The organism is uncultured Williamsia sp., from assembly GCF_947494875.1.
In the GTDB taxonomy this organism is placed as follows: domain Bacteria; phylum Actinomycetota; class Actinomycetes; order Mycobacteriales; family Mycobacteriaceae; genus Williamsia_A.
The window spans coordinates 1-914,626 of the sequence record NZ_CANLWM010000001.1 but is presented as its reverse complement, the minus strand read 5'-3'; the positions used below and the strand labels follow the sequence as shown (position 1 = coordinate 914,626).

Annotated in this window: 859 protein-coding genes, 9 tRNA genes, 1 other RNA gene and 7 pseudogenes (1 of these 876 cut by a window edge); 447 read left to right on the top strand and 429 right to left on the bottom strand. The window is 69.9% G+C overall.

Annotated features, from left to right (window positions below; translation table 11 throughout):
- The 4 genes in view from Q1A98_RS04375 to Q1A98_RS04360 are tightly spaced (at most 2 nt apart) and all read right to left on the bottom strand, a layout consistent with a single transcriptional unit that may run on beyond the window.
- A protein-coding gene (locus tag Q1A98_RS04375) for an NAD(P)/FAD-dependent oxidoreductase (RefSeq protein ID WP_299570167.1) crosses the window boundary here: on the bottom strand, positions 1–748 show its 5' portion. Its footprint begins 746 nt before the window's first position; 748 of the gene's 1,494 nt are visible here — the first part of the coding sequence; it begins with the start codon at positions 746–748; its stop codon lies off the left edge, out of view.
- Positions 745–1,662: a ferritin-like domain-containing protein gene (locus Q1A98_RS04370; RefSeq protein ID WP_299570165.1), complete on the bottom strand. Its 918-nt coding sequence runs from the start codon at positions 1,660–1,662 to the stop codon at positions 745–747. Before Q1A98_RS04370 ends, Q1A98_RS04375 begins: the two co-directional genes overlap by 4 nt.
- Positions 1,663–1,664: 2 nt before the next feature.
- Complete coding sequence (locus Q1A98_RS04365; protein ID WP_299570163.1) at positions 1,665–2,549, bottom strand: SDR family NAD(P)-dependent oxidoreductase; 885 nt, start codon at positions 2,547–2,549, stop codon at positions 1,665–1,667.
- Positions 2,530–3,501 carry an alpha/beta hydrolase gene (locus Q1A98_RS04360; protein WP_299570161.1) on the bottom strand — a complete coding sequence of 324 codons (972 nt, stop codon included), beginning with the start codon at positions 3,499–3,501 and terminating at the stop codon, positions 2,530–2,532. Before Q1A98_RS04360 ends, Q1A98_RS04365 begins: the two co-directional genes overlap by 20 nt.
- 89 nt (positions 3,502–3,590) lie before the next feature.
- Here Q1A98_RS04360 and Q1A98_RS04355 point away from each other — a divergent pair, with 89 nt between their 5' ends.
- Positions 3,591–4,337 carry a MerR family transcriptional regulator gene (locus tag Q1A98_RS04355; protein WP_299570159.1) on the top strand — a complete coding sequence of 249 codons (747 nt, stop codon included), beginning with the start codon at positions 3,591–3,593 and terminating at the stop codon, positions 4,335–4,337.
- Positions 4,338–4,346: 9 nt separating this feature from the next.
- Here the strand turns inward: Q1A98_RS04355 and Q1A98_RS04350 are convergent, their stop codons facing one another.
- The 3 genes from Q1A98_RS04350 to Q1A98_RS04340 form a co-directional block, all read right to left on the bottom strand.
- The gene (locus Q1A98_RS04350) at positions 4,347–5,681 is read right to left on the bottom strand and encodes a UDP-glucose/GDP-mannose dehydrogenase family protein (protein WP_299570157.1); all 1,335 of its coding nucleotides are present in this window, start codon (positions 5,679–5,681) and stop codon (positions 4,347–4,349) included.
- A 123-nt stretch (positions 5,682–5,804) separates the two neighbouring features.
- Positions 5,805–6,374: a dCTP deaminase gene (dcd, locus tag Q1A98_RS04345; RefSeq protein ID WP_299570155.1), complete on the bottom strand. Its 570-nt coding sequence runs from the start codon at positions 6,372–6,374 to the stop codon at positions 5,805–5,807.
- A gap of 55 nt (positions 6,375–6,429) precedes the next feature.
- Positions 6,430–7,476: a PHP domain-containing protein gene (locus Q1A98_RS04340; protein WP_299570153.1), complete on the bottom strand. Its 1,047-nt coding sequence runs from the start codon at positions 7,474–7,476 to the stop codon at positions 6,430–6,432.
- Positions 7,477–7,556: 80 nt separating this feature from the next.
- Here Q1A98_RS04340 and Q1A98_RS04335 point away from each other — a divergent pair.
- Together Q1A98_RS04335 and Q1A98_RS04330 are read left to right on the top strand one after the other, a co-directional pair.
- Positions 7,557–7,630, top strand: a tRNA-Gly gene (locus Q1A98_RS04335).
- Positions 7,631–7,751: 121 nt separating this feature from the next.
- Positions 7,752–9,476, top strand: coding sequence for a DUF262 domain-containing protein (locus Q1A98_RS04330; protein ID WP_299570151.1), 1,725 nt, complete (start codon positions 7,752–7,754; stop codon positions 9,474–9,476).
- Between the two features lie 12 nt (positions 9,477–9,488).
- Here the strand turns inward: Q1A98_RS04330 and Q1A98_RS04325 are convergent, their stop codons facing one another.
- Positions 9,489–9,794, bottom strand: coding sequence for a tyrosine-type recombinase/integrase (locus tag Q1A98_RS04325; RefSeq protein WP_299570574.1), 306 nt, complete (start codon positions 9,792–9,794; stop codon positions 9,489–9,491).
- Positions 9,795–10,292: 498 nt separating this feature from the next.
- Between Q1A98_RS04325 and Q1A98_RS04320 the strand changes: the two genes are divergently transcribed.
- Entirely contained in the window at positions 10,293–11,582 is a 1,290-nt protein-coding gene (locus Q1A98_RS04320) for a lipase family protein (protein ID WP_299570149.1), read from the top strand.
- Between the two features lie 287 nt (positions 11,583–11,869).
- Here the strand turns inward: Q1A98_RS04320 and Q1A98_RS04315 are convergent, their stop codons facing one another.
- Both Q1A98_RS04315 and Q1A98_RS04310 read right to left on the bottom strand, forming a co-directional pair.
- On the bottom strand, positions 11,870–12,577 hold the full coding sequence (locus Q1A98_RS04315) for a response regulator (protein ID WP_299570147.1): 708 nt from the start codon (positions 12,575–12,577) through the stop codon (positions 11,870–11,872).
- Complete coding sequence (locus Q1A98_RS04310) at positions 12,574–14,166, bottom strand: sensor histidine kinase (protein WP_299570572.1); 1,593 nt, start codon at positions 14,164–14,166, stop codon at positions 12,574–12,576. Before Q1A98_RS04310 ends, Q1A98_RS04315 begins: the two co-directional genes overlap by 4 nt.
- A 115-nt stretch (positions 14,167–14,281) precedes the next feature.
- Here Q1A98_RS04310 and Q1A98_RS04305 point away from each other — a divergent pair, with 115 nt between their 5' ends.
- Positions 14,282–15,661, top strand: a complete 1,380-nt coding sequence (locus Q1A98_RS04305) for a cation:dicarboxylase symporter family transporter (RefSeq protein ID WP_299570145.1) — start codon at positions 14,282–14,284, stop codon at positions 15,659–15,661.
- 139 nt (positions 15,662–15,800) lie between these two features.
- On the opposite strand, the gene Q1A98_RS04300 is transcribed toward Q1A98_RS04305, so the two are convergent.
- On the bottom strand, positions 15,801–17,435 hold the full coding sequence (locus Q1A98_RS04300; protein ID WP_299570143.1) for a beta-galactosidase: 1,635 nt from the start codon (positions 17,433–17,435) through the stop codon (positions 15,801–15,803).
- Between the two features lie 486 nt (positions 17,436–17,921).
- On the opposite strand from Q1A98_RS04300, the gene Q1A98_RS04295 reads away from it, so the two are divergent.
- Positions 17,922–18,962: an alpha/beta hydrolase family protein gene (locus tag Q1A98_RS04295; RefSeq protein WP_299570141.1), complete on the top strand. Its 1,041-nt coding sequence runs from the start codon at positions 17,922–17,924 to the stop codon at positions 18,960–18,962.
- Positions 18,963–18,966: 4 nt separating this feature from the next.
- Here Q1A98_RS04295 and Q1A98_RS04290 read toward each other — a convergent pair whose 3' ends face one another.
- Genes Q1A98_RS04290 through Q1A98_RS04280 form a run of 3 tightly spaced genes read right to left on the bottom strand, consistent with a single transcriptional unit; the run spans position 18,967 to position 20,725 of the window.
- Positions 18,967–19,296 (bottom strand): YnfA family protein, encoded by a 330-nt coding sequence (locus Q1A98_RS04290; protein ID WP_299570139.1) that lies wholly within the window; start codon positions 19,294–19,296, stop codon positions 18,967–18,969.
- The gene (locus Q1A98_RS04285; RefSeq protein ID WP_299570137.1) at positions 19,296–19,832 is read right to left on the bottom strand and encodes an SRPBCC family protein; all 537 of its coding nucleotides are present in this window, start codon (positions 19,830–19,832) and stop codon (positions 19,296–19,298) included. Before Q1A98_RS04285 ends, Q1A98_RS04290 begins: the two co-directional genes overlap by 1 nt.
- The gene (locus Q1A98_RS04280) at positions 19,832–20,725 is read right to left on the bottom strand and encodes an aldo/keto reductase (protein WP_299570135.1); all 894 of its coding nucleotides are present in this window, start codon (positions 20,723–20,725) and stop codon (positions 19,832–19,834) included. The genes Q1A98_RS04285 and Q1A98_RS04280 overlap by 1 nt, the downstream gene beginning before the upstream one ends.
- Before the next feature lie 42 nt (positions 20,726–20,767).
- Here Q1A98_RS04280 and Q1A98_RS04275 point away from each other — a divergent pair, with 42 nt between their 5' ends.
- From Q1A98_RS04275 to Q1A98_RS04265, 3 genes are all read left to right on the top strand, one after another.
- Positions 20,768–20,971, top strand: a complete 204-nt coding sequence (locus Q1A98_RS04275; protein ID WP_299570134.1) for a DUF2945 domain-containing protein — start codon at positions 20,768–20,770, stop codon at positions 20,969–20,971.
- 10 nt (positions 20,972–20,981) lie between these two features.
- Complete coding sequence (locus Q1A98_RS04270; protein WP_299570131.1) at positions 20,982–21,398, top strand: PPOX class F420-dependent oxidoreductase; 417 nt, start codon at positions 20,982–20,984, stop codon at positions 21,396–21,398.
- Positions 21,399–21,491: 93 nt separating this feature from the next.
- Complete coding sequence (locus tag Q1A98_RS04265) at positions 21,492–22,346, top strand: type IV toxin-antitoxin system AbiEi family antitoxin domain-containing protein (RefSeq protein ID WP_299570129.1); 855 nt, start codon at positions 21,492–21,494, stop codon at positions 22,344–22,346.
- A gap of 50 nt (positions 22,347–22,396) precedes the next feature.
- Here Q1A98_RS04265 and Q1A98_RS04260 read toward each other — a convergent pair whose 3' ends face one another.
- A complete protein-coding gene (locus Q1A98_RS04260) occupies positions 22,397–23,779 on the bottom strand; it encodes a YibE/F family protein (RefSeq protein ID WP_299570127.1) in 1,383 nt (460 codons plus the stop codon).
- 110 nt (positions 23,780–23,889) lie between these two features.
- On the opposite strand from Q1A98_RS04260, the gene Q1A98_RS04255 reads away from it, so the two are divergent.
- The gene (locus Q1A98_RS04255) at positions 23,890–24,417 is read left to right on the top strand and encodes a hypothetical protein (protein WP_299570125.1); all 528 of its coding nucleotides are present in this window, start codon (positions 23,890–23,892) and stop codon (positions 24,415–24,417) included.
- A gap of 6 nt (positions 24,418–24,423) precedes the next feature.
- On the opposite strand, the gene Q1A98_RS04250 is transcribed toward Q1A98_RS04255, so the two are convergent.
- A complete protein-coding gene (locus Q1A98_RS04250) occupies positions 24,424–24,861 on the bottom strand; it encodes a GNAT family N-acetyltransferase (RefSeq protein ID WP_299570123.1) in 438 nt (145 codons plus the stop codon).
- Between the two features lie 74 nt (positions 24,862–24,935).
- Here Q1A98_RS04250 and Q1A98_RS04245 point away from each other — a divergent pair, with 74 nt between their 5' ends.
- From Q1A98_RS04245 to Q1A98_RS04235, 3 genes are read left to right on the top strand one after another with little or no spacing between them, the layout of a single operon-like run.
- Complete coding sequence (locus tag Q1A98_RS04245; protein WP_299570121.1) at positions 24,936–26,195, top strand: MFS transporter; 1,260 nt, start codon at positions 24,936–24,938, stop codon at positions 26,193–26,195.
- Positions 26,192–26,980, top strand: a complete 789-nt coding sequence (locus Q1A98_RS04240; RefSeq protein ID WP_299570119.1) for an acyl-CoA thioesterase domain-containing protein — start codon at positions 26,192–26,194, stop codon at positions 26,978–26,980. The genes Q1A98_RS04245 and Q1A98_RS04240 overlap by 4 nt, the downstream gene beginning before the upstream one ends.
- Positions 26,977–27,822, top strand: coding sequence for an alpha/beta hydrolase (locus tag Q1A98_RS04235; protein WP_299570117.1), 846 nt, complete (start codon positions 26,977–26,979; stop codon positions 27,820–27,822). The genes Q1A98_RS04240 and Q1A98_RS04235 overlap by 4 nt, the downstream gene beginning before the upstream one ends.
- An 8-nt stretch (positions 27,823–27,830) precedes the next feature.
- Here the strand turns inward: Q1A98_RS04235 and Q1A98_RS04230 are convergent, their stop codons facing one another.
- On the bottom strand, positions 27,831–29,000 hold the full coding sequence (locus Q1A98_RS04230; RefSeq protein ID WP_299570115.1) for an ATP-grasp domain-containing protein: 1,170 nt from the start codon (positions 28,998–29,000) through the stop codon (positions 27,831–27,833).
- A 137-nt stretch (positions 29,001–29,137) separates the two neighbouring features.
- On the opposite strand from Q1A98_RS04230, the gene Q1A98_RS04225 reads away from it, so the two are divergent.
- Positions 29,138–30,199, top strand: a complete 1,062-nt coding sequence (locus tag Q1A98_RS04225; protein WP_299570113.1) for an EamA/RhaT family transporter — start codon at positions 29,138–29,140, stop codon at positions 30,197–30,199.
- A 157-nt stretch (positions 30,200–30,356) separates the two neighbouring features.
- Positions 30,357–31,436, top strand: a complete 1,080-nt coding sequence (locus Q1A98_RS04220; protein ID WP_299570111.1) for a DUF4185 domain-containing protein — start codon at positions 30,357–30,359, stop codon at positions 31,434–31,436.
- On the opposite strand, the gene Q1A98_RS04215 is transcribed toward Q1A98_RS04220, so the two are convergent.
- The gene (locus Q1A98_RS04215; RefSeq protein WP_299570570.1) at positions 31,391–32,437 is read right to left on the bottom strand and encodes a phosphatase PAP2 family protein; all 1,047 of its coding nucleotides are present in this window, start codon (positions 32,435–32,437) and stop codon (positions 31,391–31,393) included. The two genes, Q1A98_RS04220 and Q1A98_RS04215, sit on opposite strands and share 46 nt — an antisense overlap.
- A gap of 200 nt (positions 32,438–32,637) precedes the next feature.
- Here Q1A98_RS04215 and Q1A98_RS04210 point away from each other — a divergent pair, with 200 nt between their 5' ends.
- Both Q1A98_RS04210 and Q1A98_RS04205 read left to right on the top strand, forming a co-directional pair.
- On the top strand, positions 32,638–33,576 hold the full coding sequence (locus Q1A98_RS04210) for an alpha/beta fold hydrolase (protein ID WP_299570109.1): 939 nt from the start codon (positions 32,638–32,640) through the stop codon (positions 33,574–33,576).
- Positions 33,577–33,586: 10 nt separating this feature from the next.
- Entirely contained in the window at positions 33,587–35,197 is a 1,611-nt protein-coding gene (locus tag Q1A98_RS04205) for a GMC family oxidoreductase N-terminal domain-containing protein (RefSeq protein ID WP_299570107.1), read from the top strand.
- Positions 35,198–35,221: 24 nt separating this feature from the next.
- Here Q1A98_RS04205 and Q1A98_RS04200 read toward each other — a convergent pair whose 3' ends face one another.
- On the bottom strand, positions 35,222–36,628 hold the full coding sequence (locus Q1A98_RS04200; protein ID WP_299570106.1) for a wax ester/triacylglycerol synthase family O-acyltransferase: 1,407 nt from the start codon (positions 36,626–36,628) through the stop codon (positions 35,222–35,224).
- Positions 36,629–36,740: 112 nt separating this feature from the next.
- On the opposite strand from Q1A98_RS04200, the gene Q1A98_RS04195 reads away from it, so the two are divergent.
- The 7 genes from Q1A98_RS04195 to Q1A98_RS04165 all read left to right on the top strand — a co-directional run bounded on the left by Q1A98_RS04195 (position 36,741) and on the right by Q1A98_RS04165 (position 43,805).
- The gene (locus Q1A98_RS04195; protein ID WP_299570104.1) at positions 36,741–37,517 is read left to right on the top strand and encodes a deoxyribonuclease IV; all 777 of its coding nucleotides are present in this window, start codon (positions 36,741–36,743) and stop codon (positions 37,515–37,517) included.
- A gap of 111 nt (positions 37,518–37,628) precedes the next feature.
- Positions 37,629–37,934, top strand: a complete 306-nt coding sequence (locus Q1A98_RS04190; RefSeq protein ID WP_299570102.1) for a FeoA family protein — start codon at positions 37,629–37,631, stop codon at positions 37,932–37,934.
- The gene (locus Q1A98_RS04185) at positions 37,931–39,889 is read left to right on the top strand and encodes a ferrous iron transporter B (protein WP_299570100.1); all 1,959 of its coding nucleotides are present in this window, start codon (positions 37,931–37,933) and stop codon (positions 39,887–39,889) included. The genes Q1A98_RS04190 and Q1A98_RS04185 overlap by 4 nt, the downstream gene beginning before the upstream one ends.
- The gene (locus Q1A98_RS04180) at positions 39,889–40,461 is read left to right on the top strand and encodes a NifU family protein (RefSeq protein ID WP_299570099.1); all 573 of its coding nucleotides are present in this window, start codon (positions 39,889–39,891) and stop codon (positions 40,459–40,461) included. The genes Q1A98_RS04185 and Q1A98_RS04180 overlap by 1 nt, the downstream gene beginning before the upstream one ends.
- A gap of 198 nt (positions 40,462–40,659) precedes the next feature.
- Positions 40,660–42,492 carry an acyl-CoA dehydrogenase gene (locus tag Q1A98_RS04175; RefSeq protein ID WP_299570097.1) on the top strand — a complete coding sequence of 611 codons (1,833 nt, stop codon included), beginning with the start codon at positions 40,660–40,662 and terminating at the stop codon, positions 42,490–42,492.
- A gap of 160 nt (positions 42,493–42,652) precedes the next feature.
- Positions 42,653–42,868, top strand: coding sequence for a hypothetical protein (locus tag Q1A98_RS04170; protein WP_299570567.1), 216 nt, complete (start codon positions 42,653–42,655; stop codon positions 42,866–42,868).
- A gap of 40 nt (positions 42,869–42,908) precedes the next feature.
- Entirely contained in the window at positions 42,909–43,805 is an 897-nt protein-coding gene (locus tag Q1A98_RS04165; RefSeq protein ID WP_299570095.1) for a LysR family transcriptional regulator, read from the top strand.
- Positions 43,806–43,823: 18 nt separating this feature from the next.
- Here the strand turns inward: Q1A98_RS04165 and Q1A98_RS04160 are convergent, their stop codons facing one another.
- Positions 43,824–44,912, bottom strand: coding sequence for a zinc-binding dehydrogenase (locus Q1A98_RS04160; protein WP_299570093.1), 1,089 nt, complete (start codon positions 44,910–44,912; stop codon positions 43,824–43,826).
- Between the two features lie 209 nt (positions 44,913–45,121).
- Between Q1A98_RS04160 and Q1A98_RS04155 the strand changes: the two genes are divergently transcribed.
- Complete coding sequence (locus tag Q1A98_RS04155) at positions 45,122–45,913, top strand: alpha/beta fold hydrolase (protein ID WP_299570091.1); 792 nt, start codon at positions 45,122–45,124, stop codon at positions 45,911–45,913.
- Between the two features lie 15 nt (positions 45,914–45,928).
- Here the strand turns inward: Q1A98_RS04155 and Q1A98_RS04150 are convergent, their stop codons facing one another.
- From Q1A98_RS04150 to Q1A98_RS04120, 7 genes are all read right to left on the bottom strand, one after another.
- Positions 45,929–46,975: an ABC transporter ATP-binding protein gene (locus Q1A98_RS04150; protein WP_299570089.1), complete on the bottom strand. Its 1,047-nt coding sequence runs from the start codon at positions 46,973–46,975 to the stop codon at positions 45,929–45,931.
- Positions 46,972–48,498 (bottom strand): iron ABC transporter permease, encoded by a 1,527-nt coding sequence (locus tag Q1A98_RS04145; protein WP_299570088.1) that lies wholly within the window; start codon positions 48,496–48,498, stop codon positions 46,972–46,974. Before Q1A98_RS04145 ends, Q1A98_RS04150 begins: the two co-directional genes overlap by 4 nt.
- Before the next feature lie 4 nt (positions 48,499–48,502).
- Positions 48,503–49,558, bottom strand: coding sequence for an iron ABC transporter substrate-binding protein (locus Q1A98_RS04140; protein WP_299570087.1), 1,056 nt, complete (start codon positions 49,556–49,558; stop codon positions 48,503–48,505).
- A gap of 163 nt (positions 49,559–49,721) precedes the next feature.
- The gene (locus Q1A98_RS04135; protein ID WP_299570085.1) at positions 49,722–50,498 is read right to left on the bottom strand and encodes an SDR family NAD(P)-dependent oxidoreductase; all 777 of its coding nucleotides are present in this window, start codon (positions 50,496–50,498) and stop codon (positions 49,722–49,724) included.
- 49 nt (positions 50,499–50,547) lie between these two features.
- On the bottom strand, positions 50,548–51,237 hold the full coding sequence (locus tag Q1A98_RS04130; RefSeq protein WP_299570083.1) for a bifunctional 2-polyprenyl-6-hydroxyphenol methylase/3-demethylubiquinol 3-O-methyltransferase UbiG: 690 nt from the start codon (positions 51,235–51,237) through the stop codon (positions 50,548–50,550).
- On the bottom strand, positions 51,234–51,914 hold the full coding sequence (locus tag Q1A98_RS04125) for a DUF2064 domain-containing protein (RefSeq protein ID WP_299570082.1): 681 nt from the start codon (positions 51,912–51,914) through the stop codon (positions 51,234–51,236). Before Q1A98_RS04125 ends, Q1A98_RS04130 begins: the two co-directional genes overlap by 4 nt.
- Positions 51,911–52,579 (bottom strand): glycosyltransferase family 2 protein, encoded by a 669-nt coding sequence (locus tag Q1A98_RS04120; RefSeq protein WP_299570081.1) that lies wholly within the window; start codon positions 52,577–52,579, stop codon positions 51,911–51,913. The genes Q1A98_RS04125 and Q1A98_RS04120 overlap by 4 nt, the downstream gene beginning before the upstream one ends.
- A gap of 133 nt (positions 52,580–52,712) precedes the next feature.
- Between Q1A98_RS04120 and Q1A98_RS04115 the strand changes: the two genes are divergently transcribed.
- On the top strand, positions 52,713–54,107 hold the full coding sequence (locus Q1A98_RS04115) for a hypothetical protein (protein ID WP_299570080.1): 1,395 nt from the start codon (positions 52,713–52,715) through the stop codon (positions 54,105–54,107).
- Between the two features lie 102 nt (positions 54,108–54,209).
- Here Q1A98_RS04115 and Q1A98_RS04110 read toward each other — a convergent pair whose 3' ends face one another.
- Complete coding sequence (locus Q1A98_RS04110) at positions 54,210–55,235, bottom strand: NAD-dependent epimerase/dehydratase family protein (protein ID WP_299570079.1); 1,026 nt, start codon at positions 55,233–55,235, stop codon at positions 54,210–54,212.
- Complete coding sequence (locus Q1A98_RS04105; protein WP_366943354.1) at positions 55,235–56,035, bottom strand: S-methyl-5'-thioadenosine phosphorylase; 801 nt, start codon at positions 56,033–56,035, stop codon at positions 55,235–55,237. The genes Q1A98_RS04110 and Q1A98_RS04105 overlap by 1 nt, the downstream gene beginning before the upstream one ends.
- Positions 56,036–56,231: 196 nt before the next feature.
- Here Q1A98_RS04105 and Q1A98_RS04100 point away from each other — a divergent pair, with 196 nt between their 5' ends.
- From Q1A98_RS04100 to Q1A98_RS04090, 3 genes are all read left to right on the top strand, one after another.
- Positions 56,232–56,861 carry a nucleotidyltransferase domain-containing protein gene (locus Q1A98_RS04100; RefSeq protein ID WP_299570075.1) on the top strand — a complete coding sequence of 210 codons (630 nt, stop codon included), beginning with the start codon at positions 56,232–56,234 and terminating at the stop codon, positions 56,859–56,861.
- Positions 56,861–57,247, top strand: a complete 387-nt coding sequence (locus Q1A98_RS04095) for a hypothetical protein (RefSeq protein ID WP_299570073.1) — start codon at positions 56,861–56,863, stop codon at positions 57,245–57,247. Before Q1A98_RS04100 ends, Q1A98_RS04095 begins: the two co-directional genes overlap by 1 nt.
- Before the next feature lie 86 nt (positions 57,248–57,333).
- Positions 57,334–57,549, top strand: a complete 216-nt coding sequence (locus Q1A98_RS04090; protein ID WP_299570071.1) for a hypothetical protein — start codon at positions 57,334–57,336, stop codon at positions 57,547–57,549.
- 8 nt (positions 57,550–57,557) lie between these two features.
- Here Q1A98_RS04090 and Q1A98_RS04085 read toward each other — a convergent pair whose 3' ends face one another.
- Entirely contained in the window at positions 57,558–58,442 is an 885-nt protein-coding gene (locus Q1A98_RS04085) for a polysaccharide deacetylase family protein (protein ID WP_299570070.1), read from the bottom strand.
- A gap of 67 nt (positions 58,443–58,509) precedes the next feature.
- Between Q1A98_RS04085 and Q1A98_RS04080 the strand changes: the two genes are divergently transcribed.
- From Q1A98_RS04080 to Q1A98_RS04070, 3 genes are all read left to right on the top strand, one after another.
- Complete coding sequence (locus Q1A98_RS04080; protein WP_299570068.1) at positions 58,510–60,384, top strand: glycosyltransferase; 1,875 nt, start codon at positions 58,510–58,512, stop codon at positions 60,382–60,384.
- A 42-nt stretch (positions 60,385–60,426) separates the two neighbouring features.
- On the top strand, positions 60,427–61,050 hold the full coding sequence (locus tag Q1A98_RS04075; RefSeq protein WP_299570066.1) for a hypothetical protein: 624 nt from the start codon (positions 60,427–60,429) through the stop codon (positions 61,048–61,050).
- A gap of 83 nt (positions 61,051–61,133) precedes the next feature.
- Positions 61,134–61,778 (top strand): vWA domain-containing protein, encoded by a 645-nt coding sequence (locus tag Q1A98_RS04070; RefSeq protein ID WP_299570064.1) that lies wholly within the window; start codon positions 61,134–61,136, stop codon positions 61,776–61,778.
- A gap of 16 nt (positions 61,779–61,794) precedes the next feature.
- Here the strand turns inward: Q1A98_RS04070 and Q1A98_RS04065 are convergent, their stop codons facing one another.
- Positions 61,795–63,123, bottom strand: coding sequence for a SidA/IucD/PvdA family monooxygenase (locus Q1A98_RS04065; protein WP_299570062.1), 1,329 nt, complete (start codon positions 63,121–63,123; stop codon positions 61,795–61,797).
- On the bottom strand, positions 63,120–63,566 hold the full coding sequence (panD, locus tag Q1A98_RS04060) for an aspartate 1-decarboxylase (RefSeq protein ID WP_299570060.1): 447 nt from the start codon (positions 63,564–63,566) through the stop codon (positions 63,120–63,122). The genes Q1A98_RS04065 and panD overlap by 4 nt, the downstream gene beginning before the upstream one ends.
- 104 nt (positions 63,567–63,670) lie before the next feature.
- Between panD and Q1A98_RS04055 the strand changes: the two genes are divergently transcribed.
- A complete protein-coding gene (locus Q1A98_RS04055; protein WP_299570058.1) occupies positions 63,671–64,687 on the top strand; it encodes an ABC transporter substrate-binding protein in 1,017 nt (338 codons plus the stop codon).
- 64 nt (positions 64,688–64,751) lie between these two features.
- On the opposite strand, the gene Q1A98_RS04050 is transcribed toward Q1A98_RS04055, so the two are convergent.
- From Q1A98_RS04050 to Q1A98_RS04035, 4 genes are read right to left on the bottom strand one after another with little or no spacing between them, the layout of a single operon-like run.
- Positions 64,752–87,365 (bottom strand): non-ribosomal peptide synthetase, encoded by a 22,614-nt coding sequence (locus tag Q1A98_RS04050; RefSeq protein ID WP_299570056.1) that lies wholly within the window; start codon positions 87,363–87,365, stop codon positions 64,752–64,754.
- A gap of 20 nt (positions 87,366–87,385) precedes the next feature.
- Positions 87,386–89,161, bottom strand: a complete 1,776-nt coding sequence (locus tag Q1A98_RS04045) for an ABC transporter ATP-binding protein (RefSeq protein ID WP_299570054.1) — start codon at positions 89,159–89,161, stop codon at positions 87,386–87,388.
- Positions 89,158–90,909 carry an ABC transporter ATP-binding protein gene (locus Q1A98_RS04040; protein WP_299570052.1) on the bottom strand — a complete coding sequence of 584 codons (1,752 nt, stop codon included), beginning with the start codon at positions 90,907–90,909 and terminating at the stop codon, positions 89,158–89,160. The genes Q1A98_RS04045 and Q1A98_RS04040 overlap by 4 nt, the downstream gene beginning before the upstream one ends.
- The gene (locus tag Q1A98_RS04035) at positions 90,906–91,127 is read right to left on the bottom strand and encodes an MbtH family protein (RefSeq protein ID WP_299570051.1); all 222 of its coding nucleotides are present in this window, start codon (positions 91,125–91,127) and stop codon (positions 90,906–90,908) included. Before Q1A98_RS04035 ends, Q1A98_RS04040 begins: the two co-directional genes overlap by 4 nt.
- 130 nt (positions 91,128–91,257) lie before the next feature.
- On the opposite strand from Q1A98_RS04035, the gene Q1A98_RS04030 reads away from it, so the two are divergent.
- Positions 91,258–92,202, top strand: a complete 945-nt coding sequence (locus Q1A98_RS04030; RefSeq protein ID WP_299570049.1) for a methionyl-tRNA formyltransferase — start codon at positions 91,258–91,260, stop codon at positions 92,200–92,202.
- Here the strand turns inward: Q1A98_RS04030 and Q1A98_RS04025 are convergent.
- The 3 genes from Q1A98_RS04025 to Q1A98_RS04015 all read right to left on the bottom strand — a co-directional run bounded on the left by Q1A98_RS04025 (position 92,186) and on the right by Q1A98_RS04015 (position 93,885).
- Positions 92,186–92,587: an ABC transporter permease gene (locus tag Q1A98_RS04025; protein WP_299570048.1), complete on the bottom strand. Its 402-nt coding sequence runs from the start codon at positions 92,585–92,587 to the stop codon at positions 92,186–92,188. The genes Q1A98_RS04030 and Q1A98_RS04025 overlap by 17 nt on opposite strands.
- Complete coding sequence (locus Q1A98_RS04020; RefSeq protein ID WP_366943337.1) at positions 92,584–92,991, bottom strand: PLDc N-terminal domain-containing protein; 408 nt, start codon at positions 92,989–92,991, stop codon at positions 92,584–92,586. The genes Q1A98_RS04025 and Q1A98_RS04020 overlap by 4 nt, the downstream gene beginning before the upstream one ends.
- Positions 92,992–93,543: 552 nt before the next feature.
- Positions 93,544–93,885, bottom strand: coding sequence for a PLDc N-terminal domain-containing protein (locus tag Q1A98_RS04015; protein WP_299570046.1), 342 nt, complete (start codon positions 93,883–93,885; stop codon positions 93,544–93,546).
- Positions 93,886–93,973: 88 nt separating this feature from the next.
- Between Q1A98_RS04015 and Q1A98_RS04010 the strand changes: the two genes are divergently transcribed.
- Both Q1A98_RS04010 and Q1A98_RS04005 read left to right on the top strand, forming a co-directional pair.
- Positions 93,974–94,615, top strand: coding sequence for a TetR/AcrR family transcriptional regulator (locus Q1A98_RS04010; protein ID WP_299570045.1), 642 nt, complete (start codon positions 93,974–93,976; stop codon positions 94,613–94,615).
- On the top strand, positions 94,608–96,080 hold the full coding sequence (locus Q1A98_RS04005; RefSeq protein WP_299570043.1) for an MFS transporter: 1,473 nt from the start codon (positions 94,608–94,610) through the stop codon (positions 96,078–96,080). Before Q1A98_RS04010 ends, Q1A98_RS04005 begins: the two co-directional genes overlap by 8 nt.
- Positions 96,081–96,087: 7 nt before the next feature.
- Here Q1A98_RS04005 and sigJ read toward each other — a convergent pair whose 3' ends face one another.
- From sigJ to Q1A98_RS22355, 4 genes are all read right to left on the bottom strand, one after another.
- The gene (gene sigJ / locus Q1A98_RS04000; RefSeq protein ID WP_299570041.1) at positions 96,088–96,972 is read right to left on the bottom strand and encodes an RNA polymerase sigma factor SigJ; all 885 of its coding nucleotides are present in this window, start codon (positions 96,970–96,972) and stop codon (positions 96,088–96,090) included.
- A complete protein-coding gene (locus Q1A98_RS03995) occupies positions 96,969–97,709 on the bottom strand; it encodes an SDR family oxidoreductase (RefSeq protein WP_299570039.1) in 741 nt (246 codons plus the stop codon). Before Q1A98_RS03995 ends, sigJ begins: the two co-directional genes overlap by 4 nt.
- Before the next feature lie 70 nt (positions 97,710–97,779).
- Positions 97,780–97,839: a hypothetical protein gene (locus tag Q1A98_RS22360; protein ID WP_366943352.1), complete on the bottom strand. Its 60-nt coding sequence runs from the start codon at positions 97,837–97,839 to the stop codon at positions 97,780–97,782.
- Positions 97,840–97,919: 80 nt separating this feature from the next.
- On the bottom strand, positions 97,920–98,126 hold the full coding sequence (locus Q1A98_RS22355) for a hypothetical protein (protein WP_366943336.1): 207 nt from the start codon (positions 98,124–98,126) through the stop codon (positions 97,920–97,922).
- A 267-nt stretch (positions 98,127–98,393) separates the two neighbouring features.
- On the opposite strand from Q1A98_RS22355, the gene Q1A98_RS03985 reads away from it, so the two are divergent.
- Positions 98,394–99,407, top strand: coding sequence for a hypothetical protein (locus Q1A98_RS03985; RefSeq protein WP_299570037.1), 1,014 nt, complete (start codon positions 98,394–98,396; stop codon positions 99,405–99,407).
- Between the two features lie 137 nt (positions 99,408–99,544).
- Positions 99,545–99,943 carry a hypothetical protein gene (locus tag Q1A98_RS03980; RefSeq protein ID WP_299570035.1) on the top strand — a complete coding sequence of 133 codons (399 nt, stop codon included), beginning with the start codon at positions 99,545–99,547 and terminating at the stop codon, positions 99,941–99,943.
- Between the two features lie 239 nt (positions 99,944–100,182).
- Here Q1A98_RS03980 and Q1A98_RS03975 read toward each other — a convergent pair whose 3' ends face one another.
- From Q1A98_RS03975 to Q1A98_RS03955, 5 genes are all read right to left on the bottom strand, one after another.
- Complete coding sequence (locus Q1A98_RS03975) at positions 100,183–100,977, bottom strand: ABC transporter ATP-binding protein (RefSeq protein WP_299570034.1); 795 nt, start codon at positions 100,975–100,977, stop codon at positions 100,183–100,185.
- A complete protein-coding gene (locus tag Q1A98_RS03970) occupies positions 100,974–101,969 on the bottom strand; it encodes an iron chelate uptake ABC transporter family permease subunit (protein ID WP_299570561.1) in 996 nt (331 codons plus the stop codon). Before Q1A98_RS03970 ends, Q1A98_RS03975 begins: the two co-directional genes overlap by 4 nt.
- Positions 101,970–102,067: 98 nt before the next feature.
- A complete protein-coding gene (locus Q1A98_RS03965) occupies positions 102,068–103,027 on the bottom strand; it encodes an iron chelate uptake ABC transporter family permease subunit (RefSeq protein ID WP_299570559.1) in 960 nt (319 codons plus the stop codon).
- A gap of 116 nt (positions 103,028–103,143) precedes the next feature.
- Positions 103,144–104,022 (bottom strand): siderophore-interacting protein, encoded by an 879-nt coding sequence (locus tag Q1A98_RS03960; protein ID WP_299570032.1) that lies wholly within the window; start codon positions 104,020–104,022, stop codon positions 103,144–103,146.
- Positions 104,023–104,224: 202 nt separating this feature from the next.
- Positions 104,225–105,493 carry an acetyl-CoA C-acetyltransferase gene (locus Q1A98_RS03955; protein WP_299570556.1) on the bottom strand — a complete coding sequence of 423 codons (1,269 nt, stop codon included), beginning with the start codon at positions 105,491–105,493 and terminating at the stop codon, positions 104,225–104,227.
- Between the two features lie 239 nt (positions 105,494–105,732).
- On the opposite strand from Q1A98_RS03955, the gene Q1A98_RS03950 reads away from it, so the two are divergent.
- The 6 genes from Q1A98_RS03950 to Q1A98_RS03925 all read left to right on the top strand — a co-directional run bounded on the left by Q1A98_RS03950 (position 105,733) and on the right by Q1A98_RS03925 (position 110,529).
- Entirely contained in the window at positions 105,733–107,091 is a 1,359-nt protein-coding gene (locus tag Q1A98_RS03950) for a 3-oxoacyl-ACP reductase (protein ID WP_299570030.1), read from the top strand.
- Between the two features lies 1 nt (position 107,092).
- Complete coding sequence (locus tag Q1A98_RS03945; RefSeq protein WP_299570029.1) at positions 107,093–107,971, top strand: MaoC/PaaZ C-terminal domain-containing protein; 879 nt, start codon at positions 107,093–107,095, stop codon at positions 107,969–107,971.
- 173 nt (positions 107,972–108,144) lie between these two features.
- A complete protein-coding gene (locus Q1A98_RS03940) occupies positions 108,145–108,687 on the top strand; it encodes a CsbD family protein (RefSeq protein ID WP_299570027.1) in 543 nt (180 codons plus the stop codon).
- Positions 108,688–108,778: 91 nt separating this feature from the next.
- Entirely contained in the window at positions 108,779–109,687 is a 909-nt protein-coding gene (locus Q1A98_RS03935; RefSeq protein ID WP_299570026.1) for a glycosyltransferase family 2 protein, read from the top strand.
- Positions 109,680–110,108, top strand: a complete 429-nt coding sequence (locus tag Q1A98_RS03930) for a helix-turn-helix transcriptional regulator (protein ID WP_299570025.1) — start codon at positions 109,680–109,682, stop codon at positions 110,106–110,108. Before Q1A98_RS03935 ends, Q1A98_RS03930 begins: the two co-directional genes overlap by 8 nt.
- Before the next feature lie 10 nt (positions 110,109–110,118).
- Positions 110,119–110,529, top strand: a complete 411-nt coding sequence (locus Q1A98_RS03925) for a VOC family protein (RefSeq protein WP_299570023.1) — start codon at positions 110,119–110,121, stop codon at positions 110,527–110,529.
- A gap of 20 nt (positions 110,530–110,549) precedes the next feature.
- Here Q1A98_RS03925 and Q1A98_RS03920 read toward each other — a convergent pair whose 3' ends face one another.
- The gene (locus Q1A98_RS03920) at positions 110,550–110,990 is read right to left on the bottom strand and encodes a MarR family winged helix-turn-helix transcriptional regulator (protein WP_299570554.1); all 441 of its coding nucleotides are present in this window, start codon (positions 110,988–110,990) and stop codon (positions 110,550–110,552) included.
- Between the two features lie 98 nt (positions 110,991–111,088).
- On the opposite strand from Q1A98_RS03920, the gene Q1A98_RS03915 reads away from it, so the two are divergent.
- Together Q1A98_RS03915 and Q1A98_RS03910 are read left to right on the top strand one after the other, a co-directional pair.
- Positions 111,089–113,188 carry an MMPL family transporter gene (locus tag Q1A98_RS03915; RefSeq protein WP_299570022.1) on the top strand — a complete coding sequence of 700 codons (2,100 nt, stop codon included), beginning with the start codon at positions 111,089–111,091 and terminating at the stop codon, positions 113,186–113,188.
- A 5-nt stretch (positions 113,189–113,193) separates the two neighbouring features.
- Positions 113,194–114,006 (top strand): SDR family oxidoreductase, encoded by an 813-nt coding sequence (locus Q1A98_RS03910; RefSeq protein WP_299570020.1) that lies wholly within the window; start codon positions 113,194–113,196, stop codon positions 114,004–114,006.
- Positions 114,007–114,023: 17 nt separating this feature from the next.
- Here the strand turns inward: Q1A98_RS03910 and Q1A98_RS03905 are convergent, their stop codons facing one another.
- A complete protein-coding gene (locus Q1A98_RS03905) occupies positions 114,024–114,641 on the bottom strand; it encodes a TetR/AcrR family transcriptional regulator (RefSeq protein WP_299570019.1) in 618 nt (205 codons plus the stop codon).
- Positions 114,642–114,737: 96 nt separating this feature from the next.
- Complete coding sequence (locus Q1A98_RS03900; protein ID WP_299570017.1) at positions 114,738–115,355, bottom strand: TetR/AcrR family transcriptional regulator; 618 nt, start codon at positions 115,353–115,355, stop codon at positions 114,738–114,740.
- Positions 115,356–115,461: 106 nt separating this feature from the next.
- Here Q1A98_RS03900 and Q1A98_RS03895 point away from each other — a divergent pair, with 106 nt between their 5' ends.
- Entirely contained in the window at positions 115,462–115,653 is a 192-nt protein-coding gene (locus Q1A98_RS03895) for a hypothetical protein (protein ID WP_299570015.1), read from the top strand.
- 94 nt (positions 115,654–115,747) lie between these two features.
- On the opposite strand, the gene Q1A98_RS03890 is transcribed toward Q1A98_RS03895, so the two are convergent.
- The gene (locus tag Q1A98_RS03890) at positions 115,748–116,938 is read right to left on the bottom strand and encodes a glycoside hydrolase family 3 N-terminal domain-containing protein (protein ID WP_299570013.1); all 1,191 of its coding nucleotides are present in this window, start codon (positions 116,936–116,938) and stop codon (positions 115,748–115,750) included.
- Between the two features lie 93 nt (positions 116,939–117,031).
- Between Q1A98_RS03890 and Q1A98_RS03885 the strand changes: the two genes are divergently transcribed.
- From Q1A98_RS03885 to Q1A98_RS03875, 3 genes are read left to right on the top strand one after another with little or no spacing between them, the layout of a single operon-like run.
- A complete protein-coding gene (locus Q1A98_RS03885; protein ID WP_299570012.1) occupies positions 117,032–117,568 on the top strand; it encodes a universal stress protein in 537 nt (178 codons plus the stop codon).
- On the top strand, positions 117,565–117,765 hold the full coding sequence (locus Q1A98_RS03880) for a DUF2613 domain-containing protein (RefSeq protein WP_253646884.1): 201 nt from the start codon (positions 117,565–117,567) through the stop codon (positions 117,763–117,765). Before Q1A98_RS03885 ends, Q1A98_RS03880 begins: the two co-directional genes overlap by 4 nt.
- A 14-nt stretch (positions 117,766–117,779) precedes the next feature.
- On the top strand, positions 117,780–122,063 hold the full coding sequence (locus Q1A98_RS03875; RefSeq protein WP_299570011.1) for an alpha-(1->3)-arabinofuranosyltransferase: 4,284 nt from the start codon (positions 117,780–117,782) through the stop codon (positions 122,061–122,063).
- A 14-nt stretch (positions 122,064–122,077) separates the two neighbouring features.
- Here the strand turns inward: Q1A98_RS03875 and Q1A98_RS03870 are convergent.
- Positions 122,078–123,130, bottom strand: a pseudogene (locus Q1A98_RS03870) (acyltransferase); the annotation flags it as partial.
- 142 nt (positions 123,131–123,272) lie between these two features.
- Between Q1A98_RS03870 and Q1A98_RS03865 the strand changes: the two are divergent.
- From Q1A98_RS03865 to Q1A98_RS03840, 6 genes are all read left to right on the top strand, one after another.
- Entirely contained in the window at positions 123,273–124,766 is a 1,494-nt protein-coding gene (locus Q1A98_RS03865) for a DUF3068 domain-containing protein (protein ID WP_299570009.1), read from the top strand.
- Positions 124,767–124,961: 195 nt separating this feature from the next.
- Complete coding sequence (locus tag Q1A98_RS03860) at positions 124,962–127,181, top strand: MMPL family transporter (RefSeq protein WP_299570008.1); 2,220 nt, start codon at positions 124,962–124,964, stop codon at positions 127,179–127,181.
- Entirely contained in the window at positions 127,182–127,817 is a 636-nt protein-coding gene (locus tag Q1A98_RS03855) for a TetR family transcriptional regulator (RefSeq protein WP_299570007.1), read from the top strand.
- 116 nt (positions 127,818–127,933) lie between these two features.
- The gene (locus tag Q1A98_RS03850) at positions 127,934–128,395 is read left to right on the top strand and encodes an SRPBCC family protein (protein WP_299570006.1); all 462 of its coding nucleotides are present in this window, start codon (positions 127,934–127,936) and stop codon (positions 128,393–128,395) included.
- On the top strand, positions 128,388–129,608 hold the full coding sequence (locus tag Q1A98_RS03845; protein ID WP_299570004.1) for an FAD/NAD(P)-binding oxidoreductase: 1,221 nt from the start codon (positions 128,388–128,390) through the stop codon (positions 129,606–129,608). The genes Q1A98_RS03850 and Q1A98_RS03845 overlap by 8 nt, the downstream gene beginning before the upstream one ends.
- A 190-nt stretch (positions 129,609–129,798) precedes the next feature.
- Positions 129,799–130,500 carry a hypothetical protein gene (locus Q1A98_RS03840; protein WP_299570002.1) on the top strand — a complete coding sequence of 234 codons (702 nt, stop codon included), beginning with the start codon at positions 129,799–129,801 and terminating at the stop codon, positions 130,498–130,500.
- Between the two features lie 90 nt (positions 130,501–130,590).
- On the opposite strand, the gene Q1A98_RS03835 is transcribed toward Q1A98_RS03840, so the two are convergent.
- Genes Q1A98_RS03835 through Q1A98_RS03820 form a run of 4 tightly spaced genes read right to left on the bottom strand, consistent with a single transcriptional unit; the run spans position 130,591 to position 133,666 of the window.
- Positions 130,591–131,307, bottom strand: coding sequence for a M24 family metallopeptidase (locus tag Q1A98_RS03835; RefSeq protein ID WP_299570000.1), 717 nt, complete (start codon positions 131,305–131,307; stop codon positions 130,591–130,593).
- Positions 131,304–132,299 carry an LLM class F420-dependent oxidoreductase gene (locus tag Q1A98_RS03830; protein WP_299569998.1) on the bottom strand — a complete coding sequence of 332 codons (996 nt, stop codon included), beginning with the start codon at positions 132,297–132,299 and terminating at the stop codon, positions 131,304–131,306. The genes Q1A98_RS03835 and Q1A98_RS03830 overlap by 4 nt, the downstream gene beginning before the upstream one ends.
- Before the next feature lie 46 nt (positions 132,300–132,345).
- Positions 132,346–132,864 carry a hypothetical protein gene (locus tag Q1A98_RS03825; RefSeq protein WP_299569996.1) on the bottom strand — a complete coding sequence of 173 codons (519 nt, stop codon included), beginning with the start codon at positions 132,862–132,864 and terminating at the stop codon, positions 132,346–132,348.
- 58 nt (positions 132,865–132,922) lie between these two features.
- On the bottom strand, positions 132,923–133,666 hold the full coding sequence (locus tag Q1A98_RS03820) for an SDR family NAD(P)-dependent oxidoreductase (RefSeq protein WP_299569995.1): 744 nt from the start codon (positions 133,664–133,666) through the stop codon (positions 132,923–132,925).
- 169 nt (positions 133,667–133,835) lie between these two features.
- Between Q1A98_RS03820 and Q1A98_RS03815 the strand changes: the two genes are divergently transcribed.
- The gene (locus tag Q1A98_RS03815; RefSeq protein ID WP_299569993.1) at positions 133,836–134,666 is read left to right on the top strand and encodes a helix-turn-helix transcriptional regulator; all 831 of its coding nucleotides are present in this window, start codon (positions 133,836–133,838) and stop codon (positions 134,664–134,666) included.
- On the opposite strand, the gene Q1A98_RS03810 is transcribed toward Q1A98_RS03815, so the two are convergent.
- Positions 134,653–135,873 carry a polysaccharide biosynthesis protein gene (locus tag Q1A98_RS03810; RefSeq protein WP_299569991.1) on the bottom strand — a complete coding sequence of 407 codons (1,221 nt, stop codon included), beginning with the start codon at positions 135,871–135,873 and terminating at the stop codon, positions 134,653–134,655. The two genes, Q1A98_RS03815 and Q1A98_RS03810, sit on opposite strands and share 14 nt — an antisense overlap.
- Positions 135,874–135,911: 38 nt before the next feature.
- On the opposite strand from Q1A98_RS03810, the gene Q1A98_RS03805 reads away from it, so the two are divergent.
- Positions 135,912–137,636, top strand: coding sequence for a hypothetical protein (locus Q1A98_RS03805; protein WP_299569990.1), 1,725 nt, complete (start codon positions 135,912–135,914; stop codon positions 137,634–137,636).
- Positions 137,623–138,099, top strand: a pseudogene (locus Q1A98_RS03800) (nuclear transport factor 2 family protein); the annotation flags it as partial. The gene Q1A98_RS03805 and the pseudogene Q1A98_RS03800, both read left to right, overlap by 14 nt.
- Here the strand turns inward: Q1A98_RS03800 and Q1A98_RS03795 are convergent.
- Positions 138,030–139,238 carry a glycosyltransferase family 4 protein gene (locus tag Q1A98_RS03795; protein ID WP_299569989.1) on the bottom strand — a complete coding sequence of 403 codons (1,209 nt, stop codon included), beginning with the start codon at positions 139,236–139,238 and terminating at the stop codon, positions 138,030–138,032. The pseudogene Q1A98_RS03800 and the gene Q1A98_RS03795 overlap by 70 nt on opposite strands.
- Positions 139,239–139,262: 24 nt before the next feature.
- On the opposite strand from Q1A98_RS03795, the gene Q1A98_RS03790 reads away from it, so the two are divergent.
- The 3 genes from Q1A98_RS03790 (at position 139,263) to Q1A98_RS03780 (ending at position 142,191) form a co-directional block, all read left to right on the top strand.
- Positions 139,263–140,024, top strand: a complete 762-nt coding sequence (locus Q1A98_RS03790; RefSeq protein ID WP_299569988.1) for a class I SAM-dependent methyltransferase — start codon at positions 139,263–139,265, stop codon at positions 140,022–140,024.
- A 74-nt stretch (positions 140,025–140,098) separates the two neighbouring features.
- Positions 140,099–141,694, top strand: coding sequence for an HNH endonuclease signature motif containing protein (locus Q1A98_RS03785; RefSeq protein ID WP_299569987.1), 1,596 nt, complete (start codon positions 140,099–140,101; stop codon positions 141,692–141,694).
- Positions 141,695–141,747: 53 nt separating this feature from the next.
- Entirely contained in the window at positions 141,748–142,191 is a 444-nt protein-coding gene (locus tag Q1A98_RS03780) for a hypothetical protein (RefSeq protein WP_299569985.1), read from the top strand.
- An 11-nt stretch (positions 142,192–142,202) separates the two neighbouring features.
- On the opposite strand, the gene Q1A98_RS03775 is transcribed toward Q1A98_RS03780, so the two are convergent.
- From Q1A98_RS03775 to Q1A98_RS03740, 8 genes are all read right to left on the bottom strand, one after another.
- Entirely contained in the window at positions 142,203–142,994 is a 792-nt protein-coding gene (locus tag Q1A98_RS03775) for a hypothetical protein (RefSeq protein ID WP_299569984.1), read from the bottom strand.
- Between the two features lie 66 nt (positions 142,995–143,060).
- The gene (locus Q1A98_RS03770; RefSeq protein ID WP_299569983.1) at positions 143,061–145,604 is read right to left on the bottom strand and encodes an FtsX-like permease family protein; all 2,544 of its coding nucleotides are present in this window, start codon (positions 145,602–145,604) and stop codon (positions 143,061–143,063) included.
- On the bottom strand, positions 145,604–146,389 hold the full coding sequence (locus tag Q1A98_RS03765) for an ABC transporter ATP-binding protein (protein ID WP_299569981.1): 786 nt from the start codon (positions 146,387–146,389) through the stop codon (positions 145,604–145,606). Before Q1A98_RS03765 ends, Q1A98_RS03770 begins: the two co-directional genes overlap by 1 nt.
- 106 nt (positions 146,390–146,495) lie before the next feature.
- Positions 146,496–147,578, bottom strand: coding sequence for an esterase-like activity of phytase family protein (locus Q1A98_RS03760; RefSeq protein ID WP_299569980.1), 1,083 nt, complete (start codon positions 147,576–147,578; stop codon positions 146,496–146,498).
- An 83-nt stretch (positions 147,579–147,661) separates the two neighbouring features.
- Positions 147,662–149,485, bottom strand: coding sequence for a phosphoenolpyruvate carboxykinase (GTP) (locus Q1A98_RS03755; RefSeq protein ID WP_299569978.1), 1,824 nt, complete (start codon positions 149,483–149,485; stop codon positions 147,662–147,664).
- A 155-nt stretch (positions 149,486–149,640) separates the two neighbouring features.
- The gene (locus Q1A98_RS03750) at positions 149,641–149,994 is read right to left on the bottom strand and encodes a DUF6802 family protein (protein ID WP_299569976.1); all 354 of its coding nucleotides are present in this window, start codon (positions 149,992–149,994) and stop codon (positions 149,641–149,643) included.
- Complete coding sequence (locus tag Q1A98_RS03745) at positions 149,994–151,277, bottom strand: hypothetical protein (RefSeq protein ID WP_299569975.1); 1,284 nt, start codon at positions 151,275–151,277, stop codon at positions 149,994–149,996. The genes Q1A98_RS03750 and Q1A98_RS03745 overlap by 1 nt, the downstream gene beginning before the upstream one ends.
- Positions 151,274–152,101 (bottom strand): hypothetical protein, encoded by an 828-nt coding sequence (locus tag Q1A98_RS03740; RefSeq protein WP_299569974.1) that lies wholly within the window; start codon positions 152,099–152,101, stop codon positions 151,274–151,276. The genes Q1A98_RS03745 and Q1A98_RS03740 overlap by 4 nt, the downstream gene beginning before the upstream one ends.
- Here Q1A98_RS03740 and trmB point away from each other — a divergent pair.
- The 3 genes from trmB (at position 152,100) to Q1A98_RS03725 (ending at position 156,558) form a co-directional block, all read left to right on the top strand.
- A complete protein-coding gene (gene trmB, locus Q1A98_RS03735) occupies positions 152,100–152,897 on the top strand; it encodes a tRNA (guanosine(46)-N7)-methyltransferase TrmB (protein ID WP_299569972.1) in 798 nt (265 codons plus the stop codon). The two genes, Q1A98_RS03740 and trmB, sit on opposite strands and share 2 nt — an antisense overlap.
- On the top strand, positions 152,894–153,571 hold the full coding sequence (locus tag Q1A98_RS03730) for an NYN domain-containing protein (protein ID WP_299569970.1): 678 nt from the start codon (positions 152,894–152,896) through the stop codon (positions 153,569–153,571). The genes trmB and Q1A98_RS03730 overlap by 4 nt, the downstream gene beginning before the upstream one ends.
- 65 nt (positions 153,572–153,636) lie before the next feature.
- Positions 153,637–156,558 (top strand): MMPL family transporter, encoded by a 2,922-nt coding sequence (locus Q1A98_RS03725; protein ID WP_299569968.1) that lies wholly within the window; start codon positions 153,637–153,639, stop codon positions 156,556–156,558.
- 3 nt (positions 156,559–156,561) lie between these two features.
- On the opposite strand, the gene Q1A98_RS03720 is transcribed toward Q1A98_RS03725, so the two are convergent.
- The 5 genes from Q1A98_RS03720 to Q1A98_RS03700 all read right to left on the bottom strand — a co-directional run bounded on the left by Q1A98_RS03720 (position 156,562) and on the right by Q1A98_RS03700 (position 162,666).
- Positions 156,562–158,277, bottom strand: coding sequence for a DUF2339 domain-containing protein (locus Q1A98_RS03720; RefSeq protein WP_299569966.1), 1,716 nt, complete (start codon positions 158,275–158,277; stop codon positions 156,562–156,564).
- 63 nt (positions 158,278–158,340) lie between these two features.
- A complete protein-coding gene (locus tag Q1A98_RS03715; protein ID WP_299569964.1) occupies positions 158,341–158,979 on the bottom strand; it encodes a response regulator transcription factor in 639 nt (212 codons plus the stop codon).
- Positions 158,976–160,148 (bottom strand): DUF5931 domain-containing protein, encoded by a 1,173-nt coding sequence (locus Q1A98_RS03710; protein WP_299569962.1) that lies wholly within the window; start codon positions 160,146–160,148, stop codon positions 158,976–158,978. Before Q1A98_RS03710 ends, Q1A98_RS03715 begins: the two co-directional genes overlap by 4 nt.
- Entirely contained in the window at positions 160,145–161,380 is a 1,236-nt protein-coding gene (locus tag Q1A98_RS03705; RefSeq protein WP_299570552.1) for an AI-2E family transporter, read from the bottom strand. Before Q1A98_RS03705 ends, Q1A98_RS03710 begins: the two co-directional genes overlap by 4 nt.
- A 62-nt stretch (positions 161,381–161,442) precedes the next feature.
- Positions 161,443–162,666, bottom strand: a complete 1,224-nt coding sequence (locus Q1A98_RS03700) for a PE-PPE domain-containing protein (RefSeq protein WP_299569960.1) — start codon at positions 162,664–162,666, stop codon at positions 161,443–161,445.
- A 111-nt stretch (positions 162,667–162,777) separates the two neighbouring features.
- Between Q1A98_RS03700 and Q1A98_RS03695 the strand changes: the two genes are divergently transcribed.
- Genes Q1A98_RS03695 through Q1A98_RS03685 form a run of 3 tightly spaced genes read left to right on the top strand, consistent with a single transcriptional unit; the run spans position 162,778 to position 165,977 of the window.
- The gene (locus tag Q1A98_RS03695) at positions 162,778–163,935 is read left to right on the top strand and encodes a YbhN family protein (RefSeq protein WP_299569958.1); all 1,158 of its coding nucleotides are present in this window, start codon (positions 162,778–162,780) and stop codon (positions 163,933–163,935) included.
- Positions 163,932–164,351 (top strand): DUF3054 domain-containing protein, encoded by a 420-nt coding sequence (locus tag Q1A98_RS03690; protein WP_299569956.1) that lies wholly within the window; start codon positions 163,932–163,934, stop codon positions 164,349–164,351. The genes Q1A98_RS03695 and Q1A98_RS03690 overlap by 4 nt, the downstream gene beginning before the upstream one ends.
- Before the next feature lie 24 nt (positions 164,352–164,375).
- Positions 164,376–165,977, top strand: coding sequence for an ATP-binding cassette domain-containing protein (locus Q1A98_RS03685; RefSeq protein WP_299569954.1), 1,602 nt, complete (start codon positions 164,376–164,378; stop codon positions 165,975–165,977).
- Here the strand turns inward: Q1A98_RS03685 and Q1A98_RS03680 are convergent, their stop codons facing one another.
- On the bottom strand, positions 165,978–167,600 hold the full coding sequence (locus Q1A98_RS03680) for an NTF2-like N-terminal transpeptidase domain-containing protein (RefSeq protein WP_299569953.1): 1,623 nt from the start codon (positions 167,598–167,600) through the stop codon (positions 165,978–165,980). It lies immediately after the preceding gene.
- Positions 167,601–167,810: 210 nt separating this feature from the next.
- Between Q1A98_RS03680 and Q1A98_RS03675 the strand changes: the two genes are divergently transcribed.
- The 3 genes from Q1A98_RS03675 (at position 167,811) to Q1A98_RS03665 (ending at position 171,076) form a co-directional block, all read left to right on the top strand.
- Positions 167,811–169,805, top strand: a complete 1,995-nt coding sequence (locus Q1A98_RS03675; RefSeq protein ID WP_299569952.1) for a M13 family metallopeptidase — start codon at positions 167,811–167,813, stop codon at positions 169,803–169,805.
- 71 nt (positions 169,806–169,876) lie between these two features.
- Positions 169,877–170,134: a hypothetical protein gene (locus Q1A98_RS03670; protein ID WP_299569951.1), complete on the top strand. Its 258-nt coding sequence runs from the start codon at positions 169,877–169,879 to the stop codon at positions 170,132–170,134.
- A gap of 285 nt (positions 170,135–170,419) precedes the next feature.
- Positions 170,420–171,076, top strand: coding sequence for a GAF and ANTAR domain-containing protein (locus tag Q1A98_RS03665; protein ID WP_299570550.1), 657 nt, complete (start codon positions 170,420–170,422; stop codon positions 171,074–171,076).
- A 5-nt stretch (positions 171,077–171,081) separates the two neighbouring features.
- Here the strand turns inward: Q1A98_RS03665 and Q1A98_RS03660 are convergent, their stop codons facing one another.
- Positions 171,082–171,939 carry an alpha/beta fold hydrolase gene (locus Q1A98_RS03660; RefSeq protein ID WP_299569950.1) on the bottom strand — a complete coding sequence of 286 codons (858 nt, stop codon included), beginning with the start codon at positions 171,937–171,939 and terminating at the stop codon, positions 171,082–171,084.
- Between the two features lie 116 nt (positions 171,940–172,055).
- Here Q1A98_RS03660 and Q1A98_RS03655 point away from each other — a divergent pair, with 116 nt between their 5' ends.
- Positions 172,056–172,619: a GNAT family N-acetyltransferase gene (locus Q1A98_RS03655; RefSeq protein WP_366943348.1), complete on the top strand. Its 564-nt coding sequence runs from the start codon at positions 172,056–172,058 to the stop codon at positions 172,617–172,619.
- Between the two features lie 17 nt (positions 172,620–172,636).
- On the opposite strand, the gene Q1A98_RS03650 is transcribed toward Q1A98_RS03655, so the two are convergent.
- From Q1A98_RS03650 to Q1A98_RS03640, 3 genes are all read right to left on the bottom strand, one after another.
- Positions 172,637–174,163 carry an NAD(P)/FAD-dependent oxidoreductase gene (locus tag Q1A98_RS03650; RefSeq protein WP_299569947.1) on the bottom strand — a complete coding sequence of 509 codons (1,527 nt, stop codon included), beginning with the start codon at positions 174,161–174,163 and terminating at the stop codon, positions 172,637–172,639.
- Between the two features lie 231 nt (positions 174,164–174,394).
- On the bottom strand, positions 174,395–176,569 hold the full coding sequence (locus Q1A98_RS03645) for a 3-hydroxyacyl-CoA dehydrogenase NAD-binding domain-containing protein (protein ID WP_299569946.1): 2,175 nt from the start codon (positions 176,567–176,569) through the stop codon (positions 174,395–174,397).
- Positions 176,570–176,602: 33 nt separating this feature from the next.
- Positions 176,603–177,811, bottom strand: coding sequence for an acetyl-CoA C-acetyltransferase (locus Q1A98_RS03640; RefSeq protein WP_299569944.1), 1,209 nt, complete (start codon positions 177,809–177,811; stop codon positions 176,603–176,605).
- 113 nt (positions 177,812–177,924) lie between these two features.
- Here Q1A98_RS03640 and Q1A98_RS03635 point away from each other — a divergent pair, with 113 nt between their 5' ends.
- The 3 genes from Q1A98_RS03635 (at position 177,925) to Q1A98_RS03625 (ending at position 180,702) form a co-directional block, all read left to right on the top strand.
- Positions 177,925–179,106 (top strand): TetR/AcrR family transcriptional regulator, encoded by a 1,182-nt coding sequence (locus tag Q1A98_RS03635; protein WP_299569942.1) that lies wholly within the window; start codon positions 177,925–177,927, stop codon positions 179,104–179,106.
- Positions 179,103–180,059, top strand: coding sequence for an adenylate/guanylate cyclase domain-containing protein (locus Q1A98_RS03630; protein ID WP_299569940.1), 957 nt, complete (start codon positions 179,103–179,105; stop codon positions 180,057–180,059). The genes Q1A98_RS03635 and Q1A98_RS03630 overlap by 4 nt, the downstream gene beginning before the upstream one ends.
- A 73-nt stretch (positions 180,060–180,132) precedes the next feature.
- The gene (locus tag Q1A98_RS03625) at positions 180,133–180,702 is read left to right on the top strand and encodes a dihydrofolate reductase family protein (RefSeq protein ID WP_299569938.1); all 570 of its coding nucleotides are present in this window, start codon (positions 180,133–180,135) and stop codon (positions 180,700–180,702) included.
- Positions 180,703–180,704: 2 nt separating this feature from the next.
- On the opposite strand, the gene Q1A98_RS03620 is transcribed toward Q1A98_RS03625, so the two are convergent.
- A complete protein-coding gene (locus Q1A98_RS03620; protein ID WP_299569936.1) occupies positions 180,705–181,346 on the bottom strand; it encodes a TetR/AcrR family transcriptional regulator in 642 nt (213 codons plus the stop codon).
- Between the two features lie 147 nt (positions 181,347–181,493).
- Here Q1A98_RS03620 and Q1A98_RS03615 point away from each other — a divergent pair, with 147 nt between their 5' ends.
- Positions 181,494–182,492, top strand: a complete 999-nt coding sequence (locus Q1A98_RS03615) for a 4,5-dihydroxyphthalate decarboxylase (RefSeq protein ID WP_299569934.1) — start codon at positions 181,494–181,496, stop codon at positions 182,490–182,492.
- A 19-nt stretch (positions 182,493–182,511) separates the two neighbouring features.
- Here the strand turns inward: Q1A98_RS03615 and Q1A98_RS03610 are convergent, their stop codons facing one another.
- The 4 genes from Q1A98_RS03610 to Q1A98_RS03595 are packed head-to-tail and all read right to left on the bottom strand — an operon-like array spanning position 182,512 to position 185,586.
- Positions 182,512–183,576, bottom strand: a complete 1,065-nt coding sequence (locus Q1A98_RS03610) for an ATP-binding cassette domain-containing protein (RefSeq protein WP_299569933.1) — start codon at positions 183,574–183,576, stop codon at positions 182,512–182,514.
- Entirely contained in the window at positions 183,573–184,376 is an 804-nt protein-coding gene (locus Q1A98_RS03605) for an ABC transporter permease (RefSeq protein ID WP_299569931.1), read from the bottom strand. The genes Q1A98_RS03610 and Q1A98_RS03605 overlap by 4 nt, the downstream gene beginning before the upstream one ends.
- On the bottom strand, positions 184,373–185,167 hold the full coding sequence (gene modA / locus Q1A98_RS03600) for a molybdate ABC transporter substrate-binding protein (protein ID WP_299569930.1): 795 nt from the start codon (positions 185,165–185,167) through the stop codon (positions 184,373–184,375). The genes Q1A98_RS03605 and modA overlap by 4 nt, the downstream gene beginning before the upstream one ends.
- Positions 185,167–185,586 (bottom strand): TOBE domain-containing protein, encoded by a 420-nt coding sequence (locus tag Q1A98_RS03595; protein ID WP_299569928.1) that lies wholly within the window; start codon positions 185,584–185,586, stop codon positions 185,167–185,169. Before Q1A98_RS03595 ends, modA begins: the two co-directional genes overlap by 1 nt.
- A 116-nt stretch (positions 185,587–185,702) precedes the next feature.
- Here Q1A98_RS03595 and Q1A98_RS03590 point away from each other — a divergent pair, with 116 nt between their 5' ends.
- Complete coding sequence (locus Q1A98_RS03590; protein WP_299569927.1) at positions 185,703–186,509, top strand: enoyl-CoA hydratase; 807 nt, start codon at positions 185,703–185,705, stop codon at positions 186,507–186,509.
- A 2-nt stretch (positions 186,510–186,511) separates the two neighbouring features.
- Here Q1A98_RS03590 and Q1A98_RS03585 read toward each other — a convergent pair whose 3' ends face one another.
- Entirely contained in the window at positions 186,512–187,339 is an 828-nt protein-coding gene (locus Q1A98_RS03585) for a DNA-formamidopyrimidine glycosylase family protein (protein WP_299569926.1), read from the bottom strand.
- Positions 187,340–187,383: 44 nt separating this feature from the next.
- On the opposite strand from Q1A98_RS03585, the gene surE reads away from it, so the two are divergent.
- Complete coding sequence (surE, locus tag Q1A98_RS03580; RefSeq protein ID WP_299569924.1) at positions 187,384–188,184, top strand: 5'/3'-nucleotidase SurE; 801 nt, start codon at positions 187,384–187,386, stop codon at positions 188,182–188,184.
- On the opposite strand, the gene Q1A98_RS03575 is transcribed toward surE, so the two are convergent.
- A complete protein-coding gene (locus tag Q1A98_RS03575; protein ID WP_299569922.1) occupies positions 188,175–190,178 on the bottom strand; it encodes an SDR family oxidoreductase in 2,004 nt (667 codons plus the stop codon). The two genes, surE and Q1A98_RS03575, sit on opposite strands and share 10 nt — an antisense overlap.
- Before the next feature lie 129 nt (positions 190,179–190,307).
- Between Q1A98_RS03575 and Q1A98_RS03570 the strand changes: the two genes are divergently transcribed.
- Positions 190,308–191,015, top strand: a complete 708-nt coding sequence (locus Q1A98_RS03570) for a hypothetical protein (RefSeq protein ID WP_299569920.1) — start codon at positions 190,308–190,310, stop codon at positions 191,013–191,015.
- Here the strand turns inward: Q1A98_RS03570 and Q1A98_RS03565 are convergent.
- Positions 191,004–191,579, bottom strand: a complete 576-nt coding sequence (locus tag Q1A98_RS03565; protein WP_299569918.1) for a TetR/AcrR family transcriptional regulator — start codon at positions 191,577–191,579, stop codon at positions 191,004–191,006. The genes Q1A98_RS03570 and Q1A98_RS03565 overlap by 12 nt on opposite strands.
- A gap of 98 nt (positions 191,580–191,677) precedes the next feature.
- Between Q1A98_RS03565 and Q1A98_RS03560 the strand changes: the two genes are divergently transcribed.
- From Q1A98_RS03560 to Q1A98_RS03535, 6 genes are all read left to right on the top strand, one after another.
- The gene (locus tag Q1A98_RS03560) at positions 191,678–192,559 is read left to right on the top strand and encodes an SDR family oxidoreductase (protein WP_299569916.1); all 882 of its coding nucleotides are present in this window, start codon (positions 191,678–191,680) and stop codon (positions 192,557–192,559) included.
- Positions 192,560–192,577: 18 nt separating this feature from the next.
- The gene (locus Q1A98_RS03555; protein WP_299569914.1) at positions 192,578–192,862 is read left to right on the top strand and encodes a hypothetical protein; all 285 of its coding nucleotides are present in this window, start codon (positions 192,578–192,580) and stop codon (positions 192,860–192,862) included.
- Positions 192,863–193,038: 176 nt separating this feature from the next.
- Positions 193,039–194,034 (top strand): ATP-binding cassette domain-containing protein, encoded by a 996-nt coding sequence (locus tag Q1A98_RS03550; protein ID WP_299569913.1) that lies wholly within the window; start codon positions 193,039–193,041, stop codon positions 194,032–194,034.
- Positions 194,031–194,879, top strand: coding sequence for an ABC transporter permease (locus tag Q1A98_RS03545; protein ID WP_299569911.1), 849 nt, complete (start codon positions 194,031–194,033; stop codon positions 194,877–194,879). Before Q1A98_RS03550 ends, Q1A98_RS03545 begins: the two co-directional genes overlap by 4 nt.
- Before the next feature lie 83 nt (positions 194,880–194,962).
- On the top strand, positions 194,963–197,155 hold the full coding sequence (locus Q1A98_RS03540; protein WP_299569909.1) for a molybdopterin dinucleotide binding domain-containing protein: 2,193 nt from the start codon (positions 194,963–194,965) through the stop codon (positions 197,153–197,155).
- Positions 197,156–197,237: 82 nt separating this feature from the next.
- Positions 197,238–198,506: an MFS transporter gene (locus Q1A98_RS03535; protein ID WP_299569907.1), complete on the top strand. Its 1,269-nt coding sequence runs from the start codon at positions 197,238–197,240 to the stop codon at positions 198,504–198,506.
- Between the two features lie 18 nt (positions 198,507–198,524).
- Here the strand turns inward: Q1A98_RS03535 and Q1A98_RS03530 are convergent, their stop codons facing one another.
- Positions 198,525–199,703 carry an ROK family transcriptional regulator gene (locus Q1A98_RS03530; protein ID WP_299570548.1) on the bottom strand — a complete coding sequence of 393 codons (1,179 nt, stop codon included), beginning with the start codon at positions 199,701–199,703 and terminating at the stop codon, positions 198,525–198,527.
- 507 nt (positions 199,704–200,210) lie between these two features.
- On the opposite strand from Q1A98_RS03530, the gene Q1A98_RS03525 reads away from it, so the two are divergent.
- The 4 genes from Q1A98_RS03525 to Q1A98_RS03510 all read left to right on the top strand — a co-directional run bounded on the left by Q1A98_RS03525 (position 200,211) and on the right by Q1A98_RS03510 (position 204,276).
- Entirely contained in the window at positions 200,211–201,392 is a 1,182-nt protein-coding gene (locus Q1A98_RS03525) for an LLM class flavin-dependent oxidoreductase (RefSeq protein ID WP_299569905.1), read from the top strand.
- A gap of 34 nt (positions 201,393–201,426) precedes the next feature.
- A complete protein-coding gene (gene sfnG / locus Q1A98_RS03520; RefSeq protein ID WP_299569904.1) occupies positions 201,427–202,533 on the top strand; it encodes a dimethylsulfone monooxygenase SfnG in 1,107 nt (368 codons plus the stop codon).
- Between the two features lies 1 nt (position 202,534).
- Complete coding sequence (locus Q1A98_RS03515) at positions 202,535–203,191, top strand: hypothetical protein (RefSeq protein WP_299569902.1); 657 nt, start codon at positions 202,535–202,537, stop codon at positions 203,189–203,191.
- 62 nt (positions 203,192–203,253) lie between these two features.
- Positions 203,254–204,276 carry a sigma-70 family RNA polymerase sigma factor gene (locus Q1A98_RS03510; protein WP_299569900.1) on the top strand — a complete coding sequence of 341 codons (1,023 nt, stop codon included), beginning with the start codon at positions 203,254–203,256 and terminating at the stop codon, positions 204,274–204,276.
- A 4-nt stretch (positions 204,277–204,280) separates the two neighbouring features.
- Here Q1A98_RS03510 and Q1A98_RS03505 read toward each other — a convergent pair whose 3' ends face one another.
- Positions 204,281–204,691 carry a VOC family protein gene (locus Q1A98_RS03505; RefSeq protein WP_299569899.1) on the bottom strand — a complete coding sequence of 137 codons (411 nt, stop codon included), beginning with the start codon at positions 204,689–204,691 and terminating at the stop codon, positions 204,281–204,283.
- Between the two features lie 125 nt (positions 204,692–204,816).
- Between Q1A98_RS03505 and Q1A98_RS03500 the strand changes: the two genes are divergently transcribed.
- A complete protein-coding gene (locus tag Q1A98_RS03500; protein ID WP_299569897.1) occupies positions 204,817–206,076 on the top strand; it encodes a histidine kinase in 1,260 nt (419 codons plus the stop codon).
- On the top strand, positions 206,073–206,741 hold the full coding sequence (locus Q1A98_RS03495; RefSeq protein ID WP_299569896.1) for a response regulator transcription factor: 669 nt from the start codon (positions 206,073–206,075) through the stop codon (positions 206,739–206,741). Before Q1A98_RS03500 ends, Q1A98_RS03495 begins: the two co-directional genes overlap by 4 nt.
- 20 nt (positions 206,742–206,761) lie before the next feature.
- Here Q1A98_RS03495 and Q1A98_RS03490 read toward each other — a convergent pair whose 3' ends face one another.
- Together Q1A98_RS03490 and Q1A98_RS03485 are read right to left on the bottom strand one after the other, a co-directional pair.
- Complete coding sequence (locus Q1A98_RS03490; RefSeq protein ID WP_299569895.1) at positions 206,762–207,097, bottom strand: helix-turn-helix transcriptional regulator; 336 nt, start codon at positions 207,095–207,097, stop codon at positions 206,762–206,764.
- 459 nt (positions 207,098–207,556) lie between these two features.
- Positions 207,557–208,315, bottom strand: coding sequence for a TetR/AcrR family transcriptional regulator (locus Q1A98_RS03485; protein WP_299569894.1), 759 nt, complete (start codon positions 208,313–208,315; stop codon positions 207,557–207,559).
- 96 nt (positions 208,316–208,411) lie between these two features.
- Here Q1A98_RS03485 and Q1A98_RS03480 point away from each other — a divergent pair, with 96 nt between their 5' ends.
- The 5 genes from Q1A98_RS03480 to Q1A98_RS03460 all read left to right on the top strand — a co-directional run bounded on the left by Q1A98_RS03480 (position 208,412) and on the right by Q1A98_RS03460 (position 212,265).
- Positions 208,412–209,932 (top strand): MFS transporter, encoded by a 1,521-nt coding sequence (locus Q1A98_RS03480; RefSeq protein ID WP_299569892.1) that lies wholly within the window; start codon positions 208,412–208,414, stop codon positions 209,930–209,932.
- Between the two features lie 39 nt (positions 209,933–209,971).
- Positions 209,972–210,478 (top strand): hypothetical protein, encoded by a 507-nt coding sequence (locus Q1A98_RS03475; RefSeq protein ID WP_299569890.1) that lies wholly within the window; start codon positions 209,972–209,974, stop codon positions 210,476–210,478.
- Positions 210,479–210,500: 22 nt separating this feature from the next.
- Positions 210,501–211,175: a histidine phosphatase family protein gene (locus Q1A98_RS03470; protein ID WP_299569889.1), complete on the top strand. Its 675-nt coding sequence runs from the start codon at positions 210,501–210,503 to the stop codon at positions 211,173–211,175.
- A 77-nt stretch (positions 211,176–211,252) separates the two neighbouring features.
- Positions 211,253–211,651, top strand: a complete 399-nt coding sequence (locus tag Q1A98_RS03465) for a PaaI family thioesterase (protein ID WP_366943346.1) — start codon at positions 211,253–211,255, stop codon at positions 211,649–211,651.
- Positions 211,648–212,265, top strand: a complete 618-nt coding sequence (locus Q1A98_RS03460; RefSeq protein ID WP_299569885.1) for a dihydrofolate reductase family protein — start codon at positions 211,648–211,650, stop codon at positions 212,263–212,265. Before Q1A98_RS03465 ends, Q1A98_RS03460 begins: the two co-directional genes overlap by 4 nt.
- Before the next feature lie 200 nt (positions 212,266–212,465).
- Here Q1A98_RS03460 and Q1A98_RS03455 read toward each other — a convergent pair whose 3' ends face one another.
- The 4 genes from Q1A98_RS03455 to Q1A98_RS03440 all read right to left on the bottom strand — a co-directional run bounded on the left by Q1A98_RS03455 (position 212,466) and on the right by Q1A98_RS03440 (position 216,981).
- Positions 212,466–213,461: a phosphotransferase family protein gene (locus Q1A98_RS03455; RefSeq protein ID WP_299570545.1), complete on the bottom strand. Its 996-nt coding sequence runs from the start codon at positions 213,459–213,461 to the stop codon at positions 212,466–212,468.
- 23 nt (positions 213,462–213,484) lie between these two features.
- Positions 213,485–214,699, bottom strand: coding sequence for an acyl-CoA dehydrogenase family protein (locus Q1A98_RS03450; protein WP_299569883.1), 1,215 nt, complete (start codon positions 214,697–214,699; stop codon positions 213,485–213,487).
- 2 nt (positions 214,700–214,701) lie between these two features.
- Positions 214,702–215,358 (bottom strand): TetR/AcrR family transcriptional regulator, encoded by a 657-nt coding sequence (locus tag Q1A98_RS03445; protein ID WP_299569881.1) that lies wholly within the window; start codon positions 215,356–215,358, stop codon positions 214,702–214,704.
- A gap of 90 nt (positions 215,359–215,448) precedes the next feature.
- Positions 215,449–216,981 carry a protein adenylyltransferase SelO family protein gene (locus Q1A98_RS03440; protein WP_299569879.1) on the bottom strand — a complete coding sequence of 511 codons (1,533 nt, stop codon included), beginning with the start codon at positions 216,979–216,981 and terminating at the stop codon, positions 215,449–215,451.
- 121 nt (positions 216,982–217,102) lie between these two features.
- Here Q1A98_RS03440 and Q1A98_RS03435 point away from each other — a divergent pair, with 121 nt between their 5' ends.
- Positions 217,103–218,158, top strand: a complete 1,056-nt coding sequence (locus Q1A98_RS03435; RefSeq protein ID WP_299569877.1) for a 2,3-butanediol dehydrogenase — start codon at positions 217,103–217,105, stop codon at positions 218,156–218,158.
- A gap of 3 nt (positions 218,159–218,161) precedes the next feature.
- Here the strand turns inward: Q1A98_RS03435 and Q1A98_RS03430 are convergent, their stop codons facing one another.
- A complete protein-coding gene (locus Q1A98_RS03430) occupies positions 218,162–219,163 on the bottom strand; it encodes an acryloyl-CoA reductase (RefSeq protein WP_299569875.1) in 1,002 nt (333 codons plus the stop codon).
- A gap of 23 nt (positions 219,164–219,186) precedes the next feature.
- On the opposite strand from Q1A98_RS03430, the gene Q1A98_RS03425 reads away from it, so the two are divergent.
- Together Q1A98_RS03425 and Q1A98_RS03420 are read left to right on the top strand one after the other, a co-directional pair.
- The gene (locus tag Q1A98_RS03425; protein ID WP_299569874.1) at positions 219,187–220,713 is read left to right on the top strand and encodes an NAD(P)/FAD-dependent oxidoreductase; all 1,527 of its coding nucleotides are present in this window, start codon (positions 219,187–219,189) and stop codon (positions 220,711–220,713) included.
- Positions 220,714–220,852: 139 nt separating this feature from the next.
- On the top strand, positions 220,853–221,578 hold the full coding sequence (locus Q1A98_RS03420) for a nitrilase-related carbon-nitrogen hydrolase (protein WP_299569872.1): 726 nt from the start codon (positions 220,853–220,855) through the stop codon (positions 221,576–221,578).
- Positions 221,579–221,652: 74 nt separating this feature from the next.
- Here Q1A98_RS03420 and Q1A98_RS03415 read toward each other — a convergent pair whose 3' ends face one another.
- Positions 221,653–222,081 (bottom strand): NUDIX domain-containing protein, encoded by a 429-nt coding sequence (locus Q1A98_RS03415; RefSeq protein WP_299569871.1) that lies wholly within the window; start codon positions 222,079–222,081, stop codon positions 221,653–221,655.
- Positions 222,071–222,871, bottom strand: a complete 801-nt coding sequence (locus Q1A98_RS03410) for an SDR family oxidoreductase (RefSeq protein ID WP_299569870.1) — start codon at positions 222,869–222,871, stop codon at positions 222,071–222,073. The genes Q1A98_RS03415 and Q1A98_RS03410 overlap by 11 nt, the downstream gene beginning before the upstream one ends.
- Positions 222,872–222,955: 84 nt before the next feature.
- Here Q1A98_RS03410 and Q1A98_RS03405 point away from each other — a divergent pair, with 84 nt between their 5' ends.
- From Q1A98_RS03405 to Q1A98_RS03385, 5 genes are all read left to right on the top strand, one after another.
- A complete protein-coding gene (locus Q1A98_RS03405) occupies positions 222,956–224,377 on the top strand; it encodes an FAD-binding oxidoreductase (protein ID WP_299569869.1) in 1,422 nt (473 codons plus the stop codon).
- A gap of 47 nt (positions 224,378–224,424) precedes the next feature.
- Positions 224,425–225,186, top strand: a complete 762-nt coding sequence (locus tag Q1A98_RS03400; RefSeq protein ID WP_299569868.1) for a decaprenylphospho-beta-D-erythro-pentofuranosid-2-ulose 2-reductase — start codon at positions 224,425–224,427, stop codon at positions 225,184–225,186.
- 95 nt (positions 225,187–225,281) lie between these two features.
- Positions 225,282–227,135: an arabinofuranosyltransferase gene (locus Q1A98_RS03395; RefSeq protein ID WP_299570542.1), complete on the top strand. Its 1,854-nt coding sequence runs from the start codon at positions 225,282–225,284 to the stop codon at positions 227,133–227,135.
- Positions 227,132–227,884, top strand: coding sequence for an MBL fold metallo-hydrolase (locus Q1A98_RS03390; RefSeq protein WP_299569866.1), 753 nt, complete (start codon positions 227,132–227,134; stop codon positions 227,882–227,884). Before Q1A98_RS03395 ends, Q1A98_RS03390 begins: the two co-directional genes overlap by 4 nt.
- 99 nt (positions 227,885–227,983) lie before the next feature.
- Complete coding sequence (locus Q1A98_RS03385; RefSeq protein ID WP_299569864.1) at positions 227,984–229,276, top strand: DUF222 domain-containing protein; 1,293 nt, start codon at positions 227,984–227,986, stop codon at positions 229,274–229,276.
- 91 nt (positions 229,277–229,367) lie between these two features.
- Here Q1A98_RS03385 and Q1A98_RS03380 read toward each other — a convergent pair whose 3' ends face one another.
- The 3 genes from Q1A98_RS03380 to aroQ all read right to left on the bottom strand — a co-directional run bounded on the left by Q1A98_RS03380 (position 229,368) and on the right by aroQ (position 232,630).
- Positions 229,368–231,086 (bottom strand): hypothetical protein, encoded by a 1,719-nt coding sequence (locus tag Q1A98_RS03380; RefSeq protein ID WP_299569863.1) that lies wholly within the window; start codon positions 231,084–231,086, stop codon positions 229,368–229,370.
- The gene (locus Q1A98_RS03375) at positions 230,990–232,021 is read right to left on the bottom strand and encodes a phosphatase PAP2 family protein (RefSeq protein WP_299569862.1); all 1,032 of its coding nucleotides are present in this window, start codon (positions 232,019–232,021) and stop codon (positions 230,990–230,992) included. Before Q1A98_RS03375 ends, Q1A98_RS03380 begins: the two co-directional genes overlap by 97 nt.
- Positions 232,022–232,183: 162 nt before the next feature.
- On the bottom strand, positions 232,184–232,630 hold the full coding sequence (aroQ, locus tag Q1A98_RS03370; RefSeq protein WP_299569861.1) for a type II 3-dehydroquinate dehydratase: 447 nt from the start codon (positions 232,628–232,630) through the stop codon (positions 232,184–232,186).
- 85 nt (positions 232,631–232,715) lie between these two features.
- On the opposite strand from aroQ, the gene Q1A98_RS03365 reads away from it, so the two are divergent.
- The 6 genes from Q1A98_RS03365 to Q1A98_RS03340 all read left to right on the top strand — a co-directional run bounded on the left by Q1A98_RS03365 (position 232,716) and on the right by Q1A98_RS03340 (position 246,626).
- A complete protein-coding gene (locus Q1A98_RS03365) occupies positions 232,716–236,090 on the top strand; it encodes an arabinosyltransferase domain-containing protein (RefSeq protein WP_299569859.1) in 3,375 nt (1,124 codons plus the stop codon).
- A 27-nt stretch (positions 236,091–236,117) separates the two neighbouring features.
- Complete coding sequence (locus Q1A98_RS03360; protein ID WP_299569857.1) at positions 236,118–239,465, top strand: arabinosyltransferase domain-containing protein; 3,348 nt, start codon at positions 236,118–236,120, stop codon at positions 239,463–239,465.
- Positions 239,462–242,839, top strand: a complete 3,378-nt coding sequence (locus Q1A98_RS03355; RefSeq protein WP_299569855.1) for an arabinosyltransferase domain-containing protein — start codon at positions 239,462–239,464, stop codon at positions 242,837–242,839. The genes Q1A98_RS03360 and Q1A98_RS03355 overlap by 4 nt, the downstream gene beginning before the upstream one ends.
- A 106-nt stretch (positions 242,840–242,945) precedes the next feature.
- Positions 242,946–243,701: a hypothetical protein gene (locus Q1A98_RS03350; protein ID WP_299569853.1), complete on the top strand. Its 756-nt coding sequence runs from the start codon at positions 242,946–242,948 to the stop codon at positions 243,699–243,701.
- A gap of 22 nt (positions 243,702–243,723) precedes the next feature.
- Positions 243,724–244,683 carry a cytochrome c oxidase assembly protein gene (locus Q1A98_RS03345; protein WP_299570539.1) on the top strand — a complete coding sequence of 320 codons (960 nt, stop codon included), beginning with the start codon at positions 243,724–243,726 and terminating at the stop codon, positions 244,681–244,683.
- A gap of 68 nt (positions 244,684–244,751) precedes the next feature.
- Positions 244,752–246,626 (top strand): ABC transporter ATP-binding protein, encoded by a 1,875-nt coding sequence (locus tag Q1A98_RS03340; RefSeq protein WP_299569851.1) that lies wholly within the window; start codon positions 244,752–244,754, stop codon positions 246,624–246,626.
- 7 nt (positions 246,627–246,633) lie between these two features.
- Here Q1A98_RS03340 and Q1A98_RS03335 read toward each other — a convergent pair whose 3' ends face one another.
- The 3 genes from Q1A98_RS03335 to Q1A98_RS03325 all read right to left on the bottom strand — a co-directional run bounded on the left by Q1A98_RS03335 (position 246,634) and on the right by Q1A98_RS03325 (position 251,134).
- Positions 246,634–247,410 (bottom strand): glycosyltransferase family 2 protein, encoded by a 777-nt coding sequence (locus Q1A98_RS03335; protein ID WP_299569849.1) that lies wholly within the window; start codon positions 247,408–247,410, stop codon positions 246,634–246,636.
- A 1-nt stretch (position 247,411) separates the two neighbouring features.
- Positions 247,412–249,805: a glycosyltransferase gene (locus tag Q1A98_RS03330; RefSeq protein ID WP_299569847.1), complete on the bottom strand. Its 2,394-nt coding sequence runs from the start codon at positions 249,803–249,805 to the stop codon at positions 247,412–247,414.
- A 135-nt stretch (positions 249,806–249,940) separates the two neighbouring features.
- Entirely contained in the window at positions 249,941–251,134 is a 1,194-nt protein-coding gene (locus Q1A98_RS03325; protein WP_299569845.1) for an acyl-CoA dehydrogenase family protein, read from the bottom strand.
- A gap of 242 nt (positions 251,135–251,376) precedes the next feature.
- Here Q1A98_RS03325 and Q1A98_RS03320 point away from each other — a divergent pair, with 242 nt between their 5' ends.
- Together Q1A98_RS03320 and Q1A98_RS03315 are read left to right on the top strand one after the other, a co-directional pair.
- A complete protein-coding gene (locus Q1A98_RS03320; protein WP_299569843.1) occupies positions 251,377–252,708 on the top strand; it encodes an aminotransferase class I/II-fold pyridoxal phosphate-dependent enzyme in 1,332 nt (443 codons plus the stop codon).
- Between the two features lie 4 nt (positions 252,709–252,712).
- Positions 252,713–253,246: a DUF2505 domain-containing protein gene (locus Q1A98_RS03315; RefSeq protein WP_299569842.1), complete on the top strand. Its 534-nt coding sequence runs from the start codon at positions 252,713–252,715 to the stop codon at positions 253,244–253,246.
- Here Q1A98_RS03315 and Q1A98_RS03310 read toward each other — a convergent pair.
- A complete protein-coding gene (locus Q1A98_RS03310) occupies positions 253,209–254,828 on the bottom strand; it encodes an NAD-dependent epimerase/dehydratase family protein (RefSeq protein WP_299569840.1) in 1,620 nt (539 codons plus the stop codon). The two genes, Q1A98_RS03315 and Q1A98_RS03310, sit on opposite strands and share 38 nt — an antisense overlap.
- Positions 254,825–256,471: an MFS transporter gene (locus Q1A98_RS03305; RefSeq protein WP_299569838.1), complete on the bottom strand. Its 1,647-nt coding sequence runs from the start codon at positions 256,469–256,471 to the stop codon at positions 254,825–254,827. Before Q1A98_RS03305 ends, Q1A98_RS03310 begins: the two co-directional genes overlap by 4 nt.
- A gap of 294 nt (positions 256,472–256,765) precedes the next feature.
- Here Q1A98_RS03305 and Q1A98_RS03300 point away from each other — a divergent pair, with 294 nt between their 5' ends.
- From Q1A98_RS03300 to Q1A98_RS03285, 4 genes and pseudogenes are all read left to right on the top strand, one after another.
- The gene (locus Q1A98_RS03300; protein WP_299569836.1) at positions 256,766–257,347 is read left to right on the top strand and encodes a lysozyme; all 582 of its coding nucleotides are present in this window, start codon (positions 256,766–256,768) and stop codon (positions 257,345–257,347) included.
- Positions 257,338–257,799 (top strand): annotated as a pseudogene (locus Q1A98_RS03295) (alpha/beta fold hydrolase); the annotation flags it as partial. The gene Q1A98_RS03300 and the pseudogene Q1A98_RS03295, both read left to right, overlap by 10 nt.
- Before the next feature lie 142 nt (positions 257,800–257,941).
- On the top strand, positions 257,942–258,184 hold the full coding sequence (locus tag Q1A98_RS03290) for a hypothetical protein (protein ID WP_299570594.1): 243 nt from the start codon (positions 257,942–257,944) through the stop codon (positions 258,182–258,184).
- A gap of 212 nt (positions 258,185–258,396) precedes the next feature.
- On the top strand, positions 258,397–259,110 hold the full coding sequence (locus Q1A98_RS03285; protein WP_299569834.1) for a hypothetical protein: 714 nt from the start codon (positions 258,397–258,399) through the stop codon (positions 259,108–259,110).
- Between the two features lie 16 nt (positions 259,111–259,126).
- Here the strand turns inward: Q1A98_RS03285 and Q1A98_RS03280 are convergent, their stop codons facing one another.
- The 14 genes from Q1A98_RS03280 to Q1A98_RS03215 form a co-directional block, all read right to left on the bottom strand.
- Positions 259,127–260,677 (bottom strand): acyl-CoA carboxylase subunit beta, encoded by a 1,551-nt coding sequence (locus Q1A98_RS03280; protein WP_299570537.1) that lies wholly within the window; start codon positions 260,675–260,677, stop codon positions 259,127–259,129.
- Between the two features lie 51 nt (positions 260,678–260,728).
- The gene (pks13, locus tag Q1A98_RS03275; RefSeq protein WP_299569833.1) at positions 260,729–266,065 is read right to left on the bottom strand and encodes a polyketide synthase Pks13; all 5,337 of its coding nucleotides are present in this window, start codon (positions 266,063–266,065) and stop codon (positions 260,729–260,731) included.
- Positions 266,066–266,091: 26 nt separating this feature from the next.
- On the bottom strand, positions 266,092–267,990 hold the full coding sequence (fadD32, locus tag Q1A98_RS03270; protein ID WP_299570536.1) for a long-chain-fatty-acid--AMP ligase FadD32: 1,899 nt from the start codon (positions 267,988–267,990) through the stop codon (positions 266,092–266,094).
- Between the two features lie 262 nt (positions 267,991–268,252).
- On the bottom strand, positions 268,253–269,251 hold the full coding sequence (locus tag Q1A98_RS03265) for a TIGR03621 family F420-dependent LLM class oxidoreductase (RefSeq protein WP_299569831.1): 999 nt from the start codon (positions 269,249–269,251) through the stop codon (positions 268,253–268,255).
- A gap of 110 nt (positions 269,252–269,361) precedes the next feature.
- Positions 269,362–270,345 (bottom strand): cutinase family protein, encoded by a 984-nt coding sequence (locus tag Q1A98_RS03260; protein ID WP_299569830.1) that lies wholly within the window; start codon positions 270,343–270,345, stop codon positions 269,362–269,364.
- Between the two features lie 3 nt (positions 270,346–270,348).
- The gene (locus Q1A98_RS03255) at positions 270,349–270,882 is read right to left on the bottom strand and encodes a DUF732 domain-containing protein (RefSeq protein ID WP_299569829.1); all 534 of its coding nucleotides are present in this window, start codon (positions 270,880–270,882) and stop codon (positions 270,349–270,351) included.
- 84 nt (positions 270,883–270,966) lie between these two features.
- The gene (locus Q1A98_RS03250; protein WP_299569828.1) at positions 270,967–272,853 is read right to left on the bottom strand and encodes an alpha/beta hydrolase-fold protein; all 1,887 of its coding nucleotides are present in this window, start codon (positions 272,851–272,853) and stop codon (positions 270,967–270,969) included.
- Between the two features lie 159 nt (positions 272,854–273,012).
- The gene (locus tag Q1A98_RS03245) at positions 273,013–273,990 is read right to left on the bottom strand and encodes an alpha/beta hydrolase family protein (RefSeq protein ID WP_299569826.1); all 978 of its coding nucleotides are present in this window, start codon (positions 273,988–273,990) and stop codon (positions 273,013–273,015) included.
- A gap of 251 nt (positions 273,991–274,241) precedes the next feature.
- On the bottom strand, positions 274,242–276,116 hold the full coding sequence (gene zomB, locus Q1A98_RS03240) for a flagellar motor control protein ZomB (protein WP_299570534.1): 1,875 nt from the start codon (positions 276,114–276,116) through the stop codon (positions 274,242–274,244).
- A gap of 82 nt (positions 276,117–276,198) precedes the next feature.
- A complete protein-coding gene (locus tag Q1A98_RS03235) occupies positions 276,199–277,119 on the bottom strand; it encodes a decaprenyl-phosphate phosphoribosyltransferase (RefSeq protein ID WP_299569824.1) in 921 nt (306 codons plus the stop codon).
- Entirely contained in the window at positions 277,116–277,742 is a 627-nt protein-coding gene (locus Q1A98_RS03230; protein ID WP_299569822.1) for a phosphatase PAP2 family protein, read from the bottom strand. Before Q1A98_RS03230 ends, Q1A98_RS03235 begins: the two co-directional genes overlap by 4 nt.
- Positions 277,723–279,645, bottom strand: coding sequence for a glycosyltransferase (locus tag Q1A98_RS03225; RefSeq protein ID WP_299570532.1), 1,923 nt, complete (start codon positions 279,643–279,645; stop codon positions 277,723–277,725). The genes Q1A98_RS03230 and Q1A98_RS03225 overlap by 20 nt, the downstream gene beginning before the upstream one ends.
- A gap of 59 nt (positions 279,646–279,704) precedes the next feature.
- Positions 279,705–280,904 carry a UDP-galactopyranose mutase gene (gene glf / locus Q1A98_RS03220; protein ID WP_299569820.1) on the bottom strand — a complete coding sequence of 400 codons (1,200 nt, stop codon included), beginning with the start codon at positions 280,902–280,904 and terminating at the stop codon, positions 279,705–279,707.
- 36 nt (positions 280,905–280,940) lie between these two features.
- On the bottom strand, positions 280,941–283,184 hold the full coding sequence (locus Q1A98_RS03215) for an N-acetylmuramoyl-L-alanine amidase (protein ID WP_299569819.1): 2,244 nt from the start codon (positions 283,182–283,184) through the stop codon (positions 280,941–280,943).
- Between the two features lie 197 nt (positions 283,185–283,381).
- Here Q1A98_RS03215 and Q1A98_RS03210 point away from each other — a divergent pair, with 197 nt between their 5' ends.
- Both Q1A98_RS03210 and Q1A98_RS03205 read left to right on the top strand, forming a co-directional pair.
- Positions 283,382–285,118 carry a SpoIID/LytB domain-containing protein gene (locus tag Q1A98_RS03210; protein ID WP_299569818.1) on the top strand — a complete coding sequence of 579 codons (1,737 nt, stop codon included), beginning with the start codon at positions 283,382–283,384 and terminating at the stop codon, positions 285,116–285,118.
- A gap of 111 nt (positions 285,119–285,229) precedes the next feature.
- Positions 285,230–286,093: an aldolase/citrate lyase family protein gene (locus tag Q1A98_RS03205; RefSeq protein WP_299569817.1), complete on the top strand. Its 864-nt coding sequence runs from the start codon at positions 285,230–285,232 to the stop codon at positions 286,091–286,093.
- 100 nt (positions 286,094–286,193) lie between these two features.
- Here Q1A98_RS03205 and Q1A98_RS03200 read toward each other — a convergent pair whose 3' ends face one another.
- From Q1A98_RS03200 to Q1A98_RS03190, 3 genes are all read right to left on the bottom strand, one after another.
- A complete protein-coding gene (locus Q1A98_RS03200; protein ID WP_299569816.1) occupies positions 286,194–286,559 on the bottom strand; it encodes a hypothetical protein in 366 nt (121 codons plus the stop codon).
- An 82-nt stretch (positions 286,560–286,641) separates the two neighbouring features.
- Entirely contained in the window at positions 286,642–287,436 is a 795-nt protein-coding gene (locus Q1A98_RS03195) for an HAD family hydrolase (RefSeq protein WP_299569814.1), read from the bottom strand.
- A gap of 32 nt (positions 287,437–287,468) precedes the next feature.
- Positions 287,469–288,236, bottom strand: a complete 768-nt coding sequence (locus Q1A98_RS03190; protein WP_299569813.1) for a 1-acyl-sn-glycerol-3-phosphate acyltransferase — start codon at positions 288,234–288,236, stop codon at positions 287,469–287,471.
- 45 nt (positions 288,237–288,281) lie between these two features.
- Here Q1A98_RS03190 and Q1A98_RS03185 point away from each other — a divergent pair, with 45 nt between their 5' ends.
- Positions 288,282–289,460, top strand: coding sequence for a diguanylate cyclase (locus Q1A98_RS03185; RefSeq protein WP_299569811.1), 1,179 nt, complete (start codon positions 288,282–288,284; stop codon positions 289,458–289,460).
- A complete protein-coding gene (locus tag Q1A98_RS03180; RefSeq protein WP_299569809.1) occupies positions 289,457–290,623 on the top strand; it encodes a diguanylate cyclase in 1,167 nt (388 codons plus the stop codon). The genes Q1A98_RS03185 and Q1A98_RS03180 overlap by 4 nt, the downstream gene beginning before the upstream one ends.
- Positions 290,624–290,633: 10 nt before the next feature.
- Here the strand turns inward: Q1A98_RS03180 and Q1A98_RS03175 are convergent, their stop codons facing one another.
- Positions 290,634–291,392 (bottom strand): 1-acyl-sn-glycerol-3-phosphate acyltransferase, encoded by a 759-nt coding sequence (locus Q1A98_RS03175; RefSeq protein ID WP_299569807.1) that lies wholly within the window; start codon positions 291,390–291,392, stop codon positions 290,634–290,636.
- Between the two features lie 104 nt (positions 291,393–291,496).
- Between Q1A98_RS03175 and Q1A98_RS03170 the strand changes: the two genes are divergently transcribed.
- The 3 genes from Q1A98_RS03170 (at position 291,497) to Q1A98_RS03160 (ending at position 295,221) form a co-directional block, all read left to right on the top strand.
- Complete coding sequence (locus Q1A98_RS03170) at positions 291,497–293,077, top strand: MBL fold metallo-hydrolase (RefSeq protein ID WP_299569806.1); 1,581 nt, start codon at positions 291,497–291,499, stop codon at positions 293,075–293,077.
- On the top strand, positions 293,074–293,709 hold the full coding sequence (locus tag Q1A98_RS03165; RefSeq protein WP_299569804.1) for a TetR/AcrR family transcriptional regulator: 636 nt from the start codon (positions 293,074–293,076) through the stop codon (positions 293,707–293,709). The genes Q1A98_RS03170 and Q1A98_RS03165 overlap by 4 nt, the downstream gene beginning before the upstream one ends.
- Before the next feature lie 87 nt (positions 293,710–293,796).
- Positions 293,797–295,221: a lipase family protein gene (locus Q1A98_RS03160; RefSeq protein ID WP_299569803.1), complete on the top strand. Its 1,425-nt coding sequence runs from the start codon at positions 293,797–293,799 to the stop codon at positions 295,219–295,221.
- An 8-nt stretch (positions 295,222–295,229) separates the two neighbouring features.
- On the opposite strand, the gene Q1A98_RS03155 is transcribed toward Q1A98_RS03160, so the two are convergent.
- Complete coding sequence (locus Q1A98_RS03155) at positions 295,230–295,694, bottom strand: hypothetical protein (RefSeq protein ID WP_299569801.1); 465 nt, start codon at positions 295,692–295,694, stop codon at positions 295,230–295,232.
- Between the two features lie 127 nt (positions 295,695–295,821).
- The gene (locus tag Q1A98_RS03150; protein WP_299569799.1) at positions 295,822–296,658 is read right to left on the bottom strand and encodes an alpha/beta hydrolase; all 837 of its coding nucleotides are present in this window, start codon (positions 296,656–296,658) and stop codon (positions 295,822–295,824) included.
- Positions 296,659–296,754: 96 nt separating this feature from the next.
- Here Q1A98_RS03150 and Q1A98_RS03145 point away from each other — a divergent pair, with 96 nt between their 5' ends.
- Positions 296,755–297,369 carry a TetR/AcrR family transcriptional regulator gene (locus Q1A98_RS03145; protein WP_299569797.1) on the top strand — a complete coding sequence of 205 codons (615 nt, stop codon included), beginning with the start codon at positions 296,755–296,757 and terminating at the stop codon, positions 297,367–297,369.
- On the opposite strand, the gene Q1A98_RS03140 is transcribed toward Q1A98_RS03145, so the two are convergent.
- Positions 297,366–297,758: a tautomerase family protein gene (locus Q1A98_RS03140; protein WP_299569795.1), complete on the bottom strand. Its 393-nt coding sequence runs from the start codon at positions 297,756–297,758 to the stop codon at positions 297,366–297,368. The two genes, Q1A98_RS03145 and Q1A98_RS03140, sit on opposite strands and share 4 nt — an antisense overlap.
- A 116-nt stretch (positions 297,759–297,874) precedes the next feature.
- On the opposite strand from Q1A98_RS03140, the gene Q1A98_RS03135 reads away from it, so the two are divergent.
- Entirely contained in the window at positions 297,875–298,540 is a 666-nt protein-coding gene (locus tag Q1A98_RS03135) for a maleylpyruvate isomerase family mycothiol-dependent enzyme (RefSeq protein ID WP_299569793.1), read from the top strand.
- A gap of 7 nt (positions 298,541–298,547) precedes the next feature.
- Here Q1A98_RS03135 and Q1A98_RS03130 read toward each other — a convergent pair whose 3' ends face one another.
- Positions 298,548–299,051, bottom strand: a complete 504-nt coding sequence (locus Q1A98_RS03130; protein WP_299569791.1) for a VOC family protein — start codon at positions 299,049–299,051, stop codon at positions 298,548–298,550.
- A gap of 62 nt (positions 299,052–299,113) precedes the next feature.
- Between Q1A98_RS03130 and Q1A98_RS03125 the strand changes: the two genes are divergently transcribed.
- A complete protein-coding gene (locus Q1A98_RS03125; protein ID WP_299569790.1) occupies positions 299,114–299,935 on the top strand; it encodes a helix-turn-helix domain-containing protein in 822 nt (273 codons plus the stop codon).
- 1 nt (position 299,936) lies between these two features.
- Here the strand turns inward: Q1A98_RS03125 and Q1A98_RS03120 are convergent, their stop codons facing one another.
- The 5 genes from Q1A98_RS03120 to Q1A98_RS03100 form a co-directional block, all read right to left on the bottom strand.
- Complete coding sequence (locus Q1A98_RS03120) at positions 299,937–300,845, bottom strand: hypothetical protein (protein WP_299570529.1); 909 nt, start codon at positions 300,843–300,845, stop codon at positions 299,937–299,939.
- A gap of 49 nt (positions 300,846–300,894) precedes the next feature.
- Complete coding sequence (serS, locus tag Q1A98_RS03115; protein WP_299569788.1) at positions 300,895–302,151, bottom strand: serine--tRNA ligase; 1,257 nt, start codon at positions 302,149–302,151, stop codon at positions 300,895–300,897.
- 53 nt (positions 302,152–302,204) lie between these two features.
- Positions 302,205–303,005 (bottom strand): hypothetical protein, encoded by an 801-nt coding sequence (locus Q1A98_RS03110; protein WP_299569786.1) that lies wholly within the window; start codon positions 303,003–303,005, stop codon positions 302,205–302,207.
- 11 nt (positions 303,006–303,016) lie between these two features.
- The gene (locus tag Q1A98_RS03105) at positions 303,017–303,298 is read right to left on the bottom strand and encodes a DUF1049 domain-containing protein (RefSeq protein ID WP_299569784.1); all 282 of its coding nucleotides are present in this window, start codon (positions 303,296–303,298) and stop codon (positions 303,017–303,019) included.
- Positions 303,299–303,386: 88 nt separating this feature from the next.
- Positions 303,387–303,590 carry a CsbD family protein gene (locus Q1A98_RS03100; RefSeq protein ID WP_253653396.1) on the bottom strand — a complete coding sequence of 68 codons (204 nt, stop codon included), beginning with the start codon at positions 303,588–303,590 and terminating at the stop codon, positions 303,387–303,389.
- Between the two features lie 140 nt (positions 303,591–303,730).
- Here Q1A98_RS03100 and Q1A98_RS03095 point away from each other — a divergent pair, with 140 nt between their 5' ends.
- Together Q1A98_RS03095 and Q1A98_RS03090 are read left to right on the top strand one after the other, a co-directional pair.
- A complete protein-coding gene (locus Q1A98_RS03095; RefSeq protein ID WP_299569783.1) occupies positions 303,731–305,128 on the top strand; it encodes a septum formation family protein in 1,398 nt (465 codons plus the stop codon).
- Between the two features lie 13 nt (positions 305,129–305,141).
- Positions 305,142–305,492 carry a metallopeptidase family protein gene (locus Q1A98_RS03090; protein ID WP_299569782.1) on the top strand — a complete coding sequence of 117 codons (351 nt, stop codon included), beginning with the start codon at positions 305,142–305,144 and terminating at the stop codon, positions 305,490–305,492.
- A 6-nt stretch (positions 305,493–305,498) separates the two neighbouring features.
- Here the strand turns inward: Q1A98_RS03090 and Q1A98_RS03085 are convergent, their stop codons facing one another.
- Complete coding sequence (locus Q1A98_RS03085; RefSeq protein WP_299569780.1) at positions 305,499–306,155, bottom strand: histidine phosphatase family protein; 657 nt, start codon at positions 306,153–306,155, stop codon at positions 305,499–305,501.
- A complete protein-coding gene (pheA, locus tag Q1A98_RS03080; RefSeq protein WP_299569778.1) occupies positions 306,155–307,081 on the bottom strand; it encodes a prephenate dehydratase in 927 nt (308 codons plus the stop codon). The genes Q1A98_RS03085 and pheA overlap by 1 nt, the downstream gene beginning before the upstream one ends.
- A gap of 91 nt (positions 307,082–307,172) precedes the next feature.
- On the opposite strand from pheA, the gene Q1A98_RS03075 reads away from it, so the two are divergent.
- From Q1A98_RS03075 to Q1A98_RS03065, 3 genes are all read left to right on the top strand, one after another.
- A complete protein-coding gene (locus tag Q1A98_RS03075; protein ID WP_299569776.1) occupies positions 307,173–307,919 on the top strand; it encodes a DUF2470 domain-containing protein in 747 nt (248 codons plus the stop codon).
- Between the two features lie 10 nt (positions 307,920–307,929).
- Positions 307,930–308,745, top strand: coding sequence for a CPBP family intramembrane glutamic endopeptidase (locus tag Q1A98_RS03070; RefSeq protein WP_299569774.1), 816 nt, complete (start codon positions 307,930–307,932; stop codon positions 308,743–308,745).
- 455 nt (positions 308,746–309,200) lie between these two features.
- Positions 309,201–310,112 carry an LCP family protein gene (locus Q1A98_RS03065; RefSeq protein ID WP_366943328.1) on the top strand — a complete coding sequence of 304 codons (912 nt, stop codon included), beginning with the start codon at positions 309,201–309,203 and terminating at the stop codon, positions 310,110–310,112.
- A gap of 21 nt (positions 310,113–310,133) precedes the next feature.
- On the opposite strand, the gene Q1A98_RS03060 is transcribed toward Q1A98_RS03065, so the two are convergent.
- The 4 genes from Q1A98_RS03060 to Q1A98_RS03045 form a co-directional block, all read right to left on the bottom strand.
- A complete protein-coding gene (locus Q1A98_RS03060; RefSeq protein ID WP_299569773.1) occupies positions 310,134–311,057 on the bottom strand; it encodes a DUF5926 family protein in 924 nt (307 codons plus the stop codon).
- 58 nt (positions 311,058–311,115) lie between these two features.
- Complete coding sequence (locus tag Q1A98_RS03055) at positions 311,116–311,913, bottom strand: glycerophosphodiester phosphodiesterase (protein WP_299569771.1); 798 nt, start codon at positions 311,911–311,913, stop codon at positions 311,116–311,118.
- Entirely contained in the window at positions 311,910–312,872 is a 963-nt protein-coding gene (locus Q1A98_RS03050) for a DUF4328 domain-containing protein (protein WP_299569769.1), read from the bottom strand. The genes Q1A98_RS03055 and Q1A98_RS03050 overlap by 4 nt, the downstream gene beginning before the upstream one ends.
- Before the next feature lie 284 nt (positions 312,873–313,156).
- A complete protein-coding gene (locus Q1A98_RS03045; protein ID WP_299570525.1) occupies positions 313,157–313,996 on the bottom strand; it encodes a S49 family peptidase in 840 nt (279 codons plus the stop codon).
- A gap of 56 nt (positions 313,997–314,052) precedes the next feature.
- Between Q1A98_RS03045 and Q1A98_RS03040 the strand changes: the two genes are divergently transcribed.
- The 5 genes from Q1A98_RS03040 to Q1A98_RS03020 all read left to right on the top strand — a co-directional run bounded on the left by Q1A98_RS03040 (position 314,053) and on the right by Q1A98_RS03020 (position 318,762).
- Positions 314,053–314,994, top strand: a complete 942-nt coding sequence (locus Q1A98_RS03040; protein ID WP_299569767.1) for a TIGR03560 family F420-dependent LLM class oxidoreductase — start codon at positions 314,053–314,055, stop codon at positions 314,992–314,994.
- A 5-nt stretch (positions 314,995–314,999) separates the two neighbouring features.
- Positions 315,000–315,815 carry a maleylpyruvate isomerase family mycothiol-dependent enzyme gene (locus Q1A98_RS03035; protein ID WP_299569765.1) on the top strand — a complete coding sequence of 272 codons (816 nt, stop codon included), beginning with the start codon at positions 315,000–315,002 and terminating at the stop codon, positions 315,813–315,815.
- An 11-nt stretch (positions 315,816–315,826) separates the two neighbouring features.
- Positions 315,827–316,576, top strand: a complete 750-nt coding sequence (locus Q1A98_RS03030) for a VOC family protein (RefSeq protein ID WP_299570523.1) — start codon at positions 315,827–315,829, stop codon at positions 316,574–316,576.
- A gap of 91 nt (positions 316,577–316,667) precedes the next feature.
- Positions 316,668–318,197: an HNH endonuclease signature motif containing protein gene (locus Q1A98_RS03025; RefSeq protein ID WP_299569764.1), complete on the top strand. Its 1,530-nt coding sequence runs from the start codon at positions 316,668–316,670 to the stop codon at positions 318,195–318,197.
- A gap of 58 nt (positions 318,198–318,255) precedes the next feature.
- Entirely contained in the window at positions 318,256–318,762 is a 507-nt protein-coding gene (locus Q1A98_RS03020; RefSeq protein WP_299569762.1) for a hypothetical protein, read from the top strand.
- Positions 318,763–318,775: 13 nt separating this feature from the next.
- On the opposite strand, the gene Q1A98_RS03015 is transcribed toward Q1A98_RS03020, so the two are convergent.
- Genes Q1A98_RS03015 through Q1A98_RS03000 form a run of 4 tightly spaced genes read right to left on the bottom strand, consistent with a single transcriptional unit; the run spans position 318,776 to position 325,550 of the window.
- Complete coding sequence (locus tag Q1A98_RS03015; RefSeq protein WP_299569760.1) at positions 318,776–319,846, bottom strand: winged helix DNA-binding domain-containing protein; 1,071 nt, start codon at positions 319,844–319,846, stop codon at positions 318,776–318,778.
- A gap of 3 nt (positions 319,847–319,849) precedes the next feature.
- Positions 319,850–323,260 (bottom strand): ATP-binding protein, encoded by a 3,411-nt coding sequence (locus Q1A98_RS03010; protein ID WP_299569758.1) that lies wholly within the window; start codon positions 323,258–323,260, stop codon positions 319,850–319,852.
- The gene (locus Q1A98_RS03005; protein ID WP_299569756.1) at positions 323,257–324,033 is read right to left on the bottom strand and encodes a DUF4194 domain-containing protein; all 777 of its coding nucleotides are present in this window, start codon (positions 324,031–324,033) and stop codon (positions 323,257–323,259) included. Before Q1A98_RS03005 ends, Q1A98_RS03010 begins: the two co-directional genes overlap by 4 nt.
- Positions 324,030–325,550, bottom strand: a complete 1,521-nt coding sequence (locus tag Q1A98_RS03000; RefSeq protein ID WP_299569755.1) for a DUF3375 family protein — start codon at positions 325,548–325,550, stop codon at positions 324,030–324,032. The genes Q1A98_RS03005 and Q1A98_RS03000 overlap by 4 nt, the downstream gene beginning before the upstream one ends.
- Before the next feature lie 261 nt (positions 325,551–325,811).
- Between Q1A98_RS03000 and Q1A98_RS02995 the strand changes: the two genes are divergently transcribed.
- From Q1A98_RS02995 to Q1A98_RS02980, 4 genes are all read left to right on the top strand, one after another.
- Positions 325,812–325,970, top strand: a complete 159-nt coding sequence (locus tag Q1A98_RS02995; RefSeq protein ID WP_299569753.1) for a hypothetical protein — start codon at positions 325,812–325,814, stop codon at positions 325,968–325,970.
- Between the two features lie 177 nt (positions 325,971–326,147).
- Positions 326,148–326,777: a superoxide dismutase gene (locus Q1A98_RS02990; RefSeq protein WP_299569751.1), complete on the top strand. Its 630-nt coding sequence runs from the start codon at positions 326,148–326,150 to the stop codon at positions 326,775–326,777.
- Between the two features lie 141 nt (positions 326,778–326,918).
- Complete coding sequence (locus Q1A98_RS02985; protein ID WP_299569749.1) at positions 326,919–327,455, top strand: peptidase; 537 nt, start codon at positions 326,919–326,921, stop codon at positions 327,453–327,455.
- A gap of 115 nt (positions 327,456–327,570) precedes the next feature.
- Positions 327,571–328,320 carry a TMEM165/GDT1 family protein gene (locus Q1A98_RS02980; RefSeq protein ID WP_299569747.1) on the top strand — a complete coding sequence of 250 codons (750 nt, stop codon included), beginning with the start codon at positions 327,571–327,573 and terminating at the stop codon, positions 328,318–328,320.
- On the opposite strand, the gene Q1A98_RS02975 is transcribed toward Q1A98_RS02980, so the two are convergent.
- A complete protein-coding gene (locus Q1A98_RS02975) occupies positions 328,266–328,799 on the bottom strand; it encodes an XRE family transcriptional regulator (RefSeq protein WP_299570521.1) in 534 nt (177 codons plus the stop codon). The genes Q1A98_RS02980 and Q1A98_RS02975 overlap by 55 nt on opposite strands.
- 196 nt (positions 328,800–328,995) lie before the next feature.
- Complete coding sequence (locus Q1A98_RS02970; RefSeq protein WP_299569746.1) at positions 328,996–330,708, bottom strand: TM0106 family RecB-like putative nuclease; 1,713 nt, start codon at positions 330,706–330,708, stop codon at positions 328,996–328,998.
- Positions 330,709–330,886: 178 nt separating this feature from the next.
- Here Q1A98_RS02970 and Q1A98_RS02965 point away from each other — a divergent pair, with 178 nt between their 5' ends.
- The 4 genes from Q1A98_RS02965 to Q1A98_RS02950 all read left to right on the top strand — a co-directional run bounded on the left by Q1A98_RS02965 (position 330,887) and on the right by Q1A98_RS02950 (position 333,444).
- The gene (locus Q1A98_RS02965; protein ID WP_299569745.1) at positions 330,887–331,582 is read left to right on the top strand and encodes a DUF6474 family protein; all 696 of its coding nucleotides are present in this window, start codon (positions 330,887–330,889) and stop codon (positions 331,580–331,582) included.
- A gap of 53 nt (positions 331,583–331,635) precedes the next feature.
- A complete protein-coding gene (locus tag Q1A98_RS02960) occupies positions 331,636–332,211 on the top strand; it encodes a hypothetical protein (protein ID WP_299569744.1) in 576 nt (191 codons plus the stop codon).
- Between the two features lie 73 nt (positions 332,212–332,284).
- Complete coding sequence (locus tag Q1A98_RS02955) at positions 332,285–332,920, top strand: YcnI family protein (protein ID WP_299569743.1); 636 nt, start codon at positions 332,285–332,287, stop codon at positions 332,918–332,920.
- A complete protein-coding gene (locus Q1A98_RS02950; protein ID WP_299569742.1) occupies positions 332,917–333,444 on the top strand; it encodes a copper resistance CopC family protein in 528 nt (175 codons plus the stop codon). The genes Q1A98_RS02955 and Q1A98_RS02950 overlap by 4 nt, the downstream gene beginning before the upstream one ends.
- Before the next feature lie 77 nt (positions 333,445–333,521).
- Here Q1A98_RS02950 and Q1A98_RS02945 read toward each other — a convergent pair whose 3' ends face one another.
- From Q1A98_RS02945 to Q1A98_RS02930, 4 genes are all read right to left on the bottom strand, one after another.
- The gene (locus Q1A98_RS02945) at positions 333,522–334,097 is read right to left on the bottom strand and encodes a hypothetical protein (protein ID WP_299569740.1); all 576 of its coding nucleotides are present in this window, start codon (positions 334,095–334,097) and stop codon (positions 333,522–333,524) included.
- 244 nt (positions 334,098–334,341) lie between these two features.
- The gene (locus Q1A98_RS02940) at positions 334,342–335,895 is read right to left on the bottom strand and encodes a succinic semialdehyde dehydrogenase (protein WP_299569738.1); all 1,554 of its coding nucleotides are present in this window, start codon (positions 335,893–335,895) and stop codon (positions 334,342–334,344) included.
- Positions 335,896–335,991: 96 nt separating this feature from the next.
- Positions 335,992–336,477: a ribonuclease E activity regulator RraA gene (rraA, locus tag Q1A98_RS02935; RefSeq protein WP_299569737.1), complete on the bottom strand. Its 486-nt coding sequence runs from the start codon at positions 336,475–336,477 to the stop codon at positions 335,992–335,994.
- A 10-nt stretch (positions 336,478–336,487) separates the two neighbouring features.
- Positions 336,488–336,715 carry an RNA-binding S4 domain-containing protein gene (locus tag Q1A98_RS02930; RefSeq protein ID WP_299569736.1) on the bottom strand — a complete coding sequence of 76 codons (228 nt, stop codon included), beginning with the start codon at positions 336,713–336,715 and terminating at the stop codon, positions 336,488–336,490.
- 92 nt (positions 336,716–336,807) lie between these two features.
- Between Q1A98_RS02930 and lysX the strand changes: the two genes are divergently transcribed.
- From lysX to Q1A98_RS02915, 3 genes are all read left to right on the top strand, one after another.
- Positions 336,808–340,101 carry a bifunctional lysylphosphatidylglycerol synthetase/lysine--tRNA ligase LysX gene (lysX, locus tag Q1A98_RS02925; RefSeq protein ID WP_299569735.1) on the top strand — a complete coding sequence of 1,098 codons (3,294 nt, stop codon included), beginning with the start codon at positions 336,808–336,810 and terminating at the stop codon, positions 340,099–340,101.
- A complete protein-coding gene (locus Q1A98_RS02920; RefSeq protein WP_299569733.1) occupies positions 340,098–341,009 on the top strand; it encodes an alpha/beta hydrolase in 912 nt (303 codons plus the stop codon). The genes lysX and Q1A98_RS02920 overlap by 4 nt, the downstream gene beginning before the upstream one ends.
- Before the next feature lie 239 nt (positions 341,010–341,248).
- Positions 341,249–341,809, top strand: coding sequence for an enoyl-CoA hydratase (locus Q1A98_RS02915; protein ID WP_299569731.1), 561 nt, complete (start codon positions 341,249–341,251; stop codon positions 341,807–341,809).
- 1 nt (position 341,810) lies between these two features.
- Here Q1A98_RS02915 and Q1A98_RS02910 read toward each other — a convergent pair whose 3' ends face one another.
- A complete protein-coding gene (locus Q1A98_RS02910; protein WP_299569729.1) occupies positions 341,811–344,207 on the bottom strand; it encodes an acetyl-CoA acetyltransferase in 2,397 nt (798 codons plus the stop codon).
- Between the two features lie 78 nt (positions 344,208–344,285).
- Between Q1A98_RS02910 and Q1A98_RS02905 the strand changes: the two genes are divergently transcribed.
- Both Q1A98_RS02905 and Q1A98_RS02900 read left to right on the top strand, forming a co-directional pair.
- A complete protein-coding gene (locus Q1A98_RS02905; protein WP_299569727.1) occupies positions 344,286–344,969 on the top strand; it encodes a TetR/AcrR family transcriptional regulator in 684 nt (227 codons plus the stop codon).
- Entirely contained in the window at positions 344,966–345,838 is an 873-nt protein-coding gene (locus Q1A98_RS02900; RefSeq protein WP_299569725.1) for an SMP-30/gluconolactonase/LRE family protein, read from the top strand. The genes Q1A98_RS02905 and Q1A98_RS02900 overlap by 4 nt, the downstream gene beginning before the upstream one ends.
- Positions 345,839–345,845: 7 nt before the next feature.
- Here the strand turns inward: Q1A98_RS02900 and Q1A98_RS02895 are convergent, their stop codons facing one another.
- On the bottom strand, positions 345,846–347,312 hold the full coding sequence (locus tag Q1A98_RS02895) for a glutamate synthase subunit beta (protein WP_299569723.1): 1,467 nt from the start codon (positions 347,310–347,312) through the stop codon (positions 345,846–345,848).
- Positions 347,305–351,912, bottom strand: coding sequence for a glutamate synthase large subunit (gene gltB, locus Q1A98_RS02890; protein WP_299569721.1), 4,608 nt, complete (start codon positions 351,910–351,912; stop codon positions 347,305–347,307). The genes Q1A98_RS02895 and gltB overlap by 8 nt, the downstream gene beginning before the upstream one ends.
- Positions 351,913–352,387: 475 nt before the next feature.
- Here gltB and Q1A98_RS02885 point away from each other — a divergent pair, with 475 nt between their 5' ends.
- Together Q1A98_RS02885 and Q1A98_RS02880 are read left to right on the top strand one after the other, a co-directional pair.
- A complete protein-coding gene (locus Q1A98_RS02885; RefSeq protein ID WP_299569719.1) occupies positions 352,388–353,317 on the top strand; it encodes an alpha/beta fold hydrolase in 930 nt (309 codons plus the stop codon).
- A gap of 66 nt (positions 353,318–353,383) precedes the next feature.
- Positions 353,384–355,000: an HNH endonuclease signature motif containing protein gene (locus Q1A98_RS02880; protein ID WP_299569717.1), complete on the top strand. Its 1,617-nt coding sequence runs from the start codon at positions 353,384–353,386 to the stop codon at positions 354,998–355,000.
- A gap of 8 nt (positions 355,001–355,008) precedes the next feature.
- On the opposite strand, the gene Q1A98_RS02875 is transcribed toward Q1A98_RS02880, so the two are convergent.
- Genes Q1A98_RS02875 through Q1A98_RS02860 form a run of 4 tightly spaced genes read right to left on the bottom strand, consistent with a single transcriptional unit; the run spans position 355,009 to position 358,502 of the window.
- Positions 355,009–355,623 (bottom strand): response regulator transcription factor, encoded by a 615-nt coding sequence (locus Q1A98_RS02875; protein ID WP_299569715.1) that lies wholly within the window; start codon positions 355,621–355,623, stop codon positions 355,009–355,011.
- Complete coding sequence (locus Q1A98_RS02870) at positions 355,616–356,755, bottom strand: histidine kinase (protein WP_299569713.1); 1,140 nt, start codon at positions 356,753–356,755, stop codon at positions 355,616–355,618. The genes Q1A98_RS02875 and Q1A98_RS02870 overlap by 8 nt, the downstream gene beginning before the upstream one ends.
- A 23-nt stretch (positions 356,756–356,778) precedes the next feature.
- Positions 356,779–357,576, bottom strand: coding sequence for an ABC transporter permease (locus Q1A98_RS02865; protein ID WP_299569712.1), 798 nt, complete (start codon positions 357,574–357,576; stop codon positions 356,779–356,781).
- On the bottom strand, positions 357,576–358,502 hold the full coding sequence (locus tag Q1A98_RS02860) for an ABC transporter ATP-binding protein (protein WP_299569711.1): 927 nt from the start codon (positions 358,500–358,502) through the stop codon (positions 357,576–357,578). Before Q1A98_RS02860 ends, Q1A98_RS02865 begins: the two co-directional genes overlap by 1 nt.
- Positions 358,503–358,740: 238 nt before the next feature.
- Between Q1A98_RS02860 and Q1A98_RS02855 the strand changes: the two genes are divergently transcribed.
- Positions 358,741–359,796 (top strand): alpha/beta hydrolase, encoded by a 1,056-nt coding sequence (locus tag Q1A98_RS02855; RefSeq protein ID WP_299569710.1) that lies wholly within the window; start codon positions 358,741–358,743, stop codon positions 359,794–359,796.
- Positions 359,797–359,810: 14 nt separating this feature from the next.
- Here the strand turns inward: Q1A98_RS02855 and Q1A98_RS02850 are convergent, their stop codons facing one another.
- Positions 359,811–360,329 carry a hypothetical protein gene (locus tag Q1A98_RS02850; protein WP_299569709.1) on the bottom strand — a complete coding sequence of 173 codons (519 nt, stop codon included), beginning with the start codon at positions 360,327–360,329 and terminating at the stop codon, positions 359,811–359,813.
- Between the two features lie 167 nt (positions 360,330–360,496).
- Here Q1A98_RS02850 and Q1A98_RS02845 point away from each other — a divergent pair, with 167 nt between their 5' ends.
- Together Q1A98_RS02845 and Q1A98_RS02840 are read left to right on the top strand one after the other, a co-directional pair.
- Positions 360,497–361,675, top strand: coding sequence for a histidine kinase (locus tag Q1A98_RS02845; protein WP_299569708.1), 1,179 nt, complete (start codon positions 360,497–360,499; stop codon positions 361,673–361,675).
- A complete protein-coding gene (locus Q1A98_RS02840; protein WP_299569706.1) occupies positions 361,672–362,331 on the top strand; it encodes a response regulator transcription factor in 660 nt (219 codons plus the stop codon). Before Q1A98_RS02845 ends, Q1A98_RS02840 begins: the two co-directional genes overlap by 4 nt.
- Before the next feature lie 14 nt (positions 362,332–362,345).
- Here the strand turns inward: Q1A98_RS02840 and Q1A98_RS02835 are convergent, their stop codons facing one another.
- Both Q1A98_RS02835 and Q1A98_RS02830 read right to left on the bottom strand, forming a co-directional pair.
- Positions 362,346–363,245 (bottom strand): haloalkane dehalogenase, encoded by a 900-nt coding sequence (locus Q1A98_RS02835; protein ID WP_299569705.1) that lies wholly within the window; start codon positions 363,243–363,245, stop codon positions 362,346–362,348.
- A gap of 8 nt (positions 363,246–363,253) precedes the next feature.
- Positions 363,254–364,126, bottom strand: coding sequence for a LysR family transcriptional regulator (locus Q1A98_RS02830; RefSeq protein WP_299569703.1), 873 nt, complete (start codon positions 364,124–364,126; stop codon positions 363,254–363,256).
- A gap of 83 nt (positions 364,127–364,209) precedes the next feature.
- Between Q1A98_RS02830 and Q1A98_RS02825 the strand changes: the two genes are divergently transcribed.
- Positions 364,210–365,448 carry an MFS transporter gene (locus tag Q1A98_RS02825; RefSeq protein WP_299569702.1) on the top strand — a complete coding sequence of 413 codons (1,239 nt, stop codon included), beginning with the start codon at positions 364,210–364,212 and terminating at the stop codon, positions 365,446–365,448.
- Here the strand turns inward: Q1A98_RS02825 and Q1A98_RS02820 are convergent.
- Positions 365,431–365,910 (bottom strand): hypothetical protein, encoded by a 480-nt coding sequence (locus tag Q1A98_RS02820; RefSeq protein ID WP_299569701.1) that lies wholly within the window; start codon positions 365,908–365,910, stop codon positions 365,431–365,433. The genes Q1A98_RS02825 and Q1A98_RS02820 overlap by 18 nt on opposite strands.
- Before the next feature lie 255 nt (positions 365,911–366,165).
- Here Q1A98_RS02820 and Q1A98_RS02815 point away from each other — a divergent pair, with 255 nt between their 5' ends.
- Positions 366,166–367,512 carry a hypothetical protein gene (locus tag Q1A98_RS02815; RefSeq protein WP_299569700.1) on the top strand — a complete coding sequence of 449 codons (1,347 nt, stop codon included), beginning with the start codon at positions 366,166–366,168 and terminating at the stop codon, positions 367,510–367,512.
- Here the strand turns inward: Q1A98_RS02815 and Q1A98_RS02810 are convergent.
- Both Q1A98_RS02810 and Q1A98_RS02805 read right to left on the bottom strand, forming a co-directional pair.
- Positions 367,501–368,391, bottom strand: a complete 891-nt coding sequence (locus tag Q1A98_RS02810) for an SDR family oxidoreductase (RefSeq protein ID WP_299569699.1) — start codon at positions 368,389–368,391, stop codon at positions 367,501–367,503. The genes Q1A98_RS02815 and Q1A98_RS02810 overlap by 12 nt on opposite strands.
- Before the next feature lie 48 nt (positions 368,392–368,439).
- On the bottom strand, positions 368,440–368,976 hold the full coding sequence (locus Q1A98_RS02805) for a TetR/AcrR family transcriptional regulator (RefSeq protein WP_299569697.1): 537 nt from the start codon (positions 368,974–368,976) through the stop codon (positions 368,440–368,442).
- A gap of 90 nt (positions 368,977–369,066) precedes the next feature.
- Here Q1A98_RS02805 and Q1A98_RS02800 point away from each other — a divergent pair, with 90 nt between their 5' ends.
- Positions 369,067–369,807, top strand: coding sequence for an SDR family oxidoreductase (locus tag Q1A98_RS02800; protein WP_299569696.1), 741 nt, complete (start codon positions 369,067–369,069; stop codon positions 369,805–369,807).
- Between the two features lie 11 nt (positions 369,808–369,818).
- Here the strand turns inward: Q1A98_RS02800 and Q1A98_RS02795 are convergent, their stop codons facing one another.
- Together Q1A98_RS02795 and Q1A98_RS02790 are read right to left on the bottom strand one after the other, a co-directional pair.
- Entirely contained in the window at positions 369,819–370,235 is a 417-nt protein-coding gene (locus Q1A98_RS02795; protein WP_299570519.1) for a DUF779 domain-containing protein, read from the bottom strand.
- Complete coding sequence (locus Q1A98_RS02790) at positions 370,232–371,755, bottom strand: aldehyde dehydrogenase family protein (protein WP_299569694.1); 1,524 nt, start codon at positions 371,753–371,755, stop codon at positions 370,232–370,234. The genes Q1A98_RS02795 and Q1A98_RS02790 overlap by 4 nt, the downstream gene beginning before the upstream one ends.
- A gap of 116 nt (positions 371,756–371,871) precedes the next feature.
- On the opposite strand from Q1A98_RS02790, the gene Q1A98_RS02785 reads away from it, so the two are divergent.
- Positions 371,872–372,339, top strand: a complete 468-nt coding sequence (locus Q1A98_RS02785) for an SRPBCC family protein (protein ID WP_299569692.1) — start codon at positions 371,872–371,874, stop codon at positions 372,337–372,339.
- A gap of 4 nt (positions 372,340–372,343) precedes the next feature.
- Here Q1A98_RS02785 and Q1A98_RS02780 read toward each other — a convergent pair whose 3' ends face one another.
- From Q1A98_RS02780 to Q1A98_RS02770, 3 genes are all read right to left on the bottom strand, one after another.
- Positions 372,344–373,126, bottom strand: coding sequence for an acetoacetate decarboxylase family protein (locus tag Q1A98_RS02780; RefSeq protein WP_299569690.1), 783 nt, complete (start codon positions 373,124–373,126; stop codon positions 372,344–372,346).
- A 39-nt stretch (positions 373,127–373,165) separates the two neighbouring features.
- The gene (locus Q1A98_RS02775; protein ID WP_299570516.1) at positions 373,166–374,380 is read right to left on the bottom strand and encodes a GAF domain-containing protein; all 1,215 of its coding nucleotides are present in this window, start codon (positions 374,378–374,380) and stop codon (positions 373,166–373,168) included.
- A gap of 129 nt (positions 374,381–374,509) precedes the next feature.
- Complete coding sequence (locus Q1A98_RS02770) at positions 374,510–375,385, bottom strand: SDR family NAD(P)-dependent oxidoreductase (protein ID WP_299569688.1); 876 nt, start codon at positions 375,383–375,385, stop codon at positions 374,510–374,512.
- 65 nt (positions 375,386–375,450) lie between these two features.
- Between Q1A98_RS02770 and Q1A98_RS02765 the strand changes: the two genes are divergently transcribed.
- From Q1A98_RS02765 to Q1A98_RS02750, 4 genes are all read left to right on the top strand, one after another.
- Positions 375,451–375,870 (top strand): YccF domain-containing protein, encoded by a 420-nt coding sequence (locus Q1A98_RS02765; protein WP_299569687.1) that lies wholly within the window; start codon positions 375,451–375,453, stop codon positions 375,868–375,870.
- A gap of 9 nt (positions 375,871–375,879) precedes the next feature.
- Positions 375,880–376,782, top strand: coding sequence for an SAM-dependent methyltransferase (locus Q1A98_RS02760; protein WP_299569686.1), 903 nt, complete (start codon positions 375,880–375,882; stop codon positions 376,780–376,782).
- Positions 376,783–376,848: 66 nt separating this feature from the next.
- On the top strand, positions 376,849–377,244 hold the full coding sequence (locus tag Q1A98_RS02755; RefSeq protein ID WP_299569684.1) for a ribonuclease domain-containing protein: 396 nt from the start codon (positions 376,849–376,851) through the stop codon (positions 377,242–377,244).
- Positions 377,245–377,262: 18 nt separating this feature from the next.
- Positions 377,263–377,532 carry a barstar family protein gene (locus Q1A98_RS02750; RefSeq protein WP_299569682.1) on the top strand — a complete coding sequence of 90 codons (270 nt, stop codon included), beginning with the start codon at positions 377,263–377,265 and terminating at the stop codon, positions 377,530–377,532.
- Here Q1A98_RS02750 and Q1A98_RS02745 read toward each other — a convergent pair.
- The 4 genes from Q1A98_RS02745 to Q1A98_RS02730 form a co-directional block, all read right to left on the bottom strand.
- Positions 377,529–379,037, bottom strand: coding sequence for an ATP-dependent DNA ligase (locus Q1A98_RS02745; protein ID WP_299569680.1), 1,509 nt, complete (start codon positions 379,035–379,037; stop codon positions 377,529–377,531). The two genes, Q1A98_RS02750 and Q1A98_RS02745, sit on opposite strands and share 4 nt — an antisense overlap.
- Positions 379,034–380,080, bottom strand: coding sequence for a GGDEF domain-containing protein (locus Q1A98_RS02740; protein ID WP_299569678.1), 1,047 nt, complete (start codon positions 380,078–380,080; stop codon positions 379,034–379,036). The genes Q1A98_RS02745 and Q1A98_RS02740 overlap by 4 nt, the downstream gene beginning before the upstream one ends.
- A 55-nt stretch (positions 380,081–380,135) precedes the next feature.
- Positions 380,136–380,570, bottom strand: coding sequence for an SRPBCC family protein (locus tag Q1A98_RS02735; RefSeq protein ID WP_299569677.1), 435 nt, complete (start codon positions 380,568–380,570; stop codon positions 380,136–380,138).
- Positions 380,571–380,631: 61 nt separating this feature from the next.
- Positions 380,632–381,630, bottom strand: coding sequence for a TauD/TfdA family dioxygenase (locus Q1A98_RS02730; RefSeq protein ID WP_299569675.1), 999 nt, complete (start codon positions 381,628–381,630; stop codon positions 380,632–380,634).
- A 126-nt stretch (positions 381,631–381,756) separates the two neighbouring features.
- Here Q1A98_RS02730 and Q1A98_RS02725 point away from each other — a divergent pair, with 126 nt between their 5' ends.
- Genes Q1A98_RS02725 through Q1A98_RS02710 form a run of 4 tightly spaced genes read left to right on the top strand, consistent with a single transcriptional unit; the run spans position 381,757 to position 385,350 of the window.
- Complete coding sequence (locus Q1A98_RS02725) at positions 381,757–382,407, top strand: ABC transporter permease (RefSeq protein WP_299569674.1); 651 nt, start codon at positions 381,757–381,759, stop codon at positions 382,405–382,407.
- Complete coding sequence (locus tag Q1A98_RS02720; protein ID WP_299569672.1) at positions 382,404–383,585, top strand: ATP-binding cassette domain-containing protein; 1,182 nt, start codon at positions 382,404–382,406, stop codon at positions 383,583–383,585. Before Q1A98_RS02725 ends, Q1A98_RS02720 begins: the two co-directional genes overlap by 4 nt.
- On the top strand, positions 383,582–384,355 hold the full coding sequence (locus Q1A98_RS02715) for an ABC transporter permease (protein ID WP_299569670.1): 774 nt from the start codon (positions 383,582–383,584) through the stop codon (positions 384,353–384,355). Before Q1A98_RS02720 ends, Q1A98_RS02715 begins: the two co-directional genes overlap by 4 nt.
- A 59-nt stretch (positions 384,356–384,414) precedes the next feature.
- Positions 384,415–385,350 carry a glycine betaine ABC transporter substrate-binding protein gene (locus Q1A98_RS02710; protein ID WP_299570513.1) on the top strand — a complete coding sequence of 312 codons (936 nt, stop codon included), beginning with the start codon at positions 384,415–384,417 and terminating at the stop codon, positions 385,348–385,350.
- Between the two features lie 47 nt (positions 385,351–385,397).
- Here Q1A98_RS02710 and Q1A98_RS02705 read toward each other — a convergent pair whose 3' ends face one another.
- The 3 genes from Q1A98_RS02705 to Q1A98_RS02695 form a co-directional block, all read right to left on the bottom strand.
- Complete coding sequence (locus tag Q1A98_RS02705; protein ID WP_299569669.1) at positions 385,398–385,652, bottom strand: hypothetical protein; 255 nt, start codon at positions 385,650–385,652, stop codon at positions 385,398–385,400.
- A gap of 180 nt (positions 385,653–385,832) precedes the next feature.
- Entirely contained in the window at positions 385,833–386,450 is a 618-nt protein-coding gene (locus Q1A98_RS02700; RefSeq protein WP_299569667.1) for a MarC family protein, read from the bottom strand.
- A gap of 371 nt (positions 386,451–386,821) precedes the next feature.
- Positions 386,822–386,904: transfer RNA gene (locus Q1A98_RS02695), tRNA-Leu, on the bottom strand.
- A 246-nt stretch (positions 386,905–387,150) separates the two neighbouring features.
- Here Q1A98_RS02695 and Q1A98_RS02690 point away from each other — a divergent pair.
- From Q1A98_RS02690 to pknB, 7 genes are all read left to right on the top strand, one after another.
- A complete protein-coding gene (locus Q1A98_RS02690; protein ID WP_299569666.1) occupies positions 387,151–388,599 on the top strand; it encodes an FhaA domain-containing protein in 1,449 nt (482 codons plus the stop codon).
- A gap of 206 nt (positions 388,600–388,805) precedes the next feature.
- Complete coding sequence (locus Q1A98_RS02685) at positions 388,806–389,273, top strand: FHA domain-containing protein (RefSeq protein WP_299569665.1); 468 nt, start codon at positions 388,806–388,808, stop codon at positions 389,271–389,273.
- Positions 389,270–390,742: a protein phosphatase 2C domain-containing protein gene (locus tag Q1A98_RS02680; RefSeq protein ID WP_299569664.1), complete on the top strand. Its 1,473-nt coding sequence runs from the start codon at positions 389,270–389,272 to the stop codon at positions 390,740–390,742. Before Q1A98_RS02685 ends, Q1A98_RS02680 begins: the two co-directional genes overlap by 4 nt.
- A complete protein-coding gene (locus Q1A98_RS02675; RefSeq protein ID WP_299569663.1) occupies positions 390,743–392,170 on the top strand; it encodes an FtsW/RodA/SpoVE family cell cycle protein in 1,428 nt (475 codons plus the stop codon).
- The gene (locus Q1A98_RS02670) at positions 392,167–393,681 is read left to right on the top strand and encodes a penicillin-binding protein 2 (RefSeq protein WP_299569662.1); all 1,515 of its coding nucleotides are present in this window, start codon (positions 392,167–392,169) and stop codon (positions 393,679–393,681) included. Before Q1A98_RS02675 ends, Q1A98_RS02670 begins: the two co-directional genes overlap by 4 nt.
- A gap of 19 nt (positions 393,682–393,700) precedes the next feature.
- Positions 393,701–395,107 (top strand): serine/threonine-protein kinase, encoded by a 1,407-nt coding sequence (locus Q1A98_RS02665; RefSeq protein ID WP_299569661.1) that lies wholly within the window; start codon positions 393,701–393,703, stop codon positions 395,105–395,107.
- Positions 395,107–397,005 carry a Stk1 family PASTA domain-containing Ser/Thr kinase gene (gene pknB, locus Q1A98_RS02660; RefSeq protein ID WP_299569660.1) on the top strand — a complete coding sequence of 633 codons (1,899 nt, stop codon included), beginning with the start codon at positions 395,107–395,109 and terminating at the stop codon, positions 397,003–397,005. Before Q1A98_RS02665 ends, pknB begins: the two co-directional genes overlap by 1 nt.
- Positions 397,006–397,015: 10 nt before the next feature.
- Here the strand turns inward: pknB and Q1A98_RS02655 are convergent, their stop codons facing one another.
- Positions 397,016–397,678 (bottom strand): aminodeoxychorismate/anthranilate synthase component II, encoded by a 663-nt coding sequence (locus Q1A98_RS02655; protein ID WP_299569659.1) that lies wholly within the window; start codon positions 397,676–397,678, stop codon positions 397,016–397,018.
- A 68-nt stretch (positions 397,679–397,746) separates the two neighbouring features.
- Between Q1A98_RS02655 and crgA the strand changes: the two genes are divergently transcribed.
- Both crgA and Q1A98_RS02645 read left to right on the top strand, forming a co-directional pair.
- Positions 397,747–398,037, top strand: a complete 291-nt coding sequence (gene crgA, locus Q1A98_RS02650) for a cell division protein CrgA (protein WP_253653477.1) — start codon at positions 397,747–397,749, stop codon at positions 398,035–398,037.
- Between the two features lie 88 nt (positions 398,038–398,125).
- Entirely contained in the window at positions 398,126–398,539 is a 414-nt protein-coding gene (locus tag Q1A98_RS02645; protein WP_299569658.1) for a PH domain-containing protein, read from the top strand.
- On the opposite strand, the gene Q1A98_RS02640 is transcribed toward Q1A98_RS02645, so the two are convergent.
- Both Q1A98_RS02640 and Q1A98_RS02635 read right to left on the bottom strand, forming a co-directional pair.
- The gene (locus Q1A98_RS02640; protein WP_366943322.1) at positions 398,532–399,353 is read right to left on the bottom strand and encodes a rhomboid family intramembrane serine protease; all 822 of its coding nucleotides are present in this window, start codon (positions 399,351–399,353) and stop codon (positions 398,532–398,534) included. The two genes, Q1A98_RS02645 and Q1A98_RS02640, sit on opposite strands and share 8 nt — an antisense overlap.
- Positions 399,354–399,397: 44 nt before the next feature.
- Entirely contained in the window at positions 399,398–399,925 is a 528-nt protein-coding gene (locus tag Q1A98_RS02635) for a peptidylprolyl isomerase (RefSeq protein ID WP_299569655.1), read from the bottom strand.
- A gap of 103 nt (positions 399,926–400,028) precedes the next feature.
- Here Q1A98_RS02635 and Q1A98_RS02630 point away from each other — a divergent pair, with 103 nt between their 5' ends.
- A complete protein-coding gene (locus tag Q1A98_RS02630; protein WP_299569654.1) occupies positions 400,029–400,373 on the top strand; it encodes a hypothetical protein in 345 nt (114 codons plus the stop codon).
- Between the two features lie 82 nt (positions 400,374–400,455).
- A complete protein-coding gene (locus tag Q1A98_RS02625; protein ID WP_299569652.1) occupies positions 400,456–400,959 on the top strand; it encodes a DUF4190 domain-containing protein in 504 nt (167 codons plus the stop codon).
- A gap of 6 nt (positions 400,960–400,965) precedes the next feature.
- On the opposite strand, the gene Q1A98_RS02620 is transcribed toward Q1A98_RS02625, so the two are convergent.
- From Q1A98_RS02620 to dnaA, 11 genes are all read right to left on the bottom strand, one after another.
- On the bottom strand, positions 400,966–402,099 hold the full coding sequence (locus tag Q1A98_RS02620; protein WP_299569650.1) for a hypothetical protein: 1,134 nt from the start codon (positions 402,097–402,099) through the stop codon (positions 400,966–400,968).
- An 84-nt stretch (positions 402,100–402,183) separates the two neighbouring features.
- A tRNA-Ala gene (locus tag Q1A98_RS02615) sits at positions 402,184–402,256 on the bottom strand.
- Positions 402,257–402,398: 142 nt separating this feature from the next.
- Positions 402,399–402,472: transfer RNA gene (locus tag Q1A98_RS02610), tRNA-Ile, on the bottom strand.
- Between the two features lie 65 nt (positions 402,473–402,537).
- Positions 402,538–403,470, bottom strand: coding sequence for a DUF3566 domain-containing protein (locus Q1A98_RS02605; protein ID WP_299569649.1), 933 nt, complete (start codon positions 403,468–403,470; stop codon positions 402,538–402,540).
- Between the two features lie 28 nt (positions 403,471–403,498).
- Positions 403,499–405,994 (bottom strand): DNA gyrase subunit A, encoded by a 2,496-nt coding sequence (gene gyrA, locus Q1A98_RS02600; RefSeq protein WP_299569648.1) that lies wholly within the window; start codon positions 405,992–405,994, stop codon positions 403,499–403,501.
- A gap of 52 nt (positions 405,995–406,046) precedes the next feature.
- Entirely contained in the window at positions 406,047–408,161 is a 2,115-nt protein-coding gene (gyrB, locus tag Q1A98_RS02595; RefSeq protein ID WP_299570511.1) for a DNA topoisomerase (ATP-hydrolyzing) subunit B, read from the bottom strand.
- Between the two features lie 264 nt (positions 408,162–408,425).
- Positions 408,426–408,968, bottom strand: a complete 543-nt coding sequence (locus Q1A98_RS02590) for a DUF721 family protein (RefSeq protein WP_299569647.1) — start codon at positions 408,966–408,968, stop codon at positions 408,426–408,428.
- Complete coding sequence (gene recF, locus Q1A98_RS02585) at positions 408,961–410,157, bottom strand: DNA replication/repair protein RecF (RefSeq protein WP_299569646.1); 1,197 nt, start codon at positions 410,155–410,157, stop codon at positions 408,961–408,963. Before recF ends, Q1A98_RS02590 begins: the two co-directional genes overlap by 8 nt.
- Positions 410,158–410,184: 27 nt before the next feature.
- Positions 410,185–411,084 (bottom strand): phosphogluconate dehydrogenase (NAD(+)-dependent, decarboxylating), encoded by a 900-nt coding sequence (gnd, locus tag Q1A98_RS02580; protein ID WP_299569645.1) that lies wholly within the window; start codon positions 411,082–411,084, stop codon positions 410,185–410,187.
- A gap of 10 nt (positions 411,085–411,094) precedes the next feature.
- Positions 411,095–412,258 carry a DNA polymerase III subunit beta gene (gene dnaN / locus Q1A98_RS02575; RefSeq protein ID WP_299569643.1) on the bottom strand — a complete coding sequence of 388 codons (1,164 nt, stop codon included), beginning with the start codon at positions 412,256–412,258 and terminating at the stop codon, positions 411,095–411,097.
- Positions 412,259–412,748: 490 nt separating this feature from the next.
- Positions 412,749–414,311: a chromosomal replication initiator protein DnaA gene (gene dnaA, locus Q1A98_RS02570; RefSeq protein ID WP_299569641.1), complete on the bottom strand. Its 1,563-nt coding sequence runs from the start codon at positions 414,309–414,311 to the stop codon at positions 412,749–412,751.
- 536 nt (positions 414,312–414,847) lie between these two features.
- Here dnaA and rpmH point away from each other — a divergent pair.
- The 9 genes from rpmH to Q1A98_RS02525 all read left to right on the top strand — a co-directional run bounded on the left by rpmH (position 414,848) and on the right by Q1A98_RS02525 (position 421,288).
- A complete protein-coding gene (rpmH, locus tag Q1A98_RS02565) occupies positions 414,848–414,991 on the top strand; it encodes a 50S ribosomal protein L34 (protein ID WP_076479106.1) in 144 nt (47 codons plus the stop codon).
- Between the two features lie 35 nt (positions 414,992–415,026).
- Entirely contained in the window at positions 415,027–415,422 is a 396-nt protein-coding gene (gene rnpA, locus Q1A98_RS02560; protein WP_299569640.1) for a ribonuclease P protein component, read from the top strand.
- A 26-nt stretch (positions 415,423–415,448) separates the two neighbouring features.
- Positions 415,449–415,712 carry a membrane protein insertion efficiency factor YidD gene (gene yidD, locus Q1A98_RS02555; protein ID WP_299570508.1) on the top strand — a complete coding sequence of 88 codons (264 nt, stop codon included), beginning with the start codon at positions 415,449–415,451 and terminating at the stop codon, positions 415,710–415,712.
- On the top strand, positions 415,706–416,863 hold the full coding sequence (gene yidC, locus Q1A98_RS02550; protein WP_299569638.1) for a membrane protein insertase YidC: 1,158 nt from the start codon (positions 415,706–415,708) through the stop codon (positions 416,861–416,863). Before yidD ends, yidC begins: the two co-directional genes overlap by 7 nt.
- Before the next feature lie 88 nt (positions 416,864–416,951).
- Positions 416,952–417,581, top strand: a complete 630-nt coding sequence (locus Q1A98_RS02545) for a R3H domain-containing nucleic acid-binding protein (RefSeq protein ID WP_299569636.1) — start codon at positions 416,952–416,954, stop codon at positions 417,579–417,581.
- Positions 417,582–417,678: 97 nt separating this feature from the next.
- Complete coding sequence (gene rsmG / locus Q1A98_RS02540) at positions 417,679–418,371, top strand: 16S rRNA (guanine(527)-N(7))-methyltransferase RsmG (protein ID WP_299569634.1); 693 nt, start codon at positions 417,679–417,681, stop codon at positions 418,369–418,371.
- A 191-nt stretch (positions 418,372–418,562) separates the two neighbouring features.
- Positions 418,563–419,441 carry a ParA family protein gene (locus Q1A98_RS02535; protein ID WP_299570505.1) on the top strand — a complete coding sequence of 293 codons (879 nt, stop codon included), beginning with the start codon at positions 418,563–418,565 and terminating at the stop codon, positions 419,439–419,441.
- Entirely contained in the window at positions 419,438–420,457 is a 1,020-nt protein-coding gene (locus Q1A98_RS02530; RefSeq protein WP_299569632.1) for a ParB/RepB/Spo0J family partition protein, read from the top strand. The genes Q1A98_RS02535 and Q1A98_RS02530 overlap by 4 nt, the downstream gene beginning before the upstream one ends.
- Before the next feature lie 120 nt (positions 420,458–420,577).
- Complete coding sequence (locus Q1A98_RS02525) at positions 420,578–421,288, top strand: hypothetical protein (RefSeq protein ID WP_299569631.1); 711 nt, start codon at positions 420,578–420,580, stop codon at positions 421,286–421,288.
- Between the two features lie 27 nt (positions 421,289–421,315).
- Here Q1A98_RS02525 and Q1A98_RS02520 read toward each other — a convergent pair whose 3' ends face one another.
- The 10 genes from Q1A98_RS02520 to Q1A98_RS02475 all read right to left on the bottom strand — a co-directional run bounded on the left by Q1A98_RS02520 (position 421,316) and on the right by Q1A98_RS02475 (position 434,930).
- Entirely contained in the window at positions 421,316–422,479 is a 1,164-nt protein-coding gene (locus tag Q1A98_RS02520; protein ID WP_299569630.1) for an N-acetylmuramoyl-L-alanine amidase, read from the bottom strand.
- Positions 422,480–422,614: 135 nt separating this feature from the next.
- A complete protein-coding gene (gene trxA, locus Q1A98_RS02515; RefSeq protein WP_253653499.1) occupies positions 422,615–422,953 on the bottom strand; it encodes a thioredoxin in 339 nt (112 codons plus the stop codon).
- Between the two features lie 67 nt (positions 422,954–423,020).
- The gene (gene trxB, locus Q1A98_RS02510; protein ID WP_299569629.1) at positions 423,021–424,010 is read right to left on the bottom strand and encodes a thioredoxin-disulfide reductase; all 990 of its coding nucleotides are present in this window, start codon (positions 424,008–424,010) and stop codon (positions 423,021–423,023) included.
- 118 nt (positions 424,011–424,128) lie between these two features.
- The gene (locus Q1A98_RS02505) at positions 424,129–424,911 is read right to left on the bottom strand and encodes a hypothetical protein (RefSeq protein ID WP_299569627.1); all 783 of its coding nucleotides are present in this window, start codon (positions 424,909–424,911) and stop codon (positions 424,129–424,131) included.
- Entirely contained in the window at positions 424,908–425,564 is a 657-nt protein-coding gene (gene sigM / locus Q1A98_RS02500; protein ID WP_299569625.1) for an RNA polymerase sigma factor SigM, read from the bottom strand. Before sigM ends, Q1A98_RS02505 begins: the two co-directional genes overlap by 4 nt.
- Positions 425,565–425,638: 74 nt before the next feature.
- Positions 425,639–426,673 carry a nitronate monooxygenase gene (locus Q1A98_RS02495; protein ID WP_299569623.1) on the bottom strand — a complete coding sequence of 345 codons (1,035 nt, stop codon included), beginning with the start codon at positions 426,671–426,673 and terminating at the stop codon, positions 425,639–425,641.
- Complete coding sequence (locus Q1A98_RS02490; protein WP_299569621.1) at positions 426,670–427,302, bottom strand: DNA-3-methyladenine glycosylase I; 633 nt, start codon at positions 427,300–427,302, stop codon at positions 426,670–426,672. Before Q1A98_RS02490 ends, Q1A98_RS02495 begins: the two co-directional genes overlap by 4 nt.
- A gap of 7 nt (positions 427,303–427,309) precedes the next feature.
- Positions 427,310–431,137 carry a murein biosynthesis integral membrane protein MurJ gene (gene murJ, locus Q1A98_RS02485; protein WP_299570502.1) on the bottom strand — a complete coding sequence of 1,276 codons (3,828 nt, stop codon included), beginning with the start codon at positions 431,135–431,137 and terminating at the stop codon, positions 427,310–427,312.
- 155 nt (positions 431,138–431,292) lie between these two features.
- The gene (locus Q1A98_RS02480; protein WP_299569620.1) at positions 431,293–433,794 is read right to left on the bottom strand and encodes a DUF6049 family protein; all 2,502 of its coding nucleotides are present in this window, start codon (positions 433,792–433,794) and stop codon (positions 431,293–431,295) included.
- Positions 433,791–434,930 carry an NUDIX hydrolase gene (locus Q1A98_RS02475; protein ID WP_299569619.1) on the bottom strand — a complete coding sequence of 380 codons (1,140 nt, stop codon included), beginning with the start codon at positions 434,928–434,930 and terminating at the stop codon, positions 433,791–433,793. Before Q1A98_RS02475 ends, Q1A98_RS02480 begins: the two co-directional genes overlap by 4 nt.
- A 97-nt stretch (positions 434,931–435,027) precedes the next feature.
- On the opposite strand from Q1A98_RS02475, the gene Q1A98_RS02470 reads away from it, so the two are divergent.
- The 3 genes from Q1A98_RS02470 (at position 435,028) to Q1A98_RS02460 (ending at position 438,543) form a co-directional block, all read left to right on the top strand.
- A complete protein-coding gene (locus Q1A98_RS02470; RefSeq protein ID WP_299569618.1) occupies positions 435,028–436,503 on the top strand; it encodes a CCA tRNA nucleotidyltransferase in 1,476 nt (491 codons plus the stop codon).
- A gap of 439 nt (positions 436,504–436,942) precedes the next feature.
- Complete coding sequence (locus Q1A98_RS02465; RefSeq protein ID WP_299570499.1) at positions 436,943–438,106, top strand: DICT sensory domain-containing protein; 1,164 nt, start codon at positions 436,943–436,945, stop codon at positions 438,104–438,106.
- The gene (locus Q1A98_RS02460; protein ID WP_299569617.1) at positions 438,103–438,543 is read left to right on the top strand and encodes a hypothetical protein; all 441 of its coding nucleotides are present in this window, start codon (positions 438,103–438,105) and stop codon (positions 438,541–438,543) included. Before Q1A98_RS02465 ends, Q1A98_RS02460 begins: the two co-directional genes overlap by 4 nt.
- On the opposite strand, the gene Q1A98_RS02455 is transcribed toward Q1A98_RS02460, so the two are convergent.
- Positions 438,540–439,256: a GAF and ANTAR domain-containing protein gene (locus Q1A98_RS02455; RefSeq protein ID WP_299569616.1), complete on the bottom strand. Its 717-nt coding sequence runs from the start codon at positions 439,254–439,256 to the stop codon at positions 438,540–438,542. The genes Q1A98_RS02460 and Q1A98_RS02455 overlap by 4 nt on opposite strands.
- A gap of 101 nt (positions 439,257–439,357) precedes the next feature.
- On the opposite strand from Q1A98_RS02455, the gene Q1A98_RS02450 reads away from it, so the two are divergent.
- From Q1A98_RS02450 to Q1A98_RS02425, 6 genes are read left to right on the top strand one after another with little or no spacing between them, the layout of a single operon-like run.
- On the top strand, positions 439,358–440,908 hold the full coding sequence (locus tag Q1A98_RS02450) for a catalase (protein WP_299569615.1): 1,551 nt from the start codon (positions 439,358–439,360) through the stop codon (positions 440,906–440,908).
- Complete coding sequence (locus Q1A98_RS02445; protein ID WP_299569614.1) at positions 440,905–441,573, top strand: HAD family hydrolase; 669 nt, start codon at positions 440,905–440,907, stop codon at positions 441,571–441,573. The genes Q1A98_RS02450 and Q1A98_RS02445 overlap by 4 nt, the downstream gene beginning before the upstream one ends.
- A 52-nt stretch (positions 441,574–441,625) precedes the next feature.
- Positions 441,626–442,288 carry a glycosyltransferase gene (locus tag Q1A98_RS02440; protein ID WP_299569613.1) on the top strand — a complete coding sequence of 221 codons (663 nt, stop codon included), beginning with the start codon at positions 441,626–441,628 and terminating at the stop codon, positions 442,286–442,288.
- Positions 442,289–442,347: 59 nt separating this feature from the next.
- Positions 442,348–443,274, top strand: coding sequence for an acyl-CoA dehydrogenase (locus tag Q1A98_RS02435; protein WP_299569611.1), 927 nt, complete (start codon positions 442,348–442,350; stop codon positions 443,272–443,274).
- Complete coding sequence (locus Q1A98_RS02430) at positions 443,271–444,059, top strand: PIG-L family deacetylase (protein ID WP_299569609.1); 789 nt, start codon at positions 443,271–443,273, stop codon at positions 444,057–444,059. Before Q1A98_RS02435 ends, Q1A98_RS02430 begins: the two co-directional genes overlap by 4 nt.
- Entirely contained in the window at positions 444,056–444,664 is a 609-nt protein-coding gene (locus Q1A98_RS02425; protein ID WP_299569608.1) for a class I SAM-dependent methyltransferase, read from the top strand. Before Q1A98_RS02430 ends, Q1A98_RS02425 begins: the two co-directional genes overlap by 4 nt.
- Before the next feature lie 4 nt (positions 444,665–444,668).
- On the opposite strand, the gene Q1A98_RS02420 is transcribed toward Q1A98_RS02425, so the two are convergent.
- Positions 444,669–444,887 carry a hypothetical protein gene (locus Q1A98_RS02420; RefSeq protein ID WP_299569606.1) on the bottom strand — a complete coding sequence of 73 codons (219 nt, stop codon included), beginning with the start codon at positions 444,885–444,887 and terminating at the stop codon, positions 444,669–444,671.
- Between the two features lie 179 nt (positions 444,888–445,066).
- On the opposite strand from Q1A98_RS02420, the gene Q1A98_RS02415 reads away from it, so the two are divergent.
- A complete protein-coding gene (locus tag Q1A98_RS02415) occupies positions 445,067–445,603 on the top strand; it encodes a DNA starvation/stationary phase protection protein (RefSeq protein ID WP_299569604.1) in 537 nt (178 codons plus the stop codon).
- A gap of 274 nt (positions 445,604–445,877) precedes the next feature.
- On the opposite strand, the gene Q1A98_RS02410 is transcribed toward Q1A98_RS02415, so the two are convergent.
- Together Q1A98_RS02410 and Q1A98_RS02405 are read right to left on the bottom strand one after the other, a co-directional pair.
- Positions 445,878–446,783, bottom strand: a complete 906-nt coding sequence (locus Q1A98_RS02410) for a diacylglycerol kinase (RefSeq protein WP_299569602.1) — start codon at positions 446,781–446,783, stop codon at positions 445,878–445,880.
- Entirely contained in the window at positions 446,780–448,420 is a 1,641-nt protein-coding gene (locus Q1A98_RS02405; protein WP_299569600.1) for an FAD-binding oxidoreductase, read from the bottom strand. Before Q1A98_RS02405 ends, Q1A98_RS02410 begins: the two co-directional genes overlap by 4 nt.
- 20 nt (positions 448,421–448,440) lie before the next feature.
- Between Q1A98_RS02405 and Q1A98_RS02400 the strand changes: the two genes are divergently transcribed.
- Together Q1A98_RS02400 and Q1A98_RS02395 are read left to right on the top strand one after the other, a co-directional pair.
- On the top strand, positions 448,441–449,043 hold the full coding sequence (locus Q1A98_RS02400) for a TetR/AcrR family transcriptional regulator (protein ID WP_299569598.1): 603 nt from the start codon (positions 448,441–448,443) through the stop codon (positions 449,041–449,043).
- On the top strand, positions 449,040–450,581 hold the full coding sequence (locus Q1A98_RS02395) for a glycerol-3-phosphate dehydrogenase/oxidase (protein WP_299569596.1): 1,542 nt from the start codon (positions 449,040–449,042) through the stop codon (positions 450,579–450,581). Before Q1A98_RS02400 ends, Q1A98_RS02395 begins: the two co-directional genes overlap by 4 nt.
- A 22-nt stretch (positions 450,582–450,603) precedes the next feature.
- Here Q1A98_RS02395 and Q1A98_RS02390 read toward each other — a convergent pair whose 3' ends face one another.
- Positions 450,604–451,698 (bottom strand): aminotransferase class V-fold PLP-dependent enzyme, encoded by a 1,095-nt coding sequence (locus tag Q1A98_RS02390; RefSeq protein WP_299570497.1) that lies wholly within the window; start codon positions 451,696–451,698, stop codon positions 450,604–450,606.
- A gap of 81 nt (positions 451,699–451,779) precedes the next feature.
- Here Q1A98_RS02390 and Q1A98_RS02385 point away from each other — a divergent pair, with 81 nt between their 5' ends.
- Positions 451,780–452,412, top strand: a complete 633-nt coding sequence (locus Q1A98_RS02385) for a hypothetical protein (protein WP_299569594.1) — start codon at positions 451,780–451,782, stop codon at positions 452,410–452,412.
- Here the strand turns inward: Q1A98_RS02385 and Q1A98_RS02380 are convergent.
- Positions 452,375–453,715 (bottom strand): MFS transporter, encoded by a 1,341-nt coding sequence (locus Q1A98_RS02380; RefSeq protein ID WP_299569592.1) that lies wholly within the window; start codon positions 453,713–453,715, stop codon positions 452,375–452,377. The genes Q1A98_RS02385 and Q1A98_RS02380 overlap by 38 nt on opposite strands.
- Before the next feature lie 90 nt (positions 453,716–453,805).
- Here Q1A98_RS02380 and Q1A98_RS02375 point away from each other — a divergent pair, with 90 nt between their 5' ends.
- Positions 453,806–454,429 (top strand): YqgE/AlgH family protein, encoded by a 624-nt coding sequence (locus tag Q1A98_RS02375; protein WP_299570494.1) that lies wholly within the window; start codon positions 453,806–453,808, stop codon positions 454,427–454,429.
- 28 nt (positions 454,430–454,457) lie between these two features.
- Here the strand turns inward: Q1A98_RS02375 and Q1A98_RS02370 are convergent, their stop codons facing one another.
- The gene (locus tag Q1A98_RS02370) at positions 454,458–454,880 is read right to left on the bottom strand and encodes a nitroreductase family deazaflavin-dependent oxidoreductase (RefSeq protein ID WP_299569590.1); all 423 of its coding nucleotides are present in this window, start codon (positions 454,878–454,880) and stop codon (positions 454,458–454,460) included.
- 141 nt (positions 454,881–455,021) lie between these two features.
- Between Q1A98_RS02370 and Q1A98_RS02365 the strand changes: the two genes are divergently transcribed.
- Together Q1A98_RS02365 and Q1A98_RS02360 are read left to right on the top strand one after the other, a co-directional pair.
- The gene (locus Q1A98_RS02365; protein WP_299569588.1) at positions 455,022–455,711 is read left to right on the top strand and encodes a hemerythrin domain-containing protein; all 690 of its coding nucleotides are present in this window, start codon (positions 455,022–455,024) and stop codon (positions 455,709–455,711) included.
- 22 nt (positions 455,712–455,733) lie between these two features.
- Positions 455,734–456,279: a molybdenum cofactor biosysynthesis protein gene (locus Q1A98_RS02360; protein WP_299569586.1), complete on the top strand. Its 546-nt coding sequence runs from the start codon at positions 455,734–455,736 to the stop codon at positions 456,277–456,279.
- Between the two features lie 4 nt (positions 456,280–456,283).
- Here Q1A98_RS02360 and Q1A98_RS02355 read toward each other — a convergent pair whose 3' ends face one another.
- The 6 genes from Q1A98_RS02355 to Q1A98_RS02330 all read right to left on the bottom strand — a co-directional run bounded on the left by Q1A98_RS02355 (position 456,284) and on the right by Q1A98_RS02330 (position 462,748).
- Positions 456,284–457,633 carry an FAD-binding oxidoreductase gene (locus Q1A98_RS02355; RefSeq protein ID WP_299569584.1) on the bottom strand — a complete coding sequence of 450 codons (1,350 nt, stop codon included), beginning with the start codon at positions 457,631–457,633 and terminating at the stop codon, positions 456,284–456,286.
- The gene (locus tag Q1A98_RS02350; RefSeq protein ID WP_299569582.1) at positions 457,630–458,637 is read right to left on the bottom strand and encodes a hypothetical protein; all 1,008 of its coding nucleotides are present in this window, start codon (positions 458,635–458,637) and stop codon (positions 457,630–457,632) included. Before Q1A98_RS02350 ends, Q1A98_RS02355 begins: the two co-directional genes overlap by 4 nt.
- On the bottom strand, positions 458,634–459,017 hold the full coding sequence (locus Q1A98_RS02345) for a RidA family protein (RefSeq protein ID WP_299569580.1): 384 nt from the start codon (positions 459,015–459,017) through the stop codon (positions 458,634–458,636). The genes Q1A98_RS02350 and Q1A98_RS02345 overlap by 4 nt, the downstream gene beginning before the upstream one ends.
- Positions 459,014–460,105: an alpha-hydroxy acid oxidase gene (locus Q1A98_RS02340; RefSeq protein ID WP_299569579.1), complete on the bottom strand. Its 1,092-nt coding sequence runs from the start codon at positions 460,103–460,105 to the stop codon at positions 459,014–459,016. Before Q1A98_RS02340 ends, Q1A98_RS02345 begins: the two co-directional genes overlap by 4 nt.
- 4 nt (positions 460,106–460,109) lie before the next feature.
- Positions 460,110–461,510, bottom strand: coding sequence for an amino acid permease (locus tag Q1A98_RS02335; protein WP_299569577.1), 1,401 nt, complete (start codon positions 461,508–461,510; stop codon positions 460,110–460,112).
- 71 nt (positions 461,511–461,581) lie between these two features.
- Positions 461,582–462,748: a hypothetical protein gene (locus tag Q1A98_RS02330; protein ID WP_299569575.1), complete on the bottom strand. Its 1,167-nt coding sequence runs from the start codon at positions 462,746–462,748 to the stop codon at positions 461,582–461,584.
- A gap of 104 nt (positions 462,749–462,852) precedes the next feature.
- On the opposite strand from Q1A98_RS02330, the gene Q1A98_RS02325 reads away from it, so the two are divergent.
- Both Q1A98_RS02325 and Q1A98_RS02320 read left to right on the top strand, forming a co-directional pair.
- On the top strand, positions 462,853–463,452 hold the full coding sequence (locus Q1A98_RS02325; RefSeq protein WP_299569573.1) for a TetR/AcrR family transcriptional regulator: 600 nt from the start codon (positions 462,853–462,855) through the stop codon (positions 463,450–463,452).
- The gene (locus tag Q1A98_RS02320) at positions 463,449–464,180 is read left to right on the top strand and encodes a hypothetical protein (protein ID WP_299569571.1); all 732 of its coding nucleotides are present in this window, start codon (positions 463,449–463,451) and stop codon (positions 464,178–464,180) included. The genes Q1A98_RS02325 and Q1A98_RS02320 overlap by 4 nt, the downstream gene beginning before the upstream one ends.
- On the opposite strand, the gene Q1A98_RS02315 is transcribed toward Q1A98_RS02320, so the two are convergent.
- Both Q1A98_RS02315 and Q1A98_RS02310 read right to left on the bottom strand, forming a co-directional pair.
- Positions 464,137–465,168, bottom strand: coding sequence for a bile acid:sodium symporter family protein (locus Q1A98_RS02315; RefSeq protein WP_299569569.1), 1,032 nt, complete (start codon positions 465,166–465,168; stop codon positions 464,137–464,139). The genes Q1A98_RS02320 and Q1A98_RS02315 overlap by 44 nt on opposite strands.
- Positions 465,135–465,572, bottom strand: coding sequence for an SdpI family protein (locus Q1A98_RS02310; RefSeq protein ID WP_299569567.1), 438 nt, complete (start codon positions 465,570–465,572; stop codon positions 465,135–465,137). Before Q1A98_RS02310 ends, Q1A98_RS02315 begins: the two co-directional genes overlap by 34 nt.
- A gap of 68 nt (positions 465,573–465,640) precedes the next feature.
- Between Q1A98_RS02310 and leuS the strand changes: the two genes are divergently transcribed.
- Entirely contained in the window at positions 465,641–468,475 is a 2,835-nt protein-coding gene (leuS, locus tag Q1A98_RS02305) for a leucine--tRNA ligase (protein ID WP_299569565.1), read from the top strand.
- Between the two features lie 22 nt (positions 468,476–468,497).
- Here leuS and Q1A98_RS02300 read toward each other — a convergent pair whose 3' ends face one another.
- The 3 genes from Q1A98_RS02300 to Q1A98_RS02290 all read right to left on the bottom strand — a co-directional run bounded on the left by Q1A98_RS02300 (position 468,498) and on the right by Q1A98_RS02290 (position 471,788).
- On the bottom strand, positions 468,498–469,358 hold the full coding sequence (locus Q1A98_RS02300; protein ID WP_299569563.1) for an enoyl-CoA hydratase-related protein: 861 nt from the start codon (positions 469,356–469,358) through the stop codon (positions 468,498–468,500).
- Positions 469,355–470,182, bottom strand: coding sequence for an SDR family oxidoreductase (locus Q1A98_RS02295; protein ID WP_299569561.1), 828 nt, complete (start codon positions 470,180–470,182; stop codon positions 469,355–469,357). Before Q1A98_RS02295 ends, Q1A98_RS02300 begins: the two co-directional genes overlap by 4 nt.
- A 61-nt stretch (positions 470,183–470,243) precedes the next feature.
- Positions 470,244–471,788: a sodium:alanine symporter family protein gene (locus Q1A98_RS02290; protein WP_299569559.1), complete on the bottom strand. Its 1,545-nt coding sequence runs from the start codon at positions 471,786–471,788 to the stop codon at positions 470,244–470,246.
- 100 nt (positions 471,789–471,888) lie between these two features.
- Here Q1A98_RS02290 and Q1A98_RS02285 point away from each other — a divergent pair, with 100 nt between their 5' ends.
- Complete coding sequence (locus Q1A98_RS02285) at positions 471,889–472,584, top strand: YoaK family protein (RefSeq protein ID WP_299569557.1); 696 nt, start codon at positions 471,889–471,891, stop codon at positions 472,582–472,584.
- 50 nt (positions 472,585–472,634) lie between these two features.
- On the opposite strand, the gene Q1A98_RS02280 is transcribed toward Q1A98_RS02285, so the two are convergent.
- The 3 genes from Q1A98_RS02280 to Q1A98_RS02270 all read right to left on the bottom strand — a co-directional run bounded on the left by Q1A98_RS02280 (position 472,635) and on the right by Q1A98_RS02270 (position 474,756).
- Complete coding sequence (locus Q1A98_RS02280; protein WP_299569555.1) at positions 472,635–473,144, bottom strand: hypothetical protein; 510 nt, start codon at positions 473,142–473,144, stop codon at positions 472,635–472,637.
- Between the two features lie 142 nt (positions 473,145–473,286).
- Positions 473,287–473,622, bottom strand: a complete 336-nt coding sequence (locus tag Q1A98_RS02275; protein ID WP_299569553.1) for a TfoX/Sxy family protein — start codon at positions 473,620–473,622, stop codon at positions 473,287–473,289.
- A gap of 18 nt (positions 473,623–473,640) precedes the next feature.
- Positions 473,641–474,756, bottom strand: a complete 1,116-nt coding sequence (locus Q1A98_RS02270; protein ID WP_299569551.1) for an alpha/beta hydrolase — start codon at positions 474,754–474,756, stop codon at positions 473,641–473,643.
- A gap of 200 nt (positions 474,757–474,956) precedes the next feature.
- On the opposite strand from Q1A98_RS02270, the gene Q1A98_RS02265 reads away from it, so the two are divergent.
- From Q1A98_RS02265 to Q1A98_RS02255, 3 genes are all read left to right on the top strand, one after another.
- Positions 474,957–475,832: a hypothetical protein gene (locus Q1A98_RS02265; RefSeq protein WP_299569549.1), complete on the top strand. Its 876-nt coding sequence runs from the start codon at positions 474,957–474,959 to the stop codon at positions 475,830–475,832.
- A 64-nt stretch (positions 475,833–475,896) separates the two neighbouring features.
- Entirely contained in the window at positions 475,897–476,232 is a 336-nt protein-coding gene (locus Q1A98_RS02260) for a metalloregulator ArsR/SmtB family transcription factor (protein WP_299569547.1), read from the top strand.
- The gene (locus Q1A98_RS02255) at positions 476,232–476,858 is read left to right on the top strand and encodes a cation transporter (protein WP_299569546.1); all 627 of its coding nucleotides are present in this window, start codon (positions 476,232–476,234) and stop codon (positions 476,856–476,858) included. Before Q1A98_RS02260 ends, Q1A98_RS02255 begins: the two co-directional genes overlap by 1 nt.
- Positions 476,859–476,866: 8 nt before the next feature.
- On the opposite strand, the gene lon is transcribed toward Q1A98_RS02255, so the two are convergent.
- The 5 genes from lon to Q1A98_RS02230 all read right to left on the bottom strand — a co-directional run bounded on the left by lon (position 476,867) and on the right by Q1A98_RS02230 (position 482,635).
- Entirely contained in the window at positions 476,867–479,185 is a 2,319-nt protein-coding gene (lon, locus tag Q1A98_RS02250) for an endopeptidase La (protein ID WP_299569545.1), read from the bottom strand.
- A 211-nt stretch (positions 479,186–479,396) separates the two neighbouring features.
- The gene (locus Q1A98_RS02245; RefSeq protein WP_299569544.1) at positions 479,397–480,140 is read right to left on the bottom strand and encodes a hypothetical protein; all 744 of its coding nucleotides are present in this window, start codon (positions 480,138–480,140) and stop codon (positions 479,397–479,399) included.
- Positions 480,137–480,685: a hypothetical protein gene (locus Q1A98_RS02240; protein ID WP_299569543.1), complete on the bottom strand. Its 549-nt coding sequence runs from the start codon at positions 480,683–480,685 to the stop codon at positions 480,137–480,139. Before Q1A98_RS02240 ends, Q1A98_RS02245 begins: the two co-directional genes overlap by 4 nt.
- A 9-nt stretch (positions 480,686–480,694) precedes the next feature.
- Positions 480,695–481,927: a hypothetical protein gene (locus Q1A98_RS02235; RefSeq protein WP_299569542.1), complete on the bottom strand. Its 1,233-nt coding sequence runs from the start codon at positions 481,925–481,927 to the stop codon at positions 480,695–480,697.
- A 165-nt stretch (positions 481,928–482,092) separates the two neighbouring features.
- Positions 482,093–482,635, bottom strand: a complete 543-nt coding sequence (locus tag Q1A98_RS02230; RefSeq protein ID WP_299569541.1) for a TetR family transcriptional regulator — start codon at positions 482,633–482,635, stop codon at positions 482,093–482,095.
- A gap of 253 nt (positions 482,636–482,888) precedes the next feature.
- On the opposite strand from Q1A98_RS02230, the gene Q1A98_RS02225 reads away from it, so the two are divergent.
- Together Q1A98_RS02225 and Q1A98_RS02220 are read left to right on the top strand one after the other, a co-directional pair.
- A complete protein-coding gene (locus tag Q1A98_RS02225; protein ID WP_299570492.1) occupies positions 482,889–483,839 on the top strand; it encodes a hypothetical protein in 951 nt (316 codons plus the stop codon).
- 9 nt (positions 483,840–483,848) lie between these two features.
- Complete coding sequence (locus Q1A98_RS02220) at positions 483,849–484,346, top strand: SRPBCC family protein (RefSeq protein WP_299569540.1); 498 nt, start codon at positions 483,849–483,851, stop codon at positions 484,344–484,346.
- 3 nt (positions 484,347–484,349) lie between these two features.
- Here the strand turns inward: Q1A98_RS02220 and proP are convergent, their stop codons facing one another.
- Entirely contained in the window at positions 484,350–485,762 is a 1,413-nt protein-coding gene (gene proP, locus Q1A98_RS02215) for a glycine betaine/L-proline transporter ProP (RefSeq protein ID WP_366943344.1), read from the bottom strand.
- Between the two features lie 140 nt (positions 485,763–485,902).
- Between proP and Q1A98_RS02210 the strand changes: the two genes are divergently transcribed.
- Entirely contained in the window at positions 485,903–486,400 is a 498-nt protein-coding gene (locus tag Q1A98_RS02210) for a DUF427 domain-containing protein (RefSeq protein ID WP_299569538.1), read from the top strand.
- Positions 486,401–486,403: 3 nt separating this feature from the next.
- On the opposite strand, the gene Q1A98_RS02205 is transcribed toward Q1A98_RS02210, so the two are convergent.
- The 6 genes from Q1A98_RS02205 to Q1A98_RS02180 all read right to left on the bottom strand — a co-directional run bounded on the left by Q1A98_RS02205 (position 486,404) and on the right by Q1A98_RS02180 (position 493,432).
- Positions 486,404–487,900, bottom strand: a complete 1,497-nt coding sequence (locus Q1A98_RS02205; RefSeq protein ID WP_299569537.1) for an amidase — start codon at positions 487,898–487,900, stop codon at positions 486,404–486,406.
- A 45-nt stretch (positions 487,901–487,945) separates the two neighbouring features.
- Positions 487,946–489,541, bottom strand: a complete 1,596-nt coding sequence (locus Q1A98_RS02200) for a regulator (RefSeq protein ID WP_299569536.1) — start codon at positions 489,539–489,541, stop codon at positions 487,946–487,948.
- Positions 489,538–490,242, bottom strand: a complete 705-nt coding sequence (locus Q1A98_RS02195; protein ID WP_299569535.1) for an isochorismatase family cysteine hydrolase — start codon at positions 490,240–490,242, stop codon at positions 489,538–489,540. Before Q1A98_RS02195 ends, Q1A98_RS02200 begins: the two co-directional genes overlap by 4 nt.
- Positions 490,239–491,642 (bottom strand): allophanate hydrolase, encoded by a 1,404-nt coding sequence (locus Q1A98_RS02190; RefSeq protein WP_299569534.1) that lies wholly within the window; start codon positions 491,640–491,642, stop codon positions 490,239–490,241. Before Q1A98_RS02190 ends, Q1A98_RS02195 begins: the two co-directional genes overlap by 4 nt.
- Before the next feature lie 72 nt (positions 491,643–491,714).
- Positions 491,715–492,383, bottom strand: coding sequence for a GntR family transcriptional regulator (locus Q1A98_RS02185; RefSeq protein WP_299569532.1), 669 nt, complete (start codon positions 492,381–492,383; stop codon positions 491,715–491,717).
- Positions 492,383–493,432, bottom strand: a complete 1,050-nt coding sequence (locus Q1A98_RS02180; protein WP_299569530.1) for a GGDEF domain-containing protein — start codon at positions 493,430–493,432, stop codon at positions 492,383–492,385. The genes Q1A98_RS02185 and Q1A98_RS02180 overlap by 1 nt, the downstream gene beginning before the upstream one ends.
- A 177-nt stretch (positions 493,433–493,609) precedes the next feature.
- Here Q1A98_RS02180 and Q1A98_RS02175 point away from each other — a divergent pair, with 177 nt between their 5' ends.
- From Q1A98_RS02175 to Q1A98_RS02165, 3 genes are read left to right on the top strand one after another with little or no spacing between them, the layout of a single operon-like run.
- A complete protein-coding gene (locus Q1A98_RS02175; protein ID WP_299569529.1) occupies positions 493,610–493,993 on the top strand; it encodes a nuclear transport factor 2 family protein in 384 nt (127 codons plus the stop codon).
- Between the two features lie 45 nt (positions 493,994–494,038).
- Entirely contained in the window at positions 494,039–495,055 is a 1,017-nt protein-coding gene (locus Q1A98_RS02170) for a hypothetical protein (protein ID WP_299569528.1), read from the top strand.
- 9 nt (positions 495,056–495,064) lie between these two features.
- Positions 495,065–495,910 carry a sulfurtransferase gene (locus Q1A98_RS02165; protein ID WP_299569526.1) on the top strand — a complete coding sequence of 282 codons (846 nt, stop codon included), beginning with the start codon at positions 495,065–495,067 and terminating at the stop codon, positions 495,908–495,910.
- Position 495,911: 1 nt separating this feature from the next.
- Here the strand turns inward: Q1A98_RS02165 and Q1A98_RS02160 are convergent, their stop codons facing one another.
- Positions 495,912–496,736 carry an alpha/beta hydrolase gene (locus Q1A98_RS02160; protein ID WP_299569525.1) on the bottom strand — a complete coding sequence of 275 codons (825 nt, stop codon included), beginning with the start codon at positions 496,734–496,736 and terminating at the stop codon, positions 495,912–495,914.
- A 167-nt stretch (positions 496,737–496,903) separates the two neighbouring features.
- Between Q1A98_RS02160 and Q1A98_RS02155 the strand changes: the two genes are divergently transcribed.
- On the top strand, positions 496,904–497,260 hold the full coding sequence (locus Q1A98_RS02155; RefSeq protein WP_299569523.1) for a VOC family protein: 357 nt from the start codon (positions 496,904–496,906) through the stop codon (positions 497,258–497,260).
- A 9-nt stretch (positions 497,261–497,269) separates the two neighbouring features.
- Here Q1A98_RS02155 and Q1A98_RS02150 read toward each other — a convergent pair whose 3' ends face one another.
- Both Q1A98_RS02150 and Q1A98_RS02145 read right to left on the bottom strand, forming a co-directional pair.
- Entirely contained in the window at positions 497,270–497,947 is a 678-nt protein-coding gene (locus tag Q1A98_RS02150) for an SDR family oxidoreductase (protein ID WP_299569522.1), read from the bottom strand.
- Between the two features lie 31 nt (positions 497,948–497,978).
- On the bottom strand, positions 497,979–498,677 hold the full coding sequence (locus Q1A98_RS02145) for a YceI family protein (RefSeq protein WP_299569520.1): 699 nt from the start codon (positions 498,675–498,677) through the stop codon (positions 497,979–497,981).
- A gap of 165 nt (positions 498,678–498,842) precedes the next feature.
- Here Q1A98_RS02145 and Q1A98_RS02140 point away from each other — a divergent pair, with 165 nt between their 5' ends.
- The gene (locus Q1A98_RS02140; protein ID WP_299569519.1) at positions 498,843–500,222 is read left to right on the top strand and encodes an HNH endonuclease signature motif containing protein; all 1,380 of its coding nucleotides are present in this window, start codon (positions 498,843–498,845) and stop codon (positions 500,220–500,222) included.
- A 16-nt stretch (positions 500,223–500,238) separates the two neighbouring features.
- Here Q1A98_RS02140 and Q1A98_RS02135 read toward each other — a convergent pair whose 3' ends face one another.
- Both Q1A98_RS02135 and Q1A98_RS02130 read right to left on the bottom strand, forming a co-directional pair.
- Entirely contained in the window at positions 500,239–501,447 is a 1,209-nt protein-coding gene (locus tag Q1A98_RS02135) for an EAL domain-containing protein (protein ID WP_299570489.1), read from the bottom strand.
- 16 nt (positions 501,448–501,463) lie between these two features.
- Complete coding sequence (locus tag Q1A98_RS02130; protein ID WP_299569517.1) at positions 501,464–501,724, bottom strand: hypothetical protein; 261 nt, start codon at positions 501,722–501,724, stop codon at positions 501,464–501,466.
- A 164-nt stretch (positions 501,725–501,888) separates the two neighbouring features.
- Here Q1A98_RS02130 and Q1A98_RS02125 point away from each other — a divergent pair, with 164 nt between their 5' ends.
- On the top strand, positions 501,889–503,229 hold the full coding sequence (locus tag Q1A98_RS02125) for a glycogen debranching protein (RefSeq protein WP_299569515.1): 1,341 nt from the start codon (positions 501,889–501,891) through the stop codon (positions 503,227–503,229).
- Between the two features lies 1 nt (position 503,230).
- Here Q1A98_RS02125 and Q1A98_RS02120 read toward each other — a convergent pair whose 3' ends face one another.
- Positions 503,231–503,839, bottom strand: coding sequence for a TetR/AcrR family transcriptional regulator (locus Q1A98_RS02120; RefSeq protein WP_299569513.1), 609 nt, complete (start codon positions 503,837–503,839; stop codon positions 503,231–503,233).
- Between the two features lie 99 nt (positions 503,840–503,938).
- Here Q1A98_RS02120 and Q1A98_RS02115 point away from each other — a divergent pair, with 99 nt between their 5' ends.
- The 7 genes from Q1A98_RS02115 (at position 503,939) to Q1A98_RS02085 (ending at position 510,888) form a co-directional block, all read left to right on the top strand.
- On the top strand, positions 503,939–505,255 hold the full coding sequence (locus Q1A98_RS02115) for a lipase family protein (protein WP_299569511.1): 1,317 nt from the start codon (positions 503,939–503,941) through the stop codon (positions 505,253–505,255).
- 42 nt (positions 505,256–505,297) lie between these two features.
- Positions 505,298–505,576: a YrhK family protein gene (locus tag Q1A98_RS02110; protein WP_299569510.1), complete on the top strand. Its 279-nt coding sequence runs from the start codon at positions 505,298–505,300 to the stop codon at positions 505,574–505,576.
- Between the two features lie 81 nt (positions 505,577–505,657).
- Positions 505,658–507,013, top strand: a complete 1,356-nt coding sequence (locus Q1A98_RS02105; RefSeq protein ID WP_299569508.1) for a hemolysin family protein — start codon at positions 505,658–505,660, stop codon at positions 507,011–507,013.
- A complete protein-coding gene (locus Q1A98_RS02100) occupies positions 507,010–508,029 on the top strand; it encodes a hemolysin family protein (protein ID WP_299569506.1) in 1,020 nt (339 codons plus the stop codon). The genes Q1A98_RS02105 and Q1A98_RS02100 overlap by 4 nt, the downstream gene beginning before the upstream one ends.
- Positions 508,030–508,077: 48 nt before the next feature.
- Positions 508,078–508,392, top strand: coding sequence for a hypothetical protein (locus tag Q1A98_RS02095; RefSeq protein WP_299569505.1), 315 nt, complete (start codon positions 508,078–508,080; stop codon positions 508,390–508,392).
- 63 nt (positions 508,393–508,455) lie between these two features.
- Positions 508,456–508,839, top strand: coding sequence for a hypothetical protein (locus Q1A98_RS02090; protein WP_299569504.1), 384 nt, complete (start codon positions 508,456–508,458; stop codon positions 508,837–508,839).
- A gap of 150 nt (positions 508,840–508,989) precedes the next feature.
- On the top strand, positions 508,990–510,888 hold the full coding sequence (locus Q1A98_RS02085; protein WP_299569503.1) for a cutinase family protein: 1,899 nt from the start codon (positions 508,990–508,992) through the stop codon (positions 510,886–510,888).
- A gap of 36 nt (positions 510,889–510,924) precedes the next feature.
- Here Q1A98_RS02085 and Q1A98_RS02080 read toward each other — a convergent pair whose 3' ends face one another.
- The 3 genes from Q1A98_RS02080 to Q1A98_RS02070 form a co-directional block, all read right to left on the bottom strand.
- Positions 510,925–513,000 carry a PhoX family phosphatase gene (locus Q1A98_RS02080; RefSeq protein ID WP_299569501.1) on the bottom strand — a complete coding sequence of 692 codons (2,076 nt, stop codon included), beginning with the start codon at positions 512,998–513,000 and terminating at the stop codon, positions 510,925–510,927.
- 101 nt (positions 513,001–513,101) lie between these two features.
- Positions 513,102–513,497, bottom strand: coding sequence for a thiol-disulfide oxidoreductase DCC family protein (locus Q1A98_RS02075; RefSeq protein ID WP_299569499.1), 396 nt, complete (start codon positions 513,495–513,497; stop codon positions 513,102–513,104).
- Positions 513,498–513,552: 55 nt separating this feature from the next.
- A complete protein-coding gene (locus Q1A98_RS02070) occupies positions 513,553–514,368 on the bottom strand; it encodes an LLM class F420-dependent oxidoreductase (RefSeq protein WP_299569497.1) in 816 nt (271 codons plus the stop codon).
- A gap of 81 nt (positions 514,369–514,449) precedes the next feature.
- Between Q1A98_RS02070 and dinB the strand changes: the two genes are divergently transcribed.
- Both dinB and Q1A98_RS02060 read left to right on the top strand, forming a co-directional pair.
- Positions 514,450–515,706, top strand: a complete 1,257-nt coding sequence (dinB, locus tag Q1A98_RS02065; protein ID WP_299569496.1) for a DNA polymerase IV — start codon at positions 514,450–514,452, stop codon at positions 515,704–515,706.
- A 56-nt stretch (positions 515,707–515,762) separates the two neighbouring features.
- Positions 515,763–517,031 (top strand): lipase family protein, encoded by a 1,269-nt coding sequence (locus tag Q1A98_RS02060; RefSeq protein ID WP_299569494.1) that lies wholly within the window; start codon positions 515,763–515,765, stop codon positions 517,029–517,031.
- A gap of 6 nt (positions 517,032–517,037) precedes the next feature.
- Here Q1A98_RS02060 and Q1A98_RS02055 read toward each other — a convergent pair whose 3' ends face one another.
- From Q1A98_RS02055 to Q1A98_RS02035, 5 genes are all read right to left on the bottom strand, one after another.
- Positions 517,038–517,850, bottom strand: a complete 813-nt coding sequence (locus Q1A98_RS02055) for a DUF1206 domain-containing protein (RefSeq protein WP_299569492.1) — start codon at positions 517,848–517,850, stop codon at positions 517,038–517,040.
- Positions 517,851–517,916: 66 nt separating this feature from the next.
- Entirely contained in the window at positions 517,917–518,312 is a 396-nt protein-coding gene (locus tag Q1A98_RS02050) for a universal stress protein (protein WP_299569490.1), read from the bottom strand.
- The gene (locus Q1A98_RS02045; protein WP_299569488.1) at positions 518,309–519,838 is read right to left on the bottom strand and encodes a tripartite tricarboxylate transporter permease; all 1,530 of its coding nucleotides are present in this window, start codon (positions 519,836–519,838) and stop codon (positions 518,309–518,311) included. The genes Q1A98_RS02050 and Q1A98_RS02045 overlap by 4 nt, the downstream gene beginning before the upstream one ends.
- Positions 519,838–520,371: a tripartite tricarboxylate transporter TctB family protein gene (locus Q1A98_RS02040; protein ID WP_366943318.1), complete on the bottom strand. Its 534-nt coding sequence runs from the start codon at positions 520,369–520,371 to the stop codon at positions 519,838–519,840. Before Q1A98_RS02040 ends, Q1A98_RS02045 begins: the two co-directional genes overlap by 1 nt.
- Positions 520,368–521,336: a tripartite tricarboxylate transporter substrate-binding protein gene (locus Q1A98_RS02035; RefSeq protein WP_299569486.1), complete on the bottom strand. Its 969-nt coding sequence runs from the start codon at positions 521,334–521,336 to the stop codon at positions 520,368–520,370. Before Q1A98_RS02035 ends, Q1A98_RS02040 begins: the two co-directional genes overlap by 4 nt.
- 171 nt (positions 521,337–521,507) lie before the next feature.
- Here Q1A98_RS02035 and Q1A98_RS02030 point away from each other — a divergent pair, with 171 nt between their 5' ends.
- Both Q1A98_RS02030 and Q1A98_RS02025 read left to right on the top strand, forming a co-directional pair.
- Positions 521,508–523,091, top strand: a complete 1,584-nt coding sequence (locus tag Q1A98_RS02030) for a sensor histidine kinase (protein ID WP_299569485.1) — start codon at positions 521,508–521,510, stop codon at positions 523,089–523,091.
- Between the two features lie 24 nt (positions 523,092–523,115).
- Positions 523,116–523,793: a response regulator gene (locus Q1A98_RS02025; RefSeq protein WP_299569483.1), complete on the top strand. Its 678-nt coding sequence runs from the start codon at positions 523,116–523,118 to the stop codon at positions 523,791–523,793.
- Between the two features lie 63 nt (positions 523,794–523,856).
- Here Q1A98_RS02025 and Q1A98_RS02020 read toward each other — a convergent pair whose 3' ends face one another.
- Positions 523,857–524,954 carry an inositol-3-phosphate synthase gene (locus Q1A98_RS02020; RefSeq protein WP_299569481.1) on the bottom strand — a complete coding sequence of 366 codons (1,098 nt, stop codon included), beginning with the start codon at positions 524,952–524,954 and terminating at the stop codon, positions 523,857–523,859.
- On the bottom strand, positions 524,947–525,543 hold the full coding sequence (locus Q1A98_RS02015; RefSeq protein WP_299569479.1) for a PadR family transcriptional regulator: 597 nt from the start codon (positions 525,541–525,543) through the stop codon (positions 524,947–524,949). Before Q1A98_RS02015 ends, Q1A98_RS02020 begins: the two co-directional genes overlap by 8 nt.
- 221 nt (positions 525,544–525,764) lie before the next feature.
- Here Q1A98_RS02015 and Q1A98_RS02010 point away from each other — a divergent pair, with 221 nt between their 5' ends.
- The 3 genes from Q1A98_RS02010 (at position 525,765) to Q1A98_RS02000 (ending at position 529,949) form a co-directional block, all read left to right on the top strand.
- Positions 525,765–526,169 (top strand): DUF5318 family protein, encoded by a 405-nt coding sequence (locus tag Q1A98_RS02010; RefSeq protein ID WP_299570486.1) that lies wholly within the window; start codon positions 525,765–525,767, stop codon positions 526,167–526,169.
- A 158-nt stretch (positions 526,170–526,327) separates the two neighbouring features.
- The gene (locus Q1A98_RS02005) at positions 526,328–528,370 is read left to right on the top strand and encodes a transglycosylase domain-containing protein (RefSeq protein WP_299570484.1); all 2,043 of its coding nucleotides are present in this window, start codon (positions 526,328–526,330) and stop codon (positions 528,368–528,370) included.
- Positions 528,371–528,380: 10 nt separating this feature from the next.
- A complete protein-coding gene (locus Q1A98_RS02000) occupies positions 528,381–529,949 on the top strand; it encodes a glycosyltransferase 87 family protein (protein WP_299569477.1) in 1,569 nt (522 codons plus the stop codon).
- Here the strand turns inward: Q1A98_RS02000 and Q1A98_RS01995 are convergent.
- Together Q1A98_RS01995 and Q1A98_RS01990 are read right to left on the bottom strand one after the other, a co-directional pair.
- Positions 529,841–531,364, bottom strand: a complete 1,524-nt coding sequence (locus Q1A98_RS01995; RefSeq protein ID WP_299569475.1) for a hypothetical protein — start codon at positions 531,362–531,364, stop codon at positions 529,841–529,843. The two genes, Q1A98_RS02000 and Q1A98_RS01995, sit on opposite strands and share 109 nt — an antisense overlap.
- Positions 531,365–531,367: 3 nt before the next feature.
- A complete protein-coding gene (locus Q1A98_RS01990; protein ID WP_299569473.1) occupies positions 531,368–533,368 on the bottom strand; it encodes a phosphotransferase in 2,001 nt (666 codons plus the stop codon).
- Between the two features lie 160 nt (positions 533,369–533,528).
- Between Q1A98_RS01990 and rpsF the strand changes: the two genes are divergently transcribed.
- The 4 genes from rpsF to rplI all read left to right on the top strand — a co-directional run bounded on the left by rpsF (position 533,529) and on the right by rplI (position 535,274).
- A complete protein-coding gene (gene rpsF, locus Q1A98_RS01985) occupies positions 533,529–533,816 on the top strand; it encodes a 30S ribosomal protein S6 (protein WP_253646556.1) in 288 nt (95 codons plus the stop codon).
- 140 nt (positions 533,817–533,956) lie between these two features.
- Positions 533,957–534,472, top strand: a complete 516-nt coding sequence (locus tag Q1A98_RS01980) for a single-stranded DNA-binding protein (protein WP_299569471.1) — start codon at positions 533,957–533,959, stop codon at positions 534,470–534,472.
- 62 nt (positions 534,473–534,534) lie between these two features.
- Complete coding sequence (gene rpsR, locus Q1A98_RS01975) at positions 534,535–534,801, top strand: 30S ribosomal protein S18 (RefSeq protein ID WP_253653594.1); 267 nt, start codon at positions 534,535–534,537, stop codon at positions 534,799–534,801.
- A 17-nt stretch (positions 534,802–534,818) separates the two neighbouring features.
- Entirely contained in the window at positions 534,819–535,274 is a 456-nt protein-coding gene (rplI, locus tag Q1A98_RS01970) for a 50S ribosomal protein L9 (protein ID WP_299569470.1), read from the top strand.
- Positions 535,275–535,338: 64 nt separating this feature from the next.
- Here rplI and Q1A98_RS01965 read toward each other — a convergent pair whose 3' ends face one another.
- On the bottom strand, positions 535,339–536,388 hold the full coding sequence (locus Q1A98_RS01965) for a DUF3089 domain-containing protein (protein ID WP_299569469.1): 1,050 nt from the start codon (positions 536,386–536,388) through the stop codon (positions 535,339–535,341).
- A 12-nt stretch (positions 536,389–536,400) separates the two neighbouring features.
- Positions 536,401–536,904, bottom strand: a complete 504-nt coding sequence (locus Q1A98_RS01960; RefSeq protein ID WP_299569467.1) for a hypothetical protein — start codon at positions 536,902–536,904, stop codon at positions 536,401–536,403.
- Positions 536,905–537,500: 596 nt separating this feature from the next.
- Here Q1A98_RS01960 and Q1A98_RS01955 point away from each other — a divergent pair.
- Positions 537,501–540,989, top strand: a complete 3,489-nt coding sequence (locus Q1A98_RS01955) for a replicative DNA helicase (protein ID WP_299569466.1) — start codon at positions 537,501–537,503, stop codon at positions 540,987–540,989.
- Between the two features lie 4 nt (positions 540,990–540,993).
- Here the strand turns inward: Q1A98_RS01955 and Q1A98_RS01950 are convergent, their stop codons facing one another.
- Together Q1A98_RS01950 and Q1A98_RS01945 are read right to left on the bottom strand one after the other, a co-directional pair.
- Complete coding sequence (locus Q1A98_RS01950; RefSeq protein ID WP_299569464.1) at positions 540,994–542,376, bottom strand: lipase family protein; 1,383 nt, start codon at positions 542,374–542,376, stop codon at positions 540,994–540,996.
- 58 nt (positions 542,377–542,434) lie between these two features.
- Positions 542,435–542,800 (bottom strand): DoxX family protein, encoded by a 366-nt coding sequence (locus Q1A98_RS01945; RefSeq protein ID WP_299569462.1) that lies wholly within the window; start codon positions 542,798–542,800, stop codon positions 542,435–542,437.
- Positions 542,801–542,983: 183 nt separating this feature from the next.
- On the opposite strand from Q1A98_RS01945, the gene Q1A98_RS01940 reads away from it, so the two are divergent.
- The 4 genes from Q1A98_RS01940 to Q1A98_RS01925 all read left to right on the top strand — a co-directional run bounded on the left by Q1A98_RS01940 (position 542,984) and on the right by Q1A98_RS01925 (position 546,029).
- A complete protein-coding gene (locus Q1A98_RS01940) occupies positions 542,984–543,376 on the top strand; it encodes a MarR family transcriptional regulator (RefSeq protein ID WP_299569460.1) in 393 nt (130 codons plus the stop codon).
- 88 nt (positions 543,377–543,464) lie between these two features.
- On the top strand, positions 543,465–544,388 hold the full coding sequence (locus Q1A98_RS01935; RefSeq protein ID WP_299569459.1) for an oxygenase MpaB family protein: 924 nt from the start codon (positions 543,465–543,467) through the stop codon (positions 544,386–544,388).
- Between the two features lie 9 nt (positions 544,389–544,397).
- Positions 544,398–545,012 (top strand): TetR/AcrR family transcriptional regulator, encoded by a 615-nt coding sequence (locus Q1A98_RS01930; RefSeq protein WP_299569457.1) that lies wholly within the window; start codon positions 544,398–544,400, stop codon positions 545,010–545,012.
- Between the two features lie 66 nt (positions 545,013–545,078).
- On the top strand, positions 545,079–546,029 hold the full coding sequence (locus Q1A98_RS01925) for an NADP-dependent oxidoreductase (protein ID WP_299569455.1): 951 nt from the start codon (positions 545,079–545,081) through the stop codon (positions 546,027–546,029).
- On the opposite strand, the gene Q1A98_RS01920 is transcribed toward Q1A98_RS01925, so the two are convergent.
- From Q1A98_RS01920 to Q1A98_RS01890, 7 genes are read right to left on the bottom strand one after another with little or no spacing between them, the layout of a single operon-like run.
- Positions 546,022–548,652: a molybdopterin cofactor-binding domain-containing protein gene (locus Q1A98_RS01920; protein ID WP_299569453.1), complete on the bottom strand. Its 2,631-nt coding sequence runs from the start codon at positions 548,650–548,652 to the stop codon at positions 546,022–546,024. The two genes, Q1A98_RS01925 and Q1A98_RS01920, sit on opposite strands and share 8 nt — an antisense overlap.
- Entirely contained in the window at positions 548,649–549,464 is an 816-nt protein-coding gene (locus Q1A98_RS01915) for an FAD binding domain-containing protein (RefSeq protein WP_299569451.1), read from the bottom strand. Before Q1A98_RS01915 ends, Q1A98_RS01920 begins: the two co-directional genes overlap by 4 nt.
- 7 nt (positions 549,465–549,471) lie before the next feature.
- The gene (locus Q1A98_RS01910) at positions 549,472–550,827 is read right to left on the bottom strand and encodes an 8-oxoguanine deaminase (protein WP_299569449.1); all 1,356 of its coding nucleotides are present in this window, start codon (positions 550,825–550,827) and stop codon (positions 549,472–549,474) included.
- Positions 550,824–551,732, bottom strand: coding sequence for a factor-independent urate hydroxylase (gene pucL / locus Q1A98_RS01905; protein ID WP_299569447.1), 909 nt, complete (start codon positions 551,730–551,732; stop codon positions 550,824–550,826). The genes Q1A98_RS01910 and pucL overlap by 4 nt, the downstream gene beginning before the upstream one ends.
- Before the next feature lie 14 nt (positions 551,733–551,746).
- Entirely contained in the window at positions 551,747–552,070 is a 324-nt protein-coding gene (gene uraH, locus Q1A98_RS01900) for a hydroxyisourate hydrolase (RefSeq protein ID WP_299569445.1), read from the bottom strand.
- On the bottom strand, positions 552,070–552,597 hold the full coding sequence (uraD, locus tag Q1A98_RS01895; protein ID WP_299569444.1) for a 2-oxo-4-hydroxy-4-carboxy-5-ureidoimidazoline decarboxylase: 528 nt from the start codon (positions 552,595–552,597) through the stop codon (positions 552,070–552,072). Before uraD ends, uraH begins: the two co-directional genes overlap by 1 nt.
- Positions 552,598–552,600: 3 nt before the next feature.
- The gene (locus Q1A98_RS01890) at positions 552,601–554,604 is read right to left on the bottom strand and encodes a solute carrier family 23 protein (protein WP_299569443.1); all 2,004 of its coding nucleotides are present in this window, start codon (positions 554,602–554,604) and stop codon (positions 552,601–552,603) included.
- A gap of 86 nt (positions 554,605–554,690) precedes the next feature.
- Between Q1A98_RS01890 and Q1A98_RS01885 the strand changes: the two genes are divergently transcribed.
- Positions 554,691–555,251: a nucleotidyltransferase family protein gene (locus Q1A98_RS01885; protein ID WP_299569441.1), complete on the top strand. Its 561-nt coding sequence runs from the start codon at positions 554,691–554,693 to the stop codon at positions 555,249–555,251.
- Position 555,252: 1 nt separating this feature from the next.
- On the opposite strand, the gene Q1A98_RS01880 is transcribed toward Q1A98_RS01885, so the two are convergent.
- Entirely contained in the window at positions 555,253–556,326 is a 1,074-nt protein-coding gene (locus Q1A98_RS01880; protein ID WP_299569439.1) for an XdhC family protein, read from the bottom strand.
- A 123-nt stretch (positions 556,327–556,449) separates the two neighbouring features.
- Between Q1A98_RS01880 and Q1A98_RS01875 the strand changes: the two genes are divergently transcribed.
- Positions 556,450–556,977 carry a hypothetical protein gene (locus tag Q1A98_RS01875; protein ID WP_299569438.1) on the top strand — a complete coding sequence of 176 codons (528 nt, stop codon included), beginning with the start codon at positions 556,450–556,452 and terminating at the stop codon, positions 556,975–556,977.
- Here Q1A98_RS01875 and Q1A98_RS01870 read toward each other — a convergent pair.
- On the bottom strand, positions 556,974–557,807 hold the full coding sequence (locus tag Q1A98_RS01870; RefSeq protein ID WP_299569437.1) for a hypothetical protein: 834 nt from the start codon (positions 557,805–557,807) through the stop codon (positions 556,974–556,976). The two genes, Q1A98_RS01875 and Q1A98_RS01870, sit on opposite strands and share 4 nt — an antisense overlap.
- Positions 557,808–557,816: 9 nt before the next feature.
- Positions 557,817–558,398 (bottom strand): TIGR03086 family metal-binding protein, encoded by a 582-nt coding sequence (locus Q1A98_RS01865; protein ID WP_299569435.1) that lies wholly within the window; start codon positions 558,396–558,398, stop codon positions 557,817–557,819.
- Between the two features lie 109 nt (positions 558,399–558,507).
- Between Q1A98_RS01865 and Q1A98_RS01860 the strand changes: the two genes are divergently transcribed.
- Both Q1A98_RS01860 and Q1A98_RS01855 read left to right on the top strand, forming a co-directional pair.
- Complete coding sequence (locus Q1A98_RS01860; RefSeq protein ID WP_299569433.1) at positions 558,508–560,265, top strand: NAD-binding protein; 1,758 nt, start codon at positions 558,508–558,510, stop codon at positions 560,263–560,265.
- Between the two features lie 39 nt (positions 560,266–560,304).
- Complete coding sequence (locus Q1A98_RS01855) at positions 560,305–561,555, top strand: FAD-dependent oxidoreductase (RefSeq protein ID WP_299569432.1); 1,251 nt, start codon at positions 560,305–560,307, stop codon at positions 561,553–561,555.
- 158 nt (positions 561,556–561,713) lie between these two features.
- Here the strand turns inward: Q1A98_RS01855 and Q1A98_RS01850 are convergent, their stop codons facing one another.
- The 5 genes from Q1A98_RS01850 to Q1A98_RS01830 are packed head-to-tail and all read right to left on the bottom strand — an operon-like array spanning position 561,714 to position 567,819.
- Positions 561,714–562,568 (bottom strand): alpha/beta fold hydrolase, encoded by an 855-nt coding sequence (locus tag Q1A98_RS01850; RefSeq protein ID WP_299569430.1) that lies wholly within the window; start codon positions 562,566–562,568, stop codon positions 561,714–561,716.
- 28 nt (positions 562,569–562,596) lie between these two features.
- Positions 562,597–563,475, bottom strand: a complete 879-nt coding sequence (locus Q1A98_RS01845) for an alpha/beta hydrolase (RefSeq protein WP_299569428.1) — start codon at positions 563,473–563,475, stop codon at positions 562,597–562,599.
- A gap of 11 nt (positions 563,476–563,486) precedes the next feature.
- Positions 563,487–564,260 carry a hypothetical protein gene (locus Q1A98_RS01840; RefSeq protein ID WP_299569426.1) on the bottom strand — a complete coding sequence of 258 codons (774 nt, stop codon included), beginning with the start codon at positions 564,258–564,260 and terminating at the stop codon, positions 563,487–563,489.
- Positions 564,257–567,142 (bottom strand): DEAD/DEAH box helicase, encoded by a 2,886-nt coding sequence (locus Q1A98_RS01835; protein ID WP_299569424.1) that lies wholly within the window; start codon positions 567,140–567,142, stop codon positions 564,257–564,259. The genes Q1A98_RS01840 and Q1A98_RS01835 overlap by 4 nt, the downstream gene beginning before the upstream one ends.
- Before the next feature lie 44 nt (positions 567,143–567,186).
- Positions 567,187–567,819 carry a TetR/AcrR family transcriptional regulator gene (locus tag Q1A98_RS01830; protein ID WP_299569422.1) on the bottom strand — a complete coding sequence of 211 codons (633 nt, stop codon included), beginning with the start codon at positions 567,817–567,819 and terminating at the stop codon, positions 567,187–567,189.
- A 103-nt stretch (positions 567,820–567,922) separates the two neighbouring features.
- On the opposite strand from Q1A98_RS01830, the gene Q1A98_RS01825 reads away from it, so the two are divergent.
- The 6 genes from Q1A98_RS01825 (at position 567,923) to Q1A98_RS01805 (ending at position 571,812) form a co-directional block, all read left to right on the top strand.
- On the top strand, positions 567,923–568,591 hold the full coding sequence (locus tag Q1A98_RS01825; RefSeq protein ID WP_299569420.1) for a peroxiredoxin-like family protein: 669 nt from the start codon (positions 567,923–567,925) through the stop codon (positions 568,589–568,591).
- Positions 568,592–568,644: 53 nt separating this feature from the next.
- Complete coding sequence (locus tag Q1A98_RS01820; RefSeq protein ID WP_299569418.1) at positions 568,645–569,403, top strand: enoyl-CoA hydratase/isomerase family protein; 759 nt, start codon at positions 568,645–568,647, stop codon at positions 569,401–569,403.
- 113 nt (positions 569,404–569,516) lie between these two features.
- The gene (locus Q1A98_RS22350; protein WP_366943315.1) at positions 569,517–569,993 is read left to right on the top strand and encodes a hypothetical protein; all 477 of its coding nucleotides are present in this window, start codon (positions 569,517–569,519) and stop codon (positions 569,991–569,993) included.
- A complete protein-coding gene (locus tag Q1A98_RS22345; protein ID WP_366943313.1) occupies positions 569,990–570,592 on the top strand; it encodes a molybdopterin-dependent oxidoreductase in 603 nt (200 codons plus the stop codon). Before Q1A98_RS22350 ends, Q1A98_RS22345 begins: the two co-directional genes overlap by 4 nt.
- Positions 570,589–571,035, top strand: coding sequence for a hypothetical protein (locus Q1A98_RS01810; protein ID WP_299569417.1), 447 nt, complete (start codon positions 570,589–570,591; stop codon positions 571,033–571,035). Before Q1A98_RS22345 ends, Q1A98_RS01810 begins: the two co-directional genes overlap by 4 nt.
- Positions 571,036–571,041: 6 nt before the next feature.
- Positions 571,042–571,812: an SDR family NAD(P)-dependent oxidoreductase gene (locus Q1A98_RS01805; protein ID WP_299569416.1), complete on the top strand. Its 771-nt coding sequence runs from the start codon at positions 571,042–571,044 to the stop codon at positions 571,810–571,812.
- 24 nt (positions 571,813–571,836) lie between these two features.
- On the opposite strand, the gene Q1A98_RS01800 is transcribed toward Q1A98_RS01805, so the two are convergent.
- Genes Q1A98_RS01800 through Q1A98_RS01790 form a run of 3 tightly spaced genes read right to left on the bottom strand, consistent with a single transcriptional unit; the run spans position 571,837 to position 574,780 of the window.
- Positions 571,837–572,847, bottom strand: coding sequence for a DUF1524 domain-containing protein (locus tag Q1A98_RS01800; RefSeq protein WP_299569415.1), 1,011 nt, complete (start codon positions 572,845–572,847; stop codon positions 571,837–571,839).
- A complete protein-coding gene (locus Q1A98_RS01795; protein WP_299569414.1) occupies positions 572,844–573,605 on the bottom strand; it encodes an SDR family oxidoreductase in 762 nt (253 codons plus the stop codon). Before Q1A98_RS01795 ends, Q1A98_RS01800 begins: the two co-directional genes overlap by 4 nt.
- Before the next feature lie 29 nt (positions 573,606–573,634).
- Positions 573,635–574,780, bottom strand: coding sequence for an acyl-CoA dehydrogenase family protein (locus Q1A98_RS01790; protein WP_299569412.1), 1,146 nt, complete (start codon positions 574,778–574,780; stop codon positions 573,635–573,637).
- A gap of 151 nt (positions 574,781–574,931) precedes the next feature.
- Between Q1A98_RS01790 and Q1A98_RS01785 the strand changes: the two genes are divergently transcribed.
- A complete protein-coding gene (locus Q1A98_RS01785; protein WP_299569411.1) occupies positions 574,932–575,144 on the top strand; it encodes a TOBE domain-containing protein in 213 nt (70 codons plus the stop codon).
- 4 nt (positions 575,145–575,148) lie between these two features.
- On the opposite strand, the gene Q1A98_RS01780 is transcribed toward Q1A98_RS01785, so the two are convergent.
- The 3 genes from Q1A98_RS01780 to Q1A98_RS01770 form a co-directional block, all read right to left on the bottom strand.
- Positions 575,149–576,954, bottom strand: coding sequence for a hypothetical protein (locus Q1A98_RS01780; protein WP_299569409.1), 1,806 nt, complete (start codon positions 576,952–576,954; stop codon positions 575,149–575,151).
- Positions 576,955–577,074: 120 nt separating this feature from the next.
- On the bottom strand, positions 577,075–578,910 hold the full coding sequence (locus tag Q1A98_RS01775; RefSeq protein WP_299569407.1) for an MFS transporter: 1,836 nt from the start codon (positions 578,908–578,910) through the stop codon (positions 577,075–577,077).
- Positions 578,911–578,924: 14 nt separating this feature from the next.
- Entirely contained in the window at positions 578,925–579,368 is a 444-nt protein-coding gene (locus Q1A98_RS01770) for a MarR family transcriptional regulator (RefSeq protein WP_299569405.1), read from the bottom strand.
- Positions 579,369–579,579: 211 nt separating this feature from the next.
- On the opposite strand from Q1A98_RS01770, the gene Q1A98_RS01765 reads away from it, so the two are divergent.
- Both Q1A98_RS01765 and Q1A98_RS01760 read left to right on the top strand, forming a co-directional pair.
- Entirely contained in the window at positions 579,580–580,521 is a 942-nt protein-coding gene (locus Q1A98_RS01765) for an alpha/beta hydrolase family protein (RefSeq protein ID WP_299569403.1), read from the top strand.
- A 33-nt stretch (positions 580,522–580,554) separates the two neighbouring features.
- The gene (locus Q1A98_RS01760; protein WP_299569401.1) at positions 580,555–581,838 is read left to right on the top strand and encodes an APC family permease; all 1,284 of its coding nucleotides are present in this window, start codon (positions 580,555–580,557) and stop codon (positions 581,836–581,838) included.
- Here the strand turns inward: Q1A98_RS01760 and Q1A98_RS01755 are convergent.
- From Q1A98_RS01755 to Q1A98_RS01740, 4 genes are all read right to left on the bottom strand, one after another.
- Entirely contained in the window at positions 581,792–583,285 is a 1,494-nt protein-coding gene (locus Q1A98_RS01755; RefSeq protein ID WP_299569399.1) for an SDR family NAD(P)-dependent oxidoreductase, read from the bottom strand. The genes Q1A98_RS01760 and Q1A98_RS01755 overlap by 47 nt on opposite strands.
- An 82-nt stretch (positions 583,286–583,367) precedes the next feature.
- The gene (locus tag Q1A98_RS01750; RefSeq protein WP_299569398.1) at positions 583,368–584,141 is read right to left on the bottom strand and encodes a putative protein N(5)-glutamine methyltransferase; all 774 of its coding nucleotides are present in this window, start codon (positions 584,139–584,141) and stop codon (positions 583,368–583,370) included.
- 7 nt (positions 584,142–584,148) lie between these two features.
- A complete protein-coding gene (locus tag Q1A98_RS01745) occupies positions 584,149–584,319 on the bottom strand; it encodes a hypothetical protein (protein WP_299569396.1) in 171 nt (56 codons plus the stop codon).
- A gap of 126 nt (positions 584,320–584,445) precedes the next feature.
- Positions 584,446–585,186, bottom strand: a complete 741-nt coding sequence (locus Q1A98_RS01740) for a hypothetical protein (protein ID WP_299569395.1) — start codon at positions 585,184–585,186, stop codon at positions 584,446–584,448.
- Positions 585,187–585,336: 150 nt separating this feature from the next.
- Between Q1A98_RS01740 and Q1A98_RS01735 the strand changes: the two genes are divergently transcribed.
- The 6 genes from Q1A98_RS01735 to egtD all read left to right on the top strand — a co-directional run bounded on the left by Q1A98_RS01735 (position 585,337) and on the right by egtD (position 591,997).
- Positions 585,337–586,032 carry a response regulator transcription factor gene (locus Q1A98_RS01735; protein ID WP_299569393.1) on the top strand — a complete coding sequence of 232 codons (696 nt, stop codon included), beginning with the start codon at positions 585,337–585,339 and terminating at the stop codon, positions 586,030–586,032.
- Positions 586,029–587,564, top strand: coding sequence for a HAMP domain-containing sensor histidine kinase (locus tag Q1A98_RS01730; protein ID WP_299569392.1), 1,536 nt, complete (start codon positions 586,029–586,031; stop codon positions 587,562–587,564). The genes Q1A98_RS01735 and Q1A98_RS01730 overlap by 4 nt, the downstream gene beginning before the upstream one ends.
- 85 nt (positions 587,565–587,649) lie before the next feature.
- Positions 587,650–588,918: an ergothioneine biosynthesis glutamate--cysteine ligase EgtA gene (gene egtA / locus Q1A98_RS01725; protein WP_299569391.1), complete on the top strand. Its 1,269-nt coding sequence runs from the start codon at positions 587,650–587,652 to the stop codon at positions 588,916–588,918.
- Complete coding sequence (gene egtB, locus Q1A98_RS01720; protein ID WP_299569390.1) at positions 588,915–590,249, top strand: ergothioneine biosynthesis protein EgtB; 1,335 nt, start codon at positions 588,915–588,917, stop codon at positions 590,247–590,249. Before egtA ends, egtB begins: the two co-directional genes overlap by 4 nt.
- A 3-nt stretch (positions 590,250–590,252) precedes the next feature.
- A complete protein-coding gene (egtC, locus tag Q1A98_RS01715; RefSeq protein WP_299569388.1) occupies positions 590,253–590,987 on the top strand; it encodes an ergothioneine biosynthesis protein EgtC in 735 nt (244 codons plus the stop codon).
- A 23-nt stretch (positions 590,988–591,010) separates the two neighbouring features.
- Complete coding sequence (gene egtD / locus Q1A98_RS01710) at positions 591,011–591,997, top strand: L-histidine N(alpha)-methyltransferase (RefSeq protein WP_299569387.1); 987 nt, start codon at positions 591,011–591,013, stop codon at positions 591,995–591,997.
- Between the two features lie 132 nt (positions 591,998–592,129).
- Here the strand turns inward: egtD and Q1A98_RS01705 are convergent, their stop codons facing one another.
- The gene (locus Q1A98_RS01705; RefSeq protein WP_299569386.1) at positions 592,130–592,762 is read right to left on the bottom strand and encodes a TetR family transcriptional regulator; all 633 of its coding nucleotides are present in this window, start codon (positions 592,760–592,762) and stop codon (positions 592,130–592,132) included.
- Between the two features lie 91 nt (positions 592,763–592,853).
- Here Q1A98_RS01705 and Q1A98_RS01700 point away from each other — a divergent pair, with 91 nt between their 5' ends.
- Together Q1A98_RS01700 and Q1A98_RS01695 are read left to right on the top strand one after the other, a co-directional pair.
- Positions 592,854–594,131 carry a cytochrome P450 gene (locus Q1A98_RS01700; protein ID WP_299569385.1) on the top strand — a complete coding sequence of 426 codons (1,278 nt, stop codon included), beginning with the start codon at positions 592,854–592,856 and terminating at the stop codon, positions 594,129–594,131.
- Positions 594,128–594,283 (top strand): hypothetical protein, encoded by a 156-nt coding sequence (locus Q1A98_RS01695; RefSeq protein ID WP_299569384.1) that lies wholly within the window; start codon positions 594,128–594,130, stop codon positions 594,281–594,283. Before Q1A98_RS01700 ends, Q1A98_RS01695 begins: the two co-directional genes overlap by 4 nt.
- 13 nt (positions 594,284–594,296) lie before the next feature.
- On the opposite strand, the gene Q1A98_RS01690 is transcribed toward Q1A98_RS01695, so the two are convergent.
- The 4 genes from Q1A98_RS01690 to Q1A98_RS01675 all read right to left on the bottom strand — a co-directional run bounded on the left by Q1A98_RS01690 (position 594,297) and on the right by Q1A98_RS01675 (position 597,458).
- Positions 594,297–595,283 (bottom strand): MOSC N-terminal beta barrel domain-containing protein, encoded by a 987-nt coding sequence (locus Q1A98_RS01690; protein ID WP_299569383.1) that lies wholly within the window; start codon positions 595,281–595,283, stop codon positions 594,297–594,299.
- A 112-nt stretch (positions 595,284–595,395) separates the two neighbouring features.
- Positions 595,396–595,773: a hypothetical protein gene (locus Q1A98_RS01685; RefSeq protein WP_299569382.1), complete on the bottom strand. Its 378-nt coding sequence runs from the start codon at positions 595,771–595,773 to the stop codon at positions 595,396–595,398.
- A 90-nt stretch (positions 595,774–595,863) separates the two neighbouring features.
- The gene (locus Q1A98_RS01680) at positions 595,864–596,457 is read right to left on the bottom strand and encodes a hypothetical protein (protein WP_299569381.1); all 594 of its coding nucleotides are present in this window, start codon (positions 596,455–596,457) and stop codon (positions 595,864–595,866) included.
- Positions 596,458–596,525: 68 nt separating this feature from the next.
- Positions 596,526–597,458, bottom strand: a complete 933-nt coding sequence (locus Q1A98_RS01675) for an NADP-dependent oxidoreductase (protein ID WP_299569380.1) — start codon at positions 597,456–597,458, stop codon at positions 596,526–596,528.
- Positions 597,459–597,551: 93 nt separating this feature from the next.
- Here Q1A98_RS01675 and Q1A98_RS01670 point away from each other — a divergent pair, with 93 nt between their 5' ends.
- Positions 597,552–598,043 carry a MarR family transcriptional regulator gene (locus Q1A98_RS01670; protein ID WP_299569379.1) on the top strand — a complete coding sequence of 164 codons (492 nt, stop codon included), beginning with the start codon at positions 597,552–597,554 and terminating at the stop codon, positions 598,041–598,043.
- Here the strand turns inward: Q1A98_RS01670 and Q1A98_RS01665 are convergent.
- Both Q1A98_RS01665 and Q1A98_RS01660 read right to left on the bottom strand, forming a co-directional pair.
- A complete protein-coding gene (locus Q1A98_RS01665) occupies positions 598,018–599,802 on the bottom strand; it encodes a CocE/NonD family hydrolase (protein ID WP_366943309.1) in 1,785 nt (594 codons plus the stop codon). The genes Q1A98_RS01670 and Q1A98_RS01665 overlap by 26 nt on opposite strands.
- Positions 599,803–599,822: 20 nt before the next feature.
- Positions 599,823–600,269 carry a MarR family transcriptional regulator gene (locus tag Q1A98_RS01660; protein ID WP_299569377.1) on the bottom strand — a complete coding sequence of 149 codons (447 nt, stop codon included), beginning with the start codon at positions 600,267–600,269 and terminating at the stop codon, positions 599,823–599,825.
- Positions 600,270–600,338: 69 nt separating this feature from the next.
- Here Q1A98_RS01660 and Q1A98_RS01655 point away from each other — a divergent pair, with 69 nt between their 5' ends.
- Positions 600,339–601,556 (top strand): FAD-dependent monooxygenase, encoded by a 1,218-nt coding sequence (locus Q1A98_RS01655; RefSeq protein ID WP_299569375.1) that lies wholly within the window; start codon positions 600,339–600,341, stop codon positions 601,554–601,556.
- On the opposite strand, the gene Q1A98_RS01650 is transcribed toward Q1A98_RS01655, so the two are convergent.
- Entirely contained in the window at positions 601,538–602,116 is a 579-nt protein-coding gene (locus Q1A98_RS01650) for a TetR/AcrR family transcriptional regulator (RefSeq protein WP_299569373.1), read from the bottom strand. The two genes, Q1A98_RS01655 and Q1A98_RS01650, sit on opposite strands and share 19 nt — an antisense overlap.
- A gap of 83 nt (positions 602,117–602,199) precedes the next feature.
- Here Q1A98_RS01650 and Q1A98_RS01645 point away from each other — a divergent pair, with 83 nt between their 5' ends.
- On the top strand, positions 602,200–603,075 hold the full coding sequence (locus Q1A98_RS01645) for an aldo/keto reductase (RefSeq protein ID WP_299569372.1): 876 nt from the start codon (positions 602,200–602,202) through the stop codon (positions 603,073–603,075).
- A gap of 62 nt (positions 603,076–603,137) precedes the next feature.
- Here the strand turns inward: Q1A98_RS01645 and Q1A98_RS01640 are convergent, their stop codons facing one another.
- Genes Q1A98_RS01640 through Q1A98_RS01630 form a run of 3 tightly spaced genes read right to left on the bottom strand, consistent with a single transcriptional unit; the run spans position 603,138 to position 605,386 of the window.
- Positions 603,138–603,770 carry a lipocalin family protein gene (locus Q1A98_RS01640; RefSeq protein ID WP_299569371.1) on the bottom strand — a complete coding sequence of 211 codons (633 nt, stop codon included), beginning with the start codon at positions 603,768–603,770 and terminating at the stop codon, positions 603,138–603,140.
- Positions 603,771–603,795: 25 nt separating this feature from the next.
- On the bottom strand, positions 603,796–605,169 hold the full coding sequence (locus Q1A98_RS01635; protein WP_299569370.1) for an NADP-dependent succinic semialdehyde dehydrogenase: 1,374 nt from the start codon (positions 605,167–605,169) through the stop codon (positions 603,796–603,798).
- A gap of 4 nt (positions 605,170–605,173) precedes the next feature.
- Positions 605,174–605,386 carry a hypothetical protein gene (locus Q1A98_RS01630; RefSeq protein WP_299569369.1) on the bottom strand — a complete coding sequence of 71 codons (213 nt, stop codon included), beginning with the start codon at positions 605,384–605,386 and terminating at the stop codon, positions 605,174–605,176.
- 159 nt (positions 605,387–605,545) lie between these two features.
- Here Q1A98_RS01630 and Q1A98_RS01625 point away from each other — a divergent pair, with 159 nt between their 5' ends.
- Positions 605,546–606,457, top strand: coding sequence for a diiron oxygenase (locus Q1A98_RS01625; protein ID WP_299569368.1), 912 nt, complete (start codon positions 605,546–605,548; stop codon positions 606,455–606,457).
- A 2-nt stretch (positions 606,458–606,459) separates the two neighbouring features.
- Here the strand turns inward: Q1A98_RS01625 and Q1A98_RS01620 are convergent, their stop codons facing one another.
- Positions 606,460–608,151, bottom strand: coding sequence for an alkaline phosphatase D family protein (locus Q1A98_RS01620; protein WP_299569367.1), 1,692 nt, complete (start codon positions 608,149–608,151; stop codon positions 606,460–606,462).
- Between the two features lie 84 nt (positions 608,152–608,235).
- Positions 608,236–608,589, bottom strand: coding sequence for a DUF4873 domain-containing protein (locus Q1A98_RS01615; RefSeq protein ID WP_299569366.1), 354 nt, complete (start codon positions 608,587–608,589; stop codon positions 608,236–608,238).
- 163 nt (positions 608,590–608,752) lie between these two features.
- Between Q1A98_RS01615 and Q1A98_RS01610 the strand changes: the two genes are divergently transcribed.
- The 5 genes from Q1A98_RS01610 to nadB all read left to right on the top strand — a co-directional run bounded on the left by Q1A98_RS01610 (position 608,753) and on the right by nadB (position 614,252).
- A complete protein-coding gene (locus Q1A98_RS01610) occupies positions 608,753–609,760 on the top strand; it encodes a diiron oxygenase (protein ID WP_299569365.1) in 1,008 nt (335 codons plus the stop codon).
- Positions 609,757–610,755, top strand: a complete 999-nt coding sequence (locus tag Q1A98_RS01605) for a diiron oxygenase (RefSeq protein WP_299569364.1) — start codon at positions 609,757–609,759, stop codon at positions 610,753–610,755. The genes Q1A98_RS01610 and Q1A98_RS01605 overlap by 4 nt, the downstream gene beginning before the upstream one ends.
- Entirely contained in the window at positions 610,752–611,585 is an 834-nt protein-coding gene (locus tag Q1A98_RS01600; RefSeq protein ID WP_299569362.1) for an SDR family NAD(P)-dependent oxidoreductase, read from the top strand. The genes Q1A98_RS01605 and Q1A98_RS01600 overlap by 4 nt, the downstream gene beginning before the upstream one ends.
- Complete coding sequence (locus Q1A98_RS01595; protein WP_299569360.1) at positions 611,582–612,628, top strand: ferredoxin--NADP reductase; 1,047 nt, start codon at positions 611,582–611,584, stop codon at positions 612,626–612,628. Before Q1A98_RS01600 ends, Q1A98_RS01595 begins: the two co-directional genes overlap by 4 nt.
- A gap of 67 nt (positions 612,629–612,695) precedes the next feature.
- Entirely contained in the window at positions 612,696–614,252 is a 1,557-nt protein-coding gene (gene nadB, locus Q1A98_RS01590) for an L-aspartate oxidase (protein WP_299569359.1), read from the top strand.
- A gap of 131 nt (positions 614,253–614,383) precedes the next feature.
- On the opposite strand, the gene Q1A98_RS01585 is transcribed toward nadB, so the two are convergent.
- On the bottom strand, positions 614,384–615,286 hold the full coding sequence (locus Q1A98_RS01585; RefSeq protein WP_299569358.1) for an alpha/beta hydrolase: 903 nt from the start codon (positions 615,284–615,286) through the stop codon (positions 614,384–614,386).
- Between the two features lie 146 nt (positions 615,287–615,432).
- On the opposite strand from Q1A98_RS01585, the gene Q1A98_RS01580 reads away from it, so the two are divergent.
- The 3 genes from Q1A98_RS01580 (at position 615,433) to Q1A98_RS01570 (ending at position 617,641) form a co-directional block, all read left to right on the top strand.
- Positions 615,433–616,575 carry an acyl-CoA dehydrogenase family protein gene (locus Q1A98_RS01580; protein WP_299569356.1) on the top strand — a complete coding sequence of 381 codons (1,143 nt, stop codon included), beginning with the start codon at positions 615,433–615,435 and terminating at the stop codon, positions 616,573–616,575.
- Between the two features lie 139 nt (positions 616,576–616,714).
- Positions 616,715–616,879: a hypothetical protein gene (locus Q1A98_RS01575; protein ID WP_299569355.1), complete on the top strand. Its 165-nt coding sequence runs from the start codon at positions 616,715–616,717 to the stop codon at positions 616,877–616,879.
- A gap of 75 nt (positions 616,880–616,954) precedes the next feature.
- Positions 616,955–617,641 carry a hypothetical protein gene (locus Q1A98_RS01570; RefSeq protein WP_299569352.1) on the top strand — a complete coding sequence of 229 codons (687 nt, stop codon included), beginning with the start codon at positions 616,955–616,957 and terminating at the stop codon, positions 617,639–617,641.
- A 12-nt stretch (positions 617,642–617,653) separates the two neighbouring features.
- On the opposite strand, the gene Q1A98_RS01565 is transcribed toward Q1A98_RS01570, so the two are convergent.
- The 5 genes from Q1A98_RS01565 to Q1A98_RS01545 all read right to left on the bottom strand — a co-directional run bounded on the left by Q1A98_RS01565 (position 617,654) and on the right by Q1A98_RS01545 (position 623,585).
- Positions 617,654–618,826 (bottom strand): macrolide family glycosyltransferase, encoded by a 1,173-nt coding sequence (locus tag Q1A98_RS01565; RefSeq protein WP_299569350.1) that lies wholly within the window; start codon positions 618,824–618,826, stop codon positions 617,654–617,656.
- A 92-nt stretch (positions 618,827–618,918) separates the two neighbouring features.
- The gene (locus Q1A98_RS01560; protein WP_299569349.1) at positions 618,919–620,259 is read right to left on the bottom strand and encodes a lipase family protein; all 1,341 of its coding nucleotides are present in this window, start codon (positions 620,257–620,259) and stop codon (positions 618,919–618,921) included.
- 85 nt (positions 620,260–620,344) lie between these two features.
- Complete coding sequence (locus Q1A98_RS01555; RefSeq protein ID WP_299569347.1) at positions 620,345–621,967, bottom strand: GMC oxidoreductase; 1,623 nt, start codon at positions 621,965–621,967, stop codon at positions 620,345–620,347.
- Positions 621,968–622,138: 171 nt separating this feature from the next.
- Entirely contained in the window at positions 622,139–622,693 is a 555-nt protein-coding gene (locus Q1A98_RS01550) for a TetR/AcrR family transcriptional regulator (protein WP_299569345.1), read from the bottom strand.
- Positions 622,694–622,739: 46 nt separating this feature from the next.
- A complete protein-coding gene (locus Q1A98_RS01545; protein WP_299569343.1) occupies positions 622,740–623,585 on the bottom strand; it encodes a phytanoyl-CoA dioxygenase family protein in 846 nt (281 codons plus the stop codon).
- Positions 623,586–623,712: 127 nt separating this feature from the next.
- On the opposite strand from Q1A98_RS01545, the gene Q1A98_RS01540 reads away from it, so the two are divergent.
- The 3 genes from Q1A98_RS01540 to Q1A98_RS01530 are packed head-to-tail and all read left to right on the top strand — an operon-like array spanning position 623,713 to position 626,520.
- Entirely contained in the window at positions 623,713–624,009 is a 297-nt protein-coding gene (locus Q1A98_RS01540; RefSeq protein ID WP_299569341.1) for a metal-sensitive transcriptional regulator, read from the top strand.
- A gap of 31 nt (positions 624,010–624,040) precedes the next feature.
- On the top strand, positions 624,041–624,247 hold the full coding sequence (locus Q1A98_RS01535) for a heavy metal-associated domain-containing protein (RefSeq protein WP_299569339.1): 207 nt from the start codon (positions 624,041–624,043) through the stop codon (positions 624,245–624,247).
- Positions 624,244–626,520: a cation-translocating P-type ATPase gene (locus tag Q1A98_RS01530; RefSeq protein WP_299569337.1), complete on the top strand. Its 2,277-nt coding sequence runs from the start codon at positions 624,244–624,246 to the stop codon at positions 626,518–626,520. Before Q1A98_RS01535 ends, Q1A98_RS01530 begins: the two co-directional genes overlap by 4 nt.
- A gap of 67 nt (positions 626,521–626,587) precedes the next feature.
- Here Q1A98_RS01530 and Q1A98_RS01525 read toward each other — a convergent pair whose 3' ends face one another.
- The 7 genes from Q1A98_RS01525 to Q1A98_RS01495 are packed head-to-tail and all read right to left on the bottom strand — an operon-like array spanning position 626,588 to position 629,611.
- Entirely contained in the window at positions 626,588–627,160 is a 573-nt protein-coding gene (locus Q1A98_RS01525) for a hypothetical protein (RefSeq protein WP_299569335.1), read from the bottom strand.
- Positions 627,157–627,903, bottom strand: coding sequence for a DUF6286 domain-containing protein (locus tag Q1A98_RS01520; protein WP_299569334.1), 747 nt, complete (start codon positions 627,901–627,903; stop codon positions 627,157–627,159). Before Q1A98_RS01520 ends, Q1A98_RS01525 begins: the two co-directional genes overlap by 4 nt.
- Positions 627,900–628,307: an Asp23/Gls24 family envelope stress response protein gene (locus tag Q1A98_RS01515; RefSeq protein ID WP_299569332.1), complete on the bottom strand. Its 408-nt coding sequence runs from the start codon at positions 628,305–628,307 to the stop codon at positions 627,900–627,902. The genes Q1A98_RS01520 and Q1A98_RS01515 overlap by 4 nt, the downstream gene beginning before the upstream one ends.
- Entirely contained in the window at positions 628,300–628,482 is a 183-nt protein-coding gene (locus Q1A98_RS01510; protein WP_253653675.1) for a DUF2273 domain-containing protein, read from the bottom strand. Before Q1A98_RS01510 ends, Q1A98_RS01515 begins: the two co-directional genes overlap by 8 nt.
- Before the next feature lie 34 nt (positions 628,483–628,516).
- Positions 628,517–628,807, bottom strand: coding sequence for a hypothetical protein (locus Q1A98_RS01505; protein ID WP_299569330.1), 291 nt, complete (start codon positions 628,805–628,807; stop codon positions 628,517–628,519).
- A 7-nt stretch (positions 628,808–628,814) separates the two neighbouring features.
- Complete coding sequence (locus Q1A98_RS01500) at positions 628,815–629,138, bottom strand: hypothetical protein (RefSeq protein WP_299569328.1); 324 nt, start codon at positions 629,136–629,138, stop codon at positions 628,815–628,817.
- Positions 629,135–629,611, bottom strand: a complete 477-nt coding sequence (locus tag Q1A98_RS01495; RefSeq protein WP_299569327.1) for an Asp23/Gls24 family envelope stress response protein — start codon at positions 629,609–629,611, stop codon at positions 629,135–629,137. The genes Q1A98_RS01500 and Q1A98_RS01495 overlap by 4 nt, the downstream gene beginning before the upstream one ends.
- A 250-nt stretch (positions 629,612–629,861) precedes the next feature.
- Between Q1A98_RS01495 and Q1A98_RS01490 the strand changes: the two genes are divergently transcribed.
- The 3 genes from Q1A98_RS01490 to Q1A98_RS01480 all read left to right on the top strand — a co-directional run bounded on the left by Q1A98_RS01490 (position 629,862) and on the right by Q1A98_RS01480 (position 632,521).
- Positions 629,862–630,515, top strand: coding sequence for a sigma-70 family RNA polymerase sigma factor (locus Q1A98_RS01490; protein ID WP_299569325.1), 654 nt, complete (start codon positions 629,862–629,864; stop codon positions 630,513–630,515).
- A complete protein-coding gene (locus Q1A98_RS01485; protein WP_299569323.1) occupies positions 630,515–630,955 on the top strand; it encodes a hypothetical protein in 441 nt (146 codons plus the stop codon). The genes Q1A98_RS01490 and Q1A98_RS01485 overlap by 1 nt, the downstream gene beginning before the upstream one ends.
- A gap of 111 nt (positions 630,956–631,066) precedes the next feature.
- Positions 631,067–632,521, top strand: a complete 1,455-nt coding sequence (locus Q1A98_RS01480) for an FAD-binding protein (protein WP_299569321.1) — start codon at positions 631,067–631,069, stop codon at positions 632,519–632,521.
- Positions 632,522–632,662: 141 nt separating this feature from the next.
- On the opposite strand, the gene Q1A98_RS01475 is transcribed toward Q1A98_RS01480, so the two are convergent.
- Positions 632,663–633,346, bottom strand: a complete 684-nt coding sequence (locus Q1A98_RS01475; RefSeq protein ID WP_299569319.1) for a fasciclin domain-containing protein — start codon at positions 633,344–633,346, stop codon at positions 632,663–632,665.
- Between the two features lie 286 nt (positions 633,347–633,632).
- Between Q1A98_RS01475 and Q1A98_RS01470 the strand changes: the two genes are divergently transcribed.
- Genes Q1A98_RS01470 through Q1A98_RS01460 form a run of 3 tightly spaced genes read left to right on the top strand, consistent with a single transcriptional unit; the run spans position 633,633 to position 636,611 of the window.
- Positions 633,633–635,165: a molybdopterin-dependent oxidoreductase gene (locus Q1A98_RS01470; protein ID WP_299569317.1), complete on the top strand. Its 1,533-nt coding sequence runs from the start codon at positions 633,633–633,635 to the stop codon at positions 635,163–635,165.
- Between the two features lie 32 nt (positions 635,166–635,197).
- On the top strand, positions 635,198–635,824 hold the full coding sequence (sigK, locus tag Q1A98_RS01465) for an ECF RNA polymerase sigma factor SigK (RefSeq protein ID WP_299569315.1): 627 nt from the start codon (positions 635,198–635,200) through the stop codon (positions 635,822–635,824).
- Positions 635,814–636,611, top strand: a complete 798-nt coding sequence (locus Q1A98_RS01460) for an anti-sigma factor (protein ID WP_299569313.1) — start codon at positions 635,814–635,816, stop codon at positions 636,609–636,611. The genes sigK and Q1A98_RS01460 overlap by 11 nt, the downstream gene beginning before the upstream one ends.
- 12 nt (positions 636,612–636,623) lie before the next feature.
- On the opposite strand, the gene Q1A98_RS01455 is transcribed toward Q1A98_RS01460, so the two are convergent.
- Positions 636,624–637,007 (bottom strand): DUF5313 family protein, encoded by a 384-nt coding sequence (locus Q1A98_RS01455; protein WP_299569312.1) that lies wholly within the window; start codon positions 637,005–637,007, stop codon positions 636,624–636,626.
- A complete protein-coding gene (locus tag Q1A98_RS01450) occupies positions 637,004–637,468 on the bottom strand; it encodes a MarR family transcriptional regulator (protein WP_299569311.1) in 465 nt (154 codons plus the stop codon). Before Q1A98_RS01450 ends, Q1A98_RS01455 begins: the two co-directional genes overlap by 4 nt.
- 212 nt (positions 637,469–637,680) lie before the next feature.
- Here Q1A98_RS01450 and Q1A98_RS01445 point away from each other — a divergent pair, with 212 nt between their 5' ends.
- From Q1A98_RS01445 to Q1A98_RS01435, 3 genes are read left to right on the top strand one after another with little or no spacing between them, the layout of a single operon-like run.
- Positions 637,681–638,760 (top strand): Re/Si-specific NAD(P)(+) transhydrogenase subunit alpha, encoded by a 1,080-nt coding sequence (locus tag Q1A98_RS01445; RefSeq protein WP_299569309.1) that lies wholly within the window; start codon positions 637,681–637,683, stop codon positions 638,758–638,760.
- Positions 638,760–639,065: an NAD(P) transhydrogenase subunit alpha gene (locus tag Q1A98_RS01440; RefSeq protein ID WP_299569307.1), complete on the top strand. Its 306-nt coding sequence runs from the start codon at positions 638,760–638,762 to the stop codon at positions 639,063–639,065. The genes Q1A98_RS01445 and Q1A98_RS01440 overlap by 1 nt, the downstream gene beginning before the upstream one ends.
- Complete coding sequence (locus tag Q1A98_RS01435; RefSeq protein WP_299569305.1) at positions 639,062–640,588, top strand: NAD(P)(+) transhydrogenase (Re/Si-specific) subunit beta; 1,527 nt, start codon at positions 639,062–639,064, stop codon at positions 640,586–640,588. The genes Q1A98_RS01440 and Q1A98_RS01435 overlap by 4 nt, the downstream gene beginning before the upstream one ends.
- Before the next feature lie 68 nt (positions 640,589–640,656).
- Here Q1A98_RS01435 and Q1A98_RS01430 read toward each other — a convergent pair whose 3' ends face one another.
- The 4 genes from Q1A98_RS01430 to Q1A98_RS01415 form a co-directional block, all read right to left on the bottom strand.
- On the bottom strand, positions 640,657–641,073 hold the full coding sequence (locus Q1A98_RS01430; RefSeq protein WP_299569303.1) for a hypothetical protein: 417 nt from the start codon (positions 641,071–641,073) through the stop codon (positions 640,657–640,659).
- Positions 641,074–641,150: 77 nt separating this feature from the next.
- Positions 641,151–641,576: a Rieske (2Fe-2S) protein gene (locus tag Q1A98_RS01425; protein WP_299569301.1), complete on the bottom strand. Its 426-nt coding sequence runs from the start codon at positions 641,574–641,576 to the stop codon at positions 641,151–641,153.
- A gap of 65 nt (positions 641,577–641,641) precedes the next feature.
- On the bottom strand, positions 641,642–643,363 hold the full coding sequence (locus tag Q1A98_RS01420; protein ID WP_299569299.1) for a chloride channel protein: 1,722 nt from the start codon (positions 643,361–643,363) through the stop codon (positions 641,642–641,644).
- On the bottom strand, positions 643,360–643,734 hold the full coding sequence (locus Q1A98_RS01415; RefSeq protein WP_299569297.1) for a VOC family protein: 375 nt from the start codon (positions 643,732–643,734) through the stop codon (positions 643,360–643,362). The genes Q1A98_RS01420 and Q1A98_RS01415 overlap by 4 nt, the downstream gene beginning before the upstream one ends.
- 79 nt (positions 643,735–643,813) lie before the next feature.
- Here Q1A98_RS01415 and Q1A98_RS01410 point away from each other — a divergent pair, with 79 nt between their 5' ends.
- Positions 643,814–645,199 (top strand): DUF2252 domain-containing protein, encoded by a 1,386-nt coding sequence (locus tag Q1A98_RS01410; RefSeq protein WP_299569295.1) that lies wholly within the window; start codon positions 643,814–643,816, stop codon positions 645,197–645,199.
- Here Q1A98_RS01410 and Q1A98_RS01405 read toward each other — a convergent pair.
- Positions 645,157–645,705, bottom strand: a complete 549-nt coding sequence (locus tag Q1A98_RS01405; protein WP_299569293.1) for a helix-turn-helix domain-containing protein — start codon at positions 645,703–645,705, stop codon at positions 645,157–645,159. The two genes, Q1A98_RS01410 and Q1A98_RS01405, sit on opposite strands and share 43 nt — an antisense overlap.
- A 50-nt stretch (positions 645,706–645,755) precedes the next feature.
- Between Q1A98_RS01405 and Q1A98_RS01400 the strand changes: the two genes are divergently transcribed.
- Together Q1A98_RS01400 and Q1A98_RS01395 are read left to right on the top strand one after the other, a co-directional pair.
- The gene (locus Q1A98_RS01400) at positions 645,756–647,186 is read left to right on the top strand and encodes a DHA2 family efflux MFS transporter permease subunit (protein WP_299569291.1); all 1,431 of its coding nucleotides are present in this window, start codon (positions 645,756–645,758) and stop codon (positions 647,184–647,186) included.
- Positions 647,187–647,333: 147 nt separating this feature from the next.
- Positions 647,334–648,605 (top strand): HNH endonuclease signature motif containing protein, encoded by a 1,272-nt coding sequence (locus Q1A98_RS01395; protein WP_299569290.1) that lies wholly within the window; start codon positions 647,334–647,336, stop codon positions 648,603–648,605.
- 10 nt (positions 648,606–648,615) lie between these two features.
- On the opposite strand, the gene Q1A98_RS01390 is transcribed toward Q1A98_RS01395, so the two are convergent.
- The 4 genes from Q1A98_RS01390 to Q1A98_RS01375 all read right to left on the bottom strand — a co-directional run bounded on the left by Q1A98_RS01390 (position 648,616) and on the right by Q1A98_RS01375 (position 653,162).
- Positions 648,616–649,356: a metallophosphoesterase gene (locus Q1A98_RS01390; RefSeq protein WP_299569289.1), complete on the bottom strand. Its 741-nt coding sequence runs from the start codon at positions 649,354–649,356 to the stop codon at positions 648,616–648,618.
- 11 nt (positions 649,357–649,367) lie between these two features.
- Positions 649,368–651,719 carry an ATP-dependent DNA ligase gene (locus Q1A98_RS01385; protein WP_299569288.1) on the bottom strand — a complete coding sequence of 784 codons (2,352 nt, stop codon included), beginning with the start codon at positions 651,717–651,719 and terminating at the stop codon, positions 649,368–649,370.
- Positions 651,720–651,770: 51 nt separating this feature from the next.
- The gene (locus Q1A98_RS01380) at positions 651,771–651,998 is read right to left on the bottom strand and encodes a hypothetical protein (RefSeq protein WP_299569286.1); all 228 of its coding nucleotides are present in this window, start codon (positions 651,996–651,998) and stop codon (positions 651,771–651,773) included.
- Positions 651,999–652,106: 108 nt separating this feature from the next.
- Positions 652,107–653,162 carry a helix-turn-helix transcriptional regulator gene (locus Q1A98_RS01375; RefSeq protein ID WP_299569284.1) on the bottom strand — a complete coding sequence of 352 codons (1,056 nt, stop codon included), beginning with the start codon at positions 653,160–653,162 and terminating at the stop codon, positions 652,107–652,109.
- Between the two features lie 102 nt (positions 653,163–653,264).
- Here Q1A98_RS01375 and Q1A98_RS01370 point away from each other — a divergent pair, with 102 nt between their 5' ends.
- Genes Q1A98_RS01370 through Q1A98_RS01360 form a run of 3 tightly spaced genes read left to right on the top strand, consistent with a single transcriptional unit; the run spans position 653,265 to position 654,552 of the window.
- Positions 653,265–653,417 carry a hypothetical protein gene (locus tag Q1A98_RS01370; RefSeq protein WP_299569283.1) on the top strand — a complete coding sequence of 51 codons (153 nt, stop codon included), beginning with the start codon at positions 653,265–653,267 and terminating at the stop codon, positions 653,415–653,417.
- On the top strand, positions 653,414–654,088 hold the full coding sequence (locus tag Q1A98_RS01365) for a hemerythrin domain-containing protein (RefSeq protein ID WP_299569281.1): 675 nt from the start codon (positions 653,414–653,416) through the stop codon (positions 654,086–654,088). Before Q1A98_RS01370 ends, Q1A98_RS01365 begins: the two co-directional genes overlap by 4 nt.
- A 53-nt stretch (positions 654,089–654,141) precedes the next feature.
- Positions 654,142–654,552 (top strand): SgcJ/EcaC family oxidoreductase, encoded by a 411-nt coding sequence (locus Q1A98_RS01360; protein WP_299569280.1) that lies wholly within the window; start codon positions 654,142–654,144, stop codon positions 654,550–654,552.
- 42 nt (positions 654,553–654,594) lie between these two features.
- On the opposite strand, the gene Q1A98_RS01355 is transcribed toward Q1A98_RS01360, so the two are convergent.
- Positions 654,595–655,065 carry a DUF2231 domain-containing protein gene (locus Q1A98_RS01355; RefSeq protein ID WP_299569279.1) on the bottom strand — a complete coding sequence of 157 codons (471 nt, stop codon included), beginning with the start codon at positions 655,063–655,065 and terminating at the stop codon, positions 654,595–654,597.
- A gap of 75 nt (positions 655,066–655,140) precedes the next feature.
- On the opposite strand from Q1A98_RS01355, the gene Q1A98_RS01350 reads away from it, so the two are divergent.
- Positions 655,141–655,815, top strand: coding sequence for a response regulator transcription factor (locus Q1A98_RS01350; protein ID WP_299569278.1), 675 nt, complete (start codon positions 655,141–655,143; stop codon positions 655,813–655,815).
- On the opposite strand, the gene Q1A98_RS01345 is transcribed toward Q1A98_RS01350, so the two are convergent.
- Complete coding sequence (locus Q1A98_RS01345) at positions 655,791–657,218, bottom strand: ATP-binding protein (RefSeq protein ID WP_299569277.1); 1,428 nt, start codon at positions 657,216–657,218, stop codon at positions 655,791–655,793. The genes Q1A98_RS01350 and Q1A98_RS01345 overlap by 25 nt on opposite strands.
- A gap of 15 nt (positions 657,219–657,233) precedes the next feature.
- A complete protein-coding gene (locus Q1A98_RS01340; RefSeq protein ID WP_299569276.1) occupies positions 657,234–657,863 on the bottom strand; it encodes a DUF305 domain-containing protein in 630 nt (209 codons plus the stop codon).
- 120 nt (positions 657,864–657,983) lie between these two features.
- Between Q1A98_RS01340 and Q1A98_RS01335 the strand changes: the two genes are divergently transcribed.
- Positions 657,984–658,697, top strand: coding sequence for a response regulator transcription factor (locus Q1A98_RS01335; RefSeq protein WP_299569275.1), 714 nt, complete (start codon positions 657,984–657,986; stop codon positions 658,695–658,697).
- On the top strand, positions 658,694–659,896 hold the full coding sequence (locus Q1A98_RS01330) for a HAMP domain-containing sensor histidine kinase (protein ID WP_299569274.1): 1,203 nt from the start codon (positions 658,694–658,696) through the stop codon (positions 659,894–659,896). Before Q1A98_RS01335 ends, Q1A98_RS01330 begins: the two co-directional genes overlap by 4 nt.
- On the opposite strand, the gene Q1A98_RS01325 is transcribed toward Q1A98_RS01330, so the two are convergent.
- Positions 659,815–661,467 carry a SpoIIE family protein phosphatase gene (locus Q1A98_RS01325; protein WP_299569273.1) on the bottom strand — a complete coding sequence of 551 codons (1,653 nt, stop codon included), beginning with the start codon at positions 661,465–661,467 and terminating at the stop codon, positions 659,815–659,817. The genes Q1A98_RS01330 and Q1A98_RS01325 overlap by 82 nt on opposite strands.
- 223 nt (positions 661,468–661,690) lie before the next feature.
- On the opposite strand from Q1A98_RS01325, the gene Q1A98_RS01320 reads away from it, so the two are divergent.
- Together Q1A98_RS01320 and Q1A98_RS01315 are read left to right on the top strand one after the other, a co-directional pair.
- Positions 661,691–662,644 carry a bacteriorhodopsin gene (locus Q1A98_RS01320; RefSeq protein ID WP_299569272.1) on the top strand — a complete coding sequence of 318 codons (954 nt, stop codon included), beginning with the start codon at positions 661,691–661,693 and terminating at the stop codon, positions 662,642–662,644.
- 11 nt (positions 662,645–662,655) lie between these two features.
- Positions 662,656–663,684 (top strand): Brp/Blh family beta-carotene 15,15'-dioxygenase, encoded by a 1,029-nt coding sequence (locus tag Q1A98_RS01315; RefSeq protein ID WP_299569271.1) that lies wholly within the window; start codon positions 662,656–662,658, stop codon positions 663,682–663,684.
- On the opposite strand, the gene Q1A98_RS01310 is transcribed toward Q1A98_RS01315, so the two are convergent.
- On the bottom strand, positions 663,578–664,717 hold the full coding sequence (locus tag Q1A98_RS01310; RefSeq protein ID WP_299569269.1) for a permease: 1,140 nt from the start codon (positions 664,715–664,717) through the stop codon (positions 663,578–663,580). The genes Q1A98_RS01315 and Q1A98_RS01310 overlap by 107 nt on opposite strands.
- Positions 664,718–664,818: 101 nt before the next feature.
- On the opposite strand from Q1A98_RS01310, the gene Q1A98_RS01305 reads away from it, so the two are divergent.
- The 3 genes from Q1A98_RS01305 (at position 664,819) to Q1A98_RS01295 (ending at position 667,489) form a co-directional block, all read left to right on the top strand.
- On the top strand, positions 664,819–665,502 hold the full coding sequence (locus Q1A98_RS01305; protein ID WP_299569268.1) for a phosphatase PAP2 family protein: 684 nt from the start codon (positions 664,819–664,821) through the stop codon (positions 665,500–665,502).
- Positions 665,503–665,607: 105 nt separating this feature from the next.
- Entirely contained in the window at positions 665,608–667,083 is a 1,476-nt protein-coding gene (locus Q1A98_RS01300) for a SulP family inorganic anion transporter (RefSeq protein ID WP_299570481.1), read from the top strand.
- Between the two features lies 1 nt (position 667,084).
- Positions 667,085–667,489: a MerR family transcriptional regulator gene (locus tag Q1A98_RS01295; RefSeq protein WP_299569267.1), complete on the top strand. Its 405-nt coding sequence runs from the start codon at positions 667,085–667,087 to the stop codon at positions 667,487–667,489.
- A gap of 10 nt (positions 667,490–667,499) precedes the next feature.
- Here Q1A98_RS01295 and Q1A98_RS01290 read toward each other — a convergent pair whose 3' ends face one another.
- Positions 667,500–668,114 carry a methyltransferase domain-containing protein gene (locus Q1A98_RS01290; RefSeq protein WP_299569266.1) on the bottom strand — a complete coding sequence of 205 codons (615 nt, stop codon included), beginning with the start codon at positions 668,112–668,114 and terminating at the stop codon, positions 667,500–667,502.
- Between the two features lie 70 nt (positions 668,115–668,184).
- Between Q1A98_RS01290 and Q1A98_RS01285 the strand changes: the two genes are divergently transcribed.
- Positions 668,185–669,609, top strand: coding sequence for an FAD-dependent oxidoreductase (locus Q1A98_RS01285; RefSeq protein ID WP_299569264.1), 1,425 nt, complete (start codon positions 668,185–668,187; stop codon positions 669,607–669,609).
- Between the two features lies 1 nt (position 669,610).
- Here the strand turns inward: Q1A98_RS01285 and Q1A98_RS01280 are convergent, their stop codons facing one another.
- Positions 669,611–670,240 carry a CDP-alcohol phosphatidyltransferase family protein gene (locus Q1A98_RS01280; RefSeq protein WP_299569263.1) on the bottom strand — a complete coding sequence of 210 codons (630 nt, stop codon included), beginning with the start codon at positions 670,238–670,240 and terminating at the stop codon, positions 669,611–669,613.
- A complete protein-coding gene (locus Q1A98_RS01275) occupies positions 670,240–670,959 on the bottom strand; it encodes a TVP38/TMEM64 family protein (protein WP_299569262.1) in 720 nt (239 codons plus the stop codon). Before Q1A98_RS01275 ends, Q1A98_RS01280 begins: the two co-directional genes overlap by 1 nt.
- A 126-nt stretch (positions 670,960–671,085) precedes the next feature.
- Here Q1A98_RS01275 and Q1A98_RS01270 point away from each other — a divergent pair, with 126 nt between their 5' ends.
- Genes Q1A98_RS01270 through Q1A98_RS01255 form a run of 4 tightly spaced genes read left to right on the top strand, consistent with a single transcriptional unit; the run spans position 671,086 to position 674,975 of the window.
- A complete protein-coding gene (locus tag Q1A98_RS01270; protein ID WP_299569261.1) occupies positions 671,086–672,297 on the top strand; it encodes an ABC transporter substrate-binding protein in 1,212 nt (403 codons plus the stop codon).
- Between the two features lie 58 nt (positions 672,298–672,355).
- A complete protein-coding gene (locus tag Q1A98_RS01265) occupies positions 672,356–673,153 on the top strand; it encodes an ABC transporter permease subunit (protein WP_299569260.1) in 798 nt (265 codons plus the stop codon).
- Positions 673,150–673,926: an ABC transporter permease gene (locus Q1A98_RS01260; RefSeq protein WP_299569258.1), complete on the top strand. Its 777-nt coding sequence runs from the start codon at positions 673,150–673,152 to the stop codon at positions 673,924–673,926. Before Q1A98_RS01265 ends, Q1A98_RS01260 begins: the two co-directional genes overlap by 4 nt.
- Positions 673,923–674,975: an ABC transporter ATP-binding protein gene (locus tag Q1A98_RS01255; protein ID WP_299569256.1), complete on the top strand. Its 1,053-nt coding sequence runs from the start codon at positions 673,923–673,925 to the stop codon at positions 674,973–674,975. The genes Q1A98_RS01260 and Q1A98_RS01255 overlap by 4 nt, the downstream gene beginning before the upstream one ends.
- Before the next feature lie 84 nt (positions 674,976–675,059).
- Here Q1A98_RS01255 and Q1A98_RS01250 read toward each other — a convergent pair whose 3' ends face one another.
- The 4 genes from Q1A98_RS01250 to Q1A98_RS01235 are packed head-to-tail and all read right to left on the bottom strand — an operon-like array spanning position 675,060 to position 677,663.
- Complete coding sequence (locus Q1A98_RS01250) at positions 675,060–675,788, bottom strand: hypothetical protein (RefSeq protein WP_299569254.1); 729 nt, start codon at positions 675,786–675,788, stop codon at positions 675,060–675,062.
- A 41-nt stretch (positions 675,789–675,829) separates the two neighbouring features.
- Complete coding sequence (locus Q1A98_RS01245) at positions 675,830–676,246, bottom strand: low molecular weight phosphatase family protein (protein WP_299569253.1); 417 nt, start codon at positions 676,244–676,246, stop codon at positions 675,830–675,832.
- Positions 676,243–677,307, bottom strand: a complete 1,065-nt coding sequence (gene arsB, locus Q1A98_RS01240) for an ACR3 family arsenite efflux transporter (protein ID WP_299569252.1) — start codon at positions 677,305–677,307, stop codon at positions 676,243–676,245. The genes Q1A98_RS01245 and arsB overlap by 4 nt, the downstream gene beginning before the upstream one ends.
- Complete coding sequence (locus Q1A98_RS01235; protein WP_299569251.1) at positions 677,304–677,663, bottom strand: metalloregulator ArsR/SmtB family transcription factor; 360 nt, start codon at positions 677,661–677,663, stop codon at positions 677,304–677,306. Before Q1A98_RS01235 ends, arsB begins: the two co-directional genes overlap by 4 nt.
- A gap of 138 nt (positions 677,664–677,801) precedes the next feature.
- Here Q1A98_RS01235 and Q1A98_RS01230 point away from each other — a divergent pair, with 138 nt between their 5' ends.
- From Q1A98_RS01230 to Q1A98_RS01215, 4 genes are all read left to right on the top strand, one after another.
- On the top strand, positions 677,802–678,416 hold the full coding sequence (locus tag Q1A98_RS01230) for a DsbA family protein (RefSeq protein WP_299569250.1): 615 nt from the start codon (positions 677,802–677,804) through the stop codon (positions 678,414–678,416).
- Positions 678,417–678,583: 167 nt separating this feature from the next.
- On the top strand, positions 678,584–680,746 hold the full coding sequence (locus tag Q1A98_RS01225; protein WP_299569249.1) for an MMPL family transporter: 2,163 nt from the start codon (positions 678,584–678,586) through the stop codon (positions 680,744–680,746).
- 32 nt (positions 680,747–680,778) lie between these two features.
- A complete protein-coding gene (locus tag Q1A98_RS01220) occupies positions 680,779–681,189 on the top strand; it encodes a DUF302 domain-containing protein (RefSeq protein ID WP_299569248.1) in 411 nt (136 codons plus the stop codon).
- A gap of 73 nt (positions 681,190–681,262) precedes the next feature.
- Positions 681,263–681,529, top strand: coding sequence for a metal-sensitive transcriptional regulator (locus Q1A98_RS01215; protein ID WP_299569247.1), 267 nt, complete (start codon positions 681,263–681,265; stop codon positions 681,527–681,529).
- Positions 681,530–681,535: 6 nt separating this feature from the next.
- On the opposite strand, the gene Q1A98_RS01210 is transcribed toward Q1A98_RS01215, so the two are convergent.
- Both Q1A98_RS01210 and Q1A98_RS01205 read right to left on the bottom strand, forming a co-directional pair.
- Entirely contained in the window at positions 681,536–682,264 is a 729-nt protein-coding gene (locus Q1A98_RS01210; RefSeq protein ID WP_299569246.1) for a VIT family protein, read from the bottom strand.
- Positions 682,265–682,340: 76 nt separating this feature from the next.
- A complete protein-coding gene (locus tag Q1A98_RS01205) occupies positions 682,341–682,823 on the bottom strand; it encodes an SRPBCC family protein (RefSeq protein ID WP_299569244.1) in 483 nt (160 codons plus the stop codon).
- Positions 682,824–683,167: 344 nt separating this feature from the next.
- Here Q1A98_RS01205 and Q1A98_RS01200 point away from each other — a divergent pair, with 344 nt between their 5' ends.
- On the top strand, positions 683,168–684,640 hold the full coding sequence (locus tag Q1A98_RS01200) for a serine hydrolase (RefSeq protein WP_299569242.1): 1,473 nt from the start codon (positions 683,168–683,170) through the stop codon (positions 684,638–684,640).
- A gap of 7 nt (positions 684,641–684,647) precedes the next feature.
- Here the strand turns inward: Q1A98_RS01200 and Q1A98_RS01195 are convergent, their stop codons facing one another.
- A complete protein-coding gene (locus Q1A98_RS01195; protein ID WP_299569240.1) occupies positions 684,648–685,673 on the bottom strand; it encodes an NADP-dependent oxidoreductase in 1,026 nt (341 codons plus the stop codon).
- Between the two features lie 174 nt (positions 685,674–685,847).
- On the opposite strand from Q1A98_RS01195, the gene Q1A98_RS01190 reads away from it, so the two are divergent.
- Genes Q1A98_RS01190 through Q1A98_RS01170 form a run of 5 tightly spaced genes read left to right on the top strand, consistent with a single transcriptional unit; the run spans position 685,848 to position 689,132 of the window.
- Positions 685,848–686,132, top strand: a complete 285-nt coding sequence (locus Q1A98_RS01190; RefSeq protein WP_299569238.1) for a hypothetical protein — start codon at positions 685,848–685,850, stop codon at positions 686,130–686,132.
- A 3-nt stretch (positions 686,133–686,135) separates the two neighbouring features.
- On the top strand, positions 686,136–687,074 hold the full coding sequence (locus Q1A98_RS01185; RefSeq protein WP_299569236.1) for an FAD:protein FMN transferase: 939 nt from the start codon (positions 686,136–686,138) through the stop codon (positions 687,072–687,074).
- Positions 687,071–687,652, top strand: coding sequence for a ferric reductase-like transmembrane domain-containing protein (locus tag Q1A98_RS01180; protein ID WP_299569235.1), 582 nt, complete (start codon positions 687,071–687,073; stop codon positions 687,650–687,652). Before Q1A98_RS01185 ends, Q1A98_RS01180 begins: the two co-directional genes overlap by 4 nt.
- Positions 687,649–688,884, top strand: a complete 1,236-nt coding sequence (locus tag Q1A98_RS01175) for an NADH-ubiquinone oxidoreductase-F iron-sulfur binding region domain-containing protein (protein ID WP_299569233.1) — start codon at positions 687,649–687,651, stop codon at positions 688,882–688,884. The genes Q1A98_RS01180 and Q1A98_RS01175 overlap by 4 nt, the downstream gene beginning before the upstream one ends.
- Positions 688,851–689,132 (top strand): ferredoxin, encoded by a 282-nt coding sequence (locus tag Q1A98_RS01170; protein WP_366943307.1) that lies wholly within the window; start codon positions 688,851–688,853, stop codon positions 689,130–689,132. The genes Q1A98_RS01175 and Q1A98_RS01170 overlap by 34 nt, the downstream gene beginning before the upstream one ends.
- Here the strand turns inward: Q1A98_RS01170 and Q1A98_RS01165 are convergent.
- Positions 689,024–690,007, bottom strand: coding sequence for a DMT family transporter (locus Q1A98_RS01165; protein ID WP_299569230.1), 984 nt, complete (start codon positions 690,005–690,007; stop codon positions 689,024–689,026). The genes Q1A98_RS01170 and Q1A98_RS01165 overlap by 109 nt on opposite strands.
- A gap of 81 nt (positions 690,008–690,088) precedes the next feature.
- On the opposite strand from Q1A98_RS01165, the gene Q1A98_RS01160 reads away from it, so the two are divergent.
- The 3 genes from Q1A98_RS01160 (at position 690,089) to Q1A98_RS01150 (ending at position 693,057) form a co-directional block, all read left to right on the top strand.
- Complete coding sequence (locus Q1A98_RS01160; RefSeq protein ID WP_299569228.1) at positions 690,089–690,904, top strand: LysR family transcriptional regulator; 816 nt, start codon at positions 690,089–690,091, stop codon at positions 690,902–690,904.
- 63 nt (positions 690,905–690,967) lie between these two features.
- Positions 690,968–691,933 (top strand): Ku protein, encoded by a 966-nt coding sequence (locus Q1A98_RS01155; RefSeq protein ID WP_299569226.1) that lies wholly within the window; start codon positions 690,968–690,970, stop codon positions 691,931–691,933.
- A 401-nt stretch (positions 691,934–692,334) separates the two neighbouring features.
- Positions 692,335–693,057 carry a glycosyltransferase family 4 protein gene (locus tag Q1A98_RS01150; RefSeq protein ID WP_299569224.1) on the top strand — a complete coding sequence of 241 codons (723 nt, stop codon included), beginning with the start codon at positions 692,335–692,337 and terminating at the stop codon, positions 693,055–693,057.
- An 80-nt stretch (positions 693,058–693,137) separates the two neighbouring features.
- Here Q1A98_RS01150 and Q1A98_RS01145 read toward each other — a convergent pair whose 3' ends face one another.
- The 3 genes from Q1A98_RS01145 to Q1A98_RS01135 form a co-directional block, all read right to left on the bottom strand.
- Positions 693,138–694,325, bottom strand: coding sequence for an RtcB family protein (locus Q1A98_RS01145; protein ID WP_299569222.1), 1,188 nt, complete (start codon positions 694,323–694,325; stop codon positions 693,138–693,140).
- An 86-nt stretch (positions 694,326–694,411) separates the two neighbouring features.
- Positions 694,412–695,143: a hypothetical protein gene (locus tag Q1A98_RS01140; protein ID WP_299569221.1), complete on the bottom strand. Its 732-nt coding sequence runs from the start codon at positions 695,141–695,143 to the stop codon at positions 694,412–694,414.
- A gap of 10 nt (positions 695,144–695,153) precedes the next feature.
- Complete coding sequence (locus Q1A98_RS01135) at positions 695,154–696,206, bottom strand: crotonase/enoyl-CoA hydratase family protein (RefSeq protein WP_299569220.1); 1,053 nt, start codon at positions 696,204–696,206, stop codon at positions 695,154–695,156.
- Positions 696,207–696,223: 17 nt separating this feature from the next.
- Between Q1A98_RS01135 and Q1A98_RS01130 the strand changes: the two genes are divergently transcribed.
- The 4 genes from Q1A98_RS01130 (at position 696,224) to Q1A98_RS01115 (ending at position 702,096) form a co-directional block, all read left to right on the top strand.
- On the top strand, positions 696,224–696,781 hold the full coding sequence (locus tag Q1A98_RS01130; RefSeq protein WP_299569219.1) for a dihydrofolate reductase family protein: 558 nt from the start codon (positions 696,224–696,226) through the stop codon (positions 696,779–696,781).
- A 23-nt stretch (positions 696,782–696,804) separates the two neighbouring features.
- On the top strand, positions 696,805–697,587 hold the full coding sequence (locus tag Q1A98_RS01125) for a crotonase/enoyl-CoA hydratase family protein (protein WP_299569218.1): 783 nt from the start codon (positions 696,805–696,807) through the stop codon (positions 697,585–697,587).
- 121 nt (positions 697,588–697,708) lie between these two features.
- Positions 697,709–700,537, top strand: coding sequence for a DUF2232 domain-containing protein (locus Q1A98_RS01120; RefSeq protein WP_299569216.1), 2,829 nt, complete (start codon positions 697,709–697,711; stop codon positions 700,535–700,537).
- A 50-nt stretch (positions 700,538–700,587) separates the two neighbouring features.
- Positions 700,588–702,096: an NAD(P)/FAD-dependent oxidoreductase gene (locus Q1A98_RS01115; RefSeq protein ID WP_299569214.1), complete on the top strand. Its 1,509-nt coding sequence runs from the start codon at positions 700,588–700,590 to the stop codon at positions 702,094–702,096.
- Positions 702,097–702,102: 6 nt separating this feature from the next.
- Here Q1A98_RS01115 and Q1A98_RS01110 read toward each other — a convergent pair whose 3' ends face one another.
- Positions 702,103–702,888 carry an alpha/beta hydrolase gene (locus Q1A98_RS01110; protein WP_299569213.1) on the bottom strand — a complete coding sequence of 262 codons (786 nt, stop codon included), beginning with the start codon at positions 702,886–702,888 and terminating at the stop codon, positions 702,103–702,105.
- A 24-nt stretch (positions 702,889–702,912) separates the two neighbouring features.
- Here Q1A98_RS01110 and Q1A98_RS01105 point away from each other — a divergent pair, with 24 nt between their 5' ends.
- Both Q1A98_RS01105 and Q1A98_RS01100 read left to right on the top strand, forming a co-directional pair.
- Entirely contained in the window at positions 702,913–703,557 is a 645-nt protein-coding gene (locus Q1A98_RS01105; protein WP_299569212.1) for a TRIC cation channel family protein, read from the top strand.
- A gap of 134 nt (positions 703,558–703,691) precedes the next feature.
- Complete coding sequence (locus Q1A98_RS01100; RefSeq protein ID WP_299569211.1) at positions 703,692–704,438, top strand: SDR family oxidoreductase; 747 nt, start codon at positions 703,692–703,694, stop codon at positions 704,436–704,438.
- On the opposite strand, the gene Q1A98_RS01095 is transcribed toward Q1A98_RS01100, so the two are convergent.
- Complete coding sequence (locus Q1A98_RS01095) at positions 704,429–704,959, bottom strand: MarR family winged helix-turn-helix transcriptional regulator (protein WP_299569209.1); 531 nt, start codon at positions 704,957–704,959, stop codon at positions 704,429–704,431. The two genes, Q1A98_RS01100 and Q1A98_RS01095, sit on opposite strands and share 10 nt — an antisense overlap.
- A 30-nt stretch (positions 704,960–704,989) precedes the next feature.
- Positions 704,990–706,204, bottom strand: coding sequence for an EAL domain-containing protein (locus Q1A98_RS01090; RefSeq protein WP_299569208.1), 1,215 nt, complete (start codon positions 706,202–706,204; stop codon positions 704,990–704,992).
- A 157-nt stretch (positions 706,205–706,361) separates the two neighbouring features.
- Here Q1A98_RS01090 and Q1A98_RS01085 point away from each other — a divergent pair, with 157 nt between their 5' ends.
- Both Q1A98_RS01085 and Q1A98_RS01080 read left to right on the top strand, forming a co-directional pair.
- Complete coding sequence (locus tag Q1A98_RS01085) at positions 706,362–706,973, top strand: DinB family protein (RefSeq protein WP_299569207.1); 612 nt, start codon at positions 706,362–706,364, stop codon at positions 706,971–706,973.
- On the top strand, positions 706,970–708,337 hold the full coding sequence (locus tag Q1A98_RS01080) for an alpha-hydroxy-acid oxidizing protein (protein ID WP_299569206.1): 1,368 nt from the start codon (positions 706,970–706,972) through the stop codon (positions 708,335–708,337). The genes Q1A98_RS01085 and Q1A98_RS01080 overlap by 4 nt, the downstream gene beginning before the upstream one ends.
- Here the strand turns inward: Q1A98_RS01080 and Q1A98_RS01075 are convergent.
- Positions 708,292–708,768, bottom strand: a complete 477-nt coding sequence (locus Q1A98_RS01075; protein ID WP_299569205.1) for a DUF2231 domain-containing protein — start codon at positions 708,766–708,768, stop codon at positions 708,292–708,294. The two genes, Q1A98_RS01080 and Q1A98_RS01075, sit on opposite strands and share 46 nt — an antisense overlap.
- Before the next feature lie 125 nt (positions 708,769–708,893).
- Here Q1A98_RS01075 and Q1A98_RS01070 point away from each other — a divergent pair, with 125 nt between their 5' ends.
- Positions 708,894–709,340 (top strand): DoxX family protein, encoded by a 447-nt coding sequence (locus Q1A98_RS01070; protein ID WP_299569203.1) that lies wholly within the window; start codon positions 708,894–708,896, stop codon positions 709,338–709,340.
- Positions 709,341–709,353: 13 nt separating this feature from the next.
- On the opposite strand, the gene Q1A98_RS01065 is transcribed toward Q1A98_RS01070, so the two are convergent.
- From Q1A98_RS01065 to Q1A98_RS01045, 5 genes are all read right to left on the bottom strand, one after another.
- A complete protein-coding gene (locus Q1A98_RS01065) occupies positions 709,354–710,229 on the bottom strand; it encodes a crotonase/enoyl-CoA hydratase family protein (protein ID WP_299569202.1) in 876 nt (291 codons plus the stop codon).
- A 91-nt stretch (positions 710,230–710,320) separates the two neighbouring features.
- Positions 710,321–710,722, bottom strand: a complete 402-nt coding sequence (locus tag Q1A98_RS01060; protein ID WP_299569201.1) for an SRPBCC family protein — start codon at positions 710,720–710,722, stop codon at positions 710,321–710,323.
- 20 nt (positions 710,723–710,742) lie between these two features.
- The gene (ilvD, locus tag Q1A98_RS01055; protein WP_299569200.1) at positions 710,743–712,449 is read right to left on the bottom strand and encodes a dihydroxy-acid dehydratase; all 1,707 of its coding nucleotides are present in this window, start codon (positions 712,447–712,449) and stop codon (positions 710,743–710,745) included.
- Between the two features lie 64 nt (positions 712,450–712,513).
- Positions 712,514–713,716, bottom strand: coding sequence for a lipase family protein (locus Q1A98_RS01050; protein ID WP_299569199.1), 1,203 nt, complete (start codon positions 713,714–713,716; stop codon positions 712,514–712,516).
- Positions 713,713–714,855 carry a lipase family protein gene (locus tag Q1A98_RS01045; RefSeq protein ID WP_299570479.1) on the bottom strand — a complete coding sequence of 381 codons (1,143 nt, stop codon included), beginning with the start codon at positions 714,853–714,855 and terminating at the stop codon, positions 713,713–713,715. The genes Q1A98_RS01050 and Q1A98_RS01045 overlap by 4 nt, the downstream gene beginning before the upstream one ends.
- A 163-nt stretch (positions 714,856–715,018) precedes the next feature.
- Here Q1A98_RS01045 and Q1A98_RS01040 point away from each other — a divergent pair, with 163 nt between their 5' ends.
- Positions 715,019–716,374: an NAD(P)/FAD-dependent oxidoreductase gene (locus Q1A98_RS01040; protein WP_299569198.1), complete on the top strand. Its 1,356-nt coding sequence runs from the start codon at positions 715,019–715,021 to the stop codon at positions 716,372–716,374.
- Complete coding sequence (locus Q1A98_RS01035) at positions 716,371–717,210, top strand: aldo/keto reductase (RefSeq protein ID WP_299569197.1); 840 nt, start codon at positions 716,371–716,373, stop codon at positions 717,208–717,210. Before Q1A98_RS01040 ends, Q1A98_RS01035 begins: the two co-directional genes overlap by 4 nt.
- A gap of 4 nt (positions 717,211–717,214) precedes the next feature.
- On the opposite strand, the gene Q1A98_RS01030 is transcribed toward Q1A98_RS01035, so the two are convergent.
- A complete protein-coding gene (locus Q1A98_RS01030; protein ID WP_299569196.1) occupies positions 717,215–718,123 on the bottom strand; it encodes a LysR family transcriptional regulator ArgP in 909 nt (302 codons plus the stop codon).
- Between the two features lie 70 nt (positions 718,124–718,193).
- On the opposite strand from Q1A98_RS01030, the gene Q1A98_RS01025 reads away from it, so the two are divergent.
- On the top strand, positions 718,194–718,829 hold the full coding sequence (locus Q1A98_RS01025; RefSeq protein WP_299569194.1) for a LysE family transporter: 636 nt from the start codon (positions 718,194–718,196) through the stop codon (positions 718,827–718,829).
- Positions 718,830–718,905: 76 nt separating this feature from the next.
- Positions 718,906–719,529, top strand: coding sequence for a LysE family transporter (locus tag Q1A98_RS01020; protein WP_299570476.1), 624 nt, complete (start codon positions 718,906–718,908; stop codon positions 719,527–719,529).
- An 87-nt stretch (positions 719,530–719,616) separates the two neighbouring features.
- Here Q1A98_RS01020 and Q1A98_RS01015 read toward each other — a convergent pair whose 3' ends face one another.
- A complete protein-coding gene (locus tag Q1A98_RS01015; protein WP_299569193.1) occupies positions 719,617–720,486 on the bottom strand; it encodes an aldo/keto reductase family oxidoreductase in 870 nt (289 codons plus the stop codon).
- Between the two features lie 158 nt (positions 720,487–720,644).
- Here Q1A98_RS01015 and Q1A98_RS01010 point away from each other — a divergent pair, with 158 nt between their 5' ends.
- Both Q1A98_RS01010 and Q1A98_RS01005 read left to right on the top strand, forming a co-directional pair.
- Complete coding sequence (locus tag Q1A98_RS01010) at positions 720,645–721,076, top strand: GtrA family protein (RefSeq protein WP_299570473.1); 432 nt, start codon at positions 720,645–720,647, stop codon at positions 721,074–721,076.
- Positions 721,076–721,903, top strand: coding sequence for an SDR family oxidoreductase (locus Q1A98_RS01005; protein ID WP_299569190.1), 828 nt, complete (start codon positions 721,076–721,078; stop codon positions 721,901–721,903). The genes Q1A98_RS01010 and Q1A98_RS01005 overlap by 1 nt, the downstream gene beginning before the upstream one ends.
- Positions 721,904–721,906: 3 nt before the next feature.
- On the opposite strand, the gene Q1A98_RS01000 is transcribed toward Q1A98_RS01005, so the two are convergent.
- Positions 721,907–722,263, bottom strand: a complete 357-nt coding sequence (locus Q1A98_RS01000) for a Fe-S protein (protein ID WP_299569189.1) — start codon at positions 722,261–722,263, stop codon at positions 721,907–721,909.
- Between the two features lie 45 nt (positions 722,264–722,308).
- Here Q1A98_RS01000 and Q1A98_RS00995 point away from each other — a divergent pair, with 45 nt between their 5' ends.
- The 3 genes from Q1A98_RS00995 (at position 722,309) to Q1A98_RS00985 (ending at position 724,092) form a co-directional block, all read left to right on the top strand.
- Positions 722,309–722,755 (top strand): MarR family transcriptional regulator, encoded by a 447-nt coding sequence (locus Q1A98_RS00995; RefSeq protein ID WP_299569188.1) that lies wholly within the window; start codon positions 722,309–722,311, stop codon positions 722,753–722,755.
- Between the two features lie 42 nt (positions 722,756–722,797).
- On the top strand, positions 722,798–723,607 hold the full coding sequence (locus Q1A98_RS00990; protein WP_299569187.1) for a UbiA family prenyltransferase: 810 nt from the start codon (positions 722,798–722,800) through the stop codon (positions 723,605–723,607).
- 122 nt (positions 723,608–723,729) lie between these two features.
- Positions 723,730–724,092, top strand: a complete 363-nt coding sequence (locus Q1A98_RS00985) for a helix-turn-helix transcriptional regulator (RefSeq protein ID WP_299569185.1) — start codon at positions 723,730–723,732, stop codon at positions 724,090–724,092.
- A gap of 7 nt (positions 724,093–724,099) precedes the next feature.
- Here Q1A98_RS00985 and Q1A98_RS00980 read toward each other — a convergent pair whose 3' ends face one another.
- Both Q1A98_RS00980 and Q1A98_RS00975 read right to left on the bottom strand, forming a co-directional pair.
- Positions 724,100–724,963, bottom strand: a complete 864-nt coding sequence (locus Q1A98_RS00980; protein ID WP_299569183.1) for an alpha/beta fold hydrolase — start codon at positions 724,961–724,963, stop codon at positions 724,100–724,102.
- A 33-nt stretch (positions 724,964–724,996) separates the two neighbouring features.
- The gene (locus Q1A98_RS00975; protein ID WP_299569181.1) at positions 724,997–725,875 is read right to left on the bottom strand and encodes a TIGR03619 family F420-dependent LLM class oxidoreductase; all 879 of its coding nucleotides are present in this window, start codon (positions 725,873–725,875) and stop codon (positions 724,997–724,999) included.
- Positions 725,876–726,052: 177 nt separating this feature from the next.
- Here Q1A98_RS00975 and Q1A98_RS00970 point away from each other — a divergent pair, with 177 nt between their 5' ends.
- The 3 genes from Q1A98_RS00970 (at position 726,053) to Q1A98_RS00960 (ending at position 727,821) form a co-directional block, all read left to right on the top strand.
- Positions 726,053–727,006: a hypothetical protein gene (locus tag Q1A98_RS00970; RefSeq protein ID WP_299569179.1), complete on the top strand. Its 954-nt coding sequence runs from the start codon at positions 726,053–726,055 to the stop codon at positions 727,004–727,006.
- Positions 727,006–727,188: a hypothetical protein gene (locus Q1A98_RS00965; protein ID WP_299569177.1), complete on the top strand. Its 183-nt coding sequence runs from the start codon at positions 727,006–727,008 to the stop codon at positions 727,186–727,188. Before Q1A98_RS00970 ends, Q1A98_RS00965 begins: the two co-directional genes overlap by 1 nt.
- A gap of 288 nt (positions 727,189–727,476) precedes the next feature.
- Positions 727,477–727,821, top strand: a complete 345-nt coding sequence (locus Q1A98_RS00960; RefSeq protein ID WP_299569174.1) for a hypothetical protein — start codon at positions 727,477–727,479, stop codon at positions 727,819–727,821.
- 9 nt (positions 727,822–727,830) lie between these two features.
- Here Q1A98_RS00960 and Q1A98_RS00955 read toward each other — a convergent pair whose 3' ends face one another.
- A complete protein-coding gene (locus tag Q1A98_RS00955) occupies positions 727,831–728,643 on the bottom strand; it encodes an alpha/beta hydrolase (RefSeq protein ID WP_299569172.1) in 813 nt (270 codons plus the stop codon).
- An 84-nt stretch (positions 728,644–728,727) separates the two neighbouring features.
- Here Q1A98_RS00955 and Q1A98_RS00950 point away from each other — a divergent pair, with 84 nt between their 5' ends.
- Positions 728,728–729,150, top strand: a complete 423-nt coding sequence (locus tag Q1A98_RS00950; protein WP_299569170.1) for a MarR family transcriptional regulator — start codon at positions 728,728–728,730, stop codon at positions 729,148–729,150.
- Here the strand turns inward: Q1A98_RS00950 and Q1A98_RS00945 are convergent.
- Genes Q1A98_RS00945 through Q1A98_RS00930 form a run of 4 tightly spaced genes read right to left on the bottom strand, consistent with a single transcriptional unit; the run spans position 729,137 to position 732,322 of the window.
- Positions 729,137–730,054 carry a glycosyltransferase family 2 protein gene (locus Q1A98_RS00945; protein ID WP_299569168.1) on the bottom strand — a complete coding sequence of 306 codons (918 nt, stop codon included), beginning with the start codon at positions 730,052–730,054 and terminating at the stop codon, positions 729,137–729,139. The genes Q1A98_RS00950 and Q1A98_RS00945 overlap by 14 nt on opposite strands.
- 2 nt (positions 730,055–730,056) lie before the next feature.
- Positions 730,057–730,866 (bottom strand): ABC transporter ATP-binding protein, encoded by an 810-nt coding sequence (locus Q1A98_RS00940; RefSeq protein WP_299569166.1) that lies wholly within the window; start codon positions 730,864–730,866, stop codon positions 730,057–730,059.
- Positions 730,867–730,890: 24 nt separating this feature from the next.
- Positions 730,891–731,748: an ABC transporter permease gene (locus Q1A98_RS00935; RefSeq protein WP_299569164.1), complete on the bottom strand. Its 858-nt coding sequence runs from the start codon at positions 731,746–731,748 to the stop codon at positions 730,891–730,893.
- Between the two features lie 19 nt (positions 731,749–731,767).
- Positions 731,768–732,322: a bacterial proteasome activator family protein gene (locus tag Q1A98_RS00930; protein WP_299569163.1), complete on the bottom strand. Its 555-nt coding sequence runs from the start codon at positions 732,320–732,322 to the stop codon at positions 731,768–731,770.
- Positions 732,323–732,494: 172 nt separating this feature from the next.
- On the opposite strand from Q1A98_RS00930, the gene Q1A98_RS00925 reads away from it, so the two are divergent.
- Positions 732,495–733,691 carry a cysteine desulfurase-like protein gene (locus Q1A98_RS00925; protein WP_299569161.1) on the top strand — a complete coding sequence of 399 codons (1,197 nt, stop codon included), beginning with the start codon at positions 732,495–732,497 and terminating at the stop codon, positions 733,689–733,691.
- 7 nt (positions 733,692–733,698) lie between these two features.
- Here the strand turns inward: Q1A98_RS00925 and Q1A98_RS00920 are convergent, their stop codons facing one another.
- Complete coding sequence (locus Q1A98_RS00920; RefSeq protein WP_299569159.1) at positions 733,699–734,679, bottom strand: NAD(P)H-quinone oxidoreductase; 981 nt, start codon at positions 734,677–734,679, stop codon at positions 733,699–733,701.
- 202 nt (positions 734,680–734,881) lie between these two features.
- On the opposite strand from Q1A98_RS00920, the gene Q1A98_RS00915 reads away from it, so the two are divergent.
- The 3 genes and pseudogenes from Q1A98_RS00915 to Q1A98_RS22340 all read left to right on the top strand — a co-directional run bounded on the left by Q1A98_RS00915 (position 734,882) and on the right by Q1A98_RS22340 (position 736,248).
- Positions 734,882–735,397 carry a MarR family winged helix-turn-helix transcriptional regulator gene (locus Q1A98_RS00915; RefSeq protein ID WP_299569156.1) on the top strand — a complete coding sequence of 172 codons (516 nt, stop codon included), beginning with the start codon at positions 734,882–734,884 and terminating at the stop codon, positions 735,395–735,397.
- A 43-nt stretch (positions 735,398–735,440) separates the two neighbouring features.
- Positions 735,441–735,528, top strand: a tRNA-Ser gene (locus Q1A98_RS00910).
- A gap of 115 nt (positions 735,529–735,643) precedes the next feature.
- Positions 735,644–736,248, top strand: a pseudogene (locus Q1A98_RS22340) (class I SAM-dependent methyltransferase).
- Position 736,249: 1 nt separating this feature from the next.
- On the opposite strand, the gene Q1A98_RS00895 reads toward Q1A98_RS22340, so the two are convergent.
- The 4 genes from Q1A98_RS00895 to Q1A98_RS00880 form a co-directional block, all read right to left on the bottom strand.
- Positions 736,250–736,918, bottom strand: a complete 669-nt coding sequence (locus Q1A98_RS00895) for a CPBP family intramembrane glutamic endopeptidase (protein WP_299570471.1) — start codon at positions 736,916–736,918, stop codon at positions 736,250–736,252.
- 49 nt (positions 736,919–736,967) lie between these two features.
- Complete coding sequence (locus tag Q1A98_RS00890) at positions 736,968–738,128, bottom strand: NAD-dependent epimerase/dehydratase family protein (protein WP_299569154.1); 1,161 nt, start codon at positions 738,126–738,128, stop codon at positions 736,968–736,970.
- A 63-nt stretch (positions 738,129–738,191) separates the two neighbouring features.
- Complete coding sequence (locus tag Q1A98_RS00885) at positions 738,192–739,217, bottom strand: magnesium transporter CorA family protein (protein WP_299569153.1); 1,026 nt, start codon at positions 739,215–739,217, stop codon at positions 738,192–738,194.
- Positions 739,218–739,225: 8 nt separating this feature from the next.
- Positions 739,226–740,344 carry a D-alanine--D-alanine ligase family protein gene (locus Q1A98_RS00880; RefSeq protein WP_299569152.1) on the bottom strand — a complete coding sequence of 373 codons (1,119 nt, stop codon included), beginning with the start codon at positions 740,342–740,344 and terminating at the stop codon, positions 739,226–739,228.
- Positions 740,345–740,427: 83 nt separating this feature from the next.
- Between Q1A98_RS00880 and murF the strand changes: the two genes are divergently transcribed.
- From murF to Q1A98_RS00865, 3 genes are read left to right on the top strand one after another with little or no spacing between them, the layout of a single operon-like run.
- Entirely contained in the window at positions 740,428–741,762 is a 1,335-nt protein-coding gene (gene murF, locus Q1A98_RS00875) for a UDP-N-acetylmuramoyl-tripeptide--D-alanyl-D-alanine ligase (protein WP_299569150.1), read from the top strand.
- On the top strand, positions 741,759–742,928 hold the full coding sequence (locus Q1A98_RS00870; RefSeq protein ID WP_366943343.1) for an acyltransferase: 1,170 nt from the start codon (positions 741,759–741,761) through the stop codon (positions 742,926–742,928). The genes murF and Q1A98_RS00870 overlap by 4 nt, the downstream gene beginning before the upstream one ends.
- A complete protein-coding gene (locus tag Q1A98_RS00865) occupies positions 742,925–744,133 on the top strand; it encodes a hypothetical protein (RefSeq protein ID WP_299569149.1) in 1,209 nt (402 codons plus the stop codon). Before Q1A98_RS00870 ends, Q1A98_RS00865 begins: the two co-directional genes overlap by 4 nt.
- Here Q1A98_RS00865 and Q1A98_RS00860 read toward each other — a convergent pair.
- On the bottom strand, positions 744,122–744,679 hold the full coding sequence (locus tag Q1A98_RS00860) for an isochorismatase family cysteine hydrolase (protein ID WP_299569147.1): 558 nt from the start codon (positions 744,677–744,679) through the stop codon (positions 744,122–744,124). The two genes, Q1A98_RS00865 and Q1A98_RS00860, sit on opposite strands and share 12 nt — an antisense overlap.
- Before the next feature lie 59 nt (positions 744,680–744,738).
- On the opposite strand from Q1A98_RS00860, the gene Q1A98_RS00855 reads away from it, so the two are divergent.
- Positions 744,739–745,182, top strand: coding sequence for a MarR family winged helix-turn-helix transcriptional regulator (locus tag Q1A98_RS00855; RefSeq protein WP_299569146.1), 444 nt, complete (start codon positions 744,739–744,741; stop codon positions 745,180–745,182).
- Positions 745,179–746,558, top strand: coding sequence for an MFS transporter (locus Q1A98_RS00850; RefSeq protein ID WP_299569145.1), 1,380 nt, complete (start codon positions 745,179–745,181; stop codon positions 746,556–746,558). The genes Q1A98_RS00855 and Q1A98_RS00850 overlap by 4 nt, the downstream gene beginning before the upstream one ends.
- A 2-nt stretch (positions 746,559–746,560) precedes the next feature.
- Here the strand turns inward: Q1A98_RS00850 and Q1A98_RS00845 are convergent, their stop codons facing one another.
- Complete coding sequence (locus Q1A98_RS00845; protein WP_299569144.1) at positions 746,561–747,931, bottom strand: serine hydrolase; 1,371 nt, start codon at positions 747,929–747,931, stop codon at positions 746,561–746,563.
- 86 nt (positions 747,932–748,017) lie between these two features.
- Between Q1A98_RS00845 and Q1A98_RS00840 the strand changes: the two genes are divergently transcribed.
- Entirely contained in the window at positions 748,018–748,647 is a 630-nt protein-coding gene (locus Q1A98_RS00840; RefSeq protein WP_299569143.1) for a TetR/AcrR family transcriptional regulator, read from the top strand.
- 4 nt (positions 748,648–748,651) lie between these two features.
- Here the strand turns inward: Q1A98_RS00840 and Q1A98_RS00835 are convergent, their stop codons facing one another.
- The gene (locus Q1A98_RS00835; RefSeq protein WP_366943301.1) at positions 748,652–750,040 is read right to left on the bottom strand and encodes an alpha/beta hydrolase-fold protein; all 1,389 of its coding nucleotides are present in this window, start codon (positions 750,038–750,040) and stop codon (positions 748,652–748,654) included.
- 198 nt (positions 750,041–750,238) lie between these two features.
- Entirely contained in the window at positions 750,239–750,670 is a 432-nt protein-coding gene (locus Q1A98_RS00830) for an acyl-CoA thioesterase (protein ID WP_299569141.1), read from the bottom strand.
- A 177-nt stretch (positions 750,671–750,847) separates the two neighbouring features.
- On the opposite strand from Q1A98_RS00830, the gene Q1A98_RS00825 reads away from it, so the two are divergent.
- Positions 750,848–751,858 (top strand): alpha/beta hydrolase family protein, encoded by a 1,011-nt coding sequence (locus Q1A98_RS00825; RefSeq protein WP_299569139.1) that lies wholly within the window; start codon positions 750,848–750,850, stop codon positions 751,856–751,858.
- Between the two features lie 113 nt (positions 751,859–751,971).
- Here Q1A98_RS00825 and Q1A98_RS00820 read toward each other — a convergent pair whose 3' ends face one another.
- Together Q1A98_RS00820 and hisC are read right to left on the bottom strand one after the other, a co-directional pair.
- Positions 751,972–752,181, bottom strand: a complete 210-nt coding sequence (locus tag Q1A98_RS00820) for a hypothetical protein (RefSeq protein WP_299569138.1) — start codon at positions 752,179–752,181, stop codon at positions 751,972–751,974.
- Positions 752,182–752,239: 58 nt separating this feature from the next.
- The gene (gene hisC, locus Q1A98_RS00815; protein WP_299569136.1) at positions 752,240–753,322 is read right to left on the bottom strand and encodes a histidinol-phosphate transaminase; all 1,083 of its coding nucleotides are present in this window, start codon (positions 753,320–753,322) and stop codon (positions 752,240–752,242) included.
- Between the two features lie 104 nt (positions 753,323–753,426).
- Between hisC and Q1A98_RS00810 the strand changes: the two genes are divergently transcribed.
- The 4 genes from Q1A98_RS00810 (at position 753,427) to Q1A98_RS00795 (ending at position 755,702) form a co-directional block, all read left to right on the top strand.
- A tRNA-Ser gene (locus tag Q1A98_RS00810) sits at positions 753,427–753,515 on the top strand.
- Positions 753,516–753,548: 33 nt separating this feature from the next.
- A tRNA-Arg gene (locus tag Q1A98_RS00805) sits at positions 753,549–753,621 on the top strand.
- Positions 753,622–753,765: 144 nt separating this feature from the next.
- Positions 753,766–754,983, top strand: coding sequence for an ATP-binding protein (locus Q1A98_RS00800; protein ID WP_299569134.1), 1,218 nt, complete (start codon positions 753,766–753,768; stop codon positions 754,981–754,983).
- Between the two features lie 38 nt (positions 754,984–755,021).
- Positions 755,022–755,702, top strand: coding sequence for a nucleoside/nucleotide kinase family protein (locus Q1A98_RS00795; RefSeq protein ID WP_299570463.1), 681 nt, complete (start codon positions 755,022–755,024; stop codon positions 755,700–755,702).
- Here Q1A98_RS00795 and Q1A98_RS00790 read toward each other — a convergent pair.
- Genes Q1A98_RS00790 through Q1A98_RS00780 form a run of 3 tightly spaced genes read right to left on the bottom strand, consistent with a single transcriptional unit; the run spans position 755,697 to position 759,579 of the window.
- Positions 755,697–756,197, bottom strand: coding sequence for an NAD(P)H-dependent oxidoreductase (locus Q1A98_RS00790; RefSeq protein ID WP_299569132.1), 501 nt, complete (start codon positions 756,195–756,197; stop codon positions 755,697–755,699). The genes Q1A98_RS00795 and Q1A98_RS00790 overlap by 6 nt on opposite strands.
- Positions 756,198–756,229: 32 nt before the next feature.
- Positions 756,230–758,248, bottom strand: a complete 2,019-nt coding sequence (locus Q1A98_RS00785) for a hypothetical protein (RefSeq protein ID WP_299570462.1) — start codon at positions 758,246–758,248, stop codon at positions 756,230–756,232.
- Between the two features lie 41 nt (positions 758,249–758,289).
- Positions 758,290–759,579 (bottom strand): carboxylate--amine ligase, encoded by a 1,290-nt coding sequence (locus Q1A98_RS00780; protein ID WP_299569130.1) that lies wholly within the window; start codon positions 759,577–759,579, stop codon positions 758,290–758,292.
- A gap of 181 nt (positions 759,580–759,760) precedes the next feature.
- Here Q1A98_RS00780 and Q1A98_RS00775 point away from each other — a divergent pair, with 181 nt between their 5' ends.
- Positions 759,761–760,702 (top strand): alpha/beta hydrolase, encoded by a 942-nt coding sequence (locus Q1A98_RS00775; protein WP_299569129.1) that lies wholly within the window; start codon positions 759,761–759,763, stop codon positions 760,700–760,702.
- An 8-nt stretch (positions 760,703–760,710) separates the two neighbouring features.
- Here Q1A98_RS00775 and Q1A98_RS00770 read toward each other — a convergent pair whose 3' ends face one another.
- The 4 genes from Q1A98_RS00770 to Q1A98_RS00755 all read right to left on the bottom strand — a co-directional run bounded on the left by Q1A98_RS00770 (position 760,711) and on the right by Q1A98_RS00755 (position 763,841).
- Positions 760,711–761,451, bottom strand: coding sequence for an NAD(P)-binding domain-containing protein (locus tag Q1A98_RS00770; protein WP_299569128.1), 741 nt, complete (start codon positions 761,449–761,451; stop codon positions 760,711–760,713).
- 194 nt (positions 761,452–761,645) lie between these two features.
- The gene (locus Q1A98_RS00765) at positions 761,646–761,903 is read right to left on the bottom strand and encodes a hypothetical protein (protein ID WP_299569127.1); all 258 of its coding nucleotides are present in this window, start codon (positions 761,901–761,903) and stop codon (positions 761,646–761,648) included.
- A 101-nt stretch (positions 761,904–762,004) separates the two neighbouring features.
- Complete coding sequence (locus Q1A98_RS00760) at positions 762,005–763,024, bottom strand: hypothetical protein (protein WP_299569126.1); 1,020 nt, start codon at positions 763,022–763,024, stop codon at positions 762,005–762,007.
- A gap of 85 nt (positions 763,025–763,109) precedes the next feature.
- The gene (locus Q1A98_RS00755; RefSeq protein ID WP_299569125.1) at positions 763,110–763,841 is read right to left on the bottom strand and encodes a DUF2071 domain-containing protein; all 732 of its coding nucleotides are present in this window, start codon (positions 763,839–763,841) and stop codon (positions 763,110–763,112) included.
- Between the two features lie 67 nt (positions 763,842–763,908).
- Here Q1A98_RS00755 and Q1A98_RS00750 point away from each other — a divergent pair, with 67 nt between their 5' ends.
- From Q1A98_RS00750 to Q1A98_RS00700, 11 genes are all read left to right on the top strand, one after another.
- On the top strand, positions 763,909–765,579 hold the full coding sequence (locus tag Q1A98_RS00750) for an FAD-dependent oxidoreductase (protein WP_299569124.1): 1,671 nt from the start codon (positions 763,909–763,911) through the stop codon (positions 765,577–765,579).
- Positions 765,576–767,021 carry an ATP-binding protein gene (locus Q1A98_RS00745; RefSeq protein ID WP_299569123.1) on the top strand — a complete coding sequence of 482 codons (1,446 nt, stop codon included), beginning with the start codon at positions 765,576–765,578 and terminating at the stop codon, positions 767,019–767,021. Before Q1A98_RS00750 ends, Q1A98_RS00745 begins: the two co-directional genes overlap by 4 nt.
- Positions 767,022–767,204: 183 nt before the next feature.
- Positions 767,205–767,975: a class I SAM-dependent methyltransferase gene (locus tag Q1A98_RS00740; RefSeq protein WP_299569122.1), complete on the top strand. Its 771-nt coding sequence runs from the start codon at positions 767,205–767,207 to the stop codon at positions 767,973–767,975.
- Positions 767,976–768,038: 63 nt separating this feature from the next.
- Positions 768,039–769,028: an ABC transporter substrate-binding protein gene (locus Q1A98_RS00735; RefSeq protein ID WP_299569120.1), complete on the top strand. Its 990-nt coding sequence runs from the start codon at positions 768,039–768,041 to the stop codon at positions 769,026–769,028.
- A 20-nt stretch (positions 769,029–769,048) separates the two neighbouring features.
- The gene (locus Q1A98_RS00730; RefSeq protein ID WP_299570460.1) at positions 769,049–770,149 is read left to right on the top strand and encodes an ATP-binding cassette domain-containing protein; all 1,101 of its coding nucleotides are present in this window, start codon (positions 769,049–769,051) and stop codon (positions 770,147–770,149) included.
- Entirely contained in the window at positions 770,146–770,865 is a 720-nt protein-coding gene (locus Q1A98_RS00725) for an ABC transporter permease (protein WP_299569119.1), read from the top strand. Before Q1A98_RS00730 ends, Q1A98_RS00725 begins: the two co-directional genes overlap by 4 nt.
- A complete protein-coding gene (locus Q1A98_RS00720; RefSeq protein ID WP_299569117.1) occupies positions 770,862–771,575 on the top strand; it encodes an ABC transporter permease in 714 nt (237 codons plus the stop codon). The genes Q1A98_RS00725 and Q1A98_RS00720 overlap by 4 nt, the downstream gene beginning before the upstream one ends.
- Positions 771,576–771,589: 14 nt before the next feature.
- A complete protein-coding gene (locus Q1A98_RS00715) occupies positions 771,590–772,819 on the top strand; it encodes an aldolase/citrate lyase family protein (protein ID WP_299569115.1) in 1,230 nt (409 codons plus the stop codon).
- Complete coding sequence (alc, locus tag Q1A98_RS00710) at positions 772,816–773,799, top strand: allantoicase (RefSeq protein WP_299569113.1); 984 nt, start codon at positions 772,816–772,818, stop codon at positions 773,797–773,799. Before Q1A98_RS00715 ends, alc begins: the two co-directional genes overlap by 4 nt.
- On the top strand, positions 773,796–774,749 hold the full coding sequence (gene puuE, locus Q1A98_RS00705; protein WP_299569111.1) for an allantoinase PuuE: 954 nt from the start codon (positions 773,796–773,798) through the stop codon (positions 774,747–774,749). The genes alc and puuE overlap by 4 nt, the downstream gene beginning before the upstream one ends.
- A 7-nt stretch (positions 774,750–774,756) precedes the next feature.
- A complete protein-coding gene (locus tag Q1A98_RS00700) occupies positions 774,757–775,446 on the top strand; it encodes a GntR family transcriptional regulator (RefSeq protein WP_299569110.1) in 690 nt (229 codons plus the stop codon).
- Positions 775,447–775,674: 228 nt separating this feature from the next.
- Here Q1A98_RS00700 and Q1A98_RS00695 read toward each other — a convergent pair whose 3' ends face one another.
- The gene (locus tag Q1A98_RS00695) at positions 775,675–776,055 is read right to left on the bottom strand and encodes a VOC family protein (protein ID WP_299569107.1); all 381 of its coding nucleotides are present in this window, start codon (positions 776,053–776,055) and stop codon (positions 775,675–775,677) included.
- An 82-nt stretch (positions 776,056–776,137) separates the two neighbouring features.
- Between Q1A98_RS00695 and Q1A98_RS00690 the strand changes: the two genes are divergently transcribed.
- From Q1A98_RS00690 to Q1A98_RS00680, 3 genes are read left to right on the top strand one after another with little or no spacing between them, the layout of a single operon-like run.
- The gene (locus Q1A98_RS00690) at positions 776,138–777,640 is read left to right on the top strand and encodes an NCS1 family nucleobase:cation symporter-1 (protein WP_299569106.1); all 1,503 of its coding nucleotides are present in this window, start codon (positions 776,138–776,140) and stop codon (positions 777,638–777,640) included.
- Between the two features lie 5 nt (positions 777,641–777,645).
- Positions 777,646–778,479 carry an aspartate/glutamate racemase family protein gene (locus Q1A98_RS00685; protein WP_299569105.1) on the top strand — a complete coding sequence of 278 codons (834 nt, stop codon included), beginning with the start codon at positions 777,646–777,648 and terminating at the stop codon, positions 778,477–778,479.
- Positions 778,445–779,044 carry a putative glycolipid-binding domain-containing protein gene (locus Q1A98_RS00680; protein WP_299569104.1) on the top strand — a complete coding sequence of 200 codons (600 nt, stop codon included), beginning with the start codon at positions 778,445–778,447 and terminating at the stop codon, positions 779,042–779,044. Before Q1A98_RS00685 ends, Q1A98_RS00680 begins: the two co-directional genes overlap by 35 nt.
- 3 nt (positions 779,045–779,047) lie before the next feature.
- Here Q1A98_RS00680 and Q1A98_RS00675 read toward each other — a convergent pair whose 3' ends face one another.
- On the bottom strand, positions 779,048–780,013 hold the full coding sequence (locus Q1A98_RS00675; RefSeq protein ID WP_299569102.1) for a prephenate dehydrogenase: 966 nt from the start codon (positions 780,011–780,013) through the stop codon (positions 779,048–779,050).
- 117 nt (positions 780,014–780,130) lie between these two features.
- Here Q1A98_RS00675 and Q1A98_RS00670 point away from each other — a divergent pair, with 117 nt between their 5' ends.
- The 4 genes from Q1A98_RS00670 (at position 780,131) to Q1A98_RS00655 (ending at position 781,586) form a co-directional block, all read left to right on the top strand.
- A complete protein-coding gene (locus tag Q1A98_RS00670) occupies positions 780,131–780,640 on the top strand; it encodes a tRNA adenosine deaminase-associated protein (RefSeq protein ID WP_299569100.1) in 510 nt (169 codons plus the stop codon).
- A gap of 9 nt (positions 780,641–780,649) precedes the next feature.
- Complete coding sequence (locus Q1A98_RS00665; RefSeq protein WP_299569099.1) at positions 780,650–781,126, top strand: nucleoside deaminase; 477 nt, start codon at positions 780,650–780,652, stop codon at positions 781,124–781,126.
- Positions 781,127–781,223: 97 nt separating this feature from the next.
- Positions 781,224–781,433 (top strand): CsbD family protein, encoded by a 210-nt coding sequence (locus tag Q1A98_RS00660; protein ID WP_299569097.1) that lies wholly within the window; start codon positions 781,224–781,226, stop codon positions 781,431–781,433.
- Between the two features lie 65 nt (positions 781,434–781,498).
- A tRNA-Ser gene (locus Q1A98_RS00655) sits at positions 781,499–781,586 on the top strand.
- 57 nt (positions 781,587–781,643) lie between these two features.
- Here Q1A98_RS00655 and Q1A98_RS00650 read toward each other — a convergent pair.
- The gene (locus Q1A98_RS00650; RefSeq protein ID WP_299569096.1) at positions 781,644–782,135 is read right to left on the bottom strand and encodes a hypothetical protein; all 492 of its coding nucleotides are present in this window, start codon (positions 782,133–782,135) and stop codon (positions 781,644–781,646) included.
- 75 nt (positions 782,136–782,210) lie between these two features.
- Here Q1A98_RS00650 and Q1A98_RS00645 point away from each other — a divergent pair, with 75 nt between their 5' ends.
- Positions 782,211–782,702, top strand: a complete 492-nt coding sequence (locus tag Q1A98_RS00645; RefSeq protein WP_299569095.1) for a cupin domain-containing protein — start codon at positions 782,211–782,213, stop codon at positions 782,700–782,702.
- Between the two features lie 52 nt (positions 782,703–782,754).
- Positions 782,755–783,996: a tRNA guanosine(34) transglycosylase Tgt gene (tgt, locus tag Q1A98_RS00640; protein ID WP_299569093.1), complete on the top strand. Its 1,242-nt coding sequence runs from the start codon at positions 782,755–782,757 to the stop codon at positions 783,994–783,996.
- A gap of 36 nt (positions 783,997–784,032) precedes the next feature.
- Here tgt and Q1A98_RS00635 read toward each other — a convergent pair whose 3' ends face one another.
- Entirely contained in the window at positions 784,033–784,770 is a 738-nt protein-coding gene (locus Q1A98_RS00635; RefSeq protein WP_299569092.1) for an RDD family protein, read from the bottom strand.
- A 188-nt stretch (positions 784,771–784,958) separates the two neighbouring features.
- Between Q1A98_RS00635 and Q1A98_RS00630 the strand changes: the two genes are divergently transcribed.
- The gene (locus Q1A98_RS00630) at positions 784,959–785,864 is read left to right on the top strand and encodes a hypothetical protein (protein ID WP_299569090.1); all 906 of its coding nucleotides are present in this window, start codon (positions 784,959–784,961) and stop codon (positions 785,862–785,864) included.
- Between the two features lie 4 nt (positions 785,865–785,868).
- Here Q1A98_RS00630 and gluQRS read toward each other — a convergent pair whose 3' ends face one another.
- The 7 genes from gluQRS to Q1A98_RS00595 all read right to left on the bottom strand — a co-directional run bounded on the left by gluQRS (position 785,869) and on the right by Q1A98_RS00595 (position 793,208).
- Positions 785,869–786,777, bottom strand: a complete 909-nt coding sequence (gluQRS, locus tag Q1A98_RS00625) for a tRNA glutamyl-Q(34) synthetase GluQRS (RefSeq protein ID WP_299569088.1) — start codon at positions 786,775–786,777, stop codon at positions 785,869–785,871.
- The gene (locus tag Q1A98_RS00620) at positions 786,774–788,414 is read right to left on the bottom strand and encodes an SMP-30/gluconolactonase/LRE family protein (RefSeq protein WP_299569087.1); all 1,641 of its coding nucleotides are present in this window, start codon (positions 788,412–788,414) and stop codon (positions 786,774–786,776) included. The genes gluQRS and Q1A98_RS00620 overlap by 4 nt, the downstream gene beginning before the upstream one ends.
- A 130-nt stretch (positions 788,415–788,544) precedes the next feature.
- On the bottom strand, positions 788,545–789,246 hold the full coding sequence (locus Q1A98_RS00615; RefSeq protein ID WP_299569085.1) for a hypothetical protein: 702 nt from the start codon (positions 789,244–789,246) through the stop codon (positions 788,545–788,547).
- A gap of 434 nt (positions 789,247–789,680) precedes the next feature.
- Positions 789,681–790,640 (bottom strand): ferritin-like domain-containing protein, encoded by a 960-nt coding sequence (locus Q1A98_RS00610; protein ID WP_299569083.1) that lies wholly within the window; start codon positions 790,638–790,640, stop codon positions 789,681–789,683.
- A 217-nt stretch (positions 790,641–790,857) separates the two neighbouring features.
- Positions 790,858–791,691: a TIGR03854 family LLM class F420-dependent oxidoreductase gene (locus Q1A98_RS00605; protein ID WP_299569082.1), complete on the bottom strand. Its 834-nt coding sequence runs from the start codon at positions 791,689–791,691 to the stop codon at positions 790,858–790,860.
- Positions 791,692–791,700: 9 nt separating this feature from the next.
- Positions 791,701–792,141, bottom strand: coding sequence for an NUDIX domain-containing protein (locus Q1A98_RS00600; protein WP_299569081.1), 441 nt, complete (start codon positions 792,139–792,141; stop codon positions 791,701–791,703).
- Positions 792,138–793,208, bottom strand: a complete 1,071-nt coding sequence (locus Q1A98_RS00595; RefSeq protein ID WP_299569079.1) for an ATP-dependent DNA ligase — start codon at positions 793,206–793,208, stop codon at positions 792,138–792,140. Before Q1A98_RS00595 ends, Q1A98_RS00600 begins: the two co-directional genes overlap by 4 nt.
- A 69-nt stretch (positions 793,209–793,277) precedes the next feature.
- Between Q1A98_RS00595 and Q1A98_RS00590 the strand changes: the two genes are divergently transcribed.
- Positions 793,278–794,360: a DNA polymerase domain-containing protein gene (locus tag Q1A98_RS00590; protein WP_299569077.1), complete on the top strand. Its 1,083-nt coding sequence runs from the start codon at positions 793,278–793,280 to the stop codon at positions 794,358–794,360.
- On the opposite strand, the gene Q1A98_RS00585 is transcribed toward Q1A98_RS00590, so the two are convergent.
- Positions 794,357–795,232, bottom strand: coding sequence for an alpha/beta hydrolase (locus tag Q1A98_RS00585; RefSeq protein WP_299569075.1), 876 nt, complete (start codon positions 795,230–795,232; stop codon positions 794,357–794,359). The genes Q1A98_RS00590 and Q1A98_RS00585 overlap by 4 nt on opposite strands.
- 103 nt (positions 795,233–795,335) lie before the next feature.
- Here Q1A98_RS00585 and Q1A98_RS00580 point away from each other — a divergent pair, with 103 nt between their 5' ends.
- Complete coding sequence (locus Q1A98_RS00580; protein ID WP_299570458.1) at positions 795,336–795,758, top strand: hypothetical protein; 423 nt, start codon at positions 795,336–795,338, stop codon at positions 795,756–795,758.
- A gap of 15 nt (positions 795,759–795,773) precedes the next feature.
- Here Q1A98_RS00580 and Q1A98_RS00575 read toward each other — a convergent pair.
- Positions 795,774–796,676 (bottom strand): annotated as a pseudogene (locus tag Q1A98_RS00575) (DMT family transporter); the annotation flags it as partial.
- A 36-nt stretch (positions 796,677–796,712) separates the two neighbouring features.
- Between Q1A98_RS00575 and Q1A98_RS00570 the strand changes: the two are divergent.
- Positions 796,713–797,309: a TetR/AcrR family transcriptional regulator gene (locus tag Q1A98_RS00570; protein WP_299569073.1), complete on the top strand. Its 597-nt coding sequence runs from the start codon at positions 796,713–796,715 to the stop codon at positions 797,307–797,309.
- Positions 797,310–797,326: 17 nt separating this feature from the next.
- Here the strand turns inward: Q1A98_RS00570 and Q1A98_RS00565 are convergent, their stop codons facing one another.
- Positions 797,327–798,733, bottom strand: coding sequence for an amidase (locus tag Q1A98_RS00565; RefSeq protein WP_299569071.1), 1,407 nt, complete (start codon positions 798,731–798,733; stop codon positions 797,327–797,329).
- A 115-nt stretch (positions 798,734–798,848) separates the two neighbouring features.
- Between Q1A98_RS00565 and Q1A98_RS00560 the strand changes: the two genes are divergently transcribed.
- Entirely contained in the window at positions 798,849–799,676 is an 828-nt protein-coding gene (locus Q1A98_RS00560; protein WP_299569069.1) for a LysR family transcriptional regulator, read from the top strand.
- Positions 799,677–799,712: 36 nt separating this feature from the next.
- Here the strand turns inward: Q1A98_RS00560 and Q1A98_RS00555 are convergent, their stop codons facing one another.
- The 3 genes from Q1A98_RS00555 to Q1A98_RS00545 all read right to left on the bottom strand — a co-directional run bounded on the left by Q1A98_RS00555 (position 799,713) and on the right by Q1A98_RS00545 (position 802,669).
- Positions 799,713–800,306, bottom strand: a complete 594-nt coding sequence (locus Q1A98_RS00555) for a hypothetical protein (protein WP_299569068.1) — start codon at positions 800,304–800,306, stop codon at positions 799,713–799,715.
- Between the two features lie 96 nt (positions 800,307–800,402).
- Positions 800,403–801,635, bottom strand: coding sequence for a glycosyltransferase (locus tag Q1A98_RS00550; RefSeq protein ID WP_299569067.1), 1,233 nt, complete (start codon positions 801,633–801,635; stop codon positions 800,403–800,405).
- Positions 801,632–802,669: a hypothetical protein gene (locus Q1A98_RS00545; RefSeq protein WP_299569066.1), complete on the bottom strand. Its 1,038-nt coding sequence runs from the start codon at positions 802,667–802,669 to the stop codon at positions 801,632–801,634. Before Q1A98_RS00545 ends, Q1A98_RS00550 begins: the two co-directional genes overlap by 4 nt.
- A 151-nt stretch (positions 802,670–802,820) precedes the next feature.
- On the opposite strand from Q1A98_RS00545, the gene Q1A98_RS00540 reads away from it, so the two are divergent.
- On the top strand, positions 802,821–803,369 hold the full coding sequence (locus tag Q1A98_RS00540; protein ID WP_299569065.1) for a hypothetical protein: 549 nt from the start codon (positions 802,821–802,823) through the stop codon (positions 803,367–803,369).
- Between the two features lie 144 nt (positions 803,370–803,513).
- Here the strand turns inward: Q1A98_RS00540 and Q1A98_RS00535 are convergent, their stop codons facing one another.
- On the bottom strand, positions 803,514–803,645 hold the full coding sequence (locus Q1A98_RS00535) for a hypothetical protein (protein ID WP_299569064.1): 132 nt from the start codon (positions 803,643–803,645) through the stop codon (positions 803,514–803,516).
- A gap of 525 nt (positions 803,646–804,170) precedes the next feature.
- Here Q1A98_RS00535 and Q1A98_RS00530 point away from each other — a divergent pair.
- On the top strand, positions 804,171–804,719 hold the full coding sequence (locus Q1A98_RS00530) for a hypothetical protein (RefSeq protein ID WP_299569063.1): 549 nt from the start codon (positions 804,171–804,173) through the stop codon (positions 804,717–804,719).
- Between the two features lie 65 nt (positions 804,720–804,784).
- On the opposite strand, the gene Q1A98_RS00525 is transcribed toward Q1A98_RS00530, so the two are convergent.
- From Q1A98_RS00525 to Q1A98_RS00505, 5 genes are read right to left on the bottom strand one after another with little or no spacing between them, the layout of a single operon-like run.
- The gene (locus tag Q1A98_RS00525) at positions 804,785–805,681 is read right to left on the bottom strand and encodes a 3-hydroxyacyl-CoA dehydrogenase NAD-binding domain-containing protein (protein WP_299569062.1); all 897 of its coding nucleotides are present in this window, start codon (positions 805,679–805,681) and stop codon (positions 804,785–804,787) included.
- Positions 805,678–806,577, bottom strand: coding sequence for a hypothetical protein (locus Q1A98_RS00520; RefSeq protein ID WP_299569060.1), 900 nt, complete (start codon positions 806,575–806,577; stop codon positions 805,678–805,680). Before Q1A98_RS00520 ends, Q1A98_RS00525 begins: the two co-directional genes overlap by 4 nt.
- 12 nt (positions 806,578–806,589) lie before the next feature.
- Positions 806,590–807,765: an acyl-CoA dehydrogenase gene (locus Q1A98_RS00515; protein ID WP_299569058.1), complete on the bottom strand. Its 1,176-nt coding sequence runs from the start codon at positions 807,763–807,765 to the stop codon at positions 806,590–806,592.
- Between the two features lie 19 nt (positions 807,766–807,784).
- Positions 807,785–808,957 (bottom strand): acyl-CoA dehydrogenase family protein, encoded by a 1,173-nt coding sequence (locus Q1A98_RS00510; protein ID WP_299569056.1) that lies wholly within the window; start codon positions 808,955–808,957, stop codon positions 807,785–807,787.
- Positions 808,958–808,989: 32 nt separating this feature from the next.
- Positions 808,990–810,174, bottom strand: a complete 1,185-nt coding sequence (locus Q1A98_RS00505; protein WP_299569053.1) for a CoA transferase — start codon at positions 810,172–810,174, stop codon at positions 808,990–808,992.
- Positions 810,175–810,309: 135 nt separating this feature from the next.
- Here Q1A98_RS00505 and Q1A98_RS00500 point away from each other — a divergent pair, with 135 nt between their 5' ends.
- A complete protein-coding gene (locus tag Q1A98_RS00500; protein WP_299570455.1) occupies positions 810,310–811,182 on the top strand; it encodes a LysR family transcriptional regulator in 873 nt (290 codons plus the stop codon).
- A gap of 1 nt (position 811,183) precedes the next feature.
- Here the strand turns inward: Q1A98_RS00500 and Q1A98_RS00495 are convergent, their stop codons facing one another.
- Positions 811,184–811,633: a YdeI/OmpD-associated family protein gene (locus Q1A98_RS00495; protein ID WP_299569050.1), complete on the bottom strand. Its 450-nt coding sequence runs from the start codon at positions 811,631–811,633 to the stop codon at positions 811,184–811,186.
- Between the two features lie 66 nt (positions 811,634–811,699).
- Here Q1A98_RS00495 and Q1A98_RS00490 point away from each other — a divergent pair, with 66 nt between their 5' ends.
- The gene (locus tag Q1A98_RS00490) at positions 811,700–812,044 is read left to right on the top strand and encodes an SMR family transporter (protein WP_299569048.1); all 345 of its coding nucleotides are present in this window, start codon (positions 811,700–811,702) and stop codon (positions 812,042–812,044) included.
- The gene (locus tag Q1A98_RS00485; RefSeq protein WP_299569046.1) at positions 812,044–812,379 is read left to right on the top strand and encodes an SMR family transporter; all 336 of its coding nucleotides are present in this window, start codon (positions 812,044–812,046) and stop codon (positions 812,377–812,379) included. The genes Q1A98_RS00490 and Q1A98_RS00485 overlap by 1 nt, the downstream gene beginning before the upstream one ends.
- A 46-nt stretch (positions 812,380–812,425) precedes the next feature.
- On the opposite strand, the gene Q1A98_RS00480 is transcribed toward Q1A98_RS00485, so the two are convergent.
- The gene (locus Q1A98_RS00480) at positions 812,426–813,178 is read right to left on the bottom strand and encodes an isocitrate lyase/phosphoenolpyruvate mutase family protein (protein WP_299569043.1); all 753 of its coding nucleotides are present in this window, start codon (positions 813,176–813,178) and stop codon (positions 812,426–812,428) included.
- Positions 813,179–813,291: 113 nt separating this feature from the next.
- Between Q1A98_RS00480 and Q1A98_RS00475 the strand changes: the two genes are divergently transcribed.
- Positions 813,292–813,789 (top strand): SRPBCC family protein, encoded by a 498-nt coding sequence (locus Q1A98_RS00475; protein WP_299569041.1) that lies wholly within the window; start codon positions 813,292–813,294, stop codon positions 813,787–813,789.
- A 7-nt stretch (positions 813,790–813,796) separates the two neighbouring features.
- On the opposite strand, the gene Q1A98_RS00470 is transcribed toward Q1A98_RS00475, so the two are convergent.
- The 3 genes from Q1A98_RS00470 to Q1A98_RS00460 are packed head-to-tail and all read right to left on the bottom strand — an operon-like array spanning position 813,797 to position 818,543.
- Positions 813,797–814,960 carry an acyl-CoA dehydrogenase family protein gene (locus Q1A98_RS00470; RefSeq protein WP_299569038.1) on the bottom strand — a complete coding sequence of 388 codons (1,164 nt, stop codon included), beginning with the start codon at positions 814,958–814,960 and terminating at the stop codon, positions 813,797–813,799.
- The gene (locus Q1A98_RS00465; RefSeq protein ID WP_299569035.1) at positions 814,957–816,945 is read right to left on the bottom strand and encodes an acetyl-CoA carboxylase biotin carboxylase subunit; all 1,989 of its coding nucleotides are present in this window, start codon (positions 816,943–816,945) and stop codon (positions 814,957–814,959) included. Before Q1A98_RS00465 ends, Q1A98_RS00470 begins: the two co-directional genes overlap by 4 nt.
- A gap of 5 nt (positions 816,946–816,950) precedes the next feature.
- The gene (locus Q1A98_RS00460; protein WP_299569032.1) at positions 816,951–818,543 is read right to left on the bottom strand and encodes a carboxyl transferase domain-containing protein; all 1,593 of its coding nucleotides are present in this window, start codon (positions 818,541–818,543) and stop codon (positions 816,951–816,953) included.
- A gap of 93 nt (positions 818,544–818,636) precedes the next feature.
- On the opposite strand from Q1A98_RS00460, the gene Q1A98_RS00455 reads away from it, so the two are divergent.
- The 3 genes from Q1A98_RS00455 (at position 818,637) to Q1A98_RS00445 (ending at position 821,709) form a co-directional block, all read left to right on the top strand.
- A complete protein-coding gene (locus Q1A98_RS00455; protein WP_299569030.1) occupies positions 818,637–819,281 on the top strand; it encodes a class I SAM-dependent methyltransferase in 645 nt (214 codons plus the stop codon).
- 98 nt (positions 819,282–819,379) lie between these two features.
- Positions 819,380–820,126, top strand: a complete 747-nt coding sequence (locus Q1A98_RS00450) for a chromosome condensation regulator (RefSeq protein ID WP_299569028.1) — start codon at positions 819,380–819,382, stop codon at positions 820,124–820,126.
- Between the two features lie 71 nt (positions 820,127–820,197).
- A complete protein-coding gene (locus Q1A98_RS00445) occupies positions 820,198–821,709 on the top strand; it encodes an HNH endonuclease signature motif containing protein (RefSeq protein WP_299569027.1) in 1,512 nt (503 codons plus the stop codon).
- Positions 821,710–821,779: 70 nt separating this feature from the next.
- On the opposite strand, the gene Q1A98_RS00440 is transcribed toward Q1A98_RS00445, so the two are convergent.
- Entirely contained in the window at positions 821,780–822,289 is a 510-nt protein-coding gene (locus tag Q1A98_RS00440) for a DUF6764 family protein (RefSeq protein WP_299569026.1), read from the bottom strand.
- Positions 822,290–822,500: 211 nt separating this feature from the next.
- Between Q1A98_RS00440 and Q1A98_RS00435 the strand changes: the two genes are divergently transcribed.
- Positions 822,501–823,079 (top strand): hypothetical protein, encoded by a 579-nt coding sequence (locus Q1A98_RS00435; protein ID WP_299569024.1) that lies wholly within the window; start codon positions 822,501–822,503, stop codon positions 823,077–823,079.
- Positions 823,080–823,138: 59 nt separating this feature from the next.
- On the opposite strand, the gene Q1A98_RS00430 is transcribed toward Q1A98_RS00435, so the two are convergent.
- Positions 823,139–823,224: transfer RNA gene (locus Q1A98_RS00430), tRNA-Ser, on the bottom strand.
- Between the two features lie 96 nt (positions 823,225–823,320).
- On the opposite strand from Q1A98_RS00430, the gene ffs reads away from it, so the two are divergent.
- From ffs to Q1A98_RS00415, 3 genes are all read left to right on the top strand, one after another.
- Positions 823,321–823,415, top strand: an RNA gene (ffs, locus tag Q1A98_RS00425) — signal recognition particle sRNA small type.
- Between the two features lie 43 nt (positions 823,416–823,458).
- Positions 823,459–824,736, top strand: coding sequence for an aminotransferase class I/II-fold pyridoxal phosphate-dependent enzyme (locus Q1A98_RS00420; protein ID WP_299569022.1), 1,278 nt, complete (start codon positions 823,459–823,461; stop codon positions 824,734–824,736).
- A 5-nt stretch (positions 824,737–824,741) separates the two neighbouring features.
- Positions 824,742–826,070 (top strand): glycosyltransferase 87 family protein, encoded by a 1,329-nt coding sequence (locus tag Q1A98_RS00415; RefSeq protein WP_299569020.1) that lies wholly within the window; start codon positions 824,742–824,744, stop codon positions 826,068–826,070.
- On the opposite strand, the gene Q1A98_RS00410 is transcribed toward Q1A98_RS00415, so the two are convergent.
- Complete coding sequence (locus Q1A98_RS00410; RefSeq protein ID WP_299569019.1) at positions 826,042–826,866, bottom strand: SDR family NAD(P)-dependent oxidoreductase; 825 nt, start codon at positions 826,864–826,866, stop codon at positions 826,042–826,044. The genes Q1A98_RS00415 and Q1A98_RS00410 overlap by 29 nt on opposite strands.
- 107 nt (positions 826,867–826,973) lie before the next feature.
- On the opposite strand from Q1A98_RS00410, the gene Q1A98_RS00405 reads away from it, so the two are divergent.
- Together Q1A98_RS00405 and Q1A98_RS00400 are read left to right on the top strand one after the other, a co-directional pair.
- Complete coding sequence (locus Q1A98_RS00405; RefSeq protein ID WP_299569017.1) at positions 826,974–828,275, top strand: glycosyltransferase 87 family protein; 1,302 nt, start codon at positions 826,974–826,976, stop codon at positions 828,273–828,275.
- Between the two features lie 9 nt (positions 828,276–828,284).
- Positions 828,285–830,462, top strand: coding sequence for a DNA polymerase III subunit gamma and tau (locus tag Q1A98_RS00400; protein WP_299569016.1), 2,178 nt, complete (start codon positions 828,285–828,287; stop codon positions 830,460–830,462).
- 191 nt (positions 830,463–830,653) lie between these two features.
- Here Q1A98_RS00400 and Q1A98_RS00395 read toward each other — a convergent pair whose 3' ends face one another.
- Together Q1A98_RS00395 and Q1A98_RS00390 are read right to left on the bottom strand one after the other, a co-directional pair.
- A complete protein-coding gene (locus tag Q1A98_RS00395; protein ID WP_299569015.1) occupies positions 830,654–831,991 on the bottom strand; it encodes a class I SAM-dependent methyltransferase in 1,338 nt (445 codons plus the stop codon).
- Positions 831,992–832,001: 10 nt separating this feature from the next.
- Complete coding sequence (locus Q1A98_RS00390) at positions 832,002–833,402, bottom strand: FAD-binding oxidoreductase (RefSeq protein WP_299570453.1); 1,401 nt, start codon at positions 833,400–833,402, stop codon at positions 832,002–832,004.
- Between the two features lie 99 nt (positions 833,403–833,501).
- Here Q1A98_RS00390 and Q1A98_RS00385 point away from each other — a divergent pair, with 99 nt between their 5' ends.
- From Q1A98_RS00385 to Q1A98_RS00345, 9 genes and pseudogenes are all read left to right on the top strand, one after another.
- Positions 833,502–833,999, top strand: coding sequence for an OsmC family protein (locus Q1A98_RS00385; protein WP_299569014.1), 498 nt, complete (start codon positions 833,502–833,504; stop codon positions 833,997–833,999).
- A gap of 57 nt (positions 834,000–834,056) precedes the next feature.
- Entirely contained in the window at positions 834,057–834,494 is a 438-nt protein-coding gene (locus tag Q1A98_RS00380; protein WP_299569013.1) for an SRPBCC family protein, read from the top strand.
- The gene (locus Q1A98_RS00375) at positions 834,494–835,411 is read left to right on the top strand and encodes a pseudouridine synthase (RefSeq protein ID WP_299569012.1); all 918 of its coding nucleotides are present in this window, start codon (positions 834,494–834,496) and stop codon (positions 835,409–835,411) included. The genes Q1A98_RS00380 and Q1A98_RS00375 overlap by 1 nt, the downstream gene beginning before the upstream one ends.
- A gap of 157 nt (positions 835,412–835,568) precedes the next feature.
- On the top strand, positions 835,569–835,904 hold the full coding sequence (locus Q1A98_RS00370; RefSeq protein WP_299569010.1) for a hypothetical protein: 336 nt from the start codon (positions 835,569–835,571) through the stop codon (positions 835,902–835,904).
- Between the two features lie 49 nt (positions 835,905–835,953).
- The gene (locus tag Q1A98_RS00365) at positions 835,954–836,280 is read left to right on the top strand and encodes a YbaB/EbfC family nucleoid-associated protein (RefSeq protein ID WP_299570451.1); all 327 of its coding nucleotides are present in this window, start codon (positions 835,954–835,956) and stop codon (positions 836,278–836,280) included.
- A gap of 7 nt (positions 836,281–836,287) precedes the next feature.
- A complete protein-coding gene (recR, locus tag Q1A98_RS00360; protein ID WP_253655903.1) occupies positions 836,288–836,899 on the top strand; it encodes a recombination mediator RecR in 612 nt (203 codons plus the stop codon).
- Positions 836,896–837,441, top strand: coding sequence for a hypothetical protein (locus tag Q1A98_RS00355; RefSeq protein ID WP_299569008.1), 546 nt, complete (start codon positions 836,896–836,898; stop codon positions 837,439–837,441). The genes recR and Q1A98_RS00355 overlap by 4 nt, the downstream gene beginning before the upstream one ends.
- A gap of 71 nt (positions 837,442–837,512) precedes the next feature.
- Positions 837,513–838,844 carry a phosphotransferase family protein gene (locus Q1A98_RS00350; protein WP_299569006.1) on the top strand — a complete coding sequence of 444 codons (1,332 nt, stop codon included), beginning with the start codon at positions 837,513–837,515 and terminating at the stop codon, positions 838,842–838,844.
- A 72-nt stretch (positions 838,845–838,916) separates the two neighbouring features.
- Positions 838,917–839,024 (top strand): annotated as a pseudogene (locus tag Q1A98_RS00345) (recombination protein RecR); the annotation flags it as partial.
- Positions 839,025–839,072: 48 nt separating this feature from the next.
- Here the strand turns inward: Q1A98_RS00345 and Q1A98_RS00340 are convergent.
- Both Q1A98_RS00340 and Q1A98_RS00335 read right to left on the bottom strand, forming a co-directional pair.
- Positions 839,073–841,670: a LuxR family transcriptional regulator gene (locus Q1A98_RS00340; RefSeq protein ID WP_299569003.1), complete on the bottom strand. Its 2,598-nt coding sequence runs from the start codon at positions 841,668–841,670 to the stop codon at positions 839,073–839,075.
- Between the two features lie 460 nt (positions 841,671–842,130).
- The gene (locus tag Q1A98_RS00335; protein ID WP_299569001.1) at positions 842,131–842,598 is read right to left on the bottom strand and encodes a hypothetical protein; all 468 of its coding nucleotides are present in this window, start codon (positions 842,596–842,598) and stop codon (positions 842,131–842,133) included.
- Position 842,599: 1 nt separating this feature from the next.
- On the opposite strand from Q1A98_RS00335, the gene Q1A98_RS00330 reads away from it, so the two are divergent.
- Positions 842,600–845,032: a hypothetical protein gene (locus Q1A98_RS00330; protein WP_299568999.1), complete on the top strand. Its 2,433-nt coding sequence runs from the start codon at positions 842,600–842,602 to the stop codon at positions 845,030–845,032.
- 70 nt (positions 845,033–845,102) lie between these two features.
- On the opposite strand, the gene Q1A98_RS00325 is transcribed toward Q1A98_RS00330, so the two are convergent.
- The 3 genes and pseudogenes from Q1A98_RS00325 to Q1A98_RS00315 form a co-directional block, all read right to left on the bottom strand.
- Positions 845,103–845,822: a glutamine amidotransferase gene (locus Q1A98_RS00325; RefSeq protein ID WP_299568998.1), complete on the bottom strand. Its 720-nt coding sequence runs from the start codon at positions 845,820–845,822 to the stop codon at positions 845,103–845,105.
- A pseudogene (locus Q1A98_RS00320) lies at positions 845,815–847,068 on the bottom strand (MurT ligase domain-containing protein); the annotation flags it as partial. The gene Q1A98_RS00325 and the pseudogene Q1A98_RS00320, both read right to left, overlap by 8 nt.
- Entirely contained in the window at positions 846,978–848,003 is a 1,026-nt protein-coding gene (locus tag Q1A98_RS00315; protein WP_299568996.1) for an EamA family transporter, read from the bottom strand. The pseudogene Q1A98_RS00320 and the gene Q1A98_RS00315, both read right to left, overlap by 91 nt.
- Before the next feature lie 73 nt (positions 848,004–848,076).
- Between Q1A98_RS00315 and Q1A98_RS00310 the strand changes: the two genes are divergently transcribed.
- Together Q1A98_RS00310 and Q1A98_RS00305 are read left to right on the top strand one after the other, a co-directional pair.
- Positions 848,077–848,976: a LysR family transcriptional regulator gene (locus tag Q1A98_RS00310; protein ID WP_299568994.1), complete on the top strand. Its 900-nt coding sequence runs from the start codon at positions 848,077–848,079 to the stop codon at positions 848,974–848,976.
- 128 nt (positions 848,977–849,104) lie between these two features.
- Positions 849,105–849,401 carry an antibiotic biosynthesis monooxygenase gene (locus Q1A98_RS00305; RefSeq protein ID WP_299568992.1) on the top strand — a complete coding sequence of 99 codons (297 nt, stop codon included), beginning with the start codon at positions 849,105–849,107 and terminating at the stop codon, positions 849,399–849,401.
- 37 nt (positions 849,402–849,438) lie between these two features.
- Here the strand turns inward: Q1A98_RS00305 and Q1A98_RS00300 are convergent, their stop codons facing one another.
- Positions 849,439–850,935, bottom strand: coding sequence for an NAD(P)/FAD-dependent oxidoreductase (locus tag Q1A98_RS00300; RefSeq protein WP_299568990.1), 1,497 nt, complete (start codon positions 850,933–850,935; stop codon positions 849,439–849,441).
- Between the two features lie 137 nt (positions 850,936–851,072).
- Here Q1A98_RS00300 and Q1A98_RS00295 point away from each other — a divergent pair, with 137 nt between their 5' ends.
- A complete protein-coding gene (locus Q1A98_RS00295) occupies positions 851,073–852,719 on the top strand; it encodes an AMP-binding protein (RefSeq protein ID WP_299570448.1) in 1,647 nt (548 codons plus the stop codon).
- A 9-nt stretch (positions 852,720–852,728) separates the two neighbouring features.
- Here the strand turns inward: Q1A98_RS00295 and leuA are convergent, their stop codons facing one another.
- The 4 genes from leuA to Q1A98_RS00275 form a co-directional block, all read right to left on the bottom strand.
- Positions 852,729–854,573: a 2-isopropylmalate synthase gene (gene leuA, locus Q1A98_RS00290; RefSeq protein ID WP_299568989.1), complete on the bottom strand. Its 1,845-nt coding sequence runs from the start codon at positions 854,571–854,573 to the stop codon at positions 852,729–852,731.
- Positions 854,574–854,712: 139 nt separating this feature from the next.
- Positions 854,713–856,377 carry an FUSC family protein gene (locus tag Q1A98_RS00285; RefSeq protein WP_299568988.1) on the bottom strand — a complete coding sequence of 555 codons (1,665 nt, stop codon included), beginning with the start codon at positions 856,375–856,377 and terminating at the stop codon, positions 854,713–854,715.
- A 7-nt stretch (positions 856,378–856,384) separates the two neighbouring features.
- Complete coding sequence (locus tag Q1A98_RS00280) at positions 856,385–856,945, bottom strand: nitroreductase family protein (RefSeq protein ID WP_299568986.1); 561 nt, start codon at positions 856,943–856,945, stop codon at positions 856,385–856,387.
- A gap of 50 nt (positions 856,946–856,995) precedes the next feature.
- Positions 856,996–858,504, bottom strand: a complete 1,509-nt coding sequence (locus Q1A98_RS00275; protein ID WP_299568984.1) for an MFS transporter — start codon at positions 858,502–858,504, stop codon at positions 856,996–856,998.
- A gap of 138 nt (positions 858,505–858,642) precedes the next feature.
- On the opposite strand from Q1A98_RS00275, the gene Q1A98_RS00270 reads away from it, so the two are divergent.
- Complete coding sequence (locus Q1A98_RS00270) at positions 858,643–859,374, top strand: TetR/AcrR family transcriptional regulator (protein ID WP_299568982.1); 732 nt, start codon at positions 858,643–858,645, stop codon at positions 859,372–859,374.
- A 368-nt stretch (positions 859,375–859,742) separates the two neighbouring features.
- On the opposite strand, the gene Q1A98_RS00265 is transcribed toward Q1A98_RS00270, so the two are convergent.
- Positions 859,743–860,708, bottom strand: coding sequence for a helix-turn-helix domain-containing protein (locus tag Q1A98_RS00265; protein ID WP_299568980.1), 966 nt, complete (start codon positions 860,706–860,708; stop codon positions 859,743–859,745).
- 82 nt (positions 860,709–860,790) lie between these two features.
- Between Q1A98_RS00265 and Q1A98_RS00260 the strand changes: the two genes are divergently transcribed.
- The gene (locus tag Q1A98_RS00260) at positions 860,791–861,030 is read left to right on the top strand and encodes a hypothetical protein (protein WP_299568978.1); all 240 of its coding nucleotides are present in this window, start codon (positions 860,791–860,793) and stop codon (positions 861,028–861,030) included.
- Position 861,031: 1 nt separating this feature from the next.
- Here the strand turns inward: Q1A98_RS00260 and Q1A98_RS00255 are convergent, their stop codons facing one another.
- The gene (locus Q1A98_RS00255; RefSeq protein WP_299570446.1) at positions 861,032–862,228 is read right to left on the bottom strand and encodes a hypothetical protein; all 1,197 of its coding nucleotides are present in this window, start codon (positions 862,226–862,228) and stop codon (positions 861,032–861,034) included.
- A 272-nt stretch (positions 862,229–862,500) separates the two neighbouring features.
- Here Q1A98_RS00255 and Q1A98_RS00250 point away from each other — a divergent pair, with 272 nt between their 5' ends.
- The 4 genes from Q1A98_RS00250 (at position 862,501) to Q1A98_RS00235 (ending at position 866,013) form a co-directional block, all read left to right on the top strand.
- Positions 862,501–863,766 carry an aspartate kinase gene (locus tag Q1A98_RS00250; protein ID WP_299568976.1) on the top strand — a complete coding sequence of 422 codons (1,266 nt, stop codon included), beginning with the start codon at positions 862,501–862,503 and terminating at the stop codon, positions 863,764–863,766.
- Positions 863,767–863,768: 2 nt separating this feature from the next.
- On the top strand, positions 863,769–864,800 hold the full coding sequence (locus Q1A98_RS00245) for an aspartate-semialdehyde dehydrogenase (RefSeq protein ID WP_299568974.1): 1,032 nt from the start codon (positions 863,769–863,771) through the stop codon (positions 864,798–864,800).
- A gap of 30 nt (positions 864,801–864,830) precedes the next feature.
- Positions 864,831–865,475 carry a hypothetical protein gene (locus Q1A98_RS00240; RefSeq protein ID WP_299568973.1) on the top strand — a complete coding sequence of 215 codons (645 nt, stop codon included), beginning with the start codon at positions 864,831–864,833 and terminating at the stop codon, positions 865,473–865,475.
- A gap of 106 nt (positions 865,476–865,581) precedes the next feature.
- Positions 865,582–866,013, top strand: a complete 432-nt coding sequence (locus Q1A98_RS00235) for an organic hydroperoxide resistance protein (RefSeq protein ID WP_299568971.1) — start codon at positions 865,582–865,584, stop codon at positions 866,011–866,013.
- 28 nt (positions 866,014–866,041) lie between these two features.
- Here the strand turns inward: Q1A98_RS00235 and Q1A98_RS00230 are convergent, their stop codons facing one another.
- Positions 866,042–867,481, bottom strand: a complete 1,440-nt coding sequence (locus tag Q1A98_RS00230) for an FAD-dependent oxidoreductase (RefSeq protein ID WP_299568969.1) — start codon at positions 867,479–867,481, stop codon at positions 866,042–866,044.
- Between the two features lie 102 nt (positions 867,482–867,583).
- Between Q1A98_RS00230 and Q1A98_RS00225 the strand changes: the two genes are divergently transcribed.
- The 4 genes from Q1A98_RS00225 to Q1A98_RS00210 all read left to right on the top strand — a co-directional run bounded on the left by Q1A98_RS00225 (position 867,584) and on the right by Q1A98_RS00210 (position 869,712).
- Entirely contained in the window at positions 867,584–868,042 is a 459-nt protein-coding gene (locus Q1A98_RS00225; protein ID WP_299568967.1) for a hypothetical protein, read from the top strand.
- Positions 868,043–868,082: 40 nt separating this feature from the next.
- A complete protein-coding gene (locus Q1A98_RS00220) occupies positions 868,083–868,304 on the top strand; it encodes a hypothetical protein (RefSeq protein ID WP_299568965.1) in 222 nt (73 codons plus the stop codon).
- Between the two features lie 78 nt (positions 868,305–868,382).
- Positions 868,383–869,288, top strand: a complete 906-nt coding sequence (locus Q1A98_RS00215; protein ID WP_299570443.1) for an alpha/beta fold hydrolase — start codon at positions 868,383–868,385, stop codon at positions 869,286–869,288.
- A gap of 184 nt (positions 869,289–869,472) precedes the next feature.
- Positions 869,473–869,712: a LuxR C-terminal-related transcriptional regulator gene (locus tag Q1A98_RS00210; RefSeq protein ID WP_299568963.1), complete on the top strand. Its 240-nt coding sequence runs from the start codon at positions 869,473–869,475 to the stop codon at positions 869,710–869,712.
- Between the two features lie 20 nt (positions 869,713–869,732).
- On the opposite strand, the gene Q1A98_RS00205 is transcribed toward Q1A98_RS00210, so the two are convergent.
- Complete coding sequence (locus tag Q1A98_RS00205) at positions 869,733–870,389, bottom strand: TetR/AcrR family transcriptional regulator (protein WP_299568961.1); 657 nt, start codon at positions 870,387–870,389, stop codon at positions 869,733–869,735.
- Between the two features lie 104 nt (positions 870,390–870,493).
- On the opposite strand from Q1A98_RS00205, the gene Q1A98_RS00200 reads away from it, so the two are divergent.
- Positions 870,494–871,942 (top strand): NAD(P)/FAD-dependent oxidoreductase, encoded by a 1,449-nt coding sequence (locus tag Q1A98_RS00200; RefSeq protein WP_299568959.1) that lies wholly within the window; start codon positions 870,494–870,496, stop codon positions 871,940–871,942.
- Here Q1A98_RS00200 and Q1A98_RS00195 read toward each other — a convergent pair.
- Together Q1A98_RS00195 and Q1A98_RS00190 are read right to left on the bottom strand one after the other, a co-directional pair.
- Positions 871,927–872,652 (bottom strand): GAF and ANTAR domain-containing protein, encoded by a 726-nt coding sequence (locus Q1A98_RS00195; RefSeq protein ID WP_299568957.1) that lies wholly within the window; start codon positions 872,650–872,652, stop codon positions 871,927–871,929. The genes Q1A98_RS00200 and Q1A98_RS00195 overlap by 16 nt on opposite strands.
- Positions 872,653–872,709: 57 nt before the next feature.
- Positions 872,710–874,128 carry a bifunctional phosphatase PAP2/diacylglycerol kinase family protein gene (locus Q1A98_RS00190; RefSeq protein WP_299568955.1) on the bottom strand — a complete coding sequence of 473 codons (1,419 nt, stop codon included), beginning with the start codon at positions 874,126–874,128 and terminating at the stop codon, positions 872,710–872,712.
- Positions 874,129–874,438: 310 nt separating this feature from the next.
- Here Q1A98_RS00190 and Q1A98_RS00185 point away from each other — a divergent pair, with 310 nt between their 5' ends.
- The 3 genes from Q1A98_RS00185 (at position 874,439) to Q1A98_RS00175 (ending at position 877,904) form a co-directional block, all read left to right on the top strand.
- Complete coding sequence (locus tag Q1A98_RS00185; RefSeq protein WP_299568953.1) at positions 874,439–875,536, top strand: ferredoxin reductase; 1,098 nt, start codon at positions 874,439–874,441, stop codon at positions 875,534–875,536.
- A 107-nt stretch (positions 875,537–875,643) separates the two neighbouring features.
- Entirely contained in the window at positions 875,644–877,044 is a 1,401-nt protein-coding gene (locus Q1A98_RS00180; RefSeq protein ID WP_299568951.1) for an acyl-CoA desaturase, read from the top strand.
- A 74-nt stretch (positions 877,045–877,118) separates the two neighbouring features.
- The gene (locus Q1A98_RS00175; protein WP_299568949.1) at positions 877,119–877,904 is read left to right on the top strand and encodes a thioesterase family protein; all 786 of its coding nucleotides are present in this window, start codon (positions 877,119–877,121) and stop codon (positions 877,902–877,904) included.
- A 176-nt stretch (positions 877,905–878,080) separates the two neighbouring features.
- Here Q1A98_RS00175 and Q1A98_RS00170 read toward each other — a convergent pair whose 3' ends face one another.
- A complete protein-coding gene (locus tag Q1A98_RS00170; protein ID WP_299568947.1) occupies positions 878,081–879,214 on the bottom strand; it encodes an alpha/beta fold hydrolase in 1,134 nt (377 codons plus the stop codon).
- 237 nt (positions 879,215–879,451) lie between these two features.
- Here Q1A98_RS00170 and Q1A98_RS00165 point away from each other — a divergent pair, with 237 nt between their 5' ends.
- From Q1A98_RS00165 to Q1A98_RS00150, 4 genes are all read left to right on the top strand, one after another.
- On the top strand, positions 879,452–880,540 hold the full coding sequence (locus Q1A98_RS00165) for a diguanylate cyclase (protein ID WP_299568945.1): 1,089 nt from the start codon (positions 879,452–879,454) through the stop codon (positions 880,538–880,540).
- Between the two features lie 150 nt (positions 880,541–880,690).
- A complete protein-coding gene (locus tag Q1A98_RS00160) occupies positions 880,691–880,957 on the top strand; it encodes a hypothetical protein (RefSeq protein ID WP_299568943.1) in 267 nt (88 codons plus the stop codon).
- Positions 880,958–881,024: 67 nt separating this feature from the next.
- On the top strand, positions 881,025–881,873 hold the full coding sequence (locus Q1A98_RS00155; protein WP_299568941.1) for an SDR family oxidoreductase: 849 nt from the start codon (positions 881,025–881,027) through the stop codon (positions 881,871–881,873).
- Between the two features lie 350 nt (positions 881,874–882,223).
- Entirely contained in the window at positions 882,224–883,069 is an 846-nt protein-coding gene (locus Q1A98_RS00150; RefSeq protein ID WP_299568940.1) for a SigB/SigF/SigG family RNA polymerase sigma factor, read from the top strand.
- 16 nt (positions 883,070–883,085) lie between these two features.
- Here the strand turns inward: Q1A98_RS00150 and Q1A98_RS00145 are convergent, their stop codons facing one another.
- Positions 883,086–884,618 (bottom strand): FAD-dependent oxidoreductase, encoded by a 1,533-nt coding sequence (locus Q1A98_RS00145; protein WP_299568939.1) that lies wholly within the window; start codon positions 884,616–884,618, stop codon positions 883,086–883,088.
- A gap of 165 nt (positions 884,619–884,783) precedes the next feature.
- Between Q1A98_RS00145 and Q1A98_RS00140 the strand changes: the two genes are divergently transcribed.
- Entirely contained in the window at positions 884,784–885,182 is a 399-nt protein-coding gene (locus Q1A98_RS00140; protein ID WP_299568937.1) for a hypothetical protein, read from the top strand.
- A gap of 31 nt (positions 885,183–885,213) precedes the next feature.
- Here Q1A98_RS00140 and Q1A98_RS00135 read toward each other — a convergent pair whose 3' ends face one another.
- Both Q1A98_RS00135 and Q1A98_RS00130 read right to left on the bottom strand, forming a co-directional pair.
- Positions 885,214–886,173, bottom strand: a complete 960-nt coding sequence (locus Q1A98_RS00135) for a GGDEF domain-containing protein (protein ID WP_299568935.1) — start codon at positions 886,171–886,173, stop codon at positions 885,214–885,216.
- Positions 886,174–886,408: 235 nt separating this feature from the next.
- Positions 886,409–886,645: a DUF6480 family protein gene (locus Q1A98_RS00130; protein WP_299568933.1), complete on the bottom strand. Its 237-nt coding sequence runs from the start codon at positions 886,643–886,645 to the stop codon at positions 886,409–886,411.
- 182 nt (positions 886,646–886,827) lie between these two features.
- Here Q1A98_RS00130 and idi point away from each other — a divergent pair, with 182 nt between their 5' ends.
- The 4 genes from idi to Q1A98_RS00110 all read left to right on the top strand — a co-directional run bounded on the left by idi (position 886,828) and on the right by Q1A98_RS00110 (position 891,110).
- The gene (idi, locus tag Q1A98_RS00125; protein ID WP_299568932.1) at positions 886,828–887,376 is read left to right on the top strand and encodes an isopentenyl-diphosphate Delta-isomerase; all 549 of its coding nucleotides are present in this window, start codon (positions 886,828–886,830) and stop codon (positions 887,374–887,376) included.
- A 51-nt stretch (positions 887,377–887,427) separates the two neighbouring features.
- On the top strand, positions 887,428–888,357 hold the full coding sequence (locus Q1A98_RS00120; RefSeq protein ID WP_299568931.1) for a hypothetical protein: 930 nt from the start codon (positions 887,428–887,430) through the stop codon (positions 888,355–888,357).
- A 227-nt stretch (positions 888,358–888,584) separates the two neighbouring features.
- Positions 888,585–889,532: a diiron oxygenase gene (locus Q1A98_RS00115; protein WP_299568930.1), complete on the top strand. Its 948-nt coding sequence runs from the start codon at positions 888,585–888,587 to the stop codon at positions 889,530–889,532.
- A gap of 12 nt (positions 889,533–889,544) precedes the next feature.
- Complete coding sequence (locus Q1A98_RS00110) at positions 889,545–891,110, top strand: FAD-dependent oxidoreductase (protein ID WP_299568929.1); 1,566 nt, start codon at positions 889,545–889,547, stop codon at positions 891,108–891,110.
- Between the two features lie 7 nt (positions 891,111–891,117).
- Here Q1A98_RS00110 and Q1A98_RS00105 read toward each other — a convergent pair whose 3' ends face one another.
- Positions 891,118–891,582, bottom strand: coding sequence for a MarR family winged helix-turn-helix transcriptional regulator (locus Q1A98_RS00105; RefSeq protein ID WP_299568928.1), 465 nt, complete (start codon positions 891,580–891,582; stop codon positions 891,118–891,120).
- A gap of 122 nt (positions 891,583–891,704) precedes the next feature.
- Here Q1A98_RS00105 and Q1A98_RS00100 point away from each other — a divergent pair, with 122 nt between their 5' ends.
- Genes Q1A98_RS00100 through Q1A98_RS00090 form a run of 3 tightly spaced genes read left to right on the top strand, consistent with a single transcriptional unit; the run spans position 891,705 to position 894,947 of the window.
- Complete coding sequence (locus Q1A98_RS00100; RefSeq protein ID WP_299568927.1) at positions 891,705–892,910, top strand: EAL domain-containing protein; 1,206 nt, start codon at positions 891,705–891,707, stop codon at positions 892,908–892,910.
- A gap of 50 nt (positions 892,911–892,960) precedes the next feature.
- On the top strand, positions 892,961–894,223 hold the full coding sequence (locus tag Q1A98_RS00095; RefSeq protein ID WP_299568926.1) for an acyl-CoA dehydrogenase family protein: 1,263 nt from the start codon (positions 892,961–892,963) through the stop codon (positions 894,221–894,223).
- Between the two features lie 52 nt (positions 894,224–894,275).
- A complete protein-coding gene (locus Q1A98_RS00090; protein ID WP_299568924.1) occupies positions 894,276–894,947 on the top strand; it encodes a TetR/AcrR family transcriptional regulator in 672 nt (223 codons plus the stop codon).
- Here the strand turns inward: Q1A98_RS00090 and Q1A98_RS00085 are convergent.
- The gene (locus tag Q1A98_RS00085; protein WP_299568922.1) at positions 894,944–896,299 is read right to left on the bottom strand and encodes a diguanylate cyclase; all 1,356 of its coding nucleotides are present in this window, start codon (positions 896,297–896,299) and stop codon (positions 894,944–894,946) included. The genes Q1A98_RS00090 and Q1A98_RS00085 overlap by 4 nt on opposite strands.
- 177 nt (positions 896,300–896,476) lie before the next feature.
- Here Q1A98_RS00085 and eat point away from each other — a divergent pair, with 177 nt between their 5' ends.
- From eat to Q1A98_RS00060, 5 genes are all read left to right on the top strand, one after another.
- Entirely contained in the window at positions 896,477–897,910 is a 1,434-nt protein-coding gene (gene eat, locus Q1A98_RS00080) for an ethanolamine permease (RefSeq protein WP_299568920.1), read from the top strand.
- Entirely contained in the window at positions 897,907–899,316 is a 1,410-nt protein-coding gene (locus Q1A98_RS00075; RefSeq protein ID WP_299568918.1) for an ethanolamine ammonia-lyase subunit EutB, read from the top strand. Before eat ends, Q1A98_RS00075 begins: the two co-directional genes overlap by 4 nt.
- Positions 899,313–900,083 carry an ethanolamine ammonia-lyase subunit EutC gene (gene eutC, locus Q1A98_RS00070; protein WP_299568916.1) on the top strand — a complete coding sequence of 257 codons (771 nt, stop codon included), beginning with the start codon at positions 899,313–899,315 and terminating at the stop codon, positions 900,081–900,083. Before Q1A98_RS00075 ends, eutC begins: the two co-directional genes overlap by 4 nt.
- A gap of 36 nt (positions 900,084–900,119) precedes the next feature.
- On the top strand, positions 900,120–900,512 hold the full coding sequence (locus Q1A98_RS00065; RefSeq protein WP_299568914.1) for a nuclear transport factor 2 family protein: 393 nt from the start codon (positions 900,120–900,122) through the stop codon (positions 900,510–900,512).
- A gap of 83 nt (positions 900,513–900,595) precedes the next feature.
- The gene (locus Q1A98_RS00060) at positions 900,596–902,125 is read left to right on the top strand and encodes an HNH endonuclease signature motif containing protein (protein WP_299568912.1); all 1,530 of its coding nucleotides are present in this window, start codon (positions 900,596–900,598) and stop codon (positions 902,123–902,125) included.
- Here the strand turns inward: Q1A98_RS00060 and Q1A98_RS00055 are convergent.
- Together Q1A98_RS00055 and Q1A98_RS00050 are read right to left on the bottom strand one after the other, a co-directional pair.
- Positions 902,115–902,597, bottom strand: coding sequence for a carboxymuconolactone decarboxylase family protein (locus tag Q1A98_RS00055; protein ID WP_299568911.1), 483 nt, complete (start codon positions 902,595–902,597; stop codon positions 902,115–902,117). The genes Q1A98_RS00060 and Q1A98_RS00055 overlap by 11 nt on opposite strands.
- A 52-nt stretch (positions 902,598–902,649) precedes the next feature.
- Positions 902,650–903,378, bottom strand: a complete 729-nt coding sequence (locus Q1A98_RS00050; RefSeq protein ID WP_299568909.1) for an ANTAR domain-containing protein — start codon at positions 903,376–903,378, stop codon at positions 902,650–902,652.
- A 168-nt stretch (positions 903,379–903,546) separates the two neighbouring features.
- Here Q1A98_RS00050 and Q1A98_RS00045 point away from each other — a divergent pair, with 168 nt between their 5' ends.
- Positions 903,547–904,629 (top strand): phosphotransferase, encoded by a 1,083-nt coding sequence (locus Q1A98_RS00045; protein ID WP_299568907.1) that lies wholly within the window; start codon positions 903,547–903,549, stop codon positions 904,627–904,629.
- A gap of 2 nt (positions 904,630–904,631) precedes the next feature.
- A complete protein-coding gene (locus Q1A98_RS00040) occupies positions 904,632–905,675 on the top strand; it encodes a TIGR03857 family LLM class F420-dependent oxidoreductase (RefSeq protein ID WP_299570441.1) in 1,044 nt (347 codons plus the stop codon).
- 117 nt (positions 905,676–905,792) lie between these two features.
- On the opposite strand, the gene Q1A98_RS00035 is transcribed toward Q1A98_RS00040, so the two are convergent.
- Positions 905,793–906,419, bottom strand: a complete 627-nt coding sequence (locus tag Q1A98_RS00035) for a vitamin K epoxide reductase family protein (protein WP_299568906.1) — start codon at positions 906,417–906,419, stop codon at positions 905,793–905,795.
- Between the two features lie 53 nt (positions 906,420–906,472).
- Between Q1A98_RS00035 and Q1A98_RS00030 the strand changes: the two genes are divergently transcribed.
- Positions 906,473–907,549, top strand: a complete 1,077-nt coding sequence (locus tag Q1A98_RS00030; RefSeq protein WP_299568905.1) for an SDR family oxidoreductase — start codon at positions 906,473–906,475, stop codon at positions 907,547–907,549.
- On the opposite strand, the gene Q1A98_RS00025 is transcribed toward Q1A98_RS00030, so the two are convergent.
- Entirely contained in the window at positions 907,539–908,183 is a 645-nt protein-coding gene (locus Q1A98_RS00025; protein WP_299568904.1) for a TetR/AcrR family transcriptional regulator, read from the bottom strand. The two genes, Q1A98_RS00030 and Q1A98_RS00025, sit on opposite strands and share 11 nt — an antisense overlap.
- Before the next feature lie 75 nt (positions 908,184–908,258).
- Here Q1A98_RS00025 and Q1A98_RS00020 point away from each other — a divergent pair, with 75 nt between their 5' ends.
- From Q1A98_RS00020 to arr, 4 genes are all read left to right on the top strand, one after another.
- Entirely contained in the window at positions 908,259–909,710 is a 1,452-nt protein-coding gene (locus Q1A98_RS00020) for an MFS transporter (protein WP_299568902.1), read from the top strand.
- 180 nt (positions 909,711–909,890) lie between these two features.
- On the top strand, positions 909,891–912,407 hold the full coding sequence (locus Q1A98_RS00015; RefSeq protein WP_299568900.1) for an alpha/beta fold hydrolase: 2,517 nt from the start codon (positions 909,891–909,893) through the stop codon (positions 912,405–912,407).
- Positions 912,404–913,348, top strand: a complete 945-nt coding sequence (locus Q1A98_RS00010; RefSeq protein ID WP_299568898.1) for an ABC transporter permease subunit — start codon at positions 912,404–912,406, stop codon at positions 913,346–913,348. Before Q1A98_RS00015 ends, Q1A98_RS00010 begins: the two co-directional genes overlap by 4 nt.
- Before the next feature lie 116 nt (positions 913,349–913,464).
- The gene (arr, locus tag Q1A98_RS00005) at positions 913,465–913,893 is read left to right on the top strand and encodes an NAD(+)--rifampin ADP-ribosyltransferase (RefSeq protein WP_299568895.1); all 429 of its coding nucleotides are present in this window, start codon (positions 913,465–913,467) and stop codon (positions 913,891–913,893) included.
- Positions 913,894–914,626: the final 733 nt, after the last annotated feature.

Here is a 914,626-nt window from a genome sequence, read left to right as displayed (position 1 = left end):
ACACGACACCGACGGCTACGGACTCGTGTCCGGCGAACCAGGCTGCGCGCGCGAGCGACTGGAGTCCCGGAACCGACCGGTACAGCGCCTTCGTCGTCTCGCCCACCGCGGGGTTGAACCTCGGCAGCACCCATCCCGGTGTCCGCTGGAACACCGCGACCGAGGCGGCCTGCTCGACGAGCTCCGGCACGATCTGCACCGCACTCGCCCCGGTGCCGATGACTCCGACCTTCTTACCGGTGAAGTCGTAGTCGTGATCCCATGCGGCGCTGTGCATCCGCTTCCCGGCGTACTCGTCGATGCCGGGGATGTCGGGATAGCCCGGTGTCGAGAGCGGTCCGGACGCGATGACCGCCGTCCGAGCGAGGACCGGCTCCGCACCGTCCACCGAGATCCGCCACAGTCCCGCGGGCTCGTCGAAGGTGAGGTCGGTGACGGTGGCGCCGTAGCGGATCACCCGGTCGAGTTCGTGCTCGTCGACCATCGCCTCGATGTAGCGCAGGATCTCCTCGCTTCCCGAGTAGGTCCTGCTCCAGTCGGGGTTCGGGGCGAACGAGTACGAGTACAGGCGCGACGGGATGTCGCACGCGGCACCGGGGTAGGTGTTGTCGCGCCACGTCCCGCCGGGACGATCGGAGCGTTCGAGCACGACGATGTCGTCGATGCCCTGCTGCTGCAGGCGGATCGCGGTGCCGATCCCGGCGAACCCTGCTCCGACGATGGCCGCCTGATGGATGTGGCCGGTCACGCGATCGGCTCGTAGGTGAGTTCCTTCGACCACGTGGGCTGCGGCCGCAGCAGTCGGCGGGGGTACTTGTCGGTGACCTTCACCATCGCGTCGGCGAACAGGTGGTAGGGATGTCCGCGGTCGATGACCCACCCGGCGTGGGTCTTCACGACCTGGTAGCTGAGCAGACGCTTGCCCGCGCCGCGCTCGCCGTTGTTCTTGAACCGCTTCATCGCGTCGTACAGACGCTCCTCCTTGAGGCCCATCGCCACGATGTTGTCCCGCATCTTGTTCAGCAGCGGGATGTACATGAGCGCGCCGATGAGGACGGCCGGGCTCGCGACGGCGCCGACCGACTCGATGAGCAGCTTGCGCAGACGTGCCTGCCCGATGAGGTCGAGGGCGAAGAAGTCGACCGCGAGATGACGCGACTCGTCGTTGTTGATCTTCTTGAACGCCGCGTGGCAGATCGGGTCCTCGACCTCCTCGAGGAGGAACTTCAGCAGGGCGCCGTCGAGGGCGACCTCGAGCATGGGGATCACGGTGCCCAGCACCGAGAGCGACATCTTGTCGGAGTAGCGGTCGAGCCATTCGATCGCCAGCCGGATGTTGATGTTCGGCTCGGGCACCTCGTCGGCCTCGAGCATGCCCCACCGCCGCATGAGCGCGAGTTCGGCGTTGGCGTGTTTCTGCTCCTCGGCGTGGAAGTAGCGATAGATCTCGGCGAGCGTGGGGTCCGGCGCCTTCTTCGCGAGCGCGGCGAACCCGCGGGCACCGACGTTCTCGATCCACACGAGGTCGGCCATGAACGCCTTGAGCTTCGGCTTCATCTCCTCGGTGATGAGCTCCGCGCCGGGTGCGTCCCAGTCGATGTCGGCAAGGGCCCACTGGCGGTCCTTGATGGTCTGCAGCATGTCCTCGAGAACGATCGGCATGGTCACACTCCGGTTCTGGTCGGTTCGGGGGTGGTCGGACTGGTCAGACGGTCGAGGGCGGGCAGTGCGCGGTTCAGCACACCGAGGCCCGCGGTGTAGGTGCGGGGCAGATGACGTTTGGCCGCCCAGATCAGACGGGCGTCGGGCTGCGGGACGACGTAGAGCCGGCCGCGGTCGTGGGCGTCGAGCGTGGTGCGGGCGACCTTCTCGGGTGACATCCCGGTCCAGCGCATGACGGTCTGCGCGAGCTGCGATGCGCCACCGGCGATCCTGCCGTCGACGGCGACGTTGGTCTTGACGAAGGTGGGACACAGCACGGTGACGGCGAGGTCGGACCCACCCGACTCCGCGGCGATGGTCTCCGACAGCGCCAGGACCCCCGCCTTGCCGACGTTGTAGGCCGCCATCGACGGCGCCGCGGAGAACGCGGCGGTGGAGGCGACGTTGACGAGGCCCGCGCGGCCGGATCGACGCAGCTGCGGCAGGAACTTCTCGGACCCGTAGACCATGCCCCACAGGTTGATCCCGAGGGCCCACTGCCAGTCCTCGAGACCGATCTCGCCGACCGGTCGGCCGCCGATGCCGACGCCGGCGTTGTTGATCATCAGTGACGTCGGGGCGCCGAAGTGGTCCTCGGCAAGGTCCGCGAGGGCGTCGATGTCCTCCGTGCGGGAGACGTCGCAGAAGACGGCGTGCGCCGACCCCGCGCCGCCCTGCTCGATGAGAGCGACCGTCTCCCGGGCCCGGTCGGCGTCGATGTCGGCGCAGATCACCGTGCCGCCACGGCGGGCCAGTTCGACGGCGAAGGCGCGACCGATGCCGCTGCCGGCGCCGGTGACGACGGCGCGGGCGGCGTGTGTGCGTCGATCAGTTGGCGAGCCGAACATCGGCGACGTCCTCTCTCGGTTCGGTGAGAACCCGGGTGATGAAGTGGGCGGCCTCGGCCAGTGCGCGGTTCGCCTCGGGGACGAGGCGGGGAAAGGCCTGGAAGACGTGCATCTGGCCCGGCCACACCGACAGTCGGCAGGGGCCACCGGCACGTCGGATCATCTCGGCGGCGTGTTCGGCGTCCGCGCAGAGCATCTCGGCACCGCCGGCCTGGATGAGCGTCGGCGGGAGTGGGTGCGCGGGATCGACGTCGAGCACCAGCCGCGGATCGTCGCGGACGTCGCGGATGTAGTGGTCGACCAGTGCGCGGGCCGCGGCGGCGGAGATCATGGGGTCGCGGCGGACGCGCTCGCGCTGCTGGGCGAGGCCGAGCGTCAGGTCGATCAACGGCGACATCATCACCACTGCGGACGGCTGCGTTCGACCTGCACGGGCATTGTCGGACAACAACTCCAGGATGAGGTGCCCACCGGCCGAGTCGCCGGCGAGCACGATGTCGTCCGGGGTATAGCCCAGCGCCAGCAGCCAGCGGTACGCGGCGGCGACGTCGTCGGACGCGGCGGGGTGACGATGCTCGGGTGCCAGCCGGTAGTCGACGGTGAAGGCCGGCAACCCGGTCTCCCGCGACAACCGCGCGACCAGCGAGCGGTGGGTCGCCGGCGAGCATATGGAGAACGCGCTGCCGTGAACGTAGAGGATGACCGGCCGCGCATCCGACGTCGCCGCCGCGCGCACCCACTCTCCCCGCACTCGCGCCCCGTCAGGGCCGGTGGTGTCGACGCGGTCGACGTGGGTTCCGGCAGGCAGACCGCCGCCGATGCGCATCGCCGTGGCGACGACACCGCGCGCCAGGAGGACACCACCACGGGTTGCCGGGATGACCTCGGCAAGGGGACGCAGCCAGAGGGCGGTCGTCGCGGCGAGCCACCGCGACCGCTGGGAGGGACTCACGTCGCACACACCATCACTCACAGTGCCATTTGTCAATGGCACAATCAGGGATGGAGCGGCCCCTGATGTCGGTATCGTTCTCCTCTGCCATGACCGAGTACCGGATCGACGACCTCGCCCGCGCGGCCGGGACCACCACCCGCAACGTGCGCGGATACCAGGACCGCGGGCTGCTGCCCCGGCCGCTGAAGCGTGGGCGCATCGCCATCTACACCGATCTGCACCTCGCGCGGCTGACGATGATCAACAACCTCCTCAAGCGGGGGTTCACCGCCCGCCACATCGCGGACTTCATCCGCGGGATGCAGCGCGGCGACGACCTCGCCAAGGTGCTCGGCGTCGACGAGATCCTCGCCGAACCGTGGTCGACCGCCACGTCGGAGAAGGTCACCGCCGACGAATTGCGCACCATCGTCGGCACCGCCGACGACGACGCGCTCGCAGGACTCGAGCGCATCAACCTCGTGAAGAAGGTCGGCCGCGGGTCCGACTACGTCATCCTCGACCGCGACACCGTGCACGGCATCGGGCGTCTGGTGGACCTCGGGTTGTCACTGACGTCCATCATCGAGGTGTTCGGCAAGCTCGAGGACCAGGTGGACGCCGCCGCCGGCACCCTGATCTCCGCGGCCCGCGACGAGTTCGTCTCCCGCCGCGGTGAGGGATGGGTCCCGCAAGGCGAGGAGGAGTCCGAGTGGGCGGCCGTCCTCATGGCCGAGATGCGCGGCACGGCCACCAAGGCCGCGCACAATGCGCTCAATCGGGCCCTCGACCGGACATTGCGCCTGGAACTGAAGGACTACCTCACCCAGACACCGGACGACGCCGCGAGCTGAGCGGTCTCCTCAGACGACGCGGGGCGTCCCGCCGAGGCCGTGGTACTCCCAGCCGGCGTGGATCCACACCGCAGGGTCGAGGCAGCGGCGACCGTCGACGATGACCTTCTTGCGCACGACGGGCTCGAGGTCCGCCGGCTTGAGCTCGACGAACTCCTTCCACTCCGTCAACACCAGCACCGCGTCCGCGAGTTCGCATGCCTGCGAGGCGGACTCGGAGTAGCCCAGCGTCGGGAAGAGCTTGCGCGAGTTGTCCATCGCCTTCGGGTCGTAGACGCTCACGCCGGCGCCCTGAAGCTGCAACTGACCGGCGACGTTCAGCGCGGGCGAGTCGCGGACGTCATCGCTCTCCGGCTTGAACGCGCATCCGAGGACGGCGACGTTCGACCCGAGAAGGCTTCCACCGCAGGCCTTCGTCGCCAGCTCGACCATGCGAGCGCGGCGTCGCATGTTGATGGAGTCGACCTCACGGAGGAACGTCAGCGCCGGTGCGGCGCCGAGCTCACCGGCTCGGGCCATGAACGCGCGGATGTCCTTCGGGAGGCAGCCTCCGCCGAACCCCAATCCGGCGTTGAGGAACTTGCGCCCGATGCGCTGGTCGTACCCGATCGCGTCCGCGAGGACCGAGACGTCGGCACCGGCCGCCTCACACACCTCACTGATGGCGTTGATGAACGAGATCTTGGTCGCGAGAAAGGCGTTGGCCGACGCCTTGACCATCTCGGCGGTGGCGAGGTCGGTGGTGAGGAACGGTGTCTCCTCGGCGAGGATCGTCGCGTAGATCTCCTCCACCTGCGCGGTGACCCCGGCGGTGTCACCCTCGGGGTCGAGGCCGAGGACGATGCGGTCGGGGTGCAGCGTGTCCTTCACCGCGAACCCCTCGCGCAGGAACTCCGGGTTCCAGGCGACCTCGATGTCGGCGTCGGTCCCCGAGGCCGCGATCCGCTTCTTGATCTCCACCGACGTGCCCACCGGCACAGTCGATTTGCCGATCAGTAGATGTGATCCCTCGAGGCGCGAGACGAGCTCGTCGACGACGGCGAAGACGTATCGCAGATCGGCGGCGTACTCCCCGCGCTTCTGGGGCGTGCCGACACCGAGGAAGTGCACCGACGCGAACGCCGCGGCCTCGTCGTAGTCGGACGTGAAGTGCAGGCGCCCCGACTCCAGATTGCGCTGCAGGACCTCGGGGAGTCCGGGCTCGTAGAACGGGACGCGTCCGTCGGAGAGCATGGCGATCTTGTCCGCGTCGACGTCGACGCCGAGCACCTCGTGGCCGAGTTCCGCCATGCAGGCGGCGTGGGTGGCCCCGAGATATCCGCAGCCGAAGACCGTCACCTTCATGGGCCGTACCGTACGCGATGAAAGCGGTTGAGGATCAACCGGAGAAGCGGCCGTCGATCACTCGGATGAACGCCCGTCGAGCACGACGTTACGGGCGCGTGACGCGCTGTTTCGGATCGTGGATCAGTCGCGGACGAAGTTCAGATACGCCTTCGACGGCGTCGGTCCGCGCTGCCCCTGGTACTTCGATCCGACGCCCGCACTGCCGTAGGGGTTCTCGGCGGGACTCGAGAGGCGGATGAGGCACAGCTGACCGATCTTCATCCCCGGCCACAGGGTGATCGGCAGGTTTGCCACGTTCGACAGCTCGAGGGTGATGTGACCGGTGAAGCCGGGATCGATGAACCCTGCCGTCGAGTGCGTCAGCAGCCCGAGGCGCCCCAGCGACGACTTGCCCTCGAGACGCCCCGCGAGGTCGTCGGGAAGGGTGCAGACCTCGAGCGTGGACCCGAGCACGAACTCGCCCGGGTGCAGCACGAACGGCTCCCCCGCCGGCGGCTCGACCAGCGTCGTGAGCTCGTCCTGCTGCAACGCCGGGTCGATGTGGGTGTAGCGGGTGTTGTTGAAGACACGGAAGAGGCTGTCGAGCCGGACGTCGATGCTCGACGGCTGGACCAGCGCGGCGTCGAACGGCTCGACGGCGAGGCGACCGCTGCCCAGTTCGGCGCGGATGTCCCGGTCGGAGAGAAGCATGGCTGCACGCTATCGGAGCGCCCCGCGTCCGGGGTTGCCGGAGCAGCGCCGACGATCAGCGGTCGGCGAGCCAGTCCGTGATGCGGTCGAGCGGCCAGGTGGTCACGATGCGGTCGGCGTCGATGCCGAGCCGCTCGGCCCGCTCGCACCCGAGGTGCTTGAAGTCCAGCTGCCCCGGCGCGTGCGCGTCTGAGTCGATGGCGAACAGGCAGCCCAGGTCGCGAGCCAGTTCGATGAGCTCGTCGGGCGGGTCGACGCGTTCGGGCCGGGAGTTGATCTCGACGGCCGTGTTCGACTCGACGCACGCGGTGAACACGGCCTCGGCGTCGAACTTCGACTGCGGCCGCTGCCCTCGGCCGCCCGTGACCCGACGTCCGGTGCAGTGCCCGAGCACCCGGACGCGGGGGTCCCGCACCGCCGCGACCATCCGCCGGGTCATCGGGCCGGCGTCCATCTTCAGTTCCGAGTGCACCGACGCGGTGACCACCTGTAGGCGGTCGAGCATCTCGTCGGTCTGATCCAGCGCACCGTCGGAGAGGATGTCGACCTCGATGCCCGTGAGGACCGTCAGCTCACCGTCGAGATCGGCGTTCAGTGCGTCGATCACGTCGAGCTGCTGTGTCAGCCGTTCGACCGACAACCCGTTGGCCACACGCAGTCTCGGCGAATGGTCGGTCATCGCGAGCCACTCCTGGCCGACCGCGATCGCGGCCGCCGCCATCTCGTCGATCGGGGCTCCCCCGTCGCTCCAGTTCGAGTGCGCGTGCAGGTCGCCGACGACCTGCCCGTAGAGCTCGTCCCCACCGTCGGTGAGCGCACCCGCCGACTCCGACAGCGACGCCAGGTACTCGGGCACCTCGCCCGCCACCGCCTGCTCGATCACCGCGGCCGTCGTCTTCCCGATCCCCGACACCGACGAGATGGTCCGTCTCCGCACCCGCTCGGCGACCTCTGCGTCGCCGAGCTGCTCGACAGCACCCGCCGCCCGTCGGAACGCCTCGACGCGGTAGGTGCTCTCGCGGTTGCGTTCCAGCAGGAACGCGATGCGACGCAAAGCGTCGCGCGGCGACATCGGAGCCTGGGGGGCGGGCGCTGCACGCATCACCCCAGTGTGGACGACGACGTCGGTCGCACTGTCCTGACCGGCGGTTTGCTAGTCTTGCGGCGCGCCGAGAGGCGCACGCCGATGTAGTTCAATGGCAGAACATCAGCTTCCCAAGCTGAATACGCGGGTTCGATTCCCGTCATCGGCTCCATAAACCGCAGATAGACCGGTTTCACGGAACTACCCCGAGAAACAGACTGCCGACGCACACCCCCCACACACTCCGGCCGATAACGCCTGTTCACCTGCAAGCCGCGAGTAATGTCCGAAACATGCCGGATACGAGCCCGTCTGTCCCCGTGCCGCCTCCCCCCTCGGCCGCTTCATCCCCTTCCGCACCGAAGTCCCGTTCACTGCGAGATCCCAAGCCGACAGCGGAACGAATTCACCAGCTCGCGGGCCGCGTCCTATCCGGCGACATCGTCCTTCCCGAGTTTCAACGGCCTTTCGTTTGGAAGCGCCATCAGATTCTGGAGCTTCTGGACTCAATCAATCGAAATTTCCCGATCGGCAGCATGCTCGTTTGGGAGTCAACCCAAGACTTAATGAGCAAGCGATCGATTGCCGACCTGGAAATTGCGGACCGTAGTCCTAATTACCCGGTCAACTACCTCCTTGATGGCCAGCAAAGGCTTTCGACCGTGTGCGGGGTTCTCCATTGGAAACCCGGCAACGCGAAAAGTGTGTGGAACGTGGCTTTCGATCTTCAGACGAAAGAGTTTTTCCATGTCGACAGTCTCGCAGATCTTCCGCTGCATCAAGTACCGCTCCGGCGCCTCGCAGACCCGTCCGAGTTCTACAGAAGGCTCTCCCCACTCACTGATGCGAGCCTTACCGAGACGGCGGACGAACTCTTCAATCGTTTTACTGACTACCAGGTCGCGCTCGTCACGCTGGGCGACATGTCACTGAACGATGTAGCCCCTGTCTTCGAACGAATCAACTCAACTGGTACGCGGCTGACAATATTCGACCTCATGCGCGCCGCAACCTGGAGCACCAGCTTCGATCTCGGCGACTCCGTGGAGAAAGTAAGGCAGGCCATTGCCCCGAAGAAGTTCGCCGGTTTAGACGAGAAAGTATTTTTGCGGGCGCTAAGCGCGGCTGCAGGCGGATCGTTTAATGTTGAGAGTATCGACGATCTACGCAAAAAGGATGGAGACACACTCGCGAGAGCCGTCCAAGAAACCGAGGAATCGGCCAAGCGTGCTTGCGATTTTCTAGCGACCGAGGTTGGCGTGCCGCGATACGAAGCATTACCCTACGCGAATCAGTTCGCCGTCCTGTGCGAGATCTATCGAATCGTGGGGACGCCGAGCTCCACGCAGCTTGGTGACATCCGTCGCTGGTTTTGGCGGACGACGCTCGCAGGATACTTCGGCGGGTGGAATACAGGACAGATGACCTCCGATACAACCACCATCCGCGCGTGGGGTATCGGCGTCTATAAATCCTTGGACATTGGCACGGTTACGTCGAATGAGAAGATTTGGCGCGTAAAAACCTTTCGCGCAAATTCCGCGACCGCCAAAATGGTTGCGTTGATGCTATCCAACGCTGGCCCGCTCGATATAATCTCCGGTCAAAAGATCGACCCCGACAAATCATTGGCCTGGTCAAATGACAAAGAATTCCATCATTTCTTCCCGCAGGCCTACCTTAAACGGTCCCGTAAGGGCACGCCCCATCTTGTAGCAAATATCGTGCTATTGACTTCGACGAGCAACATCCACATTAGGGACTCGTCGCCGAGCGTCTACCTCCAGGAGATTATCGACGCCGACGGGCGCGAGACACTCGTCGCGCGTCTAGCGACCAACCTCGTTTCGGAAGCGGCGCTGGAGGCGGCGTTAAAGGACGATTACGAGGGGTTTTTGTACGAACGCTCGATAACGTTGCAGGCCGAGGCAATGCGGTTGTGCGGTGAACCAACCACTACCGCCGTCGCCACAGAGCCTGAAGAGATCCAAGACGAGAATGACGACACCACTGAGTAGCCCGACCGCTACCTAGCCGCGCAGCCTGACAACATTCGCGCTAGATGGCTGGCTCACAGCACCCAGTGCCGACATCGCGTCTGTGTGGTCGTCCTCGAACAGGTGCGCGTAGACGCTGAGCGTGGTCGTGACTTTGGCGTGCCCCATAAACCGCGCGATCTCCAGCGGAGGGATGCCCGCCGCCACGCACAGGCTGGCGTAGGTGTGCCGCAGCGCGTGGAACTTGAGGCCCGGCCGCAGCGCCCGGTCCGTGGCGGCGCGGTTGGCCCGCAGCACCGCCGGACGATACACCGCCTTGTAGAAGGCCTGGTGCCGCAGCGGCTGCGACCGGTTTGGGCCTCAGGGAGCGAGGCCGACCTGCGAAGCGGTACAGCAGGTCCTCCGCGGCACCCTCGCCCGACTAGCCCGTCGCACACTCCCCAGCCACTCCACGTGGTGCAACTACGACCGTTTATGGACCGAACACGAGGCGGCGCGCACCGCGCGCAGACCGTTCCGAGATTCCCGTTACGCTGCGCATACGCACCGCGCACGACTCGTGTAGCCGCAGGTAGATCGAACGGGCGTTCACACCCCGAAACACATTCCCAAGCTGAATACGCGGGTTCGATTCCCGTCATCGGCTCCACGTCGGCCGTTGCACGGTGCCGCTCACCTGTTCATCGGACACTGTCACAAACAGCCGGTGACCCAGGACACGCCCTCGTATGAAGTCCCTTATAGTTCCGGCGAGCAACGGACAACGACCGTGGGGGACACGACACCGTGGGTTTCGATCGATCAATGATGCGACGACTACGCACCGCGTGCGTGGGGGTGGCGACAGCAACCGTCATGGCGACCGCGACGGTCCAGACCGCCCACGCGGCACCGGAACCGGCGGCACCGACACCCGCGGCATCCGCGGTGAGCGAGTCCTTCTACACACCGCCGAGCCCGCTTCCGGCGGGCAAGCCCGGTGACATCATCCGGTCGGAGGCACTGCCGACGGCGATCAAGATCCCCACCCCGACCGGCTTCATCCCGGCCAAGGCAACGCGGATCATGTACCTCTCGATCGACGCCAACGGCGCCCCGATCGCGGTGACCGGCTACTACCTCGAGCCGACGAAGCCGTGGACCGGACCCGGCGCGCGGCCGATCGTCTCGTACGCGGGCGGCCTGCACGGCCAGGGCGACCAGTGCGCGGCGTCGAAGCTGCTGCAGGAGGGCGTCACCTTCAGCCTGCCGGGCGGTCCGATGGCCGAGATCGAGCAGATCGTGACCCTCAACATGGTCAACCAGGGCTACGGCGTCGTGTCCAGCGACTACATGGGCGGCGGCACGCCCGGCACCCACACGTTCGGCATCCGCGTCGACCAGGGGCACGCCGTCATCGACGCCGCCCGCGCCGCGTTGAAGTTGCCGGGAGTGTCCCCGGAGACGAAGGTCGCGATCGCCGGTTACTCGCAGGGCGGCGGCGCGGCTGCCTCGGCGGCCGAGCTCGTCGGGACCTACGCGCCCGAGCTGCCGATCGTGGGCGTCTACGCCGGCGGCGTGCCCGCCGACCTGCTGCGCGAGATGAACTACCTCGACGGAAACCGCCTCGGCGGCGTCATCGGGTACGCCCTCAACGGCGCGACCTACCGGTTCCCCGAGTTCAAGGAGCGCATCGCGACGATCCTGAACCCCTACGGCAAGCAGACGATGCAGCAGCTGTCGGGCGAGTGCATCGTGCTGACCTCGGCCCGTGGCAAGCCGAGCACCCGGGACTGGACGGTCTCACACAAGTCGTTCGGCGAGCTCGTCGTGGCCGATCCTGTGCTGAGCAAGTACGTGCACGACCAGGACCTCGGCAACATCAAGCCGACCGTCCCCGTCCTGCTCTCGTCGAACCCCGACGACCCGACGGTGCCGGTGTTCCAGGGCCGCGAGCTGTACTCGAAATGGTGCGAGAAGGGACCCGCGTCCCTGCAGTACACCGAGATCCCGTTCCCGATCCGCTTCATCAGCTCGTCGACCTTCGGTCACGTCGCCGGCGGCATCAGCGGGTTCCAGCGGGCGTTCGACTGGCTCGCCGACCGCTTCGCCGGCAAGCCGCCGGTGCAGGGGTGCTCGTTCAGCTGACCCCGGCACACGACTGACACGAGAGCCCCGGCGCGTACAGCGCCGGGGCTCTCGTTGTCGATGACCGTCCCGAACTGCACGTCCTGCCGCCGTTCGCATGCTCACGTGCCGTTCGCACACCACCGGGGCCATGCGAACACCAACCCGACATGCGAACGCATCCCGACCGTGCGAACCTCGCCCGCACGATCACCACTTCGCCACCGCGACACGGGTTCGCCACCAAGATTCCGCGGGCAGAACCGGCACGGGGTGGCAAACGAACACGATCGCGGGCGAACGCCGACCTACTTCCGCGCCTTCCAGCTGTAGCGCACCTGGGGACGACCGGTGCGGCCGTATTCGGTGGTGCGCGTGACGAGTCCGTCGTCGGCGAGGCGTTCGAGGTACCGCCATGCGGTGACCCGCGAGATCCCGGAGGCGGTGGCCGCCTCGCTCGCGGTCAGACCGTCGGTGCTGTCCTGCACCCGACGGCCGATCTGCTCCGCGGTCGCGGCGGCGGCGCCGGTGGGCGCCGCTGCGCGGTCGTCGGCGCCGCGGAGCACGGCCATCGCGCGATCGACCTCGGCCTGGCCTACGGCGTCGGTCCCCGCCGGAAGCGCTGCCCGGTACTCGCGGTAGCGCTCCAGCTTGTCGCGGAACGCCGCGAACGTGAACGGTTTCAACAGGTACAGCAACACGCCGTGGGCGACGGCCGACCGCACCACCGACAGGTCGCGTTCCGAGGTGATGGCGATGACGTCGGGCTCGGGACGCTGTCCCGACAACGCCGACGCGAGCTCGATCCCGCTGGCGTCGGGCAGTCCGATGTCGAGCAGGACGACGTCGACCGGTGCGTCCTCGGCAGCGCACCGCGCCACCGCCCGCAACGCGGCCTGGGCGGTGCCGGCGATACCGACGACGACGAACCCCGACAGCCGCTCGACGTACGCCTCATGGGTCTGCGCGATGAGCGGTTCGTCCTCCACGATGAGGACTCGGATCGGATCGCTCACACGCGCGACGCCTTCCTGCCCGACGGCATCGGGCGATCGGACCGCGACGGCACGACCACGGTCACCACCGAACCGTAGGTCACCTCGGCGGTGATGGTGCCGCCGTGACGATCGACGATCTGGGAGATCAGCGCCAGGCCCAGCCCCCGCCCACCGGCCGGGGAGCCGTCGGCGACGGGTTTCGTCGAGTATCCGCGCGTGCGGGCGCGGTCGAACTCGTCGGCGTCCATGCCCGGACCGCTGTCGGCGACACGGATCATCAACCCGTCGTCCTCCTCCCGAACCGTCACCTCGACCCACGGGTCGTCGCGGTCGCAGGCGTCGAGGGCGTTGTCGATGAGATTGCCTGCAACAGTGACCATCTCGTGCCCGGTCAGCGGCGCTTTGTCGGCGTCGTCGAGGCGACTGTCCTCGGTCACGGTCAGCGCCACCCCACGCTCGTCGGCCTGCGCGGACTTGCCCAGCAGCAACGCCACCAATGCCGGCTCCGCGACCGCAGCCGTCAGGCGGTCCACGAGGTGCTGGGACAGCTCGAGTTCGGTCGTCGCGAACCGCACCGCCTCCTCGGAGCGGCCGATCTCGATCAACCCGATCACCGTGTGCAACCGGTTGGCGGACTCGTGCGCGGCGGCCCGCAGCGACTCGGCGAACACCCGCATCGAGTCGAGTTCGCCCAGGGCGCCCTGCAATTCGGTCCGGTCGCGCACCGTCACCACAGCGCTGCGTTCGCCGTTGCGGTGGAGCATCCGGACCCGGTTGACGACGAGCACGCGGTCGCCGACGACATGGACCTCGTCGCGGATCTCGCGTCGGTCCGTCACAAACGACGGCAGATCCACCGGCACGTCGACGCGGTCGGGCAATTGCAGGAGCCGACGCGCCTCGTCGTTCACGACGACCGGTTTCCCGCCCTCCATGACGACGAGACCCTCACGCACGGAGTGCAACACGGCGTCGTGGTGCTCGTACATGACGCGGAGGTCCTCCGGGGCGAGTCCGTGCGTCTGCCGTAGCAATCTCCGACGCACGGCCCACGTCCCCGCCACCGAGACGACCAACAGGACCGCGACGACGAGCCCGATCATGGGCAGCTGGTCCACCCACCGGTCGGCCAGCGTCGACAGCGTGATGCCTGCCGACACCAGGCCGACGATACGTCCGGCGCTGTCACGCACCGGTGCGACCGCGCGGATCGACGGCCCGAGCGTGCCCGTGTTGGTCTCGGTGAACACGCGCCCGGCCAGCGCGGGGGCGATGGTCCCGACGAACGGCTTCCCGATGAGGGTGGGGTTGGTGTGGGTGAAGCGGGTGCGATCGGGCGCCATGATCGTGATGAAGGCCATCCCGGTCTCGGCCCGGACCAGTTCGGTCAGGGGCTGCAGTCGCGCGGTCGCCGAACCGGACCCGATCGCCTCGGCGGTCGACGGCGCGTCGGCCAGTGACACCGCCACCGCGACGACCTCCTCCCGTGCGGACCGTTCTTCGCCCCGTCGCGCGTCCCACGCCGCGAGTGAGCCCACGACGACGACGAGCACGACGATCGCGGCGATCTGCAGCAGGAACGCCTGACCCGCCAAGGACCGCGGCATCAGACGTCTCACCCCGGTCTCCCTCCGTGAACGAAATGTACATAACCGTGACCCGGGTCACAGTCCCCCGACATCATCCTTCACAACCGAAGTATCAGGAGAACCGGAGGACACCATGACCGCCACCGACGACCGGCCGCCGACCACGCCGGAACCCCCGCAGCCGCCGACGGCCGAGAAGCCCAAGCGCGACCGGACCCACTGGCTCTACATCGGCGTCATCATCGCCGTCGTCGCCGGCGTGGCCGTCGGCATCCTGGCGCCCGGCGTCGGCAAGGACCTCGGCGTGCTGGGCACGATGTTCGTCAGCCTGATCAAGATGATGATCGCCCCGGTCATCTTCTGCACGATCGTGCTCGGCATCGGCTCGGTCCGGAAGGCCGCCACGGTCGGGAAGGTCGGCGGCCTGGCGTTCGGCTACTTCCTGGCGATGTCGACGTTCGCGCTCGCCATCGGCCTCGTCGTCGGCAACCTGATCCAGCCCGGCACCGGCCTGGACATCAGCGGCGCCGCAGGTCAGGGCGAGAAGCTCGCCGGCAAGGCCGAGGAGGCCGGCGGCACCATGGACTTCATCCAGGGCATCATCCCGGACTCGCTGCTGTCGTCGTTGACCGCCGGCAGCGTCCTGCAGGCACTGTTCGTCGCGCTGCTCGTCGGCTTCGCCCTCCAGGCGATGGGCTCGACGGGTGAACCGATCTTGCGCGGCATCGGCCACATCCAGAAACTCGTCTTCCGTGTCCTCGCGATGATCCTGTGGATCGCCCCGATCGGCGCGTTCGGCGCCATCGCGAACGTCGTCGGCCAGACCGGCTGGAGCGCGGTCACCCACCTGCTCGCCCTGATGTTCGCCTTCTACCTGACCTGCGCGATCTTCGTCTTCGGTGTGCTCGGCGCGATGCTCCGCATGACCGTCGGCGCCTCGATCTTCAAGCTCGTCCGCTACCTGGCCCGCGAGTACCTGCTCATCGTCGCGACGAGTTCGTCCGAGTCGGCGCTGCCGCGCCTCATCGCGAAGATGGAGCACATCGGCGTCCAGCGCTCGACCGTCGGCGTCGTGGTCCCGACCGGCTACTCGTTCAACCTCGACGGCACCGCCATCTACCTGACGATGGCGTCGCTGTTCGTGGCCGAGGCGCTCGGCGACCCGCTGAGCATCGGTGAGCAGATCGGCCTGCTGGTGTTCATGATCGTGGCCTCGAAGGGCGCGGCCGGCGTGAGCGGCGCCGGACTGGCCACCCTCGCCGGTGGTCTGCAGGCGCACCGACCGGAACTGCTCGACGGCGTCGGCCTCATCGTCGGCATCGACCGGTTCATGTCGGAGGCCCGCGCAGTCACCAACTTCTCCGGCAACGCCGTCGCCACCCTGCTGGTCGGTTCCTGGACCCACACGGTCGACAAGGAGAAGATGCGCAACGTGCTCGACGGACGCGATCCGTTCGACGAGTTGACGATGGTCGACGACGCCCACGAGCCGGCGGTGTCGGTCACGAAGTAGACCGGCGACCGTCCGATGACGACGGCCGGTGTCGCGACCCCGAGGTCGTGGCACCGGCCGTTCTCCACTGTTCCGGTACGAGGAGACAGCCGGTGCTGCGACCCCCGAAGTCGCGGCACCGGCCGTTCCCCGTCTCCCCTCAGCGCGCCGCGGTCGTCGCCGGTGTCTCCTGGGTCGTCGTCGGCGCCGACGAGGTGCTCGACGGAGTCGACGTGGCGGCGGACGGGGTCGTGGTGGCCGACGTCGCCGCGGTGGTCGCCGACGTCGTCGTCGGGACCGCGGTGGTCGTCGTCGAACCCGTCGCCGATGAGGCCGGAGGGGCCGAGGTCGTCGTCGTCGGCACCGACGTCGTGGTCGACGGTGTGGTGGTCGACGGTGCCGACGTGGTGGTCGACGGTGCGGTCACGGACTCTGTCGTGGTGGACGGGGCCGAGGTCGAAGAGCTCGGAGCCGCCAGGGCTGCCGCCGCCGGCTCACCGGTGGTGGCCGGCGCGGTGGTGGTCGACGAGGTGGAGTCCGGTGTCGTCGACGACGGGGCCTGCGATGTCGTCGTCACGGCCGCCGCGAGGGTCTGCGCGGAGGTCGTGGCCTGCGGGGTCGGGCTGAACGCTGCGGCGATCGCATCCGCGATCGACTTGAGCCATGCCTGCACCGCTGCCTGCACCGCCTGGGCCCACGCGTCGAGCGGGTTGGTCGGCGGGGTGGGGGGCGGGGTCGGGGTCCCACCGGTCTGCGGGTGTGCGGCGATGAAGTCCTTGACCACCTGGGCAGCCGCCTTCGCCACCCACGAGTCGGTGAACAGGCCGAACGTCGACTCCGGGTCCCAGGTGTCCGAGCTGTTCCGGTCCACGAGTGTGTACAGGAAGGACGGGCCCGCGTAGGCGAGGGTGCTCCAGGTGTTGAGGAAGTCGTTGATCATCGACGCCTGGTTCCCCACGTTGGGGACACCGGTCGGTACGCCGTACTCGGAGCTCCAGATCTTCTTGAAGCCGTCGCCGTTGGCCTGCATCAGATGGTAGATGCGGTTGGCCTGGTCTAGCGGCGAGTTCGGGATCAGTGCGCCCGACGAGAACGGGACGGCCCACGAGTACGGGTGGAACGAGAGAGCGTCGAAGTAGCCCTTCGCCCCCGCCGCGTACATCTGCTGGACGAAGTCGACCGGGTTGAGAGTCCACGATCCCCAGGTCTGGGTCGCGCCGACGACGGCACCGATCACCTGCGCCTGGGGGTCGGCTCCCTTGATCGCCGTGTAGGCGGCCTTCAGCAGCTGGGTGTACCCCGCGGGGTCCGGGCCGGGCTGGTAGGCGAACGCCGCGTTCGGCTCGTTCCACACCTCGTACGCCGAGACCTTGCCGGCGTAGCGCGCCGCGAGCGCCGCGGCGAACGACCCGAGATTCGCCGGGTTGTCCGGTGGCGCGTACACGTTGGTCCAGGTGCCGCGGGCCCAGGTCGGCGTCGTGTTGATGATGCCGAGGACCCCCATCCCACGGGCGGCGGCCGCGTTCACCATGTTGTCGATCGCCGTCCAGTCGTACTGGCCCGGTGCGGGCTCTGCCGTGGCCCACGGCATGCCGATTCGGATGTTCTTGACGCCCAGTGACTGCATCGCGTCGAGTCGCTTCGCGATCTCCGTGGGATCCATCGCGTCCCAGTACATGTCGGTGTCGGAGATGCCCACCGTCGTCGGCGCGTCGCTGATCGCCGCGGTGTCGATGATGGCGACGGCGGCGCGGGAGTTCGGGAGCAGCGCTGCACCCGCGACCGCACAGAACATCAGGAGAGCGAACACAGCGGCGGCGAGAGCCGTCGCCGATGTCCGCGAGAGGGATGGCGCGAGACGTCGCATTCGGTGGTACCCCGTTCTCTGAGCCCCCCTGGCGGATGCAATTAGAGCATGAGACCAGACTTTATGGGAGATAAAGTTTGGTAATCAGTGATGTTTTTACGGCTAAGTTTCCTCGCTCGTAACATTCGCCCCACCAGCGACTACGTGCTCGAATTCCGTTACACGTGACACGAATTCACCCGTATTGGAACGGCGCGGTTCGGCATCGCCATCTGTTCGCACGTGCGGTTGGCGCCGCGGAGGAGAAGTTTGGCGCGCGAATTTTCTGCGTTAAATATCGCTCGGATGCCCGAATGAAAGCTGCCGTCTCGTCCGGCGCCCGCCCGCGGCCGTCGGGCCGGAGGCAGTGGCGACGACCTCACCGCTGCGCCGACTCCGATACAGTTCGGCCCTGAAACGCAGAGGGGGGATCTCGTGTTCAGTCGTGTCATCGATCGCGCTCGCGGCCTACGGCCGCCGCACCGCGACAGTCGCTCCGCGATCGCTCGTGTCGCCGCCGTGGGCCTCGTCGCCGTGTCCGCGCTCGGGGTCGGCTCCGGCGCCGCCGTCGCGCGTCCCGCGCCCGATCCGACACCCACCGCGACGCTGCTGACGCGGACCGCCCTGGGACCGCAGCACGACATCATCACCGTCCGGGACCCTGACACCCGGCAGGCCATCCGACTCGAGATCCTGCACCCCCGGAGCACCGCACCCCGGCCGACGCTCTACCTCCTCGACGGGATCGACGCCGGGGTCTACACCGGGTTCCAGCGCAGCGGCTGGACCGTGCAGACCGGCATCGAGCGGTTCATGGCGGACAAGGACGTGACGGTCGTCCTGCCCATCGGCGGGACCGCGAGCTACTACACCGACTGGCGACGGCCGGATCCCGTTCTCGGCGTGAACAAGTGGGAGACCTTCCTGACCCGCGACCTACCGCCCCTGATCGAGAAGTTGTATTCCGGCAACGGCCGGTCGGCGATCGGCGGGCTCTCGATGGGCGCGACGTCGGCGATGGTCCTCGCGGCGAAGCACCCCGATCTCTACCGCGGCGTCATGGCGCTGAGTGGATGCTTCGACTTCGGTCCCCCCGCGTATCGGCAGGCCGTCGCCGGCACCGTCGCGACGCGCGGTGGGAATCCCGAGAACATGTGGGGACCCCTCGACGGCGGCGACTGGGCCGCGAACGACCCCACGCGCCGGCTGTCCGCGCTCAAGGACACCGACATCTACATCGTCAGCGGCAACGGCCTGCCCGACCCGCGCCTGGGGCTGCGGGGTCTCGCGTCTCCCGTCGGCGGATTCCTGGAGGGCGTGGTCCTGTCGTGCACGCGGTCGTTCCAGGCGAAGGCCCAGCGGGCGGGGGTGAAGGCCACCTACGAGTTCCGGGCGGGGCTGCACTCCTGGGGCTACTGGGCGGAGGACCTGCCGCGCGCGTGGCCGACCATCGCCCGGTCGCTCGACATCTCCTGATCGGTCAGCGCGGGGCGTACATGATGACGCCCACTCCGACGAGGCAGACCAGCGTGCCGACGACGTCGTAACGGTCGGGGCGGAAGCCGTCGACGACGACGCCCCACAGCAGGGAGCCGACGACGAACACCCCGCCGTAGGCGGCGAGGATGCGGCCGAACTGGGCGTCGAGTTGGAGCGTGGCGACGACTCCGTAGAGCCCGAGCGCCACGATCCCAGCCCCGATCCACAGCCACCCGCGGTGGTCGCGGATGCCCTGCCAGATCAGCCACGCTCCGCCGATCTCGAGAACCGCGGCGGCGGCGAACAACGGGATGGATCGCGCCAGATCCATCAGGAGGTCTCGCTCCCCTCCGAGAGCAGAGCGAGGTTTGCCGTCATCGCGTCCCGCCACGCGCCGAGACGACGGTCGACGATGCGTCCCTCCAGGCCTGGGTGCTCGGCGACGGCGGCGCTGATGCCCGACGGTCCGGGGCCGATCCGTGCGAACTGCCGCACGACGCACCCGCTGCGGGCGGGATCGACCTCGAATCCCCACCAGGCCATCGCATCCGAGCCGGGTGCCGGACGCGTGGGCGACGGATCGGGATCGTCGGAGATCCCGTGCACCGCCCAGACCCACCGTCGGCCGGGTTCCAGGTCGACGACCTCGCACGACGTGGACCACTCCCCCAGATCGTCACTGCGGTTGTGCCCGTGGAACCGGGCGCCGAGCGCCACGCCGTCGTACCCGACATCCCAGGTGGCCGCGTGCAGCTCACCCGCGGCACGCGTCGGCAGGGAGATGTCGGTGACGAGTTCCCACGCCTCGGCGGGATCGACGGTCAACCGGACGCTGACCTCGACGGTGGGGAGGTCGCGGATGCGCATCACTCGTCGTCGGCGGGGGCGCCGACGTTCATCTCGTCCGGATGGGCCCCGACGCGACGGTTGTTCGCCAGGCGGGCGATGTCGAGCATGTCGGTGTCGTCGAGGGAGAAGTCGACGACGTCGATGTTCTGCGAGATCCGTTCCGGCGTGACCGATTTCGGGATGACGACGAGACCGCCCTGCAGGTGCCAGCGGATGATCACCTGCGCGATGGACTTCTCGTGCTTCTCGGCAATGCGACCCAGCGTCTCGTCCTTCAGCAGGGTGTTGTCCTTCGACGCCTTCCCCCACCCCGAGTTCGGGGTGCCGCCGAGGGGGCTCCACGACTCGACGGCGATGCCGCTGTCGTGCGCGAACGCGCGGAGCTCGTTCTGCGGCAGGTTCGGGTGGCACTCGACCTGATCGACCGCCGGGACGATGTCGCCGTCGCCGATGATCACCTGCAGGTGATGGGGTTCGAAGTTGCAGACGCCGATCGCTTTCGCCTTGCCCGATTCCGCGATCTCCTGCATCGCCTCCCACGTCCGCTTCATACGGTCGGAGTCGAGCAGGGGCCAGTGCACGAGGTAGAGGTCGACCTGGTCGAGGCCCAGCTTCGACAGGCTCGCGTCGCACGCCGCGAGCACCGCCTCGCGGCCGCGCTGGTCGGCGTTCCAGAGCTTGGTGGTGACGAAGACGTCGTCACGGTCGACCGACGACGCCGCGAGTGCGCGACCGACGGCCTCCTCGTTGCCGTAGGCGGCGGCCGTGTCGATGTGCGTGTAGCCGGCTTCGTCGAGGGCGTGGGCGACAGCCCGCTCGGTCTCGTCGTCGTCGGCCTGCCACACCCCCAGTCCGAGTTGGGGGATGGACGTCCCCGAGTTGAGCTCGATCCGTGGCAGGTCGGATGTCATGACTCCAGGCTAATCGGTCAGACCCGAGGGTAGGTTGGGGAAATGGCGATCTCTCAGGGCGACACCGTCAGTTGGAACACCCCCCAGGGGAAGACCGAGGGCACCGCGACGGAGAAGCGGACCTCGGAGTTCGAGTTCGAGGGCCAGACCTTCAAAGCCTCCGACGACGAGCCGTACTGGATCGTCGAGTCCGACAAGACCGGGTCGAAGGCGGCCCACAAGGAATCCACGCTCGACAAGAAGTGACGGGGAAGCGATGCCGGATCCACAGCAGTCGCGCCGTGCGCTCGGCGACATCGCGACGGCGAAGTACGTCCAGCTGACCACCTACACCAAAGACGGTCGCGCGAAGCCGGTCCCGATCTGGGCGGCCTTCGTCGACTCGGGGCCGGAGGCCGGGGAACTGGTCATGTGGACCCAGGCGTCGTCGTGGAAGGTCAAGCGCATCCGGAACACCCCCCGCGTCTCGCTCGCCACGTGCGATCGCGCCGGGAAGAACGTCGGCGACCCCGTGGAGGGCACCGCACGCGTGCTCGACGACGCGGGCACAGCACGTGTGCGACAGGCGATCAACGCCAAGTACGGCCTCGTCGGCCGATTCGCGACAACCGCCAGCTCGCTGTTCAAGGGCAAGTCCTCCACCATCGGCATCGCCGCGGCCCCGAACCTCTGAACCCTGAAGGTCACCGTTCCGGTGCACGTCGGTATCGCTGAGCGATACGAGCACGCACCGGAACCGTCGTGGTGACACCTGCGTCCAATCGATGTGGATCTACGGCAACTCATCGCCCGGCAGGACGGCGTCGTGACGCTGTCCCAGGCCGCCCAGCACGGGATCAACCGCGCCGCCGTCCAGCGTCGGGTCGCCTCCGGCGCGTGGATCCGCGTCGGGCGCGGCGTCTACTTCGTGGCAGATCGACCTGCCACCCCGCGAGCCCGCCTGCGGGGCATCGTCTTCGAACTCGGGGACGATGCTGTCGTCGCAGGACCGACGGCGGCGTGGTGGCACGGCATCCTGGCACGACCCCCGGCGACGACCACCATCTGCGTGCCGCGGGGCCGGCACGGCATCCGACGCGCGGGACTGTCCCTGATCCGCCGCGACCTGGACCCGTCGGACGTGCGGCGCCGAAAGGGGCTGGTCGTGACCTCGATCCCGATGAGCGTGCTCGACGCGGCCGTTCTGGACGGCGCGGCCGTTCTGGATCACGCCCTGCTGCGCCGACGGGTCAGGCTCGACGAGATCATCGACGTTCACTCGCGGTATCCGCGTCGCCACGGCGCCCCACGTGCGGCGAGTCTCATCGATGCCGCCATCACGGGTGCGCGATCGGAGGCCGAACGGATCGCGCATGGGCTACTCCGGTCGGCCGGGATCACCGGATGGCGACCCGGCGTCGAGATCGGTGGATATGAGGGCGATGTCGTCTTCGACGCACAACGCCTGGTCGTCGAGATCGATGGCTTTGCGTACCACTCCGGGCAGCGCGAATTCCAGCGCGATCGGACCCGTCAGAACGCACTCGTCGCGAACGGCTGGACGGTTCTGCGATTCACCTGGGCCGACCTCACGGAGCGGCCGGACCAGGTCATCGCGACGATTCGACATGCGCTCCGCTGATCTGGTGCACGTGGGTGTCGCTGAGCGATACGAACCGACACCGGAAGCGGTCAGTCGGCGCGGGAGTGGCGGCCGCCGACGGTGCGGGCGGGAGCGGCGCGGGCGGGTGCGCGATGGTTGTCGGGGACCTCGTGTTTGTGGACGAGCGCGACGGCGATCGCCGTCGTGAGCGGCACCGACAGCGCGATCGCGATGCCGCCGACGAACGAGCGGGCCAGTTCGACGGCGACGGTGTCCGTCGTCGCCAGCGACGAGAACGACTGTCCGGCAACGGAGAACAACAGAAGAAGGGGAAGCGCGCTGCCGGCGTAGGCGAAGACGAGGGTGTAGACGGTGCTGGCGATGTGGTCGCGTCCGACGCGCATCGCGGCCGCGAACGTCGCACGCCTGCTCCGACCGCCGGCGGCGAGCTCGAACACCGCCGAGGCCTGGGTGATGGTCACGTCGTTCAGGACGCCGAGTGCGCCGATGATGAAGCCCGCCAACAGGATCCCGTTCGTCGAGATCCCGTTCTGGTAGACCTGCAGGTTCGTCGTCTGCTCCGCCGAGAGCCCCGTGATGTTCATCGTGACCACCGACAGGTACGACAGGATCGCCGCGACCGCGAGCGACGAGAGGGTCCCCAACAGCGCCGCGCTGGTCCGCAGGCTGATGCCGTGGGCGAGGTAGATGACGATGAGCAGGATCGCCGCCGACGACACTATCGCGACGGCGACCGGCGACTTCCCGTCGAGGATCGCGGGCAGGGTGAACCCCAGCAGCACCCCGAACGCGATCACCAGCCCGAGCACCGACCGCAGGCCCCGCCACGCCGCGACGAGGGCGATCGCGAGAACGAACACGATCGCCCAGATGAGCGTCGACGTCCCGCGGCTGTAGTCGTAGAAGGAGTAGGTCGACGTGCCCTGACCGCTCGGCGACAACACCAGGCGGATGTCGTCGCCGACCTTCAGGTCCGGTTGGCCCGGTTGCGGCTTGTCCAGCTGGTCCGCCGGGGGGCGGGACCGCGTCACGCCGGGCTGCTCCCCCGACTGCGCGCGATTCGTCGGCACCTCGATGAGGGTGTTCGCGTCGGCGTCCTTGCCGGAGGTGATCTTCACCGTGCTCTCGATGCACGGGCCGGTCGCCTCGGCGGAGACGGGCGCGTCGCCCCCGAAGACGGTCCCCGCGGCACGGTTCAGGCACTCCGACCGCGCCTGAGCGATCACCGTGCCCGTCTGGGTGACCAGCTTCCCGTCGGGCGCGGCCGTCTGGAACTGCAGCGGCACCGAGTGCGGACGCTCCCCCGGCCACAGCACCACGGCCCCGACCGCGACGGCCACCGCGACGGCGATCAGCACGCCGACGACGATCCGCGCCGCGAGCGGCCGCAGGTGCACGGCGATCGCCGACGGGCTGTGACTGTGCCCGCGCGCCGGGCCCGAGGGATGCACGCCGCAACTGTAGAAGGTGACCGTTCCCGCGGGCCGTGCTCGGAGTCCGGCCCGCCACGGACCCGACGATTTCGCAGGTGAGGCGCGCTCGGATGCGCGATCATGAGGCGATGATCGACGAGCTGCAGCACGAGGCGGACGCCTTGTTGGCCGCCGGCGACTACGCGCACGCTCTGCCGGAGTTCTGCGTGCTCCGCGAGATCCGCGGCCGTCAGGACGGTCCGTACTCCCGCAAGTACCTGGCGAACCTGCACGACGCGGTGCGCTGCATGTGTCACCTGCAGCGGTGGTCGGACTCGGAGCCGCTCGCGAGGGAGTTGTACGGGAAGTACGTCCGCACCGACGGCCCCGCCGGACCGAAGACCGTCGACGCGGCGAAGCGCTACGCGTGGGCGCTGGTGCAACTGGACAAGACCGACCCGGCGATCGCCGTCTACCTGGCGGTCGCCGACGCGCTGTGCGGGCGCGGCGACGCGGACCAGGCCCTGGCCATGCTCGGGGCGGCCGTCGCACGGCGCCAGGACCTCAGCTTCGACGACCTCCGCCACGCCGTCGACCTCACCCGGATCGCCGGCGGCGTGCACCTGCCCGTCCCGGCCGACTGCCTCAGCATGGACGGATACCGGGCTCCGGCCTGACCGGGCTCAGGACCGCGGTGCGGGTTCGCCCCGGCGGATCGCCGTCTGCACCATCCCGGCCGATGCCGTGGTCTCGAACCCCAGCGACTCGTAGAGCCGACGACCCGGCGGGTCGGCCATGAGCGTGATGTAGGGATTCGGCGGGGCGGCGTCGACGATCACCGCGAGCAACCGCTCGACGACGGTCCTCGCGAGACCACGTCGCTGGTGGGCGGGGTCGGTCGCGATGTCGGTGACGTGGAAGTACCAGCCGCCGTCGCCCAGGACACGTCCCATCGCGACCACGACGCCGTTCTCGTCGACGACGTGACACCCACCCCAGGCGTTCGCGACCGCCGGTGTCGCCTGCTCCTCACTGACCGGGGTGAGGCCCGACACCTCACGCAGCCGGCGGTAGTCGTCGAGGGGTGGGACACCGTCGACGAGGCGGTAGCTCGAATCCATGGCCGCAGGCTAGCCACCTCATCCGACGTGCGCCCGGCCCGTGGTGAGCGCGATCACCCGTGTTGGATGGGACCGTGCGTGCCGACCGAACCGTCACCCCCGACCGCCGTGCGTGGTGGGGCGTGGCCGCCGCGATGGCGGCCATCGCCTGGGGTGGCAACGAGTTCACGCCGCTGCTGGTCATGTACGAGTCGGTGCACGGCCTCCCCGGCACCGTCGTCGACGCCCTCCTCTTCGCCTACGTGCTGGGCATCGTGCCGGCACTGCTCATCGGGGGGCCGCTGTCCGACCGGTACGGCCGCGTACGCCTGATGCGTCCCGCACCGCTCGTCGCCGCACTGGGGTCGGTGATCCTGGCGGTCGGCGCCGATCACGTGTCGCTCCTCGTCGTCGGGCGCGTGCTCAGCGGCATCGGGCTGGGCCTCGCGATGGCCGTCGGCAGCAGCTGGGTGAAGGAACTGTCGGGAGCGCCGTGGACCCCGAACGCGTCGCCGACCCTCGGTGCGCGACGGGCCGCGATGAGCCTCACCTTCGGGCTGGGTGTCGGTGCCGCCGTCGCCGGCGTCCTCGCCCAGTGGGCGCCGTTGCAGGACTCGCTGGCGTACCTGGTCAACGTCGGCCTCTGCCTGGCTGCCACGGTGTGGGTGTGGTCGGCGCCGGAGACGATCGAACCCGGACGCGCGCCGCGGCGACTCGTCGACGATCTCCGCATCCGGGCCGTGGCGCACCGTCGGTTCATCCGGGTCGTCGTGCCCGTGGCGCCGTGGGTGTTCGGTTCGGCGGCTGCTGCCTACGCGGTGCTGCCCACCCTGATGTCCGACCGCGTCGCCGACGTACGCATCGCCTACGCCGCCGCGGTCACCCTCGTCACCCTCGCCTCGGGGTTCGCGGTGCAGTCGGTGGCACGTCGCATCGACGTCCCCGACCGGGCGCGCGGCTCGGCGGTCGCGACGGTGTTGTTGATGGCCGGCATGGCCGTCGGCGGTGTCGCCGCCCACGTGTTGGACCCGTGGCTCACCCTGGTCGCGGGCGCGGTGCTCGGCGCCGGGTACGGGATGGCGTTGGTGGCCGGTCTCGCCGAGGTCGGACGCATCGCCGAGCCGTCGGAACTCGCCGGGCTGACCGCGGTCTTCTACTCCCTCACCTACCTCGGCTTCGCTGCCCCCGTGGTGCTGTCGCTCATCCATGGTGCGGTGCCCGCGATCACCTATCCGATCCTTTTCGCCGCGGGTGTGGTGCTGGCAGTGGTCAGCCTCGCGGCGGTCCTGTCCGACTACCGTGACCCCGATGCGGTCGCTCTCCCCGACCGCCAGACGACCAGGACGGGCTCGTGACCGATCGCCACCTCTTCACGCTCGACGGCGACGCGTACGTCCCGTCGGAGTTCGCGTTCGGGCGCTGGGGGCCCGACATGCTGAACGGGCCCGCGCTGTGCGCCGCGGCCGCGCATGCCCTCGAGTCCCGCCACGGCGACGAGGACTTCCTCCCGGCGCGGACCACCGTCGACCTGTTCAAGGCGGCGCGCGGCCACCCGCTCACCGCGACGACCCGGATCGTGCGGGCGGGACGGCGCATCCGCGTCGCCGAGGTGGAGTTGCACCAGGACGATGTCACCGTCGCCCGCGCGACGATGGTCGCGCTGCGACGCTCCTCCGCACCCCCGGGAGAGGAATGGCGATCGGAGCACCCGTTCGACCCGCCGGCCGAACCTGCGCACCGCTGGTACGGCAGCGACGCCGTCGGGTGGACCACCTCGGTCGCCGACCACCAGAACTCCAGCCGGAAACGGTTGTGGACCACCACGTTCCCGGTGATCGCGGGTGAGCCGGAGACGCCGTACACCGCGGCCGTCATGTGCGCCGAGGGGAGCAGCATGGTGACGAACTGGGGCGACGAGGGCATCGGGTACATCAACTGCGACCTGACGGTCGCGCTGTCCCGGCTGCCCGAGGGCGGACGTATCGGTCTGGAGGCCGCGTCCCACATCACCGCCGACGGCGTCTCGGTCGGCACCGCCGCCCTCTTCGACGTCCACGGCCCGATCGGGACGGGCATGGTCACCGCGGTCTCGAACGCCGCCGCACAGATCGACTTCTCCCGGGGGGTGCCGGCTCGATGAGCACCGAGGTGTCGCAGGTCGAGGTGCGCCCGGATCTGCGGGTCGAGGTGCGCCGCAGCGGTTCCGGGCCGACGGTGCTCTTCAACGGCGGATTGGGCCAGCCCGCGCAGGTGTGGGAGTACACCGGTCTGTCCGATGCGCTCGCGACGGCCGGCTTCGCCACCGTCGCGCACAGCGCCCGCGGGGTCGCGCCCTCGTCCGCCCCGGCCGGGCCGTACAGCGCCGCCGACCTCGCCGACGACGCCGAGGGACTGCTCGACGCCCTGGGCCTCGACGATGTCATCGTCGTCGCGTACTCCATGGGCTGCTACGTCACTCAGGAGCTGATCCGCCGTCACCCCGGCCGCGTCCGGGCCACCGCACTCGTCGCGGGCCTGCAGCCGTCGCCCATCGGGGAGCTCGTGGGGCGGATGGAGATCGGACTCCTCGACACCTACGGCACCATCCCGAGCGACGTGATGACGTTCGAACAGCTCGTCACCACGCTGCACCCGGCGCTCCTGCAGGACCCCGCGTCGGTCCGTGGGTGGTCGGAGATCTTCGCGTCGTCCGGTCAGGTGTGGACCGACGACGTCGGGCTCCGCGGGAACCTCATGGCGTCCTACGACTGGATCACCGCCGGCGAGCCGACAGCGGAACGCCTCGCCGCCATCGACATCCCGACGCTGGCCCTGGCCTTCGAGCACGACCTGTTCTTCCCGCCGGCGGGGTGCCGCGCCGCCGCCGGCCAGATCCCCGGGGCGCAGTTCGCCGTCGTCGACGGCGTCGGGCACGGCGGGTTCTTCACCGGCCAGACCGACGTCGTCACCCGCATCGTCGACTTCTGCCGCGCGCAGGTCTGACGAGACGGTCAGCTCGAGATGGGGATGCCGTCCCACTCGTGGTCGTGCATGAAGGCCTCGGCCAGACCGACCTTGTACTTGAGGCACATCCGCGCGATGTCGATGTAGGCGATCGGCATCATCACCGCGGGCAGCGGGTCGCGACGGTTGGTGATGACGTCGTCGGTGGCGCGGAAATCGCGGAGGAACCCACGCAGCGTGTTGCCCTCCAGCGACGACTTCTTCCAGCCGTAGAGCCCCATCCCGAAGCCGATCATCTTGCGGGTGCCCAGCTCCGGGCTGATCACCTCGTCGGTCTCGCCGAAGAAGGCGAGGTCGACGCGGTGGTGCGGCTCGAACATCATGATCCCGCTGGTGCCGCGAGGGTTGCACTCGATGGTGAACAGCGCGCCGTCGTCGCCGACGATGAAGTCGAAGCCGACCTGGCCGGTGAACCCGACGCGCGCGATGAAGTCCTCCACCCAGGTCGTGATCGCCGGGTGGTCGATGGCCTCGAACGCGATGCACGAGTTGCCGTCGATGGCGTACCAGACGGGATAGACCGTGTGCGCCAACACCTTCCCGTCACGACACACCGAGTAGGTGCAGAACTTGTCGCCCTTGAACCACTCCTGCGCGATGTAGGGGTTCGTCGGCGAGAACTCGATGTCGTCGGGGATCTGCCCCGGGATCACCTTGCGCACCTTCTGCGATCCACGGGAGTAGCACTCCTTCAGCGCGAACGGCGTCTCGAAGTCCAGAGCCCGCAGGTCCTCTGCCGATCGCACCTGAGCGAACTTCAGTGTGGGGATGCCCATCTCGGTGAGCACGCGCTGGAACTCGTACTTGTTGTGCAGGTTGTTCTCGGTCTCGAAATCGGACAGGAACAGTTCGCACGTGTCCGGGAACTCCTCGCGCATCTGCGCGATGATGTCGGTCTCCTCGTGCACCGGGATCACCATGTCGATGGACCGCTCGCGCACGATGCGGGCCAGTTCGCGGCAGTACTCCCGCGGCGCGAAGGTCGGCGCGGGCACCCGCAGGCACGCGTCGACGGCATTGGAGAACCGTGAGACGGGCAGCGCGATGCTGTCGACGACGGTGACGCTGTGGCCGCCGGCGGCCATGAGGCGGGCGATGTCGAGGGTCAGGAACGACCGGGCGAACGTGATGAGGACACGCTTGCGCGTGGGGGCCATGGGACTCCGTAGGTAGCACCGCGAGAGGGGGTCGGATCAGCGAACATGCTAGCCTAACCAACGGTCCGCCAGATCGGCCGCGCAGCGCCCAGACCAGGCAGTTCGGCCACAAATCCTGCGGGTGGAGGTGCAGCGCCATGTTCGTGATCGGCATCCTCTTCGCCTCGCTCGCCGCCATCGGCTACGGACTCTCCTCGGTTCTCCGCGCACTGGGTGCGCGCCGCGCGGCCGTCGCCGCGCGGGAGAAGGAGGGCTCGCGCTCCACCACGGCCGCGGGCGGCCCGTCGATGCAGTCCACGGCGGAGACCCTGCGCGACCCCGCCTTCCTCGTCGGCACCGCGATGGTGGTCCTCGGCTTCGGTGGCGGCGCGATCGCCGCCCGGCTCCTGCCGCTGTTCCTCTCGCAGACCATCGTGTCGGCGAACCTCATCGTCACGGCCCTCCTGGGCACCGTCGTCCTCAGCGTCCGCCTGCACGCCCGCGACTGGATCGCGATCGTCGCCGTCATCGCCTCGCTGTGCATGTTGGGTGCCGCGTCCGGTCGGCACGCGACGGAGACCACCGAGTCGTTCGGCTTCCACTGGGGTCTGCTCGCCGCGACCCTCGTCGTCTGCGCCATCGCGGTCCTGGTGATCTACCGCCTGGGTGCGCGCGGCTCGATCCTCGCCGGTGCGGCCGCGGGACTGCTCTTCGGTGTCATCGCGATCGCGGTGCGCATCCTGCGCGGTTTCGACCCGTTCTCGCCGCTGACCATCCTCTCGGATCCCGCCGCCTGGACCATCGCGATCGCGGGTGCCGTCGGGTTCTACGTGCACACCGTCGCACTCCAGCTCGGAGCCGTGAACGGCGTCACCGCGGTCCTCGTCGTCGGCGAGACCGCGGCCCCCGGCATCATCGGCGTCGTCTTCCTCGGGGACAAGGCGGAGCCGGGTCTCGAGTGGTTGGCCGTCGTCGGGTTCATCGGCGCGGTGGTCGGCGCGGTTCTCGTCGCCTACTACAGCTCCGACGACGCCGACCACTTCGGTGAGGCCCCGCCGACGGAGGGCGGCTGGCGCCGTCGGTCTCGCGATCGCCGGAAGGCGGACACGGAGTCCTCCCAGCAGGGTTCCGCCTCGCAGGACGCTGCAGGACCGGACGATCCCGACACCGACCGCGGCGCCGACGGCCGGTCGGCACGCGAGGGCATCGACCACCTCTGACCAGCGATCGGCAATTGCCTGTCGAGGGTCACAAATTGCGCGCTGCTCGTCTGTGAACTGCGCGTTCCCTCCGCCGGCCCCCTCTGTTCACCCCTGATTCAGGTGTACCTTCGCGGACGTGTTCTGGGGGGAATCGAGAGTTCGACGTGCCGGCGGTATGACGGTCGCGGTGGCGATGACCGTCGTGGGGGCGACGCTGACGGGGGTCGGTGCCGCGGGTGCGGCACCGCCGATGCCGTCGGTGGTGTCCATCGGGCTGCCGCGGTCGTCGGGTCTCGCGCAGCCCGTCGCGCAGGAGACGGGTGTCGGCGACATCAACGACACCGTGCGGCGGTTCGGGGTGGTCGGCACCGATCTCGGCGTCACCTGGGACGACGGGCACGGTGGGGTTCTCGCCGCGTTCGGTGACACCGCCAACTTCGACGGGCGGTCGCTGCTGCGGGGCGAGCTCTACGGGTTCCGGTCGAACGTGCTGCTGCGCAGCACCGATCGCAACCTGGCCGACGGCATGCGCTTCGACAGCGGCGTGATGGCGGCACCGGGCCTCGCCAAGCAGGTCCTGGTGCCGGACTACCGCCGCGAGATCACGGTCCTGCCGACCGGCGGGATCGCCGCGAACGGTCGCCAGTACATGACGTACATGGCCGTCAAGAGCTGGGGCGGCCCCGGGGAGTGGGTCACCGACCGCGCCGGCGTGGCGTACTCCGACGACGACGGTCAGAACTGGGTGCGACCGCCCGACGCGATCCGCCCCAACGTGGGCGGCAACAGCAACTTCCAGATGAGCGCACTGCTGAAGGTCGGCGACACCGTCTACGTGTACGGCACCCCGTCAGGCCGCTTCGGCGCGGTGCGGCTCGCGCGCGTGGCCGCGTCCAAGCTGACCGATCTCGGTGCCTACGAGTACTTCTCGAACGGGAAGTGGGTCAAGGGCGACGTCAACGCGGCGACCCCGATCATCGGCGCACCGACCGGCGAGATGTCGGTCGCCTACAACGCCTACCTCGGGAAGTACGTGTCGCTGGCGACGACGAACACGATCGTCGCGCGCACGGCGCCGTCTCCGGAGGGGCCGTGGAGTCCCCCGCGGTCACTGATCAACGCCGCCGAGATCAACAGCGCTTACGCCCCGTTCATCCACCCGTGGTCGAACGGCAAGGACCTCTACTTCACGGCGTCGCTGTTCCAGATCTACAACGTGCTGCTCTGGAAGGTCCCGCTCGACGCACTGCGCTGAGCCTCCCGGCGTCGCGCCCACCGGCGGATCACCCAGGCCTGCACCAGCAGGACACCGGCCGCCAGCCCCCATCCGAGCAGGATGTCGAAGACGTAGTGCTCGCCGGTGTAGACCAGCGTGAACGCCATCGTCAGCGCGTACCCGAGGAACAGTGTCCGCCCGAGCGCACGCACCCGTGGCCACATGAACAGCGCCAACAGCATGGTGAGTCCCGCATGCAGCGACGGGATCGCGGCGACGAGGTTGGCCTTCGACTGTCCGACGGTGAGCAGCGTCGACGCGGCCTTGATGTTCAGCACGTCCCAACCGCGCGCGGAGATCCGCTCGACGTAGGGCGCCGCTGCGGGGTCGTCGGGTCGGACAGGGCCGAGGAGACCGCCGGACGCCGGAGGGATCTCCGACTCCATGCACGGCGGGTCACGGGGGCTGTCGACCACCTGCTCGGCGGTGCAGCGTGCCGCGGCCCACGGTGGGGCGGCCGGCACCAGGGTGTAGCCGACGAGGGCGAGGAACGTCGTCGCCACGAACGCGACCGCGTACCGGCGCCATGCCCGACGGTCTTTGAGCCAGAGCACCCCCGCCACCGCGTACGGGATCACGAAGTACGAGACGTAGACGACGCTGGTGATCACCTCCCACCACGGTGGCTGCGCGTCCTTGATGTGCGACTGCAGCCACACCGTGGGGTTCACCCCGAACATCCAGTGGTCGACGTCGGGCGCGAGGTGCCACCGCGTCGGCATGTCCATCCACTGCGCGACGTTGCGGGTCAGGTCGTAGAGGAACAGCACCGCGGCGAACGGCAGCCAGTCGACGATCACGGTGGTGATGCGGCGGCGACCGATGCTCGCGGCGGCCAGTCCCAAGCACATCCAGATGATCAGGCGGGTCCGGTCGAACGCGAGACCGTGGACGGTGAACTGCCACAGCATCACGGCCAGCCAGAGCCCGACGGCGACGCGACGCCAGGTCCGGGCGCGCTGCCACCAGGGACGCAGCACGGGGTTGTCGGTGGTCTCGACGGTCGGTGCGTCGATCGCGGCGTCGGTGGTCTTCCGCTCGCCGGAGATCGTCACACGCACACCCTTCGTCGGCGGTTCGCCCTCTGTTCACCTGTCGGTCACCCCATCTTGTCCGATGACGAGTTCGGCGTCATGTCCGGCACGCGCCCGGGCCGCGTGCCGTCGCTACCATCGGACCGATGGCGCTGACGATGGTCGACCGCATCGCGGCCCGGATCGGGCGGCGGTTCGCGACGTATCCGACCGCCGACGTCCCCACCGGGCAGCTCGTCGACCTGCCCGGCCGCGGGACCACGTTCGTGACCGACAGCGGTCCCGACGACCCCGACGCGACACCCGTGATGCTGCTGCACTCGGTGATGACGACGGGGCTGCTCACCTGGTATCCCGCCCTCCCCGACCTCACGCGTCGGTTCCGCGCGATCACGATGGATCAGCGCTGGCACGGCCGCGGGATCACCTCCGAGACGTTCTCGCTCGACGACTGCGCCGACGACGTCGTCGCCCTGGCCGACGTCCTCGGCATCGACCGCTTCGTCGCCGCCGGGTTCTCGATGGGCGGCGGCATCGCGCAGCTCGTCGCCCACCGACATCCCGACCGGGTGCGCGGTCTCGTCCTGGCGGCCACCGGCCCCTACTTCGGCACCCGCAACAGCGGACACCGCGCCCTCGATGGCGTCACGAAGCTCGTGACGCGTCACCTCGTGCACCGACTGCCCGGCCTGCCCTCCGAGGCCCTCGACGAGCGCGGTCTCGCAGACGGCGCCTGGGCTCTGCGTCAGGTGCGCGCCGGACGGCTGTCGCGGATGGACGAGATCGGTGACGGTCTCGGCGCCTTCGACTCGCGGGAGTGGTTGTCCGACATCGCCGTCCCGACCGCGGTCTGTGTCACCACCGCCGACCGCGTCGTGCCCCCGGCGCGTCAACAGCTGCTGCTCGACGGGATCCCCGGCGCCGCCCGCGTCGACGTCCCCGCCGGCCACGCCTGCTGTGTACTCGAACCCGACGCGTTCGTGGGGCCGTTCGTGCGGGCGTGCGAGCACGCCGCGGGCCTCAGCACGACCGCCGTCGCCGACGGCATCGCCGATTCGACGCCCGGCGGGGTGTCGTCGCCCTAGGGTCACCACCATGAGCACTCCGGAGACCACAGCCCCCACAACGGATGTCATCGTCGTCGGAGCCGGTTCGGCCGGCGCGGTGATCGCCGCGCGCCTCACCGAGGACCCCGGGACCCACGTGACGCTGCTGGAGGCCGGCGGTCCCGACAAGGACAAGTTCATCCACATCCCGGCTGCGTTCGCCCAGCTCTTCCGATCCGAGAACGACTGGGACTACTTCACCGTCGACCAGCCCGAGCTGAAGCAGCGCGCCATCTACTGGCCGCGCGGCAAGACCCTCGGCGGGTCCAGCTCGCTCAACGCGATGATGTGGGTGCGCGGTTTCCAGGCCGACTACGACGCGTGGGCCGCCGCCGCCGGTGGACGGTGGGGATACGACGAGGCCGTCGAGTACTACCGCCGTATCGAGAACGCGCCGTGGTCCGACGACCCCGACCACGGGCACGGCGGGCCGATGGAGATCTCGCAGCAGCGCAGCCCGAGTCCGCTCGACGAACTGTTCCTGCGCGCGACCACCACGCTCGGTTATCCGACCGTCACGCCGAACACCGCCGTGCCGCATGGCTTCTCGCGCACCACAGTCACCCAGAAACGAGGTGCCCGGTGGAGCACCGCCGACGCCTACCTGCGCACGGCGACCTCCCGCGACAATCTCGACCTGCACACCGGCGCCCACGTGACCCGCATCCTGTTCGACGGGACGCGGGCGATCGGCGTCGAGGTGATCGAGAACGGCACGCGCCGACAGATCCACGCCCGCCGCGAGGTCGTCCTCTGCGGTGGCGCGGTCAACAGCCCCCAGGTGCTCATGCACTCCGGCATCGGCGACGCGGAGCACTTGCGGGGCTTCGGCATCGACGTCGTCGCCGACCGTCCGGACGTCGGCGCGCACATGCGCGACCACCTCGCCGCGGGGATCACCAAGAACACCGACGAGGCCACGCTCTACCGCGCGACGAAGATCCCGGCCCTGGTCAACTACCTGCTGCGCCGGCGCGGGTTGCTCACGTCGAACGTCGCCGAGTGCTACGGCTTCGTCCGCACCGGTCTCACCCCCGACAGCGAGCTCGCCGACGTCGAGATCCTGTTCGTGCCGGCCCCGTTCCTCGGCGAGGGTCTCGTCGAACCGACCGAGGACGGCATCACCATCGCCGCCGTCCTTCTCCAGCCGCGCAGCACCGGATCCGTGCGGCTCACCGGCAACGACCCGATGGCGCCACCGATCATCGACCCGATGTACCTCTCCGACCCCGACGGTCTCGACCGGGCCACCCTGAACGCCGGCGTCGAACTGTGCGCGCGGATCGCCGAGACCGCACCACTGGCCGACGTCATGGGATCGCGGTGGCTGCGTCCCGCGCTCGACGGTTCGCCGACGCGCGACGAGGTCGTCGACGCCGCGGTGAACACCGACACCCAGACGCTCTACCACCCGGTGGGTACCTGCCGCATGGGCACGGACGACGCCTCCGTCGTCGACGCAGAGCTGCGCGTGCGCGGCGTGACGGGCCTGCGCGTCGCCGACGCGTCGGTGATGCCGGTCATCATCCGCGGCCACACCAACGCACCGGCGATCATGATCGGCGAGAAGGCCGCCGACCTGATCCGCGCCTCGGCCTGAGGTCCTACCCGACCGGGACCGACGTCAGCGGTCGCACCGGGCGAGCAGGGCCTTCACCTCGTCCTCGATCGCGCGCATGAAGGGCCAGGCGTCGGGCATCTGCTCCTTGCACGCGATCGCGCCGAAGTTCATCTGCCCGTCGCAGGACATCACGGTCAGGTTCAACCCCACCCCGTCCGCGATCGGGCCGAGGGGGAACAGCGCCCGGATCCGCGACCCCAGGAAGTACAGCGGGAACGACGGACCCGGGACGTTGGAGATGATCACGTTGACCGCGACGGGATGGCGGTCGGCCAGGTGGTAGTTCGAGTAGAGCCGCACCAGTGCCCCGATGGTCATCGGCGGGATCAGCTGGGCCCACCCCCGCAGCAGTGTCGCGTCGAGGGCTTTGTTGTGCGACTTCGCACGCGCCGACGACTCTCGCATCGCCTCGATGCGTGCGACCGGATCGTCGACGTCCGTCGGGAGCGTCATCATCATCGCGGTCACCTTGTTGGTGCCCGCGACCACGAGTCGGTCGTCGTCATCTTCGTCGTGCGTGGACACCGGCACCGCGGCGACGAGCGGCTTGTCCGGGAGGTCGTCGGTCTGCTCGAGGTACTCCCGCAGCCCGCCCGCGCACACCGCCATCACCACGTCGTTGACCGTGACGTCGAAGTGGTTCTTGATCGTCTTGATGTCGTCGAGCGAGATCTGCGTGAAGGCGATCGACCGGTGCGGGGTGATGGTCCCGTTGAACGCGACCCGCGGTGCGCTGAACGGCGCCGGCATCGCCTCGTCGTTCCGTGACCGACTGATCCACTGGAACGGCACCCGCGCCGTCTGCGGCAGCATCCGCGCGATCGAGATGGGACGACGGAGTGCGAAGTTCACCAACCCGTCGGCCACCAACCCCGGCAGCGACGCACCCCCCGCCGACGCGCCGACCTTCTCCTCGTCGAGGTCCGGTGCCTCGGGGGTGAGTGAACACAACTGCGCCAACAGGTCCGCGGCGGACACACCGTCGACGCTCGCGTGGTGCATCCGCAGCATGATCGAGATGTTGCCGTGGGGGCGGCCCTCGATGACCCACAGCTCCCACAGCGGCTTGCTGCGGTCGAGCGGCACACCAGCGATGTGGGCGCAGAAATCGGCGAGCTCGGTGTCTCCACCGCTGTCGGGAAGCGCGACGCGGTGCACGTGGCGCTGGATGTCGAAGGACCTGTCCTCGATCCACACCGGGTGGTCGAGGTTGAACAGGGAGTCGTGGAGTTTGCGACGGAACGTCGGCATCGCGGTGATGCGCCGTTCCATCTCGCTCAGCATCCGGTCGAACGACCACCCGCCGGGGACCGTCGACGGGTCGATCTCGATCATCCCGACGACCTGCATCAGCATCGACCTGGTCTCCAGGTAGAGGAACGACGCGTCGAGTCCACTCAAGCGCTCCATCGAGACCACCCCTGTCGCCGATGCCGCGCACCTGCGCGGACGCTCCCATAGTGGTCCCGTCGCACGCCGGTGTCACCCGTTCCGACAACCCCGTCCGACTAGGGTCGGACACATGCGATTGGGAGCCCATGTGCGCAGTGACGACGATCCGATCGGGGCCGCCGAGGAGCTCGGCGCCGACCTCCTGCAGATGTTCGTGGTCGACCCGCAGGACCGGAAGATGCCGGCCCCGACCGACCACCCCGACGCCGACCGGATCCGCTCGTCACCGATCGACGTGGTGGTGCACTCGTCGTACATCATCAACGTCGCGAGCCTGAACAACCGGCTGCGGATGCCCTCGCGCAAGGCCGTCGAGCAGCAGGCGAAGGCGGCCGCCGATCTCGGCGCCATCGGCCTCGTCGTGCACGGCGGCCACCTCCGCGACGGCGAGGACGCCGCCGAGGGATTCCTGAACTGGCGCAAGCTGTTCGAGCGCCAGGCCGACAAGGGCGGGTTCGCAGTCCCGATCTTCATCGAGAACACCGCCGGCGGCGACAACGCGATGGCCCGCCACCTCGACGCCGTCGAGCGCCTGTGGGAGCAGGTGGGCGACTTCGACGACGCCGGGTTCTGCCTCGACACGTGCCACGCCTGGGCGGGCGGCGAGGACCTCGTCGGCATCGTCGAACGGGTCAAGGACATCACCGGCCGCATCGACCTGGTCCACCTGAACAACTCCCGCGACGAGTTCGACTCCGCCCGGGACCGCCACGCCAACCTCGCCGACGGGCAGATCGACAACGACCTCCTTGTCGAGGTGGTGCGGACCGCGGGCGCCCCGGTGATCCTCGAGACCCCGGGCGAGGGTATGGCCGAGGATCTGGCATACCTGCGCGAAGCCGTCTGACCAGGCAAATCGGACGTAGCCAAGGGACCGCACGTGTGGTTATGCTGCCCTCAGTGACATCGGATAGGCAGGGCTAACCTGCTCGTCGAGTGAGGGGATCGCATGTCGGTCATGACCGAGCATCTCGGTTCGCGCGTCGTGGGGACGTCTCCGACCGCCGACGTCGAGACCTGCCTCGCCGACCTGCGCCCCGGCACCACGGCTGTCATCGACCGTCTGTGCGAGGAGGCCGACGCCGCCACCGCGCGCCGATACTTCGACCTCGGTTTCGTCCCGGGAGCGCACGTCCACGTCGTGCGTCGCGCTCCCCTCCGTGGACCCGTCGTCGTCCGTGTCGCCGGGTACGAGATCGCGCTGCGCCGCAACCAGGCCCGGTGCATCAAGGTCGACTCCGCGCAGGCTCTCGCACCCCGGTGACCCACGGCCACCACGGTGGGTCCGCCACGGCGGACGTCCCGGCGGGCACCCTCCGCCTGGCCCTGGTCGGCAGTCCCAACTCGGGCAAAACGACACTCTTCAACGCACTGACCGGTCTCCGCGCCAAGACGGGGAACTACCCCGGCGTCACGGTCGCCCGATACGAGGGGCGAGTGACCCTCGGTGGCGACTCCGGCGCCGACGTCGTCGTGCTGGAGGACCTGCCCGGCACCTACAGCCTCGACGCGATCAGCCCGGACGAGCAGATCGTCGCCGACGTCCTCGACCGCGACCACCCCGAGTTCGACACCCCCGACGCGCTGATCGTCACGCTCGACGCGACGACACTGCGCCGCTCATTGGGAATGTTCGCGCAGGTCATCGGGACCGGTGTGCCCACATGCGTGGTGCTGACCTTCACCGACGAACTGATCCGACGCCAGGGCGGGATCGACATCGCGGCGTTCTCCCGAGCACTCGGGGTGCCCGTCGTCGCCGTCACCGGTGGTCGGCGTTCCCAGCTCGGTCCGCTGCGCGATCTGCTCGCGGACCCGTCGTCGTGGTCGACCCCGGTCGTCGACCCGCCCACCGCGGTCGACGAGGTCGGCGGCTGGATCGAGTCGGTGCTCACCGCGTCGTCGTATCGGATGCCCGAACTCGACCGACGCACCCGACGGATCGACGCCGTCCTGCTGCACCCGGTGTGGGGGACGATCGTCTTCTTCGTGACGATGTTCGCGTTCTTCCAGATCATCTTCACCGTCGCCACCCCGCTGCAGGACCAGGTACAGGCGTTCTTCACCTTCCTCGGTGACCAGGTGCAGCAGCACGTGACCATCGGTTGGCTCTCGAGCTTCCTGTCCGACGCGCTGCTGGGCGGCGTCGGATCGGTGTTGGTGTTCCTGCCGCAGATCGCCCTGCTCTTCATCCTCATCGCGGTGCTCGAGGGCGTCGGCTACATGGCACGTGCCGCGTTCCTGATGGACAAGGTGATGTCGACCGCGGGCCTCGAAGGACGCGCGTTCGTCGCCCTGCTGTCGTCCCTGGCGTGCGCGATCCCCGGGATCATGGCCACCCGCACGCTGCCGTCGATGCGCGACCGGATCGCCACGATGATGTCGGCGCCGCTGATGACGTGCTCGGCGCGGCTCACCGTCTACGTCCTGCTGGTCGGCTTGCTCGTCAGCCGCGACGCGAAGGTCGGACCGTTCGGCGCGCAGGGTGTCGTCATGTTCGCGCTGTATCTCGGCGGCGCGATCTCGGCGATGGTGAGCGCCTGGCTGTTCAGCCGCTTCCGGCGCGGGGCCGGACCTCTGCTGCCGTTCTACATGGAGATGCCGCCCTACCGGTTGCCGTCGGTGCGGTCGGTACTGCTCAGCGTCTACGACGCCTGCAAGGGGTTCGTGCGCAAGGTCTTCGTCATCATCTTCCTGACCACCGTCGCCCTGTGGCTGCTGCTGAACCTGCCGACCCGCTCGGACGCCGAGTTCCGCGCCGCGGGCATCGACCCGAACAACGACACCGCCACCTCGTCCTACGTCATCGACCACAGCGCGGCCGCCGACGTCGGCCGGTTCATCGAGCCGGTGTTCGAGCCCCTCGGCTTCGACTGGCGCATCAACGTGGGCGTGCTGGCGTCGCTCTCGGCGCGCGAGACGTTCGTCGCCACCCTCGGCCAGGTGGCGGCGGCCACCGACCCCGACGACCCTGCGCAGGCCCTGAAGGCGCTGAAGGTCACCGACGGCCCGCGAACCGGTCAGCCGCTCTTCACCGCACCGACCATCGCCGCCTTGCTCGTCTTCTTCCTCTACGCCTTGCAGTGCATGTCGACGATCGCGGTCCTCCGCCGAGAGTCGGGGTCGTGGCGATGGCCGGCCCTGGCGTTCGGCTACCTCTTCGTCATCGCCTGGGGCATGGCGTTCCTCGCCCGGACCATCGTCGCCGCGGTCGTCTGATGGCGATCCCCGTTCACCCCGAACCCGTCGCCGACGACCCTGCGACGGTCCGGTGGGTGGTCCCCGGCGGGTTGCTCCCGCTCGTCGGCGCACCCGCCGCCCTGCCCCCGTCCCTGGACGCGCTGGCCCGCGACGGCATCGTCGAGTCCGTGATCGTGGAGTCGGCTGCGGTCCGGGTGACCCTGGCCTCCGGCCACACCTGGCGCGCGGACGGTTCCCGCGTCCGCGGCGCGCTGCTCGCGGACCTCGAGCAGCCCGCGGACTGGTCGGCCGCGCAACCCACGAGCGCCGACGACGTGCTCCGAGAAGCCGCGCGAGAGGTCCTCGACGGCGACGTCGGCGCGTTCGTCGCGTCCCACGGTGGCGCGCTCAGGGTCGTCGACGTCGCCGACGGCGTCATCACCGTCGACCTCGCCGGGGCCTGCTCACACTGCCCGGCCGCGGACGTCACCCTCACCGATCGTTTCGCCGACGCCGTCCGCGTGCGCGCCCCGCAGTTGCGGGAGGTGCGGGCCGCCGACGGGCCCGCCGACCGCGGCCACCTGCGACGACTGCTGCCGCTCCTGCCCTGAGTCGGGCCCGCACCGCGCCACTTTCCTGCGTCGATGCGGCGCAGATCACACCGAGGAATCCGTGGTTGTTCGCGAACGCGGTGGGCAGGTATATTCGGGTTATTACTGGTGAGTAACTTACCGGTCGGCCAAGTTCCCGTGCCGACGGCGGGCCTCGCCTCCGCTCGAACCCACCTCGGCGACAAAGGAAATCCAGTCATGGGCCATTACAAGAGCAACCTGCGCGACCTGGAGTTCAACCTCTTCGAGCTGTTCAAGCTCGACGAGGTCCTGGCCAGCGGCGACTTCGGTGATCTGGACCGCGAGACCGCGATCGACATGCTCAAGGAGGTGCGGACCCTCGCCGAGGGCCCGATCGCCGAGTCGTTCGCCGACTCCGATCGCAACCCGCCCGTCTTCGACCCCGAGAACCACACGGTCACGCTGCCCGAGTCGTTCAAGAAGTCCTACAAGGCCTTCATGGACGCCGGTTGGGACAAGGTCGGCATCGAGGAGGAGCTCGGCGGCATGCCCGCTCCGCGCACCCTGTTCTGGGCCATCAGCGAGATGATCCTGGGCGCCAACCCCGCACTGTTCATGTACGGCGCGGGCACCGGGTTCTCGGAGATCTTCTGGAACAACGGCACCGACGAGCAGAAGAAGTGGGCCCAGATCTGCGCCGAGCGCGGCTGGGGCGCCACCATGGTCCTCACCGAGCCCGACGCCGGCTCGGACGTCGGCGCCGCCCGCACCAAGGCGGTCCAGCAGGACGACGGCACCTGGCACATCGACGGTGTGAAGCGCTTCATCACCTCCGCCGACCAGGACATGACCGAGAACATCTTCCACCTCGTGCTGGCCCGCCCCGAGGGCGCGCGTCCCGGCACCAAGGGCCTGTCGCTGTTCTTCGTGCCGAAGTTCCACTTCGACCACGAGACCGGTGAGCTCGGCGAGCGCAACGGTGTCTTCGTCACCAACGTCGAGCACAAGATGGGCCTGAAGGTCTCGGCCACCTGTGAGGTCACCTTCGGTCAGCACGGCATCCCGGCCAAGGGCTGGCTCGTCGGCGAGGTCCACGACGGCATCGCGCAGATGTTCGACGTCATCGAGCACGCCCGGATGATGGTGGGCACCAAGGCGATCGCCACCCTGTCCGCCGGCTACCTCACCGCCCTCGACTACGCCAAGCAGCGTGTGCAGGGCGCCGACATGACGCAGATGACGGACAAGACCGCACCGCGCGTCACCATCACGCACCACCCCGACGTGCGCCGTGCGCTGCTGACGCAGAAGGCGTACGCCGAGGGCCTGCGCGCGATCTACCTGTACACCGCGTCCCACCAGGACGAGGCCGCCGCGCAGATCGTCTCCGGCGCCGACAAGGAGATGGCGTTCAAGGTCAACGACCTGCTGCTCCCGATCGTCAAGGGTGTCGGGTCCGAGCGCGCCTACGGCACGCTGACCGAGTCGTTGCAGACCCTCGGTGGGTCCGGCTTCCTGCAGGACTACCCGATCGAGCAGTACATCCGTGACTCGAAGATCGACACCCTGTACGAGGGCACCACGGCCATCCAGGCGCAGGACTTCTTCTTCCGGAAGATCATCCGCGACAAGGGCCAGGCGCTCGCCCACGTGGCCGGCCAGATCAGCTCGTTCATCGAGTCGGAGGCGGGCAACGGGCGCCTCAAGACCGAGCGCGCGCTGCTCAAGACCGCTCTCGACGACGTGCAGGGCATGGCGGCCACACTGACCGGTTACCTCATGGGCGCGCAGGAGAACTCGGCCGAGCTCTACAAGGTGGGACTCGGCTCGGTGCGGTTCCTGATGTCCGTCGGTGACCTGATGATCGGCTGGCTGCTGCTGCGTCAGGCCGAGATCGCCATCGCCGCACTCGACGCGGGCGCCTCCGGCACGGACAAGTCGTTCTACGAGGGCAAGATCGGCGTCGCGTCGTTCTTCGCCAAGAACATGCTGCCGCTGCTCACCTCGACCCGCACCGTCCTGGAGAACATCGACAACGACGCCATGGAGCTCGACGAGGCTGCGTTCTGATCTGATCCACCACGCACAGCGGGCCCGGTCCTCACGGACCGGGCCCGCCGTCGTCTTGACCTCCAGTGCGCTTGAGCTCCGAGACTGGTGACATGACCTTCACAGCAAGCGAACTCGCCTCGTCGGGTACGACCTCGAGAAGAGCCAGAAGTTCCGCAACATCCGCGACAACGGGAAGGTCGCGTTCGTCGTCGACGACGTCGCCTCGGTGGCGCCCTGGCGGGTGCGCTGTGTCGAGATCCGGGGCACCGCCGAGTCGGTCGACGCCCCGACGCCGGTGATCCGCATCCACGCGCGCAGGGTCATCAGCTTCGGCATCGACGAGCCGGACACCGAGGCACACGATCTGACGGTGTCCGCCCGCACCGTCGGCTGACGGGTCCTCGATGCGCGGTCGTTGCCTATCATCGATCGCCATGGACCTCTCGATCTCGGGCCTCCGCGTACTGCGGGAGGTCGCCGAGAGGGGCACCTTCACCGCCGCGGCGCAGGCCCTCGGTTACACGCAGTCCGGCATCTCCCGTCAGGTGGCCGCGCTCGAGAGGGCCTCTCAGGCCCGGCTGTTCGACCGCGTGCCGGGCGGTGTGGTCCTGACGCCCGCCGGCGTCCGCCTGCTGCCCCACGCGGCGCGCGTCCTCGACGAGATGGAAGCGGTCGAGCGTACGTTGCGCGGACCGTCGACGGACGGCTCCACCATCCGCCTCGGGATGTTCTTCAGTGCCGGAGCGGTTCTCGTACCGCGGGCCCTCGCTGCTCTGGGCCGCAGTCGGCCCGACATCGCGGTGACGACGCGTGAGGGGTCGACGCCTGCGCTCGTGCGCGCGGTCCGAGCCGGCTCCCTCGACGCGGTCCTCGTGACGTCGCGTCCGCCCCATCGTCCGCTCGACTCGGAGTCCCCAGATCTCGCCGTCACGACCATCACCGAGGTCGCCCTGATGGTCGCGGTGGCCACCTCGGGGCCATTCGGCGACCGCGAATCGGCCACCCGTGCCGAACTGATGGATCAGCGATGGATCGTCGCATCGTCCCGAACCGAGGAACCGCTGCTCGGCGCATGGCCATCCCTCCCGGGCAAGGCGAACGTCGCCCATGTGACCCGCGACTGGATGACCAAGTCGAGTCTCGTCGCGGCGGGCCTCGGTGTGACGACCGTCGCATCGAACATGGCCGACGCGCTGCCGCCAGGTGTCCGACTCCTCCGGGTGGCCGACGGACCCACCGAGACACGACGACTGGTTCTCGCACATCGACCGGATGCGGTCGACCCGGCGATCGAGGCGCTGATCGACGCGCTCTGTACCACCAGCGCCTGACGGCGCGACCTGGACGCGTCAGTGCGCGTTCGGTGCGAGAACAGTCCTCACGAACGGCCCGGCGTTGTCGGCCGCGTACGCGATGGCGTCGTTGACCCTGGCCAGCGGGAAGGTGTGGACACCGTCCTGTCGGAGGTCGAGGAGCCCCGCTCTGGCCAGTTCGATCAGACGAGCATTGGCGTCGCGCGGGTACATCCACTGCCCGCGGACGGTCACCGAGTTCCGCATGAGCCAGGGGTAGGGCAGCGCGAGATCGGCACCGCCGAGCATTCCCACCCCGCCCATCAGGACGACGCGGCCGTACTCGCGGACGGTCATCACCGCGGTCCGGACCACGCCGGCATCGACGGCCGGCGGCAGGATGTCGAGCACCACGTCGAGCGGACCACCCCCGGCGGCCGTCATCGAGGCCTGGTCCTCATCGGCCTCACCGGTCAGCGCGACCGTATGGACACGGGCTCCGAAACGCGCACGAAGGTCGTCGAGGACCCGCCGATCACGGCCCACGGCCACCACCCGCCCCGCCCCCATCGCGAGGCCGACGGCGACCGCTGCGCTGCCGAAGTTCCCCGTCGCACCACTGACCAGCAACGACTCGCCCGCCCGAAAGTCAGCGGCGAGCAGCCCGCCATAGGGAACGAGGTAGATCCCCAGCGCCGACCACCGCGCCGCGTCCGCCTCGTCGACGTCCCCCACGGGATACACGCACTCGGTGGGCAGCGACATCCGCTCGGCGAACGACCCGTCGTGGAAGTGGCGCGACAACCGCAGACCACCGTCGCCCCGCGAACTCCATCCCTGCAGCGTGATGTCCGGTGTGTTCGCGTCGTCCCGCGAACGGACCGTCGCGTCACACCACACGAGGTCTCCCGGGGTCAGACGCGTCGCGTCGGGTCCCGTCGTCACCACACGCGCGATCCCGCCGAGGCCGGGGACGACCGGGGGCTCCAGCGGGTACCTGCGCGCTCCCCCGAACACCTCGGACGCGTACGGCAGGACGCACGTGGCCAGCACGTCGACGACCACCTCGCCGCCACGCACACCCGGATCGGGCACCTCACGGACATCCAACGGTGTGCCGAAATCATCCAGTACCGCGGCCAACATGGCGGTCCTCCTCTCCTGAAACCCTGTCTCCCCCAGAACGCTAACGACGCCGACGGCATGCGAAAAGCGACAGTGCGGCATACCCGCCATGAGGTTCACGCATGGTGGGTGGGAAGCAGCCGTGCGCAGCCGGTAGCGTCGAGGACACAGCCCTTTGGTGATGCAGCACGTCGTCGCACCGGGATCTCCCACCAGAAGGGTCGTGCGCCATGTCAGGCGTGTCACTCAATTTCGATCGCCGCGGTAGCGGCACCCCACTGCTCCTGGTCCACGGCCTGGGCGCGAGCTGGGCGTCGTGGTCGCCGATCCTCGATCAGCTCGCGCAGCACCGCGACGTGATCAGCATCGATCTCCCCGGATTCGGCGACAGTGCGCCCCTGCCGGGCGAGGTGACGATCGCGTCGCTCACCGATGCGGTCTCGGATTTCATCGACACCCACGACCTGACGGGCATCGACACGGTCGGCAGCTCGATGGGCGCGCGCATGGTTCTCGAGCTGGCGCGGCGTGGCGTCGGCGGCGACACCGTCGCGTTGGATCCCGGCGGCTTCTGGAGTCCCGGTGAACTCCGCTTCTTCAGCACAGCCCTCAAGGCGTCGCTGCCGCTGGTCCTCGGGTTGCAGCCGGTGATGCCGGCGCTCACCGGCAACCCCGTCGGACGCACGGCGCTGCTCGCGCAGTTCTCGGCGGCCCCGTGGAAACTGCCCTCGTCGGTCGCTCTGCACGAGATGCGCAGCTTCAAGAAGGCGACGTCGCTGCGCGAGGCTCTCGACGCGCTGGTCGACGGTCCGCTGCAGGAGGGCGCGCCCGAGGGGACGACGCCCGGCCGGGTGACGATCGGTTGGGGCCGACAGGACCGCGTCACTCTGCCCAAGCAGGCCGCACGGGCGCACGCCGCGTTCCCCGGGTCGCAGCTGCACTGGTTCGACAAGTGCGGCCACTTCCCGATGTGGGATCAGCCGGCGCAGACCGTGGATCTCATCCTGGGCCGCACCGGCTGATCTCCACGGGCCGCTTCACCTCGCAGTCGGGGCCGGCAGGAACATCGTCGACCCCGTGACGCGGACCCGGTGTGGTCCACTCGCAGGCGGGTGCGGTCCTGTGGCGCGCATCCGGACGGATACGCCGGAGTCCCGGTGACGCATCGTCGTCACCGTGTCCGGTCCGGTGAACGTCACTCGGTCCACCTCGAACGCACCGTTCGGATCCGATTCGGCGACAACCTGTTCGGGACGTACGACGACGACCCCACGACCTGATCCGCCACCGTGGACCGCGATCTCGCCGAGCACGCAGGTCGCCGTGGCCCCGACGCGGTCGGCGTCGAGGATCACGGAGTCACCGACGAACTCGGCGACCCGCCGGGACCGTGGTCTCGTGTAGATCTCCTGTGCTACCCCGGCCTGCGCGACGGCGCCGTCGAGCATCACCACCACGTCATCGGCGATGGAGAGGGCCTCGGCCTGGTCGTGGGTCACGACGATGGCAGCGGTTCCCTGCTCGCGCAGAGCGGACGTGACGTCGTCCCGGAGCGACGCCCGCAGACCGGCGTCGAGTGCCGCGAACGGCTCGTCGAGCAGCACCAGCCGTGGTCGAGGTGCCAGGGCGCGCGCCAGAGCGACCCGCTGCTGCTGGCCACCCGACAGATGCTGGGGCCGCGCACCGAGCAGATCCCCGACCCCGGACATGTCGGCGACCTCGCGGACGCGTGCTGCCCGCGCATCTCGACCGATCCTGCGCGGCAGGCCGAACGCGATGTTCGCCGCGACGTCGAGATGCGGGAACAACGCGCCCTCCTGGGGCATCAATCCCACCGTGCGCCGCTCCACGGGCACCGACCGGCGCCGACCGTCGGAGACCACCTGGCCGTCGAGGGTGATGCGTCCGGCGTCGATGGGGTGCAGCCCTGCGATCGCCCGCAGCAGCGTCGTCTTGCCGCATCCGGACGGGCCGAGCACCGCGGTGATCGCTCCCGGCTTCACCGCCAGCGACACCGCGTGCACGACGGTGCGCCGACCGTGGGACACCGACACCTCGTCGAGGTGCACCGCGTCAGGGGTCATCCCGGCGCCACCGCATGGCTCGGCCGGGGTGCGATGACCCGGGTGAGGAGGAAGGTCGGGACGGCCGAGACGACGATCAGCGCGAGCGCGTAGGGCGCGGCCTCCCCGTAGCGGAGCACCTGCGTGGTCGACCAGAGTTCGGTCGCCAGGGTGTCCACACCTCGGGGCCGCAGCATGAGGGTCGCGGGCAGTTCCTTCGCCACGGTGAGGAACACGAGCGCCGCCCCGGCCGTGATCCCGGGCGCCGCGATGGGCAGGGTGACCCGCAGCGTCGTCGACAGTCCCCCGCGCCCGAGAGTTCGGGACACGTCCTCGAGGGCCACCGGCGACGCCACGATCGCCGCCCGCGTGCTGCCGACCGCCAGTGGGAGGAAGAGGACGGCGTAGGCGACGACGAGCAGGCCCTCGGTCTGATAGATCCCCGGCACCAGACGGATTCCGACGAACACCATCGCCAGCGCGATCGTGATGCCCGGCAGACCGTGGGCCACGTAGGTCGCCGACTCCGCGAATCGCGCTGCCGGGGAGGCGGATCGTGCCGCGAACAGGGCGACCGGGAACGCCAGCACCGCGACGACGACGGCCGCGATCGCCGACATCTGGACCGTCGCGGCGGTCGTCGCGAGGACGTCGGCCAGGTCGAGCGACCGCCTCAGAGACCGCACCACCCACCCGATCAGCCCGATCACCGGGTAACCGACACCCACCGCGAGGACGCCCACGACAACAACCAGCGCCGGGACCCGACCGCGACGCAGCTCGATCGGGGCGGGCACCCGATCGATTCCGGACCCGACACGCGCCGTCGCCCCCCGCCGCACCCGGCGCTCGATCAGGGTCACCGCCACAGCCAGGACCACGAGGACCACCCCCAGAACGGCGGCCGCGGTGCGGTCGAACCCGCCCCGATAGGCGCTGTAGATCCCGACCGTGAACGCCTCGTACCGCATGAGCGCCACGGCCCCGAAGTCGCTCATCGTGTAGAGCGCGGCGAGCAGCCCACCGGCCGCCGCCGCGGGCCACACCCGTCGCATCTCCACCGTCAGCGTCGTCCGAAGAGCGCTGCGCCCCAACGTCCGTGCCGCGTCGACGGTCCCGGTGTCGCCGGTCGACAGCGCCGCGGCCACCGGGAGCATGACCAGTGGGAAGCACGCGGTGGTCAGCACGAGGACAGCGCCGGCCAGCCCGGCGAGCGCCGGGACGTCGGCGATCCACACGTAGCCGGACACGTACGACGGGATCGCCAGCGGCGCCGCGAGGGCGATCGCCCATCCCCGCCGGCCGGGCAGATCGGTACGTGTCGTCAGCCACGCCAGACCGACACCGACCACCAGCGACAGCGCGGTCACGATCATGACCAGGACGACCGTGGCCAGCGCCAGCTCCGCCGTACGTGGGCGCGCGATGAGCGCGACCGCGGTGTCGGGCCCGCGCTCGAGCGCGCGGATCACCAGGTACACCAGTGGGATCAGGCTCCCCGCGGCCACCACGAGCGCGGTGGCGCCGAGCGCTCGTCGTGGCATCGCCTCAGATCATCCCGACCTCGGTGAGCAGGGCCTGGGTCTGCTCGAGGGACGCGAGCTGTCCCAGGTCGAGGTCGGAGGCACCCTGCGGCAGGGGCGGGAGGTCGTACTTCGAGGTGATCCCGCCGACCACCGGGTACTCGGCGGTCTCGTCGGCGAAGTACTGCTGCGACTGGGTCGACAGCATCTCCCGCACGAGCGCGAAGGCCTGCTCCTGGTTGTCTGCCGACGTCAGGACGCCGACACCGGCGACGTTCACCAACGAGCCCGGGTCGTTCGCGTCGAACGAGTGCAGTGCCAGCGATGCGGCCGGACCCTTCTCCGCGACATAGGGATAGAAGTAATAGTGGTTCGTGAGTCCCGCCGCGACCTGTCCGTCGTCGACCGCGCTGATCAGCGGTCCGTTCCCCTCGAACGCCACCGGCTCGTTCGCCGAGAACGCCCGCAGCCACTGCTCGGCCCCGTCCTCACCACGCGTGACGCGCAGTCCGGTGACGAACGCCTGGAACGAGGCGTTGGTCGGCGCGTAGCCGATGCGGCCCTTCCAGCGCGGATCGAGGATGCCGTCGATCCCGGTGGGCAGTTCTGCGGCCTGGACGTCGTCGGTGTTGTACGCCAGCACGCGCGCCCGCGCCGACGTCGCGACCCAGGTGCCGTCGGCGCCGCGGTACTGCTCCGGCACGCGGTCGAGGATGTCCTGCGGCAGCGGCGCGAGGACACCTGCGTCGTCGAGGGCACCGAGCGCCCCGGCGTCCTGGCCGAGGAACACGTCGGCCGGGCTGCGGTCGCCCTCCTCGAGGATCTTCGCGGCCTGGGCGTTGGTGTTGCCCGAGTAGTCGACCTCGACCGGCACGCCGACGCCCGCACCGATGCGGTCGATGAGCGGGTCGACGAGGTCCTCGTCGCGGCCGGAGTAGACGACGAGCTCGGATCCGGAGGACGAGACGGACGTGGCCGAGGCCCTCTCCCCGTCGGAGGAGGACGACGAGCCGCACGCGGCCACCCCACCCAGGAGGACCGCGGCGGCGGCGGCGACGGACAGTTTGCGGGTGAGCGACACTCGGACCTCGATTTCGGGCGAATCAGACAGTAAAGAGAACTTTACTCGACCGGCGAGGTAAGCCTGCCCTCGGTACCTGAAGAGATCCCCGCGACCAGAACCGCCTCCCGCGACCGTCGGGACGGTCGCGGGAGGCGGTTCGGGTAGCGGGAGGTGCGGGTGACTACTTCGGTGGCATCCGGATGCCACCGTCGACGCGGACGACCTCGGCGTTCATGTAGGAGTTGGTGACGAGTTCGATGACCATCGAGGCCAGCTCGTCGGGCTGTCCGAGGCGGTTCGGGAACAGCACGGACTGCCCGAGGTGGGCCTTGAACTTCTCGGACTCCTCACCCTCGCCGTAGATCGGGGTGTCGATGAGACCCGGGGCGACGGTGTTGACGCGGATCTTCGCCGCGGCGAGGTCACGTGCGACGGGCAGGGTCATGCCGACCACGCCGCCCTTCGACGACGAGTAGGCGACCTGACCGATCTGACCGTCGAACGCCGCGACGCTCGCCATGTTGACGATCGCGCCCTTCTCGCCGGTGTCGGTCTCCTCGCCGCGGCTCATCGCGGTGGCGGCCAGACGGATCGCGTCGAAGGTGCCGATCAGGTTGATGGCGATGACCTTCTTGTAGACGTCCAGATCGAACGCCGAGTCGTACGAGCCGTCGCGCCCGATGGTGCGCTGCGCCGAGCCGATTCCGGCCGAGTTCACCAGCACCCGCAGCGGGCCCAGCTCGAGCGCCTTGTCGACCGCGGCGGTGATCTGCGCGGTGTCGGTGACGTCGACCTTGACGAACGCGCCGCCGATCTCGGTCGCGAGCTCGGTCCCCTTGTCCTCCTGCAGGTCCGCGACGACGACCTTGGCCCCCTTCGCGGCCAGCTGGCGGGCGACGGCGGCGCCGATACCCGACGCGGCCCCCGTGACGATTGCACTTGCTCCGGTGATGTCCACGAAACGCAGCCTAACAACCCACCGAGTGCTCGTTCGGTGGGTTGTCGCCTCAGGGTCGGTGCAGCTCGAGCAGGTGCCGCCCGGAGATGACGTGGGCGGTGCCGAGGCGTAATCCGGTGCGCTCGGCGAGGTCACGCGCCGCTCCGACACCGACGCGGGCCCAGGGGAACCACGGGCCGATGACGGCCCGGGACTCGACACGCACCGACCCCGACCAGAGGCCGTGCACCCCGGCCTCGAGTTCGACGACGACGGTCCCGCCCGATGCGACCAGTCGCGCCGCGCGTTCCACCGTCGCGAAGGGGTCGCCGCCGATCCCGACGTTGCCGTCGATGAGTAGTGCGTGATCCCACTGTCCTTCGGCGGGCAACTCGTCGAAGATGCTGCGGCGCAACGCGACACCGCCGCGTCGACGGGTCATGTCGACGGCGTGGGCACTGCGGTCGACCCCGATCGCGCAGACCCCGTGATCGACGAGTTCGCTCACCAATCGCCCGGGGCCGCAGCCGAGGTCGACCGTGGGACCGCTGCACAGCGTCGCGACGTGGCGGTCGAAGGCGGCGTCGTCGGTCTCACCGCTGGTGCCCATCCACCGGGTGACCGGCAGTCGGGTGCGGGTGCCGTCCGCGAGCCGCAACCAGCTGTTCTGGCCGCGCAACGCGTCGAGGAACGCCTCGTCGAAGTGGGGGTACTCGTCGTCCAGATCGGTGTCGGTCCCGACGCCCTCGGGGGCGCTCATGAGGCCGCCGGGACGAGTCGGGCCGCGAGGCGCGCGAACGCGCTCGACGGCGCGCACAGCGCCGCTGCGGCGTGGACGTCCTCCGGGTGGTCGACGTCGGCGAGGTCGGGCAACCGGTGGATCGCCAGGCCCGCATCGCGCAGGGCCTGTTCGGTGCGTGCGCCGGTGTCGTCACGGGACATGGGGACGGCGGGCAGGGTGTCCGAGCCGGTCGCACCACGCAGGGCGAGGCCCCACCATCCGCCGTCGGTCGCCGGCCCCAGCGCCGCGCCGCCGTGTTCGGCGACCGCGTCGATCCCGGCCTGCAGCAATTCCACCGTCACATGCGGGGTGTCCATACCGACCTGCATCACCACGGCATCGTCGCCGACGGCCGCGACCGCGTCCCGATGGGCACGGTCGAGCCGATCACCGAGACTGTCTCCGTGCTGCTCCACCACGGTGGTTCGCGACAGACGGTCGCGCAGATCGTCGGCACCGACCGCGTCGTCGATCACACCCGCGAGCGACACGACCACCGATGCCCCCGGCACCGACAGCGCCGTGTCGAGGGTGTCGAGCAGCGCAGCAGACGCCAACGCGGCGGCGTCCTCGGCGGAGAACCGGGTCATCAGACGGGTCTTGACCAGCCCCGGTACCGGCGCCTTGGCCACCACGAGCACTCCGGCCGCGCTCATCGCAGCGCCACCAGGAAGTCACGGGTCGCACGGACCGACCCCATCATCGATCCCGACACCTTCGACTCGCCCGCCGCACGCGGGTTGTAGACGACGTCGTGTTCGACGACGCGCCACCCGGCCTGACCGGCACGGACGAGGAGTTCGACGGGGTACCCGAAGCGCATGTCCTGCACGGACAGCTCCAGCAGGCGGCCACGCCGTGCGGCGCGCATCGGTCCGATGTCGTGCACGTCGATCCCGTGGAGTCGTCGTATACGCCGGGCGATCAGTTCACTGCCGATCCGCGCGTGCAGCGGCCACACCCCGCGGTGCGACGGCCGCCGACGGCCGACCGCCAGATCGGCACCGCGGCGTACCTCGTCGACGAGCGTGACCAGGTCCGCAGGGTTCATGGAGCCGTCCCCGTCGATGGTGCAGACGATCTCGCCTGTCGCCGCACGCACTCCCGCGTCGACGGCACTGCCGTATCCGGGCACGGTCTCCACCACGACGGTCGCACCGTGAGCACGGGCGACGTCGCCGGTGCCGTCGGTGCTGCCGTTGTCGACGACGAGCGCCTCGTATCCGTCCGGGATGCGGGTGAGCACGCCGGGGAGGGCCTGCGCCTCGTCGCGGCACGGGATCACGACGGTGACCCCGGCCAGGGGGGTGTCCTCAGCCACGGGCGGCGCCGAGTGCTCTCCCGCACGAGCATGGCGTGATCATCATGAGCGAAACCCTAGCCGGATCGCGGGGTGCGCAACGCCGGAGCGGGTCGACAACCTGCACCCCGGTCCAGTGCTTACCGTGGTGCCCGTGACGGAGACGCAGACGGCGCCGGACCAGCAGTCGGACATCTCGGACGAGCCGGTCGCGGCATCCGCACCGGGCGACGCGCGATGGTTCCGCGACACCGCGGCCATACTGGTGGCGTCCGCGCTGCTGCTGACCGCGATCCTGGTGCCGTTCTACGGCTCGCCCGAGCTGAAGCTGAACATCTTCGTCCTCGCGCCGCCGCTGTTCGGGAACGTGGAGCCGCACGGGAACTACAGCACCGCCGTCGCCGTCGCGATCGGTCTGTTGGTGATCGTTCTCGGCCCGTGGGCGGCCCGGACGCTGCGGTGGGGTCCGTTGATGCTGGTGACGTGGGTCGTCGCCATGGCGTGGACGCTGAGCCTGGCGCTCATCGACGGGTGGACCCGCGGCATCTCGGTCCAGCTCGACCGTCCCGACGAGTACCTGCCGACGGCGCGCGGTGTCTCCGACATCGGCCGGATGCTGCAGACGTTCGACTCGCGCATCCTCGACTTCCAGCCGAACTCGTGGCCGACGCACGTGTCCGGCCACCCCGCGGGTGCGCTGCTCAGCTTCGTCCTGCTGGACCGGGTCGGTCTCGGCACCGGCACGCGTGCCGGCGTGTTCTGCATCGTCGTCGGGACCAGCGCCGCGATCGCGATCCTGGTCGCGATCGCCCGGCTGGCCGGGCAGGACACCGCACGACGCATCGCCCCGTTCGCGGCGGTGACCCCGGCCGCGGTGTGGATCGGGGTGTCGGCCGACGGCTATTTCCTCGGTGTCGTCGCCTGGGGCATCGCGCTGCTGGCCGTCTCGGCGACCACCGACGCAGCCCGGGTGCGCGCGGTCGCGGGCATCGGTGCCGGCGCACTGCTCGCCTGGGGGATCTTCTGCAACTACGGGCTCACCCTCATGGGCGTCGTGGCCGTCGCGACCCTCGTCGTGGCACGACGCTGGAAGCCGCTGCTGTGGGCGATCCCTGCCGCGATCGTCGTGGTGGCCGTCTTCGCCGCGGCCGGGTTCTGGTGGCTCGACGGGTATCACATGGTCTACGAGCGCTACTACCAGGGGATCGCGAGCAAACGGCCCTACTCGTACTGGGTGTGGGCGAATTTCGCGGCGTCGATGTGCGCGGTCGGGCCGGCTGCGGTCGTCGGACTCGGGCGCACGCTGCGGTGGGGCGCGATCCGTCGCCGCGAGGCCGTCGTCATCCTCGGGCTCGCGGGCCTCGCCGCCATGGCTCTCGCCGATTTGTCCGGGCTGAGCAAGGCCGAGACCGAACGCATCTGGCTGCCGTTCGGCGCGTGGATCCTCACCACGACGGCGCTGCTCCCGCCGAAGCACGCGCGCTTCTGGCTGGCCGCCCAGGTCCTCACCGCGCTGCTCATCAACAGCATCGTGCGGACGCACTGGTAGGAGATGCGGGATATCGCGCTCGTCGTCCACAACCGACACCGATAGCCGTCTGCGCGTGCTTTATGCACGCGGCAGGGGCTATACGTGCGGGTTCTGGACGGATCAGTCGCGCAGCGGCGCTGTCGCGAATTCGGCGAGCCCGTCGGACGGCATGATCTGCGCCTCGAAGCCGAGAACCTCGCGAGCACGGGCCGGGTCGGCGACGATGTGCCGGACGTCGCCGGGCCGGAAGCGGCCGGTCACCACAGGCTCGTCACCGCCCACGGTCCGGCTGAGCGCAGCCGCCACCTCGAGGATCGAGATGGGCTGTCCCGAGCAGACATTGAGCGGCACGAACCCCTCGGGGGTGTTCTCCAGGGCGGCGACGTTCGCGCGGGCGATGTCGTCCACGTGGACGAAGTCCCGCATCTGGCCGCCGTCCTCGAAGACCGTCGGGGCCTTGCCCGCCTCGAGTTGCGACCGGAAGATCGCGGCGACACCGGCGTACGGCGTGTCCTTGGGCATGTGTGGGCCGTAGACGTTGTGGTAGCGCAGCGCGGTCACCGACCCGCCCGTCTCCAACGTCCACGCCTTGGCGAAACCCTCCTGCGCGGCCTTGCTGGCGGCGTAGTAACTCCGGGGCGCGAGGGCCGCCTCTTCCGGGGTGAGCGCCCACCGAGCGGCGGCTCCGTCGGACAGATACCGCTCGAATCGCCCGTTCTCCAACGCCTCCCGGGTCCGTTCGGGCGGATCGACCACCGTGCCGGTCACGTCGACGTACGTCCCGTCCCCGTAGACCACCATCGACGACGCGAACACGAGGCGGGTCACGCCCTGGCGATACATCGCGGCGAGCAAGCGTGCGGTGACGAGATCGTTGTCGGCGGCGTAGTCGGGGGCGTCGTTGGCGTCGACGCCGGCACCGACGCGCGCTGCCTGGTGGCACACGACGTCCACACCGTCGAGGAGGGCGTCGATGTCGCTGTCGCGCAACTGTTCCACGAGGACCCCGTCGGGCGCGACCGCGCCGGGGCCGTGCGCGGCGGGGATCATCCCGTCGACGCTCACGACCTCGTGGTCGCGGTCGGTGAGCTGTCGGCGGATCGCGGTGCCGATGAAACCGGCTGCGCCGGTGAGCAGGACGCGCATCAGTGGGCCATCACTGCGTCGAGATCGTGGCCGCCGGCGGCGCAGTCGCAGTCCGCCGCGGCGGGATCGGTGTCGACCAGAGCCACTGTGTGCGACAGCACCCCCTTGAGCATCTGCAGGCTGCGCTCGAACACGGCGTACACATCCGCCTCCGACACTCCCTCGCCCTCGGCGACCCCGGCGTCAAGGTCGGTCACCAGGGCGACTGCGGCGTAACACATCTGGAGCTCCCGGGCGAGAACAGCCTCGGGATGACCGGTCATGTTCACCAGCGTCCACCCCTGCGCCGCGTACCACCTGCTCTCGGCCCGCGTGGAGAAGCGCGGCCCCTCGACGACGACCATCGTCCCGCCGTCGACGACGGGCGGCTTCGCCGGAGCCGACCGTGCCGCCTCCGAAGCGTGGCCACGGAGCACGGGGCAGTACGGGTCGGCGAAGCTCACGTGGACGGCGCTGGTGTCGAACACGGTGTGCTCCCGACCCGATGTCCGGTCGACGAGTTGGTCCGGGATGACGACGGCACCCGGCCCGATGTCGGGCGTGAGGCTGCCGACGGCACAGGGCGCCAGCACCCGTCGGACACCGAGAGATCGCAACGCCCACATCGTCGCCCGATAGGGCACGCGATGCGGCGGGTACTCGTGGTGGAGTCCGTGTCGCGGCACGAACGCGACGCGGACGCCGTCGACCGTGCCGACCGAGATCGGCGCACTCGGCGCCCCGAACGGGGTGTCGACGACGACGTCACGCGCCTCGTCGTCGAAGAAGGAGTAGAAGCCGGTGCCGCCGATGACACCGATCGTCGGGGCGTCGTCCAGAGGTGCGCTGCTCACCCGGCCAACACTAGGGGTTCGCCGGCACAGGCCACCTGGGTGCAGTCCAGCGAGATGCGGGGAATCCACGTCGGACGCAGCTACCGAGGTGGCGGGAATTCGCCCTTTCCACTCCAACTAAAGTTGCGTTACTCTAACTTGCGTTGGCGACAGGAGTTGGGCCGTGCAGTTGAACAAGCCGTTCGCCACTGTCACGCCGACCCTGGACGGCGACGTCCTCGTCGTCCTGGCGAGCGCGGACGCCACTTTTACGATCAAGCAGGTTCAGCGCATCCTCGCGACTGCGTCGGGGGAAGGCATCCGCAAGGTACTCAACCGACTGACCGCCCAGGGTGTGGTCCTCCACGACGAGGTGGGGCGAACGCACACCTATCGACTCAACACCGAGCACCTTGCTGCCGAGCCCATCATGGCGTTGGCGCGGCTGCATTCCGCTTTCCTCGAGCGACTTGAACGGCATTTGGGTGGGTGGGGCGCCTCGCTGCGCTACGCCGCTGTGTTCGGGTCGGCAGCGACTGGGCGCATGCGGCTCGACAGCGACATCGACGTGGTCCTCGTGCGCAGGACCGACTCCGATGACGACGTGTGGGGGCAACGGGTGGCCGAACTCGGTCGGTTGGTCACTGCGTGGACCGGGAACGACGGCCGGATCGTCGAGTACACCGAACTCGAGTTTCACGCCGCGGCGCTCGCCGCCGAGCCGCTGCTTGCGGAGGTCTCGAAACAGGGCCAGACCGTCGCGGGCACACGGGCCTGGTTCACCACGCAGTTGCGTGCGGCGAGGAGATCCTGATGGCAGGTCAGCGGAGCTGCGACGCAGCGATCACGGCGGGGCGACTGTCGAAGGCGGTCGAGTTCTTCGAAGGTGCGCAGCTTCTCGAAGACGAGATGCATAACGCCGCGGGAGACCTGTACATCGACGCGGGTATCGCCGCGTCGGACGTGCTCTGCTGCGTACGCCTCGGGGTGCACTCCAACACCGGCAACCACAGCGAGGCCGTCGCACTGCTGAAGAAGGCGGACAGCGGGTCCGAGCGACACCTGACCACGCTATTGAACGTGAAGAACAAGGCCGCATACACGCATCAGGACCTGACGCCCGCGGAGCTGAAACGGATCATGCGCGCCGCCGAGCACTTGGTCGAGGCGGCGAGGCGAGCAGTGGTCGGCCGGGGATAGTTCACCGCGAAGGCGACGACCGCACTCTCGACGGTCGGAGTGGCTGGTCCATTGCGCAAGCCCTTCGTTCGGCGAATGATCGATGTGTGAACCGCACGATCGTCCGGTGCCAGTCCGGCGCTCTGTACTCGTCCATCTGGATCCCGATGGTCTCGTTCAAGGCCGCGCGCCTCGGCACCTCCCGGTTCCAGCGCTGCCCCGTGCACAAGCGCTGGGAGCGGGCACGTCCCGTCGACCCGAGCACGCTGACCGCCGACGAGCGGGCCGCCGCGGAGCGGATCGAGGACATCGGGATCCCCTGACCGGGGTGTCAGGGCGCCGGCACCACCGATGCGTAGTGATCGGCGATCTCACCGGGGGTCGTGAACCACACGCCGTCGGCGTGAGCGCGCAGGTGTTCGAGCGCGCCCCGGACCTGCCGGAGCCGATACGGCTGGCCGGCGAGGAACGTGTGCAGCGAGATGGACAGCACCAGCGGTTGACGGTCGGCGTTCTCGCGCAGTTCGTCGAACGAGTCGGTGATCATCCGCGCGAACGTCTCCGCAGTGTGGTGGTGGTGCACGAACACCGGCAGGTCGTTGACCTCGTGCGGGTAGGGCACCGCGAGCAGGGGTCCGCCGCGCGTGGTGAGCCAGACCGGTTGGTCGTCGATCGGCCAGTCGAGGGTGTAGGTGAACCCCCGCTCGGCCAGCAGGTCCTCGGTGATCCGACTGGGCGCGGCGCCCGGGCTCATCCAGCCGCGCGGGGGCGAGCCCTCCGCATCGGTGATGGCCCGGTGGACCAGATCGATCGTCTCCCGTTCGGCGTCACCGGTCAGCGAGTTGGGCGTGGCCGAGTTGGTCCGACCGTGCGCCACGAACTCCGCCCCGAGCGCGCGGAAGGCCGCGGGTACCGCCGGTGCGTGCTCGTAGATCTCCGAGTTGACCAGCGCGGTCGGGCGGATCCCGACCCGCTCGAGTGTCTCGGCGACGCGAAACGCCCCGACCCGGTTGCCGTACTCGCGCCACCCGAAGTTGTAGGAGTCCGGTTGGCTCATCCCGGGCGTGAAGCCGAGGTCCGTCGAACCGTCGTCGTAGGCGAAGTGTTCGCAGTTCACAGCGACGTAGACGGCCAGACGGGCACCGCCGGGCCACTCGAAATCGGGGCGCTCGGTGATAGCGGAGTGCTCGAACCTGCCGTGGGAGGGAAGGGCCATGACCCCATGATGCGCGGTGGCTCACGCGTCACCGATCGCCCCACCTCTGCGCGATACCCTTCCCACCGTGACTTCCGCTGACACGGCCACGACCACGGACACGGACCGGGGCGACCGATCGCCGGACGGCCGGCGCGTCGTCGCCCGCGGACTGTTCACCGGGACCTCCCCCGTCGCGAACGAGGCGCTGTACGCCGTCATGGAGAAGGGCAGCGCCAGCCGCACCCGGACCGAGCTGCACCTCGACCGCGGCGCCCACGCGGACATGAACACCTTCTTCGGACGCTTCCCCGCGAGCTACTGGCAGCGCTGGACCTCGGCGACGTCGGTGACGGTCACCGTCACCGTCGCGACGTCCTCCCACCTGCGTCTCGTGCTGTGGGCGTCGGACATCGGCAGCCACCGGCGCATCGTCGACGCGACCGAGGTGGTCAGCGACGACTCGGTGTCGATGACCGCTCCGCTGACGGCCTTCGCCGACGGTGGCGCGCTCTGGTTGTCCTTCCAGGCCATCGGCGGCACCGCGCGGATCTCCGACGTCGAGTGGTCGGTGGAGACCGACGAGGTCCCACGCCCCGTGTCGATCGCGATCTGCACCCACAACCGCGTCCGGCACTGCGCCGAGACGGTCGCCGCCCTCGCGTCGGATCCTGGCGCACTGTCCGTTGTCGACGCCATCTGGGTGGTCGACCAGGGCGACACCCCGGTGGAGGACCACCCGTTGTTCGACCGCGTCCGCGCCGACCTCGGCGACACGCTGCACTACATCCGCCAGGCAAATCTCGGTGGCGCGGGCGGGTTCAGCCGCGGCATGTTCGAGGCGTCGCAGCGGACCCCGCACGGTGACGTGATCCTCATGGACGACGACATCCTGTGCGAGCCGGAGACCGTCGTACGGTTGGCCGCCTTCGCCGCGATGACCAGCGGGCCGTCCATCGTCGGTGCCCAGATGCTGTTCCTGCACAACCCGACTCACCTGTTGGCCACCGCCGAGAAGGTCGACCTCGTGAGTCTGCGACGAGGCGTCACCGACGACAGGTACGTCCACCAGAACAAGAACGTCCTGAAGAAGATCTCCGACCGCAGGGCGGAGGCGCAGTACAACGGCTGGTGGACGTGCCTCATCCCCGCCGAGGTGATCGCGCGGATCGGCATGCCGCTGCCGGTGTTCTTCCAGTGGGACGACGTCGAATACGGCCTCCGCGCGGCCCGGGCGGGCATCCCGACCGTCACGCTGCCCGGTGCCGGGGTGTGGCACGCCGACTTCTATTGGAAGGACGTCGACGGCTTCGGGCACTACTTCGCCACGCGCAACGGATTGATCACCGCCGCACTGGAACCGGGGTTCGCACCCGACGCGGTGGCGAAGGAGATGGGCCGGGCGATCGCCCGGTCGGTGGTGAGCATGCAATACGGACTCGCACACACCCAGCTGCGGGCCATCGAGGACTTCCTCATCGGACCGTCGGTTCTCGACGACGGCGGCGAGGCCGCCCTGCGCGAGATCAACGCCGAACGTCGCGCCTACGCCGACACCCAGGTGGTCCCGGTGTCGGCCATCGGGCCGTCGGTGCCGATCCGACGCGCGGCCCCGCCGCCCAAGCCCGGCTGGGAGGACGCGGTCCTGGCGAAGCGATCCCTCGCCCACGCGCGCGGTCGTCTCATCCGGGGGCCCGTCGCCATCTCGTACGAGGACGCGCAGTGGTGGCACGTGGGACAGTTCGACCACGTCTTCGTCACCGACGCATCGCAACACGGCTGCCGTGAGCGCCGATACGACCGTGACACCGCCCGTCGTCTCACCGAACGGCTCGTCCGGATCACGATGCGCTTCCGCCGTGAGGCACCCGGGCTGGCCGACGCCTATCGCGGCGCGATGCCCACGTTGACCAGCGTCGACAACTGGGCGCGGCTCTACGGGATCGACGCGCCGGCCGACTGAGTCGGCACCGCGCGTCGCCGACGGCCGGCGTTACTGTGCAGCATGGCCGAGAACCTCATCGCGACACTGGCCGTGACCGCCCGCGACACCCTGTCGGCGGCCGCGGGGATGGGCGGGGGTCCGTTTTCGTCGGCTGGACCCGTCCACGCCGCGACCGTCACCATCGATGACGACGCCGACACGCCCTCGCAGGTGAGCCTGCTTCGCCCGGCCACCGCGCACGAGGCGCTCATCCAGGTGAGCGCGCCCGCCGAGGGTCGGGTCCGCCAGACGCTGTGCCTGCGATTCGTCGATGCCCACGGGCCCGGGAAGCACCAGGATCTGCTGATGGCCGCGTCGGCCGACGGCGCCCCTGCCCATCATCTCGCACTCCCCGCGTCACTGGCCGGGGGCGGTCTGTACTCGACGCTGTGGCTGTACCTGGCCGGCGTGCGACCGATCCTCTTCGGCGTCCGACACACCCCGCGTCCCGGCTCCGACGGTGCGCACACCGTCCGTCCGGGTGACACCCTCGACCTCCTCGCCTGCGGTCCCGTCGCGCCGTTCCGGCGGATCGGGACCATCGCGGTCGGCACGCAGGACGACGGCCCCGTGACGTTCTCCGCGCGCAACTCGGGCGGCGGGCTACGCCCCCTCCCGCCGGTGGTCTTCTACCGGTCGCGCTGAGGGTCCGAGGAATCCGGAGGGCGGTTGTCGGTGGACGGCTGTACGGTCGGGCCTCCCCGTCCGACGCTTCGAAGGAGCCCACCATGACCGATCCGAACCTCTCCCTGGTCGCCGCACTGCTCGACCGTTCGGGCTCCATGTACACGATCGTCGACGACACGTGCGGCGGCTTCGACTCGTTCATCGCGACCGAGCGCGCCGCCGACGTCGAGACGGTGGTCTCGCTGGCGCAGTTCGACACCGAGTACGAGCAGGTCTACAGCCACCGTCCGATCGCCGACGTCCCCCCGCTGTCGCTCGAGCCTCGGGGCGGCACCGCACTGCTGGACGCGATCGGGCGGTTCGTCACCCAGGTCGGGTCCGATCTCGCGTCGCGGCCCGAGGAGGACCGTCCCGGTGCGGTGACGGTGCTGGTGATGACCGACGGGATGGAGAACTCCAGCCGCGAGTGGACGGTCGACGCGGTCCGCGCACTCATCCGGCAGCAGGAGGAGCAGTACGCGTGGACGTTCGTCTTCCTCGGCGCCAACATGGATGCCGTCGACGTGGGCACCAGCATGGGCTTCTCCGCCGACCGGTCGCTGACCTATGCGGCCGCCCCGGACCAGGTGCGCAACGCCTATGAGGCGGTGTCGAACCTGCAGACGCGCGGCCGGAAGTCCCGCCGGGCGGGCCGACCGGTCGAGGGCTTCACCACGGGTGAACGAGACAGCACCGCGCCCCGGTGAACCCCCGACGAGCCGTTCAGGACCGGACGCCGACCTCTCTCACGATCGACTCCACGATCTCCCCGCTGCGGACGGCGATGTTGCTGAGAAGCGACGAGGTCAGCCCGTGGGTGTGCTCGGTGCCGCCCTGCAGGAACACCGGGCCGCTCAGCGGGCGCCGGGTCCGCAGCCGATAGTCGCGCGACACCGACGGCTGGTCCGACCCAGGCGTCTCGCGCAGCACCTCGTCGGACAGATCGCCGAGGATGTCGAGCGGCATCGGCGTGAACCCGGTGGCGTAGACGACCGCGTCGCATGTCAGCTCTTCGACGGTGCGCGTGGGGTGGTGTTCCACCGAGACCCGGACACCCCCGGTGCGGTCGTCACCGAACTCGACGGCGTCACGCACGCTCGACGCCCCACGGAAGAAGAGTCGACGATGTCCGGCGACCCGCTCGGCGTACTCGCGCGTGTAGAGCTCCTCGATGAGGGGCAGGTCGACGCAGGAGTAGTTGGTACCGCGGTGGTAGTCGAGCAGCTGACGGCGGACGGTCGGCTCGGCGACATAGAAGTCGTCGACGGCCGTGGGGTCGAACACCCGGTTCGCGTAGGGACTGTCGTCGGCGGGGCTGTACCCGTACTTCGCGAACACCCCGTGGACCTCGGCCGCGGGGTAGGTGCTGTGCAGGTGGTCGGCCACCTCGGCCGCACTCTGCCCGGCACCCACCACGACGAACCGCTGGTGGGTCGGTGCGGGCAGCTGCGTCAGCCGGTCGAGCAGACGGTGGTTGTGGAACTGACGCGGCGACTCGACGACCCCGGCCGGCAGCTGGGCATGGAGCCCGCCGGCGAGGACCACGGAGCGTGCTCGCAGCTGCGACCGGCGCCCACGCTGTTCGGTCTCGACGACGAGGTGGTCGCCCTCCTCGCGGACACCCACCGCGCGGGTTCCGTAGTCGACACGTGCCTGCACCGTCGACGCGGCCCACTCGAGGTAGTCGTGGAACTCGAGCCGCGTCGGGAAGAACGTCTGGTGGTTGATGAACTCGGTGAGACGTCCGCGCGCCGTCAGGTAGTTGAGGAAGCTGAAGCGGCTGCGCACGTTCCGCTGGGTCGCGAGGTCCTTGAGGAACGAGATCTGCATCGTCGTCCCCGGGATGAGCATGCCCGTGTGCCACCCGAACCGGTCCTGCGACTCGACGAATGCCGCATCGATGTGCCCGGACGGGTCGCGGTCTGCGTTGTACTCCTCGATGGCGATCGCCAGGCCCAGGTTGGACGGACCGAACCCGACGCCGACGACATCGAGCACCGCCTCGTCGTCACCGATTGCGCGCGTGGTGATCTCGTCGTCGGTGAGGGTCATCGGACGCCGACCCGTCCGGCCACCTGCACCTCGTCCACGTCGGACCGCCACTGATCATCCGCGCCGGGGACGGGTTCGGCCGGGTCGTTGCCGAGCGCCACGATCGCGTTGTGCGCATCGACGTGCACGACGTGGGCTTCGTGATCGGAGAGCTCGGAGTCGTCGACAGTCCGGAAGGACATGATGATGACCAGGTCACCGGGCTCGACGAGATGAGCTGCGGCACCGTTGATCCCGATGACACCGGACCCTGCGGGGCCGGGGATCACGTAGGTGGTGAGGCGGGCGCCGTTGGTGATGTCGACGACCTGCACCTGCTCGCCGTCGACGATGTCGGCGGCCACCATCAGGTCCGTGTCTACGGTGATCGACCCGACGTAGTGCAGGTCGGCCTGTGTCACCGTTGCCCGATGTATCTTGCCGCCCAACATGGTTCGGCGCATGAAGCCCTCATTCCGTATTCGCGTGACGCCGCGGACGCGGACGTCCAGAACTGAGCACAGGCTAACCTATATTCAAAGAATTAGGTAATGGTACCCTAACCCGCATGTCACACCCATCGTCCTCACCTCGGGCGGCGACGCGCCGCCCCCGTTCGACCCGCCTGCTGCGCCTCGCGGTCGTCGCCGCGGTCGCCGCCCTCGGGATCGGTCTCGTGGCCGCCTGCGGGTCGGACTCCGGCAGCTCGTCGTCGGGACCGACCGTCACCGTCGACCACAAGTTCGGCAGCACGAAGGTCCCCGCCGACCCGAAAAGGGTTGTGACCGTCGGCTACAACGATCAGGACTTCGTCCTGGCGCTCGGCGTGGTCCCGGTGACCACCCGCGCCTGGTACGACTCCTACAACACCATGCCGTGGGTCAAGGAGGCCACCGACGGCAAGGGCGTGGCGTCCATGCAGGGCGACAGCGCCGACTTCGAAGCAATCGCGGCCGCGAAGCCCGACCTCATCCTCGACATCTACGACACGGTCGACCGCAAGACCTACGACCGTCTCTCGCAGATCGCTCCGACCGTGGTCCAGCCCGGCCGGTACAAGGACGAGGAGACCCCCTGGGACGCACAGCTCCTGCTGACCGGACAGGCACTGGGCAAGCGTGACCAGGCTCAGTCGTTGGTGACGCAGGTCCGCGGAAAGATCGACGCCGCGAAGGCGGCGCACCCGGAGTTCGCCGGCAAGACCCTCGTGGAGGACTTCGGTCCCGAGAACGGCGGCCACTACCTCATCGGAGCCAACGACCCCCGTCGAACGCTGTTCGACGCGTTGGGTTTCCGTGCACAGGACACTGTCGGTGACCTCTCCGAGGAGAAGCTCGCCCTGCTCGACCGGGACATCCTCTTCGTTAACGGCGCGACCAAGCAGCAGATGCTGGCCTCGCCCGCGTTCAGCCGCCTCACCGTGGTGCGCGACGACCGGACGCTCTACACCACGTTCGACTCACCCCTGTCGGGCGCACTGGCCTACAGCGGACCGAACGCCCTGATGTACGCCCTCGACGTCCTCGTCCCGCAGCTGTCCAACGCGCTGTCGGGCCGGCCCGTGGCCGATCTCGCGATGGCCTGAGCCACCTCGTCACCCACCCCACAAGGGCGGCCGATCCCCGGATCGGCCGCCCTTCTCGTGTCCGTCACCGCACCAGATCCGCCAAGCGGTCGAGTGCGGCGCCGGTCAGCATCTGCGAATGCCCCTCCGGCACGACCGTGACCCGCATCCGGGGCAGGACCCCGCGCCATCCCCGCGCGCTGTTCCCGTCGAACCCCGGCTCCACCGACCCGGCCTCGAGGAAGTCGACCGGAACGTCCTCGACCACCGGCAGGTTCGCCTGTGCGATCAGCCGGTCGCTGTCGAGGTAGGTACGGATCACCGCGACGACCGCGTCCGAACCCAGCGACCGGAGCACGTCGTCGTGGTCGGCGAGCAACCGCACCGCCTCGTCCATCGTCAGCGCGGTGTCCGTCACAGCCCGATCATGCTCGGGCAGTGACACTCCGAGCTCACGGAGAAGCACGGACAGAGGATCGGCGGCGACCGTCGTCGGAACCGGGGCCCCCGGCGCGTGCGCGTCGAGCATGACGACCCGGTCCACGACGCGTCCACGCCGCAGGCATTCGGCGACCACCGCCGGGGCGAGGACGCCGCCGAAAGACCACCCCACGACGACGACCGGACCGTCCCCCACGGACTCGTCGAGGCGGTCGACCGTCTCCGACACCACGTCGACGAAGTCCGCACCCAGCGCGGCCGGGTCGGTGAGACTCCTCGACTGCAGTCCGACGACCGGCGTCCCGGACCCCAGCAACCGCGCCAACCCCGCGTACTCCCAGCACATCCCGCTCGCCGGCGGCAAACACACGACGGGCGTCGCCGTCCCCGCGGTGTTCCACCGCACCACCGGCGAGAGGGCGTCCGCCGTCGCGACGGACAGACCCTGTCGGGCCGCGTCGACGGCGTCCGCGATGTCCCCGACCGCCGGTGCCGCGAGCAGGACACGGACCCCGACGTCGGCGCCGAGGACGTCCCTCAGTTGCTCGTGCAGCCGCACCAGCAGCAGCGAGTGGCCGCCGAGCGCGAAGAAATCGTCGGTCGGCGAGGTGGGTTCGACCCCCAGGACGCGGGCGATCGCCTCTGCGACCTCGCGTCGCGTCCCCGTCAGCGTGCTCGGGGTGGCGGTGTCGCCGGCACTCTGGGGTTCGGGCAGCGCGGCGCGGTCGGTCTTGCCGTTGGGGGTGAGCGGGAGCGCATCGAGGACGGTGACCGCGGACGGGACCATGTAGGAGGGGAGAACCCCACCGAGATCCCGGCGCGCGGCGGTGGTGTCGACGTCCGCGCCGACCACGTAGGCGTCGAGGCGAACCGAACCGTCCACCATGCGCGAGACCACGACCGCATCGTCGACGCCGTCGAGTCGCCGCACCGCGGCCGCGACCTCGTCGGGCTCGACGCGGTGCCCGCGGATCTTCACCTGGTGATCGGAGCGACCGCGGTAGTCGAGGGACCCGCCTGCCCGCCGACGCACCACGTCACCCGTCCGGTACAGCCGCCCGCCGGGGCCGGCGAGCGGATGGGCGACGAACCGCGCGGCTGTCAGGTCCGGGCGGCGGTGATATCCGTCGGCGAGGTGCGGACCGCCAAGGTAGAGCTCGCCGACGACACCGTCGGGAACGGGCCGGAGGTCGTCGTCGAGCACGACCGCGGTGACGGTGTCCCACGCGGCACCGATCGTCGGTTCCCCTGTACCGGTGCCGATCTCCGCGGATGTCGCCCACACGGTCGCCTCGGTGGGCCCGTACATGTTCACCACCTGCGCCGCACGCCCCGCGAGCTCGCCGGCCAGGTCGGTGGGCAGCGCCTCGCCACCCACCGCCACCCGGATCCGGCTGAGGTCGACGCCGCGGCCGTCCCGGTCGCGGAAACGGGTGACCGTCGACCACAGCGACGGCGTCGCCTGCGCGACGGTGACCCGTCCCCGGCCGATGACCCCGGCGAGCAGTTCGGGATCGACGACCTCGTCGCGGCGGGCCATCACGACCGTCGCGCCGACGGACAGCGGGACCAGGATCTCCAGGACGGCGATGTCGAACGACACCGTCGTGGTCGCGAGCACACGGTCGTCGGCACGGATCGGGAACCGACGGGCGACGCCAATACGGAACGCGTCGAGTGCCCGATGGGAGACCACCACGCCCTTGGGCCTGCCGGTCGATCCCGAGGTGTAGATCAGATAGGCCGCCGGGCCGACATCCTGACGCGCCCGGTCGTCCGGGCGCACCAGCGGCGACCACTCCTGTTCCCCGAGAAGCCGGACCGGCGCCGACGACCAGTCCACCTCCGCGTCGGCGAGCACCACGGCCGGCTGCGCGTCGTCGACGATGTAGGCCAGTCGCTCTGCGGGGACCGCGGTGTCGAGCGGCAGATAGGCCGCGCCCACACGGTTCACGGCCGCCAGGGCGACGACCAGTTCGACACCGCGCCGGGCCGCGACGGCGACGACGTCACCCGGCGCGACGCCCAGACCTGTGAGCCGGGCGGTCAGTTCGCGGACCCGCACGGCAAGGTCGCCATAGGTGACGGCGTCGTCGCCGACGGTCACCGCGACGGTGTCGGGATGCTCGGCGGCGACGGCCTCCATCTCGTCCACCCACCGACACGACACCACCACACGAGGGGTCTGCACCACGGGCGGCGCCGCGATGTGCAGTGCCGCGATCGACGCGTCCGGGGCAGCCGGCATCGCCGTGGCGACCCGTGCGATCGCCGACGCCAGCGATTCCATCAGCGATGGCGAGTAGCGGCCGGCGTCGTACTCGACGACCACATCGACGGGCTCTGCGGGACCGTGGTCGACGCAGGTGACGTTCACGTCGACCTTGGCCTCACGCGGCCCGGCGTCGACGTCCGACACCGCGGCACCGAACAATGTGTCCCCCGGGTCGCCGCCCCGATCGGACCGGAAGTACCCGAGCATCAGCGAGAAGAGCGGTGTCCGGCCGACGACACGACCGGGGTTGACAGCGGCCACGACCTCCGCGAACGGGATCTCGGCGTGGTCGTGTGCGGCGAGGTCGATGTCACGCACGCGGTCGACGAGCACCCCGATCGCCGGCCGGTCCGCGAGATCGACCCGGGTCACCAGGGTGGAGGCGAAATACCCCACGACGTCTTTCAGTCGATCGTCGGTGCGGCCCGAACGCGGTGTGCCGACGACGATGTCGTCGCCGGCGCCGAACCCGCGCAGCACCACGGCGAGCGCAGCGTGCAGGACCATCCCGGTGGTCGCCGACCGCTCGGTCGCCAGTGCGCGCAGCGCATCGGCCGCGGGTGCGTCGAGACGGGTGGAGACCGTCGCCGCGGGTCGGGTGTCACCGACGGGTCGGACCAGATCGGGAGGAATGGTGACCTCGTCGGGAACGCCTGCGAAATGGTCGCGCCACCAGGCGATCTGCGCGTCGGCACGGGTGCCGTCGCCCACGGACGTCGCGAGGTCCCGGGTAGCCCAGTCCGCCCAGTCTCCGTAGGTGAGTGGCAGTGACCCGAGTTCCTCCCCGCGGTAGGCACGGTCGAGGTCACCGAGCAGTACCGCGTCCGACCACTCGTCGACCACGATGTGGTGCATCGTGAGCAGCAGGACGGACCCAGCGCCGCAGTCGATCTGGGTCACCCGCAGCGGGAGGTCGCGGGTGAGGTCGAACGGTCGCGAGAGTTCTGCGTCGACGACTGGCGTCACGTCCTCCGACTCGACCGTCCTTACCTCGACGCGTGCCGCGGCATCGACCGGGTCGAGTGGGACGACCACAGGCGTCCCGTCGCGGTCGGTGACGACACTGCGCAGCGGCGCATGGCGGGTCAACACCGCGACAACGGCCCGACGCAGTGCGTCGGGGTCGAGTCGGCGCTCCACCCGCACCGCGATCGGATACAGGTAGGCGGTGTCCGACGGGTCGAGTTGCCAACTCAGCCACAGCTGACGCTGCGCCGGGGAGAGCAGGTGCTCCTCCACGTCCGGCCGATGGGCGAGTGCGGTCGAACCCGCCTCGACGTCGACGCTGCCCGAGTCGACACCGAGCGCGGACACTTTGCGCGACAACCGCTCCGGTGTCGGTGCGTCGAAGAGCTCGCGCAGCCGCAACCGCGCGCCGCATCGTTCCGCGACGAGTCCCAGCAGACGCGTCGCGAGAAGTGAGTGACCACCCAGCGCGAAGAAGTCGTCCTCGGGGCCGACCGGATCGTCGGAACCCAGTGCGGTCGCGAACACCTCGCACATCCAGCGCTCGGTCTCCGACGCCGCCGCCCGCCAGGATCCCGACACAGGCCGCGGTTCCGGGAGGGCGCGGACGTCGAGCTTGCCGTTGACGGTCAGCGGCAGCATGTCGACGACGGCGTAGACGGACGGCACGAGGTAGCCCGGCAGGCGGTCGACGAGTGAGGATCGGATCCCCGCGAGGAATCCGCTGCTCGGGTCATCCGTCGGGATCACGAACGCCGCCAGTCTCTTGCCCTGGTCCGCCGTCTCACCGTCGATGGCGACCACCGCGCCCCCACGGACACCGGGCACGTCGAGCAGTGCGGCGGTGACCTCGGCCGGCTCGACGCGATGCCCACGGATCTTGACCTGGTCATCGGTGCGACCGAGGTAGTCGAGGACACCGTCGGGTCGCTGACGCACCAGGTCACCGGTGCGGTAGAGGCGACCACCGGAGCCGTCGACGTCGGCGACGAACGACGACGCCGTGAGGTCCGCCCGACGGTGGTAACCCCGGGCGAGTCCGACTCCCCGGATGTACAACTCGCCCGCGATCCCCTGCGGCACCGGACGCAACCAGGCGTCGAGGACGAGACATTCGGTGTTGGTGATCGGCAGTCCGACCGCTGCGCGGTCGGTGTCGTCCGTCCCGACACCGAGGGTGTTGATCGTGTACTCGGTGGGGCCGTACAGGTTGTAGGCCAGCAGATCCGGCGTCGCGCGGAACTCCTCCCAGAGACGATCCGTCACCGCCTCGCCGCCGAGCAGCACCAACCGCGGGACGTGCGATCCGCGCAGCAACCCCTCATCGACGAGGTGCGTCGCGTACGTGGGCGTCACGTTGATCACGTCGACCGCGTGGTCGGAGCAGTAGCGGACGAGTTCGGCTGCGTCGCGGCGCAGGTCCTCGTCGCAGACGTGGACGTGATGTCCCTCGACGAGCCAGAGGAGTTCCTCCCAGCTCATGTCGAATGCGAACGACACCGTGTGCGCCACGGTCAGCGTCGCGTCCGGGCCATGCTGCGCACGCAGGCGGGCCACCACCGGGTCGAAGATGGCGCGGCGGTGGTTGATCTGCATGTTCGTCAGGCCGCGGTACGGCGTCACCACGCCCTTGGGCCGACCGGTCGAGCCGGACGTGTAGATGACGTACGCCGGATGGTCGAGCGACCGCGTCGGTCGGACGGACACATCGCGTACGTCGGACCCGAGGGTCACGAGAGGCACGCCCATGGGCGCGATCCGGTCCCGAGAGGTGTCGTCGACGACGACCAGCGTCGGCTCGGCGTCGGCGACGATGTCGGCGATGCGGTCGTCGGGCACGGCCAGGTCCAACGGGAGGTACGCCGCTCCGGTCGCCAGCACCGCGAACAGCGCCACGACCATCTCGGTCGACCGTGGCACCGCCAGGCCGACGATGCGTTCGGGGCCGGCCCCGGCCGCGACGAGTTGGGCGGCGGCAGCTGAGATCCGTTGCGACAGCTCCGCATAGGTGATGGTGTCCCCACCACAGGTGAGCGCAGGGCGGTCCGGTGTACGGCGAGCCTGCGCGAACAGCAGGTCCGCGATCGTGTCGTCACCGACGTCGAGTCGGTCGCCGGCGATGCTCGACGGGACCACCGCCGCACCCGCGGACGCGGCCAACGGACGTCGGGGTGCGGCCGCGATCGCCAGCAGGGTGGCGTGCAGATCGGCGAGCAGGGCACGCGCGGCCTCGGCGTCGACGACGTCGGGCCGGTATTCGAGCTTGCACCACAGACGGCGCCCCGGCATGACGACCCAGGTGAGGGGGTAGTGGGTCGCGTCGACGGCGTCGACCGCCGTGATCCCCTGGTGCGCCTCGAGATCGGCGAAGGTGTCGTCGTCGAGGAAGTTCTGCAGGACGTAGAGGCTGTCGAACAGCGGGCCCCGCCCGACAGCTCGTTGGATGTCACCGAGTCCGAGGTACTCGTGGTCCATGGTGGTGACGCGGTCGTCGGCGACGGCCCGCATGACCTCGGCGGCGGTGGACCCGGGGGCCAGCCGCACCCGCAGCGGCACGGTGTTGAGGAAGACCCCGACGACCTCGTCGATGCCGTCGATGTCGGTCGGGCGTCCTGCGACGGTGGTCCCGAGGACGACGTCGTCGCGACCGAGGCGACGTCCCAGCACCACGGCCAGCGCCGTGCTGACCAGGGCGTGCAGCGTGACGCCGACCGCACGCGCACACCGGGTCAGCGCGGTGGTCTCGTCCTCGGTGAGTTCGACGTCGACGCGTCGCGCGAGGGCCGGGTCGGTCCCGGCCGCCTCGGGGAACAGCAGCGACGGTTCCTCGAGATCCACGAACAGCCCGTGCCACACCGACTCCGACGCGGCGGTGTCCTGGGCGGCAAGCCACCGCAGGTGGTCGGGCACGGTCGCCGTGGGCCGGGCGATCTCGGGTGCAGCGCCACCGGTTCGGCGGGTGTAGGCGTCGAACAGGGCCGTCAGCACCAGTTCTCGCGACCACCCGTCCCACAGCAGCAGGTGGTAGGTGAACAGCAACCGGTCGCGTCCGCCGGGGAGGTGGACCAAGGTGAGCCGGATGAGGGGCGGGCGGCCGAGATCGAAGGGCGTCGTGCGGTCGGCGTCGCCGAGTGCCCGCAGACGCGCCTCGGGTGCGTCCGCCCCGACGTCCGTCAGGTCGATCTCGGTCACCGGCACGGCCCGGTCGACGACCACCGCGACCTGGCGGTCGGCGGACGGCACCGTCATCACCCCGACACGCATCGCCGGGTGCACGTCCATCACGTCGCCCATCGCGGCGCCCAGCGCCGAGGCGTCGAGCCGCCGGTCGAGATCGAACGCGTTCGCGGCGACGTAGACGTCGGCGCTGTTCGCCGTCGCCTGGAACCACAGTCCCTGTTGCAGGGGCGACAGGTCCCACACGTCGACGAGGTCGTCGCCGTGGGTCGCCACGAGCGCCTCGAGATCGGACCCCGACAGCTCCGCCTGCGTCCGCCGTGTGCGTGTCGCCGCGAGGCCGATGTCGTCGATCACCGCCACCAAGGCGTCGTCGAAGCCCCCGACCAGGTCGTCGACGTCGCCGCCCCGGACGATGCCCGGACGCGGGACGCGGATCGCGATGTGGAGCCGGGTGCCCTCCGCATGCGATCGGCACCAGGCGTTGACCTCGAGCAGGTAGGGCGTGCCGAGTCCGGGATCCGGCTCGGCGCGCACGGTCTCGTCGGTCGGCGCCCAGTCACGATCGATGTCCGCGTGCCCGCGTCCGAGGTAGTTCACCACCACCTGCGGGGCCGATCCGCGCGCGAGTACCCCCGCGGTGCGCGGGTTGCAATAGCGCAGCAACCCATAGCCGAGGCCGTCGCCGGGCACCGCTCGCAGGGCGTGGGCGATGTCGCGAACCGAGGAGGTGTCGCCGGCCGCGAGCGCTGCACCCGGCAGACGCACCGGGGCGATGGACGTGCACCATCCCGCGGTCCTGCTGAGATCGGCGCCGTCGAGGTCCCGTCCGTGGCGCTCGACGTCGATCGACAGGTCGCCGGAGCCGCGGACCCGCGAGGCGGCGAGGGCGACAGAGGCGACCAGCAACTCGGTGACATCGACATCGGAGGCGGCCGTGGCCGTGGTCAGGAAATGCTCTGTCGTGGAGGCGTCGAGGACGATCTCGTGCTCGACGGTGTCGCCGAGCGTCAGCGCCACCGTCGCGGCGCCCGGGACGAGTTCCGCACCGGGCGCGACCTGCGCCGACCAATGGTCGAACTCGGCGAGACGCGCGGGACTCGCCGACTGTTCGGTGAGCGTCGACGCGTACCGACGCAGCGACGTCGTCGCGGGCGGTGGTGTCACACCCGTCCAGGCGTCGACGAGGTCGTCGAGCAGGATCCGCCACGTCACGGCGTCGACCGCGAGGTGGTGGACGGCGAGCACGAGACGTCCCGGCCGGTCCCCGGCGTCGAGGAACGCCGCGGACACCATGACACCGGCGTCGGGGTCCAGCCCGTCGGCAGCCGTGTCCGACACCTGCGCCACCGCCGCCTCTCGCTCGGCATCGGTTGCGCCCCGGATCGATTCGACCGTCCACGGCAGCGTCGCGACCGTCTCGTCGACGCCGTCCGGTCGCACCACCTCGAGTGACCACAGGAAGGCGTTCGGCCGGTGGAGCCGCTGACGCAACGCGTCGTGACGGCGGACCAGGCCGGCGACGCACGCCCGCACCCGCTCGGCGTCCGCCCCGGCCGGGGTCTGCACCACCACCGCCTGACAGAACCGACGGATGTCGCCACCGAGCTCGGACAGCCGATGGACGATCGGGGTGAGGAGGACCTCCCCCGGATCCGACTCCCCTGTCACGTCGACCACGCGATCCGCGGGGGCCCCGACAACCCCCGCATCCTGCGTCGCCGCGAGCGCACGGGCGGTGCGCAGACGGAAGACGTCCTTCGGAGTGATGGTCAGCCCGAACGTCTTCGCCCGGTTGACCAGGGAGATGGCGACGATGCTGTCCCCGCCGAGCGAGAAGAAGTCGTCGTCGGGACCGACGTCGCTGCGTCCCAGCAGTTCGGACACGACGGAGACCAGCCGGGACACCGGGTCGGCCCCGGCCGGCGGACTGTCCGGGGTCGACGGCTCGGCGGTGGTGTCGAAGACCGACGCCAGCACTGCCGCGCGGTCGACCTTCCCGTTGCCCGTGAGCGGGATCGACTCCACCCGCGCGTACCGGGCCGGGACCATGTACCCGGGGACGAGACGCCCTGCTGCATCGCGGATCTCGTCGTCGGTCATCGCGCCGTCCGTGACGACAGCGGCGACGAGCACGTCGCGACCTGTCGTGTCCGGGCCCACGGCCGCCGCGGCATCGACGACACCGTCGACCGAACACACCGCGTGGTCGACCTCGCCGAGTTCGACCCGGTGTCCACGCACCGAGACCTGCTGATCGGACCGGCCCACGTACACGAGGTCGCCGGCATCGCGGTACGCGAGGTCGCCGCTGCGGTACATCCGCTCCCCCGACTGGGCCGCGACGAAGCGCATGGCGGTCAGGTCGGGTCGGCCCGAGTATCCGATCGCCAGTTGATCTCCCGCGACGTACATCTCACCGATCACACCGGCGGGGACGGGTCGCAGGAAACGGTCGAGAAGAGCGACGCCCAGACCCGCGAGCGGTCGGCCGATCACACCGACGCCGCCGGTGGCCGCCGGGCCCGTCTGGTCGTCGGTGATGCGATGCGCCGTGACGTGCACACACGTCTCGGTGATGCCGTACATGTTGACCAGTCGGACCCCGGGGAGATCCGGCAGTCGACGTGCGTCGAGTGCCTCGCCGCCGAAGACGACGGTCCGGACGGGAAGCGTTGCCACATCGACGGTCCCGGCCAGGGCGTGGAACGCGGATGGCGTCTGGCTCAGCAACGTGACGCCCTGCTCGCGGATCAGTGCAGCCAGTCGCTCCGGGTCACGGCGGTCGTCGCCGTCCACCACGACGAGCCGCCCGCGGTGCGCGAGCGCACCCCAGACCTCCCACACGGAGAAGTCGAACGCGATGCTGTGGAACAGGGTCCACACCTGATCGTCGAGGTCGACGTGCTCAGCCGCGGACGCGAACATCGCCGTCACCGATGCGTGCGCCATCTCGACCGCCTTCGGTCTGCCGGTCGACCCCGAGGTGTAGATGAGGTACGCGGGAGAGGCCGGCAGTGGGCGCACCGGTTCCGGCAGGCCGTCGGTATCCGACGTGCCTGAGGACTCCCCTGTCCCCGCGACATGCACCGCCACACCCCCGGGAACCGGGACCCTCGACCGGGTGGCCTCGGTGACAACCAGGACGTCGGGTGCGGCATCGGTGACGATGTACCGCAGGCGGTCCGCGGGCGCCTCGATGTCGAGGGGGACGGCGGTCGCGCCGCTGCGGGCGACGGCCAGCACGGCGACCACGAGGTCGACACCGCGTGGCAGGGCGACGGCGACGCGGCCGCCCGGACGTGCCCCTGCCGATCGCAACGCGGACGCGAAGGTCGCACTGCGACGGTCGAGGTCGCGGTAGGTCAGTGACTGCGTGCCGTCGGTGAGGGCGACGGCGTCGGGGACGGCGCCCACCGCCGACAGGAACGCGTCGACCACCGTCGACGGGGCGCGCGATGCGCGGCCGCCGACCACCGAGTGCTCGTCCCGGGTGAGCGATACGTCGGCGAGTCGCCTGTCCGGCACCGTGATCCAGTCGTCGACGACCACGGTGACCGCGTCGGCGAGCGACCGCGCCGTGGTCTCCGACACCAGGGCGGCGTCGTACTTGATCTCGTACGTCGTCGACTCGCCGGGGAACACGACCAACGACACCGGGTAGTGCGGGGTGTCGACACCGGTGAAGCCCGTGATCGACAGCGTGTCCGGACTGTCGCCGACTCCCGCAGGGTCCACGTCCGGGAAGTTCTCGACGACCACCATGGAGTCGAACAGTGTGGCCTGGCCGACGATCCGGCCGATGTCGGCCAGACCGATCTGCTGGACATCCATGACCTCGGTCTGGGTGCCGGCGACCGCGCGGACCACGTCGCCGAGCCGCGTCGCCGCTCGCACCGCCACGGGCAGCGGGTTGGTGTTGATCAGCAGACCGACGACACCGGTGACGTCGATCGTCGTCCCCGCACGTCCGGACACGGTCGACCCGAACACGACGGCGTCCTGCCCGGTGAGCCGTCCGAGCACGACGGCCCACGCCGCATGGACCACCGCGCCGAGGGTGACGCCACGACTACGCGCCGCAGCGGTCAACGCGGCCGACGGCGCCGTCGTGGAGACGGTCCGGAAGCCGGTCTCCCCGTCGGCCGCGCGGGGCAGAACGGGTGCCAGCAGGGTCGGCGCGGGCTGTGAGCCGAGGACGTCGGTGAGGACCGTGCGCCATGTGTCGCGGGCGCTGTCCGGATCGCCGGCCGCGACGGTCTCGACGTGATCGGACCAGCCGACGGCGGGCCGCGGCAACGACGTGTCGAGGCGGTGGGCCTCGACGAGGTCGGCGAAGACGAGCGGGTACGACCACCCGTCCGCGAGCGCGTGGTGCATCGTCTGCACGAGTCGGTGTTCGGTGTCGCTCAGGGACACCAGGGTGAACCGCACGGGCGGCCGTCCGGCGAGGTCCAGCGGCCGACGGAGCTCCTCCGCCGCGATCCTGTCCGCGACATCGGGGGCGTGGTCGACGGTCCCGCGCAGGTCGTGATGGTCGAGGTCGACGGTGCCCGCCGGGTCGACCACCTGCACGACGGCACCCTGCTCCGTCGCGACGAACCGGGTACGCAACGCGTCGTGGCGCGCAACCACCGCGGTGAGAGCACGACGGAGACGGGCGACGTCCACTGCACCGACGAGGTTCGCGGTCTGTTGCACGACGTAAGGGTCGCCCGGTGCGGTGACCGTGTCCCCGTCGGCCAGCAGCATCGAGTGCGCGTACATGCCCGCCTGCAGCGGGAGCATCGGGAGCACGGCCACCGGTGCGCCGAGGTCGCTGGTGAGGGCGGCGAGGTCGCCGTCCGTGAGCGACACCAGCGGGAAGTCCGAGGGCGTCGCTCCCCCGACGGGGGCACGGACGAACGCCCGCAGCGCGGTCATCCACCGCTCGCCGAGATCGGCCATGGCCGTCTCGCCGTCATCCAGGATCCCAGCGGGCCACATGAGGTCGACGACGAGCCGTCCGTCCGTCCCGATCTGGGCCGTGATCTCGAGCGCCGCAGCAGGATTGAATGGGTCGACACCCTCACGCAGAGCGCCGATCCCCTCGACCGGCGCCCAGTCGCCACCGGTCGCACCGTCGAGCCGTCCGAGGTAGTTCATGAGGACCTCCGGGGCCCGGCCCTGCAGAGCCGGGTGCCGGTGGACATGCCGAAGCATGCCGTAGCCCAGACCGCCGGCGACCCTGTCGGTGCCCGGGGTCGAGCGGATCTGCTCCTTCACCGACTTCACGGCACGGTCGAGTACCGGGTCGGCGTCGACCACTGCCGGCCAGTCGACGTCACCCGCATCCACCGCGACGGGGTGGATCGCGGTGAACCAGCCGATCGTCTCGGCGAGATCGACACCCGCGCCGGCGTCACCCAGCACCTCCGGGCGTCGCCCGTGCCCCTCGAGGTTGACCAGGAGGCGGCCGTCGGTGTCACCGGTTCGCTGCGTGCGCCACGCCCGCACCGCCAGGGACAGACCAGCCAGCAGGAGGTCGTCGACAGTGCCGTTGACGGCGGCGGGCACACGTCCGACGAGGTCGGCCGTGTCAGCGCTGTCCAGGGTGACCCGGACCGTCCGCGTCGTCGCGATCGTGTCCCGCGCCGGGTCCACCGGCCTGTCGCCGAACGGGGCGACCGGGGCGAGCACCCGCTGCCACGCCTCCACGTGATCGGCCACGACCTCCGGCCGCAGGGCGTCGGTCAGGAGTTCCGCCCAGCGGCGAAAGGAGGTACCAATCGCCTCCAGCTCCGCGCCACCCCTGCGGCGCAGCGCTTCCCAGGCACGGGCGAGGTGTTCGATGATGATGCGCCACGAGACGCCGTCGACCACGACGTGATGGACGACGAGCAGCAGTTGTCCTGCTTCGGTGTCGGTCGACGGGTACCACGCCGCGGTCAGCATGCGCCCACCGCGACAGTCGAGCGAGGCTGCGCGCTCGGCGACCGTGACGTCGAGTCGCCCGCCGCCGAAGTCCTCGTCCACCGTTCGTATGTCGACGGGTCCGGACGGCTCCGAGACCTCGTCGACGACGAGGGTCCAGTCGTCGTCACCGACGACGCGCGCGCGCAGCAGCGGGTGACGATCTCGCAGCGCACCGAGCACCGCGACGAGGTCGTCATGGCCCATCCCGATCGGTGTCCGCAGCACCATCGACTGATAGAAGGAGTCGAGAACCGTTCGAGCGCGGACGGTCTCGGCGAGCATCGGTGTCGCCGGGATGGTTCCGGTGCCCGGGTCGTCCACCGGCTCCACAGCGTCGACGGACACCGACGCGGCAGCGATGGCCAGCACGGTGCGGCGACGGAAGACGTCCCGGGGCGTGACGCGCACACCCCGAGCCGCGGCCCGACTGGCCAGCGTGATGGACGAGATGCTGTCGCCCCCGAGGGCGAAGAAGTCGTCGTCGAGGCCCACCGCGCCGGTGCCGAGCACCTGCGCGACGACCTCGGCGATGACGCGTTCGGCCTCGCTGCGCGGCGCGCGGAGATCACCCCGGACAGGGGCGACGGGCTCCGGCAGCGCGGCGACGTCGAGTTTGCCGTTCACGGTGAGCGGTAGGTCGTCGACGATCCCGTACCGCGCCGGCACCATGTACGACGGCAGCGTCGCCGCCACCGCGTCCCGGATCCCCGTGATGACGTCGGCGCGCCCGCCCGGCGCGGGCGACGACGTGGGGACGACGTAGGCGACCACCGTCTTCCGGCCGGGGACGTCCGCGTCGGCGCGGGCGACGACGGCGCAGCGACGGACCCCGTCGAGTGCCGCGATCACCGACTCGATCTCTCCGAGTTCGACCCGGTACCCGCGGATCTTGATCTGGTCGTCGGCGCGGCCGAGGTAGTCGATGATGCCGTCCGGCCGACGTCGGACGAGGTCACCGGTTCGGTACATCCGGCCGCCGGATCCGAGGGGATCCGCCACCATCGCCGCCGCGGTGAGGTCGGGCCGACCGTGGTACCCGCGTGCCAGACCGGCGCCGGCGATGTACAGCTCGCCGAAGACACCGTCGGGGACAGCGCGCAACGCGGTGTCGAGAACGCGGGCCGCGGTGTTGTGGATGGGACGCCCCACGGTCGGGGTGTCACTCTCGTCCGTTCCCGCGCCCAGGGTGTTGATCGTGTACTCGGTCGGGCCGTACAGGTTGTACCCGACCACACCGTCGGTGTTGCGCAGCGCATCCCAGACCACGTCCGTGACCGCTTCACCACCGAGGAGCACCAGTGCGGGTACGTGGTCCCCGTCCAGCAACCCCTCCTCGATGAGGTGGTGGGCGTAGGTGGGGGTCACGTTGATCACGTCGACCAGGTTGTCCGTGCAGTAGCGCACCAACGCGGGGGCGTCGCGGCGCAGCTCCTCGTCGCAGACGTGCACGGTGTGCCCCGCGACCAGCCAGAACAGCTCCTCCCACGACATGTCGAACGAGAACGACACCGTGTGCGCGACCGCGAGGACATCGCGGTCCGAGCGGGCGATGGTCGGCGTGAAGATGGCCTCGTCGTGGTTGGCGTACATGTTGGTGAGGCCGATGTACGGCGTCACCACGCCCTTCGGTGTCCCTGTGGATCCGGACGTGTAGATCAGGTAGGCGGGATGGTCGAGACGGTCCCGCCCGGCGGCGAACGTCCCGAGTTCGGAGTCCCGGATCGGGGAGTCGTCGAGCTGTGCCAACGACCGCACCACGGCGTCATCGCCGAGATCGACGACGTGACAGCCGGACTCACCGGCCGCGACGACGATCGGGCGCTGCGCGGAGTCGGTGACGATGATGCGCGGCGCCGCGTCGTCGACGATCGTGAGCAGACGCGCGACAGGGTGGTCGCGCTCGATCGGGAGATAGGCTGCGCCGGTCCGCAGGACCGCGAACAACGCGATGACCATGTCCGTGGTGCGCGGTAGGTCGAGGGCGACGACCACCTCGGGCCCGGCACCGTGCGCGAGCAGCATCCGCGCCATCCGCGTGACGCGGGCGTCCAGTTCGCGGTAGTCGAGCCGCTCGTCACCGGCGACCAGCGCGGTGACGTCGGGGACGAGCGCCGCACGGTCGCTCAGCATCTCGGCGATCGTGACCGACTCGATGTCGCGAGGCGCCGGTGAGGCCTCGTCGTCCAGCAGTCGCACCGTTCCGACCGCCTGCCCGCTGTCGGCGGTCATCTGTGTCAGCGCGAGCTCCAACCCGCGCACCATGAGCGATGCCGTGGCGTCGGCGACCGACCCCGGCCGGTACTCGAGCTTCACGGCGATCCGCGCCCCGGGGGTGAGGACCCACGTGATCGGGAAAGCGGTGGTGTCGCGGTAGTCGACGTCGACGATGCCGTGCCGCGACTCGAGATCGGTGAAGGTGTCGTCGTCGAGGAAGTTCTGCAGCACGAAGAGCGAGTCGAACAGCGTCGCTCCGGCATCACCCGCGGCCGCCCGGGTGATCTCGGCGAGTCCGATGTGGTCGTGGGCCATCATCGCGATGCGCTGCTCGGCGGCGTCGACGATCACGTCCGCGACGGCGCGGCCCGGACGCACGTCGAGTCGCGCGGGAACCGTGGTGAGGAACGGTCCGACCGTGTTCTCGACGTCGGCGACGTCACCCGGGCGTCCCGCGACCGTCACGCCGATGACCACGTCGGACGTCCCGGCGTGCAGCCCGGTCACGACGGCCAGTGCGGCGGTCATGACGGCGTTCTCGGTCACACCGAGGTCGCGCGCCGTGGCGGCGACCGCACCGGACAGGTCGCCGTCGAGCGTCGCGAAGAGCTGGCGGGGGTCGCCGTCCGGACCGGGGTCGTGCGCGGCGAGGGTCGGCTCCTCCATCGATCCGAGCAGTCCGCGCCAGGCGGTGCGAGCGCTGTCGTCGTCCCTCTGCTGCAGCCACCGCAGATACCGCGGGAAGGGCGCGAGCGCGTCCGAGGTGGGGGCGGGTGTGCCCCCTTGGTGGAACTCGTATCGGGAGAACAGGTCCCGCAGGACCAGTTCCCGCGACCACCCGTCGAAGAGAAGGAAGTGGTAGGTCAACAGCAGGCGGTCCGTGCCGTCGGGTAGGGCCACGACCGCGGCGCGGATCAGCGGGGGGACGTCGAGCGCGAACGGACGGACGCGGTCGGCCTCCACGACGGCACGGAGTTCGGCGGCGGCACCGGTGGAGTCGTGGCCCGTGAGGTCATGCTCGTCGACATCGACCTGGACAGACCTCGCGACGACGGAGACGACAGGGGTCGCGGCGGGATCGTCGGATCGGGTGGGATAAAACGAGACGCGGAGCTGCGGGAGTGCCGCGACCATGTCGGACAACGCCGACCGCAGGGCGTCGACATCGACCCGGCGGTCGAGGGTGAAGACGTTCTGCGTCAGGTACGTCGTGTCATCCGGCCCGGCCGCCACACACTCGGTGTAGACACCGCGCTGTAGCGGCGTCAGCGCCCACATGTCGTCGACGGCGAACGGCACAGCGGCCGTCGACCGTTGGCGGTCGGCATCGGACAGGGTGACGGTCGAGAACGGTGCGACGTCCCCGTCCGACGTCCACTCCGCCCGGGTGAGGCGGGCAGCGATCCCGGCGACGGTCCGCCCCCGGAAGACGTCTTCTCCGGTCGCCGCCCACCCCCGTCGCGTGAGGTGGCCGATCACCCGTACCGCCACGATGCTGTCGCCGCCGAGGTCGAGGAACTCCGCAGTGGCCGAGACGGGCGGAACGCCGAGGACGTCGGCGACCGCCTCGGCGACGTCGCGCTCGGCATCGGTCGAGGGGGCGACGAACGTCTCGCTCGTGCGGGCGTCACGGGCCGCGGCGAGCAGCGACAGCAGCGCGGCGCGATCTCGTTTGCCGTTCGGCAGCAGGGGGATCGAGTCGGTCACCGCCACAGCCGACGGCACGGCGTGGGTCGGGAGTGTCTGCGCGACAGCCGCGCGGACATCTGACGGATCGAGGTGCGGGTCGCCGACGACCACCGCCTCGAGCATCGGTGTCGCGAGGACGACCGCGTCACGCACACCGTGGATGCGGCACAGCGCCGCCTCCACCTCACGGGGTTCGACGCGGAACCCCCGGATCGAGATCTGGTCGTCGTCGCGGCCGGTGAAGACCACGCGTCCGCCCTCGTCGACCCACCCGCGGTCGCCGGTGCGGTACAGCCGCGCGCCGGGGACCGCGCCCGGTCGCGGGTCGGCCACGAAGCGGGTCGCCGTCGCGGCCGGGTCCCCGTGATAGCCACGGGCGAGTTGCCCACCGCCGACGACGATGTCGCCGATGACCCCACGAGGTGCCTCGGACAGGAGATGGTCGAGTACGACCACGTCGCTGCCCGGCACCGGGGTGCCCAGCGTGATGTCGTCGGCGTCGACGACCTCGGTCACCAGCACGTCGCCGGCCACCTCGGACGAACCGTACGAGTTGATGATCACCGCGGACGGTGTGCCCGCGCGAACCGCCTCGACGATGGACGGCTCCAGTGCCTCACCGCTCAGGACCCACCGCCGGAGAGAGGCGAGGCGGTCACCGAATTCCGCTGCCATCACACGTGCCAACGACCCGACGGCGACGAGTTGCTCCGCCGCGCTCTCCTCGACCAGGTGGGCGAGATCGGCTCCGTCGCGACGCGCGTGGTCGTCCGCGAGGACCACGGTCGCGCCGGAGGTGAGCGGGGTCAGCAGTTCGGTGGCGCCGTCGATGAACGCCCACGAGCTCTTCGCCAGCCACGTCGAGGCCGCCCAGCGGCGACGACCCCAGTCCAGCCGGTCGGCGAGGGCGCCGTGGGGCAGCACCACGGCCCGCGGCGTCCCGGTCGATCCGGACGTGAAGACGACGAGTGCCGCGTCCTCGCGCGACAGCGCGACCGGCGGCGGCACGGTCGCCGCCTCGCGGTCCACGGAGGCGACATCGACAACGGTCGCGGCCGATTCCGGCACCGAGACAGCGGTGTCCGTCAGGATCACCCGCGGCTCGACGGTGTCCACCATGAGACGGATGCGGTCGGCCGGGTAGGTGATGTCGACCGGCATGATCGCGGCGCCGACGGCGGTCACGGCGCACACAGCGGCGACCGCGTCCGGCGTGCGCGGGAGCATCACCGCGACGACCGACCCGCGACCGGCACCCGCGGCCCGCAGCGCCGCCGCGATCGCGCCGACGCGCAGGGCGAGATCGGTGTGGGTCCATCGCAGGTCACCCTGGGTGAGGGCGACCGTGTCGGGATGCGCGACCGCCGCATCGGCGAGTGCCGACGGCAACAGGGGCGCGTCGACGGCGTCGACGGGCGCGGTTGCGCCGGCGGGGAGGGCCCGGATCCCGGCCACGGTGGTGCCCGGGTCGACGACGGTGGCCGCCAACGCCGCCACCACGGCGGACGCGACGTGGTCCGCCAGACCGTCGGACACGACGGTGCGGTCGTTGGTGACGGTGACCCGGATGTCGGAGTGCACCGACACCATCACGGTGAGCGGGTAGTGCGGGGCCTCGACGACCCGCACCTCACCGAAGCCGATGCCCTCCGAGGCCGTTGCCCCGCAGTCGGTCTCCTCGTACCGATGACCGGAGAGGTTCTCGATCACCAGCAGGGAGTCGACGAGATCGCCCCGTGCACCGATGACCTCGGCCAAGTCGGCGAGAGGGATGTGCTGGTGGTCGATCACGGTGAGCTCGGCGGCGGCGTGATCACGCGCAGTGTCCGCGACGGACGTCCCGGGATCGACCCGGACACGGGTGATCACCGTGCTCACCAGCATGCCGACGATGTCGTCGACGCCGGCGAGGTCGCCGCCACGACCGGACACCGCCGACGCGAACGTGACGTCGGCGGTGCCGGTGAGGCGTCCGAGGACGATCGCCCAGGCGGCCGTGACGATCGCACTCGGCGTGACACCGACCGACCGCGCCGTCGCGGCGACGTCCCCGTCGAACCGCGCCGTGCGACGGCCGTGACGCTCGCCGTCCGGGTTCGGCTCGCCGCCGTGCCCATCGACAGCGGCGATGCGCGTGGGCGCCTCCAGACCGTCGAGGTACTGCGCCCACGCCGCGCGGTCGGCGGGGGCGTCCCGACGGCCCAGCCATTCCAGATGGCGGTCGATGCGCGCCGGGGACACACCCGTGGCCCCGTCCCGGTAGGCGGAGACGATGTCGTCGAGGACGATCGGCACGGACCACCCGTCGGCCACGATGTGGTGGACCGTCTGCACCATCGTGTGTCGATCGGGGGCGTGCGAGATCATCGCGAACCGCATGAGTGGCGCCTCGTCGAGGGCGAAGCCGCGGTTCCTCTCCGCGGCGGCCACGACGTCGACATCCGTGTCGGCGTCGCCGTCGATCCAGAGGACGTCGGTCGGCGCGACGGGCGCGATCACGGCGACCGGCGTGCCGTCCGAGGTCGCGACGACGGCCGTCGACAACGCCTGGTGTCGACGTACGACGCCGTCGACAGCGGTGGCGAACCGGTGCCGGTCGAGATCGCCGTGGACGTCGACGATCTGCTGCACCACGTACGGGTCGTGATCGGCCTCGTACGTCGACTGGAACCAGATCCCCTGCTGCACCGGGGTCAACGGCAGAACCGTCTGCACCGCCGGGAAGCGCGTCTCGATGTCACGGATGTCGTCGTCGGTGAGAGAGACCAGCGGGAAGTCCGACGGCGTGTGGCCGGTGACCGTGGGGTCGGCGGCGATCGACCGGAGAGCCTGCATCCACAGCTCGGCGAGCCGCTCGACCGCGGCCGCGTCGATCGCGCCTGCGGGCCAACTGATCACGGCGCGCAGTCGGGATCCGTCGGCACGGTCGATCGCCTCGGCGTTGACCTCGATCAGCCGGGGCAGCGGCATGGTCGCGGCCCGGTCCTCCCACACCGCGGAGGCGTCGACGGACACGAAAGACCACGGCGCTCGGTCGGGTGCGTCGAGCGAGAATCGACCGAGGTAGTTGAACAGTACCTGCGGGGAGCAGGCGATGTCGGCGCCGGCGAGGTGTCGCAGCACGCCGTATCCCACACCGTGCGAGGGCGTCCGGCGCAGTTGCTCTTTCACCGCGCGGACCACGGCGCCCATCCCGGCGGTCGGGTCCACGGTGATCCGCGCGGGGAACAGCGTGGTGAACCATCCGACGGTCCGCGAGAGGTCGGTCGGTCCCGACAGCCCGTCGGGGTCGACGGCGTCGGCCTCCCGGCCGTGCCCCTCGAGTTCGAGCAAGAGCTCGTCGTCCCCGGCGATCCCGCGCTCGGTACGCCAGCGGAGCACCGCCAGCGCCAGCGCGGCGATCATCGCGTCGTCGGCGCGTCCGTGGATCGCCTCCGGGACGACCGAGAGGAGCCGTTCGGTGTCGGTCGTGTCCAGCTCGACGACGAGTCGTCGTTCGGTGGCGACGGTGTCGACCGCCGGGTCGAGTGGACGGTCGCCGAGTGGTTCCTCCACCCCTCGGACGACCGCTTCCCAGTGCGCCGTCTCCGACGCGAACACCCCGTCGTCGGCGGCGGTCCGCAGACGGGCGGCCCAGTCACGGAAGGAGACAGGGACCTCCCCCACGACGGCCGAGCCGTGCGCGAGGAGCGATGCGTGCGCGGCGGCGAGATCCTCCGCGATCACCCGCAGCGCGATGCCGTCGACGACGACGTGGTGCCCGACGACGACGAGCAGCCCGTGGTCCCGCAGCCAGACGACGACGAGCATGTGTCCGGTGGCCGGATCGAGCTGCGTCCGCGCGAGCTCCCACGCCGCACGCACGTCGGCGTCGCGGTCGCCGGACGTCGCACCCACGACCACCATCGGACCCACACCGCCGGACTCCGGCACCACCGTCGCCGCGGCGTGCCCATCCGTCGACGCACGCAGCATCCCGTGCCGCTCGACGACCGCCGTCACGACGCCGCGGAGGTCGGACTCGGTCAACCCCTCCGGGGTGGTGAGCACGATCCCCTGGGCGAAGCCCGACAGGACGTCGGCGTCGCCTGCGATCTCGTCGAGCCAGGCGGTGATGGGGGTGGGCCCCACGGGCCCCTCCTGCGGCACGACCTCCCGATCGGAGGTCACGTCGAGCTCGACCAGCATCGGGGCCAGCGCCCGGGGTGTGCGGTGGGCGAACATCTCGCGGGGGCGCAGCGCGTGACCCTGCGCACGCAGCCGGCCGACCACACGGATCGCGACGATGCTGTCACCACCGGCGGCGAAGAAGTCGTCGTCGACACCGATCTCGGACCGGTTCAGCACGTCGGCGAACACGCGGCACAGGACCGCCTCCCGCGCCGTCGTCGGTGCGACGACCGGCGTGGTCCGCCGTGCGGCCGATTCGAGGGCGCGTGCGGTCAACGCCGCGCGGTCGACCTTGCCGTTCGTGGTGGTCGGCATCGCGTCGAGCAGGTGGATCTCGCCGGGCACCATGTAGTCCAGGAGGCGGTCGACTGCCCACGCGGAGATGTCTTCGGCGCCGTCCACGAGGCCGAGGCCGGTCGTCGTCACGAAGGCGACGAGGGTGGAGTCCCGCACGATCACCGCCGCGGAGCGCACCCGCGGGTGGTCGGCGACGACCGACTCGATCTCCTCCAGTTCGATCCGGCGGCCGCGGATCTTGACCTGGTTGTCGGCCCGTCCGAGGAACTCGAGGGCACCGTCCTCGGTCCAGCGCGCGAGGTCACCCGTGCGGTACATGCGGGACCCGTTGCTGTCGAACGGGTTCGCGACGAACCGGGACGCGGTGAGTCCCGGGGCGCCCACGTATCCCCGCCCGAGCAGGAATCCTGCGGCGTACAGCTCGCCACCCACACCGGGACCGACCGGACGGAGATCCTCGTCGAGGACGTAGAGCTGCGTGTGGGGGTTGGGCGAACCGATGGACGTCGCGATCCGCTCGGCGACGTCGCGGTAGATCACATGGGACACACCGATCGTCGCCTCCGCCGGCCCGTAGCCGTGGAAGAGCGTCGTGTCGAGATGGGCGCGGAAGCGACGGAACAGGTCGGGGGTGAGCACCTCACCGCCGCACCAGACATGGCGCAGATCCCGAAGCGACGACGACCCACCGGCGGGCCCGTCGAGTTCGAGCAGCGCGTCGAGCATCGACGACACCAGGTACACGAACGTGACGCCGTGGCGCGCGATCGTGTCGAGCAGGTACTCGGGGTCGCGCTCCCCCTCCGGACGCGCCACCACGACCCGCCCACCGGACACGAGCGGCAGCAGGATCTCGTTGATCGCGATGTCGAAGGCCAAGGGAGCCTTGAACAACGACGCGTCGTCGGACCCGAAGTGCAGGATCTCGTCCCGCTGCCACCGGAGCCGTTCGCAGATCGCCTCGTGCCGGATCATCGACCCCTTCGGGGTGCCGGTGGATCCCGACGTGAACACGATGTAGGCGAGGCGGGCGCCGTCGAGGGTCGCGGGCTCCTCCACGGACCGCTCGCGGATCGTCCAGTGCGCGAGGTCGAGCGTCGTCGTCGGCACCTGCCAGCTGCCGGTGTCGTCCCGACCGACCAGAGCGTGGACGATGCGGGCGTCGGTCGCGGTGCGTTCCCGACGCTGCTGTGGCCAGCTCGGATCGATGGGGACGAACGCACCGCCGGACAGCATGGTGGCGAGCACGGCGACCACCATCTCGGCGCTGCGGCGCATGCCGATCGCGACGACGTCCTCGGCGCCGACGCCCGCCGCACGCAGGTCTGCCGCGAGATCCTCCACCCGCACACCCAGTTCCGCGTAGGTCAGGATGTGGGTGTCGTCGACCACCGCGACCGCGTCGGGGGAGGCCGCGATCTGGTGACGGAGCAGGTCCGGGACCGTCGACCGCGCCGTCGGCTGCGACCGGTCGTTCCACTCGTCGAGACGGGCGAGCACATCCGCGATCTGCATTGGGTAAGGCTAGCCTAGCCTTACTGACCTGCCGCCACCCCGTGGTCCGTCCACGCCGCCCAGAGGCGTGCGTAGCGACCGCCCTCGCGGCGCGCGAGTTCGGCGTGCGTCCCGTACTCGACGATGCGGCCGTGCTCCATCACCGCGATCGCGTCCGCGCGGGCCGCCTGCGTCAGGCGGTGCGCGACCACGAGGGTGGTCCGGCCCTCGGTGGCAGCGAGCGCCGCGTCCTCGAGGTCGCGGGCGCTGGCACTGCCGGCCTCCGCCGTCGCCTCGTCGAGGATCACGACGGACGGGTCGGCCACCACGACGCGGGCGAGCGCGATGTGTTGACTCTGCGCGGCGGTGAGCGCCAGTCCGCCCTCGCCGACACGGGTGTCGAGTCCTTCGGGCAGGGCGGTGACCCACTCCCGGGCGCCGACCACGTCGAGTGCTCGCCAGACCGCGTCGCGGTCGGCGCCCGGGGCGGCGAGCAGCACATCGTCGACGAGCGGACCCGCGAACACGTGGACCTCCTGCGTCACCGTCACCACATGGCGTGCTACCGTGTCCGGCGGCAGGTCGGCCGGCGCCACACCGCCGATCAGCACCGATCCCGACCCGGGGCGCAGTGTCCCGGCGACGATGGCGGCGAGTGTGGTCTTGCCCGCCCCGGTCGACCCCACCAGCGCCGTCCGGGTGCCTGGCTCCAGCGTCAACGAGATGTCGTGCAGCACAGGGCGGCCCGAGACGTACGAGTGACCGACCGCGTCGACGACGACTCGGGCGTCGCTCGGTTCGCCCACCCGGGACGGCGACGGGTCCGGGATGTCACACACGCCGACGAGGCGCGAGAGGCTGGCCGCGGCCGCCTGGATCTCGTCGAAGTCGAACATCAGGGCGCCGATGGGGTTGAACAGTCGGTGGAAGAGCAGCGCGGCCGCCGTGACCGCTCCGACCGTCACCGCGTCGTCACGGACGAGCGCGAACCCGACGATCAGGATCGCCGCCAGTCCGATGAACTCGGCGCGGTTCACACGACCGACGAACCGGGTGAACTGTCGGAACACACCGATCGAGATGTCGCGCGCACGTGCGGAGGACGTGTGGATCAGGTCGCGGTGGTGGTCGTGCCGCTCGTACGCGGCGATGGTCGGCAGACCCTGCAGCGACTCGACCATCGACTGCGCACGGGCCGCGATGGCCATGCGTTCGTCCCGGTACATCGGTGCCGACCGGGGTAGGTACCACCGGAGCGCCATGACGTAGGCCGGGACACTCAGCGCGCCGGCGAGCCCGAGGCGCCAGTCGATCCCGGCCATCGAGACCAGCGTCAGCACGCCGAGGAAGAACGCGTTGATCATCGTCGGCAGCACCTGTGAGACGGCACGGGTGACCGCGCCGACGTCTGCGCCGACGCGCGACAGGAGGTCACCGCGACCGGCCGCGTCGACGACACCGATCGGCAGTCGCAGCGTCCGGTCGAGCACGGTCTCACGGAGGTCGGCGAGGGTCTGTTCGCCGAGGCGTTGGACGAGGTAGCCCGAGACCCCCGTCCCGAGCCCGCCGAACAGTGCGGTCACCGCGATGAGTACGGCCGGTCCGACCACGTCGCCGGCCGAGGCGCCGTCGCGGACGCGGTCGACGAGGACACCGAGCACGTAGACCGGGACGACCGAGAGTCCCGCGGCGACAAGCCCGGTCAGCACGGTTGCCGCGAGGAGTCCGGGGCGACGGCGCAGGTCGCCAATGAACCAGCGCAGGGTCCGGCGCCACTGCGCCACGGGCAGGACAGGGGTCACGTCCGGGACGGTCACCGCGCCACCGCCTCGCGGTAGCGGGCGTCGGTGGTGGCGAGCTCGGTGTGGGTCGAGGACGCGACGACGGCGCCGTCGACCACCAGGACGACGCGGTCGGCCGCTGCGAGGAGCGCCGGTGAGTTGGCGATGACGACGGTGGTCGTCCGACCACCCGACCGGATCGATCGGATCCCCTGCGCGATGGCGTGTTCGGTGACCGCGTCGACCGCCGTCGTCGGGTCGTGCAGCACGAGCACGTCGGGTGCGGCGAGCAGAGCGCGCGCCAGCGCGAGTCGTTGCCGCTGACCGCCGGACAGGCTCGCCCCACGTTCGGCCACCGGATGGGCGAGACCGCCGGGGTGCACGGCGACGACGTCGTCGGTCGCGGAGGCGGCGAGCACCTCGTCGAGCGCGGGTGCGTCCGCGTGCTGCTGCGCCCCGCCGGACCAGTCGATGTTCGAGCCGAGGGTGCCGGTGAACACGTGCGCGTCGTGCGGCGCGACGACGAGCCGACGGCTCCGCTCCCCCACCGACATCGACGTCGTCGGCACGCCACCGACCGCGACCGTGCATCCGGGGCCGTCGGTCGCACCCGACAGTGCGTCGACCATCGCGACAGCGTCCCGCGCGGACGGTGCGAGCACCCCGAGCAGTTCGCCGGGCGACGCGTCGACGGTGAGGTCGATCCCGCGGTCCGGGTCGTCGACGCGCAGGGTCAACCCGGTGCGCCGTCCCGGTCCGGTCGCCGACACCGCGACGGTCTCCTTCCCGGGCGGGTCGACCGCCAGCACCTGGGCGACGCGATTCGCACTGGCCCGGGCCTCTGCGACCCAGCTCGGGACGATCGCGAGAAGGGAGAACGGCTCGATGAGGAACTGCGCGAGGCCGATGACCGTGATGAGTTCACCGATGGTCGCGTCCCCGTCGATCGCGACGAACACCGCGACGACCGCGACCGCCATCGCGGCCAGGGCACCGGCCGCGGTCGACAACCCCATGTGCACGCTCTGGATCCGGGCCGCGCGCAGAGCCGCGGCGAGCGCGACCCTCGACGAGCGGCGGTAACGTGCCGACGCCGCACCGGTCGCACCGAGGCCCTGGAGGGGCCGCAGTCCACTGACGAGGTCCGTCGCCAATCCCGATGTGGCACCGACCGTCTCCTGCTGGACCTCGACGCGACGCGCGATCATCGGGGCGGTCAGCTGCAGCCCCGCGACCACCAGCGGGATTCCGACGAGCACCATCACGCCGAGCGGGATGTCGATGGTGAGCAGCACGACACCGCACGCGACGGTGGCGACCACCGCGCCGGTGACGCGGGGGACGTAATCGATGACGTAGGAGGTGTTGTCGGCGTCGGTCGTCGAGATCGAGAGCAGCTCGCCTGCGCTGTACGGGGCACCCGTCGTCGACGCGGACGGCAGACCGTCGGGATGCAGTGCGCGTGCACTCAACTCGTCACGGAGCCAGTGCGATTCCTGCGCGATGCCGGTCATCAGCAGCCGCGCACCGAGGCGGTAGACGGTGGTGAGCACGACGAACACGCCGGCGAGGACGGCGATCCACGTGACGATCGACGCGTACGAGCCCGACGTCACCGCCCGGTCGACGATGATGCCGATGAGGATGGGGACGGCGACCTCGCACATCTGGTGCGCGGCGATCAACGTCGACCCGGGGACCAGCCACCGCGCGGTGCGGCGGATCGTCCGGCGCAGCACCCACCCGCCCGTGATCGGCGACGCCGCGGGAGTGCCCGAGGTCACTCGGCCATCTGCTCGACCAGCGACCGCGGTCGCAGGTCGGTCCACGCGGTGCTCACGTATTCGAGGCAGGCGTCGCGCGACGAGCCGTCGGAGCCCCCGAACACGGTGGTCCATCCGGCCGGCACGGCCGCGAAGGTGGGCCACAGCGAGTGCTGCCCCTCGTCGTTGACCAGGACGACAAAGGTGCCGTGGGCGTCGTCGAAGGGGTTGCCCGACATGGGTTTTGCCTCTCGTGTCGCGGACCGCACCCCGGGGAGGGGCGCGGTTGTACCTCGAACCGAGGCGATGGTATCAAAGGTAAGCCTAACCAATACACCGGGTCGCGGGCCCCGGGCTCGGAGGGACACGATGCGCGTCGTCATGCTCGGCTACCAGACCTGGGGCCACAAGACCCTCGAGGCGCTGCTCGCGTCACGACACGAGGTCATCCTGGTGGTGACCCACCCGCCGAGTGACCATGCGTACGAATCGATCTGGGCGGACTCCGTCGAGGATCTCGCCCGTGGGGCCGGGGTGGACGTCCACCTGGCGAAGCGTCCCGACGAGGCGTTGACGGCGCGGGTCGCCGAGCTCGCGCCCGACGTGATGGTCGCGAACAACTGGCGCACCTGGCTGCCGCCGGAGTTGTTCACACTTCCCACCCACGGCACCCTCAACCTGCACGACTCGCTGCTCCCCCGGTTCACGGGGTTCTCGCCGGTGATCTGGTCGCTGATCAGCGGGGCGTCGGAGACCGGGCTGACGGCGCACATGATGGACGACGACCTCGACACCGGCGGGATCATCTCGCAGCGGGCCGTCCCGATCACCGACACGTCGACCGGACCCGAGCTGGTCCGCGCGACCATCGACCTGATCCCGGAGGTCCTGCTCGACGCGCTGGACCGGCTCGAGTCGGGCACGGCGTCACCGACACCGCAGAACCTGGCCGAGCGCACCTTCTTCCACAAGCGCTCCGAGCAGGACAGCCTCGTCGACTGGCGTCTGCCCGCACAGGAGATCGAGCGGTCGGTGCGAGCGTTGCAGGACCCGTATCCCAACGCCTACACCTTCTTCCGCGGTGAACGGCTGCGGATCGTCGAGTCGCACGTCTCGCGCAGCGTCTACGGCGGCACCCCGGGTCGGGTCTTCATCGCCGAGGACGGCGGCATGGTGATCGTCGCCGGCGCCGACGCCTACCGCGGCGGCTCGCCCGGTCTGGTCCTCGACGTCATCCGCACCGACGACGGCGTGGAACACAAGGCTCTCGAATGGTTCGGCCACGGCGGCGGGTACCTCACCGCGACGCCCTGAGCGAGAGGGCGGACTGCACGGCTGCGAGCACGAGTCCCACCAGCGCGAGCAGAATCGCGAACACGAGCGTCAACCAGACTGACGTCCAGTGGGCGAGTCCCCAGGCGCCGACGGCAATAAGAACAAGGACCACGACCCACGACACCCAGGCGCGCAGTGCGACGAGCGCGAGGAGCGGCGGGCCCGCCATCGCAGCGCCCATCGCGACGAAGGGCCACACACCCACGACATCGACGATCGGGGCCGAGCACGAGTACTCGTCGGTTCCGGTCGACCCGGTCTTCGAGCAGCCGAGGTCCGTCGAACCGACGGAGTCGGTTGACGCCCCGATCACGATCGCCACCGCGGCGATCGCGACAACGGACCAGGCGATTCGGACGATCACCGGCCTTCTTCCCGCTTGCGCCGCTCGATCTCACCCTGCTTCCGCTGCGTCTCGGCGCGTTCGCGCACCTGTGCGAGGAACGCGGCGTCGGCCTCGGGGTCCTGCGGGACGAAGCGACCGGGGTGGTCGTACTCGGGGAAGCCCATGGCCGACGCCTGGCCGGGGCGATCACGTCCGACCCGGCCCGAGAACCCGGCGACGGGTCGACCCGCGACGAACCACACCACCGAGCCGACCAGCGGCAGGACGATCACCAGGAGCAGCCAGCCCCAGCGCGGCAGTCCGCGCACCAGGGCGTCGTCACTGCTCACGATGTCGATCAGGGCGGCGATCATCACCACCAGGACGACGAGACCGAGATACGGCACGGGGTTCTCCTCCAGTCGGACGAATGCGACGGACACCGTAACCCGGTCGTTGTTCATGCGTACGGAAATGGGTGGCGTTGTCGCGGAACCGGCGACACCGAACGCTCACCGCCACGGCATACGACGGTTCCACCACGGCTGCGTGGGCAGGGCGTTGATCTCCGTCGTGACGTCGCGGTACCGCTCGTCGAGTCGCTGTACCTCGACAGCGAGCCGGTGTCTCCGTCGTCCGCCGTTCCGGATGAGACGTTCGAGCCGGAGCCGCGAGTCGTCGAGCAGCTGGCCGTCACACGCGGGGCAGTCGGTCGGGCCGTCCCGGAGTCGCAGCGGTGCGCATGGGAGTCCGGGATCGCCCCGACGCACACGACGTTCGGTCCGTTCGACGTGAGCGCGCCACCGGGCGAGATGTCTGAGTGCGGCACCGTCGTCACGACGGCGACACGTCCGGTGCGGATTCACCCTCTCGGGTTGTGGATCTCCATCTCATCACTCGCGCACTGGGGGACCGGACGACGAGGCGGCCGGGCGCGAGTCACCTGCGATCAGCCAACCGCGGCGAGAGTCGACGGTCAAGGGCCGTGCTGCGCCTCACGAGTCCTGGTCGCGCCGTTCGGACTCGGCGCGGCGGCGCTGTTCCTCGGCGCGTTCGCGCACCTGCCGGCGGAACTCGGCCTCTGCGTCGAGGTCACCGACGCGGTCCTTCGGTTCGTCGGGGACGGCGGCTGAGTCCTCGCCGACGACTCGACCCGAGAACGCAGCTCGAGGCCTGCCCGCGACGACCCACACCACCGACCCGACGAGCGGCACCGCGACCACGAGGAGGATCCATGCCGATCGCGGCAGCCCACGGATGGCGGCCTCGTCACTGCCGACGATGTCCACGAGCGCGGCGATCATGACGAGGACGGTGATCAGACCCAGATACGGCACGCCATCCACGCTAACCGTGCTGTCACGCGGGAACAGCACGCCGGAAACATACGAAACGAGTCCGTCTCGTTTCAGGTAGTGTCCTCCCGTGCCGTCCACCTCCCCCGCCACGACAGATCCGCCACGAGGCCGCCCCCGGGATCCGAGCCGCGATGACGCGATCACGGATGCGGCGATCGAGCTCCTCGTCCGCACCGGCTACGACCGTCTGACCATCGACGGTGTCGCCGCCGAGGCGGGCGTCGGCAAGGCAACGGTCTATCGCCGGTGGGCCGGCAAGGCCGACCTCGTCATCGACGCGATGGCGACACTCAAGCCCGCCGTCGACGGCATCGACACCGGGAGCCTCGACGGCGACATCGAGCAGCTGGCCGCTGCGTCCTGCAGCCCACAGTCGCAGCGGCTGATCCAGGTGATGGCGAGCGTGTGCTCCGCGCTGTCCCGGGAGCCCGATCTGCTCGAGGCGTTCCGGACACGGTTCACCGAGCCCCGCATCGAGCGCCTGACCGAGATCCTCGAACGGGCCCGGCGCCGCGGCGAACTCGACGCCGGAGTCGACGTGGCCATCGCGGCGAGCCTGCTGCCGTCCCTGATGCTCCACCGCGCACTCACGACCGGACGACCCGCCGGCCGCGCCTACGCCGAACAGATCGTCACCACCGTCCTGCGACCGGTGCTCGGGCTTCCCGTGCGCCCCTCGACCCCACTCCCGAAAGACACCGATGACTGACCAGACACCAGACTCCCCGACCCGCAACGGCGGGATCGCCCTCGCCGTCATCTGCGTCGCGCAGCTGATGGTGGTGCTCGACGCCACGGTGGTCAACGTCGCGTTGCCGAAGATTCGCGACGACCTCGACTTCTCGGCGGCGAACCTCACGTGGGTCGTCACCGCCTACTCACTCGTGTTCGGCGGACTGCTCCTCTTCGGCGGCCGTGTCGGCGACCTGTACGGGCGCCGGAAGATGTTCATGATCGGCGTCGGGCTCTTCGCCGCCGCCTCGCTCGTGGGCGGTTTCGCCACCGGTGAGGCGATGCTGATCATCGCCCGCGCGGCCCAGGGCGCCGGCGGCGCGATCGCGGCACCCACCGCGCTCGCCCTGCTCGCCACCACCTTCACCGAACCGAAGGCCCGCGCACGCGCGTTCGGGGTGTTCGCGGCCATGGCCGCATCCGGTGGCGCCCTCGGTCTGCTGCTCGGCGGGGTGCTGACCGACTACGCCAGCTGGCGGTGGGCACTGTTCATCAACGCGCCGATCGGCGTCCTCGTCCTCGTCCTGGCACCGCGAGTGCTCGCCGAGTCGCAGGGCTCGGGGACGAAACTCGATCTGCCCGGGGCCATCTCGGTCACCGCCGGGATGTCGATCCTCGTCTACGGCCTGACCAAGGCCGCCGACGACGGCTGGGGGTCGACGACCACCATCGTCACCCTGGTGATCGCCGCGACGCTGCTCGTGACCTTCGTGCTCGTCGAGCACCGCGCGAGTCACCCGCTGATGCCGTTCCACATCTTCGCCGACCGCAACCGCACGGGGTCGTATCTGATCATGCTGTTCCTCGCCGGGGCGCTGTTCACGACGTTCTACTTCATGGCGCAGTACCTGCAGAACGTGCACGGGTGGACCCCGTTCGAGACCGGGCTCGGCTTCCTGCCCATGCCCACGACGATCATGGTCATGTCGATCGTGGTGGTCCGGCGGCTGATCCCGCGCATCGGTGTCCGCCCGTTCCTGACGGTCGGTCCGATCCTGGCCCTCGTCGCGATGGTCTCGTTCACCCAGCTCGGCGTCGACAGCAGCTACTGGCCGTTCCTCGGCTGCCTCCTGCTGCTCGGCCTGGGCATGGGGTGCAGCTTCGTGCCGCTGACCATGACCGCGGTCAACGGCGTCGCACCGCATGAGACCGGCCTCGCCTCGGCGTTGCTCAACACCGGCCAACAGGTCGGTGGCGCAATCGGTCTCGCCGTCTTCGGGACCGTCTTCGCCCACGCCGCGGCATCGCGCGGCGCCGACCTGGGCCCCGCCGCTCGGACAGCGGCCGGGCAGGCCGAGATCTTCGTCGCCGGACAGCAACACGCGTTCCAGGCGGCGATCGTGGTGGTCGCACTGGCTCTCGTCGCATCGTTGGCACTCATCCGTGTGAACAAGGTCGGCGCCCCCGCGGCCCCGGTCGCGGAGCCCGCGCTGACGGAGTGACCGCGGGTCACGGGGCGGGCAGTTTGTCCGGCGCGCGGACGATGTCGACGCGCGTGACGCGGTCGCCGTCCAGGGTGAGGCTGATCACGCTGTCGACCCTGCCGTCGCGGACCGCGGCGACGGCGAGCCGGCCGTTCACGGTGATCAGGGTCAGCTCGTCCGCGGCGACCCGCGTCGCGAGGATGCCGAAGAGGAATCGCACGACCTTGTCCGCACCGACGATCGGCCGTCGGGCTGCGCTGACCTTGCCGCCGCCGTCGCTGGTGAGCACGACGTCGGGGTCCAAGGCGGCGAGACATGCGGCCATGTCCCCGTCGAGCGCGGCCGACAGAAATCCCCGGACAGCGGAATCGTGCTGCGCGGGCGTGACGGTCACGCGCGGCGCACCGGCAGCAACGTGCGCCCGCGCTCGCGATGCGAGCTGCCGGACGGCCGTCGGTGTCCGTCCGACCGTCGCCGCCACCTCGGGGAACGGCATGCCGAACAGGTCGTGCAGCACCCACACCGTGCGCTCGGCAGGGCTCAGCGACTCGAGCACGACGAGCAGCGCAAAGCTGACCTGCTCGTCGAGGGTGACCCGGTCGGCGGGATCGATCGCCGCGACGTCCACGCGCTCGACGACAGGCTCCGGCAACCACGGACCGACGTACTCCTCCCGACGCCTGCGTGCCGACCGGAGCGTGTCCAAGGCGGCGCGGGACACGACGACCGTCGACCACGCCTCGACATCGACGACGGCCTCGCGCCGGTCGGCCTCGACGAGCCGCATCCAGCAGTCCGCGACCACGTCCTCGGCCTCGGCGTGGCTCCCGAGGATGGCGTAGGCGATCCGGACCAGCCGGGGCCGTACGGCGTCGTACACGGCAGCGAGCTGGTCCTGACGGTCGGTCATGGCTGCGCCGCGGTCAACCACTGCGCGAACGTCTCCCGACCGCGCGGACCGTCGTGCTCCGGGAGCAGGGCGCCGTGGGCCATGCCCCGACCGGCCGCGCCGGGCAGCCGGATCCCGAGTACCGGTGTGTGTCGACCGCGGGATCGGAGCAGCTTCCGCACCATGTCCGGCATCTCGAGATCCTCCGGGCCGGCCATCTCCGGCACCAGTCCCTGCGCCTGCCCGCGCGCCAGCCGGACCAGCTCGGTCGCGACCTCCCGTGCCGCGACAGGTCGGCTCAGCATCTTCGGCACCAGTGCGACAGGCCCTCCGCGCGCCAGCATCTGGTCCGCGAACTCGTGGAACTGCGTCGCGCGCAGGACGGTCGTCGGGACCGCAGACGCCGCACACAACTCCTCTTGTCGCACCTTGCCGGCGTAGTAGCCCCAGTCCACGCGATCGACGCCGACGATCGACAGCAGCACGTGGTGCACCACCCCTGCACGTTCCTCCGCGGCGAGCAGATTCCTCGTCGCGGTCTCGAAGAACGCGATCGACTCCGATCGCTTCACCGTCGTCACGTTGGTCACGTCGATCACCGCGTCGACGCCGACGAGCGCTGCGTCGAGCCCGTCGCCGCTCACCACGTCGACGCCGACCGAGCGCGCGAGGACCACCGCCTCGTCGCCGCCGGCGCTCACCGCGTCGCACACCATCCGCCCGATCAACCCGGTCCCACCGGCCACCGCGATACGCATTCCGATCCTCATCTCGTCGTGAGCGTCCACCTACACAGGAAGGACGAGACAGGTCACCGGAAGTGTGACATCAGCGGCGGCCGGCGCAGGTGATACAGAGCTCGGTGGCGGGGATCGCCTCGAGCCTCACCTCGGAGATCTCGCTCCCACAGCGCAGGCACCGGCCGTAGGTCCCGTCGTCGAGTCGGGCGACGGCCGCGTCGATCTCGGTCAGACGTCGGGACGATCGCTCGATCTGGGACACGAGCTGCCCCCGTTCGAACGCGAGGGTGGAGCCCTCGGGTCGTGTTCGTCGTCGGCGTGTTCGTCCACCGCGGCGTCGACGACGGCGCTCAACCGGGCGCGCATGGACACGAGGAGCGCCGTCGCCTCGGCACGCTCGGCGCCGAGCAGCCCACGGACGATGTCGGGATCCATCGGCGCACCGTACTGCGACACCCTGACACCGGGCGCCACCGTCATCTCCGAGAAGAGCAGCCTCGCCCGACTGACCGGGTCGCCGCGCGTAATCGGCCGACTCAAGACCCTGTGGGAGTCGCTACTGCGGGGTGGTCCACCAACGGGCAGCAACGCGGCCCGCAATCACCCCGCCCGACCGGCCAAGCAACTGCACTCAACTGTGAGCAGTGACGCGCCGTCAGGTTGCAACGATAAATTTCCCCCGGGGTAGATTACGATTACTTGGTGAGCGATAGCCAATCTGCGCCAGAAGCGGACAACGATCCGTCCGGACTACAGATCGAACTGCTCCTCAGTTACCTGCGGTCGGTCCCGGACCCGGTGCAACGTGTTCGTCAATGCGCCGCTGCCGTAGAGCGGTTTCGTGGCCTGCAGAAGCACGTGGCGGCAATTCGGCGTCACGCCGTCTACGAGGCGACGCTGCGTCCCGGCGCGAACGGGGAGTCGGTTGCTGCCGAGTTGGGGGTTACCCCGAAGGCCGTCTCTCAGGCCACGGTCACCTACCGCCGACAGGAGCTGACCTACCTCAAATCCGTTGTGCAGGAGTATCTCCAGTACCCGGTAGAGGACTCCGTGAAGCGCAAGATCGGTGTCGCGCTGAAAGGCCGTGACGTTATTCAACTGGCGCGTCTGATCGTCCGGGCCCACGACGGATGGAGCGCGTGGGACATGCCCGAGGAGACGTGGCGGTTCCTCGATGAGGGAGAGCGGCGGGCGCGCAAGATCCTCTCGGTCGCGGCCGTCGATCCGGGGATTCCGGACTATCGGCCGGCCACACTGTCCGACACCGGCACGGGGGTGTCGGACGGCCTCGACAGCCGTCCGCCGGTGGATCCGTTCTATGACTGGCCGGTGCGGGTCCTGAATGCGCTACCCGGCATCACAGCCATGGCCGCAACGCGCGCAGCCGATCCGGCGGGTGAGTGGATGCTGAGTTGGCAGATCCTTCCCGCGATGCCTCACACGACGGTGTTCGAGACCGGACCGCATCGTGACGGGTGGGCGATCACCGAGTGGTTGGTGTGGTTCAACCGCGATCTGGCTCGAGCCGGCGAGGGCATCACGTCCACGGTTACCAGTCCGCCGCCGTACCTCAATCAACCAGGCGAGTCGTTGAGTTTCCAGACGTTCGGTCCGACTGCGCCGGGCTCGCTGACCCCAACGAGATGGGCACAGGCGCTCATCGAGACCTGGGACGACGGCACCGGCTACGTACCGGTGACATGGCCGCCCGCGTGAGCACGGTCGAGGTGTTCGTCGACGAGTCCCGTCGACGTGACTACTTGATGTGTGCGGCGGTAGTCGCGAGTGGCGACATTGCCGCGGCACGAAAGACTATGCGTGACCTCAAGCCCCGAAACCGCGACCGACTCCACATGAAGGACGAGTCACGCAACCGCGACCAGATCATCCGAGACTTCATGCGGCAGCGTCCGATCACCGCTGCCCACATCTATGTCGGAGCGCTGGCCGGCACGGGTCTCAGCGAACGAGAGGTGCGAACGCGGTGTCTGCAGGCACTCGCCCAACACGCAGCCGAGATGGGGGCGACCCGAATACTGGTGGAGTCCTGCTCCCAGGACAAGCAGGACCACACCGCCCTCACCGGTGCACTGGCCGACGTGGGCGCGCTCGGCCGCGTCCGCGCAGACATTGACCGTCCCACATCCCACGAGCTGCTGTGGGCGGCGGACCTCATCGCGTGGGCGTACGGGGCGGGTGGCACCTCACGTGCTCATGTCCAACCACTGGTCACGGTGCACACGGTGCTCTAGACAGCGCGAAGGCCGGGCGACCACGCAAAACGTGCGGGCTCCCGGCCTCACTTCCGTGGCTCTTCACCACGACACCAGAAGCATAGCGCGCTGGCTCCGAGTTCGGCACCGGCCCAGTAGCTTCTCATGCTGTCGCCGAAGGCAAGCTCGTTCCTCAGCACCGGAGTTCGACAGTTGTCGCCGCAGTTCCACCGGCCGATGAATCACCCACGTCGCTGCGCACCGAGCCACGGCGTCGATCAGCGCGTGATGCGGGGGATCACCAACGGGGTGTGGCTCTCCGGGTCGTCGATGATGCGGCACGGCAACCCGTAGACGTCCTCGACGAGGTCCGCGGTGATGACGTCGGCGGGGGCACCCTGCGCGACGATCGCACCGTCCTTCATCGCGATCACGACGTCGGCGAAGCGGCAGGCGTGGTTCAGGTCGTGCAGCACCGCGACGATCGTCGACCCCTGCGAACGGTTCAGCCGACCGAACAGGTCGAGGAGCTCGATCTGGTGGGCGATGTCGAGGAACGTCGTCGGTTCGTCGAGCAGGATGACGGGCGTCTGCTGCGCCAGCACCATCGCGACCCAGACCCGTTGTCGCTGACCGCCCGACAACTCGTCGACCGGTCGGCCCGCCAGCGCGTCGACGCCGGTGGCGGCCATGGCGTCGGTCACCGCGCGCTCGTCGTCGCGGGAGAACTGCCGCAGCACCCGCTGGTGCGGGAAGCGCCCGCGCGCCACCAGGTCGGCGACGGTGATGCCCTCGGGGGCGATGGACGTCTGCGGCAGCAGTCCCAGTCGGCGCGCGACGTCCTTCGTCTTCAACGCGGAGATGTCACGGCCGTCGAGGACGACCTGTCCCCGGGTCGGCGACAGCAGCCTCGAGAGGCCGCGCAGCAGCGTCGACTTGCCGCACGCGTTCGGTCCGACGATCGCGGTGATCGCGCCGGCCGCGATGTCGACCGACAGTCCGTCGACGATCGTGCGGCCGCCGTAACCCAGCGCGAGGTCACGCGCGCCGAGCGCGGCGACATCCTCGTTCATCCGCGTCCCTTCCGGACCTGCGTGATCAGCAGGTACACGAGATACAGCCCGCCGACACACACGGTCACGGCACCCACCGGCAGCTGCGTCGGAGCGAGGACCGTCTGCGCCACCAGATCACTGACCAGCAGCAGCACCGCACCCATCGCCGCCGAGCCGACCAGGCCGACCCCGGCCGACCCCGACAACCGGCGTGCGAGTTGGGGGGCTGCGAGTGCCACGAACGAGATGGGGCCCGCGGCGGCGGTCGCGACCGCGACCAGCACGACCCCGACGACCAGATAGGCCAGTCGGACCCGTTCCACTCGCACACCGAGTGCGCCCGCCGCGTCGTCGCCCATCTGCAGGACGGCCAGCTGCGACCCGAGCGCGCCCACCGCCACGATCGCGACCGCGCTGCAGACGGCCACCGGGACGAGCTGGGTCCACTCGACACCGGAGAGGGTGCCCTGCGACCACACCGACGCGGTGATCGCCTGTTTCAGGTCGATCTTGATGACGATCCACTGGTTGACCGAGTTCAGCACCGCGCTCACCGCGATGCCCACGACGATGAGTCGGAACCCGGCGACCCCGGACCGGTAGGCGAGCGCGTAGACCGCGACGGCCGCGATCATCCCGCCGACGATCGCCCCGCCGGCCATCACGTAGTACCCGCCGCCGAACGCTGCGAGCGCGACGAGAGCGCCCGTGTAGGCACCGATCCCGAACCCGATGATGTCGGGGCTGCCCAGCGGGTTGCGGGTCAGCGCCTGGAAGATCGCGCCCGACATCCCCAGCACCGCACCGAGCACCAGCGCGAGCAGGATGCGCGGCATCCGCCACTCGAGGACCACCACCGAGTCGAATCCCGTGTTCTGGCCGGTGAGGACGGCGAGCACGGTCGCCGGGTCCACCCGGTACTCGCCGACTCCGAGCGCGAGGACCGCGGCGACGACGGCGACCACGACGAGGACGGCGACCACGACCACCGTGCGGGCGCGCACACGCATCGACAACCAGCCGCCGCGCCGGATGAGGAGCGTGCGCGGACCCGTCACCTCCGCCGCGTGTGGCACCGGGCGCAGCGCCCGTGCGCGGTCCGCCACGGTCATCGCCGATCCGTCCCAACACGACGGATCAGCCAGATCAACACGGGCGCACCGAGGAACGCGGTGACGATCCCGGCGGGGAGCTCGGCGGGGGCGATGACGACACGGCCGACGACGTCGGCGGCGAGGAGAAGCACCGGCGCCGCGAGCGCGCTGTACCCGCAGATCCACCGCCAGTCCGGTCCGGTGAACCATCGCACCGCGTGCGGGACCATCAGACCGACGAACCCGATCGGCCCGGCCGCGGCGACGGCCGCTCCCGCGAGGAGTGTCACGGCGACGAGACCGACGAGGCGGGTGCGGGCGACGTTCTGCCCCATCGCGGCGGCCAGGTCGTCGCCGAGCGCGACGGCGTTCAGCGAGCGCCCGACCCACACACACAGCGCGGCACCGACCACCACGAACGGGGTGACGGTCGCGACGACCTCGAGACCACGTCCGTCGAGGGCTCCCGCGTCCCAGAACCGCATCGAGTCGAAGGCTCGCGGATTGCGCAGCCGGACGACGTAGCCGATTCCGTCCAGGACGGCACCGATGGCGACACCCGCGAGGAGCAGTCGCACCGGTGTGGCCGCCGACCTCCCCGACATCCCGACGAGGTGCACCACCACCATCGCGACCAGGGCGCCGGCGAACGCGAACCAGATGTACCCGGTCACCGACCGCACGCCACCGAACGCGACCGCCGACACGACGAACAGTCCCGCCCCGGAGTTCACGCCAAGGATCTGCTTGTCCGCCAACGGGTTTCGGGTCAGCCCCTGGATCACCGCGCCGCACAGTCCGAGCGCCACGCCCACGACGAGGCCCAGCAGCGTGCGCGGGATCCGCAGATCGCGGACGACCCAGCCGTCACCGCGGGCGTCGCCCATCACAGCGCGCCACACGGTCGCGAGATCCGTGTGCTGCGTCCCGATCGCGAGACTCGCGATCACCACCGCGACGAGTGCGACCGCCAGGACGACGGCACCGAGTGCGCGTCGACGGCGAGAACGTGTTCCGACGTCGGTGGGCCGGAGATCGACGTCGGGCGTCGACAGCTGCGGCTGGGGTGCGGACACGGCCACGTCGGCGGCTACAGTCCTGCGCGTTCCAGCGCGAGGTCGAACTCCTCCGAGGCGATCTTGTCGCCCTTGCCGTCGGCCAGTGCCTGTGTGTAGACGGCGACCAGCTCCTCACCGATCTCGGCGAAGCGGCGGTCCCAGGTCTCGGAGTCGACGCGCCAGTACCCGACGATGTCGAACTGGTCCGCGGTGAACCCGTGGTCGGTGCGGAGGTGTTTGCGGACCTCGCGCGTCGCGCCGCACTCGCCCGCGTACCAGCAGTAGCCCCGTCCCGCAGGGTGCACGAACTCACGGACCCGCCGCGGCAGCTCGCTCGCGCATCGGCCGTTGCCCGAACCCACGACGGGGACGACGTTCACGTCGTCGCGGGCGGGCAGGCAGTCGAGGTCGGACGGGTGCAGGACCTCCACGATGGCTGTCGCCCGGGCACCCACGGGCAGCTCCTCGACGATGCGGGCCAGCGCGGGCAGTCCGGCCAGGTCGGCCACGAGCAGGGACCAGTCGGTCCCGGGGCCCGGTCGATACCAACTGCGGGCGTGCGCCAGCACCACCTGGTCGCCGATGCGCACGTCGCGGGCGAATGTCGTGGCCGGGCCGTGGTCGTGCAGGACGAAGTCGACGGTGATCTGTCGCGGCCCCGGTCCGCGACGGCGGACCGTGTAGTTGCGGCCGATCGGGGTGGTGTCGACGTCGTGATAGGCCCAGGCCCCGTCGCGATACTCCATCGCCCGGGGTGCCGTGTGCGGCTCGTCGGGGAGATAGATGCCGACGGCGTCGTCCCCTGCGTCGGGCAGGCGCAGCTCGTCGATCTTCGGTACGTCGAAGACGAGACGACGCAGGCGCGGGGACAGATCGGTCACGGCGACCACGGCGCCGAACACGGTTCCCATGTGAACGAAGGCTACCCTAAGTTGGGCGCTGCATCAGCACCGTGGCCCGGAGACGAAAGAACTCCGGCCGAACTGCCGGGTCGGGGGTCTGGCAGTTCGGCCGGAGCCATCTGGGATATCGCCGACCCCCGTCGGGACGTTACACAGCAGAGAGAATCTTTTTCCCGATGCTGTGACCTGCACTGACGGGGTCGGCCGAGGGTCAGCCCTCGATGATGGCGGTGACACCCTGGCCGCCGGCGGCGCAGATCGACACCAGCGCCCGGCCGCCACCGTTCTCGTGGAGGAGCTTCGCGGTCTGGGCGACGATGCGACCGCCCGTCGCGGCGAAGGGGTGGCCGGCGGCGAGCGACGAGCCCTTGACGTTCAGCTTGCTGCGGTCGATCGCGCCGAGCGCACCGTCGAGGCCGAGGCGACCCTTGCAGTAGTCCTCGGACTCGAACGCGGCGAGGGTGCAGAGCACGACCGACGCGAACGCCTCGTGGATCTCGTAGAAGTCGAAGTCCTGCAGCGTGAGGCCGTTGCGCTCGAGCAGACGCGGGATGGCGTAGGTCGGGGCCATCAGCAGGCCGTCGGGGCCGTTGACGTAGTCGACCGCGGCGGTCTCGACGTCGACGAGGTGCGCGAGCACCGGGAGCTTCTTCTGGGCGGCCCACTCGTCGCTGGCGAGCAGCACCGTCGAGGCACCGTCGGTGAGCGGGGTCGAGTTGCCCGCGGTCATGGTCGCGTCGCCGAGGCCGACACCGAAGACCGGCTTGAGCTTGGCGAGCTTCTCGACGGAGCTGTCCGGGCGGAGGTTCTCGTCACGGGTGAGGCCGAGGAACGGCGTCATCAGGTCGTCGAAGAAGCCCTCGTCGTAGGCCTTCGCCATGTTCTGGTGGCTCGCGGCGGCCAATGCGTCCTGGTCGGCGCGGGCGATCCCGAACTCCTTGGCGGTGATCGCGGCGTGCTCACCCATCGACATGCCGGTGCGGGGCTCCCCGTTCTTGGGGATGTCGATGCCGAGCTTCGGCAGCAGCGCGAGGACACCACGGATGCGATCGGTGGTGCTCTTCGCGCGGTTCACCTCGAGCAGTGCCCGGCGCAGCGGCTCGGAGACACCGATCGGGGCGTCGGAGGTGGTGTCGACACCGCCGCCGATGCCGGCCTCGAACTTGCCGGTGGCGATGCCGTCGGCGACCAGCGACACGGCCGACAGGCCCGTGCCACAGGCGTGCTGGATGTCGATGGCCGGGGTGTACGGCGACAGCGCCGACCCGAGCACCGACTCACGGATGAGGTTGAAGTCCCGCGAGTGCTTCAGGACCGCGCCGCCGGCGACGAGACCGAGGCGCTCGTCCTGCAGGCTGAACCGACTGACGAGTCCGTCGAGCGCGGCGGTGAACATGTCCTGGTTGCCGGCCGTCGCGTAGGACTTGTCCTGACGCGCGAACGGGATCCGGTTGCCACCGACGATGGCGACCGGGCGCAGCGACTTCGCGCCTCCTCCGTTCGCGGAGGACTTCGACGAGCTGGAGCGCGACTTCGACGCGCTTGTCGTGGAGCGGGCGTTGGATGTGGTTGCCACAGCGGATCTCCCCGGGAGTCGTTCGGACCTTTGGAGTATTCTTACTCGCGAGTAAGTTACTTGTCGAACCTCGAACGCCTCGCACGCGGTGCCGTGACGCGATCACACCGGTGCGGGTCACACCCGGTAAAGGAGCAACTCCCGTGTCAGCCAACGCAGGCCTGTACTCGCAGTTCGTCCACTCGCTGCCCGGATCGTTCATCGCCAAGCAGGCCGGCCTGCCCGTGCCGCCCACCCTCCGCCGCTACAAGCCGTCCGAGCCGCCGCTGCCCGGTCCCGTGCTGCTCGGTGGCAAGGGCCGACTGGTGGAGCCGCTGCGCGAGATCCTCTCGACCGACGACTACGAGCTGATCTCGAACAACACCACCGGTCGCGGTGCGGACAAGCTGGGCGGCATCGTCTTCGACGCCACCGGGATCACCACCCCGGCCGAGCTGGAGCAGCTGTTCGAGTTCTTCAACCCGATCATGCGGTCGGTCGCGCCCTGCGCCCGCTTCCTGGTGATCGGCACCACGCCCGAGCTGGTGAAGGATCCGTCGGAGCACGTCGCGCAGCGCGCACTCGAGGGCTTCACCCGGTCGCTGGCCAAGGAGGCGCAGCGCGGTGCCACAGCGCAGCTGGTCTACGTGGCACCCGACGCCCCCACGGGGCTGAAGGGTCTGGAGTCGACGGTCCGCTTCGTGCTGTCGGCCAAGTCCGCGTTCGTCGACGCGCAGGTCATCCGCGTCGGCACCGGAGACGCCACCGCGCCCGCGAACTGGGACAAGCCGCTCGAGGGCAAGGTCGCCGTCGTCACCGGTGCCGCCCGCGGCATCGGCGCCACCATCGCCGAGGTGCTCGCCCGCGACGGCGCGCACGTCATCGTGGCCGACATCCCGGCCGCCGGTGAGGCGCTGTCGAAGACGGCCAACAAGGTCAACGGCACCGCGTTCCCCATCGACGTCACCGCCGAGGACGCGGGCATCAAGCTCGCCGAGCACGTCAAGGAGCGCCACGGCGGCCTCGACATCATCGTCAACAACGCCGGCATCACCCGCGACAAGCTGCTCGCGAACATGGACGCCGGACGCTGGAACTCGGTCATCGCGGTGAACCTGATGGCGCCGCAGAAGCTGGTCGAGGACCTCGTCGCGGCCGATGCGCTGAACAAGGGCGGCGCGGTGATCGACGTGTCGTCCATCGCCGGTATCGCCGGCAACCGTGGTCAGACCAACTACGGCGCCTCGAAGGCCGGCGTCATCGGTCTCGTCGACACCTACGCGCCGATCCTGGGCGAGAAGGGCATCACCATCAACGCGGTGGCGCCCGGCTTCATCGAGACCCAGATGACGGCGGCCATCCCGCTGGCCACCCGCGAGGGCGGCCGCCTGCTGAGCACCCTGCAGCAGGGCGGTCAGACCGTCGATGTCGCCGAGACCGTCGCGTACTTCGCCAACCCCGCGTCCTCCGCGGTCACCGGCAACGTCGTGCGTGTCTGCGGCCAGGCCATGCTGGGGGCGTGACGTGGCGACCGTCGCACTGAAGTCGCTGCCCGCCACCACCGACGTCTACCGCAGTGCCGTCATCGGGATGCTCCCCGGCGTCGGCAAGGCGGGGTCGGTCTCGGCCGACGCGCAACTGCCCGACACCACCTACACGGTGTCGGACCTGCGCATCGACGGCGACCAGCTCCGTCAGTACTGCCTGGCGACCGGGATGCAGTTCGGCCGGTACCTGCCGCTGACCTTCCCGTTCGTGGCGCAGTTCCCGTTGATGATGCAGACGATGGTCGCGCGGGCGTTCCCGTTCGGCGCAGTCGGTTCGGTGCACCTGGAGAACCGGATCCACCGCATCCGGCCGATCGAGCTGGGTGAGCCACTGTCGGTGGCGACGCACGCGGAGAACCTCCGCGAGCACCGCAAGGGGATGCTGGTCGACATCGTCAGCGAGATCCGCGTCGGCGGCGAGCTGGTCACCGAGCAGACGGCGACACTGCTCAAGCAGCAGAAGACGAGCCTCTCGGGTGGACCGAAGTCGACCCCGCCGCGTGATCACCGACCGCCCGCCCCCGACGCCGCATTGCGCGTGGACCTCGGTCGCATCCGGTCGTACGCGGCGGCCAGTGGCGACCGCAACCCGATCCACATGGCGAACCTGACCGCGAAGGCCTTCGGTTTCCCGCGGGCGATCGCCCACGGCATGTGGACCGCGGCGGCCGCGCTGGCGAACGTCGAGCCGCACCTGCCCGACGACGTCACCTATGTCGCGAAGTTCGGGAAGCCGATCCTGCTGCCCGCCACGGTCAACGCCTACGTGGACACCGTCGACGGTGGCTGGGACGTCTCGGTGCTCAACCGCACCAAGGGCTACCCGCACCTGACGGGGACGCTCCGCGGCGCCTGACCCGACAGGACCGACCACCGGCCGCCCCGCTCACACGAGCAGGGCGGCCGGAGTCGTCCTGAAGAGAGTGACCCGAGTCACTGTCGCGGAACCGTGCAATCAGCCCGTTCGTCTCGACTACACACGTGATGAAGAGGCGAGATCGGCTCGCCTCGAGGCGAGAGGAGAACGCCATGGCAGACGCAGCCGACAAGGCAGAGAACCTGGTCGACAAGGCGAAGGATGCCGTCTCGGACGCGGCGGACTCCGCCAAGGACAAGGCACAGGACGCGGCCGACACCGCCAAGGACAAGGCGCAGGAGGCTGGCGGATCCGCCAAGAAGGCCGCTGGCGACGCCACCGGCGACTCGCAGCTGAAGGCGGAGGGTTCGGCCGACAAGGCCAAGGCCGAGACGAAGCAGGCTGCCGACAAGGCCGCCGACGCCGCCGAAGACGTGGCCGACAAGGCCAAGGAGGCCGCGAACTCCGTCGCCGACCAGGCCAAGGAGGTCGCCGACACCACCAAGGGGGCCGTTTCCGACGCCAAGGAGCAGGCCAAGGAGGTCGCCGAGGGCGCCAAGGAGGAGGCCAAGCAGACGGTCTCGCAGATCCGCAGCACCGTCGAGGACATCGACTCCCGCGACGTGCAGAAGGCCGCGCAGAACCCCGCGGTGATCGGCGCGATCGTCGCCGCCGTCATCGCCGCGATAACGATCGTGGTCGCGCGTCGCCGCTGACATCTGACGCACCCTGTGGCCGGTCACCCGTGTGGTGACCGGCCACCGTCGTGCTGCGGGCACCCATCCCGACTCATAGGGTCGGGAGACGATGGACGCCACGCTGACCGTGACGATCCCCGCGCACAACGCCGCGGGCACCGTCGCCACCGCCATCCGGAGCACGGCCCGGTCCCTGCCGTCCGACGGGCGCATCCTCGTCCTCGACGACGCGAGCACCGACGCCACGGCCGCCGTGCTCCGGGCGGAAGCACGCCGCGACAGTCGCGTCCGGGTCATCACCAACGACGGCACACCGCTCGGGGTCCACGGAGCCGCCAACGTCCTGCTCGAGGAGTCGGACACCCGGTGGGTCGCGAGGATCGACGCCGACGACATCTCGCTGCCCCGGCGCATCGGGCGCCAGATGCGGACGCTGACGCGAGGCGACTCCGACGTCGTCTTCACCGGCGCCTGGTTCTACGGCCCGTCGCGCCTCGCCGTCGAGCCCGTCCCCCTGCTCTCGGCCGGCCCCCGATCCGCGCTGCAGGAGTTGTTGCTCAACTGCCCGTTCATCCAGTCCACCCTCGCCGCCGATCGGCAGACACTGCTCGATGTCGGCGGGTACCGGGCGGTGCCCGCGGAGGATTGGGACCTGTTCATGCGCCTCGCCCTCGACGGCGTCCGCATGCGGCGCGACGCGATCCCCGGCGTGCTCTACCGACGATCGCCGAAGCAGATGTCCGCACAGGACGAGTGGAAGTCCGCGTTGCGGACCGACGCGGCGACGGCCGAGGTGCATCGCGACCTGTGCGCCCACGTCATCGGCGAGAAGCTCGACGCCTATCCCGCGCTCTGCGGCCCGGGCGCCACTCGCGACCAGGTCGCCGACGCGCGAACCGTTGTCCGCGAAGCATCCCGGGCGGCGAAGGAGTTCTCGCCGCCCGAACGGATCTCCCTCGCGGTCACCGCATTCGGCCTCGGCAAGCGGCTCGACGGGTGGTACGGCACCGATGGGTGACGACATCGCGACGCTGACGCATCTGCGCCGGGCGCGTGACCTCATGGACCGTGAGTACGCGCAACCGCTCGACGTGCCGACGATCGCGGCGCGCGCGTTCATGTCGCCGGCGCACTTCTCCCGTCGGTTCGCGGCGGCCTACGGCGAGACGCCCTACAGCTATCTGATGACGCGGCGGATCGAGCGCGCGATGGCGCTGCTCCGCGCGGGGTGGAGCGTCACCGACACCTGCATGGCCGTGGGGTGTACGTCGCTGGGATCCTTCAGCGCCCGGTTCCGCGCGGTCACCGGTGAGACGCCGAGCGCCTACCGGGCTCGCGACCACTCGGCGGTGATCGCGATGCCGAGCTGTCTGGCCCGTGTGGCGTGTCGCCCGACGTCGAGCAGTTTGCGAGAAGGTTCCGAGCACCGGGTTCCGTAGCTTTCCGGGCATGACAGTCACCCTCGCCTTCACCCATCTCACCGTCCACGACGTCGACGCCGCGCTGACCTTCTATCGCGACGCCCTCGGTCTCACGGTGCTCAACGACGTCGCGGGCGGAAACGGACGGTGGGTCACCATCGCCTCGGATTCTCGACCCGGCGTCGCGGTGGTCCTCTCCACGCCGCAGTCCGGTCGAGGGCCCGACGACGCCGACGCGCTGGCGGAATTGCTGGCGAAGGGCTCGCTGCCGATGATCGGCTTCGCCACGGACGACCTCGACGGTCTCTTCGAGCGCGTCGCCGCGTCCGGCGCGGAGGTGCTGCAGGAGCCCATGGATCAGCCGTGGGGTCCCCGGGACTGCGCGTTCCGCGACCCGTCGGGCACCACCGTGCGCGTCTCGGCGACATCGCCGGCCTGACCCGAGGAGCCCCGACCGGCTCAGCCCTCGGCCAGCTCCGCTCCGTAGCCACGGATCGCGTCGATGAGGACGGCGAAGACACGGTGCGCGGTCGCGAGGTCGTCGTCGTCGACGTCGGCGAGGGCGGCGCGGGTGACCGCGCCCAGCGGCCCGAAGAACTCGCGGGCGACCTCCATGCCGTGGTCGTCGTAGCGGAGGATCACGCGTCGTCGGTCGGTCGGGTGCGCCTCGCGGCGGATGTGGCCCGACGCGATCATCCGCTCGACGAGGTAGGTCATCGCGGCCGAGGACATACCCAGGGACGCCCCGAGCCGGCCCACGGTCAACGGATCCCCGTCGACGTCGGCGACCATGATGCGCAGGAGGGCCTGGAAGTCGTTCGCCGAGAGATCATGTCGGGCCGCGAAGGCGCGTCCGATCTGCTCCGACGCCGCCGACAACGCGCGCATGTCGGCGGCCATCGCCGACTCCAACTCCGCCCTGTCCACGGTGAGAGCCTACGTCGGCACCGTAGAAATCTCAGTTGCTGAAAGGCTCAGTTTCTGAGACAGTTGTCGCCATGGCCGCCGCATGGGACCGCTTCACCGCACTCGTCACCGGACGCCGCTCGTGGATCGTGGGCCTCGTCGTGGTGATCCTCGGCATCGCGGTGATGGGCGCACTCGGCAGCAGTTCCTCGACGAACGACTCGCCGAACTCCGTGCCCGACAACGCTCAGTCGGCCCGCATCGACGACCGCCTGTCGCGGTTCCCCGACGCGGACGTCGCCTCGGCGATCCTCGTCGTCGACCGCACCGACGGTGGATCCCTCTCCGACGCCGACCGTGCTGCTGTCACGCAGGCGCGCGACCGGATGCTGGCCACCGATCGCGCGACCCGTGCCGACGCGTCCGGACCTCCTCTGGTGGTCTCGCCGGACGGCACGGCAGCCATCGCGACGGTGCCGGTGTCCTCGGAGATCAGCGGCTTCACGCTGCGGGACACCGTCGACGCGCTGCGCACCGCGGCCGACACCGGGCTCCCCGCCGACCTCACCGCGCACGTGACCGGTGGCCCGGCCTTCGCCGCGGACATCGCCAACTCGTTCTCCGGGGCGAACGTCACACTGCTGGCCGTCACCGCGCTGGTCGTGGCACTGCTGCTGATCGCGACGTACCGGTCGCCGGTCCTGTGGCTGGTCCCGCTGATCGTCGTGGCGATCGCCGATCGCGTCGCCTCGTCGGTCGGCGGCGCGGTCGCGAGCGCCGCGGGGCTGACCTACGACGGGTCGACGTCGGGCATCACCAGCGTGCTCGTGTTCGGCGCGGGCACGAACTACGCGCTGCTGGTCATCTCCCGGTACCGCGAGGAGCTCCGCCGTCGCACCGACCACCGCGAGGCGCTGCGCCACGCGGTCCGCCGCGCCGGACCCGCGGTGCTCGCGAGCAACGTGACCGTGGTCCTGGCGCTGCTCACCCTTCTGTTCGCCGCCCTGCCGAGCACGCGCAGCCTGGGTGCCGCGGCCGCGTCGGGCCTGCTGCTGGCGATGCTGTTCGCGCTGCTCGTGCTCCCCCCGGCGCTGAGCCTGTTCGGACGGAAGCTGTTCTGGCCGTTCGTCCCCCGCGTGGACGAGTCGCTCACCGGCGACGACGCCGACCTGCACTCCACCGGCGCGTGGCACCGCATCGCCGCCGCGGTCGTCACCCATCCGAGGCGGTCGCTGTCGACCGCGGTCGTGCTGCTCGCCGTGTGCGCGCTCGGCGTGATCGGCACGTCGATCGGCCTCAGTCAGACGCAGCAGTTCCGCGTGACCGCGGACTCGGTGACCGGCTTCGACGTCGTCGACGAACACTTCCCCGCGGGGCAGTCGGACCCGACGACCGTCGTCGCGCGCTCGGCCGTCGCCGGCCAGGTCGAGTCGGCGCTGCGTGGCACGCCCGGCGTGCAGTCGGTGACGCAGACGGGGACGTCGCCCGACGGGCTCAGCCGGTTCAGCGTGGTGCTCACCTCGGCGCCCGCATCGACGGGCGCCTTCGACTCCATCGCGTCGATGCGCGACCGCCTCGCCGACACCCCGGGCGCCGACGCGCTGGTGGGCGGCAGCGACGCCCGGGCCCTCGACACGCGCGACGCCGCCGCCGACGACCGCCTCCTGGTCATCCCGCTGATCCTGGCCGTGGTCCTCGTCGTGCTGTACCTGCTGTTGCGGTCGGCCTTGGCGCCGATCCTGCTGGTGCTGGCGACCGTGCTCAGCACCGTCGCCGCCATCGGGCTGGGGACGTTCGTCGGCGTCCACGTCGTCGGGTTCCCGGCCCTCGACAACAACACGGTGCTGTTCGCGTTCCTCTTCCTCGTGGCGCTCGGCGTCGACTACACGATCTTCCTGGTCACCCGGGCCCGGGAGGAGAGCGCACGCCACCGGGTACCGGAGGCGATGACGCGAGCCGTCTCGGCGACCGGCGGGGTCATCACCAGCGCGGGCATCGTGCTCGCGGCGGTGTTCGCCGTCCTCGGCGTGCTGCCCCTCATCACGCTCACGCAGCTCGGCATCATCGTCGGGCTGGGCATCCTGCTCGACACGTTCGTCGTCCGCACGGTGGTGGTCCCGGCGCTGTTCACGCTCGTCGGCGAACGGATCTGGTGGCCCACTCCCCCGCGGGAGCACGCGTCGCTACGCTGACGCCCATGAGCGAAACGAGAACACGTTCTATTCTCGACCGGTTTCGTCTCGACGGTCGCGTCGCGGTCGTCACGGGCGCCGGACGGGGACTCGGGGCGGCCATCGCGGTCGCGTTCGCCGAGGCGGGTGCCGACGTCGTCATCTCGTCGCGGACGGCCGAGCAGCTCGACGAGGTCGCCGAGCAGATCCGCGCCACGGGGCGACGAGCCGTCACCGTCGCCGCCGACCTCAGCGACCCCGAGGTCACCGCGGGACTCGCGGCCACCGCCGACTCCGAGTTCGGCCGACTCGACATCGTGGTGAACAACGTCGGCGGCACCTTCCCGAACGCCCTGCTGGACACGTCCGTCTCCGCGCTGGAGAACGCCTTCCGGTTCAACGTCGCCACCGCGCACGCGCTCACCTGCGCGGCTGTCCCGCTGATGGTGCGCAACGACTCCGGCGGCTCGATCCTCAACATCACCTCGACCATGGGACGTCTCCCCGGCCGGGGTTTCGTGGCGTACGGGACGGCGAAAGCCGCTCTGGCGCATTACACACGGCTCGCCGCCGAGGACCTCGCGCCGCGTATCCGGGTGAACGCGATCGCCCCGGGATCGATCGCGACGTCCGCCCTGGAGATCGTCACCGGCGACGACGGGATGCTGGCGTCCCTGGAGAACGCCACCCCACTGCACCGGATCGGCGATCCGGCCGAGATCGCCGCCGCCGCGGTCTATCTCGCCTCGGACGCCGGCGCCTATTCGACGGGCAAGATCCTGGAGATCGACGGTGGGCTGATCAAGCCGAACATGGAACTGGGGCTGCCCGACCTCTGAGCCGGACGCGACCGCCGTCAGTCGAAGACGTGTTCGTCGATGCGCTTGCCGCCGGCGAGACCGTGCCAGCCCATCTGGACCATGATGTCGGCGGCGGTGTCGAGGTCGATGTCGCCCTCGGAGATGCGGTCGGCGACGGCCTCACCCGCGCCCACCAGGGCGACGGCCATCAGCTCGAACTCGCGGTCGGTGGCGCGCTCGACGGTGGTGCCCCGGCGCAGCAGGTCCGCGATCATCTCGATCAGTCGTGCGCGACTGGCCGCTATGAGCCCGGCGAACGCAGCCTGACCGGTGGCGACGCGGTACAGCACCCGCCACGAGTCACGGTTCGCGTCGACGAACCGCAGGAACTCGAAGATGACGGTGCGCGCCTGGTCCCGCTGACGCAGACGCGGGTCGAACCCGATGGTCATCGCATCGATGAAGCGGGCGCCCTCGCGGTTGAGACATGCGGCGAAGAGTTCGTCCTTCGAGCCGTGGTAGAGGTACAGCATCGGCTTGCTGATGTCCGCCGCGGCCGCGATGGCGTCCATCGAGGTCTCGCGAAAGCCCTTCTCCGCGAACACCTTGACTGCCGCGTCGAGCATTTGTTGCTCACGGACTGCGCGGGGCAGCCGCTTCGTCCCTCCCGGCATGTTCCACCGCCTCTCACCCGCTCGCCGTCCGAGAAACCGACGGACCGGCCTACAACTTACCAGGCAGTAAGTTATGGACGCGAGAGCGCCGCGGATTCACTCCGCGGAGCCCACCCCTGCATCGCGGGGGAGCCCGCCGCGGTGGTGGACGGCGTGCAGGGCGGCGGCGACGGTCGTCGCCACCAGACCCTCGTCGACGGCACCCAACGCGGGCAGCAGGGTGCGGAGCATCAACGGTCCGATGAGCAGGTCGGCGACGTGCTCGACGTTGTGACCGACCTCGATCTCGCCCCGGGCGGCGGCCTGGTCGATCGCGGTGGCGACCGCGGCGCGACGCGGCGCCATGACGTCGTCGAGGAGTCGGGTCCGCAGCGTCTCGTTGCGGGAGCTCTCCTCGATCAGACCGGGGAGCGCCTTGACGACCAGCGGGTCGGTGAAGAAGGCGACCTGGGCCTGCTGGATGCGTCGCAGGTCGGTGGGGAGATCACCGGAGTCGACGGCCGGGGCGAAGACGAGCCTCGAGCTCATGGCCGCGGAGACGATCTGTGCCAGGGACGCGTACCGGCGGTACACCGCAGGTCGCGTGGTGCCCGCGGCCCGGGCGACCGCGTCGATGGTGGTTGCGCCGTACCCGTTCTCCACGACCATCCGCGCCGCCTCGTCGAGGATGGCGTCGTCGATCGAGGAATCTCTCGGCCGGCCGGTATTGACCATCAAACATTACAGACTGTAACGTAACGTGGCATGAGGACGAGAGTAGCAGCGCAGGGGGTCACCTGTCTTGGGGGGCGCTGCACCCTCGATCGGATGGGGGAGTCCGATGGGTGAGGCCGTGCTGTGGGTGTTGATCATCGTGTCCATCGCGGTGATGACGGCCATCTGCACGATCACGCTCCTCGTCATCTCGCACCTTCGGGACCCGGGGGGGGATCCCGACGGAGCGGGAGACCAGTTCGGCTGGCCGTTGCCGGTCGATCTGGCGTCCGCGGAGACGCGGGCACTACGCGACTGACGAACGGTTTTTACGTGGGGTATGCCGTTCGTCAGGCAGCCGGGGGGCTGTTCACCGCGTAGTGCCCGCGCGGACCATCCGGTCCACGCGGCACTCAGCACGCGCCGGTGGTGCGCAACACGCGTTCCACCGAGTCGTCGACACGCGCGGTCGTGATGCGACCGCTGCGCACAGCCGCCGTCAGACCGTCGAGCACCGACGGGACGGCCGACGTCGTCAGCCACAACGCGAGGTCCGCACCGGCCTCGATCGCCCGTACCACCGCCTCGGTGATGCCGAACCGCGCGGAGATCGCCGCCATCCCGCTGAGGTCGTCGGTGAAGATCGGGCCGTCGTAGGGTCGACCGCCGTACCCGACACCCGTCCGGAGCATGCGCATCGCCGCGGGCGAGATGCTCGCCGGCAACTCGTCGCCGGTCAGTCCCGGCACGATCAGATGACCGACCATCACACCCGTCGCGGGCGGGCCCTCAGGTCCCGGGAGCAGCGTCCGGTACGGCACCAGGTCGTCGGTGCGCAGCTGCGACAGCGGCGGCGTCCGGACCGTGCCCGTGTGGGAGTCGCCCGATCCGTGGCCGTGGCCCGGGAAATGCTTGAACACCGGCATGATCCCGGCGTCGCGGAGGCCGTTCGCGAACGCCGCGGCGTACCTCGCGACCGTGGCCGGGTCGTCGGAGAACGACCGGTCCCCGATCACGGTGTCGTCGGGCTGGTCGCTGACGTCGGCGTCGGGGGCGAGATCGACGGTGATGCCGAGGCGCTTCATCCCCTCCCCCGTCCGGCGGGCGATCGCGCGCACCTCCGCCGGCGTGGACGTCCGGGCCAGGTCGCGCGCCGACGGGCTGTCGATGCCGAGGTCGGCGAGACGCGACACGCGGCCGCCCTCCTGGTCGATGGTGACCAGCACCGGCCGCGGTCCCGACCGCGCGATCGAGCGCAGGCGTCCGTCCGCGTAGATGGACTGATCGGTGCTGCTCTGCAGGAAGATCCCGCCGACGTGCTGATCGCGGACGACCCGTAGCGCATCCGCCGGTCCCGTCACCCCGACGACCAGCAGCGATGCGAGCTTGTCGCGCAGCCCCATCCCGGCGATCGTCGACGTGCACCGCGTCGACGCCACCGCGGAAGCGGGGGCCGCCGCCGACGGTGCAGGAGACGCGGTCGACGACGGCGTCTCGGTGGTGCTCTCGACCCCCGCGGGCTGTGTCGTCGAGCAGGCGGTCGCGGCGACCGCGACCAGGCAGAGCGCGGCGGTGCGCAGGCGCGGACGGCGGTCCCAGGACATGCCGAGCAGTCTCGCACGGGCTCGGCGAACCGGCCCCGAGCAGGGCATATCGGACTATTCTCGTGGTCGGGGGCCGTCGAGAGGAGTCCCGCGATGAGCACCGCAGACACGACTGCCGACCTGATCATGATCGCCTACGACGGGTCGGAGAACGCGGATCGCGCGATCGATCACGCCGCCCGCTTCCTCGCGGGCCGTCGCGCCGTCGTCGTCACCGCCTGGGAGTCCGGCACCCATCAGACGGCGCGGCTGTCGAGCGCGGCCGGGATGCAACCGATGTTCGCCACCGGTGTCGACACCGAGGTCGACGACCTCCTCCACGACGAGGCGCGGCGCATCGTCGACGCCGGGGTCGCCCGCGCCCGGGCCGGCGGCCTCGAGGCGGAGGGGCACCTCGCCGAGGTGTCGACCACCGTCTGGGGTGCGCTGGTGACGGCGGCCGACGATCTCGGTGCCGCCGTCCTGGTCACCGGCACCCGCGGGGCATCGGGTCTGCGCGCGCTTCTGCACAGCTCCGTCGCCGAGGCGGTGCTGCGTCACTGCAGCCGACCGGTGCTGGTGGTACCGGCGAGTTGCGCCGACCGAGGAGCCCCGGTCCGGGCAGGTGCGGATGGTAGCTTGACCCCATGACCGACAACCGCCTCATCGCCGGAGCCGTGGCCGGGATCATGGGCGTCATCGTCGCCATCGCGGTCGTCTTCCTGGGTGGGTTCCTCGCCTCCGACGACACGCCGTCCACGTCGGTCAACAGCTTCAACGCCGACAACGGGTTCGTGAAGGGCTCGGTCGACTACGGCACGCGCGACAACGCCGGGGTTCGGAACTGACCTCTGCCACCTCGGTGGCCGAACGTTCCAGCGACGCAGGGGCGGTCCCGCCCGCCACATCCCGACTGTCCCGACGCGGCGTGTTCGTCGTCGCTGTCGTCTCACTGATCCTCAGCCTGGTGCAGTCCCCCGGCCGGATCGCGGCCGACACCAAGCTCGACCTCGCGATCGACCCGGCCGGATTCCTCGCGCGCGCACTGCATCTCTGGTCGAGCGAGGCCCCGATGGGCCAGGTGCAGAACCAGGCCTACGGCTACCTCTTCCCCCACGGTGCGTTCTTCCTCGTCGGTGACCTGATCGGCCTGCCCGCCTGGATCACCCAGCGGTTGTGGTGGGCGGTCCTCCTCACGATCGGGGTCGTCGGCGTCATCCGCCTCGCCGAGGCGCTGCGCATCGGCTCACCCGGCTCACGGATCGTCGCCGGCGTCGCGTTCGCGGTCAGCCCCCGCGTCCTGACCACACTCGGGTCGATCTCGTCGGAGACGCTCCCGATGATGCTGGCGCCGTGGGTGCTGCTTTCCGTGGTGCTCGCCCTGAACCACGCGGATCCCCCGCACTCGATGCGTCGCCTCGCGCTCGGATCCGCCTGTGCCGTCGCGCTGATGGGCGCGGTGAACGCCGTCGCGACCGCCGCGGCGTGTGGCGCCGCCGTCGTCTGGTGGGCGTGCCATGTCCGTCTGCGCGGACCGGGCGCGCAGCGGTGGCGGACGTTCACCGGGTGGTGGGCCGTGGGCGCGGTCCTCGCCTGCGCCTGGTGGGCGGTGCCGCTGCTGATCCTGTCGCGGGTCAGCCCGCCGTTCCTCGACTTCATCGAGTCGTCCCGGGTGACGACGCGATGGACGTCGTTGGTGGAGGTGCTGCGCGGGACCAGTTCCTGGACGCCGTTCGTCTCCCCGGACCGGGTGGCGGGCGCCGTCCTCGTCTCGTCGCCGACCGCGGTCCTCGTCACCGGCGCCGTCGCCGCAGCAGGTCTCGCCGGTCTGGCGATGCGGTCGATGCCCGCCCGCGGCCGCCTCGTCACCGTCGGGGCGGTCGGGCTGGTGCTGCTGTGCGCCGGGTTCGAGGGTCAGATCGGTTCTCCCGTCGCCGAACCCGTGCGGTCCTTCCTCGACGGAGCGGGTGCGCCCCTGCGCAACATCCACAAACTCGACCCGATGATCCGACTGCCGATCGTGCTGGGCATCGCGCATCTCCTCGCGCGGATGCCCCTGCCCGGCACCGTGGATCGCCGGGTGGCGCTGCGCTCCTTCGTGCATCCCGAACGCTCACGGACCGCGTCGGCGACCATCGTGTTCCTCCTCGTCCTCGTCGGCGCCGGTTCCACCGCATGGACCGGGTCGCTGGCACCGCAGGGATCGTTCCGCTCCATCCCCGGCTACTGGTCCGACGCCGCGACGTGGTTGCAGGACCACGCCGGACCCTCGTCGACGCCGTCGCGGGCGCTCGTGGTGCCCGGGGCGCCGTTCGCCTATCAGACATGGGGTTTCACCCGCGACGAGCCGCTGCAGCCGCTGACGCACACACCATGGGCGGTCCGCGACGCGATCCCCCTCGTGCCTCCCGGCGCGATCCGTGCGATGGACTCCGTGCAGCGGCAGATCGCCTCGGGCCGAGCGTCTCCCGGTCTGGCCGCCACGCTCGCCGAGCAGGGCATCGACTACGTCGTGCTCCGGTCGGATCTGGCGCCCACCACCTCGCGGTCCGCGCGTCCGATCGTCGCGCGTCAGACCCTGGCCGGATCGCCCGGCCTGCGCGAGGTGGCGTCGTTCGGGCCGGAGATCGGACCCCGGGCGATCCGCGGTGTCGTCGGCGACGACGGACTCGCGCCACCGATGACCGCGATCGAGATCTGGTCCGTCACACCGGCTGTCCCGGGACAGGGGTTCGACGGCACCGGTCCGGGACTGGTCGACCTCGCCGCGATGCCCCGGGTCATCGGTGGCCCCGAGGCGATGGAACGTCTGCAGGACCAGGCCGCGCGTGGTGCCGGGCCGCCGCTGGGACCGGCTCTGCTCGACGCCGACGCGCGCCGCGCGGGCCTGCCGGACGCCCCGGCCGTCGTCACCGACACACCGATGTCCCGTGAGACCGACTACGGACGCGTCGACGACCACAGCTCCTCGGTCCGCGCGCCCGACGACCGCCGCTCCACCCAGAACTCCGTGCCCGACTACCCGGTCGACGGTGCCGAGCCGGTCACCGGACAGTGGTTGCTCGACGGACAGCCCGATCAGGTGTCGGTCACCGCGTCCGGGTCGGCCTCGGACGCGACACAGCTCGGCCAGACCTCGCCGGCGAACTCGCCCGCCGCGGCGTTCGACGGCGATCCGAACACGTCGTGGATCAGCCGCGACCTCGACGCCGCCGTCGGACAGTGGCTCCAGGTCGACTTCACGCGTCCGCGGTCGGACCTGTCGGTCACCATCACCCCGGGACGCTCACTCGGCCCCGCGGTGACCGGGCTCCTGGTGTCCACCGAGGCGGGAACGGCGGTGGCGCAGGGGATCACGCCGGGACAGCCGGTGACCGTGGCCGCACCCAGCGGCCCGACACGGTGGCTGCAGGTGCGAGCCATCTCGACCGCCACCGGTCGCGCCGGCAGCCAGTTCGCGATCGCCGAGATGCGCCTGAAAGACACCGGGACCGGCCGGGACCTCTCGATCAGCCATCGCACCGTCCTACCCGAACTGTCGGCGGGACAACCGGTCTCGGGCTGGTCCCTGGGTCAGGACGGGTCGCGGTCGGCGTGCGCCGTCGGCCCCGACATCACGCGCTGCTCGGCCGGCCTCGGCCTGGCACCGGAGGAGCCGGGACTCTTCGAACGCGTCCTGTCGGTCCCCACCCCGACCGCGGTGACGCCCCGGGTGTGGCTGCGATCGGCGTCGGGCACGGCGCTCGACGACCTTCTCCGCGACCCGCGGTACGCCTCGGTGACCGGTACGTCGTCGGTGACCGACCCCCGCGGATCTGCGGATGCCGTCGTCGACGGGGACCCCGGCACCACGTGGGTCGCGTCCGGCGACTCCACCAAACCCGGTGCCGCGGACGCGTCGGTCCGCATCTCGCTGCCGTCGCCACGACGCGTCTCGGGTCTGACGGTCGTCGCCCCTCAGGGCCGCTACCCCGCCCGACCGACGCGCATCGGCGTCGACCTCGGCACGGGACGCCAGATCCGCACGCTGCCCGCCGACGGTCACATCGATCTGGACCCGGCCGTCACCGACACGATCACGGTGTCCGTCGTCGCGTTCGACGACCTCGTCGACGTCAACAGCCTCGGTTTCGCCGACCCCGCGCCGCCCGGCATCGCCGAGATCCGCCTCGACGGTGCGCCGATGCCCACCGCGCCGGCGGATCGCGTCGTCACCGTCGGCTGCTCGGACGGGCTCGCGATGTCGATCGGGGGTCGTCGGATCCCGTTGTCGCTGAGCACCACCGCACGACGGCTGCTCTCCGGGGACGCAGTGGCCGCGACCCCCTGCGACCACGGCCCCGTCCCCCTGTCCGCGGGCCGGACGTCGGTGTCCGTGTCACCGACGGACGCGTTCACCGTCGACTCGCTCACCCTCCAGTCCTCGGCCGACCTCACGTCCCCGACCGACACCGTGCGACCGGTGACACCCCGGACCTGGGGTCCGGACTCGCGGACCGCCGACATCGATCCGTCCGCGGCGCAGCGCGTGTTCGTCGTCCCGGAGTCGACCAACCCCGGATGGCGCGCGACCCTCGACGGCCGCGCCCTCTCCCCGATCGTCGTGAACGGATGGCAGCAGGGGTGGATCCTCCCCGCCGGCACGTCCGGCACGCTGCGGCTCGAGTACCCGCTCGACAAGCCCTACCGGCTCGCACTGCTGATCGGGTTGATCGCTGTCGCAGCACTGTTCGCCGCGGCACTGTGGCCCGACCGTCGTCGTCGCGCGCCAGGGGCGCCGATCGCCGCGCCCCACGCGCCGACGCTCGCGGTGGTCGGTGCCGCGGCGGCCCTCGTGGTGTTCGGCGGCTGGGTCGGTGTCGTCGTCGGCGCGATCACGGCTCCGACCGTCCTCGCGCTCCGGCGTCGACGGCCCCGCGCCGTGCCGCTCGTCGTCGCCGGCGCGTTCGGTCTGGGCGTCGCCGGACTGTCGTGGGGTCCGTGGGCGTCCGGGGACCCCTACACCGGGTTCGACTGGTGGGTCACGCTTCCCGCGCTCGTCGCGGTGGCTGCACTGGCGACCGCGGTCCTCTCCGCCCCGCGCTCCTGGCTCCGACGTTCCCGCTCGCGCACGGCGCGACGGGCCGGGTCCTCGACGAGTCCGTAGCTCGCCGCGGACACGCCGATGGTGACGATCACCGTGACCAGCCAGACCGACCACATGGTGCCGCCGAACAGCGCGAAGCCGACCAGCGGGAAGACGACCGCGAGCACCGCGAGATGCCAGATGAAGATCGCGTAGGACCATCGACCGAGGGTCTGCATCGCCTCCGACGCGAGGAACCGGTGCCGCCCGGGCGCCAGCACGAGCGGCGCGAGGAGGGCCCACCCCAGAACCGCACCGAGCGCGGTCTTCACCGCGAACTCGGCTGCGGTCACCGTCCCCAGCCCAGACGGGCCCGCAACCGGCGTACACGCGACGGCGTATACCACCACGGCGAGAACCGCCATCGGGACGCGGCGGGTGGACAACCGTCGGAGACGGCCGCCGGAATCGGAGGCGGCGACCTCCGCGAGGACGGTGCCCGTGAGGAACCACGGCAGGTATCCCGGCAGCCACAGGGTGCCGGACACGCCGTCGGTGAGTGGCAGGTGATGGGCCACGAACGCCCACCCGAGGGAGATCACCGCGACCATGAGCATCACCGGCACCCGCAGGCGGGCACGCGGACCACGGAGCCGGACGAGGAACCAGGCGAGCAGAGGCAGGGCGACATAGAAACTGACCTCGACCGCGAGGCTCCACATCTGGGTCAGCCCGGACACGAGCGCGTACGGCACGTAGACCTGGAGAAGGGTGAGGTTCGCCAGCCACGTCAGCGCGCTGGCACCTCGCGCCGCCGGGACCAGCGCCAGCACCACGAGTACGACGACGACATACGCCGGGAGAATGCGCACCGCGCGGTGCCGCAGGTAGCGCCGGACGCCCGGCGCGGGCGGCCCCCCGCGAGCGGCGGCGGCGTGGGGGCGCCACAGCAGAAACCCCGACAGCGCGAAGAAGAGGGCGACGGCGAGGTCGAGTCGCCCCCAGATCGCCCCCATCACCGAGCCGTCGACCGATCGGGTCTGGAACGCCACATGGGTGGTCACGACGCCGAGGGCAGCGAGTGCCCGCATGCCCTCGAGCGCCGGGATGAACCGCGGAGGCCGGAAGGGAGGGGTCGGGGCGTGCATCGGCGACGACGCTACCCCCGCTGTGAGCCGTCCCGGCATCACGCGCAGCACCGCGGATCCGGACAGGGTGACTGTTAGTCTCGCTCGCAGGGTGGAGCATCGTGCCTGCCAGGGGTGTCCCCGACTCGAAGGAGCGCGTGCCATGGCGACAGGCCGGATGTCGGCCCGGGACCTGCTCGGTCCCGTACTCATCTTCCTGGGCGCTCTGCTCGTGGTGGCGGCGATCGCCATGCCGCTGTACCTCGTGGGGCAGCTGCAGAAGACCCCCATGGACACCGACTACACGACGGTGTCCACGTCCCAGCGCTCCGACGGCAGCACCACCAGCGCCGCACTGCCCGCGCAGATCCTGAACCGCTGCTCGCTCACCGCATCCCGGCCCGAGGTGTCGCCCGCGGCGCTGACGCAGCAGCAGCGCGTCGTCGTCGTCAAGCCCGCCGGCGCCGATCGCGTCACCTTCCAGGCGGGCACGTCGACCCGCATCAACCAGGTGCAGATCTCCGGTGAGACCGTCACGCCCAGTTCCGATTCCACCAGCGGTGGCGGCTGCCTCGGCGCGCTGCTGTCTGCCACCGTCGACCGTGTGACCACCAACCGCACCAGCGGCGCCGCGGCTCTCGGTGGCGGGGGCAGCTCGGAGGTCCAACTCGACGCGTCGACCAAGTCGATCTCGGTGCCGGACCGTCGGGGTGTGCAGTACAAGTTCCCCTTCGGCACGTCGTCGGGGAAGCGGTACATCTACTTCGACCTCGCGTCGCGGACCACCAACCCCCTCACCTACGTCGACTCCACAGAGATCGCCGGCGTGAAGGTGCTGCACTTCCAGCAGAACGTCCCCGAGGCCAACCTCGCGCAGCTGCGCGACGCCAACGACTCGACGCCCGCGGGGACCCAGCTCTCGCAGGCGGCGTCGTGGTACGGCGGGTTCCCCGGCATCGACAACCGTCAGAAGCTGCCGGCCGACCTGTACCGCACCACCACGCGTGACCTGTATGTCGAGCCGGAGAGCGGCACGATCGTCAACGACCGCGAGCGGATCCAGGAGTACTACCGGATCTCCGGCGTCAGCAGCGACGCCCCGGAGGCGCTGCGCAACTACAAGCTGACGAACCTCGACGTCACGTTCGCCTACGACCAGAACACGCAGCAGTCGCGGGCGGCGGCCGCGAAGGACCTGTCGTCGCCGATCAAGCTGTACGGCCGCTGGCTGCCGATCGCGTTCGGCATCGTCGGCGCGCTCATGCTGATCGCGGGCATCGTCCTGCTGCTGCGCGGTCCCCGGACGCCGGCCGCGGTGGTCGCCGGTGACGACCCCTACTACCCCGTCGCCACCCCCGACGAGGACGAGGAGACCCGTCAGTTCGATCGCCGCGGGCACGACGGCTTCTCCGATGCCGACGCGCCGACCGAGGCCCGGCCCGACCTGCGCAAGCGTGGGTCGGACGGGGCGGCCGGCGGGGCGGCCGGGACCGGTCCCACCGACGACGACGCAACGCAGCAGTTCCCTCGGGTCTCCGACGACGGGCCTCGCGTCGGCTGGTCGTCGCCGGACGGCCCGGACTCCGGCCGTGAGGCGGACGGACCGGGCGATTCGGAGACCCGCCCCGACGACCCCTGGCGACGCCCCAACGGCTGACCCGGCAGAGTCACCACCCACCGCCGCCCGCGACCACTCCGGTCGCGGGCGGCGGTGTCGTTTCGCCCGCTTGCTCCCCTGGTGTCGCTGCTCACAGCCGACCCCGATCACCTTGACGCCAAAGTGGTAGTCACTAACACTAGTGACCGAGCGTCAGTTGGTGGCGCGTATCGATTCAGTCCGAAAGGCCTCGTCATGGCATCCCTCCTCTTCCGGGTCGGGCGGTTCTGTTACCGCCACCGGTGGTCGGTCATCGCGGCGTGGGTGTTGGCCCTCGTCGTCACGGCGTCGCTCGTCGGCGTCCTCAAGCCCACGTTCGCCAAGGACTTCAGCCTCCCGGGCACCGACTCGGGCACGGCCACCTCGCAGGTCGAGAAGTACTTCCCCGAGGTCCAGAAGCAGCAGATGCAGGCCTCGACGAGCGTCCTGGTCGCCGCGCCGGACGGCCTCGCGAACCACACCGCGCAGATCGACGAGCTCGTCTCCGATCTGAAGGGCCTGCCCGAGGTCACGAACCCGCAGACGATCGTGAACCCGGTCGTCGCCGCACAAGCCGACCCGACGGTCGCCCGGCAGGTCCTGGGCGACAACGGTCGCGTCGGCCTGATCCAGGTCCGCCAGGGCATCGAGGTCACCGACCTGAAGGTGGCCGACAAGGAGAAGCTGACGTCGATCCTGTCCGAGAACCGCGGTGGCGGCCTCCAGGTCGAGGCGACCGGTTCACTGATGCAGGCCCAGGAGCCGCCGGGCAAGGCCGAGGCCATCGGCTTCGCGGTGGCGTTCGTGGTCATGATCGTCGCGTTCGGCGCGCTGGTGGCGTCGTTCATCCCGCTGATCACCGGCCTGGTCGGTGTGGGCCTGACGATCATGCTGGTCACGCTGGGTGCGGAGTTCCTGTCCATCAACCAGACGGCGACAGCCATCGTCACGATGCTGGGCATCGCCGTCTCGATCGACTACGCGCTGTTCATCGTGTCGCGCTACCGGACCGAACTGCGCAAGGGCGGTGATCCCGCCGACGCGGTCGGTCGCGCGGTGGGCACCGCGGGATCGGCGGTCGTCTTCGCCGGCCTCACCGTCGCCATCGCCGTCGTCGCGCTGACCGTCATCGGTATCCCACTGATCACCCAGATGGGTTCGGGCGCAGCGATCGCCGTCGGTGTCGCCGTCCTCGGCGCGCTCACCCTGATCCCCGCGCTGCTCGGTGCGGTGAAGCGGTTCGCGTTCACCCCGCGCATCCCGTGGATCAAGCACGCCGAGCCCGCCGCAGACGTCGACACGATGGGTGTCCGCTTCGGCCGCATGGTGGTGAAGCGTCCGCTCCCGTTCGTCATCGTCGGCCTCGCCGTGCTCGCGATCGCCGCCATCCCGGCCACGAAGATGGAACTCGGCCTGTCTCTGAGCAACGACGACGAGGCCCCGGCACAGGCACTGCTGGCCAAGGGCTTCGGTCAGGGCATCAACGGGCCGCTGCTGGCCGTCGTCCACTCGACCGACGGGAAGCCGATCGCGCAGATCGCCCAGCAGACCGTCGACCACGTCAAGGGACTGAGCGACGTCGCGAACCCGGAGACGCTGCGGTTCATCCCGAACCAGGTCGGCGACACCGCGCTCATCACGGTCACCCCGACCAGCGCGCCGGCGGCCGAGGCGACCCACACCCTGATGGAGAACATCCGCGACTTCACCCCGACAGTCGAACGCTCGGGTGCCGAACTGCACGTCGGTGGTCAGACCGCGATCACGTCCGACCTGTCGGCGAAGCTCAACTCGGCGCTCATCCCCTACCTGATCGTGGTGGTGGGCCTGGCGTTCCTGGTGATGATCGGCGTGTTCCGATCGCTGTGGGTGCCGCTCATCGCCACCGTCGGCTTCCTCTTCTCGGTCGCGGCGACGTTCGGTCTGACGGTCGCGATCTTCCAGGAGGGATGGCTCGGCCTGGTCAGCAACCCGCGCGAGATCCTGTCGTTTCTCCCGATCTTCGGCATCGGCGTGGTGTTCGGGCTGGCGATGGACTATCAAGTGTTCCTGGTGACACGGATGCGCGAGGAGTTCGTGCACGGGTTGTCGACGAAGGAGGCGATCATCGCGGGATATCGACACGGCTCCCGTGTGGTCACCTCGGCCGCCATCATCATGATCAGCGTCTTCGCCGCCTTCATGCTGGCACCGGACACGACGTCGAAGATGATCGGGTTCACCTTGGCCGCCGCAGTCCTGTTCGACGCCTTCGTGATCCGCATGATGGTCGTCCCAGCCTGCATCGCCCTCCTGGGCGACAGGGCGTGGTCGCTGCCGAAGTGGTTGGACCGCTTCGTGATCGACTTCGACATCGAGGGCACCAAGGTCGTCGACCGCGGCGTCCCGACGCCGGTGCGGGAGCGGTCGGCGGAGCCGGCGGTGCAGGGGTCGTAGATGTCGCTGACCACACCCGCCGACGAGGACGGCACCGGCTCGCGCACCGGTGACCGTCCCGTCGGTCTGCGGGAGCGCCACAAGCGTCGGACACGCGCAGCCCTGCGCGCTGCGGCACTGAAGCTGTCGCTGGAACAGGGGTACGCGGCGACGACGGTCGAGCAGATCGCCGCGGCCGCGGAGGTGTCACCGACGACGTTCTTCCGGTACTTCCCGTCGAAGGAGGACGCCCTCGTCGGCGACGACCTGCTCGAGGAGCGGCCACCGATGTTCGTCGGTGCACCGTCGGGGATGTCGGCGTTCGACCTCGTCCGCTGGGAGGTCCGCAACCTGTTCGAGTGGGCCGCGACCGACGAGTGGGCCGGCAACCGGGACCGCGCGCGACTCATCCGTTCCGACCCGGCGCTCACCGCGGCGCAACAGGATCTGTTCGAGCAGCGACTCAGCGAGGGCACGAAGGTCCTGGCCGAGTACCTCGGACGTCCGCTCGACGACTTCGGCGTCCGTGTCTTCCTCGGCGCGGTGACCGGGGCGATCAACCAGGTGGTGGACCCCGAGGAGGACCCCGAGCCCGACGTCGCGGTGAAGGCCGTCATGGACGTTCTCGACCTCCTGGAGCGCGGAATCCCGCTCTGACCGGCGACAAGGGTGAGAACCGCCGCTCGGTGGTAGACGTGGAGGGGACGGCGCTTCAGCCACCGGCCTCGTCTCGATGTCATCGCCTCACCCCACGACCCGAGCCGGAGCCACACATGCCCTCAGTCGAACGCACCTTCTCCACCACCGCACCCCGCGCCGCCGTCGTCGAGTACCTCGCCGATTTCGGCCACGCCGAGGAGTGGGACCCGGGAACCGAACGTTGCACTCGTGAGGACGACGGCCCCGTCCGCGTCGGGTCTTCCTGGCACAACGAGTCGAAGATCGCCGGTGTGAGCACCGAGCTGACCTACACGCTCACGGAGTTGACCGACAGCCGGATCGTGCTGGTGGGCAAGAACGACACCGCCACGTCGACCGAGACCATCACCGTCGCCGACGCGACCCAGGACGGCGCCCGCGGCAGCACGATCACCTATCAGAACGACGTCGAACTCAACGGGGCGGCGAAGCTCGCCTCGCCGGTCGTCAAGGTCCTCTTCGAGAAGCTCGGCAACGACACCGAGAACAAGCTCGTCGAGGTGTTGGACGCGTTGCCCGCGTCCCGCGGTGCCTGACCGCGGATCGGTCCCGACCGAGCACGTCGACGTCGCCGTTCTGGGCGGCGGCAACGCGGGAATCGCCGTCGCCGCGCATCTGCGTCGCCGCGGTGTGCACCGCATCGCGATCGTCGAGCCGTCGACGACGCACACGTACCGCCCGCTGCTGAACTACGTCGGTGGTGGCGAGGCCCGATTGCCTGCCGCACAGCGAGCGCAGTCGGCGGTCACGCCGGCCGGATGCCGATGGATAAGGTCCGCGGTCCAAACCGTAACGCCAGCAGCAGAACCCGACGGCGACCATCTCGTGGACTGCGCCGACGGGACGCGGTTGCGGTGTCGCGATCTGGTGGTCGCAACCGGACTCGTCCCCGACGACGAGGCACTGCCCGGAGTCGCCGAGGCGCTCACCACCCCGGCCGTGGTGAGCAACTACCTCGATGCGGCGACGCGCACATGGACCGGAGTCCGCGACCTCGCCGGACGCGGCGGCCACGCCGTGTTCACCCTGCCGCGACCACCGGTGAGCTGCTCGGCCACCACGCTCAAGCCGTTGTTCCTCGCTCTCGACCACTGGGACACCCACGGATCCGGCGTCTGGGCAACGGTTCTCGTCGATCGCCCGACCCTTGTCGGGGTGGACGATCTGGATCGGACCATCCTGTCCGCCCTGGACGACCGCGGCGTCCGTGTCCGGTTCACCACCTCCGTCGTCGGTCTCGATCCCGCGTCGTCGCGCATCCGGGTTCGCGGGGCCGACGGCACCGAGGAATTCGTCGACTACGACCTGCTGCACCTCGTGCCGCCGTATCGCGGCGGCCGGTACATCGAGGCGGCGGGACTGGCGGGTGCCCACGCCGGCCTCGTCGACGTGGACCCGGAGACGTTCGTGCACAGGCGGTTTGCGCGCGTCTGGTCTCTCGGTGACTGCGCGGACCTCGGGACCGACCCGTCCGGCGGGGCCCTTCGGAAGCAGGCACCGGTGTGCGCGCACAACATCGTCGCGTCACGCCGCAGGGCCGAGTTGCGCCGTTACGACGGGTCCACCGTCGCCCCGGTCACACTCGGTCGGCACCGGGCGATTCTCGGCGAGTTCGATCGCACCCGCAGGATGACGTCGACGCTGCCCTCGTTCCTGAACCCGCTGAAACCGCGCGTGCTGACGTGGGCGTTCGACCGGTATGTGCTGCCACAGGTCTATTGGCGACTCATCCTGCGCGCGCTGGCCTGAGCCGGCGCCGCGGTGCCGATCGCCTTGTGCTGTGACCGGTCACACACGGTCTTTCGCCATCCGACCAAGCCGAACGGCCGACCGCACCGAAGAGGACATGACGGCACCGTCGCCCGGCCACACGAGCGGACCCAGGTGCCCGGCGTCCGCGGCGACCTGTCGCGAGACACTCTCGTCAGGAAGAACCGCCATGAAGATCTCGTATCGCAAGACCGTGGTCGCCGCGGCCATCGCCGCCGTCGCCATCCTCCCCGCCGCCGCCTGCTCCAGCGACGACTCGTCCTCGGGCAGCTCGTCGTCCACCGCCGCATCGGCCTCCGCCCCGGAATCGTCTGCCGCGCAGAGCACCCCGGCACCGGTGGCCACCGTCCCGGCCCTCACCGGTCGCGACACCGCCGTCGCCCTGGACACCGGCTTCACCGACGCCCTCACCGCCCTCAAGCTCACCCCCGGCGTGGTCGGCGGCGCCAAGCTGGAGAACGGCTCGCTGGTCTTCCCGATCACCGGCGGCAACGTCACCTACTACACGCCCGGATCGATCCAGCCCTACGTGCAGGGCATCATCGACCACAAGGGCGCGGGCTTCTCGCTCACCGGTGGCGGCAAGACCGTCGACATCACCAACCTGACCATCGACCCGGGCACCTCCAAGCTCATGGCCGACGTCAGCGTCGACGGCACCGTCGCCGCCACCCAGGCGATCGTGTTCGATCTCGACGGCAGCACCCTCAAGCCGCTGCAGACTAACCCCGACGGCACCGCCGTCCTCGAGGGCACCCGCGTGCTGATCTCCGAGACCGCAGCCGGCCTGCTCAACCAGACCTTCGCCACCGACGCCGTCAAGGCCGGTCTGCTCGTGGGCATCGCGAAGATCACCATCAACACCAAGTGACACACACCGACTCCGGTCGGTGAGTACACGAACGACAGCGGCCGCCGGGACTTCCCGGCGGCCGCCGTCGTGCGTGCGGGAGACATGCCGTCAGCGCGCGTTCGGACCGATGTCGAGGAGCTGCTCCACGAATCCACCGATCTGGGCATCGCGGTCGACGAGGTGGACCTCGAGGATCCAATGGCATTCCAGACCGGCGCGGTCGCGGCGGCGCATCGGCTGCGTCGATCCCGGCGCGACGTAGCAATCGATCTCGGCGCCGGAGATGTGCTTGTGCGGGAACTCGCCCACCAGGTGACCGGCGATGCTTCCGCCGAACTCCCACCCTGCGTCCGCTGCGAGCCGGCACGTGTGCTCGTACAACTGCTCGCCGGTGATGTCGGGCGTCGCGGCGAAATGGTCACGCGCACCGTCCCACACGGTCTGCAGCGCCGCGGCGAGCGCGTGTTTGTGCGGGTCGTCGCCGACGACGTAGGTGCGCCCGACGTCGGCCTCCCACTTCTCGAGGACCGGTCCGAAGTCGAGGAACACGATGTCGTCGGCACCGATCACCCGGTCCGGCGGGTTCTCCGCGTATGGGTGCAGCGTGTTCGGTCCGGCCCGCACGATCCGCTTGTGCCAGAACCGATCCACCCCGAACCGGTCCGCGGCGAGGTCACGTACGGCATCGCTCGCTGCGCGCTCCCCCACGCCGGGGACGAGGATGTCGCGCGCGACGACGGCGTCGAACAGTTCGAGCGCACGCGCCTCGGCGTCGACGAGACGCGCGATCCGCACATCCTCGTCGGTCTCGACCCCGGACGTCATTTCACCAGCGGGGCAAGCGTCTTCCCGGTCAGCTCGACGATCCCCGGGATGTGCCCGTTCGCGACGAGGTTGACGCAGACGCCGTCGATGCCCTTTCCGTCGACCTTCGGGTCGAGGATGCGGCGCTGGACCTGCTCGGCGATGTCGTCTGGGGTCCCGACGAAGTGGCGGGCGGTGGCCGTCGCCCGCTCGTCGTCGTCGAGGTCGTCGAGGTCGACGCCGGTCTTGCGGAGGAACTCCTTCTGCAGTTCCCGTGCGGTGTCGCCGTTCTCGTCGATGATGACGAACGCCAGGTAGCTGGTCTCCAGGCTGTCGCGGTCGCGGCCGGCCTCCTCGCACCGCTTGGCGAGTGCCTCCAGCTTGCGGGGGATCTCGTCGTCGCCACAGATCACGTTGAGATGGTCGGCGTACTTCGCCGCGAGGCCGAAGGTCTTCTTCTCGCCGCCACCGCCGAGCATGATCGGCAGGTCGTCACGAACGCGCGGCTCGTTGCGGGTCCCGTGCGCCTGGTACCACTCACCGTCGACCTCGGGGTGCCGACCACGCAGCATCGGCTCGATGATGCTCAGCGACTCCTCCAGCCGACGGAACCGGTCGGCGAAGGTGCCGAACTCGTACCCCATCTGCTGGTGCTCGAGCTCGTACCAGCCGGCACCGATCGCCAGCACCGCGCGCCCGCCGCTCATCACGTCGAGGGTGGTCACGGTCTTGGCCAGCATGGCCGGATTCCGGTAGGTGTTGCCGGTGACGAGCGTCGACAGCTGGATCCTCTCCGTCGCCGTCGCGAGCGCGCCGAGCAGCGTGTAGGCCTCGAGCATCGGCTCCTCGGGAGCCCCGATGCCGGGGAGTTGATAGAAGTGGTCCATCACCAGCACGGTGTCGAAGCCGCTGGCCTCGGCCTCGCGGGCCTGGGCGATCACGGTCGGGCCGATGTCGGCCGCGGTGCCGGGGTAGGTGAAGTTGGGGATCTGGTAACCGAGGCGGATGCTCACCCGATCCACAGTAGGCCCGCCCGCACGGTCCTGGCGGGCAGTCTGATCAGCTCCCGAACGGGCTGGGCTTCGGGGTCGCGACGGGGTACGCCGCGACGCGCATGATCACTGACCCCACGCAGGGCCCCGACGCGATGTCGGTCCGCCACGAGCCGGCGAACGTGCCGTCCGGCTGCGGGGTGTAATACGCGACCGAGTGCGCGGGGGCGTACACCTTCGGCTTGTCGGGCCCCATGTAGCAATCCCACTGCCAGTCGTAGACATGGACCCATGAGGCCCCGTCGAAGGTGTAGCGGGCCGGTTGCGGCAGGGTGGTGTTCGCCGGCGCCGGACCGGCGACGACGGTGGCGGTGCACGTCTCGCCGACGCACGCCGTCTGGAACCGGTAGACGTCGGAGAAGTCGGGCTCGCGCTGTGTGGCGGCCAGGCTGGTCCCGGACTTCGTCGCCGCGAATCGCTTGAGCGACCAGTCGCCGTTCCAGGATGGTTGCGCCGCCGGCGCCGACCCCACTCCCGCCAGCATCGCGACCAGCACCCCGAGCACGATCACGATCGTCGTCCGCATCCGCGCAGTAGACGCGCATCCGGCCGGTTTGTCCACATCTGCCGACCGATCGGCGATCTCAACCGAGGTGGGTCAGCTGATCCATCAGCTCCGCACGGTTGCCGTTCACCTCCGAGTCACGCAGCGCCCGCGCGTGGTCGACAACGAGCTCGTCGTCGTCTTTCGCCAGCAGTTCCATGGTCTCGGCGACGAACTCGTCGAGCGGCATGGCCCACTCCGCGGTCGACTGCCCCGGCGCGAACTCGGTCTGGACGGCCGGCGGGATGATCTCGCGGACTCGGACACCACTGTCGCGCAGCTGGAGTCGCATCGAGTCGGTGAACGAGTGGACGAACGCCTTCGTCGCCGAGTAGGTCGGCATCGGCGCGAGCGGTGTGAACGCGAGGCCCGACGACACGGTGACGATCGACCCCGACCCCACCTGTGCGAGATGCTCGGTGAACGCACCGATCAGCCGAACGGTGCCGAGGATGTTGGTGGTCACCATCCGTGCAGACGCGTCGACGAAGTCGCCGGAGGTGAGGTCCTCGGGCTCGGAGAAGCCGGCCATCGTGATGAGCGTGTCCGTGGCGGGGAATCGCTCGATCACATCGGCCGCAGCAGCCGTGATCGACGCGGGATCGGCGACATCGACGACGACCGTCCCGATGCCGGGATGCTCGGCGGCGAGCTCGTCGAGCAGGGCCTGACGACGTCCTCCGGCGATGACGGTCGCGCCGGCGTCGTGCAGGGCGACGGCGAGCGCGCGGCCGATGCCCGAGGTCGCGCCGGGGATGACGACGGTACGTCCGCTGATCTGCATGGGATCTCCTGGTGTCTCGTGCCGGGACCCGATGTCCTGGCGGTGACACCAGTCGACCGTCGCGGCGCCGCCCGGGGAAGGCACCGCCGATCGGGGGACCGCCGGTCCCTGGATACCTGTCGCGCCGACCGGCCATGCTGGACGGACACGTCGACGAGGGAGGTGGGGTGTGGACCGCACCGGACTGGCCGAGTTCCTGACCCGCAGGCGGGAGGCACTGCAGCCGGAGGACGTCGGGCTGCCACGGGGCGAGCGCCGACGGACGCCGGGCCTGCGCCGCGAGGAGGTCGCGATGCTCGCCGGCATGTCGACGGACTACCTGAGCCGCCTCGAACAGCAGCGCGGGCCGCAGCCGTCGGATCAGATGCTCACCGCGATGGCCCGCGCTCTGCACCTCTCGCTGGCCGAACGCGATCACCTGTTCGCGCTGGCCGGACACGCCGCCCCGCAGCGCGTCGCCCGCGGCGACCATGTGCCGCCGGGTCTGCTGCGCATTCTCGACCGCCTCGACGACACCCCCGCGATGGTGGTCACCAGCGCCGGGGAGACGCTGGTGCAGACCCGTCCCGCGACCGCACTGCTGGGCGACGAGACACGGCACACGGGTCTGGCCCGCAGCGTCGTCTACCGGTGGTTCACCGATCCCGAGAAGCGTTCCCGTGTCCCCGCGGAGGACCACGACCACCACAGCCGGGCGCACACCGCTCGTCTGCGCCGCGCGGTCGCGGTGGAGGGTGAGCGGTCGCGCCCGGCGGAGATCAGCCGCGCGCTGCTCGCGGAGTCGGACGAGTTCCGCACGGTGTGGGAGCAGCACGACGTCGACGTCGCGCTGGAGACCAGCTCGAAGCGGATCGCGCACCCCGAGTTGGGGATCGTCGAGGTGAACTGTCAGACGCTCGTCGACCCCGACCAGGGGTTGTCGTTGCTGGTGTACACGGCGACACCCGGGAGCCCGAGCCACGAGAAGCTGGCGATGCTCGCGGCGGTCACCCCGGTCTGACCGGCAATCGCATGGTGGCCACGGTCGCGGCTGCCGCGGAGACCACCGCACACGCCGCCGCGATGGTCGCGAGCCCGACGACCGAGTGAGCGCTGGTGAGGATGACGATTACCTCGACGACGAGCACGGCCCAGGGGATCGCTGCCACGCGCGTCCGCCGGCGGGCGATCGCGGCGAGCAACGCGACCTGCAGGACGGCCATCGCGCCACCGCCGATCGCGAACAGCCACAGCAGCCCCGCGACAGGCCGGTAGTCGTCGCCGACGACGATCGGGACCAGTGGGCCGCCGATCGCCGCACCCACGGACGTCAGCGCCGAGAGCCCCAGCAGCACGAGGACCGCGCCCCGCAGGGCAGACGCCGACCGCTGCGCGTCGGCGAGGCGGGGGAACACGACGAGACCGACGGCCTGCGGCAGCCAGTAGGCGACTTTCGCGGCGACCGTGCCGAGGGCGTAGACCCCGGAGTCGCTCTCGCTGAGCACCACCCGGCTGAGCAGCAGGTCGACCGACGTCGCGGTGACGAGCACCAGCTGCACCTGCGACGCGTGCATCACCGATCGGGCCGACAACCCGGCCAGTCCCCCGTCGTCCCCGTCGACGACCAGCGACCGCACCTGTGTGATGACGAGCCCGACCGCCGCGACCGCACCGAGCATGGTCGCTACGAGCGCCGACGCCGCCTGCCCGCCGAACGCGAGTGCCACGAGCGGCGGCATGGTGCGCACGACGCCGACGAGCCCGATGACCCACGCGAGCGCGCGGAAGTGTTGGTGGCCCTGCAGGATCCCCTGCCCGACCGAGATCAGCACGAGAAGTGGAGCGACGGTGAACGCCGCAGCCGTCGCGAGCAGGCCGGTGTGCGCGACGGTCATGAACGGCCAGACGGCGACGGCCGCGATCAGCGCGACCGCGACCGCGGTGATCGCACCGAGCCGCACCAGTGACCGCGTCGACCGTCCGGCGACCACCTCACGCGCGGTCACCGCCTGGATGGCCAGCGCCGGGACCCCGAGCACCAGCGTCGCCTGCAGCAGCACCGCGAACTCGCCGTACTGATCCGGCGACAGCCACCGTGACGCCGGCAGGTGCACGAAGTAGGCACAGACATTGGCGACCATCGAGCCCACGGCCACCTGCCCGACCGAGGAGACCAGAGAGCCCGACGACCCCGACGCGCGCGGGCGTCGGCGCAGCCAGGTGGTCACGGGGTCGAGTCTCGCAGGTCGCGCTAGGGTCGCCGACCATGGGCCGCAGGGGCGCCGGCGGGGCGATATGGGCGTCGTCCGTCGGCCTGTCCGCGCTGATCGTGGCCCCGCTGTGGTCGGGCGGGTACCTGCTCTACCGGGACGCGGTGTCGACGCCGCGCAACCACGTCACCGACAGCGCACTCGGTCTCGGCGACCTGCCCGCGCGGGCCGTACCGCAGGACTGGGCGGTGGCCGTGCTCTCTCAGGTCCTCGACGGCGGGCTGGTAGTAGTCGGGCTGACGACCCTGGCGCTCGTCCTCGCCGGAGTCGGTGCGGGCAGGCTCGCCCAGCGACTGCTCCCCGCCGCCGGGACCCCGGGCGCACTGGCCGCCGTCGCGGTCGCCATCTGGAACCCGTTCGTCGCCGAGCGTCTGCTGCAGGGCCAGTGGAGTCTGCTGCTCGGTCTCGCGGCGATGTTCGGGGTCGCGCTCACGGGTCTGGACTGTCGATCCCTGGGCGGCATCCACAACTGGATCAGACTGGCCGCCTGGTGTGCGGTCGGGGCGTTCACGCCGACGGGAGGGCTGTTCGTCGCGATCGTCGCGGCTGCCGTGATCGTCGTGCCGACGCTGCTCCGCCGACAGGTCCGGCCGACCGTGCTCACCGCCGTCGTCCTGGTCGTCGCGAATCTGCCGTGGCTCGTCGCGTCGCTGCTCGCCACCGCTCCCACCACCTCCGACGCCGACGCCGTCGACGTCTTCGCGGCCCGCGCCGAGCCGACGCTGGGAACCCTGCTCACCCTCGCCGGGCTGGGCGGCATCTGGAACGCCGACGCCGTGCCGGGCAGCCGCACCATCGGGTGGGCGGGTGTGGCGACGATGTGCCTGCTGGTGGTCGTCGCAGCGGGCGTCCCGGCTCTCCTCCGTCGACGCCACCGATTGCCGCTGGTCGACGAGCTGTCTGTGACCGCGGTTGCGGCGCTGGTGCTGTGCGCTCTCGCCGCGACCGGTCCCGGGCGCTCGGCGCTCGGCCACCTCGTCGACACCGTGCCTGGCGTCGGGCTGCTGCGCGACACGTCGAAGTTCGTCGCGCTCGCGATCCCGATCTACGCGGTGGCGGCGGCCGCTGCGGTGCAGCTGGTCGGCCGATGGGTTCCGCGCGGGGCCGCGGCGGGTGTCGCGGTCCTGCTCGTCGTCGCACCGCTGCCCGACCTCGCGTGGGGCGTGGGTGGCGACATCGCGACGGTCCGCTACCCGGCCGACTGGTCCGTCGTCGCCGACGAGATCCCGGACGGGTCGGGCGACGTCGTGACGGTGCCGACGGGCACCAACCGTCGGTACGCGTTCACCGAAAGCGCCGTGTCCCTCGACCCGGCCGGTCGCCTGCTGCGGGTCCCCGTGCTCGCCGGTGGTTCGCTCGTCGTCGACGGCCGGACAGTCGACGCTCCTCCGCCGGACTCCCGCGCAGCGCAGGCCGATCGCATCGTGACCGGCGGTGGGAGCGCACCCGAGCTGGCGCGGCTCGGCGTCGGATGGGTGCTGGTGGAGGAGAACGCGTCGAACGGTCGGTGCGAGGACGTGCCCGTCACGGGACTGCGGTGTGTGCACGAGGGCCGCGACCTCGTCCTGCTCCGTGTGCCCGATCCGGTCGTCGTGCGGGTGAGCACCGTCGATCGCGGGACGATGTGGGCGGCACACCTCGTGTGGCTCGCCGCGATCGTCGTCGGAATCGCCGCGGCGACCCGACGTCGGCTGATCCAATGGCGGGGTGCCCGACGCTGACGCCCCCACCCCCGCCGACGACATCGCGGCGATCACGCGCCTGAAATACCGCTACCTCCGCACCCTCGACACGAAGCGCTGGGACGAGTTCGCCGAGACGCTCACCCCCGATGTCACCGGCACCTACGGCGCGTCCCTCGACTTCGAGAACCGTGACACCCTCGTCGACTTCATGCGGACGTCGCTCGGGAGTGACGTCATCATCACCGAGCATCACGCAGGGCACCCCGAGATCGACGTGGACGGCGACACCGCGACCGGCCGCTGGTACCTGCAGGACCGGGTGATCGCGGCGAGCATGAACTTCATGCTGTTCGGCGCGGCGTTCTACGACGACACCTATCGGCGCACGTCGAACGGGTGGCGGATCTGCCGGACCGGCTATCAGCGGACCTACGAGGCGACGCTGTCGCTGGCCGACGTGCCGAGCTTCTCCCTCTCGACCGGTCCGGCGATCCTCCTGCCCGACGCCGCCACCTCCAGCACCGACAGCACCGCGTCGGCCGTCGCGGACCAGGAATAGTCGGCGACGCGATCGCAGCCGGCCGATCCGAGCGCGGCGCGGCGGTCGGGATCGAGCAAGAGGTCGCGGGCCGCGTGCGCGAGGTCGTCAGGGCCGTCGACGAGGAGTCCGGTGATGCCGTCGACGATCGAGTCGGTGAGGCCCCGCGACGAGCGGTAGCCGATCGTCGGCACGCCGTGCTGCGCGGCTTCGATGACGGCGAGCCCCCACCCCTCTGTGCGGGACGGCATCAGGTGGACCTGCGACTGCGCGAGCACCGAGTGTTTGACGGTCTCGTCGACGTGGCCGTGGAAGGTGACGTGGTCGCCGACGCCGAGGTCGGTCGCGGCCGCGCGGAGGTTGGGTGCCCACCAGCCGTCGCCGACGATGTCGAGGTGGACGTCCGGGATGTCGTGGCGCAGGCGCGCGACGGCCGCGAGGGCGTCCTCGATCTGCTTGTGCGGGACGAGGCGCGAGACCACACAGAGGCGGTGTCCCGACGTCGGTTGCGGCGCTCGCGTCCCGGCCGGCACGTCGTCGGCGCCGGCCCGGACGACGGCGACGCGATCACGGTCGACGCCCAGCAGCAGCAGGTCGTCGGCCGACGGCGTCGAGACCGTCAGGTACTGGTGCCGACGGTGCACCCGCGGCGACAGCCAGGACTCGACGAACCAGCCGAACGCGCCCAGAAGCCGACCCGCGACGGGCCACTGCGCGCGGTGACAGTGGTGGACCAGCACGACGATCGGTGATCGGGAGGCGGCCTTCGCGAAGAACGGGATGCCGTTCTGGGTGTCGACGACGACGTCGGGGCGGATGCCTTTCAGCGGGCCGAACCCGAGACGGCCGGCGGCGATCGCCGCCAGCGCCCGGGGGTAGACGGTCAGGCGGCCGCCGCCGCGGGATATGCGGATTCCCTCACGGACCTCGTCGCGGGCCGCTCCGCGGTAGCCGGCGGTGCGCAGCGTGACCCGGATGCCGCGATCGGCCAGCTCGGCGCCGACGCGCTCGAGGTAGCGCTCACTGCCGCCACCCTGGGGGTGTCCGGTGTCGCGCCAGCACAGCAGCAGCACGTCGCGGACGGTCGGTTCGGGCACCACGCCGCCCACTCTAGGGTGTGGCGCATGGTTGCCCCCGGACTCGCGCGGCTGGCTCGTCGGGCCACCCTCCGGCGTGCGGCGGGGCTGCTGAACGACTTCCGGTACGAACAGCCCGACCCCGATCGGTTCTACTCCGCGCTCGCCCGCGACTCCGTCGAGCTCATCGACGACCTGCATCCCGACGGGCTGTCGGGGGCGGGTGTTCTCGACGTGGGGGGTGGCCCCGGTTACTTCGCCGACGGGTTCGCCGCTCGCGGCGCGCACTACGTGTCCGCCGAGCCGGACCCGGCCGAGCTGCACGCCGCCGGCCTCCCGCACCGTGCGACGGTGCGCGCGTCGGGGATGGCGCTGCCGTTCGCGAACGGGTCCTTCGACGTCGTGTTCTCGTCCAACGTCGTCGAGCACGTCCCCGACCCGTGGCGGATGTGCGCCGAGATGCTGCGCGTGACCCGCCCCGGCGGGACGACCGTCATCAGCTACACGCTCTGGTACGGGCCGTTCGGCGGCCACGAGATGGGGTTGACGCACTACCTCGGTGGCCATCGCGCGGCGCGGATGTACACCCGCCGCCACGGCCACCCTCCCAAGAACCTGTTCGGCACCAGCCTGTTTCGCGTGACCGCGGCCGACGGTCTCCGATGGGCGGCATCCGTGCCGCCGTCCACCGCCGTCCTCGCCGGCGCATTCCCCCGCTACCTGCCGTCGTGGCTCTGGTGGGTCATGCGCGTCCCCGGCCTCCGAGAACTGTTGGGCAGCAACCTCGTTCTCGTGTTCCGCAAGAGCTGACCGGCACGGCGGGTTGTCCACAGGCGGCGACTGACCTCTGGTTCTTGTCGGTGGGTGTCGATATACTCGAACACATGAGCGAAACGGGGACTCTCGACGTCACGGGTGTCGTGGCGTCGCTGGCCGCGGACGAGAAGCATTCCGCGGCTGAGCTGATCGAGATCCTTGCGCACTGCCGCTCGATCACCGCCTCGGCCGACTACCGGATGCTGCAGGCGGCGTCGCTCATTCACGACGAGCGGTGCGAGGACCACCTCGTCGCAGTCGCCGAACACGACTCCGGGCAACGATCCTCGGTCGACGAGCTGATGGCTGCGGGGATGGATCATCTCGCCGGACGTGATCCGCGAGCGGAGTTCGGGCCCGACGGGCTCGAGCGGGCGACCGCCGAGATCGGCGCCGTCCTCAACGTCCCCGCGGCGAGAGCCCGGGAGATCGTCACCGCCGGTGACGTCGCCCGCTACCGGCTGGTGTTCGCCGGGCAGGCCCTGGCGGTGGGTCGGATCGACCTGGCCGGGTTCCTGCTCATCTGCGCCCGCACCAAGCTCGTCGTCGATCCGGATCTGGTGAAGATCCTCGACACCCACATCGCCCAAGCCCTGTTCGAGCGGCCACCGCTGTCGCGGGCCCGGCTGGTCGCGATGGTCGACGCGATCGTCGCGATGGTCGACCCCGACGCCCTGGCACGGCGTAAAGAACGCGCCGCCGCCGACCGCGACGTCACCATCCGCCCCGACCGGTTCCAACCCGGCGCCTCGCGCCTATCCGCCTCACTGCCGATGGTCGACGCGGCCGCGATCGACGCCCGCCTGTCCGCGATGGCCGGCTCGGTCCACACCGGCGATCCCCGCACCCGGGCGCAACGCCGCGCCGACGCGCTCATCGCGTTGGCCGCCGGACACGACCACCTCGTCTGCGGCTGCCAGAACTGCACGCAGCCCGAGGATATCGACGCGGATGCACCCGCCAGACCCGATACCGACGTAGATGTCGACGCCCCGGTGGAACCCTCGCCGGTACAGCCCCTCGCCCCGCCGGTGGGTCCGGCGCGGCCGGTGTTCCACATCGTGGTCAACCTGTCGACCCTGCTCGGCCTCGACGATCAACCCGGCTACCTCGACGGGCGCGGGATCATCGACGCCGACACCATGCGCGCCCTGCTCGCCGACGCCCACCGCGAGTTCCTGCGCCGTGACGACCCCGCACACTCAGCACGATCAGCGAGCACCTACGTCCCGTCGAAGAAGCTGCAAGCACTCGTCCGCGCTGGTGAACTGTGCTGCACCTTCCCCGGCTGCTCGGCACCCGCCTGGAACGTCGACCTCGACCACACCGACCCGTTCGACCACCACGACCCGCACTCCGGCGGCCAGACGCGTCGCGAGAACCTGAAACCGCTGTGCCGGTTCCACCACCGCACCAAAACCTTCAACCGCGCCTGGCGGGACTACCAATCACCCCTCGGTGAGGCGTTCTTCCAGTCCCCCACCGGCCACATGTTCCTCGGCAACGCCTACACAGCCCTGGACATCTTCCCCGCCCTCGGACCACCCGGGAAACCGGAAAAACACCCGGCGAGAACAACACTCGATCAGCGCCGAGCAACAGCCCGCGCCGCACACCTACGCGCCGTCGAGCGGCAGGACGACGCCGACCCGCCACCCTTCTGAGTGAGAATGCGGGATTCGGTAACGCCGCAAACCGGACCGACGACACATCGCGCATGGGTACTCGCCTCCGACGCCTGGCCGTCGCCGCCTGCTCGCTCGCCGCCGTCGCCACGCTGGGGGTGACACCCCAGGCATCGGCAGACGTGACACGCCTGGACGTCTTCCCTCTCGTGCCTCACGCGGGATTCGGCGCGAACTGCACCTACCTGCTCGTCGCGACCACCACGTCGAGCCGCTTCACGCCGGCCACCATGGGCGTGTCGTTCGTCGACGACAACCGGAACTCACGGTTCTTCCCCGCCGACGATCTGTACGCCGCGGGCAGGCTGTACTACACAGCGCCGGTCGTCGGGAACCGCGCGTTCTCGCTGTGGACCCCCACTCGGCCGGGCAAGCACGTGCTGATGGCGTACCAGACCTCCGCCGGCGGTCCCCAGCGCACGATCACGGTGCGCTCAGGCACCCCGATCGGACCCGGCTGCATCGTCAGCAGCTGAGTCGTCGCGCGTCAGCCCGCGGGCGCCGCGCAGCGGAGCAAGCCGACGGACGAGGTGGCGGTCGTCAACACCTGACCGTCCCGCGAGATGGTGCAGGTGACGGACCCGCTGAGGACGACTGCGGTCATCGACGGGTCGGAGTCGACGGTGGCGGCCACCGACCACGGCGGCGTGATCAACGTCGGCGACACCTTCAACGTCGTCCCCGACGCGAACGTCACGCCCAGCACCTGACCGTTGCCACTCAGCTGGTAGAGCACCTGACCCGGCGCGGGCGAGGCACTGGTCTGACCGCCCTCCTGAGGGCTGGACGGGTCGCCGAACGTCGGGAACAGGTTGTCGGTCGACGGCGCCACCGCCGCCGAGCTGTCAGCAGCGGCGGCCGTGTCGTCGGACGAGTCCGACCGACTGACCAGGAAATAGCCGGCCACCAGTCCGACCACCACGATCAGCGCCACGATCGCCGCGATCAGCCACAGAGTGCGTGACGAGCCGCCGTTCGGTGGCGGCGGACCACCGGCGGGTGCGGGCTCGCCGTAACCCGGGCCGTACCCAGGAGGCGGACCGCCCGGGAACTGCTGCGTCGGGCCGTAGGCAGGACCGCCGTAGACGGGACCCGGCTGCGCATACGGATCCGGCTGCGCGTACGGATCCTGCTGGACATACGGGTCCTGCTGCGCGTACGGGTCGTAGGCGCGCGTCGGCGGGTTCTGCTGCGGGTACGGGTTCGGCTGATATGGATCGACGCCCTCGGGCGGCGGGTCGACCGGTCGCCACTGACCGTCGTCGGGTCGATCGGTCATCCTCGGCCTCCTGCGCGGTGGGCGCCTCGACGCCGAGGCGTCTCCAGTGTGCCGGACCCGCCCGGGTCAGACGTCGGAGATCGCCTCCAGCGGGTTCGTCCGCGCCGCCCGGACCGCCGGCCACAGCGCAGCGACCACGCCGACGACCGCGGCGGCGACCAGCGTGATGCCGATCAGGGAGTAGGGCAGCACCGCCCGCGTGATGCCGAGATCCTTGAACGTGCGGACCACCGCGATCCCGAACCCGCTTCCCAGGATCACACCGAGGACGGCGCCGAAGATCGCGATGAGAACGGACTCGATGTAGATGGTCCGGCGCACCTGCGCGCGGGCCATCCCGATCGCCCGCAACATGCCGATCTCACGCTTCCGCTCGATCACCGACAGCGCCAAGGTGTTGACGATGCCGAGCACCGCGATCACCAGGGCCAACCCCAGCATCGCGTAGAGGACGGCGAGCATCTGGTCGATCTGCGACGACGCCTGGCCCGCGAACTCCGCTCGGTCCTCCACCTGGACGGTGAGGTAGTCCTTTGTCGCGGCGGTCAGGTCGGTCCGCAGTTTGTCGACGGACACACCGTCTCTCGCCGTCACCAGGATCAACCGGTCGGACCGGTAGGACGCGGGAACGAGCTTCTCGTAGGCCCCCGAGCCCATCTGCCACGGATCGAGCACCTGGTTGTCGGCGAAGACACCGGTCACCCGCACGGGCACCACGGTCCCGTCGTATCCGGTGAACGTGACGGTGTCGCCGAGCTTCCAGCCCTTCGCGTCACTCGTCTTCTGCGACACGATCATCCCGTCCGAGGGGATGGACGCCGACCCCGACCGCATCTCGTACGGCGTGACCTTCGCGAGGTCGCCGGCCGGCGAGATGCCGGTCACCGCATCGTTACCGACCTTCGCGGCGACGATGCGGAACGACACGGCGGTGGCGACGTCGGGCGACTTCGTGGCCGCCTCCACCACCGAGGTGGGCAGCGACCCCTGGTCGGATGTGGTGAGAACCAGGTCGGCACTGAGGTTCTTGTCGATGGTGTCGTCGATCGATCCTTTCAGGCTCGACCCGAACGTCCCGACGACGGCGACCAGGATGAGGCCCAACGTCAACGCGAACGCGGTCGCGGCGGTGCGCCGCGGGTTGCGAACAGCGTTGGTGCGCGCCAGCACACCGATCTTCCCGAACGGTCGTCCCAGAACCCGACCGAGCAGTCCGACGGCCGGCCGCGACAGCGCCGGTGCGGCGAAGACGACCGCGAGGATCATCACGAACGCCCCGACTCCCACCGTCGCGGCCCATGTCGCGCCCTGGCCGCTGGTCCCGACGCCGATGAGCACGACTCCGACGATCGCCAGCAGCGCCCCGGTCAGGGTGCGCCGCCGCAGCGACAGCGCACCGTCGGTCTGGCTCTCGCGCATCGCCTCCACCGGGGACACCTGCGCCGCACGGCGTGCCGGCGCGTAAGCACTGACCATCGTGACGACGATCCCGACCGCCATGCAGGCGATCACCGCGCTCGGCGTGATCGCCAGCGACGCCGACGGCAGGCCGGAGCTGGACGATGTGATCGCCCGCAGCAGCGCGGCGAGACCGATCCCGATACCCAGCCCGACGACGCCACCGAACACGCCGACGACGAACGCCTCGAGCAGCACCGACCGTGTGATCTGGCTCCGCGCGGCACCGATCGCCCTGAGCAGGGCCAACTCTCGGACCCGCTGCGCGATGATCATCGAGAAGGTGTTGTAGATGATGAACGTCCCGACGACGAGCCCGATCGCGGCGAACCCGAGCAGGATGTAGTTGAAGACGTCGAGGAACTTGTTGACCTGGTCCTTCTCCTGCTGCCGGACCTGCGCACCGGTCTGCACCGAGTAACCCGACCCGACGACCGCTGAGATGCGTTGCGTCAGCTGCGACGCCGAGACACCCGGCACCGCAGACGCTTCCACGTAGGCGGGTGAACCGTCGGAGAACAGGTCCCGCGCCACCGACTGCTGCATCTGCACGTTGACGTAGCCGCCGGTGTCCTGCGGGAGGTCGAGGATGCCGACGACCTTCACGGTCATCGGGGCAGCGGATCCGCGACTCACGACGAGCTTCGTCGTCGATCCGACTGTGAGCCCCGCCTTCTTCGCGGCGGACTCGTTGAGCGCGATCTCCCCTGTCCCCTGCGGTGCACGGCCACCGGGTTCGACCTTGCTGTCGGTGGGCGACAACGACTCCGAGCTCGGCAGGAACGCGGTGCCGATGCTCGGCGCCCCACCGGTCTGCAGCGCGGTGCCGTCGGCCTTCGCGATGGTCACCGGCGCGGAGTAGCGCGGCACGAGCTTCTCGATCCCGAGCGTGCCCTTGTCGGTGGTGAGCGTCGCGACGACGGAGTTCGGGATCCCGTTGGCCTGCGTCTCCTCCGGGCTCACCCGGGTGTCGACGCCGAGCGCGACGCCGTCGAAGATCTTGTCGAACGCCGAGGAGATGGTGCTGGTGAAGATGATCGACCCGGCGACGAACGACGTGCCGAGCACCACCGAGAGCACGGTGAGGACGAGACGGACCTTGTGCGCGGCCAGGTTCCGCAGGGAGACCCGCCGCATCGCCGAGCCGGCCATCAGGGCTTCGACCCGCGCGCCGGGTCGTCCAGGTCACGCAGGAACGCGTACACGTCGTCGGCGGACGGCGACCGTAGCTCCTCGACGATACGACCGTCGGCGAGGAACACGACGCGGTCGGCCCAGCTGGCCGCGCGCGGGTCGTGGGTGACGATGACGACGGTCTGCCCGAACTCGTCCACCGCGGCACGCAGGATGCCCATGACCTCCGACGACGACCGCGAGTCCAGGTTGCCGGTCGGCTCGTCGCCGAAGATGATCTGCGGCCGCCCGACGAGAGCGCGTGCGCACGCCACCCGCTGCTGCTGTCCGCCCGACAACTCGCTCGGCCGGTGGTCCAGGCGGGCGGTGATGCCGAGCCGCTCGGTGACGGTGTCGAACCAGTCCTGATCCGGTGTGCGCCCGGCGATGTCGAGCGGCAGCGTGATGTTCTCCCGCGCGGTCAGCGTCGGCACGAGGTTGTAGGACTGGAAGACGAACCCGATCCGGTCACGACGCAGACGGGTCATGGCCTTGTCGTCGAGCGTGGTGAGGTCGGTGTCACCGATGGTGACCGACCCCCCGGACACCCCGTCGAGGCCGGCGAGGCAGTGCATCAGCGTCGACTTCCCCGAGCCCGACGGCCCCATGATGGCGGTGAACTCACCGGCCGCGAACGAGACCGAGACACCCTTCAGCGCCTCGACGGTGGTGTCACCACTGCCGTAGATTTTGCGGACGTCGTCGGCCCGCGCGGCGATGGTCGCCGTCGACGCGGCGTGACGCGGGCGCTCGTCGGTGCTCATGGGGACTCGCTCTCTCGAGGGCATGGTGACATCGTCGCCCGACCACCGTAGTCACGGCATCCGGGCGGACCCTGAGAAATGTCCCTGAGGTGCGGTGATCCGCGTCTCAGGTCAGCGCGAGCAGGTGGAACTTCGTGTGCTGGCGCGGGGTGGCGAAGTTGTCGTCGCTGACCAGGACGAGCGAGCGACGGCCGTCGGCCAGTCGCGGTCCGTACGCCATGCCCTCGACGTTGTCCGATCGCAGCAGCGGCAGCATGCCGAAATCGAAGATCAGCCGCTTGGGCATCACCGTCTCCGAGCCCGAGATCTTGTACTTGCCGCTGACCGGTGTCGCGCCACGCGTCGTCGCGAGGTAGACCTTCACGTCGTTGCGGTTGGTCGCCGGGTCGTAACCGCGCTCCAGGACGTAGAAGTCGGTGTTGTTCACCGCGAGGATCTCCGACACGCCCTTCGTGGCCTTGCTGCTCGCACCCTTGGCGAGCGGGTCGGTGCGGTAGACGTATTCACCGATTCCGCGCGACCCGAACACCGCCAGCCGCGACGATGTGCCCGACCTGGTGGTCGGTGCGCCGCCGTCCTGACGCAGCGCTTCCTCGGTCATCGCGGCGACGGTGCCGTTCGGGGTGACGGCGACGCCCTCGAAGCCGTCGTTGACGCCCATGCCCTTGCCGGGGCCCGGCATGTAGGCCGACGGGATGCGCAGGTCGCGGACATGGACGCCGAGCGGGGTGACCACGCGGATCCACGGCCGCGCACCCTCGCTGCTGATGACGTAGTTCGGGCCGAGTCGGCGGATCGACTCCATGTCCATCTGGCCGGGCAACAGCGGCAGGTTGTTCGGCGCGAGCACCGTGCCACCGCCGGTGAGTTGCGGTGTGGAACCGGTGAACATGCCGTTCCCGGCGATCGGGAGCCGGAACTGGAAGTAGCGCGCCGGGCCGAACTGGCCCTGGTCGTCGCTGACGCCGACGTAGTTGCCGCCGCCGATGTTCTCGAGACCCGAGATGCCGCCCCACCGCACCGGTGTCGGGATGAAGTTGTCGGGCACCGTCATCGTCGACACGTAGCGGGCCGCGGGCGGCGCCGGGTCCGCGTGTGCGGCCGTGAGGCCCAGTGAGAGAGCGGCGGCGGTCGCCGTCACCAACGATCCGACCCGGAGCAGGGGTGTGCCGACGCGGCGCAGACTCATGGTGGCCGATGCTAGCGAATGCAGGATCGGCGGCGCGACGCGAACGGTGTCAAACGTGACGCCGCCGATACCCACCCGGTATGTCAGGCCAGGCGCTGCTTGAGTGCGGCGAACTCGTCGGCGATCCCGCTGGGGAGCTTGTCGCCGACGAAGTCGAACCACTCCTCGATCGTGGGGATCTCCTCGCGCCACTCGTCGATGTTCACCGAGAGCGACTCCGCGACGTCCTGAACGTCCACGTCGAGGCCGTCGAGATCGAGCGCCTCCGGGGTGGCGACGACGCCGATCGGGGTCTCCACGCCAGACGCGGTGCCCTCGATGCGCTCGACGATCCACTTGAGCACGCGGCTGTTCTCACCGAACCCGGGCCACAGGAAGCGCTTGTCGTCGCCGCGACGGAACCAGTTGACGTAGAACACCTTCGGCAGCTTCGACTCGTCGGCGTTCTTACCGAGGTCGATCCAGTGCTGCAGGTAGTCACCGACGTTGTAGCCGAGGAACGGCAGCATCGCCATCGGGTCGCGGCGGACCGTGCCGACCTTGCCCTCGGCGGCGGCGGTCTGCTCGGAGCCGACCGTGGCGCCCATGAAGACGCCGTGCTGCCAGTCACGAGCCTCGGTGACGAGCGGGACCGTCGTCTTGCGGCGACCACCGAACAGGATCGCCGAGATCGGGACGCCCTGCGGGTCGTCCCACTCCGGCGCCATGATCGGGCACTGGCTCATCGGGGTGCAGTACCGCGAGTTCGGGTGGGCGGCCGGGCCGTCGGAGTCCGGCGTCCAGTCCTGGCCTCGCCAGTCGACGAGGTGGTCGTGCCGGCCCTCGAGGCCCTCCCACCAGACGTCGCCGTCGTCGGTCTTGGCGACGTTGGTGTAGATCGTGTTGCCGGCCTCGACGGTCTTCATCGCGTTCGGGTTCGACGACCAGTTGGTGCCGGGCGCGACGCCGAAGAAACCGAACTCGGGGTTCACCGCGTAGAGGCGACCGTCCTTGCCGAACCGCATCCAGGCGATGTCGTCGCCGAGGGTCTCGGCACGCCAGCCGGGGATGGTCGGCTGGATCATCGCGAGGTTGGTCTTGCCGCAGGCGCTCGGGAACGCGGCGGCGATGTAGTACGCCTTGTCCTCCGGGCTGATCAGCTTGAGGATCAGCATGTGCTCGGCGAGCCAGCCCTCGTCGTGGGCCATGGCCGACGCGATGCGCAGCGAGTAGCACTTCTTGCCCAGCAGGGCGTTGCCGCCGTAGCCGGACCCGAAGGACCAGATCTCGCGCTCCTCGGGGAAGTGGGTGATGTACTTCGTCGAGTTGCAGGGCCACGGGACGTCGGCCTGGCCCTCCTCGAGCGGCGCACCCAGCGAGTGCAGGGCCTTCACGAAGAAGCGGTCCGCACCGAGGGCCTCGACGACCTTCGGCCCGACGCGCGTCATCACGCGCATCGACAGCACGACGTACTCGGAGTCGGTGATCTCGACACCCAGCTTCGGGTCCTCGGCGCCCAGCGGACCCATGCAGAACGGGATGACGAACATCGTCCGGCCGCGCATGCAGCCGCGGTAGAGGTCGGTCATCGTCGCGCGCATCTCGGTGGGGTCGACCCAGTTGTTCGTCGGGCCGGCGTCCTCCTCGCGGTGTGAGCAGATGAACGTCCGCGACTCGACGCGCGCGACGTCGGCGGGATCGGAGTGGGCCAGGAACGAGTTCGGCTTCTTCTCCTCGTTCAGCTTGGTGATGGTGCCGGCGGCCTGCAGGTCGGCGGTGAGGCGGTCCCACTCCTCGTCACTGCCGTCGGACCAGACGACGCGATCGGGCTGGGTCAGCTCGGCGACCTCGGCCACCCACCGCAGGAGTTCCGCGTGCTTCGTGGGGGCACTGTCGGGATCGAGTCCGGGAATGGTCGCCGAGGTCATTCGTCTCTCCTGGTGGCCGTCAGGGCGGTCAACCGGTCGACGGGCGGGACTCCCCATCCGCCGACACACCGCAGTGTCTGTTTGTCCAGGTTACCGGTCGGTGGGGGCCTCGATCCAGGCGGGTGACCGATCGCACGGTCGGGAGGCCGGACGCCTCAGTCCAGCCGCCCCACGTCGGTGCGGACCCACTCGCCGGTCCGGCCGTCGAGTCGGTGCGTCTCGACCGCGCCGTCACCGTGCACCTCGGTGATCGCGTCGACGCGACCGTCGTGGTCGGTGTCGGTGTAGACGGTCATGCCGTCGGGTCCGACGCGGGTCAACGAGTCGGCGACGCCGTCGGCGTCGGTGTCGGTCTCGGCGGGGCCGAGGTCCCAGATCCGGTCACCGTCGGCCATCCAGAGGTGGTCGTGGACATCGGGTGCGGGCGTGACGTGGGCGGCGACCTCGATCACGGGATCGCCGTGCTCGTCGGGATCGCCGAGTCCGTCGAGATGGGTGTGGACGTCCATCAGGTCCTCTCTCGTCGCAGGCCGGACAGCTCCTGTGGGTTGGACGCACGATCGCGCCCATCGGTTCCACCGGCCGCTCGTCGAATTCGTTCATCGAGTTCGGCGACCTCACGCGCGGTCTGTCCCGCACGCCGTTCCGCGTGACGCAGCACGCGTCCGGTGACGATGGTCTCGGCGTCCGCGACGCGGACGGCGACGTCCTGCTCGATCACCGACCGGGCCTCGGCGAGGGACGCGGCGGTCGCGGCGCGCACCCGGGCCCGGAGCGCGGCCCGGCGGCGGACCGTGAGGATCAGGAACCCGACCGCCGCGCCGATCAGGAGCGCCAGCGGCGTGCTGACCTGCCGGATCGCCTCCACAGTGACGAACGGCTCGACGAGGTAGCGGCCGATCGCGAAACCCGACGCCGCACCCAGCAGCGCACCGACGATCTCCTCCGTCGGCGCGCCGGGCGGCGGTGGATCACGCAGGACGATCGGCGACGCCGGGGCGGTCGGCTCGGGCCGGAACCGCTCCACGCCCAGCAGCACGGACGCGCGCAGCCGGTCGAGGTCGTCGTCGACGCCGCCCAGTACCTCGGACTGCAGGTGCTCGACCCGCTCGCCGAGCCATCGGCGGTGGTCGGCGACATGGCGTGCCCTGATCCGCGCCACGACGCGATCGGAGTCGACGGTCAGGTCTCGGAGGCCCGCCGCGGTGTCCGCGGCGGCGGCCGACCGGATCCGCGAGAGTCCCCCGCGGACGGCGGCCAGACGGTCGGTGCGCCCGCGATCCCGGCCGCGCACGATGCGTGCCCGTCGTCGACGCAGGTCGGCGATCTCCTCGGTCGCCGATCGGGTCGCGGGCGGGGCAGGCCGCGGGGCGATCGGTCCGTCGGCGAGGCAGTCGCGGATCCACGCGGCGAGCGCGTCCACCCCGGACTCGTCGACCGCACCGGCGAGCGCCGCGGCCGCGGACACCGCGAACACCGGGAGGTCCTCACCCGGGTCGAGCACAGCCCGCGAGGCGCGGGCGACCGTCGGCCAGTCCCAGAACGCGTCGACCTTCGTCACGACGATCGCGACGTGCCCCACCGTCGCCCGCAGCGCGCTCAGCGCCGCGAGGTCGTCGGCACCGCAGAGCGCCGACGGCTCCACGACGAGCACCCCCACCGTCGCCGGACGCCTCGAGACGGCATCGGCGGGCACGGCGACCACGGGGATCGCCCCGTCGACCCCGGCGAGCGCCTGCGCCAGCGTCCGGGCGCCGGAGCGGGGCACGCCGGTCACGAGGACGCGGGTCATCGGCCGACCTGCGCCAGCATCGCCTCGATGGGATCGCGGTCGACACCGGTCGCGGCGAGCCTGTCGAGCAGCCCGATCACCACGTCGCGGCGGTGCGCGTCGACGGCGGCGTCCATGGCGTCGAGCACGAGCCGTAGCGCGGCGAACCCGCTCTCGGCGATCAGCAGGCGGTGCAGGTCGTCCGCGTCGATCCGGCGACCCTCCTCGCGGGCGATCGCGATCTCGTCGACCGCGACGAGCAGGCCGTACTGGTCCAGCCGACGCAGCAGACCCGTGCGCAGCCGCCGCTCGTCGGCGTCCCCGCTGACGAAGGCGGCCGCCATGGACGGCACCGGTTCGTCTGCGTCGACCATGGCATGCAGGAACGCGACCTCGTCGGCGGACAGGTTCACGCAGCCCAGCACCGCGCTCACCGGGTGGACCGGCATGCCCAGCACCGCGGCGCACTCCCGGGCGCGGTCGGCCGCGAGCTCCGGATCGCCGAGCGCATCGGATTTGGTGAGCACCACGACGGTCCGGTCGGCGGGGAGGCGGCGCAGCGCCTCGACGTCCTCCGACCGTGGCCAGCCGACGATCGCGTGACACCACGCGTCGGCGTCGTCGAGGTCGTCGCCCGGGACGATCGGGTCGACACCGAGTCGGTCACGCAACGCCCGGGCGAGCGTGTCCCGGCCGGTCCCGCGCCGCCCGCGAACCGCGACACGCGTCGGACCGTCGAGCACTCGACGCGCCCGCAGCGCCAGGGGTTCACCAGGGTGACGACGGAGGATCTCGTCGACCGCGGACAGCAGCACCGGGTCCACGACTCCCCTCTCTGACACCATGTCACCCGTGGACACCCCCGAGACCGGCACGACCCGCACCGCGGGTCCCGACGCGCTCGCCGACCACGAGGCCCGCGCGCGCCTGTACCCGCGCGTCACCAGCTTCCGGTCGCGCCGCGGCACGCTGACGCCGGCCCAGCAGCAGAACTGGGAAGCATTGTGGCCGATCATCGGCCGCGATGCCACGGTCAGCGCGTCCGCCGACACCACCGCCGGACCCCTCGACCTGCCCGGGTGGTTCGGCCGCCAGGCACCGCTGATCATGGAGATCGGCTGCGGGACGGGTACGGCGACCGCCGCGATGGCCGCCGCCGAACCGCAGTTCGACGTCCTCGCCGTCGAGGTCTACAAGCCCGGCCTGGCCCAGCTGGTCGGTCTGATCGCCCGCGGTGACATCGGCAACATCCGGATCGTCCGCGGCGACGCCGTCGTCGTCCTCCAGGAGATGCTGCCGCCCGCCTCGTTGACCGGGGTGCGCATCTTCTTCCCCGACCCCTGGCCGAAGGCCCGCCACCACAAACGGCGGTTGATCCAGCCCGGCACCATCGACCTGCTGGCCCGCGTCCTCGCCGACGGTGGCGTGCTGCACATCGCCACCGACCACGCCGACTACGCCGAGTGGATCGCCGAGGTGCTCGCCGAGCAGGACGTGTTCACCCCGCTGCAGGGCGACGCACCGTTCTCCCTCGACCGGCCGACGACCAAGTTCGAGGGACGGGCCGACCGCGAGGGCCGCCCGGTGACCGAGTTCGTGCTGTCCCGGGTGGCGCGCGACGACGCAGGGAGCGGCTCGTGAGCGGTAACGGCAACGTCGCGCAGACGATCTCCGGCACCAGCACCGCGCGGCGGGTGCTGCTGGTGTGGGACGCCCCGAACCTCGACATGGGGCTCGGCGCCATCCTCGGGGGTCGTCCGACGGCCGCCCACCGGCCGCGTTTCGACGCGCTCGGCCGGTGGTTGCTGGCCGAGACGGCGGAGATCTCGCGCACACTCCCCGACGACGAGACCGACGTCGAACCCGAGGCGACGGTGTTCACCAACATCGCCCCCGGCAGCGCCGACGTGGTCCGGCCCTGGGTCGAGGCGCTGCGCAACGTCGGTTTCGCCGTCTTCGCGAAGCCCAAGCTCACCGAGGACTCCGACGTCGACGACGACATGCTCGACCACATCGAGCTGCGCAGGCACACCGTCGGGCTGGCGGGCCTCTACGTCGCCTCGGCGGACGGGCAGGCATTCCGTACCCTGATCGAGGACGTCGCCGCCGAGGGTGTGCCGGTGACGGTGCTGGGGTTCCGGGAACACGCCAGTTGGGCGGTCACCTCCGAGGTGATCTCCTTCCTGGACCTGGAGGACATAGCGGGGGTCTTCCGCGAGCCGTTGCCGCGGATCAATCTCGACTCGCTGCCGGACGAGGGCGCATGGCTTGCCCCGTTCCGACCGCTGTCCGCGCTGCTCAGCGGCCGTCACTAGGGGACGACGTGCACCGATGGGACAATCGGTGCGTTCGATCCAACCGACGAGAGAGGACGTGAGCGGTGTTCGGAGCCATTGGCACCTTCGTGTACCGGCTGCGCTTCGCCGTCATCGCCGTCCTGATCGTGGTGATGGGCGGGTTGGGCCTGTACGGACTGGGCCTCGGGAAGAACCTGAGCCAGAGCGGCTTCTTCGACGACGGCTCGCAGTCGGTGAAGGGCTCGCAGCTCGCCGACTCGACGTTCGGCCGTGACCACAAGTCCGACATCGTCCTGCTGATCACCCCGCCGGCGGGCACCACCGTCGACAACCCCGAGTTCGGGGCGAAGGTCGAGAAGTTCGTCGACGCGCTGATCACGGCGCATCCGACGATCGTCAACCGCGACGACCCCGGCATCATCGACCCGTTCGCACCCGCCTCCGGTCCCGCGGCCCTGGCCGCGCAGTCGCAGATCCGGGCGCAGACGTTCGACGCCCCGAAGGAGCACGCGTTCATCTCGATCGGCGTCAAGGGCGACGACGACACGACGATCCTGAACAACTACAAGACGATCGAACCGTTCTTCGACGACATACCCGGACGATTCGACCTGCAGGGCACCACGTTCCAACTCGCGGGTCTGCAACCGATCGCCAACGCCATCTCCGACGGCGTCGCGAAGGACACGACCCGCGCCGAACTCGTCGCGCTGCCGCTCGTCGCGCTGATGCTGTTCTTCATCTTCGGCGGTGTGGTCGCAGCCGTGCTGCCGGTGATCATCGGTGGCCTCACCATCGCCGGCGCCACCGGCATCCTCAACGGCATCACGCAGGTCACCCAGGTCAACTTCTTCGCGCAGCCGGTCATCTCGCTGATCGGTCTGGGCATCGCCATCGACTACGGCCTGTTCATCGTCAGCCGGTTCCGAGAAGAGCTCGCCGAGGGCTATCCACCACCGATGGCGGTGAGACGCACGATGATGACGGCCGGACAGACCGTCGTCTTCTCCGCGACCATCATCATCGCCGCGCTGGCGTGCGTCCTGATCTACCCGCAGGGCTTCCTCAAGTCGGTCGCCTACGGCGCGATCTGCGCGGTCGGTCTCGCGGCCCTGCTGTCGATCACCGTGCTGCCCGCGATCCTCGCGATCCTGGGCCGACGCATCGACGCGCTCGGCTTCAAGTTCCTGCGGCGGACCAAGCCGAAGAAGGAGATCGAGAACGGCCCGTGGGGTCGTCTCGCGGGCTGGGTCATGCGCCACCCGCTGAAGACCGCGATCCCCACCGTCCTGCTGCTGCTCGTGCTCATCGTGCCGTTCAGCAACATCTCCTTCGGTGGCATCACCGAGAAGTACCTGCCGCCGGACAACTCGTTCCGCACCGCGCAGGAGGACTTCGACCGCATCTTCCCGACGCAGCGGACCGAGGAGGTCAAGCTCGTCATCCGCTACGACGAGAACAGCGGTTCCGACGGCGCGAAGCTGCAGCAGATCGCGAACGAGGCGAACAAGATCCCCGGCTTCACCAAGCCGTTCAGCCTGGACTCGAGCCAGGGCGCGCTCACCGGGACCATCGAGGGCACCTCCACGGGCGTCGTGCAGATGTCGGCCGGGCTGGTGAACCGCGACATCACCGCCGACGCCGTGAAGGCGTTGCGCGGCATCGACACCCAGGGGCTGACGATGTACGTCGCCGGCACCCCTGCGTTGACGCAGGACTCGATCGACACCCTGCTGGACGACCTCCCGCTGATGGCTGTCCTGCTGATCGTCGTGACGTTCCTGCTGATGTTCCTGCAGTTCGGCTCCGTGGTGCTGCCGATCAAGGCCGCGCTGATGTCCGCGCTGGGCCTGGGCTCCACGCTCGGCGTGCTCACGTGGATCTTCATCGACGGTCACGGCGCCGGGCTGTTCAACTTCACGCCCGGCCCGCTCATGTCGGCGGTGCTCGTGTTGATCATCGCGATCATCTACGGCCTGTCGACCGACTACGAGGTGTTCCTGTTGTCCCGCATGGTCGAGGCGCGACAGCAGGGCGCGACGACCACCGAGGCCATCCGCAGCGGTACCGCCCACACCGGCCGCATCATCACCGCGGCCGCGGCCATCCTCGTGGTGGTGGTCGGGGCGTTCGGGTTCTCCGAGATCGTGATGATGAAGTACATCGCGTTCGGCATCATCGCGGCGCTCATCCTCGACGCCACCGTCATCCGCATGCTGCTGGTGCCCGCGGTCATGAAGCTCCTCGGCGACGACTGCTGGTGGGCACCGCGCTGGATGCAGACCGTGCAGCGCAAGATCGGACTCGGCGAGACGGTCCTCGAGGACGAGCCGGGTCGCGTCGTCGCCCCGGGCGCGCAGCGCGACGCCGGCACCGTCGTCTCCGAGGTCCCCACCACCGCGCTCGCGGCCGCCGGTGGCCGGGCGCCGGTGCGCGGTCCCGTGCGGCGACCGGAGGGCCCGGACGGACCTCGTCCCGACGCACCGCGTCGTGCCGATCCCGCCCGCGTCGGACCCGTCGTCGGTGATCGACGAGGTGCCCCGCGCCCCGAACCGCAGACCCGGCGTCCGGTCGGTCCGCCGGATGCGCGTCCGGCCCCGCCGCGCTCCGGACCGCGACCCGTGCCCCCGCCGGGACCCGCTCCCGCTCGGGACGACGGGGTGCGTCGTCCACCGCCCCCGCAGCGCCCGACGGTCGGTGGTCGTCGCCCGACGCCGTCCGGGTCGTCGTCGCGTCCCGACACCGGCGGCTGGAGCCTCGGCGACAGCGGGATCCGGTTGAACAGCGCGATCCGCGACGAGCCCCACCGGAACGGCAACGGCACGCCCCCGAACGGATCGGCCGCGAACGGCGCCGCCCGTCCGGCGTCGCCGCCCCCGCCGCCCGCGCCGCGACCCGACCCACGCGACGACGGCGGTCGCCGTCACAAGCGCGAGGGCGAGAGCCAGATCAGCGTGCAGGAACTCCTCCGCCGCCGCATCGACCGCGACGGCGACGAGGGCTGACCCTCAAACCGACGTCGTCGACCGCGCCCGCGCGTGGTGCGCGCCCACCGCGAGGAGCGCGATCCCGGCCGCGACGAACGCCCCGACACGGAACGCACCGTCGAGGGTGGCGAGGTCGAAGGTGACCAGCTTGACCACCGCCGCGCCTGCCAGGGTCAGCGCAGCGGCGATCGGAGCCCGCCGCGCCGCGCCCACCGGCATCCGCGCGGCGACGGCGAGGACGGCCGACGCGGCGAGGACCCACAGCACAGTGGCGGCCATGTGGCCGGCGAGGAAGCCCGCGCCGGTGCCGCCCACCGCGACACCGACCGTCACCACCGTCGCGGTGAGCCCGTAGAGGGCGACGGCACCGGCGGCGATCACCGCGCCCGCCTGCGTCCGGTGGACCACGCCGAGCGCCGCGGCAGCGCCGACGAGGAGCAGGCTCGCGACCACCGCGGACGCCGTCTGCCCGTCGGTCCGCGCGATCGGGGTCAGCAGGGACTCCACGGGGACCGACCAGCCGAGGTACCCGAGACCCCCGACCACGGCGAGACCCGCCCCGACGGCGGCGATCAGCCGGTCACCGCGGCCGACCACGGTCACGACCGCGGCGATCGCGAGCAGTGCGGGAACGGCCACCGTCGCGCCGAACGCGCTCGGGATCGCGACCACCGTCGCCACCGCGGCCAGGCACGCCCAGGTCGCCCGGACGATCGACGGAGCGGACCACACGACCAGAGCCGCGTTCGCCGTCGCCACGGCCGCGAGCACCGAGGCGGCGACCCCCCGGTCGAGCGCGACCCCGCACACCAGGGCGGGGACGCAGCCGACGACGGACGCGAGGGCCGCGGCGGTCGCGGACACGCGACGGGTGACCGACGACAGTCCCGCCGCGAGACCGATGGCCGCGGTCGCGGCGCACCCGAGGGCCAGGAGCACCCCGTCGACCTCAGCCGCGGCGACACGGGCGGCGACGACCACCGCGGTCACCCACAGCGACACGGCGGACACACCGACGACGGGCAGCGCGGACCACGGCGTGCGGTGCGCGACGACCACGCAGGCGACGGCGATCACGAGCATGAAGCCGACCAGACCGAGATCGATGCCGCCCGCGACGAGCGGGGCGACGGCGATCAGCGGCGTCACCGAGACCAGGGCGAGCCGCTCGGAGCGCCACCTCCGCGCCCACGCGACACCGCCGCCGGCCAGCCCGGCGGCGAGTACGAGACCGACCACCACGGGCACCCAGTGGTACAGCCGGGTCACCGCGACGACGTCGAGGTAGGCGGTGGCGATGCCGGTGGCCGCGAGCGCGACCGCGCCGACACCGGACCCGCGAGCGTGAGACCGGGTGGCCAACCCGATGAGGGATGCCGCGAACACCGCGCCCGCGGCCACGCGCATCTCCGGGCGGAGCAGCCCGGCCTGCGCGGCGAGGACCAGAAGCAAGCCGACCCCGACGACGGTGACGGCGACTCCCGCGACCGCGAGGACGGCGCCGACGAGGCGGCCGTCGTCAGCCGCCCGACTCAGCCAGGAGCGGCGCGGTGGCGTCGCCGGATACGGGTGCGGCGGCGGGATCGGTGCGGGTGGGGGTGCGGGGACAGGTGCGGGGACGGGTGCCACCTGCATCGCGGCGAGTTCTGCGGCGATCTGCGAGGTGCGGTGGGCCAGATGGGCGCATTCCTGCGCGAGTCGCTGCAGATGGGCGGGGTGCGGATACGGAGCTGTCATGGGCCGATCGTCGTCGCGGATCGCGGCGGCGACATGAGTGCAACTACCCACCCCGCGTGGGGATCATTCGTCGAGACCGTGCTCGATCGCGTAGCGGGTCAACTCGACGCGGTTGCCGAGTTGCAGTTTCCGCAGCGTCGATTGCACGTGGTTCTCGACCGTGCGGTGACTCAACCCGAGCCGGGTCGCGATCTGGCGCGCCGTGAGCCCCTTCGCCACGAACCGCAGCACCTCGGTCTCCCGGTCGGTGATGGGCGGGGTCGACGCGTCCGCACCGCCGTCGGCGATGCGGCGGAACTCGCCGAGCACCAGGCCGGCCAGGCCCGGGGTGAACACCGCCTGGCCGGCGGCCGTGGCGGTCACCGCGTCCACCAACTCCGCACGCGATGCGCTCTTCACGAGATAGCCACTGGCCCCGGCCTTCACGGCGTCGAGGACGTCGGAACGTTCGGCCGACGCCGAGAGCACCAGCACCCGGGAGTCGGGTGACGCCTCGACCACGCCGGCGGTGGCGTCCGCGCCGGTCCCGTCGGGCAGCTGCATGTCCATCAGCACCACGTCCGGGCGGACAGCCGCCGCACGGGCCACCGCCGCACGCACACCGTCGGCGGTCGCGACGACGTCGAAGCCCTCGTCGGCGAGGTCGCGGGCGACACCCTCGCGCCAGATGGGGTGGTCGTCGACAACCATGACCGTGGTCATCGGGGCTCACCGTCCGTCCACGGGACGGTGAGTTCCCACTCGGCGCCGTCCCCCGGCCCGGTCTCGAGATGCGCCGTCCCGCCGAGGGATTCGATCCGCCCGACGATGGCCTGGGTGATCCCGAGACGTCCCTGCCCGGCCGCCTCCCGCACGCGCCCCGGGGCGATGCCGACACCGTCGTCCCGCACGCTGACCACCACCTTCCCGCCCAGGTCCTCGAGGAGGACGAACACCCGCGGCGTGACACCGTCGGGTCCCCCGCCGTGCCGCCGCGCGTTGTCGAGGGCATTGTCCACCGCGGCGAGCACCTCGGTGACCCGCTCGGCGTCGCCGATCACCGGCTCGGCCGGGGCGCTGACCGTCACGCGGTCGCCGGCGCGGGCGCGCAGGGCATCGGCCAGATCGAGGGTGGCGTCGGCGCGCGGCGTCGCGTCGTGGGCGAGCAGGTCCCGCAGGGCGCGCTCCTGATCGGCGGCGAGGGCGGCGAGATCACCGGTCTGACCGCCGATCTCACGACCACGGCGCGCGATGAGCGCCAGGACCTGGAGGACGCCGTCGTGCACCTGGCGGGACAGCCGGTCCCGCTCCGCGGTCGCCGCGGCCAGCCGCGTCGCCTCCTCCAGACGCGCCGACGCCCGGCGCAGGGCGCTCGCCCCGAGCCCGATGACGACGCCGAGCGCCAGCAGGATCACGACCGCGGCGTTGCGGGCGAGGTCGACGACGACGAAGCCCTTGGCGATCGTGCTGCTGACGATCACCGCGACGGCGGCGACCCCGCCACCGGCGGCACCGAGCTGGATGCCGACGGAGATCACCGCGTTCGCGGCCCACAGAGTCGTCGGGATCGACTGGTGGTCGGCCCGCCAGCCACCGGAGGCGAGGAACAGCGTCGAGAGCATCAGCAGACACACCACGACGAGATCGGCGACGACCCACCAGGCCGTCCGCCCGGGGCCGCGGATGTGAGCCCACCCGAAGACCACGGACCACAGCACGACGATCGCGGCGACGACGACACCGCCGAGCGGATGCTCGAGGTCGTCGTGGACGGCGACGGAGAACCCGACGGAGTAGAGGACCGTCAGTGCGCGGAACACCTGCGCGGCCCGCCACAGCTCCGCGACCGCCGCGTCGTCGCGGGCGGTGGCGGCGCGGCGGACGTCGGTCACGACGTCCGCGGTTCCCCGTCGTCGGCGTCGGCCGTGTCCCCGTCGGCCGTGTCCCCGACGTCGGAGTCGACGGCGTCGGAGTCGGGACGGCCGTCGATGCCCGGATGGTCGCCGCTGTCCCAGATCGGCTTGTCGGGCGACACCGTCGACGAGTCGCCGGCGGGATCGGGTCGGGACCCGAGGATGGAACGAACCGCGGTGTTGAGGAACGCGATCAGCGGCACCGCGACGAGCCCACCGATGATGCCCGCGGTCACGATCCCCGCCGCGATGCCGATGACGACCGCGACCGGATGGACCCGCACGCTGCGACCGAGCAGGAACGGCTGCAGCACATGGCTCTCGATCTGCATGACGGCGACGACCACGGCGAGCGCGATCACCGCCGCGATCCAGCCCTGCGTGACGAGCGTGACGACCACCGCGAGCGCACCGGTCACCAGCGCTCCGACGATGGGGATGAACGCGCCGATGAACACCAGCGAGGCAAGCGGCAGGGCGAGCGGCACCTGCAGGATGGCCAGCCCGACGCCGATCCCGATCGCGTCGACGGCAGCGACGGCCACGGTCGCGCGGACGTACCCGACGAGCGTCCCGAACCCCGCCCGCCCCGCGACGCGGACGCGATCCCGTGTCGAGCTCGGGATGAGCTTGGTGACGAACATCCAGATCTGCCCGCCCCCGTAGAGGAAGAAGATCATCAGGAAGAGCAACAGCAGAGCGCCCGTCGCGACCTCGGTGACGGTGGCCGCCGTGGCGATCGCGCCGGTGGTGATCTTGCTCTGGTTGCGCTGCAGCATCGCGACGAAGTCGTCGCCGACGTGGTCGAGTTGCGCCTGCTCAAGTCCGAACGGGCCGTCGAGGAGCCAGCTCTTGACCGAGTCGATCGTCGAGGTCGCCTGGTTGGTGAGGTCGGGCAGTCCGTCGATGAACTGCTGGACGACGAACGAGAGGATCCCGGCGATGACGCCGATCGCGACGATCATCGTCACCACGACGGCCACGCCGCGGTGCAGGCCGCGGCGGTCGAGCCAGTCGACCACGGGGACGAGGAAGGCCGTGCCCAGGATCGCCAACGCGATCGGGACCGCGACGGCCTCGTACTTGTGGCCGAGCCAGAAGAGCGCGTAGACCGCGACGCCGATCGCGACCAGCCGCCACGACCACTCGGCCGCGGCCCGGACCAGCGGGTGCACGGCGAACCGATCAGCGCGACCCGACGAGTCGGGCATACGGTCGCTCACCGGCCAACCCTAGCCCGCAGGGGCCGACCTGCTCGCCCCCGCGGGACCCCTCAGTTCGCGGAGGTGGTGGTCGGGGTGGCCGACGACGCGCTCGCCGCCGATGACGGGGCGGTCGGTGTGGTGGTCGTCGGTGTGGTTGTCGTCGGTCTCATGGATGCCGATGTCGACGGTGACGCCGCGGTGGTGGTCGACGTGGTCTGGGACGTGGTCGTCCGAGTCGTGGTCGTCTGTGGTGCCGACGACGGCGTGCTCGCGGCCTGTCGGCGGCTCGCCGACTGCACGGACTGTTGTGCCTGACCGATCGTCGACACGAAGTCGTCGACGACCTTCTGCGGCGACTGTCCCGGACCGAGGCGCGCGGGCACCGGGGTGCCCGGCCCGGCCGTCCGGTCGTACGCCTTCTCGATCTGGGCGCGCAGCCCCGGCTCCATCGCGTCGAGCACAGGCTTCGGCACGCCGAGGAGCTTCAGGGGCATCAGCAGCGGGATGTACTCGCCACGGACGGTGATGTACCGCGTGTTCCCGACGGTCACGTCGGAGATGATCGAGGACTTGTCGTTCAGGTCGACGTCCTTGTAGCTGCCGTGGACGAGGAACCCGAACGCGGCGTTGAGCACGGCCAGGCCGTTCGACGGGTCGCGGGGGAAGTCCGAGACCCCGTCGTACTCCCAGCTGATGTCGGTGACCTTGTAGTCGGTGACGGGTGCCGGCCCGTCGAACGTCATACCGAACGGCGTGGCGTACAAACCCGGGAATCGCGCGAAGACGCCGCCGTTGGGACGGTTCGGGTTGCCGAACACGATCGCGGTGGTGTCGGTGGGCGACGGGGCGTACCCGCCCGCGGCGCGGATCTGCTGCCATTTCCGCAGCGACTTCATGACGACACCGGCGCTGGCCGAATAGCCGACGATCAGCAGGGGACCCTTGGGCGCCCGCGGTCCCAGTGCCGCGAGCTCCAGCGCGGACACCCCCGCCTGCTGCGACTGGTCGTAGGTGAGGCCGGTCCACCCGGCGGTGAACGGTGTCTGCGCGGGCCACTGGACTGTCCGGTAGGTCCAGCCGGCGTACGGGGTGCCCGGCTTGCCGGAGAAGTACCCCGACAGCTCCTTGTCCATGTCCTGGCCCTGCGGGTTGCTGTTGCCCCCGAGCGCGAGGATCGTCCCGCCGGTCGGCGGAGGCGTCTCCGCGAGACCTGATCCCGCTCCCACCCCGGCGGTGAGCGCTGTGGCCATGGCCAGTGCTGTCGCGCCCACGACGAGACGACGGAACACCATGTGGAACCCCCCCTCGGGCCGCCCCCACAGCCGACCCGGTCCGGAAAGGATAACGGTCGTGTCGGACGGGCGACAGGGGATCGGCCGATCGGATGACTAGGGTGAGGCCCTATGACGGCCCAGTTCGGCGACGCCGCCGAGGACGGCGTACCCGCCGCCCCAACGCGTCGTCGCTTCTGGTGGGTGCGCTGGGTGGCCCTGGCGCTCGTCGTCGTCGTGCTCACGGTCGAGGTGGTCCTCGTGTGGCCGAAACTCACCGAGGCGTGGCGGAGCATGGGCAGCCTCCACTGGTGGTGGGTCGTGGCCTGCATCGTGGCGTCCGGGTTCTCGATGGACAGCTTCGCGCAGGTGCAGCGCGCGTTGCTGCGCTCCGCGGGTGTGCGGGTGTCACAGATGAAGTCGCTGGCGGTCGTGCTCGCCGCGAACTCCGTGAGCCAGACGATGCCCGGAGGCAACGTCCTCGCCCCCGCCTTCACCTACCGACAGACCCGGAAGTGGGGTGCGTCGCCGGTCGTCGCGTCGTGGCAGGTCGTCATGTCGGGTCTGTTGATGGGCGTCGGCCTGGCCGTGCTCGGCATCGGCGGCGCACTGCTCGCCGGCGCGAAGACCAGCCCGTTCTCGGTCATCTTCTCCATCGGCGGCTTCCTCGCGTTCGTCATCCTCGCCCAGTACATCGCCTCCCACCCCGAGATGATGAAGTCGATCGGGACCCGGACGCTGTACGCGGTCAACAACATGCGCGACAAGGACCACGAGCACGGGGTGGCCCGCTGGCACGAGATCGTCGACCAGCTGCGCGCGGTCCAGCTCACCGGCAAGGACACCTCGATCGCCTTCGGGTGGTCTCTGTTCAACTGGCTCGCCGACGTCGCCTGCCTCGCCTTCGCCTGTTACGCCGTCGGCGGTGAGCCCGGCATCGCCGGTCTGGCGGTCGCCTACGCGGCCGGCAAGGCCGTCGGCACCGCGTTCCCGCTGCTGCCGGGCGGGCTCGGCGTCGTCGACGCGGTCCTGGTCCCCGCGCTCACCTCGGCCGGCATGGGCGCGGGCGAGGCCGTCACCGCCGTCCTCGTCTACCGGCTCATCAGCTACCTGCTCGTGGCGCTCGTCGGCTGGATCGTCATCGCGGTGATGTTCCGACAGGCCCTGTCCGACACCGACGCCGAGCTCGACGCCGAGGTGCACGCCGACGCCACAGGGGCACCGGACGCTCCTCCGGCCCCCGTCACCGACGACCCCGACCCACCCGACGACCGACCGGGGCGGACATGACCCGCGGACGGGTGGTCGCGCTCGCCGCCGTCGCCGACGTGGTCGCCGTCCTCGTCTTCGTCGTCATCGGCCGGATCAACCACGACGACGGCCTGACGATCACCGGGATCCTCTCGACACTGTGGCCGTTCCTCGCCGGCACCGCGGTCGGGTGGTCGGTCGGTTACGTCGTCGCGCACGTGCACACCGATCAGATCGGCGCACCCCACTTCCGACCCGAACGGGTGGTCCCCGACGGGGTCATCACGTGGATCTGCACCGTCGCGATCGGGATGGTGCTGCGGGACCAGTTCGGTCAGGGCATCGCGGTGAGCTTCATCGTCGTCGCGTCGATCGTCCTCGGCCTGTTCCTGCTCGGATGGCGCGGATTACGCCGTCCCGCAGGTCGTCTCGTCTCCGCGCGCTCCGCACGCTGACGCGGCGAGCAGATAATCGCTGGCGTGACCGACGCCCACCCTCTAGCGTCGCCCGACGTGCTGTCCCGATCGGTCACGACGACATCTCTCGACTTCCGTCTCCCCGACGGCACGGTCGTGTTCGACGACGTCTCGACCACCCTGGCCGGGCACCACGTGGGCGTCGTGGGCGCGAACGGCGCCGGCAAGACCACGTTCGTCCGCCTGCTCACCGGCGACCTGACGCCCACCGATGGCACCGTCGACCGCCCGTCGACCGTCGGACTCGTCCCCCAGGACATCACCCTGCGATCGGCCGTCGCCGTCGACGAGCTGATCGGGATCGCACCGGTCCGCGCCGCGCTGCACCGGATCGAGCGCGGCGCCGCCGACGAGTCGGATCATGCTGCGCTCGAGGGCAACTGGGACGTCGAGGAGCGCGCGGTCGCACTGTTCGGGCAGCTCGGCCTCGCACGGCTCGTCGCGACCCCGGGCGACCTGTCCCGCGTGGTCGACACGTTGTCCGGCGGCGAGGCGACGCTCGTCGCGGTGATCGGCGCCGTGCTCGCGGCCCCCGAGCTCCTCGTCCTCGACGAACCGACCAACAACCTCGACCCGCGTGCCCGTGGCCTGCTCCTCGACGCGATCGACCGGTTCGACGGGCAGGTGATCACCGTCAGTCACGACCGTGACCTCCTCGACCGCGTCGATGCCGTCGCCGAGGTCCGTGACGGCGACATCCGCGTGATCAGCGGGGGTTACGCCCATTTCGAGGCGGTGCTCGCCGCGGAGCAGGAGCGCGCCCGCGAGGTGCTGGCCGCGGCCCGCAACGACGAGGCCCGACAGAAGCGGGAGCTGACCGAGTCCCAGACCGTCGTCGCGCACCGTCAGCGCTACGGCCGGAAGATGTACGCACAGAAGCGTGAACCGAAGATCGTGATGCAGCAGCGCAAGCGGTCGGCGCAGGAGTCGGCCGCGAAACTGACCGGGGGACATCGTCGTCGGCTCGACGAGGCCCGCGAGACCGCGGCGAGCGCCGCCGACGCCGTTCGCGACGACCGGACCGTCCGGGTCGATCTCCCCGACACCGAGGTGCATCCCGGACAGGTCGTCCTGCCGCCGACGCGGTTCGCCTTACCCGGTGGGACCGTCGAGGTGGGGATCGTCGGACCTGAACGGATCGTGCTCCGCGGGCGCAACGGCGCGGGCAAGACCACTCTCATCGACCACCTCGTCGCTGCGCCGCCGCAGGTGCCCACCGGTGTGCTGCCCCAGGTCCTCGACGGCCTGGACCCCGACGCGAGTCCCTACGACCTGGTTGCCGCCGTCAGCGGTGACCGCAGCGCCGAGCATCGGCGAGCCGGCCTGGCGCGACTGCTGTTCCGCGGCCACGACGCCGACCGTCCGTGCCGGGACCTGTCCGGCGGTGAGCGGGTCCGCGCCGCGCTGGCGGTGGCGCTGTTGTCGTCACCGGCGCCCCGACTGCTCGTCCTCGACGAGCCCACCAACAACGTCGACATCCCGACCCGTGACCATCTCGCGCAGGCGCTGGCCGACTTCCGGGGCGCCCTCGTCGTCGTCAGTCACGACGAGCGGTTCGTCGAGGCGCTCGGGACCACCCGCGAGATCGACCTCGACCGGGTCTGATCAGCGCTGACGCAGGTACTTCTGGACCACCTGGAGTGCCGCCGAGCCGGACTTCTCGCCGGCGCAGTGCACGACGATGACCTGTCCGCGGGTGATGCCGACGAACCATCCCGGCCCCTGCGGTCCGTTGGTGCCGACGAGGGCCCTCAGGTCGGGGGCGCCGGTGAGGTCGCTCGCGTCGCCGGTCGCCGCCGTCGTCCGCATCGCCGCGGCGATCCGGGCACCGATCGCCGGGTCGATGGGGCCGAGGTCGCCCCCGCGGACGGTGGTGGTGGTGCCCCGCACGAACGTCGGTGCGACACCGGCCATCCGCGCGATCGCGACGCCGAGTGCGCCCATCGACAGCGCCGACACCTGTGGGGCGGAGTCGAGGCCGGCGGCCGAGACCGTCGCGCGGTTGGTCGCTGCCGCGGTCACACCGGGCACGGTGTAGTCGACGCCGAGACCCAGCGAGTGGAGGGCCTTCTCACCGGCGTCCCGGTCGTCGCCGGTGGTCGCGGCGATCGCACCGAGCACGGGGTCGAGTGTGGAGCCGGGTGTGACGGCGTTGTCGAGGTCGGCCCCCGCCGCGTCGGCGGCGTCGTTGTTCGCCGCGGCGACGATCGCCCCGGACTTCGCGTCGAGCACGAGCATGGTCGCCGGCTGCGCCACGTCGACGACGGAGGCGTTCACGGTGAGCTGCATCGGCTGGGAGATCGTGGTGGAGAAGCTGGGGGCGGGAGGGCCCTGCTCGCCCGTGAGACGGGTGATCCCGCCGTCGGCGCCGACACGCTGCACCGCCCACCCCGACGTGGCGTCACGCAGCGCCTGCCAGTACGCCGCCGTCGACTCCGCCAGGGGCGACTCGATCCGACGGTCGGTGGTCAGCAGGGTCATCGTGCGGCTCACCGAGACGCCGGGGACCGAGGCGGGATCGCCGTCGAGCACCTGCATGTCCGAGTCACGGAGCGCGACGACCGTCGTCGGCTTGCCGCCGGACGCAGCGACGCGTTGCGTGATGACGGGTGCGGTGACGAGCGGCGCGATGGGCGCGATGACCGCGGCGAGGCGGCGGATGCTCGCGGCACGGTCACGGGTCGCGGTCGGGTCGAACACGACGTCGGTGAGTCCCTGCGGGGTCATCCAGGGCTTGCGGGCGGTGTCCAGGACGGCGGGCGCCGGCGTCGCGTCGGTGCGGACCAGGCGCAGCGAACCGCCGTTCTGTAGTCCCGGCGCGAGGACCGTCGGGTCCCACTGGATCCGCCAGCCCGACGACAGTTTCCGCGCGGTGCCGGTCGTCGACGTCGCATAGCTGCGGCCGTCACCGAGATCCCACCGGTAGTCCAGGCCGTAGTCGGCGGTGCCGTCGGAGTACTCGACCGGCTTGGTGACACGGACGGACACCGACTGCGCGTGCATGCCGGTGAGGGTGGCGGCGATGGTCGGTGCGGCCTGCCCCGGAGCCGAGGTGAGCGCGGCCGCACGGGCGGCATCCTGCGCGTCGAGTGCCGCGCCGAAGTCGGCCAGCATGCGCTGCGACCCGGAGACGGGCTGGTCGGAGAACACCCCACACGAGGCGAGCACGAGTACGCCGCTGACCACCGTGGCCGCGGCCACGCGCGAACGAAGGGAGGAGAACACCATCACGACACCGGACCCGTCACCCGGTGTAGTCCACTCGTCTCAGGTCACGGATGACACCGTTGGTGTTTTCGATTCGCTCACGATCGGGTCACGATCGGATGTACGGCCGTCAGCCAGATCGACGCGGGCACAGCGTCTTTCCGAGAGACACTACCCCGTCCACGTCCCGTCGGCTCCCGGTCCGTGCGGGCGCGCCGTCGCGGTGCCAGGATGGGCGGGGTGAGTGCACCCACCGACACAGCCCGTCCTTCCGGAATCGACCTGCGCTGGGTCGACTCCGGCGTCCGCGCCCAGGACGACCTGTACGCCCACGTGAACGGCGTGTGGATCGCCGAGCACGAGATCCCCGCCGACCGGCCGATCGACGGGTCGTTCCTCACCCTGCGTGATCGCGCCGAGGCCGACGTCCGCGACATCGTCGTCGAGTGCGCCGGCTCCGACGCCGAGCCCGGCACCGACGCGCAGCGGATCGGCGACCTCTACACCTCCTTCATGGACACCGACCGCATCGAGGCGCTCGGACTCGACCCGATCCGCTCCGACCTCGACCGCGTCGCCGGGGTGGGCTCCACCGAGGAATTCGCCGAGGTGGTCGGCGAACTGCAGCGGCGCGGGGCCGGCGGCGCGATCGGCTTCTACGTCGACACCGACTCGAAGAAGTCCGACCGCTATCTCGTCCATCTCGGCCAGTCGGGGATCGGCCTGCCCGACGAGTCGTACTACCGCGAGGAGAAGCACGCCGAGACCCGCAGCGGGTACGTCGCGCACATCGAGCGCATGTTCTCTCTCGTCGGGATCGACGACGCCGCCGGGCGTGCCGCGACCGTGCTGGACCTGGAGACGGCCATCGCGTCGCACCATTGGGACGTCGTCAGGCGCCGCGACGCCGACCTCACCTACAACCTGCTCACCCACGACGAGCTGGTCGAGAGTGCCGGCGCGTTCGACGTCGCGGCGTGGCTGCGGGGCCTGGGCGTCACCGACGACGCCGTGTTCGCCGAGGTGGTCGTGCGGCAGCCGTCCTTCGTCGAGGGTCTCGGAGCCCTCGTCGCCGATCGGCCGCTCACGGACTGGATCGCCTGGCTGCAGTGGCGACTCGTCCACTCCTCCGCGCCGTACCTGACGTCGGCGGTCGTCGACGAGAACTTCGCGTTCTACGGACGCACGCTGTCAGGGACACCCGAGATCCGTGAGCGGTGGAAGCGCGGGGTCGGCCTGGTGGAGGCAGCGGTCGGGTTCGCCGTCGGGAAGCTCTACGTCGAGCGGCATTTCCCGCCCGCCGCGAAGGCCCGGATGGACGAGCTCATCGCGAACCTCGTCGAGGCCTACCGCCGCAACATCAGCGACCTGGACTGGATGAGCCCGGCGACCCGGGAGCGGGCGCTGGCCAAGCTCGACAAGTTCACCCCCAAGATCGGCTACCCCGCGGCCTGGCGCGACTACTCGGGCCTGGAGATCCGGTCCGACGACCTCGTCGGGAACGTCACGCGCGCATCGGCGTTCGAACAGGACCGCGAGTTCGCCAAGATCGGCGGTCCCGTCGACCGCGACGAGTGGTTCATGACGCCGCAGACGGTGAACGCCTACTACAACCCCGGGATGAACGAGATCGTCTTCCCGGCGGCCATCCTGCAGCCGCCGTTCTTCGATCCCGACGCCGACGACGCCGCCAATTACGGCGGCATCGGCGCGGTCATCGGGCACGAGATCGGTCACGGCTTCGACGACCAGGGCGCCAAGTACGACGGCGACGGCAACCTCGTCGACTGGTGGACCGACGACGACCGCACCGAGTTCGGCAAACGGACCCGGTCGCTGATCGAGCAGTACGACACCTTCACCCCGGCCGGCCTGGACCCGTCGCACACGGTCAACGGCGAGTTCACGATCGGCGAGAACATCGGCGACCTCGGTGGGCTGTCGATCTCCTTGGCCGCGTACCGGATCGCGACCGAGGGGACCGAGCCGCCGGTGGTCGACGGGCTGACCGGGCTGCAGCGGGTCTTCTTCGGGTGGGCGCAGGTCTGGCGGACGAAGACTCGCGAGGCCGAGGCGATCCGTCGGCTGTCGATCGACCCGCATTCCCCGCCGGAGTTCCGCTGCAACGGGGTCGTCCGCAACATCGACGCGTTCTACGACGCGTTCGACGTGGCCGAGGGTGACCACCTGTACCTCGAGCCGGGGCAGCGCGTCCGCATCTGGTGATGGCCCGGCTACGGTGAGTCCGACTTCCCGCCCACACCGGGGGCGGGATCGGACAGCGAGGTGGACCCATCATGGCCGCAACCACGATCCTCGGGGCGTCGCTCGCCGTCGTCGGACCGCTGCACTACGTGGCGCCCGAGAAGTTCGAGTCGTTCACCGCGACCGCTTTCCCCGACGACACCCGCACCTGGGTGCTGCGCCACGGGGCGATCGAGACCGGCCTCGGGCTCGGTCTGTTGGTCCCCGCCACCCGCAAGCTCGCCCTCGCCGGCCTGGTCGCGTACGGAGCGCACCTCGGCTACCACGCGTACCGCACGTTGGCGTCCTGACCAGCATTTCGAGTACTCCCACCGCGCGTGCGGTATCTGGTGGCTAGAATCCTGCCACCGACATCTGGCGCAGGTGTCCGCCGGTGGGCTCTCGCGGCCCGGGCGTCGAGCGGTGAAAGGAGCTGCTGCGATGAACGACCCCGGTCTCTCTAACCAGTCTCGATTGCACGGACAGGCGGCCGCGTGACGGCGCAGTCGGAATCCCGGGGCGAGGTGTTCCACTCGGACCTCCTCGACCACGGGTCGCAGGATCCGCCCCCGTCGACGCCCGCACTCCCGGCGCAGATGGCCGACCTGGCCCGCCGGCTCCGGTCGGAGAGCCGGGACACCGAGACGATCCTGCGCGCCATCTGCGCGGCGGCGGTCGAGTCGATCCCGAGCGCCGAGTACGCGAGCATCACACTCGTCGAGAACAGGTCGACGATCACCAGCCCGGTGCTCATCGGGAACCTGGCCGCCGACTCCGACCGTCTCCAGGCGGAACTGCACGAGGGGCCCTGCGTGACGTCGGCTCTGCAGTCCGACACCGTCGTCATCGACGACATGCGCTCCGACGACCGCTGGCCGCGGTTCAGCGCGGCTGCGGCCGACCTCGGCATCCGGTCGATGCTCTGTTTCTGCCTCTACGTCGAAGGGGACAGCTTCGGCGCGTTGAACCTGCACAGCACTCGCGTGAACGCCTTCGACGACGAGTCGCGGTCGATCGGCAGCCTGTTCGCCGCGCACGCCGCGATCGCGTTCTCCTCGGTCCGCGAGAAGGAGCAGATTCGTTCCGCACTGACCAACCGCGACGTCATCGGGCAGGCCAAGGGCATGCTGATGGAGCGTTATTCGCTCTCCGCCGACGACGCGTTCCAACTCCTCGCGCGGCTGTCGCAGGACTCCAACACCAAACTCGCCGACGTGGCGCTGCAGGTGGTGGAGGCCGGACCGGGCCAGTAGGCCGGTCAGCTCCGCAGGAACGCGAGCACGGTCGCCTCGAAGGCCTCCTTGGCCTCGATCATCACCCAGTGTCCGCACCGCGGGAAGACGTGCAGCTGCGCGTCGGGGATGAGGCGCATCGGGACCAGCGCCATGTCCGGTGGGCTGACACGGTCGTCGCGACCCCAGGTGAGCAGGGTCGGACACGCGACCTTGTGCATCGTCGCCCAATAGGGCGGTGCGTCCGAGGCGGCGAGGAACTCCTGCTGCATCGCGAAAGCCGCTGAGCCGTACATGGTCTCACCGGTCCTGCGAGCGTCGGGGTGCGTCGCCGCCTCCCAGCGTTCCTCGATGAGCTCGTCGGTGACGAGGGACTTGTCGTAGACCATCGACCGGAGCCAGCGGACGAGGCGGTCGCGGTCGGGGTCGTCGGCGAATTCCTGCAGCAGTTGCAGGCCCTCTGTCGGCTGCGGGCTGAACAGATTCGCACCCACACCGCCGATCGTGACCAGCTTGCTGACGAGCTCGGGCTTGCGGATCGCGAGGTTGACGCCGACGACGCCGCCCATGGAGTTGCCGATCATCGCGGCCGAGGGGATCCCGAGGCCCTTCATGAAGGCGTTGACGGACTTGCCGGCGTCGAGGACCGGCATGCCACCCCACGGATCACTGACGCCGAACCCGGGGAACTCCAGGACGAAGGTGTGGAAGTGCTCGGCGAAGACACCGAGATTGCCGCGGTAGTTACGCCAGCCCGTGACACCGGGCCCGGACCCGTGCAGGAGGATCAGCGACGGCGCATCGGGGCTGCCGGCCTCGTGGTAGCGGAGCGTGCCCTGGTCGGTGGTGAGTTCACGACGGGTGTCTTCATAGGTGACGTCCACCCCGACAGACTAGAACGTGTTCTAGCCGGTCGGTGAGACGGTGCCATGGCGGAGGACCACTTCCTGGACGGAGTCCGGTTCGGCAGACTGAGCGGGTGACCGATTCCTCGACCACGGTGACCCGGCAGGCCCGCTCCGGCGAACGCACCGTCGTCGCCGACGTCCTGGCAGAGGCCTTCGCCGACGATCCCGTCGTGCGGTGGATCTTCCGCGACGACGACCCCGGCCGGTACTTCCGGGTGGCCGCCCGCCACGAGCACTGTTCCCCCGACGCCGCTGACCTGCGATTCGACGGAGATCGGGCCGTCGGTGCCGCACTGTGGGATCCGCCGTCGTTCCGCGCCCCGCTCCGCCACCGGCTGCTCCTGCTCCCGTCGCTCCTCCTGGCGATGCGCCCGAGTGCGGCCGGACGCGGGTCCACGGCGACACAACTGATGCTGAAGCACCGGCCGAAGAAACCGCACTGGTACCTCGCGCAACTCGGTGCCGTCGAGCCGGGCCGTGGTCACGGTTCCGCGCTGCTCCGGCACCGCCTGCCCACGATCAGCGGGCCTGCCTACCTGGAGAGCAGCAACATCCGCAACGTGCCCCTCTACGAGCGCCACGGTTTCGTGGTCACCGGAGAGATGACCCTGCCCGACGGAGGCCCCACCCTCTTAGCGATGTGGCGGGAGGGCTGACCTCACAGCCGACTGTGTCAGCGGATGGCTGACGGCTCGCGGTCGGTCGCGCGGGTGAATCTGTAGGCCCTGAGGTCGAATCGTCGGCTGCTCCAGATGGTCTCGAGTGTCGTCGACGCGCGGAACGGCACGTCGCCGTGGTCGTCGAAGTAGTAGCTGTTGGCCGACCCGCACCCACCCTGGAAGAAGACCTGGTTGCCGCGGCGCGCCAGCATCGACCGCAGGTACTCGGCGTTGGCGTCCTCGGAGACCTCGACGCGGGTCGCGCCGACCGAGCGGGCGCGGTCCAGACATCGGACGATGTGCCTGCTCTGGGTCTCGATGAGGTTGAAGTAGGAGGACCCGTTGTAGGCGTAGGGCCCGAGGATGGAGAAGAGGTTCGGGAACCCGGGCACGCTCACGCCGTGAAACGCCTGGAGTCGGTTCTGCGACCAGAACCCGTCGAGATCCCGGCCGCCGACCCCGCGGACGTCGAAAGGCGGCATGTTGCCCTTCTCGAAGACCTTGAAGCCCGTCGCGAGGACCAGGACGTCGCACTCGTGGAGCACACCGTCCGCGGTCCGGATCCCGCCCGCCTCGATCCGGTCGATCGACGACGTCTCGAGGGCCACGTTCGACCGGTTGAACGTCGGGAGGTAGGCGTTCGAGAAGCTGGGACGTTTGCAGCCCATCGCGTAACGCGGCGTCAGCTTGTCGCGGGTCGCCGGGTCGGCCACGGTGCGTCGCAGGTAGGCCCGGGCCAGTTTCTCGCCTGCCGTCGCGATCGGGACCACGCCGTTGAAGTGGGCCGGCAGGGGGAAATTGACCTCGACGAACGCCGGCGACACGGTACGGGCGACGCGGCGCGCGCCGGGGATCCGGGCGAGTGCGGTGCGCACGACGCCGGGGATCGGCGCGTCGGGCTTGGGCATGCACCAGATCGGGGTGCGCTGGAAGACGGTGAGATGGTCTGCGACCTCGGCGATCTCCGGGATCGCCTGCACCGCAGAGGCACCCGTGCCGATGACCGCCACCCGACGGCCGCAGAGATCGAGGGAGTGATCCCAGCGCGCCGTGTGCAGCACGTCGCCCGCGAAATCGTCCACGCCGGGGATGTCGGGGCGCTTGGGCTGGGTGAGGACGCCGGTTGCGCTGACCACGTACCGCGTGGTGATGGTGTCCCCGGATCCGGTCCGCAACGTCCACAGGTCGGACGACTCGTCGAACTCTGCCTCGACGACGCGGGTGTTCAGCCGGGTGCGGTCGGTGACGCGGAATCGCTGCGCGACGTCGTCGGCATACCGCTTCAGTTCGCGACCCGGGGCGTAGATCCGGGACCAGTCGGTCCGCTGGTCGAAGGAGAACTGGTAGCTGAACGACGGGATGTCGACGCCGACGCCGGGGTAGGTGTTCCAGTGCCACGCCCCGCCGAGACCGTCACCGTCCTCCACCAGCAGGTAGTCCGAGAACCCCGCGCGGTCGAGGAGGATCGCGGCGCCGATGCCGGAGAACCCGCCTCCGACGATGACGATCTCGTGGTCGGGGGTCCTGACGGTGCCATCCATGGATGTAAGTATCCCCGACGGCAGTGCCGACTGTGTGGAAACCGCCGCCGAGTGTGTTGACCACTACGGTGCCGACTGTGTGGAAACCGCCGTCGAGTGTGCGGCGTCGTCGACACACCGCACCTTCCGCTGCCAGCACACTCGATGGTCGTTTCCACCCAGTCAGCGCACAGAAGCGGCCCGGCTCCCATCGGGAACCGGGCCGCTTGGCTGGTCTGAGATCAGCTCAGATCAGTACTTCTCACCCTTGCCGGCCTTGTCGACCAGCGACTGCGGCGGCTCGAAGTGGCTGCCGTACTTCGACGCCAGGTCGCGAGCCCGGTCGACGAAGCCCTGCAGGCCGCCCTCGTACTGGTTGATGTACTGCACGACACCACCGGTCCACGCCGGGAACCCGATCCCGAAGATGGAGCCGATGTTGGCGTCGGGCACGGAGGTGATGACACCCTCGTCGAAGCACTTCACCGTCTCCAGCGCCTCGGCGAAGAGCATGCGCTCCACCATGTCCTGGAACGGGATCTGCGTGCTGCCCGACTTGTACTGGTCGCGCAGACCGTTCCACAGACCGGTGCGCTTGCCGTTCTCGTCGTACTCGTAGAAGCCCTTGCCGGCGGTCTTGCCGTCGCGGCCCTGCTCCAACAGCCAGTCGACGACCGCGAACGACCCGTGGTCGGGGTAGTCCTTGCCCTCGGCCTTCGCCGCGGCAGCGGTCTCGTTGCGGATCTTCTGCATCAGGCCGAGCTTCAGCTCGTCCGAGAGCTGCAGCGGCGCAGCCGGATAGCCCGCCTGCTGACCGGCCTGCTCGATGAAGGCCGGCTCGACGCCCTCACCGACGGCCGCGATGGCCTCGTTGATGAACGTACCGATCACACGCGAGGTGAAGAAGCCGCGGCTGTCGTTGACGACGATCGGGGTCTTCTTGATCGCGAGCGTGTAGTCGATGACCTTGGCCAGCACCGCATCCGAGGTCTTGGCACCACGGATGATCTCCACCAGCGGCATCTTGTCGACCGGGGAGAAGAAGTGGATGCCGATGAAGTCGTCGGCACGCTTCACGCCCTCGGCGAGCGAGGTGATGGGCAGCGTCGAGGTGTTCGAGCCGAGGACGGCGTCGGGCTCGACGATGTCCTCGATCTCCTGGAACACCTTGTGCTTCACCTCGACCGACTCGAAGGCGGCCTCGATGACGAGGTCGACGCCCGCGAAGTCCTGCGGGTCCACGGTCGGGTGGATGCGGGCGAGCAGCTCGTCGGACTTCTCCTGCGTGGTCTTGCCACGCTTGAGTGCCTTCTCCTCGAGCTTCTCCGAATAGTTCTTGCCACGCTTGGCCGCGTCGATGTCGATGTCCTTGAGGACGACGTCCATCCCGGCCTTTGCCGAGACGTACGCGATGGCCGCACCCATCATCCCGGCGCCGATCACGCCGACCTTCTTGGCGGTGTACTTGTCGTAGCCGTCAGGCCGTGAGCCGCCACCGTTGATGTGCTGCAGATCGAAGAAGAACGCCTTGATCATGTTCTGCGCGACCTGGCCGGTCACGAGCGACACGAAGTAGCGAGACTCGATCTTGGCGGCGGTCTCGATGTCGACCATCGCGCCCTCGACCGCGGCGGCGAGGATCGCACGCGGTGCCGGCATCGGGGCACCCTTGAGCTGGCGGCGCAGGATCGCCGGCATGGCCGGGAGGAACTGCGCGACCGACGGGCTCGACGGCGACCCACCGGGGATCTTGTACCCGTCGGTGTCCCACGGCTGCTTGGCATCCGGGTTCTCCGACAGCCACTTCTTCGCGGCGGGGAGGAGCTCCTCCACCGAGCCCACGACCTCGTCGACCAGTCCGGTCTCCTTGGCCTGCGCCGGCTTCATGCGCGGTCCCTGCAGCAGCACGTTCATCAGGGCGTTCTGGATGCCGAGCATGCGGACCGTGCGGACGACTCCGCCACCGCCGGGGAGCAGACCGAGGGTGACCTCGGGCAGACCGATGGAGCTGCCCCGCACGTCCGCGGCGATGCGGTGGTGGGTGGCGAGCGCCAGCTCGAGGCCGCCGCCGAGCGCGGCGCCGTTGATGGCGGAGACGATCGGCTTCCCGAAGGTCTCCAGACGACGCAGGTTGACCTTGAGCTCGTTGACGCGGTTCGTGATCTCCGTGGCGATCTGGACCTTGTCCTTGTCGCCGCGGTCGCTCGACATGTCCTTCAGGTCGCCACCGGCGAAGAAGGTCTTCTTCGCCGAGGTGAGCACGACACCGGTGATGTCGTCCTTCTCGGCCTCGAGCCGCTCCACCGTCGCGGCGAGCGACTCGTGGAACAGGTCGTTCATGGTGTTGGCGCCCTGGTTGGGGTCGTCCATGGTGAGTACGACGACGCCGTCGGCGTCCTTCTCCCACGCGATCATGTTGTCACTCATGTGTTCTCGGATTCTCCTGTGAGGACGGGCGCGTCAGACGCGTTCGATGATGGTCGCGACGCCCATGCCGCCACCGATGCAGAGGGTGATCAGGCCGTAGCGGCCGCCGGAGCGCTCGAGCTCGTCGACGACGGTGCCGAGGATCATCGCGCCGGTCGCGCCGAGCGGGTGGCCCATCGCGATCGCGCCACCGTTGACGTTGGTCTTCTCGTGCGGGATCTTCAGATCCTTCATCCACTTGAGGACGACCGAGGCGAACGCCTCGTTCAGCTCGAACACGTCGATGTCGTCGACGGTCAGGCCGGCCTTCTTCAGCACGAGCTCGGTGGCCGGGGTGGGCCCGGTGAGCATGATCGTGGGGTCGGAACCGGTCTGCGCGGTGGCGACGATGCGCGCACGCGGCGTCAGGCCGGCCTTCTTCCCCGCCTCCTCGGTGCCGATGAGGACCAGTGCGGCGCCGTCGACGATGCCGGAGCTGTTGCCGCCGGTGTGGACGTGGTTCACCTTCTCGACGCTGTAGTACTTCTGCTTCGCGACCTCGTCGAAGCCGGCCATCTCGGCCAGACCCGCGAAGGCGGGCTTGAGCTTGCCGAGCTGCTCCACCGTGGTGCCCGGGCGGCGGTGCTCGTCGTGGTCGAGGACGAGGACGCCGTTCATGTCCTTCACCGGCACGACGGACTTCGCGAAGTACCCGGCCGACCACGCCGCCTCGGCACGGTTCTGCGACTCGACGGCGTAGGCGTCGACGTCGTCACGGCTGAAGCCCTCGAGGGTGGCGATCAGGTCGGCACCGATGCCCTGCGGGGCGATGTAGAGGTCGTACGCGGTGGCCGGGTCCTGGAACATCGCGCCGCCGTCGGAGCCCATGGGCACACGCGACATCGACTCGACACCACCGGCGATGACCAGCTGGTCCCACCCGGACGCGACCTTCTGGGCAGCGAGGTTGCTCGCCTCCAGACCGGAGGCGCAGAAGCGGTTGATCTGGGTGCCGGGGACGGTGTCGGGCAGGCCGGCGACGAGCGCCGCGGTCCGCGAGATCACGGCGCCCTGCTCACCGACCGGCGACACGACGCCGAGGACGACGTCGTCGATGTCTTCGGGGTCGATGTCGGGGAAGCGGGTGCGGAGCTCGGTGATGAGGCCGGCGACGAGGTCGACGGGCTTGGTGCCGTGCAGCGATCCACCGCGCTGCTTGCCACGCGGCGTACGGATCGCCTCGTAGATGAATGCGTCACTCATGGACGGGTCCTTTCACATCGGTGCCCGTAGGCTAACGCGCGCTAACTTACGCCGCCATACCCGGTGCTCACAAGGTTCATCGATGGTCATCTGTGCGCTAATGTCGGTTCACCATGACTTCCGCTCCCGCTCGGTCGCGTCGACACCCCGACCGTCGTCGCGTCCTGTTGGACGCCGCGGCATCGCTCTTCGCCGAGCGCGGATACGCCCGGGTGTCCGTCGCCGACGTCGCGCGGGCGGCAGGGGTGACCGCGCCGGGCGTCTACCGCCACTTCGCGGACAAGCAGACGCTGCTCGCGGAGACCGTGATGGCGCGCGTCGACGACCTCCAGGCGTGCACCGACGGCGCGCTGTCGACACCGCCACGCGATCGCGCCGAACAGCGGGACGCCCTCGTCGCGGCGGCCTGCCGGATGGGTTTGCACCGTCCCGACGCCGCGATTCTCTGGCGCTGGAACGGGGTGTTCCTCTCGGACGAGCAGAACGTCCAGGTGCGCCGCCGCACGGGCGAGATCCTCGACCGCTGGGCCGCCGCCCTGACCTTCGACCGCGACGACCTCACGCCGCGCACCACCCGACTCATCGCCTGGGCCGTGTTGTCGATCGTGGGCAGCACGTCCGCGCACAGCACACGGATCCCGGTGGGACGCGCCCAGGCCCGGCTCGCGGAGCTGGTCCGGCGGGCGATCGCTGTCGCACCCGACGACGCGCCGCCCCTGACGCACGTCGCCGTGCCCGGCACACCTGCCGACAGTCGCCGCGGGGAGATCCTCGACGCGGCGTCCGACCTGTTCGAGCGGCGCGGGTACGGACATGTCGGTGTGGACGAGATCGGCGAGGCCGTCGGGATCACGGGGCCCAGCGTCTACAAACACTTCCCCAGCAAGGTCGCGATCCTCGTGGACATCGGGCGCCGCAGCGCCGCGCGTCTCGAGGCGGGCGCGATGGCGGCCCGCGCGGCGACCACCGATCCGCAGGAGTTCCTGGGCGCACTCGTCGAGTCCTATGTGACGGTTCTCAGCACGACACCGGACCTGTCCGTCGCGTTCAACAACGGTCCGGTGCTCAGGGAGACCGATGCGCAGGATCTCCTCGCCGCGCAGCACCACTACGTGCGACGCTGGATCACGCTGGTGACCGAGATCGAACCCGGTCTGGCGCCGGCGGAGGCCGCGGTCACCGTGCACGCCGCGCTGAGCATCGCCAACGACGCGGTGCGGATGCGGCGGGGGCGGATGCGCCCCGAGCTGCCCGCGCAGCTGGCCTGCCTGATGAGAGGTGTCCTGGGACTGTGAGCGATCCGTTGTCCGACATCGAGGATGCGCTGCTCGGCGGGCCGCCGGTGTTCAGCCGCGACCAGGCAGTCGCCGAGCTCGGCGTCGACGCCGACTTCGCCCACGAACTCTGGCGGGCCTTCGGCTTCGCCCATGACGACCGCGCCGAGGCGATCTTCACCGAGGACGACCTCGCTGCGATGGGGACGGTCATCGCGGCGTACGCCGCCGCGCCCGAGGGAACCACGGTCGCCGCGGCGCGGTCGATCGGGCAGACGATGTCGCGCCTCGCGGACTGGCAGGCCTACCGCCTGCACGAGATGGCGAACGATCCCGACAACGACATCAGCATGGCCCAGATGGCCACGGCGATGGGGCGGGTGCAGACCCTGATCTGGCGCCGCCATCTCGCCGCCGCCCTGCGCAACCTCTCGGTCGACCGCGGCGCCAACGGGGACGAACGCCACGACCTGAGCATCGGCTTCTGCGACATCGTCGGGTACACGAGCCTGTCGCGAAAGATCGGCATGGAGGAGCTAAACACGCTCCTCGAGACGTTCGAGGTGAAGGCGAGCGAGATCGTCACCGAGCGCGGTGGCCAAGTCATCAAGACACTCGGCGACGCGGTGATGTTCGCCGTCGACGACGCCGCGTCCGCCGTCGAGATCGCGCTGGAACTCCATTCGATCTCCGACCTCGACGACTTCCCGCCGCTGCGGGTCGGTCTCGCCTACGGCCGCGTGCTGACACGCTTCGGCGACGTGTTCGGGGAGCCGGTGAACATCGCCGCCCGCCTGACGGGATCGGCCCGTCCCGGGACGTCGCTCTGCGACTCCGCGCTCGCCGACGTGGTCGAGGACGACCGGTTCTTCTTCAAGTCGATCGGCACGCTGAGCGTTCGCGGCTACCGCCATCTCAAGGCCCGCGTCATCGAGTACAACCGCGATCACCAATCCGCCGAGAGCGGCCGCTGACCATCGGGCGATGAGTTCCGGCGACATCGGCGGTCTACATCGCCAACAGATCATCCCGGCCTCAGGAGTTCTCATGCGACAGCTGATCGTCACCGCGTTCGTCTCACTCGACGGGGTCATGGAGGCACCCGGCGGCGAACCCGGCTACCGCAACTCGGGCTGGACCTTCGAGAGCATCGAGTTCGACCCGGCGGCCTACGAGATCAAGGGCCGCGAACAGCAGGAGAGCGGAGCCCTGCTCTTCGGGCGCACCTCCTACGAGGCGTTCGCCCCGGTGTGGCCGACGATGGAGGAGTTCGCCCAGATGAACACCCTCCCCCGCTACGTGGTCTCGACATCGCTGGAGTCCGACGACGACCGCTGGCCGGCCACCATCCTACGCTCGGTCGACGACGTCGCCGCACTGAAGGAGACCGAAGGCGGCCCGATCCTGGTGCAGGGCAGCGCATCTCTGGGCGCATCACTCGCCGACGCCGGCCTCGTGGATCGCTACCACCTGCTGGTGTTCCCGGTACTGCTCGGGGCGGGCAAGCGCCTGTTCAGCGAGGCGGACAAGGACAGCACGCATCTGCGCCTCGTCGAACACGAGGCCTACGGCAACGGCATCCAGAAGCAGGTCTTCGACGTCGTCCACGCCGACTGAGGTCAGTCCGCCTTCGTTTTCCGACGGCGCGGAGAGCATCGGCGCTCCAGCCCGTCGAGCGCCGCCGCCACCATCGGTTCGACCTCGTCGGCGACATCACCGGGGCGTGCACCGTCGACGATGCGGCGTCCGACGTGGTCGACGAACGATTGCAGAACCGACAGGAGCGCGGCCGCACAGGCTTTCGCCGTGAACAGTTCGTCCTCGTCGCCCGTGTCGACGATCGCGGCCGTCAGCGCATCCGCCTGGCGGTCGCGCGACTCGAGAACATAGCGCCGAACCTCGCTGCTCGTCGCACACAACGCGGGTAGGTCGCCCGCCGACTCGCCGGGCGACCTCCCGCGCAGGATGTCGACCTCGGCCAGGAAAGCGGGACGGACCGCCGCGACCGGCGAGACCCCGCGGGGTCGGGCGGTCACCAGCCGCACGAGCGTGGACGTGACCTCCTCGTCACGGTCGAACAAGAGGTCCCGTTTCGTCCCGAAATGGTTGTAGACGGTCTGCGGCGAGACCTCGGCCGCGGCGGCGACGTCTGCCACCGAGACGTTCTCGTACCCACGCTCACCGAAGAGACGTGCTGCAGCATTCGCGATCTCGGCACGCGCGCGTCGCTTCTTGCGCTCTCGGAGACTGGCCTCGGTCACGCTCGCGACCCTAACACCGAACTCTCTACATTTTGTAGTTAACTCTAGACATGGAGTGGACTCCAGAGTATGAAGAATCGTGAGATCGGCACCCGGTCGTCGAACCCTGAGCGTGGTCGTGGTGCAGCCGACAGAGAGGACGACGAGATGACGCGAGCAGCACACCGCATGGGCGTGTACCGCTACGAACACACGGAGCCGCTCTTCGACGGACGCGTCGACATCGACGGTGTCGACAAGCCCCTCGTGAGTGCTGATCTCATCTCGGATCTGTTCCGCGAGGCGGCGGGCGGCGGGCTCGACATCGCCGAATACGGGCTGACCTACTTCGTCCGCACCTTCGAGCAGGACGACTCGCCGTTCCTGGCGCTGCCGATCTTCCCCAACCGCAACTTCCGCCATTCGGCGCTGTTCGTCAACGCGGACGCGGGGATCGACCACCCCTCCGACCTAGTCGGCAAGATCGTCGGGGAGTTCGCCCTCTGGGGGCATGATCCGGGTGTCTGGATGAAGGGGGTCCTGCACGACGAGTACGGGATCACCCCAGACCAGATGTCGTGGGTCATCGGCGGCACCGATCACCCCATACCGTCGTTCGACTGGATCCCCCAGCCGATCCCCGGGGGTGTGGACGTCCGTCACGCCGGACCGGACGAGACGCTGGCGGAGATGCTCGAGCGGGGCGAGATCGACGCGCTGTTCTCCGTCGACGTCCCGCGTACGTTCCTCGACGGCACGTCGCACAGGATCCGCCGACTCTTCCCCGATCACCGCACGGTGGAACGCGACTATTACGAGCGCACCGGCATCTTCCCGATGATGCACGCCATCGCGGTCCGTCGTGAGCTCGCCGCGGACGCGGCCTTCATGCGCGATCTGTACGCCGGGTTCGACGAGGCGAAGACGATCGTCCAGAAGCAGTACCTCGAGGGGGCGTCCAAGCAGCACATGTCCGTCATCACGCCCTGGTTCAGTGACCTGTTCGCATCGAACCGGGCGTTGTTCGGCGAGGACTGGTGGCCCTACGGCACCTCGGCCAATCGCACTGCGGTGGACACCTTCCTGCGGTACAGCCACGAGCAAGGCCTGACGCGGCGCCGTCTGCAGGTCGAGGAGATCATCGTGCCGGCTCTGCTCGACACGTGATCGTCATCAGCCGGAACGGTCAGCGCGTCGGGTAGACCCTCACCTCGGCCGCCTTCACCGTCAGCCACACATCTGTTCCGGCAACGAGTCCGAGGTCGGCGACCGCAGCCCAGCTGACCTCGGCGGTGATCTCGGCGAGTCCTGCGACACAGCGGACCGAGGCACGGGAGCCGGCCGGTGCGATCTCGGAGACCCGGGCCGCGATGACCGTGCGCGGGCTGCCGTGGGCCGGAGGCTCGGTGTAGACCGCGACCGCGGTCGGATCGAAGACGGCGGTCGCGCCTCCACCTGTGGCGGGGACGGCATCCGCCGATGGTTCACCCACGACCCGCACGCGGTCGGCGGTCACGGCCTCTCCGTCCCAACGACCGGTCACGAGGTTCAGCCCGGCCAGCCGTGCGGCGAAATCGTCGGTGGGGCGGGCGAGTACGTCGCGGACCGGTCCGTGCGCGGTGACCCGACCCCCTGCGATCACGACGGCGGTGTCGGCGAGGGTGACGGCGTCGACGAGGTCGTGGGTGACCAGCAGCGCGATGCGTCCACGGTCGGCGAGAACCCGTCCGACGAGGGTGCGCAGGCGCGCCGCCACGTCGACGTCGAGCGCCGAGAACGGTTCGTCGAGGAGCAACACCGCGGGGTCGGCGGCGAGCGCGCGGGCGACGGCGACCCGCTGCGCCTGCCCACCGGAGAGCTGATGCGGCTTGCGGTCGAGGAGGTCGGTGACGTCGACGGCATCGGCCCACCGCTCGACCCGCTGTCGGATCTCGTGGCGTCCCAGGCGTGCCGAGGCGGGGGCGAAGGCGATGTTGCGGGCGACCGTCATGTGCGGGAAGAGTCGCGCCTGTTGGCCCAGCAGGGCGACCGATCGTCGGTGCGGTGCGACGAAGGTGTCGTCGTCGACGAGGGTCCGCCCGCCCACGCTGATCGAGCCCTTCGTCGGCCGCAGCAGACCCGCGACGAGGTTGAGCAGGCTGCTCTTGCCCGCGCCGTTGCGACCGAGCACCGCCACCGTCGACCCGTCGGGCACCGTGATGTCGACATCGAGGTCCGGGGCGGCCGACGTCGCCCGCACACGCAGTGTCACAGCGCGTTCCCCGCACCGGGCCGACGGAGATGCACCGCGATCACGACGACGAGCGCGACGACGATGAGCACGAACGACAGCGGTAGCGCCTGCTGGGGGTCGTTGATCTCGTCGACGTAGATCTTCAGCGGCGCGGTCTGCGTGACGCCCGGCGCGTTGCCGGCGAACGTGATCGTCGCGCCGAACTCACCGAGGGCCCGCGCGAAGGCGAGAACCAGCCCGCTCAGCAGCGCCGGGGCGACCAGCGGGATGGTCACCCGCAGCAGAGTGCGGGTGGGACCGGCGCCGAGCGTGGCGGCCACCTGCTCGTACGACGATCCCGAGACCCGCAGCGCGCCTTCGACACTGATGACGAGGAACGGCAGCGCCACGAAGGTCTGCGCGAGGACGACCGCCGTCGTCGAGAAGGCGATGTCGATGCCGAGGACGGTGAGGTGCTCGCCGATCAACCCGCGACGACCGAACGCGTAGAGCAGCGCGATGCCGCCGACGACCGGAGGGAGCACCAGCGGCAGGAGCACCAGTGCGCGCACCACCCGGAGGACCACTCCGTCGGATCGGGCGAACACCACCGCCATCGGCACCCCGATGATCACACACAGCACCGTGCTGACCACGGCGGTACGCAGGCTCAGTTCCAGTGCCTGCAGCGATGATTCGGAGGTGATCGACGAGAAGAAGTCACGCCACGGCAGACGCTGGGTGAGGGCGATCGGGGGGATGACGATGAGCGCCAACCCGATGAGCGCGGGCAGGTACAGCCAGACGGGTACACCGCGCGCGCCCGGCTGTTTTCTCACCGTCCGGCGCCGAACCCCAACGCGCTCAACACCTGCTGGCCCTCGGTGCCGGTGACGAGGTCGATGAACTGCTTGGCCTCGCCGGCGTGCTGCGTGCCCTTCACCGTCGCGATCGGGTACTCGTTGACCACCGCGGCGAAGGCGGGATCGTTCACCGCCGCGACCTTCGTCCCGGCGGCCTTGGCGTCGGAGGTGTAGACGAGGCCGGCGTCGGCCTGACCGCTCGTCACCTTGGTCACCACGCCCGACACCGACGTCTCCTCGCTGGCCGGGCGGATGTCGACGCCGGTGTTCTTCTCGACGATCGCGGCGGCGTTACCGCACGGGACCTGCGGGGCACACAGGACCGTCGTGACACCCGAGCGGGCGAGATCACGGACCGAGGTGATGTTCTTGGGGTTGCCGGGCGCGGTGATGATGGTCAGCACGTTGCGGGTGAACGTCGTCGAGTCGAGCGCATCGGCACCGAGCGAGGTCATGGTCTTCTGGTCGGCGGTGGCGATGACATCGGCGCTCGCACCCTGCTTGATCTGGGTCACCAGAGCCGATGACCCGTCGAACGTGGTCCGAACCTTCACATTCGGGTGCGCCTTCTCGAAGTCCTGCGCGATCTCGGTGAAGCCCTTCTTCAGCGAGGCGGCGGCGAACACCGTCAGCGTGACGGGCGCGTCGCTCGCCGAGGAGGAGCCCGACGCGGCCGACGACCCCGAGGTGTCGTTCGACGAGCAGGCGGTGGCGAGCGCGGCCACCGCGAGCACGAGGCCGGCGACACGAAGGCGGTTGCGGGTCATCAGTTCTCTTTCTCCACGGAGCTGTCGGGGCGTTCGACGATGACGGTGGTGGCCTTGACGACGGCGGTCGCGACGACGCCGACCTCCAGGTGCAGATCCCGGACGGCGTCGGTACTCATCAACGACGTGACCTCGAACGGGCCACACTGCATGGTCACCTGCGACATGACGGTGTCGGAGCGGACGTCGGTGACGAGGCCGACGAACCGGTTGCGCGCCGACCGTCCGACGCCCGTGCCGTCGGTCGGCGGCTCGGGGGCACGGCGGCTCGCCAACCGGGCGAGGTCGGCGCCGTCGACGACGGTACGACCGGCACCGTCCGTCGAGGACGCGACATCGCCCCCGGCGATCCACCGACGCACGGTGTCGTCGCTCACGCCGAGCAATTCGGCGGCGCGGCGGACGCGAAGGGGTGTCACGACGCGATCGTACGCAGATGCGGCTCAGTGATGTCATTCAGTCCGCATCTGCGGAGGGTGCTCCCGGTACCGTGTCAAGGATTCCCCGCAAAACGAGAACGTGTTCTCATTGCGGTATGGATTTCGTGCTCGTCGACCGCCCTGTGCCGGACATCGCCGTCGTCACGCTCAACCGTCCCGAGCGGATGAACTCGATGGCGTTCGAGGTCATGATCCCGCTGCGCGACACGTTGCGGGCCCTCAGCGACGACACCTCGGTGCGGGCCGTCGTCCTCACCGGTGCCGGGTCGGGCTTCTGTTCCGGCGCCGACCAGAGCGGCGACGTCCCCGACGTCCCGCACATCGGCGGGTTGACCACCCCCACCATCGCTCTGCGGATGATGGAGCTTCTCGACGACCTCGTGACGACGCTGCGCGGGATGCACCAGCCGGTCATCGCCGCGGTGAACGGCGCCGCGATCGGAGGCGGCCTCTGCCTCGCCCTTGCCTGCGACATCCGCGTCGCAGCGACCGGCGCCTACTTCCGCGCGGCGGGGATCAACAACGGGCTCAGCGCATCCGAGCTCGGACTGAGCTACCTGCTCCCCCGCGCGATCGGCTCGTCGCGGGCGTTCGACATCATGCTGACGGGCCGCGACGTCGACGCGGCCGAGGCCGACCGCATCGGGCTGGTCTCGCGCGTCGTCGACGAGGCGGACGTCGTCGGGGAGGCCGTCCGGTACGGCCAGACCATCGCGGGCTGGAGCCGACCCGGGATCGAGCTCACCAAGAAGACCCTGTGGGCAGGCCTCGACGCGTCGTCGCTCACCTCACACATGCACGCCGAGGGCATCGGTCAGCTCTTCATCCGACTGCTGACCGGCAACTTCCAGGAGGCTGTGAAGGCCCGGAAACAGAAGCGGCCGCCGGTCTTCCAGGACTGACGTCACTCCGTCCGTGGCGCATCGGGTCCCGGCTGACAGTGCGGACACCACCATGTGCGGCGACGCTCGGGATCGTTCGGGACCTCGTCGACGACACGGATCGGGGTGCCGCACCGCAGGCACGGCTTGGCCTTGCGGCCCGCGACCCAGTGTTGTTCGCCGCGCCGGGAGTTGCCGGTGGTCACCTGGTAGGCACCGGGGACGGTCGCCGAGTGGTGGATGGCCTTGCGGCCGAGGCGGAGCAGGGCCGGCACGTCGACCTCACCGATCGGCCTCCACGGGTTGAGGCCACGCAGGAAACACAGCTCGTTGACCCACAGGTTCCCGAACCCGGCGACGCAGCGCTGGTCGAGCAGAACGGCCGAGACGGCGCGGTCGGGGTCGGCCGTCATCCTGCGCACGGCCTCGTCGAGATCCCAGTCCGCGCGCAGCGGGTCCGGTCCCAGATGACCGATCACGGTGTGTTCGTCGGCGGTGCGGATCAGCTCGACGATCGGCATCTTCACGCCGTAGGCCGCGGGGCCGTCGCCGCCGGTGGACGACGTGGTGCGCAGCAGGACGCGGACGTCGAGCATCATGTCGCGCGGCAACCACTTGCCCTGCCGGGACACCGTCCAGCTGCCCGTCATGAGCATGTGCGTGTGCAGCGTGAGGTCGTCGGAGAACCGGGTCAGCAGGTGTTTGCCGTGGGTGTCCAGTCCGAGCACGGTGTGGTCGGAGAGATCGGCGGTCGCGTGGGCGGGGACGCGGAGCTCGCCACGGGTCACCGTCCGGCCGACGAGCACGTCGAGCTTGCGGGCGGCCACGTAGACGCTGTCACCTTCGGGCACTCCCCCATCGTGCCTGTTGCGCCGGGGCCGATAGCGTCGGCGGCATGAGCCTGCGGATCCTGCTGACCAACGACGACGGCTGGGAGGCGCCCGGGATCACGGCGCTCGCCGAGGGGCTCCGCGCCGACGGGCACGATGTCGTCGTCGTCGCACCGGCGACCAACCAGAGCGGCGCGAGCGCGCGGATCTCGTCGTCGGGGAAGCTCACCGTGGCGCGGCCCCACGGTGACGACGAACCGGTGTGGTCGGTCGACGGCTCCCCCGCCGACTCCGTCATCTTCGGGCTGACCCACGTGTTCGGCACGGTGCTCGGTGCAGCGCCCGACCTGGTGGTGTCCGGGGCGAACGCCGGCGCGAACGCGGGCCAGGCGGTGCACTTCTCGGGCACGGTCGGGGCCGCCGTGTGCGCCACCGGGTTCGGCTGCCCGGCGATCGCGGTGTCGACGCACATGGCGTGGGACACCACGCCGACCACCGATCTCTTCGATGACACCGTCCGCGCGGTCACCGCGCTGCTCGCGGGCCCGGCACCTGCCGACCTCATTCCCGACGGCGCCGTCCTCAACGTCAACATCCCGAACGCCGAGGCACCCCGACCGCTGACCGCGTCGGCCGCGACCGCCGACCCGCTGCCGATGGGTCGGATGGGCTACTCCGGTGACGGCCCCGAGTTCCAGCTCGCCTTCGAACCCGGACCCGAACCGGCGCCCGGCACCGACACCGCCGTCCTGCGATCGGGACGGATCAGCTTGTCGGTGGTGCCGGTGACCGGCACCCCCTCATCCGCCGACCACCTCGCCGCGATCGCGAGCGAGCTGACCGAGCGGATGTCCGTTCACCAGTAGACGCCGGGGATCAGCCGGGCGATCCGCTTCGCCGACTCCGGGAGTGACGCGTTCGGCACCGGCACCGGCGGCTTGGAGCCCTTCTTCGACGACGAGCTCTCCACAGGCTTCTCGCCCTTCGCGGCCGCGGACTCCGGGAACAGCCGGTAGGCCTGGTGCAGCAGCAGGTTCTTGAAACGCGGGGCGAAGATGCCGGTGAACTCGGCGATCGTCCCGACGGGTGTCTCGATGCGGACGGGCCGCTTCTCCAACGCCCGGATCACCATGTCCGCGGCGTCGTCGGGGGACGACGTCGGCAACGACTGATAGATCGTGGTGGGCGCGATCATCGGGGTACGCACGAGCGGCATCTTGATCGACGTGAAGGTGATCCCGTCGTCGTGCAGCTCCGAGGAGATCACGTCGCTGAACGCGTCGAGCGCGGCCTTGCTGGCCACGTAGGCGGAGAACCGCGGGACCTTGGTCTGCACGCCGATCGACGAGACGTTGACGATGTGCCCGAATCGCCGCTCCCGCATGCTCGGCAGCAACGCGAGCACCAGGCGCACGGCCCCGAAGTAGTTGACGCTCATGGTCCGTTCGAAGTCGTGCATGCGCTCGGTCGAGTGCACGATGCCCCGTCGGATCGACCGACCCGCGTTGTTGACGAGGAAGTCGACGTGGTCGTGCTCGTCGAGGACGCGCTTGACGGTGATGTCGACCGACTCGTCGTCGGTGATGTCGCAGGGATAGCCGTGCGCGTCGCCGCCCGCGGACCGGATCTCCTCGACCGCGGCCTCGAGATCCTCCGCGCCGCGGGCGATGAGGATGACGCGGGCGCCGCGCCGGGCAGCCTTGTGTGCCGTCGCGAGACCGATGCCCGACGAGCCGCCGGTGATCATCACCCGACGCCCGGCCAGCTCGCCCTCCGGGCTGGGGCGACGGGCACGGTTCGGGTCGAGGTGGTGGAGCCAGTAGTCCCACAGCACGTCGGCGTACTCGGAGAACTCGGGCACCGACAGGCCCGTGCCGGCGAGCTCGCGCTGCGTCGCCGACGAGTCGAACACCGACGGGAACGCCATGTGCTCCAGGATCACCGGCGGGATGCCGATCTGGTCGAGCAGGAGGTCGCGGGCGATCTTGATGCCCGGCAGCTCCGTCGCCGCGAGCGCGCGGGTCGAGATCGCCTCGGGGATGGCCCCGACGACAGTCGGTGCGCCGGCTGCGCGCGCCAGGGCACCGAACACCTCCGACGCCGACTGCGGACGCGGGTTCACGAGATGGAACGCGCGACCGTCGAGATCCGAGGACCCGTGGATCAGTTCGACCATCGCGCCGGCGACGTAGTCGACCGGGACGATGTTGGTGTCGCCGATGTTCGGCACCAGCGTCGGTAGCAGGTGCGGCAGCTGGGCGAGGAGGCGCAGCGCGGTGAAGAAGTAGTAGGGACCGTCGATCTTGTCCATCTCGCCGGTCTCGGAGTCCCCGACGACGATCGCGGGCCGGTAGACGCGCCACCGCAGTCCGGCCGCCTCGCGGACCATCTTCTCGGCCATGAACTTCGTCTCGTGGTACGGCGAGGGCAGTCCCTGGCCGAGGTCGAAGTCGTCCTCGGTGAAGAGGCCACGGTGATCGCCTGCGACGGCGACCGACGAGATGTGGTGCAGCGTCGCGTCGAGTCGACGCGCGAGGTCGATCACGGCGCTCGTGCCGGCGACGTTGGCCGCCTCGGACTCCGCCGCACTGGCCGTCATGTCGTAGACGGCACCGAGATGCACGACGTGGTCGGCGGCGGGCGCGTCGTCGCCGAGTCCGAGCTCCGGCTGGGTGAGGTCACCCACCAGCGGGATCACCCGGTCGCCACCGATCCAGTCCGCCGCCATGCGCTCGATCCGCGGGACCGACGACGATCGGACCAGGGCGTGGACGGTCGCACCGGGCTCACGCTCGAGGAGACGGGCGACGACCCGTCGCCCCAGGAACCCCGTCGCGCCGGTGACTATGTAGGTGGACATCACACCTCCGTGTCGTGCGGGCAGAAGACGGTGTCCATCGTCGCCCACCGAGCACCCCGCACACAGGCGGTTGCCCAGATCGGGGCGCCGTCCCAGTGGCTTCCCAGCGGTCCTGGTGAGACTCCCGCCATGACATCGATCGCACACGCTCCCGTGACCACCGACCTGCCGAACCGTCCCGAGGGCTTCCTCCCGACGACCCGCGTCCGCGCCGGCGGCGCAGCGCTCGTCACAGGCGGTGCCCTGTGTGTCACCGGCGGGACTCTCCACCCCATCGTCGACGGCCGCTCCCATTCGGTGGACGCCCTCACCGCTCCGCTCTCCCCACTCGCCCAGGTGCTGCTGGCCGTCGGGACGGTCCTGCTGATCCTCGGGCTCCCGACTCTGCACGGGTGGCTCGACGGACGCATCGGGCGCCTCGGGTCGATCGGTCTGCTGGCCTATCTGCTGGGCAACCTCGTGACAGCGGGCGCGCACCTCGTCGTCGAGGTGTTCGTCGCGCAACCACTGGCCGCGGACCCGGCGACGGCAGGTCTGATCAGCGACGACGACTCGATGCTCGGCACCACGGCATTCGATGCGGTGAACGGCGTCGGTGGTGTCGTGATGCTCGCGGGCATTGCGGCGTTCGGGGTCGGGTTGCTGCGCTCGGGCGCCGTACCGCGGTGGATCGGCGCTCTCACCACGGTCGGCATGCTCGGCTTCTTCCTGCCGATCCCCGCGACCCAGTTTCTGTCCGGGTTCGTCTACGAGGCGCCCCGCGGGATCGCGATCACCGCTCTCGGCGTGCTCATGCTCCGCTCACGCCGTCGGTCCGTGAGCCTGTCAGGTCAGTGAGGCGGCGGTGGTCCGCAACTCGTCGAGCGCGATGATCGCGAGGTCGGCGAGTGCGACGTCGACGGAGGGGTCCTCGGTCCAGCGGGCGAACCCGATCTTGAAGGCGAGCACGCCCAGCTCGGCGGCGAGGTGCGCGGTGGTCTCGGCGACGCCCCGCTCGACCAGCGCACCATGCATCGCCGCGGCCAGCCCGACACTCTTCAGCGCGTCGCGCTCCTGCAGTTCGGCGCTCGCCTCGACGGCGGCCTGGATCCGCGGTCCCCGTTCACGATTCGCGGCACCCATCACCTCCGAGGCACGCCGCAGGCCCTGGGCCACGGCCTCGAGAGCTGTCGCGCCCGCCGGGGCCTGGGCGATGCCCTCGGCGAGGAGCGTGCTCAGCGTCTCCTGCCCGGCGACGAGCACCTCGCGCTTGTCCGAGAAGTGGCGGAAGAACGTGCTCCTGGTGACCCCGGCCCGCTCGGCGATCTGCGCGACGGTCGTCTCGTCGTAGCCCTGCTCGGTGAACAGATCCACGGCCGCCACGACCATCCGTTCACGCGCATCGGGTTCCCATCGGGCCATGCCGACGAGTCTAGGTGATGCGACACGTGTCGCATCACGGTGTACGGTGACGGGACAGATGTCGCATCACTCGACGCGGCCCGAGATCAGGAGACACCATGCACGTGTTCGTCACCGGCGGAACAGGACTCATCGGCGGAGCGGTGGTGCGCGAACTCGTGGCGCACGGTCACACCGTCAGCTCACTCGCCCGCTCGGACTTGTCGGCCCGCACCGCTGCCGACGCGGGAGCCGAGCCGGTCCGCGGGTCGATCTCCGACCTCGACGTCGTCCGCGCGGCCGCGGGGAACGCCGACGGCGTCGTCCACCTCGCCTTCGACCACTCGGCGCTCAGCGAGGACGCCTGGGCTCGAGCGATCGAGGAGGAGTCCGCCGCGGTCGGGGCGATCGGCGAGGCCCTCCGGGACAGCGATCGCCCCTTCGCCGTGGTGTCGGGGACGCCGATGATGGCCGGCGAGGTCGCCACCGAGGACGACCCGCTCCCCCTCGAGGGCCCGGTCGCGGGTCGGTCACGCACGGTCACGGGTGTTCTCGCCCTGGCCGATCAGGGTGTCCGGTCGGTCGCGGTCCGCATGCCGCGCACGGTGCACGCGAACGGCGAGGGCGGGTTCGCCGGCATCCTCACGACCATGGCGCGCGGCTCCGGGGTCTCCGGCGTCCCCGGTGACGGCACCCAGCGCTGGCCGGCGGTGCACGCGGACGACGCGGCCGCCCTCTTCCGCCTGGCGCTGGAGAAGGCGCCGGCCGGCACCGCGTGGCATGCGGTCGCCGAGGAGGGTGTGCGCGTCGCCGACACCGCAGAGGTGATCGGCCGCCGGCTCGGGGTCCCCGTCCGGCCTGTCCCCGACGAGACGTTCGGTGCGCTGGGGTCGGTCTTCCGGATGGACCAGCCCGCGTCGAGCCGTCGGACCCGCACGGAACTCGGCTGGGACCCCACCCATCCGGGCCTGCTGGAGGATCTCGAGCTGATCACACCGTGAACCCGTACCGTCGGGAGCGTGGAGCCGCAGAGCTATTCCTCGGGTGAGCGGGTGTTCGGTCCGCCGCGCGGGACGTTCGACGCCGACTGGGCGGCCACGGCGCTGCGGTCCACCCGACCCGATCTCGACCACCCGACGTCGGTGCGGCTCATGGAACGCGCGTGGGCGCTGATCCGCGAGGACGGTCTGCGCGGCGCGGACCTGGCAGCGTCGCTCGCCGAACGGGACGGCGTCGACGCGACGACGGCAGCCGTCGCGGCGGCCGTCGGGACCGAGATCGCGCAGTTCTACCTCGATCGCTGACCTGACACGTCGATTCCGACGGGTTCCGGACATCCCGGACGACTCCCACCGATGAGTTCCGACCGCCGAGCCGGTCAGAACTCGTGACTCCCGCCCGTCCGAGAGGTTCACCGATGACCGCACCCAGCCCGAAATCCGATGGCGATTTGTCCGACTCCGCCGATACCCTGACGGCCATGTCGACCCCCGCCCCGACCTCGTCCGACACCCCCGCCATCGAGGCGATCGGACTGGTGAAGAAGTTCGGGGACGCCCTCGCCGTCGACGACGTCAGCTTCTCCGTCCCCCGCGGCAGCGTGCTGGGCCTGCTGGGCCCCAACGGCGCCGGCAAGACCACCACGGTGCGGATGATGACGACGCTCACGCAACCGACGTCCGGCACCGCGCGCATCGCCGGACACGACGTCGTCGTCGAACCCGACGCGGTCCGTCGCACGATGGGTCTCACCGGGCAGGCCGCCACCGTCGACGAGCTGCTCACCGGTCGCGAGAACCTCGCGATGGTCGGTGGGCTGTACGGGATCCGCCGCCGCGACCTGCGTCGCATCTCCGATCAACTCCTCGAGCAGTTCTCGCTCGCCGACGCCGCCGACCGCCCCGTGAAGTCGTACTCCGGCGGCATGCGCCGCCGGATCGACCTCGCGGTCAGCCTGCTCACGGCGCCACCCGTGCTGTTCCTCGACGAGCCGACCACCGGGCTCGACCCCCGGAGCCGCTCGGAGCTGTGGGACGTGCTGCGCGGGCTCGTCGCGCAGGGCACGACACTGCTGCTCACCACGCAGTACCTCGAGGAGGCCGACCAGCTCGCCGACGACATCGTCGTCATCAACAAGGGCAAGGTCATCGCGCAGGGCTCCCCGCTGCACCTCAAGGAGCAGGCGGGCAAGGCCAGTCTGGTGCTCACCGTCTCCCACGCCGACGACATCCCCGCCGCCGAGTCACTGCTGCGCAAGACCGGCGGGGAGGTCTTCGTCGACACCGGCGCCCGCCGGCTCACCGCACCCGCCGACGGCCTCGCCGACATGAACCGGGTGATCGGCTGGTTCACCGACAGCGGCATCGCCGTCGACGACATCGGCCTGTCGCGACCCAGCCTCGACGACGTGTTCCTCTCCCTCACCGGTCATCGTGCCGACACCACCACCGACGCCCCGCAGGAGATCCCGGCATGACCGCCACCGTCACACCCCCCGCGGTGTCGCTCACCGCCCCCGAGATCCGTCGCACCACCGTCATCCAGCAGTCCTGGATCATGGTGAAGCGCAACCTGATCCACACCAAGCGCATGCCGGAGATGCTCGCCGACGTGACGGTGCAGCCGATCATGTTCGTGGTGCTGTTCGCCTACGTCTTCGGTGCGTCGATCACACAGACCGGCGGCGTCGACTACAAGGAGTTCCTGCTCCCCGGCATCATGGGGCAGACCATCGTCTTCTCGGCGTTCATCGTCGCGACGGGCATCTGCGGCGACCTCGAGAAGGGCATCATCGACCGCTTCCGGTCACTGCCGATCAACCGGTCGTCGGTGCTCATCGGCCGCAGCATCGCCGGACTCCTCCACTCGTCGATCGGAATCGCGGTGATGGCGCTGACGGGTCTCCTCATCGGATGGCGGATACGTGGGAACGCCGGCGAGGCGATCCTCGCCTTCGCGCTCATCGTGGTGTTCGGCTTCGCGATGATCTGGTGGGGCATCTTCGTCGGCTCGCTGATGCGGTCGGTCGAGGCCGTCAACGGCGTGATGTTCACGGTGCTGTTCCCGATCACGTTCGTGGCCAACACCTTCGTCCCCACCGGCCCGATGCCCACCTGGCTGCGGACCATCGCCGAGTGGAACCCGATCTCGTCGCTGGTGCAGGCCCTTCGCGTGCTGTGGGGCAACGGACCCGACGCCGCTCCCGGCGCCGCCCTGCCGCTCCACCACCCGGTGCTGGCAAGCGTCCTGTGGTCGATCGGCCTGACGCTGGTCATCGCGCCGTTCGCGTTGCGCGCGTACAACAAACGCACGTCGGACTGACCGCCGAATCCGCCGTTTCCGGGGACAGGGTGGGCGGTGGCGGGGCTACCGTCGAGCGATCACCCCCGCTCGGAAGGCCCGTCATGGCGGTCACCACCACACCCTCGTACTGCCGCTTCTGCCACAGTTGCTGCCCGATCCTGGTCGACGTCGACGGCGGGGTCCCGGTGAAGGTCCGCGGCGACCGCGACAACGAGTTGTTCGGCGGGTACACGTGCGTGAAGGGCCGCCAGCTGCCGGAGCAGCACACCCACCCCGACCGGTTGCTGCACTCGCAGAAGCGGCAGCCGAACGGCACCTATGCACCGATACCGGTGGAGCAGGCGATGGACGAGATCGCCGCGAAGATCGGCCAGGTGCTCGCCGACCACGGGCCACTGGCCGTCGCCAACTACGGCGGCACCTACGGGCAGGTGCACCCGGCGACGGCCCCGATGCAGATCGCTTTGATGAACGCGATCGACTCTCCACGGCGGTTCACGGCGATGACGATCGACCAACCGGGTAAGGCCATCGCGAAGGGGTTGCTGGGCATCTGGCTGGCACCCCCACAGGGGTTCGACGACGCCGACGTCGGCCTGATCATCGGCGCGAACCCGCTGGTGGCCGTCTCCGGTGGTCTGCCGAACGTCAACCCGCGGCAGTGGTTGAAGAAGGCCCAGCAGCGCGGCTACCGCCTGATGGTCATCGACCCGCGCGTCACCGAGACCGCACGCAAGGCCGACATCCACCTGCAGCCGCGACCCGGTACCGACATCCCGCTCGTCGCCGCCATCCTGCGGGTGATCATCGACGAATCGCTCTACGACCACGACTTCGTGGCATCCGACGTCGGCGGGCTCGACGACCTGCGCCGCGCCGTCGAACCGTTCACCCCCGAGGCCGTCGCCGCGCTGGCCGACGTCGACGCGGACGAGATCGTGACGATCGCCCGGACGTTCGCGGCCGGCCCGCGGGGCGTCGCGACGGCGGGCACCGGGCCGAACATGTCCGCGGCCGCGGGCACGCTGCTGGAGTACCTACTGCTGTGTCTCAACACCATCTGCGGCCGCTGGTTGACGGCCGGCGAGAAGGTGTGGAACCCCGGCACCCTCGTCGAACCGTTCCCGGCGATGGCGATGGCGTTCCCGCCGGTCACCGCCTACGGGTTCGGCCAGCCGCTGCGCGTACGAGGACTGGCCGACAGTCTCGCCGGACCGTCCACCGCGGCCGTCGCCGACGAGATCCTGCTCGACGGACCCGAGCGCATCCGGGTGCTGATGAGCTGCGGCGGGAACCCGGTGGCGGCGTGGCCCGACCAGCGGAAGGTGGTCGAGGCGCTCGACAGCCTGGAGATGCTGGTGCAGATCGACCCGTGGATGTCGGCCACCGCGCGTCGCGCGGACTACGTCATCGCGCCGAAGCTGTCGTTGGAGATGCCCGCGATGACGTCGCTCTTCGACATGCTCCCCGCCTACGCTCCCGGGTTCGGCTGGAACAAGCCGCACGCGCAGTACACGCCGGCCGTCGTCGAGCCGCCAGAGGGCTCCGACGTCATCGCGGAGTGGGAGTTCTTCTTCGGTCTCGCCCGACGGCTCGGTCTGGAGTTGTCGCTGCGTCCGATCGACATGAACGGGCCCACCGGTACCGCCTACCCCATCGACATGTCGGTCACGCCCGACGAGGAGGAATTGTTCGAACTGTTGACCGCGAAGGCACGGGTGCCCCTGGAGACGGTCAAGCGACATCCCCACGGTGCGGTCTTCGAGTCGGACATCCATGTCGCCGAGAAGGACGCGGGGTGGGAGCACCGCCTGGACGTGGGCAACGCACAGATGCTCACCGACCTCGCCGACGTGGCGCGCGAGATGACCGCCGACGCCTCGACGTGGGCGGGCGCGGACTACCCGTTCCGCGTGATCTCGCGACGCATGTTCACCCGGTACAACTCCGGCGGCCACACGCTCGACGCCCTCACCGAGGCCGACCCGCAGAACCCGGCGTACATGCATCCCGACGACCTCGCGGCGATCGGCGTGGTCGACGGCGACGCGGTCGAGGTGAGTTCCCCACGAGCCACCGTCCGTGCCGTCGCCGGTGTCGATCCCGGGTTGCGGCGGGGGCTGGTGTCGATGACACACGCCTGGGGTGACGCCGACGATCTGGACGACGAGCCCGCGGGTCAGGCGGGGGCGTCGACCGCCAGGCTGTCGTCGGTGGGCGACGCCTACGACCGGTACAGCGGTCAGCCGGTCATGAGCAACATCCCGGTCAGCGTGCGGCCCGCCCGGAACTGAGCACCGCGACAATCCTCCGAAAACCGACGAACCCGGTGTATGCCCCTGGTGTGCACCGGGTTTCGTGCGGTAAGCCCGACGCATGCGGGCCACGGCAGCAGACAAGCTCGACTCCGATCAGCGGTCCGCGTTCGCCGCCAGCTACCTCGGCTGGACGATGGACGCGTTCGACTACTTCATCCTCGTGCTGGTCTACAAGGAGATCGCCGACGACTTCGGTGTCTCGCTTGAGAAGATGGCGTACCTGACGACGGTCACGCTCGTGATGCGACCGGTGGGTGCGTATCTCTTCGGTCTGTGGGCCGACAAGATCGGCCGCCGCACACCGCTGATCGTCGACGTCTGCTTCTACTCGGTCGTCGGCTTCCTGTGCGCGTTCGCCCCGAACTACTGGGTGCTGTTCGTGCTGCGCCTGCTCTACGGCCTCGGCATGGGCGGCGAGTGGGGGCTCGGCGCCGCGCTGTCGATGGAGAAGGTGCCCGCGCACCGCCGCGGCTTCTTCTCCGGCATCCTGCAGGGCGGGTACGCCGGCGGATACCTGCTCGCGTCGCTCGCCTATCTGCTCGTGCACTCCTGGCTGGATCTCAGCTGGCGGTGGATCTTCGCCCTGTCCCTGCTCCCCGCGCTGGTCAGCCTGATCATCCGCCTCGGCGTCTCCGAGTCCGAGGTGTGGGTGACGACGAAGGAGACGCTGAAGCAGCACAACACGTCGGTGCGGAAGGTCTTCCTCGACTCGACGATCCTGCGACGGTTCGTCTACCTGGTGATCCTGATGGCGGCGTTCAACTTCCTCTCGCACGGCACCCAGGACATCTATCCGACGTTCCTCAAGTCGACCGAGGATCGCGGCGCCGGGCTCGACGCGACCACCGCCACGTGGATCGCGGTGATCTACAACGTCGGCGCGATCATCGGCGGGTTCATCCTCGGGTGGGCGTCGGACCGGATCGGCCGCAAGGGCGCGATCGTCATCGGCGCCCTCCTCACACTCCCCCTCATCCCGATCTTCGCCTACTCGACGTCGGCCGGGATGTTGTGTCTCGGTGCGTTCCTCATCCAGGCGACGACGCAGGGCGCGTGGGCCGCGGTCCCCGCGCACCTGTCGGAGATGTCGCCGAACGCGATCCGCGGGTTCTACCCCGGCGTCACCTATCAGCTGGGCAACGTGATCGCGGCGTTGAACCTGCCGCTGCAGCAGACCCTCGCGTCGCGGTACGGCTACCCGGCAGCCCTGGCGACGACCGTGGCCATCGCCGCGATCGCGGTCGCCGTGCTGACGGCCGTCGGATCACAGGCCACCGCCGTCGACTTCACCGCCGCCGAACCCGAACGGGCACCCGATCTGGTCTGACCGGGTGCCCGGGGCTGCTCAGGCGGTCAGCGCGAGCGCGGCGAGCGGGTCGCTGTAGACCGCGTCCAACGAGACCGCGCCGGCGGCCTGCTGCTGCACCGACGCACCGGCGCGTGTCACCCGCACGTCGCGGCTGGCGGCCGCCGGTGTGGACCGGACCGCCCTGGCCACCGCGGGCAACGTCGACGGGGCGTCGGTGAACGCCTGACCACCGAGGATGACGTGGTCGGGGTTGAACATGTCGGCGATCAGCGAGACCGTGCGGCCCAGCACCTCTGCACGCTCCAGCAGGATCGCCGACGCGATCTCCTCCCCCGCCGCGGCCGCGGCGTGCACGTCCTCGACCTGCTCGGCCGCCAGTCCGGCCGCGCGGGCGGCGTCGACGATGCCCGTGTCGCTGACCGCGGGCTCGAGGCGTCCGGTCTTCTCCGGGTCGAGCCAGGTGGTCGCGCCGATCGGGAAGTGTCCGATGACCGGCGGACCGGCGGTCGGGGTGTAGACGGTGCCGCCGACCGTGAACGCGATGCCCACCATCTCGCGGGCGTAGAAGTACAGGAAGCTGCCGGGACCGTCGCCGTCGGAGAGGGACTCGGGGTTCACGAGCAGTTCGGCCGCGGCCATCGCCTCCACGTGCGAGGCCACCGACACGGGCAGGCCGATGGTCTGCGACAGCACGGGACCGACCGGCGCCGCGGTCCAGCCGAGGCGGGGATGGTCGACGAGACCGCCCTCGGCGACGCGACCTCCGATCGCGACACCGGTCCACAGCACGCGCTGCGACGGCCACCGTGACGCGAACCGTCGCGCCGACAGTCCGATCGCCGTCAGCGTCTGCTCCGGGGTGTCACCGACGGGGGTGGGGATCTGGATGGCCCCGACCACACGGTGCTGCAGGTCGTGGGTGGTGATGGCGGTGACCTTGAGCCCGATGTGGATGCCTACGGTCAGGAAATCGGTCGTGTTGACCTCGAACGGCAGTCGGGGACGGCCGATGGCGCCGGCCGGCGCGAGGTCGGCGCGCTCCCGCACGATCCCCGCCTTCAGCAGCGCGCTGACCTGACGGTTCACCGTCGAGATGGACAGCCCGGATTGCGCGGCGGCGTCGTCGCGGAAGATCGGACCCTGCAGACGGGCGATGCGCAGGACGACCGCCGACGGTTTCGTCGACAGCTGCAGCTGTGGCGTCGCGATGTGGATGACCGGTGTCCTCGTCGTCAGCGGGCCCCCGGCCGCGCCGATGGCCAGTGGTCGGGATCCCGGTCGCGTCCGCGCTCCGGCGTAGAGCGGACGGGGGCCGGCGGGCCGGCGGCGGGTGGTGACGTGGTCGAGCGATGCGGTCATGGAGATGTCCTGTCGAATGTGCCACATCCGGCGCGACGTGCAGGGATGTGAACGCGAATGTCTGGGATCCGGTGATCGGGCGACGAGCCGACGACCGGGATGGCTCAGAGATTCGTGCGACAGAGAAGACGTGCGAAAGGCAGACGGCAGCCCAGCGCGGTGATCACGTAGGTGACCTCCGGGATGGACGACGTCGTGCTCGGCATGTCGCTGAATCTAGCAAGGCGAACCGGGGGCGGCAAAAGCGGGACGTCGCAGGTCAGGGCGGTGGGGTTTCGCTCACGGCGCGTAAAAGTCCGCATCGGCGAGAAGCCGCACGCCACACTGGACCCCGACCTCGACCCGACGACGGAAGGATGCCGCGTGCCCGTGGATCTGCACTGGTTCCTGCCCACCTACGGGGACTCGCGCGACCTCATCGCCGGCGGCCACGGCAGCGGTATGCGCGGCGACCGCCCCGCGGACCTGAAGTACCTCAAGCAACTGGCCGCTGCGGCCGAGATCAACGGCTTCTCCTCGGTCCTGATCCCGACCGGTCAGTGGTGCGAGGACGCCTGGCTGACCGCGGCGTTGCTCGCCGACGCGACGGACACACTGAAGTTCCTGGTCGCCGCGCGCCCCGGACTCGTCAGCCCGACGCTGACCGCACAGATGGCCGCGACGCTGCAGTGGCAGTCGCAGGGGCGCCTGCTGATCAACGTCGTCACCGGCGGGGAGAGCTCAGAGCAGCGCGCCTACGGCGACTTCCTGACCAAGGACGCCCGGTACGAGCGGACCGGCGAGTTCCTCGAGGTGCTGCACCGACTGTGGACCGGTTCCGAGCCGGTCACGCTGAACGGCAACCACATCCGCGTCGAGAACGCCGACATCCCGCGTCGCCCCGATCCGGTACCGCCGATCTTCTTCGGTGGCTCGTCGCCCGCCGCCGGCGCTGTCGCGGCGCGTCACGCCGACACCTACCTCACATGGGGTGAGCCGCCGGCCGCGGTCGCCGCCAAGATCGACTGGATCCGTGACCTCGCCCGCGACGTCGGTCGCTCCCCGACGTACGGCATCCGGCTGCACGTGATCGCTCGCGAGACGTCGGAGGCGGCGTGGGCCGAGGCCGATCGGCTTCTTCATGCCCTCGACCCCGCTGTCGTGCGTCAGGCGCAGGCGTCGCTGGCCCGTTCGGAGTCCGAGGGCCAACGTCGGATGCGGGAACTGCACGGCGGTGGCGACGACTTCGTGACGTCCCGCGACGCGCGCTCGCTGGAGATCCACCCGGGTCTCTGGTCGGGAGTCGGCCTGGTCCGCGGCGGAGCGGGAACCGCGCTGGTCGGCTCGTACGATGAGGTCGCCGACAGCATCGCCGAATACGCGGCTCTCGGGCTCGACCACTTCATCCTCTCGGGCTACCCCCATCTGGAGGAGGCGTACCACGTCGGGGAAGGTGTCCGACCGGCACTGGCCCGACGGGGACTGCTCGACGACGACCCCGCCCCCGACACCGGGCGGACGGGAACGGCTTTCCTCTCCGCCCTGGAGCCCGCGAGCGCGTCCTGAGACCTGATCCGAAACACCGACAAGGAAGACACACATGAGCACCGACGGCATCGCCGACGAGATCAAGTTCGCCTACTGGGTTCCCAACGTCAGTGGTGGGCTGGTCACCAGTGACATCGAGCAGCGGACCAACTGGGAGTTCGAGTACAACAAGAAGCTCGCCCAGACCGCGGAGCGTGTGGGGTTCGAATACGCCCTCTCGCAGGTGCGCTACATGGCGTCGTACGGCGCGGAGTTCCAGCACGAGTCGACGTCGTTCTCGTTGGCGCTCCTGCTGGCGACCGAGAAGCTGAAGGTCATCGCGGCCATCCACCCCGGCCTGTGGCACCCGGCCGTCCTCGCGAAGTTCGGCGCCACCGCCGATCACCTGTCCAACGGGCGCTTCGCCATCAACGTCGTCTCCGGCTGGTTCTCCGGTGAATTCAAGGCCCTCGGCGAGCCGTGGCTCGAGCACGACGAGCGCTACCGCCGCAGCGCCGAGTTCCTCGAGGTGATCCGCAAGATCTGGACCGAGGACAACGTCGAGTTCGCCGGCGACTTCTACCGGATCCGCGACTTCACGCTGAAGCCCAAGCCGCTCAACACCCCCGAGCGCCCGAACCCCGAGCTGTTCCAGGGCGGCAACTCGACCGCGGCCCGCCGCAACGGTGGACAGTTCGCCGACTGGTACTTCTCCAACGGCAAGGACTTCGACGGCGTCACCGAGCAGATCGAGGACCTGCGGTCGGTCGCACAGGCGCACAACCGCTCGACGAAGTTCGGTCTCAACGGCTTCATCATCGCCCGCGACACCGAGAAGGAAGCCCACGACACCCTGCGCGAGATCATCGAGAAGGCCAACAAGCCCGCGGTGGAGGGCTTCCGGGACTCGGTGCAGCAGGCCGGCAAGTCGACCTCGGACGGCAAGGGCATGTGGGCGGACTCGAAGTTCGAGGACCTCGTCCAGTACAACGACGGCTTCAAGACGCAGCTGATCGGCACCCCGGAGCAGATCGCCGAGCGGATCGTCGCCTACAAGCGTCTCGGCGTCGACCTCATCCTCGGTGGCTTCCTGCACTTCCAGGAGGAGATCGAGTACTTCGGCGAGAAGGTCCTGCCGCTCGTCCGCGAGATCGAGGCCTCACAGAAGGTCCCTGCCTGACATGACACTCGCAGCCGCGCCGACGACCTCCATCGCTGCACCCGTCGACGCCGTGGACGCCGCGCGCGTCCTCGGCGGGTGTCGTGGTCCCGGGGCGTCGGCGCGGCTGCGGGAGTCGGGACTGCTCGATCTGACCCTCCTACCCGCCGAGGCGGGAGTCATGCCCTCGACCGCGGCCGAGGTGGTCCGCACCGTCGCGGTGTCCCACCTCGCTCTCGCCCGGAGCGTGCGACGAGCGTTGCTCGTCGGGGACCACGCCGTCGGCCATGACCTCGTCGCCCGTCTGCTGGACATCGCACTCGAGGCGGGTTCCGCCGCCGCCGCGCTGCACGGTGCTGTCGCCGCCGCCCGGGACGATCGCCGGTCCGCGGGCGCCCGGCGTCGTCTCGGCGAGCTGTCGGTGGCCGTGGCGGCCGCCGAGTCCACCCTGGCTGCCGCGGGTTCTGCCGTCGACGCGGTACGCACCTCCGCCGACGACCCCGCACTGCTGGGCGACGAGGCAGTCGTCGCTCTCAGCACCGCGTCGGTCCTGGCGTCCCGTGCCGCGGCCGACACCTCCCACGCTCTCATCGACCTCGGTGAGCCCGACGGTCCCGAGGGCGCCGACGACCTCGACGTCCTGGGCGTCTGGGCACTCACCGGTCGCGTCGCGGGCTAGCCGGACGGCGGGGGCCCGCGAACCCTGCCGGATGTCCGATTGCTGCTCTACGCTCGTCATCCATGACGACCTCGATCTCGACCGACGCGGAGTTCCTGGAGATCACCGAGCCGTATCGGCGCGAGATCATGGCGCACTGCTACCGGATGATGGGCAGTCACCACGACGCCGAGGACCTCGTCCAGGAGACCTACATCCGCGCCTGGCGCGGGTACGCCGGGTACGACCAGCGGGCGTCGGTCCGCACGTGGCTGCACAAGATCGCCACCAACACCTGCCTCACCGCGCTGGAGAGCAAGAAGAAGCGGCCGCTCCCGTCGGGGCTCGGCGGCGACGCCGACGACCCGAGCGACACCCTCGTCGTCGACAAGGAGGTGCCGTGGCTCGAACCGTGGGCCGGCACCGACGAGGTCACCCCCGCCGACACCGCCGACCCGGCGACCGTCGTCGACTCCCGCGAGTCGATCCGCCTCGCCTTCATCGCCGCCCTGCAGCACCTGCCGGAACGGCAACGGGCCGTGCTGATCCTGCGTGACGTTCTGGCGTGGCGTGCGGCGGAGGTCGCCTCCGCGCTCGACCTGTCCGTCGCGACGGTGAACAGCCTGCTGCAGCGGGCACGTCAGCAGGTGAAGGACAATGCACCACAGCGGGATTTGACTCGCGAGCCCGAGGACGCGGTCCAGCGCGAGACCCTCGCCCGCTATGTCGCGGCGTTCCAGGACTACGACGTGGACGCGATCGTCGAGATGTTCACCGAGAAGTCCATCTGGGAGATGCCGCCGTTCACCGGCTGGTACGAGGGCGCGGAGGCCATCGGCACCCTCATCCGGAAGAACTGCCCGGCGGAGAAGGCCGGCGACCAGATCCTGCTGCCGACCGTCGCGAACGGTCAGCCCGCGTACGGGCTGTACATGCTGGACAAGGAATCCGGCGAGCACCTGCCGTTCCAGCTGCAGGTGCTGGAGCTGTCCGCCGACGGCCGGACCGTCGACCACGCGGTCGTCTTCTTCGACGACGACACCGAGGCACTGTTCGCGCGGTTCGGGCTGCCCGCGCGGCCACCGGTGACGGGCGAGCAGGCCTGACCGGTCACTCCCCCGGCATCTGCGACGGGTCCATCCACACGACCTCCCACGCGTGACCGTCGAGGTCGACGAAGCTGCGGCCGTACATGAAGCCGTGGTCCTGGGGCTCGTCCCAGTGTGTTCCGCCGGCGGCGAGTGCGGCGTCGACGAACGAGTCCGCGTCCTCCCGGGACTCGGCCGAGAGCGCGAAGAGGGCCTCGCGACCGGTCGACGTGTCGGCGATCCCGCCCGTCGTGAGGAAGGACCGGAATCGTTCCGTCTGCAGCATCATCACGGTCGTCTGATCGTTGACCACCACGCTGATGGTGGTCTCGTCGGAGAAGGCCTCGTTGATCTCGAACCCGAGGCCGGTGAAGAACGTGCGCGACGCGGTGACGTCGGCGACGGGGAGGTTGACGAACAGCATGCGGGACATCGAGGGCTCCTTGCGGTAGGTGGTGTGGTCACCCCTACTGACCACCACCCCAGGGGGAACTCATCGCGGTCTCCGACTTCCGCCGGATGCGGATCGCCGCGACGATGGGCGACGATGTCCGGGTCATGACTCTGCCGTCGCCCTACCCGAGCACCCCCGCGCCGGATCCCGTGCGCGAGCGGCGTCCGTGGTTGCCCGGCGTCGTGCAGGCCGAGCTCGACGGCGATCCCCGCCCGCTGCGGGGCCGACGGACCGCGCGAGACCTCGTCGTCGACGCACTCGTCATCGTCCTCGCCGCGGCGATCGGCGTGCTGGCGGCGGTCCCCGGGGTCGGAGGCAGCACCCTCGCGCTCTGGCCGGATCTCGTCATCGGGGCGACATCGTGTCTCGCGCTGGCGTGGCGACGGCGGTGGCCTCTCGGCCTGGCCCTGGTCACCAACCTGATCTGCATCCCGTTCACCGCGGTCGCCGGTGCGGCGTACCTCGCGTCGTTCTCGCTCGCCGTCCACCGACCGCTGCGGTACGCGATCCCCGTCGGCGTGCTGGGTCTCGTCGCGGCCCAGCTGAACCTGGTTCTCGTCGCCCATGTCGGCGGAATCGCGTTCTGGATCACCTTCGCGTTCAGCGTGCTGCTCACCGGCGGCGCGATCGGATGGGGGACGTCGGTGCGCAGCCGTCGACAACTCCTGATCTCGTTGGCGGAGAGGGCCAACCGCGCGGAATCCGAGCAGCGGGAGCGACTCGCCGCGGCGCGAGCCGCCGAGCGGGAGCGCCTGGCGCGGGAGATGCACGACGTGCTCGCGCACCGGATGAGCCTCCTGTCGGTGCACGCCGGCGCGCTCGAGTACCGACCCGATGCGCCGCCCGAGGACATCGCCCGCGCGGCGGGCGTGATCCGCGGCGGGGTACACCAGATGTTGGAGGACCTCCGCGACGTGATCACCATGCTCCGCGACAGCACCGACGACCTCACGGCGCAGCCGCACTCCCTCGCCGACGTCGAGAACCTGCTCACCGAGTGCCGGGGGACCGGCGCGACGATCACACCGCACATCGAGATCGACGATCCGACGCACATCCCCGGGGTCGTCGGACGAGCCGCCTATCGCGTCGTCCAGGAGGGACTCACCAACGCGCGCAAACACGCCGGGGCGGTCCCCGTCTCCGTCGACGTCGTCGGTGGGCCCGGACATGGTCTGCGCGTGACGGTCAGCCAGCCGCTGAACCGCTCCGCCGACCATCGACCGATCCCCGGCACGGGGACAGGACTGACCGGGCTGGAAGAGCGGGTGACACTCGCCGGCGGGACGCTGACCCACGGCGTCGTCGACCACCGGTTCGTCCTCGACGCCCGGTTGCCGTGGCACACAGGGGCCGTCGCGTGATCCGGGTGCTGCTCGTCGACGACGAGTGGTTGGTCCGAGCGGGGATCCGCACGATGATCGGGGGTGAGCCGGACATCGAGGTGGTCGGCGAGGCCGCCGACGGGGCGGGCGTCGTCGACCTCGTCCTGGAGACGAACGCGGACGTGGTGCTGATGGACCTGCGGATGCCACAGGTGAACGGCATCGACGCGACCTTGGCGATCCGCGATCTCCCCGACCCGCCGCACGTCGTCGTCCTCACGACGTTCGACGCCGACGACCTCGTGGTGCGGGCGCTGCGGGCGGGGGCGTCGGGGTTCCTGGTGAAGGACACCCCGCCCGGCGACCTCGTCGCCGCGATCCGCGCGGTGCACGCGGGCGATCCCATCCTGTCCCCCGCGGTGACCCGACGGCTGATCGACCGGGTGACCGGTCCCGAGCGTGACGACCGGACGAGCGCGGCGCGTGGCCAGCTGAAGAAGCTGACCGCGGGGGAACTGCGGGTGGCGACCGCCCTCGCCCAGGGGCTGTCGAACGCCGACATCGCGCGGGAGCTGTTCGTCACGGTCGCGACCGTGAAGAGCCACATCTCGCACATCCTCGACAAGCTGAACCTCACCAACCGGGTGCAGATCGCCCTCGTCGTGCACGACGCGGGACGCGACGGCACCGACGCACCCGCCTAGCGGTCAGGTGGGAAGGTGGATCAGGCGACGGCGCGGATCGCGGTGGTGCGGACTGGGGCCGCGGCAGGCGCGGGACGTGCCACGGCGCCGGCCATCTCGGTGAGCAGATCGACCAGCTCGCCGCCGAGTGCGCGGGTCACGGCGCCGACGACCTCCGACGAGGCCTCCTTGCGTCCGCGTTCGACCTCGGAGAGGTAGGTCATGGACACGCCGGCACGGTCGGCCACGTCCTTGAGAGTCCGCTGCTGACGCTGACGGGCGGCGCGGAGCGTGGCACCGAGGAGCTCGCGGAGCAGCGGGGCGGCGACCGGCGCGGCGACGTCCTCGTCCGCGGGAACCACATGCAGATCGGTCATCGGTGCCTCCTTCTCGCGCGTGCGCGTCCGTCCCGAGCAGGGACCTTCCCGCCACCGTAGTGGTGACGGCGCGGCCGGCGCCGCGCGCGACACCCCGTTTCGCTCACAGCGGATCGAGTACGGCCTCGAACGGGCGGGGCGCCGGGGGCCGTGACCCTGCGCGGGCGGGTCGCCTGTCCGCGCGGTCAGCCGCGCCGCTACGACCGGGTCCGCTCGTACTCGGCGACTCGGACGAAGCCGTATGCAGCGCACCCGATGTACAGGCCGACCCACCCGGCGGTCCAGAGTGCCACCCGACTGCGGACCAACGACTTCACACGTGACATGACTTCCCCTGTGACAACACCCTGGGTGACGACACCCCGGACCGACATTCGACGAACAGTCATCCATTTTTCCCACTGATGTGGTTGCTTCACAACTGATTCGACGGTGCACGCACCCGGGCGGGCCGTTCGCTCACCGAGGGCCGGTCGAAGCGCCCTCGACGCGGTGCGCGAGTCCGTCGAGGAGCACCGACAACCCGTAGGCGAGTTCGTCGTCGTAGAACGTCGACGCGTCCCCGGCGGCGATCTCGGTGGCCGCCGCGGCCAGCGCCGGCAGACGACCGGAGTCCCCGACGAGGGCGAGGATTCCCGTCTCGTACGAGCGGTCGTCGGGCGGGCGCGTCCCGTCAGGACGCAGCGCACCGAGCTGGGCCGCCTGCCGCACATGGTTGCGCACGAACCCGTCGAGGACGAGCAGTGAACTCAGGACGGCCCGGGCTGGCAGGCCGGTCCCCGCGAAGGCCGCGACGCCGGCGTCGGTCCACCCGAGGACGTTCGGGGTCGCCGGCGGCGTGGTGAGCGGGATCTCGACGATCCAGGGTCGCGCCGACAGCCCGGTGGCGACCGCCCGCGTCCACGAATCGACGCGGTCACGCCAGGTGTCGCCCACGGCGACGTGGTCGGGACACGGCCCATATCCCTCATCGAGCACGACGGCCAGCAACTCGTCCTTGCTGTCGACGTAGCGATAGAGCGACATCGTCGTCATGCCGAGCTCCTGCGCGACCGCCTTCATGGAGATCGCGTCGGGTCCGCCGCGGTCCGCCAACCGGACGCCCGCCGCCCCGATGTCCCGGATCCCGACACCCGGTTTGGGCCCTCGACGGGTGCCTGTCGACCGTTCCCACAGCAGTTCGAGGTAGCGGGGGATCACCACGTCGTCGCTGCTCACGGGCTCAGTCTAACAAACTGCTTGCGGTGTACGCAGAAACCGTCCTAGTGTGCGTACGTCATAAACAGTGGATGTAATACACAGTGAGGACCAGCGATGACGACCACCCGTTCCTCCTGGTGGGGCCTCCTGGCCCTCTGCCTGCCGATGCTGATCGTCTCGATGGACGTGTCGGTGCTGTTCTTCGCCGTGCCGGACATCGCCGCCGACCTGCGACCCTCCCCCGCCCAGCAGCTCTGGATCTTCGACGTCTACGGGCTGGTCCTGGCCGGACTGCTGCTCACGATGGGGGCCGTCGCCGACCGCGTGGGCCACCGGCGGCTGCTGGTGATCGGCGCGATGCTCTTCTCCGGCGCCTCACTGCTCGCCGCGTTCTCGACCAGTGCGGAGATGCTGATCGGTGCGCGGGCGATCCTGGCCGTCGGAGGCGCGACGCTGATGCCGTCGACACTCGCGCTGATCCGCCACCTCTTCGTCGACGACGCCGCCCGCGCCACGGCCATCGGTGCGTGGTCGGCCGTGATGGCGGGCGGGGTCGCCGTCGGGCCGATCGTGAGTGGGCTGCTGCTGGAGCATTTCTGGTGGGGCTCGGTGTTCCTGATCAACGTGCCCGTGATGGTCGCCCTGCTGATCGCCGCGCCCGTCCTCCTTCCGGGCGGGACGGGTGATCGGACACGGCGGATCGATGTCGTCAGCGCCGCGCTGGCGTTGGGCGCGATCCTGCCGACCGTGGGCGCCGTGAAGGCGCTCGGGACCGACGGGCTCACCCCCACCGCGCTCGCGGTGCTGACCGCGGGTCTCGCGCTCGGTGTGGTGTTCGTGCAGCGTCAGCTCGTCCTCAGCCACCCGCTGATGGAACTGCGACTGTTCTCCGACCGACGGTTCGCCGCGTCCATCGCCGTCAACCTCATGGCGATGCTCGGGGTCGTCGGGAACGCCGTGCTCGTCACGCAGTACCTGCAGTCGGTGCTGGGCTACTCGCCGTTGACCGCGGCGCTGTGGAGTCTCGCACCGACGGTCGTCGTGGCCGTGGTCGCGCCCACGTCGACGACCGTCGCGGCGCGGTTCGGCCGGCCCGCGGTGATGGCCGGCGGACTGGTCGTCGCGGCGTCGGGCTTCCTGACGACCTGGGGCGGGGGCACGTCGTCGCTGTGGGTGATGCTGGCCGCCAGCACGCTGATCGCCGGCGGGCTCGTCGCCTCGGCGACCGTCGTCGCCGACCACGTCGTGGGCGTGGCTCCTGCCGATCGGGCGGGGGCCGTCGCCGGGATGCTCGAGACGAGCAGCGAACTCGGCGGGGCGATCGGCATCGCCGTGCTGGGCACCGTGCTCACCGCCGTCTACCGCGCCACCGTCGACACGTCGGTGCCCGGCGTGACAGGCCCCGCGGCCGACGGATTGGGCGGGGCGGTCGCGACCGCGGACCGGATCGGCGGCGACGCCGGTCGAGCCGTCCTCGACGCGGCACGCACCGCATACGTCGACGGACTGCACGTCGCGGCGACGTGCGCCGCGGTGGTGCTGGCGACCGTCGCCGTGATCACCTGGCGCACAGGGTGTCCCTCGTTCGAGTCAACCTCGCCGAACAACCCCCGGCGAGAGGTCGCGCGGGACTAGATTTCGGCGGTCGTCGAGAAAGGACACACCATGCACTCCATGCTCATTCGAGGCCTGCACGTGACGGTCCTGGCCCTGGCCTCCCTTGTTGCCGTGGTCGGCCTCGCCGCCGTCGGTGCGGGTTCGGCAGGCGCCGCCACCGTGACCAAGGTCTTCTACATCAACGCGAAGACCGCGGGCGCGAACGGGAACTTCTTCGACACCGGCATCACCCTGCCCGCCGGTGCGAGCGCCACCGTCAGCGCGTCGGGCTCCACGAAGTTCGACCCGAACTACCCGAGCGCGGGTCCCGACGGATCGGGATACGTGTGCACCAACAGCCAAGCCGGTTGCGCACTGCTCAACGCGCCGTACCTCGCGCTGATCGGCAAGGTCGGCGACCAGGCTCCGACCCTGGTCGGCTCCGGTCCGACCACCGTGACCGGACCCGGTCGTCTGAAGCTCGCGATCAACGATGCATTCGACGGCTACTACAACAACTCCGGCCGCTACCGCGTCGCGATCACCTACACGCGGACGTGCCCGGGGCTCATCTGCGTCGGGTGACCTCGCAGACCATGATGGGCGCATGGGAGTCGTCTACCTCGTCCGTCATGGTCAGGCCCACGCGAAGGCGTACGGGTCGCTCGCCGAGGCACAGTCCTCGGCGGGCGGCCTGACCGACGTGGGGGCCGATCAGGCCCGCCGGGCAGGTCGAGCCCTGGCGACTCGGATCGACCGTGTCGACCACGCCGTCGCGGGGTCCCTGGCACGTCAGCAGCAGACCCTGCGCCACCTGCTCGAGGGGTTCGCCGACGCCCCCGAACCAGGCGTCGACGCCGGGTGGGACGAGTACGACCTCGGGGCGATCGCGACCGGTGGCGAGTCCGGGGGGAACGTCCACGGGGCGGGCTTCCAGGCCCGGTTGGACGACGACCTCCGACGATGGACCGCCGGTGAGACGACCGGGGGCGAGTCGTACCGGGACTACCGCGCTCGAGCGGATCGAGCGCTGGAAGCGGTGGCCGTTCATGCCGGCTCGGGGCAGACCGCCGTCGCGGTGTCGTCTGCGGGAACGATCGCCGCGGTACTGGCGACGCTCTGGGGCCTCGACGACGAACGGTGGCTCGCCGTGGCCCGGACGATGATCAACACCTCCGTCACGAAGCTCATCGCCGGCCGCTCGGGGATGTCCGTCGTGTCGGTCAACGACCATGCCCACGTCGACCTCGTCGACGACCGAAGTGTGATGACGTTCCGGTGAGCGGCGACGAACTCCCCGTCCTCGAGTACCTCCGACGACACGTCGCCGGGACGCTCGGTCCGGACGACCGGACGTTTCTGCGCTACCCCACCGCGATCTCCCGCCTCCTCGGGTTCGAGATCACCGAGATCGACGCCGGCACCGCCACGCTCACCGTCGTCACCAGCCAAGAACTCCACAGCAACCAGCAGGGCACCGTGCACGGCGGGTTCGTCGGCGAGCTGGCCGACGCGGCGATCGGCACGGCGCGGTCGACGACCATCTCGCCGGGCGAGTCGTTCACCAGCATCGATCTGCACATGACGTTCCTGCGGCCGATGTTCGCCGGAACCCTCTTCGCGCGGGCGTACCCGACCCACATCGGCTCGACGGTTCAGCACTACGCCTGCGAGATCACCCGCGAGGACGGCAAGATCATCGCCACGGCGACGAGCACAGTGCTGACGTTGCGTGGCGAGAAGGCGGTCGGACGATGAGCAGGACGAACCTGTCGATGTCGATCTCTGCGGACGGCTACGTCGCCGGTCCCGACCAGAGCGCCGACAACCCGCTCGGTGTCGGTGGGCCGGCTCTCCACCGGTGGCACATCGGCCCCGACGCAGAGCACCCCGTCAACCAGCAGGTCATGTCGGACATGATGGACGGGATGGGTGCGACCATCATGGGCCGCAACATGTTCGGACCGATCCGGGGCGAGTGGGGCGACTCGGACTGGCGCGGCTGGTGGGGTGACGAACCCCCGTATCACTGCCCGGTGTTCGTGCTGACGCATCACGCCCACGACCCGATCGAGATGGAAGGTGGCACCACCTTCCACTTCGTCACCGACGGCATCGAGTCCGCCTACCGCCAGGCGGTCGACGCCGCCGGTGGGCAGTCCATCTCGATCGCGGGCGGCGCATCGTGCGCCCGGCAAGCCATCGCAGCCGGGCTCGTCGACGAGATCGACCTTCAGGTGAGCGGTGAGATCCTGGGCGGCGGTGAACGCCTCCTCGACGGATTCCCGCCGGGCACACCAAGACTCGAGCTCGCTCGCGTCCTCGAGGCACCTCCCCACACGGTGCATCTCCGCTACCGCGTCATCCGCTGACCGTCTGTTGGGCGGTCGGAACCGTCTGTTGGGCAGTTGGAACAGTCCATTGGGCGATCGCCTGGGCACCTGACGGGATCCGGTTCGCGTCGGCCCTCCCACTGAAGCGTCCCGGCTGCCCGACGAACGGTTCCAGTCGCCCAGCGAACGGTTCCGGGTGCCCGACGAACGGTTCCGGCTGCCCGACAGACGGGGCCGGTTCAGCTCAGGGCGCGCAGTCCCGCCGCCATGAACTCGGCGGTCGCCTCGGCGGCCTTCTCCGCACCCTCACCCGACGACGACCCCTGCAGGGCGCGGTAGGCGATGCCCTCGCCGATCACGCCGAGCTTGAAGTTGGCCAGCGCGAGATAGAAGTCCCAGTGAGCCATCTCGACACCGGCGGCGGTCGCGTACCGCTGTGCGAGCTCATCGGTGTCGGGGTATCGCGAACTGGTCCAGGCCGCCGAGAGCCCCAGCACCCGGTCGAAGATGGGCTGGCGGTAGACGCACATCAGCGCGACGTCGGTGATCGGGTCACCCAGGGTCGACATCTCCCAATCCACCACGGCACGAACGACTCCTGGGTCGTCGGCGTCGAGGATGGTGTTGTCCACACGGAAGTCCCCGTGCACGATCGCGTTCGCGGAGTCGGTCGGGATGTTCTCCGCCAGCAGGCCGGCGAGCCTCTCCACGTCCGGCAGTTCGCGGGTCTTCACCAACCCCCACTGCCGCGTCCAGGTCTTCACCTGACGCGCGACGAACCCCTCCGGACGACCGAACTCGCCGAGCCCGACGGCCTGGTGGTCGACCGCGTGCAGATCGGCCAGCGTCCGGATCAACGCGTCCACGTTGCGGTCCACTGCGACGTCGTCGAGCGCATCGAGTTCCGACGCACTGCGGATCACCGTGCCCTCGACGAACTCGACGACGGTGCAGGGCGCTCCGAGGACGGCGCCCTCGGCGTCGAAGGCGACCGTCCGCGCGACCGGGACCGCCGTGCCCTGCAGGGCCTGCGTGACCGTCCACTCCCGGTTCATGTCGTGCGCCGACGGCGTCAGGCCGGACGTCGGCGGACGACGCACCACCCACTTCGTGGTGCCGTCGGTGACACCGAAGGTGAGGTTCGACCGGCCGCCCGAGATCAGGTGCACGTCCAGCTCACCCGCGACTTCGACGCCCGAGTCGACGAGGAACTTCTGCAGCGCAACCGGATCCATGCCCGGTAGTGACTCCGTGGTGGTCACCGCGACGCCTGCGACTGCTGCTTCTTCGCGGCCCGCCCGACCGCGCGCTTCGCGATCGCCCAGCGATGCACCTCCGAGGCACCGTCGTAGATGCGGAAGGGGCGCAACTCGGCCTGCAGCCGCGCGAGCGGCAGGTCGTCGGTGACGCCGGACCCACCGCACATCTGGATCGCGCGATCGACGACGCGCGAATATGCCTCGGCGGCAAAGGTCTTGGCGATCGACGTCTCGTTGCTGGCGTGGTGGCCGAGATCCAGTTCGTGGCAGGCCTTCACCAGCAGGGCCCGCGATGCGGCGAGGTCGATCTCGTTGTCGGCCACCATCTGCTGGATCATGCCGAGGTCACCGAGACGACCACCGAACGCCCGTCGGCGCGCGACGTAGTCGACGCCGACCTCGTGGGCGCGGACGGCCACACCCAACCAGCGCATCACGTGCGTCATCCGCGCCGGACCGAGACGGACCTGCGCATAGCGGAAGCCCTCGTCCACCTCGCCGAGGACGTTCTCGTCGGGGACGAACAGCTCGCGGAACCGGATCTCGCAGTGCCCGCCCAGACCCGCACGGTCGGTGGTGCCCATGTGCCGCACGATCTCGATGCCCTCGTCGGGTGCCGGCGCGAGGAACATCGTGGCACCGCCGCTCTCACCTGGCGAGCCCGACGTGCGCGCCATGATGATGAAGAAGCCCGCACCGTCGGCGCCGGTGATGAACCACTTGTGCCCGGTGATGGACCACCCGCCGGGGACGCGTGTCGCCGCGGTCGTCAGCGCCGAGGGATCCGATCCCGCACCGGGTTCCGGCTCGGTCATCGCGAACGCCGACCGCACGTCGCCGGCGGCGAGCGGAGCGAGGAACTGCTCCTTCTGCGCAGGCGATGCGATGTGGGCGAGCATGTGGACGTTGCCCTCGTCGGGGGCACCGATGTTCAGTGCGATCGGACCGAACACCGACCGGCCACCCGCCTCGAAAACCGGCGCACGGTCGGACATGTTCAGCCCGAGGCCGCCGTACTCGACGGGGGCGTGCGGCGCGAACACGCCTGCGGCCTTGGCCTTCTCCTGCAGTTCGATCCGCAGATGCTCCCCGCCGGCCTTCTCGAAGTCGCCGTCGAACTCCTCCTCGACGGGCAGGACGACATCGGCGACGAACGCCTCCGTCGCGGCGATCGTCTTCTGGACCTCGTCGTCGTACCGCAAGTCCACGGCCATGGTCAGATCCCTTCGTCGGAGTGTGGTGTCTGTCGATCCCCGGTGTAGCCGACGGCCGCGAGAGCGATCCGCCCGAAGCGGGCGACGATCTCCTCGGCGGAGAGTCGGCCGTCGGGGCGATACCAGGTGGACACACCGACGCACATCGTGGTGATGGCGCGTCCCGTGTCCTTCGGGTCCCCGGTGACGAACACACCGGCGCGGACACCGTCGCGGATGAGGTCGTCGACGATGCCCTGCAGCTTGCGGCGCTTCTGTGTGTAGATCGGACGGTAGTCGGGCTCGAGGCTGCGGATCTCGGACGAGCCGATGAACGCCTGTGCGCGCCGGTGGATGTGGAACTGGAGCAGCACCTCGACGACGGCGTCGTACCGGTCGACCGGGTCGTCGCCGGTCGCGGCGAGCGCGCTCTCCGTCCGCCATGTCAGGTCGTTCATCGTCATCTCGAGCAGGCCCTGCAGCAACGACTGCTTCGACGGGTAGTGGTGGTAGAGCCCCGGGACCGACAACCCGGCTCGTCCGGCGATCTCACGGACCGACGTCCCGTGGTACCCCTGCTCCTCGAATGCCGCGAGCGCTGCCGCCAGGGGTGCCGACAACTCCGACCGCTCGTAGTCGTGCCACGGCTCCGTCACGGTCGCACGCGGCTCGTCGGTCATGGGTTCAACTTAGCCCGGGGAGGCGGCGTCGTGACCCAGGACCCTACCGAGCGTTCGCACGGGTGCCGCCCCGGTTCGCTGACCTGCGCGTCACGTGCCGCAGAACGTGCGAAAGCCGTCGGAGAAGCCGTCCGGGGCGGGCAGCGCGAACCGGGGGTCGGCGGGCGCGTCGTAAGGGTGGGTGACCGCCGCGAACAGAGCGTGGAACGGGGCCATGTCGCCGTGCTCGCCGGCCCGCAGCGCCTCGTCGACGAGGTGGTTGCGCGGGACGACGATCGGGTTCACGGTGTCCATCGCGTCGGCCGTCGCAGCGGTCGCGCGGTCGCCCAGGACCGTGAACCACCGATCGCGCCAGGCGCGGGTCGCGTCGGCCGGAGCCAGGGACGACGTCTCCGTCGGCTCGTGGCCGGACGCGTGCGCCCACAGGTCTACCGACAGCGCGCGGAAGAACCCGGTGTGGTCGACGCGCTGCTCCCGCATCAGCGTCTCGAGGTCGGTGAGCAGAGCCGACTCGGCGTCGTCGAGAGGCGACGGGTCGTCACCGACGCGGAGTCCGATCTTGCGGGCGCTCACCGCCGCGAAGTGGTGTTCGTAGCGGGCCGCGTACGTCGAGAGCGATTCCGTCAGCCGGGCGATGGCCGCGTCGGCGTCGACCTCGCCGTCCTCCTGTGCGCCCACCAGTGGGATCAGCGCCTCGGCGAGGCGGGCCAGGTTCCAGCCGATCACCGCCGGTTGGTTGCCGAACGCATATCGGCCGACGGTGTCGATGGAGCTGAACACGGTCGCCGGGTCGTGGGCGTCGAGGAAGGCGCAGGGACCGTAGTCGATGCTCTCGCCGGAAATCGTCGTGTTGTCGGTGTTGAGGACACCGTGGATGAAGCCGACGCCCATGTACTGCGCGATCAGCGACGCCTGCGCGTCGAGAACGCGTTCGAAGAACGCGATCACGCGGTCGCCGACGTCGTCGATCTCGAGCAGGTCGGGGTGGTGACGGGCGATCGCGTAGTGGGTGAGGTCCACGACCAGCGGGCCGCGACGGACCGCGAACTCGAAGCTACCCACCCGCAGATGGCTCGACGCGATCCGCGCCAGCACCGCACCCGGCTCCGGGGTCTCACGCTGCACGGATTGCCCCGTCGAGGTGACGGCCAGCGATCGCGTCGTGGGGACGCCGAGCGCATGCATCGCCTCCGACACGAGGTACTCGCGCAGCATCGGGCCCAGCACCGCCTTGCCGTCACCGCCGCGGGCGAACGGTGTGCGCCCGGATCCCTTGAGGTGCAGGTCCCGTCGGGTGCCGTCGTGGTCGACGAGCTCGCCGAGCAGCAGCGCGCGACCGTCGCCGAGGAGTGGGGAGAAGTTGCCGAACTGATGGCCCGAGTAGGCCATCGCGACGGTGGTCGTGTCGGCGGGAGGGGCCGACCCGGCCAGCAGGGCCGCGCCGTCGGCAGTGCGCAACCGCTCGGGATCGAGACCCAGTTCCCGCGCGAGCGGTTCGTTCAGGACGACGATCTCGGGGTCGGGCACGACATCGCCGGACCACGGCACGTACATGCCCTCGAGGTCGCGCACGAAGCTCGTGTCGAGCTCGACGATGCCGCGTATCGCGGTGGGGGCAGTCACCTCGACCAGGGTAGCCACGCACGACGCCGGTGACACCGCCGCGCTGCAACGCCCTGCAACGGTGTCGACCCTGCTGTCCCCGCGCCTACGGTCCGCTGACACCACCACCGCAGGAGGACTCATGAGGGCAGCGCGTTTCCACGGTCGCAAGGACATCCGCATCGAGGACGTCGCCGAGCCCGAGCTCCGTCCCGGCACGGTCGCGATCGACGTCGCCTGGTGCGGCATCTGCGGCACCGATCTGCACGAGTACCTCGAGGGCCCGATCTTCATCCCCGCGCACGGCCACCCCCATCCGCTGACCGGCGAGGACACCCCCGTGACGATGGGGCACGAGTTCTCCGGCACCGTCTCGGCACTGGGTGACGGTGTCGACGACCTCGCCGTGGGCGACGGGGTCGTCGTCGAGCCGTACGTGGTGTGCGACGAGTGCCCTCCCTGCCGCGAGGGCAACTACCACCTCTGCACCCGCATGGGGTTCATCGGACTCGCCGGGGGCGGTGGCGGGCTCAGCGAGAAGGTCGTCGTACCGCGGCGCTGGGTGCATCCCGTCGGCGACATGCCCCTGGACCAGGCGGCTCTCATCGAGCCGTTGTCCGTGGCGCACCACGCCGTCGAGCGCAGCGGGGCCCGGGCGGGGCAGACGGCTGTCGTCGGCGGCTCGGGTCCGATCGGGCTGCTGGTCGCGGCGGTGCTGCGCGGCATGGGCGTGACGGTCGTCGTCTCCGAGGTCAGCTCCGCGCGCATCGAGCGGGCGCAGGCAGTCGCCGACCACGTCCTCAACCCGCGCGACGGCGCGATCGGTGAGCGCGTGCGTGAGCTGACCGACGGGCTCGGCGCCGACCTCGGCTTCGAGTGCGCCGGCGTGAACGCCGTCCTCGACGACGTGCTCGACGCGGTCCGCCCGGCGGGCATCGTCGTGAACGTGTCGATCTGGGGCGCCCCGGCGACCGTCGACATGCAGAAGCTCGTCCTCAAGGAGATCGACCTGCGCGGCACCATCGCCTACGTCCGCGACCATGCCGCGGCGATCGCTCTCGTCCAGGACGGGACCGTCGACCTCGCGCCGTTCATCACCGGACGGATCGCCCTCGACGACCTCGTCGAGGACGGTCTGCACACCCTCATCGACCACACCGACACCGCGGTGAAGATCTTGGTCAGCCCATCGGCGTGACGCTCAGAACCCGCCGGCCACGCGCACCAGAGTGCGGCCGATCCGCTCACCGCGCGTGATCTCGGCGAGGGCGGTGTCGACGTCGGACACGGCCACCTCGGTGGTGATCCGGTCGAGGTGGGGCGGTCGCAGGTCGTCGGCCAGACGAGCCCACAGCGCGCGGCGGGTGTCGATGGGCGCCTGCACCGAGTCGATGCCGAGCAACGCGACACCGCGCAGGATGAACGGCATCACCGTCGTCGGCAGGCCTGCCCCACCGGTCAGCCCGCTGGCCGCGACGGCGCCGCCGTAACGGATGGTCGAGAGCACCCACGCCAGCGTCGACCCGCCGACACAGTCGACGGCGGCCGCCCAGGTCTCGCTGCCGAGCGGCTTGATCTTCGCGTCGGGATCCTCGGGCACGCGGCCGATCACCTCGGCGGCGCCGAGCTCGGTGAGCAGGTCGCGGGCGTGGTCCTTGCCGGTCGACGCGACGACCTCGTAGCCCAGACCGGCCAGCAGGTCGACCGCCACGATGCCCACGCCGCCGGTTGCGCCGGTGACGAGGACCTTGCCGTCCTCGGGCCGCAGTCCACGGTCGACGAGGGCGGCGACGCTCATCGCCGCCGTGAAGCCGGCGGTGCCGATCGTCGCGGCCTGCGCCGGGGTGAGTCCGTCGCCGAGGGCGACGACCTGCTCGGCGGGTCCGGCCGCGAGTTCGGCGTAGCCGCCGTGGCGGGACACGCCGGTCTCGTAGCCGTGGAGCAGGACAGGGTCGCCGGGAGCGAACGACGGGTCGTCGCTCGACGCGACCGTGCCGGCGAGGTCGATGCCGGGGACGATCGGGTAGTTCCGGACCACGCCACCCTTCGGCGTGATCGCCAGTGCGTCCTTGTAGTTCACCGACGAGTGGGTGACGTCGATGCGGACCCCACCCTCGGGCAGGAAGTCGTCGTCCACGGTCTCGGTGTGCAAGGTGATGCCGCCGTCGGATTCGTGGGCCACGCGCGCGGAGAAGGTGCTCATGCGATCGACGCTAGCGTGTGGGCGTGCGCAGCTACGACGACATCGTGATCGGGGCCGGCCACAACGGTCTGACCGCGGCCGCCTACCTCGCACGGGCCGGGCGCCGGGTGCTGGTGCTCGAGCGATCGGATCACGTCGGCGGGGCGGCGATCTCAGCCGAGGTGTTCCCCGGTGTCTCGGCGAGGTTGTCGCGGTACTCGTATCTGGTGTCGCTGTTGCCGGGGCACGTCATCGCCGATCTCGACCTCGATCTGCGGCTCGTCCGACGCCGGTACTCGTCGTACACACCGCTTCCCGGCGATCCCGGCCGCGGCATCCTCGTCGACGCGCAGGACGACGACGTCACGCGATCGTCCTTCCGGGAAGCGACCGGATCCGACACCGACTTCGCTGCGTGGCAACGGTTCTACGAGTCGATGGGTGACGTCGCGCAGCGGCTGTTCCCGACGATGACGCGGCCGCTGCTCTCGACGGACGCGGCACGGGGCCTCATCGGAGATGTGTGGACCGACCTCGTCGAACGGCCGCTCGGCGACTGGCTGCGGCGGGAGTTCGTCGACGACACCGTCCGCGGGATCGTCGCGACCGACGCGCTCATCGGGACCTTCGCCGACCTCGACGACCCGACGCTGCGCCAGAACATCTGCCTCCTGTACCACCTCGTCGGCAACGGGACCGGGGACTGGGACGTACCTGTCGGGGGCATGGGCGCCGTGACCGGCGCGCTCGCCCGCGCCGCGCTCGATGCGGGCGCCGAGATCGTCACCGGCGCCGAGGTGGTCGGTGTCGACCCGGGCGACGGTGCCGTGTCCTGGCGCACGGTGGTCGGTGGCGACGAGGCGCGCGGATCGTCGGTGCACGCGGCCTGCGCTCCCGCCGTCCTGAACACGATGCTCACCGAACCCGTTGCGACGGAGAGCGATCCGCGTGGCGCGCAGCTCAAGGTGAACCTGCTGCTGACGCGGCTTCCCCGGCTCGCCGACCCCGCCGTCGATCCCGTCGCCGCGTTCTCGGGCACCTTCCACGTCAACGAGGGGTTCGACCAGCTCCGGACCGCCTGGCGGCAGGCGTCGGCCCGACAGATCCCCGACGTCCCGCCGTGTGAGATCTACTGCCACACCTTGTCCGACCGCAGCATCCTCGGCCCGGGGACGGACGGCATGCAGACGCTGACGCTGTTCGGACTGCACATGCCGCCGGAGCTGTTCGACCGTCCCGGCGCCCGGGACGATGCGCTCACCGCGACGCTGCGATCGCTCGACTCGGTCCTCGCGGAGCCGGTGATGGACGTCGTCGCGCGCGACGGCAACGGCGACCCGTGCGTCGAGGTGCGCACCCCGCGCGACCTCGCGCAGTCGCCCGGTCTGCCCGGCGGCCACATCTTCCATCGGTCGCTGCAATGGCCGTGGGCGGAGTCCGCCGACGAGGTCGGGACGTGGGGTGTGGAGACCCGCCACCCCCGGCTGAGCATCGCCGGCGCGGGCGCCCGACGCGGCGGCGGCGTCAGCGGCATCCCCGGCCACAACTCCGCCCGCTGGGCCCTGCAGTAGCCATCACCCGCCCGCCGGTCCCGTTCGTCGGGCAGCAGGAGCCGTTCGTTGGGCACCAGGAACCGTTCGTTGGGCGGTCGGAGCAGTTCGTTGGGCGGTCCGACAGGCGCGAGGGGCTCCCCGATGCGAGCATGTCGGCATGAAGCCGGCCGGCGATCTCACGGTCTGTGTGGCTCAGCCCGCCGCCGCAGGAGACCTGTCGTCGATGGTCGGCGAGCACGCTCGCATGGTCCTCGGCGCAGGGGCCGACCTGGTCGTGTTCCCGGAGCTGTCGTTGACCGGGTACCACCTGCAGTCCGACTGTCTCGACCCCGGCCGAGGAAGCGTCCTCGACGAGCTGGTCGCCGCATGTGAGGAGACGGGGTCGACCGCGCTGGTGGGCGCTCCGGTCAGGGAGGGACGGCTCGTCCACATCGCGACCCTTCGCGTCGACGCGAGCGGATCGCACGTCGCCTATCGCAAGTGCAATCTCGGCGACGAGCAGGCAGCGCGGTTCAGCCGGGGGCCTGGCCCGGCGGCGATCGACCTCCGTGGGTGGAGGGTCGGCCTCGGAATCTGCAGGGACACCGGTGTCGCCGAGCATGTCGAGGCGGTCGCGGACCTCGGCATCGATCTGTACGCATGCGGCGTGGTCCATCACCGGGGCGAGGTCGACGAGCAGATGCGTCGAGCGACGCACATCGCGCAGCGGTGTTGGTCCTACGTGGTGATGGCGAGTCACGCCGGACCGACCGGGCACGGCTACGACGACACGGCGGGCAACTCCGTGGTCGTGGATCCGACCGGCAGACTGGTGACCCGCGCCGACGACGCACCCGGTACGACGATCACTGCGCTGCTCGAGCCTCGATCCAGCACCCTCTGAGCCGATTCCGGGCTCCGACAGATCGTCCCTGCTGACCGACGAACGGTTCCGGACGCCCGACAGACGGAGGGGTCTCAGGCGGGGTCGGAGGTCTCGCGCCGCAGGACCGGGAGGACGTGGTCGACGAAGAGCGGGGCGAGGTCGTCACGGTGATCGTCGCCGACGTCGTGCCAGCGCAGTTCGTCGATCTCGGCGGCGACCGCGATGTGCGATCCGTCGCCATCGACCGTCCCACAGTCGAAGACGTCGGCCAGCAACACCGTGTCGGCCTCGTTGGCGGCGACCGCCTCGATACGGCCCCACGACGTGACCACCCGAGGATCGAGGTCGATCCCGACCTCCTCGGCGATCTCCCGGACCACGGTGTCGAGCGGCGTCTCGCCCGGCTCGGGCTTCCCGCCGGGCATCATGAACCGGCTCGTGCCCCGTTTGCGGACGAGAAGGATGCGTCCGGTCGCGTCGCGGATGATCGCGGCGCTGACGACGATGGGGTCAGTGCCCACCGGCGAGGTTTTTGTTCACCAGGCGGGTGAGGAAGATCGGCGAGAACCGCGACCCGGCCTGCAGGACGCGCGTCTGCGTACCCACCGTGTAGTGCACCTGGTGGATCACCTTGCTGAACAGGTTGGGCTCGGCCGCCTCGAGGATGCGGTCGGCGACGTCCTGCGGCCCGAGCTTGATGCCCAGACGGTCGGTGGTGCCGGTCTTGATGTTCGCGGTCATCGCGGTCTGCACGTAGAGCGGCCAGATCGCGACCACGCGGATGCCGTGGCCACCCCACTCGATGTCGAGGGCCTCGGTGATGGACCGGACGAAGTGCTTGGTGGAGCTGTAGTTGGCGAGCTCCGCCTGTCCGTAGATGGCTGACGCCGACGCGAGGTTGATGGCCACCGAGTTCTTCGTCGCCTTGAGGTAGGGGAACGCCGCGTGCAGGCCGTTCACGACGCCCTTGCAGTTGATGTCGATCTCCTTGTGGAGCGTCGAGACCTTGATCTCCTCGAACTTGCCGGCGATGAGGATGCCCGCGTTGTTCAGCATCACGTCGAGGCGACCACCGGTGGTGTCGGTGAACTCCTTCAGGCGCTCGGCGAACTCGTCGGCGTCGGTGACGTCGAGGTGACCGACGACCGCGGTGGTGCCGAGGTCCTCGATCTCGTCCTTCAGCGACTTCAGTCCGACCTCGTCGATGTCGTACCCACCGACGGTGTAGCCCTTGCGGGCGAAGGAGAGAGCGGTCTTGCGGCCGATGCCCGCCGCCGCTCCGGTGATGAACACGCTCTTCCTCGAGGCCATGGCCGCATTCTCACACGAGCGCGTGTCAGATGACAACGCGCGGGCGGGCGATCGCCCACCTCGCGCGCGTTACGCTGTCGGGCGATGTCCACCACAGATCTGCCCATCGAGACCCGCCGCCTCGTCGGCTGGAGTCGCACCACCCCGATCCTGGGTGACGTCCTGTCGACCCCCGACGTCGAGGTGGTCGCGGAGGCAGTCGCCCGCGTCGCCGACGCCGAGGCCGACAAGCCGTCGTATCTGCGTCGCGGCGTCATCGCCCGCGGTCTGGGCCGGTCCTACAACGAGTCGGGCCAGAACTCCGGCGGCCTCACCGTCGACATGACGCGCATCCGTCGGATCCACTCGATCGACGAGGCGACCGGCATCGTCGACGTCGACGCCGGTGTCAGCCTCGACGCGCTCATGCAGGTCGCGCTGCCGTTCGGGCTCTGGGTCCCGGTGCTCCCGGGCACCCGTCAGGTGACCATCGGTGGCGCGATCGCCCACGACATCCACGGCAAGAACCACCACAGCCAGGGCAGCTTCGGCAACCACGTCGTCGAGATGACTCTCCTCGTCGCCGACGGACGGGTCCTCACCCTCACACCGGGCGGGACGCCCGACGACCCCGACGGCTCGATCTTCTGGGCCACCATCGCCGGCATCGGGCTCACCGGCATCATCCTGCGCGCGAGGATCCAGATGAAGCGGACCGAGAGCGCCTACTTCATCGCCGACACCGCGCGCACGAACTCCCTGCAGGAGACCATCGACCTGCATCTGGCCGACGGCTTCGAGGACGGCTACGAGTACGCGTCGGGCTGGTTCGACTCGATCAGCGCGCCGCCGAAGCTCGGCCGGGGAACGTTCTCGCGCGGCAACCTCGCCCGCGTCGACGAGCTGCCCGCGAAGCTGCAGCAGGATCCGTTGTCGTTCAACAACAAACCGCTGGTGCGGTTCCCCGACATCTTCCCCCGCGGGCTGGCGAACAAGGCGAGCTTCTCGCTGGTCGGCGAGGCCTACTACCGCATCGGGCCGCCGAGCGAGGGCAAGGTCAAGAACCTCGCGGGCTTCTACCACATGCTCGACGTGTTCGGTGACTGGAACAACGCCTACGGCCGTGGCGGCGGCTTCTGCCAGTACCAGTTCATCGTGCCCACCGGGAACGAGGCGGAGTTCACGCGCACCATCGAGTTCGTGCAGGCGTCGGGGCACGTCAGCTTCCTCAACGTCATCAAGCTGTTCGGCGAGGGCAACCAGGCGCCGCTGTCCTTCCCGTTCAAGGGCTGGAACGTCTGCCTCGACTTCCCGGTCAAGCGCGGCCTCGCCGAGTTCCTCGACGACCTCGACCGTCGCGTGATGGCGATGGGTGGTCGCCTCTACACCGCCAAGGACTCGCGCACCAGCGCCGAGTCGTTCCACTCGATGTACCCGCGGATCGACGAGTGGATCGCCGTGCGTCGCCGGATCGACCCTGACGGCGTCTTCATGTCGGACATGGCGCGTCGTCTCGAACTCGCCTGAGCCACACTGCCGCTCGACACACGTCACCGCATCCGGGAGAGGACCCCATGATCAACGCCGTCGGCGTCCCGCAATCGCTGCTGCTGCTCGGCGGCTCGTCGGAGATCGGTCTCGCCATCTGCGAGGAGTACCTCCGCAAGGGGCCGATGCACGTCGTCCTCGCCACCGTCCCCGGTGACCCGGCGGGCGACGCCGCGATCGAGACGATGACGGCCGCCGGTGCCGCGTCGGTGCGTCGCATCGACTTCGACGCGCTGAAGCCCGAGACCCACGCCGCGGTGATCGACGACGCGTTCTCCGAGCGCGACATCGACGTCGCCATCGTCGCGTTCGGCGTGCAGGGTGTCGACGAGGAGCTGTGGCAGGACCAGCGCAAAGCCGTGTTCACCGCCCAGATCAACTACACCGCAGCGGTGTCCGTCGGAGTCCTGGTCGGCGACAAGATGCGCGCCCAGCGCCACGGCCAGATCATCGCGATGAGCTCGGTCGCCGGTGAGCGCGTCCGACGGTCCAACTTCGTCTACGGCTCCACCAAGGCCGGCCTCGACGGGTTCTTCCTCGGGCTCGGAGAGGCGTTGCGGGAGTACGGTGTCCGCGTCCTCGTCATCCGCCCGGGTCAGGTGCGCACGCGACTGTCGGCGCACGTCGAGGAGGCGCCGCTCACGGTGAACAAGGAGGACGTGGGCCGGCTCGCCGTCCGCGCGGCCGACGCGGGCAAGGAGATCGTCTGGGCCCCGCCGCCGTTCCGCTTCATCATGATGGCGCTTCGGCACGTCCCGCGGCCGATCTTCCGCCGCCTCCCCATCTGAGTCGCGCCGTGACCGTCGCGGACACCCGACGACCCACCGCAGTGCCGGGCGGGCCGACCCGTCCGCAGTCCGGCCACCTTCGTGGAGCCGCGGCGATCGTCGGCGCCGCGCTCACCGCAGCTGTCGTCGCGTCGGTGGCACTCGTGGTCATCGAGCAGGTGCAGTGGCCGGCGTTCAACTCCTCCAACGTGACCGGCGCTCTGACCACCCTCGGTCAGACCGTCGCGGTGGTGGTCCTGCTGGTGGCCGCCCTGCTGTCCCGTGCGGGTCGCGGTGGGCGCGGTGTGCCCCTGCTCGGATGGGTCGGCATCGCGGGGTTCGCGACGGTCACGCTCGCGATGCCGCTGGGTGCGACGAAGCTGTACCTGTTCGGCATCTCGGTCGACCAGCAGTTCCGGACCGAGTACCTGACCCGCCTCACCGACACCCACGGCCTCGCGGACATGACCTACTGGGGACTGGCCCCCTACTACCCCGCCGGGTGGTTCTGGCTCGGCGGCCGCTACGCGAACGCCCTCGGTCAGCCGGCGTGGGAGGCCTACAAGCCGTGGTCCATCCTGACGCTGGCCGTCGCCGCCGCGATCGCGCTCGCGCTGTGGTCACGGATGATCCGCACCGACCGCGCCATCGCCGTCACCCTCGCGACCACCGCGCTCACGATCTATTACGCCGGCCCCGAACCCTATGCGGCAGTGTTGATCCTCGTCGGCGCGCCGATGCTCGTCGTGATCCTGCACGCCCTGCGCTCGGGCAGCGTCCCCGCGCTCGTCGCCGGTGGACTGTTCCTCGGTGTCAGCGCCACCTTCTACACACTGTTCACCGGACTGTTCGCACTCAGCGCCGTGCTGATGGCGGTGTGGCTGATCGTCGACGCGGTGCGTTCCGCGTCGAACGCGGCCGTCTCCCCGGGTGAGGTTCGCGGACAGCGGTTCCGCGTCACGCGCACCGTCGTGGTGCGACTCGTCGGAATGGGTGTGCTGTCGGGACTCGTGGCGCTGCTGGTGTGGGCGCCGTACCTGTTGGCCCGCCTCCGATCGCGCCCGGCCAGCGGCGGCACCGCCGAGCACTACCTGCCGAGCAGCGGTGCGACGCTGCCCGTCCCGATGCTGCAGCTCAACCTCATCGGACTCCTGTGCCTGATCGGTCTGGTGTGGATCGTCCTGCGTGTCCGCATACGGACCGTCGCCCTCGCGTTCGGCATCACGACCGTGTCCGTGTATCTCTTCTGCCTGCTGTCGATGGCGGTCACCGCGATCGGCACGACGCTGCTCGCGTTCCGTCTCGAGCCGTTGCTCGCCGTGGTCCTCGGAGCCGCCGGGGTGTTCGGGGTCGTCGAGCTCGCGCACCTCGTCGTCGACCGCCTCGGAGACGTGCGCCTCGGCATCGCCGTGCTCGGGGTCATCGGCGCGATCGGTCTGGCGCAGGGCATCCCGTCGCACCTCTCGAACGAGATCACGACGGCCTACACCGACACCGACGGCTACGGCATCCGCGCCGACAAGCGGCCACCGGGCGCCGAGTCGTACTTCCCCCGCATCGACGAGCTGGTCCGGCAGCAGACCGGACGACCCCGCGACGACACCGTGGTGCTCACCGCGGACTACGGGTTCCTGTCGATCTATCCCTACTGGGGCTTCCAGGGTCTGACGTCGCACTATGCGAACCCGCTGGCGGAGTTCGACAAACGCGCGTCGACCATCGAACGCTGGTCGAAGCTGTCGACGCCGCAGGAGATGATCTCCGCACTCGACGCCTCGCCGTGGCGACCCCCGTCGGTGTTCCTCTTCCGCTACAGCGCCGACGGTTACGCTCTGCGTCTCGCGTCGGACGTCTATCCCAACGACCCGAACGTGAAGCGTTACACCGTCACGTTCGCGGCCGCCGCATTCGCCGATCCCCGGTTCACCGTGACCGAGGTCGGCCCGTTCGTCCTGGTGGTGCGACGATGACCGGATTCACGATCGAGACCCTCGACGACGGACGGGGTGGGCACGTCCACTTCGTCCACACCGATCACGTCAACTGGGTCCTCCTGCAGGACGACTCGGGTGTCACCCTGATCGACGGCGGGTACCCCAAACAGGCCGACGTGGTGGAGTCCTCGCTCGACCAGATCGACGCCTCCGCGTCCGACGTACGCGCTGCACTGGTGACCCACGCGCATGTCGACCACATCGGCGGTCTGCGCGCCGTCGCCGAGCGGTACGGGTTCCCCGTCTACGCGGATCCCGTCGAGGTCGGTCACGTCCGCCGCGATTATCTGCAGCAGGCGGGGCCGATGGATCTCGCGCCGCTGCTCTACCGCCCGCGGGTGGCGCGCTGGCTGCTCGAGGTGGGCACGATGGGTGTACTCGATCGCGCGGGAATCGATGCGACCCAACCGTTCCCCTCCGACGGCGGACTCGACCTGCCAGGCCGCCCGCGACCGATCGCGTGCCCCGGTCACACCAGTGGGCACAGTGCGTATCTCGTCGCCGGTGGCCATGTCCTCGTCTCCGGGGACGCGCTCATCACCGGTCACGGGATCAGTGCCGTGCACGGGCCGCAGTGCCTGCACAAGGCGTTCCACCACGACGTCGCCACGAACCGGGCGTCGGTGCAGGCTCTGGCCGCCCTCGACGTCGACGTGATCTTCCCCGGCCACGGGCCGGCGTTTCACGGTCCGATCGCAGAGGCGGTCGCGCAGGCACTCGCCTGACAACCGTGGCTGTACACAGATCAGGCTGATTCCACAGGCGCCCGGGGTGTCGTCGGATCGCGGGTCACTGTGTCGGTGGGCCTGGCTATTGTCGTACACATGTTCGACGAAGTGCTCGAGGCGGCTGACCGCCTCGCCGATGCCGTCCGCGAGTGCGAGATACCCGCGGGTGATGACGCGCTGCTGGCGGGGGTACGTGCCGCGGTGGCTGCGCGTAACGCCGCGGACGGATTGCTGGCCCGAATAACCGGGGAGATCGAATGCCGGGGCACCGCGAAGCGGCTCGGGTTCTCGGTGCGGGAGCTGCTGCGACGCAATGGGTGTGTGCCGGTGGTGGCATCACGGGCGATCCGGCTCGGGCGGGCGATCGCGCACCTGCCCGCACTGGCCCGACATCTGCGCGACGGGTCATTGTCGGCGGAGTTCGCCGACGCCGTCGCCCGCGGAGTCCGCCACGTCGCGATACGCACCCGGTCACCGCTCGGCTCGGAGCTGGCGGTCGAGACCGAGGCGGCGTTGATCGGCCACGCCCTCGCCGGCCGGACACCGGCCGAGATCGACGACCGGGCGCGGACCATCGCACTCGAGCACCAACCCGAGATGGTCGACGACGGCGATGAGCCGGCGACGCCGGTCGCGGAGGACACGACGCTGAACGAGGTGTCCTGGGCCCAGCGGAACGACGGCCGGCTGGCCGGGACATTCGACCTCGACGTCGTGACCGGCGAGCGGTTGATCTCGTGTCTCGATACCGCATCACGACCCAGACCACTCCCGGATGGGACACCCGATCCGCGGTCGGCGCCGCAGCGCCGAGCGGACGCGTTCGCCCAGGTCGTCGAAGCCGCATCCCGGGCGCTCGGCACGGATGGTCTAGTGGGGTCGGCCAAGACCGAGATCCTGCTCACCGTCCCGGCCGAGAACACCGAGTGCTGTGGTGTCACACCATCCGGTCCCGCGCATCTGCAGTGGATGGGCACCGTCACCGACGAAGCCGTGTCACTGCTGTCGTGCGATGCCTCGGTCACACGCATCGCGGTCGACGTCGAACAGGCCCCGGTCGACATCTCCCCGACCGCGCGGTTGTTCACCGGACGCACCCGCAAAGCCGTCGTCGCCCGCGACCAGTCGTGCGTCATGTGCGGCAACCCCGCCTCGTGGACCGACGTCCACCACATCGTCTTCCACTCCGACGGCGGACCGACGACCTGCGACAACGGGTGCCTGCTGTGCCGGACCTGCCACGTCGCGGTGCACCAGCACGGCTGGGAGATCGAGATGGGATCTGACCGCCACCCCTGGATCCGACCACCCGCCACGGTCGACCCACGACGGGAACTGCAACCCGCCTACAACCGACGCACCCTGCGACTCGACCCGATCGCCGCCTGAGAACTGATCAGCGACAGCGCATTCCCCGCACCTGACCACCAGTCAGGACCGCATCAGAACCTTGACAACTTCACAGTGTGGGCCGACATGGTCACGACGTGCACGTCGGCGACAACTCCGCGAGTACACCGCGCACCGACAGCGCGCCCTGCAGGGTGTATTGGCCCGGCTCCGGTGCGCGGATGGTCACCCACTCGTCCGGCGTCGACGCGAGACACGCTGTGCGCGTGGGATCGTCGACGCTGCGTGCCACCAGGTACCGGTTGGGGCGGATCTGGATGGGGTGGGTGCCGGTGTCGGGCACGTCGACCACCATCTCCGACGGGGTCTCGGTGACCAGGCCCAGGGGCGCGGGCACCACCGACGCCGCGTTCGCGACCCGGTACAGCGTCCACTCGTCACCGCGCCACGTCTCCGACAGGTAGGGCAGGCCGCGCCGCACGAGGGCGGCCTCCTTCTCGGCCTGACGGAGTGGCTTGTCCGACACGGCGACCCACGACACCGCGTTCTCCGTGAGCCACTGTCGATAGGACAGCGGCGTGAGCGCACCGTCGGTGTAGAAGATCGGGTTGAAGCGGGCGTCGCTCTGGTTCTCCCACCCCCGCGCCAGCTTCACCAGCGACCCCAGCTCGTGCGAGCCGGCGTGGGTGCCGGCGTCGATCAGCTCGACGCGGTGGTTGACGAGACCGGGACGCTGCAGCAGGGCCAGACGTAGTGGCGCGTAGTCGCTCTCGGAGTTGCCTGAGTCGGCGACGGCGACCTGGTCGGCGACGGCGACGAAGCCGGCGTACGAGACCGCGGGCAGGAGCGCGACGAGGACGATCACCAGCGACCGTCGCGAGAAGAACAGGACGAGGCACGGCAGGACCAGGCAGAAGAACCGACTCAGGTTGGAGCCGACGCCGTTCGGGACGGCGAACACGACGGCGGCGACGACCATCGCGATCGGCGCGATGGACCGATGGGGTCGTGCGGTGAGCGCGACCCCACTGCCCGCGCCGATGATCAGCACCCAGAAGAGGGTCGTCCACGGGAACCCCTGCGCCCCCGGCGCACCGAACAGGGCGAAAGGCACCAGGACGCCGAGCCCCGCACCGACGAGCAGAGTCCACAGTTCCCGTGACCGGCGATCGGGTCCGAGGAGGAAGGCGACCGCGGCAAGCCCGACGAACGCGGGCGCCAGCGGGCTCGCCAGCCCGGAGACCACCAACACCACCGCAGCGAGCAGGCTGCGGCCGTGCCCGAACGCGAGGACCGCGACCAGCGCGATCGCGGCGCCCACCGAGAACGCCACCCGCCCCGACATCATGTTCAGGATCGCCGCGATCGCGATTGCCCACGTCGTCGCCGTCGGTCGGGCCGCCGACGGCATCGATGTCGCGCCGGGTCGCAGATGCGCGATGGGATGTGCGAGCAGAGCGATGACGAGGGTCGCGATCACCAGGAGCGCCAGCGACCCGAGGAGCGCCGACAACGCCGGCACGATCAGCGAGTAGCTGCCCGGACTGACGCCGCCGTACCAGCCGAACCAGTACCCGAGGCCGACGCCCGAGCGTGCGGCCTCCTCGCGGGCGATGGCGGCCTGCAGGTCACCGAGCGTGGGACGGACGACGACGAGTGCGACGGTTGCGACCACGGCCGCCAGGAACGGCAGTACCCGCGTCCAGGTGGGCGGGTCGGTCAGGAGCTGCCGGGGGGCCGCGCCCCCGGCGGTCATCCGAGCTGCGTCGGCGGGACGGTCGCCGTCGGGGTCACGGGCACCGGGCGGGGTGTTCCGTCGGGTCGATCCGACGGGTCCTGCGGCGCGCACGCGTCGAGGGTATCGGTGCCGGTGGCCTCGGTGGGGGCCGGCTGCGCGACGATCCCCGCGTCGGCACGGAGGGCTGCGAGTCGACCGCTCACCCGCGCGGCCCACAGTCGACGCACGCCGAACACGATCCCTGTGGCGATGGCGAGGGTCCCGAGTCCGGCCAGCACGTCGAGGACGAAGTGGTTGCCCGACCCCATCACCACGAAGAACGTGGTGAACGGGTAGATCCCGCCGAGGATCTTCACCCAGCGCCGACGGGCGAGGAAGACCAGCGCGAGACCGCACCAGGCCGCCCAGGCGCAGTGCAGGGACGGCATCGCGGCGAACTGGTTGGAGATCGCGTCGGAGCCGGGCGCACCGGATGCGGGCCACCAGCCCCACGAGGACGTCTGACTCATCACGTCCACGAAACCCTCGTGCCGCAGCAGCCGCGGTGGCGCCGTCGGGTACCAGTAGAAGCCGATGAGCGCGAGGCAGGTCGTGACGATGAGCACGGCGCTCACGCGGCGGTAGTAGGCCGAGCGGCGGAAGAACAGCCAGATCAGCACCGCGGGCGTCACGATGAAGTGCAGAGAGGCGTACTGCAGGGCGACGACGTCGGCGACGACCGGGGTCTTGTGCACCCAGTCGTTCAACGGACGTTCGATCGCGGCGTGCCACCGATCCTCGAAGGCCAGGATCGATCCCGCGTTGCGGTAGGCCGTCGCGGCGACCTCTCCCACGCTGTTCCGGATCAGCGAGTAGACGGCGTAGAGGCCGCCGATGACAGCGATCTCGACCCACCAGCGGGGCCGGGAGAAGTACGTGAGGATCGCGGACAGGACCCGGAACCGGGACCGCGTCAGGGACGCCTCGACGTCGAGCAGACCGTCGTCGACCGACCCAGAACTGTCACGCGTGACTGGCGTGTCGCCGGTGGGACGTGCACCTGACATGGCGTCCCTCCGTCGCAGCCCTGAGAACATTGCGAGGAATACTAACGGAGGCCCAGGGCTGTCCCTTCCACCACGCGTCGGGGTACAGCAGGTGAACGGTAAGGGCACGGATGCGCGAACACTGGTCAGCCCGACCGTGAGAGGTCCCGGATGTGATCTACATCACCGGTTCGAGATGCGCTCCGCCAGTGCCCGTATCGCGAAGTCGTACCCCTGGATCCCACAGCCCGCGATGACCGCGACGGCGATGGGCGACACATAGGAATGGTGCCGGAACGGCTCGCGGGCCGCGACGTTCGACAGGTGCACCTCGACGACAGGGACCTCGGGGACGACGAGCGCGTCGGCCAGAGCGACCGAGGTGTGGGTCCAGCCGCCCGGGTTCACGACGATCCCCGCGACCGTTCCCCGGGCCTCGTGGATCCAGTCGATCATCTGGCCCTCGTGGTTGGTCTGTCGCGCGGTGAGGTCGAACCCGACGTCGTGTGCCGCACGCTCGGCGACGGCGACGGCGTCCTCGAGTGTGGCGGTGCCGTAGACATCGGGCTGACGCGTGCCGAGCATGTTGAGGTTCGGCCCGTTCAGCAGCAGGACGCTCGGTGCGGACATGGCACAACTGTAGGGCCCCGGCCTCTGGTTACGATCACCTCTTGTGCCTGATGACCGCCCATCTCGACGACCAGCGGGCGACCGGGTGAGGATCGCCAAGGTCGTCGCCGTGGTCGCCGGGTTGCTCGGTTTCGTGCTCGCGCTCGCGACCCCCCTGCTGCCGGTCCGGCAGACCACCGTGCAGATCGACTGGCCGCAGTCACAGACGGCGCAGTCGACGACCTCCGGCACCGACCCCGTGCGGTCGGTCGTCGCCCCGCTGGTGGGGTACGTCCCCATCGACATCGAGATCTCGGTCCCCTGTTCGGCCGCGTCCCTTCTCGGCGGGCAGGGGCAGTCGGTGCTCGTCTCGACCACACCCAAGGCCGCGGAGAAAGCCGTCGAACGCGGCCTGTTCGTCCGGCTCTCCGGGCGCAGCAGCGACGCGCTCGACACCCGCTCGGTCGAGGTCGTCGTCCGCAACAACCCGCTCGTCAGCGCGACGATCGCGCAGATGCGGCAGCAGAACTGCCGGACGATCGAGGTCCGCGCCACCTCCGACGAGGTGACAGCGCAGTTCGTCGGGATGACCGGCACAGACGGACAACCGTTGCAGGGCAGCACCTCCGACGGCGACCAGCGCCCGCAGCTCACCGGCGTCTACACCGATCTGACCGCGCCGCGGTCGCAGCTCGACGGCCTGAAGGTCCACGCCACCATCGACTCGCGCTACTCCACGGCGTCGACCCCGCTGAAGTGGACCGCGATCGGTGTCGGTGTCGTGATGACGATCGTGTCGCTGGTCGCCCTCGCCGTGCTGGACGGCACCGACGGTCGTCGACACCGCCGGATCTTCCCGGCCCGCTGGTGGCGGCTCAACCCCCGCGACGGCGTCGTCCTCGTGGCACTCCTCGTCTGGCACGTGATCGGTGCGAACACCTCAGACGACGGCTACCTGCTGACCATGTCGAGGGTCGCCGAGCACGCCCACTACACCGCGAACTACTACCGATGGTTCGGGGCGCCGGAGGCGCCGTTCGGCTGGTACTACAGCGTCTTCGGGTGGCTCGCCCACATCAGCACGGCCAGTCCACTGGTCCGCCTGCCGGCACTCGTCTGCGGGATCGCGGTGTGGCTGATCATCTCCCACGAGATCCTGCCCCGCCTCGGCCGCGCCGCCGTCACCAACCGGATCGTCCCGTGGACCGCCGCCGCCGTCTTCCTCGCGTCGTGGTTCCCCTTCAACAACGGTCTGCGGCCCGAGCCGATCATCTGCCTCGGCGCCCTGCTGACGTGGTGCTCGGTCGAGCGGTCCATCGCGACCGGCCGGACGCTTCCGGCCGCTGTCGCCTGCACGTTGGGCGCGTTCAGCGTCGCCGCCGGCCCCACCGGGTTGCTGTCCGTCGCCGCGATCATCGCCGGCGGGCGACCGATGATCATGTCGATCCTCAAGCGCTCGCAGGTCATCCGCGGGGACGGCCGCCGGTCGGTCGCGCTGCTGGCCCTGCTCGCGCCGGTGCTCGCCGCGGGCACCTTCGTCATCTATGTCGTGTTCTCGAACCTGACGCTGACGGCGTTCCTGCAGTCGTCGAAGATGAAGACCGCGCTGGGACCGTCGCTGCACTGGTACAACGAGATCAACCGCTACTCGTCGCTCTTCGCCTTCTCCGCCGACGGCTCGGTCGGTCGCCGCTTCGCGGTGCTGATGATGCTCGTCGGGCTCGTGGTCTCCGGCGCGATGTTGTTCCGCAAGAGCAGGATCCCCGGCACCGCGATGGGACCCACGCGACGCATCGTGGGGATCACGTTCGCGTCGCTGGTGTTCCTCATGTTCACGCCGACCAAGTGGACGCACCACTTCGGTGTCTTCGCCGGCCTCGCCGCGGCGCTGGCCGCCATCGCGGCGATCGCCGTCACCGGACGCGCGATGCGGTCGCGGCGCAACCGGATGCTGGTCACCGCGCTCGTGCTGTTCGTGACCGGCCTGGCCTTCACCGGCCCCAACGCCTACTACTACATCTCCAACTGGGGGATGCCCTACGGCACACGGACCGTGAAGGTCGTCATCGACCTCGGCAGCATCCTGCTCTATCTTAGCTTCATCGCCCTCGCCGTCGCCGGGTGGTTCCACCTCCGCGCGCCGTATGTCGCTGCACGGCATGCCGATACGAAGGCGCCGGTCTCGACACGCGAGCAGCGCACCGCGGTTCGTATCGGCACCACCGTCGCGCGGCGCGCGGGCGGTGCGCCGATCCTGGTCGTCGCGACAGCGATCGTCGCGTTCGAGCTCGTCACGGCGGTGCTGTCCGGCGTCAACCAGAGCGGGTCGTTCTCGGTGCCGTCGTCCAACGTCGACGCGCTCCTCGGCCGGCCATGTGCAATGGCCGACAAGGTGATGGTCGAACCCGACCCGAGCGCGAACCTGCTGACCCCGGTCGACCCGACGTTGCGGAACCCCCTGGCCGGGTCCGGCACCGTCACCGGCGGGTCGGGCACCGACGAGGAGGAGGGATCGGGCACGCCGCAGCCGTCGGTCACGACCAACTTCACGCCCAACGGCCTGCCCATGTCCCTCGACTCCGAGGCCAGCGAGCAGTCCCTGGGGGTGCTCGCCACCAACGTGACAGCGTCGTCGGACGTGCTCACCAGCAGTTCCGGCGGCACCGGTGGCGGGGAGATGGAGAAGGCCGGGGTCAACGGCTCGTTCGCCAAGCTGCCCTTCGGGCTCGACCCCGACCGCACCCCGGTGCTCGGCAGCTACAGCCAGAACGACCAGGCCCCGGCGTCGCTCACGTCGGCCTGGTATCGCCTGCCCGCGAAGAGCCCCGACCGCCCGTTCATCGCGATGGCGGCCGCGGGATCGTTCGACATCACCAAGATGGAACTGCAGTACACGCGCAGCACCGGCAACCGCGACGGCGACCTCGTGGCCGCCGGATCGGTCGGCATGATCGACCCCGGGCCGAGTCCCTCCTGGCGGAACCTGCGCATCTACCGCAGCTCGTTGCCCGCCGACGCGACCGCCATCCGCCTGGTTGCCGTCGACGACAACCTCGCCACCGACAGCTTCATGGTGTTCAGTCCGCCGCGCGCGCCGCGCGTCCAGACCCTGCAGTCCTATGTCGGCAGCCGTGACCCGGTGCAGATCGACTGGACCTCGGGACTGGCGTTCCCGTGCCAGCGTCCCTTCGACCACCGCGACGGTGTCGCCGAGGTGCCGAAGTGGCGCATCATGCCCGGCTCCGACCTCTCCGCGGCGGTCTCGGCGTGGATGGACGCGTCCGGCGGCGGACCGCTCGGCTGGATCGAGGTCACGCTCGACTCGACGACGGTCCCGTCGTACCTGCAGGACGACATCGGACGGGACTGGGGAGCGCTCATCCGGTACACCCCCTACGACGAATCGGTCGAACCGGCACGCCTCGAACTGGGCACCGCGACACGGAGCGGACTCTGGAGTCCCGCACCCATCCGGTACTGACGAACCCGTCGCCTACCATCGGTCCTCGTGCCGAAGACCGCCCGACCGTCCGACGACGGGTCCCCCAGCACGGGCGGGTTCCGTTCCGCGCGAACCGCACGCCTGGTCGCGGTGGTGGCAGGGCTCGTCGGCATCGTCGCGTGCGCCCTGACGCCGCTCCTGCCGGTCACCACGACCACGACGTCGATCTCGTGGCCGCAGGGCCAGCAGCTGGCCGCTGACACCCCGTCGGTCGTCGCGCCGCTCACCGCGCAGACACCGCAGACCCTCACCGCGACCATCCCGTGTTCGCTGTTCTCGTCGCTCGGGTCGTCCGGGACGGTGATGGCCACCATGCCGACGAGTGCCGACGGTGCCGCGCAGAAGTCGTTGGTCGTCTCGGCGAACGCCCAGACGGCGTCGGTCTCGTTCCGAGGGGAGGTCGCCGCAACGGCCTCGCGCACGGCGGTCGCGAGCCCGCAGTGCCGGTCGCTGCAGATCTTCGTGTCCCCCACCCGTACCGGCGCACAGTTCGTCGGTCTCGGTCCCGCGACGATCGTCTCGCCCGACAAGCGTCCGCAGGTGTCGGGCATCTACTCCACGCTGACCACGCCTCGCGTGCAGGCAGCCGTCGCCCAGGGCCTGCGCGTCGACGTGGGCGTCGACAGCCGCTTCGCGAGCACGCCGACCGTCCTGAAGCTCCTGGTGATGATCGTCGGGATCATCGCGGTCGCCCTCTCCCTGATCGCTCTGGCCCGCCTCGACTGGCTCGGCGGCCACCACCGTCGCGTCGGTGTGCGGTCGTGGCGACGGGTGCTCGCGCCGCGCGTCAGCGACATGGCCGTCACCGCGGTGATGATCGTGTGGCTGTTCCTCGGGGCCGGGACACCCGACGACGGGTACATCCTCACGATGGGCCGCACCGCGGACGCCGCGGGCTACCTCGGGGACTACTACCGCTGGTTCGACATCCCCGAGGCCCCGTTCGACTGGTACTACAGCGTCCTCGGCCACTGGTCGTCCATCTCGACGGCCGGACTGTGGATGCACCTGCCGCAGTTGATCGCCGCGCTGCTGTCGTGGTTCGTGCTGAGCCGCGTGCTCCTGCCGCGGATGGGCGCCGCGGTGCGGCGCAGCGGGTGGGCCATCTGGGCCGCGGCCGCCCTCTTCGTCGCCTTCTGGCTGCCGTTCGACAGTGGCCTGCGCAGCGAACCGATCATCGTGACGGGCTCCCTGCTCACCTGGTGGGGTGTCGAGCAGGCCATCGGCACCCGCAGACTGCTGCCGGCCGCACTCGCGACGTTCGCCGCCGGCATGACCCTTGCGCTCGCCCCACACGGCGTGATCGCCGTGGCCGTGCTCATCGTCGGCGCCCGTCCGATGCTGGCCGTGGTGCTACGTCGCCGCCGCGAGGTCGGCTGGGCCGCACTGGTGCTGCCGATCATGGCCGCCGCTCTGTTCACCCTGGTCGTCGTCTTCCGCGACCAGACGCTGGCCACCGTGTACGACGCCGTCCGGATCCGCTTCACCGTCGGCCCGTCGCTGAGCTGGCACGAGGAGTACTTCCGCTACTTCTTCCTCACCGTCAGCACCGACGACGGCGCGCTAACCCGCCGCGTCCCTGTCCTGCTGCTGCTCGCGTCGCTGTTCGTCGTGCTCGCGGTCATGTTGCGGCGCACACGGATCCGCGGGATCGACCCCGGCCCGGTGTGGCGCGGGATCGGCGCCGTCGGTGTGACGTTGGTCCTGTGGGTGTTCACCCCGACGAAGTGGACCATCCAGTTCGGCATCTTCGCCGGGATCGCCGCGGCTCTGGCCGCCGTCGCCACCGTCACGATCGCGCAGTCCGCCGCCCGGTCGTCGCGGAACCTGATGGTGCTCGTCGCCGGCCTGCTCTTCGCCCTGGCCGCGTCGATGGCGGGCAAGAACGCGTGGCCGTGGGCGTACGACTTCGGGATCTCCTGGTTCGACCGCGCACCCGTCCTCGCCGGGATCCAGGTCTCCAGCATCCTGTTGGTGCTCGCCGTCGTCGCCTCCGCCGTCGCCGTCTACCTGCACCTCCGGCTCGACTTCACCACGCACCGCGGCATGGTCCACGACTCCGCGTCGACGGTGGACGCGCCCGTGGACACCGCGTCCCGCGCCGACCGTCGTCGTCTGGTGCTCGCGTCGTCGCCGATCGCCGTGATCGCGATCATCATGGTCGTCGCCGAGCTGGCCGTCTTCGCGAAGGCCGCGGTGGCCCGCCCGTCGTTCACGGTCGTGAGCGCCAACGTCGACGCGCTGGGCGGCAACACCTGCGCCATGGCCGACGACGTCCTCGTCGAACAGGACCCGAACGCCGGCATGCTGGTGCCCGCCGACGGACGGTCGGCGTCGGATGCACTCGCCGGCACCGACCCGGTCGGATTCACCCCGAACGGTGTCGCCTCCGACCTCTCGCCCGAGGGAACGCAGTCGAAACCCGGCCAGATGAACGTCGCGGGCATCGTGCAGAACCCGTTCACGGTGCTCGGCGGATCGCCGGGGACCCTCGGCGGCAACGGCCCCCGCACGGTCAACGGATCCACCGTCGCACTGCCGTTCGGCCTCGACGCCGCGCGGACACCGGTTCTCGGCAGCTACGGCTACGACTCCGGCAAGGCGTCGCTGACCACCGACTGGTACCGACTGCCCGCCCGCGGGAGCACCCCGCTGATCGTCGTCAGCGCGGCGGGCGCGATCGCCTCCGTCGACGTCGACGGCGTCGGCGAGTTCGGCCGATCCCTGCAGGTGCAGTTCGGCACCTCCGGACCCGACGGCCAGTTCACCCAGGTCGGCGCACCGTTCATGCCGATCGATCCCGGGCCCGAGCCGCCGAACCGCCCGTGGCGCAACCTGCGCGTGCCCACCGCGGTCATCCCGCCCCGGGCCGACGTGATGCGCCTGGTCGCCGTCGACGACAACCTCACGTCCGACCAGTGGCTCGCGATCACCCCGCCGCGCGCCGCGCAGCTGCGGACCCTGCAGGACGTCGTCGGCAGCAGCACGCCGACCCTCGTCGACTTCACCGTGGCCCAGCAGTTCCCGTGCCAGCGGCCGATCGAGTCCCGACACGGGATCACCCAGCTCCCGCGGTGGCGCATCCTGCCCGACCGCATCACCGCGCTGTCGCAGTCCAAGACGTGGATGTCGTCCGACGACGGTGGCGTGCTGGGGATCTCGGAGGGCACCACCACGCCCACGACCGTGCCGACGTACCTGCGGGACGACTGGTACCGCGACTGGGGTTCGCTGGAACGGCTGACACCGCTGGCGCCGGATGCCCCCGACGCGACACCCACACTCGGTGAGCAGAACCGGTGGGGATGGGCGCGCGAGGGATCGTTGCGGGTCGTGAGGTCCGACGACTCATGAGCACCCGCGAGCCCGACGGCGACTCGACCACCACCCCAGAGACCTCCGAGGGACGGACCGTGACCACCACCGAGAGACCGGCGCCACCGCCGACGTCCGCGCGGCGTCTGCGCATCGTGCGTCTCGTCGCGGTGGTGACGGGTCTGCTGGGCGCGCTCCTGGCGATCGCCACGCCGCTCCTGCCGGTGAACCAGACGACCGCGCAGCTCACCTGGCCCCAGCAGGGCGTGAACAACATCGCCGCACCGCTGGTGTCGTTCGTCCCGATCGACGCCGAGGTGTCGGTGCCCTGCACGACCGCCGCGCGCCTGCCCTCGTACGGCGGCAACCTGCTGTCGACCATCCCGCCCGCCGGATCCGACGCCTACGCCCGCGGGCTGTTCGTGTCGGTCACCTCCGACCAGATCCAGGTCACCGACCGCAACGTCGTGCTGGTCAACACCCCGCGCGCCGCCGCCCAGTCGGATCCCGACTGCCGCATCGAGATGCAGCTGACCGGCACCGGCACCCGCGCGCAGATCGTCGGCCTGCCCGACACCGCGCAGGGGCAGCTGACCTTCTCCGTCGGCGACCCGAACCTGCGCCCGCAGATCGTCGGCATCTACACCGACCTGCCGCAGTCGACCCCGACCACCGGGCTGTCGGTGCGCGCCACCATCGACACCCGCTTCGTCACCACCCCGACCACGCTGAAGTTCACCGCGATCGTGCTCGGCATCGTGATGACCCTGCTCTCGCTGGTCTCGCTGGGCGTCCTCGACGCCGGTGACGGGCGGCGACACAAGCGGTTCCTGCCCGCCGGCTGGTGGAGGCTGCGACCCGTCGACGCCGTGGTGGTCGTGACGCTGGCCCTGTGGTGGTTCCTCGGCGGCAACACCTCCGACGACGGCTACAACTTCACCGTCGGCCGCGTCGCCGACGAGGCCGGCTACCCGATCAACTACTACCGCTACTTCGGTGTGCCGCAAGACCCGTTCGGCTGGCACTACCAGGTGATCCGGGCGATGACCCATGTCAGCCTGGCCGCGCCGTGGATGCGCCTGCCCGCCTTCCTCCTCGGCCTGCTCGGCTGGTGGCTGCTGAGCCGCGAGGTCATCCCGCGGCTCGGTCGCACGGTCCGTCATTCGACGCCGGCCGTGTGGACCTGCGCCGCGGTGTTCCTGGCGATCTGGCTCCCGTTCAACAACGGACTGCGGCCCGAGCCCGCCCTGGCTGTCGGCGCCCTGCTCACCTGGTGCGCCGTCGACCGGGCGATCGCGACCGGACGGTTCCTCCCCCTGGCCACCGCGACGGTGATCGCCGCGTTCACCCTCGCGATCGCACCCGGCGGCCTCATGGCCGTCGCGGCGTTGGTCGCCGGCATCCGCCCACTGGTCAAACGGCTGGCACGTCGACGGCATCGGGACGGGTTGCTGCCGATCCTCGCGCCCATCCTGGCGGCCGGCACCGCGGTCCTGTTCGAGATCTTCGCCGACAACACGCTGTCGGGCGTCATCACGAGCTCGAAGGTCGCGAGTGCCGTCGGCCCGACGCTCGAGTGGTGGCAGGAACCGGTCCGCTACTACTACCTCCTGCTGCCCAACCAGGTCGACGCCTCGCTGGCCCGCCGGTTCGGCATCCTGACGATGTTCCTGCTCCTGGTGTTCGTGATGCTGATGCTGCTGCGTCGTCGATCGCCGAAGGGCATCGCGCGCGGACCCGTGTGGCGCCTCATCGCGGTCATCCTCGGCACCGTCTTCATCATCTCCTTCACCCCGACCAAGTGGACCCACCACCTCGGCGTCTACGCGGGCATCGCGGCCGGCCTGGCCGCCGCCGCAGGCGCGATGGCCGCCCCGGCGGTCCTGCGCCGCAGACGCAACCGCGCGTTCCTGGTCGCCGGGTTGTTCTTCGTGATGGGCATCGCGTTCGCCGGTATCAACGGCTGGTGGTTCGTCGGCACCTACGGGGTGCCGTGGCGTGATCGCCCACCGGCCATCGCCGGCATCCGCCTCTACTGGGTCCTGCTGGCGCTGTCGGTGATCGCCGCACTCGTCGGGCTCTGGCGCCACCTGCGCGACGACCACGTCGCCGACGACGTCCGCACGGGTGCATCCGGCTCGCCGCTGGGCACCCGGCTGGCGGGGGCCGTGGTCCCCACACTCGTCGGTCTCGTCGTGATCTTCGAGGTGCTGACGATGGTGAAGGGGGCTGTGGCGCAGCGCGACAGCTTCTCGTGGGCCTCCTCCAACGCCCGCGCCCTCACCGGGAACATCTGCGGCATGGCCAACGACGTGCTCGTCGAGACCGACCCGAACGCCGGGATCCTCTCCCCCGCGCGGGTGGCCGGGCAGTCGCCGACGACGTCGCCCGGCGACGCGCTCGCCGGGTCCGGGGCGTCGGGCTTCACCCCGAACGGCGTCCCGAACGACCTGTCGGTCGACACCACCCAGAACAGCGACGACACCGGGTCGACGACGAGCAGCTCGACCAACACCACCGGCGCATCCGCCGGCTCCTCGGACACGGGTACCGACGAGTCCAGCGAGGGAGGCACCGGCGGTGGCCAGGGAGAGCGTGGCGTCAACGGCTCGACGGTGAAACTCCCCTTCGGCCTGTCGCCGGACCGGACGCCCGTCCTCGGCAGCTACGGCGGCCCGGGTGGGTCGTTCTCGACCGACTGGTACCAGATGCCGCCGCGCACCTCCGACGCGCCGCTGTTGACGGTGTCGGTGGCCGGGTCGGTCGAGGCGGTCAACGGGCTCGGCATCACCACACCGGGTCAGACGGTCCGCGTCCAGTACGGCCGCGTCGAGGCGAACGGGACGGTCGTACCGATCGGCCAGCGCACGCCCATCGACGTCGGCGAGGCGCCGACGTGGCGGAACCTGCGGTTCCCGCTCTCCGACGCACCGGCCGGGGCATCGGTGGCCCGCCTCGTCGTCGCCGACGCCGGGGGCGGGACCGACCAGTGGGTCGCGGTGACCCCGCCGCGGATCAGCTCGATGACGACCCTCGAGAAGGTCGTCGGACGCACCGACCCGGTCCTGATCGACTGGGTGCCTGCGTTCGTGTTCCCGTGCCAGAAGCCGATGGGCGTCCGCGACGGCGTCGCACAGGTGCCCCTGTGGCGCATCCTCCCCGACGCGGGCGCGACGCGACAGAACAGCCAGACATGGATGTCCGGCAAGGCCGGCGGGCCCCTCGGACTCACCGAGGCCATGCTGCGACCGCAGCTGCTCGCGACCTACCTCCGCAACAACTGGGGCAACGACTGGGGCTCACTGCAGCGGTTCTCCCCGATCGAGCCGGCGCAGACCGCGCGACTCGAACTGGGAACGTCGACGCGGTCGGGTCTGTGGGATCCCGCGCCCATGCGGTCCATCGGCTATTGACGCACGCACCGCCTGTGACCTGCGGTAATGACTGATTCTCACGATCGGTGATCTGCTACCTTCCGTGATCGGATCGAGATGACGGTCCGTCAGGGACGAGGTGGGAATGGCCGACGACTGGGATTTCGAGATCGCCCGCGCGGCGCTGCGTGAGCAGGTGGCCCGCCGCTCCGCTGCGCAGCGCATCCCGCGGACACCGACCGGCGCCGTCCTCCTCCGTCATCGGGTTGCGACGACCGCTGCCCTTGCGACCGTCGCGAGCGCGGTCGTCGTCGGTTCCTGGTGGGCGGCGGCGGGTGGTCCGGCGCAATCGACCGCGATCACGTCCGATGCGCGGTCCGTCAGCGGCGCAGCGGCCCCCGCTCCGGGGCCGTTCCCCGCACTCGCGACCGTCGGCGGTGTGCAGGTGGTCTCGGTTCCGGCCCCCGGCGGTGGGTGGGTACAGGTCATCGTCGGACCCGTCGCCACGACCGTCGTCGGACCCGTCACCGCGATCCCCCTCGGCCCCGTCCCCGAGGTCGCCGCCCCGCTCACACGCAGCGGGTCACTCACCGGCTCGACCGTCGCACCCGGTGAGGAGGTCGCCTCGAAGCCTGTGGTCGCGGCCCCTGCACCCGCGCGCTCCGGCGGCGGCGGTGCTCCGAACCCGCCCCCACCGCCCCCGCGGACGTCGACCACGGCGCCGCCCCCGGCCGGGCCGCCGCCCGTGTCGACCCCGACGACCGACCCGACCATCTCGTCACCGGTCGAGCCGCCGCCCACGGCCACGGCCACCCCGACCCCGGACACCCCCGGCGCCGGGGACCAGACCGGTTCCGGCGCAGCACAATCCGGCGAAACGGGCACATCAGGCACCTCCTGAGGGGGCGCATACTGGAGGCGTGATGTCGATGCAGCGCCCCGACCTGCTCACGGACTGGACCGTCACCTGGGCGTGGTGGGCTGTCATCGCGATCGGCGTCGCCGGGTACACCGTCGGGGTCGCGCGGGTCCGACGGTGGCCGGTGGGCCGCATCGCCGCGCTCGTCGCGGCGGTCGTCCTGCTGGTGCTGGTGCTGAACTCGCCGGTCGCGGCGTTCTCGCACCACCTCTTCTCGGTGCACATGCTCGTGCACCTGGCGCTCATCATGGTGATCCCGCTGCTGCTGGTGCTCGCGCAACCGATCCGGCTCGCGGTCGAGGCGTCGTCGGACGCAGGTGCCCGACGGATCCGCGCCGTCCTGACGTTCCCCGTCACCCGGTTCCTCACGTCTCCGGCGTTCACCGTCCCGCTCTACGCCGCGGTCCTGGTCGGCACCCACCTGACCGGGTTCCAGCAGCTGATGAGCGAGAACATGTGGGTCCACGAGGCGGAGACCGTCCTCTACCTCGTCTCCGGTTACCTCTTCCTGCTGCCCTGCATAGGCACCGAGATCAGCGGCCACGAGCTGTCGCATCCCGTCCGCTTCGTCACCCTGCTGATCGCGATGGGCCCCGACACGCTCGTCGGCGTCGTGTTGATGTTGACCGGTACCGAGATCGCGCCCGCCTACGCCGCGTCGCGGATGGGCTGGGGACCGGACCCGCTGGCCGACCAGTCGCTCGCCGGCGCGATCATGTGGTTCGGGGGCGACGGTCTGATGATGTGCCTGCTGCTCGTCGTCGCGGCCCAGTGGATCCGCAGCGACCGCACCCGCGACCCCTCGCAGCCCCGGCGTGCATCCTGGCTCGACAGCGCACGCCGCGATGCCACGATCGGCGACGGACCCGGCGGTCCGGACTCCGATCTCGACGACGACGAGGCCGCTCTGGCCGCCTACAACGCCCGCCTGCGTGAACTGCACGGTCTCGACCGACGGGGCTGACCGCGACAGATCGTGGCCCGTGCCACGTGCCGAGCCGCCGACCTCGGCGTCTGGAACACTGTCGAGTCATGGGTAGGGGAACCACGGGTAAGGCCGCTGTTCCGGCCTCGGACGAACCCCGCACGCGGCTGCTCTGGGAACTCATCAGGCCTCGTCTGCCGCTGTTCGCGCTGGCGACGCTGGCCGGGCTGGTCGCGACGGGCGCGCGTCTGGGTACGCCGCTCGCCACCAAGCAGATCCTCGACTCCGTCGGTGGCAAGGCGACGATCACGGGGCCGCTGGGCATCCTCGTCGCGTTCGTCCTGGTCGGCGCGGTCGCACAGTGGTGGCAGATGGTGACGCTCGGGCGGCTGTCGGAGGGTGTCGTCTACGACGCCCGCCGGCGGATGAACCTGAGGTTCCTCTACGCACGCCTCACCCCGCTGCAGAAGAGCCCCGTCGGAGAGCTGGTCACGCGGGTGACCTCCGATTCGCTGCTGCTCCGTGACGCCGCGTCGTCGAGCATCGTGGGTGGCGTGAACGGCGTCGTGATGCTGGTGGGCACGTTGGTGATGATGGCGATCCTTGATCTGACCCTCGTCGCGGTCACGATCGGCGCGGTCGTCGTCGTGGTCCTCCTCTTCGGTCTCCTCCTGCCGGCGATCGCACGGTCGCAGGAACAGGCCCAGGCGGCGGTCGGTGAACTCGGCGCCGAACTCGACGGCAACCTGCGCGCCATCAAATCGATCAAGGCCGCGACCGCCGAGGAGCGGGTGCGCTCCCGGCTGGACGAGATCGCCGAGCGGTCCCGTGACCTCAACATGAAGGCCGTCCGTCGGCAGGCCCTGGCCATCACCACCTCGTGGACCGGTGTGCAGGCCGCTGTGCTGATCATCCTGGCCGTCGGCGCGGTCCGTGTCGCCGACGGCGCCATGACGGTGTCGACACTGGTGGCGTTCCTGCTCTACGCCTTCCAGATCGGTGACCCCATCGGCCAGCTCAGCACCAGTCTGACCGGCCTACAGGCCGGTCTCGCAGCGGCCCGACGGATCCGCCAGATCGACGCCATACCCTCGGAATCGGAGCGCCCGACGACGTTGGGGCCGCTGGAGCCGTCGACGAACGGCGTCGCGCATCCCGTCGGCGACGGCTCCGGGATGCTGCTGCGCGGCGTGCACGCGGCGTACCCGGGAGGCGACCCCGTGCTGAACGGGATCGATCTGCGGATGCCGAACCGCGGCCACGTCGCCCTCATCGGCCCGTCGGGGGCCGGCAAGACGACCCTGCTGTCGCTGTTGCTGCGCTTCCTGGATCCGGACAGCGGCGAACTGCGCCTGGGGACCACCGCTTACCACGAGGTCCCGGCGTCCAGCACCAGGAACCACTTCGCCTACGTGGAGCAGGAGTCACCCCTGATCCCGGGGACACTGCGGGAGAACCTGTGCCTCATCAACACACAGGCGACCGACGACGAGATGTACCAGGTGCTCGAGCGACTCTCCCTCGGACGAATGGTGCGCGATCTCCCCGGAGGTCTCGACGCCGAGATCTCCTCGACGTCGCTGTCAGGTGGTCAACGCCAACGCGTCGCGGTGGCCCGGGCGCTGCTCGCGCAGCGCCCGGTCCTGCTGCTCGACGAGGCCACCGCGCAGGTGGATGCGTTGACGGAGAACGCCATCCATGACGCGATCATCGACCACGCGCGTACTGGCCTGGTGATCACGATCGCGCACCGTCTGTCGACGGTGGTGGATGCCGACATGATCGTCGTCCTGCAGGACGGGCACCTGATCGCACAGGGCACCCATGACGAGCTGCTCGACTCCAGCCCCCTCTATCGGGATCTGTTGTCGGCGTTGCGGATTCCCACCGAGTCCGGCGACGGATCCGTAGCCCGGGCCGAGCCGGTAGACGTGCCCAACCGGCTGGGCAGGCATCGGCGTGTCGCGTCCGGGGAGAACTGACCCGGGGTCAGCCGTGCTGGTCGGGGGTACGGACCAGCGTGTCGACGACACGGTGGGTACCGAGTTCCCGTCGCTCGATGACCGGCGGGAAGGCACGTGACCGCCAGTTGCGGCCGTAGAGCGTCTTCATCGCGTGGGTCATCGACTTCATGGCGCGACGCACGTATTTCCCGTCCATCTCGCGAACCGTGCGCCGGCCGAGGTGGTTGATGAAACTCGTCTCGGTGCCGTAGATCCCGTATCCCGCGTCCTGCGCTCGCAGGCAGAGGTCGAGGTTCGCGCCCCACGCGTACGCACCGAAGCTGCGCTCGTCGATCTCGCCGACCTCCTTCCATGCCTCGCGACTGATGGCCATGGCCGTCCCGTCGACGATCGGGGTCACGCGGTACACGTCACGGGGTGTGTACTCGTCGGCAGGGCCGGCGTAGTCGCTGAGGACGGCCAGGTGCGCGCGGTCGTCGTAGACCGGGGCGACGACACCGGCGTCATCCGGAAGGCCCTCGGGCACAACGCCGTCGACGAACGCTCGAGACAGGCGGACGTCGTTGTTGAGGGTCATCGCCCAGTCGTACCCTTCGGCGAACGCCGTCCGGATCGCCAGGTTCGAGCCGCCCGCCCAGCCGAGGTTGCGACCGGGGGTCACCACGTTCTCGCTCGCGACGCGTGTGTAGTCACCCCGGTTGTCGACGATGACGTAGTCGACGTTCTCCCGTTCCAGATCTCCGACGAGGTCATGGGTCATCTCGACCTGTCCGTACACAGGCACTCCGACGAGCAAGGACATGTCAGCGACCTCCGGTTCGCGTGATGCGTTTGGTGCGCTCGATCTCGGTGAACGGCAGCGCGATCACGTCGAGGACACGGGACCAGCGCGATGCGCCTCGAGCGGCACGGCCGATCGTGGGTGGTTGCGCGAGCAGGAGCCACACGGCTGCGTATCGCCGAGCTCGAGTGGTCACACCGGGGTCCACCGCCAATCCCCACATCAGCCGGGTGTGGTCGAGCCATCCGCGCCCGGACCGTTCGTTGTGCGCCGACAGGGTGTTGCCGTCGTCATGTCGCACGCAGACCTCTCGGTCGACGAACGCGACCCGACGCCCGACGCTGAGCCGCAGCCACAGGTCGAGGTCGAAGGTCTGCGCCAGTTCGGTGCGAAACCCGCCGACGTCGCGTGCGTCCGACAGTCGGATCATCACGTTCGACGGCTCACCGAACCAGTTCCGCATCACGCCGCGGAACATCATGTCCTCCACGAGATCATCGCCGGCGTTCTCCGCCGACAGCGCGCGGAAGCCGATGTGCACGTCGGCGCCCTCCAGCGCCTCGCCGCGACCGTTCACCACCCGTCTGCGCGCGAACGCCAGGCCGGTCTCCTCGTCGAACGCGGACGCGAGGTCGGTCAGCGCGCCGGGAAGCAGCTCGTCGTCCCCGTGGACGAATTGGACGAACTCGCCTCGTGCCAGGTCGAGGCACCGATTGTGGTTGGCGGCCGCGCCCAGACGACCGGGATTGACGACCACCCGGTCCCCTGGTCGCAGCATCGCCCGCGCGAGCGCCACTCCCTCGTCGTCCGAGGCGTCGTCCACCACGACGATCTCCACGTCGTCGAGATCCTGGTCGAGAACGCTGCGTACACAGCGTTCGACGGTCGAGGCGTTGTTGTAGAGGGGCACGCAGACCGAGATACGCGGCCGGTCACCGCGATCGCGGGCGGTCATGGTCACGGGCGACCACACCACGTCGTACCCGTTCTCCGTGGACTCGCGCCGTCCGACCGTCATCACGGTCACGGCACCCGACAGTGCGTCGACGTCCCTGATCCAGCAAGCACTTCCGTGGTCCTGGTAGGCATCGGTCCGTGCACCGTCGAACAGCCGTAGCCGACCACCCTCGGCATCCTCGACGACGCCCATGTCCTCCACCCGCCCACCGGCGCCGACGATCTTCGGCGCCACCGCGTGGACGTCGTCGAGCTGAGCCGCGCCCGCGAGCACGGCCAACCAGGACCGGTCGTCGGGGACGACGTCGCGACGAACAACGGCGACGATGTCGTGCGGCGTCAGATCCTCCGTGAGCGAGTCGATCTCGCCGTCCGTGGTGACCCCGATCGTCGCGACCGCCCGGAACGGTGCGGTGTCCGTCGCGCGCACCAGTTCCTCGGCACGCTCGTCGGCCCGGTCGCCGACCACGACCAGCAACACGCTTGTGCCGTCGTGGACTCCCGGTGTCACGTCGTACCAGCCGGGCTTGCCCTCGATGGCCCGTACACGCCCGACCACTCCTCGTTCGGACAGCGCGCGCTCGAGGGCGCGCCGACCGGCCTCTCGGACATACGGCTTGTCCTCGAACACCGCCGCGGTCGAACCTGCTGCGGTTCGCCAGTGGTACAACACCTTCGGGATGTGCCCCACGATGCGTTCGCCGGGCAGGGAGTGGAGCCGCAGGATCAGCTCGAAGTCCTGTGCGCCGTCGCAGTGCGGATCGAGGCCGCCGACGGCGACCAGCAGCTCACGGCGGACGATCGACAGATGACTGGTGTAGTTGCAGCAGAGGAATTGATGGGGTGACCACCGTGGCTTGCGATGCGGGGAGTGACGCCACCGTCCGTCGTCGGTGATCTTGTCCTCGTCGGTGTAGACGATGTCGGTGTCCTGGTGCTCCAGCAGATACGCGGCCACCTCGTTCAGCGCCTGCGGCGGGAGGAGGTCGTCGTGGTCGACGAAGGCCACGAACGATCCGGTCGACGCGTCGATGCCCGCATTCGTGTTCCGGGAGATGCCACCGTTCCCCGCGAGGCGAACGTGACGGATGCGGGGGTCGGAGTCGGCGGCGAGGGCTACACGCCGAGCCGCATCTGGATCGGTCGAGGCATCAGCGAGCACCAGTTCGAGATCCTGGAACGTCTGCGCCAGAACCGATTCCATCAGCGCGTCGAGGTAGCGCTCCGGGGTGTTGAAGACCGGCACCACGATGCTGAACATCGGGCCGTCGCCGAACGGGTTCTCCACAGGACCGACCGGTGCGACGAAGACGTCCGGCTCGACGGTCCGCATCCACGTCTCGTAGGCGGCGTCGTACGGGTAGGGACGGAACTGCGGGTAGCGGTCACGGACGGCCGTGAGCGGGTCGAGGTCTGCGATCGCCCCCAGGACAGTGTCTTTCAGCAGCTGTCGCACCATGAGATACCCGACGCGGCTCCGTCCCCCTGTGAGCGGTCGCCGGCCGTCGGCGACGTCAACGGATGTTTCGAACGCTACAGAACGATCACGCCGCTCACCAGTCAGATGAACGGATGACCCCTCCCGCGGCGGACCTCACGCCAGTCGGAACGGCTCCCCGCGGTGGTGGTCGAACAGTGATCGCTGCGTCTCGGCGATCGACGGCGGGTGATACGAGAACGCCTGCAGCACAGAGCCGAGATAGGCGACGTCGGGGTCGGTGATGAAGGCGATGCCACCGAGGGCGGTCATCGCACCCGACGCGACCCGTTGCAGCGCCGTGCGCAGGGACGTCCTAATGAAGAGCAGTCGCGCCGAGAGTTCCGGCCCGCGTTCACCGGCGTCGTACTCGGCCGCCACGGACGTCAGGGCCGCCATCGCCGACTCGAGTTCCGCGGCGAGGGGTGTGTAGATCGCGGCATCGGCCTTGGGACTGGTGAGAACACGCTCCACCAGGGTGCTCGCGGCACCGATGTACCCGGCCGCGGCCAGGAGCCCGAACCACAGGAACCCGGTCATCTCGTGGATGCCGTCGGGGTCCTGCATGGTCCCGATCATCATCAGGGCTGCGGGGACGCGGACCCCGTCGAGGACGACCTCCTCGCTCTCGGCGCCGGCGAGGATCGGGGAGGTCCAGAACGGGCGGACGGACACACCCGGCATCTGCGCGGGGATCAGGCCGACGGCCTTGCGACCCCGACCGCCCTCGGTCTCCTTGGCGTCCAGGCTCGCGGCGAGAAAGGTCATCGATCGCGCCATGCTGCACGGCTTCTTGCTGCCCGTCACCACGTAGTCGCCGGTGTCGTCGTCGTAGACCGCCGACACGGTCGGCACCAGCGTGCTGCCCCCGACGCGACCCTCCGCGAACGCCGACGCGATCAGCGAGTCCTGCTCGACGACGCTCTGCAGCAGGGCGAGGTCCTCCTCGGGCCCGTCCTGCGCGATCTGGACGATCGTCGCGATGGACAGGTGGTGCATCACCGTGGCCACCGCGAGCGACGGCGAGTACGCGCCGACCGCCCGCTGGACGTGCAGCGCCTCGACGGCGCCGACGCCCGCCCCGCTGATCTCCTCCGGCACGATGAGCCGCGCACCACCGGCCTGGCGGAACACGTCCAGACCGTCGTTCTCGCGGGCCTCCCGCTCGGCGAGGGTGGTCGTCTCGAACCACTCCGCGAGGCGCGGCAGCCTCCGGCGGAGAGCCTCCCGTGCGGGCCGCAGCAACTCGCTGTCCAGTACGGGCGCCGGAGCACCGGTGGTCTCTGCCGGCCGATTGGCGGTCGTGGTCATCGGGTCCCCCGTCGTCGTCCTGCACCGCCACCTGTCGGCGGCAGTCCGGTGTGATGCGTAACACACGGTGTGCTCACGTGCACATTCGGTCGGACGATCCACACGACTGTTGAGAATCGTTGTGACACGCCCACAAGCTGCGCATTTGTGTGGCGGGGGTCACCGTAACCGTGGTTGTGTCCGGAAGTCGCGGAGCCGTTGTCGCCCGCGGATCATCACAGTCGTTCTCAGGAGTGTCACCAGTGCCGTCTCAGCTGATCCTCGACCGTATCCGCCACGACAAGCGGGTCTGGGCCTATCGCGTCATGCGCGACAGCGACCAGCTGCCGTTCTACCGGGTGATGAACGGGGTCAACGCGCCGACCGTGACCGTCGAGGGCCGCGAGTGCGTGATGCTCGGGTCGAACAACTACCTCGGCATGGCCGACCACCCCGTCGTCCGTGAGGGCGCCGAGCGCGCCCTGAAGGAGTACGGGACCACCGTCACCGGTTCACGGCTGCTGAACGGCACCATCGACCTCCACGTGCAGCTCGAGGACGAGCTCGCCGCGTGGCACGGCACCAAGAAGGCCCTGACGTTCACGACCGGGTACCAGGCGAACCTCGGCGCGATCTCGGCGCTCGTCGGTGTCGGGGACACCGTGATCGTCGACTCCGCCGCCCACGCGTCCATCTACGACGCGGCGCGCCTGTCGCGGGCGAAGATCCGGGCGTTCCGCCACAACAACGCCCAGCAGCTCGACGAGCGCCTGAGCCGCTCGGTCGGCGCCAAGCTCGTGGTCGTCGACGGTCTCTACTCGATGGAGGGCGACCTCGCGCCGCTGCACGAGATCGCCGACGTCTGCGAGAAGCACGACGCCGCGCTGATGGTCGACGAGGCACACAGCGTCGCCTGCCTCGGCGAGCGCCGCACCGGCGCCGCCGAGCTGTACGGCGTGGAGAAGCGCATCGACGTCCGCATGGGCTCGATGTCAAAGGGCCTCGGCTCCACGGGTGGGTTCGTCTGCGGCAACCGCGACATCGTCGACGCCCTCCGTGCCCACGCACGGACGTTCCTCTTCACGACGGCGGCCGTCCCCGCATCGCTCGGCGCCGCACTCGCGTCGGTGCGTCTGATGCAGACCGACGAGGGCCGTGAGCGCAGCACGCGGACGCTCGAGAACGCGCGCTACCTCCGCGACAGCCTCGTCGCGGCCGGCGTGCCCACCGTCGAGCCGTCGGTGCTGCCCGACGGCACCGAGGTCGTCTCCCCGATCGTCCCGGCGTTCTGCTACACCGAGCTCCGCGTCTCCAACACCTGGCGTCGACTGTTCGACGAGGGCATCTTCGCCGCCACCGCGATGTTCCCCGCGGTGCCGCAGAACAAGGCCATGCTGCGACTGTGCGTCCAGACCGAGCACACGCACGCCCAGCTCGACCATGTGGTGGACGCGCTGTCGCGGCACCTCCCGTCGATCGAGGAGATGCTCGGCGACACCGGCGACTACAGTGCCGGCGCGGTGGGCCACGCCGAGGCGGCCGGGGTCGACCGCGAGGACGCGGTCGAGGTGGACGGCGAGCGCGTCGCCGTCTGAGGAGATGCCGACACCCGTCCGTCACGTCCAGGCCTACCCCGTCTCACTCGACCGGCTGTACGCGACCCTCACCGACACTTGCTACTGGACCGACCGCGCGTCCGAGATGGACGCCGGCGGCGGTGACGTCATCCGCTTCTCGGGCGTCGGCGAGGGCGAGGGCGACGACCGCGACCGGTTCGTCGCCGTCGTGCGTCAGCGGATCGAGAGCACCTCGGTGCCCCGGGCGCTGAAGCGGTTCGCGCCGTCGTCGGTGTCCGTGATCTGTACCGAGACATGGCTTCCCCGCACCGATGCCGAAGCGCGGGGGACGTTCCACTCCCGCGCCGAGGGCCTGCCCGCCGAGGTGGAGGCGACCGTGCGGCTCGTCGCGGTCGACGACACCTCGTGCACCATGCACTTCGACGGGACGGTCTCGAGCTCGTTGGCCGTCGTCGGGGCGATGGTGGAGAAGATGCTCGTGGGCGAGACCGCGACCGGTTTCGACACCGAGCGCGACTTCACCCTCGGCTGGCTCCGGCGCGCAGCGCGGGCGTGACCGCCTCCACCCGCGCGAGGATCTCCCGTGCCGCGTCGGCCTGACCGATCCCACTGCGCAGGGCCGTCCCGTCGAGGGTGAGGACCGGGGTCACCGACGGACCGCGTCCGCGCATCCGCCGACCCATCCACGGCAGCCGCCATCCCGCCCGCGACCCCACGAGACGGTCGGTGCCGGGCAGTGCACGCAGTGTCCCCCCGCCCCGAGCGCGACTCGCCGCGACCACGACGGTCACGGCCGTGTCGACCAGCCGTGCGTCGGCAACCGCGGACAGCGCCGCGTCATGCCCCGCGCGAGTCCCCCTGCGTCCCGTCGACAACCCGTGGCCGGACGGATCGACCAGCGCCACAGCGACTCCGGCACGCACCAGCGCCGCGGCGAGCGGCGACAGATACCGGGCATGCAGACCGCGGGGCACCCCGATCACCACCGATGCGAGCGGCGCGGACCGCGGCCGATGGAGTTCGACGTGGATGCCGCCGACCGGGGTGTCGAGGCGACGGTGATCCACCGCGGACAGGACATCGAGATCGTCCCCGAGGAGTTCGCCGATCGCGGGATCGGACGCCGCCCAGGCGCGGAGCCGTCGGGTCGCGGGTTCGACCGTGACCTCGGCGGCGTGACCGGTCGGGACCACGGCGGCGTCCCCGAAGATCGGTCGGCCGCGCAGCAGCACCATTGCCGCGGCGCACTCGGTGGATCCGGCACGCGGCTCCCATCCGGTGGTGCGAGAGAACAGGTCCGGGTCGAGGGCGGCCTCCCCGTCGGAGATCCAGTGCGACGAGAACGGCAGCAGCCGGAGAAGGTACCCCGAGTCGGCGCCGAGGCGGAGCAGGCGTCGCGGGACCGCCGCGACGAACTGACCCTGCAGGGCACCGAGCTCGACGGCCGTCGTGTGGTCACGCGGCGCGATGTTGAACGGACCCACCAGGTCCCGCTTGGCCGCGAGCACGAAGGCAGACGCGAGATCGTCCTGTGTCATGAACTGGTAACGCGACTCCCGCGGGTGCGGGAACGCGATGGCCGGTCCTGTCAGCATGTCGATCGCGCTGTTGGCGACGTCGGCCCCGACGACGAATGTCGGCCTCAGCAGCGAGATCGCCATCTCGTCGGGATGCCGGCGGAGCCACCACTCGACGAAGTGCTCGACCTCGGCCTTGTCGGCGAAATAGTAGCGGCGGGGGTCTGCGGTGGGGAACTCGTCCTCGGTCACCGGGACCGGGATGTCATGGCTGCCATACGCACTCGCGCTGGACGCGATCACCATCCGGCGGACGCCGGCGCGATGGGCGCTCTCGACGACGTTGATCGAGCCGCGCACGTTGACATCGCGCGACGCCTCCTTGTCACGCTGTTCCTCCACGACGAACGCGAGGTGGATGACCGTGTCGCATCCGGCGAAGACCTCCGCGAGGGATGGGTCACGCATGTCGAGCGGGACCATCGTCAGCTTCGGGTGGGTGATCCGCGGCGCACTCCGACCCAGACCCACGACGCGGTCGACCTCGTCGTCGGCGAGCAGGAGCGGGAGTATGGCAGCGGCGAAGTCGCTGGTGGCACCGGTGACCGCGACGACGCTCATCGGTCGGGCCCGTCGTGCACGGCGCCGGCGGTCTTCTCGACCGACATCGGGGTGGGTTCCGTCGTGTCGTCGGCCATCTCGGCCTCGATCACGTCGACCTGATCGCCGATGATGCCGGAGGTCCGGTAGCGCCGCGGGAGCATGACGGCGACGACGATCGCGCAGGCGAACACCGCACCGGCCGCGACGTACGACGCGTAGGCGGAGCCGGTGAGTGCGGCCTGTTTGATCTGGGCGATGAGGACCTCGCGGGTCGACTCGAACATGGGCGGGATCTCACGATCGCGGATGCCGATGACCGACAGCACGCTCGAGCGCGCGTACTCCTTGTCGCGCGCGCTCATCAGTCCGGCGGGTATCCCGTCGACGAGTGTCTTGACGTGACTCAGGTAGTACGAGCTGGTGATCGACCCGATGACGGCGACGCCGAGGGTGCCGCCGATCTCGCGTGTGGTGTCGTTGACGGCCGATCCGGCTCCCGCCTCGTCGGCGGGTACCGACGACATGATCGACTCCGTCGCCGGGCCCTGGATGATCGCGATGCCCACCGCGAGCAGCAGCATCGCGGGCAGGATCAGCGTCAGGTAGGAGCTGTCGAGGGTCACCTGACCGCCGACCAGCAGGCCCGCACCGATGAGCACCAGCCCCAAGACGAGCGGTGGCATCGTGCCGACCCGTTGCGCGAGGACCGTCGCCGTCGGCGCCGACACCGCGAGTGCGGCGGCGAAGGGGAGCGTCGCGAGCCCGAACGCGAGCGGCGAGTACTCACGCACGCCCTGGAAGTACTGGGTGATGAGGAACAGGAACCCGAAGAGGCTGAAGTAGCCGACCGCGATCGCCAGGGCCGGCAGTGCGAAGGGGCGGATCCGGAACAACCGCATGTCGAGCACCGGGGACTCGGTGGTCAGTTCCCGTCGCACGAACAGGACGAGCAGCACCAGCGCGACCGCGAAACCGATCAGCGTGATCGGCGACAGCCAGCCGTAGTGCGGGCCCTCGATGATCGCGAAGACACCGATCGAGATGCCGGCCACCGAGAGCACGACGCCCTGCCAGTCGAGCGGACCCACCGACGAGGCCTTCGAGTCGGGCACGATCACCGTCGCCGCGATCACGGCGACGATCGCGACCGGGACGTTCAACCAGAACACCGAATGCCACGAGAAGTGGGTGAGCAGCCAGCCACCCGAGATCGGTCCGATGGCCACCGCGACGCCGGCGATCGAGGACCAGATGCCGATCGCGAGCGACTTCTCCTTCCGGTCCGGGAAGATCGCCGTGATGATCGCCAGCGTCGCGGGCAGGACAGCCGCGGCGAAGACACCCATCAGCGCCCGCGACACGAGGACCCACGCCTGGTCGGTCGCGACGGCACCGATCACCGACGACAGCCCGAGGCCGGCGATGCCGCCGAGGAGCATCCGCTTGCGGCCGTACCGGTCGCCGAGGTTGCCGAAGGCGAGAAGGAAACCGGAGAACGTCAACGTGTAGGCGTCGACGACCCACTGCAGACCGGTGATGCTGGTCCGCAGCTCGAGTCCGATCTGCGGCAGCGCCACGTTGATGACGGTCATGTCCAGGACGATCAGGAGTTCGCAGAGGCAGATGACGGCGAACGCGCTGAGCTGACGGGTGCGCGACATGGATCCTTCCCGGTCACAGTGCGACTGGCAGCACCGTATCCCCACGATCGGGGTGCACGGGCAACATTCGTTGAGGCGCGGGACGTCGCTCCGTGGCGGGGCCGCGCGCCGTGTGACGTAACCCAAATCACACGACCTCACGGCACCCAGCCTCCTGCCACGACGTCGTGCGTGTCGACGGGTGATGTCACGCGTTCGTCCGACATGTCCTGAGTGTCCGTAACAAACGTCCGAGGATCCTCGATAGCGTTCGTACGAGCCGGTCACGGCACCCGACGAAAGACAGGACCTGCGATGCGTATCAAGGAACGTCTGACAGCAGCAGCCGTCGCGGCGATGGCAGTGGCCTTCGTTGGGGCCGGCCAGACGGCGGTGGCCTCCGCCGACGACATCACGATCGGCGAATTCACCGTCGGCGGCCGGATCCTCGACGCCTACAAGGCGACCGGCGGCCAGGAGAAGTGGGGTGCGCCCACGTCGAACGAGAGGCCCGCCGACGCGTTCGGCCGGTTCCAGACCTTCGAGAAGGACACCGCGTTCTACTGGAAGGCGAGCGTGTCCGGCGGTGTCGCCCACCAGATCGGCGGCGCGATCCGGGCGAAGTGGGGAACGAAGAACTGGGAGCGCGGTCCGCTGAAGTGGCCCACCACCGACGAGCTCGACGCATCGGGCAAGGGCCGCAAGCAGTTCTTCCAGGGCGGCAACATCTACTACGGCGCCACCTCCGGCACCCACATCGTGTGGGGAGAGATCCTCAACCGGTACGCGGCGCGCGGCGGCCCGGCCAGCACCCTCGGCCTGCCCACCGGCGACGAGTTCCGCGTCGGCAACCGGTTCGGCCAGAACTTCCAGGGCGGTCAGGTCTTCTGGCCCTGAACGGCCCCGACGACAAGCCGCGCGATCACGGTCTCCTCGACGTCGGAAGGGACCACCGGATCTACTGGGAGGAGAGGGGTGACCCCTCCGACGTCCCCGTCGTCTACCTCCACGGCGGTCCCGGCGGGGCTCTCGGCTCCGGTGCGTACGCGCGTCACGTCGATCTGAGTCGCGCGCGGATGATCGGCTTCGATCAGCGTGGGTGTGGACGTTCGACACCACACGCGTCCGAACCCGGCACGTCGATGTCCGAGCACACGACGCAGCACCTCGTCGCCGACATGGAGGCGCTGCGTGCGCATCTGGGTGTCGATCGGTGGGTGGTGAACGGCGCGTCATGGGGGTCGACCCTGGCCCTGGCCTACGCGCTCGCGCATCCCGACCGTGTTCTCGGCATCGTCTGTGTCGCGGTCACGACGACGCGTCGGTGGGAGGTCGACTGGATCACCGAGGGGGTGGGTGTCCTGTATCCCGACGAGTGGGATCGCTTCGCGAGCCACGCCGAACGCGCCGGCATCGGGTACGTCCGCGGACGCGACCGACTCGTCTCGGCCTACTCGTCGTTGATGGAGTCCGAAGACGCCGCAGTCCGAGATGCGGCGTCGCGGGCGTGGACGCGGTGGGAGGACGCGGGCCGGCGAACTGGCAGGGATCCCCGGTGTTCTCGTCCACGGCCGCCGCGACGTGTCCGGCCCGGTCATCACACCGTGGCTGCTGCACCAGGCGTGGCCGGGGTCGGAACTCGTCGTGAGCGAGACATCGGGTCACGGTGGCATCGAGATGGGCCAGGCATGGGACGGCGCAAACGAGTCACTGCTGCAGTCCTTCTCGGCGTAGACGGCTCAGCCCGAGGTGTCGCCGGTGGACGCGTGATCTGCGCAACCGAGTAGGTCCCGGCCCCTCTGCGCGTAGCGTTGACTCAGTCCCCCAGTTCTCCGGCGGTTCCACCGCTCGCTGTCGGACGTGATGCGGTTGCCGACCACCGTGACCGGGTGAGGCTCAGCCGTGTCCCCAGCACTCCGCCGCGTGCACCCTCCCGCACCGGCGTCATGACAGTCGCAGGCTTCGCGGCCGTCGCGTGCGACGAAGCCGTCTGGGCGCTCGGCGTCGACGAGGTCGGCATCGCCGTCGGCACATCACTCGACTCCGTGTGGGGACTCGTCGGAGCGACCGGTCCGCTGGTGACCGCGATCGACGACGAACAGCTCCGACTCGGGATCGGACCGGTCCCCGACGCACTCCGCCTCGGCGGCGTCCATGGCGCACCCGACCTGCACTCGGTGCGCGTGATCGACCACCATGCCGCGTTCCTCGCGCGCGGCGCGACCCGTCTCGGTGTCGGCGCCGTGTTCGCGATCGGCCTGCAGCTGCCGACCGGCACGCCGGCCGCACTGCACCTGGTACGGCGGACGCCGGGCGCACCGATCGACGACGACGCGGTCCACGTCCACGCCAAGAACGTCGGGGTCGCCATCGCCCGCGACATCGACCTGCGGCTCATGCACGGCGCCGCCGGTGACCACTGGATAGACCGGTTCGTCGTCGGCCGGGACGCCACCTCGCGCCCCCACGTCGGCGACTCCCTGACACGACGACTCCGGGTGGTCGCCGCGGTCGACATGGTGGTCACCGCCGAGCGGATCGACCACCACGACGCGCTGGCACGCCTGCGCGGCTACGGGTTCCGCGACGACCGTCCGTTGAGCGACCTCGCCGAACTGGTCCTGTCCGGTGACGTCGCGGTCGACGACCTGATGCGGTGACCTGGGGTCGGTTTCGTCAGACCGGCATGAGCAGGGTCTTGCGCGGCGTGCGGAAGGTGTCCTTGTCCCGCAACTGCGCCAACGCCTTTCGCAGCTGCAGTCGGGTCTGCGACGGTTCGATCACCGCGTCGACGTACCCGCGCTCGGCCGCGAGGTACGGCGTCGCCATCATCGTGTTGTAGAAGTTGATGAAGTCGGTACGGATCTTGTCCGCCTCGTGCGGGGTCGCGTTCTCGGTCTGCCGCCGTGTGAGGATGGCCGCGGCGGACTCCGCACCCATCACAGCGATCTTCGCGGTCGGCCAGGCGAAGTTGATGTCGGCGCCGAGTTGCTTGCAGCCCATCGTCGCGTAGGCGCCGCCGTAGGCCTTGCGCACCACCACCGTCACCTTCGGCACGTCGGCCTCGACGTAGGCGAAGAGGAACTTGCCGGACCGGCGGATGGTGCCCTTGGCCTCCTCGGCGACGCCCGGGAGGATGCCCGGGGTGTCGACGACGAACACCAACGGGATGTTGAAGGCGTTGCAGATCCGCACGAATCGTGTGGCCTTCTCCGAGCTGTCCGTGTCGAGGACACCGGCCATCACGCTCGGCTGGTTGGCGACGACACCGACCGACCGCCCGTCGACACGCGCGTAGCCGGTGATGATGTTGGGCGCGAAGATCTCCGACACCTCGTGGAACGCACCGTCGTCGAAGATGCGGACCAGGATGTCCCGCATGTCGTAGCCGGCGTTGTCGTTGTCGGGCAGGAAGTCGTCGAGGAGACGGTCGCTGTCGGTGACCTCCGGCTCGAGACCGGGGTTGATGACCGGCGGCTGCTCGTGTGCCGTCGACGGCATGTACTGCAGGTACTCCCGCACCCAGTCGAACGCGTCCTGCTCGGTGTCGGCGACGTGGTGGATGTTGCCCCAGCGTGCCTGGTTGTGGACGCCGCCGAGGTCGTCGGCGTCGATCTCCTCGCCCGTCGTCTGCTTGATGACGTCCGGACCCGTCACGAACATGTAGCTCTTGTCCTTGACGCCGACGAGGACGTCGGTGTTCGCGGGGGTGTAGACCGCGCCACCGGCGCACTTGCCCAGGATGATCGACACCTGGGGCGCGAGACCCGACAGCAGATCGTTGCGGCGGCCCATCTCGGCGTACCAGGCGAGAGAGGTGACGGCGTCCTGGATGCGGGCGCCCGCGGAGTCGTTGATGCCGACCATGGGGCAGCCGATCTTGCCGGCCCACTCCATGATCGCGGACACCTTGCGGCCGAACACCTCTCCGACGGTTCCGCCGAAGACGGTCTGGTCGTGACTGAACGCGGCCACCGGACGTCCGTTGACGAGCCCGTGTCCGGTGACGACGCCGTCGCCGTAGCCGGTCGAGTCGCTGCCGGACATCTTCGCCAGCTGGCCCATCTCGACGAAGGTCCCGGGGTCGAACAGCATCCGCAGACGCTCACGCGGGGAGGGGATGCCCTTGGCGGCCCGTTTCGCGTCGGCTTTCTCGCCCCCGGGGTTCTCCGCGACCCGCAACTTCTCACGCAGATCGGCAAGCTTCGCCGCGGTGGTGTCCATCAGTCGCTGTCTCCTGTCGGTGATCGGTGGGACCTCCGGGGTCCCACCGGCTCATCATGCGCTCGCGTCGGCGGTCAGCCGGGCCAGTCGGGCCGAGAGGTCCGCACCGATCCGCGACACGTACGGCTCGTCGATCATCGCGATGTGGTCGCCGCCGATGTGCACGATCTCCAGATCGTCGACGACCTCACCCCACCGGCCGTCCTCGGGGATGTCGGCCCAGCGCGGTTCCAGCTCGACGGCTCCGTCCTGCATCTTGTCCGCGCGGTACAGCACGACCGTGCCGTCGAACGGCCCCGGCTCGATGGTCGACAGCGCGCGGTTGTCGAGGAACGACGTCCGCTGGTGCTCGATGATGCCGCCCGGGATCTTCGCGTTGCTCATCTGGAGCAGCTCCATGACGATCCGGAACTGGCCCTCGTCGTCGGCGTCGACCAGGCGGTCCATCGGGACCGGGACGTCGTCGACGCCGTAGGTGCGCTTGGCGAACGCCATGTAGCGCTCCAGACGGTCACGCTTCTCCTCGGTCGTCTCCTCCGACGACCCGTTGGGCCGCACCGCGTCGATCAGGGCGACGAACGCGACGTCCTCACCCCTCTCACGCAGCATCTGCGCGCACCCGTAGGCGAGCGCGCCACCGAGTGACCAGCCCGCGAGGATGTACGGGCCGTTCGGGACGACCTCGAGCAGCTTCGGCAGGTACTGCTCGACGCGCTCGGCGATGGTGCCCTCGACGCGGTCGAAACCGATGACCGGCTGGTCCTCGGGCAGTCGCTTCAGCAACGGCTCGTACGCCATCGACGACCCACCCGCCGGATGGAACAGCAGCAGAGGCGGCTTCGTGGATCCCTCGACCGTGCGCAGGTAGCGGACGAACCCGTCCACGGCACCACCCTCGAGGTGGTCACGCACGTACGACGCGAGGTCCTCGATGGTCTCGGAGTCGAGGACGTCCTCGATGTCGATCTCCCCGCCGGCGCGCTCCGACAGCCGCGCGGTGAGCTGCTCGGCGGTCTCCTCGTCGAGCACGGGCAGCTTGGTGAAGATGCCGCCGGGCGACGCGCCGGTGACCTTCGTCCACACTCCGAACGTCAGACGCTCGGCCGCGTCCCGCGGTGGCACGTCGGCACCGGCGGCCGCGGCGACGGCTGCCTGGTCGACGAGTGCAGCGGGCGACGGCGACGGCGTGGCCGGAGACGGGTCGGCTACCGGCGCGGGCTCTGCCACCGGCTCCGGTGGCGCGGCGGGCGTCTCGGCCGTCGCCGGGGTCTCGGTCGCGGCCGGCTCGGATGCCGGCGCCGCGTCGATCAGCTCGGCGATGGCCGCGGTGTCGAGCACGGCACCATCTCCGCCCTCGGCGATGGCCGCGACCTCGTCACGGTGCTCGACGGCGTAGGTCACGAACTTCACGACGTCGCGCAGGTCCGCCTGCCGCATCGCCTGCAGCTGCAGCTGCGGGATGTCGAACTCGTACTCGACGCGGTTCTTGATCCGGACCGCCATGAGCGAGTCGAGACCGAGCTCGATGAGCGGGATCTCCCGCGGCAGGTCCTCGGGCTCGTAACCCATGGACTCCGCGACGATCAGCGCGACACGGTCGTCGACGGACTGACCGCTGTCGGGGCTCCACCGCTGACCGATGTCCTCGACGATCTCCGGCTCGGTCACCACGCGCTCGTCGACGAAACCGGATGCGCGGGCGGCCTCACCCGGCGACTGGTCGGTCGCACCGGGGACAGCTGCGGGCTCGGCGGCGACAGCGGTCGCCCCGAGTGCAGTGCCCCTGACGACCGCATGCATGAGCAGCGTGAACGACGAGCCGTCCTTCGCGTGCACCTGCAGCGACCCGCCACCGGGGTGCGCGGTGAAGGTGGTGGTCAGCGTTCCCGCCGAGGGGATCTCGGCGTACTGCTCGGCCGCGCCGACCGCGACGTCGGTGAGGACCTGGCCGGCCGCCGCACCGACGAGCGCGCGGGGGTCGGTGACCGCAGCGGCGGACACCTCCCAGGCGTGGCGCCCGTCCGGCAACGCGACGTGCGCGCCCGGGACGCGGTCGGCACCGCTGCCACCACCGATGCGGGTGCGCAGCCAGTACTCCTTGCGCTCGAAGCGCGTCCGCGGGATGTCGGCGTACTCACCCGCCCCGAAGAGGCTCGCCACGTCGACGGCGTGACCGTGGACGTAGAGCTTCATCAGCGCGGTGACGACGCCGAGACCCTCGTCCTCCTTGCGCCGCAGCGTCTCGATGAGTTCGGCGTCGTGCAGACCGGCGTCGAAGGTGACCGCGGCGACCGAGATCAGCACGGCGGGGTTCGGTGAGAGTTCCAGGAACGTGCGGTGCCCGTTCTCCACCGACTTCGCGATCGCCTGCGAGAACCACACGCTGTGCCGCAGGCCCTTGATGAAGTACTCGATCGTGTGCACCGGCTCGGATCCCGGGCGGTAGAACGTCTCCCGGTCGATCGAGCTGTAGAACCCGACGGTCGGACGCAGCGGCTCGATGCCGGTCAACTCGTAGGCGAGCTCGCCGAGCAGCGGGTCCATCTGCGACGTGTGGCTCGCACCCTTCGTCTGCAGCTTGCGCCCGAGCTTGCCCTCGGACTCCGCACGGGCCACGATCGCGTCGACCTGCGACTCGGGGCCACCGATGACGGTGTGTGTCGGCGCCGCATAGACGCAGATCTCCAGGCCGGGGAAGTCCTCGAGGACACCGATGATGTCGTCGGCGCTGTACTCGACCAGCGCCATCAGACGGATGTCGTCGCCCTCCAGGCTCGCCTCGCCCTCACCCATCAGACGCGAGCGCTGACAGATGACGCGCGTCGCGTCCTCGAGCGAGAGCCCGCCGCTGATGTAGGCGGCCGAGGCCTCGCCCATCGAATGCGGCACCAGCACACCGGGTTGCGCCCCGTGGTGGCGCAGCAGCTCGAACAGGCCCACCTGGATGGTGAAGATGCCGACCTGCGCGGTCTCGATGCCGTACGTCTGCGCGTCGTCGAGGAACATCTCGACGATCGAGTAGCCGAGCTCGTTCTGCACGAACTCGTCGACCCGGTCGAGGGTCGCCGCGAACACCGGGTTCTCGCCGTACAGCTGCTTGGCCATCTTGCGGTGCTGGCTTCCGAAGCCCGACAGCAGCCACACGGCCGACGCGGGATCCGGTGAGTCGCAGGAGAACACGAGCGGCGACGCCTTGCCCTCGGCCACGGCGCGGACACCCTTGATCGCCTCGTCGTGGTCGTGGGCCATGACGACGGCGCGGCTGCGTCCGTGGTTGCGGTGGGCCAACGCACGGCCGATGTCGACGAGCGACGCGGCACGCCCCTCGTCGGTCTCGAGCCAGTCGGCGAGGTCGGCCGCGGCCTTGCGGCGACGCGACGGCAGGAACGCCGAGATGACCAGCGGGACAACCATGCCCTCCCGGGTGACCGGCGCGTAGTCGGCGAGCGGATCGGCCTCGACGGCCGGGGTCTCCTCGACCGCCGGAGTCGACCCGGCGAACATCCCCATCGCCGCCTTCTCCGCGTCGGTGAGGAACTCGTCGTCATCGAGGTCGTCATCGATGTCGGCGGGGCTGTGGGCACCCAGCGCCACGGCCGCGATCTCCTGCGCCGGACTCGGTTTTGGACTGTCGGTCAGATCCTGCGGCAGCACCTCACGCACGACGACGTGGGCGTTGGTGCCCCCGAAACCGTTGCCGGACACGCCCGCCACCGCGTGACCGCTGTAGCGCGGCCACTCGGTCGCCTCCGGGATCACGCGCAGACGCGTGGCCTCGAACTGGATGTACGGGTTCGGCGCGGTGTAGTTCAGCGACGGGGGCAGCTTGTCGTTCTGCATCGCGAGCACGAGCTTGATGAGACCGGCGGAGCCGGCGGCCGCCTCGAGGTGGCCGAAGTTCGTCTTCGCCGAGCCCAGCAGTGCCGGCTTGTCGGCGTCGCGTCCGCGCCCGACGACGCGGCCGAGCGCGTCGGCCTCGATGGGGTCGCCGAGGATGGTGCCGGTGCCGTGCGCCTCGATGTAGTCGACGGAGCGTGGGTCGATGGCGGCGTCGCGGTACGCGGCACGCAACACGTCGACCTGCGCCTCGGGATTGGGTGCGGGCAGGCCGTTCGACCGGCCGTCGGAGTTGACCGCCGACCCCGCGATGATCGCGAGCATCGTGTCGCCGTCGCGGCGGGCGTCGGCGACGCGCTTGAGGATGACGACGCCGCCACCCTCGGCACGGATCATCCCGTCGGCGTCGGCCGAGAACGCCTTGATGCGACCGTCTTTCGCCTGCACGCCGATGCTGTCGAAGCCGAGCGTCGCCGCCGGCGACAGCAGCATGTTGACGCCGCCGGCGACGCAGACGTCGGTCTCACCCGACCGGAGGCTGCGCACCGCCTGGTGCACGGCGACCAGCGACGACGAGCACGCGGTGTCCATGGCGATCGACGGACCGCGGAAGTCGTAGAAGTACGAGACGCGGTTGGCGACGATCGACGTCGAGGTGCCGGTCAACGCGTAGGCCGCGGTGTCGCCGTTCGACTCGGGGTCGGCGACGGCCATCATCTGGTAGTCGTTCGTGGAACTGCCCAGGTACACGCCGACCTGTGCGCCGCGCAGGTCGCTCGGCGGGATGTGCGCGTGCTCGAAGGCCTCCCACGTCAACTCCAGCGCGAGGCGCTGCTGCGGGTCGACCATCTCGACCTCGCGCGGCGACATCTGGAAGAAGTCGGCGTCGAAGCCCTTGACGTCGTCGAGGTAGCCGCCGTGCACGTTCGACTCGGCGAGCACCTGCGCGACGCGCGGCTCCGCCTTGAACTCGGTCCACCGGTCCTCGGGCAGGTCGGAGACGCCCTCCCGGCCGTTGATCAGGAGATCCCACGTCGACTCGGGGGTGTACCCGGCCTTCGGGAAGCGCGTCGCGACACCGACGATCGCGATGTCGTCCTCGGCCGCCCGCTCCCGCACGTAGAACTGCGCGTCGGCGTCGGTGTCGACGCCGGCGTCCGGGTCGCCCTCGATGATCCGCTTCGCCAGCGACGCGATGGTCGGGTGCTGGTAGGCGACGGTCGCGGTCAGCAGTACACCGGTCTTGTCCTCGATGTCGGCTGCCATGGCGACAGCGTCACGCGAGGCCAGGCCGAACTCCTCCATCGGACGGTCGTCGGAGATCTGCTCGACCGGCAGTCCGGTGGCGGTGGAGACCCACTGCCGCAGCCAGTCCCGCAGCTCCGCGACGGTCAGGTCACCGGCCGTCTCGCCCGCGGTGCCGTGCGCACTGTCGGTGACGGTGGTCGCCTCATCGCCGGTGACCGGTGCAGGGCCCGTCCCGTCGGGACGCGCGGCCTCGGCCGACTCCCCCGTCCCCGCCGAATGTGCTGCGCCGCTGTTCAGTTCAGACATCTCGTCCTGTCGATCGGTCTCGCGCGTCACTCGTCGGTGGGCGCGTCGGGAAACGCGGTCTGCGTGTACCCCCCGCGCAGCGTGCCGTCGATGTACGCGTTCTTGCAGGCGGTGTGGGCGATCTTGCCGCTGGACGTCCGCGGGATGGACCCGGCCGGGACCATCAGCACGTCCCGGGCCATCACACCGTGGCGTTGGGCGATCGCGGCGCGCACGGCATCGGCGACCTCCTGCGGATCCTGACGCTTGCCGGTGTTGCGTTCGCCGACGATCACCAGCTGCTCGGACGCGTCGTCGGGGTCCTGCTTCATGCCCGACGAGGCGTTGGCGAAGACCTCCGGCGGCAACTGGTTGGCGGGCACCGCGAAGGCGGCGACGAACCCCGGGCGCAGCGCCGACGACGCCTCCTGGGCGGAGTACTCGAGGTCCTGCGGGTAGTGGTTGCGGCCGTCGACGATGACGAGGTCCTTCACCCGGCCGGTGATGAACAGGTCGCCGTCGTACCAGACGCCGTAGTCGCCGGTCCGCAGCCAGCGGTCCGGGAACTGGGCGCCCTGTGCGTGGCTCCCGCTGCCGAGCGGGTGCTCGAGGGTGTTGCGGAACGTCGCCTGCGACTCGTCGGGACGACCCCAGTAGCCGTGTCCCAGGTTGATCCCGTTCAGCCAGATCTCGCCGACGACACCGTCGGGCTGTTCGCTCGCGGTCTCGGGGTCCACGATCGCGGCCCACTGGCTCGCTGCGACCTGCCCGCACGCCACCTGCGCGACGGCGTTGGGCGCGGCCTGGTCGACGACGGTGAACTTCCCGGCGTTCAGGTCGTCACGATCGACGTAGATGACCTTCGGCTCCCGGTGCCGGGGCGGCGAGGAGACGAACAGCGTGGCCTCCGCCATGCCGTACGACGGCTTCATCGCGTACTCGGGCAGACCGTAGGGCTCGAAGGCCTCGCGGAACTTGTTCATGGAACTCACCGTGACCGGCTCGCTGCCGTTGATGAGGCCGATGACGTTGCTCAGGTCGAGCTTCTCGCCCTCGCGCGGCAGACCGCGGGCGGCAGCGTGCTCATAGGCGAAATTGGGTGCGGCGGCGAAGGTCTCGGCGCCATCGGAGGCGGCCGCGAGTTCCTTGATCCACCGACCGGGACGGCGGACGAACGCCGCCGGGCTCATGATGGTGATGTACTTGCCGCCGAGCGCCGGGACGATGACGGTCAGCAGACCCATGTCGTGGAACATCGGCAGCCAGGTCACGCCACGGCAGTTCTCGTGCAGGTCGAGGGCGTTGATCATCTGCAGCGCATTCGACCCGACCGACTCGTACGTGATCTCGACGCCCGCCGGGGTCCGGGTGGAGCCGGAGGTGTACTGCAGGTAGGCGATGTCGTGCTGCGTGGGCGTCGGCCGCTTCCAGGTCTCGCCGACCGAGTCCGGCACCGCGTCGACCGCGATGACGCGGGGACGCTGCTTGGCGGGCAGCGGTTTGAAGAAGTCGCGCACGGCCTCCGCCGACTTCGTGGCGGTGAGGATCACGCTCGGCGTGCAGTCACCGAGGACCGCGTGGAGACGGTCGGTGTGACCGGGTTCGTCGGGGGAGAACAGCGGCACCGCGATGTTGCCGGCGTAGAGCGCGCCGAAGAACCCGATGACGTACTCGAGCGACTGCGGCGCGAGGATCGCGACGCGGTCGCCCGGGGAGCTGACCTGCTGCAGACGTGCGGCGACGGCCCGGAGTCGCTTGCCGAACTGCGCCCAGGTCAGGTCGATGGCCTCGCCGTCGCGTTCGCGGCTGTAGTCCATGAAGCGGTAGGCCAGGGTGTCGGCCTTCTCGACCACGTTCCGCTCGACGTAGTCGACGAGCGTGTCCTCCTCGGAGATGCGGAGGTAGCCGTTCTCGTCGAGGAAGTCCGAGAACTCACGCTTCATCACAACTCCTGTTGACATGTTCCGCCCCGTCCCGTCGCGTGTTCGGGGCCGACCGTGAGTCGCACCGGCCCTCGATGTCGGGAACCGCGGGACAGGCACAGCGACCTGACCGTGGATCCGCCCCCCAGCGTTCCCGTGTACGTCCGTGCATGAGTGCGCACATCGGGTACGTGGGGCCCCGACCCCGCGTCGTCCGACTGTGCGACAAACCTTCCGCATAGTACCGGCATGCACGGTGTCGGCGTGGGCTGACCCGACCGACCGATCATCGCTCACCCTCGCGCAGGATCGGGATGACCGGCGCGAACGCGTCCATCTGCGTGGGGAAGACGCCGACGTAGGACATCGTCGTCTGTTCACGCACCAGCCGGATCTGCTCGGCGATCTCCTCGAACGAGCCGACCATGATGTACGGCGACGACAGGATGTCGTCGACGGTGAGGTCGGCGTCCTTGGCCATGTTCGGCGGAAAGCCGGAGTCGATGGCCGAGAGCACCATCTCCGCCGTCGACACCCGGTCGTCGGTGACGAGGATCGTGGCGATGGTCCAGTTCAGCTCGATGTCCTCGAACCGGTCCCCGGCGGCCTGGCGGATGCGGTCCACGCGCTCGACGGTCTTCGCCATCGTCATGTCGGACAGCTTCAGCCGGCCGTCCGGGGTGGAGCCGGTCGCGACGGAGATGATGTCGGCGTGCTTGGCCGCCATCTCGAGCATGCGGGGGCCGCCGGCACCGACCATGATCGGCGGGCGCGGACCCTGCCGTGGTCGCGGAGCGCCCACCACCTTCTCCACGTCGTAGTACTTCCCGTGGAAGGTGCACTCCTGACCGCGCATCAGCACGTCGAGGATCGTGAGCGCCTCGTCGACCTGGGCGAGCCGCTCACCCGGGGTACCGAACCAGATACCGGCCGCGTCGAAGTCCTCGCGCAGCCACGACGCGCCGATGCCCAGTTCGAGGCGCCCCTTCGACAGGACGTCGATGGTGGTGGCCTCCTTGGCCAGCACCACGGGGTGCCGCAGGCCCGCGGCCAGGGTGGTGGTGGCCAGGCGGATGGTGGACGTCGCCTGACTCAGCGCACCGAGCGCGGCCAGCGGACCGACCTGGTTCTCCAGGTGATCGGGGATGGCGAACGTGTCGAAGCCGTACTCCTCCGCGCGTTGCGCGAGGGCGACGAACTTGCGGGCACCGCCCTCGTCGCGGTTCCCCTCACCCCCGGCCGCGAAGCGGAAAGGCCGCAGCGCGCGGGTCGCGTCGCTCGTCATCGTTCTCCCGTTCTCGTCGTGGGGCGCAGAGGAGTGCAGGCGCAGAACGTGGTCACGATAGTGGCGCGACACCATCTGACAAAAGTCACGCCGTTCGGTGGTGGCGGGCCCTAGTCGTGTTTCGGTCGCGGTGCGTCGGTGATGAGCGACCGCGCCCACCCGAACATCCAGCGGGTCGCCGAGGCACCGTCGTCGTTCCAGTAGCGCGTCGTCGCGTACAGCGCGTGGACCGGGTTGTTCAGCGCACCGGCGATCTTCGACAGCCCCTCGAGCGGGTTGACGATCGTCGGCGAGTCGCAGATGAGGTCACCCGGCGCACACAGCGACCAGGTCTTGTCCTTCAGGTCGCCGAACCCGCCCGCGCGGGCACCGGTCATCGCGATCCCCGGGACGATGCCACCGAATCCGCCGAGCGCGACCTCGGCGCCGACGCCGTCCGGGTTCGGTCCGACCGACTGCGCCTCGCCCGGCTGGCGCCGGCCGTCGGCGATGAGGCCGACTCCGAGGACCTGGTCGGCGGCGATGGGCCCCCGGCCGTTGCCGATGTCGGAGGCGATGTCGCCGGTGATCACCGCGCCCTGCGAGAAGCCCATCAGCACGAAGCCCGAGAGCGGGCACTTGTCGGCGACCCGCCGGATCTCCGCGCGAGCACGCTGGGCGCCCTGGGCACGCGAGGTGTTGTAGTCGGTGGTGCGGTCGGCCGGGTTCGTCGGGTTCCGGAACTGCGCCACGTACGGGACCGTGTAGACGTCGGCGCGGGAGTCGGGGAACGCGTCCTGCAGCGGCTTCGAGATCTTCAGCATCAGCGAGTTCGGGTTCGCCGACGGCGAGTACGGGTCGTCCGTGGCCGACGACTCCCACGTCCCGGGGATCACGACGACCTGCACGTCCGGGCAGTCGGCGGGCTGCGCTGTGGGACGGGGCGCGCTGGACGAGGGGCCCGTGCCCGGCAGGCGCGGTCCCCCGGGTCCGGGCTGCACGATGCTGATGATCAGCACGATCACCAGGATGATCGCGATGATCGCGAGGACGGCCACGCCCAGCAGCACCCACACCCAGGTGCGGCGACGGGACCGCGTTCTCCGGCCGGCCACCAGCTACCCGCAGTACTTGCTGTTCGCGGCAGCGATGAGCTTGTCGGCGTTCGCCGATGCCGTCGCCGTGTCGCTGGTGCCGGACCCGACGATCGCGGTGACGAACGTCGTCACCTGGGCCGCCGGGGTGTTGCGTGCCTTCTCGGCGCACACGAACTCCGCGGCACCCAGCGCGATGGAGTTGTCGGGATCGTTGGGGACGGTGACGCCCTGCCGCTTCAGTTCGGCGAGGAACGCCTCGCCCTTGCTGCCCTGCGGTGCGGCCGCACCGCCGGGGAACCCGGGCGGGGCCGAGCTGGTCCCACCCGGGGCGGTCGCCGGCAGCGACGAACCACCGACCGAGCCGGAGGGGTCCGTCGACGGGTCCTCCGACGCCGAGGAGGACGGCGCCGCCGACGAGGTGACGGCGGTCGTCGCGTCCTCGGAGCTGCTCACCGGCGCCGAGACCGTCGAGTCGCCGCTGCCGCAGGCGCCCAGCAGTGCGACCGCCGCCAACCCTGCGACAGCCGCTCCGAGACGTACGCGCGTCTTCCCCATCTGCTCCCCTTCTCGTCGGTACCGGCCCGCCAGGCTACCGGCGGCCGCCGACGGCCTCGGGCCGCCGGCGGTCGGGAGTCCACCTCAGTGGACGACGGCTGTGCCGTTGATCTCCTCGATGTACCCGCGCTCGAAGTTCACCCGGTTGCCACCGGTGATCGCGAACTGGTCGCTGATCGGGTAGCCGAGCCGCCCGCCCTCGAAGCCGGCCTGTCCCCAGGCGTCGAAGATCTTGCCGGTCGGGATCGCGAAGGCACCGAGTGTGGGTGTCCAGTAGATGTTGCCGCCCTCGAAACGGTTGAACCGTCCGCCCCGGGTCGCGCCGAGCTCGTTCGAGGTCGGGAACCCGAGGTACCCGTCCTCGTAGCCGGTCTTGCCGTACTTCTCGAAGATCTTCCCCTGGACCGAGTGGGCGCCGGTCGAGGGGTTCCAGTAGTACGCACCGAGCTGGAAGCCCTGAACGCGGCCCTTGCTGTTGGGCGTGTCCACCTCGTCGCCCGTCGGGTAGCCCATGGGGCCACGCTCGTAGCCGGCCTTCGCCCAGTCGGCGAGGATCGCCCCGGCGACGGGGTGCGCCCCGGTCGCCTGTGTCCAGTAGATGTAGCCGTTCTGGAACTTGGTCAGCCGCCCCTTGCGGTCCGGGGTGCCCAGTTCGTCGCTGATCGGGAAGCCGAGGAACCCGTCCGTGCCGCCGGACGCGACGTACGCGCCGCCGATGGCACCGCCGACGACGTGGGCACCGGTCGCCGACGACCAGAGGACACGACCGCCGCGGAAGTCCTGGGCCCGCCCGCCCGGCACGCCGTACTCCGGGGTGAGGCACTCACCGAGCTCCTTGTGCTTGTCGGCGACGGGCTTGATGGCCCCGCCCACGCCGCACTTCGGGGTGTCGGCGGCCACGCCGAGCGCCCGCGCGGCCTGCGGCCACGCCTGGTGCATCTCGAACTCCCAGTAGCCCCAGGTGTGCGTTCCCGAGGGGCGGTACACGGCCTGTGCGGCGATGCCGAGCTGGTTCAGCTTGGTCGCGAACTGGGTCGACGTCACCCGCGACAGCACCTCGAGACCGACGCCCGCGTAGTTGGTCGCCAGATACGGCAGATCCGAGGGCGTGTCGTACTGGCCGATGAGCCCGTTGCCCGACGAGATGTACAGGCTGACGCCCTTGAGCGCGTTCGCGTGCAGGTAGGGGTCGTGTTCCTTCCACGCCGGGTCCGACGGCGGGCCGAACATCTTCGCCGAGTCGTAACCGCCGGCGTCGCGGACCGCGAACTGCACGGCCTGCGGCATCGCGAACGACGACAGCTGGAGGATGCCGGAGAAGGATGCGGCGAACTTGAAGAAGCCGGGGTTGCGTTCGCTGAGCATCATCGCTGCGGTGCCGCCCATCGAGAGACCCTCGACGCCGCGGACGTCGCTGGCGCGCCACTGGCCGGCGAGGATCGGGGGCAGTTCCTTGGTGAGGAACGTCTCCCACTTGTAGGTCTTGCCCTTGTCGGGCTGCTTCCAGTCGGTGTAGAAGCTGGACTCGCCGCCGACGGGCAGGACGACGGTGACGTTCTTGTCCTTGTAGAAGTCCTCGACGTCGGTGTTGATCGTCCAGCCGCTCTGGTCCTCCTGCGCGCGCAGCCCGTCCAGCATGTACATCTGGGCGAAGCGCTCGGCCGGCGAGGCGTTCCAGTCACGGGCGAGGAGCAACTGGACCTGGATGTTGCGTCCCATCGACGGCGAGTACACCCAGATCGCGACGCGGCGGTCGCTGTACCAGAACGTGTTGGTCACCCGCACGCCCGGGATCGCGGCCGGGGCCGGGTTGGGGGCGGGTGCCGGGTCGGCCGCGCTCGACGGCGCCGCGGAACTCGGTGGGGCGCCGGTCCCCGTGTCGGGAGCGGCCAGCGCCGTACCCGCTCCGGTCATCGCCAGCACCGCCGCCATCGCGGTCGCCGCGAGGACGCCGCGCCGCAACACACCCATCACCATCCACACCCTTCGACGAGAAGGTCCCGCGACACACGAGACGCCCTTCGCGTAGAAGAACTACACGGAGGGCGTCCCGAAGTGTGGAAGCCACACTGTTACTGATGTGAATTTGTGTGAATCGTGAGACTTCTGTGACTCACGGTTCGAGGTGGGTCAGTCGCGGAACCATCCCTGGTTCAGCGCGCGGAACACCATGTCCGACCAGTAGCCCCAGGCGTGCAGACCGGTGCTGGGGAAGTCGGAGGTGATCTCGACGTTGTTGACGAGGGCCTGCACCTGGAACGCACGGCTCTGCGCCAGCGAGAGCGCCTCGAGCGGGGCTCCCTGGATCAGACCGAGCGGATCCGTCGGGAAGCGTCCCTGCAGACCGCTACCGGAGGCGACACGCACCTTCTTGCCGCGCATCTTGCCGATCTGCACGAACGGGTCGTTCTCCAACCACCGCACGCTGGTGGGCGGGCCCCACATCGAGTCGGAGTTGAAGGGGCCGACACCGGCCTCGATGCCCGCGTCGAGCAGGGCGATGCGGATGGCCTCGCGCATGCCGGGCGCCGAGAGGTTCAGATACCCCGACATCGAGAACAGGTGGTCGATACGCGGGTTGTTCGCGCCGATGATCATCGACGAGTTGCCACCCATGGAGATGCCCATGATGGCGTACTTGCCGGTCCGACCGACCGCGAGACCCATCCGGTCGAGCGTCGGGATGAGGCTCTGGTTGATCGCGCAGCTCCACCGGTAGCGGTAGGGCTGGTTGTTGAAGTTGCTCGGCGCATTCCAGTCGCTGTAGAAGCTGGCGAGGCCACCGACCGGCTCGACCACGTTCACGCCGCGGTCGGCGAGGTCGGCGATGCGGGTGTTGTGCTCCCACCCACTGATGTCGTTGGTGGCGCGGAGGCCGTCGAGCGCGATGACGGTCTTGTAGTTGCCCGGTCGGGTCCACATCCGCACCTTGACGGGCGGCATGCCGCACCCGTCGATGAAGATCTGTCGGACACCCGGGGCGGCGGACGCCGTCCCCGACCCGACCGCCACGCCGAGACCGGCGATGGTGGCGGCGGCGACGAGCACCGCGGCGAGGCGGCGTCCCATCCCGCGCAGGGCGGGCTTCTTCGGTGTGGTCACACCCATCGACTGTTGCTCACTCTCTTGTCCTGAGCGCTGGTCACACAGCTCTCGATGGTGTCCGACCTCGGCCGGACACCTCCGCGGAGCCTATGTGTTGACTTTGACAGCGGCAAACCACTGTCGACGATCCGTGGACGAACCGTCATGGCCGCGTGACCTGCGCCGGTCCTCTCGTCCGAGAACCTATCGCATCGAGGCACGCCGCCGTTACTCGATCGAGACCAAATGTCGGCTTCCGGCGTTCCGCGCGGGTGTCAGCGACCGATCTCGGGCGGGATGGGCAGGTTGCATCGTTCCAGCTCGTAGAGCGGGACACGCTCGATCCGATAGTCGGTGAACCCGAACGACTGCACCACGTTGCGTCGGAACCGTGTGAACGACATCGGCGCCTTGTACGACGCGATCAGATCCTGCGTCGGTCGGCACGTCAGGGCCACCTTGGCCTGACGGACCCAGTCCTGGTCGAGGTAGAAGGGCAGGTACGGGTGCGTCTCGATCGCACCCGACTCGGCGATCACCCACTCGGTGTCGAGGTCCTTGTCGTGGCCGATGCGGGCGTACTCGAGACGCTCGGTGTGCGAGGCGATCGGGTAGGCCAGCCCCATCTGGTCGACCACACGGACATCGAGTGAGGTGTTCATGCTCGTCATGCCCAGGTTGAGGAAGAAGACGGTCAGCTGCTTGGGCACCCCCGCAGGTGGCGGTACGGGCAGAGGGTCGTAGTACCAGGTGTCGTAGTCGGCCGCGGGCAGCAGCACGCCGCCGATGGCCGAGTGCTCCTGGACGTCCTCGACCATCGCACGCATCCGCGGGTAGTCGAGGTAGTCCTCGGCCGTGATCGGGTGCTTGATCGACATGTTCTGGATGTAGAAGCGCCGCTCGTCGACGATCCCGCTGCGGCCGATGTCGGTGCCGTTGTGCATGCCCGGCGAGTGCGACGTGACGACCGCCCAGACCGCGACGGTCACGAAGAGCGCGGCCGACGCCACCGAGCCGGCCACGCCGGCGACCGCGACCCGGCGTCCGACGCCGCGCAGCTGCGGGATGGCCACCGGGATGACGATGACGGGCAGCAGCAGGAGGAACAGCGGGACCAGCAGAACGCGGGCGTGCATGAAGTCGCCGCCCTGCCGGAGCCAGTAGACGGCCTCGAGCAGGCCGCCGACCACGAACACGGTGACGACCGCCGCGGGTGTCCGCAGACGCGACGACAACCGCGCGATCCGGCCGCCCGCGGCCGGCTCGTCGTCGACCCGGGGCCGCGACTGCTGCGACCGCGTCCACCACACCAGCCCCGCCGCGACGACCGCGACGATCACCGGCAGCAGCAGCACATACGGGCTGAAGAGGTTGCCCAGGTAGCGGAATCCCTGCTCCCACTTCGATCCGCTGGCGTCCTTGGCCACCGCGGTGTTGGGGACCAACAGGCCGTAGTACCCCATACGGAAGATCTGGTAGCCGACCGGCAACACCGCGGCCACGACGACGAACGCCACACGCAGTCGCCACCTCATCGGCGAGGCGACCACCACGAGCAACGCGAGCGCACCGACGAGCGTGAGCTCCGGCCGCACGAGCGGGGAGATGCCGGCGGTGAACCCGAGCAGCAGGATCCGGCCGGTGTCGCGTCCGGGTGCGCGCCGTGCCCACAGCACCATCAGTGTCCACAGCGCGGCGGCCCAGAAGATGCAGAGGCTGACCTCGAGGCCGCTGGTCGCGAAGTCCCGGGCGGGCGGCAGCGCGATGTAGATCAGCGCGCCGAACGGCAGGACGAGCGCCGTACCCGCGCGGGCCTTGAGGTCGAGCAGACGGTACGTCCCGTAGATCGCCAGCGGGAGCGCCGAGACGGAGAGCGTGAGGGCGATCCACAGCACCACGTACTCGGTCTGGGCATCGGTGACCCAGCTCCAGAACCAGATCAGGTAGGTCCACACCGTCGAGGTGTTCGCCTCCACGCGCTCACCCTTGTTGAACACCGGGCCGTTGCCGGCGAGCAGGTTGCGGACGGTGCGCAGCACGATGAGGCCGTCGTCGGCGATCCACCGACGGTCCCAGGCGCCGATCGCGAACAGGATCGCCACGACCAGCGCGCTGATCGACGCGGTGAGTGCGGGCAGACGGCGGATCAGGCCGCGACGGTCATCGGTGGCGGCGCGACGGTGCTGCGCGGTGGCGCCGACGGTGTCGTCGGGTCGGCGGGAGCTCCGGGGCTCAGCTGACGAGATAGACCGCGACACCGACGCATACTAACCAGGCCACGGCGAGACACTGCAGAACGCGGTCGGCGAGCGCGATCTCCTCGGGCTCGCCCGCCTGTCCCCCGTCGACGTCGACGGCGTACCGCAGGATCGCGACGGTGAACGGCACCATCGACACCGCGTAGAAGACGTTCTCGTCGTGGTCGCGGGAGAACGCCCACAACCCGTAGCAGAGGACGACGGCCGTCGCCGACAGCGTCCAGACGAACCGCAGGTAGGTGGTCGTGTAGTACTCCAGCGACTTGCGGATCTTGGCGCCGGTGCGCTCGGCGAGTTGCAGCTCGGCGTAACGCTTGCCCGCGGCCATGAAGAGCGACCCGAAGGCCATGACGAGCAGGAACCACTGCGACAGGCCCTTGGGGAGCTCGGCCGCGACGCCACCGGCGATGGCTCGCAGCAGGAATCCCGAGGACACGATGCAGATGTCGATGACGGCCTGGTGCTTGAGTCCGAAGCAGTAGCCGAGCTGGATGGCGATGTAGACGGCGATGACGACGGCGAGGTTCCAGTTGGCCAGGAACGACAGCGCCAGCGCGCCGACACCCAGCACCGCGGCCAGGACGAACGCGAGCGACTGCGGGACGATGCCCGCCGCGATCGGTCGGTAGCGCTTGGTGGGGTGCGCGCGGTCGGCCTCGACGTCGAGTGCGTCGTTGACGAGGTAGATGCACGACGCCGCCATGCTGAACACCACGAATGCGATCGCGGTGCGGGCGATGACGTCGGCGTCCCCGACGGCACCCGCGGCCACGGGGGCCGCGAGCACCAGGATGTTCTTGACCCACTGCCGTGGACGGACGGCCTTCACCAGGCCTGCCGCGAGGGTCTTCGGAGGCCCCTTGACCTCGACCGTCTCGATCGGCTCCTCGCTCATCGTTCTCCCCTGCTCGGCACGCGCCCGCGCACGGCACGGCCGGCGGCGTCGGACCACGCGATCGCGCGCGCGGTCAGTCTGTCATCCCGGGTCACCGCCACCGCGCACACCGCTCCCAGCAGGGCGCCGGTCGCGACGTCGGACGGGTAGTGCACGCCCAGCACGAGCCGGGAGGTCAGCATCGGCGGCACCAGGACCGCCGGGAGCACCGCGGGCGGCAGACCGGCGGCGCGGCCCAGCAGGATCGCGGCCGCGGTGGTCGACGTGGCATGGCTCGACGGGAAGCTCAGTCGGCTCGGCGTCCCGACGCCGACGCGGATCCGCGGGTCGTGCGGGCGGCGGCGACGCACGACGCGCTTCACCGCGATCGAGGCCGCATGGGCGCCCACCGCGCCGATGCCGGCCTGCGCCCACCGCACACGGGCGGCGGCGTCACCGCGGACGGTGACCGCGACGTACCCGGCTCCCGCGGCGGCGATCCACCCGAGCGCGTGCTCACCGAGATGCGACAAACCGCGGGCGGCGGGCAGCACCCCGGGGCGGTCGGTGAGAGCGCCCTGGACGGCGACGAGGAGGTCGACCTCACGGCCGCCGGCGGTCGCGTCAGTCGATGCCGAAGACACGGGCCCAGCTCTCCTTGCTCGTCAGGTCGGCGGCGGCGGCGCGGTAGGTGCGACGCATCTCGTCGAACCGCTCGTTCACCTCGCGGTGCACGGCCAGCGACTCCCGCATCAGCGCGCGCGCCGTCTCGCGATCGCGTTTGCGGTACACCACACCTCGGCCGTCGGCGGTGGTGACGGTGACGCCGTCGACGCGGCCGAGGGAGAACCACCGCGCCTCGATGGGGGGGAAATTGGCCTGCGGGACCTCGTGGTGGTGCGGGTCGGCGCGGCGCAGGTTGTTCCGTAGGACCTTGCCGAGAGCGGCCATCTTCGTGACCGGGTTCGTCGGGACGTTCCGGCCGAGTTGTGTCGCCTCGCCGGACGTCCGGGGCAGTTCCGTCGCCGAGGGCAGAACGACGGCGTCGGGGTACTCCTTGCGCATCGCCGCGATCTTCGGCAGCGCTGTGGGGAGCATGTCTCGGACGGCGTCGGGTCCGGCGAGGAAGTCGCGCATCGCCTCGATCTGGATCGCGACCGTCGAGTACTCCAGGCAGATCAGGTGTTTGAGGAGGGCCTTGAGCGAGGACTTCATGATCCCGGCGTGCGGACCGTCGTGGTGCAGCGCCGCGACGACGAGACGGTTGCGCAGGTGGAAGTACGCCTGCCAGTCGATCGCGTCGTCCTTGTCGCTCCAGGCCATGTGCCAGATCGCGATGCCCGGGACGGTGACGGTGGGATAGCCCGCCGCTCGGGCCCGCAGCGCGAACTCCCAGTCGTCCCACTTGATGAACAGCGGCATCGGCAGCCCGATGTCCTCGGCGCAGACGCGCGGGATCATGCACATCCACCAGCCGTTGCCGTCGACGTCGATCCGGCGGTGCAGGTCCTTGGAGTATTTGCGGTCCCGCAGCGGGTACTCCGCGAAGTCGTGGTCGTAGGTGACGAACGGCGCCGACGTCCACATGAACCGCTCGCGGTCGATCGCCTCGCCCATCGAGTGGAGGTGGCTGCGCTCCTGCAGGTTCAACATCTGGCCGCCGACGAGCGTCGGCGACTTCGCGAACCGCGACAGCGCGAGCGCGCGGAGGATCGCGTCCGGCTCGATCGCGATGTCGTCGTCCATGAACAGGATGTACGGGCTGTCGGTCTGCTCGAGCGCCTCGTACATGATGCGGCTGTAGCCACCGGACCCACCGAGGTTCGGCTGGTCGAACATGTGCAGGCGATCACCGAGAGCGGCTGCGGCGGAGTCGAACCCGTCTTCCTCGCGGACCTTGCGGGTGCCCTGGTCGGGCATCATCACCGCGTCGATCACCTCGTCGACGAGCGGGTCCGACGTCAGGGCGTGCAGTGCCGCGACCGCGTCGGTGGGGCGGTTGAACGTCGGGATGCCGACGGTGACGCGCTTGCTGTCGGGGCCGGACTCCGGCGTCGACGACGCGTACCAGCCGGCGGCGGTGAGCTCGATCGCGGTGTCGGAGGTGACGTCGAACCAGATCCACCCGCCGTCCTCGAACGGCCCGAGGTCGACGGTGAACTCGACGACACCGGTTCCGTCGGAACCCATCTCGACGAGATCGCCGTCGACGGCGATGCGCGAGCCGTCGATCTTGGAGCGGTAGACGTCGACGCGGCAGGCGGCACGGGCGTCGCCGTCACCGGAGGACGCGACCTCCACCCCGCCGCCGGAGGCGGCAACCTCCACCCTCAGCACCACGTCGGTCAGGACGCTCCAGCGACGCCAGTAGGACGCGGGGAACGCGTTGAAGTAACTCTCGAAGCTCACCTCGGACTCGGCGCCGAGCACCACCGAGGTCCGCGACGTCGAGTGGGCGCGACGGGCATTGGTCTCGGACTCCACCAGGTACAGCGCGCGCACGTCGAGCGGCTCACCGCGCCGCGGGAAGATCACCCGCTGCAGCAGCGACCGCGCCGTACGCGACGCGCCGCGCTCGACGTCGAGCCCGACCGCGGTGTCGGCGCTCACGACCCGTCCGCCTGCGCGAGCGGCGCCCCGTCCCGCAGATGCGGGGCGATGGTGTTGGTCCACAGCGTCAGCGCACTCGCGATCGCCATGTGCATGTCGAGGTACTGGTAGGTGCCCAGGCGCCCGCCGAAAAGCACCTTCTGCGAGGCGGTCTCGGCCTTGGCGAGGTCTCGGTAGCGGGCCAGCTTGGTCCGGTCCTCGGGGGTGTTGATCGGGTAGTAGGGCTCGTCGCCCGACTCGGCGAAGCGGCTGAACTCGCGCATGATGACGGTCTTGTCCTTCGGGTACTCCCGCTCGGGGTGGAAGTGCCGGAACTCGTGGATGCGCGTGAAGGGGACGTCGGCGTCGTTGTAGTTCATGACCGGCGTGCCCTGGAAGTCCCCGGTGTCGAGGACCTCGGTCTCGAAGTCGAGTGTGCGCCAACCGAGCTCGCCCTCGGCGTAGTCGAAGTAGCGGTCGAGCGGACCGGTGTAGACCACCGGCGCGTCCGGGTTGGCGCCCCGCACCTCGTCGCGGATCTCGAACCAGTCGGTGTCGAGACGGACCTCGATGTCGTCGTGGCGCGCCATGTTCTCGAGCCACGCGGTGTAGCCGTCGACCGGCAGACCCTCGTGGGTGTCGTTGAAGTAGCGGTTGTCGAAGGTGTAGCGGACCGGGAGGCGGGTGATGTTGCCCGCGGGAAGTTCCTTGGGGTCGGTCTGCCACTGCTTGGCGGTGTAGTCGCGCACGAACGCCTCGTAGAGCGGCCGGCCGATGAGGCTGATCGCCTTCTCCTCGAGGTTCTGCGCGTCCTCGGTCTTGATCTCCCCGGCCTGCTCGGCGATCAGCGCGCGGGCCTGCTCCGGCGTGAAGTAGCGACCGAAGAACTGAGAGACCAGCCCGAGTCCCATCGGGAACTGGTACGCCTGCCCGTCGTGCAGGGCGAACACCCGGTGCTGGTAGTTCGTGAAGTCGGTGAACCGGTTCACGTACTCCCACACCGTCTCGTTGGAGGTGTGGAACAGGTGGGCGCCGTACTTGTGGACCTCGATGCCCGTCGTGGGCTCCGGCTCGGAGTAGGCGTTGCCACCGAGGTGGTGCCGACGCTCGACCACCAGGACGCGCTTGCCCAGTTCGGAGGCGGTGCGCTCGGCGACGGTGAGCCCGAAGAACCCGGATCCGACGACGATCAGGTCGTACTGCTGGTCATCTGCCACGGGGGTTCAGGGTAACGGACGCCTCGGGTGCCACCGTCACGCCGCGGGCGGCGACGCCGGCACCGCCGCGGGCGTGCTCGGGACCGGCAGGACCGTGGTCGGGATGGTCACCGGCGCGGACGCCGCACCCGGCAGGAGCTGGGACTTCATGCTCTTGATGAACTCCTCGACGAACTTCTGGGCGACCTGGATCACCACGCCCGACGACTTGGTGAAGATGAGAGAACCGAACTGGAACGCCTGCGTGATGATCCCGTCGAGCGGCGAGGACTCACCCGAGGTGGGCAGTCCCAGCGACGACTTCTCGTACCCGGCGCCGCCCCAGGCGCTGCCGATGAGGCCCTGGACGATCTGGGCGCCGGTCTGCGGCGACCAGTAGATCTTCCCCTTGTCGAAGTCGACGTACTTGGCGGCGCCGTCGGGGGTCGTCTTCTCGGTGTCCAGTGCGGCGCCGAGGGCGCCGGTCGGGCCACCGGTCGACATCCACTTCTGGGCGATCGCGCCGGTGTCGGTCGTCGAGAGCACCTGCTCGGCGCCGGGCGTCGTGGTCGACGACGTCGGGGGCGCGGTGCTCGTGGTCCCGACCGCCGACCCCGCGTCGGGCGTGGCCGTCGGGGTGGACGTGCCCGCGGCAGCCAGGTTGCCCGCGGCGACCGCGCGGATCGCCGGGAGCGCCGCATAGCCGAGGGTGCCGGGGCACTCGGTGCTGTTGTAGTCGCGATGACCGGAGATCACGGGCAGGTTCGAGGTCTCCCCCGCCCCGTACTTCGACGAGCTGAAGCCCTGTGACACCAGCTGCGCGGTGCCGTTCGGGTCGACGCCGGCGAGCTTGAGCCGCCACCCGAGGTAGCTGCCGACCGAGCGGATCAGGTCGGGTGTGGGGGCGACGTCGTTGTAGTTGCCCAGCATGGCCACGCCCACGGTGTCCCGGTTGAAGCCGCCGGTGTGGGTGCCCTGCACGTTGCGGTCGAGTCCGCCGAAGGCGCCCTCGAAGATCTGTCCGTACTTGTCGACCAGGGCGTTGTACCCGATGTCGCACCAGCCCAGCGTCTGCGCGTGATACGCGTAGATGCCGCGGACGATCTCCGCGGACTGCTCCGGCGTGTAGTCGTTGCTCCCGGCCGAGTGGTGCACCACCGCACCCTTCACCGCGGGGTCGTAGGTCGGCTGATCGCAGCGCTTCGACTCGTCGGCTCCCCACTGCGCGCGGGTGATGATCGGCGGCTGCTGGCCCGGCGGGACGCCGGTGGCACCGCCCGCGCCCCCTGCGCCGAGGCCTTTCAGCGTTCCCGTGCCGGGGTCGATGAGGGCGGCCTTGAGCGTCGAGACGACGTTCTCGAGCGGACTCGTCGTCGACGGGGTCGTCATCGGTGCCGGAGCCGTCGCGGTCGTCGTCGGCCCCTGCGGGGCCGGTGCGCCGCCGGGCGCCATCGGGTCGCCGGCCACCGGGGCGCGTGGCAGCGTGAACGCCCGCGGTGCGATCTCACCGGGCGTGACGGTCATCGGGGGATTCGACGAGGGAGCCGGGGTCGACGCGCCGACCCGCGGCGGGACGACCGCACCCTCCGGGGCCGGGGTGGCCACACCGGCACGCGTGACCGCGACCTGCACGGCACGGGTGGCACCCACCCAGATCGGTTCCGTGCCCATCGCGGTGGTGGTACGAGCCGGCCCGCCGTCGATCGCGTCGGCCGACAGCCACGGCCCCCACGACTTGTCCGCCTTCTGCGCGCGGACGTACGCGGTGGTCTGGGCCAGGGCGTCGGCCGCCGCGCCGGCGGCGTTCGGGCCGACGAGGTCGTCCCAGGTGAGGGCGATCATCGAGAACGGGTCCGGGCGGGAGATCTCCTTGACCACGGCTCCGGTGGGTGGCGCGCCGCCGGGCAGATCGGCGGACACCGGTGTCCGCGGGTCGGTGGTCACGGTCGGGGCGGGTGTCGTCGACGTCGTCGACGGCGGCAGGAGGGCGTCGAGGAGTTCCTTCGGCAGTCCCCCGGGCCCGATCGCGGGCAGCGACGACAGGTCGATCGGCGGCAGGGTCACCCCTGCTCTCGCCAGACCCGAGCGCACCAGGTCGACGACGACGCTGGGAACGGAGTCGAGGGAGACCTGCCGGACGGTGGTCTGCGTGGTCGTCGGGGCGCCCGCCTCGACCGCGGCGTCCGGCGCGCTGCCGGCGAGGAGCACCACCGCCGGGCTGGCGACGACCACCGCGGCGACGGTCGCGAGCACGACGGAATGTCGACGGGTGCGGTGACGCACGGCCGATGTCAGGCGCACGATGATGTCTCCCTCGGCGGTGAACGGAAATCGGACAGACCGCCACATCCTGGACGTCGGCCGTCGGCGCGTCAGGGATCCGACACGGCGCGTCGTGTAACTCGTGATGCTGTTGTGACTCAGTGGGGCTGTTGTGACAGCAAACCGGACACTAACGTCCCAGAGGTTGCTGTTCCCGACCGTGAGGACTCCCGCCGATGGCACGACGCGCCACCGACAGCTCACGGCTGCGTGGACCCCGGATCCGCACGCCACGCCGCGGCCCCGACAGCCGCGCACGGTGGGGGTGGATCGGTCTCGGCCTGGCCCCCGCGCTGGTCGTGACGGCGATCGCGACCGGGACCCATCTGTCCGACCGGACCGACGACGTCGCCCTGTCGGTCGGCAACACGGTCACCCTGATCGGCCACGGCCTGGGCCACGGCCGCGGGATGGGCCAGTACGGCGCGTTCGGCTACGCCAAACGCGGCTGGAAGTACGACCAGATCCTCGCCCACTACTACGGCGGTACCTCCGCGGGGAAGGTGGACAACCCGCCGGTGTCGGTGACGCTCACGAAGCAGCCGACGGCGAGTGTCCGCGCGGACGCCGGGGCGAGGGTCGGTGGCCAGGTGGTGGCTCCCGGACAGGCGGTTCGCCTGTCCGGGAGCACCGCCACCATCACGGCCGGCTGCGGTGGCGCCGTCGTGCGCACGGTGACGCTGCCGAAAGCCGTCGTCGACCCGATCACCGCGGGTGCGAACCGGCCCGCGAACGAGTGGCTCCGGTTCTGCGGGAACGACGTCGCCTACCGCGGGTCCATCGGACTGGACGGCGGGCGGGTCGTGAACATCGTCGGCATCGACGACTACACGAAGGGTGTGACGCCGCGCGAGAGTCCGGCCGGCTGGGCCGATCAGGGCGGAGCCGAGGCGCTCAAGGCGCAGGCCGTCGCCGCGCGGACCTACGCATTGGCCGCGGTCGCCACGGGCAAGAAGATCGACGACACGATGATGTCGCAGGTCTACGGGGGCGCGTCGGGTGAGGACCCGCGGACGAACGCCGCCGCCGACGCGACCGCCGGACAGATCCGCGTCGTGAACGGGCAGCCCGCCTTCACCGAGTTCTCCTCGTCCACCGGCGGCTACACCGCGGGCATCAACTTCCCCGCCGTCGTCGACGACGGGGACACCGAGTCGCCCAACCACAACTGGACCGCGACGGTCGGGGCCGGGAGCATCGCGTCGGCCTTCGGAGTCGGGACCCTGCGCGACATCGCCGTCACCGAGGCCAACGGGCTCGGCGCCGAGAACGGGCGCGCCACCAAGGTCCGCATCGTCGGCAGCGGCCGCACGGTGGAGACGACCGGCGACGACGTCCGCACGAAGCTGCAGCTCAAGTCCGCGTGGTTCACCGTGCAGGGACAGCCCAAGCCGCGGATCGTGGCGCCACCCGGCGGGGTCGGCGGAGCCGGCGGCGGGTCCCCGCTCGGCGGTGCGGTGACCGACGTGTCCGGCGGCCTGCTGCCGTCCGTCCTCGACGCGATCACCAAGGCCATCGGCGGGGCGACCTCGCCGTCGACGACGACACCGTCCACCACCGCCCCGTCCACGTCGGCGCCGTCGACCGGCGGGACCTCGGGGGTCGTCGGATCGATCACGCAGGGCATCGGCGGCATCGCGTCGTCCACGACCACGCAGTTCCTCACCGCGGCGATCGCCGCCATCGACGCGAAGATCGCCGAGCTCGGTGGGCCGTCGGGCGTCCTGGGGCAGGTGCTCTCGCCGGTCATCCAGCTCGTCGGCGGAGCGATGCAGAAGTTCGCGAACGGCACCGTCTACTTCAGCCCGGACACCGGCGCCCACGCGCTCGCCGGCTCGGCGCTGACCGACTTCGTCTCGAAGGGCGCCGAGGGTGTGCTCGGTTTCCCCACCCGCGACGCGGTGGGCGGCTGACGCGGCGGTATTGGCCCGCACAACGCGCACAGTGAACAAAATGTGCGCAATCTTCCCCTGGCCGTAGACCCTCGCGATGATCGAGGTCACGTCGACCAGAAGGTGTGATCTGTGACCGTCGCAACCGCGCTCCCCCGATCCGCAGTCCACGACCACCGCCCACCCCCGGACGTCGCGCGGAGTTGGCTGCTCGTCCCCGGCCGGCCCGACGCCCCCGACGCGTTCGACGCGGCCGCCGCGTCCGACGCCGACGCGCTGATACTCGACCTCGAGGACGGACTCCCCGCCGCCCTGCGACCCGAGGGCCGCCGCGCCGTGCGGTCGTGGCTGTCCACGCAGTCCGCGTGGGTGCGGATCAGCACCGCAGGGACTCCCGATTGGTCGGCCGACCTGACCGCCATCGCCGACGCACGCGGTCTGGCCGGCATCGTCCTGGCCAAGACCGAGTCACCGATGCAGATCGCGGCGACGCTCGGACGACTGGGCGCACGGGTCCCGGTGGTGGCGCTCGTCGAGTCCGCCCTCGGTGTGGAGAACGCGTCCGAGATCGCCCGTCGGCCGGGCTGCGCGCGCCTCGCGTTCGGGCTCGGCGACTTCCGCCGCGACACGGGCGTCTCCGCCGACCCGATGGCGCTGGCCTACACGCGCGGTCGGCTGGTCGTCTCGTCCCGCGCGGCAGGACTCCCCGCCCCGATCGACGGGCCGACGCTGAAGAACGCCGGCGACCGCCTCGAGGAGGAGACGCGGGTGACGGCGAGCATGGGCATGACCGCCCGCCTGTGTCTCGACGCCGACCACGCGGCCCGCGTCAACGAGCTCCTCGGCCCCTCCGCCGACGACATCGCCGCGGCCCGGGAGACGGTGGCGCAACTCGGGGGTGGCGGCGACGTCTACGACGGCAGCGCGCTCCCGACCCTCGGCCGCGCGCAGTCGGTCCTCGAGCGGGCGGAACGCCTCGGCCTGATCGCCGACTGACCGGGTACGCACCCCAGGACGACGAAGGACGCCCCGCCGACTCGGCGGGGCGTCCTCGTGTGGTCGGTGCGTCACCCCCCGGTGACGCGGTGGCGACCGATCAGCCGGTGACCGGCGCAGCGGAGCGGGCGGTGCCCACGTCGGTCATGCACAGCGCCGAGACGGTCGCGGTCCAACCGACCGGACGGTCCAGCTTCACGACGGGGTTCGGCTGCTCGACGCACGCCTGGTTGCCGTTGAGGCGCTGTGCGTTGAAGAAGTACAGGGAGACCTCCGCGCCGATCACGGCACTCTGCGGGGTCGGGTAGTACCGCGAGGTGAAGGTCTTTGTGTAGAACTGCTCGCTCTGCGGTGCGGCGGAGGAGGTCCCGGCGCCGACGGTGACCAGACCTGCGACTGCTGCGGTCGCGGCGACCCCCCCGGCAACGGCACGAACGATGCTTCGACGGTTCTGTGCGATGTCCATCACACCAGTGTGTCCTACGCCCGAGCGACTGTCCACGGCAGGGTCGGTGTCGGTTTCGTCCCATTTCGGAGCGGTGCCCGGGTCACGCGAACCAGCGCGCCAGGACCCGTCCGACGCCCTCGTCGTCGTTGCTCGTGGTGACCTCGTCGGCCGCGGCGCGTGCGGCCGGATGGGCGTTGGCCATCGCGACACCGTGGCCGGCCCACTCGAGCATCTCGACGTCGTTCGGCATGTCGCCGAACGCGACGACGGCGTCGCTCGACAGCGAGGCGATGTCGGCGAGGATCCGCAGGCCGCTGGCCTTGTCGATCCCGGGTTGCGCCACCTCGATGAGCCCGTTGTCGGTCGAGAACGTGATCGCCGCACGGCCGTCGACCGCGGCGCGCATGCGGGAGGCCATCTCGCCGCTGCTCATCGACGAGGCGCGGATGAGCAACTTCACCGCGGGCGCCGCGATCACCTCGTCGTCGCCGACCTCGGTGTGGTCCGGGTTGAGCCACGCGTGCTCGTAGCCGGGGTCGGCGACGAAGGTGGGGGTGGCGGCGTCCTCGCCCGGGTCACCGACGCGCTCGGCGGCCAACCCGCAGCCGGGGAGCTCGCGACGGGCCGCATCGGCCAGCTCGGCCAACGCGTCGGTGCTCAGCGTCGACGCGTGCAGGATCGAGTCGTGGACGATGTCGTACACGATCGCCCCGTTCGCGCAGACCGCGTAGGTCGCATGCGGCAGTTGACGCGCGATCTCGTCGACCCACCGCGGTGGTCGACCGGTCGCGAGGACGAACGGCACGCCGCGCTCGGCGGCGGTCGCCAGCGTCCGTCGCGTCAACGACCGCACGGTGCCGTCGTCGTCGATGAGGGTCCCGTCGACATCGCTCACGATCAGCGAGGGAGGCCCGAACCGGTGTCGCCTCACGCGTTCTCCGCACGCTTCGCGGCGCGGGCGGCGGCCTTCTCCCGCTCCTCGACCACCTCGATCTCGTGCGCCTCGGCGAGGGTCGGCGCAGATCCCCCCATCGCGGCCGGTACCCAGTCGGCACCGCGGGGGTGCTCCGGGTAGTCCGCCCGCGTCGCGTCGAGCAGATCGGACATCACCGACTTCAGGCGCTCCGTCTCGGCGCCGGGGTCGGCGGTCGGTTCGACATGCAGCGGCGTCCCGAACCGGACCGAGACCGGGATGCGGTGTCGACCCATGCGTCGGCTCGTGCCCTTCGACCACAGTCGTTGTTCGCCCCACACGATGCACGGGACGATCGGCACGTCGGCCTCCGCGGCCATGCGGACAGCGCCCGTCTTGAACTCCTTGAGCTCGAAGCTGCGGCTGATGGTCGCCTCCGGGTACACGCCGAGCAGGAAGCCCTCCCGCAGACGTTCCACCGCGGTCGCGTACGCCTCGGCGCCGGCGGACCGGTCGACCGGGACGGTGTGGGTGTGCTCGATGAGGAACCGCACGACGCGGACGTCCATCATCTCGGACTTGATCATGTAGCGAACGCGGCGGCCGGCCCGGTACACGCCGAGCGCGGCAGGCAGGAAATCGACGTAGCCCGTGTGGTTGACGGCGATCACCGCACCACCTTCGGACGGCACATGGTGCTCGTCCACAACCGACAGCTGTATGCCCTGGACGGCCGCGAGGGTGTGCGCCGCGATCTCCAGCGACCGGTAGACCGGTTCCATGGAACAAGGGTATCGAGGCCCTCTGTCCCGGCCATGATGGTCAGGATGGACGGGGCGGAACGGGTTCGGCGTCGCGGTGCCGCGCGCCCACCCGTCCGGGCTGACCCACTCGTCGACGAGCCCGACCTGATCGCGCAGGTGCGCTGGTGGTGGACCCACCCCTTCGACTACTCCTTCGCGATAACCCACCACTCGACCCGATCGCTCCATCTCCCGTACCGGCTGCTGATGGCGGTCGCGACAACCGGGATGGGCATCTGCTCGATGCTGCTCCTCGCCAGTGACCGTGGGCCGTCGGGAACTCTCGCCCGCGCCTGGCCGGTGGTCGTCCTCGTCGCCCAGGCGGTGTTCGTCGTGATCGTGTTGGTGGCGCCCGCGCCGCGGTCCGCGCGCACGGCCCGGATCGCGTTCGTGTCCGCGGCCGTCTTCTGTGACGTCGGGCTGACGTCCGTCCTGCTGCTCTACTCGCCCGTCGTCAGTGCCGTGGCCTGCGCGCTGTTCGCGCTGCCCAGTGCGCTGTGCGCGTTCTGCCTGTCGGCGCGATGGATGGTGGCGCACCTGGTGTGGTGCACCGCGGTCATCGCGATCTGCGGGTACCGGACCGCCCTGAGCGGTGAGTTCGACAGCTGGGCCGTGGCCGCCGGGATCGTCGTGATGCTCATGGCGGTCTGTCTGATGCCGACCGCGACGCACATCGCCTGGTCGCTGCTGTCGGCGGACGCCCGCGACTCCCTGATCGACCCGCTCACCGGTGTGCTCAACCGCCGGGGCCTGTGGTCGGCGATCCGACCGCTGTGGTCGTCCGCGCTGGACTCCGGTGCGGTGCTCGCGGTGATCATGGTCGACGTCGACGACTTCAAGTCGGTCAACGACCGCCACGGGCACGACGTCGGCGATGCCGTCCTGCGTGAGTTGGCGGCCGCGGTCGACGTCGCCGCACCATCAACGTCCGCTGTCGCACGGACCGGCGGCGAGGAGTTCACCGTGCTCGCGGCGGGGACAGACGACGAGGTCGGCGCCGTGGTGCAGGAACTGCCCGCAGCGGTGGGCGCGGCGGTCCGGACGGTGACGATCACCGTCAGCGTCGGTGCGGCGATCGTTCATCCCACCGTCGGCGGGGACCTCGCGCCGATCGTCCGGCGGGCGACGCGGGCCGCGGACGACCTCATGTACGAGGCCAAGAGGGCCGGGGGGGACACTGCGAGGGTGGGGGATCTCCGATGAGCTCGTTGCGCTCGCAGGCGCGGGGTCCGCGGATCGCCGACGGGTGGCCGCGGGCCTTCTGGCTGTGGCTGGTCAACCCCTACGACTACCTCTGGATCATCCATCACCACTCGATGCGACCCCTGAACCGTCAGCTGCGGTTCGCGCTCGCCGCCGCCACGACGATGATGGCGCTCGGTTCCGTGCTGGCGCTGCTGAGCTCCCGCGGACCGCGCGGCACGTGGGGCACCGCGATCACCCTGGTCATCCTGGTGCTGCAGGCGATCGTCGTCGTCGCGATCATGCGTCTGCCGATGCCGCGGACGAGGCGCCGTGCCCGCGCCTACTTCGTCGGTCTGCTGATCTTCGGCGATCTCGGCGTGGCCGCGGTGATGCTGACCCTGCCGCCGCTCGACGGCGCGTTCGGATGCGTGCTGCTCGCGCTGACGAGCACCATCTGCGTGTACTTCGTCAGCTCCCGCTGGGTCGTCGCGCATCTGCTGTTCGCGTTCTGGTTCATCATCGCGAGTGCGTGGCGGGTGGCGCGCACCGACGTCGTCGACCTCTTCGGGGTCGGGTCCGGCACGGTCGCGATGCTGACGGCCGTGTGCGGAGCCCCGATCGCGTCGCATGTCGCGTGGACTCTGCTGTCGGCCGACGCCCGCCAGTCCGTCCGTGACCCGCTCACCGGACTGCGGAACCGTCGGGGCGTCGAGGCAGCGCTGGAGGTGACGTGGGGCCGGGCACGGTCGACACAGGCGATGCTGGCCGTCGTCGTGGTCGACGTCGACGATTTCAAGGCGGTCAACGACACCCACGGCCACGACGAGGGCGACGAGGTGCTCCAGCGGCTCGCGGGCGCGATGCTCGCCGGCATGGGTGACGGTGCGATCGTCGGGCGCACCGGCGGCGAGGAGTTCATGGCGGTCGTCGTCGGCAGCCGGGAGGACCTCGTCCGGCGCGTCGAGTCGGTCGTGCCCAGACTTCGTGTCGCCGCCGGCCCGCAGGACACCACAGCCGAGCCGAGGTCGGTGACGGTGAGTGTCGGCGCGGCCGTCATCGTCGAACCGGCGTCACCCCGGCGCTCCGCCGACGATTTCCGCGAGGCGCAGCGTCGTGCCGACGGGCTCATGTACGAGGCGAAGCGCGCCGGTGGCGATCGGGCTCACATCGCCGATCTGTGACCGCCGCGGGTCAGTCGGACGACCGCTGTGCGCGCCGGGCCGCCCGCTCCGCGGCCTCCTTCTCGTCCTCCGCGTCGGCGTCGGCGAGCGTCGGCGCAGAACCACCGAGGCGGGCGGGGACCCAGAACTCGCCTGCGGGATGGGGGCCGTAGTTCTCCTGGGTGCGGTGCAGCGTCTCGACCATCACCTCGTGCAGCCGCTCGGTCAGCGTCTCCGGGGTGCCCTCGGGTGCGATCGGCTCGGCGACGGTGATGTGGATCGGCACGTTCGACCGGCCCATGTTCTTGGGGTGGCCCTTGGTCCACACGCGCTGCGCGCCCCAGATGACGTGCGGGACGATCGGGACCCCGGACTCGAGCGCCATCCGCGCCGCACCCGATTTGAACGCCTTGATCTCGAAGCTGCGACTGATGGTCGCCTCGGGGTACACGCCGACGAGCTCGCCCCGGCGCAGGTACTCGACCGCGGCCTGGTAGCTGTCGGCGCCGGCCTCACGGTCGACCGGGATGTGCCGTAGCGCCCGCATGATCGGGCCGGAGAGCGTCGAGTCGAAGACCTCCTTCTTCGCCATGAACCGCACCTTGCGGCGGCCGTGGAGGAAGGAGGGCAGGCCGGCGTAGGTGAAGTCCATGTAGCCGGTGTGGTTGATCGCGACGACGGCCCCGCCCTCGGTCGGGATGTTCTCCTGCCCGATGACGGTGAACTTCAGTCCCTGAAGCGCCCACAGCGAGCGGGCGACGGTGATCACGGTGTCGTAGGCGGGTTCCACGCCGACCACCCTAGTGGGCGGTCTCACCTGCACGTCTCGGGTGACGGACCGGGCCGCGACTATCCTCGACCGGAGCAGACGGCCACGCGAGAGGACGGGTACACGTGCAGGTCACCAGCGTCGGGCACGCGGGATTCCACATCCGGACGGCAGCCGGGACGATCCTGTGCGACCCGTGGGTCAACCCGGCCTACTTCGCGTCGTGGTTCCCGTTCCCGGACAACTCCGAGCTCGACTGGGCGACCCTCGGCGACTGCGACTTCCTCTACGTCTCGCATCTGCACCGCGACCACTTCGACGCGCGCAACCTCGCCGAGAACGTGAACAAGGACGCGCAGGTGCTCCTCCCCGACTACCCGGTGCCGGATCTGCGTCGTGAGCTCGAGGCACTCGGCTTCCACCGCTTCGTCGAGACCGAGGACTCCGTGACGACCACGGTGTCGACCGACCGCGGCAGCCTCGACGTGATGATCGTCGCGCTGCGGGCTCCCGCCGACGGTCCCATCGGCGACTCGGGGCTCATCGTCTCCGACGGCGAGACCACGTGCTTCAACATGAACGACGCGCGCCCCGTCGACCTGTCGGTGGTCCACGATGCGTTCGGCCACATCGACATCCACCTGCTGCAGTACTCCGGCGCCATCTGGTACCCGATGGTCTACGACATCCCGCGGCGCACGAAGGCGAACTTCGCCGCGCAGAAGCGTCAGCGCGGGATGGACCGGGCACGGTCCTACATCGAGCAGGTCGGTGCCACCTGGGTGGTCCCGTCGGCCGGTCCGCCGATGTTCCTCGACGACGAGCTGCGGTACCTCAACGACACCGGCGACGTCGACGACAAGGGCCGCCCGACGAGCATCTTCCCCGACCAGGCGACGTTCCTGGAGCAGATGCGCGAGCACGGCACCGACGACGGCACGAAGCACCGCGGGCTGATGATGGTCTCGGGCTCGACGGTGGATCTGCAGGGCTCGGAACTCGTCTCGATAGAGCACCCCTACGCGCCCGACGAGGTGTTCGGCGAGAACAAGGCCGCCTACCTCGAACGGATGGCCGAGAAGTTCGCACCGGTCATCGCGGCCGAGAAGGCCACCTGGGCCTCCGACGACACCGGCCCGCTGTTGCCGGCACTGCGCGAGCTGTTCGAACCCATCATGGGCGCCAGCGATCTCATCTCCGACGGAATCGGATACCCGGTGGGTCTGGTGCTCGGTGAGGAGACCGTCGTCCTGGACTTCCCGAACCGGATCGTGCGCGAGCCCAAGGAGGGTGAGGGCAAGTACCGCTACGGATTCCGCATCGCGCCGGAGCTCGTCCGCACGGTGCTCCGCGACGACGAGCCCGACTGGGTGAACACCGTCTTCCTGTCGACGCGGTTCACCACGTGGCGCGTCGGCGGGTACAACGAGTTCCTCTACACCTTCTTCAAATGCCTGACGGCAGAACGCATCGCCTACGCCGACGGCTGGTTCGCCGAGGCCCACGACGACACCGCGTCGATCGAGAAGGACGGCTGGGAGATCCAGCGTCGCTGCCCACACCTGAAGGCCGACCTGTCGGCGTTCGGGGTGATCGAGGGCGAGAAGCTCACCTGCAACCTGCACGGCTGGTCCTGGGACCTGCCGACCGGTCGCTGCCTCACGTCGAAGGGCCACGAACTCCGGGCTCGCCGCCTCGAGTCGTGACCACCGACGCCGGCTCCGCCCGCACCTACGCGGGTCGGTCGGTGGCCGATCGACGCGCCGAGCGCCGACGGCGGTTCGTCGACGCGGCGATCGAGGTGTTCGGCACCTCCGGGTACGCGGGGAGTTCCGTGACGGCCTTGTGCCGCGAGGCGGGCCTGTCGCGGCGACAGTTCTACGAAGAGTTCACCGACCGGGAATCGCTGCTGCTGACCGCCTACGACGAGATCCAGGCGCACGCCCGAGCCGAGATCGGCGCCGACCTGGCCGCGGCCGGCACGGACGACATCCCGACGCTCGCACGGGTGGCCATGACGGCGTTCATGCGGTCGTTCGGCACCGATCGCCGGCGAGCGGCGATCGTGTTCGTCGAGATCGTCGGCGTGAGTCCCCGTGTCGAGGACCATCGGTTGGCGGGTCGTGAGGTGTGGGTCGACTTCTTCGGATCTGCGGTACGTGACTACACGGGACGACCGGCGGGTGACGCGGCCGAGGACTCCTACCGCGCAATCGGTTTCGTCGGTGCGCTGACCGCTGTCGTGTACCGGTGGAGCACCGACGGTCCGGATCGTCCCGACCTCGATGCGATAGTCGACGTGCTGGCGCAGATCCTGCTCGCCTTCATCCGCATCTGACATCCGCCCTTGTGGCGTGGCTCACCCTGGGGTAGCTTTCGCCCACGAGTGAGACGCCGGTGTCTCACATCGACGAGAGGACACGGCGTGCGGGTTCTTCGGCAGGGATGGTTCGCGCGGTGCGTGGTGGTGGCGGCTGTGTCCGTGGGACTCGCAGGAGGTCTGGTGGCACCGGGCGCGGGCGCGGCGCCGCCGGCGTCACCGTCCGTCGTCCCCGCGCCGTCGTTCGGAACCGTCCCGTTGCCACCGGAGTTCGACGCGCGGTTCTACGCGCCGCCCGCCGCCACTGTGGCCGCCGCCCGCCCGGGTCAGATCCTCGCCGCGCGTCGGGTCAGCCTCGCCGCGTTCTCGCTCGTCCCGATCGCCGTCGACGCGTGGCAGGTGTCCTACCGGTCGACGGACACCCGCGATGAGCCGATCCCCGCTGTCGCGACCGTCATCACGCCGCGGGGCGTCGACCCCGGGAAGACCCGGCGTCTCGTGTCGTGGCAGTCGGCGGAGGACTCCACGGCGCAGTACTGCGCCCCGTCCTATGTGCTGCAACAGGGTTCGGTGCCCGGCGCCGTCAGCGGCACCGTGAACTCGTCGCTCGAGGTGCTGCAGATCGCCTCGCTGCTGGCGACCGGGTCCTCGGTGGTCGTCCCCGACCACGAGGGTCCGCGGTCGGCGTTCGCCGCCGGACCCCTGGCCGGGCGCATCGTGCTCGACGGGATCCGCGCGGCACGCTCGTTCGCACCGCTGCGGCTCGATCCGGCCGCCCGCATCGGGATGATGGGCTACTCGGGCGGGGCCATCGCGACCGGCTGGGCCGCCGAACTGCAATCGACCTACGCACCCGACCTCCGGATCACTGCCGCCGCTGAAGGGGGTGTCCCGGCCGACGTCCGGGCGCTGGTCGATCTCGCTGACGGGAACCTGGGATCGGGTCTGATCGTCGGCGGCGTGATCGGGGTCAGCCGGGAGTACCCCGAACTGGCCCGATTCCTCGACCGGACCGCGACGCCCGCCGCGCGCGCACTGCTGGCGGTGAAAAACCCTCTGTGCGTCGCGTATCAGGCCGCTCTCGTGCCCTTCCTGCCGGTCCGCTCGCTGTTCGCGGTGCCCGGTGACCCTCTCGACCACCCGGTGCCCCGCGCGGTCCTCGGGGCGTTACGGATGGGGCGGACGACGCCGGCGATGCCGTTGTTCGTCTACCAGTCCCACCCCGACTGGCTGGTCCCCGTCGGGCCTGTCGACACCCTGGTGCGCACCTACTGCTCGCGGGGCGGACAGGTGGAGTACCTTCGCGACCACTTCAGCGAACACCTGTCGCTGGCGGTGGCGGGGTTCCTGCCGGCGATGCTGTGGATGAACGACCGCCTGGACGGGATGCCCGCGCGCAGCGGCTGTTCGACGACCGACGTCGGGACCATCGCCGGTGATCCCCGGGTACGCCAGGCGTTCGTCGCACAGGTGGGCGACGTCCTCGGCGGCCTGGTCCAGCGACAGCTGGGGAACCCGCCGCGGCGGTGACCTGGTGATCAGCGCCGTCGAGACGGCCACTGTGGCAGCAGGTCCCGCAGGGCGGCGAACTGCTCGACGTCGACCCACGAGGGGTTGCTGCCGGCCGGCATCCGGAGGACCTCCAGCGCGCTCAGCGCGGGGATCTCGCGGAGGTCGTCGGCGCGGAGTCGGTCGGCGGGACGGAGCAGCGCGATGTCGGTCGGCACCACCAGTCGTCCGTCGCCGTCCGGGACGGCGGGCCCGGTGAGCCGACCGATCCCCCAGACGCCGCGCGGAGCGCGCCCGGACACCGCACCGCTCACCCAGAGGATCGCGCGGTGCCCGCTTCGCATCATGGCCGCCCGGTAGTTGTCGGCGACACAACGACTCTCGACGGCGGTGAGGCCGTCGTCGATGGCACCGACGATGTCCCATCGGGCACTGTCGGCCTTGAACAGCCATGCGCCGAGGGCCGCCTCGGTGACCGCCTCACGATAGGACACGACTGCATCGTTCCCCGGACGCCGGGTCCGCAAACGCCGAACCGGCCGCACCCGGGTCACGGGTGCGGCCGGTGAGCGGCGTGCCGCTGGCACCGCGCGGTCGGGGTGGACCGCGCGAGATCGGTGACTACTTCGCGAGGAAGTCCAGCAGGACCTTGTTCACCTCGGCATGGTGCGTCCACAACAGCCCGTGCGGGCCGCCCTCGATCTCGACGTACTCGGCGTCGGGGAGGGCCTTGTGGAACTCCCGACCGGTGGCGTCGATCGGGAGGATGTTGTCCGCGGTGCCGTGCACGATCAGGGTCGGCACGTCGATTTTGGGGATGTCCTCGCGGAAGTCCGTGAGCCAGGTCGGCTGCGCGTGGATCGACGAGTACGGCGACGCGTTGTAGGCCAGCTGGGTGTTGGCGTCGAGCGCCTCCTGCGAGAGACGGTTGCCGAGGTAGTCGTCGGTGTTGAAGAAGTTCTGGAAGAAGCTGGTGAAGAACGCGTAGCGATCGGACTTCACGGCGTCTGCGAGCCCGTCGAACACGTCCTGCGGGACACCGGTGGGGTTGTCGTCGGTCTGCAGCAGGTAGGGCTCGAGCGAGCCGAGGAACACGGCCTTCGAGACTCGGCTCGAGCCGTGGTTCGCGATGTACCGGGCCACCTCACCGGTGCCCATCGAGAAGCCCACCAGCACGGCGTCGTTGATCTCGAGGGTGTCGAGGACGGCCTTGAGATCGGCGGCGTAGGTGTCGTAGTCGTGGCCGATCGTCGGACGGCTCGACCTGCCGAAGCCGCGGCGGTCGTAGGTGATGACGCGGTAGCCGGCGTCGAGCAGGGCCTGGGTCTGCTTCTCCCACGACGACCCGTCGAGGGGGTAGCCGTGGATGAGCACGACGGGCTGACCGCTGCCGTGGTCCTCGTAGTAGAGCTCGATGGGCGCCGAGTTCTCCGTGCCCACGGTCGTCACGTATGCCATGCCATCTCTCCTTCGATCGATGCCCCGGAGAACGTGCGTTCTCCGATGTCCCTCACTCTAGAGAACCAACGTTCTCCGGTCAAGTAGGATGGTGCGATGACGTCGCACGAGGCCCCGTCCCCGGTCGAGCCCTCGACCGGGGTGGGCGGGGACGACGGCTCGGTCCGCGACACGGTCGTCGCGGCCGCGGACCGACTCTTCTACGAGCGCGGGATCCAGCAGGTCGGCATGGACGAACTGCGCGCGGCCGCCGGGGTGTCGCTGAAGCGTCTCTACGCCGAGTTCGAGGGCAAGGACGCCATCGTGCTGGCGGTCCTGCGCCGTCGACACGCGATGTGGGTCCGGGGCATCGACGCGGCCGTGGAGCAGCACCCCGGTGGGCGGGAGAAACTGCTCGGCATCTTCGACTTCCTCGCGACGTGGTTCGCCACCGACGACTTCCGCGGATGCGCGTTCATCAACGCGTTCGGCGAGCTCGGCGGGACCTCGGAGCGGGTGGCGCAGGCGGCGCGGGAACACAAGCAGTCGTTCCAGGCCTACGTCGACGGTCTCGTCGCCGAGATCGGCGCACCGGAGACGCTGGCCCGCCAGCTCGTGTTGCTGGCCGAGGGAGCGCAGACCACGTCGGCGATCACCGGGGACCCGACGGCTGCGCGGCACGCACGCGAGGCCGCGGAGGTGCTGATCTCGGCCGCCACCGCCCAGTCCTAGAGATCGCCGGTGAGGAACTGTGCGACGCCGCGGCCGAAGGACCAGTCGGCGCGGGTGTTCTCGACGAGCGACACGATCAGATCGTCGCCGTCGAGGCCGCACTCGTCGTGGAGACGCTGCGCCAGCGTCGCGTAGAGAGCCTTCTTCTGGTCCGCGTCACGGCCCTGCTGGGTCACCTGGATGACGACGAGGTCGTCGGTGCGCGTGTAGCCCAGACCGGTGTCCTCGGCGATGATCAGGCCCGGCTTGTGCTCGGTGATGAGCTGGTAGCGGTCCCTCGGCGGCGCGGCGAACACGTCGAGCATCACCGACTGCACGACGTCGGCGAGACGACGGAGCGCTGCGGCGTCCCTCCGGTTCTCGATGACGTGGATGTGGACCAGGGGCATGGGCTCGACCTGCGTTCTCGCTGAGGGAGCCGCACGCGTTCTACGCTCGGCCGACGACGCCCGGGACAACCGGACGCCCGCGACGGGTATTCCGTCGACGACATCCGGGAGGGCCCATGACGTTCGACGCGGTGACCGAGTGGACCGCCGCGCAGCAGCGGGTGATCGGACTGGTGGGTGCGGCGACGTCGGCTGCGGTCGAGTCGCGTGTTCCCGCCTGCCCCGACTGGACCGTCCGGGACCTGCTGTCGCACATGGTCGGGATCGGCGTCGACGTCGTCGCGGGCAACGAGCCCGACGATCACGGCGCGGAATGGACTGCCGCACAGGTCGACGCGCGACGCGACCGCGACGTGTCCGAGCTGATCGCCGAGTGGCGGGGGCTGACCGACGCGATGGTCGCGCACCTGCGCACCGTCGGCGATCGACCGATCAACGACATCGTCATCCACGAGCAGGACCTGCGCGGGGCGCTGCGCATCCGCGGCGCCACCGACACCCCGGCGGCCCTGCATGTGCGCGATCGGTTCGCCGGCCGACTCGGTGACCGCGTCGCCGGGTTGCCGACGCTCGCGCTGCGCGGGACGAGCTGGAACTGGCGATCCGCCGAGGGTGAGGCGACGGTGGTCGTCGCCGCGTCCGACGCCGACCTGGCGCGTGCCCTGGTCTCCCGCCGGTCGGCGGCACAGCTGCGCGCGTGGACGGTCGTCGGCGACGTCGGGCCCTATCTCGACGCGTTCGCGGTGCTCGGGGAGCTGCCGACGGTGGACCTGGCCGAGTAGTCCCGCGTCAGCCCTGCTCCGCGGCCCACTCGGCGATCCGGCGTTCGCTCTCCTCCGGGGACAGGTCCTCGACGCGGGTCATCACCGACCACCGCACGCCGAACGGGTCGAGGACGGACGCGAACCGATCACCCGAGACGAAGGTCATCGCCTGTTCGCGGATCGTCGCGCCCCGCGCCGCCGCGCGCTCGACGGTCGCGTCCACGTCGGTCACATAGACCGCCAGTGAGTAGACGACCGGCGCACCGCCCGTGGGCGCGGCGAGGTCGTAGTCGGGGCTGGGTTCGCCGAGTTGGAGTCGGCCGTCGGGGAACTGCAGTTCGGCGTGGGCGACGGTACCGCCCATCTCGGTGACGCCGGCGATCTCCGCGCCGAACACGTCGCGGTAGAAGTCGATGGCCTCGCGTGCGGGCGTGACGACGATGAACGGCGTCAGCGACGAGTAGACGTGCGGTCGACCGTCGGTGGTGTGGGTTCCGGTTGCCGGGGTGGTGTCCTGTGTCGTGGTCATGGCTCGATCGTCGTCGCCGCCTGCTGGTGGGTCTTGAACATCTGCGACAGACTGACCCGACGATGGGCCCGTCCGAGATCCGCCACGCGGTCGCCTCGCGCGGCCACCTCAACCCCGGGTCACCCCACGTCGTGTTCGACCGCTTCGACCTCGGGCTGCCCGAGCTCGTCCGCAACGTGTGGGTGGTGCGGTGGGACGTCCCACGCCCACTCGTCCAGCGGGTGTTGAACTACCCGGCGGTCAACGTCGTGACCGAGGCCGGACCGCAGGTCGACGGGCCTCACCACACCGGCCTCTACGGGCCGACGCCGAAGGTCAGCACGCGCACGCTCCACGGCGTGGGATGGGCTGTGGGCGTGCTGTTCCGGCCCGCCGCGACGCCCCTGCTCACCGACCTGACCGCGAGCGAACTCCTCGGTGTGGACGTCGTGTTCTCCACCGGTCCGGCGGATGCGCTCGCCGACGAGATGCGCGACGGCGGGAGCCGCGACGCGCTCTCCACACTCCTCCTCGACTGGCTGACGCCGCTGGCCGATCGGGTCGACGAAGCCGGTCGGCTGGCCAACCGCGCGACCGATCTCGCCGAGAACCGCACCGACATCCTCGCCGCCGCGGCCTTGGCCGAGGCCGTCCACGCCTCGCCGCGCACGGTCGAACGGATCGTCCGTCGCCACACCGGCTTCACGCCGAAGCAGCTCATCGAGTGTCGCCGGATGCAGACCGCGGCGACCCGGCTGTACCTCGAGCCCGAGACCGACCTCGCCGGTCTCGCCGCCGATCTCGGCTTCGCCGACCACGCGCATCTCACACGTCGCTACCGCGCGGTCATCGGTGAGACGCCGAGCGCGACCCGGGAGGCCGGGCGGTCCCGTCCCGGCGCGTGACTCAGGCCGGCGCCGGCTCCGACTGCTCGGACTGCGCCGACGCCTCCACCGCGCCGGACCACGCGACGGTGACCGCGCCGACGACCGCCGCGACGAACCCGAGAACCGCGAGCCATGCGAGGCCGCGGACGGTCTGGTCGCCGAGGAACAGCACGCCGATCACCCCCGGTACCACCGTCTCGCCCACCACCAGCGCGGCGGTCGCACCGTTCACCGAGCCCAACTGCAGCGCAACCGTGTGCAGGTAGAAGCCGCCGCCACCGGCGACGGCGAGGGCGTACAGCGCGGGGTCGGCGAAGAGCGCGGAGAGCGAGAACGGATCGAGGCCGTCGAGGATGCGGACGGAGATCGCGACCGCACCGAACAGGGCGCCCGCGGCGAGACCGGCAGCGATCGCCGCCCTCGACCCGAGCCACCGCACGATCGCCACCGACAGAACCACCAGGGCCACGGTGGCGGCGAGCACCACCCAGTGGAACAGCATCGACTCGGTCTCGCGGGGGTTCTCCTTCGCCGAGACGCCGAGGGCGCACAGCGCGGCGATCACCGTGGCGATGGCGACCCAATCCCGCACGTGCAGCCGGATGTTCAGCACGACGATCCCGAGGATCGCCGTGATGACCAGGTTCGCGCTGATGATCGTCTGCGACAGGAACAGCGGCGTGAGCCGCGCGGACACCGCGCCGCCGACGAACCCGAGGACGTCGAGCACGGTGCCGACGATGAACAGGACCGACAGCATCGCGGCGATCGTCGACCGCAGCGTGGGTCCGCCGGTCGCGGTGGACAACCCGGTGTCACCGCGCGCGAGGGCCTCCTCGTGTGAGCGCCGGGCGGCCAGCGCCTGCAGCACCGACGACACCCCGTAGGCGACGCTGGCGAACAGGGCCGCGAGGATGCCGGCGATCATCACCGGGCGATCATCCCAAACGCCCGGTCCACATCGGCACAGAACGCGCTCAGCGCGGCGTGAGGACCTCGGTGCCGACGAGTTCGGCGAGCGCCCGCGGCAGCCGCACGGTCCCGTCGGGCTGCTGGTGGTTCTCGAGGATCGCGACGATCCAGCGGGTCGTCGCGAGGGTGCCGTTCAGCGTCGCGGCGGTCTGCGGCTTGCCGTTCTCGTCGCGGTAGCGCACCGACAACCGGCGCGCCTGGAACGTGGTGCAGTTCGACGTCGACGTCAGCTCGCGGTAGGTGCCCTGGGTCGGAACCCATGCCTCGCAGTCGAACTTGCGCGCCGCCGACGACCCGAGATCACCGGCGGCGGTGTCGATCACGCGGTAGGGCACGTCGATGGCGGCGAGCATCTCCTTCTGCCACCCCAGCAGCCGCTGGTGTTCGGCCTCGGCGTCCTCCGGCCGACACCAGACGAAGCCCTCGACCTTGTCGAACTGGTGCACGCGGATGATGCCGCGGGTGTCCTTGCCGTAACTGCCGGCCTCGCGGCGGAAACAGCTCGACCACCCGGCGTACCGCTTCGGTCCGTCGGCGAGGTCGATGATCTCGTTCATGTGGTAGCCGGCCATCGGCACCTCGGAGGTGCCGACGAGGTACAGGTCGTCGTCGTCGAGGTGGTAGATCTCGTCGGCGTGGGCACCGAGGAACCCGGTGCCCTCCATGACATCCGGGCGCACCAGCACCGGCGGGATCATCATGGTGAAGCCGTTCGCGACGGCCAGTCGGGTGGCGAGTTGCAACAGCGCGAGCTGCAGCAGCGCACCGTTGCCGGTGAGGAAGTAGAACCGCGACCCGGAGACTTTTGCGCCGCGTTCCATGTCGAGCAGACCGAGGCTCTCACCCAGCTCGAGGTGGTCGCGCGGGTTCTCGATCTCCGTGGGGGTTCCGACATGTTCCAGGACCACGAAGTCGTCCTCGCCGCCGGCGGGTGCCTCCGGCGCGACCACGTTCCCGATCGCGCGGTGCGCGGAGGTGACCGCGGCCTCGGCCTCGGACTGTGCGGCCACAGCGGCCTTCACGCGCTCGGCGAGCTGTTTGCCCTCGTCGAGGAGAGCCTGCTTCTCCTCGGGCGCGGCCTTCCCGACGCGCTTGCCGAGGGACTTCTGCTCCGAGCGCAGGGTGTCCGCCTCGACGATCGCGGCCCGTCGCGTCTCGTCGGCGGAGAGGAGGGTGTCGACCAGAGAAGGATCCTCACCGCGCTTGCGCTGCGAGGCTCGGACACGATCGGGGTCGTCCCGGAGGAGTTTCAGGTCGATCACGCCGCACACCTTACTGACCCCGGTACCTGTGACCGGCGCCGTGGCAGGCGGGTCTAGGCGGCGCCGGCCTCGAGCCACCGGGAAGCGGAGTCCGCGGCTTCCCGCAGCGCGGATCGCTCGCCGACGTAGTCGGCAGCAGCACCGACGACGGGCACCTTCGACAGCGTGCGCCAGATCCGCTTCGGGGCGGGCCGATGCTTGATCTCGCCGACGACGGCGCGCAGGAGTTTGGCGGTGGCCCACACACGCTTGACGACGTCGCGGGCCGACCAGGGCCGGCCGGCGGCGACATCGCGCTCTGCGTCGGGGATGTCGTCGGGGACGGCATCGTCGAGGGTCGCCGAGTCGGCGCGCGCGACGGACGGGTCGATGGTCCGTCCGCACAGCACCTCGGCGATCATGCGTGCCTGCTCGCGGCGATCGTCGACGCCGTGGACGCGGGCGATGGCGCAGAGTACGAATGACTGCTGGGTGAACCCGAGTACGTCCTGGATGGGCAGGCGGTCGGCGACGGCGCCGAGGACTCCTGGGTAGGCGACGAGGATGTTCGTGATGGACCCGACGCGGGTGACCCACCAGTCGTCGCGCTCGGCGACGGACATGGTCGCCCACTTCGGGGTCCCCGGCGCGGCGGCGGCGTTGGTCGCCCACGCGAGGGAGTTGGCGGCGGCGTTCACGGCCTTGTCGGGGAAGGACGAGTCCGCCGACGACGACGCTCCCCGACCCGTCCCCTCGGGCTTGTCGCCGGATCCGTCGAACGGATCACTGTCGGCGAGGACGTCGAGCACGGGGGCGATGAGTCCCGTCGCCCGGTGCAGGATGCCGAGGAGTTCGGTGTCGGAGAGCGTCGTCATGAGTCAGTGCGTCACTTCACCGCGCTGCGGAGCTTCAGCGCCGCGGTCACCAGCAGGGTGAACACGATGCCCACCGCGACGCCGCCGAGGAGCGCGTAGCCGGTGTTGATGCTGAAGTCCCAGGCGATGAACGACAGGCGCAGTCGCTCGGTGTTCTGCAGGACGAACGTCACGACCGCTGCGATGACGACCACGAGCACGAGGGCGGCGAACTTGGCGGTCGCGCTGCCCTTGCGGCGGCGGGTGGTCGGGGTGGTGTCGGAAGCGTGGCGGGGGGTGATGGTGTCGGTCATGACGATGTCCTCTCGGGTGGTGGTGGGTGGTGGCACGGCCGGGCTGCGGTGCCGGTGAGGGTCGCGCCCGGCCGTGTCACCGTGAGCGTCAGCTCAGGGCGTCCTTGATGTTCTGTCCGGCCTTCTTGATGCCGGCCTCGCCCTGGTCCTTCTTGCCTTCGGCCTTCAGGTCCTTGTTGTCGGTCGCGTCACCGACGACCTCCTTGGCCTTGCCGACGGCGTCGGTGGCGGCGTTCTGGGCCTTGTCCAGCGCGTCCGAGGCGGCTTCCTTGGCCTTGTCGACGAAGCTCATTGCTCGCTCCTTCATTCGTGTCGTCCGGCGCCCTTGTGGACCGGATCGGTTGCGCAGGTGTAGTCGGGCACGCATGCGCCGATTGCACGTGCGACATGCGTGATCTGCGTCACCCGCGGTGGCAGGCATGATGGTGCGCGATGTCCACCGAGAACGATGACGACGAGACGCGTCCGATCCCCCACGACGACGCGGAGGACGCGGCGACCGAAGGCCTCGACACCTCACCCGACGCCGAGCCGACCGAGCCGGTCGCGACCGACCCCCGACCCGGCGACACCGTCGCCGCGGGTGCGAGGGCACCGCGCGGACTGGGCTGGCTGCGATCGCACCCGTTGCGGACCGTGCTGGGGGCGGTGGTCCTGGGCGCACTCGCCGCAGCGGCGATCGTCGCGGCCGTGGGCGGCTTCTCCGACGGCGGGACGATCGCCACGTCACAGATCGGCGACGAGCAGCGCGGCCCGGAGTCGAACGCGTTCAACCGGTCGGGGCCGGGCACGTGCCTGACGTGGCCTGCGAACAACCCGGGACGACCCCAGGCGATCGGGTGCGGCGGCGAGCACTACTTCGAGGTCGCGGGCGTCGTCGACGCGTCGACCATCACCGTCGCGCAGTTCGACGCGGCGCAGTCGTCGGCGGCCCAGTCGTCTGCCGCGCCGTCCTCTGCGGTGCCGTCGAGCGCTGCGCCGTCCGGTGCCACGGCCTCGACCACTCCCCGGACGACATCGGCCGCGCCGTCCTCGGCGGGACCGTCGTCCTCGGTCGCGCCGACGTCGGCGGCGTTCGGCGAGAACGCTCCGTGGCCGACCACCGCCCAGTTCAGCGCGCTGCGGGAGGAGTTCTGCCCCGGTCAGGTGAACGCCTACCTGCAGGGGCGATTCGACCCCGACGGCCGCTTCTCGGTCGGGATGCTCTTCCCCTCGAAGCGGCAGTGGGACGCCGGCGAGCGCACCCTGCGCTGCGGCCTGCAGCTCACCGACTCGACCGGCGCGGCAGTCGGCTTCCTCGGCCGCGTCGCCGACCAGGACCAGTCTCTGCAGTGGCCCGCGGGCACGTGCATCGGCATCGACCTGCAGACCCGCCAGCCCACCGATCCGGTGTCCTGCGCCGAGCAGCACGCCTTCGAGGTCACCGCGGTCGTGGGTCTCGGTCAGCAGTTCGGTGCGCCGGGCACCGGTCGCCCGTGGCCGGACACCGCGGCGCAGGACCGGTTCCTCGCGGGGACCTGCCCCCAGCTCACCGACACCTATCTCGGCGGCCGGCAGAAGTTCACCGACAGCACCCTGAACGTGCAGTGGTCGACGCTGTCGAAGGCCAGCTGGGACGCCGGCAGCCGGTCGGTGGTCTGCTATGTCGGCCTGCCCGACCGCGGTGGTTTCGCGACCCTGGTCGGCAGCGCGAAGGGCAACCTGCTGATCAACGGCCGGGTGCCGACACCGCCGCCGTCGGAGCCGCCGGGCCGCCTGAACCCCACGCCGGTGCCTCTGCCGCAGGGCATCTCGCCGAACCCGACCGAGGTCCCGGCACCCATCGGGTGACGGGGACGAGCCGATGCCGGTGAGGATGTCCGAGTCGGAGTTCGAGGGACTCGTCGGCGACGCCCTGGACTCCATCCCGTCGGAGCTGACCGACGCGATGAGCAACGTCGTGGTCCTCGTCGAACCGCACAACCCCGACGAGCCGGGTCTGCTCGGGCTCTACGAGGGCATCGCGCTCACCCACCGCGACAGCTCGTACGGGTTCGCCGTGCCCGACACCATCACGATCTACCGCGAGCCGTTGCTGGCCATGTGCGCCGACCGCGACGAGGTCGTGCAGGAGGTGGCGATCACCGTCGTGCACGAGATCGCCCACCATTTCGGCATCAGCGACGACTGGTTGCACGCCCACGGGTGGGGCTGAGACCGCTCAGCCCATGGGGTCGACGGACGCCGCGGCGGTGGGTCGAACCGGGTCGACCCCGCCCCAGTGCACGCACCGCCATCCGCCGTCGACGCGCGCCAGTTCGACCGACGCGGTGTTCGGCAGCCCGTTGTCGTGGGCGAATCCGCGGTCGACGTCGCCGAGGTGAGCCGCGACGAGTCGTATCGCGGCGCCGTGGCTGACCACGTAGACGTCGCCAGCCGCGTCGGGGCCGTCGAGGTGACGCTCGGCCAGGCTCTCGATCGCCGGGAGGTAGCGGGCGAAGACGTCGTCGAGGGACTCGCTGTCGCCGACGCGGCGGTCGGTGTAGCCGTCGAACCAGTCGGCGATGAGGTCACGGAACGCCCGCACCGAGCGGTCGTCGTTGCGGTCCTCCATCGAACCGACCTGCACCTCGTGGATCCCCTCGACGGTCTGCGCCTGGACGCCCCACACGCTGCCGATCAACTGCGCGGTCTCTCGGGCGCGTCGCGCGACCGAGCTGTACAGCGCGGCGGGGTGGACGTCGGGGTTGAGCAGACCGAACCGGACCGCCTGTCGCGCACCGAAATCGGTGAGGCCCGCACCCGGCGGTCGGGTGTCGAGGCGGGCCATGACGTTCGACGTCGTCTGGCCGTGCCGGATGAGGTGGAGGCTGACCATCAGCGCTTCCCCTCGCGGAGGCCCTCGACCCACGCGAGCGACGCCCGCGTGTCGGGCGGCGGCTCGCCGTTGCCGCGATCGGCCGGCCACGACCCGAGGAACGACACCCCGGCGTGCGCGTGCAGACCCGCGAGCGCCTGGGCCATCGGAGCGTCGTCGATGTGTCCGACGGCGTCGAGGAAGAAGTAGTAGCCCCGCGCGGTCCGCCGGGGACGGGACTCGATGCGCGTCAGGTCGATCTCGCGGTCGGCGAACTCGCGCATCGCCCGCATCAGGGAGCCCGGGACGTTCGGGAGGTCTATGATCACCGACGTCCGGTCGTCGCCGGTGCGGGCCGGCACGGGCACGGGACGCGACAGCAGCACGAAGCGCGTCGTCGCGTCCGCGGCGTCGGCGACGCCCTCGGCGAGCGCGACCAGACCGTTGGTCTGCGCGGCGATCGGAGTGGTGAGCGCAGCGTCGGCCTTACCGGCGGCGACGTCGGTCGCCGCCGCCGCGTTCGACGACGCGGGGACCACCGAGGCCGACGGGAACAGTCGCTCGATGGACTCCCTCGTCTGGCCGGCGGCGACCGGATAGGCGGCGATCGTGGTGACGGCGTCGGGCTCGGTCGCCTCGCGCGCGGCGACGGTGAAGGCGATGTCGATGACGACCTCGGCGACGATCTGAACGGGCGCGCCGGCCGCGAGGGCGTCCATGGTCGCGGGGACCGCGCCCTCGACGGAACTCTCCATCGGCACGCACCCGTGATCGACGGCGCCGGAGCGCACGGCCTCGATCACGGCGCGCGGGCTCGCCTCCGCGATGCGGTCGGCGTCGGCGGGGACGTCGAGCCCGGCGACGCCCGGCACCACGTCGGCCAGGAGGCGGTCGAGTGCCATCTCGGTGAACGTCCCGGCGGGACCGAAATACGCGACTGCGGGCACGGGGTTCAGCGTAGTTCACCGGTTGTCGACCGCCGCGATGTCGCTTAGGTTAGCCTTACCTGAAGCAGCGTTGAGTGAGACGAGGACACCGATGACCCAGGCCCTGACGGACAAGCCGACCGACGCCGAGTCCATCCGGACCGCCTGCATGCACGTGCAGACCGCGGTCGTCGCGGTGGAGGGCGGCGACCCGACACCGGTGTCGATGGTCCATCTCTTCGACGAGCAGGCGTTCGTCCTCATCCCGTCCCGCAGTGCTGCCGCCGACGCGCTGGCCGAAGACCCCGACGGGGTGACCGCGATGATCGAGGTCACCGACTGCGCCCCGATCGAGGTGCGTGAGCCGGTCCGGGCCCTGGTCTGGCTCAACGGCGTGCTCCACCCGGTACCCGGCGACCTCGAGCGGGAGCTGGCGATCGAGATCGCGAGCGAGCACCCCGCCGACGATCTCCTCGACCTCGGTCACGGGTTCTCGCTGGCGCGGCTCGTCGTCGGCGGCGCGGTGATCGCGACGTCGGCCGGGGCCGCCGCGGTCGACGCGAGCGAGCTCGCACGCGCGACGCCCGATCCGTTCTGGGAGCACGAGCCGGACTGGATCGCCCACCTCGACTCCGAGCACTCCGACGTCGTCGTCGCCCTCACCCGCCGACTGCCGGCCGACCTGCGGACGGGACGGGTCCGCCCGCTCGGCATCGATCGCTACGGCATCCGGTTCCGCGTCGAACTAAGCCAGGGCGACGTCGACACGCGCCTGTCGTTCCCGCGGCCGGTCGACGACGTGATGGAGCTGTCGCGGGCGTTGCGCGCGCTCGCCGGGTGCCCGTTCCCGCACGGCTAATGTCGGCCGGGTGAAGTCACCCGGTCTCCGCGCGGTCCTGGCGCCGACGCGACCGGCCGACATCGCCGTCGTCACCGACCGCACACAGCGACGCGTCATCGGGGTCGAGCTGACGATCGTCGTGGTGATGACGTTCGGGTTGTCTGCGGCGTCGTCGATCCTGTCGCTGATCGAGGCCGAGGTGCGCTCCGGCGGCATCGGGCGCACGACGGTCGCGCTGAACGCGTCTGCGTCGTCGGTCGACTGGATCGATCTCGCCCGCCAGCTGCTCTCGGCCACACGGCTGTTCGCGATCGCCGCGCTGGCGATCTACCTGCTGTACCGCAGCGGCGTGCGACTGTCCCGGGTCGGCGTCACCCGAGCGCCGTCCGGCCGGGACCTGGCCTGGGGTGTCGGGCTCGCCGCGGTCATCGGGATCCCCGGCCTGGGCCTGTACGTGGTGGCCCGCGAGCTGGGCCTGAACGCCGAGGTGCTGCCGAGCGACCTGACCGAGACGTGGTGGCGACTGCCGATGCTCGTCGTCTCGGCGATCGGGAACGCAGCGGCCGAGGAGTTCCTCGTCGTCGCCTACCTGATCACCCGGCTGCGGCAGCTCGGATGGGGCGAGGGGCGATCGCTGCTGGCATCGGCGCTGCTGCGCGGGTCCTATCACCTCTACCAGGGCTTCGGCGGTGGCGTCGGCAACGTGGCGATGGGCCTGGTCTACGGCCGGTTCCACCAACTGACGTCGCGCACGTGGCCGCTGGTCGTCGGACACGCACTGATCGACACGATCGCCTTCGTCGGCTACGCGCTGCTGAAGGATCGTCTGGGCTGGCTGGGCTGACGCGCGGGGTGTTCCGAGCCGGACCATCAGCAACTCTCCGTACAGTCTGATCCGTGAGCGAGCAGGACGGGCCCTTCATCCGGCGCCCCCGGCGGCCCGAGGGCCCCGCGGGACCGGGTGCTCGCGGTCCGTCCGAGCGACCCGGGGTGCCGGGGTACGCGCCGCCGCAGACGCCGCAGCCCTACCGGTCGGGATCACCGCCGCCACCACCCCGACGTCCACCCTCACCTCCCCCTCGTCAGCCCGGTCGCGCACCGGGACCCGCGGCCGGCGGGTTCCGTCCCGACCCGCGGCTCGACGAGCTGCGCCGATCGCGGTCCGGCGGTGCGCCGCCCCCTCCTCCTCCGCGGAGGCCGACGCGCGACCCCCGGGGGGAGCCGCCACCGCCCGCACCGCGTCGCACTCGTCGTCGACGGCGTCCGCCGATCCTCCGCAGCCTGCTGATCCTGGTTCTGGTGCTCGTCCTCGGAGCGGTCGCCGCGACCTTCTACTACGACTCGAAGCTGAACCGGGTCGACGCGATGCCCTCGTACGCGGGGCGTCCCGCCGACACACCGGGCACCAACTGGATCCTCGTCGGCTCGGACTCACGGGAGGGACTCTCGGCCGAACAGAAGGACCAACTCGCCACCGGCGACAGCGCGGGCGCGCGCACCGACACGATCATGCTGGTGCACATCCCGGAGAACGGGAAGGCGATGCTCATCAGCATCCCCCGCGATCTCTTCGTGCCGGTGCCGGGCTATGGCGACCACAAGATCAACGCGGCCTTCAGTTTCGGGCAGGCGCCCCTGCTGATCCAGACCGTCGAGACGGTGAGCGGGATCCGCATCGACCACTACGCCGAGATCGGATTCGGCGGGTTCGACTCCCTCGTCGACTCGGTCGGCGGCGTGAACATCTGCATCGATCAGCCCCTGCGCGACCCCAAGGCGGGATTGAACCTGCGCGCGGGCTGCCAGGACCTGAACGGTCAGCAGGCCCTCGGTCTGGTCCGCACCCGCGCGTTCCCCAACGCCGACCTGCAGCGCGTGGTCAACCAACGCAAGTTCCTCAGCGCTCTGATGGCGAAGGCGGCGTCACCGTCGACGCTGCTGAATCCCTTCCGGCTCTTCCCCTTCGCGAACGGCGCGGTGAGCACACTGACCGTCGACCAGGGCACCCACATCTGGGACATCGCCCGGCTCGGATGGGCGTTGCGCGGCGGGCCCATCACGACGACGGTGCCGACCGGCGGACCCGAGAACACCGCCGACGGCGACGCACTCGCGGTGGGCGACAACACGACCCAGTTCTTCGGACTGCTGGCCGCCGACAAGTCGATCCCCGCGGATCTCCTCCAGGACACCGGCAGCGTCATCGGCTGACAGGCCACCGCGCCCGCCGACTCAGCGCAGCGTGACCTGGCGGCCGCGGATGCCGTCGCGCGAACGACGTTGCGCCGCGGTGAGATCGCCGGTCTGCGACAGCGCCTCGGAGAGGTCCGCCTCGAAGCGGGCGCACGGCTCGATCCACTCGTCGGGGTGCATCTCGTTGTCGAGGTCGAACACCGGCACCAGCAGCCCGTGGGTGCGGAACGAGCCCGCGAACCGAGAACCCTCACCGAGCGTGAGCTTCTCGTCGGCGTGCAGCCGTGCGAGCGCGGTCATCAGGTCGTCCTCGGACTCGGGCCGAACCCACCGGACGTGGGCGCGCTCGCCGGCGTCGACCCACCACGGCGCGCCGACGAGATCCCCGCTGATCCGAGCGGTCGGCAGGATCGACTCGGACGCCTGCTCGACCATCGCGGCGATGTCGGGCGAGACGTCCTGCTGGTCGGAGAACCACCAGCCGAAGTCCTCGTGCAGGGTCACGTCGAGCGTGGTGTCGGCACCGAGAACCTCGACCAGGTCGGGCGCGTCGTCGTCGGCGACGGGCTCGTACGGCGCACCGGACTCGGCCGACGACGCCCACAGCAGCGCACCTGCGAGCTCCGCGGTCACGTCGGCGGGCTCGAACTCCGTCTGCAACCCCACGAGCCCTTCGACGCCGCCGTCGGCCGACTCTCGGGTGAGGGCCTGCACCGCGCCGGGGAGGATCGTCGCCAGTGAGACCGCGTTCCCGCCCACGCCCGCACCCTGCGGCGTCACCGCGATGGTGGCCGACGCGACGAAGGCCCGCAGCGCCACCAGGTCACACTCGGCCGCCAATCCCTCGAACGGACGGACCGGACCGGCCGCGGCGGCCGCCTGACGCGCCTTGCGCGCGGCGACCCGCTCCGCCCGATTGCTGCCCGGCCGCGGGCCGCTGCCCCGCTTGCTCTTCTTCGCCATCCGACGAACGCTAGTACGCCGGTCGCGGTCGCTCGACGCCCGGCCGAGGGTCGGACGATCAGGCGCCCCGGCCCCGACGCGTCGGCTCGAGCCACTGCCGGATCCGCGCGGGGTGGTTGGTGGCGAGGAAGTCGACCCCGATCCGCGCGCAGTGGGCGACGTCGGCGTACTCGTCGACGGTCCAGCAGTAGGTCGCTCGCCCCGACGCCGCGGCACGGTCCACCGCCTCCGGATGGTCGCGCAACGTCATGATCGACGGCCCGATGCCCGTCGCCCCGACAGCTGTCGCCGCGCTCCCGCCGAGGATGCGGGCGGTGTCCCCGAGCAGGATCGTGGGGAGCATCGGTGCATTGCGGCGGATCCGCCACACCGCGCCGGCGGAGAACGAGATGACCGCGGCCCGACTGTGATCCGCCGACGGCGGTGATGCGACCCCGAAGCGGTGGAGCTCGGCCAGCAGCAACTGTTCGACGAGACCCCCATAGCGCACGGGGTGTTTGGTCTCGATGAACAGCCGCACGGGGGCGTCGTGATCCAGCGCGAGGGTGAGCAGTTCGGTCAGCGTCAGCACCGACTGCGGGCGACCCCACGCGTGCCAGCTGCCGAAGTCGAGCTCACGCAGCTCGGCCAGCGACATCTCGCTCACGACACCCGACCCCGACGACGTGCGGTCGACGGTGCGGTCGTGGACGCAGACGAGCTGGTGATCGCTGGTGAGCCGGACGTCGCACTCGAGGCCCTCGGCGCCCTGGGCGATCGCGAGTTCGTACGCGGCGATCGTGTGCTCGGGCCGTTCGGCCGAGGCACCGCGATGGGCGACGACGGCCGGGCGCTGGGGCCGGCGGCCGGGCGTCATGCGGCGAGCCAACGCGTGGTCGGTGCACGGTCCGCGCTCGGGTCGAAGGTGCGGTAGAGCAGCCACGCCGTGCCGATGGCGAAGGCGGATCCGGCGAGATCGGTGAGCATCGTCAGCAGGACCGCGTTCGCGGACCACTGGATGGAGTCGGCGCCGAGCCGGATGGCAAGCGTGACGATCGCGAGCAGGTTGAGGCCCGCCCATGCGGCCCACCATCCGCGCAGGATCGGCGTGACCCGGTCGGCGGGCAGATGGTGCCCACACCGCACGAGCTCGTGCAGGAATACGGGGGCGGCGACGATGTTCACCAGCGGCAGGCACCCGACGGCGAGCTGCCATCGCGGGCGCGGGTCGACACGGTCGATGGACCGGTAGGCGCGGGCGCGGTGGGCGACCGTCCACGCCCAGAAGGTGACGAGGCAGACCACGAACCCGGCGACCGAGACCCACCCGACGGCCTGTGCGATCGCGTACGCCCACGTCGCCGTCGCGCGCCCGATCGGGTGGTCGCGGTTGGCCACGAGCAGTCCGTAGATCCACGCCTGCGACACGGCCGCGACGAACAGCGTCGTGCCCAGCGTCAGCAGGGCGGGTTGCATCGAGTCCGCGGCACGCTCCGCGCGGGTGCGGACAGGCTTGTCCGGCGGGACGACGACGTCGACGAGACCCCAGCCGGGATTGCGGGTGTAGCGGGGCGTCGGACCGCGGGTCGGCGCGCGTCGGGGCGGCGGGCCCGGGAGCGCCTCCGGAGGGCGACGGGCGACCCACCGCCACCGACGCGGTGACGCGGGTCGCCGAGGGGGGCGGGGCGCAGGCCGGGGTGGTGCAGGCGGGGCTGTGCGGGGCGGGATGTGCGCGACGCTCGGCAGGACGGAGAGCGGGCCGCCGCAGCGCGGACACCCGGTGCGGCGGGCATCGTGGGGCGCCTGGATCCGACACCGCGGGCAGAAGTCGATCACGCCCGTCCGCCGATCCGCTCGGCGTTCCCCGTCGTGCTGCCCACATCCCCATCGTGTCACGACCGCCGTGCGTGGCGCCGCGTCCGACCGCGCCGTTCGCTGTTACCAATCCGTGACCAGGCGAGTGGCCTGGGTCACGAACAGACCGTCAAACGGCCCTGTTGTCCACAGTTTCCACAGCCTCATCCACAGGTTGAGGGTGGTTCTCTGGGCCCCGTGCCTGCATGTCCGACTCGACCTGTGGATGGTTCACAACGCCAGAACGGGTTGTTCACACCCCTGCATCAGCTGCCGAACGACATCCAGCGGGCCCGCCGGGCGACCGCGTCGAGGGTGCCGGTGACCGCCGCGTCGACGGCCGACGACATCTCCACCCCGCCTCCGGCGAGCCGGGCCAGGAGGGGCTTGGGCGGCGTGATCACGTCGATGTCGGCATCGGGGTAGCGCTCGGCGATCACCGACCGCATCACCCCGACCGCATCGGCGAGACCGACGTCGACCGCACGACGACCCACCCACACGTCGCCGGAGAAGAGCTCGGCGTCGTCGGCCCGCAGCTTCGCGCCGCGTCGCTGACGGACCCATCCGATGAACGCCTCGTGCAGGTCGCCCTGGAGACCCTCCAGCCATGCGACGTCCTCGGACTCCTCCGGCCGGAAGGTGTCGAGACGGGCCTTGTTGCTGCCCGCGGTGTGGATGCGCCGTTCCAGGCCGACACGCTCGAGCAGCTCGACGGCGCCGAAACCGGCGGTCACGACGCCGATGGACCCGACCACCGAGGTGCGCGCGGCGAAGATCTCGTCGGCCGCGCAGGCGATCCAGTACCCACCCGACGCGGCGACGTCCTCGCAGAACGCGAGGACCCGGACGCCGTTCTCGGACGCGAGCTGCCGGATGCGTTCGGCGATGTACTCCGACTGCGCGGGCGAACCACCGGGCGAGTTGATCACCAGCACGACGGCCTTCAGGCGGTCGCCGGTGAACGCGCGCTCGAGGGTCTTCTCCACCCCGTCCGCGGTGAGACCGCCCCGACCGAGGCCCACGGTCCCGATGTGTCCCTCGAGACGTACGACCGCGACACGGTCGGGTCCGCTGCCGGTGAGTCGGGCGATCGCGCGGTGCACGGCTCCGCGCGGGCGTGGTGTGGTCACCGCGCCCACTGTAGGGGGATGCTGGGGCCATGGAGACGTGCATTTTCACCGAGCCGCAGCAGGGTGCCACCTACGACGACCTGCTGCGGGTCGCCCGGGCCACCGAGGACGGCGGGTTCACCGGCTTCTTCCGCTCCGATCACTACCTCGCCATGAGTGGCGACGGCGGGCCCGGGCCCTCGGACGCATGGATCACGCTGGCCGGTCTGGCGCGCGAGACCAGCCGTGTCCGCCTGGGCACGCTCGTCACCTCCGCCACGTTCCGCCTGCCCGGTCCGACGGCGATCGCGGTGGCCGGTGTCGACGCGATGTCCGGTGGCCGGGTCGAGTTCGGCATCGGCGCCGGATGGTTCGAGGCCGAGCACGCCGCCTACGCGATCCCGTTCCCGCCGCTGGGTGAGCGGTTCGACAAGCTCGAGGAGTACCTGGCCGTCGTCACCGGCCTGTGGTCGACGCCCGAGGGCGACCGATTCGCGTTCGACGGTGCGCACTTCCAGGTGTCCGACTCCCCCGCGCTGCCCAAGCCCGCACAGCACCCCGGCCCGCCGATCATCATCGGTGGCGGCGGCAAGAAGCGGACTCCGGCCCTCGCCGCCCGCTACGCCTCCGAGTTCAACACCCCGTTCCTCACCCCCGACGACGCCGCACCGGTGATCACAAGGGTGGTCGAGGCAGCCGAGGCCGCCGACCGCTCGACGCCGCTCCGGCTGTCCGCGGCGCACGTCCTGGTGTGTGGTCGTGACGACGCCGAGGTGGCCCGCCGCGCCGAGGCGATCGGACGTGACGTCGACGAGGTGCGGGCGACGGGTTTCGCGGGGAGCCCGGAGCAGATCGTCGACACCATCGGTCGTTTCGCCGAGTCGGGGGTGTCGCGGGTGTACTTCCAGACGCTCGATCTCACCGATCTCGACCACCTCGATCTCGTCGCCGCCGAGGTGCTCCCCCGGCTCGACGGTCCCGTGCCAGACTGATCGCCGTGTCCGACCTCACGTCCACACCCTCGGCCGCACAGACGGTCTCGCCGGAGCAGTTCCGAACGGCGATCGAGGTCGCCGCCCGCACCGTGTTCGCCGCCGTGCTGGTCGCCGAGTCCGGTGCCGCCGTCCCGACGTGCCCCGACTGGTCGGTGCGACACCTGACCGCACACCTCGGGATGGTCCACCGGTGGGCGCGGGCCCAGATCGTCGGCGGTGAGGCACCGTTCGCCGACGAGGCCGCCGTCCTGGCCCGCGTGCGCGTCCCCGATCTGCCGGCGTGGATGCTCGACGGTGCCGACGCACTCGTCACCGCGCTCCGAGAGGCACCCACCGGCCTCGACGCGTGGGTGTTCATGGACACCGGCCGGACCCCGCTGGAGTTCTGGCACCGTCGCCAGGCGCACGAGACCGTCGTGCACGCGGTGGACGCGATGGCCGTCGCGCGAGGATCGGTTCCCACGGCGGGTGAGGTGACCGCAGCGCTCGGTGACGTGCTGACACCGGAGTTCGCGCTCGACGGTCTCGACGAACTCCTCGTGCGCTTTGCGCCCCGTGGGAGATCGAAACTGTGGGACGGGACTCCGCTGACCATCGCCGTGGTCGCCGACGACACCGACAGCGCGTGGACGCTGTCCGTCGCCGAGGACGCCTTGACCGTCACACCCGGACAGGGCGACCGCGATGTCGACGCGCGGTGGAGCGGGACCGCTGCGCAGCTCTATCTCGGGCTGTGGAACCGGGGCGAGGAGGTCACCGTCGACGGGGACCCGGAGACACTGCACCGCTGGCGGACTCGGCACCGGGTGCGCATGTGACCGCCGGGCCGATCGAGATCCGCTGGTTGAGCGCGGTGTTCGACTTCCCCGCCGACGACTTCGGTGACGAGGTCACCTTCTGGCGGGCGATCGCCGGGAGCACGGTGTCGCCGCCGAGGGGAGACCGTCGACAATTCGCGTCGCTCGAACCGTTCACCGGTGACCCGCACCTGCGCGTGCAGCGGATCGAGACCGGCGTCGGCGGAGTGCATCTCGACATCCACGTCGACGACGTCCACGAAGCTGCAGCGGTGGCGGAGGCACTCGGCGCCCGTCGCACCGACGAGACACCCGACGGGATCGAGATGCAGTCGCCCGCGGGGTTCACGTTCTGCGTGGTCCCTTGGAACGGCGAACACGAGCGATCGCGACCGATCCGGTGGCCGGGCGACACCATCAGCATCATCGACCAGCTCTGCGTCGACATCCCCCACCGCCGATTCGACGAGGAGTGCACCTTCTTCACCCGGCTGACCGGGTGGGAACTCGAGGGCGCATCCCGCCCGGAGTTCCGAGCGCTGCGCCACCCCGACTCGATGCCCATCCGAATCCTGCTGCAGCGCATGACGTCCGGGTCAGCTGGAGCCCACGTCGACCTCGCCAGCACGCACCCCGCCGACGAGGTGTCCCGCCACGAGGACTGGGGCGCCGAGGTGGTGTCCCACCACGACACGTGGACCGTGATGGCCGACCCCACCGGCCGGCCGTACTGCATCACGGCCCGCAACCCCAGGACAGGACGCCTCCCCGACGGCGACTGAGCCCCCGGCGAGGTTCATCTGTTCGTACCACTGCGCTTATCGAACATGTGTTCTAGTATGGACGTACAGTAGCGCGCCGGGGAGGTGCATCGTGAGCGACAGTCTGATCGAGGGCTACGCCGAGTTGCATGCCCTGTTGGATCGGATCGCCGAGCGGACCTCGGATGCGTGTTCTGAGGCTGAGGTCGCGGAGGTGGCGATCACCCACGAGCATGCTGTTCGTCGGATGGGTTCGATGGGGCTGCAGCGCATCCTGGACGTGTCGGATCGCGAGGCGTACCGGGCCGTGCAGTGCTCGAAGCTCGATGAGTTCGTGGCGCAACGGCTGCGGATCGCGAACCCGCGCAGAAGGTTGCGGCAGGTGACTCAGTTGACCGAGATGCATTCGATGACCGGCGAAAAGCTCCCTCCGCGGTGCCCGGAGACCGCGGACGCGATGGCCGACGGCGACCTCACCCATGAGCATGTCGATGCGGTGCTCGATGTGCTGGCGAAGGTGCCTGCGGCGACGCCTCTGGAGGTGCGGGATCTGGCCGAGGAACAGCTCGCCGAGATTGCACGCCATCATTCGCCGCGGGACATCACCCGGGCCGGGGCGCGAATCTTGCAGCACCTCGACCCCGACGGGGACCTCCCCGATGAGCGCGACCGGGCGCGGAATCGGAGTGTGTCGCTGGGTTCGCAGGACACGCTGGGCATGTCGAAACTGATGGGCACCCTCGATCCGACGACTCGGGCGTTGTTCGAGGTGCTCCTCGCGGCGTGGGCCAAGCCGGGCATGAACAATCCCGACGACGAGGCGTCCCCCCGCGGCGGTGCCGATGACGACGGCGTCGATCAGGAGGCGTTGCGGGAGGCCGCGCAGCGCGATTGTCGGACGCAGGCCCAACGCAACCACGACGCCTTCCACGCGCTGCTCAAGGCAGCCGCCGACGGCGGACTGTACGGGGCGTCGCATCGCGGACTGCCGCCGCACATCGTCGTCTCGATCACCGAAGCCCAGTTGCGCGACCGGGCCGGGATCGGACACACCACCACCGGCACCGACCTGCCCATGTCGGAGATCATCAAGCTCGCCGCGCAGGCGCAGATGTACCTGTCGGTGTTCGACGACCACACCGGCGAACCGCTGTACTTCGGGCGCGCCAAGCGGCTGGCGTCGGAGTCGCAGAGGTTCGTCACCTTCGCCGAATACGGGGGCTGCTCCAAGCCCGGCTGCCCACGCCCGTTCTCCCACACCGAGGCCCACCACGCCGAACAAGACTGGGCCACCGGTGGGAACACCGACATCACCGACCTCGCGCCGGCGTGCGGCCCGCACAACCGGGCCGTCCACGACCGGCCCGGCGGCTGGCAGACGGTGAAGATCACCGACGGCCCCGACCGCGGGAAATACGGCTGGGTCGCCAACGGCACCACCGACCCACCGCGCACCAACCACCTCCACCGTCCCGACCGCATCCTCGACGACACCGCACCACCGAACCCCGACTGGTCCGACATCGAGCACCGACTCGAACTCATCCTCGCCGACCACAACACGGCACAACCCACACCACGGCCCGAACCCGAACCGGTGATCATCCGCGTCATCGACTACCGCGCACCGATGTCGGGCTGAGTCACTGTCGAGCGATCGCTCGACAACAGGTGATCTCGGGTAACGAACGATCGGCGCCGTGCGACGCCCTCGGGGAGACGGCAGTGTCGCCGTCGGCGAGACGCTCACGAAGGGAATCCGCATGCACGTCACCGTCCAGCGAGCAGTGATCGCCGCATCAGCCGGTGTCCTCGGTACGGCCGCGGCCGTCGTGGGGGCGGGTGCGGCCGTGGCTGCTCCGGTTCCCCGCCCGCTCCCCGTCACGCAGTTCGTGGTCACCGGCGACCCGTGGCCCTTCAGTGTCGAGACCTTCTCGACCGCACCCGCAGCCGCAGGACACACGCGGGTGTTCGCGGACCCGATGTGCAATGCGTTCACCCGCACGCTCTGTCTCGGATACACGAAGGGTGCGTCCATCTCGTGGGTCAACCTGGCAACGGGTCGGTCGGGGCAGGCGGGCATCCCCGACTCCGCTGCACCCGGGTCATCTGTCGACATCGCCACCGGCAGTGGTCCTGTCGCGTTCCGGGTTGGATCCGTGCGGGACACGGTCGTCCCCGCCGTCGGGGTCGTTGTCGCGCCGTGACCCGCTGACCCGGTCAGCCGCGACGGGCGACGAACGCCTCCATCCGGTCGACCTCCTCGGACAAATCCCGCGACCGCGTCGCCGGTATCGGCCGGAGCAGGTCGGTGGTCACCCGGCCGTCGTCGCCGGGAGCCCAGGTCCCGACCACCCGGCCGTCGACGAGGACCGTCCCCGGAACCCGACCGTTGGGGGTGTGCATGGCCGCGAACATGGCGTCGTCCATCACCCGGCGACGGTCGGCGTTCGCGGTGACGACATGGTCGAACGGGGCGAGCAGCCTGACCGGGAGGTCGCGGTCGCCGTCACGGCTCAGGCCGTCGAGGTCGTACAGCTCGATGCCGTCGGGCCCGGTGACCCGCTCCACCTCCCAGTCGCGATCCATCTCGTCCAGCAGGGGGCGCAACCGCGTGAGCCCCGCCCACGTCTGGATCGCGGCGACGCTCGCCGGGCCGAACCCGCGCAGATAGAGACGGATGAGGTCCTTGCGGGCCTCGTCGCCGGTCACCGCCGGCTCGCCCGGCCCCACCCAGTCGTCGAGGAGGGCGTACGTGACGGCGCCTCCCGACCGCCACAGTCCCCGCGGTGGCACCTGCACGAGCGGCAGCATCGCCCGGGCGATCGCGGTCAGCGTCGAGACCGTCTCGTCCGGGAACCGCTCCCGCAACGCCGCCCCCATCTCCCGCACGCCGACCGACCGTCCGTCGAGCAGGTCGCGCGCCGCCACCGTGATCGCCTCCGGCGTCGCGGTCACCAGACGCTTCGCGTGGATACGCAGTTCGGCCGCCAGCGCCGGCTCCGCCAACGTCCGCACCCATCGCGCGTCGTCGGCGTCCATGAGGAACACGGTGCTGCGCAGCAGGGCCATCCGGACGACGGTGCGGTCGAGCATCAGCCCGTCGAGTTCCGCCGGGTCGAAGCCCTCCACCCGCGACGCCAGCGCGACGAACGCCGCCCGCGGATCCTGTGACTGCAGGCCGACACAGCGGTCGAGCACCTCGATGACGTCCTCGTCGATGCGGGCTGCGAGGTGTTGGCGCTCGAGCAGCGTCGTGGTCCAGGCGCGCTCGGTCAGGGCTGCGGGCATCCGTCAGCCGCCCGCGGCCGTCCGCGCCTCGGCGATCTCGCCGAACGTGGCCGACCGGGCATCCGAGCGGGCCGCACCGTCGGGGCCCGTCCGCTTGTCGACGAGGATCACCTGGCCGATGAAAGGTTCGACGATGCCCGCCATGCGGATCGGAGCCGCGATGACGAGCTGGAACCCGAACTGCTCGAACGCCCGCAGCGACTGCGAGCTGAACGTCTCGTCGGACTTGGAGAACGCCTCGTCGAGCATCAGCGGAGCGAACCCCGGCCGATGGTCCTCCGGCGTGCCGAGCGAGAAGCTCAGCGCCGCAGCGAGACAGAACGCGACCAGCTTCTCCTGCTCACCACCGGAGTTGGTCGCGGTGTTGCGATAGGTGTGCACCGGGGGTGCGTCCGGCCCGTCATCGCGCGACATCTCCTTGCCGTAGAAGAAGAAACTCGCGCGCACGTCGAGGACGTTGTCGCACCAGCGGCGACCCTCGGCGTCGGTCGCGGTCAGACGCGTCACCAGGTTCTTGATGCGGTAGAACTGCCGCGCCAGCACCGCCGAGTCGCCGCCGCGGGCGGCGGGTGCGTCGGCGATCATCGCGTCGACGATCCGGCCGAACTCGGCCGCCTCCTCGGTCGGCGTGTGGTGCACCGCGATCTGCAGGTAGGTGCCGGTGTTGAAGTCGACCCGTCGCAGACCGGCGTTGACCTCCGCGATGCCGCGGCGGATGTGCTTGACGGTGTCGTTGATCTCCTTGTAGAGGTTCGACACCGAGTGCGAGATGTCGGTGGTGATCAACCGCCGGAACCGCTCCCGCGTCGAGGCGAGCCCGTGCTCCACGAGCCCGGCGTGCATCGCGACGAGGTCGGGTGCGCCGGCGATGTCGGCAGTGAGATCGGTTCCCGCCGAGGGCCACTCGCGCAGGAAAGCCTCCGCTGCGCGGACGATGCGGTGCTCGGCGTTGTCGCGCTCGGCGTCGGCCTCGGCCTGCACCGACTCGAGCGCGTTGCGCAGATCCGAACGCACCTCGCCGTAGGTCTCCAGCGACAACACCTTGCCGGTGTCGGTGAGCGTGCGGTCGAGGACGGAAGTGAGGTACTCGCGGTCGTCGTCGGTGAGGACGTCGCTGTCGTCGCTGCTCTCCAGCTCGGCGAGCCAGCGGTCCCAGTCGCTCCCGATGTGCCGCAGCTGGTCGTTGATCGCGCCCACGCGTGCCACGGCCTCACGCCAGTCAGCGCGGGCGACCTCGACCTGCTCCTCGAGTTCGGCGAGGTCGACACGGTTCTCGCGAACCGCGTCGATGCGACGGCTCAGCTCGTCGGCGTCGCGCCGGACGGACCACCAGTTCAGCTCGGCCCACGACGAGTAGCCGACGACCGCCTCCGCCGCCTTCGCACGGTCGCGGTTCTCGTCCAACAACTCCCGGACGTCGGACGACGCCTGCCGTGCCTCCTCCAGACGCGCGGCGAGCCCCACGAGGGCGTGCTGCAGGGCCGCGCGCTTCCCGTCGGTGTTGGTGCCGAGGATCCAGTGGGTGCGGTCGTCGACGCGGCGGCGGTCGTCCTTGCGGAACCGGTCGCGCCCGGCCTTCACGAGCCCGGCCGGGGTGACCGCCAGGTCGTGGTCGTCGAGGTCCACCGGGGAATCGACGCAGACATGCTCGGCCGTCCGGGCGATCACCCCGCTGAGCCAGTCGGCGGCGGGGTGCGCCCGGTCGACGACGACGAGCGCCGCCAGCGTGCCCGGCGTCGGCGCTGTGGGGTCGACGTCGGTGCGATAGGTCCGGTACTCGAGGACGCCACCGAGGTCGGTGCGGTCGACGAAGGCCGTGACCTGGGCCCGGTGCTCGTGGGGCACCAGAAGCGTCAGTCCGAGTCCGCGCAGGACCCGCTCGGCCGCACCCGCCCAGCGGTCCCGGTCCTCGGGCGCGACCTCCATCAACTCCGCGGCGTAGGGCAGGTCGCGAGGCGCCAACCCCGTCCCGGCCGCGATGGCGTCGCGTTGCGCCAGCGCCCCCGCGGGCAGCAGCGAGCGTCGTGCGGTGAGCGTGGTCAGCTCGTCGACGACGGCGTCGTGCTCGCGCCGCGCGTCGGACTCGGCGGTGAACACGGCATGCGCTCGCGCCGACAGCGACTGCGCGGCCTCCGTCGCGGCGCGACCCAGCGCGGGTGCGCGGTCCCGCAGTGCGGCGAACTCCTCTGCGGTGGTGGGGGTCTCCTCCCCCAGCCGCGCGACCACCGCCGCGTAGCGCTCGTAGGCACGGTTGCGTGCGGTGATCTGCTGCTCGAACGCCTTCAGCTCGGACTCGAGCGTGGTGAGTTCGCCCTTGTCGACGGTGAGCTGGTCGCGCAGCGACGTGTGGCGGGCCTCGCGGTCGTCGGCGACGTTCTCCCAGGACGCGACCTCGTTGTCGAGGGCGGTGCGCTGGTCCTCGATCGCGTCGAGCTTGGCGCGGAGCAGCACGGCGCGGTGCTCCCGCATGAACGCTCGCATCGGCGGGCCGAGGAGATCGCCGGCACGCGTCGTCGACCGTTCGGCGCCCTGGTAGGCCTGCCACGCCTCGGGTATCGGTCGCAGCACCTTCTCCTGCGCGTGCGCCCGCGCCGCCGCCTGGTACGCCTCGTCGAGCTGCGTGAAGTTCTCGATCAGCCGTTGCGCCTTGGCGTAGGTGTCGGGCCGGTCGAGCATGTAGGTGCGGATGAAGAGGTTGAGGTCGCCGACGTTCTTCATCGCCTTGGCCTTGCCCATCAGCGACAGCGCCGCCGACGACGCGCCGATCCCGACGCGTCGGCGCAACGCCTCGGAGTAGGCGCTCTGCACGTCGAAGCAGGCCACGTCGGGGTGCGACGACCGGTACGCGCGGATGTCGAAACCGCCGGCAGCCCAGTCGTTCAGCTCGATGAGATCCATCTCGCCGGTGTGCAGCTGATACCACGATCGCAGGCTCGCGCCGTCGTTGCCCGATCCGGGGAACCACTTGATCGCGACTGCCGTCGTCACCGATCCGGCGCCGTTGTCGTAGGTCGCGGCGATCGCCGACCACGTCGCACCCGATCCCCGCAGATACTGCACCTGCGATTGGTTGTACTCGTCGTCGTTCTCCGCCCACGCACCGCGGACGTAGTCGGCCATCGACCGCGCGGCGCGTTTGGCGCCCTTGGCCGTCAGGTCGGCGGAGGCGTTGAATCCCTGGTCGTAGGTGGGCAGCAGCACCACCGAGTGGCCGTCCATGAGCGACGACTTCCCCGAGCCCGACGGTCCGGTGAGCAGCACACCGCGCTCGTCGATGGGGAAGTCCTTGTAGCCGTGGAACGTCCCCCAGTTGACCAGCTGGATCCGCGTGAGGCGGAACTGCCCGATGGCGACGGTGCGGCGTGTGGTGCGCTCGCCGGCGACCTGCGTGGGCGCGTCGAGTGTGTCGGTCACGCGTCTCCCTCCGGATCGAGCTCAGTGATGTCGGGGCCGTCGCCGGCGAGACGGCGGTACGCCTGCGTGTACGACTCGATGGTCTCCGGCGTCAGCAGCGCCGCGATCACGCCGTGCACGAGGTATCGGTCGGTGCCGGGGATCGCGCGGATGACCTTGCGGTTCTCGAGCACGTTGATCGCCGCGTCGATCCGTCGTGCGAACCCGGCCTCGTCGGTGTCGCGCACCGGCTTGTAGGTCATGAGGTGGTCGACCATCTCCGCGCGGTCGACCGTCGTCGACTCGTCCACGCTGGTGAGGTACTTCTGGCGCAGGAACAGCACCAGGACCGACGCCGCGAGCGTCAGCGTCGAGGACCGCAGGATGGTCCGCTGGCGGGGATCGGCGTCGGCGATCTGCCGGGTGAACGCGTACCGCCGCTCCACGTCGAGTTCGAGGACGAGGTTCAGTTCCGACAACCGCGACCGGATGACGGCCTCGTTGGCCTCGATGGCCCGCCAGTTGCGGGACCGTCCGCTGACGTGCGCGGCCGAGATCAGCTCCTGCAGTGCGTAACACACCGGCGCGGGCAGCTCCGAGGTGTCGCCCTCGAACCGCGGCGTGACCGGTCCCGAGGTGTCCTCGCCGATCGGGTCGGCGCCGTCGAAGGAGAAGTGGGACAGGTCCACCGAGGGCGTGGCGTCGGCGTCCGGCGCATCGACGAAGAGGTCGTCGGCGTCGTCCGGTGCCGAACCACCGTCGGTCGCGAGGACATCGGTGTCGTCGGTGGTCATGCGTCTCCCTGGGTTCCGGCGTCGTCGAGGAGGTGGGTGGCGGTCGGCGTCATCGGTGCCTGCGCCACGATCACCTCGCGGAAAGTCATGGCGGGCAGGGCGATCGACCTCATCCCGCGCGCGGTGTGAGCCCCGACGACCACCCGCCCGAGTTCGCCGTCGACGGTGCCGTGCCGCTGTGCGAGCGACCAGACGCCGACCACGTCTCCGACCCGTGGGGTGTCGAGCTCGGCCAGGACGTCGCGCAGATCGGCGACGCCGCGGCTCACCGCACGGTTCACCGCGGCGGTGAGGTGCTGCCAGTCGATGGTCTCGCTGCCGACGAGGTCGGCCGGGTCGATGTCGATCTCCCCGACAGTGGCCTCCACGTCGTCGGGGAGGTCGACGACACCGTCGTGCAGCGACAGCGCGCCGACGGAGTTCGCGTCGACGACGGCGATCGGCAGCGCGACACCGAGATCCTTGCCGGCCGAGACGTTCTCGAACGCGGCCGCCGCAGCGCGCTGGGCCTCGGCGATCTGCTCCCGCAGCGCGCGGTGGTCGAGGAAGTCCCCGCCCTTCACGAACGTGTTGATCCGGCGGTAGACCTGCCCCCGGATCTCGTCGACGCGCTGCACCTCGTCCCACATGCGGTCGATGAAGCGTGCCAGGGTCTGCGCCTGGTCCCGGGGCAGATCCGGCAGACCCGCGAGGATCGCGTCGATGTGTCCCTCGAGCGACTCACGGAGCCGATGGTCGGAGACGAGCGTGTAGAACGCGTCGAACGCGCTCCCCTCCGGCGACCGTGCGAGTTCGTCGTGCCCGTCGAACATGCGGTTCAGCGCATCCGCGTAGGCGCCGGTCCGGTCGTCGAGTCCGCTGGTGAGGAGCATCCGCGAGTTCTCGCGCAGCTTCTCGCCGTAGCCGATGATGTCGGCGGGCATGCGTTCGGCCAGCGAGGTGACCATGCGGATGTCGTCACGGATGCCGCGGTCGTCGACGGTCGGCACGGCACCCGCGGCGAGTTCGGCCCGACGGGCGGTCAGCTCCGCGATCTTGGCGTCGAGGTCGCGCAGGTGTTCCGACGGGTCCGGGTTGATCGCGACGGCGATGTCGCCGAGCCGACCGATCACCATCTGCATCGTGGTCTCCGTCGCCACCGACCGGTCGTGCCGGACCGCCTGCACCTGTGCGAGGGCGGTCGTCGCGCCGCGGGTGAGGTGGTAGCGCTCGACGTCCCGGTCGGGATCGAGGGTGCGCGCGACGTAACCGTCCCGAACCCATCGGTCGAGCAGCTCCTCGGGGCCCGGGACCGACTGGTCGCGCTCGGTCCAGTACGACGCGAGGTCGGCGATGTCGCCGCGCAGTCCCTCCACGAGGTGGTCGCCGTCGACCTGACCGTCGGCGAGCCTCGCCGCCATCAACGCCAGGGTGACCATCGCCGAGCGGGACCGCAGCAACTTCAGGGTGACGTCGGCGTCGGCGTTCTCGGAGAACGCGGCGTAGAGCTCCGCCGACCGCGTCCCCAGGGAATCCACCCGCGCGACATTAGTGGCTGCACCGGCCGCGATCCGGCGACGGGCCGCGACCTGGGGACAAGCTGTGACGGGCGGGAACAGTGGGGTCCGAGGCGCCGCGCGGCCCCGATTTGTGATGGTTCGGGGCCGTGCCTATAGTGACGCTCAGGCGGGAAGGTGTGACAGTTCTCACTCGGGGACCGGGAACACGATCCGCTGGAACGACCGCGTCAGCCCAGGCTGCGTGACCGGCTCGACGTCGACGACGACAGGAGTGCCTCAGTGGCGACGCACACCCACACCGACCGCGCTTCGGGCGCGGGCCGTGGTGCACGAGGCCTCCACCTCGACGAGAACCTCGACATTCGCGGCCGGTGCGTCTCGATCGGCATCAGCATCGCCCTTCTCGTCCTCGTCCTGGTGTCCCTGCTCGCGCTCTGAGCGACACCCACCCGGCACCCCCGTGACCGCTCTGCGCGGTGCGTAACGCGCCGTCGAAACCTCGACCGTGGTCGAGGTCTGTCTCTCCCGCAAGCGATCGTTGCAATCGTTGTCACCCTGGGGAAGTGTGGTGACGTACAGCCGAAAGAAGACTCGTCTCAGAGGAGAGGTACCACCGTGGGTGAATACACCTTGCCGGATCTCGATTACGACTACGCAGCCCTCGAGCCGCACATCTCCGGCCGGATCATGGAGCTGCACCACAGCAAGCACCACGCGACCTACGTGAAGGGCGTGAACACGGCCCTCGAGAAGGCCGCCGCGGCGCGCGAGGACGGCACCATCGCCGACAAGGTGTTCCAGCTCTCCGCGAACCTGGCCTTCCACCTCGGTGGTCACACCAACCACTCGATCTTCTGGAAGAACCTGTCGCCCAACGGTGGTGACAAGCCGGAGGGTGAGCTGGCCGCTGCTATCGACGATCAGTTCGGTGGCTTCGACAAGTTCCAGGCGCACTTCACCGCAGCGGCGACCACGCTGCAGGGCAGCGGCTGGGCGATCCTCGGGTACGACACCATCGAGGGCAAGCTGGTCATCCAGCAGCTCACCGACCAGCACGGCAACACCTCGGTCGGACTCGTGCCGATCGTCATGCTGGACATGTGGGAGCACGCCTTCTACCTCGACTACCAGAACGTCAAGCCCGACTACGTGAAGGCATGGTGGAACGTCGTCAACTGGGCCGACGCCGCCGAGCGCTTCGCGAAGGCGACCAGCCAGGGCAAGGGCCTCATCGTCCCCGCCTGACGCGTCACACACGCTCCCGAACCCCCGACGGCCACGCTGTCGGGGGTTCGGTCGTTCACGGGCCCGTCACACGCTCTCAACACCGCCGTTTAGCACTCGTCAGGTCTTGTCTGCCAGCACGATCACCCGGCAAGGTGAGCCATGGACAACACCGCGCGTCACTCGGTTCCCATCGGTCTCGTCCCGTTCCACTCCGACGGGGAACTCCGCGGCATGCTCATCTCGGGACGCTGGCCCGACACCACGCTCGAGTGGTCACAGACCCTCGTGGCGTCGGTGCGGATCGCCTGCCGCCCCGGTCTGCTGCGCACGACGACCGTCTTCGGTGTGATCGAGGACCGTCCGGAATCGTGCGACGAGAACACCGTCGGGATGATGCTGTCGATCGGCACCGTCTCCGGTGCCGAGTTCATCGAGCGGGGCAAGGGATTGGGCACGCCGCCGGCTCTGGTGATGCTGCACCCGCCGTCGCTGACGCGGCCGTCGCTGCCCGAATGTTCCGACGTCGCCTCGGGGTGCGTCCTGCTCCCCGGCGTCCCGGAGCTCGGCCTGGACCACCGCGCCGGCTGGGCCGAGGCGGAGGCCGACGGGACGGTGGTCACGCTGCGCAACGCGATCGGGGTCGACCCCGGCGCCGATCCCGACACCGCCGTGCTGGCGATGGTGCTCGCCGCGTAGTCCCCAACGGCCGGTTGAGGGCGTCCCAACTCGATCGGAAAGGGCCTCCGAACTGCGGTTTTCCGGCTCGGGGAAGTGTTGCGAGGCCAGGTGAGGGTGCCCTACCGTCGCCCTCATGCTCACCGCACTGCTGATCAGTTTCGGCGTCGTCTTCGTCGCCGAACTCGGCGACAAGTCTCAGCTGATGGCGATGACCTACGCCCTGCGCTACCGCTGGTGGGTCGTCCTGGCCGGCATCACCATCGCCACCACCGCCGTACACGCCGTCTCCGTCGTCGTCGGCCACTTCCTGGGCCTGTCGATCCCGACCGACCTCATCTCGATCGTCGGTGGTCTGGCGATGCTCGTGTTCGCGATCTGGACCATCCGCGGTGACGAACTCGACGCCGACGAACAGAACAAGGCCTCCCGCACCAGCACCTCGGTGCTGCTGGCCGTCATGTCCTCGTTCTTCCTCGCCGAACTCGGCGACAAGACCATGCTCGCCACCATCACCCTGTCCACCGACCACAACTGGCTCGGCGTCTGGATCGGCTCCACCGTCGGCATGGTCCTCGCCGACGCACTCGCCATCGCCGTCGGCATGGCCCTGGGCAAGAAACTGCCCGAACGCACCATCGCCCTCGGCGCCGCAGCCCTGTTCCTCGCCTTCGCAGCCTGGCTGCTCACCGAAGGCATCACCGCGGCACAGAGCACGCCGGTGACGGTGGGTGCGCTGGTCGCGGCGGCGGTCATCGCCGCCGTCGGGACCAGGGTGGTGGTGATCACCGCCCGTCGCCGCCGGCGAGAGGCGGCACGACGGGCAGAGGATCAGCGGGCTGCTGCTGGGAGAACCCTCAGCGACGACCGCGTCTCGCCTGCATAGGCCGTCGCCAGGTCCGCGAGGTCCTCGGGCTCCGCGGGCAGCCCCTGCTGCACCCGCAGCACCTTGATGAGCTCACGCACGATCGTCACCGAGTCGCTCGGGAGGCCCGCGAGCATCAGCGCCGTCCGCTGGACGTCGGAGTCGGCCTGGAGCCGGAGCAGATCGATCTGGTCTCGGGTCCGTTCGGCCGCACGGTCCTCGAGGAAGTAGTGGACGTCGACACCGAATGCGGCGGCGATGCCTTCCACGGTCCGGAACGACGGCGACTTGGCCTTCCCGGAGCGCAGCTGGCTCAGGTACGACTCGCCGAGGCGGAATCCGCGCTCGGTGGAACGCGCCGCGATGGCCTTGGCGCTGTAGGCCCGGCCGTTGGGACCGGGAACCGTGCGGAACAGTTCCTCGAGACGGCGTGCGAACAGACCGGGCTCAGGACTCTCGGACCCGGCGATGCGAGGCGCCGATCGTGATTCCCCTGACATGTACTTCTCCCCCTGGATGTGCGCCTTGTGTGTCGACGGACACGGCGCGTACATCTCGTCCGTCACACAGGGTCCGACCGTCACCTCCCCGCGTCGGACAGACCCGTACCGGAAGAATAGACGACATCGCACGCGCGCGCTCCATCACGGATCGGTGTCGAACCAGTGGAGTGGTATGGGTCCCAATCCTGGGGAGTCAGGGCTGGAGATCGTCACGGTGCGGGATGTCCTGGGCCGCACGCCCGTCGATCCATTCGCGCAGGACTTTGGTAGCCCACACATCGTCTTCGTTGTAGCGCAGGATCCGCTCGCGGGACGCGACGTCGGGCACGGTCCCCTCGAACCCGACCGCGACGCGATACCACTCCATGGATGCCTCGCCACCGGCCTCGGGGTCCCGCCAGGAGAAGCCGGCGACCGGAGCGATCCGCTTGAGCCCCTTGCCCTGTGGGCAGATGAAGCTCGCCCCGACCGCCTCGTAGACGTCGACCCACTCCGATGAGGTGATGAAGGCGGTCACCGCCTCGACGGTCGGGATGCCGGGCATGCCCGCGAACCGCTTGGCCGACCCGAGAAGCCAACGGTTCTCCGCGGATTGGGAGTAGCAGTAGGCAGCGAACGTCTTCCCGGCGGCGACGGCGGTGTCCCGGCGACCGATCAGCCACCCCCAGAACTCCGCGAACGACCGGGCCTCGTCGGTCGTCGGCAACGGGTCCCACGTGGCGAACGGTCGGTACTCGACCGGGACGGTCGGGTCGGTCCGATCGGTGAGCAACGTGCCCCACAGGTAGGCGCCGTCCTCCCCGTGGCTCTCCATGTCCACGTCGACCTCGACATCGGCGCGGGCGACGGTCGGGCGTTCGACGCGACGCACCAGCGGGACGTCGGCGAGCCACGCACGGGCGACCGTGACCGCGTCGGACAGGTCGCCACCGGGGAACTCGGCCGCCACCTCGGGTGGGACGTCCCCGCGGGCGAGGTCGTCGACGGTCGTGATCCCGGCGGCGCGCAGCACCGAGGTCTGGCTTCCGGTGACGACCAGGCTGACGTCGTGGGCGGCGTCGAGCTCCGGACCGCAGCGGGCCCACCATCGGCACGAGCGGCACTCACCGATCCGGCTGGGGGCGGTGGTCACCGTCCCCGCCGCGATCTCGCGGCGGACGGCGAGCGTCGCGTCGTAGTCGGCGAGGGGGTCGCGGGCCGGCTCGTCGGTTCCCTGTGCCCCGACGGCGGGCCGGAGATCGTGCACGAGGATGCAGTCGGCGTCGAGACCGATCACGCCGGCCGTCCCCGCGCTGCTCGCGACGCCGGCGTGCTGCAACAGACGGGTGAGGTGGGCGACGCGCAGCACGTCGCGGCGGTGGCGCCGGACCGACCGGGTGAGATCGCGCGCCGGGGCCCAGCTGCCGAGAGGCGTGGTGACGGCGGTGCCGTCGGTGTCGGACACGGTGATCCGGTGATTCACGACGATCACCGGCACGTACCCGTCGCCGACGTGGACCAGTGCCTCCGACGACCCGCGGCGTCCCGCGACGCGGTCGTCGGGGAGAACGGCCTCGAGGATCCAGGGGACGCCGCGCTCGCACGCGGCCAACGTCGCGGCGGCACGTCGGCCCGCGGTGTCGCCGTCGACGGTGACGACGGCGTCGGGGGTGTCGGCGTGGAGCTCCCGGATCGTCTGGGCGACGCGTCGCCGATGCAGCGCTGCCGCCTCCTTGCGCCGCGTCGCCGACGGGTCCTCCACGGGGATCTCGATGTCGTCGACGTCCACCTCGACCACGAGTCCGTTCACGACGACGGGCTCTTCGACGGCTCCGGCGTCGAGCGCGAGACGGTGTTCGCAACCGGCGAGGTCACGGGCGGTCAGCAGCGGGACGCGCGGGAGGGCGGGGACTCCCGGTGCCGTCACCAACCCGTCCACATCCGTCCTCTCCGTACCGCCCGACCCCGGGGCGCGTCCCGCCTCGGGTGCGGTCTCGTGCCCCGGGGGTGATCTTCTACCCTGGGACCGACAGCTGTCATCACCGCGCCCGCGCATCTCCTCTCGCGCCGCGACCAGCACCACCCGACCCCGGAGGTCATCCGACATGGGCCTGCTCACCCCCAGCCGTACCACGCGTGCCCAGCGGCGCGCGCAGGCCAAGGCCCTCAAGGCCAAGGCGAAGCTGGAGGCGCGTCTCGACAACCGCGGTCAGCGCAAGGAGCGCGCGGCCCGTCGTCGGCACGAGAAGAAGATCGTGCGCAAGCAGCTCAAGGCGCAGCGCAAGTCCGACGAGACCGCCGCCCGGATCGCGTCCGAGACCAACAAGGCCACCGAGAAGCTCGCCCAGTCGCGGATCGAGCTCGCCCAGAACGGCACCACGCTCACCCCGCGCAAGCTGCGCCGCTACCTGTCGATCGCCAAGGTCGCCGCACCGATCGTCGTGCCGCTCGCCTATCGCGGGGCGACGCTGGCCCGCGAGCAGCTCACCGTGTGGGAGGCCAACCGCGTGGGCGTCCCCGTCGACGAGCTCGCGAAGTACAGCGGCCACGGTGCCGCGCTGTCCGCGCGGATCGCCGGTGCGGAGAAGTCGGTGTCGACGCTCGCCGCCACCCGCGACGCGGGCGCCGAGACCACGAAGTTCGTCGAGGCGATGACCGGTCGTCTCCGCGACCTCACCGCGGCCGTCTCGGCCGCCGAGCACATGCCCGGTTCCCGCCGTCGGTCGGCGCACCAGGCCATCTCGCGCGAGCTGGCGGGGATCGAGAGCGACCTGCTCGCCCGGCTCGGGGTACGCCCCTGACCGAGCGGGCACGGGGAGCGGTCGAACTCGACAGGCGGGTCCGTGCCGGAGCCGTGACCGTCGTGGTGCCCGCACTCGGGCTGGCCGCGCACGGTGCCGCGTCGGGCGTGCTCCCGGGCGTCTCTGCGGTGGCGCTGTGTCTGTTCCTCGGTGTGGTCACCGGCGCAGTCGTCGACGTGGCGTCGCGTCTCCGCGGACACGGGTGGGCCCCGCTGGTCGGGATCCTCACGGTCGCACAGGGTCTCGCTCACCTCGCGCTGTCGGTGGGCCACGACCACCACGCCGGATCCATGCCCGGCATGGCGGACCACGCCATGCCGGACATGCCCGCCGGCCCGATGCTGATCCACCATCTGCACGCGCTGCTGGAGCCGTGGTCCGCCGACGGCGCCGTCATGCTGCTGACCCACGTGATCGCGGTCCCGGTGACCGCGCTGCTGATCGCGCTCGCGGCGGCCGTCACCGGCGTCGTCACATCTGTCGCCGCGGCACTCCGTGGTCCCGGACCGCGTCCGCGTCCGCTCGGTGCCGCCCCCATCGCCGTGCCTGCGGTCGTCCCTTGCCCGCGCATCGACCGTGCGGCCGGACCCGGGAAGCGCGGCCCGCCGGCAGTCCTCGTCCCTGTCTGACCGGCCCCGAGGCGCTCCTCGGGGTCTCACCCGTGCGTGTTCATCGCGCACACTCCGATCACGAGGAACATCCATGAACACATCTCTGCGCACGATCGGTGCGATCGCCGCGACGGCCGCCACCGTCGGTCTCGCCGGACTCGTCGCCCCGGGCGTCGCGTCCGCACACGTCACCGCGAACGGACCCGGACTGGTCCAGGGCGGCTACGGCGTCATCACGTTCAACGTGCCGAACGAGACCGCGGACAACGCCACCACCACGAAGGTGTCGGTGACCGTGCCGAACCTGAAGTCGGCCCGTCCCGAGGCGGTGCCGGGGTGGCAGGCCACCGTCGCCAAGAACGCGAACGACGAGATCACCGCGGTGACCTGGCAGGTGCAGCCGGGCTCGGCCGGTATCGCACCCGGCGGGTTCCAACGGTTCGCGCTCAGCGCCGGCCCGCTGCCGGAGAAGAACACCGTGAGCATGCCCGCGGTGCAGACATACTCCGACGGCGAGGTCGTCGACTGGAACCAGCCGATGAACGCTGACGGCTCCGAGCCCGAGCACCCTGCCCCCGAGCTCACGCTCGCGGCGGAGGAGTCGTCGACGGCCGCGGCGCCGGATGCATCGGACACCACCGCCCGGTGGCTCGGCGGCGTCGGCCTGGCGGTCGGCGTGATCGGTGCGGGAGTCGCGGTGCTCGCCCTGAGGAGGAAGTCGTCATGACAGCCGGTCGTATGTCCCTGGCGGGTGTCGTAGCCGCCGTGCTCGTCGTTCTCACGACGGCGCTGGCCGGTCCGGCGTCCGCGCACTCGACCCTGGTCTCGTCGGACCCGGCGAACGGGTCGAGCGTCGCCTCCGGTCCGAGCAGTGTCACGTTGACGTTCAACGAGGCCCTGCAGGACGCCTACGACGCGCTCACCGTCGTCGGTCCGGACAACCGGTACTGGCAGGTCGACGAGAAGGCCCGTGTCGAGGGGCCGCGGATCACCGTCGGACTCCGACCCCTGGGCCCGGCCGGTGAGTACCGCGTCAACTACCGCGTCACCTCGGCCGACGGCCACCCGGTGAGCGGGCAGGTGCGGTTCACGCTGACCACCGCCGGAACGGGGACCCCCGGGGCAGTGGCGACCGCGTCGTCGTCGGATGACGGCGGTGTCACCTGGTGGCCCTACGCCGTCGGCGTGGTCGTCGTGATCGCTCTGGGTGGAGGCGCGTACCTCCTCCGACGCCGCACCGCCGGGGTCTGACACCACAACCCCTACCGGACAGCGCCGGCACGTGCACTGTGCGCGCGCCGACCGCGTCCGGTGGGGGTTGTGGGCGGTCAGCTCGGGCAGCTGACGGTGTAGGACCACACCGTGTCGGTTCCCCCGTAGACACGCACCAGCACGGAATCCGACACTCCCGGGGGAATAGTCACGCGGGCGGATCCGACACCCTGACCGGGACGGTTGTTGTTCCCCACGAATCCGGTGTCGTACACCTGCCTGCCCTGGTAGCTGACGACGATGCGGTCGGGCACGTTCTCGGTGTCGTAGGAGAGCGTGAAGGTCGCCGGCCCCCGGCGGCCGAGCTTGTGGATCGTGTCGGTGATCCCGTCGTTGCCTGATTTCGTCGACGCGTTGCACTGCTGCACCGCAGGCGGTCCGGACGGTCCGGCCAACGGACCCGACGATCCGAGACCGATCTGGTCGAGCAAGCCGGCGATCTGCCCCAGCGCCCCTCCGGTCGCGCGATCCGCCTGTGCGCTCCCCGAGTTCAGGGCACCGATGATGTCGCTGCTGCCCGGTGGGTTGGGGGCAGGCGCCGCTCCCGCCGGGGCGCAGAGAGCCGACCCTGTTCCCAGCGCGATTGTCGCGGCCGCGACGGCCACTCCGGCCCGTATCCGACGACGAGACATGACTGGACTCCTTCGTTCGCGGGTCCTGAGCGGGCCCGACCACGCGACGTTCTCAGTCCGCTCGCGGCTGCGCGTCCCCTGTCCGAAAAATCCTTCGCGGAATCATCCGAACAGACGTCGATCGTTCACACGATGTCGTTGCGGTTCGTGAGAGTGCCGTCCGCAAACGACACCGCTGGGCGCCGGCGCGTGCGATGTGCACGAGCCGAGGCCCAGCGGTGAGGTCTGTGGACGTGGGTCCCAGTCAGCGACCGGGCAGGAAACGCAGCAGCTTCATGGTGGTGGGGACCAGCTTGAGGAACAGCGCCCGCGGGACGCCGCGGATGCCGTCGATCCCGATCACGCGCTGGGCCGCGATCGTCTGTGGCTCGGTGTACTTGAGCAGACCCTCGGTGCCGTGGCGGCGGCCGACACCGGAGATGCCCATGCCACCCATCGGCGCGGCGGTGGACCCCCAGGCCGCGGCGTAGCCCTCGTTGATGTTCACGGTGCCGACGTGGAGCTGGGCACCGATCGCGCGCGCCTCGGCGGTCGAGCCGGCGAAGATGCTCGCGTTCAGGCCGTACTCGGTGTCGTTGGCGAGCTTCACGGCCTCGTCGACCGAGTCGACCTCGTAGATCGAGACGAGCGGGCCGAAGGTCTCCGACCCGAAGCACTGCATCTGCTCGTTGACGCCTCCGAGCACCGTCGGGGCGTAGAAGAAGGGTCCGACCTCGTCGAGCTTGCGGCCGCCCGCGAGCACCGTCGCGCCCTTCTCGACGGCGTCCTTGACGTGCGCGTCGACGGTGTCGACCTGGGCCTGCGAGGCCAGCGAACCCATGTCGGCCGAGAAGTCGTAGACCGGGGCGACCTTCATGGTCGCGACGTGGTCGGCGAACTTACGGGTGAACTCGGCGGAGATCGCCTTCTCGACGTACAGCCGCTCGATCGAGATGCAGAGCTGACCGGAGTTCGAGTAGCAGGCGCGGGCGGCGCCCTCGACGGCTCGATCGATGTTGGCGTTCGCGGTCACGATCATCGGGTTCTTGCCGCCCAGCTCGGCGGAGAACCCGATGAGGCGCCGGCCGGCCTGTGCGGCCAGGGTGGCGCCGGTCTGCGAGGAACCGGTGAACATCAGGTAGTCGGCCGACTCGACGAGCGCGGTGCCGACGACGGTGCCGGGACCCGGGACCACCGCGAACAGCTCGGGCTCGAGTCCGGCCTCGTAGAGCAGCTCCGCCACGGACAGTGCGCAGTACGGGGTCTGGCTGTCGGGCTTGATGACGACGGCGTTGCCGGCGATGAGCGCGGCCACCGCGTCCGACGCGGCCAGCGTCAGCGGGTAGTTCCACGGCGAGATGATGCCGATGACGCCCTTGGGCTGGTACCGCACGCGGACGTCGGTGGCACCCGGGATCATGCCCTTCACGCGGTGTGCCTTGAGCGTCTTGGGACCGGTCGCCGCGTAGTGGCGCGCGGTGAGGGCGACGTCGACGACCTCTTCCTGCGCGTACGCACGAGCCTTGCCGGTCTCGGCCTGTGCCATGTCCATCAGCTCGGTGCGGCGGGCGAACACCAGGTCGGCGAAGCGGGAGATCACCGCGGCGCGATCGGCGGGCGTGCGCTCGGCCCACCGGGCCTGGGCGGCCCGGGCGCGGTTCACGGCGAGCTCGAGATCCTCGGCGGTCCCCACCGGGATCGTCGTCATCTCCTCACCGGTGAACGCCTCCAACACGGGCCGCGTGGGGCGCGTGTCGTGGCGGTCGATGGCGATCAGTTGACGCAGGCGGTCGAACGTCGCGCGATCGGGTCGGCCCATCGGGGAACTCCTCGTCGAGACGGGATGCGCATCTGACAATGCGCGTTGTCAGTCCACGAGTGTAGGCGCATCCACGCGTGCGCGAAAGGCTGGTGGTCAGGCCCCCGCGATGACCACGATCCCGTCGTCATCGCTGTGCAGCACGTCTCCGGCGCGGAACGTGACGCCACCGAACGCGACGTCGACGTCGGATTCGCCCGCCCCGGTCTTCGTCGACTTCCGCGGGTTCGTGCCGAGCGCCTTGCACCCGAAGTCCATCTCACCGATCACCGCGGAGTCACGGATCGCGCCGTACACGATCACCCCGGCCCATCCGTTCGACCGGCCCAGTTCGGCGATGAGGTCGCCGACGAGGGCGGTGTGCAGGGACCCCCCGCCGTCGATCACCAGCACCGCGCCGTCGCCCGGCGTCCCGAGCACCGATTTGAGCAGCGCGTTGTCCTGATGGCATCGGACGGTGCGGACCGGTCCGGCGAACTGACGCCGCCCGCCGTACTGGCGGAACTGGGTGTCGCAGCTGCGGACGTCGGGTCCGATCTCGTCGACGAGGTCGGCGGTCGCGGTGAAGGAGGTGTCGGTCACGACGGGGAGTCTAGGACTGCTCCTGCGCCCCGACACGGACGGCGACCCCACCGATCGCGACGACGTCTCCGACCGCCAGCTGCCGCCCGCGGCGGGTGTCGACCTCGCCGTTCACGGTCACCAGCCCGTCGGCGATCACCTCTTTGGCCTCGGCGCCGCTCTCGATGAGGTTCGCGAGTTTGAGGAACTGCCCCAGGCGGATGGTGCCGTCGGAGATGGCGACCTCGGGGACGGTCATCGATTCTCCTCGTGGTGGACCGGCGGTTCTCGGACGTCACCTGACACGATTGCACGCGACGCCGCTTCTCGACGCGGCAGGCGGGAGGCCCGATGGACACACGGCGGGCACCGCACGTCGCCGGGGTGGTGGTGGGGGTCCTCTCCGGCCTGTCGCTGGTGGGCAGCGTCTCGACGACGTTCCGCCACCTCATCGCCGTCCCCCGCGACTGGGTCGACACCTATGTCATCTCGATGCCCGACACGAGCTTCGCGTGGGCGTTCGTGCTGGCGGTCGTCGCGATCGCGTTGTCGGCACGCAAGCGCATCGCGTGGTGGGTGACGACCGGCTACCTCGTCGTGTTCGCGGTCTCGAACGCGCTGTACTTCGTGCCGTCGGTGGCGCAGGGCCTCGACCTCACGACGACCGACCGGGTGAACCTGGTCGTCGGTCTCGTGATCGACGCGATCATCCTGGCCTTCCTCGTCGTCACCTACCGGCAGTTCTTCACCCGTGTCCGGCGCGGTGCGGTGCTGCTCGCCCTGGCCGTCCTCGGCGGTGGCCTGCTCGCGGCGACCGGGATCGGGTGGGGACTCGTCGAGGCGTTCCCCCGCACCCTCGAACCCGATCAGCGCCTCGCGTACGCGTTCAACCGCGTCGTCGCCTTCGCCTCCGTCGACATCCGCACCTTCGACGGCCGGCACTCCTACATGGTCATCAACGGCCTGCTCGGCCTGCTGGGTGCGCTCGCGCTGATGACGGCGGCCGTGGTCCTGTTCCGGTCGCAGCGACTGTCGGGGCTGGTGACCGCCGACGACGAGCGCGTCATCCGCGCGTTGATCGCCGCGCACGGCGACGACAACTCGCTGGCCTACTTCTCCACCCGCCGCGACATCGCCGCGGTGTTCGCCCGCTCCGGTCGTGCGGTCATCACCTACCGCGTCGAACTCGGTGTCTGCCTGGCGTCCGGCGACCCCATCGGCGACCCGCGGCACTGGCCCGACGCGATCGCCGAGTTCCACGCGCTCTGCGAGCGGTACGGGTGGTCGCCGGGTGCGATGGGCGCGAGCGAACGCGGTGCGCAGGCCTACATCGACTCCGGCATGACGGCCCTGACGATGGGCGACGAGGCGGTCATCGAGACGAGGCGCTACCGCACGTCGGGGCCACAGATGCGCAGCGTGCGACAGGCCGTGACGCGCACCGTCCGGGCCGGGGTGTCCGTGCGGATCCGCCGTCACGAGGAACTCTCGGCGGGCGAACTCGCGCAGATGGAGATCCGGGCGGACGCGTGGCGCGACACCGCCGAGGAGCGCGGGTTCGCGATGGCGCTCAGTCGGCTCGGCGACCCCGCGGACGGTCGGTGCCTGCTCGTCGAAGCGGTGCAGTACGCGGGCACACCGGCCGAGCGGGTGGTCGGGATGCTGTCCTTCGTCCCCTGGGGTCGTGCCGGGTTGTCGCTCGACCTCATGCGGCGCGACCGTGACGCGGTGAACGGCGTCGTCGAGGCGATGGTGTCCGAACTCGCCACGCAAGCACCGGATCACGGGATCGCCCGGATCTCGCTGAACTTCGCCGCGTTCCGCGCGGTGTTCGAGCAGGGAGACGCCATCGGTGCCGGGCCCGTGATGCGCGGTGCCCACGGCCTGCTGGTGTTCGCGTCCCGGTTCGTGCAGATGGAGTCGCTGTACAAGTCCAACGCGAAGTACCTGCCGACGTGGGAGCCGCGGTTCCTGTGCGCCGCCGACGCCCGCGACATCGTGCACGCCGGTCTCGCCGCCGTCCTGGCCGAGGGATTCGTCGCCGTGCCCTGGCGACGACGCGGTGACGCCCACCGGTACGTCGGGACGTCGTCGGCGGTGCCGTCCGACCTCGACGTCGACGAACTCGTCGCCGCGATCGAGGCGGAGGCGTTCGCGGGGCCGCCCGTTCCCCGTCGCCCCGAACAGGTCCGGGTCCGGATGGACAAGCTGGACGCGCTGCGCGCCCACGGCGTGGACGCCTACCCACCCGCCGATCCCCCCACCCATCGCATCGCCCACGCGCGGACCGCGGAACCGTCGACGCCGGTCTCCGTCGCCGGTCGCGTCCTGCGCGTCCGCGACCTGGGCAGCGTCGTCTTCGCCGACGTCCGGGACTGGACCGGCACCGTGCAGGTCCTGCTCGACCGCTCGACCGCGGGCGACGAGGCCGCTCGGTTCGCGTCCACGGTCGACCTCGGTGATCTCGTTCGCGTGCGAGGAGCGATGGGGCGCAGCCGATCCGGCGAACTGTCGGTACTGGGTGACGACTGGACGATGCTCGGCAAATGCCTGCACCCGTTGCCCGACAAATGGAACGGGCTGTCGGACCCGGAGACACGCGTCCGCCTGCGCCACGTCGACCTCGCCGTGCACACCGCGGCGCGGGAGATGCTGGTGGCGCGCAGCGCCGTCGTCGGGGCACTGCGGTCGACGTTGGCCGGTCGCGGCTACCTCGAGGTGGAGACCCCTGTGCTGCAACGGGTCCACGGTGGTGCGAACGCGACCCCGTTCCAGACGCACATCGAGGCGTACGACCTGGACCTCTATCTGCGGATCGCTCCCGAGCTGTACCTGAAGCGGCTGTGCGTCGGCGGGGTGGAGCGGGTCTTCGAGATCGGCCGCAACTTCCGCAACGAGGGCGCCGACGCCACCCACAACCCGGAGTTCACCTCGCTGGAGGCCTACGAGGCGCACGGCGACTACCGCACGATGCTCACCCTCGCGCGGGAGATGATCCAGGCGGCCGCGGTGGCCGCACACGGCGAGGCGGTCGCGCTGCGGCCCCGGGACGACGGCGGCGTCGACCGCGTCGACATCGGCGGCGAGTGGGCCGTGCGCGACGTCCACGAGGCGGTCTCGGAGGCGATCTCGTGCAAGCTCGGGGAGCACGTCGTCGTCGAGCCCGGCGCGGAACTGTCGGTGCTGCGGTCCATCTCGGAGCGGCTGCAGATCGCCCTGCACCCGGACTGGGACGCCGGGCAGGTCGTCCTCGAGCTCTACGAACACCTCGTGGAGGCACGCACCACCACTCCGACGTTCTACCTCGACTTCCCCGTGTCGGTGTCGCCGCTGACGCGGTCGCATCCGCAGCGCCCCGGTGTCGCCCAACGGTGGGACCTCGTCGCCTGGGGTACGGAACTCGGCACCGCCTACAGCGAACTCACCGATCCCGTCGAGCAGCGTGCACGGCTCACCGAACAGTCGGAGAAGGCCGCCGGCGGTGATCCGGAGGCGATGGAGCTCGACGAGGACTTCCTCACCGCGCTCGAGTACGCGATGCCCCCGACCGGTGGACTCGGGCTCGGTGTCGACCGGATCGTCATGCTGCTCACCGGACGGCCCATCCGGGACACGTTGCCGTTCCCACTGGTCCGGCCGCGGTGACCACCACCCGTCCGCCCGGCACCGTGACCGAGATCGCCGGCCGGCCGACACATGTGGTCGTCGACGGGTCTGGTCCGCCGGTGGTGCTCATGGCTGCGCTCGGGAGCAACTGGTTCGACCTCGACGCCCTCACCGCCCGCCTCGTCGACGACTTCACCGTGATCCGGTACGACCGTCCCGGGTACGGTCTCAGCTCGCCCCTGCCCCGCGACCGATGGCCGACCCTGGCCGACGAGGTCGACCGCCTGGAGGCAGTGCTCGACCACCTCGGCGTCACCGAACCCGTTGTCCTGGCCGCGCACTCGATGTCGTCTCTGTATGCCGAGGGCTTCGCGCTCATTTGCCCGGAACGGACGCGCGCAGTGCTGATGATCGACGGGACGTTCTCGCTGATCGGCAAGCGTGCGATACCGACGTCTCGTCGAGCGGCAAACGGGCACCGTGTCGCGGATCTCGTTGCCCACCTCCGGATCCCGCAGCTGGTGGGGCCGCTCGCACACGCCTCGGTACTGCCGACACCGCCGGAGGGCTACGACGACGCCCAACGCCGCTGGATCCGTCACGTGTTCACCCGGGTCGACATGGCGCGGGCGACCCTCGTCGAGAACGCGGCCTACCCGGCGATCGACGAGGACCTGCGTGCCCTGCGCGCCGAGCGAGGCCGCCCCACGATGCCGGTGACCGTGCTGGCCGCGCTCGGCGACGGCGGCGGCTGGCGATCGGCATGGCGCGCCCGACAGCGTCGCTACGCCGAGGCCCTCGGTGCGAGCTACGAGGAGATCAGCCCGGCGGGTCACCTGCTGGTGCTGAGCCGGCCCGCACTCGTCGCCGACGCGATCCGCCGGCTCGCGCGGCGTGCGGACGGCGAGTGGGTCAGGGCTGCAGGAGCGCCAGATCCGAAGCGGTGACGAGGCGCTCGGCTTCCTCGGGCCACATCCGGGCGGCACGGTGGCGGTGGAGTCGACCCGGCGGCCGGGTGGGCCGTCCGTCGGTCGATACGGGTCGGAGGACGGACGGTACGTGAGGAACTCTCACACGGATCACTTCCCTGTGCTCGGCTGATTCCGTGTGACGGATGTTACAGATGGGACTGAGAAGTTCCTGTCAAGGACACGCTCGGCAGTGCCTGTGGACAACCGATTCGCCCGTGAGTACGTCCGTACAGTACGTTTCCCTTCGTCATCGTAACGATCCTCGGGGAGATCTCATGCGTTCGCGTTTCCGCTCGTTCATCGCCGCCACCGCCGTGGCTGCCGCCGCTGTCACCGGAGGGGTTGTCGCCGCCGCGCCGGCAGGTGCAGCCCCGCCGTCGAAGCCGCTACCGGTCTTCACTCTCACCGGGGACAATTTCGGGATGTTCGGCGACCACGACTTCTGTCGTGGCACGGTCAACGTCCGTCTCACCACGCCGAAACGCGCGGTCGTTCGTGTGACTTTCACGTCGAACGGCTTCACCGGCAACGGACCGGGTTGGGTCAGAAACCCGAGGTGTCGCGTCCTGCTCGCGTTCACGCACACCAGCGCGCTCACCCTCTACAAGCAGACTTTTGTTCCGGCGTCCTTCGGCACCAAGCCAGGCGAGAAGATCACTCGGGACATCGTCACGGGCTCCGGCTTGGTCTCGATAGGTGCGACCGCCTACGCAACCAACACACCAGTCCAAGTTCCCCTGGCCTACGGTGCCGGCTTCTACGCCATCGTCCCCTGACCTAGCGGCCCTTCCACACCGGCTGCCGCTTCTCGACGAATGCCGTGATGCCCTCGAGGGTGTCCTGGCTGACGATCAGTTCGTCGAGGGCGGTGGTCGGGTGGGCGGCCGCGGCGACAGGGTCGGCGATGTTCTCGGTCTCGGCGATCGCGATGAGCGAGGCCCGTACCGATGTCGGCGAGCAGGCGACGACCTCGGCCGCCAGCTCGCGCGCGACGTCCATCACCGTTCCCGCCGGGGCGATGCGACTGGCGACACCGCGCTCGAGTGCCGCCGCGGCCGTCATCCTGCGCCCGGTGAGGATCATCTCCATCGCCACCGATCTCGGCAGGGCGCGGGGCAGTCGGACGAGTCCGCCCATCAAAGCGGCGAGACCCACCTTGACCTCGGGCAGGGAGAACGTCGCGTTCTCGTCGACGACGATCATGTGAGACGCCAACGCGATCTCGAATCCACCGCCGAGGGCGTGACCGTTCACCGCGGCGATCACCGGCTTCACCAGATCCGAGCGTGAGGTCAGGCCACCGAATCCGTTGAGCGGCACCGGGCCCATCCCACCGCTCGCCGCGGTGGCCGCGAGATCGTTGCCGGCCGAGAACGCCTTGTCACCCGCGCCCGTGATGATCGCGACCCACAGATCCGGGTCCGCGAGATAGGCGTCGAACACCGAGTCCAGCTCGGCGTTCGTCGCGGCGTCGAGGGCGTTCCGCGCGTCCGGGCGGTTGATCGTCACCTCCAGGACATGACCGTCACGACGGACCAGCACCCCGCTGTAGTCGTCGCGGAACCCGACGGGCGGCACCGGCCGGAGCCGGTCCATCGTCGCCGCGTCCAGACTGACGCGGTTGCCATCGGCGAACGACCGCGCGACGACCCGAGTCCCGATCGGCTGATCGGCCTCGACGAGGAAGCGCATCGTCGTGTCGTCCTCACGGTCGACGGTCGCGATGAACCGGGCCCCGGCTGCGCCGTCCCGGTCCAGGACACGCCCGACGACGATCGCCTGACGCGGCCCGTTCTTTCCGTATCCGACGACGTACGAGTCGATCACCGCAGGACCGTCGACGCGCTCGACGGTCGGGACATCGGGAGTCGCGTCGAGATCCGCCTGGGCCGAGGCGCTCGTCGACGACCGCCATGCCACCGGCGTCGTGGAGTACACCCCGGTCGAGTACTTGCTGAGCACACCGCCGTTCGCGCCGACGAGACCGAACGAGGCCGGTTCCGCACGCACGCGGTCGACGATCTCGGCGATCGCGTGCATCGAGTAGTCGTTGCCCGCTCCACCGAAATACGGCAGCCCGCCGGTGACGGTCAGCCCGCGCGGATCGTCCGCTGACAACCCGAACGCATCGCACACCGCCCACACGGCGATCGGGAAGCAGCTGTAGAGATCGAGGTGACCGACGTCGTCGAGGGCGACCCCCGCGGCGTGGAGCGCGTGGCGGATCGACGCGACCGCCGCCGGCGAGGACGACAGATCGGGCCGTCGCATCAGGGGCTTCTCGACCACATCGGCATGGCCGTGGAGGAACACCCAGCGGTCCTGCGGCACACCGAGTTCCCGAGCCCGTGCCACGGACATCACGACGACAGCCGCGGCCTGATTCACCTGGTCTCGGGCGATCATCAGACGCGTGTAGGGGTCGGTGATGCGCCGGTTCGACTCGTCCGGCTCGGCGATCTCGGTGACCGTTCGCTCGACGGGAGACGCCGAATGCGGGTTCTTCGCGGCGACGGCCGAGAACGGGGCGAACAGCTCCGCCATCGACCGGCCGTAGGCATCCCGCGACAGACCCAGTCGAGCGCGACGCGCGTTCTCGAGCACCGAGTACTGCAAGAGAGGCTCGCGCAGTCCGTGCCGCGCCTCCTGGGCCGTCACGATCCCGGCGATGCCGAACCCGCGGTCTTCGACGGCGACGTCGTCGTGCTCGGACCAGTCGGGCCGCGGACCGTCGCCGTCGGTGATGTGGCGCTTCGTCGAGATGGCCTCCGCGCCGGCGATCACGAACGCCGCCGACCGCCCCGCGGCGATCTTCTCGGCGAGCTCGGTCAGCAGGTGCTGCGGACTCTGCCCACCCACCGCCTCGGCGATCAGCCTGCGCGCGGTGATGCCCACGCGGCGAGCCACCGCGGCCGGCATCACGTCGGGACGTCCGAACGGCGAGGACGACAGGGGGCTGGAGATCTCGAAGGACCGGATGGATCCCACGGTGTCGACGGATGCCGCGACACGGTCCGGATCGACGCCACTGTCCATCAATGCGTTCCGCACTGCGGCGGCGGCGAGATCTGCCTCGGAGAGCGCCTGGTACCCGTCGTCGTCGAGGCGTTCGCTCGCCTGCCCGACCCCGATCACCACCGGCGTCGTCGGGTCCAGCGCATCCACATCGCTCACGACAACTCCTGACCATCTGAGACCATTACCCCGTCAATAGTCTCACAAGGGCGTGCGCCCCCGTGAGACCATCTCCGCGTGACTCGTCCCGGCGCCCCGATGAGTGATCTGTTCGCCCGGGCGGTCCGCCAGTCGATCGCGGGCACCGCGGTCGCACGTGACGACCCGACGGTCGACCGCATCCTGGATGCCGCGGTGAGTGTTCTTAGCCGCCGTGGCACCACGGACGCGACCGTGGACGAGGTCGCCCAGGAGGCGGGCGTGGGTCGCGCCACCGTGTTCCGACGGTTCGCGTCGAAGGACGCGGTCTTCGAGGCGGCCCTGACCCGCGTCGTGGCCCGGGTCATCGGGGCGATGGTGGAGCGCTTCGCGGTCGTGCGGGATCCCGTGGAGCAGGTCGTGGAGGGGTTCGCGATATGCGTTGCGCTCGATGCCGATCCGGTGCTGGCCCGGCCGCGCCGCCAGCGCGCGGACCTGCTCGCCGCGTTGTGTGAGGGCGACCCGTCACCGGTGTCCCTGGCGTTCGACGCGGTCGCCGCGAACCTCCGCCGCGCACACCGGGCCGGCGCGATCACCGTCGGCGACCCCGACCAGCAGGCCGACGTGCTCGTCCATCTGGGACTGGCCTACCTCTTGGCTCCGGGTCTCGCCGTCGACCTCGGCGACCCCGACGCGGTCCGCGCCTTCGCCCGCAGCACCATCGCGCCCGTCATCGGATATCGGCCCGGCGCTGCGGGCCGCGTGGTTGCATCGGACACATGACACCCGAGGTGACCACGGTCCTGGAGAACTACACGTACTTCGAGTGCCCACGCTGGCACGACGGCCGGATCTGGGTCTCGGACTTCTACTCGTACAAAGTCATCTCGGCGAACGCCGACGGTTCCGACGCGAAGGTGGAGGCGGAGATCCCGCAGCAGCCGTCGGGTCTGGGCTGGCTGCCCGACGGCCGGCTGCTCGTGGTGTCGATGCGCGACCACACCATCCTGCGCCGCGAGTCGGACGGGTCCCTGGTCGTGCACGCCGACCTCTCGTCGATGGTGACCCACCACCTGAACGACATGCTCGTCGACGACCGGGGCCGCGCCTATGTCGGCAACTTCGGCTTCGACCTGATGAACGGCGGTGACCCGGCGCCGACCTCGCTGATCCTCGTCGAGCCCGACGGCTCGGCCCGTGTGGTGGCCGAGGACCTGTGGTTCCCTAACGGGATGGCTCTGACGTCCGACGGGCGCCTGGTCGTCGACGAGACGATCGGCAACCGCGTGAGCGTGTTCGATATCCACCACGACGGATCGCTCGGAGATCGCCGCGACTGGGCCGTGTTCGGCGACCTGCCGGACATGGCCGACACCGCGACGGCGATGGGTCAGATCGTGCTCGCACCCGACGGCTGTGCCATCGACGCGGACGACGCTCTGTGGGTCGCCGACGCGCTCGGTGGACGGGTCGCGAAGGTCGTCGAGGGCGAGGGTGTCGTCGACGAGATCACCTTTGACAGCGGTGTGTTCGCGTGCGGGTTCGGCGGGGACGACGGGCGCACGCTGTTCGTCTGCGCCGCACCGGACTTCGACGAGCACGCACGCAAAGAGGCCACCGACGGCAGGTTGCTGTCGGTGGCCCTTCGCTGAGCGAGATCTATCGCTGCGGTGCCTGCGTCGGGTGGATCGGCGCGGGCAGGTAGCTCTCCTGCGTCAGGTAGCGGTCGACGCCGGCGGCCGCGGAACGACCCTCGGCGATCGCCCACACGATGAGCGACTGGCCGCGACCGGCGTCCCCCGCGACGAACACGCCGGGGACCGTGCTCTGGAAGTCGTCGTCGCGCTTGACGTTTCCGCGCTCGTTGTACTCGACACCGAGGCCGTCGAGCAGGCCGGTCCGTTCCGGACCGACGAAGCCCATGGCCAGCAGGACGAGATCGGCCTCGAGCTCGAACTCCGAACCCTCCACCTTCTCGAACTTGCCCTGGTTCATGACGACCTCGTGCGCGGCCAGCTTGGTGACCTTGCCGTTCTCGCCGATGAACTTCTCGGTGTTGACCGAGAACACGCGCTCACCGCCCTCCTCGTGGGCGGAGGAGACGCGGAACATCAGCGGGTACGTCGGCCATGGGGTGCTCTCGGCGCGCTCGTCCGGCGGCCGCGGCATGATCTCGAACTGGTGGACGATCTCGGCACCCTGGCGCAGCGACGTGCCCAGGCAGTCGGCGCCGGTGTCGCCACCGCCGATGATGACGACCTTCTTGCCCTTCGCGGTGATGGGCGGCTGACCGTCGTCACCGACGACGTCGTCGCCGAGCTGGACCTTGTTGGCCCACGGCAGGAACTCCATCGCCTGGTAGATGCCCTCGAGGTCGCGGCCCTCGATGGGCAGGTCGCGCCACGACGTCGCCCCGTTGGCGAGGACCACCGCGTCGTGCTGGGCGCGGAGGTCGTCGGCGGAGATGTCCTGTCCGACGGTGATGCCCGTCTTGAAGACGGTGCCCTCGGCCTCCATCTGTGCGATGCGCCGATCGATGTGGCGCTTCTCCATCTTGAACTCGGGGATGCCGTAGCGGAGCAGTCCGCCGATGCGATCGGCGCGCTCGTAGACGGTCACGTCGTGGCCGGCGCGCGTGAGCTGCTGCGCTGCGGCGAGTCCCGCGGGTCCGGAGCCGATGACCGCGACGTGCTTGCCCGTCTTGGTGGTCGGCATGACCGGGTGCACCCAGCCCTTGTCGAAGGCGTTGTCGATGAGCTCGACCTCGACCTGCTTGATGGTCACAGCAGGCTGGTTGATGCCCAGCACACATGACGCCTCACACGGGGCGGGGCACAGACGACCCGTGAACTCCGGGAAGTTGTTCGTCGCGTGCAGACGTTCGATCCCGTCCTTCCACTGGCCCTTGTAGACGAGGTCGTTCCACTCCGGGATCAGGTTGCCCAGCGGGCAGCCGTTGTGGCAGAACGGGATACCGCAGTCCATGCACCGGCTTGCCTGGCGCTGCAGGATCTCGTGGTCGTGCTTCTCGTACACCTCTTTCCAGTCCTGCAGTCGCAGGTCCACGGGACGCCGCGGGGGCAGCTCCCGCTCGGTGTGCTTCAGAAAACCTCGCTGGTCACCCACGAGCGGCCTCCATGATCGCCTCGTCCACGTCGCGGCCGGCCTTCTCGGCGTCGGCGATCGCGATGAGGACTCGCTTGTAGTCGCGCGGCATCACCTTGATGAACGCGCGCTGTGTGTTCTCCCAGTCGGCCAGGATCGCTGCGGCGACCGGGGACTCGGTCTCGTTGCCGTGCTTCTCCACGATCCCGTGCAGGAACTCCAGGTCCTCGTCGTCGAGGGTCTCGGGCTCCACCAACTCGGTGTTCAGGTTGTCCGGCAGCTTGCCGAACGGGTCGTAGACGTAGGCGACACCGCCGGACATGCCGGCCGCGAAGTTGCGTCCCGTGTCACCGAGCACCACCACACGACCACCGGTCATGTACTCGCACCCGTGATCGCCGACGCCCTCGACGACAGCCGTCACGCCCGAGTTGCGGACGCAGAACCGCTCGCCGACGACGCCGCGCAGCAGGATCTCGCCGGCGGTGGCGCCGAAGCCGATCACGTTGCCCGCGATGATGTTCTTCTCGGCTACGAAGCTCTCGGGGGCGACACTCGGCGGGCGGACGACGATCCGTCCACCCGAGAGTCCCTTGCCCACGTAGTCGTTGGCGTCGCCCTCGAGCCGCAACGTGATGCCGCGCGGTACGAACGCCCCGAAGCTGTTGCCCGCGGACCCGGCGAAGTCGATGATGATCGTCCCGTCGGGCAGACCGTTGGCGCCGTACGCCTTCGTCACCTCGTGGCCGAGCATCGTGCCGACCGTTCGGTTGACGTTCGAGATCGCCGACGTGAACGACACCCGCTCACCCGCGTCGATGGCCCCGCGGCTCTGCGCGATCAGCTGCTGGTCCAACGCCTTGTCCAACGCATGGTCCTGGCGACCCGAGTTGTAGAGGTCCTGGTTCATGAACGGCGAATCCGCCACGGCCAGGATGGGCGACAGGTCCAGCTTGCCGGCCTTGGCTCCGCGCCAGTGCTGGATCGCCTTGGTGGTGTCGAGCGCCTCGACGTGACCGACCGCCTCCTGCAGCGTCCGGAACCCGAGGCGCGCGAGGAGTTCTCGCACCTCCTCGGCGATGTAGAGGAAAAAGTTCTCCACGAACTCAGGCTTCCCGGTGAACCGCTTGCGCAGTTCCGGGTTCTGCGTCGCGACACCCACGGGGCAGGTGTCGAGGTGGCAGACACGCATCATGATGCAGCCCGAGACCACGAGAGGTGCTGTGGCGAAGCCGAACTCCTCGGCACCGAGCAGCGCGGCGACCACGACGTCACGACCGGTCTTCAGCTGGCCGTCGACCTGGACGACGATGCGGTCCCGGAGTCCGTTGAGCAGCAAGGTCTGCTGGGTCTCGGCGAGGCCGAGCTCCCACGGTGCGCCCGCGTGCTTCTCCGACGTCAGCGGCGTCGCGCCGGTGCCACCGTCGTGACCGGAGATGAGCACCACGTCGGCGTGTGCCTTGGACACACCCGCAGCTACCGTGCCGACGCCCACCTCGGAGACCAGCTTCACGTGGATGCGGGCCGCCGGGTTGGCGTTCTTCAGGTCGTGGATCAGCTGGGCGAGATCCTCGATCGAGTAGATGTCGTGGTGCGGCGGCGGCGAGATCAGACCGACCCCGGGCGTGGAGCCACGGACCTCGGCGATCCACGGGTACACCTTGTGCGGCGGGAGCTGCCCGCCCTCGCCGGGCTTCGCGCCCTGCGCCATCTTGATCTGGATGTCGGTGCAGTTCGTCAGGTAGTGCGAGGTGACACCGAAGCGTCCCGAGGCGACCTGCTTGATCGCGCTGCGCCGCCAGTCGCCGTTCTCGTCGGGATCGAACCGGTCGACGCTCTCGCCGCCCTCACCCGAGTTCGACCGGCCGCCGAGACGGTTCATTGCGATGGCCAGGGTCTCGTGCGCCTCACCGGAGATCGAGCCGTAGCTCATCGCACCGGTGGAGAAGCGCTTGACGATCTCGTGCGCCGACTCGACCTTGTCGATCGGGATGGGGTCGCGGTCACCGAAGTTGAAGTCGAACAGGCCACGCAGGGAGGCGATCTTGCGCGACTGGTCGTCGACGAGCTTCGTGTACTCCTTGAACACCGAGTACTGACCGGTGCGGGTGGCGTGCTGCAGCTTGAACACCGTGTCCGGATTGAACAGGTGGTACTCGCCCTCACGGCGCCACTGGTACTCGCCACCGACCTCGAGCTCGCGGTGCGCGCGCTCCTCCGGCCGGGCCTCGAACGCCAGCGCATGACGCGCGGCGACGTCGGCGGCGATCTCGTCGAGACCGATGCCGTCGAGGTGGCTCAGCATGCCCGAGAAGTACTCATCGACCGTGGCCTGGCCGATGCCGATGACCTGGAACAGCTGGGCACCGGTGTACGACGCGAGCGTCGAGATGCCCATCTTGCTCATGACCTTGAGCACGCCCTTGCCGGCGGCCTTGATGTAGTTCTTGCAGGCGGTCGGGAAGTCGATGTCGCCCAGCACGCCCCGCTCGACCATGTCCTCGATCGACTCGAAGGCCATGTACGGGTTGATGGCTGCGGCGCCGAAGCCGACGAGGCACGCCATGTGGTGCACCTCGCGGGCGTCACCGGCCTCGACGAGCAGACCCACCTGGGTGCGGGTGCGCTCGCGGACGAGGTGGTGGTGGACCGCCGACGTCAGCAGCAGCGACGGGATCGGCGCCAGCTTCTCGTCGGACTCCCTGTCCGACAACACGATCAGGCGCGCACCGCCGGCGACGGCCTCGGACACCTTGCGACGGATGTCCTCGATGGCGCGACGCAGACCCTCGCCGCCCTCGGCGACCGGGTACAGGCCATGGATCTGCACCGACCGGAAGTCGGGCCAGTTGCCGTCGTCGTCGATACGGACGAGCTTCGCCAGGTCGTCGTTGTCGAGGATCGGCTGCGGGAGCGCGATCTGCCGGCACGACTCGGGTCCGGGGTTGAGGAGGTCGGACTCCTTGCCGATGGTGACGCCGATGCTGGTGACGATCTCCTCGCGGATGGCGTCGAGCGGCGGGTTGGTCACCTGGGCGAAGCGCTGCTGGAAGTAGTCGAAGAGCATCCGCGGACGCATCGACAACACCGCGATGGGTGTGTCGGTGCCCATCGAGCCGATGGCCTCCGCGCCCGTCTTCGCCATCGGCGTGACGAGGAGGTTGAGCTCCTCGGTGGTGTAGCCGAAGACCTGCTGGCGCAGACGGACCCGCTCATGGGCCATGTGGATGTGCGGCCGGCTCGGCAGGTCCGAGAGGACGGTGAAGCCCTCGTCGAGCCACTGCTGGTACGGCTGCTCGGCGGCGAGGGTGTCCTTGATCTCCTCGTCGTCGACGATGCGGCCCTGCGCGGTGTCCACGAGGAACATCCGGCCCGGCTGCAGGCGCAGGCGGCGCACGACTGTGGCGGGGTCGATGTCGAGGACGCCGACCTCGGACGCCATCACGACGAGACCGTCCTCGGTCACCCAGATGCGGCTGGGGCGCAGACCGTTCCGGTCGAGCACGGCGCCGATCACGGTGCCGTCGGTGAAGCAGACCGACGCCGGTCCGTCCCACGCCTCCATGAGCGTCGAGTGGTACTGGTAGAACGCCCGATGCTCGGGCTTCATGGTCTCGTGACGCTCCCACGCCTCCGGGATCATCATCAGCACGGCGTGCGGCAGCGAACGGCCACCGAGGTGCAGCAGCTCCAGGCACTCGTCGAAACGCGCTGTGTCCGAGGCACCGTCGGTGCAGATCGGGAAGATCTTCTCGCCGGTGCCGTCGCCGAAGACCGCGGTGTCGATCAGGCGCTCGCGCGCCCGCATCCAGTTCTCGTTGCCGGTGACGGTGTTGATCTCACCGTTGTGGGCGACGCGACGGAACGGATGCGCCAGCGGCCACGACGGGAACGTGTTGGTGGAGAAGCGTGAGTGGACGAGCCCCAGAGCGCTCTCGACGCGGTTGTCCTGCAGGTCGAGATAGAACGCCTTGAGCTGCGGGGTGGTCAGCATGCCCTTGTAGACGAACGTCTTGCCGGACAGGCTCGGGAAGTACACCGTCTCGCGGCCCGGACCGTCCTGGCCGGCGCCCTTCGTGCCGAGCTCGTGCTCGACGCGCTTGCGCACGACGAAGCTGCGACGCTCGAGATCGTCTCCCGACGCGCCGCCGAGGAAGATCTGCCGGAAGGTCGGCATGGCGTCACGGGCGAGCGCACCCAGCGAGGCGTCGTCGACCGGCACGTCGCGCCAGCCGAGGACGGTCAGGCCCTCGGCCTCGACGATCTTCTCGACCGACTCACACGCCAGCACGGCGTCGTTGAAGCCCTGGGGCAGGAAGGCGATGCCCGTCGAGTACGACCCCTCCTCGGGGAGCTCGAAGTCGACGACCTCGCGGAAGAAGCGGTCGGGGACGTTGAGCATGATGCCCGCGCCGTCGCCGGTGTTCGGCTCGGCGCCGGCCGCTCCGCGGTGTTCGAGGTTCACCAGTGCGGTGATCGCCTTGTCGACGATGTCGCGACTGCGTCGACCGTGCATGTCGACCACGAAGGCGACGCCGCACGAGTCGTGCTCGTTCATCGGGTGGTACAGGCCCTGCGGGCTCGGGTACCGGTGCCCTGCGGGGCCGGGAGCGTGCTTCATTCGTATCCGCCCTAACGTCGCTCGCGCGACAACTCCTCATCCCGACCGAGGGTACGACGGCGTGCTGGTCCAGTCGTGATGAGTCCAACCTGTGATCGGTTCCGACCTGCGACGATGCGGGCAGAACCGATGGTCTGCGAACGGCCAGCCCCATTGCTGACCGTCGCTGACCGGCGCCCCGGGGGGCGGCGGTGTGTGATGACCGCGTCCGACGGGATCACCGTCACCTGGTCATTCCGACCATTTTCTCACGCCGGACGGTCCGGACAGAAATCAACGAAACAAACAGTGACCTGAGGTGACGGTCGGGTCACGGAACCGTCCTTCTGTACGTCGTCGAGCATCCACCACCCGCGCCTCGGGCGCGACCCGATGCACCGAGATCGTTCGATCTGCGAACGGGAATCAACGATCCGTCGTACCGTCGGACTCGGGGCCGTCGACGTCGACGACCCGCGTGCTTGCGGAGGCTGACATGGGTCGAGTCACACGATGGGCCGTGGTCGCGGCGGTCGCCACCGTCGTCACCGGCGTGTTCGCCGGGACGGCGGCAGCGCGTCCGCTGCCCGTCGTCTACTCGCTCGGCGCCGCCACGGCGACGGCGGTCGCATCGCCCGACTCGTCTCCGCCCGGCGCCAACGACTTCTCCTGTCGGCCGACGGCCCGTCACCCCGAGCCCGTCGTGCTCACGCACGGGACGTTGTTCAACATGACGATCGACTGGCAGGCCCTCTCACCGCTGCTGAAGAACCAGGGCTACTGCGTCTATGCGTTCAACTTCGGCCAGCAGCCGTCGTCGACCTACCTCGGCTTCCCGGGGGCACGGAAGACCGGGGCCACGGGTCCCATCGAGGGGTCGGCGGCGCAGCTGGCGGCGTTCGTCGATCGCGTGAAGGCAACGACCGGGGCCGCCAAGGTCGACATCGTGGGCCATTCGCAGGGCGGCATGATGCCGCGCTACTACCTCAAATTCCTGGGCGGCTCGCGATCAGTCGACCAGCTCATCGGACTGGCGCCGTCGAACCACGGCACCACCGTCCTCGGGCTCGCCGCGATCCCCGGCGTCCCGGAGGCGCTCCGACTGGGGCTGGGAACCGCCATCCGCCAGCAGGTCGTCGGGTCGGACTTCCTCCGACGGCTCAACAGCGGCGGCGACACGGTCCCTGGGGTCCGCCACACGGTCATCGAGACCCGCTATGACGAGGTCGTCACCCCGTACACCTCGGCGTTCCTGTCGGGGCCGGCGGTCACGAACATCACGCTGCAGGACTCCTGCCCGCAGGACTACACCGACCACCTGGCCATCACCTACGACCGTCGCGCGCTCAGCTACGTGCTCCGCGCCCTCGACCCGTCGTACCCGCTGGCACCGTGCGTCTTCTCGTCACCGCTGTCGGGGGTGTGAACGGGTTCTCCACAGGCTGAGCCGTTGCCCTGGTTGTTGTCGGTGGTCCCGCCTATAGTCGAACACATGAGCGAATCGGGGACTCTCGACACCGCGGGTGTCGTGGCGTCGCTGACCGCGGACGAGAAGCACTCCGCCGCTGAGCTGATCGAGATCCTCGCGCACTGCCGCTCGATCACCGCCTCGGCCGACTACCGGATGCTGCAAGCAGCGTCGCTCATCCACGACGAGCGGTGCGAGGACCACCTCGTCGAGGTCGCCGAACACGACTCCGGGCAACGATCGTCGGTCGACGAGATCCTTGCTGGTCAGATGGACCGGGTGGCGGGGATCGATCCGCGGGCCGAGTTCGGGCCCGACGGGCTCGAGCGGGCGACCGCCGAGATCGGTGCCGTCCTGAACGTCCCAGCGGCGAAAGCGCGGGAGATCATCGTCGCCGGTGACACCGCCCGCTACCGACTTGTGTTCACCGGCCACGCCCTCGCGGTGGGGCGGATCGATCTGGCCGGGTTCCTGCTCATCTGCACCCGCACGAAACTCGTGATCGACCCGGACCTGATGAAGATCCTCGACACCCACATCGCCCAAGCCCTGTTCGACCGGCCACCGCTCTCACGGGCCCGACTGATCGCGATGGTCGACGCGATCGTGGCGATGGTCGACCCCGACGCGCTGGTACGGCGTAAGGAACGCACCGCCGCCGACCGCGACGTGACCATCCGCCCCGACCGGTTCCAGCCCGGCGCCTCGCGGGTGTCGGCGTCGCTGCCGATGGTCGACGCCGCCGCCATCGACGCCCGCCTGACCGCGATGGCCGGCTCGGTCCACTCCGGTGACCCCCGCTCCCGGGCTCAACGCCGCGCCGACGCGCTCATCGCCCTCGCCGCCGGACTCGATCACCTCGTCTGCGGCTGCCAGAGCTGCACGCAGCCTGCGGAGGACGTGGATGTCGACGCGACGGTGCACCCCGCCCCGGCTGACGACTCCGCCCCGGCCGGGGACGAGGCGCCTGTCGTCGATCCCGTGGCCCCGCAACCGATCGCCCCGCCGGTCGGCCCGGCACGGCCGGTGTTCCACATCGTGGCCAACCTGTCGACCCTGCTCGGGTTGGATGATCACCCCGGCTACCTCGACGGGCGCGGGATCATCGACGCCGACACCATGCGCGCCCTGCTCGCCGACGCCCAGCGCGAATTCCTCCGCCGCGACGACCCCACCCGCGCCGCGACAGCAGCGTCCACCTACGTCCCCTCGAAGAAACTCGCCACGCTCATCCGATGCTCGGAGATCTGCTGCACCTTCCCCGGCTGCTCATCCCCCGCCTGGAACGTCGACCTCGACCACACCGACCCGTTCGACCACCACGACCCCGGCCACGGCGGCCAGACCACCCGGGCGAACATGAAACCGCTGTGCCGGTTCCACCACCGCACCAAAACCTTCGACAAGGCCTGGCGGGACTACCAATCACCCCTCGGTGAGGCGTTCTTCCAATCGCCGACCGGCCACATGTTCCTCGGCAACGCCTACACCGCCCTCGACATCTTCCCCGCCCTCGGACCACCCGGGAAGCCGGAAAAACACCCGGCGAGAACAACACTCGATCAGCGCCGAGCAACAGCCCGCGCCGCACACCAGCGCGCCATCGAGCAGCAGGAAGACGCCGACCCGCCACCCTACTGAGTAATGCGCTACAGCCACCCGCGACGTTCAGCCGTCGCGGCAGCCTCGGCGCGGGTGGAGGTGCCGGTCTTGCCGATCGCGCTCGAGAGATAGTTGCGGACCGTCCCCTGCGACAGGTGCAGCCGCCCCGCGATGGTCGCGACCGTCGCGCCGTCGAGGGCGGCACGAAGGACGTCTCGCTCCCGGTCGGTCAGCGGGCTCGTCCCGTCGGTGAGGCTCTCGGTGGCGAGGGTCGGGTCGATGACCCGCAGCCCGGAATGGACTCGTCGGACGGCGTCGGCCAGCTCCGCGGCCGGCGTGTCCTTGACGATGAACCCGGACGCGCCCGCGTCGATCGCCCGCCGCAGGTACCCCGGGCGTCCGAACGTCGTGACGATGAGAGACCGGGTGCGCGGCAGAGCGTCTCGCACGGCCGCAGCGGTCTCGATCCCGTCGGCACCGGGCATCTCGATGTCGAGCAGGCACACGTCGACGTCGTGTGTGCGCGCGGCGTCGACGACATCGTCACCGCGGCCGACCTGGGCGACCACGGTGATGTCCTGCTCGAGTTCCAGCAGTGCGGCGAGCGCTCCCCGGACGAGCGCCTGGTCGTCGGCGAGGAGCAACCGGATCGGCTCAGCCATCGAACACCGCCGAGACCGTCGTGCCACCGGCGTCACCGACGACAGACAACCGGGCGCCCGCGGCCTCGACGCGCTCGGTCAGTCCACGCAGCCCGTTGCCGAAAGCGTGCTCGGAGATGCCGGCGCCGTCGTCGTGCACGACGACCCGATCGGGAGCGACACCGATCCGACAGCCCCGTGCCCCGCTGTGCCGGACGACGTTGGTCACGGATTCCCGGACCACCCACGCGAAGAGATCACGGCGCGCCGAGGCGATGTCGTCGACGGAACCGTCGATCTCGACGGCGATCTCCGCCGCCGACAGCGCTGTCCGTGCGGAGGCGAGTTCGGTGCGCAGGTCGGGGGTACGCAGCGCCCCGACCGTCGAGCGCACCTCGGCGAGAGCCTGACGGGACAGTGCGTGCAGTTCGGCCAGTTCCGCTTTCGCCCGCTCGGGGTCGATGTCGACGAGGCGACCGGCGAGCTCGGTCTTCACGGTCATCACCGTCAGCGAGTGCCCGAGGATGTCGTGGACGTCGCGGGCGACACGTTCTCGCTCGGCGATGACGGCGAGGCGCTCGTCGGCCTCGCGTTGCCGGGTCTCGGCCTCCTCGCGCCTCTGTTCGGCACTTCGCGCAGAGATCATCAGCACCATCACCAACGCCACGATCACCAGCGCGAGAACGGTTCCCGAGTCCAGCGTCCACCCCGGGACGATCAGCGGCAACACGAGGCCGACCACGAGGACCACGCCGACGAGGACCGGCCCCAGCACACCACCGAAACCGAATGCCGCGATGCCCATCAGATACGGCGTGAACGACACCGTTCCGTCCGCCAGGACCGGGGACGCGGCCGCAGCGAGCACGATCAGCACGAGCCCGTACCCGACAGCGGCACGGCGCCGCTGCTCGTCTCGCCAGGACATGATGTGCGTCGCCGCAACCACGTACGTGATCGCGAACAGCGCGATGAGCACCAGTCCCCAGACCACACTCGCGACGTCCTGGCCCGAGCGCAGCAACGAGACGATCGGGTAGGCGAGGAAGACCAACCACACCGCGGTGAACGCCCAAGACCGGTCCGGCGTCGGACGCGAGCCCGGCCACCACCGGACATGGCGTCCGGTGGTGGCGGTCTCGACGCTCGTCATGGGATCGACTCTAGAAGAGGTGGTCATAGCCGCTCGGTGCTCCGGCGGAAGAAGTACGCCGCGGCGACGGCCATGATCGCGCCCCACACCACCACGTTGGCGATCGCCACCCACAGTGAGATGTGGTCTCCGTAGGGGGTGTAGCCGCTCGTGATGGGGTAGTTGGCGAGGGCGTTCACACCGAACATCGGAGTGAACTGCGAGAAGGTCAGCATCGCGCCTTTGAGGGGGACGAAGACGTTGCCCGCGAAGGCGAGCACCGTCAGCACGCCGCCCGAGGCCTGCATCGCCGCCTCCGACCGCAGTCCGCTTCCCATCGCGAGACCGAACGCGGCGAACACCGCCGATCCCAGCCATCCGAGCACCACCGACCCGATCCACACGGCGATGGGTGCGCTCGCGCCCATGGCGGCGCCGACGATGCTGAGCAGGATCAGCGGCAGCGCCGCCACCGACATCGCGACGATCGCCTTGGCGACCACGTACGCCGTCGGGGACAGCCGGGTCAGCCGCAGCGTCCTGGTCCACCCGGCCTGCTGTTCGAGCGCGACGGCGGCGGCGTTCGTGGTGGTGGCGAGGATCGCGCCGTACACCGCCATGTGGACCATGACGTACGCCTGGGTGTTGGCATGGCCGATGTTGCCGCTGAACTTCTGCGAGGCGCCGAACACGATGTACAGAACCGTCGGCATCAGCAGTGTGAAGATCATCGCCCGGCGATTGCGGAGGACTCGTCGGAGATCGCGTCGGACGTAGGTCGTCGAGAAGCCCCGCAGCAACCCGGCCACGGGTGGGGTCGACGGTGTGGTGAGGGTGGTCATCAGACGGTCTCCTTGTCGGATGCAGCGGAGGACGTGAGGGCGACGAACGCGTCCTCGAGGTCGTGGGCGACGATCTCCACGTCGTGGGCGTCGCTGTGGGCGAACAGGAATCGGGCGGTGGCGTCGGAGTCGTCGGTGGCGATCTCGACGCGGTCACCGCGCACGGCCACCGAACGGACGCCCGGTGCGGTGTCCCGGATCCAGCCGACGGATGCGGGATCGACGACGGCCGAGACGGTCCTCCCGGACGCCTGCGCGCGGATCTGGGCGGTGGAGCCGTCGGCGACGACGCGGCCACCGGCGATCATCACGATCCGGTCGGCGAAGGCGTCGGCCTCCTCCAGGTAGTGGGTCGCGAAGAGGACGGTGCGGCCCGCGCCGGCGTCGTCGCGCATCGCGGCCCAGAACGCGCGCCGGGATTCGACGTCCATCCCCGCGGTGGGCTCGTCGAGGACGATCAGGTCGGGGTCGGGCAGGAGCGCGAGGGCGAACTTCAGACGCTGCTGCTCACCGCCCGAACATTTCGAGACCTTGCGGTCGGCGAGCCCGGTGATCCCGGCCCTCCGCATCACCTCCTCGACCGGCGCGGGATCCCGGTGGGTGGCGGCGATGATGTCGACGGTCTCGCCGACCGTGAAGTCGCCGAGCAGCCCTCCGCTCTGGAGTACGGCCGCGATACGACCGGCCGCGACCGCCTCCTCGGCGGACGCCCCGAACAGTCGGACGGACCCGGAGTCCGGACGGGTGAGGCCGAGCACCATGTCGAGCGTGGTGGTCTTGCCGGCCCCGTTCGGGCCGAGGAACGCGACGACCTCGCCCTGCCGGATCGCCAGGTCGACGCCGTCGACGGCCCGGACGGTGCCGGACCCCCGCGTGCGGAACGACTTCGTGAGCGCCCGGGCCTCGAGCGCGAGTGGTGTGGTCATGCATCTACGATCGCGCTGGTGAGCGGGCGTTTCCCCCGCCGTATGTCACGGGTCCGCTGTGACATCTGTCAGACAAGCACGCGTGCGAAAATCGTTTCGTTACCTCATCACGGATCACCAACGATCCTGCACGGATCGGTCACCCGTCACATCTCGCGTGTTTCTCTCGATGAACAGGCATACGTTCACCACCAGACCGACCGCACTGACGGCCGGTGCGCCAGGAGGTCGCACGCGGATGAGTCTGACCATCGAACCCGACGGAACCGTGCCCACTGCACCGGTGACCGAGTCCCTCGACATGCCGTGGCACTCAGCCCGCGGATCTCGTCGATCCCGCACCGTCAACGGCTCGATGGGTCGCGCACTGCCCCTCATGTCGTCCGGCTTCGGGTTGCGACCGTTCGGCCTCAGCACAGACAGGCTCGTCCTGACACCGTCGCCGGCGATGGTCCGACGCGCCCGGCCCGTGCTCAACCAGGCGATGTGCCGTCTCAGCCCCGTTCCTCGCGGAACCCGTGTCTCCCGGGTGCATCAGCCGCGGGGACTGCGCGGCGAGTGGGTGCACGGTCGCGGAGTCGGTCCCAGCGGCACCGTCATCTACTACCTGCACGGCAGCGGCTACGCGATCTGCACGCCTCGCACCCACCGGGGCCTCGTGTCGCGGCTGTCGACGCTGACCGACATGCCGGCCTTCGTGCTCGACTACCGGAAAGGGCCCGAACACCGCTTCCCCACCGGCGGTGACGACGCGATCGCGGGCTACCGGTGGCTGCTGGACAAGGGCTACTCGGCCGACCGCATCCTCGTTGCCGGTGACTCGGCCGGCGGTCACCTCGCACTCGACCTGATCGCCCACAACCACCGCTACGGCACACCGCAGCCCGGCGCGATGGTCCTGTTCTCCCCGCTCTCGGACCCCACCTTCTCGCTCGCGATGAAGCGGCACGAGGCCGGTCACCGCGATCCCCTGATCGACGCCCGGCTCGGCGCACACGTCCTGGGGATGTACCTCGGCGACGTGGACCGCGACGACCCGCGCCTGGTCCCCGAACTCACCTCCGACATGGCGCTGCCGCCCACGCTGGTGCAGGCCGGCAGCCTGGAGTGCATGAGCGACGACGCCCGCGACATCCACTCGCGGATCTCCGCCGCGGGGGGTCGCAGCGACCTGCAGATCTGGCCCGACCAGACGCACGTCTTCCAGATGTTCCCGGTCCTCACGCCGGAGTCCGGGCGGGCGCTGCGCGCCGCGGCCCACTTCGTCGACACGGTCTTCACCCACACGCGCTGACATCTGTCTGCTTCTCAAGCAGTTCGCAGGGCCTGCGGCCGCCGTGTGCGCCACAGGAGTGCCGCCACACGTCCGCCGACCATCGTCAGTGCCCAGAGGACGAAGAACGGTGCGATCACCCCGGGCGTGAGGTGCAGGGTCGCCATCTGCTCGCCGAACCATGTGCGGAACGTCGCGTTGTCGGACACGGCCCAGACGAACGCCACACGCATGAGCATCGCGGTCGCCCAGACCGCGAGGAACGCGATGCCGCTCCGTGTCATGCGCTTGCCGGTCGACGCGTCGATCCACGACCTCGTCGACGCGGTCGCGAGGCCGGCGAACACCAGTCCGATGCCGATCCCGACGACGTACACCGCGAGTGACCGGCCGTCGGTGGGAGCGCTGCCGAAATAGGAGGCACCGACGCCCACCACCACCCCGACCGACGCCAGGATGCGGTGCATCGAGAGGGTGCGCGTCCCGAACTGGGTGATCAGCATCAGCACGAAGAAGCCACCGCTCATCACGATGGCCTCTGTCAGATCCGACATGACATGTCTCCTCGTCTCGTCCCCGGGGGCCCGATGCCGGCGGGGTCGACGACAACGCTCGTCGACCGGCGGCCCCGCGGGATCGGCCCGTGAGTCGAGTCCGGGTGGAACCGCGGCTCCACCCGGGGGTGGAGCCGCGTCGGCGCCGGGGGTGGCATCGTCGAGCCATGCCGTCGCCGCGCTCCGTCCTCGCATCCGGGATGTCGGTGATGGCGCGTCGCGACTACGGCGAATACGGCGACGACGCCCCGAGTCGTCTCTTCGCGCTGGTCAACCCGGCGCTGCTGATCTGGGCATGGGCCACCGTGCCCCGTCAGGTCGACGGCGACCTCCGGATCGCCGCGATCGTCCTGCTCGCGGTGGTGTCGGTGGTGTTGGTGCTCCGTCTGGTCCGTCCCACGGCGATCGGCGCGACAGCATGGTTCGTCGTCATGCTCGTCGGTGCGCCGGCGGCCGGGCTGCTGTTCGCCACCGCGCCACAGGGCGTCGCGCCGGCCTTCGTGCCTGTCATCGCCGGGTCGGCAGGCTTCTTGTTCGACACCCGACCCGCGCTCGTCGTCGCGGGCGTCGGCTCCGTCACCGCGGCCGTCGCGGTCGTGGTGCGCTTCGACGACGCCCGGTACGTGTGGATCGTCCTCGTCGGCCTCGCCGTGCTCATCGGCATGACGAGGCGTGACCGTGTCCGCACGCTGATCCTCATGCGCGAGAAGGTCGAACAGACCGATCGCGCGATCGCCTCCGAGGCGCGCGCCCAGGTGCTCGCCGAACGCGCCCGCGTCGCCCGCGAGATCCACGATGTGCTGGCGCATTCTCTGTCGGGGGTCAACATGCAGCTCAACCTCGTCGAGGCTCTGATGGAGGACGGTCGCGACGCCGATGCCCGCGCGGCTGTCGCGACAGCTCGGACTCTCGTGACCGACGGTCTCGGCGAGGCCCGACGCGCGGTGTACGCCCTGCGCGACGAGTCGGGTGACCTCGTCGGCGCCCTGCGATCGCTCGTCGAGAACACCGCCGAGACCATCGAGATCAGCGGCACCCCCCGTCCGGTCGACGCCGACGTCCTCGCACAACTCGGTCGCATCGTGGCCGAGGCCCTCACCAACGCACGGCGGCACGCCCCGGGGTCACCCGCGCATGTCGACGTCGTGTTCGCCCCGTCCCTGTTGACGGTCACGGTCGGCAACGACACACCCACGGGCGCATCGTCCTTCGTCCACGGTTCCGGTGTCGGCATGCGGGGAATGCACGAGCGCGCGGAGCAGATCGGTGCGACGCTTCGGGCCGGACCGCGCGACCCCGACGACCCGACTGCCGGATGGACGGTGCACGTGGAGGTGACGACATGATTGACCCGATCCGGGTGGTGGTGGCCGACGACCAGGCGATCATCCGCGACGCCGTCGCCGCGATGCTCGACCTGCAGCCCGACATCGACGTCGTCGGTACGGCCGCCGACGGCGCCGAACTGGTGACGCTGGTCCGCGAGACGACGCCCGACGTCGTGCTGACCGACCTGCGGATGCCGGGCGTCGACGGTGCCGAGGCGACCCGGCAGATCGGTGAGTCGCATCCCGGGTTGCCGGTCGTCGTGCTGACCACGTTCGACGACGACGCCTCGGTGTTCGCCGCTCTCGACGCCGGCGCCGTCGGCTACCTCACCAAGGACGCCGACCGCCACGAACTCGCCGGCGCCATTCGCACCGCCGCAGCGGGGCAGTCGGTGCTCGACCGGTCCGTGCAGCAACGGCTCGTCGCCGCCATGCGTCCGACGGGACCGGCACCACGGTCTGAGGTCACCGGGGTGGGTTCGTTGACAACCCGTGAGCGAGAGGTGCTGGTGCACATGGCCGACGGGCTCAGCAACCGGGAGATCGCCGCGGCCCTGTACGTCTCGGAGTCGACCGTCAAGACGCACATCAACAACGCCTTCGCGAAGCTCGACGTCCGCGACCGCGCGCAGGCCGTCGCCCTCGCCTACCGCTCCGGGATCGCCCGAGGGTGATCGGACCCGGCTGATCAGACCCCGCCCTCGTGGAGGAATCCGACGATGTGCGCCGCGATCTCCTCGCCCTTGTCCTCCTGGAGGAAGTGCGCCGCACCCGCGACGGTCACCTGCTCCCCGGCCGACGGGATCAGGTCGGTGAACACCTGGCCCGACTTCGGATGGGGGAACACAGGATCGCTGTCGGAGAAGGCGAGCAGCGTCGGGACGTCCCACCGCGACAACACGTCGGCGACGCCGCGGAGCACCTCCGCCCCGGCGTCGGACTCGTCGACCGGGACCAGCAGAGGGAACTGCGCCGCACCGGCTTTCGACTCGACCGTCGGGAACGGCGCGTCGTAGGCGGCGATCACCTCGGCCGGGACGTCGGTCACCGTCGCGCCCTGGATGATCTGCCCGACAGGGAGATCCGGGTTCTTCGCGGCGAAGTCGCGCCAGGCCAGGAAGCCCTTGCTCACGCGTCCGCTGAAGAGGCCGGTGTTCATGATGACCAGGTTCGCGACACGGTCGCGGTGCTCCGTCGCCCAGCGGAGCCCGATCGGGCCTCCCCAGTCCTGCACGACGACCGTCGCGTCGGTGACGTCGAGGTGGTCGAGCACGACGTCGGCGATCGCGGAATGACGGTCGAAGGTGTACCACTCGCGGTCGGTCGGTTTGTCCGACCGTCCGAATCCCGCGTGGTCGTAGGCGATCACGCGGTGACCGGCCGCCGCGAGTGGCCGGATCATGCGGCGATACAGGTACGACCACGTCGGCTCGCCGTGGAACAACACGATCGGACCGCCCGCCGGCGTGCCGTCGGGCGGCACGTCGACGTGGTGGACACGCAGGCCGTCTATGTCGACGTAGTTCGGCGGGAAGTCCCACCCGGGAAGGTCGGCGAAGCGCTCGTCGGGGGTGCGGAAGACGTCCATCGCACCGATCATGCTCTCCGCTCGACGACGAAGTCGCGGAACCGCGCCGCCGCCCCGACGAGCGGCCGGTCGCGGCGCCAGACCAGGACGATCTCCCGGGTGGTCTGTGCGCCGGCGAGCGGGACGAGGACGACACCGGGCGCGAGAGGGCCCGTGTCCTCGATCGGCATCACCGCCACCCCGAGTCCCGCTCCGACGAGTCCCGCAATGGTGCCGAGTTCAGTGGTCTCGAAGGTGATGTCGGGGCGGAAGTCGTCGGCGGCGCAGAGTTCGTCGAGGATGCGGCGCATCCCGAAGCCGCTCTCCATCGCCACGAACGGCTCGGTGGCGACCTCGGCCAGCGAGACCTCCGCCCGGTCGGCCAGGTGGTGCTCGGCCGGGACTGCGAGACCGAGTTGCTGGGTCAGCAGCGGGGCCCACACGAGGTCGGAGCCCGTCGGGCGGGGCGAGACGATCGCGAGGTCGGCGTCGTCGGACCGCACACGGTCGGCCACCACCTCGGCGGCGTCCTGGAACAGGGTGAACGCGACACGCGCCTCGCGACGGAAGCCACCGATCAGCTCGGGGACCAGTCGGATCCCGAACGAGTGGAGGAACGCCAGGCGCACCGTCCCCTCGACCGGGTCGACCATCTCCCGGACCGCCGCCCGTCCGGCGTCCATCTCGGCCCGTGCGCGTCGGCAGTGGTCGAGGTAGACGCGTCCGCGGTCGTTCAGCGACAGTCGGCGGCCGACGCGGTCGAACAGTTCGGTCCCGAGCTCGCGTTCGAGCCGCCCGAGCATCCGCGACAGGGTCGGCTGCGACAGGTGCAGTCCGGCGGCGGCCACCGAGACGTTCTCCGCCTCGGCGAGCTCGACGAACCAGTCCATCTCCGATCGCATGCAGCGATTATGCGCTGGATGCATCACAAGGGCCGAAAAGATTCATTTCTGTTTCGGAACGCCCCCGAGCCATCGTTGTTGGCATGACCGTGACAACCGCGCGTACTGCTCCCGCACCCGCCGCCACCGGTCACGTCGCCGGCTCGCGACAGTTCCGCAACGCGACCGTGGCGATGTTCGCCGCCGGGATGGCCGCCTTCATGGCGATGTACCACGTGCAGGCGATGCTCCCGGTGATCTCGGAACACTTCGGGGTGTCCCCTACGACGTCGGCGTTGACCGTCTCCCTGACGACCGGCTTCCTCGCGTTCGCGATCATCCCGGTGAGCGTGATGTCGGAGCGGTACGGGCGCATCAAGGTAATGGTGATCTCGGCGGTCGCGGCGTCCCTGCTCGGGCTCGTGCTGCCGTGGTCCCCGTCGATCGAGGTGCTGCTCGCCGGACGGGCGCTCGTCGGGATCCTCTGCGCCGGTGTGCCGGCCGTCGCGATGGCGTACCTCGCCGAGGAGATCGACGGCGCCTCACTGGGCAAGGCGATGGGCTACTACGTCTCCGGTACGACGATCGGCGGGCTGACGGGGCGTCTTGTCCCCGGTCTCGCCGCGGACGTCGTCGACTGGCGGTGGGCGCTCGAGATCGCCTGCCTCGTCTCGCTGACCTTCGCCCTCGTGTTCATCCGCCTGGTCCCCGCGTCGCGGAACTTCACCCCGCAGCCGATCGCGGTGCGCGCGGTACTCGGGAACCTGGCCGGCCACCTGCGCGACGTGCCCATGCTGTGCCTGTTCGGATTGGCGTTCCTGCTGATGGGCGGGTTCGTCACCGTCTACAACTTCCTGTCGTTTCGACTGCTCGCCTCGCCGTTCTCGTTGCCGCAGAGCGTTGTCGGCATCGTCTTCGTCATGTACCTGGCCGGCACGTTCTCCTCGACGTGGGCCGGCCGTATGTCAGACCGGGTCGGTCGTGGGCGCGTCTTGGCCGTCTCGATCGCGGTCATGGCCGTGGGGCTCGTCGTCACGCTGCCGGACTGGCTGCCCTCGACGCTGCTGGGCGTGTTGCTGTTCACCGGCGGGTTCTTCGGGGCGCACTCGACGGCCAGCGGCTGGGTCGGCGCCCGGGCGAAGGACCATCGCGCCGAGGCGTCGTCGCTGTACTTGTTCGGCTACTACCTCGGGAGCTCGGTGGTCGGCGCGCTGGGCGGGATCGCCTTCAGCGGCTTCGGGTGGGCCGGCATCGTGGTCTACTGCGGCACGCTGATGGTGGTGGCCGTCGTCCTGGCCACCACCGTCATCGCACGCACCCGCCGGTCACCCGTGGAGAGCTGACACCGGCCGCTTCGGCTGCACCGATCCCAGAGCGCCCGCCCGCCACTGGACCACGAGGAGCTGCGCGAGCAGCATCGTCCCGATGTAGAGGACGATCGTCGCCGAACCCGCTCCATGGCCGGCGATCAGATCGAGCCCGACGTGCGCCGCGAGACCGACGACCCACAGCACGAGCGTCGTGACCGTCCCGCGCGACATCAGGACACCGTTCTCGTCCCGCCAGATGCGGACGGTGAATCCCCGCCCGACGGCGAACACGACACCCAGCGCTGCCGAGCCCACCATCGTCGCCAGCGCCAGAGTCGACAGGTGGTGGTGGTCGACGAACTGCGCGGCGGACACCAGCCCGATCACGGTGATGATCAGCGCGCCCTTCGGTGAGGCCTTCACGGCCCGAGGCGCCATCTGACGCACCAGGATCACGGCGACGACGATCAGTCCCACGACGATGTTCACGAGCATCGGAAGTCCTCCAGTTCGAGTCGCCCCGCCTCTCGGGGCATGCATCACAGACTCGTCGCGAACGGCCTCCCCGGGATCGGCCCGTGGGTGGAGGTGTGGGTGGAGATCCGGTCTGTCCGACACTCGTACGGTGTCCTGCTTGGATCCGGGTATGACACCTTTCGCCCCGGCGACGAAACACTGCTGTGAGCGAGTCGGCGTCGATCATGCGTTCACGCCGACGCTCTCAGCGCAGACTTTCGTCACGGCAGCGTGATGACCGAGCGTCGCGTCTCGATCCCTGTCGGCCTGGCAGCCGGCGTCGCCTCGGCGGTGGCGGGTCTGTTCCTCGCGGCGCCGTCGCGCACCGGTGACATCGTCGGGTTGAGCGCTCAGCCACCAGGATTCCCCTGGGGCTCGACCACCACCGCGTCCGCGTGGGGGCTGCTCGCGGCACTGGCGATGTGTGTCGGCGCCCGTCGGGTGGCCGACGCTGTGTTCGCCGGTGCGGTCGCCGCGGTCGTCCTCCTCGTCGTCGGGATCAGCTCCTCGCCACCGACACTCCTGACCGCGGTCGCGGCCGGGGTCCTCCTCGGTGCAGCACTGCAACTGAGCCGGACGGTGAGCGGTCACAGCGCACTCGTCGCGGCCACGGCGGGCGTCGTCGCCGGGGTCCTTCTCGCTCCGATGCTCGCCCGTTTGCGCGCCGGCCTTCCGAGCGGCAACAGACGCTACGCCGACTACCTGCCGGGCGACTCTGCACTGCTCGTGGGCGACAGCACCGTGGTCGAGGTCGGGGCGGTATCCCTCGCGGTCCTCGCCGTGGCCGTCCTCGCCGCGCTGTGTCTGCGGGGGTGGCGCGATCCGATCGGTGGCACCTCTCGCGTCGTGGTCCTCACCAGCGCTGGGATGGTCGTCGGCTGCGTGCTGACGCAGTGGTGGTTCCTGCGCTTCCTGTCGTCGTCTCTACGCGACGAGTCGTCCACCGGGCTCCACACGTTCTACGGCGGGTATGTCGTCGTCGGCATGACGCTGGTCGCCGCGCTGGTCCACCGAGAAACGACGGGCCTGATGTGGGTGGCGGCCGCCGCAGCGACAGTTGCCGTCTCCGTGGACGGCACCACGGCGAGCGGCATCGACCTCGCAGCGGTGACCGCTCTTCTCGTCGTCGTCGCCGCGGTCGCGACGACCGTGGTGACACGACGGGATGCGTTGCCCCGCAAAACACGTGGCGTCCCGATCGCCGTTGCGGTGCTGGGCGTCTTCACCGCAACCCAGTTCCTCTCGGGCGACCTGTCCGCGGCCGTGCCTGCTCTCGTCGGCCCGTTCGGTGTGCCCGTCGCTGTGACCATCGCCCTCACGGCCGCGGTCATGGCCAACCACCCAGAACCGTCTGCCGTCGTCGGGGCGGTGGCGCTGCTGACGCTGCTCCGGCTCACCACAGGCTCCGACTTCGGCTGGACGTCCTACACGCCGCTGACCGACGCGTCGGGTTTCGACGGACTCACCGCGACCCCACCGTCGGCTGCGCGCACCGCGGTCGGGTTCATCGCCATCGCGACCTGCTTCGTCGTCGCCGTGGTGCTGGCGCGGCGGCGACGCGCCGACCCGTCAGTGACCTGACTCGACGACCGCGCCGGACTCGATGTTGCGGGCGCTGGTGGAGCGGCCCAGGGCGGCGACCTCGGCGTCCATCTTGGGGATGATGTGCGGCGCCTGCTGCAGCGACGACTGCTCCCCGATCTTCGAGGTGATCACCGACCGCAGGGTGCCGATCGCGCCGACCCACCCCGGGACGTACACGCGGCGCTTGCGCTTCTCCAGGCCCGCGATGAACGCGTCGACGCACTTGTCGACGGTGGTTGTCTGGCTCAACGGTCCCGGCAGGTTCGAGAGCATCTCGGCGAACGCCGACAGGTCCTTCTTCGCGTCCTGGACGAGCGGGGTGTCGATCCACGACATGTGGGCCGAGCCGACGTCGACACCGAGGTGCTTCACCTCGAGACGTAATGCGCTGGCGAACATCTCGGCACCGGCCTTGCTCGCGTTGTAGGCGGCCAGACCCGGCGCCGGGGTGAACGCGGCCAACGAGGACACCACGAGGACGTATCCCTTGCGCTCGATGACCGATGGGAGCGCGGCGCGGACGGTGTGGAAGACACCGGTGACGTTGATGTCGACGACGCGGCGGAACGCGTTCGGGTCGACGTTGAGCACGGACCCGTAGGACGCGATGCCCGCGTTCGCGAGCACCATGTCGATGCCACCGAACTTCGCGATGCCCGCGTCGACAGCGGCTTGCATGCTGGCGAGGTCGGTGACGTCGGCGACCGCGCTCACCGCGGAGTCGCCCAGCTCGTCGGCGACGAGTGCGAGGGTGCTCTCCTCGATGTCGGCGATGACGACCTTGCCGCCCCGCTTCACCACCGCCTTGGCGGTCTCGTAGCCGATGCCGCGCGCGGCACCCGTGATGAGGACGACCTTGCCCCGTAGCGACGTCATGTCCGTATCCCTTCGATCCCGGGCCCGGTGTCGGCCCGGTCACACACCCTAGGACCCCGGTCGGAGTCCGTCGACGAGCACGTCGAGCAGACGGGGCACACGCTGGTCCCATTCGTCCCGCGTGACCTGCGTCAGGAACCAGGTCATGAGGATGACGTCGCGGGCATCGACGTCCTCACGGAAGGCCCCTGCGTCCTGCCCCGCGTCGAGCAACTCGGTCACCGCCACCCCGAGCCGACCGCGGGTGCCAGCCGAGACGTCGGTCCACGTCGACGTCGAGACCGCTGTCATCACGCCGCGTTTGACGATCGCGTAGTCCGCGAGGCGTGCCAACCACGAGCGGAGCCCCGCGACCGCGTCGTCCCCGGATGCCATCTGGTGGGCGAGCAGGGCGAGGTCGTCGATCTCGGCGGTGTAGACGGCTCCGATGAGGGCCTCGCGGTCGGCGAAGTGCCGATAGAGCGTGCCCTGACCCACGCCGGCCGCCCGGGCGACCTTGCTCAGCGACAGCTCGCCGTCGTCGACGAGGAGAGCGCGCGCAGCGTCCAGGATCTGCGTCCTGTTCCTCTCGGCGTCGCTCCGCACGGTTCTCCTGTCCACGTGCAAACGGACGGGTTGTCCGGTTATGGTTTAGCAAGCGGACGGTCTGTCCGCTTCTCACAGGAGGGTACCGCCATGGATCGACTCGAGAACCTCGTCGTCGCGATCACCGGAGCCGGGAGCGGGATCGGTGAGGCCACGGCGCTGCGGCTGGCGACGGCCGGGGCGACGATCGTCCTCGGCGGCCGACGTATCGACAGGCTGGACGCGGTCGCCGACCGGATCCGGGCCGCCGGAGGACGCGCCCTCACCGCCCGGCTCGACGTGACCTCCCGCGACGAGATGCACGCATTCGTCGGGAGCGCGGTCGAGCAGTTCGGCCGGTTGGACGTCCTCGTGGCCAGCGCGGGTGTCGGGCCGATCTCGCGTCTCGACGCACGACGCGTCGACGACTGGGACGCGATGATCGACATCAACGTGCGCGGGGTGCTCCACGGCATCGACGCCGCGCTGCCGGTGTTCCGCGAGCAAGGCCGCGGCCACTTCGTCACGATCGCCTGGACGGCAGGGCTGAAGATCACCCCCACCATGGGCGTCTACGCGGCGACCAAGAACGCGGTCCGCACAGTGCTCGAGACGCTCCGCCAGGAGTCGACGGACGGGACGATCAAGACGACGACCATCTCGCCGGGCTTCGTCCGTACGGAGTTCGCGTCGTCGGTCACCGACCCCGAGATCCGCGCCGAGATCGAGCACGGGATGGACGCCGCAGGGCTCGACCCCGACGCGGTGGCACGGGCGGTCGAGTTCGCAGTGGACCAGCCCTGGGACGTCGAGATCGGTGATCTGACCATCCGTCCCGTCACCCAGGGCTGATCCGGTGCGCCTCAGAAGAAGTCGGAACCCTTCTTCGGCGGGTCCTCCGCGAGTGCGGAGTTCTCGTCGGGACTGAACGCCCGCGACCGCGAGAGGAAGCGGACCCCCTCGGGGGCCTCCAGGCTGAACCCCGCACCGCGCCCGGGTACGACGTCGAGGATCAGCTGGGTGTGCTTCCACAGCTCGAACTGGTCGCCGTTGATCCAGACCCGCACCGCCGGCAGCGGATCCGGCAGCTCGATCTCGCCCAGGAGGACGTCACGCTGACCCACCCGGTAGTCACCGACCGGGTAACACATCGGCGCCGATCCGTCGCAGCAGCCACCGGACTGGTGGATCATGAGCCCGCCGTGCAGCTCCGACAGTTTCGTCAGGAGCTGCACGGCGGAGTCCTGCGCCACTGCACGCGGGGGCGCCTGAGTGATCAGAAGAACCCCTTGGCGTTCTGCGCGTACCCGACGAGCAGGTTCTTCGTCTGCTGGTAGTGGTCGAGCATCATCGCGTGGTTCTCCCGGCCGATGCCCGACTGCTTGTAGCCGCCGAACGCCGCGTGCGCCGGGTAGTCGTGATACGTGTTCGTCCACACACGTCCGGCCTGGATGTCGCGGCCCGCGCGGTAGGCGCGAGCACCGTCCCGCGACCACACGCCGGCACCGAGCCCGTACAGGGTGTCGTTGGCGATCGACATCGCGTTCTCGTAGTCGGAGAACGACGTCAGCGCGAGCACCGGGCCGAAGATCTCCTCCTGGAAGATCCGCATGCTGTTGCTGCCCTCGAAGACCGTCGGCTTGATGTAGTAGCCGCCCGACAGGTCGCCGCCGAGGTCGGCGGGCTCGCCGCCGGTGAGGACCTTCGCGCCCTCCTCGCGGCCGATGTTGAGGTACGAGGTGATCTTCTCGAACTGGTCGTTCGAGGCCTGCGCGCCCATCATCGTGTCGGTGTCGAGGGGGTTGCCCTGCTTGATCTGCTCGACGCGCTTCACCGCGAGATCGACGAAGTCGGAGTAGATCGACTGCTGCACCAGCGCGCGGCTCGGGCAGGTGCAGACCTCTCCCTGGTTGAGGGCGAACATGGTGAAGCCCTCGAGCGCGCGGTCACGGAAACCGTCGTCGGCGGACATGACGTCGTCGAAGAAGATGTTCGGGCTCTTGCCGCCGAGCTCCAGCGTGACGGGGATGAGGTTCTCCGATGCGTACTGCATGATCAGCCGACCGGTGGTGGTCTCACCGGTGAAGGCGATCTTGCGGATCCGGTTGCTCGACGCGAGCGGCTTGCCCGCCTCGACACCGAAGCCGTTGACGATGTTGATGACGCCGTCGGGAAGCAGGTCCGAGATCAGGCTCATCAGGTACAGGATCGACGCGGGGGTCTGCTCGGCCGGCTTGAGCACGACGGCGTTGCCGGCGGCGAGCGCGGGCGCCAGCTTCCACACCGCCATGAGGATCGGGAAGTTCCACGGGATGATCTGCCCGACGACGCCGAGCGGCTCGTGGAAGTGGTAGGCGACGGTGTCCTCGTCGATCTGCGACAGCGACCCCTCCTGCGCGCGGATCGCACCGGCGAAGTAGCGGAAGTGGTCGATCGCGAGCGGGATGTCGGCGGCGAGCGTCTCGCGCACGGCCTTGCCGTTCTCCCACGACTCGGCGACGGCGATCTTCTCGAGGTTCTGCTCCATGCGGTCGGCGATGCGCAGCAGCACCTGTGCGCGCTCGGCGGGGGCCGTCTTGCCCCAGGCCGGTGCGGCGGCGTGCGCGGCGTCCAGCGCGAGGTCGATGTCCTCGGCGGTCGAACGGGCGACCTCGCAGAACGTCTTGCCGTTGACCGGCGACGGGTTCTCGAAGTACTGACCCTTGGTCGGCGCGATCCACTTCCCGCCGATGAAGTTCTCATAGCGCGACTCGAACGTCATGACGGCACCGTCGGTGCCCGGGTTGGCGAAAACCGGCATTGGTTGTTCTCCCTCACTGCCCTGATGGTTTGTGATGTGCGTCACCGACGCTACGCGCGCAACGTTGCAGGTCCGTTGCAGCGGCGACGACGCCCGGTCCGCGTAGGTTCGAGGGCATGAGCCAGCCACAGGTCAGCCCCGTCGACATCGGATCCCACAAAGTCGCCCGCCGGGTGACGGTGAACGCGCCCGCCGCGGAACTGTTCGCCCTCGCCGCGAACCCGCATCGTCACCACGAGCTCGACGGGTCCGGGACGGTGCGCGACTCGTCGGTGAAGGGTCCGGAGAAGCTGTCGACCGGCGACAAGTTCAGCGTCGGCATGAAGCAGTTCGGTGTGCCCTACAAGATCACCTCGACCGCAACCCAGATCGTGAACGGACAGACCGTCGAGTGGCAGCACCCGATGGGGCACAAGTGGCGCTGGGACTTCCGCGAGACGTCGCCCGGTGTCACCGAGGTGACCGAGACCTTCGACTACTCCACGTCCCGGGCGCCGAAGTTCCTCGAGATCACCGGCTACGACAAGAAGAACGGCGAGGGCATCAGCAACACGCTGGCCAAGCTCGCGCAGCGCTACAGCTGAGCGGTCAGCGCACGCGGGGCGCCGCGAGCGTGACGCCGGCGTAGTCGATGGTGCCGCCCGAGTAGCTGCGGTCGGCGAACAGTCGCCGCAGCTGTGGGCTCCCCGACGTCGACAGGCGGATCCGCGTCGGCGCCGTCGTCAACGCCATCGCACCGAGGTCGGCGAAACCCGTTCGGCCGCAGATCCCGTCGGCGTCGATCTGCTCGAGACCGGAGACGGCGGAGAGCAGCCGGGTGGTCAGCGAACCCGTCGCGAACCGCGGGACACCGATGCGTTTCTGTGTGCCCGCCGACTCGGCCGTGATCGCGACCGACCAGGGTCCGTCGGGACGCTCACCGGACACGGTGACGCTGCTGTCGGCGGCCGGGTCGCCGGAGAAGTCGGCGAGGACCTTGGGCAGCGCCCAGTTCTCCCGACCACCCCGCATGGTGGCCGCGGAGTCGACGGGCAGGAAAGGGATGTGGCCGAAGATCCCGCCGAGGCGTGCGTAGAGGATCGCGCCGCCGAGTTCGTGATAGCCGCCGACCGGTGTTTCGCTGTAGGTGACGGCGAATCCGACGCGCAGCAGTGGCCGGGTGCCACGACGGAGCGCGCGCGGGAGCAGCTCGCGGTCGTCGCCGTGCGCTCGCGTCGACCACCACACGCCGCTGCCGGCGATGCGCCACGGCGCCGGGCTGCCCTGGTCAGGCGTCTGCTGGAGCATCTCGTCGGTCGCGACGCCCTCCGGCACCGTCGAGGGCAGGTCGGTCCACCGGAATCCCCGGTGCAGGGCGCTGGTCGACATCATTGGAACAAGCTAACAGGTCTGTTCCATTGGATACAGGGTCTACAGCTGCACCCCGAGGCGGCGGTCGACCAGTGCCGCGCGACCGCGGGCACGGGCGGCCTCCACGGTGCCCGACGGGGTCCGCTGCGCCAGGGCGTGCCATGCCGTCGCGTCGTCGCGGCCGTGCACCGACGAGGTCCAGGCACGCAGCCCTGCGGGGTCGCTGCCGCCGAGTGCGAGTCCGCGCAGATCGGCGAGAACCTCTTCGAGGATCGCCACCACACCTGGTGCCCGGGAGTCGGCGGCCAGACCACCGCGTCCCAGCACAGCGACGGCACCCGCGACGTCCCCACCGCGGGCCCGGTCGACGACGTCGGCGAGATCGCACGTGATGGGGATTCCCGCGCGATACGGCCGCGACAGCACCACGTCGGATCCGAGATCACGCCGCAGACGGGAGATCTCGGCGCGAACGGTCACCGCGTCGACACCGTCCTCCGACAACGCCAGCGCCAGCTGCTCGGTCGAGAGACCCTCGCGATGCCACGCGAGCAACAGCAGGATCTCGGCGTGCCGGGGACTGAGGCGCCGGGCCGGGCCGGTCGCCGGCACCCACCGCGAGCCGTCGGCGTCGAGAACCGACACGGCCGCCGGACGCGCGGTGTCGTCGCGCGGCGACAGATCCGACAGATCGACCGCACCCATCCGGAGGTGCAGCTCGATCGCCGAGACCACCGATCGCACCGCGGACAGGGCGAAGGGCGCCGCGACCGGGTTGCCGCCGGTCACGTCGAGGACGCCGATGACGTGTCCGGTCACCGGGTCATGCACGGGGGCGGCAGCGCAGTTCCAGCCCTGGACGGGCTCGGCGAAGTGTTCGGCGCCGACGATCTGCACGCCCCGGTCCACGGCGAGGGCGACGCCGGGCGCGTTCGTCCCGACGACCTCCTCGGCCCAGACCGCGCCCTCGACGAAGTCGATCGCCGCGGCGCGGTCGCGGGCCTCGTGGTCGCCCTCGACCCACAGCAGCCGGCCGTGTTCGTCGGTGAGGGCCATGACCACACCGGTGCCCGCGATGTCATCGAGCATCAGCGATCGGACCATCGGGCGGACGGCGGTCATGGGGTGCGCAGCGCGGTAGCCGGAGAAGTCGTCGGGACCGGCGACGGACTCGACCGTGGACGTCGACGACGGGTCCACCCCACCGCGCAGCGATCGCATCCAGGACTCGCGGACCACCGATCGCACGTCGGGGGTGTCACCGTCGGCGAGCATCCGCTCGAGCGCGGTGCGCACGGAGGCGTCGTGCGGACCTGCAGTCATCGCGCACCTCCTCCGCGCTGTGTCACGCGTCGCCATCGCAACTCATTGTGCCCTAGAGCACAGTGTGCGGAGGTGGCCCGCTCAGACCGCGTTGCGGGCCACCAGACCGTCTGCGACGTCGGAGGACATGGCGCTCACGCGGCGCAGGAAGCGCGCGACGCGCGGCATGATCTCGAGCTCCCGGTGCACCGCGGCGTGGACGAGCCAGTCGGCGGCCTCGGTCGCGGTCAGCGCAGGTGCGCGTCGGTACTCGTCGGTCGGCGCGATCATGGGGGTCTTGGTGAGCGGGAAGTAGACCGTGCTCACGGTGATGCCGGTCCCGCGGAGTTCGGCGGCGATGCTGCGCCCGAACACGGAGATGGCGGCCTTCGATCCCGCGTAGGCCGAGAACTTGGGCATCGCGCCCATCGGGATGCCCCAGGTGGAGACGTTGATGAAGTGTCCGCTCCCTCGCTCTTTCATCGCAGGCAGGAACCCGAGCGTCAGCTGCACCGGACCGAAGTAGTTGATCGCCATGGTCCGCTGGTAGTCGTGCAGGCGGTCGGTCGAGTCGAGCACGTCGCGGCGGATGGATCGGCCGGCGTTGTTGACCACCACGTCGGGGCAGCCGTACTCGGCCAGCACGTGCTCGATGAGCCGCGCGGCGTCGTCGGTGTCGGCGAGGTCGGCCGGGCAGGAGAAGGCGCTGCCCCCGTCGGCCCGGATCCGCGCGACCACCTCGTCGAGTTCCTCGACCCGTCGCGCGACGAGAAGCACTGTGGCACCGCGACGGGCGAACTTCTCCGCAGCCTCGGCACCGATGCCCGACGACGAACCGGTGACGAGGATCGTCGCGCCCCGCAGTCGGTGCGACGGGGACCCGGTGGGCAGGGCCGAGACGAGGTCACTCGGTGTGCGGGGACGCTGCATCGCGGTGCGCACGACGCCCCTCGCGAAGGAGGTCACAGGGTTGCTCATGCGAGAACGGTAGAGCACCGGCTGACACGCCCTCGTGTCCGACCGTGACCGGGCAGAATGTGCCGATGACCACGCTTCTCAACATCATCTGGCTGGTGCTGGCCGGCCTGTGGATGGCCATCGGCTACTTCTTCGCGGGCATCGTCTGCTGCATCCTGATCATCACGATCCCGTTCGGCATCGCGGCGTTCCGCATCGGCGCCTACGCACTGTGGCCGTTCGGGCGCTCCGTCGTCCGCGACCCGGGCGCCGGCGTCGCCTCGGCGATCGGGAACGTGATCTGGTTGATCGTGGCGGGCATCTGGCTCGCGATCGGCCACATCGTGACCGGAGCCCTGCTCTGCCTCACGATCATCGGCATCCCCCTGGGCATCGCCAACTTCAAGTTGGTCCCCGTCTCGCTGCTCCCGTTGGGTGCGCGGATCGTCGACGCCCGGATGGTGGACGGGGGTGCGTACGTGGCGGTGCCGCCACCCCCTCGCTAGCATTTAGACATGCAAACGAACCAGCGTTCCGACGGTGACCAGTGGACCATCACCTCCAGCGTCGGGCGGACCGCGCTGCTGGTGGCGCTGGGTCGGGCGCTGGAGACCAGACGCGACGACGCCCTGATCGACGACCCCTTCGCCGAGTCGCTGGTGCTCGCCGCGGGTGACGCCGACCTCACCCCCGACGTGGTCGAGGAGCGGGCACAGGACGACCCCGAGATGACGCGGTCGCTGGAGTTCCTCACCGACATGATGGCCGCCCGGACCCTGCGCATCGACGACGAGATCCGAGCCGCCAACGCCCACAATTGCCGACAACTCGTCCTGTTGGCGAGCGGCCTCGACGCCCGTGCCGCGCGTATCCCCTGGGCGCCGGGGACCACCGTCTTCGAGGTCGACCAGCCCGCCGTCATCGGCTTCAAGGACGAGGTCCTCGACGAGGTCGGCGCTTCCCCGTCGGCGACGCGGGTGTCGGTCGCCTGCGACCTGCGTGACGACTGGCTGACGGCGCTGCGTACCGCGGGCTTCGCCGACGACGTCCCCACCTTCTGGCTCGCCGAGGGCCTGCTCCCCTATCTCCGGCCGGCCGACCAGGAGCGACTGTTGGCCACCATCACGTCCGTCGCGCCCACCGGTAGCGTCCTGATGCTCGACACCACGAGCGGTCCGATCGATCCGGCCGACTGGGACATCGACGCATCCGGTTTCGGCGTCACCGTCGAAGACCTGTTCCTCGACACCGGCGAGTTCGACGCGAGGGCCTGGCTGAACGACCACGGATGGTCGGCGTCGTCGGAGCCCGTGGTGTCGGTGCTCGGCGAGAACGGTCGCGGGAACGGGATCACCTCGGACGAGCGCTACTCGGCGATGATCGGGAAGGTCCAGATCGTCACCGCCCGCCGGAGCTGATCGCTGCTCACCCGTCGTTCACCCGCGGTTGACCCGCCGGCCACACCGCCCCGGTAATCATTACGCATGCTCACGAAGAAGCGTTTCTCCGCGGTCGCCGCCGCCGTGTTCGCCACGGGTGCGCTGACCCTCGCCACGCCCGCCACTGCCGACGCCGCCATCTCGTCCTGCTACCTGTCGTCGCTGCCGTCGCAGGCGACCGACACCGTGGACCTGATCCACGACGGTGGCCCGTTCCCCTACCCGAACAACGACGGCGTCGTGTTCTCCAACCGCGAGGGCGTACTCCCGTCGGCGTCGTCGGGCTACTACCACGAGTACACGGTGATCACCCCGGGCTCGAGCACGCGCGGTGCCCGCAGGATCGTCACCGGAGGAACGCCGCTCACCAGCCCGCCGCACTACTACTACACCGGCGACCACTACGGCTCGTTCTGCGAGATCCGCGACGCGAACTACTGATCCGGGACACTCGATCCCGTGATCCGCTATCGCATCGACGGCTCGGCCATCTCCTCGACGCAGGACTTCTACGACGAGATCGGCCGGGCCGTCAACGGTCCGGGTGGCTACTTCGGAGCGAACCTCGACGCCCTCGCCGACTGCCTCCGTGGAGGTTTCGGCACGCCGGCCGACGAGGGCTTCGAGTTCGAGTGGACCGACGCCGACCGCGCCCGTGACCGGCTCGACCGGTTCGACGACATCGTCGCGGTGTTCGCCGACGAGGGCGTGCCCCTTCACCTGCGTTAGAGGCGCATCGCCCGGACCGTGTCGACGGTGTCCGCCTCGGCGGGGGTCTTGTCGGGGCGGTAGCGCAGGACCCGCGCGAACCGCAGCGCCACACCCCCGGGATAGCGCGACGACGTCTGCGCACCGTCGAGTTCGATCTCGACGACGATCTCCGGCCGCAGGTACACCGTGTGGGCGTCTCGGTGCGTCTCGTACTTGGGGAGCTCCTCGGTCTGCCACCGCAACAACTCGTCGGTCAGTCCCTTGAACGTCTTGCCCACCATGATCGGCGGGCCTCCGTCGGGGTCACGCGCACCGAGGTGCAGGTTCGACAACCAGCCCGACCGGCGACCGCTCCCCCATTCCACACCGATGACGACGAGGTCGAGGGTGTGCTCGGGTTTGATCTTCTGCCAGCTCTTCCCACGACGGCCGGCGCTGTACGGCGAGGCCAGGTCCTTCACCATCGCGCCCTCGTGCCCGGCGGCGAGCGCGGAGTCGAGGTGGGCGGCGGCCTCGTCGGGCGTCGGCCGGACCACCGAGGGGATCCGGTGCGGCCCGGCGACCCGCTCGAGGGCTGCGAGTCGTCCCTCCAGCGGCGCGTCGAGGAGGTCGACGCCGTCGAGGTGGAGGCAGTCGAAGAACCACGGCGACAACAGGAGATCGCCCTCCGCGGAGCCGAACCGACTCATCGTCTCCTGGAACGGGCGGGGTCGGCCGGAGTCGGCGAGCGCCAGGGTCTCCCCGTCGAGGACCACCGACTCACACGGCAACCCGCGGACGAGCTCGACGAGTTCGGGCACCGACGCGGTGATGTCGCGCAGTGTGCGTGTCACGATGACGACCTCGTCGCCGGAGCGGTGCACCTGGATGCGCGCCCCGTCGAGCTTGTACTCGACGACGACGTCCGGCCCCAGCGAGTCCAACGCCTCGTCCATGGTCGCACCGGGCGAGGCGAGCATCGGCCGGATCGGTCGCCCGACGACGAGGCCGATGGCGCGCAGCGTCGCCTCGCCGCCGGAGATCGCGTCAGCCGCCGTCCGCGCCAGATCTCCCGAGAGCATCACCGCGCGCCTCACCACGGGGGCGTCCACTCCCGACGCCGCCGCGATCGCCTCGGTCATCACCCCTTCGAGCGCACCCTGTCGCAGCTCGCCGGTGATGAGACGGATCAGGAACTGCTGCTCGGTCTCGGTCGCCGCACCCAGGAGCGCGGCGAGGGCGTTCTTGCGTCGCTGCGCCGAGCCCGGCCCGGCGATGGTCGTCAGGTCGGTGAGCGCCCGGTCGACATCGGTGACGGTGAGCGTGGACTCGTCGGCCGGGGCGGGTCGCGCCGCCGACAACGTCCGCCACCCGATGCCGATCCGGCCCTGGCGGGGTTCACCGGCCAGCCAGGCGACCGTGGCGAGCACCTCGTCCGACGACGCCGCCGACAGCACCGCCGAGAGTTCGGCCGTCTTGGCCTTGCGGGAGCGCGTCGCCGCGACCCGCTCGGAGGCGTCCACGACTGTCGCGAGCAACGTCACCGGCGCACCCGCACCCCGTTGCCGCCGGACCGCTTCTGTTCGTACATCACCTTGTCCGCCTGTCGGTGGGCCGCGCGGGCGGCGTCCCGCGGGGTGGTGCCGGTGTCGTGTGCGACGAAGGTGACCCCGACGCTCAAGGTCACGGTCGGAGCCTGCGGCCCACCCGACAGCCGGGTCGGGATCTCCTGGACCCGGTCGCAGAGCACGTCGACGCTCGGATGGACCAACGCGATGGTGAACTCCTCGCCGCCACTGCGGGCGACGACACCGAGATCGCCGATGTGGTCGGTCAACTCGCTCGCGACGTGCTGCAGCACCTCGTCGCCGATGTCGTGGCCGTGCATGTCGTTGACGGATTTGAACCCGTCGATGTCGGCGACCGCGACGGCCACCGACTCTCCCGTCCGCGCGGACCGCGCGACCATCGGGACCATCGCACTCCACATGCCGCGGAGGTTGCGGATCCCGGTCAGCGGGTCCGTCGACGCGAGCACAGCGCGCTCACGCATGGTGCGCCAGGCGAGTTCGACCGTCAGGATCGGCCCGACGACCGCGGCGAGGACGACGTCCGCGCGCACGATGACGTAGACGACTCCCGCCCCGTCGGCGACGGCCGCGCCCGCGAACGCAACCGTGACGGCCGCAGCGAAAACGGTGTGCGCGACGAGCCATCGCCGCGGGAGGAAGAACACGGCCATCAGCCCCACGACGCCGAACAACGCACACCCGATCACGGAGTCGGCCTGGGGCTCGATGGACGTGAGGACCACAGACGTCCCGAGGTCGGCGAAGACGATGAACGCGCGGATGCCGCGTGGCGTGAGGAACCACCGGCTGACGACCCACACCACGGCGGTGACGAGCGATGCCGTCCCGAACGCGACGACGATGACGTCCAGCCACAGCGGGCTGTCGGTGTAGAGCCGGGTCAGGTAGGCCAGCAGGGCGAAGTTCGCCGCGGCCGCACCGATCGTGTACCGCGAGATCGCCTCGATGCGCGAGCGGTGGCGAGGTGTCGACTGCGCGGGACGTGCACCTCGCATCGCTCACTCACCCTGTGTCGGAACTCCTGTGGCGTACGACACTAGTGCAGGGTCGCTACAGCTTCTCCAGCGAACGCGTCATCGACGAGACCGTCTCGCCCGCGATGCGCTGGAACAACACCCAGAAGATCGGCGCACCCAACCGCCAGATGCCCTTCGGACGGATCGTCGCGGTGTAGGTGATCTCGCTGCGGCCGTCGCCGAGATCGCGGACCGCGATGTCGTCGGCGGTGTCGGTCGACGAGTTCGCGCCCTCGAAGCGCACGTGGTCCGGGTCGTCGCGGACCAGGGTGTAGTCCAGTTCCGGCTTCGCGCCCCCGAACGACGACGTGTTGTGCCACACCGTGCCCACGCCGACGGGTCCGTCGCCGGTCTGCACGTTGCTCACGCTGCCGGGATCCCATTCGGTGGCATTGGCGAAGTCGCGCAGGTACGCGACCGCCGCCGGCTGCGCGACCCGCGCGGTGAACGTCCGCGTCACCTGGACCATCTGCGTCTCCTCCTGCCGGTGGCCACCCGCACGGGCAGCCCGCCTTCGAGGTTAGGGCCGGTCAGTGGGCGAAGCCGGAGACGCTCCGGTCGCTGGCGGGGACGAAGTCGGTGAGACGCGACGGCTCGTCGATCACGGAGTAGTGCGAGGCGTCCCCCGAGATGACCGTCGACCTGCGGCCGTCGACCCCGACCGGGACGTCGCCGGCGAGAGTAACGCGGTTCACCCGACGGTAGGCACCCCCGAAATCGGCGACGCCGTAGTGCTGCGTCGAGCGGTTGTCCCAGATCGCGATGTCGCCCGGCGACCACGCCCACCGCACCGTGTTGTCGGGGCGCTCGATGCGTGCCTGCAGGAGTCGCAGGATGTCCGCCGTTTCCGAGGTCTTCAGCCCGACGAAGGAGTCGACGAAGTGGCCGAGGGTCAGCGCCCGCTCGCCGGTCTCGGGGTGGACACGCACCACGGGGTGCTCGGTCCGGAAGACCGTGCGCACGAACTCCTCCCGGTAGGCCGGGTCGCTGGAGTCCCCGACCGTGAGGTGCTCGGCGTAGTCGTAGTCGTTGGTGTGCACGGCGCGCAGCGCATCGGCGAGGACCCGCAACGGCTGGGGAAGCGCGGCGTACGCGGCGACCGTCGACGCCCACATCGTGGCGCCGCCGTACTCGGGCTGGACCACCGCCCGCAGCACCGACATCTTCGGGACGCGGTCGACGAACGTGACGTCGGTGTGCCACGAGTTCGCGGCCCCCTCCAGCGGCAGCAGATCCTCGCCTCGCGAGAGGACGGTCGGATGCGCCTTGGTCGGGATGCCGAGCCGCGAGGCGAACGAGTACTGCCCGTCGTCGTCGATGTGATGCTGCCCGGTGACGACGACGACCTTGTGCGTCAACACGGCCCGACGGATGTCGGCGACGGTGGTGTCGTCGAGGTCCTCCGACAAGTGCAGTCCGTCGATCCGCGCACCGAGGTGGTGGCCGATCTTCGTCAGCGTCACGCGGGGGTCGGCGAAGGCGGCGTGCGGGATCGCGATGGTGCTCGTGGGTTCCAGAATCGCCGTCATACCAGCATGTATGCCCTGATTTCGTTCATGGCGGAAGGCTTGCGGTCATACTGAGCCGAACTGCGATGGCCGTCGAGACCACGGCGCGCTGGTCGCACGGGCCACATTCACCAGTGAGGAGGGCCCGTGGACAACGTCTGGAACTACTTCACCGACCACCGGCGCCAGCTGCTGTTCGACAGCTATCAGCACGTCAGTGCCGTGGTGCAGAGCGTCATCCTCGCCACGATCATCGCCGTGGCGATCGGGGTGCTCACCTACCGGAACGCGACCGCGTCGTCGCTCGCGAACTCGCTCTCGTCGGCGATCCTCACGATCCCGTCGTTCGCGCTGCTCGGCCTGCTGATCCCGATCTTCCACCTCGGTGTGACGCCCAGCGTCATCGCGCTGGTCCTCTACTCGCTGCTGCCGATCATCCGGAACACGATCGTCGGACTCACCGCGGTCGACCCCGCTCTGGTCGACGCCGCGCGGGGGACCGGCATGTCACGGATCCAGACGCTGTGGCGCGTGGAGATGCGACTCGCCTGGCCGTCGGTGCTGTCCGGCATGCGCGTCAGCTCGCAGATGGCCATGGGCATCCTTGCCATCGCCGCCTACGCCAAGGGCCCCGGCCTGGGCAACCTCATCTTCTCGGGACTCGCCCGTATCGGCAGCCCCACCGCCATCCCGATGGCACTCACCGGCACCATCCTCATCGTGGTGCTGGCGCTCGTACTGGACGCGATCTACCAGGTGATCGGCCGTCTCACCACGTCGAAGGGACTCGCAGCATGACCGGTGTGCAGGAGAGGTCGGCCGTGACCTCGTCGTCGGAGTCGACCGGGGTCGAGATCGTCCTCGACCACGTCAGCAAGCGCTACGCCGGCCAGCCGAAAGCCGCCGTCGAGGACGTCTCGATGACGATCGACGCGGGCGAGATCGTCGTCTTCGTCGGTCCGTCGGGGTGCGGCAAGACGACCACCATGCGCATGATCAACCGCCTCATCGAGCCGACATCGGGCTCGATCATGATCGGTGGCCGCGACGCGCTGTCGATCCCGGCGAACGAGCTGCGCCGCTCCATCGGCTACTCGATCCAGCAGGCAGGGCTGTTCCCGCACATGACCATCGAGCAGAACGTGGCGATGGTGCCCGGACTGCTGAAGTGGGACAAGAAGAGGATCTCCGCCCGCGTCGAGGAGATGCTGTCGCTCGTCGGTCTCGACCCGGCCCTCTACGCGCGCCGGTTCCCCCGCCAGCTCTCCGGCGGTCAGCAGCAGCGCGTCGGCGTCGCCCGCGCTCTCGCCGCCGACCCGCCCGTCCTGCTCATGGACGAGCCGTTCGGCGCCGTCGACCCCATCACCCGGGCGTCGCTGCAGGACGAGCTGATCCGCCTGCACGCCGAGATCGGCACCACGATCGTCTTCGTCACCCACGACTTCGCCGAGGCCGTCAAGCTGGGCGACCGCATCGCCGTCCTCGGTGACCAGTCGTCCATCCAGCAGTACGACACCCCCGAGGCGATCCTCGCCAACCCGGCCACCGAGATGGTCGAGGGCTTCGTCGGCAAGGGTGCACTGCTGCAGCAGCTCGGCCTCAAGCGTGTCCGCGACGTGCAGCTCGAGCTGCGGCCGTCGGCGCACGAGAACGACCCGGTCGACCAACTCGCCCGCGCGATCGACGCCTCCGACGACGACTGGGGAGTCATCGTCGACGACCGCGACCGGCCGGTCCGGTGGGTACGCGACCACCACCTGCGGACCGCGTCGAATCTGCGCGACGCCGGTGTCCCCGCCGACCTGGTGTCGATGTCCTCGACGCTGCAGCAGGCGCTCGAGGCAATCCTGTCGACCGGCTGCGTCTCGGCGATCGTCACCGGCCGCAACGGTCGCTACGAAGGCGTCGTCGTGATCGAGACGTTGATGTCGGCCATCCGCGACCTGCGCGGCGCCACGGCGGGCGAGGCGGTATGACGGCGACCACGACGGCGGTCCAGGCCGCCGAGGTCGAGACCGAAGGCCGTGTCCGCCTGCTGATCCAACCACTGGTGGTGCTGGCGGTGGCCGCCGCCGTGATCGCCTGGGCGTTCACCCAGAGCCTCACCGCCACCCAGAAGGAGACGATCAACCCGTCGAACCTGGCGACCCTCGTCTGGCAGCACCTCCTCATCAGCATCGTCGTCGCCGCGATCGTCGTGGCGATCGCGGTGCCCCTGGGAACCCTGCTCAGTCGTCCTGGCATCGTGCGGTTCTCGCCGATCGCCGTCGCCATCGCGAACATCGGTCAGGCGACACCGGCCATCGGCCTGCTGGTGCTGCTGTTCCTCTGGACCGCGACCACAGGGTTCTGGATCGGCGTGATCCCGGTCGCCATCTACTCGCTGCTCCCGGTGTTGGCCAACACCCTGCTCGGATACGCCAGCGTCGACCGCGCGATCATCGACGCCGGTCGGGGACAGGGCATGTCGAAGCCGGCCATCCTCTGGCGGATCGAGTTCCCCCTGGCCATCCCGTACATCCTCGCCGGCCTGCGCACATCGCTGGTGCTCGCCGTCGGCACCGCCACGCTGAGCTTCCTCGTCGACGCCGGCGGCCTCGGGATCCTCATCGACACCGGCTACAAGCTGCGTGACAACGTCGCCCTCATCCTCGGCGCCGTTCTCGCCGCATGTCTCGCGCTCCTCGTCGACTGGGCGGGCGCACTTGCCGAACGCTGGCTCGGGCCGAAGGGATTGAGGCTGTGAGCGTCTCCACTCTCTCGCGCCATGCGAGAACCGCTGTGCTGCTGTCGCTCTCGGGACTGATGATCGCGGTCACCGCCGCCTGCGGGCTCGCGTCGGGCAGCACGCCCCCGTTCACCGTGCAGCCGGGATCGATCAAGCCGGTCGCCGCGCTCAAGGACGTGAAGGTGACGGTGGGCTCGAAGGAGTTCACCGAGCAGGTGATCCTCGGCTACATCATCGAATTCGCACTGATGGCCGCCGGCGCGGACGTGCGGGACCTCACCAGCATCGTCGGGTCGCGATCGACACGAGACTCCGAGATCGAGGGTCAGGTCGACATCACCTACGAGTACACCGGCACCGGGTGGATCAACTACCTGGGCAACGAGAAGCCGATCCCCGACGAGCGCAAGCAGTTCGAGGCCGTCCGCGACGAGGACCTGAAGAAGAACGGTCTGGTCTGGACCGCCCCGGCGCCGATGAACAACACCTACGCGCTGGCCGCCAACAAGGCGACCGTGCAAAAGACCGGCGTGAAGACGCTCAGCGACTACGCCGCCCTCGTCAACCGTGACCCGGGTGCGGCGCGCACCTGTCTCGAGACCGAGTTCCGTTCTCGCCAGGACGGTTTCCCCGGCATGGCCGCGGCGTACGGGTTCCCCGTGACGAAGGCGCAGGTGTCGATCCTGCAGACCGGCATCATCTACTCGGCGACCGCGAACGGCGGGCAGTGTGCCTTCGGCGAGGTGTTCACCACCGACGGTCGGATCCAGGCTCTGGACCTCCAGGTCCTCACCGACGACAAGAAGTTCTTCCCGAACTACAACGCCGCGATCGTGATGCGCAAGCAGTTCGCGCTCGACCACCCCGACATCGCGAAGGTGATGGCGCCGGTGTCGGACAAGTTGACGAACACCGCGATCACGTCGATGAACCGTCAGGTCGACGTGGACGGCAAGGAGCCGGCGACGGTGGCGCGGGACTGGATGATCTCGAACGGCTTCGTCACGCCCTGAGACAGACGAGCAGCACCCCGGGCCGATTCCGGTCCGGGGTGGTCTGCTCAGCGGACGGTGACGGGCTCCGGAGAGACGACGCCGTCGGTGTCGACGGTGACTATGTGCCCGGAGCGGTCGAGACCGTCGGTCGCGACGACGATCTCGCCGCCGGGACGAACGGTGATGCGGACGACGTGACCGGTGGAGGCCAGCATCTCGATCGCGGTCCCGTCCTCCGAGCGGGTCTCGACACACATGCCCTTGCCGTCCGGGAGCCCGACGACCGCGTTCACCACCGGGGCCCCACCCTGTTCGCTCACGTCGCTCTCCGTCGTCGTCTCTACACCGTCGTCAGGGACGAGCACTCGAGCGAGACCCCCGAAACGCCTCCGTGCTGTGTTCGTTATTCGCAAGCGATCATAGCGGCTGTTGAAGAACGTGAGGAGTCGTTCGACTGAACGACGAGAAATTCCTGTTCTTCGATTGTTCGACGATGGAATTCAGGCCGATGCCACGAATCCCATTATCGAATTCGCGATCAGCTGGACGGCGATCGCGGCGAGCAGCAGACCGGCGATCTTCGCCAGGAGCGTCACCCCACCGATGCCGAGGATGCGGATGAGGACGGTGGAGAAGCGGAGCACCGTCGCGAGGATGAGATGCACCGTGACGATGGCCGCCGCGATGGCGAGGTAGGTGCCGGCCTTGTCGTCGGCCTGGGAGACCGACACGATCACCGCGGCGATCGCGCCCGGACCGGCGAGCAGCGGTGTCCCCAGCGGGACGAGCGCGACGTTCACCCCGTCGGCGGCTCGGGGATTCGACGCGTTGCCCAATCCGGTCAGCAGCTGCAACGCCACGAGGAGAAGAAGAAGCCCTCCCGCGCCCTGGAGCGCCGGCACACCGATGTGCAGGTAGGCGAGGATGAACTTGCCGCCGATCGCGAACGTCGAGATGACGAGCAGGCTGACAGCCGGCGCCTGGAACGCCGCGCGGTTCCGTGCTGCGGGGGTCTGGTGCCCGACGAGGCTCAGGAAGATCGGTATCTGGCCCGGCGGGTCCATGATGACCACGAGCGTGATGAGCACTGTCGTGTACTCGGTGACATCGAAACCCACGCGGAGAGTGTGCCCGCTCGCTCACCGCGACTGCTTGTCGGACTCGGCTGTCAACCCCGGAGGATGAATTCCTGGACTGAAATGTCGCCGTGGTTGTTCGCCATGGCTGCGGTGTACCTGTTCGTGAAAGGGGCCGCAACGACTGTGGGCCACCGCTCGGAGCGGTGGAATGTTCGATTGGGTGCCGCGGCGGACTTCGCCGCCGGAACGACATCACTCATCGCCTTTGCCGTCTGGCTCCACGGATTCGCGAATCCGTGGGCATGGCTGGCAACGGCCGTCAGCGTTCCGCTGTTGGCACTAGCAGGAATCCTGATGATCGCAACCATCGCGCGGCCGCGCAGCGTCTGTGAGTCCTGCGCTGGTGTGGGTGGGCGAAGGGGGACTTGAACCCCCACGTCCCGAAGGACACTGGCACCTGAAGCCAGCGCGTCTGCCATTCCGCCACTCGCCCGTGACTAGCCCGGGCGAGGCCCGAACCGGCATGCCCGTCTGGGTGACGGACGCCGACGACGATAACACGCTGCGTCGCAGCCGGATAAATCGTGCGATCGCGATAGCGGGCCCCAGCCCGCGCGATCCGGTGTGACACACGGGACTGTTGATGACACGATGGCACGATTGGCCTGCTCGATCGCTATCATCAAACGGCGCGGAATGCACGGTGACACGCTGACGACGTGGAGGGAGGTGTCCCGACATGGGGATTCTGCAGCGCATCGAACGAAAGCTCGAGGGCGCGGTCGACGACGGCTTCGCCCGGGTGTTCGGCGGCAAGGTCGCCCCGCAGGAGGTCGAGAACGCCCTCCAGCGCGAGGCCGAGGACTCCGTCGAGGACCTCGGTGACGGAGGGGCACTCGCCCCGAACTCCTACACGGTGGTGGTCAGCCCCACCGATCACGCGGAGCTCTCGTCCGAGTACGAGTTGAACCGCAAGACGTTCTCGCGTCACCTCGAACACTTCATCCGGGACAACGGATGGCAGACCTACGGCGACGTCGTCGTCGAGTTCGACCAGTCCACCTCGCTGCACACCGGCCAGTTCCGGGCGCGCGGCCGGGTCGACCCCGACGCCGCACCCCGTCCTGTCCCCGGGTCGACAGACCGGCCCGCCGGACCGTCACCGGCCCCCGTCCCGCCCGTGAACCCCCACGCCCAGCCCAGACCAGGAGTGTTTCCCATGACGCAGAACCCAGGACACGACTCGCGACGCGGATACGACGACCGCGAGTACGACCGGGGCTCCTACGAGCAGGGCGAACCGTCCGGGCACGATCAGCCGGCGTGGGATCAGGCGGGCCAGTCCGCCGGATACGGCGCCTACGGTCAGGGCAGCTACGGCACCGGTGGATACGACCAGCGCGGGTACGACCAGCCGCAGGGCGACGCCGGGCACGCATACGGCGCCGAGGCGCACGATCCCCGCGGCTACGACCAGCCGCAGGGCGACGGCGGATACGGGCAGGGCTACGCCGATCGCGGCTACCGCGACAGCGGCTACCAGCAGGGCGGCTGGGATCAGCGCGGCGGCCACGAGCAGGGCACCTACGGCCAGAGCGGCGGCTACCAGCAGGGCGGTTACGGCCAGGCCGGCGGGTACGACCAGCAGGGGTACGACCAGGGCGGCGCCGGCTACGAGGGCGACCGCGGATACCAGCAGGGCGACGCCGGGTACTACTCGGACGCGGACTACCGCGACGCCGGCTACCAGCAGGGCGGTTACGACCAGGGCGGCTACGCTCCCCGCAGCGGCGGCGCCTACCAGGGTGGGTACGACCGCGGCGCCTACGACCAGGGTGCCTATCAGCCCGCCGGGTACGAGCAGGGCTACGGCCAGGCGACGGCGGCGCCGACCTACGCCCCGACCGGCGTGACGCTGGTCCTCGAGGACGGCTCGAACCGCACGTTCTCGCTGCGGGACGGGTCGAACGTCATCGGTCGCGGCCAGGACGCGCAGTTCCGCCTTCCGGACACCGGCGTCTCCCGTCGGCACGTCGAGATCCGCTGGGACGGTCGCACCGCGCTCCTGCACGACCTGAACTCCACCAACGGCACCACCGTCAACGACGTGGCCGTGAGCAGCTGGGAACTCGCCGACGGCGATCGCATCCGGCTGGGCCATTCGGACATCACGGTCCGCTTCCAGTGACCCGTCGTGCCCGGACGTGATGCGTCCGAGCACGAGCGGCGGTCAAGCGATGCGAAGCTGACACCTACGGATACCGGTTCCCCGGCCCCTCCCCCATAGGATGTGGCCCAAGAGTCGCCGAGGGCGTCGTGGTCCGACGCTGCGCGCGGTCGCCGGCACCACGTACACCCACGGCCCACGTACACCCACGACGGAGGTGAACCCCTGTGCAGGGCATCGTGCTGCAGCTGACCCGCATCGGGTTCCTGCTCCTGCTGTGGCTGGTCGTCTGGGCTGTTCTGCGCGCCCTCCGGCACGACGTCTACGCGGCCACGGGTCAGCGGCCCGTCCCCCGCTTCCAGCGGTCGGGCCGCGGCTCCGGCGGGGCGCCTCGCGCGAAGGGCACCGCCCGCTACCTCGTCGTCACGCACGGGGCGCTGGCGAACACCCGCATCACCCTCGGCTCACAGCCGGTCCTCATCGGACGTGCCGCCGACTCCACCCTCGTCCTGACCGACGACTACGCCTCCGAGCGGCACGCCCGCATCTCCCGCCGGGGTGACGACTGGTACGTCGAGGACCTCGGTTCCACGAACGGCACCTACCTCGACCGCGGGAAGGTCACGACGGCGGTGAAGGTTCCCCTGGCCACGCCCATCCGGATCGGCAAGACCGTGATCGAGCTGCGCCCGTGACCCTGGTCCTGCGCTACATCGCGCGGAGCGACCGCGGCCTGGTCCGTTCCAACAACGAGGACTCCGTGTACGCGGGCGCGCGCCTGCTCGCACTCGCCGACGGTATGGGCGGACACGCGGCCGGCGAGGTGGCCAGCCAGCTCGTCATCGAGGCGTTGCAGCCGCTCGACGACGACGAACCCGGTGGGGACCTGCTCGGCAAGCTCGAGTCGGCCATCGCGAGCGGCAACGCGGCCATCGCCGAACAGGTGGAACGCTCCCCCGAACTCGACGGGATGGGGACCACCCTCACCGCGATCCTGTTCGCCGGCACCCGACTCGCGCTGTGCCACATCGGAGACTCCCGCGGCTACCTGCTGCGCGACGGCGAACTGAACCAGATCACCCGCGACGACACGTTCGTGCAGACGCTCGTCGAAGAGGGGCGGATCACGGCCGAGCAGGCCCACACGCATCCGCAGCGCTCCCTCATCATGCGGGCGCTCACCGGCGCCGAGGTGGAGCCGACCCTGACCATCCGCGAGGCCCGCGCGGGCGACCGCTACCTGCTGTGCTCCGACGGTCTCTCCGACGTCGTCTCCGAGGAGACGATCGCCGACACGCTGTCGTCGGTCACCGACCACGGTGACTGCGCCGACCGGCTGATCGAGCTCGCCCTTCGCGGCGGTGGACCGGACAACGTGACCGTCGTCGTGGCCGATGTCGTCGACGTCGACTACGGCGATCACCGACCCATCCGTGCCGGTGCCGCGGGCGAGGGTGACGACGAGTACGTCCCCGACCCGAAGACGTCCGCCGGTCGCGCCGCGGCGCTGCGCCCGCCGCAGGAGTCGCCCCGGCGTCCCACGGTCGACGTCGAGGACGTCGTCGAGGAGCGTCGTCCGCGCCGGAAATGGCTGTGGGCGGTCGTCGCGATCGTCCTCATCGTCCTGGTCGTCGCGGGCGGGTTCGTCGCGCGCTCGATCATCCGGTCCAACTACTACGTCGGTGAACACGACGGCGAGGTCGTCCTCTACCGCGGGATGCAGGGCTCGGTGCTCGGCATCTCGTTGAACTCCGTCAGCCTCGCCGCCTGCGTGAGCGACCCGTCGGCCTCGACCCCGACCATCTCGTTCGCCGACGTCGGTTCCTCGTCGTGCTCGCCGTTGCGTGTGGCCGACCTGTCGCAGCCGAGCCAGAACACCGTGCGTGCGAGCAAGCCCAGCGTGCCGCTGGACGAGGCCAAGCAGAACGTGACGCTGCTGTCGCTGCTGCCGCTGTGCGGGGAGCAGTCGACGTCGGCCACTTCCATACCCCCGTCGTCGAGCACGCCCGCGCCGTCGTCGACGCCGCTGCCGCCACCGGCCACCACGACCGTGCCCGGACAACAGCTCCCGCCGCCGGCGTCGTCCGCGGCCCCGAGCTCGACCATCGACACCAGCGTCGACCGCTTCGACGACAGCGGCCGCAAGATCTGCCGGGGGCACTAGATGTCGCAGGAATCCGTGACCCCCACCCCGACCTCCGGACCCATCCGTCGACCCACCGGGCGGACGACGGAGTTGGGCCTGCTCGCGCTCGTCACCCTGGTGGTGACGGTCGCGCTCATCAACGTCGAGGCTGCACAGGAACAGCAACTGACGTGGGCGGTCGGCAAGTACCTGGTGATCTTCGCTGCGCTGTACGGCGTCGCCCACCTGGTGATCCGACGCTTCGCGCCGTACGCCGACCCGCTGATCCTGCCGTTGGTCGCGATGCTGAACGGGCTCGGTCTGGTGCTCATCCACCGCCTCGACCTCGGTTCGGGTCGCAACGGCGAGACCGCGGAGACGACGGCGTCGACGTCGAACGCCGACCAGCAGGTGCTGTGGATGGTGCTCGGGATCGTGGCCTTCACCCTCATCCTGGTGTTCGTCCGCGACCACCGGACGCTGTCCCGCTACAGCTACATCCTCGGCCTGTCGGGACTGGTGTTCCTCGCGATCCCGGTGCTGCTGCCGGCGTCGCTGTCGGAGATCAACGGGTCCAAGAACTGGATCCGCACGCCGCTGTTCAACATCCAGCCCGGCGAGTTCTCCAAGATCCTCATCATCATCTTCACCGCGTCGCTGCTGGTGTCGAAGCGGGACCTGTTCACCACGGCCGGCAAGCACTTCCTCGGCATGGACCTCCCGCGCGCCCGCGACCTCGGACCGCTGCTCGCCGCGTGGATCGTGACCATCGGGATCTTCGCGCTCGCCAACGATCTCGGTGGCCCGCTGCTGATCTTCACGACGATCCTGGCGATGCTCTACGTGGCCACCGAACGCGTCGGCTGGGTGGTCATCGGCGTCGTGCTGTTCACCGTCGGGGCGGTGCTCGCCTACGAGCTGTTCCCGCACCTGCAGGTGCGGGTCCAGGTGTGGCAGAACCCCTTCAGCGACTTCTACGGCCAGGGCTACCAGGTGGGGCAGGGCCTGTTCGGGCTCGCGACCGGCGGCCTGTTCGGCACCGGCCTCGGCTCGGGGCGCCCGAACATCGTGCCGTTCGCGAACACCGACTTCATCGTCGCCACCATCGGTGAGGAACTCGGACTCGTCGGGATGACAGCGGTCCTCGGCCTGTACCTGATCCTCGTCGTCCGCGGCCTGCGCACCGGCATCACCGTGCGCGACAGCTTCGGCAAGCTGCTCGCGACGGGGCTGTCGTTCTCGATGGCGGTGCAGCTGTTCGTCGTCGTCGGCGGCGTCACGAAACTCATCCCGCTGACCGGCCTGACGACACCGTTCATGTCCTACGGAGGCTCGTCCCTGCTCGCCAACTTCGTCCTCGTCGCACTGCTGGTCCGGGTGTCCAACGCCGCCCGCGAGCCCGACACCACCAAGCGCAAGCAGGTCCCTGTCGCCGCGGCACAGACGCAGGTGGTGAAGCGCGCGTGAACGTCCCGATCCGCCGCGTCGTCATCGCGGTCATGGTGATGGTGGTCGCCCTGCTCGCCAACACCACGTATGTCCAGGTGTTCGAGGCGGATTCGCTGCGCAGCGACCCGCGGAACCAGCGCGTCCTGCTCGACGAGTACTCCCGCCAGCGGGGTCAGATCACCGCCGGCCAGACGGTGATCGCGCAGTCGGTGCCGACGAACGACCGCCTGAAGTACCTCCGCATCTACCCCGGCAAGGACGCGGCGGCTTTCGCACCGGTGACCGGTTTCTACTCGTTCCAGTACGGCAGCGCCGGGATCGAGCAGGCCTACGACTCCCTGCTGAACGGCAACGACGACCGTCTGTTCGGCCAGCGCTTCCTCGACATGTTCTCCGGGCGGGATCCGCGGGGCGGCAACGTCGTCACCACGATCCGTCCGAACCTGCAGAAGGTCGCCTACGACGCGATGAACGCGGGGTGCTCGGGTGGTTGCCGGGGTTCGGTCGTGGCGATCGCACCGAAGACCGGGGCGATCCTGGCGATGGTGTCCACCCCGTCGTACGACCCGAACCTGCTCGCCAGCCACGACGCCGCCGAGCGTGAGGCGGCGTGGAACCGGTGGAACCCCGAGAACGTCACCGAGTCGTCGCCGCAGCCCATGCTCGACCGGGCCATCGACCAGACCTACCCGCCGGGGTCGACGTTCAAGGTGATCACCACCGCGGCGGCGCTGGCGCAGGGCATCAACCCGGACTCGACGCGGCTCACGGCGAACAGCTCGATCACGTTGCCGGACACCGCAACCCAGTTGACGAACTACGGCGGCGAGACCTGCCCCGGCTCGTCCGGTGGCGAGGTCACCCTGCGCCAGGCGTTCCAGTACTCGTGCAACACGGCGTTCGTACAGCTCGCGACGCAGCGCCTGCAGAACCCGATCGACTCGGTGAAGTCCACCGCGACGGCGTTCGGCCTGGACTCCGACACCCCGGACATCCCGATGTCGGTGGCCGGGTCCACCACCGGCCCGATCTCGGACCTGGCGGCGTTGGGGCAGAGCGCGATCGGGCAGCGGGACGTGCGGATGACGCCGTTGGAGAACGCGATGATCGCGGCCACCGTCGCCAACGGCGGTGTGCGGATGCAGCCCTACCTCGTCGACAAGCTGCAGGGTCCGGACCTCAAGACGCTGTACACCACCGCGCCGAACAGCATGGACGAGCCGATCACCGCACAGACCGCGGCGACGCTGACGAGCCTCATGATCGACTCCGAACGCAACACCACCGGCTCGGGCGGGTCCTCGGTGACCATCGCGTCGAAGACGGGCACGGCCGAGCACTCGGCCACCTCTGCCGCCGCGGAGACGCCCTACGCCTGGTACATCGCGTTCGGTCCGTCGAGCAACGCACAGATCGCCGTGGCGGTCATCGTCGAGAACGGTGACCGCGGCGTCCAGTCGACGGGTGGGTCGTCGGCGGCGCCGATCGGTCGCGCGGTCATCAACGCCATGGTCGGGGGAAACCAGTGACCTGCGAGAGGGGGAACGGATGAGTCTGCAGAGCGGGACGACGATCGCCGATCGCTACCGGTTGATGCGGCTGATCGCCACCGGCGGGATGGGCCAGGTGTGGGAGGGTCTCGACACCCGACTCGACCGTCGCGTCGCCGTGAAGGTGCTCAAGTCGGAGTTCTCCGACGACGCGGAGTTCCTGCAGCGCTTCCGGATCGAGGCGATGACGACGGCGCGCCTGCACGACCCGGGTATCGCGAGCATCTTCGACTACGGCGAGACACCCGACCGCGCAGGCGGTCCCGCGCTGGCCTACCTGGTGATGGAGCTGGTGAACGGTGAGCCGCTCAACGCGGTCCTCGCCCGTCTCGGGCGCCTGTCGCTGACGAACGCGCTCGACATGCTCGAGCAGACCGGGCGGGCACTGAACGCTGCGCACACCGCCGGGCTGATCCACCGGGACGTCAAGCCGGGCAACATCCTCATCACCCCGACCGGCCAGGTGAAGATCACCGACTTCGGCATCGCCAAGGCGGTCGACGCCGCACCGGTCACCCAGACCGGCATGGTGATGGGTACGGCGCAGTACATCTCGCCGGAGCAGGCGCTCGGCGAGGACGCCACCAGTGCGTCGGACGTCTACTCGCTCGGCGTCGTCGGCTACGAGTCGATCGCGGGTCGTCGGCCGTTCCTCGGCGACGGCGCGATCACCGTGGCGATGAAGCACATCCGCGAGACCCCTCCCCCGCTGCCGGCCGAACTGCCCGGCGGCATCCGGGAACTCATCGCGATCACGATGGCGAAGGACCCGCATCGCCGCTACGCCGACGGCGGCGAGTTCGCCGACGCGGTCGCCGCGGTGCGCGCCGGCCGACGTCCCCCGGCGCCCGGTGCCGGGATCGGACCGGTCGTGCCGCCGCCCCTGCACACGCGAGAGATGTCGGCGCCCATCCCCCGTCCCGCCGGACCGCCCCCGCCCACGGCGACGTCGCGTCGGCCGATCCCGGCCGCACCGCCGCCGGACGACAACCGGTGGACCGCCGGACAGAAGGCGCTCGCAGCGGTCGCGGTGCTGCTCCTGCTGGCCGCACTCGGATTGGTCGGCTACTGGGTCGCGACGAGCGGCAGCGGGGACAGCTCGACGCCGCCGTCCACCACGCCGTCGACGGTCACGCAGACGACGGAGGTCACCCCCACGCAGGAGGAGACCACCACCACGACGACCACCGAGACCACGACCACCACCACGCCCGAGACCACGACCACCACCACCACACCGGAGACCACGACCACCACCACGACGCAGGGTGGCCTGCTCCCGAACCTCGGGTCGCTGATCCCGGGCCTGCCGCAGAACTACGATGGGAGCGCGACCCCGACACCGCTGGCCGGCCGGGGGGATGCCCCGGGGTCGCCCGGCGGCTCGAGCGAGAGAGGTGACTGATGACCACGCCGCGTCACCTCTCCGACCGCTACGAACTCGGCGAGACACTCGGGTTCGGTGGCATGTCCGAGGTGCACCATGCGCGTGATCTCCGGCTGCACCGAGACGTGGCGATCAAGGTGCTCCGCGCCGACCTCGCACGCGACCCGAGTTTCTATCTCCGGTTCCGACGGGAGGCGCAGAACGCGGCCGCGCTGAACCACCCCACGATCGTCTCCGTCTTCGACACCGGTGAGGCGACGACGCCCGAGGGTCCGCTGCCGTTCATCGTGATGGAGTTCGTCGACGGCGAGACGCTGCGCGACGTGCTGCGGGCACAGGGGCACGTGTCACCGCGCCAGGCGATGACGTGGATGGCCGATGTCGCAGCGGCGCTCGACTTCTCGCATCAGAACGGCATCGTCCACCGCGACATGAAGCCGGCCAACGTCATGATCGATCGGTCCGGTGCGGTGAAGGTCATGGACTTCGGCATCGCGCGGGCGATGTCCGACGCGACGGGTTCGATGACGCAGACGTCCGCGGTCATCGGCACCGCGCAGTACCTGTCACCCGAGCAGGCCCGCGGCGAGAGCGTCGACGCCCGCAGCGACGTCTACTCGATGGGCTGCGTGCTCTTCGAACTCCTCACCGGACAGCCACCGTTCACCGGTGACTCCCCGGTCGCCGTCGCCTACCAGCACGTCCGCGAGGACCCGCCGATCCCGTCGAGCATCCGACGCGAGATCCCGTCCGTCCTCGACTCCGTCGTCCTCAAGGCGATGAGCAAGAACCCCGCCAACCGCTACCAGTCGGCGGGCGAGTTGCGCTCCGACCTGATGAAGGTGCTCGCCGGTGGCCGGCCGAGCGCGCCCATGCTCCTGTCCGACGAGGACAAGACCGGCATCATCGAACCCGTTGCGCGGCAACGCCCCGGCCGCGCGGGGCCCACTTCCCACCGTCGTCCCGACCTCGATGACGATCCTCCTCGGCGGAACCGCGGCCGACTGGTCGGCTTCGGCGCGCTCGCGGCGGTGCTCGTCCTGGTGATCGCGCTCCTGCTGGTGCGTCCGTGGTCGACCGACACCGACCAGGTGACCGTTCCCGCGGTGACGGACATGTCCGCCACCCAGGCCCAGGCGGCGCTGGGCAACCTCGGGTTCAAGGTGAACACGTTGCAGGAGCCCAACAACCAGGTCCCGTCGGGCAATCCCACCCGCACCGCGCCCGCCGAGGGCGTGAAGGCGGACAAGAACTCTGCGATCACGCTGTACATCTCGAGCGGACCGCAGCGCCAGGACCTCCCGGACCTCACCGGGCGGACTGAGGACGAGGCCAAGAAGATCTTGAACGACCTCGGCTTCACCGATGTGAAGCCGGGACAGATAGCGTCGTCGAACCAGTTGCGTGGCAAGGTCGCCGGGCTGTCGCCGCAGAGCGGGACATCGCAGTCGGTGAACACGACGGTCACCATTCTCATCGGCACGGGCCCGCGACAGGTGTCCGTGCCGACGCTGACCGGTCAGACCTCCGACGAGGCCCAGCAGACGCTGGAGAACGCGCGACTGCGCATCCAGACGCAGCAGGCGGACTCCGAACAGCCGGCCGGCACGGTGCTGAGTTCGTCGCCCACGGCGGGGACGCAGGTCGACGAGTACAGCGTCGTGACGGTCACCGTCTCGCGCGGCAACCAGTTCCGGATGCCGGACCTGACGGGCAAGACCGTGCAGCAGGCGCAGGACACCCTGGCCGCGGCCGGATGGAAGAGCACCACCCTGAACCAGGTGCCGCGCAACGTGGGACTCGGCAGCCCCGATGCCAATCGCGTCGTCGCGCAGAACCCGCCCACCAACAGCCTCGCCAACGACAACCAGGCGATCGAGGTGACGGTCGGTCAGGCGAGCCTGTTCCCCGGCTGACGCGGAGACGTCAGGCGACCGGTGCGATCGCCGAGGCCATCTGCTCTTCCAACTCGGCGACCACCGACTCGGGGACGTCGTGGCCGGCCAGACGCAGCCAGTTGGCGAGCATCCGGTGGCCGCCCTGGGTAAGGACGCTCTCCGGGTGGAACTGCACCCCGTGGATCGGCAGGTCGCGGTGGCGCATCGCCATCACGATGCCGCTCTCGGTCCGGCCGGTCACGATCAACTCGTCCGGGATGGTCTCGGGCAGCACGGTCAGCGAGTGGTACCGCGTCGCCACGAACGGGTCGGCGAGTCCCGCGAGTACACCGTCGCCGCCGTGGTGGACCGTGGACGTCTTGCCGTGCAGGAGTTCCGGTGCGCGGTCGACGGTGGCCCCGAACGCCGCGCCGATCGCCTGGTGACCCAGACACACCCCCAGGACAGGTGTCCCGGTGCCGGCGGCGACCTCGACCAGCGGCATCGTCGCGCCGGCCCGCTGTGGGGTGCCGGGACCGGGGCTCAGGAGGACCGCGTCGAACTCCTGCACCACGGCGTCGAGATCGTCGAGACGACGATCGTCGTTGCGCCACACCGTCGCCGAGACGCCCAGCTGTCCGAGGTACTGCACCAGGTTGTAGACGAAGCTGTCGTAGTTGTCGACGACCAAGACCGACGGACCCCTGCTCATCCGCCACACCGTACGCGCTGCGTCGCAGGTGGGATACCGTGGTGGGGCCTGTTCACAGTGAGGAAGCGATGCCGAAATCCAAAGTCAGAAAGCGCACCGACTACACGATCAACCCCGCGAGCCGCACACCGGTCAAGGTGAAGGTCGGGCCGTCGAGCCAGATCTATGTCGGCGCCATGCTCGGGTTGATGTTGTTCGGCCTCGCCTGGCTGATCGTCTTCTACCTCGTGGCCACGCCGAGCAGCCTCGGGGCCGACGGCAAGATCCTGCACTGGATGTACGCGCTCGGCGCGTGGAACTTCCTCATCGGGTTCGGGTTCATGATCTCGGGTCTCTTGATGACCATGCGGTGGCGCTGACCGCTCGAACCATCCCCAGCCTGGGGAATGACATGGGTGTAATTCATCCCCATTGTGGAGAAACCCTGTGGACAACTCTGCGCACGGCGTGACGACCAGCTGGTCGACGCCCCGTATCGCAGGTGTCGCGCTGGTCGTCGGCGGTGTGGTCCTCGGTGTGGCGGCCATCGCGTCGTCGGCCGATCCCGGTGGCGCGGTCATCATGGGTGTGGCCGCGCTGCTGCTGTTGGTGACGGGGGCGGTCGCACTCGTGGTGCGTCCGCGGCTCGTCGTCGCGCCGTCGCGGATGCGGATCCGGACCCTGCGCGGCGACTCGGAGTACACGCCGTCGGAGATCGAGCGCATCCGCGTCGTCTCGACCGCGCGATTGGGGCGGAAGGTGCCCACGCTGGAGTTCGACCTTCCCGGGGACCGGCTCGTCGTCCTCGGACGATGGGATCTCGGGACTCACCCCGAGGACGTGATCGCAGCGTTGGAGCAGGCGGGCTTCCGCGTCAGCTGACGAGGAGCGCCAGCGCCGCCGCCAGCACGCCGAGCGCGCCGATGGCTGCCCAGCCCACCCGCGACACCGACCGCGCGGTGCGGGTGCGTCCGGAGAGCACCAGGCCCGGCAGGACCAGCACGCCTGCGGTCGCGGCGGCACCGAACACCAGTCCGCCCAGATGCGCCCACAGCGAGATGTTCGGGATCGTCACGGAGATCACGATGTTGATGACGATCAGTCCGATGATCTGCCCCGGCGGCATCTTCGCGCGGATGACGGCGACCAGCAGGCCGCCCATCACCCCGTAGATGGCGCCCGAGGCGCCGGCGGCCGCTGCGGTCGGGGTGAACGCCAGCACGGCGGCACTGCCACCGAGGAGTGCCACGACGTAGATCCCGACGAAGCGAGCCGTCCCGAGAGCGCTCTCGAGCTCGCGACCCAGGATGTACAGCGTGAACATGTTGAGGGCGATGTGGATCAACGAGTAGTGCAGGAACCCTGACGTGACGATGCGCCACACCTCGCCCTGCCCGACGAACGGCCCGAACAGGACCCCGTCGTAGAAGATCCGTGAGTCCGACGGGTTCACGTTCCCGAGGCCGTGGGCCTGCGCCGCGGTCAGGACGAAGACGAGGACGTTGACCGCGATGAGGGCGAACGTGGCCCGGGGTGTGGACGTGCCGATCGTGATCGCGCGCGGTGTCGCGCCGCGTGACTCACGGACGCAGTCGACGCAGTGCTGCCCGACCGCGGCCGGGGTCAGGCATTCCGGACACGCCGGACGCCCGCACCGGGAACATGCGAGCCCGGTCGGGCGGTCGGGGTGCCGCACGCACACCGTCCGCGGGGCGGACGGCGGCGGCGGGAACGGCTGGTTCAGTTGATCTCGATCTTCTCGATGACCACGTCGTCGAGCGGCTTGTCGCGACGGTCGGTGCTCGTCGTCGCGATCGCGTCGACGACCTTGCGGGACTCGTCGTCGGCGACGACCCCGAAGATGGAGTGCTTGCGATTCAGGTGCGGCGTCTTGGTCACCGTGATGAAGAACTGCGAACCGTTGGTGCCGGGGCCGGCGTTCGCCATGGCGAGCAGGTACGGCTGGTCGAACTGCAGCTCGGGGTGGAACTCGTCGCCGAACTGGTAGCCGGGGCCACCGGTACCGGTGCCCGTGGGGTCGCCGCCCTGGACCATGAAGCCGTCGATGACGCGGTGGAAGATCGACCCGTCGTAGAAGGGACCGGAGTCGCCGCCGGAGGCGTTCGGCTGGCTGTAGTCCTTCGAGCCGGTCGCGAGACCGGTGAAGTTCTCCACCGTCTTCGGGGCGTGGTTCCCGAACAGATCGACGACGATGTCGCCGCGGTTCGTGTGCAGGGTCGCGGTCGCTGTCTTCTGAGGTGTGCTCACACCCCCATCGTGCCATCCGCCCCTGTACCGGCGACGAGAGCGACCTGGCAGGCTTGGCGACGATGCCGCGCCGTGGGCGCGACCGACGATCGGAGACCAGCTGATGTCCAAGGCCACCGCCGTCACGACGACCGCGTTGGGTGTCGTCACCCCGTGGTCCGCCCCGGTGCGACTGCTCGCGGCCCGGCGCCTCCTGTCCGCGCGCCGCCGCCGGGCGGCACAGGCCCGCTCGACACCGTCCCTCGCGCCCCGGCGGTCCCGTGGCGGGCGACGCTCGTGGCTGCGTGCCGTCGCGGTCCTGGGGGCGGTCGGTGGCGTCGCCGCCGTCGGTGCCGTGGTCGCGTTGCGCGCCCGACGCACCTCCCCGCCGCCCGTCGCCCCCGCTCCGCCGCGTGTCGAGGACGTGCCGACAGCGGACGCCACCGGGCCACAGAACACCTCCGAGTAACCTTCGACCCGTGCATCCCGACGATCGTCCGACGTCACGACCCCCGAGCGGAGCGATGAACCGTCCGCCCGCGGGCCGACCCATGACTCCGCCCGGCCGTCCCGTCCCGCCGCCGTCACGGCCGATGGGCCCGCGACACGGCGGCCCCGACCGCCGACCGCCCGCCCCTCCCGCCACCACCGCGGTGCCCCGACCCGGGGACAGCGGCTCCCTCGCGTACTCGCAGCAGCCGCCCCGTCGTGGTCCAGCGCCCGACGACCGACCGACCACCGTCTACCCGGACTCCGCGCTGCGGACGCAGCATGCCGCCGATCCCGCCCCCGACGATCCCGAATCGAGCCCGATGACAGCGGCGCCGCGCACCTCGACGAACATCCTCGCGATCGTCGCGCTGGTGCTGTCGTTCCTCGGCGTCACCGCGATCGCGGGCATCATCTGCGGGCACATCGCGCGCGGACAGATCCGACGTCGCAAGGAGTACGGCGCGCAGTTGGCGTCGGCGGCCCTGTGGATCGGATACGCCTACGTCGCCGCGGCGATCCTGTGCCTGATCGTCTACCTGGCGATCGCCGGACAGGGATCCTGACCCCGCTCACCGTCCCGGGAGCACCGCCCGTGCCGTGATCGGGGCGCCGCCGCCGCCGATCGACGTCGGCCCGTTGTCGTCGACGACGCTGAGCGCCACCATGATCCGCTGCACGTCCCGCGACCACGGCGTGTTGTCACGGACGCGCTGGGCGAACGGGAAGCCGTGGTCGGAGCGGAACGTGTCCCCGAACGACCCCGCCGGCCCGCGCTCGGTCACGAAGCCGAAGGACGGCCCGCCCGTCGAGTCCGCGACGTAGGCACCGAAGTTCTGCATGGTCCACGCGAGCTGGCGTCCGGGCTGCGTCTCGAGTCCCATCCGGGTCAGGTCCACGGTCGCCGGGATGGCGAGCAGGGCACCCATCCGCATCGCGGCGTTCTGGTTGTTCCCGACCGAGCCGTATCCGCCCACCGACCCGGCATCCGACGTGGCCGCGGGCCATCGGAAGCATTGCGCCTCGACGCGGCAGCGGAAGAGCACCTGTGGGCTGTCGACGATCACCCTCAGCGCATGTCGTGGACCCGTCGGCGATCCCGGACCGAGTTCCCCGACCCGGAGGACGCCGCCCGGGCCGCCGCTGAGACCCGCCGCACCGGGACGGCGCGACAGTCCGTCTCCGTACAGGTCCACGGGTGCGCTCACGTCCTGCGCCGACGCCGCGCCGCCCGCGAGGCAGCGGGCGAGCGGTGCGACGTACCGCATCGTCCGGCCGTCGGCCATCAGGAACGCCGCGCCCTCGTTCTCGTTCGACGACGGGACCAGGTAGTCCCGCGGCATCGGGGCGGTGAAGAGGACCGGACCGGTTGTGCCGCAACGGCTCCGACCACTCCAGCCGGCGGAGTTCGCGTGCACCGCGACGAGCGGGGCATCCGGCGTGAAGATCAGGTGGTCGCCGTCGTCCTGCGGCATCGGTGCCCAGACGGAGCCCCGCGGCACCGCCGGGAGCCCTGCCGGCACGTAGCGAGCACCCGTCCCGATGGGCGTGTTCCAGATGCTCGTCGCCGCGAACGGCTGGCGAAGGACGTCGGCGGGTACCGCGGTGGCGCCGGCACCCCCCGGCACGATCGCAGCGATCGTCGCCCCGACCGCCACGAACACGGCAAAGCGTCCGACGATGCGTGCACGCGGGAATGTCGTCACGCTGTGACGGTAGCGACGGCTGGGGTGTGGGAGCAGGATCCGGCCGGTACCGATCGGGTGACGACTGTGTATCCGAATGATGTGTGGAGCCTAGGAGATTCGAACTCCTGACATCTGCCTTGCAAAGGCAGCGCTCTACCAACTGAGCTAAGGCCCCGTCCGCCCGATCAGATCCGGCGGTCCGGCAGGGTGTGCCACACCTGCGTGTTGCGACGCGACTCGGCGATCAACGCGACCACCACACCGGTGACGGCAGCTGCGACGAGAAGCACGATCCGCATGTGTGGATCCTTCCGGAGTGGGCCTAGGAGGACTTGAACCTCCGACCTCTTCGTTATCAGCGAAGCGCTCTAACCGCCTGAGCTATAGGCCCGTGGACCGTCGCCGGTCAACCCGAGGAAGGTTACCGGATCACCGGGACCGGCGACAAAACGCCTGTCAGTCCCGGTCCGCCAACGTGACCTCGATGCCACCGACGAGGTCGGAGCTCATGTTGTAGATGAAGGCACCGACCGTAGTCAGGGCGGTGAACACGATCACGTAGAGCGCGCCGACACCCGCAGCGACACCGAAGACGGTGCCCGCGGTGATCTCGAACGACGACTCGGTCGTGTTGTCGCTGGAGACCAGCTGACCGAAGGAGTTGTTGATCTGGTCCCACACGCCCATGCCGTCGAGGATCACGTAGAGCACGCCGATCGCGATCATCCAGATGAGGAACAGCGCGATCGCCAACACGGCCGACACCTTGAACGTCGACCACGGGTCGATCCGTCGCAGCTGCACCGCGGCGCGCAGCGGCCCGCGATGACCGGCCGGCACGGACTCGGCGGACCGGACCGCGGTCGGCGACGTCGCCGGGTGGTGGATGGCGTCGAGGTCGGGCAGGTCCTCCGGGACCTGCGACCGCCCGATGTTGCGGGTCGGGCCGTCGATGATCTTGCCCGTCAGCGAATTCCGGCCACGCGTCGTCTGCTCGCCCTGGGGCTGCTGCGCGGGACCGTCGGTGGGCACGGAACCGTCCGAGTCGAGCTTGGCGATCGGCGCGCGGGTCGTCGCCGCGTCCTGCCCGGGCGGCTTCGGAGCCGCGGTGCCGGTGACCAGGGGCCGACGGGGCCGGGCGGGTTGTTCGGGGGGTGTCGACGGACCTGCGTCACCGGTGGGCGGCTGCTGCGCCGACGGTCCGGGCGAGGTCACCGGCGCCTGACCGACGCGCTGCCACGGAGGCACACCACCGGGACCCGTCCCCGGGTTGGGGCGCTGACCCTGCTCCCCCTGCGCCGCCCCGGACCGCGGGGTGTCGTCCTGGTCGGGCCGGTCCTGCACGGAGGGGCCGTTGCGCTGACCCTCGGGTTCACGGGGTGTGCTCACATGCGCTCCTGTCGCTGCGGGTGGCCGGTCACTCGACCTCGTCGGGCTCGTCGGCGTTGCGGGCGATGGCCAAGAGGGTAGTTCCCTCGTCGAGGTTCATGAGGCGGACGCCCTTGGTCTGGCGACCCGCCTTGCGCACCTGCTTGGCCAGCGTACGGATCACGCCGCCGCCGGAGGTGATCGCGTAGAGCTCGCTGCGGTCGTCGACGATCAGCGCACCGACGAGGTCACCGCGACGTCGGTCGTACTGGATCGTGAGCACGCCCTTGCCGCCCCGACCCTGCACCGGGTAGTCCGACATGGCCGTGCGCTTGGCGTATCCGCCCGCGGTCGCGACCAGCAGATAGGTGTCCTCGGCGACCACGTTGAGCGACAGCAACTCGTCGTCGTCGTTGAACCGCATCCCCTGGACACCGGACGTCTGCCGGCCCATCGGTCGTAGCGCCTCGTCCGTGGCGGAGAACCGGATCGACTGGCCTCGCTTGGACACCAGCAGGAGGTCGTCGTCGGAGCTGCACAGCCGCGCGCCGACGAGTTCGTCCTCGCCGCGCAGGTTGACGGCGATGATGCCGCCCGACCGCGCGGAGTCGAAGTCGGTGAGACGGGACTTCTTCACCAGGCCGCCGCGGGTGGCCAGGACGAGGTAGGGCGCGTCCTCGTAGCTCTTGATCTGGATGACCTGCGCGATGCGCTCCTCCGGCTGGAAGGCCAACAGGTTGGCGACGTGCTGACCACGCGCCGTGCGGTTGGCCTCGGGCAGCTCGTAGGCCTTCGCGCGGTACACGCGGCCCTTCGTGGTGAAGAACAGGATCCAGTCGTGCGTGGAGCACACGAAGAAGTGGGCGACGATGTCGTCCTGCTTCAATCCGGCGCCCTGCACACCCTTGCCGCCGCGCTTCTGGCTGCGGTAGAGGTCGGTCTTGGTGCGCTTGGCGTACCCGGTCTCGGTGATCGTGACGACGACGTCCTCGCGGGCGATGAGGTCCTCGTCGGTGACGTCCCCGTCGGCCGCGACGATCTGGGTCCGGCGCTCGTCGCCGAACTTGTCCACGACCTCGCGCAGCTCGTCGCGCACGATCGCGCGCTGCCGCTCGGGCTTGTCGAGGATGTCCTTGTAGTCGGCGATCTCGCGCTCGATCTCGGCGAGGTCGTCGATGATCTTCTGCCGCTCGAGTGCGGACAGGCGCCGCAGCTGCATCGCGAGGATCGCGTCGGCCTGGATCTCGTCGATGTCGAGCAGGCCGATCAGACCCGCACGGGCCTCCTCGGTGTTGGACGACGCGCGGATGAGTGCGATCACCTCGTCGAGGGCGTCGAGCGCCTTGACCAGACCGCGCAGGATGTGGGCGCGCTCCTCGGCCTTGCGCAGCCGGTACCGGGTCCGTCGGATGATCACGTCGAGTTGATGGGCGACGTAGAAGCGGATCATCTGGTCGAGACGCAGCGTGCGCGGCACGCCGTCGACGATCGACAGCATGTTCACGCCGAAGCTCGTCTGCAGCTGGCTGTGCTTGTAGAGGTTGTTCAGCACCACCTTGGCCACGGCGTCCCGCTTGAGCGTGACGACGATGCGCATGCCGACGCGGTCGGAGGACTGGTCCTCGATCTTGCTGATGCCCTTGAGCTTGCCGTCGTTGACCTGCTCGGCGATCGACACGATCATGCGGTCGGGGTTGACCTGGTACGGGAGCTCGGTGATGACGAGTGTCGTTGCGCCGGTCCGTGATTCCTCGACGTCGACGACACCGCGCATGCGGATGCTGCCGCGTCCGGTGGTGTAGGCCTCGGTGATCCCGGTGGTGCCGACGATGAGTCCCGCCGTCGGGAAGTCCGGCCCCTTGATGCGCTCCATGCACGCGGCGAGGGTCGACTCCTCGTCCGCGTCGTGGTTGTCGAGGGCCCAGAACACGGCGTCGGCGACCTCGGTGAGGTTGTGCGGCGGGATGTTCGTCGCCATGCCGACGGCGATGCCGCCCGACCCGTTGATGAGCAGGTTCGGGATGCGGCTCGGCAGGACCGTCGGTTCCTGGGTCTTGCCGTCGTAGTTCGGCGTGAGATCGACGGTCTCCTCGTCGATGTCACGCAGCATCTCCATGGCGAGGGGCGTGAGGCGGGCCTCGGTGTAGCGCATGGCGGCCGCGCCGTCGTCACCGCGGGAGCCGAAGTTGCCCTGGCCGTCGATGAGCGGGTACCGCATCGACCACGGCTGGGCCAGACGGACAAGCGCGTCGTAGATGGCCGTGTCGCCGTGCGGGTGGTAGTTGCCCATCGTCTCGGCGACGGGCTTGGCGCACTTGACGTAGCTGCGATCCGGGCGGAATCCCGCGTCGCCCATCGCGTAGAGCAGACGACGGTGCACGGGCTTGAGTCCGTCACGGACCTCGGGCAGCGCGCGTCCGACGATGACGCTCATCGCGTAGTCGATGTAGCTGCGCTGCATCTCCTGCTGGATGTCGACCGGTTCGATCCGGTCGCCGCCGGCGTCGTCGGTGGTGCCGCCCGGCGGCAGGGTGGTGTCGGTCATCAGTTCACTTTCGTTGTCGGGACCGGTGTTTCACGTGAAACGACCAGGTCCGTCAGACGTCGAGGAAGCGCACGTCCTTGGCGTTGCGGGCGATGAAGCTGCGGCGAGCGACGACGTCCTCACCCATGAGGACGGAGAACAGCTCGTCGGCTGCAGCGGCGTCGTCGAGGGTGACCTGGCGCAGGACCCGCACCTCGGGATCCATCGTGGTCTCCCACAGCTCCTTGGCGTTCATCTCGCCGAGGCCCTTGTAGCGCTGGATGCCGTCGTCGGTGTTGATCTTCTTGCCGGCCGCGCGGCCCGCCTCGAGCAGACCGTCGCGCTCGCGGTCGGAGTAGGCGAACTCGGGGTCGGCGCCCTTCTGCCACTTCAGCTTGTAGAGCGGCGGCTGCGCGAGGTAGACGTGCCCGTGCTCCACCAGCGGCCGCATGAAACGGAACAGCAGGGTGAGCAGCAGCGTCGAGATGTGCTGGCCGTCGACGTCGGCGTCGGCCATCAGCACGATCTTGTGATACCGCAGCTTGGCCAGGTCGAACTCGTCGTGGATGCCGGTGCCGAACGCGGTGATGATGGACTGCACCTCGGCGTTCTTCAGCACGCGGTCGATGCGGGCCTTCTCGACGTTGATGATCTTGCCGCGGATCGGGAGGATCGCCTGGTACATCGAGTCGCGGCCGGACTTGGCCGAGCCACCGGCCGAGTCACCCTCGACGATGTAGACCTCGCACTTCGCGGGATCGTTGCTGCGGCAGTCGGCGAGCTTGCCGGGGAGACCGCCGATGTCGGTCGCGCTCTTGCGGCGCACCAGCTCTCGCGCCTTGCGCGCGGCGAGGCGCGCCTGCGCGGACCCGACCGCCTTGTTGATGATGATCTTCGCCTCGGCCGGGTTCGACTCCAGCCAGTGCGAGAGGTGCTCGTTGGACACCTTCTGTACGAAGCTCTTCACCTCGGTGTTGCCGAGCTTGGTCTTCGTCTGTCCCTCGAACTGCGGGTCGGCGACCTTCACCGAGATGACCGCTGCGAGCCCCTCGCGGATGTCGTCGCCGGTGAGTTTCGGGTCCTTCTCCTTCAGCAGCTTCTTGTCGAGGGCGTACTTGTTCACCGTGCTGGTGAGCGCCGCGCGGAACCCCTCCTCGTGGGTGCCCCCCTCGTGGGTGTTGATGGTGTTCGCGAACGTGTGGACCGACTCGGAGTAGCCACCGTTCCACTGCATCGCGACCTCGAGCTCGTGGCCGGTGCCCTTCGCGGTGAAGCCGACGATGGACGCGTGGATGGGGCTCTTGGTCCGGTTCAGGTGGGCGACGTAGTCCATCAGGCCACCCGGGTAGTGATAGGTCCGGGTCCGGGGCTTGCCGGGATCCTTCTTCTCCGTGTCGGGCCCGGGCTCGACGACGGCATCCGTGTCGGGCTCGGCGTCCGCGTCGCCCTCTGACACGGTGTCGGCGGATCCGCTGCCGATCACCTCGGCCTGCTCGACGTCGTCGACGTCGTTGACGACCTTCGGGCGCTCGTCGGTCAGCGTGATGGTGAGTCCCTTGTTGAGGAACGCCATCTCCTGCAGTCGCCGTGCGATGGTCTCGAAGTTGTAGTCGGTGGTCTCGAAGATGTCGCCGTCGGACCAGAATCGGACCGTCGTGCCGGTCTTCCTGGTCGCCGCGCCCTTCTGCAGTGGCCCGGGTACGGCACGGGTGTAGGTCTGGCTCCAGTGGTTGCCGCCGTAGTCGATGTCCAGCTCGACCTTCGTCGACAGCGCGTTGACCACCGAGATGCCGACACCGTGCAGACCACCGGACACCGCATAGGACTCGGAATCGAACTTGCCGCCGGCATGCAGCTGCGTCATGACGACCTCGACGGTCGGGACGCCGGTCTTGTGCATGTCGGTGGGGATGCCACGGCCGTCGTCGCGGACCTGGACACCGCCGTCGGCGAGGATCGTGACGTCGACCTGCGAGGCGAAGCCGGCCATGGCCTCGTCCACCGAGTTGTCGACGACCTCCCAGATCAGGTGGTGCAGGCCGCGCTCACCGGTGGAGCCGATGTACATGCCCGGTCGCTTGCGGACCGCCTCGAGACCTTCGAGGATGCTGATCGAATCGGCGCCGTAGTCGCTGCCGGCCTTCTTGGTTGATCGGGCTGGCTTGCTGGTGCCGTTGGTGTCCGCCACGAGTGGGGTCCGCTCCTTGTCCTCGCCGGTGCCCGCCGCGAGGGGTGGGAGTCCGGGCTGGTCGATCTGCTCGCACACGCCTGCGCCCGAGTCGGGGCAGTACCGCTCCATAGTACTGCCTCACCTGTACGGAAACGGCTCTGCAGGGCGTCTGACGCGCCCGCAGACGGATTTTCTCGCCGAAAACCAGGGGCGCTTGACATCGGAGCGGTCAACAGGCCGTCTCGGGGCGCTGGTGATGCCCGTGGGACATACCCGTCCGACCTACCCGTAGGTGTCGCGAGGACCCCGTCCGGGAACCGTGCGCATGCCCTTCCGCCAGGACGGTGCCCGGGGACCGGTGATGCGCAGCGACACGACGACGTCGCGACCCACCGCCGCCGCGATCTTGGCGAGGATGTCCCGCTGGACGAGTCGCAGCTGGGTGGCCCACGCGGTGGACTCGGCACTCACGGAGAGCACACGGTCGCGGAGGTCCGTCGGCTGGGCGTGCGCGGCGATGTCCTCACCGACGATGCGGTCCCAGGCCGCGAAGACCTGTCCCTCCCCCAGTTTCGGCTGCCATCCGCGGGATCGCGCCAACGCCCCCGCCACCGTGCCGAAGGACTGCGGGTCACGGCCGTCGGGACGTGCCCCCGACCACCGTCGTCGAGCACCCCGGCGTGGGGTGGGTGCCGACGACCGCCCGTGACCGACGGCTTTGCCCTCCGCCTTGGCCTTCGCCCGCGCATCCTCGAGCGCCCTGCGCGCGAGCTCGTGACCGGACGAGTACTCGTCGGTGTTCCCCGACGTCGTGTCGTCATCCATGCGCGGCCTCCTCGGACGGCGGTTCACCGATCAGATGGGACTCTCGGACCTCATGATCGTCGTCGACCCCGACAGCCAACCGCCGCCCGGCGACCGCACCGGGGATGTCGTCGCCGACAGCCGCGGTGATGATGACCTGCTCCACCGACTCCGCGAACGTCGTCAGCGCCGCGCGACGCGACGCGTCCAGTTCCGCGAACACGTCGTCGAGCACGACGACGGGTTCGGCGCCGTCGTCACGGATGAGCTGCACCGAACCCAGCCGCGTCGCGAGCGCCAGCGACCACGACTCCCCATGGCTGGCAAAGCCTTTCGCGATCTGGCGATCCAGCAGGATGTCGAGGTCGTCACGGTGCGGTCCGACCAGGCACACCCCGCGGTCGATCTCCTTCTGGCGGGCCTCCGCCAGGCGGGTCAACAGCGTCGCCTCGATGAACTCGACGTCGGCGCGCCCGTCGTCCGGCACGATCTCCCCGCCGACGGCGGGCCGATAGCGCAGGTCCACGGGTCGTGACGCGGGCGCGAGGGTCGAGTACTCGGCGACGAAGTGCGGCCGCAGCCCTGACACCGTGTCGATGCGGCCCGCTGTGACCACCGCGCCGAACTGCGCGAGCTGGGTGTCCCAGACGTCGAGTGTGCTGATCACCGACTCCGCAGAGGAACCGCCGGACCGCAGTGCGGCCGACGCCGTCTTCAGCAACGCCGATCGCTGGCGGAGGACGCGGTCGTAGTCGGATCGGGCTGCCACCATGGCCGGCCCCGCGAGGGCGGCCAGTTCGTCGAGCAGTCGGCGCCGCTCGGCGGGTTCGCCCCGGATCAGGGCGAGATCCTCCGGCGCGAACATCACCGACCGCAGGATCCCGACGACGTCGCGGGCACGTCGTGACGGCGCACCGTTCACCGTCGCCCGGTTGGCCCGTCCCGGGGTGATCGCGACCTCGACGGTCAGTTCCCGGCCGGCGTTGACGATGCTGGCCGTGACCGCCGCGGAATCGCACCCACTGCGGACGAGCGCGGCGTCGGTGCTCACCCGGTGTGAGCGCAGCGTGGCGACGTAGTTCAGCGCCTCGACGAGGTTGGTCTTGCCGAATCCGTTGCGTCCCACGATGATCGTGGCCCCGGGCCGCAGATCGACCTCGAGGGCGCGCCACGACCGGAAATCACGCAGGCGCAGGGAACGGACGTACACGACGAGGGTGCGGCGACGCGGGCGAGGTCAGGATCCGGCGCGATGCACCGAGTGGCCACCGAACTGCTGACGCAGCGCCGACACCGCCTTCAGGGTCGGCGAACCGGACTCCTGCCGGGATGCGAACCGCGCGAACAGGGCCGCGGAGATCACGTTCGCCGGCACGGAATGGCGGATCGCCTCCTCGACGGTCCATCGTCCCTCACCGGAATCGGTGGTGTAGTCGGAGATCTCGGTCAGACCGGGGTCCTGCGCGAGCGCGTCGACCAGGAGCTCGAGCAACCAGGAACGGATCACGGTGCCATGCGTCCATGCGCGCAGGGTCCCGGGGACGTCCGTGATCAGCGGCTCGGCGGACAGCAGTTCGTAGCCCTCGCCGTAGGCGTGCATGAGGCCGTACTCGATACCGTTGTGCACCATCTTGGCGTAATGCCCGGCGCCGACCGGTCCGGCGTGCACGAACCCGCCGGCCCGCTCGCCCTCGGGACGCAGCGCGTCGAAGATCGGCATCGCCTTCTCGATGTCCTCGTCCGATCCGCCGGCCATCAGGCCGTAGCCGTTCTCGAGGCCCCACACACCGCCGGACACACCGCAGTCGATGTACCCGATCTGCTTGGCGGACAACAGCTCCGCGTTCGGGGCATCGTCGGTGTACCGGGAGTTGCCGCCGTCGATCACCAGATCGCCCGGCTCGAGCAGCTCGCTGAGCGACGCGACCGTCTCCCGTGTCGGGTCGCCGGACGGCACCATGACCCACAGCACGCGCGGCGCGGTGAGCGCCGAGACGAGATCCTGCAGCGATCCGACGTCGCTGACCTCGGGACGAGGGTCGTAGCCGACCACCTCGTGTCCCGCACCCGCGATCCGGCGCCGCATGTTGGCGCCCATCTTTCCGAGACCGATCAGTCCGAGCTGCATCGCGGACATCCTCTCCCGATCAGCCCGGCAGGCGGACCGGCATCAACAGGTAGGTGAACTCGCTCGACGGCGCGGGGTAAGCACCGCTGTCGTCGGGGACCGGGGCGTCCTCACCCGCCGGCCGCAGGACCGCGGGACGGCTGGGCGTGGTGAACCCGAACTCCACCGACGACGAGTGCAGGGCCGACAACCCGTCGAGCAGGTAGGTCGGGTTGAACGCGATGGTCAGCGGCTCGCCGTGGAACGCGACCTCCACCGACTCCTCGGCCTTGCCCGCGTCGTCGCCACCGGCGGTGAGCTGGACGGTGCCCTCGGAGAACTCCAGACGGACCTGGGCGCCACGGTCGGCGACGAGTGCGACGCGCTTGATGGCGTCGGTGAGCGCCGCGATGTCGACGGTGGCCATCGAGGTGTGGGACGTCGGGAGCAGCTGACGGAACTTCGGGAACTCCGCGTCGAGCAGGCGGGTGGTGGTCTGACGGCCCTGGCCGAGGATCCCGAGCAGACCCTCGGCGCCGATCGTGCCCGGCGACCCCAAGGCGAGTGAGACCGGCGCGCCGTCGGATCCGGCGGAGCGCGCGGACTCCGAGAGCGTCTTGGCCGGGACGAGCACCGCGGCGGTGTCGGACCCGCTCGGCTGCCACGTCAGCTCACGCACCGCGAGCCGGAACCGGTCGGTGGCGGCCATGACCACCGTGTCGTCCTCGATCTCCACACGGATGCCGGTGAGCATCGGCAGGGTGTCGTCCTTGCCCGCGGCGACGGCGACCTGTCCGATGGCCTCGGCGAACAGCTCGGCCGGGATGGTGCCGGTGACACCGGGCACCTCGGGCAGGCTCGGGTAGTCCTCGACGGGCATCGTCGGAAGCGAGAAACGCGAACTGCCGCAGTTGATCACGACGCGCGTGCCGTCGATCGCCACGTCCACGGGCTTGGCCGGAAGCGAGCGCGTGATGTCCGCCAGGAGCTTGCCGGAGACGAGTACCCGGCCCTCGTCGGCGACCTCGGCAGAGATGTCGACCTGGGCGGAGACCTCGTAGTCGAAGCCGGAGACGGTCAGCCCGGTGTCGCCGGCGGTGAGGACCACGCAGCCGAGGACGGGGACCGGCGGACGGCTCGGCAGACTGCGGGCCACCCAGGCGACGGCGTCGGCGAACTCATCGCGTGTGACACGGAACTTCACCGCGTTCGACCCTCCCGTACCCGCCGGCCACGACCGTGGCTGCTGCTGATGTCGCCCCACTCTAGAACGCCGCCGGCGTGATGGTGCCGAACGGGGCAGGTTCCGACCGAGGGACTCCGACCCACCGGGTCGGGTGGGGACACCCGCTGTCCACACCGCTTCTTTCTTTCATTCTTCAAGAGAGATGAATCAATGACAGTCATAGCGGCTGTGCAATCTGTGGACAGCCGGGCAGCGGTGCAGTTCACGTCGCGTGGCGCGGTGTGCACGCGTTGTGGACGGTCACCAGGGTGATGCCGAGGGGTTGTGCACACGTCGACGGTTGTTCACCGCGGTCCACCCTCCGTCCACAGCGGGCGAGGGTTATCCACCGAGTTATCCACAGCTGGGGAATCGTCCGACCGGAGGACACGACAGCTCCCTCGACAGCGAGAACGGTCGAGTTCGGGTCGAGATGTGAGGGGTCTCGCCGGGCTCGGCGAGGGGTGTGTCAGGGGTGCGAGCGCTGTTTGATGCGCGCCGTGAGCTCCTGGACGTAGTCGTAGACCTTGCGGCGCTCGGCCATCTCCTTGCGGATCTTCTTGTCCGCGTACATGACCGTCGTGTGGTCGCGGTCGAAGGTCTCGCCGATTTTCGGCAGGGACAGATCGGTCAGCTCGCGACAGAGGTACATCGAGATCTGCCGGGCCTGTGCGATGGAGCGGGTCTTGCCGGGCCCCCGCAGTTCGTCGACGCTGATGTTGAAGTACTCGGCGGTGATCGCGAGGATCGTCGGCGCGTTGATCTCCACGCTGCCGGTGTCGGGCAGGAGCGCCTGCAGCACGATCTCCGCCAGGGCCAGGTTCAGCTCCGCGCTGTTCAGCGACGCGAACGCGGTCACGCGGATGAGCGCACCCTCGAGCTCGCGGATGTTCCGTTCGATCTTGGAGGCGATGAGCTCGAGGACGTCGTCGGGGACCTGGAGGCTGTCCATCTGCGCCTTCTTGCGCAAGATCGCGATCCGCGTCTCGAGCTCCGGCGGCTGGACGTCGGTGATCAGACCCCACTCGAAGCGTGTCCGCAGGCGGTCCTCGAGGGTCGCGAGCTGCTTGGGCGGGCGATCGGAGGAGACGACGATCTGCTTGTTCGCGTTGTGGAGGGTGTTGAAGGTGTGGAAGAACTCCTCCTGGATGCCCTCCTTGCCGACGAGGAACTGGATGTCGTCGACGAGCAGCACGTCGACGTCGCGGTAGCGGCGTTTGAACGCCACCCGTCGGTCGTCACGCAGAGAGTTGATGAAGTCGTTCGTGAACTCCTCGGTGGAGACGTACTTGACCTTCATCCCCGGGAAGAGCCGCTGGGCGTAGTGACCGGCCGCGTGCAGCAGATGGGTCTTGCCGAGCCCGGACTCCCCCCAGATGAACAGCGGGTTGTAGGCCCGTGCCGGCGCCTCCGAGATCGCCACGGCGGCAGCGTGTGCGAAGCGGTTCGACGCCCCGATGACGAAGGTGTCGAACGTGTACTTGGGGTTCAGACTGCTGGGATCGCCGGGGCCCGGGTTGAACCAGCTCGACCAGTCGCCGTCGCGGCCGTCCGCCGGCGTGAGACCCGGCTCGCGGAGGACGTCGGGCCGCGACGCGTCGAAACGGGGGTCCGCGGGCGTGTCGCGCCGGTCGGCGAAGGTGTCCGGCAGGTCGTCGAGATCGTCGTCGAGGTCGGCGGTCCGAGTCGCCTCGACCGCGGGAGGCGCGACGGTGGGCGGCTCGGCATCGGGGTCGATGCGGACACCGAGATCGACCTCGCGGCCGAGGTGGGTGCTCAGCGAGGCACGAATCGGTTCGCGGAGGGTCCGTTCGATCTGTTCCTGCACGCGCGCCGACGGGACGGCGAGGAGCGCGAAGCCCTCGACGAGCGTGAGGGGTTGGACCAGCGAGAGCCACGCCTTCTGCTGACGGGTGAGTTCCTCACCATCCGCGGTGAGATCCACCAGGACGCGCTGCCAGACCTCCGGAAACGATTCGCGGGGGTAGGAGTCGCGGTCGGGATGATCGAGCTGATCGCGGTCGGTGCTCACTGAATCCCTCCCGGCCGCGCCGACGTGGTCTCGTCGATGCGGGTGCAGACCCTGGTGCTCGGTCACGGCCGTGCCATGCGAACGGGTCCTATCGTGACCCGGCGACGAACGATTGTCCACACGGTTATCCACAGCTGTGGACAAGGATGCGGGAACGAGACGATCAGGATCCGATCCCGGTTCGGTCCGCGCATCGGCGCGGACGGCACGGTCGGGACTCCGTCGTCGCCAGAGAAGCTAACAGACTCGTCCCGCTCCCCTCAACAGTTCGCACCACACGCGGAGCGGAAGTTCAACGACCACGGCAGGTGCGGCGTGTCGGACGGTCTGCGTGTCGCCGTCGAGGCGGTGTCGTCGCTGGTAGCCGCCCCGACAGCGGTTTGACGGTGCCGAAGTGGATCAGTAGTCTCGCAGGGTCGCCGAGGTGTGATCGTCTCCGGTGCGTGAACGGCTGCCCGGTCATTTATCCGGGTCCGCTCACCGCCTCCGATGACGGAGCCACGGCATGAGACCACCACCGATCGAGGAGTTCACCCGTGGCCAAGGGAAAGCGCACGTTCCAGCCCAACAACCGCCGTCGTGCCCGTGTCCACGGGTTCCGTCTGCGCATGCGGACCCGTGCGGGTCGCGCCATCGTCAACGGCCGTCGCCGCAAGGGCCGCGCGAGCCTGACCGCCTGAGTTCCGCGGCCCACGGGCTCGCGGACGGCAGCACTGTGCTGGCCCGGCATCAGCGGATCTCACGCAGCTCCGACTTCACCCGCGCACTCCGACGGGGTGTGCGGGTTCGTCGTGCCGACATCCAGGTGCACGCGGTCCGTGTCGACGGATCGGATGTGTTGGCCGTCGACCGCGGCGCCCGCTACGGCCTGATCGTCAGCAAGTCCGTGGGCGACGCAGTGACCCGTCACGCTGTGGCCCGCCGTCTCCGTGCGGCCGCCGCGGCTGCAGACGCCGGCGGTGGACTGGGAGCGGACGCGAGTGGGCTCGTGGTGATCCGGGCTCTGCCGACCTCGGCCCGGCGTTCGGGATCGGAACTGACCACCGAGCTCGTCGCCGCCCTGCGTCTCGCACGCACGCGTCTCGCCGACCGGGAGCAGGTGTCCTCGTGATCGCGGTGACCGCACTCCCCCGGCGCATGCTGGTGTGGACGATCGAGCTCTACCGCACGTGGATCTCCCCGACACGGATGCCGACCTGCCGGTTCGAACCGACCTGCAGTGCCTATGCGGTCGAGGCCATCACCACGTGGGGTGCTGTCCGCGGCGGCGGTCTCGCCGTCTGGCGTCTGCTCAAGTGCGGACCGTGGCATGCACCGGGGTACGACCCCGTCCCCGAACGACGTCCATCCGTCCGCGTCACCGCGGAGCGGACCAGTGAGGAGCGAGTGACACCGTGCTGAACTTCATCTACTACCCGGTCTCCGGGATCATGTGGGTCTGGCACTGGCTGTTCAGCCATGTCCTGCCCGACTCCCCCGGGGGAAGTGGCGTCGCGTGGGCGCTGTCGGTGGTGTTCCTCGTCTTCACGCTGCGAGCGATCCTCTACAAGCCCTTCGTCAAGCAGATCCGCACGACGAAGAAGATGCAGGAAATCCAGCCGCAGCTGCAGGCGATCCGGAAGAAGTACGCCAAGGATCGCGTGAAGATGACCGAGGAGATGCAGAAGCTGCAGAAGGAGCACGGGTTCAACCCGCTCCTGGGCTGCCTGCCGATGCTCGCCCAGATCCCCGTCTTCATCGGTCTGTTCCACGTGCTGCGGTCGTTCAACCGGATGGGAACCGGTTTCGGGCAGCTGGGCATGTCCGCCGAGCAGACCCGCGCCACGGGCAACTACTTCTTCTCGCCCGAGCTCGTCCAGAACTTCCTCGATGCGCGACTCTTCGGCGTCCCGCTGTCCGCGGCGGTCTCCCAGCCCAAGACGGAGTGGGTCGCCTTCAGCGCGGACGGCGTCATCGACTTCACCCGCGCCCACATCATCTACCTGGTGATCCCGCTGGTGATCCTGTCGTCCATCGCGACGCACATGAACTCGCGGGCGTCGGTCGCGCGTCAGACGGCCGCGGCGCTCGAGAACCCGCAGACCGCGATCATGAACAAGCTCGCGCTCTACGTCTTCCCGCTCGGCATCCTCGTGTCCGGCGCATTCTTCCCCGTCGCCATCCTCCTGTACTGGGTGAGCAACAACCTGTGGACCTATGCGCAGCAGCACATCGTCTTCGGGAAGATCGCCAAGGAAGAGGAAGCCGCGAAGCTCGCGAAGCAGGAGAAGCTGAAGGCGAACGCCCCGAAGCCCGGCGCTCGTCCGGACCGCGTGAAGAAGAAGGGTGCGCCGTCGACGAACGGTGACTCGCCGTCCGACGAGACCGAGGCGCCGTCGGAGGCCGTCGAGGTCGAGGAGACAGCGCCCCCCGCCACCGGACGGACCGACCTCACCAAGGGCGGCACCGCCAAACGAACCGGCGGAGGTGGTGCGCGCAAGAGCGCCGGCGCCTCGCCGCGTCCCGGACAGCGTCCGACCGGTACCCAGCAGAAGCGTCGCAAACGGCGATGACGCCCGGCGGCCGCTGAGACGGTCGCCCCAGCCGGTGTCCGCGGGCGCCGCACACAGACCTGTCCACACATGATTGCGAGGGATATCCATGAGCACCGACACGAGCGATGCCGAGCACGACGTGACCGAGGACCAGACCGAGCCCGCCGTCGGTCAGGTCGACACGACCGGTGAGTCGCCCGAGCCGGAAGCGGTCGACGAGTCCGATGTGGTCGACGAGTCCGACGACGACGACGACGACGACGCCGAGGACGGGGACGACCGCCTCGTCGAGGAAGGCGAGATCGCGGGCGACTACCTCGAGCAACTGCTCGATCTCCTCGACTTCGACGGTGACATCGACCTCGACGTCGATGGGGACCGCGCGGTGGTGAGCATCGACGGCGGTCGCGATCTCGGCAAGCTCGTCGGCAAGGACGGCGAGGTCCTCGATGCACTCCAGGAACTGACACGGCTCGCCGTCCAACAGTCGACCGGTGACCGGTCCCGGCTCATGCTGGACGTGAGCGGATGGCGTGCTGGTCGGCGTGAGCGCCTCAGTCGTCTCGGCACCGAGGTGGCCGAGCGTGTCCGCGACGCCGGCGGCCGGGAACAGCTCGATCCGATGTCACCGTTCGAGCGGAAGATCGTCCACGACGCGGTGGCCGCGGTCTCCGGCGTGTACAGCGAGAGCGAGGGCACCGAGCCCCGTCGGCGCGTGGTCGTCATCGCGGAGTGATGCCGCCGTCCGCGATTCAGTCCTGACCGCAGGGCCTCGACCGAAGGGTCGGGGCCCTGCGTTGTCAGGGCACCTCTCCCCCATCGATGAACGGAGCATGTTTCACGTGAAACACGACACCGAGTTCGACCGTGACGAGATCGCCTCGGCGGCTTTCGCCGTCTTCGGTGACCGGCTGGGGCGTGCGCGTGTCTACCGAGACCTGTTGGCGACCGCCGGTGTGGAGCGCGGCCTGATCGGACCGCGCGAGACCGAGCGGCTCTGGGATCGACACATCCTCAATTGCGGCGTCCTGGCCACGGCGCTTCCCGATGACGTCCGGGTCGTCGACGTCGGTAGTGGCGCCGGCCTTCCGGGGATCCCTCTGGCGTTGGCCGGTCGAACTCTTCGGGTCACACTCCTCGAACCGCTGGAACGACGACACGACTTCCTGCGGGAGGCCATCGACGCCCTCGGGCTCGACGTGGAGGTCGTGCGGGGGCGGGCCGAGGAGCGGACGGTTGTCGACGCGGTGGGCGATGCGGACGTCGTGACATCGCGCGCGGTCGCGCCGCTCGACCGATTGGCCCGATGGTCGGCGCCTCTCATCCGATCGGGCGGCGAACTGGTTGCCATCAAAGGTGCGTCGGCGGCGGAGGAGATCGCGACCCATGCCGGCACTGTCGGCAAGTTCGGATTGACCGCGCTGCGCGTCGAGACGGTCGGGGCGGATACGCTTTCCGTGCCGACGACGATCGTGCGTGCGCGGCGAGTGGAGAGACCGCAGAAGCGCCGCCGGACATCGCGGTGACGGGCAGCAGGGGTCGGCGTCGGTCGCCCCGGAACAGCGATGGGGTGCAGCGCACGATGTTGGGCAGGCGCGGTCGAAGGAGTGATGTGGTGGCCGACGGATCTCCGGACGAGACGCCCGCAGCACGTGGACCTGCGGGCGCCGGCACGCCCGATGTTTCACGTGAAACAGGGCGATATTCGGACACACCGATCGCTGCCGCGGCAGAGCGCGCGAGCCAGGTGTTGACCCGCGGACTCTCGGGGCATCTCCCCCGCCCCGTCGCCACGCGCATCATCACCGTCGCGAATCAGAAGGGTGGGGTCGGCAAGACCACCACCGCCGTGAACATCGCCGCCGCGCTCGCCCTGCACGGATTGGGCGTCCTCGTGATCGACCTCGACCCGCAGGGCAACGCGAGCACCGCCCTGGGCATCGACCACCGGAATCCCGACATCGCATCGGTGTACGAGCTGTTGCTCGGCGAGGTGTCGCTGGACGAGGCGATCGCACAGTCGACCGCCCACGAGAACCTGCTGTGCGTGCCCGCCACCCTCGACCTCGCGGGTGCGGAGATCGAGCTGGTCTCGATGGTCGCTCGGGAGACACGACTGCGGAACGCCCTCGAGCCCGAGGTGCTGGAGCGGCGCGGGGTCGACTACGTGATCATCGACTGCCCGCCCTCGCTGGGCCTGCTGACGGTCAACGCGATGGTCGCGGCGAAAGAGGTCCTCATCCCCATCCAGTGCGAGTACTACGCGCTGGAGGGCGTCGGGCAGTTGCTGCAGAACATCGAGCTCGTGTCGGCTCACCTCAACAAGGACCTGTTCGTCTCGACGGTCCTGTTGACGATGTACGACGGCCGCACGAAGCTCGCCGACCAGGTCGCCGAGGAGGTCCGTCGGCACTTCGGCGACAAGGTCCTGACGACGATCATCCCGCGCAGCGTGAAGGTGTCCGAGGCCCCGGGCTTCGGGATGACCATCATCCAGTACGACCCCGGTTCGCGAGGTGCGATGAGCTACCTCGACGCCGGCCGCGAGATCGGTCTGCGCGCCGAGCGTGCGACCGGGGAGGGCCAGACGCGATGACCGACAAGCCGACACCCACCCGCGGCGCGGGACAACGACGTGGCGGTCTCGGGCGCGGTCTCGCCGCCCTGATCCCGACCGGTCCCGACGAGGGACCGCGCCTCACGTCGGCCGCCGCCGACGTCGTGCTCGGTGACGGTTCGTCGTCCACACCGGGCGGAGCACCCTCGGCGACCCCGGACCTCGACGAGGCCGGTGCCGTCTACCGCGAGATCCCGCCGACGCAGATCGAGCCGAACCCGCAGCAGCCCCGCACCGCCTTCGACGACGAGGCCCTCGCGGAGCTCATCCACTCGATCCGCGAGTTCGGTCTCATGCAGCCGATCGTCGTGCGACGACTCCCCCAGCCGCGCGGCGACGTGCGCTACCAACTGGTCATGGGCGAGCGCCGGTGGCGCGCCAGCCAGGAAGCCGGGCTCGAGCGGATCCCCGCGATCGTGCGGGAGACGCAGGACGGCGACATGCTCCGCGACGCGCTCCTGGAGAACATCCACCGGGTGCAGCTGAACCCGCTGGAAGAGGCGGCGGCATACCAACAGTTGCTCGAAGAGTTCGGTGTCACCCACGACGAGCTGGCCGCGCGTCTCGGACGCTCCCGCCCGGTGGTCACGAACATGATCCGTCTGCTCAAGCTGCCGATCCCGGTGCAGCGGCGTGTGGCGGCCGGGGTGCTCTCCGCCGGGCATGCCCGGGCTCTGCTCTCCCTCGAGTCGGGCGCGGACGCACAGGAGGCGCTGGCCGCGCGGATCGTCTCGGAGGGCATGTCGGTTCGGGCGACCGAGGAGGCGGTGACGCTCGCCAACCACGACGGTCCTGCGGCGGCCCCGACTCCCCCGCGTCGCCGGCCGATGCAGATGCCGGGTCTCCAGGACGTCGCCGAGAAGCTGTCGGACCGCCTCGACACGCGGGTGACGGTGTCGCTCGGCAAGCGCAAGGGCAAAATCGTCGTTGAGTTCGGGTCCGTGGACGACCTCGAACGTATCGTCGACCTCCTGGCCCGGAACGGGAACAACTGACGTCGTGAAGTCGGGTACGCAGGGTCCGCATCGAAACGTCACTGTGACGTCACGGACGTCCGTCAGGGCGCTTGATGGTCAAAAGTTCTGTCGCCCAACGACGTTGACGGAGGCGGCCGCGTGACCGTGGCGATCCGTGCGCTCGACCTCGACAAGTTCGAGACCCTGCCCCGTCATGTGCGCCGATGCGTCTTCTGGGAGGTCGACCCCGCAGCGATCCCGGACCCTGCGTCCGGGCGATCCATCGACTCCGAGTTCGACAAGGAGGCGTGGATCTCGATGGTCATGCTCGACTGGGGTCGCTGTGCCCAGGTCGCCGTCGACACCGAGTCCGGCCGAGTGATGGGAACCGCGTTCTACGCCCCTCCCGGTCGCGTCCCCCGAGCCCGCCTGTTCCCGACGTCCCCGGTGAGCCCGGACGCGGTTCTGCTGACGTCGGTTCGGGTGGACACCGCGGTGCCCGGCACCGCGCAGCGTCTCGTCGACGCCGTCCTGGCCGATCTCGTCCAGCGCGGTGTCCGTGCAGTCGAGGCGTTCGGCATCGTCCGGTCGTCCGGTGAGGGCGACCCCGCGGTGGAGGCAGCTCTGGAGGATCCCGTACCCGGCGGCCTGTGTCCGGGGTGCATGGTGGACGCCCATTTCCTGGCGGACTCCGGGTTCGAGCTGGTCGCCGCGCACCACAGGTTCCCGCGCTATCGACTCGAGCTCGACGAGGGACTCGGGTGGAAGACAGCGGTGGAGAGCGCTCTGGACAAGCTCGTCATCATGGCGATGATCGACGTCGAGGGACGCGAGCGGGTGGCTGCGCCGAGCCCGGTCGGGCGGGTGTGACGCGGTGGAGCGACGTCCGAGCAACCCTCAGCGTGCGATCTGCTCGGAGGCGAGCAGATCGGCGAACGTGTACGTGCCGGTGGGACGGTCGTCCTCACCGAGCAGGTAGAGACGCTTGACGGCCACCAGGATCGCGTCGGCGATGGTGTCGCGGACGACGCCGTCCGCGAGCAGGGCGCGGTCGTGCGGGCTGGTGATGTAACCGACGTCGACCTGCGCGACGGGCATCCGGGTCAACCGCAGGATGTCCCACGTGCGGGCGTGGGATCGACAGTCCTGCAACGGGGTCCGTGCGACGATCTCCCGCTGGATGTACCCCGACAGTGACTGCCCGATCGTCGAGACCGAGCCGTGGGAGTTGCCGAAGTGGAAGCTCGCGACGCCGCTGGCGACGGGCGAACGGTACCGTCCGCACCGGAGGGCGATCACGAGATCGGCGCCGAAGGCGTTGGCAGTCCGAGCACGGTCGGCGTCTTCGGGATCGGCGTCGGCGGGATGGGACACGAAGGTCTCCATGCCGGCGGCGGCCATCCGCCCCTCGAGGCGGTGGGAGAGATCCCACAGGATGGCCGTCTCCTCGGAAGCCGTTGCGGCGTCGACGATCTCGTCGGGTCGACCCGTCCCCGGGTCGATGACGATGCGCTTGCCCGACAGTCGGGGGCCGGATCGGCGGACGTCCTCCTGGGCGCGGATGGCGTGCGGGGAGCCGCCGGTGACGCGGGTGCCGAGACGCTCGAGCGAGCGGAGTGTCTCCGGTCCGCAGATGCCGTCCGGCGACATGCCGTTCTCGGACTGGTAGGTGCAGAGGGCGGCATGGGTCGTCGCGCCGAACGACCCGTCGACGAGTCCGGTGTAGAAGCCGAGATTCTGCAGGCGAGACTGCAGGGTCGCGACATCGTCGCCGTGCATCGGCGCGGAGAGACGGAACGCGAGGACGCGTGTCCCCAACCGGTGCGACGCCTCCCGCAGCACGCGAAAGGTCGCGGGACCGACGATCCCGTCGACGATGAGTCCACGCTGCTGCTGGAAGGCGCGGACCGCGTGGTCGGTGTCGGCGTCGAACACCGCGGAGGTGTCGACACTGTGGCGGCCGCCGTCGGACGCAGCGCGCGGGAGCAGTCCCTGGTCGGCCAGGAGCGAGTGGATCTCGATGACCGCAGACCCCTGATCACCCAGGCGGTACAGCGTCATCTGGCACCCTCTCTCGTCGGCCGAACCGTGTGAGTCTCGCAGGTCCGACGGCCTCGGGCCAACATGCCTGGTCCGGTCCGCGCGATGTGCGGACCGGACCAGGTGGTCAACCGAGGGGCCCTGCGACCCGTGGCGTCAGGCAGACGCGCCGATGACCCCGTCGAGCTCGCGGAGCAGGGCGGCCTTTCCCTTGGCGCCGACGATCGTCTTGGTCGGCTGGCCGTTCTCGAACAGGATCATGGTCGGGATCGACATGATCTTGAAGTCACGTGCGACGGCCGGGTTGGCGTCGACGTCGAGCTTCGCGACGGTCAGCTTGTCGCCGTTGTCGGCGGCGATCTCCTCGAGAACCGGGGCGACCATCTTGCACGGGCCGCACCAGGTGGCCCAGAAATCGACGAGGACGGGCTTGTCGGCACCCAGGACCTCGCTCTGGAACGTGTCGTCGGTGACGGTGACGGTGTTGGCACCCATTGTTGTCTCCTTGTTGATCTGTGGTGGTGGTCTGTTGCCGCACGTCGACGTGCGGCCGTGGAGGGCGTCAGCCCAGTGCGGCGACCGCGACGTCGGCGGGGACGGCGACCGCCCCGTCGGCCTGGTCGGACAACCAGCGCTCGGCGTCGATGGCCGCGCTGCATCCGGTACCGGCCGCGGTGATGGCCTGGCGATAGCGGTGGTCGACGAGATCGCCGGCGGCGAACACCCCGTCGACGGAGGTGGCGGTGGTGCCGCCGTGGGTCACGACGTAGCCGTCGGCGTCCAGATCGACCTGGCCGGCGACGAGACCACTGCGCGGGTCGTGCCCGATGGCGACGAACATGCCGGTCACGTCGAGGGTGCTCTCCTCGCCGGTCACGGTGTCGCGCAGGCGGATTCCCGTGACCGACGAGTCGCCGAGGACGCCCTCGACGGCGGCGTTCGTCACGAAACGGATCTTCTCGTTGGCACGCGCGCGCTCGAGCATGATCTTCGACGCACGGAACTCGTCACGACGGTGCACCAGGGTCACGCTGCGTGCGAACTTGGTGAGGAAGGTGGCCTCCTCCATCGCGGAGTCGCCACCGCCGATCACGGCGATGTCCTGATCGCGGAAGAAGAAGCCGTCGCACGTCGCGCAGGCGGACACGCCGCGGCCGAGCAGATCCTGCTCGCCGGGGATGTCGAGATACCGCGCGGCTGCGCCCATCGCCAGGATCAGAGCTCGCGCGCGGTGGACCTCACCGGCGACCTCGACCTCCTTGACGTCACCCGTCGCACGGATGGCGTCGACGTCCTCCATGCGCAGGTCGGCACCGAAGCGCAGCGCCTGCTCGCGCATCTCGTCCATGAGGGCGGGGCCCTGGATACCGGTCTGGAATCCCGGGAAGTTCTCGACCTCGGTGGTGGTCATGAGGGCGCCGCCGAACTGCGTGCCCTCGAACACGACCGGCGCCAACTCGGCGCGGGCCGCGTACACGGCGGCTGTATATCCTGCGGGGCCCGATCCGACGATGATCACATCGTGGATCGTGTCGGTACCCGTCTCGCTCATCGGTCCTCTTCTCTTGCGCGAACGGCCTGTCCAACGTCAGCGTAGGGGCTTCTGTTCCCCACGCAGCGCACGCGCCGACCCGGCGTGACGCATGTCGCCGTTCACCCGTCGTCGCTGGTCATCGCGTCGGTGGGGTGACCCCGATCACCTGCCGGGAGATCGTCTCCGGCCGGCCTGCCGAACACTCGGTGCCGGTGACGAGCGCGTCGAACCGACCGGCGACGCCGGTGGTCAGCAGCACGACGAGTCGGGGTCGCCCGTCGAGGACGACGGACCCCGACCCGACGACGGCGGTGGACTGCGGCACACCGTTGGCGGCGAGGCATCCGCGCAGCCGGGAGCCGGGGTCGTCGGGACTGCCCAGTGCGGGATCGGTGCGCCCGACGACCGACAACAGGGAGACGGTGGCCGGGGGTGAGGCGGACGGCCCGCCCGGTGCGCCGGCCGACGGGTCGGCACGAACGGTGTCCGACGAGGGCCGACTGGCCGTCGAGATCGCGATCACGCCGCTGGCGACGGCGACCACCACGGCGACGGCGGCCGCGATCAACAGCCCGCGTCGGCGACGGGCGTCGCGCGCGGTGTCCATCGCGATGACGCGGGGATCGTCGGCGGGATGGGGTTCCGACCCCGGTGGGAGGTCTCCGTCCCGCAACGACCGCAGCGTCGCGTCGATCGCCGCCGCGACGGCGGGTGGTGGTTCACGCGGTTCGACTCGCGCGCCACGGAGGTCGTCGACGGTCGCGTCGAGGGCGGCGAGGACACGGCGGGATGCGGGGTCGGCCTCGACCTGGGCACGCACGAGGCGGGCCTCGTCGTCGGGCAGCAGTCCGGCGTGCAGGTCGGCGATGACATCGACGGGGACGGACGGCTGCACCGGGCCCGTCGGGTCGTCTCTCACCGGTCACCTCCCCGTCGCGGGTGCATCGGATGTGCGGTCCCTCCCCCATCAGACGCTGCCGACGCCCGATCGGTTCCCGGTACGTCGGGTGCCGTCGCGTCCCGGAGGTGCCCCAGCGAGACGGCCAGCTTCGCGCGACCGCGGGCGCAGCGGCTCTTCACGGTGCCGGTCGGGACGCCGAGGAGCCTCGCGGCGTCGGCGACGGAGTACCCCTCGACATCGACCGCGACGACGGCCGCCCGCTGGTCCGCGGGCAGCGTCGCCAGAGCCCCGCCGACCGACAACCGCAGGTCGACGTGACCGGTCGCATCGGTGGGGTCGACGACGGTGTCGGCCGTGACGTCGAGAGGGGTGACGTCCCGTCGGTGGCGTTCCCGACGCATCCGGTCGAGCGAGGCGTTGACCACGATGCGGTGCAGCCACGAGCTGACCTTCGCGTCCGACCGGAACCGGTGGGCGCCGCGATGGGCGCTCAACAGCGCCTCCTGGAGGGCGTCCGCCGCGTCGTCGTCGCTGACGCTGGTCCTCACCGCGACGGCCCACAGGTGCGCCCGGTGCCTGGCGATGAGCTCGGCGAACGCGTCACGGTCGCCCGCCACGTGCGCGGCGAGGAGATCGGCGTCGCTGCGCACGTCGTCTCCACCCCCGGCCATGGAGGGAGACTAATGCCCACGTCGCGTGCGTCACAGGCGCGCGCGGGACCCTGTGGATGGACGACGGACCGGCGTCATCCCTGCTGTGCAGACCGCCACAGATCCGCCACGATCTCGGCCGCCGGCCCGGTGCGTGCACCGCGGTGGCCGGTGCCCGCCCACAGCGAGATCCCGTGCGGGTCGCCCACCGCGGTCGCCGCACGTCGCAGCGGCGCGGTGAGGGTGTTGACCTCCGGGAACCGTGCCGGTGCGTGGTCGCCGAGGTCGTCGTGGAAGCGGTTGCGGAGTCCGCGGGCGACCCGACCCGAGAACGCCCGCGTCAGGACGGTCTCGTCGAATCCCGGATCGGTCAGTGCCGCTCGGTACGGCTCGCTCGTCCCGGCCTCGTCGGCGAGCAGCAGCGCCGTGCCGACTCCCACCGCAGCGGCGCCGCGGTCGAGCAACCGGCGAACGTCGCGGCCGTCACCCACGCCACCGGAGGCGATCAGGGGGACGTCGACCGCGGACCGGACGTCGGCGAGCAGGTCCTCGATCGGGACGGTCGGGGGCTCCGCCGCGACGTCGAACGTGGAACGGTGACCGCCGGCCTCGGGTCCCTGGACCCACACGACGTCGGCTCCCCTCTCCACCGCGCTGCGGGCATCGGACGCGGTGGTCACGGTGACGACGACGGCGGCGTCGCCCGCGTGCAGGCGGTCGACGACATCGCGGCCGGGCAGCCCGAACGTGAACGACACCCAGGGGACCCCCGCGTCGAGCAGGACGTCCAGTGTCTCGTCGTACCCATCGCGGCCCCGGGGTGCGATCACACCGGGCTCCACGCCGGAGATCCTGGTGCGCAACAGGTCCCGATAGGCGGACAGCGATGCGAGATCGGCGTCGTGCTCAGCGTGGTCGTCCGGGACGAAGACGTTCGCACCGAACCGTTCGACACCGGCGGCGCGCACCGCGGACACGGAGGCGGCGGTCTGCGCGGGCGTGCGATAGGCGGTGGCGAGGACACCGAGACCGCCCGCCCGGGACACCGCGACGACGAGGGCGTCGGTGGTGGGACCGCCGGCCATCGGTGCACCGACGATCGGGACCGCCAGGTCGGACAGGGCGATCACGCGTCGCCCCGGCCGAGGAAGGCGCCGTCCGGAGCCCACACACCCGAGCTGCCCCTCCGGTGAGACCCGACCAGGTGGGTGTCGACGACACCCAGGGCCTCCATCAGGGCGAAGGCGGTTGTCGGGCCGACGAAACGGAAACCCCTGCGGCGCAACTCCTTCGACAGTGCTGTCGACTCGGCCGACACCGTCGGGACGTCGGCCATCGACTGCGGCGTCGGCGTCGTCTCGGGCCGGAAGGACCAGATCAGATCCTCCAGTCCACCGTCCTGCCGGAGGGTCTGCGTGGCGCGGGCGTTGCCGATCGTGGCCTCGATCTTCGCGCGGTTGCGCACGATCCGGGCATCACCCATCAACCGCTCGACGTCGTCGTCGGTGAAGCCGGCGACGGTGTCGACGTCGAAGTCGCGGAACACCTCTCGGAACGCGGGGCGCTTGCGGAGGATGGTCGCCCACGACAGCCCGGACTGGAAGCCCTCGAGACTGAGGCGTTCGAAGTAGGCGTTCTCACCGTGCACGAGACAGCCCCATTCGGTGTCGTAGTAGTCCTGCATCAGGCCTGGTCGTGCCGCCCAGATCGGACGACTGCGACCGTCGCCGCCGACGATCAGATCCTCCCGCTCGGTCATGATCGACTCAGGTGGTCATCGAGATCTGGCTGATGACGCCCTGGTACCCGCGCCCGGACTGCGGCAGTTCGGTGAGCCAGACGAGGATGTACGGGCTCTGGCGTGGCTGGTCGACGGTGACCGTGGTGGTCGGCTGTCCGACCGTCATCGCGGCTACCGGGACCGTCGAGTCGAACGACGCGTCCGCGGACGGTGAGGTCCGGATCTGTAGCGAGAGGCCGGGATTCGGTGTCCGCACGGTGACCGTGCGGACCGCCGCGGGGTTCTGCAGCGCGATCATCAGCCCGAGTCCGGGCTTGAGGTTCCCGAACCGGGGACCACCTCGGTAGAGATCGGTCCGCCACGGCGGGTCCTGCCCGGTGATGACGTTGCCGACGTTGGCCGACGAGTCCGGGGTCTGGCGTGAGTAGTCCACCACCGTGACCGACCGGAGCGGCACGGCCGCCGCGGCCGTACCCGTCGCCGGCTGTGATCCCGACGGGGCAGCGGACTCCGACGAGGTGATGATCGAGTTGATGTCGGTCGGTGTGGTGTCGGGACCGACGGCGTCGGACAGCCAGACGACGAGCGCGACGATCACGAGCAGGATCAGCAGGGCCGCGCCCGCCGAGACGGCGAGAACCCGCTTCGACCGAGACGACATGTCCCGCACCGAGAACCGGCTGCTCGACGACCCGGGGGCGACGTTGCTCGTCGGCGTGGGCCGGGCACCGTCGGGTCCGACCACCGGCATGAGGTCGGTCTTCTGGTCGACGACCGTCGCCTGGTCGAGCACGTGTTGGATGGTCGCCGCGGTCCGGATCCCGCTGTTGCCCTCCAAGGCCCGCGCCGCGACCGCCGAGATCTCGAACGGTACGTCGGGACGCTGCGCCCGGGGCTCCGCCGGACCACCCGCCGCCGACGGCACGGCCGGCTCCAGTCCGCCGATCGGCTCGTCGACCGTGTCGGTGGTGGCGTTCTTCGACACGTCCGTGGGATCGAGCGGCCAGTGAGCGAGCAGCAGCGCGTAGAGCACCGCACCCAGACCTCGGACGTCGGTCGACTTGTCGTCGCCGGCCAGCGTGCCGGGGAACGCCAGGACGGCATTGCCCTCGCGGGAGATCCGGATCCGGTCGGGGTGGTCGATGGAGAGCGAACTCCCGGTGCGATGCGCGGACTCGGCGGCGGCCGCGAGCGCCCGAACGGCGCGGGCCGCTCCGATCGGGGACGGGTTGGTGCGCGCGACCTCCGCCAGCGACGACCCGGCCACCCACTCCGACACCACGATCCCGCCCGACGACCCGCGGACGACGTCGAGGACGCGCGCGATGCCCGGCGCGTTCACCCGGCCGAGTCGCAGCGTCCGTGAGAGCACCGCCTGCGGGCCCTCACCCCGGGACCCGACGGCCTCGCCTGCCGCCGGGGACGGCGCGGTCTGGTCGGCGTCGACGAAGGTCAGAGCGACGTCGCGATCGAGGTTGATGTCGCGGGCACGCCAGAACCGCAGTCCCCGTGCGCCGCCGTGCGCCGACAGGAGCCGGTAGCGACCGCCCGCCACGGCGGCCCCGGGCACGAGTCGTGGACCGCGACGCAGCCCGGGGCTCGCCGCGTCGGTCGGGCCCGCATCGGTGGGCGCGGTAGGAGACGGCGTGTCCGCGGGCTCCTCGACGGGCGCGTCGGAGCGCGGGGTGCCGTCGGGACGGAGCGCCGAGAGACGCGGGTCGGTGTGGACGGCGCCGGGCAGATCGTGCACGCCACCACCCGCAGGCGGTGTCGCGTCGGGCCGGGAACCGGGATCGTCGCCCCCGGGACGGTCGACGCCGGTGCGACCCGCGTCGCTGCCCTCTCCCACGAAACCCACTCCTCTCCGCCGGTAACGCATGTCCGGCGGCGTGCCGCCCGGGCGGAGCGGACCGCCACCGGGTCTCTGGCCGACTGCGCCGCCGGTGTAGTCCGAATATGCCTGCCACCGCGACGTGCCGCTGTCGAAACGTCGCATGACCTGGACCTGGCCAGAATACGGTGTCGACTCCTCGCCGGTGATGCGCGGGAACTGCACCGTCATCTCGGCGACCGACTCACCCGGCGGCTCGGCCCGCGGAGCGACCGCCGGGATCACGCGCCCGAGCATCCGTCGCACCGCCACGCTCACCGCGATCACGTCCGGGATCCGCAGCAGCACAAGCGAGGTGTAGACCAGGCCGAGGGCGACGACGGCGACGAGCACCAGGTATCCGAGCGACGCGATCTTGCCGTGGTCGTCGGACAGGCGGGCCAGTCCCGACACGTGCGCCACGCCCCACACCACGCCGCACCCGACGACGGAGGCGGCCAGCGTCGCGATCGTGGTGCGGGCGACGTTGGTCATCCGCATGGTGCCGAGGCGGTGTCGGAGCAGGAAGTGTCCGACGACGGCACCGACGAAGTAGCCGAGCCCGTTCGAGAACGCCAGCCACCGCACGATCATGTGTCCGTCGTCGAAGAGGACGGGCCCGAGATAGGACGCGGCGACCTTGACCACGGTGATGCCCACGGCGATCGCGGTCGGTGTCCAGGCGTCCTCGCGGGCGTAGAAGACGCGCAACTGAACCAGCGTCATCGAGTACGGGATGATCGTGAAGGCGCCGAAACTGAGCACCATGCCGAGCTGGTCGGCGGCGTCCAGGTCGAACTTGCCGACGTCGAAGATCGCGATCGCGATCGCCGGCCCGAAGAACGTCATGAACGTGATGACCGGGACGAGCGCGACCATCGTCAGTCGTGTCGACAGGGACAGGTCGTCGACGACGGAGTGGGTGTCGTTCGCGGCCGCGTTGCGGGAGAGTCGCGGCATGATCGCGGTCAGGATGGTCACGCCCAGCACGCCGTAGGGGAGTTGCAGCAGCTGCCAGTGCGTCGCGTAGACGCTGACGCCGGACGAGTCCGCGCCGGACGCGATCCGGTAGGTGATGAAGAAGCCGACCTGCAGGACGGCGACGTACAGCACGATCGCCCCGGCCATCCGGCCGAAGCTGCGCAGCCGGTCGTCGAGACCCCACCGCAGCCGCAGACGCACGCCGGCACGGCGGAGGGCGGGCAGCAGGATGAACGCCTGCAGGACGACACCGAGGGTGGTGCCCAGGCCGAGGACGAGCAGTTTGGCGTCGCCCATGCGGACCGGGTTCAGCGAGATGTCGCCGGGCACCAGATAGTAGGCGACCAGGGTGCTGATCTGGACGACGTTGTTCCACACCGGCGCCCACGCGCCGGGCCGGAACGCGCCTTTCATGTTCAGGATCGCGATGAACAGCGCCGACAGCCCGTAGAACAGCACCTCGGGCAGCAACAGGTACGCCAGGGCGGTGGCCAGCGGCCGGTTCACCTCCCCGTCGCCCAGGTTCAGATAGGTCAGCAGCGGAGCACAGACCAGTGCGACCACCGTGGCCGCGCCGAGCATGGTCAGCGCCAGGGTGAAGATGCGGTTGATGAAGCCCTCGCCGCCGTCGGCGTCCTCGTTCTCCGCCCGGACGAGCACCGGGATGACGATCGCGGTGAGCACCGCGCCGAGCACCACCTCGGCGACGATGCTCGGCAGGACGTAGGCGGCCTGGAACGCCGACGCGACCGCCGGACCGAGCATCGCCAGGACCAGCACCGTGCGTACGAACCCGGTGATGCGGCTGGTCAGCGTGGCGAAGGCGATCGACCCACTGGTCCGCAGCACGCTCTCGTCGGAGGGCTGGTCGCGTCCGGCCGCGGGGGTCGGGTCGACGGTGTCGTCGAGTGCCTCGGTCTGGGTGGTGACCGCGACCGCGGCCGCGGGGCGGCGAGACAGGGGACCCGACGGAGGCGGGATCGGACCCGACGGGTGCGTCATCGGCCCGGACCGCGGTGGCGGGGGCCCGCCGGCGGGTGTGGGGGCCGGCCGGCGGCGTGCCCGGATGGTCGGCGCCTGGCCGGCCGGTGGGATCCGTTGCGGCTGCGCGCGCCGCTCGGTCGGGGGCAGCGGACCGCGGGGGTCCTCGGGGGTGGTCACGACTCGCCGCCGCCCCGCGGGGCGCCAGGTCCTGGGACATCCGCACCGTCGGCTTCGGAGACGTCGGTCCCGGTGACGTCGGCACTGTGCAGGTAGCGGCTGTCGGCCATCAGGCGCTCCCTCTCGTCGGGTTCGGGCCGGTCGAGGTCGGCGGGGTCGGGTTGGCCGCGGAACCGATGCCAGAGCCGACGACCTGCCAGCAGCACCAGCAGGACGCCCGCACAGATGGTGATGATGAAGAGCGGCTTCCCATAGGCGTTGGAATGTACTGACAGGTCGATCGCGGTCCCGACGGCGACGTTGCTGGAGGTGACCAGGGCGATGTTCACGGTCATCGACGCCGACGACTTCGCCTGCGTCGGCAACTGGATCTGCCGGGTACCGCGGGGCGGGATCTCGACCACCCCGATGTCGCCGACGTCGAGGTCCTCCGGCGCGGCGGTGTCGAGCCGGACGCGGATGGACAGCGGCAGGTCGTTGCGGACCACCAGCAGCAGCGGCGAGCGTTCCGAGGCGAGCGTGTAGCGGCCGCCGGGGTCGAGGATGGCGACCGAGTCACGCATGCGGTCGACGGTGAGGTCGACGGCGTGAACACGGGTCCGCGCGGCGCGGGTCACCGTCCGGCGGTCGGCCGTCGAGTCGACCGGGGCCGACCGCATGGCGCGGACCAGGTCCTCGGCGAGCGGCGAGACGTAGGTCCGCGGTGACATGGCGACGTCGTTGCCCGCGACCATCGACGCCTCGAGTGCGAACAGCGTGCTCGCCGTCCGGGCGATGGACGTCGTGGTGTCGGGGTCGAGCGCGGTGAGGCCGACCGTGGTGTCCGGCGGGATCCGCAGCGACGCAGGCGTTCTCGCCGACGACAACGCGGTCACCAGGTCCTGCAGCGGCTGGGGCGTGGCGAGTCCGGCCCGGAAGACGGCGCCGACGATCCCGAGCACCGCGGCGGCGTCGTCGGCCGAGGCGGACCACACCGCCGGTGGCGAGATGACCTCGCTGCGGCCGGTGGTCGGGTCGTCGGGGTTGCCGCCGATCCGCACCGTGTCGGAGTCGGTGGTGGGAGCGAGCGCGGCGTAGGCGATCGCACCGACCGCCGCTCCCCTGCGCGCCACCGTCGACTCGGTGTCGAGGGCGAAGCGTTGGTCCACCGGGGTGATCGGGGGCGTCGCGGGCGCGGTGCCCAGGGCCGCGAGGGCGGTGGTGACCGCGGGGTCGAACGTCTGCACACCCATCGTGCCGACGCGGTAGCGGCCGTCGGCGGTCGGCAGACTCCGGTCGAGCGCTGTCGAGCCGAGCAGCACCGACGACGACCCGGTGGCCGTGACGAGCTTCGCCCCGGCGTCGGACACCGCACCGGACGTCGGGATCACCAGACCGCGGACGCTGCGGACCCCGAGAACCGAGTCGACGATGTCGGACGGGGTCCCCAGCCCGGTGCGGGTGAGGGCGGGATCGGCTGCCCGGGCGAGGGAGTCGAGGTCGACCTGGCCGAACGGGAGGGCCACGGTGCAGACGCGTCCTGCGACCTGCCGGAGGTCGCCGAGGTAGTCGGCGGCGTCGGTCGCGCCGGTCCCGTCGCGGGTGGACGACCGCGGGTCGGCCGGATCGGTGGACACCACATAGCCCCGTGTCATGGCCTGCAGGGTGATCAGCAGGTCGGGGTCGACGGCGAGACAGACGCTGCGGGTGACCGGCGAGCTGGGGTCACCGGTCGCGGCGTCGAGCGCGTCGAGCAGTCCCCGCAGTCGCCCGCCGGGGCGGACCGACGTCGCGAGGTCGTCCCCGACGAGACGGACCGGTTCCGACCCCCCACCCGTGATGCCGGGGGCGAGTTGCCCGGGCGCGGCGAGCGGCCACAGGAGCGTGGTTCCGGCCGGGGCGGACGTGACCGGACCGACCGGGGCCGACGGCGTGCGTGTGGCGTCGGCCGGTACCGCGAGGACGGGCAGCAGGGTGCGGGTGTCGTCGAGACGTGCGGCGGCGCCGTAGTCGGGTGTGCCGTTCAGGTTGACCATCAGCGGATAGACGCCGGGCCGGTCGATCCCCAGCCCCGGTGTCGTCGGACTGCCGGCGAGAGGCACCGTGACGGAGAAGTCGGCGCGCGCCCCGGGCGCGAGGCGTCCGGACACGGTGGTGAACCGGGTCGTCGTCTCGTACTGGGCCGGGTCGAGCGTCAGCGACGTCCGCGCCTCGGCGCCCGACGACACCGGCTCGCCGCGCTGCAGACGGACGACGAGATCCCGGACGTCGCGGTCGCCGATGTTGGTCAGGGTGCCGCGCACCGTCACCGTCGGCGGGCTCGACGCGTCCACCGTGGACGGGGTCACCGAGCGCAGTGCGAGGTCGACGAACTGCGCCGCCTCGGGGAAGCGGGTGGTCTGACCTGGTGAGGTGCCCGCCGGCGCCGCGGACACCACACCCGGGGCGAGGATGGCGATCAGCACCGCGATGGCGACGACGAGGACGCGGCGCACCGCCGGTGCGCGGTGGTCGGTCATCCGCCGTCGGTGTCGCGACGCGGGTCGCCCTCGCCCCGCCCGGCTCCGTCCCGCTTGCGTCGGCGGCGTGGGCGGTGCGCCCGTGGCGGCTCGTTGCGACGCTGGTTGCGGGCCGCTGCGGCCTTCTCGTAGTCGTTCGGTTCGGTCCGCAGCGAGTCGGCCTCGGAGCGGGCGAGGCGTTCGGGGTCGTCGGCGAGATCGTCGATCACCTGGGCCGCGGCCCGCGCGAGTCGACGCTCGTCGGAGTAGGTCAACCGCTGGGGCAGCTCGGAGAGCGGCACCCACGCGACCTCGGCCACCTCGTAGTCGGCGTCGGAGAGCTCGCCGCCCGTGGAGCGCATCAGGTAGTGGTGCACGGTCTTGTGGATCCGCTTGCCCTCGCTGACGAACCAGTAGTCGATCTTGCCGAGCGGGGCGACGACGTTGCCCTCGATCCCGGTCTCCTCGGCCACCTCGCGCACAGCGGTCTGTTCGGCCGTCTCGCCGGTCTCGATGTGCCCTTTCGGCAGCGACCACATCATCCGACCGCGCCGGTCGACCCGACCGATGAGGGCGGCACACCGGTCGTCGGTGGGGCCGTCGATGCCGGAGACGACGAGTCCGCCGGCGGAGGTCTCCCGAACGGTCCGCAGGCGCGGGGCGTTCGGATCGGCGGCGTCCTGGCCCGGGCGACGGTCGGCGCCGCCGCGTCGCGACCGGTTCCGCGACCCGCCGTCGCGACCGGATCGTGCGGTTCCCGGACGGCCGGGGCGCGCCAGGGCGCTGACGTCGGACGGGGTCACCGGACGGCCGGGCGGCGCGGGTCCGTCCTGCGGGACGGCGGGGGTGACGACGACGGCGGCGTCGTCCGGTGCGCCCTCGGCGACACCGGGCGCTGCCTCCGGGCGTGAGGGTCCGCGCCGCCGTCCCCGTCGTGCGCGCCGGGTGCGGCTGTTCTCGGTGCCGTGGCCCGATCGTGCGGGTGGGGTGGGTTCGGGAGCGTCGCGTTCGGCCCGGGCGGCGTCGCCGTCACCACTGCCCTGGTTCCGGCCCCGACCACCGCGTCGTCGACCACGACGCCGCCGCGACCGCCCGGAGGGCTCGCGGCCGCCGACGTCCGCCGAGGCGGGGTCGGGGTCGTGGGGTTCGGCTGACACCCCCTGATGCTAGCGGGGAGGTCACCTCCTGTTCGGGAAGCGTCGGGAGGGCCGACGGGTGCTCTGCGGGCCCCCCGGGTGGGTAGGCTGCTCGCTCGTGACGGGATCGGCCACCGGGGCTTCGGAGGACCGCCGCACCCGCCTTCTGGCCGGTGCCGCGGTGTCCCTGCGGACCCTGTCGGACGTCCTGGAACCCCTCGCCGACCGCTTCGTCGACGCCGGTTTCGAGCTGTACCTCGTGGGCGGGTCGGTCCGTGACGCGGTTCTCGGTCGGCTGGGCACCGACCTCGACCTCACCACCGACGCCCGCCCCGAGGCGGTGCAGTCGTTGCTGCGCGGGTGGGCCGACGCGGTCTGGGACACGGGCATCGCCTTCGGGACGGTCAGCGCCGCACGCGACGGCCAGCACATCGAGATCACCACGTTCCGTGCCGACACCTACGACCAGGTGACGCGCAACCCCGTCGTCGAGTTCGGCGACACCCTCGAGGGTGACCTCGTGCGCCGCGACTTCCGCATGAACGCGATGGCCGTCCGGCTCGGTCCGGGCGGACAGCAGGAGTTCCTCGACCCGCTGGGCGGCCTCGACGACCTGCTGGCCGGTGTCATCGACACCCCGTCCGAACCGTCGGTCTCCTTCACCGACGACCCGCTGCGCATGCTGCGGGCCGTGCGGTTCGTCGCCCAGCTCGGTTTCACCCCGTCGGAGCGGGTCGCCGCGGCGATCACCGCCATGGCCGACTCGATCGGGCGGATCACCGCGGAACGGATCGCGGCCGAGCTGGACAAGCTGATCCTCTCCGAGCACGCGGTCGAGGGCGTCGTCGCGCTCACCGACACGGGCCTGGCCGAGCGCGTGATGCCCGAGATCCCCGGCATGAAGCTCGCGATCGACGAACACCATCAGCACAAGGACGTCTACTGGCACTCGTTGACGGTGCTGCAGCAGGCGATCGACCTCGAGGACGGTGACCCCGACCTCGTCCTGCGGTGGGCCGCGCTCCTTCATGACATCGGCAAACCCGCGACCCGACGTCACGAGCCCGACGGTGGCGTCAGCTTCCATCACCACGAGGTGGTCGGCGCGAAGATGGTCCGCAAGCGGTTGCGGGCACTGAAGTACCCGAAGGCCGTCATCGAGGACGTCGCGACGTTGGTGTTCCTCCATCTCCGGTTCCACGGGTACGACGAGGGGCGGTGGACGGACTCGGCGGTGCGCCGCTACGTGACCGACGCAGGACCGCTGCTGCCGCGTCTGCACAAGCTCGTCCGCGCGGACTGCACCACCCGTAACAAGCGCCGGGCCGCACGGTTGCAGCGCACCTACGACGACCTCGAGCGGCGGATCGCCGAACTGTCGGCCGCCGAGGACCTCGCACGGGTCCGTCCGGACCTCGACGGCAACGCGATCATGGAGCTGCTCGGGCTCCCCCCGGGTCCGCTCGTCGGCCGGGCCTGGCGCTTCCTCAAGGAACTGCGTCTGGACTCCGGCCCGCTGGATCCCGACGCCGCCGAGGAGGCGTTGCGTAGGTGGTGGGCCGATCAGCCCGAGAACCCGAACGCGGGCGTCTGACCAGCACACGCGTGCCGTTATCGAACCGTGACCGACTTCGTCGGCCGGGACCCTTGCGTGATGCTCTCTGGACCCGGCCGTGACATGCCGTTACTCTGAGTACCAGGTCGAGCAGCGGCCCCCGTCGTCCACGGTCCCATCTGTCGGGACCCCGATCACGACCCGGAACGTGCAGCGCAAGCGCCTCCGGGAGAGACATGGACGGGAGAGCACATGCACCTCACACTTCATCGCACCGCCCGACGGGAACTCAGGGTTCTCGCGACGCGGACGCCATCCCTTCGACAGACCGTCGTCCTTGAGCCGACAGTCGCCCTGTTAGCAGGTGACGAAGATTTCCACTGATTCCCAACCGGCACAGAAGAAGATCCCCCGCGTCGAGGTCGACCGTCGCCCCGAGGCCGACGAGGACTCGTTCGTCGGCGCACTCGAGGTCGCGATGCAGTTCGCACCCATCCGCCGTCTCCACGATCGCGTCCTCGCCGGCGCCGAACTGCAGGTCCGCGGACCGCGTGGCTCGGCCCTGCGTACGGCGGAGGCCCTGCGGCACGCCGCCCGACTGATGCAGCAGGAGCGCTCCCTCGACCGGCACAAGTTCGCCTTCGCCCGGTCCGAGCGCGCCCAGGCCGCTGCCGCCCGTCTCCCGCTGCTCGTCTCGGTCGACCTCGACTCGATCGACGCCGTCGATCAGCGGGTCGGCGCAGAGCGGCTCGCCGTCTCGGTCCGCCCCGACGAGGTGCTGCACAGCCCGCACCGCACGATGACGAAGGTGGCCGCCGCACGCCGGGCCGGCCACGTCATCTGTGTCGACGGTCTCGGTGTCAGCGAGTACGCGGTCACGCTGCTCGCGCTGATCGAGCCGGACGTCATCATCACCGGTCCGGAGCTGCTCTCGCGGACCACCGAACCGAACATGGCGCGCCTCGCGCACGCCCTCGCCGCGCACGTGGAACGCAGCCACGCGATCGTCATCGCCGAGGGCATCGACAGCGAGGAGCGGCTCATGGCCGCCCAGACCATCGGTGCCGCCTACGGCATGGGGACGCTGTTCCCGGCGGTCGACGACCCCGAGCGGATCCTCGTCGGCGATCTGGACCCGCTGCCGGACGTCCCGGTGTGGGCGACGCCCGACCCCGGCCTGTCGACGCCGTACCAGATCGGCACGGCCACCCATCGGCCTCGTCGCGGCAGCAAGCGCCTCCTCATCGAGATGAGCAAGTCGCTGGAGGCGCAGGCCTCCGCGGCGGGCAGCGCCGTGGTGGTGCTGGGGACGTTCCAGCACGCGCGGCACTTCACCGCACTCACCGCCGACCGGTGGCGCGATCTGTCCGACCGCGCCGGCCTGGCCGGCGTGTACGGCGTCGGACTGGCCAACATGATCGACGGCAACGTGCAGCACGCGCCGCTCGACGAGGGCGACCCGCTGGTCGACGAGTGGAACGTCGCGGTCCTCGGACCGCACTTCTGCGCCCTGCTCTCCGCACGGGATCTGTACGTCGAGGCCGACGACCTCGACCGGACATTCGACTTCATCCAGTCCTACGACCGGGTGACCGTCACGCAGGCCGTCCACTCGATCCTCACGCGGTTCACCGTCGATTGACCGGTGACCGCCTCCCCGAGGACGATCCGCATCGCAGGCCCGACGGGGTCGACGACGCGACGGTGGAGGCGGTCGGCAAGATGACCGAGGCGCTCGAGTACGTGGAGCGCGCTCGCGGTCATCTGTTCGAGCTGCATCAGTTGTCGGGTCATGCGGACCTGACGTTCGGTGAGGCGGCCGACCTGCTGGAGAAGGCCGGCCACACCGCGTTGGCCGGCGACATCCGACGAGAGGTGGTCGGTCTCAACACCTTTCCCGGCCGCTGGTCGTTCCAGCTCGTCGAGGAGTACGACGACGCGTACTACTCCACCGTGCGCGCCGCCGAGAGACGTGTCCGGGACGAACTGCTGCGGGGGCGGCGTCATGTCTTCGAGTCGGAGATGAAGGAGAGCCGTCGCACCCACGGCCGGCCCGGCCACGAGTCGCGACCGGACTAGTTCGTCAGATCACGCTGGCGAGCCGGGTGGTCGGCCTCGACGAGTTGCCGCGCCACGTCGGCGACCCGGATGTTGGTGTCCTGCGACAACTTCCGGATGAGCTCCCACGCCGCGACGGCGTCGACGTCGAATCGTTCCATCACGATCCCCTTCGCCTGCCCGATGATGTCGCGGCTCGCGAGTGCGCTGGTGAACTGGTCTCCGCGTCGGGCGGTGTGCATCGCGAGCGAGGCGTGGGTCGCCACGGCCAGCGCGGTCTCCTGGTCGTCCGACGAGAAGGCATGGGGCGCCGAGGCGTACAGGTTGAGGGCGCCCATCGCGGTGTCACCGCGGTAGAGCTGGAACGCCAGGATCGACCGCACGGGGGTCTCGTCGAGGACACGACGCGCGAACCGCGGCCACCGGTCGTCGCCGGCGAGGTCGTCGACGAGCACCTTCTGATCGGCCCATGCGGCCTCCAGGCACGGCCCCTGGCGCAGTTCGTGTTGCAGGTCGTCGAGACGGCCGGCCACCGGGTCGGTCGGGGCGACCGACGTCAGTCTCCCGTTCTCCACCAGCGTGATGCCGGCGAAGTCCGCGGCGTCGACGTAGTCGACCGCGCTCTGGGTGACGGACGGCAGCAGTGTCTGTTCGCCGGAGTGTTCACCGTGCTCGTAGAGCACCCGCGCCAACGCGGCGAGTTCCGCCCCGGTGGTCTTGTCGCCTGCGGTCATGCATCGTCCTCGGTTGACAGGGAAGGGTCTCTGGATAGTATCGACCACACGGCCTGAAGCCCTCGGGTGCTGTTCAGCACGACCGACGGGCGGAGGCCCTGATGACCTCGAATCCTGCCGTCGACCGCTCTTCTGAGCATTCGTCGACTCCACGCACCACCACCGATTCCGGCGCTCCGGCACCCAGCGACGAGCACTCGCTCACCGTGGGAGCGGGTGGACCGATCGTCCTGCACGACCACTACCTCATCGAGCAGATGGCGCAGTTCAATCGGGAGCGCATACCGGAGCGCCAACCGCACGCGAAGGGCAGTGGCGCGTTCGGTGTGTTCGAGACCACCGAGGATGTCACCGAGTTCACCTGCGCCGCAGTCTTTTCGCCCGGTGAGCAGACCGAGGTGCTGTCCCGGTTCTCCACCGTCGCCGGCGAGCGTGGCAGCCCGGACACGTGGCGGGACCCGCGCGGTTTCGCGCTGAAGTTCTACACCCGCGAGGGCAACTACGACATGGTCGGCAACAACACGCCGATCTTCTTCATCAAAGACCCGATGAAGTTTCAACATTTCATCCGCTCGCAGAAACGTCGCGCCGACAACAACCTTCGCGACCACGACATGCAGTGGGACTTCTGGACGCTGTCGCCGGAATCCGCGCACCAGGTCACGTGGCTGATGGGCGATCGCGGCATCCCGCGCACCTGGCGCCACATGAACGGCTACTCGTCGCACACCTACCTCTGGGAGAACGCCCACGGCGTCAAGCACTGGGTGAAGTACCACTTCATCTCCGACCAGGGCATCGAGTGCTTCACGCAGCACGAGGCAGACCAGATGGCCTCCGCCGACACCGATTACCACACGCGTGACCTGTACGAGTCGATCGATTCCGGGGATCACCCGTCGTGGACGCTCAAGGTGCAGCTGATGCCCTACGACGACGCGACGTCCTACCGGTACAACCCCTTCGACCTCACCAAGGTGTGGCCACACGACGACTACCCGCTCCGCGAGGTCGGTCGACTCACGTTGAACCGCAACCCGACCGACCACCACACCCAGATCGAGCAGGCGGCGTTCGAGCCGAACAGTCTCGTGCCCGGGATCGGGCTGAGCCCGGACCGCATGCTGCTGGCGCGGTCGTTCGCCTACTCCGATGCTCACCGCTACCGGATCGGGGCGAACTACAAGCAGGTGCCGGTGAACGCGCCGACGGTGCCGACGCACAGCTACTCCAAGGACGGTGCGATGCGCGTGCAGCCCGTGAGCGATCCGGTGTACGCACCCAACTCCTACGGCGGTCCGCACGCCGACCCGCCGCCCGGGCTGGACCCCGGCTGGGCGGCCGACGGGGAGATCGTCCGCAGCGCCTACGTCGATCACCCCGCCGACGACGACTTCGGACAAGCGGGTGCGCTCGTCCGTGAGGTGATGGACGACGAAGCTCGTGAGCGCCTGGTCGACAACGTGGTCGGCCACCTGCTCAACGGGGTGTCCGCGGCGGTCCTCGAGCGTGCCCTCGAGTACTGGCGTCGGATCGATCCCGACGTCGGGTCGGCGATCGCCGAGGGTGTCGCGGAGAAGTCCGACCAGGACGACCCCAAGGCGGGCGAGCAGGACAACCCCGCGCGTGAGTCCATGCGCGCCCGGGTGTGAACCGCGTCCAGGCGGTCCTGTTCGACATCGACGGCACCCTCGTCGATTCCGTCTACGCCCACGTGACCGCCTGGTGGTCGGCGTTCCGCCGGCACGGACTCTCGGTGCCGCACAGCGAGATCCACATACGCATCGGCAAGGACGGCGGGTTGCTGGTGGCCGAACTCGTCGAGATCGCCGGGGGTGACCGGGACGACGACGAGCTGACCTCGGCGTTGTCGTCGGCGCACGACGAGCTCTACGGCGACGGCATCGACCAGCTCACCGTCCTGCCCGGTGCACGGGAGTTGGTGCGCGCCAGCAAGGATCGCGGTTACACCGTGGTCCTGGCGACGTCGGCACCCGAGCACGAGCTGAAGGCCCTGCGAGCGCTCCTCGACGTCGACGACCTCGTCGACGCGGTGACCTCGTCGGAGGATGTCACGACGGCGAAGCCGGACGGGACCGTCGTCGACATCGCCCTCGGACGCGCGCGGGTGCCGGCGTCCGCCGCGGTGATGGTCGGTGACGCCACGTGGGACTTCCTGGCGGCGAGCCCGCTGGGGGTCCGCGGGATCGGGCTGTGCTCGGGCGGGATCGGTGCGGCGGAACTCCGCGAGGCGGGCGCGGACGAGACGTACCGCGACGCGGCCGACCTCCTCGCGCACTCATCGCTCTATGGCTGAGGGTTCTGTGCCCGGGAGCGGGTCCTCGCGGACGAGGATCTCCAGTGCGGTCGTGGTGATACCGGTCCACGACGAGGCGGACGAGTTGGGCGGGTCCCTCGCTGCGGTGGCCGAGGCGATCGCCGCGGTGGACATCCCCGTGAGTGTCACCGTCGTCCTCGACGCGTGCTCGGACGCCTCGGCGTCCATCCCGGGTCCCGACATCGACGTGACGGTCGTCGACGTCCGCAACGTCGGAGCCGCGCGGCGCGCAGGCTTCCTGCGACATCCCGCGGGTGACGACGTGTGGTTCGCGACCACCGATGCCGACTCCCGAGTGCCCCGGGACTGGCTGCGTCGCCACCTGTGGCTCGCCGATGCCGGTGCCGACGCCGTGGTGGGCACGGTCGTCGCGCGGGACTGGACGCAGTGGCCGGTCCACGCCGAGCGTCTGTTCCTCGCCGACTACCGCGCCGAGCAACGACGCGACCGCCACGGCCACGTCCACGGCGCGAACATCGGGGTCCGGGCCGCCGCCTATGCCAGGGTCGGCGGGTTCGCGGGCGTGCGATCGGACGAGGACGTCGCGCTGGTCTCGGCACTCGACGCGGCCGGGCACAGCATCGCGTGGGACACCGAGGCGCCGGTCGCGACCTCCACCCGTCGGGTGGGCAGGGCACCGGCGGGTTTCGCCGACGCGCTGGCCGACATCATCGAGCTGCCGGGCACCGCGTGATCGCCTGGGTGACGGGTGCGGACCGGACCGCCATTGCACCGGACGCGGATGCCGACGCGGTGACGCGAGCGCGCGCCGTCGTCTCCGGACTCCGCCTGCCCGCGCCGGGCTCGGGTCGGACCCGTGAACGTCTCGACGCGCTCGCCGACATCGCTCGTGACGACATCCCGACCGGCCGGCTCGTCGAGGCGCACGTCGACGCCGAGCAGATCCTCGCCGACCTCGGTGTCGGTTCGCCCGGGCCCGGTGAGCTGTGGGGAGTGTGGGCGGCCGAGGCGCCGGACGGACGGGTGTCCGCCACGCGGCGTGACGGTCGGTGGTTCCTCGACGGCGTGAAGGCATGGTGCTCGGGAGCCGTCGGCTGCAGCCACGCCCTCGTCACGGCGTGGGTCGACGGCGAACGGGCGCTCTTCGCGGTCGACCTCGCCCGGAACGGCGGGGGTTCGATCGGCCCCGATGCGTGGTACTCGCCCGGGATGGCAGCGACGATGACGCGATCCGTCCGATTCGACGACACACCGGCGCGGCGCGTCGGTAGCGGGGCCGACTACTTCGAGCGCTCCGGCTTCTGGCACGGCGCGATCGGGGTGGCCGCGTGCTGGCTCGGCGGGGCGCGTGCGGTCGGGGACCGGGTCCGCAGGACGCGGCGGGACGACCCGGTGACCCGTGCGCACCTCGGCGCCGTCGACACGGCGCTGTGGACGGGACATGCCGCGTTGGCCGCGGCGGCGGCCGCCGTTGACCGTGACCCGGAGGACGGAGCGGTCGCTCACGTCACGGCGCTGCGGACGCGTGCGGTGATCGAGGGTGTGGCGACCGCGGTGCTCGATCGCGCGGGGCGGGCGCTCGGTCCGGGGCCGATGGTGGCCGAAGCCGATCATGCCGCGGCGACCGCGGACCTCACCGTGTACATCCGCCAGTCCCACGCCGACCACGACCTCGCCGCACTCGGCGACCTTGTCGCCGACCCGGACGGCCGACGGTGAGCGGCACCGGCAACGGTGCGGTTCCCGCGTTCCGCGGGACCGATCCGGGGGTGACGTCGGCGGCGCGGTGGCGCGAGTGGCTGGTGAACCGGTCCTTTCCCGTGCTCGACGCCGACGATTCCGGTCAGGCGTCGGCCGTCCGGATGCTGGTGGTCGCCGCGCACCCCGACGACGAGGTGTTGGGAGCCGGCGGCCTGATGGCGCAGACGATCCGTGACGGCGGTGAGGTGACGGTGCTCTGTCTGTCGGACGGGGCCGCATCGCACCCGGGCTCCCCGACGGTCACCGCCGACGAGCTGGGCGTACGACGGCGCGGTGAGCTCGTCGCCGCACTCGACGTCCTCGGTGTCGACCACGTCCAGCACCGCTCGTTGCCCGACGGGGAACTCGGTGACCACGCCGAGGACATGGTGGTCGAGATCGCCGACGCGATCGCCACGTTCGGCGGTCACGACATCGTCGTCGGCGTGTGGCGAGGTGACCGACACCCCGATCACGCCGCCGTGGGCTGGGCCGCCGCGACGGCAGCCGCCGGCGCGGGCAGCGTCTACCTCGAGTACCCCGTGTGGATGTGGCACTGGGCCTCGCCCGACGACGCCTCGGTGCCCTGGTCGAGGGCGCGCGTGCTCCCCCTCTCCGACGAGGTGGTCGAGGCCAAGCGGACAGCGGTGGCCCGGTTCGTCAGCCAGGTGAGCGATCTGTCCGACGATCCCGCCGATCGGGCGATCCTGCCGCCCGAGGTGCTGGCCCGGCTCGTCACCGACACCGAGCTGTTCTTCACATGACCGATCCCGCCTACTTCGACGCGATGTACGCCGCGGGCGAGGACCCGTGGGGCTTCGACCATCTCTGGTACGAGCACCGCAAGCGGGACCTGACCGTCGCCGTGCTCCCCCGTCGTCGCTACGCGCACGCGCTGGAGCTGGGGTCGTCGACGGGGGTGCTGAGCGCTGCTCTCCTCGACCGCTGCGAGCGGTTGACCTGCGTCGAACTCCACCCCCGCGCGGTCGACGTCGCGCGGCGTCGGTTGTCGTCGGCCGGGGACCGCGTGCGTGTGGAGGTGGGCGACATCCGACGCTGGCGGCCGCGCGAGCATCACGACCTGGTCGTCGTCAGCGAGGTGCTCTACTACCTCGACGCCGAGGATCTCGCGACGGTCACGGCATGGTGTCGAGGGCTGCGGGATGCGGGTGCGACGGTGGCCGCCGTGCATTTCCGACACCCGGTCCCCGAGCACGAGCTGTCGGGCGACGCCGTGCACGCGGCCCTGCGGGAGGCGTTGGGATCACCGATGGCGGGATATCTCGACGACGACGTGGTGATCGACGTGTTCGGCGGGCCCGGCGAGCAGTCGGTGGCGGTGGCCGACGGCCTCGCGCCACCGCCGTGAAGGGTCAGTCGCGGGAGAGCACGTACAGGGTGGCCGCGCCGGCACCGGCGAATGCGGCGACGACCGCCGCGCCGATCACCATGGATCCCAGCATCGGGAGCGCAACGATGAACAGGCAGGTCATGAGGGCGAGCAGCAACACCGTGCCGATCGCGGCGCGGTGCTCTGGGGCCAGGCGGCCCCACGAGGAGCGTCCCGGCCAGGTGTTGTCGGGGCGTGTCATGCGTACAGCCTGGCAGGCGCGCGTCGCGGGACGGGCACCCGCGACATCTCGGCGAGGTCTCGTCTTCATCTCTGCCTGGTAACGCCAGGCCGTTATCAAACCGTTATCTCGACGACGGTCTGGTTGCGATCGCGACAGGACCTTGTCGACGTTTCCCCTGGGTATCTAGCGTTGCGTACATGGCTTTCACAGCACCAGGACTCACCGAGGACAGCGCGGCCACCGTCGTCGCGACCCTTCAGGAACGACTCAGCGCGTTCAACGACCTGCACCTGACGCTCAAGCACATCCACTGGAACGTCGTCGGGACCAACTTCATCGGTGTCCACGAGATGATCGACCCGCAGGTGGAGTTGGTGCGCGGCTACGCCGACACGCTCGCCGAGCGCATCGCGACCCTCGGGTCGTCGCCGAAGGGCACCGCGAAGGCGATCGAAGAGGACCGCAGCTGGGACGACTACAGCCTCGGTCGCGACACCGTGCAGGCGCACCTCGGTGCGCTCGACCTCGTGTACGTCGGCGTCATCAGCTCGCACCGTGACGCCATCGAGACCACCGGCAAGCTCGACCCGGTGACCGAGGACATCCTCATCGGGCAGACCGCGGAGCTCGAGAAGTTCCACTGGTTCGTCCGTGCCCACCTCGAGAGCTACACCGGCGAGCTGTCGAACGCCGGCGCAAGCACCGAGCAGGAAGCGGCTCAGAAGGCTCGCTGACCTCGGGTCTCCACGTCGGCGGATTCTCTCTTCACGAGAGTCCGCGGCGACAACCCAATATTCGTACGCTCTCTCCTGCCCGGGAGGCGTCGCCTGCGTGGGCGGTTCGGGAACATCCCGAGCCGCCCACGCGTGTGTGTGATGGGGCTGTGAGAGTTGCTGTCTCGCTGAGACGTTCACGGCTGCGACCGCGAATTCGTTGCCGTACAGAGGGTGTCGTGGGCTTGTCCACAGGAGTCTGTGGAAAGTGTGGACAACTGCGCTGTGGCCCCGGTCACACCTCGGGCGCGAGGAATTGCACTGCCGCAGGGAGGACCTCGACGGTCACCGGCGTGGTGCCGAACACCTCGCCGTCGGCAGAGACCGGAAGGACGTCCGACGACTCGACGGTGATGGACGCACCGGTGAAGGTGTGGACGCCGTCGTGGCGTACGTGGGTGCCGCGGTAGATCGTCGGGAACAGCCGGAGCAGGCGCGCCCGGGACGTGTGTTCCACGACGGTGATGTCGAGCCGGCCGTCGTCGATCGACGCCGCCGGGCAGATGCGCATGCCGCCGCCGTAGCTGGGGGTGTTGCCGACGGCCACCAGGATCGCGTCGAGTTCGTGATGCTCGCCGTCGACGGTGAGGCGGACGCGTCGCGGGGTGAGCCGGGCGATCTCCGCGATCGCGGCGAGCGGGTACCGCGCCTGCCCCTGTGGCCACCGCATCGCGACGGCGCGTTCGGTCACGGCGGCGTCGAGACCGACCGCCGCCACGGTGCCGAACACCATCGAACGTCCACCCGCGGTCAACCGCGCCAGGTCCACCGCGCGGCTGTGACCTGCGGCGACGACGTCGGCCGCGGCGTCGGAGTCGCCGAGAGGGAGGGACAGGGCGCGTGCGTGGTCGTTGCCCGTCCCCGCCGGCATGATCCCGACCGGCACCGACGAGCCGGCGGCGGCCTCGAGCGCCCCGGCGATGGTGCCGTCACCGCCCACGACGACCAGTGCGTCGGGGCCCTCGGCGATCGCGGTCGCCGCGATCCGTCGGGCGTCGTCGGCGTCCATGCCGGACCGCACGTCGACGGTGAGCCCGCGTGCCCGCAGCGCGGCGACCGCGGCGTCGGCCGTGGCTGCTCCCGCGCCGTGCCGCGATCGCGGGTTGACCAGCGCGACGATCTCGGTGATCGCGGCGCTCACGGGACGAGCTTGCCGGGGTTCATCACGCCCGCCGGGTCGAGCGTCGCCTTCACGGCGCGCAGCACCTGCACGCCGAGGTCACCGATCTCGGAGTCGAGGAAGGCGCGGTGGTCGGTGCCGATCGCGTGGTGGTGGGTGATGGTCGCCCCGTGGTCGACGATCGCGCGTGACGCCGCCTGCTTGGCCGCGTCCCACTGTCGGATCGGGTCGTCCTCGTCGAGGCGGTAGACGACGGTGAAGTACAGCGAGGCGGCCGTCGCGTAGGTGTGCGAGATGTGGCAGAGCACCAGAGCCGGCGACGCCGACCACGGACCGTCCTCCGATCCCAGTGCGGCCGTGACCGCGGTCGACACGCCCGACCGCAGGGCTTCCACCCTCGACCAGGTCGTCGCGGTCTCGAGGGTCTCGCAGCCCACGCCGATCGCCAGCAGGGCATCCCGCAGATACGGCGCGTCGAAGCGTCCGTGTGCCCACGCGTCGGCCGGCCCGGCGCCCAGGTCGGTGGCGCCGGCGTCGGTCAGCAGCGCCGCCACGCGTGCTCGGCGGTCCGCACAGTCGGACTCCCGGCCCTCGAACCGGGTGATGACGAGGCACCCGCCCGACGTGTCGTCGGATCCGATCGCGTCGGGTGACGCCAGGTTGACCGCGGTCTCGGCCTCGTCGGACATCCGCAGCACGGTGGGTCGGGCGTCGGATCGCGCGACCCTGCGCACCGCCGCCGCTCCGGATGCGAAGTCGGGCACGCGCCACGCCTGGGAGACCACGGCCTCCGGGATCGGGTGCACGCGGAGCGACACCTCCGTGACGACGCCGAACGTCCCCTCCGACCCGAGAACCAGCTGACGCAGGTCGGGCCCGGCGGCGGACCGTTCGACGGGGCCCAGGCGCAGGACACCGCGCGGTGTGACGAGGGTGAGTCCGACGACCATCTCGTCGAACCGGCCGTACCCCGCCGACGCCTGTCCCGACGAGCGCGTCACCGCGAACCCGCCGATCGTGGCGAACCGGAAGCTCTGCGGGAAGTGGCCGAGGGACATGCCGTGCTCGGCCAGCAGTTCCTCGGCACGGGGTCCGGTGACGCCGGCCCCGAGGGTGGCGATGTGCGAGACCTCGTCGACGCCGACGAGGGTGTCGAACCGGCACATGTCCAGGGAGATCACCGCGCGATGTTCGCCGGCGAGCGGCGCGAGGCCACCGGTCACCGCGGTGCCGCCGCCGTAGGTGACCACGGCGACGTCGGAGTCGGCGCACCAGGCCAGGACTCGCGCGACCTCGTCGGTACAGCCGGGGACGACGACGGCGTCGGGTGCGGACTGGGTCCGGGCACGACGGCCGAGGAGATCGGGGGTGCTGCGTCCGGCGGCCCGCAGCAGACGGTCGACGGGCTCGATCGAGACGTGGTCGGACCCGACGATGTCCGCGAGCTGCCGGACGTCCTCGTCGGTCAGCCGGGAGACCGGGACGTCGACGTCCTCCGGGTGGTGGCGGGGCCGCGGATCACCGCTGACACCGAGGGCCCCCCGGATCAGCCCGAGCATCGCGTCGGACAGGGCGGTCTCCCGGCCGGGGTCACCCCAGCCGTCCCACCGCATCGGGGGTGCCGGGACGGAGGAGAACGAGGACGGCGACGCAATCATGCGTTACAGTTTTACACAACATGTCAACCAGTAATGCGGTACTCGACGCGGCGCGGCGATGTCTCGTGCGCAGCGAGGGGCGCAAGGTGACGTTGGCCGAGGTCGCGCGGGAGGCGGGCGTCAGCCGCCCCACCGTCTACCGCCACTGGCCGGAGATCTCCGCGGTCATCCGGGACCTGCTCACGCGCGAACTCGCGCACCTCAGCGCCGAGCACCTGTCGGCGGTCGACGAGGCACTGGCCCACGGCGACGACGTGCTCGACGCACTCGTCGTGGCGGTGGTCCGTGTCGCCGACGCGGTGACCAGCGACCCGTTGTTCGAGTCGCTCACCCGGCGGCAGCCGGATCTGCTCGCGCCGTATGTCTTCGAGAGGTTCGGGGCCAGTCAGCAGATGGCGCTCGAGAGCCTCGCGTCCCGTCTCGCCGCGGCGCAGCGCCTCGGTGCGATCCGCGACGGCGATCCCGCCCGCGTCGCGGCCATGGTCATCCTGGTCGCCCAGTCCGCGATCACCGGTCGCGCGACCGTCGCCGCGATCGTCGGTGACGACTGGCCGGACGAACTCACCCGCGTGGTGCGCGGCTATCTCGCACCCGACCCCACCCCGGAGGACGAACCCCGATGAGCTCACGCCGCCCTGACTTCGCCGGCGACCTCGGACCGCGGCGTCGCGAGGCCGACGCACACCGGTTGCGCACCCGGCGCGCACCGTGGGACGTCCTCGTCGTCGGTGGCGGCGTCACCGGCGTGGGTGTCGCGCTCGACGCCGCGTCCCGCGGACTGTCGGTGGCGTTGGTCGAGGCCCACGACCTCGCCTTCGGGACCTCCCGGTGGAGCAGCAAGCTCGTCCACGGCGGGCTGCGGTACCTCGCCTCGGGTCGGGTCGGGATCGCCTGGGAGAGTGCCGTCGAACGCAACCACCTGATGACCACGATCGCGCCGCATCTCATCTCCCCGCTGACCCAGGCCATCCCCATCACCGACCGCGCCTCGTCGGCCCTGGTGCACTCCGGTCTGGTCCTCGGTGATCTCCTCCGCCGTGGCGCACGCACCCCGCGAGACGTGCTGGCACCGCCCCGCCGCATCCACGCAGACGACCTCGCCCGCCTCTGCCCGGCGGTGTCGCTGGACGGAGTCCGGGGCGCGTGGACGTCCCAGGACGGGCAGCTCGTCGACGATGCCCGACTCGTCGTGGCGATCGCGCGGACCGCCGCAGCCCACGGCGCGGCGATCGTGACGGGTGTGCGTGCCGGCGAGATCACCGGACGCGGAGCGCGACTCACCGACGCCGTGACCGGGGAGTCGTTCGACGTCTCCGCGCGAACCGTCGTCAACGCGACGGGGGTCTGGGCGGGGACGGTCGACTCGTCGATCTCCGTCCGCCCGAGCCGCGGCGCCCACCTCGTGGTGCCGGCGGCGCGTCTGGGGAATCCGAGGGCCGCACTGATGGTCCCGGTCCCCGGTTCGCGCAGTCGATTCGTCTTCGCGATCCCGGCGCAGCTCGGGCGCGTGCACATCGGACTCACCGACACCGACGCGCCCGGACCCGTGCCCGACGTGCCGACGGCTACCGACGACGACGTCGACTTCATCCTCGACACGGTCAACACGGCGCTCGCGCAACCACTCTCCCGCTCGGACGTCGTCGGCACCTTCGCCGGGCTGCGGCCGCTGCTGCAGTCCGACGGCGCGACCGCGGACGTCTCCCGCGAGCACTCGGTCACCCGCAACGGCGACGGTGTCATCACCGTCGTCGGCGGCAAGCTGACGACCTATCGGAGGATGGCGTCCGACGCCCTCGACCTCGCCGTCGAGCACGGTGGGCTCGACGCGCATCCGTGTGTGACCGCGTCGATCCCGTTGATCGGCGCCCAGGGCCCCCGCAACCGTCGACTGCCCGCGTCGCTGCTGTCCCGCCACGGTGGTGAGGCCGATCGGGTCGTCGCGATGTCGACGATCGGCGCGCCCCTCGCCCCGATCGCACCGGGGATCGACGTGACGCGCGCCGAGATCGAGTTCGCCGTCACCGCCGAGGGTGCACGCGACGCGGACGACATCCTCGAGCGCCGCACGCGCATCGGACTGGTGGGAGCTGACGCCGCCCGCGCGCGGCCCGCGGTGGTGCACATCCTCGATCAGATCGGTGCGGCGCACACCGCCTGAGCAGCAACGGATCTGCGGCGGCTCACCAGCCCATGCCGCGCAGTTCGGCGGCCAGACGGTCGAGGTCGGTGTCCTGAACGTCGAGGTGCGGACTGATCCGCAGCACCGACCGTTCCTCGCGGGAGAGAGGTGCCCGCCAGGTGTCGGCGCACGTGACGAGGATGCCCCGTGAGCGCAGCGCCTCCCGTGCCGCCGCCACGTCCGAGTCCTGCCACCCCGGCGGTGGGGCGAGCGTGGTGATGGCCGACGGCTCGTCGAGCGGTTCGACGACCTCCCAGCTGCCCACCCCGTCGAGGCGACTCCGGGTGTGCTGCCCGATCGCCGCGAGCTCGCGCCGGACCCGCTCGAGCCCGTAGCTCTGTAGTTCCTGCACGGCGGTACCGAAGCCGATGCGGCCGGCGACGAACGCCTCGGAGCTCTCGATCTCGACCGGGCGCAGCGAGTCGCCGCTCACGGAGAGGAAACCGACGCCGCGTGGACCGGCGAGCCACTTGCGGCTCGTCCCGTAGACGATGTCGGCGCCGGTCGCGCAGTCCACCTGACCGATCGCCTGCGCGGCGTCGACGACGACGGGGACGTCCACGCGGTGCGCGAGTTCGACGATCTTCGCGGCGGGTTGGACGACGCCGCTGTGCGACCCGATGTGGCAGACGTGGATCACGTCGGGCTGTTCGAACTGCAGCATGTTCTCGAGCGCATCGGTGTTGACCCGGCCGGTGTGCTCCGTCGACGGCATGGTGTGCACGGAGTAGCCGCGGCGCTCGAACAGGTCGAGGTTCGGGCCGTACTCCGTGGGGCACACCCACACCGTCGCGGGGACGGGCATGGCCCAGTTCGTCAGCAGGGCGCGCAACGCGGACAGGGCGCTCTCGCGGAAGGCGATGCCGTCGGGTGAGTGTCCGACCATCGTGGCGAGGTCGCGGCGCGCACGGTCGAGACGTTCCGCGGACTGCTCGGCCGCGACGTAGGCGCCGCGCGCGGACTCGCGCCAGAGGTGGTTCGTCACCTCGCCGATCACGGCGTCCGACGAGCGGGACGCGGCCGCCGAGTCGAGGTGGACGATGTCGGGTGCGACGCGCGAGCGGTGCCACAGCTCCCCCAGCTCGCTGATGTACATGCCCCGCCTCTCCGCTCGGTCGCGGTTGCCACCGTACCGCCGCGCCGATGGGTGGAACCGGTCGGCCGCGGGCTGCGTCGAATGGGTGTGGAGCCTGTTCATCCCGACACCCCGGACGCCCTGTCGGACCCCCACGGGACCGGTCTCGTCTACTCGTTCGGCACCGGTGACGGGACCGTCCACACGTGGACGTCCCCGCTGGACCGCGACGTGTCCGGCGACGGTGTCCTCGACGCGATCACGCTCGACTTCGACGGTGACGGCCACCGCGACGACGCGATGTGGGACTCCGACGGCGACGGTCGTGCCGACCTCGTCGTGCTCGACGTCGACGGCGAGTCGCGCTCGTACTCGGACACCGGTCGCGGCCTGTGGGATCACCGCGTCCACGACGTCGGACCCGCCCCGCGCGAGCCGGCGGCGGCGACCGCTCCGACCGCCGCGCCTGTCCCCGCCGCACCTGCCGCCCCTGACACTCCGGCCACACCGGACGGTGTGGGCTTGGTGTTCCCGGCGGGCTCGGCGACGACACCCGTGCGGATCCTGGTCGACCTCGACGCCGATCAGCGCGCGGACGCCGCCCTCGTCGACTCCGATGCCGACGGTGTCGCCGACCGGTGGTTGCTCCGTGGAGACCCGGCCTTCGCCGACGGCAGCGGCCGCGAGGACGAGCCGCTCAGGTCGGCAGCCGGTCGCCGGGACGAGTTGGGATGACGGTCGACTCCCGCGGCGGCGGGACGTGCCGGGGGTGGATGAGCCGCACGACGACGATCGCGACGGCGTAGAGCACCGCACCGATGATCGGCAGCAGCGGCGATCGGCCGTCCGGGGCGATCGTGAGCGCGGCGACCGTCACCGCCGCGACGTAGGCGACGTTGAACACCGCGTCCTGCACCGAGAACACCTGGCCGCGCACCGCGTCGTCGGTGTCGAGCTGCATCGCGGCGTCCCCGCACAGCTTCGCCATCTGACCGATCAGGCCCAGCACTAGGGCGGCCACGCAGATGACCACGGTGTCGAAGGAGACCAGCGACGTCTCGGCGACGACACCGACGCCCAGCGCGACGAACAAGGTCCGACGGCGGCCCAGGCGCGCGATGGAGACCGGTGTCACCACCGCCGCCGCGACGAGCCCCACCGCCGTGAGGGTCGCGACGAGACCGATGCCGGCGAGGCCGTCGGACGAGCCGCCCGACGACCCGGCGTGCCGGGCGAGCACGAGCAGCATGAGCGTGTTCAGACCGAAGACCAGTCGGTGACCGCCGATCGCGGAGAGCGCTGCGAGCACCGTCGGCGTCCGCACCACCGCGCGGGCACCGTGCGCGAAGCCGACCGCGACCGCGCGCAGGACGGGCCCACGCGGGTGGCGCTCGTCGACGGGAGCGCCGTCGACGTCGGGGTGGTCGGGGCCGAGCGCGAGATGTCCGACCCCGACGGCGATCGCGGCGGCGACGAGCGCGAGCACCGCCGCGGTCAGGGTGGTGGCCGCGCTGCCGGAGTTGTCGGAGCCGAAGATCGCGCGGAGCCCGAGAGCGAGCCCCGCGCCGAGCGCCAACGCCCCCGAACCGATCGTGGTGAACGCGGCGTTGGTGGCCACCAGGCGTTCGCGGATCGCGACGTGCGGCAGCGCGGCTGACAGCCCGGAGGCGACGAACCGGCTCGACCCCGTCACCGCCAACGCGGCGACGAGAACCGCGTAGTCGGGGGCGCCGAGGGCGATCGTGCCCGCGGCGACACAGATCAGGAGACCGCGAAGCAGGTTGGCCCAGATGAGGACCGTGCGACGGTCCCAGTGGTCGAGGAGAGCGCCCGCGAACGGCCCGATGACCGAGTACGGCAGCAACAGGACGGCGAGCCCACCGGCGACGGCGAGCGGGTCGGCGTGACGCTCGGGGTTGAACAGGATCGCCCCGCCGAGCGCGGCCTGGAACAGGCCGTCGGTGAGCTGGCTGCTGATGCGTACGGCCAGCAGGCGCCCGGCGAAGGGGCGCTCGCACAGTGCACGAACAGCGTTCACGCACACGAGGGTACGGACTGCTGCGGCACCCGTGAGCTGTGAGATCGCCGACGCTCGGCGGTTGGGGCGTGCCACAATGAACCGGTGCCGATGCCGCATGATCCCGAGCACCAGGGACCCGAGTACGGGGGCCCGGACGACACGGTGTCGGCCAACCGGATCCGCGCGGGCAGCCTCCTCGTCGCGAACACGACGCTGACGGAGCCCACATTCCGTCGCACGGTGATCTACATCGTCGAGCACAACGACGCGGGCAGTCTCGGCGTCGTCATCAACCGCATGAGCCAGACGGCGGTGCACAACCTGCTCCCCCGCTGGACCGACCTGTCGGCGTCGCCGCGCGCGGTGTTCATCGGTGGACCGGTGAAGCAGGACGCGGCGCTGTGCCTGGGTGTCGTCCGCCGCGGTCTCGACGCGACCGGTGTCGCCGGCCTGCGCCCCGTCGACGGACGCGTGGTGCTCGTCGACCTCGACGCCGATCCGGAGGAACTGGCCGAGGTGCTCGACGGCCTGCGCATCTTCGCCGGCTATTCCGGCTGGGGAATCGGTCAGCTCGACGACGAACTCCGCCGCGACTCCTGGGTGGTCGGGTCCGCCCTCCCCGACGACCTTCTCGCCTCGGCCAAGACCGATGTCTTCGCCTCGGTCCTCCGCCGCCAACCGTGGCCGCTCCCCCTCCTCGCCACCCACCCGATCGACGTCGACCGGAACTGACGCCGAGGCACCCGGAGGGCGTACTTCGTCACTCCAGGACGAACACCGGGATCTGACGGTCGGTCTTGGTCTGGTACTCCGCGTAGGGCGGGTACGCGTCGACCGCGAGCGCCCACCAGTGCTCGCGCTCGTCGCCCGACACCTCGCGAGCGGTCATCTCGCGGACCTCGGTGCCGTCCTGCACCGTCACCGCGGGGTTGGCCTTCACGTTGTGGTACCAGGCCGGGTGCTGCGGGTCACCGCCCTTGGAGGCGATCATGGCGTACTTGCCGTTCTCCTCGACGCGCATCAACGGCGTGTAGCGCTTCTGGCCCGATTTCGCGCCGACCGTCGTGAACAACACGACAGGCCGACCCATCACCTCGACACCCTCGGTGGTCCCCTGCTCGAGGATCTGCTCGGTCTGGTCGCGAACCCACCCGGTGGGGCTCAGTTCCGGTTTCTCGTCCATGCCGTTCATCAACGCCGCCGGGCCGCCGGGATTCCACCGGCAGGTCGTCGGCGCGTTCCGCGGAACGCTCGCCAAGCCGGTTCCCAGTGATCTCCAAGCGGGTCGTCACATCGTGATCGCACACCGACCACGGAGGACACGATGACCACCAGCCAGACCGCCCCCGCCACCGAACTCGATCTGCTCGGCATGCAGGTCGCCCACCGCGGCATGCTCGCCGATTCCGACCGCTTCGCGACGATCCTCACCGACATCGGCGCGGGAGCGAGCTGCTCGCGACGTCGAGCGAGCGCGATCGGCGCCTACCTGCGCGACTTCGCCGATTCGATCCACCATCACCACACCGTCGAGGACGACGTCCTGTGGCCGCTCATCGTCGAGGCCGTCGGTGACGCGGTGGACCTGACCGAGCTCACCGACGACCACGACAGCCTCGACCCGCTGCTCGACCGACTGCGTGCCCTCACCGCGCACTTCGTCGCGTCGTACCGGACTCCCGACCCCGACCCGTCGTCGGCCGCCGCCCTCGGGGTGCTGCTACGCGATCTCCACTCGCTGCTCGACGAGCACATCGGTGAGGAGGAGCGCGTCGTGTTCCCGGTCATCCGTGGGCACCTCTCACCCGAGGCGTGGGCATCGGTCGAGGAGACCGCCCGCACGAGCGGCAAGCTGGGGTTCGAGTTCCCGCGGTTCCTCGCGCACACCACGCCCGATGAGCTGAGTCGCGCGCTCGCCGACGGCGGCGTCGGCCTGCGACTGATGCTGTCGGTCATCAGGGCCACCGCGGGACGCGCCTTCGCCCGGCGGGAAGCGGTGATCGCCGGCGCATGAGCGTCTGTGCCACCGTGGGTGCATGCGCACCTACGCGATCGAGGTGGTGTCTCTGCTGGTGTCCCCGCGGCACGCCTACTTCGGGCGGCCGAAGGACGGTGCCGCCGGCGACGTCGAGACGTCGCTTCCCGACAGCGTCGAGATCGTGGCCGACAAGGGGATCCGCGGGGACCGCTTCTTCGGGGTCCGCGCACACACCGAGGCGGCCGTGACCTTCCTCGCTCTCGAGGCGTGGGAGGCCGCGGCCGCCGACGCCGATCCCCACCTCGCGCGTCGCAACGTCATGACGCGCGGGCTCGAGCTCGATCCGCTGCGCGGCGTCGAGTTCACCCTCGACACCGGCGACGGACCGATCCGGTTCCGGGGCGGCCGTCCGGCACACCCGTGCTCGTGGATGGACACCATGGCCGGCGACGGTACGCGGAAGGCGCTCATCGGACGGGGCGGCCTGCGGGCGCAGCCGCTGTCGTCGGGGACGCTGCGGGTGGGCTCGGGCGTGATCACCTGCGACGTCGACCTCGACCCCGCCCGCGCAGCGGATCAGGTGCGACGGGCTCAGCCGATCTGACGGGTCACGGATCGAGGATCTTCCCGGGGTTGAACAGGTTCCGCGGGTCGAGCGCCTGTTTCACCGCCGCCATCACGTCGCAGGCGGAGCCGTGTTCGGCGGCGAGGTACTTCTTCTTGGCCAACCCGATGCCGTGCTCGCCGCTCGCGGTCCCTCCCACCGACAACGCGTACTCGACCATCGCGTCGGAGAAGGCGAGAGCGCGCGGCAGCGTGCCGCCTGAGTAGGGCACCACGACGTGGACGTTGCCGTCACCGACATGTCCCGCTGTGGTCACCCGCAGACCCAGCTCTGCGGCAGTGCGGTGCGCATGATCGACGGCGCCGGCGATCGCAGAGTAGGGAACCGCGGTGTCGGTGACGAGGAACTGGTGACCCGGGTGCGCCGCCTTGATCGCCGGGAAGAGTCGATGGCGGTTGTCCCACAGCGCTGTTCGCTCGGTCGCCGTCTGCGCCCGCCCGACCGACACGACGCCGTGGACGCGGGCGATCGCGTCGACGTCGTCGAGGACCTCGGCCATGGCCGCCGCCGAGGTCGCCTCGACATCGATGAACAGGGCCGGGCCCGGCGGAAGTCCGTCCCCGCAGAACCGGTTCAGCGCCGCGATCGACGCGGAGTCGACGAACTCGAGGCGGGACACCGGTACCGCCGATCCGATCAGGTCCGTGGCCGCGGCGACCGCCGCGGCGACGTCCGGGAACGACAGACGCGCCGAGCCCTGCGCCTCGGGGACCGGGTGCAGACGCAGTGTCAGCTCGGTGATGGCCGCCAGCGTTCCCGCCGAGCCGATGAGGAGGTCCTTGAGGTCGTACCCGCTGCTGCTCTTCGCGACGGCCCGCCCGAAGCGGTGGATCTCCCCGTCGGCCGTGACCGCGGTGAGCGCGAGGACGTTCCGACGCATCCCCCCATAGCGGAAGGTGGTCGTCCCGCTCGCGTTGGTGGCAGCCATCCCACCGAGCGTCGCGTCGGCGCCGGGGTCGACGGGGAACTGCAGTCCGTGGGGAACGAGCGCCGCCGCGAGCTGCTTTCTCGTCACCCCGGGCTGGACGACGGCGACGAAGTCGGCTGGATCGATCGACACGATGTCGTCCATCGACGAGACGTCCAGCATGACCTCGTCTCCCCGCGCCAGCAGGTGCCCCTCGAGGCTGGTCCGTGCTCCGACCGGGATGACGGGGATCCCGGCGGTACCCGCCCACCGCACGCACGCGACGACGTCGTCGGCGCTGCGCGCGCGGATGACACCGCGCGGTGTCCGACCGGGGAGACCGGTCTCGTCGCGGAGGAAGGCCTCGCGCTCGGAGGTCCGGGTGTCGAGGCGGCCGGCGAACCCCGCCGGGATCGCCGTGGTCATCGCTCGAGGATGCTCGTGACCAACATGGTGTGGTCGGAGTGACGTTGCGTCACAGTCCAACCGAGCTCGCTGAACGCGTCTGTGTACTCGTGCTCGCGCCACAGACGCACACCGGTGGCCGCATGGTAGATCTCGTAGGTCGGGGAGAACCACGGCTGCTGGGTCCACGACGGTGCCATCAGCTCCATGCCGTTACCGATGACCAGACGTCGCAGGTTGGGGAACCACTCCATCCACCCGCTGAGCACCGCCGCGATCCCACCGCCGTCGCTGGCGAGCTGGTGCAGCAGGAAGAACGACATCGCCGTGGTCACCGCGTCGCAGTCGAGATCGTCGAGCCAGGCAGGGCGACCCTCGGTCGACTGGACCGATCCGGAGAGAAGGGAGATGCGCTCGGACAGACCACGCGCGGCGATGTCGGCGGTGGCGTCCGCGATCACGCCGTCCTCGATGTCGACGCCGACGAACCGCTCGTCGGGTGCCAGTGCGGACAGCAACGCGATGCGGCCGGCGTCGGCGCATCCGAGATCGACCGTGAGACCGGGGGTGTCGCCGGCGATGGCACCGCCGACGGCGGCGAGGATCTCCGGCCTGCGACGCGCGATGTCCGTGCATCCACGGGCGACGTTCTCCGGCTCGGTCGCCGCGGGGATGTGGTGGTCCGCTCGCGCGGCGGACAACTGACGGAAGGTGGGTTCCCAGCCCCGGACGGTGACGCGGACGAACCCGCGGTGGGCGGCCACGTCTCTCCCGGCTCCGGTCAGCGTCAACTCCTGCGTACGGCGCGACAGCAGGCCCGCGCGAACCAGTCCGTCGGCGACCACCTCCTCCATGCAGGTGGTGGTCCGGACGGCGTGACCGTCCAGGAGATCGGTCCACCAGCCCCAGTCGTCGGCGGCGACGACGAGGTGACCGGCGGTCTGCCCGTCGATCATGTCGCGGAGCGAGACGGCGGGGAGTTCGGCGGAGTCGGTGTGTCGGGTGATCGGACCGGTGATGGTCATGGTGTCTCCTTCGGAATGCAGGCGATCGCCTGGATCTCGATGAGCAGCCCGTCGATGGGCAGCGTCGTGATGGTGGTGGTGCGGGCGGGTGTGCCCGCGCCCTCGGCGACGCTGCCGAGGAAGTATCGGGTGAAGGCGGCGTTCCATGCGGCGAAGTGATCCCGCGCGCCGAGGAAACACTCCAACCGCAGGACATCGCTGCGGGCCGAACCGTTCTGCACGAGAACCGCATCCAGCTGGCCGAGGACGTCGGAGCACTGGTCGTCGAAGTCGGGGTGGCGCGGCTGCAGTGTGGTGGTGTCGATCGACGCCAGGCCGGAAGTGTAGATCAGGCCGGCGTGGACGCGGGCCGCGGGGAACGATGGTGCGGTCGTCGTCACGGTGTGACCTCCACGAGCCTGTCGCTGGTGATGTCGGCGACGGTGTCTGCGCCGGCGAGTGTCATCAGGACGCGGAGCTCCTCGGTCATGAGCTCGAACACCCTCCGCACACCGGCCTCGCCTCCCGCCGCGAGTCCGTACACGACGGACCGGCCGAGGATGACCGCGTCGGCTCCGAGAGCGAGCGCCAGGAATACGTCGGCGCCACTGCGGAAGCCGCTGTCGACCAGGACGGGCACATCCGGTCCGACCGCGGCGCGGACGCCGGGCAGGGCGGCGAGACTGGCCGGCGCCGGGTCGACCTGACGGCCACCGTGGTTGGAGACGACGACCCCGGCCGCGCCGGCATCGAGCGCGCGACCCGCGGCCGTCGGGGACAGGACGCCCTTGGCGATCCAGGGCAGCGGGAAGCCGCATGCGGCGGACGCGAGATCGTCCCAGTCCCAGGCGGATCCGCCGCCGGACATCAGTTGGCCCATCACATCGGCGACGCGCGGGCCGTCGTCGACGGTCGTGGGGACGTTGCCGCTGAACGGTGCCAGGTCCGGCGAGAACCGGTTGCGCATGTTGCGGGTGCGGAAGCCGCCGATGGGGCAGTCGACCGTCACACACAGGGCGTCGTACCCGGCGTCGGCGATGCGATCGGCGACGGCGGCGGCTCCGACGAACGGGTGCAGCTGAGCGATCCGCGCGGACGCGGGCGCGCTCGCCCGCACGTCGGCGTAGGAGAAGCTGCCGGCCTCCGGGGCGATGTCGACCACCCCGGTCGCCGCGGCGGCGCGGGCGACGGCGCGGTGTCCGTCCGGGTGGAACATCGCGTCACCTCCGAACGGTGCCGACAGCAGCGGGACAGCCAGGGGGATCCCCAGCAGCGTGGTCGCCGTGTCCGGGCCGGACACCCCGCTCATCGGTTCAGGGGCGATCGTCCAGCGCCGGAACGCCTCTCGGTTGGCAAGTAGTGTCCGTTCGGCGCCCGCACCCCCTTCGAGGAAGTCGGCGACGTCGGCAGGGAGCACGCCCATCGCGGTCTGGCGGATCTCGTCGAGCGATCCGAACTCGACAGCCGTCGGGTACATGGTGTCCGTCATCGGATCAACCCCTCGCGCCGATCAGCTGCGACTCGGGTGCAGGAACCGGCGATGTGACGGCGTGTCGACGCGAATAGATCAGGTAGACAGCCAGTCCCGCGGCACTCCAGACCGCGAAGCGGACCCAGGTGAGCTCGTCGAGGGTGGTGAGCAGCCACACGCACCCGGCGATCGCCAACACCGGGACGAGTGGCATGAGCGGGACGCGGAAGCTGCGAGGGCGGTCTGGCGCCCGGTAGCGCAGGATCAGGACGCCGAGGGCCACGGCGGCGAATGCGAAGAGTGCTCCGACGTTGACCAGTTCGGCGACGGTGTCGATCGGGAGGAGCCCGGCGATGACCGCCCCGACCACACCGAGCACGAGCACGAGGCGCCGAGGCGCGCCGCGCGACGACGTCGCCGACAGTCCGCGCGGCAGCATCCCGTCCCGGCACAGCGCGAAGACGAGGCGCGTCTGGCCGTAGAACAGCATCAGCAGACCCTTGGTGAGTGCGATCACGGAGGCGACGAGGATGACGTCACCGATCCATCCGGCGCCGAGTGCCTCGAGTGCGGTGGCCACCGGGGCCTCGTTGTTCAGCGACCGATAGGGGGCGACGCCGGTGAGGACGGCCGCGACGGCCACGTAGAGGACGGTCGCGACGACGACGGATCCGATGATGCCCCAGGGCAGGTCACGACCGGGTCGCTTGGTCTCCTCGGCGGAGGTGGCGACGATGTCGAAGCCGAGATAGGCGAAGAACGCGAGCGCCGCGCCGGCGGCGATGCCGTGGACACCGAAGGGCGCGAACGGGGTCCAGTGCGTGGTCGAGATGTGCGGCGCGCCGATGACGACGACGAGCACCAGGACGCCGATCGTCACGACGACCAGCGTCTTGACCACGGCCGCGGTCATCCGCACGTCGAGGACGAGGATGCCGACGATCACCGCGGTGATCGCCACGGCTGGGACGTTGATCACGCCGCCGGCGGACGGGCCGGCGGTGATGGCGGTCGGGAGCGTCACCCCGAACAGGCTCTTCAGCGCGGCGGTGAACAGCCCGGACCAGCCGATCGCCACCGCCGATCCGGCGACCACCAACTCCAACAGCAGATTCCAGCCGACCAGGAACGCCGGGCCCTCCCCCATCGACTCCCGCGTGTACGTGTAGGCGCTGCCCGACCGCGGTGTCATCGAGGCCAGTTCGCTGTAGCAGAGGGCGACCAGGACGCAGATGATCCCGGCGAGGACGAAGGACAGGACGATCGCGGGTCCGGCCTTGGTGGCCGCGGCGACGCCCGTGGTGACGAAGATGCCGGCGCCGACGATGGCACCCACGCCCATCGCGACGAGGTCGAGTCGGCCGAGACGACGGTGCAGCGTGGGCGATCCGGGGGACGGTGAACGGGTGGCGACGTGGGACATGACAGACCTCGGAGTCGATGGAGAACGGTTCCGCGGGAACGTCGTCGGGCCCGACGGTGCTGGGAGAGGTGTCAGACGAGGACGTCCGACGGGGGTCCCGGCGGCGGTGCCGGGACGACTCGCCGTGCGGTGGTGACCAGGGTGGCGAGCAGGAGGACGCCGAGCACGACCGCGGCCACGACGACCGCCGACGACATCGACGAGGCTGTCGCGACGGCGCCGAACCCGATCGTCGCGACGGCGGCGAACAGATACGCGACGGCGGCGTAGCGCGATGCGGCGCGTGCGTGGTCCCCGGGACCGGAGGCGGCGCTGACGATCTGCAGCCCGGCCCGGTAGGCGAGACCCTGCCCGATGCCGGCCACGACGCCTGCGACGAGCAGTGTCGTGACATCGGGGACCACGGGGACCAGGCCGGCCACGATCACACCGACGACGATGAACGCCTGTGCCACAGGGGGTTCGGCCAGACGAGAGGTGACCGGGATGAGGCGCTGGGCCAGCCACGCGGCGACGAGATAGACCGTCACCGGAGCAGCGAGCACGGCGAGGTCACGCGTGTGCAGGACCGTCGCGCCGTAACTCGGCAGGAGCGCGACCACCAGCCCCGCGGACACCCACGCCGCGATCCCGCTGAGGTATCCAGTCGTCGGATGGTGTCGGGCGGTCGAGGACGGCGTCGATCCGACGACTGCGACGGAGGGTGCTGTCGCCGCACGGTCGAGGACGACGGCGATCGCGACCACGGCCAGCAGTACGCCGTGCACCAGGTAGACGGTCACGGTCGGCGCGGGCAGGTACTGCGCGACGACGGCGGCGGCGATGGTGCCGACGGCGGATCCGAGGACGGTCGCGGTGGCCATCGTGGTGCGGCCGCGGTCGCCCACGCGCTCGAGGATCAGCCCGGAGACCGAGCCGGTGACCAGTCCGACCGACAGACCCGCCGCGACGCGCGCGACGCAGGCCACCGCGGCCGAGTCGGCCAGCGCCATGACGACGTCGGCTGCGACACCGGCCGTTGCGCCGGCGGCGATCCGCCACCACCACCCGGACCGGTTCGCGGGACGTCCCAGGACGGTCAGGGTGGGTACGAGCGCGAGGAGGTACACCGCGAAGACGACCGTGATGAGCAGCGGGGCGAGATCCCACCGGGCCCGATACAGCGGCATCATGCCGGTCGCGAGATTGGGTTGCGCCATCACGAGGACGAACAGCACACCTGGCATCAGGACCCGCACGGTTGCCCTCCTGCCCGCTCGAAGTGAGAAGTTCTGATCACTTGAGCGACGACCGTAGCCCATGATCGGGCAGTTGGGAAGAACTTCTCGGATACAGTGGCGGCATGGTGGCCCGGAACACGTCGACCCGGATCCGCAGCGACGCGGTCCGCAGTCGCTCTGCACTCACCGATGCTGTCGAGCGGCTGCTGGAGGAGGGCCGGGTCGACTTCTCCATCCCTGAACTCGCCAGCGAGGCCGGAGTCGGCGTCGCGACGGCCTACCGGCACTTCCCATCGCCGTCGGATGCGTTGCACGCCTACTACTCTCGCGCCGCCGGGCAGCTGACCGCGGCGTTGGACGAGATCGACGTCGACGACCCGCCGGCCCGGTTCGACGCGTTCTGCGAGCAGTGGGTCGCGCAGGCGGAGGTGTGGGGTCCCGCCGTTCGCCACATCCGCAGCCACGAGGGCTTCATCGAGCGGCTCGTCGCCGGCGACCCGGCGATCGTCGCACTGCACGCAACCCTCGCCGGCGTCGTCGAGGCGCTCGTCGCGAAGGGAGCCATCCCGACGGCCGACGTGACCGCCACCGTGCTGCTGTGGGTCACGATCTTCGACGAGCGGGTGGTCTACGACCTCGGTCGCCACCACGGCTGGTCGACACAGCAGATCGTCGAGCACCTGACCCGAGCGGCGCGGGGCGCATTACGCTTCGTGGGATGACACAGTCGTCCGACCTCGACTTCTGGTTCGACCCGGTGTGCCCCTTCGCCTGGATGACCAGCAAGTGGGTGCGCAGCGTCGCGCGGCAGCGCGACTACAGCGTCGGTTGGCGGTTCATCTCGCTGCGGCAGCTGAACGCCGGCGTCGACTACGACATCCACTTCCCGCCGGAGTACGAGGCGCAGCACACCGCGGGCCTGAAGCTCCTGCGGGTCGCGTCGAGCATCCGTGACCGGCACGGCGACGACGCCGTCGGACCGTTCTACGAGGCGCTCGGGACGGCGATCTTCGACACGAAGCAGGCACCCGACGACGCCGCCGGCCAGGCCCGCCGCGGAACCGCGGAGTTCGTCGCACCGATCCTCGCGCGGCTCGATCTGCCGGCCGATCATGCCGACGCCCTCGACGACGAGACCCGTGACGCGGGCATCCAGGCCGAGACCGATCAGGCGTTGGAACTGACCGGCAAGGACGTGGGCACACCGATCCTGCAGTTCTCCCCGCCGACCGGCGTCGCGTTCTTCGGCCCCGTGATCAGCCGACTGCCCGACGACGCCGACGCGCTCGAACTCTGGGACCACGTCATCGGCCTGGCGAGCTTCCCCGGCTTCGCCGAGATGAAGCGGTCACTGCGTGAGCGGCCGCAGCTCCGCGCGTTCGGCGTCGAGCCGGGCGCCGAGGGCATCACCGAGGACTGGCACTCCGGGAGTCGCCGGCAGAAGAAGTAGCAGGGTCCTGCCGCGACAGCCTCGCTGCGTACCAGGCGCAGATCATCAGCTGGATCTGGTGGAAGACCAACAGCGGCAGCACGATCAGACCGACCTGCTGGTTCGCGAACAGCACCGCGGCCATCGGCAACCCGGTCGCGAGGCTCTTCTTGGTCCCGCAGAACTGGATCGCGACCGCGTCGGCGCGCGAGAACTGGAACCGTCGCGACACCCAGCCGGTGAGGAACAACATCGCGGCCACCAGGACGATCGAACCGCCGATCACGACGAGGATCTGCCACCACCGCACGATCGACCAGATGTGCTCGCGGACGCCCTCGCTGAACGCGACGTAGACGACCAGCACGATCGATCCGCGGTCGACGAGCTTGGTCGGCCCGGCGTGGCGGGTGAGGAATCCCCCGACGAGTGGCCGGGCCAGTTGCCCGACGATGAACGGCACCAGGATCTGCAGGACGATCTGCAGGATCGCCGACGCGTCGATGTGGACCCCTGAGCCGCCGCTGAGCAGGACGACCACCAGCAGCGGGGTGAGGATGACGCCGATCAGGTTGGAGGCGGACGCGCTGACGATGGCGCCCGCCACGTTGCCGCGGGCGATCGATGTGAACGCGATCGACGACTGGACCGTCGAGGGCAGCAGGCAGAGGAAGACGACGCCGAGCGCGAGGTCGCCACCGAGGACCGGATCGGCCAGCGGGCGCAGCGCGAGGCCGATCAGCGGGAACAGGACGAACGTGAACGCCAGGATCGTCAGGTGCAGGCGCCAGTGGGTGAGGCCCTCGATCGCCTCCCGCGGGTGCATCCGGGCGCCGTAGAGGAAGAACAACAGTGCGATCGCCGCGACGACGACCCACGACATGACGTCGGCGAAGACCCCTCGGGCGGGCAGGACGGACGCGACGACGACGGCGGCGAGGATCGCCAGTATGAAGCCGTCGACGTGGAGTCGCTTCAGCACCGCGCGGTGGAGTTCGCCGTCCCGCATGCGCCGGCGAGGACGCAGGACCCGCAGCCGCTGGTGCCGCACGAGTCGTCGGCGGGGGCATCGGGCACACGGGCGGCGGCGCGCAGTCCGACCGACGCGGCCGCTCCGACGATCACGACGGCGGCGACGAGGGCGACCGCGGCGAACACGAGGCCCGTCGCCGATCCGGCAGCGATGCCCAGAACCGCTCCGAGAACGGCGATGAGGCCCGCACCGAGGAATCCGGGCCCGGCGACGGTGTGCGCGGTGGCGAAGGCGGCGTCGGAGCGGAGGGTCAGCGGCGTGCGGATCCCGACGAACCGGTTGCGCGGGAGGCGGCGCGTCACACCCAGCGCGCCGACCACGAGTACGGCGACGGCCAGGACGGCGTCGACGACTCCCAGGACGAGGGCTGCGGTGATCACCCGACCAGGATACGAGGCGCCTACGACCGGGGGGCTGCGGGCCCGTGGCCACGCTTTACGCTGGTCAGGTGACGAGCGAAACCACCGCCTCCGCCACCGGCCACCGCTACACCGCGGAGCTGGCCGGCGACATCGAGGCCCGCTGGCAGCGGATCTGGACCGAGCGGGGCACCTTCGAGGCGCCCAACCCGGTCGGCCCGCTCGCGGGTGACCTCGGCGGCACCACCGACAAGCTGTTCGTGCAGGACATGTTCCCGTACCCGTCCGGCTCGGGCCTGCACGTCGGGCACCCGCTGGGATTCATCGCCAGCGACGTCTACGCCCGCTTCCACCGGATGATCGGTGTCAACGTCCTGCACACGATGGGGTTCGACGCGTTCGGCCTGCCCGCCGAGCAGTACGCAGTGCAGACCGGCACCCACCCGCGCACCACCACCGAGGCCAACGTCGAGCGCTACCTCGCCCAGATCCGTCGGCTCGGCCTCGGGCACGACGAGCGTCGGCGGGTGTCGACCACAGACGTCGACTTCTACAAGTGGACGCAGTGGATCTTCCTGCAGATCCACGGCGCCTGGTACGACGAGGACGCGAACACGGCGCGCCCGGTGTCGGAGCTGATCGCCGAGTTCGACGCCGGCACCCGCTCCCCCGCCGACGGCTCGACATGGGCCGACCTCGACGAGGCGGCCAAGGCGGCCGTCGTCGACTCGTACCGACTGGTGTACCAGTCGGATTCGATGGTCAACTGGTGTCCCGGACTGGGCACCGTGTTGGCGAACGAGGAGGTCACCGCCGACGGCCGCAGCGATCGCGGCAACTTCCCGGTGTTCCGGAAGCGCCTGCGGCAGTGGATGATGCGCATCACCGCCTATTCCGACCGCCTCCTCGACGACCTCGAGCTGCTCGACTGGCCGGACAAGGTGAAGTCGATGCAGCAGAACTGGATCGGGCGGTCCCGCGGTGCACGGGTGTCCTTCTCGATCCCCGGTGTCGACACTTCCGTCGAGGTGTTCACCACCCGCCCCGACACCCTGTTCGGCGCCACCTACATGGTCCTCGCGCCCGAACACGATCTCGTCGACCGGATCGTCACCCCGAATTGGCCCACCGACGTCGACTCCCGCTGGACGGGCGGTGCCGCGACGCCGGCCGACGCCGTCGCCGGCTACCGCGCCTCGATCGCGGCGAAGTCCGACCTCGAACGTCAGGAGAGCAAGGAGAAGACCGGCGTCTTCACCGGTGCGTACGCAGTGAATCCCGTGAACGGCGAGCAGGTCCCGGTCTTCATCGCCGACTACGTACTGATCGGGTACGGCACCGGCGCCATCATGGCTGTCCCTGCCCACGACGGCCGCGACTTCGAGTTCGCGACCGCGTTCGGTCTGCCGATCGTCGAGGTGATCGGGTCCGACGAGGGAGTCGCCGAGGCCGCGTACATCGGCGACGGTCCGTTGGTGAACTCCGGTTTCCTGGACGGTCTGCGCGTCGACGAGGCCAAGGCCGCCATCATCGAGCGACTCGAGGCCGACGGGACCGGCACGGGCACAGTGCAGTACAAGCTGCGCGACTGGCTCTTCGCGCGGCAACGCTACTGGGGCGAGCCGTTCCCGATCGTCTACGACGACGCGGGTCAGGCCCACCAGATCCCGGAGTCGGACCTGCCCGTCGAGTTGCCCGAGGTCGACGACTTCGCACCCGTCTCGTTCGATCCCGACGACGCCGACAGCGTCCCCTCTCCCCCGCTGGCGAAGGCGACGGACTGGGCGAACGTCGAGCTCGACCTCGGGGACGGCCTGAAGCACTACATGCGCGACACCAACGTCATGCCTCAGTGGGCCGGGAGTTCCTGGTACCAGCTGCGGTACATCGACCCGACCGACGAGACACGCTTCTGCGAGCCCGAGAACGAGAAGTACTGGATGGGTCCGCGTCCGGACATCCACGGTGCCAACGACCCTGGCGGGCTCGACCTGTACATCGGCGGTGTGGAACACGCGGTGCTGCACCTGCTGTACGCGCGGTTCTGGCACAAGGTGCTGTTCGACCTCGGGCACGTGTCGAGCGTCGAGCCGTACCGGAAGTTGTACAACCAGGGCATGATCCAGGCGTTCGCCTACACCGACGCCCGCGGGATCTACGTCCCGGCCGAGGAGGTGGAGGAGCGCGACGGCGGTTTCTTCCACCAGGGTCAACCGGTGCAGCGTGAGTACGGGAAGATGGGCAAGTCCCTGAAGAACTCCGTTGCGCCCGACGACATCTGCCGGGACTACGGCGCGGACACACTCCGCGTCTACGAGCTGTCGATGGGCCCGCTCGACCAGTCGCGTCCCTGGGCGACCAAGGACGTTGTCGGCGCGCAACGCTTCCTGCAGCGTGTGTGGCGTCTCGTCGTCGACGAGGAGTCCGGCGGTGTCCGTCTGACCGACGAGGCGCCCGCCGAGGACACGATGAAGGCGTTGCACCGCACCATCGCCGGTGTCCGCGAGGACTACGCCGCGCTGCGGTTCAACACCGCGATCGCCAAGCTCATCGAATACACGAATCACCTCACCAAGCAGTACCCGGACGGGTCTCCGCGCGATGCGGTGTCGCCGTTGATCTCGATGGTCGCCCCGGTCGCGCCGCACCTCGCGGAGGAACTGTGGGCACACCTCGGCCACGACGAGTCACTGGCTCGCGGACCCTTCCCGGTCGCGGACGAGTCGCTGCTGGTCGAGGACACGGTCGAGATCCCTGTGCAGGTGAAGGGCAAGGTGCGCAGTCGGATCACGGTCGCGGCCGAGGCCGACGAGGCCACCGTGGTCGGTGCGGCGCTCGCCGACGACAAGATCGCCGCCCTGCTCGACGGTGAGCCGCGCAAGGTGATCTATGTCCCGGGCCGGATGGTGAACGTCGTCCCCTGACACCAGATCCGACAGCTCGGGGTCAGAACGGCTCGTCGACCCACCAGGGATAGAACTCCGGCATGTCGGCGGAGACGGTGTCCGGGAACGACGGTCGGCGCTTCTCCAGGAACGCCGCGATCCCCTCGCGGACGTCGCGTGCCTCACCGCGTGCCCGCATCCCCTGCGACGCGAGGCGATGGGTCGCCAGGGGATCGGTGTCCGACGACGCACGCCACAGCAGCTGTCGCGTCAGCGCGACGGACACCGGAGCGGTGTTGTCGACGATCTCGGCTGCCAGTTCCCTGGCGGCGGGCAACAACTCGGCGGGCTCGTGCGTCGACCGCACGAGACCCCCGTGCAGTGCCTCGTCGGCGGCGAACCGCCGGCCGGTCATCGTCCACTCCAGGGCCTGCGGCAGACCGACCACCCGCGGTAGGAACCACGGCGATGCCGCCTCCGGGACGATGCCGAGACGGGTGAACGCGAATGCGAACACGGCTGTCGTGGAGGCGATTCGGATGTCGGCGGCGAGGGTCAGGGTGGCGCCGATCCCCACCGCGGCCCCGTTGATCGCGACGATCGTGGGCTTGAGCAGCCGCATCATGCGCAGCGTGATGGTGCCACCCGGGTCCTCATGACGGTCCCCGTCGGGGTAGGTGAATCGTGATCCGTCGCCGGAGACGTCTGCCCCCGCGCAGAAGGCCCGGCCCGCGCCGGTGATCAGGACGACGCGGACCGCGTCGTCGGCATCTGCGTCGTCGAACACCGACAACAACTCCGAACCCATCTGCGGCGTGTACGCGTTGAGCGCGTCCGGTCGGTTCAGCGTCACCGTCATGACGCCGTCTGCGACATCGACTCGGACGGTGTCTCGGCTGGTAGCCGGTCGGAGTGGGCTCATGGGTCGACGTAGAGGTCGAGGGTCGGATCGTCTCCGCCGCCGTACCCGGAGAGGTCGGTGACGCCTGCACCGCGGAGGACGTCCGCGTCGATCACCGTCTGACCGTCGAAGGAGCCGCCCGAGGTGAGGATGACGGCGGCCGCGTCCGCCATGATGGCGGGGTCGCGCGACTTCGCGACCGCCTCGTCGCCTCCGAGGAGGTTCTTGATCACGGCCGTGGCGATCCGCGTCTGCGGCCACAGGCACGTCGCCGCAACGGATTCGACCTCGGCCGAGAAGCCCAGCGTCAGCGTCGTCATCGCATACTTCGTCATCGTGTACGCGGGGAAGCGCCCGAGCCAGTGCGGCGACATGTTCAGTGGCGGCGACAGCGTGAGGATCTGACCGCGACCGGAGTCGACGAGGTGCGGCAGACAGGCCTTGCTGAGGAGGAACGTGCCACGCACGTTGATGTCGGCCATCAGGTCGTAGCGTTTGGCCGACAGCTCGGTCGTCGCCGTCTGCGAGATCGCGGAGGCGTTGTTGACGCAGACGTCGACCCCGCCATAGGTGTCGAGCGCGGTCTGCACCGCCCGGGCGACGTCGTCCTCGTTGCGGACGTCCCCGACGACGGCCGTGGCTCGTCCGCCGGCGGCCTCGATCTCGGCGACCGCGGTGTGCACCGTTCCGGGCAGCCGAGGGTCCGGGGCGTCCGTCTTGGCGAGGATGACGGCGTTCGCGCCGCGCTTCGCCGCGGCGAGCAGGATGGCCAGCCCGATACCCCGGGATCCGCCGGACATGACGATGGTGTGGCCGGCGAGATCGCCAGGAGCGACAGCGGTCATACGGATGAACATACACTGTGCAGTTGTCACATCGGGCGGAGTTGCCGGCGCCGCGGCGGGATCACGCGGTCGCGGGATCCTTCCGTACGTCCGCGGTCGCGCGTCGCTGTTCCCAGAAGTGCGCACCGACGACCCCGATCGAGGCCGGGTCGAACTGCGGGTCGAGGCCCCTCTTCTTCTGCGACTCGTAGTCACGCAGGGCCTTCAGGGCCGGCTGCTGCAGGATCAGGATGCCGATGATGTTCAGCCAGGCCATCACCCCGACACCGATGTCGCCCAGTGTCCACGCGTCCGCGGCCGTCGAGACGGTGCCCCACACCACGGCGACGAGGATGACCGCCTGGAGCAGCATCGTCAGTGTCCCTCCGACGGTGCTCCGGATGAACGGGATGGACCGCGTGGCGGCGTCGCCCATGAGGAACCGCAGGTTGGTCTCGGCCATGTAGTAGTAGGCGATGATGGTCGTGAGACAGAAGAACAGCAGCGAGATGGCGATGAAGCTCGATCCCGCGCCGTCGAGCAGCGTGTCGAATCCCTCTTGCGCGTAGGCCGGACCCACCACGACGTCGCCGCCGAGCGCGCCGCCCTCGCCCAGGACACGCCCGTCGGCGCTCTCGCCCTCGAAGACGCGGTAGGCACCGCTGGTGAGGATGAGGAAACCGGTTGCACTGCAGACGAACAGCGTGTCGACGTACACAGCGAACGCCTGTACGAGGCCCTGTTTTGCGGGGTGCGAGACCTCAGCCGCGGCCGCGGCGTGCGGTCCCGTGCCCTGGCCGGCCTCGTTGGAGTAGATGCCGCGCTTGACCCCCCACATGATGGCGGCACCGATGATGCCGCCGAACGCGGAATCGAAACCGAAGGCGCTCGAGAAGACCAGGCCGATGACACCGGGAACCTCGGATGCGTTCGCGCCGAGGACAATCAGCGAGAGGAGGATGTAGGCGACCGCCATGAACGGCACGACCACGGATGCGAACGAGGCGATGCGCTTCACGCCGCCGATGATCACGAACGCGAGGACGATCACCGCGCCGACGCCGACGACCCACGTCGAGACGTCCCAGGCGCCGTTCATGGCCACCGCCATCGAGTTCGACTGCACGCCGGGCAGCAGCACACCGCAGGCGATCACGGTGACGGCGGCGAACAGCATGCCGTACACCTTCCCGGCTCCCCGGAAGCGTGTGTGCGCCCATGCGCGACTGAAGTAGTACGCCGGGCCGCCCCGGTACTCGTCGGTCAGCTTGTCCCGGGTCTTGTAGATCTGTCCCAGCGTGCACTCGACGAACGACGTCGACGCGCCGAAGAACGCCACCATCCACATCCAGAACAGGGCACCGGGTCCGCCGAACGCGATCGCGGTGGCCACGCCGGCGATGTTGCCGGTTCCCACGCGTCCGGCCAGCGACATCGCGAGGGCCTGGAAGGACGACACCCCATCTGCCGACTTCTCGCCCCGCACCAGCAGACGCAGCATCTCCGGCACCTGCCGTACCTGCACGAAGCGCGTCCGGATCGTGAAGTAGAGGCCCGCGCCGAGACACAGATAGACCAGCGCGTTGGACCAGATGACGTCGTAGATCGCCGAGAGGATGTCGCTCATACCAGCCTTCGAGAAGTCGGAGAGCGTCCAGAATCACACATATCGGACATCACTGCAGAGTGTGGGCGTCTCCGCCATCGGGGCGGCAGACTCGACGTCTGTGAGCAGAGGAGTGGGGACGGCGTCGACGCCGCGGTTCGTCCTGATCCTCATCGGCGTGGGCGGGTTCCTCGACGCCTACACGTACATCACGCGGGGCGGGGTGTTCGCGAACACGCAGACGGGCAACGTGATCCTGCTCGCGACGTCGAGCGCGGCAGGGGAGTGGCATCGGGCCGTCGCCCACCTCTGGTCGATCCTCGCGTTCGTCGTCGGTGTCCTGGTGGCGACGATGCTGCGCACCTGGTGGCGCGACGCGACGAGCGCGGCGTTGCTGTTGTCGGTGACACTCGCCCAGGCGGTGGTGCTGGGTCTGGTGGCCGCGGTACCGGCGGGGTGGGCCAATGTGGTTGTGACCGTACCCATCGCGTTCGTCGCAGCGATGCAGATGGAACTCTTCCGCACGATCGGTGGCCTGCCGATCATCACCATCGCCACCACCGGCAACCTGATGCGGTTCGTGGAGTCGGTCCATGCCCTCGTCACCCAGCGGGACGGCGAGAGTCGCCGACGGTGCGCGCTCTACAGCGCGGTGGTGGCGGCCTTCGCCGGGGGAGCGGTGATCGGGTCCGTCGTCTCCCGATGGCTCGGGACACCCGCAGTCGCGGTCTGTGCCGTCGCCATGGCCCTCGTCGCTCTCATGGTCCTCTACGACGCCCGCCAGATCGACAGCGATGCCGCCGAGTCGGAAGGCTGACTGTTGCGGCATGCGGACATTTGATGAGCGTAGGAATCACATGTTTGGCTTCAACCCTCGAGGACCTGCGTAGCTACTGCGGTCAGTTGCGCTCCGGCTGGGCCTTGTACCAAGCTTTCACTATCAATTGTTGCTGTTCCATCACTTTTGATCGTGAAGTTTGCGATCTGATCTTCGTCTCCGCCGCTTACCTTGTAGACCACCGTCAATGTATCCGGAAGTGGCGTCAAGCCGACGTATTGCGGATTTATCCTGAAGCGGTAATTACACCCAGCCGAGCCGAAGCATTGCTGGCCGGTGACATTGATTCCGATGACGAAATCCGACGGCTTCGGAATCACAGGTGCAGAGGACGTCCTGGTGGTGGCGGGTGCGTCAGTTGTTGTCGCGCTTGCGGCTGCCGTCGAAGTGTCAGTTGCGTCGGTTTGCATAATGGCGTAGGTGACCCCAGCTCCAATGGCGAGTCCGAGGAGCAGTGTCGCGGCGCTGAAAAACGCAGCAACCTTCCTGGACACCTTCCCCCGCTTCTCGAGCCCTAAAGATCTCGGCTGTTCGTCCATGATTGTCAGGACCACCCTTGCTCAGCTGGAACCAATACCGTTGTACATCGGACCGAATCCTAGTGCAGGCGTCTCTTCCTATCGGCGGATTCCGAGGCGTCACAGGAGCAAAAAACGGCGAGCTATTCAGGCGTGGTAGGCATTACTTGGTCGGCAAGGTGAGGACGAATGCGGCTGCGCGGTCGACCCAGTCGCCGAGGGCATCATCGTCGGCGAAGCCGGGTGGATCGATGCGGAGCCATCCGCGAGCGGGCCTGCCGGACATGATCATCGGGTTGACGTGCTCGCGGGCGAGGAGCGCGTCGGCCTCGTCGGGGTCGACGCGGATCATGAGTCCCTGCTGCTTGCTCAGGATGACGACGGCCATGTGGCCGTCGACGAGGAACGCGAGCCCGCCGAACATCCGCTTCTCGGTGAGGTGCGGCTCGGTCTCCATCGCATCGCGGATGCGGTCGGCCAGTGCCTCGTCGTACGGCATCGATCTCGGGCTGGGGTCTCAGTGCGTGGCGATGGCGGCAGGATCGGATTCGACGTGGCGGTGCGACAACTCGCGCAGGGCCCGGAACACACGACGCGACGACTCCGCCCAGGGCATGAGGATCGGGAAGACGTGGAACATGCCCTTCTCCTCCATCGCGTAGACGGTCACGCCGGCGGCGGACAGACCCTCGGAGAACTTCCGGATGCCGTCGCGGAACATCTCGTCGGCGCCCCAGCAGACGAAGGTCGGCGGGAACCAGGTCGGGTCCGGCTTGGCGTAGATCGCCGACACGCGTTCGTCGTTCGGCTGGACGCCCTGCAGGTACGGGCTGACCGGCACGTTCCACGGGAGGATGTCGAGCTGCGCGTTCGCGGTGATCGACGGATGGTTGAGGTCGAGGTCCACCTCGGGTGAGAAGAGCATCACCGCAGCAGGTCTCGGCAGATCGTGGTCGTGCAGGTACGAGACCAGCGACGTCGCGAGACCGCCACCACCCGAGTCGCCGGCGACGACGAGGTGGTCGGGGTCGACGCCCCGCTCGAGCAGCCCGCGGTAGACGTCGGCGGCGTCGTGCACGCCGGCGGGGAACGGGAACTCCGGCGCCATCCGGTAGTCGGCGATGAACACCTCGTAGCCGGTGATGTTGACCAGCGATGCGGCGAAGGCGGAGTACATGATCGGCGACGTGCCGATGTAACCGCCGCCGTGCAGGTACAGAACGGTCGCGGTGATGGTCTCCTTGTCGGTGACCTGCTCGACGTAGTCGTCGGAGCTGGCCTTCGCGCGGCACCAGATGCCCTCGATACCGCCGACGGTGTCGTCGGTGATCTCGACACTGTCGGTGAGGCTGATGAACGGCGGCATCACCACCCGACAGATGTCGTCGAGGATCTTCTCCATCGACCGGAACTCCTCGATCGGCAGCGCCATCGCGTAGCCCATGAACGAGCGGATCGTCTGCCGCGTCACCGACTGCCCGATGTTGTCGAGGAGTCCGCCCGGGCCCTGCCAGAACTTCCGGAACGGCACCCGCGCGAGGCCGTTCAGCATGCTCTCGGCCAACCCGACCATCGCGAGCGCCGTCACCGGCGCCGACGCGGTCTCGACCTCGGGACGATCCGCCATCACCATGCAGGTCAGTGTAGGTCCGGCCGCCGCTGTGCTCCGTTCGGAGGATGGACCGCGCGTCACCGGGACCCGACGATCGTCAGATGGCTCGAAACGGAGTGCGCGTCCGATGTGTGGCCGGCCTCGTCTGCGCGATCGCCGGCATCACCGCACTGTCAGCTTGCGGTGGTGACAGTGGCGAGCGCGCGACCGAGGCTCAACCGGTGACGACGACCGGGGCCGGACAGTCGAGTGGCGCGACGGCGTCACCCACCGCCAGTGCTGCGCCCTCGATTACCCCGTCGGTGTCGGCAGACACCTATCTCGCGGAGTCCGAGGGCTCGCGTGGGTGGTACTTCATCACCCCGAGCGGCAAATGGCGCTGTGCGATCCTGCCGACGCTCGCTGCCGCCGGGTGCCAACCCAGCACGAACACGGGTCCCTCGATCGGGGTCCCGGGCGAGCCGGCCGCCGTGCCCAACCCCGTGGGGACGACATCTCGGCCGAACGCGATCTGGATCCAGAAGGGCCGCGATGCGCAGTTCACATATCGGGGGCAGGCGGACTTCTGGCGATTCCCGCTCGAGCAGACGCCGGTGCTGCCCTACGGACGGCAACTCGGCGCCGACGGATTCGCCTGCAACACGAGCACGGCCGGTGTCTCCTGCGGCGACAAGACAACCGGCAAGGGTTTCACCTTCTCCGACTCCGGCTACGTCTGGCGGTACACGCCGGTCGGGACGAGCGCTCAGATGCCCACTCCGACGGCCGCGTCCGTGGACTTCACGGGGGAGTGGGTGGGACATGGCCGCCTGATCGATCTGCAGCCCGACGGAACCGCAACGGTCAAGCTCGCAAGCGGTGCCTCCAACGGCTCGACGTGGGATGCGACGTGGCGCCCGACCGAATCGTCGTTTCGGCTCGTGTTCACGACCGAGACGCAACGCTTCGGTGACGGAGCCGGTGGCATCTCAGCCGGCGAGACCTGGATCGGATCGCTGACCTCCGCAGAGGGAGCGCGCGTTCTCGTCTTCTCCGATGCGCCGACGACCTACTGGTGCAGGGAGGCCGACCAGATGTCCGGCGTCTGCGGCGCCTGACTGCCCGTCATCACCGCTCCCGACCGGGCCCGTCGATACAGCGTGTTCTGTATCGTCACCGAGCATGACGACCGCTGTGCGCCACGAGGTCCTGGTCCGGCTCGGACAGGCGCTGTCCGACGCCACCCGCACCCAGATCCTGATGCGGCTCGCGGACGCGCCGGGCTATCCGTCGGATCTGGCGGTCGAGATCGGGGTGTCGCGCCAGATCCTGTCGAACCACCTCGCGTGCCTGCGCGGCTGTGGCCTTGTGGTCGCGACGCCGGAGGGCCGGCGTACGCGCTACGAGCTGGCCGACGCCCGAATAGGCCGCGCCCTGTACGACGTGGCCGGCGTCGTCCTCGCCGTCGATCCGGCGTGCTGCTCCGACGCCGACGCCGACGCGCACGGGTGCTGCTGATGGCGACCGGTGTCGAGACGGAGGCATCGCCGGTCCGGCGGGCGGTGTTGTCGCGGCGGATCCGGTGGTTCGTCGCGATCACCATCACCTACAACGTGATCGAGGCCGTCGTCGCACTCGTCGAGGGCACGCGTGTGTCGTCGACGGCGCTCATCGGCTTCGGACTGGATTCGGTGATCGAGGTGTCCTCTGCCGCCGCGGTGGCGTGGCAGTTCGCCGGTCGGGATCCCGAGGCGAGGGAGAAGGTCGCGCTGCGCATCATCGCGGTGTCGTTCTTCGCCCTGGCCGCCTATGTCACCGTCGATGCCGTCCGCGGGCTCCTCGGTGCGGCCGATACCCGGCACTCGGTGGTCGGGATCGTCCTGACGGCCCTCAGTCTGGTGATCATGCCGGTGCTCTCCCACGCACAGCGCCGGGCCGGCCGCGAGCTGGGCTCGGCGTCGGCGGTGGCCGACTCGAAGCAGACCCTGCTCTGCACCTACCTCTCCGCCGTCGTGCTGGCGGGACTGGTCGTCAACAGCCTGTTCGGGTGGTCGTGGGCAGATCCGATCGCCGGACTCGTCATCGCGGCGATCGCGGTCCGCGACGGGATGAACGCCTGGCGCGGGGACTCGCGCGTGCTGTGACCGACCGATCACGCAGCCGCGGTGACCGCCGGCGCCTCCTCCAGTGCGACGGCGACGATGTCGGCGACGTCGGTCATCGGACGCACGTCGAGTGCCTCGAGGACCTCGGCCGGGACGTCGTCCAGATCCGGTGCGTTGCGATGCGGCACGAACACCGTCGACAACCCGGCCCGCTGGGCGGCGAGCAGCTTCTGCTTCACCCCACCGATGGGCAGGACCCGACCGTTCAGCGTGACCTCGCCGGTCATCCCCACATCCGCGCGGACCCGGCGACCGGTCGCCATGGACACCAACGCGGTGACCATCGTGACGCCGGCAGACGGACCGTCCTTGGGAATCGCGCCCGCGGGGACGTGCACGTGGATGCCCTTCTCCAGCGATGCCGGGTCGACGCCGAGCTCCGCCGCGTGCGAGCGCACGTACGAGAGCGCGATCTGCGCCGACTCCTTCATCACGTCACCGAGCTGACCGGTCAGGTTCAGTCCGGGCCTGCCGTCGGTGGCGGTGGCCTCGATGTACAGCACGTCACCACCCATGCCGGTCACCGCCAGACCCGTCGCGACGCCGGGCACTGCTGTCCGCTCGTCGGAGTCCGGGGTGAAGCGCGGCTTGCCGATGAAATCGGTCAGGTTGTCGACGCCGACCGTCACCGACCCCGTCGACCCGTCGGCCAGGCGCGTCGCGGCCTTGCGCAACGCCGTCGCGAGGAAGCGCTCGAACTGCCGCACACCCGGCTCCCGGGTGTGGTTGGCGGCGATCTCACGCAGGGCGTCGTCGGTGATGACGACCTCGTCCTCGGTCAGCGCCGCGCGCTCCCGCTGGCGGGGCAGCAGGTGGTCGCGGGCGATGGCCACCTTGTCGTCCTCCGTGTACCCGTCGATGGTGATCAGCTCCATGCGGTCCAGCAGCGGACCCGGGATCTGTTCCACCACATTGGCGGTCGCGAGGAACACGACGTCGGACAGGTCGAGGTCGAGATCGAGGTAGTGGTCGCGGAACGTGTGGTTCTGCGCCGGGTCGAGCACCTCGAGCAGGGCCGCGGCGGGGTCACCACGGAAGTCCGACCCCACCTTGTCGACCTCGTCGAGGAGGACGACGGGGTTCATCGAACCGGCCTCGTTGATGGCCCGCACGATGCGGCCGGGCAGGGCGCCGACGTAGGTGCGCCGGTGTCCGCGGATCTCCGCCTCGTCGCGGACGCCGCCGAGCGCGACACGGACGAAGTTGCGGCCCAACGCCTTCGCGACGCTCTCGCCGAGCGACGTCTTGCCGACCCCGGGAGGACCGGCGAGGGCCAACACGGCACCCGACCCGCGACCGCCGACCACCTGCAGGCCGCGCTCGGCACGACGGGCCCGCACGGCGAGGTACTCGACGATGCGGTCCTTCACGTCCGACAACCCGTGGTGATCGGCGTCGAGGATGCGACGTGCCTCGACGATGTCGGTCGAGTCGGTGGTCGTCACCGACCACGGCAGGTCGAGGACGGTGTCGAGCCAGGTACGGATCCAGCCGGTCTCCGGGCTCTGATCGCTCGCGCGCTCGAGCTTGTCGACCTCGCGCAGCGCCGCGGTGCGAACGGCGTCGGGGAGGTCGGCCGCCTCGACGCGGGCGCGGTAGTCGTCCGAGCCCTCGGGCTCACCCTCGCCGAGCTCCTTGCGGATGGCCGCGAGCTGCTGGCGGAGCAGGAACTCCTTCTGCTGCTTCTCCATCCCGTCACGGACGTCGTCGGCGATCTTGTCGTTGACCTCCACCTCGGCGAGGTGGTCGGTCGTCCATCCGATGAGGGAGCGCAGCCGGTCGGCGACGTCGGGCGTCTCCAGCAGCTGACGCTTCTGCACGTCGGACAGGTACGACGCGTAGCCGGCCGTGTCGGCGAGGGCCGACGGCTCAGTCAGGCGGTTGACCGAGTCGATGACCTGCCAGGCCTCGCGACGCTGCAGGATCGCCAGCACGAGCTTCTTGTACTCGGCTGCGAGCTCGCGGGTCTCGGCGGTGACGGGTCCCTCCTCGACGAGGTCGACCTCGACCCACAGCGCAGCACCGGGGCCGGTGGTCCCGGAGCCGATGTGGGCGCGGGACTCGCCCTTCACGACGGCAGCGGGTTCGCCGCTCGCCAGGCGTCCGACCTGCACGATCGACGCGACGACGCCGTGGGACGGGTAGCGGTCCTCGAGGCGGGGCGCGACGAGGAGTTTGTTCGAGCCGCCGGCCGCCTGCGCGGCGTCGACCGCGGCGCGTGCGGCGTCGTCCAACTCGAGGGGGACGACCATCCCGGGCAGGACGATCGGGTCGGTCAGGAACAGGACGGGGAGACGTTCGCTCATGGTTCCTCCAGTGTTGAGCATGAACGGCTCAACTGGAGCACGACTTGAGGTGTTCCCGCTCAACCCCGGTGTTCGTCCACAGCGAAATCGCGGGAATCGTGGGTCCGGTGGTGGCCCCCGGAGTGGGGAACGCGGGGGCCACCGGTGGACCACAAGGGGGAGTGGCCGTTACTCAGAGTAATGATATCGGGCTGATCTGTCGCAGCAAATCCTAGGTGGCGCCCACGATGGCATCGATCGTCCAGCGATCAGGCGTGGGGGAGGACACGTACACGGCGTCCTGTCGGGCGACGGTCCCGACACCGTCGGCGGTGCGGATGCGGACGTCGACGAGCAGGCGTGCGGTGGACTCGGTGGTCGTCACGCTCGCGCACCACCCGTCGGTCGAGGGCGGCAACGCGGAGATCCACCGCTGGAGGTCATCGGTGGAGGGGGTGACCGCGCCGGTCGACATCGCGGCGCGGGCCCCGGCGACGGAGCGATCGGTGACCGCGGCCTTCAGGAACGCCGCGACCGCCCCGACGGGGGTAGTGGGGTCCTGGCCCTCGGCGACGGTGGTGGTCGCGCCCTGGGTGCCGGGGTCACAGAACGGGACCCGCGCCCGCCCGGTGGTCGAGTCCCCGCTCGAGCTGAAGAACACCGTGACACCGGCCGCGACCCCGATCACCACGAGCACGACGGCCGCGACGACGAGCCGCGTCGGGCGACGGCGACGCCCGGTGCGGGCGCGCTGCTGTCCGGCGACGGCCAGCTGCTCGAGTCCCGCGGACCACGACTCGGGTGAGCGGTACTCCGTGGCCGCGAGCGGCGGCGCCTCCGGCGATCCGCGTGGCGGTTCCGGTTCGCGCATGGCGAACCACGGCGGCTCGGGCAACGACGCCCGAGGCGGCTCAGGGCGGTCCGGCTCGCCGGACGCGTCGTCGGGTTCGTCCGGACGGTCGGGTCCATCGCTCACTGGGACACCTCGCCGCGGATCTTCATGTCACCCGGTTGCCCGTCGACGGTGGCGCGCAGCGGGTAGCTGGTGGTGCCCCCGCCCGGCGGGCGGGTGGTCAGCGTCAGCAGGACGGTGCCCGGCGCGGTCTGCCGCATCCGCAGGCAATAGGTGCTCCCGACGGGGAAGCCGGTCAGCGCGGCGTTGATCAGAGGATCCGTGCCCATCGTCTGGTTCTCCCGGATCGCGCGCTTGGCGCGGGCGGCGTCGCGGGCGGTGATGATCGACCAGTGGTAATCAGCCACCACCCCCAGCGCCGACTGGTAGTCACCGGGACCGCGGGTCACCGTCTCGCCCGGTGCAGCCGTCGACGGGTCGCACGGGATGGGTGTCTCGGCCGGCAGGGCGGCGATCGACACGGACCCCACCGGTGCGGTCGCGTAGTCCGGGGCGGGCGGTCCCCCGCACGCCGAGACGGCGACCACGGCGAGGAGCCCGAACGCCATCAGGCCACCCGACCTCGCCCGACGGCGAGAGGGTGGCCCGATGATCTGGACGCTCGACACGCTGCGAGGTTACTTGCGGTGCTTGCCCCCGACGGAGGTGGACGCGTACTGCGGGTAGTCGATCTTCAGGCCCGGGAACGCCTTCTGCGCCTCCTTGCCGAAGTTGACGACTGCGGCGGTGACGGAGTCCCTGGCGGTCTGCGCGAACACACCCGCCGCCTTGTACGGCGCGTCGGCCGCATCGTGGTCGATCGAGATCGGAATGTTCGCGGCGCCGAGCTTCACCGAGCCCGAGACGTCACCGTTCTTGGCAACGACGTAGTCGATGCCTCGGCCGTGCAGCTCGTACTGGTTCGCGTCCGGGTTCGGCGGAGCCGGCTTCGACTTGCGCGGGTCCTCGTTCGTCGCGCCACCGATCGGGGCGTTCGGGTTGCCGCCCGGGTCACCCGCACCGACCGCATAACCGATCGCGCCGCCGATGCCACCGCCGATGAGACCCCCCAGTGCGGCGCCGCCGAGGCCTCCGACAACGGGGCCGACGCCGAGGCCGACCAGAGCACCGATCCCGGCGCCCGGGCCGGCAAGGGCCGCAGCGCCCGCTGCGGAACCCGGACCGGGCGCAACGACGGTGCCTCCCACCGCGCCGAGAGTGGCACCGGTGATCAACCCGGTGATGGCGCCGACGCCGGCACCAACGGGAAGGCCGATGATCGCACCCGGAACCGCGCCGATGGCAGCACCCGTCGCACCTCCGACGAGGATGCCGAGGGTGGTGGAGGCCGCGGTGCGGGCGGCCTGGTCCTTCGGGAAGCCGATGGACTCGTAGTAGGTGGCGACGCGGGCCTCGATGGTGGCGGCCTGGCCGTTGAGGTTGCGGGCGTCCGCGTCCGACAGCCACCCGGGCTGGGGTGCGCGGAAGTTGCCGAGCTTGATGGTGCCCGGCCGCGGGAGGATCGGGTTCACCGGCGCGACGCGGCGCGGGGCGGTGATCTGCGGCGGGATCGGGTTGTATGTGCCCGAGTACACCGGCGGGGTGTAGCCGGGGGAGTCCTCGTAGATGACCGGCGCGTCGTAGGTGGGCGCCGGGATGATGCTGTTCCGCGCCGGTGGAGGCGGGGGCTGCGGAGTCGGCGTCGCCGGGGCGGTGCCCGGTGCCGTGCCCGGAGCGGACTCCGGTGCGGTCCCCGGTGCCATCTCGTTGCTCGGCGGTGCCGTACCCGGGGCGGGGGCGGCGATTGCCTGCCCGGCCGCGGCCGAGGCCAGGGCCGCGGCGAGCACGACCCCCGCGGTGGTACGGGTCATCCTCTGCGAATGACGCTGTGGCACGGTCAATCTCCTCATGATCGGTCCGGCGCGCAGCCGGGGCCACACACGGCGACCCCGAGCAGTCCGCTACCCCCAGACGGAATGTTGAGCAGAGTTAATCACGTACGTATGCACGGTACAAACGGGGGCTGTGGACAACGGTCAGGCGGATCGGGACGGGTCCACGATCAGCCACGCGATCTCGTCGACGACGTCGTCGGGCAGGGGGGTCGACCCGAAGATGACCTGCCGCGTCATCAAGCCGTCGACGGCGATACGGAACAGCTCCGCCCGGGCGGAGCCGATGGGATTGCCCGCCTTCGCGAACCCGTCGGTCACGGCCTTCACGAACTGCGCCTGCTGCTCGTCGAAAGCCGCTTTGACCTCGGGATTGGTGACGGACTCGCCGCGCATGTGATGGCGGGCGATGACCCGGAACCGGTTCTCGCCGGAGGTCATCTCGCGCACGAACCCGGTGAGCGCGGTGACGACGGTCCGGGGCTTCCAGTCGTCGAGGGCGAAGTGGCGCACGACGGTCTCGAGATCACGACGGAAGATCTCCTCGAGAGCCAGCGACAACAACTTCGACCGCGACGGGGCGTGGTAGTTGACCGCGCCCTGACCCAGACCTGCCTGCGCGTCGACGGCGCGATGGGTGAACCCGCGGGGGCCCCGCTCGGCGAGGACGACCACCGCGGCGGCCATGATCGCGTCGCGGCGCGTCGAACCCGGAGTGGTCGACGAGGTGCCGGTTCCGGCATCCGAGGAGCGCCCAGAGGTGGCGGATGAGGCGTCGATGGGTCAATCCTCCCGTGACGACGACCGACCCCCGACGCGGTCTGGACAGCTGTTGGTGAGGACACGGTAGTCCACCGGTCCGCGTTGGAGGATGTCCAACCCCGTTCGAACGATCTGGCGCCGCCGCAACATGCCGCTCTATACTCAACTGGTGTTGAGCATGGGGAGGCGGCAGTTCCTGGCGACCGCGGGCACGGCAGTGGGGGCCATCGCCGGAGGGGTGGTGGCCGGGACGGCGCCCGCAGGGGCCGCGCCGACCGAGACAGGGAGTGCCGTGGGTGGCGAGTGCACCGTGCGATACCAGGGCTACCGCGCGGAGGACTACGCGAAGCCGTACGCCAAGTACTTCACGACGCACACCGACCCGCCGCAGCAGGGTGTCGCGGACGCCTTCGCCGGGCCGGCGCTGCCCGCCGGCTCCATCCCCCCGTTCGAGCAGATCGCCGCCGACCTGAAGCCCTCGGGGTACTCGCCGATCGAGTTCGGCTACGGGCAGCGGTCCGACGGCGTGTTGTTCATCGCGGCGTTGACGTCGATGCCGCGCAACACGGCCGCGATGTGGGACTGGTGGTTCGGGTGGCACTCGAACGAGTCCGCCAAGTACAAGCTCTGGCACCCCGACGCCCACGAATACGCGTCCCTCAAGGTCGACAAGACGTCCGCGCCCATCCCGGACCGCGCCCGGTACGTCGGCAACATCAGCTACGTCGACGAGTACATCGGTCCGAAGCTGCAGCAGCTCGGCATCGCTTTCCGCGATCCGCGCAGCATCGGCCTGACGGTGCCCGACGGGCACACCATCATCGTGGGTCGAGTCGGGAGTTCCATCGCCCCGGTCGATCTGGGTTGGCTGGCCCACCAGGTGCGACCCGTGTCGGGCGGGGTCGAGATGCGCAGCCGGTTCTACCTGAACATCCGCGGTCTGCACGTGCCCGATCTCGGACAGGCGGCGTGTGCCATCGGTCGTGGACCCGCCGTCGACCCGGGCGACCTCTTCCTCGGCGTCGATGTCGCCCGGAACCTGCTGATGCACTGTGGTCAGGAGATGAACCATCTGTCGCGGTTCCTCCCGGAGCTCTACCGCGAGTTCTCCGGAGGCAGGACGTCGTAGTCTCGCCGCATGAGCGACGACGAGCCGACCCGACTGGAGTCACGACGACGGATCGACGCGTCGCCCGCCGACGTCTTCGCCGTGCTGACCGATCCGCAGGGCCACGTCGCGATCGACTCGTCGGGGATGCTCATGGCGGCCGACGGAGAGCGCGTCACGGCCTCGGGTGACACCTTCGTCGTGCACATGGACCGCGAGTCGCTCGGCGACCGACCGATGGGCGAGTACGACGTGACCGTCGTCATCACGACGTTCGTCCCGGACCGCGAGATCGCCTGGACCATCGACGGGGTCCTGCGCCCGCCCGTGGGTCACGTCTACGGCTATCGACTCGACCCCGACGGCGACGCCACGCAGGTCACCTCGTATCTCGACTGGTCCGACATCCATCCCGATTACCGCGACAGGCTCGCGTTCCCGGTGATCAACCCCGAGTCCCTGCGGGCGACACTGGGCATCCTCGCCCGGACCGTGCACCGGGGATACCCGCAGGCAACCGCTCGCTGACGGTCACGCGCGTTCTGCGACAGCCTCTTTCGCCTCGGCGTAGAGACGGGTGGCCTCGTCGGCGTCGTCGACCTGCGGTGGTGACCCGGCCAACGGTGCGGTGGCCGTCTCGCGGAGGAACAACACGGCGATCAGGCCCACCACGCCGCTCGCGATGAGGTAGAAGCCCGGCATCAGATGGTTGCCGGAGGCGGTCACCAGCGCGGAGGTGACCAGCGGGGTCGTCCCACCGAACGCCGACACGGCGACGTTGAACCCGATCGACAGGGCGCCGTAGCGGACCACGGTCGGGAACAGCGCGGGCAGCGTCGCGGCGGTCGGGGCGGCGAATCCGGCCAGCAGCACTCCGAGCACGATGCAGGCGATGATCGGCGCCCACAACGGTTTCTGGTCGAGCAACCAGAACGCCGGCACCGCGAGGACGATCTGACCGATCGCCGCGGCGGCGAACACGGGTCGACGACCGATGTGGTCGGTCAGTCGCCCGATCAGCACGATCAGCGCGACCACCACGACCATCGCGAGCAGCACCAGCAGGTCGGCGCTGAGCTGGCTGCGCCCGATCACGTCGGTGAAGTACGTCGGCAGGTACGCGGTGACCATGTAGTTCGTGACGTTGTAGAGGACGACGAGCCCGATGCAGATCAGCAGGGCCCGCCAGTGATCGACGACGACGGTGCGGATGTTGCGGCCCGCGGTCTGCGTCTCCTTGACCTTGGCGTCGTGCTCGTCGAGTTGTGCACGGAAGGCGGGTGTGTCCTCCAGTTTGAGCCGCAGGTAGAGCCCGATGATCCCCATCGGTCCCGCGATGAAGAACGGGATCCGCCAGCCCCAGTCGGTCATGGTCGCTTCACCCAGGCCGGCGTTGAGGACGGTCACCAGCAGGGAGCCCATCGAGTAGCCGATGAACGTGCCGAAATCGAGCCAGCTGCCGAGGAACCCGCGTCGGCGGTCGGGGGAGTACTCGGCGATGAACGTCGTCGCGCCGCCGTACTCGCCGCCGGTCGAGAAGCCCTGGACCATGCGCGCGACCAACAGCAGGATGGGTGCCCAGATGCCGATGGATCCGTAGCTCGGGATGAGTCCGACCGCGAACGTGCCGATCGACATCATGATCATCGTGGCTGCGAGGACCTTCTGGCGGCCGATCCGATCACCCAGGGGTCCGAAGAACAGCCCGCCGAGCGGTCGCACGATGAACGCCGCCGCGAAGGTGGCGAACGTCGCGAGCAGCTGCGCGCTGCTCGACGCGGAGGGGTAGAAGACCTTGCCCAGTGTGGCGGCGAGGTATCCGTAGACGCCGAAGTCGAACCACTCCATGGTGTTGCCCAGGGCCGCCGCGGTCACCGCGCGCTTGAGCATCGGCTGGTCGACGACGGTGATCGACTCTCGGGTCAGGGGAGGTTTCGCGCGCATGAGTCGACGGAGAGAGTCCCAGCGGGACCGTCGCAGTGTCTCCACTTCCCACTCGCCGGGGCGGTTGTCGATCTCGGTACTCACTTCGCGAGCCTACGGAACGTCCTGGCGCACGCATGCGTCGCCCGTACCCTGGGGCTATGCGACGTCCGATCCCGGAGAAGCCCGGTCCCGGTCAGGAATCGGTGTGGGACTACCCGCGCCCACCTCGGCTGGAGACCTTCGCGGGTTCCATCACCATCGAGCTCGGTGGGCAGACCATCGCTTCGGCCACCCGCGGGTGGCGGGTCCTCGAGACGAGTCACCCACCGACGTACTACATACCGGCCGACGCGTTCGTCGACGGCGCGTTGCGGCCGACGCAGGGCGCGTCCTGGTGTGAGTGGAAGGGCGAGGCCGCGTACTTCGACCTCGTGACACCCGAGGTCGCGGCGCACCGCGCGGCGTGGACCTACCCGAACCCGACGCCGGGGTTCACCGACCTCGCGGGTGCGATCGCCGTGATGCCCGCGCTCGTCGACCGCGCGACCGTCAACGGCGAGACCGTCGTGCCGCAGCCGGGGAACTTCTACGGCGGCTGGGTGACCAGCAAGGTCGTGGGGCCGTTCAAGGGGATCCCCGGGTCGATGGGCTGGTAGCCCTCAGCTGATCTGTGTCGGGGGCATCCGGGGCCGACGACCGGCCCACGGCAGCGCCTCCTCCAGGCGCGCCGACAGGGAGAACAGCAGCCCCTCGCCGCCCGGCGGGGCGACGAACTGCACGCCGATGGGCAGGCCCACCCGCGACTGGTGCAGCGGGAGGCTGACGGCCGGTCGGCCGGTGATGTTGGCCAGCTGCGTGAACGGGACCCAGCGGAGATTGCGCAGCACGCCGGCCTGCGCCGCACCGGTCCACGCGATGAGCCGTCCCAGGCCGGCCCGCAGGGCGACGTGCGCGGCGATCCGCTCCACCGCCGACGTCGCGTGCGCCCCGAGCGGCGGGGCGGTCGTCGCGGTGGTGGGTGTGAGCAGCAGATCGTGGTGCCGGTGGAAGTCGCTGAGTGCCCGCACGTGGGTGTGCCACCGCATCAGGGACCGCTCGTACGCGACGCCGCTGGTGGCGCGACCGAGTGCGGCGAGCACCCGGGTGTCGAGTTCGAACTCGTCGGTGCGAGCACCGTGCTCGCGCAGTTCGTCGACGGTCGCGGCGACGTGGACGAACCAGGGCACCAGGAAGTCCTCGGCGAGCTCCTGCTCGTCGATGGCGGGGCGCGCCTCGGTGACGGTGTGACCCATCTCGGTCAGCAGGTCTGCCGTCGCGCGGACCGCGGCGACCACCTCGGGGTCGACGCCGTCGGCGAGGGGCGACTCGAGCTGCAGACCGATCCGCAGCGTCGGTGGATCCTGCTGTGCAGCAGTCGTGTAACTGCGCGGTGGGGACGCGAAGGGATACGGCGGCGCCACGGGGTCCGTGCCACGGATGACGTCGAGGAACGCCGCGCTGTCGCGGACGGTCCGCGACACGACGCCGGTCACCGCGCCTCCGTGGAAGAACTCGCCCTGACCCGGTCCGGTCGGCACGACGCCGCGGCCCGGCTTGAGTCCGAACACCCCGCAGCACGCGGCCGGGATGCGGATGGAACCCCCACCGTCGTTCGCACCGGCCACCGGGACGATCCCCGCGGCGACGGCGGCCGCGGAGCCGCCGGACGATCCACCGGGTGAGCGGGTGAGATCCGACGGGTTGTGGGTGGGGCCGAACAGCTCGGGTTCCGTGGTGCCCTTGATGCCGAACTCGGGGACGTTGGTCCGTCCGAACACCACCGCCCCGGCGTCGAGCCACCGCGCGACGACGGTGTCCGTCTGCGGCGCGACCGCGCCGGCGCACGAGCGGGAACCGGCCGTCTCGACGACGCCCTCCTGCGCCTGGAAGAGGTCCTTCAGCAGGAACGGCACGCCGGCGAGCGGACCGGCGAGTGGGCCCCGGGCGCGTCGGCGGGCGTCGTCGTCGAGGCGTCGGGTGATCGCGTGGATGTGCGGGTCGACGGCGTCGGCGCGGGCGATGGCGGCCTCGAGCAGGTCGCTCGCGCTCACCTCACCGCGTCGGACCGCGGCGGCCATCGCGGTCGCGTCGAGCGCGAGGTAGTCGTCCTGGTCCACCGACCGCGCCTCCCGTCAACGACTGTTGAGGGTGAGGTTACGCCCTCACGCGTCGATGACGTCGCTCTCGTCGACCTCCACCTTCTCGCGGGCGCCGGGCAGGAACCAGTACAGGACACACACGACGCCGAAGAACAGATAGCCCAGTGCGACCTGGGGATTCGCCGCCCAGGCGACCTCGGGGGCGTGGATGAGACCGATGAAGGACAGGACCGCGCCGACCACCGACGCGATGGCCGCATAGAGGAACTTCTTCTCGAGCACGAAGGTGACCATGGTGCCGAGGATGAGCCCGACGAGGACGGCACCCTCGCCGAGCGTGCGCAGTCCGTCGTAGACGACGCCGGCGTTGCCGAGCGCGGTCTCGCCGACCTTGTCGGCGGTGGTGCCCGCGGCGCTCAGCGCGTTGTCCATGAGTCCCGACGCCCATTGGGCGAGGTTGGGCAGGATGGCCGCGACGACGGCGACCGCATGCAGGCGCGGCACGGCCTGGAATGCCTGGGCGCCGATGAGCAGTCCGATGTAGAGCAGGATCGGCACGATCGCCGGCACCGGCAGCAGGGCGTCCAGGACCCCGAACAACCCGAGGAAGCAGAGGAGTCCGATCACGACGCCGCTGCCGAGGGAGTACCCCGTGCGGCCGCCGGCGTCCTTCCATCCCGGGTGTCCGATGTAGACCGCGGGCGGGAACGGCGACCCGAAGGCGGACCCCACGACCGCCCCGGCGCCGTCCGCGAGCAGGACGCTCCGCAGGTTGTAGCTGTCGCCGGCCGCCGACGCGCTCTCGACGTTGCTCATCGCCTCGGTGAAGTTGTAGACGCCGAGGGGGATCGCGGTCCCCAGCAGCGGTGCAAGGTGTCCCAGGCCCGAGAAGAGCATGTCGAACCGTTGGTCGGGCAGGCCGATGGAGACGTCCGAGATCGCCTGCGACACATCGGGTGCCGACATGTAGCCGCCGATCCAGTCGATCGCGCTGCCGACGAGCAGCGCGGCGAGTCCGACCGGGATGTTGCCGGGCAGGCGGACGTCGGTGAAGAAGCCGATGACGATGATGGCGAGGACCGGCAGACCGATCCACGCCGCATCCCACATCTGCGCCGCGGGCCGCATGGCGATGAAGGTGATCGAGATGCCCGCGAGGGTCCCCAGCATCGCGGCACGGGGGGTGAGACGACGGATGTGCGGTCCGACGAACGCGCCGATCATCACGATGACGCCGATCATGAACGCCCACGCGACACCGGCCTGCCACGCCTGCACGGGGTCCTTCGTCGACAGGTAGACCGGCAGCATGACGACGAACACGACGATGAACATGTGCGGCACGCTGGGCCCGTAGGGCAGCGCGGTGACGTCGGACCGGTTCTCCCGCGCGGCCAGTCGGCGGGCGAGCACGGTGTAGTAGACGTTGCCGAGGATCAGGGCCACCCCCAACGCGGGCAACACCGTCCCGAGGACGTCCGACGACGGCAGCTTGATCACGCCGATCATCAAGCCCGTCAGCGTGAGGACGTTGACGAGGATGTTGAACCCGAGCCCGAAGAACGCGTTGGTGTCCCCGCGGGTCCACCACGGGAGCCGGGACGGCCCGGAACTCGGTGGCGTCGCGTCGGTGTCGGGTGTCGTGGTGTCGGCGGTCATGTCTGGCTCCTGGCCTCGGTGGGTTGCGGGGTGAGCGACAGGGCGTCGATCACGTCGGACGACTCCGCGACCCACCCGAAGATGCCGCCTTGCGCGGCGACCATCTCCAGTGCGACACGGTGGAATTCGGGGAAGTACGAGCCGCAGCAGTCGGACACGACGAGACACTCGTAGCCGCGGTCGTTGGCCTCGCGCGTGGTCGTGTGGACGCACACCTCCGTGGTCACCCCGGTCACCAGGAGGTGTGTGATCCCGGCGTCGGTGAGGATGTCGCCGAATCCGGTGCCGTAGAACGCACCCTTGCCGGGCTTGTCGACGACGAATTCACCGGGCGCGGGGGTCAACTCGTCGATGAAGTCGTGGCCGTACTCACCGCGGACCAGGATCCGGCCGTAGGCGCCCACGTCGCCGATCCGCATCGACGGCCGGCCGCGGGACAGCTTGGCGGGCGGGCAGTCCGACAGGTCGGGCCGGTGCCCCTCCCGGGTGTGGATGACGGTCATCCCCGCTGCCCGCGCCGCCGCGAGCAACCGCTGCAAGGGTGGCACCACATCGGCGAGGAGCGAGACGTCGTTGCCGAGCGTCTCACCGAACCCGCCGGGCAGCAGGAAGTCCCGCTGCATGTCGATGAGCACGAGTGCCGTCGTGGAGGGATCGAACGAGTACGGACCGGGCGCGGCGGAACCGACGACGACGCTCACCCCGCGACCATCGCGGCGGTGCGGGAGTCGACGTGGTCGCGGGTCTGTCCGAGGAAGCGGGCCGCCCAGTGCAGGGCCAGATCGTCGCGACCGGCAGGTGCGAGAACCGTGATCCCCGTGGGTCGTCCGTCGGCGGTCTCGCCCGCGGGGATCGCGACACCCATCAGGTCGAGCAGGTTGCCGAAGTGGGTGTAGTGCCCCAGGACCGTGTTGCACTCGATCGGCTGCGCGAGGACCTCGTCGACGGTGAACGTGGTGCCGATGGTCGGGACGACGAGGATGTCGACGTCGGCGAAGAGTCGGCCGACCTCGGCGCGCAGCTCCTGGAGTCGCGCGAGCGCGGCGAACGCGTCGACCGCCGTGTACTTTGCTCCGCTGCGCAGGATGTCGCGGACGACGGGATGGATGGAGTCGGGATGGTCGGCGAGGAAGTCGCCGAACACGACGAGACGCTCGGCGACCCAGGGGCCCTGGTAGAGCAGTTCGCCCGCGGCCAGGAACGGGGCGAGGGACATCGGGGTCGTGTCGTCGGTCGCGCGGATGCGGTCACGGACCGCGGCGTGCACGGCGGCGACGGCGTCGTCGCTGAAGAACGACAGGTCGCCGTCGGGGGGTAGCCCGACTCGTATGGGGTGACCGTCGAAATGGGCGCCCGGGTCGCGGGACCAGGGATCGCGGTCGTCGCGGCCGGTCATGACGTCGAACGCGCGGTCCGCGTCGTCGACGGAGCGGGCCATCACGGTGATGCAGTCCAGCGACCGGCATGCGGGCACCAGTCCGACCGTGCTGATGAGCCCGCGTGACGGCTTGAGCCCGATCACGCCGTTCAGCGCCGCGGGTACCCGACCCGAACCGGCGGTGTCGGTCGCGACGGCGAACGGAACCTGCCCCAGGGCCACGGCTCGCGCGGATCCCGAGCTCGAGCCGCCGCTGATGAGGTCGTCGCCGTAGACGCTGCGCGGCACCGTGTAGGGGGTTCGTGTGCCGTTCAACCCGGTGGCGAACTGGTCGAGGTTCGTCTTGCCGACGAACAGCGCCCCGGCGTCGAGCAGTCGCTGCACGGCCGGTGCGGTGGTGGAGGCCGTGTACGCGTAGTCGGGGCATGACAGCGTCGTGGGGACGCCCGCCACGTCGATGCTGTCCTTCACGCCGAACGGCACACCGTAGAGGGGCAGGGTGTCGCGGTCCGCGCGCTGTTCGAGTGCCGCGGCGGCGGCGATCAGGTCGTCGGCCGGGACGGTGTAAAGCCAGGTGCCGTCGTCACCCGCCTCGGCGATCGCGTCGGCGACTCGGGCCGCGGTGACGGTCGGTGACACGGTCCCCGACCGGTGGTCGGCGACGATCTCCGCACACGAGGGGCCGAGTGTCGGCCCGCTGACCTGCTGGTTCCGTATCCGCATGTGTCGATTGTCGACAGAATTGTGGCGGATGAGAGGCGGTCAGGTATCGATCGTGTTAGCTCGGTCACGGCGTCAGTGCTGGTCGTCGAGCTCCAGGTGATCGAGATGCCCGTGGTCGCGCAGGGCCGCGAGGATGGTCGAGCGATCGTTGCCGGCGAGCGCGTCGACGATCGCCTCGTGGCGACGGATGCCGTTCTCGGCGTCGTGTGCACGAGCCTCGGTGCGCAGGTTCCGTGCCATCGGCAGCTGCAGTTTCAGCAGGATCGGTTCGATGGCCAGGTCGAGCTGGGTGTTGCCGGCGAGCGCGACGACAGCCGCGTGGAAACGCCGGTGGGCGTCGTCGCGGTCGAGGGGTGTTGCGGCCGTCCGCATCTCCTCCAGTGCCGCGCGGACCGGTGCGAGCTGCCTGTCGGGGTCGGACATGGGGATCGCCGCATCCATCGCGTGACGCTCCAGGACCATCCGGAGCTCGAACAGCTGACGGATGTCGGTGGGTGACCACTCCGCGACGCGCGACCCCCGGCGAGGGGTCTGGACCACCAGCCCCTGCTGCGCGAGCAGACGCAACGCCTCCCGTAGCGGGGCGCGGCTGATCCCGAGAGACGAGCAGAGGCGTTCTTCCACCACCTTGTCGCCCGGGGCCAGCGAGCCGTCGAAGATCGCGTCGCGGATGCGATCCCGCGCGACGTCGACGAGGCTGATCGGCAACGCGCGCTCCCCGATGTCGACAGGTTGTGCCATCAGGTGGTCGAACCCGCCTGACCCCCCGTTGTCGCCTCCTCGCCGTTCCAGTCGATCTCGACGCGGTCCCCACCGGCGTCCTGGGCCGCCTGCATGGCGACCTCGGCGCGGTGCAGCAGGTCGTCGATGGCCGCCTGAACGTCGGAAGACGCGATGGGCGTGTCGCTGAACGCGACACCGACGCTCGCGCTGACGGGCACGGGGTCCTCCACGTCGAACACCAACTCGCGGAAGCGGTTCGCGAAGATCTCGACACCCTCGTCGGTGACGCCGGCCAGCGCGGAGAACTCGGCGTCGCCGGTACGGGCGACGAAGTCGCCGCCACGTACGCCTTGCGCCAGGCGATGCGCCACGCGCTTGAGGACCTGTTCGCCACGCTCGCGGCCGTCGCCGACGGTGATGTCCTGGAACTGGTCGAGGTGGACGCGCACGACCACCAGACGGGCCTTGCGGTTCAACGCCGACAGGCTCGTCTGCGCCGCCGAGTACAGCCCGTGTCGTGTGAGTACCTCGGTCAACGTGTCCTGCATCGGTTCCCCCGTCTGCGCCGCGGATCGATCCAGTCCGGCGATCGTAAGGCCATGATGCAGGATGACAGGCACCGCGAGGGCGGCAAACGCGGCCGCGACCACGAACGGTGACAACTCCGCGATGTCCTCACCGCCGTCGGCCACGCCCACCACGGTGACCAGGAAGACCACCGCGGTGGCGGCGATCATCTGACCGCCGAACGCCGCCCGGGACGAGAACACGGCCGCGTACATGCCCACGAACGCCAACGGCAGCGTGGCGACGAGCCCCACACGACCGTCCACGACCGCGACGCCGGCGAGAAGACTCGCGACGTCCGACCCGGCGACGAACAGGGTGCGGATGCGGGGTCCGGGCTCGGGTCGAGAAAGCCAGATCACGGCGACGACGACGGCGATCGCGACGGCCACGCCGAGCACGACGTACCGCGCGGTGGAGTCGGGTCCACCCGGCGCCGAGGCCATCGCGGCCCATGCGGCTGCGACGAGCAGCGACAGCCAGGCGATCCCACCGGCCAACGAGCGTCTCAGAATGCACCTCCGGGGCATGAGCGGTCCGAGGCGCGTCGGCTCGGACCGTGTCCGTGGTGATTGTCCTATGGGAGTGCCGTTCGTGGCGCACGACACGGACAACCGGTGTCTGCGCTAATCTCCCCGGGACTAGAACACGTTCTCGTTTCTGACAGGAGCACGCCCGTGACCACCAGTGTGTCCGCCGACCGCATCACCGCGACGGTCCAGGCCTACGTCGACCACATCGCCGCGGGCGACACCGAGAAGGTCGTCGGCCTGTTCGCCGACGGGGCCACCGTCGAGGACCCGATCGGCAGCGACCTGAAGACCACCCGCGAGGAACTCCTGGAGTTCTACGGCGGTGTCTGCGCGATGAGCCCGTCGACGGAGCTGAAGTGGGTGCGCGTCGCGGGGGACACCGCGGTCTTCGAGTTCGTGCTGAACACCAGAGCCGGCGACAGCACGGTCACCGTCACGCCGATCGACATCATGCGATTCGACGACGACGCGCACGTGGTGAGCATGCGCGCCGTCTGGGATCCCGAGAAGGATCTCGTCTTCTCCTGAGACCGCGGGTGTGGCGAGGCACCGAGCGGGGTAGCCCCGCGGGCGATGTCCTCGCGCCCTGAGTCCTCCGACGACGTCCGGATCGTCGTCGATCCCGGCCCGCCCGCGGCCACCGTCGACCGCATCCGTGACAGGCTCGCGGACCGACTGTCCGCCGACCTGGGGGTCACGTCGGTGACCGTCGACAGCGAGATGGTGGCCCTCGGACCCGACGGCGCCCTCCTGGTGCCCGAGCTCGTCGAACGCACGCACCGCGGGTCGTCGGCGGCCGTCGTCATCACCGAGTTCCCGCGACTGCGCGGTCGGCACCAGGTGATGGTCGAGCTCGACCACGACGCGTGCACGGCTCTCGTCTCGTTGCCGGCGCTCGGCATCGCGCCGCATCGGCGACTGATCGCCGTGATCGTCGACGCGGTGCGACGACTCCGCGACCATCGAGCAGCAGCCGGGGTCCGCGGGGCGCGGTGGTACCCCACCGAGGACGGCGAGTACCTCGCCACGCGCTCGTCCCTCGGTCGCAGTCGGATGGTGCTGGGGATGGTCCGCGGCAACCGCCCGTGGCGACTCATCCCCACCCTGACCGGCGTGATGGCGGCCGCCGCCGCGACCGCATCGTTCGGCGTCTTCTACTCGTCGATCTGGGCGATGGCCAACGCGCTGAGTCCGTGGCGCCTGACGGGCCTTTCGCTGCTGTCGGTCACCGTGATGACCATCTGGCTGATCGCGAACAACCGTCTGTGGGAACACCGGGACGCGGTGCCGCGACGCCGTGCGCGCCTGTACAACGCGGCCACCGTCATCACGATCGTCCTGAACGCCGTCGTCCTCTACGGGGGCCTGCTGGTCGTCACGCTCGCCGGGGCCCTCGGGGTCATCGACGACGGCTACCTCGCGTCGCAGGTCGGCAGCGACGTGGGCCTGCGTGGATACGTCTTCCTGGCGTGGCTGGCCACCTCGATGGGGACCATCGCGGGTGCGGTCGGGTCCAGCGCGGACAGCTACGACGACATCCTGGAGGCGACCTACGGCCACCGCGAGCGGGCGCGACGCCACCGGGAGTAGACACGTCGCATGGACCACACCACGGTGACCGTCGACGTGCACGACCTGGCGCAGCGGGTGGCGTCGCCCGAACCGCCGGTGATCCTCGACGTGCGCTGGCGCCTCGGCGACGACCGCGGCCACGACCACTTTCGCGAGGGGCACATCCCGGGTGCGGTCTACGTCGACCTCGACACGGAACTCGCGGGCCCGCCTGACCCAGCACAGGGACGACATCCCCTGCCGGACATCGAGACCCTTCAGGAGGCCGCGCGTCGGTGGGGCGTCCACACCGACAACACCGTCGTCGCCTACGACGACAACGGCAACCAGTCCGCGGCGCGCGCGTGGTGGTTGCTGCGGTGGGCCGGGCTCCACGATGTTCGACTGCTCGACGGGGGTCTACGCGCGTGGGTGGAGGCCGGCCAGGACCTGAGCACCGGAGACGAGACGCCCGGGGTTCCCGGGACGGTCACCCTGCACCCCGGGAAGCTGCCGACCGTCGACGCCGACGGGGTCGCCGCGTTCCGCGGAACGCTTCTCGACGCGCGCGCGGGCGAGCGCTACCGCGGGGAGACCGAGCCGATGGATCCACGGGCGGGGCACGTCCCCGGAGCGCTGAGCGCCCCGACCGCCGACAACCTCGACGCGACGGGCCGCTTCCTGCGCCCCGACGACCTGCGCACCCGTTTCGCCTCCCTCGGGGTCGACCCCGCCACGCCGACCGCCGTCTACTGCGGGTCCGGTGTCACCGCCGCCCACGAGATCGCGGCGCTGGCGATCGCCGGGATCGACGCCGCCCTGTACCCGGGGTCGTGGTCGCAGTGGTCGTCCGATCCCGCCCGTCCGGCTGTGACCGGTGCGGAACCCGCCTGAGTCAGCTCTGGAAGAACTCGAGGAGGTCCGCGTTGATGGTCGCCGCCTCGGTGGTCGGCATCCCGTGGGGGAAGCCGGGGTACGTCTTCAGCGTGCTGTTCGGTAGTAGCTCCGCCGACCGGACACCGGTGTTCTCGTACGGCACCACCTGGTCGTCCTCGCCGTGCAGGACCAGGGTCGGGATCGTGATCGACCGGAGATCGTCGGTGAAGTCGGTCTGCGAGAAGGCGACGACGCCGTCGTAGTGGGCCTTGGCCCCGCCGGTCATGCCCTGGCGGTACCAGTTCGCGATGACCCCCTCGGACGGTGTCGCGCCGTCCCGGTTGTAGCCGTAGAACGGACCTTCGGCGAAGGTGCGGAAGAAGTCCGCGCGCCGCGTCGCCACCTGTGTCTGGATGTCGTCGAAGGCGCTCTTGTCGATGCCGTCCGGGTTGGAGTCGGTCTTGACCATGATCGGCGGCACCGAACTGATCAGCACGGCCTTCGACGCGCGGTCGCTGCCGTGGCGCGCGAGGTAGTGCGCCACTTCGCCGCCGCCGGTGGAGTGCCCGACGTGGATGGCGTCGGTCAGGTCGAGGTGCTGCACGACGGCGGCGAGATCGTCGGCGTAGTGGTCCATGTCGTGTCCGGAGTCGACCTGCTCCGAGCGCCCGTGCCCGCGTCTGTCGTGCGCGACGACGCGATAGCCGTGATTCAGGAAGAACATCATCTGCGCGTCCCAGTCGTCCGAGGACAACGGCCACCCGTGGCTGAAGATGATCGGCTGACCCGACCCCCAGTCCTTGTAGAAGATCTCGACTCCGTCGGGGGTGGTGATCGTCGGCATGGGTGGGCCTCTCTGTCGTGTCGGCACGTCCAGCGGTCACTGTATGGCCGCTTGGCGCACGATGTCGGGCTTGAGTGACCGCTCTGTCACGCGGACGACGTCGTCGCGTTTACCGAGGCCGCGAACGGGAACCCGAACCACAAGAGTTCCCGACGAACGGAGAAGCGATGGCCACGGGCAACACGACGGTGTGGGTACCGGTCGACGACATGGATGTCGCGGTGCGGTTCTACGGCGAGACCCTCGGTCTCTCGGTGAAGTCCACCGGATCGGACTGGTCGGAGATCGACGCCGGTCCGCTGACGATCGGGTTGAACGCACGCGAGGGCACATCGCGACCGGGCGACAAGGGTGGGGCCGTCCTCACCTTCCAGCCCGAGGGCTCGATCGACGACGAGGTCTCGCGGTTGCAGGGCCTGGGCGTCGAGTTCCCCGGTGGCATCAGCGATCACCCGTGGGGCCGGATCGCACCCTTCGCGGATCCGGACGGCAACGAGCTGCAGATCTACTCGCCGCCGGCCTGAGCCGTTCGGTCAGCTGCGGCCGGTGGGCTTCAGCACGATTTCGGTCGGATGGGCGTCGGGTGACGCCGTGACCGCGGAGACGACGGCGGCCGCCACCGACTCCACGCGGAGGAAGCGGCTGCCGTCGTAGTCGTCCCCCTCCATGGCGACGATGTCGCGCTGCATGTCGGTGTCGATGCGACCGGGATAGACGGTGGTGACCCGCAGGTCTGGCTCCTCCTGGCGCAGGGCGTCGGCGAAGGCGCGGACGGCGAACTTGCTTGCGGCGTAGGCGCTCCATCCCGGCTTGGCGTCGCGTCCGGCTCCGGAGTTGATGATCACGACGTGCCCGTGCGCCGCACGCAGGGCCGGCAGGAGCTGGCGGGTGAGTTCGGCGACGGCGATGAAGTTGACCTCCATCATCGCGCGGTACTCGTCGGCGTAGGTGTCCTCGACCGGTGCGATGGCCCCGACGCCCGCGTTGTGCACCAACACGTCCAGAGCACTGATCGGCTCGGTCGCGGCCTCCATCTCCTCGTGGTCGGTCAGCTCCACGGGCCAGGTGGACGCGCCGTCGAGATCGGCTGCCAGAGCGTCGAGTTCCTCGCTCGGGCGACCACCGAGAAGCAGATCGTGGGTGGGCGCGAGGGCGCGGGCGATGGCGGCTCCGAGGCCGCGCGAGGCGCCGGTGACGAGGGCGGTGGGCATGTCCGCGACACTACCCAGACCGCCCCGGGAGTCACCGTCGGGCGAGATTGACCAGGAACTCCACGGTGCCGGCGTCCTCGACCTGGACGAAGTCGCCGATCCTCGGGGGCTCGACGCCGTAGTCAGCCCACCGGACCGGTACGGCGCCCTGGACGATGACGGCGTCGCCGGATCGCGCCACCTGGAGATCGGTGGTGACGGGTCGGGTGCTGCCCTTGATCTCCATCGTGCCGACCGCCCGGACCGTGGCGGGTGCACCGCTCGCCGGGACGGATGCGATGTCGACGGGCTCGGTGATGCGGAACGTGGCGGTCGGGAACTGTGCCGTGTTCATGATGTTCTCGCCGCGGAAGCGGTTGTCGCGCGCGGAGTCCGGGCTGCGGATGGATGCGACGTCGACGACGATCTCACCCGCGGTGAGCCGGTCGCCCGCGACCTGAACCGTGCCGGACACCTGCTGCGTGCGACCGTTGACGGTGATGTTCTCCCCGCGGAGCACCTCGTCGACGCGGTATCCGGCCTGCGTCCGCTGGTCGTCTGCCTCGGGCCCCGGAACCACGGTCCAGGTGCCGTTCACGTCGACGGTGGCTGCGCTGGTCTGCGACGGCAGCGCGAGTTCGGCGTCGGCGTCGCCGACGATCCAGTTCTTGTAGACCCACGGCCCGGCGACGACGGCCACGACCGCGATCACGACGACGATCCCCGCCGCCCACAACAGCTTCTTCCGCATCGAGGTACGCCTCCCGGTGTCCGATGAGCCACCGAGGGTACCGACCGATGTCCGATTCGGGTGGTTCGGAGCGTTCCGCGGAACGCCCGGGAGGGGTCCGGACAGCGCCGGGATTGTCGGTGTGCATCTGTACGGTCACGACAGATCGCGGGATGAGGGGGAGTCATGTCGGTGGCGGCATTGCATGTGGTGGACGAGGTGGTGTCGATGTTCGACGACACCGCGCCGTCGGAGTTGAGCGATGCCCAGCTCGGCGAGCGGATCGTCGGGTACGCCGGCCAGATCGCGGCGTTGACGTCGCGATTCTTCGACCTGCTGGTCGAGTTCGACACTCGGCACGGGTGGTCCGGCCACGGGATCGCGTCGTGCGCCCACTGGTTGTCGTGGAAGGCCGGGCTGTCTCTGCGGACGGCGCAGGATCATGTGCGGGTAGCGCATGCGCTGACCGAGTTGCCGCTGCTGCACGCGGCGTTCGCGCAGGGGACGCTGTCGTATTCGAAGGTGCGCGCCCTGACACGTGTCGCGACCCCCGAGCGCGAGGAAGAGTTGCGCAGTGTCGCTCTGTCGGCGACAGCGGCGCAGGTCGAGCGACTGGTTCGGTCGCTGCGGCAGATCGACCGTCGTGAGGACGAGGAACAGGAGGGTCGCGTCGAGTCCCGCGGTCGGTGGCGCTGGAACGATGACGGGACGTTGTCTGTGAACCTGCGGCTGTCCCCGCTCGACGGCGCGCGGTTCCTCGCCGGTGTCACCCGCGCGGAGTACGAACGGACCCGCACTCACGAGACGGCCGACATCAGCCCGCCAGCCCCGAAAGATCCGGCCGCTGAAACGGTTCCGGGTCCACCGTCGTCTCGTGCGGATCTGTGGCGTGGCGTCCCCACAGACATCGCGGAGGCGGTCGTGATGATGTCCGACACCGTCGCCGACGCGATCACCGTGCCCGAGTTCGTGCCGGGCGCCGAGATCGTCGTCCACTCGGCGGAGGACACCGACGATCACCTCGACGGCGGGCCCGCCCTCGACGACCACGAGGTGGACGAAGCGTCGTGCGGTGGATCTATTCGTCGGGTGGTCGACAAGCGCGGCAGCCGTGGCGTCGCCCTTCGATGGGGACGTAGACGGCGTCTCCCGACGCGCCGTCTGCTCCAGGTGGTGTTCCTGCGTGACCGCGGATGTCGTCACCCGGGGTGTGGGCGGACTCGACATCTGCACGCGCACCATGTGCGGTTCTGGCGCGACGGTGGCACCACCGATCCTGACAACATCGTGCTGCTGTGTTCGACTCACCACCGAGCGTTGCACCGAGGCGAGTTCGGCATCGTCGCCCGTGGCCAGCAGATCTTCACATTCCACGCGCCCGACGGATCTCTGCTGCCGGATGCGCCATCCGTGGCGGCGCCGACCGGATGGGCCCCCGACCGGCGCATTCCTGCCGACGGACTGTCCCCGATCAATGGCGGCAAGCTCGACCTCGGGTACACCACCGAGGTGCTGTACGCCGCCTGGGCCTGGCGGCGACAGCAGTCGGAGATGTCGGCCGCGTGAGCGTTCCGCGGAACGCTCAGCCGGTGAAGCGCGAGAGGATGCTGTTGACCGCCTGCGTGACGGTGACGCGGTCGAAGCTCTGGACGAAGTCGAAGGTACGGTCCAGATCGGGGCCGTTGTCGTGCAGGTCTCGCGCCGAGAGCAGCGCCGAGTAGTGGGGTCCGAGGACGGCGACGGTCCACTCGTTGACGAGGTCGTCCTCGGGTTCCAGCGGCGCATGCTGCACGTTGCCCTCGATGCGGTCCTCGAGCCCGACGCCGTAGACGCCGGCGAATCCTGTTGCCTCCGAGAGCAGATGCCACCGCTTGGACGTCTCCGTCGTGAAGTGGCGCTTGTGCTGGAAGGTGCCGATGACGATCATCGAGTGCCCGACACCGGCGGCCTGCGCCTCCAGCGACTTGCTCATCTCGATCAGCAGCTGCTTGGTGCCGCGTCGGGGTCGGACTCCCTGCGAGGCGATCGCGTACGGGGTCGGCTGATCGGTCTGCGGCGTGTTCCAGACCGGCGTGTCAGGAAGCGGCACGACGGGCTCGTTACGGAACCCGGCGGGGTCGTCGACCGCCGGATAGAGCGCACCCGCGCCGTAGGTCGCACCGACGGTGAGCGCACGTTCGCGCCTGTCCTCGGTGTCCACACCCTCGGCGACGATCACCGCGTGGCTGCGCTCGACGTACGCCTGCAGCGCGTTCGCGAGGTCGGCCATCTCCGGCTCGGTCATGCGATCGAGCAGTTCGGGCGGCGTGATGATGATGTCCGGCTCGATGAGCGGCAGCATGGCCAACGCGTTCTCGGCCGACCCCATGTCGTCGACACAGATCAGACGTCCGCGGGCTCGCGCGTCGGTGATCGTCCGCAGGCACCGGTGGGGATGGGCGACCACGTCGTCGGGGGACACACACACGACGATCTTGGCCAGGGGGTGCAGGTCGTCGTCGGTGTAAGAAGCGGTGACGTCGAGATCGATGGAGACCAGCAACGGCAGAGTGTCGGCCAGGTCGACTGCGGTGGTGGTCCTGCCGATCGCCCCGCGGGTGGACGCAACCCGCTGACTCATCAGACCGGCGGCACGCAACAGATCCTCGGTCTGATCGATGCGGGTGTGGTGACTCCCCCGCAATCGGAGTTCCACAGCTGCGAGCGCCCCGTCGCTCAGCCGTCGGACCGGCGCGAACTGCATGACACCCTCTCGATCCCGCTCATGTGCATGGCGCGCCGCCGGCGCGATGGTGGACCCGTGACAGTCATGCCACCGAGTCGGCTGCCTCGCTCACCGGATGTGAGCGGGTGAACAGCGACCGCCGCCACGGCTGTGTGGTCGGCGCGCCGTACTGCATGTGCCGCAATCGATCGACGAGAGCGTCGAGGGTGTCGACCTTGAGGATCGTCATCATCTCCTGCGCCCACCGGGTCACCTCGGCCTCGGTGATGCCGAGGGCGCGGGCCGTATCGGCCAGCGATTCGCCATGTGCGACGTGATCGGCGATCGACTTCAACTCGGTCATGTCTTCGACGGTAGGCATCCGAACGAGTGATCGACAGCCAGGACGGCAACAGTCGCACGATCGTGTCAGCCGTAACGGTGCGATAACGGCGATCCGCGATGTGATGGCGACGCGAAAGCCGCCCTGACGAGCGCCAACGGCGACCCGGGGGCGAGAATGGCGGCGTGGCGAACGTGGGTTTCACCTCGACGCAGCTGGCGGCCCGCGCGGCGTACCTCCTGCGAGGTAACGACCTGGGCACCATGACCAGCGCGGCGCCCAAGCTGTACCCGCACATGTGGAGCTGGGACGCCGCGTTCGTGGCCGTCGGGCTGGCGCCGTTGTCCGTCGAACGAGCGGTCATCGAGATGGACACGTTGCTCTCGGCGCAGTGGAGCAACGGGATGATCCCGCACATCGTGTTCGCCAACGGTCGCGACGGGTACTTCCCCGGTCCGGCGCGGTGGGAGACCGCCCGACTGGCCGCCCACGCACCGACGTTCGTCGACACCTCGGGCATCACCCAGCCACCGGTCCACGCGATCGCCGTGCAACGCATCCTCGACCACTCGCGCCGACGCGGCCGCACCACCCGACAGGCGGCCGACGAGTTCATCGACCGCCGCTGGGGGAACCTGGTGCGCTGGCACCGCTGGCTGGCGCACGCCCGCGACCCGCACGGCCGCGGCCGCATCACGCTGTTCCACGGCTGGGAGTCCGGGATGGACAACTCGCCGCGATGGGACGCCGCCTACGCGAACGTCGTCGTCGGGAACGATCTCCCGCCCTACCGTCGGGCCGATCTCGATCATGTCGACGACTCGGCGATGCGCCCCAGCGACACCGAGTACGACCGATACCTGTGGCTTGTCGAGCAGATGAAGCGGGCGCACTACGACGACGAGAAGCTCCCCGGGGTCATGGATTTCGCGGTGGAGGACGTGTTCGTCAGCGCGATATTCGCGGTGGCCTGCGAGGTGCTGGCCACCATCGGCGAGGACTACGCGAAGCCCCGCTCGGATGTCCGCGACCTGCGCGCCTGGGCGGATCGCTTCCGCGCCGGCGTCGTCGCCGCGAGCTCGGAGCGCAACGGGATGGCGCGCGACTTCGATCTCCGTGCCGGGCGGTGGATCCACACCGAGACCATCGCGGCGTTCGCCCCGCTGCTGTGTGGTGGGCTGCCGCGCGACCGGGAACGGACGCTGGTGCGCGTGTTCGACGGTCCGCGCTTCTGCGGGCACCCGGATCTCCGGTACGTGGTCCCCCCGTCGACCTCGCCCATCTCGCCGGACTTCCGTCCGAAGGAGTACTGGCGCGGCCCGGTGTGGCCGGTGATGACGTGGCTGTTCTCGTGGGCGTTCGCCCGCCGCGGATGGCCGGAACGTGCCGTGCGCCTGCGGGACGAGGGCCTCCGCCAGGCGCAGGACGGGTCGTTCGCCGAGTACTACGAGCCGTTCACCGGCGAGCCGCTCGGCAGCATGCAGCAGAGCTGGACCGCCGCGGCGGTGTTGGACTGGCTCGACTGAGTCATCGGGCCCCGGTCGGCACCGACGCGAGGGCCATGTCGACGACGGCGCCGGCATACCGCGCGTCGTCGGCCGACTCCATGCCGTGGTCGTGTGCGAACAACACGTGGCTGAGCACCGCGCCCGTCAGCATCTCCAGGAGCAGCGTGATGTCGGTGTCGGTGGGCAGCTCGCCCCGGCCCACCCCGCGTCGGACGATGTCGCGCGTCGCCGTGAAACGACTTCGACTGATGGTGTGCGTCAGCGGCTCGAGCAGATCCGGGAACGCTCGTGCGTCCAGGGCCACCCGGATCGCGACCATCCCCGACCGGGATCGGTAGGTGGACAACAACTGACACGCCAACTCGATCAGATCGCCGCGCAGCGATCCCGTGTCGATCGACCCCGGGAGGGGTGTCGTCCGTTCGAGTGCGCCGACGAGGAGCGCGATCTTGGTGGGCCACCGCCGGTAGATCGCCTCGCGACCCACCCCCGCGGTCCGCGCCACCGCGTCGACGGTGAAGCCGGCCCATCCAGTGCTCCAGTAGACGGCCTCGACCGCATCGACCACGCGGGACTCGATGTCCGGATCGCGCGGCCGGCCGCGCCGGGGGGTGGGGGTCGACGACACGTCTCGATGATGGCACCGCCGATCGGAGGGGGATCGTTGACTTTACGGACACGTGCTGTCTGTAATGGTTCGACATCGCGACGTCGAAGGGGACGATCCATGCGCCATCGATTCCGGCACCTCCTCGGCATCGCCTGCGCGGCCACGGCTCTGACGACGATGGCGACGCTCTCGTCGGCTGCCGATGTGTCCGCGAGTCCGGTCGGTGTCCCCGCTCCCGCCGGCCCATGGGGCTCGTTCTACGACCCACCCGCCGTTCTGCCCGGCTCGGCGCCGGGCGACGTCATCCGCGACCAGCCATTCGTCGTGCCGCTCTCGGTGCCCACCGGTGAACGCAGGTTCCCCGGGTCGGCGCGACGGATCATGTACCGCAGCCTCGACGAGCACGACCGCCCCGTCGCGGTGACGGGCACCTACTTCGAACCGAGCACGCCGTGGCGGGGAAGGGGTCCGCGCCCGCTGGTGTCCCTCGCCTCCGGGACGATCGGCGCGGGGCGACAGTGCGCCCCGTCCATCGCCCTGCAGTCCCTCGTCCAGTACCGCCCGCCCATCGATGCGTCCATCGCGTACGAGCAACTGGCCGTCGACTACCTGCTCTCGCGCGGGATGGCCGTCGTGTTCACCGACTACCTGGGTCTCGGGACGCCCGGACCGCATCCCTATGCGAACCGGCTGGACTCCGCGCACGCTGTCATCGACGCGGCGCGCGCAGCCGCGCGTCTCCCGCGGACGTCGCTGACCGCGTCGAGTCCTGTCGCCTTCTGGGGCTACTCCCAGGGCGGTCACGCAGTGGCCGCGGCCGCCGAGCTGCAGCCGTCCTACGCCCCCGAGATGCGCCTTGTCGGAACGTATTCCGGAGCACCCCCGGTGCAGCTCGCCGACACGTTGGCCCGAGCCGAGGGCAGCACGCTGATCGGCGCGGTGGGCTACTTCCTCAACGGCGCCGTCCGGACGAATCCGGAGATCGCGCCGGTCCTGGCGCGTGTGCTGAACGCGAGCGGTCGGGCGATGATGCGCGACACCGCGAACCAGTGTGTCCTGCAGACCCTCGGCTACTCGTTCCAGCGGTCGTCGCAGTGGACGACGAGTGGCGGCTCCCTCGGCACGGCGGTGATGAACGATCCGGTCGGACGCCGTGTCGTCGAGGAACAGACCGTCGGCCGGCTGACACCGACGTCCCCGGTGCTGCTGTCGTCGAACGTCAACGACGACGCCGTCCCGACCCGCAACGTGCGGGGGTTGGCCTCGACGTGGTGCGGTCGCGGTGTCCCCGTCACGCTGGATCTGATCCCGTTCCCGCCGCTGGTGCCGGGTACCGCTGTCGGGCACGCGCTCCCGGAGATCACCAACATCCCCGGGGCGGCCAGATGGATCGAGGACAGGTTCTCGGGCGTACCGGTGCCGCGCTGTCGCTGATGCCGCCGCCGGACCGTCAGCGCCGTCGAGCACACTCGGACGATGACCGACAGAGACCTCACCATCCGCATCGGACACGACGAGCTGATCGTCCGGCAGCGGTGGGAGGTGGCGAGCATCGTCAACGACATCCTCATCGCCGTCTGGTTCGTGATCGGCAGCATCCTGTTCTTCTGGGCGTCGACGACCTACGCCGCGACCTGGTTCTTCCTCGTCGGAAGTGTTCAGCTCATGGTCCGTCCGGGCATCCGCCTCAGCCGACGGGTTCATCTGACACGGATCCGCGGTGTGGCGGCGGCCGACAGCGACGAGGACTACTGACCGACAGAGGGTAAAGGAACTTTTACTCTCGGCTGTTCGTCGTGAGGTCATGGACACCCCTCACCCTGGGATGATGCACGCGTGATCGTGCTCGAGATCCTCTTCGGACTGCTGGTGGTCGTGGTCATCACCGCGTTCACCGGCTACTTCGTGGCGCAGGAGTTCGCCTACATGGCGGCCGACCGATCGCGTCTCGGCGCCGCGGCCGACGCCGGTGACGGTGTGGCTGCCCGCGCGCTCACCGTCACGCGCCGGACGTCGTTCATGCTCTCGGGCGCGCAGCTCGGCATCACCGTCACCGGTCTGCTGGTCGGTTATGTCGCCGAGCCGTTGATCGGCCAGGGCGTCGGTGAACTGCTCGGCGGGATCGGTATCGGTACGGCGGTCGGCGTCACCATCGGCACCGTGGTCGCGGTCGTGGTGTCGACCGGTGTGCAGATGGTGTTCGGTGAGCTGTTCCCGAAGAACCTCGCCATCGCCCGCCCGGAACCCGTCGCGCGGTGGCTCGCCCGCTCGACGAACATCTACCTCTCGCTGTTCGGGTGGTTGATCTGGTTGTTCGATCAGTCGTCGAACCTGCTGCTGAAGGCATTGGGCATCGAGCCCGTCCACGACGTCGAACACTCCGCCACCCCGCGCGACCTGACGCACATCGTGGCGGCCTCGCGGGCGACCGGTGAGATCGACGACGACACGTCGACCCTGCTCGACCGCATCCTCGACTTCCCGACGCGCACCGCCGACCACGCGATGGTGCCGCGTCCGCGGGTCGACGTCGTCGCGGCCGACATGCCCGTGTCGAAGGTCCGCGCGCAGATGGCCACCGGACACACCCGGTACCCGGTCCTCGGGGCCGACCACGACGACCTGCGCGGCATCGTCTCCCTGCACGACCTGCTCGACGACGACGTCCGCGGGACGGCCGCCGACGCCGCGAAGCCGGTGATCGCCGTCCCGACGTCGCTGCCGCTGCCGGACGTGCTGCAGGAGATGGAGACCCGTCGCGTCCAGATGGTCGCCGTGATCGACGAGTACGGCGGCTTCGCGGGCATCCTCACCCGCGAGGACATCGCCGAGGAGTTGCTCGGTGACATCGCCGACGAGCACGACGCGATCGTGGCCGCGCTGCGGTCGTCGGCGGAGTCGTCGTGGACGGTCCGGGGTGACCTCGCCGTCGACGAGCTCGAGCGACTGATCGGCCACCGGTTGCCCGCGGGTGACCACGAGACGGTGGCAGGTGCGATCCTCGCGACGCTGCAACGCTTCCCGCGTCCGGACGAGACCGTGATGGTCGACCTCGAACCCGACCCCACCGAGGCCGCGCGGACCGACGACCACCCGCGGTACCGCCTCGCGCTCACCGTGCGCGAGGTGCGACGGAGGGTGCCGGCCGTCGTGGACGTCGACGTGCGTGAGGAATCGGAGGTCCGGCGATGAGCAATCCCTGGGTGATCATCGCCGTCAGCATCCTGCTGATCGCGGCCAGCGCGTTCTTCGTCGCCGTCGAGTTCGCGCTCATCGCCGCCAAGACCCACCGCCTGGCGGAGGAGGCCGCGACCAGCCGGTCGGCCCGTGCCGCGGTCCGCAGCGCGACCGACCTGTCCGTTCTCCTCGCCGGCGCGCAGTTGGGCATCACCGTGTGCACCCTGGCGCTCGGTGCGGTCACGAAACCCGCTGTGCACTACGCACTGACGCCGCTCATCGAGGGCTGGGGCGCACCCTTGTGGGTGGCCGACGTGGCGGGCTTCGTCCTCGCACTGATCATCGTCACCTTCCTGCACCTCGTGGTCGGTGAGATGGCGCCCAAATCGTGGGCGATCGCCCACCCCGAGAAGTCGGCGATCATGTTGGCGCTGCCGATGAGGGCGTTCCTCATCGTCACGCGGCCGCTGCTGCTGGCGCTCAACGCGATCGCGAACTGGTTCCTGAACCACGTCGGTGTCGAACCCGTCGACGAGACCTCGGAGGGCCAGGACCCCGCGGCCCTCCGGCACCTGGTCGAACACTCCGGGACGACCGGCGCCCTCGACGAGGAGTACCGCGGTCGCCTGCTCAGCGCCCTGGACCTGCAGCAGATGACCGTCGCCGATGTCCTCGGCGAGCAGGACCGTGACCCTGCCCAGGTCGACATCGATGCATCGACCGCGCAGATCCGCTCGGCAGCAGCAGCATCCGGACACCTCCGACTTCTCGTACGGTCGGGCGGGATGCCGGTGGGCATGGTCCACACCCGCGACGCGGTGGCCGCCCCGCCCGATGCGACTGCACGCAGCCTGATGCGTCCGGTGGTCCGCGTCGCCCCGCACGAGCATCTCGGCGACCTCCTGCAGACCATGCGATCCGACCGGACCCACCTGGCCGTGGTCGTCGACGACGACCGCACGCTCGGTGTCGTCACCGTCACCGACGTGGCCGATCGGATCCTGCGCGGCACCACTGACGCCCGCGTCTGAGTAGTTCTCCCGATTCGGTGGATCCCCGGACGGAGCAGCCTGGCGTCCATGACGGGACGACAGGCACTGCGAGCCGTGGCGCTCCTGGCGGCGACCGCCGCATGGACCGGACTCGCGCTGCCGGCTCTTGCGGTCGGGGCGTTCGTGGCGGCCGACACCAGTTGCGACGGAGGCGAACACCGGGCGGATCCCGACGGCGTGTGGTGGGTGGTTCTGACGGTGGCAGTCTGGGCGAGCCCGTTCCTGGTGGTCGCACTGCGGACCAGGTCGTGGCTCGCGGTGACCGTCGGTCTCGTCGTGATCGCGCTCGCCACCGCAGTGGTCGTCTGGACGATCGCCAGCCCGGGCGAATTCTGCTTCTAGAGCGGTCGGCGGCTTTTGTACTGTGTGAACGTTCGACGCCGGAGCAGTGTCCGAGGAGGAACCGTGTACCGACCCACCGTCCGAGCTGCGACAGCCACCTGGCTTGCGGGAACCAGCGTCGCTCTCGTCGTCCAGGGGGCGTTCCCCGACAAGTTCGCCGACACCACCGCCTGGGGACGCAACGCCGGATGGCAGCGCGAGATCGCGATCTGGAACCTCGGCACGCTGGTGGCCGGCGGGGCCATCGTCGCCGGCGACAGCGACCCCGTCCGCGCGCAGCTGCGTGGCCTCGCTGTGCTCTCGACCCTGTTCGGCGTGAACCACGCAGTGGCGGCTGTCCAGTCGGGCGGCAAGCCGGGCAACATCGCGTGGGCCGTCATCAACGGCGGCGGCGTGGTCTCCGCGCTCGCCGCACTCGCGAGCGATCGGCCCTCCCGCCGCCGCTGAGGAGTCACACGCCGATCGAGCCGTCCTTCTTTTACACCGCGAGGACCGTGGATATCGTCTGCACGGATTACCCTTCACGCACTCCAAATTGCTTATCGTAAACGTCTTGCACGCTGCTCGTGTCGAGCGAGCCTCAGCAGAAGTGAGACAATGACGACACTCCCCAAGACATTGGTCAGGTTCTCGTGCATCCTGGCGGCGCTCCTGATCGTTTCGAGCCTTCGGTTGGCGACAGCCCACGCGGCGCCGGGATCTCCGGAATGCGCAAGCGACGTCCTGTTCCTCGGCGCTCGTGGGTCGGGTCAGGCTTACGAGCCCAGCTCGCTCGGAATGGGGGACCAGGTGTTCTCTGCGTTCCGACAGGTTGGAGCGAGGCTCTCATCCGAGACGCCACAGTCGACCGTGTCGGGCGTGCCGGTCGAGTATCCAGCGAAACCGGTGTCGGACATCGTCTCTGACCCGGCCAGCTACTTCGGCGGTATCCAGATCGGTGTGGAGCGAGCATTGCAGACGCTCCGTCGCTGGGCTGATGACCCGGGGTGCCAGCGCCAGGACATCGTGCTCGGTGGCTATTCGCAGGGCGCGATCGTGATGCACAGGGTCTTGCGGGAACTCACCAACGGACAGTTCGAATCCGTCGTCCCGAGAATCGCCGGCGCTCTCCTGGTCGCCGACGGCGACCGGATCAGCAAAGACAATGTGGCGCTCGTGGGGGACTCGCCCAAGACAGCCCATGGAATCAGCCTGGAGTTCCCACTGCTCAGTGGCGCCTCGAAAGACGCGCTGCCATCCCCGTGGAACGCGTCAAGGGTCTTCAGTATCTGTAAGAAGGGCGATCCCGTTTGCGGGATCGACAACGTTCCTGTCCTCAAGATGTTGGCGGACGGAGGGGGGAAGCTCCACTCCGATGGCTACAAGGACGATGCCTCGGTCAACAAGGCGGTCAAGTCCCTGAAGATCTCCTATGTGGGGAAGGTGGATCCGTCGAGTCTTCGCATCAGCGGCGCCTCCGGAGTTGACCTGAACGCTTCGATCCGAGCTTCCATCGGTCCCGGATGCTCGTTGGCGTGGGCAAAGAAGGGGAAATGGCCAACGTGGCTCGGATTGTCGGGCGACGGTGTGGTCCACGGTCGACCGCCGACGGCATACCGAGCGAATCTGTCTGCCACTCTGCGGAGTGCTTGTCCGGAGAGGAGATCACAGACGGGCACCTACACGGTGAGCGTTGACTTACGTGCTCACGGATCAGACGCCGTACCGATCGCTGAGATCGCGCCGTGGTCGTACGGGAGCGGTGACGTGGCGGTCGATGCGGGTGGCGCGGTCACGGTGGTCAAGTGTTGCAAGCCGCGGCAGGTCACTTCACTCGCGCGGGGCGCATCCTCCGAGAAGAAGCTGAACTTCCCGTTCTTCCAGAAGGCCGACGGTATCGGGAGAGTCGCGGTTTCCGCCCTGGGAGGTGTCGTGGTCGCGACCGAGCAGTCGACGAAGACACAGGACGGCAACTACTCGCTGTCGACTGCGGTGGAACGGCTGAAACCAGGATCGACGACGGCGACCCGGCTGCCGGATGTCGGCCTAAGGCTCTACTCCGTGGCCATCGATGCGCAGAAGAACGTCCTCGTGGCCGGAGTCGTGGTCGGTGGCAGTCCGACCTACCGGGTGATGCGGTGGAGCGACGCCGACCAAGGATGGTCCGATGTGAGCGGCCATTTTTCGGAGCGGCGAATCGTGGAACTGAGGACCGGTCCAGATGGCTCGGTGTTCGCGCTGGACGAAAGCGGACTGCTGACGAGAGACGGCAGTCCGTTGGCGTGGGGAATCTCCCGACCACTTTCGGTCGCCCCCGATGGCGGGGTGCTGTATCGAGATGGGAATGGTCTGAAGTACCTGGCGAACGATGCATCGACCGGCGCTGACATCGATTCCAGTAGGCTCGGGAACATTGATCGAATGGCGATCGGTCCTGACGGGACCGTCTGGTTCACCGTGTTTCAGGGTGCTGCGGGTCAGCGTGTGGTGAACGCGCGGTCGTCGCTGTACAGGTAGTGCACGCGTCGCGATCAGCGCCAGACACTACTGACATCACACCCCGATCGAGCCGTCCTTCTTCCACACCGCGACGACGGCCGGGCGCGGCTGGCTGGTGCCACCGTCGGGCCAGTTCGACGACGGGTTGTCGGCACTGGCGTCGTCGGTCTCCCCGGGGTGCTGGACGCACACCAGGACCCGCTCCGAGCTGATGATCGGCCCGCAGGTCTCCGCGCCCTTCGGGACGGTGAGGAACTGTTTCGTCTCACCACGGTTCGGACCGTCGAGGGCGACGGCGAACAGGCCGTCGTTGCTCTTCAACGCGTTGCCGTCGGTGGAGATCCACAGGTTGCCGTGCGGGTCGAAGGCGACGTTGTCGGGGCAGGAGATCGGGCTGACCTTCGTTTTGTCGAACCCGCCGTAGTAGGTGTCGGCCGCGGCAGGGTCGCCGCACACCAGGAGCAGCTCCCAGGTGAAGTCCGTGCCGGCGTGGTCGTCGGTGAGCTCGAGGATCTGACCGTTCTTGTTCTCGTTGCGGGGGTTCGCCTCGTCGGCGACGGCCTCGCCGCTGGTGCCACGCTTGGAGTTGTTGGTCAACGCGCAGTACACCTTCCCGGTCTTCGGGTGCGGCTCGATGTCCTCGGGGCGATCCATCTTCGTCGCGCCCGCCTTGTCGGCGGCGGCGCGGGTGAACACGGCGACCTCGGCGGGCGACATCCCGTCGATCCGTGACGTGGCCGTGCCCGACTCGTCCACGGTCAGCAGCGGCACCCAGCGTCCGCTGCCCGCGAACTTCCCGTCGCTCGGGAGCTTCCCGGATCCGTCGACCTGCTGCGGGCTGTCCCCGGTGAGCACGGCCACGTAGAGCGTGCCCTCGTCGAGGATGCGCAGGTTGCTGCGCATGGCGGCGCCTCCGGTGCCCGACTGGACCTTTCGCGACGAGACGAACTTGTAGATGTACTCGAAGCGCTCGTCGTCCCCGGAGTACGCGACGACGGTGCCGTCGTCGGTGACGTGGATGGTCGCCGACTCGTGCTTGGTACGGCCCAGCGCCGAGTGCTTGATGGGTGTCGACGCCGGGTCGTGCGGATCGACCTCGACGATGTACCCGAACCGGTTGGCCTCGTTCGGGTCCCGTGCGAGGTCGAAGCGTTGCTCGTAGCGGCCCCACTGGTGGTAGTCGGCCTCGTCGTCGAAGCTGTAGCGGTCGAGACGTTCCTTCGTCGTCGGGTCGGTGACCGATGACGCACCGCTGAAGTAGTTGGGGAAGTTCTCCTCGCCGGACAGCATGGTGCCCCACGGTGTGAGGCCGCCGGAGCAGTTGCCGATCGTGCCGAGGATGCGGGTGCCGGCGGGATCGGCCGATGTCCGCACGAACTCGCTGCCTGCCGCCGGGCCGGTGAGCGTGAACGGTGTCGACGCGGTGATGCGGCGATTGCGTTCCCCGACAACCGGTGTCAGCTTGCCTGTGCCGGACTCGGTCCTCACCTCGACGACGGTGATGCCGTGGGCGGCCATCGAGACGCGAGCCTGGTTCTCCGTGGGCTCCTTGGGCGTGTAGCCCGTGAACATGAACTCCTCGGTCGTGTACTCCTGGTTGCACACGAGGTAGAAGCGGTCGGCCTCGCCGTCGATCGGGATGAGTCCGGCGAAGTCGTTGTTGAAGCCGAACTGCTTCTCCTGGGCCTCGGGGGTCTGGGCTGCCATGTCGAACCGCGGGGCGCCCGGGACGACGGGATCGCCCCACCGGATCACCACCGACTGCTCGTAGCCATCGGGGATGACGACGGCGTCGCGGGTGTTCGGGGCTACCGGCGTGAAGTCCATGCCGGTTCCCGTCCCGGTCCCGGTGATCGATGGCGTCGACGGGGTCGACGTCGCGCGACCGTCGTCGCCACATGCCGCGAGCACCGACACCGCTCCCACACCCACGGCGGCGGTCGCCGTCCCCTTCAGCAGCGATCGGCGTGACACCACCGACCGGACGACGTCGCCGAAGTAGGCGTTGTCGCTGGAGTTGCCGGGCTGCTTCCAGCACGCCTCACCGCACTTGTACTGGCAGGTGACGTGTGCACGCGACGACGAGCCGGGTGCGCCGACGGTGGACAGGGGCAGAGGGATGCGGACCACGCAGATCTCCAGGGCTGGGGGAGGTGAGGTGACCCGCGAACGCTACGTGCGACAGGTAAAGCTCAGCCCGGCCCTGGGTAAACGAATGGCAAAGAACCCTGTCAGCAGGACGACGGCTCGCGATCGCAGTACGGCGTGGTGCCCGGGAACCGTCCGCGGTTGTCGGCGACCCACCGATACGCGGCTTCCGAGAGCGGCCCGGCACCGGGGAATCGGTAGAGCCAGCGGGGAACCGGGACGCCGGTGGCCACGGACGCCGCGACGGCAGCCGCCTCCGCTGCCGCGCACACGCTGCCGTCGTCGTCGAGCCACCAGATCGACGCCATCAGTTCGTCCTGGGAGAGTGGCCGACCCAGAGCGGCGGACAGCCGGTCGGTGGTGTCGGCCTTCTGCAACGGTTCGAGTCGCACGTCTCCCGTGCGGTTCATCCGCTCGAGGAGATCGCGCGACCGGGTACACATACCGCAGTGGCCGTCGAAGAAAAGGGTTCCGGACATGACCCCAGTGTCCTCGTCGTGACGACGCGGTCGACCGGGGCGCCGACGGGAGAGGTCAGCCGCGCAGCGAATCGCGCCAGCGGCAGAGTTCCTCGACACCGGTGAGGTCGTACTCGGGGCCGGTGACGCCGACGGTGAAGAAGGTGACGCCCTGGGCGTGGAGCTGCTCGGCGCGCCCGACGAGATCCTTCAACGCATCGCCGGACGCCGCGTCCTGGGGGTTGAACTCGACGCCCGCCGAGTGTTCGATCTCGCCCGGGTCGCGACCGACGTCCGCGCAGTGCGCCTCGAGCACCGACGACTTGTGGCGGTAGGTGTCGGGATCGACGAAGTAGTGCCACGTGTCGGCGTACTCGGCGACGTAGCGGAGGGTCTTCTTCTCACCGCCACCGCCGATGAGCACGGGGATCTTGCGTGTCGGCGCGGGGTTCAACTTCCCCCACCGGTCGACGATGCGGGGCAGCGCTGCCCCGAGATCGTTCAGACGCGAACCGGCGGTGCCGAATTCGTAGCCGTACTGGTGGTAGTCCTTCTCGAACCAGCCCGACCCGATGCCGAGGATGAGGCGACCGCCGGAGATGTGGTCGACGGTGCGGGCCATGTCGGCGAGGAGCTCGGGGTTGCGATAGCTGTTGCAGGTGACCAGCGCACCGATCTCGATGCGTGAGGTCTGCTCGGCCCACGCGCCGAGCATCGTCCAGCACTCGAAGTGCGCGCCGTCGGGATCGCCGTAGAGCGGATAGAAGTGGTCCCAGTTGAACGCGACATCGACACCGGCGTCCTCGGCGCGACGGACCGCGTCACGGATGAGGCCGTAGTCGGGAGCGTGCTGGGGCTGGATCTGGACACCGATGCGCACGTCTTTCGCCATGGTCACAGTTAACCCGCGCGAACGGGTCTTGGCCACAGCCGTCTGACGGGGACTGTCGGTGGGCGGTGGGACCATACGTGGGTGACCACCGACGGCGTCGAGGGGGCGGGACGCCCGGCGATCCTCCACGCCGATCTCGACTCGTTCTACGCCTCCGTCGAGCAGCGGGATGACCCCGCGCTCCGCGGGAAGCCCGTCGTGGTCGGTGGGGGTGTGGTGCTCGCGGCCAGCTACGAGGCGAAGGCGTTCGGCATCTCCACCCCGATGGGCGGCAGCGCGGCCAGGCGCCTCTGCCCGAGCGTGATCGTCGTCCCGCCCCGGTTCGCGGCCTACACCGAGGCGAGCCGGCAGGTGTTCGCGATCTTCCACGACACCACTCCGCTCGTGGAGGGCATCTCCGTCGACGAGGCGTTCCTCGACGTCGCCGGTCTACGCCGCATCCGGGGATCCCCGGTCGAGATCGGCCGCACGTTGCGCCGGCGCGTGGCCGACGAGGTCGGGCTGCCCATCACCGTCGGCATCGCCCGCACCAAGTTCCTCGCGAAGGTCGCCAGTGCCGTCGCCAAACCCGATGGCCTGCTGGAGGTCCCGGCCCACGGCGAGCTGGCGTTCCTGCACCCGTTGCCCATCGAGCGGCTGTGGGGTGTGGGGAAGGTGACGTCGTCGAAACTGCGGTCGCACGGCATCGACACCGTCGGGGACATCGCCGACGCGGGGGAGGCGAGGCTCGCGTCGATCGTGGGCAGAGGTGCGGCGGCGCACCTGCACGCGCTGTCGCTGGCACGCGACCCCCGCCGTGTGACCACCGGACGTCGCCACCGGTCGATCGGGGCGCAGAGGGCCATGGGACGCGGCCCGCACGCTTTCGCCGACCTCGACGCGACGGTGATGGGGATCGTCGACAAGCTCGGCCGCCGGTTACGTCGCGCCGAGCGTGTCACCCGGACCGTCGTGCTCCGCCTGCGCTTCGACGACTTCACCCGGGCGTCGCGCTCGCACTCCTTCGTCGACGCCACCGACTCGACGGATCTGATCCTGTCCGCGGCCCGCAAACTGCTCCTCGACGCCGCGCCACTCATCGACGAGCAGGGCTGCACCCTCGTGGGCGTGGCCCTGACGAACCTCGCCGACGCCGACCCGTACCAGTTGTCGTTGCCGTTCCGGGAGCACGAGAAGGGGACGTCGGCCCCGGTCAGCGGTGGGCGCGTCTCGATGGACACCGGTGCGCTGGACGCGACGCTCGACGACCTCCGCTCCCGTTTCGGCGCCACGTCGGTGACGCGAGGTGCGCTGGTCGGCCGGCCCGACCCCGACGACACACCCCTGCTCCCGGACTGACTGGACATTCGACAAGGCGGGTGTCAGCAGGTGTGGCGTGGCTTACAGTGTCCCGCGTGAAGTCATTTCGTGGGGTCATGACCGTCATCACCAGCGTCGCGGTCGCCGCGGCGACAGCTGTCGTCGTCGGTGGAGCGCCTGCACAGGCAGCTCCCGGCGACGCGTTCTACACACCGCCGGCGCAGCTGCCGTCGGGCAACGGCGCGATCGTCAAGACCAGGCCGACGTCGATCTTCCTGCAGATCCCGGCCAATCCGCGTCCGTTCCCCGGCGCGGCGAAGACGATCATGTACACCTCGGAGCTGCAGGACGGCACGCCGACCGCGGTCACCGGCACCTACATCGAGCCGTTCAACCCGTGGCGCGGTCGCGGGCCGCGGCCGACCATCGTCATGGCGCCGGGAACCATCGGCCAGGGTGACGACTGCGCGCCGTCCAAGCTGACCTCGGTGCCGCTCTCTCTCGACACGAAGAACCTGGCGTTGGGCTCGAATTACGAGTTGCTGTTCGCCAACGTCCTCCTCGCGCAGGGCTTCCGCGTCCTGATGACCGACTACATCGGGATGGGCACCCCGGGCGTCCACACCTACGTCAACCGCATCGAGGAGGGCCACGCGGTGCTCGACGGCGCGCGCGCCGCTCTCAACCTCGGGAACCTGCCGGCGAACTCCCCGATCGGGTTCTGGGGTTACTCGCAGGGCGGCGGAGCAACTGCGTCGGCGGCGGAGATGGCGTCGACCTATGCGCCTGAGCTGAACATCAAGGGCACCTTCGCGGGCGCCCCTCCTGCCGACCTCGAGGTCGTCCTCAAGGCGGTCGACGGGTCGTCGATCGCCGGCGTCATCGGCTACACGGTCAACGCTCTCGTCGCGCGGTACCCCGAGCTCGGGCCGCTGATCCAGAAGGAGGCGAGTCCCGCCGGCAAGGCCGCGCTCAAGCAGCTCGCCGGTGCCTGCATCGGTGACACGGTGTTCCGCTACGGCTTCCAGCGCACGAACGGCTGGACCACCTCCGGGCAGTCGCTGTACCAGATCTCGCAGAAGTACCCGCAGATCCAGAAGGCCCTCGCGGAGCAGCTGATCGGGACGATGAAGCCGAACGCCCCGGTCCTGGTCGACACCGGCATCAACGACGACATCATCCCCAACAGCCAGGTGATGACGATGGTCCGCAGCTGGCGGGCGAAGGGCGCGAACGTGCGTGTGATCACCGACGGGACACCGCCGATCTTCCCCAAGCTCGCGGCGAACCACGTGACCCCGTACCTGTTCGGCGCCTACCCCGCGTTGCAGTTCCTCTACGACCGGTTCAACGCCACCAACTGATCGCGGTCACATCCGCGCCCAGCGGGCCATGACGAACGCGTAGACGCCGTAGGCCGCGAGACCGAATGCCGCCGCGATCAGCACGCTGGGGCCCGGCGTGGCGGCGCCGAGGGTCTTGACCGCGCCGTCCAGGCCGGTGGCCTGAGACGGGTTGGAGCGCACCGCGGCGACCACCACCAGCACGCCGGCCGCGGCCAGCACGACGCCCTTGGCGGCGTAGCCGACGACGCCGGAGACGACGACCACCACCGGCCGGCCGTCGATGGTGAGGTCGTCGAGGAAGGCGCGGCTGAGCCCCTTGTAGACGTGGTACAGGCCGACGCACACGACGACGACGCCGATGACCACGAGCAGCAGGGTCCCCGGCGTGGACTGCATCAGGCGGGCGGACAGCCCAGCGTTCTGACTCCCGCTCGACGCGTGGTCGCCCAGGGCGAAGCGCCCCGCGGTCCACGCGAACGCGAAGTAGATGACGGCCAGACTCAGCGCCTTGCCGCGATCGAGCAGGGCCGACGGGCCGTGATCGTCGGAGTCGTTCGGTTCGGTGGCGTGCACACCGATCGCGGCCTCGGCGAGACGCCACAGCGCCATCGCCACGAACGCGACCGCCGCGAGCACGAGGGCGATCGTGCCGCCGGTGGTCGTCGAGACCGTGGCCAGCGCACCCGACTGGTCGGCGTTGCCGCCGTCGCCGAGCGCGATACGCACGACCACGTAGGCGATGAGCAGGTGCACGATCCCGCTGACGACGTGGCCCGCGCGCGCCGCGCCCTCGAACCACGACTGGTCGGTCGCGCGATCGACGGCGGAGCCGACCATGCGGGCCCACCTCGCGCCGTGAGCTCTGCCACCGGTCATCCCTCACCGTCTCACGACGGCCGGGGGTCAGGTCGACGAGTCGGGCTTCACGGCGAGGACGGGCTTCGGGCAGTCGAGGAGAACCTGCTGCGCGACGCTGCCCATGAGCAGCTTGCCGACCGGGGAGCGGTGCCGGATGCCGATGACGAGGAGTTCGGCGTCCTCGGGCTCCATGGCGTCGAGAAGCGCGTCGACGGGCTGCACCGCGACGTCCTGATGCACCTCGTAGGGAACGCCCGAGGACGCCAGTGCCGCCTCGAGGTGATCGACCGCGCCGGAGTCGGCGAACCGGGGATCGGCGAGGGCGTCCCCGGCGGTCGCGTTGACGACGCGCAGCCCGGTCGCTCGGACCCGTGCCTCGGAGATGCCGTGCTCCAGCGCGGCCCTCCCGTACCCGTCCGGTGTGTACCCGACGACGATCATGCGTTCTCCTTCTCCCGCGACGGGGCGCTGTCGACGGCCGGCGTGGCGCGCGGCCCGATGAAGCGGGCGATGAGGGGTGCGACGAGGAGCACCACGATGATCACGTAGACGACCACCGCGATGGGCTCGGTGAACACGCCGCTCCAGTCACCCTCGTTGAGTTGCAGGGTCTGGCGCAGCTGCCGCTCGATGCGCGGGCCGAGGATGACGCCGATGATCAACGGCAGCACGGGGAGCCCGAACCGCCGCATCATCAGGCCGAGGAGGCCGAACACCAGCAGCAGCGCGAGATCGAGCCATTGCAGGTTCACCGCGTAGGCGCCGAGGACCGCGAAGAACAGGATCCCGGCGTAGAGGTACGGCCGCGGCGTGCGGAGCAGCTTCGCCCACAGCGGAGCCAGCGGCAGGTTCAGCGCGAGCAACAGGAAGTTGCCGATGAACAGGCTGGCGATGAGGGTCCAGACCAGCAGTGGTTCCTTGTCGAACAGGGTGGGGCCGGGCTGGATCCCGTAGGAGACGAACGCGGTGAGCATGACCGCCGCGGTGGCGTTGGTCGGCAGGCCGAGCGAGAGCATCGGCACCAGAGTGCCTGCGGCCGAGGCGTTGTTGGCCGCCTCCGGTCCGGCGACGCCCTCGATGGCGCCCTTGCCGAACTCCTCGGGATGCTTCGTGAGCTTCTTCTCGGTGATGTAGGAGAGGAACGTCGGCAGCTCGGCGCCGCCGGCCGGGAGAGCGCCGAACGGGAAGCCGTACGCGGTGCCCCGCAACCACGGTTTCCACGACCGCTTCCAGTCGCTCTTGCCCATCCACGGTCGACCGACCGGGATGACCTCGGCGGGCTTGCGACGCAGGTGCGCCGCGACCCACAACGCCTCGCCGAGGGCGAAGACCGCGACGGCGATCACGACGATGTCGATGCCGTCGGACAGCTGCGGGATGCCGAACGTCGCGCGGGGCTGACCGGTGAGGAAGTCGATGCCGACCAGACCGATCGCCAGGCCCAGGAGCAGCGAGATGCAACCGCGCAGTTTGGAACTCCCCAACACGGCGGTCACCGCGACCAGTGCCAGCAACATGATGGCCAGGTACGACGGCGCGCCCAGCGAGACAGCGAAGCTCGACACGATCGGCGCGAACAGCACGAGGAGCATGGTGCCGATGGAGCCGGCGACGAACGACCCGATGGCGGCGGTCGCCAACGCCTGGGCCGCGCGTCCCGCCCGGGCCATCTTGTTGCCCTCGATGGCGGTGATCACCGACGACGACTCACCGGGGGTGTTGAGCAGGATCGACGTCGTCGACCCGCCGTACATGCCGCCGTAGTAGATACCCGCGAACATGATGAACGCCGCACTGGGGCTGACGTTGTAGGTGATCGGCAGGAGCAGGGCGACGGTCATGGCCGGGCCGATGCCGGGGAGCACCCCGACAGCGGTTCCCAGCAGCACGCCTATGCATGCGTATAGCAGGTTCATCGGCGTCGCCGCCTCGGCGAACCCGTTCATCAACCAGCTGAGGTCGTCCATCAGAGGATCCCGTCCAGGATGCCGGCGGACAGGGGGATCCCGAGCCCGACGTAGAAGGCGTAGAAGCTGAGGAGCGACAGGCCGAGACCGATCGCGAGGTTCCGGACCCAGTGCCGGTTGCCGAGGATCGTCGCGGCGCCGCCGAAGAGCAGGGCGCCCATGATCACCCAGCCGAGCAGGTCGACGAAAGCGACGGTCGCCACGAAGAGCAGGACGAGCAGACCGACCGTGCGCCAGTCGGCGGGACCCGAGGTGTCGATGTCCTCACCGTCGTCCGGGGTGCCCACACTGCCCCGCCAGGTCGCCACGGCCAGCAGGACCGAGCAGACCAACAGTCCGATCCCGATGACCAGTGGGAACAGCTTGGGGCCGACCGGGTCGACCTTGGCGAACTCGGCCGTCAGGCGCATCGCGTCGACGATGAGGAACACCCCGACGACGATCATCACGCCGCACACGACGAGCTGGGCCCAGTCGCGCCGCTGCTCCTGCGCCTCCTCGGGACCGTCCGGGCGGTCCAGCGTGGCGGTCACACCAAACCCAGATCGGTCAGTGTCGACTCGACCCGCTTGTCCTGGTCACGCAGGAACTGCGCGAAGCCCGGCCCGGTCTCGAACGCGTCGGTCCATCCGTTCTTCGTCAACGCCTCTCTCCATTCCTTCGTCGCGTGCAGTTCGGTCAGCGCGTGGACCATCTCGTCGCGGGCGCTGTCCGAGAGTCCCGGCGGCGCGAGGATGCCCCGCCAGTTGGTGAACTCCAGGTCGACGCCGGCCTCACGCAGGGTGGGGGCGTCGACACCGGGCACGCGTTGCGACCCCGAGACGGCGAGCACACGGACCTGGCCGCCCTCGATCTGGTCGACGTACTCGCCGAGCCCGGAGGTGCCCGCGGAGATCTTGTTGCCCAGCAACGCCGTCAGCAGATCTCCACCGCCGTCGTAGGAGACGTAGTTGACCTTCGTCGGATCCACGCCGACCGCCTCGGCGGTCTCCATCGGGAAGAGGTGGTCGGGTCCGCCGGGTGAGGATCCGCCGCCGATCGTCACCGACGCCGGGTTCGCCTTCCACGCCGTGACGAGGTCCCCGACGGTCTTGTACGGCGAATCCGCGGGCACGAGAATGCCTTCGGGCTCCTCGACCATCTTCGCGAGCGGGGTGGCCGCCGAGACGCGGGCTTTCGAGCCGTTCGTGTACGTGGCGCCGACCACGCCGAGGCCCATCATCATCATCAGGTCGTCGTTGCCCGACTCGTTCATGAGGCGGGCCATCGCGACGGTGCCGCCCGCGCCGATCACGTTGAAGACCTCGACCCGACCGGTGATGTCGGTGTCCTCCATGATCTTCACGGCGGTGCGGGCGGTGAGGTCGTATCCACCGCCCGGGCTGTTGGGCACCATCATTCGGATGCGATGCAGGCCCTCCCCGTCGTCGCCGCGCGTGACGCCGCACGACGCCACGAGCAGCATCAACGCGACGATGACGGCAAACCGTGTGCGCATCGGTCCTCGATTCCTCGGCCACGGGTGTGGCACTGTGATCGAGGTCAAGCATGGATCGAACAGTGAGCCAGATCACCATTGAGGTGCCAACGAAAGTAGTGTTCTTTGTGGTCGCGAGGTCAGGGACATCCCCGTCGACGGCCGGGGCGTCCCGGTCGCCGCGGGCGGTCGTTGGCCGCGCAGTTCCTCGTGCTGCAGTTGCTCGTCGTCGCGGTGGTGCTCGGTGCCGTGGCGGCGATCTCCATCCACCAGTCCACGAAGGAGTTCCGCGACGTCGCCGGCGGCCGGATGCTGTCGGTCGCGGAGAGCCTGGCGTCGACACCGGTCGTCCGGGAGCAGATCGCCGCGCCGCTGGTCGAGCAGGTGCTGGCCCCGGATGTCGACAAGGCGGTCGCGCTGTCCGGAGCCACTGTCGCCGAGATCGTCTCCCCCGCTCGACGGGTCATCGTCTCGACCGATCCGACGCGGCTCGGCACACGAGCCGATCTCGGTGACAGTGACGTCCTGAAGGGCCGGGGGTGGTCGGGCGACGTCGAGATCGACGGCCGACGGTCGATCGCGGGACACGTCCCCGTCCTCGACACCGACGGCGGGGTGCTGGCGGTGGTGACCGTCTCGGAGAACTACCCGTCGACGTGGATGTTGTTGTCCGACGCGGGGGCTCGTCTGCTGGTCTACCTGGGGATCGGCGCGGCGGTGGGTGCGGTGGGGTCGTGGCTGCTGTCCCGGCGGATCCGTCGGCACACGCTGGGCATGGAGACCGCGGAGATCGCCGGGCTGGCCGATCACCGGGAAGCGTTGCTGCACAGCATCGCCGAGGGTGTGATCGCGGTCGGCAACGACGGTCGCATCACGATGATCAACGACAGCGCCTGCGCCCTGCTGGATCTGGCGCCCGACGTCGTGGGGACGCCGGTCGCCGAGACCGGGATCGACGCCGGCGTCCGCGAGGTCCTGCTGTCCTCCGGGGACGTGGAGGATCTGGTCGTGACCACGTCGACTCGGGTGCTGGCGCTGAACCGTCGGAGCACCACCAGTCGTCGTCCCGGTGACCGCAGCCAGGATCTCGGCACCGTGACCACCATGCGGGACAGCACCGAACTGGCATCGATGCAGAGTCAGCTGACCTCGCACAAGAGCGTCACCGACACGCTGCGCGCCCAGACCCACGAGTTCGCGAACCAACTGCACACCATCTCGGGTCTGACGCAGCTCGGTGCCTTCGACGACGTCCGGGCTCTGGTGGGGACGCTGACGCGTCGTCGCGCCGAGATCAGCGAGGCGATCACCGCGCACATCGGTGACCCGGCTGTCGCGGCACTGCTCATCGCGAAGACGTCGCTGGCCGCGGAGGTCGGTGTCCGGCTCACGCTGGACCCGTCGTCGCGGTTGCGTGCCCTCGACCCGGCCCTGTCGACCGACGTGATCACGGTGGTGGGGAATCTCGTCGACAACGCGCTCGACGTGTCGCGGGACCACGGCTCGCGGTCGATCACCGTGCTGATCCGTGACGACAGGCCGGACGACGTCCCGCACCTCCACCTGGAGGTGGCGGACTCGGGCCCGGGTGTCCCACCGGAGATGCGCGAGCTGATCTTCTCGCGCGGTGTCACGTCGAAGCCCGACACACCGGGCGGGCGGGGCATCGGGCTCGCCCTGGTGCGACTGGTCAGCGTGCAGCACGGAGGGTCGGTCAACATCGACGACGCGGAGTCCGGCGGCGCGCGCTTCCGCGTCCGCATACCGCTGGGTTAGCGTCCGGTCAGCGCAGGAGGTGCCATGCCGACGGTTCTCGTGGTGGACGACGACTTCATGGTCGCCGACATCCATCGACGGTTCGTCGACGCGACCGAGGGTTTCACGACGATCGCCGTCGCCTACACCGCGGCCACGGCGCGGGAGACGATCGACGCGTCCCACCCCGATCTCGTGCTGCTGGACGTGCATCTGCCCGATACGTCGGGCCTGGAGGTCTTGCGGGGTCTGCGTGCCGCGGGGAACCCCGTCGGGGTCATCATGATCACCGCCGCCCGGGAGGTCGACACCGTCGCCGAGGCGTTGAGCGGCGGTGCGGCCGACTATCTGATCAAGCCGTTCGAGTACCCGCAGCTGCGGGAGAAGCTCGAGGCGTTCGCGGCGCGGTCGGCCGCACTGGGGTCCGGTACCGCCGACCAGAACCTCGTCGACTCGCTCTTCGGGGCGGCGCCCGCGCAGGCGGCACCCCGGGTGTCACTGGAGCGGTTCCCGAAGGGCCTGTCGCCGGAGACCGGCGCGCTGATCCTCGACGCCCTCGCGTCGGGATCCGAGATGTCGGCGACCGAGTGCGCCGCCGGCGTCGGGATCTCCCGCGTCAGCGCACGCCGATACCTCGAGCACTACCTCGACACCGGCGTGCTCGACGTGCGGTTGCAGTACGGACGGGCCGGGAGGCCGGAGCGCCGCTACCGCCGACGCTGACCCGGCGACGACGAGGGCCCGCCACCTCCGCAGAGGTGACGGGCCCAAGTCGTCAGGCTCGGATCAGGAATCGGCGCCGATGATGAACGCCTCGAGCTGCTTGCGCGCGACGTCGTCGGCGATCTGCTCCGGCGGGCTCTTCATCAGGTAGGCCGACGCCGGGAGGATCGGGCCACCGAGGCCGCGGTCCTTGGCGATCTTGGCCGCGCGCACCGCGTCGATGATGATGCCGGCCGAGTTCGGCGAGTCCCAGACCTCGAGCTTGTACTCCAGGTTCAGGGGCACGTCGCCGAAGGCACGACCCTCGAGGCGGACGTAGGCCCACTTGCGGTCGTCGAGCCACTCGACGTGGTCCGACGGACCGATGTGAACGTTCTTGTCGTCGATCTTGCCGGCCAGCGAACCGGTGAGGTTCGAGGTGACGGCCTGGGTCTTGGAGACCTTCTTCGACTCCAGGCGCTCACGCTCGAGCATGTTCTTGAAGTCCATGTTGCCGCCGACGTTCAGCTGGTAGGTGCGGTCCAATGCGACACCGCGGTCCTCGAACAGCTTCGCCATGACGCGGTGGGTGATGGTGGCACCGACCTGGCTCTTGATGTCGTCGCCGACGATCGGCACGCCGGCCGCGCGGAACTTCTCGGCCCACTCGGGGTCGGAGGCGATGAACACCGGCAGGGCGTTGACGAACGCGACACCCGCGTCGATGCAGCACTGCGCGTAGAACTTGTCGGCCTGCTCCGAGCCGACGGGCAGGTAGGAGACCAGGACGTCGACCTGGGCGTCCTTCAGGGTCTGCACCACGTCGGCGCCGTCGCCGTCGGCCTCGGTGATGGTCTGGCGGTAGTACTTGCCGAGACCGTCGAGGGTGTGGCCACGCTGCACGGTCACGCCGCTGGGCGGGACATCGGCGATCTTGATGGTGTTGTTCTCCGACGCGAAGATCGCCTCGGACAGGTCGAACCCGACCTTCTTGGCGTCGACGTCGAACGCGGCGACGAACTCGACGTCGCGCACGTGGTAGTCGCCGAACATGACGTGCATCAGGCCGGGCACGACCGCGTTCTCGTCGGCGTCCTTGTAGTACTCCACGCCCTGCACCAGGGATGAGGCGCAGTTGCCGACGCCCACAATCGCTACGCGGACGGACTTGTTGTCACCCATGGTCGGGCTCTCCTTCTTTGTGTTGCGAAACTGTCGTTGTGTCGGGTTCGAGGACCGCGCCGTCGGGTTCGGCTGCGGACTCCGCGGCGATGAGCTCGTTGAGCCACCGCACCTCGCGTTCGCTCGATTCCAGGCTCAGCTGGTGGAGCTGGCGGGTGTACCGGTCGACGGCGCGCGTCGACCGCCCGACCGCCTCCCGCAGACCCTCGCGCCGCTCCTCCACCTGGCGACGACGGCCCTCGAGGATGCGCATCCGCGCCTCGGCCGGTGTGCGGCTGAAGAACGCGAGGTGCACCCCGAACCCGTCGTCGGTGTAGTTCTGCGGACCGGTGTCGGCGACGAGCTCGGCGAACCGCTCCCGTCCCGCGGGGGTCAACTTGTACACACGCCGTGCCCGTCGCTTCAGCGTTCCCTGCGGCCCGGCGTCCTCGACGATAAGGCGGTCGGTCTGCATCCGACGCAGCGTCGGGTACAGCGAGCCGTAGGAGAAGGCGCGGAACGCGCCGAGCAGCCCGGTGAGGCGCTTGCGCAGCTCGTAGCCGTGCATCGGTGCCTCGAGGAGGAGGCCGAGCACTGCCAACTCGAGCACTGGACGAACCCCTCTCACCGAACCTGTCGAACGAACGTGTGCGACCGATGCTACATACAATGTATCGCGCCGATATAACCGGTACAGGAAACCGGACATGAACCAGGCGTTGCATCGAGTCGCTCGCGGGGTTGCGCGCAGGTGGGCGCGGGTGCCGGCCGGCAGTGCCCCGGACGACACTTCCGTGCGCAGGGGCGCCACGTACTCTTGTCCTCGTGCTGGTGCAGAGGCAGACGGTGGACTACGCGTTGCAGCGCCGGTCCCTGCTGTCCGAGGTCGACGCAGGGCGGACGGCTGTCGGGGCGGTGTGCGACGCGGACCGATACCTCTTGCGCGCCGCGGCCTTCCACGGCCGGCCCAGCGACGTGATCTGCCCGATCTGCCGCAAGGAACAGCTCACGTTGGTCTCGTGGGTGTTCGGCGACCGCCTCGGTACGGTGAACGGCTCTGCCCGGTCCACCGACGAGATCACGCGGCTCGCCGCGGACAGCGAGGAGTTCACCGTCCACGTCGTGGAGGTGTGCCGGAGCTGTCGCTGGAACCATCTGGTCCAGTCGTTCGTCGCAGGACGGGTGCCCCGACCGCGGCAGCGACGTCCACGTCGCGCCGCGGGCAGTGCAGACTGACCGACGGACCTCGGGTCCGACGACGAGAACGGTGTGGGTGAACGGTGAGCAACGGAACTGGTGCGCGCGCGACGCAGGACAAGAAGCGGTCGCGCCTGGGTGTGGTGGCGTGGATCGTCGGCCTGCTGGGCTGCCTGGTCCCGCTGGCAGTGGTCGTGATGGCCGTGGTGTTCCTGTTCACCTATCTCGGCGCCTCGGTGCCCGGACCGGACGCCATCAAGCAGAACCAGGTCGCGACGATCCTGGACTCGCGCGGCGGTGAGATCGCGCGCATCGTGCCGCCGGAGGGCAACCGCACCGACGTCTCGATCGACAAGATCCCCAAGGCGATGCAGGACGCGGTGATCGCCGCCGAGGACCGGGAGTTCCGCACGAACGCCGGCTTCTCCGTCTCGGGTCTCGCGCGCGCCGCCCTGGGCCAGCTCACCAACAACGCCGACGCCGGCGGTGGTTCGACGATCACCCAGCAGTACGTGAAGAACGCGCTCGTCGGTGACGAGCGCAGCTACACCCGCAAGTTCAAGGAACTCGCGATCGCCACGAAGATGTCGAACGAGTGGTCCAAGGACGACATCATGGCCGCCTACCTGAACACGATCTACTTCGGTCGCGGCGCGTACGGCGTCTCCGCCGCCGCGAAGGCCTACTTCAACACCGACATCAGCAAGATCACCGTGCCGCAGGCCGCGGTGCTCGCCTCGTCCATCCGGTCGCCCTCGTACTACGACCCCGCCACGAACCCCGCTGCCGCACAGGACCGCTGGCGCTACGTCCTCGACGGCATGGTCACCATCGGTGCGCTGACGCCCCAGGACGAGGCCTCCCTGAAGTACCCGCAGGTCGCCCCGCCGCGGGACACCTCGGGCAACGTCACCTCCGGCCCGAACGGGCTCATCAAGCAGCAGGTGCTCGCCGAGCTCAACTCGTTGAACATCTCCGAGCAGGACGTGCAGACCGAGGGTCTGAAGATCACCACCACGATCGACCCGCAGGTGCAGCGGTCGGTGGTGTCCGCGGCCAACGGCCAGCTGGAGGGCGAGCCGAAGAACATCCGCGACGCGGTCGTGTCCATCGACCCGAGCACGGGCGCCGTGCGCGGGTACTTCGGCGGCAACGACGGCCAGGGCTTCGACTACGCCCAGGCCGGGCTGCAGACGGGATCGTCGTTCAAGGTGTTCGCCCTCGTCGCGGCGCTCGAGCAGGGCATCCCGCTGTCGAAGGTGTACAGCTCGTCGTCGTTCACCGCCCCCGGCGGCAACACCGTGACGAACTCCGACGGCGAGAGCTGCGGGTCGTGCAACCTCGCCACCGCACTGAAGCTCTCGCTCAACACCGTCTACTACCGACTGATGCTGGACCTCGATGGCCAGGCGAAGGCCGTCGCCGATGCGGCGCACCAAGCCGGGATCGCCGAGAGCTTCGGCGACATCAAGCAGACGCTCACCAACGCCGACGGCGGTGGCGTCGAGGGTGGTGTCGTCCTCGGCCAGTACCAGTCCCGCGTGATCGACATGGCCTCGGCCTACGCGACCCTGGCCAATCAGGGTGTCTACCACGCACCGCATTTCGTGCAGAAGGTCGAGACGTCCGACGGCACGGTGCTCTACGAGCGCAAGGCCGACGCCGGTGAGCGGCGGTTCTCGGCCGCGGTCGCGAACAACGTGACCTCCGCGATGGAGCCGATCGCCGCGTACTCGCGGGGACACGCGCTCGACGACGGGAGTCGTCCGTCGGCCGCGAAGACCGGTACCACCCAGCTCGGCGACACCGGACAGAACAAGGACGCCTGGATGGTCGGGTACACCCCGCAGCTGTCGACGGCCGTGTGGGTGGGCACGGATGCCGGTGTGGCGCTGACGAACTACACCGGGTCGATCGTCTACGGGTCCGGCCTGCCGTCGGACATCTGGCAGGCGGCGATGGACGGGGCCCTCGACGGCAAGCCGATCGAGCAGTTCCCGGAGCCGGCCGCGATCGGCGGCGTCGCCGGGGTGCCCTACGAGGCTCCGGAGACCACGGAGGCACCGACGCGGTCGCGACGCAGCCAGGAGACCACCGAGGCCCCGTCGCCCACCACGACGTTCGCCCCGCCGTCGGCGACGCTGGCGCCCGGCGTCACCATCCCGCTGCCGGGCCCGCCGACCGAGACCGTGGTGACACCCACGCCGGAGAACAACGACCCGTTCCAAAACGGCGGCTGAGGGCTCGGGCGTGGGCGAGGACTGGGAGTCGCCGACGCGGTTCGCGCCGGATCCCCGTGTCGCCGACGACCGCGTCCTGCCGAGCCACACCGACCCGGTGGCCCGCGACGGGTCCATCGCGATCGGCGGGCCCGTCGGACTGCACGCGGTGGTCGGTCGCGCCCGATACTGGACGCCGCTTCGGGTGATCCTTCTGCTCGCCCTCGTCGCGCTGGCTCTCGGTTGGTACGGCAAGGCGGGCTGCCTGCAGCAGGCGCCCAACCCCGACACCGGTGTGGAACAGCTCGACTGGAGCAACCACCGGCAGTACATCGCGCTCTGCTACTCCGACACGGTCCCGCTCTACACCGCCGAACGCCTCGACACCGGCGCATTCCCGTACAAGGTGTCGTGGACGGAGAAGAAGCCCGACGGCAGCCCGCAGGTCCGGCACATGGAGTACCCGGTGCTCACCGGGATGTACATGTACGGCGCGGCCCAGGTGACCGCGGGATGGCAATGGCTGCACGACCATTGGGGGTTCCCGTCGGCCCTCGACGTCGTGGTGTTCTTCGTCGCGTGTGCCCTCGGTCTGGCGCTGTTCTGGCTCGTGACGATCTGGGCCACGGCTCTCGTCGCCGGGCCGCGGGTCTGGTCGGCGGCCATCGCGGCCGTCTCCCCGTTGGTGATCGTCCACGTCTTCACCAACTTCGACGCGATCGCCACCGCGTTCCTGGCGCTGGCGATCCTCGCCTGGGCGCGCCGGAACCCCTGGGCGGCCGGGATCTTCATCGGACTCGGTGCCGCGGCGAAGCTCTACCCTGCGCTGATCCTGATCCCACTGGCGGTGCTGTGTCTGCGTGCGGGAAAGGTGCGTGAGTTCACGGTGGTGGCGGTGACGGCGGTCGCGTCGTGGCTGGTGGTCAACCTGCCGATCATGGTGCTGTTCCCCAGCGGATGGTGGGAGTTCTTCCGCTACAACTCCTCCCGCGGCACCGATCCCGACACCTGGTTCACGGTGGTGACACGGGTGTCCGGGTACGGCTGGGGCGCCGACGCGAACGGCGCGTCATCGTTGGTGAACGCCCTGTTCGTCGGGCTCTTCGCCCTGGTGTGTGTGGCGGTGGTGGTCATCGGCCTGACCGCTCCGACCCGCCCCCGCCTCGCGCAACTGCTGTTCCTGGTGCTCGCCGGCTTCCTGTTGGTGAACAAGGTGTGGAGCCCGCAGTACTCGCTGTGGTTGGTGCCGATCGCGGTGCTCGCGGTCCCGCGGTTCCGACTCCTGCTGGCCTGGATGGTCGTCGATGCCGCCGTGTGGATCCCCCGGATGGGCCTCTACCTGCCGGCCGACGTGAAATGGCTTCCCGAACAGTGGTTCACAGGTGCGATCGTGCTGCGGTTCGTCGCCGTGCTCGGGTTGTGTGCGCTGGTGATCTGGGAGATCTACCACCCGCGACGGGATCTGGTGCGCGTCGGTGCGGACGGGCGCCTCTACGACGACCCGGCCGGTGGTGTGCTCGACGGAGCCCCCGATGCGATACGGCCGCCGCGAGGTCCGTCGTCGGGCTCGGATTCCCCGGTGGCCACCGCCGTCGGATAGTCACGCGGCGGGACGCCGTCGTCGTCGACGCCACGCTCCCACCGCGCGGGTGCGCGCACGAACGCGACGAGCAGGATGGCGAGCACCAGTGCGTGCGACCAGACACCGACGTTCACGCCCGTCATCACCCACCACTTCATCGGCTGCCCGGAGGTGTAGATCCCGAACAGCCGGAAGATGGTGAGGTCGAGCGCCAGATCGCCGATGAGGTAGACAGCGATGAGCTGCCACCGCACCCGCAGGAGCACGAAGAACGGCAGGATCCACAGCGTGTACTGCGGTGAGTGCACCTTGTGGAACAGCATGAAGCCGGCCAACATCGCCGCACTCACACCGATCCACGGGAACACCCGGCCGGACCGCCACTCCCGGATGCCCAGCGCGACGACGAGGACGAACGACAGCAGGATCAGCGTCGGGGATGCGACGCCCACGATCGAGTTGTAGGTCGGCGTCATGCCCCCGGTCAGATGCCGCAGACCCCAGTACCAGATCGAGTTGGTGTCGACCTCGGACTTGCGGCGCCCCTGGAACGTCAGCGACGCCTTCCACCCGTCGAAACCGGCCATCATGAACGGCAGCTGGATCGCGGCCACGGTCACGATCGCCGCGCCGAGAACCCATGCGGCACCGACGGCATCGATGCCGCGGCGGGCCGCCGACACCGAGAGCAGATCGGCTCGGCGCAGGCCGCGCGTGGCGACGTAGATCGCGAGGGGCAACACGAACAGCCCCGGGTAGAGCTTGAGACAGAAGCCCACGGCCAGGATCACCGCCGCCAGGGACCCGCTGACGCGCAACGGTATCCGCGGCCGGCCGGTGCGGTCGGAGACGGACTCGCCGTAGACCATGAGGGCCACGGCCCCGACCGCCGTCGCGACCACCGGCAGTTCCCAGTTGTGGAACGCGTAGAGGATCAGCGGGGGTGTCGCCGCCCACAGGAGCGCCCACCAGCGCACCAGCAGGCCCAGCATGACGGTGACGAGGATCCCGAACGGCGCCAACAGGATCGCCGAGTGGACGAAGAACTGGGTGTCGGTGTGGGCACCGATCGCACCGAGGTACATGAGCACACCCGAGAGCACCGGGTACTCGACGGCACCGCCGTAGAGGACACCGTCGGGACGGATGCCGCCGTGGATGAACGGGAAGACGTGATTGTTGATGTCGCGGCCGATCCACAGGAACTGCAGGTCGGAGTAACACGGCATGAGGAGTTCGTGCTTGCCGACCGGCCAGTGCGCGCTGCGTCCCGACATGTCGTACGGGGGACCGCCGCAGTCGAGCTTCCCGAGGAACCCCAGCGTCATGAACGCGAGGGTGAACAGCAGCAGGACCAGCATGAGCACGGTGGTCTCACCGCGGAGGGCGTGCCGACGGAGCCGTCGACGATCGGCGACGGGCACGGCGGACATGGGCTACAGGTTAGGGCCAGGACCTGTGGGGTCGTGCAGACCCCGTGTGGCGGGCCCGGAGGTGACCGGTACCGCCTTCGTCTCCACCCAGCCCACGCCGCGTCGCCCGTCGTTGCGCGTGAAGATCCCCCATGTGCGGCAGATCACCTCGTCGATGGCGTGCGGGCCGCCAGGCCGCAGGACGTCCGCGACGGCGGTGGGGGTGAAGGTGACGGTGTGCGCGCCGGGTTCCACGGCGAACGCCCAGGAACCGAGGCGATCAGGCCCGTCGGGTCGGCTGATCACGCGGGCGACGTCGATCAGCGTGGGCGTCGACGTCGCCGACTGCAGGTGGCCCAGGGACATGGGGTCGAGCCCGGGTACCCGGATGTCGATGCCGTTCATCTCGCTGTCGTCGTCGAAGTGGGCGACGAACGCGGTCCACCGCATGTCCCACCAGTCGGTTCCGGCCCAGGCGTGCTCCCGGTAACCCGGCGCGTCGACGGCGATCCGTCGATCGACGTCCCCGAGGCCGGTCAGCGTGATGGTGCCGGTTGCCACCGACGGGATCAGCAGCAGCGGTGTCACCCCGTAGAGCGCCGGGTCGGCCGAGGTGTACCAGTGCACGTCCAGCACGATCCCGACGTCGGAGCCGTCGGCGTCGCCGCGCCCGGTCAGCCGCAGGTGCACGTGGCGGAGGGGGTCGACGACGGTGTGCTGCATCCGGACCCCGTCGGTGGTCACCGACAGCGATTCGTCGAGGTCGGCGGTCAGCGTGGACAGGGTCACCGTGGGCAGGTCGGGCCCGGAGACGGAGACGGCCACGTAGGCGCCGCTGTCGAGCGCGGCGTGGCGGCCGAACCGCACCCACACGCCGAGGCCGGCGTCGACGTCGGTGACGGCGAGCGTCCACTCCTCGCTGCGCCCGTCGCCGACCGAACCGGGGTGCGCGAACTCGTCGGCCAGTGCCACGGGACGTGCAGGGCGGCCGGGCGCCGGTGCGGCGAGAGGTCGGCCGAGATCGTCGAGGAAGGTGCACACCCGGGCGAACAGCGTCAGCCAGAGGTCGCCGGCGGACCGTTGGCGCGCCTCCCATCCGGGTGTCTCGACCGCGCATCGGATCACCTGCACGAGCACGAGGAACGCGTGGTCGTGGATCTCCCGGCGCAGCGCGCCGAGTGCCTCGCCGTCGACAGGGCCACCGAGTGCGGCGAGATACCGGTGCAGCAGCTCGTCGTAGTTGCGTCGTCGTATCTCCGGGGACAACGACATCGCCAGGAACGACGCGAGATCGACCACTCGCGGACCCCAGCTGACGTGGCTCCAGTTGGTCACCACCAGGGCGTGCCCCGACCCGTGTCGCCCGAGGACGAGGTTCCCGAAGCGGAAGTCGCCGTGCACCAGGCCCGCTTGTGCCCCCAGCCGCGCGGCGTGGTCGGTGAGGGTGCCGATCGAAGAGACGACCTGGTTGGCCAGCGACAGGTGCACGGGGTCGATGCGCTCGCCGTACCGTTCCACGAAGCGCACGTAGTCGTCACCGAGACCGGTGCGGTCGGGGACGTGCAGCGGGTCGACCCAGTCCGGGCGGGGCCCCTGTGGGCCCACCGCGCGGTGGATGGTGGCCAGCGCCGCCATGGTCAGGAACGTCGTCGAGAACGTGGGCCCGGCGAGGTCGTCGCCGTAGTCGGCCGGTCCGACGTCCTCGAGGACGAGCCAGAACACTCTGCTGTCGATGTCGAGGCGGTTCGCGCGGCAGGTCGCGACCGGCAACGACAGGTCCGCGACGCCTGCGTAGAGACGGTGCTCGCGTTCGACAGGGGTGACGGGTCCGGACCAGCCTGGGTCGACGCACTTCACCAGGACCTTCTCGGTGCGGCCGTCGGATCGCCGGACGAGCAGTCGCGAGGCCTGCGTGATGCGCCCACGGGTGACGCGATCCAGCTCCCATCCACGCGCGTCGGCGATGCCCAGGACATCACGGACCCACGTCGCGTCGATGTCGTCGAGGGACCACCACCCGGGCACGAGCGGCGACGTTACCGGGCGACGGCGTCGCTGTCGTGGTCGATGATTTCGCTGGTCACGACCGGTTGCTGTACCGTGGGCGAGTTGCCGACGCAGGCGACCCTCCTGCCACGGACAGTCCGTGGCCGAATCTGAGTCCACAGGAGGTGATGGGATCCCCATGCGTCACTACGAATTGATGGTCATCCTCGACCCGAGTCTCGACGAGCGCACCGTGGCCCCGTCGTTGGACACGTTCCTCAACGTGATCCGCAACGACGGCGGCAAGGTCGCGAAGGTCGACATCTGGGGCAAGCGCCGGCTGGCGTACGAGATCCAGAAGCACTCCGAGGCGATCTACGCCGTCATCGACATCGATGCCGAGCCCAAGACCGTCACCGAGCTCGATCGTCAGCTGAAGCTGAACGAGTCGGTGCTGCGGACGAAGGTGCTGCGCTCGGGCAAGTGAGCCCACGGGTCGGGTGTCGGGACGGATCTGCATGATCGTGGAACCAGATCGACGCCCGGCGGGTCGAATGAGACGAGACTGCTCATCGATCCACCCCTGAACCCGCCCCACTCGCACCGAACCACCAAGGAGATCGATCCATGGCCGGCGACACCGTCATCACCGTCATCGGGAACCTCACGGCCGATCCGGAGCTGCGTTTCACGCCCTCCGGCGCGGCGGTCGCGAACTTCACCGTCGCGTCCACCCCGCGCACCTTCGACCGTCAGACCAACGAGTGGAAAGACGGCGAGGCGCTGTTCCTCCGCTGCAGCATCTGGCGCGAGGCCGCGGAGAACGTGGCCGAGAGCCTGACCAAGGGTGCCCGGGTGATCGTCTCCGGTCGCCTCAAGCAGCGCTCCTACGAGACCCGCGAGGGTGAGAAGCGCACGGTCGTCGAGCTCGAGTGCGACGAGATCGGTCCCTCGCTGCGGTACGCCACGGCCAAGGTCAACCGCGCCTCGCGCGGTGGCGGCGGTGGCGGAGGCGGGAACTACGGCTCCGGCGGCGGCGGCGGTTCCCGCCAGTCGTCCGGCGGCGGTGCGGTCGACGACCCGTGGGGCAGTGCCCCTGCGAGCGGGTCGTTCGGCGGCAGCGACGACGAGCCCCCGTTCTGACACGACACATCTGAGGGTGCTGCGCGAGCGCGCGGACACCCGACATCCCAGGAGAACAAGGAATGCCCAAGGCAAAGAGCAGCGGCGGCGGCCGTAAGGGCCGCGCCGAGAAGGTGGTCAAGGCCAAGGCCTGCACCTTCTGCAAGGAGAAGAACCTCGTCATCGACTACAAGGACACGTCGCTGCTGCGTCGTTTCCTGTCCGACCGCGGCAAGATCCGGTCGCGTCGCGTGACCGGCAACTGCGTCCAGCACCAGCGCGATGTCGCTGTGGCCGTCAAGAACTCGCGTGAGGTGGCGCTGCTGCCGTTCACCTCGACGGCGCGCTGAGCGGAAGGGATCACACCATGAAGCTCATCCTCACCGCAGAGGTCGAGAACCTCGGTGTCGCCGGCGACACCGTCGAGGTCAAGGACGGCTACGGCCGCAACCTGCTGCTGCCGCGCGGCCTGGCCATCCCGGCCACCCGTGGCGCACAGAAGCAGGTCGACGGCATCCGTCGTGCGCAGGAGGCCCGCGCCGTGCGCGGCCTGGAACACGCGAACGAGCTCAAGCAGGCGCTCGAGGCGCTCGACGCGGTCACCCTGACCGTGAAGACCCACGACTCGGGCAAGCTGTTCGGCTCGGTCACCACCGGTGACGTCGCCGCGGCGATCAAGTCGGCCGGCGGTCCCGTCGTCGACAAGCGCTCGGTGTCGCTGCCCAAGGGACACATCAAGTCCACCGGTACCCACCCCGTGGACATCGAGCTGCATCCCGATGTCACCGCGTCGGTGCAGATCTCGGTGGTCGCCGCGGCCTGACCGCCTGTCGGCCACATCCCCTCGGCCCCTGACCGCAGCACGCGGTCGGGGGCCGAGGTGTTTCTCAGCGTCGCGCGATGTAGGTGCGCGCCTGTGCTCCCACGAGGTCGACGAGATCGTCCTGCGCGATGTTCACGTCCAGCAGATGCAGACCCCAGGTCGGGTTCGGCAGTTCCGGGAGAGCCGCGGCCGGAACGGGATTCCCTCCGCTCACCCGCAGCACGTGCGGGCCGGGGCCTGTGGTGCACCGTCCGCTGTACCCGGTGACCGGCCTGCCGGCGATCCGGCTCCGCAGCGGCGCCGTGGCCGCCGTGCCGACGGCCGCCGGGTTCGTGCACGCCACGCTGTACCCCGCGCCGGCAGGAAGTGGCTGCGACGGTGACGTCGCCTCCGCGGGGACCACGCCGTAGCGCGTGTCCGCGGGCGGGGTGCGCCCGAACGTCGAGAAGGCGATGACACAGCCGGTCTCACCACGCGTGGTGCACAACGGGGTCCGGGTGAAGTCGCCACCGGTGAGCGAGCCGGTCCGGGTGAGGACGTTGCCGCCCAGCAGGATCGCCGACACGAGCCTGTCGTGGACGGGCGACGGTTCGATCTCCTCGCGCAGGAGCGTCCGGAGCATCAGCGTGCCCTGCGAGTGTCCGATGAGCACGACGCCGCGGCCGGCGTTGTGGTGGGCGAGGTAGTCGCGCCATGCGCTGAGCACATCCGTGTAGGCCACGCGCAGCGCCGCTGTGCGGTCCGCGATCGACCGAGCGGCGAACAGGCCCCGCAGGCTGCTCTGGCGGTACACCGGCGCCCAGACGCGGCAACGCGTGCCAAACGGCTCGGCCTGTTGATTCGCGATCAGTCGTTCCTCCGGCCCGATCGCCCTGGGTGCGTTGACGCCGGGCGCGAGGGACACGGTGGGGTAGACGTAGAAGCAGTCGATCGGCGCGTCCTCACGGCCACCGCACGGGTCGCCCGGTTGGCCGGGGCGACACAGCCACAGGGTCGACGTCGGCGCGGGATCAGCCGTTGCGGTGGCGGGGATCCCGACGACCGCGAGGATCGCCGCGACCGCGGCGACGAGAGCGATGATCCGACGGGTCGGGCGGGCTGGTCCTGCGCGCATGGGCGGGTCCTGTCAGTGGGCGGGTGACTCCTCGATCCTGTCCAGTAGACGACATCCGCCGGGTGTCTCGGGCGGTATCCGCACCGGTATCGCCACGACGTCGCCTGGCACGAGATCGGCGGGGAGGTCCACTGTTCGCTCGACGCCACACGCGGTCAGGGTCACGGGATGGCGGTGCACGACGGATGTGCGGCCGACCAGACGCGCTTCGTGCCAGTACATCCCGGCGTCGTCGACGACGACGCTCGACGACAGGCGAGTGCGCCCACACAGGATCCGGTGGTGAGGCGACCCGGTCGTCACCCCGGACACGCCGAGCACGACGACGCCGATGGGATCGTCTGTCGGAGAGCGGAACACCAGCGGGGTGCCGAGCAGGCGTGCTGCCCGGGCGAGTGAGAAATCCTGCACGACAACGTCGTCGAGCGTTGCCCTGCTTCCGGACGGCCACCGGACCCGGTCCAGTGGGTCGGGGATGCTGCCCCGCAGCGTCGGCATGATGTCGGTCAGTGTCACGGGATCCGGTCTACTCCGTCGACGCACGCGATCCGTTGTCGTTGACGACTTCTCGACGCTCCGGCGGGCGATGTGCACGCGGACTGCACACCCGGGGATCCCGGCCACGGTGCGCTACCCTCGGTGGTGCCGGAAGACGTACGTACTGTTTCGCCCGGCGCAGTGGCGGACTCCGCCGCCGATCGGGGGGTCGTTTCCCGCCGTGTGCCTTTCTCGTCGACGGATGTTCACGGCACCGACACGCGCAGTGCGTTGCGATCGGGCGAACACGCCCGACAGCACGAGATGCCGCGACACGCCGAAGGATCTCAGATTTCTTTTGTCCACCCCTTTACCCGCGCTTGACCAGCGCGGACACGTGTACGGCGTGGAGTTCATCCACAGGTGTGCACAAGTGGTGCACAAGTCAGGCCCCCTCGGTCCACAGGATGTGCACACATCGGTCCACACGCCCGGTTGGACGTCGCCCACCCGGGACCTAGTCTCGTCTCCTGTCGCCCGCGCCGTTCGCGGTGTCGGTGCCGGCGGGTAGAACCGCTGGCGGGGCGAGGTGCCTCGAGCACAGACCGGGCAGGGTCGAGTCGGGAGGATCAGCTGTGGCTGTTGTGGATGAACGCGGTCATACGCCCCGTGACCGTGACGAGCCACCGGCGCAGGATTTCGGACGTCAGCCCCCGCAGGATCTGTTGGCCGAGCAGTCCGTGCTCGGCGGCATGATGCTGTCGAAGGACGCCATCGCCGACGTGCTCGAGGTCCTGCGACCCGGCGACTTCTACCGGCCGGCGCACCAGGCCGTCTACGACGCGATCCTGGAGCTCTACGGCAAGGGTGAGCCCGCGGACGCCGTCACCGTCTCCGCGGAGCTCGAGCGCGCCGGTGAGCTTCGGCGCGTGGGTGGTGCTCCCTACCTCCACACCCTCATCTCGACGGTGCCCACCGCTGCGAACGCCGGCTACTACGCGCAGATCGTCGCCGAGAAGGCCATCCTGCGGCGGCTGGTGGAGGCCGGCACGCGCATCGTGCAGTTCGGCTACGGCGGTGACGACGGCCAGGACGTCGCCGAGGTCGTCGACCGCGCGCAGGCCGAGGTCTACGAGGTCACCGAACGCCGCACCGCCGAGGACTACGTCCCGTTGGAGGAGTTGCTCCAACCGACCATGGACGAGATCGACTCGATCGCCTCGCGCGGCGGGTTGTCCCTCGGCGTGCCAACGGGATTCGCCGATCTCGACTCGGTCACCAACGGTCTGCACCCGGGCCAGATGATCATCGTCGCCGCACGCCCCGGTGTCGGCAAGGCGCTCTCGCTGGACACCCCGCTGCCCACCCCCACCGGCTGGACCACCATGGGCAGGGTCAAGGTGGGCGACCACCTCCTCGACGCGCAGGGCCGACCCACCCGTGTGGTCGCCGCGACCGATGTCATGACCGAGCGACCCTGCTACGAGGTGGAGTTCTCCGACGGCTCGGTCCTCGTCGCCGACGAGCAGCACCAGTGGTTGACCGAGACCGACCGCGGTTCGGCGGTGCAGACCACCGGGCAGCTGTGCGGCCAGGAGGGTGCGGTCGGTGTGCGCAACGCCGAACCGCTGAACCTCCCGCGACGTCGCTTCTGCTACGGGCCGTACACAGTCGCGGCGTTGGCGGGCATGGCGTTCGACGACCCCGAGATCGCGATGCGCATCGACGCCGAGGGCCCCGTCGACGTGATGGCGCTCATGTCCGACCTCGGTGGGCGCATCCCGTACGAGTACCTACGCGGCTCCGTCGCCCAGCGGCGTGCGCTGCTGGCCGGCCTTCTCGACGCGCGGGGCCGGGTCGACGAGGACGGCTGGATCACCGTCCCCGCGGCGACGCAGCACATGACCACCGTCGTCGCGGATCTCGCGGCGGGACTGGGGTATTCGTACCGGCGGGCAGCGACCGGCTGGGTCCGGATCGACGCCGACGACGACGTGTTCACCGTGCACGACAAGGCGATCCGCCACAAGGAACTGCGTCGCCCGTCGAGGATCCGTCGGATCGTCGCGGTCCGTGCGATCGACAGCGTGCCGGTGCGGTGCGTCGAGGTCGACAACGCCGACCACCTCTACCTGGCCGGCGAGTCGATGATCCCGACCCACAACTCGACGCTCGCGATGGACTTCCTGCGCAGCTGCTCGATCGCGAACCAGCTGACGTCGGCGATGTTCTCCCTCGAGATGGGCAAGACCGAGATCGTCATGCGCCTGCTGTCGGCGGAGGCGAACATCAAGCTCGCCGACATGCGGTCGGGTCGCATGAGCGACGACGACTGGACCCGCCTGGCGCGTCGCATGGGTGAGATCTCCGAGGCGCCACTGTTCATCGACGACTCGCCGAACCTCACGATGATGGAGATCCGCGCGAAGGCACGACGTCTGAAGCAACGACACGACCTGCGCCTCGTCGTCATCGACTACATGCAGCTGATGACGTCGGGCAAGAAGGTCGAGTCACGCCAGCAGGAGGTCTCGGAGTTCTCGCGCCAGCTCAAGCTGCTGGCGAAGGAGCTCGAGGTGCCTGTCGTCGCGATCAGCCAGCTGAACCGTGGCCCGGAGCAGCGCACCGACAAGAAGCCCCAGGTGTCCGACCTCCGCGAGTCGGGATGCCTACCGGCCTCGACGCGGGTCCTGCGCGCCGACCACGGAAGGGAGACGACGCTCGGCGAACTCATCGCCAGTGGTGAGCGACCTTTGGTGTGGAGCCTGGATGAGCGGATGCGCATGGTTGCGCGTCCGATGACCGCGGTCTTCTCCAGCGGTGTGAAAGAGGTCTTCGCGGTGCGGATGACCTCGGGTCGCGTCGTGCGGGCAACCGGTAATCACCCGTTGATGACCGTTGACGGGTGGATCCCGCTGCAGGATCTTACCGTCGGTGATCGCGTGGCTGCGCCACGTGCGGTCCCCGAGCCCGTCCACACCGAGCGGATGCACGAGGCGGAGATCGTGATGCTGGCGCACATGATCGGCGACGGGTCGTGTGTGAAGCGTCAGCCGATCCGGTACGCGAGTGTCGACGAGGCCAACCTGGCGGCGGTGTCGGAGGCTGCAGCGCACTTCGGTATCACCCCGGCGCGCGACGACTACGCCTCGGCGCGGGTCACCACCCTCCGACTTCCGGCGCCGTTTCATCTGACTCACGGCAGGCGGAATCCCGTCGCTGCGTGGCTCGACGAGCACGGGTTGTTCGGTCTCCGCAGCTACGACAAGTTCATTCCGGCGTCGGTGTTCGCTCTGCCCAACGATCAGCTCGCGCTCTTCATCCGCCACCTCTGGGCGACGGACGGGTCGGTCCGATGGGATGCGGAGGCCGGGCAAGCGCGGGTCTACTACGCAACCACGTCGCGTCGTTTCGCCAATGATCTGATGCAGGCGCTCCTGCGGTTCGGAATCTATTCACGGGTCAAGTGCGCCAGGAAGCCCGGGCATCGGGACTGCTGGCACGTACTCATCTATGGCGTCGACAGTCAGTTGGTGTTCCTGAGCCAGATCGGTGTCCACGGCGCGCGCAGCGTCAAGGTCGACGACTGTCTCCTGCGGCTCGCGTCTGTACATGCGAACACCAACTCGGACACGGTCCCGCGGGATGTCTGGAACAGGGTGCGGGAATTGCTCGCCGACCGCGGGATGACGCATCGCGAGTTCTCGGCGGCGATGGGCTCGCGGTTCTGTGGCTCGACTATGTGGAAGCACTCACCGAGCCGGGGACGTCTGGCGCGCGTAGCACAGATTCTCGACGACGCCGACATCGAGATGCTCGCGACCAACGATGTCTACTGGGACCAGATCGCGGAGATCTTCAGCCTGGGCGATCAGGAGGTGTTCGACGGAACAGTGCCTGGCACACACAATTTCGTCGCTGACGGAGTGTCGGTCCACAACTCCCTTGAGCAGGACGCCGACATGGTCATCTTGCTGCACCGCCCCGACTCCATCGAACGCGACGACCCCCGCGCCGGCGAGGCCGACATCATCCTCGGCAAGCACCGCAACGGTCCGACGGCCACCATCACCGTCGCCCACCAGCTCCACATGTCCCGCTTCCGGAACATGGCCAAGGGCTGATCGGTCAGCGGTCGAGTTCGGACAACTCCCGACGAGGGATGGGCCTGCCGGACATGACCTTTCCAGCGATGGCGCCGAGGCGGATCATCCCGCGGTAGGTCGCCGGGTTGAACAATGTGGGCCAGGCGGTCCGACGCCGGTTTTCGTCGACGGGACGGCCCTCGACGCGTTCGCGGAGCCAGCGCAGCGCGGTCGGCGCCGACAACGGGTGCATCAGCATGTGTTCGCTGAAGCGGTCGCGGTGGTAGGTGACGTCGGTCCCGGCGTCGGCGTAGGTGCGCGCGAGAGCGTCGATGTCGTCGACCGCGACGATGCGGTCGTTGCAGGCCTGCACCAGCAGGACGGGGATGCTCGGCGGCGACTGACCCAGCCGGATGGAGTCGAACACGCGACGCACCTCGGGCATCGCGAGGATCTCCTCGAGCGGGGTGTCGAGGAACGCGCCCATGTCGGTGAACATGTACCGCACGACCGCCTCGACGGTCGTCATCGCCTGCAGCCGAGCCAGTTTCGCCCGGCCCTCGACCGTGGCGTGCCCGTCGATGATGTCGTCGAGCTCGGGGTAGACGTGGCGCAGTGCGCTCACGACCAGCGCCGGGAGAGCGGAGAAGAATGTGCCGTTCAGTCGCTGGTAGGTGTTGCCGAGATCGCCCACGGGAGAGCCCAGTACGGCGCCGACCACGTTCAGTTCCGGGGCGTGCGAGTCGTACATCTCCGCGGCCCACGCCGACGCGAGACCGCCGCCCGAATAGCCCCAGAGACCCACCGGCGCATCAGGACGCAGACCCAGTGGCGCATAGGAGAGCGCGGCGCGGACGCCGTCAAGGATGCAGTAGCCCGGCTCGTAGGGGATGCCCCAGAGGCCCTTGGGCCCCTCGTGGTCCGGGATGGACACCGCCCACCCCTCGGCGAGAAGGGCCGAGATCAGGACGAACTCGAACTGCGGCAGCGCACCGAGCGCCTTCGCGCCGCGGCGCAGCGCATACGACGGGAAACACCGCCCGGTGATCGCGTCGATCGCGCACTGGTACGACACGATCGGTGTCGGCTCGTCGGCGTCACGCCGATCCGGTAGGAGGACGGTGGTGACGGCGACCATGGGCTCGCCACGCAGGTCGACCGTGCGGTAGTTCAGCTGAACTGCACGCACCGGCTGACGCACGAATCCCAAGAACGCCAGCTCCACGTCGCGCGATCGGAGCACCGTGCCGGGCGCGGCGTCCTCGAACCTCGTGACCGGGACGTAGAAGTCGTCGTCGCGGGGGAGCCGTGGACGGCGGCCGGCGGCCAGAGGCTCGTGCGGCGCCGCGAACGGGCGCTGGGGTGACGAGGGCGCGGCGGAGTCGTGTGGGCTGATGGGATGGTCCTCTGTCGGGATCTGACACATCGACGTGTCCGAGCACCCCGACGCTACCGCAGGGGTGCGTCGGGGTCCGACCGCACGATCAGGCGGCGGCCACGATGATCACCGTCACGACGGCGAGGACGAAGGCGACGATCGACGGGACCGAGCCACCGCGTGTCTCGGGGTCGGCGAAGTCGCCGTGCCGCACGTGGAAGATCACCGCGCCGGCGAAGACGATCGCCAGGCCGATGCCCGCGGCGATACCCAGCGGGTGCCAGGCGATACCGATCAGCAGGCCGACGGCGCCGGCGACCTCGGCGGCGCCGATGAAGCGGACCAGGTTCGCGCTGAGTCCGCGGCTGAGGAGCCCCTCGGTCGCAGGTCCTTTCAGCCCAGCCTTCGGCACCCCGGCGAAGGCGGAGAACAGCGCCAGGACGACGGCGAGGACAGCTGCGGTGATGGTCATGACCAATCTTTCGACAAGTGCTTGCGCACGCAAGGACATCAGGATGTCAGCTTGTGCTTGCTTGCGCAAGTATTGTGGTGTGGCGCGGGAGAGGGGTGTGCGATGACGGGAGACGAGCAGTCCCGACCACTCGACGACCGTGAGATCCGTGCATGGAAGGCGTTTGCGCGCAGTCTTATCGTCGTGCCACGCGCTCTCGAAGCGGATCTGCTGCAGCACTCGTCGATGACCATGGGTGAGTACCAGGTGCTGGTGATGCTCTCGGAGTCACCCGACCGGAGCTCTCGGATGAGCGAACTCGCGGCTGCCGTCGGGCTGTCGGCGAGCCGTATGACCCGACTCATCGACGGGCTGCGTCGACGCGGCTGGGTCGAGAAGATCCGTGACCGATGTGACCGTCGCGGAGCGATCGCGGTGTTGCGCCCCGATGGCCTCGTCGCACTGGACGACGCCTATCCCGCGCATCTGGTCGCGGTCCGGCGGCATGTGATGGACCACCTCGGCGAGGTCGATCTCGGCGCGCTCGCTGCCGCGCTGGAGTCGATGGTTGAGATGACCTCGGGCGCTCAGGACTGAGACGCCGCCCTCCGGTAGACCCTTGCATTGTTGAGACGATTCTATATATTCGTCTCAACAGGACGACGGCAACCGGCAGGAGCAGGCCATGAGCATCGGGTTCGACGAGGGGATCCGTCAGGCCGAGCCGATGCCTGTCGACGACACGGGCACCGACACCGCGACGAACCCGCTCGGGCCGTCGTCGCTGATCTGGAAGTTCTACGGCGACCGGCGTGCGGTGCTCAGCTTCCAGCGGGTCGCCGGCACGGAGAACTGCATCGAGCAGCTCGCCAAGGGCGTCGAGGACCACTCGGTCATCTTCAGCGACTTTGCCGGTCGTGCACGGCGGACCGTTCCGCCGATCATGAAGACGATCTACAGCGAGAACCCGGCCGTGTGGGGGCGCAAGGTCCGCGACTTCCACCGGTCTATCAAGGGCACCGTCGACAGCGACGGATCCCGGTACCACGCGCTGAACCCCGAGCTCTTCTATTGGGCGCATGCGACTTTCGTCGACCACGTCCTCTTCACCACCGACACCTTCATCCGTCGCCTGTCCGAGACGGAGAAGGCGCAGATCTTCGAGGAGAGCAAGGCCTGGTACGCGCTCTACGGCGTCAGCGATCGCACACAACCGCAGACCTACGACGAGTTCCGCGCGTACTGGGACTCCATGCTCGACCGGTTCGTCCCCACGAAGACGATCACCTACGCGACCGGGTACCTCCGCAAGGGCGTCCCGCGGCCGAAGCAGGTGCCGGCGCCGGTGTGGAGGGTCGTCGGTCCTGTGGTCGATGCGGCATTGCACGTCGTGGTGGTCGGGACCCTGCCGCAGCAGATGCGGGACGTCTGTGGGCTCGGCTGGACGGACAGAGACGAGCGGCGATTTCGGCGCTTCGCCGCGACGATGCGCGCGCTGAACCCCCTGATCACGCGGCTCCCGCTCACGACGCTGTACGTGCCGTGGGCAGCGCAGGCGTGGACGCGGGCGGGTGTCGATCCGAGGCGCATCGCGAACCGTCCCGCGTAATCTGCGCGCATGGTCCCCAGCGCCCGTCGCGCGAGTCTCCGCACGTCGGCGTCACCCGCCGAGCAGGAGGCCGAGATCGTCGCGGCGGCCGAGGCCGAGTTCACCGCGGTGGGTGTCCGCCGGGCGAGCCTCGACGAGATCGCCCGCGCGGCCCGGGTCAGCCGCAGCACCCTCTACCGGCGATTCCCCGGCAAGGAGGACCTGCTGGCCGCTGTCGTCCGGCGGATGTCGTTGCAGCTCAGTCGCGATCTCGACGAGGCGACGCGTGGCCTCGGTCCCCGCGAGGCCGTCGTCGAGGCGTTCGTGCTCGCCACACGCGAGGTCCGGGGCAGCACCCTCGCCAAACGACTGCTCGTCGACGAACCCGAGATGCTCGATCTCGTGGTCGACTCCGCCGACGCCGCTGGCGGTGCGTCTCTGATCGACACCGTCAGCGCGTTGATCGCCGGGACCCTGCGGCGCGCGGGCGCGACCATGCCCGACGACGATCTCCGCGTCGCGGCGGATCTGGTCTTCCGGGTGCTGGTCTCGGTATCCCGCCGGTCCTCCGCCGCGGTCGACATCGACGACGAGCCCGCGATCCGTGTGATGGCCACCACCTTTCTCGCGCCGATGGTGCACTGACGACGGAACACCCTGCCGCGGTGCGGCGTTGGTGCACTCGTCCAGACCACGGCAGAGGAGGGCGTGATGCGTGCGATCGGTTTCACCGACTTCGGAGGGCCCGAGGTGCTCACCGTCCTCGACGTGCCCGAGCAGCACGCGGGTGAGGGCGAGGTCAAGATCCGTGCCCACGCGGCGGCGGTGAACCCGTCCGACCTGGTGACCCGGTCCGGTGGAGGTCGCGACCGCTGGGCCGACGTCGAACCCCCGTACGTCCCCGGGTGGGAGGCCGCGGGCGTGGTCGAGGAGGCGGATGCCGACACCGGGTTCGCCGTCGGCGACGAGGTCCTGGCCATCACGCTGCCCGTTCTCGACGGCGGTGGTGCCTACCAGGACTCGATCGTCGTGCCGAGCGCATCCGTGGTGCGACGACCGTCGGGTGTGGACGTGTTCGCGGCGTCGACGATCGCGATGAACGGGTTGACGGCGCTGGTCGCACTCACGCTGGCAGACCTCGAACCGGGCGACACTGTGGCGGTGACCGGATCGGCCGGGGCGCTGGGCGGCTACGTCGTCCAGATCGCCTCCCATCGCGGACTCCGCGTCATCGCGGACGCGAAGGAGTCCGACGAGGAGTTGGTCCGCGGTTTCGGTGCGACCGAGATCGTCCGCCGCGGCGATCACGTGGCCGACCGGATCCGTGAGCTGGCGCCGGACGGCGTCGCCGCGCTGGTCGACGGTGCGGTACAAGCCGATCTCGTCCTTCCCGCCCTCGCCGACGGGGGGCGTTATCTCGCCGTGCGGTGGGCGAACATCGGTGGCGGCACACAGGACTCCGACCGCATCGTCCGGCACGACGTCCGTGTCGCCGACCATGTCCGTGATTCGGGCGGGCTACAGGAGCTGGTGAGCCTGGTGGAGGACGGCGTGCTGACACCGCGCGTCGCCGATGTGCTCCCCGCGGAGGAGGCCGTGCAGGCACACCGTCGACTCGAGGCAGGCGGTCTTCGCGGTCGTCTCGTGCTCGACTTCAGCTGAGACCGGGGTCGCCTGTCTCCGCGTCGCGCAGTGCCGCCCAGACCCGGGCGGGGTTCATCGGCAGCTGTCGGATGCGGACACCGGTCGCGTCACGGATCGCGTTGGCGATCGCGGGTGCGACGGGGTTGTAGGGGGATTCGCTCATCGACTTCGCGCCCGACGGCCCCAGTCGGTCGTATGTGTCGGCGAAGAGGACCTCGGTGCGCGGCGAGTCCGAGAGCCGGGGGATGTGGTAATTCCGCAGGATGTCGGTCCGCACCACGCCGTCGACGAGGATCATCTCCTCGTACAGGGCGGATCCGATCGCCTGCGTCGCACCGCCTTCCACCTGACCGCGGCACTGTTGCTCGTTGAGCACGGTCCCGGCGTCGGCGGCCTGGATCGACTGCAGGATCCGCACCCGGCCCGTCGGCAGATGCACCGCGACGCGGACGGCGTGGACGTTGAACACGACGCTGCGGGGCGTGCCGTCGTGGCGACCGCGCACCACGATGGGCCCGGATTCGCCGGCATCGATGCGTCGCCGCAGTTCCCGACACGCCGCGTGCAGTGCGGATCCTGCGACAACTGTTCCCGCGGAACCGAATGCGCCGGTGTCGTGTCGCACGACGTCGGTGTCGGACTGTCGCACGACGATGTCCTCCGGTGCGACCCCGAGGGCGTCGGCCGCGAGCTGCACGTGCACGGTGGTGGTGCCGTTGCCGAACTCCGCGGTGCCCACCGACACGACGATCCGGCCGTCCGCATCGCGCTCTGCCGTCACGTCGGCGACATGCCCGTCGGGTGGGATCGTCGCGATCATCGACGGTGACATGCCCTCGCCGACAACCCACTCCGGATTGTCGCGGTACTCGTGGCCACCTCGTCCCGGGTCGTCGGCACCGTCGCGCAGGGCGCGTTCGGCGAGGTCGAGACACTGGTCGAGTCCGTAGCTGCCGAACTCGAGGTCGTGGTCCTCCACCTGCCAGGTGACGAACCGCTCGGCCGCGGTGATGACGTTGTGCCGCCGGAAGGCGAACGGGTCCATACCGAGCTCGCGGGCCAGATCGTCCATCGCGCTCTCGACCGCGAAGATCACCTGGCCCAGTCCGTATCCGCGGAACGCGCCCGACGGAAGGTTGTTGGTGTAGACGCAGTGCGCGTCGACGCGCTTGTTCGGACTGCGGTACAGCGACACGGACTCCGAACACCCGTGGAACATCACGCCGGGACTGTGATTGCCGTAGGCGCCGGCGTCGGACAGGACGTCGATCGCGAGCGCGGTGAGGGTGCCGTCGGGCTCGGCCGCGGCGGTCACACGCACCCGCATGGGGTGTCGGCAGGGCGCGATCGTGAACTGGTCGGTCCGCGACATCTCCCACGCGGCGGGTCGGCCCGTCCGCAGCACGGCCAGCAACACCACGTCCTCGGTGAGGAGTTCCTGCTTGGCCCCGAACGCACCGCCGATCCTGGGCGCCACGACGCGGATGGTGTCCGCGGGCATCCCGAACACGTATGCGAGCTCGTCGCGGACGAGGAACGGCACCTGCGAACTCGACCGCAGGACATATCGCCCGTCGTCGTCGATCCACCCGATGGTGCCGTGGGTCTCGAGGTGCACGTGCTGCACCCGCGCGGTCTGCCAGACGCCCTCGACGACGGCACCACCCGCGGCCCGCGCGGCCGTGACACCGGCCACGACGTCACCGACCTCCCCGTGGATCTCGGCGATCACGTTGCGAGCGGGGTCGGCGATCCGCGCCGTCGCAGCGTCTTTGTCGCCGTGGACGGCGGGCGCACCGGGCGTCATCGCCTCCTCGGCATCGAACACCGCCGGCAAGACCTCGTAGGTGACGTCGATCAGATCGACCGCACGCTTCGCCTCCCGCGGGGAGTCGGCGACGACAGCGGCGACACGTTGGCCGACATAGCGCAGCCGGGTGTCGAAGACGCGGATGTCGTCGGGATCGTCGGTGCGCGAGTGATGACGGGCGGTGGAGAACGCGACACCGGGGTCGTCGCGGTGGGTCAGGACGGCACGGACCCCGGGCGCCGCCTCAGCCAGGCTGACGTCGATGTCGACGATCCGCGCCGACGGGTGGGGGCTGCCCAGGATCGCGATGTGCCCCAGGTCGTCCACGTGGACGTCCATCGTGTACTGCTCGACGCCGGTGACGATTCGCTGTGCCGCAGGCGCTTTCACGGCCGCGGGATCGGCAGGCAGGGCATCTGCGTCGACGGAGTCCGTGATCGCCTCGGCGATCGCCCGGTAGCCGGTGCACCGGCAGAGGTTGCCCTTCAGCGTCCGGTTGAGGTCGCAGGCCCTGCGTCGGTCGAAGGTCGACGCGGTGACCACCATGCCGGCCGTGCAGAAGCCGCACTGGAACCCCGCCCGGTCGACGAACGCCTCCTGCACCGCGTCCAGGCCGGGCCCGGCCGCCGTGGTGATCTCGCTGTCGACCGCACGGAAGGCGGGGACGATGCAGGAGTGCACGGGCCGTCCGTCCATCACGACGGTGCACGCGCCGCAGTCCCCGGAGTCGCAGCCCTTCTTGACGGCGCTGTGGCCGTGCTCGCGCAGGTAGGTGCGCAGGCACTGTCCGGGTGCGGGGGCACCGGTGACGTCCTGGCCGTCGACCCTCATGTGTCGGAACCCAACTCGTCGGCGACCTCGCGGATCAGGTGGGGGACCACAGACCGCCGCCAGTCTGCGGTCCCGTGCGCGTCGGTGAACCACGCCGAATCGGGAACGGCTGCGGCGCAGGCCGAGACCACCTCGTCGGGATCGGCTGTCGTGACCGGCACGGCGAAGGGTCGCACGGAACCGCCGCTGACGGAGATGACCATGCCGTCGTCGGTGGCGCGTCCGAGGACGACGGCACCCGCGCGGCCGTACTCGGCGTACGAGACCCGCCGTGCCGCGACCCGCGCGGTGAGCACGGCGGTGGACAGATGGATGGACCGGAGCAGGTCGCCGGGCGCCAGGGAGGTGCGCTGATCACCCACGACGAGCTCCTCGACGGAGACGACGCTGTCGGTGCCGTCGGGATGCCAGATCAGCAGCGACGCGTCGAGGACGGAACAGAGCGACGTCATCGATCCGGCGGGCAATGCGAGGCACACGTTGCCCCCCACGGTCGCGGTGTGCCAGATCTTGTACGACGCGAGCAACGAGTCCGCGCACCAGCGGAACAGCGTTCGGGCGGTCCAGGACTCGGGGAGATCGGCGTGGACGAGACGGTCGATGGTGCAGGTGGCCGCGATCTCGAGCCCGTCGCCGGTGACGGTGAGATCGGGCCAGCCGAGTGCCGTGAGGTCGACGAGCCGCCGCACGTCACGCCCCGGCTCCGCCATGACCGACGTGCCGCCCGCGAGCGGGGTGTCACCGGGCAGTGCCTGGGGCAGGTCCTCACGGGAGGTGGGCCGGACGACGTCGTCGACGAAATGCAGATCCACGCGCGCCTCAGCCTGCCCGGTCGAGCAGTCGTCGGTGTGCGGCGGAGACGGCGCGGGCCAGCACGTCCGGGTCCGACGCCACGGCGAGCCCGTCGGCGACGACGGTCGTGCCGCCGACCCACGACCGCCGGATCGGCGGCGGCGAGCCGAGGACGAGCGCGGCGACCGGATCGTCGATGCCGGCGTGCGCCGGTCCGGTGAGATCCCACAGCACCATGTCCGCCAGCATGCCCGGTGCGAGGGACCCGAGGTCGTCGCCACGTCCGAGGACCCGCGCCCCGCCGACCGTGGCCAGGCGCAACGCCTCCCGCGTGGACAGGGATGTCGGCCCACCGACCGCGCGTGCCAGCATCAGCGCCATCGTCACCTCCTGGAGGAGTCGAGCCGACTCGTTCGAGGCGGCGCCGTCGACGCCGAGTCCCACCACCGCGCCCGCGTCGAGCAGATCGCGGGTCCGGGCGATGCCCGCGCCCAGACGCCCGTTCGACGTCGGGCAGTGGGCGACGGCGGTGCCGGTCCGGCCGAGTTCGGCAACGGATTCGTCGTCGAAGTGGATGCCGTGCGCGAACCAGACGTCCGATCCGGTCCATCCGAGGTCCCGCATGTACTGCAGCGGTGTGCATCCGAAATGCTCGGCGCAGTAATCGGTCTCGTCGCGGGTCTCTGCGAGGTGGGTGTGCAGTCGCACCCCGCGGTCGCGTGCGAGGGCGGCGGACTCCCGCAGGAGGTCGGTGCTCACCGAGAACGGTGAGCACGGTGCGAGCGCGATCTGCACCATCGCGCCGGGCGACGGGTCGTGCCACTTGTCGATCGACGCGGCGCTGTCGGCCAGGATCGCGTCGAGGGTCTCGACGACCGAGTCGGGAGGGAGTCCACCGTCCTTCTCGCTGAGATCCATGGATCCGCGCGTCGGGTGGAAGCGGACCCCCAACGTCGTGGCGGCGTCGATCTCCGCTCCCAGCAGATCGCCCGCGCCGGTGGGGAAGACGTAGTGGTGGTCGGTGGTCGTGGTGCAGCCGGACTCCAGCAGAGCCGTGATGGCGCCGCGCGCACCGGCGTGCAGACCGTCGACGTCGATGCCCGCCCACACCGGGTACAGCGTCGTCAGCCACTGGAACAGGGTGTGGTCGGCGGCCAGTCCCCGCGTGATCCACTGGTAGAGGTGGTGATGGGTGTTCACCAGGCCCGGCGTCAGCAGACACCCGGTCCCGTCCACCCGCTCGGCGTCGGCCGGGATGGATCCGGCGTCCACGTCCACACCGGTGATCCGGTCGTCCTCGACGAGAACGGTGGCCGTGGCGAACTCGCGGCCGTCGGCGTCCATCGTGACGACGGCGGCGTTCTCGATGACGGTCGACGTCATGTGAGCCAGGTCCGCTGCGGGGTCCACGCGGGTCCGGCGTCGGGTGCGTCGTCCCGGCTGACGGCAGCCTGGATCAGGCCGTACGGGCGGTCGTCGGCGTGGAACACCTCGTTCGGGTTGTCGAGGCCGAACGGCGACAGGTCGTAGACGAAGTGGTGTTTGTTCGGCGCGGACAACCGCACCTCGACGATCTCCGGATGCGCTTCCAGCACCGCCGATCCCATCGCGAAGAGTGTCTGCTGCAGGGCCTTCGACTGCAGGGTCGCGAACTGGGCGACCATGATCGCCTTCACGTCGTCGTAGACGGTGTCCCAATCGACGTCGATGGTGGAGAACCGCCACTTCGCGACCAGCGAGGTGGCCATCACGCGGTCGTTCGTCGGTTCGAGGATCGTGTACTTGTCGGTGGGGAATCCGTGGAACTCCGACCCCGTCGACTTGAGGATCACCAGGTCGCTGAAGCCGCCGACAACCCAGGTGCGGCGGCTGCCGTCGGAGTCGTCGACCGTGATGTCGGCGGTGCGGGTCTCCTGACCCCGACGGACCCAGGTGTGGTCGTGCTCTGCCCCGTCGACGAGGACACGCTGCCACGCGTACTCCTCGATCTCGATGCGCGCCCCGCTCACCGGCTCCACGGTGTCGACGAAATGTGTTGCCAGGTCGAGCCCGTACCGCTCGATGGTGGCGATGCCCTTCTCCTTGGCGAACGCGTAGCACGTCTGCTTCTGCGTGTCGGTCGGGAGGACGGCACCCTGGTCGCCGACGGTGTAGGCCTCGGTGAACGCGCCGCGCAGCGCCGTGCCGACGTTGAGATCACGGATCTCGTGTCGGGGCGTGTCCCGGTAGATGCGGACGACACGGTTCTCGGCCTTGCCGTACTGGTCACCGCTCAGGGTGATCCCCATGGGTGAGACTCCTCTCAACTTCCGCGGTAGGTGGAGAACGCGAACGGGCTCAACAGGATCGGGACGTGTTGATGGGCGTCCGAGTCGGCGACGCGAAACGTGACCACCACCTCCGGGTAGAACGTCTCGACGCCGCGCTCGGCGAACCAGGCGCCGGTGTCGAACCTGATCCGGTACGTACCGATGGCCATGTCTGCTGCGAGGGCACCGATGCGCCCGTCGTCGTCGGTGGTCCCGTCCGCGAGCGTCGTCCCCGCGTCGTCGGACAGGGTCACCGACACCCCGACCGCCGGACGACCCGTCACGGCATCGAGCACATGGGTGCTCACCGACGCCATCAGCCCGCGTCCTCGGCGAGTTGCGCCGCGGGACAGATCATCCGCGACAACCGCATGCGGGTGATCTTCGCCAGCTCGAGGCGCAGGACGCGACGTTCGGTGTCGGGATCGTTGTGCAGGCGTTGCCGGAGGATGCGGAGGAGCTCCCCGGCGGGGCGACCGTCGGCGTGCACGAGGTAGACGTGTCCGAACCTCTGCTCGTACTCCTTGTTCGCGAGGCGGAGCTCCTCCAGCACAGCGGGATCGGCGCCGGTCACGTTGCGTTGCTCGCGGGCCGAGCTGGCGTTCGTCGACCGCTCGCCGATGCGCGGATGACCGTCGAGGGCCTCGTCGAGGTCGGCCTCGGTCAGCTCGGCGAGGATCAGGTCGGACTGGTCGAGCAGGGCGTCCTCGTCGGCGAACGGTCGTGCGGCGGCGACACGGATCGCCCACATCCGCGACGAGCAGCACGCGTAGAGGGCGTGCACCGCCTGCGTGTCGGACAGGGCGTTGAAGCTGTCGATCCCACGCCAGTCGGGACGTCGCATCGGCTACCGGCCGGTCCCGCCGAGCCGACCGAGATCCTCGAGTCGCCGCAGCCGGGCTGTGGCGATGGGGTTCGCGTCGGCGACGAGGTCGTCGAAGCGGTAGTTGGCGATCTTCGCGATCTCGATGAGCGCGAACGAGCGCTCGCTGGTCGGTGAGTTCTCCATGCGCGACCATCCGTTCCTCAGGACCCGCTCGTAGCGCTCGGTCTCGCGCGCGCAGATGACGAGTGGGAACCCGAAGTGCTCATGGTAGGCCCTCGCGAGGTCGGTCAGGCTGCCCAGTTCGTCCTCGTCGAGCAGGACGAGGGCGGTGTGGTCGGAGGCGGCGGGGTTGCCCTCGTCGTCCTGCGAACCCAGGTCGGGGAACGACCGGATGAGCTCCAGATGCTCGTCGTCGTTGCCGGTGATCATCGCGTCGGAGAAGGCGGCACGCAGGTCATGGGTCGTCTCGAACGGGCGCTGCTGGAAGGCGCGGTCCACCACCCACTCGGTGCCCTGGACGAGACCGCCGAACGTGGCCAGGAACGTCTCGCGCGACATGTCGTTGACCTCGGCGAGCCGGATCGCGCCGCGGCCGGCGACCGCGGGTCCCTTCGAGCCGGTGTGGAAGAACAACAGGTTCAACAGGATCGCCGTGATCGCACCCATCGTGATGCCGGTGCTGAACGGGATCTGCAACAGACCGGGGACCGCCTCGTCGACACCGGGCAGCCCCGGGATGTCGACCGGCGCACCGGCGACCGTGACGGTCTCCGGGGCCACGGACTGCGAGAACTGGACGTAGAGCCCCATGGCCAGCGAGGTGCCCGCGATGATGAGGTTGCGGTGGTCCGTGAAGTCCACCCCGCCGAGGGTCTGGATGCCGACGATGGCCACGGTCGCGAACATCACCAGCGCGGCGCCGCCGAGCACCGGTGACGGGATGGTCTCGACCAGCTTCGCGGTCTTCGGCAGCAGGCCCAGGACGATCATGATGACGCCGGCCGCGGCCACCACGAACCGACTCTTCACCCCGGTCAGTCGCACCAACCCGACGTTCTCGGAGAACGCCGTGTACGGGAACGAGTTGAAGATGCCGCCGATGACGGTGGCCAAGCCGTCGGCGCGCACGGTCGCGGCGATGTGCCCCTTGGTGATCCGCTTGCCGACGATCTCGCCGGTCGCGAACACCGACCCCGTCGACTCGACCGCGACCACCAGGAGAACCACCACCATCGAGACGATCGCGATGACGTCGAAACGCGGCCAACCGAAGGCGAACGGATCGGTGAAGCCGACCCACGACGCCTCGCCGACCTTCTCGAAGCCGGTGTCGCCGAGAGCCCAGGCGACGAACGTCCCGACCACCAGCCCGAGCAGGATGGAGATCGTCGCCCAGAACCCGCGGAAGAACCGCTGCATGAGGACGATCAGGACGATGGTGCCGATCGCGTACAGCAGCCAGCGGCCGTTGCCGGCGTCGGGGAGCTTGCTCGACGGGTCCCGTGTCGCGTCGCCCGCTCCGACGGGCAGCAGGCAGATGCCGATGATCGTGATGAGCGTCCCCGTCACGACCGGAGGGAAGAAGCGCACCAGGCGGGCGAAGAACGGGGCGATGAGGAAAGTGATGACGCCGGCCGAGATGACCGCGCCGTAGACGGTGAGCAGGCCGACGCGGCCGCCGCCGTGGTCGTTGGCGATCTTGATGACCGGGGCGAGTGTCGCGAACGTGATGCCCTGCAGGAGCGGCAGACGGACGCCGATCTTCCAGATCCCGACCGACTGCAACAGCGACGCGATGCCGCACGTGAACAGGTCGGCGGTGATGAGCATCGTGAGCGCTTCGGAATCCAGCTTGATCGCGCTGGCGATGAGCAGCGGGACCAACACGGCGCCCGCGTAGAACGCGATCACGTGCTGCAGACCGAGGGTCGCGAGCTTGCCGACCGGTGGGACCTCGTCCACCGGATGCTTGCGTGTGACGGCCGAGCGTGCGGCAGCAGATGGGTCGTCGGTGTTCGTCGCCATGGTGTCCCCTCTCCGGCCCCGTCCGGTAGTGACACCCTCGCGTCACCGACGACGGTCCGCGACCGGAGGAGCGAAGATATACACCGATGACTCACGCTCGTAACGAACAGCGAGCTGTGGCGGGTGTGGTGCTCGCCGCGGGCGCGGGGAGGCGGTTTGGCCGGCCCAAGGTGCTCGTCGACGACTGGCTGTCGCGCGCGGTCGCGGCGCTCGGCGGCGGGGGATGCAGTCCCGTGGTCGTGATGCTCGGCGCTGCGGTCGTCGAGGTGCCGTCACCCGCGTCACCCGTCGTCGTGGCGGATTGGCAGGACGGCGTCTCGGCCTCGGTGCGGGCGGGCGTCGAGGCCGTCCGTGAGGCGGCTGGGTCGGCGGGCGTCGTGCTGACCCTGGTCGACCTCCCCGATGTCGACGCGCACGTCGTGGCCCGGGTGGTGGAGAGGTCCCGTCACGCGCCGGATGCGCTGGTGCGCGCGGTGTACGACGGTCGGCCGGGTCACCCCGTGTACGTCGGGTCCGACCACCTCGACGCGCTGCTGACCTCACTCGCGGGGGATCGGGGTGCCGGCCCGTTCCTCGCCACGCGCGCCGACCTCGTCGCGGTCGAGTGCAGCGATCTCGCCACCGGGCGTGACGTCGACGAACCGTGACTCAGGCGCTGTCCGACAGCGGGAGCCCCGACGCCGCGCGGCGGGTGGCGGTGATCTCCGCGGCCACGGCGACGGCGATCTCCGCCGGTGTCTGCGCGCCGAGATCGAGGCCGATCGGACTGCGCAGCGCGGCCAGTCGATCAGGCGCGAGCCCCCGCGCCCGGAGCCGACGCATCCGGTCGTCGTGGACCCGCCGCGACCCGATCGCGCCGACGTAACCGAGGTCGGCGCGCAGTGCGACGTCGAGCAGGTCGACGTCGAGCCGCACGTCATGGGTCAGCGAACAGACCACCGTGCGCCGGTCCACGGCGCCGGCGGCGATCTCGCCCGCGAGGTGATCCGCCGGTCGCGCGACGACGACCTCGTCGGCCTCCGGGAACCGCCGTCGCGTGGCGAACTCGGCGCGGTGGTCGCAGACCGTGACCCGATGGTCGAGGAAGGCGCCCTGGCGTGCGACGGCGGCGGCCACCGCGGCCCCGCCGTAGACCAGCATCCGAGGACGCGCGGGGTGAACGTCGACGAACACCGAGACAGCGTCGTCCAGCTCGACGGTGTCGCCGCGGGCCGCATCGAGCAGGCGCAGAGCTGCGTCCTGCGCGGTGCGGTCCAGCTCCGCGGACCCGAGCGAGCCGAGGACGTCTCCCTCGCGCACCAGGATGCTCGCGCCGAGCCGCGCGTCGTCGGGGTGCGCGACCACGGTGGCCACGGCGACCGGCCGGTCCGCGGCGCGATCGTCGGCGAGAGCCTCGAGGTGGGGCGCGCAATCGCGGGAGACGGCGTCCACGAGAACGTCGATGGTGCCGCCGCAGGGAAGTCCGACGGCGAGCACGTCCTCGGCCAGTCCGTAGCGACGCACCGACGGCCCGGCGCCGTCGAGGACGTCGTGGAGACAGGCGAGGACGTCGGCTTCGACGCACCCTCCCGACACCGATCCGCTGACCGAGCCGTCGGGGAGCAGCGCCATCGTGGTCCCCGGCGGGCACGGGGTCCTGCCCGAGGCACGCACGACCGTCGCCACGGCGACGACCGCACCGGACCGCCAGGCGTCGAGGACGTCGGTCGTCACGGCGGACATGGCGCTCCTCTCGGCCGGATCAGCCGCAGAGTAATGCCCTGAACGAGATCTTGACGCCCCGAGCGGGATTCTTGACGGGTTGTCCCCTACCCGGATCGGTCTGTTGTGAGCAGGCTCGAATGCATGGCCGCACCCGTCGACACCATCACCGTCCGATCCATCGAAACAGCTCCGACGCAGGGCGATCCACAGCTCGAGTCCTTCGTCCGCGTCGACTCACCTGTGCACTACCGACTCCGCCCCACGACACCGGGCCGGCTCGTCGGTGCGACGTGGGATCGTTCGCACAATCCGCCGCGCGCCACGTCGGGTCACGCCGTGCTCGACTTCCCCGTCTCCGACGCCGTCGTCGCCGTCGAGGGGTTGTACGCCGTGACCGACGGCATGCGCTCGGCGATCGAGGCCGCAGGGCTCACCGGCGTCGAGTTCGGTCCCCTTGCCGTCACGCGGAACCCGCACATGCTCGACATGCGGGAGCTGCCGCGCCTGCACACCCTTGTCCTCACCGGCCGGGCGTGCCGCGACGACATCGCGCCGTGGCGGTGCGAGTCGCTGGCGCTCTCGCTCCGAGCGGCGCGCACCCTGTGGGGCATCGACGCCGGGTTGCTCCCGCGCACCACCGTCCTCGACGTGATCGGTCTGCCGGACTAGATCCCTGCTCTGCGGTTCTCCTCGAGGGTCCGCAGGGTGCGTCGGGTCTGCGCGGCCATGTCGGCTCGGAACAGGGAGATGCGTGCCGCGGCGACGGGGTCGGCGATGTGGTCCGGGACGTCGAGGAGTTCGGCCAGCGCGGCGCGGGCCTCAGACTCACCCCTAGCCGTGCTCATCGCCGCCATGACGTCGCCGGCGAGTTCCTGCGCGGTGACCATTGCCCGCGTGAAGGCGATCTCCTCATCGAGGTCGGGAGCGTCCTGGGATGGCTTCGGGCGCCCGGTGATCGGCTCACCGACGGGGCCGTCCCATTCGAAGAGGGCGTCGCTCGAGGACGTGAGCTCGCTGATTTCGTCGAGCTGCAGGAATGTCCTGTCGTCGTCGGACACCCGGGCGACGATCCCGGTGGCATCGTCGATCGAGATGTGGAGCGTGGCCTGCCCGGGGGCGGCGACGGGCACGGACCAGGACGACCGCCCGCCGACCTCGACCGGCCGGGCATCGCCGACCGGGCGCACGTCGCTGCTCATCTTCCCCAGCATGGAGTCGGCACCGAGCAGGTCGAGTGGGGTGAACTGCGTGCCGAGCATCACCATCCGGATGCGTCCGTCGAGCACGCGCATCTCCTCATCCACCCGCGCGACAGTTCCGGCGGGGCCGGCGACGTAGATGGTCTGACCGTCCTGGTCGATTCGCCACCGACCGCCGGGCGCGTGATGGAAGTCGTATCGGACCGCTTCGTCGGGTGATTCGGTGACGACGAGCGTGCCCGCGACGTGGACGGCCTCCGCCGCGGCGTTGCGCCCGACCAACTCGCCCCACGACGGCATGGCGGCAGCCTAACCGCCACCCCCGACGGCCCACCGCGGGTCGCGTCCGGTGGCCGCGAGGGCGCGGTCGAACCTGTCGGCGTCCGACGGCACCGGCGCGACCGGCCCGAAGGGGCCCTGTCCGGCGGGTCCGAACGACCCCTCGTCGGTCCCGGGCGCGAACATCACCAGGAACTCCTCGACGCGATCCAGCATCGCGGGCTGCGCCGTGAAGTGCTGGCCCGTCGCGCGGGCCAGATCCCACGCGTGGACGGTCAGTTCCTCGGCCGCGACCACCGCGTTGTCCGCGGACGACATCGCGACGCCGCCGACGGCGACCTCGCCCACCCAGGCGGCGTCGTCGCGCCACGCGTCTGCCATCTCGGCGAGCCGGGCGGGGATCGCCGAGCGCCAGTCGTCGACGAGATGCTGCGGCGGGTCGACTGGGTCCTTGCGTCCGGTGCAGGTGAACACGTCGACGAACTGGTGGATGTGCGCGATCAGGTCGCCCACGGTCCAGCCGTCGCACGGCGTCGGTCGCGCGAGATCGTCGTCGCGCACGTCACCGATCAGTCGGGTCATCTCGGCCGTGGCCGGTTCGAGGTCGAACATCGCAGGCGCCTTCCGTCGGGGTCACCCGTTCTGACCGTCCCCGCGTCGGGAACTCATCGCGGACCGTCTGATCGTCGTACTCTCCCCTCACCCGAGGCGGTGGGCGGAGGTGGCGACTGTGGTGGGGTCCGGCGTGATCGTCTGCGGCCAGTCGGGCATCGCGGTCCCCGTCACCGAGCACCTCCTCGCCGCAGGCGCCCCCGTCACGGTCGTCGTCCGCGGCGCGGATGCCGTCGGGCAGGCCGCGCGGCGCGGGGTGAGGGTCGTCGTCTGTCCCGGCCCGATCGGCGACGCGCTGGTCGAGGCCGGACTGGCCACGGCGGACGCGGTCGTGTGCGTCGAGGACGTCGAGATGGCCAACCTCGAGACCGCGCTGGTCGCCCGCCGACTGCGCCCCGACGTCCGGATCGTCACCCGGCTGGCGAACGCGACCGTCGGGGGCGCGCTCGCCGCGACCGACGACGGCCACCATGACACCGTCCTCGACGTCGCGGACCTCGCCGCCCCGTCGGTCGTCGAGGCGTGCCTGGGGATCACCACCCATCGGATCACCGCGGCAGGGATCGACGTCGTCGCGGCGACGGTCCCGGTGGAGGGCGACGGCACCCTGAGGGAGATCTTCGGTGATCTCGCGCCGCTGGCGGTCACCGCCGGCGACGGCGCGGTGCTCGCATGTCCCGGTCGCGATCACCGCGTGTCTGCGGGTGACGTGGCGACGATGCTCGGCACCGCCGACGAATTCGCCGCGCGGGGCGTCCGGATCGACGAGGAGTCCGAGGAGGGACAACGACCCCGACCGCCCGGGGTGGTGCGCCGCGCACGGGCGGCGGTGCGGTCGTTCGTCCGCGACGCGAACCCCAACTTCTTCCGCATGCTCGTGGTGCTCGTCCTGCTGCTGGCCGTGTCGACGACCATCCTGCGGCTCTTCTATCGCAAGCCGGGCATGAGCGTCCTGGACGCGGTCTACTTCAGCACCGAGACCATCGCGACGGTCGGCTACGGCGACTTCACCTTCTCCGATCAGGCTGTCGCACTGCGCATCTTCTCGATCGTGCTGATGTTCCTCGGCCTCACGACGACCGCGATGGTCATGGCGTTCCTCGCCGAACTGCTCATCTCCCGCCGCATCGCGGAGGCGGCCGGGCGTCGTCGGGCGCGGTTCATGACCGGCCACGTGGTGGTGATCGGGTTGGGCGCGTTCGGGATCCGCGTCGCCCGCGACATCGCGGCGCGCGGCCGTGAGGTGGTGATCGTCGAACGCGCGTCGGACAACCGGTTCCTGTCCGCGGCGGCGGCCGCGTCGATCCCCGTCGTCATCGGTGACGCGACGCTGCCCTCCACGCTCGCTGACGCCCGCGTGCACACCGCGGGCGCGGTCGCCGTGCTCACCAGCGATGACATGGTCAACATCGAGACCGGCATCGCGGTGCGCGGTGCCCTCGGCAAGGCCTGGTCGGGGCGCCCGGGTGAGCGGGGTGTCCCGATGGTGCTGCGCGTGTTCGACCGCGCGATGGGGGACGCCGTCGCCGACCGCTTCGGGTTCCGGCACGTGCGGTCGACGACGGAACTGGCGGTGCCGTGGTTCGTCGGTGCCGCGCTGGGCCTGCAGGTGCTGAGCACGTTCACCGCGCAGTCGACGAGTTTCGTGGTGGGGCGGCTGCGGGTCGCGCCGGACGGCGGCCTCGTGGGCGTCGCGATGCAGGAGCTCTCGGCGCACACGCGCGTCATCGCGATCCGCCGTCACGACAGCGGCGACCTGGAGTACCCACCACGACGGGGCACCGCGTTCGCCGCGGGCGACGAGGCCTACGTCGTCGGTCCCCACGAGGAGCTGCTCGCCGTCCTCGAGCACCAGCGGGTCGGTTGAGGGATCCGGCGCAGACGCCGCGGATGGTTCGATGGTCGGGTGAGCGGAATCGACGTCGACGTGGTCGTGGTGGGCGCGGGCCTCGCGGGGCTGCGATGTGCCGGGGCGCTGCGTCGACGCGGCCTCGACGTGCTCGTCCTCGAACGATCGGACCGTCCGGGCGGACGGGTGCGCACCGACATGGTCGACGGATTCCGGTGTGATCGCGGGTTCCAGCTGATCAACCCCTCGTATCCCGCGGTGCGCCGCCACGTCGATCTGGACGCGCTGGACCTGCAGGTCGCCGGCCGTGGGGTGCGGGTCGTCGACGCCGACGGTGCCGTGCACACGCTGGCCGATCCGATCCGCCACCCCGATCTCCTCGGCGCGACCGTCGCCTCGGCGGCGTCCATGCGACTGATGCGGCCCCGGGCGGTCGCCGGCGCGGTGCGATGGGCGTTGCCCGCCGTGGGCCCGGTCCGACGCCTCCAGGCGCGACCCGACGCGGCGGTCGGGGACGACTGGGACCGCTACGGCGTCACAGGCCCACTCCGGGACTCCGTGCTGCTGCCGTTCCTCAGTGGTGTGCTCGCCGACGCGGACGGCACGACGTCCGACCGGTACGTGCGGCTGGTCCTGCGCAGCTTCCTGCGCGCGACGCCCGGGGTGCCCGCCGACGGCATGCAGGCACTGTCCGACCAACTCGCCGCGTCGTCGGGCGCGACACTCCGGTACGGCGTGGAGGTCGAGGAGATCGACGAGGCGGGATCGTCGGTGACGGTGCGGACGGGCGACGGACGGTCGACGGTCGCGCGCGCTGTCGTCGTGGCGGGAGACGCGGTCGACGCCGCGACGCTCACCGGTGTCGACACCTCCCCGATGCGGGGTCTGGCGACGTGGTGGTTCGCCGCCGAGCCCGGACTGTCGGATGCGTTCCTGCGGGTGTCCGGGTCGGGCGGGCCGCTGGCGAACACCGCGGTGATGAGCGCGATCGCTCCGGGATACGCGCCGGCGGACCGATCGCTGGTGCAGGCCAGTGCCGTGCTCGGTGGCGGCGAACCGGTCGACGAGAGCGTCGTGCGATCTGAGCTGGCGCGGCTCTGGCAGACGTCGACGAGCCGCTGGGAGCTGTTGACCCGCAACGTCATCCGTCGCGCCCTGCCCGCGCAGGTGCCGGGCCTGCCGGTCCGTCGACCGGTGCGGGTCGGGGAACGGACCGTGATGGCCGGTGACCATCGCGACACCCCGTCGCTGCAGGGCGCGATGGTCTCCGGCGCGCGCGCGGCCCGCACGGTCGTCGGCCTCCTCTAGCCCCGACCGTGCAGCAGATCCCGTCCACCGTGCAGTGGATTTCCCCGGTCGTGCAGTAGATCTCGCCGAGCGTGCGGAGTCTGACCGGTGGCGCGTATCGAATGCACGCTCGACGGCATCTGATGCACGCTCGACGGGTCTCGACGGGCAGTCAGCGGTCAGCGGGTCGAGTCGATGCGGTCCGCGACGAGTTCGGCGACGAGGGTCGGGTGCGTCTCGGGGAGCCAGTGCCCGCCGTCGTCGACGACCGCGAAGCGGTACTTCCCGAGGACGTGCGCGGCGGTCTCGATCGCTCCGGTCCGCGTGAGGAACGCGTCGCGCGCACCCCAGATGAACGTCGTCGGCACGGTGATGTCGCCGGTGGCGCTGCCCAACCCGAACGGCATCGCGCGGTACCAGTTCATGCCGCCGGTGAGGGCGTCGGTGCCCACGACCCGCTCGCGCACGACAGCGAGGCTCTCGTCGTCGAGTCCGCTGCGCCGCAGTGAGGCCTCGAGGCGCGATCGCACCGCGCGCACGGTCCGCTCGGGGACGACCGGCATCTGAAACGCAGCCATGTACCAGGAGCGCAGCGCCTGCGACGACGTCCCGAGGGCCGTCAGGAACGCGGCCGGGTGCGGCACCGACAACGCCGTGTAGCTGCGCACCAGCTCGGGGCGCTGCGCCGTCACCGCCCACCCGACGATGGCGCCCCAGTCGTGGCCGACGAGATGCACCGGCCCGCCCACCCGGTCGACGAGCGCGGCGACGTCCGACACGAGTTCGGGGATCGCGTATGCGCGTCGACCTCGGGGACGAGCGCGCGGGCTGTATCCACGCTTGTCGGGGGCGACGGTGCGGATCCCCCGCTCGGCGAGGCCCGCGGAGACACGACGCCACGACTCCTTCGTCTGCGGGAAACCGTGCAGCGCGACGACGACGGCGCCGTCGGCGCCGGGGCTGTCGATGGGGCCGGTGTCGACGACGTCGAAGACGAGGTCGCCGGTGCGGAACTCGGTGATGCGGTCGGTCATCGTCCGATCCTGACACCTGCCGCGGCCGTCACATCCCGACGGCCTCCGCAACGATCCGTCGCGACGCGTCCCGTCCCTCGGGCGTCGGGGTGAGGGGGTATGCGTGGACGGCGCCGGGCTGTTCGACGAGCTCCACCTCGCCGCCGGCAGCGCGGATGTCGTCGACGAGGTGCAGGGCGTCGGGCAGGAAGATGTCGCGGTCACCGATGTACACCGTTGTCGGCGGCAGTCCCTCGACGCGACCCCGCAGGGGGCTGACCCGCGGGTCCTCGGGGGACAGCTCCCCGCGCCATGCCCGTCCGGCCTCGCGCAGGCCGGCCGGGACGAGCCACGGATCGTGCCGCGCGATGTCGTCGACGCCGGGGTCGGTGAGGGCGATGTCGAGCCAGGGCGCGATGAGGGCCAGTCGCGCCGGACGGATGCCGTCGGCCGCGAGGACCTGCGTGATTCCCAGGGCGAGACCGCCACCGGCGGAATCGCCGGCGATCGTCGTGTTCTCGACACCGACGTCCTGCACGAGATCGTCGAAGCATCTCCGCACGAACGGGAAGGCCTCGGCGGCGGTGTGGGCGGGGGCCAACCCGTACAGCGGGATCACGACCCGCAGACCCGCGTCGGCGAGACGCTCGATCAGGCGCCAGTGGAATCCGGTGATCGGTGCGATGTAGGCGCCGCCGTGCAGGTACAGAACCCCACGGCCCGTCGGCGCGGCCGGTGTGACGGTCCAGCACCGTAATCCGTCGACGGCCGTCTCCTCGACCGTGTGGTTCCGTCGCAGCGACGACGGGGGATCGGCAGGCGAACCGGGCGACGCCATCCGGCGGCGCGCATGCTCGGCCGTGCGCATCCGTCGCCGATAGCGCACGCGGACGACTACTGCGGTCAGGTGCATCATCGGGCTGGCCATGACGACGATCGTCACCCACGCTCGCGGACGCGCGCGAGCACCTCGGCGAGTTCGTCGGTGACCTCGGCGACGTCGAGCGCCGCGACGCCCGATGCGCGCAGTGCCCGGGCCAGCCCGTCCGTGTCGAGTTCGGCGAGGACGTCGAAGTCGGGCGGGGTGGGCAGCGGGGGCAGCACCCCGACCGCGAACGGATCGTCGGTGGGCCGGCGAGGAGGGGCGTCATCGCGACGTGTCGTCGACTCGTCTGCGGTGGGCTCGCCGCGCATCCGGGTCAGGAGCGTGGGCACGTCGGCACCCATCATCGCCAGCGCGACCCCCGGGCTGTCGTCGATGCGGGCTGCGAGTTCGTAGGCGACGGCGAGTACGTGGATGCAGTGCGGTTCGTCGTCGGGACAGGAGCACTCGACGGTGAGATCGGCTGCCTCCGTGGGCAGGACCATCGCGCCGAGCGTGGCGGGCTGCTCGCCGCGGGCCACCGCGAGGAGATCGTCGGTGGCGTCCTGGGCCCGCAGCAGTGAGACGACGGTGTCGGGTTCGACGGTGCGGAACCGCAGAGCGGTCTCGAACGGGTCGAGCTGACTGCCCTGGACCAGGGCGCTGACCACGCCGGGGTGCACGCGGAAGTCGTGAACAGTCCGCTCACGGAAGTAGCTGCGTGCCTTGTTCACCCGGCGGGTGTCGGCGGGACGGTCGGCGATGTCGAGCACCGCACGTGCCCACGACGTGCGACCGTACCCGCGCAGCGGCGTGTCGCCGCGTCGAGATCCTCTGCCCCGGGGACTCATTCGCCCACCGCCTCGTCACGCAGGCGGATGAGGTCGTGGAGTTCGTCGTCGCCGATGTCGGCGAGCCAGTGCTCCCCCGACGTCACGGTGAGGTCCGACAGCGTCCGCTTGTCCCGGATCATCGCGTCGATCCGCTCCTCGATGGTGCCGATGCACACGAACGTGCGCACCTCCACCTCACGCTGCTGCCCGATGCGGTGGGCGCGGTCGGTCGCCTGGTCCTCGACGGCGGGATTCCACCAGCGGTCGACGTGCAGCACGTGATTGGCCGCGGTGAGGTTGAGGCCGGTGCCGCCTGCCTTCAACGACGCGATCATCAGGGGTGGACCGTCGTCGGCGGAGAACTGCTCGACCATCCCGTCGCGTGCCGTGCGCCCCACCCCGCCGTGCAGGAAGGGGATCGGTGTGTCGAGGCGGGCGGCCAGCCACGGCGCGAGCATCTCTCCGAACGCCGTGAACTGTGTGAACAGCAGGGCGCGTTCGCCGTCGGCGACGATCGTGTCGACGATGTCGGCGAGGAGTTCGAGTTTGCCAGACCGGTGTGCGTTGCGGCGCAGCAGCGGTGACCCGTCGCCGAGGAAGTGGGCGGGGTGGTTGCACACCTGCTTCAGTCGCGTCAGCGCGGCGAGGACCGTCCGGACGCGGTGGCCCTCGTGTGTCGCGTCCGACTCCACCTTCCCGAGCGCCGCCATGAGGTCGTCGGTGACGGCGCGGTAGAGAGCCGCCTGCTCGACCGTGAGGTTGGCGCGCACCGTGAGCTCCGTCTTCGCGGGCAGGTCCGCGACGACGGCGGGGTCGGTCTTGACGCGCCGCAGGATGAACGGCTGGGTGATCGCGGCCAGGCGTCGGACCGCCTCGGGGTCGCGTTCGCGTTCGATCGCCTCGGCGAACCGGGCCTTGAAGGCGGACGGCGACCCCAGCAGTCCGGGATTGACGAGGTCCACGACGGCACGCAGGTCCTCGAGGCGGTTCTCCACCGGTGTGCCGGTGAGGGCGACGCGGTGGCGTGCGCGGACCGCGCGGACGGCGCGCGCCGCAGCGGTGGAGACGTTCTTGACGTGTTGGGCCTCGTCGACGACGACGCGTTCCCAGTCGACCGTCGCGAGCGACTCCTTGTCGCGGACGGTGATGGCGTAGGTCGTGACCACGACGTCGGCCGTCGCCACGGCGGCGGCGAACCGCGCGGCGCGGGTCCGGCCCGGGCCGTGGTGGACCAGCACCCGCAGATGCGGTGCGAAGCGTGCGATCTCGCGTTCCCAGTTGCCCACCACCGACATCGGGCACACGATGAGCGTCGGACCAGGCCCGTCGTCGGCCCGGTCTTCGCGCTCCCCGCACAGCAGTGCGATGACCTGGATTGTCTTGCCCAGTCCCATGTCGTCGGCGAGAACGGCCCCGATCCCGAGGTCGGACAGGTGCGCGAGCCACTCGACGCCGCGGTGCTGATAGGGCCGGAGGTCGGCGACGAGGGTGTCGGGAACGGGCCGCGGATCCGGCCGGACCGCGCCCTGATCGGCGATGTCGTCGAGCCAGGACAGGCCCGACACCGAGCTGACGGGGATGCCGGGTCCGCCGGAGCCGGTGACGAGCCCGAACAGTTCGCCCATGTCGGGGGGATGACCGGACGCCGCGAGCGCCTGCTGGGTGGTGATGAACTCCGCGGCCCGGCGCAGCGACGCGCCGTCGGCGCGCACCCACACCCCGCGGACACGGACGAGGCTGCCCTTCTGTTCGGCCAGTGAGCGCAGCTCGCCCTCGTCGAGGACGGTGTCGCCGAGAGCCAGCTGCCACTGGAAGTCCCGGATCTCGGCGAGTCCCGCCATCACCGAGCGCTGCACCGTCGCGCCGGGCGCGACACCGCGCAGCGACAGTGTGGGCGTCGCGACGGCGATCGTCCGCGGCAGCAGGACCCCGATGCCGGAGTCCCCGAGGGCGGTTGCGCCGTGATCGAGGAGGGCGCCGACGGTCTCGGTGTCGAGCAGGAAGTCGAGGGTGTGGTCGTCGTGACCGGCGCGGGCGAGGGGCTCGAACACCCGCACCGCGCCGGCGAGCTCGGTGGTGATCTCGTCGAGCTCGAGCGGCGACAGCCGCCGGATCTCGAGCGGCTCGTCGCCGTCGGCGGTGCGTCGGCACACCTGGAGTCGCCAGTACTCGGCGTCCATCTCGACGAGGTCGGGATCGGCGGGGGCGGTCGGCTCGTGCAGCCGCAGCACCAGCGAGCTCTCGCCCTCGCGGACCGTGTCGGACCAGTCCTGCCACATGCGTGACGCAGCCGATGCGCGGTCGGAGGCGATCGCGCTCTCCGCGTCCAGCAGCAGCGACCGCACGAACGGAGACCGCACCGCGCCGGCGGGGATGTCCCGGCATCGTTCCCGGCAGGTGAGGTCGACGATCTCCCGGCAGAAGTCGTCGACGGCCTCGGCGCCACCGTTGTCGACGACGACCTGAGGTGCGGCGGCGCACGCCTGCGACAGCCATGTCCGCCAGCGGGTGGTCGGGACCGGGATCCACCGGACACTCCAGGAGCCACCGACCCACGCGACCGACGGCGCCACCGCGCCGGACGTGACGAATCGTCGAACTGCCTGCGTCACATGGCGATAGAAGACGAGTTCGCCACCGGGGGAGTCACCGAGGTCGGGATCGTCGAGGAGGGCGACGGCCGCCGCCGGGCCCAGGGTCAGTGTGCCCGCGTGCACCGTCGCCTCACCGATGCGGATGGCGACCGTGCGACGCAGCGACCTCCCGTCGACCAGCCCGGCGACGGGAGCCGGCAGGTCGTCACCGGGCTCGGACGTCACCGCCCCGGAGGGGTCGGTGAACCACAGCGACAGCCCGACCCCCGGCCGCCACAGCGCGTGCGTCGGCGGGGTGGAACTCACCGGCCCATGGTGGCACGCGGGTGCGACATCGACGCCGCGGTCCGTCACCCGACGGCGAGCAGCTCGACGTGGCGCACCACGGCGCCGAGGGACGCCTCGAGCGGTGCCGTGCTGCGCTGGATCTGCGCCATCAACAGACCTCCCTGGAGCGCGGCGAGCGTCGACTGGGCGAGTGGTGCGGTGTCGACGTCGTCGGCGAGGACTCCGCGGGACCGCATCGAGTCGTATCCCCGACGAATCGCGCGTTCCCACCGGGTCAACGCACTCGCGACCGCCGCACGGGCGTCGGGATCTGTCTCTGCGACCTGCGCGCCGAGCGATCCGAGCGGGCACCCGCCCGAACACCCTCCGAGCCGTTGGTACTCGACGATCCCCGCGCACCACCGGCGCAGTCCGTCGAGCGAGTCGAGCTCGGCGAACACCCCCTCGTGGGTGCCGACGATGGTCTCGTCCTGGTAGGCGATCACCGCCCGCACGAGCTCGTCCTTGTCCGAGAAGTAGTGGTAGATCTGCGAACTGCTGACCTCCGCGCGGTCACGGACGTCCTCCATCGTCGTGCCGCTCACGCCGACGTCGAGCATCAACTCCGCCGCCGCGGTGACGATGCGTTCCCGCGTCCGTCGGCCCCGACTCGTCAACGGTCGTCCGGTGCTGGTGCGCAGCGCGTCGGTCGTCATGCGCACACCCTACCTTTTTCTGGAGTGGACAATCCAGTTTCTGCGGGGCACGGTGATCATCACCGGGGGGCGCCCCCGGTACAGCCGACACGAGGACGAGACGATGACTGCAGCGCAGGACTCCATGACCGACCAGTTGACCGCCACCCTGGAGGGATCCCGCATCCAGTTCCCGGCCGCGGTCTCCGACGCCTTCGACGCCGACCGTGACGCGCTCGACGCCGCCGGCGTCCCCGACGACGTCGCCGCCGTCGGCACGACGCTCCCGGACGCCGACGTGCTGGCGGTCGACGGGTCGTCGACACGGCTCTCGGACGAACTCGGCGGTCGCCCGGCCGTTCTCGTGTTCTACCGGGGCGCGTGGTGCCCGTTCTGCAACATCGCCCTGCGCGCCTACCAACAGGAACTCGAACCCGCGTTGGAGGAGCGGGGTGTCACCCTGGTGGCCCTGAGCCCGCAGAAGCCGGACGGGTCGCTCAGCGTCCAGGAGAGCGACGAGCTGACCTACACGGTCCTGTCCGACCCGGGGAACGCCGTCGCCCGCAGTCTCGGGATCATCGCGCCGACCAACCCCGACGCCCTCGCGGCGCAGCGCGAGCTGGGACTCGACGTCACCGAGCTGAACGCCGACGGCACCGCCGAACTGCCGTTCCCCACCGTCGTCGTCATCGACGAGACCCGCACGGTGCGGTTCATCGACGTGCACCCGAACTACACGACGCGCACGGAGTCGGCGCAGATCATCACGGCAGTCGACGACCTGAAGCGCTGAACCCGTTCGGCCACCGAGCAATTCACGACATCTCACCCCCAGGGAGTTCACCCATGTCAGACCCCGCCTACTTCACCCGATTCGAGAACCTCGCCTTCGAACGCACCGACGACGGCGTCCTCACGATGCGGTTCCACACCGACGGCGGCCCCGTGACCTTCACCGGTCAGACACATGAGGACCTCCCGGCGGCCCTCGAGGCCATCGCCCTCGACACCGACAACCGGGCTCTCGTCATGACCGGTACCGGAGATGTCTTCATGGACAGCATCGACGGGGACAGCCTGGGCGAGATCTACAAGCCCGCCGTGTGGGAGAAGATCCGCCGCGAGGGGCTCGCCGTCTTGCAGCGGCTGCTGAGCCTGCCCATGCCGGTCGTCGGCGTCGCGAACGGGCCGGCGACCGTCCACTCGGAATACCTGCTGCTCACCGACATCCACATCGCCTCCGAGCGCGCCACCTACGGCGACTTCCCGCATCCCGCCTTCGGCATCACCGCCGGCGACGGACTGCAGGTGGTGTGGGAGGAGATCGCGGGCACCGCGCGGGCGAAGTGGCTGCTCTGGACCGGCGAGACGATCGACGCGGCGACCGCGGAGCGGTGGGGCGTGGTCAACGAGGTCGTCGCTCATGACCAGGCGTACACCCGCGGACTGGAACTCGCGCGCACGCTCGCCGCGAAGCCCCAGCTGTACCGGTCGCTGCAGAAGCAGACCCTCAACCAGAAGCTGTTGCGGCGCATCGTCGAAGGCGTGCCCTTCGGCATGGCGCTGGAAGGTCTCACCGCTGCGGATCTCGCCTACCAGCAATGATCCGGCCGGCCGAGGTCGCTGCGACGCTGTACGCGATCGGATTCACGAAACCACCCGCGCCAGAGAGCGACGTCGGACCGCGAAGCCCGAGGATCGTCGCCCGGGTAGGGCTCATGCTGGGGATCTGCGTCGCGGTGTGTCTCGCGACAGGGCTGCTGAGCCACTGGATCCAGCACCCACCGAGCTGGTTCTGGTTCCCGTCGAACCCGCCGTGGCTCTACCGCGTCAGCCAGGGGCTGCATGTGATCACCGGGACGGCGGCGATCCCGCTGCTGCTGATCAAGCTGCAACTCGTGTACCCGAGACTGTTCGCCCGACCGGTCATCGGTACGCCGCTGCGCGCACTGGAACGCCTGTCGATCGCCGTGCTCGTCAGCTCGATGATCTTCCAGCTGTTCACCGGACTGATGAACACCGCGCAGTTCTATCCGTGGAAGTTCTTCTTCACCACGACCCATTACGCGATGTCCTTCGTCGTCGTGGCCGCGCTGATGGTGCACATCGCGGTGAAGCTGCCGATCATCCAGGCGGCCTTCCGGTCTCCGCTCGAGTCCACCGAGGCGATCGACAACGAACCGGTGACGCGATGACGGGCGAGCACACGGTGTCGCGGCGGGCGATCCTGGGTGGCTCGGTCGCTGCCGCGGGCCTCGCGGTGGTGGCGTTCGCGGGCCAGACGGTGCCGTTCCTGCGGTGGGTGTCGTTCCTCGCCCCGCGTTCCGGTGAAGGTCCGCAGGGGGTTCCCGTCAATCGGACGGCGGCGGCGGCCGGCGTCGTCGACGGCGCGCGGAGTGCGGACTACCGTCTCGCTCTCGCCGCCGACGGCAGGACGATGTCGCTCACCCTCGATCAGCTCCGGCGGCTGCCCCAGCACGAGAGCGATCTCCCGATCGCGTGTGTCGAGGGGTGGAGCGCACAAGCCGGATGGCGGGGCGTCCGCGTCCGCGACCTCGTCGCGATGGTCGGGGGCGACCCCGACCGGGACGTCCGCTTCATCTCCCTCGAGCGCGGGATGTACGGCGTCAGCGTGCTCCCGGCGAACTTTGCCCGCGACCCGGCCTCCCTGGTCGCCCTCGAGCTCCATGGTCAGCCGCTCACCCTCGACCACGGGTTCCCGTGCCGACTGATCACCCCCAACCGTCCCGGAGTCCTCCAGACCAAGTGGCTGTCCCGGATCGAGGTCACATGATCACCCGCATCGTGCGCCTCATCCTGATCCTGGGCGCGCTACCCGTCGGCTGGTTCGGGCTGTCGCTGCTCTGGGATATGAGCGCCGCCGACAAGATCTCGATCGCGGTGTGGCTCATAGCCGGACTCGTCGCCCACGACGCCGTGTTCGCCCCTGCCTGCATCGCTGCCGGTCACGGGGTGAAAGCCGTCCTACCGCAACGATTGTGGCCGCCCGTCCTGGCCGGGACGTCGGCCACGCTGTTGCTGCTGCTCCTGGCGCTCCCCGTCCTCTATCCGCGGTCGGCGTCCCAGGCCGCGCCCGGCAACGACGAGAGCGGCACCATCCTCGACCGCCCCTACGGCCTCGGCCTGACCGTCGCGGTCCTCATCACCTGGGCGCTGGTGATCGTCCTGATCGTGCGCGGCCGTGCATCATCCCCATCCCTTCACGACAAGGAGTGACACCGAATGGCAAGCATCTTCATCACCGGATCGACCGACGGACTCGGTCTCATGGCGGCGCAACGGCTCATCGCCGACGGCCACCACGTCACCCTGCACGCACGTTCGGCGACACGCGCCGAGGAGACCCGTCAGACGGTGCCGGACGCACGGGACATCGTCGTCGGCGACGTCTCGCAGACCGGCGGGATGAAGTCCGTCGCGGAGCAGGCCACCGACGCGGGACCGTTCGACGCGGTGATACACAACGTCGGGCTGGGATACAGGGCCTCCGAGAGGATCGAGACCCCGGACGGCCTCAGCCGCACCTTTGCGGTCAACGTCCTCGCGCCCTACGTGCTCACCGCATCGATGCCCTGGTCCGAGCGGTTGATCTACCTGAGCTCCGTCCTCCACCAGAACGGGGTAGCAGATCTGTCCGACCCGCAGTGGACACGCCGGCCATGGGACGGGAACCAGGCCTACGCCGACAGCAAACTGTTCGATCTCATGCTGGCCTTCGCGGTGGCCCGACGACGGCCCGACGCGTTCGTCAACTCGGTCGAACCGGGCTGGGTGCCGACGAAGCTCGGCGGAGACGAGGCGACCGACGATCTCGAGGCCGGCCCCGTCACGCAGGCCTGGCTGGCCACGAGCGACGACCCGGAGGCCCTGGTCACCGGACAGCACTTCTACCACCAGCAGGTCGCCGCGACGCATCCCGACGCCCACTCGATCGAGAAGCAGGAGGACCTGCTCGACTACTGCGCCCAGCTCACGGGCATCCGGTTGGACTGAGTCGACCAGCTCAGGGGCAGCGGCTCATTCGCACGCGACGCCGTCGCCGTCACGATCGAGTGCGGCGCGGTACCCGGGGTCCCCGACGCGCAGCGGCGCCGCGCCCGCCGCGCGGGCCGCGGAGCAGTTCGTGTAGTACGCGGACCCGCCGTCGGGGGTCGCCCCTGGGACGAGCGGACGCGGGGCATCCGTCGTCGTCGGTGGCGGGGGCGGTTGCGGAGGGAGTTCGGTCGTCGTCGTGACGGGCGCTGCGCCACCGCACGACGTGAGGGTCCGGGCCATCGCGTCCTTCTCGGCCGCGGTCACCCACAGTCGATAGGCGGCCTTCACCTCGACCTGTCGGGACACGTACGTGCAGCGATAGCCGCGGTTCGGCGGCAACCAGGTGGCGGCGTCACCGTCGCCCTTCTGCTGGTTCGTGGGTCCGTCGGTGGCTTGCAGGTTGCGGGGATCGTTGGCGAAATCGCGTCGCTCCTCGGCCGAGAGCTGTTGCGCACCTTTCTGCCACGCGTCCGACAGGGCGACGACGTGGTCGATCTGCACCGCCTCGGAGGTCCGCTCTCCGCGGGTGAACGCGATGGGGCGCCCGGTGTAGGGGTCGGCGAGCGTCCCGGACAGCACCACGCAGTCACGGGTGCCCGGCTTGGCGACGATCGCGGTGAGATCGCGGCGGAGGATGTCGTTGCGGGTGTCACACCCGTTGTGGCCCAGCGCGACGTCGACATCGTCGGACCACGCCTGCCCGAATTGCGCACGCGTGTAGCCGGTCTTGGGTGCTCGACCCTTCACCGGCAGCGTCTCCAGCATCGCCAGGGCCGCCGTCGCCGCTCCCGGCTCCGCGGTGGTCGACGACGGCGGGGACGTTGTCGTCGTCTCCGGCGACGTCGACGTGGTCGTCGTGATCGTCCGCGTGGCGGTGACCGCCGCCGCCTGGTCCGACGACTGCTTCGAGTCGTCGGGCGCGACGAGCCCCACCAGTGCGATCACCGCTACGACACCCACCCCCGTGAGGACCCCCAGGCGGCGTCGGGTCACGTGACGGTGACGCCGCCGTCCACGACGATCGTCTGTCCGGTGACGTAGCCGCCCGCGGGCGACGCGAGCCACACGGCTGTCGCGGCGAGTTCGGCCGGGTCTCCCATGCGCTTGAGCAGCTGGCGCGCCTTCTGCGACTCGAGGTAGCCCTCGTCGTACTGCCCGGTCATCTCGGATTCGAAGAAGCCCGGCGCGATCGCGTTGACGCGGATGCCTTTTCGGCTGCCCCACTGCTGGGCGAGGTCGCGGGTGAGGCCGATGACCCCGGCCTTGCTCGCGGCGTAGGCGGCCTGGGGGAGTCCCGCTGTGGTGAGCCCGAGAACGCTGGAGATGTTCACGATGCTGCTGCCGGGCTGCATCACCTTCGCGGCGGCTTGCGCGGTCCAGTAGGAGCCGTTGAGGTTGATGTCGATGACCGACCGGAACTGTTCCGGGGTCTCGCGGGTTGCGGGTACCGCGGTGCCGACGCCGGCGTTGTTGATGAGCACGTCGACCCGGCCGAACGCCTCCATCGCGGCGTCGACCATGGCGGCGGCCTGAATCGGATCGGCGACGTCGGTGGCGACGCTGACGGCCGTGGCCCCGAGCGACTCCACCATCGCCTGGGTGTCGGCGAGCTTGTCGACGCGTCGCGCCGCCAGGACGACCGACGCCCCCGCCTCGGCGGCGGCACGGGCGAAGGCAACGCCCAGACCCGACGACGCGCCGGTCACGATGACGACCTTGTCGTCGAGGCGGAACATGTCGAGCACGGGCATGGCGATCTCCTCGCTGAGAACGGTTGTCCTTACAGACCGAGATCGCGGCCGATGATCTCCTTCATGATCTCGTTGGAGCCGGCCCAGATCTTGGTCACCCGGGCATCCTTCCATGCCTGCGCGATGCGGTATTCGTTCATGAACCCGTAGCCGCCGTGCAGCTGCACGCAGGTGTCGAGGACCTTGTTCTGGATCTCGGCGGTCCACCACTTCGCCTTGGCGGCGTCGGCGGGGCTGAGCTCGCCGTCGCAGTGCGCGGCGACGCACGCGTCGACGAACGCCTGCGTGACGTCGAGCTGGGTCGACAGCTCGGCGATCGTGAACTTGTTGTACTGGAACGACCCGACCGCCTGGCCGAACGCCTTGCGCTCGGAGACGTAGGTCAGGGTCTCGTCGAACAGGGCCCGCGCGTGCGCGAGATTCGAGACGGCGCAGTTCATCCGCTCCTGCGGGAGGAACGTCATCATGTGGATGAAGCCGCGGTCGATCTCACCGATCACGTTCTCGGCGGGGACGCGGACGTCGGAGAAGAACAGCTCGGCCGTGTCGGACTCCGGCTGGCCGACCTTGTCGAGCTTGCGACCGCGCTCGAAGCCGTCCATGCCCTTCTCGACGCCGAACAGCGTGATGCCCTTGGCCTTCTTCTCCGGCGACGTCTTCACCGCGACGACGACGAGGTCGGCGTTGTAGCCGTTGGTGATGAAGGTCTTCGAACCGTTCAGGATCCAGTCGGACCCCTCCTGGCGCGCCGTGGTCTTGATCCCGGCGAGGTCGGAGCCGGCTGCGGGCTCGGTCATCGCGATCGCGGTGACGGTGTCGCCGGTGCAGAACCCGGGCAGCCAGCGCTGCCGCTGCTCCTCGGTGGTCAGGTGCACCAGGTACGGCGCGACGATGTCGACGTGGATGCCGAACGCCGACGGGATCGCGGCGCTGACCCCGGACAGCACCTCGGTGAACTTCGCGTTGAAGCGGTAGTCACCGGCGGCCGAGCCGCCGTACTCCTCGGGGACCTCGAGTCCGAGGAAGCCGAGCTCGCCGGCATGCTTCCAGATCTCGCGGTCGATGAACCGCTGTTCGACGATCTTCTCGTGTCGCGGTGTGACGTAGCGGTCCACGAACTCCTGGGCCGATTCGCCGAAGGCGCGATGGTCGGGTCCGTACAGCGTCCTGCGCATGGTGTGACTCCTCGAGACGATCTGGTGATCCCGGGCGAGCCGTTGTTACCGGCGAGTAGCTCCAGGTGACTCCATGCTGCGCCGCGACATGCGTGCAGGTCAAAACGGTGTGTGTGACCTGGGTCGCATCGCGTCGGTTACCGTCTCGACCATGCGCCTCTCCACGCGGAACCAGCTGACCGGGACCATCGCCGAGATCAATCTCGGGTCGGTCATGGCGACCGTCAAGGTCACCCTCGACCCCGGCGGCCAGACCGTCGTCTCCTCCATCACCAAAGAGGCCGTCGAGGAACTCGGCCTCACCGTCGGCCAGCCCGCCACCGTCCTCGTGAAGTCGACCGAGGTGACCATCGGGGTGGAGTAGGACCTCAGTCGCCCTCGGGTGGCGAGTACTTCCGTAGCATCGCCGCCTCGAGTCGGCCCGACTCGGGATCGATCACCATGCTCCAATGCCCGGCGGGTATCTGGACGAAGCCGGAACGGCAGGTCCCCCCGCGGGCGGTCGCAGCCAGGTACTCGTCGACGCCGTCTCGGATCTCGTTCTCGTCCTCGCCGAGCGCACTCACGGCGGCGAACAGCCGTTGGCGCTCATCCTCCTGGATGACGGCATACGCATTGTCGAGTCGCGCCAGGTCTTCGGCGAACCGCACGAGTGCCTGCGTCGACCGATTCGTCGCCGACAGGGCGATGAGGTCGTCTCGACTCATGGTCGTCACGACCGGTGGCGGCGGAGGGAACCCACGGAAGACCCCGTCGTCGTCGACAGCATCGGCGAACGAGCGGAAGTCCATGTTCGAGATGGACAGGTTGTTCTCGACCGACCACATCTCGGACGGGATGACGCGGAACGTGCGGCCGGGTTCGTGGCCCCATTCCGTCCGCCCCAGATCGACGACGAGGATGGACATCTCGGGGTCGGTCATCGACTGCGCATCGGCGATGAAGGCGTAGAACGGCGGGTCGTCTCCCGTTCGGTCCACCAAGTCCGATGGTGAGAGTCCCTCATTCTCCGGGTTGTCGACGCATACGAGATTCGCCTCGAAGGTCGGGAACTGGGAGTCACCACTCTCGACGGGAGCCATCGCTGCCTCCGCCACAGCGCGCCAGCGGACGTCGTCGGTGAAGTCGGTGCGGATCAACAACGACGGCGCGTACTCGCTGCCCAGGAGGTCGGAGAGAGACTTCCCAGTTCCGAGGCTTTCACGGAGGGCAGCGGTGTCGGCTTGGTCTCGTCGTGCCGCGTCCAGCTGCTGCAGCACAGCGACGTCATCGGGCGGTTCGGGAAGGCGTAGGGATTCGACGATCCGCTCGACCTCCCCGTCGTCGAGCGGGCCGTGCGCGCGCAATTCCACCGTCCAGGGCGCGATCTCACGGCGCCAGGTGTGTTCGATGTGGCTGACGTGGAACGGGACCTCCGGCTCCGGCAGCTCGGTGAGCCACCGCCGGACGATGATCTGGGGCGATTGGCCGTGGACGCTGAGATCGAGCGCACCTGTGAGCGGGTCTCCGTCGAGTGGGGAGCCGCTGACCGTGACCGGCAGATGGCCGACCACGGTGGTGGGCATGTCGGCGACGGCGCGCATCTTCGCCTCGTGTGCGCGCTGTTCGTCGGACACCGTCGGGTCGTCCTCGTCGACGACAGGGCCGTCCCACCGGAACAGCGCGGGGTCGATGTGGATGTCGATCCCCGGATCGGAGAGCTCGACCGCCTCACCGCCCTGTTCCCGCCGGAGCGCCACCCCGATCTCCGCGTCGATCACGACGGTGATCGCGGAACCCTCACCGGGGAAGGCGAGTTCGTATCCCACCCGCCCGCGGACCGTCGTCTCTCGAATGGAATCGGGTTCGCCGATGTCGGACTGGCCGAATCGGTTCTCGACCGGCCACGACCGGTGTGGCTTTAAGAGGTGGTGGTGACCGAGTCCGGTGTACGAGACGAGCGTGTGGGGGTTCTTCACCCGGTGGGTGGCTGAACTGTCGCCGGCGGGAATGGCCCAGGAGTCGGTCGGCGTGTCGATCCACGTCGGGTTCCCGCCACCGTCTTCGATCCGCAACCGGCCGGGGTGAGCGAGGTATACCCGTCGAGGTTCGGATCCCCCATGCATCGTGCCGACGAGATTCCGCCCGATGGTGCTGTAGGTCAGGCCGCGGATCTGCGGCGAGGTCGGCGTCATGTACTGAACCTTACAAATGAACGTCGCAGTTCAGACCAAAACCGCCCCGAGAGGGAGGTCCGAGGGCGTGATGCCGTCGGAGACCCTTCTCGGGGCGGTTCTCAGCCGTGATGCGGCGGCCTAGCGACGCGCTGGGGCCTCCGCGTGCTCGGGGTCGCGGGCCATCCCCGGGGTCAGGGATGCGGCGGCCAGCTCCTCGCCGACGCTCTCGTGCGGCTCCCCCTTCGCAGCCCGGCGCGAGCCGCCCGTGAAGAGCGACGCGATGGTGCCCAGGACACAGCAGACGACGGCGAAGGTGAACGCCGCGGTCAGGCCGGACGAGAACGGCTCCGAGATGAGGTGCGGGAAGAAGCTGAGCCCGGTCAGGTGCTCCTGGCTCGCCTGCGACAGCTGGTCGATGTGCGGACCCAGCAGTTCCTTGACGGGGTTGTAGCCGAGGAACGCGGCGAACAGCACGGCGACTGTCGGTAGGTGCGCGATCTGATTCGCGTCGGCCGGGGCGACGCCGTTCGCGCTCAGCCCGCCACTCATCGCGGCCGGCAGATGCTCGGACAGTCCGGCGATCATGAGGCTGAAGAACAGTCCGATGGAGAGCACCATCGCCGAGTTCTGGAACGTCGTCATCATCCCGGCGCCCGACCCGCGGGCGTTGGCCGGGAGGCTGTTCATCACCTCGGCGCGGTTCGGCGACGAGAACAGTCCCATCGCGATGCCGTTGACGAACAGGATCGCGGCGAACACCCAGTAGTTGAAGTCGACCGGGATCACGATGAGCGCGACGAAGGTGATCGCTGTCAGCAGCAGTCCGCTGGTGGTGAACCACTTGGTGCCCACGCGGTCCGACAGGAACCCGGAGATCGGCGCCACCAGGAGGAAGCCGATGGTCAGCGGCACCATGTAGATGCCCGCCCACAGCGGGGTCCGCGAGTAGTCGTATCCGTGCTGCGGCAACCAGATCCCCTGCAGCCAGATGATCAGCGTGAACTGCAGTCCGCCGCGGCCGATGGAACCGAAGAGGTTGGCCACGTTGCCGAACAGGAACGACCGGTTGCGGAACAGGCTCAGCTGGAACAGCGGGTTCGCCACGCGCATCTCGATCACGACGAACAGTGCGAGGACCAGGAGGCCGCCGATGATGCAGCCCAACACGAGCGGGCTCTGCCAGCCCATGTTCGACGAGCCGTAGGGCTGGATGCCGTAGGTGATCCCGACGAGGACGGCGACGAGCCCCACCGCGAAGGTGATGTTTCCCCACCAGTCCATCGACGTCCGCTTGCGCACGCCGGTGTCGTGCAGCTTCAGGTAGGCCCAGACAGTTCCGACGACACCGAACGGCACCGACACGAGGAAGACGAGGTGCCAGTTCAGCGGCGCGAGAACACCGCCCACCAGCAGGCCCAGGAACGAGCCGCTGATCGCGGCGACGCCGTTGATGCCGAGGGCGAGCCCACGCTGTCGCTCGGGAAACGCGTCGGCGAGGATCGCCGACGAGTTCGCCATCAGGAACGCGCCGCCGACGCCCTGGATCACGCGCCAGAAGATCAGCCAGATGGCGGCCGTGCTGCCGTCGAACCACGTGCACGCCAGGAAGATCGACGACAGCGTGAAGACGGCGAAGCCCATGTTGTACATGCGTGCGCGCCCGAACATGTCACCGAGGCGGCCGAAGCTGACGACCAGCACGGCGGTGACGACGAAGAAGCCCATCATCATCCACAGCAGGTAGCTGGTGTTCTCGGGCTGCAGCGGGTTCAGCCCGATCCCCTTGAAGATGTCAGGCAGGGCGATCAGCACGATCGACGAGTTGATGAAGGCGATGAGCGTGCCCAACGTGGTGTTGGACAACGCGATCCACTTGTAGTGGGGACCGAGTTCGGCGATCGACCGGGTGCGGCCGGACCGCGACGGTTCGGGTGCGTCAGGCCGGTCGAGCAGGGCCGTGGAGCGGTGTGTCATCTCGGACTTCCTCTTCAGGCGCGGGACGTGGACAGTGCGGCGGCGAGCAACTCGATGGAGCGCTCGGCCGCGGCGCGGTCACCCGGTTCGAGGCGGCTCAGCGCATCCTCGACCAGTCGCGCGCGGCGGGACGTGGTGCCCTGGATCAGGTCGGCCCCGTCCTCGGTGGGCTCGATCAGGCTGGCGCGACCGTCGCCGGGATCGGCGGTGCGTCGGACCATGCCGTCGCGCTCCAGGGACGAGACGATCCGCGACATCGTCGGCGCGGTGACGCCCTCGTGGGCGGCGAGATCGGAGAGGCGCATCGGCGGGTTGGTCACCAGCACCCACAGCGCCGAGGTGGCGCCGAGGGACAGTGACCCCGCACCCGTCTCGTTGCGCAGGGTGCGGATGATCCGCGCGAGTGCGGTGTAGACGGTCACGGCACGTCCGGTGCGGGTGGGTGTCGTCGTCGCCATGGGTCCTCCCTCGTCGGTCCGGTGGGACCTGAAAGAGGTTAGTTGCTAGATGCTAAGTAATCGAGTCGTAAAGGAAACCGCAGGTTGCCGCCGGTGGACGGGGGAATGTCGCGTGTGCCCGGTCTCGCCGTCACGGTTCTGCCGCTGCGTTATTGGCCTGTTACCCTCCGGGGGATCCTGATCGACGACGACCGAAGGACCACCACCACTCATGTCGATTCGCAGCCTCCGGACGCGCATCACCGCCGTCCTCGTGGCAACCGTGACCGCCGCGGGTGTCGCCGGCGTCGTCTCCACCACCCCCGCGCAGGCCCGTCCCGCGGACGCGCAGGTCTTCTCGGCCGCGATGGGGAAGAACATCCCCGTCCGGGTCCTTCGCGCGGCCAACGGCAGCAACAGTGCGCCGACGCTGTACCTGCTCGACGGCCTGCGTGCGCCGAACAACGACAACGGCTGGCTCATCAACACCGACGTCGTCCGGTTCTTCTCCAACAAGAACGTCAACGTCGTGCTGCCCTACGGCGGTGCCGGCACGTTCTACCAGGACTGGCAGAACCGCGACCCCGTGCTGGGCAACGTCAAGTGGGAGACCTTCCTGACGCGTGAGCTCCCGGCGGCCATGAAGGCGCGCTTCGGCTCCGACGGCGTGCGCAACGCGATCGCCGGCCTGTCGATGAGCGGCACCTCGGCGCTGATCCTCGCCACCGACCACCCGAACATGTACCAGGGCGTGGCCTCGTTCAGCGGCTACCCGGTGAGCAGCGAGCCCGGGTTCGCGCAGGGCATCGGCCTGGCCGTCGGACAGATCGGCGGCGACGTCAACAACATGTGGGGTGTCTGGCCCGGCGGCCAGTGGCTCGCCAAGGACCCCGCCCTGCATGCGGGCAACCTGCGCGGCAAGCGCGTCTACATCTCGGCCGGCCTGGGTGGCTCGAACATCGACCCGACCGCCGACCCGGTGAAGTTCGCGCAGTTCGTGCCGCTCGAGACCGCGGCCGGCATCGCCAGCCAGCAGTACATCGGCACCCTGCGGATGAACGGGATCAACCCCGTCACCCACATCACGCAGGACGGCACCCACTGGTGGACCTACTGGCAGGCCCGCCTCAAGGAGGCGTGGTTCTCCACCCTCGGTCCGGCGCTCGGCGCCTGACGCAGACGAATCCCGGAGCCCGGTGAGGTCATCGTGACCACGCCGGGCTCCGGTCGTCTCTCCCGCCGTCTGTCGACGACGCAGGCGACGGTCATCGGCCTCGGCTCGATGATCGGCGCGGGCGTCTTCACCGCCTTCGCGCCCGCGGCCGCCGCGGCGGGCTCCGGGCTGCTGGTCGGTCTCGCGATCGCCGCAGTCGTCGCCGTGTGCAACGCCCTGTCCTCGGCGCAGCTCGCCGCGCAGTACCCCGAGGCCGGGGGCACCTACCTGTACGGCCGCGAACGCCTCGGGGAGTGGTGGGGCTTCGCGGCCGGATGGATGTTCGTCGTCGGCAAGACAGCCAGCTGCGCCGCGATGGCGCTCACCATCGGGACCTACGTGGCCGGGGCGACGTGGGGACCCGTCGTCGCGGTCGCCGCCGTTGTCGCGGTGGTGACGGTGAACTGTCTCGGGGTCACCCGGACCGCGACCGCCACCGCGATCATCGTCACCGCTGTCGTCGCCGTGCTCGTCGTGGTGGTGGCCGTCGGGGCGATCGGCGGGGATCCCCACGCCGAGAACCTCGACCTCGGTCGCGCCGGGAGCAGTGTCCACGGCGTGCTCCAGGCGGCCGGCCTGCTGTTCTTCGCCTTCGCCGGCTACGCACGGATCGCCACCCTCGCCGAGGAGGTCCGCGACCCTCGACGGGCGATCCCGCGGGCCATCGTCGGAGCGCTCAGCGGCGCCCTGGTCGTCTACGCGGCGGTCGGTGTCACCGCGGTGGCCGTCCTCGGCGCCGACAGGCTCGCCGACACCGCGACACCGTTGGTCGCGGTGGTGTCCGCGAGCGGCGCCGACGTCATCGCGCCGCTGGTCCGGGTCGCGGCCGCGGTCGCCGCCCTCGGCGCACTGCTCGCGCTCGTCGCGGGGATCGGACGCACCGGCCTGGCGATGGCACGGACCGGCGACCTCCCCCGGCCGCTCGCGGCGGTGCACCCGCGGTTCTCGGTGCCGCACCGCATGGAGATCACCGTCGGCGTGATCGTCGCCGTCGCGGTCCTCACCGTGGACTTGCGCGGCGCGATCGGGTTCTCGTCGTTCGGCGTGCTGCTCTACTACCTCGTCGCGAACCTCTCGGCGATGACGCAGTCCGGCGCCGATCGCCGGTACCCCCGGGCCGTGCACGTCGTCGGTGCGATCGGGTGCGTGGTGCTGGCCGCATCCCTACCCGTCGCGTCCGTGGTGGCCGGCGTGGTCGTCGCCGCCGTGGGCGGGCTCTACCGGCTGACCGTCACGCGCGGGTCGGGGAGGCGGCGGACTTCTCCGCGTTCCGGATGATGTCGCGCACCAACGTCGCGAAGATCGCCTTGTGTGCGGGTAGCTGCGCGTACCAGTAGCCCAGCCCGGCAAGGCCTTTCGGGTAGAAGATCGTCCGCTGACGAAGCCGCGCGCCGGACCCGTCGGGCTCCACACCGAGCTCCAGCCAGGCGGTGCCGGGCATCGTCGTCTCCGCCCGCAACCGCAGCAGCCTGCCGGGTTCGACGTCCTCGACGCGCCACCAGTCGAGGGGCTCGCCCTTGGCCGGTCCGCCCGCCGACCCGCGCTTCTTCGGGCCCGGACCCTCGCCGACGACAAGGTCGACAGCGGTGCGGGCACGCCACAGGGCGTCGAGCGTGAACCATCCCGTGTCACCGCCGAGCGAGGAGACGGTGTTCCACAGCTGCTCCGGGGTGATCTCGGTCGACGCCGTCCGTTCCTCGACCATCACGTCCTCACCGGACCAGTCCGGGTCGGTCGGCAACGGTTCGGCCGGTGACACCGACGCGTCGGCGTTCGCCCACGTCACGGAGGTGTCGGCGCGACGGACGCGATCAAGGGCGGCGTCGAGTGCCTGTCGGTAGGTCATCAGGCCGTCGTCGGGGCGGGCGATCACGTCGTCGATGTCGTGGTTCTTCATCACCGCGTCGCACTCGAGTGACTCCACCAGCGGGCGGGCCAGCGACGTCGGGATGGGGGTGACCGTGCCGACCCACCGGCTGGCGAGGGTCGGGGTGAGGTACGGGATGACGATCATGCGCCGGCGCGGCAGGCCGGCCTGCTGGGCGTAGAGCTGCATCATCTCGCCGTACTCGAAGACCTCGGTGCCACCGATGTCCCAGGTGCGACTGTCGGGCACAGCGGCGTCGGCCGCTCCGACGAGGTAGTGCAGCGCGTCGCGGATCGAGATGGGCTGGATCGTGTTGTGCACCCAGCGGGGCGTCGTCATGACGGGCAGCCGCTCGGTGAGGTGGCGGATGAGCTCGAACGACGCCGAGCCCGACCCGATCACGACGCCGGCCTGTAGCACGACGGTCTCGATGCCCGAGTCCAGGAGGATCTCGCCGACCTCGACGCGCGAGGCGAGGTGCTTCGACAGCTTCGTGCCGTCGGGGTGCAGGCCGCCGAGATAGACGATGCGGGAGACACCGCGGGCCTTCGCGGCCGCGGCGACGTTGCGCGCCGACTCGGCCTCCTCCTCCTTGAAGTCGCCGGTGCCGTCGCCACCCATCGAGTGCACCAGGTGGTAGACGACGTCGACGCCCTCGAACGCCCGCATCAGCGAGTCGCGGTCGGAGAGGTCGCCCTGCACGACGGTGTCGTCGCCGACCCATGGCGCGTCGGCGAGTTTGGCCGGGGTGCGGGCCAGGGCGCGCACCGTCCAGCCGGCCGCGGCCAGGCGCGGGGCGAGGCGGCCTCCGATGTAGCCGGTCGCTCCGGTCACCAGTGCCGTTCCGGTGGTGCTCATGGTGTGCTGCCTTCCGTGGGTGTTCCCGTGAGGGAACGCGCGGTCGTCGTCGGGGTCAACGACCCCGATTGTCGGTTTGTTCTCACGCGGGTCGTGGGTGGCGGCGGCCGACGACCACGACGCCTCCCGACTCGTCGTCCTCGACCACCTCGGCGACCAGTCCGGCGCCGGTCACCGCCGCTGTGAGGGCATCGGCCTGCAGCGACGAGGTCTCGATCGCCAGCATGCCGTGCGGGGTCAGCCAGGCATCGCTGCCTGTGACGATGCGGCGGGCGACCTGCAGCCCGTCGTCACCACCGTCGAGGGCGTGACGGGGTTCGTGCTCGCGCGCCTCCCGCGGCATCGAGCCGACCGCCGCTGTCGGGACATAGGGCGCGTTGGCCACCACGACGTCGACGGAGCCGTGCAGTTCGTCGGGCAGGGGGTCCCACAGGTCGCCCGTCAGGACGGTCGCGTCGGGCAGGTTGCGCCGCGCGCAGGCCGTCGCGGCCGGGTCGATGTCGACGGCGAACAGCCGCCGCGGGTGCTGCCGCGCGACCACGTGCGCGACCGCGCCGATCCCGCAGCAGAGGTCGACGACGGTGTCGTCGGTGCCGCAGGCCTCGGCCGCGATGTGCGCCAGCAGTTCGGTCCGTTGCCGGGGTACGAACACACGGGGCGTGACCGCCAACCGGGTGCCGGCGAACTCGACCCAGCCGACGAGGTGCTCGAGCGGCTCACCCGCGACCCGCCGGGCGACGAGCCCGGCGACGTCGTCGGGTGCCGACTCCAGGAGGATCCGCGCCTCCTCCTCGGCGAACACGCAGCCCGCGGCGCGCAGTTCGTCGACGACCTCCTGGTGGCCGGCCGGTGCCACGCGCGTCCTAGGTCCCGTCGGTCGTCCCGTCGGACCCGCCGGCGGAGTGCTCGTCGGGATCGATCTCGTTGGCGGGAGCATCGCCGTCGGGTTGTCCCGCCTCGTACACCTTCTCCTCGCGCCGGATCTCGTCGGTCTCGCCGACCTGCGACTCCTTGTCGTGCGGGAAGTTGCTCATGCGGTGCTCGCCATCTGCTCGAGGTAGGTGCGTCGCGCCTGGGCTCGGCGTACCCCCACGCTACGGGCGGGCCCGGACGCACCGCACCCCCTCCGGGGCCGGAGGGGGTGCGGTGGGGTCGTGCGGTCAGCTCCCCTGGGGGGCGGGTGCGCCGCTCGGCGGCTGCGGTGCCTGGCCACCGTTCGGCGGCTGGGGTGCCTGCGGGGCCTGTCCGTTCTGGGCGGGCGGCTGCGGTGCCTGGCCGTTCGGGGCCTGCGGCGCCTGCCCACCGTTCGGCGGTTGCGGTGCGCCCTTGCCGTCGGGTCCCTTGCCGTCGGGGCCCTTGCCGCCGGGTCCACCCGGGCCGGCGGGGGCGCATCCGGGTCCACCCGGACCGCCGGGGCCACCCGGACCACCGGGACCGGCCTTGCCGTCGGGGCCCTGACCGTTCGGCGGCTGCGGAGCCTGGCCGTTCGGCGCCTGCTGCTGCCCACCTGCCCCGGGGCCGTTCTGACCGTCGGGTCCCTGACCGGTCGAGCCGTTCTGCCCGCCGGACTGCGGCAGCGCACTGTTCGACGAGGCCGTGCTCACGTTCTCGTGGACCGGGTTCGCGACGAAGACCGCCGAGGTGACGATCGCACCCACGAGGGCGGCACCCACGGCGATCGCCGCGACGGGCACCCACGGCTTCGACGCGCTCGCCCGCATGCGCTGCATGCGCGAGGTGCGCGGCGTCGCTGTCTCGGTCGGAGGAACCGTGTCGGAGACCGGCGCCGCGTAGGGCGCCGCGGGAGTCCCGCTGTCCTGGATCCGGTCCATCGGGCGCGTGACGTCCGCGCCGCCGCGATCTCCCGCGCCCGGTGTCCGGTCGTCGTTCTTGTCAGCCATGTGGCATCACCTTCCGTTGTCGCTGGCCGGCGAGGTCTGTCACCGGCGGCACGCACGACGGTGGGCGGCGGACCTGAAGCCACCCTGAATCGGGCGGGGATCGGCGCGGTCTTCAGCCTGACTTCAGGCTCGTCCCCACAATGGGAGATCGTGACGAGTGCAGGGGAGTTCAGTGCCGCCCGACGGATGGTGGTGGTCGAGGACGCGGACGCCATCCGTGAACCCGTCGTGGCCGCGTTCGCCGACGCGGGCTACCTCGCCTACGGCGTCCCCTCCGGGGAGGGGATGGAGGAGCTCGTCGAGGGGCGCCGTCCCGACCTGGTGATCCTCGACGTCATGCTCCCCGGCGGCCGCGACGGCTTCGACCTCATCGACGTCGTGCGCACCCGCAGCGACGCCGGGATCATCATGCTCACCGCACGCGACCACATCGACGACCGTCTGCGGGGTCTGCACGGTGGCGCCGACGACTACGTCGTCAAGCCGTTCCGCCTCGAGGAGCTGCTCGCCCGGGCCGACGCGGTCCTCCGTCGTCGCGGCGGTCGGGCCGCGGCGATCACCGTCGGCGACCTCCTCGTCGACCCGGACGGGTCGACGATCACGCGGGGTGACACGGTGCTGGACGTGACGGCGACCGAGTTCCGGCTGGCGGAGTTCCTGGTCGCTCAGCGGGGTCGGACCGTCACGAAACGGCAGATCCTGCAGGCGGTCTGGGGATACGACGCCTACGACGTCAACCTCGTCGAGGTACACGTGAGCGCGTTGCGCCGGAAGATGGAGGCCCACGGTCCCCGCATGATCCACACGGTGCGCGGGCTGGGGTATGTGCTGCGGGCCGCGCAGTGACCCCACTCCGGCGGCGATCCCCCGTCCCGGGCGCCACCCCGACGCCGTCGCTGCGATGGCGGGTCGTCGTCGCGGTGACCGTCGCGTTCGCCGTGCTCCTGGTGGTCGTCGGGTTCGCCGTCGACGTCGCGCTCGGTCAGCGGTTGCGGTCCGACCTGTCGGCCCGGGTCACCGATCGCGCCGATCGCGCCCCGTCGCTGCTGGCCGAGGGATACCAGGGGCAGGATCTGGTGACCGCCCTGCAGGGGGACTCGATCCGCGTGCGGCTGCGCACCGCGGACGGGACGGTCTACCAGACGCCGGGACCCGTCCTCGACGATCCCGGGCAGATGCGCCCGCCGCGGCCGTCGGGCGGTCGGGGCCCACGCGTCGATGACGGCGGACCGCCCGCACCGGGTGGGGCGGACGGGCTCGGACCGGACGGACTCGGACCGGGAGCGGGTGCGCCCGGGCCGCCGGGCGACGCACTGGTCGTCACGCGGGCACTGCCCGACGGCTCGACGGTGACCCTGCTCGGTGACACCACCTCCATCACCCAGGTCCGCCACCAGCTCCGATGGCTGATGCTGGCGGCCGGGCTCGTCGCACTCGCGGTCGCGACGGGGCTGATCCTGGTCGTCGTGCGTCGAGCACTCCGGCCGCTCGAGGCGATGGTGGCCGTCGCGCGCGACATCACCTCCGGCGACCGCGGTCGTCGTGTCCGACCCGCGTCGCCGTCGACCGAACTGGGGCGCACCGCGGAGTCGATGGACGAGATGCTCGACGCGCTGGAGGCCGCCGAGACCGCCCAGCGGACGGCCGCGGAGACGGCCCGTCGCGCCGAGGCCGACATGAAACGTTTCCTCGCCGACGCGGCCCACGAGATGCGGACCCCGATCGCCGGGCTGTCCGCCGTCGCCGAGTCGATCGCCCGCGACGGCGCGGACCGTCCCGAACGTCTCGCGCGGTGGTCGGACCTGCTGGTGCGGGAGTCCCGCCATGCGTCGCGGCTCGTCGACGACCTGCTCGACATGGCGCGCATCGACGACGACCCCGCGCTCGACCTGGTGGACGCGGATCTGGCGACCATCGTCGACGGGGCGGTCGACCGTGCCGCCCTCGTCCACCCCGGGCTGCGGATCGCGCGTCACGGACCGGTGAGCGTGCCCGCGCGCGTCGACCCCGGACGGATCGGTCAGATCCTCACCAACCTGCTCGAGAACGCCGCCCGGGTGAGCGACCCCGCCGGCGCGATCGACGTCGACCTCACCACCGACGGGCACACCGCCACCATCGCCGTGACCGACGACGGTCCCGGCGTCGACGTCGGTGACCGCGAGCGCATCTTCGACAGGCTCGTGCGGCTCGACCGGGCACGCGACACCCCCGGTGCCGGACTGGGTCTGCCCATCGCGCGGGCGCTCGCGCGCGCGCACGGCGGGGACGTCCGCTGCGTACAACCGTCCGGGACCGGTGCCCGATTCGTCGTGTTCCTGCCGACTCGACCTGGGGAGTTGTCGCAGTCCGATGTGCCTGTCGCCCCGACTTTGTAGCATCGAGGTGTCATCGAACGGGCCCTGCAGACGGCGGCGCCCCCTACGCCCCCGACTCCCACGGACCCAGGCCCGGGAAGGTGTCATGACGACCACCACCACACCCACGGGGATCACGTCGCGACCGGCAGCGGCCGCGCACCTCACCCGTGTCTGTTTCAAGCTCGGACCGCCCCGACTCGTCGGCGCCGAACTCGAATGGTTCACCCGCACCACCGAGACGCACGATCCCGCCGCCCGTCCCGATGTCCTGCGCCTCGCCGCAGCGCTCGGAGACCACGCCCCGCGCACCGTCTCTCCCGCCTCACCGGCCCGCCCCCTGACCTCCGGAAGCTACGTCTCCGTCGAGCCGGGCGGGCAGATCGAACTCTCCAGCACACCCTTCGATTCCGTCGCCGAGCTCTGCGGCGCCCTGTCCGCCGACGAGCGAGAACTCCGCGGACTCCTCGCCGCGCAGGGCATCCGGGTGATCGCGGGTGCCGGCGACGCGAGTCGCGCCCCGCACCGCATCCTGGCCAGCGACCGCTACCGCTCCATGGAGTCGGCGTTCGCCCTGCGGGGTATCTGGGGGTCGCTGATGATGTGCAACACCGCCGCCGTGCAGGTCGCATTCGACGCCGGCGTCGATCCCGACCACGCGGTGAGCCGATGGACGCGGCTCCACACCATCGGCCCGGCCATGACCGCGGCGTTCGCGTGCTCGCCACGGTTGCACGGCGCCGACGACGAACACTGGGCGTCGCAACGCATGCGGGCGTGGCTCGGCACCGACCGCACCCGGATCCCGCCGCACGCCCAGACGATCGAGGACTACGCCGACTGGGTGCTCTCCGTCCCGCTGCTGTGCGTGCGATGCGCCGACGGCACCTGGTTCGCGCCGTCGGCGGGAGCGACGTTCGCCGACTGGATGGACGGACACCTCGACGACGCCGTCGGCCGCCGGCCCGACGCCGACGACCTCGCCTACCACGTGACCACCGTCTTCCCGATGGTGCGGCCGCAGGGACATCTCGAGGTCCGCTACCTCGACGGGCAGCCCGACGGTCTCTGGCGGGTACCGATCGCGGCCGTCGCGGCGCTGATGTCCGACGACGCCGTCGGTGCCGAGGTCGACGCGATCGCCGGAGCCACAGCCGACGCGTGGGTGCGCGGTGCGCGGCGCGGACTGTCCGACCCCGAACTGCGTTCCACCGCAGCACGTCTGCTCACCCTCGCCGCCGACGTCATCCCTCCCGGGATCGACCGAGATCTCGTCGGTGCCGCCGCCGCGCGTTGTGCGCGGGGCGAACCCCCGGCGGCGCAGACGCCGTCGCACGCCGAACTCCCGACCACACAGGAAGCCCCGCACCGATGACCGCCCTGCACGACGAGGCCCTCGCCGAGGACCCCCGCGAGGTCCGGAACCGCCTCGAGACCGTCCTGCGCGACGCCCGTTCCCGCACAGCGGGTCTGGTCGACGCCGTCTCCGACGACGATCTCCGCCGCCAGCACTCGCCGTTGATGAGTCCGCTGGTGTGGGATCTCGCGCACATCGGCAACCAGGAGGAGATGTGGCTGATCCGGGAGGTCGGGCGCCGCGCACCGCTCCGCCCCGATCTCGACGACCTCTACGACGCGTTCCGGCACGCCCGTGCCAGCCGCCCCGACCTGCCCCTGCTCGACCCGACACAGGCCCGGGCCTACGCGGCCGGGGTCCGTGACCACGCACTCGAGGTCCTCGACGGCTCGCCCTTGTCCGGGGAGCGACTCGTCGACCAGGGTTTCGCGTTCGCGATGATCGCGCAGCACGAACAGCAGCACGACGAGACCATGCTCGCGACGCACCAGTTGCGGTCGGGGCCGACCGCGCTGCGTGCTCCGGACGCTCCGCGGGTCGCCACGGCGCCTGTCGTCGACGAGGTGATCGTCCCCGTGGGTGACTTCGTCATGGGCACCGATCTCGACCCCTGGGCCCTCGACAACGAGCGGCCGGCGCACCGGGTGTCGGTGCCCGCGTTCGCGATCGAACGGTTCCCGGTGACGAACGACCGATGGTGCGCGTTCATCGACGACGGCGGATACGAGCGGCCCGATCTCTGGAGCGAGCGGGGCTGGGCGCATCGCGTCGAGGCCGGCCTGACTGCACCGCAGTTCTGGGAGCGCGACGTCGACGGGCGGTGGTTCCGTCGCGTCTTCGGCACGATGACACCGCTGCGCCCGCATTCGCCGGTGGTCCACGTCTGCTACTTCGAGGCCGAGGCGTTCGCCCGCTGGGCGGGTGGACGTCTGCCGACCGAGGCGGAATGGGAGAAGGCCGCCCGGTTCGACCCCGCTGCGCCGACAGCCGGTCGCCGATACCCCTGGGGCGACGACGACCCCACCCCCGAGCGCGCCAATCTCGCACAGCGGCACCTGGAACCGGCGGACATCGGGGCCTACCCGGGCGGTGCGTCGCCGCTCGGCGTGCACCAGATGGTCGGCGACGTGTGGGAGTGGACGTCCAGCGGGTTCGAGTCCTACCCGGGTTTCGCGATGTTCCCCTACCCGGAGTACTCCGAGGTGTTCTTCGGCGGCGACTACCGCGTGCTGAGAGGCGGTTCGTTCGGCACCGACCCCGTCGCGGTGCGGACCACGTTCCGCAACTGGGACCACCCGATCCGTCGTCAGATCTTCTCCGGGCTCCGACTCGCGCGAGACGTCGCCTGATCGATGTGCCGCCATCTGGGCTATCTCGGCCCGGTCACCAGTGTCGGTGACATCCTCACGCGAGGTGAGCACTCCCTCGTCGTCCAGTCGTGGGCGCCGACGGACATGCGCTGCGACGCCGTCGCCAACGCCGACGGCTTCGGCGCCGCGTGGTGGGACGAGCCCGCCCGCGCATCCGTCCACGTCTCCGCGATGCCCGCCTGGGGTGATCCCGCGATCGGCGGGGCGCTGGCGTCGGTGCGGTCGGGGGCCGTCCTCGCGGCCGTCCGGTCGGCCACCTCGGGGATGCCGGTCACGCCCACCGCGTCCGCGCCGTTCGTCGACGGCCCCTGGGCCTTCAGCCACAACGGTGTCGTCCGCGGGTGGCCCGGCAGTCTCGCGCCACTCGCGCAGGACGTGCCGGTCGTCGACCTGCTGCGGCAACCCGCGGCGACCGACTCCGCCGGCCTGTGGTCGGTCATCCGCCACCGCCTCCGTGACGACGACCCCGCGAGCGTCCTGCGGTCCGTCGTCGCCGACCTCGACCGGACAGGACCCGGCTCACGACTGAACCTCCTCCTGGGAGACGGTGTCTCGCTCTGGGCGACCACCGTGCACCACTCGCTGTCGGTGTTCGCAGACGACGACGTCGTGATCGTCGCCTCCGAACCACTCGACACCGATCCCCGCTGGCACCCCGTTGCCGACCGCTCGCTCGTCGTCGCATCCCGCGACGGCGTCACCGTGACCGATCTCTGAACACCGAACCGACAGGACACCCCGTGACTTCCATGCCCTCCGCGGCGATCCCCGTCCAGGTCCACCTGACCGATGCGGACATCGACGCGTCTCTCGTCGCCGACGTCCGCGCCGGTCTCACCGCCTCACCGAAGCATCTGCCGCCCAAGTGGTTCTACGACGCCCGCGGCAGCGAGCTGTTCGAGGAGATCACCGCACTGCCGGAGTACTACCCGACCCGCACCGAGCGTGCGGTGCTGTCCGCGGCCGCCGACACCGTCGCCGCCACCACCGGCATGCAGACGCTGGTCGAACTGGGGTCGGGGTCGTCGGAGAAGACGCGCCTCCTGCTCGACGCCGGCGTGCGCGCGGGGACACTCACCACGTATGTGCCGCAGGACGTCTCGAGCAGCGCTCTGCAGGGTGCCGTCGACGAGCTGACCACCGCCTACCCGGCGCTGTCGGTGGAGGGCATCGTCAGCGACTTCTCGGACCTGTCGGTGTCGATCCCGGAACTACCGGGCCGCACGGTCGCGTTCCTCGGCGGCACCCTGGGCAACCTGACGCCGACGGAGCGCGCCGGCTTCCTCACCGGCATCGCCGACGCGTTGCGTCCCGGCGAACACCTGCTGATCGGTGTCGGGCTCGTCGTCGACGAGTCGATCGTGGTCCCCGCCTACGACGACGCCCAGGGCGTCACGGCGGCGTTCAACAAGAACGTCCTGTCGGTCATCGACGGTCGTCTGCACGCCGACTTCGACCCCGACGGGTTCGACCATGTCGCCCTGTGGGATTCCGAGAACGAGTGGATCGAGATGCGGCTGCGCGCCCGACGGGCGATGACGGTCCACGTCGCCGACCTCGACCTCGAGGTGGAGTTCGCCGAGGGCGAGGAGATGCGGACCGAGATCTCGGCGAAGTTCCGCGTCGAGGGCATCACCGAGGAGCTGGTCGCCGCCGGCTTCGACGTCACCCGCGTCTTCACCGACACCGACGACCGCTTCGCCGTCGTCCTCGCGACCCGGGTCTGACCGCGGCTCGCAACTCGCCGAGCGTGCAGTAGATCCCGCCGAGCGGGGTTGTTCTGCACGCTCGGCGGGATCTACCGCACGGTGGGCGGGATCTACTGCACGCTCGGCGCCGTGGATTCGGGGTGATCCCGCTCAGTCGACGGTGGCGGAGCGGGACGCCTCGTCCATCGCGTCGGTGACCTCGCGGGCCGCGACGTGCAGCAGCTCGTCGATGCGTTCGCGGATCGGCTCGGTGGTGATGTCGGGGGCCAGGACGCTCGTGAACAGCGCGGTGCCGGCGGCGATGATGATCATCGCGAGCGCGTCGACCTCGGCCTGATCGCGGCGCTCCGGCGCGCCACCCGTGGCGTATCGCGCCGCTGCGGGCCCGGCCAGTCCCGTCCACAGCTGCGCCCGGAGATCGGGGTCCTGCTCGAACGTACTGAGCAGACCGGGCAGCGCGGTCCGCACCTCCGGGTGGGAGAAGATCTCCCGGCTCTGTCCGATGAGGTCCTCGATCCACCCGCCGGGCTGGTCGGTACCGATGTCGTCGAGGCGGATGCGGTCGTTCAGGACCGCATGCAACACCAACGCGGCCTTGGTCTCCCACCGGCGGTTGATGGTGGCCCGGGCGACCCCGGACCGGGCCGCGACCGCGCGCACGCTCAGGTCGTTCCAGCCGACCTCCAACAGTAGTTCCCGCACCACGGGCAGCACCTTGTCGTCGACGGTCTCGTCGCGCGGGCGGCCGCCACGCGGAGACGGTGACGAATCTGGTGTGAACACGTAGCCCCTTTCGTGAGCCAGTGGTAGCGTAACCGGCGGTATCGGAACCAGTGGTCTAGATACCGTCTCGAACGCAAGCGTCAGGAGAACGATGACCACCCATGATCGCACCACCGCGGCGGCGCGTGATCCCCACGCCTGCCCTTTCATGCACGACGGGTTCGATTTCACCAGCCCCGACCTGCTGCACAAGGGCATGCCGGTCACCGAGTTCGCCGAACTCCGGAAGACCGCACCGGTCTGGTGGAACGCGCAGGCGGAGGGATCCGGCGGTGGCTTCCACGACGGTGGCTACTGGGTGGTCAGCAAGCACCGCCACGTCCGCGAGATCTCCAAGAACGACGAGAACTGGTCGACCAACGCCAACGGCGTGATCATGCGGTTCGAGGACACGATGCCGCCGGAGGCGCTCGAGATCACCAAGGCGCTGCTGATCAACCACGATCCGCCGGAGCACACCCGCCTGCGCAAGCTGGTGTCGCGACTCTTCACCCCGCGCGCGGTCCACGCGCTGCAGGAGGAGATGGAGAAGCACGCCGCGGAGATCGTGCAGAAGGCAGCCGCCTCGGGCACAGGCGATTTCGTGCACCAGGTCGCCGTCGACCTCCCGCTCATCGCCATCGCCGATCTCCTCGGCGTCCCGAGCGAGGACCGCGAGAAGCTCTTCGAGTGGTCGAACTCGATGATGAACGCCGACGACCCCGAGTTCACCGTCGACCCGACGACCGCGTCGGCGGAGGTGCTCGGCTACGCCTACCAGATGGCCGAGCAGCGCAAGCAGTGTCCGGCCGAGGACATCGTCAGCGAGCTGGTCAACGCCGATCTCGACGGGGAGTCCCTGTCGGAGATCGAGTTCGGCTACTTCTTCATCCTGCTGTCGGTGGCCGGCAACGAGACCACCCGCAACGCGATCAGCCACGGCATGAACGCGTTCCTGGAGAACCCGGAGCAGTGGGAGATCTTCAAGCGCGACCGTCCGCGGACGGCGGCCGACGAGATCGTGCGCTGGGCGACGCCGGTGAATTGCTTCCAGCGCACCGCCAAGCACGACGTCGATCTCGACGGGGTGCAGATCAAGGCCGGTGAGCGGGTCGGGATGTTCTACGGCTCGGCCAACTTCGACGAGGACGTGTTCGACGACCCGTTCACGTTCGACATCACTCGGGACCCGAACCCGCACGTCGGATTCGGTGGCAACGGCACCCACTTCTGCATCGGCGCCAACCTCGCGCGCATGGAGATCAACCTGATCTTCAACGCCATCGCCGATCACTGCCCCGACATCTCGCGCCTCGGTGACCCGGAGCGTCTGCGTCACGGCTGGATCAACGGCATCAAGCGCCTGCCGGTGTCGTACGCGACACCATGATGATCCTCGGCATCATCGCGATCGTCGTCGGCGCGATCGTCGGTGTGCCCTGGATCTGGATCGTCGGCATCGTGCTGACCGTCGCCGGTGCCACGCTCGCCGCGTCGGGCAGGAACGGACGGCTCAACGCCGGTCGGGCGCACTACTTCTGAGTCGTCGAGGCGGTCAGCGACGTAGTCGATCGAGCGCGCCGGCCACCGCGCCGAACGCGAACCGGCGAGCACGCCGGGCGGAGTCGTCGAGAAGTCGGGCGGCGGTGCCGGGACGTCGGACGGTGATCTCGTCGCCGACGCCGACATCGCCTGCCTCGACCACCCAGCAGTAGCTCCCGAGGCAGCGCTCGGCGCGGGCGCTCAGGGCGCGGGTGATCCCGCGGTCGACGTCGAACCCGGGCTGTGCTCGGCTCGGCACCACGCAGCGGATGGTGGGAAGCGTCAGGTCGAGGACGGCGCCTCCGAGTGTGAGTCGGCCACCCGTCCACCGCGCCTCCGGTAGGTCGTCGTCGGTGTCGCTCAGCGTGACCAGCACGTTGGGACGGAACCGCCGGACGTCGACGTCGGAGCCAACCGCCGCGCCGATGGTGTCCAGACTGTTCGTCGTCAGCACGTGGATCGGGGCCAGGTCCACGAACATCCCGGGCGGCGTCGAGAACCGGCCGAGGGTCATCAGGTCGGACGCGCGCACGACCGAGGCGTCGGGCAACTTCTCGTGGGGTTCCAGACCGAACGCCTCCCGCAGCCAGGACGGCGATGTGACGTCGGCCTGACGATCCCGGTTCAGGCGGTGCAGGCTCACGTCGTCCGCAGGCGGCAACGGCGTCAGGGCCACCCGGCGCCCGGTCAGATCGGACAGCCGAGCGTGGACCCGGTTGTCGCGGCTGGACAGCACATCGCCACCGGGGAAGGTGATCTCGACCTCGGGGGCGTTGCCGGGGCCCGCGTCCGGGGGCACGGCGTCGGCGTAGCGGGCTGACGCGGTCAGCAGCGCCGGCAGTTGACGAGCTGATGCGGTGACCTCGCGCTCCAGGTCACGGACGGCCCACAGTCGATCGCCCGACAGTCCTCGCGGCGTGACAGACGCCCGCTCGAGTCGTTCGCCGCCCAGGGACTTCACCGGGTACCGCCACAGGTGCGCGACTCTGCCGTGCGTCATCCGGGAATCCTCGTTCCTCACGACGGTCGGCAACCGACGGGGGCGGGAGCTTTGTGTCGCCTCACACGGCAGCGACCCGCTCGGCTCCGACCGGGTCGCCCGCGCGGACGCGTCAGACCGGTGGATTCGTCTGTGCGCTGTTGTTCCCGTAGTTCGGGTCGAACGTCGCGGAGACGGCGTACATCCGCTGGGGCACCCCGGTGTTGAGGAAGCAGAGCTCGGTGTACGACTTCGTCTGACCCGGGGCGATGTCGCCGATCGGGTGCACTCCGAACGGTGGTGAGTACACGGTCACCGACCGCGCCGTCTCGGGGCCGTTGTTCGTGACGTTCAGCCCGCACGAGAACGAGACCTTGTTCGACACCGCCACGAGGTCGGCGCCCAGTCCGCTCGTGGATCCCGTCGGCGCGGCGGCGGCCGCGCCCAGGGACGTCCCGAGGGCAGCGGCTGCTGCGGTCGCGATGGTGATCGCTCGTCGTGTCGTGCGCATCCGGTTCTCCCGTCGTCGTCCCCGACCCGCTGCTGTGCATACGTACGGTACAAATCGGACGCGGGAGAGCGCAACCCCCGACAGGGTGGGTCAGCTCGGGGCGGAGTTGAGATCCGGGTTGTCGTTCTCGGTGATGTCGACGCCGTCCTTCTTCGAGGAACTGCTCACCGAGGTGATGGCCGACTCGACGCCATCGATGCCGCTCGCGTCGCCCGACTTCACCTTGTCGAACGCGGCCTGCACGGTGTCGCCGATCCGGGCGAGCGGCGCGGCGATCGCCCGGCACAGCGTCGGGTTCGCCTTCACGTCCTCGCTCGCGAGCCGGATCTCCCGCTTGATGAACAGCGCGGCCAGGCCGCCTTTCGCGAACGCGGTGAGCCGACCGTCGGCGCCTTTCGTGAAGGTGCCGGCCCTGTAGGGCTTGTAGAGGTAGCGGTGGAAGGCGCCGAACGCCAGGCCGCTGTGCGCGACGAACTTCGTCTTGGCGAAGGACGTCGTGTTGCTGGTCGGGCAGTCGGTGGCCGACCCAGAAGGAGCTGAGCCCGACTGGCTGGTCGAGACGGCCGCGGACGACGGCGCCGCCGAGGACGACGAGTCGGATTTCTTGCACCCGGCCAGCAACGCGATCGGTGCGACGAGAATCATCAGCAGCACCGCGAGTCGACGTGTCACCCGTGTGGTCATCCGCATGAGGCTACTGGGGCCGGTCAGAAGTCGTGTCCGACTTGTCGTCTCGGCGACGAAGGTCCTCTTCACGCGGCGAGGACCACGACCTTGCCCGATGTGCGACCCGCGTCGGAGTCGGCGTGGACGGCCGCGAGGTCGTCCCAGGTCACCCGTCGTCCGACCTCGACGGTGAGGGAGCCGTCGTCGACCTGTCGAACCAGGTCGGCGAGGAGCCCCGCGTCGCTGCGGACGAACACCCGAGTGGCGGTCACGCCGCGTGCGGGATCGGGGTCGCCGGCGATCATGGTGCCCACGTGCATCCCTCCGTCGGCGACGAGTCCGACGAGTGCCGCGGTCTCCTCGGGTGACGTGCTGACCAGGTTGAGCACGAGGTCGAACGGGGCACCGTCGACCGCGGGCGTGCCGGACAGGTCGAGGTGGCCGACGACGCGGTCGGCCCCGTGTGCCCGGACCCGCGCAGCGCTGCGCTCCGAGGCGGTCGCGGTGACGTGGGCACCGGCCCGGTGGGCGAGCTGCACCGCATAGTCGCCGACGGCGCCACCGGCCCCGTTGACGAGCACGGTCTGGCCCGCGCGGAGCCCGCCGATCTCGAACAGCGACTGCCAGGCGGTGAGTCCGACCACCGGGAGGGCCGCGGCATCGGCGAGGGGGACCGACGTCGGCGCGGCGGTGAGGGACTCCGCCGGAGCGACGACGAACTCGGCCGCGGCGCCGTTCGCGGTCATCGGCAGCATCCCGACGACGGGATCACCGACACGCAGATCCGCCACACCCGTGCCGATCTCGGCCACCGTCCCCGCCACGTCGACGCCCGGCACGTGCGGGAAGGCGACCGGGAAGATCTCGCTGAGCCATCCGCCGCGAATGCCGGCGTCGACGGGGTTGAACGAGGTGGCGGCGACCCGGATCAGGACCTCGTCGGTGCCGGGGACCGGCCGATCCAGCTCCACCCGCTCCAGGACGTCCTCGCCGTATCGATCGAACGCGATTGCCCTCATGACTCCTCCTTCGTAAGTGCTTCGATGTCGAAGCAACTGAGAGCGACAGTAGACTGCTTCGAGATCGAAGTAAAGGACGGTACGGTGGCAGGCATGGCCGAGCCTCTCGCCCCGTCGCAGATGCACACCTACTTCGCGTTCACCGAGGCCGCGTCGTTGCTGCAGTTCGCGGTCGCCCAGCAGCTCAGAGCCGAGGCCGACCTGAGCTACGTGCAGTTCGAGATCCTCGCGACGCTCGGCGCCGCACCGGGGCCGATGACCATGACCGCGATCGCCGACGGGGTGGTCTACAGCCGCAGCGGGCTCACCCACCAGGCCGCACTCCTCGAGAAGGCCGGGCTCATCACGCGCTCACCGAGTCCCACCGACCAGCGGGCGACTGTCGTGGCCCTCACCGACGCCGGCCGCGACCGCGTCGACCGGGTCCTGCCCGGCCACATCGAGGTCGTCCGCGATCTGCTCTACGGCGTCCTCGACGACGACGACGTCGCGACGCTCGGCGGCATCATGACCCGCGTTCGCGACCACATGCGGAGCCGACCGGCCCGCTCGCGCAGCGTCAGTCGGTCGTCACCGGGAGGGTGAGCGACGTGTCGGGCCCGCTGAGGATCGAGACCGGCTGACCCTGCAGCCCGTTCCGGAAACTCTGGTCGCCACCGGCGATCTCGACACGCAGGCGGTGTCCGACGGCGAACCGGTGCACCAGACCGGGCATCGTCACCGCGACGGGTCGCGACGGATCCGCGACGCGGATCGGGGCCACCAGTCCGTTGACGAGATCGGCGGATCCGTCCGGCGCGACGTCGTAGATCTTCGCGAAGACGAGGGGCTGTCCGACCGCACGCAGTCGCAGCTGCATGGTCGGGATGCCGACCACGTCGAGCGGTGTGGTGCGCGGCGCGGTGTCCCACCGAGCGTAGGTGCCGGGGTCCTGACGGACCGGCTTCGGGGCGTCCGGTGCGTCGTTGTAGGGACCGGTCTGCGTGCGCCCACCGAGCAGTGGGGTGCGGATGGTCGCCGCGCCGGCGCGTGCCGAGGCGCCCGCCGCGACGAGGGCGCCGTCCACGAGGCCCCGTCCCGCCGAGAACCGGAACGCCGTCGGCGCGCCGACGGGGTAGGTACCGCTCGCGTACGCGGGCGTCGCGATCCCGGTGTAGGACACCCAGTTCCGGAAGTACGCGAACTCCGGTCCGGTGTCGACGTCGAGACCCTTGAGGTGCTTGTCGAGCCAGTCGAGCGTGCGACCCACCTCGTACTGGGTGGTCCGGTCCGGGTTCTTCTTGTCGTACTCGCCGGGTGCCGGCCCGCCGCTGTGTCCCCACTGCTGCCAGATCATCGACGTCTCGACGCCCCGCGCCCGCAGCGCCTGGTACGTGGCGACGGCCTCGTTCAGGTCGAAGAGGGTGTCGCGCTGACCCTGTTCGAGCAGCACCGGGATGCGGATGCGGTCGATGTAGCTTGCCACCGACGCGTGCCGCAGATGCGCGACGCTCGCCGGGCTGAACTGGCCGACCGTCGCGCCCTCGGCGAATGTGGTGCACTGCGCGACGGTGAAGTTCGGGCACGGCGTGATGCGTGCCGGGTCGGCCTGGTACCCGACTCGGCCGGGGTTGGCCACGCCGTCTGCGAACAGGCCTGCCGCATAGACGATCTTGGCCGACCCCGACACCCGGGTGCTGACGCCGGAGAACGTCGACGTCGAGTTCGGGGCCAACGAGTAGCTCAGGTCGTTCCAGGTGATCTGCGGGACGATCGTGTCCAGGCGCGGATCGACTGCTGCGGTGGCGAACTGGATGCCGCCGCCGTACGAGCCACCGACCATCCCGACGCGGGGATCGTCCGCGCGGCGATGACCGGAGTGGTCGACGTCGTCGTGGACGACGACGTCGAGCGCGGGTGCCGCGCGTCGCAGCGCGGCATCGGTGAAGGCGATCCCGGTCCGTCCGCCGAGGTAGTCGATGAGCTGGGATGCCGCGACGCCGTCGACGTCGGGGTCGTCGAGGGTGATGGGGCAGGTGCTCCCGCCGAATCCGAGGCCCGAGTAGGCGAGGACCACGTAGCCCTGGGTCGCGAGGTACGCGGCGATCGGCGCCTGGGTCGTGTACGACCCGCCGAACCCGTTGGTGGTGAGGATCGCCGGAGCGCGCCTCGTCGGCGACAGGCCGGCCGGTCGATAGAGCTGGCCGACGACCGTGCACGGTGTCGCGCGGTTCGGGCCGGTGTGGACCGAGAAGTGCAGCAGCTGCGTCGTGTAGCCGTCGGCGGGTGCCGCCGACGCCGGGGCCGTCAGGCCCAGCGCCATCAGCAGCACGACGAGTCCGGAGAGCCCCCAGTTCCTTCGCACGGGCAAACGGTAGTCGAGGGTCAGGGGCGGGTCCGCAGTATCTCGGTGATCTCGTCGAGGAAGCGTGTGACCACCGCGCGGTCCCGCGCGTCCAACCGGCGGCACACGTCGTCGATCGCGCTGATCGTCGGGGCCCACGCCTCGAAGGACGCCTGTCGCGCCGTCGGTGTCTCGGTGACCGTGACCCGGCGACGGTCGACGTCGTCGCGTGCCCGCACCACGTGGCCCGCCTGCTCGAGGCGGTCGACCATCGCCGTCGCCGAGGCGGAACGGATGCCGAGGTGCCGCGCGAGGTCGGCGACGCCCAGGGGGCCGTTGAGGGTCAACTCGCCGATCGCCGCCATGTCGTTGGCGTTCATCCCCATGTGGGCGGCCATCCGTCCGGTCAGTTCCCGTGAGGCCCCGACCATGTCGCGGACGGCGACCGTGGCGGGGTCGAGGTCGGTGAACGTCTCGTCGATGGCCATGCCCCATTGCACCATGTACCTTGTGACTAGACAATCTAGTAAATAGATGAACTACGTACAGGGGTGGACATGGGTGGATCGGTTCTCGTCACCGGCGGCAGCATCGCGGGCCCGGCACAGGCGTGGGCGCTGGCCAGAGCCGGGTTCGACGTCACGCTGCTGGAACGGGCATCCGCACCGCGGGAGGCCGGCCAGAACATCGACATCCGCGACGCCGGGCACGACGTGCTCCGCGCGATGGGGGTCCGCGACGAGGTCGCCGCGAACACCACCGGGGAGATCGGACTGCGGTACCGCGACCCCGAGGGCCGCCCGTACGCGGACCTGCCCACCACCGAGGGGCGCGACGGGCCGACCGCGGAACTGGAGATCCTGCGCGGACGGCTGTCGGAGATCCTGCGACGGCTCACCGTCGACCACCCGCGCGTCGAGCATCGCTACGGCGACTCCGTCGCGGACCTCACGCAGGACGACGACGACGGCGTCGACGTGCGGTTCGCGGGCGGAGGGCGTGAGCGGTTCGACCTGGTCGTCGTCGCCGAGGGGCGCAACTCGACCACCCGGGACCTCGTTCTCGCCGACAAGGTGACGCGGGTGAGCCGGGACCAGTACATCGCCTACGGGACGGTCCCGCGCACGCCCGAGGACGACGACTGGTGGAACTGGATGACCACCACCGACGGTCGCATGGTGTCGACGCGGCCCGACGACGTGGGCACCATCCGCGCCAACCTGAGCTTCCTCGCGCCCGACCTCGCGCTCGACAAGATCGGCCACGCCGCGCAGATGACCGTGCTCCGAACGCGTTTCGCAGGTGTCGGATGGGCCACCGATCGCATCCTCGACGGCTTCGCGGCGTCCCCTGAGGAGTTCTACATGGAGCGCATGGACAAGGTGGCGCTCTCGGCGTACTCGCGTGGACGGGTGATCGTCGTGGGCGACGCCGCGTGGGCCGCGGGTCCGACGGGGATGGGGACGACGCTGGCCCTCGTCGGTGCGTACGTGCTGGCCGGCGAGCTCGACCGGGCGCGGTCGGGGGCGACAGTCGACCACGCGCGCGCCTTCCGGGGATACGAATCGGTGATCCGGCCGTACGCCCAGGCGGTGCAGACGCTCCCGCCGGGTGGCCCTCGGGTCGTGTTGCCGCGCAGCGCTCGTGCGCTCGCCCTGCAGCGGGCGGTCCACCGGGTCATCGCTCGACCCTCGGTGCGGGACCGTCTCGAGCACCGGTTCGTCTCCCGTGCCGGCGGCGACTTCCGCCTGCCGCGCTACGAGCTCTTCTCCTGACCGGGTGCCGTGGAGACCGCGTCGGCGACGAGGCCCAACATCCGGTCGGTCTTCGCGGGGTCGTCGGGTCCGGTGGACATCAGCGCCCCGAGCACCATCCCGGTGATGTCGTCGGGATCGACGTCAGCGCGCAGGGATCCGGTCTCGACGCCGGCCGCGACGATGGTCGCGACCGCCGCCGTGATCCGTTCGCGCGTGGCCGGAGTCGTCATCGAGCCCGACGACCACCCGGCACGCAACGTGTCGATGATGACGCTCTTGGTGGTGAAGAAGCGGGCGTAACGGCGCATCCACTCACGCAGCGCCTCGGCAGGTGGGTGCTCGGTGAGCAATCCGGCGACACCGCCGGTCAGGTCGTCGAGTTCCGCCTCGTACACCGCCTCGATCAGGGACTCGCGGGACGGGAAATGGCGGTAGACCGTGCCCACCCCGACGCCCGCGTCGCGCGCGATCGCGTCGAACGAGGGCGTGGCGGTACCGCCCGCGAAGGCGGCGCGCGCCGCGTCGAGGATGCGTGCGCGATTCCGGCGAGCGTCCTTGCGCACGGGTCGATCGGCCATCAAGCGGAGGATCCTCCGTTTCGGTACGGTGGTCGAAGCGGAGGTCCCTCCGTTTCACGTCGATCGTCCCACAGGAGGACGCCATGACCACGCTCACCACCCTGCCCGCGGCCAACCCGTTCGCGTCGCGCGCACCGATCGGGTTCGGGGCGATGAACCTCGAACGACTGCTGCACACCGGTAATCGCGCCGCCGCGGTGGACCTGGTCCGGCAGGCCGTCGACCTGGGCGTGGACCACGTCGACACCGCGCCGTTCTACGCCGCCGGCGCTGTCGACCAGGTGCTGCGCGACGCGATCCCGGCCACGGCCGACGTCCTCGTCGTCACGAAGGTGGGTGCAGTCCTCGACGAGGGTGCGCTGCGCCCCGCCCAGCGGCCGGAGGATCTGCGCGCGTCCGTGGAGGCCGCCCTCACCGGACTCGGCCGCGATCGGATCGACGTCGTCAACCTCCGTCGACTCGACACCCCCCACGGGATCCGCGCCACCGGTGATCAGGTGGTTCCCCTCGACGACCAGTTGGCGGCTCTGATCGACCTGCGCGAGCGCGGGGCGATCGGGTCGATCGGGATCAGCGGTGTGACCACCGACGGTGTGCGACGCGCCCTGTCCGCCGGGATCGTGTGCGTCCAGAACGCCTACAACCTGCTCGCCCGCGCCGACGAGGAGCAGGTCGCGCTGTGCGAGACGTCGGGGCTCGCCTGGGTGCCGTATTTCCCGCTGGGTGGTGCGGCCGGCCGGATGGCGTCGGTCGTGGAACACCCCGTCGTCCGGGAGGTCGCCGACGAGGTCGGTGCGACACCGGCGCAGGTCGGACTCGCCTGGTTGTCAGGACATTCGCCGGTGACCCGCCTCATCCCGGGCACGGCGGACGCGGCACACCTGCGGTCGAACACGGCTGCCGCGCAGGTGGTCCTGAGCTCCGCCGCGCGGCAGCGTCTTGACGCTCTCGCGTCGTGAACGACGAACCGCCCGCCCGGACGAGGTCCGGACGGGCGGTCGAGGCGTGCTCGCCGATCGCGTCAGCGCACGGTGCAGAGCGGCTGGATGTTCGGGTACGCCCCGTCGATCGGCGTCGTGAGGAAGAAGCAGTCGTTGTAGCCGCGCGAGCGCACGACGTCGCGGATCTGCTTCCACTGGGCGCTGGTGACCTTCGGGTCGCGCTTGAGGATGAAGCCCGACAGTCGTTCCGGACTGCCGACGAACGCCCACGAGTAGTCCGGGGCGATGTAGGTGACGATGTAGTTCGTCGGACCCGACTTCGAGTCCTGGAACGGCACACCCGGAAAGCTCACGTGCAGTTGGGCGTTGGTCCGGGTGTCGTTGACGCGGGCGTTGCCGACGATGCCCTGGCGCCCACCGTCGAAGCGTGTGCAGCTGTTCTCGACCTTGACGTCCCGGTCGTCGATCTTCGTGTAGCGCGCCTGGGTGTTGCGCAGGCAGTCGATGTTGAACGGCTGCGGGATGGCGGCGACCTGGTTCCAGACCCCGAGGTAGCGGGCGAGGTCGAGCGACGGGATCGGTTGCAGGGGTGCGGCGCTCGCACCACCGGCCCCGACGACGAGACCGATCGCCGCGGCGACCGCACTGAGCAGGGCGACCAGGACGGACGATCGTCGGCCCACCCTCCGCGACGGGGACGTGTTCTGCGACATGCTCATATCTCCTGTTCTCGAAGAATCATGCGACCCAGACGGTCTTGACGTTACAGAACTCGCGGATACCGAATTTCGTGAGCTCCCGACCGTGCCCACTGTTCTTCACCCCGCCGAACGCGATCGCGGGATACGACGTCGTCATGCCGTTGACGAACACCTGTCCGGCCTCGAACCCGTCGACGAACATCTCGATCTCCGACGCGTCCGTTGTCCACACGTTGGAGCCCAGGCCGAAGTCGGTGTCGTTGGCGATTCGCAACGCGTCGTCGGCGTCGGCGGCGCGGTAGAGCGACGCGACGGGCCCGAAGACCTCTTCGCCGTAGATGTCCATCTCCGTGGTGATGTCGGCGATGACGGTGGGCGGGTAGAACCACCCGGGGCCGTCAGGGACCTCGCCGCCGGTGAGGATGCGAGCGCCCTTCCCGGTGGCGTCGGTGACGAGGTCGACGACATCCTGGCGTCCCTGCTCGGTGGCGAGCGGGCCGATGTCGGTGTCGTCGTCGGTGGGGTCGCCGACCTTCTGCGCGGCCATGTTCTCCACGAACAGTCGCGCGAACTCGTCGTAGACGTCGGTGTGGACGATGAACCGCTTCGCCGCGATGCACGACTGCCCGTTGTTCTGACACCGGGCGGTCGTGGCGACCTCCGCGGCCTTCTCGAGGTCGGCCGAGGGGAGGACGACGAACGGGTCGGAACCGCCGAGTTCGAGTACGACTTTCTTGAGCTGCTTGCCCGCCGTCTCGCCGATGGAGCGACCCGCCCCCTCGCTGCCGGTGAGGGTGGCCGCGGCCACGCGCTTGTCGGTCAGGATCGCCTCGACCTGCTTCGACCCGATGAGCAGCGTCTGGAAACCGCCGTCGACGAGGCCCGCGCGACGGAACAGGTCTTCGAGGTACAGCGCGGTCTGCGGCACGTTCGACGCGTGCTTGAGCAGACCGACGTTGCCGGCCATCAGGCCGGGGGCGGCGAAGCGGATCACCTGCCACAGCGGGAAGTTCCACGGCATGACCGCGAGGATCACCCCGAGGGGCTGGAACCGGTGGAAGGCCCGGGACGCGTCCACGGCGTCGGCGTCGGCGATGTCGTCGGCCAGCATCCCCGGGGCGTGCTCGGCGTAGTAGCGGAGACCTGTGGCGCACTTGGTCACCTCGGCCTTCGCGGCCGTCAGCGTCTTGCCCATCTCGGTGGTCATCGTCGCGGCGAGCGAGTCGACCTCGTCGTCGAGGATGTCGGCCGCCGCGCGCAGCACCGCGGCGCGTTCGTCGAACGACGTCCGGCGGTGGGCCCGGGAAGCCTCGACGGCCCGGGCGAGCTTCTCCTCGATCTCCGCGTCGGAGAGGGCGTCGAACTCCTTCAGGACCTCGCCGGTGGCCGGGTTCGTCGTCGCTATCGCCATGGGATCAGACGCTCGCAGCGCCGTCTTCGCCCACCGCGTTGCCCTCGGTGTCGTCGACGAACGCCCAGTCGCCGTCGTGGTTCACCTCGAGGCGCCACCCCAGCTCGGTGTTGTCCGCCTTGGAGTTGATGAACCACTCGTATGCGTCGGTGGAGTTGTCGAACGCCTCCTCGGAGACGACGTCGCCGGTGGGATCGAGAACGCGATAGTCAGCCATGGATTCGACGGTATTGACCGGTGCGGTCGGTGCACACCAGCTCGCTGTCATTGCGTCTGACTCGTGTCCCCGGATCACGGCCGGGTAACGCGTCGTCCTTGACATTGCGGTGGGGGTGTCGAAAGCTGTCTCAGCAACTGTTGAGAGGGGATGGACACGATGACCATCGACGTCACGGCCACGGCGGAGCGGCTGCTGCGGTCCACCGCGGACACCCTGCTCGACGGCGACATCGACATCGACTGGGACGCCCCGGTCGACCCGGACAAGGCGTGGCTGACCGAGCGGCGCGGCACGCTCTACGGAACCCGGCTGTGGGAGCGGCTGTCCCGTGAGGAGCAGCTGACGCTGGGTCGTGCCGAGGCGGTGGCCGTGCTGAGCTACGGCATCGTCGCCGAGCAGCAGTTGTGCATGAACCTCCTCCGGACGATGTACGCGGTGCCGGACTGGACGGCACCGGAGATGCTCTACTCGATGAGCGAGGTCGGCGAGGAGGCGCGGCACTCCACGATGTTCGGCCGTCTGATCAACAAGGCCGAGATGCCCGCCTGGTCCGCGGCCGGCCCCGTCAACATGCTGCTGCGGCTGATGGGTTTCGTGCCACACGGACCCCTGATCTACGCGATCACCCTCATCGTGGAGGAGATCCTCGACCGGGTGCAGCGGGAGGCGTGCGCGGACGAGAACGTGCAGCCCCACGTCCGCCAGATGATGCGCATCCACATCCTGGAGGAGGCGCGGCACATCACCTACGCCCGTACCGAGTTGGCGCGCGCCGTCGCACGGTGCGGATCACTGTCCCTCGCGGTGAACCGTGTCCTGGTGGCGGTGATCGTGGTCGCCGTCATGCCGACACTCATCGACCCCCGCGCGTACCAGTCGGTGGGCATCTCACCGACGTGGGGATGGATCGTGGCCCAGTTCTCGCGCCGCTACCGCGAGAACGCGACGTTCGCCTGCGGTCCGATGTTGACGTACTTCCACGACGTCGGGCTGATCCGCGGACGCCTCACCACGCGCCTGTACAAGCTCTCGCGCACACTGCCGCCCGAGCTCCGCGCGCAGATCTGATCTCACCGGCCGCGGCGCCCCGCGAGTTGGGCGTCGTGCGTCGAGGAGAGTCGCTGCGAACCGTCCGGCGCGGTGAACGCGTGCTCGACGCGGACCGAGAGGTCGTCGCCGTCCGCCGAGAGGGTCATCACCCCGTTGTCGAACCACGGGCCGGCGGAGGTGTCCCAGGTGAGCGGCAGGTCCGCGACACCCGCGGATCGGGCGAGACGACGCATCAACCGCACCAACGGTTTCCGGCGCGCGAGGCGGTTCACGACCCGAACCGGACGTTCCAGCGGGTTGCGGAACGGTGACATGGTGAGCTGGATGAGCGACGTCCCCCGCCCGGGTCGACGGTCGACGAGGTGGGCATCGGCGATGTAGGAGCAGTGGACGTCGCCGGACACCCACACCACCGACGCGGGCGCGTCGGGTCCGTCCGACAACTCCTCCGCGAGCCGGGCCATATCGCGGAAGGACGAGTCGAAGGCGGCCCAGTGCTCGAGATCGAGTGCGAGACGTGCTTTCTCGCCGAGCCGCGCACCCGTGCGTCCCCACGCACCCTGGGCCACGGCCTCGTCCCACTGCTCGAGGTGGTGCAGCGCGGGCAGCATGAGGAAGGGCAGCGACGTCCCGAACACGACGTGTCGGGCCGGTCGCTCGGTCGCCGCCTCCACCACCCACTTCCACTCGGCGTCGTCGACGATGCCGCGCCGCTCCGGGCTCAGTTCACGAGAGCACCGGGAGTCGATCATGATCAGCCGTACGGGCCCGAGATCGCGCGTGTAACTCCATCGGGCCGAGGCGGGTTCGGCGTCCGCCCGGAGCGAGAAGTCGGCCAGGATCTGCTCCCGTTCGGCGTCGTCGAGGGCGAAGCGCACGCGTGCGTACTGCTGATCCCGGTCGAGTGCGTCCGGGTCGAGGTTGCCCAGGTGCTGATAGATCCAGTACGAGGTGAAGGCCCCGATCACCCGGCGACGCCACCACGGCTTCGCCGACGTCTCCTGCCGCCACGACCACGACGAGTTCCAGTCGTCGCGGAGGTCGTGGTCGTCGAGGATCATGCAGCTCGGCACGCACGCCATCAGTCCGCGCACCGCCGGCGACCCCCACGACTCGTGGTAGAGCCACGTGTACTCCTCGAGGTCGCAGATCTCCTCGCGGACCTCCGGGGTGAGGTCGGGATCGGGGGAGTGGGCGGCGCGGTGACGCCGCAACCGGGTCAGGACCTCGCGCGACGGGTCGTCGGCGTAGACCTGGTCGCCCAGGAACAGGAGCAGATCCGGGTGGCGGTCGACGGCCTCGGTGCGCACCCGCCCCGCGAGGCCGGTGAGCGCGTCGGCGCCGATGCGTTCCAGCGACTCCGCGTCGTGGTTCTCCCCGCGACGACACGACCCGAACGCGATGGACGGGTGGCGGTCGGGCCCGCTGGTGCGCAGGTGACAGGCGACGCCGGCGGGCGGCCACACGTGCTCGCCCGGTTCGCCGGACTCGCCGAGCCGCACCGTGTAGTCCACCAACGTGTCGGCCGGCAGGCCGCGCAGGATCACCAGCGCGAACTGGTGGCCGCCCACGCCCCAGGTCTCCTCGGTCGCCGACACCCCGACTGCGGTCTCGACGGTGACCGTGCACGGGTGATCGGTCTCCACCCACACGGTCGCCCGGCTGTCGTCGACGAAACGCAGGATGGGTCCGAGGACCAGCGTGGGTGCCATGGGCCGACGCTACCGGTTCGGGTTCCCGCCCGGGTGCGCCCGTTTCGCCCGCATCGCCTGAGGGCAGGCGACGGCGGCGCGAGGTCAGTCGACGGCGGTCTCGACCGCGAAGGGCGGGGTCGACTTGCCGTTGATCCGGAACCGTCCCCAGAAGTCGGGATCGCCGAGGTAGGCCTCGCGCGCGCTGTGCGGCGTGGAGACGATGACGCGAATCCTCTTGACCTCTCCCACGATCGCCGACAGCCGGTCGTTGGCGGCGACCCGTCCGATCCAGCGGTACACGCCGTCGATCGGCTCGCGATAGCCCTTGAGTTCCAGGTTCACCGGGACCTCGATGCCCTTGACGATGATCGACGCGTTGCCGATGTAGTCGGAGTCGTCGTGCGGTGACCGCGGCGTCGCGCGGCCCGTGTCGCGGATGTCCAGAAACGTGTCCATGCGTGTTCCTCCCCCATGTGGCTCCCCGGCGCCGTCGTCCGATCACCCTGCCCCGGGATCGTTGTGACGCGACACCAAAGTCCATCAGACGGTGAACGGCGGCATCGGTCGTTTGGTTGACTTCGTGACCTCGCCACAAGAAATGCGGCCGGGAGGGTGGTAGATGTCAGGGCTCGCAGAGCCGGGGGACGCCACGGCCAACACCATGGTCGGGGCCGAGTCGATGCGCGCGCCGCGTCGTCCGACCCGACGCAGATCGGTCGCCGAGCGGGACGCTGCTGCGCAGCGGTTCCTTATCGACACCGTCGAGGACCGGTTCGACCCGGACATCGACATCGACTGGTCGGCACCGCCGTGGCCGGACGCGGCATGGCTGCCCGACAGCCTCGTCGGGACAGCGGGCACCCGCCCGTGGCGACGGCTGTCGCCTGCGGCGCGCCTGGACCTCGGACAGCACGAGCTCGTCGACCTCCTCACCCTCGCCGCGTTCGCGACCACGGCGCAGTCGATGCTGGAGTTCCGGCGCATCGGCGAGGACCAGACGCTGTGCGACGACACCGCCCGGTGGGGGTTCGCCACCATCAACATCCGGACCACCAGCACCGCGATGCTGGGTCGGCTCGTCACCGTCACCGGTCTCCCGCCGAACGGCCACGCCACGCTGGCTCGTCGCTTCGAGCGGTACACGTTGCTCACGCCCGCCGGCGGCACCACGGCGGCGCTCTATCTCCTCGCCGAGTCGTTCGTGCACGGCCTGGCGTCCGCGCTGGCCGAGGACCCGGGGGTCCAGCCCCACGCCCGTCAGGTCGCCGACGTCCACCTCCGGGCCACGCGACGGTTGCGCGAGTTCGCGCACCTCGACTTCGCGTCGTCGGTTCCCGGCCGCAGTCGCTTCCTGCTGGCGTGGTACTCCGTCGCCTCCGCTGTCGTGATGCGCGCCGTGACCCGCGCGCTCGACCGGTCCGACGCCGCCGAGGTCGTAGGTGTTCCCCGGTGGCGCACCCGACTCGCCCGCCGACGCGCACCGATGCGCGCCCGACGGGCCCACATCCTGTACGGCGAGTTCCTCGAGGCCGCACGCGCCGCGGGGATGTTCACCGACCCGGTGAGCCGGATGCTGGTCCGGCGCACCGGGGCACGACTCGACACTCCAGCTGAGGGGGAACAGTGACCATCGAGAGCATCGCGCCCGAGACCCTGACCCGGGACACGACCGTCGAGACGACCCGTGACGTGGAGGCCGAACGGGTGGCGCTCGCCGAGCGTCTGCTGCGGTCCACCGCGGACCGCGCCTACGACGGCGACCTCGACATCGACTGGGACGCACCGATCGCACCCGACAAGCCGTGGGCGACGGAAATGCGCGGGACACTGTTCGGCACCGAGATTTACGCGGCGCTGACCGACGACCAGAAGCTGCGCCTGAGTCGCGCGGAGGCCGTCGCGATCCTCACCTACGGCATCAACGCCGAGATCGGCCTGTGCACGAACCTGCTGCGCGGCATCTTCCACGGCAAGGACTTCGCCGACGCGAGCACGCTGTACTCGCTCAGCGAGATCGCCGAGGAGACCCGGCACTCCACGATGTTCGGTCGGCTGATCAACAAGACCGGGATGGAGCCCTACCGCCGCCCCAAGGCGCTGTCGATGCCGTTGCGGCTCATCGGGTTCATCCCGCACGGCCCCGTGGTCTACGCGGGCACGCTGCTGGTGGAGGAGGTCCTCGACCGTGTGCAGCGCGAGTCGATGGCCGACGAGACCATCCAGCCCCACGTCCGCCAGCTCATGAAGATCCACGTGCTGGAGGAGGCCCGGCACATCACGTTCGCGCGCAACGAACTCGCCGACGCGATCGACCGGTCGGGGCCTGTCTCACTCGCGATCAACCGCCTGCTGTGCGCGGCGCTGACGCTGTTCGTGATGCCCACGCTCGTCGACTCACAGGCGTACAAGTCCGTCGGCATCGGCCAGCTGCGCGGATGGTGGGCCGCGCAGCGGTCGCCGCGCTACCGCGAGAACGCGTCCTTCATGTGCGGTCCGATGCTGCGGTACTTCCACGAGGCCGGCCTGATCAAAGGCCGTGTGACCACAGCGCTGTACCGCGCGTCGCGGGCCCTGCCGGACGACGTCCTGCAGGCGATCCGTGACGAGGAGCGTGGCCAGTGAAGGACTTTCGCGACAAGGTCGTCGTCGTCACCGGCGCGGGGTCCGGGATCGGCCGTGCTCTCGCGCTGCGGCTGGCCGACCGGGGCGCGAGACTCGCGCTGAGCGACATCGACATCGACGCGGTCACCGAGACCGTCCGGATGGCCGAGAAGCTCGGCGTCGAGGCGGTGCCGCATCGGCTCGACGTCGCCGACCGGTCGGGGTTCCTCGATTACGCCGACGAGGTGCGAGGCCACTTCGGCGGTGTGAACGTCGTCGTCAACAACGCCGGCGTCTCGTTGTCGGCGACGGTGGCCGACATGCAGTGGGACGACTTCGACTGGATCGTCGGCATCGACTTCGGTGGTGTCGTGAACGGCACGAAGGCGTTCCTGCCGGACCTGATCGCGTCGGGCGACGGACACGTCGTCAACGTGTCGTCGGTGTTCGGTCTCATGTCGATCCCGGGCCAGAGTGCCTACAACGCGGCCAAGTTCGCGGTCCGCGGGTTCACCGGCTCGCTGCGACAGGAGATGATCAGCGGCGGGCACCCTGTCGGCGTGACGTGCGTGCACCCCGGGGGGATCAAGACCAACATCGTCCGCAACGGACGGCAGAGCGGTGAATACGCCCAGGACCTGCAGGTGAAGGACGAGAACTTCCAGCGGATCGCGTTCACCCGCCCGGAGACCGCGGCCAAACGGATCATCCGCGGCATCGAGAAGAACAAGCCGCGGGTGCTGATCGGACCCGACGCCCGACTGTTCGACAGCCTGCCGCGGCTGCTCGGCGGTCGATACCAGGACGTCATGGCTCGCCCGTTGGCCGCCGGCCAGCGCATCGGTTCGTGAGCGACGGACCGCGCGGACGCGCCCACGACCTCGAGATCGTCGAGATCGTCCGCGAGACCGCCGACTCGGTGTCGCTCGTGCTGGACGTCCCCGAGTCCGTGGCCCATCGCTTCCGCTATCACCCCGGCCAGTTCCTCACCGTGCGCGTCCCCGGGGGTGACGCGGGATCAACTGTGGCGCGGTGCTATTCGATGTCGAGCTCACCCCACCTCGACGACGATCTGATCCTCACCGTCAAGCGGGTGCCCGGAGGTCGGGCCTCGTCGTGGTTGTGCGACGAGGTGCGGGTCGGCGACCGACTGACCGTGCTCACACCGTCGGGGTCGTTCTTCCCCCGCACGTTCGACGAGGACTTCCTGCTCGTCGGGGCGGGCAGCGGGATCACCCCACTGATGTCGATCGCCACGTCGGCATTGATGGGCGGGGTCCGCGACGTTCGGTTGTTCTACGCGAACCGCGACCCGGACTCGGTGATCTTCGTCGACGAGATCGCCGAGCTGCGTGCCGAATTCGGCGACCGGTTCACGGTCGAGCACTGGCACGAGTCGGAGCGGGGCCTCCCGTCCCCGGACGCCCTGGTCGATGAGCTCGCCGCACATCCCCGGCATCGCATCTGGGTGTGCGGTCCGGGGCCCTTCATGGCGGTCGTCGAGAAGGCCGCCGAGGCCGTCGGTGTCCCCGCGGACCGCGTCCACACAGAGCGGTACCGCTCGCTGTCCGGTGACCCCTTCGCCGACGTTGACGTCACCGTCGTCAACAACGACGACGACGCTCAGGTGTCGGTGACCCTGCGCGGCGACACCGTGGACCTGGCGTGGCCGCGGTCGGCGACCCTGCTCGACGTGTTGCTTGCCGCCGGACACGACGCCCCGTTCTCGTGCCGCGAGGGTGAGTGCAGCTCGTGCGCCTGCCGCGTGGTCAGCGGCGACGTCACGATGCGCAAGAACGACACCCTCGTCGACTCGGACATCGCCCTGGGGCTGACGCTGGCGTGTCAGGCGGTCCCGCGCTCGGAGGAGATCACCGTCACGTTCGACACCTGACCCGGCGGAGTACGGTGAAGGTGGTTATCGACTCACGGTCGAAAACCCCCGACCAACGGAGCGCCTGATGGACGTCGACGATCTCGTCGTGGTGGGTGCCGGCGTCGCCGGTCTCACCGCCGCACTGCACGCCGTCGAGCGTGGGTTGTCCGTCTCCGTGGTCGCCGCCGCGGATGCGCGGGACGGCTCGGTTCCCGCGGCCACCTCGACCGCCTATGCCCAGGGCGGGATGGCGGCGTTCGCCCCGGGCCGGGGTGACTCCCTCGACGCGCATGTCGCGGACACACTCACCGCCGCAGCCGGGCACGCCGACCTCGCCGCGGTCCGGTCGATCCTCGCCGACGGTCCGGCCGCCGTCGACTTCGTGGCCGGGCACGGCCTCGCCTTCGACCGCGACCCGTCGGGTGACCTCGCCCGCACCCGCGAGGGCGGCCACGCTGTCCGACGCATCGTGCATGCCGGTGGCGACGCGACCGGCGCCCATCTGCATGCCGCGCTGTGGTCGGCCGTTCGTCACGATCCCCGGATCCGGGTCCGCCGGGCGGTGGTGCGTGACGTCGCGATGGTGGACGGCAGGGCCGTCGGGGTGGTCGACGCGGACGGGCAGTTCCTCCCGGCGCGATCGGTGGTTCTCGCGACGGGCGGACTCGGGGCGCTGTGGACGTCGACGACGAACCCGCCGTCGTCCGTCGGGTCAGGCGTCGCGCTCGCACTGCGGGCGGGCGCGACCGTGGCCGACCTCGAGTTCGTCCAGTTCCACCCCACGATGCTCTTCACGCCCGGCGCGGGCGGTCGGTGCCTGCTCATCACCGAGGCGTTGCGGGGGGAGGGCGCGCGACTGGTCCACGCGGACGGTGCGTCGATCACCGCGGGCGTGCACCCCCTGGGCGATCTGGCGCCCCGCGACGTCGTCGCGTCCGCGGCCCATCACGCGATGGTCTCCACGGGTGCGCCGTGTGTGTTCCTCGATGCCCGCGACGTCCCCGACCTCGCCCGTCGCTTCCCCACCGTGACCACCGGGGTGCGCGCCACCGGCATCGACCCGGTCCGCGACCTGATCCCCGTCGTGCCCGGAGCGCATTACCACTGCGGTGGCGTGCTCACGGACCTGCGCGCACGGACCGACGTCCCCGGACTCCTGGCCGCGGGCGAGGTCGCGCGGACCGGTCTGCACGGCGCGAACCGGCTCGCGTCCAACAGTCTCACCGAGGCCGTCGTCATGGGTGTCCGCGCCGTCGAGACGGCATCGGAGGACCTGTCGGTGACGCCGCCGGCGGCTGTCCCGCAGGTCCGCCACGACCGCGGTCCCGGTACCCCGGCGGCGGTGATCCGCGCCGCGATGACCGCGGGCGCCGGCATCGACCGCGACGCCGTAGCACTCGAGAACGCTCTCGCCGCAATCGATTCCGGAGGATCCGCCGACACCGCGGACATGGCCCTGGTCGCGCGGGCCGTCGTCACCGCTGCTCTCCTGAGGACCGAGAGCCGCGGGTGCCACCGCCGCTCGGACGCCGTCGCCTCCGGCGATGCGGACGCGACTTTCACCCTTCGCCTCGACGGTGCCGGCGGGGAACTCACCGCGTCGACGATGTCCCGCGATCACGCTCCCGTCGCCGCGGTCTGAGACCAGCCACCCCGCGACCGTGCAGTAGATGCACGCGACCGTGCAGTAAATCCCCACGATCGTGCATTCGCGTCGATGTCGGAGGAATCGAGTGCCCGCTCGGCGAGATCGACTGCACGCTCGGCGGGTGATCAGGGGGTCGGCGGGGCGATCCTGCTGACGAACTCGACGACGGCGTCGCTGAAGGCGTCGTTGTCGTCGCCGGCCGCGGTGTGGCCCGCCCCACGGAGTTCGGTGACCTCGGCGTGGGGGACGCGCCGCCGGAACGCCGACAGCACGTCGTCGGGGACGACGTCGGACAACATCCCGCGCACCAGCATCATCGGGATCTCGAGGCGCGCCGCCGCGTCGTCGAGCTGGTCGGTGGGGATCCGGGCGACGGTCTCCGCCGCGATGACGTTCGGGTCCCAGTGCCAGTACCACCGGCCGTCCTCCCGCCGCCGGAGGTTGCGACGCAGGCCGTCGATGCTGCGGGGCCGCTTCCGGTGCGGCAGGTACGCCGCGACCGCGTCGGCGGCGTCGTCGAGAGAGTCGAAACCGCTGATGCCGCTGCGCATGAACGTGCGGATGCGGCGGCTGCCGCCACGGTCGTAGCGGGGGACCACGTCGACCAGCACCAGCGCGGACACCTCGTCGACGCCCCAGCGATCCGCGACGGCGATGCCGGTGAGGCCTCCCATGCTCGCCCCGATGAGCGTGACGGGACCACCCAGGTCGGTGATCACGTGATGGACGTCCTCGGCGAGGACGTCCATGTCGTAGTAGCCGTCCGACGACCAGTCGCTGTCGCCGTGGCCGCGACAGTCCAGGGTCACCACCCGCAGGCCGGCGGCGGCGAGATGATCGCCGGTCCTCTTCCACGAGTGCCGGGTCTGGCCGCCGCCGTGCAGGAGCAGGGCGGTCGCGGTGGCGCCGGTCGGTGGATCCCACCGGCTGCCGACGAGCCCGATGCCGCCGGCCCCGGTGAACCGGACGGTCGTGGATGCGTCTGCGGGCTCGTCCGTCGTCGCTGCTGAGATGTCCCCCGTGGTCACCAGGAAATGCTACGCATGCCACACGATCTGCACCGACCGACCCAGAACTGAACCCCCTTTCAGAAATCTTCCGTTCTGTGTAACCTCGCTTACGTCGGCCCGTCGCCGCCCCGGCCGGGCTGTGCCCGACAACCGAGAGGGTCGCGATGAAGCGCCTGGTCTTCGAGTCCGAACACGATCAACTCCGCTCGTCGGCGAGTGCCTTCGTCGACCGCGAGGTCCTGCCCTACGCCGACCAGTGGGAGGCCGACGGGATCATCGATCGCGAGGTGTTCAAGAGGGCTGGTGAGGCCGGGCTGGTGGGCCACTACATCCCCGAGGAGTACGGCGGCTCGGGCATCGACGACTTCCGCTTCAACGCCGTGATCATCGAGGAGATGACACGGGCGGGTTCGCGGGCGCCGGGACTCACCCTGCAGAACGACATCGTCGGTCCGTATCTCGTCAACCTCTGCACCGACGAGCAGAAGCAGCGCTGGCTGCCCGGGTTCGCGGCCGGCGACATCATCGGCGCGATCGCGATGACCGAGCCCGGTGCCGGCAGCGACCTCGCCGGCATCAAGACGTCCGCGGTCAAGGACGGCGACCACTGGGTCCTGAACGGGTCCAAGACGTTCATCTCCTGCGGGATCAACTCCGACCTCGTCATCGTGGTGGCGCGCACCGACCCGGAGGCGGGCCACAAGGGCTTCACGCTGCTCGCCGTCGAGCGGGGCATGGAGGGCTTCGAGCGCGGCCGCAACCTCGACAAGATGGGCCAGCACGCCCAGGACACCGCAGAGCTGCACTTCGACAACGTGCGGGTCCCCGAGACCAACGTCATCGGGCAGGAGGGTCGGGGCTTCTACCACCTCATGCACAACCTGCCGTCGGAGCGGCTGGCCATCGCGGTCGGCGCCGTCGCCACCGCGCACCAGGCGTTCCAGATGACCAAGGACTACGCGCTCGACCGCAAGGCCTTCGGCCAGTCGATCGGGTCGTTCCAGGTCAACCGCCACAAGCTCGCCGAGATCGCCACCGACCTCGACGTCGCCCGCGCCTACGTCGACCGCAGCATCCAGGCCATGGTCGACGGCGAGCTGACCGCCGTCGACGCGTCGAAGGCGAAGTGGTGGACCACGGAGCTGCTCAAGCGCATCGTCGACACCTGCGTGCAGCTGCACGGCGGCTACGGCTACATGGCCGAGTACCCCATCTCGCGCATGTACACCGACGTCCGGATCGAGACGATCTACGGCGGGACCACCGAGATCATGAAGGACATCGTGGGTCGCGACCTGGGCTTCTGATCCCTCCGAGGCGTGTTCTCACCGCCCGCTCATCGACCTTTCAGGAACATCGTGCATCCTGAATGCAGGGGTACGAATGTTCGGTCGGGGTTCTCGACAGCCGGACGGGGGGTTACCGGCCGGAAGGCAGGTGGCAGAGGTGAGTGTTCTCCTCATCGCCGTCGTCGCGACGATCGTTGTCGTGTGGGCCACGGTTGCCGTGCTCGTCTCGGTCCTCGTGGGCAGGGCCATATCGCTGGCGGAGCAGCGCGCGACCGACGAGGCCCCGCCCCTCGACGACCGGATGCTCGCGGAACAGAGCTGAGGTCCCCGCCGTCGCGTGCACATGGTCGGATCCCTGCGGCTAGTCTGATCGCGCGCGGGGGCGAGGGGATGGGGCATGGTTCACGACGGATGTTGGTCGACCGTCATCTGCACGGAGGCCGAACGTGCCGCTCTGGGGGACACCAGTGTCGGCGGCTGGGTGGTGAACTGTCGTCTGTCCATCGGCCACCGGGGCGATCACGCGAGTGACGCCGAGATGGTCCCGCGCTTCGACCGGCGCCTCTGGATCCAGTGGAACGACGCCGCCGCGCACGCGCAGTCGTTGATCGAGCGGAACCCCTGCTCCGCACCGGCGGTCACGCCGTGCATGTTGTTCGAGGGACATCCCGGCGCCCACTGGTTCGCGCCGAGCAACGGCCACGCACCACGCCCCGCGCCGCCCTCGCCGCCCCCCGCGCCCCCGGCGTCGCCCGCGCAGAGCACCGACATCCCGCAGCGGGCGATCCTCGACCTGGCGACCGATGTGCCGTCGATGCGCAGTCGCGCCGTTCGCACGCCGGGCCTCGACGATCCGGGCGCCGAGTTGCCACGACAGGGCCGACCCGTGGACCAACCGCGCACGCCCGACCAGCCGCTGGGCCGCCACGGCGGACCCTCACGCGACCTCGACGACCACCGGACGGCGAGTCCGTCCCTGACCGATCCCGAGGTCGTGGCCGCGCTCGACGAGGTCGTCGTCGCCCTGTCCCGCCTCGCCGACCTGCTCCGCGCGCCGCGTGGCCGGCGGGCACGCGAGAACTGACTGCCCGCCGCCTCAGACGGCGGCCAGGTGTTCGGTGACGATCGCCGTCGCGCGGTCAGCCCCTCCCGCTTCGGCGAGAGACGCGGCGACCTGCCGGCTCCTCTCGCGCACCGTATCTCCGGTGACCGTCGTGTACGCCGCACGCAGCGCGTCGACGGTGGCGTCGGACGTGTCGACACGGACAGCGACACCGAGTGCCACCAGCGCGTCGGCGTTCTCGAACTGGTCGACGGCCTGGGGCACGGCGATCATCGGCGTCCCGGTCACCAGCCCCTCACCCGAACCGCCCATGCCGGCGTGGGTGACGAACACCGTTGCCGCGTCGAGCATCTCGCGCTGGGGGATCCAGGAGTGGAGCTCGACCCCGCGGGGCAGAGGGCGTCCGCGGGTGACCTCATCCGGATCGACCGACCCGATCTGCAGGACGAGCCGGGTGTCATCGATGTCGCCGAACGCGGTGAGACACCGTCGGTAGAACGCGGGCTGGTGAGTGAAGGCGCTGCCGAGTGAGACGACGATGAGCGGTGTGTCGTCGGGAGGACTCCACGCCGCCGGGTCAGCGCGACGCACGGCCGGCCCCACGAAGGTGTAGACGTCTCGGTCGACCTCGTCGCGGTGTGGCTGCAATTGTTCGGCGATGACCACGATGCTGCGTTCGGGGTGGCCGATCCATTCCAGCGGGTCCGCGGAGATCCCGTGTGCGCGCAGCATCGCCTGCTGACGGGACAGGTAGGCGACGCCGCGGGGGTCGGCTCGGACACCGTCGAGGAACTCGGCCATGTCACGCTCGTAGCCGCGCCACGCGACGTACGTGGGCGACAACTGGATCGCCGGGATGCCCTGTGCCACAGCGACGAGACGGGCGGGGACGCCTGCGATGTCGTACAGGACCAGATCTGGTGGATCGTCGTCGACGATCGCCGTCACCGCGGGGAGCATGGCCTCGTACTCGTCCTGGAACAGCGCGAGATGGTCCACGGCGTCGGTGTCGCCGGCGAAGGCGTGGTCGACGAGGACGGACGAGTACGACACCAGGGTCGCGCCGAGCGACTCGACCTGAGCACGCCACGAGGCGTCGTTCACGTACGACACCCGGTGGCCTCGCTCGACGAGCCGTCGGATCACCTCGCCGTGGGGGTTGACGTGTCCTGGTGCGGGAATGCTCGCCATGAGCACGTGTGCCATCGTCGATCCTCTCGCCCGTCGGGGTTCCGACGGTCGCACGACGACCGTGCCGACGTCACCCGGTTTTCGGGGGGCCGCCACGGTGACACCGATCAGGGCGCGGGTTCGTAGACCTGCGGGGCGAGACTGTTACCGGGACGGATGGCTGCGCAGTTGCTGGGCGCGGGTCGGTCGGCGAAACGATCGGTCAGCCACTGCAGCGCGCCGGCGAGCCAGGGGACGGCGGAGAGCGTGTGGCTCAGCGCCGGGTACTCGTCGTACTGGATGCGCAATCCCGCTGCGCAGTAGTCACGCATCAGGGTGCGCACGTCACCGGCGACCATCACGCCGTCGCCGGTGCCGACACCGGCGGGCCCGGTGGGGGTTCCCTCGAGTGCTCCGTTGGCGCCCTGCGCGACGAACATCGGGATGGAAGGCGTGCCTGCGGCTCCCATGTTGACCTTGTTTGTGGCGTCGACGAACGCGCGCACCGAGTTGGGGTTCCGGTACTTCGGCTGCACCACCTGCGGCCAGGTGAGTCGTCCGTACTGACCGAGGACGTTGAGGATCGACGCATCGGCGAGGCGGCCGAGGATGCGTCGCCCGAAGTCGTTGATGTACGGGCCGAAATCGATGTCGTAGGCGCGGCCGATGCCCACCACCGCCATCCCCGCGACCCCCGACCAGACCGGTGTGCCGCTGATGTAGCGGAGATTCGTGGCGGGGTTCACCAGGAGGCCGCCTTGCGCCGCACCGATCAGCTGCCGGTCGACATCCGGTGCGTACCTGGGTGCTTCGATCGCCGCCCAGTTCGTCGCGATCGCGCCGCCGGAGTACCCGATGAGCCCGACGGGTGACGTGCCGGTGATGCGGGTCGCAGGCACATCACGCACGGCACGGAGTGAGTTGAGGGTGTGCACCCCGTACTCGGGGCCCGCCGCGAAGTTCGCCTTCGGGCCCTCGGTGTCGGGGATGACGACGGTGTAACCCGCCGCGAGCATCGGCCCGACGATGGCACCCTCACCGTTGGCGGCGACGCCGCCGATGGCCGGATTCCCGCCCGCCGTGAGGCCGCCGAGCCGGTCGTCGGCGGCGATGGCCCGCGACGGGGAGTCCGCGGGATTCAGTGAGTCGTAGGCGGATTGGTACGAGACGACCTTCGTGGTCGGCAGTGGTCGCGGCGGGATCAGCACCGACGTGACGTTCGCGACGGGTGCGCCGACGGAATCGGTGGAGCGGTACAGGATCTGGATCGCGGTGACCGGGGTGGCGACTCCGAGGACGTGGTACGGGATCGTCCGTGTCTTGAGCACCGCCCCGGGTGCCGCTGCTGCGACTGTCGAGGGCGACGCAGCGTAGAAGGGGTCCGCGGCGGAGGCGGTGGGCGCCGCGAGGGCGGTGGCGACAGCGGCGACAGCCAGGACACCCACCGCGATGTGACGTGTGACACGCATGGTGAGGACCCTAGCGATCGAGACGTATCGGAGCAATTTTGTCTCGCTTCTCGGAGGGTGATGTCTGTCCGTGAGCACCGCCGGGTCAGATGACGGTGCCGACGTCGCGGGTGACGATGGCTTCCATGGCGCGCTCGGCGATGGCGGCGATCGTGATCGACGGGTTGCAGGCGCCCGTCGTCCCCGGGATGAGCGCCCCGTCGACCACGTAGAGACCTCGCTTGCCGAGCACCCGACCGTCGATGTCGCACACCGACCCCATGCAGGCGCCACCCAGGCCGTGCCAGGTCGTGTTGGCGATCGCGTTGGTGTCGACCAGGGTGCTCCCCGGCCCGGCGATCCGGTGAGCGCGACGGCTCATGAGCTCGCGAATGGCGTGGTCACCGTCCCGCGGCCATCGCAGGATCACCGAATCGGAGGCGCCGACGTAGTCGAACCGGCCGCGGTCGGGACTCACACCGAAGCCGACCATCATCGCTGTGCGCAGGTCGGCCGGGAGGGGCGGGAGGCCCGCCTGGATCACCGTGTTCGCCGTGGTCGGATTCGACCAGTCCTCCGACGCGTACACGACGGGGCCACCCTGGACGGCGCCGAACCGCTCGGCGGGGTCGTTCCAGACGTAGATCAGATCACCGTTCGTTCCCCAGCCCGTCCCGAGCGCGTCGGGCATGTCGCGGATGTGTCCCAGTGCGGCGGACCGCACGAGGATCTTCGGGGTGTTGCCGCTGCCGGCGGCCATGACGAGCGCGCGGGTGGTGAGGATCTTCTTCTCGATGACCCGGCCGGCGAGGTCGAGGTGATCGGCGTGCACCTCCCATCGGCCGTCACGGGTCTCGAAGACCTCGGTGACCTCGTGCAGTGTGCGGACGTCGAGTCGTCCGGTCGCCTCCGCTGCCGCGAGGTAGGTGACGTCGACGCTGTGCTTGCCCCCGTTGTTGATCCCGATGGACCCGTTGTTCGTGTACGAGGGCCGCAGCTCTCCGCGGAGCTCGGCCAGTGCGTAGCTCCAGTCGACGGGCACGGGCACCTTGTCGACCTGATAGCCGGCCCGACGGGCGTTGCGGGCGAAGACGCGGGCCGACTCGTAGGTCGGGCTCGCGATGAGTTCGTCGGGCGGCGTCTGGAGCTGCAGCATCCGCGACACCCGTGGGTAGAGGACCCGGTCCATCCGCGTGTAGTCGATGCCGGAGGGGAAGTGCTCCTCGAAGACGGCACGTGAGGGTTGCAACGACATGCCGAGGTAGGTGATGGAGCCGCCGCCGTAGGAGGCACCGCACAGCGCCGTGATGGTGTCGCCGACGACCGCGTCGATCAGGCCCGGGTACGGCGGCACGGGCCCGATCCGTGGGAAGCCCGTCGGGAGCAGTGTGCGTAGCGCCTCGGGGGCGGTGCCGAACCAGAGCAACCGCTTGTCGGCGAGGTTCGAGCCGGGTTCGGGGAAGGTGTGGGCGTTCGGGCCCGTGGGCCATCGGATCCCGCGCTCGAGCAGCGTGACCTGCACACCGGCTTGCGTGAGACGGAGAGCGCTGACGCCGCCCCCGAAACCGGATCCGACGATGACCGCGCGGTGGTCCTCGCGCACCGTGGGGATGCGCGCCGGCCTCGGTGATCCCGGTTGCGTCGGTCGTGCGACGGCCGGCCCGGCGACGGTGCCTGCGGCGGCGACGGCTGCACTGCCGGCGAGAAAACTACGACGGGTGATCGACATGCGTCTCCAGACGAGGGGATCGGGGCGAATGGTCGACCGGAGACTAGGGGCGCGAGGGTCGTGTCGGCCCCGCCCAACCGGTGAAGTTTGAGACTGTGAACAACAGAATCACCCGCGAAATGTGACAGAAATGCGCAAAACTGTCTCGTTCTTCGATGGTGGACGGTGGGCTCAGCGCCACGCCGCGGGCAGCCCAGGTCCGATCCATCGACGCAGGAACGCACGGAGGCGGTCGTCGTCCTCGAGTGCGGGATCGTCGAACAGGATGACCGACAGCGCCAGGCGCACCGACACCTCGACGACGTCGTCGACACCCGCCTGCAGCTCCGGCGACCGGCTGACGAGGGTCGAATACGCCTCACGCAGGATTGCTTTCGCGCCGTGGATGAACGACGGGTCGAAGAACGGGTTCGCCTCGGACGGCGTGATGAGCCGCGTCACCAACGGATCTGCTCGCGCCAGCGCGCGGCCGGAGACGATGAGTTCGACGACGTAGTCGAGCGGGGTCTCGACGGCCTGGGTACGCGCCTCCAGTTCGTCGCGCAGATGGGACACGAGCGAGCCCACCGCCTGGAGGACCAGGTCGTCGGCACCGTCGAAGTTCCGGTAGATGGTCTGGCGCGACGCGCCGGCGGCCTGCGCGACCGACGAGATGGACACCGCGTCGAAACCGTCGGCCCGCACGATCTCGAGCGTGGCCTCGAGGATCCGCTGCCGCGCGCGCATACGCCGATGGTCCCACGCCCCGGCCGGCCGGCCCGCCCGCGACGGGTCAGCGAGCCGCGTTCTTCACGAACTCCTCGACACCCGCAGGCGGACGTGTCCCACCGAAGTACCCACCGCGCACGTGTCGCCGACGCTCGTCGTCGTCGGTGGCGCGTGCGGCGGAGTGCCACAGGTAGGCGTCGTGCAGGATGACGTCCCCGGCCTCGGCGTACACGGCGACCTCGCCGCGGACCTTCTCGAACCGCAGCGGCATGTCGAACGGCGGTGTCCGGTCGGTCCGGCCTCCCGACGCCCGAGCGCCCTCGGGGACGGTCACCCCGTTCGCGTTGCGGAACGGCGCCGGAGTGGCCCAGAGGTGGCTTCCGGGAACGACTCTCAGGAAACCGTTGGCAGGGCTGGTGCCGTCGACGTGGATCGTGAACGCCGTGCTCGGCCACACGTCGAGGCTCGGGCCGGCCTGCCAGTCCGAGTGCCACCCGATCCGGGCGTATCCGGAGTCGCGACCCGGCCGTGCGTCCTGGTAGACGACCCCGAACTGTTCGTGTGCCCGCAGCCAGCAGTCCGGACCGAGGATGGCGCTCATCACCGAGACGAGCGCCGGATCGGTGACGGCGTCGGCCACCGCCGGCGACACCTCGGACACGTACTCGACGTAGTTCACAACCCCCGGCGCCGACGCGTCATCGTCGAGGAACACCGTCGACCCGTGCCGTCCGGCGAGCGCACCGCTGAGCACGCGCGCCTGCGCGTCGACACACTCGGACTCGATTCGTGCCAACCGCTCCTCGCCGACGAGCCCCCGCAGGATCGCGTATCCGTGCATGTCGTAGAACCACAGGAGGTCAGCCGTCTCGTCGAGGCCGAAGACACCGTGATCGTTCGCCGCACCCATCCGCCGAGGTTATGACCGGCCGCGCGATCTCGCGCGTCGAACGTCCGGGCGCATACCCCCAGGGGGTAGCGCGGACCGGGCGATTGCGGGTATACCTGGTGGGGGTATCCGATCAGAGGAGGTCGTCGTGGACGAGACGCACCAGCACGGCTACATCCATCGCAAGGACGACTACCTGAAGCGACTGCGGCGGATCGAGGGTCAGGCGCGCGGCCTGCAGCGCATGGTCGACGACGAGGCGTACTGCATCGACATCCTCACGCAGGTCACCGCGATGACGAAGGCCCTGCACGCCGTGAGCCTCGGGCTGCTCGAGGAGCACATGAGCCACTGCGTCGTCGACGCCGCCCGCGAGGATCCCGAGCTCGGCCAGGTGAAGGTGACCGAGGCGATGGACGCCATCACCCGTCTCGTCCGGTCCTGACCGAGCGCACCGTTTCCAGGAAGGAATCACCATGACCACCAGCACCTACACCGTCACCGGCATGACCTGCGAGCACTGCGTCCGCGCGGTCACCGAGGAGGTGTCGCAGATCCCGGGCGTGACCGATGTCGAGGTCGATCTCGCCTCGGGCGGTCTCACCGTCCACGCCGACGCCGAGCCGGATCGGGCCGCGGTCGCGGCTGCGGTCGACGAGGCGGGTTACGAGCTGGCGTCATGACCTCGACGGCCGACGCGACGACGACCGTCGGCGACACCACCACCGCACGGTTCGACATCGAGGGCATGACCTGTGCGTCATGCGCCGCCCGGATCCAGCGGCGCCTCAACAAGATCGACGGTGTCGAGGCGACGGTGAACTTCGCGACCGGCAGTGCCCGCGTCGACCACCCGGCCGACGTCTCCGTGTCCGACCTGGCCGGGCAGGTCGCGGCGGCCGGCTACCGGGCGATCGCGCGTGACGAGGACAGCGGAACCGCTCCCGCACACACCGACGACGGCCACGACCACATGTCCCACGGTGGCGACGCCGCCGACCTCCGTCACCGGCTGCGCGTCTCGGCGCTGCTCGGCATCCCGGTCATCGCGCTCGCGATGATCCCGGCCCTGCAGTTCGACAACTGGCAGTGGTTGTCGCTGACGCTCGCCGCCCCGGTGGTCGTCTGGGGAGCGTGGCCGTTCCACGTGGCCACGGTCCGCAACGCTCGCCATCTGGCGACGACCATGGACACCCTGGTGTCGATCGGCATCACCGCCGCGTTCGGGTGGTCGCTGTACGCCCTGTTCCTCGGGCACGCCGGGATGCCCGGCATGCGCCACGGCTTCTCGTTCACCCTCGACCGTGGCGACGCCTCGTCGTCGATCTATCTCGAGGTCGCCGCCGGTGTGACCGTGTTCCTGCTCGCGGGGCGGTACCTGGAGGCGCGGTCCACCCGTGAGGCGGGCGCGGCGATGCGCGCACTGGCCGAGGTCGGCGCGAAGGAGGCCACTCTGCTGGTCGACGGGCGAGAACGGACCGTCGCCGTCGGAGAGGTCGCGGTCGGTGATCTCGTCGTCGTGCGCCCCGGTGAGAAGATCCCGGTCGACGGGGTGGTGGAGGACGGACGGTCGTCGGTGGACGCGTCGGTGGTCACCGGCGAGTCCGCGCCCGTCGACGCCGGACCGGGCGACCGTGTGGTCGGGGCATCCATCGTCGTCGACGGCACGCTGACCGTCCGTGCGACGACGGTCGGGGCGGACACCCAGATCGCGCAGATCGCGCAGTTGGTGCAGCGCGCGCAGGAGGGGAGCGCCGGTCTGCAGCGCGTCGCCGACACCATCTCGGCGTTCTTCGTGCCCGTGGTGCTGGGGCTCGCGATCGTCACCCTCGCGGCGTGGTTGCTCGCCGGGGGTGGGGTGTCGGCGGCGTTCACCGCTGCCGTCGCCGTGCTGATCATCGCCTGCCCGTGCGCGCTGGGTCTCGCGACACCGACCGCGCTGATGGCGGGCACCGGCCGCGGCGCGCAGCTCGGTGTCCTCATCCGCGGGCAGGAGGCGCTCGAACGCGCCGGTCGCATCGACACCGTCGTGCTCGACAAGACCGGCACGGTCACCACCGGTGTGATGACCCTCGTCGAGGTGGTCGCCGCACCGGGGGTCGACGCCGACGACCTCCTTCGGACGACCGCGACGGTCGAGGCGCGGTCGGAGCACCCGATCGCCCGTGCGATCGTGACGGGCGCACGCGACCGGGTCGGCGAGGACCTGCCGGCCCCGGCCGATTTCGTGTCGGAGCCGGGTCGAGGGGTGCGAGGTGTCGTCGACGGGAGAACCGTTGTCGCAGGACGGCTTCGATGGTTGCAGGGCCAGGGGCTGTCAGCGGACGACACGGTCGTGCGAGCGGTGTCAGACGCCGAGTCGTCCGGCGCGACGGCTGTCGTCGCCGGTTGGGACGGAGCCGTTCGCGGTGTCGTCGTCGTCTCCGACGAGGTGAAGCGGTCGTCGGCCGAGGCGATCGCCGCGTTCCGCGAACTGGGTCTGACGCCGGTGCTGCTCACCGGTGACAACGAGGGTGCCGCCAGGGCGGTCGCCGCGGCTGTCGGCATCGACGAGGTGATCGCCGGTGTCCTTCCCGCGGACAAGGCCTCGGTGGTGGAGTCGTTGCAAGGCAAAGGTGCTCGTGTCGCGATGATCGGCGATGGCGTGAACGACGCCGCGGCGCTCGCGACCGCCGATCTGGGACTCGCGATGGGCACCGGGACCGACGCGGCGATCGAGTCGTCGGACATCACCGTGATGAGCGGAGACCTGTCGTCGGCCGTCGACGCCGTCCGGCTGGCGCGGGCGACGCGGAAGACCATTCACGGCAACCTTTTCTGGGCGTTCGCCTACAACGTGGCGGCACTGCCCCTGGCGGCGTCGGGCCTGTTGAACCCGATGTTCGCGGGCGCGGCGATGGCCTTCTCGTCGGTCTTCGTCGTCACGAACAGCCTGCGACTGCGTCGGTTCCGGTAAAGCCTGCACACGAGAGACGGGCCCCGAGGCGGGATGCCTCGGGGCCCGCTTCGCTCCCTGTGACGCGTCAGTCGACGCGAACGCTCTTCTTCGGTGTCGACAGGTGGATCTGGAACCGCGGGCGGATCTCGCTGCCCGGCAGCGCCGCGGCGATCTGCTGTTCGGCTTTGCCGACGATCTCGACGATGTCGGCGAAGTCGCGGTCGGATTCTGCCTCGACCGTGATCTCCAGCATCTTCCGCTTGCGGTCGTCGACGGCGCGGGAGCGGGTCGACGTGATCAGCCGGTGACGCTCGAGATCGTCGGCGACGGCGTTGGCGATCTTCGACGGATTCACCGACAACGTCCCCGTCTCGTCGCTGCCCGGCAGGACGACGGAGCCGGTCTTGCGGGGCCGGCTGTTCATGCCGAGCAGGAGCAGGCCGAGCAGGATCCCGACGACCGCGATGCCGATGAGGACGTACAGCCACCAGCTCTGGTCCGGCGTGCGGTCGAACCACGACAGATCGATCTTGTCGAGCTGGTCACGGACGAACTGCACCTTCAGTTCCCAGGTGATGGCGGCTGCACCGACGACGATGAAAACCGCTCCGAGGAGCAGGGTGATGAGCCGGTTGACGCCGGCGGGCAGTGCGTTCACGAGCGCACCTCCTTCGTGGTCGTCGCACCCGTCGCCGCGGCTGGTGTCGGGGTCGTCGACGTGGCGTCCTCGGAGTCGTCGTCGGTCTCGCCGCCGACGATCGGCTCGGGCAGGGTCGGACGGCCGCTCGGCGGGGGCGGCGTCTGGGAGTGTGGAATCTTCACTGTTGTCGTCTTCACCTTCACGCTGTGCTTCGGCAGCACGGGGGTGATGGCGGCGGTGATCGCATCGCGCACTGCGTCGGCGGATGCCGGGGCCTCGTCGGTCGAGGTGATGCGGGTGACGACCTTGCGGCGCTTGACGGTGGTGTCCGCCTTGGTGACGCCCTTGGCCTGTCGGGCCACGGCGCTCGCGCGACGGGCGACGTCGACCTTGCGAGTCCACGTGCTTGGCGCGTAACCGTCGACGGTGCCGGCGCCGTCGAGCGCGATGTGGGTCTTGCTGCGCGGGCGGATGGCCGTCCACACCAGCAGGAGTCCCACCACCACGAGCGCGATGGCCACCGCCCAGAACCAGCCCTGCCACGACAACCTCGAGATCCAGCGGGACGCGGCGGCGATCCACTGCGATCCACTGATCCACTTCTGGTCCACGCAGATGTCGCGGATCGCGATGGCACCCACCGCGATGAGGATGAGCGCGAACAGTGAGGTGATCCAGACGGCGCCGGGTGTGGCGGTCGGTGGGACGATCTTCTTCAGCCGGGGGGCCGGCCCGGGTTCAGGCGTGGTCGATGTGGTCATCGCACTCTCCTCTGCGAGCCCTCGTCGCCGACGACGACGTCGGCGATGGTGACGTCCACCCGATGGGGCGTGACGCCCGTCAGACGCGACAGCTCCGTGTGCACCAGGGCGCGCACCTCCTGGCAGAGGGCGGTCGCCTGGGTCGGCCAGTGGATGGCCACGTCGACCTTCACGTCCGGGTGCGGCCGCGACATGTCGACCGACACCTTCGGGTACTCGCCACCGGTGATGAGGCCGAGCGATCCCTTCCGGCGCAGAACGCCCTCGATGGACAGCGCGGCCTTCTTGCCGATGCTCTCCCCGACGCGGTCGTGGATCGTCGTGGTGCCGGGGCCGCCGTCCGGTTCGGTCGGCGGAGTCGGCGTCAGATCCGGCCAGGCGACGGGGAGGTGACGGTCAGCCACGGTTCCGGCTCCGCAGCAGACCGGACAGATCGATCGTCCCGTCACGCTGCAGGCCGATGGCCAGTCCGATCGCGCCGAGCACGATCGCGAGGATGAACCCGCCGAAACCGCCGGTGGTCGCCGCGATGGCGAGCAGCAGTCCGACGAGGAGTCCGATGGTGGCGTTGTTGTTCATGAGGTCTCTCTCCGATGCGATGGATGGGTGGCGGTCAGATCTCGAAGTATCGACGACTGCCGGGGACGGACCGGGGCAGTCGACCGCGCAGGCGTGTAATGGCGCGTGTGGCCGACCGACGAAGGCGGCGGACCCGCCCGGTGGGTCGGACGCGCAGTGGTGGGTTCGCGACGACGCGGGGCGGGACGACGGCCCGCCGCTGCGCGAACTCCCGGTCGAGGGCGTCGAGCTCGGCGGCGAGCACCTCGGCGTCACCACCCACGTCGGGATGGTGTCGTCGGATCAGTGCTCGACGCCGCGCGGCGTACTCGGACGGGACCGGCACGAGGCGGTCAGGTCCCAGACGCGGGGGCGTCGGACGGTTCGGGTCCGGCGTCCTCTCCCATGGACACGTCCTCGACGACGACCGTCATCGACCGTCCGGCGACCTTCTCGACGGTGCGACGGACGTCCTCGGCGGTGTCCATGACGGAGCGGTCCAGGGTGACCTCGATGTGCACCTCGCCACTGTGGTCGTGCAGTCGCACACCCACGATCCGTCGGCCGGCCGCCAAGGTGGCGACCTCTCCGAACCGGCCCGCGTTCAGCCCCGTGACACCGGGGACCGATGCGGCGGCTGTCGCCACCGCATCGGCCAGGTCGGCGTCGGAGGTCACTGGACCCGCGGCTCGGCGGTGGTCGTGTCGTCGTCGTCGTCCTCGAAGTGGACGTCGTGGATGGCGACGTTGACCTCGGTCACCTCGAGTCCGGTCATCTGCTGGATCGAGTTGATGACGTTCGAGCGGACGGCGGCAGCGAGATCGTGGATCGCGACGCCGTACTCGGCGACGAGCCCGAGGTCGACGGCCGCCTGCTTCTCGCCCACCTCGACCGAGATGCCCTGGGTGATGCTCTGCTGACCACCCGGGATGGCCTCACGGACACGGCCGACGATGCGGGCGGCCTGGCCGCCCAGCGCGTAGACGCCGTCGATCTCGCGGGCAGCGATGCCGGCGATCTTCGCCACGACCTGGTCGGCGATGGTGGTCTTACCGTGCTCGCCCACGAGGTCGCGGTGCTCGGGGGAGATCTCCTTGCTGGGGCTGACCTTGGCCGCAGCGCTGCTGGTGGTGGTGGTCGGTGTGCTCATAGCCACTCCTTATGTCAACACATGGTGAGCCGACCGATCGGGTCGACTCGCACGATTCGGTGGACGCGGTCGCGACGACCGGGTTCCCCGTGGCCGGGGTTCCCAACCGGCGCACAGATGTAGTCGTGGCACCCCCGCCGAATGCACTCGTGCGTGCTGTGATGTGAGTCACACCAGGATACGGTGGGGGGTGCGGCTCGTTGTCACTGCACGAGACGGGCCGACGACGGCCCCGCCGAACGGAGACGACGTGCCCAGTGAGAACGACGCCGGCGAGAGCCGACGCCTTCGTGGACGTCTCGCGGAGGAGACCGACGAATCACTCGCCGCGAGTGCGGCAGTCGGCGACCGTGCCGCGTTCGAAGAGCTGGTCCGTCGGACCCTCCCGCTGCTGCTGCGCTACGCGCGTCGGCTCACCCCGGATGCCCAGAACGCCGAGGATGTCGTCCAGGAGACATTGGTCGCGGCGTGGAAGAGCCTGCCCAAGTTCGGGTTCCAGAGCAGCTTTCGCACCTGGGTGTTCTCGATCGCCCACCGCAAGATCATCGACCTGCGTCGGCGTCGGGTCGAGGCACCGTTCGACGACGAGGTCATGATCGCGCTCCCGGACCGCCGTCCCGGACCCGCCGACGCCGCCGTGGGCCAGTCGCTGCACGAGGCGCTCGAGGCGGAACTCGGTGCGCTCACCCCGACCGCGCGGGCGGTGTGGTGGCTTCGTGAGATGGAGGGCTTGTCCCATCCCGAGATCGGGGAGATCCTGTCCATATCGCCCAATTCCGTTCGGGGACACCTGCAGCGCACTCGCGCGCGTCTGGCCGAACGACTCGAACCCTGGCGACCCCGGCCGTCCGGGCCGGATCGCGCGGTGGCCGCAGCGGGCGCATCACAGGAAGCTGGTGTGTGATGGTCGACATGCATACCGCCGAGCCGCGGTCCGAGGACTGGATCCTCGAGGCGGGTCGACGCCTGGGGCCGACGACATCGGACATCGCCCGTCTGACGAAGACCGTCGTGGACACCGCCCGCCGGCTGTCGCAGTCACGAGACGAACTGGCGACCGACGACGGGCTCGTCGTGGTCACCGACCGCGTCGTCCGGCGACTCGTCCTGCTGGCCGTCCGGTCGGCGATCGGACGTCGCGTCGTCGAGGTGGCCGTGCGCATCGTCGACGGCGAGGCCGTCGGGATCACCTTGGGTCTCGTCGCGCAATACGCCGACGATCTCCAGGTGGTGGCCCAGCAGGCGCGGGCGGCGATCGAGGCGCTCCTGGAAGATGTCATCGGCGCCGATCACGCCGCCCGGGTGTCGTCGGCGATCGACGTTCACTGGGCTGATCTGGAATGAGTCTCCACCTGCGCGATCGCGATCGGAACTAGAACCTGTTCTAGTCAGTCGCTAGGCTGTCTCGAGGCGGCGTCGCCAGACGTCGTCGCGTCGAGTGCCGGAGGTCTGAGGATGCGCGCCGAGCTGCCCGAGGTGGTGACCGCGTCGTCGGTCGAGTCATGGACCGACGAGGTCGACGTCCTGGTGATCGGATGTGGGATCGCCGGCGGCTGCGCGGCCGTCGAGGCGTCCACGCATGGTGCGTCGGTCCTGGTGCTCGAGCGCGCCGCGGTCGCCGGCGGCACGACGTCGCTTGCCGGTGGGCACTTCTACCTCGGCGGTGGCACCGCCGTGCAGAAGGCGACCGGCCAGGAGGACTCGGCCGAGGAGATGGAGAAGTACATCACCGCGGTCAGCCGCGACCCCGAGCCCGACAAGATCCACGCCTACTGTCAGGACAGCGTCGAGCACTTCGACTGGCTCGAGTCGCTCGGCTTCGAGTTCGAGCGGACGTTCTTCTCCGGCAAGGCGGTCATCCAGCCCGAGACGCAGGGCCTGATGTTCACCGGCAACGAGAAGGTGTGGCCCTTCTGCGAGATGGCGAAGCCCGCACCTCGGGGTCACAAGGTGCCGGTCCCCGGGGACACCGGCGGTGCCGGCATGGTGATCGAGCTGATCGTGAAGCGCCTCGCCGACCTCGGTGTCGAGATCCGCTACGAGACCGGGGCCCGCAACCTCGTCGTCGACGACTCGGGTGCCGTCGTGGGTGTCGCTTGGAAGAGCCTGTCGGACAGGGGTTTCATCCGCGCCCGCAGTGTGATCATCGCGGCCGGGGGTTTCGTGATGAACCCGGAGATGGTCGACGAGTTCGTCCCCGCGCTGGCCGAGAAGCCGTACTCGCTGGGCAACACCTTCGACGACGGCCTGGGCATCCGGCTCGGCGCGTCGGTGGGTGCCGGGCTGAAGCACATGGGCGAGCCGTTCGTCACCGCGCCTGCCTATCCGCCGTCGATCCTCATCACCGGGCTCATCGTGAACAAGAACGGCGAGCGCTTCGTCGCCGAGGACTCCTACCACTCGCGCACCGCGGGGTTCATCCTCGACCAGCCCGACTCGCACGCGTGGCTGATCGTCGACGAAGCGCACATGGAACGTCCGAAGATGCCACTCATCAAGTTCGTGGACGGCTGGGAGACCGTCGAGGAGATGGAGGCTGACCTCGGCATGCCGACGGGTGCGCTGGTGGCGACGGTGCAGCGCTACAACGAGTTCGCCGCGCGCAAGGAGGATCCCGACTTCCACAAGGCGGCGGAATGGCTCGCGCCGCAGGACACCGGACCGTGGGCCGCGTTCAACATGAGCCTCGGTGAGGCGCTGTACGCGGGCTTCACCATGGGCGGCCTCGCCACCTCGGTGGACGGGCAGGTCCTCACCGGCAACGGTGATCGCATCCCCGGTCTCTACGCCGCGGGCGCCGGTGCGGCCAACATCGCCCAGGACGCGAAGGGCTACGCGAGCGGCACGCAGTTGGGCGAGGGTTCGTATTTCGGCCGTCGCGCCGGTCGGCACGCCGCCGAGTCGCGCTGACACCGTCTCGCCCGCACCACTTCTCGGTACCCGACTCCCACAGACGACGAGACCCGGAGCCATCCGAGATGACTCCGGGTCGTCGTGTGTGGGTCGATCAGCGCGGAGATGACCTCCGGCTCATCGGATCACGGGTGGTGATCAGCTCGGGGGCATGAGCACCGAGTCGATCAGGTACACGGTCGCGTTGGCGGTCTTGACGCCACCGCAGATGACCGACGCGTTGCCGGCGCCGACCTTGAGGTCGTTGCCGGAGCCGGTGACGGTGACGTCCTGGCCCTCGACGGTCTTGTGGGTGCCGGCGATCTGCGACGGCGACAGCTGACCCGGGATCACGTGGTAGGTCAGGATCTTGGTCAGCAGGGCGCTGTCGGTCTTCAGGGTGTCGATGGTGGCGGCCGGGATCTTGGCGAAGGCCTCATCGACGGGCGCGAACACGGTGAACTGGCTGCCGTTCAGGGTGTCGACCAGGTTGACCTGCGGGTTCAGCTGACCCGAGACGGCCTGCGTCAGGGTCTTCAGCAGCGGGTTGTTGCTGGCCGCGGTGGCGACCGGGTCCAGCGCCATGCCGCTGACCGAACCGGGGCCCGACGAGTTCTGCTCGGCGTAGCTCGCGCAACCCGAGCCGACGAGATCGGCGGCCGGATCGGCGCTGGCGGCACCGCCCGCAGCCGAGGACTCGGCGGCGGCAGAAGAAGTGGGGGCAGCACTCGACGCGGAGGACGAGTCAGAGCTGTCGTCGCTGGAACAACCGGCGACGAGGCCCATGGCCAGGCCGACGCCGGCGATGGCGACAGCAAATCGTTGGGTGCGCTTCAGAGCCATGTTCTTGATTCCTTCGTTGGGGGATCGGTCGCTATCCATTCGCAACGTACGTGCGGGCGGATGGGTGGTGCCCGAAATTTCCGGTCTCGAATTCGCGTCTATCCCCGCCGTGCGTCACGAACACGTAACGCAGGCGTGCGTGAGATCTCCGTGATCCACGTCATCGGTCCATCCGCTGACGCCTCGGCACCGAACTCCATGTCGACGCTCATCCCACCCACCTCACCCGCGGGCGACGGACGTCGGTCAGGCCCGTTCCACACTTCATCCGAGAGGGGTGACACCCGTGTCCCGCATCGAGTTCGTGCTCCGCCGGGCGCTCGCCGGCCTGATCGCCGTCGGCGCCGCCCTTGCCGCCGGAGAGATCGTGTCGGTCGCGGTGTCGTCGTTCTCCTCTCCCTACTTCGCGGTCGGCGCCCTGCTCGTCGACAACGCCCCGGCGCCGGTACGGGAGTTCGCGATCGACACGTTCGGCACGTCGGACAAGCAGGTCCTCCTCACCGGCATGGCCATCGGCATCGCGGTCCTCGCGATCGTGGCCGGGCTGATCGAGCGTCGGACCAAGCCGTTCGGATCCGTGCTCGTCGTGCTGTTCGGCGTCGTCGGGATCATCGCGGCGTTCCAACGTCCGACCGCCCAGGCCACCTATGTCCTCCCGTCTCTCGCCGCCATCGTCGTCGGGGTGCTGGTGCTGCGTGTGCTCACCGGATACCTGGGCGCGCGGCGCAATGCCGCGGCTCCCGAGCAGGACGGGCTGTCGCGCAGGGCGTTCGTCGGCGCCGCCGCGACCGCTGCGGTCGCCGCGGGTGCCGTCGCCCTCGTCGGCCGGGCGATCGCGAACGCGGGCAACGCCATCTCTGAGCGCGCCTCGCTGAAGCTGCCTGTCCCGCGTGTGCGCGCCAAGGCGATCCCCGCAGGTGCGAACCTCGACATCCCTGGCGTGACCCCGTTCGTCACGAACAACGACACGTTCTATCGCATCGACACCGCACTCCAGGTCCCTGAGCTGAAGACCTCCGAGTGGCAGCTGCGGATTCACGGCATGGTGGACAACGAGATGACACTGACGTGGGACGACCTCATGGGCATGCAGTCCGTGGAGAAGGTCATCACCCTCACCTGCGTCTCGAACCAGGTCGGCGGTGACCTGGCCGGCAACGCGACCTGGATCGGCTTCCCGATCAAGAACATCCTCGAGAAGGCCGGCGTCCAGCCCGATGCGGACATGCTCTTCTCCACCAGCGTCGACGGCTGGACGTCGGGGACGCCGGTCGCTGCGCTGACCGACGGCCGGGACGCGATCCTCGCCGTCGGGATGAACGGGCAGCCGCTCCCGCTCGAGCACGGTTACCCCGTGCGCCAGGTCGTGCCCGGGCTTTACGGATTCGTCTCCGCGTGCAAGTGGGTCGTCGACTGGGAGCTCACCCGCTTCGATCGCAAGAAGGCCTACTGGACGGAGCGCGGATGGGGCCAGGAGGGCCCCATCAAGACGGCGTCCCGGATCGACACCCCCGCCTCCTTCTCCACCTCACCGGCCGGGGACGTCATGATCGGCGGGACGGCGTGGGCGCAGCACCGCGGGATCTCCAAGGTCGAGGTGCAGATCGACAACGGCCCCTGGGTGCCTGCGCAACTGGCGGAGGAGTACTCGATCGACACGTGGCGACAGTGGTCCTACCGCTATCAGGCCACCCCCGGTCAGCACACGGTCACCTGTCGTGCCACGGACATGGACGGTCAGCTGCAGACCGAAGAGCGCACACCACCCATCCCCGGCGGCGCCACGGGGTGGAACAACCGTGTCTTCACGATCACCTAGGACCTCGACCATGACACGCTACTGTCACCTGTGTGACCGACCGCTCTGCTGCGCGACCGGCGTCCCCGGCCACGCGGACACGCGGTGGCGACGACTCCCCCGACGAACCGACACGGCTCGTCGCGCTGGTCCAGCGCGTGGCCGCGCAGGATCGCGAGGCCTTCGCCGACCTCTACGACGCGACGAGTTCCCGGGTCTTCGGCCTGGTCAAGCGCGTTCTGCGCGATTCGGGGTACGCCGAGGAGACGCTGCAGGAGGTCTACCTGCAGGTGTGGCAGAACGCCCCCAACTACCGGTCCGACATGGGCTCGGTCATCTCGTGGATCCTGACCATCGGTCACCGTCGAGCGGTGGACCGCGTCCGATCCGAGCAGGCGTCGACACGTCGTGGCGTGGAGTACTCGGTGTCGACCGCGACGATCGAGACCGATCAGGTCGTGGACTCCGTGGTGACGCGCGAGGAACGGCGGGCGGTGATCGCCTGTCTCGGGACGCTGACGGCAACCCAGCGCGAGAGCGTGGAGCTGTCGTTCTACGGCGGGTTGAGCTATCCGCAGGTCGCCGAGCGTTTGAACGCCGCACTACCGACCGTGAAATCACGCATCCGGGACGGGCTGCGTCGACTGAAGTCCTGCCTGGAGACCTCCGATGAGGCCTGACGATCCCACCACGGACGCCGGCCGGATGGTCGAGGACCTGCTCGAGCTGTACGCCATCCACGCCCTGCCCGATGACGAGGCACAGGCCTTCGAGCGCGCCCTCGGTGCGCTCGACGAGTCGTCACGGCGCCGCGCGGTGGCCGAGATCCGCAGCACACGCGACGCCGTCTCCCGCTGGGCCGGCGAGTACGCCGAGAACCCGGGCCCGCAGGTCCGGGAGCGCGTCCTGACTTCGGTCGCCCGCCGGGAGTCCGCGCACGCCCCCGTCGACCGGGCCGTCGTCACCGACGAGCTCGCCGCCCGTCGGGCACGTCGCCGACGCATGGCCGTCGCGATCTCGTCCGCGGCCGCGGCTCTGCTGCTCGTCGTCGGCGGTGTCGTCATCGGTCGGTCGACGGTCTCGTCGCCCGCCGATCAGCCGCAGATCGCGCAGTCGGACCAGATGGCAGCGATGCAGAACGTCATGAGCCGCAGCGACGTCGAGGTGCACCGCACCGAGATGACGGGCATGCCGGGCACGGTCGTGGTCGCGTCCTCACGCAGCGCCGACAAGGCGGTCGTGGTGCTCGAGGGTGCGCAGCAGCCGCCGAGCGAGCGCATCTATCAGCTCTGGCTGATCGGCAACTCACATGCGCCGAAGTCGGCCGGCCTGGTCTCGTCGGTGGCGGGGCAGTCCCCCATCGTCGTCACGGGCCTGACGGGCTCGCGGACCATCGGCATGACCGTCGAGCCCGACGGCGGGTCGGCGCAGCCGACGGGCGCCGTCGTCGCCGCGGTCACCTTCTGACCGGCAGCGGTCTCAGGACCCCGACCGGTACAGCCTTTCGTACTCGGCGCGGGCGCGGTCGTCCTCGGCCTGCTGCCGGGCGGGCTTGAGGTCGGGGTCGAGTCCGTGCTTCTCCAGGCGATGGGCGCGGTTCTGCCTCATGTACGCCGCCGAGTAGATGAGACCCAGGACGAGACCGAGGGCCACCATCTGTGCTCGCAACCACCACGGGCCGGGGAAGAGCATGAAGATCACGAAGATCGGGATGAACGGCACCATGCCGCGGACGAGGTGGCGGAGGTAGGCGTGGCGGCCGGTGAGGTCCTCGCGCACCCAGTCGCGCAGCTCGTCGGGGAGTCGCCTCCCGAACGAGTAGCCGATCCACTGCAGCGGTGACGGCCGTCTCCGGGCGCTCATGCGGGTTCTCCTGTCGAGGCGGTCGACGCCGCGCGGTTGAGGTCCCAGAGGACGTCGCGCAGCCGTTCCAGTTCGGCGAGGGAGACGCCGAGGCGGTCGACCACCGCAGGCGGGATGGCCTGGGCGCGCTCGCGCAGGGCGACGCCGGCGTCGGTGAGTGCGACGTCGAGGCGTCGTTCGTCGACGTCGGAGCGTCGGCGCGTGAGCAGGCCCATCGCCTCGAGGCGCTTCAGCAGCGGGGACAGGGTGGCCGAGTCGAGGACGAGCGCGTCGCCGATCGAGCGGACCGACCGCGGCGACTCCTCCCAGAGCGCGAGCATCACCAGGTACTGCGGATGGGTGAGGCCGAGTGGCTCCAGCAGGGGTCGGTAGACGGTGAGAACCGTCCGGTTGGTCACCGCGAGCGCGAAGCAGAGCTGACGATCCAGCGCCAGCAGGTCGTCGCCGGTCTCAGGTGTCATGTACACGATTCGATCGTACACGAACAGTTAGGGCACGATAGTGTGATGGACAGGTGTCTGGACAGCTGAGTACCCGTCATGGCCTCATGCTATGTTTCGTGCATTCACGGGCTGCCGATCGCAGCCCTGCCCTCATCCCGACACCCTGGGCGACCCCCGGCGTGGTGTGGGAGATGTGTCCATCGCGCCGTATGTGAGAAACGGGTGGGTTCATGAGTGTCGGTGTCGTGCGGGAGGTGGCCGAGGGGGAGCGCAGAGTGGCGCTCGTGCCCAAGGTCGTCGCGACGTTGGTCAACAAGGGGGTCGACGTCGTCGTCGAGTCCGGTGCGGGGGAGCAGGCCCTGATCCCGGACGCCCTCTACACGGATGCGGGCGCCACCATCGGCGACGCCTGGTCGGCGGATGTGGTGGTCAAGGTCGTGGCCCCCACCGACGGCGAAGTCGCGAAGCTCCACTCCGGTCAGACGTTGATCGGCTTCCTCGCCCCGCGCAACCAGGAGAACCAGATCGGTGCGCTGAAGTCGGCGGGCGTGCAGGCGTTCGCCGTCGAGGCCATCCCGCGCATCAGCCGCGCGCAGGCGATGGACGCGCTCAGCTCGCAGGGCAACGTGTCGGGCTACAAGGCCGTGATCCTCGCCGCCGAGAAGTCGACCCGGTACTTCCCGATGTTGACCACCGCCGCCGGCACGGTGAAGCCGGCCACCGCGCTGATCCTCGGCGTCGGGGTCGCGGGACTGCAGGCACTCGCGACCGCCAAGCGGCTCGGTGCCCGCACCACCGGTTACGACGTCCGCCCCGAGGTGGCCGAGCAGGTCAAGTCCGTCGGTGCGCAGTGGCTCGACCTCGGCATCGACGCCGCCGGTGAGGGCGGCTACGCCCGCGAACTCACCGAGGAGGAGCGCGCGCAGCAGCAGAAGGCGCTCGAGGACGCGATCAAGGGCTTCGACGTGGTCATCACGACCGCTCTCGTCCCGGGCCGTCCCGCCCCACGACTGGTCACCGCCGCCGCGGTCGAGGGCATGAAGCCGGGCAGCGTCATCGTCGACCTCGCCGGCGAGACGGGCGGCAACTGCGAACTGACCGAGCCCGGGCAGGACGTCGTCAAGCACGACGTCACGATCTGCTCGCCGCTCAACCTCCCCGCCGGCATGCCCGAGCACGCCAGTGAGCTCTACTCCAAGAATCTCCTCGCCCTCATCGAGCTGATGCTCGACGAGAACGGCGCCATCGCCCCGGATTTCTCCGACGAGGTGCTGGCGAAGTCGTGCGTGACCCGAGAGGCGGACGCCTGATGTACACCGGTCTCCTGGCGAACATCGCGATCCTGGTCCTGGCCGGGTTCGTGGGCTTCGCCGTCATCTCCAAGGTGCCCAACACCCTGCACACGCCGCTGATGTCGGGCACCAACGCCATCCACGGCATCGTCGTGCTCGGCGCGCTCGTCGTGCTCGGGGCGCTGCCCGCCGACGCCAACTGGGGCGTGCGCATCATCGCGTTCGTCGCGCTGGTGTTCGGCACGCTGAACGTCATCGGCGGCTTCGCCGTCACCGACCGCATGCTCGGGATGTTCAAGGGCAAGAAGGAGGTCGAGAAGTGACCGTCGATCTCGCGTTCGTCGCCGGCCATGTGCCGAACCAGGGTGTGTCGTACGCGGTCACCGCGCTCTACATCGTCGCCTTCGCGCTCTTCATCTACGGTCTGTCCGGACTGACCGGTCCGAAGACCGCCGTGCGCGGCAACTGGATCGCCGCCGTCGGCATGGGCATCGCGGTCGCCGCCACCCTGCTCTACGTCTGGAACGAGGGCGCTCGCGCGGACGACGGTGCCGGACGTGTCGAGGTCCCGACGATCAACTGGATCCTCATCGCCGTCGGCCTCGTCCTCGGTGTCGCACTGGGCATCCCACCGGCGTTGAAGACCAAGATGACGGCGATGCCGCAGCTGGTCGCGCTGTTCAACGGCGTCGGTGGCGGAACGGTCGCGCTCATCGCGTGGTCGGAGTTCATCGAGACCTCGGGCTTCTCCGAGTTCGGCGACAAGCAGCCGGCCTCGCCTCTGGTGATCGGGTCGCTGATCGCGGCCATCATCGGCTCGATCTCGTTCTGGGGCTCGCTGATCGCGTTCTCCAAGCTGCAGGAGATCCTGCCCAAGGGCATCGAGAAGGTCTTCGTCGGCAACGCCAAGCTGTTCCAACTGGCGAACATGGTGCTCCTCGCGCTGTCGATCGGGATCGCGATCTTCCTCGGCGTGCAGGCCACCAGCGGTGGCGGCGCGAGCGTCTGGTGGATCGTCGGCCTGCTGATCGCGGCCGGTGTGATGGGCCTGTTCGTCGTGCTGCCGATCGGCGGTGCCGACATGCCCGTCGTCATCTCGCTGCTCAACGCCATGACCGGACTGTCCGCTGCCGCAGCGGGTATCGCGCTCGACAACACCGCGCTCATCGTCGCGGGCATGATCGTCGGCGCCTCGGGCTCCATCCTCACCAACCTGATGGCCAAGGCCATGAACCGGTCCATCCCCGCGATCGTGTTCGGCTCCTTCGGTGGTGGCGCCGGTGGCGCTGCTGCGGGTCCAGCGGGCGACGGTGGGACCGTCAAGGCCACCTCCGCCGCCGACGCCGCGATCCAGATGGCCTACGCGAACCAGGTCATCGTGGTGCCCGGCTACGGCCTCGCCGTCGCGCAGGCGCAGCACGCGGTGAAGGAGATGGCGACCCTGCTCGAGGGCAAGGGCGTCGAGGTGAAGTACGCGATCCACCCGGTGGCCGGGCGCATGCCCGGGCACATGAACGTGCTGCTGGCCGAGGCCGACGTCGAGTACGACGCGATGAAGGAGATGGACGACATCAACGGCGAGTTCAGCCGTACCGACGTCGCCATCGTCATCGGCGCCAACGACGTCACCAACCCGGCGGCCCGCAACGACCCGAGTTCGCCGATCCACGGGATGCCGATCCTCAACGTCGACGAGGCGCGGTCGGTGATCGTGCTCAAGCGGTCGATGTCGTCGGGCTATGCCGGCATCGACAACCCGCTGTTCGGCGCCTCCGGCACGTCGATGCTCTTCGGCGACGCGAAGAAGTCGGTGGGCGAGGTCATCGAGGAACTCAAGGCGCTCTGACCCGAGTCACGTCAGACGAGGCGATCCTTCCCGCTCACCGGTAAGGATCGCCTCGTGGCGTTCTCGTCTCAGCCGACCAGGAACCGGAAGCCGGTGATCGAGTTGTTCGCGGGGTTGGCATCCCGCTCTGCCTCACGCGCCGTGACCGTCGACTGACCGATGTAGAAGCGGCCCAGCAGGCTGCGGGTGTGGACGGTGAACGTCTGCCCGGGGCGGATGGACTCGATCGTGAAACCGTCGCTCGCGGTGGGCGGGATCCCCGACACCGCCACCGCGATGTTCGTCGCCGTCACACTGCCCCGGTTCATGATCCGGACGACGAACGGTACCTGCGGTGGGTAGTTCCGGGGCCCGAGCTCGGGCAGCGACACAACGAGGTCCGGACGGGCTGGCAGCGCCGACGCCGACGAGACTCCCGCCATCAGTCCGGCTGCGGCACAGGCCGTCGCGGCAAGGGCGGTCAGGGGGCGGGTCCAGCGGCGCATGCTTCTCCTCGGGTCCGGGGCGGGTGCTCGTACAGCTGTACCAGACCGCGTCGACCCGATCGGACGATCACGACAGATCAGGCCGGATAGACCTTGCCGTCGCGGACGGAGACGGCCACGGTGGCCAGGCCGGTTCGCGCCGGGCCTTCCAGGACGGCGCCGGTGTCCGGCGCGAACTCCGACCCGTGACACGGACAGACGAGCTTGTCGCCCTTCGGCGCGACCGCGCAGCCCTGGTGCGGACAGATCGCCGAGAACGCGCGGACGGCGGCGTCGCCGGTGCGGGTGACGATCCCCATCGCCCCTCCTGGCAGGCCGACAGCCACCGACGAGCCGACAGGGACCGCGGACAGCTCCGTCAGCGAGCCGTCGGCGCTCGTGGACGGAGCGGGTGTCGACTCCGACGATCCGCCCGCGCCGCAGGCGGCGAGCGCGCAGACGCAGGCTCCGGCTGCCCCACCGGCCAGGACAGAGCGACGACCCACGGATGTCTCGAGGTGCATGCCCTCAGGGTAAAAGCGGAACCTGAGAGCCCGGCCGGGTCCGCGGGCTTCAGAGAGGAAAGACCTCAGTGACGCAGCGCGGAGAGGACATCGGCGTGGGTGATCCAGCCGACCACCCGGTCGTGATCCGCGTCGAGGACGGGCAGCCCGGTGGACCCGTGGTCGGCGAGTGCGTCGAGCACCGCGTCGACATCGTCGGACGCGGTGATCGGATCGGGGAGTGAGGTGATCTGCTCGACGGTGACGGCACGGGCGTGCGGGATCCGCAGGGCCTCGGTGACCGCGCGGGACGTGACACATCCGATGTAGCGGCCGTCGCCGTCGACGACGGGGAGCATCGCATGGTCGGCGGCGGTGAGCGCATCCGCCGCGTCGTCGAGAGGGAGGTCAGCACCCAGAGGCGCCGGGGCGGGCGAGATCGCAGCTGCCACCGAGACTTCCGTGAACGGGTCACGCTCGGGCGCGCGGTCGATGTCGATCCCGCGTCGGAGCAGCTTGCGCGTGTAGATCGTGTCCTCGGAGATGAGACGGGAGACGCCCGCCGCCATGGCCACGGCGAGCATGAGCGGCAGGATGATGCCGTACTCGCCGGTGAGCTCGAAGATGATGACGACCGAGGTCACCGGCGCGCGCGTCGCACCGGCCAGTGCCGCGGCCATCGCGACGAGTCCGTAGGCGCCGGCGTTGCCCACGATCCCGGGCGCGACGTCGTGCCCGATGAGGCCGAACGCACTGCCCGCCATCGCCCCGACGAACAGCGTCGGGGCGAAGACGCCGCCGGAGCCGCCTATCCCGATGGTGAGGCTCGTCGCGACCATCTTGGCGAACAACAACCCGATCAGCACCGCGACGACGTAGTGCCCCTCGACCGCCTTCTCGAGGATCGGGTAGCCGACGCCGTACATCTGCGGGACGCCGAGCAGCAGTCCCCCGAGCAGGACGCCGCCGACGATCGGCCGCGCCCACTCGGGCCATCGCCAGGCCCAGTCGCAGAAATCCTCGATGAGGTAGAGCACCCGGGAGAACGCGACACCCAGCACGCCCACGACGAGACCGAGCGCGATGTAGAGCAGGTACTCCGCGGGGTGGTCGACGGTGAAACGGGGGAGCTGCAGGAAGGTCTCGTCGCCGAGGATCGCCCGCGAGACGATGTTCGCGGTCGCACTCGCGAGCACGACCGCACCGAACGACTCCGCGGCGAACGTGCGCAGGATCAGCTCCAGCGCGAAGAACGGACCCGCCAGGGGTGCGTTGAAGGTGGCCGAGATCCCGGCGGCCGCGCCGCACGCGACCATCACCTTGAGTCGATCGGCGTCGAGGCGTGTCCACTGCCCCAGGGTCGACCCGAGCGCCGACCCGATCTGCACGATGGGTCCCTCGCGGCCGACGGATCCGCCGCCACCGATGCACAGCGCGGAGGCCAACGCCTTCACCACCGCGACCTGTGGCGCGATCCGTCCACCGCGCTCCGCGACGGCGAACATCACCTCGGGGACGCCGTGGCCCTTCGCCTCCGGGGCGAACCGGTAGACGAGCGGCCCGTAGACGGCGCCCGCGATGACCGGTGTGATCAGCAGGAACCAGAACCCGAGGCCCGGGAAGTGCGGACTCGCGATGCGCCCCACGTCCGAGTAGTCGCCGGTCCCGGTGAACAGCCAGGTCACCGCCTCGATGAGGTAGCGGAAGCCCACGGCCCCGAGCCCGGTCCCCACCCCGATGACGACGGCCAGCGGGACGATCGCCGATCGACCCGTGCGCAGCCAGTCCGCGACTCCGGTGGTGGTCATGCGACCTCACCCCGGTTCACGCCGAGCACACAGAACTCGTTGTCCTCGGGGTCGGCGAGGGTGACCCACCGTGCGTCGTCGGGCTGGCCGATGTCGACGTGACGGGCACCGAGCCCGATCAGTCGGCGCACCTCGTCGGCGGGCGTGGTCGACTCGTCGGCCCGCAGGTCGAGGTGGAGGCGGTTCTTCACCGTCTTGGCCTCGGGGACGGTCAGCAGGTCCATCCCGGGAGCGTCGGGGTCGGCGGGGCCGATGCCGATGTCGGAACCGTCGACGTCGCGCACCTCCCAGCCCAGTGCGGCGCACCAGAACTCGGACAGCACGCGGGCGTCGTGACAGTCGACGGCGATGACCGCGATCCGGCTCGGCATGGGCTGACGGTAACCGAGTCCGATTCGCGCCGACGCGTGGACCGAGGCCGGTGACATCGAGCCCGACTAGGATCGCCGCGTGCCGTTCCACCGGTTCCTCGAGCGCCACGTCCACGACGAGGCCGTCGCCATGGGCAAGGCCCGCCGCGACGACGTGCCACGGTCGGCGCTGGCAGAGCGCAGCACCGTGCAGCGCGAGGTGGTCGATCTCGTCCGACGACAGCACGAGGGCCGGATCCCCGAGCTGATCCCGCTGCGGGTCGCCCGCATGAGCGAGTCCCCGTACGCGTTCTTCCGGGCCACCGCCGACATCATGGCGACCGACCTCGCCGGCACCCCGGTGACCGGAGTCGACGTCGTGATCAGCGGCGACGCGCACGTCGGCAACTTCGGGCTCTACGCGAGTCCGGAGCGCCGCATCCTGTTCGACCTGAACGACTTCGACGAGTCCGGCGTCGGCCCGTGGGAGTGGGATCTCAAGCGGCTCGTCACGAGCGCGGTCCTCTGTGCGCGCGAGGACGGGGCCGACCGCGACGATCAACGCGAGCTCGGCGAGCAGGTCGGCGAAGCGTACCGACGAGCGATCCGTCGGGCGGCGGGCGAGTCCGTGCTCGACCGGTACTACACCGCCGTCGACGCGGAGGAACTCGCGGATTCCGGACCCGGCGCGGTCGCCGAGGTGATCGAGGAGGCCCTCGCGAAGGCGCGGCGGAGGACCGCGGCGTCCATCGTGGACAAGCTGACGGAGGTCGGACCCGACGGGCGCCGACGGATCATCCCCGACCCGCCGATCGTCGTGCCGCTCTCCGCGCAGGACCCGGCGACGGTGCAGCTGGCCGGTCAGCGGGTGGACGAGATCTTCGAGCACTACCTCGGATCTCTGCGCACGGACGTCGCGCTGCTGCTGTCGCAGTTCGAGATCGTCGACGTCGCGCGTCGTGTCGTCGGGGTGGGTTCCGTCGGCAACATCGCGCTGATCGTCCTGCTCGAGGGTCCGTCCCGGGAGCCGATGGTGTTGCAGCTCAAGCAGGCGGCGCAATCCGTGCTCGAGACGAACGGTGGGCTGACAGACGTCATCCCGGAGACCGAGGACACCCTCGAGGTCGCCCGCGACGCGGTCAGGGTGGTCGCCGCAGCCCATGTGCTGCAGGCGAACTCCGATCCGTTCCTCGGCTGGACCGCATCACCGGAGGGTGCGTTCTACTGGCGCCAGTTCCGGGACATGAAGGGGTCGATCGACGCGAGCGACCTCAGTGCGAAGGAGTTGCGACGGTACGGCCAACTCTGTGCCCGTCTGCTCGCACGAGCACACAGTCAGAGCCCGGCGTTCGGCCAGATAGCCGGATACCTCGGCAAGAACGACGCCGCCCAGGTCGCGGTCGCGCGGTGGTCGGTCGACTACGCCGACCAGGTCGACGAGGACTACCGGACCTTCCTCGACGCGGTGGCGGTCGGCGAGATCTGACCTGCGGTGCCGACGCTGCGGGACGGGGTCACGTGGACCTCGTCGACGGAGACGCGGTGTCCCTCGTCGCAGACGATGTCGACGTGGACAGGGGCCTCACACCCGACGTGCCGGAACTCGAGCGGGCCGCCGTCGTCGAGGAGATGCTCCGCGCCCCACTGGTAGAGGGCCATGACGACCGGGGCGAAATCGGTTCCCGCCGGGGTGAGTCGGTACTCGTGGCGGGTGCGGCTGCCGGGCTCCCGGTAGGGCACCTTGTGCAGCAGTCCGGCTGCGGTCAGCTCCTTGAGGCGGGCGGCGGCGACCGCCTCGGTGACGCCCACCCGGTCGACGAAATCGTCGAAGCGGCGGGTGCCGTAGAGCGCCTCCCGCATGATCAGCAGCGCCGAGCGGGTACCGACGACGGAGAGCGTCGCCGCAGCCGGACATCCGTCGGCGCGCCAGGCGGACCGGTGCGCGAGTGGCCCCGTCGGGGCGAGCACCGCCCCGTCTTCTGTCGAACTCATGACCTCAGTCTAGCTTGACAAAACCATTGCCAGCGGCAGACCATCTGGCTATGACAAACACAAGCCTGCCGGGATCGACCGTGCGGGATCGGCGCGAACCGCTCGCCCTGGCCGTGCTGTGCCTCGCGGCTTTCCTGGCGAGCCTGGACGTGTTCATCGTCAACGTCGCGTTCGATGCGATCGGGAAGGACTTCGGTGGCGCCGACCTCACGACGCTGTCCTGGGTGCTGAACGCCTACGCGATCGTGTTCGCCGCCTTCCTGATCCCCGCGGGACGTCTCGTCGACCGCTACGGCCGAAAAGGCGGCTTCCTTCTCGGCGTGGGTGTCTTCACCCTCGCGTCGGTCGCGTGTGCGGTGGCCCCGGGCGTGTGGTGGCTGGTCGCCTTCCGCGTGGTCCAGGCGCTGGGGGCGGCCATCCTCACGCCGGCGAGCCTCGGACTCGTTGTCGCCGCGGCCCGCCCGGAACACCGCGAGCGGTCGGTGCGGATCTGGGCCGCGACCGGCGCACTGGCCGCGGCGTTCGGTCCGGTGGTCGGCGGCCTGCTGGTCTCGATCGACTGGCGCTGGGTGTTCCTCGTGAACGTGCCTGTCGGGATCGTCGCGATGGTCGGGGCGTGGCTCGTGGTCCCCTCGTCCCGGGAGCTCACTCCGACACCTTTCCCGGACATGCTCGGTGCGATCGCCGCCGTCGTCGGCATCGGTGGTCTGACGCTGGCGCTCGTCGAAGGGCCCGACTGGGGCTGGACGTCCTCGCGGTCCCTCGTGGTCTGGCTGATCGCGGTGCTCGCGCTCGCGGTGTTCGCGGTGAGCAACGCCCGACACCGGTCACCGTTGCTGTCCACGGCGCTGTTCCGCGTCCGGGCGTTCGCCTGGTCCAATGTCGCGGCTCTGCTGTTCGGCGTGCCGTTCGCCGCCGGCCTGCTGGTCAACATCTTGTGGCTGCAACAGGTCTGGGGGTGGTCGGCGATCACCACCGGCTTCGCGGTCGCGCCGGGCCCCATGATGGTCCCGATCTTCGCCGCGGTCGCACATCGCATGGCCGCGCGGATTCCCGTCGGGATGGTCGTCGCCGCAGGGTGTCTGTTGTTCGGGGCCGGCGCGGTCCTGGTGTCGATGTCGGTCGGCCCTGACTCCGACTATCTCGGCGCGGTGCTGCCCGGTTGGGTGATCGGCGGGATCGGGGTGGGCCTGGCCCTGCCGTCGATCCTCTCGTCGGCCACCGTCGACCTCCCGGCATCGCAGGCCGCGGCCGGTAGCGCCACCGTGTCGATGTTCCGACAGGTCGGCATGGTGCTCGGCGTCAGTCTCGTCGTCGCCACCGTCGGCGCACCGGTCGGATACGCAGCCGCGCACAACGCTTTTCAGCACGCCTGGTGGGCAACCGCCGGTGTCGCGGTCGCGGCAGCGCTCGCCGCCGTCTTCATGACGCCGGCACGGAAGACCGCGGCGACGCCGGAGGTGGCGCTCACGACCGCCTGATCCCGAGCGAGTCGTCTGTGCCCAGAACCACCGCCATCTGTTGGGCGGCAGGAACCATCTGTTGGGCACCCGGGACATCCAAACGGATTGTGCACAGGTGGTTTTGGGCTTCTGGTCTTGTCAGACCCCTCGTGTACACATGTACTCATGAAGGGCACGGACATCGCCGACGCGCGAGACGCGCTGCGTGACGTGATGGCCGTGCTCGCCGCGCTTCCTGCTGCGGATGACGAGGCCGAGGCGATCGACCTGATCTCTCTCGCGGAGTCGGTGAAGTCTTCATGTGCCGCTGTGCAGGCCGAGCAGACCTTGCGGCTGCAGGAACTGCGGTCGGCGGCGGAGGCCGAGCGTGGCGTTCCGATCGAGCGACGGTGCCGGGGGTTGTCGGCGGAGGTCGCTCTGGCGCGGCGGGTGTCGGGCAACGCCGGTGGCCGGTATCTGGGGTTCGCCCGGGCGATGGCCGAGATGCCCAACACCTTCGCCCGCCTCCGCGAAGGATCCCTCTCGGAATGGCGGGCGACGATCCTGGTCCGCGAGACCGCCTACCTGCAGGTCGAGGATCGCCGGATCATCGACCACGCACTGTGCTCCGACGCCACGACTCTCGACGGTGTCGGTGACCGCGCTCTCGAGGCATTGGCCAAACAGATCGCCTACCAACGCGACCCGCAGGCCGTCGTGGACCGCAACGCATCCGCGCCGAAGGACCGTCGCGTGAGCATGCGGCCCAAACCCGACGCGATGGTGCAGCTGTCGGCGCTGCTGCCCATGAAGGCCGGGATCGCCGCGTACGCCGCACTCAAGCAACACGCAGACGGGCTCGTCGGGGACGGTGACCGCAGCCACGCGCAGATCATGGCCGACACCGTTGTCGAACGGTTGACTGGCCAGGCCCGAGCGGAGGATGTGGCCGTTTCCGTGGACGTCGTTGTCAGCGCGGATGTTCTCGTCGGAGACTCCTCCGCCGCGGCGGAGGTCCCCGGCTACGGCCTGATCCCGGCCGACACGGCACGGGACCTGATCACCGATGCCCTCGACGCCGATGCCCTCGTGACGCTGCGACGTCTGTTCGCGGCGCCCGACTCGGGTGCGCTCGTCGCGATGGAGTCGAAGGCCCGGATCTTCCCGTCCGGTCTGCGCCGGTTCATCATCCGCCGCGACATCTCGTGTCGCTTCCCGTACTGCGACGCACCGATCGCCGAGATCGACCACGCCCACCCCCATCACGACGGCGGACCGACGGACGTCCTGAACGGGCTGGGCGAGTGTCGGACCCACAACCGGCAGAAAGAGAACCCCGGCTGGTCTGTCACGACCGCGATCGACGACGACGGCACCCACGAAGCTCTGATCCGCACACCCACCGGACACGAACACCGCTCCCGGGCGCCTGACCGGGTCGGCGGGGAGGCGGCGTGAACCGTTGCGCTCAGACCACCACGCGGAAGTGGGTGATCAACCGGAAGCCGTCGAGGTGGTGGAAGGCGATGCCGGCGGGCTGTGTCGTGTCGACGATCCCCTCACCCTCGAAGGGGAGCTTGAGCGTCGCGGAGACTCCCGGGGCGACCACCAGCGGCAGCCCGGCGAACGCGGTGACCGCGCCGGAGTGGGCATGGCCGCACAGCGATCCCACGACGTTCGGATGGCGGCCGATCACCTCCGCGAGGCGGTCCTCACCGATCTGACGGATACCGTCCATGAACGGCATCTGGAGCGTCGCCGGCGGGTGGTGGAAGCACACGACGACGGGTGTGTCAGCACCGACCGTGGCGATCTGCGACTCCATCCATTCGAGGCTCCCGTCCGACAGCCACCCGTCGTCGCGGCCGGGAATGGTGCTGTCGCACATCAGGTACAGGACACCGCCGACCACGGCGGACCGATTCAACGGGAGGTCGGTCGCAGCACCGTCCAGCAGCGCCCGGGAGAACTCCGGTCGGCGGTCGTGATTGCCGGGGATGACGAGCGTCGGGACGCGCGCGGCACCGATGATCTCGGCGGCCTCGGCGCACTGTGCCGGCGTGCCGTCGTCGGTGATGTCGCCGGTCACCACCATGACGTCGATCCCGGCGGCGCGGTCGTTCACGTGATCGATCACCGCACGGATGCGAGCCCGCCGTGCCGGGTCGCCCGTCACGTGGAGGTCGCTGATGTGGGCGATCACGGTCACGCCCGACATGATCACAGATCGCCGGGCAACTTGTCCCGCCGGATGCCGCGCCAGCTGGGATGCCTCAGATGCCCCGCCGTCGTCCAGTCCATGAACCGGACCTCGGCCACCACCTTCGGCAACACCCACACCGCGTCGCGCTCGATCGGCCGGTCGAGCCGCTCGAGGAACGGGGACGTCTTGCGTCGGAGCGGTTCGAGTTCGGCGGTCAGCTCGGCGAGTTGTCGTTCGGTGAGGCCGGTCCCGACGCGGCCGATGTAGCGGAGCCCGGTGTCCTCGGGCAGCCCGACCAGCAGCGAGCCGATGGTCGACGATCGGTTGCCCTTCCCGGGCCGCCACCCGCCGACCACCACTTCGATGTCCTGCCAGTTCTTCTGCTTGCGCCACGTGCTCGACCGTCGTCCCTGTTGGTAGACGGAATCGCGGCGCTTGGCGACGACCCCCTCCCACCCGCGGTCGCGGCTGTGGGCCATCGCCTCCTCGCCCGACCCGTCCAACACCGGGGGGACCTCGACGACCGGGTCCCGAGCGAACAGCGGCGCGATCTCCTCGAGGACGGCCCGACGATCCCGCCACGGCTTGCGCAGCAGCGACGTGCCGTTCAGGAACAGCACGTCGAAGATCAGATACCGGACATCGACCGCCTCGTCGGCGCCGGCGCGGCCGGTGAGCAACGTGAAGTTGCTGCGGCCGCTCGCGTCGATCGCCACTGCCTCACCGTCGAGGATCACGTCCAGCAGACCGAGATCGTCGGCGAGAGAGCCCAGTTGCGGGAAGTCGGCGGTCATGTCGATCCCGGACCGGGTCCGCAGGCGCAGGGTCCCGTCGGTGTACTGCGCGAGGATGCGGTAGCCGTCCCACTTGCCCTCGAACGCCCAGTCCGCCGCGTCGAGGGCCTCGACCGGTTCCAGCGTCGCGAGCATCGGCCGCGGGTCCTTGAGACTGTCGGGCACGATCGGCCGCGGCTCGTCGGACATGAGGTGGGCCAGCCAGTTCTTCTCACCCGTCCGTATGAGCGCGTACCGGCCCTGTATCCGTTCACCGTGGAGACGGACGATGACCTCGTTGTCGCGCCACTTCTCGGTCTCGTACGTCCCGCGGTCCCAGATCTCGACGTGGCCGCCGCCGTACTCACCTGCCGGGATGTCGCCGGCGAAGTCGGCGTAGTCCATCGGGTGGTCCTCGGTGTGCACCGCGAGCCGGTTCTGGTCGGGATCGACGGGAAGGTTCTTCGGCACCGCCCACGAGACGAGTACCCCGTCCCGTTCGAGGCGGAAGTCGTAGTGGAGTCGTCGCGCGTGGTGCTCCTGGATGACGAAGATCGGACCGGACGCGACCTCCGGCTCGGGCTCGTCGACGTCGCGACTGTCCCCGAACGGCTCCGGGGTGCGGGTCTCGTCGCGCTTGCGCCGGTACTCCGACAGGTCCACGACGCCAGGCGCCACCGGGTCCGCGGCGTCGTCGGCTGTGGTCGGATCGGGGACGGCGGCGTCGAGGTCAGCGAGAAGGTCTCCGAGATCATCGATGCGAGAACGCATCTCGGCCATGGTGACGTGGGCGATGTCGGGATCGGAGAGCTCGTCCCACGTCCGCGGGGCGGCGACCGTGGGCGCGTCCCGACCGCGCAACGAATACGGCGACAACGTCGTCTTCGCGCTCGAGTTCTGGCTCCAGTCGATGAACACCTTGCCCGCACGGACGGCTTTCGCCATGACCGCGGTGACGTCGTTCGGCCGCTCGGCCGCGAGGGCGGTGGCGATCTGCTTGGCGACGGTGCGGGCGTTGTCCGACGTCACCGCGGCGGGCAACGGCGCGTAGACGTGAATCCCCTTGCTGCCGCTGGTGACGGGGTAGCCGACCAACCCTGCGCCGTCGAGGATGTCGCGGACGAGCAGCGCGATCTCGGCGGTCTGTGCGAGCGTGACGTCGGGGCCCGGGTCGAGGTCGAGCACGAGGCGGTTCGCGCGGCGGTCGGCCTTCGCCAGCTGCCCCTCCTCGACGGGGAAGGTCCACTGCGGGACGTGCAGTTCCAGCGCTGCCTGCTGCGCGAACCAGATCAGGTCGGCGCGAGAGGTCGCGAGCGGGTAGGTGGCGCTGCGATCGCTGTGCTCGATCACCCGACGGGTCAGCCAGTCCGGAGCGCCCGCGGGCAGGTTCTTCTCGAAGAACGGGGCAGCCCCGGTGCCGTCGGGCCAGCGTTTGCGGGTCACGGGTCGCCACCAGAGGTGGGGCAGGATCAGGGGCGCGACGTGGTCGTAGTACTCGATGACCTCGACTTTTCGGGTACCGGTCGCCGGGTACAGCACCTTGTCGAGATGCGTCACCGACACGGTGCGGCCGTCGACGTCGAGCGTGTCCGCCATGACCCCAGTGTCCCAGGTCGGGACCCGGGTGGGTTCGGCCGCCGACCGGGGTCAGCGTGCGATCGCGGTGTCGCCTCGCGTGATGATGTCGGCGATCCGGCGTGCCCGGGCCTCCACGTCGACGCGATGGCCGGCCGACCAGAGCATGAGCACCAGCACCTCCGCGGTGAGGGACTCCCGGAGGCCGCCGGCGGCGACGACGTCGGCGACCAGCCGATCGGCCAGGACGCGGTCGTCGTCGGAGCCGGTCGCGGGTCGCCGCGTGAGGTGCATCGTCATGGTGAGCGCTTTCGATCCGCGGTGACGCGCCGATGCGCCACTGAGTTGCCGATCACCATATGCCAATGTGAGATCGCAAAGGTGTCATCTGAGTAGATGACGTCCAGGTCAGTTCTCGAGGACGAGGCGCGCTGTCATCTCCCGACGGCTCGAGACGCCGAGCTTGGCGAAGATCGCCTTGAGGTGGTCCTGAACGGTGTACGGCGAGAGGTGGAGCGTCGCGGCGATGTCACGGGTGTTCGCGCCCTGAAGCACCTGCAGTGCCACGTCCTCCTCGCGAGCCGTCAGTCCGTGTGCGGCCAGCGCCATCCGACTCACCGCGACCCGCGAGGTGGGTTCGACGGTGACGACGACGTCGGGTCCGGCATCGGCGCCGTCGAGCGGCGCGGTACGGACGCTCAGCCACGAGCCGTCTGCGGTGAGGGTCTGCGTGGTGAGCGGGGTCCCCGACGTCCGCGTCGATGCGACCACAGCGAGGATGCCGGGGGGCAGCTGCCCGTGGTCGAGGCCGCCCAGGTTCTCGACGGCGGCGTGCGCGCCGGCGGTCATGTGGGTCACCCGGTCTCGTGCGTCGACGATGAGGACGGCCGGTCCGCCGGGGTCGGCGTCGGTGGGGGAGTTGCCCGCCGATGGCAGCCGGAACATGGCGCGCTGCACGGACTCGGCGACGACGGAGCACGCGTCGGCGATCACCGCTGCGTCGGCGGGGCTGAACGGCTTCTCGTCGGCACGTCGATAGAGCGCGAGAGCCGCCCATGTCGCGGCGCGGCCGAGGAAGCAGGCACGCAGCTCGTCGCCGAACCCGAACACCGGCGCCATGAACTCCCGATGGCGCCGGCAGCGGAACAGGTCGCCGTCGGTGTCGATCGAGAGGATCGCGACCGGGGGATCGCGACGGGCGATCTCGTCGAACCTGTTGATGTCGGGTGCCCCGTATTCGGCTGCGGCGAAGTCGACGTCGCCCACGCCGAGGTCTCGCGTCTTCGACGCCCAGGTGATGAGACCGGTCGTCGGGTCGGTGGTCGCGAAGCAGGCGAAGTCGAAAGCGACGTGCCGGCGGATCGCCGAGTAGACCCGGTCCGCCAGGTCGTCCATCGACGACGCCGACGCGAGATCACGCGTCAGCCGGTCACTCAGCGCGAGAGAGGGTGCGGGCCGTGCCATACCTGCACTGTCGCACGCACGTGCGGACGTCGCGACCCCCACGACGGATTACCCAGATTTCTGGGATGCCGTGTGCGACGCGCGATTCCTAGCGTCATCCGCATGACATCACCGAGCACGACCCCGACACCCCGGACCATCCCCGACCTGACACACCGTCACCGCCACGACCGCCGATGCTGGTGGGATCACCGTGACGCACGGTGGCGCTGCGGCGCGGTCACCGGCACCGAGACGGGCGGGACGATCCGATGACCGCCGCTCAGACCGCGCCGACCGTCGACGTCCGCGACATGCTCGTCGTGCACACCGCGCTCCTCCGCGAGTTCCGGCTCGCCCCGGCCGCCGTCCGTCGAGTCGGCGACGACGACCCTCGACAGCGCGACCGCGTCGACACCCACCTGGACCTGCTCTGCTCGCTGATGCATCACCACCACGAGGGTGAGGACGAGCTCCTCTGGCCGCTCCTGCGCGAGCGTCTGGACGGCGACGACGCGGCGATGCTGGACGTCGTCGAGGCCCAGCACGCCGGCATCGACGCCGCGCTGTCCCGGGTGAACGACGCCCGCTCTGCGTGGCGAGGGTCGATCGACGCGACGACCAGCCGACGCCTGGCGTCGGCACTCGAGGACCTCTTCGGCGCACTGCGGGACCACCTCGAGGTGGAGGAACGATCAGTGCTGCCGCTCGCGGCGGCCCACCTCGACGCCGCGGAATGGCACGCCGTCGGCGAGGCCGGCGCGGCGTCGGTGCCGAAACCGTCGATGCCGCTCGTCATCGGGATGTTCGCCTACGAGGCCGATCCCGCAGTTCTCCGGGACATGCTGCGCGCAGCGCCCGCTCCCGTCCGCATCCTGGTGCCCCGCATCGGCCCCCGGATCTACGCCCGACGTGCCCTGGCCGTCCACGGCACCCGCACACCCTGATCCGACACCTGCACGCCCACACCACGACACACGTCCACCACAAGGAGAAAATCATGACCGTCACCGATCACACCGCAGCCGTCCTCGACGTCCACGAGCTCCACCATCGCTGGGAGGCGGCGTTCAACGCCGGCGACATCGACGCGATGATGGCGATGTACACCGACGACGCGGTCATCGTCCCCGGACCCGGCGCACCCGAGGTCCGCGGCACCGACGCGATCCGTCAGGCGCTCGTCGACTTCGTCGCCCTCGGCGGCACCATCCACGGCACCGACCGGTTCTGGCTCGTCGCCGGCGATCTCGCGCTCGGCAGTGGAGCGCACCAGATGACCGGGGCCCATGCGCCCGACGGCACGCCCATCGACCTGCACGGCATCACGTGCGAGATCGCGGTCCGCGGGGACGACGGCGCCTGGCGCTTCCTCATCGACCACCCGTTCGGCGGATCCGACCAGGGCTGAACCCCGGGGTCCGAGAAGACCACGCCGCCGGCGCGGAGTCCGTCAGTGCAGCCAGACGGACTCCGCGCCGGTGTCACCGATGCGGTAGACCCAGATGATCGCGCCGATCGCGAAGACCACGGTGACGACGGCCAACGCGATCGACCCGACGCGGACCGCCCCTGCCGGAGCGGACGGCAGACGGTTCATCACGACAGGACTGTTCAGCGCCCAGTAGAGGACCACCGCGACGAACAGCGGCGCCACGAAATAGATCATCTGGTCGCCGAGCTCGGTGTGGTGCTCGAGCACCGGGTCCGGGCGGGTGACCTTCTCCAGCGACTCGCCGGCCGACGTCGTCAGCGGGGTGATCACCACCGCCACCAGACCGACCAACGGGACGATGATCCCGAGCTTGCGTCGCGCGGCGGGCAACACCACGGTGAGGATGCCGAGCACCGCGAGCAGTGGGATGGCCACGACGGCGAGGTGGACGAACAGCGGGTGGGCGGGTATCCCGTTGATGGAATCCATACGCGCATGCAAGCAGAGCGTTGTTGAGAGATCACTGAGACAGGTGAGGCACACCTGCGTGAGGGGAGCCGGGGAGTGCGCATCCTTGTGGTCGAGGACGACCGCAACGCCGCCGAGACGCTGCGGCGGACGTTGGTCTCCCAGGGCTGGGCGGTCGACGTCGTCCACGACGGGGACTCCGGACTCGCACGGGCCACGCACGGCGACTACCACGCCGTCGTCCTCGACATCATGCTGCCGGGGCGCAGCGGCTACGAGGTGCTCCGCGGACTCCGCGACCGCGAGGTGTGGACGCCGATCATGATGCTGACCGCGAAGGACGGCGAATACGACCAGATCGACGCCTTCGACCTCGGCGCCGACGACTACCTGGTCAAACCGTTCCCGACGCACGTGATGGTGGCGCGGTTGCGGGCTCTGATCCGTCGAGGCGCGCCGGAACGCCCGTCAGTGCTCACCGCCGGCTCCTTGATGCTGGACCCCGCCGCCCACACGGTCCGCCGACGGGACACCGAACTCGCCCCCACTCCGCGGGAGTTCGCGGTGCTCGAGTTCCTGATGCGCAATGTCGGTGTCGCGGTGAGCAAGGCCGACATCCTGCACGCCGTCTGGGACGCCCACTTCGAGGGCGACGAGAACGTGGTCGAGGTCTACGTCGGGTACCTCCGACGTCGCATCGACAAGCCGTTCGGCTGCGCGTCCATCGAGACGGTGCGTGGGGTCGGTTACCGGCTCGTCGCCGTGGACTGATCGACCTCACCCCCTGCGACGGGGATCGTCACCCGCGCTCGTGTCCCGCCCAGTGGGGAGCCGTCGATCACCAGCGATCCGCCATGGGCGCGGGCGATCTCGCTGACGATGGCCAGGCCCAGCCCGGATCCACCGGCGTCACCGCGGGACCGCGCCGCGTCGAGGCGGGTGAAGCGTTCGATCACCCGCGCCCGATCGGCGGCGGGGATCCCGGGGCCGTCGTCCTCGACATCGATCCGTGCCGTGCCCTCGGTGTCCCCGGGGGCCATGCTGACGCGCACCGTCGACCGTGCGTGTCGGACAGCGTTGTCGGTGAGGTTGCGGAGCGCGCGGGCGAGGGTCTCGCGGTCGCCGCGGACGCGGATCGCGCGGACGACCGCGCTGACGGCGATCGTCGACGTCTCGCGAAGACGACGGACGTCGGCGTCCACCACGTCGTCGAGGTCGACGTCGGTCACCGGCAGGCTCGCGCTCTCGTCCGAGCGGGCCAGGAGCAGCAGGTCGTCGATGAGGTCGTGCAGACGCCGGGCCTCCGGCAGCAGCACCTGCGCGACCGTCGTCCCGTCGACACCGTCACCCCGGGAGGCAGCGAGGTCCAGAAGTCCGAGGAGCGTGACCAGTGGGCTGCGCAGTTCGTGGGAGGCGTCGCCGACGAACTGCACCTGTCGTCGGTGCGCCGCGTCGAGGCGATCGAGCATCGCGTTCATGGTCTCGGCGAGGTCGGCGATCTCGTCCCCGGTGTCGGGCACGGGCACCCGTTGGTCGAGGCCGGACCCGGTGATCGCGGCGACGCGCGACCGGATCCGTTCGACGGGTGCGAGCGTCCGACCGCTCAGCACGTACGTCGCTGCGGCGATCATCACCAGGATGATCGGGAAGATCGACGCCACGATCGCGGCGACGATCAGCAGCACACGGTCGATTGGGCCCTCGGCCGCGCCGACGATCACCGTGACGACACCGGTCGGTGTGCTCACCCCTCTCACCGTCGCCCGGAACTTCACGTCCTCCCCGGGCACCTCGGCGTCGTCGAGGGTGCGTGTGGATCCCACCGCCACCGGCGAGGTCATCGGCGTCCGGCTGCCGCCCGGTGACGTGGCCAGGACCCGTCCGCCGGCATCGACGATCTGCACGAGGTCCACGCTCGTCGTCGGCGCCAGGACCCCGGCATCCAGCGCTGCGATCGGTGTCGTACGGATCGCGTCGGCGATCTCGGTCGCCCGGGCGCGGGTGACACCGTCGGCCGTGCTGAGCAACGACTGGTGCAGCACCAGTAGCATGACCCCGGCCGCGAGGGCGAGTCCCACCGCAAGCAGCGCGGTCGCGACCACGGTCAGGCGGACGCGGACGCGGGCGATCCGGGTGCGCGCGGCCGCGACTGCGCGACGGAGGGGCGGTGGCACCCCTGCAGGGTAGGACTACACCTGCGTGAGCAGCTGCTTCATGGTCGCGATCTCCCGCTGTTGCGTGGTCGCGATCGACTCGGCCAGTCGTTTCGCCGACGAGTCCTGTCCGTCACGGATCTCGTTCTGCGCCATCGTGATCGCCCCGGTGTGGTGCTCGATCATCTGCTCCAGGAACAGCCTCGCGGCGTCCCTGCCCTGCGCGGCCTTCAGGCGGTTCATGTCACCGGCGGACATCATCCCGGACATCGAGCCGTGGTCCATGCCGCCGTGGTCCATGCCTCCCCCGGTCGAGACGCCCCAGGACGACGCCCACCGCGTCATGGTCGTGATCTCGGGTCCCTGCGAGGCCGTGATCTCCTGTGCGAGCGAGACGACGCGCGCGTCGATGCCCCGCTTCGCCAGGAGCATGTCCGACATCTCCACGGCCTGCTCGTGGTGCGGGATCATCATCTGCACGAACATCCCGTCGGCGGCGTTGTGGGACCCCGTCGAGGCCGTGACGGACGACGCGGCCGCGGAGCCCGACGCGCCGTTCGACGAACTCCCGCACGCGGTGAGCGCGATCGCCGCGCCGGCGGCGAGTGCCACCGCGGCGACCGCGGCGCGTCGGGCACGGCGAGGACGAATGATGTTCTCGGTCATCTATCCGATGGTCGGCACGCCGTGTCGAGAGCCGGTCGTCGAATCATGGAGATTCGATGGAGTTTCGTGGCCAGGGCGGATGTGGTCGACAGACCGACCCCTCGCCGCGACGATGTGGGCATGGGTGTCGACGACGGCGGTGCGGCATTCCGGGCCCTTGTGGTCGAGGACGAGGTCGATCTCGCACAGGTCGTCGTCTCCTATCTCGACAGGGCAGGGTTCGAGGTGGAGCACGTCGTCGACGGTCTCACCGCGGTGGAGCAAGCCCGCGCGACCGATCCGCACGTGGTGGTGCTCGACCTCGGTCTCCCCGGCCTGGACGGCATCGAGGTCTGCCGCCGGTTGCGCACGTTCTCCGATGCCTACGTCGTCATGCTCACGGCGCGGTCGGACGAGGTCGACACCCTGGTCGGGCTCGGCGTCGGGGCCGACGACTACGTCACCAAGCCCTTCTCGCCCCGCGAACTCACCGCGCGGGTGCAGGCGATGATGCGTCGACCTCGCGTCGGGCAGGACCATCGCCCCGAGAACGTCACCGTCATCGGCGATCTGCAGATCGATCCGGACGCGCGTGAGGTCCGCATCGCCGGTGATCTCGTCGCCCTCACCCGGACCGAGTTCGACGTCATCGCCGCGCTCGCACGTCACCCGGGTGCCGTGCTGAGTCGCCACCAACTGATCGAGATGGTCTGGGGCGCAGGGTGGGTGGGAGATCCCCATCTCATCGACACACACATCGGTCATCTCCGCAGAAAGCTTGGTGACGACGCCGCTGTGGGGAAGTACATCCGCACCGCACGAGGTGTGGGCTATCGGATCGGAGAGGGACGATGACGAGAAGCCGTTCGCCCGGAGCGGGTTTCGCGAGGCGTCTGCTCATCGCGCAGAGTGCGGTGGTGGTGGCGGGTGCGGCGACGGCGGCGGGCATCGCGGCCGCGATCGCCCCGGGCCTGTTCCACGAGCACCTGCTCGAGGCGGGGGTCGCGAACATCCCGATGGGTGTCGAACACGCCGATCGCGCGTTCACCTCGGCGCTCGCGGTGTCGCTCGGCGTCGCGTTGCTCGTCGCCGTCCTGTTGAGCATCGGCGTCGCCTGGTATTTCACGCACCGCATCCAGCGATCGATCGCGTTGGTCGCGTCGACCACCGCCGACATGGCCGAAGGTCGCCTCGACACCCGCGTCGGACCGTCCGGGCTGGGCGCCGACTTCGATCGTCTCGGCGAGTCGATCAACATCCTCGGCGAGCGGTTGGCCGCCACCGACGGCGTACGACGGAGGTTGCTGTCGGACCTGGCACACGAGATGCGGACGCCGGTGGCGACCATCGCCGCGCAGGTCGAGGCCATCGAGGACGGTGTGCGTGAGCCCGATGCGCAGACGCTGCAGGCGATCCGCGCCGCGGCGGGCCGTCTGCACCGCCTGGCCGCAGACCTCGGTGCGGTGTCCTCGGCGGACGAGGGACACGCCCTGTCGGTCGAACCGGTGTCCGTCCGACAGGTCGTCGACGACGCCGTCACGCTCGCACTCCCGCGGAGCAGACTCAGCGGCGTCACGCTCCGTGTCGACGAGGTCGAGGACGTGGAGCTCGAGGTGGACGTCGACCGCGTCGGGCAGATCCTCGGCGTGCTGCTCGACAACGCCCTGCGCCACACGGCGTCCGGAGGATCGGTGCACATCGGAGCCTCGGGCTCGGCCGATGGTGTCGCGATCGTCGTCTCCGACACCGGCGAGGGCATCGCGGCCTCCGACATCGAGCACATCTTCGACCGGTTCTACCGGGCCGACTCCGCCCGCAGCACCGCCACGGGTGGCAGCGGTATCGGTCTCACCATCGCCCGATCGCTCGCGCACGCGCACGGCGGGTCGCTCACGGCGACGAGCGACGGTCGCGGCCGTGGGGCGCGGTTCACACTGCGCCTGCCGCGCGCGGGGTGTGGCCCGGACTCTCCTCAGAGGTCGATGCAGACGATCGTCGCGTCGTCCGGTGGGCCGTCGGCGCCGGTCCGGTCGAGCAGGTCCACGCCGACCTGACGGACCACCTCGTCCACCGACACCGACCGCGAGCGGCCCATGATCAGTTCCGCGCGACGACCCACCGCGGAGCGGGCCGCGAATCCGTCGCCCAACACCGCCACCCGGTCACCGGCGGCGAACTCGAGCCGTGTCGTGAAGCGGTCGCTCTCGCCCGTCAGCCCAGCCGCGTCGCTGCGTTCGAGCTCGACCCGGTGCGGCGTCGAGGTGTGATGGATCAGGTCGATACCCCCCGAGGTGGCGACCACGTCGCAGTCGCGTGAGTCGCAGTCGATGCGCAGAAGCAGGAAGTTCACGACAGCTTGCCCGCGGAAGTGGCCGAACACGGCCTCGTCGAGCAACCGGGCCTGCTGGGCGGGGCTCCATCCCTGCGCGCGCGCATGTCGTACGGCGCCCAGCGCGAGACCGGTGACCAGGGGCGCCGAATAGCGGTCGACCCCGGAGTCGAGAACCGCGACATCGATCACCGGCCGCCCCTCCACCGTCGTCACCTCGATGTCGTAGGAGTCGGTGCACGTGTTGTACGCAGGCTCGATCCGTGCCGCGATGGTGATCCCGTGGGCGACCGTGCGTGGTGGCCCGAGCTGACGGCTCTGGATCTCGGCACCCACCGTCCAGGATCGGGATCGTGACGCGAGTTCGGCGTCTCGACTCGGCGACTTCGCTGTCGCGAGATACGGTGCCGCCGCGTCGGCTGCGGCCTGGACGTGGTCGCGGACGGCCGTCTCGTCCCCGGGTCGGACGTCGAATGCGGCCGTCAGCACGCCGACGCGGTGCGTGGTCGTCGTCATCGGGAGATGCAGAGACCACCGGTGTCCGAGGTCGACGACCGGCTCCCCGGCTCGGAACGCGTCACCCGGCGGACTCCGGTCGACGGTCTCGTCGCTCTCCACGATGTCGTCCTGACCCCTGATCTCGACGACACCGGGCGGTCGCGCGAGCGCGAGGGTGTTGAGGTGACGTCCGTCGTGGGTCGCGATCCGTACCAAGACGGTGGCGTCGAGAGTCTCGGAGAGCGTCTGCACCACGGTGCGGGCGTGGGTGTCGGGTGAGGCTGTCGACAGGGCCTGGCTCAGACGAGCGGTGAACGACGCTGGGTCGCCGAGGATCTGACCGGAGCCGGCCTTCGTCGGGTCCGGCTCGGTCGTGTCGACTCGATCGAGGCCGATCGCCGCGTGCATGGATTCGACCACCGCCGCCACGGTTGCATCGTCGAGTCCACCGAGCAGATCTGTCCATATCGCCACACGCGCCGAATCCCACCGTGAGGCGACCGCTTCACCGAGCGGGGAGAGGGTCACCGCGATCTCGCGACGACTTCCCTCGACGGGTTCGCGGGCCGCGAGACCGAGCGCCTCCAACCTGTCGACCCATCTGCTCGCGGTCGAGACGGCGACGTTCGCGTGCTCGGCGATGGCCGAGACCGTCGTTCGATCCTCACCACGGATCTGAGCGACGACTCCGAGCTGGGCGAACGTCAGATGTTGGGCGACCTCGGCCGCCGCCACGACGTGGCGATCGATGAGCGTCGACGACATCGCGGCCAGCGCAGCGCGCGTCGACTCGTTCATGGCGACACCGCGTCATGTCGACGGGGCGTCCGGCCAGGCGCCATGTGCGTGCCGGTCACGCTGGGCATCCGCTCAGGGTGCCACAGGCCGAGACCCGACGATGAGCCTGATCGGGAGGAGCGGGGGTGGCCCTTGACGGTTGCACCAGGACGGTCTTACGCTAGCGGAACTATTGCAGGCTGCAACAGTTCCGGCGTGCAATCAAAAGGGCGATGGGAGTGCCATGTCCACACATTCCGTGCTGGCCGCCGAGTTCTCGGCGACCGCGACCTACACCTCGGGGCAGTATCTGCTCGTTCTCTACGCATTCGTCGTCGCGGCCTTCGCGCTCTTCGCCGCGGCGATCTACGGCCTGAAGACCACCGGGGAGGTGTCCAAGGCATACCGCCCGGCCGCCATCGCCAGCACCCTCGTGTGCAGTGTCGCGACGGTCGCCTATCTGGCGCTGATCCTCGAATGGGTGCTGAAGTTCCGGGCCTCCCCCGACGGGCAGAGCTTTGCCCCGTCCGCAGGCACCGTCGTCACCGAACTGCGGTACATGGACTGGTCGGTGACCGTCCCGCTGCTCACCGTGGAGATCATCGCGGTCGCGGCGCTCAACCGGACCGCCGCGCTGCGCTGGCGCACCGTCGCGATGATCTCGGCAGCGCTGATGATCGTGACCGGATATCTCGGTGTCGTCTACGGCGAGAACGCTTCTCGTGGCATCACCTGGGCGTTCTGGGTGTGGGGAATCGTGAGCACGGTCTTCTTCATCGTGCTCTACGTCGTCGGACTACGGGCGTACCGGGCCACCGCAGCCGTCGTGGGCAAGGGCGAGACCCTCGTCACCTACCGCAACGCGTTGATCCTGCTGTTCAGCGTCTTCGGGGTCTATCCGATCGCGTACATGGTGCCGCTGTGGACGGGGGCGAACGACAGTGGATGGGCGACCGCGGAGCAGTTGGCGTTCACCGCTGCCGACATCGCGGCCAAGGTCGGCTTCGGTCTGCTGATCCACAAGGCGGCCAAGTTGCGTACCGCTGCCGACGCGCTCGCGGCCGGTGGGACGGTCGATCCCGTCACGGCGTCGACGCTGCCGGACGACGTACCGGGTGAGGTGTGGATCTCCGGGCAGCTCGTGAGCGTGCCGACGCTCGGGACGACCGGCGCCCACACCGCGACGCCGGCGCGCTGATCCTGCGCTCGATGACCGCGCGACGATGGCTGGTGGGTCCGCCTCGCCTCGCCGTCGTCGTCGCGGTCGTCGTCGCGGCGATCGCCTCGGGCCTCACCCCGTCGATCTCGGTCGGCGGGGTGAGGCCGGCGGGCGTGGTGGGGGCGGGACTGCTCCTCGTCGCGCTCGTGGTCGGAACGCCCCACGGCGCGAGCGATGTCGCGCGGTTGGGTCGTACCCCACGCCAATTCGTCACCGGTGCAACGCTGTATGCCCTCTGTGCGCTGACAGTCGGACTCGTGTGGTTCCTGGCACCGCTCTGGACGGTGCTCGCTCTGCTCGTGGTCTCGGCGGTGCATTTCGGGGTCGGGGACCTCGACGTGACCACATGTCTCGGCGGAGCCGTCGACCTCGGTCGAGTCGAGCGGACGGTGCGGGTGGTGGCGATGGGGGGAATCCCTGTCACCGTCCCTCTCGGACTGCACGGTGGTGCCGTGACGGACATCCTTGATCACCTGACCGCCGGCCGTGGTGCGGTCGTGGTCCTGGTCTGTCGAGCCCTGCTCCCCATCGTCGCGGCGGCCGCGGTGTGGACCGTTGCGCTAACGCCGGACGCCCGCGGTGACGTCGTGATCGACGTTCTCGCCCTGTCCACGCTGTTCGTCGTGCTGTCACCCCTGTACGCGTTCGCGGTGTACTTCGGGTTCTGGCACGCCTGGCGACAGACGGGACTCATGGTCGACACGATGGTCCGTCGGCGCTCCGGGAAGCGACCACGATGGGCACGGTTGGCGATCGCGTCGAGCGCGGCGTCGATTGCGGCGCTCGCTGCCGCCGCAGCTCTTGCCATTGTCCGGCCCGGTTCGGGCGTCGTCGCCGCTGCGCTGGTGGTCGTCCTCTGTCTGACGGTCCCGCACGCGATCGTGTCGTCGAGGGAGAAGAGAGCCGGCCGGGTCAGTGGTCGGCGGGTTCGCCACCCATGTGGGACAGCATCGGTAGTCCGCCCGTTCGCACGAAGCGGGTCACGAGGACTGCGGCCAGCGCCAGCGCGACGATGTTGAGCCAGGTCGTGTAGTTCCACGAGATCCCCTGATCGGGGACGTGTGCGGACGACGGATCGGGCACCAGGCCGAGCCCGGAGAAGAGGGCGTCGACGATCCAGCTGGCGAGGACGATCGCGACGTAGAACGTGCCGACGATCCGGATCGTCATCGCGGTGCCGTAGTACTTGCGGTAGATGTTGAGGATCGGGGCGATCAGCAGGTCGGCGAAGATGAACGCGATCACGCCCCCGAAACTGATGCCACCGGTCCAGAGGACGACTGCCAGCGGCACGTTGCCGACCGAACACACGAAGCTCACCACCGCGACGAGTGGTCCGATGATCGGCCCCCAGATCGCGGAGGCGAGTGGGTGATCCTCGAAGAACAGGGCCCGCCAGAAACTGTCGGGGACCCACGCCGCCACGGCGCCTGCGATCAGCACACCGGCGATGATGTCCTTGTAGATCGCCGCCCACTCCATGGCGAAGATCTCCGAGACCGAGGTGAACGCTTTGCGCGAGAACAGTCGCCGCCAGAAGCCGGCCTCGGAGTCGACCGACATGTCCATGCCCGCGTGACCCTCCATCGATCCGGCGATGCCCTTGTCGGCCTGTTCGCGGGCGGCGCTGATCACCCTCTCGCGCAGGATGATCCGAAAGATCACGGCGACGAGGACGATGATGATCGGGCCGCCGACGAACTCGGCGAGCGTGAACTGCCACCCCATCAGCAGGGCCAGGACGACGCCGAGTTCAATGACCATGTTGGTCGAGGCGATCTCGAACGCCATCGCGGAGATGAACGAGGCCCCGCGCCGGAACAGTGATCGCGCGAGCGCCACAGCGGCGTAGGAGCAGGACGAGGACGCCATACCGAAGCCCGTCGCCACCAGCAGCTCCCGCGGCCCGTCGCCGCCGAGTGCACCGGTGATGGCGGATTTGCGGACGACGGACTGGATGACGGCCGAGATGGCGAATCCGAAGACCAGCGGCCACAGGATGGTCCACGCCATCGAGCCGGCGACCTCGAGGGCGTGCAGAAGAGCGCTCATGGCTGGAGCAAACCACCGACTGCCCGGCTTCATGCCCGGGCCCACCCTGTCAGGCGTGCGCCTTCAGCATCCTCACAGCGGACGTCGGGCACCGTGATCGCATGTCTCTTCGTGCACGAGGTGCGATCACCCTGCTCCTGGTGGCCGTCGTCCTCGGTCTCGGGATCGCGATCGCCGTCCACCACGATCCGGCGGCGGGCGCCGACAGCGGGACCCTGCGGTGGTTCCTCGATCACCGGACGCCGTGGGCCACACATCTCGCGACCGCGCTGAGCACCGTGTTCGCACCGACGTGGGTCGCGATCGCCGCACTCGTGGTGGCCATCGGACTCGTCCGGCGCGACGGGCGTCTGGACCGCGGGGCCCGTGTCCTCGGCGCGGTCGTGATCGCCGGGGCGCTGGCCGAGGTGCTCAAGGTGGCCGTGGACCGACTGCGCCCACCGGCGGTCGATCAGATGGGCTCACCGGAGGCGGCGATGTCCTTCCCGTCGGGACACGTCACGGGCACCTGCGCGCTTCTGCTCGCCGCCGCGCTGACCGTGTCGCCGACGCGCTCCGCCCGAGCCGCCGCGATCACCATCGCGTCGGTGCTGAGCCTGTCGGTCGCGATGTCGCGCCTCTACCTCGGTGCGCACTGGCTCACCGACGTGCTCGCCTCGCTTGCGGTCGCCGTCGCCGCGGTCGTCGCCGCACCGGTGATCGTCGACGCGGTGCTCGCCGCGATCCGACCGCATCTCCCGCTACGGCTGCAGTCGATGGTCGGTTGTCGGGTCTCGGGTACCTGACAGCGATTCGGCAGAACTCTCCCCAAGGGGTAGAGTTCTGTCTCCGTGACCTCCGATACCCCCACACCGTCGACCGTCGGATCGGCGGTCGAGACGAGCCCCGCTGTGTTGCAGTCGGTCCTGGGTACGCTCCGCTCCCCGAAGCGCCTGCGTATCGAGGTCCTCGCCGGACTGGTCGTCGCTCTCGCCCTGATCCCCGAGGCGATCTCGTTCTCGATCATCGCGGGCGTCGATCCGCGCGTCGGGCTGTTCGCGTCGTTCACGATGGCGGTCACCATCGCGATCGTCGGCGGCCGTCCGGCGATGATCTCCGCGGCGACCGGCGCCGTCGCGCTCGTGGTGGCTCCCCTGGTGAAGAGCCACGGCCTGAACTACCTCATCGCGACGGTGGTCCTCGCCGGGGTGATCCAGGTCGTGATCTCCGCCCTCGGCGTCGCGAAGCTCATGCGGTTCGTCCCACGCAGCGTCATGGTGGGATTCGTCAACGCGCTGGCCATCCTGATCTTCCTCGCGCAGCTGAAGAACCTCATCGGTGTGCCGTGGCTGGTCTACCCGCTCGTGGTGGTCGGGATCGCGATGATCGTCCTGCTTCCCCGCATCACCACGGTGGTTCCTGCGCCGCTCGTCGCGATCGTGCTGCTGACGGCGGCGACCCTGACGTTCGGGTGGAGTCAGGTGCCGAACGTCGGCGACGAGGGCGAACTCCCCTCGAGCCTGCCGGCGTTCCTGATCCCCGACGTGCCGTACACGCTGCACACGCTCGGCATCATCGCCCCGTACGCCGCGACCATGGCGGTGGTCGGATTGCTCGAGTCGATGATGACGGCGACCTTCGTCGACGACATCACCGACACCCACTCGGACAAGACCCGCGAGGGCGTCGGGCAGGGTGTCGCCAACGTCGTCACCGGGTTCTTCGGCGGCATGGGCGGCTGCGCGATGATCGGCCAGACGATGATCAACGTGAAGGTCTCCGGTGCGCGCACGCGGATCTCGACATTCCTTGCCGGTGTGTTCCTGCTGATCCTCGTCGTGGGTCTCGGCGACATCGTCGCGCTGATACCGATGGCGGCTCTCGTCGCCGTGATGGTCATGGTGTCGGTCGGGACGATGGACTGGCACAGCATCTCGCCACGCACCCTGCGACGGATGCCGAAGAGCGAGACGCTGGTCATGCTCGCGACGGTCGCCGTCACCGTCGCCACGAACAATCTCGCCTACGGCGTCGGTGTCGGTGTGCTCACCGCGATGGTGCTCTTCGCCCGCCGCGTCGCCCATCTCACCGAGGTCGTCGACATCGACCACCCCGACGACGACACCCGCGTCTATGCGGTGCGCGGGGAGCTGTTCTTCGCGAGCAGCAACGATCTGGTCCACCAGTTCGACTACGTGGGCGATCCCTCGACCGTCGTCATCGACATGAGTGAGGCCCACATCTGGGACGCCTCCACCGTCGCGACGTTGGACGCGATCACCGCCAAGTACGCGGCGAAGGGCAAGAACGCCACCATCATCGGGTTGAACGACGACAGCGCGAGCCGTCACGAGCGGCTCAGCGGCACGCTCGCCGGCGCGCACTGAGATGGCGCCCGACCACGACGAGGCCGCTGCGCTGCGGAAGATCGGCGAGGTGGCTGCCGCGACCGAGCTGTCGATCAAGACCATCCGCCACTACGACGAGGTGGGACTCGTCCAACCGTCGGCCCGGTCAGCCGGCGGCTTCCGCCTGTACACACCCGACGACGTCGACCGGCTGCTGACCATCCGCCGCATGAAACCCCTCGGGTTCTCGCTCGAGGAGATGGGCGCCATCCTGCAGGCGATCGCGGTCCTCTCGGTGGACGACGCCTCCGACGCCGAGCGGGTCGAGGCGCGGGATGTGGTGCAGTCGTATCGATCTCGCGTCAGCGAGTCCACGCTCCGTCTGAGAACCCACCTCGCGTACGCCGAGGAGCTCGCCGAGCGCCTCGACGACATCGCGCGGTAGTCGCCGATCGTCACGACGGGACGTGACCGACGCGGATCTGGATGTGCCCGCCCCGCACCGCGGCGGATCGGACGTCGGTGGCCCGCTCCTCGAGCTGCGTCCACGGATGGGCGGTGATGTCGGATCCGCCCAACGCGCAGGCGAGTCGGGCCAGTGGGGTCCAGATCCGCGCCGCACCCGTCGGCTCCTGCATGTCGACGAGGACGACCGTCCCGCCGGGGGTCGCCATCCGCAGCATCACGTCGATCGCCCGCGGCCATTCGGGCATGAGCGACACCGCGTAGGTCGCGAGCACGACGTCGGCGTGGTCGGGTAGGCCGTCGACATCCGAGGATGTCGCGTCGCCCTGCACCAGGGTCACGTTCGACCATCCGCGCGCTTCGGATCGGCGCCGGGCCTGCGCGAGCATCTGCTCGCTGCTGTCGATGCCGGTGATGTGACCCGACGGTCCGACGGCGTCCTGCAGCAGCGAGAAGTTTAGCCCGGTGCCGCAGCCGATGTCGACGACGTGGTCCCCGCCGCGAATCCCCGCCATCGCGATGCCCCGGACGCGACCGGCCCGGTAGACGGGCCACTCGGCGGAGATCAGGTCGTAGAAGCGCGCCGACGCGGTGTATTTCGTCATCCGGCGGACGAGGTGGTCGACGCTTCCATGTCCGGGGAACGCTTCTGGGTGCTCCGACGGTTCCATCACCGTGGAGAAGACGCCGAAGACATCCGACCTCGTCGTCGTCGGCGGCGGCACCGCGGGCATCGTCGCCGCGAAGACCGCGGCCCGGCTCGGCGCCCGCGTCACCCTGATCGAACGCGACCGCACCGGCGGCGACTGCCTGTGGACGGGATGTGTGCCGTCGAAGGCCCTGCTCTCCGCGGCACGGTCGGCGGCGGATGCCCGCAATGCCGGACGGCTCGGTGTGTCCGTCGGCGACGTCACCGTCGACTTCGCCGCGGTGCGCGCGCACATCCGCGCGTCGATCGAGCACATCGCCCCCATCGACTCACCGGAGGCGCTGCGAGCCGCGGGAGTCGAGGTCGTGCACGGATCGGCCCGGATCACCGGCCCGGACTCGGTGGTCGTGGGGGAGCGCACCCTGCCGTTCCGACAGCTCGTCCTCGCCGCGGGCGCGGGGCCGGTCGTCCCGGACATCCCCGGTCTGGATCGCGTACCGACGTCGTCCAGCGAGACGATCTGGGATCTCACCGCGCTGCCCGCGCGCCTCGCGGTGCTCGGCGGCGGCGCCATCGGGTGCGAGCTCGGGCAGGCGTTCGCGCGTCTCGGGTCGGCCGTCACCATCGTCGAGGCCGGCGACCAGATCCTGCCGCAGGAGGATCCCGACGCCGCGGAGGTGGTGGCCCACTCTCTCGCGGCCGACGGCGTCACCGTGCTGACCGGTGTCCGAGCGCAGGAGGTCGCCGACGGGCACCTCGTCCTCGACGACGGCGGTCGGATCGCGGTGGATCACGTGCTGCTCGCCGTGGGACGGACGCCGCGCACGCGGGATCTCGGCCTCGAGGCGGCCGGTGTCGTGACAGACGAGCGGGGGCATGTCGTCGTCGACCGGCACCTCCGGACGGGCAATCCGCGGATCTGGGCCTGCGGGGACGTCACCGGGCATCCCCAGTTCACCCATACCGCAGGCGTGCACGGCAGCCTCGCCGCGTCGAACGCCGTCCTCGGCGTGCCCCGATCGGTCGACGACACCGGCCAACCACGCGTGACGTTCACCGATCCCGAGGTCGCCGCGGTCGGCGTCACAACTCTCCGCCCGGGCCTGCGGGCGCAGACGATCCGCCACGACGAGGTCGATCGCGCCGTCGCGGAGGGGCGCACGGCCGGGTTCTCGCGGCTGATCCTCGACCGACGGCACCGCGTGGTCGGCGCGACCGTGGTCGGTCCGCGCGCCGGCGAGACCATCGGGGAACTGGCACTCGCGGTGCGCCTCGGTGCACGCACCCGTGACCTCGCCGCGACGACGCACCCGTATCCCACCTTCTCCGACGGTGCGTGGAACGCCGCGATCGCCGACGTCCGCGAGCAGCTGCAGTCGCCGGTCACCCGTCGCGCGCTGCATGTCGTCGCGCGAGCCCGATCGCTGTGGCTGCGGCGGAAGGACCGGTGAGTCAGCGCAGGGCGCGGTAACCGGCGACCATCCGCTGCCCCGAGCTCACAGCGACCACCGCCGCCCACACGATCGCGATCTGCCAGGCGACCGTGGCGAACACCAGCCACACGGCGTGCACGACGATCGTCTCGGTCCCCTCGGCGAGACCGCCCAGGAACGACAGCGACCGCCCGTCGTCGATCGTCCGCCCCGCCTTCTCGGCAATCGACGAGAAGGCCAGGAACGCCGTCCCGTTGACGTAATAGGCGAGGAGCACCAGCAGGAACGGCCACCAGGGGGCGCCGTAGGCCTGGCTCGCGCCCACCGCGACACCCACGACGGTCGAGCCGTAGACCACGAAGTCGGCCGTGATGTCGAAGAAGCCCCCGGCGCCCGCGTCGGCGGCGGCCGGGTTCGCGGCGCGACGACGCCGCGCGAGGGGACCGTCGAGTCCGTCGGCCAGGCGCGACAGGAGCCAGAGGATCAGGGCGGCCCACCACCAGGCGAGCCCGGAGGTGACGGCGCTGCCGAGCCCGAGCACGAGTCCCAGTGCCGTCAGCCGATCGGGGCTGATGCCGGGGCGGTCCACGAGGCGCGCGGCCTTCCGCAGCGGGCCGTCCAGGCGCGGGCGGAGCAGCGCGTCGAACATCAGTCGACGACCTCGGCGTGGGAGCGCTGCATCCGGCGCGCCACCAGGGTCGAGACGACGGTCACGACCACCACCGCGGCGACCGCGAGCAGGAACGGCCACGACAGCGGCGACGTCCCATAGGCACCCAGGGCGGTGTATCCGGCGGTCGCCGGGATGATGCCGACGGCCGTGCCGACCACGTAGTGCGACTGACGGACCCCCGTCAGGCCGGCCGCGTAGTTCACGACGGCGAACGGCAGCGGGATCAGCCGCACGACCATCACCGCCGGGAGGCCCCGGTCGGTCAGCATCCGGTCGAGACCGGCCGCGCGACCCGTGATCCGTCGGGACACCGCCTCGCGTCCGAGCCACCGCGCGATCCCGAAACCGATCCAGGCGCCGAGCGTCGCGGACACGATCACCACGAGCACCCCGGGTACGAACCCGAACAGCAGGCCCGCCGCGATCGTGAGCGCACTGGCCGGGAACGGGGTGAGGGCGAGCGCCGCGTAGACCAGGACGAACAGCAGGATCCCCCACACGCCGGCGGCGTCGACGCGGTCGCGGACCGACGCCGCGTCGGGGATGTCGACGGTCAACGCGACCACCACGGCGGCGACGACGAGGATCCCGAACAGGGCGGGCTTGAGCCACCGCCGGCGAGACGGGGTGCCCGCGTCGGCGGACCGACCGTCGCCCTCGACGCCGTCGTCGACGGCGTCGCGGTGGGTCTCCATCGCATCTCCTCGGGTTCTCGTGGACGATCGGGCAGGGAAGGCCGACCTCCCCGGCGTGTTCGGCGGGTGGGTACACACCGAACGAAGGGGACATCCGTGATGACGCGAGTGACTCGACCCCGCTCCATGCTCGCACTTGTCGTCGTCGCACTGGTCTCCGCCGCGTGTGCTGCGCCCGGGTCGACCGGTCGGCAGGCGGCCGACGAGCCCTGGTCACAGGTGCAGTCGGAGGCGCGCGGGCAGACGGTGTCGCTGTGGATGTACGGCGGAGACCAGCAGGGCAACGCCTATGTCGACACCGTGCTGGCACCGGCCGCCGCGAAGGAGGGTGTGACTCTGCGGAGGGTCCCGGTCGCCGACACGAAGGACGCGATCAGCCGCATCCTGGCCGAGCGGCAGTCGGGGACGACGAACGGTTCCGTCGACCTGGTGTGGGTGAACGGTGACAACTACGGCACCGCGAAGCAGGCAGGCGGCTGGCTGTGCGGGTGGACGTCCCGCCTGCCGAACATGAAGTACACCGACCCCGACGACCCCCTCCTGCAGAAGGACTTCGGCGTCCCCGTCGACGGGTGTGAATCCCCCTGGAACAAGGCGCAGTTCACCCTGGTCTACAACGCCGCGGCGGTGTCCGATCCGCCGACAACGCTCGCCGGGGTGCTCGACTGGGCGCAGCGCCACCCCGGTCGGTTCACCTACCCGGCACCGCCCGACTTCACCGGATCGGTGTTCGTGCGGGAGGCGCTCGTCGCGCTCTCCGGGGGCAGCGGTCGTGTCCCGCTGGACTATTCGCGCGACGCCTACGACCGGCTGACCCCGACCCTGTTCGACCGACTGCGGCAGGTCGCGCCGTCCCTCTGGCGCGGGGGCACCACCTACCCGCAGACCTCGGCGGCTCTCGACGACCTGTACGCCGGGCGACAGGTCGACATGACGATGACCTACGGCCCGGCCACGCTCACGGAGCTCGTCGCCAAGGGCACGTTCCCGCCGCAGACGAAGGTACTCACCCTCTCCGACGGCACGGTCGGGAACGCGAGCTTCCTCGCCATCCCGTCGACGTCCGGGCACTCGGCGGGTGCGCAGGTCGTCGCGAACCTGGCGTTGTCCCCACAACAGCAGCTGGCCAAGGCCCGTCCGACGACATGGGGGCAGTTCACCGTCCTCGATCTGGCCCGACTCGACACCGCGGACCGCTCGGCGTTCGCGATGCTGCCGTCGTCGCCGGTGGTCCCGCCCTACGAGGTCCTGTCCCGCGACGCGCACGCGGAGTTGTCGTCGGCGTGGGTGACGCCGCTCGACGACGGGTGGCGCCGGGCCGTGCTCGCCGGCCGCTGACGTGGCAGTTCGCTCGTCGGCGTCCACCGGGCGCTCCTGGCGGTCCACGCTCCTGGTCGTGCCCGCAGTCCTGCTGGTGCTCCTGGTGGTCGGTGTCGCCCTCGTGACCGCGGTGCTCCAGAGCCTCGGGCTGATGCCCCTCGTGGGCACCCCGGCACTCAGCGTGGACGGGTACACCTCCGCGTGGCCCGATCTGTTCTCGTCGATCCAGGTCTCGGTCGCGATAGCTGCGGTGTCCACCGTGCTCGCAGCGATCGTCGGTGTCGCGGCGGCGCTGGCGGTGGCCGCGGGAAGCCGTTCGGTGCTCGGCGCCGGGACCATCACCGTGCCGGTCCCGCACCTCGTCGGGGCGGCGACCATCGGACTGCTCCTCGCCGACTCCGGGCTGCTCGCCCGGCTGTTCGGGATCGACGGTGCCCAGTCCCTCGGCCTGGTCGGTGGTCGCTGGTGGGTCGCGGTGATCGCCGAGTACACCTGGAAGGAGTCGGCGTTCATCGCTCTCGTCGTCGGTGGGACGCTTGCCTCGCGCGTGACGCGCTACGACGAGACCGCCGCGCTCCTCGGCGCCGGTCGGACAGCACGGTTCCGCTGGGTCACCCTCCCGCTGATCGCGCCGTCGGTGGTCGCCGCATCGGCGATCACCTTCACCTACGCCCTGGGGTCCTACGAGGTGGCGTTGCTTCTCGGTCGGCCGTACCCGGAACCGATGGCGGTCATGGCGGTGCGGCTCTTCCGATCGATCGACCTGACGGCGCGACCGGAGGCGGCCGCGGTCGCGGTGGTGACGTCCGCACTGTCGCTGCTCGCGATCGGCGTCGCGCTCGCGTCGCTGCGACGACTGGCGGTGTGGCGGTGACGGGGCGACGTCGGGTGTTTCGGGGAATCCTCGTCGGATGGTTCCTCGTCCCGCTCGTACCCCTCGCCCTCTGGGCGTTCGCGAACCGCTGGCCCTTCCCCGCGAGGTTCCCGCAGGAGTTCGGGTTCGACGGCGTCCGAACCGCTCTCGACTCCGGGGCGGTACACGCAGCGCTCCTGTCGACGGCGCTCGGCGTCGCGGTGGCCGCGGTCGCGACGCCGGTCGGCGCCCTCGCCGCCCGCGCACTCGCGTCCGGCCGAGTCGTCGCTCCGCGTCTCGTGCAGGCGCTACTGCTCTCACCGCTCGTGCTGCCCGCGTTCGCGGTGGCCCTCGGACTCGACGTCGTCGTGCTGCGAGTGCGGGTTCCGGGCGCCGCGGCCGTGGTGCTGATCCTCGCCGTCGCCGCCCTCCCGTACACGACCACCGTGATGCGGCTCGCGTTCGGCGCGTACGACGTCGCCTACGAGGAGGAGGCACGCACCCTCGGGGCATCGCGATGGACTGTCGCGCTGCGGATCCGACTGCCTCTGCTGGCCCCGGCGATCTCCGGCGCCGCGTTCCTGGCGTTCCTCGTCGCGTGGAGCGACTACGTCGTCACACTCCTCATCGGCGGCGGTCGGCTGATCACGCTCCCGATGCTCGTCGGGTCGTTCGCGGCGGGCACGGGCAACGAGTCGGTCGTCGCGGTGTTGTCGCTGGCCGCGATCGTCCCGCCGCTGATACTCCTGATCGTCGTCGCCCGGTTCCGCGGACGTCGTGAGGTGGCCCGGTGAGTGGGCAATCGGGGCTGTCGGTCGTCGATCTCGGCCGTCGGCATCCCGGCGCCGCCGCCCCGGCGTTGCGCGGAATGACCCTCGACGTCTCCGGGGGATCCTGTCTCGCACTAGTGGGCCCGTCCGGATCGGGGAAGAGCACCGCGCTGCGCCTCGTCGCCGGTCTCGACGAACCGACCAGCGGTGTCGTCCGGATCGACGGCCATGACGTCACCGGTGTGCCGCCCGAATCACGCGGCGTGGGAATGGTCTTCCAACGACCGCTGCTGTTCCCGCACCTCTCCGTCCTCGACAACGTCGGGTTCCCGCTGCGTGCGGCAGGCTCGTCGAAGAAGGACTCCCGACGCGAGGCGCGTCGCTTCCTCGACATGGTCGCGGCGGCCGACCTCGCCAACCGGTCGTCGACGGAGATCTCCGGCGGGCAGGCCCAGCGGGTAGCCATCGCTCGCGCGCTCTGCGCGGCGCCGTCGGTTTTGCTGCTCGACGAACCGTTCAGCGCGCTCGACGGGCCTCTCAAGGCGGACATGTATCGGCTGCTGCGCGACATCCGCGCCGAGGTGAACCCGACGATCGTCCTCGTCACACACGATCTGGACGAGGCCACCCAGACCGCCGACCGTCTCGCCGTCCTCATCGACGGAGAGGTGCAGCACGAGTCGGCTGTCGCCGAGGCGTTTCACCGTCCGACGACCCTGGCGGTGCACCGGCACCTCGGAGGACTCGTCGAGATCCCGGGTCGTGTCGACAACGGTTCCCACCACAGCGATCTCGGTGATGTGGCGGTGCCCGACGACTGCCCGGTGCCCGCCGGACCGGCGACGCTGGCGCTGCGCCACGAGGCGGTCGGTGTGTGCTCGCCGGAGGAATCCACGACGGTCGGCACGGTGGTCGCCGTCTCTGCGGCCGGCGTCCGTACGCGCGTCACCGTCGCGGTCGGGGACGCGCGTGTCGTGGCTGACCTCCCGCCTGGGAAAATCATCGGGATCGGATCGTCGGTGGGACTGGTCATTCCGCCGGATGCAATCTGGCTGGTGCCGGTCAGTACCTGAGCTGCGTCTGCGTACTCCCTGCGTGGGTGACCTGGTCGGTACCCAAGGGCGTGCGACCGGGTGGTGGCCACGAGCCCGACGGCGTCATCCGCCCAGACAGATGGAGAGTTCGCCCTTTCGCGCCGAGGGATCGGGTCGAACGTCAGAGCACCTCTTGATCTGGTTCGGCGGCACGGTGAAGTCGGCGAGCTGTGGGCAGATGTTCCTGATCGCGGAATAGACCTGGTATTCGGCGGCAGCGCGGTCCGAGTCCTTCGGGTTCAGTCCGCGGATGCTGTCCCACACCGCCTTCGTGCCCTCGTCGGCGACCCGGATGCAGGTGTCCCTGCCTGCCGAGGCGACGTGCGCCCGGACCTGGCGGAGTTCGGGGCCGGAGTACAGCGCCCCGTCGTTCGTCGACAGTCCGCACACGTCTGCGGCGAACCGAGCGTCGGCACCGGGGGCGACCTTCGCAGCGACCTCAGGCGCGTGCATCCACTGCTCGGTCCGCTGCTGGTCGGACGACTCATCGGTGGGGAACGAGCCCTCCGGATGCGCGCGGCGCTGATCGGCGAAGATGACTCGCCAGTCGGCGAGGTAATCGTCGAGGGTGATGTTCGGTAGTCCTGCGTCGATGCAACGGGCAGACGGATCTTTGGCCACACCGGTCGGCGGTGCGGTGAAATAGCGGGCTCCCGAGGTCGGACTCGTCGGTGTGACGGGCGCGGCACCGAGCTGCCGAGGGTCGACAGGTCGGATTGAGCAACCACCGAGCACGGCGGCCACTGTCACTGCGGCGATCGCCACCATCGCGGCGAGGGCTGTCCGAGACATGCTCGAATCGTACAGACGCACTGTTGAAAGCGACGTTGTGGTCAGCGGGCGAGGCGGTCGGCCAGGTCGACGACGCGGGCGCGGATGTCGTCACGGATCAGGCGCATGCGGTCGAGTCCGTCGACGCCGCGACGCGAGGGCTCGTCGGTGTCCCAGATCTCGACAGTCACCTCGCCCGGTGCGGCCACCCGAGCCGATGTCCCCAGCACCACAACAAGATCCGCGCCTCGCATCATCGCGTCGGTGAGTTGACGTGGTGCGTGTCCCGATGCGTCGGCACCGACCTCGGCGAGGGCCGCGACGGATTCGGCATTCGGTGACGCGCCGACCTTCGCCTCGGTCCCTGCCGAGGACACCCGCAGCCCGTCGGCGTCCAGGCGAGCGAGGCTCTCCGCCATCACCGATTTCCCGCGGTTGCTCACGCACACGAACAGCACCGACGGTCGTGGTGCTGTCATCGCGCGGGAAATCGTCGGCGCAGCGCCAACGAGACGTAGACCAGGGCGACGAGCACGGGCACCTCGATGAGGGGTCCGACGACTCCCGCGAGCGCCTGCCCCGACGTCGCGCCGTAGGTGGCGATGGCGACCGCGATGGCGAGCTCGAAGTTGTTGCCCGCGGCAGTGAACGCCAGCGTGGTCGTCCTCGCGTATCCCAGGCGCAGGAGTGCGCCCGTCAGGTACCCGCCGCCCCACATGATCGCGAAGTAGACCAGTAGCGGTACGGCGATCCGTACGACGTCGAGGGGTCTCGAAGTGATCTGATCACCCTGCAGCGCAAAGAGGATCACGATGGTGAACAGCAGGCCGTAGAGCGCCCACGGGCCGATGCGCGGCAGGAAACGCTGTTCGTACCAGTCGCGACCGCGGGCACGCTCGCCCAGCCGTCGGGACAGGAATCCCGCCACCAGGGGGACCCCGAGGAAGACGAGCACCGATTCGGCGATCTGCCACGGTGAGGTGGAGATGGTGGTCTGCTCCAGACCGAGCCAGCCGGGCAGCACCGACAGGTAGAACCAGCCGAGCACGGCGAACATGATCACCTGGAAGACCGAGTTGATGGCGACCAGCACGGCCGCGGCCTCCCGATTGCCGCAGGCCAGGTCGTTCCAGATGATCACCATCGCGATGCATCGCGCCAGACCGACGATGATGAGACCCGTGCGGTACTCGGGCAGGTCCGGGAGAAGCAGCCAGGCCAGGGCGAACATCAGCGCGGGCCCGACGATCCAGTTGAGGAACAGCGACGCGGCGAGCATGCGACGGTCGCCGGTGACGGAGTCGAGGCGGTCGTAGCGGACCTTCGCGAGCACCGGGTACATCATCACGAGCAACCCGATCGCGATCGGTAGGGAGACGCCGTCGACGGAGATCGCGGACAGTCCCGAGTCGAGTCCCGGGGTCGCCGCGCCGAGCCCCAGCCCCACCGCCATCGCGACCCCTATCCACACCGGTAGGAATCGGTCGAGCGTCGAGAGCTTGCCGACGACGTGCAGGTCGTCGGTCGTCGCCGTGCTCACGCGGTCACCAGTCCGGCGGCACCGGGAGTCGCGGCGTCGAGGACCAGCGAAAGACGCTGCAGGGCTGCGGGAACGACCCAGTAGAAGACCCAGGTGCCGCGGCGCTCGCAATCCAGCAGCCCGGCGCTGCGCAGCACCTTCAGATGGTGGGAGATCGTGGGCTGGGACAGGTCGAAGGCCGGCGAGATGTCGCACACGCACGCTTCACCGCCGTCGTGACTGGCCACCAGGCTCAGCAGCCGGAGACGGACAGGATCCGACAGTGCCTTGAACGCGGCAGCGAGATCGAGCGCGGCCTCTTCGGACAGTGGCTCGCGCACTAGCGGCGAGCAGCACGTCTCGTCATGATTCGACACACGTCGATATTGACGAATGTCGAATCAGTCGTCAACCGAGCGGTCCCGCGACGGCTCCGTCCTTGACCTCGATACCCCTGTGGGTATACAAAAGGCTCCTGGCAGATACCCCCGGGGGTAGTGGAGGTAGGAGGTCCGATGCACATCGACTGCTACGTCGACCCGGCATGCCCGTTCGCGTGGGCGACGTCTCGGTGGTCGACCGACGTCGCCGCTCGCCACGACGACGTGACGCTGACGCTGCGGCAGATGAGTCTGGCGGTGCTGAACGCCGACGCGATCACGAGCGGTGACGTGGATCCCGGCATGGCGCACCACATGGAGGTCTCGCGCGGCGGCGGACGCCTGCTCGTAGCCGCACCCGAGGACGCCTTCGCGGATCTCTATGCGGCGCTCGGCCGGCGGATCCACCTCGATCACGCCGACGTCGACACCGACGTCGCCCGGGCCGCACTCGAGGAGTGCGGGCTCGACCCGGCGTTGGCGGACGCCGTCGACGATCCCACGCACGACATAGCGGTCGCGGACGCCCATGCAGCCGCTGTGGCCGCCTACGGCGAGCCGTCGGGCACGCCGTTGGTCTCTATCGATGGTCGAACGTTCTTCGGTCCGGTGATGACCGAGATCCCGACTGGCGATGCCGCCGACGACCTCCTCGACGCGCTGGCCGCCGTCGCCCGCACGCCGGCGTTCGCGGAGCTCCGGCGGCCACGATCGGGCCCGCCCACCCTCACGACAGCAGGGGAGTACTGACCGATGTGCCATGCGGTGACCTGCAAGACATGCGGCAAGACGACGTGGGCCGGGTGCGGTCGACACGTCGAATCCGTCAAGCGACGGGTACCCGACTCGCAGTGGTGTGACGGCCACGCGACCACTCAGACCGGATCGATCTTCTCGCGACTGACAGGACGGAAGAGATGACGAGCACCGACACCACTGCGCCGCCCGATCGGTCGGGTGCCGCGCCAGAATCCACCCCGGGCGTCCTCGGTCGCCTCGGTGGCTGGGGAAGCGACCATCGCCGCATCGTGTTCGGCGTCTGGCTGGGGGCGATCGTGATCCTCGGCGCGTTCGCTCCGTCGGTGTTCTCGTCACTCGCGGGCGCCGGATGGCAGGCGAACGGCTCAAAGTCGGTCGCCGTGCGCGAGTTGGCGCAGAAACACTTCGGCGGGAACGCCTCCTCGGCGGTCCAGGTCGTCGTCCACTCGGACTCCGCGACCGTGACCGATCCGCCGATGCAGGCGGTGTTCACCCAGATCGGTCGCGAACTCGGATCGGACCCGCGATTCGGGGAGATCGTCGCGCCCCAACCGGGGATGACGATCAGCCGCGACGGTCACACCGGGATCCTCATCGCCGGCGCGAATGCGTCGCCCGACGAGATGGTGAAGGCCGTCGACGACCACAAGTCGCAACTGACATCGCTGTCGAAGAACGGCATCGAGGTCTACCCGACCGGGGCGTCGGCGCTGTGGGCGGACTTCAACAAGGCCAACCACGACGCGATGATCAAGGCCGAACTGTTCTCGTGGCCGGTGACTCTCGCGATCATGGTGTTGGCGTTCGGATCGTTGGTCGCAGCCGGGCTTCCACTGCTGCTGACCATCGCGGGACTCGTCGCATCCGCCGGTGGGCTCGTGCTGCTCAACCACATAACACCGATCTCGGTGTGGGCCATGAATTTCGCGATGATGTTCGCCCTCGCGCTCGGTATCGACTACGCCCTGTTCGTCGTCTCGCGTTTCCGGGATGCGTTGAAGCAGCGCGGCGATCTCCGACAGGCCGTCGTGGACACCATGGACACCGCGGGGAAGGCCGTCTTCCTCTCGGGACTCACCGTGCTGGTGAGCCTCTCGGCCGTGCTGCTCGTCCCGGCACCGGCGGTGCGCACCATGGCGGTCGGCATCATGCTGGCGGTGGTCTTCGTCCTGCTCGCGACCCTGACGCTGCTGCCCACCGTGCTCGGTGCCCTCGGTCCGAAGGTCAACGCGGTGTCGTTGCCCTACGCGAAGAACCAGGAACACCGGTCCCCGGTGTTCCACCGCTGGGGCGCGCTGCTGCACAAGCACCCGTGGCCGTTCGCGGTCGTCTCCCTGGGGATCCTGGTACTGCTGGCGCTGCCGGTGTTCGGGCTCAAGGTCGCGATGCCGTCGATCTCGGTCGTCCCGGAAGACGCCCCGGTGCGGCAGGGGTACGCGCTGGTGCAGGAGCAGTTCGGCCCGGGTGCGCCCGGGGCCCTGCAGATCATCGTCCCGGACGCCGACGCCCCGGCCGCTGCGACCGCAGCCTCGTCGAGCCCGGGCATCGCGATGGTCACCCCGCCGCAGCCCGCGCGTGACGGGTCGAGATACGCGCTCATGCAGGCGATCCCGACCGTGGACCCGTCGAACGCGCAGATGGGGTCGATCCTCGACACACTGCGCAACCGTCTCCCGGCGGACGCTCTCGTCGGCGGGGCACCCGCGGAGAACCTCGACCTGCAGACCGCACTGAACGACTACCTGCCCATCATCGTCGGCGTCATCCTGATCATGGGGTTCCTGCTGCTGCTCGTCGCACTGCAGGCGCCGCTGATCGCCCTGATGGGAACCGTGGTCAGCCTGCTGTCCACCGGGGCGGCGTTCGGTGTCGCGAAGCTGGTCTTCCAGGACGGCCATGGGGCGTCGCTGCTGGGGTTCACCCCGCAGGGCTTCCTCGACGGGTGGGGGCCGGTGTTCTTCTTCGCGATGATCTTCGCCATCGCGATGGACTACACGGTGTTCCTCTTGGCCACGGCCAAGGAGCACTACGAGAAGAGCGGTGACCCGCACACGGCGCAGATCGACGGCATGGCCCACTCGGGTCGGGTGATCTTCGCGGCGGCCGCGGTGATGGTGGCGGTGTTCTTCAGCTTCGCCCTCGCCGATCCGCTCCCGCCCAAGGAGATGGGGATCATCCTGGGCGTGGCGGTACTGCTCGACGCCGTGCTCATCCGGCTGATCCTGCTGCCGGTGCTGCTACGGATCACCGGCCACGCCGGCTGGTGGTCACCCGCGTGGCTGCGGCGGGTCCTGCCGTCGATCAGCTTCGCCCACAACTGACCTCACAGAGAATCGACACGAAGGAGAGAACCATGGAACTCGGACTGACCACCACCCTCACCGACACCGACTTCGCCACCGCTCGCGAGAAGGTGACCGCGGCGTTGAAGGATCAGGGTTTCGGCGTGCTCACCGAGATCGACGTCCAGGCGACGCTGAAGCAGAAACTCGACGAGGACATGGAGCAGTTCACGATCCTCGGTGCCTGTAACCCGACGTTGGCGCACAAGGCGCTCGGTGTGCAGCCTCAGATCGGGATGCTGCTGCCGTGCAACGTCGTGATCCGCGCCGACACGGCGGACCAGTCCGGCCGCACGATGATCGTGGAGGCGATGAACCCCGATCTGATGGTGTCGGTGACCGGCGAGTCCGATCTCGAGCCGGTCGCATCACAGGCCGCCGAACTCCTCGGCAAGGCGATCGCCGCTCTCGCCGACGCCTGATCCCACCCTGTCGTCTCGCGGGGGGTCCATGCCCCCGGGGGTACGATGGTCTCTTCACACGGGAGGTACTGACATGACCGGAGACGACGAGACGTTGGCGCTGGTGCTCAACCGGCTGCGTCGCGCACACGGCCAGCTCGGCGGCGTGATCTCGATGATCGAGGACGGCCGCAACTGCAAGGACGTCGTCACGCAGTTGGCGGCCGTCTCCAGGGCCCTCGACAAGGCCGGGTTCAAGATCGTCGCGACCGGTCTGCGGGAGTGCATCACGGGCGACCCGAACGCCAAGGAACCGATGACCGAGGCCGAGCTGGAGAAACTCTTCCTCGCCCTGGCCTGACGAGCGTCAGCCGACGGCGGTGCCGACCAGCGTCCCGATGAGATAGGTCGCTGTCATCGCTATCGCGCCGCCGATGGTCACCCGGAGGATCGCCTGCGTCCGGTTCGCCCCGCCGATGACGGCGCTGATGTGGCCGGTCAACGCCAGAGCCGCCACCACGACGACGAAGGTCAGCGGGATGCGGATGCTCGGCGGGAGCAGCACGATTGCGAGCAGGGGGAGCAGCGCACCCAGCGTGAACGCGAACATCGACGAGAACGCCGCGTGCAGCGGGTTCGTCAGGTCGTCGGGATCGATGCCGAGCTCGGCCTCGACGTGTGCGGCGAATGCGTCGCGCTCGGTGAGTTCGGTCGCGACCTGCCATGCGGTCTCGGCCGAGAGGCCCTTCGCCTCGTAGATCGCCGCGAGCTCCTCGAGCTCTTCCTCGGGCTGCTCGTCGAGCTCAGTCCGCTCCTTGGCGAGCAGCGCCTTCTCGGTGTCGCGCTGAGTGGACACCGACACGTACTCGCCGAGAGCCATCGACACGGCTCCGGCGGTCAGGCCCGCGATGCCCGCGGTGAGGACCGGCTCGACAGCTGATGTCGCCGCCGCGACACCGACGACGATGCCTGCGACGGAGACGATCCCGTCGTTCGCTCCGAGCACGCCGGCACGCAACCAGTTCAGCTTGCTCGCTGCGGTGCCGCCGTGCGGCTCTGCGGTGTGCTGCGTGGGGATCTCGGTCATGAGAACCATGGAACACGGCGCTGACCTGCGCGTCCAGCAAGCACAGGCAAGCCTGAGAAGCGCTGTCGAACACTGACTCCCGAGGTCAGGCGGCTTCGACGAGCTCCTTGATCCGCGCGAGTGTGGCGGGGATCCCACTGTGCGCGGCGTCGATCCGGTTCTGGATCTGGTCCTGGGCCTCGTCGCCGTACTTCTCGCGGAAGAACTCGATGCCGTCGTCGAGGAACTGCCATGTCTCGGTGAGTTCGGTGCCACCGTCGACCGGTCGCAGCAGGTAGCCCCACCGCGCGAACTTCCCGCCGACGAGCCAGGCGAATTCGCGGCCCGGTTCGGCCGCGACGACCACGGAGCGGGTCTCCCAGGTGCGGTTCGGGGTCTTGTTGCGACCGGTGAACCACGCTCCCTCGCGAGGACCGTCGGGACCGGGCTCGTCGCCCTCGTCCCACCAGCAGGCCTCGCAGATCGGACTCCACTCGCCGGTGCGTGTCACGTCGGACACGACGGCATACACGGCATCCGGGGCGGCGGTGACGACGACGGAGTCGGAGTACTCATGAGCGGCGGCCATGCCCCGACCCTAGCCAAGGGTCACGAGCCCCACATACGACCTGCTCAGCGCAACTACCCACCAACCGTCGCGGAACCGCCCCGCCCGATCTCGAATGCGACGAAACGGCAGACATCCTGTGCCCACGGGGTGTTCGATCCCACCTGAGTCGGTGACACAGGCCACCGGCCGGTCCCGACGGAGCGACGATGATCTGTGAGCCCTCTCGCACCCTGCTTCTCGGCGCACGAACCCATCTGCTCTCCACGGCGGTCGTCGCGACCTGTCTCGTTCTCGCCGTCACATCCTGTTCGTCTGGTTCGCCGGAATCATCCGGTGTCAGGTCGTCGGCGAGTGCCGGAGATGTGAACGCGGCAGCCGCGGAGAAGCTCCCCGACGACGCCGTGAGCAAGGCGGTCGGTCGCCTCGACGCGATGGTCTCCGACGAACTCGCCCGGACCGGGATCCCCGGCGCGGCTGTCGCGGTGGTGCATGGCGGCAAGACCGTGTACGCGAGAGGCTTCGGCGTCGCCGACCTCGCCACGGGCAGGAAAGTCGACGCGGACACCGTGTTCCAGCTGGCGTCGGTGTCGAAGTCGATCAGCGCATCGGTCGTGGCCACCCAGGTCACCCAGAACAAGGTCTCCTGGGACACACCGGTGGTCGCGAACATGCCGAGTTTCGCCCTCTCGGACCCCTACGTGACCGCGAACGTCACCGTCGGGGATCTCTTCGCACACCGCTCGGGCCTCGCCGAGCACGCGGGAGACAAGCTCGAGGAGTTCGGATACGACAGGGACACCATCCTGCAGCGTCTGCGCCTCCTGCCCCTGCAGCCGTTCCGGACGACGTACGACTACACCAACTTCGGACTCACCGCGGCCGCACAGTCGGTCGCGGACAAGGCCGGGACGGACTGGGCGACCCTTGCCGACCGCTCGATCTTCTCCCCGCTGGGGATGCGATCGACGTCGATGCGCTACTCCGACTTCGCTGCTCGCACGGATCGGGCCATCGGCCACGTGAGACAGAACGGCAGATGGGTGGTCACACCGATGCAGCGCGAACCCGACGCGCAGGCTCCCGCCGGGGGTGCCAGCTCGTCGGTGAACGACATGGCCCGATGGCTCGCGGTGATGCTCGCCGATGGGAAACAGGGTGGCTCCCAGGTGTTCAGCCCGGACGCGATCCTCCCCGCGACGGTCCCCGAGATCCGTACTGGCATGCCGGGATCCGCGGCAGACCGCGCGGGGTTCTACGGCTACGGCTTCAACGCCGCCACCACCTCGGACGGCCGGACCACCTATTCACACTCCGGCGCGTTCGCCTCCGGCGCCGGCACCAACTTCGTCGTCATGCCGTCCGCCGACGTCGCGATCATCATGCTCACCAACGCGGCACCGATCGGTGTCGCGGACGCGGTGGACATGCGGTTCATGGACCTCGTCCAGTACGGCGAGGAGCGTCAACCCTGGGACACGCTCTACGGTGACGCGTACGCCGGTCTGTCGGAGCCCAGCGGGTCGCTCGTCGGCACACCGGCGCCCTCGAACCCGGCCCCGGCGCAGCCGAACTCGGCCTATGCCGGCACCTACCAGAGTGCGTACTGGGGTCCTGCGGTGATCAGCGACCAGAACGGTGGTCTGACCATCGCACTCGGCCCGAACGGACGGACCCGCTACCCGTTGACCCATCGTGACGGGAACGTCTTCACGTTCGCGCCCTACAGCGAGAACGCAGAACCGGGATCGATCTCGGCGGTGACGTTCGACGGGTCGAGGATGACCGTCGAGTACCTGAAGTCCGACGGCAACGACGGGGTGTTCACCAGGCAGTGAGTTGCGGTCAGTCCGCCACGTGGACGACGGTCTTGCCGAAGGTGCGTCCGGCGAGCATCGCGCGGAAGGCGTCGAGGGTGTTGTCGAAGCCGTCGGTGACGTCCTCGACGTACTTGAGCTTCCCGTCGGCGACCCACTGCGACGCCTCGCGCAGGAACGCCTCCTGCTGCGTGGCGACGAACTCCGTCTGGATGAACCCGCGCACGGTCAGACTGCGCGTGAGGATCTGACCCATCAGGGCGCCGCTGCGATCGGGGCCCTCGGGCAGCGACGTGCGGTTGTAGTTGGCGACGAGACCGCAGACGGGGATGCGTCCATAGGTGTTCATCCGCGGCAGCACCGCGTCGAACACCGCACCGCCGACGTTCTCGAAGTAGACGTCGATACCGTCGGGTGTGGCCGCGGCCAGCTGATCGGCGAAGTCGTCGGCGCGGTGGTCGATCGCGGCGTCGAAACCGAACTCGTCCGTCAGGTGTGCGACCTTCTCCGCGCCGCCGGCGATCCCCACGGCGCGTGCGCCCTTGATCTTCGCGATCTGCCCGACGGCGGAACCCACCGGCCCCAGGGCCGCGGCGACGACGACGGTCTCACCGGGCTTCGGATCCCCGATCGTCAGCAGGCCCGAGTACGCCGTGAAGCCCGGCATCCCCAGCACGCCGAGGGCCGTGCTCGTAGGTGCCACGGAGGTGTCGAGCCTGCGGAGGTGCTTCGTCGACTCGACCGAGTGGGTCTGCCAACCGCCGTATCCGAGGACGACGTCGCCCTCGGACAACGACGGGTCGCGGGACTCGAGGACGCGTGACACCGTCGCACCGACCATCGGGTCGCCGATCTCCACCGGCGGCGCGTACGACTTCGCCGCGCTCATCCGACCGCGCATGTAGGGATCCAGCGACAGGTCCAGGGTCTGCAGCACCGCCTGGCCCTCGCCGGGCTCGGGCAGGTCCACCTCCTCGAACCGGAAGTCGTCGTCGGTCGGCTCCCCGTGCGGGCGGGCGGCGAGGACGATGCGTCGGGTCGTGTGGGTGGTCATGTCTCTCCTCGGTCGTACGTGTGCAAACCCTGGGTCAACACCACCGCGCGTCCGGGTTGTTCCACACGGGCCGTCCGTACCTCACATGGTGCTGCCAGCGTCCCCACAGCTTCGATTCGCACACTCGACTCCATCGCCGACAGTGACACCGTCGGCCTGACGAGAGGTACGGACATGAGCACACCGGAACGGGGGATCCGCCGGGCACGCGCAGCAGCAGTCGCTCTGGGCGTCGCAGCCCTCGGCGCGATCGGGGTCACGTCGGGGTTGGCGTACGCGGACACCGACCACGCCACGACCCCGACGACGTCCACGACCAGCCCGACCACCGACTCCTCCGCCGGCACCGACTCCTCGACCGGCTCCACCGACCCCGACAGCTCGTCGAGCGGTTGGGGGACCGCCCCGACGGTCTCGTCGGGCCGCGGAGACAGCCACGCACAGACGAACGGGAGCTGAGACATGGCCACCGCGACCTCCCACTGGACCGTCTGGGGTCTCGACGCATCGGTCACCGTCGCCGATCCCTCCGCGCTCGAGGACGCCCGCGCGATCGTCGCGACCGTCCTCGACGACGTCGACCGTGCCTGCAGCCGCTTCCGTGACGACGCCGAGCTGAACAGCTCGTCGATCCGCCGCGGACGGCCGACTCGGATCTCACCGATGCTCGCCACCCTGGTCGACGCCGCGCTCAGCGCCGCGCATGTGTCCCGGGGCGCGGTCGACCCGACGGTGGGCCAACGGCTCGTCGCCCTCGGATATGACCGCGACCTCGCATCCCTCACCGATCCGGTCCACGCCGCGGACCCCACCCGGCGGTTCCGGCGCTCGATCGCCGCGCACCGCGCGCACGCGGGCATGGTCGTGCGTCGCGGCGACACCCTGACCGTCCCGGAGGGCGTGACCCTGGACCTGGGAGCGACCGCCAAGGCCGTCGCGGCGGACCTGGCCGCCGACGTGGTCGCGTCGCGGACCGGAAGCGGGGTGCTCGTCGACCTCGGAGGGGACATCGCCACGCGCGGAGCGCATCCCTCCGGCGGGTGGCAGATCCTGGTCGACGACGGCCCCGGTCAGCCGACCGCCCAGATCGCGGTGAGCGGTGACTGCGGCGTCGCGACGTCGAGCACGCTGCACCGTCGCTGGCGTGACGCGCAGGGCATCGACCGCCACCACATCATCGACCCGTGGACGGGGCTGCCGGCCGACGAGCGCTGGGTCACCGTCACGGTTGCGGCACGGAGATGTGTCGACGCGAACACCGCCAGTACCGCATCGATCGTCACCGGGCGGGAGGGCGACGACTTCGCCGCCGGCACTGGTCTTCCTGCGCGCCTCGTCTCCGCCGACGGCACCGTGGTCAGGCTCGGCGGCTGGCCCGACGAGCGAGAGCGGGCGGCATGAGCGACGAGGCCCTCTGGGCGCTGGGCCGGGGGACCGGCCTCACCGCGCTGATGCTGCTGTCCCTGTCGATCGCGCTCGGCGTCGCGGCACGCTCGGGACGGTCTCTGCCCGGCTTGCCGCGGTTCGCGGTGTCCTCGCTGCACCGGTCGGTCGCGCTCGGGGCGACGCTGCTCGTGGTCCTGCACGTGACCACGATGGTCGTCGACCCCTACGCACAGATCGACCTCGTCGACGTCGTCCTCCCGTTCCGCGCCGGCTACGCGCCGCTGTGGGTGGGGCTGGGCACGCTCGCGCTCGACCTGCTGATCGTCGTAGTCGTGACCGGACTTCTTCGACATCGATTGAGTCCGAACGTCTTCCGTGTCCTGCATCTCGTCACGTACCTGCTGTGGCCCGTCGCGTTCGTCCACGCCCTCGGCAGCGGGACCGACACGGGTCACGCATGGATGATCGCCGTCTGCGCGGCCTGTGCCGTCCTCGTCGTCGCGGCGGTCGTCGCCCGGTTGACCCTGCCCGGCGAGTTCGCCGCCGCGCGGACGACCGCGCGCGCGAACAGGCCTCTGGCGGGTGTGCGATGACCGCGGCCGCGACGACGCCGCTCGGAGCGGCGTCGGCTCCGAGAGGTCGTCGCCGGTTGCTGGTCGGGGTGGGTGACGACCTCGACCGTCACGCCGCCGTCCACGGACCGCGCCGCCTGCACGGACCGGTGATCATCGACGAGATCGACCGATCGGGTCTGACCGGTCGGGGTGGTGCGGCCTTCCCGGTCGCCACGAAGCTCGTGGCCGCCCGGACCGCCATGACCCGGGGCCAACGCTCGGTCGTCATCGCCAACGGCGCCGAGGGTGAGCCACTGTCCCGCAAGGACGTCGTCCTGCTCATGGAGGCGCCGCACCTGGTGCTCGACGGACTGGCCGCCGTGGCGTCGGCGGTCGGCGCGTCCGAGACCTACCTGGTCGCGCCGGCGTCGCTGGCGCCGCGGTTGCGCGCGATCGTCGACCGCAGGATCGCGGTGGGGTGGGCGCGCCGACCGACGGTGGTCGTCGACGCCGCCGACCGCTTCGTCTCCGGTGAGACGACGGCGGTGGTCGACCGAGTCGCCGGGGGACCCGGACTGCCTCACGACCGACGTGTCCCGACCGCGACCGCCGGACTCCGTGGACGGCCGACGGTCGTCCACAACGTCGAGACTCTGGCGCAGGTCGCGCTGATCGACCGGCACGGCGCAGAGTGGTTCCGCGAGCGCGGCACCGGGGCTGAACCCGGTTCCATGCTGGTCACCCTGTCCGACGACCGGGAGATCCGGGGCGTCGCGGAGTGCGACATCGGTGCGCCGTTGGCCTCGGTCGTCGACCGGAGCGCCCGCGCCGTCCTCGTCGGCGGGTTCCACGGCACGTGGATCGACGGTCGTGCGATCGGGTCGCTGGCCCTGTCAGCGGGATCGCTGCGGGAGGTCGGGGCGAGTCCGGGTGCCGGGATCGTCCACTCGCTTCCCGCCGGGTCGTGCGGCCTCGAGGCGACCGTCGCGATCGTCGACCACCTCGCCGGCGAGTCCGCCGGTCAGTGCGGTCCGTGCATGTTCGGCCTCCCCGCCCTGTCCGATGCGTTCCGTGATCTCGTGACCCACGGCGGCGCCGAGCGGGCGGAGATCGTGGCGCGCTTGGCCGCCACCGTCGACGGGCGGGGGGCCTGCGCGCACCCCGACGGCACGGCGCGGCTCGTGCGGTCTGCCCTCGTCGCCTTCGCCGACGACGTCCCTCAGCACGCAGTCGGCCGATGCGCCGCCCGTACACCCGGAGGACACCGATGACCCGCACCGAGCGGACCGCGGTCCACATCGACTTCACCCGGTGCGACGGCCGGGGACTGTGCGCGGAGTTGCTGCCCGCGACCCTCGCACGGGACCCGTGGGGCTACCCGATCGCGATCGCCGACCCGCGGACGACGGATCAGCGGGAACCGGAGGTCGCGGCCTCCGACACCGGTCGCGTCGTCCGGGCGGTGCGTGCCTGCCCGCGGTCGGCGCTGTCGGTGGTGGAGACCTCCGAGCGCGCCTGACCTGCGCGGGCCTGCACGACGCAGGCCAGCGCGCCGATCACCAGACCGACCACGGCCAGCGGCGACAGCGCCTCGCCGAGGCCTATCCACGCCATGACGCCCGCGACCGACGGGATGACCGCGAACAGGATCGAGGCGCCCCGCGGCCCCGATCGCGCGATGCAGGCGGCGTAGAGCGACGTCGCGCCGATCGAGCTGAAGACGACCATGACGACGAGGAGGACGGCGGCGCGGGGCAAGTCGGTGACGTGCATCGGGTACACCGCCGCGATGACCGCGGCGAGCGGGGTGGAGGCGGTGATCCCGATCGCGGTGATGAGCGCGGGGTCCATCCCCGCGCAGTGCCGGCCCTGGTGGATCCCGCCGAGTGACAGGCCGAGCATGCCCACGACGACGGCGACGATGCCCACGCCGAGGTGGTGATCGGTCGCCAGCGACGGGGCGCAGGCGAGTACCACCGACACCGTCGCGAGGATGAGAGCGACCACACCCCAGCGGGATTCGCGATGCCCGAAGGCGGCCATCAAGATCGCCGAGGTGGCCACCGGGTTCAGGGCCACGATCAGCGCCGCGAGACCGGCGGGCACACCGTGCGACAGCCCCCAGTAACACCCGATGAACTGCACCCCCTGCGTGAGGAGGCCTGCGATCGCCGCGTGCCCGAGCTGTCGGCGCGGCGGCAGCGGCACCCTGCGGACCGCCAGCAGCCCCCACAGCAGCACCGCGGAGACGGCGAATCGGATGAGGATGACCAGGAACGGGGACATCACGGCGATCGTCGCCGCGCCGATCGGGTAGCCGGCCGCGTACAACACGACGGTCGGCACCACGAGGCCGATCGACATGGTGCTCGCTGAAGATGCAGTGCGGGTCATGGGTCCACCGTGCGACCGTCGGCGTCGAGGCCGCAAGAACGTTCACGATTCGTTGACGGTCGTCATGGCACACTGGCGGCCATGGTGACCCTCGACATCCCCCGGTTGCGGAGTCTCGTGACCGTCGCGGCGGTCTCCGGGGTCCGCCCGGCAGCCGAGGCGCTGCACCTGTCCCCGGCCGCGGTCAGCGGACACATCCGCAAGCTCGAGGCCGAGCTGGGATGCCGGCTCCTCATGGCCCAGGGTCGCGGAGTGGGGCTCACCAGCGACGGGGAGGAACTCGTCGGCCGTGCACGGGCACTTCTGGAGGCCCACGACGCCGCCGTGCGTGCCCTGTCACCGCCGGGCGACGGGGAATTGCTGGTCGCGGCCACCGAACACGCCGCCGAGTTCCTGGTCCCGGCGGTCGTCAGGACCCTCGACCGCCACCATCCGGAGATGGACGTCCGCGTCCGGCTGACCCGCAGCGAGCGTGTCCGACAGCTCGCCGACGACGACCGTGCCGACGTCGCGTTGATGCTGACCCGGCCGGCGCTGGGGAGTGTCCACATCGCGGATCTGCCCCTGCAGTGGATGAGCGCCGACGGTGTGGCCTCGGAGTCGCTGGTGCTCTTCGCCAACCCGTGCGCCGTCCGGCATCTGGCGATCGCGTCCCTCGCCGGCAGGGACTACCACGTGCAGCGCGAATGTGCCGATCTGAGCACGGTTCTCGCCAATGCCCGCGGCGGTGCGGGTATGACGCCGCTGCCACGCATCGGGCCCGTGCCCGACGGTCTGCGACGCGTGCGGGACCTGCCGGACATCCCCCACGTCCCGCTCTACGCGATGTTCGGTGACCGGGTGCAGCCCGGCACCCGTGCCGCGGTGGTGGCGGCGCTCCGGGCACGACTCGGGTGAATCCCGGCGCGTCATGGTGCGCAGGGGGCTGCGGCGAGGACCCCTGGTGGGCACAATGTGCAGATGCGCTCGATCTGGAAAGGCGATCTGAGCTTTGGCCTGGTGAACGTCCCGGTCAAGGTCTACTCGGCGACGGAGTCGCACGATCGCACCTCGCATCAGGTCGACTCGAAGGACGGCACCCGGATCCGCTACCGCAAGGTGCGTGAGGGAACGGACACCGAGGTCGAGTTCTCCGACATCGCCAACGCCTACGAGGCCGACTCGGGGGAGACGGTGATCCTCACCAAGTCCGATCTCGCCGAGCTGCCCGTGCAGCGGAGCCCGGAGATCTCGATCACCGGCTTCGTGCCCGAGGAGCAGGTCGACCCGATCTACTTCGACAAGCCGTACTACCTCGAGCCGGCGTCGAAGTCGACGAAAGCGTATGTGCTGCTGCGGCAGGCGCTGGCCGAGACCGAGCGTCTCGCGATCGCGACGTTCACCCTCCGCAACCGCACCCGGCTGGCCGCCCTGCGCGTCGTCGACAACGTGATGACCCTGCAGACGTTGCTGTGGCCCGACGAGGTCCGCAAGCCCGAGTTCGCCTCCCTCGACGACGAACCCGAGATCCGCCCGCAGGAGTTGTCGATGGCGCAGTCGCTGATCGACAGCATGGCCACCGATTTCGACCCGGACGAGTACGAGGACACCTACCAACTCGAGCTGAGCAAGCTCATCGAGGCGAAAGCGCAGGGCAGCGAGGCGTTCCCGACCGCCGAGGAGTCCGACGACGCGTCCGACGACGACTCCGAGGTCGCCGATCTGCTGGCGGCCCTGCGTGCGTCGGTGAAGAGCCGCGGCGACTCGACCGATTCCGACTCCTCCGGTGGCGGGTCCACGACGAAGAAGGCCCCGGCGAAGAAGGCGGCCGCGAAGAAGACCACCGCCAAGAAGGCACCGGCGAAGACCGCAGCGAAGTCGACCGCGAAGAAGACCGCTGCCAAGAAGACCACCGCGAAGAAGGCCCCGGCGAAGAAGGCGGGCTGAGCCCGGTGCGGATCCTCCTCGTCGACGAGCGGATCCCGGATCCGACCAGCGGCGCGGGGTTCCCTCGCGCTCGCGAGATGCTTCGGTGCCTGGTGGACGACGGGCATCGCGTCGAGGTGTATCTCGTTGCCGCGTCGGACGAAGAGCGGGAGAGGGTGACGGCGGCATTCACCGGTGCGGTGCGGTTCCATCGGTCACGGGGTGTGCGGGGGTTGCGTCGGCTCCTCCGGCGTCGTGTTCGTTCGTTCGACGTGGTCATCCTGAGCCGCCCAGGTCCGCTGCAGATGTACCACGACACCGGTTTTCGGCCGCGACGGCGCGGTCGACCAGGCGTGGTCCATGACGCCGAGGCGCTCGAGACCCCACGAGAACGACTCCGCCGCGGACTGTATCCGCCGCAGATGACCGACGCGGAATTCGCCGATGAGATGACCGTGGAGCTCGATCGGATGCGGGGCGTCGACGCGATCATGACGGTGGGCCCGCAGGACAGAGCAGTGATCGCTGCGCATCACGACGTACCGATCCATGTGCTCGCGCATTCCGATCGGGTCAGTCGGAGCGGCCCGGGGTTCGCCGACCGATCAGACCTCCTCTTCGTCGGACGGCTGGAGGGCACACCCGATCGCTTCCCCAACGTCGACTCGGTGGTCTGGTTCGTGACCGAGGTGCTGCCGCTCCTCGACGAGATGCTCGATCACGAGGTCCGACTGCACCTCGTCGGTCATGTCGAGTCCGAGGAGGTGTCGGCGCTCGCGTCGGATCGCGTCGTGGTCCATGGCCGGCTCGACGATCTCACCGGTCTGTACGACCGGTGTCGTGTGTTCGTCGCGCCGACACGCTTTGCCTCGGGGATCCCCCACAAGGTGACCGAGGCGCTCGGCCGAGGCATCCCGGTCGTGGCGACGCGCCTCCTGACGGACCAGTTGGGGATCGACGGTCGGGTCTGCGGGTCAGCAGACACGGCAGGGGAGTTCGCACAGGAGTGCGCCCGCCTCTACACCGACGAGCAGGCATGGGTGGATTCCCGGGAAGAGGGATGGGCGTACGTCGAGACCGCGTGTTCGCCGGTGGAGTTCCGCCGGACCCTGGCGCGGGTGGTGAACGAGGTCGCGTCGGCGTGACGAACGGGCGAGCCCGATGACGTGGTTGCCCCCGACCGTGCCCCGGGCCGGGAGTCGGCCCGGGGCACGTCACCGACCGATCAAGTCCCCTTGACGTTGAGGATCTGCCGGAGGGTGTGGTCGACGGAGACGAGGGCCTCGGCGTCACGCATGATGACGTCGATGTCCTTGTAGGCCATCGGGATCTCGTCGATCCAGTCGGCGCCGTGGCGGTACTCGATACCGGTCATCGCCGCCGCGAGGTCGTCCTCGGTGAAGCGTCGCTTCGCCTCCGCCCGCGAGAACCGGCGGCCGGCACCGTGCGGTGCCGAACACAGCGACGCGGCGTCGCCCTTGCCCGTGACCACGTACGAGCGCGTGCCCATCGACCCCGGGATGAGTCCGCGCACGCCCGCTCGAGCATCGATCGCACCCTTTCGCGTCAACCACACCTCACGACCACCGTGGGTCTCCCTGGCGGTGTAGTTGTGGTGACAATTGAGGCGCTCGACCTCGAGCGACGCCGGGTCGTCGGTGCCGGACCAGTGCGCGAGCGTCTGCCGGAACCGGTCCATCATCTCCGCCCGGTTCTCCGCCGCGAATCGCTGAGCCCATGCGAGGTCGCGGAGGTAGGCGTCGAGCTCGTCGGTCCCCGAGGGGACGTAGGCGAGATCGGCGTTCGGCAAGCGAACATGCCACTGGCGGCAGAGCTTCTGGGCGAGGGTGATGTACCTCGACGCGATGCGGTGTCCGACACCTCGCGAGCCCGAGTGCAGGAACATCCACACCCGGTCGGCCTCGTCGAGACAGAGCTCGATGAAGTGGTTCCCGCCACCGAGCGACCCGAGCTGCTCACGCCACTTCGGTGAGTGCGTGAGGTCGACGGCGTCCCGCTCGGCCAGCTCCTCCAACCCTGCGATCCGCGCTGCGGTGAAGGCGAACCGGTCGGTCCCGCGGTTGTAGTTGCCGGGGGACAACGGGATCGCCGACTCGATCGACTCCCGGAGCGCGGTGAGGTCACGCCCGGTGATCGACGCGGCGTCGAGCACGGTGCGGACGGCGATCATGCCGCAACCGATGTCGACGCCGACCGCGGCAGGGATCACGGCGTCGACCGTGGGCAGCACCGTGCCCACCGACGACCCACGGCCGTAGTGGGCGTCGGGCATGAGGGCGACGTGTGGGTGGACGAACGGCAGCCGGGCAGCCTCGATCGCCTGCTCGACGGTCTTGTCGTCGAGGACGGATGCGAAGCTGAGCAACTTGTGGTTGCCGACACGGGTGGGCACGGGATTCTCCTCTCGATGTGCCGACCCAGTGTTCGTGTCGAGAGGCTGTGGTGCAACGGAATTCCCGCGCCCGGACAAGGTGGTCGTCAGTCGTGGAGCGAGGCGCGGATCCAGTTCGAGAACTCGCACGCCAGGTGCATCTGGTGCGCGTCGGCGATCGGCGGCGGGAGCAGGACGGGGAACTCGACGGCGAGCCGCGCACGGAAGCCGGTCCCCTCGTCGCGGAACTGGTGGCGCACGCCGCCGATCCGGACGCCCAGCGTCGAGGAGGCGACACCCTCGACCCGTGAGGAGAAGTCCGGGTCCTGCGGCGTGCGTAGTGATGCGAGATCGTCGTAGTCGATGGTGAGCCGCAACGGCATCGGCGCGTTGCCGACGGTCTCGGTGACCTCGTTGTGGCCTTGCGGCGACCGCCGCACCATGTAGTGATCGGGACAGGCAACCAGCATCCGCGGCTCGTCAGCCGTCTCGACACGGTCGGTGAACCACGCGGCGAACGCGGTCGCGGAACCGGTGTCCGACAGGAGATCGGTACGCGCGATGCGTCGTCGCCCGCGGGACACGACCGCGGCCACCGAGGCGACGCGCGCCGTGATCGCGAGCTGCCGGCCGATCCGCTTCTCGATGCCGGAGTGGCCGAGTTCGAGCTTGCGCTCCGTCAGGGTGCTCCGGAGATCGTCGATGTCGACAGTCGCGGCGTCGACGTCGCGGACCCCGAGGCGTCGCAGCACCGAGGCCGCGCGGCGACGTTCCCACCGTTCGACCTCCGACGGCGGGATCTCCCGTCCGCCGACGATGACCCTGATCGCCGCTGCCATACCGGCGAGCCTACGACTTCGGCGTACCGCGCCAATCCCCGAACGGCTCGTCGCGTTCGCGGACAGCCTGCTTGAATCCGGCTGTCGCCGAACGGCTCTGGAAGGCGTAGCCCTCGCGAGTGTGGCGGGAGACCCCGTCGAACACCGTGCTGATCATCGCCGAAGTGGCCACACCCTGTGACAGCAACGCACTGTTCAGGGCGAGTTTCACCATCATCAGCTGGTTGATCGGCATCCGGGCGATGCGGGCGACGTAGTCCTCGACGACCTCGTCGAGCTGATCCGCCGGCGCGGACTCGACGGCGAGTCCCCAGTCGACGGCGGTCTTCCCGTCGATGCTGTCGCCGGTGAACAGCATCCGCTTGGCGCGTTGGTCTCCGATGCGGTGCGCCCACAGTCCCGTCGACGGCACACCCCACACGCGGACGGGTGGATAGCCGATGCGGACGTCGTCGGCGGTGATGATCTGGTCGCAGTGCAGCGCGATGTCGGTGCCGCCGGCTATGCAGAAGCCGTGCAGTTTGGCGACGACGGGCTTGTCGGCGTGCAGCAGACTGGCGAAGCCTCGTCCGTTACGGCTCATCATCGCGTAGTCGACCATCGGGTCCCACTGCCCGCTCGGGTCGTGGTTGGTCGCCTGGACCACGGGGTCGAGGACGGTGCCGTCGACGCTCACCTGATGGGTGGCCTTGCCGGTCTCGTCGGCGCCCGGGTCCTCCCACCGTTCGGCGAACATCCCGAGGTCGTAGCCGCCGCAGAACCCCTTGCCCCGCCCCGACAACAGGATCACGTGGACGCGCGGGTCGAGGTCGGCATGTTCGACGGCCGCCGCGATGTCGCGTGGGGTGTCGGCGGTGATCGCGTTGCCGTGGCGCGGGCGGTTGAAGGTGATGCGGGCGACGCGATCGGTGACCTCGTAGGTCAGTGTCGGGAACTCGAGCGAGTCCGGTGGTGTGCGGTGCCGCGCCGCGGAGACCGGCGGCACGGCTGTCCAGTCGTCGCGCCAGCCGGCAGGCCGATCGCCGCCGTCGGTCGGGGTAACGATGTCCGAGTCGTCGCTCATGGTGTGACACTAGCCACATGGGGATCCTGACCTACGGCATGCACATCTCCCTCGACGGCTACATCGAGGACGAGACCGGGAGCATCGGGTTCGGCGTCCCCGACGAGGAGATGCACAAGGCGTCCAATGTGCAGGCCCGCGACACGGCGGCCTTCCTGTTCGGACGTCGCCTGTACGACGTGATGGAGGGCTTCTGGACGTCCCCCGACCGCGACGACGCAGAACCGGTCGAGGCGGAGTTCGCCCAGATCTACCGTGCGACGCCGCGCATCGTGTTCTCGGACTCCCTGGAATCGGTGCCCGACGGGTGCCGACTCGTGCGCAGCGCGGAGACCCGCGACGAGATCGTGCGCCTGAAGGCGGAGACCGCGGGGACGCTCAGCATCGGCGGGGCACGACTGGCCGCGTCCGTCGCCGACCTCGTCGATCAGGTGGACCCATATCTGCTCCCCACGGTGCTGGGCGGTGGCACGCCGTTCTACCCGAGCGGCCACCGATGGGAGCTCTCGCTCGCCGAGTCGCGGGTCTTCCGGGCCTCGGGGTGGACCTACCTGCGCTACCTGGTCCAGCGCTGAGGGATGGGGCCTAGCCTCGCTGCATGAGAGATCTCGTCGGAGTCCACCGCGACGGCCCGGTCACCACCGTCACCATCGACCGCCCCGACGTCCGCAACGCGGTCGACCGACCGACGGCCGAGGCGCTCGCCGCCGCGTTCCGCGCGTTCGACGCCGACGACGACGCGGCCGTCGCGGTTCTCGCCGGGGCGGGGTCGACGTTCTGCTCCGGCGCGGACCTGGGAGCCATCGCGGGCGATCCCGCGCGGATCAACCGCTTCGCCCCCGACGGCGACGCCCCGATGGGGGTCTCCCGGATGGAGCTGTCGAAGCCGGTGATCGCCGCCATCGAGGGGTACGCCGTCGCGGGCGGGCTCGAGTTGGCGCTCTGGGCCGACCTCCGCGTCGCGGCCGACGACGCGGTGTTCGGCGTCTTCTGTCGCCGGTGGGGCGTGCCGCTGATCGACGGAGGGACGGTCCGACTGCCGCGACTGATCGGCGAGAGCCGGGCCATGGACCTCATCCTCACCGGGCGCGCCGTGCACGCCGACGAGGCGCTGACCATGGGACTCGCGAACCGCGTCGTCGCGTCGGGCACCGCCGTCGAGGCCGCACAGACCCTCGCCCGCGAACTCGCAGCGTTTCCTCAGACTTGCCTCCGGCAGGACCGGTTGTCCGCCCGCGAACAGCACGGCCTGTCCCTGCCTCAGGCGCTGCTCAACGAGACCCGGCACGGCGCGACGTCGCTGGTCAACGGCACGGCAGAGGGTGCTGCGCGCTTCGCCGCCGGAGCCGGGCGACACGGCGCTGCGGCCGACGCCGACTGACCCGACGAGCGTCTCGGCACCCGGCGCCGACCCCATGGCGTCCAGTCGGCGCCGGAATCGTCCCCACCGCTCTGGCACCCTGGATTCGGACATCGTCGGCGCAGCGTGAGAGGGGTGGTTCGTGGCACACCCGACCCTGCGTCGTGCGCACCCGGAGGCACCGCCCCGGCCGAAGACGCCCCGCCGACGCATCTCGGCCCCGGAGGTCGCCGAGGCCGCGGTCCTGGCCGACGTCGCCGCCGCCATCTGTGTCCTGAGCCGCATCCTGCCGATCGCCGGCGCGGCCATGCTCGTCGCGTCGATCCCGTTCGCGGTGCTCGGCATCCGACGACGACTGTCGGTGTGTGTGCTCGCGACCGTGGTCGGATGGATCGTCGGGCTGCTGTTCGGCGGGTACACGGCCGCGAACATGGTCGGCGCCGCAGCGATCGCGGGCTGCTTCTCCGGTATCGCGATCCGACGGGGATGGTCGCCGCCGTCGGTGATCGTGCGGGCCCTGGTGATCGTCGGTGTACCGTCGGCCGCCCTCACCACCGGTCTCCTCGCCGTGTTCTCGAGCTACCGCGAGTTCGTGTTCGACAACATCCGCAACGGAATCGGCGGGACCGCCCGACTCTTCGCCAACGCGGGCATCGCCCAGGTGGAGGAGTTCGACGCCGCCGTACGGCGCGCCCTCGAGGTGTGGCCCGTCACGATCGCCGTCGTCGGGCTCATCGGCTCCACACTCGGCGTGCTGCTCACGACGTTCTTCGTCTGGCGGCCGGCGCGGTCGATCGCGCGCCGGCTGGGCGCGGTCGCGACCGACGACGCCCCCGGCGACGACACCGCCGTGGTCGCGCCGGTCCCCCTGCACGCCCGCGGCGTCACGGTGGTGCACCCGGAGACCACCGTGCCCGCGATCGCCGGTGTCGACGTCGACGTGCTGCCGCGGTCCCTGGTCGCGGTCGTCGGACACAACGGCGCGGGCAAATCGACCCTGGCCCGCGTGATCTCGGGCCGGACCCCGACCGCCGGTGAGGTGTGGCGCCCGGGCGCGGTCGGACTCGGGATGCCCGGCGGAACGGCGATGATCGGGCAGCGACCGGAGACCTCCGTGCTGGGCCTCGCCGTCGGCGACGACCTCGCCTGGGGTGTGTCGGACATGACGCCGGAGCGCTCGCAGGCGGTGCTCCGTCGCGTCGGACTCGACCTGGACCTCGACGCCGAGACGTCCCGGTTGTCCGGCGGACAACTTCAGCGGCTGGCCGTCGCGTCGGCGCTCGTCCGCGACCCCGCGCTCCTCGTGAGCGACGAGAGCACCGCGATGATCGACGCCGCGGGCCGCGACGGGCTGATGCGGCTCTACCGCGGACTCGCCGACGCGGGCACCGCCGTCGTGCACGTGACCCACGATCCCGCCGAGATGACGGGTGCCGACTCGACGGTCGTCGTCCCCGGCGGCACCTGGGAGCCCGCGGTCCCCGTGGCCGACGGAGGCGGCCGGTGGCTGCGCGGCGGCGCGGTACGCGTCGACAGCCTCCGATTCGCCCACGACAGCGGCACCCCGTGGCAGCGACCGGTCCTGCGCGACGTGTCGATGTCGATCACGCCGGGGCAGACGGTGCTCATCACCGGTGCCAACGGTGCCGGCAAGACCACCTTGGCGCGCGTGCTCGCCGGGATCGAGAAGCCGGTCGAGGGAACGGTTCTCGTCGACGGGGAACCGGTCCGCAACGACCGCACCTGCGCCCTCTACGGCCACCAGTTCGCGCGACTGTCGCTGGTCCGCTCCCGCGTCCGCGACGACATCTGTGACGCCGCCGGCGTCGACCGCGCGAACGGCCGCCTCGTGTGGCAGGCGCTTCGAGAGCTCGGGCTCGACCCGGCACAGGTCGCCGAGGCCCGGATCGACAACCTCAGCGTCGGCCAGCAGCGACGGGTGGCGTTGGCAGGACTGCTCGCGGCCCGACCGCGCCTCCTGGTCCTCGACGAGCCGCTCGCCGGCCTCGACACCGCGTCGCGACAGGCGATGGTGGCTGCCCTGGCGCGGGTCCGCGCCTCGGGCACCACGCTGGTGATCGTCACACACGACGAGACCGAGCTCATGGCGATCGCCGACCGGGTCGTCGAGGTGTCCCCGTTGCCGGACGTCGACGAGCCGCTGCGCGGCAAGGCATCTCGCGCGTCGCTGATCGGTGTCGTGGGTCGTGTGTTGCCGCAGCCGTCACCCGCGAAGCGACTGTGGGTCGGGACCAAGGTGCTGGCGATCGTCGCGACGGCCCTCATGCTCGGCTGGAACCCGTCGTGGACGACTGTCGGCGCCGCTGCGCTCGTCGCGGTGGCATGGACGCTCGCCGGGCGGATCTCGCTGCGAACGCTTCCCCGCCTGCCGTGGTGGGTGCCGGTGGTCGCGCTCCTGGGCGGCTCGCTCACCGCGTTCGGCGGCGGCGCGCCCTACGTGACGGTCGCCGACGTCCGCCTCGGACTCGGTGGTGCGAGCACGTTCGGGATCCTCATCTCCATCACCGTCGTCTCGCTGTACCTGTCGCTGCTGTTCTGCTGGACGACGCCGATGGTGGAGGTGCCCGCGTTCCTGCAGCGGGTCGTGGGCTGGTTCGCTCGGGTGCGCATCCCGGTGCAGCCGGTCGCGGTCGGGGTGACCGTCGCCCTGCGGCTGCTGCCCTTCCTGCTCACCGACTTCCGCGCCCTCCTGCAGACGATCGGCCAACGCCGCACCCCCGGCCCGCAGTCGATCACGCAACGGGCGGTGCAGTGGAGCGCCTGCCTGCCGATCGTCTGCAGCCTCGCCATCCAGAACGCCCGTGAGGTCGCCACCTCGATGGACAACCGCGGCGGCATCGGTCCGGTCGCGCGCCGGGACCGGCGGCCGGGCGTCGTCGACGTGCTGGTCATCCTGGCGATCCTCGCCCTCACGATCAGCTGCGCGACGCTCGTCGGCAGTTCTTATTGACGACCCGTCAATAAGCTGGGTACCGTGGTCGGCAGACCGAAAGGAATGCCATGACCCAGGTGCAGGACCGTTCGACCGGTGGTGCCGGTGATCGTTCGTCGGAGTTCCTCGACGTCGTCATCGTCGGCGCGGGGCTCTCGGGGATCGACGCCGCCTACCGGCTCGTCGAGCGCAATCCCGGTATCCGCTACGCACTGCTCGAGCAGCGTGACCGCATCGGCGGCACGTGGGACCTGTTCCGCTACCCCGGGATCCGGTCCGACAGTGACATCTACACGCTGAGCTATCCCTTCCGCCCCTGGGAGGGGGAGAAGAGCATCGCCGATGGTGCCGACATCCGGCAGTACATCGCCGACGCGGCCGACGAGTACGGCATCACCGAGCGGATCCGGTTCGGGGTGTCCGTGCGTTCGGCCGATTTCGACACCACGACCGACGAGTGGACCGTCGTCACCGAGGTCGGCGGCCAGACGCAGACCGTGCGATGCCGGTTCTTCTTCCTGTGCACCGGCTACTACGACTACTCCGGCGGCTACACGCCGGAGTTCCCGGGCATCGAGGACTTCACGGGCACCGTCGTGCACCCGCAGCAGTGGCCCGAGGACCTCGACCACGCCGGCAAGAAGGTCGTCGTGATCGGCAGCGGCGCAACGGCGATCACGCTGATCCCGTCGATGTCCCGGGACGCCGAGAAGGTGACCATGCTCCAGCGGTCGCCCACGTACATCACCATCCTGCCGTCGAAGGACCGGATCGCACACGCTCTGCGCAAGCGACTGCCCGCCGGCCTCGCGCACCGCATCGTGCGGTTCAAGAACGCCGGGATCGCCTTGGCGTTCTACCTGTACTGCCGCAAGTACCCGGACTCGGCGCGCGCTCGTCTGCGCGGTCTGGCCAAGCGTGTGCTGCCCAAGGACTACGACGTCGACACGCACTTCAACCCGACCTACAACCCGTGGGATCAGCGGCTCTGTGTCATCCCCGACGGCGATCTGTACCGGGCGATCAAGAAGGGCAAGGCCGACATCGTCACCGACACCATCGCGTCGTTCGACGCGACCGGTGTCCGGCTGTCGTCCGGCGATCACCTCGACGCCGACATCGTCGTCACCGCGACGGGTCTGCAGCTCCTGGTGTTCGGTGGAATCCGGCTGTCGATCGACGGCGAGGAGATGAAGCCGAACGAGCACGTCCTCTACCGGGGTCGGATGCTCGACGGAGTGCCCAACTTCGCGTGGACGTTCGGCTACACGAACGCGTCGTGGACGCTGCGGGCCGACCTGACCTCGAAGGCCGTGGCCGAGCTGATCGCCTACATGGGTCAGAACGGGTACACCCACGCCTACCCGGACCGCGGTGACGCGCCGCTGCCGCAGGAGCCGATGGTGGACCTGAAGTCCGGGTACATCGCGCGTTCGGCCGACGCGCTGCCGCGCTCGGCGCCGGAGCAGCCGTGGCGTGTCCGGGCCAACGTGGTGCTCGACACGATCGACGAGAAGCGCGGCAAGGTCACCGACGCGATGACGTTCGGTCGGGTCCGTCAGACCGCCGACGTCTGAGTCGTCCTATCGCGCCGCGAGGTGCTCCCGGATCGCCGGGAGCACCTCCGCCGTCGCCGCGAGGGTGGTCGCGTGGTCGGTGCCGTCGACGACGAGCAGTCGGCAGCCGGGGATGGTCGCCGCCACGTGGCGGGTGTCCTCCAGTCGCCCGCCGTCCTGTGACCCGACGAACGCCAGTGTCGGAGAGGTGATCTCGGCGAGATCGTCGTCGGGGACGCCGGGCTCGGCGTCGACGCTCGTCATGTAGGCGGCCAGTGCGGTCGCGTCGTTCGCCTCGAACGCGGCACGGCTTCCCGGGTCGAGGGTCGTGCCGCGCTGTCGTTGCCAACCCTCCAGGAACGCCGCGGTCCCCTCGTCGCGCAGGACGGCCACGCATCCGGGGAAGAACAGATCGTCGAAAGCTCCCTTGAGCGCCCGAGAACTGGTGCCGCCGAGGACGAGTCGGTCGAGCCGGTCGGGATGTGTCGCCGCGAAGGTGAGCGCCGCGCGTGAACCCAGGGAGTACCCGACGATGCTCACCCGGTCGAGGCCGAGTTCGTCGATCACGGCGATGATGTCGCCCACGAGCCGGTCCATCGTGTACGCAGCCGGGTCGTGCGGCTTGCCGCTGTGGCCGTGCCCGCGAAAGTCCGGCATCACCAGGCGGTGGTCGTCACGGAGAGCGTCGACGTAGCCGAACGTTCGCCACACCGCCTGCGACAGCCCGCTCGGGTGGAGCAGCACCGCGGGACTGCCCCGCCCGGCCTCCCGGTACGCGATCGACACACCGTCGGGGCTCGAGACGCGGTCCATGCGAAGCAGGGTAGACACATCGGCGTGAACTCCACCTCGCCGACGTTCCTCGTCCTCGATCTCGCCGGGACGTTCGCGTTCGCGCTGAACGGCGCGTGGACGGCGATGCGGGTGGCCCGCCTCGACATCGTCGGCGTGGTGACGCTGGGGATGATGACCGCGCTCGGCGGCGGGTTCATCCGCGACACCATCCTCGACGCGCTGCCGCCGGCGACGTTCTCCGACTGGCGGTATCTCGCGGTCGCCGCGGCCGGCGCCCTCGTGGCGTTCGTGTCAGGTCAGTTCGCGGACAAGTTGGCCACGCCGATTCTCGTGCTGGACGCGCTGGGGCTCAGCCTGTTCGCGGTGAGCGGCGCGCTGAAGGGCGTCGGTTTTCAGGTCGGGGTGGCGCAGGCGGTGATCCTCGGTGTCATCACCGCGGTCGGCGGCGGCAGCCTGCGCGACGTGCTCATCCGGCAGATCCCGGCCGTCCTGACCAGCGGGCTCTACGCGATCCCCGCTGTGGTCGGTGCTCTCGTGGTGGTCGCCGGGACGCAGATGGGCGTCGCGGCCCTCCCGTCGGCGATCGTCGGCGCCGCACTCTGCTTCGCGATCCGCATGGCCGGCGTCCACTTCGGCGTCAACGCGCCCGGTCCGATCGGCCGTGGCCGCGCCAACGCTGATCCGTAGCGATCTTTCCCGCTCAGCGGGAAGAACCGCTACGGATTCACCCCGGGGCGACGCGCCCGGAATAGCGTGACATGTCACCTAGTTGTCTCGAAGGCGCCGGAGATCCCGACGTGCGAGACACCAGGAGGGTCACCATGCATCAGCTCGACGACAAGACGGCTCTGGTCACCGGCGGGACCTCGGGCATCGGGCTCGCCACCGCGCAACGGCTGGCCGCCGAAGGGGCCCATGTGTTCATCACGGGAAGGCGAGCGCACGCGGTCGACGACGCGGTCGCGTCGATCGGCGAGGCGGCCACCGGGGTGGTCGGCGACGTCACCGATCCCGCCGACCTCGAGCGACTCGCCGAGGCCATCCGGTCGCGCGGACGAGGACTCGACGTCGTCTTCACCAACGCCGGGGGCGGGGAGTTCGCGAGCCTGGAGGACGAGACGCGCGAGCACCTCGCCGACACCCTGAACCGCAACGTGGGCGGCACGGTGTTCACCGTCCAAGCGGTGCTGCCGCTCCTGAACGAGGGCGCGTCGATCGTGCTCGCCGGGTCCACGTCGGCGTCGGAGGGCGTGCCGGCGTTCGGCGCCTACGCCGCGTCGAAGGCGGCGGTCCGCTCTCTGGGGCGTACCTGGGCCGCGGAACTCGCCGGGCGCGGCGTCCGCGTCAACACGGTCATCCCCGGGCCGACCAAGACCCCAGGACTCGCCGGCCTGGTGCCGGACGAGCAGCAGCAGGGGTTCCTCGACGAACTCGGCTCGGCACTGCCGGTCGGTCGTGTCGGGCGGCCCGACGAGATCGCCGGCGTGGTCGCGTTCCTCGGATCCGACGCGAGCAGCTTCATGACCGGCAGCGAGGTGTTCGTCGACGGCGGCTCGATTCAGGTCTGATCGGGTCGGGGGAGCGTCCCGGTCCGCAGGAGACTCTCGTGGGCGACCTCCAGCGCCTCGCGGAGCTGTCGCGTCCGATCGTCGTCGAGGTCGGGGAAGAACGCCGACCGCACCCAGGCGGCGTGCACGGGTGCAGCGGCGTCCAACTCGCGCGTGCCGACCTCGGTCAGCACCACATCGGTTGCGCGACCGTCCGATTCGCACGCAGCCAACTCGATGAGATCGCGGCTGGCCATCCGCCTCAGGTGTCGTGACAGTCGGCTGCGTTCCCACCCGATCGTCGCGGCGAGAACCCCGAGGCGCGCACGTCCGTCGGGACGCTGCGACAGCGCGGTGAGGACGGTGTAGTCCCCGAGGGACAGGCCGCTGTCGCACAGCAGCTGGTGGTTCATCTCGTACTCGAGACGGTGGTGGACACGCATGTAGGCGAGCCAGGTCTGCTGCTGCGCGGCGGTGAGCCCCTCGTCGCGAGGGAGATGGGACGGACCCGCCACACCGTCTCCGATCGCCGTGGACGCCACTCACCGGATGGTAGCCGGGGGATCGGCGGATCAGCGTGTCGCGAGGGTTCCGATGATCGATCGTGCGGTGTCGGCGACGACGTCGCGGTCGGTGGTGATGCACCACCGCACGGTTCCCCGGGGGTCCGACGCGATCAACGGGGACGCGATGACGGCGACGGCGTGGTCGGCACCGATGGACGCGACGGCGAACGCCCCGGGATCGGGGAGCCCCGGCGATCGGGGGCCACGCACGCCGGGACGGGGTGACGGACCCAGCCCGGGAGCGCTGATGCCGACGAAGGCGTGTCGTCCCGACAGGCCCCGATAGCGTCCCGCGACCTCCGCGGACAGGTGGCGCGCGCCGTGCACCATCGCGACGACGCAGCCGGCCCGGTGTTCCGACGCGGCCATCGACTCGACCAGGGCGCAGGCGTCGACGGCCTCCCGGGCGTCGCCGAGCGCGGTGGGTGCGTCGTCGAGGATGTCGGGCAGCGAACGGATGCGGCCGCGACGGCTGTCGACGATGCGGATCGGCGAGGACTCGGCCGGTCTGTCCGGCAGCCGTCCGGGACGGCCGTACCGGTAGCCCTGGGCGAGCGTGGCCCCCATCGAGACGGCGCACTGCTCGTGCTCGTCGGTCTCGACACCCTCGGCGAGGATGACCGACCCGCGGCGCCGGGCGAGGTCACCGGCTGCGTTGATCGCCCGCGCCGCCTCCAGGCCGTGCGCGGACATCTGGGTGAGGGTCCGATCGAGCTTGACGACGTCGGGAGCGACGACGTCGAGCAGGGCGAGGCACTCGGGCAGCGCCCCGACGTCGTCCAGCGCGATCCCGAATCCCAGGGCCCGAGCCCATTCCACGCCGGCGACGACCGTCGGCGGGTCGTCGAGGAGGGTGCGTTCGGTGAGCTCCAACACGACCCGGATCCCGGTCTCCGTGCCGTCGGGATCGGCCAGGACCGGTGTGGGACCCCATGGTGGCGGTGCCGCGAGGCAGTCGGGCTCGACGTTGACGAACACGTGACGCGCGGCGCCGGGTCCGCGGTGGTGCATTCCCTCCACCGCGCGGCGACGACACCACCAGTCCATCGTCGCGGCCGATCCGTACCGTCGTGCGGCGTCGAACGCCTCCACCGGCGAGATACCGGGCAGGACAGGCCATCGGGCCAGCGCCTCGTATCCGGCGGTGCGCCCGGTGGCGGGCTCGACGACGGGTTGGAAGACGGGCACGACGCAGGACGGATCGTCCAGGATGGCTGACATCCTGGATCCCGGTGTACGCATCTGATCCCCCGACCTGCTGCACGCGGTGTCCCCCGAAACCGCTACAGAGACCGACGATAGTGCACTGGTTGTTCGGCTACGGTCACGCGGATCCGCTGCGCGATCCTGCAGTGGCCCAGCGGGTAACGTGCGTCACATGGCGGTGGCTGACGAGGTGCCCGGTTCCCTGGGGACAACCCTTGTCTCCCGCTTGCAGAGTCTGCGGGATGCAGTGCTGTGGAAGATCGAGGGCGTCGACGAGTACGACCTCCGGCGGCCACTGACGCCGACCGGCACGAACCTCCTGGGTCTCGTCCGGCATCTGAGCGCCGTCGAGTTCGGGTACTTCGGTGACGTGTTCGGTCGTCCCACCGAGACGGAACTCCCGTGGGCAGGCCATGAGGATGAGAACGCAGACATGTGGGCAACGGTCCACGAGACCCCGGTCGACGTCGTCCGCCTGTATCGGGAGGCGTGGGCCCATGCGGCGCAGACGTTCGCGCGATGTGACCTCGACACCCGTGGGCGAGTCCCGTGGTGGCCGGACGAACGACGTGATGTCACCCTGGGCGCGATCCTCGTCCACATGATCGGCGAGACGGCGCGTCACGCCGGTCACATGGACATCCTGCGCGAATCATTGGACGGGGCAGCGGGTCTCACCGACGGCAACGACAACCTTGCACACCCCGACGCCGATGACCGGGCCGCCTACGTACGGCATCTGGAGAAGGTGGCGCGAGACGCCACCGGGAGAGGGCAGCCATGACCGACCAGCAGTCCGGCGCGAACGCATCCCCGGGACGCGCGCGGCAGAACGCGATCTACACCGCCGGTGTCTTCGGTGATCGGCCCCGGGTGCCGGCGGACTTCTCGGAGTTGGAGCGCCGAGCCCGTGCCGCCATGTCCGAGCGGGCATGGGCCTACATCGCGGGTGGGGCGGGTGAGGGTTCGACGATGTCCGCGAACCGGGCGGCCTTCACCCGCTGGGAGATCGTCCCGCGGGTGTTGCGCGACGTCTCGCGTCGCGACCTGTCCGTGGAGTTGTTCGGCCATCGGCTGCCCGCGCCGGTGCTGTTCGCCCCCGTCGGGGCGGGGGAACTGGCCCGTCCCGGATCCGACGTGCTGATCGGTGAGGCGGCAGCGGAACTCGGTGTGCCGTACATCTTCTCCAATCAGGGGTGTTCACCGATGGAGGAGACCGCAGCCGCGATGGAGGCGGTGCGGTCCGGGGCACCCCGCTGGTTCCAGCTCTATTGGTCCACCGACGACGACCTCGTGACCAGCCTGGTCCGGCGTGCGGAGGCGATGGGCGCGCAGGCCATCGTCGTCACCCTCGACACCACGATGCTCGGTTGGCGCCCACAGGATCTCAACATCGGGTCGCTGCCGTTCGCGCGGGCGGAGGGGATCGCCCAGTACACCTCGGACCCGCGGTTCCGGGACATCGTCGCGGCCCGGTTGGCCGCGCCGGATCGCCCTGCGGGCCCGAAGGTCCGCGTCACGCGGTCGGCGGTCGCCGCACTCGCGTCGATGGCACGACGGGTCCCGGGGTCGTTCCTGTCCAACCTGCGCTCACCGGTCCCGCGGGAATCCGTGCAGACCTTCCTCGACATCTACTCCCGGCCGTCGCTGAACTGGGACGACATCGCCGGCCTCTGCGATCGCACCGATCTGCCCGTCGTGCTCAAGGGGATCCTGCATCCCGACGACGCCGCGCGCGCGGTCGACATCGGTGTCGGCGGGATCGTGGTGTCGAACCACGGCGGTCGGCAGGTCGACGGGTCGATCTCGGCGCTCGACGCACTGCCGGGGATCGCGTCGGCGGTCCGCGGGCGCGCGCACGTCCTGTTCGACTCCGGGATCCGCACCGGCGCCGACGTCTACAAGGCGCTGGCGCTGGGCGCCGACGCCGTGTGTGTCGGGCGGCCGCACATGTACGGACTGGCGATCGACGGGCGCGACGGTGCCCGGGACGCGGTCGCGAACATCATCGCCGAGCTCGACCTCACGCTCGGACTGGCGGGGCAGACGTCGATCGGCGACCTGTCACCGGATGTGTTGCGTCGCGCGGACTGTGGGTGCGGTCAGTCGAGCCACACCGACCGTGCACCGCTGTCGCCGACGAGGTAGACCATCACGATCGCGCCGATCCCGAACACGACGATGGCGAGACCGAACACCCACGTGGACAGGGTGACCGCACGCGCAGGGAGTGTCACCGGCACCCGGTTCATGATCGCCGGTGTGTGCAGTGCCCAGAAGAGCACGACGAACACGAACAACGGTGCGACCCAGATGATCATCTGGTCGCCCAACTCGACGTGATCGGCCAGATCCGGGTTGAGCGGCATCTTCGACTTCTCCAGCGTCTCACCGGCGCTGGTGGTGAGCGGGGTCATCACCACGGCGACGAGCCCGACGATGGGCGCGATGATCCCGATCCGTCGCCGCGCTGCCGGCCAGGCGACCGCGACGATGCCCAGGAGGGCGGCGAGCGGGATCGCCACGACGGTGAGGTGCACGAAGAGGGGATGGGCGGGGATGCCCCCGATGGTGTCCACGCGACCGATCGTAGGTCGTGACCGCACGCGTGCGGGGGATTCGTCCGATTCCCCGCGATGAGTTTCGCGCGACCCCGGGGTCTGTCCCCATGTCACCGTCATCTCCGAGGCATCAGGGAGCCACCATGAGCGAGAACATGTCCACCACCACGCCCGTCGCGACACCCACCACACCGGTGGAGGCGCGCCGACCCCGCACCTGGATCGCCGGGACGGTTCTGACGGTGGTGATCGCGGCGTTCCTGGTGTTCGACGTCCTGGGCAAGCTGTTCCAGCCCGATTCCGTCGTGAAGGGCACCACCGACCTCGGGTTCACCACGGATCAGGCGACGGTGATGGGAATCGTGCTGGCCCTGTGCACCATCGTCTGGCTGATCCCGCGGACCGCCGTGCTCGGCGCGATCGGGATCACCGCGTACCTGGGAGGCGCGGTGTGCGCCAACTGGAACGCCGACAAGCCGTTGATGAGCACAACCCTGTTCGCCGTCTACCTGGGCGTGCTGCTCTGGATCGCCGTGCTGCTGCGTCGCCCGGCGCTCCTCGCCGTTCTCGGGCTGCGACGCGGCCGCTGAGGATCTCCCGGGATCAGAAGTCCCGCAGCGTCTCCGGGAGGTCGTCGGGGACGCGGGAGGAGAAGTCGGCGGGCCGCTTCTCGAGGAACGCGGCCACGCCCTCCTTGCCGTCGGCGATGCTGGTGTAGAACATCGCCAGCGAGTCGACACGGTGGGCGTCCACGGGCGACCGGGCGGCACTGTTGCGGTACATCATCTGTCGCGTGAGAGCGGTGCCCACCTGGGAGCGTCCGTCGGTGAAGCGGTGGGCAAGCGCGAGTGCGGCGTCCATCAACTCGTCGGGGGCGTGGACGCTGCGGACCAGGTTCATCTCCTTGGCCGTGGCGGCGTCGACGATGTCGGCGGAGTAGACGAGTTCGAGGGCGTTCTGCATCCCGACGACGCGGGGAAGGAACCAGGACGAGGCGGCCTCGGGCACGATGCCGAGACGACCGAAGACGAAACCGATGCGGGCCTTCTCGGATGCGAGGCGGAAGTCCATCGGCAGCGTCATCGTGGCGCCGATGCCGACCGCGGGACCGTTGATGGCCGCGATCACCGGCTTCGTGCACCGGAAGATGGCGAGTGACACGCGTCCACCGGTGTCGCGGACGCCGCTGACGATGGCGGGGTCGTCGAAGTGGTCGTGCATGTCCTGCAGGGTCGGGCGCAGCGTCTCGTCGAGTCCGAAGACGTTGCCCTCGCTGCTGAGGTCCATGCCGGCGCAGAACGCCCGGCCGGAGCCGGTCACCACCACCGCGCCCACCGCGGGGTCGGCGGACACCTCCTCGAACGCGGCCTCGAGGTCGTCGGCCATCTGAACGGTGAACGCGTTGAGGGCGTCGGGACGGTCGAGGGTGAGGACAGCGATCCCGTCGGTCACTTCGTATCGGACGGTCTCACGCTGCATCGCGTCTCTCCTTCGTCACCGGGCGGTCGGTGCCGCATCCGTTGTCTCCACCGTGTCACCTTCACCGTGTCACACGGACCGGCCGCCCGCGTCAGACGCGTTGTCGGGCGAGGCGGTCGATGCGGGGGAGGGCCAGCGCCATCACCGCCAGATAGCCCGGCGCCCACAGCGGCACGCCGAAGCTCACCACGCAGCCGCCGCGGGTGGGGATCACCTCGTGGCGGGTCGCCGGGACGCCGAGGACCTTCCACGCCCACGCCCGCCCGTCGACGAACTCGGTGATCTGGAAAGGGAGGGGAACGCCGACCGGCGTCCAGACGCGGCCGCGGGAGCCCGCGGTCAGCGGACCCGGGCCGTCGAGCTCGGCGCCGGACACCGACGGACCCCACACCGGCCACGCCTCGAGGTCGGTGATGACGTCCCAGGCCGCCTCCGGCGGGACAGGCATCGCCCGGTCGACCGTCGGCATGGCATGGCGGAGTCCGAGGCGCATGTCCACGACCCTACGAGCCCCTACGCGAGCACAGCCCCTTGCGAGGCGGAGCCCACGAGCTTCGTGTACTTGGCCAGCACCCCACGGGTGTAGCGCGGGGGCAGCGGTGCCCATCCCTCGCGGCGGGACTCGAGCTCGCCCTCGTCGACGAGGAGGTCGAGCGTGCCCTTGCCGACGTCGAGCCGGATCCGGTCACCGTCGCGGACGAACGCGACCGGGCCGGCGTCGACCGCCTCGGGGGCCACGTGTCCGACGCACAGCCCGGTGGTGCCACCGGAGAACCGGCCGTCGGTGAGCAGCAGGACGTCCTTGCCCAGACCCGCACCCTTGATCGCGCCTGTGATGGCGAGCATCTCGCGCATCCCCGGGCCACCCTTGGGGCCCTCGTACCGGATGACGACGACGTCGCCGGCGGTGATGGTGCCGTCCTCGAGGGCGTCCATCGCGGCGCGCTCACGCTCGAAGACACGCGCGGTGCCCTCGAAGACGTCGGAGTCGAAACCCGCCGACTTCACGACCGCGCCGCCGGGCGCCAGCGAGCCCTTCAGGATGGTGATGCCGCCGGTCGGGTGGATGGGCTCGGCCATGGCGCGCAGCACCTTGCCGTCGGGATCCGGCGGCGCGATGTGGGCGAGGTTCTCGGCCATCGTCTTGCCGGTGACGGTGAGGCAGTCGCCGTGGACCAGGCCCGCGTCGAGCAGGGCCTTCATCACGACGGGCACGCCGCCGATCTGGTCGACGTCGGTCATGACGTGCTTGCCGAACGGCTTCACGTCGGCGAGGTGCGGGACACGCGAGCCGATGCGGGTGAAGTCGTCGAGGGTGAGCTCGACCTCGGCCTCGTTGGCGATCGCCAGCAGGTGCAGCACCGCGTTGGTGGACCCGCCGAACGCCATGACGACGGCGATGGCGTTCTCGAACGCCTCGCGGGTGAGGATGTCGCGGGCGGTGATCCCACGACGGAGCAGCTCCACGACGGCCTCGCCGCTGGCGTGGGCGAACTGGTCGCGACGACGGTCGGGTGCCGGCGGGGATGCGCTGCCCGGCAACGACATCCCCAGCGCCTCGGCGGCGCTCGCCATCGTGTTGGCGGTGTACATGCCGCCGCAGGCACCCTCGCCCGGGCAGATCGCGCGCTCGATGGTGTCGACGTCCTCGCGGGACATCAGCCCGCGGGAGCAGGCGCCGACGGCCTCGAAGGCGTCGATGATCGTCACCTGGTGCTCGCTGCCGTCGGAGAGCGTCGCGAACCCCGGGAGCGTCGATCCGGCGTAGAGGAACACGCTCGCGAGGTCGAGACGCGCAGCCGCCATGAGCATCCCGGGCAGCGACTTGTCGCACCCGGCGAGCAGGACCGATCCGTCGAGACGCTCGGCGCTCATCACGGTCTCGACGCTGTCGGCGATGACCTCCCGCGACACCAACGAGAAGTGCATGCCCTCGTGGCCCATCGAGATGCCGTCGGAGACGGAGATGGTGCCGAACTCCAGTGGGAAACCGCCGGCGGCGCTCACACCACCCTTCACCGCCTTGGCCAGCCGCTCCAGCGACAGGTTGCAGGGGGTGATCTCGTTCCACGACGAGGCCACGCCGATCTGCGACTTGCCCCAGTCGTCGTCGCCCATGCCGACCGCGCGCAGCATCCCGCGCGCCGCCGTCTTCTCCAGGCCGTCGGTGACGTCCCGGCTGCGGGGCTTCACGTCGGGGGAGGGGTTCTCGGTCGACATGGCGTCTCCTGACTGCGAGGGGTGGATCGGTGTTCGACGTTGTCGAGCCTAGGACGGGCGCCGATCAGCGCAGGATGCGCGTCAGGAACCGGTCCGCGTCGGGCAGCACAGCCGACAGCACCCCGGGGTGATCGGCGGCCGGGTAGACGTGCAGTTCGAGGGGCTGTCGGTTCGCCGTCATCTGCGCCGCCAGCGACAGCGCCGACGGGGCGGGGACGTTCACGTCGACCAGTCCCTGCCCGATGAACACCGGTCGGGTGTACCCGGAGTCCGGGGTGCCAAGGTAGCGCCGCAGGACCCCGTACACGTCGGGGATGGACGCGAGGGGTCGCGCGAACACGGTGCGCAGGTCCAGCCCTTCGGTCACCGGGCGGAGTTGTTTCCCGCAGGCGACGTCCGCCTGGTCGACGAGACGACGACCGGAGGTCGTCAGCAGGTCGTCGACGCGCAGATCCGGTCGGGCCGATCGCAGCCCGGCGAGGATGTACAGGATGTAGGCGTTGAGTGCGCGGGGCAGCACGACGGGCGGGAACTGCGGTCCGAGGGTCTGGATGACCGACTCGAGGTTCGCGGGCACTCCGGTGGCCAGACCACCGCGGTAGTCGAGACCCGAACCGGCCGAGAAGGTCTGCGCGTACCGCGCTGCGTTCAGAGCCGCACCGGCACCCTGGGAGTGCCCGAGCACTGCCCACCGTCGAGCGAGCGGCAGATCGGACCGTTCGGCGGCGACGACGGAGTCGACGACGGAATGGGCGGCGGCGACCCCGTCGAGGTAGTAGAGCGGGCCGGGGGTGCCCATGCCGACGTAGTCGGTCGCGACGATCGCGTACCCGCGCCGCAGCCAGTGTCCGAGATAGGAGATGTCGTCCGCGCTCGGCCGCTGCGCAGACGGCGCGCAGTCGTCGCCCATGCCGACGGTTCCATGTGCCCACGCCAGGACGGGCCACCCGCCCGGTGGCGGAGACCCGGGCGGAAGAGTGATCGACCCGGTACTGACGGCGGGGCGTCCCAATCCGTCGACGGTCGAGTACAGGACGCGCGTGGCCGACGCTGCACCCGGCAGCCGCAGTCGGGGGTCCAGCGGGACCGCTCGGACGAGTGTTCCCGGGCGGGACGGCACCGGGCCCGAGTAGTCACGGACGTCGAGTCCCGACCAGATGGGTGCGGGCTCCGGCGGCGGCGCCGGGACCGCCGACGCCGGGGCGGCAACGGCGACGCCCGCCGCGACTGCGAGGACCGTTGCCGCCCAACGGCGGACCGATCTCATCGGAGCACGCGGGCCACGAACGGCGTCGAATCGGGTTGCGACGCGTACACGGTGCCGGAGTGGTCGGTCGGGTAGACGTGCAGTTCGAACGGCTGACGGTTCTGTGCGAGCTGGGCGGCCAACGACAGGGCGAACGGTGCGGGGACGTCGATGTCGCGGAGTCCCTGTCCGAGGAAGATCGGCCTGTCGTACCCGGAGGCGGGGATGCCGAGGAACGCGGCGAGCTGTCCACGAGCGTTCGGGATGGACGAGATGGGCTTCGCGAAGAACGACCGCACGTCGACTCCGGTCAGCCGCTTCTCGAACTCCGGCAGACACATCGTCTCGGCGACGTCGGCGACCGAGCGGCCGACGGGCGTGAGGAGCCCGTCGATCGGCAGGTCCGGGCGGGCCTCGCGCACCGCGGCGACGATGTAGGCCAGGTAGGTCGTCAACCCGGCGGGCAGGCGCACCGGCGGGAACGTCGGTCCGCCGAGGGCGATGATCGACTCGATGTTGGCCGGCGTGCCCGTCGCGACGACCCCGCGGTAGTCGAGTCCCCGACCCCGGCTGAGCTCGGTCGCCCGACGCGCCGCGTTCATGGCGGCGCCCGCACCCTGCGACTGGCCCACGATCACCCAGCGCGGCGACGTCGACAGGCCCAGTTGCCGGAGCGCGGAGACCGAGTCGACCACCGATCGCGCCTCGACGTCGCCGTTCAGGTAGCTCATCAGTCCCGGGGTGCCGAGACCGGTGTAGTCGGTGCCGACGACGGCGTACCCCTGGTCGAGCCAGTGGGAGATGTAGTCGTCGTCGCGCGTGGACCGCTTCTGCGCCGACGGTGTGCAGTCGTCTCCGATCCCGACCGTCCCGTGCGCCCACGCCACGACGGGCCATCCGCCGGCGGGCGGCCGCGAGCGTGGGAGGAACACGGCGGCGGTGCTGACGGCCGCCTTCCCGTGCTGGTCGACCGAGGAGTAGAGGAAGCGTCGGGCGTCACCGGCGCTGCGGACCCACAGGGAGCGGTCGAGGGGGACCGAGCGGATGAGCGTCCCGGGCGTCGTCGGGACCGGGCCCGCGTAGTCGCGGACGTCGAGGCCGGACCACACCGGTGCGGCGGTGGGTGGCGGCGAGTCCGCACCGGCCGTGCCAGGAGTCAGAAGAGATGCACCGACTCCGATCGCCAGGACCAGGGTCACCAGACGCGCCCGAACGCGCGGGGAAACAATCACCCGCTGACTGTAGGCACGAGGGCCGGTACGTTGTCGCGCCATGACGCACCGGGCTCGCTAGCGTCGAGTCCGACCGCGTCAGGAGGACTCGATGGCCCAGCCCGATACCGTCGTGATCGGCGCAGGGGTCGCGGGACTCGCCGCGGCCCGGATCCTCACGCACCACGGGCGCGATGTCGTCGTGCTCGAGGCGCGAGACCGCGTTGGCGGCCGTGTGGTCACCGACCGCTCCGACGGCCGCGTCACCGATCTCGGGGCCTCGTGGATCCATGGCGTCGACGGGTGTCCGGTCGCCGCGGCGGTCGCAGCCTTCGGTATGGAGACGGTCGAGTTCACGGTCGGTGCTCATCAACCCGACGGCCGCCCGATCGCCCTGCACGGCCCCGACGGGCGACGCTTGTCGGATGCGCAGGCGCGGGCCCACGTCGCCGACATTCACGCCGTCGACGCGGCGCTTGCCGGGATCATCGCCGCCTCGCCTGTTGATGCCTCGTACCGCGACGTCACCGAGGTGGCGATCGCGCAGCAGGGATGGGCCGACGCTCGCGCAGCCCGTGTGCGGGAGTACCTCGAGCACCGCGCCGAGGAGCAGTACGGCGTCTGGATCGACGACCTCGCCGCGCACGGTCTCGACGACGACGAGGTCGTCGGGGACGAGGTCGTGTTCCCCGACGGGTACGACGTGCTGCCGTCGCGTCTCGCCGAGGGGCTCGACATCCGGGCCTCGCACGTCGTGACGCACATCGGCTGGGGCGACGACGGCGTGGTCGTGACCACCGACCGCGGTCGCTTCACCGCACCGACCGGCGTCCTCACCGTGCCTGTCGGCGTCCTGCAGTCACGCGATCTCATCGTCGAGCCGCCGCTGCCGCCGATCAACGCCCGCGCACTGGATCACCTGCGCATGAACTCCTTCGAGAAGATCGTGCTGCGGTTTCCCGATCGGTTCTGGCCCGACGACGTCTACGCCGTCCGGCAGCAAGGACCGGAGGGGCGGCGGTGGCACTCCTGGTACGACCTCACGCGACTGCACGGCGAGCCCACCCTGCTGACATTCGCCGCGGGGCCGACCGCGACGGAGATCCGGGCGTGGGACGACGCGCAGGTCGTCGAGTTGATCCTGGAGCAACTGCGTCGTCTCTACGGACCCGGCGTGCCCACCCCGGTGGCGGTCCACCGGACGGACAGGCAGGGCGACCCCTGGGCGCGCGGTTCCTACGCCTACATGGCGGTGGGCGCGACCACCGCCGACCACGACGACCTCGCGACGCCGATCGGTGACGTCCTGCACATCGCGGGTGAGGGGACCTGGACCGACGACCCGGCGACCGTCCCCGCCGCGCTGCTGTCCGGGCACCGGGCGGCATCCCGCGTGCTCGGGCGCACCGTCGCGATCGAGACGCTCTGGGCGGGGCCGGGTGCCCCGTCGACGATGATGGGCCGATGAGCGATCACGCGATCCCGACCGTCCCGTTGACCGACGCCCCGCCGATCCCGCTGGTGGGTCTGGGGACCTACAAGCTGCTCGGCAGGCCCGGTGCCGAGTCGGTCGCGACGGCCATCCGGTCGGGCTACCGCCTCATCGACACCGCGACGCGGTACAGCAACGAGCGATGCGTCGGCATCGGTGTCGCGGACTCGGGCGTGGCCCGTGACGACATCACGGTGATCACCAAGCTCGGGGGTGGCGACCACGGCTTCGATCCGACGATCACCGCCGCGCGGGAATCCGCCCGTCGGCTCGGGGTCGACCGGATCGACCTGTTCCTCATCCACTGGCCCTGTCCGAGCCTCGGTCTCACCGTCGAGACGTGGCGAGCGATGCTCGCCCTCGTCGACGACGGACTGGTCCGTGCGGCGGGAGTCTCGAACTTCACCGTCGACCAGTTGCAGATGCTGTTCGACGCGACCGGTCGGTGGCCGGTGCTCAACCAGATCCAGTGCTCACCCGCCCTGCCCCGACAGGACCTGCGCGCGTTCATGTCCGAGCAGGGCATCCATGCGCAGGCGTGGAGTCCCACCGGCCGCACCGAGGGTGTCCTCGACGACGAGCGCGTCGCCCGCGTCGCGAATGCGCACGGACGGAGCCCCATCCAGGTCGCGCTGCGGTGGTCCGTGCAGCAAGGGATCGGCGTCATCCCGAAGTCGGCGGATCCCGAGCGTCAGGTGCACAACGCATCTCTGTTCGACTGGGAACTCACCGACGACGACATGACCGTGCTCGCGGGTCTGGACCTCGGCGAGGCCGCCGCTCGTGACTCGCACGTCGACGAGGAGTTCTAGGCCGTCACACCAGGTGATCCGCTGCCGCCTCGGTGATCAGCTCTGTGAGCGTGCTGATGAGCGGTGACCCCACACCCCAGTGCTGCCAGAACAACTCGACGTCGACGTGGTGGTCGGAGAGGAGCTGCACCGTTCCCCGCGCGAGGGCGGGCGCGATCTGGTCGGCCGGGACCGTCCCCCAGCCCGCTCCGTGCTCGACGGCACGGTGGTACTCCGTCGACGCCGGGATGTAGGTCGTCGGTGGGTCGACCGAGCGGCGCGTGTGGCGTCGGATCAAGGTCGCCATGATCGTGTCGGCCCGATCGAACGCGACCATCGGGGCGCGCGCCAGATCGGCGCCGCGAAGGCCGTCGGGAAACCAGTAGGACGCGAACTCCGGGGTGGCGACCGGGAGATAGCGCGTCGCGCCGAGTCGATGCACGACGCACCCGCGGACGCGACCGGGCTCCGAGGTCAGTGCCCCGACGACCCGTCCGGACCGCAGCAGATCGGTGTTGCGGCTCTCGTCGTCACGGAGAACCTCGACGCTCACGGGATGCCGTCGTTGCATCTCGGCGATCACCGGCAGCAGCCAGATGGCAAGGGAGTCGGCGTTGGAGGCGATCGGCAACGACACCCTCGGCTGGTCCCGGGGGTCGGTCGAGTGTTCCTCCGGTTCGCCGGCCAGCTCGGCGAGTGCGCTAATGCGCAACAGGTCCCACTGCTCGGCGAGCCGGAGCAGCACCTCGCCGTCCGCGGTGGGTGTGCACGGTCGCGTCCGTCGGACCAGGAGGCGACCGGTGTCGGTCTCCAGTGCCTTGATCCGCTGGCTGACCGCCGACGGGGTGATGTGCAGGGCACGCGCCGCGGCGTCGAAGGTCCCCCCACGCACCACCGCGACGAGGGTGGCGAGACCGTCGCTCGAGACCGACATGAAGAAATACTAATGAAACGTGAGAAACATTCGCTGGTCTGATCACGGTCGCGTCCCTAGCGTCGTCGACATGACCTGGTTCTCCACCGCACTCGCGGGCCTGCTCACCGGCGCAGGGCTGATCATCGCGATCGGCCCGCAGAACGTGATGGTGCTCCGCACCGGGGTGGCGCGCACCCACGTCAGGTCGGTGGTCGCTGTCTGCGCGACGTCGGACATCGTGCTGATCCTGGGAGGCGTCGCCGGTCTCGGGACGGTCGTGAGCGGGCATCCGTCGCTCGTCGTCGTGGCGACCGTGCTGGGTGGTGGTTACGTCATCGTGCTCGGACTACTCGCTGCGCGACGGTCGTTCCGCGCGTGGCGTGGCGGTGGGGAGTCGTTGACGGTCGGCGACGAGGGTCGGCAGGTGACGCGCACCGCTGTCGTCGCGACCGCGCTCCTGCTCACCTTCGGCAACCCGCACGTTTACCTCGACACGGTCCTCACCCTCGGCGCGGTCGCCAACGCGCACGGCCCCGACCTGCGATGGGCGTTCGGCCTCGGCGCGTGCGCGGCGAGCATCCTGTGGTTCGCGGCACTCGGCTTCGGTGCGGGCCGCCTCGCGCCGTGGTTCGCCCGCCCCCGGGCCTGGCAGATCCTCGACGCCGTCATCGCCGTCGTGATGATCAGCTTCGGTGCGGTGCTGATCGGCTCCCTGCTCCACTGACCCGACGCGCGTCGGCGACGTCTGATCAGGGGACAGTCACGCCTGCTCAACAGCCGTAGTGTTCGCCGCTGTGGCGATGGTGCTCGCGGCGGTGGCCGGTCTGCTCACCGGCGCCGGCCTCATCGTCGGGATCGGTCCGCAGAACGCGATGGTGCTGCGCGCCGGCTTCGTCGGTACGCACGTCGCGCTGGTGGTCGCGGTGTGCGCGGCCGCCGACGTCGCACTCATCACGACCGGCGTAGCCGGGGTTGGTTCCGCGCTCGCCGGCCACCGATGGCTCGTCGTCACGGCGACGATCGCGGGTGCGGCGTACGTCATCGCGTTCGGCGTCGCGTCTGCGAGGCGGGCGTTCGTCCCGAGCGGGAGCATGGACGCGCGCATCCCCACGCCCGGCCTGGCCGTCACGCGCGTCGCCGCGGTCGGTGCAGCGCTGATCCCGACGCTGCTGAACCCCCACGTCTACCTCGACACCGTGCTGACCCTCGGCACCATCGCGCACGCGCACGGCCCGATCGGCAAGTGGGCGTTCGGCGCCGGTGCCTGTCTGGCCAGCGTCATCTGGTTCGCCGCACTGGGGTTCGGTGCCGCGCGCTTCGCCCCGCTGTTCGCGCGGCCCCGCGCGTGGCAGGTCCTCGACGCGGTCGTCGCCGTTGTCATGATCGGCTGCGGCGTGCTGCTCCTCGCGTCGCTGGCCGGGTGAGGTGGGACGTCGTCACAAACGTCCGCTCCACGCGAGCCGAGGGAGCATTGCCCCCTGCTCGCGCAGAGCGGACGTTTGTGACGGCGATCAGCCGGCGGCGACGGCGTCGAGCTCGGCGAGGACGTCGGAGCTGAGTTCCAGGCCCGTGCCCGCGACGTTCTCGCGGAGATGCGCGACCGACGAGGTGCCCGGGATGAGCAGCATGTTCGGCGAGCGGTGCAGCAGCCACGCGAGAGCGACCGACAGCGGTGTCGCGTCGAGGCGCTTCGCGATGTCGGACAGTTTGTCCGACTGCAGCGGGGAGAACCCGCCCAGCGGGAAGAACGGGACGAATGCGATGCCCTGTTCCGCGGTGCTGTCGACGAGTGCGTCGTCGGCCCGATGCACGAGGTTGTAGTTGTTCTGCACGCAGACGATCTCGGCGATGCCCTGCGCCTCGGCGAGCTGCTCGGCGGTCACGTTGCTGACGCCGATGTGCCGGATGTCGCCCTTCTTCTGCAGCTCGGCCAGGGTCTCGATCTGCTCGGCGATCGATCCCGCCTCGGGCCCGTCGACCGCGCCGACGCGCATGTTCACGACGTCGAGCGTGTCGAGTCCGAGGTGGGTGAGGTTCTCGTGGACCTGCTGGCGGAGTTCGTCGGGTGTCCGCGCGTGCGGCCAACCGCCCTCGTCGTCGCGACGTGCGCCGACCTTGGTGACGATGTGCAGATCGTCGGGGTAGGGGTGCAGCGCCTCCTTGATGATCTCGTTGGTGACATACGGGCCGTAGAAGTCCGAGGTGTCGATGTGGTTGATCCCGAGCTCTGTCACCTCGCGCAGGACGGCGATCGCACCGTCCCGGTCCTTCGGGGGACCGAAGACGCCGGGGCCGGCCAGCTGCATCGCGCCGTAGCCGACGCGAGTGACTGTGAGGTCGCCCAGGTGGTAGGTGCCGCCGGGAAGCGTGGTGTCCGACATGGGTGAATCCGTTCGTCGTCGTTCGCGGTCTCGTCCGCGCTGTCTTCGACGCTAATCGCGCGCGCGTCGACGAACGAGGGACTGAGGGTCCTACCCTGATCGTCGTGACCGACGCCGCCCACCACTCGCACGAGGAGTACGCGTCCCCGCACGCGCCGATGCCGATCGAGCTGCCACTCGACGACGCCGAGGCGTCGACGGACGTCCCTCTCGTCACCCAGCTCATCCGGTTTGTCGTGACCGGCGCCGGATCGGGTGTCCTCGACTTCGGCGTGACGCTGCTGCTGCAGTACGTCATCGGCGCGCCGTACTGGCTGGCCAAGGCGATCGGCTTCGTCTGCGGGACGACGACCGCCTACCTCATCAACCGCCGGTGGACCTTCCGGGCCGAGCCCAGCCGCGCCCGCTTCATCGCCGTCGTGGCCCTGTATCTGGTCACCTTCGCGGTCCAGGTCGGCATCTACTCGGCGCTGTCCCACGTCTGGGAGGAGACGGTGCTGTACAGCTTCCTCGCCTATGTCATCGCGCAGGGGACGGCGACGGTCATCAATTTCGTCGTCCAGCGCGCCGTCATCTTCCGGATCCGCTGATGCAGATCGACGGAACGGTCGCCATCGTCACCGGTGCCGCCGCAGGGATCGGTGCCGCGGTGGCCCGCGCACTCGTCGCCCAGGGCGCCCGCGTGGTGGTCACCGACCTCGCCGCCGACCGCGTCTCGACGGTGGCCGCCGAGATCAACGAGGCCGTCGGCGGCGAGCGGGCGGTCGCGATCGCCGGCGACGCGAGCGACCCGGGACTCATCACTCGGACCATCGAGGTCGCGCGGGGCGAGTTCGGACCCGTCGACCTCTACGTCGCCAACGCCGGGACCACCGCCGGCATGGGCCTCGACTCCGACGAGATCGCCTGGCACACCGCGCTGGAGGTGAACACCCTCGCCCATGTCCGTGCGGCCAAGGCGCTCGTTCCCGAGTGGGTCGAGCGTGGCCACGGGTACTTCCTGTCGACGGCGTCGGCCGCGGGTCTGCTCACCCAGATCGGTTCGGCCACATATTCGGTGAGCAAGCACGCCGCCGTCGGGTTCGCGGAGTGGTTGAGCGTCACCTACGGCGACGCCGGTGTCCGCGTCAGCTGCCTGTGCCCGATGGGTGTCGACACCGAACTGCTGAACGCCGGCTTCCGCGGGGACCGTGAGGACGGCGCGGCCGTCGCCGCGAGCGCCGTGCGGTCGGCCGGAGAGGTCCTCAGCCCGGAGACGGTCGCCGATGTGGTGATCGAGGCCATCGGTGACGAGCGGTTCCTCATCCTCCCGCACGCGCAGGTGGCGACCATGTACGCCCAGAAGGCCGCCGATCCCGATCGCTGGCTCGCGGGGATGCGGCGATACCAGCGATCGCTCATGGGCGACCAGGGCTGATCGTCAGCGCCAGACGACGCCGAGTCCCGCGGCCGTGAGCGTCAACACGCCGACGGCGCCGAACATCGCTGTGGAGACGGCACCTCCGGTGCGCCTCTGCCGCGCCCGTCCCATCCCCAGTACCGCTCCGAGGACGACGAGGATCGCGAGCTTGATGCCGACCTTCGTGTAGTTCACCTCGGTGCCCGCCGGCCACGGAAACGCCAGTGCGGCCCCGCTCACCAGTGAGATGAGCAATCCGTACTCGAGTGGCCGGACGAAGTCGCGACGTCGTGCCGCCGCCAGCGTCACCCATCCGCCGAACGTGACGGCGAACCCCACGATGTGCACCAGGACGACCACGTGTCGCAACGTTTCCATGCAGGCCTCCTGGTCGGTCTCGCGGTTTCAGTTAGACTGTAACTGATGGCCGACGAGATCCCTCCACCGATGAGTCCTTCGTTCCTCGTGATGGCGCTGGGTCGACGTCTGCGCGACATCGCGGAGGAGCACCTACGGACGACGGGGATCGCAGTCCGTCATCTGTCTGCGCTCGGGCACCTCTCCCGCGACCCGGGCCTGTCGTACAGCGAGCTCGCCCGCCGTGCGGGTCTGACGCCGCAGAGCATGCAGGCCACCCTTCGGAGCCTCGAGCAGATCGGGGCGGTGCACCGGGAGACCGACGCCGGCCGCGGTCGCACCGCCCGGCTCTTCGTCACCGACATCGGGCGAGAGCTGTTGCGGTCGGGGCGGTCCGTCTACGCCGAGCTCGACGTCGTCGTGCGCGAGCATCTGTCGGAGACGGCGGTCGCCGAGTTGTCTCAGGCCTTCCCGGCGCTCACGAGGGCTCTCGACGACATGGGCGGGCCCTGACGGCGGCGGTCACGAAGCAGGGCGGACGAGTACGGTCGGGCGATGGCAGACGCCCGGTCATCAGGTCGCGCGTCGCGTGTGGCCGACGTCGTGCGGGCGAGCCATCCGGAGCCCGGTGTCGCCGTCACGGCCCTCACCGTCGCGCTCGGAGCGTTCGGCGGTCTCCCGCTGGAACGTCTGGTGATCCTCGCGGTCGCCGTGCTGAGCGGTCAGCTGCTCGTCGGATGGACCAACGACCTCATCGACGCGCGCGTGGACCGTCGTGCCGGCCGCGACGAGAAGCCGCTCGCCTCAGGCGCTTTGCCGGTGCGGTGGGTGGTGGTGTCCGCGGGCGTCTCGACTGTCGTCTGCATCGTGTTCTCGCTGCTGTGCGGTCCGGCGGCCGCCGCGGTCCATCTCGTCCTCGGTGTCGGTGCGGCGATCACCTACAACCTCGGCCTCAAAGGCACTGTCCTGTCCTGGGTTCCGTACATGGTCGCGTTCGGGTCGCTCCCCGTGGCGGTGGGACTGACCCTGCGGCCGACGGAGCTCCCACCGGTGTGGGTCGTCGTGGTCGCCGGTCTGTTGGGGATCGGGGCGCATCTGCTGAACGTCTACCCCGATCTCGACGTGGACGCCGCGACGGGCGTCCGGGGACTGCCCCAACGGCTCGGGCGGCGGGGAATCCCTGTGGCGACCACGGTGGTCATGACCCTCGCGACGCTCGTCGCCGTCATCGGCGCCGGCGCGCACGTGTGGCACTGGGTGGCGCTGGCCGGGGTGGTGGTGATCGCGACCCAGTGCCGACGCGCCCCGCTGACCGTGACCGTCACGATCGCCGTCGTCGATCTGGTGATCCTGGTGACCGCTTGACCTTTGCGTGTTGCATGAGACAAGCTACGACGATGGCGCCGACGCTCAAACACGGAATCCCTGAACCGTGGGCCTCTGCTCTGTACGACGCGGGGTTCGTCAGTCCGTGGGACACCCCCAGTATGAACCGTCTCTCCGAGGCCACTGGCGTCCACGTGTCGACGATCTCGCGGATTATCAAGGGCCAGAACCCCAAAGGCCCGACGCATCAGGTTCTCACGGTGCTCGCCGAGGCACTCGGTCTGCCACCCCGCACCCTCGGCGGATGGATCGGCGCCGGCTGGGCGGAGCACGAGCCCTACGAGCCGCCGACGGTCGCTTCCTTCATGACGCCGGACCAACGTGCCTGTGTCGACCAGATCATCCGGGCGTTCGCGACCGCGAACCGGGCGCACGCCGACGCGCAGCAACAGATGGACGAGCTGACGGCGAAGATGGAGCTGGCGAAGCCCGCCCACCGCGCGCAGTCGAAGAAGTCAGGGTGACGACTCGTCACCGCCCGACGCGTGTCGGGGTCGTCGTCTCCATGAACTCGGTCATGATCGCGACCACCTTCTCCGGCGCTTCGGCGTGGGGATAGTGGCCGACCCCGTCGAGCACCTCGAGTCGACTGTGCGGCATCGCCTCGTGTGCGGCGTGGCCGTGGGCGACCGGGATGATCTTGTCCGAATCACCCCAGATGAGCTGCGTGGGCACGTCTGCGTTGAGGTGCAGGCGGCTCATCGCGCTCACGGCCTGTCCCCGATGGTCCACGACAGATCGCAAGGTCCGCAGGAACGCGTCGCGGGTCGCGCGGTCGGACAACGACGCATACGCCTGCCAGGACTGGTCGGCGCGCGGCGACCGCACGCCGGCCGATGCCATCCATCCCCGGATCCGACCGCCCGCGGCAACGACCCAGTGCGGGGCGATCAGCGGCACCATGAGCTCGGCACCCGGGGCGGCGAGGAGCCGCAGCGTCCAGTTGACCTCGGGCCCCAGACCGCCGGACCCGATCAGCGCCAGCCGTTCGCAGCGCTCGGGGTGTTGGTAGGTGAACTGCATCGCGATGCCGCCGCCCAGCGACTGGCCGACGACAGTCCCCCGCTCGACTCCGAGGTGATCGAGCAGGTCGCGTAGGAACGCCGCGAACGCACCGAGGGAGTAGTCACCACGCGGCTTCGACGACAGGCCGTGTCCGGGCAGGTCCGGGGCGATCACCCGGAAGCGCTGGGACAGGGGACCGATCACGGCGTCCCAGGTGGCGGAGCTCCCGGCCATCCCGTGGACCAGCAGTAGGGCGTCACCTGCGCCGATGTCGCGATAGGCGATCCGTTCGCCGTGCAGATCGGTGAACTGCATGTCGGGCGTCGTCATGGTGCCCCTTCCATCAGGGGTCGATTCTCCCGGTCAGCGGTTGACCTTGCTGATGACACCGTCGGCGAACCCTCGCAGGTTGTCGATCTTTGTCTGCAGCGGTTCGGTGTCGTTCCCCATGATGTACGGGATGCGGAACCCGACGATCACGTCGGTGACGCCTTTGTCCTCGAGTCGCTTGCAGCCGTCCGGGGTGTAGGCGTCGAACGAGATAACGTGGACCTCGAACGGCTTGTCCTGCAGACCTTCTGCTTTCTTGATCTCGTCGATGCGGGCGAGCAGGGCGTCGAGCTCCTCCGGTTGACCACCGCCGTGCATCCATCCGTCGCCGCGGATCACCGCGCGCTTGAGGGCGGCGTCGGCGTGCCCTCCGACGAGCAGCGGGATCGGTTGCGTCGGCGCGGGGGTCATCTTGATCTTCTGGATGTCGTAGAACTCGCCGTGGAACTCGAAGTACTCGCCGGTGGTGAGGCCGCGGATGATGTCCATGCACTCGTTCATGCGGCGGCCGCGGCGGGCGAAGTCGACGCCCATGATGTCGTAGTCCTCCGGCCACGGGCTGCTACCGACGCCGAGGGCGAGTCGGTTGTCGGTGAGGTAGGCGACCGAGCTCGCCTGCTTCGCGACGAGCACCGGAGGGCGGATGGGCAGCTTCAGCACGAACGGCGTGAACCGGATACGGCTGGTGACCGCGCCCATCGCCATCGCCTGGATGAACGTCTCGACGAACGGTTTCCCGTCGAGGAACTCACGGTTGCCGTCCTCGGTGTACGGGTAGGTCGCGTCGGACTCCTCCGGGTACGCGATGGAGTCCGGGATGGTGAACCCGTCGTAGCCGGCCTCCTCCGCGGCGACCGCGAGATCGGTGTAGAACCGCGGTTCGGTCATCGCCTCGGCGTACGTGAAACGCATGGGTCCTCCTCAGTACGGCAGCCCCCAAAGTAGAACATGTTCCAGTTTGACGGACGGTCGCATTCGGGCCGCGGGCGAGGTGGGTGTTCGTATGGGTGGGTTAGCGTCGGTTGGCTGTGTGCCGCCGTAAGTCCTCGACATCGCGACATTTCAGGGGTGAACGTGCAGACAACAGACGTGCAGCACGAACTCGGATTCGTGATCCTCTATCTCGTCGGGCGCGACGCGACGGCGCTGCCCGGGATCGATTTCGGCGAGACCGGCAGGCTCGCGTACTTCGCGGGCGACGGTGTTGTCCTTTTCACGGGCGCGACGTATGGGCTCACCCAAATCGTGAGCGAGCTTCTCGACGGCGAACCCCCGCTCGACACTGACTGGGAGACCGTCGAGGAAGGCTCCGTCGTCGTCACCGGAGATCTTGTGTTGCTGCCGCATCCGTCGGGTGACACCCGTTCGCTGAGGGACCTCGAGGCGATCCCGATTGTCGACGCGGGTCCGGGAACCTATCGGGTTCGTGTTTCGGCAATCGGTCGCGAGCCGGATCGCAACGATGTCGCTCTGCGGATCCAGCTGTGGGAGTCCGACGAGGTCGTCGCGCCTCGCACGCTGACGATCGGCGATGCTTTCATGCCGGAGTCGATCACCTCGGTGATCGCTCAGCCGCATGTGGCGCCGGGTCGACAGCCCGCATCACGGACTCTGCCGGCATCCGACGTGCCATTGCTCATTCGCACCGACTTCTCGTCGGACGAGGCATGGTTCGCTCTCGTCGAGGAGGTTCGCCTACCAGCCCGAGAAATCGCTGGCGCCGAGTTTGTCGCTGACGTGCGACCGATCAGCGACCGTCGCTTCGACGGTGCGACCCCAGAGGACGTCGTCGCGGCGAATGCAGAGGGCGACGATCCGCCCTGGTTCGTATTCGTCGTCGACTCGGAGACACTCGGGGGTGACGACGCCGCGGTACTGACGATCGATCTCGACGACGACCCCGGCAGCAGTTTCCGCGTGCCGGCGAACCTGCTCTGGTTGGTCGAGAGCAACCTCTCGCTCGGCAACGTGGACTTCGACGACTTCGCCCGCTCCGCGACGGATGGTGTGTTCCGAGGGTTCGACGAGGACGGCGGTTCGTGATGGACGACGCCGACGACTTGCGGGAACGGCTCGAGATTCTCGAGGCCACTCTGCGCGCTGGGGCACAACGAGACGACCTCCTCGCGATCGTCGCCTCGGCGGAATCCGATGAGGAGGCCGTCGCATCACTGGCTGAGAGACTCGGCATCACGCGACTCGGTGCCGATAGTGTCCTGTCATGAAAATGCGCCGATTCACCCCCGCGGCACAAGAAAAGGTTCGTCGTGGGCGCGGTGAGCTGGTGAAGGGATTAGGTCTCGCTAATGGGGCTGTAGACGGCAGCGAGTGTTGCGCTACTCCACCCAGATGAGTGGCGGCCCGCTGCGGAGCGTCAGGTGGATCGGCGGTGGGAGCGCAAGCGGCAAGTCCACCGTCGCGGCCCTCCTCGCCGCCCGTCACGGCTTGGCGGTCTACTCCAGCGACGCCACCATGCTCGATCACGCCAGGCGTTCGACTGCATCGTCGAGGACGTGGACGAGCTCGTTGCGTCCGGCGCGCGTGTGATCGCCGAGGGCTTTCGCCTGCTCCCGCGCCTCGTCGTGCGGCTGCTGACGCCGTCCGACCACGCCGTGTGGCTCCTGCCGACACCGGAGTTCCGTCGACAGGCACTCGACGAGCGGGGTTCGACGTGGGACATCGCAGGGCAGACGAGTGATCCCGACGAGGCGTTGGAGCGCCTGCTCGCCCGCGACGCCCTCTTCACCGACCACCTCCGCGAGGAGGTGGCCCGCCTCGGTCTGCCGTCGATCGACGTCGACGGCAGTGAGGGGATCGAGCACATCGCCGATCGGGTCGAGGCGCTGCTCCGGTTGTGACGCACGGCCTCAGACCGGTCGTGCGGTGGCGTGGCGGTCGGCGAACTCCCAGATCGTGGCGGCGAGCGCGTCGGGTGTCTCGATCTGCGGGAGATGTCCGGCGTCGTCGATGATCCGGAGCGTCGCACCGGGGATGCTGTCGGCGTACGCGCGGCCGTGGCCCGGTGCGACGATGCGGTCGGCCGCGCCCCAGACCACGAGGGTCGGCACCGCGACCGATGGCAGGCGGCCGGCGAGGCCGGGGTCGGCCATGCTCTCGCCGCCGTAGGCCAGCAGAGCGGATCGATTGCCCGCCATGGCTTCTCGCACGGCGTCCGGGAGTGCCTGTTGCGCCGCGCGGGCCGCCTCGCGGTGGGACGCGTGGTAGTTCAGGTCGACGATCTCGTCCATGGTGAGCGCGAAGAAGTCGACGATCGGCTCGCTGTCTGACGTCAGGCCCACGGCGTCGACGAGCACGACACTGCTGACGCGCGGGGAGTGTGCGAGTGCGATCTCCGCGGCGACCCAGCCGCCGAGTGAGTTGCCGACGACCGTGACGTCGACGAGTCCGAGGTGGTCGAGGAGGGTCACGTAGAGCGCTGCCAGGTCGGCGGGGGAGGTCAGGTCGGCAGGACGATCGGTGCCGTCGAAGCCGGGATGCGTCGGGACGACGACCCTCGTGGGGAACGCGTCGGCGAGGAGAGTGGCGAAACCGGCGACCGAGGCCGGGCCGGCTCCGCCGTGCAGCAGGAGGACGGGATGGCCGCTCCCCGTCTCGGTGACCCGCAGGTCGACGAGGTCGGTGCCGCTCGGGGAAGGGATCGGGTACGTCGTGGTCGTCATGGCGGCTCCTGTCTCGTGTGGTGCCACCACGGTAAGTCAACATATTGATATAAGCAACCTGATACAGCCGCCTATCCTGGCGGGGTGACACGATCGCGGCAGGACGTCGCCCAACTGATCAAGCGTGTGCAGGGCACGCACCACCGACTGCTGGACAGCGCGCTGTCGGAGCGCGGGATCACGCTCGTGCAGTGGGACGCACTCCGGCACCTTGCCCACCACCCGGACGCCTCGCTGCACGACCTCGCCCTGCGGACCTTCCAGAGCGACCAGGCGTTCGGGACCCTGGCACGGCGGATGGAGGACCGCGGCCTCGTGGAGCGCACCGCCGGTCCGGGGCGGGTTGTACGCCTGACGATGACCGACGCGGGGAGGGAACTCCTCGAAGAGGGACGCCACGTCGTCGAGAACATCCTCGATTCGACGGTCGGACACCTGTCCCAACGTGACCTCGACCAGCTCGGTGACCTGCTCGCGCGAGTGCTGGACGGTGTCAGCGCCGACTGAACAGCTCCCGACGCCCCTTCTGCCGCAACGCGACCCACTCGCGAAAGCCCGCGACGTCGCGCTGCTGCACGAGGAAGTACCACCCGAACCGGGCGTACTCCTGGGGGATCAGGCGCCGCAGTCCCGGCTGGTGCAGCAACCACCCGCGGTTGCGGTAGGTGTAGTAGCGCTTGGTCGGGTTGTCGGGGTACTGCGTGTGCATGCGACCGCCGAGGATGGGCCGGAACTCGGCCGTGCCGTCGGGATGCAGGTATGCGGTGACGAGGCAGGTCCCGAACCGCAGTCCTGACCGCACCAGCCGGCGGTGCATCTCGACCTCGTCGCCCCGGACGAACAGGCGGAGATCTGGCACCCCGACCGCCTCGATCGCGCGCGCCGAGAACAACGCGCCGTTCATCAGCGAGGCGATGCCGTCGAGCACTTCCTGCGCGGCGGTGTCCTCACCGGGCTCGAACAGCTCGGATCGCTTGCGGCGCCAGACGAGTCCGCGACGGAGCGGGAAGGCGAGGGTGTCGGCGTCGTCGATGTTGACCACCACCGGGGACAACTCGTCGTACCCGCCGGCGACGGCGCAACGCAACAGTGTCGCGAGCACCTCGGGGCCCTCGGGTCGGCCGTCGTCGTCGGCGCACCACACCCAGTCGGCGCCGAGCGCGAGCGCGTGCAGCATCCCGAGCGCGAACCCGCCGGCGCCGCCGAGGTTGTTCTTCGATCCGAGGTACGTAGTCGGGATCGACTGCGCGGCAACGAGGTCGGCGACATCCTGCTCGTCGCCGTTGTCGACGACGACGAGATGGTCGACGGGTCGGCTCTGCGTCGTCAACACCTCGAGCGACTGCGCGAGCAGGTCCCGACGGCGGTGCGTGACGACGACCGCCACGACGGTGTCGGTGGTCTGCGGCACCCTCACGCCCCAGCAGCGGCGTCGCCCGCGACCTCGGCGAGCACCTCGCGCACGTGGCGAGCGGCATCGGGGCCCTCATAGGCGCCGACGACCGACTCGATGTCGCCGTCCATCCGGATCTCACCGCGGTCGATCCACAGGGCGCGGTCGCACAGCTGCGCGAGGAACTCGTTGGAATGGCTCGCGAACACGAGGATGCCCGAGCGCTTCACCAACTCCTGGAGCCGCACACGCGCTTTGCGCATGAAGTCCGCGTCGACGGCGCCGATGCCCTCGTCGAGGATGAGGATCTCGGGGTCGATGCTGGTGACCACACCGAGGGACACGCGCACGCGCATACCGGTCGAGTAGGTGCGCAGCGGCATGGTCAGGTAGTCGCCCAGTTCGGTGAACTCGGCGATCTCGTCGACGCGCTTGAGCATCTCGCGGCGACTCATCCCCAGGAACATGCCGCGGATGATGATGTTCTCGTACCCGGAGATCTCCGGGTCCATGCCCACGCCCAGATCGAAGACGGGGGCCACGCGACCGCGGATGCGGCAGGCGCCGCGGGTGGGTTCGTAGATCCCCGACAGCAGACGCAGCAACGTCGACTTGCCGGCGCCGTTGTGCCCGACGAGGCCGATGCGGTCGCCGTGATGCAGGTGCAGGTCGATGTTCTTCAACGCCTCGACGACGACCACGTCGGACTCGTTGGCGCCGATGACACCACCGGCTTTGCCGAGCACCGACTTCTTCAGCGACCGCGTCTTGGCGTCGAAGATGGGGAAGTCGACGCAGGCACCCCACGCGTCGAGTTGGACCTCTGTCATCGCACCGCTCCGCTCACCATGTCGTCAGACCCAGTACGCCACGCGGGCGCGGTAGTTGCGGAGCACGAGCATCGCCAAGGTCCACCCTGCGACGGTGCACCCGACCACGACGACCCAGCTGTGCCATGAGATGGGGGAACCGACCAGTGGACCGCGCGTGATCTCCAGGAAGTGGTACATCGGGTTCAACTGGACGAGCGTCAGGCGGTAGTCGCCTCCGTTCGTCCTCTGACGAATGCTGTCCGCGGTCCAGATGATCGGGGTGAGGAAGAAGACCAACTGCACCAACGTGTTCAACAGTTGGCCGATGTCGCGGAAGCGGGTCGACATGACACCGAAGACGATGGTGACCCACACCGCATTCAGTGCCAACAGCATGATGCCGGGGATCACCAGCAGGATCGTCCAGCTGATGGGTTGCGGGAAGATCGCGAACATCACCACGTAGATGACGATGTTGTGGGCGAAGATGATCAGCTGCCGCCACACGAGCCGGTAGACGTGCACGCTCAGCGGGGCCGGGATCTGCTTGAGCAACCCTTCGTTGCTGGAGAACACCACCGAGCCCTCGAGGATCGACTGGCTGATGAAGTTCCAGAAGATCAAGCCGAGCGTGACGTGCGGCAGGAACGTCTGGATGTCGATGTGAAACAGCTCGGCGTAGAGGAAACCCATCGCGACTGCGGTGACGGCCGTGGCGACGGTGATCCACAACGGGCCGAGCATCGACCGGCGATACCGCTGCTTGATGTCCTGCCAACCGAGCAGCAACCACAGCTCGTGCTGACGGAACCCCTCGCGCAGGTCGTCGACGGCACGACGTACCGTGCGCGAGTCGACGACTTCGGGTGGGGGTTCGACCCCCGGGGCGACGGTGGACACGAGGGTCGAGACTACCGGGCTACAGGTATTGCCCCGTGCCGGTGACGCCGTGGCCGCCGCCCGGACCGTGTCCGGGGCCGCCCGGACCGGGGAGCTGCCCCTGCCGCATCTGCTCCAGCTGAGCCCGCGCGGCCATCTGCTGGGCGAACAGCGCGGTCTGGATGCCGTGGAACAGGCCCTCGAGCCAGCCGACCAGCTGAGCCTGCGCGATCCGCAGTTCCGCATCCGACGGCGTCGTGTCGTCGCCGAACGGTAGGGCGAGCCGCTCGAGCTCCTCACGGAGCTCCGGGGCGAGACCCTCCTCCAACTCGCGGATCGACGAGGCGTGGATCTCCTTCAGGCGGGTGCGGCTCGCGTCGTCGAGAGGAGCGGCGCGAACCTCCTCCAACAGCTGCTTGATCATCGTCCCGATCCGCATGACCTTGGCCGGCTGCTCCACCATGTCGGCGATGCCGCCTTGCTCCTCGGACTCCTCACCCTTGCCGCCCGACGGCTGCGACCCGGGGCCGACGACGATGATGTCGTCGCGGTCGGACTGGTTGTCGGGACCCGAACCGAACAGTGGTGACGTCATGACCCCATTGTGCGACAGGCCCCGACGGCCGCGCGACGACCGGTCACACGCGGCGCGACCGCCTGAGCGCCGTCACCTGCGGAGATGACGCATGCGTGCACACTCACATGTCCGAGTTCGTCCGTGTGAACGACCCGGAAGAGCACTTCTGCGCGGGTCTAAGGTGTCTGCCATGACCTACGACGTCGCACGGGTGCGCGGGCTGTTCCCGTCGCTCGGCGACGGGTGGATCCACCTCGATCCGCAGGCCGGGAGCCAGATCCCCGACTCGGTCGCGTCGACGGTGTCGAAGGCGTTCCGCGCGCTCGTGTCGCAGCCCGGCGGCGTCTATCCGGCGGCCCGTCAGTCGCAGACCGTCGTCGACGCCGCGCGTCAGGCGGTCGCCGATCTCGTCGGTGGCGATCCCGCCGGGGTGGTCCTCGGTCCCAGCCGCGGCATCCTGCTGTCGACGCTGGCGGAGTCGCTGCCGCCACGGGTCTGGTTGGGGTCGACCGCCGTCGTCAGCCGCCTCGACGACGAACCGAACGTGATCGGTTGGCTCCGCGCGGCCGACCGCTATGGCGCCCGCGTGCGGTGGGCCGAGGTCGACATCGAGAACGGCGAGCTCCCGCCCTGGCAGTACTCCGACCTCCTCGACGACTCGACGGCCGTGGTGGCCGTCACCGCAGCATCGTCGACCATCGGGACGGCCACCGATATCGCGGCAATCGGTGCCGCGGCACACGACGCCGGTGCGCTGTTCGTCGTCGACGCGACGTCCGCGGCCCCGTACGCCGTCCTCGACATCGAGGCGATGGGCGCCGACGTCCTCGTCGTCTCCGCCGAACGGTGGGGCGGTCCGCAGGTGGCGGCGTTGATCTTCCGCGACCCCGGTCGCATCGCGACGCTGCGTCCGTCGGGGCTGTCGACGTCCACGAGCGGACCTGCGCGTCTGGAGGTCGACGGACTGCACCATGCGCTGCTCGCCGGACTCGCGGCGTCCGTGGAGCACCTCGCATCGCTCGACGAGGCCGCCACCGGGAGTCGACGGGAACGCCTGGTCACCTCGATCGGCAGCCTGAACGGCTACCTCCGCCGCCTGACCGCCTATCTCGTCGAGTCGGTGTCCCATCTGGACTTCGTCCACATGGTCGGCTCCGCCGCAGAGCGGGTGCCGACCGCCAGCTTCACCGTCGACGGTGTCACCGCCGACAAGGTCGCTCGACGACTCGCCGACAACGGGATCTGCGCGCTCGTCGATCGGCCGAGTCGGGCGCTCGACATCATCGGCGTCGGCGACGTCGGGGGAGCGATCACGATCGGGCTCGGGCAGTACTCGACGCCCTACGAAGTCGATCAGCTGGTCCGCTGCCTCGGTTCGCTCGGCTGAATGCGGCTCACACCGTCAACAGCACCTTCCCCACGGCGGCGCCGTCGTCGAAGAGGTGACGGTGTGCCGCGTCGGCCTCGTCGAGAGGGAACGTGCGGTCGACGACAGGGCGGATGCTGCCGTCGGCGACGAACGGCCAGGTGGTGTCACGGACCCCGGCCATGATGGCGCCCTTGCCCGTCGGTCCGTCGACGGGTCGACCGCGCAGGTTGGTCGCGGTGACCGACGCCCGCTTCGGCAGCAGCTTCGAGATGTCGAGCTCGGCCTTCGCGCCGCCCTGCATCCCGATGATCACGAGACGCCCACCGGACGCCAGCGCCTCGACGTTCCGCGCGAGGTACTTCGCGCCGATGATGTCGAGGATGACGTCGGCGCCGCCGAGGTCCTCGACGGTGTCGACGAAGTCGTCCTGGTGGTAATCGATGAGCGTCGTCGCGCCGAACTGCGCGCAGATGTCGAGCTTGCGCTGCGACCCCGCGGTCACCGCGACCTCGACGCCCAGGGCCCGTGCCAGCTGGATGGCGTGGGTGCCGATGCCGCTCGCCCCGCCGTGGATCAGCAGCCGCTCACCGGACCGCAGACCCGCCGCGAGGACGAGGTTCGACCACACGGTCGCGGCGACCTCGGGCAGTGCCGCCGCCTCGACGAGGTCGACGCCGTCGGGGATGGGGAGGACCTGGACCGCGGGCACCGCGACGTACTCCGCGTATCCGCCGCCGGCGAGGAGGGCGCACACCTCGTCGCCGACGGAGAGGTCGGTGACACCCTCGCCGAGCTCGTCGACGGCCCCGGACACCTCGAGGCCCAGGATCGGACTCGCGCCCTGGGGCGGCGGGTAGAAGCCCTGCCGCTGCATGAAGTCGGCCCGGTTGATGCCGGCGGCCGTGACGGCGATGACGACCTCGCCGGGACCCGGTGACGGGCGGTCGGCGGTGGCGGGGACCAGGCGGGAATCGGGTCCCTCGTTCTCGACAGAGATTGCGCGCATAACTCCTCCAACCGGTGCGGACAGCCGTCATTCCCGAACGATCGTTACATAGCATGCATGAGTCATCGACGATGCTTGACCAGCGGGAATGATGCGATCGACCGACTGCTGACGTGCCCGGTCCGACGCTACTGTCGAGAAGCCGAGAAAAGGCGCCTTCCGTTGAACGCTGCGCGGAATCGCCGCGGAGAGATGGGGGGCGATGTTCAGCAGAGGCGACGACCTGGAGCCGCAGCCCGACGTCCGCGTCGTCCCGCTCCGCTCGGTCGAGAACGAGCCGGACGGCCCGCTGAGCGACGCCGATCAGCAGGCGTGGCGGAGCTTCGTCGAGGGCACCCAGGCGCTGCTGACGTTCCTCGACCGTGAGCTGGTGGACGAGACCGACCTCGCCCTGGGTGAATACATGATCCTCGAGGCGCTGGCCGACCAACCCGTGCTTCGCATGACCGATCTGGCCGGTGGCGGGTTGGCGTCACGGAGCACCATCTCCCGCCAGGTGTCGCGACTGGTCGACCTCGGCGACGTCGAACGCATCCCCGACACCAGCGACGCCCGCAACCGGCTCGTCCGGATCACCGACGCCGGCCGGGATCACCTCCGCCGCGCGGCGAACGGTCACGCGCACCGCGTCCGTCGTCATCTGTTTGCCCATGTCTGGCAGGGCCACACCGCCGACCTGGACAAGTTCTTCCGCGACATCCGCGAGGGGCTGGAGTAGCCCGGAAACCCGCTCGACCGGCTGCGTTACCCTGACCGGCGAGGGAAGTGTGGCAGAGCGGCCGAATGCACTCGCCTTGAAAGCGAGCGTGGGTGAAACCACCGGGGGTTCAAATCCCTCCACTTCCGCCAGGATTCGTGGTCCGGTGTCCGAGATCTGGCATCCAGAGGACCCACCGCGGTCACATCGTCCACGGGGCGCGCTGTCGGTGCGGATCTCGGACAGAAATCCAGTACGGTCGGCCCTGTGAGCGGCCGGGGACCGATCGACGGACGGTGGAACCACAACATCCACCATCACCGCGTCGTACTGGACGCGGTTCCCGCCGGCGCCCGGACCGCGCTGGACGTCGGCACCGGGAACGGGTTGCTCGCGGCGGATCTGGCGACGGCGGTCGGGTCGGTGACCGGGATCGACGCCGACGGGCAGGTCCTGGAGTCGGCGCGTCGGGAAAGCACTGCGGTCACATGGGTTCACGGCGACGTCATGACGCATCCCTTCGCGCGGAATCGTTCGACGTGGTCGCCTCGGTGGCGACGCTGCATCATCTCGGCGACCCGGGGGCGGCGCTGCGCCGGCTCGCCGAGCTCACCGCGCCCGGGGGTGTCGTCGTGGTGGTCGGCCTCGCGCGGACGTCGACGATCGGTGACGTGGTGGTCCACCTCGTCGGTCTCGTCCAGCATCAGACCCTGACTCGCCGGCACGGCTACTGGGAGCACAGCGCGCCGACGGTGTGGGCGCCTCCGCACACCTACAGCGAGGTACGGGACACCGCGCGGCGCGAACTGCCGGGCTGCCGGTGGCGCCGACTCCCGATGTGGCGCTACGTGATCGAGTGGCGCAAGCCCTGACTCAGACCCCGAACAGCGGGGGCAGGGCCAGGAGGACCACCGCTGTCCAGGCGACGTGGGTGAGGATCGGGGCGAGCACGCCATCGGTGGCGCGACGTTCGACGGCGGCGACGAAACCCATGAAGATCGCGGCGAAACCGAGCATCGGGTTGCCGCTGCACAGCGTGACGAGGATGTAGATGAGCGTGGAGAAGATCACCGGGTAGTGGCGGCCGAGCGCCGAGTACAGCGCGCCGCGGAAGAACAGTTCCTCGGCGACGCCGTTGATCAAGGCGATCAGTACGACGACGGTCAGGTTGCCGGCCGTCGCGTGCTCGAAGACCGAGGTGACGAGATCCTTGAGCGGCGGGATGAGTCGCACGACGAGCCCACCGACGATGAACACGGCTCCCAGCGCCAGGCCGACACCGATGCCGGTGAGGATCGGGCGTCGCCGGTGGCCGCGCCACGTCACGCGCCCCAGGTGCAGTGGTCGCGACAGCGCCGCCCCCACGCACCACACGGCGGCGAGGGCGAGTGTGTAGACGTAGAAGATCGCGTCGCCGGGCTCGGCCGAGAGCGACAGTCCGAGGAACACCGCACCGATCACCAGGAAGACGACGACCACGACCCGTCGGCGCTTGACGGTGCGCGGCGGCTCCGCCGGATGTGCGGGTTCCCGGTGGAGCACGGCTCCGCGCAACTGGTCCCAGCCCTCGGTCACCAACGTGGTCACGCGATCACCGTCCCAGGTGATGGTTCACTCGGGCAACCGCGTCGGCCGCGATGTCCCACCCGACACGGACCGCACCGGCGGCCGGACCGAACGACAGGACCAGCGCCGCACCGAGGCGCTCGAACTGGTCCCACCCGTCGGCGGAGACCGCAGCCGAGCCGAGCTTGCGGATGTGGGCGACGTCGCCGCCGGCCCAGTCCGGATCGGAGTCGGCGAGGTGGTGCGGGTCCGACAGTTCGTTCACCGGCTTCGGTGCGCCTCCGCTCAGCGCGCGCTCGACCGCGGCCCGCACGGTGAGCAGGCCGTCGGGTGGGTCGGGGACGAGCGTTCGGATGCGGTGCTCGGAGGCGTACATCGGGTAGTCGAGCGACGCGACCAGGTCGCCGGTGAGACCGCTGGGCACGGGCACCAGCAGGCCGCTCACCTTCGACGCCAGACCGGTCCCGAAACCGCGCAGCGGCAACGGGATACGCCGGCGATGCGCCACGGACAGATAGGTCATGAGGACGTCGCGGTAGCTGGACTCGTCCGCGCCGGCGACGTCGTAGGCACCCGCCGGGACGGTCGACGAGTCGGCCGCGGCGACGAGGTAGTGCACGACGTCGCGGACGGAGATGGGATCCATCTTGTTGTCGGCCCACGCGGGCAGCGGGATGACCGGCAGGCGATCGGCGAGATAGCGGATGAGTTCGAACGACGTCGACCCGGCGCCGAGCACGACCGCCGCGCGCAACCAGACCAGCTCCGGCCCGCCGGGCACCTGGAGGTGGTCGGCGACCTCGGCGCGGCTGACGAGATGCTCGGAGAGCTTGTCCTCGTCGGGCACGAACCCGCCGAGGTAGACGATCCGGGACACGCCGTTGTCCCGGGCGGCCTCCGCGACGTTGCGAGCGGCGGCGTTGTCCTTGGCACGGAAATCGCTCTGGCCGATGCCATGGACGAGGTAGTAGACGACGTCGATCGGACCCACGGCGCCGAACGCCGTCGCGGCGGCCGTCCGGTCGGAGGCGTCGAGTGCTACCGGGACGACGTCGTCGTACCAGCCGTAGTCGGCGAGGCCGTCGGGTTTGCGGGACGCGGCAATCACCTCGTGCCCCGCCTCGAGCAAGCCCGTGACCAGTCGTGACCCGACGTAGCCGCTGGCACCGGTCACCAGGATGCGCATGCCACCACGGTAGGCGTAACTCGCCGGGTGGGGCCGGGCACGGGGGCTCTCGGCAGGACGCGCTCAGAGCCAGTCGCGTCGCTTGAACAGGGCATACAGGACGATCATGGCCGTCAGCAGCAAGACGCAGCTGGTGACGAATCCCACGGTGTGGTCGAAGCCGGGGAACGGGACGTTCTGCCCGTAGAACCCGGTGATCGCCGTGGGGACCGCGATGATGGCGGCCCAGCCGGTGAGCTTCTTCATCACCGTGTTCAGCCGGGCGTCCTGCAACGACAGGTTCGTCTCGAACACCGTCGACACCATGTCGCGCAACGACTCGGTCCATTCCGCCGCGCGCAGGACATGGTCGTAGAGGTCGGCGAACTCGGGATCGAGACGGTCGCCGGCGCCGAGCGCGTCGCGGCGGTGCTGGATCACCGCGACCACCTCGCGCATCGGCAGCACCACGCGGCGCAGCGCGACGAGATCCTTGCGCACGCCGTAGGTCCTCCGCTGCAGGGTGCGTGCCAGGACGGACTCGTCGAACAGCAGGCCCTCGAGGTCCTCGATCGCGTCGTCGAGGGTCTGCACGGCCTCGAAGTGCCCGTCGACGACGACGTCGAGCAGTCCGTGCAAGAGCGCCTCGACGCCGCGGTCGTGGGCCTCCGTCTCGTCCCATCGCCGTCGCACCTCGGCCATGTCGACGATGTCGGCCGATCTGGTGAGTCGGACCGTGATGAGAGCGTTGCGCTTGATGAACACCGAGATGCGCTGCGTGGCGATCGACTGCGAGGCGCCGACGGGCGTGTCGGACGCACGGACGCCCGCGTCGGCGGAGCAGCGGACGGCATAGACGGTCACGAAGGTGTGGTGGGCGTAGGTCGTCGCCTTCGTGCGTTCGGCCGCCGCGAGCGCGTCCTCCACCGCCCACGGGCTGAGGTCCAGCTCCTCGGCGAGCCGGCCCATGGTCTCCTCGGAGGGGTCCTCGAGGTCCGCCCACACCAGGGTGTGGGACTCGGTGAGGCAGTCGGAGATCACCGCGAGGTCGAACCCGTCGACGGGCGCGCCGTCGCGCCAGATCTGCCCGGTGATCGCCCCGTCGGACACGGTGGTGGTCAGTGCTCGGTCGAGAACGTCGACCGACGGCCGTGCCGGAACCAGGCGAGGTCGACGAGACGGTCGATGAGATCGGGGTAGGAGAGGCCCGTCGCCTCCCACATCTTCGGGTACATCGACGACGGGGTGAAACCGGGAATGGTGTTGACCTCGTTGAGGAGCCAGCCGCGACCGTCCTCCTCGTAGAAGAAGTCGGCGCGAGCCATGCCCGAGCAGCGCATCGCTGTGAACGCGCGCAGGGCGAGTTCCCGCACCTCGGCGGTCGCCTCCTCGGACAGCTGCGCCGGGATCGACAGTCCCGCGGTGCCGTTGAGGTACTTGTCGGCGTAATCGTAGAACTCGGCACCGGGAAGGACCTCACCCGGCAGCGAGGCCTCGGGCTGTGCGTTGCCGAGGACTGCCACCTCGATCTCGCGCCCGGTGACGCCCTCCTCGACGATGACGACCTCGTCGTACCGCAGCGCCAGGTCGATCGCGGGGGTCAGTTCGGCCGCGTCGTGCGCCTTCGAGATGCCCACGGAGGAGCCCAGATTGGCGGGCTTGACGAAGACCGGGAACCCGAGCTCGTCGGCCACCCGCGTCGCGAAGTCGGCCGTCGTGCCGACGCCGTCGCGGTACTCGAGCCAGCGGCACTGGGGGATGTCGTTCTGTGCCGCCACCACTTTCGCCATCGCCTTGTCCATGCAGACCGCGGACCCCAGGACTCCGCTCCCCACGTACGGGACCCCGAGGAGCTCCAACATCCCCTGGACCGTGCCGTCCTCGCCGTGCGGGCCGTGCAACAGGGGGAGGACGACGGTCGTCGGGATGAGGTCGCCGGTGGTGACCGCGCGGGGGCCGCGCAGGATCTCTGTGGACGCCGCGGTGGTTCCCTCGATCGGCAGGCTGGAGGGGAGTTCTCGTCCCTCCTGGAGCGCGGCGACCGCCTTGTCGTTGCGGATCCACTCGCCGGCGCGGGTGATGCCCACCGGGACGATCTCGTAGCGACGTCGGTCCGCGGCGGCCATGACGTGCGCCGCGGTGATGCAGGAGATGTCGTGTTCGGCCGACTTGCCGCCGTAGAGCACGACCAGCCGCACGTGCTCCAGGGGCTGGTCGGGGTCGGGCGGGAGGACCATGGCGCTCACCCTACGGTCACGATCCGGACACCCGCTCGACGTGGTGGGACTGTCCACGGTCACCGCCCGCGTAAAATCGACGGGTGCGTTTCACAGCCAGCGAGATCGCGTCCGCCACCGGCGGGAGTCTCACCGGCGCCGATGTCCAGATCGACGGCGCCGGGATCGACTCCCGCACGATCGGGTCGGGACAGCTCTTCGTCCCGATCGTCGCGGAGCGCGACGGTCACGACTTCATCCCCCAGGCCCTGTCCGCCGGAGCGGCGGCCTACCTGACGGCCCGGCCGCCGCTGCCGGGCGCGTCGGCGGCGGCGATCGAGGTCGACGACACCGCTCGCGCCCTGATGGCGGTGGGTGAGGCAGCGCGCCGCCGCCTCACCGGGCCCGTCGTCGGGGTCACCGGATCGGTGGGCAAGACGTCGACCAAGGACATGCTCGCGCAGGTGCTCTCCACGGCTCTGCGGACGCACGCCAACGAGCGATCCTTCAACAACGAACTGGGCCTCCCCATCACCCTGATGGGTGCCGCCGACGACACCGAGGCTGTCGTCGTCGAGATGGGGGCCCGCGGGATCGGCCACATCGCGATGCTCTGCGACATCGCCCACCCGACGGTCGGTGTGGTGACCCGCGTCGACGGGGTGCACCTCGAGATGTTCGGCTCCATCGGTGCGATCGCCCAGGCCAAGGGCGAGCTGATCGCGTCCCTGCCCGACGACGGACTCGCGGTGCTCAACGTCGACCAGGACACCGTCATCGCGATGGCCGCGAGGACCACCGCCGACGTCATCGCCTACGGCCTGTCGCCGACGGCCGACGTGCACGCCACCGACATCCGCGTCGACGCCGAGCTGCGCCCGACCTTCACGCTGCACTCGCCGTGGGGATCGATCGAGGTCGCGATGGCGGCCCGCGGTCGCCACCAGGTGCACAACGCCCTCGCCGCGGCCTCCGTCGCCGGTGGGCTCGGCCTGTCGGTCGATCAGATCGCCGAGGGGCTCTCGGGTGCCTCGATCTCCGGTCTGCGGATGGAACTGACCCGCACCGACGACGGGGTCGCCGTCCTCAACGACTCCTACAACGCGAACCCGACCTCCATGCGGGCCGCGCTCGACGCGCTGTCGGGACTCACCGACAGCCGAAAGGTCGCCGTCGTCGGTGTGATGGCGGAGATCGGCGACACGGCGCAGGCCGAGCACCTCGCGATCACCGCGCGGGCGCAGGAACTCGGTGTCGAGGTCATCGCCGTCGACGCCCCCGACTACGGACCCGACGCGCGCCACGTCGCCGACATCGACGCGGCACTCACCGCGCTGTCGGACCTGTCGGCCGGTGACGCGGTGCTGGTCAAGGGCTCTCGGGTCGCCGCGCTCGAACGCGTCGCGGCAGCTCTGCTGGCGGCCCCGGCCTCGCGCTGACCGCCATCGCAGGCCGTCGTGACCCGCCGGTCGCACGCCGCCGGGACTCGCTCACCGGGTTGCGTGCGGTCGCCGCGTTCGCGGTCTGCGCGACGCACGCCGCGTTCTGGACCGGCGGCTACACCGACGACCTCCCTGGCCGGATGGCCGCGCGACTGGAGATCGGTGTCGCGATCTTCTTCGTGCTGTCGGGGTTCCTGCTGTTCCGGCCGTGGGTCCGGGCCCTCGCCGAGGGGCGGCCTGGTCCGTCGCTGCGGCGCTACGCGGTCCACCGCGTGCGACGGATCCTGCCCGCGTACTGGGTCACGGTGATCGCGACCTACGCACTGTTCTCGGTGTGGCGGACGCAGGACGCGACGCTCGCACACGACTGGTCGGGCTTCCTGCGGTCGATGACGCTGACCCAGATCTACGGGTTCGGTCACCTGCATGTCGGTCTCACACAGATGTGGAGTCTGGCGGTCGAGGCCGCCTTCTACGTCGCGCTCCCGCTGATCGCGTGGGTGACCGTCCGCGTCGTGTGCCGGGGGCGGTGGCGACCGTGGGCGGTGGTCGGGGCGTTGGTGGTCGTGGGTGCGATCAGCCCGATCTGGGCCGTTCTCACCTCCGACGGCACACTCACCGACCCGACCGCCCGCCTGTGGCCACCGGCCTTCGTGATCTGGTTCGCCTGCGGGATGGTGCTCGCCGTCGCCGCGCAGTGCTCCATGCGGGTGCATCCGCTGCTGGCGGTGCTCGTCGCGGTGCTGGCGTTCCAGCTCAGCTGGACGTCGGCGGCGGGCGAGCCGACCATCACGCCGACGACCGCGGGCGCGACGGTCGTGAAGTCGGTGCTCTACGCGATCACCGCGTCGTGCCTCGTGGGTGCACTGGCGCTCTCGAGGCGGGGGAACCTCCTCGACCGACTGCTCGGCCATCGCGTCGCGGTGTGGCTCGGCGAGATCTCCTACGAGTTCTTCCTGGTCCACCTCGTCGTGCTGGTGTGGGTGATGGACCTCCTCGGCTATCCGACGTTCACGGGGTCGATGCTCGGGGTGCTGATCATCACGACTGTGGTCTCCATCCCGATCGCATGGGCGCTACATCGGACGACATATGCCTGGTGGTGGGCCCGATCCGTACCATCGGGGGTGACCCCGACCCCGGACAGGAGCAGTGCCCGATGAGCCGCGACGCCTCCTCCGTGCAGGTCACGTCGGACACCGTCCACCGCTGGTGCGAGAGGTCGACGATCCCCGGGCGTCACCCGGAGTTGTCCGACGCCGCGGCCGTGGCGATCGCGACCGGCCACCTCGACGCATCCGCCCGAGCGATCGTGCTCGCCCGGATGCGGGCAGGCCTCCCGATCCCGTCGTCGTCGCAGATGCTGCCGGGCGCGCGCGAGTTCGCCGAGTTGCGTCGTCTCCAGCGGACCGTGGCCACGCTCGACGAGCAGGCCGACGCGCCGGTGACACCGTCGGTGGTCGCGGCGGTCATCCGGGCACGCCGGAACTCCGTGGCGCGCAAGCTCGACGACGCCCGCCGCACGCTGGTCAGCGGCAAGGGCGTGTTCGCGACCGGGGTCCGTGCGATCCGGCGCGAGCGTCGCGAGGGCACGCATCTCGAGGCGGTCGACCGGGAGCGCCTGTTCATCGGCCTCACCTACACCCCGACGCCGGATGTCGGCGGGTACGTCCGTCGCATCGGCAACGCCGCGCTCGAGCGGGTCGCCGGGGCCATCGAGAACGCCGCCGCGAAAGCCGGAAAGGACTCAGGCCGACGGTGGTTCGCCGAGATCGCCGGCGATGTCGAGGGCGCTGCACCCGGTAGCGACTCCCGGTTCATCGACGGGTACGAGACCATGCTCTTCGCGGCGGGCAGCTTCTACGATCGCGTGCTGCGGTGTCCGGCATGGCATTCCGAGCATTTCACGCTGCAGCGGGGCCAGGTCGACCTGAACGCTGAGCTGGCCGAGATCGCCGCCGATGTCATCGCATTGCGTGCCATCCGTGTCGATCTCGACGCGTCGCGCCGCTCCGCGGGCTTCGACGACAGCCTCGACGGTCACATCGCCCGACGCGAGGAGTCGCTGCGTCCGGTGTGGCGGGAACTCGTCGACCGCGTGGCGGCTCTGGCGACCGTTGCCGAGGTCGTCGAGTCGGCCGCGGCCGAGCTCCGTGTGCTCGAGGAGTATGCGCACACCGCGACCATCGACGACCGCATCGACGAGCTCGTCGGTCGGGCGGGGTCGCGCGAGGTCTCGGCCGACAACACCCGCCGACTCACCGAGCAGGTGCGCGCAGGCGAGGAGAACCTGCGCATCTACCGGGATGTGCTGCAGGGCAACATCCTTCGCCTGTCGGCCGGGAGCCGGCCCTGGTCAGGAGAGTGACGACACCCAGTCCGCGGTGGTCGTGACCGTCGCCTGACGGGGGAACACCGAGGTCATCAGCACCTCGTGCACGTCGGTCTGGGTGTCGGCGCACGCATCGGACAACACCGTGATCCGGTAGTCGAGATCGGCGGCTTGTCGGAGTGTGGACAGCACGACGCCGCTGGTGGAGATGCCGGCGAGCACGATCTCCGACGCGTCGAGGCCCCGCAGCAGCACCTCGAGGTCGCTGCCGGTGAACGCGCTGACGCGCCGCTTCGTCACGATCGCCTCGTCGGGCCGAGGGGCCAATGCCGGGTGGATCTGCGTGCCGTGCGCGGACTCGGTCATCGAGTCGCCGGCGGCGTCCGCCAGCCTGCCGAAGCCCAGATTCGTCGCGGCCACCTCCGGGTAGCCCGGGCGGAACGCGACGCGGACGAACACGACGGGGACACCCGCGGCGCGGGCTGCGTCCGTCGCCGAGACGGCGTTCGCCAGTGTCGCCGCGGAGTCGAACCGGTCGACGATGCCGTTCTGGAAGTCCATGACGAGGAGTGCTGAGGCCATGGGGACAGTTTGTCAGTCAAGACTGTTCATCACAACCTGATCAGTCTAGGCTGTCGAACATGTCCGACACTGTTGCCTCCGATCTCGCCCTCCGTGCCGCGGGGGACACCCGCGTGGCGGTGGGTCGGTTGCTGCGTCGTCTGCGGGAGGTGTCCACCGGCGACGAACTGACTCCCGCGCAGGCGTCGGTGCTGGCCCGGGTGGGCAAGGGAGAGGCGTCGACGGCTGCCCGGCTCGCCGAGGTGGAGAACGTCCGGCCGCAGTCGATGTCCGCGACGATCGCGGCCCTGGAACGGGTGGGTCTGCTGGAGCGACACGCCGATCCCGGCGACGGCCGTCGACAGATCGTCATGCTGACCGCGGCCGGGCGCGACGCCGACGACCACAACCACCGCGCCCGGACGGAGTGGTTGACCGAGACGGTCGCCGAGAGGCTGTCCGACGACGAGTGCGCCACCCTCATCGAGGCCGCCCGGGTGATCGAGAAGCTGGTCGCGAGATGACGGCCGACACCGTCGAGGCGAGGCGACGATTCGACCGGCGACTGCTGGCACCGATGATGATCGGGTCGATCCTGAACCCGATCAACTCGTCGATCATCGCGATCGCACTGGTGCCCATCGCCGTGGCTCTCGGGGCGCCGGCCTCGCAGACGGTGTGGCTCGTGTCCGGGTTGTACCTGGCCACCGCGGTGGGACAACCGGTGATGGGTCGACTCATCGACGTGCACGGTCCGCGCCGCCTCTATCTCGTGGGTGCCCTCTGCACCGTCGGCGCGGGGGTGCTCGGAGTGGTGGCCCCCGACCTCTGGGTGCTCGTGCTCGCTCGTGTGCTGCTCGGGATCGGCACGTGCGCTGCGTATCCCGCGTCGATGTACCTGATCCGGATGGAGGGGGAGCGCACCGGGACGACGAGTCCGGCGGGCGTGTTGACGGCCCTGTCGGTGACGACGCAGACCATCGCTGTGATCGGTCCGACGCTGGGTGGACTCCTCATCGGCCTCGGGGGGTGGCGTGCGACCTTCGCGATCAACATCCCGCTCGGGCTGGCGATCCTCGTCCTCGGGCTGCTGTTCCTGCCCCGGTCCGTCCCGGTGCCCGACGGTCCACGCGCCCGATCGGACTGGGTCGGTGTGGCCCTGTTCACCGCGATGGTGCTGTCGCTCCTGGTGTTCCTGATGGACCTGTCCGTCGACCGACTGTGGCTGCCCGTGGTCACCGTCGTCGTCGGCGCGGCGTTCGTGATGCGGGAGCGCAGGGTGGCGCACCCCTTCATCGACGTCGCCGTCTTCGTCGGCAACCGTCCGCTCGTGGTGACCTATGTGCGGGCCGTCCTGGCGGCGACGGTCTCCTACAGCTATCTCTACGGCTACACGCAGTGGCTGCAGGAGACGCGGGGACTGTCCGCGACGGCTGCGGGTCTCGTGTTGCTCCCGACGTTCGCCGTGGGGATCGTCGTGTCGGTGACGACGGGTCGTCGACCGCAGATCCGGCGCAAGCTGCTGGTCGGTGCCGTGGCCCAGATGGCCGCCGCCGCACTGATCCTCTCGACGTGGACGGATGCTCCGCTCTGGTACCTGGTGGTGACGGCCGCGGTCACCGGCGTGCCGCAGGGGCTCATCAACCTCGCCGTACAGAACACGCTGTACCACCAGGCCGATCCGGAACGGATGGGTGCGTCGTCGGGTCTGCTGCGCACGTTCATGTACTCCGGTGCGATGCTGGCGTCGGCTGCGAGCGGGGCCTTCTTCGGTGCCCGGGCGACCACCTCCGGTGTGCACGAGCTGGCGGTGTTCATGCTCGTCGTCGCCGCGGCGCTGGCCGTTCTCACGGTCGTCGACCGCAGCCTGCGCGCGGTCGACGCCGCCGCGCAGGGCTGACGTCACCGAGGACGCTGTGGCGCACCAGGGACGGGGAGGCAGGCCAGGGCAAAGCATCCCGGGTTGCCCTGGAGTGGCGCGCGTAGCGGTGTCGAGCCGCAGCGGGTGATGGTGCACCCGGCCGGTGCGTACGGGCCGAGACCGAACGCACCGAGGGCGACCGACGGGTCGACGAACTGATCGGGATCGACCGTGAGGTTGAACGTCGGCCGGTACGGGCCCGGGTCGGGGAGGCGCGGGGACGTCACCGACGCCGCGAACAGCCGCAGGAAGCTGTGGTACAGCTCGCTGTTCAGGCTTCCGCTGAGCGTCGTGATCGGGTCGGGGGAGACGTCGCCGAACGCGCCCGTCCAACTCACCAGGATCCCCAGGCTCGGCAGGATGAAGTTGTTCTGTTGCGCCAGACCGACCATCGCGTAGGTGTCGGACGGCAGACCCTGGAACGGCGCGACGTCGATGGTCTGCCGGGACGGGATCGACGGTCCCGTGCACGGTCCGCGGTTGAGCCAGAACAGGTAGCCGTAGCACGGGTTCGTCGCCGTCGGGGTGCGCGCCTGGTCGACGTAGTCCGCGGCGACCACCCTGCGCCCGTTCCATTCCCCGCGGTTGAGCATCAACAGGCCGAGTCGGGCGAAATCGTCCGGGGGCATGTAGAGGAACGCATACCCGTAGGTGTTCCCGCTGCGGTCACGGTTCCAGAACCAGTCGTGCGGACCGATGCCGACGGGTCCGAACAGCTTCTCCTGGGCGTAGCGCTGGACGTCTTCGCCGACGGCGCGGCCGACGACGTAGGCGAGCAGGTCACCGTTGTGTTGGCCGTACTCGAAGAACGTGCCGGGGTGGTGCAGGATCGGCAGTGCCAGAGCCTGTTTCACCACGTTGATGTCGAGGTCGAGTGCGGCCGGTATCCCCTCGCTGACGATCGACTGCTTCAGTCCCGAGGTCTGGGTCAGCAGATCCCGCACGGTGATCGCGCGATGCGCGGCGTCACCGAGGCCCGCGGGCAGGTAGTCGCCGATCGGTGCGTCGAGTCGCAGGCGTCCCTCGCTGTAGGCGACGCCCGCGACCATCGACACGACGGACTTCGTGCCGCTCCACAGGTTCCAGGGCACGCGGTCGGTCGCCGGGTTGAACGGTCCCTGGCCGACGAGGCAGTTGTTCCGATAGATCTGGATGTTGGTCCGCAACCGTGACGACGCGAACGCGATGGCGGTGCGCAGCGTGGCTGCGTCGATGCCCACCTGGGCGGGGGTCGCGGTCTGCGGGTCCGCGGCCCCGGTCGGGACCGAGCATGACCGCAGTGCCGGTGTGGGCTCCGCGGAGGCGACCGGCGCGGCGAGCGCCGCCACCAAGGCGCACAGCACACCGATCACGACCGTCGTCCACCTGCTGTGACCTGAAACACTTGACCGCACGGTAAACAGTTAGCACACGAGTCTGCCTGCGTACAGTGTCAGCCGTGCCCGAGCCGTCGTCCCGCCGGAAAAGGCCAGGTCCGGCGCCGATCCCCCGCGAGCAGGTGCTCACCGCGGCGGCCGAGGTGTTCGCCGAGTCGGGTTACGACGGCGCGCCTCTCGTCGAGATCGCGAGCCGCGCGCACACCAGCAAGCCGACCATCTACAAGCACTTCGGCGACAAGGCGGGCCTCTACCGCAGCTGCCTCGACCGCGAGATCGCGGCGGCTCGCGAGTTCCTCTTCGACGCGTACACGCGGGCGGAGTCGGACTCGATCGCCGACGAGGTGACGGCCGACGTCGTCGCGTTCTTCGACTACGCCCGGATGCGTCCGCACGGGTTCCGGCTCATCGTCGACGACACCCATCGAGGCCCCGGAGGCCAGGCGGCGCAACGCTTCACCGACTCCGTGGTCGACCGGATCGTCGGGCGCCTCGCCGCGCGGACGGGCGTAGAGCCCACCTCGGCCGTGCTGCGACAGATCGCCGCGATGCTCGTCGGCGCGTCGGTCTACTCCGCGCGGGAGGCGCTCCTCGTGTCGCAGGCGGATCCCACTGCGGCGTCGCGGTTGGCGGCGGAGTTCATGAGCGGTGCCGTCCTCCACCTCGCGACCCTGCACCGCTCCGGAGAGTGAGCTGTCAGACCGTGCTGATGCCGATCTCCTGCGCCAGCCAGGGCAGCGAGTCCTCGAACGACGTCGACGCGAACTGCCACGAGTGCCGGCCGGGCCGGTTGTCGATGGTGCAGCTGATGCCCACCGCGCGGTTCTCGGCGCACAATTGGACGGCCTCCTGCCCCTGGTTCGCCGAGCCGCCGTCGCCGCGACCGCCGAGTCCCGCGCCGCCCTGGGACGGGGGTTTCCACCCGCCCGGCGGGCGGTGGTGGCCGCCGACGTGCTGCCCGTGCCACCGGGGCATGCCGGACTGTTCGGCTTCCTCGTACCGCGCGGACACACCGACGTACGGGCCGTGCTTCTGCATCACCGTCGCCGGGTCGAACGACGCGTAGGCAGCGGCGTTCCCACCGAAGAGTCGATCGATCGTCTGCTGCTTCGTCCCGGCGACGGGTGCCGCGTCGCCGGCGATGTCGACGTAGGAGCTGAACAGGTCCGGGTGCATCACCGTCAAGTCGACCGAACAGGTGCCGCCCATCGACCACCCGACGATGCCCCAGTTCGCCGCGGCCGACGACGTGTGGAAGCGGGAGATCACCGCGGGGCGGACCTCGTCGGTGAGGTGGGTGGCGACGTTGCCGCGGGGCCCGTTCACGCATTCGGTGTCGTTGTTGAACGACCCTCCGGCGTCGACGAACACGAGCACGGGCGCGACGCCGCCGTGGGCTGCGGCGTACTTGTCGACGATCGGGATCGCGTTGCCCGTCCGCACCCAGTCGGCGGGGGTGTTGAACTCGCCCGCGATCATCATCACCACCGGGAGGGTGGGGGGCGTCGCACCGCGGAACCACGCCGGCGGCAGGTAGACGTACTCGGTGCGATGCGCGAAATGGCTGACGTCGTCGGTGGTGGTGATCGGGACGACGGCGCCGGTCGTCCGGTTCGTGTCCCGCATCGCCGCGAGGTGGTCGGCGGAGACCTGGTCGGGGAGTGGCCCGGCGGTGATCCCGCCCCACGCGGCGGCCAGCGTCGGGTAGTAGCCGACCCACTGGTTCAGCACGACCGTTGTCGTCAGGGCGGCCGCGACGACGGCGAGCACGGCGACACCGCGCCGCCACCACCGCGCGCTGCGGAACCCGACGACCAGCACCGCCACCGCGCCGACCGTCACGCCCACCCAGATCCAGAGCTGCCAGGGCGCGGGGTCGGTCGCCAGACCCTGCGAGTCGAAGTAGAGGTGCACCAGCAGTGCGCCGATCACAGCGATGACGACGGACACCGGCACCCAGACGAAGCGCCAGCGGCGGGTCCGCCAACCGATCGCCGCGACGAGCAGGACCACCGAGACGATCTGCAGGGTGAGCGGGAACCATCCGTCGAGCAGGGACACCCCGTTGTGTGACGACACAGGCACAACTGCGAGTGTGCCGAGCGATCCTGTCCGGTCGCTGTGTGATCGGTGGGAGGACAGGAGGATCCGGACGCAGTCGACCATTCGGGCGTCAGGTCTGGACACGCGCTCGTCCCGCGTGGCGCACGCGTGTCCGCGCCCTGCACAGCGCGGGTGCGCGAGGGGCGCGCGGGTGCGTGTCTGACGGCAGTGGGAACCACGTCAGGCTGTGCGTGACCACGCCCGCAAGGTGGCCTTCTCGTCGTCGGTCAGTCTGCGCAGTGTGTGTGCCTCGACGTCGACCACGGCCATCTGGGTGGTGGCCGTGTACGCCGGGGGCGCGTCGGGGTCGTCGGACACCGCGGTGAGCGCGTACCCGATGGTGAAGTCGACGGACCGGAACCCGTCGATCCACATCGCGACGCGGATCGGTCCGTCGTCGGCGGTGAGGTGTCGGTGCGCGGTGAGGTCGACGGTCACGATCATCGCGCTGGTGATGAGCGGGCGGTGCTCCTCGCCGGCGCTGAGCAGCCAGGCGACGCGGGCCTCCTCCATCACGGTCACCAGCTGCGCGGTGGCGAGCAGACCCGACGCCCCTGCGTCGGACCACCGCACCGGGATCGACGCGACGAAGGCGGGGGCGACGCCGCTCATCGTGGGACGGATGGGGCTGATGTTGCGGTACGGACGCGCAATCGTGATTGACCCGATGCCCGACGGACCGCGTCGACGGTCGGGTCCTCACATGTGCGGTGGCTACTGTTGGTGGGCGCAGGCACCCCTCGTTAGTACAGCGCCGGGGTGCGCGAGTCGCGACGAGGGGTTGAGAACGTGGGCAGGCCGGTGGGGGATCGACGCTGCGGGCTCCGTCGTGCCCTGGTGTGCCTGGCCGCAGTGCTCACCGTCGCCGGGGCGGTGGCCCCGGTCGCGTCTGCCGCACCCGCCCCGCCTCGGGAACCCGCGTTGGACGAGGTCACCAAGGTGAGTCCGCGCCAGCTCGAGGTCACCGTCGAGTCCCCCGCCATGGGCGGCCCGGTGTCGGTGACGGTGCTCCTGCCGCGGGACACGTCCCGGAGCAGGTCGACGGTCTACATGCTCGACGGTGCCGGCGCGACGGGGAACGTCAGCGACTGGATCACCAAGGGTGACGCGGTGAAGTTCTTCTCCGACAAGGACGTCAACGTGGTCCTTCCCGCGGGCGGCAAGAGCACGTTCTACACCGATTGGGAGCGCACCGACCGCGTCGTCGGCAAACCGATGTGGGAGACGTTCCTGACGAAGGAACTGCCGCCACTGATCGACAAGTACTACAACGGCAACGGTCGCAACGCGATCGTCGGACTGTCCATGGGTGGCCAGGCCGCTCTCGCGCTCACGTTCCGGCACCCACAGCTCTACACCGGCGCCGCGTCGTTGAGCGGGTGCCCGCCCACCAGTGGCCTGCTCAACGAGGCGTACGTCCGTGCGACCGTCGGTCGCGACGGCGCCGACGCGAGCAACATGTGGGGTCCGTTCGGGGCGCCCGGGTGGGCCGCGCACGACCCGAGCCTGCACCTCGACAAGCTCCGCGGGAAGAACCTCTACATCTCCGCGGCCTCCGGCGCGATCGGTCCGCTCGACTTCCAGGAGCCGTTGGACCCCGGGATGAGTCGAGAGCAGCAGACGTTCGCGGCGTCCGGGCTGGAGAGCGGCGCCTACCGGTGCTCGCTGGAGTTCGCGCTGACGCTGCGCGCCAGCAACATCGCGGCGACGGAGAGCTTCCCGCTGATCGGTACGCACTCGTGGGCCTACTGGCGGCAGGACCTCCCACAGCTGTGGCCGACGATCGCCCGGGGGCTCTAGCCCGACGCGCGCTCCCGCTCACCGGCGACGCGCGGACAGTGTCGGTCGACATCGGTCCGGAGAGCTGTTCCCGCAGCACCGCGGTGTGCCCGGGCAGCACCGCGGTGACATGGTCAGCGGGCGTCGCGGCGGATGGCCAGCAGGTGGAGTGCGATGCCGACGATCGGCACGAGCCAGATCAGGGCGAGCCGCCGTCGTCGCGATCGCGATGCCACCTCGCGGCCGATGAGATCGAACGTGACGAAGACGGCCATCGCGAGCCACGCCAGCGTCACCACTGCGAGCGCGAGCCAGCCGACGACCTCGAGGTAGTGCGGGAACATGTTGCACCCGCGGGTTCGCGCACGCTGGGCGAACCCGAGGCCCTCGGTGCGGGGTGCGTCAGCGATGCTCGCCGGCCCTGTGCTCGCGAGCCCAGTTGTCGGCGAACGCGAGGAACAGGTCGTTCTCGTCCGGATCGCCGATGGTCACCCGCACGCCGTCCCCAGCGAACGGACGGATGACGACCTTGTTCTCGATCGCCGCGGCGGCGAAATCGGTTGCCGCGTCGCCCAGGTCGAGCCAGACGAAGTTCGCCTGGGACTCCGGGACGAAGTAGTCGAGGTCCTGCAGTGCAGCGGACACGCGGGCACGCTCGGCCACGACGGCCTCGGTCCGCGCGAGCAGCTCGTCGTCGGCGTCGAGGCATGCGGTCGCGGCGGCCTGCGCGAGCGAGTTCACGCTGAACGGGACGTGGACGCGTCGCAGTCCGTCGATCACGGCGTCGTCGGCGACGGCGTACCCGACGCGGAGGCCGGCCAGGCCGTAGGCCTTGGAGAAGGTCCGGAGCACCACCAGGTTGGCGAAGCGCCGTTGCAGCTCGATCGCGTCGTACCGTTGCTCGTCACTCGGACGTGCGTACTCGACGTATGCCTCGTCGAGCGCGACGACGACATCCGAGGGCACCTTCTCGAGGAAGTCGACGAGGGCCTGCGCCTCGACCACGGTCCCGGTCGGGTTGTTGGGGTTGCAGACGAAGATCAGTCGCGTCCGCTCGGTGATCGCCTCGGCCATCGCGGTGAGGTCGTGGACGCGGTCGCCGGTGAGCGGGACCTGAACCGGTGTCGCGCCGACGACGCGGGTGGCCAGTGGGTAGGTCTCGAACGACCGCCAGGCGAAGAGGACCTCGTCGCCGGGACGGCAGGTGATGGTGATGAGGTTCTGGCAGAGGCTCACCGACCCGCACCCGGTCTGGATCGCGTCCGGCGGGACACCGAGCTTCTTCGACAGCGCCTCGGTGAGGACGACCATCCCGTTGTCGGGGTAGCGGTTGAGCGTGGCGGCAGCATCGGCGATCGCCTTCGCGACGCTCGGGAGCGGCCCGAACGTCACCTCGTTGCTGGCCAGTTTGACCGCGCCCGGGAACGTCCTGCCCGGGACGTAGGCGGGAACCGAGGCCAGGTCGGGGCGGATGCGCGGGGTCACGCAGACCAATGTAACCGTGCCGCGACCTGCGGTTCCATGCTGGTTTGCCCCGGCTCGCAACGCATGTGTAATCTTTGCGTTCGGCAGTTCGCGAGAACTCCACTGGAGGCGTGCCAGAGCGGCCGAATGGGATTCACTGCTAATGAATTGTCCCGCTAAAACGGGACCGGAGGTTCGAATCCTCTCGCCTCCGCCGAGGCACCGGCCTTACGACAACTGAATACCTGCGCCCGTAGCTCAACGGATAGAGCATCTGACTACGGATCAGAAGGTTAGGGGTTCGAATCCCTTCGGGCGCACACCGAGATCCCCCGCCTGGTCCACACGGACCGGGCGGGGGATCTCTCGTCGTCGGGTGATGACGATGAACGACCGGCTCGCGTCAGTCGTAGTAAGAGTTATCAGGCTTTACAAGATCCTTATAAAGCTCTACAACTCTTGCTATGGATGCGTTGTCCAATCCCTACACACCGAACGCCGGGGCCACTCCTCCGGTGATGGTCGGGCGCGAAGATCAGCAACAGTCCTTCGATCTGTTGCTGGCACGGTTGGAGCGCGGTCGGACCGAACAGTCGATGATCGTGACGGGCTTGCGAGGCGTCGGGAAAACGGTGCTGTTGCGTGAGTTTCGCAAAAAGGCCGAGATGCGGAAATGGGCGATCGTCGAGATCGAGGTCAGCAAACACGACGATGACGATTTTCGTCGGCAGCTTGCCCGCGAGTTCCGCTCAGCACTCCTGTCGATGTCGCCGAAGGCGCGCTGGACCGACAGGGCACGACGAGCAGCCGCTGTCATCCGGTCTTTCACGATCAACATCGACCCCGACGGTCGCATCACCGCGGGTCTGGATGTGGGCGCGGAGGAGGGAGTCGGCGACTCGGGTGATTTGACGTCGGATCTCACGGACCTCGTCGTCGCACTCGGTGAGGCGGCGCGCGAGCATGAGGCGGGTCTCGTGCTGCTGCTCGATGAGATCCAATTCCTGCACAAGCAGCAGCTGGAAGCACTCGTGGCCGCGCTCCACAAGACAGTCCAGCGCGAGCTACCGATAACGATGGTCGGGGCAGGGCTACCGCAGATCGCGGAGCTGGCCGGCGAGGCGAAGTCGTACGCCGAACGCCTGTTCAAGTTCCCTGAGATCGGGATCCTCTCGCACGACGAGGCCGCGACGGCGCTCCGCGAACCGGCCTCGGAAGAGGGTGCGATCTTCGACGCGGACGCGCTCGAACTCGCCGGGGAGATCACAGGGCGGTACCCCTACTTCCTCCAAGAACTCGGATATGCCGTGTGGCTGATCGCGTCCGACGGCCGGATCACACGTGACGACGTGGAGGCAGCGCAAGGTGTCTACGAGGAGAAGCTGGACAGCAGCTTCTTCCGTGTCCGGAAAGATCGAACCACCGAACTGGAGCAGGCATACCTCCGGGCGATGGCTGAACTCGGCCCCGAGCCCCAGCTCGCGGGTGACGTTGCCCGACTGCTGGATCGGACGTCGCAGCAATGCGCTCCGACGCGCTCTGTGTTGATCGAGAAGGGACTTCTCTACACCCCGAATCACGGTTACGCCGCGTTCACGGTTCCCCAGTTCGACCGGTACATGAAGCGATCGGTGCCGACGCTCTCCGTCCCTCCGGTGCGGCAACGTCGACGCCGGCGCTGACTCGACGTGACTGTGGAGTACACGCGAGTCGGCCACGGATTCGCCACAGCCGAGATCGTGCCCCACGCTCCGAGCGTGCGGTGATCGACTCTCTCGCCCGGGATGCCGTCGACCTGGTCGGGGCGGACGCGCGCGCTGTTCTCGGCATCACCGGAGCACCCGGCGCGGGAAAGACCACGCTGGCGCAGGCGTTGGTCGCCCGGATCGAGGAACTCCGGGGGCCGGGGTGGGCTGCGCTCGTGCCGATGGACGGCTTCCATCTGGCCGACGATCAACTTCGACGTCTGGGCGCGCTCGGACGCAAAGGTGCGCCCGACACCTTCGACGCAGCCGGATATGCAGCCCTGCTCGCGCGGGTCCGGCTGGAGACCGGGCGACCGGTCTACGCCCCCGGCTTCGAGCGGACGCTCGAGCAACCCGTGGCCGCCGCGCTGGTGGTGCTGCCGCAGGCGCGGCTCGTGATCACCGAGGGCAACTATCTGTTGCTCGACGACCCCGAGTGGTCCCCGGCGAGAGCCGCGATGGACGCCGTGTGGTTCGTGACCGCCGACGAGTCGACACGTCGTGAGCGCCTGCTGGCCAGGCACGTCGAGTTCGGGAAGACGCCGAGCGAGGCGCGCGCGTGGATCGCAGGCGTCGACGACCACAACGCCGAACTGGTGGCGTCGACGGCCGCACGCGCCGATCGTGTCATCGGGCCCGGCGGTCGGACGTCATGACTCCGCAGGAAGGCGGGATGTCAGCGCAGGGCCCCAGCGCTCGCAGTAATCGGTGATACCGGTGTCGGTCGTGTAGGTCGAGTCGAGCAGGTACAGCCCGGGTGCCGGCGTGACCGCACCCAGCTCGACCAGGACGGGCTTCAGGAGAAGCTCCGGCGCCATCGCGTGAGCGGGGCCGGCACCCAGCATCAGCGGCACCGACACCACGTCGCGAAGCCCTTCGTCACCGGCGAACTGGTCGAGGAACAGCTTCAGCACCCCGGTGTACGTCGCTTTGAACGTGGGGCTGGCGAACACGACCAGATCCGATTCGGCGACGGTCGTCACCGCGGCTGTCACGTCCGGGTCCCCCCAGCCGAGGAGGCCGGCGCCGAGAGTGATGACGTCGACGACGTGGTCCGGCGCAGCGCCCGTGAGTCCCTGGGCAAGCCGGGTAGCGGCGTCGAGAGTGCGCGAGGCCGGCTTGGGGTTTCCGGCAACGACGGTGGTGGTCACGTGGCAGTCCTACCGGTCGCGGTCGTCGCCCGTCAATCCTCCGCCGACGGAGCGGGGTCGGGCATGCGGTCGGTGCCCCAGCTGCGACGGATGTAGCCGACGATGCGGTCGATGTCCTCGGCGGGGACGTCGTCGGGTCGGCCGTTCTCCAGCGGGTCTGCGTGGAAGATGTACAGCCGCGACGCGAACTGGTCGAAGGGCAGGGACCCCTCTCCGTGGCGTTCACCGTTGCCCGCGGTGCCCACGACGACGCCGTCGCCCCAGTCCTGCCCGCTGTCGTTGTTGGGGTTGAAGAAGTAGACCCGCATGACGCCGTCCGGGTCGGCGGCGACGCGCAGGATCGTGATCGCGTGCCACCCGACGTACCGGGCGGCGCTGTCGGTGACCGCGACGCCCGCCGGCTGCGGGTGGATCAGCGGCTGATCACCGTTGTAGGCGGGGTGGTACGACGCGTGGAACTGGCGCAGAAACCCGTCGAGGTCGATCAGGTTGCCGGTCTCCACGTCGACGTCGATGTGGAACTCCCGCCACGACCACCAGCCGTGGAACTCCGGGTTCACCCAGCGGTGCGGGTCACCGTCACGCCCGGCGCATCGCCGGACCATCTCGGCGTAGATCCGGTCGAGATGCGGTACCAGCAGTAGCGACACCGGGTCGAGATCGATGGGATCGCTGGTGGCGACGCCGCTCTCGCTCGCCGTAGACGACAGCGCCGCGCCCTCGAAGTGCATGACGACCTCGTCGTCGCGGGCCGCCCACACCACCATCTGGAGCAGGTAGTCGGGATCGTTGTAGGCCCACATCGACAGTGCGCGCGCCGACTGGCACGTCGGGTTGTCGCCCTGCCCGACGCCCAGCGGCTGGCCCAGCATCGACAGGATCCCCGCGAGCAGCCGTGCCGACGGGACGGGGGCGTCACCGAAGGCCAGCCGCAGCCGTTCCGACGACGCGGACGACAGCGGGAGCGCGATCTGCCGCCAGAGCGACGGGACGATCGGCGGCTGGTGGAGGATGCCGCGGTCGAGCATGAGGGCGAGACCATAGATGCACTGGGCGGTCTCCGGGTGCACGGCGACGTCGACAAGGCGGTAGACGAGATCCGGGAAGCGTTGCAGCGACGTACGACCCACGTCCGACAGGCCGAGCGCCTCGGGCAGCAGATGCGGATTCGTCTCGACCAGGTAGCGCAGCAGCGTCGCGTGGTACGGCGACACCAGGCCGGTGTCGTGCATGGCGCGAGCGAACCCGCCGGCCTCGAACTGCAGCCCGCCGGCGTCCATCACCTCCAGCCGCGACCGGTAGACGTCGACGCCGGGATCCTCCCGACACGCCTCGGTGGTCCCGAAGAGTGCGGTGATGAGGCGGTCCAGCCCCTGCCCCGACGACCCGAGGTCGACGTCGGGGTCGTCGCGGTAGATCGCGATGCGGGTGACCATCGCGGTCACCTGCTCGACCTGGATCGGGCGCTGTCGCAGGATGCGCCAGATCTCCTCGACCAGTTCGTCGAGGACGCTGTCGTAGCCGATCTGCTCGGCGACGTAGCCGAAGAGATCGCGGATGAGGTACGCGGTACGTCCGAGGCGAACGCGCTCGGCCTCCGACGGCGGCGTGAACAGCACCTCGAGGTTCATCGCGAGAACCTGCGACAGGAACCGTCGCGCGTCGTCGGCGTCGACGGCGGGGTGCGTCATGTCACCGGCTGCCACGGCGACGAGCCGCAACTCGCTCGCGGCCTCCAGGGCCACGGTGTCGGCGTGGCCGCTGCGCAGGCTGGAGCCGACGATCGCGGGGACCAGGATGTCGGGCTGGGCCCAGTCGGTGCCCGCGAACAGTCCCGCCTCCTCCAACGCCCCGGCGCGCTCGCGGACCGCCGCGCACCCGCCCTTCTGCGTCAGGACGCGGGTGAGCGCGTCGAGAACCCGTCGCACCTTGGTGCTCTTGGAGAACTCCGGTGCGTCGTGCAGTGCAGCGGTCGCGTGATCGAGCTGGGCGAGACGCGTCGTCAGCGCAGGATCGGGCGCAGTCGATCCCTCGTCCACGACGGGGTCCATCGACTGCGTCGGGCCGCGGTCGGCCGTACCGAGTTCCTGCTTCACACGTAGAAGTCCAGTTCTTCCTGGTGCTTCAACAGGTCTCGCATCCGGACGGGGTCGTCACCGAAGAAGTACAGCAGTCCCCAGTGCGTCCCGAACGCGGTCCGCTTGGTCACCGTCTGCTCCAACGGCGGTGCCAGGTCGTTCGTCTCGTAGTAGTCGTGTTCGGCCGTCTCGGCGGGGATCTCCAGCGAACTGACGACGCGCCGACGGGGATACACGCCGAAGCATCCGGCGACGCCCGTCGCGTCGACGACCTCCTTCGGGAAGAAGGCGTCGATCTCCTCCGTGGTGGTCTTCGGGTCGAAGGCCAACGCGAGCCCCTGGTAGGCGTTGAACCCGTACGCCCGCTCGAGGAGCTCGAACACCTTGAAACCCGGTGGGCGGTAGGCGACCTCGCCGAAGTACATCTCACCGTCACTGGTGACGAAGTACTCGGGATGGATGAACCCGAACTCGATGTCGAAAGCCTTGATGAGCTTCTCGATCTGCGCGGTGATCGCCGGCCGGTACTTCTCCAGCTCCGGCGTCGCCGGCACGAACACCGAGTACCCGAGCGTCACGTACTCGGAGATGTTGAGGAACTTGACCTTCCCGTCGTGGATCCACGCTTCGACGGCGAACTCCCACCCGTCCAGGTGCGACTCCATGAGCACCGGGAACTCCTCGTCCGGGATCGAGTCGACCTCGTCGGGAGTGCGGATCACGCGGTGGCCGAGGCAACCGGCCTTGTCGAACGCCTTCAGGTGGATCGGGTCGTTCGGGTCGCCGTCGAGCTTGAGCAGCGTCTGGTTCACGCGACGGAGAAAACGGATGACGTCCTCGCGGTCGTGCGCCTCCTCGAAGATGCCGACGCGGATGCCACCGAGCTGGGCCCGCCGCTTCATCAACGCCTTGTCGCGCAACAGCATCGCCTGACCGAACAGGCGCGGGTTGTCCAGTAGGACGGAGTTGATCGCGCCAGCCCACTCGACGGTCTCCTCGTAGAGCGGGATCGACACGTCGACACCCATGTCCCGCAACGTCTCCGCGATCTCGAGTGACCTGTCGTTGAGACGTTCGAAGTCCCAGGGGAGGTACGGGATCTCGTGCTGTTCGCAGTACTCGCGTGCCCATTCGGGCGCGACCACCACGTACCGGCGGTCGAATGCGTCGAGCGCCTCGACTGCGGCGAGGCTCCATCCGAGGAGTGCGACATATCCCTTGTCGGGGTTCTTCGGGACCCTGCGTCCCGAGGTCTGCACCTGTGTCTGTGACTGCGTCGCCGACTGGGTCTGCGTCTGTGTCATGCCTGTCTCCTTCCCGTCGAGCGGTAGGGGGTCGAGCCCCGCCAACGGTACAGATGACGCACGCAGGCACCTAGTTCGGACCGCTCAGAGGGCCTGTTCAGGCAGGTCCCTGTTCTGCCGGGCGGCCACGACTCGCCCGGCGTCGACACCCTCGCCCCCCGCGTCGCGGGACACTGGTCGTATGACCGACCCGCCGGCATCGCCTGCCGCGACGACGGCCCTGCTCGGGGAGATCGCCGCGCGCTTCACCACCACCATGCGCGCACCGGTCCTCGGCTCACCTGCGAGTGTGGGCCTCGCGTTCGAGGAGGTCGTCTTCCCGGCGACCGACGGTGTTGCGCTCGAAGGGTGGTTCGTCCCGGCGAGCTCGCCGAGGGCCACCGTGATCGCCACCCATCCACGCGGATTCAGCAGGACGGGGCTGCCGGCGGATCAAGAACCGTGGCGGGCGATCCACGCCGAGACCGGCAACGACATCGCCGTTGACTTCCTGCCTGACATCCGCGTCCTGCACGACGCTGGGTACGAAGTACTCGCCTTCGACCTCCGGAACTCCGGCTGGAGCGGTGCGGCCAACGGTGGGGTGACGAGCAGCGGACGGTTCGAGGCCCGGGACGTGCGAGGAGCGCTGAGATTCGTGCGGTCGCGGAGCCCGCGTCCGACCATCCCCGTCGCGCTCGTGACGCGATGCCTCGGTGCCAACGCAGCGTTCTTCGCGATGTCGCAAGCCCCGGACGAATTCGACCAGGTGAGGTGCGTCGTCGCCTGCCAGCCGCTGTCTCCCGCACAGGTCCTGCGACGCACCCTCGAGCGTCGCGGTGTCCCGATCCAGAACATGATCGAGCTCGACAGACTGGTCCAACTGCGGGCCGGGTTCACGTTGGCAGACCTCTCACCTGTCGAGGCCGCACGCAGCGTCCGACCACCGACCCTGATGTACCAGGTCAGAGACGATGTGATGACCAGGCCTGACGACGTACAGGCGATTCACGACGCCGTCGGGACCTCCGACAAGGAGCTGTTCTGGATCGACGGAACGACACGCCGATGGGACGGCTACCTGCATTTCCAGCGTCACCCCGACCGGGTGCTGGCGTGGCTGGACCGACACACGCGGTCCTGATTCGTGGATCAGGCCGACGCGGCGGCCTTCCAATCGGCGGTGCGCTCCGGCGATGCCTGCTCGAGTGCGTCGCGGGTCTCGTCGGCGGTGCCGTGTTGGCCGTACACCGGGGTGCCGGGTTGCTGGCGCCACGACTCGGCGATCGTCCCCGCGTCGACGGGGTCGAAACCGAGCTCGTCGACGATGTTGGAGACGACCACCTTCGCCGCGGCGTCGTCACCGGCGATCGGGAGCGCGATGCGCCCCTCCTCGCCGGCGGGCTTGCCGCGCTCGAGCAGGAACTTCCAGAAGATGCCGTTGAACACCTTCACGACCGGTTGGCCGATCTGCTCCGACACCCACGCGCTCTCGGTCTGTCCGTCCTCGATCGCGGCGATGAGGCCGTCGCGCTGCTGCGGGTAGTAGTTGTTCGTCTCGATGATCGGCGCGCCCGGCGTGCGCGCGGCGAAGATGCCGGGCTCGAGATCCGGGACGTTCTTCTGCGGGATCGACAGGATCACGAGGTCCGCGTCGCGGGCGGCCTCGCGCGCCCAGACGGGCGTGGCACCGGTCTCGCCGGCGAGCTCGGCCAACGTCTCCGGTGCACGCGAGTTCGCGACGTGCACCTCGTGTCCGAGGGCGGTCAGCCGCCGCGTCAGGCTGCCGCCGATGTGTCCTGCTCCGATGATCCCGATACGCATGTCTTGCAGAAGGATCGGCGCTCGACGCATATTCCGACGGTCGACCCGGGTGTGACGCGCGAGACGCACGCGATGCCGGAATAGTCGAGGCCGATCCGCGGTTGATGAGTCCGACGGAGCCGGACCGAATGCCCCGGGCCCCACCCCATCGCCGCCACGAGCGGCCACTCGCCGAGAGGCGCATCACCGGCCCCGTCCACCGACCGGCGGCGTCGTCACCCCACGAGGGTGTCGGCGCCGTCGTCGTGTGCGTGGCCGCCGTGTCAGGCGGCCGGAACCACCGACTGCGACTGTCGCGGGGAGCGGAAAGCCGCTGCACTCCAGGGGGCAAGAGGTGCGGCACCGTAGCCCATCTGGACCAGGCGGTCGCGGACCTCGTCCAGGGAGGTCGCGCGCAGGATCGTCTGCAGGTCGGCCACGCACCGCTCGACGTCGGACAGGGGCGCGTCGAGTGCCGTCGCGACCTGAGCCGGCGACGATCCGAGTGCGAGGTGTTCTGCGATTGCCTTGTGGTTCGTCACGTCTTCGACGGTAGGTCGGCGCAGGCGTGCCCGAAAGACGTCGGAGGCAATCGACGGTGCAACCGTGTCGGCGGTCGCGGTTCGGTAACGCCGTCGTGACCTCAGTCGCCGATCCGCCGCAGGTCGTTCTCGAACGTCACACGACCCGGGCACGCCTCGGTCCACGCCAGCGTCGAGGTGCTGGTGATCGACTGCACCGGCGACGCGTCGCCCTCGGGGAGGGTGGCGGTCGAGGTCAGGACGGGTCGGTAACTGCGTCCGTCCGCGCATCGCCGGGGTCCGACGGTCTCCACCTGCGACAGCATCCGAGACGGCCCGCCGGTGAACCCCGCGACGGTGGGTGAACCCTGGGAGTCCTGGCCGTTCATGACGACCACGCAGGTGGTCGCGTCACGGGTGCAGGTGGGTGCCGCCGTGAACCGCGTGGTCTGCACGGTCGGTGTCCTGATGAGGGTCGGGGGATTCCAGGCCACGATCCTCGTCGTCTCCTCGTAGGCCCCGCGGAACCCCTCGACCGGCGACGCGACCGCCGCCGGCACACGGACGTCCCCGATCGTGCGGGTCCCGGACGGCAGGCCCCCGGTGCGGGTGAGGGTGATCGACCCCTCCGACGTCATCGCGCAGGAGCCTCCCTGGACCGACGCGAGCGTGCCCGACAGGCGGCTCGCCGAGTCGTTGGCGCGGATCGACGCGCTCTCCAACGCCACCCACGGTTCGTCGACCGGAGCCGTGAGCCCCTCGGGGACGCAGGGTCGCGTCGGCGGCACCACCACACGCGACCAGGTCCCGTTCTCCAGCACGAACTCCATGCGGTCCTGGTCGTAGGGGAGGCTCGGATCCGCGGCGGTGGACGACGCGACGGCGACACACCCGTTGCCCGGCCCCGCGCACGAGGTCTGCACGACCCACGTCGTCGTCTGTGGGACGGCGTCGGTGCCGGTGGCGGGCGTCCCGTCGATCGAGGCGGTCAGCCGAGTCACCGAATAGGTGCCGCTGAACATGGCGGCGGGGTCTGCCTTCTCGTCGGAGCACGCGGTGACGAACCCGCCGACGATCGTCGTCGCGAGCGCGACGAGGGCACAGTGCCGCACCACGCGCGAGGTGAGGGTCGGGCGGGTCATCGGTGCTCCTGGGCGTGCGAGAGGCGATCTGTGCGATATCTCATCACACATTCGCCGACTGCAACCGACGACGAACCGAGGCCCGTCAGGCGACGATCGACGGCCTCCCGAACTGAGTCCGCACGCCCGGCGACCACAGCGCGCGCAGCGGCTCACCGGCCGCACGGACGCCGCTCGCGTCCAGCAGGTCGTCGTCGAGGTGGACGATGTCCGCCCGGTGCAGAGGCCAGGCCGAGTGCTGGTTCGGCACCCACAGCGTCCGGCCCGCCACACGGGTGTGCGCCCCCCAGCGGGCGGTGAGCCACTGCTCCAGATCCGTGGGCTCCACCGGCGCGCCGATCTCCACCTCGAGGCGGCTGCGCAGTCCCCGGTCGGGCCAGCGCCGCTTGCTGATGTACTCCACGCGGGTGCCCATGCGGCGGATCGACATGTCGGCCCATGTGTAGGGGATGCCCAGACCGATGCGGGTGAGTGGGACCACCGCCAGTCGGCTCGTCTCGAGCGACCGGAACAGCACGCCGTGCCGGCCCTTGTCGTCGACCGAGTAGAGGCGGATGTTCGTCTCGGCGAACGACCCCAGGTACGGGACGGCCGGGGTGCGACCGAGGGATATGTCGTGCATCTCGAACGGCACCAGGGCGACGTAGGTTACGCCGTCGGCGAACACATCCGGTCGTGTGCCGCGCGGGAACATGTGCGCCACCGACGCGGGGTCGACGGGCCAGTGGACGAAAGTCAGGTTCTCCCACCGCTGGTCGAGGATCATCGGCCGCGGCAGCTTCGGCGCGGTGAGCGGTGCTCCCAGGATGCTGGACATGCCGACCAGTATCCCGCCCTCCGCACCATGTGACACGGGAGCGTGACGGAGCGGACAATCAGTACTCGTGCCATCCGGGAGCAAACCCGCCATCCTGACCGTCGACGACGACCCGTCGGTGTCGCGTGCCGTGGCCCGCGACCTGCGGCGTCGCTACGGCGAGAACCACCGCATCATCCGCGCCGAGTCGCCGGACTCCGCGCTCGAGACGCTGCGGGAGATCACGCTGCGCGGCGAGGACGTCGCGGTGATCCTCGCCGACTACCGCATGCCGCTCATGACCGGCATCGAGTTCCTCGAGCAGGCCATGGACATCGTCCCGGCCGCGAAGCGGGTGTTGCTCACCGCCTACGCCGACACCGGCGCGGCGATCGACGCCATCAACGTCGTCGACCTCGACCACTACCTCCTCAAGCCGTGGGATCCGCCGGAGGAGAAGCTCTACCCGGTTGTCGACGCGCTGCTGGAGGCGTGGCGATCGTCGGATCGCAGTCGATCCGACGACACGCGCATCGTGGGACACCGTTGGGACCCGCGGAGTTCGGCGATGCGGGAGTTCCTCGCCCGCAACCAGCTCGCGTACCGGTGGTTCATGTCCGACGAACCCGAGGGCGCGCGACTGCTCGCGGCCGCCGGTCTCGCCGACGACGCGCGTCTGCCGGTCGTCGTGTGCGCCGACGGCACCGTGCTGCAGGAGCCGACGGACACCGCACTCGCCGATCACCTGGGTCTGCAGACCAACCCGAGCGGCGACTTCTACGACCTCGTCGTGGTCGGTGGCGGACCGGCCGGGCTCGGATCGGCGCTGTACGGCGCCAGCGAGGGACTGCGGACGGTCCTGGTGGAACGGACCGCCACCGGTGGACAGGCCGGACAGAGCTCACGCATCGAGAACTACCTCGGTTTCCCCGACGGGGTGTCGGGGGCGCAGCTCGCCGATCGTGCACGGCGACAGGCCATCCGCTTCGGCGCCGAGCTGATCACCACCCGCGACGTGGTCGCGCTCGAGGTCAACGGTTCGGCACGGACGGTCCGCTTCGACGACGGCAGCACCATCGACGCGCACACCGTGATCCTGGCGACCGGCGTCTCCTACCGACGGCACGACGCCGACGGTCTCGACGAGCTGACCGGGCGCGGCGTCTACTACGGCTCGGCGGTGACCGAGGCGGCGCGCTGCGGCGATCAGGACGTCTACATCGTCGGCGGTGCCAACAGCGCCGGGCAGGCTGCCCTGTACCTCGCCCGCGGCGCGCGGTCGGTGACGATCGTGGTCCGCGCGCCGTCGCTGCAGGCGTCGATGTCGCACTACCTCATCGCGCAGATCGACAAGACCCCCAACGTCTCCGTCCGCACGTGCACCGAGGTCGTCGGCGTCGCCGGCGACGACCACCTGGAGACGATCACCCTGCGCGACCGCACCACCGGCGACGAGGAGACCGTCTCGAGCGGTTTCCTGTTCCTGTTCATCGGGGCGGCGCCCCGCACCGACTGGCTCGACGGGGTGATCGCCCGCGACCAGCACGGCTTCATCCCCACCGGTCCCGACCTGGTCTCCGACGGGACCGTGCCCGGCGACTGGTCGCTCGACCGGATGCCGCACCACCTCGAGACCACCGTCCCCGGCGTGTTCGCCGCCGGTGACGTCCGATCGCAGTCCGCCAAACGCGTCGCCTCCGCCGTGGGCGAGGGGGCGATGGCCGTCATGCTCGTCCACCGATATCTGGGGCAGTCATGACAGAACCCGTGATGTGCACACCCGAGGAACTGCGCGAGCTGTTCCTCTTCGAGCACCTCTCCGACGATCAGCTCGACACGCTCTGCCGCGAGGGACACGTCGTCGAGATCGAGCCGGGACCGCTCTACACCGAGGGGGAACCGGCGACGTGCTTCTACGTCCTCATCTCCGGCGAGGTGGTGATGTCGAAGATGTCGGCGGGGGAGGACATCCAGATCTCCCGGACCTCGCAGAAGGGCGTGTATGCGGGCGCCTGGCAGGCATATCTGGGCGACATGGGGTCGGACACCTATCCCGCGTCGATGCGCGCCGTCACCCCGTCGACGTTCTTCGTCCTCGACGCCGACGTCTTCGGGCGTCTTGTCCGCGAGTGGTTCCCGATGGCGGTACACCTGCTCGAGGGGCTCTTCATCGGCAACCAGAACTCGCGGCAGATCCTCGACCAGCGGGAGCGTCTGCTCGCGCTGGGTTCCCTGTCGGCCGGGCTCACGCACGAGCTGAACAACCCGGCGGCGGCCGCGGTCCGGGCGACGTCGGCGCTGCGCGACCGTGTATCGCACATGCGGCGCAAACTGCAGGTGATCGCGTCGGGCATCTACGACGCCGAGGCCATCGCGACCCTGATCCGGTTGCAGGACGAGGCGGCCGAGCTCGTCGCCAAGGCGCCGACGCTCACACCGCTCGAGGCCTCGGACCGCGAGGACGCGATCGCCGACTGGCTCGACGACCACGCCATCGCCCAGAGCTGGGAGCTCGCGTCGCCGTTCGTGGCGGCCGGGATCGACGCCGACTGGCTGGAGAAGATCGCCGCCCGCGTGGACGTCTCGATTCTCGAGAGCGCCATCCGCTGGCTCTTCTACACCGTCGAGACCGAGCTGCTGATGAACGAGATCGGCGACTCGACCACCCGTGTCTCGACGCTCGTCGACGCCGCGCGGCAGTACTCCCAGATGGACCGGGCACCGCACCAGCGCGCCGACCTGCGCGAGCTCATCGACTCGACGCTGGTGATGCTGGGCCGCAAGATCGGCGACGGGGTCACCGTCGTCCGCGAGTACGACCCGGCGCTGCCCGCGCTCCCGGTCTACGCGGCCGAGCTGAACCAGGTGTGGACCAACCTGATCGACAACGCGGTCGCCGCGATGGACGGGTCGGGGACGCTGACCGTGCGGACCCGCCGCGACGACGACGACGCCGTCGTCGAGATCGCCGACACCGGACCCGGTGTGCCCGAGGACATCCGGACACGGATCTTCGAACCGTTCTTCACGACGAAAGCCGTCGGTGAGGGCACCGGCCTGGGCCTCGACATCTCGTGGCGGATCGTCGTGAAGAAGCACCACGGGAGCCTCACGGTGCGATCGGAACCCGGCGACACCGTCTTCGAGGTCCGCATCCCGCTGGAGGCCCCGACGCCCGAGGCCGTCCCGGTCCCCGACTGATCCCTGAACCCGCGCCGACCGAGCGAACCCGCCTCGTGCTCTACACGGAACGGCCGCTTCGGCGCGGGTTCACCGACCCGCGCGCTCCTCGTCGATCCGCGTCGTGCCCGGCGCGGGATCGGTGGTCCGACGCGGGTTCGCGGAGCCGGCCGTCCGTGCAGATCGCGGCACTAGGCTGAGGCCATGTCCCAGCAGGCGCCGTGGGCGCGAGGTCGGTACGAGTCTGTCGCCACGCTCATCGCACCGGTCGCCGACGAGCTGGTCGCCCGCGTCGAGGACCTTCGGCCACTCACCGGGACCGACGTCGTCGACCTCGCCTGCGGCACCGGCTCGGTCGCCCGCGCCGCCGTGCGCCGGGGAGCGCGGGTCACCGGCGTCGACATCACCCCCGAACTCGTCGACATCGCGCGCGCCGCATCGCCCGACGCGATCGACTGGGTCGTCGCCGACGCCACCGACACCGGGCTGCCGGACAGCAGCGCCGACGTGGTGCTGTCGAGCATGGGCATCATCTTCACCCCGGCCACCGTGCTCGACGAGATCGCCCGACTTCTCCGCCCCGGCGGGACGCTCGGTTTCACCGCATGGACGCGGTCCGCGCACAACCCTTTCCACGATCCGGTCGTGGAGGTCCTCGGCTCCCCGCCGAGCACCACGCCCGGCCCGGATGCGTGGGGCGACGCCGAGACGGTGCGCGCCCGCCTGGCCGACGCCTTCCACACCGTCGAGGTCGACCCCCGCGTGCACACCTGGCGCTTCGACTCCGTCGACACCGCTCTGCACTTCATCGCCCACGAGTCGCCGGTCCACGTGGATCTGTTGTCCCGCGTCGACGAGGTGCAGCGGGATCGGTTGCTCACGGCATTCGAGGCGGCGCTCACCGCGACCACCGACAGCGACGGGACCGTCGCGTTCGAGTCGCCCTATGTGGTCGTCACCGCGCTCGTCCGCTGACGGTCTCGCCTACTGCGCGCCGAAGGTGCACGTCGCGCCGGTCGGTGGTGTTGTATGGAACGGGTGCGCCTGCCCACGAGCCGCCATCGCCGCGGTCGACTCGTCCTCGCCGTGATGCTCGCCGCCGTCGCGGTCCTTCTCGCCGGGTGTTTCGACCCGCTCGACCGCGCCGGATCGCGTGATCCCGACCCCAACCACATCGTCGTGGGGTCCGGCGGTGTGCTGGAGGCGCAGATCATCGGTCAGATCTACATCGACGCACTGAAAGCGAACGGCTTCCAGGTCACCGACCAGCTGAACTCCGGCACCCGCGAGCGGTACGTCCCCGCGCTCAAGGCCGGCGACATCGACCTCACGCCCGACTTCATCGGCAACCTTCTCTACTACCTCGCGTCGAACAACTCGTCCGTGTCGGCCGAACGCGCAGAACAGATCTCGACCATCACCGACCTCCCCGGCATCGAGGCCGCGATGCCGGAGGCCATCGGCCCCGACCTCGCGATCGGGCAGCCGGCGCCCGGATCCGACTCCGACAGCGTCACGGTCACGTCGACCACCGCGGACCGCTACCGGCTCAGGACCATCGGTGACCTCGCCGAGCTGTCGAAGCGGCAGACCGTCACGTTCATGGCCAACAGCGAGTTCGCGACCCGCTCCGTCGGTGTACCCGGGCTGGAGAAGAACTATGGCCTGCGGGTCGAGTTCCGTCCCAACAACGACTCCGGCGGCCAGGCCACCATCAACGAACTGACCTCCGGCCGGGTCACCGCCGCCGACATCTACACGACGACACCGGCGATCACGACCGAGAACCTCGTGGTGCTCGAGGACCCGAAGAACAACTTCCCCGCCAACAACGTCGTCCCCCTCATCGCGAAGTCGAAGGTGACACCGAAGTTGCTCGGGGTGCTGAACGCGGTGTCGGCGAAGCTCACCGTGACCGAGCTGCGGGACCTCAACTACGCCGTCTCCGGCCCCCGGAAACTCGAGGTCGAACAGGCGGCGTCGGAGTGGGTCGACAAGTGGAACCTGAACGAGAAGATCGGACAGTGATGCCCAGTCCTCAATCGACGATGATCGGCTTCGAGTCGGTCACCAAGACCTATCCCGACGGGACCACGGCGGTCGACACCCTCGACCTCGAGATCGAGGCCGGGTCGTTCACCGCGTTCGTGGGTCCGTCGGGCTGCGGCAAGACGACCTCCATGCGGATGATCAACAAGATGATCACGCCCACCAGCGGTGTGGTGCGGGTCGACGGCGACGACGTCGCCGGGGTCGACCCGGTGAAGCTGCGCCGCGGGATCGGCTACGTGATCCAGAGTGCGGGGCTCATGCCGCACCAGCGGATCGTCGACAACGTCGCGACAGTGCCTGTCCTGCAGGGCGTCCCGCGCAAGAAGGCGCGGAACGCGGCGATGGAACTGCTGGAACGCGTCGGTCTCGACGCAGTGCTGGCGACGCGCTACCCCGCGCAACTCTCCGGCGGCCAGCAGCAGCGCGTCGGCGTCGCACGGGCACTCGCCGCCGATCCGGCGATCCTGCTCATGGACGAGCCGTTCAGCGCCGTGGACCCCGTGGTCCGCGAGGACCTGCAGAACGAGATGCTTCGTCTGCAGGGCGAACTGCGCAAGACGATCGTGTTCGTCACCCACGACATCGACGAGGCGGTGAAGCTCGCCGATCGGATCGCGATCTTCGGCTCGGGTGGGAAGCTCCACCAGTACGACACCCCGGAGCGACTGCTGGCGGCGCCGTCGGACGACTTCGTCGCCGGCTTCGTCGGGCGTGACCGCGGATACCGCCTGCTGCAGTTCACCTCCGGCCAGTCGATCCCGATGGAACCGCTGGCCCCGATCGGCGAGTCCGACATCGACGGGCTCACCCTCGGCGACGACGACTGGCGACTGGTACTCGACGGTGACCGCCGCCCGTTCGGTTGGGTCGACGCCGCCGGCGTGCAGGCACATCGCGGAGGTGCGGGCCTGTACGAGAGTTGTTCTGCCGGAGGATCACTCTTCGTCGAGGGTGGCACCGCGCGGCAGGCGCTCGACGCTGCGCTGTCGTCCCCGTCGGGAGTCGGGGTCGTCGTCGACGACGCCGGCGAGGTGACCGGCGGCCTCCGCGCCGCGGGGGTCCTGTCGGTCATCGAGCGCGAGCGGACCTCGTCGTGAACTACCTGTTCACCCACTTCGACAAGGTCTGGGGACTGGTCGGTGAGCACCTCAAGCTGGCGCTCATCCCGATCGTCGTCGCCCTCGTCATCGCGATCCCCCTCGGTCTCGCGGTGCACCGATCCGCGACGGCCCGGCGCGTCACCGTGATCGTCGGGTCGATCATCTTCACCGTCCCGTCGATCGCGCTGTTCATCGTGCTGCCGTCGCTCATCGACACGCGGATCCTCTCCGACCTCAACGTGATCGTCGCGCTGGCGCTCTACGCGACCGCGCTGCTGGTCCGGTCGGTGCCGGAGGCGCTCGACGCGGTGCCGGCCGCATCGCTCGACGCCGCCGAGGCCATCGGGTACAAGCCGTGGGAACGCGTCGTCAAGGTGCAACTGCCCCTGGCCATCCCGGTCCTCGTCGCGTCGATCCGCGTCGTGTCGGTCACCAACATCTCGTTGGTGTCCGTCGGGTCGGTCATCGGATTCGGCGGTCTGGGCAAGTTGTTCACCGAGGGATACAGCCGCAACTACACCGACGAGATCATCGCCGGCATCATCGCGACCGTCGTCCTGGCGCTCGTCATCGACGTGATCCTGGTGGTGCTGGGTCGGCTCGCGACGCCCTGGACGCGGGCGTCCTCGTCGTCACGGACGCGTGCGTCCTCGTCGTCACGGTTCCTCCGACGTCGTGAGCAGCGGGTCGTGGCCCAGGGGGCGGGTGCATGAGCGACATCGCGTCCCAGACGTGGTCGTACCTGACCACCGGCAGCAACTGGACCGGCACCGCCGACGTCGACGGGCTCGGTCTGCTGATCGGACAACACCTGCAGTACACCGTCATCGCCGTGGCGGTCGCCGCCGCAGTCGCGGTGCCGCTGGGGCTGATCGTGGGACACACCGGGCGGGGCGAGGTCGTCGTCGTGGGTCTGGTCAACGTGGTCAGATCCCTGCCGACCCTCGGTCTGCTCCTGCTGTTCGTGCTGTGGATGGGCCTGGGGTTGACGCCCACGATCATCGCGCTGATCCTCCTGGCCATCCCACCCCTGCTCGCGGGCGCCTATTCGGGCGTGGCGAACGTCGACCGGGTCGTCGTCGACGCCTCACGCGCGATGGGGCTGCGGGAGTGGCAGATCCTGCTCCGGGTCGAACTGCCGAATGCGTTGCCGCTCATCCTCGGTGGGCTGCGCAACGCCACCCTCCAGGTGGTCGCGACCGCGGCCATCGCCGCATATGCCGGACTCGGCGGGTTGGGGCGCCCCATCTTCGACGGTCTCGCCACCTACGACTACGCGCCGATGATCGCTGGGTCGATCCTCGTCACGCTGCTGGCCCTGGTCCTCGACGTGGTCCTCGCCGGGCTGGTCTGGGTCTCGGCGCCGGGAACCGGTCGTCTGCGGCCCACACCGGCTCTCGACGGGGCGGCCGCACGCGTCTGACACGATCACCTGTCATGCACGCACGGATCCCTGCCGAGGGACTGGATCGGGTCGAGGCCATCCTGGCCGAGGCGGACGCCGAACTCGACCGCCTGTACCCCGGTGACCGGCGGACGGGGCAGCCCGTCCACACCGTCTACGTCACCGCCGACAAGGCCGTCCCGCAGACACCGCAGGCGTGGGGGACCCAGGCGCGTGCGCTGCTCACCGACCACACGATGATCGTCGCCGGGCTCGACGCGGCGGTCGACGTGTCGCTCGTCGACCGAATCCTCGGTGAGTGCCCGGTGCAGGACCTGCGCATCGACTTCGAGGACGGCTACGGCGACCGCGGCGACGACGTCGAGGACGAGGACGCGCGTCGTGCCGGCGCCACATTGGCGGCCTGGGCTGCCGACCCATCCGGCCCGTTCTCGCTGGGGATCCGCGCGAAGGGACTCGGGGCGGCCGAGCGGCGTCGCGGCATCCGCACGCTGGAGACGGTGCTCGACGCCGCCGGCGGAATCCCCGACGGGTTCGTGTTCACCGTCCCCAAACTGCGATCGGTCCGCCAGGTCGACGGCGTCGTCGCCCTGTGCGAGGAGATCGAACGCGCACACGGACTGCCCACGGGCAGCCTGCGTTTCGAGCTCCAGATCGAGAGTCCGCAAGCCGTTGTCGGGGCCGACGGGACGGCCACCCTCGCCCGCGCGATCGTCGCCGCGGAGGGCCGGTGCACCGGGCTGCACTACGGCACCTACGACTACAGCGCGGCATGCGGCATCGCCGCGCGGCACCAGTCGCTGGACCACCCCGTCGCCGACCACGCGAAGGCGGTCATGACGGCCGCGGCGGCCCAGACCGGGGTGTGGGTCTCCGATGGGTCCACGCAGGTGGTTCCCGAGGGCGATCCCGACGTGGTGGTCGCGGCGCTCTCACGCCACTTCCGGCTGGTGACGCGCTCGCTGCAGCGCGGGATCTACCAGGGCTGGGACATGCACCCCGGCCACCTCGTCACCCGTTGGGCGGCGACGACGGCGTTCTTCCGGGGCGCGCTGCCGCCCGCTGCGCGACGTCTCGAGTCCTACCTCGGGCGGCTCGGCGGATCCGTCGTCGACGAGCCGGCCACCGCGGAGGCCCTCGCCGCCGTCGTCCTGCGTGGTGTCGATTGCGGTGCTCTGACCGAGTCGGAGATCCTGGCGCTCGCCCCGAGTTGCACCGTGTCGACGTTGCGCGGGCTGCTGCGATACTCGGGCACATCATGAGTGACGACCACGTGTTCCGCACCCTGCCCGACCTCGCCCTGCGTTCCCTCGGCGGCGCCGTGATCTGGGCGAACGACGAGTTCTTCGCCGAGCGCGAGAACCTCATCAAGCCCGGTCCCGCCGGCTACTCCGCCGCGACGTTCGGTCACAAGGGTCAGGTCTACGACGGCTGGGAGACGCGACGTCGTCGGTCCTCGGGGGTCGACGAGGCGATCGTGCGGCTCGGTGCGCCCGGGTTCGTGCACGGCGTCGTCGTCGACACCGCCTGGTTCAAGGGCAACTATCCGCCCGAGGTGTCGGTCGAGGGTGCATGCGTCGACGGCCACCCCTCGGTCGACGAGGTGCGCGCGGCCGACTGGTCCACACTCGTCCCGCGGTCGCGGGTGCGGGGTGACACGAAGAATGACTTCGACGTCGAACCCGGCCCCCGCGTCACCCACGTGAAGCTGACGATGCATCCCGACGGTGGGGTCGCCCGCCTCCGCGTGCACGGCGTCGCCCGTCCCGACGTGACCTATCTGGATGCGGGCCCCGTCGACCTCGCGGCGATCGAGAACGGCGGACGGGTCACCGACTGCTCCAACATGTTCTACGGTTCGCCGCAGAACATGCTGCTGCCCGGCGTCGCGCGCTCGATGGGCGACGGGTGGGAGACCGCGCGCCGTCGCGACGACGGCAACGACTGGGTCGAGATCGCCCTCGCCGCAGAGGGTGTGCCGCAGATGATCGAGCTGGACACGTCGTATTTTCTGGGCAATGCGCCGGGCGCCGCGAGCGTGCGCGGGCGCGTCGCCGACGGGTCCTGGAACGAGATCCTCCCCCGCGTCGGCCTGCATCCCGACACACGACACCGTTTCGTCGTGCGCGACGCACCGGCGGTCACGGCGCTGCGCGTCGACGTGTTCCCCGACGGTGGGATGGCGCGCGTTCGCGCCTGGGGTGCGCTCACCGACGCGGGGCGGCAGACTCTCGCGTCATGACCGGAACCGCCGACTACCCGCGCGACATGATCGGGTACGGACCCACGCCGCCGGATCCGCAGTGGCCCGGTGGGGCCCGGATCGCCGTGCAGTTCGTCCTCAACTACGAGGAGGGCGCGGAGAACAACCCGTTGCACGGTGACCCGGCGAGCGAGACGTTCCTGTCGGAGATGATCGGTGCGCAGGCATTCCCGAACCGGCACATGTCGATGGAGTCGTTGTACGAGTACGGATCTCGCGCCGGGCTGTGGCGGGTGCTGCGTGTGTTCGAGCGGCGGGGCTGGCCGCTGACGATCTTCGCTGTCGCGCAGGCGATGCGCCGCAACCCCGAGGCCGTCGCGGCGTTCGCCGAACTCGGACACGAGATCGCCTGCCACGGACTGTGGTGGAAGTCCTACCAGCTCGTCGACGAGGACACCGAGCGCGCCGACATGGCCGCCGCGGTCGAGATGCTCAGCGAGATCACGGGTTCCGTGCCGGTCGGCTGGTACACCGGACGGGACTCGGCGAACACGCGGAGGCTCGTCGTCGAGCACGGCGGGTTCGAGTACGACGCGGACTCCTACGCCGACGACCTGCCGTACTGGACGAGGGTGGACACCGTCGACGGCACGAAGGACCACCTCGTCGTGCCGTACACGCTCGACACCAACGACATGCGATTCGCGTCGGCGGGCGGCTTCACCATCGGCGACCAGTTCTTCGCTCACCTGCGGGACGCATTCGATGTCCTGTACGCCGAGGGTGAGGCCGGGTCCCCGAAGATGCTGTCGATCGGTCTCCACTGTCGATTGGCTGGTCGGCCGGCAAGAACTGCTGCGCTGGAACGGTTCTGCGATCACATCGCCGCGCACGACGGAGTCTGGGTGGCGCGTCGCGTCGACATCGCTCGTCATTGGCGGGCGACACGCCCACCGACAGCGAGCGGGGATCATCTCCCGGCGGGATGATGGCTCGATGCTGGGACCACCGCAGGAGCGACTGGTCGCCGCGCTGCCCCGCACCGACGACGGGGCGTCGCAGGCGATCATCCTCGAGGCGCTGCGCACGGTGATCCTCGACGGCGTCGCCCCACCGGGCACGCCGATCCCCGTCGACACCGTCGCCGCGCACTTCGGGGTGAGCCGTATCCCGGTGCGGGAGGCGCTGAAGACGCTGGTCGGGGAGGGCATCGTCGACCATCGCGCGAACGGTGGGTACTCGATCGCGCGGCTGACCGGTGCCGAACTCGTCGAGCTGTATCTCGTGCGCGGCGCGCTGGAGACCGCCGCCCACGGTGTCGCGTTACCGGCCGCGACCGCCGCCGACGACGAGCGCGCCGGCGCCGCCTATGCCGCGCTCGACCGGGCGGTCCTCGCCGACGACGTCGTGGGCTATCACCAGGAGAGCCGCGCGTTCCACCTGGCTCTGGTGACGCCGTGCCGGATGCGTCGGCTGCTGCACGTCCTGGAGTCGACCTGGAACATCACCGAACCGGGCCGCCCGATGTGGCAGATACCGACCACCGAACGCGTCGCCCTGCACCTCGACCACGCGGAGATGTTGCGCGCCTTCCTCGCCCGCGACGGTGACGCCCTCACCGCCGCCACCACCGACCACAACGACCGCCTCCGCGCCGCGATCGCGCAGTCCCAGGGATCCGACTGACTCAGTCGCAGCGATGCATGTCATCGCCACCGGCGGAACCAGATCACCGCCGGAAGGTGTCGAAATCCGCGTCCTGGGCTCATGTCGTGGTCATTGTGACCGCCGTACCGGGTGAGGATGCGGAATTCGGACACGACTGAGCCTATTTGCGGTCAGAAACGTCCGACATAGGTGTGCGGAGGGGATATCGCCCTCAGCTCGCCTATGTCGGACGTTTGTGACCACGGGTCAGAGTTCCGGGATGCGGGCGCGCAGGAGGCAGAACTCGTTGCCCTCGGGGTCGGCGAGGACGTGCCAGGACTCCTCGCCGGTCTGACCGACGTCGGCCGTACGCGCGCCGAGGGCCAGCAACCTCTCCAGCTCGGCGTCCTGGTCGCGGTCGGTGGGGTTCACGTCGAGGTGGAGGCGGGGCTTCGCCTGCTCGGGTGACGGGTGCGGACTGAGGATCATCGTCGGCTGCAGTCCGCCGAACCCGGCTCGGGACCCGATCTCGAGGGACCCGTCCCCGGGCTCGTCGAGCACCACCCAGTCGAGGACGTCGCACCAGAAACGGGCGAGCGAGCGCGGATCGCGGCACTCGAGGACGAGTTCGCTCAACCGACAGGCCATGATGATCTCCTCTTCCGCAGGGCCGGCGAAGATATATTGTCCGAGCAACGGTGCGGAAACAGACGGGGAATATTTTCCTTGCATGACGACAACACCGGCGCCCGCGTCAGCGATGTATGACGCCGAGCTCGGGTATCACGCCCGGCTCACGAACGACGATCTGAAGCCCCTGGTCCCGCAGACCTGGTCCGGCTACAACATCTTCGCCTTCTGGATGTCCGACGTGCACAGCGTCGGCGGATACGTCACCGCCGGCAGCCTGTTCGCTCTCGGCCTCACCAGCTGGCAGGTGCTGGTGGCGCTGGTCGTCGGCATCATCATCGTGAACATCTTCGCCAACCTCGTGGCGAAGCCCTCTCAGGTGTCCGGGGTGCCCTACCCGGTCATCTGTCGTGCGCCGTTCGGTGTCCTCGGCGCGAACGTCCCCGCCATCATCCGCGGCCTGATCGCCGTGGCCTGGTACGGGATCCAGACCTACCTCGCGTCGAACGCGTTCGTCGTCCTCGGCCTGAAGTTGTGGCCGTCGCTGGCGCCGTGGGCCGACGTCGATCAGCACGGCTTCCTCGGGTTGTCGGCCCTCGGCTGGGGTGCGTTCGCCATCATGTGGGTCCTGCAGGCCGTGGTGTTCTGGCGCGGGATGGAGGCGATCCGCAAGTTCATCGACTTCTGCGGTCCCGCCGTCTATCTCGTCATGCTGGTGCTGGCCATCTACCTCGTCACCAAGGCGGGCTGGTCGAACATCAGCCTCAACCTCGGCTCGGTCCAGTACTCCGGGTGGTCGTCGGTGCCGGTGATGCTCGGAGCGATCGCCCTCGTCGTCTCCTACTTCTCGGGACCGATGCTCAACTTCGGTGACTTCTCCCGCTACGCCAAGTCGATGTCGGCGGTCCGCACCGGCAACTTCCTCGGCCTGCCGATCAACTTCCTGTTCTTCTCGGTGCTGACGGTCATCACGGCATCGGCGACGCTGCCGGTGTACGGCAAGCTCATCACCGACCCCGTCGAGACGGTGGCCCAGATGGACAGCGTGACCGCCGTCGTCCTCGGTCTGCTGACGTTCATCGTCGCCACCATCGGCATCAACATCGTCGCGAACTTCGTCTCGCCCGCCTTCGATTTCTCGAACGTGAGCCCGCAGCGGATCAGCTGGCGTGCGGGCGGCATGATCGCCGCCGTCGGGTCCGTCCTGATCACGCCGTGGAACCTGTACAACAACCCCGACGTCATCCACTACACGCTGGAGACGCTGGGCGCGTTCATCGGTCCGTTGTTCGGTGTGCTGATCGCCGACTACTACTTCGTGCGCAAGCAGCGTGTCGACGTCGACGCCCTGTTCTCCATGGAGGAGGGCAAGCCGTACTGGTACCGCAACGGCGTCAACCCGCCCGCCGTCATCGCGACGTTCGTCGCCGCGATCATCGCGATGTTCCCGGTCATCACGAAGGCGCACCCGTTCGGGATGCACATCTGGGGCATGGCCGGCGCCTCGCAGTACTCCTGGTTCATCGGTGTCGCGATCGGATTCGGCCTCTACCTCGCGATGACGGGCGCTCTGCGGCGCCAGTACGCCGCGGTGGCACGCTGAACGGCATGCGCATCGCGGTCGTCAACCCCAACACCACCGTCGCGATGACGGAGGTCGCGGCGGCCGCGGCGCGGTCGGTCGCCGCGCCGGGCGTCGAGATCGAGGCGATCACCTCGACCACCGGTCCGGTCTCCATCGAGAGCCACTACGACGAGGCGATGTCCGTGCCGGGACTGTTGGCCGCCATCGCCGACGGGGAGCGACGCGGCGTCGACGGGTACGTCGTCTCCTGCTTCGGCGACCCGGGTCTCGACGCGGCTCGCGAGGTCGCGTCGGGTCCCGTCGTCGGGATCGCCGAGGCCGCGATGCGGACCGCGGCGTACCTCGGTCGCGGGTTCAGCGTCGTCACGACACTCGGCCGAACCCGCGGCCGCGCCGCCGATCTCGCCGAGCACTACGGCGTGGGGCGGTTCTGCCGAGGGATCCACGCCTGCGAGATACCCGTCCTGGACCTCGACACCGACCCGGCCGCCTACCAACGCATCGCCGACGCCTGTCGGATGGCGATCACCCAGGACGAGTCCGACGCCGTCGTCCTCGGCTGCGCCGGGATGGCGGCCATGTGCGCGAACCTCACCGCCGACCTCGGCGTCCCCGTGATCGACGGGGTGTGCGCCGCGACCCTGACGGTGCAGTCGCTGGTGACGATGGGTCTGGCGACGGGCAAGCTCGGTGAGTTCGCGACACCGTTGCCCAAGCGGTACACCGGACTCCTCGCGGACTTCTCGGTGCCGCCGACAGCTGGAGCGGACGGATCGGCGGATCGATTGCCCGCCGACCCGGGCGTTCGCTTACCGTTGTCGGGTGACCAGTCCACAGGCGACGCAAGCGGCCTCTGACGACCTGAAAACCGTTCTCACCTGGTCGGGTGACGGTTCGACCCGACTCGAGCAGGCGCGGGTCCAGGTGTCGGGACTCCGGGTGAAGGCATACGGCCAGATCATCGCGGCAGCCACCGACGACCACCCGGCGTTCGGCGCCAACTACGACCTGGTGACCGACGACGGCGGCGTGACGCGGCGGCTGGCGGTCCACATGATCCGTGAGACCGGTGAGTCGCACGTCTCGATCACCCGCGACGGTGAGAGCACCTGGCTCATCCAGTCCGCCGGGGGCACCGAGCGCGGTGACTTCGGTGGCGCCCAGGACGTGGACCTGGTGCTCAGCCCGCTGTTCAACGCGTTGCCGATCCGTCGCCTCGACCTGCACAAGGAGGCGTCCGACCCCGTTGACGTCCCTCTGGTCTATCTCCGCCTACCCGAGGGGACGGTGGAGCCCGTCACCACCCGGTACTCGTCGGACGGGTCGTCGGTCGCGGTGCAGTCGCCCGTCGGCGACGTCACCCTGACCACCGACGCGGCCGGGTTCGTCGTCGACTACCCCGGGTTGGCTCGCCGGGTCTGATCCTCACCCGGTCCACACCCGTCCCAGGTGCGCCTGCCGGCGTAGCTCGGCTGCCCATCCCGGCGCCCCGACGGTCACGTCGGTGATCGGTTCGGGGTCCGCGTTGCGCATCGCATCCCACCGTGTCCGCGCGCGGTGGCCGTCCTCGACGACGGTGTGGACGGTGCCGGCATCGCGGAGCTCGTCGCGGGCGGCGGTCAACCGGTCGATCGCCTCCGACAGCATCGTCAGGACCGCGGGTCCGTTGGCCTCGATCATCGCCCGCTGCAGGTCGACGGCGGTGGCGGCCACACGGGTGCCGTCGCGGAAGCTGCCCGCGGCCAGTCGGAGGGCGAGGTCCCCGGGACCGGCACCGACCACGGCGGTGACAGCCGCCGTCAGGTGCGGGACGTGCGAGATGGCCGCCACCAGCGGGTCGTGCTCCTCCGTGGCGACCGGGACCACGCGGGCCCCGACCGCGAGCGCGACGTCCGCCACGGCGGTCCAGACCGTCGGGTCGGCGTCGTCGTCGGCGCAGACGACCCAGGGTGCCCCGACGAACAGGTCGGGGTCGGTGGCATCCCACCCCGACTGCGACGTCCCCGCCATCGGATGGCCACCGACGAACCTCGCCGACAGTCCGTGCTCGGCGACGGCGTCGGCGACTGCCTGCTTCACGCTCACCACGTCGGTCAGGGCGCAGTCGGCTGCGTGTCGCGCGACCTGGTCCAGGATCGCCCCCACGGTCGGCGTCGGGGTCGCCACGACGAGGAGTGCGTGGTCGCGGCGCGCCCGCGTCAGGACAGCGGTCAGGTCGGTGTCGGCGTCGTGTCCTGCGGCGGTGGCGGCGACGACGGTCGCCGGTGAGCGGTTCCAGCCGAAGCAGGGCCGTCCCGCGCGGTCGAGGGCGCGCAGCAGCGAGCCGCCGATCAGCCCGAGTCCCAGCACGCACACCGGCAGCGCGACATGGTCGGCGATCGGGGCGGTCACATCGGTCAGCGTCGCACATCGTCGCAGGGCAGGGGGTTCGGCGGGCAGGTCCTCACGGGGTGTCGTCGTGGTCGTCGCAGTTGGGACAACACCGGGCGGGGGACTACGGTGTCGCACATGGCGGCAGCGGACAGCGACGACCTCGACGGGTTCGCCGTCGCGGTGGTGCGCGAAGAGGGGAAGTGGTCGGTGACGGCCATGGACTCCGCCGCGCTCACCGGACTGGACGACGCCGAGAAGCAACTGCGTGACATGCGCAGCGCCGGCGCGGTTTTCGGTCTGCTGGACGTCGACGACGAGTTCTTCGTCGTGATCCGTCCCGCGCCCTCGCGCTCCCGGCTCCTGCTCTCGGACGCGACGGCCGCCATCGATTACGACATCGCGGCCGATGTCCTCGACTCTCTCAACGTCGACGTCCCGGACATCGACTCCGACGACCTCGACGACGTCGAGCCGTGGGAGGAGGGCGACCTCGGCGTGCTCTCGGACCTGGGCCTGCCCGAGTCGGTGATGAGCGTGATCGTCGGCGACACCGATCTGTACGCCGACGAGCAGATCGGGATGATCGCCGCGCGACTCGGCTTCGCCGACGAGCTGTCCACCGTGCTGGACCGTCTCGGTCACTGACCTCGCGCCATGACCCTCGACGTCGGGCCCGCCGGGCTGGCCGCGGCGATGGGGGCAGCACTGGACGCCGCGAGATCGTCTGGGCCGCAGGATGTCCCGGTCGGTGCCGTCGTGCTGGGGCCGGACGGGCGCGAGTTGTCCCGGGCGGGGAACACCCGCGAGCGCGACGACGATCCCACAGCCCACGCCGAGATCACCGCTCTGCGAGCCGCGGCCCGCGTCCACGGCGACGGATGGCGGCTCGAGGGCTGCACACTGGTCGTGACGCTGGAGCCCTGCGTGATGTGCGCCGGCGCGATCGTCGCCGCGCGTGTGGCCCGCGTCGCGTTCGGCGCCTGGGAGCCGAAGACCGGCGCGGTCGGATCGCAGTGGGATCTCGTCCGTGACCGGCGTCTCAACCACCGTCCCGAGGTCGTCGGCGGCGTGCGGGAGGCGGACTGTGTCGAACTCGTTACCCAATTCTTCCGGGGACAACGATCGGGTTGAGATGAGTGCATCCGGTGGGAAGTCGTCCGATGCGGTGACACTGTGGGGTCATGGGCGTCGCCGACGTCTGCACGAACAACGACCGAGGGAGTTCACCATGGGTCTCGCTGACGATGCCAAGAACAAGGCCGAGGAACTGAAGGGCCGTGGCAAGGAAGCCGCCGGCAGTGTCGCCGGAGACGACGACCTCAAGGCCGAGGGCAAGAGCGACCAGGCCAGCGCCAACATCAAGGAGAAGGCGGCCGACGCCGCCGACGCCGTCAAGGGCAAGATCGACGACGTCAAGGACAAGCTGACCGGTCGCTGATCGGTCCGAGTGCGCGCTGAGCTGCCGATTTAGGGGGCCAGGCCGCCTCCGGTACAGTCACCGACGGTGGCGTGTCCGAGCGGCCGAAGGTGCAGCACTCGAAATGCTGTGTGCGGTAACCCCGTACCGGGGGTTCGAATCCCCCCGCCACCGCAGAACGCATCCCCGTCCCGGGTCTCCGGGACGGGGATTCGTCGTTCGGGGTCGGCGCTACTGGGGGAGGAAGCCGAAAGAGTCGGAGCCTTTCGTGCACTTCGCGAGCACGCCGGTGGTCTGCGACGGGCCGCAGCTCCAGCCGTCGACGTCCTGGTCGCGTCCGGTCGCGATGAGTGGACCGAAGGTACGCGCCACCGGCATGACCGCGCCGCAGTCGGCCGATCCGCCCGGGAAGATCACGACCCGCAGGGCACCCTCCGGCCCGTTCGCGGTGTCGCAGCGGGTGCCCGCGATGGCGGGTCCCTCCTTCGACGCCGGTACTGACGTCGCAGCCGGCAGACGTGGCCCCGGGACGGCGGTGGCGCTCGGATCGGTGCTGGTCGGTGCATCCGAGACAGATGACGGTGACGTCGCCGCGGTGGTAGCCGTCCCGGCGGTCGACGAGACGGTCCCGGCGACGTCGCCCGAGTCCGCCCCGCATCCACCCAGCAGCAGCGCCCCACCGACCACGGCGACGGCAAGGGGCCAGGTACGCATCGCAACCATGTCGCCACCGTAGCGAACACGGCCGGTCTCACCGATCGCCGTCGAGGACGGACGATTCGGACGTACGCTGCGCCGATGCACCTGCTTCATCCGTCGGTTCACCATCGCGCACGACGTGCTCTCGGCGTGGCGGCATGTGCCGTGGGACTCGTCGCCACCGCAGCCACCACCACCGTGACCACGGCATCGGCGACGCCGAGCTCCGGCGTCACCGCGACGACCATCGCCACCGCCGATCTGCCCGCGGGCCTCCTGCCGTTCATCAGCGGTCCCGGTGTCGCGACCGCGCGGCGCATCACGATCGCGCCCGGTGGGACGACCGGATGGCACTTCCACGACGGTCGGATCGTCGGGATCGTCGAGTCGGGCACCCTCACCCACCCCGGCGCCGACTGCAAGCCCGTGACCTATCGAACGGGCCAGGTCATCCTCGAACCCGAGGGCAGGGCGAACACCCACCGCGGGCAGAACCTCACGACCACCCCGGTCGTGCTCGACGTCGTCTATCTGCTGCCGAAGGGCGCGCCGTTCTTCGAGGACGCGCCCGCGCCGCCCTGCGACCGCTGAGATCGACTCACCCGTCCCGACCTCGCAGCCGTCGGCCTGGGAGGATCCTGGGGTGACGTCCACCCCTTTCACCCCGGGCATCGCTCTGCCGGGGACGCGCGGCCGCACCGGCGTCATCCACACCGCGCACGGGGACATCCGCACGCCCGCATTCGTGCCCGTCGGGACGAAGGCGACGGTGAAGACCGTCCTCCCGGAATCCGTCGCGGACCTCGGCGCGCAGGCGGTGCTGGCCAACGCCTACCACCTCTACCTCCAGCCGGGGCCCGACATCGTCGACGCGGCCGGCGGCCTGGGCGCGTTCATGAACTGGCCCGGCCCCACCTTCACCGACAGCGGCGGGTTCCAGGTCATGTCGCTGGGTGTCGGGTTCAAGAAGGTCATCGCGATGGACGTCTCCGGGCAGGAGGACGACGCCGTCATCGCGCCGGGTAAGGAGCGGCTGGCACGGGTCGACGACGACGGCGTGACGTTCAAGTCGCATCTCGACGGCACGACACACCGGTTCACGCCCGAGGTGTCGATGCAGATCCAGCACCAGCTCGGCGCGGACATCATCTTCGCGTTCGACGAGCTCACCACCCTGATGAACACCCGTGGCTACCAGGAGACGTCGGTCGAGCGCACCCGCCTGTGGGCGGAACGCTGTCTGGCCGAACACAATCGGCAGTCGCGCGAACGCTCCCACCGGCCGGCGCAGGCGCTCTGGGGTGTGGTGCAGGGCGCGCAGTACGAGGACCTGCGACGACAAGCGACCCGCGGTCTCGTCGAGCTCCATCGTCGCGACATCGCCGACGGGGGGCGGGGTTTCGGCGGGTATGGCATCGGTGGTGCCCTGGAGAAGTCGAACCTCGGCACCATCGTGGGGTGGGTCGTCGACGAGCTCCCCGACGACCTCCCGCGCCACCTGCTGGGCATCAGCGAACCCGACGACATCTTCACCGCGATCGAGAACGGCGCCGACACCTTCGACTGTGTCTCCCCGTCGCGGGTCGCGCGCAATGGCGCCGTCTACACGTTCGACGGACGGGTGAACATCACGAACAGCCGGTTCAAGCGCGACTTCCGGCCCATCGAGCCCGAGTTGGAGAACTACACCAGCTCGTACACCCGCGCGTACATCCATCACCTGTTCCGTGCGAAGGAGGGGTTGGCCTCCACCCTCTGCACGATCCACAACGAGCACTTCGTGGTCACCCTCGTCGACCGGGCGAGAGCTGCCATCGAGGACGGCACCTACACCGACTTCCGCGACGCGTTCCTGGCCCGGTACTACGCCGGCCGGCCCGCCTGAGGCGGACCGGCCGGGTGTTCGTGCGGTGCGGTGGGTTCAGGCCCGGACGACGCGCGTCCCGCCGGCGAACTTGTCGTGGAAGCCCTGCTTGTTGGGGTCGTTGGCGATGGTGACGCCGAGCGCGATGAACACCGCGAGGGTCACCAGGCCGACGAGTCCGGACAGGATGAACGTGAAGTTCAGCAGCGCGGAGATGACGCCGAGCAGCATGAACGCGTTGCGGCGCATGGCCACCTGCTGCGACGGCAGACCACCGTCGGGGCCGACGGTGCGCAGCGACAGGATGCGCTTGCCCAGCGTGGCGCCGTTGCGCGACTCCAGCAGGACGAAGTAGGCGAAGCCCGCGACGCTGAGGATGAGGCCGACGATGTAGCCGACGACCGCCCCGCCTGCGACGGCGGCGATCGACTCGACGATGGCGACAGGGATGCCCACGATCAGGCCGTCGAGGATGCGGGCCACCAGACGCAGGCCGGCACCCGCCGGCTGGCCGGTGGTCGAGTAGATGCCCTGCTCGGTGGGGGCGCCGTACTGCCCGGGCGGCGGGGGCGGCGGGAAGCTGCCCTGCTGGGGCGGATAGTTGCCCTGGGCCGGTGGCGGGTAACTGCCCTGCGGGGGCGGGTAGGCGCCCGGCGGCGGGTAGCTCGCCTGCTGCCCGCCCTTGCCCAGATCGGGGCCCTGCCCGTACTGGGGTGCCTGGCCGTACTGGGGGGACTGCCCGTGCCCGGGGTCCTGTCCCTCGGGCTGGCCCGGGTACTGCTGCGGTCCGGTCATGTCGGGTCCTCTCGTGTGCGCGCCACAGTTGTGGCGGTTGCCGTCCCAGGGTAAATCAGACGGATCGGGCGCAGCGGCTCTTCCCGCGCTGTCCGGCGGACACAAGGCCGTCGTGTACCGGCGGTCGTGGCATCGACGCTCTACGCTTCTGAGCTGACCGGATGGACCACCTGTCGAGGAGAGCGACGATGACCCAGCCACCCGAGGATCCGCTGCGCAAGCAGTCCGACGAGGGATCGGCCGGGTCTCCGCCGCCTCCCGGTTCCTACCCGCCACCGGGCTCGTACCCGCCTCCGCCTGGTGCGTATCCCCCGCCGCAGGGTTCGTATCCCCCGCCGCAGTACGGGCAACAGCCGCCCGGAGCCTTCCCGCCGCCCTACACCGGCGCCTACGGGCAGCCGAACCCCTACGGCGCGCCCGGTGCGCCGGCGTTCCCGCCGCCGTACACCGTCGGTGACGCGATCTCGGTCGGTTGGGAGCGGTTCAAGTCCAACCCGGGTACATGGATCGGCTTCTACGTGCTGCAGTTCCTGTACATCGCAATCGCGTTCGTCCTGTACTTTTTCGTCCTCCTCGCGTCCGTCGCGTCTGACTCGCAGGTTCTCGTGACGCTCGTCAGCATCGTGTTCTTCGCGATCGCGGTGTTCGGCTTCTTCGCGTTCCAGGCCGCGGGCGTCAACGGTGCGCTGTCGGAGGTGGCCGGTACCCCGGCGCAGCTCGGCGCGATGTTCCGATTCCGGAACACCGGCGGCGTCTTGCTGACGGCGCTGCTGGTCGGTGTGATCGTGGGCATCGGGTTGGCGCTCTTCTACCTGCCCGGGATCATCGCCGCCTTCCTGCTCGCGTTCGCCCTCCCCTTCGCCATCGACGACGACATGTCGCCCACGCAGGCGGTTGCGGCGAGTTTCCGCCTGACGACATCACGGTTCGCGGACACGTTCGTGCTGTTGCTGCTCAGCGGGATCGTCGGCGGGATCGGGGCCATCCTCTGCTACATCGGAGCCGTCATCACCGCACCGATCGCCGGGATCGCCCAGGCCTATGGCTTCCGTCGCTTCACCGACAAGCCGGTGGCGCCGGTCAGGCTCGGCTGAGGGCCTAGAGGAGGTCGACCGGGTCGAGGATCCACGGTCCGGCCGGGATCCTCGCCGGGTCGAACCTCGCGAGAAGGGTCGCCGGGTCGGGGGTCTCGGATCCGTCGCCGAGGCCGAGCGACCCCGCCAGCTGGGCGCGGACGCGATCGGACGAGACCCCGATCGAGGTGAGGCTGGCGAGGGTGACGGCCCCGTCACGTTTCGCCAAGCGCGTCCCGAAGGTGTTGAGCACCAACGGGACGTGGGCGTAGGTGGGGATCGGTCGGTCGAGGACCTGCGCCAGATACGCCTGACGGGGCGTGGAGCTGAGCAGGTCGTCGGCACGGACCACCTGGTCGATCTCGCTGTCGGCATCGTCGACGACGACCGCGAGGTTGTAGGCCGCCACACCGTCGCCGCGACGGAGGACGAAATCGTCCACGACGCCGGTGAACTCGCCGCACAGGTCGTCACGGATCGTGAACTGGGTGACGTCGGAGCGCAATCGGATCGCCGGTGGCCGTTCGGAGGCGCGACGCTCGCGCAGCTCGTCCTCGGTCAGGTCGCGGCAGGTCCCGGGGTAGGCGCCCGGCGGCGAGTGCGGTGCCCGCGGTGCGGACAGGATCTCCTTGCGGGTGCAGAAGCACTCGAACGTCATCCCCGCGGCGGTGAGTTCCTCGATCACCGCGTCGTAGCGGTCGCGGCGTTGCGACTGCACGACGGGTTCGCCGTCGAAGTCGAGGCCGATCGCGGTGAGGTCGGCGATCTGTCGCTGTGCGACGTCGCTCGAGGTCCGGTCGTCGAGGTCCTCGATGCGCAGAAGGAAATCCCGCCCCGACGACCGGGCGAACAGCCAGGCGAGCAGCGCTGTGCGCAGGTTGCCGATGTGCAGGTCGCCCGAGGGGGAGGGGGCGAAACGTCCCGCACCGGTCATCGTGCCTCCAGGTCGATCTCGAGCATCGGCGCACAGAACACGCTGGACAGGAACAGTTTTCCACCCACCTCGACGGCTCCGGTGGCGGTGTGGAAGTCGGGGTGGGCTCCGTGCACCTCGTCGACGATGTCGCCGTGGTCGTCGATCGCCACCGCCCAGACGGTGTGCTCGGGCTCGGGGCGGAGGCGATCGGGGATGCGCCAGGCCACCTCGGAGACCCATCGCGGTTTGGTGCCGAGCATCTCGAGTGCGCGCATCCGCGGGTTCGTCAGCGGGATCCACGACCGGCCGGTGCGGAAGTCGGACATGTTGTCGGGGAAGCCGGGCAGCCCGGCGGTCACCACGTCCACAGCGCCGGCACGGGTTCCCGTCAGCGCGAAGCGGTTCACGCGGTGGCCGGCGGTCTCGACCACCATGAGGCCGGTGCCGTCGGGGGTCGCGGTGATGCCGTTCGCGAACCAGAGGTCGTCGCGGATCACGGTGACGCTGCCGTCCGGGCTGCGGCGCAGCAGGCGACCGGATGGGCGGTTCTCCATCATCGACCCGCGGTGGTGTTCGAAGTCGAAGCGTGTCGTCGACTCGGTGAACCAGATGGTGCCGTCGGGCAGGGTCGTCGCGTTCGAGCAGAACCGCAGGGGGCGTGAGTCGACGAATCGGGTGAGGGTGGCGATCTCGCCTGTGGTGAGATCGAGGTGCAGTAGGCCGAGGTGCGCGTCACAGACGAGAAGCGTGTCGTCGGAACGGTGTTCGAGTCCGAGGGGCCGTCCGCCGGTCGACGCCACCGTGGTGGCGGTGTGCGTCTCGGGATCGATCCGCAGGATCGCGCCGCCGTCGACGCCGCACAGCAGCTGCCCCGCACCGTCGACGACCACGTCCTCGGCGAAACCGGCGGGGAGTTCGATGGTCCGTGCGGGCGGCAGCGCTCTCGTCGTCGACACCGGTGAGGGCGGGGGAGCCGGGCGGCGTCGGGGATCGAGTCGGGGCTTGTCCACCGGCCGCTCGGCGGGTAGGAGCGGCCGCCCACCTTCGCGGAGGATCTGCGTCGTCACGACACGGTGGGTGCGGGGGTCTGCGAGGTCGGCGCCGAACGCGTCGACGGCTGCGTGCACGGCGGCCAGCGCGCAGTCGGTGTCGCGAGCCTCGACGACCACCACGTCGCCCAGGATCGACTCTCCCTGCCGGCCGTCGGTGAGGTGCGCCCGCACACCGCGGACACCGGGTGCGGCATGCAGAGCGGGGAGCACCCGGTCGCAGAGAGTCGAGCGCCGCGCGGCGGCGCCGCGGGGGTCGTGGGCTGTCACCAGAATCGCGCGTCCGTGCACCGTCGCCTCAGACATCGTCGTCAGCACGTCGCCTCGGGAGGTCACCTGGCCGGCCATGGGCACGCGGGTCTCGTACGGGCCACGGGCGAGGTCGGTGGGGTCCGGACCTACACGCGACGGCGCGACCACCTCGGCCAGGACCAGTCCACCCTCGAGGTGATGGACCGCCACCTCGTCGGCATCGGCGATGCGCGCGATCCGTTGGGCGTACGCCTCCACCCACCAGTCGGCGGTCCGGGCGTCGTTCGGGGTCCACCACTCCAGCGCGACCGCGCCGGACGCGGAGCGCAACGCCGGGCGCCACGGGTGCTGCACTCTGCGTCCTCCTCGTCGCGACAACCCCGTCGAGTCTAGGGCGGGGTCTCACACACGTCGGAACGCAATCCGGCGGCCACGAGAACGTGGCCGCCGAACTGGTGCGTTCACCGACCGGAGTCGGTGTGTGTCACTTGGTGTTGATGGTGATCTTCGCGATGCCCACGAGCAGGCCGGCCTTGACGGCGTCGGTCGCGAAGGTCTGGTTGAGCAGGCCGGCTGCTGTCTCGGAGATCAGCACGCGGGTGCCCTCGAGGACGGCGGTGCCGTCGGGGTTGGTCTGCAGCGGCTTGAGGGTGCTGCCGTCGAGGTCGAACACGATCGCCTGGGTGGCGGCGACGGTGCCGTCGACGCTGACGTCGGCCATGAGCTTGGAGGTGCCCGGGTCGATGGTCAGGTTGGTGATGTCGACGGTCTTGCCGCCACCGGTGAGGGAGAACCCGGCGCCCTGGTGGTTGATGATGCCCTGCACGTAGGGCTGGATCGATCCGGGCGTGTAGTAGGTGACGTTGCCGCCGGTGATCGGGAAGACCAGCGAGCCGTTCTCGAGCTTGGCGCCGCCGACCACGCCGGGGGTGAGCTTGAGGGCGGTGAGGGCGTCGGTGAAGCCGGTGTCCAGGGCGACGGCGGTGTCGCGACCGGTGAGGGCCGGGACGGTGGCCACCGGTGCCGGGGTGCTCTGTGCGGCAGACGATTCCGGGGCGGAGGCCGACGCGGCGGTGGACGACGAGCTGCCCGAGGACGAGTCGTCGCTGGAGCAGGCGGCGGCGGGGAGGATGGCGACGGCGGCGATGGCCGCGGCGACCACGGTCTTGCGATACGAGATCTTCATGGGATGAGTGTCCTTGCGTTGGGTTCTTGTGACGCGGACCGCCACTGATCGTCCGCGCTCGCCGGGAATGTCTCGGCGAGGCGTTGATGAGTCATTCGGAGCACGATGTGTTGCGGCTTGGTGAAGGGGAGAACTTCTTTTCGTAGGCCTCACCGGGTGTGGGTGGCCCGGGTCCGCCGGGCCACCCACGTGCGGACCGCGACCATTCCCCAACGGAACAGCGGCCCGCAGTATTGAACCAACGCACGAAAGAGACGAAAAGCGTTGCCGACGCATCGAACTCGGAGGTGCTGCGTTGCGGGAGCGGGACAGCGTCCTCGACCTCGCCCGATACAGATGTGGTTCGTCCCCGACCTGCTTGCGGATTGGTCTGGCGGAACGCCGATCTGTGATCCTTCGACGGCGTGGAGCGGGTCCGTGTGTCGCGATCCCCGTCAGAGGCTGAAGTTCAACGCACCGTTCACGCCGACAGGGAAGAAGCCGCCGCGGTTCGCCGGCTTCGGGTTGAGGTACACGACGTTGAGCACTTGGAACGGAGTGCGGCCGAACGCGAGCGCGTTGGCATCCGTCGGAACCAGATTGGCCACGCCGTTCTGGGTGATCCCCTGGTCGTCGTCCTGCGGTCCGTCGAGGCTGTCGCGGGCAGTCGAGATGGCGTTGGCCTCGGAGATCAGTCCCTTGTTGTACAGGCTGGTCCGGATGATCCCTGCGTGGTAGGCCTCGACGGCGAGGATGCCCGCCGCGGCATCGAGGTACGTCTTGTTCTGCACCAGCGGCGCAGCACCCTTGTACGCGGTGACCCCCACGTCCTCGAAGACGAAGGATGCCAGCAGAAAATTGTCCTCGTTGGCGAAGGCGTCGAACCGCTGGTTGCCACTGACCAGTCCCGCCGCCTTCGCGGCTGCGGTGAAGCTGGCATCCAGATCGATCGCCGGACGCGCGACGGCCGCGCTGCCGAGCGCCTTGCGCAGGAACGCGACGTGCGCGAGCTCGTCCTGGGCGATCTCCTTCGCGTACGCGGCAACCGCCGGCGTCGCGAATGACACCTTGCGACCACCCGTCACCTGACCGAAACGGCCCTTGCCCGGCAGCAGGTTGGCGGGGATGCCGGTACCGAACACCGCGCGGTGGTAGAACTCCGCCTCCAGGTACTCGAGATTCAGCGCGAAGTTGAGGATCGCGCCGTCGGTGATCGGCCCGACGGGCGGCGGGACGAAGTCGCCGGCCTGCGGCGGGATGGGCGGGCCACCCGCCTGGGCGACGGCGGTGCCGGCGACCATCGCGGCGGTCGCGCCGAGCCCGGTCAGGCCGGCGGCGCGCATGAACCTGCGGCGGTCGACGCCGTTCTCGGCGCTGTTGTCGATGGCAGACGCGATGAACTTGCGATCGAACATAGGAATTCCCCTGATGGTGGCGGGCAGGCGACCGGCCGGCCGCCGCGAGACGCCCCCAACCGATCCAGGACGCTTCGCCACTAAAGCACAGGTGAGGCAACGGAATCGGCAACGAGAACAAACTGATTCGAGGACCAATCCATCGAGGTGACTGCACCGAACACAATGAGCCGTGGTCGCCGAAACCGGGCATTCGGCCGCCGGCCGCGCCTCGCGATCAGTTCTGGCGCGGGAGCAGCTCGCCGACGAACCGGTCGACGAAGGACGTGATGTCACCGCCGGCGGAGACGATGACGAACTTGCTGAGACCGGCGGCGATGTGGTGGTCGATCAGCTTGTGCAGCGACGGCCAGTCGGTGGCGACGAGCTCGCGCGGGTCGACGTCGGGCCGCTGCGCTCCGATCCGTCGCATCACCTCGTCGGGATGGTCTCCGTCGGTGACGAGCAGCGTGATGCCGAAGTGGTCGTCGTCGACCTGACGCCCGGCGTCTGCGGCCGCGGCACGGATCGCGGACACACCTGCCTCCGCCTCGGCGGGGGTGAGGAAGCTCCCGAGCCACCCGTCGCCGAGAGTCCCGATCCTCCGGAACGCCGCCGGTGCCCGGCCGCCCAACCAGATGTCGAGCGAACCGGGGGTTCCCTGACGGATGTCGTCGCTGTCGAGAGCAGTGCGCAGCTGCCGCAGCGACTCGTCGAACACGTCTCCGCGCCGACCGTGGACGGGGAACAGGTCACGGTCGTCGGGCAGAGCGGGCTGCAGTCCGAAGACGGGCAGGATCCGACGAGGGGCCAACGCCGACAACGAGATCAGCTGTTTGGCGACGAGGACCGGCTGGCGGCCGGGGAGGATCGCGACCGACGTCCCGACCTTCAGCCTCGTGGTGCGCGAGGCGGCGAACGCCATGCCGACGAACGGGTCGACGGCGGGCGAATGGACCAACTCGGAGAACCACAGTGAGTCGACACCGTCGGTCTCGAGCCTGTCCACCAGACCGGGCAGCTCGGGGGGAGTGAGGTTGCCGCCGACCCCGATGCCGAAACGAATGCTCACACGTTCTTCCTACACCGGCCGGCTGCGGTCGGTGTCGTCGTCGAGCCCGACGATCGCCTCGGGGACGAGGCGCCCGCGGTCGATGCCGGGTCGCCACCAGAACGCGATCTCGTGGGGTGCGTCGAGGATGGGGAAGTGGTCGCGGACGTACAGCGCGGGGTCGTCGACGGTGGTGCGGAAGGCGGAGACGATCTCGTGTCCGGTCACGCCGTCGACGGTGAAGATGCTCTCGAACACGCTGAGCAGCTCGGCGTCGCGGACGCCGACGCCGAGTTCCTCGCGGAGCTCGCGGTCGAGCGCGACGCGCGCGGACTCGCCGAACTCGATGCCCCCGCCGACGGGTCGCACGCGGGGGTCGTCGGAGTCCATGCCGTGGCCCGTCACCAGGAGTGCGCCGTCGGTCGGTCGCCGGACGAGTGCCAGGGCGATGGGACGAATCGCCGCGCTCACGACGACCCGAGCCCCGGAACGATGTCGTCGAGGCGGAAGGTGACGGGCTGCTCGAGCTGCTCGTAGGTGCACGAGCGGGGGTCCCGGTCGGGGCGCCAGCGGTTGAACTGGGCTGTGTGCCGGAACCGCTCACCCTCCATGTGGTCGTAACGCACCTCGACGACGCGCTCGGGTTGCAGCGGCACGAACGACAGGTCCTTGCCGGAGTTCCATCGCGACCCGGCGTTACGGCCCGGTGTCTGCTGACCCGCCTCGGTCGCCGCCCAGTTCCACGGGTGGTCGTCGAACGTCGTGACGAGTGGCTGCAGTTCTTCGTACAGGCTGCGCCGCTTGGCCATCGGGAACGCACCGATCACACCGACCGACGCCAGCGAACCGCTGTCGGTGTAGAGCCCCAGCATCAGTGACCCGATCGCGTCGGGACCGGACTTGTGCACGCGGTAGCCGGCGACGACGCAGTCGGCGGTGCGTTCGTGTTTCACCTTGAACATCACGCGTTTGTCCGGCTGATAGGTCACGTCGAACGGCTTCGCGATGACGCCGTCGAGGCCCGCGCCCTCGAAGTCGGAGAACCAGGTCTGGGCGACGTCGGCGTCGGTGGTGGCGGGGGTGACGTGGAAGCTCGGCCCGACGCCGCCCAGGGCGTCGACGAGCGCGGCGCGGCGTTCGGTGAACGGTCGCGACGTGTAGTCCTCGTCGCCGAGAGCCAGCAGGTCGAACGCGATGAACGCCGCGGGGGTCTTCTCCGACAGCATCCGCACGCGCGAGTCCGCGGGGTGGATGCGCTGTTGCAGCGCCTCGAAATCGAGTCCGTGGTCGGTGGCGACCACGATCTCACCGTCGATGACACACCGCAGGGGCAACTCGGCGAGCGCCGCCGCGACCACCTCGGGGAAGTAGCGGGTGAGGGGTCGCTCGTTGCGGCTGCCGAGTTCGACGTCGTCGCCGTCGCGGAAACAGATGCTGCGGAACCCATCCCATTTCGGTTCGTAGGAGGCGTCCGCAGGCATGGACTTCACCGGCTTGGCCAGCATCGGTGAGACGGGAGGCATCACGGGGAGATCCACCCCGCCATTGTGGCGCACCGAGATGGCGAGCCGTGCCCACTCGGGCCCACGCACCGATAGCGTGGACCCATGGCCAAAGCCCCGGCGACCACCGTCACGGTGGGTGATCGTGAGGTCCGGGTCTCGAGCCCCGACCGCGTCGTCTACGACGCCACCGACGCGACACCCGAGGTGACCAAGCTCCAGGTGTGCGAGTACTTCGCCACGATGGGTGACCCCCTCATGGGTGCGATCGGGCACCGACCCCTCGCCATGGAGCGGTGGCCCAGCGGGTGGCGCGAGGGCATGAAACTCGCCACCAGCACCCAGGACCGCGAGGCCGACGGCTTCTATCAGAAGCGCCTGCCGAAGGGCGCACCCGACTGGCTCGAGACCGTCCGCGTCTACACCCCCGGCCGCCGACCGATCGACGAACTGTGTCCGCACGAGCCGGCGGCCGCGGTGTGGGCCGCGCAGATGGGGACGCTGACCTTCCACCCGTGGCCGTGCACACGCGACGACGTCGACCACCCCGATGAACTCCGCATCGACATCGACCCTCAGCCGGGCACGACGTTCACCGACGCACGGCGCGTCGCGCTGGTGGCGGGGGAGCTGCTCGAGGAGCTCGGCCTGCGCGGGTACCCGAAGACGAGCGGCAACCGCGGCATCCACATCTACGTCCGTATCGAACCCGTGCGCTCGTTCGAGGACGTCCGGCACGCCGCGATCGGGTTCGGTCGCGAGCTCGAGCGCCGGGACGACAGTGTCACCACGGCGTGGTGGAAGGAGGAGCGCGGTGAGCGGTTGTTCATCGACTACAACCAGAACAACCGCGACCGCACCATCGCGAGCGCGTGGAGTCTGCGACCGCGCCCCGGCGCGCCGGTCTCGACGCCGATGACGTGGGATCGCTTGGCCGACACGGACGATCCCACCGCCTACAACCTCTTCACCGTCCCGGAGTACGTCGCCGACGGCGACCCCTGGGCGGGTATGAACGACACCGCCTACTCGCTGGACCCGCTGCTGGAGCTGTGGGAGACCCTGCCCGGCGGGGAGCTCAACTTCCCGCCGGACTACCCGAAGATGCCCGGCGAGCCGCCGCGCGTGCAGCCGTCGAAGAAGGTGGCCGAGCACTGGGACGCCGACGGCAACCGGATCGACGGTTAGGGGCGCGACTGCGGCCTGTGCGCCGCGAGGAAGGCGACCATCGCCTCGGCGACCGCGGGCGAGTCCTCGAGGTGTGGGTAGTGGCCGACCCCGCTGAGCGCGGTGAACTCGGCACGCGGCATCCGTGTCCGCAGTCGCTCGAGGACTTGGGCGCCGCTGATGGGGTCCTCGGGGCCCCAGATGCAGTGGACGGGGCCCGAATAGGACTCCATCGCGGCGGTCCACCGCGCGGCGTGCTGCCGTCGGTCGTCGATGTAGCGCAACAGGTCGTGCTGGATCCTCTGCCCGCCGGCGGTGCTGATGTCGAGCCACAGCTCGTGCAGGTCCTCGCGAGCGAGCGGCTCGGCGGTGATGGCGTCCATGGCGGCGCGGAACATCCGTTCCGAGCTGAACCGTCCGAGGATGCGGCCCAGCGGGCTGCGCAGGAGCCGCTGCACCAGGATCGGTCGATGGAGGTCGGGGTAGACGCCGCCGTTCAGGAACGTCATTGACGTGATGCGCGCCGGATCACGCGCGAGGAGTTCCTGGGCGACGGTGACGCTGTAGTCGTGAGCCATCACGGCCGTCCCGTCGACACCACAGTGCTCCCACAGGGCCTCCACGATCGATGCCTGTTCCATGATGGAGAACCGGTGGTCGGTGGGTTTGTCGCTCGCCCCGAAGCCGAGCAGGTCGACGGTGGTGACGGCGAATCCCGCTGCGGTGAGCGCTGGGATCATCGGTTCCCAGTCGTGAGACGACGTCGGGAACCCATGGAGCAGGGTGACGGGATCGCCATCGGGGTCGCCGTCGCGGCGCCAGAAGATCGATCTCCCCGGCACCAGCGAGGCGACCTGTCCACCTGCTGTCCAGTCGGCTCGGCTGCTCAGCACCACGACCTCCTCACCGTCACCCGGCCTGTTGTCAGCATGCGCTGTCGACGACGCGGCCGTGCACCTACCGTGTGAGCACAGGTCCCCGGTGACAGGAGTTCTCGTGCCCTGGTTGCGCAGTTTCGCCCGAGGCGTCCTCGGCGGGTTCCTGATCTTCGCGGGCACCGCGCACCTCACCTTCGCGCGCGACACGTTCGACGCGCAGGTCCCGGGCTGGGTCCCGCTCGACACCGGGTTCGTGGTGGTCGCGTCGGGTGTCGTCGAGATCGTCCTCGGCGTCGCGCTTCTACTGCTGTACCGCCACACGGTGGTCATGGGGTGGATCGTGGCGGCGTTCTTCGTCGCGGTGTTCCCGGGCAACATCGCCCAATACGTCGACCACCGAGACGCGTTCGGGCTCGACACCGACACCGCCCGGCTGATCCGACTGTTCTTCCAACCGCTGCTCGTGGCCTGGGCGCTGTGGTGCACCGGGGCGTGGGCCGCCCTGCGCGACCGCCGGTCCGGGGTCCGCGACGCCGTCTGATCGCCCGCTCGCGGCGACCACGCCGACCGCCACCACCCCGATCGCCATCCCGACCGCCGTCGTCACGGTGAACGACTCGCCGAACGCCAGGGCGCCCCAGACCGCGGTCACCGGCGCCATCAGGAACATCAGCGTGTTCACGCGGGTCACACCGACCCGTCGCAGGAGCAGCCAGTACAGGCCGTAGCCACCGAAGGTCGGCAGCACCACGAGCCACGCCATGGCCACCCAGAACGACCCGTCGCCGGGCGGGACCGCCCGACCGGTGACCACGGCGAGAATCGCGAAAACGATTGCGCTGGTGCAGCAGTGGATCGCCATCGCAGTGAGCGGCGACACCGGGTCGGAGTCGCGCCGCTCCACGAACGTGGCGCCGACGAGTGCGAGCATCCCGGCGACCGGGACGGCATACGACCACCACGGAGCGACCGCGTTGCTTCCGGCGTCGGCGAGCGTCACGAGGGCGACCCCTGCGAGCCCGAGTACCAACCCGACCCACTGACGGCCCGAGACCGCGACGCCGAGAACGGGTCCGAGGAGGGCTGCCGCAACCAGCGGTTGGATCCCGTCGACCAGCGCCGTCGTACCGGTGTTGACCCCCAGCGCGATCGCCCAGTAGACGGACAGCAGGTAGCCGCTCTGGGAGAGCAGTCCGATCGTCACCTGTCGGGCGAGTGACCGCCGGCCCGGTACCTCCCCGCGCCGACGGGCCAGCCACCACGCGGGTAGGGCGAGCACCGCGGCGAGCGGCAGGAAGCGCCACATCAGGACCGTCGCCACGTCGGCGTCCGCGGCGCCGAGCTTCGCACCGATGAACCCCGAGCTCCAGCACAGCACGAACAGAGCGGACAACCCGCAGGTCGCCGCCGTGCGGACCGACACCCGCCCTCTGACTTCACCGATCTGTGAACCTCTCATGGGCGCCGACCTTACAGATCGGTATAGTCGGTGTCCATGAGCTCGCAGCAGGTCGTCCCCGAACTCACTCCCGGAGCCCGGCGCATCCTCGAGACCGCGTCGCGACTGTTCTACGAGCGGGGGATCCACGCGGTCGGCGTCGACACGATCGCCGAGGAGGCCGGCGTCACGAAGCGGACCCTCTATGACCGGTTCGGGTCGAAGGACGTCCTCGTCGAGCAGTATCTGCACGGTCGGGATCGTCGTTGGCGGGCGGTGCGAGACGAGGCCCTCGACGCCGCCGGGCCGGATCCGATCGGACGGCTCCGCGCGGTCTTCGACGCGTCGGCCGGTTGGTCCGACAGCGACGGCGGGCGCGGATGCGGATTCACCAACGCCCACGCGGAGTTCAGCGATCCCTCCCATGCGGTGGCGAAGGTGGTCGCCGCGCAGAAACAGGAACTGCTCGACCTCTTCCGCGGCATCGTCGCCGACGCCGGGGTGACCGACGACGGTCTCGCCGAGGCGGTCCTCGCCCTGCACGAGGGGGCGTTGGTGGCCCACGGCGTCGGCGTCGGATCCGATCCCTGGGGCAGCGCGCGAGAGGCGGCCGTCCGGCTGATGGCCGCCGCCTCCCCGGGCCCGGTCGCGTAGGGGACCTGCCGTACCGCCTACAGCTGCGGGTGGAGTCCGCGAACCGGGCTGACGCTCTCCAGCAATGACGCCACCTGCAGCACCGTCGATTCCGCGTGCCGAGCCGCGGCGATCTGTACACCGATGGGCAGCCCGTCGCCGCTCGTGCCGAATCGCATCGACAGCGCAGGCATCCCGGTGATGTTGAACTGGACCGTGTACGCCTGGACATGCGTCGCGTCGACGGTCTGACCGTCGACGACGAGCTCCGACAGGCCATGGGCGTGCGCAGGGAGCGGGAGGACCGGGAGCAGCACCGCGTCGAAGTGACGGAAGTACTCGGTGTAGCCGTCGCGGATCCGCTCGAACGCCTGCTCGGCGTCGACGTAATCCTGGATCGAGGTGTCCGGGGTCGCGAGCATCGCCCGCGACATGGTGAACATCTCGTCCTCGTGACCCGAGATCACCTCGGCCATGGCGGGTTTGAGCTCCATGACGTGTTGCTTGTTGAAGGCGGCGAGCGGGTTGTCCCGCTCCAGGGCGGCGATCGTCACCGGCTCGACGTGGGCGCCGGCGTCCTGCAGGGCCTGTGCGGCGGCGCGAACGGTGGCGGCGACCTCGGGGTCGACCGGACCGAGCCCGGAGTCGGTGAACCATCCGACGCGCAGTGGCCTCCCGGAGCCGGCGCCCACACCGGTGTCGAGGTCTGCGGGTGTGTCGGCGAATGCGTCGCGCCCGTCGGGCCCGGCCATCAGCGAGTACCCGAGCGCGAGGTCGCGGATGGACCGCGCCATCGGCCCGACGTGCCAGTCCCGTCGAGGGACCCGCGGCCACACGCCGGTCATCGGGATACGTCCGTGCGTCGGCTTCAGTGCAACGATGCCGGTCTGCGCAGCGGGTCCACGCACCGAGATCGCGAGGTCGGTGCCGAGTCCGATCGGGCTCATCCCGGCCGCGATCGCGGCGGACTCCCCGCCGCTCGACCCTCCCGGCGTCCGGTCCAGGTTCCACGGGTTGTTGGTCCGGCCGGTCAGCAGGTTGTTGCTCTCCGTCGAGTACGAGAACTCGGGAAGGTTGGTCTTGGCGAGCAACACCGCGCCGGCGGCTCTCATCCTGGCGACACTCGTGGCGTCGGCGGTCGGAACCCGCCCGCCGAAGATCGGCGAGCCGCGCTGCGTGAGCACCCCGGCGGTGTCGATGGAGTCCTTCACCGTGAACGGGACGCCGTGCAGCGGGCCGACATCGGTGCCCGAAGCGACCGCCTCGTCTGCGGCGCGTGCCGCGGCCAGTGCCGAGTCATTCAGCGTGACAACGGCGTTGATCGACGGGTTCACAGCCTCGATCCTGTCGAGGTGAGCCTGCACGATCTCCACCGACGACACCTCCCGCGAGCGGATCAGTGCTGCGAGGTCGGTGGCGTCGCGGTACACGAGGTCGTCGTCCATGAGGGCTTTCCTTCGGGGTCGTCGTGCGCTGTGGGGTGTGGTGTCGACGGTGCTCCGCCATCTGCGCCGAGCCAACATCGTTCACGGATCACGAACGATCGAATAGTCTCGGTCGGTGCCGACGTTGGACATCACCCCACTGCGCAGCTTCGCGGCGGTCGTCGCGTTCTCGGGTGTCCGACGGGCCGCGCAGACTCTGCACCTGTCCCCGGCTGCGGTGTCCGGGCACATCCGCAAGCTCGAGAGGGAACTCGGATGCCGCCTCGTCATCCCCCAGGGGAGGGGGATCGTGCTCACCAGTGACGGCGAGGAACTCGCGATCCGGGCGCGCGACATCGTCACACGGCACGACGACGCACTACACGCGATCATGCCGCTGGATGCCGACGAGATCCTCGTCGCCGCAACCGAGCACGCCGCCGAGTTCCTCGTGCCGACGGTCGTCGCGCTGCTCCACGACAGGCTGCCCGGCCGGTCGGTGCGACTGCGGCTGACCCGGAGCGCGCACGTCCGCGACCTCGTCCACGAGGCTCGCGCCGACATCGCTCTCATGCTCACCCGCCCCGCACGGGGCAGCGTCGCCATCGCCCCGATCGCATTGCAGTGGTTCGCGACCGATACCACCCCGCGAGAGGAGCTCGTGTTGTTCGCGCCGCCCTGCGCGATCCGTCATCAGGCGGTCGCGTCACTCGGGAGCCGCGGCCATCGGGTCGCCACGGAATGTGTGAATCACACCTCGGTCCTGAGCGCTGCGCGCGCCGGTGTCGGGATGACGCCCCTGCCGCGGATCGGCCCGCCTCCCGAGGGACTCCGTGAGGTCCGCGGACTGCCGTCGATCCCCGACATCACCCTCTACGCGGCGACCAGCGATCGCGTCGACGCGCGCATCAGGTCCGCGGTCCTGTCGGTTCTGCGCACGGCGGTCAGCGACGGACGTCGCTGAAGACGAATGGCGGTGCGCCTCTCCACGGGACGCCGATCAGTTCAGCAGACGCGTGAGTGCGTCGTCCCAGCCGTCCATGCGGGCGCGGTCGCAGCGGCTGGTGATGAGCGCCCGGAGCGCGAGATACATCGCGATCACCAGTCCGACGAGCACGACGGCGACGGCCACGCCGGTCACGCTGGAGTCCGCGCGGAGCGGGAGCGGAGGAGTGGGTTCGCCCTTGTCGTCGACGGTGAGCAGCAACTTGCTGCCGGCCTGCGTTCCCGGCGGCACCGTGATGCGTCCGGTGTGCTTCTGGCCGTCGAAGTCCCAGTGGGCGACGACCGTGTTGATGTCGTCGCGGCCGAGGGTCGAGGCGATCGGGGTGACCGGCGGAGACGTGGTGTCCGTGGTCGCGTTGACCATCGTGATGACAGGTGCAGGCGCGTCGTCCTGAGAGGCCCAGATGACGATGCCGGGCACGATCGCGAGAGGGAGCATCAGCAGACCGACGAACCCGAGCAGCAGCTGGAGTCGTCGCTCGCGGATGTCGATGTCGCGCTCGAGAGGATGTCGACGACCCCGGTCCGTGCGTGCGACGGATCTACGGGAGGGAACCCTCCGCGTGGGCGGACGCTGATCGCCGGACATGGACTCGCTCTCCTGGAGAAACGGTGGTGCCACTGTGCTCCTGTCGAGGGTAGGCGATGTCCGGATCGGCCACGCGGTCTCCCGGGATGTGTGCGCTCAGGCGACCCGTCGGGACCGTGCACCGGCGAGGTCCTCGATCGCGTCGGCGGACCGTCGGGCCGAAGTGTTCGCGTCCATCTCCGCCGCGACCTCCTCGACGCGGGGCCGCAGCGCCCGGGCACGGTCGACGGCGTCGCGGAGGGTGTCGGCGGTCAGCGATCGGGGGACGAGGCGGACTCCGACGCCGGCGGCCTCGACGCGGACGGCGACGTCGCGCTGGTCACGGCCGAACGGCACGACGACGAGCGGCACCCCGCGGGCGAGCGCCTTCTGCGTGATGCCGAGACCGCCGTGGGTGATGACGACCTCTGCACGGGCGAGTAGTTGATGGTGCGGAAGCAGCCGAGCCACGGTGGCGCGGGGATGACCGAGGAAGCCGTCGGGATCGTGGGCCCCGGTCGTCACGACGGTGTGCAGGTCGCTGCCGGCGAGTGCGTCGAGCGCGGTGTGGGCGAGGACCGCGTCGTCCTGGACCTCCGTCGAGCAGGTGACCATCGCGATCGGTCCGTCGACGGCGTCGATCCGCGGATCCGGGTCGGCGGGAGGACCCCACAGCGACGGCCCGACGGTGACCACCGATGTGGGCCACGACGGCGACGGGTTCTGCAACGGCGGTCCCAACAGGCTGAGCACCAGTGGGGCCGCGGCGATGATGTCCTCGGTGTGCGCGACGGGAGCGAGTCCGTGGCGGGCGCGCAGGTCGTTGAGCGGTCGCAGGAAGGTGCGGTCCCAGACGCCGCGGGCGATCGCGCCGAGCGCGGCGTCGCGAGCGCGCCACACCGGCCCCGGGCGGACGCGCAGGCCCAGACCGGGCGGAGGGCCGTCGCCGCGGAGCGGGACGAAGGTCGGGCTCCACACACCCCAGGGCAGTCCGGACGCCTCGGCCGCGAGGTGTGCGCCGGTCGCGGAGACGTCGGCCATCACCACATCGGGTGCGTGCCTGGCGATCGACGCCGTGAGGTGGGTGAACTCGGCGTCGGCGCGTGCCACGAGGCGGTCGGTGAGCGCTCGGACGCTCCGCGACCCACCGTGCTGGTCCCCGGGCACGGCGTGTTCGAGGTCGGTCGGCAGCGGCGACGCACCGAGCCCGAGGGTGCGCAGCAGCGGCACCTCGTCGGCGATCGTCACGATGTGGACGTCGTGGCCGCGAGCTCGCAGGGTCAGGGCCGTCTCGACGATCGGGTAGAGCAGGCCGCGGGCGGGTGACGTCATCGCGAGGATCCGGGTCATCGTGCTCCTCCGATCGGGCAGCCCGTCGACACCGCGGCGCCGTTGCGGATTGTGCGGACGAATGTCGGATCGGCGCGGAGTGCCCAGCCCGGACCGACGAACGCGCGACACCCAGTCGCGTCACCGGTGGTCGCCAGCAGGAACGCGACGACGGCGCGGGTGAACGGGATGGTGTCGACGGGATCGACCGTGACCAGATGCGATGCCCCGCGCGCGACGGCGAACCATGCCGGGCCCGTGACCCGGTCGTACACGAGGGCCCCGACGAGTCCGGGCCGGGAGGTCTCGTCGGCGTCGCCGGTCACGGTGAACGTCGGGACGTCGACGCCCGCGGTGACGATGTGGATGTCGGGTTGCACCGCGAGCACTGCGCGCAGAGCCGTTCCGGTCGGCAGCCGGAGGTCGTTCGGGACGGGCAGTCCGCGCTGTGCAGCGGTGACGAGACCGGCCGCCTCGACGGCCTTCGTCGCGCCGGCGGAGTGCCCGGCCAAGATCACCGATCGGTCGTCGATCCGCCCGAAGAGCGGTGATCGCGGATCCCGACTCGCGGCGACAGCTCGCCGGACGCCGAGGAACGAGCTCTGCGGCAGCACCTCATGTCGGATCATCGCGATCGCGACGACGAAACCGAAGCTCGCCCAGTGACGGGCCAGAGCGGCGAAGTAGCCGGGGTTCGCCCCGTCGCCGGGGACGAACACGACGAGCGGTCGCGGGCCCGCGACGGTCGGATACCAATAGTCGACACTCGTCTCCGGCCCGCCGAGGATCGGCGCGGTCGACGTGCACTGCAACGGGGTTCGCGCACCCTGCCGCCGGGCGTCGGCGTTCTGGGCGGCTGCGCCCGGTCCGGAGCACGGGACGATCTGTGCCGTCGAGGCGACGTCGTACGGGCCGGACCGCGCGAGATCGCGGGACGCCGTGCCGACGACGTCGGTGGGCGCCGCCGAGGCGGTGGACACGCCGGTCAGACACACCAGCGCCACCGCGGTGACGAGAATGAACAACCGCGACATGGACTTCCCCGAACTGGACATTCACCTTCGCGAATAGACGGTGGGAAGAATATTTCGGCATGTGCGATTCCGCAGCGCGAGATCCGCCGGCGCGGATGTCTGCCGCGAGCGAACGCGACTTTGCTTACCAAGTAAGCGTGTAATTATGTAATCACGCAACGAAGGAGCAATCATGACCAAGCAACAGATTCGCGGCGGAGGTCGTCGCGGTGGGTGGCAGCAGGCAGAACTGCCGGATGCGGGCGACGCCTCGGCGTGGTTCGTCGGTCGTCTGCCCGACGACTGGTTCGACGGCGCCCCCGAGGTCGTCGTCGATCGTGACGAGATCACGGTGGTGGGAACGTTGACCGCTCCCGACGCCGACGGCATCCCAGCCGCGCAGGGGCGTGCGTCGCGGTTTCGCGAGGACACACGCGCGCAGCGGATGGCCATCGCCGACGAGGCGCAGGCGCGCTACGGGCGCACGGTGTCGTGGGGTGTGCGGATCGGTGACGAACGAATCATGTTCACGCACCTCGCTGTTCCGGTGATGACCCGTCTCCGTCAGTCCGAGCGGAAGGTCCTCGACACCCTCGTCGACGCGGGGGTCGCGCGCTCGCGCGCCGACGCGGTGGCCTGGTCGGTCAAGCTCGTCGGCGAACACACCGAGGCGTGGCTCGCGGAACTGCGGAAGGCGATGGACTCCGTGGACGATCTCCGGGCGCGGGGCCCGCAGGTCTGAGTCACGCAACCTGGCCGCACTCCGTCGAGTCGGAATCCGCTGTCGGGAACTTTCTCGGGGCCGATCGCATCCAAGAGCTCGACCCGCATGGACTGTCATGCGGGCGCTCAAGGAAACGAGAGGTGAGTCGAGATGATGAACGTGTCACACCATGTGAGGGTCGGCGGCGCCGGCGCGATCGCCGCCGCCGCGGTCCTGGTGGGTGTCGTACACGGAGGCGTCGGTGTCGCTGATGCGAAACCGACCAGCACTGCGTCCGGTTCGAGCAGCACCCACGATCGTGGTCCTCACAAGGCCACACCCCAGAAGACAACCGGCGGCGCCTCGCAGGGCAGCACTGGCCGCGGATCGCACACGAGCACATCCCGGTCGGCGAACACGAGGTGGTCATCGCAGTACGAACAGAACCGCGGCCCGAACAAGACCAGTCCAGGTGACAGGTCGTTCAACGACGACCGCGCCCGCAGCGGGGCCGAACCCGACCTTGGCGCGCACAAGACACGTCCCGGGGACGTCTCGTCGTCACCTGATGCACAGACGAACGGCGGGCGTGCGGACTTTCGCGACAGCGCTCCCACGGGGTCCACGTCGACCGCGACGCACCCCGGCAGCGGATCGCCGTCGATCTCGGTTGCCGGGGGCGGCGCCTCGACCCGTTCCGCACCCGGCGCGACGCAGCAACCCGCGCAGACGCTGACTCCGCGCGGTGAACTCGCGACGGACACGCAACCGACCGCGGCGCCGCATGAGAGTGCGCCCGGCCGGGCGCGTGAACTCCCGGCGGTCACACGGCTCGGTTCGGTGACGAGTCCCCAGGGGCTCCCCAGCACTGTGGCGTTACCGGACGACTCGCACGGGGCGCCCGACTACACGCGGCGTTACACACCAGGCACGGACAACGCGCCGGCCTCTGCGGTCAGCTTCCCCGCTCCCGGTGAGAGGACCTCATCCTGGGGGCCGGACCCCGGTGTCGGGGCGTACGGGCAGCAGTTCAAGCTCGGCCGGGGCCGGGTGCAGATCCCCGCGGGATCGGCGCCGGATGACATCTCCGGCGCGCCGCGGAAGCTCAAGGGTGTCGAGGTGACGGGGCAGGCCGGGACACAGGTGCGGATCTCGTCGGCAACCCCCACCGGGCAGCGTCAGGTCCGGGATGCGGCAGGGAACACCTGGACCGAGACCACCTATCGCTTCGACTATCAGAAGCGCACGTTGCGGAGTGGTGGGCTCGGCGCCGCCCAACTCACCGTTCAGGGTGGCTGGTCTGACATCTCGCCCGGCGAGGCACGGCAGCTCTTCGACAGCGGGATCCCGCGCCCACGGGCACTGGGTGGTCCCACCGGCGGGAGGTAGGTGCCGCGCCGCCCGGTCCACCGAGGCCGGGCGGCGTCACCCGTCCAGCAGTGCCGGGACAACCGTCAGGGCGTTGTGGCTTCGTCCGTGTCGGCCAGCGCGGCGAGCACGGCCCGCGTCCGACGGTCCCGACGTGCCGCGAGGGCGTCGTAGACGTCCTGACCTGAGCCGTAGGTGTCCTCGACGGACTCGATCAGCGCCTCCATCGACGCGCGATCCGTGGCGGGGACGCCGAATTCGATCCCGCCGGTCTGTGCTCCGACACCCTCGATGAGGTGACGGATGCCGCCGGGCCCGCCGCCGAGGACGTTGCCCTCGAACAGTCCGATGGTCGCCCAGCGCAGGCCGAGTGAGTTCCGCAGGATGGTGTCGAGGTCGCCCGGCGACACCACGCCCTGTTGCACGAGATACCGCGCCTCGCGAGAGATGGCTCCCTGCAGTCGGTTCGCGACGAACCCGGGCATCTCCCGGGCGATGACGACCGGTTCCCGATCCAGCGCGCGGTACAGCTCGACAGCGCGGTCAGTGGTGGTCGACGCGGTCCGGGCGCCGGGCAGAACCTCGACGAGCGGCATGAGCTCCGGCGGGTTGAACGGGTGCCCGACCAGCAGTCGCTCTGCGACGCCGGCGTCGAGATCGGTGGCGATCTCTGACGCGGTGATCGACGAACTCGATGTGGCCAGAACTGCATCAGCGGGTGCGGCCGCACCGATCTCGGCGAACAGCCGCTGCTTGACCGGGAGACGCTCGGGCCCGTTCTCCTGGACCAGATCGGCGTCGCGGACGGCGTCGGCGAGGTCACTCGTCACGCGGACCTGCGGGTCCTCACCGAACTCGGCCGCCACGATCTCGACGAGATCGGGCCGAGGATCGGTGATCGCGACGGTCCAGCCGTGCTCGCGCGCGAGACGCGCCCAGGAGAGGCCGATGACACCGGCACCGACGATCGCGATCCGGGTCATGACGCCACCCCCACGATGCCGGTGAACGCACTGCCGGACACCGACGCCACCACCCGCTCGGCGGGAGCGTCGGGTCGGATCGGCACGGCGTGCACGGTGCCGTCGAGTGCGGTCACGTAGGCGATCCCACTGTCGGTGTCGACGGCGAGACCGATGGCCTCGGCGAAGTCCTTCGCAAGAACGGTCGGCTCGACGCCGGGGTCGCCGACGGCGGGGACGGGTGCGCTGTTCAGCGTGTTGCCGAACGGCGGCGCGCCACGGTCGGTCCAGAACAGGGTCGACGACGCAGGGTCGAGCCACAGGTCGATCGGCTCGGGAAGGTCGGACCACACCGTCTCGATGTCGGTGCGGGTCTCTGCGGTCTCGCCGTCGGGGATGTGGACACCGGCCCGGAAGATCCGTCCTGCATCGCCTTTCGCTGGACCCTTCTGCGTCCAGTAGAGGAATCCGCCCGCGACGTCGACGGCGATGCCGACGCACTGATCGTGGATGTCCACGAGACCGGTCGCCGGATCACGTGGTCGGACGACGAGGTCGGTGACGTCGCTCCCGTCCAGCGCTGCGCGGGTGACGCGCCCGCCCTCGCGGTCCGACCAGTACAGGTGGCCGTCGGCGAGGTCGAGCTGCTTGCCGGTGGTGATCGCACCGTCGGCGAGGACGGTTGTGATGTCCGAACCGTCGGTCCGGGCAGATCGCAATCCACCTGTGCGGGCGGAGAAGTCACGGCCGGTGGGCTGACCCATCAGCGTCCAGAAGATGCGGTCGCCTGCCGGGTCGTGGACGATCCCGTCGGGCGCGGGACCGGTGTCCGCGACGACGGTGCTGACGGTCCCGTCGAGGTCGATCCGCCGGACGACGCCGGCGACGATGTCGAGCACGAGCAGATGGTCGAACACGGCGAGCTCCTCTCAGGCGGCGTCGGCGTTGTTGAGCAGTGCGCTCGGCGCCTCGAGCACGGTGTCGGACGTGATCGCACGCCGACGGGCCGCGTCGACGCCACCGAACGCTGCGGTGAGCCCCACGAGACGTGCAGCGTGGTGGCCGATCTCCGACTCGTACGTCATGCCGATGCCGCCGTGCAACTGCACTGTCTCCTCGGCGACACCCAGCGCGGCGTCCGCGACGAAGACGAAGGCGTCATCGGCCGTCTCCGGCAGGATCGCCGCGTCGGTGCTGCCGGCCGCAACGGCCTCGGCGACCGCAGTCGCGCGCAGCGCCATCGACCGGGCCAGCTCGACCTGTGCGTAGAGGTCGGCGGCGCGGTGGACCAGCGCCTGGAACGTCGACAGCGGGACACCGAACTGCCTGCGGGACTTGAGGTACTCGACCGTCATCTGCAGGCCGGACTCCATCAGGCCGACGGCCTCACCGGTGAGGGCGATGCGGGCCTTCGCGAACGCGGTCCGCAGTGCGGTCGCGGCGTCGGAGGTGCCGTCCCCGAGAAGCACGCCGGCGGCGTCGGTGAACGTCACCTGCGAGGCGTGGGTCCAGTCGGCGGTACGGCCGTCGGCCCGGCGGACGCCGGTCGCGCCGGACTCGACGACGGCGACCTGTGTCCGACCGTCGGCGTCGACCGCCGTCACCAGCAGGTGCGATGCCTGATCAGCATGGGCGACGGGTGCTTTCACACCGGACACGGTGACGCTGCCGTCGTCGGCGACGGTGACCGTGGAGGCCGGGGCGGCATCCCACGCGTGGCCGGGTTCGGCGTGGGCGACCGCGATGGTCGTCTCGCCGGCGGCCAGAGCGCCGAGCAGTTCCTTCGCCTGGGTGGCGGTTCCGAGATCGGTGATCAGCCAGCCGGGCAGCGCGACACCGTCGAGCAGCGGTTCGGTGGCGGCGTGCCGGCCGATGGCCTGCAGGCTCGCGTAGAGCTCCACCGGTCCGGCGCCGACGCCGCCGTGGTCCTCGTCGATGGTCAGGCCGGTCAGGCCCAGTTCGGTGAGGGTGGACCAGGTGCGGGCGTTCCAGCCCAGGTCGGACGACGTCGCGCTCGCGCGGCCGCCCATGGTGTAGTCGCGGCCGACGGCGGAGTCGACGGTCTCGAAGAGGAGTTGCTGGTCGTCGTTCAGGTCGAGGTTCATGTTTCTACTACTCCTTGCCTCAGAGTCCGAGGATGGTCTTGGCGATGACGCCGCGCTGGATCTCGTTGGAACCGCCGAAGATCGACAGCTTGCGCAGATTGAGGTACTGCGCGGCCGACGCGGTGGCGGCGGGATCGGCGACGAGGTCGCCCTCGGCGGACACGATCGCACCGTCGGACCCGGCGGCGGACATACGCAGTCGGGTGAGCTCCTGGAGGGTCTGGGTGCCCTCCATCTTCAGCAGCGACGAGACGGGGCTGGCCTGACCGTGCTCGGATGCACCGGTGACTCGCAGCTGGGTGGCCTCGAGGGCCAGCAGCCGTGTCTTCAGGGAGTGCATCGAGCCGCGGAACGCGGGATCGTCGGCGAGAGTGCCGACGCCGGTGTCGGTCTCGGACGCAGCCGCGGCGAGGTCGGCGTAGATCCGCTGCGCGGTGCCGACCTGCGCGATGCTGTTGCGCTCGTTGCCGAGCAGGAACTTGGCGTAGCTCCAGCCCTTGTTCTCCTCGCCGACGAGGTTCTCGGCGGGGATCACGACGTCGTCGAAGAAGAACTCGTTGACCTCGGCGCTGCCGTCGAACAGGCGGATCGGGCGGCGCTCGATTCCGGGCGTGGTCAGGTCGAGCAGGAGAAACGAGATGCCCTGCTGCTTGCGCGGCGCATCGGGGTTCGTACGGGCGAGGACGAACATCCAGTCGCCGTACTGGCCCAACGTCGTCCAGGTCTTCTGGCCGTTGAGGACGTAGTGGTCACCGTCGCGGCGGGCTGTGGTCTTCAGCGAGGCGAGGTCGGAGCCGGCCTCCGGCTCGGAGAATCCCTGCGACCACCAGATGTCGAGGTTCGCCGTGGAGGGGAGGAACTTCTCCTTCTGCTCCTGCGAGCCGAACTCGGCGATGATGGGTCCGACCATCGACACGTTGAACGCCAACGGTTGTGGGACACCGGCGCGCTGCATCTCCGAGCCGTAGATGTGCGACTGCGTCGCGGTCCAGTCTTTACCGCCCCACTCCGTGGGCCAGTGCGGGACGGCCAGTCCGTGGCGGTTGAGGATCCGCTGGCTGGTCACGATGTCGTCGTGGGTGGTCTGGTTCAGCGCGCTGCGGCGGCGGATGTCGGCGGGGATCTCCCCGAGGAACACCTCGCGCAGGCTGTCGCGGAACTCGATGTCGGCACTCGAGAGTTCGAGGTCCATGGTTCTCTCCCTTGCTTGTCGGGCAGTGTGGTTCAGGCGTGTGCACGGACGCCGTCGAGCACCTCGTCGGTGCTGGCTCCGGCGCGCTCGGCATGGCGGCGGTACGAGGTGGGCGTGGCCGAGAAGTGCAGCGGGTTCGCGATCACGCGGATGGTCCCCTCGGTGGGGTGCTCGACCTCGGAGATCAGGCCCATCTCCTGGACGTACGGGTCCTGGGGTAGGTCTGCGATGTCGACGACGACGCCGTAGGGCATGTCGTTGGCGGTGAGGTACTCCTCCCACTCCGCGGTGGTCTTGTTCGTCGAGTGGGCGAGGACCTTCTCGATGCCGGCGGTGAACACCGGGCGGTCGATGGTGGGGGAGTCCCAGGCGGGATCGGCGGCGTCGGCGTCGAGGCCGGCGCCGATGAGCAGCTTGCGGACGGCCTCGTTGGTGTACGGCACCGCGGCGATCGCGCCGCCGTCCTTGGTGCGCATGGCGGCGTGCGCTCCGGTGAGGCTCAGCGGGTTGCCGACGTCACCCGCGGCGGGGACGAAGACGTCACCGGCCATGTGCTCCACCAGGTTCACGGCGATCATGGCGTCGGCCATGGCGAGCGCGACATGCTGGCCCTCACCGGTGCGCTGCTGGTGGTAGAGCGCGGCGAGGATGCCGTTGAGCAGGTAGAGCGCGGCGGTCTTGTCGGCGATGAAGGTCGGCATGAACTGCAGCGAGTCACCCGCGCGGTCCTGCAGGCTCACCAGACCGGACACGGCCTGGATCACCTCGTCGTAGGCGGGGCGGTTGCCCTGCGACGACTGCGGCGCGAAACCCTGTGCGTGCGCGTAGATCAGGTGGGGGAAGCGCTCGTGGACCGCGTCGTAGTCGAGACCGAGACGTCCGAGCGCGCCGGCCCGCATGTTGGTGACGAGTACGTCGGCGTCGGCGAGGATCGCGAACAGGTCGGCGAGACCCTCCGGATCCTTGAGGTTCAGTGCGACGCTGCGCTTGTTGCGGTTCACCTGCATGTACAGCGGCGCCATGCCCGGGTTGCGGCCGGTGTTCGCCGGCGAGGTGCGGGCGGTGTCGAACGGGGGCTCGATGCGGATGACGTCGGCACCGAAGTCGCCGAGGATCTGGGTGGCGTAGGGCCCCATGACGACGGTCGAGATGTCGACGACGGTCACCCCTGCGAGCGGCCCGGTGGCCTCGGTCTCGGTGGTCTGCTGCACGGTCATGTGCGCTCCTTCGTCGGTCGTGTTCCTGTCTCTGTCTTCGACGGTAGGTAGTTACTAGGGGTAAAGGAATGTCCGATGCCCTCAGGACGGTATGTCCACAGCGATAACACCGGGCGTAGCGTGTGACCGGTGGAGATGCACCACCTGCGGTACTTCCTCGCCGTCGCGCGGGAACTGAACTTCACCCGTGCGGCGAAGTCCCTGAACATGTCGGTGCCTCCGCTGAGTCAGCGGATCCGCACGCTCGAGCACGAGCTGGGGACGACGCTGTTCGACCGGTCCACCCACCACACGCGGCTGACGGCTGCCGGTGAGGCGCTGCTGCCGCTGGCGACGTCGGTGGTGTCCGACTTCGACGCCATCCCCCGGCTCGTCGGTCAGGGCGCTGTGCGCGAGCAGGTCCGGCTGGCCGTCCCCGACGTGTTGAACCCCCGCCACCGCCGCGCGCTCGGCGACGCGATCCGCGACCTGGAGTCGCAGTGGGCGGTCACGCTCCGCCAGATGCCGTCGTTGGAGATGGAGTCGGCGCTGCTCAGCTCGTCCATCGACGTCGCCATCGCGCACGTCGGGACGACCCACCCGACGCTGTCGTCGCGCGTGCTCTACAGCGAGCCGCTCGGGGCCGTCGTCGACGCATCCCGGTTCCCCGGCCGGACGTCGCTCTCGACCGACGACCTGAGGGGAATGCGGTACATCCAGGGGCCGCGGCACTGGGACCTCGGCGCGGGGCGGACGGATCGGCTGGCGGCGGTCGGCGCCGTGATCGACACCGACGCCCAGTTCAGCGACCTGACCGGGATGCTGATCTTTCTCCGCGGTGCCGCCGCGTTCACCATCCTGCCGATGGAGTCCGAGCTCGTCGCGTCGATCGACCGTGGTGAGTACGCGGTGCTGCCCGTCGACGACATGCACGAGACACTGACGACCTACCTGCTGCGTCGTAGCTCCGACACATGGCTCGATCCCGTTGCGGCCGTTCTCGGTACGGCCGACGCGCGGCCCGACTGAGTCAGCCGCGCACGGCGGCGAGTACAGCTGCGATGCGGCGCTCTCGCGTCTCTGGCTTCTTGGCGTCGGCGACCGATCGTGCGTGTTCCTTGCGGCGGGACGGGGCGAGTGCGTCGAACGCCGCGCGCAGTCCGGGCTCGGAATCGAGTGCGGCGGCGAGGTCGTCGGGCACTGTCACCTCGCGCGGCGCGGCGTCGGGCTCGATCACCACGTCGACGGTGTCGCCGGCCTCGACGCCGAGTTGGGTGCGGACGGCTTTGTTCAGCCCCAGCAGGTTCTCCCCGCCCATCCGGCCGACGCGACCCTCGACGGTCTGGCCGTTGATGGTGAACCGGACCGCCGGCGTCTTCGTCGACCCGAGCGAGGCGACCTGGTCGTCGCTGAGCACGATCGCCGCGGCGGGACCGCGCTTTTGGAGTTCGACGGTCAGCCGGAGCCCGGAGTCACCCATGGCCCAGGAGCGTAGTGAGCGCGGGGCGGCCTGGTGCGATTACGCCGGAGATGGTGGAGTCACGAGATGACCTGGCTGATCCTGCTCGGCGCGATCCTCGCCGAGGTCGCGGCGACGCTGTCGTTGAAGGGGTCGCAGTCGCATCCGGCCCTGTATGTCGTCGTCGTGGTGGGGTACGCCGCCGCGTTCGTGTGCCTCACCGTGGTGTTGAGACGCGGTCTCGCGCTGGGTGTCGCCTATGGCATCTGGGGTGCAGCGGGCGTCGCACTGACCGCGGTGTTCGCCTGGCTCGTCTTCGGGGAGCGTCTCACCCCGGTGATGATCGGCGGCATCGTCCTCGTCATCGGCGGCGTCCTCCTCGTCGAGACGGGGTCCCGCCACGACCCCGTCGCGCCGGACGGCGATCGGTGATGGCGTACCTGTTCCTCGTCTTGGCGATCGTGTCGGAGGTTCTCGGCACGCTCGCGCTGGGCGCGGCGGCCACCGGGCACCGCGCGTTCTACATCGGTGTCGCGGTCGGCTACGTCGTGTCGTTCCTCGGACTCGTCTGGACCCTGCGTGCGGGTCTCGCGCTCGGCGTCGCCTACGGCATCTGGGCAGCGGCCGGTGTGGCGCTGACGGCCGTCGCATCGCGCTTCCTGTTCTCCGAGCCCCTGACGCGCCGCATGATCGCGGGCATCGTGCTGATCGTCGTGGGAGTCCTCGCGATCGAACTCGGCGCGCCGAGGTTCGTGCAATCACCGTGAGCCGGGGGGCGTGGTCGCGTCCACCGCCGCCCCGGCCATGTCGGAGTCAGTTCCAGCGGTTCAGCAGCTCCGTCGCACGCTCGGCGAGGGTCGCCTGCAGGAGCGGGCCGAAGCTGACCCGGGCGACGCCCAGCGCGGCGAGCGACGCCTTGTCGTTCTTCGCGGGGTGGCCGATCGCGTTGACCGGCAGAGTGAGTTCGCTGGTGAGGCGCTTCTGGTCCTCGTCGCTGTGGAACCCGACCGGGTAGAGCACGTCCGCGCCCGCCTGCGCGGCCAGGTTCAGGCGCTCGATCGCGCGCTGCACCCGATCGGACTCGTCGCCGACCTGCTTCACGAACAGATCGGTGCGGGCGTTGATCACCACGTGGACGTCAGTCGCGTCGGACGCAGCGCGCAGGGCGCCGACGAAATCCGCGTGCTCCTGGGCCTCGCGCAGACGGCCGCCCTCGCTGTGCACGGTGTCCTCGATGTTCAAGCCGACGGCGCCGGCGTCGATCAGACCCTCGATCAGTCGCTTCGGGTCCTCGCCGTAGCCGCTCTCGATGTCGACGGAGATCGGCACGTCGACGGCCGCGGTGATCTGACGGATGCGGGTGAGCACCTCGTCAAAGGTCAGGCCCTCGTTGTCGGGCTTGCCGATGGAGTCGGAGATCGGGTGGCTGCCGACGGTGAGGGCCGTGAAGCCCGCCTGGACCGCGAGGTTCGCCGACCAGGCGTCCCACACGGTCGGGAGGATCACCGGATCACCGGGCTTGTGCAGTTGGAGGAGGGTTGTCGCCTTGTCACCGAGATTTGTCATGCCGCGGATAACGGTCGTTCTCCGCTGGTCATTCCGCCCGTCCCAGTCCGTGGGAACGATCGTTCTCCGGGGAGGCCCTTCTCGTGCTGCGAGGTGGCGGGAACCATGAGCCCATGGCCACACGACATGAGTTCGACAAGGTCGACGCCGACTGGGCCGCGCGGGCACCGGTGCGGTTCGAGAGCGCTGTCGACATCGACGCGACACCCGAGACCGTCTTCGACGTCCTCGTCGACGCCGACGCGCTCCCGCGGTGGGCGAAGGTGGTCCGCCACGCGCGGTGGACGTCCGGCGAACCGTATGGCGTCGGCTCCGAGCGGACCGTGAAGATGGTCGCCGGGCTGACCGGGTTCGAGAAGTTCCTGGTCTGGGAGCGCGGCGATCGCCTGGTGTTCCGGTTCGATGCGACGTCGTCGTCGATGCTGTCGGCGTTCCTGGAGGATTACCGCCTCGAGCGCACGCCCACCGGGTGCCGACTGACGTGGATCACCGCGATGGCGCCGAGGAATCCGGTCGCGAAACTCGGCATGACCGTGGGGCGGCCTGTGGTCGCCGCGATGCTGCAGCGGTTCGTCGACGCACTTCCCGGAGTGATCGCCGCACGGAGCTGAGCGTCGGTCAGAGCCCGAGGTCGCGGGCGATCAGCATGAGCTGAACCTCGGTGGTGCCCTCGCCGATCTCGAGGATCTTCGAGTCCCGGTAGTGCCGCGACACGGTGTACTCGTTCATGAACCCGTACCCGCCGTGCACCTGGGTGCCGTCGCGGGCGTTGTCCATCGCCGCCTCCGACGCGATCATCTTCGCGATCGACGCCTGCCGCTTGAACGGCTTGCCCGCCAGCATGAGTGCGGCGGCGTCGTAGTAGGCCGTCCGGGCTGTGTACGCACGTGCCTGCATCCGCGCGATGGTGAAGGCGACCGACTGGTTGTCGCCGATGGGCCTTCCGAATGCGCTGCGCTCCTTCGCGTAGCGGACACATTCGTCGACACACCCCTGGGCAACACCGACGGCGAGCGCTGCGATCGCGATGCGGCCCTCGTCGAGGATGCGGAGGAAGTTCGCGTAGCCGCGACCCTTCTCGCCGAGCAGGTTATCCCGCGGGACCCGGACGTCGGTGAACGACAGCGGGTGGGTGTCCGACGCGTTCCACCCCACCTTGTCGTAGGCCGGGCCCACCTCGAATCCCGGTGTGTCGCTGGGCACGATGATCGTCGAGATCTGCTTGCGGCCGGCGGCGTCGGTCCCGGTCACCGCGGCGACCGTCACCAGTGCGGTGATGTCGGTGCCGGAGTTGGTGATGAACTGCTTCGACCCGTTGATGACCCACTCGTCACCGTCGAGGACGGCCGTCGTGGTTGTGCCGCCGGCATCGCTGCCCGCGCCGGGCTCAGTGAGCCCGAAACCGCCGAGCGCCTGCCCGGACGCGAGGCGCGGCAACCATTCCTGCTTCTGCTCCTCGGTGCCGAAGCGGTGGATCGGCATGGCACCCAACGAGACCGCGGCCTCCAGCGTGATCGCGACACTCTGGTCGACCTTGCCCAGCTCCTCCAGCGCGATGCACAGGGCGAAGTAGTCGCCACCCATGCCGCCGTACTCCTCGGGGAACGGCAGGCCGAAGAGGCCCATCTCGGCCATGCCCTTGACGACCTCGTAGGGGAAGGTGTGGTCGCGATCGTGCTGGGCGGCAACGGGTGCGACGACCGTGCGTGCGAAGTCGGCCACGGTGGCCTTCAGGTCGCGGTAGTCCTCGGGGAGATCCTCCGTGCTCAGGAACCCACTCATGTCTGTTCTCCCTCCGGCCGGACATGCGCCAGCACGTCACCGACCTTCACCTGGTCGCCCACCGACACGACGACGTCGACGACGCCGTCGACGGCGGCGGTGAGCGAATGTTCCATCTTCATCGCCTCGACCACCGCGACGACCGTCCCGGCGGCCACGGTCGTCCCGGCGTCGACGGGCAGCGCGATCACACTGCCCGGCATGGGGCTGCGGACGTCGGTGTCACCGGCGACGGCGTTCGCGCTCTCGCTGCGTTCGTCGTCGACGCGGTGCACAGCCCAGCTGCCGCCACGCCGACTGACCCACGTCGTGGTGCCGTCGGTGACGACCGTGTAGACACGTCGCCGATCGTCGACGGTGACCTCGGCACGCGAGCCGCTCACCGCTCCCACCGTCGCGCGGTGCTCGTCGCCGTCGAGCGTGACTGCCAGGGCATGCGGCTCACCGCGCGTCTCGACGATCCGGACGGCGTCCCCGACGCCGAGACGCATGGTCCGCGCCGCGGGTGCTGCGTTGAGTCGCCAGCCGTCCGGGCGGGTCCAGGGGTCGTCGGAAGCGTGCCATCCGGCCGCGACATCGACGGCCGCGAGGGTGATGAGGACGTCGTCGGGAGCCGGTGTGGGCGCGTAGTTCCCGGCGACGCTGTCGAGAAGTGCGGTGTCGAGTCGTCCGGCGCGCACGTCCTCATCGGCGAGCAGGAACCGCAGGAAGTCGATGTTGGTACCGATACCCGGCAGCGATGTGTCCGCGAGAGCGCCGTCGAGGCGCGCGATCGCCTCGACGCGGGTGTCGCCGTGGGCGATCACTTTCGCCAGCATCGGGTCGTAGTCGCCGCCGACGACGGTGCCGTCGGCGATCCCCGCGTCCACGCGGACGCCGACGCCGGACGCGAACTGCGCCCGGGCGACGGTGCCCCCGGTGGGGACGAAGCCGGCTGCGGGGTCCTCGGCGTACACGCGTGCCTCGACGGCGTGCCCGGTGAGGGTGATGTCGTCCTGGGCGAGCGTGAGAGGTTCACCGCGGGCGATGCGCACCTGCCAGGCGACGAGGTCGACGCCGGTGACCAACTCGGTGACCGGGTGCTCCACCTGGAGTCGGGTGTTCATCTCCATGAAGAAGAACTCGTCGGGTGCGTCGGCCGAGACGATGAACTCGACAGTGCCCGCGCCGGTGTAGCCGACGCTGCGAGCTGTCGCGCAGGCTGCCTCACCGATGCGGGCCCGGGTCTCGGCGTCGAGGAGGGGCGACGGTGCCTCCTCGATGACCTTCTGGTGGCGGCGCTGCAGGCTGCACTCCCGCTCGCCGAGGTGGATCACGGTTCCGTGCTCGTCGGCGAGCACCTGGACCTCGATGTGCCGGGGTCGGTGGACGAATCGCTCGAGGAACAGGGTGTCGTCGCCGAACGACGAGGCCGCCTCGCGGCGCGCACCGGCGAGTGCGGCAGGGAGGTCGTCGGCGTTCTCGACGACGCGCATGCCCTTGCCGCCACCGCCGGCCGACGGCTTCACCAGGACGGGGAAGCCGATCTCGGGTGCGGCGGCGATGAGGTCGTCGTCGGTGAGGCCGGGGCGCGAGACGCCCGGGACGACGGGCACGCCGTGTCCTGTGACAGTGGCTTTCGCGGTGATCTTGTCACCCATCACCGCGATCGCCTCGGTGGACGGGCCGATGAAGACGATGCCCGCCTCGGAACAGGCGCGGACGAAAGCGGCGTTCTCGGACAGGAACCCGTAGCCGGGGTGGACCGCGTCGGCGCCGGTTGTGAGGGCCGCAACGATCACGGCATCGATGTCGAGGTAGCTCTCGCGCGCCGGCGGCGGGCCGATGCGGACGGCGTCGTCGGCGGTGTGCACGTGCGGCGCATCCGCGTCGGCATCGCTGAACACGGCGATCGAACGGATCCCCATGTCGCGCAGGGTGCGGATCACGCGGACGGCGATCTCGCCGCGGTTGGCGACGAGGACGGAACGGATCGCTCGGGTCATCGCGCTCACATCCGGAAGACGCCGTAGGAGACGGGTTCGAGCGGCGCGTTGGCGCAGACCCCGAGGGCCAACCCGACCACGCGGCGGGTGTCGAGCGGGTCGATGACGCCGTCGTCCCAGAGTCGCGCGGTGGAGTAGTAGGGGTTGCCCTGCCGCTCGTACTGCTCGCGGATCGGTGCCTTGAACGCCTCGACGTCGTCGTCGGACCAGGGCTTGCCGGCCGCGTCGAGCTGGTCGCCGCGCACGGTGGCGAGAACGGAGGCGGCCTGCTCGCCACCCATGACGGACACACGGGCGTTCGGCCACATCCACAGGAAACGCGGCGAATACGACCGGCCGCACATCGAGTAGTTCCCGGCGCCGTAGGAACCGCCGATGACGACGGTCAGTTTCGGGACCCGTGCGCACGCGACCGCCGTGACCATCTTGGCGCCGTGCTTGGCGATGCCACCGGCCTCGTAGTCGCGGCCGACCATGAACCCGGAGATGTTCTGCAGGAACAACAGTGGGATCGACCGTTTGTCACACAGCTCGATGAAGTGGGCACCCTTGAGTGCTGATTCGGCGAAGAGGACGCCGTTGTTCGCGACGATCCCGACCGGATGGCCGTGGATGCGGGCGAAGCCGGTGACCAGGGTGGTGCCATAGAGCTCCTTGAACTCGTCGAACGACGAGCTGCCGTCGGGCCGGCCGTCCACGAGTCGGGAGATGACCTCGCGGACGTCGTAGGGGGTGCGCAGGTCGACGGGGACGACGTCGTAGAGCTCGTCGGGATCGGCCGCGGGAGAATGTGTCTCGTGCACCTCCCACGGGGACGGCTCGCGTGGTCCCAGGGTCGCGACGATGCTCCGCACGCGCTGCAGTGCGTCCCGGTCGTCGGCGGCGAGGTGATCGGTGACGCCGGACGTCTGCGAATGCAGCAGCCCGCCGCCGAGTTCCTCGGGCGTGACGTCCTCGCCGGTTGCCGCCTTCACCAGCGGCGGTCCACCGAGGAAGATGGTGCCTTGATCGGCGACGATCACGGCCTCGTCACTCATGGCGGGGACGTACGCCCCACCGGCCGTGCAGGATCCGAGCACCGCGGCGATCTGCGCGATCCCCCGGGCGCTCATCGTCGCCTGGTTGAAGAAGATGCGGCCGAAATGGTCGCGGTCGGGGAAGACCTCGTCCTGCATCGGCAGGAAGGCGCCTCCGGAGTCGACGAGATAGATGCACGGGAGGCGGTTCGCCGCCGCGATCTCCTGTGCGCGGAGATGCTTCTTGACGCTGATCGGGTAGTACGTGCCGCCCTTCACCGTCGCGTCGTTGGCGACGATCATGCACTCACGGCCGGACACCCGCCCGATGCCGGCGATCATCCCGGCGCCGGGGCACGAGTCGTCGTACATGTCGGTGGCGGCGAGCGGCGACAGCTCGAGGAACGGGCTGCCGGGGTCGACGACGGTGTCGACACGATCGCGGGGGAGCAGCTTGCCGCGGGCGACGTGACGCTCACGCGCCTTCTCGGACCCGCCGAGCGCTGCGGTGGCCGTGCGCTCGCAGAGCTCGGTGACGAGGCGCTCGTGCTCGGCGCGGTTGTGCGCGCGGTCGACCGGCACGACGACCTCCTCGTTTCAGTTAATGACTGATAACTGATCGCAGCCTACGTGGAGCCGCCGCCGGGTGTCCAGGCGTGGATTACGGTCCGGCACGTGGCCCTCGATCCACCTGCTGACCTCGATGCGGTGCGTGCGTCGTACGACGCCGTCGCCGACAACTATGTGGCGATGGTCGGCGACCCTGGACCGTGGCAGCGCGCGGCGCTCGACGCGTTCGCGGAGCAGGTTCGCGGGATCGGCCCTGTGCTCGACGCCGGCTGCGGACCCGGGTGGGTGACCGCGCACCTGCGCGACATGGGGGTCGACATCTCCGGCATCGATCTGTCGCCGCGCATGATCGACCATGCCCGCCGGCAGTACCCGGGCATCTCGTTCCAGGTGGCCTCGGTCACCGAGGTAAACGTCGACCCGGGGTCGCTGGGCGGTGTCCTGGGGTGGTGGTCGTGGTTCAACCTGCCCCGCGACGTGCTGCCGACCGTCGTCGCGACGATGGCCGGGGCCCTTCGCCCCGGCGGCCTGCTCCTGATCGCCACCCACCGTGGCGAGGGTGAAGTCCAGCGGACGCGGTGCTACGGCGACGTCCCGGTCTCGTGGACAACACAGCTCTACGAGCCCGACGAGCTGATCGCGATGACCGCACAGGCTGGACTCGAGTTGTGCGCCGACGTCCACCTCGCGGCGGAAGCTCCGTCGCAGAGACCCGGGGTCATCATCTGCGCGCGGAGGCCGGCGGGGTGACCGGTCGTGTGCTGGCGGCCGGTCGGCGGCATTCGGTGGGCGTCCGCTCGGACGGAACCGTCGTGGCGGTCGGCGTGGGAGGTGCGGGCGAGTGTCGGGTGAGCGCGTGGACCGACGTGGTGGCGGTCGCCGCGGGCGCCGTCCACGCCGCGCGGAACACGGGGCGCTCACACACCGTGGGTCTGCGGTCGGATGGTTCGGTGATCGCGACAGGGTGGAACGCGGACGGGCAGTGCGCGGTGTCGGGGTGGCGGGGCGTCGTCGCAGTGGCGGCCGGGTGGCGGACGACGGTCGGTGTACTCGCCGACGGTCGCGCGGTGGCGACGGGCCGCGCGGCAGAAGGACAGTGCGATGTGAGTGCGTGGCGCGACGTCCGCTCGGTGTCGTGCGGCGACTGGCATTCCGTCGCGGTCCGGGTCGACGGGACCGTGATCGCGGTCGGCAACAACCGTCGTGGACAGTGCGAAGTCGACGAGTGGCGCGGAATCATCTCCACAGCAGCGGGATACACGCACACCCTCGGGCTGCGCGGTGACGGCCATGTCGTCGCTGCGGGCGATGCGCCATCAGGCGCCTGCGGCGTGGAGAGGTGGCGGGACGTCATCCAGGTCGACGCCGGCAGCCATCACTCGGTGGCCGTGACGACGGCCGGGCGCGCACTGGCGCAGGGCGACAACGAGTTCGGTCAATGTGAGGTCGACGCCTGGAGCGGGCTCGTCGCGGTGGCAGCCGGTTCACGCCACACGCTCGGGCTGCTGGCCGATGGAACCGTCGTGAGCACCGGTGAGGACAGCGACGGGCAATGCCGAGTCAAGAGCTGGACGGGGATTCGAATCCCGATCTAGTCGAACATACTTACGAATGTCGTACATGCGTACTAGGCTGGTGGCATCGCTTCGGTCGGGGGAGGTGCATCGTGAGCGACAATTTGATCGACACGTATTCGCGGTTGCATGCTGTGCTCGACGAGATCGCCGATGCATCGTCGGATGCCTGCACTGAGCAAGAGGTCGCGGAGCTGGCGATCACTCATGAGCACGCGGTGCGTCGGATGGGTTCGATGGGGCTGCAGCGCATCCTGGACGTGTCGGATCGCGAGGCATATCGGGCCGTGCAGTGCTCGAAGCTCGATGAGTTCGTCGGCCAGCGGCTGCGGATCGCCAACCCACGCAAGCGGCTGCGGCAGGTCATCGAGCTCGGCCGGCTGCATTCGATGACCGGCGAGAAACTCCCGCCGCGGTGCCCGGAGACCGCCGACGCGTTCGCTGATGGCGACCTCACCCATGAGCATGTCGACGCGGTGCTCGATGTGCTGGCCAAGGTCCCCGCGGCGACACCGTCGGAGGTGCGGGATCTCGCTGAGGAGCAGCTCGCCGAGATCGCGCGGCATCATTCGCCGCGGGACATCACCCGGGCCGGCGCCCGCATCCTGCAGCACCTCGACCCCGACGGCGACCTCCCCGACGAGCGTGACCGGGCCCGGAATCGCAGTGTGTCGATGGGTTCGCAGGACACCCTGGGCATGTCGAAACTGATGGGCACCCTCGATCCGACGACTCGGGCCCTGTTCGAGGTGTTGCTGGCGGCGTGGGCGAAGCCGGGTATGAACAACCCCGACGACGAGGCGTCGCCGCGCGGCGGTGCTGACGATGAGGGTGTTGATACGGACGTGCTGCGGGAGGCGGCGTCGCGGGATTGCCGCACCCAGGCCCAACGCAACCACGACGCCTTCCACGCACTGCTCAAGGCAGCCGCCGACGGCGGACTGTACGGAGCGTCGCATCGGGGGTTGCCGCCGCACATCGTCGTGTCGATCACCGAGACCCAGCTGCGGGAGCGCGCCGGCATCGGCCACACCACGACGGGAACCGACCTGCCGATGTCGGAGATCGTGAAGTTGGCGGCGCAGGCGCAGATGTACCTGGCGGTGTTCGACGACCACACCGGCGAACCGCTGTACTTCGGCCGCGCGAAACGCCTGGCGAGCGAGTCCCAGCGGTTCGTGACGTTCGCCGAATATGGCGGTTGCTCCAAGCCCGGCTGCCCGCGCCCGTTCTCCCACACCGAGGCCCACCACGCCGAACAGGACTGGGCCCAGGGTGGATCCACTGACATCACCGACCTCGCGCCGGCGTGCGGACCGCACAACCGGGCCGTGCACGACGGGCCCGGCGGGTGGCAGACGGTGAAGATCACCGACGGCCCCGACCGCGGCAAATACGGATGGGTCGCCAACGGCACCAGCGACCCACCGCGCACCAACCACCTCCACCGGCCCGACCGGATCCTCGACGACACTGCGCCACCCGATCCCGACTGGTCCGACATCGAACACAAGCTGGAACTGATGCTGGCCGACCACAACGCGTCACCACCGGACCCGGTGATCATCCGCGTCATCGACTACCGCGCACCGATCACGCGGTGAGTCAACGACAACCGCGGCGGCTCCCCGTTGTCACGAGGAACCGCCGCGGTTGTGGTGCGGTGGGCGGAAGTCAGCGGTTGCCGAGCGCGATCGGGCCCTGACCGAAGTTGATGCAACCCGAGAACGTCTGGAAGTCGCCGGCGAAGCCCTGACCGCCGGTGCAGGTGGCCGCGGAGGTCCCGGTCACGGTGACGGTTGCGCCTGGGCCCGCGATGCCGATCGCCAGACCGGGCTTCACGCCGGTGAGGTTCACGATCGCGCCGGGGCCGGACGCGATCGCCGCCGGTGCCGCGAAGTTCTGCGCCTGCGAGCTGGCCTTGCCACCACCGAGTCCGATGGCCAGCGACAGGCCGTTGGCCTTCGCGTTCGCCGACGCGGCGCCCTTCGTGTCACCGATGCCGGCCGACGTGCCGGTGGGTGACGAGGTCGCCGAGCAGTTGTCGGTGACCGAGGTCTGGTTCGGCAGCGCAGGGCACGCGACCGGGGCGGCGGATGCGGGGGCGGCGGCGAAGGCGATGCCGGCACCGGCGAACAGGCTGAACGCACCGACGGTGGCGATGCGACGGGTGGTGGTGGACATGACGACCCCTCTCTCGGATGAACACGTGTGCGAACCATGGTCGTGACGTGCCGACACGGCTCAGGCCCGCGATGGTCACAGAGAGATCACGACACCGACGCGGGCCGGTCACTGCGGATTCTCGACCGCGCACAGAACCTTCAGGAACAGAGATGTTTTTCGCTGCCACGGAGGTCCGGACCGGCTGACCGTGGCGGAGTCGGGTGCTTGGATGACCCCGATGAACGACTACTGCCATCTCTGCGACTCGGATCCGTGCTTCTGCGGTCGACACGGCACGGTCGATGCCCAGGGATCGCAGGCGGCATCTGGTCGCGGCGGACCTCGCGGGATCGATGCGTCTGTGCGGCAGTTCGTCCTCGATCAATACGACGACGGGGTGCTGCGGAACTGGGACGGGTGGCTGGATCTCCTCGCCGACCGATTCGGCCCGGACCGGGCGGGCGTTCGCGGTGTCTGGGAGCGCGTGAGCAATCAACTGCAGCGCGACTGGTTGCTCATCGACGTTCCCGATGGCGACGCCTACCTCCGCAGCCCATCGCACTACCCGCACATGCGGCATCTGTCGGTCACCGAGACGGCCGCCGAGATCCAGGCTCTGATCGCGTCGGGCGGGTGGACGGTCGAGGAGAAAGGGCTTCGAGTGCCGGAGATCCAGAAGCGGATCCCGGGCGTCGTCTACATCAGCGTGCGCGACGCGCTTCATCACCTGAACGAGCGCAACCGGCTCGTGACGACGGTCGCACCCAGCGGCAAGCCGAGTCAGTTCTGGTACGTCCGGCGCGACTGAGGAATGAGACGAGAGAACCCGATCTCGACCACGTGCGGTCGAGACCGGGTGCTTCACGGCGGAGGATGGGGGATTCGAACCCCCGAGGGCTGTTAACCCAACCCGCGTTCCAGGCGAGCGCCATAGGCCACTAGGCGAATCCTCCAGTGCGGAAGATGATAGCCGCGGGCCGGTCGACGGTCACAACGGCGCTGGTCACGCTGCTGATTCGGGTGACGGGATGGTGGCGTCTACACTTGCAGACGGATCCCGCGCGGCGTGCATCCTGTGAACTCCCCCAGGGCCGGAAGGCAGCAAGGGTCAGCGGGCTCTCTCGGGTGCGCGGGGTCCCCTTTACTTTTCCGGGACTGCCCGGCCGCAGGGCCGGTGAGAGGTCAGCGTGAACTTCCACTCGATGAGTGCCGCCGAACTGGGCGCCACCCGCGACGAGCTGACCGACCTCTACGAGAAGCTCCGCGCTGCCGGACTCTCCCTCGACCTCACCCGCGGCAAGCCCGCTCCCGACCAGCTCGACCTGTCGACGCCGATCCTCTCGCTGCCCGGCGACGACTTCCGCGACCCCGACGGCACCGACTGCCGCAACTACGGCGGCCTCGCGGGCCTGCCCGGTCTGCGTCGCATCTTCGGCGAACTCCTCGCGGTCCCCGCTGACCAACTCGTCGCCGCGAACAACTCGAGCCTCGAGATCATGTACGACCTCACCGTGGCGGCGCTGCTGCACGGCACCCCGGACTCCGACGCCCCGTGGTCGCGTCAGACGGTGAAGTTCCTGTGCCCGTCGCCCGGGTACGACCGGCACTTCGCTATCTGCGAGAAGCTCGGCATCGAGATGGTCATGGTCGACATGCTCCCCACCGGACCCGACGTCGAGCAGTGCGCGGAACTCACCGCCGCCGACGACTCGATCAAGGGCATGTGGCTGGTGCCCATGTACTCGAACCCGACCGGCGCCACCGTCACCGACGACGTCCTCCGGTCGTTGCTGTCGATGCCGGCGGCGCCGGACTTCCGCATCTACTGGGACAACGCGTACGCGGTGCACACGCTGACCGGCGAGTTCCACGACCCGTTGCCGATCCTGCAGATGGCGGCCGACGCCGGGAACCCGAACCGTCCCTACGTGTTCGGATCGACGTCGAAGATCACCTTCGCCGGCGCCGGCGTGGCGTTTTTCGGGGCAACGCCGGAGAACATCGCCTGGCACCAGGACAACCAATCGGTGTCGACGATCGGCCCGGACAAGCTGAACCAGTTGCGGCACCTGCGATTCTTCGGCGACGCAGACGGGGTCCGTGCGCACATGCTCAAGCATCGGGAGTTGCTGGCGCCGAAGTTCGCCCTCGTCGCGCGGATCCTGGACGAGCGGCTCGGTGCGTCGAAGGTCGCATCGTGGACCGATCCCGACGGCGGCTACTTCGTCAGCCTCGACGTCCTGGACGGCACCGCTGCGCGGGTCATCGAGCTCGCGAAGGACGCCGGGATCGCCCTCACCGCAGCGGGATCGGCGTTCCCCTACAAGCGCGATCCGGACGACCGCAACATCCGCATCGCGCCCACCTTCCCCTCGCTCGCCGACCTCGAGACGGCGATGGACGGGGTTGCCACGTGTGTCCTGCTCGCCGCGGCCGACTCGTTGCTCGCCGCCGGAGAGAACTGACGCCGGTGACGGCCACCGGTGACCAGACCACCGGTCGACGCGCCCTCCCCGACGTCCCGGTTGCCGGAGTCGTCGTCGCCGCGGTCCTCGGTCTGCTCGCGATCTGGGTGCAGCACCTCGTCACCGCCTACGACGAGCCGTTCTGGGGACTGTTCGACAACCAGCTCGATCTCGACGTCTATCGAGCGGGCGCGCAGACCGTCCTCGACGGCGGGCGCCTCTACGAGGCGAAGCTGTTGGGGCAGATGGACTACACCTACGCGCCGGTCTCGGTGCTGGTGTTCATGCCCTTCGCCGCGGTCCCGTTCCTCGTGGCGCGCATCGTCTGGTCCGTGCTGATCTTCGCGGCCCTCTACTGGGTGATCACGATGTCGTTCCGGGCGCTCGGGCGGGACATCACCTGGCGGCTCCGGACTGTCGCGGTCGCGATCGTGCTCGTGTCGACGCTGCTCGAGCCGGTCCGGAGCACGATCTGGTTCGGCCAGGTGAACATTTTCCTCATGGCGATCGTCCTGTGGGATCTGCTGCGACCCAGCGGGTCCCGCCTGCAGGGCATCGGCGCCGGCGTCGCGGCCGGCATCAAGCTCACGCCGCTCGTCTTCACCCTCTACCTGCTGGTGACACGACGCTCACGCGCGGCGGTGTTGAGTGTCGTCGGGTTCGTCGGGACCATCGCGCTGGCGTTCGCGGTGATGCCGCGCGACTCGTGGCAGTACTGGACCGGTACGTTCCTCGACTCGGACCGCGTCGGCGTCCCGGACACCGTGGGTAACCAGTCGCTGCGCGGTCTCATCGCCAACCTCGGTCGCACCGAGCACCCGTCGACGCTGCTCTGGGTGGTCCTCGCAGGCCTCGTCGCGGTCCTCGGCTTCGGGGCCGCTCGCCGTGCGCACCGTGGCGGTCGGGAACTGCTCGCGATCACGCTCGTCGGGATGACGTCCTGTGCGGTGTCACCGATGTCGTGGGGACATCATTGGGTGTGGCTTGTCCCGCTGCTGGTGATCGGGGTGCACCACCTGCTGAACGGTTCGCGGCTCGTCGCGACGGCTGCCGGGATCGGCCTGATCGCGATGGTTCTCGCCGCATTCGCGTGGCGCACGCGCATCGACGGCGTGATGACGTTCGTGGGCGTCGAGCATCCCTATGCGCTGTACACCGGGCTGTTCTTCAAGAACGGGATCGACACCCTGCGCTGGTTCACGCTGGCGCCCTACTTGTGGATCCTCGTCGTCACGGCCGTGCTCACCCTGGTCCTCGTGCGGCGTGCAGTGCCCGGTGACGCGACGGGCAGCACCGATCCGGTCGTCAGCGCGAGCGGGTCGCCAGCGAGATGACGCGGTCGGTGATCAGCTGTGGTGTGAGTCCGGTGGCCACCACCTGCGCCCGACTGGCCGTGTCGCAGAGGTAGCGCCGCCGTGGTCGTCGCGCGGTGAGCGCGTGCTCGATGCGCGTCGCGACGACGTCCGGGTCGACGGCGCTGCGCTGCATCGCCGGCAGGAGACGACGCATCCCGCTGATCTGCTTCCGGTAGAGACTCCGGTGCTCCTCGCTCATGGCGGCGGTGGCGGCGTCGAAATCGTCGAAGACACCGGTCCACATGTCCGTGTGCGTCGGGCCGGGCTCGACGAGCGAGACCCCGATCCGCCACGGCCGCAGCTCGATCCGCAGCGCGTCGGCGAGGCCCTCGACCGCGTACTTCGACGCGCAGTAGATGCCCGTGCCCGGCGTCGCGACGCGTCCGCTGACCGACGAGACGAACACGATGCGACCGCGGGCGGCGCGCAGTGCCGGCAGCACCGACTGCGTCACAGCCACCTGGGCTGCGACGTTGACGTCGAGCTGGCGGGCCACGTCGGCCCGTGACAGCGCCTCGATCGGCCCGTGGACGGCGATGCCCGCGTTGTTGACCAGCCCGTCGAGGCGATCGGGCAGGCGCCCGGGCAGCGCGGCGACGTCGCTCTCCAAGGTGATGTCGAGTTCGACGGGGACGACGTTCTCGATCGATCCGAGCTCGGCGCGGTGCGCATCGGAACGTGCCGCCGCGTGGACCGTCCATCCCGCTGCGGCGAGCCGTCGGGTGGTCGCGAGACCGATGCCGCGACCGGCTCCGGTGACGAGGACAGCGGGCATGGGATGCACTCCTGATCGGTGAGTCGCGCGCAGACTCCCCCGCGGACGGCGCGCCACGCTATAGCCTGACAGACGCCCGAGCCCCCGATCGAGCCGAGTTCGTACGCGTGACCATCGCCGACACCCGAGTGTTGCCCCGCAGCACAGCATTCGGCGCACTGCTCGTCGTAGTCGCCGGATTCGCACTGTATGTGCAGTACCGCTACATCCCCTGGGACGCGCGGGTCTTCGGCCTGCTCGACAACCAGCTCGATCTTCGGGTCTACCGCGCCGGTGCGTCACACCTGCTGCACGGCCGGCCGATCTACGACGGCATGGTGCTCGGCCACATGGAGTACACCTACCCTCCGTTCTCGACGATCGTCATCGCGCCGTTCGCCCTGATGAGCGGGCGTGCGGCGGGATGGACGTGGCTCGCGCTCGAGGTGGTCGCGCTGCTGTGGGTGGTGTGGGCGAGTTTCCGGAGCCTCGGGCACCGACGGTCGAGCATGCTGATCCTCCTCACGGTCGCGACGGCCGCGGTCGCATCGGTGTTGGAGCCGGTGCGCACCACGGTGTGGTTCGGCCAGATCAACCTCTTCCTCATGGCCGTCATCCTGTGGGACCTGCTGCGGGGGCGTGATTCCCGACTTCGCGGGTTCGCCGTCGGACTGACCGCCGGCGTGAAGCTGACCCCGGCGTTCTTCGTCGTGTACCTCGCGGTCACTCGGCAGTGGCGCGCGGCCGCGACGGCTGTCGTGGTCGGTGTCGCGACGATCGTGGTCGGTGTCGCGGTGACACCGCGACAGTCGTGGATGTTCTGGACCGACAAGATGCTCGACTCCCAGCGCGTCGGAGTGGCCGGCAACCCGGCCAACCAGTCGGTCCGCGGCGCACTCGCGCGGGTGCTGCACACCGCGGACCCGAACACCGCGCTGTGGCTGACGTGCTGTCTGGTCGCGGCGGCGCTGGGTGTCACCGCGGCATACCTCGCGCACCGTCGAGGACACGAGCTGCTCGCCCTCACGCTCACCGGCATGACGACGACGGCCGTCTCGCCGTTCTCGTGGGGTCACCACTGGGTGTGGTTCGTCCCCCTGCTCGTCATCGCGATCGACCTGGTCCTGCGGGCCTGGACCGACGGTCGACGTCTCGCCGCAGCGGTCCTCGTCGTCGCGCCCCTCGCCGTGGTCCTCGACGCGTTCATCTGGAAGTACTTCGTGCCGCAGGGTGTGGGCGGACTGCGGCCCTTCTACGGGATCGGTCTGTTCATGAACCCCGTCCACCCTGCTCTGACGTGGTTCGCGGCGCAGCCGTACCTCTGGGCGTTCGCGATCACAGCCGTCGTGACGATCGCCGTCTGCCTGCGGCCGGTGCGTCATCCACAGGTGGTCACTCCGCCCCCGATCGGCGTCGGAGCGCGCCGGTAGTCTCTACCCGTGGCGCTGTACCGGACCTATCGACCGTCGACATTCGCCGAGGTCGTCGGGCAGGAACATGTGACCGAACCGCTGTGCCGAGCGCTCGACTCGGGTCGCATCAACCACGCCTACCTCTTCTCCGGGCCGCGCGGCTGCGGCAAGACGTCGTCCGCGCGCATCCTCGCGCGGTCGCTGAACTGCGTCCAGGGTCCGACGTCTACGCCGTGCGGGGTGTGTGATTCGTGTGTCGCCCTCGCGCCGGGCGGCCCCGGCAACCTCGACGTGATGGAGCTCGACGCGGCCAGCCACGGCAACGTCGACGACACCCGTGACCTCCGCGACCGCGCGTCGTACACGCCCGCGACCTCGCGCTACCGCGTGTTCATCATCGACGAGGCGCACATGGTGTCGAGCGCAGGCTTCAACGCGCTGCTGAAGGTGGTCGAGGAGCCGCCGGAGCACCTGATCTTCATATTCGCGACCACGGAGCCCGAGAAGGTGCTCGCGACGATCCGGTCGCGCACGCATCACTACCCGTTCCGTCTGCTGGCACCGCCGGTGATGCGCGGCCTGCTGGAGTCGATCTGCGCGCGTGAGGGCGTCACCGTCGACCCGCTGGTGTACCCGCTGGTCATCCGGGCGGGCGGCGGATCCCCGCGTGACTCGCTGAGCGTGCTCGACCAGTTGCTCGCCGGCGCAGACGACAGCGGCGTCACCTATGAGCGGGCGCTCGCCCTGCTCGGCGTCACGGACGTCGCACTGATCGACGCTGCGGTCGACGCACTCGCCGACGGCGACGGCGCTGCGCTGTTCTCGGCGGTGGAACGGCTCGTCGACGCCGGCCACGACCCCCGGCGCTTCGCCGTCGACCTGCTCGAACGCTTTCGCGACCTGATCCTGTTGCAGGCCGTCCCCGACGCGGCCGATCGTGGACTGGTCGAGGCCCCCGGCGACCAGCTCGAGCACATGCGCGACGAGATCGCGCGGATCGGTCCCGCGACCCTCACCCGCTACGCGGAGACGGTGAACGCCGCCCTCGGGGAGATGCGCGGGACCACCTCGCCGCGGCTGCTGCTGGAGGTGATGTGCGCGCGGATGCTGCTGCCGGCCGCGACCGATGAGGAGTCGGCCATGTTGCAGCGGCTCGAGAGGATCGAGGCGCAGCTCGCAGGCGGCGCCCCAGCGGTGACGGCTCCGCCCGCAGTCCGCGACGTCCCCGCATCTGCGACGGGAGTGGTGTCCCCGGCGCCCGTGGCGGCCCCGTCCGATCCGTCTCGCGCCGAGTCCGGATCGCGATTCGTCCGCAAGTCGCAGCAGATACCAGCCCCCGAGCCCGAACCGGATGCTGCCGCACCCGAACCGGTTCCGGCGCCCGAGCCCACGCCCGAGCCCACGCCCGAGCCCTCCCCGGCGCCCGCGCCCGACCCGACACCGGAGCCCGCCGCCGCGGCAGCGCCGCCTGTCCCGGAGCCCGCACCGCAACCCGAGCCGGAGCCGGCACCGGAGCCGGTCGTCGAGGCGGCGCCCGAACCCGAGCCTGAACCCGCACCGGAGCCCGAGCTCGAGCCGGGACCTGAGCCGGATCCGGTCCCGGAGGCGGCGCCCGCCGCGGAACCCGCTGCGGATGCGGCGGCTGTCGACGTCGAGGCGGTCCGCGCCGCGTGGGGCGACATCCGCGCGAAGGTGGGCGAGAACGACAAGGTCATCCAGGTGATGCTGTCGGCGGCCGTGGTCCGGGCCGTCGAGGGGAACACCCTGGTCATCAGCCACGACACCGCGCCCCTCGTCGCGCGACTCTCCGATGCCCGGGCATCGTCGGCGGTGGGTACGGCGCTGAGTCAGATCTTCGGCGGCGACTGGTCGATGCGCTGCGTGCACATGCCCGCCGACGCCGCACCCGCGGCACCGCCGGCCGGGCGGGGCGGCGCCGGTCGGCCCGCCAAGGCTGCGGCCCCGACCTACACCCGGCGTGGCCGTTCCGCGGAGGCGTCACCGCCGTCGAACGACGACGAACCGCCGCCGGAGGAGCCTGCGCCGGAACCGGGGCCACCCGTCGCCGACGAGGACCTCAGTGACGCCGAGCGCGACGAGATGATCGCCGACGCCCGCGACAGCGACCCGGATCCGCACCACGATCCCGACACCATGGCACTCGAGCTCCTGCAGTCGGAACTCGGAGCCCGCCGGATCGACTGATCGCCACCGCCGCTGGCGCCCCGGCGCCGATCCGCCGAGCTGCATCAGATTCGCTCGAACGTGCACTTGTTCTGGGCGCTCCGACATCGACTGCACGATCGACAGGATCTGCCGCACGGTGGGCGAAATCTACTGCACGGTCGGCGAGGTGGACCGGAGCGGTCGCAGTGAGTCGACTCCGGGGCTACGGGTCAGGCGCTCCACCACGGACGCAGGGGCAGGCCGTTGGAGCCGTCGTCGTGGAGGCGGACCGCGAGGACCTGGTGCAGCTGGATCACGTTGCGCTCGAACCCGATCCGGCAGGCCGCCATGTACAGCCCCCACAGCCGTGCGGTCGACTCGTCGACCTCGGCGACCGCCGCGTCCCAGTTCTCGACGAGGTTGCGATTCCAGTCGCGCAGCGTCATCGCGTAGTGCTCGCGCAGGTTCTCCTCGTGCAGGACCTCGAGGCCGCCGAGGTTCTGCATCGCGCTGATGATGGTGCCGGAGCCGGTCAGCTCACCGTCGGGGAAGACGTAGCGGTCGATGAACGCGCCCGCCTTGTGCTTGCCCTTGTTGTCGGGCCGCGTGATGCAGTGGTTGAGGATCAGGCCGCCGGGCTTCACCTTGTCGTACATGAAGCCGAAGTACGACGGGTAGTTCGCGACACCGATGTGTTCGGTGAGGCCGATCGACGAGACCGCGTCGAAGCCGCTCTCGGTGATGTCGCGGTAGTCGCTGTGCCGGACCTCGGCGAACTCGGCGAGGCCTTCGTCGGCGATGGCCTTCTGTGCCCAGTCGGCCTGCTCGGCGGACAGGGTCGCACCGATGGCGTGGACACCCTGGCGGGCGGCGTACCGGACCATTCCGCCCCAGCCGCACCCGATGTCGAGCAGACGGTCGCCGGCCTTGAGGCCGAGCTTCTCGAACACGAGCCGGTACTTGTTGTCCTGCGCGGTCTCGAGGCTCGCGTCACGCTCGGGGTAGCAGGCACAGGTGTAGGTCATCGACGGGCCGAGCACGTACTCGTAGAACGTGTTCGAGACGTCGTAGTGGTGGTGGATGGCCTCGGCGTCGCGGGTCTTGCTGTGCCGCAGACCCTCCGCGATCCGACGCCAGCGCGGCAGTGCCTCCTGCGCGGGCGGGGCGACGGGCTTGAAGTGCTCCAGGCCCAGCGACCGGGCGATGGCCGCCAGCGTCAGCGCGTCGGGACGGGCGAAGCTGACGGTGTCGCTCAACGCCTTCAGTGCGTCGTACGGGTCACCGGGCGGGCTGCCGTGGAGCTTCAGGTCACCGGCGATGTACGCGCGAGCCAACCCGAGGTCTCCGGGAGCCGTGGCGAGGTAGGTGGTGCCGCGCTGGCTGACGAGGTCCAGACCGTACTGCGCGTCCTCGGGTCCGGCGGTGCTGCCGTCGTAGGCGGTGATCCGCACACGCAGGTCTCCGCCGGCGATGGTCTCGACGATCTCCGCCAGCGTCATCTTCGGCGGGTCGAGCAGAGCGCGGGCGGTCTGGTGGTCGGCGCGGGAGCGTTCGCGGGATGTCGTCATCGGGTCACCATCACTGTCGTCTCACGGCTTTCGCGTACAGGTCGAGCAGGCGCGACCCGGGGTCGTACTGCTTCTTGAGGAGGCGGTAGGGCTCGCCGCCGTACAGCTCGTCGAACTCCGCCTCGTCGTAGAACGCGTCGGAGTAGAGCGACTTGTGTCCGTCGAGGTCGGACACGGTGGCCTCGATGAGCCGGTTGGCGCGACCCTCGGGTGCGCCGGGCTCGATGGGCACCGCGGACCAGAATCCGACGTTGACGTAGGTGCGATGCGGCTCCAGCGGGTAGAGCGGCCACGGCCGTGCCGAATCGGCGCCCACGGGGGCGGGATCGAGAAGACGCAACGGGCACAACCAGATCGGTTCGATCGGGATGTTCTCCAGGAACCAGGTGACGAACTCCGCGGTGCGTTCGATGGGCACCTCGATGTCCTGCACGACGCGCTCGTTCGCGGGGAGTCCCTTACGGGCGTTCAGGCGATCGGCGATGTCGTACTTGTGGTCGAGGCCGATGAGCTTCCAGTAGAAGCTGCTGCGCAGCAGGCGTTTCGGCCACAGCCGACGGATGCGCGGGTTCTGCGCACCGAACGCGCGCGAGCACCAGAACCAGTCGGTGTCCCAGCGCCACAGGTAGTCGTGGATCGTCAGGCGGTCCCGGATCGGTGTCTGCGCAGCCGCGTGCTGGATGGACCGGTAGAAGATCTCCATCCCGGTGTAGTCGCTGACGGCGCCGGCGACGTCGGTCTGTCGTCCCAGTGTCAGGTAGCTCTCGGAGGCAGTGAAGACGACACCGTCGAGGTAGTCGACGGTCTCGCCGTCGTGTTCGCGCGTGGTGACGATGCGGTCCATCGCCGCCTGGAGTTCCGCGACGTCGGTGAAACGGATGTGTCGCAACTCGACGAACGGCTGCACACGTTCGAGTCGGATCTTCAGCCGCGTCGCGTACCCGAGCGTCCCGTAGGAGTTGGGGAACCCGAAGAACAGCGCGGCGTCCGGGCCGTCGGGCGCTGCGGTGACGATCTCTCCGCTGCCGGTGAGGATGTCCATCTCGACCACCGACTCGTGCGGGAGGCCGCTGCGGAACGACGTGCTCTCGATACCGAGACCGGTGACCGCGCCGCCGAGCGTGATCGTCTTCAGCTGCGGGACGACGTAGGGGGCGAGACCGTAGGGGAGCGTCGCCGCCACGAGGTCCTCGTAGGTGCACATCCCCGCGACGTCGGCGGTCAGCTCGTCGGGATGCACCTCGATCACGCGGTCGAGACCGGAGACGTCGAGACCGGGGTGGGGATTGGCCGCGCGACGGCGGAAGAGGTTCGACGTCTTCTTGGCCAGACGCACCGTCGCATCCGGAGGGATCGCGCGGTAGCTCGCCTGCAGGGTGTCGACGCCGCGGGAGAAGGCCTCCCAGCCCATCTCTCGCCCGTCCGTCCCAGCGCCGTCCGCAGTCATCACCGCTGAGCCTAGGACCCCGGGCAGGCGGCTGCCAGACGGGCCCCGTGGCACGATCACGGCATGGATGCCTCGTCGTTGCGGGAGCTGCAGAAGCCGCTCAAGGACACGTACAAGACCGACCCGTCGGCTGCTGTCGCACAGGTACACGCGCATGGGAGCTTCGCCGACGGCGGTATCACCGCCACGGTCGACACCTGGGCGGGTCCCGTGCGCGCGGGTTTCCACCCGACCACCGGCGGCGACGGCAGCGATGCCTGCTCGGCCGACATGCTTCTGCAGGCGCTCGTCGGGTGCGCGGGCGTGACCTTCCGCTCGGTCGCGACGGCCATGTCCATCGATGTGCAGGACGTCTCCGTCCGTGCCGACGGGACATTCGACGCCCGCGGGACGCTCGGTACCGACCGTGAGGCCCGCGTCGGCATGTCCGACATCGCCCTCACCTTCACCTTCGACACCAGCGCCGAGGATGCGAAGGTCGACAAGCTGCTGGAGCTGACCGAGCGGTACTGCGTCGTCGCGCAGACCCTCAACGTCCCGGTCACGATCAAGCGGGGCTGAGCGCTCCCCGTACCCTGTGTCCCGAGAACGCACCCGAGAAGACGCAGGAGTGACGACGTGGCACAGGTGACCGCAACCCAGTCGATCGACATCGCGGCCGCGCCCGACGCGACGCTGGCCGCCCTCGCCGACTACGCGACGGTCCGCCCGCAGATCCTTCCCGAGCAGTACCTCGACTACCAGGTCGTCAGCGGTACCTCGGGCAGCGGGACCGTCGCACAGTGGACGCTGCAGGCCACCAAGAAGCGGTCGCGGAACGTCAAGGCCACCGTCGCCGTCCAGGGGTCGACGATCACCGAGACCGACGCCAACTCGACGATGGTCACCACCTACACGGTGACGCCGAGCGGCTCGGGCTCATCGGTGTCGACGACCACGTCGTGGCAGGGCGCCGGTGGCATCGGCGGGTTCTTCGAGAAGACCTTCGCACCGAAGGGCCTCAACCGGATCCAGGCCGCGCTGCTCGGCAACCTGAAGTCGCACCTGGAGAAGTAGTGGCCCGTCGACGCCGCCCGGTGCCGTTGCCGGCGCGGGACGGTGTCGACGCGACGCGGATCGTGCCTCGGGCCGACGGGACCGCGTTCGACGCTCTCCGCACGGCGTCGGCGCTCTTCGATCTGTCCGACGACGCGCTGCGTGATCGGTTCGTCCGCGGCGAGGTGCTCGATGGCGACGGACGCGCCCTGTCCGCGGACGAGACCGTCGCCGCGCGGCGACCGCTGTGGATGTACCGGGACCTGCCGTCGGAGACGCCGATCCCGTTCGCGATCGAGATCCTGCACGCCGATGACGACATCGTCGTCGTCGACAAGCCGCACTTCCTGGCGACGATGCCGCGCGGCGCGCACGTCGCGGAGACCGCGCTGGTCCGCCTCCGACGGCTGCTCGACGACGACGCGGTGAGCCCCGCGCACCGTCTCGACCGTCTGACCGCGGGCGTCCTGCTGTTCACGCGTCGGCGCGAGGTCCGTCGCGCCTACCAGGAACTCTTCGCCGACGGCCGCGTCGAGAAGGAGTACCGCGCGATCGCTCCCGAGCCGCCGCCGGGGCCGACGCCGCCGTGGTCGGTCGCCGACCGGATCGAGAAGACCGCCGGTGACCTCCGGGCACGCGTCGTCGACGGTCCGGTGAACGCCCGGTCCCGGATCGAGGTGGTCGGGCCGGGGCCGGAACAGGGGGCCGCTGAGTACCGGTTGCTCCCACAGACCGGACGGACCCATCAGCTGCGGCTGCACATGGCGTCTCTCGGGGTGCCCATCGTGGACGACCCGCTCTATCCCGAGGTGCGTCCGGACCTCGCCGCACTCCCGGACGAAGGCGACTTCAGTCGACCGCTGCGCCTCGTCGCGAAGCGCCTCGCCTTCGACGACCCGCTGACCGGTCACCGTCGGGAGTTCGTCTCCCGACGGTGACCCCACCGGTCCCCGACCGTGCACCAGATCCCGCCCAGCGTGCGGTAGATCCCGCCGAGCGTGCACACCGTCCGGGACCGGATGTATCGAGTGCACAGTGGCGCGCATCGACTGCACGGTCGAGGTGGTTCGCTGGGCTCAGTGCGACGATGGGCGCGTGATCGTCGCGTCGTACGACCGCCTGGAGCGGCACGGGATCGAGGCCGTCATCTTCCTCGACACCGAGAGCAGCGAGTGCTTCCAGATCCAGCGGTCGCTGCCCGCCCCGGTCACCGACACCGCTCCGACGTACCAGCTGAGCACCGGTGTGTCGGCGCCGCTCGACGGCGGGATCGTCGACTGGCGGCGCGTCGACGACCGCTTCGAGTTCGCCCTCACCGCGCGCGCCGCGCGGATCTTCGGCGGAGCCGACGTGCTCTCCTTCGTCGCCGAGCCCACCGACGGCATGACGCTGGAGGACATCGCCGACCACGTCGAGCGCATCCTCCGCTGACCTGTCGCACCGGGCCACTACCCTGGCGTGAGTGGATCCCGAGAACCCGATGGCAGGTCTGCTCGAGCAGGCGCAGAAGATGCAGCAGCAGCTCTTGGAGGCGCAGACCCGGATCGCGCAGACCGAGCTGACCGGCACCGCCGGCGGCGGTCGCGTGACGGTCACCGGGACCGGCCAGGGAGATGTCACCAGCGTGACCATCGACCCGTCCGTCGTCGACCCGTCCGACGTCGAGACCCTGCAGGACCTCGTCGTCGGCGCCCTGGCCGATCTGGCGCAGAAGCGCGACGAGCTGACCGCGACCACCATGGGCCCGCTCGCCGGTGGGCTCGGCGGCGGCATCCCGGGCTTCGGCGGCCCTGGTCTGGGGCAGTGACAGGCCCGTGTACGAGGGGCCGATCCAGGATCTGATCGACGAGCTGGCCAAGCAGCCAGGACTCGGTCCCAAGGGCGCGCAGCGCATCGCGTTCCACCTCCTCGGCGGCGAACGCACCGACATCGACCGCCTGATCGCGGCGCTCGGCAACGTCCGCGACAACGTCACCTTCTGCGCAGAGTGCGGAAACGTCTCCGCCCAGAAGCTGTGCCGGATCTGCTCGGACGCGCGGCGCGACGCGACGAAGATCTGCGTCGTCGAGGAGCCGAAGGACGTCCAGGCCATCGAACGCACCAAGGAGTTCACGGGTCGCTACCACGTGCTCGGCGGGGCTCTCGACCCCCTGGGGGGCGTCGGTCCGGACCAGCTCCGCATCCGGGAACTGTTGCGACGGTTGGCCAATCAGACCGACGGTGTCGACGTGACCGAGGTGATCGTCGCGACCGACCCGAACACCGAGGGTGAGGCGACGGCGACCTACCTGGTGCGGATGCTCAAGGATTTCCCCGGCCTGTCGGTCACGCGGCTGGCCTCGGGTCTGCCGATGGGCGGTGACCTCGAGTTCGCCGACGAGTTGACCCTCGGCCGCGCGTTGTCGGGTCGTCGCATCCTGACGTGACCGGATTCGACGTCGAGGCGACTGCGGCGTCGGTCGCGGCCGATCTCTCGACGGGCATCGTCGTGATCGACGGGCCGTCGGGCGCAGGCAAGTCCACCTTTGCCGACGCGTTGATGGCCGCGCTCGCCGCGCAGAGGACCCCGGCGGCGCTCGTGCGGACCGACGAGTTCGCCACCTGGGACGATCCGGCCGGCTGGTGGCCGGAGCTCGATCGCGAGGTGCTGCGGGCGTTCTCGCGCGGCCACGACTTCCGCCATCGCCCGCGCGTGTGGTCGGGCGACACAGCCGAGCCCGGGCCGCGTGTGTGGCGACGGTGGGAGCCGCTGCTGGTCGTCGAGGGGGTGACGTCAGCGCGCCGTCGCGTCGCGGACCGTGTCGCGCTCGCGCTGTGGATCGACGGGGAGGACCGCGAGACGCGCCTGGAGCGCGCCGTCGCCCGCGACGGGGAATCGGCCCGGCCCCACCTTTGCCGCTGGCAGGACTTCGAGGCCGGCTGGTTCGCCGTCGACCGCACCCGCGAGCGGTGCACGGTTCTCGACTGAAACAGCGCGCCGGGCCGATAGCATCCGCGGGATGACAAGACATCCTGTGTTCAACTGTCACATCTCCGACCATGGATGACCGCGTCCGCGCATGGGTGACCGCCAACGTCGGCGAGATCGTCGACATCGAGCGCCAGCACCGCTGGCGACCGGCGTGGTTCGTCGTGGCTCAGACCCACACCGGCGAGCGACGACTCTACGTCCGGGGCAACCGGGACGGGTTCGGGTTCATGGAGGTGAGCAGGGAGGCGGCGGTACTCCGCGTCCTCGCCCGCCACGGGGTCCCGGTCCCGACGGTCCACGGGGAGATCGACGGCGACGCCGTGGTGATGGACTGGCTCCCCGGTGACGCAGGGCTCGACGCGACCGCGGATCCGCGGGAGGTCGACGCCGTCATGGACTCCTACGTGGACGCACTGGCCGCGGTGCACGCCATCGATCCGGCCGAGTTCGCCGAGATCGGGATCGCGACCCCGGACACCCCGGCCGGCGTCGCGCTCGACTTCTTCGAGGACTTCGTGGCCCGGTACCGCGAGTTCAAGCAGCGACCCGAACCGGTGCTGGAGTTCGTGATCGGATGGCTGCGACGCCGCGTGCCGGAGGGCGCCGGCTCCCCGCGTTTCCTCCTCGGTGACACCGGACAGTTCATGTGGGCCGATGGGCGCGTGACCGGCCTGATCGACGTCGAGCTCGCACACGTCGGGGACGTCGCCCACGACCTCGCCGGGCTCCGGTTGCGCGCGGTGACCGAACACATGGGGGACCTGGGGCGTGTGCTGCGCCGCTACGAGGAGGTGACGGGTCGGGCCGTCGACCGTGACGCCGTCGAGTTCCACACCGCGAAGTTCGCGGTCTGTACCCCGCTCGGGCTCGTCATCGCGCTGCACCTCGACCTCCCGATGCCGGAGATCCTGCAGTACACCGAGTGGTTTCATCAGCTCTCGCTCCACGCGATCGAGTGCATCGCCCGGCTGGAGGATGTGCGCCTCGATCCGATCGCCCTGCCCGACCCCGTCGAGAACGGTCAGAGCGGTGTGGCCAGGGGTCTGGCGACCATGGTCGAGAGCCTGGAGGTGTCGGACGCCATGGCCGAATACCGTCGCGAGACCGTCGCCGCGGTGGCCCGGTACGTGGAGCGCGCGCATGCCCACGGCCCGGGGATCGACGCCGCCGACGCCGCGGACGTGGCCGAACTGCTCGGGGCCGACGTCCCCGCTGATCGGCGATCCACCGATCAGGCGTTGGAGGACTTCGTGGTCGACGCCGGCCCCGAGCACGACCGCGCCCTGGTCGCGCTGCTGCGCCGACGGGTGATGCGGCAGATGCTCCTGCTCGAACCGGTCCTTGTCGCGCCCGGCGGGATCGGGCACGTCGCGCCGTTGCCGGATCTGTTCGCGCAGTAGGTGGCCTGGCCCGCGGCAGCGACGACCGGCGGCGATCCACTCGCGGCGGGTGATCGGCCAGTCAGCGGGCGCCGTTCCCGGGAACTGTTGCGGTGGTCGGTCGATCAGTCCGACTGTGCCGACGTGACCGAGGTGATCGTCGCGACCGGCCCGAACACAGAGGGTGAGGCGACTGGTTCGAACCACTTGCGTTCAGTCCCTCGCCCGGTGGGAGCGGATGCCGCCGGGTCATCTCAGGGTGACGTCTCGCAGTCCTGCCCGACCTGTCACCCCGGCCTTTCTGCTCGCGCGGTAGATGTGGCTCTCGACGGTTCGCACCGACAACGACATCTGTTGCGCGATCTGGCGATTGGTGACACCCCGTGCGACGAGCATGACGATCTCCCGTTCGGTGCTGGTGAACGGCGGCTCGAGGCGAGCGGTGGCGAGTGCGATCGCCGGGCTGGTGGCACCGCCGCACTCCACCAGGAGTCGACGCGTCCGAGCCGCCGCCGTCATGGCCTCGCTCGCCGAGCCTGCACTGCGGTGCACGACAGTGGCCTGGGCGGCGGCCTCGGCCGCGCCCAGTCGATCACCGATCGACTCGAACCGCTCCGAGGCCGCGAGCAACCCGTCGGCGTCGTCACCGACGAGCGCGATCGCGTAGCGCGCCGCGGCAATCGCTCGCGGCGTCGCCAGCTGCGCGGCGAGCTCGCTCAGCCGGTCGGCAGCGGTCCTGTCCCCGAAGTGGATGGCGTTCTGCAGTGCCCACACCTCGCGGGCCGGTTGGTCGTGACCGCGCGCGGTGTCGGCTGCTGCCCGCGCGAAGGCGCACGCATCGTCGATGCGCCCTTGCGCAGCCGAAAGCCAGGCCTCGGAGAGGGCGATCCACGAGTCGTAGTAGGCGTAGCCGGGATGGTGCAGAGCGCGAGCTGTCTCGATTGCTGTCGCCGCTGAGCTCGCGTCCCCGAGGCGGGCGAGGACCTGCGAACGCAGGAGATGGAAACGGGCGAAACTGTTGATGGACAGGAATCCCCGCCCCACCCAGTCGCCCGGGTCGAACTGCGCCGGCAGCAGGCGAAGGGTGCCCGTGAGGTCTCCGGCGGCGAAGCGCGCCATCCCGAGAATCTGATCAGCGACAGGGCGATTCGCCGCGGCCTGCCCGTGGCTGCTCTGGTGGAACTGCTCGGCGAGCTCGACGGCATCACCGATGCGTCCGGACACGGCCAGGCCGCCGGCGTAGACCTCGGTGACTGGTCCACGCAATGCCGCCGCCTGCTGATCCGCGGCGATCGCCTGGACCGCGCGGGTCGCGGACAACGCCAACCTCTCCAGACGACCGAGCTCACCGCTGGCCATGCATTCGGCCAGGCGTGCCATCGCCGTGCCGTGGGGGTCGAGCATGTCGATGTCGATGTCGTCGAGGGTGTCGAGCACGGCCGGCGTCTGGCCGGCGAGTGCGCACTGCATGGCCCGGAAGACGAGGATGTGCTGCTGTCGTGCGCCCACCTCGGTGGCGAGCGCGTTCTCGACGATGCGGGTCGCCTCATCCGGTGCGCGCAGCGTCCACAGCGCATTCGATGCGCGCACCACGACGTCATTGACAAAGCCTGTGTCACCGGGAGCCGAGGGTGCCTCGGCGAGAACCCGTTCGACCGATTCGCCGTCACTCATCATGAACAGCGTCCACGCACGAGACACATGCGCGTCGGCGCCTGTACGCGCCTGGGTCGCCGCGGCGAGGAGGCGTTCCGCGATGTCGAAGTCCAGCAGCGAGTTCGCGGCCGTGGCCGCGGCCTGCAGTATCCGGCCGTCGGGAGCGAGGTCGGACTCGAGCCACAGGAGGCCGCGTTTGATGAGCTGCGCCGCGCCGACGGCGTCGTCCATCGACGATGCGACCATCCCACGCAGCCGCCGCAGCTTGGCCGACCCGCACTGCGCACGCCGGACCTCGGCGAACAGGGGATGCCCGACGACGAACTTGCCGTCGGCGCTCCGTATGAGTCCTCGCTGTTCTGCCTCCTCGATCGCGACCTGCGGCGCGAGCGTGGCGACGACCCGCCACTCGATCGGCTCCGACACGGCGACGAGATCGACGATGTCGCGAACCGGCTCGGGTAGGTCTCCGATATGGGCCTCGACCAGTTCGGCAAGCGACCCGCGCACGGCGATGTCGCCGCCCCACCGCAACGCACCGTCGGTGACCGCCAAGCGCCCCGCGTGCACCTCCTGGTCAGCCAGCTGGCGGACGTAGAGCATGTTGCCGCGGGTCATGTCCCAGAACCGCTGTGCGCACTGCCGATCCGGCGGTGCTCCGAAAGCCCGTGCCAGAGCCCCGGTGACATCGGCGGGCGAAAGGACCTCGATCTCCCGCCGCAGGAGGCGCCGCTCCTTCCACAAGGCGGTGATCGCGGTGGGTGCGGCGTCGCCCGAACGCACGGTGAGGAGCATGGTGGCGCCGGAGTCGACGAGATGGTCGACCACGAGCGCGGACAGGTCGTCGAGGAGGTGTGCGTCGTCGACCACCACGAGAAGCGTCCCGACGGTCACGTCCTGCACGATCGCATCGCTGACGCGGCGCACGAGAGAAGCGGGTGCGCCGCCCCGGTCGTCGGTCCATCGGGCGAATGCGCCGAGCGAGACCGACCGACTGGTGACGGTCGCCGCCACCGAGCGCACCGTCCATCCGTTCGCGGCGGTGCGGTGAGCGATCTCCCTGGCCAGGCGGGACTTTCCGACGCCCGCGGCCCCGACGAGGGCGATCCCACGAACGGTCGGATCCTCGATCAGTGAGGTGATGTCGGCGAGGTCCCGGTCACGTCCGACCACGGCCCATTCCTGCGGCATCGCCGTCCCAATCCATTTCGCACGGCAGTCGCGGCATGCCGGTTTCCGGCGACGATAGCCGAACGCCTGCCAGGTGTCGGGCGAACGACGGTGCATGCCGTTGCACCGGACGAATGGCGGCGGGAACTACTGCACCAGTATGGCTCCACTACTGCACTGTGACTCCACTACTGCACTTCCGTTAGTGGCGCTGCGCATCGTGGACACGCCGACATGCGCCGCTTTAGCGTTCGTCTCGCGCGTGCCCGGTCATCCCCGAGTGACGCTGTTCCGGAGTGGTGATCGTGGGTGTGGTCCGGCGCCCTCTTGTAGATGGGTGAAGGATGTCCATGAAGGCCAAGCGGAATTGGGTGCGCGCTGCAAAGCTCGCCGGCGGGGCTGCTGCGATCGCGGGGGCATGTGCCGCGGGAACGGGCACCGCCGTTGCGGACACCGCCCCGGTCACCTCAGGTACCGGCGCTCAGTCGGTGAGCAGAGCTCCGGCCGACAGGGAAGTTGCGGGCGCGGGTACGACGACATCGTCGGGTCCGTCCTCGACCGTGACCACCTCGACGGGTACCGAACCCACGTCGACGACGTCCGTACCGAGCTCCACAGCCACTGGTGGTGGTGTGTCGACGTCGCCGGCCGGTTCTGCGGGTTCGAGCGCACCGGCCCCGACCACCACAACAGCGCCGGACCACGCGGGCACTCCGACGACATCGTCGTCGGGTACGCGGGACGCGGCGCCGGCCACGAGCACCGCGACGTCGACCACGTCGACGCCGACCGCCGCCGCGTCGACTGCCTCGCCATCGACCACCACCTCGACGCCGATCACGACATCCACGACGGCGGGGAGGACGACCACGCCGCCGACCACGAACACGCCGCCGACCACGTACACGTCGACGACCTCAGCACCGTCGACCGCGACGGGAGCAGGCACGGTGACCACGGCGCCGGGTGAGCGACATGCTGCGGGCGAGACGCCCGTACCGCTTGTTGCGTCGCATACCCCGCCGACGCCGGCGACGGCGATCGTCGCAGCGCTGCTGAGTATCTTCACCACGGCCCAGCAGCACGGCTCCACCGGCAGTCCTGCGTCGGCGGATGGACCGTCATCCTGGGTCGCCGCCGGTGTCGCCCGCCGTGAGCTCGCCACGACCACCGGCACTGCATCCACGAATGCACTGACCCCGCAGCCGGTCACGGCGACGGCGCCGCCGTTCAACCCGTTGCAGGCGCTGCTCGTCCTGCTGATCAGTGACGGCACCGCCGAGCACCCCGATGCGGGCCTCCTGTTCGGCAACGGGTTCAGCTACACCTCGGCGACGTGCCTGCTGGGCATGGTGTGCAACGGCGGCCGTGGCGGTTTGATCGGCAACGGGGGCAACGGCTTCAACGGCGGGACCGGCGGTGACGCCGAACTGTTCGGCGCCGGTGGCCGTGGCGGTGACGGTCTGGCAGCCGGCGCTGCGGGAGGATCGGGCGGCAACGGGGGCGTGATCTTCGGCGTCGGTGGCCGTGGCGGCAACGGAGCGATCGGCGCGACCGGTACACCCGGCACCGGGGACGGCACGGGCGGAGTCGGCGGTGCCGGTGGTGTCGGCGGCCGGGGCGGCGCGGCCGGCCTGATCGGCAACGGTGGCATCGGCGGCACCGGAGGTGTCGGCGGCACCGGTGGAGTCGGCGGAACGGGCACGACCGGCACGGCGATCGCGACAGCCGCCGGCACCGGGGGAACGGGCGGTTCGGGTGGCGTCGGGGGAGCGGGCGGGCGCGGCGGAACCGGTGGAATCATCGGGGCCGCTGGGCAACTCGGCGACGGCGGATCAGGCGGCAGAGGCGGCACCGGCGGAGTCGGCGGGACCGGATTCACCGGAGCGAACGGCGCCGACGGGGCAGACGCGGTGGACGACGGATCCGGGACACTCGTCGCGGGCGACGGCGCGAACGGCGCCGTCGGTGGCGGCGCCGGAGGGAACGGCGGAACCGGCGGGTCCGGCGGCATCGGTGGGTCAGGGTCCGTCACGGGATCTCTCGGCGCGAACGGTGACGGCGGGATCGGCGGAACCGGCGGTTCCGGTGGCAACGGTGGTCGAGGCGGCGACGCATCGGCGGCGACCCCGTCCGCGAATGCGGTCGCGGGCACGGGCGGCGACGGCGGCGCCGGGATCGGCGTCGGGGGTCACGGCGGCGCGGCCGGCACAGGCGGACTGGCCGGCACCGGCAGAGCCGGACTGGCCGGCGCTGCCGGAATCGGTGGTCGCGGCGGCGACGGCGGAGACGCAACCGCGGGCCTCTTCGGGACGGCCCGCGGCGGCGCGGGTGGATCGTCGACCGCCGGCGGCGACGGCGGCAACGGCGGTGACGCATCAGTTGTCGGAGCCGTCGGTGTCGCCACCGCCGGATCGGGTGGGGCTTCACAGTCCGGCGCCGGCGGCAACGGCGGTGACGCATCGGTCGTCGGAGCCAACGGTGTCGCGACCGCCGGGTCGGGTGGGGCTTCACAGTTCGGCGCCGGCGGCAACGGTGGTGACGCCCGAGTCGGCGGCAACGATCCACGCGATGGCGCCAACGGTGTCGCGACCGCCGGCGCGGGCGGTTCGACCAGTACCGGCGACGGCGGCACCGGCGGTGACGCATCAGTCGTCGGACCCAATGGAGTCGCGACCAGCGGTGTGGGCGGATCCACCGTCACCGGAAACGGCGGCACCGGCGGCTCGGCAAGGGCGGACGGCGCGAACGGTGTCGCGACTGCCGGCGCGGGGGGTTCGACCACCGCCGGCGACGGCGGCACCGGCGGTGACGCAAGAGTCGTCGGAGCCAACGGATGGGCCACCAGCGGTGTGGGCGGATCCACCGTCACCGGAGACGGCGGCACCGGCGGCTCGGCGAGAGTGGACGGTATCAACGGCGTGGCCTTCGCCAACGGCGGCGGCTTCGGCGGCGACGGTGGCGGCGACTCTGTTCACGGCAACGGCGGCACCGGGGGTGACGCATCAGTCGTCGGGAACAACGGAGTCGCCTATGGCGGGGCCGGCGGGTCGACCGTGGTCGGAAACGGCGGGGCCGCAGGCTCGGCGAGGGTGGACGGCGCGCGCGGCGTCGCCCAAACCACCGGGGGCGGCAACACTGTCGACGGCAACGGCGGAAACGGCGGCACCGCAACCACCATCGGTGACGATTCCGACGCAACCTCGCTGGGCGGGGGCAGCTCCGTCACCGGCAGGGGAGGCAGCGGCGGGATCGCTGACGCCACAGGCGACAACAGCGTCGCTTCTGCCCGGCGAGGTGGTACCGGCGCGGGCGGTGTCAGCGGCGGACCGGGACGTGCCACGGCGACCGGGGCGAACTCGCTGGCGATTTCCGAAGACTGACCATCGTGAGAAGACGGACCCACCCACGTAGACGGTCGGGCCGCCGTCGGAGGTGTATCACGTGGGTGGCTCAGCGACGACCGGCGGCGATCCGTTCGCGGCGAAGACGATCGATCTCGGGGAGATCGAGCGGAGGCAGTGGAGATCCGACAGCCCGCGACAGCAGGTGGTCGGCGAGTTGCGGGTTGCGAGCCAGTGCAGGTCCATGGAGGTAGGTCCCGATCACCGATCCGGTCACCGCGCCGTCGAACCGGTCGCCGGCACGGTTCCCGTCGCCGGCCTGCACCCGGGACAACGGGACCGAGTCCGAACCGAGAACCGTTCCACCCCGGTGGTTCTCGAAACCGCTCAGGGTGTCGGTGAGCCCGTCGACGAGTGGTTCGGCGACGAGTTCGCCGATGCTGCGCTTGCCCTGCGGACTCGTGGTGAGGTCGAGCATCGAGATGCCCTCGACCCGCTCACCCGCCGACGTCTCGTACCAGTGCCCGAGCACCTGGATGGCCGCGCAGATGGCGAGCACCGGCGCACCACGCTCGGCGGCGCGCTGCAATCCCGGGTACCGCAACAGATGTCGGGTGGCCAGGCGCTGTGCGTAGTCCTCGGCGCCGCCGAGGGTGTAGACGTCGAGGGACTCGGGGACGGGGTCGTCGAGCGTGATCTGGACGATCTCGGCGTCGATGCCCCGCATCAGCGCCCGCTGCCGCAGGACGAGTGCGTTCCCGCCATCGCCGTAGGTGCCCATCACGTCTCCGAGGACGAGACCGATCTGGAGGGTGGAGGTGTCAGCCACGACCGACCCCCGCGCTGCGCTCGATGCGGTCGATCGCGACGCCGAGGTCGCGGAATGCCGTGTAGTTGGCGAGGACGTCGACGCGTCCCGGTGGGCACGAGGCGATGGCGGAGAGCGGGTCGTCGACGGTGGTGTGTTCGGCCCCGGCGTAGAGCAGCCGGACACCGAGATCGGCTGCGCGCTCTCCGGATGCGACGACGGCGTTGTTCTCGAAGTGTTCGAAGCGGACGTCCCACAGCCAGGAGAGGTCCTCGCCGTCGGGCACCTGGCCGTTGACGGCGATGACGAGTCCGGCGGCGTCGGGGTCGATCATCGACAACGCCTCCTGCCACCCGGCGGGGTTCTTGGCCAACAACATCCGGACCGAGTGCGCACCCACCTGGCGGATGCCGTAGCGGCCGGCGACCTCACCGACGGTGCCGACGGCCGTGACGGCGGCGGCAGGGTCGGCGCCCATCGCGACCGCCGCTGCGATGGCCTGGGTGGCGTTGCCGCGGTTGGCCTTCCCGGGAAGGGTCAGCCGCAGAGGTGCGGTGAAGCCGTCGGGGCCGTGGATGGCGTCGTCGTCGAACCACCACGTGGGGGTGGGACGACGGAAAGCGGTGCCGCTGGACCACCAGTCGTCGCCGTCGCGCACGATCGGTTCGCCGGAGCGCGGGCAGCTGATCGAGTCGTTCGCCCAGCCACCGCCGGCGGCCACCCACACGACGTTCGTCGCGTCGTAGGCGGCGGAGGTCACCAACACGTCATCACAGTTGGCGACGACGACCATGTCGGGATGACGGGCGATGCCCTCCCGGAGCCGCTTCTCGATGATGGTGATCTCGCCGACGCGGTCGAGCTGGTCCCGCGAGAGGTTCAGCAGCACCAACACTTCCGGCTCCAGTGCGTCGCTGACATGGGGCACGTGCAGTTCGTCGACCTCGATCGCCGCGTAGGGTGCGGCGCGGCCCAGCGTGAGCGTCGCGATGATCCCGGCGTCCATGTTGGCGCCGTCGGCCTGGCTGATGGTCTCGCCCAGGGTCGCGAGCGCGGCGGCGGTCATCTTCGTCGTCGTCGACTTGCCGTTCGTCCCGGTGACGACGGCGGTCCGCTTGCCCGCGGCCAGTCGCCGCATGATCGACGGATCGATCTTCGCGGCGATCAGCCCACCGATCATCGACCCCTTGCCGCGACCGGTTCTCTGCGAGGTCCACCGTGCTCCGGCAGCGGCGGCGAGGGCTGTGCGGGTGCGGAGGGGGAGACGTGCCCGGGATCGAGCGTGGGCGTCGGACATGGCGACGAGTCTGTCACAACGTGGGCCTTCGCCCGCGGTCCCATGAGGCCCGCCACACACCCGACGATCACGATCGCGGCCCCGATGAGCTGCAGCGCCGACGGGGTCTCACGGAGGACGATCCACGACGCCGTGATCCCCACCACGGGGACCATCAGCGACATCGGCGCGACCGTGCTCGCGGGGTACCGACCCATGAGGAACGTCCACAGCCCCGAGCCGGCGGCGGTGCCGAGCACCACCACGTAGGCGAGCCCGGCGAGGGCGATCAGGCCACTGTGGTCGCCGACCGTCGCCAGAGCGTGGAATCCCGCGCCGGGACCCTCGATGCCGAGGCTGAGGAGGTACATCGGGACGGGCGGGATGACGCACATCCACAGCGTGAGGTGCAGCGGGTTCGGTGCTTTCGCCAGCCGGCTGCCGAGGTTGCCGAACGCCCAGCCGAGGCCCGCGACGAGGGTCAGCAGCATGGGGAGCAGGCCGGCTCCGGCGCCGTGTCCGATGCGGTCGACGGCGATCAGCGCCATCCCGCCGATGGCGACGGCGATGCCGGCGACCTGGCGCAGCGTCATCCGCTCACCGAGGAGGAGCACGCCCAGGACGACGGTGAACGGTGCCGACGACTGCAGCACGAGCGACGCCAGCCCGGTCGGCATGCCCGTCGCCATCGCGAGGAAGAGGAACGCGAACTGCACGATGCCGAAACCGGTGCCGTAGAGCAGCAGCCAGCGCACCGGCACCTGCGGTCGGGGGACGAACAGGATGACGGGGACCGCCATCACGGCGAAGCGCAGCGCGGCGAAGAAGAAGGGAGGGAAGTGGTCGAGGCCGGCGTGGATGGCGAGGAAGTTCAACCCCCACAGCACGACGACGGTCAGCCCGATCATGCGATCCCGTGTGCTCATGGTGCACATCGTCGGGGCGGGCGGTCGTTCAGCACAATCGAATAGATGTAGACAGACAATGTAGTTTTCCTACATGGACGTCCACCGCCTGCGGCTGCTCAGGGAGTTCGCCGACCGCGGCAGCGTCGGGGCCGTCGCGGATGCGATGCGGCTCACGCCGTCGGCGGTCTCGCAGCAGTTGAAGGTGCTCGCCCGCGAGGCGGGGATCGACCTGCTCGAGCAAGACGGACGTGGGCTTCGGCTCACCGACGCCGGACGCGCGTTGGTACTCCGTGCCGACGATGTCCTCGCCGCGGTGGATCGTGCCGCCGAGGAGATGGCCGCGCGCGCCCGCACCACCCTCGGGACCGTCCGGCTCGCGATGTTCCCGTCGGCCGCCGCGTTGCTGCTGCCCGGACTGCTCACGCGGATGGGGGCGTCGGGCGTCGAGGTGGTGGCCACCGACGTCGACGTGCCGTACGCGTCGGCACCGGACACGCTCGCCGACCACGACCTCGTCCTCACCCACCGCGACGAACGGGCGCCGTCCGTGCGGTCGCCGCGCATCAGGTCGTCGGTCGTGATGCGTGAGCCGGTGGACCTCGTCGTGCCGCCGGGCCATCGCCTCTCGGCGCAGGACTCGGTGACGCTCGACGATCTCGCCGATGAGGACTGGATCAGTGTGCGCGGCGGGTTCCCCGTCGACGACGTGCTGTTGTCGCTGGCGACGATCACCGGCGTCCAACCGCGGGTCGTCCACCGCATCAACGACTTCGCGGTCATCGAGGCCATGGTCGCCGACGGACACGGCGTCGCGCTGATACCGCGGCATGCAGTGCGCAACAACAGGATTCACCAGTTGGAGATCTCTGGCGTACGGGCCGCACGGATCTACGAGGTCCTCTGTCGTCCAGGTGCGCTCGAGAAGCCGGTCAACGTCGCGGTGGCGACTGCACTGCGGGACCTGTGTGTCCACGTGTCCCAGGGAATGTGAGCGTCGACGACAAACAGTCGAACGTATCCTTGGTCGGTTCAGCGGTGTCCGTCGATCGGAGGACGTGGGACTCTTGCGGTGTATGCCGATTTCGAAGGTGTATGCCAAATTTGAGTAGGAGACTTGTCATGGTGAACAAAGCGCTCATGGTCCGTCTGGAAGCCAAGCCGGGTCAGGAGGAGGCCGTCGCGGAGTTCCTGCGATCGGCATTGCCCCTCGTCGAACAAGAGCCCGGCACGAAGCCCTGGCTGGCGGTCCAGTTCGGGCAGTCCACGTTCGGCATCGTCGACGCCTTCCCCGACGACGAGGCCCGAGACACACATCTGAACGGACCGGTCGGCACCGCGCTCGGAGAACGCGCTGACGAACTCTTCGCCGTGGCGCCCGAGATCACGTATCTCGACGTGCTCGCCGACAAAGTCTGATCAATCGGCCGATGACCCCGTCGGTGTGTCCGCGGGGTCATCGTGCGTCGACGGAGACGAACTCGTAGTCGCTCAGCGGGAACGTCGACGCGGCCCGGAACGAGGCGGTCGTCGACGTCGGACGGAGCAGCGCGGCCTCGCCGTGCTGGTTGAAGTAGTAGCTGCGGGCGGTGGAGCACTGACCGCGGTAGAAGACGGAATCACCGAGGCGCTCGGTCACGTCGGCGAGGAACGCGTCGTTCGCCGCGTCGGTCACCTCGAACGAGACCGCGTCGCGCCGCTGCAGCTCGCCGAGCAGCCGACGGATGTGGCCCATCTGCGACTCGATCGTCGTGAAGTACGACAACCCGCTGTAGGAGTAGGGGCTGTTCAGGCTCAACAGGTTCGGGAAGCGCGGCACGGTGATGCCCTCGTACGCCTGGAATCGGTTGTCGCGCCAGAACTGCCCGAGGTCGCGACCCTCCCGCCCGACGATCCGCAGCGCCGGGAAGTTGACGTCCCAGAGGTTGAACCCGGTGGCCAACACGAGGGTGTCGATAGGGGTGTGGCGCCCGTCGGCGGTGACGATGCCGTCGGGATCGAACCGCGCGATCGGCGACGTCTCGAGGCGGGTGTTCGCTCGGTTGAACGCGCGGAAGTACTTGTTCGAGAACGTCGGTCGCTTGCAGCCGAAATCGTAGTCGGGGGTCAGCGCCCGACGCGTCGACCGATCGCGCACCGAGAGCCGCAGGTGCGCTCGGGCCAGCAGTGCGGCCGACTTGTTCATCGGCTTCGCCTGCCTGAAGTGCAGCACACCGACGATCATGAGCGCCTCGAGGAGCGCGTCGTTGACCTTCCGGGCGGCCCTCTGCGTGGTGGGGACTCGGGCGAAGAGCCGACGCACCAGGGGCGGGATCGGGAAGTCGATCTTCGGGACGACCCAGATCGGAGTCCGTTGGAACACCGTGAGCGCCCGTGCGCGCTGGGCGATCTCGGGGATCAGCTGAACCGCGGTGGCCCCGGTGCCGATGACGGCGACTCGTTCGCCGGTCACGTCGTGGGTGTCGTCCCAGCGCGTCGTGTGCAGCATGGTCCCGGTGAAGGTGTCGATGCCGGGGAAGTCCGGGGTGTGCGGCTGCGACAGGAATCCCGTCGCGGTCACCAGGAACCGGCCGGTGATCGATTCGCCGTCCGCGGTGGTCACCCGCCAGAACTGTGCGTCGGCGTCCCACTCGGCCTGCTCGACCAGCACACCGAACCGCATGGCGCGGCGCAGATCGTAGGAGTCGGCTATGTGGTCGGCGTAGCGCTTCAACTCCGCGCCGGGGGCGAACAGTCGGGACCAGTTCGGATTGGGGGCGAAGGAGTACGAGTACGTCACCGAGGCGATGTCGACGGCGAGGCCGGGGTAGTGGTTGACGTGCCAGGTCCCGCCGAGATCGTCCTCGCGGTCGAGGATCGTCAGGTTCCGGTAGCCCATCTCCTGCAGGGCGATGGCGGCGCCCATACCGCCGAACCCGGCGCCGACGATCACCGCGTCGAACTCTGGTGTCATCGTCGACACCACCCTTCTGTATATAACCCCGAGTAACAGGTAACGGGCAGTCTGCTCGATCCGATCGGACGCCGTCAAGAGTGCGCCTACCATTTCGGTTAGCGACGCTTAACGGAATGCGACGAGAGGTGACCGCGATGGAGGCCGCGACGACCAGCCACGCTGTGGGCCCCACCGGCCCGCCGTTGCTCGAGGATCCGATCGGCGTGGTGCTGGTGGCGACCGCCGGCAGGTACGGCGCGCGCGACGCGCTCGTCGAGGTCGCGACCGGCCGCCGGTGGACGTGGACCGAGCTGGGGAACGCGGTCGACGAGGTGGCCGCCGCGTTGCTGGCCGCAGGTGTGCAGAAGGGCGACCGTGTCGCCATCTGGGCGCCCAACTGTGCGGAGTGGGCTCTCGTCCAGTTCGCGACGGCGACCATCGGCGCGATCCTGGTGACGGTGAACCCGGCCTACCGCACCCACGAACTGCGCTACGTCCTGCAGCAGTCGACCTCGCGTCTCGTCGTCGCGACACCGACCGCCGGGTCGTCGGACTACGCCGCGATGCTCGACGCCGTCGGACCGGAGGTGCCGAGCCTGCAGCGGGTTGTCCTGGTCGGCACCGACAGCTGGGCGGAGTTCCTCGAGGCGGGTCGCGGAGTCGACGCAGCCGCGGTCGAGCAGGCGCGCGAGGCCACCGCTGTCGGCGACCCCATCAACATCCAGTACACCTCGGGGACAACGGGTTCGCCGAAGGGCGCGACGCTCAGCCACCGGAACATCCTCAACAACGGGTACTTCGTCGGCGAACTGTGCGGGTACACCGAGGTCGACCGCGTCTGCATCCCGGTGCCCTTCTATCACTGCTTCGGCATGGTCATGGGCAACCTCGCGTGCCTCACCCACGGGTCGACGATGGTGATCCCCGCACCGGCGTTCGACGCGGGCGCGACCCTCGACGCCGTTGCCGCCGAACGGTGTACGTCGCTGTACGGAGTGCCGACGATGTTCATCGCCGAGCTCGATCATCCGCGGTTCACCGAGGTCGACCTGTCATCGCTGCGGACCGGGATCATGGCGGGCTCGCCGTGTCCCATGGAGATCATGAAGCAGGTGATCGACCGGATGGGGATGGCCGAGGTGTCGATCGCCTACGGGATGACCGAGACGTCACCGGTGTCGTTGCAGACGCGCGTCGACGACCCCGTGGAGAAGAGGGTCTCGACCGTGGGTCGGGTCGGACCGCACCTGGAGGTCGCGATCGTCGACCCGGCGACCGGTGAGCGCGTCCCACGCGGCGAGCCCGGAGAACTGTGCACCCGTGGGTATTCGGTGATGCTCGGCTACTGGGACAACCCGGAGATGACCGCGCAGGCGATCGACCCCGACGGGTGGATGCACACCGGCGACATCGGCGTCATGGACGACGACGGGTACGTCGCCGTCACCGGCCGGATCAAGGACATGGTCATCCGCGGCGGCGAGAACATCTACCCCCGCGAGATCGAGGAGTTCCTCTACCGGCACCCGGACATCCTCGACGCGCAGGTGGTCGGCATCCCGGACGACAGGTACGGCGAGGAACTCGTCGCGTGCCTGCGGCTGCGACCGGGTGCCGACGACATCACCGCCGAGTCGTTGCGGGAGTTCTGTCGAGACGGTCTGGCCCGCTACAAGATCCCGCGGCATGTCCAGATCCTCGACGAGTTCCCCATGACCGTCACCGGCAAGGTCCGCAAGGTGGAGCTGCGGGAACGGGCGAGCCAGGAGATCGGGGCCACCCGGCCGTCACCGGCCGGGTGACCCAGGAGCTCACGGTGCCCAGGTACGCGGTGCCTGCTCGCCGGACTCCGGTGCGCTGTGCCGGTTCGCCCGGTTGACCGCCGACACGACCGCACGCAGTGTCGCGGTCGTGATGGACGTGGCGATGCCGACGCCCCAGACGATCTCGCCGCCGATCTCGGTCTCGATGTAGCTCGCGGCCTGCGCATCGAAGCCCGACGTCAGCGCGTGCTCGCTGTAGTCGAGGACGCGGATGTCGTACCCGACGGTGCCCAGGGCGTCGACGAAGGCGGCCAACGGTCCGTTGCCGGTGCCGGTGATCTCCTTCTCGACGCCGTCGACCTTCACCACCGCGTGGATGGTGTCGTCGCCGCCGTCGACCTCCGAGGCGTCGACGCGCTGGCTGACCCGCTCGAGCGGTCGGATGGGGTGCAGGTACTCCTCGGCGAAGACGTCCCACATCTCCTTCGGGTTGACCTCGCCGCCCTCGCCGTCGGTGATCTTCTGGATCTCGCGGCTGAACTCGATCTGCAACCGTCGGGGCAGGGACAGGCCGTGATCGGCCTTCATGATGTAGGCGACACCGCCCTTGCCGGACTGACTGTTGACGCGGATGACGGCCTCGTAGTTGCGGCCGACGTCCTTGGGGTCGATGGGCAGATACGGGACGGCCCAGACGAGGTCGTCGACGTCGGAGTCCGACGCGTCGGCGTCGACCTTCATCTGGTCGAGGCCCTTGTTGATCGCGTCCTGGTGGCTGCCGGAGAAGGCGGTGTAGACGAGATCCCCACCGTAGGGGTGACGTTCGGGGACGTTGAGCTGGTTGCAGTACTCGACGGTGCGACGGATCTCGTCGATGTCGGAGAAGCTGATCTGGGGGTCGACCCCGCGGCTGAACAGGTTCATGCCCAGCGTCACCAGGCACACGTTGCCGGTGCGCTCGCCGTTGCCGAACAGGCATCCCTCGATGCGATCGGCGCCGGCCTGGTAGCCCAGTTCCGCTGCGGCGACGGCGGTTCCGCGGTCGTTGTGCGGGTGCAGGCTGAGGATGATCGAGTCCCGTCGCGCCAGGTTGCGGTGCATCCACTCGATGGAGTCGGCGTAGACGTTCGGGGTCGCCATCTCGACGGTCGCCGGCAGGTTGACGATCATCGGGTCGTCGGGTGTGGGCGCGATGATCTCGCTGACCGCATCAACGACCTCCTTGGCGTAGGACAGCTCGGTGCCGGTGTAGGACTCGGGTGAGTACTCGTAGCGCCAGTGCGTCTCCGGGTACTTCTTCTCCTCGGACTTCACGAGGTGCGCTGCGTCGGTGGCGATCTTGGTGATCGCTGCCTTGTCGGCGCGGAACACGACGCGGCGTTGCAGCACCGACGTCGAGTTGTAGAAGTGGACGATCACGCTGCGCGCCCCGCGGCAGGCCTCGAACGTCCGCTCGATCAGTTCCTTGCGGCACTGCGTGAGCACCTGGATGGTGACGTCGTCGGGGATGGCATCGTCGGTGATGATCTCGCGCACGAAGTCGAAGTCGGTCTGGCTGGCCGAGGGGAACCCGACCTCGATCTCCTTGTAGCCCATGCGGACCAGCAGGTCGAACATGCGGCGCTTGCGCGCCGGGCTCATCGGATCGATCAGTGCCTGGTTGCCGTCACGCAGGTCGACCGCACACCACGCCGGTGCGCGGTCGATGACCTTGTCCGGCCAGGTGCGATCGGGCACCGAGATGGTCTCCACCTCGTCGGCGAAGGGTCGGTAGCGGTGCGACGGCATGGCCGAGCCACGCTGGGTGTTCCAGGCGGGCTGGTCGGTGGGGATGGGGCCGGCGGGCTCGACGATGCGGCTGGCGGCCGACGTGAAGCTGTCTGCTGCGGGCATTGGGTGGATCTCCGGTTTCGTGTGAGGGGTCTACGTGAAGTGGAGACCGGCACACGCAGGGATCCCGCGGCGAGGAGCCGGTCCGATCAGACCCCGCCGCGGCAACCGAGGAGAAGAGCACGCCACACGAGCGGAGACCCTACCCCCGCCGTGTCGGCGGGGACAACACCACGTCGTCGGACAGGTCGGCGACGGTGTCGCGCACGGCTCGGATCTCGTCGTCGGTGAGTGGGGAGTCCCCTCGACGCCAGCAGACGCCGAGCAGCTCGTGCACCGACGCGCGCAGCCGGAGGTGGCGGGACCAGTCGTCGTGGGCGAACGACGGCTCGTCGACGGCCGCCGTGCCTGCTGCGAGTTCGGCCTCCATCGACGCCCACTGCACATCTCGTCGCCGCCCCATGGCCGCGGCCGACGCGGGTGGCGTCGTGGCCACGGTGTCGAGCAGTCGGGTCATGGCGGTCACTGTCGTCGCGCGGGTGAATCGCGTGGTGCGGCGGTGGGCGCGCGGTGCGACCACCCACAGTGCGCCGACGCCCGCGGCGACACCGATCACGGTCTCCAGGATGCGGTCGGCCGCCGGGCCGGCGATCGCCGGACCCGAGGCCGACATCGACAGCGCGAGCGGCGTGATGGCCACGACGGCGAGGCCGTAGTTGCTGACGACGGTCAGCTCGATGACGAACGTCAGGACGGTCAGCAGCACGACGAGGACCGGCGGTGACAGCGCGAGCTGGTGGACGACCGCGAACAGGCCGACCCCGACGGCGGTGCCGACCAGGCGGTGCACGCCGCGCAGCGCGCCGCGGATCCGGTCGGGGCCGAGCTGCAGCACGAGGACCACGGCAACGATCGCCCAGTCCGGTCGGCTGAGACCGAACAGGACCGACAGCACACCGGCCACGGTGGCAGCCACCGCGACGCGGACGGTTGCCACCGCGGCGGGGCTGTCGACGTGCAGCGCGGATCGCAGGCGGTGGGCCACGGACGGCCGGGGTAGCGGTGCCATCGCCGACGGGCCCGCGGGATCCGGGTCGGTCCCGGTGTGGACGCGGTGGTGCGCCTCCCACAGTCGTCGGGCGAGTGGTCCGTCCACCTGGGCGGCGTCGTGCAGGACGCTCCACGCCTGCAGCAAAGCACCGGAGGCGCCCTGACGCAGTTGTGACGAGCGGGATGCGCCGGCGTCGAGGTACGCCTCGACTGCGGCCGTGGCCGAGGCCACCGCGGCGGCCTCGGGAGCGCGGCGCCGGACGAGCGCCGGGGCCATTCCAGCGAGCAGCGACCCTCCGACGCCGGTCGCCGTGACACCGACGACCACGAGCGGGTCGACACCGTGGCGCGTCACCGACAGGGCGACGCCACCGGCGAGGACGAGGAAGAACGGACCGGGCGGACCGATGCGCAGCGCGTTGCCGACGAACACGGCGATCGCCGCGATCACCACCGACGCCGCGACGAGCCCCAGGGACGCCGCTGTCGACGGGGACGCGCCCGCGAGCTGCGACAGCGCGCCGAGGATCCCCACCGACGCGATCAGCGCGACCCCCGCGGCGAGGATCACCCGCCAGCGGATGCGGTACGGACGGTTCTCGCCGTACAGCACCGCGAATCCACCCAGGGCCGCGAGCAGTGCCGTGCGGCCGAGGCCCGCCGCGAGCAGGGCCGACGCGGGCAGGGTGAAGGCCGCGGCCGCGCGGATCGCCGCCGGCCATCGCGAGCCGATCCCGTCGACCGTGACGAACGTGCGCAGCACCGAGGGACGCGCCGGTGGGGCGTCATGGTGATCGGTGGTCGCGGCGTTCGTCATCGGTGTGTCAGCCGTGGAACGGCAGGCCCCATCGGCCGGCGAACGCGATCTCCTCGAGCGGTCGCCGGGTGCGCTCGCGGGCGTCCTTCTCGGCGATCGTCGGCTCCAGCGTCGACGGGTCGGCGAGGGTGCCGATCGCCAGCATCACCAGGGGGCGTTCACCTGCGGGTATGGAGAACCGCTCGATGACGGCCGGGACCTCGAACCCCGCCATGGGGTGGGCGATGTGACCCGAGGAGACGGCCTGGATCACCATCTGCCCGACGGCGAGCCCGAGATCGACGGCGCCGTAGGTGGTCGCCTTCTCGTCGTCGGCGTCGTCGCGGGTGCTCACGAGGACGAGCGCCGCCGCGGCCTTCGCCCAGGCGTTCCCGCGGGTCAGGGCGTCGGCGAGCCCGTCGAAGGTCTCGTCGCCCCGGACACCCACGACGAATCGGACAGGTTGGGTGGCGCCCCACGTCGGCGCCCACCGCCCGGCCTCGAGGATGTCACGCAGGTCGTCGGCATCGATCGTCGTCGACGCATCCAATCCCCGTGCACTCCAGCGCTTCTCGAACAACTCGTGCATGTGCCCTCCCGTCGTCGCGACGCCGTCGGGCCAGGCCCGGCGACCCGGTGTCAGTCGACCCGCGGGTCGCGTCGACGGAGCACCACCGCGATCACCGCGGCCAGCACCACGAGTAGCACCGCCGAGACGCCGACGGCAATGTGAAGTCCGTCAACGAACGCCGTGCGTGCGTCGACTGCCAGGGCGCTGTCGCCGACCGACCGCGCGCGGTCCAGGGTCTGGCCGAGTGTCTCGGCAAAGCCCCGACCGGCGCCGTCGGCGCGGAACACCGCCGTCGCCAGCGACCCGAGCAGGGCGAGTCCGAGGGCACTGCCCAGCTCGAAGCTGGTCTCGCTGATTCCCGACGCGGCGCCCGCCCGCTCCGGCGGGGCCGAGCCGACGGCCACCTCGGAGACGAGGCTGAACACGATGCCGTACCCGACACCGGCGATCGTGGTGGGCACCAGGTACATCCACAGCGGGGTGTCGGTGCCGACGAACAGCAGGCCGGCGTTGCCGACGGCCGCGGCCAGCAGCGCGAGCACGAACGCCGCCCGCGTGCCCAGCAGCGCCTCCACCCGGGAGGCGCCGAGGGAGAACACCGCGACGGCGACCGCCATCGGCAGGCCCGCCAGCGCCGCGGCGAGGACGTCACGCCCCAGCACCGACTGCAGGTAGATGCCCGTCAGGTACGAGAGTGCGCCGAGCGTCATCATGCAGATCAGCGCGGAGGTGACCGCCGACGAGAATTGCGGCAGACGGAACAGGGCGATCTGCAGCAGCGGGTGCCGGGCGCGACGCTGCTGCCGCAGGAAGGCGACCAGTGCGGCCACACCCACGACGCCGACGACGAGACCAGTCGCGTCGACACCGTCGGCAGCGATGTGCTTGACGGCGTAGACCACCGGCAGGATGCCGGCCAGCGACAGCACGACACCGAGGATGTCGAAGGGTTCCGTTGTGCCCGAGCGGTATTCGGGGACCAGGCGCGGGCCCAGGATCAACAGCGCCACCAGCACCGGCACGTTCAGCAGGAAGATGGAGCCCCACCAGAAGTGGTGCAGGATGACGCCGCCGATGACCGGCCCGATCGCCGACCCGCCCGCGAAGCAGGCGGTCCAGATGCCGATGGCCAGGGAGCGCCGGCGTGCGTCGGGGAACATGCTCGAGATCAGCGACAGGCTCGACGGGAGCAGCGTCGCGCCGCCGATTCCCATCACCGCGCGGGCGCCGATGAGCACCGCGGCGCTCGGCGCGAACGCAGCGACGGCGGAGGCGGCACCGAACAGCATCGCGCCGCTGAGCAGGACGCGGCGTCGACCGAAGCGGTCGCCGATGTTGCCCATCGTGATCAGCAGTCCGGCGATGAGGAATCCGTAGATGTCGACGATCCACAGCTGCTGCGCGGCCGTCGGCGCGAGCTGGTCGGTGATCGTCGGGATGGCGAGGTAGAGGACCGAGAAGTCCATCGCCACCAGCAGCACCGGCATGCAGAGGACGGCGAGGCCGATCCAGGTGCGCATCGACGGGAGGTCGTCGCGACGGGCGTCGGCCTCCGCGGGGTGGTGGATGGTGCTCATCGTGATCGCCTCCTTCTGATGTCGATGACATGGCCCGCGCGTACGGCGTACGCGCGATGGTTGCCCAGGCGAAGATACCCACTGGGTACGCTGTACGCAAACGGCTTCACGACCGCGACATCCCAGGAAGGGGCGCATGTGACCGACGGTGACGAGGGCGTCCGACTGACCCGGGAGGCGATCGTGTCGGCGGCCATCGACATCGCCGACGTCGAGGGATTCGACGCGCTGAGCATGCGCAAGATCGCCGACCGCCTCGGCGTCGGTGCGATGTCGCTGTACCGGCACGTCGCCGACAAGGACGCGCTGCTCATGGCGATGACCGAGGAGATCGGCGCGCGGTTCCCGTACCCCTACGGTGAGCACGCCGCCGACGACCCCGCCGACGATCGCGCGGCGGTCGGTGGGCGGACGTGGCGGGAGTGCGTGCAGGTCGCCACCGACACCGACTGGGATCTCTACACCCGCCACCCGTGGGTGGTGCTCGCCTACTCGTCGCCGCGGCACAGCATGGGCGCCGCCAGCCTGAGCTGCCTCGACTGGATGATGGCCGGGTTCTCGCAGCTCGGCGTCGACCGCGTCGGCGCGGCCGAGATGACCCTGACGCTGTGGAGCTACATCCAGGGCGTCGCGCTGACCGCGGTCAGCGCCGACCTCGTCCGTACGACGGGACCCGACCAGGATCCCGCCCGCGGTGGCCTGGACGAGGTGCTCGACGGCACCCCGTCGGTCGAACCGCCCCCGCGCATCGCCGACCTCGTCGGTGCCGGCCGCGCCGTCGGACTCACCGACATGCGCCGCCGCCTCGACCGCGGTGTCGACATGCTCTGTATCGGCTTCGAGGCGGTCGCCCGGGTCGCTCGGGGCTGATTCGCGGGCGGTTGTCGGGTTTCGCCACGCGCTTTTGGGTTCGCCCGGGGGATTCTGGTGGCGAACCGGGGGCGGGGTTGCGAAGTCCGCACACCACGGACGAAAACCCAAAAACCAGCATCGACAGAAAAAGTGGGCCGGACGCTCGCATGGTCGACGTGCGTTCGCATTGCCTCACGTCGTTCGCATGGTTCCGGGGGCATGCGAACGTCCCGGCAGCGTGCGAACCGCAGCCCGGCATGCGAACTCGTCGCCCACCCTCTGTCCTCAGCCGGGTTTCGCAACCACAGTCTCGGTTCGCCCGGGAAATCACACAGGCGAGCCCGAATCCCGGTGGCGAACCGCAGAAGTCGAGGGCGAGACCCGGCTCAGCTCGCGTCGGCGACGTCGCAGCCGAAGCGGCGGCGGTAGGCGGAGGGGGACAGGCCCACGGCGGCGGTGAAGTGGTGGCGCAGCAGCGTGGCCGAGCCGAAACCGACCTGGGCGGCCACCTGCTCGATGCCGATGTCGGTCGATTCCAGCAGCGTCCGGGCATGGGCGACACGCTGTTCGGTGAGCCACCGGTGCGGGGTGGTCCCGACCTCGTCGACGAACCGCCGGGCGAAGGTCCGCGACGACATGTGGGCGCGGCGGGCGAGGTCGTCGACGGCGATGTCGGCGTCGAGGTTCTCCACCATCCACGCCAGGATCGCGCCGAACCCGTCGTCGGAGCACTTCGGTACCGGGGCGGCGACGAACTGCCGCTGACCGCCGTCGCGATGGGGCGGCACCACCATCCGGCGTGCGATCGCGTTGGCGACGACGGGTCCGTGTTCCTCGCGCACCACGTACAGGCACGCGTCGATGCCGGCGGCGGTGCCGGCGCTCGTGATCACCGGATACTCGTCGACGAACAGCACGTCGGTGTCGACGCGGACGTCAGGGAACCGCTCGGCGAGCAACGCGCCGTGCCGCCAGTGCGTCGTGCACCGTTTGCCGTCCAGCAGTCCCGTCGCGGCCAGGGCGAAGGCGCCCGAACACACCGACAGCAGCCGCGCCCCACGACGGGCTGCCTCACGCAGGGTGTCGAGAACTTCGACGGGCGGGTCGACGTCGGTCCGGCCGCCGGGGATGGCGACGAGGTCGGCGTCAAGCGCCTTCGACAGCGGGTGCGGTGCGATCACCGACGCGCCGCTGCCGCTGTCCAGGGGCACACCTGGTGTCGGTGAACAGATGAGCAGGTCGAACGCCGGGACGCCGTCGTCGGTCCGGTCGAGACCGAACACCTCGTGGATCACGCCGTACTCGAACAGCGCGACGGGCTCCTGGACGATCACGGCGACGGTCTTCAGCACCCCACCATGATGGCAGAAAATTTACCGACGGTGTCATCACTGCCACTGGTGGCACGAAATCAGCGGTCGCAGGATAACTGCCATGACCTTCATCGCATTCGTCGCCCTGACCGTTCTCTTCGTCGCCGGCCTCGCACTGGCCGACCGGCGGAGCCGCCGAGCCGCGGGCCTGCCGACCCTCGACACATACCCGGGCCACATCACCGATCTGGGCCCCGACACCGATCGCATCCGGGAGGAGGTCCGCGGGATCGCCGCCCACGAGCAGCCCGCCGTCGAGAGCCACGGGTTCCCCGGGCCCGGGTGGATCGGTGTGCGCTGACTCAGATCGCGTGCGGGTAGACGGTGAGCATGTGCGCGCCGAACCACGAACTCAACGCGACCACCGCGACCAGGACCCACGCCTGGGTGAACGGCCGGCTGCGGGCGAGCGCGATCGCGGCGGGTACCAGCAGCACGAACGCAGGCAACAACAACCGCGGCCGGCTCATCATCAGCCCGCTCGACGCGCCGATCGACACGACCACCAGCGTCCCGTAGACCAGCACCGGCCAGGGGAGCCGCTCCCACACCGCGACCACGACGAGCGCGACCGTCGCGATCGTGATCCACGCCGTCGCGACCAGCGCGACCTCCGACGAGTTCACCAGCGAGTAGTTGACGAAGTCCCAGGTGCTGCGGCCCCAGTCGATCTCGGTGCCCCAACCCTGGGTCTGGATGGTGAACCAGCCGGTGGGGCTGCCGGTCTGGTGCCACACGACGGCGAGGTACCCGATGTACCCGAGCGGGGCGAGCACGAACGCGATCCACGTCGACGGTCCGTCGCGGCGGGCGATCAGCGCGGCGAACATGACGACGCCGATCAGCACGACGGCGGTCGGTCGGGTGAGTCCCGCGCCGAGGGTCATGAGTCCCGCCAGGATCCACCGGTGTTCGAGCACCCCGAGCAGCGCCCACACGGCCAGCGCGCAGAACAGGGCCTCGGTGTAGGCCATCGACAGCACGATCCCCATCGGGGCCGCGGCGAACAGCACGACGAGGATCAGCCCGACGCGGGTGGGATCGGGATCGCCGGTGGGGGAGGGGTTCTCGTTCCACAGCATCGACATCCGTGTGCGCGCACGCAGGTTGTCGGTGAACCATCCGCGGCCACCGCGGGGACGCTCGGCCATCCGACGTGCGCACAGCGCACCGAGCCGTGCGACGCCCACCGCCGCGATCGCACCCAGCACGATGTTCACCGCGATCGCGGCACCGAGCACCGAGACACCGGGGATGTCCGCGACCAGCCCGACGAGATAGGGGTAACCGGGGAAGAACGCGTACGGGGTGTTCGCGTCGCGGTACCCGTGCGCGTCGGCCTGGGTGTACGGCACCCCGTCGTAGCCGTACTCGGCGATCGCGAGCATCCACTTGCCGTCCCAGGCCGACAGGGTGGCTCCCAGCGAGCCGCCGCGGAGGTCGGTGAACCGTGCCAGCGTCGCGACACCGATCGCGCGGACCGCCAGGAACACCACCACCGGGACGACCCAGTCGCGTCCGGCGAGCCAGGCGACGAAGCTGCTCGGTCGCGTCGTCGTCTCGCCCGCGTCGTCGACGGTCGCGGTGGTTGTGGTCGCCACGGCAGAGATCGTAAGCCGATCCGGCACGGCGGCCCCTTCCGCGATCGACGCAGCGCCCGATCTGCCCCGATCGGGCCGGTCGGTAATGTGTGGCGCGTCATCGCCGGGACGACGCGCAGCGTGGCGCGCCCCGGCGGCCTGAGAGATGAACTGCGTGGAGGTACGCCGGCGTGGCACTCGTGGTGCAGAAGTACGGCGGGTCCTCCGTCTCGTCGGCCGAGCGGATCCGGCGGGTCGCCGAGCGCATCGTCGAGACGAAGAAGGCCGGACACGACGTGGTCGTCGTGTGCTCGGCCATGGGCGACACCACCGACGAACTGCTCGATCTCGCCGAGCAGGTCTGCCCCTCGCCGCCCGGGCGCGAGATGGACATGCTCCTCACCGCCGGCGAACGCATCTCCAACGCGCTCGTCGCGATGGCGATCAGCTCGCTGGGCGCGCACGCGCAGTCCTTCACCGGATCGCAGGCGGGCGTGATCACCACCAGCAGCCACGGGTCGGCGAAGATCATCGAGGTCGCGCCGGGCCGTCTCCGCAGCGCGCTCGACGAGGGGAAGATCGTCCTCGTCGCCGGGTTCCAGGGTGTCTCGCAGGACACCAAGGACGTCACCACCCTCGGCCGCGGCGGCTCGGACACCACGGCCGTCGCCCTCGCGGCGGCGCTGAACGCCGACGTCTGCGAGATCTACACCGACGTCGACGGCATCTACACCGCCGACCCGCGCATCGTCTCCGACGCCCGCCACCTCGAGACCGTCTCGTTCGAGGAGATGCTCGAGATGGCGGCCTGCGGGGCGAAGGTGCTCATGCTGCGGTGCGTCGAGTACGCCCGCCGCTACAACGTTCCCGTTCACGTGCGCTCGTCGTACACCACCAAGCCCGGGACCATCGTGTCCGGATCGATGGAGGACATCCCCGTGGAAGACGCAATCCTGACCGGTGTCGCACACGACCGCAGCGAGGCGAAGATCACCGTCGTCGGCCTCGACGACCGACCGGGCTACGCCGCCAAGGTGTTCCGCGCCGTCGCCGACGCCGAGATCAACATCGACATGGTGCTGCAGAACGTGTCGAAGGTGGACACCGGCAAGACCGACATCACCTTCACGCTGCCGCGCGAGCTCGGCCCGGTCGCGACCAACAAGCTGATGAAGCTCAAGGACGAGATCGGTTTCTCCGAGATCCTCTACGACGACCACATCGGCAAGGTGTCGCTCGTCGGCGCGGGCATGAAGAGCCATCCCGGTGTCACCGCGACCTTCTGTGAGGCGTTGAGCAACGCCGGCATCAACATCGAGCTGATCTCCACCTCGGAGATCCGCATCTCGGTGCTCACCCGCGACAGCGAGCTCGACGACGCCGTCCGGGCGCTGCACGCCGCATTCGACCTCGGCGGCGACGAGGTCGCCGTCGTCCACGCCGGAACGGGGCGCTGACCATGGGGATCCGTGTGGGAGTGGTGGGCGCGACCGGTCAGGTCGGCGCCGTGATGCGAACCCTGCTCGCCGAGCGGGACTTCCCCGCCGACGAGGTCCGGTTCTTCGCCTCGTCGCGGTCGGCGGGCAAGAAGCTCCCGTGGCGGGACGGCGAGATCACCGTCGAGGACGCGTCGACGGCCGACCCGTCCGGACTCGACGTCGCGCTGTTCTCGGCGGGCGCCACGATGTCCCGCGAGCAGGCGCCGCGGTTCGCCGCGGCCGGCGTCACCGTCGTCGACAACTCGTCGGCGTGGCGCAAGGACCCCGAGGTCCCGCTGATCGTCTCCGAGGTCAACGGCCACCTGGCCCACACCCCGCCCAAGGGGATCATCGCCAACCCGAACTGCACGACCATGGCCGCGATGCCGGTGCTCAAGCCGCTGCACGACGAGGCCGGGCTGCGTCGGCTCATCATCTCGAGCTACCAGGCGGTCTCCGGCAGCGGTCTGGCCGGTGTCGAGGAGCTCGCCGGTCAGCTGCGCGCGGGGATCGACGACGTCGAGAATCTCGTCCACGACGGCTCGGCGGTCACCGGGCCCGACCCCGTGAAGTACGTCGCGCCGATCGCGTTCAACGTGCTGCCGCTGGCCGGTGCGATCGTCGACGACGGTTCGTTCGAGACCGACGAGGACCAGAAGCTGCGCAACGAGTCGCGCAAGATCCTCGACCTCCCCGAGCTGCTGGTGAGCGGGACCTGCGTGCGCGTCCCGGTGTTCACCGGTCACTCGCTGTCGATCAACGCCGAGTTCGACCGTCCGATGTCGCCGGAGCGTGCGCGGGAGATCCTCGCCGACGCCGCGGGCGTCCGGGTGGTCGACGTGCCCACCCCGCGTGACGCCGCCGGCATCGACGAGTCGCTCGTCGGACGGTTCCGCGTCGACCCGGGTGTGCCGGACGGCCGTGGGCTGGCGCTGTTCGTCGCCGGCGACAACCTGCGCAAGGGCGCCGCGCTGAACACGATCCAGATCGCCGAGCTGCTCGTCGCGGGCTGACGTGCCCCCGGCGGCTGCCACACTGGGACGATGACCACGCCCACCGGAGGAGACGACACCCCCGAACGGGTGCCGAGCATGGCCGAACTCGACGCCCTCGACATGGCGAAGATCGCGGCCGGGCGCACCTCGGTGGACAAGCATCTGCGCGACGAGGATCCCGGGCCGCCGCCCGCCTCGCTGCGCCACGCGCTCACGGTCTGGTACACGCAAGCGGCACTCGGGCTCGTCTCCGTCGTCTACGGTTTCGTCGCCCTCGGCACCATCGGGGACGCGCTGCGCGCCCGCCTCGCCGACGGCGTCGTCCGCGATCCCCGCAACGCCGCACCCGCCTCGAACATCGACTCCCTCTCGTCGACGGTGCCGCCGATCCTGCTCGTCGGCATCCTGGTGGCGCTCGCGGTGCAGTATCCGCTGCTGACCGCCGTCGCCCGGCACCACAGCCGGAACTGCCGGAACTTCTACGTGACCGTCGTCGTCGTGACGCTGCTCGCGATCCCCGTCGGCGTCGACCTCCTCTTTGCCTACCCCGAGGTCCCCACGGTCATGACGGTGATCGCGTGGGTGCAGTTCGGCCTGCTGATCCTGTCCGCCCTGTTCACCTTCCGGCGCGACGTCAACCTGTGGCTGCCGGCTCCGATGCGCCTGCGCCCCGGGCGTACCGGCCGCTACTGAGGCTGCCCTTGCCACGGGGAATGCCCCATGCGTGCCGCAGCGTTGGACCGCAGCGGCGAGATCTGCGCGGACAGTGCGCGGACACGACCGACCCGAAAGGACTCAGATGAGCATCGATCCGGCCTACACCATCTCCTCCAAGGCCACCGGCGGTGGACGTGACGGGCAGGTGTACTCCGCGACGGGCAACATCGACCTCGACCTGCGTCCGCCGAAGGAGATGGGTGGCAGCGGGGAGGGCAGCAACCCCGAGGAGCTGTTCTCGGCCGGTTACGCCGCATGCTTCCTCGGCGCCCTGCACGCCACCTCGAAGCAGGCCGGCACCCCCGCCCCCGAGGGCAGCACCGTCGACGTCACCATCGGGATCGGCAAGGACTCCTCCGACGGTGGATTCGGCCTCACCGCGACCATCGACGTCACCCTCCCCGGCCTCGACCAGGCGACCGCGGACAAGCTGGCGCAGGGCGCGCACCAGTTCTGCCCCTACTCCAAGGCCACCAGGGGCAACATCGAGCAGACCGTCCGCGCGCACGTCTGATCATCCGGGCGTCGGCTGACCGCGGCGCTCACCCGAACCACGGCGACACGATCCGGCCATCCGGGTCGTGTCGTCGTCGTATGTCGGCCAGGCGAGCGGTGTTGTCCGCGAACCACCGCTCGGGTGGCGTCCCCGCCTCGGTGTAGTTGACGTAGCCGCCGTCGGACTCCGCTCGCACCCGGTCGTGGCAATCGGACAGCCAGGCGCAGGCGGCGGCCGCACTGTCGTCGGCGGCCAGCGGGTCGACGATCCACTGCACGACGGCCGCGTGGGTGCGCCACGGGAACACCGTCGCGGGTGCGGCGACATCGGTCACCGCCCCGTCGAGGGGATCGACGATGGCCGACGTCGCGCGGCCCTGCGCGCGGCGGGCGCGGACGGCCTCGATGACGGCGACGGACACCTCGTCGTCGATCGTCCGCAGGACGTCGGATCCGCCGACGAAGGGGTGCGGCGTCTGAGACGAGTAACGCGCGAACAAGTCCAGGATCCCCGTCTGGTCGAGGCCGACCGTCTGCGACGCACGAGGACTCGCCGCGATGCGCGTCGTCACCTCCGTTGCGGCGGTGGCACCCTCGCCGCGCGGGACGATCAGGAGCACGGTCGCGCCGACCTCGTCGACACCGTCGGTCGCGACCGTCACCGTCCCCCACGACTCCCGCGGTCCTGCCGCCGTCCAGGCGACCGTCGACGCGATCGCGGCTGCCGCGGCGGAGTCGTCGAATGTCATCGCGACCACGTCGCGGTCGCGCACGGTCGAGGTCTCGAACGTCATCGAGACGACGACACCCACGGACCCTGCGCCACCGCGGCAGGCCCAGAACAGATCCGGGTTCTCCGTCTCGGAGGCGGTGAGCACTGTGCCGGACGGCAGGACCACGTCGGCGGAACGGAGGCGGTCGCAGGTGAGACCGTCTGTCCGGGAGTCGATCCCGATCCCACCACCGAGCGTCGACCCGCCGATGCCGACCGTCGGGCACATCCCCACGGGTAGCGATCGTCCCGACTGCGCAAGCCGTCGTTGCACCGGCCCGAGCGCTGAACCCGGTGTAACGGTGACGGTCTCACCGTTTACGACGATCCCGCCGGCCAGGCGGCGGAGGTCGAGCACGACCGCGCCGCTCGCAGTCGACGCGCCGACGTAGGAGTGACCGCCACAGCGCACGGCGACACGCACCCCGAGCTCGCCGGCGACGCCGAGCGTTGCCGCCACCTGCTGCACCGTCGTGGGCGCGACGACGGCGACCGGTGTCGCGTCGTCGAACCGGCTGTTGAAGACCTGCTTGGCCGCGGCGTAGCCGGGATCGATTCGAGTCGTCAGTCCGACGCCGGTGATCGCGGCGAACGACCCCGCTCCGGACGCCGAGCCGGTGTCCGCCCTCGCGGGCACGGCCCGGAGGGCATCGAGCAGTCCGGCGGCGGCCAGCCCCCGCAGAACCGCCCGCCGCGTCGGCTTCGGTCGGTCCACGGCGTCCCTCCGCTCCGCGTGTCGTGTCGTGCCGGATCGTATCGGCGGCGTCGACAGCGCACCGTCCGAGCGTTCGGTCCCACGGCTTGTACGGTGACCGGCGTGAGCCCTACAGCAGCCGCCCTCGTCCTCGTCGTGGTGACGGTCGTGGCGGCGGTCGCGTTCGTCGCGCACCGCCGCAGCGACGCCCGTCGGCTCGAGGACCAGGCGGCGCTCGTCGAACGGCTGCGGTCGCTCGCCGGGCAGGACCCGGTGCACCGGGCCGCGGTCGACGAGTTCGAGGTGCGGATCTACCAGCGGTTGTTCTCGGCCGGAACGGTCGGCCCGCGCCTGGTCGCGGCGGCGTGGGCGGGGGTCGGGACCGTCCTCGGCGCCTCCGGTGTGGTCGTGGCCGCACAGGGCGACGGCCTCGGGTCGCTGGTTCTCCTCGTCCTCTGCGGCGTCACCACCGCGGTGTTCGGCGCGCTGACCGCCGTACACCTCGTCCGCGCCCTGTACGCCGTGACGACACTGCCGCGCGTCACCGTCGACGATCTGCCCGCCGAGCCGGGTGAGGACTAGGACAGCGTTTCGTCGCGCCGGTGCGGGGTAGTCGGTGGCCATGGTCGACGAGAGCACCCTCGCGCAGCGCATCGCGCAGATCACCGAGCAGTACCCGAATCGTGCGGCGCTCGCGTTCGACGCCGACGGCAAGCTCATGGACTGGCGGGAATCCGACGGTGACGACTGGGCGAACGGTTCGCTCGACGGTGAGCGGCTCATCGAGGTGCCCGGGGGCGCCGACGAGGATGCCGTCCAGGCCGCGGTGAACGCCCGCGGCTGAGGCGCGAACCGCGACGCGATCGACCAAGCACTTGCTAGGTTCGCGGGTGTGAGGTCTCTGCGTCGCGCGCTCATCGCCCTGTTCCTCGTGGTCGCGGTGACGACCGCAGTGGGCGGGACGGCGGAGGCGACGCCACTGCCGGTCACGTACGACTTCTTCTCGGGTGTCGGCCCCGAGCTCGCACATCACGGAGGATCGCTGCCCGGGTCGAACGACTTCTCGTGCCGACCTACTGCCGCCCACCCGGACCCGGTGATCCTCGTGCACGGGACCGGCGGCTCGCAGCAGACGAACTGGGGGACCTACGTCCCGCTGCTGAAGAACGCCGGCTACTGCGTCTTCGCGCTCACCTACGGCGCGCTTCCCGGCCCTTGGCCGGTGTCCGCGATCGGCGGCATGGGCCCGATGCGCGAGAGTGCCCGGCAGTTCGGATCTTTCGCCGATCGCGTCCTCGCCGCGACGGGCGCCGCCCGCGTCGACGTCGTCGGTCACTCGCAGGGGACGCTCATCCCCGCACTGTGGGTGAAGAGCGGAGCCGGCGCGCGCAAGATCGGGAGGTACGTCTCGCTCGCCGCGCTGTGGGAGGGGACGTCCCCGGCCGGGCCGACGATCGACATCGCGCGTCGGCAGGGACTGCTGCCGGCCGAGCTACCCGTGTGTGCGGCCTGCGGTGAGTTCGACCCGACCTCGTCGATCATCCGCGGACTGCAGGCCGGCGGACTGTACGAGCCGGACATCACCTACACGAACATCGCGACGATCCACGACGAGGCCGTCGTGCCGTACACGTCCGGCCTGGTGCCCGGCGGCGCGAACGTCACGAACATCGTCGTCCAGGACGGGTGCCCGCAGGACCTGACCGAGCATGCGGGTCTGGCCGGATCACGCCGTGCCGCGACGTTCGTGCTCACCGCCCTCGACCCCGCGCACCCGCGGACGCCGGTGTGTGAGCGGGCGGCGCCGTTCACCGGTTCGCGATTCTGAGCGGGTCGCACCACCTTTCTCTGACAAGCGCGGAAAGTGCCCCGACCGGAGTCTAGGAAATGGGTGCAATTTTTCTGCAATACGTGCAGATGGACACAAATATGCCTCCTGCCTGCGAAAACGTGTCTGTGGCAGCGTGTATTTTCGATCGGGTAGCACGAATGATGGGTCGTGAGGGGGCGTCATGGGAGATATGCCGCGGCCGGTGTTGAGCCCGCGTGAGGCCGAGGTCCTGCGTCTGTGGATCCGGTCGGAGAGCAAGGACGAGGTGGGGTCGGCATTGACGATCGCGCCGGCGACGGTCATGACCCACATCGCGCGGATCCGGAACAAATACGCCGACGTGGGACGCCCCGCGCGGACGAAGGCGCAACTCCTCGCGCGTGCACTGCAGGACGGCCTGGTCGAGCTCGACGATCTCTGACCCGAGCTCGTCTGCCGACGTCAGCTCGGGAGCAGTTCGGCGAATGCCGCGGAGAAGAGCCGCGTGCAGACGTGCTCGATCGCGGCCGGGTCGGCAGTCGCCTCGCCGAGGACCCAGTCGACGAGGAGCTGGTTCACCGCCCCGACCAGACCGATCGCACTCAGCCGGAACTCGTCGGTGGTCTCGGCGAGCCCGGCGTGCGCCATCCCCGCGGTGACGATGATCTCGGCGAAGTCGCCGATGACGCGACGCCGACGCGCGTCGAGTGCGGGACTGACGCCGACCACCTCGAGCAGCATCACGCGGGCCCGTCGCCGGTCCGCGGTGAGATAGCCGATGAACTCGGTCAGGGCGACGTGCGCGAGTTCGGCGATCGTGGGCAGTGTCTTGTCGATCGCGTCGACGGTGCGGTGGCCGACGTCGTCGACGATCTCGTCGTACACGGCGAGGAGCAGGGCCTCGCGCTCGTCGAACGACTCGTAGAAGTAGCGCTGGGTCAGACCGGCACGGTCGCAGACCTGCTTCACCGACACCCGTTGATAGCCGTCGGTGCCGAAGAGGTCGAGGCCCGCCTCGAGCAGAGCCGCGCGACGCTCGGCCACCCGCGCAGCGGTCGAGCGACCGCCGTACCGACGACCGCCGGTGCGGCGATCCGCTGCAGTCGGCGCCTCTCCCACGGGCGCCGATGCTACCGCCCGGTGGAGGTCCGCCGATCGCTCGTCGGGAACGGCGGCGTGTCAGATAGTCTGCGCGGGGGTGGGCGACGAGCGGGAGAAGGTCGATGAGCGAACACACCGTCGTGATCGTCGGGAGCGGCTTCGGCGGGCAGTGCGCCGCGATGCGGCTCCTCGATCGGGGCATCGACGACTTCGTCATCCTCGAGCGTCGCGACTTCGTCGGCGGGACCTGGACACAGAACACCTACCCGGGTGCTGCGGTGGACGTGCCGTCGCCGCTGTACTCGATCGCCGGCGAGCCCTATCCCTGGCGTCGGTTGTTCGCGAAGCAGCACCAACTCGCCGACTACACCCGTGACGTCATCGCCCGGCACGGCCTCGACCGCCACATCGTCCTCGGCGCCGAGGTGACCGGGATCGAATGGGAGGACGACGCCTGGACCGTGCGGACGTCCGCCGGCGACTTCCGTGGACAGTTCGTCGTGAACGCCTCCGGCCCGCTGAGCACCCCGGTGGTGCCCGACTTCCCCGGCCGGGACACCTTCTCCGGACCCGCCTTCCACACTAACGACTGGGATCACGACGTCGACCTCACCGGCAAGCGGGTGGCCATCGTCGGCAGCGGCGCCAGCGCGGCGCAGGTGATCCCGGCGATCGTCGACGACGTCGAGCGCCTACATGTCTTCCAGCGCACCCCGCACTGGGTGCTGCGCCGCCACGACGTCTCGTTCGGTCCGCGTCTGTCGCGGTTCCTCGCCCGGCCCCGGGTGAACCAGCTGCTCCGAACGGCGATCTACTGGAACCTCGAGACCCGGATCGTCGGCTTCAAGTACTCCCGCCAGGCCATCCACCTCGTCTACGAGACGGCGGCGAAGCGGCTGTTGCGCAGGACGATCCGCGATCCCGAGCTCCGACGCAAGCTGACCCCGGACTACACCCTGGGCTGCAAGCGCGTGATCCTGTCGAGCACGCTCTACCCCGCGCTCGCGCGCGACACCGTGACCCTGCACGACAAGACTGACGGCGTCGCCGAGGTCACCCCGACGGGCATCGTCACGACACAGGGCGATCACGTCGACGTCGACGTCATCGTCTGGTCCACCGGCTACGACTTCGCCGACGGGCTCGTCTCGTATCCGGTGAAGGGGGTGGACGGACGGATGCTCGCCGACGCCTGGTCGCCGTTCCCGAGGGCCTACCTCGGCACGACCATCCCGTCGTTCCCGAACCTGTTCGTCGTGACCGGGCCGAACACCGGCATCGGCCACACCTCGGCCATCTTCCTCATCGAGGCGCAGATGGACTACATCATGACCGCGATCGACGAGGTGCGGTCCCGTGGTGCGCGCACCATCGACGTCACCGAGGACGCCGAGCGCAGCTACACCGAGATGATCCATCGGGAGATGGAGGGCACCGTGTGGGAGGCCGGTGGCTGCAACTCCTGGTACAAGTCCGCCGACGGACACGTGGTGGTGACCTACCCGGGCTTCAGCTTCACGTTCCGACGACTCGCCCGCGACTTCCGTCGCGAGGATCACCGCGTGGCCTGACGTCCCCGAGCGTCACCCCCGGCGGACTCCGACCCCGCGTCGACGAGTCGCCAGGCGACGTCGGCGAGGGGGAGGTTGCCGTTCTGGGACAGACGGCGCAGCAGCGCGAACGCCTCGACGGCGTCGACACCGAACCGCTCCATGACCATCCCCTTGGCCTGACCGATGGCGTCGCGGCTCGCCAACGCGCTGCGGAACTCGCCCTGCTGACGTGTGCGGAACATCGCGAGCGCGGCGTGGGTCGCGTAGACGCGACCGATCTCCCGACTGTCCTCGTCGAAGGCGTTCACGGTGTCCGAGAACAGGTTCAGGGCGCCGAGCGTGCCCTGGTGGGTGAAGAGCCGGAACGACACGCTCGACCGGGCCGGTGTCTCGGCGACGATCCGCGCCGACAGCCGGGGCCACCGCGGATCGGAGCTGATGTCGTCGACCCAGACCAGCGTGTCGTCGCCGGCCGTCGCGCCGGCGGCCGCGGCGAGGCAGGGGCCCTCACCCGTGTCCTGCTGCAGGGCGTCGAGGGTCGACATGATGTCGTCGGTCGTCGCCACGCTGGTCAGCTCGCGCTGGGAGGCGTCGACGAGCAGCACCCCGGCGTGGTCGGTCCCGGGCACGTTCGCGAGCGCCCCCGACGTGACGGCCGTCAGCACCCGGTCGAGGGCGTCGGGTGCCGTCTCGGGGATCGCGTGCATCTCCCGGACGAGTTCCGCCATGCGCCGATGGATGTCCACGGCACGCCGGGTTACCCCGTTCGGCGTCGGTGAAACGCCTCAGTCGCGGTCGAAGGAGCCGTAGACCGTGAGTGCCCGGTGGTCGACGCGGAACCGGGCACGGTCGGTGCGGGTGCGCACGTCCCCGTCGAGTGCCACCGCCGTCGGGCCGTCGAGCGCGACGACCTCGAGCTCGGAGACGCGGTCCTGACGGTAGAGGCCGGTTCGGTCGAGGCGCCCTGTCAGCGCGGCCAGCATGATCCGGGGGACGGCCCATCGGGGCCCCACGTCGAGGGCACGGACGTCGAGGACGCCGTCGTCCATGTGCGGGCGGTGTGCCGGGGCGAAACCCGGTGTCTCGTAGGTGGATGCGCCGATGAAGAACATCGAGGTGGTCACCTCGCGGTCCCCGATGCGCAGTCGCACCGGACGTTCGCGGCGCAGCACGTGCAGCAGAGCGATCAGCGACGCCGCGGGTTTGCCGACGCGACGGTCGTACCGTTCGCGGAACCGGACGAACTGGGGGTAGGTGCCGATGTTGGCGTTGTTCACGAACGACGTCTCGTCGTTCAGGACCGCGAGATCGACTGCCGCGGCGCGTCCCTCGCGGATGGCGCGGATCGTGTCGTGCACGGTGGCGCAGCCGATGTCCTTGGCGAAGTGGTTGAACGTGCCGCCCGGGACGACGGCCAGCGGGATGCCGTTCGCCCGGGCCGCGGTCGCCGCGGCGCCGATGCTGCCGTCGCCGCCACCGATGGCGAGCACCTCGGCCTCGCGTGCGGCGTCGGCCACCACCGCGGTGAGGTCGTCGTCCTCGCCGAGGGTGACGACCCGCGCGGCGGGCAGGCGACGGCGCACCACGTCGGCGAGGCGGCTTCCGGTGCCGCCTCCCGACGCGGGGTTCACCACCAGGACGACGCCCTCGCCGTCGGGCCGGGGTGGGACGTCGACCCAGGACGGTTCAGGGGCGCGTTCGCGGTGCACCGACAGGGGTGGGAACGCCTTCGACATCCCCCACGCGATCCCGGCGCCGGTGGCGAACCCGATCACGACGTCACCGGGGTAGTGGGCGCCCGTCGCGACACGCGACACCCCGACCGCAGCGGCCAGCGGCGCGAGCGCGAGCCCCAGGCCGCGGTTCTCGACGCCGACGCCGACGGCGAACGCCGCGGCGCTCGCCGAGTGTCCCGAGGGCATCGACCCGGACGTCGGGGTCGGGACCAGTCGCGCGAGCGGGACCGCGTCGGTGACGGGCCGACGTCGTCCCCAGATCCGTTTGGCGACCTGGTTGGTCACCAGGCTGCTCACCGCGATCCCGGCGACGCCGCGGGCCGCCGCACGCTGTGCCGACCCCACGCGAGAGATGCCGAGGATCGCCGCGATGCCGAACCAGAGTCGCGAGAAACTGGCCGCGATCGTCAGCCGGCGCATGGTCGCGTCGAGGACGGCCGAGTCGGTCCGAGCGACCGCCAGGAACACTGCGCGGTCGGCCCGCGACGCCGTCGACGCGAGACGCGTCCGGTGCCGTCGGACTCGAAATCGGTTGCGCACGCGTGGCCCTTCGTCGGCGGCAGTCGGCGCGAGGTGAGACCTCACGTCGGCGGCACTGACGACCGCCTGTCCGATTCTGCCCCCGATGCCACCAAGGCGCGGCAGGCACCCGTGAACACTTGTACTCTCGGGAAGAGACGAGCGTCACAACGAGTTGTGGAGGGGGTGAACGTGCTCAGCCGACCGCCGCGCCCACAGCGCGTTGACGTTGCCGGACCGAAGTCCGAAGAGGTGCACGATGGCTGAACGGGGCGCGACACCACAGGTGTCCCCTGCGCGACGGTTGTTCCTCAAAGGCATCCGTGCGCTGTTCAGTCCGCTCGAACCGGACGATTACATCGAGCTCATCAACCCGTTGTGGACGACCAAGGAACTGCGCGGTCGGGTCGAGGAGGTCACGCCGGAGGGCACCGACGCGTCGACCGTCTGGATCCGTCCCGGCTATGAGTGGCCGGGTCACGAGCCCGGTCAGTACGTGCGTCTCGGCCTCGTCATCGACGGCAAGTTCCATTGGCGCGCTTACTCGCTCACGTCCGACCCGGAGCCACGGGACGGCCTGATCAGCGTCTCGCCGAAGCTCGTCGAGTCGGGGACGGTGTCGCCGTACCTCGTCGAGAAGATCAAGCCGGGTGAGATCGTCCGGTTGAGTGACGTGGAGGGGACGTTCCTCCTGCCCGACCCGCTACCGGAGAAGATGCTGTTCATCAGCGCGGGCAGCGGCATCACCCCGATCATGAGCATGATGCGCGAGCTCGATCGTCGCGACGAGATGAACGACATCGTCGCGATCCACTCGATCCACGCGCGTGAGCAGACCATGTTCAGCAAGGAACTCGAGAGGTTCGACCGCGTCCACGACGGATTCACCCTGAATCTGCGGGTGACGGGTGACGAAGGGCGCATGAAGCCCGCAGACCTCGACGAGCTGTGTCCGGACTGGCGGGAGCGCGAGACCATGGCCTCCGGGCCCGGCGAACTCCTGGACGACCTCGTCGAGTTCTACGACGAGAACGGCGTCAAGGACAAGATCCACCTCGAGCGGTTCCAGCCGACGTTCTCCGCCACACCCGGTGAGGGTGAAGGCGGCCATGTCGCCCTGCTCAAGTCGGATGAGGAATTCGAGGTCGAGCCGGGCGTTCCCATTCTCGCAGCAGGTGAAGAAGCCGGCCTGCAGCTCAAGTACGGATGCAGGATCGGTATCTGCCACACCTGCACCGGAGTGTTGAAGAAGGGTCAGATCCGGGATCTGCGTTCGGGTGAGGTCAGCTCGCCCGAGGGGCAGTCCATCCGGATCTGCGTCAACAGTGCCGAAGGCGATGTGGAGATCGACCTGTAGGTCGCCTCGGCGACCAGACCCCTGCCGACAGGTTCGACCCGCCACCCGTCCCGGGCCAGCCCCGCATGACCGCGCCGCCCGGCGCACCACACCACGGAGGGATCACCATGACCACCACCGAGCGATCTGAGCCGATCAGCCCCCTGGCTCATCTCGACGCCGACACCATCGAACGACTCGGCAAGGAGTTCGACGCCATCCACGACGAGGTCTATGCAGATCTCGGTGACAAGGACCGGGCGTACATCAAGTCGGTCATCGCCGCGCAGCGTCAGCTCGCCGCGCTCGGTCGCGTTGTGCTGCTGAACTCGCGTTCGAAGCCGGCATGGCTCGTGGGGACCGCGGCACTCGGTGCCGCGAAGATCCTCGAGAACATGGAGATCGGGCACAACGTCATGCACGGCCAGTGGGACTGGATGAACGACCCGTCCATCCACTCGTCGGTGTGGGACTGGGACACGGCCTCGACGGCCGAGGCGTGGAAGCACTCGCACAACTACGTGCACCACACCTTCACGAACATCCGCGGGCTCGACAAGGATCTCGGTTACGAGATCATGCGGATCGACCCGCACCAGAAGTGGCACCCGGTCTACCTCTTCCAGCCGGTCTACAACGTGGTGCTGATGGCCTTCTTCGAGTGGGGCGTCGCCCTGCACGACCTCGACCTCGAGGCCTTCCGTCGCGGGGACAAGTCCGCGAAGGAGATGCTGAAGGATCTGGGGGGTATCGGCTACAAGATGCGTCGCCAGGTCGTCAAGGACTACATCGGCTGGCCCCTGATCAGCGCCGGTGCCGTCCTGCTCACCCACGCCGCCACCGGCGGCCGCGTGCCGCAGCGGGGCAAGTCCCGGTTCGGGAACCTGCTCCGCCGGGTCGGCACCAAGCCCACCCGCACCCTGGCGCGCCTCGCGGACGACAACCTCGTCGCCGCGGAGCAGACCTTCGTCGCGACGTTCTGGGCCGACTTCACCGCGAACATCATCCGCAACTTCTGGTCCAACTGGATCATCTTCTGCGGTCACTTCCCGGACCAGGCCTACACCTTCAGCAAGGAGGAGGCGTCCGACGAGAGCCGTGGCGCCTGGTATGTCCGCCAGCTGGTGGGCGCGGCCAACATCGACGGCAGCCCGCTGTTCCACATCGCCAGCGGCAACCTGAGCTACCAGGTGGAGCACCACCTCTATCCGGACATGCCCAGCAGCCGGTACTCGCAGATCGCCCCGAAGGTGAAGGACATCTGCGAGCGCTACGACCTGCCGTACAACACCGGACCGTTCTTCCAGCAGTGGGGAATGGTGCAGCGCACCATCCTGCGGCTGGCGTTCCCGGGCGGCAAGGTCCGTCCGAAGGCGCCCCCGTACCACCGTCCCGAGCACTCCGGGGCCGATGGTCGGGTCAGCGAGGCCGCGGCCTACCGGGGCCGGATGCCCGCCGGTCCTTCTGCCGCCGGGCCGGACAGCGACGGCAACGACGGCGTGATGTTCGACATGCCCACGCGCGACTGATCTGATCCGAGCGCGATCCCATCGATGGGCCGGCCGTGATGGTCGGCCCATCGGTGTGGTCGGGTGATGTCACCATGACGACACTGGCCGAGATCGTGACTTGCGGCGGCGCGGGCACCCCCGTCACCGTCCCCGACAGCTGGACGCAGGGCCGCACGGCCTACGGCGGACTGACCGCAGCGCTGGCGGTGACGGCAGCGCGACAGGTCGTGGGTGACGACGCCCCACCGGTGCGATCGGCCCATTTCGCGTTCACGGCACCCGCGGTGGACACCGTGACGGTGACGGGAACCGTTCTGCGACAGGGGCGGTCGGTGACGAGCGTCTCGGTGCAGGCCACGAGTCATGGTCACGTGGCGGCGCAGTCGACCATCGTGCTCGCGCGCCCGCGACCCAGTGGCATCACCCATGACCTGAGCCGCGCCCCGGACGTCCCCGACCCACAGACGTGTCCGGCGTTCGCCGATGCCGATGCACCCCGTCCCGCCTTCGCGGAGAACTTCGACATCCGCCGCGCGATCGGTGACGGTCCACTGCATCCCGGGGGTCCGCCCCGCTACGTCGCCTGGGTCCGCCATCGTGATGCGACCGGCGTCGACCCCGTGGTCGCGCTGATCGCACTCGCCGACGCCCTCCCGCCCGCCGCGACAGCGGTGTTCGAGGAGTGGGCGCCGGTCAGCACCATCACCTGGGACGTGCACATGTGCCACGCGGACCTGCAGGACGCGACGGGCTGGTTCCTCGTCGACTCCGACGGTGACCACGCCGGCGACGGGTACTCGCATCAGACCATGCGGGTGTACGACGCCGATCGGCGTGTGGTGATGGTCGCGACGCAGACCGTGGCCGTCTTCGCCTGAGGCGTAGGGCCGTACCGCCGCGTCGGTTGTCGATGGACACCTGCCGCACCCCCTGTTCGGCGGCAGGTGTCCGACTACCCATCGCTGTGACGCACGCATGCGTTACAGGCCGGACGACACCGCGCCCAGCCGTCAAGGGCGACGGCTGGGCGCGGTGGGTCGAGCGGGTGGGGACGTCAGCCGGTGATGAAGCCGTTCACCGTGCAGACGAGCTTCGTCGTCGGGTCGAGGGCCTGCTGCACCAGCGTGATGAGGCGAGGTGAGTAGGACATCGAGACGTGGTCGGAGAAGTCGATCGGGCATCCGTCCTGAAGCGTGATGTTCTTGACTGTCGCACCGGGGCCCGCCACGAGGAACGTCGACTCCGAGGGCGTGGTCACCTCGTCGTAGTAGGTCCGGATGGCGGTGTAGTCGACGCCGGGGGCAGTGTCCCCGCCCGCGTTCAACCTGGTGAGGAAGTCGGACCCGACGACCTGCTGGATCCCGCTGACGCCGACAGGCAGCTGAGCGACGCCGAGGACGTCGATGCCCAGGTTGTTGATGGTGCGTCCGAGCTGGCCGATGCCCAGCAGCGTTGTCCCGTGGTTCGTCGCGCCGTAGCTGACCATCTTCTGGACCTTGGCCGCACCGCCGAGGAACTTGAGATACCAGCGTGGCATCACCCCGCCCTGCGAGTGGCCCACGATGTCGACCTTGCTTGCGCCCGTTCGGGCGAGCACCTTGTCGATGAACGTCGAGAGCTGGCCCGCTGACGTGGGCAGGTCACCGGTGCCGTACACACCGGGGATCAGCGAGATGACACCACCACCGTTGGTGATGTTCAGCTTCCCGTAGTTGAAGGTGAAGACGCAGAACCCGGCCTTGACGAGGTCGGGCGACATCATCGCGAAGTTGTCGTAGGCGCTCTCCCAGGTGCCGTGGACCAGGACCACCGGCCGCTGGCCTGCCTTGGGCTTACAGCTGTAGTCGTTCGCACCGGGAGGGGCCACGTTCGGGTTGAATGCCGAGTAGGCGAACGCTGGGATGAATCGGGTCTGGCGGGGTCCGAACCCGGAGGTCTCACTCGCGACGCTGTCGGTGCCGTCCGGGAGTGTGAGGGGCGCGGCTGCCGTCGTGACATTCTGCTGCCGGGCCTGAAGGTTGCCGGAGGTCTTCGGTGACTTGAGGCCGGTCTTGATCACGTCGGCCAACTGCTGGACGGAAGGCGCGGCGGTGGCCGGCCCGGTGGCGCCGACGGTGATGCCGACGGCCGCGGCGACGGACATGCAGGCCACAGCTGCCCGCCTCAGGCGGGTGTTCGTGATGGTCATGGGGCTCCCCGGGTGTCTGAAGGGTGACGCCGACCTGGTGTTTCGATCGACGAGACCAGACGGTAGGTAGCAACCCTCACGACGGAGGTCGTTCGCTGAGCAGTTCATCGGTTGCCCCGCCGCCGGCGACGGTTCTTGGACGATGTACAAACCGGACACGGCGTGGCCCCGATTCTGTTAGGAACCCGCAACCCGACCTGCGAGCATCGCCGGTCCGACATGTTCTACCGTTCGTTGATGGGGGAGCGAGGACGACGGGACGGGATCGAGTTCCGGCTCCGACCACTCGACCCGGCCAGTCCGCTGCTCGGGCGACTGCTCGCCTCCCACGATCTGATGACCGCGATCCGCCGTACGGTCGCGCTGGGGTGCCTCCTCTTCGCCGCGCTGAGTGTCATCGTGGGTACGAGCGGGGCACTGTCCGCGGCTGATCCGGTCGCGCTGTCCGTCACAGGGGTACTCGCCGGGGGATCGGTCGCGGCGGCGGTGTGGGTGCTCCTGTCGCCGGCGGTGCTGTCCGGCCGGGGCGCGATCGCGTTCGGGGTGTTCGCCGACCTCGGGGTCACCGTCGTGCTCGGGGTGATCCATCAACCGACCTACGCCGCGATCGGGACCTTCGCGCTCGTCCTGCCCGGTGTGTTCGTGACGATGCATCTCGCCCGTTCGTGGTTGGTCGCCCATCTGGTCTACGCGCTCGGTGTCATCGTGGCGATGGGTGTTCGGGTGACGGGCGACGAGCCGCCTGCCGCGATCGTGGCCGGCGGTATCCTGCTCGGCGCGGTCGTCGTCGTCACGCCGTGGACGCTCCGGCAGACCTTCGCGAACGTGCTGGGGCGGGCGGAACGCGCCTACCACGACCCGGTCACCGGTGTCCTCAACCGCTGGGGTCTCGACGCCGCCCTGGCCGCGTTGCAGGAGCTCCCGCCGAACTCCCCGGTGTCGGTGACGGTCGTCGACGTCGACCGTTTCAAGGCGGTGAACGACGCCCACGGCCACGACGCCGGCGATCGCGTGCTGCGCCAGGTCGCCGAGGACCTGTCGTCCTTTGCGGGGCAACGCAACGGGATCGTCGCGCGGACCGGCGGCGAGGAGTTCGCCGTCGTGGTCCCCGATCGCATCCCGGATCTCGCCGCGATCCCGTCCGTCGCAGGTGGTCGGGACGGGGATCCCTCCGTGACGCTCAGTTCCGGCGTCGTGACCACCGACATGTCCGCGGTCCTCGCGGACGGGGCGGCCGGGGTGATCGCACAGGCCGACCATCTGATGTACCGATCGAAGCGCGCCGGCGGGGGACGCGCCACCCGGTCCGAGCCCGCGGCGTCGTGACCTTTTCGTGACCTGAGCCGGCGGCAGTATCGATCGGGGCGCAGACCCGCTCAGGATTCGTTCGCGTCAGCATCGGATACATAGGCTCAGGGAGTTCCGTCGGATGCAGACACCGGAGTCCGGCCCACCTGTCTTGTGGAGGGACCCCCGATGCACACGCTCCCCGATTCCCTGCCAGACCCTGGCGACGACGGCATGGTCACGCTCGACGCCGCCGCGTCGGCGCCGGCCCCCATGTCGGCATCCGTGCCCTTCGGCGCCGGCATCACAGCCGCGTCCGGTGACACCGACCGCGTCGACGCGTTCGACCCCGAACGACTGCTGCTCGGCGAGCACGGTGGCGTCATGGTGATCGTGGGGCTCCTCGTCCTGGCCCTGGTGTTGCTGACCGTCGCGTTCGGGGCGCTGCCCCGCTGACCGAGCGCGGACTCACTCGCCGCCGCAGGAGGTTTGGCGCCGGCCGCGTCGGGGCAGCCTGCCGGACATGAGTGAGCACCCCGAGGAGACCATCGACTACCCCGGCCACACCGCCGACATGTCGGAGCAGCCGCACGACGAGATGCGGCACTACGAGGGGCGCGGTCTGCTCGCCGGCAAGCGGGCGTTGGTGACGGGTGGTGACTCCGGTATCGGCCGCGCGGTCGCCGTCGCGTTCGCCAAGGAGGGCGCCGACGTCGTCATCGCCCACCTTGCCGAGCCCGAGGACGCCTCGCACACCTGCGACCTCATCACTGCGCAAGGTCGACGAGCGCACTCGATCGAGGGCGACCTGGCCGACCCCCAGCACTGCCGCGACGTGGTCACGCAGACCGTGGAGACGTTGGGTGGACTCGACGTCCTCGTCAACAACGTCGCCTTCCAGAACCCTGTCGACGACTTCCTCGAGCTCACCCCCGAGCAGTGGTACCGCACGTTCGACGTGAACATCCACAGCTTCTTCCACGTCACCCGCGCGGCCGTGGAGCATCTGACGGGCGGCGGGGCCATCATCAACACCGGATCGATCAACGGGTTGCGGGGCAACAAGACCCTCATCGACTACTCGGCCGCCAAGGGCGCGGTGACCGCGCTCACGTACTCCCTCGCACAGTCTCTGCTCGAGCGCGACATCCGCGTGAACTGTGTTGCGCCCGGACCGGTCTGGACGCCTCTGATCCCGGCGACCATGCCGGTGGAGCAGGTCGCCGAGTTCGGTGCCCAGGTGCCGTACGGCAGGGCCGCGCGGGCCGACGAGATCGCCCCGTCGTTCGTCTTCTTCGCCGCACGGACGATGTCCTCGTACTACTCCGGAGAGGTCCTCGCACCGATCGGCGGCGAGACGCTGCCCGGCTGAGCAGTCTGCGCTGCACGCGTGCGCGATCCGTGTGCGCGCGCACCGCACACCATGCAGCCGGTACCGCAGGCACGACCCTGTGTCGAATCCGTCACCCACCGACCGTGGTGAGGGCTGATCCGTGCTCCTTCGTGACCTGATGGGGCGGCCCGAAGGGTGTTCAGATCGGCCAGAACGTGCGACGATCAAGGGGAGACCGGACGCACGGTTCAGTTGGAAGCCCTGCATCTCACCGGTCGCCGGCGCTAGAGGTGCGCACACCCATTCTGTCGGTCGTCGCCGCACCCACCCGGGACGCGACACCGGACCACCGCGCCGAATCCGAGATCAACCCAGAAACAGGGTGATTCATGATTTCCAACGATTCCCCCGGCTCTCCCGTCCGACCCGCGTCCACGCGCTCGCGCAGTCACGACGACGACTACGCCGACGTGCCCGAGGTGCTTGCGAGGGTGGCCGCGGCCGGCGGGCGTGACCGAGAACGACTGCGCGACAGTGTCATCGCGCGATGCCTTCCGCTGGCAGATCATGTCGCGCGTCGATTCGGCGGGCGGGGCGAGCCGTACGATGACCTCGTCCAGGTCGCGCGGGTCGGCCTGGTCAACGCGATCGACCGATACGACCCCGAGCGGGGCAGCGACTTCCTGTCGTTCGCGGTCCCCACGGTGATGGGTGAGGTCCGCCGGTACTTCCGGGACGCCGCGTGGTGCATGCGGGTTCCCCGGCGCACCAAGGAGAACTATCTCCAGATCACCCGTGTCTCGGACGCGTTGTCACAGCGTCTGGGTCGGTCGCCGCGGCCGTCGGAGATCGCGGCCGAGACCGGCCTGGCCGTCGACGACGTCATCGACGGGCTCGTCGCCGGCGCCTCGTACCACACGACCTCCATCGACGCGGAGTTCGGCGGCGACTCCGCGACCCCCAGCATCCGGGAGACCCTGGGCAGCCGGGACGAGCGGATCGGACAGGTCGACGAGCTCGTGTCGGTGCGCCCGGTCATCGACGCCCTGCCCGCCCGTGAGCGCAGGATCCTCGTGCTGCGCTACTTCGACTCGATGTCGCAGTCGCAGATCGCCCGGGAGGTCGGGATCTCACAGATGCACGTGTCGCGGATACTCTCGGCCACGCTGGTCCGACTCCGGGAGGGCGTGCGCGACCCGTCCGTCGACGACGGGTGGACGGTCGGCGCGGCCTGAGGCCGTCGGCGTCCCCTCAGGGGAGGTGTCGCGTCGCCGGACCCTCGAGGACGTCGCCGTCGGGGCCGAAGCGTGATCCGTGCAGCGGACAGTCCCAGCTCTGCTCGGCGTCGTTCCAGTGCAGGATGCCGCCGAGGTGGGTGCACACCGGTGTCACCGTCGACTCGGTCCCGTCCACCCGGCACCGCCCCACGGGTCGGACGCCGGCTCGACCGACCGTCGCGTCCCCGTCCGCCGACGGCGTGCGGTCCGCGGTGCGACCGAGCGCCGACGCCCATCCCGTCACCATGTGGCGCGCGACGGAGGCGTTCATCTGCGCCGCGGACGCGACCGAGGTGACCTGCGACGGCCGCCACGAGCGGTACACCGTCGCCCACGGCATGTCGGCGCCGAGGATGCGGCCACTGCACGCCAGCGCCGCGGCGGCACCGTTCGTCATGCCCCACTTGGCGAAGCCGGTCGCCACCAGGATCCGGTCGTCGCCCGGGATCACCGGACCGACGACAGGCAGTTCGTCCACCGACGAGTAGTCCTGGGCCGACCACAGGTTCCGCAGTTCGGCGCCGGGGAAGGTGCTGCGGGTCCAGCGGATCAGGTCGTCGGTGTGGGAGCGCTCCGACGACGTCCGGCCCGTCTCGTGGCCGAAGCCGCCGACCATCAGCACGCGCTCGGAACCGTCCGGCGACGGCCGCCAGGCGTACCGCAGCGAGACCGACGGGGATCCCGCTGCCAGCGACATCGACCGCGGGATGCGCTCGTCGTCGAGGGAGAACACCGCACCGTAGGACCGCTGCGCGGTGAGACGTGCGAAGTGGGCGCCGCGGTCCAGCGTCGGTGCGCCGGTCGCCAGGGTCATGGTGGCCGCCCGTACCCGGCCGCGGTCGGTCCGGACGGTCACGTCCCCGCGGGGGAGCACGCCGGGCAGTCCCGGGAACGGTGAGCCGGTCCCATGGACCCGCACGCCCTCCACGAGGACGCCGCCGTGTGCGCGCAGGTCGTCGGCGAGGGCGTCGAGGACCGGCATCGGGTCGAACTGGGCCTGGTCCGGCAGGGACACCGCCGCGGCCACGTCGAAGGGCAGGTCGGTGTCGCCGACGATCTCCACGTCGAGCCCGGCGGCACGCGCCGCGCGGTGTTCGGCGACGACGGTGTCCGCGTCGTCCTCACCCGTCGCGTAGGTCAGTGCGGTCTCGCGGTCGACGGGGATGTCGTGGTCGGCGCAGAACCGCAGCAGCCACTGCATGCCCTCCCGGTTGGCGTCGACGTAGGCCGCGACGACCGCGTCGTCGTGCCGCCGGGCGATCGTCGACAGGCGTGTCCCCTGCAGGAGGCTCACCTTCCCGGTGGTGTGTCCGGTGGTCACCGCGCCGAGATGTCGGGCCTCGAGCACCGCGACGCTCCCGCCGACACGCGCCAGCAGGACGGCCGTCACCATGCCGGTGATCCCCGCTCCGACCACGACGTGGTCGAACCGGGACCCCTCGAGGTCGTCGGCCTGGCGCATCGGAGCCGCGGCACGACCACGGTTCTCGAGCCAGAGTGATGTCATCGTCTCCCTCACGTCGTCTGCACAGCCAGCTACCCACCTCCCGGGTACGTAAACGACTCCCGTCGTCGAGGTTTCACGTCGTGCGGGTCGGGTATCGCCACTGCGACCGAACGATCCATAACCACGGTTCGCAGTGACCGAAGCCCTGCGACGGGAGGAGTCCATGTGGACGACGACTGGACACGGTCGTCGGCGATGGTGACGGTGACCGTGGCACCTCACCGGGTCGGTGTGATACGGGCGATGCTCGAGACCTTGCTCCTGCGTGTCGATTTCAGCGTCGAGTCGACGTTCGACCTCGTCGTGGCCGTGACGGAGATCTGCGATCAGATCGTCGAGCGGTCCGACCACCGCCACTCGCTCACGTGCTCTGTGATCACCGGGCCGCACGCCGCTGACGGCGAGATCCGCGGGCGCGTCGAGGCCGGTCGACGCCACCTCGGCGTGGGCGTGGGATGGCAGGTGGTCAACGCCTCGGTGGACCACGTCGACGTCGCCGGCAAGGACTGTCCCGACGGTCGCGACGTGGTCGTGTCGTTCAGCAAACTGCGCGAACCCGCCTGAGGCGGCGACCCCGACGCGATTGTCGACCGGGTCAGAGCCTGCTGACGCAGGAGTTCCCGCCGTGCGCCTTGGCCTCGTACATCGCGGCGTCCGCCGTGCCGACCGCGCGCCACAGGCAATCGGTCGATTCCACGTCGACGCGGCACCACGCCGCGCCGACGCTCATCGTGACCTGCGGTCCCTGCTCACCTTGTGTGGCGGTCGGCAACGAGGCCACGCGGTAGCGCAGATCGCCCGGATGCCCGGCGACCAGGACGGTGAACTCCTCGCCGCCGTGGCGGGCCACCGTCGCCCCGGCCCCGAAATGGTGGAACAGGATCCGCGCGGCCTCACCGATGACCGCGTCCCCGATCGCATGCCCGTGGACGTCGTTGACGCTCTTGAACCGGTCGATGTCGGCGATGACCACGGCGACGGCGAGTCCCCGGCGGTGCGCGAGCGCGCGCAGGGACACGAAGTTGCGTTCCAGTCCGGCGCGGTTCGCCGCCCCGGTGAGCGGGTCGGTGAAGGCCAGCTGGGCTCGCGGGCGTAGGTCGCGCCAGAGGGCGCGGACGGCGACAGGGACACCCAGGGCGAGCCACGTCGCGAGGCTCAGAAGGATCGTGGTGCGTCCGCCGGGGTGGGCCGCGGCCGCGACGACGACGAGGCACGCCGAGGAGATGGCGACGTGGGCGAGGATGGCGGCGCGACCCACGAGGAGGGCCGCGAAGGCGCCGACGAACATGAAAAGTGAGCACCCCACGATGGACAGTGTCTCGTCCGACACCGCGGACAGTCCGACGGCGATGGCGACGTCTGCGACGACGACGAAGGCCACCGCGCCGCGCCCCTCGAACGTCGACGGCGCGGTCGCCGCCGCCAGAGCCAGCACGATCGCGACGCCGGCCAGAACCCACAACACCCAGGTGTTCGTCCTGGTGACACCCAGATCGGCCGACGCCGCCAACGCGGCCCACCCGGCGAAGCTGACGCACGCCATCGCTGTCGTCACGCGAACCGGCCCGTCGATGACTCTGTCGCGGGAGGGAACCCACGTCATCGGCTCCGGCGTCCGCCGAATCGTTCCCCACCCAGACGCTGGCATCTCCGCTCGACCCTCGGTGCGCACCACGGCGCTGTGCGATTGCTGGTCACAAGTTCGCGATCGCGAACCTGTTCACCGTAACAAAGGTGGAGCGTGCGTGCCCTGGTCGTCCGCCCGGCGCCCGGCTCGGCCGCCGGGTCGGTCAGGTCGCGTAGTTGATCCCGACGCTGACCGCTCCGGCGATCAGGAAGGCGAGCAGGACGAGCACCACGACGGCCGCGAGGATCTTCCCCGTCCGCCCGCCGGGCGGGAAGCGTCGTGTCACGCTCGGATCGGCGTCGTCGTGGACCCAGGACGTGGATTCCGCTGCAGGAGGTGTCGATCCTGGTGCGGCGCCACCGCCGGATTCGAGGTCGGGGACTTTCTCGGGATCGGTCACCCGACCCACGCTACGAGCGGGTCGGGGGGCCTGACGAGGAGCTCGGGGTCTGCGAGGGCAGGTGCGGCCGAACAGAGACGGACGGCGGCGTGCAGGTCTCGGTCCGGCGTCGGGCCCGGTGCGACGCTCCGCGTCTCTGTACGATCAGTCCAGTAACTGCAGGCGAGACTCGGCCGGGAGACATGAACGAAGATCTGGTGGTCCTCACCGACGACTCGGGCACGCCGACGGGTGTCACCGACCGCACGACGGTCCACACCGAGGACACGCCCCTGCACCTCGCGTTCTCGTGTCTCGTCGTCGACGACGGCGCGATCCTCATGACGCGTCGGGCGCTGAGCAAGCGAACCTGGCCCGGTGTGTGGACCAACTCCTTCTGTGGCCACCCCCGGCCCGACGAGTCCACCGAGAACGCCGTGCATCGGTACGCGCCCCGAGAGCTCGGCTTCGCCGTCGCCGACCTGCGCTGCGTCCTGCCCGACTTCCGCTACCGCGCCGTGGACGCGAGCGGGATCGTCGAGAACGAGATCTGTCCGGTGTTCACGGCACGCCCCGTCGGTGAGGTGTCGCCGTCCGCGGACGAGGTCGCCGAGTACGCATGGGCGGACGTCTCCGACGTGTGGACGGCCGTCGAGCGGGCGCCGTGGGCGTTCAGTCCCTGGTTCGCGTCCCAGGTCTCCCGGCTCTCGCCGGACGACCTGGTCCGTCCGGTCCGCGTGGCGGGGTTCTGACACCTCCCGCCGGTGGCGTCGCGGCCCCGCCGCGTGGCACCATCGCCGATCGTGACCGGGGGCAGAGGAATTCGCGGTGTCGTCGTCGCGGCCGTGGCCGTGTTCGGTCTGTCGCTCGCCGCGTGCGGGTCGTCTCCCGCGGGTGACTCGGACCCCACGCCGCGCCCCGCCTCGACGGTGAGTTCATCCGCACCCTCGCCGGCGCAGCTGCCGCGCGGCGGTCGGGTCCTGTTCCCGGAACGCCGGCTCGTGGCGCTCTACGGCACCGACGACGGGGGCGGCCTGGGTGCGCTGGGGGTCGGCACGCCCGACCAGGCCGCCGACCGGCTGGAACAGCAGGCCGCCGCCTACGCGCGGCCCGGCCGACCGGTGCTGCCCGTCATGGAGATGATCGTGACCGTCGCCGACCCGACACCGGGCCCCGGTGGCTGCTACTCCCACCCGATCGCCGACGCCGACGTCGACCGCTACCTCGCCGCCGCGCGCGCCCACCGCCAGATGCTCGTCCTCGACGTGCAGCCCGGGCAGTGCCCGTTCCTGCCGCAGGTCCAGCGGTGGCAGCGTTTCCTCACCCAGCCCGACGTCGGCCTCGCGCTCGACGCCGAGTGGCGGATGCCGCGGGGTGTCGTCCCCGGCACGCAGATCGGGACGGTCTCCGCCGCGGAGGTGAACACCGTCGTGTCGTGGCTCGCCGACGTCACCCGCCGGGGCGGACTGCCGCAGAAACCATTGGTACTGCACCAGTTCACGGCCGACATGATCACCGGACGTGCCGGCGTCCTCACCCCGCCGGAGCTCGCCCTGATCGCCCACACGGACGGCTTCGGCACGACGGGCACCAAGGTGCGCAAGTACGGCGAACTCACCGACCCGCGGATGCATCCCGGGTTCAAGGTCTTCTACCGCCAGGACATCGGAGTCATGAACCCGGCGCAGGTTCTCGCGCTGGCACCGCAGCCGGACTACGTCAGCTACCAGTAGCCGCCGGTCCACGTCTGGATGTCCACACACCGATCGCCCGGCGACGGCTGTGACCCGCAGGAATACCGCGGACGCCGGTGACGTAGATCACTGACGGCGGTGCAGATCGACCACCCGTCAGTGGGTTTACAGGTGTGCACCCGAGTCGTATCGTGACAATGAACGTTGACGACAACATCAATTGTCACGATCGACGACGACGAAGTCGTCCGACATGGAGGTGCACGATGACGGTGGTCGCGAACAACACGGTCACACAGGACGGATCGCAGGCGCAGGCCGCGGAGTCCCGGCTCGACCAGGGTGCGCAGGAGGTCTCCGACCGCCTCATCGCCTCCGCGGCCCGTCTGTCGCGCAACGCGATGACCGAGGTCGACTGGGACGAGCCGCTCGACCCCACCAAGTACGGCTGCAGCCCGGAGTGGTGCACGCTCTACGGCACCGACCTGTGGAACCGCCTCGACGAGAAGCAGCGGATCGAGCTGACCAAGCATGAGACCGCGTCGGTCGCCTCGAACGGCATCTGGTTCGAGATGATCCTGCAGGAGATGGTGCTGCGCGATCAGTACCTCGGTCAGTACCACAGCCCCGAGTTCCAGTGGTCGCTCATCGAGATCGCCGACGAGTGTCGGCACTCGCTCATGTTCGCCAAGGGTTCCGAGAAGCTCGTCGGCACCTCCTACCGCCCGTCCACGCTGGTCGGCTGGTTGGGCCAGGGCTTCAAGCTGCTCGCCCGCAAGGAGGTCGCGTACGCCGGCATCCTCGTCGCCGAGGAGGTCCTCGACGTCCTGCAGCGCGGCTGCATGAACGACGACCGCGTGCTGCCGTTCGTGCGCACCATCAACGAGATCCACGTCCTCGAGGAATCGCGGCACATGAAGTTCGCCCGCGAGGAGGTCCGCGAGTCGCTGAAGGGTGTGGGCCGGCTGCGCCGCCAGATCAGCGCGCTCATCATCGCGATCGCCGGCTTCGTGATCGTCGGCAGCCTGCACTCGCCCGAGGCGTACGTGAACGCCGGCCTCGACCGCAAGCAGGCGATGGCGGCGCGCAAGAAGAACGCCCACTTCCACTCGATGATGCGCGGAAGCTGCACGCATCTCATGGAGTTCCTCGACAGCGTCGGCCTTCTCACCCGCCCCGCGGCGTTCTGGTACCGCCGCGCGCACATCCTCTGATCGCGGCACCTCGTGGCTTTCGCGATCACCCAGTCGTGTTGTAGCGACGCCGGGTGTGTGTCGGTCTGTCCCGTCGGCTGCATCCACCCGGCACCGGGTGAACCGGGGTTCGGCACCGCCGACATCCTGCACATCGATCCGGAGAAGTGCATCGACTGCGGTGCGTGCGCGGATGCCTGCCCGGTCGACGCGATCTTCCCGATCGACCGGCTGGGTCCGAAGGACGCGCACTTCGCGGAGGTGAACGCGGCCTACTACCGCGATGCCGACGTCGAATCCGGTCCGGTACCCACGCAGTACGCGCGGATCCCGCGTCTGCCCGAGGGTCTGAGCGTGGCCCTGGTGGGGACGGGACCCTCCGCCGGATATGCGTTGCGCACCCTGCTGAACCGCACGATGGCGTCGGTGACGGTGATCGACAAACTGCCGACTCCGGGCGGGCTCATCCGCAGCGGTGTGGCGCCCGACCACCCGGCGACGAAGAACATCATGCACGGGTTCGACCTGCACCTGCGTGACCCGCGGGTCACCGTCCTCGGTGGTGTCGAGGTCGGTGTGGACATCTCGCCGCAGGACCTGGCCGCCCACTTCGACGCGGTGATCTACGCGGTCGGTGCGTCGGAGCCGCGTCGCCTGGGGATCCCGGGCGAGGACCTGGCCGGCAGCACGTCGGCCACCGAGACCGTCGCCTGGTACAACGGCATCCCCGACGTCGAGAACCCGCTGCGACCCGGTGTCGTCGGCCGAACCGTCCTCGTCGGCACGGGAAATGTCGCGCTCGACATCGCGCGCCTGTTCCACACCTCGTCGGATGCGTTGCGACGCACCGACATCGCCGACCGATCACTGCCGTTCTTCGACGACAACGCGACCTCGGAGATCGTCCTCCTGGGTCGTCGCGGCCCCGAGACCGCCGCCTACACGAAGGCCGAGTTCGCAGCTCTCACAGCGATGCCCGGTATCGAGGTGGTCGCGCTCGACGCCGACGACGTCGATCCCGCCGAGTTCTCGGCGCCGCCGCAGCCCGGTCGGCGTCGGGTGGTGTTCGTGTTCGGCACCACGCCCGTCGAGGTGGTCGGCGACGGTGACGCGATGACCGCGGTGCGTGTGCGCAGCGGCGACAGCGAGTACGACATCGCCGCCGACAACCTCATCAGCTCCATCGGGTACCGGACGCGGCCCATCGAGGGCCTGCCGTTCGACGCCGACGCCGGCCTCATCCCGAGCCGCGACGGCCGTGTCGTCGACGGGGACGAGATCCTGCGCGGCTCATACGTCGTGGGCTGGGCCAAGCGGGGCCCGTCGGGCGGCATCGGTGCGAACCGCGCCTGCGCCGAGGACACCGTCGGCGCGGTCATCGACGACATCGCCGACGGCCTGGTCCCGGCGCCGAACCGGGAGGCCGACGGTCTCGAGGGTTTCCTCCGCAAGCGCGGAGTCACCCCGATCCGTCGTCGCGGTATCCGCACCATCGACAGGGTCGAACGGGAACGTGGCCGCGGTGCGGGCCGCCCGCGCGTGAAGCTCACCAGCACAGAGGAACTGACCAAGACCGCTCGCCGCCGCCGTCGGGGCTGATCGGGCCTCAGCGGTCGGCAGAGGCCGATCCGGCACTCGCGGCCACCGTGCGCAGGATCGCGAGAGATCCGGCGAGTTCCCGGATGTGGTCGGCGGACATCGTCGACCCGAGCCGTCGTGACAACTCGTCGTGGAAGGACGCCTCGGCGGCCGCGAGGACCTGTCGGCCGGAGTCGCTGAGTTCCAGCCACGCCGCGCGCCCGTCGTCGGGGTGACGGTGGCGGTGGAGGAATCCTGCCGCGGCGATGCGGTCCACGAGTTTGCTCGCGCCGCCGTCGGTGACGAGCAGCGTGGTGGCGATGTCGCGGACCCGCGCGTGGTCGCGACTTGCGATCACCCGCATCGGCTCGAACCAGCTCAGGGGCAGGTCGTGGTCGGCGCGCAACCGGCCGTCGACGGCGTTCCACAGGAGGATCTGTGCCCGCACGAGGTGGTCGAAGAGGTCGGCCACGATCGCCGTGTCGTCGTCCATCGCACCCCCGTACCGTCTCGTCACCGAGTCCGAAGAGGCCTGCGTGACGAATTCGTCTCATCGGGTCAATTGCTTTCCATGGAAAGTATATGCTGGACGAATCGTGCAGGAGGGGGGCGAGGGTGGACATCGAGACCGACGATGAACTGACAACGTGGTCCGAATTGCTGCACCCGCGGTTCTCCCCGGTCCACCGTCTCTCCGACGGGGCTGCCGCAGCGGTGACCGTGCAGGTCACCGGCCCGCCGAACACCGCGATCGCGCAACCCCACGCCCTCGTCCACGCGGCGCGGCAGATGGGCCTCGAGCGCGTCGTCGACGCGACCCGGCTCGCGGCGGCCCAGGCCGTACGGTCGACCGCCGCCGATCTCCCGCTGCTCGTGACGATCGATCTCTTCTCCCCCGGTGTCGCGACCTCGGACACCTCGGCCGAGGCGGCGGCCGTGTCCGTCCGTCCGCAGGACCTCCTGCACCGGCCCCACCGCACCATCGCCGCGGTGCAGGCGGCGCGCCGCGCCGGACGGTCGGTGTGGGTGGACGGCCTCGGCATCGACGACGCCGCCATGACGCTGTTGGCGCTCATCGAGCCCGACGTCGTGGTCGTCGACCGTCAGGTGATGCAGATCGGGTCGTCGCCTCGCCTCGGTACGTTCGTCCATGCGTTGTCCGCGCACGTGCAGGAGACGTCGACCGTCGTGATCGCCGACGGTGTGGACTCGGCCCGCCACCTGCAGGTGGCGCAGACGCTCGGCGCGACCCACGGGATGGGGGAGGCGTTCCCGGCCGTCGACCATCCCGGGATGGTGGTCGGTCCCCGCGTCCCCATGTCGATCGGCACACGGGCACAGGGTGATCCGACGGAGCCGACCACGCCGTACACGATCTGCGCGGGGTCGCATCGCGCCCGCACGGGCAGCAAACGCCTCCTCATCGAGATGAGCAAGGCGCTCGAGGCGCAAGCCGCTGCGAGCGGTGGAGCCGTCGTCGTGCTCGGCACCTTCCAGCACGCCCGGCACTTCACCGTCGCGACGTCGCTGCGGTGGGACCGCCTCGCGCAGACCACCGCGCTGGCCGGCGTCTACGGGGTCGGTGTGCGCTCGATGACCGACGGCGCCGTCGTGCACGCCGCACTCGACCCCGACGACCCGCTCGCCGACGAGTGGAACGTGGCGGTGCTGGCGCCGCACTTCTCGGCGCTGCTCGCCGCCCGCGACCGGCACGACGGCGCCGACGACCTCGATCGCACCTTCGACTTCGTGCAGACCTACGACCGCGCGACGGTCACCCGGGCCATCCACGCGATCCTCGACAGGTTCTCCGCAGCCTGACCAGTCGCGAGGCGCGTCCGGCACGTGGCGGCGATCGTTAGCCTCGGGGGATGGACTTCGCCCCGTCGCAGCGCGCCACCGACCTCGTCGATGCCGTCTCCGAGTTCGTCGCCCGCGAGATCGAGCCGATCGAAGAGGGCTACCACCGGGAGCTCGCCGGACTGCGCGAGGCCGGCGGTGACCCCTGGACGCCGTTGCCGGTGCTGGCCGAGCTGCGGGAGAAGGCGCGCGCCGAGGGTCTGTGGAATCTCTTCCTCCCCGCCGGACACGAGGGACCGTGGGCGGAGAGGTACGGGACCCGCGGAGGCGTCGGGCTGAGCAACGTCGACTACGCACCCGTCGCCGAGGTGATGGGCCGATCGGCGATGGCGCCGTACGCCTTCAACTGCAACGCGCCGGACACCGGCAACGCCGAGGTCCTGCTGAAGTACGGCTCCCCCGAACAACAGGAGCGATGGCTCGCACCGCTTCTCGCCGGCGACATCCGCAGCGCCTTCTGCATGACCGAACCCGCGGTGGCGTCGTCGGACGCGACCAACATGGAGCTCACCGCGATCCGCGACGGCGAGGACTGGGTGCTGAACGGCCGCAAGTGGTGGTCCACCGGTGTGGGCCACCCCGACTGCCGCATCCTCATCGTCATGGCGGTCAGCGACCCGGACGCCGATCGCCATCACCGCCATTCGATGATCCTGGTCCCGCGGGACTCGACCGGCGTCGTCGTGGAGCGTCTGCTCGACACCATGGGCTTCAAGGACGAGCCGTACGGCCACGGCGAGGTGAGCTTCACCGACGTGCGGGTGCCCGCCGAGAACGTGATCGCCGGTGCCGGAAAGGCGTTCGAGATCGCGCAGGGCCGGCTCGGCCCCGGGCGCGTCCACCACTGTATGCGGCTGATCGGGCTCGCCGAGGCCTCGCTCGAGCTCGCGATCCGACGGGGCCTGGATCGCACCGCGTTCGGCAAGCGGTTGATCGATCTCGGCGGGAACCGGGAGCGGATCGCCTGGGCGCGCATCCAGATCGACTCGGCGCGACTACTCGTCCTGAACGCGGCATGGAAGCTCGACGAGGGCGGTCCGCGGAACGCGCTGTCGGAGGTGTCGCAGATCAAGGTCGCCGTGCCAACGATGGCGCAGCAGGTGATCGACGTCGCGATGCAGATCCACGGCGGTGGCGGGCTCAGCAGCGACACCCCGTTGGCGGCGGCGTGGACCGCCGCGCGGGCGATCCGGCTCGCCGACGGTCCCGACGAGGTGCATCTCGGCATGGTCGCGCGCATCGAGCTGGGCAAGCACCGCTCGGAGCAGCGCTGACACAAGCCGGTTGACGACATCGTCAGAGTTGGGTCCGTGCGAAGATGGCCCGATGGACTCCGATCGCACCCCCACCGCCGACGGTGTGGCGAGTCGTTCCGAGCGCCGCAAACAGCAGACGCGACAGGCCCTGATCCGGGCGGCCCAACAGTTCCTCGCCGAGGGGCGGACCGCGGTGTCCGTCCTCGACATCACCACCCTCGCCGACGTGGGGACGGGGTCGTTCTACAACCACTTCGCCACCAAGGAGGAGCTGTTCGACACCGCGGTGATGGCCGTCGTCGACGTCCACGGCGCGATGATGGACGAGCTGACCGCCGACATCGAGGACCCGGCCGAGGCGTTCGCCCAGAGTTTCCGGCTCACCGGGCGGTTGCACCGTCAGTTCCCCGAGCTGAGCAGGGTGATCGTCAACCGCGGCCTGGGGATGCTGACCGCGGACGAGGGACTGCTGCCGCGGGCCCGGCGTGACGTCGGTGCCGCCGTCCGGGCGGGCCGCTTCGCCGTCGCCGACCTCGACCTCGCGCTGACCGTCGTCTCCGGCGCGACCCTGGCGCTGGCCAAGCTGCTGCTCGACGAACCCGATCGCGACGACGCGGCCGCGGCGGACACCGTGACCGCGCATGTCCTGCGAGCACTCGGGGTGACCGACGAGGACATCGCCACGCTGATCGCGCTGCCCCTGCCAACACCGGCGCACGTGACGCTGCCCGGTCAGAGCTAGGCGTCTCGGTCGGCACGCGTGGGTCGCCGGTGCCAGGCCGTGCGATCCCCGCCGGATCCCTTGGCCTCGTACATGGCGTAGTCGGCGTCGCGCAGCACCTCGTCGATGGTGCGGTGATCGCCGACCGGTACCGCGACCGCGCCGATGCTCGCCGTGATGCGCACGGCCCGTCCCTCGAGTCCGATGGTGCCGCGCAGAGCGCCGTGCAATGCGCGGGCGACGTCGTCGACGTCGTCCGGGGTGCCGCGGAGCACGGCGACGAACTCGTCCCCGCCGACCCGACCGAGGAGTCCCCCGGTCGGGATGACCGAGGCCAGTCTCGTCGAGACGTGGGTCAGCAGGTCGTCGCCGACGCTGTGGCCGAGCGAGTCGTTGACGGCCTTGAGCGCGTCGAGGTCGAGGTAGAGGACGCCGAGATCACAGTCACGTGCCGGGTCTCGGACGGCGGCGGTGAGCTCGTCGACGACGTGCTGTCGGTTGGGGAGCCCGGTCAACGAGTCGTGGCGTGCCTGGTAGCGCAGCTGATCCGCCGCCTCGCGGTCGGCGGTCACATCGGTGAAGGACGAGATCACCAGCCGCGTGTGGTCGACCCCGACGAGGGTCGTCGTGCCCTGGATGGTCACGACGGACCCGTCGGGGCGGGTGATCTCGAGGGTGAAGCTCACCGGCTCCCCGGCCCGCTGCGCCCGCCGGTGGGGGAGTTGGGCGGGGGTGATCATCTTGCCGTCCGTGCGGCAGACGTTGCCCCGCTCCAGGAGGTCCGCCGCGAGGTCGGTGCCGACGACGTCGTCGACGTCGACCCCCATGATCCGCGCGGCCGCCGGGTTCATCGACCGCACGTACCCGCGACGATCCTGGACGATCACCCCGTCGACGAGGCTGTCGACGATCTCGGCGAGCCGCCGTTCGGCGACGCGCGCGGCCTCGTCCGCTGTCGACTGGCCGGTGAGGTCCCGGATCACCGAGAGGATTGCAGGCCGTCCCTTCCACGTCGTCGGCACCGACCGCGCCTCGACGGTGCGGACCCGTCCGTCGCGCCGGGTCACGCGGGTCACGACCGTCGTCACCGAGGGGTCGTCCGCGACGATCGCCGCGAGTCTGTCCGCCAATGCGGCGCGCTCGTCGACGTGGAGGTACTCGTCGATGCGATGACCGACGATGGCGTCGGGCGAGCTCTCGCCGAGGATCGCCGCTCCGGCGGGGTTGGCGTACAGGAGGCACTCGCCGTCGTGCACGCTCAGACCGTCGGGGGACGACTCGACCAGACGACGGAACGCGTCGTCCGGTGCCGTCTCGTCGTCGTGGTCCATGCTGTCGATCCCGCTCTCGCGACGCGGGCTCCGTGCCGCCATCGGTGTGAGGGAGATTACCCGCCAGTAGTGCTCTCATCGCACCCTCGTACGGAACCTGCCAGGTCGGCGATCGACGCGTTGTCGCAACGTCACTGCAACGTGCCGGTCCTACTGTCACTGCGCACACGACATACCGCGCACATCCGACGCGGGTCGCCCGAGCACAGGAGTGACACGGTGTCCGTCGACGAACCGATCCGCACGCACCCGACGGCCGCGGCCGGCCCCGCTGACGACTACCTGGAGAAGCGACAGCTGAAGGGCGGCACCGCCGGCTGGCTGTTGCTCGCCGGTCTCGGGGTCAGCTACGTCGTCTCCGGCGACTATTCGGGATGGAACTTCGGTCTCGCCGAGGGCGGTTTCGGCGGGTTGGCGATCGCCGCGGTCGTCATCGCCGCGATGTACGTATGCCTGGTGCTCGGCATGGCCGAGCTGTCCTCGGCGCTGCCGGCTGCCGGTGGCGGCTACACGTTCGCGCGTCGTGCCCTCGGGCCATGGGGCGGGTTCGCCACCGGGACGGCGATCCTCATCGAGTACTCCATCGCGCCGGCCGCGATCGCCACGTTCATCGGTGCCTACGTCGAGTCGCTGAACCTGTTCGGCATCACCGACGGCTGGTGGGTGTACCTCGTCGTCTACGCGATCTTCATCGCCATCCACCTGTCCGGCGCGGGCGAGGCACTCAAGGTCATGTTCGTGATCACGGGCATCGCGCTCGTCGGTCTCGTCGTGTTCGCGGTCAGTGCCCTCGGACAGTTCGACCTCGGGAACCTGACGAACATCGCGCCGACCGACGCCGCGGGCGCGTCGGACTTCCTGCCGTTCGGCTACATCGGCATCTGGTCGGCGATCCCGTTCGCGATCTGGTTCTTCCTCGCCATCGAGGGCGTTCCGCTCGCCGCCGAGGAGACGGAGAACCCCGAGCGGAACGTGCCGCGGGGGATCATCGCCGCGATGTGCGTCCTCGTCGTCACCTGCGTCGCGGTGCTCATCCTGACCACGGGAGCCGGTGGCGCGGACGCGATGTCGGAGTCGGGCAATCCGCTCGTCGAGGCGCTCGGTGGGTCGTCGATGGGGACGGTGGTGAACTACATCGGTCTGGCCGGTCTGGTCGCCAGCTTCTTCTCGATCATCTACGCCTATTCGCGCCAGCTGTTCGCGCTCTCCCGGGCGGGCTACCTCCCGACGGTGCTGTCGGTGACGAACTCGCGCAAGACCCCGACCCTTGCGTTGATCGTCCCGGGCGTCATCGGGTTCCTGCTGTCGTTGACGGGTGAGGGAGCTCTGCTGCTGAACATGGCCGTGTTCGGGGCCGCGCTGAGCTATGTGTTGATCATGGTGAGCCACATCGTCCTGCGACGTCGCGAGCCCGACATGCCGCGCCCGTACCGCACCCCGGGCGGTGTCGTGACCACAGGGTTCGCGCTTGTGGTCGCGGTGGTCGCCGTCATCGCGACGTTCCTCGTCGACACGGTCGCCGCCCTGTGCTGCCTGGGTGTCTTCGCCGTCTTCATGGCCTACTTCGCCCTGTACAGCCGCCACCGCCTGGTCGCGGCCTCGCCCGACGAGGAGTTCGCCGCGTTGGCGCGGGCGGAGGAGGACCTGCGGTGAGGTTCGCCCAGACGCTGGCCGGCACGACCTACGAGTTCGACGGCCTGGTCGACCTGATGGCCAAAGCGACGCCAAAGCGCTCGGGTGACGAGCTCGCGGGGTGCGCGGCCGAGTCCGACGCCGAACGGGCAGCTGCCGCATGGCAACTCGCGGACGTCGAGTTGTCCACCTTCCTCGACGAGCTCCTCGTGCCATACGAGACCGATGAGGTCACCCGCCTCATCGTCGACGGTCACGATCGTGCCGCGTTCGAGCCCGTCTCCCATCTGACCGTCGGCGGATTCCGGGACTGGCTGCTCGAGACGTCCACGCGCGCCGATGCATCCGAGCGACTCGCGGCGGTGGCAGCGGGCCTGACTCCCGAGATGGTCGCCGCGACATCGAAGATCATGCGCAACCAGGATCTCGTCCTCGTCGCCAAGGCGTGCTCGGTGGTGTCGGCGTTCCGCACCACCATCGGACTGCCGGGCCGCATCGCCACACGTCTGCAGCCGAACCACCCGACCGACGATCCCCGCGGCATCGCGGCTGCCACCCTCGACGGACTCCTGATGGGATGCGGCGACGCGGTGATCGGGATCAACCCGGCGACGGACTCGCCGGAGGCGACGTCGGATCTGCTGTACCTGCTCGACGACATCCGTCAGCGGTTCGCGATCCCCATGCAGTCGTGCGTGCTGTCCCACGTCACCACCACCGTCGAGCTGATCGAGAAGGGCGTCCCCGTCGATCTCGTCTTCCAGTCGGTCGCCGGGACCGAAGGCGCCAACAAGGGTTTCGGTGTCGACATGTCGATTCTCCTCGAGGCCAACGAGGCCGGGCGATCGCTGCGCCGGGGAACCGTCGGCGACAACGTCATGTACCTCGAGACCGGTCAGGGGTCCGCGCTGTCGGCGAACGCGCACATCGGTACCGGTGGCAAGCCCGTCGACCAACAGACGCTGGAGACGCGTGCATACGCCGTGGCCCGGGCCCTCGACCCGTTGCTCATCAACACCGTCGTCGGGTTCATCGGGCCGGAGTACCTCTACGACGGGAAGCAGATCATCCGCGCCGGGTTGGAGGACCACTTCTGCGGGAAGCTGCTCGGTCTGCCGATGGGCGTGGACGTCTGCTACACGAACCACGCCGAGGCCGACCAGGACGACATGGACACGCTGCTCACGCTGCTCGGTGTGGCCGGGGCCGCGTTCGTCATCGCCGTCCCCGGTGCCGACGACATCATGCTGGGCTACCAGAGCCTCTCGTTCCACGACGCCCTCTACGTCCGCCAGGCGCTCGACCTCCGGCCGGCGCCGGAGTTCGAGACCTGGCTCGCGGGACTGGGGATGGCGGACTCCGACGGCCGGATCCTGCCGGTCGACATGGGGACCTCGCCGCTGCGGTCGCTGACGGTCGCGCGATGAGCGAACCGCACACGACCGATGTGTGGGCGGATCTGCGCCTCACCACCCAGGCCCGGATCGGCCTGGGGCGTGCGGGCAATTCGTTGCCGTCGCACCGAGTCCTGGAGTTCCGTGCGGCGCACGCTGCTGCGCGGGATGCCGTCCACGACCCGCTCGACGTCGAGTCGTTCCGGGCGACCATCGCCGGATGCGGTCTGGGTGACCCTGTCGCGGTGACGAGTCGGGCGTCGTCGCGCAGCGAGTACCTGCGTCGCCCCGATCTCGGACGGGTGCCGGCGGATCTCGCGGAGGTGCCGTCGAGCGGCGCCGACATCGGCATCGTCCTCGCCGACGGGCTGTCGCCGCGGGCCCTCGTCGACCACGCGGAGGGGCTCGTCGTCGCCCTGGAGAATGCTCTGTCGGAACGGTTCTCGATCGCACCGCCGGTGATCGCGACGCAGGCGAGGGTCGCACTCGGCGACCACATCGCCGAGGCGCTGGGCGTGCAGACCGTCATCGTCGTGATCGGTGAACGTCCGGGGCTGTCGGTGGCGGACAGCCTGGGGATCTACCTCACCCACCGGGCCCGTCCGGGCTGCAGTGACGCCGACCGCAACTGCATCTCGAACATCCACCCTCCTGACGGACAGAGCTACGAGACCGCGGCACGGATCGCCGCGTCGCTGGTCGACGGCGCCCGGCGGCTCGGGCGATCGGGGGTCGCTCTCAAGGACACCTCACGCGCCCAGATCGACTCCGGCGCAGCGCCAGTCATCGACGCGGTCTGACCCTCACTCCGCGCGAGCCGTGGCATCCTGGGGCACGTGACGTCACCCTCGCGCGCCGATCGGTTCAGGACAGCTCTGGAGGCGTTCTTCGTCGGCGATCTCGACACGTTCCTCGAGCTGTACGACGAGCGCTCCGTGCACACGTTCCCCTTCGCCCCGCCGACCATGCCGTCGCGGGTGGTCGGCCGCGCCGAGATCGAACGCTGGATGCGCAGCGTCTCCGACATCGTCACCTTCGGCGGCGGGATCCACGACGTGGTCACGCACGAGGGTGCGGACTTCCTGACCGCCGAATGGAAAGCCGTCGGCCACTTCCCGGACGGCGCGTCGCGCGAGATCTCTTACGTCGCGGTGGTCACCTTCGACGGCGATGTGGTCCGCGAGTACCGCGAGTACATCAACCCGTTGGATCTGCAGCCTCCTTCGTAGACACCAGCGATTCGAACATGCTTGCGAATGTCGTACATGCGTACTAGGGTGGTGGCATCGCTTCGGTCGGGGGGAGGTGCATCGTGAGCGACAGTCTGGTCGAGGACTACGCCGAGTTGCATGCCCTGTTGGAACGGATCGCGGAGCGCACGTCGGATGCGTGTTCTGAGGCGGAGGTCGCGGAGCTGGCGATCACTCATGAGCACGCGGTGCGTCGGATGGGTTCGATGGGGCTGCAGCGCATCCTGGACGTCAGTGATCGCGAGGCATACCGCGCGGTGCACTGCTCGAAGTTGGACGAGTTCGTCGGCCAGCGGCTGCGGATCGCGAACCCACGCAGAAGGTTGCGGCAGGTCACCGAGCTGACTGCGATGCACGCGATGACCGGCGAGAAGTTGCCGCCGCGGTGCCCGGAGACCGCGGATGCCATGGCCGACGGCGACCTGTCCCATGAGCATGTCGACGCGGTGCTCGATGTGTTGGCGAAGGTCCCCGCCGCGACGCCGCCCGAGGTGCGGGATCTGGCCGAGGAGCAGCTCGCCGACATCGCACGCCACCATTCACCCCGCGACATCACCCGTGCCGGGGCGCGGATTCTGCAGCACCTCGACCCTGATGGCGACCTACCCTCCGAGCGTGATCGGGCCCGCAACCGGAGTGTGTCACTCGGCTCGCAGGACACCCAGGGCATGTCGAAGCTGATGGGCACCCTCGACCCGACAACGCGCGCGTTGTTCGAAGTGCTGCTCGCGGCGTGGGCCAAGCCCGGGATGAACAACCCTGACGACGAGGCATCGCCACGCGGCGGCGCTGATGACGACGGCGTCGACACAGACGCGCTGCGGGAGGCCGCGCAGCGCGATTGTCGGACGCAGGCCCAACGCAACCACGACGCCTTCCACGCACTGCTGCGTGCCGCGGCCGACGGCGGACTGTACGGCGCGTCGCATCGCGGTCTGCCGCCACACATCGTCGTCTCGATCACCGAAACCCAGCTGTGGGAACGGGCCGGCATCGGGCACACCACCACCGGCACCGATCTACCCATGTCCGAGATCGTGAAACTCGCCGCGCAGGCGCAGATGTACCTGTCGGTGTTCGACGACCACACCGGCGAACCGCTGTACTTCGGGCGCGCCAAGCGGCTGGCCAGCGAGTCACAACGGTTCGTGACCTTCGCCGAATACGGGGGCTGCTCCATGCCCGGCTGCCCGCGCCCGTTCTCCCACACCGAGGCCCACCACGCCGAACAAGACTGGGCAAAGGGCGGTTCGACGGACATCACCGACCTCGCGCCGGCGTGCGGCCCGCACAACCGGGCCGTGCACGACGGACCCGGCGGCTGGCAGACCGTCAAGATCACCGACGGCCCCGACCGCGGCAAATACGGCTGGGTCGCCAACGGCACCACCGACCCACCGCGCACCAACCACCTGCACCGACCCGACCGCATCCTCGACGACACCGCACCACCGGATCCCGACTGGTCCGACATCGAACACCGCCTCGAACTCATCCTCGCCGACCACAACGCGGCAGAACCCACACCGCGGCCCGAACCCGAACCGGTGATCATCCGCGTCATCGACTACCGCGCACCGATCACAGGGTGAGCCGGCAGGCCTGTCCGACGTCGAGGACGCGGAGAGCTCGTCCCTGTCCGAGCCAGAGCGCGCACGACAGCGTGAGGTCGGTGATCTCCTCGTCGCTCAGCACCGCATGGGCGCGTGTCCAGAAGTCGTCGTCCTCGCGCAGCGCGACGTGGTCACGCACGAACCGTGACGCGAATTCTGCGGCAAGGCGTTCGGTGTCGGAATAGCCCGACCATGTCGGCCAGTCGGCGACATGCTCGTAGAACGTCTCGTCGAGACCGTCGGCGGCGCCATCAGTGGTGCGGGTGTTCCGGCATACCTCGCACTCGTTGTCGAGTGCGATCACCATCCGGGCGATCTCCCGGACCCGCGGAGCCAACCGGCCGTGGCGGTACACCGCGTCGGCGTAGCCACCGAGTGCACCGCCGATCGTGGGTGACAGCCCCATCCACCCGATCAGGTCGTCGGGTGCGAAATCACCGATCCGCGCCATGAGCGCACGCTAGCACCGTGACGAGAACGTGTTCTCGTTCTCTCGCGCGCGATCAGGACGGCTCCGGGGGCGCCGTCTCTGCGTCGATGAGCTGGTGGGCGACGTCGATGACCCGGGTGTTGGTGTCCTGCGAGAGCCGGCTGAGCAGGGCGAACGCAGCGAGGGCGTCGATGTGGAAGCGCTCCATCACCATGCCCTTGGCCTGCGCGATGATGTCGCGACTCGCCAATGCATCGGCGTACTGGGCGCCGCGCACCGCGGACGCCCATGCCGCGGTGGCGTGGGCAGCGAAGACGGACGCGATCTCCTCGACCTCGCGTGCGAAGGCGTTGGGCGGCGTCGCGAAGAGGGTGAGGGACCCCAAGGAGTCGGTCGCGGTGTACATCCGCAGGGAGAGTATCGACCGGTACGGGATCGCGGCCTGCGCATCGGACACGTAACTGGCCCACCGGGTCTCGGTGCGGAGATCGTCGATGCGCACCACTGGTTCATCCCAGATCGCGGCCAGACAGGGTCCCTGCCCATTGCTGTTCTGGATCTTGCTGTGCAGCTCGGCGAGCGCGCTGGTCGCCGCCTCGGGGGAGATCGTGCGCTTACGGCCGGCGATCGAGATGCTCGCATCCTCCGCGCCGTCGATGTTGTGCACCGCGCCGGCGACGAGGTCGTCGAGGACATCCGAGAGTTCGCGTGGGCCGCCGGACGCGAGTCGTCGGACCATGTCCGCGATCGCCACGTGGACGTTGGCCGACGGTGGGTCTGCCTGAGCGGTCGTCGGGTCCATGGGCTGATCCTTCCGTGCGACTTGTCGTGGCGATGACTGTGCGCCGTCGACGCGACGCGAACAAGCGGACCCGGACAACCGGTACGTGGTCGTGGTCGAGGTCACGGAAATGTCACGGGATCGACGAATGGACGGACGGCCGTCTGGACAGGTGTCCATCATTGGTGGGTGCACACCCCGATACCGAGCACCGTCGCCGATGTGTCCGCAGAGTGGCTGTCCACTGTGTTGTCACGACCCGACGAGCCCGTCGTCGTCGACGCGGTCACCCACGCCGTCGTCGGGACCGGCCAGACCGGGTCGACGTATCGCCTCGACGTCACCTACCGCGACGGCGCCGATCGCGGTCTGCCGTCGTCGTTCGCGGTGAAGCTCCCGTCGGTGGACCCCGGGGTCCGCGAGCGGGTGGCCCTGGGCTACCGCTCCGAGCACACCTTCTACACGCGCGTCGCCGACACGGTCGCGGTGCCCGTCCCGACGTGCCACCACATCGACATCGCCGGGGAGGGGGACGAGTTCGTCCTGCTGATGGACGATCTCAAGCCCGCCGAACAGGGCGACCAGTTGAGCGGGTGCACCCGCGACGAGGCCGTGCTCGCCGCGCGGGCGCTGGCCGGGCTGCACGGTCCTCGATGGTGCGACCCGGCGTGGGATGCGTTGCCGGGCATCGTGCTCGGTCGGCCGGACCGCGACGGTGCCCAGGGTCTCGCCGACATCGTCGGCATCGCCGTCGACACCACGATCGAGCGGATCGGGGACCGTCTGCCCGACGATGACGTCGCGACGCTGCGGGCCGTGGCGCCGGCGATCGCGCCCTGGCTGCTCGCGGAACCCACCCGGTTCAGCGTCCTGCACGGCGACTACCGCCTGGACAACCTGATGTTCGCGCCCGACCGGTCGTCGGTGACCGTCGTCGACTGGCAGACCCTCGCGGTGGGTCTGCCGGCGCGGGACCTGGCCTATTTCGTCGCGACCTCCGTCGAGCCCGACGCCCGCGCCGACATCGAGGACGACGCCGTGCAGGCCTACCACGCAGAGCTGCTCCGCCACGGCGTCACCGGCCACGACCTGGAGGAATGCCGTCGTGACCACCGCCTCGCGATGCTCCAGGTCCCGCTGATCACCACCCTCGGCTTCGCGTTCTCCGCGGCCACCGAGCGCGGTGACGCCATGGCCGTCGCGATGCTCACCCGCGGCTGCGCGGCGATCCGCGATCACGGCACGCTCGACCTCGTCGCCGCGCTCGCGTGACCGTGCACCCCGAGCTCGGTTGCTATCTGCTGGCCGGGCAACCGGATTCGAGTCGCGACATCCTCGACGAGGCGCGTGCTGCCGAACGCCTCGGGTTCGGGACCGCGTTCGTCTCCGAGCGCTACATCCGCAAGGAGGCGATCGCGCTGGCGGGCGCCGCGGTCGCCGTGACCGACCGCATCACGGTCGCGACCGCCGCGACGAACCACAACACGCGGCACCTGATGGTCACCGCCGGGGCGACGCGCACGCTGCGGGACCTGGCCGGCGGTCGCTTCGTCCTCGGTCTCGGCCGCGGGATCCCGATCCTGCAGTCGATGTACGGACTGCCGCCGATCACGACCGCCGGCCTCGAGGACACCGCCACGCTGCTGCGCCGGCTCTTCCGCGGGGAGATGGTGGGCGGGCACGACGGGCCGGCGGGCAGCTTTCCGCTGCTGCACCTCGACTCGTCCCTTGACGAGTACCTGCCCCTGGCGCTCGTCGCCTTCGGCCCGAAGACGTTGGAACTCGGAGGGCGGTGCTTCGACGAGGTCGTCCTGCACACCTACTTCACGCCCGAGACCACCCGCCGCTGCGTGCGCACGGTGAAGGACGCCGCGGAGAAGGCGGGCCGGGACCCCGCCTCGGTCCGGGTGTGGTCGTGCCTGGCCACCGTGGGTGATCACCTCACCGACCCCCAACGGCTCCGCAAGACGGTCGGTCGGCTCGGGACGTACCTCCAGGGATACGGCGATCTGTTGGTCCGCACCAATGGCTGGGATCCCGCGGTGCTGCAGCGATTCCTCGCCGATCCCGTCGTGCCCTCGATCGCCGGCCTCGACATCGCCGCCACCGCCGACCAGCTGGAGCACGCAGCCGGACTGCTGCCCGACGACTGGCTCGCGAACGCGGCCGTCGGGAACCCAGAGCAGTGCGTCGCCGCGATCCGCGGGCAGCTCGACCTCGGCTGCGACGCGGTCATCCTCCACGGTTCGACGCCGACCGAACTCGAGCCGATCGTCGAGGCCTACGAAAACCCGCCGACCAAGCACTCGCTTGTGTAACCTGCGTCACAGTCGCGAGGAGGGCAGTCCGATGGGCTATGCAGTGTTCAGCAGGGAACAGCTGGCGTTGGTGTGCACTTTGTGGAGCGCCGTCGGCGCGCGCTGGGCGCGTCGGCGTCAGATCAGGGTCGACCAGTACGACCAGAATCGCACCGCGATCATCGCCACGACGATCGCGTAGACGACGATCAGCAGCGGTCGGAGCCATCCGGCCGCCTCGATGAGGGACCGGCGCCCGCTCGCGGCTGCCGCCAGCTGCGCAGCGGTCACGAACAGCAGCGGCGTGACCACCCAGACCACCATGCAGTACGGGCACAGTGCGCCGATCCGGTAGAGGCTCTGCGTGATCAGGTAGCCGATGAACACCAGCCCGACGCCGGTGCCGGCCGTCAGGCCGACCCAGAACCACGCCGGCAGCGCCACCCGCGCGACGGCGAGCAGCCCCGCAACGATCGCGACCGAGAACGCCGCGATCCCGATGATCGGGTTGGGGAAACCGAAGAACGCGGCCTGATCCGTCGTCATCACCGATCCGCACGAGATGATCGGGTTGATGCTGCAGCTCGGTCGGTAGCCGGGGTCGCTGAAGAGCTTGAACCGCTCGATCGTGAGCGTCGCCGCGGCGATCAGACCGATGACCCCGGTGATCAGCACGATCCACGAGGCGACCGCACCCGGCGCGGGCGGGCCGCCCTCGTCCGGGTCGATCCGGTCGTCGGCGCGGTCGTCGAGCTGTGTCGTCACGAGAACAGGGTAGGTGGCGGAACAAGCCGACGGCTGTGCGTGCTGCACCTCAGATGACCGATCGTGAACCCCGGGTGGCCCTCGTCGTCGGCGCCACCGGCATCTCCGGACAGGCCCTCTGCTCGCAGCTCGTCGCCGACGGGTGGACCACCTACGGACTGTCCCGCCACGACACCCTCCCCGTCGACGGCGTCACCCCCATCGCCGCGGACCTCCTCGACCCCGACCAGCTCGGTACCGCCCTGCGCGACGTCAAGCCTGAGGTGGTGTTCCTCGTCGCCTGGATGAAGCAGGACACCGAGAAGGAGAACATCGAGGTCAACAGCCGTCTGCTCCGCAACGTGTTCGCGGCGCTGGAGCCCGCCGGCTCGGTGCGACACGTCGCGCTGATGACCGGGCTGAAGCACTACCTCGGACCGTTCGAGGACTACGGGACCGCGGTGACCGCCGAGACCCCGTTCCACGAGTCCGAGCCGCGCCTGGACAACGACAACTTCTACTACGCGCAGGAGGACGAGGTCTTCGCCGCGGCCGAGCGCATGGGCTTCACGTGGAGCGTCCACCGCGCACACACGATCGTCGGGTTCGCCGTCGGCAACGCGATGAACATGGCGCTGACGCTGTCGGTGTACGCGACCCTCTGCCGCGAGCACGACCGCCCGTTCGTCTTCCCGGGCTCGGAGACGCAGTGGAACGGCCTCACCGACGTCACGGACGTCGGTCTGCTCGCCGAGCAGATGATCTGGGCGTCCACGCACCCCGAGGGCGAGAACGAGCCGTTCAACATCGCCGACGGCGACGTCTTCCGGTGGCGCTGGCTGTGGCCGCAGATCGCCGAGCACTTCGCCGTCGAGCCCGTCGGGTTCGACGGCGAGACGAAGCCCCTCGACGACCGCATGGGCGACGCGCCCGACGAGTGGCGCGCGATCGCAGAGAAGCACGACCTCGTCGAGCCCGACGTGACGCGCCTCGCGTCGTGGTGGCACACCGACAGCGACCTCGGCCGCCCCCTCGAGTGCCTCACCGACATGACGAAGAGCCGTCAGGCGGGCTTCCTCGGGTTCCGCTCGACCCCGCAGAGCTTCGCCGACGCGATCGCCCGCTACCGCGAGGCGCGCATCATCCCCTGACGTCCGATCGCGTGATCGCCTCGGCCGCCTCGGTCAGGACCGTTCGCAGATTCGTCGACTCCAAGTCTGCGAAGACTGTGTCGGGCAGGGCGGAGTGCAAGGTCACCACCCCGGTCATGAGAGCGAACAGGACCGCGCCTCGTACCCGCGATTCCTCGTCGACATCGTCGGTGGAGGCGATGTCGATGGCAAAGCGTTCGACGACGGCGGCGAGAGACCGACGTCGAAGGTCTGCGGTGGCCTCGTCACCCGCAGCGTCGCGGACAAGTAGCAACAGCGGATTCTGGTGCCCGAACTCGGGCCACGCCTCCGGGCGCAGACCGGACAACAGTTGGTCGACCACCGCCTCCGGACGTGAGACGCCCTCTGTCGGCCGGTCGTCGAACTCGTTCGCGGTCTCGGCCACCACCGCCGCCAGGAGCCCGTCCTTCGACCCGAAGTAGCGGTTGATCAGCGAGACGTTCGCGCCCGCGTCGGCCGCGATCTCGCGGACCGTGGTGCGCTCGAACCCGTAGACGGTGAACCGACGCTTGGCCGCCTGCAGCAGCGCCGCGCGTGTCGCGTCTGCGTTGCGTTCCCGGTTGGTGGTGACCGTGGAGGGTTCCGTCGGCGGGCCTCCCCCATGTAAACGCATGTTGACCAGGATGCCACATCGGACTACCGTCCTCATGTAAACGCACGTTTGCTCACAGTGAGGGAAGTGGTGGAGATGACGACGAATGCGTCGCCGGGGGACGTGTCCGCGGGATCGAACGGGCGGGCGACGATCGAGATCGTCGCGATCGGACTGGGCGCGCTGATGGCGGCGCTCGCGCAGACGCTGGTCCTGCCGGTCCTACCGAAGATCTCGGCCGACATCGGCGCATCGACCACACAGGCGCAGTGGTTGCTCACCGCGACTCTGCTCGTCGGTGCGGCCGCAGTCCCGGTGATAGGGCGTTTGGCGGACATGTACGGCCGGCGCCTGATGATGGTCGTCGCGCTGGGGGCGCTGCTCGTCGGCTCGGTGATCGACGCGTTGACTGACGACATCCGGGTGATGATCGTGGGTCGTGCCATCACGGGGTTGTCGAGCGCGGCCGTCCCGCTGGGTATCAGCCTGCTGTCGGCGGTCCTGCCCGAGGCGCGCAAGGGCTCCGCCGTCGCGATGGTGAGCGCGATGCTGGGGGTGGGCAGCGCACTGGGACTCCCGCTCGCGGGCGTGGTGGCCGGGCACTTCGACTACCACGCGCTGTACTGGATCGGCGCGGTCGGCGCCGCGATCAGCATCGCCCTCGTCCTGGCCGTCGTCGGCAATCCGGCCGGCACCCGGGAGGGTTCGATCGACGTCGCGGGGATCGGCCTCCTGGTCGGCGGTCTCGTCTGCCTGGTGCTCCCGCTGTCCCAGGGGTCGTCATGGGGATGGAGCTCACCGGCCACCATCGGACTGCTGGTCGCGTCGGTCGTCCTGCTCGCGTTGCTGGTCGTCGTGGAGAAGCGCTCGTCCGACCCGCTCGTCGACATGACGGCGCTGTCCAACCCGCCCGTCGCCATCACCAACGTCGCCTCGGTCTTCGTGGGCTTCGCACTCTTCGCGAGTTTCGTGGGGACGGCCAACTACGTGCAGGCACCGGAGAGCACCGGGTACGGCTTCGGGTCCTCCGTGCTCGTCGCCGGCCTGTGCCTCATGCCCAGCGGCGTCCTGATGCTGGTTCTGTCGCCGGTCTCCGCCCGCCTCATGGCGGCGTTCGGGCCCGGCCGAGTGTTGTGCACCGGCGGTCTCGTCATCGCCGGCGGGTTGCTGGTGCGCATCATCTGGGTCGACTCGCTGTGGCAGATCATCCTCGGCACCACCATCATCGGGGCGGGGACGGGTGTCGCCTACGCGTCGCTGCCCTCGCTGATCAACATCCACACCCCGGCCGCCGATCTCGCAGCGGCCAACGGGATCAACACCCTCGCTCGATCGCTGGGGAGCACCCTTGCCAGTGCTGTGGGCGGCAGTCTGCTGGCCGCCATCACGATCACGGTCGGTGGAGCGGCGCTGCCGTCGCTGACCGCATATCGCGTCCTGTTCGTCATCTGCGCGGTCGCGTCGGTCCTCGCCGCCGTCTTCGGGCTGCTGGTGTCTTCGTGGTCGACGTCGTCCGCAGATCAGGACCGCGAGCTGACACCGGTCTGACGTGACGTCGGGTGGTCGCTCCGCCGGTCGACGCTGACCGGCGGAGCGCGGCCGAACGCGGGGAGTGACGCCTACCATCGGTGGTCAGCGGTCGAGCAGCGTCTCGGCATCCGACGAGAGGCATCGACCATCGCCAGCATCTCCTCCCGACTCCGCGGTCGTCGGCGTCTGCTGATCGCAGTGGCGGTCGTCGTCGTGCTGATCGCGGTCATCGCGTCCGTGGTGGCGACCAGTGGCTCCGACAGTCCGCGGATTTCCGAGCGGGCGATGACGATCGCCGGTGTGCCCGAGGGGTCGACGGCCGTGTCCCTCGATGCCTCGCTGTTCCTGCCGGAGACCACACCGGCGCCCGCCGTGATCCTCGCGCACGGGTTCGGTGGGTCGAAGGACGACCTCCGAGCCCAGGCGCGCGATCTCGCTTCCCGCGGTTTCGTCGTCATCACCTACTCGGCGCGGGGGTTCGGCGCATCGGGCGGTCTCATCCACCTCGACAGCCCCGACTACGAGGTCGCCGACGCGCGCCGTGTGATCGACCGTCTCGCGGAGATGCCCGAGGTCGAGAAGGACGGTCCGGGCGACCCGCGGGTCGGTGTCGGCGGTGCGTCCTACGGCGGCGGTCTCGCACTGCTCGCGGCCGGTTACGACCGACGCGTCGACGCGGTGGCCGCCGACATCACCTGGAATGACCTGTCGCAGGCCCTCTTCCCGACCGCGGGCACCGGAACGGCGGACGTCTTCAAGCAGGGGTGGGCGGGGCAATTGTTCTCCCAGGCGGCCCGGACAGCGACCGCGAGCGGGTGCGGGTCGTTCGCCCCCGACGTCTGCGCGGCCTACCAGGCGTCCGCCACGGCGGGCGAACCCACGGCCGCCCTGCGCACGCTGATGGCGGCGTCGAGCCCGTCGTCGGTGCTGTCGCAGATCAAGGTTCCGACGCTTCTCACTCAGGGACAACAGGATTCGCTCTTCCCGCTCGACCAGGCGGTCCGCAACGCTGCCGGTATCCGCGCGGCGGGCGCACCGGTCCGGATGGAGTGGCGCGCCGGTGGTCACGACCAGCCCGGCGGTGACCCGACGGCGCAGGCGCGTGACTGGTTCACCGAGGTGCTGCGTGATCGGAGCACGCCGCGTGACGGTTTCGCAGCGACCGTCCCCGACGCCGCACTCTCGACGCAGACCGGGCGGTCGACGCCCCGTCAACTCAGCGGCGGGTCTCTCGCCGACGTCCAGGACGTCCGGCAGATGCCGCTGTTGGGGCCACCCCAGACGATCAACGCCCCGGCGGGTGGCACGCCGACGGCCATCACCGCGGTCCCCGGGATCGGGAGCCTCCTGGCCACCGCCGCGTCGGTGACCGGTGGATCGGTCCTGTCGGCACTGCCGGGTCAGGCGGGCGGATTCGTGTCCGCACCACTGGGTTCCGACACCCTCGTCGGCGGCTCGTCGACCGTCCGGCTGCGCGTCACACCCGCGACCACCACCGACGCCACGCTGTTCGTCTCCCTGGTCGACGTCGCACCCGACGGTCAGCGCACCCAGCCATCGGGTCTGGTCACGCCGGTGCGGCTGACGGGTCTGACGCCGGGTCAGCCGGCCACGGTGACCGTGCCGCTGCCGACCATCGTGCGGACCGTCGCTGCGGGACACCGTGTGGCCGTGCAGGTGTCGACCACCGATCTCGGCTACCGACTGCCCACCGACGCCCGGACCTACTCCGTCGCCCTGGCCTCGCCGACCCTGTCGCTCACCACGCTGACCGGACGGGCGCAGGCCGCGCCGTTCCCGTGGGGCTGGCCCGTCGCGGGTGTCGTCGCGATCCTGCTGCTCGTCGCCGGGATCGTGCTCGCGGGGTGGCGTCGCCGTCGTCGGGATCGTGCGGACGCCGTCGGCGACAGCACACCGATCGTCGTCGACTCGCTGGTGAAGGAGTACGGCGACTCCTACCGCGCGGTCGACGGTGTCTCGTTCACCGTGGAGCGGGGCCAGGTGGTCGGACTGCTCGGTCCGAACGGTGCCGGCAAGACGACGGTGTTGCGGATGATGGTCGGGCTCATCACCCCGACGGCCGGGTCCATCCGGTTGTTCGGTGAGACGGTGCGCCCCGGGTCCGACGTCCTCGCTCGCGTCGGTGCGTTCATCGAGGGGCCGGGTCTGTTGCCGCACCTGTCGGGCCGGGAAAACCTCGACCTGTTCTGGTCGGCGACAGGCCGCCCCCGCGAGGAGGCCGACGTCGAGACCGCACTCGAGATCGCCGGTCTCGGAGCCTCGGTCGACCGCAAGGTGCGCAAGTACAGCCAGGGCATGCGCCAGCGTCTGGCGATCGCGCAGGCAATGCTCGGCCTGCCGGAGCTGCTCATCCTGGACGAGCCGACCAACGGTCTCGACCCGCCGCAGATCGCCGAGATGCGTGAGGTGATGCGGCGCTACGCCGCCACCGGGCGGACCGTCGTCGTGTCGAGCCACCTGCTCTCGGAGGTGGAGCAGACCTGCAGCCACGTCGTCGTCATGCACAAGGGGCGGCTGATCACGGCGGGCTCCGTCGGCGACCTGGCGGGCGCCGCGTCGTCGACGTTGTCGGTGGCGGATGTGGACGCCGCGCAACGTGTCCTGGCGGATGCGGGCATCGCGTCCGACGTGGTGGAGTCACGTCGTCACCTGGAAGAGGCGTTCCTCGACCTGATCGGAGAGGAGTCGCGATGAGTGACGAGCAATCGGCCGGGCGCGTCGCCGCGACCCGCAAGGGCGTGCACGACCGGCTCGACGGACTCGGTCCCGTCCAGCCGGTGGATCTGCGTCCGCGTCGAACCCTGGGTCTGCGCGTCGAGACGGTCCGGCAGCTGCGGCGCCGTCGGACGCAGGTCGCGGCGCTGCTGCTGGTGATCCTGCCGCCGATCATCGCGATCGCGTTCTCGCTCAGCTCGAACGACCCGTCGACGGCGGGCGGTTCGGACTCCGGTGGTGGCCGGCAGTCGTCGGCGCTGTACTCGTTGGCGACGGCGGGTGGCGCGAACTTCGCGCTGTTCACCGAGTTCGCGGCCGGGTCGTTCCTGTTGACGGTGCTGGTCGCGCTGTTCTGCGGCGACACCGTCGCGAGCGAGGCGGGGTGGGCGTCGCTGCGCTACCTGCTCGTCATCCCGGTGCGGCGCTCACATCTGTTGCGGCAGAAGCTGATCGTGGGACTTGCGTCGAGCGCTGTGGTTTTGATCCTGCTGCCCGTGTGGGCCTACGTCGTCGGCGGACTGTTCTTCGGGTGGGGTCCGGCCCGATCGCCCCTGGGCGGCGAGTTCACCAGCGTCGAGACGCTACAGCGCCTGGCAATCGTGGTGGGTTACACGCTGATCCAGTCCCTGGTGGTCGCCGGCTTCGCTTTCCTGCTGAGCGTCGTGACCGACGCGCCGCTCGGGGCCGTCGGTGGTGCGACGATGCTCGTCATCCTGTCGAACATCCTCGACTCGATCTCCGCGCTGGACCCGTACCGGCAGTTCCTGCCCACGCACTATCAGTTCGCCTGGCTCGACGCCCTGAACCCGAGTGTGGTGTGGGAGGACATGGCCCGCGGTGTCGGTATCTCGCTGATCTATGCGGCGATCCTGTTCGGGGCGTCGTGGTGGTGGTTCGGCCGCAAGGACATCGTCAGCTGAGACGGCTGCGGTCCTCTTCCCACTTCAGAGTATGGGTGCACCCGGGTCTTGCGGCAAGACCCCGTGCGTGGTCCAGACTGCTCCGGCGCACACCGATCGAGCCACGGGGAGTACACATGGCGACCACACCTCCGACACCCTTCGAGCCCCATGAATCCGGCGCGTTCCTGCACGGCACGCGAGCTGACCTGAACGTCGGCGACTTGCTGATCCCGGGGCACGGATCGAACTTCCGCGAGACCCCGCTGCGCCACGTCTACATGACCCGGACGCTCGACGCGGCGGCGTGGGGTGCAGAACTGGCCAAGGGCGACGGGCTCTGTCGCATCTACGTCGTCGAACCGCAGGGGGAGATCGAGGACGACCCGAACGTCACCGACAAGAAGTTCCCTGGCAATCCGACGCAGTCCTACCGGACGCTGGACCCCGTGCGCGTCGTCGGCGAGTTGACCGACTGGACCGGTCACACCCCCGAACAGATCGACGCGATGAGGTCGGGGCTCGCCGGGCTCCGGAAACGCGGTCTCGACGTGATCATCGACTGACCGGCGGCGCCGGCCCTCACCGCAGCACGGGTGGGTGGCTGCCTCCGACCACGTCGAAGTCGCCGGGTTCGAACTTGCACCCGCACGCACCGCAGACCCCCTTCGGGTGGAGTTCGCTGAACCCAACGGTCGACAGAACTTCCCGTAGGTCGGGCGGTTCGGGCATATGAGATGTACGTCGTCGACGAGAGGGCTGTAGTCACTTCATCGCCGGACATTGCTGTTGTGTCGCCCAGCTGACGAAGATCGTTGCGCTGCTGAGTGTCCGGGCTGCTGCCTGCACGCAGGCACCGTGGCAGTTCGCCGGGCGGCGTCGCGCGACTACGGGCTGGATGCGTAGCGCCTGAGACGCCCACCGGCCTTTCTGGTGATGGTGATCTGCCTCGAGCGTGGGTACAGTCGACGCGACCCTGGCCAAGCTATAAGCCAGGGTGGCCCCTGGTGAGCCGGCGTGCGGCCCAGCAGCCATCGAAGGTACTGGCCAATTCGCTCTGATGAGTTGCTGACTACGGCCTGACAGCCTTTGCGGGACTGTCGGTTAGACACGTTTACGGATGTCGGCGGGTCGGCCGAGAAGAAATCCTTGTAGGTAGTGGGTTCCCGCGGTTGTGCAGAACGCCGCTTCTGCTTCCGTTTCGATTCCTTCGCAGACGCATTGAATCGCCCCGGGTTTTGTGGAGGGCGGGTTATCCCAGCGCGGGTTCGCGGTGGGAGGTGTTCTCACGGTAGTACT

Coding starts and splice junctions, on each gene's coding strand:
- Q1A98_RS01205 (WP_299569244.1), bottom strand. CDS start 682,823: ATGGCCGCCGCTCATGAGTACTCCGACTCCGTCGTCGTCACCGCCGCC.
- sfnG (WP_299569904.1), top strand. CDS start 201,427: ATGAGCACCGACGGCATCGCCGACGAGATCAAGTTCGCCTACTGGGTT.
- rsmG (WP_299569634.1), top strand. CDS start 417,679: ATGTTTCACGTGAAACACGACACCGAGTTCGACCGTGACGAGATCGCC.
- Q1A98_RS00660 (WP_299569097.1), top strand. CDS start 781,224: ATGGGTCTCGCTGACGATGCCAAGAACAAGGCCGAGGAACTGAAGGGC.
- Q1A98_RS03470 (WP_299569889.1), top strand. CDS start 210,501: ATGGGAGTCGTCTACCTCGTCCGTCATGGTCAGGCCCACGCGAAGGCG.
- Q1A98_RS00880 (WP_299569152.1), bottom strand. CDS start 740,344: ATGGTCCTCCCGCCCGACCCCGACCAGCCCCTGGAGCACGTGCGGCTG.
- Q1A98_RS01030 (WP_299569196.1), bottom strand. CDS start 718,123: ATGTCGGTCTCGAGCGACGGTCTCGCCACCCTCGTCGCGGTGGTGCGT.
- Q1A98_RS02280 (WP_299569555.1), bottom strand. CDS start 473,144: ATGGACGAACAGCCGAGATCTTTAGGGCTCGAGAAGCGGGGGAAGGTG.
- Q1A98_RS02140 (WP_299569519.1), top strand. CDS start 498,843: ATGTCGGTGGCGGCATTGCATGTGGTGGACGAGGTGGTGTCGATGTTC.
- Q1A98_RS03350 (WP_299569853.1), top strand. CDS start 242,946: ATGGCCGACGACTGGGATTTCGAGATCGCCCGCGCGGCGCTGCGTGAG.
- Q1A98_RS01740 (WP_299569395.1), bottom strand. CDS start 585,186: ATGGCTGACAAGAACGACGACCGGACACCGGGCGCGGGAGATCGCGGC.
- Q1A98_RS00730 (WP_299570460.1), top strand. CDS start 769,049: ATGATCGGCTTCGAGTCGGTCACCAAGACCTATCCCGACGGGACCACG.
- Q1A98_RS00470 (WP_299569038.1), bottom strand. CDS start 814,960: ATGAGTGGGTTCCTGAGCACGGAGGATCTCCCCGAGGACTACCGCGAC.
- Q1A98_RS01475 (WP_299569319.1), bottom strand. CDS start 633,346: ATGGCTCTGAAGCGCACCCAACGATTTGCTGTCGCCATCGCCGGCGTC.
- Q1A98_RS00145 (WP_299568939.1), bottom strand. CDS start 884,618: ATGACATCACTCTGGCTCGAGAACCGTGGTCGTGCCGCGGCTCCGATG.
- Q1A98_RS02800 (WP_299569696.1), top strand. CDS start 369,067: ATGGATCGACTCGAGAACCTCGTCGTCGCGATCACCGGAGCCGGGAGC.
- Q1A98_RS00975 (WP_299569181.1), bottom strand. CDS start 725,875: ATGCGTTTCACGTACGCCGAGGCGATGACCGAACCGCGGTTCTACACC.
- Q1A98_RS02260 (WP_299569547.1), top strand. CDS start 475,897: ATGACGACCGCTGTGCGCCACGAGGTCCTGGTCCGGCTCGGACAGGCG.
- Q1A98_RS04125 (WP_299570082.1), bottom strand. CDS start 51,914: ATGAGCGCGGCCGGAGTGCTCGTGGTGGCCAAGGCGCCGGTACCGGGG.
- Q1A98_RS03980 (WP_299570035.1), top strand. CDS start 99,545: ATGAAGGACGAGTCACGCAACCGCGACCAGATCATCCGAGACTTCATG.
- Q1A98_RS01565 (WP_299569350.1), bottom strand. CDS start 618,826: ATGGCACACGTGCTCATGGCGAGCATTCCCGCACCAGGACACGTCAAC.
- Q1A98_RS00085 (WP_299568922.1), bottom strand. CDS start 896,299: ATGGCGGCACGGAGCCCGCGTCGCGAGAGCGGGATCGACAGCATGGAC.
- Q1A98_RS00105 (WP_299568928.1), bottom strand. CDS start 891,582: ATGGACGACGACACGGCGATCGTGGCCGACCTCTTCGACCACCTCGTG.
- Q1A98_RS02885 (WP_299569719.1), top strand. CDS start 352,388: ATGGGTCGAGTCACACGATGGGCCGTGGTCGCGGCGGTCGCCACCGTC.
- Q1A98_RS02350 (WP_299569582.1), bottom strand. CDS start 458,637: ATGACCATCACCGGTCCGATCACCCGACACACCGACTCCGCCGAACTC.
- Q1A98_RS03715 (WP_299569964.1), bottom strand. CDS start 158,979: ATGACCACGGTCATGGTTGTCGACGACCACCCCATCTGGCGCGAGGGT.
- Q1A98_RS03930 (WP_299570025.1), top strand. CDS start 109,680: ATGGGTGACGACATCGCGACGCTGACGCATCTGCGCCGGGCGCGTGAC.
- Q1A98_RS00775 (WP_299569129.1), top strand. CDS start 759,761: ATGACCGACCCGCCGGCATCGCCTGCCGCGACGACGGCCCTGCTCGGG.
- Q1A98_RS01670 (WP_299569379.1), top strand. CDS start 597,552: ATGGCCGAGCCTCTCGCCCCGTCGCAGATGCACACCTACTTCGCGTTC.
- Q1A98_RS03895 (WP_299570015.1), top strand. CDS start 115,462: ATGGGTGAGGCCGTGCTGTGGGTGTTGATCATCGTGTCCATCGCGGTG.
- Q1A98_RS01050 (WP_299569199.1), bottom strand. CDS start 713,716: ATGAGATCGGTCCGCCGTTGGGCGGCAACGGTCCTCGCAGTCGCGGCG.
- Q1A98_RS03475 (WP_299569890.1), top strand. CDS start 209,972: ATGCTCATTCGAGGCCTGCACGTGACGGTCCTGGCCCTGGCCTCCCTT.
- Q1A98_RS03420 (WP_299569872.1), top strand. CDS start 220,853: ATGAAGCCGGCCGGCGATCTCACGGTCTGTGTGGCTCAGCCCGCCGCC.
- Q1A98_RS04270 (WP_299570131.1), top strand. CDS start 20,982: ATGCCGGATCCACAGCAGTCGCGCCGTGCGCTCGGCGACATCGCGACG.
- Q1A98_RS00565 (WP_299569071.1), bottom strand. CDS start 798,733: ATGGACGACGACCTCGTGTACCGCGACGCCACCGACCTCGCAGCACTG.
- Q1A98_RS01460 (WP_299569313.1), top strand. CDS start 635,814: ATGAGGCCTGACGATCCCACCACGGACGCCGGCCGGATGGTCGAGGAC.
- Q1A98_RS03700 (WP_299569960.1), bottom strand. CDS start 162,666: ATGGTGTTCCGTCGTCTCGTCGTGGGCGCGACAGCACTGGCCATGGCC.
- pknB (WP_299569660.1), top strand. CDS start 395,107: ATGACCACGCCGCGTCACCTCTCCGACCGCTACGAACTCGGCGAGACA.
- Q1A98_RS02115 (WP_299569511.1), top strand. CDS start 503,939: ATGCGCCATCGATTCCGGCACCTCCTCGGCATCGCCTGCGCGGCCACG.
- Q1A98_RS04340 (WP_299570153.1), bottom strand. CDS start 7,476: ATGCGTGCAGCGCCCGCCCCCCAGGCTCCGATGTCGCCGCGCGACGCT.
- rplI (WP_299569470.1), top strand. CDS start 534,819: ATGAAGCTCATCCTCACCGCAGAGGTCGAGAACCTCGGTGTCGCCGGC.
- Q1A98_RS03785 (WP_299569987.1), top strand. CDS start 140,099: ATGAGCGAAACGGGGACTCTCGACGTCACGGGTGTCGTGGCGTCGCTG.
- Q1A98_RS01700 (WP_299569385.1), top strand. CDS start 592,854: ATGACCACCCATGATCGCACCACCGCGGCGGCGCGTGATCCCCACGCC.
- Q1A98_RS01495 (WP_299569327.1), bottom strand. CDS start 629,611: ATGAGCACACCGACCACCACCACCAGCAGCGCTGCGGCCAAGGTCAGC.
- Q1A98_RS00690 (WP_299569106.1), top strand. CDS start 776,138: ATGACGACAACACCGGCGCCCGCGTCAGCGATGTATGACGCCGAGCTC.
- Q1A98_RS01195 (WP_299569240.1), bottom strand. CDS start 685,673: ATGACCACCCACACGACCCGACGCATCGTCCTCGCCGCCCGCCCGCAC.
- Q1A98_RS03075 (WP_299569776.1), top strand. CDS start 307,173: ATGACCCAGGCCCTGACGGACAAGCCGACCGACGCCGAGTCCATCCGG.
- Q1A98_RS02160 (WP_299569525.1), bottom strand. CDS start 496,736: ATGCCGACGATCACCACCCCCGACGGAGTCGAGATCTTCTACAAGGAC.
- Q1A98_RS22345 (WP_366943313.1), top strand. CDS start 569,990: ATGACGGGCGAGCACACGGTGTCGCGGCGGGCGATCCTGGGTGGCTCG.
- gluQRS (WP_299569088.1), bottom strand. CDS start 786,777: ATGACCGGTGCGGGACGTTTCGCCCCCTCCCCCTCGGGCGACCTGCAC.
- Q1A98_RS04095 (WP_299570073.1), top strand. CDS start 56,861: ATGGCAGGTCAGCGGAGCTGCGACGCAGCGATCACGGCGGGGCGACTG.
- Q1A98_RS04050 (WP_299570056.1), bottom strand. CDS start 87,365: ATGCAGATCGCGGATGTGCTCGCCCGTCTCGACGAGTGGAACGACCGG.
- Q1A98_RS00200 (WP_299568959.1), top strand. CDS start 870,494: ATGAGCGAACACACCGTCGTGATCGTCGGGAGCGGCTTCGGCGGGCAG.
- Q1A98_RS01115 (WP_299569214.1), top strand. CDS start 700,588: ATGACCCAGGTGCAGGACCGTTCGACCGGTGGTGCCGGTGATCGTTCG.
- Q1A98_RS04330 (WP_299570151.1), top strand. CDS start 7,752: ATGCCGGATACGAGCCCGTCTGTCCCCGTGCCGCCTCCCCCCTCGGCC.
- yidD (WP_299570508.1), top strand. CDS start 415,449: ATGCTGGTGTGGACGATCGAGCTCTACCGCACGTGGATCTCCCCGACA.
- Q1A98_RS04030 (WP_299570049.1), top strand. CDS start 91,258: ATGCGCGTCGTCATGCTCGGCTACCAGACCTGGGGCCACAAGACCCTC.
- Q1A98_RS01805 (WP_299569416.1), top strand. CDS start 571,042: ATGGCAAGCATCTTCATCACCGGATCGACCGACGGACTCGGTCTCATG.
- Q1A98_RS02275 (WP_299569553.1), bottom strand. CDS start 473,622: ATGCCGTACGACGAGGCACTGGCCGACCGCATCCGCGATGCGATGGAG.
- Q1A98_RS02235 (WP_299569542.1), bottom strand. CDS start 481,927: ATGACCCGTACCACCGCGGGGGTCGTGCTCGCCGCGGCCCTGGCCTCG.
- surE (WP_299569924.1), top strand. CDS start 187,384: ATGAGCCTGCGGATCCTGCTGACCAACGACGACGGCTGGGAGGCGCCC.
- Q1A98_RS01150 (WP_299569224.1), top strand. CDS start 692,335: ATGACCGACGCGGAATTCGCCGATGAGATGACCGTGGAGCTCGATCGG.
- Q1A98_RS02785 (WP_299569692.1), top strand. CDS start 371,872: ATGAGCCAGCCACAGGTCAGCCCCGTCGACATCGGATCCCACAAAGTC.
- Q1A98_RS02290 (WP_299569559.1), bottom strand. CDS start 471,788: ATGAGCGACATCCTCTCGGCGATCTACGACGTCATCTGGTCCAACGCG.
- Q1A98_RS03005 (WP_299569756.1), bottom strand. CDS start 324,033: ATGACCACCGACGACACCGATGTCCTCGCGACCGACGGTGGTTCGGCA.
- Q1A98_RS01270 (WP_299569261.1), top strand. CDS start 671,086: ATGCTCGCACTTGTCGTCGTCGCACTGGTCTCCGCCGCGTGTGCTGCG.
- Q1A98_RS04150 (WP_299570089.1), bottom strand. CDS start 46,975: ATGACCCCTGACGCGGTGCACCTCGACGAGGTGTCGGTGTCCCACGGT.
- Q1A98_RS04365 (WP_299570163.1), bottom strand. CDS start 2,549: ATGTTCGGCTCGCCAACTGATCGACGCACACACGCCGCCCGCGCCGTC.
- Q1A98_RS01420 (WP_299569299.1), bottom strand. CDS start 643,363: ATGACCACCACCGGAGTCGCGGACTGGCTGCGCACGGGTCGATCGGCG.
- Q1A98_RS01610 (WP_299569365.1), top strand. CDS start 608,753: ATGTCAGGGCTCGCAGAGCCGGGGGACGCCACGGCCAACACCATGGTC.
- Q1A98_RS02200 (WP_299569536.1), bottom strand. CDS start 489,541: ATGACCGCCGACACCACGACACCCGACACCGACGCGACGCCACCGAGT.
- Q1A98_RS00275 (WP_299568984.1), bottom strand. CDS start 858,504: ATGAGCACCATCCACCACCCCGCGGAGGCCGACGCCCGTCGCGACGAC.
- Q1A98_RS00500 (WP_299570455.1), top strand. CDS start 810,310: ATGCACCACCTGCGGTACTTCCTCGCCGTCGCGCGGGAACTGAACTTC.
- Q1A98_RS03615 (WP_299569934.1), top strand. CDS start 181,494: ATGACGCGAGCAGCACACCGCATGGGCGTGTACCGCTACGAACACACG.
- Q1A98_RS03385 (WP_299569864.1), top strand. CDS start 227,984: ATGTTCGACGAAGTGCTCGAGGCGGCTGACCGCCTCGCCGATGCCGTC.
- Q1A98_RS02720 (WP_299569672.1), top strand. CDS start 382,404: ATGACCGGTGTGCAGGAGAGGTCGGCCGTGACCTCGTCGTCGGAGTCG.
- Q1A98_RS03335 (WP_299569849.1), bottom strand. CDS start 247,410: ATGTCCTTGCTCGTCGGAGTGCCTGTGTACGGACAGGTCGAGATGACC.
- Q1A98_RS02875 (WP_299569715.1), bottom strand. CDS start 355,623: ATGGCTGAGCCGATCCGGTTGCTCCTCGCCGACGACCAGGCGCTCGTC.
- Q1A98_RS02530 (WP_299569632.1), top strand. CDS start 419,438: ATGACCGACAAGCCGACACCCACCCGCGGCGCGGGACAACGACGTGGC.
- Q1A98_RS02375 (WP_299570494.1), top strand. CDS start 453,806: ATGCCGCATGATCCCGAGCACCAGGGACCCGAGTACGGGGGCCCGGAC.
- Q1A98_RS00505 (WP_299569053.1), bottom strand. CDS start 810,174: ATGACCGTGCAGCAGACCACCGAGACCGAGGCCACCGGGCCGCTCGCA.
- Q1A98_RS04250 (WP_299570123.1), bottom strand. CDS start 24,861: ATGGATTCGAGCTACCGCCTCGTCGACGGTGTCCCACCCCTCGACGAC.
- Q1A98_RS00465 (WP_299569035.1), bottom strand. CDS start 816,945: ATGACCCGAGCGATCCGTTCCGTCCTCGTCGCCAACCGCGGCGAGATC.
- Q1A98_RS03105 (WP_299569784.1), bottom strand. CDS start 303,298: ATGACCGACACCATCACCCCCCGCCACGCTTCCGACACCACCCCGACC.
- Q1A98_RS02780 (WP_299569690.1), bottom strand. CDS start 373,126: ATGATGTCGACCAGCGCCCTGCACCGGGGATTCCGGTGGACCGACCTG.
- Q1A98_RS01550 (WP_299569345.1), bottom strand. CDS start 622,693: ATGCGCGCGCGGCAGCGGATCCTCGAGGCCACGCTCGAGATCGTGCGG.
- Q1A98_RS03535 (WP_299569907.1), top strand. CDS start 197,238: ATGCGGGCCACGGCAGCAGACAAGCTCGACTCCGATCAGCGGTCCGCG.
- Q1A98_RS01100 (WP_299569211.1), top strand. CDS start 703,692: ATGCATCAGCTCGACGACAAGACGGCTCTGGTCACCGGCGGGACCTCG.
- Q1A98_RS01535 (WP_299569339.1), top strand. CDS start 624,041: ATGACCACCAGCACCTACACCGTCACCGGCATGACCTGCGAGCACTGC.
- rpsF (WP_253646556.1), top strand. CDS start 533,529: ATGCGTCACTACGAATTGATGGTCATCCTCGACCCGAGTCTCGACGAG.
- Q1A98_RS01865 (WP_299569435.1), bottom strand. CDS start 558,398: ATGTTCGACCTCGAACCGGCCACGGCCGAGATGACCCGACTGATCGGT.
- alc (WP_299569113.1), top strand. CDS start 772,816: ATGAGTGACGACCACGTGTTCCGCACCCTGCCCGACCTCGCCCTGCGT.
- Q1A98_RS03940 (WP_299570027.1), top strand. CDS start 108,145: ATGGCAGACGCAGCCGACAAGGCAGAGAACCTGGTCGACAAGGCGAAG.
- Q1A98_RS01250 (WP_299569254.1), bottom strand. CDS start 675,788: ATGTCTCGGACAGCCCTCGCCGCGATGGTGGCGATCGCCGCAGTGACA.
- Q1A98_RS03120 (WP_299570529.1), bottom strand. CDS start 300,845: ATGATCGCCGGCATCCTCGCGGCCCTGTTCGCCAGCGTCGCCTACGGG.
- Q1A98_RS02425 (WP_299569608.1), top strand. CDS start 444,056: ATGACCGATCCCGCCTACTTCGACGCGATGTACGCCGCGGGCGAGGAC.
- Q1A98_RS01015 (WP_299569193.1), bottom strand. CDS start 720,486: ATGTCGGACACCACGCTTCCCGGCGGCACCTACCACCTGGGCGACCTC.
- egtB (WP_299569390.1), top strand. CDS start 588,915: ATGACCGCCCTGCACGACGAGGCCCTCGCCGAGGACCCCCGCGAGGTC.
- Q1A98_RS01765 (WP_299569403.1), top strand. CDS start 579,580: ATGTCGATTCGCAGCCTCCGGACGCGCATCACCGCCGTCCTCGTGGCA.
- Q1A98_RS01165 (WP_299569230.1), bottom strand. CDS start 690,007: ATGACCCGCACTGCATCTTCAGCGAGCACCATGTCGATCGGCCTCGTG.
- Q1A98_RS01175 (WP_299569233.1), top strand. CDS start 687,649: ATGACCGCGGCCGCGACGACGCCGCTCGGAGCGGCGTCGGCTCCGAGA.
- Q1A98_RS03970 (WP_299570561.1), bottom strand. CDS start 101,969: ATGCGTGTGCGCGCCCGCACGGTGGTCGTGGTCGCCGTCCTCGTCGTG.
- Q1A98_RS01675 (WP_299569380.1), bottom strand. CDS start 597,458: ATGAGGGCAATCGCGTTCGATCGATACGGCGAGGACGTCCTGGAGCGG.
- Q1A98_RS03290 (WP_299570594.1), top strand. CDS start 257,942: ATGCGGCGTCGCGGGCGTGGACGCGGTGGGAGGACGCGGGCCGGCGAA.
- Q1A98_RS03140 (WP_299569795.1), bottom strand. CDS start 297,758: ATGCCCCTGGTCCACATCCACGTCATCGAGAACCGGAGGGACGCCGCA.
- Q1A98_RS00390 (WP_299570453.1), bottom strand. CDS start 833,402: ATGGGCTGGGAGGCCTTCTCCCGCGGCGTCGACACCCTGCAGGCGAGC.
- Q1A98_RS04035 (WP_299570051.1), bottom strand. CDS start 91,127: ATGTCGGGCAACCCCTTCGACGACGCCCACGGCACCTTTGTCGTCCTG.
- Q1A98_RS03545 (WP_299569911.1), top strand. CDS start 194,031: ATGACCGCCACCGTCACACCCCCCGCGGTGTCGCTCACCGCCCCCGAG.
- Q1A98_RS00755 (WP_299569125.1), bottom strand. CDS start 763,841: ATGTCCAGCATCCTGGGAGCACCGCTCACCGCGCCGAAGCTGCCGCGG.
- Q1A98_RS04065 (WP_299570062.1), bottom strand. CDS start 63,123: ATGACCCTCACCGACGACGAGATCACCACGCGCGCAATCGGTGACGAC.
- Q1A98_RS04290 (WP_299570139.1), bottom strand. CDS start 19,296: ATGGATCTGGCGCGATCCATCCCGTTGTTCGCCGCCGCCGCGGTTCTC.
- Q1A98_RS03480 (WP_299569892.1), top strand. CDS start 208,412: ATGACGACCACCCGTTCCTCCTGGTGGGGCCTCCTGGCCCTCTGCCTG.
- Q1A98_RS03670 (WP_299569951.1), top strand. CDS start 169,877: ATGGCCGCAACCACGATCCTCGGGGCGTCGCTCGCCGTCGTCGGACCG.
- Q1A98_RS00175 (WP_299568949.1), top strand. CDS start 877,119: ATGACGACACTGGCCGAGATCGTGACTTGCGGCGGCGCGGGCACCCCC.
- Q1A98_RS01845 (WP_299569428.1), bottom strand. CDS start 563,475: ATGGCCAGCCCGATGATGCACCTGACCGCAGTAGTCGTCCGCGTGCGC.
- Q1A98_RS00220 (WP_299568965.1), top strand. CDS start 868,083: ATGGTCGACGAGAGCACCCTCGCGCAGCGCATCGCGCAGATCACCGAG.
- Q1A98_RS03690 (WP_299569956.1), top strand. CDS start 163,932: ATGACCCGCGGACGGGTGGTCGCGCTCGCCGCCGTCGCCGACGTGGTC.
- Q1A98_RS01395 (WP_299569290.1), top strand. CDS start 647,334: ATGAAGGGCACGGACATCGCCGACGCGCGAGACGCGCTGCGTGACGTG.
- Q1A98_RS01035 (WP_299569197.1), top strand. CDS start 716,371: ATGAGCGATCACGCGATCCCGACCGTCCCGTTGACCGACGCCCCGCCG.
- Q1A98_RS03760 (WP_299569980.1), bottom strand. CDS start 147,578: ATGAGTCTGCGCCGCGTCGGCACACCCCTGCTCCGGGTCGGATCGTTG.
- Q1A98_RS00990 (WP_299569187.1), top strand. CDS start 722,798: ATGGCAGACGCCCGGTCATCAGGTCGCGCGTCGCGTGTGGCCGACGTC.
- Q1A98_RS00955 (WP_299569172.1), bottom strand. CDS start 728,643: ATGACGACCACGACGTACCCGATCCCTTCCCCGAGCGGCACCGACCTC.
- Q1A98_RS00820 (WP_299569138.1), bottom strand. CDS start 752,181: ATGTTCCCGCACTACCTCGAGGTCGTCGGCTGGCTCGCGCTCGCAGTG.
- Q1A98_RS02980 (WP_299569747.1), top strand. CDS start 327,571: ATGCTCACCGCACTGCTGATCAGTTTCGGCGTCGTCTTCGTCGCCGAA.
- Q1A98_RS00890 (WP_299569154.1), bottom strand. CDS start 738,128: ATGCGCATCCTGGTGACCGGTGCCAGCGGCTACGTCGGGTCACGACTG.
- Q1A98_RS04230 (WP_299570115.1), bottom strand. CDS start 29,000: ATGGCCCCCACGCGCAAGCGTGTCCTCATCACGTTCGCCCGGTCGTTC.
- Q1A98_RS02270 (WP_299569551.1), bottom strand. CDS start 474,756: ATGGTGATGGCGGATCGTCCCGAGGTCGAGACCGCGTCGGCGCCGGTG.
- Q1A98_RS02145 (WP_299569520.1), bottom strand. CDS start 498,677: ATGCGGAAGAAGCTGTTGTGGGCGGCGGGGATCGTCGTCGTGATCGCG.
- Q1A98_RS03445 (WP_299569881.1), bottom strand. CDS start 215,358: ATGACCGACGAGCCGCGTGCGACCGTGACGGAGCCGTGGCACGACTAC.
- Q1A98_RS02085 (WP_299569503.1), top strand. CDS start 508,990: ATGACGACACTCCCCAAGACATTGGTCAGGTTCTCGTGCATCCTGGCG.
- Q1A98_RS03635 (WP_299569942.1), top strand. CDS start 177,925: ATGACTTCCGCTCCCGCTCGGTCGCGTCGACACCCCGACCGTCGTCGC.
- Q1A98_RS01945 (WP_299569462.1), bottom strand. CDS start 542,800: ATGACCATCACCGCAGCTGTCCTCGCCGTCGTCCTGGCGCTGTTCTCC.
- Q1A98_RS01620 (WP_299569367.1), bottom strand. CDS start 608,151: ATGGCACCCACGCTGGTCCTCGGACCCATCCTGCGTTTCGTCGACGAC.
- Q1A98_RS01625 (WP_299569368.1), top strand. CDS start 605,546: ATGACCATCGACGTCACGGCCACGGCGGAGCGGCTGCTGCGGTCCACC.
- Q1A98_RS02985 (WP_299569749.1), top strand. CDS start 326,919: ATGGACAACACCGCGCGTCACTCGGTTCCCATCGGTCTCGTCCCGTTC.
- Q1A98_RS03090 (WP_299569782.1), top strand. CDS start 305,142: ATGCCGGTGAGGATGTCCGAGTCGGAGTTCGAGGGACTCGTCGGCGAC.
- Q1A98_RS00020 (WP_299568902.1), top strand. CDS start 908,259: ATGACGACGAATGCGTCGCCGGGGGACGTGTCCGCGGGATCGAACGGG.
- Q1A98_RS03265 (WP_299569831.1), bottom strand. CDS start 269,251: ATGACGAGCGACGCGACCCGCGCGCTGCGGCCTTTCCGCTTCGCGGCC.
- Q1A98_RS01785 (WP_299569411.1), top strand. CDS start 574,932: ATGCGCCTCTCCACGCGGAACCAGCTGACCGGGACCATCGCCGAGATC.
- Q1A98_RS01870 (WP_299569437.1), bottom strand. CDS start 557,807: ATGCCGTCGTGGGGCGAGTTGGTCGGGCGCAACGCCGCGGCGGAGGCC.
- Q1A98_RS02100 (WP_299569506.1), top strand. CDS start 507,010: ATGAGCAATCCCTGGGTGATCATCGCCGTCAGCATCCTGCTGATCGCG.
- Q1A98_RS00170 (WP_299568947.1), bottom strand. CDS start 879,214: ATGACCATCACGAACACCCGCCTGAGGCGGGCAGCTGTGGCCTGCATG.
- Q1A98_RS04310 (WP_299570572.1), bottom strand. CDS start 14,166: ATGCCGCGGTCCTTGGCGGGTCAGGCGTTCCTGCTGCAGATCGCCGCG.
- Q1A98_RS01635 (WP_299569370.1), bottom strand. CDS start 605,169: ATGGCGATAGCGACGACGAACCCGGCCACCGGCGAGGTCCTGAAGGAG.
- Q1A98_RS04110 (WP_299570079.1), bottom strand. CDS start 55,235: ATGCGCGTCCTGCTCACCGGCGCAGCCGGTTTCATCGGCACCGCGATC.
- Q1A98_RS02770 (WP_299569688.1), bottom strand. CDS start 375,385: ATGAGCAACCCTGTGACCTCCTTCGCGAGGGGCGTCGTGCGCACCGCG.
- Q1A98_RS01325 (WP_299569273.1), bottom strand. CDS start 661,467: ATGAACGAGTCGACGCGCGCTGCGCTGGCCGCGATGTCGTCGACGCTC.
- sigJ (WP_299570041.1), bottom strand. CDS start 96,972: ATGACCGACCGTCAGGACCAGCTCGCTGCCGTGTACGACGCCGTACGG.
- Q1A98_RS01695 (WP_299569384.1), top strand. CDS start 594,128: ATGATGATCCTCGGCATCATCGCGATCGTCGTCGGCGCGATCGTCGGT.
- Q1A98_RS04165 (WP_299570095.1), top strand. CDS start 42,909: ATGGACCTCTCGATCTCGGGCCTCCGCGTACTGCGGGAGGTCGCCGAG.
- Q1A98_RS03110 (WP_299569786.1), bottom strand. CDS start 303,005: ATGACGACGCTCTCCGACACCGAACTCCTCGGCATCCTGCACCGGGCG.
- Q1A98_RS01090 (WP_299569208.1), bottom strand. CDS start 706,204: ATGTCAGCCATCCTGGACGATCCGTCCTGCGTCGTGCCCGTCTTCCAA.
- Q1A98_RS02625 (WP_299569652.1), top strand. CDS start 400,456: ATGACTCCGCCCGGCCGTCCCGTCCCGCCGCCGTCACGGCCGATGGGC.
- Q1A98_RS01065 (WP_299569202.1), bottom strand. CDS start 710,229: ATGCAGCGTGAGACCGTCCGATACGAAGTGACCGACGGGATCGCTGTC.
- Q1A98_RS01385 (WP_299569288.1), bottom strand. CDS start 651,719: ATGGCGGACACGCTCGACGTCGACGGCCGCACCGTGTCGGTGACGCAT.
- Q1A98_RS03325 (WP_299569845.1), bottom strand. CDS start 251,134: ATGACCACGACCGCCAATCGGCCGGCAGAGACCACCGGTGCTCCGGCG.
- Q1A98_RS01875 (WP_299569438.1), top strand. CDS start 556,450: ATGGCCGCACCCGTCGACACCATCACCGTCCGATCCATCGAAACAGCT.
- aroQ (WP_299569861.1), bottom strand. CDS start 232,630: ATGTCCGCACCGAGCGTCCTGCTGCTGAACGGGCCGAACCTCAACATG.
- Q1A98_RS01110 (WP_299569213.1), bottom strand. CDS start 702,888: ATGGACCGCGTCTCGAGCCCCGACGGTGTGTCGATCGCGTACCGGGAG.
- Q1A98_RS02400 (WP_299569598.1), top strand. CDS start 448,441: ATGTCAACCAGTAATGCGGTACTCGACGCGGCGCGGCGATGTCTCGTG.
- Q1A98_RS01380 (WP_299569286.1), bottom strand. CDS start 651,998: ATGACGATGCACCTCACGCGGCGACCCGCGACCGGCTCCGACGACGAC.
- Q1A98_RS02710 (WP_299570513.1), top strand. CDS start 384,415: ATGATCGCGGTCACCGCCGCCTGCGGGCTCGCGTCGGGCAGCACGCCC.
- Q1A98_RS01000 (WP_299569189.1), bottom strand. CDS start 722,263: ATGGAAACGTTGCGACACGTGGTCGTCCTGGTGCACATCGTGGGGTTC.
- Q1A98_RS02735 (WP_299569677.1), bottom strand. CDS start 380,570: ATGGTCCAGGTGACGCGGACGTTCACCGCGCGGGTCGCGCAGCCGGCG.
- Q1A98_RS00340 (WP_299569003.1), bottom strand. CDS start 841,670: ATGCCGCAGGAATGGGCCGTGGTCGGACGTGACCGGGACCTCGCCGAC.
- Q1A98_RS02965 (WP_299569745.1), top strand. CDS start 330,887: ATGGGCCTGCTCACCCCCAGCCGTACCACGCGTGCCCAGCGGCGCGCG.
- Q1A98_RS01560 (WP_299569349.1), bottom strand. CDS start 620,259: ATGCGTGTCACACGTCACATCGCGGTGGGTGTCCTGGCTGTCGCCGCT.
- Q1A98_RS03060 (WP_299569773.1), bottom strand. CDS start 311,057: ATGGCGAAGAAGAGCAAGCGGGGCAGCGGCCCGCGGCCGGGCAGCAAT.
- Q1A98_RS00800 (WP_299569134.1), top strand. CDS start 753,766: ATGGATGCGTTGTCCAATCCCTACACACCGAACGCCGGGGCCACTCCT.
- Q1A98_RS02320 (WP_299569571.1), top strand. CDS start 463,449: ATGACACAGTCGTCCGACCTCGACTTCTGGTTCGACCCGGTGTGCCCC.
- Q1A98_RS00410 (WP_299569019.1), bottom strand. CDS start 826,866: ATGCCCGCTGTCCTCGTCACCGGAGCCGGTCGCGGCATCGGTCTCGCG.
- Q1A98_RS02315 (WP_299569569.1), bottom strand. CDS start 465,168: ATGCGGGACGGCGAACTCCACCGCGCGGTGCTGAAGCGACTCCACGTC.
- Q1A98_RS00510 (WP_299569056.1), bottom strand. CDS start 808,957: ATGGACCTCGAACTCTCGAGTGCCGACATCGAGTTCCGCGACAGCCTG.
- Q1A98_RS02945 (WP_299569740.1), bottom strand. CDS start 334,097: ATGTCTCGTCGTCGGATACGGGCCGGAGTGGCCGTCGCGGCCGCGACA.
- Q1A98_RS00180 (WP_299568951.1), top strand. CDS start 875,644: ATGACCACCACCGAGCGATCTGAGCCGATCAGCCCCCTGGCTCATCTC.
- Q1A98_RS00980 (WP_299569183.1), bottom strand. CDS start 724,963: ATGACGACGCCCGACATGCAGTTCACCGATCTGCACGGCGAACGGATC.
- Q1A98_RS03935 (WP_299570026.1), top strand. CDS start 108,779: ATGGACGCCACGCTGACCGTGACGATCCCCGCGCACAACGCCGCGGGC.
- Q1A98_RS00540 (WP_299569065.1), top strand. CDS start 802,821: ATGACCAAGCAACAGATTCGCGGCGGAGGTCGTCGCGGTGGGTGGCAG.
- Q1A98_RS01160 (WP_299569228.1), top strand. CDS start 690,089: ATGGTGACCCTCGACATCCCCCGGTTGCGGAGTCTCGTGACCGTCGCG.
- Q1A98_RS00495 (WP_299569050.1), bottom strand. CDS start 811,633: ATGGGTGACTCCGGGCTCCGGCTGACCGTCGAACTCCAAAAGCGCGGT.
- uraD (WP_299569444.1), bottom strand. CDS start 552,597: ATGCGACGTCCCGACTGGCGTGGGATCGACAGCTTCAACGCCCTGTCC.
- Q1A98_RS01770 (WP_299569405.1), bottom strand. CDS start 579,368: ATGGCGACGACGACACCCACCCGCACCGGACGTGCCGTGACCGTCTAC.
- Q1A98_RS00550 (WP_299569067.1), bottom strand. CDS start 801,635: ATGACCCGGATCCTCGCGATGACGTCACCCGCCCGCGGCCTGCTCTAC.
- Q1A98_RS03455 (WP_299570545.1), bottom strand. CDS start 213,461: ATGGATCCGGTTGCGCTGCAGAAGTTCCTCGTCGACTCGGGCGTCGAA.
- Q1A98_RS01810 (WP_299569417.1), top strand. CDS start 570,589: ATGATCACCCGCATCGTGCGCCTCATCCTGATCCTGGGCGCGCTACCC.
- Q1A98_RS01125 (WP_299569218.1), top strand. CDS start 696,805: ATGAGAGATCTCGTCGGAGTCCACCGCGACGGCCCGGTCACCACCGTC.
- Q1A98_RS03345 (WP_299570539.1), top strand. CDS start 243,724: ATGTCGATGCAGCGCCCCGACCTGCTCACGGACTGGACCGTCACCTGG.
- Q1A98_RS00590 (WP_299569077.1), top strand. CDS start 793,278: ATGGCCAAAGCCCCGGCGACCACCGTCACGGTGGGTGATCGTGAGGTC.
- Q1A98_RS03640 (WP_299569944.1), bottom strand. CDS start 177,811: ATGAGTGACGCATTCATCTACGAGGCGATCCGTACGCCGCGTGGCAAG.
- Q1A98_RS02340 (WP_299569579.1), bottom strand. CDS start 460,105: ATGACGGACACCATGTACCCGACGGCTGTCGAGTTCGGATCGCTCGAC.
- Q1A98_RS00685 (WP_299569105.1), top strand. CDS start 777,646: ATGCGCATCGCGGTCGTCAACCCCAACACCACCGTCGCGATGACGGAG.
- Q1A98_RS02390 (WP_299570497.1), bottom strand. CDS start 451,698: ATGTACATCAGCGAGCTGGGGGAGCTGTGGCACCGCTCGCGCGTCGCA.
- Q1A98_RS02870 (WP_299569713.1), bottom strand. CDS start 356,755: ATGACGAGCGTCGAGACCGCCACCACCGGACGCCATGTCCGGTGGTGG.
- Q1A98_RS00995 (WP_299569188.1), top strand. CDS start 722,309: ATGGCCGACGAGATCCCTCCACCGATGAGTCCTTCGTTCCTCGTGATG.
- Q1A98_RS01405 (WP_299569293.1), bottom strand. CDS start 645,705: ATGAGTTCGACAGAAGACGGGGCGGTGCTCGCCCCGACGGGGCCACTC.
- Q1A98_RS03905 (WP_299570019.1), bottom strand. CDS start 114,641: ATGCCGGGAGGGACGAAGCGGCTGCCCCGCGCAGTCCGTGAGCAACAA.
- Q1A98_RS03625 (WP_299569938.1), top strand. CDS start 180,133: ATGCGACAGCTGATCGTCACCGCGTTCGTCTCACTCGACGGGGTCATG.
- Q1A98_RS03975 (WP_299570034.1), bottom strand. CDS start 100,977: ATGAACGAGGATGTCGCCGCGCTCGGCGCGCGTGACCTCGCGCTGGGT.
- Q1A98_RS02950 (WP_299569742.1), top strand. CDS start 332,917: ATGACAGCCGGTCGTATGTCCCTGGCGGGTGTCGTAGCCGCCGTGCTC.
- Q1A98_RS00010 (WP_299568898.1), top strand. CDS start 912,404: ATGAGTGACGAGCAATCGGCCGGGCGCGTCGCCGCGACCCGCAAGGGC.
- Q1A98_RS02655 (WP_299569659.1), bottom strand. CDS start 397,678: ATGAGCAGGGGTCCGTCGGTCTTGGTCGTCGACAACTACGACAGCTTC.
- Q1A98_RS02845 (WP_299569708.1), top strand. CDS start 360,497: ATGCCGTCGCCGCGCTCCGTCCTCGCATCCGGGATGTCGGTGATGGCG.
- Q1A98_RS04155 (WP_299570091.1), top strand. CDS start 45,122: ATGTCAGGCGTGTCACTCAATTTCGATCGCCGCGGTAGCGGCACCCCA.
- Q1A98_RS03780 (WP_299569985.1), top strand. CDS start 141,748: ATGGGTACTCGCCTCCGACGCCTGGCCGTCGCCGCCTGCTCGCTCGCC.
- Q1A98_RS02050 (WP_299569490.1), bottom strand. CDS start 518,312: ATGATCGTCGTCGGGTACACACCGGACGGGTACGGGAGGGCCGCGCTG.
- Q1A98_RS01660 (WP_299569377.1), bottom strand. CDS start 600,269: ATGGCCATCGACGAGACGTTCACCGACCTCGACCCCGCCACGGTCGCC.
- Q1A98_RS01545 (WP_299569343.1), bottom strand. CDS start 623,585: ATGGGTGCGGCGAACGATCACGGTGTCTTCGGCCTCGACGAGACGGCT.
- Q1A98_RS02765 (WP_299569687.1), top strand. CDS start 375,451: ATGACCACGCTTCTCAACATCATCTGGCTGGTGCTGGCCGGCCTGTGG.
- Q1A98_RS02405 (WP_299569600.1), bottom strand. CDS start 448,420: ATGATTGCGTCGCCGTCCTCGTTCTCCTCCGTCCCGGCACCCCCGATG.
- Q1A98_RS00155 (WP_299568941.1), top strand. CDS start 881,025: ATGAGTGAGCACCCCGAGGAGACCATCGACTACCCCGGCCACACCGCC.
- Q1A98_RS00030 (WP_299568905.1), top strand. CDS start 906,473: ATGACCGATCGTGAACCCCGGGTGGCCCTCGTCGTCGGCGCCACCGGC.
- Q1A98_RS03890 (WP_299570013.1), bottom strand. CDS start 116,938: ATGTCCTGGGACCGCCGTCCGCGCCTGCGCACCGCCGCGCTCTGCCTG.
- eutC (WP_299568916.1), top strand. CDS start 899,313: ATGAGCGAACCGCACACGACCGATGTGTGGGCGGATCTGCGCCTCACC.
- Q1A98_RS03255 (WP_299569829.1), bottom strand. CDS start 270,882: ATGGGGAAGACGCGCGTACGTCTCGGAGCGGCTGTCGCAGGGTTGGCG.
- Q1A98_RS02255 (WP_299569546.1), top strand. CDS start 476,232: ATGGCGACCGGTGTCGAGACGGAGGCATCGCCGGTCCGGCGGGCGGTG.
- Q1A98_RS02665 (WP_299569661.1), top strand. CDS start 393,701: ATGAGTCTGCAGAGCGGGACGACGATCGCCGATCGCTACCGGTTGATG.
- idi (WP_299568932.1), top strand. CDS start 886,828: ATGAACGAAGATCTGGTGGTCCTCACCGACGACTCGGGCACGCCGACG.
- Q1A98_RS02825 (WP_299569702.1), top strand. CDS start 364,210: ATGACCGTGACAACCGCGCGTACTGCTCCCGCACCCGCCGCCACCGGT.
- Q1A98_RS00865 (WP_299569149.1), top strand. CDS start 742,925: ATGAGCCGCGACGCCTCCTCCGTGCAGGTCACGTCGGACACCGTCCAC.
- Q1A98_RS01020 (WP_299570476.1), top strand. CDS start 718,906: ATGGTGCTCGCGGCGGTGGCCGGTCTGCTCACCGGCGCCGGCCTCATC.
- Q1A98_RS03860 (WP_299570008.1), top strand. CDS start 124,962: ATGGCATCCCTCCTCTTCCGGGTCGGGCGGTTCTGTTACCGCCACCGG.
- Q1A98_RS02020 (WP_299569481.1), bottom strand. CDS start 524,954: ATGGGTGACAACAAGTCCGTCCGCGTAGCGATTGTGGGCGTCGGCAAC.
- Q1A98_RS04200 (WP_299570106.1), bottom strand. CDS start 36,628: ATGGAGCGCTTGAGTGGACTCGACGCGTCGTTCCTCTACCTGGAGACC.
- Q1A98_RS02095 (WP_299569505.1), top strand. CDS start 508,078: ATGACGGGACGACAGGCACTGCGAGCCGTGGCGCTCCTGGCGGCGACC.
- Q1A98_RS03755 (WP_299569978.1), bottom strand. CDS start 149,485: ATGACCTCGGCGACCATTCCCGGACTCGATCCCGACAGTGCCCCCACG.
- Q1A98_RS01445 (WP_299569309.1), top strand. CDS start 637,681: ATGAGTGTCGGTGTCGTGCGGGAGGTGGCCGAGGGGGAGCGCAGAGTG.
- Q1A98_RS02490 (WP_299569621.1), bottom strand. CDS start 427,302: ATGACCGAGCGGGAGGATCTGATCGTCGGCGGCGACGGTCGCAGTCGT.
- Q1A98_RS04205 (WP_299570107.1), top strand. CDS start 33,587: ATGAGCACTCCGGAGACCACAGCCCCCACAACGGATGTCATCGTCGTC.
- Q1A98_RS01060 (WP_299569201.1), bottom strand. CDS start 710,722: ATGCGCCTCGGACTCCGCCATGCCATGCCGACGGTCGACCGGGCGATG.
- Q1A98_RS01645 (WP_299569372.1), top strand. CDS start 602,200: ATGACCACGCTCACCACCCTGCCCGCGGCCAACCCGTTCGCGTCGCGC.
- Q1A98_RS03315 (WP_299569842.1), top strand. CDS start 252,713: ATGCCGACACCCGTCCGTCACGTCCAGGCCTACCCCGTCTCACTCGAC.
- Q1A98_RS02730 (WP_299569675.1), bottom strand. CDS start 381,630: ATGACGGCGATTCTGGAACCCACGAGCACCATCGCGATCCCGCACGCC.
- Q1A98_RS00545 (WP_299569066.1), bottom strand. CDS start 802,669: ATGTCCAGTTCGGGGAAGTCCATGTCGCGGTTGTTCATTCTCGTCACC.
- Q1A98_RS22350 (WP_366943315.1), top strand. CDS start 569,517: ATGCTGGGGATCTGCGTCGCGGTGTGTCTCGCGACAGGGCTGCTGAGC.
- Q1A98_RS02630 (WP_299569654.1), top strand. CDS start 400,029: ATGTCCAAGGCCACCGCCGTCACGACGACCGCGTTGGGTGTCGTCACC.
- Q1A98_RS01220 (WP_299569248.1), top strand. CDS start 680,779: ATGGAACTCGGACTGACCACCACCCTCACCGACACCGACTTCGCCACC.
- Q1A98_RS03135 (WP_299569793.1), top strand. CDS start 297,875: ATGACGTTCGACGCGGTGACCGAGTGGACCGCCGCGCAGCAGCGGGTG.
- Q1A98_RS03100 (WP_253653396.1), bottom strand. CDS start 303,590: ATGAGCTTCGTCGACAAGGCCAAGGAAGCCGCCTCGGACGCGCTGGAC.
- Q1A98_RS02855 (WP_299569710.1), top strand. CDS start 358,741: ATGAGTCTGACCATCGAACCCGACGGAACCGTGCCCACTGCACCGGTG.
- Q1A98_RS00925 (WP_299569161.1), top strand. CDS start 732,495: ATGACCTACGACGTCGCACGGGTGCGCGGGCTGTTCCCGTCGCTCGGC.
- Q1A98_RS02830 (WP_299569703.1), bottom strand. CDS start 364,126: ATGCGATCGGAGATGGACTGGTTCGTCGAGCTCGCCGAGGCGGAGAAC.
- Q1A98_RS00695 (WP_299569107.1), bottom strand. CDS start 776,055: ATGGCCTGTCGGTTGAGCGAACTCGTCCTCGAGTGCCGCGATCCGCGC.
- Q1A98_RS00385 (WP_299569014.1), top strand. CDS start 833,502: ATGGATGCCTCGTCGTTGCGGGAGCTGCAGAAGCCGCTCAAGGACACG.
- Q1A98_RS02520 (WP_299569630.1), bottom strand. CDS start 422,479: ATGACGCTGTACCGCCTGGGTGATCAGGGGTCTGCGGTCATCGAGATC.
- Q1A98_RS02940 (WP_299569738.1), bottom strand. CDS start 335,895: ATGGGCCGACCCGATCGCGCGACGTTCGACCGCCTGCGTCAACTGATC.
- Q1A98_RS03720 (WP_299569966.1), bottom strand. CDS start 158,277: ATGACAGCTCCGTATCCGCACCCCGCCCATCTGCAGCGACTCGCGCAG.
- Q1A98_RS01910 (WP_299569449.1), bottom strand. CDS start 550,827: ATGACGTCGACCGTCATCGAGAACGCCGCCGTCGTCACGATGGACGCC.
- Q1A98_RS01630 (WP_299569369.1), bottom strand. CDS start 605,386: ATGGCTGACTATCGCGTTCTCGATCCCACCGGCGACGTCGTCTCCGAG.
- Q1A98_RS00740 (WP_299569122.1), top strand. CDS start 767,205: ATGTCCCAGCAGGCGCCGTGGGCGCGAGGTCGGTACGAGTCTGTCGCC.
- Q1A98_RS02790 (WP_299569694.1), bottom strand. CDS start 371,755: ATGCCGGTTTTCGCCAACCCGGGCACCGACGGTGCCGTCATGACGTTC.
- Q1A98_RS01080 (WP_299569206.1), top strand. CDS start 706,970: ATGACCGACCAGCAGTCCGGCGCGAACGCATCCCCGGGACGCGCGCGG.
- Q1A98_RS03995 (WP_299570039.1), bottom strand. CDS start 97,709: ATGCGTATCGCGGTGGCCGGTGGGACCGGGTTGATCGGGCGGATGGTG.
- Q1A98_RS03490 (WP_299569895.1), bottom strand. CDS start 207,097: ATGACCGATCTGCATGTGGTTCCCGCGGACGAGGACGTCGCCGCGCCG.
- Q1A98_RS01040 (WP_299569198.1), top strand. CDS start 715,019: ATGGCCCAGCCCGATACCGTCGTGATCGGCGCAGGGGTCGCGGGACTC.
- trxA (WP_253653499.1), bottom strand. CDS start 422,953: ATGGGTGCCAACACCGTCACCGTCACCGACGACACGTTCCAGAGCGAG.
- Q1A98_RS01315 (WP_299569271.1), top strand. CDS start 662,656: ATGACCGCGCGACGATGGCTGGTGGGTCCGCCTCGCCTCGCCGTCGTC.
- Q1A98_RS03510 (WP_299569900.1), top strand. CDS start 203,254: ATGACGACCTCGATCTCGACCGACGCGGAGTTCCTGGAGATCACCGAG.
- Q1A98_RS03460 (WP_299569885.1), top strand. CDS start 211,648: ATGAGCAGGACGAACCTGTCGATGTCGATCTCTGCGGACGGCTACGTC.
- Q1A98_RS04300 (WP_299570143.1), bottom strand. CDS start 17,435: ATGTTCTGTGCGGTCGCGGGTGCAGCGCTGCTCCCGAACTCCCGCGCC.
- Q1A98_RS03250 (WP_299569828.1), bottom strand. CDS start 272,853: ATGGGTGTGTTGCGGCGCGGCGTCCTCGCGGCGACCGCGATGGCGGCG.
- Q1A98_RS03885 (WP_299570012.1), top strand. CDS start 117,032: ATGAGCACCGCAGACACGACTGCCGACCTGATCATGATCGCCTACGAC.
- Q1A98_RS03705 (WP_299570552.1), bottom strand. CDS start 161,380: ATGCCCGACTCGTCGGGTCGCGCTGATCGGTTCGCCGTGCACCCGCTG.
- Q1A98_RS01795 (WP_299569414.1), bottom strand. CDS start 573,605: ATGCCCGTGCTCGACATGTTCCGCCTCGACGACAAGGTCGTCATCGTG.
- Q1A98_RS01140 (WP_299569221.1), bottom strand. CDS start 695,143: ATGGCAGCGGCGATCAGGGTCATCGTCGGCGGACGGGAGATCCCGCCG.
- Q1A98_RS02755 (WP_299569684.1), top strand. CDS start 376,849: ATGCTCACGAAGAAGCGTTTCTCCGCGGTCGCCGCCGCCGTGTTCGCC.
- Q1A98_RS00480 (WP_299569043.1), bottom strand. CDS start 813,178: ATGACAAATCTCGGTGACAAGGCGACAACCCTCCTCCAACTGCACAAG.
- Q1A98_RS01210 (WP_299569246.1), bottom strand. CDS start 682,264: ATGGTTCTCATGACCGAGATCCCCACGCAGCACACCGCAGAGCCGCAC.
- Q1A98_RS01930 (WP_299569457.1), top strand. CDS start 544,398: ATGGTCCCCAGCGCCCGTCGCGCGAGTCTCCGCACGTCGGCGTCACCC.
- Q1A98_RS01180 (WP_299569235.1), top strand. CDS start 687,071: ATGAGCGACGAGGCCCTCTGGGCGCTGGGCCGGGGGACCGGCCTCACC.
- Q1A98_RS00920 (WP_299569159.1), bottom strand. CDS start 734,679: ATGCGCGCAATCTCTGTCGAGAACGAGGGACCCGATTCCCGCCTGGTC.
- Q1A98_RS04305 (WP_299570145.1), top strand. CDS start 14,282: ATGACCGCCACCGACGACCGGCCGCCGACCACGCCGGAACCCCCGCAG.
- lon (WP_299569545.1), bottom strand. CDS start 479,185: ATGAGCGAACGTCTCCCCGTCCTGTTCCTGACCGACCCGATCGTCCTG.
- Q1A98_RS01650 (WP_299569373.1), bottom strand. CDS start 602,116: ATGGCCGATCGACCCGTGCGCAAGGACGCTCGCCGGAATCGCGCACGC.
- Q1A98_RS04075 (WP_299570066.1), top strand. CDS start 60,427: ATGGCCGAGAACCTCATCGCGACACTGGCCGTGACCGCCCGCGACACC.
- Q1A98_RS03790 (WP_299569988.1), top strand. CDS start 139,263: ATGGTTGCCCCCGGACTCGCGCGGCTGGCTCGTCGGGCCACCCTCCGG.
- Q1A98_RS02070 (WP_299569497.1), bottom strand. CDS start 514,368: ATGGCGAAAGACGTGCGCATCGGTGTCCAGATCCAGCCCCAGCACGCT.
- Q1A98_RS01570 (WP_299569352.1), top strand. CDS start 616,955: ATGGTTCACGACGGATGTTGGTCGACCGTCATCTGCACGGAGGCCGAA.
- Q1A98_RS03450 (WP_299569883.1), bottom strand. CDS start 214,699: ATGGCCGTGGACTTGCGGTACGACGACGAGGTCCAGAAGACGATCGCC.
- Q1A98_RS01330 (WP_299569274.1), top strand. CDS start 658,694: ATGACGAGAAGCCGTTCGCCCGGAGCGGGTTTCGCGAGGCGTCTGCTC.
- Q1A98_RS00235 (WP_299568971.1), top strand. CDS start 865,582: ATGAGCATCGATCCGGCCTACACCATCTCCTCCAAGGCCACCGGCGGT.
- Q1A98_RS02220 (WP_299569540.1), top strand. CDS start 483,849: ATGAGCGACGACGAGCCGACCCGACTGGAGTCACGACGACGGATCGAC.
- Q1A98_RS04145 (WP_299570088.1), bottom strand. CDS start 48,498: ATGCCACGACGAGCGCTCGGCGCCACCGCGCTCGTGGTGGCCGCGGGG.
- Q1A98_RS02395 (WP_299569596.1), top strand. CDS start 449,040: ATGAGCTCACGCCGCCCTGACTTCGCCGGCGACCTCGGACCGCGGCGT.
- Q1A98_RS02590 (WP_299569647.1), bottom strand. CDS start 408,968: ATGGATGACGACACGACGTCGGGGAACACCGACGAGTACTCGTCCGGT.
- Q1A98_RS00115 (WP_299568930.1), top strand. CDS start 888,585: ATGACGGTGGTCGCGAACAACACGGTCACACAGGACGGATCGCAGGCG.
- Q1A98_RS01425 (WP_299569301.1), bottom strand. CDS start 641,576: ATGCACCTCGAGACATCCGTGGGTCGTCGCTCTGTCCTGGCCGGTGGG.
- Q1A98_RS02675 (WP_299569663.1), top strand. CDS start 390,743: ATGTCGCAGGAATCCGTGACCCCCACCCCGACCTCCGGACCCATCCGT.
- Q1A98_RS03835 (WP_299570000.1), bottom strand. CDS start 131,307: ATGACGTCCGGGGTCGAGACCGACGAGGATGTGCGGATCGCGCGTCTC.
- Q1A98_RS03840 (WP_299570002.1), top strand. CDS start 129,799: ATGAAGATCTCGTATCGCAAGACCGTGGTCGCCGCGGCCATCGCCGCC.
- Q1A98_RS00745 (WP_299569123.1), top strand. CDS start 765,576: ATGACAGAACCCGTGATGTGCACACCCGAGGAACTGCGCGAGCTGTTC.
- Q1A98_RS04190 (WP_299570102.1), top strand. CDS start 37,629: ATGACCGAGCATCTCGGTTCGCGCGTCGTGGGGACGTCTCCGACCGCC.
- Q1A98_RS03405 (WP_299569869.1), top strand. CDS start 222,956: ATGTCCACCACAGATCTGCCCATCGAGACCCGCCGCCTCGTCGGCTGG.
- Q1A98_RS01245 (WP_299569253.1), bottom strand. CDS start 676,246: ATGACAGCACCACGACCGTCGGTGCTGTTCGTGTGCGTGAGCAACCGC.
- Q1A98_RS00025 (WP_299568904.1), bottom strand. CDS start 908,183: ATGCGTTTACATGGGGGAGGCCCGCCGACGGAACCCTCCACGGTCACC.
- Q1A98_RS00285 (WP_299568988.1), bottom strand. CDS start 856,377: ATGACGAACGCCGCGACCACCGATCACCATGACGCCCCACCGGCGCGT.
- Q1A98_RS00160 (WP_299568943.1), top strand. CDS start 880,691: ATGCACACGCTCCCCGATTCCCTGCCAGACCCTGGCGACGACGGCATG.
- Q1A98_RS02385 (WP_299569594.1), top strand. CDS start 451,780: ATGGGTGTGGAGCCTGTTCATCCCGACACCCCGGACGCCCTGTCGGAC.
- Q1A98_RS03040 (WP_299569767.1), top strand. CDS start 314,053: ATGGAGACGTGCATTTTCACCGAGCCGCAGCAGGGTGCCACCTACGAC.
- Q1A98_RS02835 (WP_299569705.1), bottom strand. CDS start 363,245: ATGGACGTCTTCCGCACCCCCGACGAGCGCTTCGCCGACCTTCCCGGG.
- Q1A98_RS01225 (WP_299569249.1), top strand. CDS start 678,584: ATGACGAGCACCGACACCACTGCGCCGCCCGATCGGTCGGGTGCCGCG.
- Q1A98_RS01780 (WP_299569409.1), bottom strand. CDS start 576,954: ATGACGCCGACCTCGCCGCAGATCCGCGGCCTGACCTACAGCACCATC.
- Q1A98_RS03550 (WP_299569913.1), top strand. CDS start 193,039: ATGTCGACCCCCGCCCCGACCTCGTCCGACACCCCCGCCATCGAGGCG.
- Q1A98_RS02880 (WP_299569717.1), top strand. CDS start 353,384: ATGAGCGAATCGGGGACTCTCGACACCGCGGGTGTCGTGGCGTCGCTG.
- Q1A98_RS01135 (WP_299569220.1), bottom strand. CDS start 696,206: ATGAGCGACGACTCGGACATCGTTACCCCGACCGACGGCGGCGATCGG.
- Q1A98_RS03805 (WP_299569990.1), top strand. CDS start 135,912: ATGGGCCGCAGGGGCGCCGGCGGGGCGATATGGGCGTCGTCCGTCGGC.
- Q1A98_RS03055 (WP_299569771.1), bottom strand. CDS start 311,913: ATGACGCCCGGCCGCCGGCCCCAGCGCCCGGCCGTCGTCGCCCATCGC.
- Q1A98_RS00915 (WP_299569156.1), top strand. CDS start 734,882: ATGTTCAGCAGAGGCGACGACCTGGAGCCGCAGCCCGACGTCCGCGTC.
- Q1A98_RS00300 (WP_299568990.1), bottom strand. CDS start 850,935: ATGACACCAGAGTTCGACGCGGTGATCGTCGGCGCCGGGTTCGGCGGT.
- Q1A98_RS03505 (WP_299569899.1), bottom strand. CDS start 204,691: ATGTCCCGCATGCTGTTCGTCAACCTCCCCGTCGCCGACGTCACCGCG.
- Q1A98_RS03500 (WP_299569897.1), top strand. CDS start 204,817: ATGACTCTGCCGTCGCCCTACCCGAGCACCCCCGCGCCGGATCCCGTG.
- Q1A98_RS03400 (WP_299569868.1), top strand. CDS start 224,425: ATGATCAACGCCGTCGGCGTCCCGCAATCGCTGCTGCTGCTCGGCGGC.
- Q1A98_RS03300 (WP_299569836.1), top strand. CDS start 256,766: ATGCGTATCAAGGAACGTCTGACAGCAGCAGCCGTCGCGGCGATGGCA.
- Q1A98_RS02545 (WP_299569636.1), top strand. CDS start 416,952: ATGAGCACCGACACGAGCGATGCCGAGCACGACGTGACCGAGGACCAG.
- Q1A98_RS03305 (WP_299569838.1), bottom strand. CDS start 256,471: ATGTCGCGCACCCGTCAGCTCAGCGCGTTCGCCGTCATCTGCCTCTGC.
- Q1A98_RS00245 (WP_299568974.1), top strand. CDS start 863,769: ATGGGGATCCGTGTGGGAGTGGTGGGCGCGACCGGTCAGGTCGGCGCC.
- Q1A98_RS03865 (WP_299570009.1), top strand. CDS start 123,273: ATGGCGACAGGCCGGATGTCGGCCCGGGACCTGCTCGGTCCCGTACTC.
- Q1A98_RS03125 (WP_299569790.1), top strand. CDS start 299,114: ATGGGCCCGTCCGAGATCCGCCACGCGGTCGCCTCGCGCGGCCACCTC.
- Q1A98_RS03675 (WP_299569952.1), top strand. CDS start 167,811: ATGGGCGGGGTGAGTGCACCCACCGACACAGCCCGTCCTTCCGGAATC.
- Q1A98_RS02975 (WP_299570521.1), bottom strand. CDS start 328,799: ATGTCAGGGGAATCACGATCGGCGCCTCGCATCGCCGGGTCCGAGAGT.
- Q1A98_RS00090 (WP_299568924.1), top strand. CDS start 894,276: ATGGACTCCGATCGCACCCCCACCGCCGACGGTGTGGCGAGTCGTTCC.
- Q1A98_RS00940 (WP_299569166.1), bottom strand. CDS start 730,866: ATGACAGAGGTCCAACTCGACGCGTGGGGTGCCTGCGTCGACTTCCCC.
- Q1A98_RS02820 (WP_299569701.1), bottom strand. CDS start 365,910: ATGCTCGTGAACATCGTCGTGGGACTGATCGTCGTCGCCGTGATCCTG.
- pucL (WP_299569447.1), bottom strand. CDS start 551,732: ATGGGGATCACCCTGAGCGGTGACCAGTACGGCAAGGCCGAGAACCGT.
- Q1A98_RS04275 (WP_299570134.1), top strand. CDS start 20,768: ATGGCGATCTCTCAGGGCGACACCGTCAGTTGGAACACCCCCCAGGGG.
- rpsR (WP_253653594.1), top strand. CDS start 534,535: ATGCCCAAGGCAAAGAGCAGCGGCGGCGGCCGTAAGGGCCGCGCCGAG.
- Q1A98_RS02190 (WP_299569534.1), bottom strand. CDS start 491,642: ATGCGGATACGGAACCAGCAGGTCAGCGGGCCGACACTCGGCCCCTCG.
- Q1A98_RS01615 (WP_299569366.1), bottom strand. CDS start 608,589: ATGGACACGTTTCTGGACATCCGCGACACGGGCCGCGCGACGCCGCGG.
- Q1A98_RS02850 (WP_299569709.1), bottom strand. CDS start 360,329: ATGTCGGATCTGACAGAGGCCATCGTGATGAGCGGTGGCTTCTTCGTG.
- Q1A98_RS01365 (WP_299569281.1), top strand. CDS start 653,414: ATGACCGCCGCTCAGACCGCGCCGACCGTCGACGTCCGCGACATGCTC.
- leuA (WP_299568989.1), bottom strand. CDS start 854,573: ATGCCCGCAGCAGACAGCTTCACGTCGGCCGCCAGCCGCATCGTCGAG.
- Q1A98_RS04195 (WP_299570104.1), top strand. CDS start 36,741: ATGCGATTGGGAGCCCATGTGCGCAGTGACGACGATCCGATCGGGGCC.
- Q1A98_RS00305 (WP_299568992.1), top strand. CDS start 849,105: ATGGTGAACAAAGCGCTCATGGTCCGTCTGGAAGCCAAGCCGGGTCAG.
- Q1A98_RS00315 (WP_299568996.1), bottom strand. CDS start 848,003: ATGAGCACACGGGATCGCATGATCGGGCTGACCGTCGTCGTGCTGTGG.
- Q1A98_RS02715 (WP_299569670.1), top strand. CDS start 383,582: ATGACGGCGACCACGACGGCGGTCCAGGCCGCCGAGGTCGAGACCGAA.
- Q1A98_RS02155 (WP_299569523.1), top strand. CDS start 496,904: ATGGCCACGGGCAACACGACGGTGTGGGTACCGGTCGACGACATGGAT.
- Q1A98_RS03575 (WP_299569922.1), bottom strand. CDS start 190,178: ATGTCCACCTACATAGTCACCGGCGCGACGGGGTTCCTGGGGCGACGG.
- Q1A98_RS00350 (WP_299569006.1), top strand. CDS start 837,513: ATGGATGACCGCGTCCGCGCATGGGTGACCGCCAACGTCGGCGAGATC.
- dcd (WP_299570155.1), bottom strand. CDS start 6,374: ATGCTTCTCTCCGACCGGGACATCCGCGCCGAACTGGGCAGCGGTCGC.
- Q1A98_RS00650 (WP_299569096.1), bottom strand. CDS start 782,135: ATGGTTGCGATGCGTACCTGGCCCCTTGCCGTCGCCGTGGTCGGTGGG.
- Q1A98_RS02815 (WP_299569700.1), top strand. CDS start 366,166: ATGACCGAGCGTCGCGTCTCGATCCCTGTCGGCCTGGCAGCCGGCGTC.
- Q1A98_RS02110 (WP_299569510.1), top strand. CDS start 505,298: ATGACCGACAGAGACCTCACCATCCGCATCGGACACGACGAGCTGATC.
- Q1A98_RS03910 (WP_299570020.1), top strand. CDS start 113,194: ATGAGCGAAACGAGAACACGTTCTATTCTCGACCGGTTTCGTCTCGAC.
- Q1A98_RS02335 (WP_299569577.1), bottom strand. CDS start 461,510: ATGTCCCACGTCGCCACCCGTTCACCGTCCCCCGGATCGCCCACGCTG.
- ilvD (WP_299569200.1), bottom strand. CDS start 712,449: ATGTCGACCGAGAACCCCTCCCCCGACGTGAAGCCCCGCAGCCGGGAC.
- Q1A98_RS00055 (WP_299568911.1), bottom strand. CDS start 902,597: ATGGCGCGGATCGGTGATTTCGCACCCGACGACCTGATCGGGTGGATG.
- Q1A98_RS00440 (WP_299569026.1), bottom strand. CDS start 822,289: ATGTCCACCACCACCCGTCGCATCGCCACCGTCGGTGCGTTCAGCCTG.
- Q1A98_RS03695 (WP_299569958.1), top strand. CDS start 162,778: ATGACGGCCCAGTTCGGCGACGCCGCCGAGGACGGCGTACCCGCCGCC.
- Q1A98_RS02130 (WP_299569517.1), bottom strand. CDS start 501,724: ATGACCGAGTTGAAGTCGATCGCCGATCACGTCGCACATGGCGAATCG.
- Q1A98_RS02420 (WP_299569606.1), bottom strand. CDS start 444,887: ATGACACGCCCCGACAACACCTGGCCGGGACGCTCCTCGTGGGGCCGC.
- Q1A98_RS03330 (WP_299569847.1), bottom strand. CDS start 249,805: ATGGTGCGACAGCTGCTGAAAGACACTGTCCTGGGGGCGATCGCAGAC.
- Q1A98_RS03015 (WP_299569760.1), bottom strand. CDS start 319,846: ATGCCCGCAGCCCTGACCGAGCGCGCCTGGACCACGACGCTGCTCGAG.
- Q1A98_RS03590 (WP_299569927.1), top strand. CDS start 185,703: ATGGATTTCGTGCTCGTCGACCGCCCTGTGCCGGACATCGCCGTCGTC.
- Q1A98_RS04220 (WP_299570111.1), top strand. CDS start 30,357: ATGACGGTCGCGGTGGCGATGACCGTCGTGGGGGCGACGCTGACGGGG.
- Q1A98_RS01680 (WP_299569381.1), bottom strand. CDS start 596,457: ATGACCACACGGGTGACACGTCGACTCGCGGTGCTGCTGATGATTCTC.
- Q1A98_RS00930 (WP_299569163.1), bottom strand. CDS start 732,322: ATGACGTCACCACTGTTCGGTTCGGGTCCCGACAACCAGTCCGACCGC.
- Q1A98_RS03900 (WP_299570017.1), bottom strand. CDS start 115,355: ATGGTCAATACCGGCCGGCCGAGAGATTCCTCGATCGACGACGCCATC.
- Q1A98_RS02025 (WP_299569483.1), top strand. CDS start 523,116: ATGCCGACGGTTCTCGTGGTGGACGACGACTTCATGGTCGCCGACATC.
- Q1A98_RS02480 (WP_299569620.1), bottom strand. CDS start 433,794: ATGACCGACCACCGCGCACCGGCGGTGCGCCGCGTCCTCGTCGTCGCC.
- Q1A98_RS03650 (WP_299569947.1), bottom strand. CDS start 174,163: ATGGATGGCACCGTCAGGACCCCCGACCACGAGATCGTCATCGTCGGA.
- Q1A98_RS03925 (WP_299570023.1), top strand. CDS start 110,119: ATGACAGTCACCCTCGCCTTCACCCATCTCACCGTCCACGACGTCGAC.
- Q1A98_RS01215 (WP_299569247.1), top strand. CDS start 681,263: ATGACCGGAGACGACGAGACGTTGGCGCTGGTGCTCAACCGGCTGCGT.
- murJ (WP_299570502.1), bottom strand. CDS start 431,137: ATGACGCACCCGTCGGGTCCGATCCCGCCTCCGTCGGGTCCCCTGTCT.
- Q1A98_RS00720 (WP_299569117.1), top strand. CDS start 770,862: ATGAGCGACATCGCGTCCCAGACGTGGTCGTACCTGACCACCGGCAGC.
- Q1A98_RS01440 (WP_299569307.1), top strand. CDS start 638,760: ATGTACACCGGTCTCCTGGCGAACATCGCGATCCTGGTCCTGGCCGGG.
- Q1A98_RS03210 (WP_299569818.1), top strand. CDS start 283,382: ATGGCACGACGCGCCACCGACAGCTCACGGCTGCGTGGACCCCGGATC.
- Q1A98_RS03185 (WP_299569811.1), top strand. CDS start 288,282: ATGGACGGGGCGGAACGGGTTCGGCGTCGCGGTGCCGCGCGCCCACCC.
- Q1A98_RS01310 (WP_299569269.1), bottom strand. CDS start 664,717: ATGAGCGCTCTTCTGCACGCCCTCGAGGTCGCCGGCTCGATGGCGTGG.
- Q1A98_RS03235 (WP_299569824.1), bottom strand. CDS start 277,119: ATGAGCGAGGAGCCGATCGAGACGGTCGAGGTCAAGGGGCCTCCGAAG.
- Q1A98_RS02900 (WP_299569725.1), top strand. CDS start 344,966: ATGACACCCGAGGTGACCACGGTCCTGGAGAACTACACGTACTTCGAG.
- Q1A98_RS03515 (WP_299569902.1), top strand. CDS start 202,535: ATGACACTCGCAGCCGCGCCGACGACCTCCATCGCTGCACCCGTCGAC.
- Q1A98_RS00240 (WP_299568973.1), top strand. CDS start 864,831: ATGACCACGCCCACCGGAGGAGACGACACCCCCGAACGGGTGCCGAGC.
- Q1A98_RS00485 (WP_299569046.1), top strand. CDS start 812,044: ATGGCGTACCTGTTCCTCGTCTTGGCGATCGTGTCGGAGGTTCTCGGC.
- Q1A98_RS01480 (WP_299569321.1), top strand. CDS start 631,067: ATGCGCGCCGAGCTGCCCGAGGTGGTGACCGCGTCGTCGGTCGAGTCA.
- panD (WP_299570060.1), bottom strand. CDS start 63,566: ATGCGCCGAACCATGTTGGGCGGCAAGATACATCGGGCAACGGTGACA.
- Q1A98_RS02450 (WP_299569615.1), top strand. CDS start 439,358: ATGACCTCGAATCCTGCCGTCGACCGCTCTTCTGAGCATTCGTCGACT.
- Q1A98_RS01155 (WP_299569226.1), top strand. CDS start 690,968: ATGCGCTCGATCTGGAAAGGCGATCTGAGCTTTGGCCTGGTGAACGTC.
- Q1A98_RS03245 (WP_299569826.1), bottom strand. CDS start 273,990: ATGGGTGTGACCACACCGAAGAAGCCCGCCCTGCGCGGGATGGGACGC.
- Q1A98_RS02775 (WP_299570516.1), bottom strand. CDS start 374,380: ATGCTCGCCGACGGTGACACCCCCGACGTGCGATCGGTGGTCCGCGAG.
- Q1A98_RS22355 (WP_366943336.1), bottom strand. CDS start 98,126: ATGGATCCCGACATCGTCCGTGGGCTGCTCGGCGCCGAGCGTGCCGAG.
- Q1A98_RS00490 (WP_299569048.1), top strand. CDS start 811,700: ATGACCTGGCTGATCCTGCTCGGCGCGATCCTCGCCGAGGTCGCGGCG.
- Q1A98_RS03435 (WP_299569877.1), top strand. CDS start 217,103: ATGAGGGCAGCGCGTTTCCACGGTCGCAAGGACATCCGCATCGAGGAC.
- Q1A98_RS01455 (WP_299569312.1), bottom strand. CDS start 637,007: ATGAGCGCCCGGAGACGGCCGTCACCGCTGCAGTGGATCGGCTACTCG.
- Q1A98_RS00780 (WP_299569130.1), bottom strand. CDS start 759,579: ATGACACAGACGCAGACCCAGTCGGCGACGCAGTCACAGACACAGGTG.
- gnd (WP_299569645.1), bottom strand. CDS start 411,084: ATGTCCGCGATGCAGCTCGGACTGATCGGTCTCGGAAAGATGGGCGCC.
- Q1A98_RS03410 (WP_299569870.1), bottom strand. CDS start 222,871: ATGGCCTCGAGGAAGAGCGTGTTCATCACCGGAGCGGCGGCGGGCATC.
- Q1A98_RS02415 (WP_299569604.1), top strand. CDS start 445,067: ATGGCTTTCACAGCACCAGGACTCACCGAGGACAGCGCGGCCACCGTC.
- Q1A98_RS02370 (WP_299569590.1), bottom strand. CDS start 454,880: ATGGACGAGAAACCGGAACTGAGCCCCACCGGGTGGGTTCGCGACCAG.
- Q1A98_RS02150 (WP_299569522.1), bottom strand. CDS start 497,947: ATGCCCACCGCCCTCGTCACCGGCGCCTCGCGCGGCCTCGGAGCCGCC.
- Q1A98_RS01655 (WP_299569375.1), top strand. CDS start 600,339: ATGGGTGGATCGGTTCTCGTCACCGGCGGCAGCATCGCGGGCCCGGCA.
- Q1A98_RS01510 (WP_253653675.1), bottom strand. CDS start 628,482: ATGAACAACAACGCCACCATCGGACTCCTCGTCGGACTGCTGCTCGCC.
- Q1A98_RS00715 (WP_299569115.1), top strand. CDS start 771,590: ATGCACGCACGGATCCCTGCCGAGGGACTGGATCGGGTCGAGGCCATC.
- Q1A98_RS04085 (WP_299570070.1), bottom strand. CDS start 58,442: ATGGCCCTTCCCTCCCACGGCAGGTTCGAGCACTCCGCTATCACCGAG.
- Q1A98_RS01925 (WP_299569455.1), top strand. CDS start 545,079: ATGCGTGCGATCGGTTTCACCGACTTCGGAGGGCCCGAGGTGCTCACC.
- Q1A98_RS04180 (WP_299570099.1), top strand. CDS start 39,889: ATGGCGATCCCCGTTCACCCCGAACCCGTCGCCGACGACCCTGCGACG.
- Q1A98_RS00635 (WP_299569092.1), bottom strand. CDS start 784,770: ATGACCGGACCGCAGCAGTACCCGGGCCAGCCCGAGGGACAGGACCCC.
- Q1A98_RS01880 (WP_299569439.1), bottom strand. CDS start 556,326: ATGTCCGCCGTGACGACCGACGTCCTCGACGCCTGGCGGTCCGGTGCG.
- Q1A98_RS00985 (WP_299569185.1), top strand. CDS start 723,730: ATGAACCGTCTCTCCGAGGCCACTGGCGTCCACGTGTCGACGATCTCG.
- Q1A98_RS00260 (WP_299568978.1), top strand. CDS start 860,791: ATGACCTTCATCGCATTCGTCGCCCTGACCGTTCTCTTCGTCGCCGGC.
- Q1A98_RS02860 (WP_299569711.1), bottom strand. CDS start 358,502: ATGACCACACCACTCGCGCTCGAGGCCCGGGCGCTCACGAAGTCGTTC.
- Q1A98_RS01690 (WP_299569383.1), bottom strand. CDS start 595,283: ATGACGCACGGCAGAGTCGCGCACCTGTGGCGGTACCCGGTGAAGTCC.
- Q1A98_RS03390 (WP_299569866.1), top strand. CDS start 227,132: ATGACCGGATTCACGATCGAGACCCTCGACGACGGACGGGGTGGGCAC.
- Q1A98_RS04285 (WP_299570137.1), bottom strand. CDS start 19,832: ATGCGCATCCGCGACCTCCCCACCGTCGAGGTCAGCGTCCGGTTGACC.
- Q1A98_RS03880 (WP_253646884.1), top strand. CDS start 117,565: ATGACCGACAACCGCCTCATCGCCGGAGCCGTGGCCGGGATCATGGGC.
- Q1A98_RS03430 (WP_299569875.1), bottom strand. CDS start 219,163: ATGAGCACCTTCTCCGCGCGCGTGGCCCACGAATCCGACGGCGGCATC.
- Q1A98_RS04175 (WP_299570097.1), top strand. CDS start 40,660: ATGGGCCATTACAAGAGCAACCTGCGCGACCTGGAGTTCAACCTCTTC.
- Q1A98_RS01485 (WP_299569323.1), top strand. CDS start 630,515: ATGGTCGACATGCATACCGCCGAGCCGCGGTCCGAGGACTGGATCCTC.
- Q1A98_RS01355 (WP_299569279.1), bottom strand. CDS start 655,065: ATGGATTCCATCAACGGGATACCCGCCCACCCGCTGTTCGTCCACCTC.
- Q1A98_RS02465 (WP_299570499.1), top strand. CDS start 436,943: ATGCAGTTCGCACCCATCCGCCGTCTCCACGATCGCGTCCTCGCCGGC.
- Q1A98_RS01085 (WP_299569207.1), top strand. CDS start 706,362: ATGGCGGTGGCTGACGAGGTGCCCGGTTCCCTGGGGACAACCCTTGTC.
- Q1A98_RS02165 (WP_299569526.1), top strand. CDS start 495,065: ATGGACCACACCACGGTGACCGTCGACGTGCACGACCTGGCGCAGCGG.
- Q1A98_RS03375 (WP_299569862.1), bottom strand. CDS start 232,021: ATGTCAGGTGCACGTCCCACCGGCGACACGCCAGTCACGCGTGACAGT.
- Q1A98_RS00670 (WP_299569100.1), top strand. CDS start 780,131: ATGGCGGCAGCGGACAGCGACGACCTCGACGGGTTCGCCGTCGCGGTG.
- Q1A98_RS02295 (WP_299569561.1), bottom strand. CDS start 470,182: ATGACCGCTGTCGCTCCTGGCGATCTCGCCGGCCACACCATCGTCATG.
- Q1A98_RS03570 (WP_299569920.1), top strand. CDS start 190,308: ATGACATCGATCGCACACGCTCCCGTGACCACCGACCTGCCGAACCGT.
- Q1A98_RS01920 (WP_299569453.1), bottom strand. CDS start 548,652: ATGAGGGTCGACGGCCAGGACGTCACCGGTGCCCCCGCACCCGGACAG.
- Q1A98_RS02810 (WP_299569699.1), bottom strand. CDS start 368,391: ATGACGTCGCTACGGGGCAAGGTCGTCCTCATCACGGGTGCCGCGCGC.
- Q1A98_RS01295 (WP_299569267.1), top strand. CDS start 667,085: ATGGCGCCCGACCACGACGAGGCCGCTGCGCTGCGGAAGATCGGCGAG.
- Q1A98_RS00150 (WP_299568940.1), top strand. CDS start 882,224: ATGATTTCCAACGATTCCCCCGGCTCTCCCGTCCGACCCGCGTCCACG.
- Q1A98_RS01305 (WP_299569268.1), top strand. CDS start 664,819: ATGTCTCTTCGTGCACGAGGTGCGATCACCCTGCTCCTGGTGGCCGTC.
- Q1A98_RS04235 (WP_299570117.1), top strand. CDS start 26,977: ATGAGCACCGAGGTGTCGCAGGTCGAGGTGCGCCCGGATCTGCGGGTC.
- Q1A98_RS04355 (WP_299570159.1), top strand. CDS start 3,591: ATGACCGAGTACCGGATCGACGACCTCGCCCGCGCGGCCGGGACCACC.
- Q1A98_RS02055 (WP_299569492.1), bottom strand. CDS start 517,850: ATGGTCGGCTCCGCCGTCGATCGCGCGACCGACCAGTCGTGGTTCGAG.
- Q1A98_RS00515 (WP_299569058.1), bottom strand. CDS start 807,765: ATGAACCTCGACCTGAACGACGACCAGCAACTCCTCTTCGAGACCGTC.
- Q1A98_RS01430 (WP_299569303.1), bottom strand. CDS start 641,073: ATGCGCCGCTGGACCCGCCCCCTGACCGCCCTTGCCGCGACGGCCTGT.
- Q1A98_RS00050 (WP_299568909.1), bottom strand. CDS start 903,378: ATGGACCCGACGACCGCTCAGGCAGACCCACCGTCGGCCAACGTCCAC.
- Q1A98_RS01935 (WP_299569459.1), top strand. CDS start 543,465: ATGAGCATCGGGTTCGACGAGGGGATCCGTCAGGCCGAGCCGATGCCT.
- trmB (WP_299569972.1), top strand. CDS start 152,100: ATGTCACCCGTGGACACCCCCGAGACCGGCACGACCCGCACCGCGGGT.
- Q1A98_RS01415 (WP_299569297.1), bottom strand. CDS start 643,734: ATGCCGAGCCGGATCGCGGTCATCGCCGTCGACTGTCACGACGCCCGC.
- Q1A98_RS02365 (WP_299569588.1), top strand. CDS start 455,022: ATGACCACCAGCCAGACCGCCCCCGCCACCGAACTCGATCTGCTCGGC.
- Q1A98_RS01745 (WP_299569396.1), bottom strand. CDS start 584,319: ATGAGCAACTTCCCGCACGACAAGGAGTCGCAGGTCGGCGAGACCGAC.
- Q1A98_RS01890 (WP_299569443.1), bottom strand. CDS start 554,604: ATGGCGACGAACACCGACGACCCATCTGCTGCCGCACGCTCGGCCGTC.
- Q1A98_RS02225 (WP_299570492.1), top strand. CDS start 482,889: ATGGGGAGGCGGCAGTTCCTGGCGACCGCGGGCACGGCAGTGGGGGCC.
- Q1A98_RS03825 (WP_299569996.1), bottom strand. CDS start 132,864: ATGCGGACGACGATCGTGATCGTGCTCGGGGTGCTGGTCGCGATGCTG.
- Q1A98_RS03285 (WP_299569834.1), top strand. CDS start 258,397: ATGACAGTCGCAGGCTTCGCGGCCGTCGCGTGCGACGAAGCCGTCTGG.
- Q1A98_RS03085 (WP_299569780.1), bottom strand. CDS start 306,155: ATGGTCAGCCTCCACCTCATCCGGCACGGCCAGACGACGTCGAACGTC.
- Q1A98_RS02930 (WP_299569736.1), bottom strand. CDS start 336,715: ATGACCGTCCCCGAGGTCGCCATCTCCGACGGCACCATCCGCCTGGGG.
- Q1A98_RS02185 (WP_299569532.1), bottom strand. CDS start 492,383: ATGGCACAACCTGTCGACATCGGGGAGCGCGCGTTGCCGATCAGCCTC.
- Q1A98_RS01280 (WP_299569263.1), bottom strand. CDS start 670,240: ATGTTCGACGCGCTGCTCCGCCCGCGCCTGGACGGCCCGCTGCGGAAG.
- Q1A98_RS00630 (WP_299569090.1), top strand. CDS start 784,959: ATGACCCAGCCACCCGAGGATCCGCTGCGCAAGCAGTCCGACGAGGGA.
- Q1A98_RS00395 (WP_299569015.1), bottom strand. CDS start 831,991: ATGACGACATCCCGCGAACGCTCCCGCGCCGACCACCAGACCGCCCGC.
- modA (WP_299569930.1), bottom strand. CDS start 185,167: ATGACCCGCAACCGCCTTCGTGTCGCCGGCCTCGTGCTCGCGGTGGCC.
- Q1A98_RS02170 (WP_299569528.1), top strand. CDS start 494,039: ATGTCCTCGCGCCCTGAGTCCTCCGACGACGTCCGGATCGTCGTCGAT.
- Q1A98_RS03750 (WP_299569976.1), bottom strand. CDS start 149,994: ATGGACGTCCACACCCATCTCGACGGACTCGGCGATCCCGACGAGCAC.
- Q1A98_RS00570 (WP_299569073.1), top strand. CDS start 796,713: ATGAGCTCGCAGCAGGTCGTCCCCGAACTCACTCCCGGAGCCCGGCGC.
- Q1A98_RS03340 (WP_299569851.1), top strand. CDS start 244,752: ATGGGTAGGGGAACCACGGGTAAGGCCGCTGTTCCGGCCTCGGACGAA.
- Q1A98_RS01825 (WP_299569420.1), top strand. CDS start 567,923: ATGACTGCAGCGCAGGACTCCATGACCGACCAGTTGACCGCCACCCTG.
- Q1A98_RS03960 (WP_299570032.1), bottom strand. CDS start 104,022: ATGGGAACCGTGTTCGGCGCCGTGGTCGCCGTGACCGATCTGTCCCCG.
- Q1A98_RS00610 (WP_299569083.1), bottom strand. CDS start 790,640: ATGTTCGATCGCAAGTTCATCGCGTCTGCCATCGACAACAGCGCCGAG.
- uraH (WP_299569445.1), bottom strand. CDS start 552,070: ATGGCGTCGGTGAGCACCCATGTGCTCGATGCCGTGACGGGTCGTCCG.
- Q1A98_RS00475 (WP_299569041.1), top strand. CDS start 813,292: ATGGCCACACGACATGAGTTCGACAAGGTCGACGCCGACTGGGCCGCG.
- Q1A98_RS01980 (WP_299569471.1), top strand. CDS start 533,957: ATGGCCGGCGACACCGTCATCACCGTCATCGGGAACCTCACGGCCGAT.
- Q1A98_RS01400 (WP_299569291.1), top strand. CDS start 645,756: ATGACAAACACAAGCCTGCCGGGATCGACCGTGCGGGATCGGCGCGAA.
- Q1A98_RS01375 (WP_299569284.1), bottom strand. CDS start 653,162: ATGGCACGGCCCGCACCCTCTCTCGCGCTGAGTGACCGGCTGACGCGT.
- Q1A98_RS03130 (WP_299569791.1), bottom strand. CDS start 299,051: ATGACCACGACACAGGACACCACCCCGGCAACCGGAACCCACACCACC.
- Q1A98_RS01275 (WP_299569262.1), bottom strand. CDS start 670,959: ATGGAGACCCACCGCGACGCCGTCGACGACGGCGTCGAGGGCGACGGT.
- Q1A98_RS04160 (WP_299570093.1), bottom strand. CDS start 44,912: ATGTTGGCCGCGGTACTGGATGATTTCGGCACACCGTTGGATGTCCGT.
- Q1A98_RS01755 (WP_299569399.1), bottom strand. CDS start 583,285: ATGAGCACCACCGGAACGGCACTGGTGACCGGAGCGACCGGCTACATC.
- Q1A98_RS02840 (WP_299569706.1), top strand. CDS start 361,672: ATGATTGACCCGATCCGGGTGGTGGTGGCCGACGACCAGGCGATCATC.
- Q1A98_RS01190 (WP_299569238.1), top strand. CDS start 685,848: ATGAGCACACCGGAACGGGGGATCCGCCGGGCACGCGCAGCAGCAGTC.
- Q1A98_RS03770 (WP_299569983.1), bottom strand. CDS start 145,604: ATGGCCGGCTCGGCGATGCGGCGGGTCTCCCTGCGGAACCTGGCCGCG.
- proP (WP_366943344.1), bottom strand. CDS start 485,762: ATGCGCGCGAAACCTCCCCTGACCCGAGAGTCGATCACCGTCGTCGAC.
- Q1A98_RS02740 (WP_299569678.1), bottom strand. CDS start 380,080: ATGCGAGGTGCACGTCCCGCGCAGTCGACACCTCGCCACCGCTCGCGC.
- egtA (WP_299569391.1), top strand. CDS start 587,650: ATGACGACCACCACCACACCCACGGGGATCACGTCGCGACCGGCAGCG.
- Q1A98_RS01820 (WP_299569418.1), top strand. CDS start 568,645: ATGTCAGACCCCGCCTACTTCACCCGATTCGAGAACCTCGCCTTCGAA.
- Q1A98_RS01685 (WP_299569382.1), bottom strand. CDS start 595,773: ATGCGCACGACACGACGAGCGATCACCATCGCGACCGCAGCAGCCGCT.
- Q1A98_RS00525 (WP_299569062.1), bottom strand. CDS start 805,681: ATGACCCGGATCGCGATCGTCGGTGCCGGTGTCATCGGCCTCTCCTGG.
- Q1A98_RS00295 (WP_299570448.1), top strand. CDS start 851,073: ATGGAGGCCGCGACGACCAGCCACGCTGTGGGCCCCACCGGCCCGCCG.
- Q1A98_RS00310 (WP_299568994.1), top strand. CDS start 848,077: ATGGACGTCCACCGCCTGCGGCTGCTCAGGGAGTTCGCCGACCGCGGC.
- Q1A98_RS04225 (WP_299570113.1), top strand. CDS start 29,138: ATGTTCGTGATCGGCATCCTCTTCGCCTCGCTCGCCGCCATCGGCTAC.
- Q1A98_RS03680 (WP_299569953.1), bottom strand. CDS start 167,600: ATGGTGTTCTCCTCCCTTCGTTCGCGCGTGGCCGCGGCCACGGTGGTC.
- Q1A98_RS03855 (WP_299570007.1), top strand. CDS start 127,182: ATGTCGCTGACCACACCCGCCGACGAGGACGGCACCGGCTCGCGCACC.
- Q1A98_RS02210 (WP_299569538.1), top strand. CDS start 485,903: ATGCGACGTCCGATCCCGGAGAAGCCCGGTCCCGGTCAGGAATCGGTG.
- Q1A98_RS04070 (WP_299570064.1), top strand. CDS start 61,134: ATGACCGATCCGAACCTCTCCCTGGTCGCCGCACTGCTCGACCGTTCG.
- Q1A98_RS03665 (WP_299570550.1), top strand. CDS start 170,420: ATGGCCGACCTGGCCCGCCGGCTCCGGTCGGAGAGCCGGGACACCGAG.
- Q1A98_RS00850 (WP_299569145.1), top strand. CDS start 745,179: ATGACGGCCGACACCGTCGAGGCGAGGCGACGATTCGACCGGCGACTG.
- Q1A98_RS01995 (WP_299569475.1), bottom strand. CDS start 531,364: ATGTCCGCCGTGCCCGTCGCCGATCGTCGACGGCTCCGTCGGCACGCC.
- Q1A98_RS02300 (WP_299569563.1), bottom strand. CDS start 469,358: ATGAGCCCACTCCGACCGGCTACCAGCCGAGACACCGTCCGAGTCGAT.
- Q1A98_RS03740 (WP_299569974.1), bottom strand. CDS start 152,101: ATGGTGTCAGAGAGGGGAGTCGTGGACCCGGTGCTGCTGTCCGCGGTC.
- Q1A98_RS02690 (WP_299569666.1), top strand. CDS start 387,151: ATGGGGATTCTGCAGCGCATCGAACGAAAGCTCGAGGGCGCGGTCGAC.
- sigM (WP_299569625.1), bottom strand. CDS start 425,564: ATGGCCGGGGGTGGAGACGACGTGCGCAGCGACGCCGATCTCCTCGCC.
- Q1A98_RS01070 (WP_299569203.1), top strand. CDS start 708,894: ATGAGCGAGAACATGTCCACCACCACGCCCGTCGCGACACCCACCACA.
- Q1A98_RS01360 (WP_299569280.1), top strand. CDS start 654,142: ATGACCGTCACCGATCACACCGCAGCCGTCCTCGACGTCCACGAGCTC.
- Q1A98_RS03540 (WP_299569909.1), top strand. CDS start 194,963: ATGGCGGTCACCACCACACCCTCGTACTGCCGCTTCTGCCACAGTTGC.
- Q1A98_RS02455 (WP_299569616.1), bottom strand. CDS start 439,256: ATGACCGCAGGCGACAAGACCACCGGGGCGGAACTCGCCGCGTTGGCG.
- trxB (WP_299569629.1), bottom strand. CDS start 424,010: ATGAGCGAGACGGGTACCGACACGATCCACGATGTGATCATCGTCGGA.
- Q1A98_RS04370 (WP_299570165.1), bottom strand. CDS start 1,662: ATGCCGATCGTTCTCGAGGACATGCTGCAGACCATCAAGGACCGCCAG.
- Q1A98_RS04055 (WP_299570058.1), top strand. CDS start 63,671: ATGTCACACCCATCGTCCTCACCTCGGGCGGCGACGCGCCGCCCCCGT.
- crgA (WP_253653477.1), top strand. CDS start 397,747: ATGCCGAAATCCAAAGTCAGAAAGCGCACCGACTACACGATCAACCCC.
- Q1A98_RS01170 (WP_366943307.1), top strand. CDS start 688,851: ATGCGCCGCCCGTACACCCGGAGGACACCGATGACCCGCACCGAGCGG.
- Q1A98_RS00830 (WP_299569141.1), bottom strand. CDS start 750,670: ATGAGCGGCGTCGCCCCCGCCTTCGTCGCGTCGATCCCGGTGCGGTGG.
- Q1A98_RS02035 (WP_299569486.1), bottom strand. CDS start 521,336: ATGCGCACACGGTTTGCCGTCATCGTCGCGTTGATGCTGCTCGTGGCG.
- Q1A98_RS00860 (WP_299569147.1), bottom strand. CDS start 744,679: ATGGCCTCAGCACTCCTCGTCATGGACTTCCAGAACGGCATCGTCGAC.
- Q1A98_RS03765 (WP_299569981.1), bottom strand. CDS start 146,389: ATGAGCACCGACGAGCGCCCGCGTCACGCCGCGTCGACGGCGACCATC.
- gltB (WP_299569721.1), bottom strand. CDS start 351,912: ATGAAGCACGCTCCCGGCCCCGCAGGGCACCGGTACCCGAGCCCGCAG.
- Q1A98_RS04280 (WP_299570135.1), bottom strand. CDS start 20,725: ATGACATCCGACCTGCCACGGATCGAGCTCAACTCGGGGACGTCCATC.
- Q1A98_RS01885 (WP_299569441.1), top strand. CDS start 554,691: ATGACTCACGCTCGTAACGAACAGCGAGCTGTGGCGGGTGTGGTGCTC.
- Q1A98_RS01185 (WP_299569236.1), top strand. CDS start 686,136: ATGGCCACCGCGACCTCCCACTGGACCGTCTGGGGTCTCGACGCATCG.
- Q1A98_RS03920 (WP_299570554.1), bottom strand. CDS start 110,990: ATGGCCGCCGACATGCGCGCGTTGTCGGCGGCGTCGGAGCAGATCGGA.
- Q1A98_RS02325 (WP_299569573.1), top strand. CDS start 462,853: ATGGTGGCCCGGAACACGTCGACCCGGATCCGCAGCGACGCGGTCCGC.
- Q1A98_RS03190 (WP_299569813.1), bottom strand. CDS start 288,236: ATGGAACCGGTCTACCGGTCGCTGGAGATCGCGGCGCACACCCTCGCG.
- Q1A98_RS00435 (WP_299569024.1), top strand. CDS start 822,501: ATGACCCCGATGAACGACTACTGCCATCTCTGCGACTCGGATCCGTGC.
- Q1A98_RS01530 (WP_299569337.1), top strand. CDS start 624,244: ATGACCTCGACGGCCGACGCGACGACGACCGTCGGCGACACCACCACC.
- Q1A98_RS01950 (WP_299569464.1), bottom strand. CDS start 542,376: ATGTGTCAGATCCCGACAGAGGACCATCCCATCAGCCCACACGACTCC.
- Q1A98_RS01555 (WP_299569347.1), bottom strand. CDS start 621,967: ATGTCGATCACCCGTCGTAGTTTTCTCGCCGGCAGTGCAGCCGTCGCC.
- Q1A98_RS00555 (WP_299569068.1), bottom strand. CDS start 800,306: ATGTCCGGCGATCAGCGTCCGCCCACGCGGAGGGTTCCCTCCCGTAGA.
- Q1A98_RS00965 (WP_299569177.1), top strand. CDS start 727,006: ATGGACGACGCCGACGACTTGCGGGAACGGCTCGAGATTCTCGAGGCC.
- Q1A98_RS01850 (WP_299569430.1), bottom strand. CDS start 562,568: ATGACCGACCGCATCACCGAGTTCCGCACCGGCGACCTCGTCTTCGAC.
- Q1A98_RS00785 (WP_299570462.1), bottom strand. CDS start 758,248: ATGGACCCCGTCGTGGACGAGGGATCGACTGCGCCCGATCCTGCGCTG.
- Q1A98_RS00645 (WP_299569095.1), top strand. CDS start 782,211: ATGCACCTGCTTCATCCGTCGGTTCACCATCGCGCACGACGTGCTCTC.
- Q1A98_RS02865 (WP_299569712.1), bottom strand. CDS start 357,576: ATGACCACCCTCACCACACCGTCGACCCCACCCGTGGCCGGGTTGCTG.
- Q1A98_RS01230 (WP_299569250.1), top strand. CDS start 677,802: ATGCACATCGACTGCTACGTCGACCCGGCATGCCCGTTCGCGTGGGCG.
- Q1A98_RS01830 (WP_299569422.1), bottom strand. CDS start 567,819: ATGACGACCGACGCGCTGCGCACCAGCACCGGACGACCGTTGACGAGT.
- Q1A98_RS04350 (WP_299570157.1), bottom strand. CDS start 5,681: ATGAAGGTGACGGTCTTCGGCTGCGGATATCTCGGGGCCACCCACGCC.
- Q1A98_RS02075 (WP_299569499.1), bottom strand. CDS start 513,497: ATGTCCGGAACCCTTTTCTTCGACGGCCACTGCGGTATGTGTACCCGG.
- Q1A98_RS00615 (WP_299569085.1), bottom strand. CDS start 789,246: ATGAAGATCTCGTATCGCAAGACCGTGGTCGCCGCGGCCATCGCCGCC.
- Q1A98_RS00855 (WP_299569146.1), top strand. CDS start 744,739: ATGTCCGACACTGTTGCCTCCGATCTCGCCCTCCGTGCCGCGGGGGAC.
- Q1A98_RS03565 (WP_299569918.1), bottom strand. CDS start 191,579: ATGGCCCGATGGGAACCCGATGCGCGTGAACGGATGGTCGTGGCGGCC.
- Q1A98_RS04255 (WP_299570125.1), top strand. CDS start 23,890: ATGATCGACGAGCTGCAGCACGAGGCGGACGCCTTGTTGGCCGCCGGC.
- Q1A98_RS02760 (WP_299569686.1), top strand. CDS start 375,880: ATGCAAACGAACCAGCGTTCCGACGGTGACCAGTGGACCATCACCTCC.
- Q1A98_RS00165 (WP_299568945.1), top strand. CDS start 879,452: ATGGGGGAGCGAGGACGACGGGACGGGATCGAGTTCCGGCTCCGACCA.
- Q1A98_RS03310 (WP_299569840.1), bottom strand. CDS start 254,828: ATGAGCGTCGTCGCGGTCACCGGTGCCACCAGCGACTTCGCCGCTGCC.
- Q1A98_RS02230 (WP_299569541.1), bottom strand. CDS start 482,635: ATGGCCGCCGCGGTGGTCGTCCTCGCCGAGCGGGGCCCCCGCGGGTTC.
- Q1A98_RS01010 (WP_299570473.1), top strand. CDS start 720,645: ATGCCGATCGAGCTGCCACTCGACGACGCCGAGGCGTCGACGGACGTC.
- Q1A98_RS00365 (WP_299570451.1), top strand. CDS start 835,954: ATGGCAGGTCTGCTCGAGCAGGCGCAGAAGATGCAGCAGCAGCTCTTG.
- gyrA (WP_299569648.1), bottom strand. CDS start 405,994: ATGACCGACACCACCCTGCCGCCGGGCGGCACCACCGACGACGCCGGC.
- Q1A98_RS02955 (WP_299569743.1), top strand. CDS start 332,285: ATGAACACATCTCTGCGCACGATCGGTGCGATCGCCGCGACGGCCGCC.
- Q1A98_RS03645 (WP_299569946.1), bottom strand. CDS start 176,569: ATGAGTGACAACATGATCGCGTGGGAGAAGGACGCCGACGGCGTCGTC.
- Q1A98_RS01450 (WP_299569311.1), bottom strand. CDS start 637,468: ATGACACCTGAGACCGGCGACGACCTGCTGGCGCTGGATCGTCAGCTC.
- Q1A98_RS01290 (WP_299569266.1), bottom strand. CDS start 668,114: ATGACGAAATACACCGCGTCGGCGCGCTTCTACGACCTGATCTCCGCC.
- Q1A98_RS03775 (WP_299569984.1), bottom strand. CDS start 142,994: ATGACCGATCGACCCGACGACGGTCAGTGGCGACCGGTCGACCCGCCG.
- Q1A98_RS01130 (WP_299569219.1), top strand. CDS start 696,224: ATGGGGATCCTGACCTACGGCATGCACATCTCCCTCGACGGCTACATC.
- puuE (WP_299569111.1), top strand. CDS start 773,796: ATGACCGGAACCGCCGACTACCCGCGCGACATGATCGGGTACGGACCC.
- lysX (WP_299569735.1), top strand. CDS start 336,808: ATGGACACACGGCGGGCACCGCACGTCGCCGGGGTGGTGGTGGGGGTC.
- Q1A98_RS02360 (WP_299569586.1), top strand. CDS start 455,734: ATGCGCACCTACGCGATCGAGGTGGTGTCTCTGCTGGTGTCCCCGCGG.
- Q1A98_RS03180 (WP_299569809.1), top strand. CDS start 289,457: ATGAGCTCGTTGCGCTCGCAGGCGCGGGGTCCGCGGATCGCCGACGGG.
- pks13 (WP_299569833.1), bottom strand. CDS start 266,065: ATGTCTGAACTGAACAGCGGCGCAGCACATTCGGCGGGGACGGGGGAG.
- Q1A98_RS01335 (WP_299569275.1), top strand. CDS start 657,984: ATGGGTGTCGACGACGGCGGTGCGGCATTCCGGGCCCTTGTGGTCGAG.
- Q1A98_RS01775 (WP_299569407.1), bottom strand. CDS start 578,910: ATGACACACCGCTCCACGGCCCTGCTCGACCGGCCTGACGCACCCGAA.
- Q1A98_RS03560 (WP_299569916.1), top strand. CDS start 191,678: ATGCACGTGTTCGTCACCGGCGGAACAGGACTCATCGGCGGAGCGGTG.
- Q1A98_RS01370 (WP_299569283.1), top strand. CDS start 653,265: ATGACATCACCGAGCACGACCCCGACACCCCGGACCATCCCCGACCTG.
- Q1A98_RS00665 (WP_299569099.1), top strand. CDS start 780,650: ATGACCCTCGACGTCGGGCCCGCCGGGCTGGCCGCGGCGATGGGGGCA.
- Q1A98_RS03850 (WP_299570006.1), top strand. CDS start 127,934: ATGCCCTCAGTCGAACGCACCTTCTCCACCACCGCACCCCGCGCCGCC.
- Q1A98_RS03145 (WP_299569797.1), top strand. CDS start 296,755: ATGACGTCGCACGAGGCCCCGTCCCCGGTCGAGCCCTCGACCGGGGTG.
- Q1A98_RS03820 (WP_299569995.1), bottom strand. CDS start 133,666: ATGCAGATCAGCGGACGTACCGTCGTCATCCCCGGCGCGACCTCGGGC.
- arr (WP_299568895.1), top strand. CDS start 913,465: ATGGCGACCACACCTCCGACACCCTTCGAGCCCCATGAATCCGGCGCG.
- Q1A98_RS02355 (WP_299569584.1), bottom strand. CDS start 457,633: ATGACCACGGCGATCCCGGCGGGGTTCGCCGGCCGCCTCGACACCCGG.
- Q1A98_RS00195 (WP_299568957.1), bottom strand. CDS start 872,652: ATGGCGGAACTCGTCCGGGAGATGCACGCGATCCCCGAGACGGCACCC.
- Q1A98_RS03150 (WP_299569799.1), bottom strand. CDS start 296,658: ATGGCATACGTGACGACCGTGGGCACGGAGAACTCGGCGCCCATCGAG.
- Q1A98_RS02045 (WP_299569488.1), bottom strand. CDS start 519,838: ATGGACGACCTCAGCTGGTTGATGAACGGGTTCGCCGAGGCGGCGACG.
- Q1A98_RS02005 (WP_299570484.1), top strand. CDS start 526,328: ATGGCCGTGGTGTTCCTGTTCACCTATCTCGGCGCCTCGGTGCCCGGA.
- Q1A98_RS01520 (WP_299569334.1), bottom strand. CDS start 627,903: ATGACCACATCGACCACGCCTGAACCCGGGCCGGCCCCCCGGCTGAAG.
- Q1A98_RS00700 (WP_299569110.1), top strand. CDS start 774,757: ATGCTGGGACCACCGCAGGAGCGACTGGTCGCCGCGCTGCCCCGCACC.
- Q1A98_RS01005 (WP_299569190.1), top strand. CDS start 721,076: ATGCAGATCGACGGAACGGTCGCCATCGTCACCGGTGCCGCCGCAGGG.
- Q1A98_RS01965 (WP_299569469.1), bottom strand. CDS start 536,388: ATGCGCGCAGGACCAGCCCGCCCGACCCGTCGGATCATCGCTCTCGTC.
- Q1A98_RS00185 (WP_299568953.1), top strand. CDS start 874,439: ATGGCTGAACGGGGCGCGACACCACAGGTGTCCCCTGCGCGACGGTTG.
- Q1A98_RS04005 (WP_299570043.1), top strand. CDS start 94,608: ATGACTGACCAGACACCAGACTCCCCGACCCGCAACGGCGGGATCGCC.
- Q1A98_RS04210 (WP_299570109.1), top strand. CDS start 32,638: ATGGCGCTGACGATGGTCGACCGCATCGCGGCCCGGATCGGGCGGCGG.
- Q1A98_RS01580 (WP_299569356.1), top strand. CDS start 615,433: ATGAAGCGCCTGGTCTTCGAGTCCGAACACGATCAACTCCGCTCGTCG.
- Q1A98_RS03745 (WP_299569975.1), bottom strand. CDS start 151,277: ATGACCCGCGTCCTCGTGACCGGCGTGCCCCGCTCCGGCGCCCGGACG.
- Q1A98_RS01640 (WP_299569371.1), bottom strand. CDS start 603,770: ATGTCGCAGAACACGTCCCCGTCGCGGAGGGTGGGCCGACGATCGTCC.
- Q1A98_RS00760 (WP_299569126.1), bottom strand. CDS start 763,024: ATGACCCGCCCGACCCTCACCTCGCGCGTGGTGCGGCACTGTGCCCTC.
- Q1A98_RS00210 (WP_299568963.1), top strand. CDS start 869,473: ATGGGAGATATGCCGCGGCCGGTGTTGAGCCCGCGTGAGGCCGAGGTC.
- Q1A98_RS04130 (WP_299570083.1), bottom strand. CDS start 51,237: ATGAGCGCCCCCGAGGGCGTCGGGACCGACACCGATCTGGACGACGAG.
- Q1A98_RS00280 (WP_299568986.1), bottom strand. CDS start 856,945: ATGCACGAGTTGTTCGAGAAGCGCTGGAGTGCACGGGGATTGGATGCG.
- Q1A98_RS01840 (WP_299569426.1), bottom strand. CDS start 564,260: ATGAGTCCCCGGGGCAGAGGATCTCGACGCGGCGACACGCCGCTGCGC.
- egtC (WP_299569388.1), top strand. CDS start 590,253: ATGTGCCGCCATCTGGGCTATCTCGGCCCGGTCACCAGTGTCGGTGAC.
- Q1A98_RS01320 (WP_299569272.1), top strand. CDS start 661,691: ATGTCCACACATTCCGTGCTGGCCGCCGAGTTCTCGGCGACCGCGACC.
- Q1A98_RS01340 (WP_299569276.1), bottom strand. CDS start 657,863: ATGACCGAGAACATCATTCGTCCTCGCCGTGCCCGACGCGCCGCGGTC.
- Q1A98_RS00095 (WP_299568926.1), top strand. CDS start 892,961: ATGGACTTCGCCCCGTCGCAGCGCGCCACCGACCTCGTCGATGCCGTC.
- Q1A98_RS01790 (WP_299569412.1), bottom strand. CDS start 574,780: ATGCGCAGGACGCTGTACGGACCCGACCATCGCGCCTTCGGCGAATCG.
- Q1A98_RS03355 (WP_299569855.1), top strand. CDS start 239,462: ATGAGCACCCGCGAGCCCGACGGCGACTCGACCACCACCCCAGAGACC.
- Q1A98_RS03915 (WP_299570022.1), top strand. CDS start 111,089: ATGGCCGCCGCATGGGACCGCTTCACCGCACTCGTCACCGGACGCCGC.
- Q1A98_RS01025 (WP_299569194.1), top strand. CDS start 718,194: ATGACCTGGTTCTCCACCGCACTCGCGGGCCTGCTCACCGGCGCAGGG.
- nadB (WP_299569359.1), top strand. CDS start 612,696: ATGGACGTCGACGATCTCGTCGTGGTGGGTGCCGGCGTCGCCGGTCTC.
- Q1A98_RS03200 (WP_299569816.1), bottom strand. CDS start 286,559: ATGGACATCGCACAGAACCGTCGAAGCATCGTTCGTGCCGTTGCCGGG.
- Q1A98_RS03095 (WP_299569783.1), top strand. CDS start 303,731: ATGTCCACCGAGAACGATGACGACGAGACGCGTCCGATCCCCCACGAC.